We start from the raw sequence: 922,746 nt of genomic DNA, 5'->3' as shown, positions 1-922,746 counted from the left end.
GTGGAGATGGTATGGTTGCCTTCCGTCGAGAAAAATATGTACCAAATGGTGGTCCAGCTGGTGGAGATGGTGGACATGGCGGTAACGTCGTATTTGAAGTAGAAGAGGGCTTACGAACGTTAATGGATTTCCGCTATAAACGCCATTTTAAAGCGCCTCGTGGTGAGCATGGGATGAGTAAAGGCATGCATGGTAAAAATGCAGAGGATTTAATCGTTAAAGTACCACCAGGCACAGTGGTTATGAATGAAGAAACAAATGCAGTTATTGCCGACTTAGTCGAGCATGGGCAAAGAGCCATTATTGCGAAAGCTGGCCGAGGTGGACGAGGAAATTCTCGTTTTGCCACTCCTGCCAACCCAGCGCCAGAACTTTCTGAAAAAGGTGAGCCAGGACAAGAATTAAATGTTATATTAGAGTTAAAAGTTTTAGCAGATGTAGGATTAGTTGGTTTCCCAAGTGTTGGTAAATCAACGCTTTTATCAGTGGTTTCTGCTGCTAAGCCAAAAATTGGTGCATATCATTTTACGACAATTGTACCGAACTTAGGCATGATTGAAACGGAAGATCACCGAAGCTTTGCGATGGCAGATTTACCTGGGCTTATTGAAGGGGCACATGAAGGAGTAGGGTTAGGCCATCAATTTTTACGACATATTGAACGTACACGCGTTATTGTCCATGTTATTGATATGTCAGGAATGGAAGGTCGCGATCCATATGAAGATTATTTAACAATCAATGAAGAGCTAAAACAATATAATCTTCGTTTAACAGAGCGCCCACAAATAATTGTAGCCAATAAAATGGATATGCCAGATGCAGAAGAAAACTTAGCAGCATTCCGCCAAAAGGTAGGAGAAGATGTTCAAATTTTCCCAATTTCTGCTGTTTCACGTCAAGGGTTAAAAGAGCTGTTGTTTGCCATTGCGGATCTACTGGAAGTAACGCCTGAATTCCCACTATACGAAGATGTAGAGGAGCAATCAGACGCAACTGTCATGTACAAGCATGAGGCAAAAGGTGAAGATTTCGAAATCACTCGTGACGATGATGGTACATTTATTATTAATGGTTATGCCATTGAGCGTTTATTTAAAATGACGGACTTTAGCCGTGAAGATGGTATTCGTCGTTTTGCTCGTCAATTGCGTGCAATGGGTGTGGATGAGGCTCTGCGTCAACGTGGAGCACAAGATGGCGATACAGTACGCCTACAAGAGTTTGAATTTGAATTTGTCGATTAAGACATGAGTTTTAGGGGGAAGCGTATGAAGAATGTTGCGAATCAGCGATATTATTTAGTTCGTGAGGATGTTTTAACGGATGCAATGCAAAAAACTTTGGAAGCGAAACACTTACTATCAAGTGGTTCAGTATCTTCCATTTGGGATGCGGTAAAGCAGGTGGATTTATCGCGAAGTGCGTTTTACAAATATCGTGATGCGGTTTTTCCTTTTCATTCAATTGTGCAGGAACGCATTTTAACAGTCTTTTTACAGCTTCAAGATAGAAAAGGAACACTTGCTAAGCTTTTAGAAACTGTGACAATTACACATTGTAATGTATTGACAATTCATCAAACGATTCCGATTCAAGGACGTGCCAATGTTACTTTATCATTAGATGTAACAAGCATGACCTGTGATCTTGATGACCTCATTCAGCAATTAAAGCGCTTAGATTTTGTAGAATCAGCAGAAGTAATTAGTTCTGGAGCATTATAATAACAGTACAGTGTTCAATCCTTTAATTTTTGACAAAAATGAATTATCGTGTTTAATAAGACAGCTAGGTCAGAATGCGATAACAAGCTCAAATAAGGAGCTGTCCCAACAGTGAGCAATCTCGCGGGACTGCTCCTTATTGTGCCATAAAGGAGGTATTTGCAATGACAAAGCAACAATGGGAAAATAGAATCGCCTATTTAGGACCAGAAGCATCATTTACATATTTAGCAACAAAGGCTACTTTTCCAAATGAGTGGCTTGTACCGTGTGCGACGATTCCAGAATGTATAGAGGCCGTTGCGGAGGGAAAGGTGGATTTAGCCGTCGTTCCGCTAGAAAATGCCTTAGAGGGCTCTGTAACATTAACATTAGATTATTTATTCCATGAGGCAACACTCTATGTGACAGGTGAACTATTGCTAAAAATCCAGCAGCATTTAATGGTGAATAAAGCGCAAAAGGATCATTGGCAGTCTATCGCAGGTGTTTATTCCCACCCACATGCACTAGCTCAATGTCATAAATACTTATTTTATCGTTTCAGTCATGTGCCATTACATCAAACAACTTCCACAGCGGCAGCAGCGAAATATGTATCAGAAAATCCACAAGAATGTATAGCCGCAGTAGGCAATGCAGCAGCAGCCGAAAAATATGGCCTTGACATAGTTGAATCGAATATCCATGATTTCCATTTTAACCATACACGTTTCTTTGTACTGTCCAAGCAAAATAAACGATTGCCGCAAGAGCTATCTGAAGGGCAAGCTAAGACAACGTTTATGATTACATTGCCAACGGATCGTTCAGGGGCATTGCATCAGGTGCTTTCTGTTTTTGCATGGCGTCAACTGAATTTAAGTAAAATTGAATCACGTCCACTTAAAACGGGCTTAGGTGATTATTTCTTTATGATTGATGTATTAGCAGATGAAAAAGAACCGATGATGCGTGGCGCCATGGAAGAATTAGCTGCACTAGGCTGTAAGGTAAAATCTTTGGGTACTTACTTCACTTATGTTACATCAGACGAGGCAGAATAGCTGTAGGGAGGAATGGTAATGGCTGGCATCATTTTATTTGATGGTATCTGTAATTTTTGTGATAGCACTGTTCAATTTATTATCAAACACGATGAAGCTGGCTATTTTCAATTTGCGTCACTTCAAAGTGATATCGGCCAAGCATTGCTCAATCAGTACAATATACCAAAGAATATAGATAGTGTAATTCTGATTGAGCAAGGGAACGTCTCGCTGGAATCTACCGCAGCATTAAACATATGCAGGAAATTGGATGGACTGTGGCCTTGCTTCTATGCCTTCATTCTTGTTCCCCCCTTTATCCGTAATGCGCTATATCGATTATTTGCTAAGCAACGCTATCGTTTATTTGGTCAAAAAAGTGAATGCTTATTGCCCACACCTTCTCAACGGCAACGATTTCTTTCCTAGTAGCGCACGGGTTTATAATACCCGCAGAGAGTGGGGAAAATACTTTCGCTCAGGATCAAAATACTCGTGAAGAGAAAAGAAATACTGTGGCTCAAGCGTCCAATCAGAAGCATAACATTTGCAATCAAAACAGAAAGCACCGTATGAAAAAGGATATCATACGGTGCTTTTGCTATTTATTGATCTGACACTAAGTAGCCCTTTTTTTGTAAGGCTTGTTCAATTAAAGTTAAAACTTCAACAGAGGGTGCAGAGATGACATGCAGATGAATACCACCAGTAAGAGCGGATAAATAATTGGCCTGTGTGGCATTGACACGTTCGATAAACTGTTTCACTTCATGGCGATTTGATACCATAATGGAGGCAGTGAGTTCACCATATATTGGATGTTCTACAATAACATTTTTGACAGTACCACCACAATCGACAATGGTCATTAATTCATCCTCTGTTTGCTCTGAGGTATGCAAGCAAGGGAACGTACGTTCAACGGTTTGCTGTAATTGTTCCTGATGCATATAAAGATAGCCCTGGCTTGTGGCAATAATGGGCTCATTTCTTGCTTTTAATAGAGTCATATCATTGACGATAACTTGTCTAGAAACATTGGCGAACTTAGCCAAGTCTGTCCCAGTTATAGGTGCTTTACTGTTTTTTAATTGCGCTAAAAGTTGCAGTCGGCGTTCTTCGCCTAACATTTTTTTCATAAGAGTTCACCTCTGCTCATAATAAAGGAATCAGCATTCCTTATGTTTTAGTGTACCATGAAGCATTTCTAACTTGCTGAAATTTTTGTATCCAAATGAAACATTGAACATATGATACGTAGAGAGGAAGGGAGGAAAAAATTGCGTATTCATATTGTTCAAAAGGGAGACACCTTGTGGAAGATTGCGAAAGAGTACGGCATTTCGTTTGAAGATTTGAAGCGGCTCAATGTCCATCTTGCCAACCCAGATTATATTGTTCCAGGTATGGAAATTATATTGCCTGAAAAAATAAACAAAGAGCCGCATAGAGAATCACATAAAGAAATGCCGAAAAAGGAAACACAAGTGCATAAGGAGGCACCGAAGGAAAGTCCTAAAAAAGAGGTACAGCGACCGATGCCACCACCGCCGCCTATTGTACCGCCACCACCAGCTCCTATGCCAATGCCAGAACCACAAATGATTCCGATTCCAATACCGATGCCAATGCCTATGCAAATGCCACAACAACCGATGTGGGTACCGCAGCCTGTGGAAATGAATTGGCACCAACAAGTGGTGATGCCACAAGTAGAACAAACTGTTACACCACCACCAGTGCAAATACAGCCAGCACCACCACCGCCAGCACCTACACCACCACCTGTAGCTCAACCGAAGCCAATGCCACAACCAGCGCCGCAGCCACCGATGCATATCATGCCACAAATGCCTGCGGTCCCACATTGCTCAAGTTGTCATCAACCCATCTATCATCAAATGTGGTGGCCGATGATGCCAATGCAACCTCAGGTCGAGCATTATACGATGCCACAACAGCCAATGTCTTGTGACATGCCAGATCATAAAGTAGGTGGGATGGAAGACTTTTTAGAGTCTACATCACCATTCTTCCATACACAGGATCATCAAATGAAGCCACAAATGGATATGATGCCTGATATGAATATGGGTCAATCCTGTGGCTGTGGTACACAGCCAATGATGATGCCTGAGATGAACATGGGTCAATCCTGTGGCTGTCATCAACAACCAATGATGATGCCTACATGGCAAATGGATCCTTGTCATTGTCCGCCACCACCATGTCCGACACATTGTCCACCGCCGTGCCCACCAGCAGGGGGACAATGGATGTCACCGCACTATTTCCCAGGCGGGATGACGCCTTATCGATGGTGAAAAAGCGTATATTGTAGAAGAGTTAAAGTCAAACATTTGGAAATATAAGTATGAATCGAATCATTATTTTGTCAAACGAGCGAAGCAAGTGGAAATTGCAGAGAAGGTGAGAGCAATTCATCGCCAGTTAGGACGCATGGAGCCTTCTCTGATCTTACCATTGGTTCAGAGTGATGATGAGCAGTTAATTGTGCAAGTATGGCAAGAAGGAAGCCATGGTGCTAACTTTGCATATAAAAAAGATCGCGAAGAATCTCTTAAATTATTAATAGCTTTACATGATACACATAAAAAAATAGCTTGGCAGCGAGTGCCAGGCTTGCATACCTACTCGCAGCTTTTAAAATGGCAAATGCGTCATATGCGCTTTAAAAGTAGAAGAAATGAGTTTCGAGCTTTTTTAACAAAAGAAGAAATCGATCAAATTGTGCATTATAGTGATAAATCTTTACAACTGATTGCATTAGAGGATGCGCCTGAAAAAGAAATCACACTATTACATGGGGATGTGGTTCATCATAATTTTTTATGGTGCTCTGATGGCCAATTACGTTTAATTGATTTTGATTTAGCACATCTTGGCGAAGCGGATGATGAATATATTTTATGGTTGCATCGTGTATTACCTGCTGTTGATTATGATCTTGGAAAAATTTTTGCTGAATTACCTGAGCTGAAACGACTGGATAAAAGAAAGCTCCATCGTTTGAAATATCCGAATGAGCTATTACGAGAATGGCTTTTTGCAGTGGATTTACCACTAGAGCAACAGCTAGTATTTTTAGATTATTTAGTGCCATTCACAAAACGAGCCCTCACCTATTGGCCAAAACTATGGTACGATATTGATAGATTTGTTAAAAAATGACCGTCATTTGGCGGTCATTTTTGTTTGGCAACAGCGCTTTTGCCACTACTTTTTGTCGAGCATTCGTTCGCTATATGCTATAATCGAAGACGATGATTGTGAGGGATTATAGATGTATGATTATTTAAAAGGACAAGTAACTCGTATTACACCTGAGTTTATAGTATTAGAACAACAAGGTATTGGCTGGCAACTTCATACGCCCAATCCGTTTGCATTCCGCACATCAGCCCTGGAGCAACAGATATATGTTCATTTGCATGTACGAGAGGATGCACAAGTTTTATATGGTTTCCCTAATCTAGATCAACGTGAGCTATTTCGAAAGCTAATATTAGTATCTGGCATAGGGCCAAAGGGGGCTCTAGCGATTTTAGCTACTGGTAATCCGCAACAGGTTATTAGTGCCATTGAGCGGGAGGACGAAGCGTTTTTAGTGAAGTTCCCTGGGGTTGGGAAAAAAACAGCACGTCAAATGATTCTTGATTTGAAGGGCAAGCTAGGCTCGTTATTAGATACATTGGAGCTTCCTAGTGCAGAACATGAGCTACCATTGTTTGGTGTAAATCCTTATAAGCATGAGCTAGAAGAAGCTATACTGGCGTTAATGGCACTTGGTTATTCTGAAAAAGAGCTCGAAAAAATTCGTCCACAGCTTGAGGACAACGACAAGCTGGAAACGACAGATGCCTTTATGAAACAAGCATTGCAACTACTGCTAAAAATAAAATAAGGAAAGGAGGGAAGGTACATGTCTGAACGTATGATGGCAAGTGAGGCAGGTAGCTATGATGAGCAGTTTGAATTATCTTTACGCCCTCAAAAATTAACGCAGTATATTGGGCAACATAAAGTGAAGGAAAACTTACAAATATTCATTGAAGCGGCAAAGCTTCGCCAAGAAAGTTTAGACCATGTGCTGTTATATGGACCTCCGGGACTTGGTAAAACGACATTAGCTGCTGTTATTGCGAATGAGATGAATGTCAATGTACGCATGACGAGTGGCCCTGCAATTGAGCGCCCAGGGGATTTAGCAGCTATTTTAAGTTCACTTGAGCCTGGGGATGTTTTATTTATAGATGAAATTCATCGACTCTCCCGTGCCATTGAAGAAGTGCTATATCCAGCAATGGAGGACTTCTGTTTAGATATTGTGGTGGGGAAAGGTCCAGAAGCACGTTCTGTACGCCTTGATTTACCTCCCTTTACCCTTGTAGGTGCTACAACAAGAGCTGGCGCCTTATCAGCCCCTTTAAGGGATCGCTTTGGTGTGTTACTACGTTTAGAATATTATGATGATCGTTCACTTGCCGAAATTGTGGTGCGAAGTGCTCATTTATTTGAGGTGAAAATTGAGCAAGTAGCGGCAATGGAAATGGCGAGACGCTCACGCGGAACACCTCGGATTGCGAATCGTTTATTAAAACGAGTGCGAGATTATGCACAAGTGCTTGGAGATGGTATGATAACGGAGGATCTTGCACAGCAAGCGCTAGAGCTGTTACAAGTTGATCCTAGAGGGCTTGATCATATCGACCATAAACTTGTAACGAACATGATTGAGCGCTACCAAGGCGGTCCAGTGGGCTTAGATACGCTTGCGGCATCGATTGGTGAGGAACGGGTTACGATAGAGGATGTATATGAACCTTATTTGATGCAAATTGGCCTTATTCAACGTACACCACGGGGAAGAGTTGCCACACATTTAGCCTACGAACATTTTGGATATGAGTATCCACAACAAACATAAAGAAGGAAGTTTTTTTCATGCGTGTAGAAGATTTTGATTTTGAATTACCAGATGAGCTTATTGCTCAAACGCCATTAATTGATCGTACCGCGAGCCGCTTAATGGTTGTTACACCTGGCGCTACTAAAGTAGAGCACCACCATTTTGCTCACGTTTTAGATGAGCTACATGCTGGAGATTGTCTCGTATTAAATGATACAAGAGTCTTACCTGCTCGCTTAATGGGTGTGAAAGAGGAAACAGGTGCACATATAGAAGTATTGCTATTAAAGCAATTAGCTGGTACAGATGAGTGGGAAACACTTGTAAAACCAGCTAAGCGTGTAAAAGTAGGAACTGTTATCACATTTGGTGAAGGTTTATTAACAGCTACTTGTACAGGAGAGCTTGAACATGGCGGACGTACATTTGACTTTCATTATGATGGCATCTTTTATGAAATATTAGAGCAACTTGGTGAAATGCCGTTGCCTCCATATATTCGTGAAAAACTTGAGGACAAGGATCGTTATCAAACGGTTTATGCCAAAGAACGTGGCTCAGCTGCAGCACCAACAGCAGGACTGCATTTCACGGAGCAATTATTAGAGCAGGTAAAAGCGAAAGGTGTAGAAGTGGTCTTTATCACGCTACATGTGGGTCTCGGCACTTTCCGTCCTGTTAGTGTGGATTCGATTGAAAACCATGAAATGCACGCTGAATTCTATAGTGTGACCGAACAAGCGGCAGATACGATTAATCGTGTTAAGCGAAACGGCGGCAAGGTCATAGCTGTTGGGACAACCTCTACACGTACATTGGAGACGATTGGCTCTAAATATGAGGGGGAAGTGCGAGCAGAACAAGGTTGGACGTCTATTTTCATTTATCCAGGCTACAACTTTACGGTGGTGGATGGGTTAATTACAAACTTCCATTTACCGAAATCAACACTTGTCATGCTTGTTAGTACGCTAGCTACTCGAGAAACTATTTTAAGTGCCTATCAGCAAGCAGTGGATGAAAAATATCGCTTCTTTAGTTTTGGGGATGCGATGTTTATACGTCCGAAAAAATAATAGTGGATATAATCGAAGTACTGTTTTTACTTCAGATAAGAGAGGATTTTTAGTTTATGACACAACCAGCAATTCGATATGAATTACTTCATACTTGTAAACAAACAGGAGCACGTCTTGGCATCGTCCATACACCACATGGCTCCTTTGAAACACCAGCATTCATGCCAGTGGGCACACAAGCAACTGTTAAAACGATGTCGCCAGAGGAATTAAAAGAAATGAATGCTGGGATCATTTTGTCCAATACGTACCATCTATGGCTTCGTCCAGGCAATGATATTGTCAAGGAAGCAGGCGGACTCCATAAATTTATGAACTGGGATCGTCCTATTTTAACGGATTCAGGTGGTTTCCAAGTGTTCTCCCTAAGTCAATTCCGTAAAATTGAGGAGGAAGGCGTTCATTTCCGTAATCACCTTAATGGAGATAAGCTATTTTTAAGCCCTGAAAAAGCAATGGAAATTCAAAATGATTTAGGGTCTGACATTATGATGGCGTTCGATGAATGTCCACCATTTCCTGCGACACATGATTATATGCTGCAATCAGTTGATCGTACAACACGTTGGGCAAAACGCTGTAAAGAAGCGCATAAACGTCCAGAGGAGCAAGGTTTGTTTGGTATCATCCAAGGTGGAGAGTACGAGGATTTACGCCGTCGTTCAGCAGAAGCATTAGTGGAATTAGATTTCCCGGGCTACGCAATTGGTGGATTATCTGTTGGTGAACCCAAAGATGTGATGAACCGAGTTTTAGAATTTACGACGCCAATGATGCCTGAAAATAAACCACGTTATTTAATGGGGGTTGGCTCACCAGATTCTTTAATTGATGGAGCAATTCGCGGAATTGATATGTTTGACTGTGTGCTGCCAACACGTATTGCACGTAATGGTACACTGATGACATCTGAAGGCCGTCTAGTGGTGAAAAATGCTAAATATGCACGTGATTTTGGTCCAATTGATCCGAATTGTGATTGCTATACATGTAAAAACTATTCTCGTGCCTATGTTAGACACCTTATCCGCACGGAAGAAACGTTTGGTATTCGTTTAACGTCTTATCATAATCTACATTTCCTATTGAAGCTGATGGAACAAGTGCGTGAAGCCATTCGTCAAGACCGCCTTGGTGATTTCCGAGAAGAATTCTTTGAAAAATATGGCTTCAATGGGCCAAATGCTAAGAACTTTTAAGCCATTACGCCTTTCGTTTTATGTTACTGAATCGAAATAAAAAAGGTAATGTCAACGGCATAATAAGCAATTTTGTAAGGCGAGGGGTTGATTTCCGTTCCGCCAGCGTCCTTTCTAGGGGGCGTCCGATGAGCCGCTTCACTCACTGCGTTCGCTCCAGGGTCTCCTCTGTGACGCTAAATCCCCTAGGAGTGACGCTGGCTCCACTCCAATCAACCATTCTGCAAAAGTGTCTTTTCCTGAACAAAATAGCCCATTATTTATATTATAAGAGAGGATAGCCTCTTACTTTCAATGTGGAGAAGTGATGTGTGACAACACCCCTCCATAAAAGAGTAGTGAATACCTTCACTTTTTTGCTAAAAAGTTAACATTTTTATTTTATGGATTGGAGTGGAAGGCTACTTGACTCCCGTGGGAATAGCGAGACAGGCGAGCCCCTGCACGGAGCGGTAGCAGAGGAAACGGCTCGGCGCTCGCCCACAGGAAAGCATGTAGCCTGCAACGGAAATCCTTTTTCACCTTTCATATAAATTCTATGGATGGTTTTATTTTTCAACACTATGAAAGGACATTAGGCAGTGCCTAATGTCCTTATACTATGGCAATCGTTTTGTAAAAGCATTCAAATCTTTGTAAAAAGTGAATATTTCTAGCAAAATAATGTCAATCATAGAAAAAATATTAGTAATTGAGAAAATTTTTTGGCTTGTCCATCGCTTTTTATTGGTGGAATAGTCTATACTAAAAAAGTGAGATTTGGAAAGGGGGCAAGATATATTATGGATCAATTATTAGGATTAGCGCCAATATTATTAATGTTCGTTGCAATGTGGTTTATCTTAATCCGTCCAGCTAAAAAAAGACAGCAGGAAACACAAAATATGCAAAGTAGTTTGCAACGTGGAGATAAAGTCATTACAATAGGTGGTCTACATGGTGTCGTAGATGCGATTGAGGACACAGCAGTGACGTTAAAAATTGCTGACAATGTACGAGTGAAATTTGACCGTCAAGCAATTGGGCGAATTGTCAATGACAATCAGTAACAAAAGAGAAAAGGCTTACAATAGAGCATTAGCTATGTTGTAAGTCTTTTTTTACACATGAAGCGAACTCATGGCTAGTTAGCTGTTTTTATTTTATGAATCAATACTTCACCAGAATCTTTGCCGTTTACAGTTATTCTGCTTAATGTAAACAGAGAATCGCCCTTTTTCACATGTTTATTTTGAATAACAAAGGCCATCTTAAAACCAGCTTCTTTTGCTAATTTTATGGTGGATGGTGAATGAATACCGTAAGGATAGCTAATAGCAATGGGCTCATAGCCAAGTTTTTCTTTTATTATTTTTCGTGAGCGAATAAGATCATTTCTAACTCTTTCTTCATATGCATGATAACTTTCAAGTTGTCCGTCTACAAAACCTGGTCCATATACCGCACCATTTAACCTACCGTTTTCTGAAGGTAATTTATAATGTAAATCCCATGTGTGACTCTGAATTGTCATATAATCCTTCATTTCCTTTAACTGATCCCAGCTCATCTTTGGAATTTCTTTTGGCTGTTGAATTTTTTCATCATTTTCTAGGATTCGGCTTGCAATCACAAAAATTTCTGCATGCATATCGTATTTTTTTAAAACAGGGTATGCTTTTTCATAATTGCTTAAATACCCATCATCAAACGTAATTAATATAGGCTTTGGAGGTAATAGCGTTTGCCCATTTAAGTAATCATATAATTGCTGAACAGAAATAGTATGATATCCTGCACCTTTCAGCGCCTTCATTTGATTTTCAAAATTTTTGGATGAAATAACTGTAGTATTATTTATATGTTCCTCTAAATGATGATACATAAGAACCGGTATTTCCGGCTCTTGGTATCCGTAAATAAGGGAGGGGCTTATTAGCAACAGGAGCATATAAACAACAACGAAAACAATTATTTTCCTTGTCATGTTCTCACCTTGTTTGTTTTTATAGTCGTTAAGCATTTTGTTCTTTGTTATTGTGTACGAACAAGTGGAGACTATTCCTTGAAAATTGTATAAAAAACAATAAGTAAGGTCACTTTGATAGTATGGGGGTGTTTCTATGGAAGAATATTACCATATTATTTTTCGAACTTGTTTTTTATATGTGTTTATTATCATTGTTTTCCGTTTAATGGGTAAACGAGAAGTAGGGGAATTATCAGTCATAGATTTGGTTGTATTTGTATTGATTGCAGAAGTTGCTGCTTTTGCGCTAGATGATTTTAAAAATCCTCTCTTTAATGCCATACTACCTATCATTATTTTGCTCTTTATTCAAATTTTAAGTGCTTACTTATCGTTAAAGTTCAAAAAAATACGAGATTTAGTGGATGGTGACCCAGCTTTATTAGTAAAAGATGGTGTTATTTTAGAGAGTGAGATGCGAAAACACCGCTATAATTTAGATGATTTATGTCAGCAATTACGAGAAAATGGCGTTGCATCAGTGACAGATGTGGCATTTGCCTATTTAGAGCCATCAGGCAATCTTTCCATCTATAAAAAAGATGAAAAAGCTTTCGTGTATCCACTTATTATCGATGGCGATATTCAAGAAAGACATTTATTGACCATGCATAAAGATGTGAATTGGTTAATGGGTGAGCTAGCTAAAAACAATATAACAAACAGTGAAACGGTATTTTTTTGTATTTGGGAAGACCATAAGCTCCACATCCAATTAAAAGAATCTTAAACCTTCTTCGCTAATTTTTTGATGTAGCGGAAATCAGTGATTCGTAACTGATTGGTAAATAATAAAAAAGTAAACAGTAAAAATAATGTAACACCACTGCTCAAAATAAATGGTAGTGATAATATTGGAATAAGAAAATACTGTGCGACACAAACGGCAATAAAGCAACTATAAGGTACGACAAACATTCTGAAGCCAGCACGTAGGTTTTTTCTTTGTCTAACCGTTGCGATATGCAGGAAGGACGTCAGTAAAACACCAAAACCAATAGCTACGACGGCTCCTTTTTCCTGAATGCCAGGTTGAGAGGCTAGTACAAACATCACAAATAATTTACCGAGTCCACCATAGATGGAGTTCATCATAGCAGCTTTAGCTTCACCAATCGCTTGTAAGATAGAATGAAGCGGGCTTTGAATATAATAAAAATAAAAAATTGGTGCTAAAATTTTAACGTACCCCCGATTTTCTTCTAAATGGAAGAGCTTCATAGCTAATTCATCACCATGTACAAAGAAATACGTAGCAGCAAAGCAGCCTACTAAGGAAGATAATCTTAGGGAGACCGAAATTCGCTCTTGTAACAGCGGGATGTGCTGTCGAGCGACGGCATCACTCACAGCTGGAATTAGTACAATGGATAAGGCTGTTGATACAAACGCTGGAAACAATAGTAAGGGCACTAAGACACCAGAGATGACACCATATAAAATAGTAGCAGCAGAAGCGGTTAAACCTGCAACTGTCAAAGCTTTTAAAAAGATAATCGGTTCTAAAAACCAAGTGAAAGAACCAAACAGCTTACTGCCCGCAGAGGGAAGGGCAATACGTAGCATGGGTGATGCAGGGTAGCCTTCGATTTTAGTTTTACGCGTCAATAGTCTCTTTTTCGAAACGATATAATGTAGCCATAAATAGAGGAATGCTACAACCTCAGCAAGAAGTGTAATACCCATTGCAGCAGCCGCAGTAACAGCCGCATTATTGTAATTAGCCACATAAGGCAGCATTAACGTAATGAAGCTAATTCGTACAATTTGCTCAATCATTTGAGCCCAAGCAGTTGGGGTGATTTTAGCTACACCCTGTAAATAAGCACGTAATAACCCAGATCCAACGGACACAGGTACAGCAAAGAGTGCAATCCATAGCGTAAATGTTGTCTGTTCATTATGTAAGAGCGTCGTCGAAATATATGGTATTGTGAGTGCAACGAGTGGCATAAAAATGATCATACCAATGAATGACCAAAGAATGGCCGTACGCATGACACCAAAGATGTTTTCGCGCTTATTTTTTGCTAGTAATTCTGCCACGATTTTAGCTACAGCGATAGGTAGTCCAAGTTGAATGAGTGAGATAAAGAAAATAAATGCTGGATAGACGGTCATATAAATGCCGACAGCCTCTTCACCAGCAATACGCATAAATTGCATTCTATAAAAGAAGCCAAAAAGTTTAGATAAAAAAATCACGAACATTAAAAATAATGTACCTCTTACAAAAGAACTCATGCCATCCGTCCCTTCTCAAGCCGCAAAAATTCATTTACACTATTTGTATGCAAACATGTCTTACGTTACGACTTTGATTGGAGATGATTCAAAATGAGTATGCAATATGAGCAACTATTTGAAAAAATCCGTCCGGCAATTGATAGTAAGATGGCAGAATTCAAACATTATCAATATGATGCCATTACGGCGGAAGAACTTTGGCGCTACTGTATTGAAAAAAAATGGCGTAAAAAGAAAATCGAACAGCTACGTTTACATGAGGTGATTGCGACCATTTTTGCGGTATCACCATCTGATATTGTCTCATTTAATCAAGTAGAGTTTTTACAAAGTAATAATTGGTTTGAAGAAGTAGGTATGGAAGAATTACAATTACTGCTTGGTCCAGTCAGAACGTAATCAAGGATGTGTCAAATTTTACAATAATTCAAAGAATCCTAAATGTGTTGAATTGACACCAAGCGCAACCTGTTTCATAATAAGTGTGTTGCGCTTTTTTTATTTTGAATAAGTTTTTACTTACATAAGTCTTGAATGCTCTTTTACTTGCATTTGGAAGGCTAGTACCTAATAATACAAAGATAAACTTGCGCGTTATGAACGATTTGAATAAGTAGAGCAACCTTTTTGAGGCACAGGTAACACGATTCTAAAGGAAAAGGAGGATTAAACGTTTCAAAAGGTATTGCTAGTTACTTGTTTGGCGTGTAAGGACAGCCCTTACACCAATTCGAGGAGGATTTATTGATGAAACTAAAAAGTCGTATAGTTGCATTCCTATTAATTCTAGTGCTTTTCGCAGCAGGAATTAGTACGACTGTAAACGGCGTCTTAAAGGACATCAAGCTTGGTCTTGACTTACAGGGCGGGTTTGAAGTACTTTACGAGGTAAATGAATTAAAAGATGGTCAAAAAATTACACCTGAAATCGTCACTGCTACGGCAACAGCTCTTGGCAACCGTGTAAATGCTATTGGGGTAAGTGAACCTAGCATTCAAGTTGAGGGAGAAAACCGAATCCGTGTGCAATTAGCAGGTGTTGAGGATCAAGAATCTGCACGTAAGTTATTGTCTACTTCTGCGAATTTAACATTCCGTGATGTTGATGATAATTTATTATTAGATGGAGATGATCTAAAAGAAAATGGAGCAAGTGCTTCCTTTGACCAACAAAATCGTCCAATTGTTTCGCTTAAATTAAAAGATGCAGAAAAATTTGCTGATGTAACAAGTAAAATTGCTGCGAAACCTGCAGGACAAAATCTATTGGTTGTATGGTTAGACTTCGAAGAGGGTGTTGATTCTTATAAAGCAGAATCACAGAAAGCGAAGCCTCGTTATGCATCTGCAGCAACAGTTTCTCAAACATTAAATACAACAGATGTAATGATAAGTGGTAATTTCTCTGTTGAAGAAACAAAAAATTTATCAGGTATTTTAAATGCAGGGGCATTACCTGTTAAACTTGATGAAATTTATTCAACTTCTGTGGGTGCTCAATTTGGTGATGAAGCACTGAAAAGCACTATTTTCGCTGGTATTGTTGGTGTAGTAATCATTTTCTTATTTATGCTATTCTACTATCGTTTACCAGGCTTTATTTCGATCATCACACTTGGTGTATTTACATTCCTAGTACTGGTTGTATTTGATTGGATTAATGCAGTCTTAACGCTTCCTGGTATAGCAGCCATTGTACTTGGTATAGGGATGGCAGTAGACGCCAATATTTTAGCGGCAGAACGTATCCGAGAAGAACTACGTGTAGGCTACTCAGCGAAGCAAGCCTTCCAACTAGGCTCTAAACAATCCTTATCAGCGATTGTCGATGCACAGCTAACTACATTATTAGCAGCAGGTGTGCTATTCTTCTTCGGGACAAGCTCTGTTAAAGGATTCGCTACAACATTAATCATTAGTATTTTATTGAGCTTCTTAACAGCCGTTTGGGGCTCACGTGTACTATTAGGTTTACTTGTGAACAGTGGCTATTTCAATAATCCAGCCTGGTATGGTATTGCGAAATCAAAACAACATAGTCTGGATGAAAATATTGGTGCATTAGATTTATCAACGAAATTTGATCGCTTCGACTTTGTACACAACCGTAAGAAATTCTATACATTCTCATTAGCTATTTTAGTAGCTGGTTTAGTAGTTCTTGGTGTTTTCCGTCTAAACCTTGGTATTGATTTCTCTAGTGGTACACGTATTCAAATTGAAGCAGATCAAACGTTAACAAAAGAAGCAGTAGAAAAATATGTTGATAGCATCGGCTTCCCTTCGGAAGATATAGTTCTTTCAGGAGAAAAGAGTACCTCAGCGGTTGTACGTTATAAAACCGATTTATCTCAAGCAGATATTTTGAAATTCCAAAAAGAAACAACAGAGGAATATGGTCATAAACCTACTGTAAGTACAGTATCTCCTACTGTTGGTAAGGAACTTGTGAAAAATGCCATTAAGGCATTATCTCTTGCAGCACTAGGTATTATTATTTATGTGGCAATTCGCTTTGAATGGCGCATGGGAATCGGGGCGATTGTTTCGCTTCTACATGATGTATTCTTAATTGTAGCAGTGTTTAGTTTCATGCGTTTAGAGGTAGATATTACGTTTATTGCGGCTGTTTTAACAATTGTTGGTTATTCTATCAATGATACAATCGTTACCTTTGACCGTATGCGTGAAAACTTAGATCGTTATGATACCATTAATGACCGTGAAGTATTGGCGAATATAGTGAATAAATCGCTACGCCAAACAATGGGACGTTCTGTTAATACAGTGTTAACTGTTATTATCGTTGTTGTAGCCCTATTAATTTTTGGTGCACCATCTATTCAAAACTTCTCTATCGCTTTATTGATTGGTTTGATTACAGGTATGTATTCTTCTATCTGTATCGCCGCTCAAATCTGGTATTCATTAAAAATTCGTGAAATGAAAAAATCAGATGGAAAGCTACACAAGAAAGAGAAAAAACAATGGGGAACTGACGAACCTACAGTATAAATTAGTAAGCAGGGAATAGAAAACGATTCGTTTTCTATTCCCTGCTTTTTTGTTAGTGAGATTGCCGGGTGTATTTATAATTTAAATTGCTGAAGGACTTCTTGGAGCTGTTGCGCATTCTGACTTAATTCCTCAGCAACCGCATTCACTTGCTGCATTGTCGCTACTTGTTCGTCAACAGACTCTGCAATCAGTTGAGAATTGTTAGCTGATTGATTTGAAACATTGGCTGTTTCGGTGACAGAGGCGGCAACCTGCTCGGCACTTGCTGAAATTTCTTCGGATGTGGCAGATATTTCTTCAATTTGTTCTGTAAAGGCTGTAACAGCTGAAGTGATGGAGTAGAAAGCATCTCCTGCCTCGTGAATTTTAGACACGCCGTCCTGTACAGAAGCTAAGCCATGGTCCACTGCATTAGCCACATTGCGCGTATCTGTTAGGATTTCCCTCGTAATGGCAACAATTTGATTAGCAGATTGATTGGATTCCTCTGCTAGTTTACGTACTTCATCAGCTACAACGGCAAAGCCTTTACCATGTTCTCCAGCTCTTGCTGCTTCAATGGCCGCATTGAGAGCAAGTAAATTTGTTTGTTCTGAAATGGCTGTAATGACAGTTGTAATTTGTCCAATTTCTTCCGATTGCATACTTAGCTTTTGAGTCAATGTGGCAATTTCAGAGGTAGCCACAGAAATGATATTCATTTGTTCTTTCGCTGTTGAAATCGTTGCTCCTCCTGTATGGGCTAGTTGGCGCATACTCTCTGCATTGTGGCGAAGACTATGTGTCGCCTCAGCAATGCGTTGAACACCTGCTGCTGTTTCATCCATTGCCACAGCACTTTGCTGCGAGGTACGAGCGGAAGAAGTGAGAGATGTTGCGTTTTCTTGAATTCTTTGTGCAATATCATCGGATGTTGCCGTTACTTCCTCTGTGCTCGCAGTAAGCTCTTCAGAGACAGCTGATAAATGGGATGCACTATCTTGAATGTTCGTCATCAGACCGGCTAGACTTTGTTTTAATGTATTGACTGCACCCGCAAGTATGCCAATTTCATCTTTTGTCTGATGGTCAAGCTCAGCGATTGTTAAATCTCCTTGTGCTAATGTGTCTGCTGCTTCAGTGACCTTCCGTAATGGCTGAACAATGGAGTTTTTAACAAAATACATAAAATATATACCAATAATAATACTAGCAATTAGTAGACTAATGGAAATAATAAGAGCACGTGAAACGGTATGATTTACTTCTTGATCGACCTTTTGAAGCTGCTCATCATGATAAGCTAATAAATCAGTTGTTAGCTTGAAGATTTCCTTATTGTATTTTGTGACATCGTTATTTATGTAAGTGAGAGCTAAATCCATATTGCCACTATTAAACGCCTGCAAGGCTTTCGCTGAAGAGGCTAGTAACTCGTTTTGTAATGCAGTGACTTGTTGCATAATATCTTTTGTATAATCAGAGCGAACAAGACCAGAAAGTTCTTGAACTGTTTCAGGTAAAAGTTTGTGATAACGCTCTAAATTGTCCCGAGCTGTTTCATCCTTATTATTTAAAACATAGGAGCGTAAAAATAAACCTTGAGACGCAAGTTGTTGCTGTATATTCTCCGTTAATTGAATTTGAACAATACGATGCTTCAATACTTCCTCTAAATCATTTTGTGTTGTTTTGAATTGAAGAAATGATAAGATGCTTGAAATGAGTAGTAAACAGGTTAAAGAAATGAAGCCTAAATTTAATTTTTTGCGAACGGACATATACGTTCCTACTTTCTATATATTATATGGAAAAAATTATTGTTCTGAAATTACTATAACTTGATATATTTACATGGTCAATACTCAGAAAATATTCAATAGTAAGGAATCCTTTTCCCTTTTAAGGTCTTTTTGAAGGATAATATACCTACATAAAAGTTCTTACGAAAACATAAATTTCAATCTTTTTCTTCAGAATTAATTGACAATTAAATTGGTTTGGCATAGAATTAAGGCTAACTTTTTGTTCGGTCAAGGTAGAAGGCTTCGGGAGCGAGGTCAGCCTAAGAACAGATGAGCTGAGTTTAGATGAGAATAGCTGAGAAATTGTTGAATAAGAGTAGTAGCATTGGTATGTAATTTAGAGAGTCAGTGGGTGGTGTGAACTGATTTACAGCTTATGTGAATGGACTTATGAGAGTCGCTTTTAAAAAGCGAACGTGATTCCCCACGTTATAGGGGTGCTTTGAATGTATGGCTAAAATGAAGCTGGTCATCATAGAAAGCACAAAAGTGAGAGCATATGCTCTAATATGAGGTGGCAACGCGGTCATGATCGTCCTCTGCAATTAGGAATAATCCTTTTTGCAGAGGGCTTTTTTTATTTTGCTTCAGCATTCGTCTAGACATTAGCAAAAGGAATTTTTAAAAAGGAGCTTATAAGCTATGCAAACAACGAGTTCAAGAACAAAAATGAAAACTGTCAATGGCGATTCTTTAACACCTATTCTAATTTTCAGACGTTTACAGGGGAAATATAAATTTTTGCTGGAGAGCTCTGCACAACATGAGGAAGCAGGCAGATTTTCATTTATTGGTGCGAATCCACGAAAAACCTATAAAGGTGTGGGACAAGAAATTCAGGAGATATCCTATAAAACAGGAAAAACATATGTGCATAAAGGGGAGCTCTTTGTCCTCCTTAAACGACTTATGCCACGTATCTCTAATACGACACAATTTCCGTTTTCAGGAGGTGCTGTTGGATATATAGGTCATGGCGGAACGACGATGTTCGCTGACGAGAAAATAGGGCTTCCTGATGCGCACTTCCATGTGTATGAAACGATCATTGTGTTCGATCATTTAACAGATGAAGTGACACTGATTCATACAAATATTGATGCGGAAAAACAGCAACCTGATTTGGAAGTGCTGGCCCAACAATTATTAAATGGTGATGCTCATGACGAAGCAACTTATCATTATCACGCATTAGAAAAGGCAACGGATGAATCCTTTGCAGCAGAGTTACAGGCGATGCAAACCAAGTTAAATGATGACATAACAAGGGTAGTACTGCCTAAGCATTATGTAGCAAATTTTCAAGGTGATGCGTTTTCCTTATACAGACAGCTACGCAAAAAAAAACCTGCACCCTATATGTATTATGTAGAGTTTGAGGATCACGTTATATTAGGCACTTCTCCTGACAGCCTTATACGAGTGAAGGGGGAGCGAGTGATAGCCACACCAACGGAGGGCACCTATCCACGTGGGGAGACTAAAAGTGAAGACCTAAAAAATGAGCGCACCTTATATGAACAAATGGACATTCGAAATTCACATGCAATACTCGTTAGTGCCATTCAGCAAAAATTACAGTCTGTTTGTTTTCGAGACTCTGTTCAGGTCATTGAGGCCATGCGTATTGAAAGGTCAAAACAGGCACTGCACTTGACGTCGAGAGTAGAAGGTCGACTTTTACCTATGTTGCACGCTTTGGATGTACTGGCAGTAACAATCCCACCATTTTCAGTTACAGAGATTTCTAAGAGGCAGGTGACACGTTATTTAGAAAATGGGTCACACATGGCAGGTATTTTTGGTGATGCACTTGGCTTTATTGGATTCAATGGCCATTTGGATTTTGCTTTAACAGCGCAATCCATTGTAGTTGAACATGAAACGATGTATATGCAATCCACAATAACAATGACTAAATATACGAATATCCCTAACGTGTTACAGCAAGTGCAAGAGGAAGAAAGAGGTTTTTTACAGTTATTGATTAACGATGGAGGGCGAAACTGATGGAACAATTACAACGGAAAGTAGTGCAAGGTGAACATCTGATGTATGAGGAAATGCTGAAGGTCGCGCAATGGCTATTTCAGGATGAGACACCTAAAGAGGAAATCGCCAGTTTTTTAACGGCTTTAGCTGTGAAGGGGGAAACAGCACACGAGGTAGCAGCATTAGCAACCATTATGCGTTCTTTTGCACGTGATGTAGCTGTAAAAGAAGACGACTATATGGATAATTGTGGTACGGGTGGAGATGGTCTTCATACCTTCAACATTAGTACAGCCTCTGCTTTTGTACTAGCTGGAGCAGGTGTCAAAATGGCAAAGCATGGGAATCGTAAAATATCTTCATCCTCGGGTAGCTCAGATGTGTTGGAGGCATTGGGTATTCATACAGCTATTTCCATACCTCAAACCATTGACTTGCTAGAGAAAGAAGGAATCGCTTTTATCTATGCACCGAATGTTCATCCAAAATTAAAGCGAATCGGCGAAGTTCGTCGTTCATTAGGAAAACCAACGATTTTTAATCTAGTCGGTCCTTTAACCAATCCAGTACCATTATTTACGCAATTCACAGGTATTAATCGTCCTGATTTTGTCATGGAATATGCCTCAGTCCTACAGATGCTGGGGCGGGGGCGAGCCATTGTTGTTTCAGGCCCTAAGGGGCTAGATGAGGCTTCCTTAGCAGGGCAAAATACATTGGTCCTAGTAGATAGAGGAGATTTAATTCCCTTCTCCTTGTCGGCTGAAGATGTTGGTCTTCAAGCAGCACCTTTAGAAGCTATCCGTGGTGGCAATGCAGATGACAATGCGGTCATTATGAAAAAAATATTGGCTGGAGAGCACAGTGCGTACTTAGATACGGTGTTATTAAATACGGGTATTGGCTTATTCGGTTATGGTCAAGCAGAAACCATTAAAGAAGGTGTCGCGATGGCGAAGGAAAGTATTTTTAGTGGGAGAGCATTGAAAAAATTGGAAGCAGTTATTACTTACAGTGAACAAATGAAAGAAGTGGAGGTAGGGCAATGAATATACTCTATAAAATTCTGCAGCAAAAGAAAATTGAGATAGGTGCTTTATTAGAGCAGCCAGATCCTTTAGCAAATTTTACAGAAAAGTCACGACCCTCATTAGTCGAAACATTACGTCAAGCCACAACATTACAGGTCATTGCTGAAATGAAACGTGCTTCGCCCTCCAAGGGGGTCATCGCTGGTGCGGCAGATCCAGTTGCTCAAGCACAGGTCTATGCACAGGCGGGAGCAGCAGCTATTTCTGTTTTAACAGATAAGGCGTTTTTTAAAGGCTCCTTTGAAGATTTAGCAGCAGTTGCTCGTGTTGTTGATACGCCTCTTCTTTGTAAGGATTTTATGATAGATCGGGTGCAGATTCGATTTGCGAAGGCAGCAGGTGCTTCTATTATTTTATTAATTGTGGCGGCCTTAACGGATGACGCTTTACGCGACTTATATAGTTATGCAACGGGCTTAGGCCTAGAAGTTTTAGTGGAAGTACACGATACAGAGGAACTTGAACGTGCTCTTGCAGTAGATGCAAGGTTGATTGGTGTCAATAATCGGGATTTACGTACCTTTGAGGTTAGTCTACAACGGACAAAAGAAATTGCCGAAGTTTTCCCATTCAGTGAGCAACGTGTATTAATTAGTGAAAGTGGTATTTGGTCACAGGAAGATGCCAATCAAGTTGCCGCAATGGGAGCTAGTGGCGTTCTTGTAGGGGAGGCATTGATGCGCAGTGAAGACGCGGGGCAAGCACTACAATGTTTACAGGTACAAAAGGAGGCAGCTCCTATATGACAAAAGTCAAAATTTGTGGATTACAAGAACAAGAACATGTCAAAACAGCTGTTCATGCTGGCGCAGATGCCATTGGTTTTGTTTTTGCACCAAGTAAACGTCGTGTAACTGTTGAGCAAGCCCAACGGTTAGCGAAAGAGGTACCACGAGGCGTTTTGAAAATAGGTGTCTTTGTCAATCCCACACCAGCTGAATTAAAGGAAGCGGTAGAGCGAGTGCCTTTAGACTATGTGCAATATCATGGAGAGGAAACGCCAGCATTTATTCAGGAGCAAGGCTATCCAGCCATTAAGGCATTGTCGATACGAGGAAGAGAGGATGTTCAAGCAGCTGTTCATTATCAGGTAGATTATTATTTATTTGATGCGCCTGGAACAGATTTTAAAGGTGGTAGCGGTCATACTTTTGATTGGACGTTACTTGAGGAAGTAGGTATTCCACGAGAGAAATTATTATTAGCGGGTGGTCTCAATGTGGACAATATTGAAGCGGCCATTTCAAGTGTTGCTCCTGTAATGGTGGATGTATCAAGTGGCGTGGAAACAGACGGAGTCAAAGATTCTATAAAAATACAGGCATTTTTGCAGGCAGTAAAGAGGGGGAGCGAATAATGGGAAATTCAATCGCATCTAATGTACCGACTAAGGAAGGTCGTTACGGACAATTTGGTGGACGTTATGTGCCAGAAACATTAATGACAGCTTTACTAGAATTAGAAACAGCTTATGAAGAAGCGATGAAGGATTCAATGTTTACAGAGGAGCTATCCTATTATTTACAGGAGTATGTAGGGCGAGAAACCCCACTCTATTACGCAGAAAATTTAACGAGCGCACTTGGAGGAGCTAAGATTTATTTAAAGCGTGAAGATTTAAATCATACAGGTGCACATAAAATTAACAATGCGATTGGGCAGGCGCTTCTTGCCAAACGCATGGGCAAAAAGAAAATTGTTGCTGAAACAGGTGCAGGACAGCATGGTGTGGCAACGGCTACTGCTTGTGCCTTATTAAATCTAGAATGTGTTGTTTTTATGGGTGCGGAAGATATGAAACGTCAGCAGTTAAATGTTTTTCGCATGGAGTTGCTTGGCACAAAGGTTCAATCGGTGGAAAGTGGTTCTAAAACTTTAAAGGATGCTGTGAATGCAGCGCTACGCTATTGGGTGACAAATGTTGAGGATACGCATTATATTTTAGGCTCTGCCTTAGGACCTCACCCATTTCCTAAAATCGTTCGAGACTTTCAGCGTGTCATTGGGGTAGAGACGAGAAAGCAAATTTTGCAAAAGGAAGGTCGTTTACCTGATGCTGTTGTGGCTTGTATTGGTGGCGGCAGTAATGCAATTGGTATGTTTCATCCGTTCGTAGATGATGCATCAGTCGCTTTATATGGTGTAGAGGCGGCAGGGAGTGGTCTTGAAACGGGGAAACACGCTGCGGCAATTGCAGGTGGACAATTAGGTGTATTGCATGGTGCTTACATGTATTTATTACAGGATGAAAATGGCTTTGTCCAAGAAGCACATTCGATTTCCGCAGGGTTAGATTATCCTGGAAAAGGGCCAGAGCATTGTTATTTACATGATATCGGTCGAGCGCAGTTTGATGCCATCACAGATGCTGAGGCACTAGAAGGCTTACAATTGTTAAGTCGAACAGAGGGGATACTTCCTGCGCTTGAAAGTTCCCATGCTATTGCTTACACAGCAAAACTTGCTAAAACCATGCCGAAAGACCAGATCATTGTAGTGTGCTTGTCTGGTCGCGGAGATAAGGATGTACACACGGTTAGGGCGGTACTAGGAGGAGATGGCAAATGACGACGTTACAACAAGCAATTGAACAAGCAAAGGTAGCAGGAAATAAAGCCTTTATTCCGTATATCATGGCAGGTGATGGAGGGCTAGAAACGATCAAGCCAACCATCCTAACACTACAGCAGCTAGGTGTGACAGCTATTGAAGTAGGTATCCCCTTTACAGATCCTGTTGCAGATGGGCCAACAATTGAGCGGGCAGGAGAACGTGCACTCGCAGCTGGCGTAACATTAACGAAGGTATTGCAAACGCTCACTTCATTTAGAGATGAAATCACGGTACCTCTAGTTGTCATGACTTATTTCAATCCAGTGTTAGCGTATGGCTTAGAGGCTTTTGCAAAAGCCTGTGTAGCTGGGGGCGTTAAGGGAATAATCGTACCAGATGTTCCATTAGAAGAAAGTGCTCTATTACGGGAGGCATTAAACCCATATACCATTGACGTTGTTCAACTCGTCTCTTTAACAAGCCCTCCTGAGCGTATTGCTCGTATTGCAGCAGCTAGTCAGGGCTTTGTTTATGCAGTGACTGTGAATGGAATTACAGGGGCAAGGTCCCGTTTTGCTGCAAACTTAGAGCAGCATTTTGCAAGTCTACGTCAAGCAAGTCCAATCCCTGTGCTTGCAGGCTTTGGTATTTCAACACCTGAGCAAGTGAAAAGGATGGGGTCATTGGGAGATGGAGTTATTGTTGGTAGCGCTATTGTAACAGCATTGCATGAAGAAGATATGGCCACCGTGGCAGCATTAGTGGCCGCTTCAAAAGGTGTATTCGAGAAGTCTACTCTATAGAGTAGGCTTTTTTACTGCTAGATGGATAGTAAGTTTAAACTGATGGATTAATCAGTAAAAGGGGCGGATAGAAATTTCACATTGATGGATAAAACTATCAATCTAACGGATAGTGCGTATCCAATAGAATTTCGGTATAATAGCTTTCGTAAGGAAGTGAGAAGATGATTCTATCGAAAAAAAGATGGCAGGTGGAGCGTCCAGATGCCACACTTGTACAAGCATTACAAAATGACTTACAACTTTCCGCGATTGCTGCAAAAATTTTAGCAGCACGAGGCTGTGAAACAACGGCTGAAGCAGAAAGCTTATTAAATATGACTGAGGCAAATGTCCATGACCCATTTCTTATGTACGGTATGGCTGAAGCAGTAGCACGAATTGAGCAAGCATTAGAAAATGGGCAGAAGATTTTAGTCTATGGCGATTATGATGCCGATGGTGTCACAAGCACGACTGTTATGCTAAATGTTTTACTAGATCTTGGAGCGGATGTATCCTTTAAAATCCCCAATCGTTTTATCCATGGTTATGGTCCACATGAAGCATTATTTCGTGAAGCATATGAAGAGGGTGTACAGTTAATCATTACAGTAGATAACGGGATATCTGGTATCGAACCTGTTCGAGTGGCTAAAGAGCTTGGCATGGATGTCATTGTGACCGATCACCATGAGCCAGGTGAGGAATTACCGCCAGCAGATATTATTCTTCATCCTCGATTACCAGAAGGACATTATCCGTTTGGAGAGCTAGCTGGAGTAGGTGTAGCCTTTAAGTTAGCACATGCTTTATATGGTGAACTACCAATCCATTTAATGGAATTGGTGGCGATTGGAACTGTAGCCGATTTAGTTCCTTTAGTGGATGAAAATCGCTATCTCGTGAAGCGAGGTATACAGGAAATGCGTCGTTCCCTTAGTCCATGGGTACAAGCAATGTGTGATATAGCCAGTACAGAGCAGGCAAAAATTACGGAAGAGACAATTGGCTTTTATTTTGGTCCTCGATTAAATGCTGTTGGTCGACTCGGAGAAGCAGCTCCAGGAGTCGAGTTATTATTGGCAGATGATAGTGCTAAAGCAAGCGCATTGGCAAAGCAGCTTAATGCCTGCAATACAGAGCGCAAAGATATTGTGAAAAGCATTACAGATGAGGCCATTGCACTTATTGAATCGGATGAAAAAATCGGCAATTCATTAGTTCTTGTTGTGGCGGGGGAAGGCTGGAATGCAGGCGTTGTTGGAATAGTTGCTTCACGACTTGTTGAGCAGTACTACCGTCCAACCATTGTCCTTTCACTTGATCCTGAAAAGGGCACAGCAAAGGGTTCCGCTCGAAGCATTGAAGGCTTCCATCTATATAATGAACTAGCTAAAAACCGAGATATTTTACCGCATTTTGGTGGACATCCTATGGCCGCAGGCATGACTTTATCGTTAGAGCATGTGGATGAACTACGTACACGCTTGGATGCACAGGCAAGAGAATGTTTAACAGAGGAGCAACTAACACCGATCGTCCATATTGATATTCCGTTAAGCATCGATGAAGTTTCAGCAGATGCTATTGAAGAAATTTCAGCACTAGGACCATTTGGAACAGATTTTCCAAAGCCTGTTTACGTACTTGAGGATGTTGAAATCTCATCTATGCGTAAAATTGGAGCAGCTGAGAATCATATTAAAATGGAATTAACAAATGGCTATGATAAATTGGATAGTGTCGGCTTTAATAAAGGGCATTTACATGATGAATTAACGTATGGCATTAAAATATCCTTTATAGGCGATTTACAAATTAATGAATGGCAGGGACGTAAAAAAGCCCAATTTATGATCGAGGATGTCCAAACAACGGAATGGCAGCTATTTGATATTCGTGGTATCCGTCAAACTGCGCGCTGGCTTAATACGGTACCGAAGGATGAGGCACAGTTTATTGCCTTTCGTCCAGCAACGATGGCGTATTATCAATCATTGATTGGTGCTCCTATTACAGTAGTTGACCCAGCACTATCAAATGTGGAACAAAGTGATTATATTGTGCTCTTAGATTTGCCACAACAAGTTCAAAGACTAGAAGAGGTGCTACAGAAGACGACACCTTCACGTATTTATGCGCATTTTTATATGCCTGATTCGCAATACTTTAGTGGTTTACCTACTCGTGAGCAATTTTCTTGGTATTATAAATTTTTGAAAAATCGACCAGCCTTTCCGCTTGATATGCATATAGCAGATTTAGCAAAGCATACAGGTTGGCCATTGGATGTATTAAAATTTATGACACAGGTGTTTTTTGAGCTTGGTTTTGTTAAAATGGAGAGTGGACTGACGACTGTCAACGTGAATGCCCCAAAACAAGCACTAACAGAGGCACCGTCTTACAAACAACGTTCAGAACAGATTGAAATGGAGCAAAAGCTTGTCTATGCTCCTTATATAGAATTAAAACAATGGTTTGATGAACGATTAACATAAACGGACGTACAGCGTTTCGTAGGAGGAGCAATAACATGGATTTAAAGCAATATGTTACAACAGTTGAAAACTGGCCGAAAGAGGGCATTAGCTTCAGAGATATTACGACAATTATGGATAATGGACCAGCGTACAAATATGCAACAGACCAAATTGTAGAATATGCAAAAGAAGTGGGAGCTGAAATTGTAGTTGGCCCTGAGGCTCGTGGTTTTATCATCGGTTGCCCAGTTGCCTATGCACTTGAAATTGGCTTTGCACCTGTTCGTAAACCAGGTAAATTACCACGTGAGGTTATTAGTGCAGACTATGGTCTTGAATATGGTAAAGATACGTTAACAATGCATCATGATGCGATTAAGCCTGGTCAAAAGGTTTTAATCTGTGATGATTTACTAGCAACGGGTGGGACAGTTGAAGCAACTGTTCGTTTAGTAGAAGAATTAGGTGGTCAGGTAGTAGGCTGTGCCTTTCTAATCGAACTTTTAGAATTAAATGGTCGTGCAAAGCTTGGAGATCTAAATATTAAAACACTTATTCAATATTAAGAGAAAGCGTCTACCATAGTGGGCACTTCAGATTGTAGACAAACTCAAGAAATTACGAGTTTGCCTACAGTCTTTTTCTTTTACAATGAAATACAGTAAAGCCGATACGGGCCGAGTTGCTTTCCTCGCTCCATCCAACTTCTTCCCTATTACTGTGTTGATTAACCGTAAACTTTTAAGCTGATGAAAGCTGAATACGGAAAATTAAATCAATAAACGTGAACAATTAGAAATGGTAATGGTTGATCAATTTATATCATTTGAGCGAAATTAGAGGCTGCTATTTATCCTTTATGTAGAAAACATTTACTTAGCTTATGGATGCCCAAATATTAATCATGCCACTCTATATTTGGTAAGTAATTAGAAGAAAAAATGACAACAGCCATCGAGGTGAACTTTTCGATGGCTGTTGTTTGCAGTTTGAAGCGCTCAATAAAGTAGGTACTTTTTAATCTTCATCATATGCTTGGATGATCTTTTGCATTGTGCGCAAGGTATCATAGAAATCTGCATATTTTTCGATCCCTATATCTTCGATGATTCTATCTTGAATCGTTTGCCAAATGGGTGCGGCTTCATGCAGCTTTTCTAATCCCTTTTCAGTGAGCGTAATCTTTTTAGTGCGCGCATCGCTTGTGTCTCGCTTTAATTCAACATAGCCATGTTGCTTTAATAGATTAATATTACGGGTCACAGTCGTTTGATCAAGTTGTAAAATTTCACCTAAACGGCTAATTGAGACAGCTTGCTGAAGGTCGATATGGGCCAGCATGGAATATTGTGTAACCTTTAAACCAGTGGGCTGTAGCAGCTTATCATATAATTGTGTGACAACCCTTGTTTTTTTTCTAAGGTTTGCACAAACACAGATTTGTGTATAATCGATTGTTTTAAGTTGATTCTTCATCGTCAGTACTCCTTTGAGGGGATTCTACTAATTGTAAGTATACACCTAAGAGCTAGAAAAGACTGCTTGACAGCTATAGGAACGATTATTATCATTATACATGTATATACATATAAATGGAATAAATAGACCGCAAAACATGTATATACATGTTTTGTCATGCATCTCACAAGAAAAGAAGGTGTTAGAATGAAGCGAGTTCATTATAGCTGGTTGATTTTGATTGTCACATTTTTCTCGATTATTGTAGCAGGGATTACAATGTCATCGTCTGGTGTCTTCCTTGATCCCCTCGAAAAAGAATTTCAATGGGATCGCTCAACGATTGCTTTAGCATTTGCTGTAAGTTTATTTTTATATGGCATATCTGGACCATTTATGGCGGCGCTGCTTGAAGTCATTGGCTTAAAGAAAATGATGCTTAGTGCCATGTCTACTTTAATAGTAGGAATGACCTTAACCTTTTGGATGAGCCAATCCTGGCAGTTAATCATTATTTGGGGAGGTATCATTGGGCTTGGTGCGAGCCTTTTTTTAACGGTGCTCAGTCCCTATGTAGCGAATCATTGGTTTGTTAAACGCAGAGGGCTGGCAGTTGGGATTTTAACGGCTAGTACAGCCACAGGTCAATTAATTTTACTGCCAGTGCTAGCCATTATTATTGAACATTATTCTTGGCGATGGGCAATGGGGTTGATCCTACTACTGAGTACCATGATGTTCGTCATGATTGCTATGTTTATTAAAAACAAGCCGCAAGATATTGGCCTAACCCCTTACGGTCATGATGAGATTATAGAAGAACCGCAAGTACAGCCCAAGAAGAATCCAATTAGTATGGCATTTCTTGGTTTAGCAGAGGCAGTTAAAGTCAAAGCATTTTGGCTCTTAGCAGGCAGCTTTTTCATTTGTGGTCTTTCGACAAGTGGATTAATCGGAACTCACTTTGTGTCATATTGTATTAGCTTTGGCGTTCCGCTAGTAACCGCTGCATCTCTTCTTTCTTTTATGGGGGTGTTTAATTTATTAGGCACGACTGCTTCTGGCTGGCTATCGGATCGCTTTGATAATCGTTGGCTATTATTTTGGTATTACTTGTTAAGGGGAGCTTCTCTCTTGCTACTCCCTTATGCACTCGCTCAGGGCTCCTATGTTTTACTGACGATCTTCAGCATCTTTTATGGACTTGATTGGATTGCCACAGTACCACCGACTATCAGCATTGCACGACAAATTTTTGGGATGCAAAAAAGCAGCATTATTTACGGATGGATATTCGCCTCACATCAGGCAGGAGCGGCAGTTGCTGCGTATGGGGGTGGGTTGATTTATAAATTTTTCAATTCCTATACATGGGCTTTTTTCCTTGCTGGCCTATTCTGTGCATTGGCAAGCTTATTCGTTATCATTGTAAAAAAACAAACGCCTCAGCAAGGATAAACAGTCGACTGAAAAAGTTGAACCTCGACAGAAAGAGGTTCAACTTTTTTATCAATATTATTTTGACATTCAATAAACAAAAGTTTATAATATAAACAAATATAATAAAAGGTGATGCTATGAATGAAAGAGAACAGGCGGTGCTTGCTTTAATTCGCCAAAACCCGTTTATGTCTCAGCAAGAGATGGCAGATACAATGAATCTGTCCCGTCCCGTGCTTGCTAATTTAGTGTCTAGTTTAACAAAGCAAGGAAAAATTGTAGGTCGTGCTTATATTTTACCCGAGGAAAATGAAATTATTTGCATTGGGGGAGCCAATTTAGACCGAAAATTCCATGTGAAGGGCAATGTTCAATTTGGAACATCTAACCCTGCCAGCTCTTCTTTTAGTGTAGGTGGAGTTGGTCGAAATATTGCTGAAAACTTAGGCAGATTAAACCATCAAGTGACGTTATTAACAACGGCTGGTAAAGATGCTGATTGGCAAGTGATCCAAGAAGCTTCGGAATCCTTTATGAATCTACGTTATGTGGAGCAGCTAGCTGAGGCTTCTACGGGTTCCTATACAGCTATTATGGATGAACAAGGTGAGCTAGCATTAGCTGTAGCCAATATGGAGGTTTATGACCTGCTGTTACCGAGTTTGTTGAAAAAGCATGAAACAATGCTAGTGAATGCTGGTTGCTTTATTTTGGATTTAAATTGCCCGAAAGAAACAGTGGCGTATATCCAGCAAGTAGCCATTGCTCGTGCTATTCCATTAGTCATTGTGCCGGTATCTTCGCCAAAAATGAATCGACTACCTGAAACATTACAAGGCGTAACTTGGTTTATTTGTAACACGGATGAAGCAGAAACAATTGTTGGACATAAAATTGAAAATGCTACCCATTATGAAAAAGCATTACAACAGCTCTTACAACTAGGTGCTGAACATGTCATTATCACAGCTGGTAGCAAGGGTGTTTATGCAGCATCTACGACGATTGCACCTCGTCATTTCGCTGCGAAAGTGATCAACAAAATTGAAGATGTTACAGGAGCCGGAGATGCGTTTGTCAGCGCTGTGATACACAGTTGGTTGACAGGTCAGTCTTTTGAGACATGTATTGATGCAGGGTTAACAAATGCTAAAAATACATTGGCATCTCCTTATACAGTAAGACCTGAATTATCAGTAGATTTGTTAAAAAATGAAATGGAGGAATAACAACATGAAAGAATTCATCGTATTATCAGAAGAAGTAAAAGCAGGACAAGCAAAAGGTCTACCAATCGTGGCATTAGAATCTACAATCATTTCACACGGTATGCCATATCCACAAAATGTGAAAACTGCGCGTGAAGTTGAGCAAATTATTCGCGATAATGGTGCAGTACCTGCAACCATTGCCTTAATAGATGGCAAAATCAAAATCGGTTTATCAGATGAAGAGCTAGAGATGTTTGGAAATTCACAAGGCGTTGCAAAAGCTTCACGTCGTGACTTAGGTTACTTACTTGCAACAAAAAAATTAGGTGCGACAACAGTTGCAGCTACAATGATCTGTGCTGAACTTGCAGACATTGAAATCTTTGTAACAGGGGGTATTGGTGGTGTACACCGTGGTGCTGAAACAACAATGGATGTCTCTGCTGACTTAGAAGAATTAGCACAAACTAATGTTGCTGTTATTTGCGCGGGTGCAAAATCTATTCTAGATATTGGTCTTACATTAGAATACCTTGAAACAAAAGGGGTACCAGTAGTTGGTTATGGTACAGATGAATTACCAGCATTCTACACACGTCAAAGTGGTTTCGATGTCAACTTCCAGCTTGATACACCAGAGGAGATTGCAGCAATGCTATCTGCGAAATGGCAATTAGGGTTAAAAGGTGGCGCTGTCATTGCCAACCCAATTCCAGAAGCTGAAGCATTAGATCATGCATTTATTACAAACATTATTGAAAAAGCTTTAGCTGAAGCTGAAGAGAATGGTATTCAAGGTAAAAACGTTACACCATTCTTACTTGGTAAAGTAAAAGAATTAACAGAAGGTAAAAGTCTTGATGCGAACATTGCATTAGTGAAAAACAATGCAGTCGTTGGTGCAAAAATTGCTGTTGCCTACAATCAATTACACTAATTCATTTGTCGAAACAAGAACCCTTTGTGACATCCTGTCGCAAAGGGTCTTTTTCATTAAAAAGAAGAATATTTTTTCCATTTTTCGAACTGTTCACGAGATTAACTAAACTAAATGACACAGTCTCTTTACAATAGGCTACAAAATTTTATACAATTAAGTTTATATCTAATCTGAAAAATTTGACGAGCAAGGTGGACATGTTATGGCGAAAGAGCAAATTTTGACTCCTGAGGACGTTTTTGAGTTAGTCAAATCCTACATGAATGATGAAAATGTCACATTCGTGAAAAAAGCATATGAATTAGCAAGGGATGCCCATATTGAGCAATTCCGTAGCTCTGGTGAACCTTATATCATTCACCCAGTACAAGTGGCAGGTATTCTAGCTGAATTACAAATGGACCCGGAAACAGTAGCGGCAGGTTTTTTACATGATGTTGTCGAAGATACGGATTTTACGCGGGATGATTTGGTACGGGAATTTGGCGAAGAAGTAGCCGTGCTTGTTGATGGTGTGACAAAGCTAGGGAAAATTAAATATTTATCAAAAGAGGCGCAGCAGGCAGAGAATCATCGAAAAATGTTTGTAGCTATGGCACAGGATATTCGTGTCATCTTAATTAAGCTAGCAGACCGTCTCCATAATATGCGTACGTTAAAGCATTTACCTGCTGAAAAGCAGCGACGCATTTCGAAAGAGACGCTAGAAATTTTTGCACCACTTGCACATCGTCTGGGAATCTCGACTGTAAAATGGGAGCTTGAAGATACAGCACTTCGCTATTTAAACCCACAACAATATTATCGTATTGTCAGTTTGATGAAGAAAAAGCGTGATGAGCGTGAGGCTTATTTAGAGAATGTCATGGCTGAGATGAAGTCACAGCTTAATGAGGTTGAAATTGAAGCAGATATCTATGGTCGTCCAAAGCATATTTACAGTATTTATCGAAAAATGGTGCTCCAAAAGAAACAATTTAATGAAATTTATGATTTATTAGCCATACGTGTACTTGTCGATAGTATTAAAGATTGCTATGCGGTTTTAGGGATTGTGCATACCCTCTGGAAACCGATGCCAGGGCGCTTTAAAGACTATATTGCCATGCCAAAACAAAACCTGTATCAGTCCTTACACACGACCGTTATTGGACCCTATGGTGATCCATTAGAGGTTCAGATTCGTACGAAGGAAATGCACAAAATTGCAGAGTACGGGATTGCGGCACACTGGGCGTATAAAGAGGGCAAAAATGTTGATCATCAAAAGCAAAATGTCGATCAAAAATTAACATGGTTCCGTGAGATTTTAGAATTCCAAAATGAATCTTCTAATGCCGAAGAATTTATGGAATCCTTAAAATTTGATTTATTTTCTGATATGGTCTACGTATTTACACCTGAAGGCGATGTCATCGAATTGCCAGCGGGTTCTGTGCCCATCGATTTTGCCTATCGTGTCCATTCAGAGGTCGGAAATCGTACGATTGGGGCAAAAGTCAATGGGAAAATGGTGCCACTTGATACACCACTGAAAACCGGCGATATCATTGAAATTTTAACATCTAAGCAATCCTTTGGTCCGAGCCGCGATTGGCTAAAAATAGCACAATCCTCACAGGCGAAAAATAAGATTAAGCAATTCTTTAAACGACATTTACGTGAAGAGAATATCATCAAAGGGAAAGAAATGATTGAAAAGGAAATTCGTGCTCAGGATTTCGATTTAAAGGAAACGATGTCATCAGAAAACCTCAAACGTGTATGTGATAAATTCAACTATACGAATGAGGAGGACTTGTATGCAGCAGTAGGGGTGAATGGCATTACTGCACAGCAAGTGGTTAATCGTTTAGCAGAAAAACGTCGTAAAGAGCGTGAGCAGGAAGAAGCTTTAGAGAAAATCGAACAAAAAATGAAAAATCCAATTCCGCAAAAACGAACGGAATCTGGTGTCATTGTCAAGGGCATTGATAATATGCTTATTCGACTTTCTCGTTGTTGTACGCCTGTACCTGGTGATGAGATTGTAGGCTTTATTACAAAAGGTAGAGGTGTTTCTGTACACCGTGCAGACTGTCCAAATATTCAAATTGAGGATGAGCAAGAACGCTTAATTGAAGTGGAATGGGAGCATGGAATCATCCCTGAGAAAAAAGAATATCCAGTGGATATCGAAGTGTCAGCCTTTGATCGACCTGGTATTTTAAATGAAATTATGCAAATTGTTAGTGAAACAAAAACAAATATTTTAGCAGTCAGTGGTCGTGCTGATCGTGATAAAATGGCGACAATTCATTTAACGATTTCCATTTCAAACATTTCACATTTGCATAAGGTTGTTGAGCGTATTAAACAAACACCTGATATTTATTCGGTGCAGCGTGTCATCAATTAATGATTGGCAACAACATAGAATTGGGGTTTTAATGCATGAAAGTAGTATTACAGCGCAGTAAAGCTGCTTCTGTAACGGTTGACGGAACTGTCACAGGAGCGATTGATAATGGCTATGTTCTTTTAGTAGGCATTACACATGAGGATACACATGAGGATGTCGCTTATTTAGCGAAAAAAGTAGCTAATTTACGCCTTTGGGAAGATGCGGAAGGAAAAATGAATCATTCGATCCTAGAGCATGGAGGCGCAATTTTATCCGTCTCACAATTTACATTGTATGGGGATGCAAAAAAGGGAAATCGTCCTAGTTTCATCAGTGCAGCTAGACCAGAAGTAGCCGAACCGCTGTGGGAAGCTTTTAATCAAGCATTGCGTGAGCTCGGCTTACATGTGGAAACAGGTATTTTTGGTGCAATGATGGATGTTGCACTAATCAACGATGGTCCAGTAACAATACTTCTAGAATCAAAATAATGGAACATTTCCTATAAATCCTTCATATACTAATGAGTATGGTTAGTTTTATAGGAAGGAGTGTCTTGAACTTGACGCAGATAGGGAGTAGATCTAATCCATATTTATACGAAACACTTAACATGATGATTGGCCAGGCAGTAGTGGTGCAAACAGAAAAAACGATGCAAAAAGGTATTTTATTATCCATACTACCTGACCATATGATCCTTGAGATGAATCGTACCCCTTTCTTCATTCGAATGGAGGAAATTGTATGGGTTACATTGGAAACTACAAAAAATTGATGAAGTACGAACCTTCGAATCATAAAAGATGATAGAAGGTTCTTTTTTTATAATTTAAGGTACAATGAATAAATTTAATTATTAGAATATTGAGTTTGTATTGGTTTGAGGGCAGAAGCAGGGATCGTTCATGGAGAAAAACACTTTTGGTATGTCTCTTGTGAAATCAGTCATAAAGCGACTAGAATTATACTCAACTAAGAAACAAGTAGTAATGGCTGCTAAAATACTATTTAATACTGTCATGAATATGTTTAAAGGAGGTTATACATTATGAACATAATGAAGAAAATAGCCAAGATAGTGGGAATAATTCTAGCTATTTTCGCTTTGTTTATAGGGGGTGGATACGCTATTCTTGAGATTAATCCATTTGGGAATAAACCAGGCAAGCCAGTTGCGGATATTGAACATAAGGTTGAAATTTGGGGAGAAGAAGTTGCAGGAAATCATTCTGGAAGTAAGCTAGACGATATGAATATTAAGGGTAATCCTAACAGACTCTTAGCGACATTCAAATTTTCTATTAGTATTGTGGGAGAAGAATATAAAGACAATGAAGCTGCAATTGATACCTTTACATATGTCCATGAAATTGTAGGGGGCTATGAAAAATCTACCTATGAAGATGAACCATATCTGATTCCTTATACGAGGTCAAACAGTGACAGTGCCATCATTATTATTCCAGGAGGTGGCTATGGCTTTAAGGAAATGGATGGTGGAACTGCTGAAGGAAAAGAAGTAGCTGAATCATTAAATAAGGCAGGTATCAATGCATTCGTTCTACACTATCGTTCTAACCCATATGAATGGCCTATTCCCCAATTGGATGTTCAGCGGGCTGTCCGTTATCTACGTTATCATGCAAATGATTATGGTATTCATCCAGATAAAATTGGATTGATCGGTTTTAGCGCTGGTGGTTTTCAAACCGGTAGCTTTATTAATCTCATTCAGGGGAAAAATCTGTTTCCTGATAGTTATCAGCTTGATGACATCGATGCAGTAGATGATCAAGTAGTATCTGCAGCTATGATTTATCCAGCATTGACCTATCGCTATAATGTGCCTATGCTCTTTGCTTCTTTTAAAGATGAAGATGTGAGAAGTCCAGAAGTGCGTGAAGAGCTTTTGAATCAGACAGATCTATCTAAACATTTTAGCACAGCAAATATACCTCAGTTTATTGCTTATGGGACGAATGATTTAGCTGTTGGGGTAAAAGGGCCAAAAGAATATATTCAATCTGCACGAGTAGCAGATGCGGATATTACTGAAATTGTAGTAGAAGGTCAGAATCATGGCTTTAAGCAGGAACACTATATGAGAGAGTTTCTTGAATGGGTAAAAAAGGTTTTCAATTCCTTATAATGTGGCTTTTTTACTTTTGTTAATTTTAACTTGTGGAAGCAGAATCAATAATGCAAGCGATTGAATTAGTATATACGCATGCATGGGCTACTTGCTTTCCTGTGGGCGAGCGCCTCTCCGCTTCCACTCCGTGCAGGGGTTGGATACGGTAATATTTTACTAAATATTGGAAATTAAAGAGAAAGAAAAATGACAAAAGCCATCGAGAGCGACTTCTCGATGGCCTTTGTATGAATTTATTTAACTTCTAAAATGAATTTATAGCTATAATCTATTGAAATAAAACGATTGTTGATTTAAAAGGATATTTTCAATCACTACAATCTCATACTAGGACTTTACTTTTTACTCAATTTCTTTCCATAAAGACAATGCGTTTATCCAATTTGGATCTCCGTATCCTTGATAGCTTTGAACGGCTACATAAATCTTTCCTTGGTACTCAACCTTATCTCCTTTTGTGTATGCCTTAAATGGACTCCATTGCTCATAAGAAGCCCCTAGATCTTTTGTAGTCACAGTTAAAATTGAACTTTTAATTGATTCATTTCCAGCCGCATCCACTGCAGTTACTGCATACATATATGTTGTATTCGATTGGAGATTCGTGTCCATAAATGATGTAGTTTTTGATGTTCCAACAACAGATATTTGATCTACTTGTGTTCCTTGATATATAACATAATGGTCAACTGCTACATTATCCTCTGATGCACTCCACATTAAGTCTACACTTGAAGATGTAACGCCCATTGTGTGAAGTGCAGTCGGTTGCGTTGGTGCTTCTGTATCTGGAGCTGTATGCATTGTCTCTACAACTATCGATTCACTTTCATTAGAAACATTCCCAACTGCATCCACTGCCTTTACCGTATATGTATACTTGGTACTCGGTTTTAAATTTTTATCTGTGAATATTGTTCCTGGTACCACTCCAACTACTTTATTATCACGTAATATCTGATATTCTTTTACACTCACATTGTCTGTAGAAGGACTCCATTTTAGCTCGGCACTGTTTGAAGTAACTTTCGTAGTATGTAATCCATTTGGCTGAGTTGGAGCTTCTATATCTACATTTCCATTATTCACTAAATTAACGTCGATTACATTATAGAATGCATTTGAAGTATCAGCTACATCCCAAACAGCTAGAATAATGTGGTAACCACTACGATCAGTTGGCACGTTAATTGTATGAGTTAAATTATTCGATGCAGCAGAACCATTATGTTCTACAGTTGCCATTAGCTCAAGGTCAGCACGGTTTAATGGTTTATTTGGATTCCATCCCTTTTTAGTAATATAATAGTGCCATTTGCTTGTCAAATGTGGCGCTGTATACTTCCATGTAAAGGTATTTGAACCTCCTGTAATCGTGTTCTTAAACCAACGATCAGCGGTTTGTTGATCGAGTATGCCACCAAACAGACCTCCAGCAGATGCGATTTTTCCATCAGCCGGCCCACTTTGTGGAAATCCCTTAGGTGCCTCTAAACTCTGTGGCTCATACATTATGTTTCCGCACATTAAATTAAGTGCTCCATAATTTTGACTACATAAAGCAGCTCGGCTAGCTGGTTTTTCAACAAATCCATGGGCATATGCATTAGGTGCCATTGAAATACCCATGATTCCTGCTGCTAATATGGCAGCACTTATTCCCTTTTTACTTAACTTCTTTGCGAATTTAGTATTCATTTAACTAGTCTCCTTTTGTTGGAATTGGATAGCAACTAGTATGATAGCAATATATATAAAATTATTCAAAGTCTGTTTTTGTAGGATAATAGTTTTGTTGTGAAAATAACTTTTGTTGCAAAATTAATGAGTATATAGACCTTAATTGGATAAATATCTTACTTTAGAGGATTGTTTTCTATTAAAAATAATTAGGTATTATAATAAAATCTTCAAATCTATTAAAATTTGTCAATTTACGTACAGTTACTCTTCTCATTCGTGAAATGAAGCTATAGAAGTTGTTAACCTTGGTCGCAATAATCAAGTCACGGCGCTCTGCTGAACGCATAATTATCCGATTAATCGAGTATGAATATTTTATGCTAGCAGAGGATAAGCATCCTTATCAGCAGGGTCGTCTGAGAAAGCTTGATATGACAACAACCAAATAGAATTTCTGAAATAATAGAAAATTAATACTTTACAATAAATTTGAACTCATGTATATTTATTTTCAATTAACGACATATAGCGACAATATAATGCAAATGTCTAAATTGATTAAAAGGAGGGTGATGTCATGGAAAATGAACAGGGTGTAAAGAAAAGAAGCTGGCTGAAAGTACCTCATACATATACCATTATTTTTGCTATTATTTTTTTAGCAGGTATTGCAAGCTATATTATTCCAGCAGGTGAGTTTGAACGAATAGAGGATAAGGAAGGGCGAATGCTCGTTGTAGATGGAAGCTATCATCATATTGAGAGTGATCCAGTTTCATTTTTTGAAATGTTTACAGCTATTCCAATGGGTCTTGAAAAAGGGGCTCAAATTATTTTCTACATTTTCTTAGTCAGTGGTGTTTTTGGGATTATTCGTTCCACGGGTGCCATTGAAGCTGGTGTTTATAAAGGGGTAAAAGCTTTAGAGGGAAGAGAAAAATTACTTATCCCATTATCAATGATTTTATTCTCTGTTGGTGGTTTTACAATGGGGATGGCCGAAGAAACAATTATTTTCGTACCGATTGGTGTAGCCATTGCACGTGCGATGGGCTTCGATGCTGTGACAGGGACTGCCATGATCACACTTGGAGCGGCCAGTGGATTTTTTGGAGGGATGCTTAATCCCTTTACGGTGGGTGTTGCACAATCATTAGCAGATGTACCGTTATTCTCCGGGATCGGCTTCCGTGCAGTTGTCTATGTTTTTGTGTTAGGATTTGCTATTTTCTATGTATCTCGCTATGCCTTTAAGGTGAAAAAGAATCCACAGGCAAGTGTTATTTACGACATCGAGCAAAAAGCTAAATCTAATGTATCCGTTATTGACATTCCTACATTAACAGGAAAGCATAAATTTGTATTTATTGTGATGGCTTGTGGAATTGGCTTTAATATTTATGGTGTATTTAATTGGGGCTGGTTCTTAACACAGTTAACCGCATCCTTTTTAATTATGGGGTTAATTGCAGGGCTAATTGGTGGGTTGAAACCTGCAACTATTTTTGATTCCTTCATTGAAGGAGCGAAGGCTGTAACATTTGGTGCTTTAATTGTAGGTTTTGCCCGTGCGATTACGGTTGTTTTAGAGCAAGGGAAAATTATCGATACTATCGTTTATGCGGCATCGGAAACAATTGGGCATTTACCACATGCTATCAGTGCAATCGGTATGTTATTTATTCAAGCACTGTTAAATTTATTTATTTCATCTGGTAGTGGACAGGCAGCCGCAACAATGCCGATTATGATACCAATTACCGATTTATTAGGGTTAGAACGACAAGTGGCTGTATTAGCCTTCCAATATGGTGATTCCTTAACGAACTCTATTATTCCTACTTCATCTGCCTTAATGGCCTATTTAGCGGTTGCAGGCATTCCCTATGAAAAGTGGATCAAATTTATTTGGAAGATGATTCTTGGCTGGGCAGTGATTGCATGCCTGGCGTTAATTGCTGCGGTAGCAATAGGGGTTTCTTAATACGTGAAAAAAGCTGTGGATAGCATCCGCAGCTTTTTTCTTAGTGTTGAAAAACAAAACAGTCAATTGGAAGGTAGAAATGGATTTCCGTTGCAGGCTACTTGACTCCATTCCAACCTACAAAAGTGTTACCTTTTTAGTGAAGGTTTTCAAATAAAGTGAAGGTCTTCACTGCTCTTTATGGAGAGGTGTTGTCACGCATCACTTCTCTACATTAATAATAAGAGCTTATTCCCTCTAAGAATACAAATAATGGGCTATTTAATCGCTATATTACTATGAAAAAAAGTAAAGACTCTTTGCAGAATGGTTGATTGGAGTGGAGCCAGCGTCACTCCTAGGGGATTTAGCGTCACAGATGAGACCCTGGAGCGAGCGTAAGTGAGTGAAGCGGCTCATCGGACGCCCCCTGGAAAGGACGCTGGCGGAACGGAAATCTCCCCCTCCCCTTGCAAAGTTGCTTTTTCTGCCTTTGACATGATCTTTTTTCATTATTCCTCTTGCTCATTAAAGTAGTTGAGGATTCCTTGATAAATACCGAGAGTCGCCTGTTCACGGAACTTCGCTGTGGTGATGACACGCTCTTCACTTGAATTACTTAAGAAGCCTAACTCAATAAGGACTGCTTTTTGACGATTTTCTCGTAGGACTAAATAGTTACCTTGTTGTGTGCCACGATCTCTTAACTCTAATTTACTTGATAGTCCATCATGAATCGCTTCAGCAAGCCCTTTTTGATTACTATTCATATAATAGGAGGTGAAGCCGTTAATAGAGCTATCGTCTGTTGCATCATAATGGAGACTAATAAAGGCATCTGCTTCATATTGATGGGCAATCGATACACGCTTACGCAATGCCACATATTCATCTGATTCCCTCGTCATGACTACATTGGCGCCAGCCGCACTTAACTTGGATGCAAGCATAGTAGCTGTTTTCAGCGTAATGCCTTTTTCCTCTGTACCACGTTGACCCGTTGTGCCATGATCATTTCCCCCATGGCCAGCATCAACAACTATTGTTAACCCACTTAATGTCCCTTTTTTACGAGGCTCTTCTTTTTCCTTTTGAGGAATCATCGTTTTATTAGAACTTGTTGTTACAACCCAGTTTGCAACAAATGCTGTTTTATCTTCGTCTAATTGAATTTCATAAAAATCATTTTTTACGCCGACAATTGGATAATTTAAGCCAGCATCTACCCGTTCGACCACTTCAGCTGCTGTTGAGGCATCTGTTCGTAAGTTTGTCCCATTATAGATTATGGTAACAGATTCCAACTCTTTGGAAGAGGAAGTTTTGGATGTACTTTTAACTTTATTGGAGAAAGTACCATAAAAGCTATAAACCCAGCCTGTTTTTTTATCATTGTACTGAATTTGTACCCAATTATGTTCATGTGCAATTACTTTAAAGGCTTGACCCTTTTTAGCAGTGCCGATTTTTTTAGCATTCAAGTCTGGTTTTTTACGAACATTGAGGACGTCTACTAAAATAGTAAAAGTTGTGTCCTTGTTAACAGGTGTTGTGGTTGTAGTTACTTCTACGGCATCATCTTTAGCTTCTGTTTCTTTTTTAGGATTATCATTAATCGTGACATAATCCTTTGAAACCCATCCCGTAAGTCCATTCCAATCAATTTTTGCCCATTCAGCATTTTCTTCAATAAGGTTGGCTTGGTTGCCTGTAGAAAGTTGACCAAGAACAGCTGAAGAAATATCTGGATCTGTTCGTATATTTAAACGGTCAACTTGTGAGATGACGGTTTTATCGATGGCCTGTTTAGCACTTGTAGGAGCCGTCAGCCATGAAGCAACCCAGCCCTCATAGTTACCTGCTTTTACTTGAATCCAATCACCTTCACGACCGATAGAGGTTAAAGGATCGCCTTCTTCTAATGTCGTAATAATGGGATATGATAATCCAGGACCCTCACGCAAATGAAGAATCGTTCCAGCGACTTTTAGATCGCTGGTGTCAGCGGAAGCTCTTTGAACAAAGTTCTTATTTGGCATCGCAATCGTTACCATTAGTACGAATATGATTATACTATGTAAAATTTTTGTCCTCATCAGATTCCTCCTATTCCTTGTGCTATTTTACCATGCTTTTGTCATAAAATTCGTGGTAAAATGGTAACGGAATTTGTTATTTTCATTATAGCCCTATGAAAAATACAAAAACAGTTGACATTGGCATGGCTAGTGACTAACATAAAGGGTAATCGAAAAATGATTAATCGCTTATGACCAAGCAAGTAGCGTATACCTCTATTGGAACAGAGAGGGAAAGACTTAGGCTGCAATCTTTCCTACAAAAATGTATCATGCGAATAACACTTGAGAGGCTTTTTTCTGAAAAGCAGTGCTTAGTAGGAAAAAACGGAATCGGCCGTTATCCGATTACGAGGAGGACACATGTAATTAATTGTGTCAACTAGGGTGGAACCGCGGAAGCTTATACAGCTCTCGTCCCTTGCTATGGCAAGGTGACGGGGGCTTTTTTGTTGTTCGAAAAAACTGCGAGGTTCTTTTGAGAAAAGGGATGGGTTCGGTTTTAGGTGGTGAGTCTGCTCATCAAAGTTGCGAACCCGCTCTAATCAAAGTGAAGACAGCTCATTGAAGGTGTAACCACACTCCAACCTGAATGGAAACTGCTCAATCGAAGCATGCCTCCGCTCCAAGTGGAATGACAGCTGCTCTATCATAAGCAATCGATATAGGAGGGATTTACATGAGTTTTAAAGTGCCACGAGGGACACAAGATATTTTGCCAGGTCAATCTGAAAAATGGCAAAAGGTTGAAGCGATTATTCGTGATATTTGTCGTGTTTATCGTTATAACGAAATTCGCACACCGATTTTCGAGCAAACGGATTTGTTTGCGCGTGGTGTTGGTGAAACAACGGATGTTGTGCAAAAGGAAATGTATACATTTGAGGATCGCGGGGGACGTTCACTAACATTACGTCCTGAAAATACGGCTGGTGTCGTACGTGCCTACGTAGAACATAAAATGTTTGGTGCTCCAGATCAGCCCGTTAAGCTTTCTTACTTAGGACCAATGTTCCGCTATGAGCGTCAACAGGCTGGGCGTTATCGTCAATTTGTACAGTTTGGAGTAGAGGCCATTGGTTCAGCAGATCCTGCAATTGATGCGGAAGTCATTGCTCTTGCGATGGATGTTTATGAATCAGCTGGCTTAAAAGATTTAAAACTAGTGATTAATTCACTGGGTGATAAAGAAACGCGTAATACTCACCGTACAGCCTTATTACAGCATTTTGAGCCACATATTCAAGAGTTTTGCTCTGACTGTCAAAATCGTTTGCAAAAAAACCCATTACGAATTTTAGATTGTAAGGTGGATCGTGAGCATCCATTAATGCAAACGGCTCCAGCGCTAACTGATTTCTTAACAGAGGAGTCAGCTGCTTATTTCAGTCAGGTGAAATCGTATTTAGATACATTAGGCATTTCTTATGAGGTGGATCCAAATCTTGTACGTGGGCTTGATTATTACAATCACACAACATTTGAAATTATGTCTACAGCAGCTGGCTTTGGTGCCATTACAACACTATGTGGAGGCGGACGCTACAATGGGCTAGTGCAAGAAATTGGCGGTCCAGATGTACCGGGTATTGGTTTTGCATTAAGTATTGAGCGTTTATTATTAGCACTTGAAGCAGAGGGCGTTGAATTAGATACCGCTTCAGGACTAGATGTTTATATTATCGCAATGGGCGATGAAGCCAAGCAAAAGGCTGTAGAGCTAACTAGTACTTTCCGTGCAAAGGGTCTTGCGACAGAAATGGATTATTTAGATCGTAAAATGAAAGCCCAAATGAAATCAGCGGATCGTCTAGGTGCAAAATACACAATCGTTCTTGGCGAAACAGAGCTTGAAGAGCAAGCAGCTGCCGTGAAACATATGGAATCTGGTGAACAGCACAAAGTGGCATTCTCAGAGCTAGTGAATTATTTATCACAACAATCTTAAAACAGATACAGGGCATTGCTAGTAGATGCTACATAAAATGAAGATATTTTGGAGGAATTTAACAATGGCTACAAGAACACATGCTAGTAACGAGCTATCAGAAGCGTTACAAGGCGAAAAAGTCGTATTAAAAGGTTGGGTGCAGCGTCGTCGTGACCTTGGTGGTTTGATTTTCATTGATTTACGTGACCGTACGGGAATTACACAGGTCGTATTTAGTCCAGACGTGGCTGAAGCACATGCACTAGCGGATAAAGTACGTAGTGAATATGTGATTGAAGTGGAAGGAACAGTTATCCTTCGTACAGAGGATCAAATTAATCCGAATGTACCAAACGGTAAAATTGAAGTAGAAGCAACAAGTTTAATCGTAATTAATACGGCCAAAACAACACCATTCCAAATTGAAGATCGCACAGACGTATCAGAAGACCTACGTTTAAAATATCGCTATTTGGACTTACGTCGTCCAGTCATGTTCGATACATTCAAAATGCGTTCTGATGTTACACGTACAATCCGTAACTTCTTACAAAATGAAGGCTTCTTAGAAGTAGAAACACCGATTTTAACAAAATCAACACCAGAGGGTGCTCGTGATTATTTAGTACCATCACGTGTCCATGAGGGTGAATTTTATGCATTACCACAATCACCACAATTGTTTAAACAATTATTAATGGTTGCAGGCTTTGAAAAGTATTTCCAAATTGCCCGTTGCTTCCGTGATGAAGACTTACGTGCTGACCGTCAACCAGAGTTTACACAGGTGGACATTGAAACTAGCTTCTTAACACAAGAAGAAGTATTAGAAATGAACGAACGCTTAATTCAAGCTGTTATGAAAGAAGTAAAAGGAATCGATATCCCTGCACCTTTCCAGCGTATGAAGTATCAAGAAGCAATGGATCGTTATGGTTCAGATAAGCCAGACGTACGTTTTGGATTAGAGCTAGTAGCATTAAATGATATTTTTGAAGGCTGTAATTTCAAAGTATTTGCAGATACTGTTGCACAAGGGAAACAAGTGAAAAGTATCAATATTAAAGGAGCAGCGGACAAATATTCTCGTAAAGACATGGATGAATTAACAAAATTCGTTAGTATTTACGGAGCAAAAGGTCTTGCTTGGTTAAAGGTTACAGAAGAAGGCTTAAATGGCCCAATCGCGAAATTCTTTGACGAAGCGTTAGCAGCAGCTTTAATCGAACGTATGGGAGCAGAAGTTGGCGATATTCTTGTATTCGTGGCGGATAAGGCACCTGTTGTTGCAGCTTCTTTAGGGGCACTACGTTCGAAATTAGGACAAGATTTAAACTTGATTGACGAATCACAATTTGCTTTCCTTTGGATTACTGACTGGCCATTATTTGAATTCTCTGAGGAAGATGGACGTTACTATGCAGCACATCATCCATTCACACGTCCGTTCGATGAAGATATAGCGTTAATGGATACAGATCCTTCAGCAGTTCGTGCACAAGCCTATGATATTGTATTAAACGGTTACGAGCTTGGTGGTGGATCATTACGTATCTATGAACGTGATCTACAGGAAAAAATGTTTGAATTACTTGGCTTTACAGAAGAAGAAGCACAAGCGCAATTTGGCTTCTTATTAGAAGCATTTGAGTATGGCGTGCCACCACATGCAGGTCTTGCCTTTGGTCTTGATCGCTTCGTGATGCTACTAGCAGGACGTACTAATTTACGTGATACTATCGCATTCCCGAAAACAGCAAGTGCTAGCTGCTTAATGACAGAAGCACCGAGCGAAGTATCATCAGAGCAACTAAGTGAATTAAGCTTAGCCATCAAACCATTTAAAAAATAATGAATAAAACAAAATACCTGGATTTCCTAGCAAATATTGCTGGGAATCTAGGTATTTTTTTGTGTTTTCTCAGGAAAATATAGATTATTAGAGAAAATCGTTTGAATTATCAGAAAAGTGGTGTTATGATAGCTGTAATACGAATCCTGATGTGTTTGTCTAACTGCTAAATCTACTTCACAGTTTTGACCGAACACTATCGAATCGGGAGCCTTCATTTTGTAGTCGCAAACATGCCCCTAGCGGAGCGGGACGTTTAAAGCTGCAAAGCGGGCACCCCCCTGCAAATTGCGGGTTCAAAACGAATGTTTCTTGGCATTACGGCACAATTGGGATTCGTCCTATACATAGGATTAAAAAGGAGCTTGAGAGTAGCTCCTTTTTTGTTGCCAATTTTTAAAAGAAAGATTTATAGAAAAATTTTGAAAATATGAAAAAATAACTTTTTATTTTAGATGAACGAGCATATAATTGGTATAGACAACTATACCTTTTTGTAGGGCGTTCATAAAAAGGTTGGAGGTGATAAGTTTGAAGGACACATTATTAATCTCGAATGTTAGGATTATTAATCCTGATGGTCAGCCGTTTAAGGGTGACGTCTATATGGAAGATGGTAAGATCATTCAAATAGGGCAGTGTTTGTCGAGAAAGGCAGTGCAACGTATTGATGGGCAAAATCATGATTGGCTACTGCTCCCTGGCTATATTGATATGCACATTCATGGATCAGCTGGGCATGATACGATGGATGCTAGTCAATTAGCTTTGCATGAAATAGCACAGTCCTTAGTGCAAGAAGGCGTTACAGGTTTCCTTGCTACAACTATGACACAAACTATAGCCAAAATTGAAAGCGCTTTAGTCAATGTGGCGCAATTTGAACAGCAAGAGGGAGAAGCCGTTTTACTGGGCATTCATGTTGAAGGTCCATTTGTTTCGAAAATACGTGCCGGTGCACAGCCAGAAGAATACATGATTAGTCCTACGATTGAACAATTTGCTAATTGGCAAAAAATGAGCTGTTATCGTATCAAACAAATTACCGTCGCACCAGAAATAGAAGGTGGATTCACATTTCTTGAAGCATTAAAGAACTTTAATGTGATTCCGTCTATTGGTCACTCAGATGCTACAATAGAGGAAGTCCATCAGGCAGTATCATTAGGTATAAGTCAAGCCACTCATTTATATAATCAAATGCGACCATTTCATCATCGTGATCCAGGTGTCGTTGGTGGGGTATTATTAGAAGATAACATCAAAGTGGAATTAATTGTTGATTGTGTGCATAGTCATCCTCAAGCAGTCAAGCTAGCCTATCGGACAAAAGGTGCCAAGGGGATCATTCTTATTACGGACGCCATGCGAGCGAAAGGCTTGCAGTATGGTGAATATGATTTAGGTGGGCAAACGGTGTATGTAAGTGAAAAAGGAGCCCATTTAGCGAACGGAGCATTAGCTGGCAGTGTGTTAACAATGGAACAGGCGGTTAAAAATATGAAGGCCATTACGAATTGTTCCTTACAAGAAATAGTCGCCATGTCTTCTACGAATGCCGCTGAACAATTGCAGCTTCCCATGAAAGGTCGAATTGAAGAAGGGTTTGATGCAGATTTTGTCTTGCTAGATCAACAATTAAATGTGCAAAAAACGATTTGTCGAGGTAAAGTTGTATTTGAGAAATCATAAAAGAGGCGATAAGGAAGGTGCAAGATTTGTTAGAGAAAAATTCTCATATACCTATTTATATACAAATAGAAGAGATTATTAAACAAAGAATTTATTTAGAAGAATACAGAATTGGTGAAACGATACCTTCAGAACGTGAACTTTCTGCACAATTTGATGTTAGTAGAATGACTGTGCGTCAATCCATTACCAATCTCGTAAACAGCGGTCTGTTATATCGAGAAAAAGGGAGAGGTACCTATGTTGCTAATCCCAAATTGGAGCAGCCATTAAAGGGCTTAACAAGTTTTACGGAAGATATGCGCGCTAGAGGAATGGAACCAAGCAGTAAGGTGTTACGATTTGAAAAAATCATACCACCAGTGGATATTGCAAGAGATTTAATGATTGATCCTGGAGAAGAGGTATTCTTTGTGGTGCGAATTAGAAATGCCGATTCTCAGCCAATGGCGATTGAAAGAACATATATCCCAGTCAAAATCTATCCAGAGTTGGATGAAAAGCAAATAATGGGCTCGCTTTATGCTTTAATCGAAGCAAAGTTCCATCAAAAGATTGGGAATGCCGTACAGCAAATGGAGGCAGCCATTGTCTCCAAAGAAGATAGTAAATTTCTACAGATAAATCAAACAGCACCTGTTTTAATTATCAAACGTACAAGTTATTTATCGGACGGTAAACCATTTGAGCTTGTACGCAGTACGTATCGAGCTGATCGCTATAAATTTATAAGTGAAATTAAAAGGTGATTATATGCATGCATATTTTTCTGAAATCGAAAAGCTCATCCAGATTGTGAAGGAGCAGGAGACTGTTCATTTAAAGGAAGCAGCACAAATCATCGTTCAACGTCTTCAAAGAGGTGGAATCATCCAATTATTTGGCTGCGGCCATTCTCAGCTATTAGCGCAGGAGGCTTTTTATCGAGCTGGTGGTTTAGTACCTGTTCGTCCGATTTTTATAGAACCTTTGGCATTACATGCTGGAGCACTAGCTTCCTCAATCAATGAGAAGGATCCTACTATTATTGAACAACATAAGGAACAGTTTGATTTTCGTGAAAATGACGTTTGCATTGTTATTTCAACCTCAGGGAGAAATGCGGCCCCTATAGACGCTGCTATGTTAGCAAAGGATTCAGGGGTATACGTGTTATCTCTACAATCGCTCCTCTATAGAGAGCAGGTTGCACGTCATCACAGTGGGCAAAGGCTTGAAGACGTGGTAGATTTTGTGATCAATACACATATCCCTATTGGAGATGGTGTTTTGCATCTACATGAAATGCAGTATGCGCCAGCTTCTACTGTCATTGGTTCCTTATTATTAAACGCCTTGTTCAGCGAAGTCATCGAAACAATAGCAAAGACGACAAAAGAGTTACCTATTTTTGTCAGCAATAATGTTGACTCGGATTGGTCGCATAATGAAACAATGATGGCCAACTATCAACATCGTATAGATTTTACATGAAAAAGGGGAGACATCGTAAATGAAAAAAATGTATAAAATTACTTCACCTGAGGGCATTCATGCCAGACCTGCTGCACTACTAGTAACTGCAGTAACTCCATTCGAAAGTGATATTCAATTAACGTACAAGGGAAAATCTGTTAATCTAAAGTTCATTATGGGCGTTATGTCATTGGGTGTAACACCTGGTAGTATAGTAGAAATTTCAGCGGCTGGTCCAGATATTGAAAAATTATTTCAAACCGTAACGGAAATCATGGTGTCAAAAGAAATAGGAGAAGAATGTTAAGAGGATAAAAGATTCTTGCAGTGATTGTTTTCATCTCACTGCAGAAGAATCTTTTGTAAATAACTGAATTTTTAGAATTACAATAGGGGTGATTATATGGATATCCACATCGTCTCGCCTAATGATTATAGGCAGATTCATCAATTAAGAGATTATTGTTTTCCGAATAAATACACAGGGGCTCGACGAGAGGACTTTCATTATTGGATAGAGCAGAGTACGACATTAGGAGCTTATGATCATAAAAAGATTGTCGGTCAGCTTTTAATATTGCCACTCAACATGACGGTTCATGGTGTTCCTTACAAAATGGGCGGAATCGGCTTTGTTGCAACATATCCTGAGTACCGACAACAAGGTATTATTAAAAGGCTCATGATAGAAGCCCTACAAAAAATGCGGGATAATGGGCAAACCATTTCAGTTTTGGCGCCTTTTTCTGTGTCCTTCTATCGATATTTTGGTTGGGAATTATTTTTTGAGAAGCTTCATTACACGATCCCACAAGCACAATTTCCGTCGTTTGGGAAACAACTGGATATCGTCAAACGGATGAGCTTTGAATGGGTTGAGCCTGAGCTGTTCAAGGAAATAAAGGATTTTCATAATATAATGGCAATATTGCAAAATGGAGGCATGGTAAGAGATGATGCCTGGTGGAAAAGAATTGAGAGAAGGAGCCCTGACAGCCATTTTGCAGCCTATTTTCAAGCAGATAAAATAGAGGGCTATATTCGTTATACCATTCAGCAGGGGACGTTTGTCATTCAAGACTTTATGGTAGCTAATTATTTAGCGGAGCAAGGCATATGGCGTTATATTACATCACATGCAGCAAGTGTCGATCAAATTAAAGGTGTTACTAGCAATCATTATCCCTTTGGTTTTTATTTCAAAGAGCCACAATTCAAAAGGGAAGTCATACAGGATGTGATGGTTAGAGTCGTAGACGTTGCAGCTTTTATGCAGCAATATCCATGGGGAGATATCACAGAAACATTGACGATACGTATTGACGATCCATTTTGTCATTGGAATGAGCATATCTATCAAATAAATAAAAATGGTCAAGTGTCCATAATTGAGACAAATTCGGTCTCTGACAAGCATATGTTAACACTACCAATTAATCTTTTTTCTGCAATGATGGTTGGTTATCTTTCCGTCAAAGAGGCTGTTGTCTATGCTAATCAATCGACAGTGGAAAAGATTGTACAACAATGGCAAAGGGCATTACCTACTGAAAAGCCAGCATTTTATGAGTATTTTTAAGCACTGAATGGTTTGAAAATTTTAAATTTTTTTGGATTTTTTTCTGGACTATACCAGTTGGGTAGAATCGTTTATGTTGCTATAAAAAAACAATAGCCCAATTTTGTAAATAATTACACGTATATAAAATTAATGTAAAAAGTGTATTGTGGTATATACCAATAGGTGCTATTCTCAAAATAAGTAAGCGATTACACAATCAAAAAAACATAAAAAGGAGTGTTTCGAATGAAAAATATTATGTTAGTGTGTGTAGCGGGTATGAGTACTAGTTTATTAGTATCAAAGATGCAAAAAGCTGCTCAAGAGCAAAATATTGAAGCTGATATTTATGCCATTGCTGAAGGTGAGGTGGAAAAAGTATTAGCGACGAAAAAAGCGGATGTGCTGTTATTAGGTCCTCAGGTTCGCTATTTAAAGGGGTCATTTGAAACAAAATTCAAGGATAGGGGCTTTCCAATCGATGTCATCAATATGGCGGATTATGGCATGATGAATGGTGAAAATGTCCTGAAGCAAGCACTACACTTAATTGGATGAAAAAGGGGTTAAAGGGAGTGGGAGAAGCAGCATTAATGGAGTCCATTATGGGTCTTATTGTGCATAGTGGCAATACGAAAAGTGAGTGTATGGAAGCTCTTCAACTAGCGAAAAAGGGGCAAGTTGAGGAAGCAAAAGAAAAAATTAAATTAGCAAATGAGTCTTTAATTGAAGCACATCATGCTCAAACGGGGTTACTGTCTCAAGAAGCAAGGGGAGAAAAAGTAGAGGTTTCCATGTTATTAATTCATGCGCAAGATCATTTAATGAATGCTATTACTTTTCGCGATTTAGCGCAAGAAATGATTGAGTTATATGAACGAATCAAAGGGGAGTAACATCAAATTTTGATGTCACAATAAAAAGCAAAGGGAGTGTATGTGAATGTTCCGTTTTTTAGAAGAAAAATTTGTACCGGTTGCTGCTAGGGTTGGGAATCAGCGTCATTTAGTTGCTATTCGTGACGGCTTTATTACGATCATGCCATTGACAATTGTTGGATCATTAGCTGTACTTATTAACAATTTGCCCATTAAATTATATCAAAATGCACTCGATGCCATTTGGAAGCATGAGACATGGACACAGTTTGGGGGTAATATTTGGGGGGCGACATTTGGGATTATCTCCCTATTATTAGCCTTTTGTGTTGCCTATCATCTGACAAAAAGCTATGACAAGGATGCATTATCTGGTGGGGTAATAGGGCTTGCCAGTTATATGACATTTGGTACGTTTGGTGAAGGGGGATTAACAGGTTTAACGACAGGTACAGGAGGAATATTTGTTGCCCTCATTACCGCTTTAATTTCCGCAGAACTATTTTCTCGTTTATCTGGCAATCCAAAGCTTTTAATTAAAATGCCTGCGGGTGTGCCATCCGCTGTGTCAAAGTCATTTGCAGCATTACTTCCAGCAATTATAACAATTGGTTTATTAGCATTAGTTCGTACGATCATTTCTGCTGGGTTTGATATACCCGATATTATTGGAACGTTTTATTCATCGATTCAAGAACCATTTATGGGCTTAACAAATACATGGGTAGCTGGACTTATTTTAGCCTTCATTCCAACATTTTTATGGACATTTGGTATTCATGGGGCAAATATTATCGAGCCGTTTATGCAATCGATTAATCTACAAGCAATTGATGCTAACGTGGCAGCCATTTCTGCTGGAAAAGTCGCACCTTACATTATTAATAAACCGTTCTTTGACGCTTTTATTAATATGGGTGGCTCAGGTACAACGATCGCTTTAATTATCGCAATATTCATTATTGCTCGTAAAAACAAACAATATAATACGGTTGGTAAATTATCCGCTGCTCCAGGATTATTTAATATTAATGAACCATTACTATTTGGTTTACCAATTGTCTTAAATCCAATTTTATTTGTACCATTTATTTTGACACCAATGGTCAATGTGACAATTGCTTTCTTTGTAACAAAATGGGGTTGGGTGCCAGCAGCAACGATTGCTGTTCCATGGACGACGCCTCCAATTATTAATGGTTTCCTAGTCACGCAATCTTGGCGTGGAGCTGTACTGAGTATTGTCTTAATTGTTGTAGCTATTTGTATTTACTTACCATTTTTATCCATGGCAAATCGCTTGTCAAAACAGAATGAACAAAAGGCTGCTTTAGCAGCACAGAGCGAACAATCTGTTGTGGAATCCAAAGGGGAAAAAGTAGAAGTATAAGCGTCAATTAACGGAGGGTTTGAAGTGAGAAGATTGGGAATTTCGCTATATCCACAGCATAGTACACTAGACGAAATGAAGCGCTATGTTCAGCTTGCTCATGACAATGGCTTTGATCGGATCTTTACCTGTTTGATGTCATTAAAACAGGAAGGGAAGCGTCAGAAATTACAGCAAATTAATGCCTTTGCGCAGCAGCTTGGTTTTGACATATCGGCTGATATCGCACCAGCTGTTTTGGATGATTTAGGCTTAACCTTTAAAGATATTGGCTATTTGAAGGAACATTATTATTTGGCAGCCTTACGTTTAGACATGGGATTTTCTGGTCAGGAAGAAGCGTTGATGTCACTTGACGCAAGTAATCTAAAAATAGAATTAAACATTAGTAACGGGACGAAATATGTAGACAATATTGTTTCTTACCAGCCCAACAAAGAGAACATTATCGGGTGTCATAATTTTTACCCAAGACGCTTTACTGGGCTATCTCGTCAGCACTTTTTACAAACATCCCAACACTTTAAAGCACACAACTTGAGAACTGCCGCGATGATTTCCTCGCAGCATGGTCAATTTGGACCTTGGGAGCAAACGGAATACGGGTTACCTACATTAGAGGAGCATCGTCATCTTCCTATCACTGTACAAGCGAAAGATTTATGGCATACAGGGCTCATTGATGATTGTATTATTGGCAATATGTATGCCTCTGAGGAGGAAATACGTGCGTTAGGTCAATTAAATCGCAATAAGCTTGAAATAAAGGTTGTCCCGTCAGCAGACACAAGTATTTTAGAGGAAACGATTCTTTTTAAAGAGCCCCATTTTAATAGAGGGGATGTCTCTGAGTATGTCATTCGTAGCACACAATCTCGGGTTAAATATAAAAACGGAGATTTTCCTGTGCATGATACACGACCATTAAAAAGAGGCGATATCACGATTGATAATAATTTGGATGTTCGTTATAAGGGGGAGCTACAAATTGTTCTAAAAGAAATCCCAAATGCTGGGTCGAGCAATGTTATCGCTAGCGTTGTTGAGGAAGAACAATTTTTATTAGCACATATTCAACCATGGGCATCATTCGGCTTTACAAAATGAAAAAAGGTGAGAGAGGGATTGAGTCATCAATCTCACAGACTGTAGCCATCGAGAAGTTCACTCTCGATGGCTTTTGTCATTTTTCTTTCTTTGTTCAATATTTGATAAACCATTCCATAATCAGAATAGGGGTTCTCTACTAATGGATAAATAAACGAAAAATTAATAGTGGCCTCTAATTTTCGCACTTAATGATCTTGTCTTACCAATTGATCAATCGTAAACAGTTCTAATTATTTACATTCGTTGATTTCATTCTTCGTCAGCATCGTTTATCACTTCAAAAGTTTACTTTTCATCAACATATATTGATGGAGTTACTTTATATAGATGTTGAATGTAGCAAAGGGCGGTGACTCCTGCGGGGAAAGTAGCTCGACACCGCATGTGGAAAGTATCAGCCTGGAGTGGAATCAACCGTTTCCCTTTAGAAAATAATGCCGAGGAAGCATTCCGACTTTATTTTAAAATCCTTGTTTAATTACTTTTATTTGGATGGTTTTCAGTAGGCAATTTTCATTTTTTTCTTTATAATTTTCTCTTGAACAATAACATGATAAAATGTAAGATAGATTTTGATTTTATCTTAGTATATAACTAGGTTTACTAATAAAATACACAGATGGAGAGTGTCAGGATGTTACATCAATTTTCGCGTAACGAGCTCGCTATAGGAACAGAGGGTCTCGATAAATTAAAAAATACAACGGTTGCCATACTTGGTGTAGGTGGTGTTGGTTCATTTGCAGCCGAGGCATGCGCAAGAAGTGGAATCGGTCGCATTATTTTAGTTGATAAGGATAATGTCGATATTACAAATGTCAACAGACAACTAGTAGCATATCTATCAACTGTAGGCAAATCTAAATCAGCTGTCATGAAAGAGCGCATTGCAGATATTAACCCAGCATGTGAAGTCATTGATATGCACATGTTTTACACGGAAGAAACCTATGAAAAGTTTTTCGCACAAGGCATTGATTATGTCATTGATGCAAGCGATACAGTGATGTACAAAATTCATCTAATGAAGGAATGCTTGCAACGTAATATTCCTATTATTTCAAGTATGGGTGCAGCAAATAAAATGGATCCTACTCGTTTCCAAATTGCGGATATATCAAAAACACATACAGATCCATTAGCAAAAATAATTCGTACAAAGCTTCGTAAAGAGGGTATTCATAAGGGAGTAACGGTTGTTTTTTCTGATGAAAGTCCAATTGTTGTACGTCCTGATGTCGTAGAGCATGTTGGTAAGCCTGATGCGGCAATTCGTAAGGCAAAAATGCCGCCTTCATCCAATGCCTTTGTACCGTCCGTAGCAGGTTTAATTGCGGCGAGCTGGGTAATCAATACCATCTTAAAAGATGTGAAAATTACGCGCGTACAAGGATAATGTCAGAAAATTATTTTCAAAAAACAGCATAATTGATTATTTTCGTAGAAGTAGCTGCCTCATTGTTTTGAGAAGTAGCTACTTTTTCTATGTTACAATTAGACCGTTGAAAAAAGGAGGCGCATACAGATGGAAAAAATTTATCAAATGGAATATAGAGGTTTAAATCTTTTCGATGAAATTAGCACTGTAGAGTTAGCGATTGATGAAGAGAAGCAAACTATACATATTTTTGATGTTGGACAAGTAGTCAGCCCCATTTTTAATTTTGATGTATCTGCCTATGAATTGTCCGATGGTTTTTATAAAATGGCGGATGTTCTGCGGCATAAGAAAATCTTAACGAATCATCAAGCAGATAATAATGTAACATTAAGTGAATGGTTAATTATGAACAATGCTTATTTTTATATACCTCAAAAGCGCATTAAAAAATATATGCAGGGGAGCATTATTGAAATTGTTGACCGGGTAAAGGAACCCTGGTTATTTGATGATTATGTACAAAGGGTATAATTTTACCAAAATAGTTCGTCTTATGTACATAAAATGCTATTAATTCACGAAATTGTCTTATTTTTTTCATGTCCTCACTACTCCATATAGTTTATTGATATAATTTAAATCATCCATTAGATAATCGATCAGTTTGTTTGGGATGCTCCGAGCTACTTAGTAAATAGCCAGGAAGTTAAAACAGCAAATGACATATGGGAGAGTGGGAAAATGGAAATTCAAGTAATTCGTGATCATTTAGATATTGTCAAACTTCAAGAGAAAATGAATGCCATTGTATTTGACTATTTGGATACATCTAATAATTATCCGAAAGCTATGAGAGGGTTGAATCCTTTATATAGTCAAGTAACAACTTATTATAAAGAGTATGTTGATCATCGATCAGGGGAATTACCAAGCGCAAATACGTATTGGCATTTGTTTATCGATTGTTGTGCAAAATTATGTTACTTTTTAGCTGCATCGACCTATTATTCTTCGAATGCCTTGCAAAAAACACCTGAAAAAGTGGAGCGTTTATTAACAATAGCAGCTTATTCCTTACCGGGAATTGAACAGGAAGAGAATGAATTATTATTAACAGATATCTTTGCTCTCTTAACGGAAGTGCTAGAGGATGAAGAAAAAATGACAACGATACGCAATGAAGTGCTTGCACAAAAGGGTGATGTGAAGCAGTGTCTGGAACAGTTCAAAGCGTTTGTTGATGAAGAACTGACAGCCTAGACATTATTAGACTAGCTATTTTCAGAAAATAGCCTATACGACAAGAATCTACGTAACTTTTGTAAGTAATTCTCGTTTTTCTATACTATTCGATGGTAGAAAAAAGTGGATTTACTTGCTTCGTTTTGTTTCGTGGGTTCTTTTTTTGTTATTTGGAAAGTAAAAAAAGACCATTTTACTTAAAGGGAATTATGATTTTTTGTCGAATTATAGTTAAAAAATGGGTTCTCCTATGTTCATTTTATTCAACACTGTAAGAACTTATTGAAAGGGGGCTAGGCAATGATTGTAAACGGTATAGAATTAGATTTGGCGAATTTGGAAAAACCGCTTTTACTAGTTAGTGAGGAAGATGAGCATTTATTTCAACGACTTATCCAACCCACGATTGAGAAGGAACTTATACAGTGTCAATTAGCGCTCTCTACAAGAAAATCTATTTCATTGGTCAAAGATATTTGGTTGGCAATGTACAGGGATCGAGAAAAGTTATACATTAATAGTGGTCATGCCATGCTGTACCCAATTCGTTTAATTCTTTTTGAATTAGTGACACAAGCAGAATCTTTCCAGCGCTTAGCAAAAAAGTCGCGTGGTGATGCATGTCTTTCCCTTGTATATGCAGTTATTCTTATACAATTTGTCTTGCAGTGGTTAAAGGATCGGTTTAGTGGAAACCAAGAGGTGTATGGTGCATTAAAGCGGTTATACAGAGTGACGGATGATGAATTAAATATAGAGCCATCCTATGAAACAAGAGAACAAAAAATTGCACAAGCTATTGCTGTAAAAGCAATTCGCTTTGAAGTGAGAGAAAACAATCAAGAATTCGCGAGTGTGTTGTATCAATCGTATAATTTGATTGTTTTTTTGCATAGTAAGGTCAATGAAGAGGATGGGAAAGAATCCCTTTTGTCATCACTTCGACATGTAGCAGAGCCATTAAATTTGTTTTATAAAGAGCGATACACAGCAAATAACCAGAGCTTTACAGGATGATCATCAAAGCAGCCCATCCTGTTATTTTGTAAAAAGCAAAGTCACTATCAGTACTGGAAATCGTGACTTTGCTTTTGTGCTGCTATTGATGGAACGATTTGAGCTTTTCATAGATGCCTGCCATTCGTTTTTCTTCTCCAGCAATAACAGGTTTATAAAATTCTGCTCCTACAAGTTCATCCGGTAAATATTGCTGGTCTACCCAACCACCAAAAGTGCCAATGGGTGTGTTATGTGGATATTGATAGCCAACATGTCCTAAATCTTTCGCTCCCTCGTAATGAGCATCTCGTAAATGATGAGGAATATCACCTGTTTTGCCTTCATGAATCGCTGTAATGGCAGCATCTATTGCAGCTATGGCAGAATTGGATTTAGAGGCAAGGCACATTTCTATGACGGCGCTTGCGAGTGGAATACGTGCCTCAGGTAACCCTAGTCGTTCGGCTGCTTGGATGGCAGCCAGCATATGAGGACCAACATCGGGATTGGCAAGACCAATATCTTCATAAGCCATCACAAGCAGGCGCCTGCTGACGGCCACTAAATCGCCTGTTTCCAATAAATGCGCTAAATAATATAAAGCAGCATTGGTATCACTGCCACGTACAGATTTTTGCAAGGCGGAAAGTAAATTATAAAAATGAGAACCTTTTTTATCGCCATAAACACCGATTCGGCTAATGAGATGCTCAATAACATGATCGGCTGCAAGCGTCTGCCCATCAACCTCATCACTCGCATAATAAAGGGATTCTAGTAGTGTTAATGCCTTCCTCGCATCCCCGTTTGCGGCTCCTGCAATTTGCTCAATTTGAGTGGGTGTTAATACAAAATGATATTTACCTAACCCTCGTTTTTCATCTGCTAGTGCTTTTTCAATCAACTCAATTAAATTTTCCTTTGTCAGTCGTTTTAACTGGTAAATTTCTCCACAACGTGAACGGATAGCTGGATTGACGTCATGGTAAGGGTTTTCTGTTGTGGCTCCAATTAATACAATTGAGCCATTTTCAACATGTGGTAACAAAGTATCTTGCTGTAATTTATTGAAACGATGAATTTCATCCAAAAAAAGAAGTACTTTTCCAGAGATTCTGGCTTCTTGTACGATATCTTCCACATCTTTTTTGCCAGCTCGCGTTGCATTGAGTGCAAAGAAAGGGAGCTTAGAGCTTCCTGCAATGGCATTTGCAATAGAAGTTTTACCGATTCCAGGTTCTCCGTATAGCAACATGGAAGGTACATGTTCGTTTTGAATCATTTTATATAGGGCTGTATTGGGACCAATGAAATCCTGATGCCCAACTATTTCATCAAGGGTTAAAGGACGCATTCGAAAAGCGAGTGGTTCATTATGCAATTTAGTTCCCCCTTTCAGTCGTTGTCATTTTTTGCTTCGACCATGTTTATACGCTAAAATAAAGCGCTGATTGTTTTTTTTGAACGATTTTGAATCGCATTTATTAGTATATCACATCCTTCTAGGTGTATTTCCGAGTTCATCAAGAGGAGATTATGATATACTGTTTGTAGTATTTTGACTAGACTAATTGAGGGTGATAAAATGAAAATTTCAACAAAGGGCCGTTACGGGCTTACGATTATGATTGAATTAGCAAAGCATTATGGTGAAGGGCCGATTCCATTGCGTAAAATTGCTGCGGAAAAGGAGCTTTCTGAAGCATATTTAGAGCAATTAGTGTCTCCGCTTCGTAATTCAGGCTTAGTAAAAAGTGTACGTGGTGCTTATGGTGGTTATATGCTAGCGAATCCACCTAGCGAAATTTCAGCAGCCCATGTTATTAGTGTGCTAGAAGGGCCTATTCAACCAGTAGAGGGTATTGAAAATGAGGAAGCGCCACAACGAGAGTTATGGCTACGTATTCGCGATGCAGTAAAAAATGTGTTAGATACAACGACAATTGAAGACCTAGCACAATATACAGAAGAAAATGTAGCGGAAGGTTACATGTTCTATATTTAAAATGTTCGAGCTAAAGCGCTACGCCCGCATCAATCTCATTCATTTTGTGAAATAGTCTTATCTCAATGGCTATTTTTACGATGAGTGATGTGGGTTTTTGCGCTTCTGATCTTGATTCAGGAGAAGACTCCACTTATGAAGGGGAAGCTGAATGCGATGCTGATTTTTTCAGTGAGTGTTCAAACGATTGCTGAATCAAGATATAGCCTCTGGCGGAAGTCACATATTTTGAAGAGAGGCCTGCATGATGCAGGTTAGTTACCGTTGTCACAGAATGTGACGATAGTAGGCTAACTGTTACTCATTAGTTTGAAAAAAGTGGACGTATTGTTTATCTGCGCGAAAGTGAAGTGTCAGCGGCAATTACGTCGAGGCGTAATTGATCAAAAAGGAGTTTTCAACATGAATTCATATATTTATCTCGATCATGCGGCTACATCTCCGATGAATGGCCAAGTAATAGAAGCGATGACGACTGCTATGCAGCAGGTTTTTGGCAACGCATCAAGTATTCATGGCGCAGGTCGAGAAGCACGAAAATATTTAGACAATGCACGTGAGTTATTAGCGAAATCCATCGGTGCCCAAGCAGGAGAAATTATTTTCACAAGCGGCGGCACGGAAGCTGATAATACAGCCATTTTAGGCACTGTCTATGCCCGTGCAAACGAAGGGAAACACATCATTACAACACAAGTAGAGCATCATGCGGTGTTACATACTTGTGAAAAACTTGAACGCGATGGCTTTGAGGTGACCTATTTACCAGTAGATCAATTGGGACGTGTAGCGGTTGAGGATGTTCAAGAAGCCCTTCGCGAAGATACTATTTTAGTGACGATTATGTATGGTAATAATGAAGTAGGTACAATTCAGCCTATTGCTGAAATAGGTGAACTATTGCGTGAGCATCATGCCACATTCCATACAGATGCAGTTCAAGCTTACGGCTTGGAGAAAATAGATGTAAACCAATTACAGGTGGATTTATTGAGTGTATCTGCACATAAAATCAATGGTCCTAAAGGTGTTGGATTCCTTTACCAAAAGACAGGAACACCGTTAGCGAGCTTTGCTCTTGGGGGCGCACAAGAGAAAAAACGTCGCGCAGGTACTGAAAATATTCCAGCCATTATTGGTTTTGCGACTGCTGTGCAAGTTGCAAATAAGTTGCGTGAAGAAAAGCGTTCACTATACAATCACTTTAAGCAAATTATGCTCGAAGTTTTTACACAGGAAAAGCTAGCGTTCCATGTGAATGGTGAAGAAAAGCATTCATTGCCTCATGTACTAAATATTAGCTTTAAAGGGATGGAAGTAGAATCGTTTCTAGTGAATCTTGATATGGCAGGTATTTGTGTATCAAGTGGTTCAGCATGTACCGCTGGTTCGATTGATCCATCGCATGTGTTAGTAGCGATGTTCGGGCAAGGAGCAGAGGAATTACGAAACTCCATCCGATTTAGCTTTGGGCAAGATTTAACGGAAAACGATATACGCGATGCAGCGGAAAAAACAGCTCAAATTGTGAAAAAACTAGCTAACAAATAATTTGCGAAATACGACGTTATGTTTCTATAATTTTTGAAGCATCAACTGTAATTAGATAAAAGAAAAGGTGACCACAATGAAAGAAACACGTGACCCCTCACAAATTCGCGTTGTCGTCGGCATGTCAGGTGGGGTAGATTCATCGGTGGCTGCATACTTGTTAAAACAACAAGGGTATGAAGTAATCGGGATCTTCATGAAAAACTGGGATGATACGGATGAAAACGGTGTTTGTACAGCGACTGAAGATTATGATGATGTGATTAAAGTATGCAATCAAATCGGTATCCCATACTATGCTGTCAATTTCGAGAAACAATATTGGGATAAAGTTTTCACATACTTTTTAGAAGAATATAAAGCAGGGCGTACACCAAACCCTGACGTGATGTGCAATAAAGAAATTAAATTTAAAGCATTTTTGGAGCATGCCATGAACCTAGGCGCCGATTACTTAGCGACAGGACACTATGCACGTATTGATCGAAGTGTTGATGGTGAAGTGAAAATGTTACGTGGCGTTGATGATAACAAAGATCAAACATACTTTTTAAATCAACTATCACAGGAGCAATTAGCCCATGTGATGTTCCCAATTGGCGATATTGAGAAAAAAGAAGTGCGTAAAATTGCAGAGGAAGCTAGACTTGCCACTGCCAAGAAAAAGGATTCAACAGGTATTTGTTTTATCGGAGAACGTAACTTCAAGGAGTTTTTAAGTAAATATTTACCAGCTCAACCTGGCAAAATGGAAACAATGGATGGCGTTGTGATGGGACAACATGATGGTTTAATGTACTATACACTTGGGCAACGACATGGTCTTGGTATTGGTGGAGACGGTGAGCCTTGGTTTGTGCTAGGGAAAGATTTAGAGCGTAATGTGTTACTTGTTGGACAAGGCTTTGACAATGAGTTTTCATACTCTACATCATTGACTGCTGTGAAAATGAACTATACTTCGACAAAAAAATTGCCTGGGAAATTTTCTTGCACAGCGAAATTTCGCTATCGTCAAACAGATACACCAGTAGAAGTTGAAATTTTACCAGATGGTCGTGCACACATTACATTTGCAGAGCCTGTACGTGCGATTACACCAGGACAAGCCGTAGTGCTGTACAATGGTGATGAATGTATGGGTGGCGGTACGATTGACGAAGTCTTTAAAAGTAATGAAAAACTAACATATGTTGGATAACTTGCGTTAAGACTGCTCTTACTGCCTCTTGGCTTTCTAGAAGCAGTCTTTCGCTACATAGAGGTGAAGAACGAATGAATTATAATGAACAGGGTATTCAAGCATTTCAAGAAAAACGTTATGAGGATGCTGCCCAACTATTTACAAAAGCAATTGAAGCAGAGCCCGAAAATGCCATTGGTTATGTGAATTTCGGCAATTTGTTAGCTGTGTTAGAGGATACAGAACGTGCAGAACGTTTCTTCCAAAAGGCGATTACTGTAGATGAAACTGCAGCGACAGCTTATTACGGTTTAGCCAATTTATATTATAATGCGGAACGCTATGCGGAAGCTGTAAAACTGTATGAACAAGCACTTAAACATCAGATTGAAGGGGCAGATGTTTATTATATGATGGGGAAATGCTTTGAGCGTATGGAGAACTCAAAACTGGCATTGCCCTATTTACAACGTGCCGTAGAAATTGCGCCAGAAGATACACAAATTCGTTTAACCTATGCGATTGTGCTATGTGCGCTAGAAATGTTTGAGGAAGGGAAGAGGGAACTGGATCTCTTAATCGAGCAGGATTGGAATAATGCAGATGCACATTATAATTTAGGCGTGCTCTATGCTGTTTCCACAGAACAAACGGAAGATGCGATGTATCATTTGAAACAAGCCTTTACATTACAACCTGAATATGACCAAGCACGTTATATATATGATATGATTGCCCAACGATTTAACTGATAGATGATTAGCAGCAAGTGTCAATTGATGAACTTGCTGCTTTTTTCTATCAAAATGCAAATCAATCTATAAATATCGTTTATTATTTTTCAGCAAATGAATTCCTTCCTCTTTTATTTTTCGTTCAAACTTGGTAATGTTTGTTATGCAGGAAAGGAAAAGGTGACAGGATGAATAAAGTATTTATTGCACTATTACTTGTAACAGCACTTGCCGCAATTGAAGGAACAATTGTAAGTACGGCTATTCCAAGTATTACAGCTGATTTATTAGGCGTAGACTTAATTAGCTGGATTTATTCCGCTTATTTACTTGCTTCTGCTATTGCTGCAATTATTTTTGGCAAGCTAGCCGATTTATTTGGACGCAAGCGAATGATTATTACAGGGATTATTATTTTTTTAGTAGGCTCGATGTTATGTGGTTTAGCCCAATCGATGGAGCAATTAATTGTCTTTCGAGCAATCCAAGGTATTGGTGCAGGTTCAATTTTACCGATCACATTAACAATGGTTGGGGAGCTATATAAGACTGAAAAAGCGCGTGCCAAAGGACAAAGCTATTTAAGTATGGTATGGGGCGTGTCTGGCGTAGTTGGTCCATTATTTGGAGGTTTTATTGTAGACCAAGTGTCATGGCACTTTATTTTTTTCATTAATGTCCCATTTGGTTTAGCATCTATTTATTTAATTGCGAAACATTATAAAGAGCAAATAGAAGCGGTGAAGCGTAAAATTGACTACCTAGGTGCTGTACTATTTACAATTGGCATGGTGGCGTTGTTATTTGTGATTATCGAAAACAGTAAAACGCAGGCTTGGTTATCAGGTCAATCATTGCTAATGTATCTAATTGCGGTTGTCTTCCTTGGTATTTTTATTTGGGTGGAATTACGAGCTGAAGAGCCAATTATTCCGTTAGCACTGTTTAAAAATGGGCGACTAATGGTCATAAATGTCTTAACATTAAGCGGGATGTCTATTGTGATTGGTGTAACGGTTTATATTCCGATATTTGCCCAAAGTGTTCTTGGTAAAAATGCAACACAAGCAGGCTTATTATTAACACCGATGTCTATTTTCTGGACGGTAAACTCCATTATGGCAGGTTATTTAATCGGGCGTTTAACGAATAAAAGAATTATCCAAATGGGGACAATTTTACTGGTTACGGGTACTCTATTACTGGCAAGACTATCTTCAGGTTCTAGCGATTTCAGCGCTTATTTCGCTTCATCATTAGTTGGTCTAGGAATGGGCTTTATCATGCCAATGTTGATGATTTCCATTCAAAAGGTGGCAAATCCGAAGCAGCTTGGCATCTCAATTGGTTTAAACTCCTTTACAAATACATTTAGTCAAGCGATTGGGGCAGCACTATTTGGGATGATTTTTAACTTAGCAACGAGTGAAAAAATGGCTTCATTAGGAAAAGGTGAAATTCAATTAAATGGTGAATTTGCAAGAGGTGGCTTTAGTCTAGAAGAAGTAAGCTTTTTAAAAGAAACTATTGCGAATGGCGTAAGCTATGTTTATGTCGCTACCTTTGTTTTTGCCATTTGTGCCCTTATTTTCTCCTTCTTTGTAGCGACGAAATCCAAAGAGCAGGCATAATCATTACAAAGCTTTAAAACTGTAAAAATCCACCTCACTCTCTGTGAAAAAGAACATTGGACAATTGGGTCTTTTGCTTTTCTCACCGAAAGCTAGGTGGATTTTTATGTTCATTTAGTTTTGGTCATAATGACAACGGAGTGTCATTGATTGTTAGGTAGTTCTGTTAAGTATTTCGCTAAATGTGAAATAGGGGTACTGTCTAGTAATGATGGCTCTGCTTCATTTTCTTTTAAAATATTGATCTCTTTATTCAAACGTTCCATTTTTCGATCTAATTCGGCTGCTTGTAGTGCGGCTTCTTTTAATTCAATACGAATATGCTCGGGTACTTCTTTGTTATACTTATAATAAATTTTGTGCTCCAAGCTTGCCCAAAAATCCATTGCTATTGTACGAATTTGGATCTCTGTGTAAACCTTTTCCATATGGTCTGACATAAAGATAGGAATTTTAATAATGAGATGTAAGCTTTGGTAGCCATTTTCTTTTGGATAAGCAATATAATCCTTCACTTCAACAACCTCAATGTCATGCTGTGCCTGTAACATGGCACTAACCTTGTAAATATCTTCCACGAAAGAGCAGGTGATGCGAGCGCCTGCTATATCACGAATATTTTCACGAACAGCCTCCATGGATGGGGGAAGCTCTTTTTTCATCATCTTCGCTAAAATACTTTTCGGTGATTTTACACGAGTGGAAATATGCTCAATTGGATTGTATTCATGAATCAACTTAAATTCTTCTTGCAATATATTTATTTTCGTTTCTACTTCCTGTAGAGCAAATTTGTAGGCTAAAAAGAAACGTGTTAATTCAGTTTGGAATGATTTTAAAGAGTTTACCTCTAGTTCAGTTTTCATTGTTTGTAAATCCTTTCTAGTTGGTTTGTGCCATTTTTATTTTCTGTGTGGCAGTAATCGCAATGAGATAGCCAATAATGGGTGAAATTCCATAACCCATAATAGGCATTGGAAAATGGCCAAAGAAAGTGACAAGAATTGTCATCAAGAAATAGAGTCCTAAAGCGCTTGCTAATGTATCTTTTTTCCATGTGATAAAGAATGGATAGACTAATAATAGAAGGGCTCCAACCCCTAAAATAAGTAACATACTTCCCATATCTGCTACTAAAAATATTATTTGCTCTACATATGGTACAGGAGCTAAATGATCGATGTAAATCCAGGATGTAAAGACATATAGGGTTAGTATGATTAGCGTAATGTACTGCCATTTAGGGTTTTCTATAGCTCGCCATAAAATAATGGTGGAGGCACAAGCAAAAGCAGTAGTTTGCCCTGCATCTGGTTGTACTAGTAGAATACCACCTATGAGAATCATGAATCCTATAACATATGGTAAATAATTATTTTCTGATAGCCTCCACAAATAAACAATGAGTATAGGTAAAATAACACTGGCTATATAAAAATTGAATGGACCCAAAGTAACCCATCGGTGGACACCCTCTAAGCCATTAAACCAAAAGGGCAGAATAAGTAAAATAGTTAAAATAGATGTGACCAAAAGAGGGTTCTTATGTAGTTCTATTAGGGGTGTTTTATTTAAAATGACATAGCCAAAACAAACGCCTAACATCCAGATGAATATATTTTGTATCCAAATACTTATGTCTACACCGTAGAAGATCATAGCGATCGTTCCTATAAGAAGTGCGGGAAGCATAAAAAAATAAGGTAGTATATGTTTAATCTGGAGTTTAGTCATGTGACCCCCTTATACGTAATGCTATACAATATATAACTCATATGACAAACAAAAGGTTTCAGAAATTGTTGAAAGAAATAGAGGAGATGGGGGTGAGAAAATGAAAAAAAGGAGCTAGTGCCCCTTCGGTTTAAGTAATAATTTCAGCATTTAAGTTATAGCGCTTATTAAACTCATCGACAAAAACCTGTAAATCAATATATGTTCCAATATACGGCTCTGTTTCTTGATCGCGTAACAAGCCACAAGTTGCCTTTAATGATTTTGAAAACTCTAGTAACATTTGTTCGTTGTCCAGTTGCACGTGAATCGCAAGAGAATGATCTTTTTTATTTACTTTAAAATATTTACCATCTATGATTCTCTCTAAATTTGTTTCTTGAAATGGAAAAACATAATCTTTATAAATTAGCTTCACAAGATCCCACCTCTTTCACAATAGTTTACTACATCTGTATAAGGTAACTCTCCACCAAAAATAGAGAGGGCACTGCCAATGGTTACATGCAGTTTTCCGTTGGCTAATTGATTAAATTTTTCTAAATCCTCCAGCGAACGAACACCACCTGCATAGGTAGTAGGAATAGAAGTCCAGGCAGCCAAATCCCTTACTAGGCTTTCCTGCATTCCCCCCTTTTTTCCTTCAACATCGACGGCATGAATTAAAAGTTCATCACAAAAATCTTCTAGATAGGCAATAGATGCTGCATTGACTTCGAAGTGACTATATGTAGTCCATTTATCTGTCATGACAAACCACTTTCCATCACGCATCTTGCAGCTAAGATCAATGACTAGACGTTCTTTACCTATCAGTTGGTTTAAACGCTTTAAACGTGCTAGGTCTAGCTGTCCATCATGAAAAATATAGGATGTCACGATAATATGCGAAGCGCCTGCTTCAATATATTTTTGTGCATTATCAGCCGTGATGCCGCCACCAATTTGTAAGCCCTGAGGATAGGCTGCTAAAGCGGCTAAGGCGGCTTCTTCATTCCCAGAACCAAGCATGATAACATGTCCACCTGTTAAGCGATCTTTTGCAAACATTTGTGCATAGTAGCTAGCGTCATGTGTAGAAATAAAATTTTCTACGACAGCTTGATTTGCATAACCCAAAGTACTTCCTACTATTTGTTTTACTTTGCCATCATGTAAATCGATGCAAGGTCTAAATTCCACTAACTTCACAATCCTTCCGTGCGACTAATTCTTATTTATCATAGCATGGAATAAGAGATAAAGGCAGAGAATTGTCATTTGTCGCAATAATGTAAAAGTAAAGTAGAGAATACATTTTTATCTACGATATTTTGATGAGGCTATGGTAAAATAAAAAGATTGAAGACAATAAGAAAGGACGGACCGAACATGACCGATCATCTAGATTTATTTGAACTCAATAAATTCTTTATACTCGGACGTCCAATCGTCTCTATCTTTCATAATGCACAAAATATGTATTCGATTGTACGTGTGAAAATACAAGAGACGAACTTACAATATGAAGATAAAGAAATTATCGTTGTTGGTTATTTTCCACCATTACAAATGGATGAACAATATCGTTTTACGGGTATCTTAAAACAGCATCCTAAATATGGTGCTCAATTTCAAATCGAGACATTTACGAAAGAGGTTCCTGCAACTGAGCAAGGGATTATTCATTATTTATCTAGTGACTTATTTGTAGGAATTGGGAAAAAAACGGCTGAAACGATTGTAGAAAAACTAGGGGCTAATGCCCTTCGTGTTATTTTAGAAGATCCTAGTGCACTTGACGCCGTTCCACGCTTATCCACTGAAAAAAAAGAAGTTATTCATCGCACCATTGAACAAAATCTAGGCCTAGAACGTGTGATGATTCAACTGAATGAGTGGGGCTTTGGTCCACAGCTCGGTATGAAAATCTATCAAACCTATCGAACTGAAGCCATAGAATTACTAACTGAAAATCCATATCGCTTGATCGAAGATGTTGAAGGTGTTGGTTTCTTTCGGGCTGACGAACTAGGGGCTAAACTAGGAATTACTGGTAAACATCCTGATCGTGTCAAAGCAGCGATATTTCATGTGTTAAATACAGCTGCTTTATCAGATGGACACGTCTATTTAGATGCGGAGCATGTCCTACCGCTAGTAAAGGATATGCTTGAACAAAGTCAGCGGCAGGAGATCCCATTTGAGGACATTTCTAAAGCCTGTATTGAGCTACGTGAAGAAGGTAAAATTTGTGGTGAAGAAACTAGATTATATTTACCATCCCTTTATTTTTCTGAAGTAGGGATTGCCTCTAAAATCGTATCGCTCATTGAACGGAATAATAAGGCTGAGCATTTTAGTAAGGACGAAATTAGAAAAGCCATTGGAGAAACAGAGGAGCTACTCAATGTCACCTACGCTGAGACACAAGCAAATGCTATTGAACAGGCTTTAAATTCAGCCGTCATGATTTTGACAGGTGGACCGGGTACTGGGAAAACAACGGTTGTACGTGGAGTGGTTGAAGTTTATGCAAAGCTACATGGTTTATCATTAAATCCAAAAGAATATGCTCAAAAAGAGGAACCATTTCCTATCATCCTTTGTGCACCAACTGGACGTGCTGCCAAGCGATTAGCCGAATCAACTGAGCTTCCTGCAATGACCATTCATCGTCTACTTGGCTTTACAGGGCAAGAAAAAGAGGAAGAAACAGAGCGTGAGGTAACAGGAAAGCTCATCATTGTGGATGAAATGTCTATGGTGGATACATGGCTTGCCCATCAGTTATTAAAAGCTTTACATGAAGATGTCCAGGTTGTTTTTGTAGGGGACCAGGACCAGCTTCCACCAGTAGGGCCAGGACAGGTGTTAAAGGATTTATTAGCATCAAAGCAGCTGCCAACTGTTGAATTAACAGATGTTTATCGACAAGCAGAGGGCTCTACAATTATTGAGCTTGCCCATCAAATTAAAAAGGGAACGATTCCAAATGATTTAACAGCTAAAACATCTGATCGTTCGTTTATAAAGGCTTCAGCCGATCAAGTTGTCAATGTTGTCACGCAGGTTGTCAAAAGTGCAGTAGCCAAAGGACAGGAAATTCGCAATATTCAGGTGCTAGCACCCATGTATAAAGGTACGGCTGGTATTGATAATTTAAATAAAATGATTCAAGAGCTCATTAATCCAAATGATACGGGAACAAGAAAAGAGCTGGTCTTTGGTGATGTGACCTATCGCATAAAAGATAAAGTACTTCAGCTGGTCAATCAACCTGAGAGCAATGTTTTTAACGGGGATATGGGCGAGGTCATCAGTATTATTAAAGCAAAAGAAACGATTGAAAAACAGGACTTACTGATCGTATCCTTTGATGGTATCGAGGTAACCTATCAACGCAGTGATTTGAACCAATTGACACTAGCCTATTGCTGCTCTATTCATAAATCTCAAGGCTCTGAGTTTCAAACAGTTATTATGCCAGTTGTCAGAGGATATTCAAAAATGCTGCGGCGTAATCTCTTATACACAGGGATTACTCGTGCTAAAAACTTTTTGATTTTATGTGGTGAACCGGATGTACTAGCAGATGGCTTACAGCGTACAGATGACCTACAGCGTTTCACTTCTTTACGTGCAAGACTTAATCCGATGGATATCAATGAAGAAATTGTGGAAGTAGAGGCTATGTCAATAGAGGAGCAGGAGTTGAACAATCCTGTCTCCATAGCACAAAAGCTAACAGTAGAAACAGCACCATATATTCATCCAATGATTGGGATGAATGATATCTCCCCTTATGATTTTTTAAATGACTAAAATAATTACTATTTGCTGTATATGCCCGATTAGACTGTCTAGTCGGGCTTTTCTATTTAGCCTATCGTCACCTAATATTTGGACATTTCATATACTAGGTGAGTACAAAAACATAGGGAATGTATAGGGGTGACAGCATGCCAATAATGACAGGGCAACAGTATATTGAACGCATAGATGCTTTAAAAACGTATATTTCGATTGATGGGGAAGTCGTGACAGGAAAGGTGTCAGAACATCCTGCATTTAAGGGGATTATGCAGAGTCAAGCAAAACTTTTTGACTTACAACATCAAGGGGCTCTTCTTGAAAAAATGACCTATGAATCGCCAACTAGCAAGCAGAGAGTTGGTATGTCCTTTCTTCAAGTAATGACGCCAGAAGATCTTGTGAAAAGGCGCCATGCGGCAAGGGAATGGGCATTATCTTCCCATGGTTTTATGGGGAGAAGCCCAGATTATATGAATACGACCTTAATGGCCTTAGCTTCAGCGTCAGACTTTTTAAAAGATAAGCCAAATTGTTTTCCAGAGCATTTACTGAAGTTTTATGAGTATGCTCGTGAGAATGATATTACTATGACCCATACCTTTATCGAACCACAGGTAAACCGTAAGCGCTATTACTATGAGGATGAAGAAGTGACGATTGCTGCCAAAATTATTGACAAGACGAGTGAAGGTTTAATCATTAAAGGGGCGAGATTACTAGCAACACAGGGCGGCATAACGGATGAACTGCTCGTTTTATCAACAAATGGTTATGATGAAGGAAAAGGTTTCGGCTTTTCGATACCGAGTAATACGAAGGGTTTAAAGTTTTTATGTCGCCAATCTTTTGTAGGTGGAGATTCATCATTTGATTATCCATTAAGCTCTCGTTTTGAAGAAATGGATGCGATTGTTGTTTTTGATGATGTAGTTGTCCCTTGGGAACGGGTTTTTTATTACGAAAATGTAGATGTTGCCAATCAATTTATGAATGTTAGTGGCTTCCAATCATACAGTTTACATCAAGTACTTTCTCGCCAAATTGCGAAGACTGAATTTGTATTAGGTGTTGTGCAGTCGATTGTGGACACCATTAATATCGGTGATTACCAACATGTACAACAAAAAGTAGTGGATGTAATTGTGACACTAGAAACGATGAAGGCAATGCTCGTAAAATCAGAAATAGATGCACAGCGAGATATGTTCGGCTTTCTTCGACCAGACCTCTCAACTTTGCAAGTAGCTATTCAAATTTTCCCGAGAGTATATCCGACTTTTACGGAAATCATCCAACAACTTGGGGCAAGCGGCTTAATGTCCATACCAAGTGCCAAAGCATTTGCAGCAGATGAAGGCGATCTTGATCACTATTTGCAATCATTCAAAGACACAGGCGAAGAGCGAGTGAAAAAATTTCGTTTAGCTTGGGATTTAACAATGAGTAGTTTTGGCACAAGGCAAACACTATATGAACGCTTTTTCTTTGGTGATCCAGTGCGTTTATCTAGCCTGCTCTATCAATCGTATAAACGGGACCACTTGGTGCAAAGAGTGGAAGACTTTTTGAAAAATGAATGATTTACAGTTTGACAGTTTGAATTCAATCCGCTATGATTTATAGGAATAAAAGAATAACATCCCTTCGTTAGGTGAGGCTCCTATGCTGGAGATACGCTACTACCCAAAAATGTCGAGAGACGCCAATGGGTCAACAGAAATCATCGAAATAAGGTGTTTTTTAACGTAGCTGGACATATTCCTATGCCGCATAGTGCTAAAACTCAACGTTTGAAGGTAACACGCATGCAACGATTTTTTATTGCTCTTTTTTGATATGTGTATTCAACACGCCTTCATTCGTAGAAGGCGTGTTTTTGTTATGAAAGGAAGGTGATGAGAAATGGATAGTAGTCCTGAACCGAATAAGTATCATTTAGGCAAACGGAAACAAATAAAAGGCATCCATTTCGGATCACCAACGCAGACAAAAGGCGATAAAGGATGACCTTTTGTTTCCCTCAATAACAAAACATGAGGTGAAGTGCAATGATTAAAATCCACTATTTTAATAGCAGAAACAAGACAGTCCAACATGATTTCAACATGAAGGATTTACAACTACCTATTCAAAATGAAGATTTATTATGGGTAGATTTATATGCGTATAGTTATAATGAATTGAATAATATAGCAGATATATTTGGCTTTCATCCATTAGCAGTTGAAGATTGCTTACATGAAGGCTCCCGTCCGAAAATGGACAATTATGGCGATTATAAATTTTTTGTTTTCCATGCACCCATTTATAATGAAAAAAGTAATAATGAAATTACAACCGTTGAGCTCAATATTTTTATGGGTCCAAACTATGTTGTCACTGTACACAAACGGAAATTGCAATGGCTAGGTCACATGGAAAATGTTTGTGTTAATAGTTCGGAATATATGGAAAAGGGTACTGATTTTTTATTGCATACCATTATAGATGGCATTACAGATGAATATTTTCCAGTATTAGAGCGAATTCGAACTCGCATAGATGAACTAGAAGAAGAAATTTATGAGTATCAACCTAAAGTAGTGACTGAGGAATTTCTTGCACTAAAGCGGACAATTATTTTAATTCGTCAGGCCATCATGCCGCAAAGAAGAATTTTTTCAACAATCAATGGTCAGTGGAAATTTGAGATACAGGAAGAAAATATCCCATTCTATAAAGATTTAAATGACCATCTAGAACGTATTGTTGACTCTACAGAGACATACCGCGATTTAGTTAACAGTACCCTCGACACATATTTTTCAATTAATAGTGGTAAATCCATTGAAAAGCTGAACTTACTAACAGTTATTTCTACAATAATGTTACCATTATCTGTGATCACTAGCTTTTTTGGTATGAATGTGCCGTTACCTTATCAGGATTCACCTATTGCAACAATTGCAATCAGTGCTTTTCTAGTGCTCTTTACTTGGGGTATGTGGGTATATTTTAAAAAAATGATTGCTTAGATAGCATTAGTCATAGTAGTAATTGACAGCACAATAGATTTTTTTTATAATTTCGTTAGAAAAAGTAAAAACGATGATGGAAAAAGTACGTATTTGTGCGTGTACAAGAAAGGGATTTCTAGGCTGGAAAAATCCTCACGACAGCAAATGCCGAAAGCTACTCCAGAGTGCAGCTAATCCCTGCCGTTCACTGACGTTACAAGTGCTAAAGAGGTAAGTAAGCATTTTTTACTTACAACTAGGGTGGTACCGCGAGACAAATGACAAGTCCTCGTCCCTTTTTTGGGGATGAGGGCTTTTTTTATTTTCTTCGATAGTACTCTCCAAAGTGTAATTCATGTAGATCGCAGGATTTTTATCGTGATTTTACAATATAAAATAGGAGGAATTTATCCAATGAAAGCAGTAGATATTCGCCGTATGTATTTGGAATTTTTTAAAGAAAAGGGACATCATCATGAGCCATCAGCGCCACTTGTGCCAATAAATGACCCATCACTACTATGGATTAACTCAGGTGTTGCCACTCTTAAACCATATTTTGATGGTCGTGTTATTCCTGACAATCCACGTATTACGAATGCACAAAAATCGATTCGTACCAATGATATTGAGAACGTTGGGAAAACAGCTCGTCACCATACATTCTTTGAAATGTTAGGAAACTTCTCCATTGGTGACTACTTCAAAAAAGAAGCAATCCATTATGCTTGGGAGTTTTTAACGGATAAAAAATGGATGGGCTTTGATCCAGCGTTATTATCTATCACAATTCACCCTGAAGATCAGGAAGCATATGATGTTTGGCATCAAGAAATCGGTATTCCTGAAGAGCGTTTAATCCGTTTAGAAGGAAACTTCTGGGATATTGGAGAAGGTCCATCTGGTCCTAACTCAGAGATTTTTTATGACCGTGGTGTAGAATATGGCTCGGATGAAAATGACCCTGAAATGTATCCAGGTGGGGAGAACGAACGTTATCTCGAAATTTGGAACCTTGTGTTCTCGCAATTCAACCATAATCCTGATGGTACATACACACCCCTACCAAAGCAAAATATTGATACAGGTATGGGCTTAGAGCGTATTGTATCCGTTGTTCAAAATGTACCAACAAACTTCGATACAGATTTATTCATGCCAATCATTGAAAAAATCGAGGAATTTGCCAACCGTAAATATAAGCGTCCTAGCGAAGTAGACTTAAATGAAATCTTCGGCTCAGAAGAGGATATTAATACACCGTTTAAAGTTATTGCAGACCATATTCGTACAGTAGCTTTTGCCATTGGCGATGGTGCTCTTCCTTCAAACGAAGGACGTGGTTATGTATTGCGTCGTTTATTACGCCGTGCTGTTCGTTATGCTAAACAAATTGGCATTGAGAAGCCATTTATGTTTGAATTAGTACCAACTGTAGGGAAAATCATGGAAGACTTCTATCCAGAAGTAACGGAGAAATGTGAATTTATTCAGCGTGTCATTAAAAATGAAGAAATTCGTTTCCATGAAACATTGGACGGTGGTTTAGCAATCTTTAATGCAGTAGTGGAATCGCAAAAAACAGCTGGCCACGATTATATTCCTGGTGCAGATGCCTTCCGTTTATACGATACGTATGGCTTCCCAATCGAATTAACAGAGGAATATGCAGATGAAGTGGGCATGAAGGTTGATCATGAGGGCTTCGAGGCAGCGATGGAAGAACAGCGTGAACGTGCTCGTGCAGCTCGTCAAGATGTTGATTCTATGCAAGTACAAAATGAAGTATTAGCAAACTTAACAGTTGCAAGTGAATTTGTTGGCCATGATACGTTAACGGTTTCTACTGAAATCGCTGCAATGATCGTCAATGGTCAAGTAGCAAAAGTTGCTTCTGAAGGACAAGAAGCATTCGTTATTTTAGCGAAGACACCATTCTATGCAGAAATGGGTGGTCAAATTGCTGATAGCGGTACTATTTCAAATGATCGTTTTACGGCTATCGTAAAAGATGTTCAAAAAGCACCGAATGGTCAACCGCTTCATACAGTAGTAGTTGAATCTGGTGAAATGCATGTAGAAGATGCAGTGCAAGCAGTGGTCAATCGTGATGACCGTAATTTAATTATTAAAAACCATACAGCCACACATATTATGCAACGTGCATTAAAAGATGTGCTAGGCGATCATGTTAATCAAGCTGGTTCATATGTAGGTCCTGATCGATTACGTTTTGACTTCTCTCATTTTGGTCAAGTTACAAAAGAAGAATTACAGCAAATCGAGCGTATTGTAAATGAGAAAGTGTGGGATGATATAGAGGTCGTTATTGAAGAAAAAGGCATTGACGAAGCGAAAGCGATGGGTGCAATGGCATTGTTCGGTGAAAAATATGGCGATGTAGTTCGTGTCGTCTCAATCGGAGATTATTCTATTGAGCTATGTGGTGGTATCCATGTCAAACGTTCTTCTGAAATTGGCTTCTTCAAAATTGTTTCAGAAGGTGGTATTGGTGCAGGTACTCGCCGTATTGAAGCTGTGACAGGTAAGGTTGCCTATGAAGCAGTAAAAGAGGAAGAAGCTTTATTAAATGAGGCAGCAGCATTATTAAAAGCAAACCCTAAAGATATCGTGACAAAAGTGCAGGCATTGCAGGCTGACTATAAAGAGTTACAACGAGAAAATGAAGCTTTATCCCAAAAAATCGCAAATGCACAGGCAGGAGCTATCGTTGATGCAGCACAAACAATTGGTGATGTGACAGTTCTATCGACAAAAGTAGATGCGAAGGATAATAATCAACTGCGTCAAATGATGGACGACTTAAAAGTGAAAATGCCAAAAGCAGTTATTGTTCTTGGAGCGGTTGATGGCGAAAAAGTTATGTTATGCGCTGGGGTTTCCAAAGAATTAGTTGGTGGTAATTACCATGCCGGGAATATTGTGAAAATGGTTGCAGAAGCTTGTGGCGGTAAAGGTGGCGGTCGCCCAGATATGGCGATGGCAGGTGCAAAGGATGCCTCAAAACTTGATGAAGCACTAGTTTCTGTGTATGATTATATTAAATCCATTTAACTTCTTTCAACGAAAAGAAGTGAAAGCCTCTGGCTGATTCCGAACGTAATTATGCCGAGGTATAATTGATAATACGCCAAAACATGTTATAATAAAGAGAAATTGGAGATGAGCTTGTCTGCACATCTCCTTATTTCTGAAAGCGAGGTGCTGGTCATGAGTTCATTTGATCAAACGATGAAATTTAATTTTCCAGAAGAATCAATGGAACAGGAAGTCAAGCAAGTAATGTTGAAAGTACATTCTTCATTAGAGGAAAAGGGATATAATCCTATCAATCAGATTGTTGGTTACTTACTTTCTGGTGATCCGGCGTATATTCCTCGCCATCAGGATGCTCGTAATTTAATTCGCAAGCTTGAGCGTGACGAAATTCTAGAGGAGCTTGTTAAATTTTATATTAAAAAGAATAACGAGGACTAGAAATGAGAATTATGGGATTAGACGTTGGGTCGAAAACTGTTGGTGTTGCTGTTAGTGATGCACTCGGGTGGACTGCCCAAGGTATTGAAACCGTAAAAATTGATGAGGCTAACGGAGAGTTCGGCATTGACCGCATCGCCGAGCTAGTAAAGGAATATGCTATAACAGAATTTGTTGTAGGATATCCGAAAAACATGAATAATACGGTAGGACCGCGTGGAGAAGCATCTGAGGACTATAAAAAGTTGTTGGAAGAAACATTTTCACTACCGGTCAAGTTATGGGATGAACGTTTAACGACGATGGCTGCAGAACGTATGCTAATCGAAGCGGACGTGAGTCGCAAAAAGCGCAAGCAGGTCATTGATAAAATGGCGGCTGTGATGATTTTACAAGGCTACTTAGATAGCAAAAATTAATTGATGAGGTGACTTAGGCATGACACACGAGCATAACCATGAAGAAGAACTACATGTTCAACACATTACAGTGATTGACGAAAACGGAAACGAGCAGCTTTGTGAAGTGATTCACGTTCATGAATCTCCAGAGTTTGGCAAATCATATGTGTTTTACTCAATGGTAGGCGCAGAAGAAGATGAAGATGGCTCAGTTGAAATCTTCGTATCTTCATTTGTACCATCTGAAAATGGTGAAGATGGTGAATTAACACCAATCGAAACTGAAGCAGAGTGGGATATGGTAGAGGACGTTTTAAATGCTTTAGAGGATGAAAACGAAGAATAATCTTCTAACTTAAAGCTTGGAACAAGGATCGCAGCTTGCATTCCTTGTTCCTTTTTTATTGAGCCTCTGTCTAGTAGTTGAATTGTGGAGATACATGTGGGTTTCGCTCAAGAGTGTTGTAAAATCGTTCGTAAAGTGAGAGAAACCGCTCAAAAGTAGGGTGACAGCACTCATCAAATGACTGGAACTACTCAAGAGCCCGCTTATAAAATACTCAACAATAGATGGCCACTATATAATAGCGTGGAGGTAAATAAAATCCACTTAATAAATGACAGCAAAGGTATAAAGGAGGAACCCAAATGAATGAAGAAACACAAGAATTTACGATAATTGGCGAAGGTGACAAAGAGCAAAAATGCCGTGTGGTCTTTACATTTGATGCAGAGGACAAGTCTTATGTGCTATTTTCACTTGTAGATGACAAGGGGCAAGAAATCCCGGGGGATATTTCAGCGATGACCTTTGATTATGATGACAATACGGGTGAAATGGCCAATTTACAGCCAGTTGAAACGGATGCCGAATGGGAAATGATTAATGAGGTAGTGTTGACACTTCTTGATGAATTCGATGCAGAGCCCCAGCTTATTACTGTGACCAATGAAGATGGAACAGATCAAATTTGTGAGGTTATTCATACTTTTTCATCTGAGCAATTTGGTAAATCGTATGTTTTATATGTTCCAGCGACGGATGAACCTATGGAAGAACGTGATATTTTTGCAGCTCAATATTTGTCTGGAAATGACGGTTCTATAGAAGAATTATTACCAATTGAAACGGATGAAGAATGGGCCTTTGTTGAAGATGTATTAAACGAATTGTAAAAACTCTGAGTGGTTGTTAGCCACTCAGAGTTTTTATGTTGTTGAAAAAAGGTGATGTCAATAGCAGAAAAAGAACCTTTAGCAAGGCGAGAGGTTGATTTCAGTTCCACCAGCGTCCTTTCCAGGGGGCGTCCGATGAGCCGCTTCACTCACTGCGTTCGCTCCAGGGTCTCCTCTGTGACGCTAAATCCCCTAGGAGTGACGCTAGCTCCACTCCAATCAACCATTCTGCAAAAGTGTCTTTTCCTGAACAAAATAGCCCATTATTTATATTATAAGAGAGGATAGCCTCTTACTTTCAATGTGGAGAAGTGATGTGTGACAACACCCCTCCATAAAAGAGTAGTGAATACCTTCACTTGAACCTTTGCTAAATTTATGGAGGGAGTGGAAGGCTACTTGACTCCCGTGGGATAGCGAGACAGGCGAGCCTCTAAACGGAGCGGTAGCAGAGGAAGCGGCTCGGCGCTCGCCCACAGGAAAGCAAGTAGCCTACAACGGAAATCCTTTTTTACCTTTCACAAAAATGCTGTGAATCGTTTTGTTTTTCAATACTATGAAAACTCTGAGTGGTTGTTAGCCACTCAGAGTTTTTTGTTTTATTAATAGAAATTTTCTATCAAGGGTCTAAAAATATTCTATCTGAAAATGGGATTTTTGCATTTTCGATTAAATTTAATGGATTTTCGAGAAAAAATATGCATTTCAACTTTTCGTTTTCTGAATTTTTTAATAAATGAAACAAAAGGAGCATTGACCAATTCTTAGTAAATAGATAAGATTTGTTTTAAATTAAACCAAGTAAATTTATTAACTAAGGAGGTAATGTGATGAGACTAGGTTGGAAATGGCTTATCGGTGCATTGGTAATAGGCTTGTTGGCTGGTTGCACAAACAAAGAAGAGGCTACTAAAGAGGAGATTGTAACATTAAAAGTAGGGGCAGCCAATGTTCCTCATGCGGAAGTATTAGAGTATTTAGCAAAAGATATTGAAAAAGATGGAGTGAAACTAGACATTACCATTATAAAAGATGCTGTGCAAGCGAACCAACAAACGGCAGATGGTGAGTTGGATTTTAACTATTTTCAACATGTCCCTTTTTTAGAACAGTCGAATAAAGAAAGTCATTTAGATTTAGTCAGTGTAAAAGGAATTCATATTGAGCCATTTGGTGTGTACTCAAAAAAAATAAAAAAAATTAGTGATTTGCCACAAAATGCAAAGGTTGCTGTACCTAATGATGTTGTCAATTTCTCAAGAGCGTTATTACTGTTTCAAAATAATGGTTTGATTGAATTAGATAAAATGAAGAAAGGTGATTATACAGTCGAAGATATTGCGAAAAATGAGAAGAGTATTCAATTTATAGGTGTTGATTCTCCACTACTTGTTCGTTCATTAGATGATGTAGAAGCAGCTGCTATCAATACAAATTACGCATTAGAAGGGGGCTATAATCCTGTGAAGGATGCACTGATTATAGAAGATTCAGAATCACCTTATGTCAATATAATAGCCTCGACAAATGAAAAAAAGGATGATCCAGCTATACAAACAATTGTTAAGTGGTTAACAAGTGAAAAGGCACGTTCGTTCTTTGAAGATCAATATAAAGGTGCTGTTGTCCCAGCATTTTAAAGCTGTGCAATCACATAAATGCTAAGGAGGTAGACGTGCATGATTGAGTTTATTGAGACAACAAAAGAATTCCAGGTCGGTACTTCGACTGTAACGGCTCTAAATAAAATCAATTTAACAATTCAAAGGGGGGATATTTTTGGTGTTATCGGTTTTAGTGGTGCTGGTAAGAGCACACTGATTCGGACAGTAAATTTACTGGAGGAGCCAACGTCTGGGCAAGTACTTGTGAATGGCAAAGAATTAACCACGCTCACTAAAAGGCAGCTTCGAGAGGAGAAGAAAAATATCGGCATGATTTTTCAACACTTTAATCTCCTTCATTCTAAAACAGTATTTGAAAATGTAGCAATGCCTTTAATCATAAGTGGAGTAAAAAAATCAAATTTGGAAGGTCAAGTAAAAGAGGTTTTAGCATTTGTTGGTTTAGCAGACAAAACGGATCGCTATATTGATGAGCTATCAGGCGGGCAAAAACAAAGAGTCGGCATTGCAAGAGCACTAGTGACAAAACCAACTATCCTTTTATGCGATGAAGCAACTTCGGCTCTCGACCCACAAACAACCAAATCGATTTTAGCCTTACTAAAGAAGGTCAATATCGAGTACGGTATTACAATTTTAATGATTACTCATGAAATGGAGGTTATTCGGGATATTTGTAATCGTGTCGCTGTCATGGAAAATGGAAGAATTATTGAAACAGGTAATGTACTTGAAATTTTCTCCTCACCAAGAGAAGAGACAACTAAAAATTTTGTCCAATCGGTTGTTCGTGATGAAGTTCCACCTTCTGTTTATGAGCAGCTAAAAAGTATAGATGCTTCTAAAAAAATTTACAATTTAAAATTCATAGGAGTAGACGTTGGGCAGCCGATTGTCTCACAGGTGGCGAAAAAGTTTGCTGTAGATGTCAATGTTTTATTCGGCAATATCACGGAATTACAAGGAATTCCATTCGGCCATTTAATCGTGGAGCTCGTTGGTTCTGAAAAAGACATACAAAAAGCATTTCTTTTTATTCAGGCTAAAAATATTCAAATAGAGGAGGTTGTTGCACGTGAAAGTGAGCACACAAATCATTATCGACGCGGTTCTAGATACGCTGTACATGGTTAGCATTTCCTTATTTTTTGGTGCTATTTTAGGCTTTATTTTAGGGGTAATCTTAGTTGTGACGAGAAAAGGGCATATTCTTGAAAATAAATTAATCTTCTCGATTGTCAATCCAATCGTCAATACATTGCGCTCCATTCCATTCATTATTTTACTTGTTGCAATTATTCCATTCACAAGATTACTTGTTGGCACTGCCATTGGTACGACTGCTGCCATTGTGCCGCTAATCTTGCATATTGGACCATATATTTCAAGATTAATAGAAAATTCATTATTAGAAGTGGATGAAGGCATCATTGAAGCAGCGAAAGCAATGGGAGCCTCTCCATTTCAGATTATTCGAAAGTTTTTGTTACCTGAAGCCTTTCCATCGTTAATCTTAAGTGTCACAACTGCAACGATTGGGCTTGTTGGTGCGACAGCCATGGCTGGAGCTGTTGGAGGTGGTGGTTTAGGTGATGTTGCCATTACTTACGGATATCAACGCTTTGATAATACAACGATTTTGGTTACAGTGGTCATTTTAGTTGTACTTGTGCAAATTATTCAAAGCATTGGCAACAGTCTTGAACGAAAAATACGTAGGGTGTCTTAGGGGAGAATGTGAGCATGAAAAAACTGAAATATTTAATAGGACTTTTTACATTACTATTGTTACTAATGGCATGTGCAGAAGCGGATGAAAAAGATACTGTGAAAGTGGGTATCCGTAGCTCGGAATTGAAAACATGGGAGTATATAAAAGAACAGGCTAGTGAGGAAGGTATTAACTTGGAATTAGTAACATTCTCTGCTCAATATGACCCAAATCAAGCATTGGCAGAGGGAGAAGTAGATATTAATGCTTTTCAACATGTTGCATATTTAAATTTATTTAATACGAACAATAACTCGGATTTACAGGCAATTGGCACAACAATAATGGCACCAATTGGCTTATATTCAAACAAATATAAATCGCTAAATGATATAAAAGAAGGCGCAAAAATTGCTGTACCAAATGATCCTTCCAACTGGGGTAGAGCTTTGCTACTGCTTCAGGAGCATGGACTACTAACAGTAACGGATGATTTTGATGGTAACGGTGGAGAAGACCGTATTAAGGATAATCCCAAAAACTTAATCATTTTGCCTGTTGATGGTGCAACAACGCCACGTGTGATGGAGGATGCTGATTTTGCCATTATTAATAATGGAGTTGCTGTAGAAGCAGGCCTTTTATTGAAGGATGCCATCATTCACGAAAGTGAAACAGCTAAGCCATTTATTAATGTTATCGTGGCAAAAGCAGAAGACAAAAATAATGACACATTGAAGAAAATCGTGGATATTTATCAGCGAGATGAAACGGGGAAGTTTATTAAAGAAGTGTCAAATGGTAACTATATTCCAGTGGAGCTACCACTGGATGAATTAGCAACATGGAAAGATTTCTATTCATATTAGGAAGGGTGATAACAATGACTAGTAAAAAAGAAATAAAGCTAGCCTTGTATTTAATAGGAGCAGGTATGCATGTTGCTGCATGGAGGCACCCATCTGCCCAAGCGAATGCAAGCATCGATATTCAAGCATTACAAAAAGTAGCTCAGATTGCGGAAAGAGGAAAGTTTGATATAGCTTTTGTTGCCGACAGTTTAGCCATTAATCATGAGTCACATCCACATATTTTAAATCGCTTTGATCCATTAATTCAAATTACGGCTTTAGCGGCGGCAACAACTAAAATTGGACTGGGTGCAACAGCTTCAACCACATACAGTGAGCCATATGTGCTGGCAAGACAGTTAATGTCCATCGATCATATAAGTAATGGGAGAGTTGCTTGGAACTTAGTAACCACAGCAGATGCCACAGGAGAAACGGCATTAAATTTTAGCCGCGATAAGCATTGGGAGCATGATCATCGCTATGAACGTGCAGAGGAATTTATCGATGTTGTTCAATCACTATGGGATTCATGGGAAGACGATGCCTTTCTCTATGATCGAGATAATAATCTATTTTATGATCATCTTAAAGTGCATGAAACATCATTTAAGGGCAACTATCTATCTGTCAAAGGTCCATTAAATATTGCTCGTTCTGTACAGGGGCAGCCTGTTATTGTGCAGGCCGGTGCATCTAAACCAGGCCAACAATTAGCTGCACGTACAGCGGAAGTTGTATTTGTCCATTGGGATGATATTGAAAAATCGAAAGAACACTATCGTCAATTAAAGGCACAGCTCCCTCCCTTTGGACGTAAGGAGGAGGAGCTCCTTGTTTTACAAGGAATTTCCCCAATAGTAGGTGATACAGAGGAGGAGGCAATTCGTAAATTTAATGAATTACAGTCATTGATTGATCCATACGAAAGCTTAAAATTTGTTTCGGGGTACATGGGGAATGTTGACTTTTCAAAGTATTCCCTCGATACACCTGCTATTGAAGTGGAATTCCCAGAAGTTAATAGTATTCAAAGTCACTTTTATGAACACTTAGAGATTATTAAGAAGGAAAATTTAAAAGTTGGTGATTTGTATGCACGCCTTTTTGGACCTGCAAAGCGCGATGCTTTTGTCGGAACACCAACACAAATAGCGGATGAGATGGAGCGTTGGATAATAGAGCAAGCAGCAGATGGCTTTATGCTACAGTTTCCGTTATTACCACGTGATTTAGAGGATTTTGTTGACAAGGTTGTACCGATTTTGCAGGAGCGAGGTATTTATCGTAAAGATTATACGGGCACAACATTAAGAGAGCATTTAGGCTTGAAAAAGCCGCTGAATCGTTTTGCTAAAAGTAAGGTGAATCAGGAATGATGGATATTTTTATTCGAAATGAACGAGAGCAAAGGCTTGTTCAATATGCTCAGAATTTAGCGCAACAAATTGAGAAGACAGCTAACCAATATGATGAGAGTGGAAAATTTCCGTTTGAGCATTTTAAAATTTTAGAAGATGCAGGCTATTTTCGACTCACAGTGCCTCAAAAATATGGAGGAGAAGAAATTTCTTTATACGAGATGTTATTAGTGCAGGAACAATTAGCTAGAGGCGATGCTTCTACTGCCTTGTCTGTTGGCTGGCATTTATTGACGTTTTTGAATGTTCGTGAGGCAAAAACATGGCCGGAACCTATCTTTGCAGAATTATGCCGAAAAGCAGTTGAGGAAGGCTCACTTTTGAATATTATTAGCAGTGAACGTGGAAAGGGGAATATTTCTCGGGGGAGTTTACCTGGTACAATTGCTAAGAAGGTGCCAGGGGGATATTGCATTACTGGTGAAAAAGCATTTGCTTCATTAGCACCGATTTTAAAACAATTCACCATTATTGCTTATCTGGAAGAAGAAAATCTAACAGCGGAATTTCTAATGACGAAAAACGAACAGGTGGAGATTGTTGAAACATGGGATGCAATGGGCATGAGGGCAACAGGTAGTCATGATATTATTTTTCATGATACGTTTGTACCAGAGGCAGCGTTGCTTTACAGACATCGTCCAAATGGAGTTAATCGTTTTTTAGCTGATGGTCGAGTCTATTCGTTAGAGATTCCAGCCGTTTATTTAGGAGTGGCAGGAGCAGCAAGAGATTATGCAATTGATTTTGCCAAAAATACGTATTCACATAGCTTAGAAAATACAATCGCTCATGCTAGTCATGTCCAACAAAGGATTGGTGAAATAGAAGTACTTTATCAAACTGCACGAAGAACATTGTATAGTATTGCAACACAGGTAGAACAAAATCCAGCTCTTAAGGAGCAACTATCAGAGTCTGTTAGTATCGCAAAGTATGTAATTTGTAATTACGCCATCGATATAGTAACAAAAGCCATGCAAGTTGTAGGGGGACGAAGTTTATCTAAAGAAAACAAAATCCAGCGTCTATTTAGGGATGTTCAATGTAGCCGCTTTAATCCGCCAGCAGATGATATGGTGATAGCTCAACTTGCTATGGGGTTACTTGCGGATAAGAAGCAAGAAACTTTTCAATTATAGTTTATATAATGAAGATTTTGAACCGTGCAAGATTTTATAGAGAGAGGGTCTGCCAGTAAAAATAGCTGGCAGATTTTTTTTACATATACAATTTCTCCTGAATTGTCGATTTCTGTTTGTCGTGAAAGTTGATTTCTAGTATGATATTGATTAGTGATAGGGGGGAAACCCGTGGATAACGGTTCTAAAAAACAAGAAATGTTTTCAAAAATGCAGGAAAGAAAATCTGAGGTAAAAATCGTGAGAAAAATCGTTGCAATTATTGCGATTGTTTTCGTGCTTATAATCGGTGTTGTTGGTATCCTTGGGTACAACTATGTCAAGGGTGCATTAAAGCCACTCGATCCTAATGCGACGAAGACCATTGCTGTGGAAGTACCTATTGGTTCTAGTTTATCATCCATTTCCACGCTGCTAGAGAAAAAAGATGTCATTAAAGATGCACGTGTTTTTAAATACTATGCAAAATTTAAAAATGAATCTCAATTCCAAGCAGGAAATTATGATCTAACACAGGCGATGACATTCGATGAACTGATCGAAAGCTTGAAAACAGGGAAAGTCTACCGTAAGCCTGTCTTTACAATGACAGTTCCGGAGGGCTTAACACTTGAACAAATTGGGAATGTGATTGAAAAGAAAACACCATACACAAAACAGGAATTTATGGATCTTGTGACGAGTGATACATTTGTTCAGCAAATGATGGCCAATTACCCTGAACTTGTCACGGAGGCTGTGTTAGCTGATAATATTCGCTATGATTTAGAGGGCTATCTTTACCCAGCCACTTACTCTTACTATGAAGAAAAACCATCATTACAGGGAATTGTAGAAGAGATGATAGCGGCGATGAATAATGTGGTGAAGAACTATAGTGATGTTTTAGCAGAAAAACAAATGTCGGTGCATCAGCTATTAACATTTGCCTCATTATTAGAAGAAGAAGCGACAGCTCAAACAGATCGAGAGACAATCGCAAGTGTCTTCTATAATCGAATAAATGAAGGCATGCCATTACAGACAGACCCGACCGTGTTATATGCACTTGGTGATCATAAAGATCGTGTGCTTTTTGAAGATTTAGAAGTGGACAATGCTTATAACACTTATAAAAATAAAGGCTTACCACCTGGACCAATCGCTGGTGCTGGTAAAACTTCTATTGAGGCAACATTAAATCCAAGTCAAACCGACTATTTCTATTTCTTAGCAGATAAAGAGGGTGTTAATCACTTCTCGAAAACATATGATGAGCATTTACAGAAAATAGCAAAATATTTACAAAAAGAAGAATAAGCATTTAGGAAGAGCAAAAAGTATATAGCAAACAGATGGATAGAAGGAAAGAAAAATAGCTTTCCTTCTATTTTCATGCTATTATAAAGTGTGATTTTTGATCAATCCGTTCATTTATGCGGGACAAATATGCGTGGTAGCAATTGTTGGAGCATATCTAAACAATTGCTCATTTTTGTATGGCAAAGTACCAAGACATCACGTTTGGTCTTTTTCTTTTTGTTGATAAATGATGAAGTACAGACAACGGCAAACGCTCGTTGCCTTTTAAATGAGGGTGAAATAATGGAATTATCAGATGCATATATACAATCATTTATACAGCCACGTAATGAATTGCTTTTAGAGATGGAAGCATACGCGGAGGAGAATCATGTACCGATTATGCAATTAGCAGGTATTGATGCATTAAATCAACTGTTACGTATTCAAAATCCGTCAAAAATTTTAGAAATAGGCACGGCAATTGGCTATTCTGCTATTCGAATGGCAGAGGCATTGCCCAATGTCCAAATTGTTACAATTGAACGTGATCAAGAGCGTGTAACAAGGGCGAAAGCCTATATTCGACGTTCTACCGTATCAGATCGAATTACGGTCATTGAGGGTGACGCTTTAGAGGTGAACGACGAGGCTATTGATACGACTTTCGATGCGGTCTTTATCGATGCCGCAAAGGGTCAGTATCAACGCTTTTTTGAAAAATATGCCCCTTTAGTGAATTCAGGTGGGGTTTTGTATATCGATAATATGTACATGCATGGCCTGTCTGATTTAGAGCTGAAGGATGTGCCACGTCGTAAGCGGACAATGATTCGCAATTTAAAAAACTTCACAGATTGGATTATGCAGCACCCAGATTATACAAGTGCTTTTTTGCCAGTCGGTGACGGTTTATTACTATGTTTGAAGAGGTGACTACTATGAAAAAACCAGAATTGCTTGTGACACCACAATCAGTAGAACATATAAAAGCACTTTTAGAAGCTGGAGCAGATGCTTTTATTATTGGTGAGCAACAATTTGGTCTACGTCTAGCTGGAGAGTTTTCTGTTGAAGAGGTGGAAGAAGCGACGAAGCTAATTCACGCAGCAGGTAAAAAGGTTTATGTTGCGGTCAATGCCCTTTTTCATAATGAGAAACTGGAGGCACTGGCAGACTATTTAAAAGAAATGCAACGTATCGGAGTGGATCGTTTAATTTATGGTGATCCAGCGGTACTCATTATTCGCCGAGAGCAAGATGTTACGATTCCATTACATTGGAATCCAGAAACGACTGCTACAAACTGGTTTACAGCAAATTACTGGGGGAAACGTGGTGCAAAGCGTGCCGTATTAGCACGTGAACTTTCTCTTGATGAAGTATTAGAAATTAAAGAAAATACTGAGGTGGAGATTGAGGTACAAGTACATGGCATGACATGTATGTTCCAATCGAAACGCCCATTACTTGGTCATTATTTCTTATATCAAGATAAGGTGATGGCCATTGAAAACCGTCAAGAAAATCGTAATATGTTCCTACATGACGATGAGCGAAATAATAAATATCCTATTTATGAAGATGTCAATGGGACACATATTTTCAGTCCAAATGATATGTGTATAATTGATGAGCTTGGTGAATTATTCGAAGGTGGCATTGATGCCCTGAAAATCGAGGGTGTTCTACAAACACCAGACTATGTAGTAACGGTTACAGAAATCTATCGCAAAGCCATCGATACGTATTTTGATGAATCAGAAGACGCGTATGAAGAGATAAAAGATGATTTATTAGCACAAATTGAAGATATTCAACCAGCCATTAGACCATTAGATACAGGCTTTATCTTCAAGGAAACAGTTTACTAGGAGGGGCAATACCATGGCATTAGCGTTAGAACAAAATGACAAAATCCGTGAGATTGTCGACGGTAAACGTGTCATTACTAAAAAACCAGAGCTACTTGCCCCAGCAGGTAGCTTAGAGAAATTAAAAGTAGCTGTTCATTATGGAGCAGATGCGGTATTTATTGGTGGACGAGAGTTTGGACTACGTTCCAATGCAGACAACTTCTCGATTGAAGAGATGCGTGAAGGTGTCGAATTTGCCAAACAATATGGGGCAAAAATTTATGTCACGACAAATATTTTTGCTCACAATGAAAATATGGATGGCTTAGAGCGTTACTTAAAGGATATTGAATCAGCAGGCGTAACAGGAATTATCGTTGCAGACCCACTGATTATTGAAACATGTCGTACAGCAGCACCTAAGCTTGAAATTCATCTTTCTACACAGCAATCACTATCCAATTGGAAGGCTGTTCAGTACTGGAAAGAAGAAGGCTTACATCGTGTCGTTTTAGCACGTGAAGTAGGCGGAGAAGAAATGAAGCTGATGAAGGAAAAGGTTGATATTGAAATCGAGGCTTTCGTTCATGGTGCAATGTGTATCGCCTACTCTGGTCGTTGTGTTCTGTCCAATCATATGACTGCTCGTGACTCTAACCGCGGTGGTTGCTGTCAATCATGCCGTTGGGACTATGATTTATATGAATTAGAAGATGGTGAAGAAAAAGCACTGTTCGATGACAATCACGCATCTTTTGCGATGAGTCCAAAAGATTTAAAATTAATCGAAGCAATTCCTCATATGATTGAGCTTGGGATCGATTCGTTAAAAGTTGAAGGTCGTATGAAATCCATTCATTATGTTGCAACAGTTGTTTCAGTGTACCGTAAAGTGATTGATGCTTACTGTGCAGATCCGGAAAACTTTAAAATTAAACGCGAGTGGCTCGAAGAATTGGATAAATGCGCCAACCGTGATACGGCTGAAGCATTCTTCCATGATGCACCTGGCTTCGAGGAGCAAATGTTTGGAGTGCATGGTCGTAAAACAACGTATGAATTTGCGGGTCTTATTTTAGATCATGATCCAGAAACAAAAATCGTGACGATGCAACAACGAAATTATTTTAAACCTGGTGATGAAGTAGAATTCTTTGGTCCTGAAATTGAAAATTTCCGTTTAACAATGGGCGAAATTTGGGACGAGGATGGCAATAGCCTAGATGCTGCTCGTCATCCATTACAAATTGTGAAATTTAAATGTGACACACCATTAAAACCGCATAATATGATGCGAAAGGAGAATAACTAATGGCAGCAAAGCGACCAGTTGTCATCGGAATCGCTGGTGGCTCATGCTCTGGAAAAACGAGTGTGACGCGCGCCATTTATGAAGTTTTCCGTGAGCATTCCGTTGTGGTGATTGAACAAGATTTTTATTATAAAGATCAAAGTCATTTAACATTTGAAGAACGCTTAGGTACAAACTACGATCATCCGTTGGCTTTCGATAATGATTTATTAATTGAGCACATAAAAAAATTGTTAGTGCGTCAACCAATTGAAAAACCTGTTTATGACTATGTGCAACATACGAGAGCAGAAGAAGTGATCCATGTCGAACCAGTAGATGTTATTATACTAGAAGGTATTCTAGTGCTAGAAGATGCTGATTTACGTGATTTAATGGATATTAAATTATTCGTGGACACAGACTCAGATTTACGAATTATTCGTCGTATCATGCGTGATATTAAAGAGCGTGGTCGTACAACTGATTCGGTTATTGAGCAGTATTTAGCAGCGGTTCGACCTATGCATAATTTATTTATTGAACCAACGAAACGTTATGCTGATATCATTATTCCAGAAGGTGGGGATAATGAGGTGGCAATTGATTTAATGGTAACGAAAATTAAAACTATTCTTGAAACCGACAACGTATTGTAATAAGATAGAGTGGTATTGACAATATTTTCATGCATATTTAAAAAAAGCATGCATACTATTAGGTCAAAGCGTAATTTGAAAAAGTTTAAAAATAATAAAATTCGATTAAATGCATCTTCCGTGCATTTAGTCGAGTTTTATGTTTTTATATTGAAGAAACAAGGAGTGAAGGACTTTGGCAAATGAAAAACAGTACCCTATGACAGCTGAGGGAAAACGTAAATTAGAAGAAGAATTAGTAAAATTAGAAACAGAAACACGTAAAGAAATCGTTGAACGTATTAAAATAGCACGTGATTTTGGAGATCTATCTGAAAATGCTGAGTATGATTCAGCAAAAGAAGAGCAAGCCTTTTTAGAAGGTCGTATTTCTACATTAAAATCAATGATTCGTAACGCAGTGATTATTTCTGAGGATGAGACAGATAACAGTGTTGTATCACTTGGGAAAACGGTTACATTTGTAGAAATCATTAATGGTAAACCGTCATCAGATGAAGAATCGTATACAATTGTTGGTTCTGCTGAGGCAGATCCAATGGAATTCCGCATTTCAAATGAATCGCCAATTGCAAAGGGTCTACTTGGTCGTGCTGAAGGTGAAGAAGTTGCCGTACAAACACCTGGTGGCGAAATGAAAGTGAAAATTGTTTCCATTAAATAATATGTAAGTGTACAAGCAGTTAGCCTTAGGCTGGCTGCTTTTAACATTCTTTGGCAATAAAATAGTGAGTATAATTATTTTGCAAGAGCTGTCGAACTTGATAGAATATTTGCTAGAGAGGGGGAGACATTATGAGTGAACGACAAACTCGAAGTAGTCGTCATTTGCAGCCATCTCGTAATAAAAAGCTAGATAAACTATTGAATGTTTTAATAGGTGTTGTGGTTGTACTTATTATTATTACAGCAACCTATGTGTTTAAATGGCAAGATGATGCAGATCAAGCAGTGAAAGATGAACCAGCTCAAGAGGAAAAGAGCGGTGATAACGAAAAAGAAGTAGATAAAGAACCTGCGAAAGAACAGGATAAAGATCTTGCTGTTGAAGAAGACAAAACTTCCGAGGAAGAATCGGAGCCTGATACATCTCAGGAAGAGCAAGGTACGCCAGAAGAGTCGACTTCGGATAATCCAATTGTTGACAAGGTTATCACGAATAGAAATTGGCAGCCAACACCTACAACTCAAACAGGTCAGCATGTGTCTTCATATGATGACAAGTCTGTAGACTGGGCTGAGAAGGTAGCCACTGTTTCGACTGTGACAGGCATCGAACAAAGCAATATGATTATTTGGCGTATGCAAAATAATGGTGGTCCTAATTCATCCGTTGCGACAGTTTCAACGAATGATAAATCTCAGATGTACCGTGTCAGTATGGAATGGGTTGAAAATGAAGGATGGAAGCCCGTGAAGTTAGAGCAACTTAACACATTAGAAGGCGCCTATTGACGAAAATCACTCTTTTGATTATTTTTAATAGAGTTGATAAAGAAGGGAAGTAACAATACATGAAAATAGCAGTAATTGGCGCAATGGAAGAGGAAGTAGAGCTTCTAAGAGCAGCATTAAACGATGCACAAAGTACAATGATTGCAGGCAGTGAGTATACAACAGGTACTTATGAAGGCAAGGAAGTCGTGTTATTAAAAAGTGGTATTGGTAAGGTGAATGCTGCTATGTCTACGACAATCCTTTTACATGAGTTTAAGCCGGATGTTGTTATGAATACAGGCTCTGCAGGTGGATATGACGAGGCACTTGAGGTAGGCGCTATCGTCATTTCTGATGAAGTTCGCCACCATGATGTAGATGTCACAATTTTCGGCTATGAAATCGGACAGATGGCTGGGATGCCAGCAGCTTATAAATCAGATGAGAAATTGATGAAAGTCGCTGAGGAGGCCGTCAAGGCGGTTGGAGAGCATCAGTATGGCATCGGTTTAATTTGCTCTGGAGATGCTTTTATGAATGATCCTGAACGTGTAGAAGCGGTTCGTCGTCATTTCCCTCAAATGAAGGCTGTAGAAATGGAAGCGGCTGCGGTTGCTCAAGTATGTTATCAATTTGCTACACCTTTTGTTGTCATTCGTGCTTTATCAGATATTGCTGGGAAAGAATCGAATATTAGCTTCGATGAGTTTTTACCAGTTGCTGCAAAGCATTCTACACAAGTCGTTTTAAAAGCAATTGCCTCTCTATAAACTACACAAAATGGTCAAAATGTGCGTGTCATTCTGTGAGAAAAATCACAGTTAAAGCAATGGACAAATGCTACACTGACAGTAATAAATCTCTTCATAATAGAATGGGAGGCATTCATGATGTTATTTTTAACAGCGGGTGTAGTCATTATTACAACTTTAATAGGCACGTTGATTTCAGCAGAACTATCGGAGTCAGCGCATTAGTATGACGGGAAAGCTCCTTTGCGACATAGTCATGTCGCAGGGGAGCTTTTTATATGCCATGAAATAGGCACATCTTCCGCCAATGATGCATTGAATTTTTCTACTGTCCATTTTACAATATATTATTCAATAGACTTTTGGTCTCGTTTGTATAGTTGATAGAGTTTAATAAGTGCTCGCTTTTCAATGCGAGATACATAGCTGCGTGAAATATTTAGACGAGCAGCAATTTCCTTTTGTGTAAGGGCATCCTGTTGATTTAAACCATAGCGTAGTGTCACAATTTCGAGCTCACGTTCATCAAGCATATGCAAATAGTGATATAACTGTGCTACATGTTCTTTATGCTCTAGTTTTTCTGTGGCGCTTTCTTCGTCACACTGAAGTAAATCACGAATTTGCAGTGCATTACCATCTTTATCAGTCCCAATAGGCTCAAACAGTGATACGTCTTTCTGCACTTTTTTTTGTGTGCGCAGATGCATTAAAATTTCATTTTCAATACAACGGGCTGCATATGTGGCAAGTCTAGTTTTTTTGTCAGGGGTATAGCTCTCGACAGCTTTCATTAGACCGATTGTTCCGATGGAAATATAATCATCTAGTTGTTCATGTTTTGGATGGAATTTTTTTACGACGTGCGCGACAAGCCTCATATTGCGTTCGATTAAGTCAAGACGTGCTTGCTCATCGCCACCTAAAAATCGTTCAATACAAGCAGCTTCCTCTTCTTTTGAAAAGGGTTTATGGAATGTTTGCCCCTTTAAGTAGCCAAGCAACGCAGGGATTTCAAGCCATAACTGCAACATTGATGTAAAAATTCCGCTCATTGAATGATTTCATCCTTTCCCCATTTTTCGACAGTATATGTTTAAAAGCTGTGGGAAATGAAAAAAGTGCAACAGCAAATGTGCTGTTACACTTTTTTTAGCGTAAATGTACTAATCATGAGTAAAGCTAAGATGGGAAAAAGGAAAAGATAAAATGCCGGATGGAACGCATTGGCTGCGAAATACGTTAAAGTTAAGAACGTACCTGCAGCTGTAATTGGTAAACCTGTGAAATAACCATTCGCTTCACTAATATTGAAGCGAGCTAAACGCATCGCGCCACAGACGATAAATAATACGGCCATCATCATGCCGGCAAAACCAAAATCAACTAGAACAACTTCATACATTAATAATGCAGGTGCCACACCAAATGATATAATATCACTCATAGAATCTAATTGTTTACCTAACTCAGACACTTGTCCGAGTGCTCTCGCTACCTTACCATCGTAGCGATCAAGAAGGGCTGCAATAAAGATAAACAAGACACTATAGCTATAATATTCATGTAAAGTGGCCATAATAGCCGCGCCTCCAAAGGACATATTACTAATTGTGATGAAGTTAGCTGCGTGCGATTTCATTTTCTTAACCGTGGTATCCACCAACTTGTGATAAAAAAACAAGGGGGATCACTCCTTTGCACTTAAGATATTGTACCATTATACTTCGAATGCGAAAAAATTGACAGTCTAAATTAATGGATAGGGGTTTTACTGTATGAAAGAAAAACTATATCAACGCTTGATAGAACTAACGAATGGTAAGCAATCTTCCCATCTTTTGCAGGCAATTGCAAAAGCGAAGTGGAGTAAACGTATAATTCCAAGCTACATGAAGTTATACGATATTAACATTGAAGAAGTTTCAAAAAAACAACAACAATTTTCAAGTTTACATGATTTTTTCACAAGAGAACTTCTAGAAGAAGCTCGACCTATTGAAAAAAATCCAACGATTTATGTTAGCCCAGTAGATGCCAAGGTGGAATCTTTTGGTCGCATTGAATGGGATATGACATTTCTAGTTAAGGGTAAGCCCTATGCATTACAAGATTTACTAGGTAATACAGAGAGAGCCGCACAATATGCAGATGGTCATTTTATCGTATTTTATTTAAGTCCTGCTGATTATCATCGTATCCATAGTCCGATAGATGGGGAAGTAGTACGACAATATACACTTGGTCAGAAATCTTATCCCGTGAATCAGCTAGGTCTTACATACGGTAAAAAACCAATTTCTCATAATTATCGTTTGGTGACAGAGCTGAAAGCAGCCAATCAACAGCATGTAGCCTTTATTAAAGTTGGTGCGACTTTTGTTAATTCCATTGTGCTTACGAATACGACAACGAAATGGCGTAAAGGTCAGGAAGTTGGATATTTTTCATTTGGTTCCACAGTGGTTATGCTGTTTGAAAAGGATACGGTTGAATTTACAGATAATGTTGTACAGGGAAGCCCAATTCGAATGGGTGAAGCTTTTGCAAATATGCTATAATGGTCGAATAATACGTTAAGATTAGGGGTCGCTATTTTGTATAATTTTTTATTACCGAACGAATTTGTGACGAATATTTTTGAAATTACGCCGGAAAAGTTACAAGAATTAGGGATTAGAGGCATCATTACGGATTTAGATAATACGCTTGTTGAATGGGATCGCCCAGACGCAACAGAAGAGCTGATTATTTGGTTACGTATTATGAAAGAATCAGGTATTCGAGTTATTATTGCATCGAATAACAATGAAGCGCGTGTGAAGCATTTTGCTGAGCCATTAGGTATCCCGTATATTCACAAGGCAAAAAAACCACTTCGTAATGCTTTTTATAATGCACTGATTCAACTAGGTTTACGCCCAAATGAAGTAGTCATGGTTGGAGATCAACTCCTGACTGATGTGATGGGCGCAAATCGTTTAGGCTTGCATACAGTGTTAGTAAAGCCTGTTGCACAATCAGATGGGCTGGTAACAAAATTGAATCGTTTCATTGAGCGTCGAGTATTTAATGATTTGAAACGTAAAGGAATAATAACTTGGGAGGAACAAGAATGATTGAAATGCCAAATTGTATTGGCTGTGGTACAACAATTCAAACAGAAGATAAAACAGCAGTTGGGTATGCACCCCCATCATCATTAGAAAAGGATGTGGTCATTTGCCAGCGCTGCTTTCGTTTGAAAAATTACAATGAAATTCAACCCGTGTCATTAACAGATGACGACTTTTTACGTATTTTAAACGGCCTTGGAACACAGCAGGGCTTAATCGTAAAAATTGTTGATATATTTGACTTCAATGGGAGCTGGCTACCTGGGCTTCACCGTTTTGTAGGGAAGAATCCTGTTCTTTTGATTGCCAACAAAGCAGATTTATTACCAAAATCAGTGAAACCGAAAAAAGTAATCAATTGGCTTAAACGCGAGGCAAAGGCACTAGGACTTCAGCCTATCGATGTTCTATTAGTCAGTGCCCATAAAGGCAAGGGAATGGCGGAAGCAATGGAGGCCATCGACGAGTACCGTAACGGACAAAATGTCTATGTTGTAGGTTGTACAAATGTTGGGAAGTCTACATTCATTAACCGTATTATTAAACAGGCTACAGGAGAAGGGGAAGTCATTACAACGTCACACTTCCCTGGCACTACTTTAGACATGATTGACATTCCACTGGATGATGGTAGTGCATTATATGATACGCCTGGTATTATTAATCATCATCAAATGGCTCATCATATTGATTCAAGTGAATTAAAATATATTATGCCGAAAAAGGAAATTAAACCGAAAGTCTACCAGCAAAATCCTGGACAGTCCCTATTTATTGGGGCATTGGCGAGATTTGATTTTATCCAGGGAGAGCGTTCAGCCTTTACAATCCATGTGGCAAACGATCTACCGATTCACCGTACAAAGCTTGAGAAGGCTGATACATTATATGCAGAACATAAAGGCGAGCTTCTGGCACCTCCAACTGCAGATTTTATCGACCAACTTCCACCATTGGTACGTCATGAGTTTTCCATCAAAGAAGCGAAAACAGACGTTGTATTTTCTGGCCTGGGCTGGATTACAGTACAGCATGCTAATGTAGTCGTAGCAGCCTACGCGCCAAAAGGTGTACAAGTTTCAATTCGTCCTTCACTGATCTAAACAGAAGGATGTAGTAGAGAGAGGGACTAGAAAATGAAGAAATGGTTTGCAGTTATGGGTGATCCAATTGAACATTCAAAATCACCGGCCATGCACAATGCTTGGTTTGAGGACATGTCAATAGATGCGACATATATTCCTTTGCATGTACCTTCTGATCAATTAGAATCAGCAGTTGCTGGTTTGAAAACATTAGGGGCGAGTGGCTGGAACGTGACAATTCCTCATAAGACAGCAATCATTCCATATTTAGATGAGCTAGATGAGCTGGCGCAAAAAATGGGCGCAGTGAATACAGTCGTACGAACAAAAGAGGGAAAGCTGAAAGGCTATAATACAGATGGGATTGGCTTTGTTCGTTCACTAGAAGAAGCCGTTGGTGTATCTCGAAAGGACAAGCCTGTATTACTTGTTGGTGCTGGTGGCGCTGCTCGTGGTATTGCCTTTGCTATGCAGCAACAAGGCTATCACCATTTAACTATCGCCAATCGTACGGTGGCAAATGCCCAAGCGATAATTGATGAAATGGATATGGGTCGTGCGATGTCATTACAAGAAGCAGAAGAAACATTAGCTGATTTCAGCATTATTGTGCAAATGACATCGGCTGGCCTTGCTACGGGCAATTTTTCTATGCCATTTTCATTAGATCGACTTGCGAAAGGAGCAATTGTTGCGGATATTGTGTATAATCCATTAATGACGCCTTTTTTACAAGCGGCTGAAGAAAAAGGAGCAACGATTGTCACAGGCTTAGGGATGTTTGTCCATCAAGGAGCCATTGCTTTTGAACACTGGTTAGGAAACTATCCAAACACAAATTCAATGATTGCGCAGCTTAAGGCGCAATTAGGAGGAAACTAATTTTTATGTTAACAGGTAAACAGAAACGTTTTTTACGTGCAGAGGCACATCATTTAACACCTATTTTCCAAGTAGGAAAAGGTGGAGTTAATGACGAAATGACAAAGCAAATTCGTGAGGCATTAGAAGTACGTGAACTGATTAAAGTGCGTATTTTAGATAACTGTGAAGAGGACAAACATGAAGTTGCTGAATCACTGGCAACAGGTGCTCGTGCGGAGCTTGTCCAATTAATCGGTCTGACAGTTGTTTTATATAAAGAGTCACGCAATCATAAAAAGATTGTATTACCAAAAGCAGCGAAATAAGGTGAGACGATGAAAAGGGTCGGTTTACTAGGTGGCACATTTAACCCACCACATATAGGGCATCTCATGATGGCTAATGAGGTTTTTCATGCGCTAGAGCTTGATGAAATCCGTTTTATGCCAAATGCCATACCACCACATAAGCAGGCTCGATTTGATGCTAGTAATGTCGAACGACTCGAAATGGTGAAGCGTGCAATTTGCCCATTTCCTTATTTTTCAGTAGAGTCGTATGAGGTTGAGAAGGGTGGCGTATCCTATTCCTATGAGACACTTTCTGCCTTGTGTAGAAGAGAACCGGATGTGAAATTTTACTTCATCATCGGTGGCGATATGATTGATTCGCTACATACATGGCATTGTATTGATGATTTAGTAAAAATCGTGCGGTTTGTCGGAGTAAAGCGTCCAGGAACAGCGGCGACAACAGAGTACCCTATAAGTATGGTGGAAGTGCCTCAAATCGATTTATCGTCCACACTGATTCGTGAACGCCTTGCGACTGGGGGAACGGTAACATTTTTATTACCAGAAGCGGTAGAGACGTTCATACGAGAGGAAGGTCTTTATGGAACGCGAACAGTATTTAGCGGCGATTAAGCCAAGAATGCCTGAAAAACGTTATATTCATACAATCGGTGTAATGGAAACAGCCATCGATTTAGCACAAAAATATGGCGAGGATGTTAAAAAAGCTGAAATAGCAGCAATCCTCCATGATATTGCTAAATATGAAGACATTGAATGGATGGAGAATATCGTTCGTGATGAAAATTTAGATCCACAATTAATTGGCTGGGGCAGTGAATTACTCCACGGCCCAGTCGGTGCCTATATAGCGCAAAGTGAGTTTGGCATCACAGACGATGAGTTGTTAAATGCGATTCGTTTCCATACAACAGGACGCGTTGGGATGAGTCGTTTAGAAAAAATCATTTTTGTCGCAGATATGATTGAGCCAAACCGTCGATTTGATGGTGTGGAGCGTCTGCGAAAGAAGGCGCAAAAAAATTTGGATAAGGCGATGAGTGCATGTGTACGCCATACTTTGGCATTTTTAATAGACACAAAGCAACCAATTTATCCTTTATCAATAGAATGTTATAACGATACGATGAACAGAGAGGATAGTGAAGGATGACTTCAACTTTATTACAAGCAGCGTACAAAGCAATTGACGACAAACATGGTGAGGATATTGTCGTTTTAAATATGCAAGGAATTTCCCTTTTAGCAGATTATTTTATCATCGCCCACGGTAACTCTGACCGCCAAGTGCAAGCAATCGCGCGTGAGTTACAGGATATAGCAGAACAACAAGGCTATGAAATTCGTCGTGTCGAAGGTTTCGATGCAGCGCGTTGGGTACTTGTTGACCTTGGAGATGTAGTGGCGCATGTATTCCATAAGGATGAGCGTGCTTATTATAATTTAGAACGTCTATGGGGCGATGCACCGCAGCTAGACATGCCAGAGGCCTAAGCTAAGTGAGTAGTTACGAACGCTTTGCCCATGTCTATGATGAGCTACAAACGGATATTCCTTACAATCTTTATGTAGATTGGGTTGTACAGCATGCACCATGCAGCCAATACCCCACACTTTTAGATATTGGTTGTGGTACAGGTGTGCTTAGCTTGTTATTTGCCCATGCTGGTTATAAGGTCAGCGGAGTCGACTTATCAGAAGAGATGCTGTCCATTGCAGCAAAACGCTTTGCTGATGCAGGCTACCAAGCTCCGTTATATTGTATGTCGATGGACGAATTAGATGGCTTTGAGGCGTTAGATGTTGTGACGATTACCATTGACTCCCTTAATTATGTTGTAGAGGAGCAAGCCGTCTATACAACATTAGAACGTATTTATCATGCTTTACGTGATGGAGGACAGCTGTTTTTTGATGTTCATTCATTATTTAAGATGAATGAGATCTTTTTAGACGGACCGTTTACGTATGATGATGGGGACATTAGTTATGTATGGCATACAGCACCAGCTGATTTCGAGCATTCTGTTACACATCAAATGACCTTTTATGTGCGAGATATCGCAAGTGAGTTATATGAACGTTTTGATGAAGAGCATTTACAACGTACTTTCTCAATAGAGCAGTATATGGCTTGGCTGCGCGCCATTGGTTTTCATGATGTGGAAATCACAGCTGATTTTACGGATGAAGCACCTGAATATGAAAGCGAACGCATTTTTATTCGTGCGGTGAAATAAAGAAAACGGAGCCATACTGTCCCCAATGGGCAGTGTGGCTCTTTTGGTGGATAGAAAGGCTAAAGTGAAGGATAGCGTGCTTAAATCAGTGGATAGAAAAGCGAAAGCGAAGGAAAGCAAGCTTAAATCGGTGGATAGCAAGGCGAAAGCGAAGAATGCCTCTCTTAAGCAAGTCAATAGAATCTCCTGATATTTATTATTATTTTCAATCAACAAGTCATAGTGTATGATGTAGATAACTCCATATGATGACCTTTTGCAAGGAAAGGATGGGTGCTATGCTCCAATCTTTATGGCAAAAGTATAAAAAAAGTATGTTATTCCCCAGCATACTGGTAGTCAGTGGACTTTGTTACTTCTATTTTTCGAGTTTTGACTCTTCACCTCCCCAAGAAGAGCTCATCGAGACAATCCAATCGTTTGAAGAAAAAAATCATAGTGAAACTGCTGAAGAAGCGGTGATTCAGCAGATATTTGTTGATATAAAGGGTGCTGTGATGTATCCAGGCGTTTATGAGCTTCAGCAAGACCAACGCATAAAAGATGCTGTCGAGCTTGCAGGTGGCTATACAGAGCATGCTGACACACAGCGCATGAATCATGCGCAAAAAGTGCAGGATGAAATGGTGATTTATATTCCCACAAAGGGCGAACAGCTAGAAGATGGAGCTACAACTCTTTTAACAATACCTACTGAAAGTGCTCCTAAAGAGCAGAAGATTAATATTAATCAAGCCGATATAGCAATTCTAGCAACCTTACCAGGAATCGGCCCCTCGAAAGCGCAAAGTATTCTTACGTATCGAGAGGAACATGGACACTTTCAAGCGATCGAAGACTTAAAAAATGTAAGTGGTATTGGTGATAAAACATTTGAGAAGCTAAAAGATGCGATTACTGTAAAGTAAACGTTTTACAGGATGTAATATTGACGCCTCTTTTCTATAAGGGATACACTATAGTAGAAAAGCAAGAGAAATATAATTTGTAAGCCAATTTTTGGAGGTAATCATATGGAGCGAATTACTTGGGATCAATTTTTTATGGCACAGAGCCATTTACTCGCATTACGTAGTACATGTACAAGACTAGCAGTAGGGGCAACTGTTGTGCGTGAAAAACGCATCATTGCAGGCGGTTATAACGGTTCCATTATAGGAGATGAACATTGTATTGAACAAGGATGCTATGTAGTTGACAACCATTGTGTGCGTACGGTGCATGCTGAAATGAATGCCTTGCTGCAATGTGCTAAATATGGAACACCGACAAAAGGTGCTGATTTGTATGTAACACATTTCCCATGTCTACCATGTACAAAATCCATTATTCAAGCGGGCATTGAACGTGTCTATTACGCAACAGATTATAAAAATAATCCCTATGCCCAGGAATTGTTTGCAAAAGCGGGCGTGGAAGTTGTTCATGTACCCTTTGATGACCGTAAAATCGATTTTTTACGAGATGAAAAACTAGCCTTGTACACAGAAATGCTTCATGAGCTTCGCGAGAGTGGCGTGCCAGCCGAAAAGTTGCTCCCATATGAACAGAAGGTGAGTGCATTATTTGGCATCGAGCTTTAAAGCATAAATGGATCTTTGTAGCTCTTGCTGTACTTGTAGCGGCTATTGCAGCACACTCGTCAGCATGGCTACTCACTTTTTTATTGCTTTTAGCCCTGTGGCTCATCTTAAAAGGTGAGTCACGTTTTCTTGTGACGTTTGTAATGATAAGTGCTTTATTCGCTTATTTTTTTCTTTCTACCTATCAACTGACGGAACCTTCCCCCTTACCAAAAACCTTCCCTATAACCTGGTCAAACGATTATAAAATAAACGGCCAAAAACTCCGTGGTTTTGCTACAACTACAAATCGTCAAAAGCTTTATGTGGTATATACCTTTTCATCAGAGCAAGAAAAAAGTTTATATGAAAATACTTCATTAGCAGGCAAAACATATCTTGCCAGGGGTGAGCTTGTAGCACCGTCTCCATCTGCACATGCTTATGCATTTTCAATGACTGACTATTTAACAAGCAAGGGAGCAACAGGCATTGTGGAAATCGCTAGCTGGCGTTATGTCGAAAAGCAGTCTTCCATCTTCACCTTTTTGGCTGAAATAAGACACGGTATGAAAAAACATATAGACAGGACCTTTCCAAAATCCCTTGTAGCTGAGGCACAAGCCCTTTTAATAGGGGCACAAGATCAAATGGAGGGTGAACTGCAGCGTGCCTATCAAAAGCTTGGTATCACCCATTTGTTTGCGATTTCTGGCCTACATGTCGCACTCGTGTCTTGGCTATTCTTTGAAGGCTTACTTCGAATAGGCATACGCAAAGAAATGGCTACGGCTGCACTACTGATCCTTTTACCCGTTTATGGGGTCATTGCAGGAGGTGCACCTTCTGTTTGGCGTGCAGTCTCTGTAGTTGAACTAATGATGTTACTGCGCTTTTTGAAGTGGACTCTTTCAATAGATGATGCACTAGCCATTAGCTTTATGGGCTTCGTTATGCTTGAACCAGGTGTCATTTTTCAAATTGGCTTTCAACTGTCCTATTTAGCTACCGCTAGTTTGGTTTATTCAGGTATCATTTTCAAACAGACGGGGAATTGGCTCAGTCGTTCTTTTTTCGTCACATTTGTCTGCCAGCTGTTCGTTTATCCTCTATTACTTCATCATTTTTATGAATTATCTATGTCCTCGTTTTTTGTCAATATTATGTTTGTTCCATTGTTTTCCTTTGTTATATTACCATTTAATATTGTAGTGTTTATGTTATCCTATATTTCCTTACCGCTTGCAAATATGCTATTTGCTGGCTACGAACCGCTACGTAATGGGCTGACCCATATGATTATGGAGATGCAGGAGCTACCATTTCAATTATGGTCACCGGGTAAGCCAATGATCTGGCTTAGCTGTGTAGCGCTGCTAAGTGTTTTAGCAAGTTTATATTACTTAGAAACGAGACGGTTCAGGAAGGCTATTGTCGCACTTGTTATTCCCGCCATTTGGATTCATCTGTCACCCATGCTGTCTAACGAAACACAGATCACATTTTTAAATGTAGGGCAGGGAGACAGTATCGTTATTGAATTGCCTTTTAGAAAAGCTGTCTATGTCATTGATGCGGGTGGGTTACTACGCTTTGAACAGGAGCAGTGGAAAAAAGCAGATAGTCCTTATGAGGTAGGGAAGCAAGTTGTAGTGCCATTTTTAAAAGCTAAAGGAATACGTACCATCGATATTTTTATCGCCACCCATGCGGATGCAGATCATATAGAAGGTGCCGAAGAGGTTTTACAAGAGATTAAGATGAAGGAAATACACGTGACACCAGGTTCTTTACAGCAGCCTTTAATGCAAGAATTATTGCTAGAAGCAAACAAGCACAACGTACCTGTTAAAGAAAAGATGATGGGGACAGCATGGCATAGTGGTGAGACAAATTTTTATTATTTATCGCCTGAAGACACCCTTTATGAAGGAAACGATGATTCCCTCGTACTGTACATGCAACAGAACGACTTTACAGCGTTATTTACAGGTGACTTGGAGCAATATGGTGAACAACAGCTAATCAAGCGTTACGGGCATCTATTAGCCAATCTAACATTGCTGAAAGCGGGGCATCATGGCAGTAAGACATCTAGTTCAGAAGCCTTTGTTGAGCTGCTCCAGCCCGAATTAACGGTTTTCAGTGCAGGTCTTCATAATCGCTATGGTCATCCACATGAAGAAGTAGTACAACGTTTTGTCAGTCGCAATTTAGCGAATTTGACAACAGGGGTGGATGGAACCATTGAAATTCGTATTCGTGCTAATGGTTGGTCAGCTGCAGTAAATGAAAAAGGCCTTGTCCAATGACCAAGGCCTTTTTCCTGCATAAGTCCAATTACTGTGATACGAATTCTACTATAGTTGCAATAATAAACATAATTGTGAAAACGCCAAATGATACACCGAAGCCAACACCAGAATCGATGGCATCGTTACGTCGACATTGTATGTTCTTTCCTTCAAATGGATTCATTGTTATCCCTCCAATTCTGTTATTTATTATAAGACAACATGGTCATAAAAGCTATATCGAAAAGGAGAATTCCCAGTCTGGCAAGGAATAGACACAATTCGGTCAAAGTCACAAAGGACCATGAAATCATGTATACTAATAGTATTGCTAGATGGAGGGAAAATTATGATTTCAAAGGTTTGGAATACAATAAAAAAAGGTGAGCTAGCCCCAGTTTATTTACTTGTTGGTGAAGAAAGCTATTTTATAGATGAAACCATTAAACGTTTAAAAGAAGCGATGGGGCCAGAAGAAGAGCTGGAAATGACCGCATTTGATTTAGAAGAGGTGCCAGTAGATGCGGTTATGGATGAAGCAGATACGATTCCTTTTTTCTCAGAACGTAAGCTTATTATTGCTAAAAATGCTTCGTTTTTAAAAGCAACTGAGAAAGGGAAAGAAAAAATCGATCATGATGTAAAACGTTTGGAAACGTGGTTATCGAATCCATCTGATTTCTCCGTAACGGTTTTTATTGCCCCTTATGAAAAATTAGATGAACGTAAAAAAGTGACCAAAATGCTCAAAGAGCATGCATTACTTGTACAAGCCGAAACCCCAAAAGAGCAGGATTTAGCCGTATGGATTCAAGGCGTTGTCAAGGCACAGGGCAACAGCATCACACAAGAGGCTATTGAGCTACTTGTAACGATGGTGGGAGCCAACATGCTGCAATTGCAGATGGAAATTGACAAGCTTACCCTATATTTAGGTGAGGGTGGAGAAATTACAGTTTCGTTAGTGGAGGACCTAGTAGCAAAAACATTGGAGCAAGATGCCTTTAAAATGCTCAATGCTTATTTGGCTAATGATTCGGTCAGCGCTTTGTCCATTTATCATGATTTATTACGACAAAAACAAGAGCCTATTATGTTAGTTGGCTTGCTTGCATCCAATGTTCGTAGCATGTCCAATGTTTTTTATTTGTTGAAGAAAGGGTATCATCCACAACAAATCGCCAAAAATTTAAAAATTCACCCGTATCGTGTCAAACTCATGACTGAGCAGCGTCATCGTCCATCAGAAGAAAGTTTATTGAGAGCATTATATCAACTAGCTGAGGTTGATTTACAGCTAAAATCGACTGGTGGTAATCGAGAGAGACATTTAGAATTATTTCTATTACGTCAACTGTAACATAAAAAGCTGTCCAATAAAGGGCAGCTTTTGTGTTATCTATCAAAATGAAAAAGATCAGCTACTCCTAATAGAGTATCTGATCCTTTAAACAATTACGCTTTTTTAGCAAGGCGAGACTTTTTACGAGCCGCCGCGTTTTTGTGGATAAGTCCTTTTGAAGCTGCTTTATCTAATGATTTGAAAGCTGCTTGTAAAAGTTCTTGTTTGTTTTCAGCGTTTGCAACAACAGCGTTTTCAGCTTTTTTCACTGTAGTACGCATTGCAGATTTAGCTTGAGAATTAGCAATGTTTGCTTTTTCGTTAACTTTTACGCGTTTAATCGCAGATTTAATGTTTGGCATATATTTCACCTCCTAAATTAGGTACGAGATGATATCTTCTCATTGATTTCTTGTGTCAATACAACAAAAATCATTTTAACAAACGCTTGACCAAATTGCAATAGATAAATGCAAAGAATATTTACTTGACAGTTTGAACAAACTACAGCTTGAGGTGAACTGTATGCAAAATTTTAATTGGCAACGAACAGATTTAATCGATGAATCTGAAGAGGTAGTTGTCCATCAGACCAAAGAACAAAAAGAAAAGCTAGAACAATCGAGTGGCGTTCAAATAGAAGATCGGAATGCTGGTCGAGTGAAAATTACAGATGTCCTTGTAGATGCTGAGGGTGAAAAGCAAATTGGCAAAAAAGAAGGGCAGTATATTACACTTTCTGTCCCAACACTGACATTAGAAGACCAAGATGGCTTTGCACAGCTTGAGCAAGAATTACTTGTGAATTTTAAAAACATGCATGAATCACTTTCTTGGCAAGAAGATGATAAAATTTTAATTGTTGGTTTGGGCAATCGTACCATTACACCTGATGCCATAGGTCCTTATTTAATTGATCATCTGCATAGCTTAGATGTGATAGATGAAAAGTTTGTCATGTATGCGCCAGGTGTTACAGGGCAAACGGGCTATGAAACAGGGGAGTTTGTGGCTGCGATTGCTGAGCGTTTACAACCAAAATTAATTATTGTGGTTGATGCGCTTGCTACAAGGGCGAGTAATCGTCTTTGTAAAACAATTCAATTAACAGATACGGGCATCCATCCTGGCTCAGGTGTAGGCAATCAACGGCAAGAAATTTCCTATGAGATGCTAGGGATTCCTGTAACGGCAATTGGTATCCCAACAGTAGTAGATGCACCTGTATTAATTGCTGATGCGGTAGAAACGATGCTTCGCTCGATAGCAGCTCGTGTAGCTGAGCGCAGTAAACCATCATCGAAGCTCTCATTGTCCTCTTGGCAACCCGATATCAATAAAGAGCTCGATATGACGTTAGTACAACCTATTTTTGGAGAATGGGCGACATGGACGAAGGAGGAACGTCAGCAGCTGTTTGAAGAAACCTTCGCTGGCTCACATACACAATTGATGGTTACACCAAAGGAAGCAGACTATTGGATTGATCGCTATGCAAAACTAGTGGCTTCCATGCTTATGAACTGGGCAAGTGATTTATAATAAAGGCTCTAAAAATGTTCTTGATAGACCTTCTAAAACACTCAGATTTATGCGTAAAACAAGAAAATTATTTTCGTTCTAAATGACACCCCCTCTCCATACGATATGGGGAGGAGGGTGTGACTTTGCTAAAAAAACTACAATGGTCATTTGGTATATTATTGTTCTTTTTCGTATTACCTGTCATTGCTGGGCAACTTCCGTTCAACAAGCAAGCATCGACTCCGATTAAACAATCAGAAGATAAGCAAGTCGTGTTTGCCGCTACCAATTTAGCTGAACAAAGTGTACTGGAACAAACGAAAGAGCCTGAACCAGATCAAGCCCTAGAACCGGACCCATTTAAAGTGTTAGTGTTATTTACTCATTCACATGAAGCATACGAACCGATGGTGAAAGCTGTGAGTGGTAAGGTAGCGACTTCTCATGAAACAGTCAATATTATGAGTCTAAAGGATAAGATTGTGAATCATTTTAATGTAAATGGCTTGAAGACAAATATCCTCGACGTAGATATTATGAAGAAATTACAAGCTGAGGGTAAGGGATATCATGAATCCTATAATGTAATGAGACCTTATTTAAGTAAGCATTTAGAAACAAATAATTATGATTTAATACTAGATTTACATCGTGACTCATTAAAACATGATCTTACAACGATCTCATATAATGGGGAAAACTATGCGAAAATTGCTATTGTGGTTGGTGCAGAGCATGCAAATTACCGCTGGAATACAGCGTATGCAGAAAGTTTATCCTCCACATTAAATGCCATCGTTCCAAAAATATCAAAAGGTGTTATTTCCAAAAGTGGTGATGGTGTTGATGGGCGATATAATCAGGATTTGGCAAAGCAAATGATGATTGTTGAGATTGGTGGAATTGGCAATACGGAGGAAGAGGTTAATCGTACGATTGCCGTAATTGGCAAGGCCATATCAAAAGCATTTGTAAATGATTCAAAACAATAGAACAAGGATGACAAAAAGTGAGTCTGTTACAGACTCACTTTTTGCTATTTTAGCATAAAAATTTCCAGAGCAAAATCAAATTATTTGTCTTTCCATTGCTTCATTCTTGTCTTATAATTTTCAAGTTGGCTTTCGATTTTCATGATAAAACGTTAATGAAGGCATATGCAAGTAAGGCAAAATGTGCTTTTGAAGCATCTACCATTTTTTGGAGTGCCTTTTAAGACAATAGCAAACATACATATGAATTTTAAAAAGACAAAGAGTGATTACGTTTCATTTTTCTCTAAAACTTTTATCGTATTTCAAACGTCAAACATATAAGTGCACAAAATGAAAAAGTATAAAGAGGAGATGATGTTCAAATCACAGGTGCTATTAAGGGATAACAGGTTTTATCTTGATATAGTAGCTATAAGGCCATTATGCAAAAGGAAATTGATAGATTATTGAAGGAAGGAATAGTATGTCAGGCAAGTCATTAAATCATCGTTATATTCCTGGATTAGACGGAATTCGAGCATTAGCCGTATTAGCAGTTATTGCTTATCATTTTAACTTCAATTGGGCTAGAGGTGGCTTTTTAGGAGTAGATATCTTTTTTGTATTATCAGGCTATTTAATCACCTCTACCATTTTGCCTGTAAAGGGCAATCAATTAACAGTCAGTCTAAAGAAATTTTGGATTGGACGATTTAGGCGGTTACTACCAGCGGCCTACGTGATGATTGTTATATCATTTGTCTGGGCAACGCTTTTTCATAAAGAACTCCTTCATACATTACGTGGAGATGCGTTGTCCTCTATTTTTTATTCAAGTAATTGGTGGTTCATTTTTCATAAACTTTCTTATTTTGATAGTTTTGGCTCCCCGTCGCCTTTAAAAAATTTATGGTCGCTAGCTATTGAAGAACAATTTTATCTGATTTGGCCCTTGCTCTTAATGATTGGCCTTTATATTTTTCAAAAACAAAGTAAACTGGCTAAAGTTGTCTTTATCGGAGCGATTTGTTCGGCTCTAGTAATGGCGATTCTTTATGAGCCAGGTGCAGATCCGAGCCGTGTCTATTATGGAACGGACACACGCTGTTTTGAACTATTAATTGGCTGTTGGCTAGCTCTTGTTTGGCCAATGAAAAGGCTATCTGCACAAAAATTATCAACAAACCATGTGAAGAAACTAAATAGTTTGAGTTTCATTACGCTTATGATTTTTCTAGTTAGTATTGTTTATGTAGATGAATATCAACCCTTCCTTTATAGAGGTGGCATGTTCTTATTTTGCTTAAATGCAGCAGTTTTGATTGCATGTATTTGTCACCCAGTCAGCATTTTAGGAAAACTACTAGCATGGAGGCCGCTTTGTTGGATTGGCTCTCGATCCTACGGTATATATCTATGGCATTATCCTGTCATGGTACTAGGTACCCCTATTCATGAAATTGGCAACCCTTCTTATTGGCGGGTTGCACTTCAAATCGTACTTATCGTTATGATTGCAGAGCTATCCTATCGCTTCATTGAAATGCCTATCCGTAAAGAAGGATTCCGAGCCTATTATGGAAAATACTTTGTCTTTAACAAAAATAAATGGGGGAGTCTTTCATTCTCACGAAAAATTTCAACGGTAATGGCTCCACTTTTCCTTCTTATGTTTTTCACAGGAATGACAGGGGTAGTCGGGGAAGGTCAGCAAAGCGCTTCGAGTTCATATCCAACAAACATCAAAATTAATGGTGATGAGCCTACAACCAATTTAAACGAGCATGACCAGCAATCAGAGTTATCAACTAACGAACCTTCCAAGGAAGAGAAAGTGGAGGATGTTCAGCAGATAGAAACACCAAAGCAAGAAGAAAATGATGTAAATATAGTGCCTGAACAGGATGAGTTTTATCGTGGAATAGTAGCGATTGGTGATTCACTTATGATTGATATTGGCCCGAGCTTACATACTATTTACCCAACTATTACAGTTGATGGAAAAATAGGTCGCCAAGTTTCACAAGCTGTCAAACTAGCACCGAATTATGCAAGTTTTAATCAACCTAATCATGCAGTCATTCTTCAATTGGGGACAAATGGTTATTTTACGAATGACCAAATGGACACACTCCTTGCCGCTTTTTCAAATGCTGATATTTATTTAGTGAATACACGTGTGCCGCGTTCATGGGAGGCAAAAGTGAATGAAGCATTACAGCAAAAAGCCCAGGAGCATGAACATATTACACTCATTGACTGGCATGCTGCAGCACTCAATCATCCAGAATACTTCGCCCCAGATGGCGTTCATTTAGAGAAAAAAGGGGTAGAAGTTTTAACAAACCTGATTCAACAATCCTTAAACAAGAAAAATTAATGAAAAAGTCAGTCTACACAGTTTTGTCTGTTGACTGACTTTTTCTGTGCAAATATATGGTCTAAAGTTGAATTTGGACAAATGCACCCTTAATTTCTCTGCATTTATATACTTAATACTGTAAAATCTAAAAACAGCATTAAACACTGAAAGTATTGATATTATAGGCTTTCTAGTCTAGTTGCTGTTGTACTTTGCGTTATGTTCATAGTATAATTCATTATAGTTTAATTAGGAGTGGAAAAGATGAACCGAGATGCACGTTTAAAACGACAAGAGAATATACGAAATTTCTCTATTATTGCACATATTGACCATGGGAAATCAACGCTTGCTGACCGTATTTTAGAGCAAACAAAATCTTTAACTTCCCGTGAAATGAAAGCACAGCTCCTCGACTCAATGGATTTAGAGCGTGAGCGAGGGATAACGATTAAATTAAATGCAGTTCAATTAAAGTACGAAGCAAAAGACGGCGAAGTGTATACATTCCATTTAATCGACACACCAGGACACGTCGATTTCACATATGAAGTATCCCGTAGTTTAGCTGCTTGTGAGGGTGCCATTTTAGTTGTGGACGCCGCACAAGGTATTGAAGCGCAAACACTAGCAAATGTTTACTTAGCACTTGATAATGATTTAGAAATTTTACCTGTTATTAATAAAATTGACTTACCTGCAGCTGATCCTGAGCGTGTGCGTCAAGAAGTAGAGGATGTCATCGGGCTGGATGCATCTGAAGCAGTATTAGCTTCTGCAAAAGCAGGTATTGGTATTGAGGATATTTTAGAGCAAATCGTGGAGAAGGTACCAGCACCAACGGGTGATCCTGATGCTCCACTACAAGCTTTAATTTTTGACTCTGTGTACGATGCCTATAAAGGTGTTATCATTTCAATTCGTGTGATCAACGGGACTGTCAAGCCTGGCGACAAAATCCGTATGATGGCAACAGGTGCGGAATTCGAGGTTATTGAAGTTGGGGTACATACACCAAAGGTTGTGCCACAGGCTGAATTAACAGTTGGTGATGTAGGTTATTTAACAGCATCTATTAAAAACGTAGGTGACACACGCGTAGGTGATACTGTAACCTATGCAAATCGTCCTGCAGCCGAGCCATTAGCAGGTTATCGTCGCTTGAACCCAATGGTTTATTGTGGTTTATACCCAATTGATACAGCTAAATACAATGATTTACGTGAAGCGTTAGAAAAACTAGAGCTAAATGACTCTGCTCTACAATATGAGCCAGAGACATCTCAAGCACTTGGCTTTGGTTTCCGCTGCGGTTTCTTAGGATTACTCCATATGGAAATTATTCAGGAGCGTATTGAGCGTGAATTTAATATTGATTTAATTACAACAGCACCTTCTGTAATTTACAATGTTCATATGACAGATGGCACTGATATTAAAGTAGATAACCCATCCTTTATGCCAGACCCACAAAAAATCGAGCGTGTTGAGGAACCTTATGTAAAGGCAACCATTATGGTGCCAAATGATTATGTGGGAGCGGTTATGGAGCTTTGTCAATTGAAGCGTGGTAATTTCATGACGATGGATTATATTGATACATCCCGTGTAAGCATCATTTATGAAATGCCTTTATCAGAAATTGTCTATGATTTCTTTGACTATTTAAAATCAAATACGAAGGGCTATGCATCCTTCGACTATGAACTCATCGGTTACCAGCCATCAAAATTAGTGAAAATGGATATTTTACTAAATGGTGAGCAGGTCGATGCACTAAGCTTTATCGTACACCGTGACTTTGCCTATGATCGAGGCAAAATTATTGTAGAAAAATTAAAAGAATTAATTCCACGCCAACAATTTGAAGTACCAATTCAAGCAGCAGTTGGTCAAAAAATTGTGGCACGTTCAACAATTAAAGCCATCCGTAAAAACGTTTTAGCGAAATGTTACGGTGGGGATATTTCTCGTAAGCGAAAACTTCTTGATAAACAAAAAGAAGGTAAAAAACGTATGAAACAAGTAGGCTCCGTCGAAGTCCCTCAAGAGGCATTCATGGCTGTGCTGAAGATGGATGATTCGAAGTAAGGTTGATTTAACAGTGTTTATAGGGGTTTGAAATAAGTGTTTTGTGGTGTTTCCCATCATAAAAAATACGTTAGTAATTCTTATATATCTTGAACGAATGAGTCAAAGATGTTAGCAGCATCTCTGGCCATTTTTTCAGTGAGGTGGACATAGCGATCTTCTGTTACGGCAGCTCGACTATGTCCTAATCTTTTTTATAATGTTTTAACAGGTGTACCGTTTTCGATTAAAGTTGTAGCATGTGTGTGCCGTAAGGAATGATAATATAAACAAGCAATTATAGAATCAGGTGAACAGTAAACGCAGCATTAGCTAGCGTTATTTTTATTGTCTAAAAATGATAAGGTCTATGGAAGGTTAAGATTTCTTTACCTTGTCAAAATTCTATTGAATTAATTTAGAAATAAAATTACAATGTTGACGGGGAAATAAGTACTAGATTTACTGCTGACGGATCGCCGTATGCGATGAAAGTCGCCTGTGTGGTGAAGGCTCGTTATAAAGCATGTACATGAATAAGACGAGAATGGCACAATAACAATAGGTGCTGCTTATGCAAACCCAAACAGTAAAGTTGTAGGGTTACCGTCATCCACGCAAATTGAAATACGTCATTTACAATCAGATGGTATTACACCAATTTCTAATTGGACATTAGTTACTACTTTTGTTAATGGAACAATTATGTGGGGTACACAAATAGGACAAATAGTCAAAGTGCGTTTACCTTCTGACCCTACAAACGTTTTAAGCGTAACAGTTCAAGCTGCACCATAAATTTATTATTTTTTTATTAAATGGTTAGGGGACATGTCATTATGATGTGTCCTTTTTCCTTTGACTACCAAATCATCTGTGGAGGGTTCTTTTTATACAACAAGACCTAAGTAATGCACTGTGCCGAGCAGTGCTATTTCTATTTGTGAGGTATTGACATGGACAGTCAAACAGTAGCTTTAATCGGAATTTTATGTGCAGTATTAGGAGCTTTTATTGGAGTACTTACTTACAATTTCAATCGAGACAAGGATGTAAAAATGATGCATCTGATTCAGCTGTAATACGCACAAAATTAGACAATATTAATGCTGGGATAAATTGATATTAAAGCGCAAGAAATGCGTGTTACAGGGTTATCAGAGCGTGTGATTCTTGTCGAGGAATCAAGTAAACAAGCACATAAACGTTTAGATAAAATGGAGGGAATTACACATGGAAATTAACTGGAAAGAACGTTTGCAATATAAGCAATTTGGGGTGTCATTAATCGAATTACTACTAGTGCTCGCTAATCAAACAGCGGGCATTTTTAATGTCAATATTACGATTTACAATGCACAAATCACAGCCTTTTCAGAGACAGTATTAAGCATTTTAGGATTACTTGGTATTATTTTGTTGCCCCGACTACAAAAGGCACTTCAGACAGCGAACAAGCATTGAATTATGACAAGCCTAAGAGTGATGTAAAATGACAAGCATTACTACAACATGCAGGGAGATCTCTGAACTATTGCCAGCTGCACAAACAGCATGTAGATTGTTATTCCAAGGGTGCTTTAAAGCAGGTATTAAGAACATCTTTATTACTGAAACATATCTGCTCACAAGAACGACAGAAGTACCTTTATGAACAAGGAAGAACTCGACCAGGACAAATTGTTACTTGGACACTAGACAGCAATCATAAGTCACGATTAGCATGGGATATTGCTGTTGGTCCTCCACAGTCTTTATATGATGTGGCAACCCTAAGTCGAGTAGGTGCTATTACACAATTGCAAAGGATGATGACACAATGAAATTCACAAGGACAACTGCAAAAGCTGCTGTACGTGATTATATTCAAGAAGCAGTCGGTAAAGGATTGATAGGTCATGGTTGGAAAAATTCAATAATGGCACTATGACAAGTGGTGATTTTGAAGGTTTGAAAATTATTATTGCACAGCGTAGCATTTAATAAATAAAAAACTAATTTTAAGTGTAATTATGAGAAATTTTGAAAAAATGTTAAGATTAAAAGATAGATTAGGAGGGAAATAAAGTGATTTCATTAAAACCTATGAACCAAGAAGAGTTCAAACAATATATTAGTTATGCAATTGAAGACTATGCAAAAGACAAAATCGCTTCCGGAAATTGGAGTGAAGATGAAGCGATTAACTTGTCGAGGGAATCATTTGAACGACTACTACCAAATGGTGAGAAGACCGAAAATAATCATTTATTGTCTATCTTTCATGACGATATTTTAGTTGGAATGATTTGGATTTCGCAAAAAGCCCCTAAAAATCCTAATGAAGGTTATATTTATGATTTTGTGATTTTTGAACAATATCAAGGGCAAGGGTATGGCAAGAAAGCAATGAAAGAAGCTGAAATTATTGCTAAAGAGTTAGGTATGAATAAAATTGGTTTAAACGTTTTTGGTCATAATAAAATAGCACGTGGATTATATGAAAAAATGGGTTATGAAATTACGAATATAACAATGGCTAAAACAATTTGATAATGTAAGTAATTGAGGCTGGGACAAAACTAGCTTCAATTAGTGAGAAATCCGAATTTGAATTCATTCAAATTCGGATTTCTCTATTTTTTATGTTGTCTCTAGATAGTCCTTAGCTACTGGCTGTGAATTTTCTTAAATTCACGGCCAGTAATGCGAGCCCCATTTCGTTTCCTACACTCGATTTTCCTCGAACAGAAAATCGAGTGAAACGCAAATTAGCCTTCAAGAATCCAAAAACTGGTTCCACGTCAATTTTGCGTTGACGATAAATGGTACTCGTTTTTTCTTCTGAAAGCTTTGTTCTTACATATTCTTTTTGCTGTTCCCACTTCTCATTCACTAGTAACTTACGATTATTTCCCTCTTTTGCTTTTGTACATAATGAACGGAATGGGCATCCGGAACAGTCTTCACATTCGTATACCTTAAACTCACGCGTGAAATCATATGGATCCGTTTTCGTGGTACGATATTTAAATACGAGCTGTTGTTGGTTCGGGCAAGTGTATTGATCATTTTCTTCATCATAATTCCAGTAGGCTGTATTGAATTCGTTTTGTTTATACTTTTGCTTTTGTTCTTTTAAATACAAGTTATATGTAATTAAGGCTTCTCGTTTACGATTCGAAAGGATATCATCATAATTTTGTTCGCAGCCATATCCAGCATCTGCGACGATGTGTTTTGGTAACTCAAAATAATGTTGTTCGATTTCATCTAAAAACGGGATTAAGGTACGTGTATCTGTTGGATTCGAATAGATACTGTAGGCAAGTACATATTGACCTTCTGTTGCGACTTGGATGTTATAACCTGCTTTCAATTGACCATTTTTCATATAGTCATCTTTCATTCGCATAAATGTGGCATCTGAGTCCGTCTTGGAATAACTATTTCGCATGCCAAAGATTTCAAAGTCTTTTTGATATTTTAGTTTACGTACAATATAGTCGATTAATTGTTTGCGAGCTTGCTTTGGGAATTTCCGTTCAACTCTTAAAGCTTTTCTTTCAGCTACATCCGATGAATCCTCTATTTTTTGATCATACTCGGCAATCACTTCGTCTACTTTTTCTACCATCTGGGCGAGCTCTTCTACTGCTAATTCTTCTACATTTTCTCGTTCAATTTCGGGTATGATTTCTTTTTCGAGTAGCTCATCGTATAACTGGTTTGATTTTTCAATTAATCCTTTATGGTATTTCTCGATGGATTTTTTCCACACGAAAGTAAATTTGTTCGCATTGGCTTCGATCTTTGTTCCATCTATAAAAATAGCTTCCTGATCAATTAATTCTTCTTGAACCAACTGGCAACGAAATTGGACGAAACATTGGCGGATCAACTCTTTCATTTCTGGTTGAACACGGAAACGGTTGATTGTGCGGTAGCTTGGTTCATACCCTTGAGCTAGCCACATCATCCGAAGACTATCTTTTAATAGGGCTTCAATTTTACGCCCTGAGAAGACAGATTGTGTATAAGCACATAAGATAATTTTAAGCATCATGCGTGGATGGTAGGCGGGACAGCCTTCATTTCGAAGGAATGGTTCAAACGCTTCAGGCGAGATACTTTCAACTAAATGGTGGACATGGAAGGCAATATCGCTTTTTTGTAATGTTACTTCTAAATCTAAAGGCAAAACTAATTGATTCATGTTATAATTTTTAAACATAAGGATCCTTCTTTCTGTATAATTTTGTTGTGGTGACTTAATTTTATCAGAAGCGGTCCTTATTTTTATTCAAAAATTAATGAAAGCCTGTGAAATTTTACTGATCGTAAAATTTCACAGGCTTTTTAATTTAGAGGTGGGTTTTGTCCCAGCCTCTTTTTTTATTTCCACAAATTATTGATCAAAAAAGAAAAACAATATAATGAAAGGAAGAATTACTATTCCAATCATAAAGATAATAATCCAGTGTATAATTTCAAAGTTATCCATAGAAATAATGTAAAAAAATACACCTATGGCCAAGAGTACCAAAAATAAGCATCCGTGAATATGAGTATTTCCCTCATTAACATTACCTCCATATTCATTTTCAAATTCATCCTGGACTTCTGACTTAACAATCTCTTTTGGTATTGTTTTATCTTCTATAACTGTATTACAGTATTCACACCTTATTAATACTAAACCATCTTCGTATACTTTCGTAAAAGAATTATTGGCTAAACAATTAGGGCAATTATTCATTAATTTTCACCTCAATATATCTATCTACTATTTACCATTTTAGGGATTTCGACATGGTTTGTATATATAAATAAAAGTTAGTAATCAATTTAATGGAAAGGGTAGACGAATATTTTATTGTTGTGCATGTAGCTATGGCAGGCAATGATGTGGTCCTTAGGTATGCTAATATGGCACTAAAAACTCAGGTAGAAAATTTATTAATCAGTCACCAAAATAAAGATCAGGCGCTCAATTGAGTACCTGATCATTTTTAAATTTAATATTCTCTTATTTCAAATGAAGCAATTTTATCATGTACAACATATTCTGTTACCTTTTTATAAGGTGAAATTGTTTTAGAAAATTTGAACGTTGATGTACCTTGTGTACTTTCAAACCAATTTAAATAATTGTTCAAAACTGTATTCGTTACATCATATTCTTTTGTTATCCCATTAACCAAAGTGATACTTAGAATAGCACTCGAAAATGAATTATCTGGTTTCTTAACAATAACTGTACTTGTAGCTGAAATATCTTTGTTTTCTATCGTTACAGTAATTATTGCCTCACCTTCGCGAATAGCTGTTACATTACCATCTTGATCTACAGTGGCAATAGATTCATCACTTGATGACCATATTACGTTTGCAGTATCAGGTGTAACCGTGGCTGTTAATTTATCTTGACTACCTTCTAGAAGTTCTAATGAATATCTATCTAATGAAATAGATTCACTAGAGTCTATGCTAGTTAAATCTCCATCTATATCTATAGCATCTAAATCATATCGTACAGAACTGTCAATCCCAACTTTTGACGTTTTATCATCCGCATAAATAAAAACGGAATGTTGCATATTAGTTAATCCAGTTTTTTCATATACTAATGTCGTCTTAGTATCTACAGCACCATTTTGATTAAATCGTTCAGCAACTCCATCTATTTCTATAACAATATTAGATGAGCGGTACACAGAACTATTAAGTCCTATAAGTCTAATTTTTGTACCTATAAAGTTGAATTTAATTCCATTTAATTCGTTATTAAATGGATGTTTTAAAGAAAAAGATGAATATCCCGAGTTATAATATAGATCGTTTTGGGTTTTGTATACATCACCTAGATACTCAATTTTTAGATTTGAATCATCATATCTTTTCCAACCTATTTCTGGTTTTAATAATCTACTTCCTACAATTGCACTATTTTTAGGAGCGTTATTTAGATTTGTCACTCCTTCTTCATAATCAATTACTTCTGCAGCCGATGCACTTTCAACACTAAAGCTAACTAATACTAACAGCACTAACGTTAAATAAATAAAACTTTTCTTAAATAAATTTACCACTTATGTATCCTCCTTTAAATTAACAAGGCTATTATAAATAACCTATAAAAACAACTTTAACCAATATGATACTTATATACCATAATAAAAATCGTGTTTATTTAATAATAAAAAAGCCACTCGATTGAGTGACTGATTTATTGTGTTTCTCCATTTACATTAACTTGAGTTGCATTCATAGCACCTGTCATTCCTACTACATTACTTACACCTAAATCAGATGCAGCATATCCATCACCTGATAGTGCAATCGCTATTTTTATTTTTGTATTCATTGCTACTATTCACTTTGGTAGAAAAAAATCAAAAGGTAAAAAGCAATTAATGTTTGCTGGTGCTTCACTAGTAGTAATGATCGTTTCTTTTACAGGTTTTATGTTCACGTTTGAAGTGCCTGAAGAGGAGAAAATTGATGTAGTAGAAACAGTGGCAAAATCAGAAGAAGAAAGCTCCACAAATACATCAGATGATACAGTGAACAAAGAACAAACTGTTAATACTGAAAACTCACAGAAACAACCACAGGCAACAAAAGATAATCAAAAAGAAGATACACAACCCGAAACGGAGCCAAGTAAACCTAGCACTTTGACAATAGGTGAAAAAAATGCAGAATTAAATCCTACAAAGCCTGGAGCAACAGGAACTATTAAATTTGAGGTTGATTGTCCACCAGGGGTTCACTGTTTAATTGATCCAAATTTCGATGTAATAATCGATTTCACTACAAAAAAAGTTGTAGAAATTATTGGCGGTGAAACTTGATCTAATATAATTAGGAGATGATTTTGTTGTTATTAGCTCGTCCAACAATGGTAACAAAAGAAGAAGTTGTAGAGAAAGGTGGTTTACGACCACTAAATAACAAAGAGCGAAAAGAAATAGCTAACATGATTGGGATAGAGGAAAATAGCATTTCTAAGCTACCTTTAATTAACATTGTTTCAGAAGAGGAATTACACGTACCTGATTTTGCTGAGATACTCAATTTCATAATTAGTAGTGCACCAAAACCTCACTTGAAAAAAATCTTAGAGGGGTATTTTAAGACTTTGGAACCTAATGATAGAGTAGCAAAAGGGATTATTGAATGGGAAACTGAGCAATCTCCTGAAAGTAAAACACTCACTGTTTATTATATGTATTGGATATAGTTATGTGTTTATTTTATATGAGTAAAGTTTTTGGATAAAAGTAGATATTCTTTTTTTTGAAAGAAGTAAAAAGACCACTCCGTGATGGGGGGGCTTAAATTTTCCCTATCATATCCCCACCAGTGGTAGAAAATAAATAGAGATAAAATGAATATACAACTAGATAAAATTAAATAAAAAAACAACCGACAAACCCTTATATATCATAGGATTGTCGGTTATAAAGAAGTATAAAAAGATGCGCCTGAATACAGCATTTCTATAGGAAGCATTCATGGCTGTGCTGAAGATGGATGATTCGAAGTAAAACATAACTATTCAAAAACAGGGAATGCTATTTTTTTGTAGCATTCCCTGTTTTTTTCTCTAGTTAAACTGCACCTAAGTATTTTGCTTCTTGGCGATTTTTATATTTTGTAGCTATCATGTTCATTTTGAGAAAATTTTAGTAAAAGATAAATAGATTTTCTACCTTTTAAAAAAATCCTAACCATTTTTATTGTCTGCCGAGAAAGTTGAAGCACCATAAAACAGTAAAAGGAATCGCTATTGAAATAGAGATCCCTTTTATTGTAATACTCTTTGTATGCAATTTAATGAAACAATAGGAAGAACTTAGCCAATAAAAAAATAGGGACTCCTACAATTATTACGCCTGCAAAGAAATAACAAAATAACATAAAAACATCGAAAACCGCACCGGCTAAATCATCAATGAATTTTAACATTTCATTTCCCTCCAAACATAATAAGTATCGGCACTACAAACGATTCATTCTTTAACTAATTGCAGAAAGTTTTTACTAAAAGCTAAAGTGAGATAGATTATACAGACATTCATAAAAAAATGAAACATATGATAATGGCTTTGGACTAGGACGGCGGGGGTGAAATAGGAAAGGGCTGAGACTTCTTCTTCTCCGATACAACGTACCCATGGAATCGGTCCTCCAAAAGTTGTCTGTTGATAGGTCACGAAAAATAGAGAGATACAGGTAGTAAAATACTAATCCATAATAATCGTTGATGGACCTTCATAATATCTCCCCTTTAAAGATCAGATCGTAGCGTCTTTTTTAAATAATAATGTTTAAAATCTCTGCCAACATGGTCGAGAGTCCCGTAAATTTCATAATGATGATTTTCATAAAATGTTAACGCTTGAAAGCTAAGCGTGTCAACTTTAATGAAATCACATTCATGGTTGAAGGCAATTTGTTCAATTGTTTGCAACAACTTTGATCCATACCCTAACCCACGAAGCTTTTCGTCTACTATTAGCGTGTGTATTTCTAACCAATTCCAGCAAATTTCACCCAGTATGCCACAATAAACGTGACCATTGCTATCAGTTAGAAATAAATTAATTTCCTGATATCGACCTTGTAAATCTTTTGGAAAGTGTTTTACATTGTATTCATAAAGCATGTTATTGACATAAGCTTTGTTCTTCTTATGTCGTTCTTGTGTGATTTGATAAGATATCATTTACTCCATTTCTCTCAATGGTAGTACTCGGTGCCAAATCATATGATGGCTATTCGTTCCCCAAAAGTGCTCAAGTATATAGTCAGGCTGTCCAAATTTTTTCTGCCAGATGGCTTGTGCCTGTTTATATCCACTATCTAAACAAAAGCTATGCACCTTTTGTTTTTCCAACGTCGTTAGCATTTTCTGTAATAGCATGGTGCCAATGCCACGATTTTGATAGTCCGGATGAACAAATACGGTACCGATTTCTGGACAATGGGAAAGATCTTCTTTCATCGTTTGTTGAATGATCTCGTTGGCTTCCCCATATTCGATCGTTCCTATTATGTCATTTGTTGCTTCGTCCACAGCTACCCAGAAAAATCTTTTTTTGCCTTGGCTCTCTAAGTCCATTGCGACATACTGCTTTTTCATTGCCCATTCACGCTGTTGATCGTCCACTAGCTCGGCAATCCCTTCTTTTGCATAAGTATCTTGAATGACGTGGAAAAAGAATTGATGTAATGTTTGTATGTCCGATTGTTCGGGACGTCTTATGAGTAATTTCAAATTTTCTTACGCTCCTTCGTATTTGGTGATTTTTGGCTTAATAAGGTATGAGCTCCTTGCACGTCAACATCTATATCTGCCTGTACTGCGGTTAATCGATTAAGTGCAAGCTGTAGCCAATAATAGGAGGCATTCAGTATGCCAAAGCAACTCTCCATAGCAAATAGAGGTTTGGATATTCACCAGATGAGCTAATTTTTTAAGACATTGGTCTCCTTGTGCCACCTTGCCTTGCCATATTCCAAATTAGTGAAGTGCTTTCGAAAACGCCAATTTGGCTCGTTGTACTGTCTGTTCGTTCGCATGTTGTGACATGACAGATAGCCCCCATCCGTTATTGTTGTGCAAGTTATGCATACTATCAGTCTATTTTAATGATTATAACATGTTCACCTTAATTGGTTAATGATGGAATATGTTAAAATATAAAGAAAGACACTAGGTAACTAAAGGAGGGAATGCAGTTGAAAGAGTTGCAGGAGAAACTAGATGCAGTATTAGAGCAAATGCGCAGTTTTATCCAAGATATTCAAGAGCGAGATTCAGCTTACCCTATGTTTTTTCACAATCAAATCGAGGAGGATATTAGCCAATTTGTAGACAGTCAGTGGTCATTACCAACGGAATATGTCTATTTTTTAAGGCGTTATGTCGTTGAAAGGGTTACATGGAATACGGGTGATTATATAAATCTACAAATCTATGGAGCAAGAGATTTAATGCGTGGGCAGGAAGGCTATCATTATAATCCAGTGACAGAAGAGGTGATTTTGGATTGGCCGCACGATTATTTGGTCATCGCAACAGATGAAGGAGATCCATATTGTCTGGATTTATCAAGAGGGGATACGGCAATTTTTACTGCTCTTCATGGGGCAGGCTGTTGGGATTTCACAATGGCCTACGACAATCTAATCATGTTTCTTGAGAGTGTGCTAATTCCACCTGGTTTAGAGGAGATGTTGCCTGAAGACAACTCTACTACTTACTATGAACTGACTATAACAGGAGATGGGGAAAATAAGCTAAAGACATTATTGTTACTTAAGAAAATATTCTCTTGTGATTATTCACGAGCAAGAGAGATGTTAGAACAGCCTCCACTATTAATTTATAGAGGAGTTGAAGCGGGTGCTTTAAGGTTAGAAGACGAGCTCCAGCATATTCGTGCAAACTATCAAAAAAAGAAAATTAGCTTAGCTGAATTTATCGAATGAACCATTACATGATTTTTGTAAATAATAGGGGGATAACGAACTGCTTTAAATGGACCGAAGGGAACTTCATTCTTTTGCATGACGCCATATCATATATTTGCTTGTATAGTGGGGAGTAGTAAAGGGGTGCTTGAAGATGAAAATTACGAAGGTTCAACTATTTGTTCACGATTTACAAAAGATGCAGAAATTTTATAGCGACCAGTTAGGCTTTGCCTTATTAGAAAATACAGGTGACTATTTTACAATAGCAGTTGGTGAAAGTAGGCTGACTTTTGAAAAAGCACCCACTTCGATTCAAAAGCAATATCATATTGCATTAAATATTCCAAGAAATTTATTTTATCAGGCAAAAATTTGGGCCAAAGAACGTGTTGGCTTGCTTACTTCAGAGGGGCAGGATGAAGTGTATTTTGATTTTTTAAAAGCTTACTCTTGTTATTTTTACGATCCTGAAGGCAATATACTAGAATTTATTGCGAGGCAGGAAGTAAATCCAGAACAAGATACAGCCTATTTTTCTATGGAGCAAGTGCTACAGATTGGGGAAATCAATGTAACGACCGACGACATTCTAGCAGCCGCTAGAAAATTAAATGAACATGCTATTAAGCCTATTAATGATCAGAAAATTCAACTAGATGCTCTTAATTTTTTAGGTAACTACGAAGATGGAGCCAATATTCTATTAGGACCAAGTGAACGACTTTGGTATTTCTCTGATAAGAAAGCAGTAATCAGTCCAATCTGTATCGAAATAAACGATACGTTACAATTATTTGTAGATGAAAAAGGTCAATTGACCATCAGTCAAAAAAGATAAGATGGGCATACCTAATTGGAGCGAGTATCAGAACGATTATACAGAGCTAGAATTAATCAGAAAAAGGAGCAAGAATCGTTGAAAGCAAAATGCCTTAAACTATATGAATTTGGAAATCCACATGAGGTGTTAAGGATTGAAAATAAAACGATTACACCTCCACAAGGTCAAGAAATTCTCGTGCGTATGCTAGCAAGACCCATCAACCCTTCTGATTTAATACCGATTTGGGGAAAATATGCCCACCGAATCACTTTACCAACTGTTCCGGGTTATGAGGGCGTTGGAATCGTTGAAGATGTTGGGCCACTTATCTCTCCAAAGCTCATTGGTCAGCGAGTCTTGCCACTACGAGGAGAGGGAACGTGGCAGGAAATGGTGAAGACTCAGGCGGACTTTGCTGTAGCTATTCCTTCTACGATGGATCATTTTACTGCAGCACAAATGTATATTAATCCGATAACAGCCTTCGTCACCTGTACAGAAGTTCTCAAATTACAATCAAATGATGTACTAGTAGTGAATGCATGTGGCTCTGCTATTGGACATATCTATGCTCAATTTGCCAAATTACTAGGTTTTCAGCTTATTGCTGTCACACGAAGTCATCAGCATACGGACGAATTACAGCGGCTTGGGGCCCGCTTTGTCATAGATACTTCTAAGATGCCACTTCATGAAACGATAATGGCTTTAACAAATGGCAGAGGTGCTGATGCAGCGATTGATTCGATTGGTGGGGAGGCGGGCAATCAACTTGCATTCTGTGTGAAGCCTGGTGGGAAATTTTTAGCCATCGGTCTTTTATCGGGAATACAGGTAAATTGGACAAACATTGTGAGGGAAGCAAAGGTACAAGCGATGATGTTTCATTTGCGCCACTGGCAACGTCAAACACCAATCGAAAAATGGCAGCAAACTATGCAACAGCTCGTCAATATGGTACATACGGATTCGTTAAAAATGATGCAGGTACAGGACCATTTCCCACTAGTGAACATACACCAGGCAATAGCTGCCGTTGAAGCTACTAATAAAGGAAAAAATTTTTTAACGAATATTGATTAAGAAACCTACTACCTTCAGTGTTAAGGAACTTATTGTAAGCTCTTATTGATGGTAGTAGGTTTTTTCTTTCTATTGAGGGTGAATGCGCTCCAACAAGTAAATAATCTACTCAAAGAAGTCTCCCTCGCTTAAAAGAATAGAACCTTTACATAAATAGAGCAATTCTTTATCTTTCATCTTCATAAAAAACTAAATTAGTAATTTAAGGTAATTGGAAATTGCGGTATGATGGAAGTAACTGTTTTTATGGAAAAGAAATTTAAGATACAGGCCATTGTGCAAAGGAGTTTAGATAATGGAACATATCAACAAATTAAAAATGGCGATAAAGCGAATGAGTGAGGCTGATGTGAAGTCTATGCTCTTTTTGATTTTAATGAATGAACAGTCGAAGGACGATATGGTACAGTTTTTATTGCAGCAAAATGAGGAGCAGGATGTTTCAACAATCGAAACGGTTCATATTGTGTTTGGTCATTCGCCTGGAGGGAGTTTGAAGGCTGCATTTCGCAATAGTAACTACGTTAAAACGGAAGAAATCATCGTTATGCCTGGTAATTTTTCTGTTGGTCCTTTGAAAGATTTACATCTATGTGAAGGGATTGAAGCTCGTTTTCAATGGCTACAAGAGCGCTATTTTATAGAAGACGATGGATTGGCCATTTTTGAGCGTGAGATGAAGGAAGCCGTAGAGAAAATAAAATCTATTCCGCCACATCAAGATATTATAATTTGGACTTGTCAAAATGCCCATGAACAAATAGGGCTTCGACTTGTCTTAGCGATGCTAGAAAAGAAACCAAATGATATCTATGTATTAGATACTTTTCAGTTATTCCATGAGTTGCATATATTCCCCCAGTTAGCGGAGGACAATTATCCTAGATCCTCTGGAGAGGTCAGTGTAGAGAATGTACTTCATATTTATGAGCAATATCAGGGACGCCCATTAAAAAAATCATTACAGCAGACTTTATCTAAAGAAGGATTAAAGATGTTAATGGATGACTACTGTATACATACCTGGGAATATAATGAACTTTGGAGTAATCACAATGAAAATGTAGATGATGACTTGATCATTACCTGTGCCAAACGATTACATGATGACCAAGAAGAAGCTCCATATCTAATGGCGGCTAGACTCATTGGGGAAGTGCTAGGGCATATAGAACAGTATAGAGAAGCGGAATGGATTGAATATCGCCTGCGTCAATTAATTCAGCAAGGGGTCTTTTCTTATCGAGGTGAGTTAAAAGGGATGTTACATTATCAAGTAAAATTAGCAGATGCTTATTTGCTTGACTGAGGCACTGACTGTCATGTTCTGAGGTATTTTATGGTATAATGTTTTCTAATATAGATGGCTTGAAGGAGTGAGATCATTGTTAAAAACAGAAGTATTTGAACAATTAAAAACGGCAATGAGAGAGAAAGATACTTTAGCAAAGGGTGTATTATCTCTTTTGAAATCAGCTTTAGATTCTGCTGAAAAAGAAAAGGGAGCAGCATTAACCGCTGAAGAAGAGATAGCCATTATTCATCGAGAGGTCAAACAAACAAATCAAGCGTTAGAAGGCGCACAGACGGCCGGACGAGCAGATTTGATTGAAAAAGAGGAAGCCAAATTGACACTTTTGAAATCTTTCTTACCGAAGCAATTATCCGAAGAAGCGATTGCTGAGAAATTAGTAGCGGCAGGTGTTGGTAAAGGAATGAACATGGGAGAAGCCATGAAAATTGCGAAGCCATTGCTTACAGGTCAAGCGGAAGGTGCAGTTATCTCAAAAGTTGTGAAAAATATTATTGCCTAATCTTCTACCATTTTGGTAGGAGATTTTTTTATGCAAAGAAAAATCCGCTATGCCGAACACGAGCATAGCGGATTCTTTATTTTATAACTTAAATTTTTGAGTGATATTGCGAAGCTGTTGAGCCATTTCTGCTAAGTTATTCGAAGAAGCTGTGATTTCCTCGATACTTGCAGATTGCTCCTCAGAAGCAGCAGCAACGTTTTGAATATTGCCTGAGGCTTGCACAGCTACTACGCCCACTTGTTCAACAGAGATCGCGATGCTGCTAACGCCTTCATTGATATTGGACATTATGTTATTGACATGGTCCATTTCCTGCGTAAGTGATGTAACGTGGCTATAGATGTCAGCAAATGCTTCTCCTGATGCATTAAATGTTGTGGAGCTTTCCGCAAGATTACTGCTGCTAATAGCCATCGATTTTACGGCTTGAGCCGATTCTTCCTTAATGGTTTCGATACGTGTTCGAATACTGTTTGTAGCATCTAAAGATTGATCGGCCAGCTTACGTACTTCCTCAGCTACTACTGCAAAGCCTTTGCCATGCTCACCTGCACGCGCTGCTTCAATGGAAGCATTTAACGCAAGTAAGTTGGTTTGATCCGTAATTTGGGTAATCAATGCTACAATATCCCCGATTTCATTCGTGTATGTGCTTAAACGTTCAACGACAGTTGCTGATTCTTGAATGGCTTGGGATGTTACGGCCATTTTTTCTGTAGCATCTTGAATCGTTGTATTGCCTTTTTCTGAGATCGCAGATGCCTGGAATGCCTTTTCTGTCACACCAGTTACGCTTGTGACAACCTCTGTCATTTTGCTAGAGATGGTTGTAATATGGCTTTCCACTTCTTCAATCGAAGAGGTTTGTTTTTCTGAGCCCACTGCAACCTCTTGCATAGAAGATGTAATTTGCTGTATGGAAGCACTTGTTTGCTCGGAGCTTGCAGTTAATTCCTCTGACATGGCCGCCACTTGTTCAGCATTTTGAGCTATTTGCTGAATTAATGTACGTAAATCTTCCGTCATATTTTCAATGCCTGATGATAGCTGGGCAATTTCATTGGAACCTTTTATTTGGAGAGGCTCGACGGCTAAATCTCCCTGTGCAACCTGACCGACATAGCGAGTCATTTTTTTAATTGGTTTCGTAATACCGACACTAATAAAGTAAGCAACGATAATACCAAAAATCACAAAAACAACTGTTAGAATAATACAAATCCAAAGTGTTTCTGTTTGTAGCTTAGAAATGAAGGAAGCATCCATATCTAAACCAAAAATAATATCAGTATCTTTAAATGGGATGAAAATAGATTTATGGATACCATATTCATCTTTATATATATCACTTGTTTGAATGGTTTGCGTGTCGACGGCTTTTCGCATTTCATCACTAAATTCATAGTCTTGCTGATGATTGTCAGTATTACTTAATGCCACGATATGCTCTTTACCATTGGCTTTTGAAAGCACATAGGCGTTTTCTATATCAAACTTTTTAACTGTAGCGTTTAATTGATCTAATAGTTTTTTATAATTGTCAGAGCTACCGTTATCCGCCGCTTTTACATCATTTTTCTCAAGATCTTCAAAAATCGTATTCGATGTGATCTCTAAAGTAGTTTCGAATTGTTTAATGACAAAATTGTCGATAATACGGTAAGAAACCGCGAATAATACAACACTAAATAGCAATGAAATAATGGCTATTGGAATGGTGAAACTGGCTATATATTTATAGAGTAAAGAACTTTTAAATTTAGTGACGATACGCAATGTGAGACGCCTCCAGTACTGTTAGCTTTTGCTGTAAGAAATGAATCATATTTGGGATATGATTTGTCTCTGTGTATGGTGAAATAGAGAAGAATTTTGCGGCTGCAACTGGAACATGCTGTGTTGTATCACTCGTGCTAACCGTACAAACTCGTGTTGTATCACCGAAGAATACATCATCACGACCTTCACCTATAATTTCAAAGAATGATGCATTGATGCCATTAATGTGTTCGATTTGATCCTGTGTATAATGACCAGCTTGTTCAGCCTGCCAATTGAAGCCATCAGGATACAAGCGAAAGGCTGTAACTGGACCAATATTTGTGTCATTAACGACCTGTAGCATTGGTGTTTTCTCAGCTAATTGTGTGCGGAACGCTAAATTCACACGTACATAGTTAGCTAATAGTTGTTGATAACCTTCCTTACCGAATGCTTGGAGAGCAGCAAAAATAGCAATGGAGCTACCCATACGAGAGCACTCTAATGTATAACCAGTATGGTATGAACCGTAACCACGATTGCCCACATAAGGTGTATCGAAGTCCTCAATATCTAATAGCTGTAAACTGTTACCTTCTTTAATTAAGAATAAGCTAGTTAAATAAGGTGTTTGTCCAAGCTTTTGGAAGTCAAAGCAAAGGCTATCTGCCGTAGCTAGATGTTGCATGCGGTCATGGATATGTTGTAAGCCTTGTACGACATCGTCTTCAAATTGTAGAGGATTTTTTTTGAAATCATAATCATTGAAGAAGGCATAAAAACCACCTAAAGCTGAATCAGCATGAATATGTACTGGCTGTAAATTGTACTTCTTCTCAAGCGTTGTAGTAACCTCTTTAATAGCTTGTACATCATCAATACCAAATTGATCAGTCGCTCCTGTAGTAGCCACTACATAGACAGGGATACCGCCGTTTTCGATTACTTCTGTCATACGAGTGCGTAGGTCTTCCACATCCATTGAGTGGTCTTTGCCAGCTTTTACACGTACTAAATGTTTACTACCAATGCCCACGGCCTCAACAGATTTTAAAAGGCTATAATGTGCGTTTTCTGAAGCAAAGCAATATAAGTTATTCGGAACACCATCTTCTTTGGCATGTGGAAATTGTTTGGCGATGGCAAGGCGAAGTCCACTGAAAACGGCACCTTGTCCACCCCATGTTGTATAACCAAAGCTCTTCGTATAATCATAGCCAACTAATTTAGACATCATAGCCACTATTTTGACCTCACACTCAGCGGCAGCAGGACCATAAACATCCCATAAATTGTTGCCATTTAATAGGGCATTTGTAAATTGACCTAATACACCTGGGATGCTTGCCATTGGTAAAACATTGGTTACAAAGTTACGTGTATGATAAGGATGTCCTTGCATTAATTGTGTCATTTCTTCTACAACTTGATCGAGCCCAACCCCTGTAGTTGGCACTTGATGTTCTTGCATCAGCTCTTGATAGAAATTAGCAGAACGCTCTTTCATTGGACCAAGTGTTGTCTTATGTGGATTTTTTAATTCATCTAATGAGGAAACAATTTTCTCTAATAGGGATAAAAAATTCTCTCTTTGTTGGATATTTCCATCTTCGCTCTGGAATAATTGTTGGATATTTTGCATAATCATCATCCTTTTATAGTTCATATTTCCTCTATTTTTAATATAATAAAAATAGGACATTATACTAAAGGTATAATAGCATATTTTAGCAGAGATGGTGATTATATTTTACTGAAAAAATATTTATTAACATTTCTGAAAAATCCAACTTCAATTTATAGATTCTAATATAATTTGTTTTCCTTTATGCCATGGGGTTTATAAGCTGAACATGCTACTGGATATGGAGATTGAGCGGAAGATTAGAAATTATAAATTAGATAATGTTTAGGTCATAGAAAAAGAGTGGAAATCTAATCCTTTCTAACTAAAAAAATCTGCACGAAAGGTGATGCAGATTCTTGGCAACAGGGGTGATTATTTTTGATATTGTAAAAGTTCTTCTATCGTAACAAATGTATAGCCTTCATCAATAAGCATTTGAAGAATGCCTTCTATTGCCTGTAATTCATTGTCTGTATGGTCGTACATAGGGTGCATTAAAATAATAGAACCTGGTTGAATATTTTCTTTCACATAATTTATTTTTTCCTCTGCCTTTGTAAAGAACGTATCGGGCTCTAAGTTCCATGTAATGGTCTCACGTTGATGTTTATGTAAATAATGGGGAAAGCCGATTAGTTTTTTACCATAGGGTGGTCTGACGAAAGGTGTTTGTTGATAACCAATCCTAGCAATGAGTGCATCTGTTTTTTCTATTTCATTTTTAATAAAGGAAGGGCTTTTCAATACCATACGCTTATGCGAATACGTATGGTTGCCAATTTGATGGCCTGCTACTGCAATTTTCTTTGCTTCTTCTGGATGCTTCTCAATATCCTGTCCAATTAGAAAAAACGTTGCTTTTACTTGGTAGTCGTCTAGTAACGCTAAAATAGCGTCTGTCTTGTCAGTTGGTCCATCATCGAATGTCAGGGCAGCCACCTTTTCCTGTGTGTCAACATGAGAAGTAATATTGCCAAACAATTGATAGTCACGAGCGTTCATTAGTTTATAAGCTGAAAATGCGAAAGCACACATTAGTAGAAGAACTATGCCAATAGTAATTAGTTTCCGTTTCATGAACAGATTCCTCTCTTTGTCCAGATCGATATCATGTTTTAAATGTATGTTAACTTGAATCCAATTTCAATGACGCTTTGTCAGTACTGCAATTTTTAGCCACCATTTTCTGTTTGAATCACAAAAAAATAACCATACTACATGGGAGGTGAAGAGATGTATAAATTATTATCACATAATGATTTAGATGGAGTAGGGTGTGGGATTTTAGCAAAGCTTGCTTTTAACGATAAGGTAAGGATACGCTACAATTCTATTACGGCACTTGACCGTGAAATAGAATTCTTTTTGGAGAATGATCAACAGAAAACATTTTTGTTTATTACAGATCTTTCTCCAAACGAAGAAAATGAAAAAAGGATTCAGGACTATTATCAAGCAACTGGGAATGTGCAATTGCTGGATCATCATAAAACAGCGTTGCATTTCAATCAGTATGAATGGGGAAAGGTTTTAATTGAAGATGAGCATGGCTATTTAACGTCCGCTACTTCTTTATTGTATCAGTACTTGGTGACCCATGGTTTATTAGAAAAAACAGCCGCCATTTCAGAATTCGTAGAGTTAGTAAGACAATATGATACATGGGAATGGGAAAAGAACGGCAATTTTCAAGCGCAACGATTAAATGCACTGTTTTTTCTAGTATCCATTGAAGAATTTGAAGAGAAAATGCTGGATCGTTTAAAAACAAGTGATCGCTTTGATTTTGATGAATTTGAAAAGAAAATTTTAAGCATGGAAGAAGAAAAAATAGAGCGTTATATTCGGCGGAAGAAACGAGAACTTGTGCAAACCAATTTGGGCGACTTTTATGCTGGCGTTGTTTATGCGGAATCCTATCATTCTGAGCTTGGTAATGAATTAGGTAAGGAAAACATGCATCTTGATTATATCGCGATGATCAATATGGGCAGTAAAAGAATATCCTTTCGAACCGTTCATGACCATATAGATGTGTCAGCTATTGCCGCTGTTTATGGTGGAGGCGGACATCAAAAGGCTGCGGGCTGCTCTTTAACGATGGAAGCCTACAAACAGTTTGTATTGGAAACCTTCCACATAGAGCCTATTCCAGAGGATGCGAAAAGGAATCGTTATAATTTAAAGGCTTCTTCATTTGGAACATTTTATAAAAATCAGCAAGAGGATGTGTTTATTCTTTTTTCAAGCGACGATATTGACTGGGGGATTGAAAAGAATAACACGCCATTAGCGCAAAACTTTGCTAGCTTTCATGAAGCGGAGTGGTTTTTAAAGCGAAATTATCAGGTGTGGTTAGTAAGAGATGATCTCTTTGTGGACTATTTAATGCAAATGGCCAATAAAGTTCGTCATCAGCATAAAGGAATGTAAAAATTCCTTTTATACATAATGGATTCGTCCTGTCTTGCTTTTAAACAAGGTTATATAATGCTTTGTTACAAACTACAATGAATTATAACGATATTTATAAAAATGAGGTGTACGGTTGTCCAATGATATACTGCGAGTAGTGGATTTGGATAAGGAAAATCGAGGACGCAGAAAAAAACGAGGAATAGTTGTTATCTTTTTATTGATGGTCGTTAGTGGATCATTGCTGTATTTGTGGTGGAATCGAGATGTGGATTTCGAAGCCTATAAAACAGAGGTGGGGAAGACAGCAAGCAATAGCTTAGGGCGTTTAACGTTAAATGAAGTGATTATTGATGACAATCAAATTTTACTGAATGCAACATACGAACCTGTAAAAGAATTTTCGCCAGATCATCAAGTATTTTTCTTTCCACAAATACTCGTCAATGGTCAAGATTATATGGTTCGTAATGGAGGCCAGTCCATTGCAAAGTCTGCCAACGTCTATACCATTTACAATAGCATTAAAATGGATGATTTTCCGACAGATGAGCATTTAGAATTAGTTATTCGTTATAAAGATTGGAATGTGGAAACACCAATTGATAAGCCGTGGGAATTTCAGGTAGATGCTTCTCAAGAGCAATTACAAGAGGATCGTGAAATCTTTTCCATTAATAAAAAAGTGAAGCATGTCGATCAGCAGGAAATAACGATTGACAAAATAGTCTCCACACCCATTTCGACAACGATTTATTTTCATGCTGAACAAAGTGTTGTCAATGAGGCATTACACTTTAAAATCCAATCAAAAGCAGGACAATCATGGACCTTTACAACACCCTATCCATTAAATAAAGAGGGTACAAGGTGGGGGAGCCGTGTAGATGCACTGTATCTAACAGAAAGAAATTATACATTAATTCCAATCAATAAAGAGGGCAAGAAAGTGGGTCCGATGATAAAAATAAAGAAAGATTAATGGGAAAATAAATTTTACAAACTCTTAATCTGAAAAAATCTCCTTTCCGTGTAAGATGAAATAAAAGATATGGAAAGTAGTGGAGAGTTTGCGAACGCTATGGGAGATTTTTTTCGTTGCTTTAAAATTGGGCTGCACCTCGTTTGGGGGGCCAACAGCTCATCTCGGTTATTTTCAACAGGAATATGTACAGAAGCGCAAATGGCTTTCCACACATGATTATGGTCAACTCGTTATGTTAAGCCAATTTTTGCCTGGTCCTGCATCCAGTCAGGTGGGGATGGGGGTTGGTTTACTTAGAGGCGGAGTATTAGGAAGCTTTCTATCATTTCTTGGTTTTACTTTACCCTCTATGTTGATACTTATCCTTTTTGCCTATTTCTCCATATATACAGAGCTTAAGATGGATTGGATTCATGGTTTGAAGTTAGTAGCAGTGGCGATTGTTGCCCATGCTATTTTTGATATGAGCAAAAAAATACTCTCGACAAAGTGGCATTGGTCGATTGCTTTATTGACATTGATAACAGTGTTAACATGGATACATCCATTTGCACAAATCGCAGCAATATTGATAGCTGCGTTTTTAGGTTTTCAACTGCTAAAAAATAGCGACGAGGGTAACACGTCAACATTGGTTCATATACCTATTTCAAAAACCACCGGCATTGTTTTATTAGCGCTTTTTTTCATATTACTCCTAGGTTTACCTATAATAAGCGCTTTATGGCAACATGAATGGATCGCCATGATGGAGAAGTTTTATCTTGCAGGTGCCTTAGTATTTGGTGGCGGTCACGTTGTTTTACCTTTACTAGAAACACAATTTGTTCAGAGTGGTCAAATAGGTACCTCCGATTTTCTAGCTGGCTACGGTATGACACAGGCAGTTCCGGGACCTTTATTTACATTTGCTGCGTATATCGGTATGGTCATTGCTGGCGTCCCAGGGGCGATTATTGCTACTTTCGCGATATTTCTACCAGCATTTTTGTTAGTGATCGGGGCGCTACCATTTTGGATTAGCCTAAGTCGTATTGCCCGACTTAGAGGTGCGATGGCAGGCGCCAATGCGGCGGTCGTTGGTATACTCGCTGCAGCTTTTATTCATCCCATTGTGACACAAACCATCCTCAGCACGTTAGATATTTTCATAGTCGTTGTCTTTTTATGGTGTTTAATTCGACGGAACATGCAGCCTTATTTATTGGTGCTTTTAGGTATAGTAGTAGGAATCATTTGTTATACATGAATTACCTTATTTCAAGTGCTCGATTTTACCCTTAACTATTTGGGGAAAATCGGGTTTTTTTGTCTTTCTCTTTTTCAACTCTATTCACATTTTGTTCATAAAAAAATCCATTTTATCCTTTTCATATTCCATAAAATGTTGAATACATTAAGCGGATGATATAATATTTTATCAATTGATAGTAAAATCTATCAATCTAATAAATGGGGAAAGAAGGGGTTTATGATGGTAATCACAGGATATGTTCCACGCCCAAAAATGTTTGGTCCACTCGGAAATTTACCTTTAATTGATAAAGAACAACCTACACTCTCACTGTGTAAGTTAGCTGAAACGTATGGACCTATTTACCGTTTAGAGATACCGGGTTATTCAGGTTTAGTGATTTCAGGACACGAATTAGTAGCTGAAGTTTGTGATATCACGCGTTTTGATAAACAAATTTATAATGAACTTGAAAATGTCCGTGCTTTCGGTGGTGACGGCTTATTTACTAGTAGAACGACTGAACCGAACTGGCGGAAGGCGCACAATATATTGCTTCCGACTTTTAGCAAGCAAGCGATGAAAGGCTATCATGATATGATGACCGATATTGCTACGCAGCTTATACAAAAATGGGCCAGATTAAATCCTCAAGAAGAGATCGATGTTCCAGATGATATGACACGCCTTACGTTAGACACCATAGGGCTAAGCGGATTTAATTATCGTTTTAATAGCTTTTATAAAGAAACACTTAGTCCTTTTATTATGAGTATGGTTCGTGCATTAAATGAAGCGATGATGAAAAGCTCGCGCTTAAAAATCCAAGAGTTTTTAATGATTGGAAAAAGACGACAGTTTCAAGAAGATATTCAAACGATGTTTTCATTAGTAGATGCCATTATTAAAGAACGTAAAGCAAGTGGAAAGCAAGATGAGGTCGATTTACTTGCCCGCATGCTGCATCAACGAGATCCTGAAACTGGGGAGACGCTGGGTGATGAAAATATTCGTTATCAGATCATTACCTTCCTCATAGCTGGTCACGAAACGACAAGTGGCCTACTATCTTTTGCGCTTTATTTTTTGTTGAAGCATCCAGACGTATTAAAAAGGGCCTATGAAGAAGTGGATCAGGTCATTACGGGTGATGTGCCGAAATATGAGGAAGTATTAAAGTTAACTTATATTCGTATGATTTTAAATGAGTCATTGCGTTTATGGCCAACTGCTCCAGGGTTTACACTCTATGCTAAAGAAGACACAGTAATTGGCGGACAGTATCCAATCAGAAAAGGGGAAAATGTAGATATTCTTTTACCGCAGCTTCATCGAGATAAAGATGCTTGGGGAGAAGATGCAAATTTATTTCGACCTGAACGTTTTAAAGATTCGAGCAAAGTACCGTTACATGCCTTTAAACCATTTGGTAATGGTCAGCGTGCATGCATTGGAATGCAATTTGCTTTACACGAAGCCACATTAGTTTTAGGCATGATCCTTCAACATTTCGACCTAATCGATTTTACTAATTATCAATTAAAAATACAGCAAACATTAACGATAAAACCAGATGATTTTAAAATACAAGTGAAACCACGTCACCGCCAAATAAAGCTATCTAGTGGCCAACAGCAAAATTACGATCATACTGTTTCTTACAAAGAAAAGAAGTCGAATTATTTAGGGACCAATCCAACCATAAAATCTAAGTATCCATTATTAGTGTTGTATGGCTCCGATTTAGGAACAGCAAAGGGTGCTGCACAACAATTAGCAGATGAAGCTAGTTTGTATGGTATTCAAGGAGAAGTAGCTGCCCTTGATGATTATTGTGGTAATTTACAGAAAGAAGGAGCGGTATTAATTATTAGTTCTTCTTATAATGGGCAGCCTCCAAGAAATGCACGTAAGTTTCTCGCATGGTTAGATCAACTTGATTCAACGGCTCTTCAAGGCATTAACTTTGCAGTTTTTGGTTATGGGGATCGAAATTGGAATACGACGTATCAAAAAATTCCAAGACTCCTTGATGAACAGCTCTCTTTAAAAGGAGCCACAAGAATTTCCAAACGTGGTGAGGCTGATGCAAGTGGAGATTTTGAGAAGACGTGGGAAGATTGGCGGGCTCAATTATGGTTGGATCTAAAAATGATTTACTCCTTAACAATTCATGAAAATGTGCTTCCAAAACAAGAGAATATTTCGATTCAAATAATTCGCGATGAAGTGACAACTTCTTTAGCTTTCATGCACGGTGCTGCATTGGCAACTGTAGTAAAAAATGAAGAACTGCAAAGTATGGAAAGTAAACGTAGTACACGCCATATCGAGATAGCTTTACCTAAAGGTATAACATATCAAGAGGGTGATCATTTGGGCGTATTACCCAGGAATAGTAGAGCCAAAGTGCAGCTTGTGCTACGGCGTTTTGGACTCAATGACAATGATCAAGTGATCATCACTGCTATAAGTGAACACACTCATCTTCCATTAGGTCACCCAGTAAGATTGTATGAGGTACTTTCGCACAGCGTTGACATTCAGAACCCTGCAACCCGACTGCAAATCCGCCAACTGGCAGCATTTACAGAATGTCCTCCACATAAACGTGAACTAGAGGCTTTATTAGAGGAAGAAGTGTATAAGAATGAGATATTAAAGAAACGAATTTCCATGCTAGATTTACTTGAAAAGTATCAAGCTTGTGCTTTCCCATTCGAAAGATTTTTAGCATTACTTCCAGACTTAAAACCTAGATATTATTCTATATCCAGTTCACCCCAAGTGAATTCTGAACAGCTGAGTATCACTGTTGGTGTTTTACATGAACCTGCCTGGAGTGGGCAAGGAGAGTATCGTGGGGTGGCCTCAAATTATTTAGCTCAAAGTCATACTGGCGATGAAATCGTCATGTTTATCCGTGCCAATGATTCTGGTTTTCATCTTCCCGAAGATCCTATTACCCCGTTAATAATGGTGGGACCAGGGACTGGGATCGCTCCGTTTAGAGGATTTTTACAAGCCCGCTCGGCACTGAAACAACAAGGAGTAGTATTGGGTGAGGCACATCTATATTCTGGTTGTAGAGATAATACTGATTTTATCTATCGCGAGGAGCTTGAACAATATGAAAAAGAAGGGATTGTAACGCTCCATACTGCTTTTTCACGTAAAGAAGGGACACCCAAAACGTATGTCCAGCATTTAATGACCCAACATTCCGCTACTATTATTCAAATGATGGAAGGCGAGGGACAAATTTTCCTTTGTGGAGATGGTAGTAAAATGGCGCCAGATGTTGAAAGTGCGTTACTGTTTGCCTACAGTAGAGTAAAAGGGGTAAGGGAAGAAGATGCAAAGGTATGGATCAATCAACTTCAACAAAAAGGAAGATATGTGAAGGATGTATGGGTCCAAAATGAACAATAAAATAGTTTAATACATCAATAGCTACTCTTTTAATAGGCGAATTCTAAGAAAGAGTAGCTTATTTCTATCTCTAATGAAAATTTATGGAAAGTTGAAATCGTACCCTCTGTAGACTACAATTGTAGCAAATGATAGTAAAAACTATCTAGTTCATTTTAGCATTAGAAAGAAGTGAAAGTTGATGAAGAATTCTAGATCAGCAACCAAAGAAGCAAGACTTAACGCTATTTTAGATGCAGCGACAGAACTCCTTGTGGAAAATCCAACTGCCTCTTTAAATGATATTGCTAGTTATGCTGGTGTAGGTATTGCCACTCTACACCGTTATATTGACAATAGAGAGCAATTAATGCTTCAACTCAGTTTTAGGGCTGTCCAGGTTGTAGGCGAAACAATGAGTGAAATAGCTGCGGAAGAAACGGACGAAGCATATATTCCTGAACTTGTTGAGGCTTTGATTCCTTTAGGAGATAAAATCTATTTTTTGGCGCATGAATGCTCTTTAAATTATAATGCAGAATTATTGGCTGCTGAGGAACAGTTGAAAGAGCCTGTTCGACGCACAATAAAATCATTGCAGTCTAAAGGCTATTTGCGACAGGATATGGATGGTGAATGGATGCTAAATGTACTTTATTCTTTACTGTTTACAACGTGGCAGCAAGTTCAAGAAGGAACTATTGCAAAAAAATCGGCAGCAACGCTCATTATAGAGACGTTATTCAATGGGATAAAAGCATAAGATATATTTCGATAATATCTTTATAAAAAACACTTGTTAACTAGTAGGCTAGAGAAATTTCTTTGGCATACTAGTTTGTTGTCTGTAGAAAAACAAGTGGGAAAAAAATGTGTAAGCTCACTTGAATGGTTTCATAGCGTTCCTTCTATTGATTCGTTATAATGTAGAAATGGAAAAGACTTAACGCGAAAGAAGGGATTGCTATGGCACGAGGTGTTTACATTCATATTCCTTTCTGTCATCAAATTTGTAATTATTGTGATTTCAATAAATTTTATTTTAAAAATCAACCAGTGGATGAATATATAGAAGCGCTTGGAAAAGAAATGGCTCTGGCAACAGAAAAATATCCTGAAAATTTCCGTAACATCGAGACGATTTTTCTTGGTGGTGGGACACCGACTGCTTTATCACCTAAGCAATTGGACAAGCTACTAACGTATATACAAACGTATATTCCAATGAATAGTGTGACAGAATTTACATCAGAGGCAAATCCAGATGAATTGTCCGCGGCCAAATTGCAGGTGCTGTTTGAGGGTGGCGTCAATCGTTTAAGCATGGGTGTTCAATCCTTTGACCAAGGGCTGCTACAGAAGATTGGACGCACTCATAGTAATGAACATGTCTATGAAACAATCGCTTTGGCTAGAAAAATTGGCTTCCAAAACATTAGCATTGATTTAATGTATGGTTTGCCTGGACAAACAATGGCTCAATGGAAGGATTCATTAGACAAAGCTTTTGCTCTTGATTTGCCACATTTCTCTGCTTATTCTCTTATTGTAGAGCCCAAAACGATTTTTTATAATCAGTACGCAAAAGGGAAACTGTATTTACCGACAGAAGATCTAGAAGCAGATATGTATGAGGTGCTGATGCAACAAATGGCCACACATGGGCTTCAACAATACGAAATTAGCAATTTTGCAAAGCCTGGGTTTCATTCAGAGCATAACAAGATTTATTGGGATAATGATGAGTATGCTGGGTTTGGCGCAGGGGCCCATGGGTATCTAGCAGGTATACGCTATTCCAATCATGGTCCATTAAAAAAGTATATGGAAGCTGTTTTTGCGAGTGAGTTACCTATTGTCCATGCACATGAAGTATCACAAGCAGAGAAGAGAGAAGAACAAATGTTTTTAGGGCTACGAAAAACAGAGGGTGTTATGCAGACTATATATGAAGAGAAATTTAAAGCACCAATGTCTGCCCATTATGATGCTGTAATAAAAGAATTAGTGTCAACAGGTCTTTTAGAACAAGATGAGGTGGGTGTGCGCTTGACTAGAAAAGGACGTTTTGTGGGCAATGAAGTATTTCAACAATTTTTGCTAGAAGATTGAGCGATATCGTTGACATAAAATGTGGGATTTGATAACTTAATAATAGTATTAGCACTCCTCTTAGTCGAGTGCTAACAGAGGTGATAATCATGCTAACAAATCGGCAGTTACAGATATTGCAAGTCATTGTAGACGACTTTATTGTGTCTGCGCAGCCGGTAGGTTCTCGCCAAATCTCCAAAAAACAAGGGATTACATTTAGTCCAGCCACTATTCGAAATGAAATGGCGGATTTAGAGGAATTAGGCTTTTTAGAGAAAACACATACTTCCTCTGGTCGAGTGCCTTCAGAAAAGGGTTACAGATTTTATGTAGATCATTTGTTGAGTCCTCAAGGCATTAATTCGAAGGACATTCAACAAATCCAATCAATTTTTAATGATCGACTAGTAGAAGTAGAGCATATTATCCGAAAGTCAGCCAACATTCTATCGGAGCTGACATCGTATACTTCCATACTTTTAGGACCTGATGTTCAAAGGCATCGTGTCAAACGATTTTCAATTGTCCCTCTTTCTAGCGATACAGCAGTAGCAATTATCGTAACGAATAATGGGCATGTTGAAAATCGCATGTTCAACTTACCGCCAGATTTTACCGCTTCTGATTTAGAGAAAATGGTGAATATCTTAAATGATCGCCTGATTGGTGTATCCTTAGAAGATCTCCATAAAAGCCTTGAAGCTGAAGTGCTAGCCGTGTTACAGCAACATGTTAGATCAGCGGATGATTTTATTCGCGCGCTTGTAACAGCAACAATGCATAATTCAGAAAGTAAAATTTTCTATGGTGGGAAAACGAATATGTTCAACCAACCAGAATTCCATGATTTAAATAAGGTTCGCATGATTTTGGACCTGATGGAGACGACTAGCCAAGTGCAGTCCCTTTTCCATCCGAACGAATCAGGTATTCATATTCGGATAGGCTCAGAAAATAAACAATTAGAAATGGAAAATTGCAGTGTCATTACCACTACCTATTCCATTGGTGATGACCAACAGGGAGCCATTGCTATCATTGGCCCAACACGTATGGATTATAAGCGTGTCGTGGCTTTATTAGACATAATGCGCTTGGATTTAACACAAGCCTTTATGAAAAATCGTAGTGAATGATAATGAGGAGGATTCAAGTGACGGAAACAACGGAAAACAAAGATTTAGTACAAGAAGATGTACAAGCTGAAACGACAGCAGAGGAAGTAACACAATCAGAAGTTCAAGAAGAAGTAGAATTATCTATTGAAGAACAGTATGAGGCGAAGCTGGCTGAGCTACAAGCAAAGCTAGATGACGAGGAAAATCGTCACCTACGTCTACGTGCTGACTTCGATAATATGCGTCGTCGTCATCAGTTAGACAGTGAGGCTGCTGAGAAGTACCGTGCGCAAAACCTACTATCTGACTTATTGCCAGTTCTTGATAATTTTGAGCGTGCTCTACAAGTAGAGACAACTTCTGAAGAAACTGCATCCATCATTAAAGGGATTGAAATGGTGTACCGCTCTTTAATTGAAGCGACAGAAAAAGAAGGTCTACAAGTCATTAAAGCTGAAGGTGAGCAATTTGATCCAACTATTCACCAAGCTGTTATGCAAGAACAAGATAGTGAAAAAGAGACGGGTGTTGTCTTACGCGAGCTCCAAAAAGGGTATATCTTAAAGGATCGTGTTTTACGCCCAACAATGGTATCTGTGAACGAATAGTCCTTGTACTATTTAGTCAATTAAAATTAGTTAGAAAACGCATCCCTTGCGTTGACATAATAGGAGGAAATTTTAATGAGCAAAATTATTGGTATTGACTTAGGAACAACAAACTCTTGCGTTTCTGTACTTGAAGGTGGAGAACCAAAAGTAATTCCAAATCCAGAAGGTAACCGTACGACACCATCTGTTGTTGCATTTAAAAATGGTGAACGTCAAGTTGGTGAAGTAGCGAAACGTCAATCTGTAACAAACCCTAATACAATTATGTCTATTAAATCAAAAATGGGTACAGCTGATAAAGTAACAGTAGAAGATAAAGATTATACACCACAAGAAGTATCGGCTATGATTCTTCAATACTTAAAAGGTTATGCAGAAGATTACTTAGGAGAAAAAGTAACAAAAGCAGTTATTACAGTTCCTGCTTACTTTAATGATGCACAACGCCAAGCTACAAAAGATGCTGGTAAAATCGCAGGTCTAGAAGTAGAACGTATCATCAACGAACCAACTGCTGCAGCACTTGCTTATGGTTTAGACAAACAAGACCAAGACCAAAAAGTATTAGTATTTGACCTTGGTGGCGGTACGTTTGACGTATCTATCCTTGAGTTAGGTGACGGCGTCTTTGAAGTATTAGCTACAGCTGGTGATAACAAACTAGGTGGGGATGATTTCGATGACGCGGTTATTGAATATCTAGTAGCTGAATTCAAAAAAGAAAACGGTATTGATTTATCAAAAGATAAAATGGCGATGCAACGTTTAAAAGATGCCGCTGAAAAAGCGAAAAAAGATTTATCTGGTGTAACATCAACACAAATCTCTTTACCATTCATTACAGCTGGTGAAGCAGGTCCTTTACACTTAGAAATTTCTTTAACTCGTGCAAAATTTGACGAAATTACATTACCATTAGTAAATCGTACAGTTGGACCAGTACGTCAAGCCTTATCCGATGCAGGTCTTTCAACTTCTGAAATCGACCAAGTTATTTTAGTTGGTGGTTCTACGCGTATTCCAGCAGTACAAGAAGCGGTACGTAAAGAAACTGGTAAAGAGCCTCACCGTGGTGTAAACCCTGACGAAGTAGTAGCTATGGGTGCTGCTGTACAAGGTGGCGTATTAACAGGTGATGTAAAAGACGTAGTATTACTTGATGTAACACCACTTTCACTTGGTATTGAAACAATGGGTGGCGTGTTCACAAAATTAATCGACCGTAACACAACAATTCCTACTTCTAAATCACAAGTATTCTCTACAGCAGCTGATAACCAACCAGCAGTAGATATTCATGTTCTACAAGGTGAGCGTTCAATGGCAGCTGACAATAAAACATTAGGTCGCTTCCAATTAGCAGATATTCCACCAGCACCACGTGGTGTACCTCAAATCGAAGTAACATTCGATATTGATAAAAACGGTATCGTATCTGTAAAAGCGAAAGATCTTGGTACAAACAAAGAGCAAACAATTGTGATTCAATCTGATTCTGGTTTATCAGAGGAAGAAATTGAACGCATGGTAAAAGACGCAGAGTCTAATGCTGAAGCGGATGCTAAACGTAAAGAAGAAGCAGATCTTCGCAACGAAGCAGACCAATTAGTATTCCAAGTGGATAAAACTATTGCTGACTTAGGCGAGCAAATTACAGAAGATGAGAAAAAATCTGTTGAAGACGCTCGTGATGAATTGAAAAAAGCGCTTGAAGCTGGTGAATTAGAAGGCATTAAAGCAGCAAAAGAAAAATTAGAAGGCGTATTACAGCCACTAGTGATGAAAGTTTATGAGCAAGCGGCAGCGGCAGCTCAAGCGGCTCAAGGTGGCGATGCAGGTGCAGACACTGGCGCTGGTAAAAAAGATGACGGTGTTGTAGACGCTGATTTCGAAGAAGTAAAAGATGATAAATAGGAAGTAACACAGTTAAGTGAAAAAGCCAAAGACCGCTTGCGGCTTTGGCTTTTGTCATGATGTTGTCATCGCTTCACCGTAAATGGCACCATTTATGGAATAGTTGCATACGTTAGCTGCTAGGAAGTGAAAACCTCAATTTTATGGGATGATTAATCGAAAAAATAAGGCAGTTTTAACAACTGCATGTTACAATAGATTTTATGCAAACAGAGCGGAGTGTGAATCATGGAGAAACGCGATTATTACGAGGTGCTTGGTTTAACAAAATCAGCTTCTAAAGATGAAATTAAAAAAGCATACCGTAAATTATCAAAACAATATCACCCTGATCTTAATAAAGAGCCGGGTGCAGATGAAAAATTCAAAGAAATCGCTGAAGCATATGAAGTATTAAGCGACGACCAGAAAAAAGCACGCTACGACCAATTTGGTCATGAAGACCCGAATGCGGGCTTTGGTGGTGGCTTTGGAGGCGGCGGCTTTGGCGGCTTCGAGGATATTTTCAGCTCTTTCTTCGGTGGTAGTGGTCGCCGTCAAGACCCAAATGCGCCACGTAAAGGCGATGATCTACAATATCGCATGAATATTAAATTTGAAGAAGCTATTTTTGGGAAAGAAACAGAAATAGAAATTCCGAAAGATGAAACGTGTGAAACATGTCATGGCTCAGGAGCAAAGCCAGGCACACAGCCAGAAACATGTTCGACATGTAATGGGGCTGGACAAATCAACCAAGCAGTGGATACACCGTTTGGTCGCATGATGAACCGTCGTGCATGTACGACTTGCCATGGTACAGGTAAAATCATTAAAGAAAAATGTTCAACTTGTCGTGGAGAAGGAAAAGTTCAAAAGCGCAAGAAAATTAAAGTGACGATTCCAGCAGGTGTGGATGATGGACAACAAATTCGTGTATCGGGTCAAGGTGAACCAGGTATTAACGGTGGTCCTGCAGGGGATTTATATATTATGTTCCGTGTTCAAGGGCACAAAGAATTTGAACGTGATGGGGACGATATTTACTTCGAGTTGAAGTTGACATTCCCTCAAGCCGCACTTGGAGATGAAATTGAAGTGCCTACAGTGCATGGTAAAGTCAAATTACGTATCCCAGCTGGCACACAGTCAGGCGCCCAATTCCGTCTTAAAGATAAAGGCGTTAAAAATGTTCATGGCTATGGTATGGGGAATCAGTATGTAACGGTCAAAGTCATGACACCTGAGAAATTAACAGAAAAGCAAAAGCAATTACTACGAGAATTTGCTGAAATTAGTGGCGATATCCCTGAAGAACAAGGTAGTTCACTATTCGATAAAATTAAGAAAAAATTCCAAGGTGAATAATTAGAGGGAGCTGAAGAGCTACGTGAAGTGGTCTGAATTATCCATTCATACAAAAAATGAAGCGGTAGAAGCAATTTCGAATATTTTGCATGAAGCAGGTGCAAGTGGTGTTGTCATCGAAGATTCTGCAGAATTTGCGAAGCCACGTGAAGATCAATATGGTGAAATTTATGCGCTAAATGAAGATGATTTTCCGAAAGATGGCGTAATTGTCAAAGCTTATTTATCAGAGTCTAGTTTTTTAAATGAAACGGTCGAAGAAATTAAAGCAGCCATCACAAACTTGACGAACTTTAACATTGATATCGGTGAAAATGTTGTATCCATTGTTGAAGTCAATGAGGAAGATTGGGCAACTGCCTGGAAGCAATACTACCATCCTGTCAAAATTTCTGAACGCTTTACAATCGTACCAACATGGGAGGATTATACACCTGTTTCAACAGATGAACTGATTATTGAATTAGATCCTGGTATGGCTTTTGGTACAGGTACACATCCAACGACGGTGATGTGTTTACAAGGACTTGAAAAGGTCATTAAAGAAGAGGATACAGTTGTCGATATCGGTACAGGATCCGGTGTATTATCTATTGGTGCAGCATTACTTGGTGCTAAAAGTGTGCATGCTCTCGATTTAGACGAGGTAGCTGTACGTTCGGCACAAGAAAATGTGGCGTTGAATAAAGTAGAAGATAAGGTAGAGGTATTCCATGGTAACTTATTAGATACTGTCAAAGAACCAGCAGACGTGGTGGTGGCTAATATTTTGGCCGAAATCATTATGTCCTTCACTGACGACGCATTTACAATTGTGAAACCAGGTGGATTATATGTCACTTCAGGCATTATCGGGGCAAAACGTGATGATGTCAAAGCAGCACTAGAAGCTTCAGGCTTTGTGATTGAAGAAGTATTATTAATGGAAGATTGGGTAGCTATTATTGCTCGTCGACCGCTATAACCTGACTGAAGAAGCGCCAAATCGTAAGCCGTGTGCTTGTGATTTGGCGTTTTCCTGTCTTGCTAGAAAGGACTGTGTAGCATGCAACGTTATTTTATTGAAACAGCCATAGAAAATGCACGTATTAGCGGAGAAGATGCACGCCATATTGAGCGAGTAATGCGGATGAAGCAGGGCGACAAAATCGTTGTTGTTGCACAAAACACCGCTCATATATGTACAATCGAAGGGTTTGAAGGGGATGAGGTCGTGATTGAAGCGACTGGTCAAACAATACCTTCACCGGAGCTACCTATTCATGTGACAGTAGCTTGTGGCTTGCCAAAGGGCGATAAGCTAGAGCTAATTACACAAAAAGCAACGGAGCTTGGGATGTTTGCGTTACTACCATTTGAAGCTGAACGTTCCATTGTGAAATGGGACAAGAAAAAAGGGGTAAAAAAGCAAGAAAGATTACAAAAAATTGCTAAAGAGGCCGCAGAACAAGCCCATCGTACACATATCCCAGAGGTTTTTGAACCAATTACCTTTAAACAGCTCCTACAACAAATAGATCAATTCGATGCCGTTTTTATTGCAGATGAAGAGGATGCAAAGGCTGAAAAGCGCACAAGGTTTGCGGAGAAGCTAAAAAACGTGTATGATAAGAAGTCGAAATCAATGCTTATAATCTTTGGTCCAGAGGGGGGCATTTCTCGTCAAGAGTCAGAAGCGCTGTTACATGCAGGCGCTCAAACTATGTCATTAGGACCAAGAATTTTACGAGCAGAAACAGCGCCATTATACGCACTGTCTGCCATATCCTATGAATTTGAATGAAAGAGGTGTTCAGCCTTGTCAAAAGTGGCTTTTCACACACTTGGCTGTAAAGTAAATCATTACGAAACAGAAGCAATCTGGCAACTGTTCAAAGAAGATGGCTATGATCGTACAGAGTTTGATCATCAAGCAGACGTTTATGTCATTAATACATGTACAGTTACCAATACTGGAGATAAGAAATCTCGTCAGGTGATTCGTCGCGCAGTTCGACAAAATCCTGATGCTGTTATTTGTGTAACGGGATGCTATGCACAGACATCCCCAGCTGAAATCATGGCGATTCCTGGCGTAGATATTGTTGTAGGAACACAGGATCGTACGAAATTATTAGGCTATATCGATCAATATCGTTCAGAACGACAACCGATTAATGCCGTACGTAATATTATGAAAAATCGTGTTTATGAGGAATTAGATGTACCAGCATTTACAGACCGTACACGTGCTTCCTTAAAAATACAAGAAGGCTGTAACAACTTCTGTACATTTTGTATTATCCCATGGGCACGTGGCTTAATGCGTTCTCGTGATCCACAAGAAGTATTACATCAAGCCCAGCAATTAGTTGAGGCTGGCTATCTTGAAATTGTTTTAACGGGTATTCATACGGGTGGCTATGGACAAGACTTAAAAGATTATAATCTTGCTCAGTTACTACGTGATTTAGAGGCTAATGTAAAAGGCTTAAAACGTCTTCGTATTTCGTCCATTGAAGCTAGTCAATTGACGGATGAAGTCATCGAAGTCCTTCGTGAATCGAAGATTGTCGTTAATCATTTACACATTCCAATCCAATCGGGTTCTGATACGGTGTTAAAACGTATGCGTCGTAAATATACAATGGAATTTTTCGGGGAACGTTTAACGAAATTACATGAAGCTTTACCAGATTTAGCTGTAACATCTGACGTTATTGTTGGCTTCCCAGGTGAGACAGAGGAAGAGTTCATGGAAACGTTCAACTTTATTCGTGATCATAAATTCTCTGAACTACATGTCTTCCCATTCTCTCCACGTACAGGCACACCAGCTGCCCGCATGGAGGATCAAATTGATGAAGACATTAAAAATGAGCGTGTACACCGTCTGATTTCTTTAAATGATCAACTGGCAAAAGAATATGCATCTCGTTTTGAAGATCAAGTATTAGAAGTGATTCCTGAAGAATTTGTGCATGATGGCAGTGAAGAGCAAGGTCTTCTAACAGGTTATACTGATAATTACTTGAAGATCGTATTTGAAGGTCCAGAAAGTCTGATTGGACAGCTTGTAAAAGTAAAGATTACACAAGCAGGCTATCCACACTCACAAGGGCAATTTGTACGTGTTTTAGAAACAGTTAATTAATATGCAAAGGGTTGCCTGCTTTTGAGGCAATCCTTTTTTCATTGGATGAATATTCCACTTTTCTTGTTATAATGAGAAGAAATAGAAGAGAATATATCAGCCATTTATAAGTTTACTGAGCGTTTATCACGACTGGCATAAGGAAGGTCAGAAAAGCCATTAACTGTGTATTTTCATTTAGTAGAGTTTCAAAAAACAATGACATAGCATTTAATGAATAATTGGCTAAGAAAGAAATTAGACGGCAACGAGAAAAAATGGTATGATTCGAAGAGGTACGTACATCTTGTTTAATGAAGGAGCGTTTAACAATGGAACAAAATTTTGCGCGTATGATTGATCATACATTATTAAAGGCTGAGGCAACAAAGGAACAAATTGAAAAATTATGTGCAGAAGCTAAGCAATTTAACTTTGCTTCAGTATGTGTCAATCCAACATGGGTGAAGCGTAGTAGCGAATTATTGCAAGGGTCAGATGTTTTAGTTTGTACGGTTATTGGCTTCCCACTCGGTGCCAACACACCAGCAGTGAAAGCATTTGAAGCAAAAGATGCGATTGCTAACGGTGCAAAAGAAGTAGATATGGTCATTAATATCGGTGCGTTAAAAGATAAAAACTATGAGCATGTACAAGCTGATATTGCAGCAGTTGTAGAAGCGGCTAAAGGCAGCGCACTTGTGAAAGTAATTATTGAAGCATGTTTATTAACAGATGAAGAGAAAGTGAAGGCATGTGAGCTAGCTGTGGCAGCAGGTGCTGACTATGTGAAAACATCAACTGGTTTTTCAACTGGTGGTGCAACAGCAGAAGATATTGCTCTTATGCGTAAAACAGTAGGTCCTGAATTGGGTGTAAAAGCTTCAGGTGGCGTTCGTAGCTTAGAGGATATGAAAAAAATGGTAGAAGCTGGTGCTACACGTATTGGAGCAAGCTCTGGTGTTGCCATTATGAATGGTTTAATTGCAGATTCCAATTACTAATTTTAAAGCCATAGGCTCTTGCACAGATTTGCATGAGCTTATGGCTTCTTTATGTCGAAAAAACATAATATTTTTTTTCGCACATATACTCCACTGATGAATGTGAAGACAGAAAGGAGGATGCCATGTTTACACAGTATAAGGCTTGGAGACCGTATATTAGCCCTTTTGATCCTTGTAAGCCTATCGAAGTAAAATACTTTGCTACACCACCACAATTATATATGGGTTTTCAACCACCCGGACTACCACAATTCCCAACCCCACGAGAAGCTCTAATGGCAGGAACACTTTGGCCACAGTTATTTAGCCCGTATCCATTTCCCCTAAAAAGGAGGGGTGAAGCATGACTAAAAAGATGCCGCCTGAATTCTATCAGCAATTAGAAGAAATACAGGCAATTGATTTCGTCATTGTGGAATTAAACCTCTATTTAGACACCCACCCACACGATTATGATGCCATCCAGCAATTTAATGAAAATACAGAGAAAAGCATGAAGCTCAAAGTTGATTTTGAACAGAAATATGGACCGCTCATGAATTTTGGAAGAAGCTATTCGAATTATCCGTTTAATTGGATTGATACGCCGTGGCCATGGCAGGTCTAATCAAAAGAACTAGGAGGAATAATCTTTGTGGTATTACGAAAAAAAGCTCCAGTATCCAGTAAAAGTTAGTACATGCAATCCAATGCTTGCTAAGTTTTTAATTGAGCAATATGGAGGAGCAGATGGGGAACTGGCAGCAGCCCTTCGTTATATGAATCAGCGCTATACCATACCAGACAAAGTGGTAGGGCTCTTAACTGATATAGCAACGGAGGAATTTTCACATTTAGAAATGATTGCCACGATGATCTATAAGCTAACAAAAGATGCGACACCTGAAATGCTAAAAGAGGCTGGTCTAGGCGACCATTATGTAAATCATGATCGTGCTTTATTTTATCAGAATGCTTCAGGGGTACCATTTACAGCATCCTATATTCAGGCTAAGGGTGACCCCATTGCGGATTTGTATGAGGATATTGCTGCTGAGGAAAAGGCGCGTGCGACATATCAATGGATTATTGATTTATCAGATGACACAGATTTAAATGATAGCTTAAAGTTTTTACGTGAACGGGAAATTGTCCATTCCCAGCGTTTTAGAGAAGCTGTTGAAATTTTAAAAGATGATAGGGATCAGAAGAAAGTTTTCTAAAAAGTGGCTGGCTGGATCAAGGAGGACTTGAAACAGCCTTTTTGTTTGTCAATAAATTATGTTTTTTACTAGATGCAAGAATAAATATTGGATATATTGCTAGCTAAATGCAATTTGAATAAGTTACAAAAATAAAACCAAAAATTCACTTGATAATTTCGCACACTTTCTATTGACCATTATTAGACAATACGATATAATTTTTTAGTACACAACAGAAGGTAATTTGCCTAATTGTGTATTGACGTGTGTTCGGAGGGAGGGAAAGAGAGATGTCAAAAACTGTCGTTCGCAAAAACGAATCGCTTGAAGATGCTCTTCGCCGCTTCAAACGTACTGTATCAAAAAGTGGTACAATTCAAGAAGTTAGAAAGCGCGAGTTCTACGAAAAACCTAGCGTAAAACGTAAAAAGAAATCAGAAGCTGCACGTAAACGTAAGTGGTAATTTAATTTCCCATTAAAAATCCCTACGTTCATAACACGCAATTGTATGATTCACTGAGCAGACAAAATTATACCTGAAATTAATCACATGGAGGATTGATTTCAGGTATTTTACATTGCTCACGCTTACGTACATATGAAAAAGCCGAATGATATCTTATTGATTCATTTGGCTTTTTTTGTAACATACTAAGTGTCAGTCATTCAAATGAAATGGATCTTAAATAAACTTAAAAAATTTTAAGATTTGTGAAACTTTTCGCATGATTGACCGTATATACAAGGGAGAAGCATGTTAGAAGGGAGGGAAAAAGATGCGAAGACGGAGAATCCTCAGCTATTTACTAGTAATATGGATGACTTTTTTGTTAGCGTTTCCATTAACGTCAGCTTTTGCAAGTAGTAAGGTCTACCATGTTCCAATTCATAATGAAGTAGAGCGAGGGCTTCATGCATTTTTAGAACGAGCTTTTAAAGAGGCTGAAGAAAACTATGCAGAGGCGATTATCTTAGATATACATACGCCTGGCGGATTTGTGAATGCTGCAAGTGATATCGCCATGCTTATGGATGCAACGGAGATACGTACAATTGCTTATATTAATAAGGATGCGCATTCAGCTGGTGCTTTTTTAGCCTTACATGCGGATGAGATTTACATGGTGCCGAATGGAACAATCGGTGCAGCAGCGGTCATTGATTCAGCAGGTAATGCAGCAGATTTAAAAGCTAATAGTGCTTGGCTTGCTCAAATGCAGGCAGCGGCAGAAACATCAGGTCGCGATCCTAAGTTTGCATTAGCAATGGCAGATACCAACTATGAACTACCAGAATACCGTGCTGGCGGAAAGAATTTGTTAACCTTATCTGCTTCAGAGGCATTGGAGGTTCGCTATTCTGAAGGAACGGTTAAAAATTTTCAGGAGCTTTTAGCGAAAACAAATCTTAAGAGTAGTGATATTGTTCCAATCGAACCAACATTTTCTGAAAAATTGGCTCGTTTTATTACAAATCCAATCATTGTACCCATTTTATTGTCTATCGCAAGTTTAGGGCTGGTGATGGAGCTATATTCGCCAGGATTTGGCGTTCCAGGTATAATGGGGCTATCAGCTCTTGGTTTATTTTTCTTTGGACATATGGTTGCAGGCTTCGCTGGTTATGAAACATTATTGTTATTTATAGTTGGTTTAGCTCTTGTAATTGCAGAGTTTTTTGTCCCCGGAGGAATTGTGGGAATTTTAGGTGGCGTGCTCATATTACTAAGTCTGATACTGGCAGGTGCAAATATGATGCAAATGATAGTAGCAATTCTCATTGCGCTTGTGATAGCGATGATAGGAATGGTGATTCTGATGAAATTTTTCGGAAAAAAAATGCATGTCTTAAACAGGCTCGTGTTAATGGATGCAACTACGACAGAAGAAGGGTATGTGTCCAATGTCAACCGCACAGAACTGTTAGGAAAAATTGGGAAAACGCTTACACCACTACGTCCATCAGGTACAATGGTACTTGGTAGTGAACGCATTGATATTGTATCAGAAGGTGGCTATATCGATGCTAATCAACATGTAGAAATTATTAAAGTTGAAGGCTCACGTATTGTTGTGAGACAAACAGATAAAGAGATGGAGGAATAGAAAATGGGTTTTGATTTAGCTTTAATTGGTCCAATTGCTGGACTGGTTATTTTATTCATTGTTCTTGCGGTATTCTTTACCTTTGTACCGGTAGCACTGTGGATTTCTGCATTAGCAGCAGGTGTTCGTGTTAGTATTTTTACATTAATTGGGATGCGTTTACGTCGAGTTATCCCTTCTCGAATTGTCAATCCGTTGATTAAAGCACATAAAGCAGGCTTACCTGTTACGATTAATCAGTTAGAGAGTCACTATTTAGCAGGTGGTAATGTTGACCGTGTTGTCAATGCATTAATTGCAGCTCACCGTGCCAATATTGAACTATCTTTTGAACGCTGTGCAGCGATTGATTTAGCTGGTCGAGATGTATTAGAAGCGGTTCAAATGTCTGTTAATCCAAAAGTTATTGAAACACCATTTATTTCAGGTGTAGCAATGAACGGGATTGAAGTTAAAGCAAAGGCACGTATTACAGTACGTGCAAATATTGAGCGTTTAGTCGGTGGTGCTGGTGAAGAAACAGTTATTGCCCGTGTTGGTGAAGGGATTGTTTCGACAATCGGTTCGGCTGTGCACCATACAGAAGTATTAGAAAATCCTGATATGATTTCACAAACAGTATTATCAAAAGGTTTGGACTCAGGAACAGCCTTTGAAATCTTATCCATTGATATTGCCGACGTAGATATCGGTAAAAACATCGGTGCAGAATTACAGATTGAACAAGCACAGGCGGATAAAAACATTGCTCAGGCAAAAGCTGAGGAACGCCGTGCAATGGCTGTAGCGAATGAGCAGGAAATGATTGCCCGTGTTCAAGAAATGAAGGCGAAAGTAGTAGAGGCTGAAGCAGAAGTACCACAGGCTATGGCTGAAGCATTACGTTCTGGTAATCTTGGCATTATGGATTACATGAATTATCGTAACATTCAAGCGGATACGGCGATGCGCGACTCGATTTCAAAAGTAAGCACTGATAAGCCAGACACGAATGATCCAAATGCTTAAAAACGGAAAGGAGCGGAACTAACATATGGAACAATTAATAATTCTTGCCTTAATTGCCATAGCCAGCTCTATTTTCGGAAAATCAAAAAATAAAAAGCCTCAGAAACAGATGCCTCCTTTTAATAAAGATACAGCGGCAGAGCCTCCAGTTATGGCGGAAACAACGCCGCATCGTGCAGGGAGAGCGCAAAGTTTTGAAGATTTTGCACGAGAGTTTATTGGTGATTGGATTCCTGAAAATGAGAAAGTTGAAGAGCCCAAAAAGTTTGTCGAGGAACAGGGGAAGCAGGAAATACCAAGCTATACTGCCCCGCCAGTTCTGCCAGCGGATGTTCCTAGTCGTACTTCTATTCGAGAAAGTAGAGGACGTCTAGCTGCTGGGAAAAAAGAGGTGCAAATTGTCGGTGCACCATCGGCTTTTCAATTACCTCAATCGAAAAACGATCTCATGCAAGCGATCGTAATGGCTGAAATATTAGGACCACCTAAAGCAAAAAGAAAATAACTAGCATGTCCTCCTTTTTCGATGCATATATTGCCGAAGAAGGAGGCATTTTTTATGAAAAAATTATTTCAATTAACGCCACTACTCGAATTGTTAGAATACGAATCATTAAAAATCATTGGACCTTATCGGTTTATCCATGCAGATGCTACGACCTGTTCGTTTGTTTATGCAGATTATCATATTACTGTCAATGCAGATTCCGTGAAGATTAATGCTCTAAAAGAAGAAATGCTTCATCTCTCTGTTGATAATCTACAGGAGCTTCAGATGAAAAAGGCAAAGAATATGGATGTGAGCTAAAATGTGGAATAATCGGCCTATCATTATACGTATAAAGCGCCATGAAAATGTTCATCCTTTTATTCAAGCATTGCACGCCCAGCATGTTCCGTTAAAGCGTGTAGTCTTTCGTGAGCAAGAAGTTTCCTTTGAAACAACTATGCATTACTTACCAAAAATTCGCCGTGCTCGTAGACAGTTTCGTTTGAAAATGGCTGTTTTTTATGCAGATGAGCTGCAAGTTTTCCGAGCACAGCTTTGGACTTTGCTTGGCTTAACCTTGATGATTGTCATTCCTATTATCTGCGCACAAGTCATTTGGCGAGTGGACATTGAGGCAGCGACACCCGAACTGGAGCAGCGGCTAGGCAAAACCTTTCAAGAGACCTTTCAACTAGAAACACCGCTCTCTAAAAAAAGTTTACCTTCCAATACGATCATACGTCAAAAGCTGTTAGAGCAACATCGAGAGCTATCATGGGTGCATATTGATAAACACGGCGGACGAGTAATACTGAGACCTCAGGAATCACCGAAGCAAACAGAGCAATCGAATGACAAATTAGCTTCGCATTTAGTCGCAACGAAAAGTGGTGTCATTACTCATTTTAATATACAAAATGGTGAACGGAAAATTTCAATAAATGATACAGCCTATGAGGGAGATGTCCTCGTTAGTGGTGTTATTGAAAGTGGTACAGATCAAGTTTATGTTGGGGCTAAGGGAGAGGTATTTGCAGACTATTGGCTTGAATGCTCGTTCAAAATCCCAACAACGATTACAATGGAAACTGTGCAGCAAAAGCAGTGGCGAGTATTGGTAAAGGGGATACACAAAGAAAAAGTAGATTATGTACAAAAGAAGGATTTACCGAATTGGTTAGACCCCTATGTTTCGATTGTAGAGGAACAACAGACAAATACGATGCAAGTGGAGCTTGATGAATCGAAAATAGAGTCATTGCTAATCCCTCTACTGCATGAAAAAGTGTTACGTTCGTTACCTGCAAAAACAATGATCAAGAAAGAAAACCTTTTACAGGCAAAGTGGGGGAATGGTACAGTTGAAGGGAAAGTTCTATTTTTAGTCAATGAAAACATTGCAAGTCCAATACAAGGCCTACAAGGAGAATGATTATGTCAGAACAGTTAACTGTATTACAGGTGGATAATCCAAACGAAGCGGTTATGCTACTCGGTATTTCAGATGCAAATATGAAATTAGTCGAAGAAGCACTAAATGTTCATATCATTACGCGCGGTGAGCAAATTCAACTGGCTGGTGAAGAAAATGCTAAGGAGCAGGCAACCTTTCTTCTGCATGCACTATTGAAGGTCATTCGCAAAGGAATTAATATTGATCAACGGGATGTTACAACAGCGATTGAAATGATACAAAAAGGCACGATTGAATATTTTGCAGAACTTTATGATGAAGAAATAGCACGTACGACGAAAGGCAAGCCAATTCGTGCAAAAACAATTGGTCAACGAGAATACATACAAGCAATCCGTCATAAAGACGTTGTTTTTGGTATTGGTCCAGCCGGTACTGGGAAAACGTATTTAGCGGTAGTCATGGCAACACAAGCACTTAAAAATGGGCATGTAAAGCGAATTATTTTAACTCGCCCTGCTGTTGAAGCAGGAGAGTCTCTAGGATTTCTGCCAGGAGATTTAAAGGAAAAGGTAGATCCTTATCTTAGACCTCTCTACGACGCTTTAAACGACATTTACGGGGCTGAACAAACACAAAGACTGATTGAACGCGGAACAATAGAAATCGCGCCATTAGCTTATATGCGTGGTCGTACATTAGATGATGCCTTTGTTATTTTAGATGAGGCTCAAAATACAACACATCAGCAAATGAAAATGTTTTTAACACGTCTAGGCTTCGGTTCTAAAATGGTCATTACAGGTGATAAAACGCAAATTGACCTACCTAAAAATACGGAATCTGGCTTGATTGTAGCAGAGCGTACATTAAAATATGTAAAATCCATACATTTCCAAGTGTTAGAACAAGGCGATGTCGTACGCCACCCAATCGTAGCCAAAATCATCCAAGCCTACGAAGAACAGCAACTTTAGAATTGCGAAGCAATTCTAAAGTCTGCCCCGAAAGCGAAGCGACAGGGGCAACAAGGTTTAAAAAGTCTGCCTCGAAAGCGAAGCGACAGATGTGATAGTGTTTTAAAATTATCATTACAAAGCAAATAGCTAAACTACGAAATTAATCAAAATATGGAAAAAAATGTGACGGCTATGCAAAATTGTATAGCTGTTTTTTGCTTTCTTATACATTTTTCGAGAAAAATGTATGTTGAATTGGTATGATAGTAGGTAGATAGAGGAGGTGCCAAATGGAGAAACAACTTCGAAAATTTACAGAGCTTATCGGTTTTCGCTACTTTATTATCATCATTCTCATTTTAACAGGCGGCCTACAGTTTGCGTTTATGTATGGCAATGTTAAGGGAGTTACATATGATTTCAAACCACTACAGCTTGCGCCTGAAACCGTACGATCTACCAAAACGATTGAAGACACTTATAAGACGCAGCTAGAGCGGGAAAAAGCCGCCAATGCAGTGGATTCAGTCTATCAATTTTCGGAGGATGTCGCCAAGCAAAGAGCAGCGATTGTAACATCATTGTTTGATTATGTACTAGAAGTGAAAAAGGATGTTGCAAACAGTAAGGAACCTATACCTATTGCCGATCAAGTTGCACAGCTTCGCAAAAAATTCGAATCAATAGATGAAGATCAGATGCCATTAATCTTTACAGATTCACAGTTGGAAGGTCTGTTAGTGCAAAGTGATGAAGATTTAAACAGAACTAGTACGCAATTATCCAAATTTGTAGAGGACTATTTACAAAAGTCTATCCGATCTGAGAATGTCTTTGTTGCTCAAAATGATTTTGAGACAAAGATTCGAGGGCAACGAGGGTATCCTGATAAAATATTCAATACAGTCGTGTTAATAGGGCGTACAAGTATTATTGAAAATGAAACGATTAACGAAGACCAAACGAAAATTCGCAAAGAGCAGGCGAAGGAAAGCGTCGAGCCGACACGAATCTTACAAGGACAAATCATTGTGCAGGAAGGTCAAATTATTGATAATGAGGCTTACCGACAATTAGAGCTATTGGGTATGGTTAGTAATAAAGCATCCTTGAAGCCAATTGCTGGACTTATTATTTTAACGCTACTGCAAATGATGTTTATGTATATTTTATTTGAGCGTTGGGATGCTGACGAACGAAAAAAACGCAATGCCTTATTAGTGACAGTGATTGTTTATACGTTGTCTATCCTACTCATGAAATTTATCAGCTTAGTATCTAGTGGCTTTGATGTGACGATTGCCTTTCTGTTCCCTACCGCATTAGCTACAATGCTTGTACGATTATTAGCTGATGAACGGGCGGCTGTGCTCATTACCGTTATGACCGCAGCCTCAGCAGGTGTTATTTTTCAAGAAGGCTATTCATCTGTTATGCAAATGGAAATTACGTTGTATATTATTTTTGGAGGGCTTGCAAGCCTGTTCTTTTTGCGTAGTGTGGAAAAACGCTCACATATTTTACATGCAGTTGGTGTGATTTCCCTTGTCAACATGGCATTTATCGCCTTTTATTTACTCATGACACAATCATCCTACGGCTTACCAGAATTAGTGTTTTACTTGATTGCAGCTATGTTATCTGCCTTGCTTTCAGGGGCATTAACAATGGGACTTTTACCATTCTTTGAGTCAGCATTTAGCCTATTATCATCGCTGCGTTTAATTGAGCTATCCAATCCTAATCATCCATTATTAAAAAAATTACTAATGGAAGCACCGGGGACATATCATCATAGTGTAATGGTAGCGAATTTAGCAGAAGCTGCCTGTGAAGAAATTGGTGCAGATGGTTTACTAGCGCGTGTTGGTTGTTATTATCATGATATAGGTAAAACAAAGCGTCCTGCCTTTTTCATTGAAAATCAAATGTCAGGTATTAATCCGCATGATTCTTTACCGCCTGAGACAAGTGCAGAAATTATTATCGCCCATACAACAGATGGAGCCGACATGTTAAAACGCTATAAAATGCCACAAGAAATTATCGATATCGCTTTACAACATCATGGTACAAGTTTATTAAAGTTCTTCTTGTTTAAAGCGAAGGAACAAGGAAAAAGCATTGATGAGGCAAAGCTCCGTTATCCAGGTCCAAAACCACAAACTAAGGAAGCAGCGGTTATTAGTGTTGCTGACAGTGTTGAGGCAGCAGTTCGTTCAATGAAAGAGCCGAATGCTGAAAAAATTCATAAGCTAGTACGAGCGATCATTGATGATCGTGTACAGGATAATCAGTTTGATGAATGCGATATTTCGATAAAAGAGTTAAAATGTATAGAGAGAGTTCTTTGTGAAACGTTGAATGGTATTTTCCACTCACGTATTGAATATCCAAAGGCAGATAAGTAGGAGGATCTATGATTTTAACAATTGATTTTACAGATGAAACAAATGAAGTGGCTACACCACATACAGAGCTTGTTGAAAAGCTTTTACAGCATGCAGCGAGTATTGAAAATATTGAGCCAGAAACTGAGGTTTCAGTGACGTTTGTAACGAATGAGACGATTCAAGACATTAACCGTGAGTATCGTGGCAAGGATCAGCCTACAGATGTCATTTCCTTTGCGCTAGAGGAGCTAGGGGAAGGGGAAATTGAGGTAACTTTTGAAGGAATGCCACGTGTACTAGGTGATATTATCATTTCTACAGACCGTGCCAAAGAGCAGGCTGAGGAATACAATCATTCCTTTGAACGAGAATTAGGTTTTTTAGCTGTACATGGTTTTTTACATTTGCTTGGTTATGACCATATGGAGCCAGAAGAAGAGAAAAAAATGTTTACAAAGCAAGATGAAATTTTACAAACTTTCGGCTTAGGGCGAGACTAAATGGATTTGCGCAAATACTTGCGATCTTTTGGCTATGCATTAGAGGGCGTTATCACAGCAAGTAAAGAACAAAATTTAAAATCACATATAATTAGTGCAATCATTGTTATAATGGCTGGTTATTGGACAGGTTTATCTCGTATGGAATGGTATATTGTGCTACTATTAATAGCACTAATGTTTGCGCTGGAAATGATCAATACAGCTATCGAACGGGCGGTTGATTTAGCTTCCCCAGAGGTACATCCACTTGCTAAGCAGGCGAAAGATATTGCGGCAGGTGCAGTGCTTGTATTTGCGCTATTCAGTGCTATAATCGGATTACTCATCTTTCTGCCAAAATGGTTTTAATGGAAATGAGTGTCTTCTTAATGAAAATAAACCATAATGTGAGGGAGAATTTGTATAGATGACAGTGGATATGCAAGGATTATTAGAGGAATCGAAAAAAGCACGTGAAAAAGCCTATGTTCCATACTCGAAATTTAAAGTTGGTGCAGCTCTTTTAACAAAAGAGGGAGAGGTTATTCACGGCTGTAATATTGAAAATGCAGGCTATAGTATGACGAATTGTGCTGAGCGTACAGCGTTCTTTAAAGCTGTATCAGAGGGTATTTATGAATTCGAAGCCATTGCCATTGTTGCTGATACGGACGGGCCATGCGCACCGTGTGGAGCATGTCGTCAGGTAATGATGGAGTTTTGTGCGCCAACTATGCCTGTTTATTTAACGAACTTAAAAGGTGATGTGACGGTAACGTCGGTAGGCGAATTACTACCGTTTGCATTTACGACGGAGGATTTAGAGAATGCAGGAAACTAACACTGGCTACAAGTCAGGCTTTATCTCCATTATTGGTCGTCCAAATGTAGGGAAATCGACATTTTTAAATCGTGTCATTGGCCAAAAAATTGCGATCATGAGTGATAAGCCACAAACAACACGAAATAAAGTACAAGGTGTACTGACAACTGATGATAGCCAAATGATTTTTATTGATACACCAGGTATTCACAAACCAAAACATAAACTAGGCGATTTCATGCTGAAGGTTTCTAAAAATACATTGCGTGAAGTGGATGTTATTATGTTTATGGTCAATGCTGAGCAAAAGCTTGGTAAAGGTGATGAATTCATTTTAGAAATGTTGGCGGGAAATCCGACGCCTGTCTTTTTGGTCATCAATAAAATCGATGCCATTCATCCAGACGAATTAATAGGGATTATTGAGAACTATAAAGAGCGCTATAATTTTGCAGAAATTGTACCGATTTCAGCACTACAAGGGAATAATGTAGAAAATTTATTAGCGACGTTAGCAAAATATTTACCAGAAGGACCACAATATTACCCAGCAGATCAAGTGACGGATCATCCTGAGCGATTTATCATCTCAGAGCTGATACGAGAAAAAGTTTTACATTTAACACGTGAAGAAATTCCCCACTCGATTGCAGTGGTGATTGATAAAATTCGCCGTGATGAAGAAAATGCTGACAAAATTCATGTGGCCGCGACGATTATTGTGGAGCGCGATTCTCAAAAAGGCATTGTCATTGGGAAACGTGGAGCCTTGCTGAAAGAAGTAGGGACACGTGCACGAAAGGATATTGAAATGCTGTTAGGCTCAAAAGTCTATTTAGAGCTATGGGTTAAGGTACAAAAAGATTGGCGTAATAAATCTACACATTTACGCGATTTTGGATTCCGTGATGATGAATATTAAGCTGTTGTGATCCTAATCCAGCAGTGTTTATCGGGTGAGTTTCTTAGCAGATGTTCAAACGCCTGCTGAATTAAAATATAGACTTCAGCAGATGTTACAGATTGCCTCCTAGAGGTCTTTTTTCAAATCGTCTGCTCAGTAAAATCTGAGTGTAATTGAGAGGTATTACTTTGAGCTGTCCAAAGCATTTTGGATAGCTCTCTTTTCTTGGATAGCTCTTTTAGGAAAGGAGGAGAACTATGCTTCATAAATGGGAAGGCATTGTATTAAAGGTACGTGCTTATGGGGAATCCAATAAAATTGTCACTCTGCTAACACGAGAAGCTGGCAAAGTGGCTACAATGGCTAGGGGGGCAAAAAAGCCTTCTAGTCGATTGGCGTCCGTCACACAACCCTTTACCTATGGCATGTTTATGGTGCAACATCATACTGGTATGGGGACATTACAACAAGGAGAGCATTTGAACTCGATGCGTCATATTCGTGAAGATATTATGGCCACTGCCTATGCTAGCTATATCATGGAACTGGTGGAACGTGTCGTGGAAGAAGGGAAACCAGAGCCATTTGCTTTTGATGTATTATTACACGCATTACAAGCAATTGAGGAAGGCTATGATCCTGAAGCTATCACACTTTTTGTTGAGTGGAAAATGTTACCCTATACAGGTGTGCAACCTATTTTACATGCCTGTGCTGCGTGTGGTGCTGTCGATGGGGAATTTGCTTTTTCCTTTGCACAAGGAGGGTTTTTATGTCATCGCTGTTATCAGTATGACCCCTATATCATTCGTTTAACACCAACACAACTGAAGCTTATACGTATGTTTTATACTGTTCCAATCGATCAAATCGGAAAAATAGAGCTAAAAAAAGAAACAAAATATTTCATCAAAAAAATTATTACAACCATCTATGAAGAACAAACAGGTATCCGCTTTAAGACGAAAAAATTTATTGAGCAACTAGAGCGAACGCCTGAATTGCAAATACGATCTAAAAATGAAATGCCAGAAGACTCATAATGTTCTTCTGGCATTTTGTGCTATTTAAAAATTATTTCAGATATCAAATTCATATAGAAAAGCCCATTGTCCAGCAATTTTTTTACTTTCCACATAGAGATAGACTGTTTCCTCGTTTTTACCTGTTAGATGAAGAATCGCAATACCCTCTGTTTTTGGTGTAACATGTAGTTGCCCATTAAGAATAGTTGCTTTTACAGGCGCTGGCTCAAAGTCAAAAACTTCAAGAGCTACACTAGCTGGCTCGAAAGGTAATACTGGCGTTGATAGTGTTAATTCGTCAGTTAAATGGTACAAATCAATGCCGCGAACAAAGTCATAGGCATATACATCAGCCGCCATCTTTTGTTGCTGTGTCCCATCTGAAAATGTAACAATGAACTGTCCATTTTTCGAGATAGTTAATGTTTGATCATCCTGATTAAAGCTGTATAAATTCGATGCAAGTGCCTGCCCGTTCATATTTTGAACTGTTACCTCAGTTGGCACGAATGGTAAATTGCTTTCTGCTAAATCAAGTGGTGAATTTTCTGTATAATCCTCTTCCTTCACTTCCTCAAGCGTTACCTTCAGCTTTCCATTGACATTTTTTACATGAACTAAATAAAAAATATTTGTAAAGTCCTCTGAATCATCCGAAAATCCAGTAATCACTAATTTGCCTGTACCTTCTTTTATAGGGGTAATCGTGATAGACTCTGTCATATCTTCCTCTTCATTCCATGTGAAAATATCCTCTGCTGGCTCAAGACCACCATAAGACGCAAAGATATAGTCCTGTTTAAATTGACTTGCATAAACGGTTGCATTGCTTAACATTTTTTCAGCACGTACAACGAAGGCAGCCAATTGGGAACGCTTCACAGGACTTTTTGGACCGTATGTAGTGGCTGAAGTTCCTTTTGTAATGCCATTCGCAAATAAAGCTTTAATATGAGGCTCGAATTCAGTTCCTTTTTTGACATCTGTAAATGGCAATTGTGTATTATTTGGACTCGTTAATCCAAAGCCCTTAGCAATCATTTTTGACATTTGTTCGCGTGTAATATTTTGATTTGGGTAGAAGTAACCATTTGCCCCATTAATAATTCCTGCATTGGCTAATGCAGCAATCGCTCCGTAATTTTCATCGCCAGGTTTAATGTCTTTAAATTGAGGATTTTTTACATGAACTGTATCTAACTTTAAAATACCTGCTAAAATTTTCGCAGCCTGTGTACGTGTAATAGGGTTTGCAGGTTTAAACGTTCCGTCCATATAGCCAGAAATAATGCCACGCTCTGCTAACTGAATGATAGCTTTTCCTTCTTCAGTGGATGGATTGACATCAGGAAAAAACGCTGCATATGCTGGTGGTGCCATAACAATCGCACTTGTTGCTAAGGCAGATGCCATAGCTAGTTGAAATAAACGTTGAGACTTCAATTGAATTCCTCCGAATAGTACAATATAAAATTTTATAGTATGAATGTTTTGTTAAGACCTTCCTATGTATCAGTTCAAACTTCCGGACGATTGAATGTTAAAAAGGGGTATGTCTTTAGCATGTTAATTATTCATTATTTAACAGCTAATACTAACTATAATACCTTATTTATACCAAAGAGTTGGAACTGCGAATAGAGGAAATATCATCCTTCAACATGACATTACTGGTAATTAAATTTTTAACAGCAACGTAAAAACTTGATTTGCCTCTTGAACTATACATCTATATGGAGAGAGCTGGATAGGGCAATAGTAGCATCATTGGTTATACTTTAAGGAAATGAGAGGCGGATTGTAAATGAATAAAATTTCAATTTTTACAAATTAAAATGATTATAGAAAATTAGTTTTATATAATAAAGTTATGATTGTGAAATTTAAGTAAAGGGTCTATTTGACTTTTTATTCATTTTTATTTCGATGATAAATGAAAAATAATAGGTAAAAGGTTTTGTGTTTTTGTTTAGTTTTCAATATATTAATAGTAGAAACCGATCACTTGAGTCCCATATACTAGTTGAAAAGGTATTTTAACCTATGATATTGTAATAAATATAGATAATCGTATTTATATTTTAAAAATATAATTTAGTCGTTTCATCCCCATCGACACAAATGTACGCTAGATCAATTTAGACATGCCTATGAAATGGAAGCCTCTATCAGCAAAACGTATTTTATCTTGATTCAGCAAATGTTTTTTTGTATCAAAAGCACAATATTAGGTACAAAAGCCTCCCTCTCTATAGGGAAAAATAAATGCTTGTTTTGCTTTTTTTAACGGGCATTTAAACACTGGCTGAATCAAGATAAAGCCTCCGCTAGATGTCACGGTTTTAAAAAAGAAGCTTTTCAAGCAAGCTTGGAAAAATCAGGACATATTCATCTGTGCGAAAGCGAGGAGTCATTGATACGTTATCAGAATAACGCAGTCCTATGGAAGAAGGAGGGAGTCACATAGTGCTTAGTACATTGCGTATGTGGCAGAAAATATGCTACGAAAAGTAACCTTAAGTATTCAGGAAGTTGAAGCGAATGATATATTAGCTGAAGATATTTTCTCAGACTATCGTCTATTAGCTAAAAAAGATTTAGTTTTAACGGAGCGAATTATTGCCTTACTTAAACTTCGAAAAGTAGATGAATTGTCAGTCTATTTACCATCTGATTCAGTTCGAGTTGTTCATGATTTAAGTATTCAACGAACAAGAGAATATGAAGATTTATTTGCTCCATTAATTGAAAAAACTGAACCAGTAGATGAATATAAAGAAACGGTAAGTCAGCTTTTTATGACAACGTTGGAGAATGTTGTGCATGAATTACGATATGGACAAATACTGAAAAGCATGCAAGATACGGCTTATGTACGAAGTGTTTTTGAAAAAATTTTAGAAAAAAAACATCGCTATGAGCTACTTATGCGCTTAAAGGAATGGGATGAATATTCATTTGTCCACTCATTTGATGTATTTGTGTTAGGGACAATCTTTGCTAGATATCTAGGTTTAACGGATATCGAAACATTAGCAAGAGGTTATTTGTTCCACGATATTGGGAAGGTCTTTATACCGCAGGAAATATTAAATTTAAAGCGCAAACTCTCTGAAGATGAGTTTGAAATCGTCAAAACGCATACAACAAAAGGTTATGACTTACTAATAGAATATCAGGAGGAAGACATTGCCTATTTAGCGAGAGATCATCATGAACGCTTTGCGGGGAAGGGTTATCCAAATCAACTTTGTGCAGATGAAATGAGTGACGGTGTGCAATTATTACAAATTATTGATGTGTATTCAGCCATGACATCGAAAAGAGTCTACCATGTTGGCTACGGTGCTACAGATGCATTAGCTGTTTTATACAGGGATCGTCATTTATATAATGAGAACTTTATGCATAAGTTTGTTGAATGTTTAGGCATTTACCCAGTCAACTCGGTTGTTATGTTATCGGATAATCGCAGTGCACAAGTAGAGCTGGTTTATGATTTATTTCCGACATTACCAAAGGTGAGGTTGCTAGATGAGCAAAAATCTATGAACTTGCCTTTAAACTATAGTGTGAAAATTACGAAGATGATTGACTACAGGGCGAATAGCTTCGAAGAGATTTTTAACTTATTTGTGGAGCAATTAATCCGCTGTGATGAGAATAATCTGAGAATTCATTTTAGTAAATTAATTGATCATTTACATCCTAAAGAAATTGTCTTAAAAATTTTCTTACCAGCGTTTCGTATACTACGTTTGCTAACACGAGAAATACAAACAGATATGACGAAATATAGAAATTCTATTAGTATCTTAAAAAAGCTATTAGAAGAGCAATTAAATGTATTATATATGGATTATCAGCATGAACAAACGACCATTTTAGTGGTGGAGTCTTCCTTACGTGAAAATTTCTTCATTAAACTTGTGCAAAGTATTTTGTATATCGATAAAATAGTACCTTTCTTTATCAATCCAGGTGATGATCAACGTATTACACAATTGATGGGGCATTGTGATGTCAATGTCGCCTATTTTATTGAAGAGGAACAAACTATTGACAAACGAGTTCGTCCAATGCGAGAAGGTGCCTTTCTTTATTATTCATTAGCTGATATTGAAGAGATACTAGTGAGCTTAGTAGGGATGAGCATGAAAAAGTTTTCATTCGAGGAAAAAATGCAAGAGCGCTTATTTTCCACATATAAAGCATAAAAAGAGGGAGTTGCCAGACTGGCTACTCCCTCTTTTGTTCAGCAAAACGATTAGAATTGAAGATGTTTTTCGATATATGCTTTTACTTCTGCAATTGGCATACGAACTTGCGTCATAGAATCGCGATGACGTACTGTTACTTGGCCATCCTCTTTTGAGTCAAAATCGTATGTGATACAGAATGGTGTACCAATTTCATCCTGACGGCGGTAACGTTTACCGATTGATTGTGATTCATCAAAATCAACAGGGAACGCTTTGCGGAGCTCTGCCCAAACATCTGCCGCTTCATCAGATAATTTTTTAGAAAGCGGTAGAACAGCAGCTTTAAATGGTGCTAGTGCAGGGTGGAAACGTAAAACTGTACGTTTATCGTCACCTTCTAGCTCTTCTTCATCATAGGCATCACATAGGAATGCTAATGTGACACGGTCAGCCCCTAAAGATGGCTCAATACAATAAGGAACATAACGTTCGTTTGATACAGGATCGATATAAGTGAAATCTTCACCTGAGTGTTCCATATGTTGTTTTAAGTCATAATCTGTACGATCAGCAACGCCCCAAAGCTCTCCCCAGCCAAATGGGAATTTGAACTCGATATCTGTTGTAGCATTTGAGTAGTGAGATAGCTCATCATCCTCATGGTCACGAAGACGCATAGAGTCTTCTTTCATGCCTAAGTTTAGTAGCCAATTTTTACAGAATTCTTTCCAATAGGCGTGCCATTGGAGATCTTCGCCAGGTTTGCAGAAGAATTCTAGCTCCATTTGCTCGAATTCACGTGTACGGAATGTGAAGTTACCAGGTGTAATTTCGTTACGGAAAGATTTACCGATTTGTGCGATACCAAATGGTGTACGTTTACGCATAGAACGTTGAACGTTTTTGAAGTTCACGAAAATACCTTGTGCCGTTTCGGGACGTAAATAAATTTCGTTTGTAGAAGATTCCGTTACACCTTGGAACGTTTTAAACATTAGGTTGAATTGACGAATATCTGTAAAATCCGCTTTTCCACAATCCGGACATACTACGTCATATTTAATCATTGTCTCTTTCATTTGATCGAATGTCATACCATCCACAATGATTTCATCGCCTTTTGCTAATGCAGCATCCTCGATAATTTTATCTGCGCGATGACGAGCCTTACATGATTTACAGTCGATCATTGGGTCGTTGAAGTTACCAACATGACCAGAAGCAACCCACGCTTTTGGGTTCATTAAGATCGCAGCATCAATACCTACATTGTGTTCTGATTCTTGAACGAATTTTTGCCACCATGCTTTTTTAATATTGTTTTTTAATTCGACACCTAGTGGACCGTAATCCCAAGTGTTTGCTAAACCACCATAGATTTCAGAACCAGGGAAGACAAAGCCTCGATGTTTTGCTAATGATACGATGGTTTCCATTGATTTGTTAGCCATAAAATAGCCTCCTTCTAAGTATTTCATATTGTTCTTTTAGCGGTAAAACGCTAAAGTTATTTCATCTAGTAGTAAGATACTAAATGAAAATAGCACCCGTCTCCGGGCACAATGTATGCCCAGGGACGAGTGCTAAGACCCGCGGTTCCACCCTGATTGTTTTAAACGAATGTTTAAAACCTCTTTTCAAAAAGTTAGCTCAAGGAGTGCCTTTTCTCTGTTGCTGTGTAGACTTTCACCATCTTCTACTCGCTATTGAATGGAACAGATACTTTTTTCCCATCATCGCCTGTATAACGCAATTTTGCTCGAAAATACAGATAGAGCAAGCGTATGTGTCAATATTGTAGCATGCAGTTCTTTAATTCGCAATAATTATTAAAATAGTATATAATAATTGAGCATAAGTATAACACTATTAGATTTGAGGCGGTGAGTCCAATCGAACTCAATAAACGTCAGGAAGACATTTTACAGATTGTGAAAGAAAATGGCCCTATTACCGGGGAACATATTGCGGAACGTCTCAATCTGACACGAGCAACTTTAAGACCAGATTTAGCGATTCTAACGATGGCAGGATTTTTAGATGCGAGACCAAGAGTTGGTTATTTTTATTCAGGTAAAAAAACATCCATTAATTTAATGGAAAGTATTCACAATTTAAAAGTGAAAGACTTTCATTCAGGTCCTGTCGTGGTCCCGGAAACAATGACGGTTTATGATGCAATTTGCTTTATGTTTTCAGAAGATGTTGGTACACTCTTTGTCGTAGATAAGAATGAGTTTTTGACAGGCGTACTATCTCGCAAAGATTTACTACGTACAAGTATTGGTACGCAGGATTTAAATAAAATTCCAGTACATATTATTATGACACGTATGCCAAATATTTCGTACTGTGAAAGATCAGATTCATTAGTTGTTGCAGCGAACAAGCTTATTGAACGAGAAGTTGATTCGCTACCTGTAGTTGAACCACAGGAGGGTGGTTTAACTATAGTAGGTCGTCTTACAAAAACAACGATTACACGAGCTTTCTTATCTCTTGCACAAAACGTCTAAATTAGAAGGAGAGCTGCATGAAAAAACTACGCGTATTTGTTGTATCTGATTCTGTCGGCGAAACTGGTGATCAAGTTGCCAAAGCGGTTATTAGCCAGTTCCGACCAGGTTTAGAAAATACTGTGATTCGTCGATTTCCTCACATTCAGTCCGAGGAGCTAATCCGTAAAATTGTTTTCCTTGCAGCCCAACAACGAGCATTTATCGTCTATACATTAGTTCGTCAAGAAATGCGTAAATTATTACATGATTTATGTGAGCAAGAAAAAATTCAGGCAGTAGATATATTAGGACCAGCCTTACAAACTATGGCAACCTTTATGGAAGAAAACCCATTAGAAACGCCAGGGATTGTTCATATGCTGGATGATGATTATTTTAAAAAAATTGAAGCCATTGAATTTGCGGTAAAATATGATGATGGCAGAGATCCACGTGGGTTATTACAGGCTGATATCGTACTCGTAGGCGTATCAAGAACATCCAAAACACCACTTTCACAGTATTTAGCCCATAAAAAATATAAGGTGGCAAATGTTCCTTTAGTACCAGAGGTAGAGCCACCGGAAGAGCTTTTACAAATAGATCCGAAAAAATGCTTTGGCTTAATCATTTCACCTGAAAAGTTAAACTTTATCAGAAGAGAAAGATTAATGTCGCTCGGATTAAATGATGATGCTATCTATGCACAACATGAACGGATTTTAGATGAGATACAACATTTTGAAAAAATTGTCGGTAAAATAGGTTGTCAAGTTATTGATGTGACTAATAAAGCTGTCGAAGAGACAGCAAATACGATCATTGAACATATTTTGACTCGTAAATAAGATGGAAATTTAAACCACCTCGGTTAGTAGAGGCGGTTTTTTTGAGTGTATTTTGAAAATAGTATAGATAAAAACTAATTTTTGTTTTATAATAATAAAATTGTGGTAAAAATATTTATAAGAGAAAAATCCTAATTTTTTGTCGAGAAATAAAGGAATTTTAAAACGAATAGCGAATTGTGTTTCTAGAACGCAAATATTAAAGATGGTGATGGATTTGGCAGGGAAGATTCCAGAAGAAGTAATTGAACAGATTCGTACACAATCGGATATCGTTGATGTGATTAGTGAATACATGCAGCTGACCAAGCGTGGGCGAAATTGGTTTGGCCTCTGTCCATTTCATGGAGAGCAAACACCGTCTTTTTCTGTATCAACAGACAAGCAAATCTTTCATTGCTTTGGTTGTGGTGCAGGGGGGAATGCTATTACTTTTGTAATGGATATAGAAGGCATTTCTTTTCCTGATGCCGTTGTGAAACTTGGGGAACGTGCTGGCATACACTTAGATGTTGAGCCAAGCTTTCCAGAGGGAACAAAAAAGATATCTAAAGCAGAAGAAAGGATGAAAGAAGCACACGCTTTTGCAGCAGATTTTTTTCATCATCTACTGTTGAATACAGAGGATGGCGAAGAACCTTTAAATTATTTGCTAGAAAGAGGATTTACAAGGGAACTTATAGAATCTAATAACATTGGTTGGTCTCTCCCAAGCTTTGAAGCATTAACAATATTGCTTGAAAGAAAAGGTTATAACTTACAAGAAATTGCGGAAAGTGGCCTAATCATTAAGCGAGAGGGAGAAGAACGCTACTTTGATCGCTTTAGAGGACGTATTATGTTTCCGATTCGAGATGAGAATGGTAAAATTATTGCTTTCTCAGGTCGAATACTTACATCAACTGGTGAGGAAGCGAAATATTTAAATAGTCCAGAATCACCAATATTTCAAAAAAGTGAAGTGCTTTATAACCTAGATAAAGCACGAACTTCTATCAGAAAAAATCGTCAAGTAGTATTGATGGAAGGTTTTATGGATGTTTTAGCGGCCAACTCTGTAGGTGTCATGAATGTGGTTGCGACAATGGGAACTTCGCTAACAAATCAGCATATCACAAAGCTAAAACGCTTAGTAGAGCAAATTACGATTTGCTATGATGGTGATAATGCTGGATTTGATGCAGCGAAACGAGCGGCGCAATTACTGCATACGGAGCGCATGAAAGTCGATATTGCTGTATTGCCAGAAAAATTAGATCCTGATGAATACATTCACTCTTTAGGTGGACAAGCATTTAAGGAACAAATTTTGGAAAATCCTCATGCGTATATTGCTTTTATGATGATGCATGCTAGACGCAATAAGAACTTTCAATTTGAAAATGATACGCTTCAGTATATTCAAGAAGTCCTTGAACAACTAGTAGGGAGATCCTCACCAGTTGAACGAGATTTGTATATACGACAGTTATCAAATGAAACCAATATATCGGAAGAAGCCATTTATGCCCAATTCCGAAAGTTGGAGGCTAATCAGGTACGTTCTGCAAAATCAGAAATGCCTACACAGATGCCTTCAATGCCAGTCACGCAGCAGCAAAAGCCTATGGACGCAGCCGAACGTGCCGAACGTTTATTACTGGCTCATATGCTTCATAATATAGATGTAGTGGACAGGGTATTACGTAGTGAGCAAAAGGAGCCATTTGTACGAGATGCTTATATGGCTGTTTTTGTTCGCTTAGTAGGGTTTTATGAGGAATATGGTCATCCTGATTATCAACGCTTTGTGGAAATTTTGGATGACGCTGAATCACGAAAAATTGTCATGGAAGCAGCTTTAGTTGAGCGAGATCCTGATCAAGCAGAGGCAGAGGTAATGGACTCCATCCGTCAGCTTCAAAAATATAGAATTGAGCAAGAAATTTATCAAAAGATGCATGAGTCAAAGGAAGCGGAGAAGATGCATGAGTATGCACGTGCACTTGAAATCGCCCAACAGATTATTCATTTAAGAAAATCGTTATCGGCGATTTAACCCGATTCGGTTGTTTAGAAGGAGGAAGGTTTATGGCGGACAAGTCAGAACGTTCAAAAGAGATAGAAGTAGAAATTACATTAGATGATGCAAAAAAATTCCTACAAGAAAAAGCGAAAACAGAAGGTGAAATTTCGATGAAAGAAATTTCAGAGAAACTAACACCTTATGAATTGGAAAATGAAGAAATTTTCCATTTTGCTGAGGATCTTGAAAAGCATAAAGACATTCAAATCATTGGAAAAGAAGAATTTGAAGAAGAAAGTTTAATGAAAGAAGAAGCGAATGAAGAAACTTTCGACTTAAACGATTTGAGTGTACCACCAGGTGTTAAAATAAATGACCCTGTACGTATGTATTTAAAAGAAATCGGCCGAGTAGATTTACTATCTGCTGAGCAGGAAATTGCACTTGCAGAGCGTATTGAGCAAGGAGACGAGGAAGCACGTAAACGTTTAGCAGAGGCGAACTTACGTTTAGTTGTATCGATTGCAAAACGTTATGTTGGTCGTGGTATGCTATTCCTTGATTTAATCCAAGAAGGGAATATGGGTCTGATTAAGGCTGTTGAAAAATTCGATTACCGTAAAGGATTTAAATTCTCTACTTACGCTACATGGTGGATTCGTCAGGCAATTACACGCGCGATTGCTGACCAAGCTCGTACGATTCGTATTCCTGTTCATATGGTCGAAACCATTAATAAATTAATACGTGTACAACGTCAACTTTTACAAGATTTGGGTCGTGAGCCTTCTCCAGAAGAAATTGGAGAGGAAATGGATTTAACACCTGAAAAAGTTCGTGAAATTTTAAAAATTGCACAAGAACCAGTATCTCTTGAAACACCAATTGGAGAAGAAGATGATTCACATTTAGGAGACTTTATTGAGGATTCTGAAGCACAATCTCCATCTGACCATGCAGCCTATGAACTGTTAAAAGAGCAATTAGAAGATGTACTAGATACGTTAACAGACCGTGAAGAAAACGTACTTCGTTTACGTTTTGGATTAGATGATGGTCGCACACGTACATTAGAAGAGGTAGGAAAAGTCTTTGGCGTAACTCGTGAGCGTATTCGTCAAATCGAGGCGAAAGCATTAAGAAAATTACGTCATCCTTCTCGCAGTAAACGTTTAAAAGATTTCTTAGAATAAATTTAAATAGATGGAGCTATCCGACTAGTGTGAATATACCTAGTTGGGATAGCTCCTTTTTTATATACTGAAAAGGTAATAAGCCCCGCTACTCGACTATCTTATTTTCGACAATAATAGATATTTAGAATGAAGGAAATGAAAGATTTGCGACTTTATACAGATGTGTTTTCCAAAATTGTGAGATAAAATTGTAATACAACCATTATTAAGCAATGTTTGGAGCTATCACTATGACAAATCCTCGAAAGAAAATAATCCTTAATGAAATTTTATTTTGGAAGCAAAATAAACTTTTACCAGAGCACTATTGTGACTTTTTATCAGCTCTTTATACAGAAGGGGCTGATATAGAGGAGTTAGAGCCAGTGCAACATCCTAAACAAGCGATTTTGCCATCAGAAAAAAGAAAAATGGTCCTATTAGTAGTGGGTCTATGTATCGCCATCATGGCTGTTTTGACACTCTATTTTACAATGCAATCTTTGACTTTGATATTAACTGTGGTTGTGGGATTAGGGGCATGCATCTTATTTATTGCTGCATGGCAAATGGCACAAAAAAAACATCTACTGGCGCCTATTTTTCATGTACTGGCAGCCATTCTGCTATTTAGTATGTCTATTCGTATTTGCACTACATATTTTAGTGGAAATAATACGGTTTTGTTTTGTTTGATTGCAGCGAATTGTATAATTTGGCTTTGGTCGGGTATTAAAATGAAACTGCTATATTTCACAGTCTCAGGTGTTTTAGGGTTAGTAGCACTGATTGGATATTATATCATAAATCTATCTTGATACAGCAAATATTATATTGAAATTATTATTACATGAAAATCTGTATGTTGATACAAGACATACAGATTTTTTAATTTTTTGGTATATGTACGTGTGCAAAGGGTATGATAACAACAGAATCGTAATGAAAACAATGGTATGGAAAAGGATAAATATGACCAAATTTTGGGGTTGGCAAGACATATTTTATCCAATAGATACAGAAATGTCGAATTTGTTACAAACAAAGGAAAACTTAGCGAATAGGGCTTTTCGTTTCTTTGTTAATGAAGTACAATATTAGATGTTGACTGATTCTATATTATAATAGAAGTAGACTTAAAATGAGGAGGGGAAACTTATGAAAAACAATCCAGTCGTTCCTTACATCTTAATTCTGGCATTTGGTATTGGTCTTATTTTCTTCATGTCTTTACAAGGTGCAGATAACAAGAAAGAAATTGCTGCTGAACATGAGGGCGGTGGCGAAACTACTGAAACTACAGATGCAAACGCTGATGGTGCAGCACTAGTACAATCTTGTATCGGTTGTCACGGTAATGATTTAAGTGGTAGTATGGGTCCAAACCTACATGGCTTAGATGAAGCCCATATCGTTGAAGTTTTAACAAAGGGTATCGAAGGTACTCCAATGCAACCGAACATGAAAACTGAAGAGGAAGCAAAAGCAATCGCTGAATACATTTCTACTTTAGAATAGTATGACTGACAAGTAGCTGTACTGACATAGTACAGCTACTTTTATCTTCAACTACATAATGAAAATGGGGTTGTCCACAAAAAATGTGGGGCAACTCCATTTGTTTTTTTTCACGACATCATCCATACTATTAATGGACTCTATTGAAGATAGGCGGTATAAAATGAACGCACAAAAACTTTCAAAACGATTAGAAACAGTAGCAAAATTTGTTCCCACAGGAGCTATTATGGCAGATATCGGTAGTGACCATGCCTATCTACCATGCTATTTGATTCATCAGGGAACTGCTTCTCGTGCCATCGCAGGAGAGGTTGTAAAAGGACCCTATGAATCAGCTGTAGGACAAGTACAAAAGGAAGGCTTAACGGAGAAGATTACCGTACGTCTTGCAGATGGATTAGCAGCGATTGAAATGACTGACCATGTGGACACAGTCACGATTGCTGGAATGGGTGGACCATTGATTGTTTCCATCCTAGATAAGTATCCTGAAAAGCTTCAAGGTGTCACACGTCTTATTTTACAGCCAAATATTCATGCTAAGGTCATTCGTGAGTGGGCGTTAGCACATCAGTGGGCGATTCTGGATGAAGAGATATTAGAGGAAGATGATAAAATCTATGAAATCCTTGTATTGCAAAGAGGACAAATGACGCTATCTACAGCAGAGATTTTATTTGGTCCTAAATTAAGCCAACGCAAATCACCAGCATTTATGAAAAAATGGTTACGCGAAAAAGACAACTGGCAACGAGTGCTACAATCCATTGAAGAGGCAGAACAAACACCTGAAATTGAAGAAAAGCGTGCAGAATTAATGGCTCTGATACATTTAGTGGAAGGAGTTTTGTAAGATGAAAACCGTAAATGGTCAAGAAATCATTCAAGTGTTCGAAGCATGGTCGCCCAAGAAACTTGCTTGCATGGACAATGATCCAATTGGGTTAGCTATAGGGACACTCAATAAACCTGTCCATAGAGTATTGGTGACGTTAGATGTTAATGATGCTGTTGCAAACGAGGCAATAGAAAAGGGCTGTGAGCTGATTATCGCGCACCATCCACCAATCTTTAGACGCCTGTCGAATATCCGCACAGATCAACCAGCGGGACGTCTATATGAAAAGCTTATTAAACACGATATCGCTGTTTATGCGGCCCATACTAATCTAGATGTAGCTGAAGGTGGGGTCAATGATCTACTAGCAGATGCCCTACAGCTAAAAAATCGTTCCATATTAGAAGAAACGTATGCCGAAAATCTGTTCAAGCTAGCTGTCTTTATACCAACTGCCAACGCAGAAGTATTACGTGAGGCTCTTGCAAAGGCTGGGGCAGGTCGTATTGGTGACTATGAAGCATGCAGTTATACGACGACTGGAGAAGGAAGATTCCGTGCATTAGCAGGAGCAAATCCATTCGTTGGCACTATTGATGAATTACATGTGGAGGAAGAGGTAAAGGTCGAGGTCGTATTTCCTGAATCTATCAAAAACCGCGTGTTAAAGGCGATGCTTACTAGTCATCCTTATGAGGAACCCGCCTATGATGTGATACGTCTTGAGCAACAAACTAATGTTATGGGGTTGGGGCGAGTAGGATACTTGCCACAAGAAATGACGTTACAACAGTTTGCAGAATTTGTAAAGCAGCAGTTAGAAGTGCCAGCAGTTCGTGTGGTTGGTGATTTACAATCGAAGATTAACAGAGTGGCGCTTGTTGGTGGAGACGGCAATAAATATATTTATGCGGCAAAACGCGCTGGAGCAGATGTTTTCTTAACGGGTGATATGTACTTCCATACAGCACAGGACGCACAAGCCATTGATTTGCAAATTGTAGATCCGGGTCATCATGTAGAAAAGGTGATGATTGCAGGGGTAGCTAAAAAAATGGCTGAACTATGTGAGAATAAAAAATATCATGTTGAATTTGTACAATCAACCATCAATACAGAACCATTTTTATTTGTATAAGCGAGGGGAACAAATGTGGCGAATGATAGGCCTGGAGGCAATAAAGCGGGTAAGTTATGGATTATAATTGGTTTATTCATTGCTGTTTTTGGCATTGGTATGACGGTGATGACAAATACGATCAATGACAAGAAAATAGATGCGATGACACAGCAATGTGAAAATGATGGTGGACAAGCGATTGTATCAAAGGAAAAAAACTTTTTATCCACTAGCTATTCATTTGAATGTAAACAATAAGATGGTGGCTGAATGCTAGTAGAACTAGTATTCAGCCTTTTTTAATAGGCAAAGAATCTATAGGTAGTGATAAGATGGAGGAGAAATCAAAAAATAGGAATGGGGAGATTGGACTTGTTTATTCGGTTATCAAAAGATCAGCAAGAAATGATACTGGCTGATATTCAACGATTTTTTTATAATCAGCGTGATGAAGATATTAGTGAATTTGAAGCAGAGCGTGTATTCGATTTTATCAAGGAACATATTGCTCCTCATATTTATAATGCCGCTCTATCCGATGCCAAATATGTAGTGGAAAGACAATATGCCTCTATTGAGGAGGAATTGGAGGCATTGGAGCAACCTATTAAAATGAAATAATCATCCTCTTTGCCCCTCTAGTTTAAATAATTGACAGAAAATAAAAAATTATGTTAATTTAATCTTGAATTAAAGATAATTTAATTCTGATTATTTTAGGCTGACAAATTAGTGATGAATAAAGGGATATGTTCCTGACCAAAATGGTTACGAGTGGCGATCGCGTACAATGAACGATGATGGAGTCACAAGAATGGATGAAAAAGAGGAGGCGTCATATGTTAAAAATCGGCATTATTTTAGGAAGTACGCGAGAGGGTCGTGTAAGCCCACAGGTTGGCACATGGGTAAAGGAAGTGGCAGAAAAACGTCGTGATGCGGAATATGAAATAATTGATATCGCTGATTTTAAATTACCGCTTTTAGGGGAGCCAGGCGGAGATGCTTCAGGGGTAGCAGCCTGGTCAGAAAAAGTCGCAGCATGCGACGGCTTTGTCTTTATTGTTGCTGAGTACAATCACTCCATTACAGGCGCATTAAAAAATGCATTAGATTATTTACGAGTGGAATGGAATAATAAAGCTGCTGGAATCGTTTCTTATGGTTCTGTTGGAGGTGCTCGTGCAGCTGAGCATTTACGAGGTATTCTTGGAGAATTACTAGTTGCTGATGTCCGTGTGCATCCAGCACTATCTTTATTTACTGATTTTGAAAATGGCTCTGTCTTTAAACCAAAAGAGGTGCAAGCAGATTCTGTTCATCAAATGTTAGATCAGCTCGTGCCGTGGGCAACCGCTTTAAAAACAATTCGATCATAATTTCATGGCAATATGCACTCCCTATGTGCATATTGTTTTTTTATTTAAATGTGTGAATAAAATTACTCTTCTCCATTCACTAGTACGGGGAATGGAGTTTTTTTTATTTTTAATAAAATTCTAATATTTAAAAATATTCTTTCAATTCAGAAAATAATGTGATACTATTAAAAAAATTATAGTTATACTTCAAAAAATACAGTGTAATCAAAAAAGAGGTGGCAATTTGGAAGATATTCATCAAACCATAAAAAAAACAAGAATTGATCAAGGCATGACATTAAAGAATTTAAGTGAAAAAACAAACTTATCGATTAGTTTTCTTTCACAAATAGAAAGGGGGTCATCTTCACTGGCTATTACATCTCTAAAAAAAATAGCTGATGCATTTGGAGTTCCGATCACCTACTTTTTTGAGTCCGATTCAAATAATACGTATGTTGTAAAAGAAACTGATCGCAAACCATTTAAATTAGAAGCATCTTCGATAGAATATACGCGACTTAATGGACATTTTAGTGGAAGAAATCTTGAACCGTTGCTTGTGAAGCTGGCCCCGGGTCAAATGGACAAAAATCAAGAATCGAGTCATCCAGGGGAAGAGTTTTATTACGTATTAAAGGGTGCTGTCTTATTTAAGGTTGATGGGCAAGAATATTTTCTTAGAGAAGGTGAAACAATTCATTATCCTTCTGAAGTTCCACATTCATGGGAAAATCCTTTGAATGAAGAAAGTATTGTTTTAAGTGTGTTAACGCCAGTGATTTTCTAAAAAAAGGAAGGTTGGGTGGATGGAATGAGAGTCGCAACAGATATTGGGGGTACATTTACAGATTTAGTGTATGTTGATGAACATGGAAACTTCGGCTATGAAAAAAGTAATACAACTCCTCCAAATTTTGAACAAGGAGTCATTGATGTTATTAAGAAAAGTGGGGTAGATCAACAGCATTTAGAAATGTTTATCCATGGCACAACGGTTATTATCAATGCTTTGACTGAGCGTAAAGGAGCAAAGACGGGTCTAATTACAACTAAGGGATTTAGGGATGTGTTGGAAATTGCACGTGGAAATCGACCTGATTTATTTAATGTTAAGTATCAAAAACCACAGCCATTTGTAGAACGATATTTACGCAGAGAAGTAACTGAAAGACTTAATTATAGGGGACAAGTATTAGCAGCTCTGGAAATGAATGAACTAGAAGAAATAGTTGAATATTTTAAGAAGGAACAGGTTGAGGCCATTGCAATCTCTTTTTTACACTCCTATGTTAATAACGAGCATGAAAAAGCAGCTGTAGAAAAAATAAAGGAATTGTGGCCAGAAGTTCAGGTAACCGCTTCCAGTGAAATAACACAAGAGTGGCGTGAATATGAACGCACTAATACAGCAGTTTTAAATGCTTATGTACAACCAACTGCAACAACTTATATTGATCGACTTGAGCAAAAATTACAAGATACTATTGAAATAGAGCAAAGTTATATTATGCAGTCAAATGGTGGTACCACTAAATTTGATAATGCGAAGCGTTTACCAATTAATATGGTAGAATCAGGCCCAGTTGCTGGTATTTTAGGTGCAGCGGTACTCGGTGAATTACTAGGAGAAAAAAATATTATTGCTTTCGACATTGGTGGAACAACAGCAAAATGTTCATTGATTGAAAATGGCGAAGTAAAAGTTTCTACAGATTACTATATCGAAAAAGATACTCGACGCGCAGGTTATCCAATTAAAACACCAGTTGTTGATATTGTTGAGATTGGTAACGGTGGTGGTTCCATTGCATGGATTGATGGTGCAGGTTCATTAAAAGTAGGGCCTCAGTCAGCGGGTGCTCGACCAGGCCCAGTTGCATATGGTCAAGGTGGAACAGAGCCGACTACAACGGATGCAAATTTATTAACTGGTAGATTATCACCGAAGAACTTTGATTACGAGGTGAATTTGAACAATGTAAAAAATGCGATTGAAGAAAAAATTGGGAAACACTTTCATATGTCTGCTGAAGAAGCGGCACTTGGAATTATTCGTATCGCCAATTCCAATATGTTAAATGCTCTAAAGTTGATTTCTATTCGTAAAGGCCATAACCCTCAAGACTTTACCTTGATTGCATTTGGTGGGGGAGGTTCGATGCATGCACCTGCTTTAGCATTGGAATTAGGTGTTAAAAAGGTTATTATTCCAATTGCATCACCGGTATTTTCCGCATGGGGGATGCTTATGACAGATTTACGTCATGATTATATTCAAACATACATTAAACGAATGAATAATCTTGATTTAACAAAAATGAACTCAATATGGGCAAATATTGAACGTCAGGCATTCCAACATTTCCAAGAAGAAGGTATGGACAAAGATAATGTATTTTTCCAACGCTATGCAGATATGCGTTATCTAGGCCAGGAGCATACTGTGAAGGTACCTGTAGAGGGTGGTGAATGGAATCAACGAGTGTTAGATAAAGCGATTGCAGATTTTAATTTATTACATGAAAAGAATTTTACATTTAAACTACCAGAAGCGGAGACAGAAATTGTTAATATTCATGTGACGGCCTTTGGGAAGGTTGGTAAACCTAAATTAAAAACGATTGAGCGCCATACTAGCTTACAAGACGCATTAATAGAACAACGCGATGTTTATTTTGAAAATGATGGCTGGGTGAGAACAAATATATATGATCGTGAGCTATTACCTATTGAAATGAAGATAAGTGGTCCTGCTATTGTGGAAGAAAGAGCTGCAGCTACCGTAATCTATCATAAGCAATCACTCTATATAGATGCTTATGGAAATATTGTCATTGAAAAGGAGGAAGCGTAATGACTGCAATCAATCCGCAAATTGATCCATTTACTTTAGAAATTGTGAAGGATGCACTGCTATCTGCTGGAGATGAAATGTTTGTAGCTTTAGCACGAACTTCAATGAGTCCCATTATTTATGAAGTATTAGATTATGCGAGTGGCTTAACAGATTCAGAAGGTAATTTATTAACTCAGGGTAATGGTGTGACAGGTTTTATCGGCATGCTCACTTTTATGGTAAAAGAAACGTTAAAAAAATATCCAGGAGATAAATTAAAAGAAGGAGATATCATTATAATTAATGATCCTTATCAAGGCGGCGGTTCACACCTTTCAGATGTTGGACTCGTAATGCCGATTTTTTATAAAGGTCAATTAATTGCTTTTTCAGCTAATAAAGCTCATTGGACAGAAGTTGGAGGGAAGGATCCAGGTTCATTTACTAACGATTCTGTTGACATATTTCAAGAAGGGCTACAGTTTTCATGTATCAAACTTTATGACGAAGGTAAATTGAATGAAGCACTTGTTGAAATAATACGTTCAAATGTGCGGTTCCCAGATCTATCTTTAGGAGATATGTTTGCACAAGTTGCAGCTCTTCGAACAGGAGAAAAACGAGTAAGGGAATTGTGTGATAAATACACATTAGCTACCATATTGGCAGCAATTGAATATCATTTAGATCACGGCGAAGCGATGGCCAAGCAGGAGCTTGCTAGATTACCTAAAGGAGAATTTTACGCAGAAGATTTTATTGATACGGATGGGATTGGTAACGGACCATTTCCAATAAAAGTGAAAGTGACAATATCAGACGATGAATTTATTTGTGATTTTAGGGGAAGTTCTCCTCAAGTACCTGGACCAATGAATTGTTCCTATACAGATTTAGCATCAGCTGTACGTGCAATCTTCTTAGCTATTACAAATCCAGCACAAGATGTAAATGATGGTGTGTTTAGACCACTAAAAATAATTGTTGATCCTCAATCAATTATGTCTGCGGAAAGACCAGTACCTGTGTCCAATTATTTTGAAACCTTGCTTGGCAGCTTAGATTTAGTATGGAAAGCCTTGGCACCGCATATACCGAGTCGATTAACTGCTGGTCAGTTTTTATCCGTTTGTGCTGTAACGTTAAGTGGTACACATCATGATACAGGAGAGCCATTTTTAATTGTTGAACCATCAGTAGGTGGATGGGGTGGCGGAAACGATGCTGATGGAGCCTCTGGTCAATTCTGTTTTTCGGATGGTGAGACGTATAATGTGCCAATTGAGGTAGCGGAAACTCGCTATGGTGTGTTAATTGATGAATATTGTTTAAGAGAAGATAGAAATGGAGCAGGGGCTGGAGAATACATTGGTGGTAAAGGAGTAATCAGATCCTATAGAGCCATGACGGACAATCAAGCAGTAACAGTGACCTTTGGTAGGAATAAGTTTTTACCATGGGGGATTGACAATGGACATGAAGGTTCGCCGAATGAATTTTATGTAAAAAAAGCGAATGGCCAGGTAGATGGACCATTCGGGGTCTATCCAAGATATAAACTAGATAAAAATGATGTGGTTCAATTAATGACTGGCACGGGTGGAGGCTATGGCAATCCACTTAAACGTCCAGCGGAACAGGTAGCACATGATGTGAAAAATGGCTATTTTTCAAGAAAAGAAGCAGAAGCTATTTTTCATGTTCTTGTAGATGAGTCAGACTACAGCTTTAAAGAAATGCCAGAAAGAAATCGAGGAGAATAACTATGATTATTAAAGAAGTATCACAGAAAGATATTGTTCAACAGAACCTATTTCAAGACAAATACAACGATAGCCAAATAAAGTTTGGCTTTGTCCAAATAAAACCAGGGGAGCGGTTACCATTAGAAGGGACAACTTCTCATTTAGAAAATGAGTACTCTTTTATTGTAAAAGGTACTTTAACTGGAGAATCCGGTGGAGAAAATTACCGAATTTCACAAGGAGAAGCTTCCTATATTCCTGCTGGAGAACCTCATTGGTGTAAAAATGATAGTGATGAAATGGTTGAACTTGTCTATGCGCTATTGGATATAAGATAAAGAGATTTAATAGAAAACAAGCTACGAATAAACACATACAGTAAGGGGGTTAAGTAAAATGAAAAATGAAGTCAACACAGAAAAAACATCTATGCTTGGGAAAGATCCTGCATTAACGCCAATACCAGAGAATGATCGTCAACATTGGATTACACCAACAATGATATTTGGTGGACTTGAATTTACCATTCCTGTTTTAATGGTAGGAGCAAGTTTATCAGCTAGTTTCGGATTAGGTAAGATTTTTTTAATATTGATCATTGCTTTATTTGTTTTTCAATGGCTTGGTAATGCATTACAAGGATATATCGGTGCAAAAACAGGGCTACCTTCTTCAGTTATTGCCAAAACAAGCTTTGGAACGGTTCAAGCTAAGTTAATAGTTGGATTGACAATATTTATTGTTTCACTTGGCTGGTGGGCATTACAAACGGCTGTTGCTGGAAATGCCATTGCTGCTATGTTTGGGATTGACTATAAACATGACTGGTTAGCTTGGGCAATAGTTACGACAGTGGCAGGTCTTCTTTTTGCCGCACCTTCAATTATTGGCTATGGTTCAATGAAGTGGACAGATTATTTAGCTGTCCCATCGGGTTTATTGTTAATTGTTGGTGGTATTTATTTAGCATTAAAAAATACGGGCTGGCAGACAATTGCATCTTGGAGTCCTGAACCATCAATGACCATAATGGCAGCTATTAGCCTTGTAATTGGTGTCAATGTGTCACAATGGGTAATTGCTTCTGACTACACTCGGTACGCAAAGCCGACTTGGAAAGACAATTTTATTATTCCAAGTGGGATAGTTTTAATTGGATTCCCTCTATTTATTGTAGGAGCCATCATGTCTGTGGGTGTGGGAGATCCTGATATCGTGAATGTTATGATGAATTTAGGTTTTCCTGTTTGGGGCTTTCTCATCTTATGGTTAGCTACTTGGACATCTCAATTGGTTAACAATTACAGTATGGGATTAGCGTTAGCTAATGTTTTAAATGTGACATCAGGTAAGGGACGTGCGTTACTCACATTTATTGGTACCATAATTGCCATAATCATTGCTTTAATGGGCATTCTAGATTACTTTACAGACTTCCTGTATTTAACGGCTTTGCTCTATCCAGCAATAGCAGGTGTTATGTTTGCTGACTTCTTTTTAATCCGTAAAAGACAATGGGTTGAAATAAAAGGATGGAATTGGATGGCTACAATTGCTGTCGTTGCAGCTGTTATGATTGGGTACTATTTCCAATATGTAAATCCAATGGGTTTACCTGCAGTACTATCTTTATTTGTTTCGATCGTTGTTTATTTAATCGCAATGAAAGTAAAGAAACAAGTGGCCCCTGATCAATTTACAGGAAATAATCTATCGGATTAGGGGTTAATCAAAGGATACTGGAGGATCATTTTTGAAGGTAGTTCCATATTAAAATAAAATGCAACTTTACAATGGAAATCGTAACAGGAGTAGAGATTTTTCCTATGAGTTTCAAATTAATAGAACGGCCACTTTCAGTAATATGATCAACATGAAAGTGGCCCTTTTGGTTGAGACAGCTACTATTAATGTTTGATTTCTTCAATGACTTTTTCTTTTAAATCATTCTCCATAGAAGATAGTTTTACTGTATTTGTGAGGCGTTCTTTTAATTCTTTATCGGTCATAATGCCACGTTCCTCTAAAATTTGTACAAGTAGATTCAATGTTAGTATATTTTTAATTTCCACTGCTTTTGTCTCCATATAAAACCCTCCAAAATGATAGAATTGCTACCCCTTTAGTGTACTCCTTTTTGAAAAGCGTAACATAGAATGGACAAAAACAAGCAAATTTATTTCGTGTCCCGGAATATGTGGGTAAAAATAAGCAATCCAATGACAAGCTATTCGAAGAGATAAATTTGATAGAACAGGACCATGAAAAACAGTGAATATTGTTTTGAATGGGGTCATACCTTCGTAACAGGAGGGATTCAATGGTCAAACGGTTTGGGCTTGTTATAGGATTGTTAGTCGTCATCATATCTCTACTGATTTTGTTTGATAAATTAAAAATAGATAATAAATCAGAAGCAACAAAAGAGGGACAACCGCTTATTACGAATGAAGAGTTGAGCCTAGCTAGATTGAAGGATAAGCTTCTTGAAAAGTATGTCGGCATTGATGTCAAAACGACTGCAGAAAAGGAATTGGTGATCCAGGTTGTAGGCGAAGAAGACTATTTCCAGTCCGTCAAAAAAGATATGGAATCCATTGCAAAAAATGTGATTAAAACCTCTACATTAAAGGACTATCCGATTGTTTTTGAAAGATGGGAGTTTACTTCATTGCTTGATGACAACAAAGTGCTGGGGGCTGATATTAACCTGTTGATGGAAGATTTAATCACAGGTTTAGAGGCTTTTGATGTATACAAATATTTAGTCATTGAAAATCGAACAACCATTACGATTCAAACAACGATAAAGAGCGCCACTCATGAAGATTTACAGTTAGCTATGAGGATGGAACAGGCCATTAAGAAGATTTTACAAACAAATGCATCGCCAAATCAGTCCTATGTCATTAACATATTAAATACACAGCGGGAAAAACTAAATTAGCTATCTTAAGTCATGACAAAGGCATCGAGAAATAACGCTCGATGCCTTTGTCATGGCTATGTAGTGAATGCAAAGAGTGCTTGATAAAGGGTTGCTAGGAGTGCAACGAAGTGCATATCGTCTGCTTGGAAAAGCTTAAACAGTATGCCTGTTCGTACTAGTTCGTTTTCAATAGGACTTGCACTGGCAATCTTTTCATCATTGCAATATAAATAAGCTGTAGAGGTAAAATCCTTTTCAAATCGAAAATGTAAATCGTCCATTTTGAATGCATAAGAGGATTCTAATAATTGGACCGTTTTTCGCTGAATCGGTATCGAGCTACCATCAGGCATCCTAATTTGATGGCTGACCCCTTTTGCAAATAGGGTAGATTGTACTTGAAAAAGTGGTACCCCTGACGTAGTTCGCGTTTCATAACGATACGGTAATGTTTGCTGAGCCGCTACTAGCAGGACGGCATTCAGTATTTTACCAGTAGAGGAACGATCTACTTTTTGAAGCATACATATTGTTTCGTTGTGTTCATTCACGATTGGGATATCCGTAAAGCTTTTAAAAGCTTTTGGATAGGTAAGTGTAAATGTTGCCATAAAGAAACCTCCAGTCATTATCTATACGAGTAAGCAGTCGAGGAGGTTTCAAGAAAATTTACTTACTAAAGAACAAGCCGAGCAATGTAATATGATCACTTTATTTCCAAACAAAGAGGCTGCTGAAATGGCGAATATTTCGCTTTCAGTAGCCTTTTTGTTGTTATGGCATTGAAGTATGTCCTGCAAGAGCACGTTTTTCTTGCTCCGTATCAAATTCTTTTTCCATTTTTGACACGACTACTGTTGCCACGCCGTTTCCAATTAGATTTGTCACTGCACGTGCCTCTGACATAAAGCGATCTACGCCGATTAATAGGGCAATTCCTTCTACTGGAATCATAGGAAAGGCTGCCAATGTTGCGGCAAGTGTAATAAAGCCAGAGCCTGTTACACCAGCTGCTCCTTTAGAGGTAAGCATTAAGATGGCTAGTAACGTAATTTGATGCCAAACATCTAAATCCACACCATATGCCTGTGCAATAAAGATAGCAGCCATTGATAAATAAATGGAAGTGCCATCTAAATTAAACGAGTAACCAGTTGGGATAACGAGCCCTACTACTTGCTTAGAACAACCATAGTTTTCAAGTTTACGCATCATGGAAGGTAGTGCAGATTCAGATGAAGATGTCCCAATAACGATAAAAATTTCATCCTTAATGTATTTAATAAATTTAAAAATACTAAAGCCGAAGTAGCGTGTAATTAATCCGATAATCACAACAATAAAAATAAACATTGTTGTATAGACGGATAACATTAAAAACCCTAAGTTTCCAAGTGATTTAAGTCCGAAGTTTCCGATTGTATAACTCATGGCACCGAACGCACCAATAGGAGAAATTTTCATTACCATATTAACAATTTTAAAGAAAATATCTGCCACTTGTTCGAAAAATTTAATAACAGGTTTTGCTGGTTCTCCAATCGCTGCTGCAGCTAGTCCAAATAAAACAGCTGAGAATAAGACAGGTAATAATTCACCATTTGCTAATGCACCTACCACATTTTCAGGGATAATTTGCATGATAAAAGCACCTAAGCCATGTTCTGCAGCCGCCGCATCTGTATATTGTGAAACATCAGCACCGCTGGCAGCATCTGTATTAAAGCCTTTTCCTGGTTGAACAATATTGACAACAATTAAGCCAATCGCAAGCGCAAATGTTGAGACAATTTCAAAATAAATTAAAGCCTTCCCACCAATTTTCCCAACCTTTTTGACATCCCCCATACTACCAATACCGATGACGACTGTTAAGAAAATAATCGGTGCTATTAACATTTTAATTAGTTTAATAAAGATGTCCGCTAATATTTTTAGCTTTGCCCCGAACTCAGGGAATGTTGCCCCGACAATGATCCCTAGTACAATGGCAATCAACACTTGTACTGTTAAGTTTTTAAAATTTATCCGCATAATAGTTCTCCCCCTACAACATCTATGAATATTGTGTGAACGCTTTCATGTGGTTATCATAGCTGAAATTTTCCGACAATAGTGTTTATGACCGTAATGTTTGTATTGTTCATTTTGTTCATTTTTTAGGAAGGGGAGAGATAAAGCTAGTAATAACAGGGGTTTCAGGCTGTTTTATAGTAGATTTGAGATTATCTAATCTATTATAATACAAAAGAAAAAATCCTTACGGTTAGTAAGGACCTTTCATTAATGAACAAAAGTATTAAGGCGCAACGATTTTTTCAATCTCTGTTAAGATGCGATCATTTTGAATATGGGCTTTATAAAAATCGTAGACAGGCGCAAGCTGCTCTTTAAAGCGCTGTCTTTCTAGTGGACTCATTGTATAAACATCAAAGTCATCTTGTTGTTTAAGCTTCTGCATATCTTTTTCATTCATCAGTGCAGCCTGTTCAAATTGCCAATCTGTTGTTTCTTTCATTGCATCCAACAATTGGTGTTGAATTTTTACAGGCAAGGAATTCCAAAAGGTTTCGTTCATTAACACAGCGTAGCCCAAAATACCATGCTGGGTGATGGTCATATGTTTCTGTACCTTGTAAAAACCTTTTGAGTAAATATTCGATGCTGTATTTTCCTGCGCGTCAATCGCATGCTTCTCTAAATCTGTAAAAACCTCGCTAAAGGAAATGGGCATAGGCGTTGCTTTGACCACTTCAAATTGCTTTTCCAATGTTTTACTAGGCATCGTTCGCACACGTAAGCCCTGTAAATCCTTAAATGTATGGATAGGATGATCAGAAGAGGTTAAATGCTTAAAACCATTGTACCAAAAGCCAAGTCCCTTAATATGAAACGGCTCTAGTTCGTTGACTAATTGTTCACCTATAGAACCCGTCAGAACCTCCTTGACTTCATCATCTGTCTTAAATAAATAAGGTAAATCCAATACCTGCCAATTAGGAACATAAGCGGTCATCTTCGAAAAAGTAGGAATAATCATTTCTACGTCTCCCTTTTGTAAAGCCTGGAACTCATTTTCATCATTGAATAAAGAAGAATTTGAGTAGACATGTACTTTGACTTTCCCATTTGTTTTTTCTTCTACTAGCTCAGCAAATTTATTGGCCGCTTGTCCTTTAGGCGTATTCTCAGCAACTACATGACTCAAATGAATCGTTATTTGTGTGTCTAACCCATTTTGCTCATCATCATAGGGAAGTGGCTTGGCAAAGAGTAATCCTTGCTGAATACTAATGGTAACGATTAAAGCAAAGACAGTAATCATCGTTCCTATAATAAATTTTTTCATTGAATACACCCAATTTATTCGTATTTTCTGATGTTTTTGTTATTCTAACATATGGAGTACGCTAAAATATAGTAGGAGGGAGGCGGTCATCTTGAAATTTCAAAAGTTATCGATGCAGAGAAAAATCATGTCTCTGACGTTTTTTATTCTGATGCTTTCCTTTAGTATTGGTGGTACTTTCTTGTTAGGGTTTGTGATGAATGAACAAAAAACAAAACTAAGTGATCAAGCACTACTAGTGGCCAAAACCGTCTCACAGCTTCCTGAAATAAAAACGTATATTGCTAGCGAAAATAACCTCGAGGCCATTCAACATATTAACCCTGTAGTAGAAGAAATCCGTGATATCAATGGAGCAAAGTATATTGTTGTTCTTGATATGGAACGTCGAAAATATTCTCACCCCAATAGCCAGGAACTTGGTCGAATATCGCAATCGGGTGATTTAAACGCTGCGTTTTCTGAGCATTATTATACGTCGATCGCTCGTGGAGAGCATGGTGATATGGTGCGTGCATTTGTACCGATTATGAATCAAGAAGGTCAACAAATCGGTGTTACGGTAGTGGGGTTCAGTGTACTTACAGTAGTGGAATTACTACAATCAATGGAAACAGAGCTGATGATTACTGTTCTATTATCTTTAATCTTTAGTGCATGGGGTGCACGAACTTTAGGGCTTCATATGAAGAAGCAAATGTTTGGATTAGAGCCTCATGAAATTGCCAAAATGTATGTGGAGCGTACGGAAACATTTAATGCCATGCATGAAGGCATCATTGCCATCGACAATGATTTGACCATCACAATTTTTAATGAAAAAGCCTGTGATATATTAGGTGTTCATGAAAAACCCTCTATACTAATTGGTCAGAAAATCTTTCATGTCCTGCCCGATACACGACTTCCTGAAATTTTAGAGCTAGATCAGCCATTATTTAATCGTGAGCTATATATTAATAATCACAGTATTATGAGTAACCGTATTCCGATACAGGTTAATGGAGAAACCGTCGGGGCAGTAGCCATGTTTAAAGACCGTACGGAAGTGAAAAAGCTTGCAGAAGAACTAACGGGCGTTCGAGCTTTTGTCCAAGCTCTGCGCGTACAAACGCATGAGCATAAAAATAAACTGCATACGATAGCAGGTCTTTTACAGCTCGGTCATCATGAACAAGCACTCACTTATATAACGCAAGTGAAGGAAGAACATGATGAAATCACGAATTTTTTAAATGAACGTATAAAAAATGAAAATATTTCTGGGCTATTGCTTAGTAAAATTTCTTATGCTAAAGAACAAGGAATTCGACTAGAGATTGATCGTGAAAGTCGATTAACATCCTTCCCACCTAATTTGGATCATCATGATTTCGTTATTCTATTTGGTAATTTAATCGAGAATGCATTTGATGCATTAAAAGATGTACAGGTTGAGGAGAAAGTGATTCATGTTTCAGTAGATGAAGATGAGGATGTCCTTGCGATTTTAGTAACGGATAACGGTGTTGGCATGACGGAAGAGGTCAAACAGCACATATTTGACAATGGTTATTCTACAAAAGAGAAAAACTACCGTGGAATAGGGTTGTTCCTAATAAAAGAAATCGTTGAAAAAGGACAGGGTGATATTGAAGTCATCAGTGAACCCAACAAAGGGACAAGTTTTTTAATCACCTTTTATTATTCATAATTGGATGGAGGGCAGACAGTGGCACAAATCAAAGTATTATTAATTGAGGATGATCCAATGGTGCGAGAGGTAAATCGTCAATTTATTGAAAAGGTAGAACATTTTCAAGTGATTGGACAGGCATCTAATGGCTTAGAGGGCATTACACAAATTCGTCATCATCAGCCTGATTTAGTCTTTATGGATATTTTTATGCCGGAGCAAGATGGTATTACGAGTTTACGCAAAATACGCGAGCTGGATTTACCAGTGGATGTCATCACTGTAACGGCTGCGAATGATATGGAGACGGTGAAACAGGTACTGCATCTAGGTGTCTTTGATTATATTATGAAGCCATTTTCATTTGAACGAGTCAAAGGGACACTTGACAATTATTTACGCTTTAAGAAGCAAACACAAACAGAACGAGAGCTTACACAGGGAGAATTGGATCAGTTATTTCATTATCGTGATGAAAAAAATAACATAGAGCCAGCACATACATTACAATCAGAGAAAAATCTTCCAAAAGGTTTTAATCGTACAACACTCGAAAAGGTGGTGCACTTTTTACAATCGGTAGATGGTGCATCGGCTGAAGAGGTAGCAAGTGGAATAGGAATTGCCCGTGTAACGGCCAGAAGATATTTGGATTATTTAGAGAAGCAAGAGGAAATTACAATGGATGTCCATTATGGAGGCATTGGTCGCCCTATCAACTATTATTTTAGTAAATAGAGAAAATCCTGATTGTCATCATGGCAACCAGGATTTTTTAGCTATTAATTAATAAGGCAATATTTTATCAACAGGTGTTGGCGTTTTAATTTTCGGCAGGATTTTATTTAATGTTACCGTACGCTTAATCTCGTGTGTAGAAGGGTCATTTTCATCAAATTGATCAAGGAAGGAAATAACCTCTTTTACAATCGGTGTTGGCGTAGAAGCACCTGCTGTGACAGCTACAATGTTAATGCCTTTTAACCATTCTACTTTTAGCTCTGAAACGTCAGCAATTCGATAGGATGGTGTTCCTGCAATTTCTACAGAGACTTGTGTTAAACGGTTGGAGTTATTTGATTTAGGATCACCTACAACAATTAGTAAATCCGCTTCTCCTGCTTGCTGAGCAACAGCTTCTTGACGAACCTGTGTAGCTAAACAAATCTCTTTGTGTACCTCTATATGTGGGAACTTTTCTTTTAAACTATCCATTAAATGGGCGACATCCCATTGACTCATTGTCGTTTGATTTGTGACAAGTAATTTATCGTTCGTTAATTGTAACGCATCAATATCAATAGAGGACTGCACTAAGTGGACATGATCCGGAGCAACGCCAATGGCACCCTCTGGCTCGGGATGTCCTTTTTTACCAATGTAAATAATATCATAGCCTTCTGCAGATTTTTCGCGAATTAAATCGTGAGTAACTGTTACATCAGGACATGTAGCATCAATGGACACTAAGCCTTTTCGCTTCGCAATTTCACGAATTTCTGGTGAAACACCGTGTGCTGTGAAAATGACCGTACCTGTTTCAACTTGCTCAATAATTTCTTGGCGGTTTTCACCATCTAACGTGATGATACCATCCTCTTCAAACGCGTCTGTGACATGTTTATTATGCACAATCATCCCTAAGATGTAGATAGGTCTTGGTAATGTTTTATCAAGTGCGGCATTACGTGCGATTACCATCGCATCGACAACACCGTAGCAATAGCCACGTGGATTAATTTTCAATACTTGCATGGTTGTGACTCCTTTCAAGCTTACCTATCTACATTATAACGGACAGGGACGGTGAATACAAAGAAACGTTCATTTACATAGGTGGTTGGAAAATACGTGGTTTGGATGGAAGTGGTTCAGCTGGCGTAAATGATGCACTTTGCCTAGATGATCGTCTACTTCCAGTAGCGGCCTTACTATCACTACCTGCTGCTTCAGCGCCAGCTCCAGCTCCAGCGGAAGGAAGTCCTTGGAATCCTTTATATAATTTTAAAAGAGATGGAATATTTTTCACCATCGGCATGGCTTGTTGGATATAAGGGGTATAGGTTTTAGCCGTATTGAATAAACTGTTGGCTTGCTGTAAAAACGAACCGACTTTCGAAGCTTCTTGCACAGGTGGCATCGGCATTTGCCCTCCAAAGGAACCTATTCCATTAGCCATTGGAAAGCCGCCTGGAATTCGTGGTGGAACAGGGAAGCCTCCAGGCGGGAAAAAGGACTGTGGCGACATCTGTGAAGGTGTTGGCATGGGCATGGGCATTCTCATGCCACCCGGATACATAGGGTATGGATAAGGTTGTCGAAATACCATAATGATCTCCTTTCTACTTGTTTTTCATTGATGACATACCTGACTATAGCTATGATATGCAAAGGCTAATAGGAGGGTGCGATATCGATAAATAAAACAACATTGCCAACCGATTCTTATATAAAAAATTAACCGAAACGACATACTCCTTTTTGCTTGTGAGCGTAGTATATGTAGATAAAAAAATTGTGCTACTAACAATGAAGCAACTTAGATAACGAAAAAAACGCCGAGTGTCCACTTCTCGGCGTTTTTCAATCTTCTATATTAAGCTTGAGAATTCACAAGAATTTTAATGTGATTGCGTTCCTTCATTAATGCCTCAAAGCCTTCTGTCACCACTTCATCAAGTGCAATGCGTTTTGTGACAAGCTTGTCCGCAGGGAAGTAACCTTGTGTCATGAGCTCCATTACTGCTGGGAAAATATCACGGTACGCGATAATTCCTTTGACTGAACGCTCTGATAGAACAAGATTGTTTGGTTGAATAGATGCAGTAGACTCCCAAATAGATACGATGATTGTTTCGCCTTCAAAAGTTGTGGAATCAATGGCTTGTTGTAATACCACTGGAACACCTGTTACTTCAAAGGCAACGTCTACGCCGCCGTTTGTTAATTCATGTAGACGCGTAACGGCATCTTCGTCTTTAGGGTTAATTACGGCTGTTGCACCAAGTTCTAAAGCTTTTGCGGCACGCTCTGCTGAAAGCTCTACAGCATATATTTCTGCTGCGCCTGCTGCACGTAATGCTTCGATAACAAGAAGCCCGATTGGACCTGTTCCAAATACAGCCGCTTTGTCGCCAGCTTTCAATTTACTTTGACGTACAGCATGTAATGCAACCGCTGCTGGCTCTACAAGTGCCCCTTGTTCATAAGAAAGACCTTCTGGCATTTTGTGAACCATTTTTTCATCTACCATTGTATATTCAGAGAATCCTCCGCCACCGCCTGATAAACCGTGGAAACCTAGGTGTTTACAAATATTGTATTTCCCTTTTTTACACGCTGCACATTCACCACATGCAAGGATCGGTTCAACAACAACAGGATCTCCCACTTTAACGGATGTTACACCATCGCCAATTTCTACGACTTCTCCTGAGAATTCATGTCCCATAACAATTGGTGCGATATCTTTACTTACATAGTGAGGTTGCTCCACTGGAATAAAGATTGGCCCAGCTGCGTATTCATGTAAATCACTACCACAAATGCCTGTCCAATGTACTTTAATCTTTACTTTTCCAGGTGTGATGACTGGTTCTTCAATGTTTTCTACACGGATGTCTTTTGCTTTATACCATCTTGCTGCTTTCATAATCTATCAACCTCCTATAATATCTTACAGCACCATCATAACATGTGGGAAATATGCTAATCATTAGTTCACTATAAATTGACATAAAAATTACATATTACTAGCGTTTTCGAACATTGTTACAGCGCTTTTTTGATTGCATATTCTGCGTATTTCAAGTACCTTTGATAAGGGCTTTGTTACGGTGATTATAAAACACTAAAATTATGTTTATGCTTGTAAGAAATAGGACGTAAATATACCTTAAAGTTCGAATCATGGTACAATGAAAAAGATGTTAGGAGGAACGAATGATGTCAAAATATACTGATTATAATTTTCAGCCATTTTTGCAGGACGCCATTGCAAAACTTGGCTTTACAGAACCGACACCAATTCAAAAAGAAATTATTCCACTTTTATTAAAAGGGAAGAGTGCCATTGGACAGGCACATACGGGAACAGGGAAAACACATAGTTTTTTAATTCCAATTGTTCAACGTATTGATGCAGAAAAAGAGGAAGTACAGGCCGTTATTACTTCCCCTACACGAGAGCTGGCACAGCAAATTTTTGATGCTTTAAATCAATTAATAGAAGGAACTGCAATTCAAGCGAAACTATTTATTGGGGGTACGGACAAACAACGCTCCATTGATAAATTAAAAACACAACCTCAAATTGTTGTTGGAACACCTGGACGTATTCGTGATCTTGTTTCAGCACAAGCGTTATTTGTGCATACGGCACCAATGTTAGTTGTCGATGAAGCGGATTTAGCTTTCGATATGGGCTTCATAGAAGAGATTGATGGATTTGCTTCACAGATGCCAGAAAAGCTTGAAATGTATGTTTTTTCTGCAACGATTCCAGAAAAACTTCAGCCATTTTTAAAGAAATATATGGAAGCTCCAGTGCACATCCATATGAATGATAAACGACCAGTGGCAGAAGGTATCGATTTTGTACTTGTGCCAGTGCGCTCAAAATCTCGTAACAAACGTTTATTAGAAGTCATTGAAGGTATCAATCCGTTTTTAGCCGTTATTTTTACCAACACACGTAAAACGGCAGAGCATGTTGCTGGTTATTTAAATGAGCATGGCATCCGTTGTGGCCAAATTCATGGCGATTTAAGTCCACGTGATCGTAAAAAGATGATGAAGCAAATTCGTGAACTCGACTATCAATACATTGTTGCTACTGATTTAGCGGCACGTGGTATTGATATTCAAGGAATTTCTCATGTTATTAACTATGAAATTCCAGAGGACTTGGAATTCTTCATTCACCGAGTTGGACGTACAGCACGTGCAGGCAATAAAGGAACAGCCATTACTTTATTTGAGCCATCTGATGAGGATGCAGTAGTTCGTGTCGAAAAAATGGGCATTCCATTTGTGCAAAAAGACGTAAAAGATGGCGAATGGTCTGAGTTAAAAGAACGTCACGCACGTAAAAACCGCGTGAAGCAAGAGAATGAAATCGATGTGAAAGCAAAAGCGTTAGTGCGTAAGCCTAAAAAAGTTAAACCTGGCTATAAACGTAATATGAAATGGGAAATGGAAAAAATAAAAAAACGTGAACGTCGCTTAAAAGCACGAGGTAAAAAATAAGGGGGCTTTTACATGTTACTTGGCTCACATGTTTCGATGAGTGGGAAAGAAATGCTGCTTGGCTCTAGTAAAGAGGCACTATCTTATGGTGCTAATACATTTATGATTTATACAGGAGCTCCGCAAAATACGCGTCGTAAAGCCATTGCGGATTTAAACATTATGAATGGTCTCCTGCATATGAAAGAGCACGGCATGACGAATATTGTTGTGCATGCACCTTATATTATTAATATCGGCAACACAGAAAAACCAGAAACATTCCGCCTTGGGGTTGATTTTCTACAATCTGAAATTGAACGTACAGCAGCACTGGAAGCAACGCAAATTGTTTTGCATCCTGGTGCTCACGTCGGTGCTGGTGCTGACGCTGGGATTGCGAAAATTATTGAAGGCTTAAATGAGGTATTAACACAAGACTATCCCGTTCAAATTGCTTTAGAAACAATGGCAGGGAAAGGGACAGAATGTGGACGCTCCTTTGAAGAGCTTGCGAAAATTATAGATGGCGTCACTCATAACGAACGTCTTTCTGTATGCTTCGATACTTGTCATACACATGATGCTGGCTATAATATTGTGGAAGATTTTGATGGTGTATTAAACGAATTTGATAAAATTATCGGTGTGGATCGCATTAAAGTCTTGCATATTAATGATTCAAAAAATGTGCGAGGTGCTGGTAAAGACCGTCACGAAAATATTGGCTTTGGTCATATTGGCTTTGATGCCCTAAACTATGTGGTGCACCATCCGCAATTGATGAATGTTCCTAAAATTTTAGAAACACCATTTGTGCCGCTAAATAGTGATGCAAAATCTAAGGTAGCTCCGTATAAAGTTGAAATTGAAATGTTACGAAGTGGTACATTTAAGCCTGAGCATATTGAAGCGTTAAAAGGTTAATACCCGATATGGAGCAAGATAAAGAAGCCCGAAATCAGTATAGTACACTGATTTCGGGCTTCTTTTTACTTTGTAAACAATGCGATGAGTTGACGAGAGCGCTTTCTTCCTAAAACCGCCTCAACTTCTACTAGAATGTCCTTTGGAATGCCTAAAAAAAGCCAAGAAAATGAGAATTGCTCCAAATAAGGTCGAAGTTTTTTGACTTCCGAAGTCGTAATGTTAAAGCCTTCTTCACGAGCAATCGCGACAATTTCCTTATCTGTGCTTTGTGACAATTGCTGTAAAAATTGAATACTCAAAGTCAATCCTCCTTTATCGCGTTTTATTTTCATGACATCATGTACACACACGCAATCAGTCCATTCGAAAAAGCATCCATCTTCTTTTCTTTACAAAAACTGCACTTTCCTTTATACTTACAATTTGTAAATCGTAATGATTTTGAATTAGAAAGAAGCGATCATGCATGAAAACAACACTTATTGATATTGAAAATGTGTCATTTCAATATGACTATACACACGTTTTAAAAAACATTTCTTTTCGTGTAGAAGAGGGTGATTTTTTAGCACTTCTCGGTCCGAATGGTTCTGGGAAATCAACACTATTAAAAATCATTTTAGGTTTATTAAAGCCTTTGTCTGGAGAAATAAAATTATTTGGTGAACCAAGTGCAACCTTCAAGCATCGTGAATGGATTGGCTATGTTTCTCAAAAATCTAATGCCTTTAATTCTGGATTCCCAGCAACTGTGCAAGAGGTCGTGAAAAGTGGATTAACGAAAAAAATAGGGCTCTTTAAAAGACCAGGGCGAGATGCTAAAGGGAAAGTTCAAGCAGCTTTAAAAGCAGTTGGCATGGATGCTTTTATGCATCGTAACATTGGCGAGCTATCTGGTGGACAACAACAACGCGTCTTTATTGCAAGAGCTTTAGTTAGTGATCCAAAATTACTCATTTTAGATGAGCCAACTGTCGGCATTGATCATGAGAATGTGCAGTCATTTTATGATATGCTGGCGAAATTGAATCGGGAACAAGGAATTACCATGATTCTTGTCACACACGATGTCGATACGGTATCGAATCGCATTAGCCATGTGGCATGTTTAAATCAAACCATTCACTTCCACGGCTATAAAAATGACTTTGATAATATCTCCCAGGATGCGCTAGACGCTTGGTATGGTCATTCCGTGAGAAAGATTCATTAGAAGGAGTAGGCACCATGATTGAAGCAATTTTAAACTATGAATTTTTACAAAATGCCTTTTTCTCTGGATTATTAATTGGCATTCTTGCTCCATTATTAGGTGTGTTTATTGTTGTACGAAGGTTATCCTTAATTGCGGACGCTTTGTCACATGTAACACTTGCAGGAATTGCGGGGAGCTTATATATCAGTCAATCTGTAACAGCCTTAGCCATGCTTAATCCTATTTATCTAGGAATACTAGCCTCTGTTAGTGGCTCTATTTTAATTGAACGTCTAAGACGTTTGTATAAGCACTATGAGGAGTTGGCCATTCCAATCATTATGTCAGGTGGTATCGGCATTAGTGCCATCTTTATCTCACTGGCTAGTGGCTTTAGCACCGATTTAATGAGCTATTTATTTGGCTCGGTATCTGCAGTGTCACGCCAAGACTTATGGGTTGTAATCGGAATTGCAGCTGTTGTCATTGTCTTTTTGTTTTTATTTTTTAAAGAATTATTTGTTTTATCTTTCGATGAGGAATATGCAAAAGCTAGTGGACTGCCGGCACGTTGGGTTCATCTTTTATTTATGATTGTGACAGCACTTGTCATTGCAGCAAGTATGCGTATAGTAGGTATTTTACTTGTGTCATCATTAATGACGTTACCTGTTGCAGCTGCAATGCGCTTGGCAAAGGGCTTTAAGCAAACGATCATCTATGCTATCATCTTTGGAGAAACGGCTGTCTTAATTGGTCTAATTAGTGCCTTTTATATGGATTTAGCGCCGGGTGGTACGATTGTTGTCACTTCGATTTTGATTTTGTTACTGGTAATCCTAGGAAAGAAAGTAGCATTTAAAATGGCTGCAAGGCAGGGGGAGGTAGCGTAATGAATATTTCAAGAGCGTGGGAAATATTAAAGGAAAATGGCTATAAAAAAACAGATAAACGGGAGTTAATATTAGATATGTTTGCAGCAACAGATAAATATCTAACAGCCCGTGATTTATTGGATGTTTTAAAAAAAGATTTCCCGGGGATGAGTTTTGATACCATTTATCGTAACCTTGCTACTTTTGTGAAACTTGGGATATTAGAAGAAACAGAGCTATCTGGGGAACGTAATTTCCGTATGCACTGTGAATCTGCGCATCATCACCATCATTTTATCTGTATGGATTGTGGCAACGTCAAAGAGCTTAATCTTTGTCCAATGGAAATGTTAGGTGAAAAATTGCCTGACTATGAAATTGAAAATCATAAGTTCGAAATATATGGGAAATGCCCAGATTGTAAGCATGAAACTCTGTCACATTAAATGTTGACAGAGTTTTTTTCTATGTAAGAAGAGGGTGCCTGTATAGGGCTACCCTCTAAATTGATTAAGCTACTGCTACTCTACGGATCGCAACAATTTTATTACAATCTACAATTAAAGGAGAAGCAGGTGCTGCACCTGGCTCAAGGAAGTATGCACAGCAAGTTCGTGGATCGAAGGAAATGAAAGTCACACCTAAGAAGCTAATACCTCCAGATAAGAAGATATCTAGTGTAGTAGCAAGCTCTAATTTTCTTAATTGTTGACAAATACAACTTCTACAGTTGCTGCTCATTCTTGGTGTACATTTTTCCTCTTTTTGACAAGGACATTTCTCAACTTTACGTTGACAGCATTTTTCAACCTTTTTAGGACATTTACAGCCTTGCCAGTTCATCTGTGTCGTATATCGTTTATCTTCCATCGTCTAGACCTCCCTTCCTCTAGTTTCGTAAGGGTAACCCTTACACTAATAATCTATGTTTGGTGCATAACTAGAGGCTGGCGATATGTCCGATAGGCAGCTTAAAAATCTATATTTTTCTCAAAATCTTTTGCATTGTGTAAAGCCCTAAGCTGAAAAATTGCTATAAATATCTAATTCAAATGATTTGTATGAGGATAGATTTGCATGATTTTTTTAAACAAAAAACGACGAGTCATTACAGAAACGTAATTCGTCGTCGTTTAGTATAAGTCTATTGATGTTTTTGTTGGAACGCTACCATGAAATCTCGTAAAGCCTCACAAGCCTCAAGAGGCACTGCATTGTAAGTGGAAGCACGACAGCCACCTACAGATCGATGCCCGTTTAGCCCTACAAAGCCTGCTGCCTTCGCCTCTGCAAGGAATTGCTTTTCAAGCTCCTCATCTGCAACACGGAATGTAATGTTCATTAAAGAACGGCTATCTGAAGCCGCATGACCTTTGTAGAAGCCATTACTATTGTCAATGGCATCATAAATCACTTTGGCCTTTAATTCATTGTGTTTTTCAATTGCAGCTACGCCACCTTTAGCTTCTACCCACTTTAACACCTCTCCTAGCATATAGATACCAAATGTTGGTGGAGTATTATACAGTGAATTACTATCAGCGTGTGTTGTGTATTTCAGCATTGTTGGGATATTTTTATTGGCTTTCTCAAGCAGATCTTTGCGAATAATGACGACCGTTACCCCTGATGGACCAAGGTTTTTTTGAGCGCCTGCATAGATGATTCCGAATTTTTCAATATCCACTGGTTTTGACAGAATATCACTAGACATATCGGCAATTAATGGAACATTTCCTGTGTCAGGATAATTTCTCCATTGTGTACCGTAGATCGTATTATTCGATGTGATGTGTACATAGGCATCATCTTCATTGAATTGAATGTCTGCTAAAGCAGGAATATTGCGGTATTGGTTTTCTTTTGTGCTTGCAGCTTCAACAGGTGTACCAAACAATTTCGCTTCCTTAAAAGCTTTCTCAGACCATGAGCCTGATAATACATAGCTAGCTTTTTGCTCAGTTGTTAAGAAGTTCATAGGAATCATTGTAAATTGAAGACTTGCGCCACCTTGTAAAAATAGCACCTCATAGTTTTCTGGAATGGCATAAAGTTTTTTTAATAAAGCAATGGCTTCGTTATGTACTTTGTCGAAAATGGCACTACGGTGACTCATTTCCATAATGGACATACCTGAATCACGGAAGTTTACTAATTGCTCTTGAGCTTTTTCTAATACTTCTTGTGGTAGTGCAGATGGACCTGCGTTGAAATTGTATGCACGTTGTGTCAAAGTGGTACACTCCTTGTTTGGTTAATAACAGAACTTTACTGGATTATACCCCAATTTTCAAGAGAAAAAATAAAATTCTTAATATTTGAGCAGAATAGCGACAGACTCGCAACAAAATGGTCACATTTAAGTCTGTTTTGAAGGTTAAATACGAATGAAAAGAAGTTTTGGTCAAATAAATAAGTTATATATTTCGCGATTTATACATATTATTGTGATTTAATTCATGCAATGTTCGTGTTTAAAGTTATGTGAATTATTCTACTATTATAGATAAAATGTATAAAAAGCACCAAAACAAGCAAAATCGATTGCAGTACTATCTATTTTTGAAGAAAGGAACTTCTTAATTTACGACAGGTAAAGCAAGATTTTGTATAATCATAAGAGAGAATAGGAAAAAGAGGTGTTCAAAATGTTTACAGTAGAGAAAGCTTGTTTAGTCGTTGTGGACGTACAAGGAAAGTTAGCGACAATTGTGGATGACAGTGAAGCGATGATTGACAATGTAGCAAAGTTGGTACAAGCCATGCAAGCACTTGAAGTACCTATTTTATGGCTCGAACAAAATCCAAGTCGTTTAGGTGGAACAGCACTGGATATAGCCCAGCATTTACAAGGGCAACCCATTGCTAAAATGGCTTTTAGTGCTTGCCAGGAAGAGGCATTTGTGGAGGCGATGAAGGAAAGCGGACGTTCACAATTTATTGTCACAGGTATCGAAACACATATATGTGTGTACCAAACGGCGAGACAATTGAAGGAACAAGGATTTGAAGTGGAAGTTGTGGTAGATGCTGTGTCTTCTCGAACAAAGGCAAATAAAGAAATCGGGCTAACTAAGATGAATGCACTTGGTATTTATCCAACGAGCACAGAGATGATTATATACGAGCTGTTACAACGTGCAGACCATGAACATTTTAAAACAATTTTACAGTTAGTGAAGTAAAAGGAAGCTAAAATTGAAACAATTGGTCTGGAACATGCAATCTTTGTAATAACAATTTTTGTTTTTAATAATAATGTACAAAAATATAATGATTTTATATAAATATGGTAGATGTTCGGTGGGTCTATAGACCTTTTTCGGACATCTTTTTTTTATGAAAACAGATACGCGTAGGACACTACTCTTATAAAAGCTTCGCCATTCTAATTATTGTATACTATAATAAAAAGGCGGGATTTCATTATAGGGAAATAACGATTAATGAGGATGATGACAATGCGTAAAAATGATAAATGGTTGCTGTTTATAGGTAGTGTTGTTCTTTTTTTGATTAGTTGTACGGCGAAAGAAGTGACTGTTCAAAAAGAACCTCTTTCACCAACGGAACAGTTTGTTATCCAAGATTTACTGAATGATAAAGGGTTGTTAAGCACAGATTTAACAAACCAAAAGGATTTATTTTTATCAGAATCAGTAGGGTTATGGCTTGCGTACCTATTAGAAAAAGACGATCAAGCTCGTTTCAATGACCAGGTGAATGTCATGAAATCCTATTTTTTAACAAATGATATGATTGTCTGGAGAATAGAGGGCTCAAAAAAAGCTACGGTAAACGCCCTGATTGATGATTTACGAATCATTCGTGTTTTACTGGAAGCAGGTGAGAAATGGCATGATTCGTCTTACATACAATTGGGTAAAAACATGGGAGATCAGTTAGTTCAATATGGGATGAATCAAAATCTATTTGTCGATTATGTGGATGTTTATACCCATGATAAAGCCCAGACACTAACAATCAGCTATATTATGCCTTCTGCTTTCAAAGAAATGGAAAAATATAATGTGTTATCACAACAACAAGTTCAGCATCAGTTAGCAATTTTGCAAAATGCGCCACTCGCTGAGGCAGGGTTTTTTCCAAAATATTATGATATTCCATCTAAAAGCTATGTGTTTGACGAAGAGCTACACATGATTGATCAATTGTATACGGCTTATCATCTAGCTTCAATGAATAGAGATACAGCCGCATTTAAAAACTGGCTGTTAAACCTTCTAAAAAGAGACGATAAATTGTATGGTCGATACAATGCACAAACAAATGAACCAATAGTTAGCTACGAATCACCAGCCGTTTATGCAATGGCAGCTCGCTATATGATTGCCTTAAACGAGCAGCAATTAGCACAACAATTCATCGAAAAAATGTCAGCTTTGAAAGACCCTACAACAGGCTATGTTGATAAAAAAACGCAGTCAACGCATAGTTTTGATAATTTACTACCACTATTAGCAGAAAGGGAGGTAGAAAATGCGTACAACAATGACTAAAAATAGAGCGATTTTGGTATATGGAACCATTCTTATTTTACTCTTGCAAATACCTGCTTATTTTTTATTACGACAGGATGTTGAAGGCTTATTACTATACATGTTTTTAATGCTCTTACTTGTTCTCACCCTTTGGAGAGGGACGGTATTTGGGCTTATCAGTAGCCTTGTATTTATTTTTATTACAGGATCAACACTTCTCTATACAGGAATATCTGGATCCATGACATTTTTAAATCCTACCTTCTCTATGCAGATATTTTTCATATATGGCATCATATTACTGCTACTCATTCTTTGTGCTGGTAAGATGCATGAATTAATGAAAGAACAGGAAAACTATTTAAAAAAACTGCAAGAAGATGTTAGAAAATATGTGGCGATTGATGTTGAAACTGGGTTTGATAATGAAACACGTATGTACATTAGTGTCAATGAGGAGATGCGAAGAGCGGATCGACATAAGCATACCTTTGTTTTTATGGTGTTGAAGATTGAAAATTATCGCAAGTTCCAACAACTTTATGGAGCGAAAGAAGTCCAACATTTATGGCAACAGCTCTCGCAAAGAATTCAACAAACTGTCAGACAGACAGATAAAAAATTTCGATTTCGTGAAGACCATATCGGCTTACTGCTAATTGATACGACGGATGAGCATATGGAAGTCATTTATGACAAATTGGACCAAGCTTTAAAAAATCACCAATTGTTAAATGAAAAGTGGGTGACGCTCCGTTATAAAACAAGCTTTTTTACCTATCATCCACTGAAAGAGTCAACATTTGATGAATTATTAGAAGAATTGGAAAGAGAGATGAAAACAAGTGCGCTCTAACTATCGTTTATGGTTCGCCATTGGCATGCTTTGTTTTTATACTTTCATTAACCAAGAGTTGGTCTTTGCAGCAGGTGCTAACAAGGACGTGGCTTTGATCTACGTCACAAGTAACCAACAGCCAAATGAGGATGTAATCGCATTGCAAGCCATATTGCAGAGTTACACATCAGTAGATGTTGTTGCTATAGAAGATGTAAACAAACAAAAGCTGCAACCATACAAACGCGTCGTTGTAATGAACGCCTATCAAACAAAACTTCCTCCACAAGCACTGTCTGCACTGAATCAATTCAAAGGGTTCGTACTGTTGATTGGTGACAATGCGCTTCAATTTGCACCCTTTTCCAAATGGCAGGAAGGTCCAGTCGTGGAACTTAGAGCGATAGGAGAAGAAAGTTTATACAGCCCTGTGCGGTGGAACAGTATACTACCAACTGATGATTCAAAAATAATCGTGAGGGCTTCATCAGTAAACCAGTCCTATCCTTTTATCATCAGCAAGGATAAATGGACATTTATTGGAAAATTCATCAATAAAGATACATGGTCCTATCAATGGCCTGCTATCATAGGCGAGCTTTTACAATTGCCCAAGCCACAGATACATCCTGGCTATATTGTGTTAACAGATATTAATATGAAAACAGATGTGCAAAAGTTAGAAGAGGTAGTGAAGGCATTTTCTAAGAAAAGAATACCCATTGCTCTTGAAGTCACACCCATTTTGATGGATGAGCATGAAAAAAAATCCTATCCCTTGCACGACAATAAAAAATTATTAAGTTATTTGCAACAATTACAAACGAAAGATTATCCATTTATTCTTTCATCTTTCACCACTATTCCAACTGAAAGAAGTCTTGATTATTTAGCACTTCGTAAAATTTACCCTACAGTAAACAATGGTGATAGTTCCTTATTTAAAGGGAGTATACAACAAGGAAATCAACAACTATATCTATCGAAAACTGACAATGGCATCATTTACCCGATGACAGTCGGGTCTATTGCCAATACGGACCATCTTCCTTTATATCCTGTCCAACAGGAAATAGAACGATTATTAAAAGTGCCTAGCTCCATCATTGGTATTCAATATCCAGCCTATTTAAATGCTTCCTATGTAGAGGATCTTGTGGCTTATTTAAGTGAACATCCACAAATCGAGTTTTTCGATTTCCGTCATACGAAACAGCAAGTAACGTCAGAGAACGTTTCGATTGTGCAGGATGAAAAGGGTGAACAAACCATTCACTTATCGTTTTCTAAATTAGAACGATTAAATATTTCATTTGATGAACGACCATTTGAGTTAATATTATGGGCACTCGTTTTCATTGTTTCCCTGTTTGTTACATTATTTTTTATAAGTACCTTACGTTTACGTATCACATTACGTAAGAGATTATTTGAGGAGAGGAAAACAAATGGCTAATACATTATTTTTTATTTCACTTTTCCTCATTTGGATCATGCTACTCTATCATATGTTTTTAATGGAGGGTGGTTATTTACACTTTCGTACATTTGAAAAACCGATTGATGAATGGGCTAAAAAAATGGACAAAGTTCCTTCTGTTAGTGTCTTTATCCCTGCTCACAATGAAGCGCTCGTGATCGACCAGACACTAAGGGCCATGTCTCGTTTATATTATCCTAAAGATCAACTAGAGGTGATTGTCATTAATGATAATTCCTCTGATGAAACAGGTGCGATTGCAGAGCAATACGCTAAGAAATTTCCATTTATTCGTGTGATTGAAACAGTAGAGCCGAACAAGGGGAAAGGGAAATCCTCTGCGTTAAATTCGGCACTTGCTGATTCAACAGGCGATATCGTAGTGGTCTATGATGCTGATAATACGCCTGAACGGATGGCAGTTTGGTATTTAGTGATGGGATTAATAAATGATCCGAAAGCAGCTGCTACGGTAGGGAAGTTTCGTGTTATCAACGCGGCGGAAACTTGGTTGACACGCTTTATTAATATTGAAACGATATGTTTCCAATGGATGGCTCAGGGAGGGCGTTGGAAATGGTTTAAGGTGGCTACCATACCTGGCACTAATTTTGCTATCCGGCGCACCGTTTTAGAGCAATTAGGTGGTTGGGATGTAAAAGCATTAGCGGAAGATACAGAGCTGACCATTCGCGTTTATAATTTAGGCTACCACATCCGCTTTTTTCCAAAGGCTATTACATGGGAGCAAGAGCCAGAAACATTAAAAGTATGGTGGAAGCAACGCACAAGGTGGGCAAGGGGCAATCAATATGTAGTGCTAAAGTTCTTGAGTCAATTTTTCACCTTAAAAAGAAAAAGTATTATGTTTGATTTATTTTACTTCTTCTTTACGTATTTCTTATTTTTCTTTGGTGTTATATTATCCAATGCCTTGTTCATCATTAATTTATTTTATGATATTGGTTTGACCGTTGGCGATATTGCCCTTGTTTTATGGGTGTTAGCGTTTTTACTTTTCCTAGGTGAAGTTATGATTACTTTAAGTATTGAAAAAACAGAAATGCATCGAAAAAATTTCTTCTATGTCATACTTATGTATTTTACCTATTCGCAAATGTGGATTGTGCTAGTCGTTTGGTCATTACTATTAGAAATAAAACGCATGTTTACAGGACAGGAAGTTCAATGGTATAAAACAGAGCGTTTTTCCAAGCAATCAGATAAAGGAGCAGAATAATGAGAACCAAATTCTTCTATTCATTGTTATTTTGTATTGGTTTTTTATGTTTTGCTAACGATGCAGTTGCGGCAACCATTACCGTGGATGACAACATAATTGCAATAGAAGGCAATCAACAGCAGAAAAAGCCGTTATTAGCACAGCCAATCGAATTACAGGGGCCTTCTTCGTCCAGAGATTTTTACTACAATTTAACTGAGGATGTTCCCTCAAATAATCAACAAGTGACATTTCAAATTCAGCATTCAGAGCTATTGATAGCACCGTCCTCCTTCACGGTGAAAGTGGATGATGTAGCACTTAAAACAGTGCCATTGAGAGCCGATTTATTAAAACAAACTGTTACGGTCAATCTTCCAAAAGAAGCACTGTTACAAGGTTCACATAAAATAACAGCTAGTTTTTATGGCATTCTGAAAGAAGGGATTTGCGTCGCTCCAGGCAATGCAGGGAATTGGTTACGCATCGAAATATTATCATCTATTTCAGCATTCAGTGAGGAAAGTCAGGTAGGGTCCTTAACAAGTTATCCTGCTGCATTTTTAGGTTATGAGGGCTATGTCACAACGGTTGTTTTACCGAAGCAGGCCTCTGAAGCCACATTAAACAGTGGCTATCAACTTGCTGCTTTTTTATCCGAACATGGTGATATAGATGTACAGATTAAACGAGAAGATGCTGTTAGTAAAGTGTCAGGTCCAATCATTATCGTCGGGGCGAAAACCGAATTTAGTACAAGCCTATTGAAAAAAATAGTAGACAACATAAGTGTTACGGATGATGCAATGACACTGACAATGCAGGAACTTTTGAATACAGACTCTAATCGAAAAGTTCAACTTTTAGTGGTAACCTCTTCGAATGCTCAAGCGATACAGGATCGACTATCATTTTTAACCGAAGCAAGACTATTCGAGCAATTAATCGGTAATACAGTAGCGATTAAAGATGTACCGACAGTGGAACAGACATCCGACACAACGATTCCATTCCAGCAATTTGGCTTTGAGGACCGACTTTTATCTAGTCAAGCCACAATGACACCTCATTATTATGTTTCCTTGCCGCAACTAGAGGCAAATAAAGAAGCGACGATGCGATTGATCTTAAAAAAATCTGCTACTATACCGAGCAGTAAAGAGGACGAGGATCGAAAATTAGAATTGATTGCTTATATTAATAATGTGCCACATGCTGTAGATTTACGAAAATTAGAACAAACAACATCAGATATGTACGAGGCGATCATACCGATCCAAACCAACGTGCTTAACAAGCAATCGATGACAGATCTTCAATTTGAGGTAACGGGCTTCCAACTTGAAGATCCGTGTGAAACAACTAATGAGCGGTATTGGCTGTATATTGATAGTGACAGCACATTATCCATAGTAAAAGATACAGCAGAGCCAACCTTTACATTACGTGATTTCCCCAATGCCTTTCATGAAAATACGTTAATGGTCATCCCTAGTAACGAAAATATGGATGATACAAAAATGGTGTCGCTTTATAAAGCATTAATGATGAATGGAAAAATGGCGCAAATCACACTGATGAAGGACAAAAATGTCACAAAGGAAAAGTTACAAAAGCATGCAGTTATTTTTACGGGAGATATGGAGCATCTGACATGGCTGTCACAACATGCTACCACGTTTCCGCATACAACTGAGCAGTTCATCAAACAAGGGTTTTTACCTGAGGCTATTGGTCAATATGCATTTATAACAAAAAATTTCTGGCAAGTTAATGAGCCGTTACTATGGATTCATTCATTTGGAGATACTCCCATAACGGGAGACTTTTATAGCCATTTAAAAGAGACGAATTCACAGATAGCTGCTGCGATTGAAACAAAAGAAGGACAATTTGTAGTGGCAGTGAATCAGCATGCTAATAACGGCGTTATAAACGTAGATAAAAAAGGTGAGATCTCCTATGTCTTAATTGCGGAATTTGTAGGGCTGATTATTGTCATCGCAGTGATTCTCTATATCATTCTTCGTAAAAGGAAGAAAAATCAATTGAAAAAATAAAAGCAAAGTCGCGTGCGACTTTGCTTTTTTATGCAGGCATATCAGTTGGTGTTGGCTTTGCATAGCCTTCTTTATAAGTATCATCAATGACCTGACGAATTTCTTTTAGGCTTTTTCCTTCTTTATGCATTTGTGCGGACTGCACAGCAATCTCTAAGCATACTAAACAACGTGTCCCATGATCATCCCAGACGATGGATCCGTCTTCTCGTTTGTCCTGAATAAAGCAGTTTAAATTACTTTTATGGCCTACTGATTCGCCACAACCGCAATAGCATGGCATCCATTCTAGAACCTCTGTCGATTGTCCTGCAAGCTGATAGACTAAACGAATATTTTCCTGTTTATCGTCTAAAAAGGATGGAAGGACATCAGCCGAAGCGGTTTCTTCCTGTATATCACCTGAAGCTTGTGTATGTCCTTCATGTGAAGCGTCATTAGCTTCATGGTTCGATTCAACACTGTTTTTATCTTTACCACATGCACTTAATAATAATAACGCCAATACAACAAAAATAGAAATCGTTTTCTTCAAAAATAGCGCCTCCTACATGTTTACAATACTTCCATTATAACATCGTTTCCGTAAACATTTACAGGCAGTCTATTTGAAAATCAATGAAATATATCTAATCCACGCGTTTTGTTCATGAAATGTTCCATTTTCTCGCTCAATAATTTCTTTAAGAAAAAGCCGAACAGGATGAAAATGAACCAGAAACCTGCTAAGAAGAGAAGATCTACCCAAACTGTGGACCAAATTATTCCTCCTACAGCTTCACGCATCAATTCTATAGCATACGTAAAAGGTAAAAATGGATTGATTATTTGGAAAAACCTTGGTAATAATTCGACAGGATATGTCCCACCAGACCCTGCAATTTGTAGCACAAGCATCACGATAGCTAATGCTTTCCCTACATTTCCAAAGACGGATACGAGTGTATACACAACGGTTATAAATACGAGACTAATGAAAAGACCAAATAAGATAAAGTAAACGGGTGCTTGAATAGAGCCGTCTACTAAAAATATATCGCCGATGGTAATAATCAATGTTTGGATAAAAGAAAAAGTTCCAAATGTTAAAAGTCGACCAAAGTATATATCTCGAATACTGTAAGATGAATCGCCATGAAGATTCACAGATAATAATGAAATTAACAGTAAACAACCTACCCAAATAGATAGCACAGTGTAAAACGGTGTCATAGCTGTTCCATAATTTGCAATAGGGAATAAGCGATGCTCCTGCAGTTTAATAGGTTCCTCAAAGAAATCGCGTTCAGCATTGACGTCATTTTTCAGTAATTGCACAATCTCTGCAATATCGGCTTCCTCTTCTAGTGTCCGCAGTTTAGTCGCTAATTCCTTAATTTTTGAGCTTAAAGTCGGAAATTCTGTTTGTATTTTTTGAATAGCATTATTAGCCGTTCCTAGTGTATTTTTAGCCTGTGACAATTTAGCTGTTGCTTGTGGAATAAATTGCTTTACATCCGTCAGCATAGCCGAAGCATTTGTTAATGTTTGTTTAGCACTAGCTAAGGTGGATCGAATTTGTGGCTCTAGACTATCATTATAATAGGATAAAAATTTCTGCAAATTGGCCGTTGCGTTTTGTGCCATGTTTTGAATAGCGACAATATCCTGCTTGATGACTTCCTTATCAATTGGCTTTACTTGTTCCAGTTTATTTAGTACATCGTCATGTAAAGCATGTAACTGTTGTAATGCGCTAAGAGCGTTTGTCGTGGAATCAATGAAGCTTGGTTGATGCTGTAAGGCTTCACGGATCGTTGTAAGCTGTTCAATGAGTGACTGATTCTCTTCGGCATTATTTTCCTGTAAAGAATTGATAATAGTTGTCAAAGACTTCTCTAATTGCTGTCGTGTTAAGGCATCAGCTTGAATTAATTTTTGCAAAGCTTCAAGCGTTTGAATACTATTAGTGATGTTATCTTTGGCGGTTGTCAATTGCTGTTGCAATGCTTCCTTCGTTTGAGCAAAGGAGGATGGATCTAAGTCGATATTATTGAGCTTATTTATGATATCTGAAAAGTGTTGTGCGATAGTTTGGACAGTGGCTACATCTTGTTTGATAACAGGTGACAGCTCATTAAACAGAACATCCGCTTCATTCACTAAATATAAACCCTTCTGAATGGTCGTTAAACCATCTGTTGTAAGTTGTTCTACTTGAGGTATTTGTGTAAGTGCTTGATTCAGTAATTGATTTGCATCCTGCCCTTGCGTAGAGGCTTGAGTCAAAAATGAATTGATATCAGGTAAATGCTGTTCGATTGTAAAGACATAGTTTTCAAATTTGCGAAAATCAGGAATGTCACGCTCCATTTCAACGCCAATTGTATTAAAAATGGAAAAAAGAGTGCCATTGACAGTCGACACAAATTCATTCGAAACTTGCTGTGTAAGGACACTGGCACCTTTACTTGTAATTTTAGGGGCAATAGGATTCTTTTTTTCATTTACATAATAATCGATATGAGCTTTCGTTGGTTGATCGGTTAGAATGGAAGTTAGCTTTTCGGAAAAATCATGGGGGATGACAATGGCAGCGAAGTATTCGCCATTTTTTAATTGTGCCAGCGCTTGTTTCTCCGTCTCTAGCTCCCATGTAAAGCTATTATTAGTACGTAAATTCTCTATGACCTCTTTTCCAACATTGATGGCATCATCTCTAACAGTAGTTCCCTTATCTTCATTGACTATTGCGATCTTCATATTAGCTGTGTGGGCGTACGGGTCCATGGAAGCATAAATATTCAACCATGCGTAAAGAGAAGGCAGGAAAATAAGTCCACCTATAATGACAGCTACGACCCAATTGGTAACAATATTTCGGATATCCTTTGTATAAATTTGAAAAACATGCTGGAACGAGTTTTTCATCTAAATCACCCCACATTTCAAAATTTGCATGATCTCTCATTATGTATGTTCCCAAATATACTTAAAATTATGTTATAAATGTGAAATATCTTCATTTAAAGGCAAATTAGTTTACTAGGTTTTCAAAACACTTTATAATCAAACGCGAATACACTAAAATTAGGCTTTTAGTGTAAAAAAGGAGGTCACTATTTTAGTGAAAAAATTATTAATTATTGGCTCAGTGATTGTTGTATTATTTGCAGCAATTATTGTGCTTACCAATGTCTCAAACAAGAGTAAATTAGAAAGCGCAAACAACCCTTACGGCGATAAAAAGCTAAAACAAGAAACAATCGATCAATTAGACGATAAAAACTATCAAAACATTATGTTACCAGATGAACTAGAAGCTAAAATTGAAGCTGGTGAAGCGGTTAATGCTTACTTCTTCAGTCCAATTTGTGTTCACTGCCAAGCATTTACACCAGTACTAATGCCAGTTGCCGATGAGCTAGGTGTTGATGTTGCACAATTGAATGTCTATGAATATGAAGATTTATGGAATAAGTATAATATTGAAGCAACACCAACATTTATTCATTTCGAAGGTGGTAAAGAAGTAAATCGCTTTGTAGGAGCTCTTAAAGAAGAGGATTTACGTACTTTTTTAAATACAGTCGTGTTAAAGAAATAGAGAAGTAGAGACTGTATCAAAATAACTTTTGATACAGTCTCATGTTGTTGAAAAAGATGATGTTAATAGCAGAACAAGACTTTTTAACAAGGTAAGAGGTTGATTTCCGTTCCGCCAGCGTCCTTTCCAGGGGGCGTCCGATGAGCCGCTTCACTCACTGCGTTCGCTCCAGGGTCTCAGCTATGACGCTAAATCCCCTAGGAGTGACGCTGGCTCCACTCCAATCAACCATTTTGCAAAAGTGTCTTTTCCTGAACAAAATAGCCCATTATTTATATTATAAGAGAGGATAGCCTCTTATTTTCAGCGTGGAGAAGTGATGTGTGACAACACCCCTCCATAAAGAATAGTAAAGACCTTTGCTAAAAAGGTAATATTTTTTTGTGGGTTTGAGTGGAAGGCTACCTAACTCCCGTGGGATAGCGAGACAGGCGAGCCTCTAAACGGAGCGGTAGCAGAGGAAGCGGCTCGGCGCTCGCCCACAGGAAAGCAAGTAGCCTGCAACGGAAATCCTTTTTTACCTTTCACAAAAATGCTATTATGGATGGTTTTCTTTTCCACACTAAGAGACTGTATCAAAATAACTTTTGATACAGTCTCTTTTGGTTTTTGTAGTGTATACTAAAAATACTGAAAAGTTGTACACTGGAGGAATCGACAATGTCAATGGATGATTATTTTTATAACGGCGAACTGATGAAATGCTATGAATTGGCGAAGCAGGTGACAAACGAAGAAGAAAAAGCACGGGCACAAAAATACATGGCTTTATTCGAACAATATAATCTTGATCGCTACCCAAAGCCTACAGCACATGGGGAAGTACAGCATGCAGAAAGAGCTGATGAAAGCTACCCTGAATCGGATTTGGTGATGGAAATACGTGCAATAGAAGAGGAAGAGGCATTTGCCAAGCATATTCAGCAATTAGAGGAAACTGCGAAAACAGGCACACCATCCGATAAGGCTCAATCCTTTTTTACACAAGGGGAGCTGTTTTTATTTGCTCATCACTACAATGAGAGTGTTCACTGCTTTCAACAAGCAGTAAAGGAAAACCCAAATAAGGCTGTCTACTGGGGGATCACGGGGCAGACAATGCATCGCTTTGGTTGGATGCCTTTCGATGCACTTGGTTATTTAGAGCAAGCGATTCAACTAGATCCTATAAATCCTCGTTGGAAATGGAATAAAGCACTAGTCCTTATTCAATTGGCGAAGGATTTACAAATGGCTCCATTTATGGCGAATGCCGCACTCGCTTTGGAGGATGCATTAACCTCTTGCGGAGAACAGCAACGATCATTGAAAGATGCCATTCAAAATACAATGGATACTATGGATAGCTATGTGTTCTCTTAATTTATGTAGGATGTCTCCAACTGTAAATGGAGGCATCTTTTTTCGGCTGAGAGGGGGTTCGTTGCCATATTCCACAATCATGGTATGATAAGAAAGAAAATGATTTGTAGATATAAAGGACGGATTTTTTATGGCACAAGAAGTGGCAAGTAAATTTATTGAAAACGTATGTAATCATTTAGTTCGCAATATGAATATAACGAAGGTGGAAGAGCATTTTAAAGAAACCATTGCCGTGCAGCGACAATCAGCCGCATCCACTAAGGACTTTTGGGATATGCTGATGGTCAATATGCTCTTTTTTACTGAGAATGAACAGGCTTGGGAGCAACAATTTTTAAAAATGCTCCATGCAAAAAATTGGCTAAAGCCTGCAGCGCTGGAGGAAGAGTTATTAATGCACCAAATGCGAATTCGTCAGCAAGTAGCAGAGCAAATGGAGGCAGCGAAGGAATTATTCCATAAGCAGTATGAGACGGAAAACATGACAGAGGAAGCCATCATTTATGACTATGCATATAGCTCAGCCGGTCATTCCATGCGGATGGATTTATTAACTGTTTTTGTATCAACGCCAGAGCAATCAAAAGTACTTTTTGATGCAGACCCAGAAGAAACAATTCGTATTGTAAATGGATATATTGCTTATCATACAGATGGTTTGATTAATAAAACAAAATTATGCTAAATTTGTTACGAAGTTTTACGTGAAAGGAATTTAATTGAATGAATACACCATTTACTTTTAAACATACACAACCAACTGAAATGGACCCTACAAAAAAATATCCTGCTATTTTTTTATTGCATGGCATGGGTAGTCATGAAGAGGACTTACCACAATTAGTGCAAGATTTTCAAGAGCAATGTCATATTTTTAGCTTACGAGGGCCGATTACACAGAATCCTGGCTATGCTTTTTTCACGATTCAAGAGGTGGGACAACCAGATCGCGCAATTTTTGATAAAGTATTAGTGGCGCTTCAACGTTTTATATTAGAAGCGATCGATGAATATCAAATCGATCCTCATAAAGTATTCGTCTTAGGCTTTAGCCAAGGCGCCGTATTAGCACAATCACTTGCCTTTGTCATGGGGAATTTAGTGACAGGAATCGTTGCCTTAAGTGGCTATACCCCTAAATTTGTAACGGAGGAATATGCCATTCGCTCAGTAGAGCATTTACATGCTTTTATTTCTCATGGTGATTATGATTATGTCATTCCTTCTCAATGGGGCATGGAGAGTAAGGAAATTTTTGAACAATTTGGTGCAAAGGTAACCTTTAAGCAATATCCAGATGGACATGGTGTCACACCTGACAATCTTCGTGACCTTGTGGCATTTTTAGCACAGCAATTACAAGAAGATCTTCAATAAGATGACAACCGAGGCAAATAATTGTCTCGGTTTTTTTGGCTACTGAAGAATGAACACTCATCAAATTATTTTTCTCCAATAGTGATTAGAAGAATCGAGGCAAGAAGGTTCAAATTCATGTCAGTCGGTGGTATCATAGAAGATGTTGTGAATGAGCGTGGTTGGTTAGATGAAAACATGTACTTTATGTGAACATAGAGACAGAACCAATCTAAAAGGGGTAAAATAATAATTTGATGTGCTAGATGCAAATTTTGTCGCTTTCTATCGATGGAAGCGGGTAGAAATTATGGAGAAAAGGAATTAAGATGAATGGAACAAAATCTGAAAACGGAGCATAAACCGCAATCCTCCGAAAAATCACGAGGGAAGTCATCACGCTCTGCTATTTTAGCGCAAACGGTCAAAACTGGCATTATCAAATCCAATTTAATACCGATGTGGGCTGGTTTAACGCTAGGCATGTACAAAAATAAAATGACGTTAATGGACAATATACCAGAAATTATTTTTTCAACAATCGGTTCTGCCCTTGTAATTGGAGCAGCAGGGGCATTTAATAATGTCTATGATCGTGATATTGATGCAATTATGCCTCGTACACAAAGCCGACCAACTGTAACAGGGGAAATGTCAGCAAAAACGACGCTATCTTTAGCCGTTGCGATGTTGATCATCGGGGTAGCTGTGTTGGCACTGGCTTCACCATTAGCAGCTGCGTTTGGTCTATTAGGTGTATTTTTATATGTAGTCCCTTATACAATGTGGACAAAACGTCGTACGATTTATAATACGGAAATTGGTAGTATTAGTGGGGCAGTACCGCCATTAATTGGTTGGTCTGCGGTATCAACAGATATTACACATCCTGCGATACTTGGTTTATTTTTTGTCATGGTGATTTGGCAAATGCCTCATTTTTATGCCATTGCGATTCGCAAACGTGTAGACTATGAAGCAGCCAGCGTACCTATGCTGCCCGTTGTCAAAGGAATGCGCCGTACGTATTATCAAACCAATTTTTATTTAGTTTTATTGATTCTATCAAGCTTTTTATTTGGCTCGTTAAGTGTTGGAATTATGCTTGTGGCATTGATTTTAAGTGTTGCTTGGTTAGTGATGAGTATTTACGGCTATCATAGTAATACTGATCAAGTGAAATGGGCTACTAAAATGTTTGTTTTTTCACTTTTCCATATGACAATACTATTTTCAACTGTCATTGTATACTCATTAGTAGGAGTTATCTTTAAGTTATATTGATTCAATCAATGACGACTAGGCGTCATGGCGTTCAGATTTATAGAGCTTGCTTGAAAAACAATCTTCAAAATAAAAACCAACAAGTTATTCGTTACTTGTTGGTTTTTTATTAGCCACTGAAATAATTTGGCGACTTGGCCAATCTAATGCATGTAGCTGTCCGCCAAAAACTGCGCCACCATCAATGCCTATGATGTTATTTTCTCCGAAATAGACACGATAGTCCGTTGGATTTTGGTGAAGATTATACGTAGGGGTATGTCCAAAGATCACTGTTTTATCCCCATTATAACCTGCATGAAATTCCTCACGAATCCACAGTAAACGCATGGGGTCAGTGTCAGCGATAGCGACACCAGGAACAACGCCCCCGTGGACAAAAATAGCATCCTCTAACTCAATATATATTTCAAATGTTTCAATTAGTTGTAAATGTTCTTCAAGCTTCGGTAATGTTTGAATAAAGCTAGGCAATGTATTGTTTTCAATAGCTTCCTCAAAATCTTCCAACTGGTAGCCATAGCTTGCCAGCGTGGCCTCTCCACCACATAGTCCGACCCAATGGTTCCATGGCTTAGCAAGGCCAGAACGACAGGCATTGAGCATGATTGCCTCGTGGTTACCTAGCAAAACACGTGCACCCTTTGCTTGTAATTCATTAACCAAATTTAATACACCACTAGAAGCGGGACCTCTGTCTACGTAATCACCAAGTAAAAAAAGTTGGTCATTCGGTGGATCGTAGTTTGCTTTTAAAAGTAATTCTTCTAACAGCCCTAATTCTCCATGTATATCACTAATTGCTAGTATTCGATTCATTTCCGAGCATCCTTTCTAATAGTAAAGCATTACTATTCAGTATAGAGAATTCTTCTACAAATTTCGACTTTTCCAGCTTTTACTGGCTTTTTACATGGAATGGTCGAAGAAATAATTCACTTCCTACTATTTTTCTTTATCATATGAAAGGAGATTTTATTTCCTTATTCATTTGTCAGGGGTGGGGGTTTTGCGAGAGGGGAGGGGCTGAAGGTTAACAGCAGAAGCAGGTTAAAATACTTCTACTGTTAACCTATTAGATTAAATCATTAATTCGTCCCAAGCTTGTTTAACGATCTGTTCATCAAATGTTGAAATAAGGCGAAAGTTATTATTGTCTAAAATGCGGAAATGCTGACTGATAACGTTTTGCTGTAGTTTATAGCCATCGTGCTCATGAATATTTTTCCACCATATGTATCCACCCATTGTTTTTTCCTTTGGCTGCAATGTTCCATTATTCGCGATTAAATCTACTACCTCCAATGGATCACCGCCAAGCTCATGCTGTAAAATCGAGCTGTCACGACACAAAGTGCAAATGGCAACAGTAGTTGTCCAACCAGCTAGGATACGGCCTTTTTCAATTTGTACAAGTGTTTTCTTAGATAGTCCTAATAAATCACTCATTTGATCCTGTGTAAAAGCTTTTTCTGTACGGATTAATTTCAGTTTTTCTGAAATGAGTGTGATTAATTGTTCACGATTCATCCTAACACCCCTTTTTTCAGATTGTTATGTTCCATTATACATGAAAGTAAAGATACGTGTTTTTCTTTCAATAGTGGAGTTAAAAATGAAACAGACTGCCCGTAATGGAACAGTCTGTTGGATGATTAAATCTCATATTTTTTCGTATCAGAGATTACACGGAAATGGATGCCTTTTATCTGTGCACTTACTTTATGGCGGAGCGTATCAATATCCACCAGTTCTTCTTTATTTTGGACACATAAGGCAATCTCATGTAATAGCTTTGTAAAGGCCTCCTTAAATAAGGCACGCATATTATCGAAATCTAAACTGCGGAAACTACCATCAATATCGAAGGCTTCCACAGAATTTAATTGCTTAGAAGCTCCTGCAAAACGATCGTCATAGACTGTGTAATTTTCGTCTGTTACAACGATAATATATAAAATTTCTCCTGTAACCGTTTTTAATTCAATATTTGTTTTGTGTTTTTTTACGTCGGTAATAATGTGAATACCATCTGAATGATATAGCTTAAACAATGTCATGTGTATTGCCCCCTGAAACTAGAATCTTATTACGTTATCCATTATATAGTGGAATGGCTAATAATGGAATAATAAATACCAGTTTCATTCCGTTATGTTGATTGTACTTCTGTGATGACTGGTGCACTTTTTCGTAGAGGTCGAACCTCAATATAATGAATTTGATGCCCTTGTTGCTCATAGACGCTAAAGAGATAGGTGTCTAATTCAATATTTCTTGATGCTTTAATGCCATTATTCACTGTTAAGAACCAACCACCTAATGTTTCTACTTCCTCCGCATCCAGCGTAATATTTAATAGATTTTCAACATCTTCCACAAGCATTTTGGCATTTAAAATATAGTGATGATCTGTGATTTTTCGAATATCAGCAATTTCATCACCGTCAAATTCATCCCGAATTTCACCAACAATTTCCTCTAAAATGTCTTCAACCGTTACTAGTCCAGATGTACCACCATATTCGTCCATTAAAATGGCCATATGGATTCGTTCTTTTTGCATGCGTACAAGTAATTCCTGAATAGGAATTGTTTCAATAACACGAATGACAGGATTAATGAAATCCTCTAAAACTAATGTGTCGTCTGTAAGTTGTTCAAGTAACCCATGCGTAAATAGCTCCTTGGCATTGATAAAGCCTAGAATATTATCGCGGTCACCATCGTATACAGGGTAGCGTGTATATTTTTCCTCGGCAATGGTATGAATGATATGGGTAAACGATTCATTTTGTTCAATACCAACTATTTCTGTTCGGGGAACCATGATTTCACGAGCAATACGTTCATCAAATTCAAAGACATTGTTCACATATTTAAGCTCAGATTTATTGATTTCACCACTTTTAAAGCTTTCAGACATCAATAATCGCAATTCTTCCTCTGTATGAGAAAGCTCATGTTCACTAGCGGGCTTCATGCCGAATAGTCCAATTAAAACACGTGCAGAACCGTTCAAAAACCAAATAAATGGGTACATGATTTTGTAGAAAAACATAATTGGCTTTGCGAAAAGAAGTGTAATGGCTTCAGCCTTTTGAATAGCTGCCGTTTTTGGAGCTAGTTCGCCAACTACTACATGTAAAAACGTTGCGATAGCGAAGGCTGTACCAATTGTAAAAATCGTCATATATTTATCAGAAATGCCGACCATTTCAAAAAGTGGGTGAAGCATAAATTCAAAGGTTTTTTCACCAACCATCCCGATACCAAGAGCGGTTACTGTAATACCTAATTGGCAGGCAGATAAGTATTCATCTAAATGATGGACAACATGCTTAGCAGCAATTGCTTTTTTATTGCCCTCTGCAACGAGCTGATCGAGTCTTGAGGAGCGCACCTTGACAATGGCAAATTCTGTTGCTACGAAAAAGCCTGTTAAAGCTAATAAAATGGTAAAAATCGATAGGTTTATAATGGTCTCCAAATAGTCGTTCTGTAAAAACAGAACGTCACCTCCTAATTATGAATAAGTAATAGTAAGGATTGCATTAATGCAATACTTTCGGGTGAAACGTTTTTTTTAATGGTTTCAATTTTTTTATCATCTTGTTTGTTCATTTGCTCTAGCAAAGAAGCTACATCATGCTCTAAATCTTGCATTTTTAAACGAAGCATTTGTACATCGATTTCTTCATAGGGTGTGATGTTCAATTCATGTTGGATTGCTACGAGTGAGAGCCCCTGTTGTTTGCGTTGTTCAATAAATTGAAGTCGTTCAATCATGATTGGATCATAGAAGCGATAATTTGTTGCAGAACGTTCTGCATCCAACAAACCAATATTGGTATAATAATCGATTGTTCGTTTAGTAATGCCTGTTTTTTCTGCAAGTTCGCCAATTTTTAATTTCTCTGTCCCAATGCAAACACCTCCAAACCATCACGTGATACTTTGATTATAACGTGATGGTCTAAATATATTCAAATGATAGGCGTCAATATTTCAAAATTGTAAGATTTTTTTAATAAGAAAATAACGTTTCTGCCATTGGGAATTGGTAGAAACGTTACTAAGATTAGGGAAGTAAATAGGTATCGTATAGGTGATGGAGTGCTTCCTCACCGTTTTCTTGTAAGAGAATTTCCTCATTATATGTAAGTATGACGTTTGTGTGCTTACTATCGATTTTATCATCAATGAATTTACACGTTACCGTGACAAAGCCTGCTTCCGCTAGCTTTTCTTTCATATCTCCATCCCAAGGCTGGTCAGAAAATAGTGGGGGCTGCCAAGTGCCTCTCACATGTAGCTCATTTTTTTCAAGGTCATAATCCCAGCGGATGTCACGTAAAATAGTTTTAAATAGGTCATTAACTGTAAAAGATGTATCTTGATAGTTAATGTCTATAGCGCGCATGGCATGGACATCTCGACTAACTGCACTAGCTGCGGAATTGGCCGCTGAATTGATGCCTGAAGCAGCATCTTTAATTTCTGCTAATCGATCACCACAGCCTGTTAGTAAAGCACAGATGCATGTTATACAAGCTACCTTCGTCATCCATTTCACAAGTAGTCCCTCCAGTCTAGTAAGTTGTTATTACTATCTTAACGAAAAGAAAAATACGAAGAAAGGGCATGAAGGCGGCAGTTTGTGACGGTTTTGCAACGATGCGATCTCCACTTGATTGTTCGGCATTTGGAAAGTATATAAGTCTGAATATTTAGTAAAATAATGAGAGAAAGGGAGCGGTTTGGATGAAAATTAATGATGAAATGCTTGATCGATTAGGAACTTATTTTGTCTATCATGCTGTTTATGATAATTATGGTATTACCTTTGAAAACTTTGTAGATCGTTGGCTACGAGGAATTCTTGAGGTATAGCAATCATCAATGCCGCCTTGATAATAATGTCCGAATTTTTTGAGCATGCTCTGAAAAGTTGAAAAAACGGTAACACTCGATTCAGTAGACAAGTTAAACAAAAGAGTCGTGTCCATGTTTGAACACGACTCTGCTTTATTTGAAATAATCTGTAATAAACTGATTGGCTTCCTGCCAATTATATACTCGTACAACATTATCAGGAACAGTGAGGCGGTTATATGGTGTGTCAAATAACACAACAGGGATTTTTAGTTCCTCCGCCAGCATTACCGCATTATCGTGCTTATCCTCAAAGAAAGCTTCTACATGATGCTTTTTCGCGGCAGCTAGTTTATCGTGGCTACCTAAAAGTTCGATATGATCGTATGGTATAGCTTGCATTTTAAACCAATTGACAGTGATGTTTGCTACATTTTCACCTCGTGCAGAAATATAATACAGCTCGAAATTATTTTTCCAAGCGGTTAGAATATTTTTTGCATCTTTTGCCACTTCAGAGACTTCATACATATAAGGCTCATTTTCCTTAAACCATGTATTAAATGCACTGCGGTCAACAGGGTGTGGAAAAGCGGATAAAAAATCATATTCACAAACATCATCAAGTGTAATGTTTACATTGTATTGCTTATTAATATGTGGAATGAGTGTACTTGGACATGTCACAGTCCCATCGATATCAATACCAAAACGAGGCTTTTTCATGCTAGCACCTCCTTAAGCATTCGCTTTTTGTGCTGCTTCTGCTGCTTGCTTTTCTTCCATTTCTGCTGCTAATTTATCAATTTCTTTTTTCAGTTCTTCCACCATCGTTTCTTCAGGTACTTTACGAACTGTTTTCCCCTTCATGAAAAGTAAGCCTTCACCACGAGCACCAGCAATTCCGATATCCGCTTCTCGTGCTTCACCTGGACCGTTTACGGCACAGCCCAACACAGCTACTTTTAAAGGAACCTTTAATTTTGAAATATATTCTTCCACTTCATTTGCGATCGAAATTAAATCAATTTCAATGCGCCCGCATGTCGGACAAGAAATAAGTGTGGCCATATTAGAGGCTAGACCAAATGATTTTAATAATTCTCTTGCTACTTTTATTTCTTCTACAGGGTCAGCTGAAAGGGAGATACGCAATGTGTTCCCAATGCCTTTTGAAAGGATGGCTCCAAGACCAGCTGCTGATTTTACTGTACCAGCAAACAGTGTCCCTGATTCTGTAATCCCTAAATGAAGCGGGTAATTAAAGGCTTTCGCCGCCTTTTCATAAGCTTCAATAGCAAGATTAACATCAGATGCCTTCATTGACACGATAATATCGTGGAAGTCCAAGTCTTCCAAAATTTTAATATGGTGTAGAGCTGATTCAACCATACCATCAGCTGTAGGATAGCCGTATTTTTCTAAAATATGACGCTCTAATGAGCCGGCATTAACACCAATACGAATGGGGATACCTTTCGCTTTGGCAGCATTAACAACAGCTTCCACTTTTTCTTTACGGCCAATATTACCTGGGTTAATACGTACTTTATCAATACCATTTTCAATGGCTTTTAATGCTAATCTATAGTCAAAATGAATATCAGCTACTAATGGAATATGAATACGTTTTTTAATTTCGGCAATCGCATCCGCTGCACGCTCATCTGGTACAGCAACACGAACAACCTGACAGCCCGCTTCCTCAAGACGAAGAATTTCCGCAACTGTTGCTTCTACATCATGTGTTTTGGTTGTACACATACTTTGAATGAATAATTCATTACTACCACCAATTGTTAAGTTACCGACACGTACGGGACGCGTATTTGAACGGTGACAAATTTCACTCATTAACTTTCTCTCCTTTTCGGGCCACTATTTTCAGCCGTCACTGTCATTTATTTTAGCAGTGTAGGAAAATAAGGACAAGGAAGAAACGCTAACTTTTCATTTTCCACATTTGTTTTCAAGCTCAAACGACAGTGGAAGCTTGATATTTTCACCTGGAATGAGAGCTTGTAATTGTAAGTGTGGGTTTAAGTTGTAAAAAAGTTGTAAGCGCTCTGGAAAGGTCATAGGAACTTTTGCAGGATGTAGGGCAAATAAACTATGGATAGTGTCACCTTCAATCGTTTGTACCGTAATATAATTTGGCTCACGCTGTTTTTCACAAAGACTATTTTCTGTATTTTTGGTAGATAAAGCTGCCAGTGGGATAGATCCTTCGGTTAAATCTACTTTGACGACAAAGGCGATCACAATGATGATGGCTGTTAAGATGAATGCGCGCAAAAAATCCCCTCCTTTTCTACACTATATTGAGAAGAGAGGGGATTCATGCACATTATTTTGTAATTGGTTGTTTTGGATATTTTGTAAAGGCCACAATTAATAGAGTAATGGTTAACAATAAAGAGAATACAGTGATAATGGTACTGTTAATTGGTAAATAGTCTGCTAGCATTGATAGCAAAGTTGCCCAAGTGATGGCAAAGGTAGCTGTTCGCCAGATGTGACGATATTCACCTCGACGCTTCATCGCCTTTAAGATAAATAAACCAGCTAAAGCATAGAGAGCAATTTGTGCAAATATGAGCATGGTTGTCACAACAAAAAGCATGAGGAAGGTGAATGGATATAAGAGCCATTTTATGCCTTCTATATATTCCGTTAAACCAGTTAAACTATCCATATCAAATGTATCAACAGACATACCTGCTGCAAAGCGACCTAAAGAAAATACGGACACAACGGTAATGAGTAGAAAAGTATATTGAATAACCTTTCCAATAGGTAATAAACGATAGGCTGCTAGTTTTTTAGGATGAATGAGACTATCGATAAAAAGCTGTGAGTGTTTCATACTATATCTCCTCCAATCGATATTTTAACATGTTCAAAGAGGACAGGATATGAAAGAAGTATAAATGAAGAGGGACTTAATGATAAAATGTTAACATTATGTAAAGAAGTTAAAGGATTTCTTTACTTTTTGTTGGTAATCATTTAATGATTACAAATAGAGTAGTAGAGATGTAGGAATTGGAGCGAAAACAATTGACAATAGATTGGCAAAGCATACTCTTTCAATTTTTAGGTGGGTTAGGGGTATTTTTATTTTCCATTAAATTTATGGGAGATGGACTTCAGAAATCAGCGGATGATCGATTACGTGAATGGTTAAATCGCTTTACTACAAACCCGATTATGGGTGTCTTAGTGGGTATATTTGTAACGATTTGTATTCAGTCAAGTTCTGCAACAACAGTCATAACTGTAGGTTTAGTGAGTGCAGGTTTTTTAACATTGCGTCAAGCCATTGGCGTCATCATGGGGGCAAATATCGGTACAACCATTACAGCATTTATTATTGGCATTAATATTGGTATCTATTTTTACCCTTTGTTGGCAATCGGTGCAGGTTGTTTGTTTTTCTTGAAAAAAGCAACGTATCAACATATTGGCCAGATTCTTTTTGGCTTTGGTGGTTTATTTTTAGGGCTAGAGCTAATGAGTGCAAGTATGCAGGCACTACACCAATTGGCAGACTTTGCATCATTAACGCTTCATTTAAGTAATCAACCGATTTTAGGCATATTTTTAGGAACCGTATTCACATTATTGGTGCAAAGTTCTACTGCGACGGTTGGTGTGCTGCAAGGGTTATATGCCGAACATTTAATTGGTTTAAATAGTGCATTACCTATTTTGTTTGGTGAAAATATTGGCACGACCATTACAGCGGTATTAGCTTCTCTTGGTGCTTCTATTTATGCAAAGCGTGCAGCTGCCGCACATGTCCTTTTTAATGTCATCGGCACGATCATTTTCATGCTATTCTTTACACCATTTATACAGTTTGTCCAGTGGGTAAGCGAGTTATTTCATTTAGAGCCTCGCATGCAAATTGCTCTTGCACATGGTTCATTCAACGTATTTAATATGATGATACAACTTCCATTTATTGCTGGACTTGCAACATTAGTTACGAAGTTACTACCAGGAAATGACGGTCACATTAATGTGACAACTAAGCATCTGGATCCATCCTTTATTGATTCCTCTCCTGCCATTGCCCTTGGTCAAGCGAAAGAGGAAGTGTTACGAATGGGTGAACATGCATTACGAGGGCTGGAAGAAACGTTTTTATATATGAAAACGGGGGAAGCAGAACATATTCCAACGGTTTTGCAATTAGAGGTCGGCCTCAATCATCTCGACAATGAAATTACGGATTATTTAGTCATGGTGTCTAAGCAGCCGCTATCTCGAGCAGACTCAGTAAGACACCATACCTTATTAACAAATGTGCGAGATTTTGAACGGATTGGAGACCATTTTGAAAATATATTAGAGCTTCTACAATACAAAGATCATCATGAAGTGAGTTTAAGTAAATCAGCACGACAAGATTTAATTGGTATGTTTAGTTTAGCCATTGAAGCAGTACGGAAAAGCATTGAAGCTTTAGATACGGCGAGCTTAAGTTTAGCTCAGGAGGTAACAGAGCTAGAAAGCTTAATAGATGATATGGAAGATAAACTCCGTCAAAAACATATCGCTCGTTTGAACACCAATGAATGCAGTGGAGCAGCGGGAATTGTCTATATGGATATTGTAAGCAATCTAGAACGTATAGGAGACCATGCAGTAAACATTGCCGACTCGATTTTAGGCATTCGTCATTAGCGAGATGAAACTTTTCACTTTGTTATTCCGTATGAAAGGCAATGCACGGTAAAAGGGGAGAAACTTTATGGAAGTTATTGGCTGGATCTTAGTGATTGCCTGCTTTATTATTTCGTTTATTGGTTTAGTGTATCCGATTATTCCAGGTGTACTATTTTTAGTTGGCGGATTTTTGCTTTATGGTGTATTTTTCTCATTCGCAGAGCTGAGTTGGTGGTTCTGGGTGATTGAAATCCTATTTGTAGTGCTATTATTTGGTGCCGATACAGTGGCAAATGCGTTCGGCATTAAAAAGTTTGGTGGTTCTAACGCAGGAATGTGGGGAAGTACTATCGGTTTATTAATTGGTCCATTTGTTATTCCCGTTGCAGGGATATTAATTGGTCCATTTTTAGGCGCGGTGATTGCAGAACTTATTGTTGAGAAACGTACCTTTAATGAGGCTGTGAAAAGTGGTGTGGGCTCTCTAATAGGCTTTTTAACATCTACCATTGCAAAGGCTGTCATTCAAATCGTGATGATTATTGTATTTTTTATCGCGATTTAATGCTTCACTTTTAAGGTTTAGTGTTTATGATGAAAGGGTAAGATAGTAAACGTATTGGTATTTCAGTCAAAAGGCTGAAATCTTCAATTTGAAGTATTTTTCATTGAATGGTTTGACCAATTTTGATAATCTAAGGATGTACTATTTATTTCTTATTTTAGGGAGGAACTTAACAATGGCTTACGAATTACCACAATTAACTTACGCTTATGACGCATTAGAACCACATATCGATGCAAAAACAATGGAAATTCACCATTCTAAACACCACAATACTTATGTAACAAACTTAAACGCAGCAGTAGAAGGTACTGAATTTGCAGAAAAGAACATTAACGACTTAATCGCAAACCTTGACGCTCTTCCAGCTGACAAACAAACTGCTGTACGCAACAACGGTGGCGGACATGCTAACCATACATTATTCTGGGAAGTTATCGCTCCAGGCGGTTCAAATACACCAGTTGGCGAAGTAGCAAAAGCAATCGATGCTAAATTCGGTTCTTTCGATGCTTTCAAAGAAGAATTTGCTAAAGCTGCTACAACTCGCTTCGGTTCTGGTTGGGCTTGGTTAATCGTTGATGGTGACTCAGTGGCTGTTACGTCTACTCCTAACCAAGACTCTCCAGTAATGGAAGGTAAAACGCCAATTCTAGGCTTAGATGTTTGGGAACATGCATATTACTTAAACTACCAAAACCGTCGTCCAGATTACATCGGTTCTTTCTGGAATGTAGTAAACTGGGACGTAGTAGAAGCTAAATTCCAAGCTGCAAAATAATGATGAATCTTCGGCTATGCCAAAGGTGAGTAATCACCAAGGCATAGCCTTTTTTATTGGATAGAAAAGTAAGCGTGAGGGAAAGTATAAAAAAAAAGCAACCTTTCCTCAGAAAGTGCCGTCAAATAAATGATGTTTTACATAAGATTTCGTAAGTGCGTGCTTTTCTGTCATACCTTCGAATGGTATACTAAGTATCGTGTATTGAAATGATCAGAAGATGAGGAGGGGAATACATATGCGCAAAGCACCCGGAAAAAATCGCGCGGCGAGTGTTAAAGCAAAACATCATTCTAATTTAACATTTCGTATGAATATCCTTTTCTTTGCAATATTTATCGTATTTTCAATGTTAATTTTTAGACTGGGTTATATGCAAATCGTCAAAGGGGAAGAGTATGTACGACTTTTAGAGAGTAAAGAGGAAGTTCCTGTTAATACAAGTGTGCCAAGGGGCCGCATGTATGATCGTTACGGGCGTATTTTAGTCGATAATCACCCTGAAAATGCCATTACCTATACGAAAATGCAAACGACTACAACAGATGAAATGCTAAATATAGCTGAAAAGCTGGCGCAATTAATTGAACAACCAACAAAACGCGTCACATTGCGTGATAAACAAGATTTTTGGATTATCAAAAATCATGACGCGGCCTACGAAAAAGTGACAAAGGCAGAAGAAGCTAAAATTCGAGCGAAAGAAAATATTACGACAAGTCAAATCAATGCAGAGATTGATAAACTAGTACGTGAACGCATTACGAATGAAGAACTTTTGCAATTGTCAGAGAAAGATTTAGAAGTATTAGCAATCTTTAGAGAGATGACATCTGGTTATAATTTATCACCTCAAATTATAAAAAGTGAAAATGTCTCGGCAGAAGAATTTGCACGTGTCTCCGAGCGTTTAACGGAACTGCCAGGAGTTAACACAACGACAGATTGGAAACGCGTAAAATTATCTTCTCTATCGATTCTTGGTCGTACAACTGTCCCAACAAAAGGGATACCGAAGGAAAAGCTCAATTATTATTTAGCACGAGACTACTCACGGAATGACCGTGTAGGAGAAAGTTATATTGAAGCACAATATGAAGAGCTACTACAAGGTCAAAAAACAGTTGTCAAAAATATTACCAATAAAAAAGGGCAGGTCGTCGATACGGTGACAACCTATGAAGGTGAACCAGGTAAAGACTTAATCCTGTCAATGGATAGTGAGCTACAGGCGGAAACAGAGAAAATTGTGGAAGAAGAGCTGCTTAACCTAAAAGCACTCCCAGGCTCGTATTTATTAGATCGCGCCTTCTTAATCATGATGGACCCGAATACAGGGGATGTCCTATCCATGACTGGTAAGAAAATAGAAAAAAATCCTGAGACAGGGAAAAATGAAGTCATTGACTATGCATATGGATCATTTACAACAGCTTATGAGGCAGGTTCATCTGTAAAGGCAGCAACTGTTCTTACTGGATACAATCAAGGTGTTATATCGATGGGTACTTCTATGGGAGATGAGCCTATTGTATTAGCTGGTACAGACCCTAAAACGTCTATTTTTAACCGTAGTGGATATATTCCAATGGATGATTTAATGGCTTTAGAACGTTCTTCCAACTCCTATATGTTTAAGATTGCGTTGCTGCTTAATGGAACACCTTATAGCTATGGTATGCCATTACGCTTAAAGGACGATACGTTCCCAAGAATGCGTAATAATTATGCGCAATTTGGTTTAGGTGTGAAAACAGGCATTGATTTACCAAATGAATTTAGTGGGGTGCGTGGTCCATCAGGTGCAACGATGGGAGGGAAAACGCTAGACTTGGCCATTGGTCAGTATGACACTTATACACCTCTGCAATTAGCACAATATATTTCAACAGTTGCCAATGGTGGCTATCGTATTCAGCCACATGTCGTGAAAGAGGTTCGTGATCCATCTCAAGATGGTAAACAATTAGGCCAGTTAGTAACAGAAGTAGGACCAACTATTTTGAATCAAATTGATAATTCCAAAGAAGAGATCGATTATGTAAAGCAAGGATTGCGTCGTGTATACACTGGTAAACACGGTACAGCACGAGCTCAATTTGCGGATATTCCATATACAGCTGCTGGGAAAACAGGGACAGCAGAGGTAGTTTATTATGGTCCATTACGAGAGTACTATGGTACAAACACGATTAACTTAACACATGTCGGTTTTGCACCATATGAAAACCCTGAAATTGCCTATGCAGTTGTTATCCCATGGGTTAATACAAACTTAGCTCCACACTACTATCAAAATAATGTCATTGCTAGACGTGCTTTAGACAAGTATTTTGAATTAAAAGCAAAATATCAAGCTGAAAAAGTGACAGATAGCAATGTAAAACAACCAATTTTACCTGCCGTTACACAAGAGAAAATTGGTGAGGATGAGCAACAATAAGAAAACCGCTAGGCATGAGAATGCCTAGCGGTTTTTTCTATTAAAGTAAGCAAGCTTTACACAGATAATTGCTGAATAGCCAATTCAAACTGCTCTCTTGGCTTTACCCCATAAAGCTCTATATTGTGATAGAAATAAGAAGCTATCATAAAATCGATCGCCTCCTGAAGTGAATATTCCCGATGTTCCATTACTAGTAATAGATAGGTTTTAAAATAATCGGCATTTTGTACTTTTGCATGTTTCATGACAAAGGTCAAACTCTCCTCATCCATTAGCCTCAACGTGATTGTCACTGATGCTTCGCTTTTGCTCAGAAAAACAATACGTCTAGATTTTTTCGTGCCTGCCATTTGTAACAATCGCCGGAAACTTTATTTCGATGCAGTAGACGTTTGAACACCTGCTAAAAAGCAAAACAAGTATTGATCTCCCTCAATTAAGGAGGGGGGCCTTTAACACTGCATCAACATAAAATATTTCCTGACACAAGTGCTTATTATAGCATCTTTCCTAGAGGAAGCAAGTAGATAGAAGACCCTCGCGCCTTAAGATAGTGAAATGAATGAGGGGGTGGTCTCTTTTCGTTAGGTGTCGAATCATCTACTCAGGACGCCATTTTACCGTGACGATTGTAAATGCATCTTTACAATCGTTTACAAAGCATTACATTCCTTTACATCTCTTTTACGAACCGTTTATACGACTTCAACAATCAGTCATTATAGTAAAGATTGTAAGACAAATAACTATAAAACAGTTCACGACGGAGGCAAATGAGATGAAAAAGTGGAAGTACTTAACGATGACAGCAGTAATGGGTTCTGCATTAATGCTAGGTGCATGTGGTAGCGATTCTGCACAAAATGGAAACAATGCAGAAACGAACGCACCAGCTAGTTCAGGACAAGAAGCTGCTGATGAAAAGCTACAAGGATCTGTAGCTGGAGATGGCTCATCAACAGTAGCACCAATCATTGAGGCAGTTGTTGAAGAGTATGCAGGCGCACAACCAGATGTCAAAGTATCAGTGGGGGTTTCTGGTACTGGTGGTGGTTTTGAAAAATTCATCGCAGGTGAAACAGACTTTTCAAATGCATCTCGTAATATAAAAGATGAAGAGAAATCGAAATTAGAAGAAGCGGGTATTGATTTTACAGAGCTAGCTTTAGCATATGACGGTTTATCTGTAGTGGTGAACCCAGAAAATGATTGGGCGAAGGATTTAACAGTAGAACAATTACAAAAAATTTGGGTTGAAGATGGAAAAGAGAAAAAATGGTCTGATATTGATCCATCATGGCCAGATGAAAAAATCGTTTACTATTCACCAGGTACTGATTCAGGCACATACGATTACTTCGATGAAGTCATTTTAGATGGTGCGGATCTAGTAAGCTCAGCAACATTGTCAGAGGATGATAATATGCTAGTGCAAGGTGTAGCTGGTGACAAAAACGCAATAGGTTTCTTCGGCTATGCTTACTACCTTGAAAATAAAGACAAATTAAACATTGTCAAAGTAAATGGTGTTGAACCAACAAATGAAACAATAGAGGGTGGCGAATATACACCACTTTCACGCCCACTATTCACTTACGTGAAAAATAGTTCTATGAAAGATAATGAAGCAGCATATGACTTCATTCAATTTACACTTGAAAATGCAGGCGATATGGCTGAGGCAGTTGGCTATGTTCGTTTACCAGAAGAAAAATATACTGAAGGCTTAAAAACTTTAGAAGGCTTAAAATAAGTAGACATGCATAGAGGGAAAGAGATGTATGCTCTTTCCCTCACTTATTTGAAAGGAGCTCCCAATGGTTTCTCAAAAGGAAAATAAGACATCATCTGTGCAGCAATTAATTGCAAATTCTCGCAATCAAAAAACAAAGAAAATAGTGGAAAAAGCAATGCCAGCTCTATTATTTTCTGCCGCTATTATTTCGATTTTAACAACGTTTGGCATTGTTTTCACCCTTATTTTTGAAACGTTTGAGTTCTTTAAACGTGTGTCGATTACGGATTTCCTATTTGGGACAAAGTGGTTACCGTTTTCAGGGAATGAACCATTATTTGGGATTTTGCCATTAATCGCAGGTACATTAAAAGTGACACTTATTGCAGTTGTAGTAGCCGTACCATTTGGAATTGCTTCAGCTATTTATTTAAGTGAATATGCAAGTGAGAAAACAAGACGTACAGTGAAACCGATTTTAGAGGTATTAGCAGGTGTACCAACAATCGTCTATGGTTTCTTTGCATTAACGTTTGTCACACCTGTTTTACAAGAAATTGTACCTGGACTCAAATTATTTAATGCATTAAGTCCTGGGATTGTTGTAGGTATCATGATTTTACCTATGATTACATCTCTATCAGAGGATGCGATGTCATCCGTACCAAATAGTATGCGTGAAGGAGCTTTAGCTCTAGGTGCGACGAAATTCGAGGTAGCTATTAAAGTAGTATTACCAGCTGCACTATCGGGAATTATTGCTTCAATCGTGTTAGCTATTTCCCGGGCAATTGGAGAAACAATGATTGTTTCACTTGCTGGAGGATCTACACCGAAATTTGATTTAAATGTAACGGATTCCATTCAAACAATGACGGCGTACATTGTACAAGTTTCAACAGGTGATGCAGGTTATGGTACAACAATCTACTACTCTATCTATTCAGTAGGATTTACATTATTTATCTTTACACTAATCATGAATTTACTTGCTCACTATATTTCGAAACGCTTCAGGGAGGTTTACTAGCATGCGCTATATGGATGACACGGTCGTCATGAAACGATTGACCAAGCGTATTACATTTAACAAAGTTTGGAAAACCTTATTTTTCTTAGCAACTATGTTTGCGCTTGTGACTTTAGCTATTTTGTTATATCGCATAGTGTCACAGGGGATTGGTTATTTAAATATCGATTTCTTAACTAATTTTGCATCACGATTTGCAGATAAGGCAGGGATTAAAGCTGCCTTAATTGGGTCACTGTGGTTAATGGCAGTTGTTGCGCCAGTATCTATTATTTTAGGTGTAGGTACTGCGATTTATTTAGAGGAATATGCTAAGAAAAACAGAATTAATGACTTTATTCGAATGAACATATCGAATCTAGCAGGTGTACCTTCCATCGTTTTTGGATTACTTGGATTAACAATTTTTGTCCGTATGATGGGCCTAGGCAAAAGTATTTTAGCGGCTGGGTTTACGATGAGTTTATTAATATTGCCTGTTATCATTGTGGCTGCACAGGAGGCCATTCGTGCCGTACCAAATGAACAACGAGAAGCCTCATATGGTATGGGTGCAACGAAATGGCAAACCATTTTACGTGTGGTGCTGCCAGCTGCCATTCCGGGTATTTTAACAGGAAGTATTTTAGCCATGTCTCGTGCCATTGGAGAAACAGCTCCACTCGTTGTCATCGGGATTCCAGTTATCCTACAGTTTTTACCGAATAGTTTATTGAGTCAATTCACTGCATTACCAATGCAAATTTATGATTGGGCAAAGCGACCACAAGAAGCCTTTCAGTATGTGGCGGCCGCAGGTATTTTAGTGCTTATGACGGTTCTGCTATTAATGAACTCTATTGCCATCTTTATTCGAAATAAATTCCAAAAACGTTATTAATGAGGTGACCTTATGGTGCTAGATTTAAAAGAGGAAAAAACGATTGTCAAGTTGAATCAAATGGCAACTAAGCCTTCAGATGATAGAGCGAAGAATATTGTCTACGATACACGAAACTTAAATTTATGGTATGGTGATCACCATGGTTTAAAAGATATTAATTTAAGTATTTATGAAAATGAAGTAACGGCTATTATTGGGCCATCTGGCTGTGGTAAATCTACGTATCTAAAAACATTAAATAGAATGGTAGAACTTGTACCAAGCGTTCGAACATCAGGTGAAATCGTCTATCGTGAACGAAATATTTTAGATAAAAGCTATACAGTAGAGGAATTAAGGACACGTGTAGGGATGGTGTTCCAAAAGCCGAACCCATTCCCAAAATCTATCTATGATAATATTGCCTATGGACCAAGAATCCATGGGATTAAAAATAAAAAGATTTTGGATGAGATTGTGGAGAAGTCACTACGAGGGGCAGCGATTTGGGATGAGGTAAAAGATCGTTTAAATCAAAATGCCTATGGGTTATCAGGTGGTCAGCAACAGCGTATTTGTATTGCACGTTGCTTAGCGATTGAACCAGATGTCATCTTAATGGATGAGCCAACATCTGCTTTGGACCCAATTTCTACGTTGAAGGTGGAAGAGCTTGTGCAAGAGCTGAAAAAAGATTATTCCATCATCATCGTGACACATAATATGCAGCAAGCGGCTCGTATTTCTGATCGCACAGCATTCTTCCTAAGTGGAGAGGTTGTTGAATACGATAAAACAGATATTATTTTCCAAACACCAGCGGATCAACGCACAGAAGATTATATTTCAGGACGTTTCGGCTAAGGAGGAGCAATAGATGGTAGTTCGTGAGCGTTTTGAACAAGAGTTACAAGAGGTACAGGGTCAATTTATTGCCCTTGCCAACAGCAGTATTCTAGCGCTACAAACGGCTTTTGAAGCATTAGTAGAGCAGGACTTAGAAAAAGCCTTGAAAATTTTAGAAGATGATTTAGTCATTAATCGTCTTGAAGAGGAAATTAATGACCATGTGATTTTAATGATTGCTAAGCAACAACCAGTGGCAACAGATTTGCGTCGACTTATGGTCCTTGTAAAAGCAGCAGCAGATATGGAAAGAGTGGGCGACTATGCGGTTAATATTGCTAAGGAAGCGATTCGAATTGGCAAAGAACCAATAGTGTTTCCGATAACCAATCTACAAACGATGTGTAATAAAACAGTCGAAATGCTAGAGAGTATCATGAAGGCCTTTACAGAGGAAGATACGGTACGTGCCAAAGAAATCGCAGAATTAGATGATTATGTAGACGATTTATATGGGGCAACAATTACACTTTTACTTCGTGCGGGTGTAGAAAATCCTGCACATATTTCGCAGATAACCCATCTAACATTTATTTGCCGATATCTAGAACGCTCTGCCGATCATGCGACAAATATTGCAGAACATCTATTTTACTTAGTTAAAGGCAAGCATTATGAATTAAATAATTAATGAGGAAGAGCTACTTTTAGCTCTTCTTTTCATTTGGATAAAAAAATTTTATGTAGCAGCAACATTGTCTTTTTCCCTAGCGTCTTTATAACGAGCATTATTGTATTGTCAAAATTTTTTTTTGGCTATACTATAGACATTATCCGAAAAAGGTGATGCTTAGGAGGTGCTGCTACGTGAAAGATGCAATCGAAACATTCATTGAGCAATTTGACCAGCAGATGTCAAACGAACAACTAGACTATTTACGTTTTCTCTATAAAAACTTACATTTAGAGGAGTTAAGTGAAGGAGAACAACATTATTTTATCGACTATTTTTTCAAGAGTGAGCCATTACGAAATATGGCAGCATTTGCACTAGAATTGGCAGATATTATGCATGAAATTCGAGAAAATATCCCTGCTATTGAAAAAGCTGAACGCCTAGCAAACGGCCATGAGCAATACCTATATTATGAACGAAAATGGTCAGAGTTGAGACGTCAAAAGCTCAAGCAACAGACAACAAAAAGTGGTAATGTTTTTTATGTGCCATTTCATGAATATCAACAGGAACCTGGGCCTATGATTATTTGTTTAGAACAAACGACGGGGATGGCTGCTTACTCTGATCTTTGTAAAAGTATGATTTTACCGTTATTTATGAATGCTCATCGTGAAGGTCGCGATTTATATATTGTTCCATATGATCGTCAAATTCATGTTCACTATCGCTTTGAAAATGGTCATTTAAATTTAGCTGATTTTAAGAGTTTTATCGAATATAAGGCAAAAGGAGAAGCCGCAATATTGCCTGTTTTACAGTTTGTCAAAGCATTACTACAGGAAAATCAACTCGATGCTGAAGCGGATGTCATTATTTTTACAGAAGGAACGCCTATTGATGGACAGCATCTCGTAACTAAACAAGCAAGAACGATGCTAGAGGAAATGAAGCGGAAATACCATGCTGAATTTTCAGTGATCGCCATGCACGAACATAATTTTAATAAACAGCAGTTTTGGTTTGCCAATAAGGCTTTTTTTGCGGATGATGCTATACAATAAAAAATAGGGGCTAACCGTTTCTGAAGGTTTGCTCCTTTTTGGTGGAGATACATAGGTTTTTTAAAGGAGAAATACATGGATTCATTACTTTGGTTATTACCTAAATTTACAGTCCCAACTTGGATGGATGTCTTGATTGCCGCCATTATTTGTTTAGTTGGTTGGCTTATTCAACGTTTCATCATAAAAAAAATCATTCATTGTGTAGTGACTTTTTTAAGAAATCGCCAACGAAAATTCCAGGCGAATGTACTTGCCCAATTCAGTAAAGCAATTGGCTATGCATTTATGACGACAGTCATTGTCCTGAGTTTATCTTATTTAATAGAAGTTCCTTTATTTACGCATAAATCAACGAAAAATTTTGTATTGTCAATTCTGGTGTTTTTTGCGTTTAAAGGGATTTATGATGTGTTAAATTTTTATACGAAACAACCATTCGAATTAACGAGTGAAGAGGATCAGAATGTCTTATTACCGTTTTTTCTACGAATCGGTAAAGTAATCATTATGATTTTTGCTATGTTCACGATTGCTTCCTTTTGGGATTTTAATCTCAATGGCTTTTTAACAGGGATCGGTTTAACTGGTGTGGCGATTGCCTTTGGGATTCGTGATACTTTAGCACATGTATTTGGTGGTATGTCTGTTGCGTTGGATAATCCATTCCAAATAGGAGATTGGATCGCAACGGAAGATCAAAAAATTGAAGGCACAATTGAAGATATCAATCTGCGAAGTACCTTAATTCAAACAGGGGATAAGGGACTTGTCTATGTGCCGAATTCCTATTTAGTCAACCGCCCTATTTATAATTTATCAAAACGAGAAAAACGGAAATGTGAGCAATTTATCTATGTAGCAGCCACAAATGAGGAGGACCATTTACGTAGTGCTTTAACAGCCATTCATAAGGAGATTTATTTACATGCCAAAACGGAGAAAGAGATGATCCATGTTTTTATTGATGAATTTCATCATGATTCATATCGTGTACTTGTTCGTTTCTTTATTGCTACAAATGATACAGCTGTTATGCTAGAAGTGCGTCAGGATATTTTATTTGCTATTCGTCAAATAATGGAGGAGTTATCCATTACGTTAGCTACCCCTTATGAGGATGACAGTCTACGAAATAAAAAATAAATTGAATTGTGAGATAGTTTGCATTACAATATAACTTACAAATCAGCGTTGATGAAGAGGAGTAGCTATTTAAATTTGTCATAGAGAGCTAGTGGTTGGTGGAAACTAGTACAAATGAATGGTGAATGGACTTCGGAGCTCTAATCCTGAACAACAGTAGGGATTAGCGTTTGCCTACGTTATAAGGCTTCAAGAGGGTCTTCTAGATTGGAGACCAATGAAGGTGGCACCACGGCTTTTCCGTCCTTTTGTGATGGAAAGGCCTTTTTTTATTTTGATTCAGTCATGTTTTTGTCTGAAAGTGAAGCGTGAGATGCAGAAATTTTCCTCTTTTATAGGGGAGATAGATGCTTGTTTTACTTTTTTAGCAGATTCAAACACCCGCTGAAGCAAGAGAAAGCCCCTCCATCGGGTGTCACAGATTTTGAAGAGGTGCTATGTTAGTAACTTGAAAAAATCTGAATACACATACGCTGAGGAGGAGGCGATAGATAGGTGTAGAAGAGCAGAGCTTAGAGAAGGAGAGAAGAGTATGACAGTTGAGCTTAGAAAGTATGCCATGAAAGTATTACAAGGGGATATGATGACCCCTATCTCTGTGTATCAATCACTGAGTGGGCAGCATAAAATGTTGTTCGAATCATCAGCCAAGCATGAGGAAAGTGGGCGATATTCCTTTATCGCCATCAATCCAGTGGCTGAATTGAAAGGGAACAAGGAAGAATTCACCTTTTCAAGAGGAATGGAAAAGGACACAGTTGGTGGGAATGTGCTCGATCAATTAAAGCAAGTTATGCCATTTCATGAGGAGAACTATCCATTCGCCTTTTTTGGTGGGATCATAGGTTTCTTTGGCTATGAAACAGCTTTTTATACAGAAAAAATCGGAAACTATTTACAGGATGATTTAGCCATGCCTGATGTGCATGTTTTTTTCTATGATACCTTTATTGTTTTTGATCATGTAACACAGGAAATCACACTAGCCTCGATTGATCTATTTCAGGAGGGGCGTTCAATAGAAGAGATGGAGGCTGCTATTGCTACAATAGAGCAACAGCTTTGTGCAGGTACGACCTTTGAGGCATTGAAGGTAGATGAACTACATTTTACACCAATGATGTCAAAGGAGCGATTTGTTTCTTTGGTGGAACGTGCTAAGCAGCATATTTTAAGAGGTGATATTTTTCAAATCGTATTATCACAACGCTTTTCAGCACCGTTCACAGGTTCACCATTCTCACTTTATCGTCAATTACGCACATCGAATCCGTCACCCTATATGTTCTATATGGATTTTGGATCCTATGTTATTTTAGGAACATCTCCGGAAAGTCTGGTAAAGGTAAAAAATCGTCAGGTGACAACCAATCCAATAGCTGGTACAAAGCCGCGTGGCGCGACAACAGAACAGGACGAAGCAATTGCAAATGCTCTATTAGCAGATGAAAAGGAAATAGCGGAGCATCGTATGTTAGTAGATTTAGGTCGCAATGATCTTGGACGCATTGCCAAAGTCGGTTCTGTAAAGCTAATGAAATACATGAATATTGAACGATATAAATATGTGATGCATATGGTGTCAGAGGTAATGGCCGAATTACGAGACGACCTCCATGTTCTGGATGTACTGCGTGCTTGTCTACCAGCTGGAACTGTGTCAGGAGCACCTAAAATTCGAGCTATGCAACTGATTAATGAATTGGAACCAGTGAAGCGGGGCGTGTACGCGGGAGCGGTGGGCTATATTTCAACAACAGGTGATATGGACTTAGCACTCGCTATTCGGACAATGCTTATTAAAGATCAAAAAGCCCATGTACAGGCAGGGGCGGGAATTGTTTATGACTCCATCCCATTGTCGGAATACGAGGAAACGCTCAATAAAGCCCGTGCGCTATTGGAGGTCAAAAAATGATTTTATTAATTGATAATTATGATTCCTTTACTTATAACCTATTTCAACAAATCAGCGTGCTGGGAAAAACCGTTAAAGTTGTACGAAATGATGCTATTACAATAGAAGAAATTCAAAAAATGTCGCCTGAAGCTATCATTTTATCTCCTGGACCAGGAACACCTGCTGAAGCAGGTATCACGGTAGCTGTCATCAAGGAACTGTATCAAAATTTCCCTATTTTAGGTATATGTCTTGGCCATCAATCGATAGGGCAGGCTTTTGGCTCCAATATTGTGCAGGCCCAAAATATTATGCATGGAAAGCTGTCACCATTACAATACGAGCAAACAGGTTTATTTAAGCGAATAAAGGGTGATATTGAAGTAATGCGTTATCATTCTTTAATTATTGAAGCAAGGACATTGCATAAGGATTTTAACATACTTGCAACAGCCGGTGATGATGGGGAGATTATGGCCATTCAACATAAGAATTATCCTCTTTATGGTCTACAGTTTCACCCAGAATCAATCGGCACAAAAGAAGGCAGTATCATGATGCAAGCCTTCCTCGATAGTATAGCGTAATGGCCGCAAAAAGCTGTCGTCTAATGTGACGACAGCTTTTTAGGTTACTGCTTTTTGCCTGTAATTAACTTAGCAATTTCTTCTAAAGACATGGAAGAATGGACTTCATAGGAGCCGATTTGTAAGCTGCGAGCATATTTTGCGTTAGCGAGTAGTAACTCCATTTCAACACTATTGGTAATAATGCCGCCGTCTTCAAGCTTTTGTGCCACAATATAGGGTGTGATTCCACTGTATAATTGCAATGTCATCGTTGTCACATTATCGTTTGTTTTTTCAACGGCTTGTTCATCAGAATCTGTCGTAGACGTTTCTTCTGTTGTATGTACTGGCTTTAATTGTTCCTTTAACGAGGCAATTTCTTGGTTGGCCTTGTTTAGCTTATCTTGCAGTTGTTCTACCTGTTGCTGATTGCCAGCTTCTTTAGTAGGGAGACCAATATTTACATCAAAGCGACTGGAGAGTGCTAGCAAAGCTCCGACAAGAAAAATGGCAATGCCAAATGCGCGGATGGCGGACTTGTTCATCACTTATCGACCTCCGTTTGCAATGACTTGACGAACTTGCTCTTCTGTTAAATTAGAACGAATACTGATATCAGCTACAGAAAGACCTTGTTTATTTAATTCGAGCACCTGACTAACAATAATTTGATGAATCGGTTTGACTTGGGTTGTCGTTTGTGCAATTTTTGACGCTTGTGCAGCCTGTTGAACAGCTTGCATGACTTGTTGAACTTTAGGGTTTTGTCCTTTTTGACTCGGAGCTGATGTTGATTTCACTTGGAATTCAGGCTCTAATAAAAGTTCTTCCTCGACAATTTTTAGGCGACGCTTTAAATTATTTGTTTCTTGGAAGATCGAGATGGATAATTCTTCGACATCTTTTTCGATTTTTTTCGAGCTATTTTTGAAAAAGAACGATAGGATGATTAAAATTATGCCGATACTCATTAATAAGATGGATAAATCCAATAGTTTCACCTCAATGTAGTATGTAATTATAAGATATTTTACCATATGCAAACTTAATATGAAATGAAGGTAGATTTTTTTTCAGTTTATGTTATAATAGGTTAGTCGTATAAATCATGCTCAAATTTTAATTCTTGATATAGAGTGGGAGGGTTAATGATGCGCGTAAACATTACTTTAGCTTGCACAGATTGCGGCGAACGTAACTACATTTCTAAAAAGAACAAGCGTAACAATCCAGAGCGTCTTGAACTTAAAAAATATTGCTCTCGCGAGAAGAAATACACTCTTCACCGTGAAACTAAGTAATCGCTCATTAAGCCAAAACCACAAGTGGTTTTGGCTTTCTACATTTTATGAAATCATTTCGGGTGTAAGGATACGAAGTATGATGATATAGGAGGTAGCCTGGATGGATAAAACAACATTACGAAATAAGATGCGACAAGCTCTTGCGACAATGACTGATGAAGCTTATCAATATCAATCATTAGCTATCGTAAAAAAGGTGCTACAGGAATCATATATAATAGAAGCAAATATAATTGGCATGACCATTTCAAATAAGCCAGAAGTCGACACCATTCTTTTAATTGAAGAATTATGGCGACTTGGTAAAAAGGTCGCTGTTCCGAAATGTCATCCAAAAACAAGAGCAATGTCATTTTACATTATTGATTCATTTGCCCAGCTTGAAACTGTATATATGCATTTGCGTGAGCCTATTCCAGCAAGATGTGAGTTAGTTGACGCAAATGACATGGATGTCATCCTTGTGCCTGGCGTTGTTTTTGACCGTAATGGCTATCGAATCGGCTATGGCGGTGGTTATTATGACCGCTATGTATTAAACTATACAAAAGGGAAGCTGATGTCGCTGCTCTTTGATGAGCAAATCATTGATTGTGTTCCAGCCGAGGAGCATGATCGCCCAGTAGACATCATTGTGACACCGACAGAACGTATTGATTGTCTAGCACAACGAGGAGCGAGCGAAAATGGATAAAATGTTAGATATTTATGGACTTTTGAAAACATATGGTACTTTTATTTATACACGTGATCCCATTGGTGATTTGATGTTAATGGAGGATGAAATACGTGAGCTCTATAAAGCAAATGTACTAGACATAAAAGACTATCAAATGGCATTGTTACTAATTCGACAAGAAACAACAAAACTTCGTATGGAAGAGAATAAAAAGTAATGTTTAAAATATAATGTAATGGAGTATTGTGAAAATAATGTAACAAGTATGTAATATTCTTAAAAACAGTGGATTTCCGCTGTTTTTATGTTTTTAAGAAACTTTTTACATTCCAAAACGTATATATAGATGTCTGGTGCATAAAAAGAGCGCGGAGAAAAAAATTTCCAAAAGATATGTGTTGATTATCTGTTAAAAAAGGATTAAGATATATTTTGTTTCCGTAACAAAATGTAAAAAATTATTATTTTTTTGTAAGGAAGTAGGGAGGATGTTAGGAATGAAATCAATAAAGTGGCCTAAACATTCATTTATGATACTAGCAATTATAGCAACATGGATCAAAACGGTCATTGTTTACCACACAAGCTTTGAGATGAAAATTGAAAATGCAATGCAACAATTTATTTTGTTTATTAATCCATTAAGCTTCTTGCTATTTACGTATGGTTTATCACTATTCTTTAAATCAGCAAAAGCTAGAAATCGTTATCTGATTACGGTCAGCGTTATTTTATCCATTGTTTTATACGGAAATGTAGCGTTCTATCGATTCTACAATGACTTTATTACGCTACCAGTATTATTCCAAACAAGTAATTTCAGTGACTTAGGAACATCAGTAGCAGCCATTGTTGAGCCATGGGATGTATTATATTTCATTGATGTCGTTATTTTAATCTTAGCGAATAAATTTTTACCGAAAATGAAAGAAGCATTTAAAGTGAATATTGAATTCCGACGTGCATTTTTTGTATTAGCAGTCGCAATTTCATTTTTAAACTTAGGATTAGCTGAAACAGAGCGTCCACAATTATTAACACGTAGTTTTGACCGCGAATTATTAGTAAAAAATATTGGTACGTACAATTACCATTTGTATGATATTTATATTCAAACTAAATCTTCTGCTCAGCGTGCATTAGCGGATGGCAGTGAATTAGTTGAAGTAAACAACTATGTGCGTTCTAATCAGGCTGCCGTTAACCCAGAGATGTTTGGGAAATATAAAGGTCGCAACTTAATTGTTGTGTCGATGGAGTCTTTACAAAACTTTGTCATCAATAATGATATGAATGGTCATGAAATTACGCCATTCTTAAACTCTTTAACAAAAGATAAAGATACGTATTATTTCAGTAACTTCTATCACCAAACAGGCTTAGGAAAAACATCTGACTCAGAGTTTATTGTTGAAAACTCATTGTTTGGATTAGGTCGTGGCGCTGTATTCTTCACGCATGGTGGAAATACGTATAATTCAATGGCTGAACGCCTTGGAGAAAATGGCTACTTTACAAATGTCATGCACCCGAATAATAAATCATTCTGGAACCGTGATATCATGTATCAATCGTTAAAAATTAATAAATTCTACGATATAGATTCATATACGGTTGAAGAAGGGCAAGCTGTCAACTGGGGTATGAAAGATACACCATTCTTAGAGCAATCTGCTGCTTTAATGAAAGACATGCCACAGCCATTCTATTCAAGATTAATTACGTTAACGAACCACTATCCATTCACTTTGGATCCTGAAGATATTATGATTCCTGAATATGATTCAAATTCAGGTACATTAAATCGTTACTTCCAGACAGTACGTTATATGGATGAAGCTTTAAAAGACTTCTTCCAAGAGTTAAAAGATCAAGGTGTTTATGATAACTCTATTATCGTAATGTATGGAGACCATTATGGTATTTCTGAAAACCATAATAAAGCGATGGCACAATATTTAGGAAAAGAACAAATTACACCAATGGACAATGCATTGCTTCAAGAAGTGCCTTTATTCATCCATATCCCAGGATCTGACGATGGTAAAGAAATGACAGAGATTTCAGGACAAATGGATTTACGTCCAACAATCTTACATCTTCTTGGCGTTGAAACGTCAAAAGACATGCAAATGGGTGCAGATTTATTCTCTCCAGAACATGAGGATTTTGTTGTCTTCCGTGATGGACGCTTTATAACAGATAAATATGTTTATGCTGGAGAAGCTTGCTATGACAAAGCAACTGGCGAAGAAATAGATGGTGAGCCATGCCAGTCATATGCTGATCGTGCGACAATGGAGCTGGAAAATTCCGATGCTATCATAAATGGAGACCTGCTACGTTTCTATGATGAGAAGACAGGTAATTTAAAACAGGATTCCGTCAAATAACAAAAGAGAGATCTCAAGTTGAGGTCTCTCTTTTCTTTTTTTGATTGACAAATTACTATAAGCAATTATAATAAATTTAAATATCTGCATAACGAAGATTTGTTTTTGCATTTCGGAGTATAAGAGTGAAAGGCATGGAAAAGAACGAGTAGCTTTAATCGAACTGACAGAGAGTAGCCGGTTGCTGAGAGGCGCAAGGGACATTAAAGTGAATACATCTTGGAGCTGCGTACCGAAATTTTAGTAGGCTACGACGGGGTTGCATCCGTAATCATTGCAAAAGTATCGCTATGGCTGTACTTATTGAGGAGGGCTGTGTGAATAGCTCTCGAAAAAAGGTGGTAACACGTTCATGAACGTCCTTAGGATTATTCCTAAGGGCTTTTTTTATGCCTTTACAGCCTGAGTGTTTATCTTGATTTGGCCGTCCTCTTACGCTGAGGCGTAGTTGATTAGTGAACTCTTATAGAGCTTGCAATATTAATATTTAATATTACAAGGAGATGTTTCATATGTTTTTAACACCAAAAGAGCAATTAGCGATAATTAAGAAGGGTGCTGATCAAATCGTTGATGAGCAGGAATTACTCGGAAAATTAGAGCGATCCTATAAGGAGCAGAAGCCTTTAATCATTAAGTTAGGGCTTGATCCGTCCGCCCCGGATATTCATTTAGGGCATGCAGTCGTTCTACGGAAAATAAAGCAAATGCAGGATTTAGGGCATCAGGCGGTCATTGTTATCGGTGATTTTACAGGGCGTATTGGTGATCCAACGGGTAAAGCAAAAGGCCGTGTCGCGTTAAGTGATGACATGGTCAAGCAAAACGCTAAAACATACTGTGAGCAAATTTTTAAAGTGATAGATATGAACAAGACAACTATTCGTTTCAATAGTGAATGGTTAGCAAAGCTGTCATTTGAAGAAGTCATTCAGCTGGCAGCCATGACATCCGTTGCTCGACTGTTAGAACGTGAGGACTTTCAAAAACGGTACCGTCAGCAAATACCAATTGGCATACACGAATTTTTCTACCCGCTTATGCAAGCATATGATTCTGTAGAGCTACAGGCCGATATTGAATTAGGGGGAACAGATCAAACATTCAATATTTTAATGGGACGCACCTTACAAAAGCAACGGGGGTTAGAAAAACAAATTGCCATTTTTATGCCATTACTCGAAGGTTTAGATGGCATTGAAAAAATGAGTAAGAGCCTTGGCAATTATATTGGTGTCAGTGAAGCGCCAGAGGTCATGTTTAAAAAGGTAATGGAAGTACCGGATGCCTTACTCATCAAATATTTTGAACTGGCAACAGATGAGCATCCACTACAAGTGCAAACCATTCAAGATAGACTGCAAATGGGAGAGAATCCCCGTGATGTAAAATTACAGTTAGCAGAAATTATAACGGCCTTATACCATGGGACTACAGCAATGGAGGAAGCTAAATCCTATTTTCAAGCTGCATTTCAAAGAAAGGAAATACCAAAAAATATTCCTATACTGCTCCTAGAAATTGATAAGGAAAGAATAGTGGATATTATCCCACAACTAGTGGCAATGGATTATATTCATAGTAAGAGTGAATTTCTGCGGTTAATCAAGCAAAATGGAGTATCCTTGAATGGAGAAAAAATAGTGATGGATGATTTATCACTTGTGCTAATGAATGATGATGTCATTCAAATTGGTAAGAAACGATTTCTTAAATTAAATAAATAATAAATACAAAAAAAGAGCAATCTCCAGGGAGACTGCTCTTTTTTGTCTGAATTTTAGTGTAATTGTGGTGGATACCCACTGTGAACAATCGTCATGATGACGAACCATCCGAATACAGCGGCACTTAATAAGTTGAAAACAACGCTTAATAGGTTCTTTTCTTTTATTGCTTGGAATGTACCAACTACAGCTAAAATCGCTACTAGACCAAAAATAACCATTAATAAGTTCATTAAAAATAGACACTCCTTTCGACATCAGAAAATGAATGTCGCAAACAATATTCCTCCTTAATTGTAAACGTTCTGTTTGTTTTTGTCGAGAACTAAAATAGCGTAAACTATGAACATTTATCGTCAAATTGTGGCAAAGCCTGTATAATAGAAAGTTGAGGTGATCACTATGATGAACGTACGAAGTTATTCTCTTGGACCTGTTCAAACGAATTGCTATATCGTATCGAATAAAGAAAAAGAATGTATTATATTTGATCCAGGTGAGGAAGCAGAGCGTCTTATTAAAACAATTCGTAGCAATGGCTTAAAACCACTTGCTATCTTTTTAACACATGCCCATTTTGATCATATAGGGGCTGTAGATGCTGTACGCGAAGTGTTTGATATTCCTGTATGGATTCATGAAAAGGAAGTTAGCTGGCTAGGAGATCCAACGAAGAATGGCTCTAGTAAATATGCTGCATTACCAGATTATAGGGTAGCAGCACCAGCGCAAGACACAATTATTAAAGAAGAACAGCTATTTGAGATCAGTAATTTTGCTTTCCAAGCTGTTTTTACGCCTGGACATTCACCTGGTAGTATTTCTTATGTTTTTGATAATGATGGTTTTGCCATTGTTGGAGATACGTTATTTGAACAAGGTGTGGGACGTACAGATTTAGTAGGTGGCTCAACAAAAGTATTATTAGCATCCATTCATCACAAATTGTTGACACTACCCGAGGATACTATTATTTATCCTGGACACGGAAATTATACAACAGTAGGCGCAGAAATGGAGACAAATCCTTTCTTAAATGGATTTTAAAAAGGAATAACCAAAGCGCATAAAAAAGCGTATCTCAGCAGTTGTGAGATACGCGATTTTTTTTGTATTAATGACCGCCACCAGGTACGTGAATGAATGTTGTATAGTACGTGAAGCCAGCGAAGAATACAGTTAAATATGCTCCGAAAATGTACATGTACATACGTTCTGAAAGGTTTAAGAAGCCTAATAATAAGAATAAACCTGTATTACCTAAGAATAATAGCGATACCTCGTTCATACCACCAAGGTAGAACATAACGGCAAAAATACCTGTCCAGAATGCCATAACTTTATACATATTATCCATGAAGATTTCCCCTCCTTTTGCCCACGACACAATAATCTCTTACTCATTATAAATGATATGAAAGGTGTCTGTAAACTGGAACTTCTCCGTCTTTGTGACAAACAAATGGATTTTTAATCTAGCTTTCGATTTCTGTCACGTTTATTTCATATTTACATAAATCGCAATTATGTATCATACTTTCAATTTGCACAAATTCATTGTTCGTAAACAATGCATCTAATTGACCTTTTAAATAGGATTCATGTAATGAACAAACAATATCAGAATGCGAAGTAAGTTGCTCCTGGAAAGGACAATTGAAGATGGAGAAGGTCACTTTTTTGCCATGTTCGGTTTGTTGAATTTGTGGAATATAGCCAATTAAAGCGGCATTGTCCGTTAACAGCTGAAGCTTTTCATCGAAGGATAGAGAATTATTTAATGTTAATTCAGCGTTGATATAATTTTTCATTTGCTGGTATCCGTCTTGGTAGCTAATTTCTTGGCACTTCGTTAAGGCAGATGGTCCAATGTCTTCAATTAATTGGATCGTCCATTTTAATAAACGATCTTCATCGCGTCTTGGAAATGTTAGAGATACGCCTTTCTCTGAAGCTTTATAAACACGTCCAGGTCTACCACCTTTGCCTGTTTTGACATAGTCCGCAGAAATAATATTGATTTCTGAAAGCTTTGTTAAATGAAGCCGAGCAACGTTTGGATGGATGCCGAATTGATCAGCAATATGTTGTACTGTGACTGTTTTTTTCTCTTGCAATATGTACTCATAAATAGAGTACCTTGTTTCATCGGCTAATGTACTAGTAATTTTCAATGGATGGATCATGCGCTTCACCTCTTTAAATTTTTTTAAAAATTATGTTCGTCTACCAAGTGCTAGGAAAATAATCATGTTCATTCTATTATATTGTATTATTGAAAAAGATACAGTTCATTTCGGCATAAATATTAATTTTTTCATGCATTTATCTTCTTTTTTAGTGGGAAACTGCACTTTATCCACATTTTTATAGCAAAAAACATGATTGACAGGAAAATATGTAACAAATTTTTATTTTTAGAAAAGGGCTTTTCTCGTGGCATTTTCCTCTTTATACTAGGAAATAACGAATAGAGCGGTCATATTCGAATGAACTAGAAGTGAGGTGCATATATGCAGAATTTTGAAACAGTTGTTGAACAAAAATGTGAGCAACTTTTACTAAAGGCCTATCATTTTGGTGCATCCGATTTATTACTGGTTCCAGGTAATAAAAGATATCAGGTTTATTTTCGAAAATATGATAAGCTACTCCAAGCTGGTGAGCTACCAAATGAACTTGCAGAAAGAATGATTTCCTACTATAAATTTCTTGCGGCATTAGATATCAGTGAACGACGAAAACCTCAAAGCGGTTCCTTTCAAAAAGCAATGGAACACAATTCATACGCCTTTCGAGTATCCACACTGCCTTCCGTCTTTTTAAAAGAAAGCCTGATTATCCGTTTACTTCTCCAAAATCATACATTCCCACTAACGTCATTAAGCTATTCCAAAAGTGCTGCACACAATTTAATGGAGCTTGTGCAACATCGTCAAGGTCTTCTGTTTTTTACAGGCGCAACAGGCTCTGGCAAATCTACATCACTCTATTCCTTAATCCACTATTGTTCCACAGAATTAAATCGGCATGTGATTTCTTTAGAAGATCCTGTAGAAAATAGCCAAGCAAATTTACTTCAAATTCAAGTGAACGAGCGAGCGGGCGTTACATATGCTATGGGACTAAAAGCCATTTTACGTCACTCTCCTGACGTTATCATGATTGGTGAAATTCGAGATAAAGAGACAGCGGAAATTGCCATCCAAGCTGCCTTAACAGGACACTTAGTTGTCTCAACCATTCATGCAAAAGATACCATTCGTTGCCTGTATCGTTTAATGGACTTAGATGTGTCGATAGAGGAGCTTCATCAAACGATTATCGGTATTGTGGCACAAATACTTGTTCAGACTTCAGCAGTACAAGATGAGCGCCGTGCGGTATATGAAATTTTACAGGATGTTCATTTAACAAGAGCCATTTCTGCGATTAAAGAAAAGGTCAACTATGAACTCCCTTATGAATTAACATTAATGGGACAAAAAGAATTAGTGGAGAGCTTTTATGCACCTACAAACGTACATCCATAATGTTTTGCTTTATTATAGTAGGGCGACAAAATGGCGAGTAAGGGAGCAGGCACAATTTTTTAATCGATTATGCGTGTTAATGCAAGAGGGATATTTATTTCCTCAGGCCATTTCAATGCTATTGCCTCATCATATAAAGGCGCATGAAGATATGCAGCAGCAAATTGATGAAAAACTGAAGCAAGGGGAAGGGGTTGCAGGGATACTTGAAACTTTACAGCTGAGCAAGCATTATTTAATGGCCATCAAGATAGCAGAAAACAATGGTCATATGATAGAAGCTTTACAAGGTGTAGCTAAGCAAATAAAGGTAAGTGAAATGACCAAGAAAAAGCTCATAAAGCTGCTGATCTATCCTGTCACGCTGATCGTATTTTTGCTGTTATTATTTTTGGTGTTTCGTACCATCTTTTTACCAAACATCGAAAGACTGGTAGCCGGCCGAACCGCAGAAACAGAAACAAGTATTACGTTGTCCACTACGTTATTACATGTCCCTGATGTAGTCATCCTCACCATCTTCATCGCAACAGGCAGTTTATTTATTGTTCGTCTCTATCTCAATCGACAGCCTACTGCACATCAACTCACCATCCTATTCAAGATTCCCTTTATTCAACGCTATATGCGACTGATATTAACAAGACAGTTTGCCGCTTATTTAGGAAGCTTACTACAAAGTGGATTTTCATTACAAGCTAGCCTCCAACTTTTAGAAGAACAACAACTTCAACCTTTTCTGCAAATTCTTTCGCAGCGCATAAAAGGAAGGGTTATTTTTGGAGAGTCACTAACACTTGCCGTAATGAGACTAGCTGTTTTTCAAAAGGATTTTCCTGTTTTTGTAGAGCACGGTGAGCAAAGCGGCTATTTAGGAAAAGAATTAGTGTTGTATAGCGAATTATTACTGGAAAAACAGGAACAACTTCTGCAAAAAGTATTAGCATTTGTACAACCAACCTTCTTTATCCTCATAGCAGTCTGTATAGTAGCTGCCTATGTCAGTTTATTATTACCCATCTATCACATGATTGAATTAGTTTAGGAGGGAAAAGATGAAACGTATCAACGAACAAGCAGGGTTCACTTTAATCGAGATGCTAATTGTTTTATTAATCATTTCAATCCTTATTTTAATTACGATTCCAAATGTTACGAAGCATTTTGCTACCATTGATGAGAAGGGCTGTAAGGCTTATATATCTATGGTACAAGGGCAGGTCGAGGCCTATCGAGTAGATTTTATGACCTATCCAACATTAGATGATCTAGTGATGAAAGGCTATTTAAAAGAACATGAAACGACTTGCCCAAATAAAGCTGAAATAGTCATCACGAATGAGGGAGAGGTACGACTAGCCAATGCAGATTTGGAAACAGGGTCAAATAGCTGATGAACATAATAAAAATGGTGGTTTCACAATTCTTGAAATATTGATTGTCTTGTTTCTTGTCATGAGTTTAACAGCGATTGTTAGTAAATTTTCATTCAAAATAGCAGAAGCAAAGGAATTGGAACAATTTTTTACGCAAATGCAACTAGATATTCAGTATATTCAAACCTATAGCATGAATGAACGGCAATATATAGCAATGAAAATAATAAGTCCCAGTAAGCGTTATGTTATTCAAAAAGATTTTTATACCATTTTATATGAACGTCCTTTTCCAAAAGGAGTCGAGTTTTTGAACGCAGAAAGTTCTATTCATACACTTAGTTATAATACTAAAGGAAATGTTATGTCAGCTGGAACCATTGCCTTTAAAACCCCTCAAGGAAAGAAAAAGGTCGTTATTACATTAGGACGAGGGAGAGCTAGAGTTGAATGAGTCAGGCTATTCTTTTGTAGAAACCATTTTAGCTATGGGGATTTTAACAATATTGTGTATGTCGTTAATACCGCTTACCTATACGATGAAGACGAATCTTACAAATAAAAAACTAGAACTCATCGCAGCTGAAACTGCCTATGAAGGTTTAAAGCAATATCAGGCAGTACAGCAAACAGAAGGCTCTAGGACCATTGAACAAGTAGAGTATCATTGGGAATTTGATGGACAACAAATTTGTGTCCGTTTTCAAAACATGCGTGAACTGCGCCAAAAATGTATACAAGATACAGGTGAAGTCCGTGAATGACAAAGGCTATACATTAATAGAAGCCATATTTCAATTGGTTGTTTTTGTGCTAATATCTCATCTTTTTGTTCTTATTATGCTATGGTTTGCTGAAATGAAATCAACCATGCTAACAGATGAACAAACAAAGTGGGAGCTATTTGTTTATGATGTAAATCATTCTCTACAGAATGTCTCTGCGTTTGCTATTCGGGAAGATCGAAAAAGAGTGAGCTTTCAAACTGCAAATACAATCCATCATATTGATTGCTATCCTAATATTATTCGTGAGCAAATAAATGGTGGACATGTTCCCATGCTAATCGGAATTAATAAATGCCAATTTAACTATACAGAAAACATGCTGACGGTAGCTGTCGAAATGACTAGCGGTATTCAAAAGGAGCGAAGCTTCTATGTGCCAATTATTGAAAAATGACAGAGGGGCTATTTTTTTGATCGCAATTGCATTATTATTTTTTGTAACTACTTTTGTTCTTGCGTATTGTATGTCTTATGAAATGCAGTTTCGAACATATGATGGGCTAGAAAAATTAAATGTTCAAACTACGATAAATTTATTAGGACAAATTTTGTCAGACAGTGTAGAATCGTAGTTATAAGAAGGTGATCCAAATTGCGAAAAATATATTTAGTTGGCTTTATGGGCAGTGGGAAAAGTGCGTTAGGAAGACGTTTAAGTTATTTATTAAAGATGCCATATTATGATATGGATCGTGAGATTGTGCGCCAGCAGGGAATGACAATTCCACAGATTTTTGAAAAATACGGGGAGGCCCATTTTCGAGAAATAGAAACAGAATTTTTGAAAAATTTCAGAGATGAGGCTTGTATTATTTCTACAGGTGGTGGCGTTGCCATTAATGCTGAGAATCGAAAAATTATGAGACGTAGTGGATTAGTGTTTTTTTTAGATGCGTCTTTTGAAGATATTTATAAACGAATACAGCATGATCCAAACAGACCCATTGTACAGAGCTCTACAAAGGAAGAGCTAGAAAGCCTGTATCATTACAGAAGGAAATTTTACCGTGAGGTAGGACATATCCAAGTATTGACAGAAGGTAGAACTATCCGTCATATTCTAGAGTATTTAGTATTTCAAGTGAAAAGATTAAAAAACGAACGATGATTGTGTTATTAATAAATAATGTTCGTGTTTTATTATCTTTTAAAAAATGATTGCCTTTTCAATGCATTTAATGTTAGGATATAGACAAATAAGTAACTAAATGTTCATTGACTACTAAATAGTACCAAGAACTATCTTGGGCGGATGATTGTGCGGGGAGAGCGCGTGTAGACGCCACCGAAGGAGCAAGTAGTAAATGGCTATGAATCTCTCAGGTAAAAGGACTCGTACAAGACGCAACTCTGGAGAGAGCTGTAGTATAACAATAACAGCCACCAAAGGGGAAAGCCGGCTGATTGGCAGTGTGAAAGCTTGCGAGCCAGTCTGGTGTAACTTTCAGGTGCAAGGACAGAGAATCCCGAAAAGGGGTTCGTCTGTCTTTTTTTATGTCCACAGGTGCTTTAAAGATTGGAAACGATACGCACTGACTGTACTAATACAAAAGCAGACGAACTACTACCAGTAAAAATGTAACGAACAATAAGGGGGCAAAAAAGAATGACGAATGAATTAAAACGTACACCTCTATTTGAAGAATACGCGAAATACGGTGCAAAAACAGTAGACTTCGGTGGCTGGGAACTACCTGTTCAATTTACTTCCATTAAAGAAGAACATGATGCAGTGCGTCATCGTGCAGGCTTATTTGATGTATCACATATGGGAGAAATTTTAGTAACAGGTCCCGATGCATTAGGTTTTTTACAAAATCTTTTATCAAATGATGTATCTAAAATTGTTAATGGCCAAGCGCAATACACAGCTATGTGTTATGAAGATGGAGGCGTTGTTGACGATTTATTAACGTATAAATTAGCTGATAATCACTATTTATTATGTGTCAATGCCGCCAATATTGAAAAAGACTATGATTGGATGATGGAAAATCAACATCAATATGATGTGACGATTGATAACCAATCCGATGCTTATGCACAAATTGCTCTTCAAGGACCATTAGCAGAGGAAGTTCTTCAATCCCTTACTTCGACTGATGTTCGTGCCATTAAATTTTTCCGCTTCCAAGAGGGCGTTGAAGTTGCAGGTCATCAAGTATTAGTTTCTCGTAGTGGCTACACAGGAGAAGATGGCTTTGAACTTTACGGTGCTCCAGAAGATATTAAAGCACTATGGGGTAAAATTTTAGATGCTGGTCATGATAAAGGCGTAGTACCGGCAGGTTTAGGATGCCGCGATACACTACGTTTTGAAGCTGGTCTACCATTATACGGTCAAGAGCTATCGGCAACAATTTCTCCACTTGAGGCTGGGATTGGCTTTGCTGTGAAATTAAATAAAGAAGACTTCATTGGTCATGAAGCATTAGTAGCGCAGAAGGAAAATGGTCTTACACGCAAATTGGTAGGCATTGAAATGATTGATAAAGGCATTCCACGTCATGGCTACAAAGTGTTCAAGGACGGTAAAGAAATCGGTGAAGTGACAACGGGTACACAGCTTCCTTCATCTAAACGTAATGTTGGTCACGCTTTAATTGACAGTCAATTCGCAACAATCGGAACTGAGCTAGAAATCGAAATTCGTGGGAAACACTTAAAGGTAATAACAGTAGAAACACCGTTTTACAAGCGTTCAAAATAATAGTTGAAAAGAGGGACCTACATTTATGAAACATCGTTATTTACCAATGACGGAGCAAGATCAAAAAGAAATGTTAGACGTAATCGGTGTATCCTCAGTTGATGAATTATTCGGGGATATTCCTGAGAAAGTCCGTTTTAAAGGCCTTTATGATATTAAGGAAGCAAAATCAGAATCTGCTTTATTAAAAGAATTAACGGCACTCGCTGCAAAAAATAAGGACACAAATGCTAATGTATCGTTTTTAGGTGCAGGTGTTTACAATCACTATAAACCAGTAATCGTGGACCATGTCATTTCTCGTTCAGAGTTCTATACAGCGTACACACCTTATCAACCAGAGATTTCACAAGGTGAGCTACAAGCAATCTTTGAATTCCAAACGATGATTGCCGAGCTAACTGGCATGGATCTTGCAAACTCTTCTATGTATGACGGTGGTACAGCATTAGCAGAAGCAGGTATGCTAGCAGCAGGTCATACGCGTCGTAAGAAAATATTAGTGTCTGAAGCAGTGCACCCAGAATATCGCGATGTTGTTGCTACATATGCCTATGGTCAATCCATTGAAATCGTGACAATCCCACAAAAAGATGGTGTGACAGATGTCGAAGCATTAAAAGAGTTAATCGATGACAACACAGCAGCTGTTATTGCTCAATATCCAAACTTCTTTGGTCAAGTGGAGGATATTCAAGTTATTAGTGAGATTGCACATGAAGCGAAAAGCTTATTCGTTGTTTCTTCTAACCCACTTTCATTAGGCATTTTAATGCCTCCTGGTAAGCTAGGTGCTGATATTTGTGTAGGGGATGCGCAAGTATTCGGTATCTCTGAAGCATTTGGTGGGCCACACTGTGGTTTCTTTGCAGTGACAACGAAATTAATGCGTAAAGTGCCAGGTCGTCTTGTTGGTGAAACAGTGGATGGTGAAGGGCGCCGTGGTTATGTATTAACATTACAAGCACGTGAACAACATATCCGTCGTGATAAAGCAACATCCAATATTTGTTCGAACCAAGCACTTTTAGCACTTGCTGCATCTGTAGCGATGACAGCTTTAGGTAAACAAGGTATTCGTGAAATGGCTACGCAAAATATTGCCAAAACACGTTATGCAAAAAATGCCTTTGAAGCAGCTGGCTTTACAGTAGCATTCCAAGGTGCACACTTTAACGAGATCGTTGTGAAAACGAATAAATGTGTGAAGGAAATCAATAAAGGCTTAATCGAAAAGGGTATAATCGGTGGATATCCTCTAGGGCAAAATTATGACTCTCTGAAAAATCATGTGCTTATTGCAGTAACTGAATTACGCACAAAAGAAGAAATTGATGCACTTGTTGCAGAAATGGGGGCTCTTAATGCATAACGAAAATCAATCACTCATTTTTGAAATTTCAAAAGAAGGTCGCGTTGGCTATAGCTTAGAAGCACTTGATGTACCTGAAGTAGACCTAGCAGATTTACTGCCAGCAAGCTTAGTTCGTACGGAAGCTGCAGAGTTACCTGAAGTGTCTGAGCTTGATATTATGCGTCATTATACAGCACTTTCTCGTAGAAACCATGGGGTAGACTCTGGCTTTTATCCACTTGGCTCTTGTACGATGAAATATAATCCAAAAATTAATGAAGCAGTTGCACGTCTTTCAGGCTTTGCGAATGTTCACCCATTGCAGGATGAATCGACAGTACAAGGTGCAATGGAGCTTCTCTATGATTTACAAACTTCTTTAGTAGAAATTACAGGAATGGATGAAGTAACATTACAACCAGCAGCAGGTGCCCATGGTGAATGGACAGCATTAATGATGATTCGCGCATTTCATGAAGCAAATGGTGAAGGTCACCGTAACAAAGTTATCGTTCCTGACTCAGCTCACGGTACAAATCCAGCTTCAGCAACAGTAGCAGGCTTTGAAACAATCACTGTTAAATCCGATGAAAATGGCTTAGTTGATATCGAAGACCTTCGTAAAGTCGTTGGTGCTGATACAGCTGCATTAATGCTAACAAACCCAAATACACTTGGTTTATTTGAAGAAAACATTATCGAAATGGCGGAGCTTATTCACTCTGTAGGCGGGAAAGTTTACTATGATGGCGCGAACTTAAATGCCGTTATGAGTAAAGCACGTCCTGGCGATATGGGCTTTGACTGCGTGCATTTAAACCTGCATAAAACATTTACAGGCCCACATGGTGGCGGTGGTCCAGGTTCAGGTCCAGTAGGCGTAAAAGCAGATTTAATTCCATTCCTACCAAAACCAGTACTAGTGAGAACAGAAGAAGGCACATACCACTTCGACTACGATCGTCCACAATCAATTGGACGTGTAAAACCTTACTATGGTAACTTTGGTATCAATGTTCGTGCTTATACGTACATTCGTACAATGGGGCCAGATGGCTTAAAAGCTGTTACAGAATATGCTGTATTAAACGCAAACTATATGATGCGTCGTTTAGAGCCATTCTTTGATCTACCATATAACCGTCACTGCAAACATGAATTTGTCTTATCAGGTCGTCGTCAAAAGAAATTGGGCGTTCGCACATTAGATATTGCAAAACGTCTGTTAGACTTTGGCTACCATCCACCAACAACCTACTTCCCATTAAACGTGGAAGAGGCATTAATGATCGAGCCAACTGAAACAGAATCAAAAGAAACATTAGATGCATTCTGTGATGTGATGATTCAAATTGCGAAAGAAGCAGAAGAAAATCCATCTATCGTGCAAGAAGCACCACATACAACAGTCGTATCTCGTCTTGATGAAACACGCGCTGCTCGTACACCAGTGCTGCGCTATCAAAAAGCATAATAAACAAAAAACCGTTCACTTCATATTGAACGGTTTTTTGTTTGCGCACTTTAGGCTATTACAAACTATACATAAAAATATAGTAATTGATATAATTACATTAATTTGTATATTCGATTTTTGAAAGGAGATTAAAATGCAGGCAGCAATATTTGAATTGAGCTTACCAATAAACAGTCTATTACATAATACATATAAAATAACGCAAGTTCTTGCCACTAGTAAATTATCCTTTGTGTATATGTCTGAACATATAAATACTGGAGAGCAACTAATCATTAAGGAATTTTTCCCAATGGAAATAGCGTTACGAGATTTGGATAACACATCAGTAATCAATCGTGTACCCTCAACAAAGGAAAAATTTCAGGAATTAAAGGAAAGATTTCTAAGTGAAGCATTCATGATCCAGCAATTGAACCATCAAAATATTGTTAAGTATAGACATCATTTTACTGAAAATGGTTCTATATATATGATTACAGATTATTATGAAGGGATATTACTGGACCAATATATACATAAATATGCTATCCATGAAAGGCATCATCTATATGAAGAAGTATTCCTTCCCTTAATTGATGCCATCTCGTATTTACATAGTAAAGGCATTATTCATCGGGATATAAAGCCGAATAATATTATAATTGATGCGCAAGGGAAACCTCACTTATTAGATTTCGGTTCAGCAATTTATTATAAAACGATGGAAAAATATCCAATTTTTACTACGATGGGATACTCACCTATTGAGCAGTATTCCGTTAAAGGAGAGCAAGGCATTTATACAGATATTTATAGTTTGATGGCAACTTTATACTTCGCATTAACAAACGAAGTCCCACTAGATGTTTCACAAAGAGTAATCGAGGATAAACTTGCAAATGTGAGAAAATATAATAGAAAAGTGAGCATTCCTATGTCATTGACTATTTTATGGGGCTTGCAAGTGCAGCATAAAAAAAGATGTTCTTCCCTTTCTTTTATTAAATACATGATTATTTTGGAAGGGAAATTCAAATGTATAAAGAACTATTTTAAATAAATTAATTCTAAAAGACCAAAATTACTATATTTTTAATACTTTTTACTCATTTTTATCTTAAAAGGGTGATATCCAAAAGGGCAACTTAGGACCTAATAGCAATCGGACCTTTAGTTGTTTTTTTTATAAAAAAATAGGATTTATCCACTATTTCCCTAAAAAATATCATAATTATTACCATGTAATATTTTTAATAAACTGTCCTTAAAATGTTTTTGCTTACAATATATTCTATAGAAAATATTGACATTGATTTTAGGTATTGTATAGTTACTTTTGTGATACATAAAACCATTAGTGAATTTTGTATAAAAAATGCATAAAGTTGAATTAGAGTTTCTCGTACATAGCTTAGTACATTATTGTTTTTATTGTAAAATTTTATCTTAAATGTATATATCGACTTAATTTAAGTGTCTAAATGTTCTTTTAAGATGCTCGATTCAAGTAGTTATACAGTTCTAATTCTGTATTTTTTACGCACTAATGTTTATGCTTACTCGAAATTCGTTATCTAAAGGAGGGATGGCTGTAGTAATATACAGCCAAATGAATGGAGATTATTAGTCAAACGAACAGAACAATGCTCTTTGAAGAAATAAACCCAGAGAAATTGGATTTAATTACGCTTGTTGGCGATGTAAAAGGAATCGACAGTCTAAGTGATGAAAAGATCAAGGAAATTAGTCAACATCTTCTTGTAAAAAGCTTCGACGAATTTTTAGATAAGTTTTCACCTACTGTGTATTCATTTTATAACGCGGCAAATCAAAAGGTTATGTATACCTTGAAAAAGCCTGAAGGAATTCAAGATGATTGTATATCTGAAATAGCAATCGACCAAAATAACGATTTTTTAAAGATGCTATTTACGCTCATTGATACAAAAAGAAGTCAGGGCATCACGAATGTAGATTTTAAATTTGAAAATTTACTAGACATGATTTCTCCTAAAAAAGTCATGGATGATATTCGCCAAGTTCGTAAGGAAATTCATTACCTATACAGTGAGTATGACAAGCTGGATGAGGGAGATCCGAAAAAATTAGATACTGGTGACAAGCTAAATCTTATGTTTGAAGTAGCTAGTAGAAACTACAACAATGTAATGGCGATGCTGCCTTTAGCAATTGAAGATATTAAAACAAGATTATTATTAGGTGCTAGTCAAGATGAGGATGAGTCCGAAAAATTACAAATAGGTACGCTTACTATTGGTGATAATGGTGAATTGAAAATTATTGAGGCACCTCAAACGAATAGTTCAGAACTGATGGTCATTGAAGAAAATAGTAATTACGGCTTGAGTACAGTTTTCGAAGAAGACTATGAGGCTATTACAGAATCTCCGTCTTCCTATGTAAAAGATTTAGTTGTGAGAACGTTCTCACCTCTACCAGCTATAAAAGCCGAATTTGATGTTGAAACAGAAGTTCAAAATTACAATACATACCTGGAGTTCTATAAGGATGCAAAGGATGAATTTGTAAAAACGGTCAAGCCTTTAGTCGAAAAGCTATTAGGTGTCAAAATGTACTTCGATCAATATGTTACGAAAAATAAAGGTATGCAGCCGTCATTATTAGTGACAAACACGAAGCTCGATATGCTTGTGAAAAGTAATAACCTGCCAAGATTACGCACGTATTTAAATACGGTTAACGCTAAAAATGATTTTACAGATACTGTATGGTATGGCATTGTACCTGCTCTAGAATTAGAATCTTCTGGAAAAATGAAAGTTAGCCGTTCAAGATTCAAAGGGAATGAAAAGGTTACAAAGCAAGAGGGTAACACAATGGAATCTTTATCAATCCTCTTAGATACGGTAAAAGATTACAAGGTTCAAATTTTCTTTAACTTTATGGCTGAAGAAGAAACTACCTTCAACGGCATCGCAACTGCTGGGATTGATCGCCTGATCGATAAATGCTCGGTTCTTGTCAGAAAAGAATTTAGTGAGTTCGCGATACCATGCCTACCAAACTTTACGATTATTCCAAAAGATAAATCAGGCGTAGTTATTGATACGAGAATGCATACTACCGAAAATGGAGCTCGTCTATCGAAAGAAAAGGAAGATATTTTAAAGCTTTGGATAGAAGGCGTTTATGTAGGTGCTAGCTATGTAGCAGCAGGTATCGTTTCCGCCTACCAATGCCCAGAGTATTTAAAGGAATCATTTAAAAATGTAAAACGTAATTACCCTGGAGTTCGATTTGATATTGAAGCCGGAGACAACTCACTTAGAGCTGTAACTACGATGGCGAAGGAAATTTCAGGTTTTACGAATAATATTAAAGACGCTATTAACAGCAGAAGCTTCGGTTTTGTATTCTCTTCCGAAAATGCCCAACTACAGGATAAAGATATTAGACGTATTACTGTTTATAAAGCAAGAAGTCTAGCAATGGAAGAAGATGGATTCGATTCAATCTATAAAACGCAAGTTAGTACGTATATTGAAAGAATACTTCGATTCCAATCTGGTGACTTTAAGCACGAGAATATCGTTCGCTTCTTTAGTAATAATCCAAGTAGTCAAAAAAGTAAGTGGCTGAATGATAAAGGTCATGTAAACTCTATCATTCATGACGGAGATGATATTGGCTACATCATTGATGAGAAAACAAGCTTATGTCAGATCGATCTTGTGTTTAACGGTAATGTTAAAAATCTTGAGGTCACGATTACTAAAGGGACAAGTGCTGTTAAAGCCTAACAATTTATTTATCAAAATTTTCAATTATTTAAGTAGGGTGTTTAAGATTTATCATTCATAAATCTTTTAACATAAATATGAATCGAACGACTAATTGCTAAAATGAAAAATATTACATATTTCATCGTGTCGGTATGAAACATGGCCCTGTGAAATGAATAGCTGTACTTAAATTTATTTCATTAGAACAGTCAGAAGTTACGATTCAACAAAATTTAGGAGGTACTAAAAATGGGTTTTGTATTAAAAGTAGAAGGATCAGAAGCAATTGAATTAGGGTTAGAAAGCATCATGACTGTCGAATATGAGACAGATACACCGAATGATTCTAACGCGCGCTCTACAGATGTTGGAGCAACTTTAAAAGTAAAAGGTAAAATTTTAACTGCCACTGATGGTGATAATTCTGATGATACGATGAAATTAGGATTATGGTCATTAGTACCAGCTGAAAAAGCTGATTGCTACCGCAAAGTGACACTTGAAGTGATCTCAGCTGATCAAGTAGTAAGAAAAATTCATTTCCCAAATGCTTTCGTTGTGGACTATACAGAAAGATATGGTGACACTGAAGGTATTGGTGAGTTCTTCTTATTTATTAAGCAAAAGAAAGACAAAACAGAATTGGCAAAAATCGAAGGCGGCTACGCTGTCTAAGATTGCAGCACGATAAAACACTACTATATCTAAGGAACTTTTATAGTTCCTTAGATTATTTTTAATAATCCTAAATTGGGGTTGAAAACATGAAAACGCATTATGAAACATTGGGTATAGACCGAAATGCAACACAAGAGCAAATAAAATTAGCTTATCGAAAGCTTTCCAAAAAGCATCACCCTGATGTGAGTGGTGGAAATCAAGAGTCAGAGAAAATTTTTTTAGAGGTTCAAGAGGCATATAAGGTGCTTAAGGATCCAGCGCTGAAAGAGACTTACGATGCCCGTCTCGATGGCAAAGGTACCAGCTGGCAAAATGAACAACAAAATGAAAAGCATTCAAACGGACATCAGTCTACAGAGAAAAAGCCAGATTTTAATATGAATAATATTGAAAAAAACTTTGAACATTTCTTTGGCTTCAATCCTAAAACAAAGGAGATGTCCTCAACGCTTCATAAAAAAACGAAGAAAAATCCATTGGATACAACGGATTTATTTGAACGTTTTTTTAATAAATAAGCTATGGCAAAAAGAGAGGAGTGTGATTATATGTATGAGCCATTTTCAGCTGAAGCTTACAGTGGAAATACACGAAAAAAAATGTTTATAAAAATTATCGATATCATTATTGTCACAATCGCCTTCTTTTTCATTTTATATGTTTTTGTGATGAATCAGGATGTCCTTTTGAAATTCGTTATTGGGACGGTAATAGTCATACTCGCCATTATATATGTATCGCTTAAATACGAAGCAAAGGCAATCACTCAAGTGATGGCTAAGAAGGACATTTCAAAGCTTGTTCTTCTTAATGAACGTGGAGTAGAAATAGATGAATGGGAACTTGGCAATCAAATTTCATTGCTTATTGGAAAAAGTTCAGCTGAACTCAAGGCGGATATTGATTTAAGTGGAACAGAGTATGAATCTCTTGTGAATTATGAGCATGCTGTACTAAATTGTGTAGCTGGAATTTGGTATTTAGAGGATATAGATTCGGTTAATGGTGTTGGCTTAAAAAAAGCTAATAAGCGCGTAAAAAATAGATTAAAACATGAGATTCCTTACCCATTAGGTAATGGAGACACAATATACATAGCGAATACGCGAATTTTGGTTAAATAGAGAAAAAAATTCGTAACAAAGATGGGGGATATCGAAATGAGTTTGATTAGATGTACAAATGGTCATATGTTTAGTTCAAGGAGACATCGCAATATTTGTCCTTACTGTAACGTGATGGTGGAACAGGAGCAAAGACAAAATAGTCCTTCCTCACCTGTCATTGAAGCAGATGATAAAACATTGCCTTACTTAGGAGAAATGGATGGGATAGATCCTGTAACAGGATGGTTAGTTTGTATTGAAGGGCCGCAAATGGGTAGAGATTATCGTATCTTATCTGAAAAGAATTTTATAGGTAGAGCAGAAGATATGCATATCCGCATTGCAGGGGACAATTCCATTTCTAAGCGAAATCATGCAGTCATTGTGTATGATCCTAAAAAACGTAATTTTTACTTACTGCCAGGAGATGCATCAGGATTAGCCTATCTAAATAATGAGGCCGTTTATACACCAACGGAATTAGCAGCCTATGATGTGATACAGCTAGGGAGAAGTATATTTTTATTTATTCCACTTTGTGGTGTTCACTTTGAATGGGAAAACAATCAAAGTGAGGAATGATGACATATGGACCAAAAGTTATTGCCGTACATAATTACCTTAATCTTTATCATTGTCCTTATCTTGTTACTGCTAATAAGAAGTATACTTGCTCAAAAAATGGATAAAGGGAAAATTTATATTGGAAATGGTCAAACAATCGGAAGACGTGATGAGCAGGATGATTATTTCTCAACTGCCGAAACAACATATGGCACAATCGCGGTGCTTGCAGATGGAATTAGCGGCTTAGCCAATGGTCGGATGGCTAGCACGATTGCAGTGACAACCTTCATAGAAGAATTTAAAAAGCTTAGTAGCTTAAATAATCTACAAAACTTTTTTAAGGAAGCTGCTATAGCAAGCAATCATATGATTGTGGAAAACTTAAATGGCTCCAATGGAGGAACAACATTAGTCACGGCCGTTATTGATAGTGAAGGCTATCTTCATTGGGGGGCAGTAGGGGATAGTGTTCTCACGATCTTTAGAAATGGTGAATTTCTAAAGATTAACCAAAAACATATTTTTGAGTCAGTTTTAACCGAAAGATATATTTCAGGTGAAATTTCGCAACTTGAGGTTCAGGAAAATCCTCTAAAAAAGAGATTAATCAATTATTTAGGATATGCAGGCTTTAAAAATTTGGATACAGGAAATAATCCGATTCAGCTAAATAGAGGGGACAAGGTATGTCTTTTTAGTGATGGAATCTATGATGCTTTAACGGAGGTTGAAATGGAAAAAATTCTCTCTCAGCAAGCTCCACCCTATGATTTAGCACAAAGCATGATAAAAGCCGTTGAACAAAAACGCTTAAAAAATCAAGATAATGCTACCATCGTGATTTTAGAAAAAACTTGGTGACGATGAATAGGGAATAGAGAAGGAGGAGACGTATGAGAAAGGAAAATTGCGACTTTAAAACGGGCTTTTTATCTGAAGCAGGGTCCTTTCTGCAAAATAAAGACTATTTTGCCTATACAGAACTTGACGATGTAGCTTGTTGGGTAGCTGTCAAGGGCTTGGATGCAGATCAGGAAATTAGTAGTGCAGAGCTTGCCGTAAAGGCTATTTTGGAGAAGTTTATGGAAAAGCCAGCTATGTCAAGGAGAGCTATCAATAAATACCTTAGACATGCACAAAATATACTACAAGCGCAAAGCTTAAGAGTAAGATTGAAGGCTAGTATTGTCATAGTTGTTTCCGACTACTCAAAAATGATTGTTGGAGTAGCGGGGAATTCGCGACTGTATCACTTCCGAAACGGTACATTAACCTACAAAAGTACAGACCAAAGTTTAGCACAGGAAATAGTAAACAGTCAGAACCGTTCATTAGATATTAGCCAGCATGAAGAAAGAGGGAATTTGTTGAATTATCTAGGTAAACCAAACAAATTTCAACCCTTTGTGTCTAAAAAGATGAAGCTTACTGATGGTGATGTCCTATTACTTTGTACAGCTGGCTTTTGGGGAGATGTCAGTGAGATTGAGATGGCTGACGCTTTGGAAGGTGTCAAAGATTCTGAACAATATACAGATTTGTTGGAAGAAATATTGTTAAGTAGACAAAGAAAAGTTGTAGAAAATTATACGGTTGCTGCCATATTTGTGAACAAGGTGTATCAAGAAACGAACAAAAACAAGATGAAGTATATAAAAATGATTGCTGCTGCATTAGTTTTAGCCTTGGTTGTAGGTGGCGGCACGATTTTTTATCAAGTAAAACAAGCAAAAAAATTAGCAGAGTTAACAGTCGAGATGAAGGACCATGAAAAGAGTGGAAATGTTTACTTTCAAGACGGAAATTATGATGAAGCGTTACTTGCATATAGTGAGGGAAGAAATGCAGCAAAAAAATTAAAAGATCCTATACATAGAAATTTACTAGCTAGAAAATTAAGAGTGACACAACTAATTATCAATGGTGATAAATCAGCGGAAACTGGAAAATTTACAGAGGCATTAGAACATTATGAAAAAGCTAAAAAAGAGGGCAAACTCATTAATGGATTTGGTAAGGAAGAAGTAGAGCAAAGAATTGCCAACATGGATTCCGTTGTGGAGATTGTTGATGCTATAAAAGACGCAGATTTTCGTTTTGAGGCAGAGGACTACAATGGGGCTTTAGCCATTTATGAGAAAGCTAGAAAAAAAGCACTCGCCATTTCATTTACTGGAGAGACACAAATTAAAACAAAAATTGAAGATACAGAAGAAAAAATAAATGAATTGAAGAAGGCTCAAAAAGAATTAAAGGCAGAAGGGTTAGAAAAAAGTGGGGATCAGAGCTATGCCCGTCAGGAATACGTTCAAGCGATAGAGTCCTATACGCTTGCACAGGAGATTTATCAAGAAACAGAATTACTGGCAAAAGTTCTTGGACTAGAGAGAAAGATTATGAATGCAAATGATAAATTAAACCCTGTTCCACAGGTTCAACCAGCAGATAATGCACTTCCTAATGAAGCAGAACCTCCAGTAGATGAAGTAACTGATGCCAGTTAGCATTCAAATCCTGAGTCATGAAAGAAGGAAAGTAAATTGTTAAAAGAGCTCATGTTTGAACGTTTACGAAAAATAGAAAATCTAGAGCAACGTCAATTACTAAAGGATATTGTAAGTGGCGTTTTTGTAAATCTAATTGATTATCAAGAAGATATGAACAAAAAGCTTGAAGAACGTATTTTTAATGAAATCGATGATTACGAGAATAGATATGACATTTACACAACGCTTAGTGCCCGAGAAGATGTCGACCCCATTCATGATTGTTTGTTTCCGATATGTCCAACAGATTTGGAAGAGACAAAAATAGACATGGAGAAGCTTCTTGAATCTATTAAAAATAATGAACCTGCAATACTCATGACATTATTTTTAGAGTGTGATTCTATCGAAATACAGCATTTACTTGCACAGCAACGAATTTTCAATGGTCATCTTGCTACATCGCAGGGATTGGTCGAAATAAAGCTGAGTCTTACTAAAAATAATCGTTATTTGCAAAAAATTAAAGACCTTTATTCAATCTTCCAAAGAAATGGCCTACCTTGGAAAACAATCAATCATCCTTTTGTGAGTAAGTTCATTGATGTCATACTGATAGGCTGTCCACCATTAAATGAGGATGTAGAAATTTTCGAGGTTACGATTGATTTAGAGGAATATGAGCAGCAAAAACGATTGAATATGGTTCCGCTTTGGAATGTTCAGCGTCACGAGGTTAAGAATAGCGGTTTTCCATTTCCGGCCATCGATCGAATAAATTATGAGCATGTCTTATCGTTACGAAAAACAGGTACTCAACATGGTTATCTCATTGATGCGGAAGAAGACAATATTAGATATATAAAACGTTCAGATAGCGAATTAACCATTGTTTCACCTCAGGATCAATCAGGAGTATGGCAGCTACTTAAAGTTGCTAAAGTAGAAAAAGAACAAGTAGGTAAATTGACTTATGAACTAGTCTCTAATCGGCGAAATGAACACTTTATGCACAAGCTTTCTAGTAAATATAATGTCAATGTTTCAACAAAAGGAGAAATAATTAGACTGATAAACTCCTTTCAGGCAGCAGACAATCTTGAACTTTTGAGAATAGATATTTTGGAAGGGCTTTTAGATAATCGTCACTTCGTGCATCCATTTTTAAAAGACGCAACAGAAGATGCCAGTCATAAAAAGACGATGCTATTACAATTCCTGTCAAAACAAGAGCGAGATTTTATGACGAATGATGTCTTAAGCTTTCTTCTTGCTGAAGTCCAAAGGCATTTCACTGAATATAAATGTGTAGGTAAATGGTTATGAACTATATTTGGGATTTACTTATACAAGCTGAAGAAGAGGGCTTTTTAACAAAGGATATTTACTTTCATCTTGCCAAAATCTATTCACCTTATATGGAGCTTAGTCCACAGCTATTAAATTCACAGGAAATAGAGCAACATGTGGAAGTAAACCCCTATTATCGGTACTTCGATATTTTTAAAGATCTTTTTCATCCTGATCATACGACTGATGAAGCATTTAGAGACGCTTTATTAGATATTACATTGCATTTTTTAGCTGAAATTGATCGAATGCAAGGCTTGAATAAAAAGGAATATTATATTTGCTTTATGCTGAGAGACATTGAAGCAAATGTATTTGGAAAACTGGTTCGCGATAAAATCAAATCTTTTTCAAAGAAAGAGCAAGAAATTATTGCGCTTAATATGCTCAGACTCTATCAAACAGGAGAGGCATTATATCTGATAAAGGACACGCTGAAAAATATATTTAGAAATTGTTTTATTTATGTGAAATCAGAGGAAAATGATGAATTACTGCTTTACATTCATCAAAAAAAGACAATAGAAAATATCAATAAAGTTCAGCTAATCCAAGAAATCTTTTTACCTATTGGCTTTCAGATGGAGGTTTACTGGCAATACCATTTTGGCATTATTGACGTAGAAGAGACGATGAAGCTAGATCGAATAGCTCTTTATTAAAAAGTGGGGAGGGGTATAAATTGACGACTAAATATTCATATAAGCTTTATGCGAATAAGCGTTATACAGAAAAGAAATATATGACCTATACACGTGTAGAGTTGATGGAGATGACCACTTTTCAGCTTCGAAATATTTGTTATAAAGAAAAGCTCATAACAGGTTTAATTAATACGCTAACTAGGGACGAACTAATCGAGAAGATTTTAAGATACCGTGGAGCGGAAGAACATCTATTGATTAAAGAAAATCAAGATGGGGGCTTTGAAAGAGTCGAGGAGGCACTGCAGAAGTATTTAAAAACACCACTTTCAGATAATGGTGATATTAAAATACCTGCCAAAATGAATCTCTATAAAGGCATGAAAATAGATAAGCCAGATCAATACCTCATTGAAACAGGTGGCTTTCTTGTAGAATCCAATGTGCTACTAGTAAATGAGCATTTTGAGTTATGTGGCATTCTAAATATCGTAAAAGACGATGAAAAAGCGAATTGCTATTACTTAGTAGCAGATCAAGCGCTAGGAATACGCGAGACAAAGAATAAGAACTATAGCTTTATTTTTTTGCGAAAGCAAGACTCAGAGTACATCTATAAAACATATTATCAGGAGACGCCACTCCCACCAACAAATCTACATTACTACAAAGTGCCAATACCAGATTTAGAGATGAAACAATTAGAGACAACCAATGCCATTCTTGCCATTGATTTTGGCACAACCAATACAACAGCTGGTGTATTTTTGGATAGCGATTATGTCTCATCACCTTGTAGCCATGATCTTTTAAATAAGAGAATTACACTCAATAGCATCAATTTTGTACAATTCCCAGACCCACTACACCAAAATGAATGGATTGAAGTTGTGCCTACAGTGGTTGCGGTTGCAGATTGCTCAAACGCTGATCACATAAACTATCATTTCGGCTATGAAGCCTTGAAGGTTATGAAAAAAAATAGCTATACATCATTAGCCACTAAATTTCAGGGCATCAAACGTTGGGTTAGTAATTATGCAAAATTGGAGGAAATAATGGATGCGAATGGGAATACAGCGGTTATCCCACGCAGTCAAATCCTAAGAGAATTTTTACTCTATATCATTCAAATGGCTGAGCATCAATTTAAATGTCGCTTTCAACATTTGCATATTTCAAGCCCTGTTAAGCTGAAAACTCAATTTTTAGATATGTTTCATGCCATTTTACCTGAATATCAAATTGAAATTGAGCATGCTCTCGATGAAGGAATGGCAGTGCTCTATAATACGATAGCCAATCAAATAGAGAATCAGAGCTTTATGGATGGCAAGGAATACAAGGCTCTAGTAATCGATTGTGGAGGGGGAACAACAGACCTCTCATCCTGTAAGTTTCGAATAGAGGACGGACATATTTCCTACAAAATTGATATTCATACAACCTATGAAAATGGGGATACCAATTTTGGTGGTAATAATATTACGTATCGAATTTTTCAATTTATGAAAATTGTCTTTGCGAATTATTATAGTCGTGGGAAAAATGCCTATGACATCGATGCGTTAATTGATATTCCAGGGAAGGATATTTATCGGTATGTGGATGATTATGGGGTCGAGGCAGTTTACAAGCAATTTGAAAAGGCATTTGAGGATGCTGAGTCTATTATCCCTACACGTTTTAAAGAATATGAAAATCATACGCGTGATGAGTATTTAAGGGTTCGTAATAATCATTATTTCTTATGGGAAATGGCCGAGGAAATGAAGAAAGAATTTTTCCGAAAAACCGGTATTCTTAGGAGTTGCTTTTACTCAGAAAGCGATATACAGCAAGATAGTGATTTGAATATCACAACGGTAGATCGCTGGTGTTTATCCCTATTAGAAAACCACCAATTTAAAGATGTTTATGACTATCCAAACGTTTATTTCAATATTAAAGAAATTAACCACCTAATCAAGGCGGATATTTATGATATTGTACGAGAGTTTTTAGAAGGTTTTTATGAAAGTGGCATGCTTGGCGAATATTCCATTATTAAGCTGACAGGGCAATCTTGTAGAATTGACGCTTTTCGAGAGGCTTTAAAGGAATTTGTACCAGGTCGTAGCATTGAATTTAGACAAAAGGCTGAAAACGTTGGAAAAGTGCCAGAATTAAAGCTCGCTTGTTTAAGAGGCGCATTACGCTACTTAAATGCGAAAAAGATTGGCATGATCGAAACGGAAGTAACAAATGATGCACCTATTGTACCGTATACGGTTAGTGCATTTACTCATAATCGTCAGGAAAAGCTTCTGATTAGTAGTCTAGAGAGACTGAATCAAATCCACGGAACTATCTCCCGTCCATGGGGCGTCACAGAGGTTGAATTTTTCCTAACTGGAAGCGATCCTCAAGCAGCACATAAGTATACTTATATTAATCGTCAAGAGGATTTTGTCCCTGTGCTATATGAAAGTATTGCATCGAATTATTTTGATAAAATTCCACAGGACGAAACAGATTCAATCGTCAATGGGGAGGTTAAATTCTTTGTCTTTGCAGGAGAGGATCATTGGGGCTTCCATGTCGTGCCAGTGGCTAGGAAAGAGGAGCAGCTATTGATCGGGAGCAAGGAATTCTTTGCCTTTGAAACAGATTTATCAGAGCTAGATTTCTTTGATGGATTAAAGTAAGTAGGCATCTGCCAAAAAATAAAAGAGGTGAGTGACAGATGTTTACCAATCAATATCCACATTTTCAAAAAGGCAGAATTTTAAAAAGAGAAATGCTGGAGAACTTGCGCGATTATCCAAGGGAATTTTTAGATTTATATTTCCAGGATTATTCAAATGGCATTATAGCAGGTGCCAATATTACGATTGCAGATACCATTATCCATATTACAAAAGGGATCGTTAAACATAATAATAGGCTTTATCTACTGCATAATAGCTATGAGCTTCCATATGAGGCAACAGGGCAAGAAACCATTATAAAAATAAAGTTTGCTGAAGCGGTGAATAAATTAGACTTCACGGATTTTACAGCCACTATTTTTCTCGATGAGTCTCTGAATCTTGCCCTAGACGAATTAGAAATAGCCCGCTTTAAATTAAAGGCTGGAGCAAGGCTGCGATCCGAGCCAAATAATTTTTTAGATTTTGCCACGGAATACAATACAGTGAATTATCTGCACTGTCAGTATGCAGGTATACAAGAGAGCACATACCACCCTAAAGTTTTACAGTTTTACGCAAAGGAATTATTAAAAAATCGCCCAACCAATGTATATGATATTACCTTTGCTTTTGAGTGTTTGAATCAGGAGCGGGTACAGCGGGATGTCATTGAAATGTATATTTGCAATCGATTAGAGTTAGAATTTCAAGCGTTTTCCAATAGTCAAATTCATAAATATTTATACCGTATATTATCTGAATCAAAGAGTGGTGGTCGTCGAGGAGGACATAGTCCAGACCGACCAAAGCGTATGATAGTCGATTAACTAAAATTCAGTTGGTGAACAACGTTTAGGCATAAACAGGAGTTGAACTAAAAGGAGTGGTAAAAGATGAATTTCATGGATGAAGAAGTCATTGAGATGGCGAAACAAGCAAGGCAGAAGAAACGATTGGAAAACATAGAAAAACAATTGTTACATACGGACCTTGTTCAAGCGATTAAAGATGGTCAGCTAATAATCGAAGATGAAACAATCGAATTTACGAAAATGGACTTTTATGATGGTCAAATCCAAATGCGTATTCCAGCCGCTTTTGAAGTAATGGAATCTGATTTAATGGATATTAAATATCCATCCAGCCGAAGACCCGATTACATCTATACAAGTGAAAGTACATCTATTAATGTCACGCTGAAAATCATGGAACAACAAATAAAAGCAGAGGAATTAGAAGATTTCACACAGACTATGATGGAGATACTTCAAAAAATGCAGCCAACAACAAAAATGTTGGATATCGGCTTTAATGAAGTGAACGATGTCCAAATTGGTTACTTTGATTTCATAACACCTGCACTAGATAACAAGATTTATAATTTAATGTTTTTGTTTATAGTAGGCGAAAATGTGACGATGGGCTCTATAAATTGTTTGAAGAAAGAGATGAATATTTGGAAACCTATTGCTTATGGGATGATGGAAACTATCTCAATCCAAAATAAATTAGATGGAGAGGGTGTTATTTGATGGATCGGATAAAAAATGAAACAGCCTTAACATATAAAGATATGATCGTGATGCCCTATAACATTCGCGTCCATCAAATCGAAATTACGCAACAAATGAACGATCATGCTACATTGCATTTAACGGGTGTAATTCCAGATGAACTTGAAGATTCCTATGTATATATGACAGATGCAGAAACATCTATAGAGGTATTGCAAATAGATGGTAATGGTCAATCGAAGCCTATTTTTAATGGGTTAGCGTTAGATGTACAAGTGAAATCAGTGATGGGCACTTACTATTTGGAAGTTAAAGCAGTTTCACATACGTATTTACTAGATGTTAAGAAAAAAAATCAAACCTATCAAAATGCTAGTATGCCATACAGTGAATTAATCGATGTGTGTATTGCCGATCAAAAAGGTGCAGATTTCATAGATCATGTCACAAAGGGAGCTAGTATTGGTCGTTTTACAATGCAATATATAGAGACAGATTGGGAGTTTCTTAAACGAATGGCCTCGCGTTTTCATACAGGTCTAGTGCCAGATACAGTTCATTCATCTGCAAAATTTTATTTTGGTATTCCATTTCAAGCTGGAAGCACAAAGAAAATGGAGGCCATTAATTATCGGGTTAAAAAGGCTATTGGCAATTTTCTTATCTCAAGTAAAAATCATCTCGAAAGTATTACTGATAGTGACTACATGTATTATGAAGTAGAATCGCTGCAATCCTTCAAAATAGGCAATGAAGTTACTTTCCAATCTAAAAAATTGTATGTTTATAAAATTTTTTCAACTTTAAAAGATGGCTTGTTCAAGCATATTTATACGTTAACACCTCGGAACGGTTTCAGTGTCCACACTACCTATAATCAAGCTATTATTGGTGCTTCCATTCAAGGAAAGGTAATTGATGTTGCCGGGGACAAAATTCGTATTCATGTCGATTTCGATGAGGGGCAAGAAAAGGATACGGCCTATTGGTTTCCATATTCAACAATTTATGCATCAGAAGATAACACAGGATGGTATTTTATGCCGGAGCTATCTGATAATGTAAGAATCTATTTTCCAAGCAATCATGAGGATGAAGGGATTGCGATTAGCTCTGTTTCAAAAGCGCCTCCACAATCAAATACGATGTTAGCAGCAACTAATCCAACTAGTCAAGATGGGGGTGGCGGGTCAAGTGCCACACCACCAGAGGATAGTCGCCAAGATCCAGGACGTATGGCTGATCCAGATGTAAAAACACTCAGAACAAAGCATGGAAAACAAATTCTACTTGCACCTGATCGGATTGTCATATCGGGTGGAGGATTGATGATTTCACTGATGGATGATAATGGCATTTCAATAATAAGTGATAAGAATATTAACTTAAAAGCTACAGATAAAGTGGTCATTAATGCCAAACAAATAATGATTAATGCGAACGAGAAAATTGAGATGACCTGTAAAGAAAATTCAATCAAGATGGAAGATAAAATGGAAATTAAAGGAACAGAAGTGCGAGCAAATTAGTGAGGATGTGAATGTATGAAACGAGAAGAAGCATTACAGCATTTTATGGATGAATGCGTTTCAGTTCATGTCAGCCGATTGCAAGAGAAAGTTGATCGACAGTTTCGCCAAAACAAGGAAATTTTGCTACAGCCAATCATTTACTCACTTGAACAGCTGTTTGCGAATATTAGAGATCAGCAAAGACAGGGAAAGTTAGCACCAGTTGCCTTTATTCATCTTTCTTTGCTGCGAACCTCATTACTAGAAAACAAGTGTACGTATTTGCTAGAGGCATATGGTGAAGCATGGTACTTCGATTGGGTCGAATGTACAGCACATTATGAAGCAACATGGCTTAGTGAGGCAATGGTTGATTTACAAAAGATACTTGAGAAAGAAAGAAAACCGTATCTCATGATTCAAGCAGCTGATGTTAGAGGGATTATTCAAAAGATAGTAGTTCTATTTCATCAGTATATCATTCAATTGGTTCGCTATCTTTTTCGCTATCAAAAGGAAAGCGTACCTGAACTCCATTTTCAACGAGCAGAGTGCTTGCGATTTCGTGTTGGTGAGTACAAAGGGGTTAGTGAGGATGTTGCTATCATTGACGAACGAGAACGGGTGGATAAAAACCTTCTCTCATGGTTAGAGCAAAAAGAGATGGACAAATCGTATACATTCGAAAACTTCTCAAACCTACCATTACAACAGAAAAATTTTAACCAGATGGATTTTTCCTACGCAATTTTTAACAGTTGTGATTTAGCAGGGTCTTCATTGAAGCAAAGTATTTGTGTTGGTACTAGCTTTGTAGATTGTGGTTTAGAGAATGTTGACTTTTCCTATGCAGCTATTCAAGATACTGATTTTCGAAATGCCAATTTGGTAGGCGCTAATTTTAGTTATGCTCAAGGAAAAACGCTAAGGCTTTCCGGAGGGGAAGTGGCATGCTACCTCGGTACTGATTTCAGTAATGCCAATTTGGAAAATGCGAGATTTGACTTTGCGCAGATTGAAGGTGCCAATTTTACAGGTGCTAATTTAAAGGGGGCTACCTTCTTTAAACGTGATCAAGAGAAGTATCAATTTAGCGCAGAACAGATGAAAGATGTTCATTGGATTTATTAGCACTGATAGATACAGGAGGAAAAGATGGAATATTTTATTCTTCGGCAAGATCTAAGCATTCTCAATCCAATCATCCCTTTGAAAACGGACCTCGATGAAAACTTTGTCTGTTCTTCTGTATTCGGGGAAGTGGTAGAAAAAGAGAATGCGGTATATCTAGATTATTTAGACAAGCCTCGAAGAATCGTGTCTGATGATTTAAAAGCGCTGTTAATGAAATACGAGGATAACTTAGGTTTTACAGCTATTGTCTTTACGGATGTCAAGAAAGGGACACAGCGCGTGTATTGGCTTATGGATATAGTGAAAAAGGACTGTATTTCTCATGAAACCGCTTATTATCCTGACGGAGGAATAAAAGAGCTAGTGATAGACCCCAAGAAAGTGGAACTGGATTGTATTTTTGAAGTCGCAGGCCAAAAGGAAGCTTTCACCGTCATCAATTTAGATGTAGCAGAAAGTATATTGCGACGCCCCTTTCTTGGGATTCAGTTGCAGCGAGTAAGATTGGAAAGTAAGTAATTTTAATAAATCATTTGTTGCTATGTACTGTTAAAGCGGAAATTTATTACAAATGATAGGAAGGGAAGGATATTTAATGGCTCAAGTTGTAGAAAATTTGGAGACAGAAGGTTCGGAACAAGAGCAATTTAGTTATGTAGTACATGGCGCAATCATTGCCTGTGAGCATGGTAGCCACCTCAATTATTTAAATTTGCCGCAAGATCATGGTGTTTATATTAAAGAGAAAGCTGTAATGAATGTTGGGGATCGAAACCCTGATAACATCCCAACCTTTGGTGTTTGCTTAAAGTTGAAAAAACCATGTACACCTGTATGCTCCATCGACTGGATGGAAGGGATGGAAAATGTCAATATCGAGGGGAAGCAAGCGTTACTTAATCGTTGTCATACGCAATGCTCTGCAGGCGGAGGCAAAATCGATATTGTTCATGATGGGCAAGAGGACTTAGAAATACCGAAACAAGGTTTTTAAAGAATAGATTGATTGAAAGGAGGTAAGCAATGAAAGCGCTAGGAGAAAAAGAAGTCCACATGATTAGTACGTATGAGGATCTTGTAGTCGAATGGCCTTATCCACTTATTCATTTAGACAAACTAACAATAAAACATAAAGGTAATGATCATGCGAGGTTGTCCTTTACCGGAATGATTGCTGAAGAGCAAGCGCAAAAGTATATTCAGCGAGTTAGTCATACAGATGAGATTGTTGTGAAATTTGGACGAGATAAGAGCATATTGTTCTCAGGAAGAATTGAAAATGCAGAGTTACAGGCATCTCAAGGTGTGCACACGGTCACAGTAGAGGCAGTGTCATTTACAGCAAATCTGGATATTAAGAAGCGCTCACGTTCTTTTCAAGATGCAAATATGACATATGTGGAGTTAATGGATAACATTGTGGGAGTCTATCCTCATGGGGATTACATTGACCATGCCTCTAATAGTCAAACCATTGGTCATATTGCGATTCAATATTTGGAAACGGATTGGGCATTTATTAAAAGAATGGCCTCCAATCTACATGCGGTTGTTTTTCCTGATCTAAAAGGGAAGGGTCCACGATTTTGGTTTGGTACACCTCAAAGCAGGAAAAGCATAACGATTGATCATCTTCCTTCCATATTACGTATGGATGTCGATACGTATCGGTTGATTACAGAAAATGATGGTTCGGATGTAAGCGAAGCTGATTATACATTTTGTGAGTTTGAAAGCACAAAGGCCTTTGAGCTAGGCACTTCGGTGCAATTAAAGGGAAGGCCCTATATTATAACGGTTCGAGAAGTCCATCTTGATGATGGTGTATTAAAGTTTCAATATACTGCACAACCAGAGAAAAGTATTCGCCAACGATTGGTACGCAATTTAGATTTGATTGGGGCAGCTTTTACAGGAAAGATTATTGATGTCACGCAAAACACCGTTAAAATTCATTTAGATATCGATAAAAAACAGGAGAAAGAAAAAGCGCACTGGTTTGCTTATTCAGCAGATGCTAACGGTGTAATGTACTTAATGCCACAAAAAGGGGCCCGTGCCCAATTGCATTTTCCAAGTGCTGTGGAAGAAGATGCCATTGTGATTAGCTCGGTACGTGTTAATCCAGCCACACCTGAAGGTGGACAAAAACAAACGAAAAAAATGGCAGACACGACCGTGAAATCATTAGCGACCAACGCGGGAAAAGATATGACATTAGGTGTTGGAGATATTACCTTTAGTGCAGTAGATGGCGTTTTGGACCTCAAGATGGATGATGGAGAAGGTGTAACATTTCAAAGTAACAGTACCATCATGCTAGCGGCAGATGAAACACTTGAAATTAGTGGAATGAAAGAGCTATCTGTAGAGGCGGAGGAATGGATTGCTATTTCAGCGAAGGAGCAAAGTCATGTAATCCTTGCAGCTGACACACAGTTAATTAGTACACTTATAGATCAAGAGGGTACGGAGAAGCAAAGCCAACCACCGAAGCTAAATGAAGAAGCAATCGAAGCTACAACAAAAGTGGACGTCATTTTCCCACAAAAAGCAGAGCAGAAGAAAGAGAAAAAAGGCTTCTTTAGTAAGCTGCTTGATAATGTTAGTTTAGCGTTAGATGTCGCTGGATTTATTCCGGGTATCGGGACCATTGCAGATATTGCGAATGCAGGTATTAGCTTGGCAAGAGGAGACTATATGGGAGCAGCCATGAACTTAGTGGGCGCAGTTCCAATAGTGGGCGATGCAGCAAAAACTGCTTACAAGGTCAATAAAGCCGCAAAAGTGGCAGAGGCAGCAAGTAAAACCGCCAAGGCTGCGGATAAGGCAGTGGATGCCTCAAAAGCAGTAAAAGGGATGAAAGCGGCCTATACAAAAGTATCACAAACGCTAGATACAGTTTCGGCATTAGCCAACAAAGGCTCTAAAGGTGTGAAGACAGCCGCGGATAAAGTTATCGCCTCGATGGATGAAGTACTTGCCGTTTCGAAGGCAGTAGACGGTATGAAGGCTATGGCCAAAACAGAGCTGACGAAATTTAATCATGGGGTATTAAAGAAGTTTAATTGTACAAAAGGATTAAGTGATAAATTCTGTAAAAAGGGCTTTGAACCTGTTGATTTAATCACAGGGCGTATGATTTATGAAGGTGTCGATTTTGAACTACCTGGACCTATCCCACTATCATGGGAACGTGCTTGGTACAGTGATAGTAGTCGTGTTGGCTTGTCAGGTCATGGTATGCACTTTATATATGATTTAGCCTTAGAGATATTTGAGGAAGAAGACCTGATTGGGATTGTTGTGACAGATGGTCGCGCAGTAGGATTTCCAATTTTACCAATAAATTTGTCATATTTTAATAAAAAAGATAGAATGACCCTGAAAAATACAGGTGAGGAATATCATTTATTTGAGCATGACACACGGCTGACTTATGTATTTGAACAAACAACAGAGACAACATACCGATTAAAAGAAGTAAGAAATGAGCAAGAGCATCATATTCAATTTGCATATAACCTGAAAGGCTTCTTATCTCAAGTAACGGATAGTGTAGGGCGAGTATTAGACGTTACGACCAATGAAGCGGGCAGAATGACAGAAGTCGCCCTACGTAACCAGATGAGTCGTGAAGTTTTAGTTCGCTATGTTTACAACGATGGCCAAGATTTAATCGAAGTCCAAGATGCATTAGGGCAAAGTACGCATATACAATATGTGAATCATCTCATGATGCAAAAAATAGATCGCAATAAAAATAGCTTCTTCTGGCGCTATGATGGTCCAACGACAGGGGCACGAGTAGTCAAAACATGGGGAGATGGCAATGTTCTTGCAGGTGAGCTTACATATCACGAGGGCTATAACGAAATTACAAATAGCTTAGGCCATAAAAGTTATTATTATTTTAATGAAGATAATCTCTGTACAAAAATTGTTCATCCAGATGGCAGTGAGATCAGCTATGACTATAATGAGGACTTTGAATTACTGCAAGAAGTGGATGAAGATGGCCGCACAACAACATTCAGCTATGATGAATGGGCAAACCCGATAAAGGTGACTTTTGCAGATGGCAGTACATTATCCTCGCAGCATGATGACAAGGATCGATTGATTCAGGCAGTGAATGCAGAGGGTGGAAGTCGTCAATGGATCTATAATGAGGACAGTACATTACAGACAACTATTTTAGAGGATGGTACAAAGACGGAATTTTCCTATAATGAGCATCGTTTGATTGAAACAGTGACAAATGCGCAGGGTCATATGGTAAGCTTAGCTTATGATGCTGATCTGAACTTGAGCCAAGTGACATTGCCAGACGGGACAAGCTCAACCTGGACATATGATCGTCGAGGTAACTGCATTAGCACAACCAATCCTCTAGGGGCCACAGAGAAGTTCCGTTATGACCACTTAAATCGCCTTGTACGAGCCAATCTTTCCGATGGTAACGACGTTCAATTAAAGTATAATGCCTATGACGATATTATTTTTGCGAAGGATAACCATACGCAAGTTGCCTTCGATTACACGATTCTAGGTAGCCTAACGTCTCGAAAACAAGGTGACAAGAAAGTCCAATTCACCTATGATACAGAGGAGCAATTAACCGCTGTGATCAATGAAAAAGGCGAAGCGTATACGTTTGAACGTGATACGAAAGGCCATATCATCAAGGAAATTGGCTTTGATGACATGGAAAAAACGTATGAGCGTAGTCTGGCAGGATTGGTTCAGCGCATTCAACGTCCAGGAAATCGTTGGACAGCGTATCAGCACGATGCGCTAGGGAATATTATTCGCTCTGACTACTATGATGGTACGTGGGAAACTTTTAGCTATGACAAAAATGGCTCATTACAAGAAACGGAAAATGAGCATGTAACCGTCAAGCTAGAACGAGACCCATCTGGGCAAGTTATCAAAGAGTGGCAAAATGACCAGTGGATTGCCAGTAGCTATGACGAATTAGGCAATCGCTCCCAAATAACAAGCAGCCTCGGTGCCAAAATCGATGTCACACGTAATGAGCTGGGCAATGTCTTGCAAATGACAGCTTCTCGCTCTGAGCAAGCTCAGTGGACAGCCTCGATGCAGTACAATGAACTCGGTCAAGAGATTGAGCGAATCCTACCAGGGGATGTCATTAGTAAATGGCAATATGATATAACTGGTAGACCGACACACCATCGTGTAAGTAGTCAAAACCGCAATACACGAAGACGCGCCTACGATTGGGACGTCAATCATCAATTACGAAGTATGGTCAACGAGCTAACGGGTGTAAAAGTGACTTATGGTTACGACGAATTTAGTAACCTCGTGTGGGCCAATCAAGATAGTCGTCAATTTGATTTCTTATACCGGAGCGTCGATGATGTTGGTAATCTATATGAAACAAAAGATAAATCAGATCGTGTTTACGGTGCTGGCAGTAGATTACTAGAAACACAAGATGCCAAATTCTCTTATGATGAAGAAGGAAATCTCATAGAGAAAGTCGAAAAGAATGGGGATACGTGGAAGTACGAGTACTATGGTAATGGCATGATGGCCAAGGTCATGAAGCCAGACAAGAAAGAAGTTACGTTCAAGTATGATTCGTTAGGTAGGCGGATAGAGAAGCGTTTGGAAGGAAAGGCTACTTATTTTGTGTGGGATGGCAATACGATTTTGCATGAGTATTCCTCACAGGATAATACTAATACATTGGAAAATTCAGTGGAGAATGCTTCCCAGCCAGATGCCGATATCGCAGATAATCTAGTGACATGGGTATTTAATGAAGGGTTTGTCCCTTCTGCAAAAATCACAAATGAGGGTCATTACAGTATTATTAGTGATTATCTTGGAACACCTGTCGAAGCCTATGATGAGCAAGGTCATAAGGTTTGGTCGGCTGAGCTTGATGTTTATGGAAGAATGAAAGAATTTACAGGTGAGAAAGATTTCATTCCATTCCGTTATCAAGGGCAGTATGAAGATGTAGAAATTGGATTGTATTATAACCGATTCAGATACTATGACCCAGAGCAAGGGAATTATACCCAAATTGACCCGATTGGACTTGCGGGTGGGAATCCAACTTTATATGCATACGTCCGTGATCCGAATCGGTTTGTTGATCCGTTTGGGTTGGATATTTGTGATACTTCAAAAACATTGTATAGAGGTGAGCGCTCCTCAATGACCCCAGAAAAAGCCTTTCAAGGAGGGTTCTTACCAAAAGGATCTCACAATAACTTAGAGGAACATCTATTAAGTAACACAACTGCTGGTAATTTTGTTTCTACTAGTTCAAGTAAGGATATAGCTACCAGCTTTGCCGGAAAAAATGGATATGTTTATGAAATTAAAACCTCTAATTATGTTGATGTTAATAAAACGCTCGGAGCTCGTTCGCCATTTCCTGAACAATTAGAACATTCGATACCTGGAGGCATTAGGCCAAACGAAATAGTTGGAGCACATGTAAAAAGGGGTGGGAAACTTACAGGAGAATTCATTCCTAACCTATTATTTGGAAGGTGATATTTTGAATTGTGAAAGTAAAATTATAAAACTATATATGAATGACGGAAAAATATTTGATGGAATTTTGAAACTATACGAGGAATCTCCAAACGATGAAGATATGGTTTTACTAGAATTATGGATTTTAGGAGACATGATAAGTTACGAACATGAAAACTTTTTTCAAGCACTCCAAAGCCTGCGACAAAATCTAGAAAATAAACATATACAGGTTATGTGTAATGGAGCTGCGTTAAATGTCTATCCATCTCAAATGCAACTTTCGATGGGTAGCGGACGTTTAGCATATAAATTAAAATTTGGAAGACCAGCTACAACAGAAGATATAGTTGATATATTTGAGTTTGAAGATGGTTTGAAGTTTGTTGAAGTTGAGGAACAGCTCAGTTACTATAATAGGTGGTTAAAAAGTTTACAAGTTTAGTTCTATTAGATGAAGAAGGGTTTCACGATTTTTTAATTTCGTAATTGTCGGATTTTTAGGAGCTATATTATGGAAATTTATTTTTACAAAGTAAACGAGAAATATGGTTGTTTCTCAAATTTTTCTCCTCATGGTTTTGAATTGGATGGTTTTTTTTGGAAAACCAGTGAGCATTATTTTCAGGCCCAAAAATTTGTGGGTACTGAATTAGAGGAACGAATTAGGATTTCGTTATCACCTATGGAAGCTGCCAAAATGGGACGTGATAGGAGAAACCCACTTAGGGAAGATTGGGAAGAAGTAAAAGATGTAATTATGAAAAAAGCAGTTCTGAAAAAGTTTAGTACACATAAAGATATAAAAGCTATATTACTTTCTACCGAAGATAAAGTAATTGTAGAAAAGACCTCTAATGACTATTATTGGGGGTGTGGCCAGGATGGTTCAGGAAAGAATATGTTAGGCAAGATACTAATGGAAGTCCGTGAACTGTTAAAAGATTATAATAATTGAGAGACTTATGATTCAATGCAATGATATTGTGACATATTAAAACTTACAAATCATATGCAAGAGGGGATTCAAAATCCTACTTTTGCATATGATTTTTCGTTTTATTGTTCCGAGTAAATGCCTTACATCGGTATCAGAAATATAAATCCAAGTGAACTCATTATGTGGGTATCACCAATTATTCCCTGTGTTTTAGGGAGGAGTTGCGACCTTCAACCATTTCAAAAAGGTGATATGTATAATCTAGTCGCATGGGTAATTAACGATGGGTTTGCACCTTCAAGCTAAAATCACGAATGAAGATATTACAGCATTATTAGTAACTATTTAGGAACGCCCGTAGAAGCCTATAACGAACAAGGCAAGCAAGTTTGATCACCTGAGCTTGATATATCTGGCAGAGTGAAGGAGTTCACTGGTGAGCAAGATTTCATTCCGTTTAGGTATCAGGGGCAATATGAAGATGTAGAAATAGGATTGTATTATAATCGATTCCGATACTATGACCCAGAGCAAGGGAATTATACCCAAATTGACCCGATTGGACTTGCGGGTGGGAATCCTACGCTTTATGGGTATACTCGAAATCCTTTATCTGAAATTGATCCACTTGGTCTGATAGTTGTATATAGAAACTTGCGTCCAGATGAAAAAATTTCTAATGGATTGACTGCTAAAAATCCTGGAAGAGGTATGAAACCATCCGGACATGTTATGAATGGAAGTAGTCCAAATTTCAAAGGATCACAGTTTATATCTACCACAACTGATATTGATGTTGCTAGAAAGTGGAATAAAGAAGGACAAACAATAGTTAAGTTTGATACAGATGATGTGGTAAAAGACTCGGCTGGAAACAAAAACATTATTGATGTATCAACCCCAGAAAAGGCTAAAGCAGAAGGGTTTAAAGGACGTCCTTATAATTACGCAGTTTCTTCTAAGGAAGTATTAGTTGAGGGGCATGTACCTGCAAATAAAATTACAAAGGTTTGTAAATAGCTTCTAATGTAAATTTGAAAAAAAGAGGTCGTGAGGTTATGGAAATACAGCAAGCAATTGATACTGTATATAATGGACTAGTATCTGACAATTCGATTCCTGTAAAATTAAGATTGAACAAAGAATTAGACAGTGAGTTACTTAATAAGGTTAGAGTAGCATTAGACATATTGATACACTTCTACAAAGATAAAGAAACAGTTCCTAAAAAACTTGCTTTAGCTATGGTTGATATATATGGTGCTTTTTCATTTCAATCTGGTTACTTTGAAGATGATTTATTAGAGCAACTGGAGGACATTGGAATAGAATTACAAGAAAAAGCTTTGGAACTTTTTTCTGATTAAATGATGAAAATAAAGTAAGTTTATGAAAAAAACAAAGTAAACGAATGTCATCCTATATGTTACAGATTAAATTTCACGCTAATTTTTGAATGTCAAAAGAGTAGTCATAAAATCAAATTGATTTTAGAACTACTCTTTTTAGTTAAAAAATTATTTACTTTTAGGATAAGGTTTTTTCTCGTTTGTTTTCCCTAAAATTAATCCCTATAAATGACACTCTAAGCAAATGCGATATTTGTAAATTTAAATTGATTGTTGAAGAAGTGAAAAATGGAACGCAATTATTGTTGGACTCTTCTACATTAGGTGAAAAAATAACAGAGTAATATATAACGATGTAACTTTTATTGAAGAAGATTTTATTTGTTACATGCATGAAAATAATTTGGAGTTACAAAAGCAAAGCCAAAATAAGGTTATTCTACAAGCTTTTAAAGAGGGGGCAGTTTTTAAAAAAATACTTATCGAAAAAATTGTCCGGAATTACAAGGGGATTACAATATCAAAATTCAAGTTTTTAGACATGGGATTCATAAGCCTGAATTTTTATCCTCGGAATCCCCTCCGTTTCTAACGAATTATGAACAAAAAATTGAAACAGTTACTGTCTATGTGCTAATATTCAAAAATTTTATTGATATATATAAGAATAAAAATGTTACCAAATCTACGGTTTATGGTGCTTTAGGACATCTAGGTTTTTTTATGGTGGATTCGAAGTTTCAAATTTGAAGAGTGATTATGTATCAGGGAAAATAAAGAGTAGCAAAAATCCCAATTTGAGGGATTTGTTGGTACTCTTTCTGTTTGGTTAATTTTACAAATTCTCATAATATTAAAGGTCATTTAAGTTATCAGAGGAAAAATATGATGTCTATTGTCTGGGCCAATCAAGACAGTCGCCAATTTGATTTCTTATATCGTAGCGTCGAGGATGTCGGCAATTTATATGAAACAAAAGATGCCAAATTCTCCTATGACAAACAAGGAAATCTCGTAGAGAAAGTCGAACATAATGGAGATACATGGAAGTACGAGTACTATGGCAATGGCATGATGTCAAAAGTCATCCGTCCAGATCTCACAGAAGTTACGTTCAAGTATGACGCACTAGGTAGACAGATAGAGAAGTGTTCGGAAGGTAAGGCTACTCATGTTGTATGGGATGGCAATACAATTTTGCATGAGTATTTGTCACAGGGTAATTCTAATACATTGAAAAATTCAGTGGAGAATGCTTCCTAGCCAGATGCCGATATCGCAGATAATCTAGTGACATGGGTATTTAATGAAGGGTTTGTCCCTTCTGCAAAAATCACAAATGAGGGTCATTACAGTATTATTAGTGATTATCTTGGAACACCTGTAGAAGCCTATGATGAGCAAGGTCATAAGGTTTGGTCGGCTGAGCTTGATGTTTATGGACGAATGAAAGAATTTACAGGTGAGAAAGATTTCATTCCATTCCGTTATCAAGGGCAGTATGAATATGTAGAAATTGGATTGTATTATAACCGATTCAGATACTATGACCCAGAGCAAGGGAACTATATTCAAATTGACCCGATTGGACTTGCGGGTGGGAATCCTACGCTTTATGGGTATGTAAGGAACTCATTGCTGGAAATTGATCCCTTTGGGTTAAACGTTAATAGAGGAAGAATCCAAGCGCAAGGAACAAAACTTGAAGAGTCTATTTCTTGGTCTCAAGACAATCCCCCGACTGTAGCTGAAGCTTTAGTCATGGTAGACGAATTAGAAAGTAAATTAAGTAACAAGGAAAAAAAATTAAGGAAAAACGAATTAAATAAAGCTCGTAAGTTTATTAAAGATGCTGGAAAGAGTGGAGGGGTTGATGCATCAGTTAGTAAAACCTTCCTAGTAAAAGGAACAGCACATGAAAGAATAGATATAGAGGTTATTAAAGGAAAAGCGTTTGTGCCTGACTTAATTGATAATGTTGGAGGAGATAAGTGTCGTGGAAAATAGCAATGGGCTTCAGTATTTTGTTAATTATTTAGATGATGAAGATATGTATACGGCTTTAGAAAAATATTGGATTGATATGTTTTTTATGTGGTTGCATAAAGAGAATATTGATGGAAGTGATTGGATATGTCCTTATTACAACACTACCTTCAGTAATGGAAAAAAAATGATGGATGGAAATCCTATATTTTCCGCAAAATCAAAAAAAGAGAATAAAATAATAAAAATTATCCAAGAAAGCTCTAAGAATGAGAGTGTTTTTTCTTATTGGACTAATTGTTCTAAGGAAAATAGCAGCCCGAACGAGTTAGTGATAGTTTGTACGTTGAATAATAATGACTTTGAAAAGATACAAGAAATAATAATTAATTGGATTAAAGGAATGTTCAAAGATACAAAATAAAAGATTTGGAAGAAAAAATTAAGATATGTCTCACCCTGAAAAATCAATTTGTTATAGGGAATTAGTAAAGTAGATATAAATTAGGTATTAGGATAATGTGAGTTTTGAATAATTGTTAGATAACATATAATTAAATTTAATGTGTAAGTTGGATTTACTAGCTTTCAGTTGAATGGGAATGCATATTAAGTGAATTGTAAGTAGTAGATAAAACAAGTGAATCGGTTAGTTATTTTGAACCTATGATCAAGATACCAAGTTTATTAGCAGAATGTGGTCGAAGGAAATGGGTTAAATTAAACTATTCCTTATCAAAAAGGTAGTGATTAATATTTCAAAACATATGTAAAAAAGACATAAGCTCTTTCTTTACATATGTTTTTTGTTAGAAATGAATTGCTTTCTTAATGGGATTATTTACAAAACTTTAACTAAGATAGTGATTTTTTGATAAAAGAAACAAAAAAATAATTAGAATCCTTGGTATTAAAGGTTTTATGTCTTACTATTGGAAGCAAACACATTGATTTTACGGTAGATAATAGAAGACTATTTGCTGCTAGAGAGGCTAATTCAAAGGTGAATTCCGTGTAGGGCGACTAAAGAAAATTTAGGGAATAATAATTTAAATAGACGATGTAGCACTGAAACAGCCAGTAGGGCAATTGAAATTCGTTGCCCTTAGGTAAAGAAATGGAGGGCATTATGAAAACCAAATTTATAGATACAACAATTGGTGTAATAGGTGCTAGAGATGCGTTGATTTTAAAAAAGTTCGATATGGATTGATTTCCAAACGAAGTTGAAATTTCATTAAATTTAGCAACAGAGTTGGCATCAAATATTTCGACAGAAGAACGATACATTGATATAGTCGGATGGCTGGGATGGTATCAACCGCATCTTGTGCCGTATATTTCAGAGGTTTTGGGGAAATTTGGCTTGCAGCATTTGCAGTATGCCTTTGACGAAGTCATTGCCATTTTCCCAGATTTCATTATGTTTGAGGATAATTCACTTTATTGTGACATGATCAACTTCCTGCACAATATGCGACTTAAAGTAAGTGACGAACATTTGAACGCGTACACGCAAAAAGAACGTCAATCCATGGTGAAGCAATATCAGGAAAAGATCGATCAATTGGAAAAAATGACGGGCCCCCTATGGGGATATGGCAGCCCAATGGATGGTTGGGCCATGATATTTGATTATATACAGGCTTAGAACGGGAAAGGGGAAAAATAGAGACGTTATATTAATAGGGCTTCATAACGTGATTTTTTATAATGAAGATTTTAGAGTAAAGAAGCAATGGAAACGAAAAGCCATTGAAGAAATCGAAAAGGTTAAAAAAGGGCTATCAAAAAAAATCCCCTTTTCAATTATTCTCAATAGCTCGATTTCAAAAAGAGGAGGAATAAGGAATTGAAGTTCTATCGTTATGTGTTAAGTTTCCCACCTTTAGATTGGGAGTGCTGCTTTCTTAGCATTGAGGAGTATAAGCAGAGCTTTGTGAATAAGTATAATCAGAATATAGAGTATTACAAGCTAGTTATAGGAGATTGTCAACAGCATCTTGTAGATATCGATAACCTCGCTACTATTACTTATAAAGATCTTTGTGCAAGCGTTCATTCTGCTGAGCTGCGTTGTCCAGCTATGATTTTCTCTATACCGAGTGGCAATCAGCGAGGTTCAGCTTTGTTTTGTATCATGTATAAGCTTGAAGACGACGGGGATACGTTTATTTACTCTCCTGTTCCACTTGTTCATCTAGAGCAAGATCAAGCAGGTGAAGTAGAGCTTTAATGTTTTGAATTCAGAGGTGCTTGTATACTACTTAACTGTCTACCAATAGTTTTTTTATGCTTCGTTGGTTTTCGTGTAAAAGAAATAGGAGACACTTAGGGTCAGTAATACTATAATTAAGAGATTTAAAGGTTCTTAAAGAACGAGAAATGTGTATGCTTTTTCAAACGAGCGAAAATGATACTGGTAATGGATGGAATGGTAGAAATGTGACCAGCATGTTTTGATGACAAAAGTGAACAGTTTAGAGAAATCGGATTTGATTATTACTATTTGAATATCAGGTATAAAAAGTAAGTTTTGATATTACATATATGGAATTTGGCTGAGAAAAACACTATGTTTTCAGTAGGCATTCTTACGAGTACCATTTTCCCAATATAAATCCTTTCAATAGGCTCGAATAACGGGTGGGGAAATGCGTTTGTTGGAAGTAAACTATCGAAAATTTTATAATTTATTACAAGTAGTTTGTTGGAAACAGTTAAATGCTCTTTTGTTTATGTCCACATGAAAATAATAGATATGTTTTTGCTAAAGTCATTTGAGGTATTAGTTTAAACATAAATATTTATGAAAAAATATCAATAGAGTTCACTTTATAGGACAGACGATGGGGGAAGATTCACATCTTCAATTATCGTCTTTTTTGTATTATGTTTGACATAGAAAGGGGAAGTGACATCCGATGGTAGATACAAATTTAAAGGAACGAGTGTTTGCAACATTATATGGTGGAATTATCGGTGATCTAATGGGAGTACCTGTTGAGTTTAAGCAAAGAGGGACTTTCCATGTGCAGGATGTGACCGGGTATGGTACTTACAATCAGCCACCAGGTACTTGGTCTGATGATACTTCTTTAACGTTATGTTTAGTCGAAAATATCATTGAAAAAGGTGATACGAAAACCTTAATGAATAAGTTTGTACGATACATGGAGCAGGGCTATCTTACACCATTTGGAGAAATGTTTGATATAGGCATCACGACTGCTGAAGCCGTTACGAACTATAAAAATGGTGTTTTACCTGAGCATTGTGGGAAAACGGGCGAGTTTGATAATGGCAATGGCACCCTTATGAGGATAGCGCCTATCGTATTTGTGGTGATGAATGAGTTAGATTTTGATAAAAGAAAAGCGTGGGTACAACAATATACAGAAATTACGCATGCCCATCCACGTTCAATCGTTGGGTCCATCATTTATATTGAATTGCTATTAAGCTTGTATCGAAATAATACGCTAGAAGCAGCCTTAAAGGAGGTATATTCATTGCTCCAAAGTCATTTACAGGATGATCTGCGAGCGGAGCTAAATGCATATGCAAGGATTTTTGAGGAAAACTTTTTAAAGATTGCAGAGCGTGATATTAGCTCAAGTGGCTATATTGTCCATTCACTAGAGGCCGCAATCTGGTGTGTAGGTAATTCTACAACGTTTAAAGAGGCTATTCTAAGGGCTGTAAATCTGGGAGAGGATACAGATACCGTTGCAGCCATTACGGGCGCTATTGCGGGTATGTATAAGAGTATGGATGAAATTCCACATGAATGGTTGGATAAAATGATTAAGAAAAAAGAGATTGACCACTTAATCATGGCATTTTACGAATTTTGTGCAGCTTAGGTGTAAGCTATTTCAAACGAAAGGATGGTGACGAAATGTACCCACTACATAATAGTGCGGCGGCCAATCCACCTGCTACAGAGCACGAAATTCTACATGTGGAGAAGGGCCTGACTTTCCATCTCCCTCAAGTTTATTGATATGTCTTAAAAGAGATGAATGGTTTATCGTTCACTAACGGCGTGTTAATTTACGGTACAGTAGAATTGCTAGAAAGAAACGAGACTTGGGAAGTAGCAGAATATGCGAAGGGCTATATAGCCATTGGTGATGATGGGGGTGGAATGGTTTTTCTAATGAATAGACAAGGAGAGGATGGTCACGTTTTTGCGGTGGATTGTGGTGATATGAATCCCCAACATGCTACGTTAATCACATCCGATTTAAACAAGTGGCTACAAGATGGCTGTCAGTTAGAAACAATATAGCTATGCAACTATTAGAAGCTTATTCCTGCTCTTGGGAATAGGCTTTTTATTTGATTTTATGTCTATTTTTGGAGAATTTGATTTGAAAAATATAGCAAAATTATTACATATCCTATTAATTTTTTGTATTTTTTAGAAAATTATGTTGAATTATTGGAGGGAGATAGTATAATGAAAATATAGTTACATATATGGTTAATAATTACTTTAATAAAGAACTTATTGGCAAATACTTGTAACTATAATCTTAAAAAAACTAATGAAATGAGGCGATTTTAATGATTAACGTTATTCAATATTTAGAGCAAAATCCGTCGTTGGTAACATTGTTAAAAGAAAAAAAAGCTTCTCTTATTGGTATTTCAGCACTTGAACAAAAGGCAATCTTGGATTCGTTTGATGAAGATATATGTTTAGAAAGCACAATTTGGTATTAAATTTAAATAAAAAAAAATGGTTTTGGCTCACTATAAGTATTTATTTGGTATTAGGTCTATATTTACTAAATGTTACATATAGTGAGCCTGTTTTGAGTTTGAAGGTACAAAAAGCGGATGGACAATGGATTTTAACGGAGCCATATTACAAAGAGTGGGCTGAAAAACAGCAACTTACTACAGGGGATATTATTTTAGAAGTTAATGGTATAAAAATAGACAATATTCAAGATTTAGCGTATGAACCTGTAGTTCGATCTGCTAGAGAATTGACTGTAATGAAAAGTAATGGGACTGTTATAAACTTAAAAATAAAGTTATCTGATATACCTCAACAATTTTATTATGTTTTAATAGTCCCTTTTTGTTATTTTATACTAACTTTGCTTATCACTTTATATTTAAAATATAAACAAAAAAATACGATTCTTATTAATTTGTTAATTCTTTTTATTTTAACAGTTTCATTGGCTTATGTTAGTAGTGGAGCTTCTAGTAGATTAAATATTGTAGGTATTATAATCAACCGTAGCAGCATGTTACTATGTTTAGTGATATTAATGCACTTTTTGAAGATATATTTTGAATTCATAGATATAAAATGGTTGTTTATAAAGCGAATTAGTACTGTTTATGTCATTCCTATTTTTGGTGTATTACTTAGTATTTTCAGTGTTCTGTATCCTTCAACTCATTTTCAAAATTCATATATCATTTTGGGGTTATTTTTCTTCTTATTACTATTAATTCTTGGAATTATAATAGAAGGATATTTCAAATATAGAACTCCACAATTAAAAATACTATTAAGTAGTATCATCATCCCATTTTTGCCTTTTTTATTTCTTTACGCACTACCTGAAATCCTATTTCATAAACAACTATTATCCGCCGATGTATGTTCATTATTTTTAATGCTTATTCCATTTAGCTTCATATTCACACAGCTAACTGAACGTATTTTCGATATGGAGTATTTTATTTCTCGATTACGTTATTATTTTAATTTTTCCTTTGGCTTTACAATTTGGTTATTAGCCGGTTTATATTTATTGACTGATCTATCCATTACGCGCATGACGGAGATTTTCTTTTTTGCCTTTCTATCGTTAATGGCTTTGTTTTATATAAAAGAGCGGATTGATTATCGAAAGCGGAAAATTTTATTTTCTACAAAAGGGGATTACATCCACCGCTTGTATACAACCGTCGATAGTATTGGGAGAGTTGTAAAGATTGAGGATTTATTGGAGAAATTTGTGCAGGAGGTTGTGCTCCAGCTTGAAATGGAAAGGGTATATGTTTTAACCTATGATTTTCAAACACATCAAGTGACATTGACGAACAAATCCAAGGAATACACGCAGCACCAGATTGATGAGGTTCTAGTCGAACGATTAGGTTTAGGGGATATTAAAAAAACAGATCATTTCTATATCGCCTTTATTCATCAAGATGCAAATTATAAACGCATTCTTGTTGTGGATCATAATAAATCGATTTATCTGAAGGATGAGGAATTGTTATGGCTCGAATTGCTGCTGCTCTATTTAAATAATTTTATCGAAAATACAAAAATGGTCGAGGAGCTACTAAATCAGTTAAAGCATATGAAAGAGGCTGATAATCGACAGCTGCCATGGCTCAACAAATTACTTTGGCTACGCTTCGAGGAAGAAAAATATCAGCTTGCTCAGGAACTTCATGATACGATTTTACAAGAACAGCTTCATATTGCGAGAGAAATGGGTGTCCTCATGCATACAAAGGAAAAAGAGGAGATCCCCACAAAACTTGTGAAGCTTCATGAACATATGCTTACCTCATTGAATGATTTAAGGGGCTATTGTGAAAATTTAAAGCCTCCACTCTTAGATACATTGGGTTTAAATGCAGCCCTTGAGAAGCTTATACAAAAAATCCATAAACGTGCTGATTTTGTCTTGATCTATACCATTGACCGTCTTTATTTAGAAGATGAGCGTTTGAATTTAATGATTTATCGACTGTTCCAAGAATTATTAAACAATGCTTTAAAGCATTCGTATGCCAATACAGTAGAAATTTATTTATTGGGCACCGAAGAGGGCTTTGAAATATTGTATACCGATGATGGGGTGGGTTGTCATATAGATGATATTTTACTTGCCGATTCTATGGGCATTCAAGGTATGCAAGAGCGAGTTCAGGCTTTTAATGGGAAATTCACCTTAGACAGCAAAGTAGGAGAAGGGATGACCATTCGAATTATCGTAAGTGAAACGAATCATACACACTCTTATACGTATAGTACCCTGAACCGTCCAACTTATATGATTCGTGGATAAGCAAATGAAGCGGAAGCACATAGGCATACTTTTTTTCACCTTTTAATCTCTTCGTCGATGCTACGAATGTGGGTTAGAAGGCTTTTGTTTTTTCATAACATTTTATACTAGTGAAACGCTCTCATTAGAGATCCTATTATTTGAAGTGTCATTGCTAGTAGGTGGAAAGTATTGCTATAATATGTGATATATACATAATGTAAGGAGCGGGTTTTGAATGACTAAGGCAAAATTCTTACTAATGGCAGTAGCCCCAGCAGCTATTATTATGCCTATCGATGCACATGCTGCTTCAGAGCAGGTAACTATTGAAGGAAGTGGTATGGTAGGGACAGAATTAAAGGCTGATATCACCTCCTTACCAAAAGATGCTAATTATCAGTACGAATGGTATTTTGTGAAAGCGGGCGTAGAGGAGCTGCTTTCTTCACAAACTAGCAACGTCTATTTAATACCTTCAGATGCATTAGGAAAATCCATTATTGTTAAGGTTACAGATGACCGTGGGAAAATGTATGAAAGTAAAAAAATCGTTGTTAAAGGAACTCTTTTGACTGAAGGCAATGATTATGTGAATGGTAAGTTAGTCGCTAAAATTGAAGGTTTATCAAGTAACACAAATAAACCGACTGTATTTACAAATTTTCAATGGTATGTCCTAGAAGATAATAAGGCGAAACCCATTGCAAATGAAACGAAATTAGAGCTCGTTATACCACCTTTAGCTGCTGATAAACTGATCTTTATGGAGGCCAAAACAGAAGATGGTTTGGTATATGTAAGTCCGAATAAAAAGATTCAGAAGCTGAATTTAAGTATAGAAGCAATCGAATTTGAAGGCTTCACAGGTGGAGATTTTGTCGTGCCTGGAGATACGCTTAAAGTGAAAATCCCTGTCATAACAACAGAAACGGATACTTCACAAAAAATCACGTTAGAGTCGAAACAAATTTCGTTTACCTACCAATGGCTATATAAGGTAGGGAGTAGTTATTCTATCATCCCCAATGCCTCCACTCCTTCCTATATGATTCCTAAAGATACACAGGATTCAGCAATGAAGGATATTGTGGTGAAGGTTACTGCAAAAGTGGGAGATCAAGTGATTTCTGGTATTGCCGTAACGCCAATCCGTATTTCAGACAATCACATAAAAGCTATTGAAAAACAAATTGCCACGTTGCTCACAATGGATACCCAAAAACGTGTTATCTATAGAGAAGATATAAAGTCAGTTCTATCTCAGATAGACAATCAATATCAAAAATTAACACCAGCAGCAAAGGCACAGGTGACAAACTACTCGATATTGCAGCGTGCTGTAGCTGATATTGCCAAAGTAGAGCGTCTTGCAGCGCAAATAAAAGCATTAGATGGAAAGAGTAGCCTCCAACAGCTTCAACAACTAAAGGCTGAATATGATCAACTGGATTATTTACAACGAAGCTTAGATGCTGGTAATATTTATCAGCAAATAGTAGATTTATTGCTGAAAAATCCAGATAGTCAAAAGGAGCTTGCAAAGCTTGGTGAAATCAATAGACTGATTACAGAGTTATTGGGAGACGGTATGGATCCGATCCCACAATACGCTTCAGAAACAATGAGTATCTTAGCGGAAAAAATAGCAGATATAGATGCTAAAATTAATGCCCTTTTACCGGAGTATAAAATGATTGTGCAAAATCAAGCCATTTTAACAATGGCAAAAGCGGATTTAAAAAGTGCACAAAAATTTGAAAAGCTATTTGATAAATTGCAAGGGCAGACGCCTAAACAAAAGGTAGCAACAGCTAAAAGCATTCGGTCAGCCTATTTGAAGCTGAACTTACGTCAGCAAGGATTGGTAGAATATAAGCTACCCCTCCTAGTGGAAGCTGAAAACGCAGAACGTACGACAATCGAAGAGCTGGAGCAATTGCTAGCCGAGGTGAAAGGGGCAGCAGGATTAGCGAATGAATGGGAAACACTTAAATCGAAAGTTAATACCATTATCTCACTGCAAAAAAGTTTAAAGTCCTATAATGATATGGCGACAAAAAACGAAATGCTTCAAATGCAAAAGGATTTAAAGGCTGCTGAAAAAGTCATTATCCAAATAGAAAAATATAATGCGCTATTGAAACCTGAAACGAAATTTAACAAAATACAGTCTGCCTTTCATTCTGCATTAAAAGCGTATAATAAATTAACCATATCTCAGCAAAAGTATGTTTATAATGCTACTCTTTTGAATGAAATTCCTACGAATAATGAGATTCCTGGTGAGACAAGTAACGATGCAACTGCAGGTAAGAAATTCAGTGATGACATTAAAAATGTTCTTAACGATTCGTCTGACTTTGAAAGCTATGCTAGAGCTGTGGACGAATTAGTCAATAAATATAAAGAGTTGCCTAAAGGCGTAAAGAAATATGTGATAAATTATGCAGACTTAAAAGCTGCCGAAGCCAATGTGAGAGCGGTCCGATCCTTTGATAAGAAGGTCAATGAGGCATTATCTGTGGCAGATTCCACTAAACAATATTCGAAGCTACAGGCTGTTCAAAAAGCATACAGCAAATTAAATGCCATTCAGCAAGAATTAGCTCAACCTCTTTATGTAAAAATCAGCAATAAAATCGAAGAATATACAGAGAATTATAACGACTTAAATAAAGAACTTATGGATGCAAATGGCTATATTTTTTCGCTAACTGAAGTAAAGGATATGATTAACAAGTACAATGCTCTTTCCTCTGCTGAGAAAAAACTAATTACCAATGCTCAGGATCTTAAACAAGCAATAAGTGACGTCAAAGCTGTTGAGTCCTTTATTAAGAAATTCCAGACGAATCTAGAAAAAAATCCATCGGCGATTATGAAAGATTTTCGAAAGCTCACAACGCTACAGATTAGTTTATTAGAGGGCTATGAGGCCGAGATGAATGGACAGTTAACGAGTTTATTGGAAGAGATTCAAAAAATGGAAACAAGTGAGCAAACAGCCAATGATCTTGTATTAGAGACGATTGATTCAATCAATGAATTACAAATAGATGGATATTATGTGTCGGACTTAGAAAATCGATTAATTGATATAAAGAACAAATATAATCACTTAACAGCTATGCAACAAAAACTTGTCAAAAATTATAGCAAGCTCACACAGGCTGAAAGTGATTTGCAAAAAGTGAAAGAAGTAATATTACTTAAAGATGATGAGGAAGCATGGCAAAAGGCATATAACAAATTATCTAAGAAATTAGAACAGCTATATGAATCAATAAACTCATAATAAACAGCAATCTAGCAGTCAATCTCTGCTAGATTTTTTATTGTTTAATCAAAATATTATTATTGTTTTAATATTAATTCAGGAGAAAATACACTTTTTAGAATTCTTTCTGCAGAACAAAGGAAATTATGGCTTTATGGTCGATATAATTCATTAGATGGATAGAGGAGGTTAATCGATTTGAATAAGAAATTATTTTTAACAGCAGCAGCTATTCCTGTAGCACTTATTGTACCAACCGTAGCAGATGCAGCAGAAACGGTTATCATTACTGGACAAAATATTGTCAATGAAACATTAACAGTTGATAAATTGCCAGAAAATACAGTAGTTAATGCTTATCAATGGTATTATTTAGAGAAAATTGATGGTGAAGATGGTTCAAAAAATACGACGAATAAGCCAATTTCAGGTGCTACATCGTCTACTTTAAAAGTACCAGTTGAAGCGGCTGGAAAATCAATTTTCGTGGAGGCTACTACAACTGATGGTAAAAAGTTTCAAAGTGAAACACGTAAGATTAATCAATTAGATCTTGAGATAACAGCTCCAACGCTGGAGGGCTATTCCGCTTCTGATTTTGTTGCACCTGGGGAAACCGTTAAAGTGGCAGGTGTTACTGTAACGGATAAAGCAGGCGCGAAATTACAGAGTGGCCAAATTACATATAGTTATCAATGGTTTTATAAACTTGGTGATAGCTCCTTTACCATTATTGAGGGAGCCGCTGGTGGCACATATACAATACCAAAGGATGCCATTGAAAAGGGCATCAAAGATATTATTGTCAAAGTAAAAGCACAGGTAGGTACTGCGTTTGTGGAGTCAGATTTCTCTACCGCTATTACTGTATCTAAAGAACCAACGGATACGTTAATGAATGATATTAAGGCCTTACTGGTGCATGATAATCAATACAATGTATCGAGCCTAGAATCATTTAAGGGACAGCTAACAGCATTAGAAAGTAAATATCAAGCCTTATCAGTACCAGCTAAAGCAAATGTGTCCAATTATGAAGTCCTAAAGAGAGCACTTGCTGATGTGGAACTAGTCAGTAAATTAGAAGAAAAAGTCGATAAAATAAAGGACGTTAATGAAAAAGACAGACCTAAATATATTCAAGAAATTGAAGAGGCATATAATAAGCTCGATCAGTTACAACGTAGCTTAGATGTGAATGATACCCTATATACAAACATTAAAGATCTTTTAAATGAGCCAAATGACCTTGAGGAAATAACAGAAGTACGAAGACTAAATCAAGCAATTGTTCATTTACTATCCTACGAGAATTCTCTCGCGCAATATGTACCTTCAGATAAGGATGCCCTACAAACGCTAGTTACTAGCATTGAAGCGGATATCGCAAAGCTATCCCAAAATTACCGAGGCGCTATTCAAAATCAGACTATTTTAACGGAAGCTAAAGCGGATATTAAAAAGGTTGAGCAATTTATTAAGTCATTTGATAAATTATCACCAAACAATACGCCGAATAAGCAAGTTACGGCTGCCAAGTCCATTCGTTCTGCCTATGAAAAATTAACATATAAGCAATTAAAATTAGTATCAGATACGTATTTGCAGCGTTTAACGGTTGCAGAAAGTGCTGAAGAAAGTCAAATTGCTGCACTAAATCATGATATAGACAGCTATATTGGAGATGATATCTATCCAATCAATCCATCGGCTAGTTCATGGCAAAGTCATGTCAATAATGTTAATCGAATGATTAAAGAATATAAGAGCTTAACGAAAGCGTCAGCAGCACAAATTATTGGATATGATGATCTTGTCACGCTACAAAAGGATTTGAAAACGGCTGAAAAAGTAATAAAAGATATGGACGCTTATCAGAAGTTGATGGGCATAACAGGTGTTAAGGAAAGTAAATTGACTTCAAGTTATTCCAGTGCGTTAAAAGCTTATAATAAGCTGACGACATTACAACAGTCTCTTGTATATAATGCAGATGATTTTTTACTGAATACGCCAAAAGTTTCGATTGATGACAATGGTAAAGTGCCTGCTGATAAGGCAGCAGCTGAGGCTTTAAAGGCGAATATCGCGAAATTGGCAAATGTTACTACATTTACATTTAAACAATTAGAATCTGCTGTTGATACAGCATCAGAATCCTATAAAGCACTATCTTCTGGTGGAAGAAAATACGTGACGAATTATTACTTATTAACAGCGGCGAAGAAGGATATTTCAGGTGTAAAATCATTCCATAAAAAAGTACAGACAGCTAGAGAAGAAACAGATGCTGCGAAACAAGCTAAAAAAATTGAAACGGTGCAAAAGGCTTATGCAAAATTACCTGCAAATCAGCAGCATTTAGCAAAAGAACAGTATGAAGCTTTATTAAATAATCAAATTATCGATGAAAATGCACCGAATATCACACAGCTAAATAATGAAATTGCAACAATCGTTTCAAATGATCTCTATACCGTTTCAATGGAAAAAATTCAAAATCTTTCTACACAATATAGTAGCCTTAGCTCAAGTGATAAAAAGCTGATTACGAATTATGATATTTTAAAAGCTGCAATAGCTGATGTGAAAAAAGTAGAATCCTTTATGAAGACCTATGAAAAATCGTTTAGTAGTAATCCGAGCACAGTCATTAAGGCATTTGAAAAGCTAACGTCTAAACAAGTGAGTCTTATTGATGCGGCGACTAGACAATTAATTATGGAGAAGCAACAAGGTCAGCAACAAACGAATGAAAATGCTTTAATGTTAATTGAATCCATAAATTCTCTACTTGTAAAAGGCGAGTATGTGGATGGTTTAGAGGACAAAGTGAAAGAAATTCGTGCCAAGTATGATGAATTAAGTGCTACTGATAAGAAAATTGTTAAAAATTATTCGAAGCTAACTCAGGCTGAAAATGATTTGAAAAAGGTAGCAGAAGTCCATGCTTTATACAAAGCAGATGGCGATGATGCGGCTCGGAAGGCATGGCAAACTGCTTATGGTAAGCTTTCCAAAAAATTAGAATTACTTTATACAAAAATGTATCCAACTGAAAAATAATTTTTATTCAAAGATGGCCCCGAACTATTTTCGGGGCTTTTCTTTATACAGGAAGCCATTTTTATTTGTCTTGTCATTTAATTGTCCGCTATACTATGTACAACAGAGAAAGAAAATTTTTACATAACGATTGCAGTTGCACAAAGAAGGTAGGAACGAAAGATGTATAAAATAGGTGTTGTTGGTCCCGTTAAATCCGTTGAAAGAATTATTGCATTAGCACGGGAAATTGAACAGGATATGGAATTTATTCCGTATGTTTATGAAGTAGCAACTGAAACAAAGCATCTAGTAGAGAAACATAATCAGGGCGTGGATTTCTGGCTATTTTCTGGCTATATCCCTTATAAGCTTGCTCGTCAAACGAATGTTTCTCAGGAGAAATTGGCTCATATTATTTTTTCAGAGGCTGCCATTTATCGTGGATTTTTAGAGCAGTCCTATCAACAAAAAAAGTTTATTGAAAATGTTAGTATCGATATCATCCCATCCCCTTCTCAAATGGCGTCAGAGAGTCTCGCGGAGATTCAGCACAATGTAAATCACATGTATTTAAAGGAATTCGATGTGGCCATTGATCCGCAGGAGTTATTTAATTTCCACTATAGTCTCTGGCAGGAAGGAAAGATTGATTTTGCCATTACTTGCTATCCTTCTGTTGATGAAGAGCTGAGGAAACAGGGTGTTCCATCTTATTGGGTTTCACCGACGAAAACGGAAATTTATCATACCGTTCAGCTTTTTACTGAAAAAATCAAAACATCCTACTATAAAGAAACACAAATTGGTGCAGTTATGCTTGAAATAAAGGACTTCGATTCATTGAAAGAGCGTATGAAGCAAGGTTATCGCATTCAATATTTAGAATTGCGCACGAAGGAATATTTGCTCCAGCTTTGTGAACAGATAGATGGCTCTCTTATTGAAGAGGGAAATGGAAAGTATACTATTTTTAGTACAAGGGGAGCCATCGAAGGACAAATAAAATTTTTACAAGAAAAAATGTACCAACTGTCGATCGAAATGGAAGCAAAGGTGACAGCAGGCATTGGTTTTGCTCAAACGGTATTTAATGCTGAGTTACATGCACATCGAGGACTAAGACAGACAAAGGAAAATGAAGCGATTGATATTGTCATGATTCAGGATGATGGCACGATTATTGAATCGGTTGGGAATGTAGAAGAGCTTGCTTATTCCTATCGAGCAGAAGATCCTTATATTTTAGAAAAACTAAAAAAGGGTAATATTAGTATTAAAACGTATATGAAAATAAATGCACTCGTGCAGAAAATGCACTGGAAGCATTTCACAACAAAGGATTTAGCGACACAGCTTCAAATGAGCGAAAGAAATGCCCAACGGATCGTAGCTGATTTATGTAATGTAGATTTAGCGAGAATCTGTGGAGAAGAGTTACAGCATACACGTGGTAGACCAATAAAAATGTATCAGCTTGTTTAGAATCTTGCAAAAATGTCCCAAACCATTAAATGGTTTGGGGCATTTTTTTGCTATTTTTAGAATTAGGCATTTTTTGAGCAACCCAGCTACATCAACGAATTGTACACCTTTTTAGTAAATCAAAGACGATTATCTATTAGAAATTTTCAAAAAAATATTGTCATTTCATAGAACTTTGATTATTATACGAATATATAACGAAAATGTCGGTATATAAAAGGGGTGTTGATTTTACTAGTTATGGCAAGGGGGCAAAGATCATCAAGAACAATAAGAGCAATGAAGCAAACATTGCAATCAAGAAAATGTTTCTGATCAATGGGAGGGATATGAATGACAGCAAATGAAGTAACGAAAAAATCTAGAAATGTCATCCTTGCACTATTATTTTTAGGTTGGTCTTTAGGTAATTTAGATCGCTACATTATGAACTATGCAGTTGTATCGATTACGGGTGATTTGCAACTGGATGCATCTTCTACGGGTATCATTTTAAGCGCTTTCTTTTTAGGCTATGCCATTATGCAAATACCAGGTGGCTGGCTGGCAGATAAATTTGGCGCTAAAAGAATTTTATTGATGGCTGTTATTATGTGGTCTATTTTTACGGGTCTAACAGCGATTGCTTGGTCATTAACAGCGATGATTGTGATTCGATTTTTATTTGGGATTGGCGAGGGTGGATTTCAGCCAGCAAGCTCTAAAATTATTGCCACAATCTTCCCAAAAGAGGAAAGAGGCAGAGCGATGTCCATCATGCTTACTTCTGGTGGCATTGTTTCACTCATCGTGCCGCTGCTAGCAGCTTATTTATTAGGGACGATTGGCTGGCGCATGATGTTTATCATTATTGGAGCTATTGGCGCTATTATTGCCTTTTTATATTGGAAATATATTAAACTTCCACAAAACGAAGCAGAAGATGCTAGTACAGAAAATTCTGCACACAAAGTGAACTTTAAAGAACTATTGAAAACACCGTTGATGTGGAATTTAATTATTGCTTATTTCTGTATTTATGCCGTGAACTGGGGCTTGGTTTCCTGGATCCCGACTTATCTGCAAAAAAATCGCGGATTGGATCTAATGTCCATTGGCTGGGCACAAACAATTCCTGCCATTACAACGATTATTGGTGTGTATGGTAGTGGATATATCATTGATAAGCTACCAAAAGGAATGGAGAAAGTGTTAGGCTCCATCTCCTGTGCAGTTATTGGTCTTTTATTGTATTTAATGTTTACTGCAAAAACAGTGACGTTATTTATTGGTTATCAAACAGTTGTTTCTATCTTTATTGCGTTTGTCATTACATTACTACCTGTTATTGTATTGAAGAAATTACCCTCTTCGATCACAGGTTCGGCAATGGGGATTGCGAATACAGGGGGGCAATTAGCGGGCTTTGTCACGCCAATGGCGATTGGATTTATGGTCGATGCCTTTAATGGCTCCTTTGATGCAGCCTTTTGGATGTTAATTGGCTTTGCGCTTATCTGTATTGTGTCGCTTGTCACCCTAAATGACCAAAAAGGAATATTGTTGAAAGCATAAAAATTGGAGGGAAAAAAATGAGTTTTCATGAAAAAATTTCTGCGTTAATTGAAGCCAAACAAGAGGCAAGTGTAGCATTAAGTGATGCTATTTGGGCTGTGCCTGAGCTTCATTTTCAAGAGAAAAAATCCATGCAATATTTGAAAGAGGCGTTAGAGAAAGAGGGCTTTCAAACAGAGGTTGGCGTTGCTGGACTTGAAACGGCGCTTGTTGGGACTTTTGGTTGTGGAAAGCCTGTAATTGCCTTTTTAGGTGAATATGATGCACTTCCCGGTTTGAGTCAAAAAGGTGGGGCGACACAACATGAACCTCTTGAGAATGGTGGAAGCGGACATGGCTGTGGTCATAATTTATTAGGAACAGGTGCATTTGCAGCTGCTGTTGCAGTGAAGGATTACTTAGAGCAAAATCATCAATCAGCAACAATCCGTTTTTATGGCTGTCCTGCAGAGGAAAATGGATCTGGTAAAGCTTATATGGCGAAAGCTGGTCTTTTCGACGATGTGGATATTGCAATCTCTTGGCATCCAGGTACATTTTCAACGGTTATGACTTGTAGCTCTCTAGCAAACTATGCCGCAACTTTTAAGTTTACAGGCAAAAGTGCACATGCCGCAGCCGCACCACACCTTGGAAGAAGCGCTTTAGATGCTGTTGAGCTTATGAATGTTGGGGTAAACTATTTACGAGAGCATATCATTCCAGAAGCTCGTGTCCATTATGCTATTACGAATTCAGGTGGAACTTCACCGAATGTAGTACAACCATATGCAGAGGTAACGTATCTGATTAGAGCACCTAAAAAGCAGCAAGTGCAGGAAATTTATCAGCGTGTTGAAAATATTGCTAAGGGTGCCACACTGATGACAGGCACATCAGTGGAAGTTGATTTTGAAGGTGCTGCTTCAAATCTGATTACTAATAAAACGCTTTATGATGTGATGTATCAACAAATACTTGAAATTGGCATGCCACACTATACAATAGAGGATGAGCAGTATGCGCAGGCTATTTTCAATACGTTTACTCCTGAAGTACAAGCCGCCTCATTAATAGGCTTGCGTAAAGAAGATGTCAAGCAATTACAGGGAAAAGTGATTGCTGATCACGTTCCAGGCATGCTACCCGAATTTATTATGGGTGGCTCAACAGATGTAGGAGATGTCAGCTGGAATGTACCAACTGTACAATGTACAACGGTATGTATGGCATTAGGAACACCACTACATACATGGCAGGTTGTCTCTCAAGGAGTTATGCCAATCGCGCATAAAGGGATGCTACAAGCGGCTAAAATCATGGCTTGTACGGCTATTGCGGTGCTTAATAATCCAGCCTATATCGAGGAAGCGAAAAAGGAATGGCAGGAACGTCTTGATGGAGAAACATATGTATCATTAATTCCAGAGGGAACACAGCCTCCTAAGCCATAAAAGGCTAGCGACATTGGATGGAGTCTTCATAGGAGAACTATGAAGGCTCTGTTTTTGCCTCATTTTTGAAAGGAGAACACAAACATGTCAATACAACCACATCAGCAGGATCACCTTATGACACAATGGGTATCGCAGTTTCGCACTGCCGCCAAAGAAGGTCAATGTGCTAGCTATATCCCTGCTTTAGCCAAAAAAGATCCGAACCAATTAGCGATTGCGATAATCGGTTCAAATGGCAACGAAATCAAAGCAGGAGATACTACAGAACTATTTACACTTCAAAGTGTTTCTAAAGTGATCACATTTATATTAGCCTGTATGGATCGAGGTTTACCTTATGTACTAGAAAGAGTAGATGTGGAACCAACAGGGGATACGTTCAACTCTATTATTCGCTTAGAAAGCCATCAACCAGGGAAACCGTTTAATCCAATGATAAACGCTGGGGCCATTACGGTGTCCTCGATGCTGGCTGGTCATTCACCGCAAGAGAAGGTCATAAAAATTCTACAATTTTTAGAACAAATCATTGGCAAGCAATTAAGTATTAATGAAGAGGTATTCCAATCAGAATGGCAAACCGCCAATCGTAATCGAGCATTGGCCTACTATTTAATGGATTCAGGCTTCCTAGATTGTCCAGTAGAGGCGGCACTTGAGGTGTATTTGAAGCAATGTGCAATTGAAGTCAATGTATCAGATTTAGCGATGATTGGCTTAGTAATTGCCAATGATGGCTACCATCCATTGTTAAAGAAACAGCTATTTCCTAAACAAGTGGCGAAATTAGCGAAGGCTTTGATGGTGACATGCGGTATGTACAATGCTTCAGGAAAGTTTGCAGCCTTTATTGGCCTGCCTGCTAAAAGTGGTGTTTCCGGTGCGATTCTTACAGCTGTTCCAGGTCATGCAGGCTTGAATTCCCCATTTCCTACTGGCTGTGGTATCGGTATTTATGGGCCAGCAATCGATCCAATAGGAAACAGTGTGGCTGGTGTGCAGTTACTAAAGCATTTAGCGACAGAATGGGATATGACTATTTTTTAATGCGTGAAGATGACTTCAGCACTTAGGCTGAGGTCATCTTTTTTTCATGTTATAAAGAATGAATAAGGCTATAAACCAAATTGGTGTTAATAGTAGAGCTGTACGTGTAGCCTCAGAAATAAACATTACAAGTAAGAGAAAGGCAAAGAATGCTAGAATTACATAGTTGATAAAAGGTGTCAGTGGTGCTTTAAATTTCGATGCTTCATGTAAGGCGCGATTTTTTCGTTGATAAATAATGTGAGAAATAACGATAATGCTCCACACCCAAATAAAACAAATGGCACTAATTGTCGTCACAATACTAAAGGCATTTTCTGGCATCAGCTTACTTAACAATGCACCTACTGATACAACAATAGCTGAAATAACAAGCGCATTACTTGGCACGCTGTTTTTGTTGAGCTTGGCAAATGTAGGTGATGCTTGTTTATTTTTCCCAAGATTAAAGAGCATCCGACTTGTTGAAAATAAACCACTGTTACCTGCTGAAGCGGCTGAAGTGAGTACAACAAAATTTATAATACCCGCAGCAATCGGAATGCCAGCCAGTGTAAATACTTGTACAAAGGGACTGCTGGAGGCAGACATTTCATACCATGGATTGATACATAAAATCACAAACAATGCACCTACATAAAAGAGTAAAATACGAAATGGAATTTTATTAATGGCAGAGGGAATATTTTTTTGAGGATCTGCTGTCTCAGCTGCTGAAACCCCCACTAATTCCACGCCAACAAAAGCAAACACAACCATTTGGAAAGCCATTAAAAAGCCGTACATTCCATTTGGAAATAGACCACCGTGTGCCCAAAGATTTTCCACTGCTACCGTTCCTGAGCTAGTTTGAAAGCCTGTCACAATCATAATCAGTCCGATGATGATAAGAACCACAATCGTAATCACTTTAATGATGGCAAACCAAAATTCCAATTCACCAAAAAGTTTAACAGTTAATAAATTGAGTAGTAATAATAAGATTAAGCAACCAATGGCTGGCATCCATTGGGGGATATCAAACCAATATTGTGTATAAACCCCCACCGCGATAATGTCCGCCATAGCTGTCATAATCCAACAGAACCAATATGTCCAACCTGTCACATAGCCTGCCCAAGGACCTATGTATTCGGATGCAAAATCCGTAAATGATGTGTAGCCTGCATTGGATAATAGCAGCTCACCTAATGCACGCATCACAAAAAATAAGGCGGTACCGACAATTAAGTAGGCAAGGATGATAGAAGGGCCTGCAAGGGCAATGGCTTTGCCAGAGCCTAAAAATAAACCCGTCCCAATTGTTCCACCAATGGCAATAAGCTGCACATGGCGATTTTTTAAATCTCGTTTTAATTGTTGCTGTTCCACGTTAATCCCCCTCAAAGATACATAAAAAACTATGACTGGAAAAACAAAAAGAGACTAGTTGTGACACTAGTCTCGGAAAAACGTCAGAATAACAAATACCATTTAGTCACGAATGTTACACGAAATAGATGTACTATTCGTGTGACATTGCTAATAAAAGCTGATATTACTCCTCTGTCCTTTTGCCTGAGATAGTGAACCCTTCGGCGACGCACATGGCGCTCTCTCCAGAACTGCTCCTGCTATAGTTTAATCCATAGCATTCATAGCTTATTAACTTCATAATCAATTATTATTGTAAGATATTATACATCCTATCAGTGCTCGTCCCATTATTCAATAATAAATTCTGACTATTTTCAGAAAAATAGCAGAATAGGACGCAATATGCTAAATCTCTAACGAAAAATAGTATTTTTGAACATACAAAATATTTGATGGGGTGCTATTTAAAATGAGGTAAAAATGAATCAGTGTCGTGGAGGATTTGCATAAAGATAGTGTTGGCGTGGTTGATTTTGTAGGGAGCTTACTACTAACGTGTTGAAGGGTGCTATTGGGGAACCTGATTACTAAGTGACATTAATTCGCTCACTAAGGTGTCAGAGCGCTTAGCTCTATCAAAGAACGGATCATTTACAGTCAGGAATTGTTAGTAAGAATGAGCTATATATTTTGTCTCTCGTCGCTATCCTTTTTTCTGCCCAATGCATGATTAGGGGCTTGGTGAACAACAAGCTAGTACTTAAGCATTTGCAATAGATATAATATAGTAGAAACTCTGAATTTTTTTAAAAAGAAGCCGTCTCATAGTTCTTTGAGACGGCTTCTTTTTTCATGTGGACATTAATATTTTTTGGCTTTTATTTTACCTGTCCAAGTTTTGAATCCACCTTGAAGTTGGTAAATTTGGTTGTACCCACGTTTTTTAAGAAATAGTGCAGCACGTGAGCTACGGCCTGTATTTTGACAGTATAGATATACTGGTAAATCTGGGCGGATTTCTTTATAACGTTGACGTAGTGTTGTGGAAGGAACATTTCGTGCACCAAGAATATGACCAGCATCAAATTCTTTTTGTTCACGTACATCGATTAGCTGGGCTTTACGATAGCCTTCTATGAATTGCTCTTGTGTTAAGTTGGTTACGGCTTTTTTGAGTCGTAGTGCATTAATACCGATATATGCAATTATGACTACTAAAACGACACCGATTGTGATAAGTATGTCCAAGATTTTCTTACCCCTTTCTATCTTCTCTATTATTATAAAAGATGCGCTAGCGATAGTCCAATGAGTTTGATAAAATTAACTAGGTTGTGGCGAATTCGGCTATATCATTACGAAAGTACATCGTTAGCAACTTACACTGTAGCTAATTTTTGTGAGGTTTGAACCACAGGTGGGGCCTGAGGGATCATTTTATATTTGTAGGAGATGAACATATGACAACTTGGTATTTTCTAAATTCAGGGAAATGTAGTCCTTCTTTTAATATGGCACTAGATGAAGCATTACTTGACTGGCATAGTGAGGGGTTAATTCCACCAGTGATTCGTTTTTACGAGTGGGAGCCTGCGACACTATCGATTGGTTATTTTCAACAGGCTAAAAGAGATATTAATTTAGATGCTGTACGTGAGCAAGGCTTAGGCTTTGTGCGTCGTCCAACGGGTGGACGAGCTGTCTTGCATGAGCATGAACTCACATATAGTGTCATCGTTACGGAAAGCTATCCGGATATGCCAGAGTCTGTGACAGAGGCATACCGTGTATTAAGTGAGGGAATCTTGCAAGGGTTCCATAATCTTGGGATGGATGCTTATTTTAGTGTACCTGATACAGAGGAGAAAAGAGCTGACCTCAAGAGTCCGAAAAGTGCTGTTTGCTTTGATGCGCCAAGTTGGTATGAGCTGGTCGTTGAAGGAAAAAAAATAGCGGGAAGTGCTCAAACACGTCAAAAGGGTGTTATTTTACAGCACGGCGCCATTTTATTAGATTTAGACCAAGAGAAGTTATTATCCGTATTTAATTTCTCAAGCGAAGAAGCGAAGAATCGTATGCGCAGAAAGTTACCGGAAAAGGCGGTTGCCATCAACAGTCTTGTTAAAGAACCAGTAACAGTTGAACAATGTGTAACAGCTTTTCGTGATGGGTTTGCAAAATCGTTGCAAATTGAATTAAAACCATTTACACTTTCTGAGGAGCAGTTAGAATATGTTCGTGCATTAGAAGAAAAAAAATATGCAAGTGATGAATGGAACTTTAAAAAGTAAAAAATGGTATGAAAAAATATTTTTTTAACGTTGACCCTAGTAATAACAAGTAGTTCGGATTCTAATAAAAAAAGCAAGAGTTGAATTAAAAAACTATATATAGTATCTTTTTTAAAGACAAATACACAATATGTAGTGTTTAACAACACATGATATTGTGTATTTATTTTGTAATGAAGATAGCAAGGGAGGCAAAACGATGGTAATCACAAATCATCAACCCGAAGTAAACAATCAATTTGAACAGTTAAACAAAGATATCGAACAATTCCCACAAGTACACCCAATAACGCCTGATATGCATATTACGCATAAAGGCGTATCTAGACTTGTTATGATCGATCGCTACTCGTTTAAAGACACAGAAAAGAAAACACTGAAAGCCGGTGACTTTGTTGTTTTAACAGTAAAAGCTGATCCAAAATTCCCTGCACGTGGTTTAGGGACAATTCAAAAGCTGGACATGTCTACAAAAACAGCGGATATTCTGATTGAGGAAGATTACCGCAGTGCATTAGACGATCCGCAAGAGCAAGAAACGGGTGTAATTACGCGTTCAATTGACGTGCTTGAAAAGCCTCTTGAAATTTTTTATGAACAAATCGCAAAACGAAATGCAACAGGCCTTGCCGCTGTTGAAAAAACACCAGAGAAACGCCAAGAGTGGTTTGAGAAGTTTTATAAGCAATTAGTTTCATTGAAATTTATTCCAGCAGGACGTGTCATTTATGGAGCTGGATCTGAAACAGATGTAACCTTCTTTAACTGTTACGTAATGCCGTTTGTCGCAGATTCACGTGAAGGCATCAGTGATCACCGTAAGCAAGTAATGGAAATTATGAGCCGTGGTGGTGGCGTAGGGACAAATGGTTCAACATTACGTCCACGCAACACACTAGCACGTGGTGTAAATGGTAAATCATCTGGCTCTGTGTCCTGGTTAGATGATATTGCGAAGCTGACTCATCTTGTCGAACAAGGTGGTAGCCGCAGAGGTAAGCATAATCTAGGTGCTTCTGCGTAAACAAACCTCGTGAACTGCTGGGAACTCTTTAACGGAAATATTGTCACTTTAATCGAGGTGGGAAATATGGATGTTTATGATGCGATACAACCACAAACTTGTTTAATATGTGGCTTTACAATAAATCATAATAAACAAGGATGGTTTACGTCTCATTTGAAAAATGAGCATAACTTAACATTAGATAATTATTTAATATCTTATTTTTATCCAATAGAAATGGTGATCTGCCAATATATTTTATGTAATAAAAAGGTTAAACTGAGGCGAGGTATTCCAAATCAATTTTGTAGTAGAAGCTGTCGAGGAAAAGGTGAGCCTTTAACTTGTGTAATTTGTGGAAAACTATTCGATGAAAAACATCGGCAGACTAAAACTTGTAGTAAAGAGTGTGCGAGTAGACTTCGATCACAAAATACAGGTAAGTGGCATAATGACATGCCAAATGAACAAAAAAAGTTTCATTTTAAAAATATCATTTCAAAAACAGCTGAAACTAGAAAAATAAATGGAACGCCTTCATGGAATAGCGGTAAGACAGGGGTTTATAGTAAAGAAACCATTGAAAAGATTCGACAAGCTGCATTAAAGCAAATAGAGAGGGAAACGTTTAGAAAAACTAGTATTGAAACAGCTTTAGAGAATTTCTTAGTTGAACAATCAATCACCTACAAATATTCCTTTATATTTGAAGGTGCACAATTTGATTTCTTACTAGTTGGGACAAATATTCTAATTGAATGTGATGGTGATTTTTGGCATGGGAATCCAAAATTTTATTCCTCTTTTTATGAGGTACAAAAGAGAATAAAAGCTAGGGATATCGAAAAAAATCAAATTGCAGCAGCTAATGGATACACTTTACTCCGTTTTTTGGAAGATGAGATAAAAAATGATTTTGAAAATGTTAAAAAACGCATTATAAATGCACTGCTAGCTACAACGTAATCGGAAACGGTAAACGTGAATGCTTGAAAATAGCAGTGGGATAAAGACAATCAGCAGCCAAGCTCCTTTTAAAGGGGAAGGTTCAACGACCATCGAAAGCACGCTAAGTTAGCGGAAGTGAGTAGAGTAGGAGTGAAGCCACTCCGAAGTGCGAGGGCATCTAATTGGATGTAAGATATGGTCTCAACTTCTATGGTGACATAGAGAGTGGGTGTAGCGAACCCGCGTAAGAAATCGGCACAAATGATTATGCTAGCAGATTGGCATCCAGATATTGTGGAATTTATTATTTCGAAAATGCAAAATCCACGTATTCTGCGTTACCTGATCGAAAATACAACGGATGAAACAATCATTCGTCTAGCAAAAGAAAAATTAAACTTCAAGCCACTTTCTATGCAAGAAGAAGCGATGTATCAAGGCATCATGAACTACAAAAACATTGAAGGCTTAGGTGGATTCGATACAGCGATCATTCGTGATGCTGAAAATAAATTACGTGATGGTGGCACATACACAGTTCATAACCCAGAGTTTTTAACAGGTGCCAACATTTCCGTGACATTAACGAAGGAATTTATGGAAGCAGTAGAAAAAGACGCTGACTTTGAGCTTCGTTTCCCAGCTGTGGAGGAATATACAAAAGAAGAAATGAACGTGTACAATACGAAATGGCATGAAGTGGGCGATGTTCGCGAATGGGAAAAAATGGGCTATAAAGTCCGCACATACCGTACAATGAAAGCAAAAGAATTATGGAATTTAATAAACGTATGTGCAACATACTCAGCAGAGCCAGGTATTTTCTTCATCGACAACGCGAATGACATGACAAATGCAAAGGCATATGGTCAAAGTGTTGTAGCGACAAATCCGTGTGGTGAACAACCACTTGCACCATACTCTGTGTGTAACTTAGCAGCTGTGAACCTTGCACAGTTTGCGAATAAAGAAAATCAATCAGTTGATTACGAAGCACTACGTGAAACAGTTCGTGTGGGTGTTCGCATGCAGGATAACGTTATTGATGCGACTCCTTACTTCCTAGAAGAGAACCGTGTACAAGCCCTTGGCGAGCGTCGTGTTGGTTTAGGGGTTATGGGCTTAGCAGACTTACTTATTTACTGTGAAAAGGAATACGGTTCAGAAGCAGGTAATGCTTTAGTCGATGAAATCTTTAAAACAATTGCGGAAACAGCCTATGAGGCGTCTACAGAGCTTGCGAAGGAACGTGGTAGCTTCCCATTCTTAGTAGGTGCTACTGACGAAGAAACAGCTTGTTTACGTAAAGCCTTTACAGAGACAGGCTTTATGCAAAAAATGCCTGCTCACATCAAAGAACAAATTCTAGCGACTGGTATTCGTAACTCGCATTTACTAACTGTTGCGCCAACGGGTTCGACAGGAACGATGGTAGGCGTAGCGACAGGTCTTGAACCATACTTCTCCTTTACGTACTACCGTTCTGGTCGTTTAGGTAAATTTATTGAGGTCAAGGCTGAAATTGTAAAAGAGTATTTAGATCGTCATCCTGAAGTAAATGAGCAAGAGCTTCCTGAATGGTTTGTCACAGCAATGGAGCTAAAACCAGAAGCACATGCTGATGTTCAATGTATTATTCAAAAATGGATTGATTCATCCATTTCTAAAACAGTGAATGCACCAAAAGGCTATACAGTACAGCAAGTAGAAAAAGTATACGAGCGACTATATAAAGGTGGCGCTAAAGGTGGCACGGTCTATGTGGATGGTAGCCGTGATTCACAAGTTCTTACACTAAAAGCGGAAGAAAATGATATGGATCAATTATCATTTGAAGAAGAATTAGTCGAAGAGCATACAAAACGTCCAGTCGTATTAGTAGATACAATTCAAGCATTAGAGTTTACAACGGTTATCGGCTCAGATGTAGGGAATACATGCCCTGTTTGTCGTAAAGGAACAGTCGAAGAAATGGGTGGCTGTAATACATGTACAAACTGTGGTGCACAGTTAAAATGTGGTCTGTAAATTTGAATTAGAGTCACGATATTTATCAAACAGATACAAAGTTTAAAATAAAGTCGCGACATTTATAAAAATGTTACGAAGCTACGCCTCTTTGGATATTCATATATCTAAAGGGGTGTTTTCATCGTGAAAAGGTTCTTCCGTTAAAGGGCCTTTCATTAGTATCAAGAAATGCTTGTGTATATTTTCTCTTTAGCATTTTCATCCCCAAAATTGAAAAGTAATTATCAAATTATAGCTGCCGAATTTTAATTGCTATAGAAAGAGTGGTTTAGTTTAAGTAGAAAAAGGCTCTACAAAGCATCTAGATTGTGAAGGGGCAATTAAAAAATTCCTATAAGAAAGGACAAACTTTGATGAAAAAATATTTAAAAGGCTATGCTTTAGGGGCTTTATTAGGTTTATTATTCTTTTTGCCTGTATTTAACCCTGCGTTAAGAGTTAATTTTCAGCAACATTGGGTTGCAATAGTCATCTTTACACCAGCCATTATCTATATGATATTAAGCTATGCCGAATACAGTGAAATTTCCTTCAAAAAGGAAAATATCATAAAATCGGGATTCTTTTTACTTGGTATAATTTTGAGTATATACGCGATGTATTCTATTTGGGGATTCCCTGAATAAAAGCACGCATTACTCAATTTCTCAGTTATTTAGTACTGAAGATGACTAACAATCCTCCGTTAACAGGTGCATTTTTTTCATAAGGAGTGTGTCTTTTTCCATTTAAGGGCCAGATTGTGGAATAACACTTTTTTATAAAAAAAAGTCCACTGACCAATTCACAAATTCTTTAAAAATAATATTTATACCCATTTCAGTCTAATTACCGATAGCATATTAAATGATTATCCTTTATGGTTAATAGGTCGTAAAAGACACTATCAGGAATATCCTGCAAATATTGAAATGATAGGTGGAAAACAATGAATTATCAAGTTTTATTATATTACCATTACACGAAGATTGAAGATCCAGCTGCGTTTTCAGCAACGCACTTAGCAATGTGTAAAGAAATCGGTTTAAAAGGTCGTATTTTAGTAGCTAACGAGGGCATTAACGGTACTGTTTCAGGTACGATTGAGCAAACAGAGCAATACATGGCAAACATGCAAGCTGACTCATTATTTGAAGGTATAGTCTTCAAAATTGATGCAGTAGAAGAGCATGCATTCAAAAAAATGCACGTACGCCCACGACCTGAGTTAGTAAACTTAGGCTTAGAAGAAGACGTGAACCCACATGAATTAACAGGTCGCTACCTGTCACCAGAACAATTCCTTGCTGAAATGCAAGATGACAATACAGTAGTATTAGATGTGCGTAACACGTATGAGTACGATGTCGGCCATTTTCGTGGCGCGATTCGACCAGATGTACAAAACTTCCGTGATACACCAGAATGGGTACGTGCAAATCGCGAGCTGTTCGAAGGGAAAAATGTTTTAACCTATTGTACGGGCGGGATTCGCTGTGAGAAGTTTTCGGGCTGGATGAAACGTGAAGGCTTTGGCGATGTTGGTCAATTACATGGCGGTGTTGCAACATACGGAAAAGACCCTGTTGCGAAAGGCCAATTATGGGACGGTCAAATGTACGTATTTGATGAGCGTTTAACGGTGCCAATCAATCAAGTAGAGCATGTGATTATCGGTCGTGATCACTATGACGGTGAACCTTGTGAACGTTACATTAACTGTGCAAACCCTGAATGTAACAAACAAATCATTGCATCTGAAGAAAATGAAGCAAAGCATTTAGGTGGCTGTACAATCGAATGTACAAAGCATGCGCGCAACCGCTACATCGTGCGTCACAATTTAACAGAAGAGCAAGTAGCTCAAGCAATTGAGGCTTTACAAGAATTAGCATGAAAAGCTTTCTAAATTAAATAGCTTCCATAACCTCAACCAACTATTTAGAAGGACCTAAAGCACCCTATGTAAGTGTTCAAACTAGCCATTTCAAAATTGGACTAGTTTGCTCGCTTACATAGGGTGTTTATTCTTTGATGGAGGTTTATTATTAACTGGTACATATATGTTGAAATAATACAATCTAGTACCTTCTGCCCCGTAAAAGCTAGACACAAAATCTAACTTTTACGGGGTGTTTTTATGATCAATAAGAAAATAAAAACCGTACTACGTTATATAAATGGACAAGAAAGCATCCATCATATTGCGCGAGAAGAGGGTGTTAATAAATGAGAATTAAGGACTTAGGTTTGTTTATATGAACATATGGTGTTGAATATTGGCCATTTCGCTCTATGCTATTTTATTTGCTAACACAATCTATCTCGCTGCTTCTCTAAGTGAGGCTTAACCGAAGTAAAATAATGATATTTTTTTGTCTAAATTAGAAGGAAGTTATTCCCTTTTTATAGAATATTAGTATAAAGGGAAGGTGGGGTTAGTTGGTTGCTGCTTGAAAATTAGCATTAATAGCTGTTATTCAACACCAGTTTTTTAGAATTATAAATTGCTTTTCTACAGCTTTACGCACTTGATCTATAATGATTAGGAGGAAAACAATTTGAAAAAAATACTTTCTTTATTAGTAATGGTTACAATTATGCTTTTTTCTACTCCAGATGTTTTTGCCTCAAACACGATTGAACCTTATGGATTGAAGCCACCAGGTGAAAGCTTTACACCTGGAGAGTGGTTTCTAGGAAATACTCCACCTAATGTTGATTTGAATAAACCACCTATTGTTTTCGTTCAAGGGAAAAACGGTAACTCTACAAGTTGGTATGGCAATACAGAATATCACGGTCTTAATGATATGTATACAAAAGCTTATGAAGCAGGATATCAAACGGTATTTGTTCAATTATACGATTCGGCAGGTAAAGGTTCTTATAGTCAATACGATAATGGAAAATTATTAGCCTCTATGTTAAAAGAAATCAGTCAACATTTTCACGGAAAAAAATTAAATATAATTGCCCATAGCAAGGGTGGGCCTGATACCCAAGCAGCATTAGTTCTTCATAATGCTCATCCGTACGTTGGGAGGGTGTTTACTTTAGGATCCCCTCATTATGGATCAGAGTTAGCTGATCTTGCATATAGCTGGTGGGCAGGTTGGCTAGCTACATTACTCGGTGAAAAAGATGATGGAACTTATTCACTTCAAGTTGGGGAAATGGAATATTTTCGCTCACTAATAGACAATCACCCCAATGTTAGCAAGAACAACTATTATACAATGGCTGGTACTAATACAGGACCATTTCTATCTGCACTCTGGATGGGAGGTCTATATCTTTCCGATCCAAATGATGGATTAGTCAAAGAGGCAAGCACTAAATTATCTTACGGAACACATTTATTTACCGATCCCTCACTTGATCATGACAATATTCGAATGGGATCTGCGGTATTTTCAAGATTGGAACAGTATCTACAGTCTGCTTCTACAGATCGTATCATGATGAACAAAGAATACCTTTCTCAATCTGATATGTTTCAAGAGTTGGATGTTTCTCATTATTTTTACGGAGGGAAGTTACAATCGTCAAATGATGTGACACATTCTTTTTATGTGGATACTGCGCTCGATAATGTGAAATTATGGACAGGGTTAACTAGCGATAAGATAGAGTTAGTATCTCCTTCAGAAAAAAAATATACCAACCAAACAATCCAATCATTGGATGAAGCCTCCTTCTTTAATGGCGTAGTACCTCATACATTTACCGGCGTTATTTCTGAGATTGGGGAATGGAAGATAAATATAAGCACGCAGGCAGAAGATAATGCGTTTTTACTGGCAGTTCAACATGGGGGTCCATCTTTGATTAAGGTAAGTATTCCAACAGTATCATTAGAAACGAATAATATCGTGACAATGCAAGCTAATGACCAATTACAAAAACTTACCTTCGATGTACGAGTACTGGATCCAACAGGGAAAGATATTGCTTCTTCTCTACAGACGCAAAAGGTTAATCAGCAAAACTTTATGGTGAATTTTCCAGAAAATAAAAAGTCGGGTGTATATAATATAACTTTAAATATTTCAGGTGAAACGTTACAAGGTGAGCCATACAAAAGGACCGTTGTTCGTTCTAAGTATATAAAATAAAAAACTTGAAAACATATCTTTAGCAACGGCTGGATGCCAAATTGATAATCAGACAGTTAAAAAAGTTATTAAAGAGGTAATGAGTTACCTCTTTAAATAAAAGATTTGAAAATACCATGTTGGCAATCAGCATGGTATTTTTATTTTCATTTAAATACGATGGATGTTGAAGGAGTATACAACATACTGTGGAATTAACATAGAGTACGAAAAAAATTATTTTATTTAACGGATGCAGGTTTGTCTCTATGATACGGTATGGATATAGTACGTGTGAAAGCTTCTGATACATAGCTGTTATCAATCTATGTGCGTGATAAAACTTAAAGGGGAGAAAAAAATGACTGTAGAAATTTTTAGCGGAGATCGTTCTGGAGAAAGTGTTCAATTTGAAAAATGGCTATTTGCGCAAAGTAATAAAAAGAGTTTTTCTAGTATTGAAAATGCTAAACAGTTTATTGAGCAGAGGGGAACTGAAAATAGTCAGCTTTATGTTATAGGGGAAGATGTTCAATTTATAAGTGATATGGAGGAGCAAACCTTTGAGGCTATGCAGGTCTTCACTTTAAATGACCAAAAGTCCTTGAAGCAAAAAGTTATTCTCTATATACATGGTGGTGCTTGGACGAATCAGCCTTTAAGCTTACATTGGCTATTCATGGATAAGATGGCACAATCGTTAAATGCAAAAGTTATTGCGCCCATTTATCCGAAAGTACCTCATTTTAACCATCATGACACCTTCCAAAAAATGCTCAATTTCTATAAAGAAATTTTAAAAACGGTTGAAAGTTCTAATCAATTGACCATTATCGGAGATTCGGCAGGTGGAAATATAGCACTTGGTCTGGTCCAACTTTTGAAGCAGATCCATCTACCTCAACCCCAAGATATTATTTTACTATCAGCATGTGTTGATATGAGTTTAGAAAATCCTCAGATACTTGAATATGAAGAAAAGGACCCAATGTTAGCCAGTGAAGGAATGGAAGTCATTACAAAGATATGGGCTGCTGATAAAGATCTAAAGGACCCATTGATTAGTCCTATTTACGGTGATTTTCAAGGACTTGGGAAGATTACTCATTTTATTGGAACACATGAAAGTTTATATCCAGATGCCATAAAATTTGATGAACAACTAACCGAACAAGGCATTGACATCACTACCTTTGTTTATCCTCAAATGAATCATGTGTTTGTTGTGATGCCTATCCCTGAAGCTCTAGATGCTCAACAGAAAATTATGAATATAATTCATAGTAGAGTGTTGAAATAGGCGGGTTAACGCTAAAGGAAAAGGTGCGGAAAAATCCTATAAAAAAGCGTGTTTTGATTATCATTCAAAACACGCTTTTTATATTCCTTATTTTGGAATTTAACTTTATTTCAGAGTGTAGATAGGTACGATAGAGGTGGAACTATTAAATGGAGGTGGATGCTTTTCTTCACAAACTGACTACATTTTTCAAAATTAGCGTGTGGTGTCCTCACTATGTCTCCTGATAGCTCTTCATAAGAATTCCTTTATTGTTTAAACGAGAACTAAATTGTAAAGTCAACTTGACATATGAAATGGTGTAAAGTAAACTTTACTTATTAAAAAATGTACAGTTTACTTTACATTTAACGAGGAGGCTTTATGAAAAATAGAATTCGTGAATTACGGAAATCGAAAAAGATTACGCAGGAGGAGTTGTCTAAAGTAGTTGGCGTCTCGCGACAATCAATCATTGCAATTGAATCGGAGAAATTCAATCCATCTTTAGAACTCGCCTACAATATTTCAAAAGCTTTCAATTGCACAATTGAAGAAGTGTTTATATTCGAAGAGGAGGGGATGGAGTGATGGAGATTTCTATCGGGGGAATTATCGGATTGTATGGGGGAATGACTTGTGGAATTTTAGGCTGGTGGTTAGGACGGAGTAAGGCGAAGAAAAACAGAGGTTTAGATGAGCTACACGGCTATATTTGGCAAAAAGCGAAATCCTATTCGTGGTATGTGACATTAGCGGCGATTTATATTTTCTTTACACTCATTGTATTTGGCATTGAATTGAATTCAGCAATGGTTTTAGGTATTATTCTTTTAGTGCACTTAGGGAGTTGAGGGATAATTGGGGGAGTTTTGTCCATCAACATGTTTAATCCCATCCCGTTTCAGCTTTCTCGAGTGAAGCTAGGCATAGGTATTATTGCTGCGTCCATTCTTATTTTTACAAGCATCTCCATCATGACGAATAATTGGCTGTTTTTAGTTTTCAGTATCTTACCAAATTTAATAGGGCTGTTTACTGCACTTATTTATACTAAATAGAGCAATAATATAAAACAGGCAGCCCCAACACTTGTTGGGACTGCCTGTTCTATTATTCATGGTTCAATGTTGCAGCAATTTCAGGTTGCTGCTCTACTTGACGTAGCATATTAAAGGAAGCAATTGCTACTTCTACTTGATCGTCCTTTGGTTCACGAGTTGTCAGTAATTGAAGCCATAAGCCAGGGTAGCCAAGGAAACGCAACACTGGGATATTGCGGCAAGCATTTGTCGCTTGTAATACTTCAAATGAAATACCAAGTACAACAGGAATTAATAGAATCCGATCTAAAATACGAAGCCACAGTGGGTCAGTTGGTACAAAGAAATATAAGAACATGCCGACAAACACTGTGAACAGAATGAAGCTACTGCCACAACGATAGTGCAGACGTGATTGAGCTTGAACGTTTTTTACTGTGATGTCTAAGCCAGCCTCATAACAGTTAATAACTTTATGCTCGGCACCATGATACTGAAATACTCGCTTAATCAGAGGGGTTAATGAGATAAAGTATAAGTAGGCTAGCAGTAAAAGGAGTTTAATACCACTCTCTAGTAGAATTTGTCCCGTTTTTCCTTCAATCCATTTTGAGAAAAAATCAGCTATAAAAACAGGAATTAATGTAAAGGCAAATTTTCCGAATAAAAAGGAAAGAATACCTACTACAGCAACTCCAAGTATCATTTGAAGTTTAGAACCTTCTTCTTTATGATCTTCTTCTTCGCCAGGTGTCACATCATAACGATCCCCTGCAAATTGCATGTGACGAGAGCCTAAGCCAGCCGACTCAATGAGCGCTACAACGCCTCGTACAAATGGAATTTTTTTGAGCTTTTGTAAAATAGGCTTTTGAACTTTTTTAAAATGATAATAATCAATGGAATCATCGTTACGACGAATGGCTGTAACAGTATGTTCCTTTCCTCCGAACATCACACCTTCTAATTGTGCTTGTCCCCCGTATACAGGTGAATTGCTCAAGGCTAACACCACTCTCTTTATATATTTCAACTGTACCATTGTACTAAATTTAGTGAAAAACCTCTACAGTTACGCATAGTAAATTTTCTATATGGCTACACTAATCGTACATTTCAGGAAAACATTAGTGTGCAAAAAGGAGGTTAGATGATGAAAGTAGCGACGATTACCGCACTTGTAAATGCGCTTGTTTTAGCGCTGTGCTTAAAGGGTTTACATTATTTCCATCTTATTAAATGGCATCCGATTGGGTTTTATAAAAAGTGGAATTGGTTTGAAGATAGCTCTAAATTATTTCAATGGACCTTCTTTATCTTTCTGCTGTTTATCATCGGCTTATTTTTATATATGACCATGCGCTATGTCTATATCATTCCAGCTTTCTTTTCGTCACTGCTGCTAGGTCTTCTTGTGACTATTACATTGGAGTGGATTGCTTTAGATCTACCATTACAACTGACGTCCTTTAAAAAACTGTCCATTCCATTTATAGTGATTGTTGTCTGTCTATTACGCTTCTTGTTGGAAACGGCCAATTTTCATCAGAAGGAGCATACAGCACAAAAAGAAAGTTAATGGTACAAAATATCCCCTTTGTTTGAGGGGATATTTATGAAACCATCAATTGAAATTAGTTGCTGAATGCACGGTGTATGATAAAATAAATGGCAAGTACATAGAAAGAGGCGAATAGAAGCGTGAAGTTATTATGTTTGAATGGACCGAACTTAAATCGACTTGGCAAACGAGAGCCACATATTTATGGATATGAAACATTGGATGATGTTAGAGAAAATGTTCAAAATCTTGCGGCTTCTTTAGGTGCTACGGTTGAATTTCGTCAATCCAATCACGAAGGGGTACTAGTAGATTGGGTGCATGAAGCAGAGGACGAAAAATATGATGGTATTATCTTTAATCCCGGTGCGTATACCCATACAAGCATCGCGTTACATGATGCGATTGCAGGAATTTCTGTGCCGGTTATCGAAGTACATATTTCCAATATCCACAAACGTGAGGCTTTCCGTCATCATTCTTATCTTGCTCCGGCCTGCCTTGGTCAAATTTGTGGACTAGGGACGAAAGGCTATGAACTGGCACTACGTACATTTATCGAGAGGGAGAATTGATTATGTTGAAATTACAAAAGCTACGTAAAGCACTTCAAGAACAAAGCATCGATGGCATTTTAATCACAAATGGGTATAACCGACGTTATATGACTGGTTTTACAGGGACAGCAGGCGTAGCAATTGTGTCTCAAAATGATGCTGTGTTTATTACAGATTTCCGTTATACAGAGCAGGCTGCTGCACAAATTCAGGACTTCCGCATTGTCAAACATGAAGCAACAATCATTGAAGAAATTGCTACACAAGTAAGCAATATGGGCATCAAATTATTGGGCTTTGAGAAAGATACTGTAAGTTATGGCACATATGAACTGTATAAATCAAACATTCAAGCAGATTTAGTGCCGATTTCTGGGCTAATTGAAAAAATTCGCTTGATTAAGACGGAACAAGAGATTAATATTATTAAGGCTGCGTGTGAAATTGCAGATCACGCATTTACACATATTTTAGGCTTCATCAAGCCTGGTAAAACAGAGCTTGAGGTTTCGAATGAATTAGAATTTTTCATGCGTAAACAAGGAGCAACTCAGTCTTCATTTGACATAATTGTTGCGTCTGGTCTTCGTTCAGCATTACCACATGGCGTTGCAACGAATAAAGTGATTGAAAAAGGCGACTTTGTTACTTTAGACTTTGGTGCGCTATATAATGGCTATATTTCGGATATCACACGTACTGTGGCTGTTGGAGAACCATCTGAAAAATTAGTAGATATGTACAATGCAGTCCTTGCTTCTCAACTGTTAGCACTTGAAAAAGTGGGTCCTGGATTAACAGGTATTCAAGCGGATGCGATTGCACGTGACTACTTAAAAGAAAAAGGATATGGCGACGCATTTGGTCATTCTTTAGGACATGGTATTGGTCTTGAAGTACATGAAGGCCCTGGCTTATCGATGCGTTCAGAGACAGTGCTAGAGCCAGGTATGGCCGTGACGATTGAACCTGGTGTTTACTTACCAGGAATCGGTGGTGTCCGTATCGAGGATGATATTTTAATCACTGAAACGGGTAATGAACTACTAACACATTCGTCAAAAGAACTCATTATTTTATAAACTTTGGAGGAACACAAATGATTTCAGTAAACGATTTCCGTACAGGTCTAACAATTATTGTTGATGGCCAATTATACCGCGTGTTAGATTTCCAACACGTTAAACCAGGTAAAGGTGCTGCGTTCGTGCGTTCTAAATTACGTAACCTACGTAACGGCTCAGTGAATGAAAAAACATTCCGTGCTGGTGAAAAAGTAGAGAAAGCACAAATTGATAACCGTAAAATGCAATACCTATATGCACAAGGCGACGAGCATGTATTCATGGACTTAGAATCTTACGAGCAAACTGAACTTGCTTCAGCTGCTATTGAATATGAATTAAAATTCCTAAAAGAAAATATGGAAGTGCATATTCAATCTTACCAAGGTGAAATGTTAGGTATTGAATTACCAAATACTGTTCAATTAGAAGTTACAGAAACAGAACCAGGGATCAAAGGAGATACAGCTTCAGGCGGTACAAAACCTGCTACACTTGAAACAGGTCTAATCGTACAAGTACCTTTCTTCGTTAACCAAGGTGATGTTTTAATCGTTAACACAGAAGAAGGCTCTTACGTTTCTCGTGCTTAATAATTAATAATAGCCAACCTACTCTTTAAAAAAGGGTAGGTTTTTATTTTTTTCTTATACATATCCTGCCAAACCTTTCATTTAATGTGATAATAGATAGAAGCACGTACTCTTTTTTACTGAAAGTCCATCAAGATTCTATCATCAGATAGATGGTCATTGCTGGGAGAATTGTTTACAATAATCGTAAGGAGTGAAAGGTATGCTACAAACATTTGATATGACATATCCCATTATTCAAGCACCAATGGCAGGCGTGACATCCCCGAAATTGGTGGCGGCTTGCGCTGAGGCTGGGCTATTAGGCTCAATAGGAGCGGGCTACTTAGATGGTGCACAAACAAAGCAATTTATTCAGGAAGTAAAGAAGTTAACAGCAAAGTCCTTTGCGGTCAATCTGTTTGTTCAAGAAGAACCGAAAATTGATATCGAGGTTTTACAACAAGCCCGTATGGCACTACAACCTTTTTACGATGAACTAGGATTATCACCTGTACAAAGTGTTGTTTCGAAGGAAGTGTTTGCAGGTCAAATTCAGGCGGTGATCGAGGAACAGGTAGCGATTTGTTCATTTACATTTGGGTTGCCCTCTCCAGAGGTTCTGCAGCAATTAAAAGACAATGGTATTTATACGGTTGGTACCGCTACGACAGTAGAGGAAGCTATACTAGTAGAACAAGCAGGAATGGATGCAGTTGTACTACAAGGAGGAGAGGCTGGCGGTCATCGAGGCTCCTTTTCTGCCCCTCTGCAATTAATACCATTATATGATTTACTACAACAAGTAGCTGGACAAATTGCGATTCCTATTATCGCAGCAGGTGGACTTGTGACGAAAGAGGATATTCAAAAGGCATTAAAGGGCGGGGCACAGGCTGTTCAAATTGGTACAGCGTTACTAGTGGCAGATGAATGCGAAATTTCGCCACTTTATAAAAATGCTGTGTTAGCTTCGAAAGAACAGCAAACAACGATTACGCTCGCCTTTACGGGTAAACCAGCAAGAGGCTTAATAAATGATTTTACAAAACGTATGAAAGATGCGATAGTAGCTCCTTATCCATTACAAAACTATTTAACGACTACCATTCGTAAAGAAAGTGCCAAACAAGGTAATGCGGATTATTTATCGATGTGGATGGGCGAAAAGAGTTATCTCGTACAGCAAACTGGCACTGTCAGAAGCATTGTAGAAAAGCTTCTATAAATTTTATCAATAAAGATCTCTATACATATGTATAGAGGTCTTTTTTTTGGTAGAGCGACATATATTGCTGTACACGAGGGGGCGTAGGAATGGAATTACAAGACGTATTAAGAGTTGCTGGAGTGGGACTAGTCGTTGCGCTTCTTCATGTTTTCTTTGATCAAACAGGGAAGAAGGAGTTTTCATTTTTCCTCTTTTTCATTGCCTACTTATATATGACAGCAGAATTACTTCGATTTTTACGTCTATTTTTTAATGAGATTTTAACATTCTTCCAATGGCTTACATCTTCCGGGTAATGTAAATGGAAATTGTGATTGTTGCTGTTGTCATGCTGCTTTTATTATTGCTGATAAAAGAAGTTATACAGCCACTCCATGCGCTAATAAGTGTGATGTTTTCGTTCTTGCTTTTTGGCATGTTGTTCTCGATACTTTTAATGCCTTTCGTCAAACAGCTGTTAGAAACACTTGCCTTTTTACCTTATGCGAAAGCTATTTTAATCAGTGCAAGTATGTTCTATGTCGGGCAGTGGATGTCTTTACTGCTGGCAGAACATAATTATAAGGTGCTCGGGAACATCGTTTTTGCTGCAGTAAAAATCGTGATTTTGCTGTATTGGTTCAAAGAATTTTTGGCTGTTTTACAGGAGGTGTCGGCCATTTTAAAAAGGCTAAACTAAGGAGCGAAGCCATTGCAGGAGCAAATACTATCGTTTTTAATCGACCCATTCTTTCTCTTGCTAAAGATGACGCTCATGCTTTGCAGCTACGTCATCATTGTTTTGATTGTGAACATGGTATTACCAGAATTTGAAAAAGGGACAAGGATACTCTTTTTTCTGATTGTTTTAGCAACGATTGGTCCAGTTGTAGTTAAGTCTTTTACATTAATTGATGAAATTGCACAAGGACTAGCCCATCTATTTACAGCATTTTATCCCATTTTAACTTCAAGCTTTCTTCTATCAAGTAGTATTACAGCGATTGCTTCCTGGCAGCCTTTTTTACTGTTTTTTGTACAAGTCCTGACCATTATTAGTAGTAAGTGGCTTATTCCAGGTGTGCTTTTAGCCATTGTCTTTGATGTGTGCAGTGTCATAGTCAAGGAAATTTCTTTTACACGAATCGCTGAGTTGATTCGTTTTACGATTATGAGTATCGTTTCTGCCTCCGTTATTTGCTATATTCTGTTGATGACTGCAGGCGGTGTGGCAGCATTTAGTGTCAATGCTGCTGTAGCGGAACCCGTCAAAAAATTAATTGAGGAAAATATTCCAGTTGTTGGTTCTTTTATTGTAGACAGCTTTTCAATGTTTCAGCATATGACACAATTTACATCTTCACTTACTAGTATTAGTGCTTTTATCGCCGTCATTACAGTGTCCTTTATCCCAACCGTACAGCTCGTTGTCAGTGCTTATTCATTAAAATTGTTGGCGGCTATTTTAGAACCAATTGCCTTCGATGATATTTGTAGACTACTAGAACAAATTAGTAAATCGCTATTTACATTATGTGCGGTATCATTTCTCATTGCTTTTTCATTTATGTTTTCTTGTTTTTTCCTCATTGTATTCGTACAAGTGATGGCAGGGGGGAGATAGATTGATTCTTTTATTGGCATTGCTCTTTGTATGTCAGATATTTGTGTTTCTAACGGATGATAAGGAAATAATTTCACTAACAAAATTGGTCATCACGTTAGTATTTTTGCAATTGCTATTAAAGATTCCATTTATCAATTCATAGGAAGAAACAAGCGTACATACACTTGAAAAAGAGAAGATGAAGGGAGGCAATGTACAAGTGATGTGGAAAAGACACGAAAAAAAACAACGTCATTGATGGTTTTAATTTTGATAGCTGCCTCCATGGGAATATTCATCATTTTACCTATGTATCAGACAAATTCAACAAGCGACAAAGGTTCACCACTCACCAATGAAGAAAAACTTGAGCAAACTTTGAAGTCAATGCAAGGTGTTGGGGAGGTTAAAGTCTATTTTTATTATGGAGAGATGACAAATGACCAAGAGGCCAATAAACTATTCAGCCAATATTTTCGAGGGACTGAGCAAAGCGCGAAAAACGTAACAGGAATGCTAGTTGTTTCAGAAGGTGCATCCGATATCTTTGTGAAAAATGAAATTCGTGCAGTCGTCAGTCAAGTGATGCAGTTACCGATTCATCGAATCATAATCGTTCCGATGGAAAATAAGGAGGAAAAGTAAATGCGCGTACGTAGAAGAACAGTTTGGTTTATGACATTATTAAGTTTAGTAGCAGTCATTTCAGTGTATTATTTGGTTGATCCAGCAAAACAATTCAATGGTCTAACTATTTTTACAGATGATACACTACAACAGACAGCTGTCACAGGCGTTACAGATAAAGAAGCGACAAATGATATCACACAAGAAGTATCTTCACCGAGTCACTTATTTGAAGAAATGCGTATGCAGGTAAGTGATGAGAGAAGTCAGCTACGTGAACAGTTAACGCAAAAAATTGCTGCAGAGGAATCCTCTGCTGAAGAAAAAAATGAGGCATTTAATGAAATGGATGGTCTGATTAAACGTGAATCAGCGGAAGCAATGCTTGAAATGCTCGTTAAATCATTAGGTTATTCAGATGCGTTTGTTCGCGCTGAAGGAGAAAAAGTTTCTGTTACAGTGATGGCTGAAGAATTGTCAAAAGCACAAGCAAACGAAATTATTTACTTGGTAAAAACAGAGATGGAAGGCGCAAATGATGTGCAAGTAAAGTTTAGTGCAAATAATAATTAAAAAATATAGAAAAAAATAAATATTTAGTTAATTCAAAAATAGTTGTTATATATCAGCGTTATGAAAAGGCTTTCGTTTAGTAAAGGAAAGCCTTTTATTTTGTTCATATTTACTTAATTTTCATTTAACTATTTCAAATTGATACGAAAAAATATAGAATAGTTATTGTAGTAGATTTTATTTCATAAGGAGAGTTAGAAATGTTCAAAATTCAAGAAATTCGTGAAATTATTAAATTAGTAGATTCTTCTTCAATTGACGAGTTTGTGTACGAAGTAGATGGTGCAAAAGTAAAACTAAAAAAGAATAATGTTATTGTTACAGAAACTGTAGCACCTAAAAAAGAAGTAGTAGCCCCTGTTGTACAACAATCTGCACCAGCAGAAGCTCCAGCAGTAACACCTGCACCAGCTAAAGTGGAAGAAGCTCCAGCCACAGCTATATCAGCAACTAACGACCCTTCGTTACATAAAATTGTATCTCCGATGGTCGGTACTTTCTATCAAGCACCAAACCCAGATTCACCAGTTTACGTAAAACCAGGTGATAAAGTAGGAAATGAAACAATCGTATGTATCGTAGAAGCAATGAAATTATTCAACGAAATCGAAGCAGAAGTGCAAGGGGAAATCGTTGAAGTTCTTGTGAAAGATGGCGACTTAGTAGAATACGGCCAACCACTATTCCTTGTAAAAGCTGAGTAAGGAGTGCAAAACAAATGAAAAAAGTTTTAATTGCAAACCGCGGCGAAATCGCTGTGCGTATTATTCGTGCTTGTAAAGAGTTAGGCATTCAATCGGTTGCTGTCTACTCTGAAGCAGATGCGGACGCATTACATGTGAAATTAGCAGATGAAGCTTATTGCATCGGACCAAAGCTATCAAAAGATTCTTATCTTAGCTTCCCAGCGCTGCTTAGTGTAGCTGAAAAAACAGGTGCAGATGGTATCCATCCAGGATATGGCTTCGTATCGGAAAATGCTGATTTTGCTGAAGCTTGTGAAAACGCTGGCATTAAATTTATCGGTCCATCCTCTGATTCAATTAAAATTATGGGTATCAAGGACGTTGCACGTACAACAATGGAAGCAGCAGGCGTTCCACTTGTTCCTGGCACTGGTATTGTGCCAGATATCGAAACAGGTAAAGAATGGGCTGCTCAAATTGGTTATCCTGTCATCATTAAAGCAACTGCTGGTGGTGGTGGTAAAGGAATCCGTGTAGCTCGTACAGAAGAAGACCTTGTAAAAGGTATTGATATTACGCAAAAAGAGGCAGCTGCTGCATTCGGCAACCCTGGCGTATATTTAGAGAAATTCATCGAGTACTTCCGTCACTGTGAAATCCAAGTTTTAGCAGATGGCTATGGCAATGTAGTGCATTTAGGCGAACGTGACTGTACAGTTCAACGTCGTATGCAGAAACTAGTCGAGGAAGCTCCATCTCCAGCACTATCTTCTGAGCGTCGTGCTGAAATGGGTGCTGCGGCAGTAAAAGCGGCACAAGCATGTAACTACGAAGGTGCCGGTACAATCGAATTCATTTATGATTATCAAGAAGACAAGTTCTACTTCATGGAAATGAATACTCGTATTCAAGTGGAGCACCCAGTTACAGAAATGATTTCTGGTGTAGATCTTGTACAACAACAATTAAAAATCGCATCTGGTGAGAAGCTTCCATTCACACAAGACGATATTCAATTAAATGGTTGGGCTATTGAATGCCGTATTAACGCAGAAAATGCCTATAAAAACTTCATGCCATCAGCAGGAACGGTAGATACGTATGTAACGCCAGGCGGCTATGGTGTACGTATTGATTCTGCTGTCTATGCAGGCTATACAATCCCACCATATTATGATTCAATGGTAGCAAAACTCATTGTTCATGCGGATACACGTGAAGAAGCGATTGCGAAAATGAACCGCGCGCTAAGTGAATTCGAAGTATCTGGTCCTGGGATCAATACAACCATCCCATTCCACCAAGCACTCATGAACAATGATGTCTTCAAATCAGCACAATTCAATACGAAGTTCCTTGAAGAGAATGATGTATTGGGTGTAGCAGAAAAAGCGAAGTAAGCGTTCGCAATTTTAAAACCTTCTAACTTTTATTAGTTAGGAGGTTTTTTATTTGGCTAAAAAAGGTCAGCGTACAGGGATTTTTGATTTAGAAGATGTAACAGAAGCTATACAGCTACCAAGTTTTGAGGGTACGTTTAAAGAGAAAGATACGATACTGATTACTCCACCAAAGCTAATGATTGATGTAGCCGAATTACACGAGGGTAAGAAAGGTGTGGAAATTAATAGTGCTTTGTTAATTGTGAAAGAGCAGATGCGTCTGTCGGGCGTTCGTAAAGCGACGATCAGTGAATATATTTATACTTTTAAACGTTTAGTAGATGCAATGAAAATTGAATATGTAGATGACATTAAATTGGAGTCTATATTTGGTTGGCTTGCGAGCTTAGGGATATTTCAGATGTATCGAAACAAAGCCGTCTACGTGTCATTAAAGCTGTTTTAAATCGGCTTTACGATAACGGATGTATAGAGAGAAACTTTTGGAAAGACATTCGTATACGTGTTGATACCAAGATTAAACTTCCTGCTGACGAGAAGCAATTGTCAATTTTATTGTCATTACTTGATATGACGAATTTCATTCAGTTTCGTGATGCGGTAGCTATACTGACTATATACAAGACGGGCATTCGAATGAATACGTTAATACAGCTAGAAGAGAAACATATTAACTTTAAGACTAACTCATCGCTACTGACAGGTGACATTATGAAGAACCAGGATGTGATGTATTGAAATTGCCTTTCGATGAGGAATTAGCACTGTATTTGAAACGTTTGATAACTCAAAATAATATTATTCGTAAACATTATAAGAAACGAAATGAAGTTGTGTTTTTAAGTAAGTTTGATGATTCTCTAGATGTTGAAACAAAGCCATGTGCAATTACTAAAAGGCTTTCTTACTATGCTAAGAAGTACAAGTTAAACAATATCAGCGCTCATGCTATTAGAAGGTTGTATGCAACTAACTTAAGGAAGAAGGGGGCAGATGTTGTTTTAATTAGTAAGGCACTTTCGCATAAAAGCCTATCAACTACAACTCGTTATCTAGGCATAAGCTCTGACGATGTATTGAAGGGGCTGAGGGATTACTTGTAGCCTTACTAGGTTAATCATGTAATCTAATCAAGGTTGTTTAACTTTATAGATGTTGAAGATGTAACAAAGGATTTGAGAGGGTCTATAATTTTTAATTGCTGTCTATGTCTTAGATTCAGTTTGTTTCTATGATGTAGGCAGTCATTTTAGCAACATGCCATTGTTCTTACTATGTCTTCAAGGTAAGATGAAGTCAATTAGTGAATTGAACAATTTAGATTATTTTAGGAGGATACTTTATGGACGAAATATATACTAGATTTGGTATTGATGCAAAAGATGCAAATGGAGTGATTGCTACAAGGGTATATGATATCCATAAACCATTAGATTTGTATTACAGACTAATTGGGTTGGAACTACAAGATTTTACATACTATTTAGACGATATGAAATTAAGTGTAGAGAAAATTAAGAATGAAATGCTTGAAAGAGATTTAGATGCATTTAATTTTTTATTGTCGAATGATTATGAGTATGCACACCGAATTGATATTAGGTATCCATATTTACTAAATAATTCTGTATTTATAAGTATATACAGTCTTTTAGAGGATGTTCTTTACAGATTCATTGAAATTTGTAAGTATCGTTTAAAAATAGAAGAGACATTAAAAGAAAATAGAAAGCTACCCATACTTACTCAGTATTTTAACATTATAGAAAAAGCCTTGAATTATAAGATTCCTAAGAATTTCAAAAATGATTTTTCTAACTATAGAAAATTAAGGAATTGTATTGTTCATAAAAGAGGCTATATTACTTGGATGGGTGAATCAGACAAAAAGCTCATAAAGGTTGTTGAAGATTTATCTGATAAAAGCATTGGTCTATCTGAGAATGGAAAAAGCTTTATTTTAGGTGAAGAGGCTTGTAATTATTTTATTCTTGAAATAGAAAAGATGTTTAAATTACTATGTGAAGTTCTAATAAAAGAAGAAACTAAGAAGAGAAGTTTGAGTTCCTCATCCAAAAGATATATTACCTGAGATTCCTAAGATGTTCTTCTTATAGAAACCACTCAAAGCATTTGAGCGAACTATTTTAAAGCACAATGTAGAAACTAATCAGATAGTTGAAGAAGAAGCGCAGGGAACATTCTTTGATGTTTCAAATACACATTCAGTGGACTTTAATGTGTTCATGTACTGTATGGCAAATGATGAAATAGGCACAATAGGCTTCTATCTGTATAGTTGGTTGAAGCATAAGCATGACATTTTTAGAAATGGTTATGATGTATCTTACGAGAAACTAAGTATTGAAACAGGTCTACCAAGACGTACAATGATTAAATACCTTAATGCTCTAAAGGGTTACAATTTGATTTCTTTCAAGTTCAATCAAGACTACTATATGATAGGTATGACAGATGATGATAGAATGGCAACTACTTACTACGCAAACAGTTACAGTAATCAAAGCCATTCAAAAAGATGATTACAACAAAAGGGATGATATAGTAGTGACTATGGAGCAACTACCTTTTAAAAATTAACTAATGTAGATATTTACACTATATAATATATAGTGCCAAAAAGTACAATTGTTGATTTTGAAGCCAATGAACAGCGATAGAAACAACAGTAGTGACCTAATATAACTGATTCTGTAGGTAACTTGTCATTACTACCTAATACTGCACTCGCTACAACTAAACAAGTTGCTGAGTTCTATGGTGTTGACCAAACAGTGGTTAGACAAATTATTCAGCGCAATCGTAAGGAACTTGAAACAAACGGTGTGAAAGTAATGAGATTCGCTGAGTTTGGTGAAGTTTTTAAAAGTAACAACTTGTCACTTTATAATGTTACTGAGTATGGCATTGGTAAACGTGGTGCTACAATGTTTAACAAACGAGCAATCCTTGTAGTAGGCTTCATGTTACGTGACTCTAAAGTGGCTCAAGAAATTTTTAATCAAGCACTAAACATCATTGAGGGATTCATAGATGGTTTTTGAACTGTTTTCAAGAAGGAACACTATAGAATTAAGAGAAGACGTATATGAATATGATGAGATTCCACATAGTTTCAGAACACAATTTGCTATGCTAATCAGTGAGGTAGTAAATGAATTTAAACGTGGGTACATTACGGATAGTAGTTAATTTTAGGAATTTGTGGTAAGTGAAATAAAGTTTGAATTGGGATTATTACATCTTGATTGTACTGTAAGATATAATGAAAGTAGTGATTCTAGTGTAAATTATGTAATGTCTTTTCTCTTGAGTACCGATAATAAATCAGCAATCAATGTAATCGATTTATTAGTGTTCTACCATCACGATTATGCCATGAACGATTATAGATTCAAAGAAAAATGGCAAAGAGCAATCAAGAGAATTAACAGGAAGTTAAAAGAAAATTCTTTGGGTTATGAAATAGTTGAAAATCAATTGATTAGAATTGATTTTCAATTGATTCATAATGAGGTGGTGAAAACCTCCATTCAACTATTGCAAGGGCAGGAGTTGAATGCAGTTTCAGAAGAGTTTCTTAAAGCATACGAACATTATAAACAAGGTGATTATAAGGATGCTGTCTCATAGAAATGTAGAAGCTGAATTTTGGACTTATGGTGATGATGTAGTTTTAACAATGAAGAATGGATATGTATATGATATTACTTATTCATTGGAATAGATAATTTTTTTAAAAGGTGGAGCAAACAGCTCTATCTTTTTTTGTTGTCATGTCAGAAGCTTATAGTCACGCTATAGGGGGCTTTGATGAAGTCATGACACTTGTTGACTGTGAAAAAGGACTTGTGTATAACTTCTACACACAAGTCCTTTTGATTGATTAATGTTTCTCTTAAGAATTGTCTACAACAGTTGCTTTTGGTGCATTTACCTTGACTGAATTAATACCATTTTTACAGTTTTCTTTTGTTGTGTAGGTTTCACTTGTTGCAATAATCTCACCATTAGGAGCTTTTAGCACAAAGTAGTATTGATTATTTGTGGCTCTTAGGATTTCAAATTTTGGGTTAGTATTTGAAAAAAACATGGTAAATTCCTCCTTTAGATATATAAGTTGAATTAAATAGTTACTTCAATTATGCTGAACAAAATGATTAATTGCTCATAGTTTGAATTGTAAAAATCAAATTCATTTTTATATACGATGAAAAATGTAGAAAGTTTCAAATTTATGAAATATTTCTTATAAATTTGTAACAAGAATGATTAACTGTTACCAGATGCGACACGACAAATTCTAAATCGCCACTAATCAAATTAATAAAAATACAGGAGAATGTATAATCATTGACTAAGGAAGAGTGTTTTAAATGAATTACTAAAAAAATAGTGATTTACACCAATAAGGAATGTAAGTTCTTATTTTGATTGTGTTGTAATGTAATAAAGCCGTAAGTATGTACCATTTAACGATAAATGTATTCTTTTGCTAATTAGCATACATTGAAAACCTTGATATAAAGCCATTTGTTAGTTGACTATTCACAAGAAATTAAAAGAAGTAATCAAAGAGACAATTCTAGAAATGTAGATGGTGAGATTTTAATTTTTCATAATTATAAAATATTGCTCGATTAATTGGTTTAAAATTTCCTAAGTGTAATATTTTAGAATGGACACCTGAAAAGTTAATAAAAGAAAAGGAATTTTCTAAAGGCGATAATAAAAATTTGAAAGCTGGGTATAACTATATAGAAAATAATTCAGATAAAGAATCAATAAGATTTACAGAAATTAGAGAAGCCGTAGGATTGAAAAATCAGAATTTTTATGTATTATTAGAAAAGTCAAGCCATTCAAACTCTTATAAAATAAAAGGAGTATGTAATGGGGATTATTTACTAATGTGTTTTTAAAATAATGTTCTTTAAGCTTAGAATAGTAAATCATATAGTATACTATAAAGTATAGTTCTAGAGATAGGATCGAATTGGATAAATATTCTTTTGTGTTTATTTAAAGTGAATTTAAATAATAGAAGAGTGTAATAGATTTAATCACTCTCCTAAATGAATAAAATCTAAATTAAACTAATTTTATTTTTTAAAGGTGGTTGGTTATGTATGCAGAATAGTAATATTGATAGAGCAACAAGGTTAGGTATTACTTTAACTATATTAGGTGTTATTTGGTACGTGTTAATAAAATCATTTGATTTTACTTTTTTTGTTTTTAATAATCTCAATACTAAAAGTTTATTTAGCTCTGAACATATTATTGCTCTAGTGTTAGTAACAATGCTAGTTACCATTTTTATTGGAGGAAGCAGATACATTTTTTCAGAATTGAAGACTTTTAAGGACTTTAATGACGACATTATTTTTGAAGAAGCCAAAAATGAGGCTAATAAAAATTTTAATGAAATTTTTAGTATTTTATATTTAAATATAGCTTTATTTGTTATTACAACTATGTTTATTTTATTTATAGAATTAATGATGAATTTTTTTAATCTGTTTTGGTGGATTTCAACACTCATTTTTTTAGTATTAATTAGTTCACTAGTATTAATTATAAAAAAAATGAGAAACAAATTTTTCGAAGTATGTAGAAAAATTTATGATGCAGTAAAATTAAGAAAAACACATATGAGTTTTTGGTTCTACATACTATTTTTACTGTTTATTCTATTCTTTACATATTCAGTATTATCATTTTCTAAAGGGCAGACTGTTGATGTTGATTTTGAAAACAATAGTATGCTCCCAATAGATATACAATTAACTAATATACAATTAGAAAACTTAAAAATTCATCTTTATATGCAAGAGAAGGAAGATTGGTTTTTAATTAAGGAAATCGATATAGATAAAAAAGATTTTAGTGGAAGTTTTTTTGAAGTTTATGAATCATCATCATTATTAGAAAATAAATCAAATGGGATTTCAAGAATTAATTCAAATAAACAGCAATCAACCCTAAAAAATAATATAAACCTGGGTGAGGAAATTGAGGAAATATTAGAAGAGGGGAAATATAAGATTCAAATAACAATTCATAGTAAAGATGGTAATAAAATTGTGAAATTATCAAATGACTTTGAAATAAAAGGAGATAAATACATATTTAATAAAGATAAGTTTAAAATAGAACTTTAAATGTAAAGTGCCGAATTAGTATTTAAATAAATTATTTGATAAATGGATTTCAATAAATAAAACTATTTGACTGCAACTATTTTATTTATTAGTGAAGTTATCCAAGTATAATAGGAAAACTCCAATCTTATTATTACTCAATTCTAAATGAAATTGGAGTTTGATTTAAAATTTAAATTGGTATATTTTGTTGTAAATGGGATGACAATAGGGGGAATAATTATGTTAACAGAAACAGCCTTTATTTCGAAAATATCAATGGATAACGTAAATAAAGAAAGAAAAATTATGAAGGGATTATAAATTACAAGAACAATCAAAACTGTTGAAATTGAGGGGGAAATTATACTAAAGTGGTTACTATAACCTAATATTATTTTTGATGGAAAGGTAAAAAGTAATATTTCCATTTTAAGTAACTGGATTAAAAATTCAAGTAACGAAATCAATATTATTTTACAGAATGGATTGATTGGTAAGGGAGATATTTTAACTTTTAACTTTTAACTTTGGAAGGGATTATTATATTTCTGGAAATATGGATAAATTATTGGGTTTTAGAATACTTAATTCCAAATATTTAATACCTAATTTCAGAACATAATATTTAACTTCCCACTCCATCTCTCGATTATTTTTTTAGGATGTACAATATCATTTCTAATTTCAGTAAATAAGTGTGCACCATCATTATATTTACCACTCAAATTTTTAAAGCTCTCAATGTGTGGAATACCTCAAACTCATACAAAAGCATTCTTAATTTATCAAATGCTTGTCTACCCAATATTTCTTAGTCCTCCACTATATATGTCCATGCAATATTTTCTAAAGCAATTTACAAAGCAACTATTTTAGTTTCTAAATATTTAGAACTCATTGCATCAAAATACCAAGAAATTATATTTTTCAATACTTTTTCCCAAAGCTCATCATTTATTCTATCAACAAATATAGGAAAAATCTTTGGTAATCCTGTTTGTAGTTCTCTAACGGGAAACATATTTGGAATATTTATCCAATTATCTATAGTTGGAATTTCATATTTTATAGAACATGTTTAGTAGATGCAATGAAAATTGAATACGTAGATGACATTAAATTGGAGTCTATATTTGGTTGGATTGCGAGCTTAGGGGATTTTCAGATGTATGGAAACAAAGCAGTCTACGAGTCATTAAAGCTGTTTTAAACCGACTTTACGATAACGGATGATGTGAATGGAGGGTATAATTACATAAAGAAATGTATTATAGTGAGAAGCTATCAGGGGAGCAACACAGCTCATCGTAAAGCTATTCACAAATGCCGTACACATTACGAAAAACTCAAATTACAGTTGTATACGAAGTGGGAGCAGACCTAGCAAAGCGGAGTGGTCATAAGAATCTTGAAACAATTAATAAGAGTTATTTGTCAGTGAATGATAGAACGATTGATAAATGTTAATACGTGTATAACGTTTTAGTTAATAGAGGAGGTTATTTTTTATTGAAGAACACAATATTTTATTCATGGCAATCAAATCTCCCTAATTCTTCGAATAGAGGATTTATAGAACAGTGTATAAAAAATGCTATAAGAAATATTGAAAATTCCAAATATTTACATTTAGAAATGAGTATAGAAAGAGATACAAAGGGAGTAATTGGAACACCTGGTATTGTTGATACTTTATTTAAAAAAATTGATTCTAGTAAATTATTTATCGCAGATGTTTCAATAATTAACTCAAATAGCAAAGAAAGAAAAACACCTAATCCTAATGTATTGTTAGAATTAGGATATGCGGCTAAATCTCTTGGATGGAATAATGTATTATGCTTTTTTAATCTAGATTATGGTAGTATAGAGGACTTACCGTTTGACATTAAATTTAGAAGGATTATAACGTATAGTATAAATAATCGTGTTAAAAGTGAAGTTAGAAGTGGATTAGCAAAAATAATATCTGCGACAGTCGAAGAATTGTTTTTTAGTGGATTATTAGATGATGATATTAATGATTTTTTTAAAGTTAAGATAGATACACAGTTACTTACTGTTCTCAAAAGTCTAGCCAATATAGTATATGCCTATAATTCCGAAGAGAATAATCTTAATCGTATAACTAAACTATTAAATTTAAGTGAATCTGATATGCAAGATTTACTTTTGAATAAAGAATTTATTGGTTTTCAAGTCCACAAAAATTTTCGAGAAATAGAAGAGGAACTTACATTAATATTTAAGGATTTCGTATCTTCTATGTATTTTAAAAAAGAACTTGGAATTATTGTTGCAAACATTATTAAATGGATAAAAAAATATAATAAGTTTATTTCTTTAAGAACGCACCCAAATTTATTTATACATACATCTAAAGTCAATTCAGAGTATTATTTACTTGATTCGAAATCTTTAAATCCTACAAACAAAGAAGGTTATTTATTGTTAAGGAAAATTGATGGTGAAAAAGGAATGGTAGTAGACTTTGGAGATATACAAGAAACTTTAAAAGTAGATAGTGCATTAGAAAGCGTTTATCTCAATGAAATATATCATATAGAATTTAGTGCTTGTATTAAAGAATTTTTGAGGTTAGTAGAGATGTGGCTTGATAAGACTAATGGTGAATTTTTTATTGATAATATTGAAAACTTCGAATTTAGAAGAGGTGAAAATCCCTATTTAAAATCTATTGGGAACCCAATGCAAGAATCATTATTGATGATACTAAAAGAGGGAATTAACATTAATTATTATGAGCTATCTATATTTAATGCCATTAGTATATTAAAAAGTTACGGATATATTTTTTCTGATGAAAGTTCTATTAAAAAAATTGTAGAGAGATATACAGCCATAAAGTTTAATTTAGAAGAAGAAATTACTTCGCTTATTAATTATTCAACTATTGAAAACCCTATTGACTTAATACAACCTTCTAAAGAAAACTTTGAGCTTTTAAAAAATAAAGAGGTAAAGTTAGATAGTATCTATATGCCACATATATTGGTTAAGAAAATAAAAGCATTAATACTCTTGCAGAACACTTCGGAATTAGAAATTGTAAAAGTACACATTGATGAATTATTAAAAAAAATAAATGAAAATTTAGTAGTTTTATTACCAAATGTAATGGAGAGACTTTTAAGAGAGGTAGCGGGAGGTAGATATTCCGATATTGATTTAGAGCAAGTTGCAGAAGAATTTGAAAATATAAGAAATTATCATGAAAAAGAATTGAATATTCTATTAAGAGGTTTGAAAAAGGTAGATATACAAAAAATATTACAGAAATAAATATATAGATAAAATCATTCCTTAATATAGTAGAACATTCATATGAATCATAGATATTAGTAGGAAGTGGGTTATTTAATGAGTATAACTGAGTGGGTACTACAAACTTATAATGCACAAAATAGTGGGCTTGAAGAAGCGAAAAATTTTACATTTATATGGAGTTTATTTGAAAATCATTCTAGAGGTAGTATTTTCAAGTCTGATAATATGCGTATTAGTGATTTTGAAGCATGGGTAAATAGTTTAGATATTAAAACAGATAAATTTTCATTAGTTATCGAAGACAAAAAATCTAATAATAGTATAAGTAATGGGTTAATTGATAATATCAATAAATCATTTAATCATTTTTATCAGAAATACGATAAAGATAAAGAAGTATTTTTGAATCTTGTATTTAATCAAAATGATGCAATGACACAAAAAGCGAAAGGTTATTTTAAAACTTTCGCAGAATCGATGGATAAGACAAGGATACAGTCGAAAATTATTTATTTGTTTTATATTGCTAAAAGAATGAGAAATAAGTTTTTTCATGGTATCAAAAGTATTGAGGATGTTAAACAAGACTCTAAAGAGTTTGAAAAAATAAGTGGATACTTAATATCTATTATTTCATTAATAGAGAAATATGATTGAATTATTAATAATATATTAAATTTTAAGGTAATTAGACATTGCTGATTAAGAACTTGCGCAGTTTATAGAGAAGCGGGATAAACTAAGGGTTTATCTCGTTTTTTATTTTGGTATTAGTCTTGGTGTAAGACAAAATAACAATATTAAGTTGTAGTTCAGGTAAGTCTTACATAGCATCTGTGGAGCTTTTGGAATATATGAGCCTTCCTGTGAGTGAGATTGATTCATTTTCTGTGGTGAAACAGTGGATGCTTGAGGAGTTTGTTGTGACCTAATGGAAGGGGGGCGTAGTTTCCGATAATGAGGTAGGGCATATTCCTATATAGAGGTGACCTCATACACTCACACGAATTGAAGTGATTCACGAAACGAACTGATAGCGTCTAGCGTTCAACTTTTAAAAATGCTATTCTATTTAATAGAAGGTGATAGTATTGCGTTCTGAAATCATTTTATTCTTAAATATCCGTATAATCCTTGCTCTGTAAGGGTTTCTGAGTATTAGAAGATGTTTCATGAAGCCTTAAGGAACAACCATCCCATTCCACCAAGCACTAATGAACAATGACGTCTTCAAATCAGCACAATTCAATACGAAGTTCCTTGAAGAGAATGATGTATTGGGTGTAGCAGAAAAAGCGAAGTAAGCGTTCGCAATTTTAAAACCTTCTAACTTTTATTAGTTAGGAGGTTTTTTATATTTCCATTAAATTTTAATAAAACAAATAGCATTAACAACAAGAGAACATCTTAGCAGCTCCTACTAATTTAGAATGACTGCTATTCAATATATAGAAGGTCGTTCTCAGGTGTTAGCATACCACCCTTAGTTGTATAGTCTCCAACTTTTCTGTAAAGCACGGCTGTCTTTATAGCATGACCTTCTTTAGCAAATACAAGTAGAAAAATATCTTCTCGGACATCTATTCCACTGGTGCTACCTTTAAACTGAATGTCCATTGTTACTTCAATAGCATCTCTCGTTGTATAAGGTCCATAAACTTGTGCTTTTTCCCAATCAAAAGTAGTCAATTGATTTAGTGAAACGATTTTTGAGCCACCATTAGCTTGCTCCATTATATTTTTTGCGAGCAAGGTATCTTCAGTAGCTCTATTTCCTAATAATAAAATAAGCATTGTAAAAATAATGACAGCCGCCCCAATACCCAACAACCATTTTCGTAACATCCTACACCTCTATTCTGAAACTATTTCTATATTATAGAAATGATACTATATAATAGAAGTTGGTGATAGTACAAAACTTTTGGATGAATAGGAGTTAATCAATAGATGCCTGTATACAATAAGCTTGTGAGAGATAAGATTTTAGACATTATTCAAGCAAAGGGTTTATTTTATCATGCGCGCACCCTAGAATCTAATGAGCTCTTGACGGCAATAAAAGCTAAGATGATAGAAGAAACATCAGAATTTCATGACGCAAAAGATAGACAAGCAAATATGGAGGAGTTAGCAGATATACTTGAGCTTATTCATGCAGCCATAAGAGTGTTAGGTGTAAGCTATGAAGAGCTAGATGCGACTCGTGAGTATAAGAAAATAATACGTGGTGGATTTGAAAATGGGGTTTACCTAATAGATGTCGAGGATCAATAATTCCCATTCAACGATTCTATCGATAAATTAAAACGGCTTTCGACAGCCAAACCTTCCTTTTTATAGTATAATGAACGTAAGTACAGCACTTGTTTGTGATGTGTAAGGGAAAGGATGATATTTGTATGGCAGAGAAAGTAGGACAATCTTTCGTACAACCAACACCTTCTGGAAAAGAAGAGCTTGGAAAAATTGAGGTAGCGGCAGAGGTGATCGAAGTTGTAGCTGGGATTGCTGTCAATGAAGTTGAAGGCATTGCTGCAACTCGTGGAAATATTGCGACGGGTGTCGTGGAACGTTTCGGTAAAAAAGTACACAATAAAGGCATTAAATCAGGTGTAACGGAAACGGGTGAAATTGCTATTGATGTATTTTGCTCTGTGAAATATGGATATGCCATTCCTAGGGTAGCGAAGGAAGTTCAAACCCAAATACGACAAGCTATTTTAAATATGACAGCACTAGAAACAGCAGAAGTGAATGTGCATATTACAGGAATTCATTTCGAAAAAGAAGAAACCGTAGTGCATGAATAAAAAGAAGGATTGCCCAACGATGATTTGTTCATCGCAAGGGCAATCTTTTTTTAGGAGGATTCTCTAGGATTCATTTGTATAGATGTGTATCGTTCATTTTTATAATTCAATATGCTTTGGCTTTCTCCAGAATAATGCAAGAATGACGCCAAGCACTAAGACGATTGTGGCAAAATAATATGGATAGTTCAGGTTCACATCGAACAATATACCACCTAAGATTGGGCCGAAAATATTACCAAGACTTGTAAACATAGAGTTCATTCCACCAACAAATCCTTGTTCATTTCCAGCGATTTTTGATAAATAGGAAGTAACTGCAGGACGAATTAAATCGAAGCCTACGAAAATAAAGAATGTAACAAATAAGATGGCAAAATAATGATTCACTATCGTCATGGCGAATGTTAAAACTGCTGAAAGGATTAGTGAGTAACGAATAACATTAATTTCGCCCATTTTCTTTGTCAGCCAATCAAATAGTATTAATTGAGCCAAGGCACCTACAATACCACTGCCTGTAATGATAATGGCGATATCAGATGGTGTGAACGCAAATTTGTGATCGACGAATAAGCTAAATAGCGATTCGAATGCAGCGAGGCCAAATGACAGAACGAAAATAAGAATGAATGGAATGAAGTAGAGCGGGCTAAAAACTCGCTTGACACTACCAACAATAGATGGTGCCGATTCTTCATTGTCTGTAGCACGTGTCGGTTCTTTTAAAAACATAAATGACAGGATAGCCGCGAACAGACCAAGTACCCCAGCTGCATAAAATGGTATACGTGTACCATATTCAGCTAAAAAACCACCGATGCCAGGACCGATAATAAACCCTGTGCTGATGGCTGCACTCATATAACCAAGTGCTTTTGGACGCTGTGCCAATGTTGTAATATCGGCAATATAGGCAGTTACGGCTGGCATAATGAAAGCTGCACTCACGCCACCTAGCATACGGGAGACAAAGAGGATTTCAACTGAACGACCAAAGCCGAATAAAAACTCTGAAAGTCCAAAAATAAAAAGACCTGCAACAATCATAATTTTGCGGCCAATATTATCGACAAGCTTACCAGCAATTGGTGATGCGATTAATTGTGTGATAGCAAAGGCTGCCACCATATAACCAACGACAGAGCCCGAAATATGGAGCTCATTCATAATCGTTGGTAAAACAGGGATGACTAAGCCAATCCCTAAAAAGGCAATGAAAAGATTAGACAGTAAAATGGCTAAAGTTATATTTTGTTTCTTGCTCATAAAGTACTCCTTCTATTTGTTCACGATACATTTGTATTAAATCTACTAGATTATTTCCATGTAATACGATAAACCCTATAGTAACTATAGGGTCAAAAGATTTGTTTTAATTTTTAAAAGTTTTTATTAGTTTGGAAGTTTTCATGAGGAGTTATACGAATCCGTAGCTACTTTTTCGCAGAAATCATTGTTTCTTGTTTTTCCCTAATCTTTAATTCTACAATAAATTTCTTTTCTTTCTCCATCGTTAGAGTTGCTGGCATATATAGCTCATACACTTGTGATTCAAAAATTTCTTGCTGTGCCAACACGTAATTTCTCAATTTTTCATAGAATGAAAAATAAGTATCGAGGTCATAAATAAAGGCAATGCATACATACTTACCAGCAGGGATGATAGTTTGCTGTACATTGGGTGAAAGCTTCGAAAATGTGCGCTCTGTTAAAAGAGGAGTGAAGACAGCATCATAAATAATATCATTGACCTCTTTATAGGGCACAAGAGGATATGTACAACCATATCGACTATTTAAGACACTGCCTTCCTTTTCGATGATTTTAGTTAATGTTGCATAATATGTACTCGTGCTCGATGTTGGTGTTAATTCAGTTGTTGTCACTTGCAGAACGGGCATAGCTTCTTCTATCTGCATATAGACCCCACCAAAAATCGGGATATCAATTTGCTCCTGTAATTGTTTTTTCGTTTTCAGTAACGTATTTTTGGCTTCGTTTAAACGTGAAATCTTTTCGTTTATACGTAGCTCTTGCTGTGCTAAAAAAGCAAGCAATTCTTCTGAAGTTAGTGTCAGTGCTTTTTTTATATCTTCGAGCGTAACGCCGATATATTTAAGCGATTTGATAATGTCTAAATAGAAAAGCTGATTGCCTTTATAATAACGGTAATGGGTGTAGGGATCAGTATAAGCAGGCTTAAATAAATCAATTTGATCATAGTAACGTAACGTCTGAATCGATAAATTTGAAAGTTTGGCAACCTCACCAATGGTATAATAATGTTCCTTCATAAAATGGCCTCCACTAGTAATAGCTAAAGAAGTTCCGAATGGCATCAAAACGAATTTTATGCTTGCAATCCTCGCAGTAAAATAGGCGAGATTTTCGTTCCTTCATTTGTTTATATTGCTCCTCACCTTCCATCAATTTAAATGGTTTTTTACAGCTCGTGCATACAGCCTCATATTGCATTGTCAACACCTCTGAAGATTCTTTTTATTTTCTTCTTTAGTATACCATTATGGAAATGAAACCTTCATTTTTGAATAACAATATTTGATTAGAGGAGAGCTCCAATTGAATGAAAGGATAAATGAAGCAAAAAGTTCCTTGAAAAAGGTTTCAGATTATTGAAAACTTGCTTGAAATCGTGTTTCTCGGGCGATTTTATGCTATTATAAACCTTAATGCCACTTAAGAAGGAGAGCTTTACATGAAACGACATGAAGCACGCGAAAAAGCGTTGCAAGTTTTGTTTCAGCTAGACAACACGGATCTAACAGTTGAAGAAGCAATGGGCCATATTAAAGGTCAACCTACCAATGCCTTCTATGAAAAGATTGTGAATGGAACAGCTGAACATTTGGAGGAAATTGATGCTACATTAGAACAGCATCTTGAAAAGTGGTCACTTGCCCGTCTACCCAAAATTGAAAGAACGGTATTACGCCTAGCTGTATACGAACTGTTATACATGCCTGAAACACCAAAGAGAGTAGTACTAAACGAAGCAATCGAGTTATGTAAAACATTTGGCGAAGATAGTTCATCTAAATTCGTCAATGGTGTACTTTCTAAATTTACAGAACAAGAATAATGTGTTGAATTGGAAGGAGTAACGAAGGTTTATGTCAAGTGCAATTATTAATGGTAAAGAGATTGGTCAAGAAATTCGTAATGCTGTGGCGGAGCGTGTCATTCGTTTAAAAGAACGAGGGTTAACACCTGGTTTAGCGGTTGTATTAGTTGGAGACAACCAAGCTTCAGCTACATATGTGAGAAATAAACAAAAATCTTGTGAAGCAATTGGTATGTTCTCAGAACTCATTAAATTACCAGAAGAAACAACGCAAGAGGAATTATTAGCACAAATTCAACGTTTAAATCAACGTGAGGATATTCACGGTATTTTAGTACAATTACCACTCCCAAAACATATTGATGAGGATACAGTCATTGCGACGATAGCTGTCGAGAAAGATGTCGACGGTTTCTCACCTGTCAGTGTTGGGAAAATGATGCTTGGCCAAGAAACATTTTTACCTTGTACACCGTTTGGCGTGATGAAGCTTCTTGAGTATTCAGGAATTGAAATCGCTGGAAAACATGCAGTCATCGTAGGACGTAGTCATATCGTTGGTAAACCAATGGGACAACTATTATTGCAAAAGGATGCAACGGTGACCTATACGCATTCTAAAACGCCAGATTTGCCTTCATTTACAAAACAAGCAGATATTTTAATTGCCGCTGTTGGACGTGCGAACTTTATTACGAAAGAGCATGTAAAAGAAGGGGCTGTTGTCATTGATGTAGGGATTAATCGCGATGACAACAATAAATTATGCGGCGACGTAAACTTTGCAGAGGTGGATGGAATTGCGTCTCATATTACTCCTGTACCAGGCGGCGTAGGCCCAATGACCATCACCATGTTACTATTCAACACAGTGCAAGCAGCTGAAAATAAGCTTACACAATAAATAACCTTACGAAAAAAGGCATCTCAACATTGTTTTGAGATGGCTTTTTTTGTGGCGTAAATACAGAACTTTTATGCTATTTTTGACGTCTAATGTAACGTTTGGGACATACATACTTAGAAGGAGGTTTTTATGGAAAATATCGATATTGTGTTAATTGTCAAACATATCATCATTGGTCTTGTCCAAGGTTTCACAGAACCCATTCCTGTATCGTCGAGTGGGCATGTGATGATTGCCAGTGAAATGCTTGGACTTGGAGAGCAAGGTTTTACATTTGCCATTTTAACAAATACAGCTTCGTTACTCGCTATTATGTATATTTATCGTGAGGATATTGCTCGGCTTATTACTCATTTTTTTCTTTATCTGAAGACACGTGAAAAGCGGTATCATGCAGATTTTCGTTTTGCTTTGTATATCGTCATTGGTTCAATCCCTGCTGGCGTTTTAGGGGTGTTATTAAGCGATGTCATAGCTGATAATGTCAGTATGACGACGATTGCGCTCATGTTATTTGTCACAGGGACTGCATTATGGTTAATACGTAATATGCGCGGTAAGAAAAAAGATGCAGATTTACGTGCAAAGGATGCCATTATTGTAGGATTGGGGCAAGCGGTTGCTTTAACGCCAGGCATTAGCCGTTCTGGAGCAACAATTATTGCAGCTATAGCTGTAGGGATGAAGCAGGATACAGCTTTACGTTTCTCCTTTATGCTTTATATTCCTGTGAGTTTGGGCGGTGTTGTCCTAGGAATTACAGATTTTTTAGACGAGCCGAATAAAGGTACATTAGCATTGCCCTATGCAGCTACTTTCCTGGCAACACTCATTATGACTTATTTTGCGATGCGTTGGTTTATGGGCATTATGAAGAGTGGTAAACTTAGCTATTTTACGTACTATTGCTTTATTGTAGGGACCCTTTTATTACTATTCTATTAAAATATAAAGTCTCATAACGTCTCTTGTTATGGGACTTTGTTTTGTAATGTATCACAATACACAGTTTCTAATAGTGAGAACGTGTAGGAATGTGTTATAGTTATTTTTCGATAGAGGAAACATCGTCGTTTTTTCTAGCGAAACTGCATTTTGACACGTCAACGACTGTAAAAAATGTTATGATAGGTGTAGTTTTGTGAAAAACTTGATTTTAGTAAAGGAGCCGAAAACATGTCCTCTGCTTCTTATTTAACTGTAAAAGCGTTAACAAAATATATTAAACGAAAATTTGATGCCGATCCACATTTACGCGAAGTATATGTAAAGGGTGAATTATCGAATGTTAAAATTCATCAATCAGGTCATATTTACTTTACATTAAAGGACGATGGTGCCCGAATAGCGGCTACGATGTTTAAAACAGCGGCCGCGAAGTTAGCGTTTGAGCCAAAAGAAGGTATGCAAGTATTTATTCGCGGTGATGTAAACGTTTACGAAGGCTATGGAACCTATCAGCTCTATGTGCAGGAAATGCAACCTGACGGCATTGGAAGCTTATTTGTAGCCTTTAATCAATTAAAAGAGCAATTGCAAAAAGAAGGGCTTTTTAAACCAGAGTGGAAGCAGCCGATTCCAAAGTTTCCTGAAAAAATTGGTGTGTTAACATCGACAACCGGTGCTGCCATTCGAGATATTTGTACGACGTTAAAGAGACGATACCCTCTGGCTGAGATTTTAATTTATCCAACACTCGTTCAAGGAGCACAAGCAGCCCCGAATATTGTGCAAAATCTTCAACGTGCTAATCAGGAGGCAAGCTGTGACGTGTTGATAGTCGGACGAGGGGGAGGTTCAATCGAGGATCTATGGGCATTTAACGAAGAAATAGTCGCACGGGCTATTTTCGACAGTCGAATCCCTATTATTAGTGCAGTCGGTCACGAAACAGATACGACAATTGCTGATTATGTCGCTGATTTACGTGCACCTACACCAACAGCAGCCGCTGAAATGGCTGTACCAGATCAAGCGGAATTATTTCAACGTGTGCTTTCGCAAAAATCACAACTTCATCAGATGGTTAGGTCGCAACTTATGGCTGAACGTCAACGTCTAAATAAGCTCCAACAGTCTTATCCATTGTCCATGCCCGAAAGACTTTATCGACCTTTTACGGAAAGATTAGCACAGCTTGAGTCCGGATTGCAGACAGCGATGCAGGTGGATTTGATGAAGAAAGGCGCCCAGCTTCAACAATTACATAGTACGGTGGAGCAACATTCACCAAAAAAAGCACTGGTCTTCCATCAGCGGGAGCTTGAAGCACGCATCCAACAATTATCTCGTGCTACGACGTATTATGTGGCGAAGCAGCAGCAACAATTCGAGGCAACAGTTAGAACATTAGAAGCTTTAAATCCACTATCCATTCTAACAAGAGGCTTTACAGTAGCATATAAAGATCAGCAAATGATTAAATCATCCACTGAGGTGCAAAAGCAGGATCAGCTTACGCTCACTTTCCATGATGGAAAGGTAGTGGCTGAAGTGACGAATATCTTGCCAAAGAATGAGGGGGAATCGTTGTGACAGAAAAACAACAAACGTTTGCAGAAGCCATGACGGCATTAGAAGAAATCGTTCGCCAGCTAGAGCAAGGCGATGTGCCATTGGAAAATGCGATTGATTTATACAAGCAAGGAATGGAGCTATCAAAGTTTTGCCATAGTAAGCTGCAACATGCTGAAGAGCAGCTTGTATCGATTGTCCAAGAAACTGGTGAAACAACAGCATTTGATCCACTAAAGGGAGAGAATTAGGAAATGAATGAGCCATTAAAGTACTTTATCGAAAGCAATATACCACAAATTGAAGAAACCATGTATGCACTTGTTGAAAAAATTGATGCACCAGCGGATTTAAAGGAATCTATGCTTTATTCATTAAAGGCAGGCGGTAAACGTATTCGTCCACTTTTTGTCTTAGCTGTGCTTGAGCTTTACCGTAAAAATCTACAGGACGGTTTGATTGTCGGTTCTGTGATTGAAATCATTCACACATATTCATTAATTCATGATGATTTACCGAGCATGGATAATGATGATTTCAGAAGAGGCAAGCCAACAAATCATAAGGTGTATGGAGAAGCACTGGCTACGCTAGCTGGAGATGCTTTAAATACACTGGCATTTGGCATTTTAGCGCGTATGGAAGTGTCTGCTGAAAAACGCATTGAACTTGTCCAATTGCTTAGCGTAGCAGCAGGCGCAGAAGGCATGGTTGGTGGTCAAGTACTTGATATGGAAGGGGAGCAACGTCAGTTGAATTTAGCTGAACTGGAACAGGTCCATGTTAATAAAACAGGTGCTTTATTGCGCTTTAGTATTGAAGCGGGAGCTGTATTAGCAGATGTATCAGCGCAGGACCGTGCTACTTTGAAGGAATATGCGCATCATATCGGTCTTGCTTTCCAAATTCAAGACGATATTTTAGATATTGAAGGAACGACAGAAGAACTAGGAAAAACAGCTGGGAAAGATGTAGCTAGTGATAAAAGCACCTACCCAGCACTATTAACGTTAGAGGGAGCAAAAGAAAAGCTTGCTGAGCATTATCAACATGCCATTAATGCACTTGATCAATTACCAATAGATGTCAGCTTGTTACGTGACTTTGCTGCGTATATTGTTCATCGTAAAAACTAAGAGAAAATTAAGGCGTTGAAGGAAAAGAATATGCTAGAATAGGTGGGAACGTTTGCAATATGCAAACAATGGAGTGTTCGTACTTTTAGCATATTGATAACACTGTTATAATGGTGGAAACACAATTGCGGTGAATATTTTATTGAAAAGGTGTGTGAGAAAGGTGGATTTAAATAAAATAACTAGTCCATCCTTTTTAAAAAACTTAAATAGGAAGGAGCTTGAGCAACTTGCTCAAGAAATTCGTACCTTCTTAATCGAAAAATGTTCTGTCACAGGCGGGCATATCGGGCCGAATTTAGGCGTAGTTGAACTAACGATAATGCTGCATAAAATGTTTGACAGTCCAAAAGATAAGTTTTTGTGGGATGTTGGCCACCAAGCTTACGTGCATAAAATTTTAACAGGTCGTGCGAGTCAATTTGACACCCTGCGTCAGTTCAAAGGGCTTTGTGGATTTCCAAAGCGCGTGGAGAGTGAACATGATGAATGGGAAACAGGTCATAGCTCGACTTCCTTATCAGCAGCCATGGGTATGGCAGCAGCACGTGATATAAAAAAAGAACAAAGCTATGTTATCCCGATCATTGGTGATGGCGCTTTAACTGGTGGTATGGCACTGGAGGCTTTAAATCATATTGGGCATGCGAAAACGAATATGATTGTCATACTAAATGATAATGAAATGTCGATTGCACCAAATGTTGGTGCTTTACACAGTGTTTTAGGTCGTTTGCGTACAGCCAAGGAGTACTCCAAAGCGAAAGAAGAGCTAGAATCACTCATTAATAAAATTCCTGTATTAGGTGGTAAGCTTGCTTCTACAGCTGAACGTTTGAAGGACAGCTTAAAATATTTAGTGGTATCTGGAGTGTTTTTTGAGGAGCTAGGTTTTAAATATCTTGGTCCGATTGATGGACATGATTTCGAGGCTCTTGAAACGACTTTATCCTATGCGAAAAAAGTGAAAGGCCCAGTCCTTCTTCATGTGATTACGAAAAAAGGTAAAGGCTATAAACCTGCTGAGGACGATACTATTGGCAATTGGCATGGGACAGGTCCGTATAAAATTGAAAACGGTGCCTTTGTAAAGTCTGAGGCCAAGGGGCCAGCTTGGAGTAGTTTAGTTGCTGAGACGGTACGTAAAATTGCTCATGAGGATAAGCGTGTGGTGACCATTACACCCGCTATGCCTGTTGGCTCCAAGCTACAAGGCATTCAAAAAGACTTCCCAAATCGTTTCTTTGATGTAGGAATTGCTGAACAACATGCAGCAACAATGGCAGCAGGTCTAGCCACACAGAAGATGAAGCCATTTTTAGCAATTTATTCTACATTCCTGCAACGTGCCTATGACCAAGTATTGCATGATATTGCTCGCCCAAATTTAAATGTCTTTATTGGTATTGATCGTGCTGGCTTAGTGGGAGCAGATGGAGAAACACATCAAGGTGTATTTGATATTGCCTTCCTTCGTCATATTCCAAACATGACGATTATGATGCCAAAGGATGAAAATGAAGGGCAGCATATGGTGAAAACAGCGATTGATTATGATGGTGGACCGATTGCTCTTCGTTACCCACGAGGAAACGGTATAGGTGTGCCACTAGATGATGAGCTTGTCGCATTACCGATTGGTAGCTGGGAAGTATTGCGTGATGGGAAAGACGCATCAATTTTGACATTTGGAACAACGATTCCAATGGCAATGGCAGCGGCTGACATGTTAGCACAGCAAGGGATCGACATTGAAGTAGTCAATGCTCGCTTTATCAAACCGATGGATGAAAATATGCTGCACCGTATATTAGCCGATCATAAACCGATTTTAACGATTGAAGAAGCAGTTCTACAAGGTGGGTTCGGTAGTGGTGTATTAGAATTTGCTCACGACCATGGTTATTTAAATGCGCTCATTGATCGTATGGGAATTCCAGATCAATATATCGAGCATGGTAACGTCGATCAGCTTCTTGCAGAAATTCATATGACTGCAGAGGATACGGTTGCACGTATGCATGTATTACTTCAACAAAAACAGCAAGTAGGTTTGAATAAATAATGACAAAACAACCAAAAGAACGAGTAGATATTTTACTTGTAGAGCGTGGATTATGTGAAACACGAGAAAAAGCAAAACGTTCCATTATGGCAGGACTTGTTTTTTCGAATGAAATACGTATTGATAAGGCAGGCGAGAAAATTGCCGTCGATGCACCGCTACAAGTAAAGGGCTCTGATTTAAAATATGTAAGTCGTGGTGGTCTGAAGCTAGAAAAGGCCCTGCAAATTTTTGATATGTCTGTAGAAGGGAAGCTAATGCTTGACATTGGCTCCTCTACAGGCGGCTTTACAGATTGTGCTTTACAACATGGTGCAAGACATTGCTATGCACTGGATGTTGGCTCGAACCAATTAGCGTGGAAAATTCGCTCGGATGAACGTGTCACGGTTATGGAAAAAACGAATTTTCGCTATACCACGGCAGCCGATTTATCAGAAGGCTTACCTGCTTTTGCCACAATCGATGTTAGTTTTATCTCGTTGTCACTGATTTTACCGGTCTTAAAAACGTTATTGCTGCCAGGTGGTGATGTTATGGCATTGGTGAAACCTCAGTTTGAAGCGGGGAAAGATAAGGTTGGTAAAAAAGGGATTGTTCGTGATAAAAAAGTACATTTAGAAGTATTAGAAAAGACTGCTGCTATGGCGACAACACTTGGCTTTGTCGTGAAGGATGCCTCTTTCTCTCCGATTACAGGTGGGGAAGGAAATATTGAATTTTTATTCCATTTAGTGAATCCTATTGGAGAAGAAGTCATCCCTGCATATACAGCTTTTAATGCACTCGTTGAAGAAGCGCATAATTCTTTAAAATAACACGTGCTCGCTTATTGAGCCGTGTTTTTTCTTGTGCTTTTTTGTTGAAAATGGTAGGGTGATTATACACATATACTATTATTTATAAGAGGTGATTTCGTTGAATAAAGGACAACGACATATACGGATTCGGGATATTATCGCCAATCATGAAATTGAAACACAAGATGATTTAGTCGATTTTTTAAAAGAAGCAGGCTATAATGTGACACAAGCTACGGTATCACGCGATATAAAAGAGTTACATTTAGTAAAAGTACCGTTACAGGATGGTCGCTATAAATATAGTCTGCCCGCAGATCAGCGTTTCAACCCAGTCCAAAAATTACATCGTGCATTAGCAGATGCATTTGTAAGTATTGATGGCGCATCTCACTTTTTAGTGATGAAAGCTCTCCCAGGGAATGCAAATGCGATTGCATCTTTACTTGACCATCTAGATTGGCCAGAAATTTTAGGTACAATTTCTGGAGATGATACCATTTTAATTATTTGTCGAAATGAAAATGAGCGTGAAAATACAAAAAATCGCTTATTAGACATGCTTTAAAAAATGGGGAATTTGATTCAGAGGTGACAATTTGTGTTAAGAGAGCTTAGTATTCGAAACTTTGCTATCATTGAGGATTTGACAGTGAGTTTTTCAGAAGGCTTAACTGTACTCACAGGGGAAACGGGTGCTGGAAAATCCATTATCATTGATGCTGTGCATTTACTTGCGGGGGGACGAGGTAATACTGAATTTATTCGTCATGGCGCAAGAAAGGCAGAATTGGGTGGCTTATTTCAAATTTCGAGTTCCATTCATCCTGTTCTGAAAAAATTAGAAGAAGCAGGCATTGAAATAGAAGAAGATACCGTTATTTTACGCCGTGATTTAAATGATTCTGGTAAAAGTATTTGCCGTGTAAATGGAAAGCTTGTGCCCTTATCCGTTTTAAGAGATATTGGGGCAAGTCTCATTGATATTCATGGTCAACATGAAAATCAAGAGTTGATGGATGAAAAACAGCATATTAATTTGCTTGATCAGTTTGCAGAGGAAGAGCTGTCACCTATTCAAAAAACGTATAGTACTCACTATGAGGAATACCGTTTACTCAAAAAAGACTTAGCCTCCATATCCATCGACGAACAATTGATGGCCCAACGGATTGATTTGTATCAATTTCAAATAAAAGAGCTAGAGGAAGCCAATTTAAAGCTAGGTGAGGAAGACGAGCTCCTAGATGAACGTCGCCGTCTTATGAACTTCAATAAAATTTTTGAACGCTCTAGTGCAGCCTATGAGGCGATTCAAGGCGAATCGAAAGGACTCGATTGGATTGGTTCTGCTATGGGCGCGCTAGAAGATGCTGCAACAGTTGACGAACAATTTAAAGAAGCTTCTGAAGCGGTGACAACTGCGTTTTATGCCTTGCAGGATGCAGCCTATCAGGTCAAAAATGTGTTAGATGAATTAGAATTTGATCCAGCTCGTTTAAATGAGGTTGAGCAACGTTTAGCGTTATTGCAAAATTTAAAGCGCAAATATGGTTCAACAGTGGAAGAAATTTTAGCGTATTACGAAAAAATTAAAACAGAGTTAAATGAGCTGTTGAATCGTGATGAAATATTGCAGGTGAAAGAACGACGTGTGTTAGAAATGGAAGCTGTGCTCAGTGAGCTGGCGAGTGAACTTTCAACTGTACGTAAAGCTGCCGCCCAGCAATTAAGTGAAGCAATTATGGCAGAGTTACGTGAATTACATATGGAAAAAGCAAAATTTATTGTCAATTTCGATGAATTACCATATTTTGATGCTAACGGGAAAGATCAGATCATTTTCTATATCTCTACAAACGTTGGAGAACCACCGAAGTCTTTACCAAAAATTGCATCAGGCGGAGAATTATCGCGCATGATGCTTGCATTAAAAACCATTTTTTCCTCTTCTAATGGCATTACATCCATTATTTTTGATGAGGTTGATACGGGTGTCAGTGGCCGTGTGGCGCAAGCCATTGCAGAAAAAATAGCCGCGATTTCCGTTAATTCTCAAGTTTTATGTATTTCACATTTACCGCAGGTTGCTGCTATGGCTGACCATCATTACTTTATAAAAAAAGAAGTGGAGCATGATCGAACATTTACATCTTTATCAGAGATTGATCAAGATGCTCGAATTGAAGAAGTAAGTCGCATGATGTCTGGAACAGAGATTACCGCCTTAACATTACAGCATGCAACGGAACTTTTAAAAATGGCGGATGAACGAAAAAAACAGATGCGTTAAATTTTTATGCCAGGAACAGTGTCTGCTGTTTCTGGCTTTTTTCATTTTGCACAAATATTTACCGCTTATAAGAATGGCACAACAACACATAGTAAAAAGACAAAAATGAAAAGGAGGTGTCGTATGAATCGTCATTGGCGTCAATTAGTCATTTTGCCTATGCTCATCTTTTTGTTAGTGTTGCCTATACAAGCTTTTGCCGCCAAAAAGCTTATACCAATGGGCGAAGCGATTGGAATTCAACTTCAATTATCACATGTATTTGTAGCACATGATGTACTGTTAGCTTCCAATCAGTGGATGAAGGGAGGTGCTGTGATTGAAAAAATAAATGATATCCCAGTAAAATCTCTTGCTGATGCCAAACAAGCTGTGGCAAAGGATGGCCAACAGAAATGGACGATCAATAGTGGAGGCCAACAAATTACACTGGAGTTACAAGACCAAGAAGCAGAGCATGTCATTTCCTTTTTAAAAGATGAAACAGATGGAGTAGGAACACTGACTTATATTGATCCAGAGACAAAAAATTACGGTGCACTAGGTCATCAAATTGTCGATTCAACCCTACAAGAAGCCCCTGTTTTTAAAGCAGGCTCCATATTTTTAGCTTCCATCCAACAAATTCGTAAAAGCACACCGGGTCAACCAGGCTATAAAATTTCCTCCATTGAAAAGCACCAAGAACGACTAGGCAGTATAGATAAAAATACTATTTATGGTATTTTTGGCCGTTGGGAAGAGGGTTATCAACAAAGATTGCCCAAAGCCATAGAAATTATGCAAGAAAAAGATATAAAAGCTGGGAAAGCTGAAATCTATACAGCCATTGAAGGCAGTAAGGTGGAATCCTTTACGATTGAAATTACAAAAGTTGAAAATGAACGCCTTGAATTTTTAGTATCTGACAAAAAGCTCATCGAAAAAACAGGTGGTATTTTGCAGGGAATGAGTGGCAGTCCTATCATTCAAGACGGACGTTTTGTCGGTGCTGTGACACATATGTTTGTTGAGGAGCCGAAAAAAGGAGCAGCACTAACTGTAGCAGAAATGTTAAGAAGATCTTCCTAAAAAAATGATGAATGGTAAAAATCCGCTTTTTTCCGTGAGCATAGCAAGAGCCGCAGGAAGCTACGCGGATTTTTACCTTTTCAACAAGTATTTCTGATAATTTCCTGAAGGAGTCATGATATTTAAAAAAACTGTAGTTTTATCTACATTTTTTATCTAAAATAAGTAATAAGAGCATTCGACAGGTTGCAGCTATTTAGCGTAACTTGTCGATATAAAAAGAAAGTATCGGACTACATACTCATTTTTGGAAATAGAAAAGGTTTTTAAAACAAAAATGTCGAAAATTCCACAGTGTGCCAAAAACGGCATTTAGGGGTTAGGTTAACGCTTTGAGGTGTTCAAAGCAAGTCCAGAAGGAGGAATTGAAATGACAAAGGTAAAAGTAGCGATTGCAGATGATAATCGTGAGTTATTAAAAACAATGGAGCAGTATTTTCAAGGACATGCCGAAATAGAAATTATTGCAACTGCTTCAAATGGGAAAGTTTGTCTACAAATGCTTGAGGAATTCACACCAGATATTTTACTTCTAGATATAATAATGCCTCATCTTGACGGTTTAGCTGTATTAGAATCCATGTATCAAAATGAGAAAATGTCATCTATCCAAGTCATTATGCTAACAGCTTTTGGCCAGGAAGATGTCATGAAACAAGCGGTCGATTTAGGGGCTTCCTATTTCATGCTAAAACCATTTGAATTCGATCAATTGGTACAAAAAATTCTACATTGTGCTGGACAGAAGGCGACACTTCCGAAAAAGACAAGCGTGTTACAACCGACAGTACCTCAAAAATTAAATCAGCATCAATTAGACAGTACGATTACGGCCATCATTAAAGAAATCGGTGTACCTGCACATATTAAAGGGTATTCTTATTTACGTGAAGCCATTCAAATGGTATTTGAGGATATTGAGCTACTAGGATCTGTGACAAAAATTTTATATCCAGAAATCGCGAAAAAATTCAATACGACACCATCTCGCGTGGAACGTGCCATCCGACATGCCATTGAGGTTGCGTGGAATCGTGGCAATTATGAATCCATTTCGTCGATGTTTGGCTACACTGTGCATCACTTAAAATCCAAACCAACAAATAGTGAATTCATTGCCATGATCGCAGACAAAATCCGCATTGATATGATGGCTAGCTAAACGCCTAGTCTTAGCGGACATTGACAGAAAAACTGATTATAGCAATTATACTGCGTATTTTTTTATAACGCCTTTTTTAGACAGTTTAACCACTGTTTAGAAAGGCGTATTTTTATGTTTCTTATAATCGAAATGGACCGTTATATGTTGGATTGTTCCGCAAAAGAGCCTTGGTTTATTTTCTATAAAATGTACCCTCTTGTACTTAAACTTTGTTACCTTAAGCCTTAATTTCAGCAAAAAAGCAAAAGATAATGCTACACCTCTTCATAAACATCAAATAAAAATATAGGCAAATAAGACAACAGTAGATTTTGCTTATGACTTTGGTTATACTGCTTGGTAATAGTTTATTTTTTCTACCCCGTCCGTTTGGGGTATTTTTTTATTGCATTCATTTATTGAGAAGTAATTATAAAGTAGGTGTTCAAAATGAAAACTGTAAATTTCCAACTGGATGGAATGAATTCACTAGAAATCACACAAATAGAGGAAAATTTATTTGAGGTACGTGTCGCATTAGATGGTAAAATAAGTATGAATTATATGAATCGTGAGCAATTGAAACAAATTGGTTCCACTTACTATATTGAAAATAGCCAAATATGTATTGATAACCTATTGAAAAATTAAAAAAGTGTAGTATAAAAGAACTAAATTGCACTATGATTAAGTGCAATGCAACCCCTTACTACCTGTTCTAGGAATACGATTATTCAATCTAATCTAATGGAATAACTTAGAAAATATCATCAATTATAATAAAAAAACACAAAAACAAGCAAAAAAATAGTGTTAAATAACTAATTTATTTTTAAAAAAATAAAATATTGTTGGATATATTAATGGTTTAGTAGTACTATTTTCTTTCTAGGTAGTGACAATGGTCTCTAAACAAATGGAAGGTGATTGTATATACTTACATGTAGAGGGAAGGAGGAGGTAGCTTGATTCTAGTTCGAAATGAAAACTTCGAAATTTCTGAAGAAAATGGCAAGGTATTTATGCTTACTTTTAATGCCGGTTTCCCATTAAAAGAATTTGATAGCATTCTACGTAGTCATCCACGACTTAAATTATCTAATTTTTCAATTTTAAAAACCGTGTTGTCAACCCAAAATACAAGCCTGGTTGAAATTGGTCGCTGGCTTCCGAATGTGGAAGCTGAAATAGCACGTGATAAAATGTCAGCCTCTATTTTTATATATGAAACGCTCGAATATATTCAAAATAATCACGAAAAATTGACACAACAAGTACATGAAACACTTGCAGAAAAAGGCATTGTACATGGAATATTAGATTTTGATATTTCGAAGGCTGAGCCAGGAAAAGCATTTTTAATTGCTCAAGGAGAACCACCTGTAGCAGGAATGGATGCACAAATTACATACTTACCTAAACCAGAGAGAAAGCCGGTCATTCGTGACGACGGTAAAGCAGATTACTATGATATGAATTTCATTTCAGAAATTTCAGAAGGCTCATGGCTAGGTGAAAAGATTCCTGCTACATTAGGTAAAGCAGGGAAAAATGTGCTAGGTGAAGTAGTTGCTGCTGTACCGGGGCGAGATTTTCCTATAAAATACGATACAAAATCTGCCTATGAAGTGGAAGAGGACGGAAAAGTAGTAATCCGCTCGAAAATTGCCGGTGTTTTAGATGATGTTAAGGGTATGATTGGTGTAAACCGACACCTTCCTATAAACGGCGATGTTGGAGTGGAAACAGGTAATCTCGAATTTAATGGTTCACTTAGTATTAAAGGAACGGTGACAAGTGGCTATACAGTGATTGCGACTGGTGATATTTCCATCGATGGTGCAGAGGGTGTAAGCGGTGCCAAGCTTATTAAATCCATTGAGGGTGACGTTTATATTCGTGGGGGCATTTTTGGACTCGGTTCAACAATAGTGGAAGCGGGGGGCAATATATTTGTAAAGCATGTGAATGAAGCGAATTTATTTGCAGGTGATAGTATTCATATTGGTTTTTATGCGCTAGGTTCACAGCTTTCTGCCCATTCCATTTATGTGGACGAACGAAAAGGTAAAATTATTGGGGGACGTGCGGTAGCTAAAAATACCATTGTCACGGCCATTTCAGGCAATCGCTTAGAGCGCCGAACTGATTTGATAATTGAAAGCATCAATAAGCAAGAAAATAATTCTGTAATGCAAGAAAAAGCAGCGCAGCTAAAAGAAATTCAAGCAGAAATTTCTGCCCATGAGACGAAAATGAAAAGCTTATTGCCATTTCTCAATCAAATGTCCAAAGAACAAACCGCTTCATTTGAAGAAACAAAGCAAGCTTTAACAAAATTAAAGGCTGAAGCCTTAACATTAGATCGTGAAGTTAAAATATTAATGGATGAAATGCGTCATGTCGGAAAAGAAGAGATTATTGTAACAAAAGAGGCACATCCTGGTACGTATATTCAAATTGGTAGAAAATCATCGTTATTAAGCAAAATGACGAATGGTAAATTCCTGCTCGAATTTGGTGAGCTCAATGTCTAATTCATCATGTATCCCTGTCTTTGCACATCGAGGTGCATCTGCTTATGCTTTGGAGAATACCTTTCAGGCTTTTGAAAAAGCATTAGAGCTAGGGGCGAACGGGATTGAATTAGATATTCAATTTTCAAAAGAGGGATTACCTGTAATCTATCATGATCCACAGTTATCAAGACTCGTCGGCACCAATAAACTGGTGAGTGATTGTACGATAGAGGAGCTTCTGCGCTTTAAACTAGGAAAGCCTTGGAGACGTCTATTTTCATCGTATAAAATACCAGCATTTGATGCGGTTTTAGCATGGGCAAATCAACAGCAGCTACCATTGAATATTGAATTAAAATCAACGATCCTGGACAATAGGAGTGGTCTGATTAACTTCCTTCGAGGCTTAGTTCTGCCAACGGGAAGTCATTTTTCGTCCTTTCACTACGAGCTTCTAGAGATTGTGAAAGCGCATAGACCTGAATATGAAACAGCTTTTATTGCCACGAAAAAAATAAAATGGGATTTGCTAGCTGATTATCAAGCGGCTGACTGTATCCATATGCATAAAAGGTATTATAAACCAAGATACTTAGAGGCTTGTGTCACAAGTGAGAAAGCATGCCGTTTTTATGCAATAGATGGCTCGGAGCCTTTCTTAACAAATCCACACCATGCTGTGATTGGTTGGATTACAGATTATCCCGATAGAGTCATCGCAGCACAGCGGCGTCTATAAAAATAGCTATCCAGTAAGTCGGTGAGACTTATGTGGATAGCTATTTTTATTTTTTCTGAAAGCGTGGTGCTACTTTTCCATTTTTTCGGTCGCGATGTAGTAAAAATCCTGCGAAAAACCCAAAGCCTATTACAAAGAAAATAACACCTACTACAAATTGTAGCCATAAAAATGGGAATGGTGAAATGAGTTTACCAAATAATGTATCACGCATAAATTTAATGCCACCTGCAGCCATAAGACCTGGAATAAGCATTACAATAAATGCAGCTAAACGGGCCATGCATACCCCTCCTTATTCCTATGATTAATTGTACCTGTGGATGATGGAATGTCAAGGAAGGGAGAAATCAATATAATATTTTTAAATAAAAACGAGTAAGGACATAAAGTAGCGTCTGTAACAGAATGTTTAGAAAATTCTTACTTAAATAAGAATATGTAATAATAGTTGCGAAATTGTGAATTTGTCAGTATTGTAAAAATAAGTGGAGCAATATTATCCATTACTAAACAATTTTTTCTTCACACATTGGGGTCTAAACACCTACTGAATAAGAGGGGCTCAGTCTTACTGAGATGGCAACGCGATGGAGACAGGATTGTTAGATAAAACTTGATTGGATGGGCATTTGGGGATGCACTTTCCAAAGCAAAGGGGCGAGTTTCATGGAAATCTTCAAGTATATGGAAAAGTATGATTATGAACAATTGGTATTTTGCCAAGATGAAGCATCAGGGTTAAAAGCGGTTATCGCTATCCATGATACAACACTTGGACCAGCACTAGGTGGAGCACGTATGTGGACATATGCATCAGAAGAAAATGCTATTGAAGATGCGTTACGTTTAGCAAGGGGTATGACTTACAAAAATGCTGCAGCTGGTTTAAACCTTGGCGGTGGAAAAACGGTCATTATAGGTGACCCATTTAAAGATAAAAATGAAGAAATGTTTCGTGCATTAGGTCGTTTCATCCAAGGATTGAATGGCCGTTATATTACAGCTGAAGATGTAGGTACAACGGTATCTGATATGGATTTAATCCATGAAGAAACAAACTATGTAACAGGAATTTCTCCTGCATTTGGTTCTTCAGGTAACCCATCTCCAGTAACAGCGTATGGCGTTTACCGTGGTATGAAAGCGGCGGCAAAAGAAGCATTTGGTTCCGATTCATTAGAAGGATTAAAAGTTTCTGTACAGGGTCTAGGAAATGTAGCCTACAAGCTTTGCGAGTATTTACATAATGAAGGGGCAAAACTTGTTGTAACAGATATCAATCAGGCAGCCATTGATCGAGTTGTTAATGACTTCGACGCTATTGCAGTGGCACCCGATGAAATTTATGCGCAGGAAGTCGATATTTTCTCACCATGTGCATTAGGCGCTATTTTAAACGATGAAACAATTCCACAACTAAAAGCGAAAGTGATTGCTGGATCTGCTAATAACCAATTAAAAGATTCTCGCCATGGTGACTATCTGCATGAATTAGGTATCGTCTATGCACCAGACTATGTGATTAATGCTGGTGGCGTGATAAACGTTGCAGATGAATTATATGGTTATAATCGTGAACGTGCAATGAAACGCGTTGATGGTATTTATGATAGTATTGAAAAAATCTTTGCTATTTCTAAACGAGATGGCATTCCAACATATGTGGCAGCGAATCGCTTAGCTGAGGAACGTATCGCTCGTGTAGCGAAATCTCGCAGCCAATTCTTAAAAAATGAAAAAAATATTTTACACGGTCGCTAATCGACATGGTTGATACATTATGAGAAGTCGCATTGTCGACTTCTTCTATTTTCAACCAGAAATAAGGATCTCGATGAAGTGAAGCTAAAGCTCTTCTAAAGCAAGAACTAACCGTTGGAAAATTGGTAAGTTGGTTGTTTAATAGATAGATTACTTTAGCATTTTTCTCAAAAGGGGGAATAAACATGGCTCAAAATTATGATGTTGTCATCTTAGGTGGAGGTACAGGCGGATATGTTGCTGCCATTCGAGCTGCGCAGTTGGGCTTGAAAACAGCTATTGTAGAACGTGAACGCTTAGGCGGAACTTGCTTGCATAAAGGTTGTATCCCAAGTAAAGCCTTACTTCGAAGTGCGGAAGTATATCGCATGGCTAATAAAACAGCTAGTGACTATGGTGTCGATATTGAAGGTGTGACATTGCAATTTGACAAAGTTCAGGCTAGAAAACAAGCCATCGTTGAGCAATTAAGTCAAGGTGTGAATACACTGATGAAAAAAGGCAAAATAGATGTTTATCAGGGTACAGGGCGAATTTTAGGGCCATCTATTTTCTCTCCTATGCCAGGCACTATTTCTGTAGAGATGTCCAATGGTGATGAAAATGAAATGCTTGTTCCTACAAACGTTGTCATTGCAACGGGTTCAAAGCCTCGTGGAATGGCAGGCTTAACGGTTGATGGGCAATATGTGCTGAATTCAGATCATGCCTTAGCGTTGGAAAAATTACCAAAATCATTATTAATCGTTGGTGGCGGTGTCATCGGAATTGAGTGGGCATCTATGCTATGCGATTTTGGTGTGTATGTAACGATCGTCGAATATGGTCCATCGATTTTACCAGCAGAAGATGCAGATATCGTCAAAGAAGTGACGAAACAGCTTGAAAAACGAGGTGTTCGCATCGTAACGAATGCTCGACTAGATGCGAGTACATTCAAAATTGAAAATGATAACGTTTTCATTTCAGCGACGGTGGATGATAAAGAAGAAATTTTTGAAGCAGATAAACTATTACTTTGTGTAGGACGTGAGGCGAATACGCAAGGTATTGGCTTAGAAAATACAGAAATCGAAGTTGAAAATGGCTTTATTAAGGTGAATGATTCCTATCAAACGAAGGAATCCCATATGTATGCTATAGGAGATGTGATTGGTGGCTTACAATTAGCACACGTTGCTTCTCATGAAGGAATGGCAGCTATTGAACATATTGCAACAGGTAAAACAGAGAAATTGGATGATTTGAAAGTACCAAAATGTGTTTACTCATATCCAGAGGTTGCCAGCATTGGCTTGACAGAGCGTGCTGCAAAAGAACGTGGATTTTCATTAAAGATTGGTAAATTCCCATTCAAGGCTATTGGGAAAGCATTAGTTAATGGTGAGGCAGAGGGCTTTGTCAAAATTATTGCGGATGAAGAAACAGATGATATTTTGGGTATTCATATGGTAGGGCCTCATGTGACCGATTTAATTGGGGAAGCATCATTAGCGAAAGTACTAGATGCAACGCCATGGGAAATTAGTCAGGCTATTCATCCACATCCATCGTTAAATGAGGTTTTAGTGGAATCTGCTTTAGCGGTTGATGATCGTGCTATCCATTTTTAATTTTCTGAATTTCATAACTAACGTATCCAAATGTGGGGATATAGGATAAGATAGTTATTTCTCTATAATACGAAAGGGGTGTTCGTATGCAAGATGTACAAATCAAACATGAAGATTTAGGTTTGTCAAATGAAGATGTACTTGCTATGTTCGAAACAATGTTAATGGCCAGAAGATTAGATGAGCGTATGTGGTTATTAAATCGCTCTGGTAAAATTCCGTTTGTTATTTCTTGTCAAGGCCAGGAGGCAGCACAAGTTGGAGCAGCCTTTGCACTTGATAATAATAAGGATTATATTGCACCGTATTATCGTGATATGGGTGTGGTTTTACATTTTGGTATGACACCAAGAGAACTGATGTTGTCTGCATTTGCAAAAGCAGAAGATCCAAACTCCGGTGGTCGTCAAATGCCAGGTCACTTTGGTCAAAAGAAAAATCGTATTCTAACAGGATCATCTCCTGTCACAACGCAAGTTCCGCACGCAGTTGGTGTTGCGCTTGCTGGACGTCTACAAAAAGAAGATTTTGTTTCTTTCGTTACGCTTGGGGAAGGTTCATCTAACCAAGGAGATTTCCATGAAGGAGCGAACTTTGCGGGTGTTCATAAGCTACCCGTTATTATTATGGTAGAAAACAATCAATATGCTATCTCTGTGCCAGTTGAACGTCAATTAGGCTGTGCCAAAGTATCTGATCGTGGTATTGGTTACGGTATGCCGGGTGTGACGGTGGATGGTAAATGTCCATTACAAGTGTATAAAGTGGTAAAAGAAGCAGCAGACCGTGCACGTAATGGAGAAGGTCCAAGCTTAATTGAAACGGTGACATATCGTTTAACAGCCCATTCTTCAGATGATGACGATCGTCAATATCGTACGGCTGAAGATATTGCAGAAGGTAAAGCAAAAGATCCGATTCTATTATTTGAAAAGTATCTGATGGATGCTGGCGTTATGACAGAAACGATTCGCACTGAAATGGAACAACGTGTGATGGCTGAAGTAAATGAAGCAACAGATTATGCAGAAGCGGCTCCATATGCACAACCAGAGCATGCACTTAAATATGTTTATGCACCAGTGGACGGAGGTGACATGTAATGGCAGTTATGTCTTATATTGATGCGATTACATTAGCAATGAAAGAAGAGATGGAACGTGATGAGCGTGTTTTCATTTTAGGAGAGGACGTTGGTCGTAAAGGCGGGGTATTTAAAGCCACAAATGGACTATACGATCAATTCGGCGAATATCGCGTGCTAGATACACCACTTGCAGAAAGTGCCATCGCAGGCGTTGGAATTGGTGCTGCAATGTATGGTATGCGTCCAATTGCAGAAATGCAATTTGCTGATTTCATTATGCCAGCTGTCAATCAAATCGTTTCGGAGGCAGCGAAAATTCGTTACCGTTCCAATAACGATTGGACTTGTCCAATGGTCATCCGTGCTCCTTTTGGTGGAGGCATTCACGGTGCACTTTATCATTCACAATCCGTTGAAGCACTTTTTGCTGGGACACCAGGTTTGAAAATTGTCATACCATCAACACCATATGATGCAAAAGGTTTACTGAAAGCTGCGATTCGTGATGAAGATCCGGTATTATTTTTCGAACATAAACGCGCGTATCGCTTAATAAAAGGTGAAGTACCGCTAGATGATTACACATTACCAATTGGTAAAGCAGATGTGAAACGTGAAGGGGACGATGTAACAGTAATTACGTATGGTTTAGCCGTTCACTTTGCCCTCCAAGCGGCTGAACGTCTAGCTGCAGATGGTATTTCCGCTCATATCCTTGATTTGCGTACGGTTTATCCTCTTGATAAAGAAGCGATTATTGAGGCTGCAAGTAAAACAGGCAAAGTATTACTTGTCACAGAGGATAATAAAGAAGGCAGTATCATGAGTGAAGTTGCCGCGATTATTGCAGAACATTGTTTATTTGAGCTTGATGCTCCAATTCAACGTCTAGCAGGACCTGATGTGCCAGCCATGCCATATGCACCAACAATGGAGAAATATTTTATGATTAATCCTGATAAAGTTGAACGTGCAATGCGAGAACTTGCTGCGTTCTAACAGATCACAATAAGGCTGAATGAAAAAACGAAAAGCCTCAGACGGAAGAACAGATTTTGACTTACGTGTAGGTAAGTCAAAATTTGTCTAATTGCCTATCTACGTTTAATGATTTTAGCGCTGCATCAGGTACAAGGACGCCTAGGCTTAATTGATGGGAGGAATAAAGGATGTCAGTTCAAAATATTACAATGCCACAGCTCGGCGAAAGTGTAACAGAAGGTACAATTGAAAAATGGCTTGTTAAGCCTGGAGATACAGTTAAAAAATATGATTCATTAGCAGAGGTTGTTACAGATAAAGTAAATGCTGAAATCCCATCATCATTTGAAGGGGTTATTACGGAGCTTCTTGCGCAAGAAGGTCAAACCTTGCCAGTTGGGGCAGTCGTATGCTCGATTGAAATAGCAGGAGAGGGCGAATTACCACCTCCACCAGCTGAAAAAAAATCAGCAGTAAGCACAGCTATTTTAAATGCTGGTGTTCAAAAGAAACAGGAGGCACCACAGCAGGTGGCAGCTCCAGCAGCTGCACCAAAAGAGGCGCGTAAAGATAAAGTACGCTACTCACCAGCCGTTCTTCGACTTGCACAGGAGCACGATATTGCACTCGATCAAGTGACGGGCACAGGTGAAGGTGGTCGTATCACAAGAAAAGACCTGATAAAGCTAATTGAAACTGGCAATATCCCTACAGCAAATGATGTCGCACCAACTTCATCAACGGTGCAACCTACAGTTGAGCCAGCACCGACAGCACCACAGCAACAAGTGGAAAAAGCAGTTGCACCTGTACCTGTTCATCCTGGAGATATTGAAATTCCAGTGACAAAAGTGCGACGTGCGATTGCAAATAATATGGTAAAAAGTGTCCATGAAGCACCACATGCTTGGATGATGATGGAAGTGGATGTAACAGATTTAGTGTCTTATCGTGATAGCTTAAAGAATGAATTTAAGCAAAAAGAGGGCTTTAATCTTACATATTTCGCCTTCTTTGTAAAAGCAGTTGCTCAAGCATTAAAGGAATTCCCAATGCTGAATTCAATGTGGGCGGAAGATAAAATTATCCAAAAGCATGACATCAATATTTCGATTGCAGTAGCAACAGATGATGCCCTATTTGTGCCTGTTATAAAACACGCAGATGAGAAATCCATTAAAGGAATTGCTAAAGAAATCCATGAACTTGCCAATAAAGTTCGTACAGGTAAATTGGCGATGGGTGACATTACTGGTGGTACATTTACTGTTAATAATACGGGAGCATTTGGCTCTGTTCAATCGATGGGGATCATTAATTACCCACAAGCAGCGATTCTTCAAGTGGAAAGCATTGTAAAAAAACCGGTCGTTTTACCAGGTGGAATGTTTGCTGCACGTGATATTGTGAATTTATGTTTATCATTAGATCATCGTGTGTTGGATGGACTTGTATGTGGTAAATTCCTAAATAGAGTGAAAGAAATACTCGAAAATACAAATAAATCTTCAACGTCAGTCTACTGATGACTCGTCGGAAACCTGCTGTATAAGGGTTTCCGATTTTTTTTATACTTTTCGAGTCGCAATTTGTCATGTAGAATAACAAATAGAAACTACTAAGGGGGGAAGCTGATTAAGCGTCCGCATGTCAAACAACATGAAAAATATTGAATTTGAAATACCAGCCTATTCAGACTGGCAAGATGCAGCAATCAAAGCTTTAAAAGGGAAACCATTTGAGTCACTATTTTCGAAAACAAATGAAGGTGTTACATTACAGCCGCTTTACACACAAGAAAGTTTAGTAGCTAAGCTTGGAGAAGAGCTTGATTTACAAGTTGCCACAATCCGTTCCCTACAAAATAGTCAAGTGTTTCAGGTGGCACAGCAAATTCACGCTGATACAAGTGAAGCATTTTTTGCACAGCTTGAAGATAGTTTAGCGCGAGGCAATGAAGTGATTACAGTGGATAGTCGTGTGAAGTTTGATTGGACAGAAGAAGTATTGGTCAAATTAGCATCATATTTCTCAGAATATTCATTTAAAATTACTATTAAAAATTCAAAAGACCCATTATTGGCAGTATTTGACAACGTTGCAGAGGATCAACGTGAAGCAGTTAAAGGTTTCATTGTTTCTAAGGACCCGATCTCTTTCAACGCATTTCCGAACGTGCGCTCAGTCAGTGCTGACACGACCGTTTATCACAATGAAGGTGCCAACGCAGTACAAGAGCTAGCCTATGCACTAGCATTAGCAGCCAAATTTGCAGAACAGGAAGAAAGCTTTGAAGCATTCTCGAAGAAGTTTTTTGTAATTTTTGCTATTGATACACAATTCTTTACGGAAATTGCCAAACTTCGTGCTTTTAAAGTACTTTGGAAAGCGTTCTCATCCGCATATGGTGTGACAGACAGTGTAAAAATTCCAACGGTTGCTGAAACATCACTAAGAAGCTTTTCTAAATTAGATGTGTATGTCAATTTATTACGTTCTTCCAATGAAGCGCTTTCTGGTTTAATTGGTGGAGCTGATCTCTTTACTGTTCATCCGCATGATGTGTTAACGAAGCCTACGGAACAATCGATTCGTATCGCTCGGAATGTATCATTAATATTAAAAGAAGAAACAAATGTCTTGAAAGTGACAGATCCAGCAGGAGGCTCTTATTTTATTGAGTCGTTAACAGCAGACTTTGTAAAAGAAGCATGGGCATTATTTTTAGATATCGAGGCTGCTGGCGGGATGGATGAATATGTAGCGTCTGGCAAGCTTGCGGAAGAAGTGGCAACCTCTTATCATACTCGAATCAAAGCTGCATCCACACGTAAGCAATCATTAATCGGAACGAATATTTATGCAAATCCAGCAGATGTACTTGAGCAGGATACAAATCCATTATTTGCTGATATTAAACGTATTGCTGTTCCATTTGAGAAGTTGCGTGCAGAAATGACAGCAGCTGATGTGAAAACAGGTATTTTAGCATTAGGGTCATTAAAAAGCTCTAAGCCACGTGCAGATTTTGTAGCTGGTTTCTTAAATACAGTTGGTCTTGTTCCAGAAAAAAGTGAGCCAGTGGCAACTGCTGAAGAGGCGATTGCTTGGTTGCAGGCTACAGAGGCTAAGTATGTTGTAATTGCAGGCAGTGACGATGATACAAAGGCACTTGTACCGACTATTTTAGCTGCTCAACCAGCAAATGTGCTTATAGATGTTGCAGGTAAATTTAAAGATGAAGAAGAAGCATGGTTAGCAAATGGTTTAAACGGCTTTATTTTCGCAGGACAGAACATCATTGAAAAATTACAGTCCGTGTTTGCGAGCATGAAGGAGGTCCAACGATGAGCAAGCCTAATTTTAATGTAGTAGAAATAGAAAAAGTGTTAACAGCTGAAGCCCCACAAGCGTCTGACGACAAGTTTATGACAAATGAAGGGATTGAAATTAAAGATATTTACACGAAGGAAGATATTAAAGATGCGAAACATTTAAACGATGTAGCAGGTATTGCACCTAATACACGTGGACCATACCCTACTATGTATGTAGCACGTCCTTGGACCGTTCGCCAATACGCGGGTTTCTCAACGGCTGAGGAATCCAATGCCTTCTATAAACGAAATTTGGCAATGGGGCAAAAAGGTCTTTCTGTAGCGTTTGACTTAGCGACGCATCGAGGCTATGACTCAGATCACCCACGTGTAACAGGGGATGTAGGGAAAGCTGGTGTTGCTATTGACTCTGTTGAGGATATGAAAATCCTTTTCGATCAAATACCGTTAGATCAAATGTCCGTTTCTATGACAATGAATGGAGCAGTTTTACCAGTTCTTGCCTTCTATATTGTGGCAGCTGAAGAGCAAGGGGTAACACCAGACAAATTAGCAGGTACAATTCAAAATGATATTTTAAAAGAATATATGGTGCGTAATACATATATTTACCCACCAGCTATGTCAATGCAAATCATCGCAGATATTTTTGAATATACAGCGAAATATATGCCAAAATTTAACTCTATTTCAATTTCTGGTTACCATATTCAAGAAGCTGGCGCAACAAATGACATTGAGCTTGCCTATACGTTAGCAGATGGCTTGGAATATGTACGTACAGGATTGAAAGCAGGAATTGATATCGATGCCTTTGCGCCTCGTCTATCGTTCTTCTGGGCAATCGGTATGAATTATTACATGGAAGTAGCTAAAATGCGTGCAGCACGTCGTATTTGGGCACAAATGATGTCAACATTTAATCCGAAAAATCCGAAAACATTAGCATTACGTACCCATTCTCAAACATCGGGCTGGTCTTTAACGGAGCAAGATCCATTTAACAATGTGGCTCGTACATTATTCGAAGCGAATGCATCTTCAATGGGACACACACAATCCCTCCATACCAACGCATTGGATGAAGCGATTGCACTTCCAACAGACTTCTCGGCACGTATCGCGCGTAATACACAGTTATTTTTACAAGAGGAAACAGCGATGACGAAAGTGATTGATCCATGGGGCGGTTCGTACTATGTGGAGAAACTAACAGAAGAAATTACGCAATCCGCTTGGGCATTGATCGAAGAAATTGAAGCACTTGGAGGGATGGCTAAAGCGATTGAAACAGGACTTCCGAAAATGAAGGTTGAAGAAGCCGCAGCCAAACGCCAAGCAAAAATTGACTCTAAAACAGAAACGATTGTAGGAGTGAATAAATATCGCTTGGCAAAAGAAGAGCCAATTGACATTTTGGATATTGATAATACAATTGTTCGTCAAAAACAAATTGAACGTTTAGAAGCGATGAAGGCAGCACGTGATGAAGCGGAAGTTCAAAAACATTTAGCTCGCTTAACAAAAGCTGCTCAAGATGGTGAAGAGAACTTACTAGCTGTGGCGGTGGATGCAGCGCGTGCGCGTGCCTCTTTAGGTGAAATCTCTGATGCTATCGAGGCGATTTCTGGTCGTCATAAGGCCGTGATTCGTTCTATTTCAGGTGTTTACTCTGCCAATTTCTCAGATGAGGAGCAAATTGCGGAAGTGAAGCAAATGACAGAAGAATTCCTTGAAAATGAAGGACGTCGTCCACGTATTTTAGTAGCAAAAATGGGACAGGATGGACATGACCGCGGTGCCAAGGTGGTCGCAACAGGTTATGCTGATTTAGGCTTTGACGTAGATATTTCACCATTATTTATGACACCTGCTGAGGCTGCTCAGATGGCTGTTGAAAATGATGTCCATGTCATTGGTGTATCTTCACTAGCAGCAGGTCATAAAACACTAGTGCCTGAATTAATTGCGGAGCTTGAAAAGCTAGGTCGTGAAGATATTATCATTATTGTTGGTGGTGTTATTCCAGCGCAAGATTATGATTTCCTTTACGATGCCGGTGCAGTAGCCATTTTTGGACCAGGTACAGTGATTCCTGTATCTGCACAAAAAATTATTGAAGAAATCTACAAACGTTTAGGCTATGAGGAAGTGTCTGAATAATGGACAAAAACAAAGGAATGGAAGACAGTGCGCTATTTGTCATGGACGGAGTCGAGGCAACTCACGATGGTATGCAGTATGGCACACCTAAAAAATTCCGAAAGAAAAAGGCAGACAATATGAATGTAGGAGAGCTTGCTCAACAAGTACGTGTGGGCTCTCGCACACATTTATCAAAAGCCATTACCCTCATTGAAAGTGCCAACGCTACTCATAAAGTGCAAGCACAAGAATTATTACAGGAGCTTCTTCCGCATACAGGAAATAGTATTCGAATTGGCATTACCGGAGTTCCAGGAGCGGGAAAAAGTTCATTCATTGAGGCTTTCGGAACAATGCTTTGTGACATGGGAAAACGAGTAGCTGTTCTTGCAATTGATCCAAGTTCTTCCTTATCAGGCGGGAGTATTCTTGGCGATAAAACACGGATGGAGGAGCTCGTCAAGAAGCCTACTGCATTTGTCCGCCCATCTCCATCGGCAGGTACCCTTGGGGGTGTTCACAAAAAGACCCGTGAAACAATGTTAGTTTGTGAGGCGGCAGGTTATGATGTGATTTTAATTGAAACGGTTGGTGTAGGGCAAAGCGAAACCTACGTCCGTGGAATGGTTGATTTCTTTCTACTTCTTGTGTTAACAGGGGCAGGAGATGAATTGCAGGGCATGAAAAAAGGCATCATGGAATTAGCGGATGCCATTGTCGTGCATAAAGCAGATGGCGATAATGTTCGTTTAGCCAAAAAAACGGTTGCAGAGTATAAGCAAATTTTGCATTTTTTACAGCCCGCTACACTCGGTTGGATGTCTACAGCAATGCCTGTTAGTTCATTAGAAAAACGGGGACTTGATAAGGTTTGGGAGACAATTGGAGATTTCAAGCAAATTGTTGAAGCCAATCACTATTGGGCTACTCGACGACAACAACAAACAAAAGAGTGGTTTCAATCGATGATTACCGACCATTTAATTGATCAGTTTTATGGGAATCCACAGCGTAAAGCACAGGTACTGCTACTTGAACGTCAAATTTTAAGTGGACAACTGACTGTCACACAAGGTGTCGATCGTTTATTTAGCGAAGAGCAGGAAGACAAGTAAACGAATCTTATGGAAATCTTAGTATTCAACTGAATTGTGATGAGCAAGTAGGTGCACAAATTCGTTGCAAACTGCTATGATAAGAGATGGATGAGCGTCAAAAAATTTTTATAGGCAATCATGCTGAATGGACGCGAACTTGAAAGGAGCTATCGCTATATGAATATGGATTACGATTTATTTATGCAGGAAATTTTAAAAACAGCACGTGCTGAAATTGAGGCAGCGGGTTACGAACAACTACAAACACCAGAAGCTGTTGAAGAGGCGTTTACTCGCCCAGGTACAACATTAGTAATGGTGAACTCAGTATGTGGTTGTGCGGGCGGTATCGCTCGTCCAGCAGCGGCACAATGTGTTCATTACGATAAACGTCCCGATCATTTAGTTACAGTGTTTGCAGGGCAAGATAAAGAAGCTACTGCAGCGGCACGTTATCATTTTGGAGAAGATCACCTTCCTTCTTCACCATCTTTCGTTCTATTAAAAGATGGACAAGTAGTTGCAGAAGTTGGTCGCTATGAAATTGAAGGGCATGACCCAATGTCCGTTGTGACAAACTTACAAGCAAACTTTGAAGAATATTGTGATGAGCTTTAATTTTATTCTTGCATAACAAAAATGAATTCAAATGAAGTAGAAAAGCCTCATAGATCACAGAATCTATGTAGGCTTCCTACTATCATCATGTATAGATAGTTTCATTATTACTAAAATTTTTGTAATATTGGCTAAATAATTAGCTAAAAGAGTGAAGAGTACTAAACGATAGGAGGCAGTCGGCCTGAAGAAATTTTCAATCGGCTATCGAACTTTAAAAACAGCAATTGGTGCGGCCATCGCTATTGCCATTGCTCAGTATTTTGATTTAGCCTCGTATGCATCTGCTGGTATTCTAACCATATTATGTGTGCAGCCAACGAAAAAAAAATCTATTCATGCAGCTTATACACGATTGGTCGCGAGTATTGTGGCAATGCTTTTTGCCTTTGTAAGCTTTGAATTTTTTACTTATCATCCGCTTACATTAGCAGGCATGCTCCTGTTATTCATTCCAACCATTGTATCATTAAAGATAGCAGATGGATTTATTTCTAGTGTTGTAATTATAATGCATATTTATGCTGCTGAAGGTTTTTCATTAGCACTTGTTTATAATGAATTAGCGTTGATGGCAATCGGTTATGGAACAGGGATCGCCATTAATATGTATATGCCAGATATACAAAAGGAATTAAATTACTACAGAGTTAAAATTGAGGAGCTATACAGCAAGATTTTTTTAGAAATTGCCACCTATTTACGTCAAGGAGACACGCTATGGAATGGACATGAAATCATTGAAGCAATCCGAACGCTAGAAGAGGCAAAATCATTGGCGTTTAAAGATGTTGAAAACCATTTTATGAGACTTAAAAATGATTACTATGTGTATTTTGATATGCGTGAGCAGCAGCTAGAAATTATCGAACGAGTATTGCCAAAAGTGACGACATTACCTGTTATAGTACAAGAGGCTGAAATTGTGGCAGATTTTTTACAAGACCTCGGTGAGCATGTTCATTCGGGGAATACGGCAAGTCATTATCGAGAAAAATTAGAACATGTAAAACGTGATTTTTCTCAGCTGCCTTTACCGCAAAACCATGAGCAATTTATCGCTCAAGCCGCTCTCTATCAGTTTATCGAGGAGATGGACAGGTATTTAGAAATAAAGCAGTCATTTAAGGGCTTAAAGGCTAAAAAAGAGCGCCCACAGTAACGTGGACGCCTCGGGCTTTGCCTTAAACTAACATGGATAATCCGAATGCTAGAGATGAGATTAGCATAATCGCGATCATGCTATAAACAACGATTTTTTGAAATTTTTTATTACTCATATGCTCGTTCGCTCCTTCTTTTCTTATAAATAGTTTAGCAAATCTGAAAAATTTCTCAAGTAGTAGAGTTTTGACAAAAAAATCTGTAAAATAGAGTATGTACCATAACAGAAGGAGATGTCACCATGGAGAAAGTAGACCATATTGGGATTGCAGTGCGCGATCTTGATGAACGCATTACATATTATACAGAAACTTTAGGCTTAAAGTTGATGAAAGTAGAAGAAGTAGAATCTCAACAGGTTCGTGTGGCATTTATCGACGCAGGTAACGTGAAATTAGAGCTATTAGAACCAATGAGTGATAAAAGTGCCATTTATGGATTTATTGAAAAACGTGGAGAGGGAATTCACCATGTTGCCTTCGGTGTAACAGGAATTCGTGAGCGTATGGCAGAGCTTCGTGAAAAGGGTGTACGTCTATTATCGGAAGAGCCAGGACCTGGTGCTGGAGGTGCAGAGGTTGCATTTATGCATCCTAAATCCTCATTCGGGGTGTTATATGAATTATGTGATAAAAGTGGAAAAGGGGATAAGTGATCAATATGGATATGTTCGACAAAATCAATGACTTGTATGACCGTAAGACTGTAATTGAACTTGGTGGTGGCTATGAGCGCATCGAAAAACAGCATGAAAAAGGGAAATTAACAGCTCGTGAGCGTATTGATTTGCTACTAGATGAAGGGACATTTTTCGAAATCAATCCATTTATTACTCACCGTACAGTAGACTTCGGGATGGACAAAATGGAAGGCCCTGGTGATGGTGTAGTTACTGGTTTCGGTAAAATTAACGGACGTCCAGTATACTTATTCTCTCAAGATTTCACAGTGTTTGGTGGGGCGCTTGGTGAAATGCATGCAAAAAAAATGGCGACAGTGATGGATCTAGCTGCTAAAAACGGTACACCATTTATCGGTATTAATGATTCAGGTGGTGCACGTATCCAAGAAGGTGTTCTGTCTCTAGATGGCTACGGTCATATTTTCTACCGCAATGCGATTTATTCAGGCGTGATTCCGCAAATTTCTGTTATTATGGGACCTTGTGCTGGTGGAGCGGTTTATTCGCCAGCTATCACAGACTTTATCTTAATGGTGGATAAAACATCTCAAATGTTCATAACAGGACCTAAAGTCATCGAAACTGTGACAGGTGAGAAAATCTCTGCTGAAGATTTAGGTGGTTCGAAAGTAAATAATGCGGTAAGTGGGAATGCTCATTTCCGTGCGCCATCTGAAGAAGAGGCAATTGAAGAAATTAAAAAACTATTAAGCTATTTACCACAAAACAATAAAGAAAAGGCACCTCGACAAGCTCGACCTGAAGGGGATGACTACCGTCCAGAAATCGTGGATACAGTGCCAATCGAAACAACACGTCCATATGATGTTCGCAAAGTAGTTGAGCAGGTAGTGGATGAAGGTTCATTCATGGAAGTACATGCAGAGTTTGCGAAGAACGTAGTAGTTGGTTTTGCACGTATTGCTGGTGAATCAGTAGGGCTTGTTTGTAACCAACCAAAAGTACTTGCTGGTGGATTAGATATTGATTCTTCTGATAAAGCAGCTCGTTTCATCCGTACTTGTGATGCGTATAATATCCCAATTATCACATTTGAAGACGTATCTGGCTTCTTCCCAGGCGTTAAACAAGAGCATGGCGGTATTATTCGACATGGTGCAAAGATTCTTTATGCGTATTCAGAAGCAACAGTACCAAAAATTACAGTGATTTTACGTAAAGCTTATGGAGGCGCTTACGTTGCTTTAAACTCTAAATCAATCGGTGCTGACCTTGTATTTGCATGGCCAAATGCTGAAATTGCTGTTATGGGTGCTGCTGGTGCAGCGAACATCATCTTTGCCCGTGAAATTGCGAAATCAGATGACCCAGAAGCAACACGTGCAGCAAAAATTGAAGAATATAAAGAAAAATTCGCCAACCCGTATGTAGCAGCATCTCGCGGCATGGTAGACGATGTAATCGATCCACGAGATACACGTATTAAGCTGATTCAAGGACTGGATATGCTTTCAAATAAACACGAAACACGTCCTGAGAAAAAGCACGGGAATATTCCTCTATAAAATGAGTACAAGCCTAGTAGCTAATGAGTTGCTAGGTTTTTCATTGCTAAAAAGTGAAACATTTTTTCTTGCCATCCGTACTGATATAGTAAGAGGAGTTGAGATGAATGGAATGGAAGCAATTGCAAACAGAGCAAGAAAAGATTCATGCACAACTAAGAAAGGCATCAAGGTTAAACGAGCAAAGCGAATTATTGCATAAGCAGATTCACTATACGCAACAGGAAATAGACAAACATACGACAGCCCTCAACCAAATTCGATCAAAACTTGATAAATTGGATGGCTTCTCATTTATGAATATGATTCGTACGTGGACTGGACAACAAGATGAACTACGCGCTGAAAAAATTGATAAAGCAGCAGTTCTTGAATTAAAGATTAGTGAAGCGAAGAAAATGCAAGCGGATTTAACAGAAGATAGTGTTCAAGTAACCAATAAGCTAGCTCAATTTGATGAAATGGCGTTACAACAAGAACTTCAACAAATCTATGCGAAAAAGAAAAAGTACTTACAGCTTCATGATGTTGCTCAGGCAAAGAAGCTAGAGCATTTAGCACATGAGGAAATGGTAACAAAGCAACTCATAACAGAAATTCAAGAGGCTGAGGAAGCGGGGGAAGTAGCTCTAACAAAGCTAGGGCAAGCAGCAGCCTCTCTTCATTCGGCTAGTGGCTATTCCTCCTGGGATACTTTCTTTGGTGGCGGGCTGATTGCCACTCACTTAAAGCATGATGCACTCGATCAGTCAGAAAACTATTTACATCGGGCTCAAATCGCGTTGCAACGTTTTCATAATGAATTATTGGATGTTCATGAGATGTCAACGAAATCGCTGCATGTAGAAACAGATGGGTTTGTGAAGTTTGCTGACTACTTCTTTGATGATATTTTTTCTGCATGGTCTGTCCATTCTAAAATTTCAACAGCAAGAGAACAAGTTTCACGGGTTCAGGACGATGTACATAATACCATTTGGCGCTTACAGGATAAACAAAATAAAGCAAATAACTACCTACAAGCTATAGAAAAAGAAAAAGAGGCTATTGTCAATGCCTAAGGAAAGTCTGATAATTTTTCATAGTTTTGGAAAATAAGACTACCACAGAACTTTTGTGAAAGATGAAAGTGGATTTCCGTTGCAGGCTACTTGCTTTCTTGTGAGCGAGTACTAGGCTGCTTCCTCCGCTACCGTTCCGTTTAGAGGCTCGCCTGTCTCGCTATCCCACGGGAGTCAAGTAGCCCTCCACTCCATAAAAATATTTCTTTATTAGTAAAGGTTTTCAACTAAAGAGAAGGTATTCACTACTCTTTATGGAGGGGTGTTGTCACACATCACTTCTCCACATTGAAAATAGGAGTCTATCCTTTCTCTAATAAGACAAATAATGGGCTAAGGAAAAGACACTTTTACACATGGTTGATTGGAGTGGAGCCAGCGTCACTCCTAGGGGATTTAGCGTCGTAGGTGAGACCCTGGAGCGAAACGCAGTGAGTGAAGCGGCTCAACGGACGCCCCCTGGAAAGGACGCTGGCGGAACGGAAATCAACCCCTTGCCTTGCTAAAGGTTCTTTTTCTGCTATTCACATCACCTTTTTTCAACAACATGGGAAAGTCTGAGAATTTTTCTCAGACTTTTTAGTTTGGTCGGATTGTTCAATGATTTCAACTCTTCTGACCTTGTGCTAAAATAGTACATATACTATAACGTGGCAAAACACGTAAACTAAGGGAGTTTTACAACATGACAAGTCGTTTAGTAGAAGAGTTTTTTGAGCTCGTTCAAATTGATTCAGAAACAAAACATGAACAAGTAATTGCACCAATTCTTGTAGAAAAATTAACTGCACTTGGTTTTACAGTTATCCAAGACGATGCTCATACGCGTAATGGACATGGGGCAGGTAATATTATTGCTACATTAAAAGGCACATTAGATGTAGAACCAATTTACTTTACGTCTCATATGGATACAGTTGTTCCAGGGAAAGGTATCAAACCTTCTCTACGTGAAGATGGTTATATCGTATCAGATGGCTCGACGATTTTAGGTGCTGACGATAAGGCTGGTCTAGCAGCACTTTTGGAGATGGTAAAACGTTTAAAAGAGCAAAATATTGCACATGGAGATATTGAATTTATTATTACGGCTGGTGAAGAAAGTGGGCTTGTTGGAGCAAAAGAGCTAGATCCAACCATGATTAAGGCGAAATATGGCTTTGCAGTAGACAGTGATGGTAAAGTGGGAGGCATCGTGACTGCAGCACCATTCCAAGCGAAAATTTTTGCGAAGATTATTGGCAAAACGGCACATGCAGGGGTGGCTCCTGAAAAGGGTATTTCCGCTATTACAGTGGCATCAAAATGTATCGCTCAAATGAAGCTAGGTCGTTTAGATGAAGAAACGACTGCGAATATTGGACGTTTTGAGGGTGGACAAGCGACGAATATTGTTTGTGATGAAGTGACAATTTTAGCAGAAGCGCGCTCTATTGACCAAGCTAAATTAGATGCACAAACAAAGCATATGAAGGAAACTTTTGAGCAAGTTTCGGCTTCACTAGGCGCACGTGCTGAAGTAGAAGTGAAACTGATGTATCCGGGATTCCGTGTAACAGAAACAGATAAAGTAGTTCAAGTAGCCATCGCAGCCGCACGCAATATTGATCGTACACCAACATTAGGTATTTCAGGTGGCGGCTCGGATGCGAATGTGATTGCAGGCTTTGGCATTCCTACCGTTAATTTATCAGTTGGCTATGAAGACATTCATACAACAAATGAAAAAATACCAGTAGAAGAATTAGAAAAATTAGCAGATTTACTTGTAGAAATCGTCAAAGAATCGGCGAAAAACTAACAGTCAAATAGAAGGATGTGACCGCATGGAAAGTGTCAAAGCAGTCGTTTTTGCTTGTGGGACAGAGGAATATGCAGTGCCTGTGGAGCAAGCAATTTCAATTGAAAAATTAGAGCATGTAACACCTATCCCTCATTTACCTAATTATCTTTTAGGCTTTACAAGAATTCGTGGTGAGCTTGTACCTGTTCTTGATTTTGAACGAATATTGTACAACCGCTCATCTAATACAGCAACTGCTCGTATTATTGTTTTAAATACAGACGTGGTTAATTATGGATTACTGGTGACAGAAGCTCGAGAAATTCTTGATTTTGATGATTCAGTACTTCAACAATTGGGTCTTGTTAATTACAGTAAAACACGCTACTTTACGGCTGTAGCTAATCTTGAGAACCGTATGATTACTTATGTGGATCCCAAAATATTGGTCAATTCATTAGATGGCATTCGTGAGATTATCGATTATTTACACAAAATGCTTGAAAATGAAAAAGAAAACGTGGAGGCATAGGCACTCTAAGTTTTCTTAGTGTTGAAAAAACAACACAATCACTAGGATTTTGTGTACGGTGAAAAGGCTTGCAGCTGACGCATTGCTTTCGCGCAGAGCAAAACCTAGGGGCTAGCTACCCCACGGGAGCCTTATGGTGACTAATCCCTTCACATTTAAATAAAGGCCTATTCTTTCTCTAAAAAAGAAATAGTGCACTAGTATGAAAGATAAAGAAAGACACCTTTGCAACATGGCGGAACGGCATCAACCTCTCGTCTCGCCAAATGTTTATGGACATCGTCTTTTTTCATAGGTTGACAATATGGTCATAATAAAAAGCCCTTCCAGCAAACTGGGAAGGGCTTTTCGTTTGTTATTAAGATAGTCGACCACTGTAGTCTTCAAATTTAAATTCACGAATGACTTTACTGCCTTCTTCATCGTTATAAGAAACGATAGAAGGTAAGTTGACACCATTAAACATATGGTTTTTAACCATAGAATAATGAGCCATATCTGTAAAGACAAGACGATCGCCTGGTTTTAGTGGTTGATCAAATGAATAATCACCAATTACATCACCAGCAAGACATGTAAGTCCGCCTAAGCGATACGTATGCGCGAATTCATTTGCTTGACCAGAACCGATAATCATTGGACGGTACGGCATTTCAAGTACATCAGGCATATGACATGTTGCTGACGTATCTAAAATAGCAAGGTCCATGCCATTTTTTTGAATATCAAGTACTGTAGCGACTAAATAGCCTGTATTAAGTGCTACCGCTTCGCCTGGTTCTAAGTAAACAAGCAGGTTGTATTTTTCTTGAATATAGTTAATGATGTTAACAAGTTTTTCGACATCATAATCTGCACGCGTAATATGGTGGCCACCACCGAAGTTTAACCATTTCATTTGATGTAACACATCACCAAATTTTTCTTCTACTACTTCAATAATACGCTCTAATGTATCGGAATTTTGTTCACACATCGCATGGAAATGTAAGCCTTCAATGCCGTCAAGCTGTGATTTATCGAAGTTAGCCAAAGTTGTACCAAGGCGAGAGTTCGTGTAGCAAGGATCGTAAAGTGCTGTTTCAATTTCAGAGTACTCAGGATTCACACGAATACCACATTCAATTGTTTTTCCAGCAGATTTTACTTTCTCTTTGAACTGAGCCCATTGGTTAAATGAGTTAAACACGATGTGATCCACATAGCCTAGAAGCTCGTCCATTTCATGCTCAATATAAGCAGGAGCATAGACGTGTACTTCCTTGCCCATTTTTTCATAGCCTAGACGTGCTTCATGCAATGAGCTAGCAGTAATACCTGCTAAATATTCCCCAACTAATGGGAATGTTGAATGCATGGAAAAGCCTTTCAGGGCTAGTAAAATGCGGCAGCCTGTACGATCTTGAATTGATTTTAAAAGCTCAAGATTTTTTGTTAATAATCGCTCATCCACTACATAAGAAGGGGATGGAACTTTTGAAAAATCAATTGGTTTCATCGGCTTAATTCCTTTGCATCTAAATCAAGGTCAAGTAATTCTGGGTTATGACTTTCTTGCCATGGTAGACCCCATTTATTTAGTGCATCCATGAATGGATCTGGATTGAAGTCTTCTACATTCCAAACACCTGGTTTACGCCATTCGCCATTCATCACAAGCATAGCACCGATCATAGCTGGTACACCTGTTGTGTAAGAAATCGCTTGTGAACCCACCTCGTTATAGCACTCTTCATGGTCACATACGTTGTAGACATAATACGTTTTTTCTTGCCCATCTTTTAGACCGCGGATGATACAACCGATATTTGTTTTACCTTTTGTACGTGGTCCAAGAGAAGCTGGATCTGGCAATACCGCTTTAAGGAAGTGGATTGGTTGAATCATTTGACCTTCAAATTCGATTGGTTCAATAGATGTCATACCAACGTTTTCTAATACTTTTAAGTGTGTTAAGTATTTTTCAGAGAACGTCATCCAGAAGCGGATTTGTTTTAAACCTTTGATATTTTTTGCAAGTGATTCAAGTTCTTCATGGTATAGAAGATAAATATCTTTTGGTCCGATTTCTGGAAGGTTATACACTTCTTTTTTCTCAAGTGGTGCTGTTTCAACCCACTTGCCTTCTTTCCAGTAACGACCATTCGCTGTAATTTCGCGAATGTTAATTTCTGGGTTAAAGTTTGTTGCGAAATGATAGCCATGATCTCCCGCATTAGCATCCACGATATCAATATAGTGAATTTCATCAAATTCATGTTTTTGAGCATGAGCTGTGAAAACGCCTGTTACACCTGGATCAAAACCGCTACCAAGTAATGCAGTTAAGCCAGCTTTTTCAAACTTCTCTTTATAAGCCCATTGCCATTTATATTCAAATTTTGCCGTTTCAGGTGGCTCGTAGTTTGCAGTATCCACATAGTGCACACCTGTCGCTAAGCAAGCATCCATAATCGTTAAGTCCTGATAAGGTAATGCCACGTTAATCACAACATCTGGTCCGAAAGCTTTAATAAGCTCAATAACCTCTTCTGTATTATCCGCGTCTACCTGTGCAGTATGAATTTTTGTTTTTCCGCCGTCTAGTTTTTCTTTTAGAGCGTCACATTTTGAAACAGTTCTACTTGCGATACAAATTTCCTCAAATACGTCCGAATTTTGAACACACTTGTGTACCACAACACTGGCAACTCCGCCAGCTCCGATAATCAATGCTTTACCCAATTGTCTACCCCCAAGTTCATATAAAGTATTGTCAAACAAGCTGATTATACAGAAAATTGATATACTACTCAATCATTGTTTTAAAAATTTCTACAAAAATTTTTATTTTACTACAACAATTAGACGTAATCAGAGGGGAATACCTCGAGAAAGTAGCTAATTGTGTATGAAAAAAACTAATTTATTGAGCTCATTTGTAGATTTTGTTAGATGAAGTTGTTCAAACTAAATCTAGCCTCTCATCATAGAATTTCATGTGCTTTATCCTTTTGAGCTGTACATAAAAAATCCCTTTCACCCTATAAGGTAAAAAGGGATGTACAGCATAATAAAATCAACTGCTTTCAATCGTTTTAGTGTGTCAAAACAGGCTAATTTTATGCTAATTATTTCAAAAAGCGATTGGGTATCTGTTGTTTTTCTTCTCCCCATATATAAAAGAAAACCACAAGTAATGTACTTAAAAACCCCATCACAAGAGCATACGTACTGAGGGCTACATGCACTTGACTTTGCATAGCATAAATAAAAATAGCTCCTATCGTTAACAAATTTCCTGTAATAAGCGATATAAAATGAAAGCGTTTATTCATAGCAAGCCCTCCTATTAGATGATATGGTAATGCTCCATGATGAAGAGAGTTCGCTTCAATTATCGCATAATTCAGAACTTTTATCCATCACTTTTATTATATTAGTAATATTAAAGATGCTTTTTAAATACATCTTTTTGTAGTATGATTGAGGAATAATAGGGAATATTCATAGATTATTATTAGAAAGGGGAGAGGATGAATGGTGAAATTACGCAATTCATTAACTTTTCAACTTGGGACGATTATTGCTGGTATTTTAGTGGTGATGCTAGGGATTACGTCGTTCGCTACATACATAACTGCTTACAATAAACTATATGATGCTGCTGGCGTGGAGGCCTATGGCTGTGCCAATATCACAACAGGTTTAATTGATCCTGCATTAATGGACAAGGCCATTCAGGGCGATCAAGATGCACAGGCGCGTATTGGACATGATTTAAACTGGACAACGGGCCATAAGGACATTTTTCAAACGCAATATATTTTAGCACTCGATGGCACATTATTAGCGCTGGATGAACATTTAGCTGAGGAAGGTCTCGCACCTGGCGATTCATTTTATTTAGATAAAGAAGCCATTGATATGTTGCTTACACATAAGCATCCAACATACTCACAGCCCTATCATTTTGCTGGTATGGATCGCTTATCAGGCTATGCACCTATTTTTAAAGACCATGATTCTAGTAAAGAAATCATTGCAATTAGTGTCATCGATTTTGATGCCTATATCGTAAAGGAACGAACGTGGGATGTCGTGCGAAATGGTATTTTAATAAGTATTTTCCCTATGCTTATTGCTTCGATCATTACAGGCTTTTTAATTCGTCGAAAAGTGAAACCGATTAGTGTGCTAATTCAGCAGGCTAAAGAAATTGCGAATGGGAATTTAGCTGTACCTGAAACAAAAATTCATAGTAAGGATGAAGTAGAGGATTTAGCAAATACCTTAAATCGAATGACCGCTAATTTGCAAAATATGATTATGACAATGCGCTCCACTTCTAATACTTTAGCCAATAACTCAGATGAAACCGCTTCCACGTTACACGATATGAGTGATACGATTCAAGGTGTTGCGAACAATATCGAAGAGGTTACAAGTGCTGTGACGGAAGGGATGCACCATGCTGAAAATGCGACAGATGTTCTGACATCTTTAGCAGAGGACCTTCAAATGATACAGCACAATGCCAATGACAGTGCTGAGAATGCTCGACAAACGATGAAATTAGCAACAGAGGGTGAGCGACTAGCGAAGGATATAAGTAATGATATGGCATTAATTCATAACGGTTCAGGTGAAGTTCGACAAACAGTCGAAAACTTGGTCACATCGGCAACCAAAATACAAACGATTACTACCTCTATTGCTACTATAGCCTCTCAAACGAATTTACTAGCTTTGAATGCTTCCATCGAGGCGGCTAGAGCAGGGGAGCATGGGAAGGGCTTTGCCATTGTTGCTGAGGAAGTACGCAAGCTTGCCGAGCAGTCCAATCAAGAGGTTTTACAAGTCGAACAGCTAATTCAAGACATTATGAAACATGTTCAGCAAGTGATGACATCTACGAATGATAATACGCAATATATCGAAAAAGGCACAGAGACAGTGCGTTTAACCGCGCAATCTTTAGGTAATATTTCCACAGCAGTAGCCACAACGGTAGAAGAAATGATTATGCTTTCTCATGCTATGACCGCTGAAAATGAAAAATCAGCTCGTATTGTTCAAATGATTCAACAATTAACAGAATCCATTAGAGATATAGAAGAAACGATGAATATGATTACGGTAGCAGCACAGCAAACAACAGCAAGTATTGATGAGGTAGCACAAGGTTCTAATGAAACAAATCATATGGCTCATACACTTGAACAGCATGTAAAAGCGTTTAAATTAAAAGAATTGTAGAAAGATTAGGACAAGTTGTCTTTTGCTTCTATTGCGAAGATGGTACACTAGCTATAAGATTTGTCTTTTGTGAAGTGGAGGATTTAAATGGTGGTAAAACAACTGGATGAGCAAGTTCAACAAGTCAATGACTTATTTTTGAGTGGACAGGTAAAGGAAAGCTATCAACTGGCTAAAAAAATAATAATGAATCATGCAGTGGTTGAAGAGGAGGCCTATCAATTCATTCAACAGCATGTGGCCATGCTAGAGGCGAATGGGTATGCGAGTATGCCTCACCCCACTGACGAAAAGGTGAAACAAAGTGTAGAACGAACAGATGGTTCTTATCCAGAACGAGATGTTCTCACGGCTTATATTGGCAGTCAGGATGATGAGCAATTTGGCAAAGTAATCGATGAATTATTAGCAGGGTCTATTGAAGCACAGGCGAACGCTTATTATACAATGGCGGAATACTTTGTTCTTGCTGAAGAACGAGACAAGGCAACAGCACAGTATGCAGAGGCAATCAAATTGCAGCCCAATAAGGCGCTCTATTGGGGAGCTTTTGCTCAGTTTTTGAATCGTCAGGAGGGCAGCCCCTATCTAGCATTACGATTAATTGAAGAAGCTATTCTACTAGATGGGATGAATCCACGTTGGCACTATATTCAAGGCAATATTTTTTTACAACTAGTAGCAGCGACGAAAAATTTAAGCTATTTACCTGCCTTAGAAGAGGCTTGGAACAAAGCTGAAAAACGGTGCAGCGCTAAGCAAGTTGCATTGAAAATGGATCTTGTAAAGTCACGTGATCTGTTAACACAATGGAAAAAGCAAATGCTATAACGATTAAAAACTGTCTAGTAAAACATTAATAATTATTTGCTTTTAAGTATATTTATGCTATCATAAAAAGATAAACGGACGTATGAAGCTTATCGATTACATGAAAGAAGTGTTTTTTTGAGTTTATATGTAGCGTATGTATTGGTAGGACTTGCCATTGCCATGCCTGTAGGAGCTATTACTGTAGAAATGACAAAGCAAGGACTCAAAAATGGTTTTATGCATGGCTGGGCTGTAGGGCTTGGTGGCATGACCATTGACATTGTATTAGTTTTTGCTTTATACATGGGACTAGCCTCTATTTTGGCTATGCCGATGGTCCAACTTCCTATGTGGATTATTGGAGCAGGCTTTTTATTCTTGTTAGGCTATGATTCTATCAAGAATGCAGACCATGATATTACATTAGCAGGAGAAAAAGTAACCAAATCGTTTTTTGCCTCTTATTTTAATGGCTTATTGGTCGCAATTTCGCCTGGTAATCTTGTATTTTGGGTCAATGTATTTGGTGTAGTGCTAGCTAAATCTTATGGACAAGGACAGCCGACAAACTTTTTAATTATTGCTGCTGGCGTTCTTAGCGGTATTTTACTCCACGACATCGGTTTGCTGACCATTGTGTCAGTCACTCGAAAAGCCATGAACCGTAAGATGATTAAGACATTTACAATTGTTGCAGGATTCTTATTGATTGGTTTTGCTGGTTATTTTATATATGAATTTATTCAAGCAATTAAGGTTTATATATGAAAAGTGCGATCTTCTAGATCGCACTTTTTTTTATGGTACCATCAGTGCTGCTTGATGCTCATGGATACAGGCGATAATTTCTTCCGCTACTTCATGCGCTAGCGATAGTTCTGAAGTAAAGCCCACACAGGAGCAATTCATTTCACCTAAAATATAACCATCTTCTCCAGCCTCATTCGTATCTAACATAAAGTCAGCCGTCCAAATCAATGGTAAATCATAATTGCCTAATAGGTTCGTCACTTGTGGGAGTTGTGCTAAAAAATTTTGTACGAGCTCTTGCCAATCTGCAGGCTGGTCATAGCGATATTGGGCACCTGAGAAGAGTGTAGCGCTAAAGGCATCCTCAGTATCTGCCGGTTTTTTATGTACTACATAAATAGGGCGGTTTCTCAACATAAATAAGCGAATTTCACCTTCTGTAATTCGCGGAAGAAATCGCATATCGATTAACATACCATTCGTCCCTGTAATATACTGCTCACAAAATGTCATGAACTCGTCAAGCTGCCAATATTCAACATGATTATCTTTCGCTTCTGTACATTTGATTTGTGCATCAAGTGGCACTTCAGTGATGCCCTTGGCAAGCGGATTCACCAATTGTACACGCCAAATACCTTCACCAGTTGAACCACGATTTTGCTTCAGAACACGTTCTGTCGAAGCTAAGGAGTTAGGGAATTGTGTTTTGAATGCTTCTATAGTGTAGTAGGCATATGTATCATCAGGTACTAAATTCGTTGATGTAAGTTTTGATAGAGCATCTTTCGAGCCATAGCTAATCATCGCATCGGGATGTGGCATTCCGATAATTCCAGTCTGGCACAGCTCTCGTAGCATAGTAAAATACGCTTCCTCATGCTGTAAGTTACCAGGGTTTATACGCGATACATAGGCAACACCATGTTCCTTCACATAGTCAAAGATTTGCTGTTTTTTTGTGACATCAAAAAATAATACCTCTGCATCTTGCCCACGTTGCTTTAGGGCATCCACCATCGGTAGGGTGTCTGGGCGATAGCCATCGGGTCCTTTATCTGTACCACCCTCAACCTCGAAAAAAATAACTTTTTTATCCATAAAAATACCTCCTTTTGTCTGCTATTAAATTCAGTATAGTAGACAAATCAGGAAAAAAGATAGATGAAATATGTAAATTTTATGTATAAATTTACATATTACTAGTCCTGTTTTAGGAGGTATTTACTATTGTTTTCGGAAAAATTTGAATAAGTTACGCTTCAACCTGTTTTTTCTGAAAGACTGTGAGATATAAAATCATAAGAAGAATGAGTAATGTGCCTATAAACTGATAGCCTCCAAAGGTAATTTTTAACCAACAGACACTCGTAATAACAGCCATTAATGGTTCAAGGCTTCCTAGTAAGCTTGACTCCTTAGGGGAGAGATAGTGCAAACTAGCAATATAAAACCAAAAAGCGAGCATTGTGCCAAAAATAATGATAAAGAGAAAATAAGCAACAGTGGAAAAGGTCCAATTTGATACATCAATCGCCCAAGGTGGATGGAAAATACTCATTACTGCACCACCGATAATCATTGACCAGCCAACAACTAGTAATGAATGAAATTGCTGCAAAAGTGGAATCGCATAGAGAGTATAAAAGGCAACTGAAAGCCCTGATAACACGCCCCACAGCACAGCCATAAAAGGAACTGACAAGGTTGAAACGGAGCCATTTGTTAATAATAAAAATGTTCCTACAAGTGTAAGTGTGACGGCAATCCCATCTTGTTTTGTCAATGGACTTTGCCTCGTTAGTAAAAAATAAGCCATGATAAACAGCGGTGCTAAATATTGTAATAAGGTGGCTACTGCAGAATTACCAATCGCGATAGACATCATATAGGTATATTGGACAGCGAGCATGCCGAGTAAACTAAATAAAATTTGTTTAAAAGCATTCTGTTTCGTGCGCCATATGACAAAAATTGAGTCATGACGGTAGGTTATTTTATAAATAGCTAGTAGCAGTAGCCCAGCCAAAAGTAGCCGACTAGATACAAGCCAGCCCACTTCTATATCGTCTTGTTGGAATAACCTTTGGGCAACGGTTCCACCTATTCCCCAAAAACTTGCCCCTAATATAACAAGTAGGAAGCCCATAGTACGATTTCTTTGGATGATTTGATTCATTTGTTCACATCTCCTAAACTATCAATATAAGGTGATTATAAAGGAGAGAAATGCAAATAAATATCGATTTAATCGTATGAAAATATCAATATATTGAGGTGTTAAGGATGCCGTTGACGCATATTAAAATAGCAAAGGATTTACAAGAATTAACGCTGCACGGGACAAAAGAATTTCCCGTTGCCTTGTATGAAACGGTCATGCAATTAGAGAGGTTGGATTTCCTACCACTCCATTGGCATAAGGAAATTCAATTTGTTTATTTAAAAAGTGGACGAGCTCAGTATCGAGTAGGGGGAGATGCATTTATTTTGGAACAAGGGGAGGGGCTCTTTATCAATGCTTCGGTATTGCATGAAGCGAAGCCTTATAAAATTGAACAAGCTTTGATTTATTGTGTCAATGTGGACCCAATGCTCATAGCTGGTCATGAGGGCAGTATCTTTGCCCCAAAATATGTTGAGCCTTATATCACAAAAAATCGAGTGCCTTATGTCAAGCTGACGGGGGAGTTAGCACAGAAAATAGCATCGATTGCAGCATTGATGCGGGAACAAGACGTATTTTTTGAATTAAAGTTTTGGAGAGAGCTCCTATTCATTTGGGAATCGATGCTAACTCAATCCTTGCTGACAGAAGAAATGATGGATCAATCCTCCATCGTACAGCATGAACGAGCAAAAGTAATGTTGGATTTTTTACATGCACATTATCAACAAAAAGTAACGTTAGAAGATTTAGCAAGTCATGTCTATATAAGTCGCGCCGAATGCAGTCGCTTTTTTAAGAAAATAGTGGGTATGACGCCGTTTAGCTATTTATTACAATACCGACTGCGCAAAAGCATAGAATTATTGCGGAATGGTGAGCTATCTATAACCGAAATAGCTGGTGATACAGGTTTTAGTACGGTCAGTTACTATATCGAAAAATTTAAAGAATACACTGGCTACTCGCCACATGTTTACCGTAAGAAGTTTCTAAGTGTGAAAAATAATTGAACATGTATGGAAAAAGATCATCTTTTATACTCAAAATATATACAAAATTAACCATTTGAAATAAAGTAAAATTAGCAGTAGGGAGGGGGATAGGGAAGGATGGTTTTAAAAAGTAAGCAAAATATATGGCTAGGCTTGTTATTAATCGTGTTAGCCAGCAATTATACACTCTATAACACTGGATTGGGTGTATCCATTTTACCAATCGAAACGAATGGGGTTGTCATGGGGTCATTGATCGACTTTATTGTGGTGATGCCCGTATTATGGATGCTTTATAAAGGAAGGTTTTCGTTCAAGCACGCCATTTTATTAGCCGCATCAGGCTGTATTGCCGCACGCTTTATGATTCCCATGGAGCATCTTCAGCCATTTGTGGCTGTGACATGGGCGGGTTTTGTGATGGAAGGAGTTATTATTTTATTAGAAATTGTCGTACTAGCAACACTCGTGCGCTATTTGCCCAAAATCCTGATGGAAGTGCGTAGGAGTTCATTGCCAGATCTCTTTTCATTTTCAAAAGCTGTAGAAAATCATGTACCCAAGCATCCTATTATTCAGATGATTTGTGCGGATATGCTAGTGCTATATTATGGTTTTGCAAGTTGGAAAAGACAAGAACATCAGGGCTTAACTTTACATAAAAATTCGAGCTACATCGCTTTTCAGCTCATGATTATTCATGGCATTGCCATTGAAACGATTGGCATTCACTGGTGGCTACATGAAAAGTCAATAGTACTTTCAATTGTTTTGCTCCTTTTTAATATGTATTCAGTGATTTTCTTTTTAGCGGATATGCAGGCCATTCGTTTAAATCCTGTTTACGTAACAAATGATACATTGTATTTATCTCTTGGACTAATGAAACGAACTGCCATTCCATTTGCTCAAATTGCAGCAATCGTGGAAGATAAGGAGCAGCTAGAAGGAAAATTATCAAAAGACACGATTGATTTTATAGCCCGTGATTTTGCTGAAGCCTACCCACAATTCATTTTGAAAATGAAAGAGCCTGTAGAAGTGACATTTATGCTAGGAATAAAAAAGCGCTATAATCAAGTAGCCATCAAGGCTGATCAAGTACAAGAGTTTAGACAAATGCTTGAACAAGGAATAACAAAATAACTATCCTAAAACGGGTGCTCCTAATATGCGTGCACCCGTTTTATTAATCGCTCAAAGTAAGTCTGTAAAAGTAAGATGTTCCATTCTATAAAGATGGCTTATGTATAGCCTGTAAAAATAATAATATTATTTAACCGAATTTTAACCTTCGTTTTTTATAGTATTTCATATACAAAAGTAGGAGGAAAGGGAATGTAAAGGTCGTGTCAAAACTAGATAGAGCTTTGTGAAATTTTCTGAGTATTGAATAAAAGGTGAAGAACCTTTAATAGAAAAATAGTATAATAAGCTTATACACCAATATACAATTTCTGGATGTATCTTAAAGGTTTACATTCCTGTACACCTTATTTTTAAAGTGCTTGAAAAACAAGCAACAGTTAAGTGAAGAAATTACTAAGCAAATGTAAAAACAACTTCGATTTTTGGCATAAATGTATATAAATATAAAATAGTGATTTAGTTTCGTTGGATTTCTAATTAACAAATGAAGGTAGTATAACTAGATAGAAGAGGGGGTTCGTTTGTGAATGATTGTATCCTTTTGCAGTCTAATCAAGATTGGCACTTACAAAGAATGTATATGAAGAAATTTAACAATCTGGTACTCGTAAAAAGTATTCATCAAAATTCTGCTGAGACAAGAGCCAAACTGCAATATGAATTTACCTTGTTTTCCAATGAGCAAAATCCTTGGCTATTGAAGCCGATTGCTATGGATTATATAGATAAACAATATGCGATTATCTATGAAAATTTTAATGGTGTGCCCCTAAAGCAACTTGGAAATAACCTTATTTCTTTACATCAATTTCTACTAATAGCGATTGAGCTTGTGAATATTTGTATTAAAATGCAACAAAGTAATTTACTTTATTTGCACCTTCATCCTGATCAAATATTAATCAATCCAAATTCGTTCAAAATAAAATTATTAAGCTCCGAGTTTAGTTCGAAATATGATGCAGAATCGCCAGTTGTCATTGAAAATCCCTATGAAAGACGGGATCAGTTACCTTATTATGCACCTGAACAGACGGGCAGACTTCATTTAGATGTGGATTATCGTACGGATTTATATGCACTTGGTATGATTTTTTACGAAATATTGGGCGGTCAATTACCTTTTCAAGCAAAGGATGCTGTAGATTTAATTTACGAAATCTTAACCAAAAAGCCAGAATCCTTGATGAACCTTCAAAATAGTTGTCATCCTCTCCTTTGGAAGATTATTGACAAGCTTTTGGCTAAAAATCCGGCTGATCGTTATCAAAGTGCAATGGGTTTGAGAGAGGATTTGCTCTTTATCCAACATAGAGTTACGGCAAATAAATCACTTGATGACTTCCCACTAGGTCAACAGGATTTACAGTTGAATTCGGGATTGTCTACTAAGCTTTACGGCAGAGAAGAGCAATTTGCAGAGCTTTCCTCTCACTTTTATCAGGTCACAAAAGGTGATAAAAAAATGGTCACTATTTCAGGGCAAGCAGGATATGGAAAATCCAAGCTAGTACAAGAGCTGAAGGGTGAAATTGCGGCGGCAAAGGGCTATTTTATTGCAACGAAGTATGAGCAATTACAATTAGAAAATGACTATACCATTGTGGTTCATCCGTTAAGAAATTTATTGAAATTGGTTTATATGGAAGGTGAAAAATCTGTACAATTATGGAAAAAATTATTCCGGGAAGTCAAATTAGTTGTGACAGATGAGCTTATTCATTTATTACCTGAACTCAAATGGTTTGTGAAGGAAGAAGTAGGCTTTCAAAAGGAGGTTCGTCAAAATACAAAACAGCTCCATTCCTATACGTTTATTTCGATTCAAAAAATTTTATTAACATTTGCAATGCAAAAGAAACCGGTTGTATGGTTTGTTGATGATTTGCACTGGGCCAATCAGAGTACGCTTGAAATTATGGCACAAATTTATGAGCAGCAACGAGCGGGGTACTTTATGATGATTGGGACATTCCGAGTGAATGAGGACAGCACAGAGGAAAAAAGTGAGCAAAGAACCACTGTTTTTTCCAATTGTCACCATATTCCTTTACCCCTTCTTCAGGAACAACATGTGCGGCAATGGCTTGAGGCATCTTTCAATGCTCAGCCGCAAACGATACAGGTCATTGCTAAACAATTATTTAATTTGACCAAAGGGAATCCACTCTTTGTAAAAGAAGCGTACCGTTCACTCCAGCAAGATAACACGATTTATTTTAATACGACAACAAAAGAGTGGCAGTTTAATCGTCAGAAATTCAATTTATCTCGTTTAAATAACGAGCTACTTGCTTTCATTGAGAATAGAATGGCTAATTTAACGACCGATGTCCATGCTATTTTACGACTCGTCGCATGTTTTGGTCAGCGTTTTGAATTTAGTGATGTCTTAAAGCTTGTCTCTCTACCTGCTCAAACATTATTGAAATATTTAGAAACACTTGTGGAAAATGGTTTTATTATTCCGTTAGATGCACATTATAAATGGGCGAGTACATTTGAACATGAAGGAATTTTGCATACATTTTCGACAAAATTCCAATTTGTCCATGATCGTATTCAGCAAGTAGCCTATCAAGAAATTCCGTTACAAAAGCGCATCAAGCTGCATTATCAAATTGGCCAATTACTAACTGAGAATTCTCCAACGATTGCAGACCATGATCGTTTAAACGAAATGGTTATGCATTTTAATTACAGCCGGCAATTATTGACGAGGGAAGAAAAACAGAAGTTGGCTCTATGGAATTATCAACTAGGGGTAGAGGCTAAAAGAATAGGGTTGTTTGATAATGCGCTTAAATTTTTTACAACTAGTAAAGAACTATTAACACCGAATCATTGGATAACTAGGAGAGAACTGTCTGTTAAATTATATGCGAACTTAGGAGAATGTGAATATATTGCAGGGCACTATGAACGCTCTGAAATACATTTAACAGAAGCTTTGCAGCATTCAGAGACAGTGTTAGAAAAGCTGATGATTAATAATTTAAAAACGATATTATATATTGAATCTGATAATCCTAGTATTGGTCTAGAAGCAGGCTTGGCGGGGTTACAAGTTGCAAATTTGAAAATTACGGCAGCTCCTAAAAAATCACAGCTTCTCAAAGAATATCTATTATTAAAATTAGCATTGCGACATATGTCTGACCAGGATTTATTGCAACAATCTGCAACAAATAGTAAGGAAATTGATCTATTAATTCATTTAATTATTAATATGACGGCAAGTGCTTTCCTGTTAAATCCTAACTTAACGGGCATTCTTTTAATGAAAGGCATGCGCCTACAGTTGAAGTATGGTACGACACCGAAAAGTGCCATGGTATTGATTAACTATGCCATGCTTTTAAATGCGGGGTTTGGCAATATAAAAGAAGCTGCTCGCTTTGGAAAACTGGCCATCACCGTTGCCGATACGCAAGAGAGTATTTATATCAAAGGACATACTTATTATGTGTATGGGGTGTTTATCAGCCATTGGACAGAGCCGTATGAAGCCAGCATTCAATATATTAACGAGGCTCAACAAAAAAGCCAAGAGCTCGGCTTATATCATTTAGTATCCTCAGCCTCTTGTTTTATTGTCGCTATTCGACTTATTCAGGGGGCTTCCATTCAAGATTTACAGCAGGAAATTAGGCGACAACAAGATGAATTTTCCATACATGCAAGTACTTTATCGATTGATTTTTTAGCTGAAATGGGAGGATGGATGAATGCTCTGCACGATCCACATCATCCTGTACATTGGGGGTACTCCTTTACGATACAGGATCAGCCTGCTATTAAAATCATGCATTATTCAGTACGTTTACAAATGTCCTTTTTATTAGGCGATGAAAAGCAAGGAAAAGCGATTTTGATAGACTTAAAGGAATTAAGTAAAGAAACCTATACATTACCGATTACCACCGTTTATTATTTTTATCGGGCTATGTGGCAATTTCATTTTCTACAGCGCCTCAATGGTGAAGCACAAGAGCGACGCTTATATCTATCTGACATACAGCAAAGCATAAAAAAATTTAAAAAATGGGCCAGTTATTCTCCTGCCAATTACGAGCATCTCTATATCTTATTAATGGCAGAAAATTACCGTTTCAACAACAAAGGAAAAGATGCTGAGCTCTATTATGACCGAGCTATACAATTAGCAAAAATGAATGGCTTTATCCAAGATGCGGCACTTGCTTATGAACGAGCAGCAGACTATTATCGCGCCAAACAGCAAATGAAAACAGCAAGACACTATATATTAAATGGTATTCAAAGCATGCAAGCATGGGGAGCCGAAACGATTGCTAGAAGATGGGAAAGTGACTATCAAGTAAATCGCCAACCAGAAAGTCAGCGTAGACAATCACTCACGTTTGATATGATGACTGTATTTGAGACGACCCAATCTTTTGCAACAGCCATTCGCATGGAGGATCTCCTGCATAACATATTGTTTTCCCTGTTAAAGCATGTAGGAGCAGATAGTGGTTACTTTATTCATAAACAGCAGCAGCAACTACTGGTGTTGGCAAAGGCAGAAGCTGCGGAAAATGCCTTTACGCTGTATGAGCAACAAAAAATAGAGGACTTTAGTGCGAATATGCAGTCTATTATACGCTATGTTCTTAAAAGCAAAGAACATGTGATTATTCAAAATGCTCAAAAGACACAGCATCCTCTTTTATCCTATTCAACGGCGAAATCTATTCTTTGCTTACCGATTGTTCATCAAAATGAAATTATTTCGATTTTATATTTTGAGAATACGTTGCTGACAAATGCCTTCCATCCATCTCATGTCCAGCTTCTGAAAGTCATAGCTGCTCAAATTGCCGTATCTTTTGAAAATGCCAAAATATATGGGGATTTAGAAAAGCGAGTGCAGCTACGTACAAAGGAATTGGATGAAACCAATCGGCACTTGAAAAAAATGAATGAACGTTTAGAAAAAAATGAACTGGAACGCAAAAAACTTTTGCATAGTATTTCTCATGAGCTACGTTCCCCACTAACCTCTACTTTAGGATATATAGAATTGATGCTTGAGGGCGTTATCGTGGAGGAAGCGGCTAAAGAGAAATACTTACTAAGAAGTAAGGAAAGGCTACTATCATTAAACAGCTTAATTCAAGACTTGTTTGATTTAGCGAATCTAGAAGCGGGTAGAGCAGAATTTTCTTATACAGAGGTAAAGGCAAAGGAATTATATCAACAAATGGCAAATCGATATAAGGATGACATCAAACGGTCAGGATTAACCTATAGTGTTCACTTTTATGGTCATCAGGAGGCACAGCTACTGATTGATGAGACAAGAATCAACCAGGTGATTGAAAATATGATGACTAATGCGATGAAATATACATCAAGTGGTGGTATTCAATTGTCCATGCATGTGGAGGACAAGCATTTGATTTGTTCGATAGCCGATAGTGGCGTTGGTATTGCTGAGAGGGATTTACCTTTTATCTTTGATAGCTATTATCGAGCTACCCATATTCATGAACCCGATTCACATGGGATCGGCTTAGCCATTTGTAAGCAAATTGTGCACCAGCATAATGGTGAAATTTTTGTTGAAAGCATTGAAAATGAAGGAAGCATATTTAGCTTTACATTACCATTAGCGAAAGTATTGGTAAATAGTTAACAAGAGTGATGAGCGTTATCTTAATGCTCATCACTCTCTTTTATAGACGAATTGATAGCCAAATCCTCTCACCGTTTGAATCCATTTTGGTTTAGAGGGGACATCTTCAATTTTGCGCCGAAGGGTACTAATATGGACAGAGACAGTTTTCAAATCGGTGACACCGTCATAGCCCCAAACATGGTCAATGAGCTGGTCAACACTAATCACTTGATTTGCATGCTCCATTAGAAAAAAGAGGAGCAGTTTTTCCTTTGTGAACAAATTTAGAAGCTGACCATCTTTATAGACGTTTTTCTCGTCAAAATGAATAGATAAATTATCAATATGTACAACATGATTTTGCTTAGATGGGATTCTTCTTTTTAAATTGGCTTGAACACGTGCCAATAATTCTTTCGGAATAAATGGCTTTGTTATATAATCGTCTGCCCCAACCTCAAAGCCTTCAAGCTTTTGTTCAATTAAATGATTGACGGTCACAAAGATGATAATGGCATCCGATACTTCTCGGATTTTTTTGGCTAACTCAAAGCCTGTACCATCCGGTAAATTAACATCTAACAAGATTAAATCCGGTCGTTGTGTGACAACGAGATGCCAACCAGTGGATAAGGAGGGTGCCTTTAATACTGTATAGTTAGCATTCACTAGCGTTAGTGATAAAACTTCCATAATATCTATGTCATCTTCTACTATTAAAATCTTCTCGTTCACCATATCACTAAATCTCCTTCCTATATAAAATATACCAACTTTTATCTCGGATGGGAAAGAGAAGGTTTAGCGCTTGTGTCATTTTAACACTGCAATATCCTATAGAGCAAAGCAATCAGGGAGGACTGTTTATGGCTAATAAACAGCAAGAGGCTGGGACAGAACTCGATTATTTTGAAAAATAGCGAAAATAGATAATAATTTTTTCGCCTCATTGAGTTAAATATTTCTTCCTAAATCAAAAAAATGTCAGACCGATTGTATCTTGGTCTAACATTTTTTCTTTTTGTCCCAGCCTCCTCCAACATCATGAATCGAGGTGTGCGATTGCATTTAGCATGTCATCACGGACGGCCTCCCAAAATTGCTGTTGAACATCGTCACAATACGTGTAAAGCTCCTTATGTTGTATATGCTCATAGAGAGCAGCAATAGCTTCTTGATGAAAATAAAGGCGATGATTTAATCCTGCTCGTTCTTCTTCGATACAAAATAGCTTATAGATATCAGCTAATCGCTCAAACTTTGCTAATTTTTGTGTTATGGTCTCATATTGTGTTTGATGAAAGCGTCCAACAGATGAGGTCATCGAAATCTTAGTTCGATGCTCCACCTGTAATGTGCGAAACTCCTCAAGACGTATCGCCACACGATACCAAAATTCATAACGGGTCGGTAATTCTTTTAGTTCATAGGTCAGTAAAGATTTTAAAATTGAATGCACTTGTTCATATGTATCGATGATCTTCTCGGATTCTTTAAAAATGCCAAACATACAACCACCCCCATACAGTGTAATACTACAAGATGAGATGAAACTCCTTTCAATATCAGCGTTATTTTCAATCCTTTTTATTTTATGAATAAGTAGCCTCGAGTAGGATTTAGGAGGTAATGATTTAGTTTTACATAAATTATCACAAAATTCCCTTTTTAAAAACGAGTTTCTTGGAAAATGCAAATAGGCATTTACAAAATGAAATTAAATGTGTTAACTTTTATATTGTTATAAGTTAACTCAAAGAGGGGAGGTTAACAATGCGACATTTTTGGGTTGTAGGTACAGATACGGATGTTGGTAAAACGATGGTCACTACTATGTTGATGTGTCATTTGCAAAGGCAGGGTTTGCAAGTCACACCCTATAAGCCTGTGCAAACAGGTGAGGTATACGAAAATGGGCATGGCTATTATCATGATACAGCTATGTATGAAAAGCATTCTTTACAAAAGCTGCAACAAGAGCATATTAATAGCTATTCATTGAAGGAAGCGGCATCACCGCATTATGCTGCCAAGCTAGAGGGACAGTCAATTGATGTCAAAGAGCTATTACAGCAAATTCAATTTTTACAAGATGCTTACGATATCGTGATATGCGAGGGGGCTGGTGGGCTTTTTGTTCCTTTCACTGCTCCAAATGGTACGACTCTGCTTGATGTTATTGTCAGCAGCAAGCTGCCAGTCGTGTTGGTCACAAGGACATCACTTGGGACGATCAATCACACATTGTTAACGATGGAGGCATTGCGCGCTCGTCAAATTGATATTCTTGGCATTGTCTTTAATGGAGACACGGGTAGCAGTATAGAACAAGACAATATACAAACAATTTTACAGTACTATCCTATACCTTATGCCATTATTCCACAGCTGAAGGACAAGTCACAGCTAATGGATTATGCCATGACACACACTACTTTATTTGAAAGGTTCTTTAACTATGAATCAAGCATTAACTGACTTGCAGGCAAGAGATTTACGTCATGTTTGGCATCCGTGCTCACAGATGAAGGATTACGAAGCATTTCCGCCAATCGTCATAAAAAAAGGGCAAGGTGTGTGGCTTTATGACGAAAATAATCATCGTTATTTGGATGCTGTATCCTCTTGGTGGGTTAATTTATTTGGACATGCCAATCCGCGAATTAGCCAAGCTTTAAGTGAGCAAGCATTTACATTAGAGCATACAATTTTTGCTAATTTCACACATGAACCAGCCATAAATTTAGCTGAAAAATTAGCAGCTTTAGCACCTCAAGAATTACATAAAGTCTTTTTTGCAGATAATGGCTCATCTGCTATTGAGGTGGCATTGAAAATGAGTTTTCAATACCATATGCAGACAGGAAAACCAGCGAAACAGCGCTTCCTCGCTTTGACAGATGCCTATCATGGGGAAACCATTGGTGCTTTATCGGTAGGAGGGGTAGGGCTATACAATGAAGTATATCAACCTCTTTTATTAGATACTGTTCGTGCCAAAGGGCCAGATTGCTTCCGTTGCCCATTTCAGGAAGAGCCAACAAGCTGCCATGCGCCATGTAGTCAATTTGTAGAGGAACAGCTTCAAGCACATCATGAGGAAATTACGGCTGTTATTATTGAACCGCTTATTCAGGCCGCCGCGGGGATGAAAATGTATCCACCTATCTATTTGCAGCGCTTGCGAGCATTATGTTCACACTATGATGTCCATTTCATCGCAGATGAGATTGCTGTTGGTTTTGGTCGAACAGGTACGTTATTTGCCTGTGAGCAGGCGGACATCGCCCCAGATTTTATGTGTTTATCAAAGGGATTAACAGGCGGTTATTTACCGTTATCTGTTGTCTTAACAACCGATCAAATCTATAACGCTTTTTATGACGACTATGGAACGATGAAGGCATTTTTACATTCACATAGTTACTCAGGCAATACCTTGGCCTGTCGTGTCGCACTTGAAGTATTAACAATATTTGAAGAGGAGCAAGTGATGGAGATGATTCAGCACAAAGGACAACAAATGCGGGAATTAGCCATGGCAGCCTTTTGTGACATTCCATATGTGGGAGAGTATCGACAAGTTGGTTTAGTAGGAGCTATTGAACTTGTCGCCAATCGACAGACAAAGGAACCATTCGCTAGTGAGGAACGGATCGGCTATCACATTTATCAGCGAGCTTTGGCAAAAGGTCTACTCATCAGACCTCTTGGCAATGTTTTATATTTTATGCCACCCTATATTATTTCTGAAGAAGAAATGTCCTTCATGATTCAAACAACGAAAGAAACGATCGAACAGTTTTTCCAAGATAGGGGGGCTAAGGTTGGTTAAGCGACATCAGACATTAGCACTTGTTATGATCGCCATGTTTGCAGCACTAACAGCGATTGGGGCGTTTATTAAAATTCCATTGCCTGTAGTACCGTTTACATTACAAATTGTTGTTGTATTTTTAGCAGGCTGTTTGTTGGGTAGTCGGAATGGTTTTTATAGTCAGCTTGTCTATATCGGTGTGGGCTTAGTAGGATTGCCCGTTTTTACACAGGGGGGTGGTATCACATACGTCTTACAGCCAACATTTGGTTATCTGATTGGCTTTGCCATGGCAGCCTATGTGATTGGGTTCATTATTGAAAGGATTGAGACGCCAACGAAAAAGCATTTTATTGGAGCAACTATTATAGGACTTATCATTATTTATGTGGTGGCTATTCCTTATTTATATATAGCATTAAATTTCTGGTTAGATATGAAATCAAGCTGGTCACATGTTTTTGTCATCGGCTTTTTCAGTAGTATTATCGCTGATGTTTGCTTAGCAATAACGTCAGCCCTATTGGCAGAAAGAATGTATAAAGTATTTCATTCGGCAAGAACTGTGAACATTTCACACGTGGAGGGGGAGAAGATAGGATGAATTATTACCAATTAGCACAAGAAGTAATTGCTGGCAAGATCATTAGCAATGAGGAGGCACTTGCTCTCTTAAATAGTAAGGATGATGAGCTATTACAGCTAATGGACGGTGCTTTTGTCATTCGGAAGCATTATTACGGTAAAAAAGTAAAATTGAATATGATTATGAATGCCAAAAGTGGCTATTGTCCTGAGGATTGTGGCTATTGCTCTCAATCTTCTAAATCAACCGCTCCTATTGAAAAATATCCTTTTATTACAAAAGAGGAAATTTTGGCTGGTGCTAAACGAGCGTTTGACAATAAAATTGGGACGTATTGTATTGTTGCAAGTGGTCGAGGGCCAACTCGTAAGGATGTCAATGTAGTGAGCGAGGCTGTGGCGGAAATTAAAGAAAAGTATGGCTTGAAGGTTTGTGCCTGTCTAGGCTTATTAAAAGAAGAGCAGGCACAGCAATTAAAGGCAGCTGGAGTGGATCGCTACAATCATAATTTAAATACATCAGAGCGCCATCATGCCTTCATCACAACCTCGCACACGTATGAGGATCGTGTCAATACGGTGGAGATAGTGAAAAAGCATGGAATTTCACCTTGCTCTGGTGCCATTATTGGGATGAAGGAAACGAAGGAGGATGTTGTCCAGATTGCACGTGCCCTTCATCAATTAGATGCTGATTCTATTCCTGTAAACTTTTTGAACGCGATAGATGGTACAAAGCTGGAAGGAACAAAGGAATTAAATCCTCGCTATTGTTTAAAGGTTTTAGCATTATTCCGTTACATCAATCCGACAAAGGAAATTCGCATTTCTGGAGGGCGAGAAATCAATCTAGGCTCACTTCAGCCACTTGGTCTCTATGCAGCCAATAGTATTTTTGTAGGGGATTATTTAACAACAGCTGGTCAAGAAGCAAATAGTGATTATCGTATGTTGGAGGATTTAGGCTTCGAGATTGAATTAACGCAACAGCAAGAAAAAGCATTTTGTTAAGCTTATGAAAGAAAAATCTACTACTACAGCAAAACCGTGCTTCTGTGCGGTTTTTTGCTTTAGGTGGATAGGAATCAAAAAGTGGTGGATAGGCAGCGTAAAGTAGTGGATAAAAATTGAAAAGTACCGGATAGATCTGATATCACTGGCTGTTTTTATACCTATAAAAGAAAGGTTTTCACAAATTGTTCAATGAAAGCGTTTTGAAATTGAACAGTTTGTGAAGAACTTCACATAAAGCTTTCTTTTTGAAAAAAACAGCGTAAAATAAGAATCAAGTAAGGAATTGTTATAAAACAGTTGATAAGTAGTCTCACAAATTTTGGTGGTTGTTATATTACAAAAATAATGGGAGAAGGGAGCTTTTCATATGTGGGTTATTACAGTATTTGATAAAAAGGATGTCCGAATTTTTGAGTATACAAACAAAAATGAGGCAACAGAAGCTTTAGCAAAATTCAAGAAAAATGCAGTGTTAACATATACAAAATAAATTGCTTTTGAGACAGCCCTCTCCTGATAGAGGGCTGTTTTTTATGAACAACAAAAAGCCGTATAAGCGCTTATGAAAAGCGTTTATACGGCTACTATTTTTATAAAATACTTGCTAAACGTTTAATTCCCTCACGGATGACTTCAGGTGTTGCATTTGTATAGTTGAGACGCATCGTATTGACATTCGTTTTAGATGTATAGAATGGATCTCCAGGCACAAATGCAACCTTTTGTTCCATCGCTTTCTGGAATACATCAAGGGCTGATGTACCATCCTTCATTGTTGCCCAGATGAACATGCCTCCCTCAGGTTTTGTATATTCTACATGGGCAGGGAAAAACTCTTGCATCGCATCAAGCATTGCTTCGGATTGATTTTTATATAATGTAATAATTTTTTTGACATGTTCCGAATAGTCATTACTTGCTAAATAATCGTAGATGATATATTGCGAGAAAATATTTGTATGCAGATCAGACGCTTGCTTAGCTGTTTCAATATGCTGTAAAAGCTCTTTATTTTTTGTAATGATAAAACCAAGTCGCATACCAGGTGTGACCGTTTTAGAGAAAGAACCTAGTAAAATACTATTATCTAATTTTCCAGCACCGATATATGGAAGCGGCTCTCCTTGGAAACGTAACTCTCCATATGGATCATCCTCAATTAATGCAACATCGTATTTTGCCACTATTTCGCAAATTTGCTCACGCTTTTCTTTCGAGTATGTGAGCCCTGTTGGGTTTTGGAAGTTAGGCACCGTATAAATGAATTTTACATTTGGTTGTTGTAGCGCACGTTCTAACTCTTCCAAGTTAAGACCATCGTTTTCAAGTGTTACCCCATAGAAAGTAGGCTCACTTAATGTAAAGGCTTGAATGGCTCCTAAGTATCCAGGCTCTTCGATGATAATGCCATCGCCTTTATTGATGAGTACTTTACTAATCAGTTCAAGAGCTTGCTGTGAGCCTGTTGTAATAAATACATCTTCAGCTTGTACATCAAGCCCATGCACGCGTTGGTACTTTGCGGCAATGTACTCACGTAATGGTGCATAACCCTGCGTGGAAGAATATTGAAATAGTCGGCTACCATTTTCCGTAATAGCATGATCTACGGATGCTCTTAACGCATCAATAGGGAAAGAAATGGGATTTGGAAGCCCGCCTGCAAAGGAAATAACATCCTCTGCATCTGTTACTTTCAAAATATTTCGAATAAATGAGGATGGTGTTTTTAAGATTCTTTCAGAATATTGCATAATGATCGGTCCTTTTTTTCTGATTTTTTAAAAATTATATCATTGTCATCGTGTGCATACAATATTATCATTGTATGCAAGACAATTAAACTATTGTATGCAAATTAAGAGAAAGAAGGGCTTAGTGAATGCCTATTAATTCATTTGACGAGTATCCAATGAGTTGGAAGCCAGATATTCGCAATATTTCTGCCCCATTATATATAGCTATTGCGCACCAACTGGAACAAGACATAAAAGATGGAAAGCTAACGCCAGGAACGAAACTACCTCCACAACGCGAATTAGCTGATTTTTTAGATGTGAATTTAAGCACCATTACACGAGCTTTTAAGCTGTGTGGACAAAAAGGATTAATTTATGCCTCGATTGGCAGCGGTACATTTGTTTCCACAGATGCGGCTAGCAATAAAATGTTACTGCCAGACAATCATGCAACACCTATGATTGAAATGGGTTCTGTATTACCAGACAACCTGGTCAATGATGATATTGCACACTTTATGAAAAAGATGTTGAACGAGCCTAGTTTTAGCAAGCTATTTCAGTATGGTCGGCCTGAGGGCAATGCTTGGCAAAATGAAGCCGTGATGAAGCTATTCGAATTGGTGAATTTTCAAACAGATCAGCCTATTTTGCTCGGTGCAGGGGGACAAAATGCCATTGTGGGCACACTGGCAGCTTTATTTCAGCCAGGCGACCGTATTGGGACAGATCCCATTACTTATGCTGGTATTAAAACAGCAGCCAATATGTTAGGTATACAGCTTGTAGCTATTCAACAATGTCAAGGAGAAATGACCAGAGAAGGATTGCTTTATGCCTGTAAAAATGAGCATATTAAAGGAATCTATGTGATCCCTGATTTTCATAATCCAACGACACATACGATGTCGGTGGAGACACGAAAAATGATTGCTGAAGTGGCTAGGCAGAAGGATTTGCTTGTGATTGAGGATGCGATTTATAGCTTTCTTAAAGAACAGCCACTTGCACCCATTGCTTCTTATGCACCCGATAAGGTTATTTATATTGCTAGCCTGTCCAAGACGCTCTCGCCAGGTTTACGCTTATCCTTCCTTGTGACACCTTCAGCATTAAGGAAAAAAATAATGGAAACGCTCTATAATATCAATATTTCAGTGTCACCGCTCATGCTGGAACTAGCAGCAAGATTGATTCATGAAGGCGTGGCACAAACGATTTTAGAAAAGCACCGAGCATATGCGAAGCAGCAAAATGCGCTTGTTAATAAATATTTAGGCGATTACGACATTTTAGGGGAGGAGGAATGTATTTTTAGGTGGTTATACTTGCCTGATAAATTTACGGGAGTTCAATTCGAATTGCTAGCCTCCAAAGCCGGCGTACAAGTCTATGCAGCGGAACGTTTTGCTGTAGGCAATACAAAGCCAGTGAATGCCATACGTTTAGCGATTGCAGCGCCAGAAGCTCAACTGGAGCAAGCTTTAATTATTTTAAAGGATCTGCTAGAAAGTAATGGTGATTATGTATTTGTTGACTAAAGGTCATCAAGCGTATAATAAAGCTAAGAGAGAGAAGAGGTGATGGACATGACGCATAAAGGGCGTGTTATTTTTCATGTGGATATGAATAGTTTCTATGCTTCGGTAGAGCAAGCACATGATCCAAGCTTAAAAGGGAAGCCAATCGCCATTGCGGGCAACCCAAAAGAGCGACGTGGCATTTTAGTAACCTGTTCCTATGAAGCAAGAGCGCTTGGCATTTATACAACAATGACTGTCCATGAAGCGAAGCGTAAATGTCCTGAGCTATTGTTATTGCCTCCAGATTTTAAAAAATATCGTCAAGCATCCAAAGAAATGTTTACCATTCTTCGTAGCTATACCCCTTTAGTGGAGCCAGTTTCGATTGATGAGGGCTATATGGATGTGACAGAGTTAAGTAAGGAGCAACATGCATTAAGTATTGCCCAGGAAATACAAGAGCGCATTTTAGCTGAGCTTGATTTACCTTGCTCTATCGGTATTGCACCAAATAAATTTTTAGCAAAAACAGCTTCTGATATGAAGAAACCGTTGGGAATTACCGTCCTACGAATACGGGATATTGAACAGCAGCTTTGGCATCGAGAGGTTGTCGATATGCATGGAATTGGAGCGAGTACGGCCAAAAAATTAAATGTACATGGCATATTTACGATTGGTGATTTGGCGAAAACGGAAGAGTTTAGGATGAAGCAAATTTTAGGAAAGAATGGTGTGCGACTGCGGGCAAGAGCTAATGGGGTGGATCAACGTATGGTCGATCCTGAAGCGATTTTTGATACGAAAAGCGTAGGAAATTCAACAACTTTACCTGAAGATGTAACAGATGTCCGTGCACTACATAAAACAATAGAAGGTCTGTGTAAAAAGGTGGTTGAACGACTTGAGGCAAAACGGTTAGCGGGCTCCACTGTAAGTATTCAAATACGGGATGCAAGTTGGCATAATCACACACGATCAAAAACAATGTCTAATGTTCTTTATCGTTTTGAAGACATCTATGACATTGCTTGTGCCTTGTTTGATAAGCATTGGGATGAGTCTCCAGTAAGGCTTTTAGGCGTGACGGTTTCTAATGTAGTGGATCGTAAGGATTACTCGCAACAATTATCGATATTTGATTTTCAAGAACATGTAAAAGATGAACCTATTCTCAAAATCGTCGATGAAATTGAGGGACGTTTTGGGAAGGGGGTTATAAAACGTGGTGTAGATTTAGGAAAACGTTCATCCTATCAATCACAAACAAGTTTTAGTAAGGATTTTTTAGATGACCATGATTGAAAATGAAAGCAGGTGTATACATGCGATACAAAACATATGGAGATGTCCATAATCCTTTAATGCTGTTTATTCATGGAGGTGGAGTCGGTGGCTGGATGTGGGAACAACAAATTCAGCATTTCTCTAATTATCACTGTGTTGTTCCAGAGCTGTTGTCACAAAATGGATTCTCCATTGAGCAGAGTGCCAGAGAGCTTCTCCAGCTTCTAGAAGAAAAGGCGACTGGAAAGCCCGTCATACTGATTGGATTCTCTTTAGGAGCACAAATCGCTATTCAAATGCTAAGTATAAAGCCTAGTTTAATCGATTTTACCATTATCAATAGTGCACTTGTGATACCTTCTCCAGCTATGGAATGGATGCTTCAACCGTTCATTCGGCTGACATTTCCACTTATAAAAAATAAAACATTTGCGAAACTTCAAGCTAAAGCCCTATACATCAATGATCTTGATTTTGAACGCTATTATCAAGAGAGTGCTACGATGAAAGTAGAGACATTGATTCAAATTTTGAGAGAAAATATGTTGTTTTCCATCCCGCATGATTTTCATAAAGCCCAAGGGAAAATTTTAATAACGGTAGGAGATAAAGAGAAAAGCATTATGAAAAAATCAGCTAAAGCCCTTGTTCAAAGTCATCCAAATAGTCATGGTGTCATATTGCACAACATTGGTCATGGAGTATCATTAGCCCAACCTGCATTTTTCAACCATTTTGTAGAAAATTGGATTAAGAATGGTCAACTACCTGAGGGGACAGTGATTCAATAGGGGGGGCTCCATTATGAATGTTCAAACTCATAATGGAGTTGACAGGAAAAGTGTATTTAAGCTTGAAAATAATGAGGATATAAATCTTTATGCTGTAACATCGAGTCCTTCATCTCTACAATCATTTCCTCATAGCTAGGGACAACAAAGGAGAAGTCATTTCTAGTATTCATTAATGTTTTATTGACATTAACGAGCCGATGAGGAAGAATTTTTATGTTGCTGTCCATAAAGTGTTTATTCAATAGTTGAAGTAAGTCGTATTTTGAAATATTTGTAGTATTGACGAGATGATAGAGTCCTGTTAAATCTTCTTGGACAGCCCGTTCAATGGCTTTTGCTAATGTAAGTGTAGTTACTCCCGTCCAAATAGCCCCCGTATAACCGTGAATGGGACCTTTTTGTTGCATAAACCAATTGAATAGTCCGATGCCATCGTTTTTTAAATCAGGGCCAATAATCGAGTTACGAAATGTTAAATGCTTGTTGTGCTCAATCTCCCCCAAGCCTTTTGTGCGATCATAAAAGGTTTCACCGTCTCGTATGCTAGTTTCATAGTAGGGGGCATTTTTCCCTGAAAATACGCAATCAGTACTTAGATGAATCAGCTTTGTTTGTCGGTTTTCTAGGAGAGAGACAATGGCATGCGGTAAATAACTATTCAGCCAAATGCTTTGTGCAGGATATACCGTACAAGCTTCGTTTAAGACACCAATACAATTAATGACGACATCAAAATCATGATCTACTAACAGCGACCGTAAAAATATAGCGTCCATCACATCGCCCATTATATGGTTCCCAGATGGGAAAGGGGTTCTAGCGTAAGTTGTCACATCATGCCCTTGTTCACATAAATAGATGGCAATGGTATGGCCAGCCATGCCAGTAGCGCCGAGCACTAAGAATTTCATGGCGTTCCTCCAGTCCAATAAAGAAGCTCTTCTTGAATAAGCGGTAATGTTAATAATTTTTCTTTGATGTCAGCCACACTTAATTGTTGTGTATTGTTGGAGTTATATTCATCGGTTAATGTAATTTTAGGAGAGCCCTCATCGAGGTATTTTCCATAATTTAAATCCCGATTATCTGCAGGGATTCGATAAAAATTGCCCATATCAACGGCTTTTGCCGATTCTTCTTTTGTACATAATACCTCATACATTTTTTCCCCATGCCGTGTCCCAATAATTTGGATGGCATTGTTTGCCTGAAAAATCTCAAGTAATGCTTGAGCTAAATTGGCTATTGTTGCCGCGGGAGATTTTTGTACCATAATATCTCCATTTTGTGCATGTGAGAAAGCGTACAATACTAATTCAACAGCCTCATCAAGAGTCATCATAAAACGTGTCATGTTTGGATCTGTAATCGTTAACGGCTTTCCAGCTTTTATTTGTTCAATAAATAAGGGAATGACAGAGCCCCGTGAAGCCATAACATTGCCATATCTAGTGCCACAAATGAGCGTATGATGAGGATCAACCATTCGGGATTTAGCGATAAACGTTTTTTCCATCATCGCTTTGGATATTCCCATGGCATTGACAGGGTAGGCTGCTTTATCTGTAGAGAGGCAGATCATTTTCTTGACACCAGCCTGAATGGCAGCTGTTAGGACATGATCGGTTCCTAAAATATTCGTTTTCACAGCTTCTAAAGGGAAAAATTCGCAGGAGGGAACTTGCTTGAGAGCAGCGGCATGGAACACATAGTCCACATTATACATAGCGGTATGGATGCTTTGAATATCACGGACATCTCCGATATAATATTTGATTTTACTATGCTGATAGAGCTTGCGCATATCATCTTGCTTTTTTTCATCCCTTGAAAAAATACGAATTTCCTTAATATCCGTATTGAGGAATCGCTTTAGTACAGCGTTACCAAAAGAGCCAGTGCCTCCCGTAATCAGTAATATTTTATTTGTAAACATTGTATGGTTCATTACACCTCCTGCATGCTTTTATTTCAATCCTCTTTGGTGTAGATCACATTCTGAGTTTTCTCTAGGATAGTTGTACCAGTAAGCAAATTCGTTTGTATATTTACTTGTCGGATTTTTATCCATGAGGGCACAATTAAAATCCCAATCTCCTGCTATATCTTTGCGTATTGTAAATTTTGCATCCCCAATTAAACTTCTTCGAATGATTTTAAATTGTCCGGGTAAGGAATAGCGATTCGATTCATCTTTAATAAAGGCGAAGCCATTTTTAATGATCATGTTGTAATAGTAAACATCAAATGTGCCATCCACTTGTGCTAATACATTACGAATAGCTGGCAAGTAGTGGTCATCGCTATCGATGATGGCTATATAGTCTCCTGTCGCCTCTGTAATGCAGCGATTATAAGCAACACTTGCCCCAAGGTTCGTTGGATGCACGATGATTTTTAAAGCTGCACAGTTTTTTTGATAGTCCTGTAAAATGGCTAATGTATTGTCAGTAGAACCATCATCCACAATGATAATTTCATAGGCATATTCTTTAGGAATACTGTCAAGCATTGTTAAGATCCATTCTTCACTATTAAACGCAGGTGATAAAAAACTTATCTTCATTTTATCCCTCCATTCTTTATCTAGTAGTAGAGTTCTTCTATGTGACTGAGCAGATTCTTTAATACAATATGCGTGGACATAGAGCTATTGTAGGCAATTGCTTGTTTTAGGAAGTTTTTAAGAGAGACGCTTTTCTGTAGACGATTTCTGTTTACTAGAGAACAAGCAGGATAGGGGGAAAAATTTACTAAGGTATGCACGTTTAGCAGGAAGGGTCATAAACTAGCTAGAGCGCTTTTTTTAGAAAGAGGGATACAATGTCAAAAAGGATCGCATTTATTTGTAGCGTGGAATCTTATAAACTGTCTGATGCACATATTTTCAAAGATTTGTGTCTCGTGCCTATTTTGCTAGGGGAGGAATTAGGCTATGAAGTAAGTATTGTGACAACAGAGATGAATGAAGCCCTTCTTCAACAAGCTTTTCCAACTGTAAAATTTGAGTCCATACCATTTGAGAAGGATTATGTGGCGAATATGAATGCTTATTTAGCCAAGCATGCAAAGGACATTGACATTGCCTTTGCCATAGGGCCGTATCCATCTTATTTAGCCATTCTGAAAACCTATAAGCATTATAATCCGCAAGGAAAAATTTATATGAAGTTAGATGTAAATCGATTTTGGTTACATCGATTAAAATCCTATCCATACTTTTTAGAGCTACTGCAATTATGTGATCTGCTATCCTCCGAATGTGTGTCCATTCAAACCGCTATTCAAGTGTATTCGCAATTAGCGATTAAACATATCCCCAATGGCTTTTATGAGCATTTTCCCACAGCACCTGTGTCCTTTCATGACAAGGAAAATAGAATTTTAGCAGTGGGGCGCTTAGATGCACCAGAGAAGCAAACGATTTTGACAGTCAAAGCCTTTCTAGCTGCCCAGCTTCCAGACTGGGAGCTTCGTTTAGTAGGACCTATGTCTGCCTCCTATCAAGAGGAGCTAAGGCAGTTGCTAGATGGCCATCCAACTGCCGCTCAAGTAACGATGGTAGGGCCAATTTATGATAAGGTGCAATTAGAAGAAGAGTACCGTAAGGCTAAAATTTTTTGTTTAACATCTGTAGTAGAATGCTATGCCCATGTTTTTGCAGAGGCTGCTAAAAATGGCTGCTATATCGTGACTACTGATGTTGATGGGGCTACCGATATTACAATGCAACAACGCTTCGGTACAATTCATCCGACACATGATTGGGAGGGGATTGGTCGGACATTGCAGCAAGTTGCCACACAGGAATCATTGCTGGCCGATACTTGTGTACAGCTTCAAGCATTTGCTCGAAAGGAATTAAACTGGTGCCATATTGTGAAAAGGGTCGCTGAATATTTAAATGAATAAACAATCCTCTCTCGATTTTGAAGACTATTCTTTTCTTTATACCATTATTTCCTATATAATAAAAACTAGATTCATCATGTTAGACAATCATGGGAAGACACAAGGGGAGACAGGAATGGAAATACGACAAGCGACAATGCATGAACTAGAGGATTTATCAAAACTGTTTGATGAATATCGTCAATTTTATGGGATCGAGCCAGATATAAGCAGTGCCAAGGCATTTTTACAATTACGATTGGCTTTAAAAGAGTCAGTCATTTTTGTAGCATTGGTAGATGGCAAGATGATTGGATTTACACAATTGTATCCAACATTTTCATCCATCGCTTTACAATGTGCCTATATTTTAAATGATATTTATGTAACAGAAGATGCTAGAGGCCTAGGGGTGGGCAAGACATTGATGGAAAAGGTTTTTCGATATTGTGAGCAGCAAGGTGCTCGCTATGTCACGCTACAAACGGCGGCTGAGAATGTAAATGCACGTAAACTCTATGAAAAACTTCATATGAAGCAAGATGAATATTGTAATTATGTGAAATATTTTATGTAGGTGGAACTTGCCAGCATCTCGTCTTCGGATGAAGATGCTTTTTTTTATCAAAACATCCCCTAGATAGCAAATAGTATCTAGGGGATGTTGCTTGATTTTACTTATTTAATTTCAAGTGTATATGGTTGTGTGCTTGCTTTGCCATAATACTCACTGACTTCAATATAGTATTTACCAGCTTGTAGTTCAACTGTACCAACTTCAGTATCGCCAGCTCCGTAAAGATCGAAGGTTTTAACGGTTTTTCCGTTCGCATCAATCACTCGGATCACACCATCTAATGCTTTTTCTGTTTGAAGTGAAAAAACGACATCGCGTTTTTGGACATTATTAAACTCAAAATAGTCCTTATCACCGAAAGGAATACCTGCATTTAAATATTGAGTTGCAACCCATTTATCATCTTTTTTTGTCAGGGCAGATGGTTTTGTTGGTACACCATTCACTAATTCAGAATCTGCATCTTCATCTGCTTGCTGATGGTTGAACATCGTTAAAGTATACGGTTGTACAGACACTTGACCAAGACCCATGCTGTTGACAAGGATAAAATAACCGCGGTCTTTTTTGGCTTTGAAGGATGTATTTACATCTGTTGTTCCACCCATTCCAAGTAATAATTCAAGAATATTATCGCTTAGTCCAAATGGAATTTCTGTTTCCATTTCTTTCGGATCAATTTTCTTATTGCCGTTCGTATCTTCAATAATAGAGCCAGCAAATTTTAAATCTTTTTGAAGCTCTTTTGGTAGTTGAGCTAATTGTTCATTTGTAAATGGGGTAGAAGAAAGAAGCAGACTCATCACTTCATCATTGCCTTCTTGCTTATAGTAGTAATAATCTACATCATCTTGATAAATAAGATGGTCTTTATAAGTCGTACCTGGCTGAATTTTCAGTGCTTTTGCTTCCTCATGATTGTCTGGGTTGTAATCTGCTGGAATGTCACCGATTTTTTTTGTTTTCAACGTATAAGGTTCAGCAGACCGTTCTCCTGCATTGACAACAGCGACCACATAGGTTTTATCCTTTTTCAATGGGATGACCTTTGCATCGTTTTCATTTCCAGTCGAACCAAGCAGTAGTGCTAGTAATCCAAGGTCATTTGTTAAGGAAGAAACAGGGATTAATTCCTTTGCTTCCTCATCATATTCAAATACGGTACCAGTAGGCTTTTGGTTCATCCCTTTGATAAAGCTGAAACTATAAAGGGCATCTTCCTTCGTTTTAAATAAGAAATAATCCTCATCATAGTCTGTTTGGAAATAAGCTTTCTTATTTTCACCAATTTCAAAGCGTATAGCCTGTTTTATAATCGGCTCAACATTTTCTAGATTTCCTGACGCCGTTGGATTCATTAGCATACCCATTAGGCTGTCAATTTCATTGCGTTTTTTAGTTTTACTTGGTGTAATCGGTAATTGTCCCTCTGGCATACCTTCTTCTAACATGGCTTCATTTAACGGTAGCCCATCCTCGTCTGGTGGAAGGGTAACCACTTCACCTTTTAATGTGTAAGGAATCATCGATTCACTAACTGTTTCTTCTTTTTCAATACCACCACTAAAGAACATTTCCATAGAAAACTCACTATTACTCTCATTAGAGACACTTAAAACATATTCCTGATTCGGTACAGCATCGATAATCATGCTAACTGCTTCACCTTTCGCTGTACCATTTGCTGTTTGCATAGGATAGGCTTGTTCTTCTTCGCTGTCATCAATTTTAGCTTGCTCAGCTTCTTCTAGTATCGGCTGAAAGTCATCCTTGAGATAAAGCTCCATAGAGGCTGTGACACCTGGAATACCCGACAGGTCGAATTGTAATGTCGTTGGTTCTTTTACAGAGAATGTGAAATAATCTTGATCCCGTTGTTGATCTTTTGACAGAAGGGTATAGTTTTTGCCTGCCGTACTATAAGGGAACTTATTTATCGGCGCCATAGTAGATTTATCTAATGTATCAATTGGCAAACTCTTCGTCGTTTGTGCTGTAAACGTGTAAGTAGATTTGCCTTTTAAGCTATAGCTACCATTATGATCTTTGACAGCAATTAAAAGCGTCCCTTTTTGATCTGCTTTAAATAAATAACCTTCTTTTTTTCCTACGCGAACATCATTGACATGAATCGGCTCTACTTCACCCTTATGATTATTTGGGTAGAAATATAAATCAAAGGCATAATCATATTTGTTTGCACCTTTTAATGTTAGCTGAGCATATTCATTTGCGTCTAAATCGACTTTATACCATTTCTTTTCATCTTGCTGCTCGAAAGCGCCGTGTTCGATATTTAACGTATTTTTAGCAAGAACTTTAGCGTTTTGTATGCGTTCTTCTTTCGACTCTGAATAGTGTTTAGGTAGTTTATTTAAATCGAATTGCAATGCTTTGACTGGATCGATTAGTCCATGACCATAGGTAAGATCATAGCCTTTTGCTCCTAAATCTTGTGCCGTCATTTCCAAAATTGCCTCTATTTCATGCGGCTTTAAATGTGGATATTTTGATTTAAGAAGAGAGGCGACGCCTGCCACTACAGGTGATGCCATGGATGTACCACTGAATTTGATGAAGGATGATCCTTTTTTGTCATCATGAACGGTACTATAAATCTCTTCACCTGGTGCAACAACATCAACGGACGGTCCGTAATTTGAATAGCTTGATAGTTTGTTGCGCTCATTCGTTGAACCTACACTAATAACACCTTCATAAGAAGCAGGGAAGGAGTATTCATCTGTTGATTCATTGCCCGCGGCTGCCACAATTGTAATACCACTGTCAACGGCTTTCTGAACGGCTTCTTTCATCAGCGGAGATTCCCCGTAGCCCCCTAGACTCATATTAATGACGTCAACACCCTGTTCAATAGCATACAGAATGCCTTGTGCAATAATGAAATCATTTGCACCTTCTTTGCCATTAAATACGTCAATGGGTAGTAGCTTCGCTTTCGGATTCACACCGTGTCCGCCTATGCCATTATCTTTAGCTGCGGCGATAATACCAGCTACATGTGTTCCGTGATCACCTGGATAAGTAGTATTCGCTGGTGCTGCTGCATTATAGGGTGGGAGTACTTGAGATTTTAGATCGGGGTGTTTAAAATCTACACCAGAATCAATGACAGCGACTGTCACATCATGCTCACCCGCTAATTCTAGTGCCTTATCCATTTGCAGTAGGTTTAAATGATACATCTCTTGTTTCTTTGGATCGACTTCTGTTTGAAAAGAGCGATACACATAGCTAGGAGATACACTTGTAATGCCATCTTGCTTTAGATAGTAAGCAACTGCTTTTTCTATTGATACGCCCTTATTCAGTTGTACCACATCATAGCCTAATGAAGGAATGGAGCGGATGACTTTGGAGCCAATGTTTTTATGTACATTTTTATCAAGACCTGAATGCTTGATAACAATTTTATCCTTACTCATCCATTTTTCTTCATTCTGCTCTGTTTGTTTCATACTACTTGCCAGTACATTCTTGGCTTTATGCTGAGGTACTTCAGCAAAGGCAGAAGCAGCGGGAACCATTAGTGTAGCGGATGCTACAATAGCGACTGATTTTTTAAACAAACTTTTCAATTGTTATCTCTCCTTGGTGTTATAAATTAAGTCTCGACTCTATTAATACGGATAAGGATTAGAAAAGTTTCGTAAAGGAGGAAAATTTTTCACTATTTTTTCCTTCGAATTGTCTAAAGTTTTTTGTTTTACAACTAATTAGTAGAAAGCCTCTATTCAGCTGATGGACTTCCAAGTATTGCACGCGCCGTTCTTTTACGTTTATCCAATATGTTTTTGGCATGCCAAACTATCAAAGACATCGCAACGAATTTGACGTATCGCTAACATAAATCGAGTCCTTTGATTTCGTAGTAGTTTACTAATTTTTGAATATGAAAGAAAATAAAAAATGATAAAGCCATCGAGAGAGAATTTCTCGATGACTTTTGTCTACAATTGTTCTATTAATTGTTGTAATTCATACTTGGAGCGGGGGGGTGTAATGTTTTCCTGCAATAGCTTCTTTTTTTGTAATGTCATGAACATATCAAAAACCCATGGACGTTCGAGATGTGCGCGTTGCAGCAATTCTTCTTCATAAAACAACTCGATCGGGTCTCCGTTATAAATGATATTCCCTGCCTCCATGACAATGATTTGATCTGCCCATTCATAAGCAAGGGGAATGTCATGGGTAGCAAGTAAAATGGTTCTTTCGCCGTCTTCTAATTTACCTAGGTACTGTAGAACTTGGGTAGCATAATAATTGTCAAGGCCTGCTGTTGGTTCATCTAATAAGAGGACAGAGGGCTCCATCGCTAAAACACCTGCCATCGCCACACGCTTTTTCTGACCTACGCTTAGAAAATGAATAGGTTTATCGAGTAAATCGCCTATTTCCGTTTGCGCAACAGCCCATGCTATTTTTTCTTCGATTTTTTCGGTAGACCAGCCAAGATTTAGTGGTCCAAATGCGATATCTTGCTTGACAGTACCTGAAAAAAGTTGATGATCCGCATCTTGAAAAACAATGCCAACTTGCTGGCGAAGTGCCTTTAAAGCTTTTCGACTATATTGAAGCTCGTTGCCATCAAAAACAATCGTCCCAGCTGACGGTTGTAAAATACCATTAAGATGCTGAAACAATGTTGATTTTCCAGCGCCATTATGACCAAGTATGGCAATTTTTTTTCCTTTTGGAATGTGTAAAGTAATGTCTGACAACGCCTTCGTACCATCTGCATAGGCATAGGACAAGCGGTTTAGTTCAAAATAGAATGCTGTCATGAGAAGTACCCTCCATATACAATCAGGAATAGGAATAGTGTCGCCATGCCTAGCCAATTTTTCTTGCTATAGGAGCCCATCTCTTGCCAGTAGACGGCTTCGCCACCCCGTGACTGCATGGCATTATTAAGCTCACGACTACGCTGAAACATTTCAGCAAATAGCGCCACAATAAGCATGGATACGGAGCGTAGCCATTGCATTGGAGAATGGTAGCCAAGGCGCGCTTGCTGGGCAAGATGTATTTTGTACATGCTTTCTAAAAATATAAAAATAAAACGATAGGTTAGTTCAATAAGCTCAACCAATAAAGAGGGCAGTCGCCATTGTCGGAGCACATAGCAAATCCCTTGTACGGATGTGGTCAAAATCAAAAAGTATAAACAACTAATACTGCCAAGGACAATAAAGAACAATTGTTGGGCGGATAGGGCACTTGCTTTTCCGATGAAAATTGTCCAATTCATCCACGTAAAAGACCACAGATGGGCAGGTAATACATGAGTTGCTGGTGTGATTGACAGCAAGATGGATACAAGACTTGTTAGTAAGAAAAATCCAGGTAGCAATAATAACTTAACATAGTAGGTAAGCGGAATTTTTGCACCTAAAATGATAAAAGCACTCATTACAAAAAATGTAATGAGTGAAAGTCGTTCATCTCTCATGATGAGCGTTGCGAGAAGTAGACCAATTGAAAATATCATTTTTTCTAGCGGATGAACGGACGCTAGCTTATTAAGATACGCATACTTATCAATGAGTAACATAATGGTTAACCTTCTTTATGCTTGCCGCGCATATAGCCGATGAAGTAGCCAATAAAACCAGCTCCAATAGCTGCCTGTAGCACGAATAATAAGCTTTCAATTTCACCACTTGGTGGCTCCCATAAGCTTTCAAACCACGGTTCATATTCTGCATTGATTTCGCCAATGGCTGCTTCTGCCTCTCCATCAGCACCACCAAATTCTGCACCTTTTTGTATAAACAATGGAATGATAGCTAACAGCACAACAATCGCTAATAGTAATAAATTTCGTTTCATCTACTAATGTGCCTCCTTTGTTGAGAAAACACGCAACATTTTTAATTCGCTGACATTGTACTTTTTCAAGAAATTCATCACAATGACCGTTAAAATTCCTTCACTCACCGCTAACGGAATTTGAGTTAAGGCAAAAATACCTGCGAACTTTGTAAACGATGCCATAAAGCCGCCAACCTCTGAAGGGAAGGCTAATGCTAACTGTACAGAAGTCACAACATATGTACCTAAGTCACCAAGCATCGCAGCAAAAAAAACAGCTAGTGAAAATGACAACCCTATTTTTTGAGCCCCTTTAAAGACAAAGTAAGCAATAAATGGGCCTACAATCGCCATAGAGAAGGCGTTCGCTCCTAAAGTGGTAATCCCACCATGTGCTAATAATAAAGATTGGAATAATAAAACAATCGTTCCGATGACACTCATAGCTAGAGGTCCGAATAAAACCGTTCCAAGTCCAACACCAGTTGGGTGGGAGCAACTACCTGTAACCGAAGGGATTTTTAACGCCGACAGCACAAAAGCAAAGGCTCCTGAAAGACCTAAAAGCATTTTGGTTTCAGGGTTTTCTTCAATCGTTTTGCGAATGGAGCGCAATCCTAGAATAATAAATGGGATAGAGATGACCCACCAAAAAATAGCCCATTCGATTGGTAAAAAACCTTCCATGATATGCATAGCAAAGGCACGTTTTGGCACGAGTAAAAAGGCCAATAAAAAATAACTAAGTTTCCACCATGAAAATTTCAACAGCTTTCCTCCTTACTAATAGATTTTTAGAATGTAGCGTGCGTAAATAAAAAAGCACTTCTCCGTTGTTGGAAAAGTGCATAGCTAAAAAAGCAAATAACATTCTCATCTGCTAAGCCGCACACCTATCCTCGTAGGCTGAAACGATCACATATTTTTCGGCAGGTCTCCTGGCTCTAGTTCAACACTTTATAGGTCTTCCCATCCGTTGGACAGTGACATGTTCTATAAAGCTCCCTAATACAGTGGCGGGACCGCGCCGGACTCAAACCGGCTTCCCTTTTAAGCAAAATGATAAGTATTTTACACCGAAAAAACATTAAGTTGTGAGATTTCACGACAAAGTGTAACATGATTTTCCATAAATATGCTATACTTTTTTTAAAAATATTTTCAATTGAAGGTCAATGGAGAAAATTCTGATAACTACTGAATTGTCATAAATAAGGAGATATTATAATTTTTATACCCGGTCTACACACAAAATTGATAAAATTGTCATAAATTTTTATAGAAATATTGAAATTTTAAAATAATGAGATATGATAGAGACAGTTTTCTATTCTATAAAGAAGATAATAAATTTCATATAAAACGTCGATAAGTGCTCGAATAACTCGAGATAATAGGGAAATTGGTGAAAATCCAATACAGCCCCCGCTACTGTAATAGCTGATGAAATCGCAAAGCCACTGGTGCAAACTTGGGAAGGCGCGATAGTAAAATGAAGCTTAAGTCAGGAAACCTGCTTATTTGATTGTGCATGCAAACTTTTCGGAGGGAGAAGTTGAAGCGAGAGCGAGTACCTGTATTTTATTTTATTCGTTTTTATTTGGCTTCTACAAAACCTTTACTCTCCGTAATTAGAGTAAAGGTTTTTCTTTTTCCAGAAAGCAAATGAGGGGAGACAGAAGATGACAACATGGAATTTAGAGGGGATGAAAACACATCTCTTTATTTGTAATGGTAGTAGCTGCATGAACAAAGGTGGGGAGGAAATTACCCTAGCTATTCGAGAAGAAATACAACAGCAAGCACTTGATCAAGAGATACATACAACAAGAACGCGCTGTAATGGACGATGCAAGGATGCTTGTGTGGTCATCGCCTATCCGCAAGGGAATTGGTATCGTGTACCATCAACAGAGCATGCTAGAACACTCGTACAAGATTTACATCATGAATCCTTATACAACGAACATGTCTTTACACTTCGTGAAGGTACATTACAGCGTACAGCACAAACGACAGCCATTAAAGGGATCGAAAAGGTGAAAGAGGGGTAACAACATGGCGCAAAAAGGAAAAATTTTCGTAGTGGGCTTTGGACCTGGAGACTTTAAGCATATTACGACACGGGCGGTAGAGGCATTACAACAAAGTGATATGATCATAGGCTACAAAACCTACGTGGAGTTGATTCAAGATTTAGTCAGTGCGAAGTCGATTGTCAGTACTGGAATGACCGAAGAGGTGTCCCGTGCGCAGGAAGCGGTTCGCCAAGCAGAGGCTGGAAGCATTGTCTCAGTCATTTCAAGTGGTGATGCGGGTGTCTATGGTATGGCGGGATTAGTGTATGAGGTATTGATTGAGCTAGGCTGGACAGAAGCAACGGGGATTGAGGTAGAAATTGTCCCTGGTATTTCTGCTATCAATTCATGTGCTAGCTTACTTGGTGCCCCGATTATGCATGATGCCTGTACGATTAGTTTAAGTGACCATCTAACACCATGGAATTTAATTGCCAAGCGCGTCGAGGCAGCCGCTATGGCGGATTTTGTAATCGCTTTATACAACCCAAAAAGCGGTCGCCGAACAAGACAAATTGTCGAAGCACAGCGCATTCTCTTAGAGTATCGTTCGCCTGACACACCAGTAGGACTTGTGAAAAGTGCTTACCGCGATCGTCAAGAAGTGACGATGACAACATTAGCCGAAATGCTGGAGCATGATATTGGAATGCTGACGACAGTCATTATTGGTAATTCGTCGACATTTTTCTATGACAATAAAATGATTACACCACGTGGCTATCAACGTAAATATACATTGGGTGAAGAAAAACAACCATTACGTCCACATCAACGTTTACGTGAAGAAAATGAACCTTGGGCAATGAACCAAGAGACAGGGACTGCACGACAAGACTTTACAGCAGATCCTAATGCAGGGCGTTTTAATAAACCCAGTGTAGCCGCTACGCCAAAGCCGAAAAAAACAGCACTTGAAATGGCTACAGCGGCACTCGCAATGGTGAAAGGAACAAGTGCAGTCAAAGTAACGCCGAAGCTTGTACAGCAAAAAATAGAATCAATTTTTGAATTAGCTGTAAGCCCAGGAGTGGTGAATAAGTTTTTCACACCTCAGCAAATGATGACGTTAGCAGAGGTCGTTGGGGAAGAGGGAACGATGGAATATACACCAGACCATCAAATCCATTTGAAAATCCCAACGACTGCCCCTGAACGTATTACGGAGAAACTACAGGAAGTAGGCTTTTTATTAGCGCCGATTGGTGATGTGCTATCCTTGAAGGCTTGTGATTTTTGCTATGGTGAAAAGGCCGATTCGATTCCTTATGCAGAAGAGATACAACAAAAATTAGGTGGTATGTCTTTGCCGAAAACATTAAATATCGGCTTTAACGGCTGTGGTATGGCCTGTTACAGGGCTGTATTTGATGATATTGGTATTGTCTATCGCAAAAGTAAATTTGATGTCTTTATTGGGGCGAAGCCAGTTGGTCGTACGGCCCATGCAGCACAGCCTGTTGTAGAAGGGTTGGAGCCTGAACAACTGATTCCACTAATTACAGATATTATTGAAGAATATAAAGCAAATGCCCACCCAAATGAACGTTTATTTAAATATTTTAAACGTGTGAAAAAGATATTGCATTTTACGTATCAAGATATGTCTTCCAAAATAAAAGTAGAGCCAGCTCCGTGCGGCGACTAGTAAGGAGAAAAGAGATGAAAGCTATTTTATTTGTCGGCCATGGGAGCCGTTTAGCAGCAGGAAATGATGAGGTACGTACATTTATTGAACAAATGACACCGCGTATTGATGCACAATTTTTAGTGGAAACATGTTTCCTAGAATTTGCTTCACCGAACATCGAAGAAGGCATTACGAATTGTGTGAAGAAAGGGGCTACAGAGGTTCATGTAATTCCGATTATTTTACTTCATGCAGGCCATTCAAAGCTGCATATTCCAGCAGAGATCGAGCATGCGCGTGAGCATTATCCGAACATTACATTTACCTATGGTCAAACCATTGGCATTCATGATGAAATATTTGCGATTTTACAAGATCGTCTAGCGGAAATTGGTTTTCATTCAGAACAAGAGCAACAAGATACAGCCATTTTATTGATTGCACGAGGTGGCAGTGATCCATCTGCAAATGGTGATTTTTATAAAATTACACGACTTTTATGGGAAAAATTACCTGTTAAATATGTGGAAAGTGCATTTATGGGCGTAACAGATCCACGTGTTGAAGAAGGTATTGAACGCTGTGTTAAATTAGGTGCGAAAAAAATCATCATGCTCCCATACTTTTTATTCACAGGTATTTTAATGGAACGTATGAATGATATGTGTGTGAAGTTTAATGAACAATATCCAGATTGTACTGTTCAAATTGCCAATTATTTTGGCTACCATGAACGTTTACAAAATGTTTTATTAGAGCGTATTGAACAAGCGATAAATGGTACATCTACAGGCATGCAAGATTTAGAAAATTATCGTGCCTATGCGGCAGTTCATGGACATGCCCATCACCACCATCACCATGATCACGATCATGGACACGACCACCATCACGACCATGACCACCACCATGAAGAGGAGCCAGTAAAATGATTTTCATGTTAGCAGGGACGAGTGATGCAAGGGATTTAGCCCTTGCCCTGCAAAGCGCAGGACATGCGGTAACAGCTACCGTTGTGACTGATTCGGCAGCCTCTAGTCTTGCTGACGTTGGCCTATCACATTTAATAGGTCGACTGACAGCTGAGGAAATGGCAGCCATCATAACAGAGCAAGGCTATCAAATGGTGGTTGATGCCTCTCATCCATTTGCTGAGGAAGCTTCTAAAAATGCAATGGCAGCGGCCGAACAGGCACAAGTTCCTTATATTCGCTATGAGCGTGCCCATGAACACTATGCGCATCCTCTCATTACAATAGTGAAGGATTATGAGGAGGCAGCCCAATTAGCGGCAGAAAAGCGTGGTGTCATCATGCTGACAACAGGCAGCAAAACACTTGCTACTTTTACAAAGGTTTTACAAGGCTTAGAAAATACGAGAGTAATTGCTCGCATGCTTCCACGACTGGACAATATGGAAAAATGTGAGGCACTTGGTGTGGCACAACGAGATATTGTAGCTATTCAAGGTCCGTTTTCAAAGGAATTAAATGAAGCATTGTTTCGTCAATATGGAGTAACTTTGATGATCACCAAAGAAAGCGGTAAAGTTGGCTCAGTTGATGAGAAGCTTGAGGCAGCTCTTGCCTGTCATATTGAAACGATTCTTATTGCAAGACCAACCATTCAATATGGCCAACAATATTCAACATTTGAAGAAATATTACAGGCTGTACAACATACACTTTAGGAGGCATTATCCATGGATTTTAAAACAGATTTCAAACCACTAACGGTAGACCCAGATAAAATTTACGATTATAGTTTCTCGATTATTGCAGAGGAAATGGGCGATCATGATTTTTCGGAGGACGAGTGGAAGATTGTGCGCCGTATTATCCATGCTTCGGCGGATTTTGAGCTAGGTCGCAGTGTCATCATTACACCTGATGCAATTGAAGCGGGGATTAAGTCCATTCTTGCCGGACGACACGTCATTGCAGATGTTCAAATGATTGAAAGTGGCTCTGGTAAAAAACGTTTCCAAAAGCATGGTGGCGATTTACATTGTTATATTGCGGATGAAGATGTCGCAGTAGAAGCGAAAAAACAAAATACAACTCGTGCCATCATTTCCATGCAAAAGGCTACAAAATTACATGAAGGTGGGATTTATGCAATTGGTAATGCGCCAACTGCCTTACTAGAATTGATTCGTTTAATTAAAGAAGGCTTAGCAAAACCAGATTTAATTATCGGTATGCCTGTCGGTTTCGTGTCAGCAGCCGAGTCAAAAGAAGAATTGCTGAAACTCGAAGGGATTCCGTACATTACCAATGTTGGTCGTAAAGGCGGTAGTACAGTGACGGTTGCCGCGTTAAATGCCATCTCACTATTAGCGGATGAACAGGCGAAAAAATAATGGAGCGGAAGCCAAAAAAGGATCCCAAGGACATGCGTCACGGTTATACAACGGGAGCCTGTGCAACTGCGGTAACAAAGGCTGCATTGCTCGCTCTGATTACAAAGGAAGAGCAGGAGACGAGTACCATTCATTTACCGATTGGTCGGGATGCAACCTTTACAATTGAAAAATGCATATTTGAAGAAAATGCTGTCAGCTGTGAAACGATTAAGGATGCTGGTGATGATCCTGATGCGACCCATCAGGCGCTTATTGTTGGCACAGTGAGCTGGACTGATACACCTGGTATTCATTTAGATGGAGGGATTGGGGTCGGGCGTGTTACAAAGCCTGGCTTACCAGTGCCTGTTGGCGAGGCAGCCATTAATCCTGTACCACGTAAAATGATTCATAGCACGGTTCAAGGAGTATTAGACGAATTTCACATTACACGAGGCGTGAACGTAGTGATATCCGTACCTAAAGGAGAAGAAATCGCTAAAAAAACGTTAAATGGACGACTTGGTATACTTGGAGGCATCTCAATTTTAGGCACAAGGGGAACCGTCGTGCCTTTTTCGAGTTCTGCGTATATGGCAAGTATTGTACAAGCGATTAGTGTAGCTAAAGAAGCTGGTTGTGAGCATTTAGTGGTAACGACAGGCGGTCGCAGCGAAAAATTTGCGATGAAACAATACCCCGATTTACCAGAAGAGTCTTTTATAGAAATGGGCGACTTTGTCGGCTTTACTTTAAAACATTGTAAGCGACTCGGTATCAAACAAGTTTCTCTTGTCGGTATGATGGGGAAATTTTCTAAGGTGGCACAAGGTGTCATGATGGTTCATTCCAAAAGTGCACCAATCGATTTTAACTTTTTAGCACAACTTGCAGAGGATACAGGAGCAGATGGAGAAACAATAGCGCAAGTACGTGAGGCAAACACAGCGTCACAAGTAGGTGAAATCATGATGGAGAAGGGCTATGATGCATTCTTTCATCATTTATGTGAGGCGTGCTGTTATTCCTCTATCCATCATATAAAAGGTGGTTTAACACTTTCCACATCGATTTATTCGATGCAGGGACAATTATTAGGAAGGGCTGATGACATTGCATCGATCGATGAAATTGATTGGGATCGGGGATAACGGATTAGCAAGCTTATTTCCCCAATACCTCGAGTGGATTGAAGACTGTGAGGTACTTGTTGGTGGTGAGCGAGTACTGGATTTTTTCCCGAACTTTACGGGTGAAAAAATCAGCATTAAAGGGGGACTTTCAGCACTTGTTGAAAGATTATCTGAGGAAACAAGAAATACGGTAATCCTTGCCACTGGCGACCCATTATTTTATGGCATTGGGGGCTATCTAGCTAAAAAGCTAGATATTGAGGTTTATCCATATATGAGTTCTGTTCAGCTGGCCTTTGCGAAGATGGGAGAAAGCTGGCAGGATGCCTATGTCACAAGTATTCATGGCCGATCTATGAAAGGCTTGGCACAGCGTATCGATGGGAAAAAGAAAGTAGCGCTTTTAACGGATGCTGATAATAGCCCCAATGCGCTCGCTCGTTATTTAAAGCATTTTGGTATGACAGAATACCGAGCGTTTGTTGCAGAAAATTTACAGGGTGAAAACGAAAAATGTGGCTGGTATTCGTTAGATGAAATGGAAAGCGCTCATTATTCGCCATTAAATGTCGTGATTTTACAACAAATAATGGAACTAAAACGTTACACGCTTGGGATTGATGATGAAGAGTTTTCACAACGCAAGCCAGATAAAGGACTGATCACGAAAAAGGAAATACGTGTTTTAAGCTTACAGGCCATGCAGCTTCAACAGAATAGCATAATTTGGGATATTGGTACTTGTACGGGTTCTATGGCGATTGAGGCAGGAAAGCTTGCGCCAGAGGGTCAAGTATATGCTGTAGAGAAAAATGCACCTGATTTAGACAACTGTCTTCAAAATCAGCAAAAGTTCCGTGTTGATATCACAGCGATTCATAGTAAAGCACCAGAGGGATTAGACAGCTTCCCAGATCCTAATGCCATTTTCATTGGTGGTACGGGTGGCGAAATGGTGGAGTTACTACAGTTATGCTGTAGTCGTTTGAAGCCAAACGGTCGCATTGTCTTAAATGCAGCGACCATTGAAAATTTATATAAAGCAGTGGAAGCGTTTAAGGCTTGTGGCTTTGCGGTTGATATTTTACAGGCACAGCTTGCGCGCAGCAAACCTATTTTAGATATGACACGCTTTGTACCATTAAATCCAATTTATATTATTTCGGCTTATCGAAAGGAAGAAAATAATGAGTAATCTAGGTGTACTATACGGCTTGGGCGTTGGTCCTGGCGATCCAGAATTAATTACAGTCAAGGCATTTCGTGTGATTCAGGAATCACCTGTTATCGCCTATCCAAAAAAGCTAAGAGGTAGTAAAAGCTATGCCCATCGCATTGTCGATGTTTATATTAATCCAGACGAAAAAGATATGCTTGGCCTTGTATTCCCTATGACCAAAGATGAGGCTGTCCTTGAACGTGAATGGACAAAATCAGTAGAACTTGTCTACGAAAAACTACAAGCCGGTAAGGATGTAGCCTTTGTAACAGAGGGAGATCCGTTATTATATAGTACGTTTATTCATATGATGAAGTTGATGCAGGACATGCATCCAGATGTAGAAATCCGTACGGTGCCAGGGATTTCTTCGTTCAATGGCTCCGCGTCTCGATTAGGGATTGCTTTAGCTGATGGCGATGACCGAGTGGCCATTATTCCTGCCCATGATGATTATGAAGCAATGCGTGAAGCCATTGAAAATCATGATGCCGTTGTCTTTATTAAAGTGGCAAAGGTGATCGATTTAATGCTAGAGGTGCTACGTGATCTAGATTTATTAGATAAAGCATCTGTCGTGACGAAGGTCACTTCTGATGAAGAAGTTATTTGGGATGTTCGTGAATTGGATGGTGTGGAATTAGAATATCTAACATTAATGGTGGTGCGTAAATAATGAAGAAAATTTATATAGTTGGCGCTGGTCCAGGTGATCCAGATTTAATTACAGTTAAAGGTTTACATATGCTGCAAACAGCGGACGTTGTCATGTACACAGATTCATTAGTGAGTGAAGAGCTTATTGCGAAAGCCAAACCTGATGCAGAGGTCATTCGAACTGCTGGCATGCATTTAGAGGAAATGGTGGCCGTTATGGTGGATCGTGTTAATGCTGGGAAAACAGTAGCTCGTATGCATACAGGTGATCCAGCGATGTATGGTGCCATCATGGAGCAAGTGGCTCTATTGAAAAAGGAAGGCATTGGGTATGAAGTGATTCCAGGAGTTAGCTCTGTTTTTGCATCAGCAGCGGCAATCGGCGCAGAGCTCACAATTCCTGATTTAACACAAACCCTCATTTTAACACGTGCAGAAGGACGTACACCTGTCCCAGAATTTGAAAAGCTGCGTGACTTGGCGAGCCATCATTGTACAATTGCTTTATTCCTTAGTGCAACACTTACAAAAAAAATTGTTAAAGAATTACAAAGTGCTGGTTGGGCTGATGATACGCCAGTAGCAGTTATTCAACGTGCTTCATGGCCAGATCAAAAGATCGTGCGGACGACTTTAATCGAATTAGATGAAGCAATGCGTGTAAATGGTATTCGTAAGCATGCAATGATTCTAGCAGGTTGGGCATTAGACCCGAACATTCATGATAAGGATCAATATCGTTCGAAGTTATATGATGCAACCTTTACACATGGCTTTAGAAAAGGTGTGAAGACAAGTGATTGAGTTACAGGAAGGTGTATTACCAGAGGTTGATCAACGCAATCCTTATGCGGTTGTCGCCATTACGAAGCATGGTGTTCAAATTGGACGTCGCCTGCAGCAAACCTTTGCAGCAAGTGATTTATATTATATGAGTAAATTTGAGCAAGGCGATGAAGCAGAAAAGCATATTCAATTATTTACAGGTACCGTGCGCTTGTTATTGCCAACGCTATTTAAACAATATAAAGGGTTGATTTTAATCATTTCGCTCGGTGCGGTCGTACGCATGATTGCGCCCATTTTAAAGGATAAAAAGACAGACCCTGGCGTTGTCGTAATTGATGATCGAGGCGACAATGTCATTAGCGTATTATCAGGGCATCTTGGCGGTGCCAATGAGCTAACACATGAGGTGGCAGCGGCACTTGGTGCAAATCCAATTATTACAACAGCTTCTGATGTGCAAAAGACGATTCCTGTTGACTTATTTGGAGCCCGTTTTGGTTGGGTATGGGATAGTGCCGACAAATTGACACCAGTGAGTGCTTCCGTTGTAAATGAGGAGCATGTGGCAATTGTGCAGGAAACGGGTGAGCGCGATTGGTGGATGCGTGATACCGCCATGCCAGAGCAAATTAAAATTTATCCATCCACACAGGCAGCCATCGAGGCTAGACCTCATGCCACGCTATTAATAACGGATCGAATCATAGAACAAGAGGAAGAGATTCTTCTAGAAAACGGTGTTATTTATCGACCAAAATCTATTGTGCTCGGTATGGGCTGTAATCGTGGGACATCTGTGGAAGAAATTGAACAAGTGATTGATGAAACCTTGGCAGAGCTAAAGCTTTCGAAAAAAAGTGTGAAGGCATTATGCACGATTGATTTAAAAAAAGATGAGCAATGTTTTTTAGACATTACCAAGAAATATGATTGGGAGTTCGTCACTTATACCCCGGCGGAATTAAATCAAATCGAATTTCCTTCCCCTTCTGAAACAGTCTTTAAATATACAGGTGCCTATGGTGTGAGTGAACCAGCGGCTATGCGTTATGCACAGGTCAAGTCACTCCTATTAGAAAAGAAGAAATCGGGAAATGCTACGATTTCAGTTGCGAGATACCTATTTTAAGGAGGAAGTCCATGCAAACAAATCGTTTTGTACTAGCTGGTACGGGCAGTGGGGTAGGCAAAACCACTTTTACCATTGGACTGATGAAAGCACTACAAAATAAAGGAAAAGTAGTGCAGGGCTTTAAATGTGGCCCTGATTATATCGATCCAACGTATCATACGGCTGTAACAGGTAGAGTATCACGCAATATTGATAGCTGGATGTTCTCCCATGAAGCAGTACGTGATATTGTGGCACGCGCAAGTATGGATGCGGATGTGTCCATTATTGAAGGTGTGATGGGCTTCTATGATGGCAAAAGCCCTTTATCAGATGCTGGCTCTGCCGCAGATATTAGTGTAGTGACAGAGAGCCCTGTTATTTTAATTGTTAATTGTGCAAGTATGGCGCGTAGTGTAGCAGCTGTTGTAAAGGGCTTCCAAGTTTTGTCAGACAAATCGAGGATCGTTGGCGTTATTGCGAACCAAGTGGGCAGTGTCGGTCATTATGAAATTGCCAAGGCAGCTATTGAACAAGAATGTGGCATTCCTGTCATTGGTTATTTAAAACGTGAACAAGGCATCGATATTCCGAGTCGGCATTTAGGGTTAGTACCCGCCATTGAAAGGGGAGAACTAGATTCATTTTTTGATAAACTAGGTGACCTTATGGCAGAAACGATTGACTTGGATCAATTAATTGACTTAACAAAAGCCCCTATCCTACATGAATCAGGTCACTTATTTGCTGAGGAGCCTTCACAAAATATTTGTATAGCGGTTGCAAGGGATGCAGCATTTAATTTTTATTATGAAGAAAACTTAGCTTTGCTACGTGCGAAAGGCGCGACATTACAATTTTTCTCTCCACTTGCCAATGAGCCTGTACCATCAGAAGCAGATGGCCTCTATATTGGTGGTGGCTTTCCTGAAGAATTCGCAGAGACATTGGCTTCACATACAGTCGTGAAAGACTCCATTCAAGACGCTATTGCCAAAGGACTGCCAACATTAGCGGAATGTGGTGGCTTTATGTATTTAACAGAGGCTATTACAAATAGTCAGGGTCAACGCTATGAAATGGTAGGTGTGATTCCAGGGGAAGTGGCCATGCAGACAAAGCTTGCAGCACTAGGCTATCGTGAAATTTTTGGCACAGCAGATAATTTCTTAATCGGTGTGGAGCAAGAAGCGAAGGGCCATGAATTCCATTATTCTAAATATAGTGGTACCCACAACACACCAGCCTACGAGACGATTGGTCGTTTTGGCAAAAAGCAAGAAGGCTATAAACAAGGGAATTTGGTGGCTGGTTATACACATTTCCATTTTGTATCAAACCCAAAGCTAGTTGACAAGTGGTTAACAGCTTGTAAGAAGGTGAAAAATGATGACTAATTATTTTCCTATTCATATCAATCTAGAATATAAAACCGTAGTGATTGTAGGTGGCGGACACGTGGCAACGCAGAAGGTAGCCTCTCTGTTACCCGCAAAGGCCCATATTGTCATAGTCAGTCCAATCCTACATGATACATTACAGCCACTTGCCGATTCGGGGCAAATTACTTGGAAGCAGAAGGAATTTGAACCACGTGATTTGGATGATGCCATTCTCATTATTGCTGCAACGAATGTGACGGCTGTAAACGAAGCCGTTCAAGAGGCGGCACAGCATTGGCAATTAATCAATCGAACGGATAGACAAAGTGAAAGTGATTTCATTACACCTGCTACTGTTCGTCGTGGCCCATTGGTGTTAACTGTTTCGACATCGGGAGCAAGTCCCAGTCTAGCGCGCAAGATCAAAGCAGATTTAGAAGATCAATTCGATGGTGCTTATGATGACTATGTATGCTTTTTACAGCAAGCTCGATTAATGATTGCTGCTAAGTATGACAAAGGTCCGCAAAGACGGGCGGCATTACAAGCATTGCTAGAGCCAAGCATTCTGGATTGGACACGTCATGGAGAGATTGATAGACGTGAAGCCTATTTACAACAACTTTTGATGGGAGCGAAGCAATGAAGGAAGGAATAGTATATATCGTTGGTGCAGGTCCTGGGGATCCGAAGCTCATCACTGTGTATGGTCTGGAATGTATTCAAAAGGCTGATGTGATTGCCTATGACCGTCTTGTGAATCCCACATTGCTCGACTTTGCAAAAAAGGATGCAGAGCTCGTTTATTGCGGTAAACTTCCAGGCAAGCACCACCTTATTCAAGATGAAATTAATGCCTTACTTGTTGAAAAAGCACAAGAAGGTAAAGTTGTGACACGTCTGAAGGGTGGCGATCCATTTGTATTTGGACGTGGTGCTGAGGAAGCAGAAATATTAAAAAATCATGGTATAACCTATGAAATCGTTCCTGGTATTACAGCCGGTATTGCTGCAGCTGCTTATGCAGGGATTCCAGTGACACATAGAGACTTCGCGACAAGCTTTGCCCTAGTGACGGGGCATGGTCGTGAAGAAAAAGGACAGGACTTTTTGAATTGGCCAGCATTGGCTACAGGTATTGATACCGTCGCATTTTACATGAGTGTTGGAAATATTGCCTACATTGCTCGCAAATTAATTGAAAACGGACGTCAGGCCACAACGCCAGTAGCGGTCATTGAGTGGGGAACAACTGCTCAACAACGCACGATTACAGGACAGCTAGATGAGATAGCGGCCATTATTGAACGTGAAGGGTATCATAATCCTTCGATGATTGTCGTGGGAGAGGTAGTCAATGTACGTGAGAAAATTCAATGGTTTGAAGAGCAGGGATTAACCTTTTCATAATCATTTCTTAGAAGAGCACAAGGAGGAAGCAACATGACCGTTATCGAAGCATTAAAAAAGCGTAGAGCCATTCGAAATTACACAACACAACCAGTAGAGAAAGAAAAAATTGAGCAAATTTTACAAGCAGCCACCTATGCTCCGAATGACCGTATGCGTGAGCCTTGGCATTTTTATGTTATTCAAGATGAGGCAATGAAGCGTTATGAAGAAATGGCGAGTGCCTATTTACAAGAGCGTTTCCCCACAAAGCCGAACTTAGTGGAAAGCTCTTTAAAGGTTGTGCAAACAACGCCTGTGGCCATTGTTGTTACTGCAGACATTGTTGAAGGTGATACTGATGCGACAGAGGATAATGTTTTTGCCGTATGTAGTGCCATTATGTCCATGTGGCTCACTGCAGATGAGCTAGGTCTTGGTTTTGTTTGGCGTACACGTGGTGTTGGGCTCGTGCATGATTCACGTATGCATGCATTTATTGGTGCAAGTGCCTCTCAAAAAGTAGTCGGTACGATATTTATTGGCTATCCACAAGAGCAGGAGCAAAGCGACAAAAAGCGTACACCATTTGCAGAAAAGACAACATGGCTGTAAGGGGGCTACTCACATGGCAAGAAAAGGCTTGTTTTTAGTATATACAGGTGAAGGAAAGGGCAAAACGACGGCGTCTCTAGGTGTCACATTACGTGCAGTTGGCCGTGGCTTAAATGTGCGCTATATGCAGTTTATTAAATCACCCGAGCGTACGTACGGTGAGCAAATTGCTCTTCGCAAGTTAGGTGTGGAAATGGAGCAAATGGGTATCGGCTTTACATGGACAAAGACACCTGAAGAGCATCGTGCTGCCTTAGCTAAGGCATGGAAAAAAACGAAGGCCGCCCTGCAAGACGACAGTATTGATTTATTGGTGCTAGATGAACTAAACAATGCATTGGCCATCACCAAGTTTCCTATCGATGATGTCCTTCCACTAACAGAAGTCATAGAGGCGATCCAGCAACGTCCATCGACGATGCATTTGGTGGTCACAGGTCGAAGTGCGAACCCTGCCTTAACGGCAATGGCTGATTTAGTGTCAACCATCGATGCAACAAAGCATTACTATGATGAAGGCATCCCAGCGGTGAAAGGGCTAGAATTTTAAAGCCCTTCACCATTGCTGGGTGAAAAATATACGCGCGGCGCGAAAGTCTCGATCAATCGGAGAATACTCGGAGCGAAGGGAAATACTCGCGCTTGCCCAAAGAATACTCGCGGAGCGGAGGGAAATACTCGCGCTTGCCCAAAGAATACTCGCGGAGCGAAGGGAAATACTCGTGCTTGCCCAAAGAATACTCGCGGAGCGGAGAGAAATACTCGTGCTTGCCCAAAGAATACTCGCGGAGCAGAGGGAAATACTCGCGCTTGCCCAAAGAATACTCGCGGAGCGAAGGGAAATACTCGCGCTTGCCCAAAGAATACTCGCGGAGCGGAGAGAAATACTCGTGCTTGCCCCGAGAATACTCGCGAAATGAAGGCAAACTCGCACAGCTCTAATACAATATACTGCGTTACACCAATAATGACGGAGGAAAGTGACTATGCCAGCTAAATCGATAATGATTCAAGGAACGGCTTCCGATGTTGGAAAAAGTATGATTTGTACGGCACTTTGTCGTATATTTTCGGATGATGGACTAAGTGTTGTCCCGTTTAAATCGCAAAATATGGCTCTTAATTCGTTTGTTACGAAGGATGGTGGCGAAATCGGCCGTGCACAAGGGGTGCAGGCAGAGGCAGCCCGTGTTATTGCGACGACTGATATGAATCCTATTCTGCTGAAACCGAAGCAAGATATGATGTCTGAGGTCATCGTCCATGGCAAGCATTTTTTAAATATGGATGCCAAAAGCTATCGCAATAATTTTGTGCAAGAGGCAATGCCAATCGTTGAAAAATCTGTCCGTACGCTACAAAATACATATGATGTCATTGTCCTAGAGGGGGCAGGTAGCCCAGCTGAAATTAACTTAAAGGATCGCGATATTGCTAATATGCGAATGGCACATTTAGCAGATGCAGCGGTAGTGCTTGTTGCTGATATAGATCGTGGTGGGGTCTTTGCCTCGATTGTCGGTACACTGGCGTTGCTAGATGATGAAGAGCGTGCCCGTGTTAAGGGATTAATCATCAATAAATTTAGAGGCATGCGTGAATTATTAGATGATGGTCTTGAATGGGTGGAAAGAGAAACCGGTATCCCGGTGCTTGGTGTGATTCCTTATGTAAATATCAATATTGAAGCAGAGGATTCCCTTGCATTATCGTCATTACGCTTTAAAAAGCCAAAACCAGGCGAATTTACTGTCGATGTAGCGATGATTCGTTTACCCCGTATTTCAAACTTCACTGATATTGATCCCTTTTTCGATGAGCCAGAAGTAGGTGTACGTTTAATTGGTAATGTCCATGAGCTAGGCACACCGGATTTGCTTATACTGCCAGGAACAAAAAGTACAATGGATGACTTAGCTTGGTTAAAAGCACAGGGCTTCGATCAAGCTATTACCCATTTACGTGAGCGCGGCACAAAAATTATTGGCATTTGCGGTGGTTTCCAAATGCTTGGTGAAACATTACTAGACCCTGAAGCAGTGGAGGGAAATGGTGAAGCTGCAAATGGTCTTGGGCTATTGCCAATGGAAACGACTTTTGTAGGCACTAAAAAAACGGTACAAATGACAGGAACAAGAGGGCAGGATACATTGACGGGCTATGAAATACATCTAGGACGTACGAAAATTTTACGTGATGAAGTATCACCGTTTCTACTGCTAGAGGATGGCCGAGAAGATGGCGCAGTGAGTCATGATGAGCAAGTGATTGGTACGTATTTTCATGGCGTGTTCCATAATCGCACCTTTACTCGTCAGCTTGTTAATGAAATACGAGTGAAAAAAGGGTTAACGGCTTTACCGAATGATGTAAAAAGTGATGCAGAACGAAGAGAGGACGCCTATAATATGTTAGCCGACCATGTTCGAGCAAACCTGGATATGAAAAAAATATATGAAATTTTATCTTTAGAGGTATCTGTATGACAAGAAAAGGACCATTAGCCATTAATTACGAGGCATTATGGCAGGAGGGAATGAAAGACTGGCATGGAATGATGCCGGAGCGCATGGTCAATGATCAGCTAGAGGAGCAATTTTGGGCTCAATCCGTTGCACGTAAAAAAATAGGACAAACTGATCCTTATGCCCAACGCATTTTTCAGGAGCTGCAAAAAAGTATTGAGCCACATCATTCTGTATTAGAAATTGGGCCAGGATGGGGTAATTATACGTTTCCATTGGCTGAGCGAGTGGACAAGCTAACCTGTGTGGATAGCTCTGAAAGCATGCTGTATTACTTACAACAGTGTATGCCTCATCAGGAGCATGTTTCATATGTTCATGCAAAATGGGAAAATATGGAAAGTGATGAAATTGAGCCACATGATATCGTTTTGGGCGTGAATTGTTTTTATCGGATGTATGAAATTAAAGCCGCCTTATCCCATATGAATCGACTTGCGAAAAAGCGTGCCATCATTGGCATGACGACAGGTCCTATTCAGCCTCATTATGAGCTATTATATGAAAAGTATGGCTATGATATTAAGTTTCCTCGTAGAGATTATATAGAATTTTTAAATCTACTGTATGAGATGAATATTTATGCGGATTGTAAAATTATCCCTTTGGAACGTGTCTATGAATATGAAAGCTATGAACAGCTTGTTACAACGCAAAGTAAAAAAATTTTAACGGCAAATGTCCAGCAAGCACATGTGGAAGAAGCTCTCTCACCTTTTATTGAAGAAAAAGAGGGACGCTATTATTATCGTCATGACTTTCATGCAGCCCTTGTTTCATGGCAACCAAAATAAAAGAGAAACCTTTGGAGAAATCTGTTCACCAAGGGTTTTTCTTATTGGGCATGTTAAGGTACAATAAAACGATAGAAACAAGAAGTGAGGTGGCATATGTGCAACTACATTTTTTAGGGACAGGCGCAGGCATGCCTTCAAAAGAGCGAAATACGAGTGCATTGATGATCAAGTTATTAGATGAAGTGAGCGAAATGTGGCTATTTGACTGTGGGGAGGCTACACAACATCAAATCCTACACACATCGTTAAAGCCACGTAAAGTAACAAAAATTTTTATTACACATTTACATGGCGACCATATTTTTGGATTGCCAGGGTTTTTAAGCTCTCGTTCCTTTCAAGGAGGGGATGAGCCTTTAACGATCTTTGGTCCCCCAGGTTTACAGCAATGGATTGAACAAACATTAGCCTTATCTAAAACCCATTTAACGTATCCACTGTATTTTGTAGAAGTGCAAGAAGGGATTATTTTTGAGGATGCTCATTTTACAATTTATGCACAGGAATTGCGCCATGTTGTACCATGCTATGGTTATCGTATTGAACAAAAGAATTTACCTGGTGAATTATTAATCGACAAGGCACAGGCACTTGGTGTGCCTAAAGGCCCTTTGCTTGGTCAATTAAAAAATGGTTATGATATCGTGCTTGAAAATGGGCATGTGATTCAAGCGAAAGACGTTGTTGCCCCCTCAAAAAAGGGCTTCACACTGACGATTTTGGGCGATACGAAATATTGCGAAGAGGCCATTCAATTATCAAGGGATGCTGACATCATTGTACATGAAGCGACCTTTGATGGGACAATGACTACTTTAGCAGCCAGCTATGGTCATGCCACCAATGTGGAAGCCGCAAAAGTCGCACAGCAAGCTGGCGCAGACTACTTGCTTTTAAATCATTTAAGTGCCCGTTTTCTTCCACAGGATTTACCACAATTTTTGGCAGAAGCACAGGCAATTTTCCCCCAAACATTACTAACATCCGATCAAGCCATTTTTACTTGGCAAAATAATAAATTAATCTAAACTAATTTAAAAAACATCTATTGATTGACATGCAACTAATAGATGTTTTTTATTTATAGTTATTACTATCACTATTTTCAGTTCGACTCATGGAATGTTTGTTACTAGCCAAGGAGAAAGATATTTGCTCAGAAGGCTATACATCAAGCGGAAAATATGAAAAGCATAACGGCATTGATCAACCAATTAAATACAACAGTAGAAAAACGCCAACGATTTGCAGGTAAATATAGCGTTTAAAAGGAAAAATATAGTACAATCGATCCTTCACTTCCCGTATAATTGAAAAAAGGGGTGTGGTTTAATTGAATCAACAAAAGATGCCGCCAGCACTATTGCGATTAATTGTTATTTTTCCAAATGTGCTGAGCTATTTATTACTATTCGGATTAATTATTTTTGTCATCTCGAATTATGAAACGCTAAAAGCAACAAATAATTTAACCGTTTGGATTATTTTTATTGTCGTATTAGCACCTGCTGCTGCCTACACGACTTTTAGTATTGTGAAGAAAATTCGAGCAGGTCATATGTAGCTCATCTGTGTTGTTATTAGAATGTATTCTAGTAACAACACTTTTTTTTGACAAACTGGGCTCTATCATCTATATTTTTGTTAGTCATAACTAACATTTTGGAGGCGTATACAATGAAAAAAGGCACAAAAGATAAAATTCTTGATGCAGCAACAAGTCTAATGACAGAAAGGGGCTATTCGAATGTTTCGGTAAAAGATATTGCTGCCACTGCTGGTGTTAGTGAAATGACTGTCTTCCGTCATTTTGAAACAAAACTAGGAATTCTTCATGCTGTCCTGCAAAGCCACTCATATATCCCATACTTTGAACATTTATTTGCACAAGATTTATCCGGAAACTTAGAGAATGATTTAAAGCAAATTGCTAACACATATCTAGCTTTTATGGAAAAAAATAAACCAATTTTTCTCATTACTACACAAGATAGAAGTATGCTACCAGGGTTAATGGATACAATTTCGGATAACCAAACTAAACAATTACTAAGCTTATTGGCCGTTTATTTTCAAGCTCAAATTGAACAAGGAAAGATGAAGGAAATAGATACAAACGGACAAGCCATTGTTTTTTTAACGAGCCTGTTTGGTTTTTTTGTTTCCAATGCGCTATGGGACCAACATTTTCTAAAAGATCAACAAGAAATTTTTATTCAACATTTAGTTGCTACTTTTGTGAGTGGAGTCTGTGTTTAATGGTTCACTCACATAGTTTGCATATATTTTTTAAGTAAAATGTTAGTTATCACTAACTAACATAATATTTAGGGGGACGTTTCATGAACGAAAAAAGAAATGTCATAGTAGCAATTCTACTATCCGCAGCATTTGTGTCTATTCTCAACCAAACATTATTACTCATAGCTATGCCACCAATTATGAACGATTTCAAGATTGATGCTAATTTAGCACAATGGCTCACGACAGTATATTTATTAACGAATGGTATTCTCATACCTATTACGGCTTTTCTGATTGGTCGTTTTTCCAATCGATTACTGCTAATAGTGGCTCTCACTTTATTTAGTATGGGTACATTTTTAGGTGCCTTTGCCCCAACCTTTACGGTTTTACTTATGGCTCGAGTTATTCAAGCGGCTGGAGCAGGGGTGATCATGCCCTTAATGCAGACGATTTTATTAACGATGTATCCTAAAGAAAAACGAGGTTCCATTATGGGGCTAGCGGGCCTTGTAACAGGTTTTGCACCAGCAATAGGCCCAACATTATCAGGCTGGATTTTAGAACATTTTACATGGCGACATCTGTTTTTTACTGTCTTACCCGTTTCTGTCATTGTTTTGACTGTGGCCACGATTTTTATGAAAAATGTCACGACAAAAAAAGAGGGGCAGCTAGATGCTCCTTCTATCGTATATTCTTCTTTAGGTTGGGGTGGCTTGTTATATGGTTTCAGCATCGCAGGAGCTGTTGGATTTCAATCAATGCCAGTACTTGCATCATTAATGGTAGGAGGAATTACGCTGTTTCTATTTATTAGACGTCAGCTTCAATTGCCTAAACCAATGCTTGAATTTCGTGTATTTCAATCCGCCATGTTCTCTATTACAACTTTTTTATCGAGTTTAGTTTATGCCCTCATGATTGGTACACAAATACTTATCACATTTTATATTCAAAATGTACGGCAGCTGTCGGCACTCGAAACAGGGCTGGTTTTATTGATAGGTGCGCTTGTAATGGGTATATTGTCGCCAGTGACAGGGAAGATTTTCGATAAAGTGGGTGGAAAAGGCTTAGCACTGGTAGGGTTCACCAGTATCTTAATTGGTTCAGGTGCTTTCATAGCATTATCAATGCATACAAAACTTTGGCTACTGGCATGTCTCTTTACGATGATTTCCTTTGGGATTTCAATGATTATGATGCCGCTGACAACCGCTGGCATGAATGCCTTACCTACACATTTGATGGCACATGCGACAGCGATGAATAGTACATTGCGTATGGTCGGTGGTGCATTAGTAACGGCATTACTTGTAACCATCATGAGTACGGTAACTACTTTACAGCAAGAAATGGGTGATGCTGATGCTATGCTAATTGGCATTCGCACAGCGTTTATTGTCACAACGATTTTAAGTGCTGTTGGACTACTACTGTCTTTATATATGAAGAAGGAGCCAAGTGCCAAATAGCCATCATCCCCATGACGCATAAAAATAGTTTATCGAGAGAAACTAATGGAAGAAGAAGCTTCACAATTTTAGAAAAGAGAGGTGCTTTTTATGAATCCAATAAATTGTGATTTTTCACCAATGAAAGAAACATTAAAAGATGAGCTTCTCCAAGTGATTATGTCCTTACAGCAAAGTGTGCAAGAAATGGATACAGATGCAAATTGTCTCCTTGGCAATTTTGAGAAAATCAAAGAGAGATTTATGACAATTGAAATGAAAGCCGCGACGTTTTATTTAAATTGTTATCTTTCCCCGTTTACAGAAAAGTATCCGGAATTATCACATAGTGTGCAAAATATGTCGTTGAGAAGACATGGTGGTTTAATTGTCATCCAACGACAGGATTCGTTAGTGAATTTGATGCAGCCCGGTATTCATATTGGTGCAGATTTAACGCATTCCTTATTAGAATCCATTTTCTTTCCAGGTAATCCATTACATGATGGAGCGGTACTCGTCAATCAAAATCAAATTGAATCGGCAGCGAATGTACTGCCATTATCAGACCGTCAGACTGGTGAAAAAAAATTAGGAACAAGACATCGTGCAGCGTTGGGATTAAGTGAAGTAAGTGATGCACTTGTGATGGTCGTCTCAGAAGAAACAGGTAGAATTTCTTTTGCTTTTCAGGGAAATTTATACCCGATTACATCACCTGGCATCATATAGGGACTCTCCTCTGTAAAACAATATCTCAAATTCGAGATATTGTTCTTGCAATGTTATCACTTGCGTGGTAAAGTGATAACTGAAGGGAGGATGAAGTCATGAGAAATCATACATTAGGCACATTAACATGGATTCGTATGATGCGCTTTACAACGCAAAGTAACCAGTTATCGAATGAATTTTTAAAGCGTTTCGATTTAACAACGGCACAATTCGATGTGTTAATCCAAATCCAAACGTATGCACCGATCACTCAATCTCAATTAGCAGAGAAAGTAACAGTTACACAAGGTGGCATGTCTCGCATGCTTGCCCGACTTGAAAAAGAGGGACTAATCGAGCGTAAACAAAATTGGAAGACCAAAGCTATCTCATTGACGGCAAAAGGTGAGCAAATGATTGATGCAGCAACACCAAGTCAACTTCACTTCCAATCCTCATTTTTTGAAGAAGTATTATCAGATGAAGAAATAAAATCTTTATATAAAGTGATGACAAAGCTTGAAAAGCATAGCCGAGAAAAAAAATTGCCGCCCGTGTAATTTTTTTTACAATATCACTTGCTTAGTCAAGTGAAAAAGGAGGAACATTAGGATGAATAAATTAAATGGACACCATCATATATCCATGCTAACGAAAAATGGCAAACAGAATAATCATTTTTATACAACTATTTTAGGGTTACGACGTGTGAAAAAAACAGTGAATCAAGACTCACCATCCATGTATCACTTATTTTATGGTGACTTAACTGGAGCAGCTGGTACAGAATTAACATTTTTTGAAATGCCCGTTGCAGGACGTACAGTGCGGGGCACGAATGCTATTACTCGTATTGGCTTACTTGTACCTAGCTCCGAAAGCCTACTATATTGGAAAGAACGCTTTCAACAGCTAGAAGTAGAACATAGCGATATCACTACTTATGCAGGCAAAGAGGCTTTGTTTTTTGAAGATCATGAGGGATTACGAATGGTGCTGTTAAATCATCAGGGGCATGATACGCCTGCACAATGGCAAGCATGGGATGGCAATGATATACCGGAGGAACATCGTATTTTAGGTATGGGGACTGTTGAAATCACTGTACGCTATTTACAAAGAACCGTGAATTTACTACAAGATTTATTTCACTATACAGTTGTTGCAGAAACGGACAAAGAAACGATTCTGCAATCGATAGAAGGAGAAGTGCTTGGAGAGATTGTCGTCAAAGAATTAGAAGGGCCAAGCGAGAAACCTGGTAAAGGCAGTATTCACCATCTTGCATTACGTGTAGCAACGGTCGAGGAATTACAGGAATGGGATACGAAAATTAAGGCACAAGGTTTGGATAGTACAGGTGTCGTCGATCGTTATTATTTCCAAAGTCTTTATTTCAGAGATCGCAACGGTATTTTATTTGAAATGGCGACAGATGGTCCAGGATTTACTGTGGATTCAGCAGTCGAAGATCTTGGAAAAGAACTAGACCTTCCACCCTTTTTAGAAAAGAACCGTGCAGAAATTGAAGCCATTTTAGAACCACTAGAATAAGGAGAGATGAAACATGATGGAAAAATATCGTATGGATCAATCAAAAGGATTGGAATTCGGGCTGTACTCTTTAGGGGATCATATTCCAAACCCATTAACAGGCGAGCGTATTTCTGCTCAGCAAAGACTAAAAGAGTTAGTAGAGGCTAGTCAATTGGCTGAACAAGCAGGCATTGATGTATTCGGTATTGGTGAGAGTCATCAATCGTACTTTACAACACAGGCACACACAGTCGTGTTAGGGGCTATTGCACAAGCAACGTCCAATATTAAATTATCTAGCTCAGCAACTGTATTAAGTGTTTCAGACCCAGTACGTATCTATGAGGATTTTGCCACAATTGATTTAATATCAGATGGTCGAGCGGAAATTGTAGCGGGACGTGGTTCACGTGTAGGAGCTTACCAATTATTGGGTGTTGATTTACAGGACTATGAAGAAATTTTTGAGGAAAAATTAGAGCTACTTATGAAAATCAATGACGAGGAGCTGGTGACATGGGAAGGGCAATTTCGAGCACCACTTCACCATGCACAAATTTTACCACAGCCCAAAAACGGCTCCTTACCGATTTGGCGAGCAGTTGGTGGTCCACCTGCCAGCGCTATTAAAGCAGGATATATGGGAATTCCGATGATGCTTACAACATTAGGTGGACCTGCTATCAACTTTAAACCATCTGTTGATGCCTATCGAGAAGCGGCAGAACGCAAAGGTTTTGACCCAAATGAATTACCTATTGCCACAACAAGCTTGTTTTATGTAGCAGATACAACAAAAGAGGCATTGCAAGGCATGTATCCACATTTAAATGGTGGTTTCCAAGCCATTCGTGGCGGAGGTTATCCAAAGCAACAATTTGCTCAAGCACCCGATACACGTGATGCTTTAATGGTCGGCAGTAAAGAGCAAATTATTGAAAAACTACTTTATCAGTACGAACTATACGGCATGCAACGCTTTATGGCACAAATCGATTTTGGCGGCGTACCATTCGATAAAATCATGAAAAATATTGAAATCATCGGGAATGATATTATTCCAGCGATGAAAAAATATACAGCAAAATAAGGAGTGGCTCATCCATGAAAATTGTCGCGCTTGCGGGTTCTATTGTCGGCTCTAAAACAAGAACAGCAACACAGAAAATAGTTGAGATGTTACAAGAGAAATACCCACAGCATGAAGTAGCATTACTGGATCTTGCTGACTATCAACTAGTTTTTAGTGATGGACGTAATTACTTCGACTACGAAGGCGATACAAAATATGTGACAGAAACCATTATGGCTGCAGATGCAATTGTTATTGGGACGCCAACATTCCAAGCATCGATTCCAGCGACATTAAAAAATATCTTTGACCTTTTACCTGTCAATGCCTTCCGCGATAAAGTCGCCAGTGTCATTGTGACAGCGGGTACATCCAAGCATTATTTAATGGTGGAACAGCAACTAAAGCCGATACTTGCTTATATGAAAGCGCACATCGTTCCGACCTATGTATTTATAGAAGAAAAGGATTTTTTACGCAAAGAAATTGTTAACGATGATGTCCTTTTCCGACTAGAACGGTTAGCAGAGGATACAGTCATGGTAGCAGATGCCTTTGCAGAAATTCGGGTAAAAAAAGATGCAGAATATGATTTTTAAAGATTAATAGATGAAACGCTGTGTAAGTAGTCTGACACAGCGTTTTTTTTGCGTCTAAGCTAACTATTTGACCATTCAAACCATCGTGCATGCCCATCTGGACGCGCCATTGTACGGATGGATATGATAGTACCTTGATCTATAAAATCTTGATGAAGTTTTGTATCAAATAAATTGTTATAGCAATGATAAAGAGGCCTCCCCATGCTAATTTCTTTTAATTGCTCTATTAATTTATGACGTAATTCAATGGGGATTTGATTTGCGACATGTGTATGATAAATCACTAACATCGCCTCTTGCTCAATTATTCGACTAAGCTTTTTAATCAGTTGAATTGCATCCCCTTTTATTAACTGAATATCTAATTGATTGATGATGGGAAGGGCCTGTTGGAATAATATTCTACGTTCATGATGTTCAGGCCAAATTAACGCTTGAAGCCATTGACTTTCTACTTTATTTCCAAGATTAATTGGGTTTAAATCGATCCCTATTCTTTGACAAACAATAGGAGATTGGGAAAGGGAGGTAGGCAGTGTTTCACCACGATTTTCCGAGAATAACATATAATCATTTTCCGTATTGATAATGGATAATTGTTGATTGTAGCAATAATTGTAGTGATCCATACCAAGCTGAAGCCCTGCACTTGCGCCTATTTCAATGAAAGCCAACGGTTGTTGATGTTTGGCATAGATTTCAGTCATCATTGGGTAGAGATAGGCACAACGTCGAATTTCATTTGTTTGTACAAGCTTTTCTTGAAACAATGTCGTTAATTCATTTGTATGTGATAGTACGAATGCTTTGAAAATAGGGAACACCTCCTGTATTGGATGAGGGGAGGGTGTTAAAGATGCATAATAATTGGTCAAAGGATCATTGGATGTAGCTAATAAATAATGAACAGCTGCCAACAATAAATTGGGCGCAGGCTGATCCTGTGGGATTAAGGAGGCAATGTCTAACAAATCTTCATCATTGGCAATTTTAGTAGCTAAATGTTCATACAGGGGGCTTGAGCCTTGACATTCCTGTTGAGCAAACATCTGAAATTGACGACTTAATATAGTGTGCGGCATATGATTCTCTCCTTTTTACATACATAATCAAGTTCATCATCAGTCTAATCTTATTGTATAATTTAGTAAATTAAATATATTTAATAAATTTAATTAATATTTTTAATCACTGAGGTGAGATTTTGGAATATAAATGGTTACAATCTTTTATCGTCGCAGCCCAGACTTGTAATTTTCGTACAGCAGCGGAACAACTTCATTTATCTCAACCAAGTATTACGGTTCATATTCAGCAGTTAGAAGAATTTCTGCATGTACAATTATTTAAGCGCGAAAAAAATCGTGTGCAATTAACAGACGCTGGAAAGCTTTTTCAAGTAGAGGCACAGCAAATGGTCAATCAGTGGGAACAAAGCATTGAACGTATTCGATTAGCAAGTAAAGGTATTCAAGAAAAAATCATTATGGCTATGACCCCGTTAATGGTTGAAACGATTCTGCCGCATGTGATCTATCAATTTATCAATGACAATCCTTCACTTGAGATATCAATTTTAGTAGAGGATTCAGCTAAAATAGAGGATTTAGTCAATCAAGATCAAGCTCATATTGGTATTTCATTATTACCAACACGTTATCGACATTGGCATCAAGAGCTGCTGATTGATAGTCCATTAGAGTTAGTAATCCCCCTAGATGCCTATGATGATGAAACAGGCACTTATATTGATTATGAGGAGTTATTTCAAACGTATACTTTATTTACGCATCATCATCCAACAATTTGGGGAGAGCTATTACGTAAATTAAGAGAAACATATATTTTAACGAAGCAAGTATCCATTTCTCAATCTTATGTGGTAAAAAGGCTAATAAAGGATGGGTTGGGGATGTCGTTTTTACCTCGTATGATTGTGAGAAAAGAACGGATGGAGGGACGGTTTAATATAGTTCCTTTTGAAGATTTCCCATTACCGAGTGTACCCGTATACCTCTTTTATAAGGAATCTACACAAGTACCAGATGGATTATTAGATTTATTGCAAACAAGAAATTATTTATAATTCACAAGATGGTCAAAAATGATTTTGAAATGATGCTGTTCAGTGTAAGGGTTTTCATAGACTTTGTCGAATTGTGGTATGATCGTTTTTAAAGAGTAGGAGGTCAATAAACATGGTATTTTCTCTATTTAAAAAAAAGAAAGAACCACAGCAGCTAAAAAATAGAGTGGAGTTTTGTATCACTAATTTATCACTTGGTGCGGCAGATGCGTATGATGAATTAGTAGAACGGGATGATATTGAGATAGAGGAATCTGGTTGTACATCTCACTGTGAAATCTGTGAGCAAAGTATTTTTGCGCTAGTTAATGGAGAAGTCGTGACAGCAGAAGACGCGGAGACATTGGTGCAGGCTATTGATGAAGAATTAAAACAAAACCCACTTTTCTAATGAAAAAACAGCTTGCGGGATAACAAGCTGTTTTTTACTGGAAATCAATTTACCAACCACGCACGTATTGTACGGGAGGTTGCACTTCTTCGCCTAATTCTTTAGCCGCATGAAGTGGCCAATAAGGGTCTCGTAATAAAACGCGTGCTAAGAAAATTAAATCTGCGCGATTATTTTGGAGAATTTCTTCCGCTTGAACAGCTGTTGTAATAAGTCCAACTGCGCCAGTAGGGATGTTTGCCCCATGCTTAATGGCCTCTGCATGCGATACTTGATAGCCTGGAAAGACATGAATAGCTGCTGGTACAACACCGCCTGTTGATACATCAACCAAATCAACACCTTGAGATTTCATCCAGCGACTAAAAACAATAAAATCTTCCATTGTTGTGCCATCCTCAGCGTAATCTTCTGCAGATACACGTACCAATAATGGTCCATCCCACACACTGCGAATCGCATCGATAACTTGACGAAGGATACGATAACGGTTTTCCTGTGAACCACCGTATTGATCTTGACGTTTATTTGTCGCAGGTGATAAAAACTCGCTAATTAAATAGCCGTGTGCACCATGAATCTCGAGCACATCAAAGCCAGCCTTTGTGGCACGAACAGCTGCTTGTTTAAACGCTTCTATTACATAAAGAATGTCCTCTTCTGTCATTTCTGTTGGTGTTTTATAGTCTGAGCTAAAGGCAATAGCTGATGGAGCAAAAATTTCGCCATCCACCGTTGCTTTGCGACCTGCATGTGCAAGCTGGATGCCTGTTTTAGCGCCGTAAGCCTTCATCCCTTCAACTAGTTGACTTAATCCTTCAATATGTGCATCATCCCAAATGCCTAAATCCTTATTTGAGATGCGGCCTTCTGGCACAACAGCAGTAGCTTCCAAGATGATTAACCCAACTTGACCAGCTGCTCGTGTCGCATAATGGACTAAATGAAAAGGTGTTACCATGCCATCGTCTTGTGCTGAATACATGCACATAGGTGCCATAACAACGCGATTTTTTAAGGAAATGGATTGTAATGCATATGGTTCGAATAATTTACTCAAAATAAAGCCCCCTAATTCCTAGTGATATACTCTATTTTGCACATAATATTAACCATTTGCAAGTGAACGAGATCGAGCTTCCGCTTCTTTAATACATGCTTCGATGGCTTCATTAAATTGATATTGCTCTAGTGCCTGAATACCAGCCTCCGTTGTACCGCCAGGGCTCGTTACTTTTTTCCGCAAAACATCTGGTTCATCTACCGATTGCTTGAGCATTTCAGCAGTACCTGCCAGTGTTTGAGTCATTAGTAATCGTACAGTATCTTTGGAGAGACCAACTTTTGTTCCTACTCTTTCAAAGGCTTCCATTAAATAATAAATATACGCAGGACCACTACCAGAAAGGGCTGTAACTGCATGCAATTGATCCTCATCGACTTCAATAACGGAGCCGACAGCCTCTAATAACTGGAGGAAAAGAATACGCTGTGCCGCCGATACCTCGTTATTGAATGCTATCCCACTTGCTGACATACCGATTGTGGCAGATGTGTTAGGCATCACCCGTGCAATTGGACGACTCCCTAAAAATTCAGTAATCGTCTCAATAGCAATACCGGCTAGAATCGACAGAACGGCAGAGTGCGTTGTAATTTTAGGTTTTAAATCGCGCATAGCTGCAACAGCATCTTTTGGCTTCATCGCTAAAATGATAAGATCTGCCTGTTGATAAATGGCTTGATCAAACAGGCACTGGACTCCATATGTTTCGTGTAAGAAATGTAAACGTTCTTTGTCAGAGCGATTGGTGACGTAGATTTCCTGTGGTGTAAACACCTTTTGCTTTATCCAGCCCTGCATCAATGCTTCTGCCATTGAGCCTGCACCGATAAATACTATTTTTTTCATGAACAAAACCTCCAGTTCAAAATAAAAAAGCGCTCTCGTCCTTATCTCGAAGGACGAAAACGCTCTCGTTTCCGCGGTACCACCTTTGTTTGCCAATTATTGGCACAACTCTTAGCCCTCTTATCGCAAGGGAAACGGTTATGTTTGCATAACTGCTCAGAAGTAGGTTCGGTAATGGGAGCGGGTGATGTTACTCTCAGCAAATGTAACACTCTCTAACACCTTCACCAGTTACGTACTCGGCTTCTTCAACGCACAAAAATAATTAGATTATTCAAAATTATAGTGAGGAATTAGCAAACTGTCAACAGGAGGATGACGAAAACAGAAAAAACTTGTAAAATAGAATGAATCAGTATTCACTAGCTCGTAAAAAGGGGGAGACAACTTTGTCTATAGTCAAAATAGAAATTCCAACACCCTATGAAGTAGGAGATGTCAATGCATTTATTGTAAAAGGCGATGCACTCAGCATTTTTGATGTTGGACCAAAAACGATGGAAGCCTACGATGCTTTGAAATGGGGAATTCGAGCAGCTGGCTTTGACATGCGAGATATTGAACAGGTTGTGTTAACCCACCATCATCCTGACCATGCAGGATGGGTCGATGCCTTTCCACATGCAGAAATTTTGGGGCATGCCTATAATGATAAATGGCTTCGTCATGATGAAGCGTTTTTAAGCTATCACGAGCAATTTTACAGTGAGCGTTTATTAGAGCATGGGGTACCACAAGAATATATTACAAAAAGTGTACATGTTCGTCGTGAATTAGAGCTTGTGGGTGAACGCCCATTAACACAAATTTTGGTGGATGGAGATGAAGTGCCTGGTCATCCAGGATTAAAGGCAATTGAAACATTAGGTCACGCACAAAGCCATTTTATTTTCTGGGATGAAAAAACGCATCATGTTATTGGGGGCGATTTATTACTCGAAAAAATAACGCCCAATCCATTAATCGAGCCACCATTAGATCGTACATTAGGACGTCCAAAATCCTTACTGCAATACAATGCATCACTCGAAATTCTACGCCAATTACCCATCAAAATGATGCACACAGGGCATGGGGCCGATTTAGAGGATATTCCTTATTTAATTGATAAACGATTAGAGCGCCAGCATCAGCAATCATTGAAAGTTAATGAGTTGCTAGGTGACGATCAATTAACGGTTGTACAAGTAACAAAACGCTTGTATCCAGCCATATTCCAGCATCAGCTAGGATTAACCTTGTCTAAAACACTAGGACATTTAGATTATTTAGAAGCCAATGATTATATTAAATCAACGAAGACCGAAGCAGGTATCTATTTATTTCAAAGGAAGTAGGTTTACACATGGATAAATATAAAAAGACGATCTTCGTAACAGGTGCAACAAGTGGTGTAGGCTTAAAAACGACAGAATTACTTGTAGCTCAAGGGCATACAGTTTATGCCACGGGTCGTAATGCTGTTGCACTAAAGGTGCTAGAACGTTTAGGAGCTCACGTTATCCAAGCTGATTTAACCAATTTACATACACTCGATGATGTTTGTTCACAGCTTCCACCCATTGATGTGGCGATTCTTTCAGCAGGTGTAGGGAAATTTGCTGTAGCACCTGCTTTAAAGGATGGGGATATTGCTCAAATGATTGAATTGAATGTAAGTGTACCGATTTACCTTGCCAAACGATTAGCCTCTGCAATGATGACACAACAGCATGGTCATCTAATTTTTATTGGGTCACAGGCAGGAAAGGTGGCAACACCGAAAGCGAGTGTTTATGCTGCTACCAAGCATGCCATTGTCGGTTTCACGAATGGACTTCGTATGGAGTTAGCTCCATACAATGTGAAAGTAACCGCCATCCACCCAGGTCCCATCGATACTCCATTTTTAGATAAGGCAAATGATGCAAGTGGCTACAGGGAGTCCTTAGGAAGATTTTTATTATCAGCAGAAGAAGTGGCACAAGCTACAGTTCAAACAATTGACCGTCCAGTTCGTGAGGTAAATTTACCAAGGATCATGGGATTATCGAGTAAATTATATGCACTCGCACCTGCAACCATTGAATTTCTAGGCAAATCATTTTTCAATAAAAAGTAGCAACAATTAGACTGTCGCCATGCTCCCTATGCATGGCGACAGTTTTTTTCATACTTACCTGAAATTGTTGATATAGTAGGGAAGATGAAGCTAAAAAAGGAGAATACAATGTACACTATTGGACAAGTTGCTAAATTTTTAGGCATTTCTAGAGATACGATAAAATTTTACGAAGAAAAGGGATTGGTAAAGCCTCAGCAAAATAAAGGAAATGGCTATAGAAGCTATACCCATTTTGATATCTATGACCTAACAACGGTCAATTTTTATCGAGAAATTGATTTGGAAATCAAAATAATACAGGAATTAAGAAGAGGCGAGAGTATCGAGGGCATTCGCTCATTATTAGAAGAAAAAGAGCAGGAAATGTTGGAGGAGATTGCCTATAAAAAACGACAATTAAAAAAGTTACAAAGGGTCAAGGAAGATTGCGAAAAAATTAAACGATGTTTAGGAACATACAGTATAAAAGAAATGAAACCACTAGAGATAATGGGAGAAATAGATCATTATACAGCTTATGATGAATATGACATTCTAAAAGAAAACACCAATAGTTTAAAAAAAGCAGTGGTCCTTACATCATTAAGAAGAGTAATACGGTTTAATGATGAAGGGATACTAGAAGAACAATTTATAATTACCAGAAAAGTTGAAGATGATGACAAGGCAATAGCTGGGGAAATTCGAGCCTATCCAAAATGTCTTTATACAATCATTGAAGATGGTAGATGGTCTACAGGTGGTAAAAATACGGATGATCAAGTGGAAGCCAGTATGAGAAAAGTAGCCGAGGAAATGGGCTATGAGCTGTTAGGGCTTGTGTATATCAATCTACTGCTAGTTACGTATGAAGAAGGGCTGGAACGTATTTTTTTAGAAATGTATGTGCCAATAAAGTAAAAATAGAGATAGATGATTGACCTGTGAGCAACCCCCAGGTTTATGCTGAAGTTCAGTGCAATGAAATGGGGGATCAACATGAATAGAAATAAGAAGCTAAAAAGACCTGTAGCGAGTTTTATTGTCTTAACCAATGTCATTTTTTGGCCGCTTTTTTGTCTTGTAGGAGCTGTCAAGCTGTTAGGGTTTCCAACATGGGTTTTCGATGTAATACGCTGTCTATCAGCATGGTCATCAACCTTTGCCTTCACTATATTATTTCCAAAAATATATCCTGGGCAGAGCTTCCTACACTTTGTGAAACAAAAATTTAAGAATAGGTTGAACGGATCGGTGATTTTTTCAGTGCTGATGATTCAAGTCGTCATTTTTATTATTATTTTGAGTCTAGTTATGAATAATCATCAAACAGACTCTATTTTTACAATCTCTTCTTGGGTTATACTGAGCTATTACTTTTTTAGAAATCTTTTATCAGGACCATTAGGTGAAGAATTGGGATGGAGGGGTTTTGCCCTGCTGGAGCTTCAAAAGAAGTATTCCGCATTAGTCGCATCTATCATCATCGGGTTTTGGTGGGGGCTATGGCATTTACCGATATGGCTTACGACAGGCTTTATGGGTATGGACTTACTCCAATATAGTGGCTTCTTTATGATAGCCATCATAGCGACGAGTATTATTATGGCAGGATTTTATAATATCAATCAGAATTTAATCATCCCCATCATCATTCACCAATTCTTTAATTTTTTTATTGGTTTAGTGAATGGGCATATCGTTGATTTAATGATGTATAATGCCATTTTATATTCAGTAGCCGCCCTGTTATTGATCATCATTAATCCAAAGAATGCATTGTATAAGACACAATCAATTAAATCGTGAAAAAAAGAATCCCGTTTTCTATGGGGTTCTTTTTTATTGATACATTTATATAGTATACATTTATGCCTTTAGTGAAAAAATGTTTATTCGAGTAAATATTCATACTTTCTCCAATGATTTGATGGTTTGGCTGACGTTCGCTTAACTAGTAAAATAAATGTCTATGAATTTATAAAAATACACTTGTATTTATTTTTATAACATGATACTATTCGTGTATAAACTTTTAAATGAATGTATAAAAATACATATCGATAGAGCAATGGAGGCGCATTTTTAATGGCAAATAAAAAAGTTGTATTAGCTTACTCAGGCGGACTTGATACTTCGGTAGCAATTCCATGGTTAAAAGAACAGGGTTGGGATGTAATCGCGGTATGTCTTGACGTTGGTGAAGGGAAAGACCTTGAATTCGTAAAAAATAAAGCTCTTCAAGTAGGAGCTATTGAATCTTATATGGTAGATGCAAAGGATGAATTTGCTGAAAATTATGCATTAATTTCATTACAAGCCCATACTTGGTATGAACAAAAATATCCATTAGTATCAGCACTTTCTCGCCCACTAATCTCAAAAAAATTAGTAGAGATTGCGAACCAAGTCGGTGCGGATGCCGTTGCACATGGTTGCACAGGAAAAGGTAATGACCAAGTTCGTTTTGAAGTGTCTATTAAAGCATTAAATCCTGATCTAGAAGTATTAGCACCAGTACGTGAATGGGGCTGGAGTCGTGACGAGGAAATTGAATATGCGATGAAACATAATGTACCAATTCCAGCAACATTGGATTCACCATTTTCAATTGACCAAAATTTATGGGGACGTGCCAATGAAGCAGGAATTATGGAAGATCCATGGGTATCTCCACCAGAGGAAGCTTACGGCTTAACTGTTTCTGTTGAAAATGCACCAAATGAAGCAGAATATGTGGAGATCGAGTTTATAGCTGGTAAACCAGTAGCATTAAACGGAAAAGAAATGAAGCTAGCGGATTTAATTCAAGAATTAAACGCAGTAGCAGGTGCGCATGGTGTAGGACGTATCGACCATGTAGAAAATCGTCTCGTTGGTATTAAATCACGTGAGGTTTATGAAATACCAGGAGCAAAAGTGCTATTAACAGCGCATAAAGAGCTTGAAGATTTAACACTTGTAAAAGAATTAGCACACTTCAAGCCAGTGATTGAGAAAAAATTATCTGAATTAATTTACGATGGGTTATGGTTCTCGCCATTACGTGATGCACTTGAAGCATTCCTTGCACAATCACAGCAATATGTAAATGGTACAGTACGTGTGAAACTGTTCAAGGGGCATGCGATTGTAGAAGGACGTAAATCACCAAATTCACTATACAATGAAAAGCTAGCAACATACTCGAAGGAAGATCAATTCAATCACGCTTCCGCTGTAGGCTTTATCGAGTTATGGGGTCTACCAACTGTAGTGAACTCATCTGTTAATAAAAAATAATATTTAACAAGCGAGGTGTGGGAAGGCATTATGCTTTCACTACACCTTTCAATAAGAAATAAAGGAAAAGGTGAGCTGACATGACAAAACTTTGGGGTGGACGTTTCCAAAAATCAGCAGAAGCATGGGTAGACGAATTTGGGGCATCCATTGGCTTTGATCAGCAACTTGTGCTAGAGGACCTTGAAGGTAGTGTTGCACATGTCACAATGCTTGGTGCAACAGGAATTTTACCTGTAGCTGACGTAGAGGCCATACTAGGTGGTCTTGCCCAATTAAAAGAAAAGGCAATCGCAGATGAGCTTGAATTTAGCGTTGCCAATGAAGATATACACTTAAATTTAGAAAAGATGCTGATTGATTTAATTGGTCCTGTTGGTGGCAAGCTACATACAGGTCGTAGCCGTAATGACCAGGTCGCGACGGATATGCATCTTTTTTTGAAAAAGCGTGTGCAGGAAGCAATTGATTTAATCGTGACGTTTCAACAAACATTAGTAGAGAAAGCTCAGGAACATATTGAAACGATTGCGCCTGGTTATACACATTTACAACGTGCCCAGCCAATATCCTTTGCACATCATTTAATGGCGTACTTTTGGATGCTAGAGCGTGATAAACAACGCTTTACAGAATCCATAAAGCGCATTGATATTTTGCCATTAGGGGCAGGGGCTATGGCGGGAACGACTTTCCCAATCGACCGCTTAAAATCCGCAGAATTACTTGGCTTTAGTGAGGTATATGCCAACTCCATGGACGCTGTGAGTGATCGTGATTTTATTGTGGAATTTTTAAGTAATGCATCCTTGTTAATGGCGCATTTATCACGCTTTGCTGAGGAAATTATTATTTGGTCTACAGATGAATTTAAATTTATTGAATTGGATGATGCCTTCTCTACAGGTTCTTCCATTATGCCACAAAAGAAAAACCCTGATATGGCAGAGCTCATTCGTGGGAAAACAGGGCGCGTTTACGGGAATCTAATGGGCTTATTAACCGTGTTAAAGGGCACACCTTTAACGTATAACAAAGATATGCAGGAGGATAAAGAAGGCATGTTCGATACTGTGCATACCATTCTTGGTTCACTGAAAATCTTTGAAGGCATGATTCGTACAATGACCGTCAATACAGAACGTTTGCATCAAGCTGTCCATGCTGATTTTTCAAATGCAACAGAGCTAGCAGATTATCTTGCGACAAAAGGTATGCCATTCCGTGAGGCACATGAGGTGACAGGGAAGCTTGTCTTCACATGTATTCAAAAGGGGATTTACTTATTAAATTTACCACTGGAAGAAATGCAGCAGGAAAGTGCACTAATTGAAGCAGATATTTATGATGTGTTAGCGCCAGAAGCGGCTGTTCGACGCCGTCATTCCTTAGGTGGAACCGGCTTCGATCAAGTGAAGATCCAAATTGACAAAGCAAAAGCCTGTCTTATAGAACATTAATTGTTGCGTGCATGTCCTTGTGACTTTTGCATAGATATTCATTAAAGCTGTCCAGTGAGGCACTATGAAAACCTATATCCTTTTTCAACTAAGCCAGAGGGTGACGTGAAAAAGAGACCCTTACATACGTGAAGGACAATCCCCAATTCTGGAGACGCGGAATTGGGGTTTTTGTATAAGAAAATGGTGGGAGGGATCCGGTAAATGAATGAGCGTTTTACAAAGGGGCTTGACACAATCAAACAATATATGACTGAGGAAGAAGTAACACAGATGATTACATCCGATCCATTAGCCGATGTGGCACCCGATTTACGCAAAATGATTATTGAATTTGCTTATGGTGATGTCTATGCACGACCAGGATTGGAGGCCAAAAATCGAGCACTTGTCGTGATAACAGCAGTTGTCACACAAGGTGCTGCGCCGCAAACCAAAACCCATATCCAACGAGGGTACCATGCAGGCTTAACACAGACAGAAATTGTCGAGGCTCTGTTACAATTAGTGCCCTACATCGGTTTTCCAAAAGTGCAAAATGCCTTAACCATTGCACAGCAAGTCTTTGCAGAAAAAATTTGAAGCATGAATAAAAAATCAGGCAATGGTTCATAATAAGTTCGGAAACACTTATTAATCTAATATGATGGGGAGGATGCAGAATGAGTAATAGTCAAACACCCAAAGACCAAGAATCTCAGGAAAGTCCGCCACAACTGGTTAAGGTTGAAGCTTCTTAAAACTTAAGCCTAAAGGTGAAACAGAATTGATCTGCTTCGCTGTAGATTAAGTTGAAGCGTAAACCTACTAGTAAAAAATCAAATAGAAGCAATAAGTGTCCACGGATCCAGAATTATTCTGGGTCCTTTTTGTGGTTTTACTGTTAACAATCTAATTGAGGGTGAGAAGCAGAGAGAAAGGCGCTCCTACTAGGGTAATAGCATTCATAAGGGAGGAAAAATGCACTCACCCAAGCCAAGACTCCACCCCTTTCAAAGGTAAACATCATATAAGACATTCACATAGGTGAGTTAGTCACCTTCACCATTACCTTCATTTGACATTTTAAAAAATCTGTATTACTCTATACATAACAGATTCTGTTTGGGTATTAATAATACAGATTGGAGGAGCGATATGCAAATACGGTTAGATCCAAATAGTGAATTGCAGCTTTATAAGCAATTAGCCAATCAATTAATTGAATTCATCGCAAAAGGTGAGCTGAAAAATGGTGATACATTACCAGCAGTGCGTGCGATGGCTACGGATTTAGGTATCAATGTAAGCACAGTGAGTAAGAGCTACCATGAACTCGAGGAAAAAGGGTTAATCGAATTAAAACCGAAAGCGAAGGCAGTCATTATTGGTGGGCAAAAGCGAGAGCTGGAAGAAACAGAGGTTGAAAAAGTGGAAAATGCTTTAAAGCCAATTATGGCGGAAGCTTTTGCACGTGGGTTTGAAAAAGAACAAATAACAAGTTTGTTCCAGCGAATTTTAAAACAATGGAAGTAGGGGTAGTATGCTTATAATAGTAGGCATCTTTATCATTGTCGGTATTTTGGAAACCATGACACCACATTTAACAAGAAAAACGAATGTTTTTGGTGTTTCGATACCAGAACCTTATGTCAAGCATCCTCAATTACAGCTTTGGAAGAAGCGTTATAGTCAAATTATCGGAGGAATTGCAGGCTTATTTTTACTAGGTCAAATCGGATTCTCTTTGTCGCCTATGCAAGAGGAGAAAACGTCTTTAATCTCCTTTATCCTTTTGTATGTCATGCTCCTGCTATCATCTGGTCTTTACATGAGTTACCATGTTAAAACGAAAAATTTAAAGGGACAGGAACAATGGGAAACAAACATCAAAACGGTGCATGTAACAGACTTAACAATCCGCCAAAAAGATGAAACACTATCGCCCTTATTTTTTAGTTTACCTATCATCATGACACTGGCATTGATTGTTTTTACGTACATGAATTATGAGACCATTCCAGCAATTTTTGCCACGCATTGGAATGGTGCAGGGGAGGCGGATGGTTGGACTGAAAAAACTAGGCTCTCCGTCATCAGTATGCCACTGATATTATTAGCGATACAAATTAGCTTTTTCATCATGGGACAAGGGATGAAAAGTGCCAAAATTCAATTGAGTGCACAGGCTAGAGAAGCATCAGTTCATCGGGAACTGACTCAACGCAAATATGGTAGCTGGTATTTAGCAGCGATTAATTTTAGTATGACGATTCTATTTATTGTTTTACATTATACAACCGTTATTTTACATGACCAAACGGCCCCATACTTTTTCCCCCTTTTTCTTGTCTTTAATATCGTTACATTAGGTGGCTTACTAGTATTAATTTGGAAGCTCAGTAAAAGCAATGAACGTTTTGATGAGGTACATACAAATGAAACAGCTGCGGCAGATGATCAATACTGGAAATGGGGGATTTTTTATTGTAATAAAAACGATCCATCCTTATTAGTGCCGAAAAAATTTGGAATCGGATGGACTGTCAATTTTGCGAATAAATGGAGCTACATCATAATCGGTATTACCTTATTGCCAATTTTATTGGTGATCTTCATATAGAGAGGAAGATTGGATGAAAAAATGGTTATTGTTATGTTGCACATTGTTACTTTTAAGTGCATGTGGACAAAAAGAGGTCACTGCGGACAATCAAGAGACCAAGGGGCAAAGTGCAATGAATGAACAGTTTATCGGAAAATGGGAGGGAAATATTGAAACGCCTAATGGAGCACTGCCAATTATCGTCGATTTACAGAAGGATAGTGGTACATTATCTGTTCCAGCACAAGGTTTATCTAATTTTCCATTTCAAAGTGTCAAGTATACAGATGCCAATGTAAAAGTATCTCTTCATTTGAACGGCTCTGTTATTGCGATAAACGGCATATTAAAAAATGGACAAATAGAGGCTACATTTCAACAAAATGGTGGGAATTTCCCCCTAATTTTAACGGCTTATAAAGAGCAGCCTGTTACCTATGAAAAACTAAAAATTCCTGTTCAACAGGGAGACTTAACAGTTGCTTTACAAAAAGCGAGCACGTCGCCATCGCCTGTCGCTCTCATTATAGCAGGCTCTGGACCAACTGATAAAGATGGTAATTCCGCTCTAGCTGGTAAAAATAATAGCTTAAAAATGCTGGCGGAAGGTTTAGCACAAGAGGGCATTACGACGGTTCGCTATGATAAGCGAGGACTTGGTGATAATCAAGCGCTCTTAACAAAGGAAGAAGATGGGACGTTTGATCAATACGTGGATGATGCAGTACAAATCCTACAAACATTGATGGCAGATAAAGCTTATACAAGTGTACACGTGATTGGTCATAGTGAAGGCTCACTCATTGGTTTGCTAGCAGCTCAAAAAACAGGGGTAGCGTCCTTCGTCTCTATCGCAGGTGCTGGAAGACCATTGGACGTAGTACTGTTAGAGCAATTAAAAGGTCAGTTAGCACCGAAGCTTTACAATGAATCAACGGATATTTTGACAGCTTTAAAGCAAGGCAAGCAAGTGACAACTGCTTCGCCAGAGCTACAAGCCCTCTTCCGTCCATCTGTTCAGCCTTTCCTGATTTCCTTGCTAAAGTACCATCCTGCTGACGAATTGGAGAAAGTAAAAAGCCGTGTATTAATCGTACAAGGAACAACGGATTTACAAGTAAAGGAAGTCGATGCCGAGGCATTAAAGAAAGGCAAACCAGAGGCGAAGCTACTTTATATGGAGGGTATGAACCATGTATTGAAAAAGGCTCCAGCAGATCGTGCAGGAAACTTAGCAACCTATTCAGACCCTTCATTGTCATTACATGAAAAATTACTACCAGCGATTCAGCAATTTATTAATGAAGAGTAGGATGATGAACGATGAGTATCTTTGTATATGGAATTATCATGCTGTTATTTCTGACCTTTGCCATTGTGCTGTCCCAAGGGAAAGGAGCGTTTTTAATCGCAGGATTTAATACGATGCCAGAAGAAGAAGAAAAGCAGTATGATGAGCAAGCATTGGCGAGATTTATGGGGAAAATGATGTATGGCTACTGCTTTTGTGTGCTTTTATGGATTCTTAATGAACTTTTTCATACACAGTGGTTATTTTTTAGTATCGGACTTGTTCTTTTCGTAGCATTGACGATCTTTTTAATGATCTATGTGAACACAGGCAATCGTTTCAAAAAATAAGAAGGATATAAAATGGACTTGGTCAATGCAATGACAAGTCCATTTTGTTTGGCTACATTTGAAGGAAATGCATTTTATCTATGAGAATTATTATCAATTAGTGGGATTTCTGTTAAACTAGAGACATGCTATTGGTTAAACTAGAAGGAGTGCTTGAACTCGATGAAATTAAGTGATCATATACTTTTATGGAATCACGCATACATCAAAATTATGGATGTACGATTGACAATGATGGAGCAGGGAGAGGATTTTGGTCCCTATCGATTGCCGACCAGTGCCTTTCTCTATACAAAAAGAGGGAATGCTCAAATATGGCTGGATAAAAACAGACATCTGGTACATCCGTTCCACGTCCTGCATGCAGGAAAAGGGGTGGATGTAGAGATTGTAGCGGAGAAAGAGTTTGAATACTTTATGATTTTCTATAAGGCAATACTTCCGTTACCTCATCGCCAAGAAATGGTAGCCTTGATGGAAAATCATAATCCTTTCCACTATCAATATGCTTTTGTGCCAGCTCATCCTCTTGCATTACTGGACAAAGCAGAGCAGATGAAGATAGTTTGGCAACAGGCACATGACAAAGAGCTGAAAAATTTACATATAAAATCATTATTCTATCAATTTATCTATGAATTATTGCGGCAAATGCATGGACAGGGGATTCATCCAGTAAAGCCAGATATGGTGGCGCAGGCAGTTCGCTATATAGAGGAACATGCGCATATGCCTCTAACACTAGACATCATAGCGCAAGAGTTAGGCTGTAGCATTGGTTATTTATCAAAACTGTTTAAAGAAAAAATGTATACAAGCCCGATTCATTACTTAGGTGAAATGCGTGTCAATAAAGCAGCGGCTTTACTCGTGCAAACAGATGCTACGTTGCAGGAAATTGCGGAGCATGTCGGTTATCCTGACGGTCATTCCTTGAGCCGAAGCTTTAAACGATACAAGGGTGTATCTCCAGCACAATTTAAAGTGGCATGGAGGCAAAAGCGGCAACTGGAAGATGAAGAATTGCCACTTTGGAAAAGAAGATATGCTATTCTCCCAAAACAATTCGAGTGTTATATTGATGATGAAATTGAAAGTCATTATCAACGAAAGGGAGTAAATGAAATGTCGAAGTACAAAAATATGAAAGTAAAGGCTATGACGTTGTTTATGTGCCTACCATTGCTGCTAGTAGCATGCTCAAATACAAATGGAGCCTCATCATCTGCGACAAATCAAGTGGAATCACAAGCGAATAGTGGACAAGAGGCTGTGCAGGAAGGAAAGACAAGAATTGTTTCGACGCCTAGAGGTGATGTAGAAATTCCAGCACAGCCACAGCGTGTAGCGGCTGATCAATATATGGGGCAGCTTTTAAAGTTAGGAATTATTCCAGTTGGTGTCCGCGAAGGAATGTTAACGGAAGGTTGGATTGAAAAAGCAGGGATTCCTCAAGAAACGCTCGCTAAAATCGAGAATTTAGGTGGCTTCCCAATGAATCCTGAAAAACTCATTATGCTAGAGCCCGATTTAATCATTGGGTCGATTGAGAAAAATATTGAACAATACGAAAAAATCGGCTCTACTGTTTTTATTCCTTACTGGGAAGAGCTTTCGACAGCTGGGCCGTTAGAAAAATTTAGAAGAATTGCTGAAGTATTTGGAAAAGAGCAAGAAGCTGAGTTATGGATAGAAGAATATGAACAGAGGGTAGAAGATGCTCGAAAACAAATCGATGGCATCATTAAAGAAGGTGAAACGGTATCAGTCGTGCAATTAAGCCCTACAGGTTTATTTGTGTTAGCTGCTGAGGGAGGGAATTATGGTAGTAACACCATTTATCAGATGTTGAAATTACCTCCAACAGAGCAAGCTTTAAACATGAAAGAGGGCTTTGAAAATATCTCATTAGAGGTATTGCCACAGTATTTAGGCGATCATGTATTTGTCTATGTCAATTCGCAAGAAGATGCAGAAGAAATTTTGAATAGTCCGATTTGGCAGGGAGCACCTGCTGTTAAAAATGGCAATGTTTATATGTATGGTGAGTTCGATGATGAGTTTGTCATGGAAGATCCTTACTCTTTAGACCTACAACTTGAGAAAATTGTCAAAGTTTTATTGGAGAAAAAATAAAAAGCAAGCAAAAGCTGCATTCATTTTGCAATAAAGTAGAGCTATTTTCTGATGAATGGTCGTTTGTATAAATTCATCCTAGCTGGTCATAATAAAGAAGATTTCACTTATGAAATCTATAATGATGAGGAGGATGAAAAATGAGTAGGTTCGAACAATTAGATCCAAAATCTCAAAAAATCCACCGCAACTGGTCAAGGATTAAGCGATCCAAATCGCAAGTAAATGGTGAAACGGAGATAACTCTCCATAATCGCCTCTTGCGAAGTGAAGCAAAGGCCCGTCAGTTTTAATCATGTTAGAAAAGTAAGTGTCATCAAGCCCAGAAAAAATTCTGGGTTTTTTTATGGATAAAAATAGAAGGTGGAATGTATTATAATACGTTATAAGGAAGAAAAGGGGAGGAAGGCTATGAATATTACTATTCCAACTTATTTACAGTCATATGCAGAAAATGTTGAACAGCTAGAGGCAGTTGAATCACAGTTACAGCTTTGTTCCAGCACAGGGAATAAACAGTTTGAAATTTGGTACTATGGAGATTTACTAACAATCGAAGGTGAGGCATTGCCTTTCATTACTGGAGCAACCGCTAGAATCGTTGCAAAAGACCCTTTAACGGCGGAGGAAATTTTGCTATTTGATGCAACCCTACATGGCTATAATGCGCTATTTTGTGATGAATTTACGGAGGAGCAGCGTATCCATCGTCCACTACGGAAATATCTTTTGCCCACAACAGAAGTTGTCCTATCATTTTTCTATAATATTGACTATGACGAAGAAGCAGAAGACTATGAGGTAGATGAACATGGCAATGTACAGCTACTCAACGGGGAAACAGCAGATTGGGAGATGATAAAAAGTATTGGCTATGATGCCTTTACTTTTTATGGCAAATCAGAAGATGGTACACTGCTAGCATTTGCACAGGAAGGATTAGCCTAGCATGAAAGGAACATAGAAAAATGCAATTCATCTCATATACACAAGATTTAGCGAAGCAAATTCATCAATATCAATCAAACAATGCATTTTATCGGAACATTATAAAAACAGAAGAGCCAGTGAATATCGGTTTCATCTATATTGAGCCAGATGGGGTAGTTGGTATGCATGAAGCCCCTGTTCCTCAGCTTTTTATCGTGATGCATGGCGAAGGCTGGGTTCGTGGTGAAGATGGTGAAAAAATCACCATAAAATCTGGACAGGGTGTACTTTGGCATCAAGGGCAGGCGCATGAATCTGGTAGTACGACAGGCTTGACAGCACTTGTGATCCAAGCTGAGCATATACATCTTACATAAAAAACGTGTGTAACGGTAGGAGGGGGAAGGCATTGAGCAACACAGAAACATGGAACAAATGGTTGAAAGACTATGGGCTAGCACATAAGGCTGAGCAAATAGCAGCTTATACTAGAAGCTCTATACGTATGGTGGCTAAACAAAATACTGATGAAGAAACTCCGGTTGGCCATTCAAAAATAGGTGGCTGTCCGGATGTTCCCACAGATTTTGTTTGGCCATATACGAACGATAAGAGACCGTTGTATTTCCTTTGCCAACTACATGTAAAGGATATCAAACCTTACGATACCAACAATTTATTACCTACAGATGGATTATTGTCCTTTTTCTATGATGCAGCCGAGCAACCATGGGGATACGATCCGAAAGACTGTGATGGCTTCAATGTTTTCTATTTCACAGAACCAGTTAGTAGCCTTATAAGAATAAAAATACCTGCTATCTTACTCAAAAATGGCGACATTGCCAGTGCAAGTCTGCAATTTAAAAATGAATGGACACTCCCGCCCTGGGAATCTCCATTTTGGAATGATTTAGAAGAAATTCTAACGGAAGAGGAAGCAGATAATTTGAGAGACCTTGCATATGAATCGATGGAAGAAGCTGATGCAAATGGAGCCGTTCATCGCATAGACGGTTTTCCAGATGCTATTCAAGGGGATATGTACTTACAATGTCAGCTTGTCTCCAATGGCTTATATTGTGGCGATTCAACTGGTTATAATGATCCCCTTCGAAGGGAATTAGAGGCTGGGGCAACAGAATGGCGATTATTGCTTCAACTTGATTCAGAAGAAGAGCTTGGGTATATGTGGGGAGATAGTGGTAGATTGTATTTTTGGATTCGTGAGGATGATTGCCAAAAGACCCGCTTTGATCAGACATGGGTTGTCTTACAATGCTTTTAAAAACGAAGGGGGATAACGGTCGTCAAAGCAACCGTTATCCTTTTTCATGTTGTTTCACCATTTTCACTGTTTTGAGCGGATAATCATCGAAACACTCATCGAATTCTACTAGCTTGTGGAATCACTTTGCCTGATAAACAATTGTATTTTCTTTTGCTACACACAAATAATGACGATAGGCTGGGGAGCATATTTAGCCCTCTCTGTAAAAGAGCTGAACCGATACCACTCCCCTGGCTATCAGGATGCAAGTAAATGGCAAGCAGCTCTGCTTCAACATGTGTAACATTTGAGAAATTAGCAAAGCCTACTAGCGATTCATTGACGATTACGACTAAAAATAGGCTAGTAGTGAGGCGCTGTGTTAAACGGTTACTGCTATACGCCATTTGTAAAAAGCGATCTTGAATATCATGAGGGATGATTTCTTCATATGTATGGTGCCAGCTTGTTCTAGCAATTTCTTGTACAAATGTAATGTCATTTTCTAGCATCTGTCGTATAATAAATGTCAACACTTTTCACCTTAAATTCCAATTTTTATCTTTATTGTAATATTCAATTAGTCAAAAGGGGGTCACTTTCATGCGAGTAGTGGAAAAAGCATTTGGCTATATTACGAGAGAGCATGAAGAACAATTACAAGTGCTCGTATTTGAACAGAATTCAATCGGTGCAGGTATTCAAGTGCCCAAAGGTACAGTAGAAGAGGGTGAAACACCTTTAGAAGCTGTGAAGCGTGAAATGTTGGAGGAGACTGGTCTAACAACACTTGTCGTTCAGGCGTTAATTGCACAGGACTATTTTAATCATCCATCAGGTATTTTACAGAAACGTTATTTTTATCATTTAACATCTGATGAAACACAAGATTCATGGCAACATCATCCAACGGGCTTAAACGAAGCGGATTTAATTTTTTCATTTTATTGGATTTCTGCTGAACAAGAAGCGCTACTAGCAAAGGGGCATGGTGATTATTTATACCGTGTGTTAGGAAAGGTGAAAAATGGAACGTAGGATTATAAAGATGTGGTGACATGACTACTTTAGCTATTAACAAATAGAAAACCCTAACTATAACAAAACACGCAATGAGCGTTTCGTAAAATAGTTAGGGTTTTTCAACGGTCTCTTTCAGGTTGGTTCAATCAAGCCTTGGCCGCAATCTCTAAGGCTTGTGCAAAATCAGCAATTAAATCATCCACATGCTCAAGTCCCACTGAGAATCGTAAAAGTCCATCTGTGATGCCACGTTTTGCACGCTCCTCAGGCTCCATAGCAGCATGACTCATCTTTGCTGGGTAAGAAAGAATTGATTCCACACCCCCAAGAGAGACCGCGAAAACAGGAATTGTCATTGCTTCGACTAATGCTTTTGCGGCTGCATAATTCGGTAAACGGAAAGACAATACAGCCCCACCACTTGTACTTTGGCACTGATGAATGTCATACCCTGGATGTGAGGTAAGTCCAGGATAGTAGACTTGTTCAACCAGTGGATTTGTAGTTAAAAATGTTGCAATTTTTTGTGCAGATTCAGCAGAGCGACTAAAGCGTACATCTGTTGTTTTGATATTTTGTAGCAGTGTGAAAGAATCTTGCACACCTAAAATATTGCCAAAAGAATTTTGGATAAAGTATAGCTCTTGTCCTAGCTTGTCATCTGCTGTAACTGTTAAGCCAGCAATAATATCAGAATGACCAGATAAGAACTTAGTTGCACTATGAATGACGACATCAACTCCAAGTTCTAGTGGGCGTTGGTATAACGGTGTCATAAAGGTATTATCTAAAAATGTCAGACATTGGTGTTGTTTCGCTAGTGCCACCACGCCACGAATATCTGTGATGCCTAATGTCGGATTTGATGGTGTTTCCATATAAAGTAGCTTCGTAGCTGGCGTTATTGCTGCTTCTACTGCTGCTAGATCCGTGAAGTCTACAAATGTATGGGAAATCCCAAATCGTGGTAACACCTTTGTCACAAAACGATAGGTTCCACCATAAACATCCTCAGTCATGACGATATGGTCCCCTTGGGATAACAGCATTAACGCTGCTGATACCGCTGCAATGCCCGAAGAAAAGGCATGAGCGCGAACACCACCTTCAAGTTCTGCCACCGCTTTTTCTAATGCGTCTCTCGTAGGGTTGCCTGAGCGAGCATAATCATATTCTCCAAACTCATCCATACTTTCTTGATGGAAGGTAGAGGACAGATACATGGGAACATTGACAGCCCCTTTTTTATTACCATAGCCATCACGAACACCTGCATGAATGAGGCTCGTTTCAATACGTTGCTTCATAAATTAGGCCTCCTTTCTTAGGATATCGAATACTTGTTGTAAGTCTGCAATTAAATCTTCTGCTTCCTCAATACCGACAGAGAATCGAAGTAAACGATCACAAACGCCACGTTCAACACGCTCTTCATATGGCATATCTGCATGTGTTTGTGTGGCAGGATATGTAATAAAGCTTTCCACACCGCCAAGACTTTCAGCAAAAGTAATTAACTTTAAGTTACGAAGGAATGGGTCAATCCACTCAGGCTTTTGCAAGCGGAATGACAGCATGCCACCTTTTCCTGTATAAAGTACATCAGTCACTAATGCTTCTTCCTCTAAATAAGCAGCAATGGCTTTTGCATTCGCATCATGCTGTTTTAATCGAAGATGTAAAGTTTTTAAACCGCGAATAAGTAACCACGAATCCATAGCGCCTAGCACCATACCACTGCCATTATGAATAAAGCCAATGCGTTCAGCTAATTCCTTACCTTTAGCCACAACTAAACCAGCTAAAACATCATTATGACCACCGATATATTTTGTAGCAGAGTGAAGGACAATGTCAGCCCCTAATTCGATAGGGCGTTGGAAGTATGGTGTATAGAAGGTATTATCTACAATTAACCAGGCTCCATGCTTATGGGCTAACTCTGCATACACTTGTAAATCGAATTCCTGCATAAGTGGATTTGTTGGGGTTTCAATGAATAATGCACGAGTATTTTCAGTTATTAATGCTTCCACCTGTTCAACCGATTCAAACTTTGAATAAACAGGCTTGATATTATAGGTTTCTTGGAAGAAGTTAAATAGTCTATAGGTACCGCCATATAAATCATCAGGCACGACTAACTCATCGCCTGGTTTAAATAAGGATAACACCAATTGAATAGCAGCCATCCCTGAACTACAGGCAAAGCCCATATCGCCACCCTCTAAATCAGCAATCCCTTCTTCTAAAAGAGCACGTGTAGGATTTTTTGTACGTGTATAGTCAAAGCCAGTAGATTCACCAATTCCAGCATGTTTATAAGCAGTCGATAAATGGATCGGTGGGCTCACAGCACCTGTTATGGGGTCACTTAAATTTCCTAGTTGTACAAGTTTTGTTTCAATACTTCTGTTTAATGTCATGACGTCACTCTTTTCTCCAATATTATTAAAAGCGACAATTTTCGCTTTCAATTTATTAGTATTCTCAATAATTGTTACCAATTTAACATGGATACTAAAGAAGAACAAGGGTGTTTTCTGAAAATTAGCTAGATTATTTATAGTTAATCACGTAGGAATAGTAGGAGATTGATTATTAAATTATGAGCAATAATGTGTGGGAGCTTCTAATTTAACAGGAATGAGCAGAGAAAGTGGAGGATACGCATAAAGTTGATGGATAGAATAAGGAAAGTAGCGGATAAAACGCGGAAAGAGATGGATAGAGCAAAAAAAGTGAAGGATACGCATAAAGTTGATGGATAGAATAAGGAAAGTAGCGGATAAAACGCGGAAAGAGATGGTTAGAGCAAAAAAAGTGGAGGATGCGCATAAAGTTGATGGATAGAATAAGAAAAGTAGCGGATAAAACGCGGAAAGAGATGGATAGAGCAAAAAAAGTGAAGGATACGCATAAAGTTGATGGATAGAATAAGGAAAGTAGTGGATAAAACGCGGAAAGAGATGGATAGAGCAGAGAAAGAGAAGGATACGCATAAAGTTGATGGATAGAATAAGAAAAGTAGCAGATAAAACGCGGAAAGAGATGGTTAGAGCAAAAAAAGTGGAGGATACGCATAAAGTTGATGGATAGAATAAGAAAAGTAGCGGTTAAAACGCGGAAAGAGATGGTTAGAGCAGAGAAAGTGGAGGATACGCATAAAATTAGCGGATAGAACATCCAAAGAGAAGGATACAAAACCAAAGGATCTGCCTTATTCGAATGAGGCAAATCCTTTGGTGTCATATGTTAGGCTTGTTCTTTTTTGAGTAAATCACGAATTTCTTTGAGGAGCTCTTCTTTTGCATCTAATTCAGGAGCTGGCTCTTCAACGACTGCTTCTTCTTTTTTACGTGTAAGCTTCGTCATAATTCGGAGCGCCATAAAAATGGCAAATGCAATAATTAAAAAATCAATAATTGATTGTAGAAATACACCTAAATTGACTTGGGCTTCGCCAGAGCCAAAAACAAAGCTCTTTGTTAAATCAATACCACCTGTTAAAATACCAACTAATGGCATAATGATATTTTCAACTAAGGAGGTAACAATTTTACCGAAAGCACCACCGATGACTACTGCTACTGCTAGATCGACAATATTGCCTTTCATTGCAAATTCTTTAAAGTCTTTCCACAAAATAAATGCCTCCCTATTATTATCCAATATAATGAATCAACCTGTATTTTACTATATTTTTAGCAAACCTTTCAACTGCTTTTATAGTGAAAATGAATAGCATCCTACAACTGGAAGTTTTTATCTTACAAAAATTAAAAGATCTACTACATATAACGAAAAATTTGGTAATATAGAAAAAGAATACTAGATTAGGTGTGACGTATGACAAAGAAAAAGAACAACAAAGCCATGTTATCACCCGCTACAAAATTGGGTATGATAGCATTATTGATTCCCGTTGCGATAACGGTGTATGTCCTGACATTTTTTGCGTGGAAGGAACTTCAAACATTACCGATTTTCGAAAAGCTTGCACAGCAAAAGGCAATTGAGGAGATTCAACAACATTTCGATATGGACATTCCAGAGAAATACATTCCAGTATATGTAGCAGCGGAGGAGAAATATGGTGTGCCATGGACATTGCTTGCCGCACATCATCGAATTGAAACGCGATTTTCTACAGTGAAATCAATGGTTTCATCTGCCGGGGCAGAAGGGCATATGCAATTTATGCCGTGCACGTTCGTTGGCTGGCAGCATCCTACTTGTTCAGGACTAGGAAAAGGAAACATCACGAAGGCTGAATTAATGAATCCAGAGACAATTGCTAAATATGGAGGATATGGCGTAGACGCGAATGGGGATGGTATAGCCGATCCCTATGATATTGAGGATGCGGTATTTAGTGCAGCTAATTATTTATCTAAATACGGCGCTGCCAAAGGTAATATTAAGAAAGCTGTGTATCAATACAACCATAGTGAGGAATATGTGGAAAATGTATTGTATTACTACCAATTGTATAATGATTATCACGATGAACTCCGAGCAACCGTTTTACTGAATGAAGCAAAATAAAGAGCCATCACCATGGATGGCTCTTTATTACATATTTAAGTTGCTTTACGCATACCTTTTAAAATAAGGCTGACGATAAAGATCAACACAACGGCACCGATCAGTGCTGGGAACACGTAGAAATCACTTACTCTCCAACCCCAGTTCCCTAAAACCATACTACCGATCCAAGAACCAACAATCCCTGCAATAATATTCCCGATGATGCCACCAGGTACATCTTTACCTAAAATTACGCCAGCTAACCATCCAAGAATTCCTCCGATGATTAAATACCAAATGAAACTAATCATTATTTTCATCTCCTTAAAATTAAGATATAATGGCGATTACTTAGTTATACCCTGAATGGAGTAGATTAAACACTGCGATTTTGTTTAGTAATTATTACATGCTGTCATAATGGCTGTAGACAAATGAATGCAGCTCTTTCATCATGCCCACAATAACGTAACTCCAACTGCATAAATGATTGTGAAAATGTCCACATTAACTACAATTACTTCTATATTGTACATACACCGATTTTCGCTTACTTCTATAGTATGTTCACGCATTCAATTCGTACCAAAAATAGATGGAACGCTCCAAAATCAGCCGTTCGACTAAATATTTCAAAAACCACCTTTTTATCCATGAAAAAATGCATTTTTTGTTGAAGCAGAATTTCAATCAATTATACTGTTGTTCATTTTTTATTTATATGAATGGAAAATGGTTAAATTTTCACCTTTTAATAGTTTGAAAATTCTGTTTAAAAGGATTATAATGTAGAAAAAAGGAGCGTGTTGCATATGAATATGGCTGTTATGAAACGTTTAAATCGTCAAGGTTTTCTGATTGCTGGTCTGCATTTGTTAGTGCTGCTAAATCTTGCAGCCGATTTCTTATACGCATCGTAACCAATTGAATAGAAAGGTGAATGAAATGTTTGTCCCATTCTAAAACAACTGTGTCGACTTATTGAATAAAAAGCGCACGGTTGTTTTTATTTTGACTCATTAATAAAAAAATTATTCTGTAAATTGTCAAATACATAGTATATACAGGAGGGATTAAATGACGACAAGATTGGATCGAGCGTTTAGTGATTTGGAAAGACCATTTGCTTGGTTGGACTTAGATGCGCTGGATAAAAATATACGAACTGTGCAAGAGGCTTGTGGTGGCAAGCAAATTCGTATTGCGACAAAATCGATTCGTTCTGTTGAAGTGCTTCGTTATGTTCAGAAAAACCTTGCTAATGTTGTAGGCTTTATGACATTCACAGCGGCAGAGACCATTTTTTTACTACAGCAGCAATTTGATGATTTATTACTGGGCTATCCAGTAATGGAGGAAGCAGCTATTCGTCGCTTGCTACATTTCGTCAAAGACGGGAAAAGCGTTACTTTTATGGTGGATCGGCCAGAACATATCCAACTATTAGCGAAGCTGGGACTAGAAATAGGTGTACGTGTACAGGTTTGCATTGATATTAATGTTTCGAATGATTTTAAAGTACTGTATTTCGGGACTAAACGTTCATCGTTGTATTCTCTTGAGACGCTGACACCTTTTTTGCAAGAGGTTCAAAAAACGTCAGCGATTGAGGTTGTAGGTGCAATGGGCTATGAGGCTCAAATAGCAGGCGTTGGCAATCGTCCTGCGAATGCATTAAAAGGCAAAGTGATTGAGGCAATGCAAGTACAAGCTAAAAAACAAGTAACCCAATTTCGTCGCTTAGCCATAGCCCATATCAAGGCGTATTTTCCAAACTTACGCTTCGTCAATGGTGGAGGCTCAGGGAGCATGTTATATACCAATCAGCAGAAAGAAGTGACTGAAATTACAGTAGGCTCCGCTTTTTATGCACCTGCATTGTTCGATCAATTTACACATTTACAGCTAGAAAAGGCAGCTGGATTTGCTTTGAGTGTAACGAGAAAGCCTGAAAAAAATATTGTTGTTTGTCATGGTGGTGGTTATACGGCTTCTGGAGCAATTGGGTTGGATCGCTTACCTGTATTCTATGAACCTAGCAATTTTGCATACCTTAGCTTAGAAGGAGCAGGAGAAGTACAAACGCCTATAAAGGTCAAAGGAAAACATATTAATATTGGTGATACGATCTATTTTAGACATGCAAAAGCAGGGGAGCTTTGTGAGCGTTTTCAAGTACTCCATGGGATTCGAGAGGACAAGTATATGGGGCCTTACACAACATATAGGGGGGATGGACAATGTTTTCTATAGAAAAATGGCGTAATGGTGAAAAGTGGACGAATTGGGCGGGGAATGTTATTTCCTATCCGAGTGAAATGTACTTACCACAATCGGTTGAAGAAGTTTCAACCATTGTCAAGCATGCACGTGAAACGGGAAAAACGATTCGAGTTACAGGGGCAGCTCACTCATTTAGCGCTGTGGCTATGCCTGAGCATATCGCTATTTCCTTACATAATATGCGTGGATTAATCGCTGTGAATGAGGAAAAGCAGGAGGCAACATTATGGGCTGGTACCTACCTATATGAAATTGGACCAATGCTGGAGAAGCACGGCTTTGCTTTAATCAATATGGGGGATATTCAGGAGCAAACGATTGCAGGAGCAGTATCAACGGGTACACATGGTACAGGGATTACACTTGGTTCTCTGTCGTCTGCTGTCATGACATGGGGGTTTGTAGATGGCACTGGCACATATCAGGAGCACAGGAGGGGAATGGACGATTTATCTGAAGCACTACACGTATCGCTCGGTATGCTTGGTGTCCTTGTCAAAGTAACGATCAAAGTCATGCCACTTTATAGCTTGCATTATGTTGGGGCAAGAGAAACTTTGAGCAATGGTCTCACACTATTCGCAGAGGATATTCGCCAACATCGCCATGTGGAATGGTTTTATTTCCCTGGCAGTGAGACGATTCAAGTAAAACGGATGAATGCTGTAGCACCCATCTATCAAAGTGAATGGAATAAAAAAATAGAAACGTTAAAGCTCCAAATTGTAGAAAATGGTGCTTTCTTTGCAATGTCAGAACTTTGTAAGTGGAAACCAGCGTTAAGTGGTGCTATGAGTAAAATAGCAGCCGCAAATGTGGTGGAAAGTGAAAAAGTGGGCATAAGCTATGAAATTTATCCTTCTCCTCGTAGTGTGAAGTTCCAAGAAAGTGAATATGCCATTCCACTCGCTCAATTTGAAGCATGCTTGGAGGAAATTCATACAACCTTTAAAAAAGGGATTTTTAATGTTCATTTTCCATTAGAGTGTCGAACAACTGCGGGCGAAGCAGGCTTTTTAAGTCCAACACAGGGGCGCGAGTCTGCTTTTATAGCCTTTCATATGTATAAAGGGATGTCAGAAGAGCCTTATTTTAAATGGGTTCATACTTTGATGCAAAAATATGATGGCCGACCTCACTGGGGAAAACAACACCATTTAACAGCACAAACCGTCTACGAACTGTATCCAGAGATTGAAAAGTTTTTAAAAATACGACACCAATATGATCCCGATCAAGTATTTTTTACAGGCTACCTAAAAAAATTGTTTCTATTGTAAGCGTTATCTCTATAGATAAGATGATTCAAATTGTCCGAAAATATGGGAATCAATGGCCTCTTACATTGTTGGTTATTATTGAAAAATTAAAATTTGAACGAAATGTCAAAATTTTTATCAAAGCGAGATAAAACTGATGCTTAATCAGCATGTAAACGATTTCAATTTTGACAGATTTTTTTAATTGTTTTAACAATTCAAAAAATACTGTTGACGAGACCTTTTTTTCGTACTATGATAACAACAATTTAACACGTTCGTTACAGCAGTAGCCATCTAGTAGGCTGCTAGTCTATAAACAAAAATCAAAAAGACAGAACATTTTGTCTATAGCAACGAACATAGTATGGATAGCAATGAGGGGCGTTTAAAATGAGAAGTGACATGATTAAAGTAGGCGTAGATCGAGCGCCACATCGAAGTCTTTTATATGCAACAGGCAAAGTAAAAGCAAAAGATTTAGGCAAACCATTTATTGGGGTTTGTAACTCATATATCGACATAATACCAGGTCACGTTCATTTACGTACGTTCGCTGATGTAGTGAAAGAAGCCATTATTGAAGCGGGTGGTATTCCATTCGAATTTAATACAATTGGTGTCGATGATGGTATTGCAATGGGGCATATTGGTATGCGTTATTCATTACCAAGTCGTGAAATTATAGCAGACTCAGCAGAGACAGTTATTAATGCACATTGGTTTGATGGTGTATTTTATATTCCAAACTGTGACAAAATTACACCAGGGATGCTGATGGCAGCAGTTCGCACAAACGTACCATCTATTTTTGTTTCTGGTGGTCCAATGGAGGCTGGTACTTCTGCTTCAGGCAAGCAGCTTTCTTTAACCTCTGTTTTTGAAGGCGTAGGAGCCCATAAATCAGGAAAGATGTCATCTGAAGAGCTGTTAGATATTGAAAATAATGCATGTCCAACATGTGGCTCATGCTCAGGGATGTTTACAGCCAACTCGATGAACTGTTTAATGGAAATGCTTGGTGTTGCTCTACCGGGGAATGGTACAATCGTTGCCACTTCTGAAGAGCGTCACAAGCTGATTAAAGAAGCAGCCAAACAATTAATTCGTATGGTCAAGGAAGACATTAAGCCACGCGACATTATTACAAAAGAGTCAATTGATGATGCTTTTGCTCTTGATATGGCAATGGGAGGCTCCACAAACACTGTTCTTCATACATTAGCCATTGCCAATGAAGCAGAAATAGATTACAACATTGAAGATATTAATAAAGTAGCAGAGCGAGTACCCTATTTAGCGAAAATTATGCCTGCATCTGATATTTCAATGGATGATATCAATAAAGCGGGTGGTGTTAGTGCCATTATTAATGAATTAACATCCATTCCGGGAGCTATTCATCCAGATCGCCCAACCGTTGCAGGTGTAACGATGGGTGAGCTTGTCAAAGATTATCACATCACGAATGATCAAGTCATTCGAACAAAAGACAATCCCTATAGTGCTGTAGGTGGGTTATCGGTGTTATTTGGTAACATTGCACCTGATGGCTCCGTTATTAAAGTAGGTGCAGTAGATCCTTCCATCAAAGTATTCAAGGGAGAGGCAATCGTCTTTGATTCCCAGGAAGCAGCGCAGGAAAACATTGATAATGGAATAGTGAAAGAGGGCCATGTAGTCGTCATTCGCTATGAAGGACCTAAGGGTGGCCCAGGGATGCCTGAAATGCTTGCACCAACATCTGCGATTCAAGGTCGTGGTCTTGGTACAAAGGTTGCATTAATTACAGATGGTCGTTTCTCAGGTGCATCTCGAGGTATTTCAATTGGTCATATTTCACCAGAAGCTGCTGAAGGCGGTCCAATCGCCTTAGTAGAAAACGGAGATATTATTGAAATTGATCTACCAAATCGTACGATTAATGTACAAGTTTCAGATGAAGTTTTAGCTGAACGTCGTGCAAAATTACCAGTCTTTGAGCCAAAAATCAAACGTGGTTGGTTAGCAAGATATTCAAAATTAGTGACGAACGCTTCCACTGGCGGCGTAATGAAAATTTAACAACTAGATAAATGAAAACGTTGATGAGGTTAAAGGTTCTAGAGCCTTGTATCTACCAGAGAGCCGGTCGTGCTGGAAGCCGGCGATACAACTAGATCCGACATCCCCTCGGAGTGGGCTATTAAACGTGTTTACACCATTAGATAGCTCCGGGCATAGTCGAAAGTGCTCGTTATTAATGAATAAATGTTTTATGACACCCTATTGGATGTGAAATTTTTCGCATAGGTGTATAAATGCAGTCATTTATTCGCGAGGTAGCAATTATTTGCTATAAAAAAGGGTGGTACCATGGAAAGTCTTTTTCATCCCTACGTAAGGTAGTTCTTTGCGTGTGGAGAAAAGGGCTTTTTTATTATTTTCACGACGTAATGAGCAAACTCTCAATGAAAAGGAAGAGAGGTAGACTTACCAGCTAGTGGCACTTTACTAATCTAGAACACTGATGTATGACTTTGAAAGAAATGAAGGAGGCATAAATTGATGAGTGCGAATGTTTCAATCAATGAACAAGAACAATTAGCAACAACAGCAACGGCTGAACAAACCTATCAAGCGAAGGACGGTGCAGATGTTTTAGTGCAGGCGTTGCATGATCAAGGTGTTGAAATCATCTTTGGCTATCCAGGTGGAGCCGTATTACAAATCTATGATGCGATGTATAAAAATCCGATTCGCCATATTTTAACAAGACATGAACAGGGGGCTATTCATGCGGCTGAAGGCTATGCACGTGTCTCAGGTAAAACAGGCGTTGTCATTGCCACAAGTGGACCTGGTGCAACAAACCTCGTAACAGGTATTGCGGATGCCATGATTGATTCCATCCCATTAGTTGTCTTCACAGGTCAGGTTGCTACATCTGTCATTGGAACAGATGCTTTCCAAGAAGCTGATATCATGGGGATTACGACACCAATCACAAAGCACAATTACCAAGTGCAGGATGTCAATGACATTCCACGTATTGTGAAGGAAGCATTCCATATTGCGAGCACTGGACGTAAGGGACCAGTGGTTGTGGACTTTCCAAAAAACGTTTCACAAATGTTATTTGATGTAGAGAATCCACCACAAGCACCAGATGAAATTTACTTACCAGGCTATCAACCAACCTATAAACCAAACTATTTACAAATTCAAAAGGCGATTCAAGCAATTTCTTTGGCAAAAAATCCAGTTATTTTAGCTGGTGCAGGTGTTCTCTTTGCTGACGCACGTGAGGAATTAACGGCTTTTGCTGAAAAATACCGTATCCCCGTAACGAATACATTGCTAGGGCTAGGCTCCATTCATGGGGAACATGATTTATTCCTTGGGATGGCAGGGATGCACGGTACGGTTACAGCGAATACAGCCATCACAAAATCAGATTTACTACTCAATATCGGTGCACGTTTTGATGATCGCTTAACAGGAAATTTAGCCACATTTGCACCAAATGCAACGATTATCCATATCGATATTGACCCTGCTGAAATTGGTAAAAACGTACCGACAGATATTCCTATTGTTGCGGATGCAAAAGAGGCGTTAAAGGCATTGTTGAAAAAGGATTTTGAAGGTCCTGATACAGCAGACTGGCTAGCCTTTTTAAATAATCATACGAATGAATACCCATTGTGGTATTGCAAAGATGCCAATACGCAAGAAATCTTACCACAAGAGGCATTGCAATTAGTGCACAAGATTACAGAGGGTGATGCCATTGTGACGACAGATGTAGGGCAGCATCAAATGTGGGCAGCACAATACTACCATTTAAATAATGATCATGCATGGGTAACGTCTGGTGGACTTGGTACGATGGGCTTCGGCTTCCCAGCCGCAATTGGGGCTCAGTTTGCGAAGCCAGACAAAAAAGTTATTTCGATTGTAGGAGATGCTGGATTCCAAATGACGGCACAGGAGCTATCTATTCTACAGGAATTTAACTTACCAGTAAAAATAGTGATTTTGAATAATAGTTGTCTTGGAATGGTGCGTCAATGGCAACAAACATTCTATGAAGAACGTTATTCATCGTCGCTGATGCCAATCCAACCAGATTTTGTTAAATTAGCAGATGCCTATAATATTAAAGGCTATCGTATTAACACAATCGATGAGGCGGAGAATATTTTCCGTGAGGCACTACTTTCTGATGAGCCAGTATTAATTGATTGTCGAGTGAAACAGCTTGAATGTGTTTACCCAATGGTAGCACCAGGCAAAGGCTTACATGAAATGATTGGGGTGAAAAAGAATTGAAACGAGTAATTACCGTAACTGTGATTAACCAAAGTGGTGTATTAAACCGATTGACAGGTTTGTTGATGAAGCGACAGTTCAATATTGAATCGATTACAGTAGGGCATACTGAACAACCAAATTTTTCTAAGATGACCTTTGTTGTCAATGTTGAGGATGAACGCAAAATCGAGCAGCTAGTAAAACAATTATCCAAGCAAATTGATGTGTTAAAAGTCAATGATATTACCGACAAATCAATTGTTCTGCGAGAGCTGGCGCTAGTAAAGGTTATTTCACCACCAAATCTACGCTTGGAAATGAATTCGATTGTTGAACCATTTCGTGCACAAATTATTGATACAGCCAAAAATGTTGTGACGTATCAAGTAGTAGGGCACCCAGAAAAGATTGATGCCTTTATCGAACTCATTCGACCATATGGCATTAAAGAACTGACACGTACAGGAGCCACTGCCTCTGTTCGTGAAACGCAAAAAATCTCAAACCCACAGCTCTCTATTTTAAAATAGTTTGCATATAAAATTGATAGCTTTATTGAAACAGCAAGTTGCTAAAGCTATGAAAACCAAACCAAATTCTAGGAGGAAATAAACTATGGCTACAATGTACTATGAACAAAACATCAACGAGGACGTATTAAAAGGAAAAAAAATCGCTATTATCGGTTACGGCTCACAAGGTCATGCACATGCACTAAACCTTAAAGAATCAGGCTTTGACGTAGTAGTTGGGGTTCGCCCAGGTGGATCATTCGATGCTGCGAAAGCTGATGGTATTGATGTGAAAACTGTGGCTGAGGCTGCACAAGAAGCAGATGTGATTCAAATTTTATTACCAGATGAGCGTCAAAAAGCGGTTTATGAAGCAGAAATTGCACCCTATTTACAAGCTGGTAAAGCACTGATGTTTGCGCACGGCTTCAATATCCATTTTGGTCAAATTACACCGCCAGCAGATGTTGACGTATTTTTAGTAGCACCAAAAGGACCAGGACATTTAGTTCGTCGTCAATTCCAAGAAGGTGCTGGTGTACCAGGTCTATTCGCTATCCATCAAGATGCTACTGGGCAAGCAAAAGATTTAGCACTTGCTTATGGGAAAGGAATTGGTGCTGCGCGAGGTGGTTTACTTGAAACAACATTCAAAGAAGAAACAGAGACGGATTTATTCGGTGAACAAGCGGTACTTTGTGGTGGTGCAACCCAGCTAGTAAGAGCAGGTTTCGAAACGTTAGTAGAAGCTGGCTACCAACCAGAGCTAGCTTACTTTGAAACGCTACATGAACTTAAATTAATTGTAGACCTAATGTTTGAAGGTGGTATGGCTACAATGCGCTACTCGGTATCTGATACAGCAGAGTGGGGAGATTATGTGGCAGGACCACGCATTATTGATGAAACTGTAAAGGCTCGTATGAAAGACGTGTTAACAGATATCCAAGATGGCACATTTGCACGTCGTTGGATTCAAGAAAATGAAAATGGTCGTCCAGAATATACAAAATTCAAGGAAGCTGGTGCGAACCACCAAATCGAAGAAGTTGGCGCGAAATTACGTGCTATGATGCCATTCATCAACGAAGGGAAAGAAAAAGTTGTACGAGAAGTAGCGGCAAGTGCGAAAAATTAATATTTTCGATACTGCGCTTCGCAATGGCGAACAATTGGCTGAGATCCACTTAACCGCAGCTGAAAATTTACTATGAGGGATATATCGACTACCGGCCGTAACTCCTCTCAAGATGTTTAGAAGCTTCTTTTAAATGACATTAACCGTCATTTAATAGCAGGCCTTCGGGAGCACATCCTGTATAGGTTTTACAGGTAGTGAATCGTATGACATACCATTCACAAGTCGGATGCAATGATGATATGGCGTATTGTATCCATTCACAAAAAATTACGCGTAGACGTAATGAATGCGCCCACCTAAATTAATGGTAGGTGGGCGTCTTTACTAAATTAGCGAATGCGCTATACAAAGAAAGGTGTTTTGATGATGGAGAGAAAAATTACAGTACTTCCTGGTGATGGGATTGGCCCTGAGGTTGTTGCTTCTGCTGTACGTGTATTACAAGTGATTGGTAAACGATTTAATCATACTTTTCATTTAGGATATGCAACAATTGGAGGTGCTGCCATCGACCAGCACAATAATCCACTACCAGAAGAAACAATCGAGATGTGTGAAAATAGTGATGCGATTTTATTAGGTGCTGTAGGTGGTCCAAAGTGGGATCAGAATCCACCTGAATTACGCCCGGAAAAAGGGTTATTGCGAATTCGCAAACACTTCGATCTTTTTGCAAATCTACGTCCAGTAAAGGCGTTCCCGAGTTTACTAGATGCTTCACCATTGAAACGTGAAGTAGCTGAAAATGTTGATTTAATGATTGTACGTGAACTAACAGGCGGCGTATACTTCGGGGAACCACGTATGCGTACTGAAAATGGCGCAATTGATACCACTGTCTACTCAAAAGCAGAAGTGGAACGTATTGTTGAAAATGCCTTTGAGCTAGCACGTTTACGTGGCGGCAAATTATGCTCTGTTGATAAGGCGAATGTGCTTGAAACAAGTCGCTTATGGCGAGAAGTCGTAGAAGCTAAGAAAAAAGATTATCCAGATGTGATCGTAGAACATAATCTAGTAGACTCTGTGGCGATGAAACTTATTACAAACCCAGGACACTATGATGTTGTAGTCACCGAAAATATGTTTGGTGATATTTTAAGTGATGAAGCTTCTGTCATTACTGGCTCTTTAGGTGTATTACCATCAGCATCTATCCGTGGCGATAATTTTGGATTATATGAACCAGTACATGGGTCAGCACCAGAAATTGCAGGGCAAGGAGTCGCAAACCCTGCAGCAACCATTCTTTCTGTCGCTATGATGCTACAATATTCATTTGGCTTAACAGAAGAGGCAGCAGAAATTGAGCGTGCTGTTAGTGCGGTATTTGATGATGGTTACTTTACAGCAGATCTAGCCCGTGACGGCAATCGTATTCTTTCGACAAATGAATGGACAGATAAAGTAATTAATGAAATTGATACTAGCTTTGTTTCACAAAGCATTATGACAACATATATTTAAAGAAATAGGTGAAGACAATGGGTAAAAATATAATTGAAAAGATTTGGGATAAACATGTAGTTTATCAGGAAGAGGGCAAACCGGACCTGTTATATATTGATCTTCATTTAATTCATGAAGTAACATCTCCGCAAGCTTTTGAAGGGCTACGTTTGAATGGACGTAAAGTGCGTCGTCCTGATTTAAGCTTTGCGACAATGGATCATAATGTACCAACGAAAAATTTACCGACTATCCATGATCCCATTGCACGCAATCAAATTGAAACATTGGCTAAAAATGCTGAAGAATTTGGCGTTGAGCTAGCAGGGATGGGTCACCCTGACCAAGGCATTGTACATGTTATCGGGCCTGAGCTAGGGCTAACACAGCCAGGTAAAACAATTGTCTGTGGTGACTCACATACATCCACTCACGGTGCCTTTGGGGCAATTGCTTTTGGTATTGGTACATCAGAGGTAGAGCATGTATTATCGACGCAAACATTATGGCAAAATAAGCCGAAGACGATGGAAATTCGTGTTGAAGGGGAGCTACAAGTTGGCGTAGCAGCTAAAGATATTATTTTAGCCGTTATTGCGAAGTTCGGCATTGGCGTTGGTACAGGACATATTGTGGAGTTCACTGGAGAGGCAATCCACAAATTATCAATGGAAGAACGTATGACGATTTGTAATATGTCGATTGAGGCTGGAGCAAAAGCAGGGCTCATCTCACCTGACCAAACAACCGTCGATTATATTCGTGGTCGCAAATATGCACCCCAGGGTAAGAAATTAGAGGAAGCAGCTGCTTATTGGCTAAGCCTTGCCTCAGACGAGGATGCTACGTACGATACAGTTCGTATCATACAAGCAGAAGAAATTGAACCTATCATTACATGGGGTACCAATCCCTCGATGGGTACGGGTGTTTCAGGATATGTGCCTACACAGGCAGATTACGAGGATGAATCTGATAAGGCCGCACTTCAAAAAGCGCTTGCTTATATGGGCTTAGAGGAAGGGCAATCCTTAACATCCATTGACATCCAGCATGTCTTTATTGGCTCCTGTACAAATTCACGAATTAGTGATTTACGTGCGGCAGCTAATATCATCAAAGGACGCAAGGTGCATGATAAAGTCACAGCGATTGTTGTGCCAGGGTCGCATACTACGAAAAAGCAAGCGGAGGCAGAAGGTTTGGATAAAATCTTTATGGAAGCTGGCTTTGAATGGCGGGAGTCAGGTTGCTCCATGTGTTTAGCCATGAATGATGATGTCGTACCAGCTGGTGAACGCTGTGCTTCTACATCTAACCGCAACTTTGAAGGGCGTCAGGGCGCGGGTTCTCGTACACATTTAGTATCACCACCAATGGCAGCAGCCGCTGCGATTGCAGGTCATTTTGTTGATGTGCGTGAATTTGTGAAGGAAACTGTGTAAATCTTGCTTTACACGGAAGGGATGAGTAAAAATGGAACCAATTAATATCGTCAATAGTGTCATCACACCACTTGATCGTAAAAATGTTGATACAGATCAAATTATTTCAAAAGAATTTCTAAAACGCATTGAGCGCACAGGTTTTGGGCAGTATTTATTTTATCACTGGCGCTATGATGCACAAGGCAATGAAGTAACAGATTTCGTATTAAATAAACCTGAATTTAAAGCATCAAAAATTCTAGTAGCACAAGATAATTTCGGCTGTGGCTCATCTCGTGAGCATGCACCATGGGCCATTTTAGATTATGGTTTTAATGTAGTGATAGCACCTTCCTTTGCAGATATCTTCCATAATAACTGCTTTAAAAATGGAATTTTACCTATTAAGCTAACAGAAGCCGAATGCGATGATATTCTGGCTAAAGGTTTAGCAAAGCCGTACACAATGGAAGTAAATCTGGCAGAGCAAACTGTAACGGGTGAAGATGGTACAGTGTATCAATTCTCGATTGATCCGTATTATAAGGAAACGTTACTCAATGGCTGGGATGAAATCGCCTTAACCTTTAAATACGAAGACCATATTGCTACCTACGAAGCAAAGCGGATAGCCTATTAATTTGATAGATTGAAGACAATTTTATGTTGTCTTCAATCATACATAGTGTTGAAAAACAAAACTATCTATAGCATTTTTGTGAAAGGTGAAAATGGATTTCTGTTGCAGGCTACTTGCTTCCCTGTGTGCGAGCGGGAGTCAGGTAGTCTTGCATAAAATGTTTCTTTTTAGCAAAGGTTTTCAAATAAAGTGAAGGTATTCACTATAGAAAATAAGAGCCTATCCTATCCTTTCTCTAATCATATAAATAGTAGGCTATTTTGTTCACTACGGCTCGTATGAAAGATAAGGAAAAGACACTTTTACCACATGGTTGATTGAAGTGGAGCCAGCATCACTCCTGGGAGATTTAGCGTCACAGAGGAAACCCTGGAGCGAACGCAGTGAGCGAAGCGGCTCATCGGACGCCCCCTGAAAAGGAAGCTGGCGGAACGGACATCAACCCCTCGCCTTTCAAAATGGGTTGACATCACCTTTTTTCAATAACATGACTGAAGACAACTTTATGTTGTCTTCAGTTTTTTCTTTTACAGTGAAATAAAGTAAAGCTGTTGATTTCCACTACTGATGGATCAATTAGCACCCAAAGATCATTTAGTATGAAAACTAGAGACTGCTATTGATTTCGTTTATTTATCCAGTAGAAAACCTCTCTTCAGCCTAACATCCAAGCATTAATCCCGTCATTCTCATGTCATAAATGTTCGGCTTCCTCCACAGATGATTCCCAAATATAACGTTGAATGAGTTTCTGGTGATTTGTCTATTAAAGAAATGTTTAGCTTCCCCATACTCATATATAAATGGAAGGTACCAGGTTCTATAGTCTAATTGTGTCTTAGTGTTCAAATTATAAAAGAAAAAATTCCTAAATATAACATTATCTATTGATATTTTTACATAATATGTTATTTTAAAATAGGTAATATAGTACCAAATAATAAATATATTACCAAATAGCGGATATAGTACTATAGGAGGACTTATTATGAAGAAAAAATTTAAATTCAATCAAGTGTTAATTGGGATTAGTACAATGGCACTGTCGTTAGGAGGGTTACAAGCAGAAGCATCAGCAGCAGAAAAAACGCCCTATAATGTATTACAAATGAAACCGGTTGGCATAGAAACGCCGAAAGATGAAATTGTACACTCTACAAAGGCTGATGAAACATTATCATTTGATGAACGTTTGGAAATTGGAGATTTTTCGCAACATCCAGCTCCAATTATAGAACAGGCTGATACGAAGCAATTGCAGGAAAAGTACTCGATGGCAGAGCTTAATAAAATGAACGATAGTGAGCTAATTGATACGCTAGGAAATATTCGGTGGTATCAAATAACAGACTTGTTCCAATTCAGTAAGGAAACAAAAGCTTTCTATCAAAATGAAGAACGCATGCAAGTGATTATTAATGAATTAGGGAAAAGAGGAAGTTCTTTTACGAAAGATGATTCAAAGGGGATTGAAACATTTGTTGAGCTATTGCGTTCGGCTTTTTATGTAGCATTTTATAATAACGAACTAGGTTATTTAAACGAGAGAAGTTTCCAAGATAAGTGTTTACCAGCATTAAAAGAAATAGCTAAGAATCCGAACTTTAAACTAGGTACAGTTGAACAAGATAAAGTAGTATCTGCCTATGGGAAATTAATAGGTAATGCTTCTAGTGATGCGGAAACAGTTCAACTTGCTACGAAGATTTTAAAGCAGTATAACGAAAATCTCTCTACATTTGAAGACGAGTCGTCAAAAGGACAAGCTATATACGATGTAATACATGGCATTGATTATGACTTACAGTCGTATTTATATGATACTCGTAAAGAAGCTAATACGACGATGTGGTATGGCAAAATTGATAGCTTCATAAATGAAGTTAATAAAATTGCTCTTATACATAATGTGACAGATAACAATAGTTGGTTAATCAATAATGGCATTTATTATGCAGGGCGTTTAGGAGGCTTCCATAGTAATCCGAATAAAGGTTTAGAAGTTGTTACACAAGCGATGCAAATGTATCCATATTTAAGTGAAGCTTATTTTGTAGCAGTAGAGCAAATTACTACAAATTATGGTGGAAAAGACTATAGTGGAAAGACAGTAGATTTACAGCAAGTACGTGAAGAAGGAAAGAAGCAGTATCTATCGAAAACATATACATTTGATGATGGATCCATTGTATTTAAAACGGGAGATCAAGTAACAGAAGACAAAATTCAAAGATTATACTGGGCTGCAAAAGAAGTAAAAGCACAATATCATCGTGTAATTGGGAATGATAAAGCATTAGAACCAGGTAATGCTGACGATGTCTTAACAGTAGTCATTTATAACTCTCCAGATCAATATCGATTAAACCGTCAATTGTATGGATATGAAACAAATAATGGTGGTATTTATATTGAAGAGAATGGAACGTTCTTTACATATGAACGGACGCCAGAGCAAAGTATTTATAGTTTAGAAGAGTTGTTCCGTCATGAATATACACATTATTTACAGGGGAGGTATGAGGTTCCTGGTTTATTCGGAACAGGTGATATGTACCAAAACGAGCGACTAACATGGTTCCAGGAAGGAAATGCAGAATTTTTCGCAGGATCAACGCGTACAAATGACATTGTTCCACGTAAGAGTATTATTAGTGGATTATCAGAGGATCCATCACAACGCTATACAGCTGAACAAACAATGTTTGCAAAATATGGATCATGGGATTTTTATAACTATTCATTTGCATTGCAGTCTTATATGTATAATCACCAATTTGATACATTTGATAGGATTCAAGATTTAATTCGAGCGAACGATGTGAAAAATTATGATGCGTATCGAGACACTTTAAGTAAAGATCCACAACTAAATGCGGAATACCAAGCCTATATGCAGCAATTGATTGATAATCAAGAAAAATACGAGGTTCCACAAGTATCAGAAGATTATTTAGTGCAACATCAACCAAAAGCGTTAGACGAAGTGGAGCAAGAAATTGTCGATATTGCTAACATAAAAGATGGAAATATGACAAAACATAAATCTCAATTTTTTAATACATTTACACTCGAAGGCACGTATATTGGTAGTGAAACACAAGGTGAATCTCAAGATTGGAAAACGATGAGTAAGCAAGTGAACCAAGTATTGGAGCAACTGTCGCAAAAAGAATGGAGCGGCTATAAAACAGCGACAGCGTATTTTGTAAACTACCGTGTGAATGCGGCAAACCAGTTTGAATATGATGTTGTTTTCCATGGCATTGCGACGGATGAGGGAGAAAATCAAGCGCCTTTTGTAAATATAAATGGTCCATATACTGGAATCAAAAATGAAAAAATCCAGTTCAAAAGCGATGGTTCAAAAGATCACAATGGAGATATCGTTTCTTATCTTTGGGATTTTGGTGATGGAAAAACAAGTGAAGAGGCAAACCCTATTCATGTATACGAAGATGAAGGAACATACAATGTGATATTAACAGTGCAAAATGATAAGGGAATAGCAAGTAAAGCTAAAACAATTGTAACTGTATGGAGAGGGGAGCAAACAGAGAATAATCATCCCGAAGAAGCGACTATCATTCCATTTAATATGCCTCTAAAAGGTAGTTTGATTGATAAGGATACGAATGTCTATCAATTCGATATTACGTCTCCAGAAGAAATAGATATTTCTGTTGTAAATGAAAACCAAATTGGCATGACATGGGTGCTTTATCATGAGTCTGATATGCAAAATTACACTTCTTATGGACAGGAAGATGGAAATATTATAAAAGGAAAATTGAATGCGGAACCAGGAAAATATTATTTATATATTTATAAATTTGATAATGAAAACGGGACATATACAGTAAATGTACGGAATGGAGCGCAAACAGAGATAGAACCAAACAATCATCCCGAAGAAGCGACTATGATGCCATTTAATATGCCAATAAAAGGTAGCTTGCTTGATGATGATAATACGGATATATATCAATTCGATGTTACGTCTCCAGAAGAAATAGATATTTCTGTCGTAAATGAAAATCAAATTGGCATGACATGGGTACTTTATCATGAGTCTGATATGCAAAGTTACACTTCCTATGGACAGGAAGATGGAAGTATTATAAAAGGAAAATTAAATGCAAAACCAGGAAAGTATTATTTATATATTTATAAATTTGATAATGAAAATGGGACATATACTGTTAATGTACACTAATACTATTTTTAAAGATAAACGAAAGTTCTTGTTTTAGTGTGACGAGTAGCATTGAAAACTAAATAGTGTACGTAAGACATTCCTAGTTTAAAAAGCCCAATTTCTCTGTAATTAAATAGAGAAATTGGGCTTTGTTCTTACAATCGAGTTGAGTTTGTTTGAATCGTAAATTTTGAGACATTTTCCTGCATTTTATTAGCTAACTTTGCTAATTCTTCACTGGAATTGGCAATTTCATAAATGGAGTTTGTTTGATTTTGTAAATATGCGGCTGCTTCTTCCGTACCAGCTGCATTTTCTTCCGATATGGCAGATAAGTTTTGTAGAATATCTATTACTTCGTCCTTCTTTTCACCCATATTATTGCCTAGGTTATATAATTCCTCAATGACCGTTTTTATTTTTTCAATAGAGTTTGCAACATCTTCAAACTTGCCATTCGTAGTTTTAACACTTGTAGCTTGAGAATTGACAATATGATTCACTTCTTGGATAGTCTGAACAGCTTGTCCAGTTTTTGCTGTTAAGTCTCCTATAACAGTGGCAATTTCCTTAGTGAATTGATTTGATTGCTCCGCCAATTTTCGTATTTCGTCCGCAACAACTGCAAACCCTTTTCCAGCTTCGCCAGCTCTAGATGCTTCAATAGCAGCATTTAAAGCTAATAAATTCGTTTGTTCCGAAATGGTTCTTATCATCTGGCTTGCATTTTGAATTTTCCCAGAGCTTTCGTTTGTCGTGAGAATGATGTCATAAATTTCTTTTGCTGCCTTATTATTTTCTTCTGTTTTAGCAACAAGCTCTTTTAATATGAGTAAGCTTTCATCTTTAATATGGCTTACTTCATCGACAAATAGATTCAGATTTTCTAAATGATCCTGATTACTTTCAATTAATTCTCCTAGCTCTCCAATACTTGCAGTCCCATATTCGGTATCTTTTGCTTGTTCCACAGCTCCCTTAGCAATGTCTTCAACAGCAGATGATAAATCCTTTGAAGACTCTAAAGAAGTACTGGTTGCATCTCTCAGTTCTTCAGATGATGAAGTAACCTTATTCGAAGTTAGACTGATTTCATTAAGTAAATCAACAAAGTGATTTTGCATCTCATTTAAAGCATATGTAAGCTTACCTACTTCATCGTTTCTACTTGTATATTTTGGGTGGATTAACTCAGTGAATTCTCCTTTTCCCATGTCATTGCATTTATCAACTGCTAACAGTAAAGGTTTGAACATTTTATTTAAAATAAAAATCATTAAAATAATGAATAAAATACAGCCAACAGCAACTGTAATAATTTCCTTTAGTAAAATGGCATTCGTAACTTTTGTGATGTCACCCTCGAAAATACCTACATCCATAGATCCGTAAAGCGTATTATTTATATAAATCGGTACCATTATATCGAAAGTCCAACTTTTCTGAACATCCGCATAAAATCTACTAGTCATCGTTTTCCCATTTTTCGCTCCATCTACAGAGTAGGAATCATCTTCATAGTTTTTACCTATTTTCTCCTTATCACTATGGGCAATTGCCGTGACATTTTTATCAATGACAACTGCATAAGCAATTCCATTTTGTTGTACTTTGTTTTCAACGAAATTTTGCAGTTCCACTGTAGGATTAGAGTTAGAAACTAGAATATTCTCCACTTGACGTGCAATTTCATCGACCTGCTGTATACTCTTTTCTAATAAAGCATCTGAAACATTTTCTTTAACTGTCTTAATATTTAAATAGGAACTGATGCTGATAATCGAAATAAACAGTAAAAGTGATATTCCAATAATACGATTTTTTAAGCTTCCTTTTCTGACTCTACCATTTTTCTGCTGTTGACCCATAGACACTTACCACCTTCTTTTTATTATCTCTATTTTAAAATTAATTATAGTACTTTAGTTGTAGTTAATCAATATGATTTAGAACAAGGGTATTACTATAGCTTTTTCATTTTCATCGTTTTAAAAATATTACCTTAGTTGGTGAACTTCCTTATTTTCTAGGTTTTGTTAGCTGTTCATTTTCGTATTTGAAAAAGGCTTACCACAAATCCTCTCATATCAACTATCTTTTGAAAATTTGACATATGGACAAATGAAGGAACGCTACTACAGGTGAGATGGTTTATGTTGAACATGGCAGGCAGCTTACATAGAATTGTAAGTATCACATTGTCTTTGCGCCAAAATATAGAAGGCAGATTATTTATGGACAAATCAAAGCAGACATAGGTAAAATTTTTCGCCAGTTATGTGAAAGAAAAGGAGTAGAAATTATAGAAGCAACAGCTTGCCCTGATCATATTCATATGTTGGTGAGTATTCCACCCAAACGAAGTGTTTCATCGTTTGTGGGATATTTGAAAGGGAAAAGTAGTTTAATGATATTCGATCGACATGCGAACCTGAAATACAAATATGGAAATAGAAAGTTTTGGTGTTGAGGATATTATGTAGATATAGTGGGAAGAAATAAAAAAATCATTCAGGAATATATATATAATCAATTACAAGAGGATATACTTGAGGATCAAATGACCATGAAAGAATTCATCGATCCTTTTACAGGAGAAGAAATAAAAGCAAACAAACGAAAGTAATAAGACCACTTTAGTGGTAGCGTGAAAATGGAGTGCGGTTGGCGGACCTTTCAGAGTGTCTTTAGACATGGGCCAGTATCCCAGCGTTTCACGAGAAGAGCAAACCACCAGTTAGACTGGTGGTTCTGATTTTATTAAATAGCAATACAATATAGCTTTGAAATAAAGTTGCAGTGTTTACAAAAAAAGATAAGATGTTTAAAATAAAGTCGCAACGAAATGGCTATGTGTTTCAAGGAATATCCTGATTTAATCATTGTTTTGTTTGAGGAAACCCAGAAACATTTGCGCGAAACGCTACTAGAAATCCAAGAAGAATGAGGATAAACATTACCCATGGAAAAGATACTACATCAAATGATTCCATCAGGATTGCTCCAATTGCACTCCCTCCACCGATAGCGAGGTTCCAAACAGTAACTAGCATTGATTGGGCAATATCTGCACCTTTTTTAGCATTATCTGCTATTGCTGTTTGCGTAAGTGTTGCTGCTCCTCCGAAAGTTAAACCCCATAAAGCTACAGCAATGTAAATGATAGCAGGGTGACTAATTCCGATACCTAATAATAATGATGCCAATCCAAATCCGGCTAGACTCATTAACACTAAAGTACGTAGTATACGCTCAATGAATATACCAATAGCCCAAATTCCAACTAAAGATGCAATACCGAAAACGAGTAAAACCAAATCAACTCGTTGCGCAAGACCTGCTTCGGAGAGGTATGGTCCGATATAAGTATAAAGTATGTTATGAGAAAGTATCCAAACTAATACAACAAATAAAATCGGACGAACCCCAGGGGTAATGAAAACCTTGAGCAGGGTCATTCGCTTTTCAGATGTTTGCCCAGGAAAGTCAGGGATTTTCCAGATAATCCATAAAATCAATAATACTGCTAAGAGTGACATTATTCCGAAAACAGATCTCCAGCCAACAAGGGAACCGAGAAATGCCCCAGCAGGAACACCAAAAGCTAATGCAAGAGGAGTACCAATCATGGCCACTGCCATTGCCCTTCCCTTAAGTAACTCTGGCGCCATAAGTCGTGCATATCCTGCGCTCATTCCCCACAGGACGCCTGCCGTTACACCCGCAAAGAATCGAGCTATTATAGTTAAGGTAAAACTAGAAGAAAGGGCTGTAATAGTATTAAATACAAGGAACCCAATAATACATAAAAGCAGCAAGGGTTTCCTATGCCACCCTTGTGTTGCAGTGGTTATAGGAATAGCTGCAATTATTGAGCCAAGAGCATAAGCTGTAACAAGTTGACCTGCAAGAGATTCGGACACAGCGAGTCCTTCACTTATCTGTATTAATAAACCAGCTGGTATAGTTTCGGTAAGGATACATATGAACCCTGCCATAGCTAGTGCAATTAAACCGGCCCAAGGGAGACGTTCTGAAGGTATTGCAGAAGATTTTTCATTTTGTTTAGTTAAATCATTATTATTCATTTATAAAAGACCTCCTGATTAGTTGATAGGATTAATTATACTAATGTCATTTTTAATTTTACATTTGATAATAAAGGTATTTTCGCGTATTTAACTATAAAATTAATGTATTTTGAGGATATTGCATTTGAAGTATAATATAATAATGTAGGAGGCATAGACACCTTACAATAGGATTAGTTAAATTAGCTATTCATTGTGAAATGTCAGTATCATATAAATGAAGGGGTGCTTAAATGGATAGTATTGATGCAGATATACTAATGCGTTTACAATCAGATGCTCGGTTGTCAATGACTTCCCTTGGAAAACTAATAGGGTTATCTCAACCAGCAATAACAGAGAGGGTAAAAAGACTAGAAGAACAAGAAGTGATTAAGAGCTACAGAGCTATAGTTTCGAATGAAAAAGTTGGGAAATCTACTGTTGCGTTTGTCCTTTTCCGGACTACAAAGTGCAATAATTTCGTTGATTATTGTAAGCAGGCCTCACAAGTAGTAGAGTGTCACCGAATTAGCGGAGAATACAATTATTTGATTAAAGTAGTAGTTGAATCAACAAAGGAACTTGAATTATTTGAAAATGATAGTATGAAGTATGGCGATTCCACTACATTGATTTCCTTATCATCACCTATTGAAAACAAGCCATTGATACCAAATTTAAGTGTTGAGTAACAAGTAGAGAGGCTTTTCAATTTTTCCAGGGTGCTCCAATAGAAAACTTAATGAACATGCAGGATTTCAAATTACTGCTGTTTCTGCTTATCAAGTGATTTCATTGGATATATTAGAAAAGTATCTAGATGATTTTTCGGTTTTTGCAAATATATTACTATAAAATTAGCTACTGAAATGAATACAATATTGTGTTCATTTCAGCTTTTATCTGCTAATCAAAAAGAAGAAAGGTAGTGAAATCAATGATTACAGTGATCGGAAGTTTAAATATGGATTTAGTTGTACAAATGGATACTTTTCCAAAACAAGGGGAAACCATTCTGGGCAATGCATTTCAAACGGTTCCTGGAGGAAAAGGGGCTAATCAAGCAGTTGCGGCAGCTCGTCTTGGCAGTGAAGTGGCAATGATTGGCTGTGTAGGTGAGGATTATTTTGGTAAGGCATTACAAGCCACTTTACAACAGGAGCAGATTCAGACAGATGCGATTGTAACTAGTACTTTTTCTCCTACAGGCATTGCCAATATTCTTCTTTACAATGACGATAATCGAATCGTTGTTGTACCTGGAGCAAACTATGCATTATCCCCATCTCACCTTGAAGCTTCTAAGGAATTGATACAAAAAAGTCAAATGGTGATCATACAGCTTGAAATTCCAAAGGAGACGACAGCCTACGCCATTCAATTATGTAAAGAAGCAGGTGTTTCTGTCCTATTAAATCCTGCACCAGCAGCCAATTTTGATGTGGAATGGATGGAGGATATTAGCTATTTAACGCCAAATGAAATAGAATGTGCTGAAATTTTTAATGAGCCGTTCGAGCAGCTTTTAGAAAAGTATCCTAATAAAATAATTTTGACACGAGGTAGTGATGGTGCAAGTTATTTCGATGGCTCCTATCCAATCCATGTACCAGGCTATATGACGACAGCTGTGGATACAACTGGGGCGGGAGACACGTTTAATGGGGCATTAGCCTATGCTTTAGTAGAGGGACAATCGTTGGATGAGGCCGTATACTTCGCCAATATTGCTGCTTCCTTGTCTGTAGAAAAATTTGGTGCACAAGGCGGCATGCCAACACTTAGAGCTGTTTACGCTCGGATGGCTGGAGTAGAGTAATAGTCTTCATTTAGGAGAAAGGTCATTGCAATAGAAATACAGAGGTAAGTAAAAATGATAATACCTCATACTTCTATTAAAATTAGTAGAATTCAGAGGGGTACGCTGTTCCCTTTAGTCCGAGTAACCGCTCATATATGGAGCAGATATCGAATAAGTATAAGGATGAATTCCTATTTACTATATAATAACCTAAGTACATTGTCCTCTTTTCATCAATCCATGTATTAGAAAAGCCATGGTTTCCTTTATAATGGTTTTATAGATACATACGAAAAGAGGTTTTGAGGATGACGAACATTGACAACACGCCAATCGAATATACAACCTCAGCGAATAATATTTTGCCACAATTTGTTGATCACCTGCGACATTTGTATGGCATCATTGTGCAAAATACATATGTGAAAGATACAGCGAAACATTTAAATCGGATTATTCAAGATGCCAATAACCAAACGATGATCTTAGTAGTCGGAAAAGAGCGAGTGGGCAAAACGACACTTGTCAATGGACTTCTTGGACGTGAAATATTATCAGTTGATGATCAGCATCCAACAGGTGTGAATACATTTATACGCTACGGTGAACAAGAAGAGATTAAAGCCTATTTTTTAGATGGCGTTGTAGCTATATTTGATATGAGTAAACTAGAGCTACTGACAACTGGTGATACGTTTGCCTCTCAGATTTTACGGGAACATTTAGATTATCTTGAAGTCTATTTGAAAAATGATTTATTAAAATCGGTAACTATTATCGACTCTGTCTCATTAGAAGCAGGTGGAGGCGAAATGGCTTATTTCTCAGAAGCGCTTATGAACCGTGTCGATGAAATTTTCTGGGTGCTGCGTGCGGGTTCTATGGCGATTGATGCCGAACTATTATTGATCGATGCATTAAAAAATAAAGGGGTAGAACCTTTATGTGTCATCAATGGCATTGACATCGATGAGCATGCTACAGCATTTATGAGCTCAGAACAACAACGTATTGGTCATTTAATGAGTGATTTTGTAGCGGTTTCAGCAACCGATGCACTAGAAGCCAAACAAACGGACAACCAGGAGCTTTGGCAAAAAAGCCAGTACGATCATTTAATTGCCCACATCCATCGTGTGGCTGAAAATAGTGATAAAAAAACCTACGCCATCTTAATCCGCTTCTTGCAATGGCTTGAACGATTCCGCTTCGAATTAACCGTAATTCCACAACGTGATCCATTTCAATCTGCTGTTGAGAATATTGAGAAATATGCAGGCGATACCCAATATGAATTTTCTCGCTATCAACGGGATTTAGCAATTGTTAAAGAATATGAGCAAGAATACGAGCAGGTAGCGAATACATTTAAACAAGTTCAAACATTATATCAGCTATTACAAACGATCTCGCAACATGATTATTTACAGGATGACAAGGTGGAAGAGTTTACTGAAATGGCTGTGTATTATCAACAAATGTTACGGGAATACCGCAACATGCATAGTGAATATTCCCGTGAATATGAGCGTTTGGATGCGCAACATAAAAAAATTCATGGCAAAGGGCTTATGAAAGCTATTTTTGGTCAGCATACACAAAATGAGTTTTTCAAAGAGCGAGTCCAAAAATTAAATGAGCAGCAATTGGATTGTGTCGCTCAATATGACAAAGTACAGCAAGCGGAAGCCACTGTATTACAAATGATGCAAGGTATACAAGCCTATTTAGTGGATTTAGTGAAAGAGCGTATGCACCGTATTGAACAAAAAGTACAAGAATTAAATCAACAACGTGCAAAAGAGAAGCGCCAATTAAAGCGTTATGCTGAAAAGTTAAACGAATTTTCTTGCTTAATCGAAGCGCAGGGTTATATTAAAGAGCAGCTCCAACCATTTTTAATGAACGAGCAAATGCCGCTGAAAACGAAGGATCTTGAAATGCTAGAGGAAGCTGTTCAGGCTATTCTAGCTATTGATTTATCCAACAAAGGCTTACTTGCACGAAGTCAAATGCATAATAAAATGGAAAGTATTGCAATACCTTTTGATGTGCAAGAAAAGTACGCACTACAAAGGCTTACGTTAAAAGAAGAAGATGTAAAATCAAACGATATACCAGAAATACCAAAGAAATTAGCTATTCAGTATGAAGAATAAGCCTTCGCAAAACGTTCTAAAAGTATAATCTTTTAGAACGTTTCATGTTGTTGAGAAAAGATGATGTCAACGGCAGCAACAGCCATTTTGAAAGGCGAGGGATTGATTTCCGTTCTGGTTTGCGTCTTTTCAGGGAGCGTTCGATGAGCCGCTTCACTCACCATGTGCAAAAGTGTCTGTTTCTTATCTTTTATCCGAGCCGTAGGGAACAAAACAGCCCATTATTTGTATGATTAGAGAAAGGATAGTCTCTTATTTTCAATATGGAGAAATGATGAATGACAACACCCCTCCATAAAGAGTAGTGAATACCCTTCACTTTATTTGAAAACCTTTGCTAAAAAGAAACATTTTTATGGAGTGGAAAGCAAGTAGCCTGCAACGGAAACCCATTTTCACCCTTCACAAAAATGCTATGGATGGTTTTGTTTTTCAACACTACGAAACATTTCATTCCATTTTTACGTATAAATAGGAAGGAGGGATAGACATGATTGACATTAAAGGTCGTTACACAGAGGCCAAAATTTATGCACAAACAGCATTGCAAACTGCCATCGAGCAAATTCAAGAGCTGACAGATCAGGCTTTCATGGCAGGTACTAAGGTACGGATTATGCCAGATTATCATGCGGGGAAAGGTTGTGTTATTGGCACAACCATTCAATTACAGGATCGTGTTGTACCAAATCTTGTCGGTGTAGATGTAGGCTGTGGTGTATTAGTCGCTCAATTAAATGTATCGACAGTGGATTATGAAAAGCTCGATACCATTATTCGAACACATATACCAAGTGGGCAGGACATTCATCAAGAAGTATCACCAAATCGACATTTTTTAGAGTTTGAAGGTAAACAATTTCGAGCAAGCGGCTTGAAAGATGACTATACCAACCTATCATTAGGGACACTTGGTGGAGGCAATCATTTCATTGAATTGGCAAAGGATGAAGACAATCATTACTATTTATTAATCCATACAGGTTCACGGTATGTAGGGGCAAAGGTTGCCAATTGGCATCAAAAGAGAGCATATGAAAATTTGCGTCGACAAGATTTGACTGAAAAGATAGTAGAGCTTAAGCAGCAAGGACGGGAACAGGAGATTCAAACGATGATTCAAGCCTATAAGGAACAAAACCCACCAGTTCCGAAAGATTTAGCCTATTTAGAAGGTGAAGCTTTCCACGACTATATTCACGATATGAAGATTGCACAGCAGTTTGCACGTATGAATCGTTGGACGATTGCAGAAACGATTGCTAAACAGATGGATTGGCATTTTGTAGATACCTTTGATACGATCCATAACTATATTGAGACAGAAACAATGACCCTTCGTAAGGGAGCTGTTCGTGCTAATAAAGGAGAAAAGCTTGTCATCCCTATGAATATGCGAGACGGTTCTCTTATTTGTATTGGGAAGGGCAATGCAGAATGGAATTATTCAGCACCGCATGGAGCAGGGCGCATGTTCTCACGTCGAGCGGCTAAAAAAGCGTTGAATATGGAAGATTTTAAAGACACGATGAAAGGGGTTTGGACAACATCTGTTAACGAAGAAACATTGGATGAGGCACCAATGGCCTATAAGCCAATGGCAGAAATTACAGCTGCTATTGGGGAAACAGTGGATATAGTAAAAGTCATTCAACCCGTCTACAATTTTAAAGCGAGTGAAGCAGCTAAACCCTATGAACGAAAGGGCTAAACCAATAATTGGTCATCACTATTACCATTATGCTATAAATGCTATAATATAGCTTTACAATGATGAAATGGGTGGTTTTTTTGGTATCTTCAAAAGATGTGGCAAAGCATGCTGGTGTCTCACAAACAACCGTGTCTAGGGTGTTGAATACGCCAGAGCTGGTAAAGCCAAAAACAATTGAAAAAGTAATGAAGGCGATTGAGGAACTAAACTATGTGCCAAATGATATAGCAAGATCGCTTGTTCAGAAAAAAACAGGCATTATAACATTGATTTCGGGGCCGTTACACAACCCTTTTTTTGTTGATACAACAACAGCAATCGTGAATTATGTTAATGCACGTGGCTATAAAGTCAATGTCTATTTTGGTACAGAGGATAATTTACATTCAATTTATAATGCGGTTTTGGAAACGAAAGCAGACGCGATCATTTTATCTTCTATGCTGTATCAAGATGATTTGTTTTTTAAACTAGAAAAACTAGGCATCCCATTTATTATGTTTAATCGTAAGCATCAAGAAAATAGACATTTTGTAGAGATTGATAATGTGCATGCTGGTTATCTTGCAGCCAATCATGTTTTATCGTTAGGGCATCAATCCTTATGCTGGATAGGTGGGCCCCATCAAATGAGTACCTTTTATGGGCGCTATCAGGGATTTGAACAGGCCTTAAAGGAACATGGGATAGAGATTAAAGCCGTGCCTACTTTTTTAACGAACACTAATAAAAAGGATATTGAACGTGCCTTTGAGGAACTTTTACAACTCGATAGTAGACCAACAGCTATTTGCGCAGCTACAGATGCTATCGCTATTGAAATATTAAATCTTTGTTTGGAAAGAGGCTTTCAGGTTCCGAAGGATTTTAATGTCATAGGTATTGATAATGTCGAGCTGAGTAAACATCATTCTATTGCTTTAACAACAGTTGGTTTAACCACAGGGGAAAACCTTGGTTTTATGGCCATCGAAAAATTATTTGAGATCATGGAAAAAAAAAGTACTTGCATCCAGCAAACAGAGTCTGTTAAACTTTTCCCAAGAAATACAACGTGTAAAAATGAACTGATGTAATGTCAGTTTGTTTTTTACACCAAAATGGTTACGTATTCATTTCTTTATTTTCTGAAATGAATACGTAACCATAACGGAAGGAGTGACACAAGTTTTGAAAAAGGGCTTATGGATCAACGGGGAATGGAAGATGACCGCTGACTGGATGGAGGTGCAAGCCCCTTACTCACAGGAAGTGATTGCACAATTCGCGATGGCTACTGAACAGAATGTACAGGAGGCCATTGAAAGTGCGCAGGCTGCAGCTCCCCAAATGGCTGCTTTAACCGCTTTTCAACGCGCGGAGATATTGGAACATTTAGCCACGCTGTTTGCGGAACATCGGGAAGAAGCAGCAAACATTATTTCATTGGAATCAGCGAAGCCGTTAAAGTATGCCTATGCAGAAATTGATCGCACCATTGAAACCTATAAATTTGCGGCTGAAGAAGCGAAGCGACTTACGGGTGAGATGATTCCGATGGATGCCTCGAAAAATGGAGAGGGGCGTTTTGCCTATACATTAAGGGAACCAATTGGTGTAGTGGCAGCGATTACGCCATTTAACTTTCCGCAAAATCTAGTAGCCCATAAAGTAGGGCCGGCGTTAGCGGCAGGCAATACCATTGTGTTGAAGCCTGCCACACAAACAGCATTATCTGCTCATTTTTTAGCCAAGTTATTAGCCCAAACCAATTTACCAGCAGGAGCATTTAATCTTGTAACTGGACAAGGCAAATTAGTAGGGGATATGTTTTTAGCACACCCACACGTTAAAATGATAACGTTTACGGGAAGCCCTGCAGTAGGCATTTCCTTACGTAATCGAGCTGGTTTGAAAAAAGTAACATTAGAATTAGGCTCGAATGCAGGCGTTATTATTGATGAAGGAGTCCAACTCGACCGTATAATGGATCGGATTGTGATGGGAGCTTTTTCAAATCAAGGTCAAGTGTGTATTTCATTGCAGCGTATTTATGTTATGGAGAGTATGATTCACGAATTTTTATCGCTGCTGAAAGTAAAAATAGAACAGCTAATAATTGGTGATCCACTGGACAGCAAGACGGATTTAGCGACGATGATTTCACGAGATGAACAACAGCGTGCCTATCAATGGATTAAAGAGGCGGTTGCGGAAGGGGCACAGATTATAACTGGTGGTCACATTGAGAATCATATTTTATTACCTACTGTTTTATATAATGCTCAACCACAGAGCCGTGTGTCCTGTGAGGAAATCTTTGCACCTGTCGTTACGGTAAATACAGTCTCATCGATAGAGGATGCGATAGCAGCTATCAATGATTCCCATTATGGCTTACAGGCAGGAATTTTTACACCTTCTATTGAGATTGCTTTCCAAGCTACGAAATCATTACAGGTTGGCGGTGTCATTATTAATGATGTTCCGACGTATCGTGTAGATCATATGCCATACGGTGGTGTGAAGGAAAGTGGCACAGGTCGTGAGGGCATTAAATATGCAATAGAGGAAATGACGGAAATGAAGCTAGTAATTTGGAATAACCAATAATAACGAATGGAGATGGGAAACATGAAAATGATCAAACAACACCCAAAATTGTATGTAATGGACAATGGTACGATGCGAATGGATAAAAACTATATGATTGCCATGCATAATCCAGCAACGATCGATCATCCAAACCAACCAAATGAATTTGTGGAATTCCCTGTTTATACAGTGCTGATTGACCATCCAGAGGGTAAAATTCTCTTTGATACAGCGTGTAATCCAAATTCTATGGGGCCAGAAGGCCGTTGGGGTGAATTTACGCAAAAGGCATTTCCTATTAATATGCCAGAAGAATGCTATTTGCATCATCGCTTAGAAGAATTAAACGTTCGTCCAGAGGACATCAAATATGTTGTCGCATCCCATTTGCATCTCGACCATGCAGGCTGCTTAGAATTGTTCACAAATGCAACAATTATTGTGCAAGAAGACGAATTTAACGGTACATTACAAACCTATGCACGAAACGTCAAAGACGGTGCGTATGTTTGGGGTGACATTGATATGTGGATTAAAAACAATCTACAATGGCGTCTAATCAAGCGTGGTGAGGATCAAGTGAAGCTAGCAGAAGGAATACAAGTATTGAATTTTGGTAGTGGCCATGCTTGGGGTATGCTCGGTTTGCATATACAGATGCCCGATACAGGAGGCATCATTTTAGCCTCGGATGCTATTTATACGGCTGAAAGCTTTGGCCCTCCTGTTAAGCCACCAGGCATTATCTATGACTCTGTAGGCTATAATGCGACGGTTGAACGGATTCGAAGATTAGCAAATGAAACGAATTCACAAGTATGGTTTGGCCATGATCCTGTCCAATTTAAATCATTTAGAAAATCAACAGAAGGTTATTATGAATAGATAGGAGTAGAGAAGCCATGCATAAATTAACCTTTACGCCTACAAGCTATACCGGCTGGGGAAGCTTAAGTCAGCTCCTAATAGAGGTAGAGAAATTTAACGCGCGCAATATTTTGATTGTGACAGATCCATTATTAAAAGAAATAGGGTTAACAGATCATGTTGAAAAACCTTTAATTGAAAAGGGTTATACAACCACTATTTATACGGAAATTGCACCAGAGCCACCGCTTGCCATTGGCGAAAAGCTTGTAGATTTTACTCGAAATCATCAGTTCGATTTAGTCATTGGTGTAGGTGGGGGAAGTGCGCTAGATTTAGCAAAGCTCGCTGCTGTATTAGCAACACATGAGGGACAAGTCGCAGATTATTTAAACTTAACAGGGACAAAAACATTGGACAATAAAGGGCTGCCCAAGATCTTAATTCCAACTACTTCTGGGACAGGCTCAGAGGTAACAAATATCTCTGTGCTATCACTCGACACAACGAAGGATGTCGTAACACATGATTATTTATTAGCAGATGTAGCGATTGTAGATCCAGCTTTAACGATTTCTTTACCACCAAAGGTAACGGCTGCTACAGGTGTGGATGCCCTCACACATGCAATTGAAGCTTATGTATCAGTAAATGCGAACGAGGTAACAGATGCCCTTGCCCTGCAAGCTATTCGATTAATTAGTCATTCGATTCGAACGGCTGTCCATGAGGGGCAAGATAAGCAGGCTCGAACAGATATGAGCTATGGCAGCTATTTAGCAGGCTTGGCATTCTTCAATGCTGGTGTAGCAGGTGTCCATGCGTTAGCCTATCCACTTGGCGGCCAATTCCATATTGCACATGGTGATTCCAATGCAGTTCTATTACCATATGTTATGGGCTATATTCGTCAAAGCTGTGAAAAACGTCTGAAAGATATTTTAGATGCAATGGGTATAGCATCTGCTTATTTATCGCAAGAAGAGGCTTCCTATAAATGCGTCGACGCATTACAAAAACTCGTTCAAGATGTTAATATTCCTTCAACATTAAAGGGATTTAATATACCAGAACAAGCCTTAGAACAATTAACGGATGATGCAACGAAACAAACAAGAATTTTAGCACGAAGTCCGATGCTACTAGAACGAGAAGATATCTATGCTATTTATCGAGCTGCATTTGATGGAGAAGTTCGAGAGCCTAAACAATCATAATTAAGAAAAGAGAAACGTTGATTTTTGACGTTTCTTTTTTATGCAGATTATAATTTTTATTACGATCACCTACAGAATTAGCTGTCTATAGTACAAAAATTAAGCTACGAAGCTTCTATGATGAAACTTCGTAGCTTTTGTCATTTCTTAGCTATGATTCATGATTTTTTTTAAAACTATGTTTTATGCTTCAGCATCAGGTGTAAATGTACGCGAAGCTAATTCTGCATCTAGCATAAAGATAGCATTGGAGTCATTTTCAATACGCTCAATTTTGCGGATTAATGTATCGAATGTTGATTCTTCCTCTACCTGCTCATCGATAAACCATTTTAAGAATGCCATAGTCGCATGCTCACGTTCATCTAAAGCAATGTCTGATAAATTGTAAATGCGTCGTGTTACTTCTTTTTCGTGTGATAGAGCTGTTTTAAAGGCGTCTAAAATCGAATCAAAATGATTACCTGGGCTTTCAAAGCCTTGTATTGTTGCACGATAGCCCATATCACTTAAGAAATTATAAAATTTCATGGCATGGAAGCGTTCTTCTTCGGCTTGGACTAAAAAGAAGTTAGCGAAGCCATCATAATCTTGGTCTGTGCAATAGGCTGCCATTGCCATATAAGCATGGGCAGAGTAAAATTCAAAATTCATTTGTTCGTTAAGAGCTGTGTGTAGTTTTTCAGATAACATAAAAGTTTTCCTCCTTTTGCAGTAAATGACTTCTTTACTAGTATACAGTGTAAAGGGGGTTACATACAAAAAATTTAATTTTCGAGGCAAATAGTGCAAAAGTTAATTGATATTCGTTCTCAATTAGAGAATTTGTACGCTTTCCTTTAAAGGAAATACGAAAACATCGCCTCGACATGAATCGAAGCGATGTTTTTTGTCTTATTGTTCTTGTTTCTTTTGGTTTTTGACACCGATTAAGTAGCCACCAAGTGCGATAGCAACTAAAACAATCCAGAAAATTGCTTTCCAAATAGTCGAGTGCGGGAATTCATGTGGAATCACGCCCAATTTCTCATGTGCCAGTGTTAACACAGCTAGTTTCACACCAACCCAACCAACAATTAGAAAGGCAGCTGTTTCAAGTGATGGGAATTTATCAAGAACTTTCACAAACCAACGAGCTGCGAAACGCATCATGATCACACCAATAATACCACCTAAGAACATAACAGCGAACTGACCTGCATTAATGCCACCGATATCAAAATCACCGATATGTGGTAGTGTGACAGCAATCGCTACCGCTGCTAAAATAGAGTCTACTGCAAATGCAATATCAGCAAGCTCTACTTTTACAACCGTCATCCAGAAGCCAGATTTCTTTTTAGGCTCTTGTACTTCCTCGGAGTTTTGCGAGGCTTTCCGGGAATCATAAATATGCTTTATTGACATAAACAATAAATAAGCAGCACCAATTGCCTGAATTTGCCAGAAATTAACGAGTGTTGTAATAAGGAATAGTGCGGCAAAGCGGAAAATAAATGCCCCAACTAATCCATATAATAAAGCTTTTTGTTGTTGAGCTTTAGGTAAATGCTTAACCATAACAGCCATTACGACAGCATTGTCAGCAGCTAACAAACCTTCTAGTACGATTAATACGACAAGTACCCATGCGTATTCTAAAATAATTGCCTCCAAATGTATTTCCTCCTTTAATTGTTGAACAGAAATGAATGGCTTGCTAACTTATTCTTTCCCTATTTTAAGCAAAAGAAAAAGACCTCTGCCTAAAAAACAGGCAAAGGTCTTGCTAAGCAATTAACTGTTCATTCCACAGAATAAATTCTGTGTGACAAAAAATGCCAACACACCCGATGGTAAGATACCATGTAATGACGAATGTGAAATCAGATGCATCGATCGCATCTGCTAGCTACTCCCCTTTGACAATAAAGTCAAAAGCTATTCAATTCTTACTTTTATAATAGCATGTGACAAAATGAAAGTAAATAAAAATATACTGCTATGGGGAAAAAATACTTTTCCGTTACCTTTGCACAAATGGTACTATTAAAAGATAGGCGAAATTTTTACAACTTAGAAAGGAGACAAACATGTATAGAGAATTTTTTTCCTATTACAAGCCACATAAACGATTGTTTGTCATCGATTTTTCGAGTGCTATTATTGTAGCCATTTTAGAGCTTGCCTTTCCGTTAGCTGTACAGTGGTTTATCGATGAACTGTTGCCATCAGGCGATTGGGGCATGATTGTAAAAGTGAGTGTGTTATTGCTGCTTGTATATGCCATTAGTACTTTTTTGAACTTTATCGTCAACTATTTAGGCCATAAACTTGGCATTAATATTGAAACAGATATGCGACAGGAATTATTTACACATGTACAAAGACAATCATTCCGTTTCTTTGATAATACAAAAACAGGTCATATTATGAGTCGTATTACTAACGATTTATTTGATATAGGGGAGTTTGCTCATCACGGGCCAGAGGATTTATTTATAGCGATTATGACATTTGTTGGGGCCTTTGCTATTATGTTTAATGTGAACCCAACACTCGCTTTGATTGCAGTGATTATGGTGCCGTTTTTAACATGGCTAGTGACCTTTAGTAATGTCAAAATGAATAATGCATGGAAAACAATGTACGGCAAAATTGCTGATGTCAATGGACGTGTGGAGGACAGTGTATCCGGTGTGCGCGTCGTGAAATCCTTTACTAATGAAGCTTTTGAAATTAGCCGATTTAAAGAACAGAATGGATTTTTCCGTGCGGCAAAATTATATGCCTATAAAATAATGGCAGGAACACACTCCAGTATCTACATGATGACACGCCTTTTAACATTAGTGGTACTTGTTGTCGGTGCTTGGTTAAGCTTTAATGGAAAGCTTTCTTACGGTGAACTAGTAAGCTTTGTCTTATATACGAATGTCTTGATTAAACCGATCGATAAAATTAGTGCATTATTAGAGCTTTATCCTAAGGGGATGGCTGGCTTTAAGCGCTTCCGTGAATTAATTGAGCAGGAGCCAGAAATTCAAGATCGTGAGGATGCCAAGGTCATCAAGCACTTAGCAGGTGATATCGCATTCAACAATGTTCATTTTAATTATGATGCATCGAAACAGGTTTTACGTGATCTATCATTTAATGTAAAAGCCGGACAAACCATTGCCTTTGTTGGACAATCAGGTGCAGGTAAAACAACGATTTGTTCGTTAATTCCTCGATTTTACGAGGTGACAGAAGGTGCTATTACGATAGATGGTATTGATATTCGCAATATGACGCAGGATTCATTACGTGCTCAAATTGGTATCGTACAGCAGGACGTCTTTTTATTTACAGGGACGATTCGTGAAAACATTGCGTACGGAAAATTAGACGCAAGTGAAGCAGAAATTCGAGAGGCAGCGAAAAAGGCCCATTTACAATCATTTATAGCAGAGTTGCCAGATGGCTACGACACGCAAATTGGTGAACGTGGCTTGAAATTATCTGGGGGTCAAAAGCAACGATTAGCAATTGCTCGTATGTTCCTGAAAAACCCACCGATCTTAATTTTAGACGAGGCAACTTCTGCATTAGATACAGAAACAGAAATGATTATCCAGCAATCGTTAACAGAGCTAGCTGAAAATCGCACAACATTAGTTATTGCTCACCGATTGGCAACTATTCGTAATGCAGACCGCGTGCTAGTTGTGACACCGAACGGTATTGAAGAAGATGGCACATATGATGAGCTAGTGGCTCAAAATGGACTTTTTGCGAAGCTTCATCATATTCAATTTCGTAAGGGACAATCGGAACAAAACAGACAACAAGATTTTGTTGAACTAACGTAGAGAAATGGGGAGATTGTTTTAAAACAATCTCCCTTTTTTAATTGACACATTTGCATGCATCTGTTGATAAAATGTTGGAATATTCTCAAGCATTGTCATAAAAACACATACATGCATAGTATAGGTTTATGTAGCAAGGCGAGGATGATTGAATGGTTATGCCATCAAATAATCAAAGGATATGTCTTCAACAAGCCATGCAAATTGCTGTACAAAGAGTACCAGGTCAAATCATACATTATGGCATGGATATGGAAAACGGGACTTTGGTCTATGAAATATTTATTTTGACTGCTCAAAATAAGATTTATGAAGTTGAAGTAAATGCAAAGACAGGTGTCATTCGAAAAATAGAAGAAGAGAATGATTACGACTAATTCTTGTTTTAATAAGCATAGCTCAAGTACTCAAATGATTTTGAGCTTGGGTTTTTTTTATTGATCATGAAAAGGCCTCAGCTCGTTGATTAAAAGCACACTTAGTATAGAAATAATTAGTAATGTTGAAGCGGGATTAGATAGGTTAGCAAAATTTCTGAATTGTGAAAGGAATAATACGCAAATAAATCGAATAGAACAATCACTAGTAAAAATGATGAAATAGATGAGGTGAAGTAATGGATAACCAACAAATCATTGGTCAAACAAAAAGTGTAGGATTTCAAGTAGGGGTTAGAAGGACATTTCCAATTTCACAGGAGCAAGCATGGGCGCTTATTACGACGGCAGAAGGAGTACATTCCTGGTTAGGAGAAGGTACTACGATTATTTTTGAAGCTGGGCATAAATACCATTCAAAGACAGGGACAGGGGAAATCAGGATTGTTAAACCATTAGAGCAGCTTCGACTCACGTGGCAAAAAGAAGCGTGGTCAAGACCATCCACTGTACAAATCCGTATTCTACCTAAAGAACGAAATAAAACGACGATTAGCTTTCATCAAGAGCATCTTTCTGATCAGACTGTACGAGAAGAAATGAAACGTCATTGGGAAAGCGTGCTAGACAGTATCAAAGAAAGGGCACAAACTATTTGAGTGTACAAAGAATAGCATCCCTACCATTTTTGAAGGGATGCTATTTGCTTTGTTTTTAGGACTCTTTGTTTTCGTGACCTTTTGATGTTCGTGTATAATCCTGAGGAGCAAGTGCTTTGTTACGCTCTGTATAACCCTTAGGTGATAAACGAAAGATGGATTTTTTAATGGTAGCCCAATTTAAATCTGTTGCCAGATTCATGTAGGAGTAGCCATAAATGCGAATATTACATAGGTAAAGGAGTGTTAAATATAATGAAACGAAGAAGCCAAACAGTCCAAAAAAGGCACTGGCAAAAATAAAGGCAATCCTTAAAATACTAACGGATGTAACAAGCGATTGATTGACCAATGTAAAAGAGGCAATGGTAGAAATAGCAATCACAACGATCATTTCAGGACTTGTTACCCCTGCTCGAATGGCAGCATCCCCGATAATTAATCCACCTACCACACTGATGGTTCCACCAATAACAGAGGGTAGACGTAAGCCTGCCTCACGAAACAATTCAAACATTAGCAACATCAAGAGCATTTCAAGTGAAGAGGGGAGCGGTAAGCCCGATTTAGCCTGCACAACGGTTGCGAGTAGCTGTAACGGTAATTGATTTTGATGATAGGTCGTTAAAGCTAGCCAAAATGCAGGCAGTAGTAAGCCGATTAAAATACCTGATATCCTTAATAATCGTTCGAGGGAACTAAAGATAATAGGATATTCATTATCCTCAGCCGATTTAAGTAATAAAAACAGATTAACTGGTGTAATGACAGCATAGGCAACACCATCAACAAAAATTATAAATCGACCTCTTGCTAAGGCTTGAACGGCATAATCAGGTCGCCCTGTGTAATCAAACTTTGGAAAAAGCTTAGAATTTTTATTGACCCGTTCCATCAATAAATCACCACTAAATACAATATCTGTATCTACGGCTGCAAGCTGCTTTTTGATCCCATGTAAAATATCCATATCCACAATATCATCAAAATAAAGTATAGCAACCGTTGTTTTTGAACGTTTCCCAAGCTCCATTTTTTCTACACAAAAGGAATTGGTTGGCAATCGTTTTCGTAACAGTGCGATATTGACGCGAATATCTTCAATGAAATTATCTCTCGGTCCTTTAACAAGAACCTCCATGCGCGTTTCTTCAGGTTGACGATTAGGTTTATGCGCAATATTACTAGCATATAAAAGATTATCTTCATTAAAATACAGCAACAGGAAACCACTATAAACAAATGTAATTAGCTGTTCCTTGTCTTCTATTTTTTGAATACTCGGAATATGAAGATGCCTAGCAATATTCTCTTCAAGAGGGACCTCATCCAAATGGTCAAATAAATATTGAATACGTTCAATAATCACTTCATTGAGCATTTGTTGATCAATCATCGCATCACATGTAATGAAGTGTACTTTTTGCTGATTAAAGGTGTATTCTTGAAATTGAATATCTGCCGATTTTTGAAATAATTTTCTGAGCGTACTAAGATCTAGCGCCTGCTCGTGCTGAGGCATTACGATTCACCACTTTTCATGTCTTGTTTTTCAGTTTTCCCCTTTTTAGAAGATTTATCCGACAAGAAAGCTACGATTACGAAAAAAATTGACAGGGCAAAGAAAAAGATAAACGTAGAAGTTAGGATATAATTTCCTTTTACCTTTAAAAATAAATTTTCATTTAACATAATGAGTGGCAAGCAAAGTATAAAGAAGGGAGGAGCAAGCATTTGCCATATTCGCTTCGGATTGCCAGTCATTTTTAATAAATCTGCCACGATATATAAAAGGAAGCTAACGCGAATAAAGGTCCCTGTTAGCCATTGGTAAATAGAGAAAAAGTCTAGATGTTCAATATAGCGTCCGATTGTCACTAAACCCCATTCTTCATAGGCAGGATAGCGTTGTTTAGCCGCTTCACTTGGTCCAAATTCGGTAATGGCTCCAATTAATGGCCCTAATGTGAGTCCGACTAAGATCGATAGCATAATGACGAAGTGATACCACCGAATTCGTTCTTTAAATTGATGTTGTAAAAATAGTAGCATTAAAAGCTCTATGAACCCTGATGCTGGGAAAATCATGCCTCGAAAAACTGGCTGGAAACCATGTTCAAAAAACGGTCGTAATAAATCATAGTCTTTTACTTGTAGGTTGGTAAAGGCGACAAAAAAGCCAAATACCACAACTCCGAATAACACAAAGACATTTAAAATCACAATTGTCTGCAAGCTCGTCGTCACCAGAAGAATACACAAAATGGTATAGATAAATAATAGGATGATAACAGGTGTTTGCGGTAAAAATGTTGTGTTAACCCATTGCAAGGTTTCAACCATCGTAAAAGCTGTAATAATCATTATAAAAATGACAATTGTATAAATGACAATAGAAGAGCCAATGTTTCCGATTTTTTCGTTTAACCAGTCTCGAATGGGTTCCTGTTTAGACTTCGATTGAATATATACTAATAGAAATAGCCAAAAGAAAATGACTCCTCCAGCAAGTAATACCGATAGCCAACCATCTCTTTTGGCTACATCTAACAGCGGGGGAATAATCGTTACATGGTTTTTTAAGCCAATAACAGTCATAGATAGGAAGATGACATGTAAAATACTGATTGATCCTACACCTTTCATGATGAAAACCCTCTAACATTGATTGATACATACTAGCTTAGACAAAAAAAGTCATTTTTATAAGCAAAAAATGGCATGACCCCATGAAAAAAACGAGGTATTTGATGATTCAATCGTCAAATACCTCGTCCTATGAATAGTAAGCTCAATTAGTGAATATATTTTGTGCTAACTAGATCTCCTTTTAGCACATCTGTTGGGATTTCAAATTCTACAACCCCCATATAGCCTGGTGCTACTTCGTATTTATCGAAGGAAATCACTAGTTTCCCTTGATCTGAAATATAGAATGGTTGATCTGGTTTAATGGTTGTAAATGCTTCCATTAATTCTTCGTCGGCAAGACCTGCGCCTTTCACCCAGTAAATTTTTTCTTGATTAGATTCTGCAATTTGTGTACGCATTTGTTCCTTAATATTTTCACTAATTGTCTCAACATATTGTTGATCTTTAAAGAGCATTGGTAGTGTAATTAAAATTTCATTTTGCTTGTCGATTGTATCGTATTGCATGACCGTTGAAGAGGAAGCAACTGTATTCACCACATAACGGCCAATCGATAAAATTTGGTCATTATCTGTTTTGATTTCAAAGCCGCTATCCACACCTAAATGTCCACCACCACTAGCTTTTAAATCTCCAACCTCAGCAATAAAATTATCATAAAGGGCTTTCCCCTCTGCACGATATTTTTCATTTAATGCATTGGCAAGCTCTTGATTCTCTAAATTTTCAATGGAAGGAACTTGAATGTTGGCATCATAATTATCTTCTGCCACCTCATATTCAGTCCAAGTTAATACTTTCACCACACTACCAACAACAGGGATTTCAGAAAGTGTTCGTGCCATTGCAGGGCTAACATTTAAACTAGCTGTAAACAGCATAGCCGCAGCCGCTGATCCAAGTAGCCATTGTGGTGTGCGATTTTTTTTCTTTTTTCGACCTTGTTTTAGTGCACTTTCAACCACAAAGTCTAGCTCCTTTGGAATAGGAACCTCCATATATTGTTTTTCTAATTCTTGTAATTTTTTATCCATGTGCAGTTTCTCCCTTCACATCTTCCAATTGTATTTTCAATAGTTTTAACGCTTTATAAAGACGCGATTTGGCTGTACTCAACTTAATATCAAGGATGTTCGCTACGTCAGCGAGCTTTAAATCCTCAAAATAATGGAGAATGACAACCTCACGATACATTTGTGGGAGCTCATCCAACGCATGCTCCAAGTCTACGTTCTCATAAACATCTTCTTGAGCTGGCGTTAAATATTGTAATGTATCATCATCTGTTACTTGTAAGCGTTTATGCTTACGCAAAAAATCAATGGCCGTACGGACAACTATTTTGTAAAACCAGCTTTTCATATAGGTCACATTTTCAAGTCGATCTAATGAAAGCATGGCTTTTTGGATACTGTCCTGTACAACATCTAGTGCGTCCTGTTCATTTTTTGTATAGCTATACGCGAGCATATAAAAACGCTCTTTTTGTTCACGAATGAATTGGACAAACACCTCTTCATGTTGAAATGCATTTCTTGTTTTCATGTCCAAAGAAGCTCCTTTTTTAACATTGTCAAATTGTATACACTATCTAGACGTGCGAGTAGAGGGAAAAAGTTTAATCCAAGAAAAAAACTTACCTCGATTGAGATAAGTTTTATCTTTCAATAGTATCGGCATACATAAGCATAATGCTGATTATGAAAAATAGTCATATGTATTTTTCAAGAGTAATAGAATGGTCACAACGATAAATAATTTACGTACATAGCCACTGCCGCGTTTAATCGCAAATTTAGAGCCAACAATAGCACCTGCAATTTGTGCAAGTCCCATCGGTAGACCATAAGCATAATTTATTTGTCCTAAGTATATAAACATAAGAAGGGCAGCTATATTACTGCCAAAATTTAAAAATTTTGCATTTCCTGCTGATTGTAAAAAGTCAAAACCAACCATAAGAAAAGCAAAAAGTAAAAATGAGCCTGTTCCAGGACCTAAAAAGCCATCATAAAATCCAACTAGTGTGATCACCATAACAAAAATGAGATAACGTTTTGGTGTTAATGTTTTATAGCTCGATATACTTCCCCAGTCTTTTTTGAAAATGGTGTAGATAGCCACTGCTGCAAGCATTATCAGCATTAGTGGCCTGAGAACACTGGGGTCCATTAAGTGGACAATCCAAGCACCTAACATAGAGCCGAAAAAGACAAAGGGGAATAACTTATAGACGGCTTTAATATCTAGCTTACCAGAGCGATAAAATGTCACTGTGCTAGTCAGTGATCCCATCGTACCTGCTAATTTATTTGTTGCTACTGCAGCAGAGGGTGGAAGACCAACAAACATAAGAGCTGGTAAAGAAATAAGGCCACCGCCTCCCACCACTGAATCAATAAATGCTGCTAAAAAACCAAAAAGAAGTAAGATCATTAAAATATTTACATCTAAATCAAAAGGCACAACAAGTCATCTCTTTTCTATCATAATAATCTGATAGTAGCGAACTGAAGATAAGCTGTAAATATACTATCGATTATTTTCGGGCTAAAGTACATGGAGAGGTTTTATAGAAAATGAATGTAATTGCTACATTATTCGAATAATTTCTACTTGAAGTCATTATTTTGATGTATTATGTAAATGATGGTGTTTTTACGTAAAGGGGACGTGATGACATGAGTTTAGGAAATCATCTACGCGTATTTCTCTGTGTGGTTTTTATGGGAGTGCTTGTAGGATATGTCTTTAATGCAAAAAAAGATATAACAGACCATGATTATATTGATACCGTAAAAGAAGGCTATTTGGAGAATTTTTCAGATGTCACAGTTCGAAATGCGTTTAATTATGCTTTTTTTGAACCGTACTGGCGTTATTATCAAGCAAAAACAGGGGAGCAAGTTGTTGAATTATCGGGTGATATTACGTTTCAAGGTGTAAAAGGACATGCTATCTTACAATTTGTTGTCAACGAACAAACGCAGCAATTCTCACTTCAGGCGATGAAATTTAAAGATGTAGTATTGAACCAGCAGCAACAACAAAAGCTAGTCGGCATGGTCTATCAAACATGGGAAAAGAAACAACTAGCTTATGAGTAAGGTTTTTTATTTTGTAAATCATCCAAACTGTATTACAGTAAAAGGGGGAGCTTAGAGACAGAGAGGATGTTTTAAATGAGATTAAGTATGTTAGATCAAATGCCCATTCCAAAAGGTCATTCTGCAGAGGAAGCCTTCCAACGTACAGAACAACTGGCACTACTAGGTGAAGAACTTGGCTTTCATCGTATGTGGCTAGCTGAACATCACAATAGTCAGTCACTAGCAAGTTCAGCTCCTGAAGTGACCGCCGCTTTTTTAGCTGCGAAAACAAAACGTCTTCGCATTGGCACAGGTGGCGTTATGATGATGCATTATTCGCCTTATAAGCTAGCAGAGGTATTTAAGACATTATCTGGTTTAGCACCGAATCGGATTGATTTTGGTGTAGGTAGAGCGCCAGGTGGCGACCATGCCGCTATTTATGCATTAGCAGAGGGAAGACGTCAACGCTTCACGGAACAGTATGATAAGCTCGAAATCGTTTTAAAACTGATGAATAATCAAAAAACAGGGGAGCATGTCTATGATCAAGTCATCGCAGCCCCTGCTCATATTTCATTACCAGAGGCTTGGTTACTAGGATCAAGTGGTCAAAGTGCTATGCAGGCTGGACAGCTTGGAGTAGGCTATTCATATGCACAATTCTTCACTGGCAATATGTCGAAGGATATTTTTGATGCCTATAAATCCTATTTTACGCCTTCTTATTATATGGAAAAGCCACAAATTATTGTGACATATGCAGCAACTGTTGCACCAACTTTAGAAGAAGCGGAATATTTGGCAAAACCAATTGATATCTCTCGTCTTCAACTGATGAAGGGGCAAATCATTCAAACGATGTCACCAGAAGAAGCAAAGGATTATCCGTTGTCGGAAATGGATAAAATGACAATTGATAATAACCGTAAGGCGAATCTTGTTGGGACACCAAAAGACATTGCTGCATTTTTAATCGCTGAGCAAGAGAAGTATGGTTTCGATGAAGTCATGCTGAATTGTAATCAATATGAACTAGAAAGTCGTTTGAATACCTATAAATTCCTGGCAAAGGAATTAATATAGAACGAATAAAGCTTGATAAAATCACCTCGTTTATGTAGTCGTCGAGGTGATTTTTTATTGGCCATTGGCTTGCACACAACATAGAAAAACCCGGAAATAAATTTCCGGGTCTGATTACCACTACATTTTTTTCTCCATGACACACTGCCTCGCTTCCGTATAGGATCTTAAGATATTCCTAAGAAAACTGTACTTTACTCAGCTTTGATGGTCCTTCTGAGTTATCGATCAATCGCACTCATCGGGTTAACCCTCCCAGTCATTGGATTTGAAGTGAAATCTTTAATAGTATAGACCATTCATTTTTTTTTATACCTTGTTGAACAAATTATAAAAAATATAAATTAAGTAAAGCCTAAAAAAATAAGCAATTTAGTGAAACTCTTCTTGGATCAAACTTTGGTCAAAATGGAGTTTATCTATTTATATTTAATTGTACTTACTGGAAAACATTTATATGCGAGCAGAGCCACTCACAAATGCGGCATCTTGATAATACATATTTTTCACAAGAACATTGGGCCCTAAGCATTTGACTGCCGGACAGTGGCAGTTAAGTGATTTTGCTAAGTCAGTTGTCATCCATTTATCAAAAATGGCTGGTAGCTCGTCATGCACAATATTGCCAAGTGCTGGTGTATCACCAAAATCTGTAACGATCACATCGCCTGTGAAAATATTGATGTTTAATCGAGAACGACCGTCTGGGTCATTTCGCATTGTGACATTCTTCGCTGTGCGCAGACGGTGCAGCAACTTTTGATCCTCTTCATTCCTACTGCAAGGGTAGAATGGGAGTGTGCCAAATAGCATCCATGTATTTTCATCACGAATATCAAGTAGATGGTGAATGGCTTCACGCGTTTCTTCTAATGATAAAGAACTAAGTGCACTTGCGAAGTCTGATGGGTACATTGGGTGTACCTCATGTCTCGCACACTTCATTTCCTCAATGATTTGATGATGGATATGCTCTAAATAAGGCAATGTTTTTTTATTTAACATCGTTTCAGCAGATACCATAACACCATGCTCAGCTAGCATTTTAGCATTATCAATCATGCGTTGGAATAAAGCTGCACGTTGGTCATAAGTTGGTTTACGCTCCATCATGGCAAAGCCGGTTTCTACAAATTCATCAATCGTTCCCCAGTTATGAGAAATATGAAGGACATCTAGATAAGGTGCAATCAATACATAACGAGCTGGCTCTAATGTTAAGTTGGAGTTGATTTGTGTCCGTACGCCTCGTTCGTGTGCGTATTTTAAAAGCGGCAATACATAGTTTTGGACAGACTTTTTACTCATCATCGGTTCTCCACCTGTAATGCTGAGTGTTTTTAAATGAGGTATCTCGTCTAATCGCTGTAAAATTAAGTTTATAGGTAGTGCCTCAGGGTCTTTACTTTGTAATGTATAGCCTACTGCACAGTGAGCGCAGCGCATGTTGCAAAGATTAGTAGTTGTAAATTCAATATTTGATAGTGTCATTTGTCCATGCTGTTCCACATCTAAATACGCTTCCCATGGATCAAAGACAGGTGTTATTTTTTGTAAGGTCGTCATCTTTCGTACATCTTCCTTTCTAGCATTCTATTGTCTCATATTCATCGAAAATTTCAAATATGAAATTACCGAATGGGCTATTTTAGGACTAGACGAACATTTTTTTACCCAATATAGGAAAATGTTCATCGTTCCATTTGGCTAGCAATTGAAGAGTTAAAGCGCATTGATGTCCTAATATTCTGTTATAGGACATTTTACTGTTATTTCTTATAAAAAACGTTATTATGGTAGAGAGTAAATAGTCACAATGCATCGAAGAAAGTGGGAACAGATATGACAAAATATGAGACACTATTGTTTGACGTGGATGATACGTTACTAGATTTTGATTTAGCTGAAAATGCTGCGCTGGACCGCATGTTTAAAGAGGAAAACATAGCTACTACGCCAGAGATGATTGCCCGTTACAAGGAGATAAATGAGACGATGTGGCGAGCTTTTGAGCGTGGGGAAGTAACAAAAAATACACTATATAATACACGATTTGCAATTGCTTTAAAAGAATTTGGGATAGAGGTTGATGGCGTCTACTTTGAATCGCTATTCCAAAAATATTTACAGGAGGCACATCATTATGTGGATGGGGCTTATGAAGTCATTGCTCAATTAGCCGAAAGTCATCATTTATATGTTGTGTCAAATGGCATCACGATGACACAAAATAAACGATTAGTGGATGCCAATTTAGCACAATATTTTAAGGGTATCTTTATTTCGGAGCAAACGGGCTATCAAAAGCCGATGCCAGCCTTTTTTGATTATGTTTTTGAACGGATTGATCATTTTGATAAAGCTAAGACGCTTATTATCGGTGATTCTTTGACGTCAGACATAAAAGGTGGTTTACTATCAGGGATCGATACATGCTGGTTTAACATCCGTAATGTTGAAAACACGAGCGACATTGAACCACATTATGAAATTAAAAAATTGCATGAATTACATGGGTTATTAAATAAAAAAATAGCTCTGTATTAAGAAATACGGCACTTCCTTTGCTATCTGGACAAAGGAGGTGTTTTTTAGTTTATCATCCGTTTTTTCATCAAACAATGTAGGTATAAAATACAACAGAAAAGGCAAAACCTTTTATGAGACTAGTTTCCATGAAAGGGGAAATATTCGATGAATATGGTTTTAACTGCCAGTAAACGTCAAAAAGGACGACAATCTTCATTAACACAGCTTCGACAAAATGGGGACATTCCTGGTGTTGTCTACGGCTTTCAAATGGAATCAACAGCTATTACGTTAGATGCTAGAACCTTTGCAAAAATGTTAGCTGCACATGGTACGAAAAGTGTTTTTCAACTAGATGTAGAAGGAAAACGAATTAATGCTGTATTAACAGAAGTACAACGTTGTGCATTAAAGGGTAATGTTAAACACGTTGATTTTAAGTCCATCAATATGTCAGAGGAGCTAGAAGTGGACATTCCAGTAACAGTGACTGGTCATGCTGTTGGTGTTGCGGATGGCGGTTTCCTGCTACAGCCAAATCGTGAGGTACGCATCAAAGTGAAGCCAACCGAAATTCCAGAAACTATAGAAATTGATGTTACGAATGTAGCGATCGGCACGTCTCTTTATGTAGGAGATATTCGTGGGCAGTTTTCATTTGAAATTTTACAAGAGGATGACTTTACATTAGCAACGATTACACCACCACCTGCTGAAAATGTACAAGAAGATGATACTGTGGATGGTACACCAGAAGTGATAGAAGCAACAGGACAAAACGGTGCTGAACCAGAAGCATAGAGGAAAGAGGAGCCATTTTACGCTATGTAAGTGGCTCCTTGGTATTTTCTATAACAGCTGCTGTATAGATTTCCGATAACGATAATAAACGACTACATACATCCCACATGTTGCTAAAAATAGCCAAGGTGGAATAAAGCGCATAAGGGCAAAGGGTGTTTCAAATAAAAAAGCAAAAAGGAATACTAAACCTTCTTTATTCCATAAGCCAGGTGTATAATAGGCAGCTTTTATACTGAAAAAGGATTCGAAGCCATCATTGGCATACAAAATCATTAACAAAAGAAAAGAGAGTAACGCCCAATGGCTTGCATGCTGCATTAAACGTTTATATTTAGCAATATACGAATCATTATCCGAAAATAATTCATCGTTGCCATCTTTCCTTTTTAACCAATAGTAGGTTCCATCATACGACTTTTCTTTTAAAGGGCGCCACCCAAAATCCTCATGTAATTGCTTATAGTTGGGCTGCTCTTTTTTTCGAAGATCTTGCTGATAATCAATTCGGATAACTTGTTCAAGATCTGTAGTATGTTTAAATGTATAAAAGCCTGCTGAATTTATGTTTGTGCAAACTAAGCCTTGGGATAACATTTGATTTAACCATTGTTCTTCCTTTTCAATATCAAAAAAGATTTTAAACTTTATCATGTTCATCAGCTCCCTCATATAAAGATAAAATTCGTTGCAATCGCTGTTGCTCGGCTGCTAATATATTTAGCCCTTCAGCGGTTGTTTGATACACCTTGCGTCTAGAATCCTCGGTTGCAACAGGAGTAATCCAATGATATTTCAACAAATTTTCTATTGCCCCATACATGGTGCCAGCAGCAATTCTCACACTGCCAGCGCTCATTTCCTCGATTTTTTGCATCATTGCATAGCCATGTAACGGTTCACGTAGAGCAAGTAAAATATAATGCATGGTTTCTGATAAAGGCAGTAATTTATGTTTTTTCATTAGGTCACCTCAACTATACAGTCCAACTATATAGTTTGATTATATATAGTTGGACTGTATATTGCAACTGTATAAAAAAAGACAATGCATTTTTGCATTGTCTTGTAAGCTTATACGACAGCGCTTTTCACGCCAGTCCATCTCATAAATAATTTTTCATTATAGGTTAAGGCAAATTGTACAATTGGTCCAAGCCCAAATGCCATAATGACTGTACCAATTCCAATAGGGCCACCTAGTAAAAAGCCAATAACAGCGACAGTCACTTCCATTGTTGTACGAGAACGTGTAACACTCCAGCCAAGCTTATGGACCATCATTAACATTAACGTATCACGTGGACCGATTCCCAAATTGGCTACCATGTACATACCGCAACCCCAGCCTAATAAAACTAACCCTGTAAGATAGGAGACAAGTTGCATCCAAAATCCATCGATATCTGGCAACCAATAATTAAATATATCAATAAAAATGCCTGCTAAAAACATATCAATAAAGGTCCCTGGTAATGGAAATTTTTTTGTGATCAGCATATCAAATGCTAAAATGGCAAGTCCCAATATAATGGACCAAGTGCCGATTGTTAAACCCAGTGTTTTTGTTAAGCCAATATGTAGTACATCCCAAGAGCCAACGCCAAAAAGCTGCCCTTTAATTGTTAATGTAATGCCAAAAGATAGCACGATAATGCCTGTTATGAAAAACAAACAGCGCGTAAAGAAAGCTTGTTTCATTTTTTAACCCTCATTTATCTGAAAATTCCTATTATCCATCCAATTATTATAACAAATAGATTTTCAATATGGCCGAAAATTGTCATTTCACATTTTTCAAAAAAAGGCGGTTTAGCTTTTTGAGGAGAGGGCAAAATAGATATGTAGATGAAAGGATGGGATGAAATGACTTCTGTACGTGATGAAATTTTAGAAGTTTTAAATCGAGAAAAGATTGGAACGATGGCGACTGTAGAAAATGGAAAACCATACTCTCGTTATATGACGTTTCAACATGAGGACTTTGTATTATATACGGTAACGAATAAACATTCAGAGAAAATGGAAGAACTTCGTAAAAATCCCTATACCCATATTTTATATGGCTATGAAAATGAAGGCTTTGGGGATACGTATGTTGAAATAGAGGGACAGCTTACGGAAGTCCATGAAGAGGGGTTAAAAAATAAACTAGCTGAATTTTTTACGAGTATCTTCGTTGGTAATCAGGACGAAATGGTGACCTTGAAAATTGAACCTATTCGCATGCGCTTGATGAATAAAAAGGGGCAACCACCAAAAGAGCTAGAATTTTCGAACGACCATTGATGGATGGTCGTTTTTTACTGTACTACTATAAATACTTGCAATGAACGGTATTTTTCAGGCATGATAGTTCTTAAAAGAAAAAGGAGTATAGGCTATGACAAAAAAATTACAGCAGTTAACGCAAAATATCTTATCATCTCAAGGGAAATTAGAGGCAGATTTCATACTGAGAAATGCTCAAGTGGCCGATGTTTATACGTTAACGTGGAAAAAGGCAGATATTGTTGTGAACAATGGTACGATTGTGGCACTGGATCACAACCACAAATTTCAGGCAAAACAGGAACAGGATGCAGCAGGAAGCTACGTCATTCCTGGATTAATTGATGGTCATATACATATAGAATCTTCCATGCTAACGCCGGGTGAATTTAGTCGAGTTTTACTACCTCATGGTATTACCACAGTCATCACAGATCCACATGAAATCGCCAATGTCGCAGGAGCGGAAGGCATCCAATTTATGCTTGATGATGCACAAAAAGCGGATATGGATATTTTTGTGATGCTGCCATCAAGCGTACCTGGTACACAGTTTGAGAATGCTGGTGCGACACTAACAGCTCAGGATTTAGCGTCATTTCTAAAACATGAACAAGTTCGTGGCTTGGCAGAAGTCATGGATTTTCCAGCCGTATTAAATGGGGAAGAGGGCATGCTTCAGAAAATTTTATTATCACAGCAAGCAAACCTAGTAATCGATGGGCATTGTGCTGGCTTACAGAGCGAACAAATTACAGGCTATCGCGCTGCAGGCATACTGACAGATCATGAATGTGTGACAGCCGAAGAAGCCATTGATCGTGTAGAGCAAGGGATGTATGTACTGATTCGAGAAGGCTCAGCAGCTAAAAATTTACGTGATTTATTACCGGCTGTTCAGCCACATAATGCTCGTCGTTTTGGTTTTTGTACAGACGATAAATATGTGGATGAGTTAATCGATGAAGGCAGCATCAATTATGATATAGCCATGGCAATAGCCGAAGGGATGACACCATTACAGGCAATCCAGTTAGCAACTGTGAACACAGCAGAATGCTATCGTTTATTTGATCGAGGGGTACTTGCCCCAGGCTATAAGGCAGATTTTGTGTTAGTCGAGGATTTGTCGACGATGCAGGCAAAGGCTGTATGGAAAAATGGTCGAAAGGTTGCTGAAAATGGGGAAATGCTGACAAGTCGTCAAGAGCTAATTGTTCCTGCTCATATCCACCAATCAGTGCATTTACCAGCCATTACAAAGGATAGGCTACAACTAGCTTTCACAAAGGGTACGAAGGCTAATGTTATGGAGATTGTTCCAAATCAGCTCATTACCAATCATGTAGTAATGGATGTACCTGTGAAAGAAGGCGTTTTTGAACCATCTGTAGAACAAGATTTACTGAAATTAGCCGTCATTGAACGACACCATCATTTACACACGACAGGCTTAGGCATTGTCAGAGGCTTTGGTTTACAAAAAGGGGCAGTAGCCACAACTGTAGCACATGATTCACATAATGCCCTGGTCGTAGGGACAAACGATGAGGATATGATACTTGCTCTTTCACGCATTCAAGAAATCCAAGGGGGCTTTGTGATTGTAGCAGATGGCAAAATTCTAGCGGAGATGCCCTTAACCATTGGCGGCTTGATGACAGATGCCCCTGCTCAGCAAGCAAAGGAACAGCTAGCAGGCTTGCATAGTGCATTAAAGACGCTCAACCCAACATTAGATTTCCATTTTCTACTGACGTTTTCTTTTGTGGCATTACCAGTCATTCCTGCACTAAAACTAACAGATACAGGATTATTTGATGTGACAACCTTCCAGCACATCTCTGTAGAAGCATAGACGAAAACGACCTAATAGCTTAAAGCTTTAGGTCGTTTTTGTATTTCGTGTTGATCTAAGTAGCTCTGAGACATCTTTTATACTTCTGACAATTATATATTTATTAATATATCTTTTGATAAAAATAAAAAACAGACAACATATTTCATTGACTGTTTTAGGGTCTATTATTCTTTTAAAACACTAGGTTTATCGAAAGAAACAATATCTATTATATGGTCAAGACAAACAATCTGGTAATGAATTAGGTCTTTGTAGGAGTATATTTCCTGAGCAATTGTTCCATTACTTACAAAATCTAAATAGGTAGACTTTGAGAATAAACGTACTGAATGACCAATAAATTTATCTTCTGGATTTACAAAATGAAATGACTCATCGAAAACAGAATAAGCTACATACGAATCAAATTCTATATGTATTACTGGTAATGTCTTATTAATTTCAATTGGGTTGACATCATATAATGTATATTCACCAACATTTACATCCTTGCTTTTAGAACTTATAGAAGCTCTTTTAATAGAAATTCTCAATGAATTCGTTCCAGGCTCTACTATATTATCTAAAAAAATAAAACCTTTTTGCTGCATCAAATCCTCATAGTTCATAAAATCACCCTTTCATATTTATATATAAGGTTTTGGTCATTTTATAATTTGAAATTTAAAATGTCAATAATAAAATGGTTGTTAAAGGATAAAAAATTATTGTTTTTCGATAAAAAATAATTGTCTTAGAATATATTTAAAGCTTCTGATTGTAGGTGGCAGGATCTGAATTTTGCACACTAAAAATAGTTAAATGAAGGAATAAAGTAATGAAGAAATATATGATTGCTTCAACACCAATTAGATTAGGTGTACTTAGTTTTTGATTTTATGGTGATAGGGAGTAATGTAGCTCCAGAAGGTATTCTAATTCCAATAGGATTTTTATTGTTATTTATTAGATTTGTTTGTGTAATTGGGGCAGGGATAAATTCTTAAAAAAGGGGGATTGCGGGAAATGGTAGTTAAGCGGTGATTTTATAAATTGTTAATGGCAACTGATAAAATGCCTAGGTTTGAAGAACCGTATTTGGAAGATAAGCAAATTCCAAATACGGTTCTTTATTTTGACTAAAAAATAATTGTCACGTGATACCGCTATAGCATGGATCTAAAGTTTTAGGGTTACAATATTCATTACTTTATTTTTTATCTTTCATTGTCCAGTCGTTGTGCATAATATCTTGAAGAACATTTTTCAGTTGTATAAATTGCTGCTCTGAGATATTTGATTGTTGCATTACTTGTCGTGACACTTCTGGTAGCATACAACGGACATTACTGCCTTCTTTTGATAAATAAATTTGCATTTGTCGTTCGTCATCCTTGGAACGCTCACGACAAATGTAGCCCTTTGCCTCTAATTTTTTGAGCAACGGTGTTAATGTACCTGAATCTAAAAATAAACGTTGTCCCAATTCTTTCACTGTTATTTGTTCGTTTTCCTCCAAGGCTAATAAAGTGATATAACCTGTATAAGTTAGATCATATGGCTTCAATAATAATGTGTATTGTCGAATAATTTCCTTTGATGTTGCATACAAAAGAAAGCACAGTTGATTATCTAAATGATTAGGCATAAAAATCCCCTCTTAAAGTTCTTCTCATTATATTTATATTAAAAATAAAGTTCCTACTTGTCAAACGCAATTAAATTGTGTACAATTCGATTTGTGAAAATTAAATTGTGCACAATTTAAAATACTAATATAGATATGGGGTTTTCGATTATGAAAGAATTATACTCAACTACAATGATTAATGATGGTGGGCGTAGTGGCACATCATATGCAGAGGATCAATCACTCTCTTTAAAAATTGCACCACCAGGCTCAAAATTAGCTAATGTTACAAACCCAGAGCAATTATTTGCGGCAGGTTATAGTGCCTGCTTTAATAGTGCATTAGATTTAATTAAACGCCAAAAAAAACTAAACAACGCATCAACAATTAAAGTAACAGTCAAATTAATGGAACAAGCTGCATTTGACTATGTGCTTGCTGTTGACATCGAAGGACATATTGAAGGATTAGCATTGGAAGAAGCACAGGAATTATTAGAGTTAACACATACAGTGTGCCCATATTCAAAGGCAACAATGGGGAATATCAATGTAATAATTAAAGCAGTTTAAATTTTTTGAAAAAGAGGGAAATGACATGTTATCAACTACACCATTAAAACAAATTATGCAGGAGCGAAAATCAGTTCGTAAATACAATGCTAATACTAAAATTTCTCGTGAAACAATAGTGCAGCTGTTGCAAGAGGCTACTTCAGCGCCTTCTTCAAGTAACATGCAACCATGGCGATTTATTGTCATTGATGATAGGGAAATTCAAAAGAATATTAATTTCTTTTCGTTTAATCAAGAGCAAATCGAAACAGCCTCTGCCATTATTGCTGTCATTGGTGATACTGAAATGTATTTAAATGCAAAGGAAATCTATGCAAAAAATGTGGAATTAGGCTATATGCCAGAAGAAATTGCCAATAAGCTTGCTCAAGACGCATTAACAATGTATGGCTCAGCTTCGACAAAAACATTAGAAAATATCGTACACTTTGATGCTGGCTTAGTTTCTATGCAAATAATGCTATTGGCGAAAGAAATGGGTTATGATACAGTTCCAATGGGTGGGTTTGATAAAGCTAAATTTGCTGAGTACATGGAATTACCTGCGAATGAAGTACCTATACTATTATTAGCAATTGGTGAAGCAGCTGCACCAGCTTATGGATCTTCACGTCTTTCAATTGATCACATTGTAAGGTTCAATAAATAATGTTAGAGAACGACTCACATTAAAAACTATCCAAAACAAAGGCTTCATAAATATGATTTGATTTTAAAAGGGGAGGGTGAAAGCTCTCCTTTTAGCGTGCTTGAAAGTAATCCTTGTTTATTTTCTATTTAGCAACCTCTTTATAATCAATTTTTTCGATCTATTTTATCGAAATAATCATCTTTATCGATTTGTAAAATCATAATAAGATATAAGCATTCGGAAACAATAGTAGGGAATTTTAAGGAAGAGGGGATAATCAATATGTCAATAGCAGTTATTTACGGTGGAAATCGTCCGAATGGGAATGTAGAGACACTCACAAAATTAATCACGCAAGGCTTAAATGTTGAAGAAGTTTATCTAAAGGATTATGTCATTCAACCAATAATAGATAAGCGGCATGCAGAGGGGGGATTTTCCGAAGTAAACGATGATTATAACGCCATCATAGATCGTATACTCCCGCATGATATTCTTATTTTTTCGACCCCTATTTATTGGTACAGCATGACTGGGACGATGAAAAACTTTATTGATCGGTGGTCACAAACTTTAAGAGACACAAATTATCCTAATTTCAAAGCAATGATGTCTTCTAAAAAAGCCTATGTAATTGCAGTTGGTGGAGATCAACCTTATATGAAAGGTTTACCAATGATTCAGCAGTTTCAACATATCTTTGACTTTATTGGCACAACTTTTGAAGGGTATATTTTAGGAGAAGGAAACAAGCCAGGAGATATCCTTCAAGATTTAACAGCGTTGTCTGCAGCTGAATGTCTTCGAAAAGATTTACAATAGCATTTTGTTTCTGATGTATGTTAGCTACTATAAAAGATCATTTATGCTCTTATGTTAAAGACATATAAAGAGAAGAACAAAATTTTCTCCCGCGATTTAAAAACGGATTTGGACGATATGTAGCTTCCAAATCCGTTTCTTTTTATTTGATTAAAGGTTCTTTTATTGTCGCTCGGTTTGGCTAAATCGATTACCATGTTTTTTAAAATTTTCTCGAGCATCAGAAAGTCATAACGTCGTGACGTAAATCGTAGAGAGGCTCAATGTGTAAATCCTTGGCTATATAAATTGTCGTATGGTACACCTGCTAACATAATATCTGTTCATTATTCGACATTGCTTTGTTGTCCAGAATTTCCGATGAATCATGAGACACAACTTCTTTCTTTCAACTACTAACTAGTGTAAACTGGATTTTACTATCAATTTTTATGAATGTTTCGGTAAAATCTATCGGAAAATCCGAATGAAGGGGATTAAGTGAATGGATATGAAGCAGCTCCAAACGTTTTTAACGGCATCTGAAACATTAAGCTTTACCCAGACAGCACAGCGTCTCGACTATGCCCAGTCCAGTATTACAGCCCAAATTAAAACATTAGAACAAGAATTGGGTGTTATTCTTTTTGAGCGGCTAGGAAAACGCATTGTCCTGACAGAGGAGGGGAAACATCTCCAACAGTATGCAAAAAAAATGCTAAAGCTAGATCATGATATGAAAAAAGCGATGTCCAATGAACAGGCGCATGTTGTCTTAAAAGTGGGGGCGCAGGAGAGCCAATGTGTCTATCGATTGCCAAGTATTTTACAACAATTTCAACAGGCGCACCCGCATGTGAAAATCATTTTTAAGCCAGTGCATACGACAGACATTGGGAAGGAGCTATTACAAGAAGGCAAACTCGACGTTGCATTTATAACAGATACGTATCAGGAAACCGCCATGCTACAGCGAGAACGATTGATTCAAGAACAGCTTGTTTTTGTCAGTGCCTCTAAAAAAATCAGGCAGCCTTTATCTGCTCAACAACTATCAATTGAAACTATGCTGTTAACAGAAATGGGGTGCTCCTATCGGAATCATTTAGAAGCACAGCTACAGCAAGAAGGTGTCTTGCCTTCACAAATGATTGAGTTTGCCAGTATTGAGGCGATAAAGCAATGTGTGATGGCAGGCTTAGGTATCACGTTTTTGCCTAAAATGGTTGTAGAAAAAGAGTTGGAAAGTGGAAATTTAGTGGAGCTACCGTCTACAATCGACCTAGCGCCCATTTATACAGATATTGCATGGCATAAAGATAAGCATATGCATGCCTATTTACAGGATTTTATTGCTATAGCCAAGCTTAGCTATGAAGCATTTGGCAATGAAAAAAGAGCCTGAAAGAATCAGACTCTGTTGCAAGCTATTGTTTCTTTAATGTACCAGAGAAATTAGTGCTTTCATTACGCTCTGCACGGCAATCAATCTCGGACACTTTCAGGGCGTTATTAGATAAACGCTCTACCTCGACGACACAACGATTGCCATTAGAGGATTTATTCATGATGGCTTTCGTACTGCTTGTGATTGTGGCGGTACCATTGACACTACCTGAAGCGGTGCCATCATTCGCCGTTAAAGCAAGAGAAAAGCTGTTGTTTGTGGCATTGGAAATGATGGCATCGCGGCGATTAAAATCATTTGTTCCTTTTCCCCATTTATAATAATACGTATAAACGCCTTCCCAGGCACTCTTACTAGGGGTATTTTGCTGTAATGATTTATCGAGCTGGTTTTGAGCATTTTTCGCTCTTGTACTTAAAGATACATTGTTGGCATTATCATGAATGGACTGTGCGTCCGCTGAAATTTCATAAAAATTTCGTTCATCCATGCGATAGAGCATCGTGACAACTTGTGCACGTGTCATATTGTTCGTTACGCCATAAAACTTCTGTAAATTTCGATCTTCATACTGTGGATTTTGCCCTGAAGAAATATAGGTATCAAGTAAAAATTGAATAGAGTGATCTAACCCTTTCTTCCCGCTAGCTAAATGAACAATTGCTTGTGCTACGACACCGCGCTTCACAGTAGCCGCTCGAATTCGGTTATCAAAATAACCATTTAAAGGTACACCATAGCTAGCGAGTTGGTTATAAAATTCATCCGACCAGTTTGCCGTAGGAGTCTGTTTCTTTAACTCATCGATGGGTGATTCAAGCTCATAAAAATTAGCTAGCAATTTGGCCAACTGCTGTTCAGTAATCGTGGCATTTGGTTTAAATGTACCATCTGTAAAACCGTTGACAATATCATACTCTTCTGCCCATCCAATCGCTTCATAGGCATAATGATCCTCTGATACATCTCGAAAGCCAGCAGCTTGTACATTGCCTGCACTGGCTACAATCAGAATGGAAAATAATAATGTACATACTAATTTTTTCATTCGTCGTTTTCATCCTTTCTTGCTCGCTTTAGTAATAGTTTGCAGGAAATGGATAAAAACTGCAAATTTTTCTAGCACAAAAAATAATCGCTGTCCCTTGTGGGGAAGCGATTATTTACGACATAATTATTGGGCTGTGTAGCCACCATCTACAGTTAATGTGTTACCTGTCATAAAGGTTGAATCATCACAAGCCATGAATAAAACAGCTTTTGCCATTTCCTCTGGTTGTCCTAAGCGTTGCATAGGTGTTACTTGACGTAGTGGCTCCTTGCTTTCTTCTGGAATAATCGGTGTATCAATAAAACCCGGGCATAGGGCATTGACACGAATACCACGAGTAGCAAACTCCAATGCTAATGAACGTGTTAAATTAATAACGCCCCCTTTTGCTGCATTATAGGCGGCTGATCCTGGTGAGCCAACCCAACCATACATCGAAGCCGTATTAACGATTGTACCGCTATTCACTTTCAGCATTTCTTTAATGGCAGCCTGCGCCATTAAAAATACACCATCTAAATCTACATTTACAGTTTGACGCCATTCCACATAAGGAAGCTCCTCAGTTGGTGTGACACGACCAATTCCAGCATTATTAAAAAGGACATCGATTTTGCCAAATGTCTCAATTGTTGTTTGATAAATAGCTGCTACTTCATTTTCGTCTGTTACATTTGCTTTGATAAATATAGCCTTTGCACCAGCTGCCTGTAATTCGGCAGCAAAGGCTTGGCCTTTTTCCTCGTTTAAGTCCACAAGTACTACTTTTGCGCCTTCTGCTACAAATAATTGAGCGGTTGCGGCACCAATACCAGAAGCACCACCTGTAATGATTGCGACTTTATCTTGTAATTTCCCCATATATGACACTCCCTTAAATCATAATTTTTTCTTGCACACTTCGTAAATGACGGTGTACTTTTATTGTAAAACGCTTGAAATTGGAAACAATCATTAATGTCGTAGCAAGTGTCTAACTAGTAGACATATTTGCCCGAAATGTCTAAAAGGGAGGAAGTAAAATTGCCAAAATGGACACAAAGACAGGAAAGAACCCGTCGTCATTTTTATGAGGCGTTTGTCGAATTAATTAAAAAGCATGGGTTTCAAGCCTTGACAGTGAAGGATATTGTGGAACGAGCTGGCTATAACCGTAGTACTTTTTATGTGCATTTTCAAGATAAATTTGAGTTAGCGGAAAATTTGCTCAAACAGATGTTGAATGGTCTGGAAGTCGCAGTAGGTGAACCTTACTTATATGGGGAAAAGGTGTATACGACGAAATTGAAAGCGCCATCCTTTAATATTATTCATTATATTTACAAGCATCGACTATTTTTCGAGCTGCTGAATGTTGAAGATACAATTCCTGGATTGCATACACGTATGCCCCTAACCATTACAAAAATATATCAAGAGCAATTTAAATTTGAAACGATCAATCAGCAGCCAGTCAATATGGACATGTTCAAGCATTATACTTCATACGGTTTTTATGGATTGATGATGCAATGGATTGCGAGTGGTTATGAAAAATCGGAAGACGCTTTAATCAAAGATATTATCGAACTAACTAAAACTCATATTTATGCATTTGAATTTATAGGGAAACCACTGGAAAAAGAAGAGTGAAAGGTTTGTATAATATATTTTGCATTTTTATAAAAAATCTCTAATGAAATAATTAGAGATTTTTTTGTTTGGGCGAAATTATATTTTCTTAATGAAAAAAAATTTTCAAAAGAAATTTTCATAAAAAGGTTGAATTATTTTTGTTTTAAGCATATATTTTTCCTAAGGGAAACAAAATATCTACAGAGAAAGAAGAGTGCGTGTATGAAAAATTTAGGTGATATCAAACTGACAATTTTTCCAATGGTCATTTTAATTCTTCTGGCAATACTATGGAAACTCACCGATTCTGTAGGGGCAGGTATAGTGTTAATACTTTTCTGGATGAGCTGGCGCCAGCTTATTAGGAAAATGAATATAAATTAAGCGATTGTATGAGAAAAATCGGTGATGTGAACGACAGCAGTTGCTAAAAGGCGGGCATGACAGGAAAGGTATGGCTTGTCCGCTAACTCGCTACTTCGTACATATTAGCTATTTTTCAAGCAATCACTAAAAAAGAGAAAGATGAGGTAAAAAAATGAAACAATGGTTAGGTGTAATGGTACTATCACTCTCCCTTCTATTATTCGGTTGTTCAACTGAAACAGAGGGGAAGAAAGAAGGCGTTGTTGTCGCAACGACTGGACAAATAGCGGATGCAATTAAAGAAATTAGTGGCGATCATTTACAAGTATCGGCATTGATGGGCCCAGGGGTAGATCCCCATTTATACAAGGCGACACAAAGTGATTTATCGAAATTGGATAAAGCTGAAGTCATTTTTTACAATGGCTTACATTTAGAAGGCCAAATGCTTGATATTTTTGAACAAATGGCGAAGGACAAAACGGTTTTAGCAGTGGGCGAGACATTAGATGAAAAGCAGCTCCTTGCAAGTGACGATGATTCGATGTTACATGATCCGCATATATGGTTTGATATTGAGCTATGGAAAGGCGTTGTCAAAGCAATCAGTACACAACTTCAGGAAGAATACCCTGAATTTAAAGATGATTTTCAAACGAATGAAGCATCTTATCTAAAGAAGCTGGATGATTTACAAAGCTATGCTCAAAACCGTGTGAACGAAATACCACAACAGCAACGAATCTTAGTAACTGCTCATGATGCGTTCAATTATTTTGGTAGAAGCCAAGGGTTTGAAGTACGTGGTTTACAAGGGCTTAGTACAGATTCAGAGTATGGTGTTAAGGATGTTCAGGAAATGGTTGATTTTTTAGTAGAAAATAAGATTAAAGCTCTCTTTATAGAATCGAGTGTATCCGATAAAGCGATGAAGGCTGTAATTGAAGGGGCTAAAGAAAAAGGTCACGACATTGTCATCGGTGGGGAATTATTCTCAGACGCCATGGGTGCTGAAGGAACAACGGAAGGTACATATATTGGTATGTATCAACATAACATCGACACAATTGTCGATGCATTAAAGTAGGTGAATGGTATGGATGCATTAACAGTAGAAAATCTATCAGTAGCATATGATAAAAAAACAGTATTAGAGAATGCCTGTGTGACGGTACCTAAAGGTCATCTAGCGGCCATTATTGGTCCGAATGGTGCAGGGAAATCAACCTTTTTAAAGGCCATTTTAAATCAACTTCCTAATAAAGTAGGAAAGGTTGAAATTCTAGGGAAGGTGTTTGAGCCGAAAAGTTTAGTTGTTGGCTATGTCCCTCAGCGTAATGCTGTGGATTGGGATTTCCCTACAAATGCGTTGGATGTAGTGCTCATGGGACGTTATGGCCATACAGGTTTATTTAAAAGACCATCCAAGCAAGATAAAATTGTTGCGCGACAAGCGTTAGCAAGCGTTGGGATGCTGGACTTTGCAGAGCGCTCCATCGGACAACTGTCAGGAGGTCAGCAGCAGCGTGTATTCCTAGCTAGAGCACTTGCTCAAAATGCAGATATTTATTTTTTAGATGAACCATTTGCAGGTGTAGATGCTGCGACTGAAAAAACCATTATTGATATTTTAAAAGATTTAAAGGCACAGGGAAAAAGTATTTTTGTCGTCCATCATGATCTTCAAACCGTCAAAGAATACTTTGATTATACGATTCTATTAAACAAAACGATTTTAGCATCAGGTGCAACAGAAGATGTTTTTACACCAGAACAATTACAAAAAACGTATGGTGGTAAACTATTCATGATGCAGCATGCGTAAGGAGGGACACAATGTTAAGTGGTAATTTATTGTGGGTACTTAGTGGAACAATGCTTTTGGGCATTGCAGCTGGTATAACAGGCACTTTCTCCTTCTTGCAAAAACAAAGCTTAGTTGGTGACGCTGCGGCACATGCAGCATTACCAGGTATTGCGCTCGCATTCCTGCTAACAGGTCAAAAGGAATTGCCGGTTTTAATGCTAGGAGCGGGCATCACATCTGCATTATCTGTGTATTGTATACAATGGATTGTATCGTTTTCAAAAATGAAGGCTGACGCTGCCATTGGTTTAGTCCTCACTGTATTTTTTGGTGTTGGTGTAGTATTTTTAACAGTTGTCAACCGTAGTCCACTTGGTAATCAAAGCGGTCTGAATAATTTTATTTTTGGCAAGGCAGCGACGATGACCAAAGCGGATTTAATGTGGCTGTTTATTAGTGCAACCATTATTATAATGGTTAGTCTCTTACTCTATAAGGAATGGAAGCTACTCATCTTTGATCCTGTATATGCAAAAGGGATTGGCTTACCAATTGAGGCTTTAAAGGCAACCTTAACAGTTTTAATTGTGATGACAATTGTCACAGGTATACAAGCTGTCGGCGTCATATTAATGTCTGCTTTATTAATTATTCCTGCTGCAAGTGCCAAGCTATGGACACAAAAATTAAGCACGATGCTTATTTTGAGTGCCGCGATTGGAGGAATTGCTGGCATAACAGGAACTTTTATTAGTGCGATTCGAACAGGGTTATCGACTGGTCCGATTATCGTCTTAGTAGCAGCAGGAATATTCTTTATATCGTATTTTATTAGTCCTGCAGGTCAAATTAGTAAATATCGTAGAAAAATGCAATTTCGAAAGCAGGGTGATGTAGGATGATCGAATTTTGGGTTGTATTCACAGGATTATTAGTTGGTGTGACATGTGGGATTGCAGGTGTCTTCCTTATCTTGCGTAGAATGTCCATGATTGCAGATGCCATCAGTCATACGGTGCTCTTTGGTATTGTGATGGCCTACCTTGTTACCCAGACATTAAATGGCTTTTGGATGCTTGTAGGTGCTGCGTTTGCAGGAATTTTAACAGCCTACCTTGTGCAACTATTGCATTCTTCTGGCATTCAAGAAGATGCCGCAATAGGGGTGGTCTTTACCTCCTTGTTTGCGGCAGGTGTCCTCCTGATCACCTTATATGCCGGCAATGTCCATTTAGACGTTGAACATGTTCTAATGGGGGAAATTGCTTTTGTACCTTGGGATAAATGGACACTGCTTGGGCTAGCGATGCCTAAGGCCGTGTGGATGTTGTTACTCGTCCTAGTGATTAACATTGCCTTCTTGCTATTATTCTTTAAAGAAATGAAGCTTGCCACTTTTGATCCTGTGTATGCGGCTACCATTGGGATTCCCGTTGTATTTCTTCATTATGGCTTTATGACATCCATTTCCTTCACGACTGTTGCGGCATTTGATAGTGTAGGGGCCATTTTAGTAGTTGCCATGTTGATTGGACCAGCCGCCACTTCCTATTTAATTAGTAAGACGATTAAGCAAATGTTTGTCTATAGTATGCTCTTTGGTGCTGCAGCTTCGGTTATCGGCTATTATTTAGCGAAGTTTTGGGATACTTCTATAGCTGGTATGATGGCGACAACAGTAGGGTTAATATTTATTGTGACGTTCATCAGCCAAAAAATAATCGAACGTAGAAAAAAAGCACTTGTTCATAAGCTAGAAATGTCTTAACGAAAAACATCGTTTGATGCGCTCATCAAACGGTGTTTTTTCTTTTAGATGGAAGTTCAACCTTTTGGATGAGTATTTCAGTTAAGAAAAATAGTATACTCATTAAGAAATGCTAGAAAGAGAATGCTTAGATTCTAACAAATTTTTCTATATTTTTATGTACGAATATTTAATAGTTTGTTACGATAAATTTTATTGAAGAAACAACAAGGAGAACAGCATGTGGAGAAATCGAAACGTATGGATTATTTTATTAGGTGAATTTGTCGTCGGACTTGGCCTATGGGCTGGCATTATTGGAAATCTAGCCTTTATGCAAGAGGTAGTACCTTCAGACTTTCACAAATCATTAATTATTTCCTGTGGTATTTTAGCAGGCTTGGTCGTCGGTCCAATGGCAGGGCGCATCATTGACCAATCGAAGAAAAAAACGGTTGTCCAGATGGCAAGTATCGGACGAATCATTAGTGTTTTATTTATGTTTATCGCACTTTATACCAACTCGGTTATTTGGATGATTCTTTTTTTAATTACGTTGCAAATAGCAGCCGCATTTTATATGCCTGCCTTGCAATCGATTATTCCAATGATTGCGAAGGAACAAGATTTAATTACGCTTAATGCTTGGCAAATGAATGCTAGAACCATTTCAAGAATTGTTGGCACAGCCGCAGCAGGGTTTATGTTAAGCTTCTTTGACTTAAAATGGTTATATATTATTTCATTTATTGTCTATGTGATCATGTTTGTTATTACAAGCTTACTGCAATTAGATGAAACGACAAATGCAACACTGACACACAAAGACAAAGGAAACTTTAAAGAAGTATGGCCTATGGTGAAGGAGCATCCGGTCGTCCTGATGACACTCGTCTTAATGTTAATTCCCACATTATTTTTAGGCTCTTTCAATTTAGTCATTATGAAAATTTCTGAAATCCATCAATCAACAACCATCTCAGGATTGTTATATACAGTCGAAGGCATTGGCTTTATGCTAGGTGCTGCAGGCTTAAAAATAATTGCTGAACGTGTACACATGGGCACACTGCTCTTTTCATTAGCCTTTATTATCGGCTCAATGGAGCTATTATTATTATTGGCGGAAATTCCATTTTTCGCTTTAGTAGCATTTGGGGTCTTTGGCTTTTCAGTCGGCTGTTTTTTCCCGACAACGATGGTTATTTTCCAGAAACAAGTACCCAAACAGTTCCACGGACGTTTTTTCTCATTCCGTAATATGATTGATTCGGTCGTCTTCCAAGTTGTGCTCTTATCTACAGGGATGATGCTAGATTTAATCGGTTTAAGTGGCATGGGGCTTGTTTTCGGGATTATTAGCTTAGGTTTAACAACTACTTTCTTACTCTATTCTAAAAAGAAGAAAGTGGTTATGCATGCGTATTAATTCCATGTAACTCATGCTCTACACCAATACCTCTAGCGATATAAGGGTGGTGGCAGATGAAAGGAACTGTCTATGAAATGAGGACGGTTCCTTCTTTATTTTATAGATTCAATTAATCTTGGTTGGTACGCATAGAATACCTTGAAGATGATGGCACTTTAAAAGGGATATTTACATAGATAATACATTATATTTAGAGAAGGAAGGTTGAAAAATGGTTGTAAAAGATCAAGGTTCAATAGAATCCTATATAGAGTCCCCAGAGAAACTAAAAAACTTATATAGGCGTGTGTTGGTCGTTGTCAGTCTATCTCAAATTTTTGGTGGGGCTGGGCTTGCGGCAGGTATTACAGTAGGTGCTCTGTTAGCTCAAGAAATGCTAGGAACAGATGCTTATGCAGGTGTACCGTCTGCATTATTTACGTTAGGCTCTGCAGGAGCAGCTTTCATTGTAGGGAAACTGTCGCAACGATATGGTCGTCGCACAGGCTTAGCAACAGGTTTTATAGTCGGTGGAATAGGGGCCATAGGTGTCGTTCTGGCCGCTATAATGAATAGTGTGATCGTTTTGTTCGCTTCTCTATTAATCTATGGTGCTGGCACTGCGGCGAATTTACAGGCTCGCTATGCTGGGACGGATTTAGCCAATGATAAACAACGTGCCACGGCGATTAGTACGACTATGCTGATGACAACGTTCGGTGCTGTTTTAGGTCCAAACTTAGTAGAAATGATGGGGAGAGTGGCGCTATCCATTGGTGTTCCATCTCTTGCAGGTCCTTTTCTATTATCTGCTGTTGCCTTTATTGTCGCAGGGCTTGTGTTATTTATTATGTTGCGTCCTGATCCTTTAGAAATAGCTAAGGCCATTGAGGCACATCAGCAAAAAATGAACAAAGATAATCAAGCACCATCCTTGCATACAGCTGGCAATAAAAGAGGTCTAGCAGTAGGGGCAACGGTGATGGTTCTGACACAGATTGTCATGGTCGCAATCATGACGATGACACCAGTACATATGAAACATCATGGACATGGATTATCGGAAGTAGGCATTGTGATTGGATTTCATGTAGGGGCTATGTATCTGCCATCGCTTGTAACAGGTATTCTTGTTGATAAAGTTGGACGAACAGTCATGAGTATTGCCGCCGGTGTTACCTTGCTACTAGCGGGTTTATTAGCGGCATTCGCTCCAAGCGATTCGATGGTTTTATTAATAGTAGCACTTTCTTTACTGGGGTTAGGCTGGAACTTCGGTTTAATTAGTGGTACCGCACAAATTGTTGATGCGACCGAGCCGTCTACACGTGCAAAAACACAAGGGAAAATGGATGTTTTAGTTGCACTAGCGGGGGCATCTGGTGGTGCTCTATCAGGAATGGTCGTCGCGAATGCTAGTTATGCGGCATTGTCCTTAGCAGGAGGGCTATTGTCTTTACTGCTCATTCCCGTAGTGATTTGGTCTAAAAGAGCTTGAGCATAGTATAAACTACATTGGTTACGAAACAATCTTGTTTGGGGATAGTTTCAAAGTTTAAAGAGTTGCTTCAAAGAAAAGTGAACCATTTCCTATAGTTATTTTCTTTCTCGAAGGTGAAAAAGCAGACGAAAGCTGTACCTCTCATTTTTCAAAGTAAAAATCTAACAAGACAAATAAAAACACCTTTCGTTGATAAACTTATCAACGAAAGGTGTTTTTCTATGGGGACAAAAGTTTTTATCCAGTGTGGAAATGGAAGAAGTTGAAATGTGAATAGCGTGAACTCTATAAAATAAGCGGAAAAATTAGAATTTCTAAGTTTATCTATTCATACAAAATATAGTTTTCCAGTAAAAAATATGTCAATATTGATCCCTAAATCCACTCATTATTAGCAAAATGTAACAAATATAGACTTATTTAGTTTGTTTTAGTGGTTTTTCAAAAAAATAAACGACATAAAAATCTATTTTCATCATTAAATAGCCTATTTATGTTGTTTTTTGCCAAAATATGTGTCTTTCTCTAAAATTTATATTATTAGGGATGTATATTCTTATTAAGAACTTTCCTAATATCAATAGTAGATTAGAGGTGTACAAATGTAGAACAAATTGTAATAAAAATATTGTGGCAATCTATGTAGGGAGGTACAAACAATGAAAAAGAAAATAATTACAGGGTTGATAATAACATCGATTGTTGCTACTGGAGTGAGTCCTATCCATTCTTTTGCAACGCCTATAGTGCAAGTAGAAATGCAAGAGGAGAACGTGGCTCTGTCCTCATCATTAAGAAAATTAGGTGCACAATCAAAGTTGATTCAAATGTATATAGACAAAGCTTTGATGAACCCTAATGTACAGTTAGAGGAAGTACCAGCTTTAAATACAGAGCAATTTCTAATAAAACAAGATATGAAGGAGTGGGCAGTGGAACTTTATCCAAAGTTAATTTTACTCAATTCAAAAAGTAAAGGCTTTGTAACAAAATTTCAGGCCTATTATCCTACATTAAAAGAATTTGTAGACACTAAGGAAAATAAGGAAGGCTTTTTGGATAGATTGGAAGTTCTTCAAGAAATGGTTCTGACAAACGAAGAAAGTGTTCAATACCAAATGAATGAGCTAACAGATCTTAAATTACAGCTTGATAAAAAACTAAAAAATCTCGATACTGATGTGATAAAAGCGCAGGAGGTACTAAGCGCAGAGGGAACAGGGAAAATAGACAAGCTAAAGGCTGAATTACTAAATACAAAAAAATCAATTCACAATGATTTACAGCAAATAGCATTGATACCAGGGGCTTTAAATGAACAGGGACTCAATATTTTCCAAGAGATTTATAGTCTTTCGAAAGATATCATTGAACCAGCAGCTCAAATAGCGGTGGCAGCCTATAACAAAGGAAAGGAAATTAACAACGCTATTCTAGAAGCAGAGAAAAAAGCAGAGCAAGAAGCAAAAGAACAGGGGAAATCTATTCTAGAGATTGAAGCAGCTAAAAAAGAGGCTCGTGAAAAAATTGAGAAAGATAAACAAGCTGAAATTGCTGCAGCCGCTGCTACAAAATCAAAAGAGTATGACCTTATGAAAACAATTGACCCAGAAAAAATCAAAAAAACATATAATACCTTCGCTGAAGTTAACAAACTAATGGCTGAACAAAGAGCATATTTAGATGATTTAGAGATCCAAAATCAAAAACTATATGATTTAACAAAGAAACTAACAATAGCAGATTTACAACAATCCATGCTTCTTCTTATGCAGCATGATTTGCATACATTTGCTAGTCAAGTAGATGTAGAAATTGACCTATTGAAACGCTATAAAGCAGATTTGAACCTAATAAAAAATAATATAACAAAATTATCAACTGATGCTGATGCGGCTAATCAACTGTCTCAACAAGATACATTAAGAAGATTAAAAAATATAATCAATCAACTTGAGGAACAGGTTAATAAATTTTGATGCTTAGAATTTGTAAAAACCTATCGAAAAGTAGGGAGGAAAAAATATGAAGAAATTTTCGTATAAGGTGTTAACCTTGGCTGCATTGACAACGCTTTTAACTGCTAATAATAGTACATCTATTCATGCGTTTGCACAAGAATGGAGCGCTCAAAAAGAGGTCGTTCAAAAACAGGGAAATTATGAATTAGGACCTGAGGGACTGAAGAAGGCGTTAGCTGAAACGGGATCTCATATTCTTGTAATGGATTTGTACGCAAAAACAATGATTAAGCAACCGAATGTAAATCTCTCCAATATTGATCTAGGGTCAGAAGGGGGAGAATTAATCAAAAATATTCATCTTAATCAGGATCTGTCTCGAATCAATGCAAATTATTGGTTAGATACAGCGAAGCCAAAAATTCAAAAGACAGCACGTAATATCGTGAATTACGATGAACAATTTAATAATTATTACGACACATTAATAGACATTGTCCAAAAAAAAGATAGGGAGGGGCTAAAAGAAGGCATAGGTGATCTAATCAGTTCAATTCATACAAATTCAAAAGAAGTGACAGAAGTAATTAACATATTAGAAAATTTCAAAACGAAACTCTATACAAATTCAATTGATTTTAAAAATAATGTCGGTGGTCCAGATGGGAAGGGTGGATTAACGGCCATATTAGCTGGAAAAGAAGCATTGATTCCACAACTTCATGCTGAAATTCAGCAGCTATCTTCCACTCAGAAAGACCATTTTAACAATGTTTTAGCATGGTCAATTGGAGGAGGATTGGGAGCAGCTATTTTAGTTATTGGAACGATTGCAGGAGGGGTAGTAATTGTTGTGACTGGTGGAACAGCAACGCCGGTTGTTGTTGGTGGCCTTACAGCACTCGGTGCAGCTGGTATCGGTTTAGGGACAGCATCCGGTATTATGGCATCTAATCATATGAATGCCTATAACGAAATTTCCCATAAAATAGGGGAATTAAGCACAAAAGCTGATCTTGCTAACCAAGCAGTTATTGCACTTAATAACACAAAAGACACTTTAACATATTTGTATCAAACAGTGGATCAAGCAATCATGTCTCTAACAAACATCCAAAAGCAATGGAATACAATGGGGGCAAATTATAAAGACTTATATGATAATATCGATCAAATGCAAGATCATAAGCTCTCTTTAATACCTGATGATTTAAAAGCAGCTAAACAAAGTTGGAATGATATTCATAAAGATGCGGAATTTATTGCAAAAGACATTGCTTTCACACAAGACTAATGCACTAAAACTTAAAAAGTATATAGGGAGGAATATAAAATGAATAATAAGTTTCTTTACAATCTACTTGCTGTATCAGCCGCTTTAACCCTGACATCCACTTCTATAGTATCACCAGTAACCGCTTATGCAACTACAAGCAAAATGGAGCAAACGAACTATGATGATACGTCTCTTTCAGCAAATGAAGCCAAAATGAGAGAAACCTTGCAAAAGGCTGGGCTTTTTGCAAAATCTATGAATGCTTATTCGTATATGTTGATCAAAAATCCAGATGTGAACTTTGAAGGAATAAATATTAATGGGTACGAGGATTTACCAGGTAAAATTGTACAAGACCAAAAGGATGCAAGAGCACACGCCCTTACATGGGATACAAAAGTAAAAAAACAGCTGATTGATACATTGACCGGGATTATTGAATACGATACTAAATTTGAAAATTATTATGACGTCATTGTATATGCAATAAATGCAAATGATGGAGAAACATTAATAGAAGGAATTACAGATTTACGAGAAGAAATTCAAGAAAATCAAAAATGTGCACAACAATTAATAGAAGCGTTAATGGAATTAAGAGACAATATTGGAAAAGATGTCAGAGCATTTGGAAGTAACAAAGAGCTCTTACAGTCAATTTTAAAAAACCAAGGGGCAGCAGTTGAGGATGATCAAAAACGTTTAAATGAAGTTTTAGAATCAGTAAACTATTATAAAAAATTAGAATCTGATGGAATAATAACAATAGCGGTGCCTACTATTCCTACACTAATTGCCGGCGGTATTATGTTGGGGATTGCAAAAGAGAATTTAAGTCAATTAGAACCGTTATTAAAACAATTACAACAGACCGTTGATTATAAATTAACATTAAATCGTGTAGTTGGAGTTGCGCATAATAGTATTAGTGAGATGTATAATGCACTTGACGATGCGATTAATGCTCTTACTTTTATGTCTGCACAATGGAATGACTTAGATTCTCAATATACAGGAGTACTCAGACATATTGAGAATGCAGCTGACAAGGCCGAACAAAATAAATTTAAATTTTTACTTCCTAACTTGAATGCAGCTAAAGACAGCTGGAAAACATTAAAAATAGATGCAGTCACATTAAAAGAGGGGATAAAAGAATTAAATCTAGAATCTTGAAAGTAGATTACTTTTTGCTATGATAATGGGTATGAATTTCTACTGCATCGTTTTTTATGATTATAAAAAACGATGCAGTGCACCTGTTAATTCCGTCTAATAAGACTTGTATTTTAAAAGAGGTAGATTGGGAAAAACGTTTTTTGAAGCTACTCTTTATAGCTTGTCCATCCATTTTCAAAAAACATTGGATAATAGAATGCTTTTGTTAGATCTGACATACTCACCTCAACAAAAATTGGATAAATGGTAGTTTTTAGTGAGTGAAAGAGAAGGAGATTGTATTTATGGTGATATTAAAAAGTAAGAAAGTAATCGCAAGTATATGTTTTTTCTTTACAATGCTTTTTTCTTTAGGTGGTGTCCACTTAACTTCTCTGGCAGCTTCCGAACAAAATAATATAAATTTATCAGAGTGGATGAGAGAAATACCTAACTCTCGCGCATTAGCAGAAATTTCTATTCCAGGAACCCATGATAGTGGTACATTCAGACTGGAGGATCCTATAAAATCCGTATGGGCAAAAACGCAAGAAAATGACTTTCGCTCTCAAATGGATCAAGGTGTCAGATTTTTTGACATCAGAGGACGTGTAACGGATGATAATACAATTGTTCTACATCATGGACCTGTTTATCTTTATGTAACACTCCAGCAATTTATTAATGAAGCCAAAGAATTTTTAAAAAGTCATCCAAGTGAAACCATTATAATGTCTCTAAAAGAAGAGTATGAATCCATGCCAGGAGCAAAAGAGTCATTTGCTAGAACCTTTGAAAATAAGTATTTTGGAGATTCTATTTTCTTGAAGACAGAAGGGAATATAACTTTAGGGGATTCTCGTGGAAAAATCGTACTCTTAAGAAGATATTTTGGTAGTACGATGACTGGTGGATATAAAAATTTTGCGTGGAAAGATAACGCAACATTTACTTCTATGACAAATGGTAATGTGAAAATAACGGTACAAGATAAATATAATGTGAACTATGAGGAGAAGAAAGCAGCAATTGATAGTATGCTAAAAGAGACAGCATTAAATAAAGATAATCCAAATCACATTCATATCAATTTCACAAGTTTGTCTTCTGGTGGTACGGCTTGGAGTAGTCCGTATTACTATGCTTCCTACTTGAACAGCATTACTGCGGCTAAAGTGAGATTAGAGCATCTAAAGAATCTTGAAACAAAAGCTGGATGGATCATTATGGACTATATAGGTGATAGATGGAATCCGAAATTACATGAAGAGATAATACGTTCTAATTTTCGCAATCTACCAACTGATGAGCCACACTTATTTGAGCATATAGATGGAGAGGGAATAGATTTTACTTATCTTCCACATTCTCAATGGAATGATCAAGTGTCATCCATTTTATTAAAACCTTATACAGAAATAACTATATATGAGCATAGTAATTTTACAGGGAATAGTGTAACGATAGCAAACACAACTGGTTCAGCACAATTATTCAATTTAACGTCTTATAACTTCAATGACAAAATGTCAGCCTATACGTGGAAACTAATTCGTTAAGATTATCATACGAACAGTATTTATAAGCGTATAATCTTAGACCTGCCACTCTTACTAACGTTGATGTCACGCTGTGCATGACAAAAAGGACAAGTCCATTATCCCTTATAAGGTGATTTCTCCACCTAGAAAATTAAGTGGTGGATAGTTCACGAAGCAATGGAGGTTGCTATAAGCTACTGAACGCCTATAGCTTTAGTACTTGAACTGTTAGCATATAAGTTCGTTCACTTTAATTGCGTTGCAAAACACCTTGGAATCGATTCATCTTGTTACAAGACCATTTGGTGAAGCAACACCAAATGGTCTTAGTTTTTTTACATTGACATATAGCCATTACTATCATGCCAAATACGAAAAGGAGCGTCATCTTTGAACAAAGATAAATGTTCCAGCTGTGATTTGGTTTAGAAGTGCAGCGTAGCACAATTGTATAGAAGCGCTTTTTAGATCTTACCCATATCTTTTTAGGGTAAGATCTTTTCAATCGGAACTATTTTGTGGGAGAAACGTCACAATGTTAAATTGTAGGAAAGCGAAGAGTAGGTATAGAAGTGGAGTTAATCACAGATAAATTAATCATGATTGCTTTATTCATTTTAATCATTCATGCTATTGAGACACTTGCTTATGCCGTACGTTTATCAGGGGCACGTGTTAAATTACTAGCATCGGCTTTATCTCTTTTTAATGTGATGGTCATGGTGTCGAGGCTGGCGAATATGATGCAGCAACCATTTACAGGAAGTCTTGTTGATACAGCACCAGCCGATCAGGCTTTGATACATGTAGAAAACCAATTTCGACTGATTATTGGAGCGGCATCACTTGGAACATTACTAGGGATCTTACTAATCCCAACCTTCATAGCTATTTTTTCAAGGGCTATCGTCCATTTGGCAGAGGAAAGAGGCTCAATCCCCGCTTTATTGAAAAAGGGCTTTACGTTTGAATATGTAAGACGAGGTATGAAGCACATTCATAAACCTCATTTTACTTATTTAAAAGGTATTAGCTTACGGGATATACCGATGAAATTATTTGTTATCAATATTGTCATAACAGCGATTTATACCATTGGCGTTTTATCTGCTTTGTATGCCACTTTGTTAGTACCAGAATTAAAGACTACTGCGGTTATGGCATCTGGATTAATCAATGGCATAGCGACGATACTTTTGATTCTATTTATTGATCCTAAAATATCCATACTGGCCGATGATGTCATCAATAAGAGAGGAAGTTATCTTGAATTAAAAAAAGCTTCCGTTATGATGATGTTCTCTAGATTTTTAGGAACGATTGTGGCACAGCTATTATTGATTCCTGGCGCCCATTATGTAGCGTGGTTTGCACAGCTGATTGCTTGAATAGAAACCTCTTCCTTTATCGTTTTTTCGTATAGAGGAAGGGGGTTTTTTATTTTTGGGACGTCAGCTATTGATAACAGTGTGTGGTAAAGGAGAAGTGAAGCAGATATATAGTATAATGTATGTGAATAATACATTGGAAAAGGGGAACGAACGTATGCCGACTATACTTGTTGCGGATGATGATGCGAATATTCGTGAACTTGTTTGCCTTTTTCTGCGCAAAGACGGGTTCACAACAATAGAGGCCGAGGATGGCAAAGAAGCTCTAGCCATCTATCACTCAATGCCTGTCGATCTTGTTGTGCTGGATATTATGATGCCGGCGATGGATGGCTGGACGTTATGTAAGGAGCTGCGCAAAGTAAATGCTGAGCTTCCCTTACTGATGCTGACAGCAAGAGGGGAAACATGGGAAAAAGTGAAGGGCTTTGAGCTCGGAACAGATGATTATTTGACAAAGCCTTTTGACCCACTAGAGTTGACGGTACGAGTAAGGGCTCTTCTAAAGCGCTACAGGATTGGCTACTCGCAGATCATTCAACTTGGTCAAATCATGCTGGATCGTCAGACCTATAAAATTAAAAATGGAACAGAGTCTATTTCGCTGCCGCTAAAGGAGTTTGAATTATTATATAAGCTTGCGGAAACACCTGGGCAGGTCTACACACGAGAGCAGCTGATCGATCAAATTTGGGGAATGGACTATGCTGGCGATAATCGAACGATCGATGTACATATTAAGCGTCTGCGCGAGCGCTTCACTGCAACAACTGAATTTCAGATTGAGACAGTACGAGGTCTTGGCTACCGACTTGAGGTTAACGAATGATTCAATCATTATATACGCGTGTCGTTTTAACATTTCTAGTTGCCGTAATTGGTGGCACAACTATATCCTTTTTTATGGCAACATGGGTATTTGAAGATAAATTGAATGAAAACTTACAAATCCCCCTAGTGAATTTTGGTCAGGACATTGTCCATATATTTGAGACATTGCCATTTAATGAAGCAGAACATTTTATTCGTGAAATGCATCAGCTTGAATCCTACTATATCCGCATTTATGAAGAAAAGGGGCAGTTCAAATCCTACGGAGAGCAAAAGGGTGTTCCACTAGCCAATGTAACAATGACACAAGTTCAAAGTGTACTGGATGGGGAAGTCATTCAAGTTAATCCGGGTGGTGTTTCGTCTATTTTTGTAGGAATGCCACTACAAACTGCAATGGGGACTAAGGCGATGTTTATCGAACCCATCTCTCTCCCTTCTACCTCCTTTGCTATAAAATTGATATTGAATTTTGCTACTTATGCTCTTGTTATTGGCAGTGTCGTGTTTATAGTGGCTGCTAGGTTTCTCGTCAAGCCAATAAAAAAATTGACAACAGCAACAAAGCATATTGCAGGTGGAGATTTCAATGTCGAGTTAAATATTAAACAATCAGGGGAGCTAGGTACCTTGGCCAAAAGTTTTGAGGACATGGCGGAGGGGTTACAGCAATTGGAGCAAATGCGGAGAGAGTTTGTATCGAACGTCTCACACGAGGTTCAGTCACCACTTACTTCCATATCAGGCTATGCAGCAGCATTGAAGCAAGTAGATATTACAGACGAGGAGAAAGGTCGCTATCTTGATATTATCATGTCGGAAGCAAAGCGAATGTCTAAGATGAGTGATAGCCTGTTAAAGCTAAGTTTGCTCGAGTCGAAGACACAGCCAATGCAACGTGCGACGTTTAGTCTGGATGAGCAAATTAGACGAGTAATTGTTGCAATTCAGCCGCAATGGTCTGCTCGCAACATCCAGTTTAATCTTCATTTACAGGCTGTTCATATAATGGCTGATTATGACCAATTAAATCAGGTATGGACCAATCTTCTTACTAATAGTATTAAATTTTCCAATGAAGGTAGTATGATTGAGGTCAGTATGAAGCAGGACGCTCATCATGTGATAGTTCGAGTAAGTGATTCGGGCATTGGGATTTCTTTAGAGGATCAGAAGCGTATTTTTGAGCGATTTTTTAAGGCGGATCGTTCACATAGTCGTAAATATGATGGTAGTGGAATGGGTCTCGCAATCGTTAAGCAAATCGTATCATTGCATCAAGGAGACATTCAAGTAGAGAGTAAGCTTGGACAAGGAACAACCATTATTATCCAATTGCCTCTTGTTACACAGTAAATGCGTGAGATAGCGAAATTTTTTTGTTGTTCATATTGCGTTCATATTGCCGTCATAGGGTAGACATCTTCGTCCTTTACACTGGTCAATAACAGCTAAGTAAGCTAGCTGGAATAATTGTTGTAAGGGAGGAAAGCACGAGCAAAGATGAGCCCTCGTGCATAAAAATGAAAAAATTTTTTCGCATCTTACTTAAATCATTAGCTGTTATCGGTTTAACGATAGTGCTGCTACTTGCTATTGTGTTTATTGTAAACATTATCTGCAACAAAATAGAGCAAGGGAAAATAGAACCCTATGGTCAGCTCATTACTGTGAATGAGGGAAAAATGAATGTTACCATCCAAGGGAAGGGGGCAGAAACAATCGTCCTATTACCAGGCTTCGGAACAGCAGCACCAACACTTGATTTTAAGCCACTTATCGAAGAACTGACTCCTCATTACAGAGTCGTTTCAATAGAGCCTTTTGGCTATGGTTTAAGTGATGATACCGATAAAGAACGAAGCACCGACAACATAGTGAGTGAGATTCATGAAGCTTTACAGGCGTTGAAAATTGACCGCTATATGCTCATGGGACACTCTATAGCAGGTATCTATGGACTTGATTATGTCAATAAATATCCGAATGAGGTGACTGCATTTGTCGGAATTGATAGCAGTGTGCCTACTCAAGACGGTATGGATACGAAATTCCCAATCAAGTCGTTACAACTTCTCAAAAAAACCGGGATCGCTAGAGTTCTTATAAAATTTTCAGATGATCCATATGCTGGCCTACCGTATGATGATGATACAAAAGAACAAATACGGATGATTACAAACAAAAACTTTTATAATACGAGCACTTCCAATGAATTAACAAATATAGAAATGAATTTTACAGCAGCCAAAAACGTAACTTTCCCTAAAGATTTACCTCTTTTGTTATTTGTTCAGGCGAAAAGTGAAGGCATTGAAAAAAATTGGATACCATTGCATGAAGAGCAAGTCAAAAATTCAGTTCATGGAAAAGTAATCACATTGGACGGTGACCATTACTTACACCATACAAGATCACAAGAAATTGTTGAAAACCTAAAAGAATTTATGGATAACTGATAGTTATAGCATCTTACCTCTTTGTTGTTAGAGGTAAGATTTTTTATTGAAATTCATGAAAATAAAATACCTCCCCAATGAAGTCGCTTTGGGTAGTAATCTATTTGTCCCATTCTTTTACATGGATGTAATCCATACTTCGATAAGCGTTGAATAGCTTCCTGTTTATAATCAGATAGTAGTGATTAATGAAACAGGTTAGGAGTATCTTGTATGAAAAACTATCAATTTATTGCTTTACTAATAGTAACAACCTTTTTAATGGGTTCATCGTTTGCTATCGTAAAATTAGGATTACCGTATTCATCACCATTATTATTGGCTGCCCTTCGATTTATGCTGGCAGGCATTCTAATGGTCATTGTTGTCATGATTTTCAAAAGACCTCATCCGACCTTAAAGAGAGAATGGCTCAAGCTATGCATCATCGGAGCATTTCAAACGGCTGGTGTAATGGGCTGTATTTTTTTAAGTCTGCGCACCATTACAGCAAGTGAATCATCTATTTTAACATTTACAAACCCTTTACTCGTTGTCATATTTGCCACCATTTTTACCAAAGTACGCTATCGTTTCTATCAGTGGATCGGGGTTGTGCTTGGCTTAATCGGAGTGATCATTACAATGGGGGCACAAGTTGAATTGAAAATAGGTCTTCTATTTGGACTTTTATCCGCTGTATTTTGGGCGATTGCGACACTTTTAGTGAAAACATGGGGAATGTTCTTTGATACATGGGTTTTATCAGCCTATCAAATGCTGTTTGGGGGCTTACTCCTTTTACTAGGAAGTGTTGTGTTAGAGCAACCATACTTTATTGTCAATCCACAGTCATTATTGATTTTGTTATGGCTTAGTATTTTTTCTTCCATCATTCAATTTGCAGGCTGGTACTATCTTCTTCAAAATAGTGATCCAGGAAAAACAAGTGCCTATTTATTTTTAGCACCTTTTTTTGGGGTGCTAACAGGATGGGTAGTATTAGACGAAACGTTACATGAATCGTTAGTGGTTGGTGGATTATTTATCATTAGTGGGATTTATTTAGTAAATCGTACTTTTAGTAGAGTAAAGGGCTAGTGGGGTAATCCAAAAGCCCTCTATTCTTCTAGCTGTCTAAATGAAATACCTCTTTAAAACCTCTTTTACCTTTCTCGGTCACTTTAATGGCGCGAATAGATGGTACACGTGTAAGCCAGCCGAGGTTTAATAATTGGTTTAATAGACCATTGCCTAGTGCACCTGCTAAATGGTAACGCCGTTCACTCCAATCTAAACAAGCAGGTGAAAAGGAGCGTCGTTTTCTTTTTAAAGCAGCTAGATCCACCCCGAATGTAGTAAAAAATAAAGTGCCTTCATCTGTCAGGATAAATTGTTTGTCCTCTAATTTTAGATAGCCTGCATACACCATTGACTCTGTTAATTGGACACCTAATTTACCAGCTAGATGGTCATAGCAAGTTCTAGCATCCTGCAATAATTTCATTTGGCTAGATTGTTTTAAAGAACGTACTTCAGGTGGCGGCGAGATGACGAGAAAAGACTCAAGAAATTGAGCAATGTCTTCACCAGCTAATTGAAAATAACGGTGCCGCCCTTGTTTTTCCACTTTAATCAGCTTTCCTTCTACTAATTTAGCAAGATGAAAGCTAGCAGTTTGTGGTTTAATGGCAGCCATATACGCCAGTTCACTAGCTGTATGAAAACGCCCGTCCATCATGCTAGCAAGAATGGTTGCTCTTGACCTTTCGCCAAGAAGTGCCGCTACCTCCGCCATGTTTGGATTAATTCCCATATGTCACAATCCTTTCAGTTTTCTATATTTTGATTTTAGTTAATTTCATTATCATTTACAATAAAAGTAATAGAGGAGGAGAAATAAATGGAAACCTATTATGCAGTGATTTTTACATCTCAAAGAACTAAACAGGATGGGGAGGGCTATGGCAAAATGGCCGACCTCATCGATGCCCTAGCACAGCAACAGCCTGGTTTTCTGCGTGTTGAAAGTGTCAGGAACGAGGAAGGAAAAGGCATTACGGTGTCCTATTGGGAATCGCTAGAGGCTATTCAAGCATGGAAAGATAATGCCAAACATTTAACCGCACAACAATTGGGACAAGATAAATGGTACTCGAACTATAAGGTGGAAATTTGCCAAATGATAAAAGATTACTCTTTTGTGAAATAAAATGACGAGTGAGAAGGAGGTCTATTTTTTATGACAATTGCTGAGGAATGGCATGAGCTAAGACAAAAATTTCATCCTTCAGATCCGATAACGATTAATCAGATGCATGTTTTCAAAGAGCGATTAAAGCAGGAGCAGCAAACGGAAGAAACGTTAAGGCTACTAGTAGAAGTCTATTGCTTACTTAGGATGTACCTAGAGGCTTATCAGCTTTTTACGACCATTATGAATAAAGCTGATAAAAAAGATCGAAAAAAATATGGTGTTCTGCAAACCTACATAAATCAACCGAATTTGGTGAATGCTTTGCTACCACGAAAAATAAGGGACCAACAGCCAACTCAAACAATCATTCCAACCTTTAAATATGTTCCTAAACCGCTAGAGGCGAAAATTTTTGAAACAGGTGAAATCGTTGTCTGTGATTGCTGTCAACAGCAAGTGGATGTCTATTACACAGGAGGTATTTACGCTATTGAGGATGTAGATTATCTTTGTCCTTCTTGCATCCACAGTGGAAAGGCTGCCCAAAAATATGATGGCTCTTTCCAGCAAGATTTAATGGATGATGAACAGGTTACTAACTCGGCCTTTGTACAAGAAATTCTCTATCGAACGCCCGGCTACGTAAGCTGGCAGGGCAATAATTGGGTAGCTCATTGTTCGGACTATTGTGCGTTTATCGGCTACGTTGGCTGGAGTGATATAGTGGAGCTAGGTATCGAGGATCAATTTGATAATTATACAGGCTTTCCGAAAGATGAACTTTCAGCATCGTTAACGAACAATGGTCATCATCAAGGCTATTTATTTCAGTGCTTGGAATGTGACTGTTATGTGCTATATTCAGATTTTAGTTAATCGCTGTTAGAGGAGGTAGAGAGGTGGAACAATTTCTTCAACGATATACGTATTCATGGCGTTTGAATGGCTGGCTGATGCACGATATTTTTTTATGTATCGTGTTGGGATTAGGATTTTTACTGTTATTGTTTATCGTTATTAGACGTAAAAGCCTTGTTATTTCTAGCATTTTACTAGTTTTATTTATAGTGGTTAGCAATCTAGTCATGATTGTTTTTGGCTTAGCGGGGAGAAGCTTTCCTATAAAATCTGATTCTCCCATTTATACAGATGATTCACAACACATCGCTGTCCAAATGGTGCAGGGCTCTGAAAATAATGGAACATCGAATGGCATTACGCATTTGATTGCTCACTATCTCATTGTGGCTGTGAATTTAGAGACAGGTGAAAAGCAATGGACAAAATCAGCTTCCCATAAAGATACATTGATCGGGAATTTTATGGGTGGTCTTCTTGTTCATCATCGTGATGATGAGTTTGGTCAATTGTCATTGTTAGATATAGCAACAGGAAAGGAAATACTTTCTGAGCAAGAATTTCGTCAGCAATATCAGCCATTAATAGATAAATTAAGTAATGGTGCACATCAGATGGTTATTTTACAAAATAATTTATATTTGGAGGGTGTCGATGGCAAATTCTATCACTTTGACGGTGAAACTTTAAGTGAGAACCCAAAAGCTCAAGATTTCCTAGCAGCTTGTTTCTTCATTGAGACAGGGTTGCCTGGATATTTTGCCACACACCCACAGTCTGTAGAGGACTATCAGGTAATTCAAGATTTTAGTCAGGATGTTCTAACAGAGCCAGCCATTCAAGCCTACCAAAATTTAGAACCTAAAGTGATTGATGTGGATATCGCAAAAAAAACAGCTCTCGTGTCTTATCGTCAAACACAGCGGGAAAGTGCTGACCATATGGTTTTGTTTTATGATATGAACAATCATCAAGTATTGTGGGAAGAAAATATAGGTGTTATCAATCCTGAGCAACAACAACCTGGTATACGTACATTAGAGGAGACCTATGTTATTCAAGCAGGTGACAGATTATTAGTATTGGATAAAGAAACGAAAAAGAGGAATGTTCAATATCATCTGCGGTGGAATCGACCTATTGATTAGTGGCGAATGCCAATGTTTATCCTTTTGACAACAAGTTAAAACCATCTATTTGAAAAAACTGTTCATTTTTCGATTCTGTAAAAAAGGAGTATAATTTAATAGGAAGAAACTCTATGTAAAAGGATGACGTACAAACATGAATGAGCAATTAGTGGATTGGATTATACGCTTTCAAAGGGATAAAGATATTGAAGCACTCGCCCATTTAAAAGACTATTGTTATGAGATGATTGAGCCTTTGATTGAGGAATTTACTACGAAATATGGTGAAGCGGCAGGAGAGCTCCTGCGTTTAAAGTGGGATAAACGGTTTTATTTTATTTTTACGAAATACCAGGTCAATGTTGGACTACCTTTAGATACCTTCGTTCAAAATACATACCGTTTTTATTTCATGCAAGTGTTAAAAAAGGCAGGCTATTTGTGACAGAAAAATCCCTTGATTTGTGTAAAAGCAAATCAAGGGATTTTTGTTTTATTGGTAAAGCAAATCTTCTGCTAGGTTAGTAAATATCTCACCGATAATCGTTTCTTCCTCATATACTGATGAGCCTGTATTTTCTTCAGGCTGAGCGAAAGGAACATGGGCGATTACTTGTGTTTGCAGTAAATCTGCTAACTGATCGGCTCCACCTTGTCCAAACAGATAGTTTTTTTGACCATCTGCTCCTTCAAAATAAGCCATGTTTTCAACAACACCAAGAATAGTATGTTTCGTATGTTGAGCCATCAAGCCTGCACGGGATGCGACGTGAGAAGCAGCAAGATGTGGTGTTGTTACAATGATTTCCTGTGCCTGAGGAATCATGGCTGCCATATCAATGGCCACATCGCCTGTCCCTGGTGGTAAATCTATCAGGAGATAGTCCAAATCTCCCCATAATGTGTTGACAAGGAAATTGCGAATCCATTTGTTGAGCATGGGGCCACGCCACATAACAGGCTGGTTGTCATTGGTGAAAAAGCCCATCGACATTAATTTAACCCCATGACTTTCTACTGGAATAGCTGTTTGATCAAGCATGGTAGGTTTTTGGTCAATGTTCATCATAGCAGGAATACTAAAGCCATAGATATCCGCATCAAGTATTCCTACACGTTTGCCAAGACGGGCAAGGGCGACTGCTAAATTAATGGTCACAGTCGATTTCCCAACACCGCCTTTACCACTTGTGATGGCAATGAATTGCACACCAGAATTAAGTAGCAGCATGTTCGGCATTCCTTGCTCTGTCACATTTTTCGCTTGTAGAGACGCAGTTAATGTACGACGTTCCTGATCTGTCATAGCCCCAAAGGTAATGGCAACACTGGAGGCACCAATCGCTTGTAATGCCTTTTCCACATCATGCTGGATTTTAGCTTTTAAAGGACAACCTGGAATGGTTAAAATAATATCCAGCGATAGATGGGTGCCGTTTATTTGAATATTACGCACCATATTCAATTTGACGATACTCTGATGAAGCTCTGGATCTTCTACTTGTTGTAATGCGTTGATAACATCTTCTTTTACTAACATGTCGGAACCACCTTATTCTTTTAAGCCTTTGCCAAGTCCCTTTAAGAAATGGACTCCAAAATTGAGCGCACGATTGACATCTGGATCATTTAACATTTTCATGAGCTTAAAGGCACTTACTTTTTCATTGGATTCAAGTGCTTTGCTCGCTTCATCTACACCTGAATTTAAGCCATCAATTAGCTTAGTTGTTGTTTCTGGATTTAGCTCCGTCAATGCTCCTGCAACGCCCATTAAATTATTAATGATATTGGTTACAGGCTTACGAGTTAATTGTCCAAGTGCAATATGGGCCACATCCTCTTTCGCTTCTAGTAGCTTCATAGCTGCTTCTAGTGCACCTATATCATTCAATTCAGCCATAATACTAAACACTTGATTAACGGCTTCTTCATTATCAGAAAGCAGTTCTTTTAGATTGTCTAATTTTTGTTCCTTTAGTTGTTCTTCCGTCAATTGTTGTTTTTTAATGCTTGTAATGGGTACAGCCATGCTCTCACTCTCTTTCGTTAATAGTTGTTAAGTGAACGTAGCCAGGACGATTCCATTTCCGATGAACCTCAACACCATTTTGAGGATGACGCTTTTTATAGCGTGGGTTCGTACGAGGAAGTGGTGATTTTCCTTTTGCTTTTAGCACTTCAACTCGTACTTTTGTTTGTTTATAAGCTGGTGTTGATGTATTCACATCTGCTGCAGGGCCCGTTAAGAAGTTGATAGCTGAATCTTTATTAACGGAGTTCATCGGTAAAAATAATTCGTTTCCTTGCACGCGATCTGTGACAAGAGCATTTAGCTTTAATGCACCATAAGGAGATACTAAACGAAGTAAGGCTCCATCTGCAATACCTCGTTCCTTCGCCAGTTCCGGTGATACTTCAACGAAAATATCAGGTACTTTCGATTGAATACCTTTCGATTTATTTGTTAGATTTCCTTCATGGAAGTGTTCAAGCATACGACCATTATTAATAAGACAATCGTACTGTGCCTCATATTCCACAGGTTGCACCCAATCATTTAAAGCAAAACGAGCTTTTTTATCAGGGAAATTGAAACCATCTTCATATAGTAAAGGTGTATCTTTACCATCATGGCTACCCCAGCAGAAGCTACCCCAGCCCTCTAAGACATCATAGTTGGCATGTGAGAATAGAGGGGACAAGCTAGCCATTTCATCAAAAATATCACTTGGGTGATTATAATGCCAATCGGCACCTAAACGACGTGCAACTGCTTGAAGAATTTCCCAGTCTGCCTTTGACTCACCAAGTGTCGGTAAAACTTGATACAGGCGCTGAACACGACGTTCTGTATTCGTGAATGTACCTTCTTTTTCAAGGGAAGGCGCAGCAGGTAAAATAACATCTGCATATTGTGCTGTACGTGATAGGAAACAATCTTGGACAACAAAAAAGTCTAGTTGGGAAAGAACTTCATCTACATGGTTGGCATTACAGTCAACAAGCGCCATATCTTCGCCCACTAAATACATGGCTTTCATTTTACCTTCCATAATCGCATCTAACATTTGCATGTTCGTTCTACCTGGTTGTGGTTGAATGTTAACACCATAGGCTTTTTCGAATTTTGCACGTGCCTCATCATCTATCACTTTTTGATAGCCTGGCAAGAGATTTGGTAATGTCCCCATGTCACATGCACCTTGAACATTGTTATGTCCACGAAGAGGATAGGCCCCAGCACCTGGACGACGATAGTTCCCCGTTGCTAAAAGTAAATTTGAAATCGCAGCGGATGTATAAGAGCCACCTGTATTTTGTGTTACACCCATACCCCAAAGCACACATGTACCATCTGCATCGCGAATCATTTCAGCCACTTCGATCAATGTTTCTTTACTAATACCCGTCATTTCTTGCGCATAATCAAGTGTATATGTTCCAAGTACTTGTTTAAAATCATCAAAATGTAGGACGTTTTCTTGAATAAAGGCTTCATCGTGCCATCCTTGATCGATAATATATTTGGTAACGGCCATTAACCAAACTTGGTCAGTCCCTTGCTTCGGACGCATAAAAATGTCTGAGCGCTCGGCCATTTCATGTTTACGAATATCAGCAACAATTAATTTCTGACCATGTAATTTATGCGCACGTTTCACACGCGTCGCTAAAACAGGGTGTCCTTCAGCTGGGTTAGCCCCAACAATGATGACAAGACCAGCCTTGGCAATATCTTTGATCGTACCCGCGTCACCACCTAAACCTACTGTACGTAATAAACCGTCAGTAGCAGGGGATTGACAATAACGGGAACAATTATCGACGTCGTTTGTTTCAAACAATTGACGTGCCATTTTTTGAATCAAATAATTTTCTTCGTTTGTAATTTTAGAAGAGGAGATAAAGCCGACCGAACCAGAACCAAATTGCTGCTGAATACCACCAAGCTTTGTGGCAATTAAATCGAGTGCCTCATCCCATGATGATTCAACAAATTCATTATTTTTACGAATAAGCGGTTTAGTAATTCGTTCCTCAGAATTAACGAAGTCCCAACCAAATTTCCCTTTGACACAAGTAGAAATTGCGTTAACGGGACCTTCGGAAGGTTGTACTTTTAAAATTTTACGGTCTTTTGTCCAAACTTCGAATGAACAACCTACACCACAGAAAGTACATACTGTTTTTGTTTTTCGAGTACGTTTACTACGCATAGCTGCTTCCACTTCGGAAACGGCAAAAATACCGCTATAGCCCGGTTCAACTTCCTTAATTAAACTGATCATCGGATCTAACATATCCTGTTTCAGACCAGTCATAAATCCAGCCTCTCCAAGCATGGATTTTTCCATTAAGGCATTACATGGACAAACGGTTACACATTGACCGCAACTTACACAGGAAGAATCATTAATTGCAACGCCAGTATCCCATATGACGCGTGGTCTTTCGGCTTCCCAATCGAGGGATAATGTTTCATTCACCTGTAAATTTTGACAAACCTCTACACACTGACCACAAGCGATACATTGGTTAGGGTCATATCGATAAAACGGGTGTGACATGTCCACTTCATGAGGTTCCACTTTCGGTTGGTAAGGATATTTTTGATGCTCGATTTCCATCATTTCGGCCGTGTTGTGTAATGCACAATTTCCATTGTTATTATCACAAACTGTACAGTACAGTAAATGATTTTCGAGTAGACGATCCATCGCTTCTGTTTGTGCTGCTTTTGCTTTGTCAGAAGTTAATAAAACATTCATGCCGTCTACTGCCTTTGTGGAGCAGGAACGAACTAATTGACCGTTCACCTCCACGATACATGTATCACATGTTTCGATTGGATCAACAGCAGGCACATGACAGATCTGCGGATGCGGAATGTCATGTTGATTAATGGTATCAAGTATTGTAGCTCCTTCTTTTACATCATACGATACGCCATTAATATTAATTTGAGTCAAGATAACTTCCTCCTTTTGCACTTTGAGACTAATCGGACAACATGTTGCAGCTTAAGACAAAAAGGGAATAACAAATCGAGTTGGTTATTTTTGAAAAGATTGTCTTGTTATCATTGTAATTCCCAATTGTTCTTGAAGCTACCTCAAAATAGGCAAATTGCTAGATCATAACAAGTTATCCATGTCTCGGTTTTTAAAAAAATAAAAAATCCACCATGAAATAACATGTCCAAGACATGCTAATGATTCATGGTGGATAAAATTCTTAGCAGGCCTTGCTAAAAACTCAATCTACTTTTATTTTTTAATAACAATAGAATTCAAATATTAAAAACAATATGCAACATCGTGACATAGGGATCAAAATAAATCAATTCCATTTGTGATATGAATATTATAGCTCTTTCCTTCAAAATGAACAATATTTATCATAAAATTTATTAAATGAGAATTATTATCAAAAAGTATTTTCTCTTTTATTTTTTTAAAAGTTGCTATATCATTAACAAACTGTAAGGGTGACCCTCATAACCATTTACCTAAAAAAGTTTAATTACGATGGGAGAATCGTTGCTATGTCTAAAAAAATACACGAATTTAATGACATGATTCGAAAGTTACGCAAGGAAGTATTTGGTAAAGGACCTGAACGTATCCATACCGTTTTTGTCGAGAATATGGCTGTATCTACTTTATACGGTAATATCACACCGACAGAAAAATTTATTGCCGGTACACCAGAAGGGTTAAAAATGGTGCATGCTGCAAGGACGAGTATGATTCAGGATTTATATACGCAATCACCACCAGAGGGTATGGAAGAATTGATGGGCAGCAAACTACTCCACCTATTTTCAGATATTAAAATTGAAGAGGATTTTGCGATTTCCGTCTTTGTTTTTGAAAAGAATATCAGTGAATAAAGGGGATGCCTTATGGAGCGAGCAATAACAAGGAAAATTGTGCGAGTTGAAGGACAGCAAGTGAAAGAAGTGGATGATTTAATCGTCTCAGAATACGCGGTGACCGTAAAAATTAATCAGCAAGAATTTGTCACGATGGTATGTACACCAGAGTATGTAGAAGATATGGTTATCGGCTATTTAGCATCTGAACGAGTGATTCGTAGCTTTGAGGATATTGAGGAAATTTGGCATCAAGAAAAAGAAGGCTTTGTGCATATTAAAACAAAGCATGTCAATCCTTATTACCAGCAGACGCAAAACAAACGCTATATTACCTCTTGCTGTGGGATGAGTCGACAAGGATTTGTTTTTACGAATGATGCATTAGCAGCAAAAAAAATGGAAGACGTTCAGGTGCAAATGTCGACTGAGGATTGCTTCCGTTTAATGCATGCGATGCAGGATGGTGCCGACATTTTTAAGAAAACGGGTGGTGTGCATAATGCTGCACTATGTGATGTCAATGGCATTGTGTTAAGTCGCATGGATATTGGACGCCATAATGCTTTAGATAAAATTTACGGCTATTGCTTACGCAACAACATCCGTATGCAAGATAAAATAATTGTTTTTAGCGGACGAATATCGTCGGAGATTTTACTCAAAGTCTCCAAAATAGGCTGTGCCATTGTGCTGTCTAAATCAGCTCCAACTGAATTAGCCTTGCAATTGGCTGAGCAGCTTGGCATTACGACGGTAGGCTTTATCCGACAGCATTCATTGAATATTTATACACATCCACACCGCATCCTATTACCAGCTCAGAATGCACTGAAAGAAGGAGATTAAATGACGAATCTACAAGACCAATTACACAGACCGTTAAGAGATTTAAGAATATCCGTAACAGATCGCTGTAATTTTCGTTGCCGCTATTGTATGCCAGCTGAGGTATTTGGTCCAGATTATGCATTTTTACCGTCTGATAAAATATTAAATTTTGATGAGATAGAACGATTAGTAAAAATCTTTGTTTCATTAGGCGTGAAAAAGGTGCGAATTACGGGTGGCGAGCCATTGCTACGTCGTGATTTGCCCGAATTAATTACCCGTATTCATCGTATAGAGGGTGTAGAAGATATTGCTTTAACAACCAATGGCTCTTTATTAAAAAAATATGCACAGCCATTGGCACAAGCAGGCTTATCTCGAGTCTCAGTTAGTCTAGATTCACTTGATGAAGAACGTTTTTTCGAGATGAATGGTCATCGAGGCAAGGTATTGCCGGTGTTAGAGGGAATTGAAAAGGCAGCAGAAGTGGGTTTACAAGTAAAAATTAATATGGTTGTTCAAAAAGGCAAGAATGACCAAGACATTGTTACAATGGCTCAATTTTTTAAAGAAAAACATCATATTTTACGCTTTATTGAATATATGGATGTAGGGAATTCGAACGGTTGGCGTTTAGATGATGTGGTGTCCAAAAAAGACATCATTGAGCATATCCATCAGTTTTCTCCATTACAGCCAGTGGCTCCAAATTACAGGGGGGAAGTGGCAACGCGCTTTCAATATCAAGATGCCCAAGGTGAGATTGGTGTGATTTCGTCTGTGACAGATTCTTTCTGCTCCAATTGCTCCCGTGCTCGTCTCTCAGCAGAAGGATCATTATACACTTGTTTATTTGCAACTGAAGGCACTGATTTAAGAGAGCTGTTACGATCAGGGCAAGATGATGCAGCCATCATCAAATGTATTACGAACGTTTGGGAAACAAGAAATGATCGTTATTCAGATGAACGCAATGAACAAACAATGGCAAAAAGGAAAAATTCAAAAATTGAAATGTCTCACATTGGGGGGTAGCGTGTAAAAAAACAGAAAAAATCGGCAAAACGATGCCGAATTTTTCTGTTTATTTATGCACAAAGGTGCCACTTTTTCCACCTGTTTTTTCAACAAGATAGGTTTCTTTAATGACCATTGTTTTATCAACGGCTTTGCACATATCATAAAAAGTTAAGGCAGCAATGGACACAGCAGTAAGAGCTTCCATTTCAACACCAGTTTTTCCACTACATTTGACAGTGGCTTGAATATGGAGCTCATAGCCATTCTCCGCTTTTTCATAGTCAAACTGGAAATCTGTGCCCTGTAGCATGATAGGGTGGCACATAGGAATGATATCGGCCGTTTTTTTAGCACCCATAATCCCTGCAATTTGAGCAACTTGCGTCGGATCACCTTTTTTAATGCCACCTTGTTGGATGGCTTCATAGACCGCATCCGATAAAATAATCGTACTGCGAGCAATAGCTGTACGTGTCGTGATTTCTTTTGCGGATATATCGACCATTTTAGGACGACCTTCTTCGTTCCAATGTGTAAAATTATTCATCGTTAAACTCCTTTTTAGTCGTTTGTGACCAATCTTGTTGTGCGTTGATATTGACAAATGTTGTGCTATTGTCATCAAAAGGAACGTAGCAAACACGAATTTGCTCTAACAGCACTTTCATACTTCGCTTGTTTTGTTCCGTTAATTGCTTTGCCATTGGTAAAGCTGTACGTCGATATAATGCTGCCAATGGTTGATCCCGTAGCGCTTGCGTAGGAACAATAGCATCATAGGCGTCATCAATCAGCCCTACCATTTTTTTGATAAAATTGGCATTCATATAAGGCATATCGCTCGCTACGATAAAAAACCATTCCACATCAGGGTAGGCTGTCATGATAGAATGCAAAGCAAAAAGTGGGCCTTGATGTGGCTGTTTTTCGATGATCCATTGGACGTTTTCCTGTCCAAATTGATGTTGTAAGTGCGCGTTCGTAGCAATAATGATAGGATCTAGCCGATTTTTTTGCAAGGCTGTGAGACTATGTTTATATAAAGGCTGCCCAGCAAACAGCTCAAACATTTTAGGCTGACCATAGCGAGAGGATTGACCACCAGCTAATACAACTCCAGCAATTTTCATAGGCGATTCAACTCACCGACAAAATGTTGGACAGTAGGAAGAATGAGCTTCGTCATAGCCAATGTCACCGCATTTGTAGAACCTGGTAAAACATAAATGGCGGTTTGCTGACAGCTCCCAGCAGTGGCTCGACTAAACATTGCTTTTGGGCCAATTTCTTCATAGCTGAGAGTTCGAAATAATTCACCAAACCCCATCATTTCTTTTTCAAAAAGAGGCAGAATGGTGTCGTAGGTTTGGTCTCTTGGTGTAAATCCTGTTCCACCTGTGACGATAATGGTATTGATTGTGTGATCACTGCACCATTTCTTGATATGATTGGCAATATCCAGTGGTTCATCCTTTGTTAGCTGGTAGTCTACTACTTCAAATGTAGCTTCTTGAAGTAAGGATTGAATGCGCTGACCAGCATGATCATCAGCTTTAGTGCGTGTATCACTGACCGTTAAAACAGCAACTTGGATTAGTTGCTGGTGATGTGTGGGATGCACAGTAAAAGACCTCCTTCAAACGTATTTTGCTGAAAAACATTGCTTTTATTATAATGCTATAAATGAAAAGGTCAAACGAAAATTCAAAGAAAGAAAGGCCTCATACTTATGCAAAATAGATATTCTAGACAACAATTATTTCATCCCATCGGACAAACAGGGCAGCAGTCCATTCAACAAAAACACGTCCTAATCATTGGTGTAGGTGCATTAGGGAGTGCTAGCGCAGAAGCACTTGTGCGCGCTGGTATTGGCAAGCTGACCCTCATTGATCGTGATTACGTAGAGTGGAGTAATTTACAAAGACAGCAATTATATACAGAGCTAGATGCACAAGAAAAAATGCCAAAAGTCATCGCAGCTAAAACAAGACTTCACACTATCAACTCAGAGATAGAAATCAATACTGCCATTATGGATGCTTGTACAGAGTCCTTGCTGCCATTGTTAGAAGATGTCGATGTGATGGTCGATGCAACCGATAATTTTGATGTCCGTTTTGTCATGAATGACCTTGCACAAAAGTATCGTATTCCTTGGGTATATGGCTCTTGTGTTGGAAGTTATGGTGCGACCTACACGATTGTGCCAGGCAAAACACCTTGTTTGCATTGCTTATTAAACGTGATGCCACATACAGGGATGACTTGTGATACGGTAGGTATTATTAGCCCAACAGTTCAAATCGTTGCAGCTTATCAAGTGGCAGAGGTTTTAAAATTGCTCGTTGGTGATGAGAAAGCCTTGCGAAAAAGCTATTTAACGTTTGATGTTTGGCAAAATCAACACTATGAAATCAATGTGGAAAAAATACGGCAAGCTGATTGTCCATCTTGTGGCAATCAACCAACATACCCTTATTTATCCTATGAAAATCAAACTAAATTACAGATACTTTGTGGACGAGACGCAGTACAAATACGCCCTCCGAAGCCAGTTCACTATTCGTTCGAGCAGTTGGCAAATCAGCTTCGTCCCTATGGTGAAATTCAGGTAAATCCTTATTTGCTTTCTTGCCAAGCTGACGATTACCGAATTGTGATTTTCCAGGATGGGCGCGTAGTGATACATGGTATACAAAATATAGAAAAAGCGAAAAGCATTTATTATCGTTTATTAGGATAAAGGAGTGTACCAAATGATAGAAAAAAGACAACCAATCCCTGTGGCAGAAGCGGTTCATCGTGTAATGGACTATGCCTTCCCAGCAAAAAAGGAGCTTGTACCATTAACACAGGCCCATGGACGTTTTATAGCAGAAGCTGTTCGAGCTGATCATGATGTGCCCGCATTTGATCGTTCTCCTTATGATGGTTATGCTATTCGCTCCATTGATAGTAAAGAAGCCTCCTCAGAACATCCAGTCCGCTTTCAGGTTGTGGGGGAAATTGGCGCAGGCTATGTCTATGACGAAGTAGTTGGTGATCGACAAGCTGTCCGCATTATGACAGGTGCGCCAATCCCACAAGGGTGTGATGCAGTAGTCATGTTAGAATTAACCCATACTTTCGAAGAAAATCAACAAATGTATATGTCGATTAAACGGACCTTTGAAGCGGGAACCAATATTTCGTATAAAGGGGAAGATGTGCAGCAAGGCGCTGTTCTCATTGAAAAAGGTCAATATATTAATCCAGGGGTGATGGCTTTACTCGCTACTTTTGGTTATGAACAAGTACCTGTTTTTCGTAAAACAGTCATTGGTGTGATTGCTACTGGTAGCGAATTACTAGATCCCGGTGAACCTTTACAGCCAGGCAAAATTCGCAATAGTAATGCGTATATGATGATGGCTCAAATTGAGCGCGCTGGAGCAGAAGTTAAATATTTTGGCAAGTTTAGCGATAATCTTGAATTATGTATTGAGAATGTTGAAAAAGCTTTACAGGAAGTTGATATGTTAATTACAACGGGTGGCGTTTCCGTAGGGGATTACGATTACTTACCAGCCATTTACGAAGCGATAAATGCAAAGGTATTGTTTAACAAGGTGGCAATGCGCCCAGGTAGTGTAACTACAGTAGCTGCTCGAGAGGGACAATTATTATTTGGACTTTCTGGAAATCCTTCAGCTTGCTATGTTGGCTTTGAGCTTTTTGTACGTCCGATTATTCGCACTGCCTACAGTAATTCACAGCCCCATCTACGTAGAGAGCAAGCTATTTTAGGTAAGGATTTCACAAAGGCTAATCCATTTACACGCTTTGTAAGAGCACATGCCTATTATGAAAAAGGTCAGTTAGTGGCTGTGCCATCTGGTTTTGATAAGTCGAGTGCAGTTTCCTCTTTAGCATCAGCTAATGCGTTCATCGTCTTACCGGGAGGCTCGCGTGGCTATGAAAAAGGCATGTCAGTAACGGTCTTATTGTTAGAAGATTTGCAAGGAAGTGAGTGGCCTTGGGACAACATCGAAAAATCTTACAGATAGTTGGCTATCAAAATAGTGGCAAGACGACATTAATGGAGCAATTGATTAGGAGAGCGACAACGGAAGGGTTACGAGTAGGAACCATCAAGCATCATGGTCACGGTGGTGTGCCGATGATAGAAGCCTCGAAGGATAGTAGTCGACATGAGCTGGCAGGTGCGAGTGTCACAGCAGTGGAGGGGGAGGGTACTTTACGTATGAGTATTCAGCAAAATAGCTGGCAGCTGTCTGAAATACTTGCGCTTTATGCGTCCCTTCCAATGGATATCATTCTGGTTGAAGGGTATAAAAATGAACATTATCCGAAGGTTGTGCTCGTACGAACTGCACAGGATCAAGCTTTACTACAGCAAGTATCTCAGATCATTTGTGTGCTCTATTGGCCAAGTTATCCACTGGATTCCTCACTCACTGTCCCAGCCTTTTCGATACATGAAAAAGCACAGTATATGGAGTTTTTATGGAAGGAAATGAGGAGAGAATCATGACGACAGCGTTATTTGAAATTATCAATAAACCCATTGATGTAGAGGAAGTTAGACAAAAGGTTCTGAGTCGAAATGCTGGGGCCATTACACTGTTCATTGGCACCGTACGTGAAATCACAAATGGTAAAAAAACATTGCACTTGGAATATCAAGCTTATCCTGCGATGGCGATTAAAATGTTTGAACAAATTGCGCAGGAAATACAAGAGCAGTGGCCAGAAGCGAAAGTGGCCATTACTCATCGTGTAGGTCATTTAGATATTGCTGATATTGCTGTAGTCATTGCCGTATCATCACCACATCGTAAAGTCGCTTACATGGCGAATGAGTATGCGATTGACCGTATTAAGCAAATTGTGCCAATATGGAAAAAAGAGCATTGGGAGGACGGTACGGAATGGATTGGCGATCAATTAGAAAATGTCCCCTATCCGCAAGGGGAACCAGGCATTCAGAAGGAGGAAAATTGTGATTAATATCTTATTATTTGCTCACTTGCAGGAAGCAGTTGGTGCGCCTAAGCTAACTGTAGAGCTGTCAGATGTGACAGTGGCTGAATTGAAAGAGTGGATGGAACAGCACTATCCACAGCTATCATTACAACAAATGATGACAGCGATTAATGAGGAATTTGCAACGGATACAACGATCATTAAGTCTGGTGACACAATCGCTTTTATTCCACCCATCAGTGGGGGATGAGAAAAAGAGGTAGTTGGATTGAACCAACTACCTCTTTTATACTTTTAGAAGATGAATGCTAAGTAGCAAAAGGAAGGAAATAGCTATCATGCACAAAACCCATGTCCAGGCAAGGGTCATGTTACCCGCATCAATCGCCATATAAATAGCGAGCGGTGTTGTTTGTGTTTTCCCTGGAATATTCCCCGCAAACATTAAGGTAGCCCCAAATTCACCTAAAGCTCGAGTGAAGCTTAAAATCCCGCCAGACACGAGTGCCTTTAATGCAAGAGGAATTGATACAAAAAGAAAGACCTGTCGTTCATTAGCCCCATCCACACGTGCCGCATGTTCAATATCGCGATCAACAGAGGCAAAGCCTGTTTTAGCCGATTGATACATTAATGGAAAGGCAACAATGGTAGAAGCAATAACCGCCGCCCACCATGTGAACATGACGGGCTGATCGAATAGCCAAATAATAAAATTTCCTAATAGACTATTTTTCCCGAAAATGACGATGAGCAGGAAGCCTACTACAGTAGGAGGTAATACTAAGGGTAACAATAATACGGTTTCTAGTACTAGCTTGCCTTTAAAATGGTGGGTTGCCATCCATTTGCCCATGAAAATACCTGCTATGATCGCGATAATGCCTGCGACAAAGGCAATCTCAATGGAAAGTCTAGGTGGAGACCAGAAATCGGTACTCATTTTTTATTGAGCTCCTTTAAACCCATACTTTTTAAAGACATTCATAGCCTCATCACTTTGTAAAAAGTGATAAAAATCTTCTGCTTCTTGCGCATGCTTACTCGCTTTTAGCACACCTACAGGATAAATAATTGGTGCGTGTGTAGCATCATCTGCAGTTGCAATGACATCGACTTTATCAGATACTAGGGCATCCGTTTTATAGACGATTCCTGCATCCACATTTTCTGTTTCTGTGTACGTAAGTACTTGACGTACGTCTTTTGTATACACCACTTTAGATTCAAGTGAATCCCAAAGTTGCATATGCTTTAATGTGTCCACACCATACTGTCCAGCAGGAACCGTTTCAGGTGTACCGAGCGCGATTTTTCCTGCTTGTTGTAAATCTTCGAAGGATTGGATTTGTTTTTCATTGTCTTTTGGAACGATTAAGACTAATTCATTCGCTAAAAGATCCGTTCCTTGCTTTTGATCGATCATTTCTTTCTCTACAAGTGCATCGAATTTATCTTCCGCTGCTGAAAAGAAAAGATCTGCAGGAGCACCCTGTAAAATTTGCTGTTGCAATGCACCTGAACCACCAAAGTTATAGAGGATTTTAATCGTATCGTGCTCTTTTTCATAAGTTGTTTTAAGCTCTTCTAAGGCATCCTGTAAACTTGCTGCCGCAGAAATCGTTAATTCAACGGGTTCGTTTGCTGCCACCTCTTTTTCTTGGTTACCACAGCCTACTAATAGACCAACTAGTAATAATAGTGTCGCAAATAAACTATAAAATTTTTTCACTATGATTGTACTCCTTTTATAACTCGTTATAACAAGACATAACTAATTATAATCAGTTATAAGTAAAAAAGAAAGATAGTATTGGAAGAAAATTTCAAGATGTTCATCAAGCTATAAATGCGTTACCATGTAAAGAGAGGTTTATAGGAGGAGAATGTTTATATGTCACAAGATCAATCCTATACGATTGAAGAGGTTGCACAATTATTAAAGGTTTCAAAATTAACTATTTATGATTTGGTGAAAAAGGGAGATTTGCCAGTTTTCCGTGTGGGGCGGCAAATGCGAGTAGATCGTGCAGACTTGCAAGCCTATATACAAAAACGTAAAACAGGTACCACTCCAGTTATGTCCCCTGTAGCTACTTCACCTAAAAATCAGTCGAAAATTATTATTAGTGGGCAAGATTTAGTGTTGGATATAGTTGCAAAATATCTTGAGAAAAGACAAACAATGAAAGTATTACGTTCACATGAAGGTAGTTTTAATGGTGTCATGGCGATGTATCATGGTGACTGTGATATTGCGAGTTTACATATGTTTGATGGAGATACAGGAGATTACAATACGCCTTATGTAAAAAAAATCTTTGTGAGTCATGCCTTTGTCCTCATCAATGTTGTATCACGTAGAGCAGGTTTTTATGTTCAAAAAGGGAATCCATTGCAAATCCACACATTTGAAGATTTTAAAACAAAGTCATTTACATTCATTAATCGTGAGAAAGGCTCAGGTGCTCGCACTCTACTAGATGAGCAATTGCGTATTCATGAAATCGCACCATCCATGATTAAAGGGTATACCCATGAAGAAATGAGCCACCTCGACGTTGCCTCTGCTGTAGCAAATGGATATGCAGATGTTGGAATTGGGATTGAAAAAATCGCCAAGCTCATCCCTGTCGATTTTATACCCGCTGTCAGAGAGCGTTACGACATTGTGTTATTAAAAACGCCTGAAAATCAACAACTAATTGAGGCGGTGAAGGATATTTTAAACGCACCAGATTTCCAAGCTGAAGTGGCTGCATTAGGTGATTATGACATTTCCCAAATGGGCCAAATTATGTATGAAACACTGTAATCAAAATTTTATATTGAGTTTAACAACGAAATCAATTATAATTTCACTGGGAAATTTTATGGTCGTTGTGTCATAGCAATATTGCATAGCTTCTATGGAATTTTGAATGTATATATGGTGAGATGGATAAATTAGTAGGTAAAACTGCTAGAATATTAGCCCATCATAAAATAGCTTGCGTAGTAACCACGCAACTATTTTATGGTGGGCTTTTTTATGTGTGTAGGTATAAAAAAGAGGAGTTGAATCATGTGACCTGGTCAGTATTACATGTCATTGGTATTATTGCTTATGCGATAAGTGGCGCATTTGTTGCGTTACAAGCCAAATATTCTTTTATTGGTATATTTGTGCTTGGACTTACTACATCTTATGGAGGTTCCATTATTCGCAACGTCGTACTGGATATACCAGTATCAGATATATGGGAGCGGCAATCCTTATTAGTTGTTTTAGTAACGCTGACGACTATTTTATTTGTCAAAAGGAATTGGATTCATCACTGGAACCGCTGGGGCTATTTCTTTGATTCGATTGGTCTTGCTTCCTTTGCAATACAAGGAGGATTGTTAGCGCAAAGCCTCCATCATGATCTAGGTATTATTATTCTAGCTTCTATGTTTACTGGTGTTGGCGGTGGCATGATCCGAGATTTGTTAGCGGGTAGAACGCCGCTCGCACTAAGAGAAGAAATCCATGCTGTCTTAACATTTTTGTGTGGGCTTTGCATCTGGGCAGGGTGGAGCAGCCCACTTCAATTGTCAGTCATTGTTATTTTGATTGTGATCATCCGTATGTTATCTGTGAATAATAAATTGAAGCTTCCTTGAAAATTGTTGGACTTGTCCAAGTTTTTAGCAGGACACTGGAAGTAGGTGATTGAAGGAACGTTTTAAGTTGTTCAATTTAGTATGTTGTTTTTCTTTATGAAGGATATTCTTCTGCTAATTTGTATTGGTAATTAATCTGAGTGATTGAATGTGTTGGGTATAGAAAACTTCCTAATAAACATACATATCAGCATAGTATAATTTTGTTTTAAAAGGACTTCCATAGGGAAGAATCCTTTTTTTTTGTGATTTTTAGTAGTTTTAACAAGACTCTATGTAAATATTCATAGACTAAGAATAACGAATGGTAAATATAACATAATTGGTATTTTTTATAAAATAAGGGAGGTTATTTATTGACTATTTATTCCATGGTGTTTAATATTGTAATTGGAAAATAGATTTATTTTTATAAGTAAATTTCCTATAATGTAATTTTAAGGAATTTTTACTCTGGGGTTATGGAGAACATTTTGGGGGCGTGATATGTGATAGAAATTTGTTTAATTAAAGTACCTGTACATATTTCAAATTATTCTGAACTAATGAATTTTGTATGTACAAAAAAAGCAAGAAGAATAGAAGCTTACTTAAATAAAATAGATGCATATAGATCCTTAATAGCTGAATTGTTGATGAAATATTTATTGATGAAGCATTTAAAATGTCATCCTTCTGAAATAAATATCCAAACGAATACGTATGGAAAGCCATACTGTATCAATGGAGATTATGAATTTAACATTTCTCATTCAGGTGAATGGGTCATATGTGTCATTGGCAATTGTGATGTAGGAATTGATATTGAAGAGATGAAAGCTAATTACGATGATGAAATAATTAAAAATTATTTTTCACGTATAGAATACGCTTCGTACAGTCAAACGCCAACTGAAAGGAAAAAAGAACATTTTTATGATTTATGGACTTTGAAGGAAGCTTTTGTGAAAAATATTGGATTAGGTTTAAGCATTCCTTTAGATTCTTTCTCCATAGAGACTAGTAATAATGAAATTTCAATTGAACAAAATATTAGTCCTTATCCTTATTATTTCAAGCAATATAACTTGATTAATGGTTATAAAATTTCCGTATGCAGTAAAATGAATGAATTTCCATCAGAGCAACAACTAAAGATAAAAGAGTTTTCGGCCTTAGAAAAATATTTTTTGAATAATCTGATAATAGAGGAGGGTAAATATTATGAGTAAATTAATACCTCAAGTTTTAAATCTTCTTAAAAATAAAGAACTAACAAAAAATGCAGCGAAACAAATCATTGAATCAGTGAATGAAATTAAAAGTGAGTCTAAACCGAAAGTAGATAAAAAGATCGCAATTATCGGAATTTCTGCGGAATTACCTGGTGCTAAAAATTTTGATGAATTTTGGAATGTTTTAAGCAATGAACAGGACAAAATAACAGAATTAAGTGATAGTAGGAAATCGTTGTGTGAGGGATTCCTTGTTAATAATATGGAAAAACTTAAAATTTCAAAGGAGAAACCATTTTGGGATGCAGCGTGGCTAGATGAAATTGATAAATTTGATGCTGGATTTTTTAATATTTCAGCTGCTGAAGCAAAAGTGATGGATCCACAACAGCGTAGATTCCTTCAAATTGCATACCAATGTTTTGAAGATGCTGGTTATGCAGGGAGTCGTATAAAAAATTCAAATACAGGTGTTTACATTTCAGCAGCTATGACCAATTACTCTGAAGGATTGGCTGAATTCACACCATTAAGTGTTCCAGGTAATATTCCTGCTTTTACGGCCTCAAGAATTTCTTATATTTTTAATTTAAAAGGACCGTCTTATGTTGTGAATGCTACCTGTGCCTCTTCAATGTTGGCAATTCACGAGGCATGTGTGGGTTTAATGAATAATGATTGTGAAACGGCGTTAGTCGGTGGTGTTAATATTTTTCCTTATCCAATAAATAGTGAAAAACTTTTTATGAATGCTGCGGGTATTATGTCTGAGCAACAAAAGTGTAAGCCATTTGACGACTCAGCAAGTGGGATAGGAAGAGGAGAAGGGGCAGTAGCGCTGTTATTAAAACCTTTAGATCAAGCAATAGAAGATAATGATAATATCCACGCTGTTATAATTGCCTCTAAAGTAAATAATGATGGTACTTCAGCAGGTATTACTGCACCAAATCCTAAAGCACATGCAGATTTATTAGCCGAAACTTGGGATTTAGCTGGCATTAAGCCTGAGCAAATTGACTATATTGAAGCGCATGGCACAGGTACTCATTTAGGTGACCCTATTGAAATAAGAGGCCTTCAAGAAGCAGTTGAACGAAGTAATAATGATAAACAATTTTTGCCAATTGGTTCTGTGAAGGGAAATATTGGCCACTTACTTGATGGAGCTGCAGGTTTATCGGGTGTAATCAAAGCGCTACATGTAATAAAAAAAGGAATAGTTCCACCTACAATAAATTTAGTTGAACCAAATACACACATTGATTTTGTCAATTCTCCAGTTTTTATTCCGACATTACCATTTAACATTAAAAAAAATAAAAAAGAAAATGAACCTATTGTAGCTGGTGTAAGTTGTTTTGGCTTTAATGGTACAAATGTACATTTACTATTAGAGGAAGCTCCAACGAAGACTGAAATCCATAAGAAAGATCATAATGAAAAAGCATATGTTATTCCTTTTTCTGCTAAATCTGAATTATCTTTGCGAGGCACTATTGAACATTTCTCCAATTTAACTGGGGATATGATTAATATAAGTGATTTAGCATATACGATGTGTACAGGTAGGGAGCATCATGAAATAAGAGTAGCCATTATTGCAGAGACAATAGACGATCTAATAGCCGCATGTAAAAATTTAATCAATCTTGATATGGCTAATTGGGAAAAAATTATTGATATGACAACCCATGACGATCACAATATCAAAAAATTGGCAGAAGATTTTATTACAGGTGAAAAATGTAGTTGGCATAAACAATTCCAAGATGAGAAGAATCATAAAATTTCTTTACCTACATACTACTTTGATGAGAAATCTTATTGGTTACAGAGTGAGGCTGGCGTAAAGGCTATAGAGGTAAAAGGAAAAACAAATCTTGAAGAAATCATTCGTTTAGCAGAAATAATCCTAGAAACAGAGAATATTAAGCAGACGGATAGTTTTATATCAGTAGGTGGAAATTCTCTTTCAGGGCTACAATTTATTACTCGTTTGAAAAAACAATTTAAGAGAGAATTTGTATTAGATGATGTATTCCTTACATTTGAACAACTAAGTAAACAATTAAACAATGATCATTCAAAATCAACAGAAGAAATACCTCAAATTAGTGTTGAAAATCATGAATATCCATTATCATACGGTCAAAACAGATTAAGCATTATAGAACAATTAACAGATCAAAAAATGGTTTACAATACTCCGTTTATTTTTAAAGTTAACGGGTTAGTTGACATTGAGAGATTACGCCAAACATTCGATTTACTTTCACAGAGACATGAATCGTTAAGAACAGTTTTTGTAAAGCATGAGAATGGAAATAAACAGAAAATACTGCAAAAACCAAACTATTTATTTGAATACAAAGATTTTAATTTAGAAGATAATGCTGAAGCAAAAGCTATGGATCAAATAAATCGTTGGAAAGAAACTCCGTATGATTTGGAAACGGGACCCCTTTTAAGAGTATTTGTATATAAAACAGGAAAAGATAAAAGTCTGTTTGCTTTAATGATGCACCATATTATAGTAGATGGCTGGTCATTATCGCTATTATCGGATGAACTTTTCACTTTGTACAATAGTAGTAATAATATACATGAAACATTGCCACAAATAGAAAATACGTATGTAGATTTTGCTGCATGGCAACGTGAAAATATAGAAAGTGGTAGATTTAAACAACATGAAGATTACTGGCTTCATACATTAAGCGGAAGTCTTCCGATTACCGAAATCACAGGCGATAAATTAAGACCAAGTACTTTCCGCTATACAGGAAAGCTAAAAAGGTTTGATATTAGTGCTACATTAGCAGATCAATTAAAAACTTTTGCTAATACAAATGAAAGTACATTATACATGGTTTTAGTTTCAAGTGTATTTAAACTTATTAATCAGATGACTGGAGATACGGATATGGTGATCGGGACACCAGTATCTGGAAGATTGAATGAAGAATTAGAGAAAATTATTGGTTTATTCACAAATACTATCCCATTAAGGATTAATTATGAAGAACAGGATGATTTCCTTACATTATTAAGAAATGTCAAGACCATGTTATTGGATAGCTTTAAGCATCAAGAATATCCTTTCGATTTATTAGTGGAGAAATTAGATTTACCTCGAGATACTAGTCGTTCACCTTTATTTAATATAAACGTGGCACTTCAAAATTTTAAATTTAAAAATACGACATCAGCTTTTGACGATGCAGAATTAACACCTATTGTTTCTGAACACAAAACTAGTAAATGGGATCTTGAATTCGAATTCGTTGAATTACCAAGTGGAGAGTTATTCTGCAACCTTGAGTATTATGACGGTGTATATTCATCTAAATTTATTGATTCATTAATTGAAACGTATTTAAAAATACTAGAAATGATTTTACATGAGCATGAATTAAATAACACCGATGTAGAAAATAGTAAAAGTGTTATAAATGGTCAATTTGTCGAAGACGGCAGAAACTTTTTAAATACCATTTTAATGATGGCAGAAAAGAACCCACAAAAAACAGCATTAGAAGATAACGAAGGTTCATTAACATATCAAGAGTTGGTAGATAAAAGTAAATCAATAGCAAGAAAATTATTGAACAGCAACAGTGAAATCAAAAATGTTGTCATTATTTCTGACAATAATAGAACAGCCATTTTAGGTATTTTATCTTGTTTAATGAGTAATGTCACATTTATACCTGTATCACCTAAAAACCCAAAAGCAAGAATTGAATCTATTATCAAACAAAGTCAAGCTAACTTTATTATTTCAGAAAAGAAATTCTATTCATTGTGTAATAGGCTGTTATTTGAAAATGACCATATTCAAACGGTTATGGTGTTAGGAGAAACAGATTTAGATCAGTGTGCTGTTGTTGATTCAAGTGAATTAATGAACGAATCTTTGTGGAACTATTTTGCAGAAGGGCAGAAAACAGAAATAGAGGCTAGTGGTTGGAATAGTAGTTATACAGGTGAAGCTTTCAGTTCCTTAGAAATGCAAGAGTATGCGGAAAATGCAGTAAACAAAATAAGAAAGTATTTACCTCGAGATTCAAATGTATTAGAGCTTGGATGTGGCTCAGGTTTGACAACTTTTGCTCTTGCTCCATATACAAAAACATATACAGCTATGGATTTATCTTCTTCCATTATCGAGAGGAATAAACAGATTGCTCAGAAATCTAACTTTAACAATATTCAATTTGACATTTCGAAGGCTCATGCCTTTAAGAAGTTTGAAACAGCATTAGATGCTGTTGTCATTAATAGTGTTATTCATTGTTTCCCGAGTTATGGCTATTTAAAGGTGGTACTTCAAAAAGCTATTGACTCTTTAAAAGAGGGCGGAATCATCTTCTTGGGAGATTTATTAAATATCGATAAAAAAGATGAATTTGTCTCTTCTTTACAAGCATTTAAAGAAGAAAATATGGATAAGAATACTAAATTAGATTGGGATACAGATTTATTTATTAATGAAGAAATTTTAAAAGAGCTTCTCAGTGATATAGGTGCTGATATACAAATTGAATGTTCTGAGAAGACATACACTGTAAGCAATGAGCTAAATCAATATAGATTTGATGCTGTCATCATTGTTAAAGAGAAGGGCGAAAAGTATAAACAAAGCAGCTCTAAAAATATGCTAAGTGAAGCAATTCATCTAGACGAGCATGTAGAGATTGAGTTAACTTCTTTTGCTAAAACTTCTCCTGCATATATTCTCTTTACATCCGGTAGTACTGGAAAACCAAAAGGTGTAGTTGTTTCAGGTAAAAACCTTAATAATTATTTGAACTGGGCTACTGCATACTATTCACCTACTGGAAGATCGTTAGATATGCCATTTTTCACTTCAATATCTGTCGATTTAACTATTACTTCCATGTTTATTCCATTAATAACGGGTGGAAAAATAATATGCTGTGAAGGAGAAATCGATCAGGCTTTTGAAAGTGTAGCCAAAATAAAAGAAACAATAACGATAAAAGGCACACCTAAACAGATCCAGTATTTAATTGAGGATGAGAGATTTGCACCAAATGTAGAGTGCTTCATCCTAGGGGGAGAAGCTTTAGATATATCATTATGTAAAACGTTGAGAGATCAATTCCCTCATGCTCGTATCATTAATGAATATGGGCCAACTGAAGCTACTGTTGGAACGATTTATCATGAAGTAACAGAAGAAGATTTACACTCAGATTATATCCATGCGCCAATCGGATTACCGATTCATAACACTTCTGTTTACATTTTGAACAATCAGAATCAGCTAGTCCCTTCATATGGTGTTGGTGAAATCGTATTAGGTGGTGAGAGTGTTGCCCTAGGCTATTTGGGAGAGCCTAATTTAACTAGAACTAAGTTTATAGCTAATCATATTAATCATTTACACTCAGGCTATTTATATAAGACAGGGGATTTGGGACAAGTTTTGCCTAACGGTAAAATCGTTTGTTATGGACGTAAAGATAATATGGTTAAAATTCGCGGCCATAGAGTAGAGCTAGAAGAAATCGAAAGATATTTGCGAGAAATCCCAAGTATTAAAGATGCTGTGGTTAAATTATATAAAAATGAATCTGGTGAACAGCTGTGTGCTTACTTAGTCAGTCAACAAGAGATTAATCAAAGAGATATTGAAAAGTACCTTTTACGATATTTACCAGAATCTTTAATTCCTACGTATTATCAAAAAATTGAACAAATTCCAATGGCTAATAGTGGAAAAGTAGATAGACTTTCACTGCCAAGCCCTGAATTATACGACGACAAAATAGTTCAGACAGATGATATTAGTAGTTTGACAGAGGTTGAAAGAGAGTTGCTGTCTATACTAAAAGGGATTTTAAGTGACCGTCAATTTAACATTGATTCTGATTTCTTTAAAATTGGAGGAGACTCCATCAAGGCATTAAAGTTTATCTCAAAGGCAAAGGAAAAAAATATTAATTTGAAAATTGACCATATCTTTAATTGTAGAAGTATTCGAAAAATCGCTATGAACACTACTAAAGAAATGGACATTCAAAAAGAATGGCAGGAATTAAGTTCTAAGGAGATTCCACTTGCTCCAATGCAAAGATGGTTCTTCCAACAAACATTTAAACATGCCCACTATTGGAACTTATTAATGTCAGTAGAATTGCCTGAGAAAGTGGATGTAGCTGCTTTAGAAAAGTCTTTCCAATCAATTATTTCGGTTAATGAGAGCTTGCTGACATGGTTTGATGTGAACGAGAGCAAACCAAAGGCTTTTGTTGAACCAAGCTTAGTAAACACATTTAAGCTAATTGTGAAAGATCTAAAATTAACACCTCCAAGTATGTTAAAAGAAGAAATTGAAAAGATTCAATTCCAATTACAAAATAACTTTAATTTTGGAAAGGTATTACCAATAGGAGCAGTAGTGTTCCTAACATCTAAGAAGCCTATTTTGACATTCTTTATTCATCATCTAGTCGTTGACGGAGTTTCATGGAGGGTTCTATTAGAGGAATTAGAAAATAATTATTTAGCTATTGTAAATGGTGAAGATAAGATCAGCTTCCCTATGACGCAATTTTCGGATTGGATAGGAGAATTGTATAAAAAAGAATTACACACGAATCATTCTTATTGGGAAAATATAGATGTGGAAAATGTACATCCATTATGCATTCAGCCTGTCAGAAAAGATTATTTATTTAAGGATCGATATCACGTAACGAAAACGCTAAGTGAGGAAAGTACACAGCAATTTTTAAATGCTAGAAAACACTCAGAAATTTATAAACCTGATGTTCTTATTGCAGTAACATTTGCTCAAGCTTTTAGTCAAATATTCGGTCAAAAAGATGTGTTATTTAACTTTGAAGGGCATGGACGAGATAGTCGCCAATCAGCATTAGATCTTAGTAGAACAATAGGTTGGTTTACTACGATGTATCCGCTACAGGTGACAATAAATACTGTCGAAGAAATGCTTTACACAGTTGGACAAGCATTGAGCGAAATTGGCAGTGGACTGGACTTTATGATAGCAAGGTGGATTAAAGAAAATAACAATATTACGCATATTCAGCCATCAATATTGGTCAATTATTTAGGGGATTTTGATAACGATATTAGTACTTCCACAAATAGTAAAAATGGAGGGAACGGAGTGCTACAGTACTCCTCAAATCTTCCTCAGGCCCCTGCTATTCATCCTGATAATGAACTCTCTAATATTTTGGAAATAAACATCTTTATTTTGGATGGAAAACTTAATCTAAGCTTAGAGGTAGATACACAAGTGATTAGTAATGAAAAAGCTCAACATCTCTTATCTAAGTTTGAAGAAGCTTTGATTGAATGTAGTGGAAATGCAAAGGAGCCCCAAAGTACATGATAACTTATTTTAGCAAACCAACAAACAGAGGATTTACAATCTTTTTAATGGTTGTAGCTACTCATTTTATATCTTTATTAGGTTCTTCTGTTGCAAGGTTTGGGCTTGGTGTCTGGGCTTACCAAAGTACAGGTCAAGTATCTAGTTTTGCGGTCGTTTTAGTTGCGGGATTTCTACCAGCAATTGTGTTATCGCCTTTTATAGGAATTTGGATAGATAGGAAAGGTCCACGATTATTAATATTACTAGGAGATATTATTGGACTAATTATTTCTTCAATAATTTTCTCCTCCCTTTTACTAGGGAATATAAGTATGGTTCATGTAATTGCTGGTGCTATATCTCTTTCTATAGTTAGCTCTATGCAAACACCAGCATTACAAACATTAGCACCTAACCTAGTGCCAAAGGAAAAGTTATCTAGAGCTAATGGTGTATTTTCCATGGCATCATCGACTAGTGATGTTCTGGGTCCTGTTATTGGTGGTGTAATAATGGGATTTGGAAGTATTATCTATATCATTGGGGCAGAGCTAGTTACTTATTGTATTGCCATTCCTATTCTCTTAATACTTTGGACAAAATTAAGCGTGAAAGAGAACAGTGATAATGAAGATAGCAAAGAAAATAACACCATTTTAGGTGATCTAAAAGATGGTTTCAATTATTTAATCAAGCATAAATCACTTCTTACGTTAGTGTTACTATTTACGGTTTTAAATTTTGCACTAGGGTTCAATCAAGTAGTTGGACAGCCGTATATATTGAGCTTTGGAACTGTTGAACAATTTGGTTTACTAAGCTCTATATATGGGGGAGGGATGGTGTTAGGCGGGGTACTAATGTCATTCATCAAATTGAAGAAACACATCATATGGTTAGTACTAATTTCGAATTTTGGTATTGGTGTTTTTATAACGTTAACAGGGTTATTCAATAATATGCTATTAATTGCCGTTTTTTGGGGTGGTTTAGGGTTATTATTGCCAGTGGTTAATACAGGTACACTAACTTTAATTCAACTCCATACGGAGCCCAATTTATTAGGAAGAGTTTTTTCAATTGCTAGAACATTCGCTTGGATTTCATTGCCCGTCGCTTACATTTTAGGAGGAATACTTGCTGATAAATTAGTTGCCTCAAACGTAAATATTATCCCTTATTTAGGTAGTGGAGAACGAGGAGTGTATGGGACGCTACTCTTACTAGCTGGAGGCTTAATTATATTAACTGTGGCAATTTTCGCTCAACTAAAATACATTAAAGACTTTGATAGGAGAGAAGAAAATGATGTACAGCACAATGTCTAAAAAAATATTAAGTTTAGTAGAAGAAAATAAGTTGGATACAAATTTAGCATTAAATTTACTAGATGAAATGGAAAAAGAAACAAGTGAACCACTCGCAATTGTTGGTATGTCTTTAAGATTTCCTAATGTCTCAAACCTGGATGATCTATGGACAGGTCTCATAAATAAAAAGGATTTTGTGACTGAATTTTCAAAAGAACGTTTTGATTTAATTGTTAATTCTAACCCTAAATTGCATGACATGTATAACCATTTGAAAAATAATTTAACGAATGATCCAAGATCGTATGGCTCATGGCTAACGAACATTGAACAGTTTGATCCTGAACAATTCGGATTGAATGAACATGAAGCTCAATTTATGGGGCCAGCGGAGCGTTTGTTTTTACAGGTTGCATTAGAGTCCTTGTACATGGCAGGATACAAGGAAAATCATCTAAAGGATTCAAATACTGGCGTATTTATAGCGCATACCCCTCATCCTGCATTTGATTATTTAAATTTATTTGAAGAAAAAGATGAGCGGGCTTTTATTTCAAATATACCTGCTAATCTGGGCTATCATTTATCATATGCATTCGATCTTAAAGGTCCAGTTATGACAATTAATACGAGTTGTTCCTCTTCTTTAGCCGCGGTTCATGTTGCTAAAAATGCACTTAAGCAGGGGGATTGTAACTTAGCGGTAGTTGCTGGAGTAAATTTGAATTTATTTCCTTATTGGGAAGAAGAAGCGCCTGATTATGTTGTAAGAAGCACAAAATATAGATGTTCACCATTTGATGAAAGTGCAGATGGGATTATCGGAGGTGAAGGGGTTGCTGCTATTGTTCTAAAGAGATTATCTGATGCTATAAACGACAACAATCACATACATGCTGTCTTAAAGGGTTCAAGTATAAGTAGCGACGGTGCATCAAATGGAATGCAAGTTCCTAATCCTGACGCTCAATCTAAAGCAATCATGGATGCTCTGGATGATGCAAAGTTATCATTTAATGAAATTGACTTTGTCGAGGCACATGGCGCAGGTACTCAAGTAGGTGATTTACTCGAAGTAGAAGGACTTAAAAAGGCATATCTACAAAAATCAAATAAGACTGTTGAATGTCAATTAGGTTCAATTAAGTCGAATTTTGGCCATATGGGTGATGCTGCAGGCATTGCAGGATTAATAAAAGCTGTACTATCCATCGAAAAAAGAACAGTTCCAGGTCTTAATCATTTTGTAGCAGAAAATCCTAAAATAAGCTTCAAAGAAACACCGTTCAAAGTCAGCTCAGAAAATAAAACGTTTGATGAACATAAAATTTTAAGAGCAGGTGTTAATTCAATAGGCATAAGTGGCACGAATGTTCATGTGGTACTAGAGGAATATCGACATCATAAACAGGAGCAAGTAACTGAAAAACTGACACCGTTGTTTATTTCAAGTAAAACTCGTAGGGCGCTTTGGGATCAAATAAAAACATTAGCTAGTCATCTTAAAAATAATGAAAATTACAGTATTCAAGATTTAGCCTATACATTAAATAATAGAAGAAGCCATGAACAGTCTAGAGTATGTATTTTTGCAAGCGATTGTCATGAACTACTTCGAAAAGTCGAAAGATTATTAAATGTAAGAACATTTGAAAAGGTCCCGAAGAATTTTTATACACAAGGCATATTTTTAGCTGATGAACATGAAACACAAGTTGATAGTATTAAAAATCTAGATGAATTTACCGCTTCATCATCAGCAGATAAAGCGCTAATGCAGCGATACTTAGAAGGTAACAATGTTACAGAGGAATGTCGCGAATTATTTAAAGATGGGCAATTACTTCCGTTGCCGGTCAGTATTTTTAATACAAGAAGAATATGGCCATCTAGTAAAGAGGCATTCCAAAATCAGACGAAAGAGCTATTTTTCGAAAAGAAATGGTTATATTATCCTTATGATAATACGACTACTGATGTAGCATTAAAAGCAGGATCAACTTGGCTTTTCTTTGTGAATAAAGATGATGAAAATATAGTTGAGCTAAAGAATAGAATGGCTGCTTTAGGTATAAAAATAATTGAAGTACTTGAATCAGACAAATTTGTAAAATATACAACGGAACAATATGGTATTGACATAAATTCCGAAAAAGATATGTATAAGCTGTTTGAAAATATAGGTGTGGATGAATTAAGGAATTTAAAAGGGATTATCCATTCTTACACATTCAAGCACTTAGATGAAACAATGGAAACAAAAGAAACTATGGAGAAATCCCAAGAAGAAGGTATTTTCTCACTATTCAATATAACAAAGATGTTATTAGAGTTTGAAGTTACACATCCAATTCAATTAAATGTCATGTCGTCATTAACAGAGCAAGTTCAGGACGATGAAAAAATAATTCCTGCTAGGGTAACAACTTTTGGCTTAGCGAAAGTTATCTCACAGGAACAGCCGACTATTTCATCCTATTCGATCGATCATGATTTAGACGGAAGTTCTCAAGACATTGCTACACAATTATTAAAAGAGTTACAACAAGATAAAGATCATCGCCCAGAATTAGTGGCATTTAGAAAATCAAAAAGATACACAAAAGTTATTGAAAGACAAAGCGATGACTTTAATGGCAATGAAATTATAGTAAGAGCGAATGGAAACTATGTTATTGCAGGTGGTACAGGATATTTAGGTGTTCAATTAGGGAAGTTTTTAAGTGAAAAGCAAAATGTCAATATAATTTTATTAGCTAGAAATTTATTACCAGACCGAATGGAATGGGCAAAGATTATTGAGAATAATCAACCAGAAGATGAAATGTTGATTTATAAACTGACGTCAATTTTGGAGATTGAAAGTCGAGGTTCTACAGTTACAATCTTGCAGTGTGATGTGACAGATGAACATGCTGTTAAAGAAACATTTGCGAAAATTAAACAAGATTTTGGTGAAATCAATGGTGCGTTTATGTTAGTCAAACAACTTTACCATCTATGGATAAAAGAATTAACGCTTAGTCAATTCAAAAAAGGTATTCATAACAGAGTAATCGGCACTTATTTAGTGGAAAAAGAATTAAATCCAGAGCCATTAGATTTCTTTATCCTATTTTCTTCAATCTCTTCTTTAATGGGTACAAAATCTGCAAGTGAATGCTGCGCTGTGAATCAATATTTAGACTCAATGGCTGGGTATTTGAATCAAAAAGGAATCAACGGCAAAACGATGAACTTTACGTTAATACTAGACGATAAAAAAGATTTTGGGAGTGATACGGCCATACCTCCAATTGATTTTGTAGATTTCCAAAATTCATTGAACTTATTCTTCACTAAAGGCTATGAATGGAGTCTGATTTCACGTTTTGATTTAGAGCAAGTCCATTATCTTAAACCAGTTATTAAAATTCCATTTGGCGAGCGTTTTTGGAACGAAGTAGAGCGCTTTAATCAGTCAAAAAATAATCAAAACGAAAGTATTTCAACGGAAGAAGTAGTAGTGAAAAGTGAGTTTACACTATCTGAGATTGAAGCGAGTATACGTGAAATTTGGAAAACAGTTTTAGGTATTTCAACGATTAAAGAAATTGATAATTTCTTTAGTTTAGGAGGAAGTTCTTTAAGTGCTTTAAGATTTGTTCATTTATTTAAAAATAAATTCATTGATTTAAAATTTGAAATCTCTGATTTATATAGTAATCCTACATTCCAAGACCAAATTGTATACTGCGATCATTTTTATAATGCCAAAGATGAATTAAGCGATATTCTTGAGGCATTTGAAAGTGATGACATTTCATCAGAAGAGGCACTATCTCTACTATTGAATAAGCATTGAGTTGAAAGAAAAATGACTATTAACATTGGGAGGGATATCGTTTGAACACTGCAATTGTATTTCCGGGTCAAGGTTCACAATACGATTCTATGGGACAAGAATTATACAAAAATTATCAAATAGCTCGTGATTTGTATAATGAGGCTAGCGATATATTAGGCTATGATTTATTGAAAGCATGTGAAAACAACAATGGAGAACTTCGTAATACGGTAATAGTTCAGCCTGCAATTCTAGTTTATAGCATTGCCTGTTGGGATATATTTAAAAAAAATAATGATGTAAAACAACTCTATTTAACTGGACATAGTCTAGGTGAACTGTCGGCAGTAGTTGCTGCCGACGGAATCCCTTTTGCCAAGGCAGTTGAATTAGTAAAGCTTCGTGCAACTGCTATGAGTGAATGTACTCAAGATGGTGGTATGGTTGTTTGTTTTGGACTTAATGGAGAAGAAGTAGAGGCAGTATGTCAAAGAATAGATACTGACAATAATCATGTAACTGTTGCAAACTTTAATTCGACAAATCAAATCGTACTAAGTGGTCATAAAAATGCATTGGAGCAGGCATCCATTCAGTTACAGAAAAAGGGAGCGGTTACAAAGATATTACCTGTTAGTGTTCCTGCTCATAGTAGACTCATGAAGCCAGCAGAAAAAAGATTTCAAGCAGCTCTGCAACAAACAGAGATGAATGATTGTCGATATCCTATATTTTCCTGTGCTTCAGGTCAACTATATAGTAGGGCTGACGAAATAGCAGATCAATTAAGTAGACAACTTACGGAAAGTGTTAGATGGCCAAAAGTTATGGATGTGCTCATTAATAAAGACGTTGGCACATTTATTGAGATGGGTCCTAAAACGATTCTAACCGATATTATGAAGATGGAATATCCTGACTATCGGGCGATACCGGTTAACGAGAAAAATGGCATCCATTCTATTTTAAATAATCTTAATGAAAATACATTCAAAGTAGAAGAAACTATCCACTTTTTACAAGCGTGTTTAAGAGTTATTATTGGGACTCCTTTTAAAGAGAAAATCGATAAGCAGGACTTTGAGAAAGAAATCCATTCTCCCTATCAGATCATTAAACAGGAATTAAAAGAGATGAAAGAGAGCAAACAAATGACAGTGGAATCTCATAGAGTTGCAAGTTTATCTCAACAATTTTTTTCCATTTTAATGCATAAAGGATTTCATAAAAATGAAACACTGGAATTTCTAAAATTATCAATCGCAAATCCGAATTTATATTCTAAATATCTAAAAATTAATGCTTTTAAATAATTTGTTAGATTGGGGTAATAGAATGTCAAATTTCTATGAAAGTTTTTTTAGTGAAGAAATCAATTACTATGACGAACAAAGCTTATGGTTCAATCAAAATAAATACAGTTTAAAACAACTGGCTAATAAAGCGTTTAAATTAGCAACCGCAATGCAAGAGAAGGGTATTAAACCGGGTGCTGAACAAAATGTTTTGATTGTTCTTAGAAGGTCACCAGCTCTTCTTGTTGCACATTTATCAACATTTATTGCTGGTGGGGTTATTGTTTGTATTGATCCAGAGACACCAAAGGACAGAATCGACAACATCATTGACGATATCAAACCTAGCATAATAATTACTCATCAGGATATTTATAAGGCAAATGCTTTTCAAGATCAGATCACTTTTAAGCTTGATGATGTTCTTCAACATTTTAACTTGGATCATAAGGAAATTAACATAAATATTCATTTTTCTTTGAAATCAGCTGCTTATATTGTCTTTACATCAGGTACTACAGGCAAACCTAAGGGTGTAGTCGTGGAGTGGCAATCTTTAAATCGATTAATCGATTGGCATACAAAAACGTTTGAGGTGACAAAAAATTCAATAGTATCTTTAACCTCTTCACCTGGATTCGACGCTTCCATATGGGAGATTTGGGGGGCAATAGCTTCAAGAGCGTCTATTTATATGACGACAAAAGATGAAAGACTGAACCCAGAGCTATTAAAAAATACTTGGATAAAGCATCAAGTAACGCATTCATTTGTATCTACGCCAATTGCAGAGCGACTAATGGAACTCGACTGGGATCATAGTCATGTTGCTTTAAAATATCTTTTGGTAGGGGGAGATAAACTAACAAAGTATCCTTCAAAAGATTTACCTTTTCATGTAGTAAACAATTATGGACCAAGTGAAGGGACTGTTGTAAGTACTTCTGGAATTGTAGAGAGAGCGGATGGCAAGGCGAAAAAGCTACCTCATATAGGCTCTGCTTTACCTTATGTAAAGTGTTTTATTTTAGATCGAAATTTACAAATCATTCATGAGGTCGATAGAAAAGGAACATTATGGATATCAGGTGAGGGATTAGCAAGAGAATATATTAATTTGCCGCATGAGACAAATGAAAAATTTAAGCAGTTAGACATTGACGGTGAAAATGTAAGAGCCTACAACACTGGGGATGTCGTAAGCAGAGATCTTCAAGGAAATTTCCATTTCCATGGTAGGGAAGATTTTCAATTAAGCATTAATGGAGTGAGAATTGAATTAGGGGATATAGAGAGTACTCTTCAAAAACATAATAGAGTAAGTCAAGCTATAGCATTACCAATACATATAGCTTCAAATACGCTATTGACAGCATCCATTGTATTAGAAGAGGAATCCTCTATTTCAGAACTCGAATTATTTAACTATTTAAAAGACAAGCTGCCTAACAATATGATACCAGTTCAACTTATTTTTCATAAACATTTACCGTTGACTAGAAACGGGAAAATAGATCGAGAATTGTTGAACAAACAACATATTGACTATTTCAACAGAAAACAATTAAGTGAATCTTCAACGAATATAAGTGAATCTTTGCAAAAGATTATTGATATTTTTTCTTCTACCTTAGACTTAAAATGCTCATCACAAACAGATTTGTTTGAAGTTGGAGGAAATTCCTTAGATGCGGCAGAAATTGCTGTGAAAGTGTCAAAAGCGTTTCATGTTGATTGTTTACCATGGCAAGTACAGCAACAGAGAAAACCATGTAATTTATTGGATATTCTTTCTACTTTACCAGCCCTATCAACAAACAATGAACCTACTATGTATAATAAAAATGAGTGGTTCCCTGCAACGAGTATGCAGAAAGGGCTTTGGTATTTATGGAAAACAAATGAAGGAAATTCATTTTATAATGTAGGTGCTACTTTTCATATTAACGGTCTTTTCGATGAACGTAAGTTTTATAGTGCCTTTGTGCATAACATTAAGAAAAATGCCGCCTTTTTTGTGAATTTTAGAGAAAATGCCTCCTATGGAATTGAACAAAAAATTAGAAATATAGATGATATAGCAGAGCACGTGGATCACCACATTCAAATCTTACAGGTGAAAAATATGGAGGAGGCGCGCTCACTTGCAAAGACAATTTATAATAAACCTTTCCAGTTAGAGAGCGATTTATTGTTTAGAGGGGCAGTCATTCATACAGAGAATGCTGGAGCCGTTTTTGTACTTGTCTCTCATCATATTGTATGTGATGGCTTATCTTTAAAAAATATACTTCAAAATATAGCTAAAGTTTATAATGAGGAAATTACTAGAGATGACATCAAATCAAGTAGTTCTGAAAATTTATATAATAATATAAATAAATTGGTTAATAAATCAAAGGATCAAAATTTGAAGGATTTTTGGGTTGAGCAATCTAAGACATTTAAACTCGCTCAACTGCCTATTCGAGAGAAATCCGAAGAATATATAAGAATTGGAAAGATTTTTGAGATTGAAAGCAATAGAGGGCTAGGTAAAAAAATTAATCAATTTTCGCAGGAGATGAAATTGAGTCAGTTTACAATATTACTAACTGCTTGGGCACTAAATTTAGCAAAATATTGTATGCAGGACACAATAACGATAGGAGTTCCTTATCATGGTAGGACAAATGAAAATTTAAATGATGTTGGCATGTTTGTTAATTTAGTTCCTTTAACGCTTTCATTAAATAAAAATGCCTCCTTTAAAGAGCTCCTGCATGAAATCAGTAACACTGTACATGAAAATATTGCTCATGGAGATTTCTCTATTGTTGATATTGCGGCTAACATTGATAAAAGAGAGTATTTTGATGTAGTAAATAATACATTCAGTCTTAAAGTGAATCTTGGAATGGATTTAAAGAATATCAACACTAGTTTTATCGAGCAAGATACTGGTGGATCAAGATTTCCTTTAAGTTGTTTCTTCAATGTGGAGAACGGAGAAGTAAAAGGACATATAGAATATTCATTTGCTCATTTCACAGAAGTAGAGATTCAATTGTTGGCGAAGAATTATTTTAGATTACTTGCTTCATTAATTAATGAACCAGATAATTTGTGGAGTTCTGCATTTACAAAAGGTTCCATTATATCCGCCGCCGATAATGGAGGACTAATACAAAAGGCTAAGCCACTACACTGTCAATTTGAAGAGGCAGCGAGAAAATATAAGGATTATATTGCTATTCAAGAGCTGGATAGAGCTGTAACATATGAACAACTCAATCAAGAAGCAGAAAAATATGCTTCATTACTGCTATCTATGGGTATTGCGAAAGGCGATTACGTGCCTATTTATATGGACAGGGGAATAGATGTCATCGCAGTAATACTAGGTGTTCTGAAGGCAGGCGCAGTATATGTTCCTTTAGATACGGAGCATCCTATAGCAAGAACACAGAAATTATTAGCGAGATTAAATCCAAAAGTTTTAATGATAAATACAATAGATGAAATACCATATGGAGAATGGGAAATTGTAAATACTTTAGAAAAAAATAGCGTTAAAAATAATGTAAAAGCAATGAGGAGTGTCTCTGTCCATGATCCAGCATATCTTATGTTTACTTCTGGATCGACGGGTGAGCCGAAAGGTGTAGTATGTCCACATTTAGGGGCTTCTTTACGCATTGAATGGCAAAAAAACCAAAATAAGATTAAACCTGGTAATAAAGCATTGTTTAAAACGCCATATACATTTGATGTATCTGTTTGGGAAATATTTTATACCCTTTGTACAGGTGCTACGTTAGTTGTTGCTCCTAAAGACTTGCATCGGGATCCTTTAGGTTTATTGAATTTTATTAGTGATAAGTCAATTGACTTGTGTCATTTTGTCCCTTCTGTGTTGCAATTAATGCTCAATGAAATGGACTCTCAAAAAGATTACAATTTACCATTAAAATATCTTCATTTAAGTGGGGAAGCTCTGCCAGCTCCATTAGCTAAAAAAATAAATGAGTTGTTACCACAAGTGGAAGCATTCAATTTATATGGTCCAACTGAGGCAGGGATTGAAGTTACTGTTCAACAGGTAACAAAAGATCACTATAATATTGGTTTTCCATTACCTTATGTAGAAATAGAAGTGGTCGATGAAGCTGGGCTACCAGTTCCAAAAGGATTTCCAGGTGAATTAATGATTGGAGGACCTTCTTTAGCAAAAGGCTATTTCAAGGATGAAATAGAAACAAACAAAGCTTTTGTAGAGCGAAATGGTAAAACCTTTTACAAGTCTGGTGATTTGGTGAAAATTTCAGCGAATGGTAGTTTAGATTTTCTAGGAAGGAAAGATTCACAAGTTAAGGTAAACGGTGTAAGGATTGAGATAGAAGAAATTGAAGCGTGTGTTATACAGCAACCACAAGTTAACGATGCAGCAGTAGTATTAGGGAATGATCAAAATAACAAACCATGTTTAGTTTGCTTCTACACTTTAAATTTAAAAGATAGTCTAAGTAGAAATGACTTAAAAAAAGCTGTCTCTAAAGATTTACCGGCAACGTATATCCCATCAATGTTCGTTGAGTTAGAAAGACTACCATTAACATCTAGCGGAAAAAGAGACAGAAAACTACTTAGCTTAGAAGCTTCACAATACCTTGCTGCTGGTGCTCAAAATAATTTCAGGGAGCCAACAACTGAACTGGAAAAATCAATTGTAGAAATATGGGCTGAAGTACTAAAGGTTAATGAAATAGGTATTGATGATAACTTTTTTGAAATCGGTGGAGATTCCATTAAATCTCTTCAAATAGTATCTAAATTGCGTACCAATGGTATTGACATTACTCCGAAAGACTTTTTGAAGCATCCGACGGTATCAGAAATGTCTCTCATACTTAAATAATATGGAAGGAGGTTAGTATAGAATGCTACAAAATGATAAGAAACTCCCGTTAACACCATTGCAGCTAGTTATGTTAATGGAAACGTTAAAGGATCCAACATCAGATGCATATTGGCAAATTTTATCTTATGAAATTCCTAATTCATTTACATTCGGAGAGATTCAAGACGCTTGGTTAAATACTGCCAGGGCCAACCCAGCATTAAGAACAAAATTTGAGTGGGAGCAAGAGATAGAACCAATCCAAATTATTCAAAACAATGTAGAAGACATCAATGTAGTAGAGGTTAATTATTTAAGGATTCAAGATGAATTTATGAATATAGAGAATTGGTTTAAAAGTGAGATTGGTAGGCTACAGCAAACGATGCTGAGTAAGACGCAACAATTTTATCTTATTCAAAATTGGAAACCATCTAAAAACTTATTAGTATGGGTGCATCATCATATCATTATGGATGGTTGGTCAATTGCTCAAACACTTGAAGATTTCTTTAAGCTGTTAAATAAGGATGTCACTTCATTAGCCATTCGTCCAGATATAGAACCTTATTTACATTATATTAGTGATCCAATGTATCAAAAAGGACTGGAAAAATATTGGGGAAATGTATTAAGTGATTTAGCTGAAGCCGAAACATTAGCTATAGAAAAGTCACAACATATCACTCAAAAGCCATTATTCATGTATATCGATAAAGAGTTAAGCAAGAGAGCGGCAGAAAATCTTCATGCCTATAGCATAAAGAATAGAGTTACAACTTCAAGTATCGCTTTAACAATATGGGGCGTGTTAATCAACCGATATCAACATACGAATAAGCTATACGTAGGATCGACTTTTGCATTAAGACCATATCAATTAATAGAGTCGAGTGATATGAATGGAATGCTTATAAACACATTACCAGTCAAAATAGATATAGAAGATAAACTAACATTAAAAGAAGTATGTCTACAGACAATGGATCATCTGCAAGATGTTTCTGAAAACAGCGGAGTTCCGTATTCTAAATTATTACAGTTTGGTGGGGTGTCTGGAGATACAGAAATCTTTAAAACCTCTGTCATTTTCCAAAATTTCAAGGGAACTTTAAATAATAAAAAGAATGGTGATTTGGTTCACCAATATGGAACAAGCTCTGATCCATTATCAGTAACATTTGATATTACGCAAGACTCCATATGCTTACGATTAGGTTGGGATCAACAACGTTATGAGAAAACGGAGCTTCTAAGACTTCTAGATTCTCTTGAGTATATATTTGAAAATATAGATAACTATAATAATATGTTGGTCCAAAATATTAACTTAACACAAGGCGAAGAGCTATATTTAAAGAATGTTTTGACGACAGAATTTCCTACTACGTCTGAAAATTTTTCAATTCAATCCATTTTAGGAGACCACAGGGATGATTCCTTAGCCATTTCAGATGGTCAAAGAAATTTAAGTTATCGTGATGTCAAAAGATACAGCAATATTGTGGCAAATCAACTGCTCGAAGAAGGAGTACAGAGCGGGGATACAGTTGCACTGGTAGGAAAGAAAAGTATTGAAACAGCAATCGGTATCTTTGCTGCTTGGACAATAGGTGCGGCATGGTGTGCTATTGATACGAGTATACCTGAAGCAAGAACTAAACGTACATTAGACATATTGCAACCAAAAACATCATTATTCCTAGATAACATTCCAGCGATTATTGAGCGTAGTACGGATGAAAAAGAAATGATGAGCGAGGCTTACAGATTTAATTCGGAAGATGTGGCATATTATATTTCTACTTCTGGTAGTACAGGGGAACCTAAAATTGTTTCATTAAAAGCAGAAGGGTTGTTACAACTAATCCAAAGCTGGAAACAATTTTATGACCTTTCTAGTGAACAACATGTTCTTCAACTAGGGAGTTGGACATCCGATGTTTTTTTAGGTGATTTGCTGAAGGCATGGTCAACGAATGGCTGCTTGTTCGTTTGCGAGGAAGATAAAAGAATTGATATGGCATATTTAGCAGAAATGGCAGCTAAATATAAAATTTCATTTTTGGAGTCAACACCTGTTTTAGTAAGAGAATTTATTCACTATTTAAATGAGGTAAATATTATCTTAAAAGATTTAAAAACGGTAGTGGTAGGTGCTGATACGTTCAGACTTGAAGAAAAGAATGAAATATGTGACATGCTTTGGGAAGGCGTCAATTTTTACAATGGTTATGGTCTAAGTGAATGTACAATTGAGTCTCTAGTTTATACGTGTAATAACGATCATGATAGTTCTAAATCCGGACTTTGTCCAATAGGTAAACCATTACCAGGAACAATGCTGAGAATTGTTGATAAATCAGGTAATTCGGTAGCCCCTGGCATGATAGGTGAACTACACATTGGAGGGAAACAAGTAACAAAAGGCTATGTAACCGAGGAGGGTTTAGTTACCACAAATAGTTATACTCTGAATGATGTTAACTACTTCCGGACTGGTGATTTAGTTAGATTGAACGCTAATGGAGTGATTGAATTTTATGGGCGCAGTGATCAGCAAGTAAAAATTCGAGGCTATCGATTAGAATTAGGAGAAGTAGAGAATGCATTATTATCCCTTCAACCAGGTATGGAATGTTTTGTTATCTGTCTTCCAAGTAATAACGGTGAAAATACTTTAATTGCCTTTATAAGTGGAACAGACCAAAGTATTGAGACTATTAATAGTAGTATCTCTAAGATACTTCCGGATTTTGCTATTCCGAATATTATTGTTCCTTTAGAAAGGCTACTCCGCAATACGAATGGCAAGATTGACAGAGTTTTGCTAAGGAAACAAGCTGAAGAATTACTTAATCAGTTAACCGATACGTCGACTATCTCAATGTCAGGAGATATGGTTGATATTGTAAGAGAGACATGGGAAGTAGTTTTAGGAAAAAAGGTACAGTTGAATCGTAGCCTATTCGATCAAGGTGGCCATTCTTTAATTGTACTGAAATTATATAACTTACTTAGAAAAGTGTTGCCTTCGTATGAGTTTGTAGTTGGTGATCTTTTCAGATATCCAACGATTAATCGGTTTGTAGAAGAAATTACGGCTAGAAAAGAAGCTGTGCCTATCCAAGAAAGTACTGTTCCATCTTACAGCAAAATTGAAGTACTGGAAAAAGTGAAACAAGGCGAGCTTTCAGTGGAGGAAGCTATGAAAATAATAGGTGGTCATAGATTGTGAAGATGAAACAAGAAAAAGGATATCTAGTATATAACCCAAATCCACATGCAAAATTAAAATTGCTATGCTTTCATCATGCTGGAGGTTCGGCACTTTCGATGGTTCCTTTAGTGAGAGATTTATCTGAAGATATAGAAGTATGTTTGTTTGAATTACCTGGTAGAGGAATGACTAATGATTTACCGTTTCTATCAACATTCTGTGAGGCAAAAGAATATCTTTTTAAAACAGTATTCCATTATATTGATCGCCCAGCCGTTTTATTTGGTCATAGTTTAGGTGGACTATTTGTCTATGCTTTATCAAGTTTACTGGATGATAAAAGTCAATATATTAAAAAATTAATTATTTCAGCTGCTAGGTCCCCCATAACTGTATCTAATAATGCGACGCATCCTGAAGCTCCTTTTACGAGGCGAACGAGGGAAAGTGTCATAGCAGATATTAGAAGGCTAGGTGGAGTGCCAAATGAGCTTGAGTCTGACTCGAGGCTGTTCAATTCAATCGTTGATGTTACAGGCAGAGATTTTCATTTACTTGATACATTTAAATTCGATGACAAAGCATTTGTCAACTATCCAATGGAACTTTGGCTAGGTGCACAAGATTCAGCAGTTCCTGATGAGGAAGTGAAACTGTGGGAGAAAATGATGCTCAATGACTATAAGTGTAAGTATTTTAATGGTGGTCATTTTTACTTAAGTGAGAATGAGGAGCCTGCGAAAGAATTGAGACAGGAACTCATGACTATTTATACCAACATCAAAGGAGAGGTGATTCATGCAGACTAAACTTAAACCAGGTGAAAGAAGACATTATAGGGAAATTGAACTCTGGAAAGATATTACCCAAGAGCAATGGGATGACTGGCATTGGCAATTAACGAACACTATTAAAACGTTAGATGATTTAAAGAAAGTTGTAAACTTAACTGCTGAAGAAGAAGAAGGAGTGAAAATTTCTCTACAAACGATACCTTTGAATATAACTCCTTATTATGCATCTTTAATGAATCCAGATGATGTACGATGTCCAATACGCATGCAATCTGTTCCATTATCTGCTGAAATTATGAAGAGTCACTATGATCTAGAAGATCCGTTGGATGAAGATGAAGATTCTCCTGTACCAGGTATAACTCATAGGTATCCTGATAGAGTATTGTTCTTGGTAACCAATCAATGCTCCATGTATTGTAGATATTGTACAAGAAGAAGGTTTTCTGGACAGGTGGGGATGGCAGTACCTAAAAAGCAGCTTGATAGAGCTATTGATTATATTAGGAATAATGAAGAAGTTAGAGATGTTTTATTATCGGGCGGAGATGCCTTATTAATTAATGACAAAATTCTCGAATATATTTTAAGCAGTTTAAGAGACATACCGCATGTTGAAATCATTCGAATTGGTACTAGAGCACCAGTAGTATTTCCTCAAAGAATAACGGATGATTTGTGTACGATTTTAAAGAAATATCATCCTGTATGGCTAAATACACACTTCAATACATCGATAGAATTAACCGATGAAGCAAAAGAAGCATGTGAGAAATTGGTCAATGCGGGGGTTCCAGTTGGGAATCAATCTGTTATTCTGACAGGCATAAATGATAGCGTGCCAATAATGAAAAAATTAGTACATGATTTAGTTAAAATCCGGGTTAGACCATACTATATTTATCAGTGTGATCTGTCTGAGGGGATTAGCCATTTTAGAGCGCCTATTTCTAAAGGATTGGAAATAATTGAATCTTTAAGAGGACATACTTCTGGCTATGCTGTACCAACATTCGTAGTAGACGCACCAAACGGAGGTGGGAAGATAGCTTTACAGCCAAATTATATACTTTCTCACAGTCCTGAGAAAGTAGTTTTAAGAAATTATGAAGGCGTTATTTCTTCTTATCCAGAGATAAAGCACTATGAATCAGATACAGCCGATAGTTATTTCTCTGAAGTGTATGATTTAAAATCATACGAATCAACAGGCGTTTCAAAGCTTTTAGAGGCTGAACCTTCGAAAAGCTTAGTACCTACAAATCTTCCGCGATATAAATTAAGAGAAAGATATAAAGAAGAGGGGGCAGAGACATTAAAGGATAAAAGAGAAAATAGAGATCTTTTAAAACAAAAGAAAATAGTACAAGCACAGAAAATAAATAAATGCTAGATAGGAGACTAGAGATGGTAAGTTTTTATGGTAGTTTATCTACAGAATTATATGATATAGATAAATATATTGGTAAAACATTTGGAGATGTAGAGTATTATTCAGAAAGGTTAGAAGGAGTTAAGGGAAAGATATTAGAGCCTGCTGTTGGTAATGGACGTATCTTAATACCTTTATTGCATAAAGGGCTAAATATTGAAGGTTTTGACCTTTCTGATGACATGTTACGATTATGCAAAAAAAATTGTGCAGAAAGAGAGCTTTCACCAAATCTATATTCATTAAATATGTGCAATTTTTCTTTGGAACAAAAATATGAGGCGATTATTATTCCGACTGGCTCATTCCTATTATTGCATCAAAGAGAAGATTCTTTAAAAGCCTTAAAGTGTTTTTATGATCATCTAGAGGATGGAGGCCGTTTAATAGTAGATACTTTTCTTCCCGAGTCGTTTGAGAAGGGTTATGTTTCAACTAGAATATTAAAGAATCAAGACGGTGACTCTATAACGTTGGAAGAAGTATTGGTAGATGTGGACTACATTAATCAGTTTACGATTACTCACAATAAATATCAGAAATGGCAAAATACTAAACTAATTGACACTGAGTTAGAAGTTTTCCCATTAAAGTGGTATGGAGTAGAAGAGTTTCGAGCCATTTTACAAGATATTGGATTTAAAGATGTTACGATTTCTGCGGATTATGAGTATAATAAATATCCAACAAATGGTTCAGAGGTATTTACGTATGAAGCTATAAAAAAATAGTAGTTAATAACGCCTTTAAATTATAGAACCTCAACATAAAAAGAGGTTGTTCTTAAAGCCCTTAAAAGTTCGATTGGAGAACGATTCGTTTTCCAAATCGAACTTTTTCCTTTTCTGCTGAAAGTAGTAGGGTACTTCCTATTTTCAGTAGGTTAAGGGCAACAGCATGCGGTGGGGCGAGTCTTGAGGTATATCCCGTCAACCAAAACTGCCCATGATGATAGAAGGAAAAACGTCTATATTAATTTAGATATTTTACAACAGACAACTTTATTTGGAAAAGAACGTATACATTTAAAAGAGGCGCCTAAAACATTTGAGGTAAAAATTCCCTCATGAATCGTTGATTTTTACGTAACCATATTTTTAAAATCATACGGTGTGTTAATAATCTATGCCTTTTATTTGTCCTCGTCTTAGCTTCTATTAAGCTTTGTAGCAGAATACAAGTTTCCGTTGTATAAGCTTGAGGTTCTACGAGGACATCCAGCTTGTAATCAATTAGCTGTGCTGCCTGAATCTTTGCTAGTAAATGGGCAAATTGTGTATTCATTGCGGCATAATTTTCTTCTAATTCTAGCTCAATAAGTGAATAGAGTGTTTGTTCTATTTCAGCTTCAAGTTCTTGGAGTTGCTCATTTGATGGCTGTGTCAATACATATCACCTCTTTACACAACAAGATAACCGATAGCAGCAAATAGAATTCCAACTAGCAAGGTACTGGCAATATAGCTAATGGCTTGTCTCCATTTTTGTTGCTCTATAAGCTGTAGTGTTTCAAACCCAAACGTAGAGAATGTCGTGTAGGCTCCTAAAAAGCCTATGCCTATCAACTGCCACAACCAGTCACTGACATGCAGGGCGAATAAAAAACCAAGTGCCAAGGAGCCTGTACAATTAATGATAAAAGTTGCCCATGGATATGGATGTGCAAGTAATTTTCCTAAATAGAATCTTGACAAAGCGCCAAAAATTCCCCCAATCCCGACCAAAATCATACCATGCGCCCCCTTGCAAGTCGTATCCCCAGCCTTGCACCTGCTAGTCCTCCTAAAACACTTACGGCAACATAAAGTACAGCCTGTAGCCACTCATTATTTTCAAGGAGTAGCAGTGTCTCTAAGGAAAATGTCGAAAAAGTAGTAAAAGCACCACAAAAGCCAGTTCCGAGCCCTATTACAATCGGTGTGCGTTTTATAAAAGTGGTGAAAAGCCATGCTAAGCAAAAGCATCCAACTATATTTATACAAAGTGTTGTATAAGGGAAACCGTTTGTGCTCGGCCAAATCAGATTAAGACCATATCGACTGATTGCGCCAAAAAATCCGCCGATCCCAACTGCTAAAAATGTCTTCAACGTAAAGACCCCTTACTAAAAATGACTATATTGAAAGTGTATCATGAGATGAAAATTTTAGAAATATTTCTTCTGTTAGCCTTCCTATAAAATGATTTGGTGTAATAATCATTTTGTTATGACCAATAGCTTTGTAAAAGAAACGAGTCTTGAGTGCTTGAATCTTGTGAAGGAGCCTTCGTTCTCTTTACCCTTTTTGTTCATTTCATCCTTTTGGTCAATATAAGCGACCTAACATTTACTGTAATGTTAAAGTCAATCAACCACTTATGCCTATGCTTTCTTTTTGGTTCTTTTCAATAATTCAACGCTTTAAAGCACTAACTATTTCCTGAAAATGATAAAAAAATAACAGGGTGATAGTTGACAAATATTTCTATAGTGTGATAATCTTCAAGAACACTATAACAAATAAACCAAGGGAGGGCATGACAATGTTAATTTTATCAGTATCAAATTCAATTACAGTTACATACATTGTCCATGCCTAACGCTTATTTAAGATTGCATAAAAAGGTATGGGTTCAATCCTGCCTTTTATAAGAGACACATGCTCTTTTTAGGGTATGTGTCTTTTTTCGTGCCAAAAAGGTTGTAGTGAATACTAAAAGGGAGTGTATGTATATGAGAAACACAGTACAACGAATGATTTTCAAAAAGGAATTTCTAGAAAGTGGGTAGTCATCCACAACAGCACGGAAGAAAGAAGGTTATAATGTATGTTTGATGTGTTAAGTAAATTAGGCTGGTTCTTTAAAAAATACTGGAAGCAATATACGGTTGCCATTGTGGTACTCATGATTGCCAGTGGATTAGAGGTCATTCCTCCATATTTATTAGGCTCCATTATCGATTTATTGACTGCAGGAGAAATGACACAAGCTATTTTAACAAAATATGTACTCATTTTTATTGGGATTATTATTGGGGGCTATCTATTAAATTTTGTGTGGCAATTCCGACTATTTGAAGGAGCTATTAACCTTGAGAAAATATTACGTCGAAATTTAATGCAGCAATTTTTACGCATGACTCCAACGTTTTATGAGAAAAACCGTACAGGGGATTTAATGGCACGAGCAACAAATGACTTAAATGCCGTATCCATGACAGCTGGTTTTGGTATTATGACGTTGATTGATTCAACGATTTATATGGGCTTTATCATTTTTGCGATGGGCTATATGATTTCATGGAAGCTCACATTTTTTGCGATGTTACCAGTTCCTATTATGGCCATCCTCATACAATATTTAGGTAAAATTGTTCATGAACGCTATATGAAGGCTCAAGATGCTTTTGGTGAGCTGAACGATAGTGTACTGGAATCTGTTGCAGGAGTTCGAGTGGTGCGCGCCTATGTGCAGGAAAAAAAGGATGAGGCTAATTTTGCGGATATGAGTGAGATTGTGTATGCCAAAAATATTCATACAGCTAAAATTAATGCATTATTCGGCCCGATTACGAAAGTCGGAACAGGTATTAGCTATGTTGTAGCACTCGGTTACGGGGCTCATTTAGTGGCGATAGAGGCAATGACGGTTGGGCAACTGGTCACATTTAATGTGTATTTAGGATTAGCGGTTTGGCCAATATTTGCGATTGGAGAGCTCATCAATGTTATGCAGCAAGGGAATGCCTCACTGGATCGTGTGCAGGAAACATTGAACTATGATGCAGATGTTCGAAATATTCCGAATCCACAAATGATTGCGACACCTAATGCAATTGGTTTTGATGCTTTAACATTCCAATATCCAATGAGTCAGGTGAAAAACTTACAGCAAATTTCACTTGCCCTGAAAAAAGGTCAAACGCTGGGTATTGTCGGCAAGACGGGTGCGGGAAAAACAACCTTCCTTCGCCAATTATTGCGAGAGTATCCAATCGGACAGGGGCAGCTTTCCATTGACGGTATCGACATCACCTCTCAAACCAAGGAGCAGATTCTTGATTGGATAGGCTATGTGCCGCAAGATCATGTGCTATTCTCACGTACTATTCGTGAAAATATATTATTTGGGAAAGAAGATGCGACACAAGCTGAATTACAGCAGGCGATTCGTGCCGCATACTTTGAAAAAGATTTGGAAAATTTACCAATGGGCCTTGAAACACTTGTTGGGGAAAAAGGTGTATCTCTTTCAGGCGGTCAAAAACAACGTGTATCTATTGCTCGTGCACTGATTAAAGATCCTGAAATTTTAATGCTTGATGATTCGCTTTCGGCTGTCGATGCCAAGACAGAGGCAAGAATTATTGAAAATATTCAGCGTGAACGTCATGGGAAAACGACGATTATTACTACGCATCGCCTATCTGGTATTCAGCATGCGGATGTTATCATCGTGTTGGATGATGGACAAATCGTAGAGCAGGGAACACATGAGGAACTTCTTTCGCAACAAGGATGGTATAAAGAGCAATTTGACCGTCAGCAGCTAGAAGGAGGTGCCTCATGAGTACGAGTCAACGTTTAACACGCTATGCGATGCATTTTAAAAAGCCGATATTACTAGGCTTATTCTTTCTTACAATCGCCGTATTTACGGAGCTTGTTGGGCCATTTATTGCCAAGCATATTATTGATAATTACATGACAATTGGTCATATTGAAATCAAACCGATTACATGGCTACTACTCGTTTATTTACTGTTAGCCATTGCAACGGCTATATTACGCTATTTTATGTATATCTATTTACAAATTGGTGCAAACCGCGTCATTCAAAAATTACGTAAGGATGTTTTTGAGCATATTCAAACTTTACCAATTCAGTATTTCGATAATTTACCAGCAGGTAAAATTGTTGCGCGTGTAACAAATGATACAGAAGCGGTGCGTAATTTATATGTACAGGTGCTATCCAATTTTGTTACGAGCTTTATTTCCATCATTGGTGTATATATCGCACTCTTTATTTTAAACTGGAAAATGGCAATGCTAGCTTTAACGATGATTCCTATTGTTTACGTATGGATGATTTTGTATCGAAAATTTGCCTCAAAGTATAATGATGTCATTCGTACAAAAATCGCTGACATTAATGCCATGATTAATGAATCCATTCAAGGCATGACCATTATTCAGGCATTCCGTCGTGAGCAGCAAATGACGAAGGAATTTGATGACATGAATAATGAGCATTATGCATACGAACGTAAGCTATTAGTGCTCGATTCAGCCACATCCTTTAACCTTGTGAATACGTTAAGGCTAATTATGTTTACGGTCTTTATTTTCTATTTTGGTACGCAATCATTTACAGCAACCCAAGTGGTTTCAGCGGGTACTTTGTATGCGTTTGTCGATTATTTAACAAAGCTATTTAATCCAATTACGAACATCGTGAACCAATTTTCTCAGCTTGAGCGTTCTCTAATTGCTGGGAAACGTGTTTTCGAGGTGCTAGATACAGACGGTGAGCCTGTCTCTGAAAAAAGCCTCCCACGATATAAAGGCAATGTCGTTTTCGAGGATGTTTCCTTCGCTTATAAAGACAATGAATACGTGCTGAAAAACCTATCATTTGAGGCACATCAAGGTGAAACGATTGCCTTAGTTGGTCATACGGGCTCTGGGAAAAGTTCCATTATGAACTTGTTATTCCGCTTCTATGACCCATCAAAAGGCAAAATTACCATTGATGGCATTGATATCACCTCTGTTCCTCGTCAAACGATGCGTGAACATATGGGAATAGTGCTACAGGATCCTTACTTATTTACAGGTACGATTGCTTCAAATGTCGGCTTAAACAACCCTAATATATCATCCGAAAAAATAGAAGCTTCTTTAAATGCTGTAGGAGGCGAACGGGTTTTATCGAACTTACCTAATGGTTATGATGAGCCAGTGATTGAGAAAGGTAGTACGTTATCTTCAGGGCAACGTCAGCTGATTTCGTTTGCGCGGGCACTTGCCTTCGATCCAGCGATTTTAATTTTAGATGAAGCGACATCGAATATTGATACGGAAACGGAAGAAATTATTCAGCATGCAATGGATGTCCTGAAAAAAGGACGAACAACATTTATTATTGCCCATCGACTGTCTACGATTAAAAATGCCGATCGTATCCTTGTACTTGATCGAGGACAAATTGTAGAGAATGGCACGCACGATGAACTGCTAGCACTTGGCGGTATTTATAACAAAATGTATCAAATGCAAGCGAATTCCTTACAATAAAATCTATGGAAAGAGGCTGGGACAAAACTAGCTTCAATTAGTGAGAAATCCGAATTTGAATTCATTCAAATTCGGATTTCTCTATTTTTTATGTTGTCTCTAGATAGTCCTTAGCTACTGGCTGTGAATTTTCTTAAATTCACGGCCAGTAATGCGAGCCCCATTTCGTTTCCTACACTCGATTTTCCTCGAACAGAAAATCGAGTGAAACGCAAATTAGCCTTCAAGAATCCAAAAACTGGTTCCACGTCAATTTTGCGTTGACGATAAATGGTACTCGTTTTTTCTTCTGAAAGCTTTGTTCTTACATATTCTTTTTGCTGTTCCCACTTCTCATTCACTAGTAACTTACGATTATTTCCCTCTTTTGCTTTTGTACATAATGAACGGAATGGGCATCCGGAACAGTCTTCACATTCGTATACCTTAAACTCACGCGTGAAATCATATGGATCCGTTTTCGTGGTACGATATTTAAATACGAGCTGTTGTTGGTTCGGGCAAGTGTATTGATCATTTTCTTCATCATAATTCCAGTAGGCTGTATTGAATTCGTTTTGTTTATACTTTTGCTTTTGTTCTTTTAAATACAAGTTATATGTAATTAAGGCTTCTCGTTTACGATTCGAAAGGATATCATCATAATTTTGTTCGCAGCCATATCCAGCATCTGCGACGATGTGTTTTGGTAACTCAAAATAATGTTGTTCGATTTCATCTAAAAACGGGATTAAGGTACGTGTATCTGTTGGATTCGAATAGATACTGTAGGCAAGTACATATTGACCTTCTGTTGCGACTTGGATGTTATAACCTGCTTTCAATTGACCATTTTTCATATAGTCATCTTTCATTCGCATAAATGTGGCATCTGAGTCCGTCTTGGAATAACTATTTCGCATGCCAAAGATTTCAAAGTCTTTTTGATATTTTAGTTTACGTACAATATAGTCGATTAATTGTTTGCGAGCTTGCTTTGGGAATTTCCGTTCAACTCTTAAAGCTTTTCTTTCAGCTACATCCGATGAATCCTCTATTTTTTGATCATACTCGGCAATCACTTCGTCTACTTTTTCTACCATCTGGGCGAGCTCTTCTACTGCTAATTCTTCTACATTTTCTCGTTCAATTTCGGGTATGATTTCTTTTTCGAGTAGCTCATCGTATAACTGGTTTGATTTTTCAATTAATCCTTTATGGTATTTCTCGATGGATTTTTTCCACACGAAAGTAAATTTGTTCGCATTGGCTTCGATCTTTGTTCCATCTATAAAAATAGCTTCCTGATCAATTAATTCTTCTTGAACCAACTGGCAACGAAATTGGACGAAACATTGGCGGATCAACTCTTTCATTTCTGGTTGAACACGGAAACGGTTGATTGTGCGGTAGCTTGGTTCATACCCTTGAGCTAGCCACATCATCCGAAGACTATCTTTTAATAGGGCTTCAATTTTACGCCCTGAGAAGACAGATTGTGTATAAGCACATAAGATAATTTTAAGCATCATGCGTGGATGGTAGGCGGGACAGCCTTCATTTCGAAGGAATGGTTCAAACGCTTCAGGCGAGATACTTTCAACTAAATGGTGGACATGGAAGGCAATATCGCTTTTTTGTAATGTTACTTCTAAATCTAAAGGCAAAACTAATTGATTCATGTTATAATTTTTAAACATAAGGATCCTTCTTTCTGTATAATTTTGTTGTGGTGACTTAATTTTATCAGAAGCGGTCCTTATTTTTATTCAAAAATTAATGAAAGCCTGTGAAATTTTACTGATCGTAAAATTTCACAGGCTTTTTAATTTAGAGGTGGGTTTTGTCCCAGCCTCTTTGTCATTACAAGGATATACTTACATTTGGCGTAATATCTAATCGAAAATAGATAATTTAAAAAGCATTTAAATGGTTTTACAATAAAAATTTTATTGGATAGTCGGCGCTGTAATGCAGACAGGGTTAATTGAATTTTGAAAAGCTTATTCTGGATTAACCTTTCTCCAAAATAGGCTTTTCTTTTTATTCGTTTAATAAATAATAATAGCTAGTTGAATGATTATAAAGCAACAGTAGTGACGGATTAATAAAGGTAAAATAATTTAGTTTAAAATTAAATAGTTTAATGTTAAACTACCTGAGAATGAAAGAAAAGGAGATGTGTTAGCGATGGGTAAACTACAAGACAAAGTGGTTATCATTACTGGGGGAGCAGGCGGTATCGGTAGTGGAATGGCAAAAGCAATGGCAAAGGAAGGGGCTGTTGTTACAATTGTTGATTTAAATGCAGAGGCGGGTGAGGTAATGGCAAAAGAATTGCAAGAAATCTCACCCAAATCTATGTTTTTGCAGGCAAATTTAATGGAACGCGATCAATTACCAAAAATTATTGATACAGTCGTAGAAAAATACGGTAAACTAGATGTGCTAGTTAATAACGCTCATGCTGCGAAACAAGTTACAATAGAAGAAACAACACAAGCAGACCTTGATTTATCGTTTGGGACAGGTTTTTATCCAACCTTCTATTTAATGCAAGCAGCACTCCCACATTTAAAAGAAACGAAGGGCAAAATTATTAACTTTGCATCTGGGGCAGGTATTCAAGGCCATGAGACACAGGCAGCTTATGCCGCAGCTAAGGAAGCAATCCGCGGTATTTCTCGTGTTGCCGCAAATGAATGGGGACGTTTTGGTATAAATGTCAATATCATTAGTCCACTTGCGGATTCACCAGGTGTACAGGCATGGGCAAAAGCACAACCAGAATATTATGAAGCGGTTAGAAGTAAAATTCCACTTGGTCGTTTTGGTGATATTGAGCAAGATATCGGTCGAGTAGCTGTTTTCTTAGCTTCTGACGATTCCCAATACATCACGGGTCAAACGATTATGGTGGATGGAGGTTCACTAATGCTTCATTAGTTCTCGGCGTTCGAGGAGGATTTTTTTGAAACAGACAAATATTTTTAAACTCATTCATATGATTGAACAGGTGAATAATGCCAATATTATACGCTTTACAAAAGCGTTTCCATATCCTTTAGGAATTTCACCGATTTTAGTGTTAAACGAGCTACATGTTAAAGGCCCTCAAAAACAAGCAGAATTAGCTGAAACCATTGGCTATACGAAAGGTGCTATGACAAGCATTGCAGAAAAATTGGTTAAGCTTGGATTAGCGGAAAGACTTTATGATCCATCTGACCGTCGCACCATTCGCTTGCAAATTACGGAAGAGGGGAAAGTAGCTTTGGCGAAGGCTCAATCCATCGGGAAAGAGGTCTTTGTACAGCTTTTTGAAGTATTAGATGACAAGGAAATTGCCCAATATTTGCTGATTCAAGAGAAATTAGTACAGGGAATTCAACAGAAAAATGACTAGCTAATTATCAACCCACCTCTAAGAAATTTTATAGAGGTGAGTTGATTTTTTTTGCTGGATATTTATATTAATGTCATAGGTGGTAGAAGTCTATGGCTTTGAACGGATAGGATACTCAAACTGAAGGATAGAACTCAATATGTGAAGGATAAAACGGGAAAACTGGTGGATAGAGCGCACCTTTTGCTCGATAGAATGGCTTTGAACGGATAGAATACTCAAAGTGAAGGATAGAACTCAATATGTGAAGGATAAAACGGGAAAACTAGTGGATAGAGCGCACCTTTTGCTCGAATAGAATCACTCTAAACAGATAGGATGCCCGAACTCAATATTTTATTTAAATCTAATTGTAAAATAGTTGAATTTATTGAAAATTGTCCAGCTTCATTTTATAATCAAGATACGGTTCTATTATAGAGACAATCGAGGTGTGAAATGACATTAAAAACATTGGATAACTCATTAGAGGTTTTAAAATATTTTAATAAAGAAAATCCTACATGGGGTGTGCGTGAATTAGCAAAGGAGATGAATATTAGTCATTCTATTATTTATCGAATTTTAGTTACATTCGAGAGTCATGGATTTCTGATTCAAAATCCTGAGACAAAAAAATATGAATTAGGGCTTCGTTTTTTAGAGTATGGTCAGATGGTGAAAGATAAATTAAATCTTTCTGATTTTGTTTTGCCAATTATGAAAAATCTTGCAGAAACCATTAAAGAGTCGGTATTTCTAACATGGCTAGATGGAAAAGATGGCGTCACAGTGGAAATAGCTGAAGGCTCTCAAACAATTAAGTTTTCGGTGTCAATGGGCACACGAACACCACTACATATCGGGGCTTCTTGTAAAGTCATCATGGCCTATCTACCTGAGGATCGGAAGAAGGAGATTATGGAGCATGGTATGAAAAGATTAACCCCTGAAACGATTACAGACCCCGAAGAAATGATAGCCGATTTAGAAAAAATTCAACAACAAGGCTGGTGCTTCTCGACAGGGGAATATGCTCATTCTGTTTTTGGGCTTGGTGTACCTCTTTTTAACAGCAAAAAAGAAGTAATTGCTTCTTTAACGATTGCAGGACCTATTTATCGTAAACCAACAGAGGAAAAGTTACCTGAAATGGTGAATATTCTTCAATATGGAGCGATGAATATTCAACGTTATTTCGATCAGTATAGCTTTAAGCTGTATCATGAATAAGCTTGAAACAAGGCTCAAGATAGTTAATATCTAACTTGGGCCTTTGCTTTGATTTCCTTCATGAACGATACTGCCGTGTCTATCTCTTCAAACGTATTAAAATAATGTGGGGAAAAACGAGCCATTTGACCAATCTGATTACGTTCCATAATGGTATTGGCCATAAATGTGCCAGCCTCAATAATGACCCCACGTTCTGCTAATTCATTCGTTAGCTCATCTGGAGAAATCCCTTCTATATTAAACGGCGTAATGGATAATCGATGTGCACTATTTTGCGGACCATATAACACAATACCTGGGATGGTTGAGAGCTGTTCCACTAAATAGTTCGTTAATTGTTGTACTCTTTCATAAATAGAGTGAATACCAATAGCGTTGGCATAGTCAATCGCTGCTCCCAATCCCAAAATACTTGGGATGATTGGACAGCCTGGTTCAAAACGTTTCGCTGTTACTAAAAAAGAATACTCATCGTTTTGATAATCCCACTGGGTACTACCCCAGCCAATCATAATAGGTGTGAGTGCTGGAATAAGCGCTTGGCGCACATATAAAATACCTGAACCCTCAGGGCCGCGCAACCATTTTCGGCCACAGGCAACTAAAAAGTCACAGCCAAGCTCTGCAACATGTATCGGTGTTAAACCAACAGTTTGATTGGCATTAATTAATGTTAATACATGGTGTTGTTGTGCCAGCTGGCAAATTTCCTTGGCAGGCTGGAGTGCACCAGCAGCATTGGACATATGGGCAAAGGCAATCAATCTTGTGTGTGGCGTGATAAGTTGTTCCAGCTCTTGTAAATCTACTAGATACTCCGCATTAGTTTTCAAAACTTTTAACTGAACACCTTGTTGCTGAAGGGCAAGCCAAGGCACATAGTTACTTAACATTTCTGTATCGAGCACAATGACCTCATCACCTTGTTCCCATTGCAAGCCCCCTGCTATATAATTAATAGCTATTGAACCGTTTGGCACAAAGGCAATTTCTTCTTTTTTGGCGCCGATAAATAATGCGCTTTTCTCTCGTATACGCTCTACCTGTGCATACGTTTCTTGACGAAAAGAGGGGAAGTAGGGACCAATACTCGCTTGTTTTTGAAGATAGCTAGTCATTACATCCACTACTGGCTGGGGCATGGCAGAAGCAGCAGCCGTGTTTAAATAAATATAGTGCTCTAGTAGCGGCATATCTTTTTGTATTTTCATCATATTTAACATTGTGCGCACCAGCCTTATAAAATGATTAATTCTTTCGAATAGGTCATTAAATTCTTATAACCATTTTCTGTAACAATTAAATTATCCTCGATACGAACACCGCCGACATCCTGAATGTAGATACCTGGCTCCACTGTAAATGCCATACCAGGTTTTAATACTAGCTGATTACGCTGCATGATATAAGGTTCCTCATGTGCACTTAAACCAATACCATGGCCAAGTCGGTGTGTGAAATTGTCACCATAGCCTGCGGCGTGAATAATGCCTCTTGCTATAGCATCAATGTCATGTGCTGTCATGCCTGGTTTGATCGCTTCTATTGCCGTCTCATTGGCTTGTTTAACAATGCTGTAAATCGTTTTTAAAGTTGGAGAAATCTCTCCTAATGCTACCGTTCTAGTCATATCTGCCACATAGCCCTTATAAATGGCCCCAAAGTCTATGACGATCAATTCGCCTGTCTCTATTTTTTTCATGCTTGCTCTGCCGTGGGGAAGCGCTCCTCGGTAACCTGATGCCACAATGGTTCCAAAAGGTGTTCCCTCTGAACCACGTCGTCTCATTTCATATTCTAATTGTGCAGCGACTTCCATTTCTGAAACACCAGCTCGTATCGTTGGCAATGTTGCTTCAAGACTTTCTTCTGCAATTTGTACAGCCTGTCGCATCAAGGCTATTTCATGATGCTCTTTTTCCATACGAAGTTCACGAATGGATTCACCGATGTCACATAAATTGTGATATGTAAGGTGTTCGATTGCTTTTTGTTCCTTTACGTGCATCGTGTCAAATTCCACACCAAGTGTTTGCGACGCTCCCAGCTCTTTTTTTAATTGCCAGATGGACTGTGTCGGTCCCTCTTCATCTGAATAAGATACGATAGCATTCGCACACTCCGTATCAACTTTTGTTAGTTCTACTTGTGGTACTAGAAAATATAATTGATTGTTAGCCGTGATAGCCGCTAACGTTAAGCGCTCACTTTGCTTTAACTGGAGACCTGTAAAATAAGACATATTCGACCCAGGTACAAGGATCGCCACATCAATTTGCTGTTGCTGCATATAGGAAACTAGTTTCTCTCTTCTATTTTGAAACATAGGGTAATTCCTCCTAAAAATAAGTTATATTAATTGTTTCTATTATAGATACAGTGTATCTTAAAATTATATATTAATAATAATGAATTTTCAATAAATAAAGTGGATGTCAGCCTAATAGGTGGATCTAATAAGGAAGGGAATTTACAAATGAGGGAATAGTATGCTGTTAATTTAGTAAATACTAGTGTACGTCTTTTTTTCGTCCATTATGCATATAAGTAGACTAGATAAACTTTTTTCCAACTTAATACGTCAAAAAGAGGGGCAAAATTGTTAAGCAAGAAAGGACTAATGTATGGAAAAAAATATGAAACGCTCAAAAGAGAAAAAGAGCAAGAAAAAATTATGGCTGTGGATAGTCGGTAGCCTACTAGCAATATTTTTAATTTTTATAGGTGCTGCCTACTTTACCATCCAAAAAACCATGAATAAAATAAATACACCACTTATTCAAACAACTGATGCTGCACAACTCGAAGAAAAAACAGTGATCAAAAAAGAACCATTTTCGGTTCTCATGCTTGGGGTCGATGAGCGAAAAGATGATAGCGGTCGTTCCGATACTATGATTGTAATTACTGTGAATCCTGAAAAACAGACGATGAAAATGCTTAGTATTCCCCGTGATACACGTACAGAAATTATTGGTCATGATACCGTTGATAAAATTAATCATGCCTATGCCTTTGGTGGCGTTCCGATGGCTGTAGATACAGTGGAAAATTTTCTAAATATACCTATTGATTATTATGTGTTTATTAATATGGAGGGTTTTCTACAAATTATTGACACGCTTGGGGGCGTAACCATCAATAATGATATGGATTTAACTTTTGATGAATATCATTTCCCAGAGGGAGAAATTACGTTAGACGGTAATGAGGCACTGATTTTTTCACGTATTCGTTACGAAGATCCGCGCGGTGATTTTGGTCGCCAAATTCGTCAGCGCCAAATTATTGAAGCTGTAATGAAAAAAGCTTCTACACCATCTACGTTATTAAAAGCAACAGATATGCTGAATGTTCTAGGTGATAATGTGCGCATGAACTTTTCTGTCAAGGATCTTATTCAGCTGCAAGGCCTTTATAAAAAGATGGATGCAGATATTGAACAGTTGTCATTTGACGAGGGGGATGGTCAAAGGATTAACCATATTTGGTACTACATTCCGAATGAGACAGAGCTTGAAGAAATACAAACGGATTTAAAAAATCATTTACAAAAAAGTAAGTAAGTTAGCTACAACTTTGGGCCATGAAGGGAGGGAGATGAATGAATGGGAGGACCCAGGTGCTTAGGTATACAGCACTGAATCATTGCATGCAAAGCTATGTACCTAAACGTAAAGTGCGGAAAAATCCAGTCCAATCAGCGATAAGAGGCCTACAAGTATTGTGTTTAAAATTGTTTATGTAAGGGATAAAAAATCATTCAGGTAGGGTGCATGCCTAGTTGAATGATTTTTTTATGGCTTCATCAATCATTTTTCAATATTTCTTGAAATGTCAGAAAATTAAGTGTATACTGACATTAGAAATGGTTAAAGGAGTGATTGTGATGATTATAGGCACAATTTTATTAGCATTTGCATTACCAGTGGGTATCGTATTAGCAGCAGATTTATTAAACGAGCAGCGTTACTCTACTACACTATCTAACCATTCATAATGACCAAACAACTAAAACGTTCATTTTTAGACAATGCTACCTTGTAGCCTTGTCTATTTTTTTATGTTATTTCAGCAGGTATCACAGTTTCATTTTTACTCGTCAGCATGAAAAAATCTGGACGCAATTATACGAAAGCTTAGTGGATAAATTGGAAACTATTTATGTGATTCATTCGTCAATAGTATAGAGAAAATGTTATACTATATAAAAAACAGTATCGGGGAATGAGCATGCAAGAGGAAAAAACATCTAATTTTAAAAAAGAAATAATATCCTACATTAAAATTATTGTCATTACAGCAGTTGTCGTTTTTGGCTGTAAGCAATTTTTATTTGCGCCGATCAAAGTGCAGGGAGCATCGATGTATCCGACGTATCATGATAAGGATATTATTATTGTAAGTAAAACAAGTAAAATCGAACGTTTCGATCAAATTGTTTTCCAATCACCTGTAGAGGATGAGTTATATATTAAACGTGTAATTGGTCTTCCAGGAGATAAAGTCGAAATGAAAGATGATGTATTGTATGTCAATGGCAAAGCGTACAAAGAAGATTATGTCAATCGCCAAACAGAGGATCCTAATCAATTACGCATTACGGAAAACTTTACGTTGGAACAATTAGTGAATGAACAAGAAGTGCCAAAGGGAATGTTTTTTGTGCTTGGTGACAATCGCCTAAAAAGTAGTGATAGTCGCCATTATGGTTTAATTTCCGAGGATGCAGTTTACGGTGAATCAAAATTAATACTATATCCATTTAGCCATTTTCATATTGGTTCAAAATGATGGAAAAGAGGTCACTCCCTTGAGTAGCCTCTTTTTAATTTTGGGGTAAATCTGTACAGCTTTTATACGTGGGATAATAGACACAAATTCTTGAGTTTTCAACGGTTTCTTTAATGGGCGACGGCCTACTTTTTACTGGAGAATGGATTGCTGGTTCTTCAATCGTGAACTCTTCTACTACTAATTCTACGCCATAAAATAGTATTAAAAAATAGCAAACAAATCCTACTATGCGCAAACAATCACCTCTTAAAATAGTTATTGTATGTTAATATGTATGGTCAAATTCGTCGAAATATAAGCAGAAATTCAAAATTTTCTCTCGATTCCACGGTTTTATGATAGCGTTCATTCTATGAAAAAAATCTATTGTCAATGAAATTTTGATGTGCTACTATAGCTAAAGTAAATATTTGATCTGTATAACCTCAATAATATGGATTGAGGGTCTCTACCAGGAACCATAAAATCCTGACTACAAAACTTTGCTTCATTTTTGTAGTCAGGATTTTTTTATTATGTTTTTAAAAAATCTCCTACAAAAATGGAAGTGTAACGAAAGGGAGATTACGATGAATTGGAGAGTTTATATTCTTGCAGTGACAACCTTTGCAGTAGGGTTAGTTGAATTAATTGTTGGTGGAATCCTGCCAAATATTGCAGAGGATTTACATGTATCATTAGCAACCGCAGGACAATTAATTACGATTTTTGCACTGGTTTATGCAATTTCTGCGCCAGTCCTACTATCCTTGACAGCCAAGGTGGAACGGAAGCGCTTATTCCTTATTTCTTTATTTATTTTTACGTTAGGGAATCTAATGACCTTCTTTAGTACAACGTTCATCATTGTGCTAATTGCTCGTATTTTCACAGCGATGAGTACAGCGTTAGTCATCGTATTATCATTAACGATTACCACTAAAATCGTAGAGCCGCGCCACCGTGCCAAAGCATTAGGGCTTGTTTTTATGGGCGTAAGTTCCGCGCTTGTAATCGGTGTGCCAATGGGTATTTTTATTACAGAAGCGTTTGGCTGGCGTGCTGTATTTTTAGGTATTAGTATCCTGTCAACGATTTCAATGGTTTTAATTGCCTTATTGCTTGAAAAAATGCCAATCGGAGAAGTAGTGCCACTGAAGGCACAAATCAAATCATTGGCGAATTTGAAAATCCTAACAGCACAGTTAACTACGCTGTTTATGTTAGCGGGTCATTACATGCTCTACGCTTATTTAACACCATTTTTAGTAGAAGCATTTGATCTGAGTGCCTCATGGATTAGTATTTGCTACTTAATTTTCGGTATTGCCTCTGTTAGTGGGAACGCTATAGGAGGCTGGGTGAGTGATAAAATTGGCACAAGCAAGGCTATTATTTTAATCGTCTCTGCCTTTGCCATTGTGTTATTTACTATTCCTTATACAGTTATTGCCCTGCCACTGTTTTTAGTATTTACGGTTTTATGGGGGGCGTTGAGCTGGGCTTTGACACCACCATTACAAAATTATTTAATTCAGGCAGATCCTCAATCATCTGATATTCAGCAAAGCTTAAATACAGCTGCCCTTCAAATCGGGATCTCCATCGGATCAGCAGTAGGAGGCGCCGTGTTTGCTTGGACAGGGTCCGTTATGCACTTAGCAAGCTTTGGTACGATTCTAGTTCTCTGTGCATTAGCTTGTGCCATCTTCTCTATCAAAAGAGCACCTCTTGGTCAGGAGCAGCACGTAGATTATTCATCAGCACATCATAACTCATAATAGAACAACTGCCTGTAAGGTATTGGGAAAGCCATCCCAATACCTTTTTTTGAATCTATTTTCGAATCGTTTCAAAAATTAAATTCTCTATGGTTTCTTAGCATACTCCAATTCTCTATGGAATAGATTGTTGTAGTTAATGAATTTACAGACTTGAGGAGTTTGAGATTTAAGTGTAAATACTACTTTTTAAAAATAATAGTAGGAAACCTTCAAATCTTGTAAATGGAAGGAGAACCCAATGACTGAATATCATCAACAATCATCTGCTGAAGTCATGAAAATATTGAACGTCACCACACAAGGCTTGACCGATGATGACGTCAAAAAAAGACAACAAATCTATGGCTATAATGTATTAGAGGAAGGGAAAAGAACAAGTACATGGGCTGTTTTCATGGGTCAATTTAAAGATTTATTGGTCATTATTTTACTCGTTGCGGCCTTCGTTTCCTTTCTACTAGGAGAAGTGGGAAGCACCATTGTGATTATGATCGTGGTCATTTTAAATGCTATTTTAGGCACGGTGCAGCATGTGAAGGCAGAGCAGTCACTAGATAATCTGAAAGCATTGACCTCTCCGATTGCCAAAGTCATGCGTAATAATCAACTAGTGGAGATTTCTTCTGAAGAAATTGTGGTAGGCGATCTTCTGATGTTGGAGGCAGGCGACTACATCAATGCGGATGGTAGGCTATTGGAAAGCCATAATTTACACATCAATGAAAGCTCACTCACAGGTGAATCGATTGCTGTAGCAAAAAGTACGGACCCTATTCGGAAAAATAATGTAACGATTGCGGATAAGAAAAATATGGTGTATTCAGGAAGCTTTGTGACTAATGGACGTGGCATCGTGATGGTTACTGCGATCGGGATGCAGACCGAAATCGGAAAAATTGCGAATTTACTCGATACGGCTAAGGAGAAGAAAACGCCATTACAAATTAGTCTTGATCAATTCGGTGAAAAATTAGCACTAGGCATTACCCTAATTTGTTTAGCTATTTTTACGATTGACCTTATTCGAGGAAGGGCCTTAGTGGAATCCTTTATGTTTGCTGTATCCCTTGCTGTTGCAGCGATCCCAGAGGCATTGAGCTCCATTGTGACCATTGTATTAGCCTTTGGCACCCAGAAAATGGCGAAGGAAAATGCGATCATCCGCAAGCTTTATGCTGTTGAAAGCTTAGGAAGTGTATCGGTTATTTGCTCTGATAAAACGGGTACCTTAACCGAAAATAAAATGGTCGTACAGGAAGTTTTCGTCGACCAGAAAAAGATTCCACACGATTGGCTGAATCCAACGAACCCAGTGGAAAAAGAGCTGATGGTAAAAGCGCTTCTATGTAGTGACGCTGTCGAGCGTGAGGAAAAAGAAATTGGTGACCCTACAGAAATTGCCCTCGTGAAATTAGGGAAACAATATGGTTTAGATGAATTGACAGTTCGCGAGCAATATCCTCGACTGGCTGAAATTCCATTTGATTCAGCGAGAAAGCTTATGAGTACTGTTAATCAGATGGACAAGCAACCTATCATGATTACTAAAGGGGCTTTAGATGTACTCTTACCAAAAGTGACACGAATCAAAACAACAACTGGTATTTTTGAGATGACTGCGCAGCATCGCCAGAAAATCGAAGCAGTGAATCGTGATTTTTCTATGAATGGTTTAAGGGTGTTAGCCATTGCTTATAAGGAGGTATTGCCTCTACAAAAAGTCGATACAAGAGCTGAACGAGATTTAATCTTTGTTGGCTTAGTGGCGATGATGGACCCTCCAAGAAAAGAGTCGAAAGAGGCTGTGGAAAGCTGTATAAAAGCAGGTATTAAGCCCGTCATGATTACAGGGGACCATAAAATTACAGCAACAGCTATCGCTCAACAAATTGGTATTTTACAAAATCCAGCAGAAGCTATAGAAGGACATGCACTCGAAGGTTTAACCGATCAAGAGCTACAAGAAAAAATACATGATTATTCTGTGTATGCTCGTGTTACACCAGCACAAAAAATTCGAATTGTCAAAGCCTGGCAGGATAAAGGGCATGTTGTCGCTATGACAGGGGATGGTGTCAATGATGGGCCAGCCCTGAAACAAGCCGATATTGGTGTAGCAATGGGCGCGACAGGCACAGAGGTTGCGAAAGATGCCTCGTCCATGATTTTAACTGATGATAATTTTTCGACGATTGTCAAGGCAATTGCTAATGGTCGTAGCATCTATACGAATATTAAAAATGCCATTCTGTTTTTATTATCAGGAAATGCGGGTGCTATTTTTGTCGTGTTATATGCAACTGTTTTAGGCTTACCTGTTCCTTTCGCACCTGTGCATCTATTATTCATTAATCTATTGACAGATAGTCTACCAGCAATCGCAATCGGTTTAGAGCCAAATAATAAGAAAACAATGAAGGACAAGCCTAGAAATATTCATACTCCTTTATTAAATAAAGCCTTTACAACACAGGTAGTGCTTGAAGGTATATTAATCGCCATTTCCACCATTATTGCGTTTCAAATCGGTTTATCGACAGGTGATACGTTAACAGCCAGCACAATGGCCTTTACCACATTATGCCTATCAAGATTAGTGCATGGCTTTAACTCCAGATCCAAACAATCAATCTTTGCTATTGGCGTATTTTCGAATAAATATACTTGGCTTGCCTTTATCATCGGTGTATTTAGCTTACACATTGTCTTGTTTATCCCAATGCTCACAACAGTTTTTGAGGTAGCTCCATTAACGACAGCTCAGCTAGGCTTTATTTATAGCTTATCAGTATTACCATTCCTAGTGAACCAATGGTATAAGCTACTGTTCGTGAGAAATCGATAGTAGGTCAAAAAAGAAGCTTCCGTTAGATAAAACGGATGCTTCTTTTTAGCTTTGAGGTGCTACTATCCAACCTTTACGCTTACTGAGGTCAATCAATTTTGCCCCTAATAGTGCATAACGCATATGAAGTTCGCCATATTTAGTTAAATGGAGCTTCTTCACTGACAGATCCAGTGCCTGGCTTACAGCAATTAAAGATGAGGCAATATTCATGGATAAAATAGCACTAATTTCGCCATCATTAATAGCCGATTTTCCACGAAGATCCGTTAGTTTCATCTTACTGTACTCGATTGATGTAGTGGGTGCCAACATGCCATTTTCCTTTAATAATAATGTCAGCTGCTTATTTTCCTCTTTTAAACATTGAATAAACTCCAAGATCATGATTTTTAAATGTTTATCACGTGTATGCTTAAAAAAAGCATGGCTTGAAGCAATATAGCTTTGATTGACACCAAGCTGTGACCAAAGCTTAAAAATTTCCTTAAATTGTAACGATGCTAGATTGTCCTTTATCATTATGGCACTTCCTAACTCTTAGTTTATCTAAGATTAGGATGGACAGGAAATGACATTCTATTCATCTTTTACAATAAAAGTTTACTAACGAGCCTTTAATAATAGGTGCCATAAGGATACATGTGAGGATTAGGGTAGCGATATGGATAAGGGTATGGACATGGCTTCATGTAGTGCTGTGGCATAGTTTGTTTTGACGGAGTTTGATCGGTTGCTGACTGGACACGATGACAGCCTTTTGGTGGTCCGATATAAGTGGATGGAACAATTGGTGCAATTGTTTTCTTCCATTGTTCTTCATCTAAACAATACGTATGCGCCATAATATTTGCTGGTGTAAATTTCAAGATATCGGAACCTAAAATGACCTCTGGCGTTGGTGCATCAAAAATCGCAAGTAAATGAGTATTATCTTCTGTTGCTACTTCATAATGCCACCAGCCCTGCGGTATATTGGCAACTTGCCCAGGTCTAATGGGATAGTTTTGTATTTTCTTTGTAAAGGGATTCAAGATGGAAACTGTTGCTGCCCCAGCAATACAATAGACAAGCTCAGCGGCATTTTGATGGTAGTGTGGCTCAACGACATTTTCTTTACTCAAAAAAATATCGAGTAAAGAGGTGTTTTCTAATGTATTTAATTGTTCCACACCAAGAATATTAATGTAATTTCGTGAATCCTTTTTAAAAAGCGTACTTTTATTAACATCAAAAGTAAATTCTGCAGAGGGAGAGGTATAGTCGATATTTGAGCTAATACTTACATCCTTTCTCATGAAAGTGGGATATTCATCATCATAGATTATGTTTCAACAGCATGTAGGCTTACACAAATGCCTAGAGACCAGCTATGGAACGCATCTTTCTAAAAATCAGCTAAATTACCACCTCTAATTAGAGATGTATGTACGTGTAAAGAAAAGTGGATACTTGTTTTTTTACGTTAAATTATTGTAAATGTGTAAAAGGCATATGCAGAGCTGTAAAGGAGTATTCAACAGGAAAGAATCGTTAATAAAAGCTATGCAGCCCCACCAAATCGTCCATATGATGTATAGAGAGAAATCAGGTGCCGTTACAAAAAGTGTGTAAAAATCATCAACATAACAGGTGAATCTTTTACTGCCTTTTACTTTACAAGGCAAGAGGGGTGTACGTTTCCTATAAACAATATTTTAGCCATGTTGCCCATTTTACAGCGAGAGTCTAAGGTCATAAAAGATATTTTTTATATTGATGTGGAATGTTTTTATATGGAGTAGTTATAGTATTCTATGGATATTATAACTGCTCTTTTTTTACCTATACACCTCTTCTATTATTCACCTATCCAATCATGAAATTTACACTGCTCTTATAGGGAATAGAAGGAATCTAGATAAACAAAATACCGTTCTTATGACTGTAAAACTGATGCACTTGATCCACAACCTATTAGCTGGCGGCCTTTTTAAAACAGTCGCTGGCTATTTTAATTTCCTAGATTACATATAAATCGACCCTTCCAATCCCTCCTTTTACAGCCCTCCTAATTTTCTATAAGCAACTACATCACTGACTGTATCTGCCACTGATGCCTTGATGGGGTTAATTGGAAATATTATGAATTACTGTGAGTTATTTATAGTTTGAAAGTTCTGCTTTTTTATACAATTACTAGGAAAATAGATTTAATCTATATTTCATAAATTGATACAAATTATCAATATTTCAGAATATTTAAATATTCCGATTCTCGAATTAGTTCCATTGTGATAAATTGGAAATATCACACTAAACTGAAAAGTGTGACAATTAAAGGAAGAGGAGGAAATGAGATTTGAAAAATTTTAAGTTTATGAAGTTTTTAAGTAGTATTCTAGTTTTCGTTATGGTGCTTTCTCTATTAGTTCCATTGTCGAGTGCTAGTGCTGAAGAATCGAAGCCATTCAAGCAAGATAGTCAAAGTGAAAGTATAATTCAACTAAAGGCGGCTATTGCTGAACAGCTAAGCTTGTCTAAAGATGGTCCAACCCTCCATGAAAGCTTAGAAAATGTATCAGGCAATCAAAAGGTTGCAGTCATCGTTCATTTATCCGAAAAGCCTGTTGCATTAGAGCAAGGAATAAGTGAAGTCAAAGGCCGAAAATTCTCTAATGCCCAAGCAAAAGAAGTTCGTTCCAATGTAAAAGTACAACAAGCAGAAGTTAAAAAAGAGTTAGCTATTAAAAATGTGGAGATGACTCAAGGTTACACATTTGATACTGTTTTAAACGGTTTTGCAGCAACTGTGAAGGCAAATGATCTCCCAAAACTGCTTACAGTTGATGGAATTACATTAATTGAACCTGATGCGATTGTTTACGCATCAGAAGATAATACGATGAAATCATCGGAACTTATGAAGAAAGATTCAGTAGAAGCTCAAATGAATACAAGTAATTCTTTCCTTGGTATCGAACAGCTTTGGAAGGAAGGAATTGAAGGACAAGGAATAAAAGTAGCAGTATTAGATACTGGTATTGATGCAGATCACCCTGAATTCGCTGGAATTTATAAAGGCGGAAAAAACTTTATTCCAAATTCTTCTACTTACACGAAGCCTCGGGCAGATAATGATGCATCGGAAACATTGCCTTCAGAGCGTCCAGCTGGGACACCTGAATTTAATGAAAAAGGAAGCGCGTTCTATACATCTCACGGTACACATGTTGCTGGAACAATTGCAGCAATCGGCGCTAACGAATTTGGTATTAAAGGAATTGCGCCAAAAGTAGACCTTTATGCTTACCGTGTTCTTGGAGCATACGGAAGTGGAGCTACATCTGGTATTGTTAAAGCAATTGAAACTGCTGTAAAAGAAAAAATGGACGTTATCAACCTTTCACTTGGCGGGGGAGCCAATTCTGAAACGGATGCTGGTTCTTTTGCTATTAATAATGCAATGATGGCTGGAACAATCGGAGTAGTTGCAACAGGAAACTCTGGTCCAAATCGCGGAACAATGGGTACTCCTGCAACAGCTCGTTTAGGCATTGCTGTTGGTAACACAACAAATCCTGAAACAATGTATAACGGGGAAGTGAATGTTACAGTTGGCAATTACAACTTAACAAAACAGCTTCCATTAATGGGAACGACTTTTGGGAAAGATGTAGCAAAACAGCTTCAAGGAGAATTTGACCTAGTTGCTGTTCCTGGAAACGGAGAAGTAAAAGACTTTGAAGGAATTGATGTAGAAGGGAAAGTGGCATTGATTTCCCGTGGCGGTATCGCATTTGTTGATAAAATTGCGAATGCAAAGGCAAATGGAGCTGTCGCAACAATAATTCATAACTTTGCTGGCGGCACAAATGCACCGGACATTTCAGGCACATTCCTTGGTGATTCATTTGAATTTCTCCCAACATTTGATATGTCTCAAACAGATGGTAATGCAATTCGCGCTGCATTAGCAGGCGGAACTGGAAAAGTAAGTTTTAGTAAATTCGCTTCCACAAAGACACTGGGAGATGAAGTAAACTCTTCCAGTTCGCGCGGACCATCTACACCAAACTTTGATATTAAACCAGATGTAAGTGCACCTGGAACAAATATTATGTCAACGATTCCAATGTATAAAAAAGATTTCCCTGATGCAGATTATGGGGAAGCTTATGGTCGTAAAACAGGAACATCTATGGCAACACCGCATATTGCAGGTATTGTTGCATTAGTTAAACAAGCAAATCCTAGTTGGAACGCGTTCGATGTAAAAGTGGCGCTTTCTAATACAGCACAGGTTTTAGATACAACAAAATACGATGTGTTTTCTCAGGGTGCAGGGCGTGTAAATGCCTATGCAGCAGCTCACCCAGAAATTCTTGCCTATGCACTTGATAGCGCAATTTTGGATGGCACGGGTGCAGTTACAGAAAACTTGAAAGGGACAGTTACTTTCGGTCCACAATCACTGAAAGATCAGGATATTTCTGTAACGAAACAAGTTTTAGTAAAAGATATTAAAGGGAACGGCGGCAATTATAACGTATCGATTGATGTGACAAAAACATTTGGTGATGCAACTGTTACAGTAGATCAGCCGACATTTAATCTAGTTGGTGAGCAAGTGTTAAATATTACATTAACTGCTTCACAAGCTACGGCACCAAATGGCTCTGAAATACTAGGGTATATTTACATCAATGGAGGATCTACAGAAATTTCATTACCATTTGCAGCTGACTTAGGTGGCGAGGCAGTAACGGAAATTAAAGATTATAAGATTACAGAAACAGACCTATCCTTTAACGGCGATGGAGTGAAAGATTCAGCTGTACTTTCATTCACATTAACTGGAGACGTAACAACTAACTATATCGAGCTTTGGGATATTATGAATCCTGAAGGTGGAGAATACGAAGACGGCTACATTGGTTATCTACATGCAGGTACTGCGCTAGGAAAAGGCTCTTATACGCTAAATGTTGGTGGGCAGTACAAACCATGGGGGTCAGAACCTGCCACAACGATTCCAGATGGCCTGTATACAATTGACTTCACTGGTCTTGCAGCATCAGGAGCAGTTTCCGATTATGTTGGGCCAATTGTTGTGAAAACAACTAAACCAGAAATTACAGGTTCAGTAGCTAATGGTGTCGCTACAGGACAGGTAACAGATAAGTATATCGACTACAATGAAGAGTTATATTTATATGATTTAAATTACAATTTAAATGATAAATTAAAAGCTTCCTATATTTCGACGATAAATGGTAAAGTACAAGCACCAGTTCCTTTTGAATTAAATCAAGACGGTAGCTTTACATTCCCAGTAACAGCAGAAACTAATGCTGTATCAGTAAAAATTACTGACGCTGCCGGAAATGTTGGTGAAGCAAAGATATATGAAAATGAAGTAGTAACAGCACTTTCTGTAAATCCAACTGAGCTAGACCTAAAAGCTGGAGAAACTGCACAACTGACGGTAACAGAAACGTCAACGCCTGCAAAAGGTGATGCAACAGAGGAAGACGTAACTACAAAAGCTACTTATGTGGTTGGAGATGAAAACATTGCAACAGTAGCAAATGGATTAGTCACTGCAGTAGGTGAGGGCACGACTACTATTACTATTTCATATGGTGATAATAAAGTTACTGTAAATGTTACAGTTAAAGCACCTGTTGTAGAAGTAGTAACACTAGAAATTGACCAATCTCAGGTTGAAACTAGTATAGGTAAGGAAGTTGCCGTGAAGATTACTGAAGTAACTACTTTTGATGGGAAAACAACAGAAAAAGATGTTACAAAGCTTGCAACCTACGAAGTAGCGAATGATAAAATAGCTACTGTAAAAGCAGGGGTGGTAAAAGGAAAAGGTCAAGGTAATACGACGATTACGGTAACGTATGGTGAGCATACACTAACATTTGGTGTGTTTGTAAAGCAAGGTGATGACAACGGAAACGGTAATGGAAACGGTAATGGAAACGGAAACGGTAATGGAAACGGTAATGGAAACGGTAATGGAAACGGTAATGGAAACGGTAATGGAAACGGTAATGGAAACGGTAATGGAAACGGTAATGGAAACGGTAATGGAAACGGTAATGGAAACGGAAACGGTAATGGAAACGGTAATGGAAACGGTAATGGTAATGGAAACGGAAACGGTAATGGAAACGGTAATGGAAACGGAAACGGTAATGGAAACGGTAATGGAAACGGAAACGGTAATGGAAACGGTAATGGAAACGGTAATGGAAACGGAAACGGTAATGGAAACGGTAATGGAAACGGAAACGGTAATGGAAACGGTAATGGAAACGGTAATGGAAACGGTAATGGTAATGGAAACGGAAACGGTAATGGAAACGGTAATGGAAACGGAAACGGTAATGGAAACGGAAACGGAAACGGAAACGGAAACGGTAATGGAAACGGAAACGGTAATGGAAACGGAAACGGTAATGGTAATGGAAACGGAAACGGTAATGGAAATGGAAACGGAAACGGTAATGGAAATGGAAACGGAAACGGAAACGGAAACGGAAACGGAAACGGAAACGGTAATGGAAACGGAAATGGAAACGGAAATGGAAACGGAAATGGAAACGGAAATGGAAACGGTAATGGAAATGGAAACGGAAACGGTAATGGAAACGGAAATGGAAATGGAAATGGAAACGGAAACGGAAACGGAAATGGAAACGGAAATGGAAACGGAAACGGAAATGGAAACGGAAACGGCAATCATATAATAATGAAGTCACCGTGGATGATTTATAGTTAATTTCAGTTCAAGTAAAAAGAGAAATTGCACCTCGCAATTTCTCTTTTTATTATTTATAAAGAAGTCCCTTTTAAAAAATTATCTCCTACTAAACTAACTGTGACATATTCTTTCGAATTTTCTTGCCATATTTGATACAAATCAGTTCCTCTGTATCTCTCCCATTCATAGTTCACTTCTTGATCAAAATTTTTTTATAAGTTTTTTTACCTATTCCCTAATCACAGATGATACAACACTTCCAAAAAGGGCTCACTGGCACTGATAGAATATCAATACTAGATGGCTGCTTAGTTTTTTTACAACTGTCTACTTGACAGGGATAAATTTGAGTACTTGGTCTTTTTCCAAAAATTGAACATTGCCAAGGTGAGAACATTCGTTCTATTATGTATACAAACAAATGTTCTTACGTAATATAGGTAAAAGGGAAAATCATTGTGTTAATAATAAATAACAATCATTTCAAAAAATTACGAGAGGCAATGGGAGGAAACTAAGATGAGAGAACAACTGATTAAAGCCATGCAGCATAAACAATTAGTGAATATGATGTATATAGCAAAAGATGGCTCCATAACAAAAAGGCGTGTAAAAGTCATTAAAATTGTTGGTGATTCATTCCAGGCGTTTTGTTTTACAAGACATGCAAAACGTACTTTTTTGATTAGGAATGTTCTGGCTTTTATTCCTTTTATTAGTAATGGGCGTGAAGTTATATGAATTATGAGGGTATGCCCAATAGACCAATTATGTGTATCGATATGAGATGCTTTTATGCCAGTATCGTGGCGATGTTACATGGGCTAGATGTTTTAAAAACGCCAGTTGCCGTAGTAGCAAATTTTGACCAACCAGGTAGCGTAGTGCTTGCGGCATCACCATTGATGAAAGAGAAATTTAAAATCAAAACTGGAAGTAGACGCTATGAGATACCAAAACATCCTGACATTAAATTGTTTGAGCCAAAAATGAGTTTCTTTATTCAAATGTCGATGACGATTACTAAATTAATCTCTAATTATGTACCAGTTGATGCGATACATGTGTATAGTGTGGACGAAAGTTTTGTTGATTTAACTGGCACTGAAAGGCTTTGGGGTTCACCTGAGGAAACGGCTAAGGAAATACAAAGAGCTATTCTTGACCAATTTAATATACCTAGTGCAGTAGGTATGGGACCAAATATGTTAATAGCCAAATTAGCTTTAGACCTTGAAGCAAAGAAAACAGGTTTCGCTAAATGGACATATGAAGATATTCCAAAAAAATTATGGCCCGTTCAACCCCTTTCTGAAATGTGGGGGATCGGTAAACAGATGGAAGCAAATCTAAATGCTATGGGGATACAAACAGTCGGTGGTTTGGCTAATACAGATTTAAAAGAATTAGAAAAGCGCTTTGGTGTAATGGGCAATCAACTCTATTACCATGCATGGGGAATAGATCTATCCAAATTAGGGGAGCCGTTAATAACAAACGGAGCGTTAAGTTTTGGGAAGGGCCAAATGCTGATGAGGGATTACCATACACGTAAAGAAATCTCTGTAGTACTTCTTGAAATGTGTGAGGACGTAATGAAGCGAACGCGGGATGCAGGTTATGTTGGTCGTACAATTAGTATTGGTCTTTCTTATAGTCGAAACGCTATGACCAAAGGATTTCATCGATCTAAAACAATTGCAGTACCGACAAGCGAAACACTTGTGATGTATAAAACTTGTATTGAATTACTGGATAAATATTTTACAGGTGAACCAACTCGGCAAATAACTGTCCGAATATCCAACCTGGAAAGAGAGCATAGTATCCAATTAGATTTATTCGATAATCGTAAGCCACAGCGTCAAATAATCGGTCCTACAATGGATGCAATACGTAACAGGTTTGGGGCTACTTCAATATTAAGAGCAGTTTCTTTCACAAAAGCTGGGACGGCTATTAAGCGTGATCGCTTAGTTGGTGGTCATTTGGCATAGGAGTGATTTATTAATGATACAAGACAGAGGTAATATTAAATGGGCTTCGATGATGTTGCCGGAACATTTAGAGCTTCTTAGAGAGTATAAACAAGAGCATCCAGAGCAGCCAAGAGAATTGACTGAGTGGGAACTGGAAGAACTACAAAAAGCAATTGATCAAGCTTTTAATCAGCAATTGCACATAAAATTAGAAGTGTATGAGGACTACAAAATCACACAATGGACCGGAATAATTAAATCGATTAATACTAATGAACTCATACTTGAAACACTACTTATAACGAAAAGTATTCCAATCCAAAGTATTCAATCAGCCCAACTGGATGCTGATTATTATGATTAAAGCCAACGAAAGACAGTTACTGCATAAATATCTTTTGTTAGAATTAGCAATTAAATCATTACAGGTTGACTACTGTAGATTGGAGCAGTTTAAAATGAAAACGGTATTTCTTCCAATGATGGATTCATTGCTAAAGAATCTAAGACAGGAATATTTTCACCTCAAAGGAGAACTTGCACAAAAACGTATACGAGTAGTAGGTTGGCAACTAGTAGATGAATACTTTAGTGACGTTCAAATTGCCACTGCAGGTAATGATGTAGTACTTCGTTATGCAAATCAAGCTCTGAAATCACAGGTGGAAAAATTGTTGATTCATCATATACGTGTAGCTTTAAAATAAAGATTGATTAAAGAAAATTTTTCCTTCATTTATCAGCAAACGTAAAAACACTCCATTTTGAAAAAATATTGATCAAAATGGAGTTAAGTATGAGATTTTTATTTGATCAATTAAATGAGTCTTATTCAACTAAAGCTCTGTTAGTTGAATAGACAAAATTCACCTAAATTTTCAGAAGTGAGTGTTTATGCTCAATTCTTATCCTGAAATGGTTCATTATTCGTATTTGTTCTTCAGTTAATTTTTCTATGTCCCAATACATATGCATTAAACTGTATTCAAAAATTTCCTTTAATTTTATAAATAGAGGGAGTTTTTCTAACATCTCTGATGATATAGAATTTTCTTCCTGATACCCTTCAATTATTGCGTTAGATATAGAACGACCATAGTCAACAATGTTACTGTTTCCTACAAATGAATATTCCATCGCACTATATATTGGAACAGCTAAATCAAATATATAGAAGTTTTTTTCGCAATCTTGAAAATCAATCATCGTAAAACTATTATTACTATCTACCAATATGTTTTCTAACCATAAATCACCGTGTATCAAACCATAATCTGACTGTTTTTTCGGAATATCCTTTATTGAGGATAAAACCTCATCTGCAATTTCTCTAATTATATTTTCTTCTTTAGGGATATATTTCAGAAAAGCATATTCTTCATTCTCATACCAATCGTTAATGTATTTAACGGTCTCTATATTTTCAAATGTTTTTGATAGGCGATGTAAACGACCAATTTGTCGACCTAATTCTTTTAAAACCTTCGCATTCCATTGACTTCTATGCAAGTGTGCACCTGAAGCACCCTTATATAAAACGGTTAGAACTTCACTCTTTAATGTCATTTTTTCAATTAATTTTCCGTTTAATGATTGTATTATGGGGGATACTCCAAATCCTTCGCTATACAAAAAATTAGTATATTTAATTTCTTCTAACTGTTCATCATATGTTTTATAGTTTGTTATTCTTGCAAAATAGTTCCCATGTTCTGTAATACATCGAAACATCTCATTGGTCACTGATTCGACTGCCATAATATTAACTGGATAAATTTTGTTAAGTGATTCAAGTATCCTTTGTTCCATAATCTTTTACTCCTCCTTTTATCTTTAATCGCATTAGACATTGTCAAACTTGTCATTATGATAAAAAACACTGTATATTCCCTGATTATACCATATGAAAAATCCCTGTTATTTAACTAAATTGCAAACAGATGGCAGTCCATTTAAATACAATGGGCATCCAAACAGTTGGTAGGGTAGCCCATGCAGATGTAACGGAATTAGCAAAACGCTTTGGGGAATTAATACTATTATCATGCATAAGGCATTGTTTTCTACATTGGGTGAGCCAGTAGTGAGCAATGCGCTGAATGGGAGCTTGAAAAATTACAACAAACGATCACACATGCATTCGTACACACATGCATTCGTACACACATGCATTCGTACAACATAACGATATTATGTTAACTATATGGGAGCAGGCTAATTATGGACAATGGGGTGGCACCATTCAAATGGAGCAGGGAAAACCACGCTATATAAGGTATTAGCGAGGCTACACAGACAGCAAAAAGGATAAAGTGTTATCACCATCAAAGCGAAGTAAGCTAACCTATTTTGTCATGCAGGACCCAGATTATCCACTTTATGTGGCAAGTGTTGGGAATGAAATCATGTTAGGCTGGCAAGTAACAGAGACTCTAAGCAACAAGGCGATCGAAGCACTAGAAAATTTTTTGCTTGTCCCACTAAAGGACAGACACCCTGCATCACTATCAGATGGAGAAAACAGCGTGAAACACTAGCATCAGCTTCTGTAGCTGATGCACAAGTTGACTTCTGGATGAGCCTACTAGCGGGTTAGTGGGGCAAACATGTTGAAAGTAGCGAAGTGGGTGCAGCACATGGCAAATCAAAATAAGATTGTTTTTATCATTACACATGATCAGGATTTCATAGACATTATTTGTGATGAAGTGTTAATTCAAGGAAAGAACCATAAAAATAGCAACGTCACTCATTTGAACAATGCAAGTGAGTGACGTTTACTTTAAAGCGGCAAGTTCATAACGATTTGCTCACCAATAGGGCCTATTTTTCTTTCTCCGTGGTCCACAAAGCCAACTTTGGCATATAAATGCTGGGCCGCCGTATTTTTATGATTGACAACTAACACCACTTCGTTACATTCTTTAAATTCTTGTTTGACAAAATCAGCTAGTGCAAACATAGCCTTTTTAGCATAGCCTTTACCTTGCTGTTGATGATCGATAGACAAAGCAGTTAGTAACATTGCTTGGGGATTACTGGAATATTCTTTTACTCTATCCGTTGCATGAAGAACAAAAAAACCAACTGGCACATGATTACTTAAAATGACGATAGGATATTGTCCAACCTTTTCGATCGTAATTTCTTTTGGAAGGGCTGTAAACTGGTGTTGTTCTTCAGGTAGTTCAAAGCTATTTAATTGCTCCACATAGTCTTCAGAGAAATGTACTAATTCAATGCTCGTTGTTGTTTGCATACAAAAGCCTCCTTTTTTATTATTTTAACTACAGAACAAATGTTCGTCAAGGAGGCTTGTATAAAAATAACGCAAGTTGGGACTTTTTAACTTAATAAGTGACCGAAAAATAAAATGAAAGAAATACTAATAATCAAAATAAGTGTGATAACCATTGTCAATATTCCTCGAAGCAAGGTCGTTAAATTTCTTACATCTTTCATGCCCATAAGGCTAAGATAGAAACAGACAATGGACAAAAGTAGTGTCAATGTCAATGGATGAACATGAAGGTAGGTGTCAAAAAAGTTTTTCAATGTGCCTGATAGAAAAAATAGTAGGGTACAACCTAAAGAAAAAATAAATGACCAAAAGTTTAAATTAATTCCCATTGTTTCCCTCCTTCCTACAAAAACGAATTTGTCGTATCGATGTTCCAATGATTCCGTTTGATAGGGTAAAAGGATGAAACAAACAAAAGGGTAGGTGTAAAAGGAGGTCACTTGGACGAAAGTGACCTCAAGTACCATAAAGGAGTATAACGTAAAGTCGAAAGAACTTTACATTACTATTAGTATGTCTGAGCTAGTTGTTGAAGATAGTTATCTATCTCAGACGCTAGCTTTTAATTGTAAGTCCATATAAAAAAAGCTAGAAAAACCTAAGAGAAGGCTGCGGGAAGTATTTCCTTGAAAAAGGCTTTGGCCTTCTATAAAGGAACAGAAGCTAAAAAACATCCTAGACGGATGTTTTTTAGTATAACGGCTGCTGACAAGGGGGAAAGCCGTTGACATCTTGAATCATATGAAAATCATATTGCTTTAAGGCGAATTGACTTTGATACAAATATTCAAGGACAAGTAGTTTCCCACCTGAAACACCACAGAGGACACCTGAAGTACCTTGACCATTTGTCAAAGAAACACCGACAGGCTGACCGATTAAGTAAGCAATTTTATGTTGCCAAGGCACAATAGCCACTCCTTTCATTATAATATATGAATGTGGTGGCTAGAAGTTCTGGCCTATAAAGTGACTTTCATTAAATCGTAGCCTCTTTTATTTGTTAAATTGCCATTATCATAAGGGAAAAGGAGTTATAAGTTTGTGATTTTCAGTGGGAATATTGATTTACATAAAAAAGCAAGAGGAGGTTCTTTTAAGTAAGGCTAAAAACTATTCACAGAAGAAAACAAAGCATCAAGGAAGTTACTGACAAAATTCAACTTCACAGAAGAAGGCTATTTAAGACAATATGAATGCCACAGTGTTACTGGAGAATGTAGTGATATGTTGATCTATTCTTTATTGCATGCAGAATTTTCTAAAAAGGGATAGCATTGTACAAAAACATCTTGGGGGCGATGTTAAAGGTGCTATCCCGCCATTAATGTATGTTTAAATAGTTATGAACATTACCACTGTGTGTAAATTAGAAAAACAAACTTCTTTAAAGTAATGATGTCTTTTGATGATTACTGTAAGTAGAAAAGGCTAATCGCGGCCAGCCTCGTAAAACTTCTGAGCTACCATAGCCGGTCTAGTACGTGAATCCGTAAAGTGGTCACCATCACCAACAATCAGACGGTGTTGACCAAGACGGCTGGACATATGTGGATGCCAGCCATAGCCATCTCCTTGTGGCAAAGTATTATCTTGATAAAAATAGATATAGCTTTTGGGTGTAGGTAGGGCATAAAACGCTTTAAGATCTAGTTTCTCAAAAAGCGGTTTAGCAGGTTCGGGAGAGATAACAGCATACATTTCTTTGGCTTCCTTTAAAGTAGCCGTATTGACGAACATATCTCGAAACAACGGAAATGGAAGCATAATTGTATCGTCCTTCGACATGGCTCTAAGCTGCTCGAAACCTTGCCTCATTTGTAGCGGGAACTCATCGGCAACAGATTCTCCGTCTTTCAAAACGAATGCGTCAAAAAAAACCAGCCGTTTGATTCGATTAGGTATCTGTTCAGCTACCTTCTGAACTACCGTTCCGCCAAAGCTATGTCCAACGAGAATAAAGTTATGCAAGTTCAGCTTTGTTATAAAATCAACGACGGACTTTGTAATCATGGCATGTGAGACATCTTTATTTGGATCGTTGCCGTGACCAGCATATTCTGGCGTATAGACAGTATGGCCTTGACTACGCAGCACTGCTGCTACACCGTCCCAAAAGTGAGCGTCCGCCCATGAACCATGTACAAGTACAAAGGTGAGTTTTTGTTGTACAGATCCATGAATTCTTTCATCCGCTTGGAAAGGATAGTTATTCCAGTAATTTGCTCCTGCAAAATAGGGTGAGTAACAATACTCATGATGCATAAATTTATCATCGTGGTAGGGGAATTGAAACACTTCATGGCGATAAGGAATCATGAACAAGACATCCTTTCAAATGCACATATAGTATCAGCTTATGCCTATTAACTTTAAGAGGTTCGTATTTACACAGATACCAACAGCATAAATAATCCTCCACCATACATAGAGACGCTTTTTTACTAACGACGCAGTTAGTTAAAGAGCGTTGCTTGACTTGTGTTCAACAATCGGGTCATAATGTGGCATAATAAAATTTGTCATTATTTTAATGTGTAGTAGACTTAGTAATTACATTTGTTCTTCCTATATTACTTGAAATGAATTTTTTAAAATAAAAAGGAGAGTCAGTATGGAGATAGTATATTTTGCAGGTGGATGTTTATGGGGAGTACAAGCTTTTATAAAAACTTTACCTGGAATTACGTTTACAGAAGCAGGAAGAGCTAATGGCACAAGTCATACACTGGAGGGCGATTATGATGGGTACGCCGAATGTGTAAAAACGGGATTTGATCCGACCATTGTCACAATCAGGGAATTAATGGGATATTTTTTTGAAATCATTGATCCATACAGTTTGAATCAACAAGGACAGGATATTGGCGAGAAATACAGAACAGGAGTATATAGTGAAAAGCCTGAACACTTACAAGAGGCAAAGGCGTTTCTTGGTGAGAGAAATGATTACGATCTTATAGTTGTTGAAGTATTACCTCTTACAAACTATGTAAGAAGTGCAGAAGAACATCAAGATAGGTTAGCTAGATGTCCAAATGATTATTGTCATATTCCAAAAGAAATATTAAATAAGTATAAGTATTGAAGAACATTGAGTTGCATCGGCAGCTCTTTTTTTCTTTGAAACTAATAGTGCACGTTATATGCCCGTTTTATAAAAGAATATAATTTTAGCATGATTAGTTCTATTATTATTTTTGGTATTGCAGGCATACTTTATGCTTTGGTGGAAAATTCTTTCAAGAGAAATATAAAATTTGCTTAAACTAACGGGTAGCAATTGTTCAATTAGTACACTCGCTTCCTGTGCTAAAGAGGCAGATTAGAAGTACTTAATTTGGATATTAACAATATACACTTGTTTTTGAACATCGTCCTCCAAACAAATTTAGAAAAACGTTTTCAAGATTCATCATTTATTCAATGTGCTTCTTGGAGTTATCCATCTGAATAGATTTTTAATGGATAGCCTATTAAATAACGCCATCAGCTTTGTTTTTTTGTGTCATTTTTTTTATTTCTAAGTATAAATGATGTCAGGAATAAGAAGCTTGCCACCCATAACGAATAGAAAAGATTTTCAAGCAACGCCCAATGCCCATTTTTAAAATAATCCCATCCTGTTGATAATAAAAATACAACGATAATGAATGTGATATATATAGATTTTCCGAATGTAGTCAATTTAAACACCTCTATTTGTAATGTATGTAAATTGTAGCGTCAGTGAAAGTAGCAGGCTAAAATCAAAGAAGTCCCATTATTATTAGCTATTACAGGTCATTTTAAACGAGATAATGAGAGATTCGAAAAAAGAATGATCAGTGAATAGGTATTTTTAGTTATAAAAAGATTTTTTAATATAATAATTATGCAAATTTAACAACCGTAAAATTGTATAATTATCCCACTGGTATAGCATAATGAATGAGCATGGAACAGTGTATAAATGCTTTATCGAGATGGAGCTATGTAATTTGTAGATACTGTATAATTCCTTTTTAAAAAGGGTTTTTTGAAATGATTTATAAAAATACAAGAAGATGTGATGTCAAATGATACGAGCATCCATTTAGGAGACATGCTATCAAATTTGAATTTTTTGTTAATTTATCTTTCTTTTTCCCATTTAGATGCCAATGAGTGTTATTCTATATTGGAATAATAATTATGGAGGCGATATTATGTATTACAGTAATGGTAATTATGAAGCTTTCGCACGTCCGAAAAAACCCGAAGGTGTCGATGAAAAATCAGCCTACCTGATTGGTTCGGGGCTTGCCTCACTTTCAGCCGCATGTTTTTTAATTCGTGATGGCCAAATGAAAGGTGAGAATATTCATATTCTTGAAGAGTTAGATATTTCAGGCGGTAGTCTTGACGGAATTTTAAATCCGACAAGAGGGTTTATTATTCGCGGTGGTCGAGAAATGGAAGATCACTTTGAATGCTTATGGGATTTATTCCGTTCCATTCCATCATTAGAAATAGAAAATGCTTCGGTTTTAGATGAATTTTATTGGTTAAATAAAGAAGATCCTAATTATTCAAAATGTAGATTAATGGAGAATCGAGGACAAAGATTAGAGGATGACGGAAAGTTCACATTATCCGATCAATCGTCTGAAGAAATGATTAAATTATTCTTTACGCCTGAAGAGAAGCTAGAGGATAAAAAAATTACAGATGTTTTCTCTGATGAATTTTTTGAATCGAATTTTTGGCTGTATTGGTCCACGATGTTTGCCTTTGAAAAATGGCATTCTGCTATGGAAATGCGTCGTTACATTATGCGCTTTATCCATCATATTGGTGGATTACCAGATTTATCTGCACTGAAATTTACAAAGTATAACCAGTATGAATCCCTGGTACTTCCGATGATCAACTATTTAGAAAAACATAATGTTGATTTCCAATATAATACGGTTGTCGAAAATGTTCTAATTGACAATGTTGGAGATAAAAAGGTAGCTCATACATTAGTGTTAAAGCAAAATGGTGAGAAAAAGAATATAGAGCTAACCGAAAATGAACTGGTTTTTGTGACAAATGGTAGTATTACGGAAAGTACAACGTATGGAGACAATAACACACCAGCCCCTGAAACAACTGACTTAGGAGGAAGCTGGTCTCTTTGGAAAAACATTGCTGCCCAAGATGCTGCGTTTGGAAGACCAGAAAAATTCTGCGATAATTTGCCGAAAGAAAGTTGGTTTGTTTCAGCAACACTCACTACATTAGATGATCGAGTAGCACCTTATATTGAAAAGATTAGTAAAAGAGATCCATATGCGGGGAAGGTCGTTACGGGTGGTATTGTAACAGCAAAAGATTCGAATTGGATGCTAAGCTATACATTGAATCGACAACCTCATTTTAAAAATCAACCAAAAGATCAATTAGTTGTTTGGATTTATGGTTTACTATCTAATAAACCAGGGGATTTTATTAAAAAAAGTATCACGGAATGTAGTGGCAGTGAGATAGCACAAGAATGGTTGTACCATATGGGTGTACCTGTTGAGGACATTCCGGATTTAGCGCAAAATTCTTGTCAGACAATCCCATGCTATATGCCATATATCACATCTTACTTTATGCCGAGAGCAATAGGCGATCGTCCGTTAGTTGTCCCAAAAGGATCTGTAAACTTAGCCTTTATAGGGAATTTTAGTGAAACTGAAAGAGATACCGTATTCACAACAGAATATTCAGTAAGAACAGCAATGGAGGCGGTTTATCAATTATTAGCAATTGACCGAGGGGTTCCTGAAGTATTTGCTTCTGCCTTTGATATTCGTACGTTATTAGCGTCAACGGCTCGCTTACTAGATGGTAAAAAATTGACAGATATAGATGCGCCATTTATCTTAAAACAAATCGGTAAATTAGGTATTCATAAAACAAAGGATACAATCATCTATGATTTACTAAAAGAAAGTAAATTGATATAAAAAAATAGCTCGTCCTAACAATTTGAATCAGCAAAAAGAAAATAATAGACAAAGTCGAAATTGGGACTTTGTCTATTATTTTTTTGCTAGTTATTTAGCTTATCGGAAATATTTCTTAATATTTCAGTTTGTTCCTTTTGTAAGTTAATAAATTTAAGTAAGAACCAAACAATGAAAACAACTGGGACAAGATAAAAAAATAATAGCAGAAAAACAGGGATAATGCCGAGTAATAATTCCATAATTGTATGAAAACCTCCTTATTGGTTTATTGTACCATAATAATTATGGAGGGAAGCGGCTAATTTTTGAAGATAGCTCAACCAACTAGCAACCATATAAATATTTTTATTACATAGTACAATTCTTTAAACTAAAATACTGGAATAGCGAAATAAGAAAAAATAAAACGCCCAAAAAAACAAAGAGGAGGGTACTTGGCAGAACAAGACTTAATCCAGAAAACATACCACCGATTGCCATACCTGAATAGCGAATAAAATTAAACAGTCCTAAGGCAGCTCCTCTATATTCGCTATATTCATTACTTATAATCGTTGAAAATAGTGGAGGGGCAAATCCAATTACTAAGCCATACATAAATAACAGGGTACTTAATACGATAATTGATTTAGTATGTAGGAAACCAAAAGCTATAATTAACAACGGGAGGAAAAATAAAACAGTGATAAATAGCTTTTTCAACGTCACTTTCTTCTGTATTTTTTTAAAGATAACACTCCCCAAAATCATACTAACAGTTAAAGGTAAGTATAATAATCCAATGTTTTGTAATGATAGATGATAATGATCGTGGAGCAAGATCGGTAAAAATACTAGAATGACAAAGTAAATAAAGAAGACAAAAAAGCTTACCGTCATCGTCATTAAACCGACACGATTCAAAAAAATGGCTCGATAGATTTGTGTAAAGCTACTAGCATTTTCTTGACCGTTATTTCTTTTTCCGTTGTTAGGAAATGCCAGCATAATAAACACAAGTAATAGGGTTGCAATAAGAAATAGACATAAAAAAATACCTTGGTAGCCATAATATTCGCCTAATATTCCACCTACTATTGGAGAAACTGCTGGGGCCAGGGAAAGTAGTATTTGATACGTACCCATTGCGCTCCCCCTTGCTTCGCCATCAAATAAGTGTGAAATCATATTTATCGTAACCAAGGGAATAACACCAGCTCCAATGGCTTGAACAATCCTAAAGACCATAAATACTAAAAAGTTGGTTGTAAATGCACAGACGATGGTCGAGATACTAATGAACAAGAAACTAAAGATCAACAACCGTTTTTGATTTTTGGTATCTATTACTGCACCTAAAAAAATTTGAACCATGGCTATGATAAAAATAAAGCTACTGACAGTGAAATTCACCCAATTAATAGATACGCTAAATGAATCCCGAATGAGTGGAATGACAGGCGTATAAATATTTTGATTTAAAGAAGCGAAGAAACTGCTTATACTTAATAAATACAATGCAAGTATTTTCGTTTGAGCTAGTTGAGACATATACATTCTCCTTTTACAGCTTTAATGTGACTTCATGTTTTCGGTAATAGCGTTTAAAAATCGAATAATTGTCTCTAATTCCGCAGTGTTAAAATCATTAAGGATACTTAAGTAACGATTTTTTGCCTGCTCATGTAATTGATGGTGGATAAGCGCAAGCATCTCGCCTGATTTTGTTAGCATATAATATACTTCCTTTTTATTATCTTCTTGCTGCATTTTTTCAAGGATATTATGCTCTAATAGCTTTTTTACTGCTTTTGTAATTGCTGGTTTCGAAACATTTAAAGTTTCTGAGAGTGTGATGTTATTCGCCTTTCCTTTCTCTTTGATTGCTGCAACAATGTGTAATTGTGTCAATGTCCAATCTGAAACAATTGCTTCCTCCTGATTTACTTTCATTCCTTTTCTTCTTCTGTCAGCCGATTCTCTTTCTGTAATTAATCGTTGCAAAGCTTCTATAACATCATTTTTTTTCTCCATTTGTGTCACCTAGCCTTATTTTATTTTTTGTTAACTGGTTAACAATTTAAATTTTATATTTTATTTTTATTTATGTCAACAGGTGTATTTAATAAGGTGATTTAATAGTTAATCAGTTAATAATAAGGTTGATATTAGCGATTTGACCGTAGCTATGTCTAGTGAAACTTGGATGTAGTGCAGTTAACTAAAATAAAATGAAGAAATTCATTGTAGTTATAGTTCACTGCATCTGAGTGACTTTTAATAGCTATTATTTTCTAGTTGTCCAGTCCAGTTTTTTGTACACTAAGTACTCCAGTAGGGTATTGAGCGAGTGAAAAAGCATCAGAACTGGAACGATAAATACTATGCTCACCGAATTTTAAGTGAAGATTGTTGGAATAGTTTCTTGAAACGCATTAGCCGTGCTATGACTATGAATAACCATAATGAACTAATTAAAAAGAATGATGACATTATAAAATTTACAAATTCAATAACTAAAGAAGCAATAGATGAATACTTAAAACAAGCAGTCGTTAAATCTTGGTTGGATAAATTCGATAATGGCATTATGGCAGGTGGTGACTTTGAAAGGTTGAAAATTATTATAAAACAGCGAAGTAGCTGTCCTGAAATAAAGTATTACAGTTTTGTGAAAATATCATTTTAAAATGAAAATTATAAAAGTAAAAAAATCAAGTGTTTTACTTGTGGTTAAGTAAAATGTTTCTTTTGACATATGAAGGAATAAACAAACGCCATAAAATGAGACTATGACCGCCATAAATTTGGCGTCAATTCATCCTTGAAATGGTGTTGTTGGTAATGATAGGATAATGTTTACTCGAGTTAAGTTTAGCTATAGCTAGATAAAAAATTATTTATGTCATATTAGTATGTACCTGTTCTGTAATGTTTTACTAATATAAATATTTGTTGATAATTTTGTTTTTAAAAAATAGTTAGTTAATAGTATTAAATTAAAAATAAAGGATGATTTTTAAATGGCAACAGTTCGTTCAGATGCTTATAATACTGGTAGAAGTATGGGAGAAGCATTAAATAATACAAAAGCAGGTAAAGCTATTAATAATGCTGCAAAAGCAGTAGGACAATCGTTTGTAGATTATGGTAAGGCAATTAATAAGGCTGCTCAACAAACTGTATATGGTAATCTTCATTCTCCTTACGCTACTGCGGGAGGTACAGCACAAGGATTAGTAAAAGCAGGTGCTAAAGGTGCCTTAAAAGGCGGCGGAACTGGTATGCTTTTAGAATTTGGAGTTAGATCTGTAAATAATATTTATAATGATGTAATTCGTGGTTCTAAATAGTTCTAGAGAGGTAACAAGTTGATATAATCAACTTGTTACTTTTATAATTTTATTGTTAATGAGGATAAAAATGTATAATATCATTTATAATAGTCTAACTAAATTGGATTCTGTGTTATTAGTTTATTTGGATAAGGATATGGGTAGAAATAAAATAGAATTAGTTAGTGAAAATGGTCTACTTTGGTTAATTCCTACATATCAAAATTCAATATTAAGTAAGGTTGAATACTTTTCTTTTATTATTAATGATCAATTTTAGGTTTGTGATCCTAACTGCTATCGTATTCATGTTATTGATGAGATGAATTTTTCGTATATTGAAGACTTATTAACCTAGCAAATAAATAAAGTGGTTGTAAACAATTCGAGTACAGGAAAAGATTTGAATAATAACACTTTTGAAGTAGTAAATAAAACAAAAGTATTTTCAAACTTAGATTCAGCAATTTGTTATACGGCAAACTTAAAAAATATAACCGAGGACTCTGCGGTTATTTTTCAAATAATTAACCCAGAAGGAAAATTGCATTTTGTGGACTGTGAGTGCTTAATGAGGAATAAAAAAATGGTGAACGAATTTATTATGCAGGATTAAAAATTACGCCTAATTTATTAGAAGGTACCTGGACCTTTCAACTGATTCATCAAAATAAAATAATAGATTCAAAAGCCATTTTATACAAAATCTATAAAATTGACTATGGAAAAGATAAGAATAGTCATTTTACGAAAAAAATTTCAATTTTAATTTAGAAATTTGAACTATATTAATTTTAGGAAGTGATTTTTATGAGTACTGGTAGGCAAATAGCTTCAATTTTTATATTACTATATTTTGTAGTTTTTTTTATAGTTTCAAAAATCTTTTCATTATCATCTACATTCAATTACATAGTTTGCGGAGCAGGATTAATAATTTCTGTTATTCTACATATGTATTTTAAATTTAAATATGAAAATATTAAAAAACCAGGTTCTCGTTAAATTGAGTACCTGGTTTAATTAATTCCATAAATTTTATCTTGCTAATACTTATTCTATCGTATGTGCGAACGAACATTCTATGTAGGGAAGATGGGTTCGACTTAGAGGAAATCGCAACCGCATTAAGTCTCTGGACTCCAAATATACCCTACATAAGAATACAATTAAATTCATATAAATAAAGGTAGTAAAAAATAAAATCATAGAAACGTTGATTTCAACGTACCTATTCAATTTTAAATACACCCCCATAAAACTAAATCTTAAGAAAAACTTCAGGTTCTACTAAGGAAATATTTAAGATTCGTTGTGTATACTTATTAAAAAAAGGAAATTCACGAAACCATTTGAAGATTTAAAACGTATTGGTAGTAGGAGAGAGAATATTGGAGTAGGTGAAGATATGGCACATACGATTTACATAGTATTAACTAAAACAGGGACATTACTATCGAAAGCGATAGGCATGTATACGGGCAAAGAGATGAATCATGCATCCATAGCCTTTGATGAGGGGCTTTCTGAGATGTATAGCTTTGGTCGAAGGCAATTAAACAATCCGTTAAGTGGGGGCTTTTTACGAGAGGATGCAGAAAGAGGCCTATTTGAGTCTGCCGATTGTGTCATTTATCGTTGTCGGATATCCCATTATCAATATTTAGAGATGATGAAAATTGTGCGCTATATGTATTGGAATCGGGATCGCTATAAATATAATTTTATCGGTCTTTTTGGTGTGGTAATGCAAAAGGAAGTGAGACGTGAGCGTGCTTATTTTTGTTCCCAATTTGTAGCGACGCTATTAAAAGTGGGTGGTCTAAAAATCTATCAAAATCCAGCATTAATGACGCCTCATTGCCTAGCACAATTACCATATTTAGAAAAAGTGTTTGCTGGAAAACTAGCAGACTATTTACAAGCTACTCGTGAACCAGTTATGCTGTATGGCTAACGAAGACATACTCCAATCTATGAATGCCTTTCATTACGTATTAATATCAATATATTGAATCAGGTAGGCAATCTTCCATTTTATTTTTTCGTAAAATAGAAGATTGCCTGCTGATTTTTTATTAGTAATATTTACCTCATATAGGATGACCATACACCTAATTGCTGGAAAGCTGAAAATAAGTCCTATTCCTGTTAAAGTACTACCATAAAATTGCTATCATAAATACTAGGTACGTATGTGTAACGATTGAATCATCAGCAAGGAGGATATATAGATGAGTGAAGAACTAACAGCAGTTGGTTGGGATGCGATTGATCAGGCATTAAGACAGGTGTATGGTGAGCAGGAGCCAATGCATTACGGAACCATGATTCCCTATTCGCTAGGAGGACAAGATCCTTTAGATGGGATAAGTGCCTATAAAAGTGAAACCCCGATTCCGCATTGGCATTTTGTTACATATGGTTTCTCGGAATTATATGAAAAAGAATTTGATAATCAAGAATACAGTGGGTATGGATTTGAGCTGACATTTCGCTTAGTACGCAACGAGAATGAAGAGGAGCCACCTGCTTGGGCTTTGAATTTACTGCAAAATATGGGCAGATATGTCTTTAATAGTGGCAATGTTTTTAGAGCAGGGGATTATTTAGATGCAAATGGACCCATCTGTCTTGATGCTGACACGCAATTAACCGCACTCGCCTTCACATATGATCCACAGCTTGCTGAAATAAATACACCAAATGGAAAAATGGAGTTTATTCAAATGGTTGGTATTTCAGAGGATGAGCTAGAAGCGATGCAGACGTGGAATACACTTGGTGTGCTAGAGGCTGGTATTGAGCAAATACCGAGCTATATTACGGATTTAACACGTAATTCTCTCCTGCAAAATCAAGAAGTTGTCGCAGCAGTTGAGCACGGAATGGAGGAAGATGGCTCCAATACGGGTTTTCTTTTTGTAGACCAGCTCGCTTGGGAGATTGGGAAAAAGGGGTGGTTAAACAAACAGTCCAATGTTATTCAACTCGGGGCGAAACAGGCAGAGGTCATTAGTAAATTACTACGTGGGCGTATTTTAAAAGATAAAAATCTAAGCTTAGTCGGACAACAAATAACGATCCAATTTAAAGCGGATTCCCAAGTTGGCTATCGTGAGGATGGACAGGAAATTACCATTTCATTGAACAGGGCAGCGGTAGAAGAATTAAGTCAAAAGCTAGTGCCACAAGAAAGCCAATTCACTGTGTCTTCTTTAGCAGGTGTAAGCTTTCAAATTTTGAAAACACATATTAAAAATCAAGAAGGAGCGGTTGTGAAAACAATCGGATAAGATTAATCTCTCGCTAAGGCTTTTAGCGGGAGATTTTTCTCTAAAGTAGAAAGGGAGGGTGAGAATTGCATTGCAGCAGTGTGTAGAACATTTTCTAGCAGCTGTGTGGGAACAACTCACAGCTGTTTATCAACAAGAAAGTAAACGAATAATGGACTTAAAAGAACAAAGTAAATTACAAGCAGGTGTCTTTCATTATTTAAAAGTTGCCTGGAAAAAAGGGGAAAGTCCTAATGGCAATATCTTTATTGATGTCTATGAGCCATTTAGTTGGAGTGATAGTGCCTATAGGGTGGAAGCAGGTCCATACATACAGGAATTTACCAAAGTAAATCAGATAGAGGAGCTTTTTTCAGCTCTCTGTACAAAAATGGAGACGTTGTTTCAATCTGAGCAATATGGTTTCCGATTTTTTGATTACCATTTTCAAGTAGTCCTTGAATTTGAGCATGACGGGACGATGCTTAGCTATCAAAAAAAGCTTCTCCATGATCATAAGCTAGCGTTAGTGAAAGAGCAGCTGGCCACATTTATTGAAACAAAGGTAATGGCTGCGCTACCTATACGACCAAGTGATCATGATGAATTTTTCTTTGCACAGTATTTAGTCAATCCGCATTTTTTTCATCAGTCAGCCAGTGAAATCGAACCACTTATTCGTCAACTAGAAGTAAAACATCGTGCCAATAAAGAGCGTCTAGACCAATGGGTTTATTATTATACGATGGCGTTTAAGCACTGGGCAGAGAAACATTTTTTACCGTACTATTTTGAACAAACAGGGGATTACATCCAAGAGTGGGTGCTGAAAACTGAGGATATGGTACAGCAACTGGAGCAGGAAAAGCTAAATTTCTTTCTTTATGTAGCATTGAAAATTGGTCAAAAAGAGCCAGCTACCCGTTTAGAGTATCTTGAGCTTGCCAAACAGCTGGGCTCACAGCGGGCTGTTGATTATTTGCAAAAAGGAAGCGGTCGTTTTGAAAGCATGCGGAAGCGTGAGACGTTCCAAGGGCAAGCAAATGATGTTTTACAAACAATTGATATACGAGTAATAGTTGAAGAGGAAGCGGCTTATCGTGAAGCGCTTCATTATATCATTCAACTGTTGCAGGAAGGTTTTCCAAAGGGCTATAAGCTAGCCTTCAAGAGTAAAGTGAAAAATTACCTTCCTGTTAAAAAGTTAGCCAAGTCAAAGCTCCATCAGTTTTTTGCCAATTGCCTTGAATATCCTAGCCTTTTTCCGTTAGTAGCGAATTATGCACAGATTGCTATGGAGGAATTTGCATGGTATCAAGATGTCGAGCCGAGTGAAAAATCAGCGATGCCTAGCACCTATGCGGTCTTTGGCTTAGGCCTTTATAGTAAGGCTTATTTCCCGCTCGTTGAACATTATATGGCACTAGTGGATACAGAGCATCAATCTGTGCAGGATGCTTATGCGGAGGCTTTTCAGGAGGTACACGGCCTATCAGTGGAGGGGATGCCTGTGTTCGTAGCTATTCTATTAGGTGGAAGTGAATCGGCTAAGCCATTAAAGGGCATGGACATCAAGGGATTAGACTTACTTACGACACTTGTGCAAGAACTGGAGAAAAAAGAAGACTACCAGCGTGCATTTGTTTTATATCGAATATTTGGTAGTCCCAAGAAGATCGCACAACGTCTAAAGCAAGAAGAAGCACCGATGAAAAATGAGCTGAAGAAATTATTGCAATGGATGGATTTATGAAAGGAGGGCAGTTAAATGGAATGGGCGAAGGTGTGTAAAACTAAGGATATTGAGCACGTGCGAGAGGCGGTAAGCAGGCTGGATGTCAATGAGCGGGATGCACGTGGGAGAACACCGTTAATGCTTTTCCTAACAAATCGAATGCCACTTGAAGGAATCAAGCTACTATTGGCACAAAATATCGATTTAGAGGCACGAGATAAGCTAGGTGATACGGCGCTTAAAAAGGCTGTAAAATTTAAGCAAGCAGAGGTACTTTCATTACTGCTTGCTGAGGGTGTAGATTTACAGGCGTCTGAGGGGATTACCGCTACAGCTTGGTATGCAGCTAGAGACCATAGAGGGATTGCGGATTTATTGCTGGATACGCCTGGAGCCATTCGACTGACCTTGCAGGCAGCAGAACAGCTGCAAGTGGAGTCCATTTTATATGAGGAATCTCTTGATACAATGTGCCATGAAATAAGTAAGGTGTCATCAGCTGTCATTTTGCATGCCATTGTGAATGGCTATAATTGGGATGATGGACCCGAGCCTATGCTTGTAGCGTTAGCCAATCCAGTATGTGCACCTATAACCATGGTGGACATGTTTGAACTGATGGAAGGCGAGTATTGGCTAGAACAAACAGAAGAAGAACTAGCGAGCTCCTATTGGAAACAACCATGGAAAGAGATGGCAGAAACACTACAGGAGAAGTTGAAATTCTGTGATAGATAGTGAGGAATATGCAATGGATCAGAAAGCAAAAAAAATTTTAATGCAAACCTATTGGCAATCAGGTAGATGGCGGTCAGGCGGATATACTTATACAGAAGAAGATTTTCAGTATGCCAAAAGTAAGGGCTTGATGTTTGATCGATTAACCATTACTCATGATGAATGTGTACAGAGGTTACGACATCTTCATGAAGAAGGTGTAACAAAGGAGCTTGTGGTGACAGCATTTTTGCATAGCTTATCGACGCGTAAAGTATATTTGCGCAGTGCCTTATCCAGTTGGGCTCTTACCCATGACCTACTAATCCATACGTATCATGAGCGACCTGTTACATTAGTATCCTATAGTGGCTGTGGGTACTGTAATGAGCAGAAAATCATGTCAAATGAAGAATATGTAAATGAAGATTTAAATGTGCTTAATTTTGAACGAATGAAGTGGGGAGGTGTTCGTCTCAATTGGCTCTTGTATTGTTTGCTAGATTTAGAATGTTTAGTGAAAGAACAAGAGACGTTTACGGTGTGTGAGGAAGATATAATGATAGTAAAACAGATGATAGCGGCAATAGAATCCTGTAATGAGACGGATGCAGCTAGACAGCTTGAGAAGCGCTGGAAGGATGTTTTTAAGTCCAATCAATATGAACGAGATGCTGTGATGGAAATCTGGGGCTATGCTGGTTTACTAGTATCACAGGATGATTATCGCAAGGAGCGTGGACGTGGAACGGATTTTATGTCAATGGCTACCTGGAGAGGACAAGATGGCTATTCGCAAGATAAGATGCAGTTTTACTTTGGCTCTTATCTGTAAATTTGGCAGAGCCAATAAACCAAATCGCATGACGCAAGCATACGATTTGGACTAGCTACGCTAACTCATAAGAAAACATTTTGTTAGACAATCCTGGTAACGCCACCATATTTGGAGACAACTTTGAGGATATCGATTTTTTCTACGATATTAGTGCTATGGCACTGGCAGAGCTTTATTGCCAATATCTTGATACAGGTCAAATCTATGGCTACGAAAGTAAGAATGTACAAGTGCACTGGACAGCAAATGAAGACTCTTTGACATTTATTTTACAGTATCTAAAGGACATTCAAGATGAAAAGCCTGATCAGCATGGAGGGAGAGAAATGACAGAACTATGGAGAGAGTCCGATAGTTGGCTAGAATGGCAGTCGAACCTAGCCTATCTTATACAAAGGATTGAACAAGAAATCAACTGTTTGCAGCAATAAAAAAGGGGAGGTCATTGGAAGTGACCTATGATTTTTGGATAATGGCTTCCATCATGGAATTGGTTGACTATCCAGCTGAGGAAAATGATCATTATATTCCTCAGCCAACGTTGCAAGCCATTATGGATGTGCTTGATATCCAAGTGCCAATAAAAGAAATTTACGAACGTTTTTTTGATCAGTCCATTCATACAGGGCATGTTTTAGTATTTGCTAATAAGCATCTGCCGCATGCCTGTATTGTACTTGATACTTATCGTGATCCACTAGATCAGCAGGATTTAATTTGGTTTGGCTGGAGGGTGGCAGCGAAGGATGTTTGTCTAGTAAGACAGTTATCTCGGAAACTATTTGACAATTGTGATGAGGGCATTCGCTACGAGGAAGGTCAATCTATTCTCTATCAGGTACTGCAGGAACAAAGCTATCCTCGTAAATACTACTACGAGACGATATTTGAGCAAAAAATGAAGAACTATATGGTGTGACCAATCATAAAAGGATTCGTGACACTTCCTATAGAAAGTGCGCGAATCCATATGAAAGACATTATACAAAGAAAAAACTAAATAAAGATAAGATGATGGAAATGCCAACAATAGGTCCAATCATTTTCATATGTCGTTTTCGTCCCATCACAACAATCGCCACATACTCACGAATCATGGCATTTGGCCAATAATAAAAGGCTGTCTTTGATCCTATGCCTTGACTATCCAAGCCCGCAAGTCTTGCATAAATACCAGCGCGAAATAGGTGGAAGTTATTCGTCGTAAAAATACTGTTATAGTCCTTACCTTGTTTCCGATCATCCATCAGTTGTTTAGAAAATAACATATTTTGATAGGTATTGACAGAGCGGTTCTCCTGTAAAGTATGCTCAATTGGAATGCCTTTTTCAATCGCATATCGTTGCATTGCTTCAGCTTCAGGTAGATTCTCGTCAGGACCTTGTCCACCAGAGAAAATAATGGTCGGTGGCGTAGTAACAGCTGCTTGCTTATGGTAGAAATCCATTGCTTTTTGAATTCTACTAGCTAACAGCGGCGGTACTTTGTCATTGATCAAGCCACTTCCTAGCACGATGATAAAATCTTGATTCAGCTTTGGTCGATTGAATTGATAAAGAAAATAGGCGGACAAAAAATTAGATAAATGGATAAAGAAATAAAACGTGATCAGCGAGATTCCACCAAAAATCGGTTGGAGGTGGATTGAAAACACACTCGCTGGATAGATAATCGGTAATAGGATAAATAACAAAATGCCTATGGCGACCAGTAATGTTAAAGAATTGGCCAAACGTCGACCTTCTCGCTTCATCAATACTCTCGCATTTAAAAATAAACCAAACATTAAGGCAAGAATGCCAAAAGGAATCAAGATAAATAGGGCAATAAAAGGGATAATAACAATGAGCCTTAAAAAGTAATGGTCAGATGCTAAAGATGCGATGACGCAGAATAACAGAAAAGAACAAATAAATAGATTAAATAATAGTCCATTGATCATTTTTCTTGGGTCTTTTAAATAAGAAATGAGAAAAATGACAAAAAGAATGAGTGGAATAATGCCAAAATACATACAAAATGCACCTCTAGTGATGGAGTGGTTGATGATATCTTTATATTATAAGTCATAATTGGGCGAAATCAACCATCGACAAAATGACAAGAGGGAGCCTGGTGATACTCCCTCTATTTTTTGTGTGAGCGATTTTCGGATTTATTGAGATAATGAAGATATTCATGACGCGTTAATCCGCCAGTTTGACGATTAAATTCATCATAAGTAATATCTGCTGGTAAGCCAAATTCAGCGAATGCCTGTTGATGTTCTTTATGATAGTGCGGATGAGCCAGTGATTTAGATGCATTTTCTTCCTCTGATTTCAACCAATCAGTTGCAACGCCTGCATAGACACCGTGGTTTGTAAAACGATTGCCTGTTTGAAATGTAGTGATAGATGCTGGCTTGCTAATTGTTCCTGTGCCCCATGAAAGACGGTAACGAGGCTCCTTCCCATAGTGTAGAGTCTGTCCGTAACCTAGAGGGAATAAAATATCGTCTTCTGTTAACGTTTTATGACCAAGTTTTTCATAGCAGCCCCTCATAAAATAGTCGTCCATGACGATTTGTGTTTGGGAAGCTAATGGAGCAGAGGTAATTTCCTCAAGAGAAGGCAAACGCTCTGTCGTGGTCAACAGATAAGGACGAATAAATAAAGGCATAGTCATCACATTATGCCAAATACTATCTTCTGCAAATAACTGATCTTTTTGCATTTGCCGTAAATCGCCAATAACCAGCACATAGCCGTTGACGAATAGATCAATCTCTACACGAAAAATATCGCCTGGTACAGCCTTATAACGTAAGCTTTTCATCTTTGTCAGCTTTTTTAGCTTGTCTGCGTAATCTGTAGGAAGCTGAGTCGGAAATTGCAGTAGCCAATCCATGATCGCCGACTTAGTCGTTAAATGCTCAAAACCTGTAAGCGGAAGCTGATAATATGTTTTTGCATTGCGAGCTGTAATATAGCTTGATGGCTGGTGTTCATTGCCTAGACCAGCAGAAAAAATAACACCTGTTGCTTTCACGGCAGAAATCGTTGTGTAATTTAATTTCTTTTCCTTTCCACGTGCGGTTTGTGGGACAATCATTTCACGATTACGTGTTAAAATGTCCACATCAGCTTCCTGGTAGCTATGCTCATTAACGAAAATTCTTTTTTTAATCACATCCCCCTCGAAGCAAATAAAGTAATCTTCTCGAATTTGATGTGTGTCCCAATGATTTTCTAGCATATGTAGACCGAAATAAGGGCGTAGTGAATTTGTTAGCCAACTAGTAAATAATGTCAATAAGACTTCCTCCTTACGAATGTTTGTTATGTGGGTCAAGTATACTGAATTTGACGGATGACGAAAATAGGATGGATGAAAAATGGTTAAAATAGTTGCTTTTATGTGATAGCAACGATTGCTTTCGGAGCAGAAGGCCGCCTTTTTCATCAGGCTATAGAACTGTTATAATGACAGACAGAGGTGATGAACATGCATATTTTGACGATTGAAGGCATACCCTATGCTTGGCTTGAGCCATTACAGGAAATTCATGCTCACGTCTTTGACGGTGCCAAACTGCCAGTCGAAAAGCTAGAAAAAAAAGAAGGTCTTCTTTGTTTATTGGCAGTTGAAGATGAGGCGCTATTCGGCTTTAAACTGGGCTATCCACATCCAGATGGTGTTTTTTATAGTTGGTTGGGTGGTGTTCATGTGACAATGCGGGGGCGAGGTATTGCTAGTCAATTAATGAAGGCACAGCATGCGGCTATTCAGGAAGTAGGATTTAGGAAAGTTCGTACATATGGTAGAAATACACGCAAAGCCATGCTCATTACCAATCTCAAACATGGCTTTGATATCGTTTCAACATTTATTGATGAAAAAGGAAGACATAAAATTATATTTGAAAAAACATTCGATTAAGGAGTTTTAAACATGAAAGCATATTTAGCAAACGGATTATTTTCTTTAGGAGATCGTTTCGTCAATGAGCAATTGGCAGCAGCTATTCGAGAGGCCGTGCCAGACATCGCTTTATACGTACCACAGGAAAACGATGCTATCAATGATAAATCAGCCTATGCAGATAGCTTAGCCATTGCCCAAGCAGATTTAGGAATGCTGCAAAATAGTGATGTATTGATAGCTGTATTGGATGGGGTTGAAATTGATTCAGGTGTGGCTGCTGAAATTGGTGCGTTCTCTATGCTGAATCGTCCTATTATCGGTGTACTAACAGATGTTCGTCAGCAAGGACGAGACAATATGCAAAAAATAGAGGCACTAATCCGAGATGGGCTAGAGAATCAGTTCGTTTACCGTAATCTATTTGTTGTGGGGTTAATTAAACGTAATGGCGTTATAACGTCTTCCATTGAAGAGGCTGTGGAAGCCGTACAAAAATTGAACAACGAGGAGGCATAATCATGCTGTTAGCTACATCAGACGTGATAGCAGGAAAAGACATTATCGACACTTTAGGACTAGTGCGAGGAAATTCTGTTCAATCAAGAAACATCGGTCGAGACATGATAGCTGGTCTTCGTAATATTGTGGGTGGCGAGATGAAAGAGTATGCTGAGATGCTTGTGCGTTCTCGCGAAATTGCCACACAGGCAATGATAGAGGAAGCCCAACAAATGGGAGCAGATGCCATTGTGGGTGTCCGTTATGCGACTTCATCTGTAATGGATGGCACATCAGAAGTGTTGGTATATGGAACGGCTGTGAGATTTAAATAACAGTTTCAGACTGGGGGATAGAAGCCATCGAGAAGTTTGATATGCTCTCGATGGCTTTTGTCATTTTTTTCTCTCTTTCGTATTCAATATTTGGTAAACTATTACCAAAAGAGCGCTTGCATGGACATTTTTTTAGACCACTTAAAGTTACCCATCGCATCCGTAAAACCATGCTCAATGGTTTCTTTAATTTGTTTGATGTTATAGAACTATCGTAAATGTTCAGCTTCCTTCACATAGAATTCCCAAATAGGAAGTTGAATGAGTTCTTACTTTCTGTACATTATAATAGGCTTGGTCACCTCAAACACTTGCTTTTCATCAACATATGTAGGTGGAGTTCTTTATGTAGAAGCTGATTGGAATGAAGAACGCTGACTCCTGTGGGAGAAGCGGAAGTTGAGATTCTGGACGGAGAGGATGTTTTCTGTGCGAAAGCGAAGCGGAGGGAAATAGCTTGACTGCGCCTGTAGCGGAAATCAACGGCTTTACTTTATTTTATTGCGAAAATGCTGCGTTTATCGAATTTATTGTAAAATTTTAGTTAATTATGTTAGAAATACAGTCTATTGTGCTGCTTTAATGATGTTTTATTATAAGATGCGTATAATACCCATTATACCTATAAGGTATAATGGGTATGGTAGTAAAGGTTAATGATGTCCAACTTAGAATCTGTTGGGCATGATAGAAGAAAGAGTGGGATATATGGTAGATTCACAACAAAGCAAAGGCTATCGTGTTCTTTCGATATTTGATCGATTGATGGATGGCCATGGAATCAACAAGAAGCAGGAAGCATTGACACATCAGGTTGGTGAAAAAACCATACAACGGGATATCGACGAAATTCGTACATATATGAGAAAGGCTAAACTCAATTGCCGCTTACAATATGTTCGTACAGAAAAAGTGTATAAACTAATACAAACAGATCATAATCGTTTATCTAAAGAACAAGTATTAGTTATTATTAAAATACTAATTCAATCAAGGGCATTTAGTAAGTCTGAGATGAATGAACTATTGGATAAGCTTATTTCTATTGTGGCAGCAGATCAGGAAGCTCAAATACTATTAAAGGAAAAATCGGTAGAGGTAGATGTACAACATAACCAATCCTTAGTACCATTCATTTGGGGCATTTCAGAAGCCATTCAAAAGAACAAGGTCATGACAATTGATTATGTAGCTGAGGGAGAAAGTATCTCGACCGAAAAGATGGTGAAGCCTCTAGCTGTGATCTTTTCAGCACCCTATTTTTATGTTCTAGCAGATAATCAAGATAGCCCAAATGTTTACCGAATGGATCGTATTCAGCATCTTCGTGAACAGGATAAAACATTTCAAATAGGTGAGCTCCACAAGGATCAGCCATTGATTGATGTTAGCGAGCCTATACGATTTCTCTATAAAGGAAAGTACCCCCAAACTGTTTTCAATCGATTTCCGACAGCCAAGCTCGTATCGCAAAATGATCATGCCTACTTATTTGAAGCAAACGTGTTTGGACACGACATCAATATGTGGTTTTTAAGCCAGGGAGCAGATCTAGAGATATTGGAGCCAATCGAGCTGAGAGAAGAGATGATAGAAACTATACAGGCAATGCAGCAAAATTATCATTGTATTTAAAAACCCGCGCAATTTTAAGCACGGGTTTTACTATTACTGAAAAAGTTGTTCAATGAATGTCAAATCGACATCATGATTGAGCTTGTAATCTTTCATATAATTTTCTTCATATAAATAAACGAATAAATGGTGATTATCATCTATACGTAAGCCGATTTCCCTGTCATCATTGATCGATAACGTCAGCCAATAAGCTTCTTTAAAATCGGATTTAGCAAACCATACTTTTTTTAATGGCAGGTCTTTTAATGGCTGCATTATTTGGTCGATTTCTGCTTTATTTGTTAGCATGATCGTTTTTTCATCCGAAGAACGAATGACTTCAATTTCATGAATTTCCTTCAAATCGAGACGCTCTGTTACCTCTGTTGTAAAATCGGTGTCCCTTGTTAGTAGCATTGTTGAGATATACAGAATAAGTAATGGTAGTAAAATGCCTAGAAGTAGTTTGTATCTTTTTTTCATACTCGTCTCCTTAAATTCTAAAAATTCGCACATATGTATTCTTTTCCACGCTATAATTGAGCATATACTGAAATGATAAAGGAAGGCAATAAAATGACATATAATTATGCAGAAAAAGAACTATTTTATCCAGATAGAACTATTATGTATCGAGGCGGCGTCAAAAAAAATGATTTTGGCCATGATATCTATAATGGGAAAGGCATGCTTTTTGATCAAAATGGCGAGCTCTTATTCGAGGGGGAATTCGTCAATCATATGAAGCAAGGCAATGGCATTATGTATTTAAAAGGGCAACTTATTTATCAGGGAGAATTCATTCAAAATAAAAAACAGGGTCACGGCATTTTATATAAGGATGGTCAAAAGCATTATGAGGGTCATTTTCGCAATGATTTAATGGATGGCTGTGGCATCTTGTATTATGAAGAGGATGTGACGGCTCCTTATCAAGCATTGCGAGCACAATATCCTCATTTAAATCAGCCTCAGTATGAGGGTGATTTTGTACATGGCATGAAAAAAGGAAAAGGCAAGCAATATTATCCAAATGGGTTTTTACAATATGAGGGTGATTTTATTTGGCATCATATGCAAGGGGCTGGTAAGCTCTATTATCCGACAGAATCACCAACGGCTGAAGAGCTTGCCCGTGGTGTTACAACATGCCACTATGAGGGTCATTTCTTTGAAGATCTGAAGCATGGCAAAGGGAAAGTTTTTTCTAGGCAGGGTATGCTGGAAGCGGAAGGACAGTTTAAAGAAGATAAGATGACAGGGCATGGAACGCTTTATTATGCCAATGGACAGGCTTCCTATAGAGGGGAATTGGTTCATGGCAAAAAACATGGACGAGGCGATTATTTTAATGAAGATGGCAAAATCATTTACAGTGGTGAATTTATCAATGATGAACGATTGCGCATTACACCTGAAATCGAACAGGAGATTACTAAACTACAAAAGCAATTGGACAGTCTTGTAGGATTGCCGAACGCAAAAAAAGAATTACATAATTTAATAAATTTCATTAAAATTCAAAGCCTGCGTGTCGATCATGGATTAACAAGCTTTCCAATTACGTATCATCTTGTTTTCTCAGGGAATCCAGGGACAGGTAAAACAACAGTGGCACGCATTATTGGCCAAATCTACAAGCATCTTGGCGTGTTATCAAGTGGACATTTTGTTGAAACAGATCGCGCAGGATTGGTCGCTGGATATGTAGGGCAAACAGCACTCAAAGTTCAGGAAGTTGTTAACAAAGCAAAGGGTGGGGTTCTCTTTATTGATGAAGCCTACTCATTAATTCATGATAAACAGGATGCATTTGGTAAGGAAGCGATTGACAGTTTATTAAAAGCAATGGAGGATCTACGTGATGACTTAGTAATTATCGTTGCTGGGTATACAGAGCTTATGGAGGAGTTTTTACAATCTAATCCAGGCTTTAAATCTCGCTTTAATCATTTTGTCCAGTTCGATAATTTTAGCACCGATGAACTCTTTGATATTTTTGCTATGCTTTGTCAAACGAATGATTATCAATTCGGAGAAGCATTTGCCCAACATATGAAAGTGCAGCTACGCCAAATGCCAATTGAAACAATTCCTAATTTCTCGAATGGTCGCTATATTCGAAACCTGTTTGAAAAATTGGTGACGATCCAATCAAACCGATTGATTCAACAGGCAACAATCTCGAAAGAAGAATTGATGACTTTTGAGGAGCAAGATATTTTACAGGGCCTATCAGAAAAGCTATTTGATAACACTTTTTAAGATAAGGAGTAGACGAATGAAAAAATGGTTTGCCATTATTTTAGTATGTGCTTGTATTTTACCACGGATAATAACGATTCATGTTACAGTAAATAATCATATAAATGTCCATAAAAACAATAAAAGTTAATGAGTTATGCTTGATATGTAATATAATATAAAATATACGCTATCGTTAACGAACACGGATGCCTTTAATTGGTATTTTCGTGCACCGAATGGAGAAAGTTATGAGACTGTTGTGCGCAGACTAATACCTTGGCTTGACGGGATTCAACAATTCCCAAAAGTGATTATTGTCTCGCATGGTCTGACTGGGCGAATTTTACGGGGCGTCTATGCAGGACTTAATAAAGAAGAGGCACTCAAGTTAGAGGTTTCTCAAGATATATTATTCAAGTAAACAATAAAGAAATCTCAAGAATTTGTTCTAATATCGAAGATGATTAGTACATATAAAGATATTTGAGTTCATCACATTTTTCTCAAGGAATATTCAGAAATGCCACCTATTATAATGTGTAGGAGGCGTTTTTTTATGAAAAAATGGATGTTATGTTGTTGTATTTGTATCGTGGTTTTTTTATTGTATTATACAAACAAAATATATGAACTCGCTCAGCTAGAACTGCCATCATTACATAGTCATAATGCTTTATTGCTCAATGAACAAGGCGAAGTATTATACGAAAAAAATGCAGATGCTATTATTTATCCAGCTTCCTTAACCAAGATTATGACAGCCATCGTTGCCATAGAGATGACAGAGGATTTACAAAGACAAACAATTGTAGAACCACAAACGATTGCCAACTATACGGCCCAAAATGCTTCGATGGCAGGCTTTCAAGCAGGAGATTTTGTCACAATGGAGGATTTATTATATGGCACACTCCTTGCCTCAGGTGCCGATGCAACAGGAACTCTTGCAGATGCTATCGCAGGCAGTGAGGACAAATTCGTCACTTTGATGAATAATAAGGCGCAGGAATTAGGCATGCATGATACACATTTTGTTAATACCAGTGGCCTACATGATGAGGCACATGTATCTAGCGTCCGGGATATCAGTAAGCTTCTACGCTATGCATTAGAAAACCCTATCTTTTATCAAATATTTACCTCGAAAAGCTATACAACCCATGTGCCTAATGAATTAATTATCACAAACTCGTTGTTTACAAAAGTACCTAGTGTAGATGGCCCCATACTAGGAGGGAAAACAGGATATACACCAGAAGCAGGGCTCTGTCTGGCGTCCATTATCGAAAAAGAAGGAAAATCATTTCTTTTCATTACAACCAATGCCCCGACCTATGTTTGGACGCCCCCCCCTCATATCGAAGATGCTTTAACTGCCTATGATGCCTTGTAAGTGGAAAAAAGATGAAAACATCTCAACTTTTTCATCGTTTCCAACGTCTTATTTGAAAGGGAGATATTTCTTGTTTTGTGATGGTGCTAGGTAATCCATTTTTGAGGGAAGTCTCTCCTGAATCAAGCAAAACAATTACTTTTTGTAGCTCTTTGCTTATTGATGTGGGGAAGATGCTCTCATGGTTGGAGAAGCTCTGGGGAATTCGCTCCAAAATAGGAGCGAGCCATTCAGTCACTCCACAAAAAGGAGGGCTTAACATGTCATTATCATAATCTACGCATAGTTTTATAGAAAAAAGGGAAGGAGGAATGTAGTAAGGTTAATATTATACAGATGTGAAGGGTCTTGGAAGATGGAATCTAGTTGATGACTACTATTTTCTGGTCTGAATGATTACTCTATAATGATAGTTAATTCTTAGCATTTTTTTAGCATACGACATGGGAAGACATCTAAGGACGGTGAAGAACAATGACAAAATTTTTACCCTATGCAATCGTTTTGACATTGATAATGTGTTTATTTGCTGGGCAACTGTCAGCAAGTGCTGAAGGGTCAGTGGTGATTCAAAAAGTGATGAAGGATACAGTCATTTATGAAAAGCCTTCCACAACTAGCAATGAGATGGGGGAACTGGCGAAGGGGCGTTTTGTCACAGTGATGCAAGCAAGCAAAGGGTGGACACATATTCAAACGCCAGAGCAGGCAGGCTTTGTGCCATCTGATGTTTTAGTCAAGTTGAAGTCTGTCGGCTATTTAGTCATTCAAAAGGGTGGTGCGACGCTATTTACTGCGCCAAGCCAAAATGCACAGCAGGCAGGATCGCTTTATGAAGGACGCATGATTTATGTGTATGGCACAGCACCTGGAGGCTGGTCATTCGTCCAATATGGGCAGGATATAGGATATGTGGCAACAAATGCTTTAAAAAAACCTGTTCCAACGAAGAAACGAATCAACGCTGTGACTGGTGCTGAATTACGTTTAACTGCTAGCCCGCATGGAGAAGTTCTTGGTGCACTTGCCAATAATACAGCTGTCCAATATTACATAACGCTTGCAGGCTGGGCCTATGTAGAAGCGGGCGACCAAAAAGGGTATGTCAAAGCTTCTGAGCTAGCCAATATTCAGCTAACCGATAATAAAGTTTATAATAAAGGTGTGCCAGTAGTGAAGGGTGCTAAAAAACGTGTAGCTTTAACATTTGATGATGGGCCTAATGCCAAGGTAACACCGCAAATATTGGCGACTTTAAATAAATATGATGCGAAGGCTACATTCTTTATGGTAGGGAAAAATGTGTCAAGAAATACTGCTATTGTCAAGCAAGTCTATGAGGCTGGGCATGAAATTGGCAACCATACCTTGAATCACAAAAAATTAACGGCTTTATCCATAGCGGAGGTTAAACAAGAGGTCAATGGCACAAGTAATGCGATTTATACAGCCATTGGCCAATACCCAACCGTTTTCCGTCCACCGTATGGGGCGACAAATGATCAAGTGCGCTCGTTCATGACGATCCCTTCGATTTTATGGTCGATTGATACACTAGATTGGAAACATCATAATGCGGATAAAATTTTAGCGTATGTGAAAGCCTCTGTAAAAGATGGCAGTATCATTTTAATGCATGATATTCATCAAACGACAGCGAATGGTTTAGAAAATGTCATTCTTTATTTACAGAAACAAGGCTATGAATTTGTTACAGTGAGTGAGATATTACAATAATAGAAAAGCTGTGCAATTGTCTTCTAGAGACCACTGCACAGCTCTTTTTATTTAAATAAATTAATGGTTGTAATAATAATAGGAATCCCAAACACGTCGATTAAAAAGGCACCGACAATTGGTACAACAAGAAAGGCTTTTTGAGAAGGTCCGAAGCGTTGCACAACAGCTGACATATTTGCCATGGCATTTGGTGTTGCCCCTAAACCATGTCCTGCAAAACCAGCTACCATCACAGCTGCATCGTAGTTTTTGCCAAGTAGCTTAAACAAAACGAAGATACTAAATACGACAATAAAGAATACTTGCACAAAAACGATGATGAATAATGGTAGCGCTAAATCAGCAATTTCCCATAATTTGATACTCATTAATGCCATTGAAAGGAACACGCCTAATGTCACATCCCCAATTAATGAAATGCTTTTCATATTAATTGCTTGAGGTTTAACTTTATCCATAATATTACGTACTAATACAGCCACAAACATAGCGCCTACATAGCCTGGCAGGACGAAGCCTGTTGCTTCTGAGAATAATGTCCCAACATATGTGCCGACAGCCATGCTGAATGTAATTAATAAGACTTGTGTAAAGAACGAGTCAGATGTAATTTGTTCGTGTTTATTTTCATATTCGACTGCTTCAGCTTCTTGTTCATCAGGTGTTAAATTGTATTTACCGACTAAATATTTGACAATCGGACCACCAATTAATCCACCAGCAACTAGACCACAAGTTGCGGCAGCAGCCCCAATCGTCATGGCTGAGGAAATGCCCAAATCTTCTAAGGTTTGTCCAAATGCGGCAGCAGCACCATGACCACCTTCCATGGAAACAGCACCAGCCATCATTCCGATTAAAGGGTGAATACCCATGAGGGAGGCAAGTGATACCCCAATGACATTTTGCATTAAAGCAAGGAAGCCACAGGCTAGCCAATAAATAACTAATAATTTTCCTCCGAGTCTCACTAATTTAAAGCTTGCCCCTAAGCCTATCGTTGTGAAGAACGTAATCATAAATAAGCTTTGTAAGGACGTATCGAGCGATATTTCTAGAACACCAGTTGTTTTTAAGATGGTAGCGAGAGCAGCGAACAATAAACCACCTACCACCGGAGCTGGAATACAAAATCGCTTTAAAAATCCAATTTTATTAATAAGAAAGCTTCCCAATGCAAAGAGTGCCACGGCTAAAAACACCGTTGTTATTTGATTAATTTCGATCATGAGCCTTGCCCCCTAAGTAAGTTGTTCAGTGCTTCATACACAAAATAAGCACCTAATTTAACCGTTCGTCCATTTTCATCTAATAACGGATTGACCTCACAAACATCAAATGAATGTGTATGAGGATGTGCAGTGACTTTTTGTAGGATCGTGCGTACCGTTGATGGGTCAAGCCCAAACGGTGAAGGTGCACTTACACCTGGAGCAAACGCAGCATTCAAGACATCCATACATAAGGTTAAAAGAACATAATCATGTTGATCCATATAGTGTTGTAGCTCATCCAATAATTGCTGTTGGTTGGCTACTGTCATGTGATCTTCAAACACATACTTTACCTTTAATTCATCCGCTTTTTCGAACAGTTCTCTTGTATTGCCATAGCGTTGAATACCGACAACAAAATAATCAGCATATGGATCCTGTTCTAAAATTTGACGGAACATAGTACCAGAAGAAGGCTGTTTATCGTATGGTCGTAAATCAAAATGAGCATCTATATTAATAATGCCGATTTTAGCATCCTTTGATAATGCCGAACGAACACCTAAATAATGGCCATAAAGTGTTTCATGACCGCCGCCAAGCACAATACATGGACATTTTTTTTGCAATACTGTTCCGACAATTTCACCAAGCTCACGCTGTGCTTCCTCTAAATCATGATTAAGACAAACGATGTTACCAACATCGATGATTTGTTGATCATCCTCAAATGTCCACGGTAAACTAGCTAGTCCTTCCCGTAGTGCGTTCGGTCCATTGGCTGCTCCTAAACGACCTTGATTTCGACGTACCCCTTCATCGCAAATAAAACCAACGAGTGCAGCACTTTTCTTATCTGAAGCGCTTACATCATTAATAGCCAATCTTTTTACTTGTTGATGTAAACGAAAACTGCTTGTATTTGTCGTTGAATCTATACGGCCTTTCCATTGTTTTTGATCCGTCAGTGTGTACATAATCCTATTCACCCCATTGCTAAAATTATTGTAGAAAAAGTATTGTTGTAATTCATTATATATTCACATAATTATAATTACTAATATATAATTAATATTAACTTATAGCTTTTAACTATAAATAAAGGAGGATTATATAAGTGGATATTAAACAACTACACTATTTTATTGCTGTTTCAGAACAAAGGAATTTCTCGAAAGCCGCAGAAAGACTGCATATTTCGCAGCCTTCCTTAAGTAATGCTATCAAAAAATTAGAACAAGAGATTGGTTCCCCCTTATTGGAGAGAAATACTAGAAATCTGCAATTAACAGAAGCTGGAGAGCTACTTTTTGAACGGGCAAAAGTTATTGTGAAAAATATGGAAGTATTGAAAATTGAAATGGATGAAGTCATTGTTCATGGCACGAGGGACATCACCATTGGTGTCATGGAATCCATCAAGCATTGGTTGCCTAAAGTAATCGCCAATTATAAAAAAGAATATCCACAAATGAAGATTCATTTAGTCGATATTTTAGGCAGTAAACGTGTGAAGAAATCGTTACAAAGCTATAAAACCCATTTAATCATAACGAATCAGTTAATGGATGATCCAGAGTTGGAAGTCCAAACCTTATATGAAGAGAGGTTGGTTGCAGTGTTACCCTTACACCATCCGTTAGCCATGAAAGAGACTTTAACCATCTCAGATATTAGTGAAGAGCCATTTATTATTAGTACCGAGGGCTTTCAAACAAGACACGATATTTTAACGATGTTTGAAAAGGCTGGGAAAAACATCAATATACAATTTGAAATCGAACGTTTTGAAACGGCTGTCTCACTAGTGCGTGAACAGTTAGGGATAACGATATTACCTGAAAACTATTTGCAAGGACCAACAGCCAAAACCATTGTAAAAAAAGAGATTGAAGGTGCAAATTTAAGTCGCAATGTTTATTTAGTATCTTTAAAAAATCGCCATTTACCATTGGCTATCCGACAATTATTGAAAGATATTTTGCATTCTTTTGAAAATAAAATCCTATAACATGCGAGCAATCCTTTAGTCGTGTTTTTTCTGTTTTATTAGAAAATTCATAATAGAACATTGCTTTACTAGAAAAATAGCGGTAACATTTAATGTAAGAATGAAAATGAATATCCATTCATTTTGTGTTGTTGAAATAAAATCATGGCAATAGCAGAAAAAGACTTTTTGGCAAGGTGAGGGGTTGATTTCCATTCTGCCAGCGTCCATTCCAAGGGGCGTCCGATGAGCCGCTTCACTCACTGCGTTCGCTCCAGGGTCTCACCTGTGACGCTAGCTCCACTCCAATCAACCATGTGGTAAAAGTGTCTTTTCCTTCTCTTTCATACGAGCCGTAGTGAACAAAATAGCCCTTTATTTTCAATGTGAAGAAGTGGTGAGTGACAACACATCTCCATAAAGGGTAGTGAATAACTTCACTTTAGTTGAAAATCTTGCTAAAAAGAAACATTTATATGAATTGGAGTGGAAGGCTACTTGACTCCCGTGGGATAGCGAGACAGGCGAGCCTCTAAACGGAGCGGAAGCGGCTCGGCGCTCGCCGACAGGAAAGCAAGTAGCCTGCACCGGAAATCTATTTTCACCTTTCACAAAAATGCTATAGATCGTTTTGTTTTTCAACACGATGAAAATGAATTTTCATTCATTTTTAAAGTTCAAGCAAAGGGGGTATCTTCCAATGAATTTTTCTTATAGTGAAAAAGTTGTGAAGTTACAGGACAAGCTAACGAATTTTATGGAGCAATACATTTATCCAAATGAGGCTGTTTATGCAGCGCAGGTAGAGGCTATGGAGGATCGTTGGGGAGCGATTCCACCCATTATGGAGGAATTGAAACAGAAGGCACAACAGGCGGGATTGTGGAATTTATTTTTGCCAGATAGTGAATATGGGGCAGGATTAAGCAATTTAGAATACGCCCCTTTATGTGAAATTATGGGACGTTCACTACTGGCACCAGAAGTGTTTAATTGTAATGCACCAGATACTGGAAATATGGAAGTGCTTGTACGTTATGGCTCAGCACAACAAAAAAAGCAATGGCTTGAACCGTTGTTACGAGGAGAAATACGGTCATGCTTTGCGATGACGGAGCCAGCTGTTGCATCTAGTGATGCTACAAATATAGAGGCAAGCATTGAGCGAGCTGGCGATGAATACATTTTAAATGGTCATAAATGGTGGACGACAGGTGCTGGGGATCCTCGCTGTAAAGTGGCTATTTTTATGGGTAAACATAAGGATACAAATGCCTCTATCCATGAGCAACAGTCTATGATTCTCGTACCGATGGATACACCAGGGGTAAAAGTGGAGCGTATGCTGACTGCTTTTGGCTACGATCATGCACCAGAGGGTCATGGTGAAGTTACCTTTACCAATGTACGTGTACCAGTGGACAATATTTTATGGGGAGAAGGAAAAGGCTTTGCCATTGCTCAAGGTCGACTAGGACCGGGAAGAATTCATCACTGTATGCGTCTCATCGGTGCTGCGGAGCGCGCATTGGAGGAAATGTGTGTGCGTGTTCAGGAGCGACAGGCGTTTCACCGACCGCTGGCAGATCAAGGGGTAATGCGTGAACGTATTGCTGAATCTCGTATGGATATTGAGCAAGCAAGACTTTTAACATTGAAAGCGGCCTATATGATGGACACAGTAGGCAATAAAGAGGCTAAAGCTGAAATTGCTATGATTAAGGTAGTGGCACCAAATATGGCACTAAGGGTTATTGACCGAGCCATCCAAGCATTCGGTGCGGCTGGTGTTGGACCAGATACGACGCTTGCTGCACAATGGGCAAACTCACGAACATTACGTTTAGCAGATGGTCCTGATGAAGTACATCGTAATACCATTGCTAAATTAGAATTGAAAAAGCATGCGAAAAAACAAGAGGAGCTGATGAAATGACGGTCCTAGAGTTATTTAGCTTAAAAGGTAAAACAGCCATTGTGACAGGTGGGGGACGCGGACTCGGAGCGCAAATTGCTCAAGGTTTTGCAGAGGCTGGAGCCAATGTCGTCTTATGCTCACGAAAAGTGGAAGCGTGTGAGGAGATTGCCACAGCACTTGAAAAGCTAGGTGTTCAAACATTAGCGCTAGCCTGTGATGTCACAAAACCAGAGGATATTGCTAATGTGGTGGCTAAAACGATTACTACATTCGGTAAAATAGATATTTTAGTCAATAATAGTGGTGCTTCATGGGGGACACCTGCCATTGATATGCCCTACGAAGCCTGGCAAAAAGTATTTGATGTCAATGTCAACGGGACCTTTTTGATGAGCCAAGCAGTGGGCAAAATTATGCTGGAGCAGAAAAGCGGCAAAATTATTAATATTGCTTCCATCGCAGGACTGGGGGGCACACTCCCCGCCTTTATGGATACCATTGCCTATAATGCGAGTAAAGGGGCCGTTATAACCTTAACGAAGGATTTAGCTGTTAAATGGGGACCACACGGTGTCAATGTCAATGCGATAGCACCTGGATTTTTCCCAACGAAAATGTCCAATGTTTTAATTGAACGAGGACAAGACTATTTGATGGACGTTACACCGTTAAAACGTTTAGGCTCAGAAAATGATTTGAAAGGTGTGGCGTTATTTTTAGCAGCACCAGCTTCAGACTATGTAACAGGTGATGTCATTGTTGTAGATGGGGGCATGAGCTCTATCATTTAGGGAGGGAATAAAATGGATACGATGCAAGTAAGGGCAAGTGAGCGTTTAGATGTGGACAAATTACATGCCTTTTTGGCAAGCTATTTTCCTGAGCTACCACAGGGTGAACTTGAAATTTCGCAATTTAGTGCAGGGCATTCCAATTTAACGTATTGTTTAAAAATAGCTGATTTCGAAGTCGTTCTTCGTCGTCCACCGCTTGGACCAGTAGCCAAGAAAGCACATGATATGAAGCGTGAATTTACAATTTTATCAGCATTGCATCCGTTTTTAACAGCGGTTCCAAAGCCATATGTCTATGTAGAGGATCGAGATGTTATTGGCAGCGACTTCTTTTTAATGGAGCGCAAAAAAGGTATTGTCCTCGATACGCATTTTCCAAATGGGACAGAGCCAACAGAGGAGCTAGCCCGTCAGTTGTCCGAAATGATGGTAGACTCTTTAGTGGCGCTTCATGCCATTCCTTACGAGGACACAGCGTTAAAGGATATCGTGAAGCCTGATGGATTTATGGAACGACAAGTTCATGGCTGGATAGAGCGCTATGAAAAGGCCAAAACAGCAGAGTATGCGGAAGTAGCCATTTTGACAGAGTGGTTAAAAAATCATATTCCTTCCAATAATGAGGCAACCATTATTCATTATGACTATAAATTGAATAATGCGATGTTTTCTGAGGACTATGCCGAAATGATTGGCCTTTTTGATTGGGAAATGACGACAGTAGGGGACCCATTAGCCGATGTCGGTGTTGCAATGAGCTACTGGATGCATGCGGATGACCCGAAAATGTTGTTATATGCACTGGGAGAACCACCAGTAACCATTTTACCAGGCTTTTATACGCGACAACAGTTTATTGAACGATATGCGCAGAAAAGTGGGCGAGATGTTTCAACTATTCATTATTACTGTACATTTGCCTATTTCAAATTAGCCGTTATTTGTCAGCAAATTTATTATCGTTATGCTAAGGGGCAAACACAGGACGACCGCTTTGCTCAGTTGGATAAAATGGTCGCCGCACTCATACAACAGGCTTCTAAATCGATATAAATTCTAAAAAACGGTTGCTTTTTACTAAGTAACTGTTTTTTTATTGCTTTCAATAACAGATTATCCGACATTATAAAATATAATTATTTGTAGCTACTCGCACCAGCCCTTCTTAATAGCCAAAACAACCCACGTAAAAAAATTAAGAGAGATGGAATGTATGTTCTTATTTTATCACATATGCCTTCCTTTTGCGAAAAAAAGAATTTTATATATAAAACAACAATATTTTATTGTTTATCAATAAATAATTGTTGACTTAGAATGTGTTTGAAGCTATTATAACAATAGAGGATAGGTGCTTGATAATTGATCAAATACAAATCTTAAAACATGAATTTAAACAAATAGATGGAGGAAGCAACAATGAAAAAATATTTACTAGCTACAATTCCAATGATACTTGGGGTTTTATGTTTATTTATAAAGGGGATTATTGGTGATGAAATATTGGCAGATGGAACGATTGTGGAGAAGAATTTCTTTTTGATTCCATTAAGCTATCTATTTTTCTTTAGTGGCATACTGACATTCTTATTTATGGCACTTTTTTCAAAGATAAAAAATATGAATGTCGCAAAATAATGCTAAAACAGGCCCTAAATAGGAGCCTGTTTTTTTACGACCATATTTGATCAAGTTTATCGCTGTAATAGTGAATAGCTTTTTTATAATCTTGAATGCCCTGATGATTGGTTGTGCGTAATAATGTCTGAAGTAATGTCTCCATCGATTTTACATGGTCGCCAAGATTGTAAAATTGCTAGAAACCTGTAGGAATGGTATTGTTTATGTAATAGTAACATTTATGAGGTGATAGAATGCTAGAGCGTTCAATGGAAAAGACACGGGAACATCAAGAGGAAAGGAAGTGATTAAACAAAACAAGAAAAGAGGATTAAGATGATGACTTATCAAAAAATAATTTGTGATGGATTTGAATTAAATTATTGTATAAAAGGGCAAGGTCAGCCTATTTTGGTGGTGGGCAGCAGTATTTATTATCCGCGGTTGTTCTCTGAAAACTTTTCCCAACATTTTCAGCTTATTTTTTTAGATCATCGAGGATTTGGCAAGCCAACTCGTGCATTTAAACAAGCTGATTATACATTGGACAAAATAGTGGAGGATATAGAGCATGCAAGACAAATCCTAAAGCTAGATGACTTAATTATTGCAGGGCATTCGGGGCATGCATTTATGGCGGTGGCGTATGCCAAAGCCTACCCTCAGCATGTTCAAAAAATGATCCTATTAAATACAGCAACAACGAACAGCCAAGAGAGACAGCAACAAAGCTTGTCTTATTTTGAGGCATATACAAGTGCAAAGCGTAAACATCAATTTCAGCAGGATATTGCTTTATTGGAACAGGATCTAAAGAGAGAACCTGAACGACGTTTTGTTCATATGTGTATTCGGATGGGTGCACATAGCTTTTATGATTACACATTCAACGCTACCTCTACATGGGATGGCGTGTATCCGAATATGGAAATCATTGATTATCTTTGGGGTGTAGCTTTTGCTGAGCAGAACCTTTTACAGCAAATACATCACTTAAACATGCCGATTTTTGTCGGTCTAGGTAGGTATGATTATTTAGTTGCGCCTGTATCATTATGGGATGCAATGGAGTGTACTCCTCATGTAAAGAAAGTTATTTTTGAAAAAAGTGGTCATAATCCTATGTTGGAAGAACCTGAATATTTTGATGAACAACTAATTGCATGGATAAACGAGGGATAGTTGTTTTTGGCTGGTGATGCTTTTATAGCAAATAACCAGCCTTTTTCCTTTCTTTAACCATAAAAAAGGCTACTCCCAAAAGGGAAGAGCCAAAGTATTAGCTTGCAGAACAAGCTTTGCGTATCGCATCAATTTGTCGACAGTCAATCATCACAGGAACGGCTTTATCATCTATTTGAAGGAAATACCCACAGCAACTTTGCGAATCAAGATAGATAAAGTAAATACTTAAAAATTGACAGCCGTTCGAGAGGTATACATCGACTAAAGTCCCTGGTTCAAAATATGCTAAATGACTGCAAATACAGCTGTCACACTGCTTTTTGGCTTGCTCCTTCTTCTTATATGTTTTTTCATATTGGGGGCTATTATAGTATTTGATTGTATAGGACTCTTCCTCATCCACATAATGATCGATGTCAGCATAGTAACCCGAGCAAAAATTCTTTGAGGCACAATAGCATTTAGCAAACTTATGATAATTATTAAATTCCCAATTCATTCGTGTTAAAAATTTGTTTTCATCCATTCCTTAAACGCTCCTTTATGGTTTGACTGTCTTGCTAGCACGAGGCATCTATTTCTAATCTATGTCAAAGAGCTATTTGGGAGATGGTAAAATGTCTAATTATTTGTAGAATAAAAGAAAAGACTAGACTCACAAATAGAGTCTAGTTTTGCATATCATGTTTGCGATCGCCTTGCAATAAACTATATATTTCTAAATCGACAACTCCTTTGCCAGACCATAATGAAGCTTGTCTCAATAGACCTTCTTTTAGAAAGCCATTTTTTAGCAGGACTTTTTTCGAGGGCTCATTTAAAGGCATGACCTCAGCTTGAATTCGATTAACATTTACATCCTCCAATAAAAATTTCACAATGATTTCGACTGCCTCTGTAGCGATGCCTTTGCCCCAAGATGTCTCAGCTAAATAGTAACCAATTGTTACCATATCTACTTTTTGATTAAAGTCCATTGCTTCGATAATACCTACTAGTTTTTCACTTTGTGATTTTTCGAAAATACCCCATTTAATTCTGCTTTTCTTCGAATAATCTCGTTCAAAATGAGCAATCATTTTTTGAACAGTTTGTAAGTTGTGTTTTGGGATGATTCCGCAGTACTCAAATACTTTGTCATTATCATAAATGGCAAATAATTCTTGTAAATGGGATTCTTCTATTTTTTTTAATTCCAAAGTTGTTGAATGTAAGATAGGGAATTGTTTAAATACTTTTTCAATAATCATTGATGTTGCTCCTTTTTATTCTTTAATGGGAATGTATATTGTCATCTTCATATCATGTGGATAGATAGATTGCATGACATCGGTTATTTCAAAATCAGGGCCTGCATCTCGCTCATAATTAGAGTTTGGTAGCCATACTCCGTAAATGTAACGTCTTGTGTTTTGAATTCCTTCCGCAGTGCTATTCAATGTGAATTCCGCATATTTACCAGCAGGAATTTCAAGGTGAACGAAGCCTTTCTCTAATTGCTCCTCAAAGCAATGAACTTCCTCTCCTACAATAAAGGAAAATTGACCATTCTCTTGAAAACTTGTAGAAATGCCATATGCCATATTAGGGGCTACCTTATGTGAGATTCGCTCATAATACTGCTGTTGGCCAAAATTTAAATAAAAGCTTGGGATGTCTGTATAATACTGATCGTCTTGTAGGGACGTTTTGTATTCATAGCCTGTGATACGTTTTTTAGGTAATTGAAGTATTTCTGGTCGCTGCATAGGGAGTTCTCCTTCCAGTTTATAATCCAAAAAGTTCATTTTGGTTTGAAGTGGTATGGAGTTGGCTCCTTTTCGGTATTTAGCAGGTGTGATGCCAAAATATTGAACAAATGCTCGTGTAAACGCCTCTTGAGAACCATATTGAAAGTTGATCGCAATTTCCAGTATGTTCTTGGTAGTAGTTACTAATAGAGAGGCCGCTTCAGAAAGCCTCCTGTTGCGAATATACTGCTGCACTGAAAATCCTGTAATAGCTTGAAAAAGTCGTTGAAAATGAAACGCAGAAAAGTAAGATTGGGAAGAAATCGCTGTGATCGTTAACTTTTCCTGTAGATTGTCCTCAATAAACTCTATGGCGTTTTGTATTCTTTCAAAATAATCCATACCATCATCCTTTCTCGACTTAATGGTACTGTTTCAGCGAAAGTATTTTTTGATAATTTGTGCTAATTTGTACATTAAATGGTCATCAATATGAAATCAACAGAAATATTGAATTAAACGTTCAATCCAAATTTACAAGATAATGATAGTCAGCTCTATGTTCCCATTTTTCTTTGGCATAATATGTTCAGCGAATTACACGTATCTTAAAACAACCTAATCAAGAAACGTCACTCATTACATTTGAAGCGGCTGTTAATGGAAATGACCAGCACTCTGAAAAAGAGTCTGGTCATTTTTGATTGCTTAATTTAGTTTTAATTTTGTAGCAGTCCCGATTCCTTTTGTATGAACATCGACCTTAATACGAACGGTTAGCTCGGGATAAAGGGTTGGCCAGTCTTTTTTTATTCGATTCCATGCATGGTAGTCCTCTCGGTGTAGCACTTCACTAAATTTTAAAATGTCGGCTTGATAGGTTTGTTGGATCGTATGAAGCGTGCGTTCTAAGCTCTCTTTAATTTGTCTACTCGTCTCTTTATTTAATGCATCGATAGTTTCAGGTTTCGTTAGATCCAGATGACAACCTACCTCAGCTATGTTTTGGTCAATATCAAGTTGAATCGTAATGGAAGGGCTGTCATTTTGGAAATGGCCCGTCACCTTTGTTGAAGAATTGATAATTTCTGTCGATATTTTTCCTTGCTCAGGGCAGGCAATATTTTCAAACGTACTTTTTATATGATTGTTTAAAAAATTATAATCTCTGCTTTCTTGTTCGGTTAAAAAGCCAATTAGCTTATAATTTTTAAAAACGGCCATTCCACCATATTGTAATTGTACAGGGCTCTCAATTTTCTCTATATTGCTAATAGATTTTCCAATATCCGCATCTCCGAGTATTTGAATAGAAGGTAATACGGCACTATGATCAATACCACCTAAAGATTGGACTAAATCATCTAAAATTACAGATTCTGTCGTTCCCCATGCAGCTTCCGAAACCTTTAAGGATTTAAACATTTTACTGGCTGGAACATCCTCTAGCGGTGTTAAAACACTTAAAATTTCTTGTGCAGTCGCATCTTGGGTAACGATAATGTTAAATTCGCTCCGACCCTCAGCATCCCTTTGAAATAAATCCAAAATGCTATTCATTCCTTCTTTAGCCATTTCCTCTCCAACAATAATGATCTGGGCATGTGCATAATAAGGCTTCCTTGGCGTCAGCGTTGTTAATTTTCGAATGGCATCAAATAAAGATTTTCCCTTTGCATGATAGGTGAAAACAGGAACTTGAAAGCTGGTTGCTTTGTTCGAGGCTACTTGACTAGGGTTAACGATTTGAACGGAGATTTCAACAAGCTCGTCTGATTTATCGACCCCAACAGCCGTAACAATGGCTAATTCGTTTAACTCTCGTTTATTCCAACAGCCACCTAGTAAAAGAATCACGCTAAGCAGTAGGATGAAAAATAGTGTGTGTTTGATGATGGGCACCTCCTCTAGGAAAAGGGCTAAGTCATTTCCGATACTATTAAGGATAAGCAAAAGCCATGCAAAATAATCGATATCGACGAGATTCTTTTTGGAGGAAAGTAAAGTATGGAAAGGGAACATATATGTATAAAAGCTGAGAAATGGAGAAAATGGCAATCAAGGAAGTAGAAATAGGTGTAGAAACCATTTTTATCCCAATAAAAGAACCCTAAATATCGGCAAAATGGTATGAGGACATATTGTCATTTAAGCTTCTATATATAGGGCGGGGTATCTGTCATGAAAATCGCTGAACAATGTCCAACCGTCACTTGCTTAGTAAAAGCAAAGGAACATCAGCCATTATGTTTTATAGAGAAATATTTTGGGGTCGGTAAATATTTTAATTTCATGTTGCACAAAATCGAAGAGACATATCAATTTTTAGTGGAGCATGATGTGAAAGTTAATGCTCTAGAAGAGAGAGAAAAACAAAAGATGGAAATCCTTTAGGGGGTTTATCAATCATAAGCGGGTCACTGCATTAACAGTGACCCTAGTAACAAGTCTTGGAGGTGTAAGGCTAATTAGCTTTACACTACTATAGTATACTGGTTCTCTATATTGAAGTAGTTAATTGCCTGGGAAATAGAAAGAAAATTAAGAATTATAAAAATGCTGTTCAACCCCAAAAGAAGGAAGTGCAGTGTCCATAGGCTTCCTATAAGTTATGTGGATGTAACAATTGGAAATGGTGAGTTTCATGAAATCTTTTATGTAACCATTCACCAGCAGAGCTAGGCGTTCAATACAATGTGAAAAATAAAGGTATATAATCATACAGTTGGAAAATGATTGACTCAGATGGCAAGCTATGGGCTCAAGGGACATTAGCAGCTGGAAAAGCACATACGGCAATACTGGAAAAAGGAAGCTATACTATGTCAGAAGGAATGTATTCTATGTCCCTTCTTACGATAGATGGTGAGGAGGGCATGTTTGATTTTGCTGTAAAGTTGGTGGAATAAAAACTTTTTAAAATAGATGTAACTTTTTTAAAACATCACTTGTCTAACTCATTAGTAGAATACAAAAACTAAAGCAAACTAGTAACATTCACTTTTCACAAAGGGACCAGGAGCACATTTTTCGTGTTTTCCTGGTCTTTTTGTGCAGAATTATCTATTTTTAACGAAAAAATGAAACCTTTATGGAATTTAGACGTATTCTTAATTGAATCGAAAGCTAAGCAAAATTTAGTAAGATTCACTTTCACTAAAAAGGCTAGGACCCACATGAGGATGTAGGGATCTAGTCCTTTTTGTATGTTTTTATAGTGATAAAGGAGATTTTCATAGTGTTTAAAAACAAAACAAGCAATAGAATTTTAGTGAAATATCATCTTTTTCAACAACATGAGAGGACCAGCACTCATGGAGAGTGACAGGTCCTTTTGTTTACTTGCTTTGCAAAGTATTTTATAGAATGAACACTATAAAATTTGAAAGGGCAATTTATTTTCTCGAAAAACCATTAAATTCCCTTAAAAGTTTATTGGAAAATATTTTAACTTGTTCAGTGCTCCAACTTATCGTAGTATTATAACGAATCAAAACTAAGCAAATTAGTAAGATTCACTTTCACAATAAAACCAGATGCTCCTCAAAGATGAGCACCTGGTTTTTTGTTTTAGCGGTCAAATATTCATATTAGCTGAGATTTTTAATTTGTAGTAAGCATATAGACAACAAATCAATCCGTCAGAAAATATGATGCCTCTGATCATTCTAAAACAGGCTATACAGCTTTCCATCATATATACTGTCTGCTGGCAGCTATGTTTTAATTGACAAGTATAGGGGTCTTATTCTTCAATGGTTTCTTCATACGTTTTACGACCCGGGTTTATTTTTGTTACTTGGATCGTTATGTCCCCAATGGAATCCTTTGTTAAAGGGATTTTTCCATCTTTCTCTAACCTTTTCCATGTCTTGACGTTGGAGCGATAGAGATACTCTGAAAAACGATAAATATCAACGTCCAACTTTAAACCTTCCTCATAGGTTGTCAATATTTGTTTTTTTACTTCTTTTATAATATTGGCTCTCACCTCATCAGAGTTTATTTTTCCTTTAAATCCATTCAAGGTAGCACGCAAATGAATCGTAATATCAAATGTCACTTGATTATTCTTAATGACAGGCTTCACTTTGACATCTAATTTATCTAAATCAGCAGTTAGATAATCTCTTTCGCCACCTTCTAATTTAAAGGTGACCTCTCCGCGACTAGTTTCATTATGCATCCATTGATTGCCTTTTGCTGCAGAATTCTTAATAAAGCCTTTAAAGCCATCCTTTGAGAGAATTCCTACACCTGAGAACGTTGTTTCTTCAACTTCTTCATCCATCGTTTCCCAATCTTTCATGATGGACACGTAGGGGATACTGACCTCATGGCTCGGTTCATTTAAACCAATAATTAAATTTCTTAAGTTTTGAGGCTCAATAAAGGATTCTTGTTGCGTTGTATTGACAGGATTACTTAATTTTGAAGAAGTTAGAGAATTTCTTAAAATCGGTGTGATAAGCATGACATCTTTAATGGGGTCCGTTGTACTGTAGACCCAAATATGATAACGAGTCTCTCGAAAACGAATGAACGTATCAATCACAGGGATACTTCGTTCATTTTCCATGGCTCGTTCTGTAAAGAGCAAATATCTCATATGCCCCCAAAAGATCTCCTGGTCAGAGGAACGATACAATTTATAAATTGCTTCTTCCACGGTTTTACCTTCAGCAAAGCCTACTTCAGCAGGTGCAACATTGCCACTAGGCTGATCGGATTTCGCTACATCAGCAAAATTAATAATTTGTAGATAAACCTTGTACTGATTATCCTCATAATCTACTCCAACGGCATTGACATAATACATTCTTTGAGGCTCCGTCACATCCCAACAACCGGTCATAAAAAAGGCAGACGTTAAAATGAATAGGAGAAATACGATATGTTTTTTTGTCATCATGTCCCTACTTTTATATTTGGTTAGTTATCAAATAGTTTTGACAAAAATATAAGGATTTATAAGTACGAATGTTGAATAGAGAATAGGCTATGACGGATGTGAATATTCGCGAAGAGAAGTGAAATACTCGTGGAGAGGAGTGAAATACTCGTGGAGAGGAGTGAAATACTCGTGGAGAGGAGTGAAATACTCGTGGAGAGGAGTGAAATACTCGCGGAGAGAAGTGAAATACTCGCGGAGAGGAGTGAAATACTCGCGAAGAGGGGTGAAATACTCGCGAAGAGGGGTGAAATACTCGCGAAGAGGGGTGAAATACTCGCGAAGAGGAGTGAAATACTCGCGGAGAGGAGTGAAATACTCGCGAAGAGGAGTGAATCCTCACGAACGGAGTAAATAACTTATAGCCTGGTACAATAAAAGAGAATGTGTTAATGTAAGTCGCATTAACACACATCGTTTACTTATTTATTCTCTACTAATATGATTAAAAACATGGGTCTCCATTAGTTTATCTTACATTGCAAGAATATATTAGTATGTCCTCTGGTTCTTCCATGAAACTGATTATTAATACTGTCTGAAGTAAGCATTGGAATGCATGGACAGTGTAAGATGATATTTTGGGTAACTTCAAGACACATTATCGCAGAGGATCATTTGTTTTTCCTGAACTTTTTGCAGCATTTTTCAGAAAGATCCACACCTAGTACAAATTTTTTAACTATAACATATTTATACACTACAAACTCGGTATAGATAAAACACAAAGTATAAAAAGTTAAGCCTTCCTAAAAATAGCTCCCATCTCTAAAAAGGTAGAGATGGGAGCTAAATTCCTATGGTATCGCAGCTGTTGTAACCCAGTTAAGTGAGGGCTATTTGAAAAATTCAATAGATATTATAAACGCTCCAACTAACTCAATTGAATAATGGACAAAGAACGATTTGCATAGTTAGCGATTGGGTCGACAGCTGAGGCATTTACTCCCACTATATCGCCTGCGGATAATGAAGCTTGAACAACATAGGTAGAACTGCTTCTATTTAACACATTAAAGAAAGCGAGACCATCTAGAAAAATGGGTTGTCCGTTGACGGTAATACTAACTGTGAAATATGATGGATCTGGGTCTACTGTCGCTTGAGCATTTATCGATATGGCAATTTGATAGACACCATTGCTTTGCACTACTAATTCATTTCCAGATGGACTTACTGTTACATTAGATAAAAAAGGGCCAACATACTGAAATGTAACAGGTGCCGCAATGGGGGATATAATTTCTAAGACGTCACCTCTTATGGACCCATAACTTAAGACACCAATATTGGGTGTGGGAACAGGACCAGGAATAGCAACAATTTTTGGGAAATAGTTTGTTTCTTTTTGACAACAGCCCATATTTATATGTTTATAAGACATTAACTACCCTCCTTTTTATTTACTAAAGGTAGTATATTCGACACTTAATTCAGTAATTGGACGAACACCTAAAGCCCAGTTACTCATATTCGAGCATGGGCTTTTCTCACGTTTGGAGAATATAAAAAGCTATTTTCTTGCCTGAATCAAGGTGAACCAGCTTTTGCCGTTCAATGTTCCGGAAACATTGTAAACAGGCTGATAGAAGCCTTTTGTATCATACATATGCGTAAGCTCTATTAATTCTATAGACAGTTGATCGCCTTTTTTTATTGTAAGTTCTTCGTCTGTTACGAGTGCATTATATTTTATTTGCGGAAATTCGCCATTCTTAATACGTTCATATATCTCAGCAGGGGATAAGATGTTTACTTCCGTTATAAATTGATGGTTACGTAGATTAGATGATAAGGAATATATATCGCCATCTGGTTTCAGCCCAAGACTTACTTCCCCAAGCCAATAATCTTTGTTGATATTAGCGTGATCTGGAAGTGTCCATTCTAATTCACCATTCTCCCATACAGTAAACTCTGCCTCTTGAGGGAGGAGAGCAAGTTCGTCCATTATTGCCTTCGCCTTGTTAACAGAATCTTGTCCTGTTGCTGTAGTTTGGTCAGGCGTATACAGATTCTCTGTTAATGACCAATTACCCTGTGAACTGATAAATAATGTATAAGGATTACTTGCGTTGTCTTCCAATAAAATTTCGCGATCCCCTCTATTTTCCGTTGTACTCGTTGCGGATAAACCTAGTTTCTTTTGCAGCAAGGTTTCAACTTCATCATTCTTAATTATTTTCTTATACACAGGCGCAACTGTGGGTGATGCACTTAAGTATAATGAAGTGGAGACATCAACACCTGACATATTCGATTTTGTATAGGCATTTATTGCAAGATGACCAAACTCCTGTTGGTTGTAGACAATCATCATCCCAACAAAAATCAAACCCATTATGAGTGGGATGGCCAGATTGCCAATTAGACTTTTTATTTTTAATTTTTTGTGCTGAACAATGGAAGCCACAAGTCTATATAACTGGTATCCGATAATCCCACCAATTGAGTTGTTGATTAAGTCATCAAGCTCGAAAATTCCCGCTCCTGTAAGTGTTTGATATGTTTCAATGGATAATGTAGCACTGACGGCTACGAGAAAAAGCCACTTGAATAGTTTAAATTTAGGGAAAAGCAGGGGCAAGAAAACGCCTAATGGTACAAACATTAAAATATTAAAAATACAATTTTGAAGATCTCGTAACGAATATTTTTTCCATGCATCGATATAACCACTAAATGGTTGGAGATTCATCTGCAGAAAATGGGAAGAGCCTCGGCCAATAATCGTTAACTCACAAACAAAAACAATATAGCCGATGAAGAGTGCTCCAAGCATAAGTTTTTTTACGTGGTTTCGTTTCCGAACGGATGGTTCCTTTTTATCATAAAAGAAATAATAGAATGCAATGAGTAAAAACTCAACACCAATAATAATCATTACTGGCAGCATTAAAGATTGAATGTTATTGATAATTTCTGTTACGCCCAATTTAAAACGCTCCTAACTGATGATTTAGCTTTCTTTGATGTAATATTGTCGACTTTCCTTATTGTAAATGGAAATTATTAATAATTATTGAGAATATTTATGAAGATTTCTTAAGATTTTACATCAGCTATACAGGCTTAGGGTGCTAATTTTAATCCCCCAATGTGGCGTCGTTAATACAAGCAAAAAAGGCAGAAGTCAAATTACGTTTGTCATAGCAATAAACCACTTTCATTGCTGTATAACTCTGTAATTATTATAATAAATAACAATAACTGGTAAGGAGATGGTGGAATGAGTAAGAATTTCATTATATTTGGAGCGAGTCAAGGACTAGGTGATGCATTTGTCAAAGGTTTACCCGTCATGGGAGACTCTGTATGGATCGTGTCACGTTCTCGACCTAAAAGCTTAAATCTCAATGATGGTGTCAATCGTCATTGGCTCGCTATTGATTTGTCCAATCAGCAATCAATTCCAACTTTAAAAGAGAAGGTAAAAGACATTCCTTTCGATGTATTAATTTACAATGTTGGCATATGGGAAAAGCGTGGATTCGAGGATGACTATACATTTGATTTGGATGAGGTTGTAGATATTTCAAACATAATCAATATAAATTTGACTTCTACAATTACATATATTCAAGCGCTTTTACCAAATTTAAGACAAGCGGAAAATGGAAAAGTGATTTTAATTGGCTCAACAGCAGGCTTAGATCACACGAACAATGCACAAGTTTCATTTGTTACATCTAAATTTGGCTTACGTGGCATTACAAATGCCCTTCGTGAACATTTAAGAAAAGATAAAATTTCTGTCACATGTATTAACCCAGGGGAGCTAGCAGCAGAAGTACCTTATGAAGAAGGGGCAGAGAAAGCAATACATTTATATGAAGGGACCCGTATTCCTGTACAAGATATTGTATCAATTGTGCAATGTGTCATCCATTTATCACCTGTTTCATGTGTAAAGGAAATTACTATTCCTGCAATAACGGATTTGAATGCTTGATGATCGCCTGTTGTTCAGAAAGCATTGTAGCGGGATTTAATCTTCTATTTGCAATCGAATAGGGCGAATAGAGGATATTGCCGATGCAGTAACGTTTCTGGCTTCCACTGATAGCATCTGGATAATCTTATTTTAAATGTTTCTGACGGTTTTCGTTATAAAACGCAATAATGCTGTGAAGTTCCGATAAGGGGAAAAAACATTGCTTTTCATGCCTAACCTCAAGAAAAAATGGATATTCCAAAATTTAAACAGCTTAGGACTAGACAAAGGTGTTTTTACATGGTATATTGTATTTAATAGAATCATCCGAAAAAAAGATGCAATGAATTCACATATTACAAAAAGTAATCGTGTTTTGATAGATGCTTTTTGTGATATGTGTTTTTTTATGAATGTGATTTTATTTAATTTGATTAATGGAGGTCATTTACATGACACAAGGTACAGTAAAATGGTTTAACGCAGAAAAAGGTTTTGGTTTCATCGAAGTTGAAGGCGGACAAGACGTATTCGCTCACTTCTCAGCTATTCAAGGTGAAGGTTTCAAATCACTTGAAGAAGGTCAAAAAGTTGAATTCACAGTAGAAGAAGGTCAACGCGGACCACAAGCTGCTAACATCGTAAAACTTTAATTTTTAATGAAACATACCACTCTTAATTGAGTAGTATCAGACTGCTGACAAACTCAAATTTGATGTTTGTCAGCAGTCTTTTTTTATAAACGAAACTAAAATCGTGAAGCAGCCGTTTCTCGATTAAAAGTATCTATCTTTTATCAACTATTATCTTCTTAATTTAACCTCTGCTAAATACTCCTCTTCAATTAAAAATCTTTTTTTTCGTAATTTCGCTATTTCTTCTAAAGTTGAATCACACACAAATTTTAAAAAATTTATGAATTCAGGACAATTGACAAAAGAATAAAATAAATAATTAATGAAATAAAAATGGAAAATCGTCTTTTTTTCAGGTTAAATCGATGTCTTGAATTAGTACTCATATCTCGTACAATGCCGTTTTCTTTAAACATGTTACAATACTTGCATTTCTCCAGTACTGAACCTTCTCTAAATTAAGCAATATCATATTCTGAGACGTGTCCCATCACAGAATCCAGTAAGCGAAACAATCCACTGTTAAATAAGAAAATTTTTACGTCGGTATTATATTTCGGAAATTTCAAATAAATAAATGACCAAAACCTAATTAAGTGGTAAAGTATAGAAAAAATGAATGGAGAATGATCTTATGGAAAAATGGAAAAGGGTTGAATTAAAGCATTTTTCAAGTGAATATACGAAAGAATTGAACTCTTTTGTACTTACAGAAGAACAAAAACAATTTTCTGCCCTTCCAAGCAAATTTGGAGAAATTAATGAAGGTCAGTATCGTATTGTCATTTTAAGTGATAATACACCAGTGGGTTTCTTCCTTCTCAATGCAAATGAAAGAGTAAAGAAATACTCTACTAATTTGAATGCAATGTTATTAACTGCATTATCAATTAACCATACAGAGCAAGGAAAAGGTTACGCAAAACAGGGAATGACCTTACTAGTTGAGTTTGTTAAAGCAGAATTCCCTAATTGCGATGAAATTGTTTTAGTTGTAGACAAAGATAATATACCAGCACAAAAACTATATTTAAAAGTAGGATTTGAAGATACAAATGAGAGGCTAATAGGACGAATCGGCGAAGAAATCATCATGAGACAATTAATAAAATAAAGTTAGATCACAAATAAAATCGTCACCAGAGCTGATTCTATATTTTAGGATTCACTTTTTTAAAGTTTGCGAAAAGATTTCCCTCCCTTAATATTTTTCATGACTTTAATAGTAGGGAAAGACACACGATTGTCTACATAGGTAAACTTTCAGCGAAGAAATGACAACATGGCTGACCCAGAGTTGCTGTGTTTCTGGGATTACGGGAAAATATTGAAATTAACCGATCTTCTGCTTATTATGGAGGTGAGTATGAGTTGTATAGTAATACGGCAAATATGCTTAAACAGACTACAAATCTTATCAATGCGTTGAATAAAATAAAACAAAACCTATCTTTTGTAAAATTGTATATTAATAGCGATAGAACACTGGCAATCTATTTTTTAAGTAATGCATATAGTGACTTTAATTTATTCAAAACTATCTACTTATCTGTAACACCTGGTGATCAAACAATTGATGAGTTTTTAGAGAAATATGAAAAATTCTTTGTAGAAGTAAATAAATATTTAGAGGTTTTTACTGATAATAGCGTGGTTGAAGATAGACTTCATAAGGAAGTATTGTTTGCAATCAATGAATTAGAAAGATATCTGTTAAATCTGTTGGATTTGTATAGATAAATACTTAGACATTCCTTACTCAGAGGGATGTCCTTTTATTTTGCAAAGCAATTAGTATATTGGCGTAGGGAGATAAAGCAAAATATAATTTTATTATTAAGCAATCATATGTCTATGCTTTATCTACCCAGTAATATTGAGCAGCAAATGCAGTAGGGGCTGTTGAAGATAAAAGTACAGCATCATCTAGCTTCTTTCCTAACACCTCCTAACTATGAATAAGGAGAATTACCCAAAATCTAATAAAAGTCTATTGAATTTTATTTAAAATAAATAGATTTAGAGGAGCTAAATATGAGAAATGAATAGAAAGATTTGCTTTTGGAATAATGCAAGATTAAAACTCATTATCGTTTAACGCAGTAATTTATTTTGAAATCAAATATATAAATAGAGAAAGGAGGAAAAATATTGTTACATATATCTAAAAAAATAGGAATAGTAAGTTGGGTTGTGACCATTTTATATTTTGTGATAGAGCCGATTTTTATTATGACTGCACTTGTACCCTATAATTTTATGCAACAAGCTATGAGTGATCTAGGAGTAACATCATGTGGGAAGTATACATATTCAATTGCACCTCATGAAATTTGTTCACCTTATCATTTTTGGATGAATGTATTGTTTATAGTAAACGGTTTAACATTTTCGGTTGGAGTGTTGTATCTTTCTCAGTATCTAGAAAGAAATGGAATAAATAAATTAGGAACAGTATTTATTCTTATATTTGCTATAGGAAATATTGTATCTGGTTTTATACCAGCTGATGTTCATTTATTTTGGCATTCCATATTATCACAAATAGGTATGCTTACTGTTTTGTTTGGACTGTGGATTTATGCAAAATCATTGACTAAAGGTAAGAGATGGACCTATTTAAATTTAATTGTTCTTATAACACTTCTTTTCCTTATCATTCTTTTGTTTTTCTTTCCATTGCCAGCAGGTCTATTACAAAGACTTTATTATGGTGTGATTTTCTTGTGGGGTACTGTGCTCACAATTTTATTAAGTTTATCAGAATAAATTATATAAAGCCCAGATATTCAGTTAACGTACCGTAATTGTTAGGTAGTGTCTAGCAATTGAGGATAGTTTAAATGAGTACCTGGGTATTTTTAATGATGTATTGACTTTATATGGAATAATGGTAATAAGGTTTATTATTATCAGTAAAAATTGCAACCTTTCTGTAAGGGACTTGTGGAGTGCTCTCTTTTTAAAAGGTTAAAATTAACTCACTTTTCCATTATCGATTTATTTTTTGTATTCCACATTTTATAAAGCTCTCTATCAACAAGGACTAATTCCATACCTAATTCACTTGCATATTTAGTTAAGGTTAAAGAGGATGGAATAGAGCTAAAGGTTTCCATTCTCGAAATAACACTTTTGGATAGACCAGTTCTCTCAGCCATTTCATCTTGGCTAATATTTTTTTCTATTCTTTTATTTAATAAAGTAAAAGCCAATTTAATTAGCTGTTTTTCATCTTGAGAAATCATTTCATCTTCTATTAATTCATAATAGCGAAGAAAAATTCTTGGTATTATTCTCATTGAGTAATTTTCCAATTGCTACACCTCTTTATTAATCTCTACTATATTATAGAGTGGTTAATATTAGACATTTTAGCTCGTCTAATAAATGAATTTTAGTAATTCTTTATAGTAAAAGGATTACTAAAAAAATTATATCCATTCATTTATAATATTTCTATATATTGTTTTGTAAAGATTAGATTAAAAAGTATTTATGCCTAAATCTGTAATTCAAGAATAGGTTATTTGTAGGATTCTGTATCTATGGTAGTAATTCTATATAATTATATTAATACAGGTAGGAATTATAAGTATTATATAAAAAATTAATTAAGGTTTTCGAAATAAAGCTGATAAAAATTATCTCGTTAGTTTTTCTTAGAGTTGATCTTGTTGGTGAGTATGTATGCTAAATTGATTTTGTATAAAAATTAAAAACGTGGTAAAATAAACCATATAAATCATGATGAAAAATCGGTTTGATAGGGGGGAATTGTGTGATTGATAAGTAAAAATGAAGAATATGTTTATTTAAAAAATCATAAAAACAATGAGTATTGGTAATTACATTTAGGAACGCTTCGTGTACTTAAACAAACGGGTAATTAGTCTAACAAGAATTTGGGAATCAACACAATAGAAAGAGACCGAAAGGGGGATTACTAAATGAATAATAACTTTATTGAAACCATTCAATCGCTTTATTCTGACCTTTTCATTGAAGACTTTTATCCTAATGAAATTGGACAGAATAATAATGTGTTCATTGTAAACAAATCTTTGGTTTTTAGATTTCCAAAATATAAAAATGGAATCAATCAATTAAGAAGAGAGACGGAAATTTTGAAATACATTCAAGGTATCATCTCGACCCCTATTCCGAAGCCAATTTATCAGTCATTTGAAGAGTTAAAACCAGGTAAAGTCTTCACTGGCTATAACCTAATAGATGGTGTTCCTTTGTGGAAGGAAAGCTTAACAGGCGTTAATAGTGTTGAATTGGTTATAGGGTTAGCCAAACAACTTGTTTCTTTTCTTGTAGAACTCCACTCTATTTCAGGGGAAAAAGCAAGTCGAGATTTGAAACTAAAGGTTCGTAACCCACGTGAAGAGATGTATAACCTGTATGATAAGATTCAAAATAATGTATTTCCTTTTATCAGAAACGACGCTCAAAAGGAAATTTCACAATCTTTTGAAACGTTTCTAAAAGGGAAGGCATTCTCAAATTTAGATATAACACTTATACATGGAGATTTCGGAGCATCTAACATCTTGTGGAATCCAGAAACAAGTATGATTTCAGGGATAATAGACTTTGGTGGTTCGGGTTTAGGAGATCCAGCGTATGACTTTGCTGGAATACTCTCTAGCTATGGTGAAGATTTTTTGGATATGTGTATTAACCTATATCCTAACGGTGATGAAATATCTGAACGAGTTAAATTTTATAAAAGTACATTTGCTTTACAAGAAGCATTGCACGGAATTGAGAATGGAGATAGACAGGCTTTTGAAGATGGAATTAAAAATTATAGATAGATTGCTTGCTCAACTAATAGGCGCTTTAGTACAACATAGGCTTCAAACTTCTACATATAGTAAGAGCGTGTTTTGGACAATTTTTATTTTCAAAACACGCTCTTTATGGTTCTCATATCAAGGTTTATTACAAATCTATAGCACGAGAAGTTTGTGATCAAGCCATTTATTTTATCGCTCAACCATATGTTCGAAATGTACGCCCCTTTCCTATGACATCCAATAAAGAAACGATTGAGCGTGTCTTTGTGGATGCAAAGGAAAAGTGTGGAATATGATGGACAACCTTAAGAGGTCTTCATAAATTGTCCGGGTAGGCGATGCTTATTTTTGCTGCCATGAATTTAAAGAAATTGGCTAGGCAAGTTGTTTAAAAGAGCCCTTTTGCTTGAAGAGTCTGTTTTATTGGGTAGTACATTATCATATTTAAACATAATGAAAGAAGAAAAAAGATAAAAGGAATCGAGGGTGAATTTTTCGATTCCTTAAGTCGACAGTCTGGGATCACTCTATAATAGGTGAACCTGATGTTTTTTTATTTACCAAATGAAAGGGATTAGCTTTTTAGTTTTCTGTTTATATATTGTAAATTGTTCTCCGTACTTATTTTGTAAGTAATCATCTGATTTTGGAATATAGCCAAAAACAAATACGAAGAATAAACCAAGAGGGATAAGCAAACTATAAATATTGTTAGAGATTAGTGCTAAGCCTAGTACCCAAAGGCAATCTCCGAGGTAATTAATATGAATCGCATATTTAAATAAACCTCCCGTATAGAGCTTACCTTTGTTTTCAGGATTGTCTTTAAAAGGTTTTCTAAGTAATTCTGAAACTGTGTTTAATATACTTCCTCCTAAAAATAATAGCCAGCCTACAATTAGCATTGTTAAGTTTGGATCCTGTTTGCTCGTAATCATTAAAATAGGAAAGCCCAAATAATAAATCCCAAAAGCTATACTGTTCATAATAGCTTCCTGCATTGCAATACCTCTAGGTAACCAAATAAACATCATAGCTGTTAATCGCAAAGCTGTAATAATTAAAGCAATATAAAGCCCTAGAGAAATGGCAGATTTTCCATATGTATTGAAAGGTAAATAATATGCAATAACTAAATAGATAATCTCAGCAACTAAAATGAAGATTTTTTCTTTTATCGTAGAATTATTTATACCGTACAAAGTAAGGCACTCCTTTGTTATTTATATTTAATAGGAAAAAATACGTCTGTGATATTATTATCCTCTTGTGTACTATAGGGATCTGTTTGATAAACTTCGAACGGTGCACCATTTAGTTTATAGTTATGTTCAGTTATCCAAACATGTAGTTTTGTATGGATGGAAGGTAGTTTATCATAAGAACCAATAAGGGTAGCCATTGCACAAAGACCAGGATTAAATAATCTTGTTTCATTCGTGGCGGTTGTAAGTGGTATTGCCATTTCTACATCATAATTATCAGGTTCATATTCGGCACTATGGAAAATAGCAAGTGGTTTTGCACTAGGTAATAAATTATTGAACATAATTTTACTAAACAACTCATTAAAGTGTTTTAGAAAATCATCGGTATTTATTGTCTTTCGCTGAGATAAGATATCATATGGTAAGTGATCCACAAGTTTAATCTCAATCTGATTTAAATAGCCCATGATACTTCCCTTTTTATCAAGCTCATGAATATCAAGTTTTAATTCATTTAACAATGAAGCATAAAATGTAAGTTGTTGTGTAAGAATTTCTTGTTTTGTTTTCAATTTAGACCTAAGAAGTTTGGTATCATCCCAATTAGTTAAAATAAATTTGATTTCTTCTAAAGAAAATAAATAATTTTTCAATCGCGAGATGAATAAAGCAGTTTCTAATTGAGGAACATTGTAATAACGATAGTTATTTCTAGTATCAACGAAAGCAGGCTTTAAAAGTCCGATTTCATCGTAGTAGCGAAGCGTTTTCAGTGTAAGATGAGATATTTTCGAAAATTCACCAATGGTCAGCATAACAATCACCTCCTTATAAATTATTTTAAATATAAAGCATCCTGTAAGGGGAGGGTCAAATCAATATTACTAAGTTTTCTTAAAGTATTTTTGGCATTCAACATTGGCAACATGACTGCATCGAAAAAATATTTTAGAAGTTAATAAGAAATCTAAGGGTCCTAGCCAGGTTGGCCTAAGCATTCTAGTATTAAATAGTTTGAACCTAAGATGAGTTTCTTTATTAAAATGTCTTTGATTCTCACATCACCACATGTTTATAGTCGAAAGCTATTGGCACTGAAAAGCTTTGGACATGATAATACGGTGAATGGGTTGATAAAAATGTGGCAATTTAAAAATTGTAATAGAATCCCATTCATTATATATGTATATTTATATATGAGGAGGGATATTGGTGAAAAAAGTTCTTCATCTAATAGCTATTGCATTAGTTGGATTTTATTTCTTGTACGGCTTAATTAGCATGTTTTCAAATAGCAAAGGATATGAAGGTGCTGACTATTTAGTTTCTTCTATTTTATTGGTACTTATTGTTTTATTTGAGGGATTTCTAATTAAACTTTATAAACGAGCATATAGCGCTGAAGCTATAGAAGCACGTAAACAACGAGAAGCTGCGAAAAAGAAACAACAGTTCGAGGCAGAGAGTAAAGTACTTGGTTCTAAATCCCGACAACAGCTATTCAATGCAGATCTATGTATTAAAGTAAAACATATGGCTGGATTACCAGTTGCCGAAGGTGCTGAGATATTTGTTTACAGATGCAAAGATAAAATCGTGTTTGAAAGAAGTCAAGACACAATTGAATTAAATATAAATAAAGTAATTGATATTCTAATAAAAACAGATGTTGAAATTCAAAAAAGTTGGGTAAGTGATGCTGGTAAAGCTATAGCAGGGAATAATCTTTTTGGTTCATTAGGTGCTATGATTGGCGGAGTGGCAAAGGAAAAAACGAGCACGATCATAGAGAAGTATTTAATTTTTGCTTATGAAAAGAATGGTGAAATTAAATACATATCTATGGAAGTCACTAATGAACCTAATGCAAATTTATTTAATTCAAATTATTACAATCTCTCCAATAACGAAAGAAGATTTACAAGTCTTTAAAGAGCGCTAAAATTAGCAATTATAGATTGTAGACAAATGATCACTAATTTTGTGAATATAGGCGGGGCTATCAGTGAATAAACACAATATAATTGAGTGTACTATCATTATCGGCCACTCAAACAGATAGGTAAGCATAGGCTGAGTATTATTTTAAATTTCATTTTTTAGAAGGAAATCATTCAATTTTGCTGAACAAATAAATGGAAGAGAGGGGAGTAAAGTGAGGCAGTATGCAAACAAGGAAGAATTGATTAGTACGATTAACGACAAGTATAAAAAATATATTGCAGAATTTAATGAAATACCAGAAGTCCTGAAAAACAAACGGATTGAGGAAGTGGATAAAACTCCATCTGAAAACCTTTCTTATCAACTTGGATGGATAAATCTTGTGCTTCACTGGGAGCAAAAAGAACAACAGGGAGAAGAAGTACACACGCCAGCAGAAGGCTATAAGTGGAATAATCTAGGTGGATTGTACAATTCTTTTTATGAACAATATGGAGCGTACTCTTTGAAAGAACAACAATCAATGCTTGATGAAGCGGTCACTAATTTATGTGAGTGGTTAAATATTCTATCTGAGAAGGAATTATTTGAAGTTGATCAAAGACGATGGGCAAAAACACAAGCTAATTGGCCTGTTTGGAAATGGGTTCACATTAATTCAGTTGCTCCATTTACAAACTTTAGAACTAAAATTCGTAAATGGAAGAAGATTAACCTTTAAATATTTTTGAAAAAGAAGTGATGTTTTTTTGTACATATTGATTAGTAACAAGCAGTATGGATATTCTTTAGCCTTCCACAAACGTGGAGGGCTCAGACTGTAGACAAAAGCCCATCGAGAAGTTCACTCTCGATGGCTTTTGTCATTTTTCTTTCGCTTTCATTTTCAATATTGAAGGGCGGCGACTCCTGCGGGAAAAGCGGGAAAGTCGAGATCCTGGACTGAGTGAAGCGAGGGAAGCAGCTCGACCCCGCCCGCGGAAAGCGTCCGCCCGTAGTGGAAATCAACGGCTTTACTTTATTTTATTGTAAAAGAAAAAAGACTGTAGGCAAACTCAAAATTCATCGAGTTTGTCTACAGTCTGAAAGTCACTCATTTGAGTGACTTTAATAATGTCTTAGATTAATCATACCTGTTTCAGTACCGAAAATACCTGTTTGTACTTGCAGTTGTAAATCAGTTGCTTCTGCTACTTCTGGAGCAAGGTCAAATACAACCTTACCTTTAATCTCCATGTCAGGGTTTACTTCTTGTAAGAAGAAGCTATTTTGAATGTTACCATCTTCACCTTGGTTTGCTGACATGCTAGCAACACTATCGGATTCATATGTTTTTTCACCACGTTTTAATTTGAAGAAACTAGCATCAATTGTTACAGCTTTATTTCCATTGTTTTTGTAAGTAACATCTAACACAACATATGTACCACTTGCTTTTGTAGGTAATACAGAAGGCCCTACTTGATCTGTTAAACTAACTCCATTTAGAGTAAACACTGCATCTCCAACTTCTAAAGGAGTATTAATTACGGCAGTCTCTTCTTTTTCTTTAGCTTTTTCATCATCTTTTGATGAATCTTTATTTTCTGGCGCTTTTGCAGAAGTCTCAACTTTATCTTTAGAATCCTTCTCCTTTGTTGTATCATTGCCTCCTGCCATATTACCAATGGCGCCGATTACAATGATGGCAACAATTAAAATAAACCACCATTTTTTGTAGAAAGGTTTTTTCATGTAAAATAGTCTCCTTTGTATATGTTGTTAGTACTATTAAATTATATCAATATTACCATGTTATGTAAACTTATTATACTAGAATATGGTTCAAGCTTAGTAAATCACTCAAAGAAATAGCCAGGTGCTCAACAGAGTACCTGGTTTTTTATTTGTTTATATAGAGTTTTGATAGATATTCAATAGAATAATTATGTATATTTTACAGAGTTTTAAACATCTTGGAAAGTCTATTATTAAGATGTACCAATTAAACAACACAAGGAGGAAATTATTTATGGCAATTAATAAAAGAAATACTGATTTTAATTTAACTGTTTCACAAACGGGGGATAAGAGTTTAAAAGTATCATGGAACTGAAACTAAAGTGGCCAAGAACAGTTTTATATAAACAAGAAAAGAAGTCACCCATTTAAAATAATGAGTGACTTTCTTTTGTTATTTATCACAAGCTAATCCATCACCATCTCTATCGAGTCTTGATGAGTAACCTGGTTCTCCTCTTCTAATGTTCGAATAACCTGCTGCTTTAGCTTCTTTACAATTTCTGAAGTTTAAAGTATGTTGTGGTGTTGCTGTAGTAGTAGTCTGTTGAGCAGCTTCTTGTTTTTGTGTTTCTTCAAGCTTTTTTTGCTCTTCTTGTTGCTTTATCTCTTCTTGTTTTTTACGTTCATTTTCTTGTTCTTCTAGTTTTCTTTGTTCTTCCAACTTCTTTTGCTCTTCAATTTTATGCTCGTAATCTTTAATTTTCTGATCAATATCCTTTTCTCTTGCTTTTAAATCATTTTCGAATTTAATCAATTTGTTTTCTTTCTCTTCCAATTGCTGTTCCTTTTTAATTAACTCTTCTTCTTTTGCCCTATTTGTTCCACCAAAACATGAAGATAGTAAAACTATAATTACAAAAAATAAAGTAATAATGACGCGTATTTGTTTAGTAAAATGACCGTACTTCCACATTAAAAATAAACCTAATGGAAAGAAGATAATTAAAAAGAATATAGTCCAAAATCTACTATGCATTACTAGATTCCTCCTAGATAATTATGTATAACATTGGTAATTATATCACCTATAAGTGATATTTTACAGATAAGTAAATGAAATTCTGTTAAGTGAAATTTGATAAAACAAAGAGGCTGGGACAGAACTCGATTATTTTGAAAAATAGCGAAAATGGATATTAATTTTTCTTCCTCACTGAGTTAAATACTCCTTCCTAAATCAAAAAAATACTAGACCAAATGTATCTTGGTCTAGTATTTTTTCTTTTTGTCCCAGCCTTATATACCTAATAGCTGTTTCTTCTTTGCATCAAATTCTTCCTGTGTTAAAATACCAGCATCCATTAGTTCTTTCAATTTAATTAATTCATCAGTTGGTATTGATAATGTTGTAGGAGGGGAGTGACAGCTGCTTGTGTAGTCTCTTCCTCTTCAACAACAATTAACAATGAAAGCTTTTCAAGGTTCTTCTTATCGGATTTGATGACTAAAGGCACTTTCTCTCCGTTTTCTCGTTTTAAAAATAGGGTAGCTACCGATTTATCTTTCCCGATATTAGCTCCCATTGCTCCAGCTATAGCTCCCGCATTACCGAATTTACTTCCGATTACTGTCCAGCCAACTATACTTGAAGTACTCTTTTGGACATTTTCTACACGTTCCCATTTAATTAACTTGAAGGTTTCTGGTTCTTTGTAGTCGACAGCAATATTTACATAGCCTTGTTTGGTTTGTATTAAAACGTAATTAAAACCACTTTCTTTTATCAGTTCTTTTCCATTCAAGATGGTCATGTTTAGCTTGATTGCTTTAGGTGCTTTTCTTTCTTTTGAGGTATTGCTTTTTCTGGAATGCCGAAGATATTTTCAAGTTCATTCGCGAAAGGTTTGGTTGCATTATCATTAGTTAGTTTGAGTTTAATCTCATTCTTTAAATAGGTGAAATCAACTTCTACAGCTAATATTTTTCTGTTGACGACTTAGTTACTAATAGCAATTACATCGTAAGAAACAAATAATTTTCCTTTTTTATCTTTTTCCAATGTAAGCAATCTTTTAGTAGTTAACAAGAATAAAAAATAAGTTAACTTTTTTGAACCTGTTGTCGCAGATATTATCTGTTCATCATCCTCAATATGAGTTGACAAAATATCTATATCTTCTTCAACAAACGAAATAACCTGTTTACCAGCTGGCTATAAATAAACTCTTATTTGTTTTTGTATATTCAAATTAACTTAGTCCTTCCATATAGAATGTTGGTAATACAAGAAAACTATATCAACCCTGTTTGGTGTTGTCAGTACGTTATAAATAATAAATAGGTCACTCATTTGAATGAAATGAGTAACCTACTGTGTGTAGATACAGATTAGTGTAACTGCTCGTGCATGTAGATTGATGGTGGTTGGATAACTCATGATGATCTTAAAAAGGCTAGGAAAGCACGTAAAGAGGCAAAAGCAGGGTGATGGAAATGAACATAGTCCAAAAGGAAGTCAAACGGCGTAGAGCCAGGCTAATCAATCAACAAGACCACATAGCTTTTCTGGAATGTAAGGGATGTCCGAAACGCAAAGCCTATGATCCTACCAAGAAATGCAGAGGATGCAAGGTTTATAGGGAACTACGTAGCATCGGAAAAGAGCTGGAGCAGATTAGTAATTTGCGTAGATGGGTTAAATTAATAAAAAGAGCTTATGAGCTCTTTTTATTAAACCCTTTTCCAATCTCCAGATTTTGATTCATGAGTTATATCAATTTCTATAGTATTTCTAATTTCTTCAGCTAAACATTCGCTAAATCTTAGAGTAAAAGCACCTTTTGCAATAGGTATCAATACAGGTATTGCTTCAGGAGCCACTAATCCAGGTGCTAAAGCAGCTGCAGCGAAAATAGCACCTTCCGTTGCGCATTTAATAATTTTATCTTTTACATCATTCGCTACATCTGCAGGATATTTCACCTTTAATTCTATCCAATGTCTGGAAGTACGAGTATATAAACAGGGATAAGGAACTTTAGTTGTGCCGTCAAAAGGTATCTTTATTGTTTTGTAACATATTTCAGTCTTAAATTCAGGGACACCGCTTACAGAGGCAAGTTCTTTTTTCCATTCCTCCTTCACTGACTGGATACTAACGACACCATCTTCAGTTGATGAGGTACTGTCAGTAATTTCTAACGACTTGTATTCATCATTTTTTGTAAGATATTTGATTTCTATGTTTGACATGATCAAAACTCCTTTCTGTTTAAAAATATGGTTTGTATAAAAATATTTTATATTCATGTTAATTTATAGAAAATAAAAAGCCGCAGCGTTTGCACACGCTACAGCTCGAATTGGTTTATGCCCTTCTAGGCTAGTCAGATAAGTAATTATACCATACCTACCGGTGTGGGCATAGGAGGGCAAAACTATGTTAACAGGGCAAATAAAAGTTACTAAAGAGGATTTACTTCAATGGATTGAGAATTATCGATGGATGGTTGAAACTATTGAGGAAGCAAGGCAGCCAGTAGGGAAAGTTGATAATAATAGCTACATTGGAGCTAAAACGGCTATGTATGGGATTGAGGCGACATTACCGAAGGCTAGTGGAGGCACAAGTGATCCAGTTTATACAGAAGTGCAACGTCGTATTTATTCACTAAATTATCGGATTAAGGAATATGAGCAAAAGATTGCTGAGGTGCAAAAACGTATTCCGTTAGTGCACGGGGATAGAGAAATTGAGGTGCTTCATAGACTACTTGATGGCAATAGTATGCGGGCTATTGGGAAACATATGAAATTATCTAGTACAACAATTTTTAGGGTAAGAAACAATATATTGAAACAAATGATGAAGTAGCCGAGAGGCTACTTCATCTTTTTAGTTAATTCTAAAAGTATTGGTTCTTCAACTAACGGTGCAGGATATTTGAATAAGGAAATATTGTAACTGTTATCTTAGCATCAGCTAAGTGATTCAGCAAAATACTTTACAATATTTACTTACGAGTATTTATGTGGTATCTTACATATAGTTATATAGCTATATGTTAATATGTTTAGGAAAGGGGAGTTGATTTTTGTTTGATGTGTATAAAGCGATATCAGATCCAACTCGAAGAGGAATTTTGGATCTCTTAAAAGAGGAGGATATGACTGTTGGTCAAATCACAGAGCATTTTAGAATTTCGCAACCGAGTATATCTCAACATTTAGCTATTTTAAAAAATTGTGGACTAATTGAATCCTCTAAACATGGAAAGTATATTATTTACTCATTAAATATGACGATTTTTCAAGAACTTTTAGGATGGGTAATAAAATTTAATAATAAAAAGGAGAATGATAACTAATGAGGCATGTATGGGCATTACTTATTTGTTTTATTTCTGTTTTACTTTTATGGTTCTTTTCTTATGAATATCTACCAATTGAAGTACCAATGCATTATACGAACGGAATTGTAGATAGACATGAAGAAAAATTTTTTGTGATGAGTATTTTCTTTGCATTTAGCTTTATTCTTTTATTAATAACTTACCTTTTCTCCCTTCTTTTTGATAACAAGAATACGAACAAACAAAAAATAAATACTCCTATAACAATTTTTATGATTATTTTTACTTTGTCTATAAATGTTCTATTTTTAATTAATGTAAAAGACGAATCCTTAAAAACAGAAAAATTTCTCTTTGTTCTGATTGGGTTCTTCTTTATATTAATTGGAAACTATACACCAAGGATAAAGAAGAGAAATTTATTTATAGGCATTCGAACTGCAGCTACTCTTAATGATGATACAACATGGAAAAAAACACAGAGATTTGGTGGTTTTATATTGGTTATATTGGGGATTTTAATCGCATTTACTTCTTTGCTTCCCATTCATTTAGCTATTATAATTTCGATTATTCTAATACCTATGGGAATAATAGTTATACATATTTATACAAATCGAATTGAGAAAAGCATATCTTGAATTATGTAATGGATTGAAATTGTTGATTATCGGAAACCTTCAAAATATAGAATAGTTACTAATCAATAAAAGGAAATTAGTAAATAATCATCCACTACTTTTTACCAATATCCTGGAATTTGTGAAGAATCATACTTCAACTAACGAGTTGCTTTAATAAAATTGTAAATGTAACATTTGGAACAAATGTAACAAAAGGAACAGATGTAAAACATGTAGCATGTTTTGTGATAGGAAAAATATGATGTAAACTCGGAGGTAGGTCGGTGCGGTAAGGTTTTCCTCTCTTGGTATTTATAAAAACAATTAATTACCAGAAAGACAGACCGACGACCGACCCGCGCTGAGCAAACTTGTTCGGAGCATGACATACACGGCCGGCCCATATTTTTTAAGAGATTAGGTATCTTAATTAATATAAAAGGCTAAAAATATCGAAAGGAGCTGATAAATTGGAAACCAAACAATTGCATGAAACATTGGCAGAATGCAAAGGTGTACACGAAATAGTAATTGCACCTCATGAAGCATTTAGTATCGTGACAGAACAAGGTAATCACGAGTTTACAGGTCCAGCACGCTTGTTAGTTAACCAAGATTAATCGGCATATCCTTTTTTATTAGATTGAACTTACTACATCAAAAAAGTGCACGGAAATGCACTATAAATCTAAAACACAATTACGAAATAACGTGGTACGCTCTGCCACGGTGTCAAAAGTGAGCACTCGATATTAGGATTACCACAATATTTAGCTTTCATCTTCGGATGAAGGCTTTTTCTTATGTATAAAGGAGGAATTAGAATGAATTTTGGACAAGCGATTGAAGCTTTAAAAGACGGCAAGAAAGTAGCTCGAAATGGTTGGAATGGTAAGGGTATGTGGTTAAAACTTATTCCATCTGGTAACGCCATGTTTCAGGGTTATCCTATGCAGGATTGTATTGGTATGAAAACAGCTAACAACTTAATGCAACCAGGTTGGTTAGCTTCACAAGCAGATGTGTTAGCGGAGGATTGGGAAATCGTTGATTAGCCCTTCACAGGGCTTTTTCTTTTGCTTTGAAAACTGCATCAAACAGCCAAAACACTTTGTGATTAGAGAGCGGAGTTTGGTGTGGTTTTGAGAGCAAAAAGTTAATACATATATTTCATCTTCTGGGTTATGATTGGTTAGCTAGGAGGTGAAAGTGATGTTTAATTTAAGACCTGAAAACGAGGATACATTTTCAGTAACAATTATCGACAATTTTGGTCAAACGCGGGTCGAGAACCAAGCGGAAGTGGATTTCATTACTCTGAATCTTATGTTAAATGCTGATTTTGTAACTATAGAGGGAACAACTATCAAAAAGACTACTACAAGAGTTGATGATGCAGGTAATGTTTACTTTTACGGAAATGAACACGAAAAAGATTATATTTAAAAAAACTAGCTACATCTTTAATTAGGTGTGGCTTTTTCTTTGCTTTGAAAAGTGAGTATCGAGCAGTTTCCTCCCCTTTGTCTTCTGGGCAACGGTACTTACTTTTGAGAGTGAAATACATAACTGAATTGTTGGAGGTGGTGTTTATGAGACATGGCTAATTGGGATGAAATTAAACATGAGTGGGAAACCACAAAGATTACTTTAGCTAAACTAGCTGAAAAGCATGATGTTCCTTTGGGTACTATAAAGAGCCAAAAGAGCCGGGATTCTAAAAACGGTAATCCATGGACTAGGGATGCAACTGAAAAGGATGCAACCAAAACTAAGAAGGTTGCAACCATTGAGAAACAGGTAGGAGCCCCGAAAGGCAATGATAATGCTAAGGGGAATAGAGGTAATCCTAATCTGACCCATGAGGGCAAGGTAATAATACTACGTATTCCGAATCGAAAATTAGGAGAGTTAGCAACCAAAACCCTTGTGCATTGGGTTACACTTAAAACATTTATGACTCGTATGTTAATGACGAAAGAAGAGAAGGAAAATGGCTGTTTCGTGGTTTTTAATGAACCAGAACAGTACCAAACAGATGGGCTAAGTAAATTAATGGGGCGCATTAGCACAGAGGGCAGAAAAGAACGTCTTGGCAGTTTATATGCATTCCATCATTGGAATAAGTTATCCTCGTCATTACAAGAAAACTTACAAGGTGGAGGAGTACAACAATTCCTATTTATGAATGATCATACGAAAACATTTGATTTATCTAAGCATCGGTTCGAAGATACTATACCAATAGAAGAAGCACATAAATTGCCTGCCTATCATGCAATTGTGAGCGTTCGAACATCAGGAGAACTACAACCAGCATTTATTTGTAAAATGGCACCTCCAAGAAAGAAAATATATAATAATGTCGATTTAACCAAATTGCATACCAAACAGTTCGGCAGACTTTGGATTGAATTGCAGGAATTGATATAAATAGGCCACTCATTAGATGATTCGAGTGGCTATTTGTAATCTGTTTATATTTAACATGTATATTTTATTAATGTCGATTAGTTTTAAAAATGCAAATAATTCGAATACTAAAGTATGGACATCGAGACATTACAACTTTTAGCTATTTATTATTTTGATCGTATCCGTACGAGATGTGTATTTCTCAAAATCTATTCTTATATGGAGGAGGAAGGAAATTTTGCTTTTTATGGGTTATATAAATGCAAAAGAAGAGTGGTGGTAAAAAAAGTAATATTAACACCTAATGGGAAATTAGTTGGCGTCTTTTCGCTTTGAAAACAAGAAAATTGTCGAACGGTGTAAGAACTGTACAAATATTTTTCAATTGGTCGGGAAACCCATTTAAATTTAATGCTTCCAATGCTACCATAAATGTAACAATTATTAAGGCTATAGGAGTCATTAATAATAAAATACAGGGGGTGCTAAAGAATCACTGGTATTAATTAAGAGAAAATAAAAAAACACATCCCAAGCAGCAACTTGAGATGTGGAAAATTACGAGTGACATTCACTTTCATTCACTCACTAACCAAAATTAATTATAACTAAAAACAATTGTGATTTAAAGTGAATGTCCTCATTTTATGGAGGTAATATATGGAAAATACAATTGAAACAGCATTTAAAGAAATTTTAGAAGAACAAATTCATGAAGTAGCGTACAGAAAATGCATTAATGATCCCGAATATCAAATTGCTAATACAAATGCAATTACTTTAATGGATATGTTAAAAAGAGTATTGTCAAATGATGAACAAAGAAAATTATTAGACGAACTAGAAAGTGCTATGTTTATAGTAGAGTCATTTTTTTTGGAATACAGCTATCGTCAAGGGTTGCAAGATAGCAAATTGATACATAAAGAATTGAACTCTTTTGGGATTGATGTAATGAAAAAAATAAGTTGCATATTGTAGAATAAATTAAACACCTATATAGAATGGTAATCAAAAAGTCACTCAAAAAAATGAGCGACTTTTTTTATTGCACCTGCCCGGTGTGTATTTTTGTGTACCCCAGTGTACCCCAATTTGTACCCCAATTAATCGGGGTACAATGGGTAAAAACGGAAACGAACATTTTTTACCAAATATATTTCCGAATTCAATTTCATTTTTTTGTAAAATTAGATTTATTAACTTTTTCTAATCACTAGAGCAAAAACCCCACCAAATCAATACTTTTACGCTATAATGTAGGACGAGGTGAAGAAAATGTTTGTGAGTGAAAAACAGATTGAGATTCGATATGCAGAGACCGACCAAATGGGCGTGGTGTACCATGCAAACTACATCATTTGGATGGAGATTGGGCGTTCGCAGCTGGTAAATGATGTAGGTTTTGAGTATGCTGCTTTAGAAAAAGATGGCTATGTTTCGCCAGTAATGGATTTATCTATTTCGTATAAGGCCGCCATGCATTATGGACAAGTAGCGACAGTGCGTACTTGGGTGGAGAAGCATGATCGTTTACGAACAACCTATGGCTATGAAATTTTACATGAGGATGGCACGGTGGCAGCCACAGCTCAATCCGTACATATTCTTGCGCATAAGGATACATTGCGCCCGGTCTCTTTAAGTAAAATTGATCCTGCTTGGGATGCCAAATATAAAGAAATTGCTGTTGAGGCAAAATAGGAGAGCAACAGATGGAAATGTTTTTAGTGTTAGGTGCGATTTTGGCAGGTCTTGGTGTTATTTTAGGTGCTTTCGGGGCACATGCACTGAAGGATAAGTTTGCTTCACCGCATTATGCAGCGATTTGGGAAACGGCTGTGCAATATCAGATGTATCATGCTTTAGGGATTATGGGGCTAGGTATTCTCTCTAATGAGGCACTTTTAGGAAGCTCTAGTCTGCTTTCTTGGGCAGTATATTTGATGTTTACAGGGATTGTTTTCTTTTCTGGTAGCTTATATGTGCTTGCTGTGACAGGTGTGAAAAAGCTAGGGGCGATTACACCAATTGGCGGAATGTTATTTATCGTCGCATGGGTGCTTGTTATAATAGCTGCCTTATCCTAATAAAGAAAATGTAACGAGACAGCTCTTATGATTCATTTCATAGAGGCTGCTCGTTTTTTTAATTATACGAAGAAAATGAAACAATTTGTCTGATTTTGCGTATTACATAGTATTGATAGATGATAAAATAAGCTAAACATTAATATGAAGGTGGGAAAAATTATGGGTTTATTAAAAGCAGGAGTTGGGGCATTAACAGGCGTCTTAGAGGATCAATGGCGTGAGTATTTCTATTGTGAGGCATTATCTGCAGATGTTCTTGTAACAAAGGGTGTGAAACGTACTTCTAAACGAGGTTCAAATAAAGGCAATGACAATATCATTAGCAATGGCTCGATTATTGCCATCAATGAAGGGCAATGTATGATGATTGTTGAGCAGGGGAAAGTTGTTGAATTTTCTTCAGAGGCTGGAGAATATGTTTATGATACGTCAACAGAACCATCGATAATGTTTGATTCAGATTTGTCGCAAGGTATTCTGGAAACGTTTAAGCAAATAGGCAAGCGTTTCACTTTTGGAGGAGAGCCCGCGAAAGATCAGCGAGTTTACTATTTTAATAAGAAGGAAATTGTAGGGAACAAATATGGAACACCTGCACCCATTCCATTCCGTGTCATCGATCGCAATATTGGTTTAGATATTGACATTGCAATTCGCTGTCACGGGGAATATTCATATAAAATTATTGATCCATTATTATTCTATACAAATGTTTGTGGCAATGTAGAGCATGAATTCACAAGAGTAGCAATTGATAGCCAGTTAAAATCGGAATTAATGACAGCATTACAGCCTGCTTTCGCGCAAATTTCAGCAAGTGGCGTTCGTTATAGTGAAATACCTGCTCATACAGTTGCTTTAGCAGATGCACTCAATAAGGTATTATCAGAAAAATGGCTTGCAACACGTGGCTTGGCTGTTGTGTCATTTGGTATCAGTACGCTCAAGGCCTCTGATGAAGATGAAGCCATGATTAAACAGCTGCAACGTAGTGCCGTTATGCGTGATCCAGGCATGGCTGCAGCCCATTTAACGGGGGCACAGGCAGAAGCTATGATTGCAGCTGCTAACAATGAGGGCGGTGCGATGGCAGGATTTATGGGCATGAATATGGCCGCGCAAGCTGGTGGCGTCAATGCTAGTCAGCTTTATCAAATAAATGAGCAAAATAAGCAAGCTGCGATGCAAGATCAAGCAACGAAAGCAACTGATACATGGACTTGTGCATGTGGTCATGAAAACACGGGGAAATTCTGTTCAGAGTGTGGTGCGGCAAAACCAGCGGAAGAAGGCTGGGCATGTACTTGTGGTGCGGTCAATAAAGGTGAATTCTGTAGTGAGTGTGGGGCAAAAAAACCAGCTGGCGCTTTACTTTATGTATGTGATAAATGTGGGTGGACACCAGAGGACCCAGTGAATCCGCCTAAATTCTGTCCAGAATGTGGCGATGTTTTTGATGAGAATGACGTCAAGTAAGGAGATGAAGACTGATGTCAACGCAAGATGTTGAAAATGTCAAACAAGTGCAGCTTGACTTTAATGCGGAATGTCCGTCATGTAGCGCATCAATTGAATTTAATCCTTCCACGGGTAAACTGACTTGTCCGTATTGTGGCTTTGAGACTGAAATAGCAACGCCTGATCAGGAGGAACAAAAAGTTGCCCAGGAAATGGACTTCTTCAACGCAGAAGAACGTGGGAATTTCAATTGGGGCGTGGAGAAAAAAACGGTCATTTGTAAAGCCTGTGCTGCTGAAACGATATATGATGCTCTGCAGGTTGCAGATAGTTGCCCTTACTGTGGTTCCAACCAGGTTATGGAGGCTAGCGCTGAAAATACACTTGCACCGAATGGGGTATGTGCTTTTGAAGTAACAGATAAGCAAGCAGGAGAACATTTTCAAAAATGGATTAAAGGCAGATGGTTTACACCGAAAGCTGCTAAAACTAGTGCAAGACCTGATGCTTTTAAAGGAGTATATCTTCCATATTGGACATTTGACTCCAAAACAAGCTCTAGATATTCTGCTAGATATGGACGTCATCGAACGGTTACTGATAAAGATGGGAAAACGCACACGGAAACCGATTGGTATTCAACAAGTGGCTTTTATCAGGAGTTTATCGATGATCACTTAGTCAGTGCAACGACCCGATATGATCGCGACATGATGCGCAAGATTGAACCTTTTAATCTTTTAAATAATAAAGCCTATAAACCAGAATATGTAGCCGGATTTTTATCAGAGCGTTACAGTATTGGCTTGCAGGATGGATGGAGCCAAGCAAAAAATGAAATCCATGATCACCTCCATGCACAAATTACGGCCAAAATTCGTTGGGAAAATCGTGCGGATGTAATATCAAATTTACGCTTTTCCACAAATCATGATGATATTACATATAAATATTTAATGTTACCGATTTGGCTATCCTCCTTCCGCTATAAGGAAAAGATTTATCACTTTATGGTGAACGGACAAACGGGGCGAGTAGGCGGCAATGCGCCAATTTCACCACTTCGCGTAACCATAGCTGTTCTGTTATCTTTAATGGTACTAGCAATCATTTGGTATTTCTTCCTGTCTGAATAAAGATGAGCAGCACTCCAATTTGGAATGCTGCTTTTTTTCATCCCTGACTTCTGTGCGACAGGCTGTTTAGATTTTTTGAGCAGACGGGCTATTGGACATAGAGTTTTTTTACAATAAGTATTGAAGGCTGAAACAACATAAAATTGTCCTAAATTGCTGGGTAAATGACTGATTTATTTAGTATAGATAGGGTTATTATCATGTATTGTCATGGCTGTTTCCGCGGTATGCTGCATACGTTATAGTGAGAGTACAGCCTTGAAAAAATGATTTACTAGGTTAAAATGACCATATAGCAGAGAAAGCAACCTATTCTGTTTGAAAGTCGTTAGAAATGGTGAAAATCGAACAATGATTAGAGCGCTGACGTGGCAAAAATTAAGGTGAGATTTTCCATTAATTATGATAAGTGAAGTTGCGATTTTACTTTAAACCACTTATTATACAGTCAGAAAGCATTTTTTAAGCTATTAATGCACTATATAATGTTATTTTTGAATAACAATAAGAAGTTATTCATAATGGAGGTTTCGATGATGGACGCAATTGAAGTGTTAACAAATTTAGATCAAATACATGGGTATTATCAACCGATATTTAGCGCAGACGCGCATACGGTGATTGCCTACGAAATTTCCGGACATCTCCAAATTGAAGGGCAACAAATTAATTTAAAGGATTTCGTCAATAATGAAGATATTCCAGAAGAATATCGAATTGATATGGAGCATAAAATTTTACATGCGGCATTAGCCAAAATTGATGAGATTGCATCTGATATAGATATTTACATTCCAAGTAATCCAAATTTACTAATGCAAGATTTTGGTGAAAGTCATTTTAATATTATCCAACAATATATAGCTGAAGAGGATTTACGCCGTATCGTACTGGTTGTATCAGAGCACCGTTTTTTAGGAGATATAAATAAATTACACCACGCCCTGCGTTATTTTACGACTTTTGGGGTGAAAACCGCTGTGCAGGAAGTTGGAGCAGAAAGTCATTTAGAGCATATTGCTTTATTGGCACCTCATATTTTAAAGGTTAATACACGTGATTTAAATTATGATTCTTGGTCAGCTCAATCGGACATGATTTCCGCTATTGGTAGCCTTGCCTATAAAATTGGTGCCAATCTTTTATTTGAAGATATCGAAACGGTGTACCAGCTACAATTTGCCTGGAAAAACGGCGGTAGATTTTATCAAGGTCCGTACCTAGCGAATCCAGCAATGACCTTTGTCGATAAAGATGTGTTAAAGGAACGCTTTAAAAAGGAATGCCAGCAATTCATTACTTCTGAAAAGAAAATGCTAGAGGCGCAATATGTGCAGTTGAAAAAATTAAGAGAGGAATTAGAGGCAATTGTTCACCGAGTGAAACCAACAAGCGATAATGTATCCCAGTTAGAATATCTTGCCGAATTATTGGATAATTACTCTTTCCGACTCTATATATGTAATGAGGATGGTTTCCAATTAACACCTAATATTATGCGAATTGATGGTAACTGGGAAGTACAGCCACGGGCCATTAATAAAAACTGGAGCTGGCGCCCATACTTCCTTCAAACAATTATTAAAATGCGGAATGATCAAAGTGGGGAAATCTCAGAATTATACCGTGATATTGAAACAGGAGAAATTACTAGAACATTCTCCATCGCCATCAACGAACATGAATATTTGTTTGTTGACCTTTCCTATGACTATCTTTATGAACACAGTATTTTTAGGTAAGCCTAGAAATGCTTACCTATCAAGGGTTATGGGGTGTAACTTATGATTGTACCCCAAAGTTGAAGATTAAAGTGCTTTATCCGAATTTAACTTAATCTTTACGAATAGTTCTTTTAAAGAAGGTTTTTATGAATTTATGCCATAGACTTTTGTTAACTTACAAAGCTTTCATCTTAGGATGGAGGCTTTTTTTGTGGAAATATATCCCGTATTATTTTAAATGGTCAAATCAAGTGAAAATAGGTGGTAGATTAATGGGAAGTGTAGAAAATGAAGTATTCGTGATAAAGTAATGTTGTACTAAAGTATCTGTTGCATCTTTAAAGTTGTTCTTGCGATTATGAGTGATAATGGTGTAATATAGCTTCAACAAATAACCCGAGCTTTGACATGAAAAAATTTAAAACGTTTATTGATAAAGCATTTAAATGGCCAGATATACGTCAAAAAATAATAGAACTTCATCAGATGCCCGAGGATTTTGCAGTTCCACATAATTCCCCTGAATTTAACTATTTTAAAGTTATTATTCAAGTTATAAACAAAAAGGACGGATGTAATGAAATATAATAAAACAACAATGCTAAAGCTTATCAATGAACATCGAGCGTTGCATGATGAATTAAAAAAGCTAAAATCTGAAATGGGTTTAGAGAAAAACTTCGCAGTAAAGGCATTGTATCATTCATTTGTTGCAGAGGAAGGTCCTTACATGAAAGAATACCAGGATTTAGAGCGATTATAATAAATCATGGTACCACTAACCAATGGGTGGGAAAATAAGGGGAAATCCTTAGTTTAATTTAGTGGAGCATCATTCAAATAAGGAATGATGCTCTTTAATTTTAGAAAGAGATATTAAGTGTGTAAGGGAGAGCTTCTTTTGCTTTTTTTAGAGATTAGGCATTAAAAATGTTTTAATTTGATATTCATAACCATATAATACTATTAAAGCTATTATTAGTATGAATGGAGGAATTAAATGGAAATAAAAACACAAAATAAATTTATTGATTTAGTGAAAAATACCATTAGTAATAATGGACAAACTATCGGAAAGCGTCTTGAAGATAAGCACAAAGGCTTTGAGAGCGGCTGGAAGGTTGATGGAAATGAAGTTGTGTTTTGGGTTAGTCCTACACTAAGTCTTAGTGATTATACAGGAAGCTTAATGAATGAATTTAGTTTCACTATAGCTTTTGACGAAGAAACAGATAAATTTATTGTATCTGGCAATAGTGCTAAGTCTCGAACTTTGTTATAAATAATCCATTATTGAGTCACATCCAATAGATGTGGCTTTTGTTTTTGTAATGATAAAAAGAGTTGCATGTACAAATTGAATAGTTATGATAATTTTCTGAATATAATGTGTTACTATTTATGAATAATGCTAATGATGGTGAAAAAAGGAGTTATGATGAGTATAAATTTCGAATTTAAAGATTTTCCTAAATTGGAAACGGAACGCTTCATCTTACGAAAAGGTATAGTTGATGATTGCAAAGATATTTTTGCACTTTATTCTGATGAAAAAGTGGTCAAGTATTTGCCATTAACATTATTTGCTTCAGTTGATGATGCATTAGATGAATTAAACTGGTATGATAAAATTTTCAAAGAACAAACTGGCTTAAGATGGGTAATTGAAGAAGCTAAGACCAAAAAAGTGATTGGCACTTGTGGTTATTTGAATTATGAAAAAGAACATAACCGCATAGAAATTGGCTATGATTTAAACCCTGAACACTGGGGAAAGGGTATTATGCAAGAGGCTCTAAGGAAGATCATACATTTTGCTTTTACGTCGATGGGAATAAATAAAATCGAAGCGAAAATAGAGCCAGAAAATAATTCATCTATAAGATTGTTGGAAAAATTAAATTTTAGTCAAGAGGGTGTTTTGAGACAACACGAACTTGAAAAAGGGAAGTATGTTGATCTTGCTATCTTTTCAATATTGAAAAGTGAATATTAAGAGATTTAGGAAGAAGTCATGCTCCGTAATGGGAGGTGGCTTTTTCTATTGCTTTGAACATAGCCTCAAGCAGCCTTAATTTGATGTTGTAGTCACGTTTTTTAAGTCCTTTGTGCACTAATTGGAGTCTGCTTCTTTTCTTTAGAAAAAGGTCGATTCAGTATCATTAACTTCTGAATCCGCCCCTTCCTCTTAAGAATATTACTATAGTAAATTTCTTGCTAAATCTGTAAAGGCTTTTATCGATGGAGAAATCCATTTTTCTTGATGCCACAACATTTGAGTGGCAAATTGTATTTCAGATAAATCCCAAGGTAGAGGGATCAGCTCACCTCGCTCCATTTCTCCCTTTAGCGCCATTTCTGGTAATAAGGCAATACCGAGTCCCGCCATTGTACATTGTTTAATGGCTTCTACACTATTAAACTCAAGTTCGGCCAAGCTGTCTGCCCCATTCTTCACCAAAGTACGATAAAAGAAAGTCCGATAAGAGCAACCCTTTTCACTTAATAGAATATGCTCTCTATTAAAATCTTCTATGCTTAATGTAGCACGAGAAGCTAATGGATGGTCGGGGGAAATGACCATAAGAAACGGTTCGTCCAATAAAATTTCTGTATGAAGATCTGATGATACGATAGGTTCATCTAGCATAAAGACTACATCAACATCTCCTTCTCTTAGACTCTGTTTCAAATTTTGACCAGACAAAGGTTTAAAAAGCAGACGAACATGGGGATATTGTTGACGATAATCTCTGAGTAATGCTGGTAAACGGTATGTACAGAGTACTTCGTCTGCACCAATGATAATTGTGCCAGTTAATTCTCCGTTCTGGCTGGAGACACAACGGGCTTCCTCTATATCGTTTAATATTTTGGTAGCATAGGGCAACAACTGGTGGCCAGCATCTGTTAATACGACACTCTTGCCCAAGCGATCCAATAACCTGACGCCCAATTCTTCTTCTAACGCCTTGATTTGCATGGTTACAGTAGACGGAACATAGTTCAACACTTCGGCAGTGCGACTAAAACTGCGAGTGGAAGCAAGCGTCCAAAATGTTTTAAGCTGACGGATTTCCATTGATACAGCACCTCTTAATTCAAAAAAAATGAACGTTATATTCAAAAACGTTTCGTTGATTTGATGGTAACAGTATCGTAGAGTAAAAATCAAGCTACACGCAAAATTTTATAAAAGGGGATTTGAATTATGAAAGATTACGAAATTTATTCACTTGGAGATGTCTTGCTACAATCGGGACAAAAATTGCCTCAAGCTTTTCTTGCTTATAAAACCTATGGAACTTTAAATACTGCAAAATCAAATGTGATTGTTTATCCCACTTGGTTTGCTGGCCAGCATACGGATAATGAGTGGTTGATTGGTTCTGGCAAAGCACTTGATCCAGACAAATATTTTATAATCGTGCCTAATATGTTTGGGAATGGATTATCCTCCTCTCCAAGCAATACACAGGCTCCTATGGATAAAGGTAATTTTCCACTTGTAACGATCTATGATAATGTTCGGTTACAACATCGACTCATAACTGAAAAATTTTGTATTAAGAAAATTGCTCTAGTCGTTGGATGGTCACTCGGTGCGCTGCAAACCTTTCAATGGGGAAGAAGTTATCCTGAGATGGTCGAACGGATTGCACCGTTTGGCGGAACAGCAAAGACCAGACCACATGCACAAGTTGTTTTTGAGAGCCTTATCACAGCATTGCAAGCAGACGCCAACTGGAAGCGAGGCTTCTACACTAATCAGCCTACAGGAGGACTTGCTGCGATGGGACGTGCCTATGCGCCATGGGGATTTTCTCAAGCCTACTATTTAGAACAGCTCTATCAAGAAGAAGGGTACACAACATTAAAGGCATATCTAGAAGATTATTGGGATAAAGTGTTTCTTTCCTTTGATGCAAACGACTTGATTGCCATGCTACGAACAGGTATTAACGGAGATATAAGTGCTAATCCTCAAGACAACAGAAATTTTGAAAAAGCGTTAAACTGTATCACTGCTCAAGCCCTTGTTATGCCAGGGTCGACCGATCTTTTTTTTCCGCCAGAGGATAATACTTATGAAGTGAAGCACATGCCTAATGCAGTTTATCGACCAATCGAATCTAAGTGGGGACATTGCTTCGGAATTGGACAAAACGAACAGGATTCTCTTGAGATAGACAACCAATTGAAACAGTTTTTACAATTGGTATAGCAAATTTATGTATGGAGTAAAAGTGAATTTTTATTTGGCATTCATATTGCGAAGAGGGCTAAACGTATAAAATCAATTCACCTTTAATAGAACCTAATTCGAAAAACACCCTCCAAAAAAGAAGTGACTATCTATGCCTGTCCAGCAATGAGTAAGTTAAAAATTGAATGAAGTGAAGTACAGAACTGGAAAATCATTATGGCATTTATGAATACAACAATTTTAGATAGTATGTTCAGAATTTGTTGAGGTTGCTATGCTATTTTAGTGATGAACACGCATAGGAACAAAAAAACTAGGTGCTCTGATTAGGAGAGCCTAGTTTTTTAAGATGAGAAGAGTCACTTGGGATGGTGTGACCCTGGTAACAATTTCGGAGGTGTAAGGCTAATTTCGCTTTACACTATTATTTATATGCTGTATTCGTTATGGTTATATAGTTAATTGCCTGAGAAATAATAATAAAGAAACTCATAAATCGTCTCTACGCTTCCTTGATTAGCTAGGATAGAAATGGTAAAGTGAAAATAACTTTAGGGAACAGGAGGAGAATTTACATGAAAAAAAGATCTATTCGTTTTTTAAGCATGGGTATAGGGTTCTCCACTGCTGTTTTTTTCTAAAATCGTTGAACAAGGGATAAGTTTGCCCTTTTTTAGAAAAATAAGAACCTAAAGGAGTATGGAAGATGACAGTAAAAATAGTGCGTAAAAATCCAATGCAGGTGCCTTACCCAGTCGGAAAATATAGCCATGTAACAATCATCCCGAAAGATGCAACAATATATGCATTTTCAGGACAAATAGGTATCGGTCAAGATGATCAATTGCCTCAAGGATTCGAGGAACAAATAACCAATACATTTAATAATATAGAAACGATTTTAGCAGCTGAGGAATTGGATGCTAGTCATGTAGTCAAGGTTAACATTTGGGCAACAGAGGAGATTGATTGGGCTTATTTCGATCAGCAATGGGAAGCCATGTTTGGTGATTCCTATCCCTCTATGACTGTTGCTTATGTTACGGCTTTAGGGCTACCAGATATTAAAATAGAGATTGATCTTTGGGCTGCTAAATAGCCTAAAAAACGACAATATCCAAAAGATATTGTCGTTTTTTGTATAAATACTGTTCTAACGTAACATCCTTTTTAATTGCTTCAATTCATAATTTAATTCGTCAATTTGCTTTTGTAGTTTGTCAATATCATTGCTATTGCTTTCATTTTCCTTCAACTCATCCTCTAAAGCAAGACCAGCAGCAATAGTCGCTATTGCGTCACCGAGTGTTGTGATGGCTCCTGCAATGACCGCCAGCTTAGCTGCTTGGCTAACTGATTCGATCCCCTCGCTATTCCTATAGCCCTTGTTATTTTTCATAAAATCCTCCCTACAAAAAAGGGTATTATTTGCATTATATGTTTAGGATAAGTGACAGGTGAAGAAACATTTGGCATACATAGCCTAAAAGGTTGCTGATGTTTGCAAAGAGGCAATAGAAAACCACCTACAACAATATAACACTGGGCTTGTTTTTTAGCTCTGATTGGAGTGGCTGTTGATCCTGCAAGCAAATCGTATAAAGGAAAGTGCATCTTTATAAAATCACGGGTTTTGAATAATAGTGGAGAGTGGAGGATAACGGTTATTAACAAAGAGAAATTCACTGGAGCGAAAGCAGACTGACCACAATTAAATAAGCTGCTATCTAAAGCAGAGGAAGGTGAGAAGCTTGTTATAACCAAACCCCTATCTTGATTTTCTTACAAATAACTTTTGCAACAGGGGAGTCTCTTTATAGGGAGCATCATTGATTTCATGAAGCCCTTCTATGTTTAGCACCAATAATCAAGTGGTTATTTAAAGAGGCGTTTTCCAGAAATTTTGCGATTTTTGGAGGCTTTTATTACATAGCTATTTCAAGGTAATTCAAAGAATAAATAATCATTTTACCTTATGGTAAAATATGATGTCAATAATAAATTTGTAATTTTTTAAAAAAATGTTTTAATAGTCTTACAATTACTTTTTTAAAATCGTATTTCGAATTCAGATGTCCTTTTTTACAGATAGAATTTGGGTACGTTTTTTTAATATCCTTTTTTAAGCCGAAGAAAAAATCAAAACAGTTATGTGTGCTTTAAAGGAAGTTAGTTGAATAAAATGATTAATTTACTATCTAATAGTAACCGAGTTTTTATTCCTTAAGGAGGACTAGAATAATGAATCTAATCAATAAGAAAGTTACACACAAGCGTTTTGGCATAGGTAGTATAGTTAAGCATAATGATTCTAGTATTGAAATACATTTCGGATCGGAAAATAAAAGGTTTGTTTTCCCTGATGTATTTGGAAAGCACCTAAAAATACATGATAAAAGTGATGCTAAGTTACTTGAAGAGATTATACAAAAAAAGGAAATTGAGCGAAAAGAGGAAGAATGGAAGAAGGAAGAGGAAAAAATACTACAAAGAAAAAAACTGGTACTTCGTTTGGAACACGAAAAACTTATGCATAACCATAAACTTCATCCCGCATCACAAATGGTTTTTTGGTGTGACACAGAAGAACAGGATAGTTCTTTTTCAGAGTGGAAAGTTTTTTCGGGCATATTAAAAAGTGGTAATAACAAAGGAAAGCCAAACAAACCGAGCCGTTTGCACCAAAATAGCGCTGTCCTCTTAACAGCAAAAGATTCCAGCATGCTTGAAAAAGACAGACGTATCTTAGGTGTCTATATGGTGAATGAAAACTTTGTCGGCAAGCTTTGTGAAGATGGATATATTCCAGCTCATTCAAAATACAGAATTCAACTTACAGAACAGGAATCGGATCAGCTGCTTTTCTGGCACTATTATATCAATGAAAAATTCCCCGAAAAAATGACATGGAATACAGGTAAATATCGTTATTTTGAAAATTTATGGATGGCTCAAATTTTGCTTGATATAGTTTCATTAAAAAGTGACACAAATGAACGAGAACTGGCACAACAATTTTTTAAACATTTTTGTAAAATGAATCAAATAACAGCCCAAGAGTTACCAAAGCCTAATGGCGCATTAACGCGTATTTAGATATTAGTCCAAGGATTATAAGAATGACGAACAACTATTTTTTAGCGGTATATTTGATTGCATTTTACCAAGAAGAAAAGACAAAGCATCGAATAATCAGATACTTTGTCTACAGTCTGAGGTTGAGAAATTATTTTCTCAACCTTTTTATTCGGTGTTTTTTTATTTACACTCAATATTTTCTACATTTAAACACTTAGTTTCACAGTAATAGCCTTTGCCCCCAACATAAACTTTTTCTATTTCATTATTGCTATTGGTTGCTAATTTAACTAATATTTCGGAAGGTGAGTGTAAAGAATACCCTTGTTCAAATACATAGACTTCTTTTTGCAAGTAGTGCTTTTCATAAAGGTAGCAAGCTAATGCACCGTTTGAAGTTCCAGTCGCTGCTTCTTCATTGATGTCGTATAGTGGAGCAAAATTTCTGCATATAATTCGATTGTCATTAAAAGTATATAGATGCATCCCGACAACATTATAATACTTGCTGATTGTTTTAATTTTTTCAAAATTAGGTTGCAGTGCATGTAATCGTGTTTCGCTTTTTATAGGAATTAAAATATCTTTTAAGCCCGTTGAGACAATTTGAATTGGGTATTTATTGTCTATATCTTTAATGTCAAAACAGTCGATGAACTCGTTTGGAGATACAATATCATAGAATTTCGGTTTGTTTTGTTCCATGAATATGATGTCATCTTTTATGGTAATAGTAAGAACACCGCTGTTCGTTTCAATCGTATAGCTATTCCTGAAAAGTTTATTTAAATGCATCAGTATCGCGAAAGAGCCAATTGTGGCATGACCACATAAATCAACTTCTTCTTTTGGTGTAAAATACTCAAATTTATAATCAGCAATTTCAGATTCTGATATAAATGCGGTTTCCGCATAGCCCAGTTGTTTGGCTATTGCCATTTTTTGAGTAGTGGTCAATGTATTCTCAATAAATACCACTCCTGCTTTATTTCCGCCTTTATGATCCTTGCTAAATGCACTTGCAACATAAACTGATATTTTCATAAGACACCCTTCTTTCCTCACTTATAGTAAATTGTAGCATAGAAAGCACTAGGTATAAATGATGTTGGTTAAATTTACCGTAAAGCAAGAGACAAACTATTTTTTAGCATCTGAACTCTCCAAAAATAGTTTGTCTACAGTTTGAGTCACTGGATTTTAAATCCAGTGACTTGTAAGTTTATTTTCTTTTGTTTCCTATAAAGTGCCCCAAATGTTTACTTTCGGTTCTTAATAGCTATTTTATAAAAATAAAAAAACAGCGTCAACACTGGGCTGACGCTGTTTTTAAATTAGTCACATCTGCATATTTCTGACCGTAATCGTATGTATGCAATAAGTGACCAAACAAAATGGGGATGTGTTTCTTGCTGAAGATATGAGCAAAGATGGAAAGCGAGTAGGGTACATTACCAATATATGACGTTTAATCCAATACTGATAGGTGTTTATCATTGACGATAAATAATTAGTGCCCTTTTTTGCTTTGGCGTAGGGGAGGGGCTGTCCAATAGGTGCCCATTCGCCACAGCCATTCCATAGGACCAAAGCGGAAAAAATGTAACCATAGCTTGCTAAAGAGCAATTGACAAACATAAATACCTAGACAAATCCACAAAGACTCAATGTAACGAAGCTGTCCAATGAGCTGGAAGGCATGACCGATTACTAGAATAAGTGCGGTTTGCCCCAAGTAATTGGTTAAGGCCATTCGTCCATATGCTTTTAATGGTGATAACAGTTGTTGAAATAAAGAGTTTTGTAGTAATAGGATGATTATCCCCATGTAAAATGCCGAAGCGAATGGGCTAAACTGTAATCCGATTAATGCAAATTGCTCTATATTTGTAAGATGGACTTCTAGCTGGTCCTTGGACAGCTGATCAATCGTATCGATTGCATCAGGGACATACTGCCATTGATAAATCCAGCTAGCAATACTTATACAGCCCATAGCAATCGTTACTAGTGTGATTTTATTTCGATGCATTGAGATATTTTCAAATAAGCGATATTGACCAGCAGTTAGACCTAGCAAAATCAGTGGAAAGGGCATCAAAATTTTAAGCCCCCAATAAGCAGTAATAGCTAAAAGGATTAATCCAATGATTAGATTGAATTGTTTGCGTATTTTATAAAATGGCAAGGCTAAAAAGCCAAAAATGGCATAGATCGTTAAGGCTTCACCCGGTTGGAAATAGAAATGGACAAGCCCCATAAGTAATAACATCAAAAGTCTGCGACTAAATAAGGAATAAGCTTTTTCATTTCTTGCCAGGGCACGAGAAATAAAAAGATAGAATCCTATACCAAATAAAAATGAAAAAATGATGAAAAATTTACCCTCTATAAAAAGAGTTAAAAAGCGACTATAGGTAATATCGCTCGTTAATGTAGGGGGTTCAATCCACATTAATGCGGGAATATTAACTAAAATAATGCCAAGTAGAGCGAATCCTCTTAAATAATCTAATGTGTCAATTCGTTTGTTGTTGTCGGTTGGTTGCAACAGTCATCTCCTCCTTCAAAGCCAAGTATAAGGTAGTTTACTTAAAAGTAGTAACGATGAAGGTTACATGAATCTGACGAAATTGTCATCTAGCAATTAGCTTTCATTTTGCTCTGGATAGATTGCTAATAGCTCAAGTGCATGCTGACGCAATAGTTGAATTAATGCTTGAGGTTCTTTGACAATCGCATGTGGACCGAGGCGAAAGAAAAGGGAGCTATTAAATTGAAGTTCACCTTGATCGATCATCATATCGATATAGCCTGTACCATCACTAAGTAGGACAACAGCTTTTTCAAGATGTGGCTCACTTAAACATTGACGAACCCCTTCGCTTGATAATTCTACATATAAGCGAATAGGATGTTGAGGTTTATAGGCACTTTCGAGCCATTGCTGCAAATTCATAGTCGTCTTATGGCTTTCATCGCTGACTTCCATAGCATGGATACGATCTACACGAAAGAGTAGAATTTTTTCGTTTGATAATAGTAACGCAGGCATATACCATAAGCCATCATGAGCGTACACACCAATAGGTTGGACATGCTTCGGAGTGATACCAGACTTTGATTCATATTGGATATGCAATTGTGAGTGATTGATGATTGCCTCTAAAACGTCTGTTAAGAGTGGTGTTGTAATGGCTCTTTTAGGATTCCAAAAGGCCATATAGGATTGCAGCGAATCCACCTTTTTCTTGGCCTCTTTCTGTAAGGAATCATAAAGCTTTTGAGAAACAGACTTCATTTCGGTATTAAAAGGTAAGTCACGATAATAATGCAAAGATTGGAACGCAAAGAAAATAGAGACCGCTTCTTCCTCGGTAAAGAAGATAGGGGGGAGAAGTGCATTTGACAATACTGTATAGCCGCCATGTCTGCCTTGCTCCGCATAGATAGGTAGCCCCATGTCACTTAAATCTAAAAGGTAACGATGCACCGTTCGCACCGAAATATTGAATGTGTCGGCAATTTCCTGAGCTGTAAATTTCTTTTTAGCACTGACAAATAACATAATATCAATTAATCGTTTGGCTTTGGACATATTTTTTCACCTTTTTATTTAATCATGCCAATAGTTGTCATGTTTTATATCTAGTATAGAGATTGTACAAGAGATTTTCAAAAGAACAGGAGTTGACGAGATGTCACGAGAAATAGTGGTATTTATCGGAATAAGTGTAGATGGATTTATTGCCAAGGAAAATGATGATTTACAGTGGCTTGAAGAAACAGAAGGGGAGGGAGATAATGGCTACTCCGATATGTATCAAACCATTGATACTGTTATTATGGGCAAACGAACATACGATTATATTTTAGCGCATAGCGATACGTTCCCATATCCTGATAAAAAGTGCTATGTGTTCACAACATCTCAATCTGGGAAAGATAAACATGTGACGTTTGTTCAAGAGGATGTTGTCGCATTTACTAAGCAATTAAAAGAACAACAAGGTGCAAAAATTTGGATGGTTGGTGGTGCGGGGATTCTAGACGCCTTTTTACAGGAACAGTTAATTGATGAATGGATTATTACCATTACTCCCCATTTGCTAGGTGCAGGGATATCTTTGTTTAAATCTCCACGTCCGTTCGAAAATTTAAGGCTACTAGAGACAAAGCGATATGGTCAAATGGTGCAAATGCATTATCAGGTGAGAAAAGAGGCTTAAATCGAGCCTCTTTATCCGAAAATGCGAGAACTTACATTCGACTGTATCAAATATGATGATAAAGTCTCTTTCTAAATGGAGGTAAGAAATTAGCATACATTTACTAAGATAATGCTGAATATAGTGAAGATCATCTTGGTAGTGTTCGTAAAGGGAATCATATTCAGTCGGATAATTATATTTTTGTAGATTATTTTCGAATTCATGTTGATACATGTATGAACCTCCTCTTTACCATCATTAAAATTATTGTATAATAAAGGGAATATTTCTACAAAGATACATAAGATGGGGGATGATTCGGTGACGATAGGATTTCCACAAAGAATACATATTATTGGATCCGTTGGCAGTGGGAAAACGACATTAGCGAGGGAATTATCTAAAACCTATCAGATTCCTTTTTATGAATTAGATAATGTGGCATGGATTCGAAAGGATTCAGGGGATATTAGGCGAACAGATGAAGAAAAAAAGGAGCACTTACAAAGCATTCTCCAAACGAACACTTGGATTATTGAAGGAATTCATCAAGAGGAGTGGGTTGTTGAAAGCTTCCAACAAGCTGATTGCATCATCTTTCTCAATACGCCTTATCCTATTCGTGTCTTCCGTATTATGAAGCGGTTTATGAAACAAAAAATCGGTATCGAAAAAGCCCATTATCAGCCAACATTTTCGATTTTCTTTAAAATGTTTCGTTGGAATAAACGCTTTGAGCAGAAGGGGAAACCTAAATTTTTTAAACAACAAAGCGATCTGTTAAATAAAATTTTAGTGGTTCAGCATAAAAAGGATTTGGATCACTTCCTTCAACAATTCTAAAGCGTATCCGATAAAAGGATACGCTTTTTTTAAGCATTTTTCTTTGTGCGTGTAGTACGTTTTCTTGTAGCTGGCTTTTTTGTTTTATCTAAGGAAGCCTGTAGTGCTGTCATTAAATCCGTGACATTATCAGGAATTGGACGTTGTTTATCACTGGTCGCCACCGTATTCGTACCTTTCTTTTCCTCGATTAATTCTAGTAAAGCATTGCGGTAATCGTCCGTATATTTTTCAGGGTTGAATGTAGTCGTCAATTGGTCTACCAGCAATAGAGCTGTTTCAAGCTCCTTTGGTACAACATCCTGTTCACTAGGAATATTTGGAACATCCCCAACACTTCTCACTTCATCTGGATAGTGAATGGTTTCCATCACAAGGGCATTTTGATAAACGCGCACGATGGCAAGCTGTTCCTTAGATCGAATAATAATTTTAGCAATGCCAATTTTTCCTGATTGCTCTAATGTTTTACGTAATAAAGAATAGGCTTTAGCTCCGTTTGCATCAGGAGAGAGGAAATAAGTGCGCTCAAAATAAATGGGGTCAATTTCAGTTAATTGCACAAAATCAATAATTTCCACAGCTTTATCTTCATTTTCCTTACGCAAGTTTTCTAAATCCTCTTGATCCAACACGACAAATTTATTTTTGGCATATTCATAAGCTTTGACGATATCTTCATCTTTTACTTCTTGGTTACAGCCTTCGCAAACCTTTTTGTAGCTAATCGGCGTATGGCACTCCTTGTGAAGCTGTCGCAATTTAACATCTTTATTTTCAGTAGCGGCATGTAGTTTCACAGGGATATTAACCAGCCCAAAGGAAATACTGCCTTTCCACACTGTATGCATTGTTTGTCACCTCGTTTTTCTTACTATGATATATTTTGATGCTTTTTATGTATCTTAAATTGAAATCATCAAACACTGAAAATAAAAAGCAAAGTAGGTATGGTGAAATGAAACCAATGCTTTTAACGGAAACCAATGATATTCCTAGTGGCGGTGAATGGTTATTTGAAACGAAATATGACGGTTTTCGCTGTATATTAGTTTGGGATGAAGAGCCGCTGCTCATTAGCCGTAATGGTCGAAATTTAAACCACTTATTTCCTGAAATTTTGGCTTTTTGTCAGGAAATACATGCATCCATTCAAGCATTTTTACCACTAACCTTAGATGGGGAGTTAGTTTATTTACGCAATCAATACAAAAGCGAATTTGCCATTGTTCAAAAAAGAGGGAGAATGCAAAATCAAGATGCCATTGAGACACATGCAAAAGCTTTTCCTTTACACTATCTTGTGTTTGACGTGCTAGTTTTCAAAGGGGTGTCACTTCAAAACCGCTATTTAAAAACACGTAAAGAGCAATTGTCCAAGCTTGCAACAAGATTAAAACTGCCAAACGTTGACTATGAGGATCCAAGGTCTATACAAATGATCCAAGGTGATGAGGACAGAGAGAATGTATGGCAAGCCATCAAGGTTTACAATGGTGAGGGCATGGTGGCGAAGAAGAAAACAAGTAAATGGCTGGATAACACCCGTTCTAGTCATTGGTTAAAAATTAAAAATTGGCGTTATGTGACGGTCATAGTAACGCAGTATGATCAGGTCAATGGCTATTTTCATGGCTCAATTTATGATGAGGGACAAGTACGAGAAGTCGTTACATTTAAACATGGCATGGCTGAAGAAGAACAGCAAACACTTGTCGCATTCTTTCAGGCAAATGGGCAGCGCCATAAAGAACTATGGCAGTTAGAGCCTTCTATTTGTGTTGATATCGCATGTATAGATTTCGACGGCAGTAAGCTTCGAGAGCCTAGATTTCATGCTTTCCGATTAGAGCTATCACCAGAGGATTGTCAATGGCAGCATATGCAGCGGCAGCTTTTTCCAATCCCCGAATCAGTACCCATTACCCATCCAGAGAAACCAGTGTGGTCTGAAATGGGTATAACAAAGGATTATTATTTATCCTATTTACAAAACATCGCGCCCTATTTATTACCTTTTCTAAAGGATCGTCCACTAACATTAATACGATTTCCACATGGTGTGCCAGGAGAAAGCTTTTATCAAAAAAGTAGACCAGAAAAATTGCCTGATTTTGTGGCAACGACGGTGATGGAACATATTGATACTATAATATGTAACAATATGGAAACTCTTTTGTGGTTAGGAAATCAACTGGCTATAGAGCTGCACATTCCATTTCAGACACAGCATTCCATTTATCCAACAGAAATTGTTTTCGATTTGGATCCTCCCTCAGCGCAGCATTTTTCATTAGCTATTACAGGTGCACTTGATTTAAAGGACATTATTGACTTTTTTAATCTACAATCTTTTGTCAAAACATCGGGCGGGAAAGGCTTACAGCTTTATATTCCATTACCCGAAAATACTTTTAGCTATGAAGAGGTGCGTGTGTTTACTGAATTTGTTTGTCGTTTTTTATGTCAGCAAAAACCGAATTTATATACAATGGAGCGTTTAAAAAAGAATCGTCATGAAAAATTATATTTAGATTATTTACAGCATGCTGAGGGTAAAACCATTATTGCTCCCTATTCCACTCGTGGCAATGTACAGGGCTTAGTCGCAACACCGCTGCATTGGGAGGAAGTTCATGAGAGTCTATCACCAGAGTTCTTCACGATTCCTGCTGTCATGGAACGTATGAAAAAAGGGAGTAACCCCTTTCAATCATTTCGTGAGGTGGGGGAGCAACAGGATTTTCAAGCTGCTTTGGATCGTTTAAAAGAATGATTCCTTTTCAAATTTATTTATGTAAATACATGGCCCTTCTAAACCTAGTAAAAAGAATAAGCAAGCATCAGCTAGTAGGAAAAAAGCAGTCCTACTGAAAAATAGGCTAGTTTTGACTACATTAGCAGCAGTCCCCTTTATAGGGATGCAAGTGGAGAGTCTTTACTTGAAGCTGAGCATTTCGCCCCCACTATCTTGCAGAAAAGAGGTGTCTCCAAAATCACTAGAGACACCTCTTTTTACTGTTAGCGTGACGCCTGGGTATTTACTTTTTCTAAGTAATCCAGTATGCCCATTGATGACACAATCGTATCGAACGGGATTGTTTGATAGACTGGATGATCTGTGGGAATGTCGTTTTCCTGTAAATAGCTGAATAAAAGCGCCTTTAAGCGATCATCTAGATAGCGAACTTGCTGCTGGAAGTCGCTTGATGCCGCTTGTGCGTTTCTGCCCTCTGCTAGAAAGAGAGGCGTCCAATAGCGCACCTGACGATAAGCCTCTGTTGGATTTTTATACGCACCGTAATGGCCAATATATAGTTCACTTGCATGGAGCTTTTCATACAATTGAAGAGATAGCTCCATTGTTTCTGGGTCGTACTGGTTTGGAGAAGTCGACGGAATGATTAAATCAATCGCTTCACCATCCATTTCTGGGTAACGAACGCCTGTTGTATCCCCAACAAACAAGCCATTTGTAGCAGAATAAAGCATTGAAACATGATGTTTAGCATGACCTTCTGTATGAAAGAACGTTAAATGATGTTGTCCTAAAGATAGACGCTGTTCATGGCTAACCTCAATAATTCGCATAGCATCGATAGGCACAATTGGATCAAAGAGTTTATCAAATTCAGCACCATAAACGCTCTTTGCACTGGAAATAAGGCGACTTGGATCAATCATGTGAGCCGCCCCTCGTGGATGGACTACTAATTTGGCATTAGGACAGCTTTGTAAAAATAAACCTGCGCCGCCAGCATGATCTAAATGGATATGTGTCACGATTACATAGTGAATATCCTCTAATACGATATTTAATTCCTTTAATCCTGCCATAATATAAGGAACGGAAGGGCTTGCAGAAGTTTCGATCAAGGTAATTTTTTCATCCATTAATAAATAGGAGCTCGTTCGCTGCTCACGATTTAAATCATGAGTGTCAATACAATAGAAATTTGGTGCGATTTGTTGGACATTAGTCAAGTGAATTTCCCCCTTTTATTTCAAAAATGACTAAAATATGCTTTTGAATGCAATATTTAGCTACAAAAAGTAGTAGTTATACTATATAATAATAGAAAATTAAACTGAATGTCCATTCATTTTTTAGGGGGATAAAAATGGAGAATAAAATTCGTTACGACACACGGAAAGTCCACCGTGTCAATTTGACTATCATCTCAATCTTAGCCATTTTAATTTGCGGACCAATGATTCTATCGAAAGGAATACATTTTTTATTTATTGGGCTTGCTGTCATTTCATTGGCAGTTTGTAATTATTTATTACCCATCAAAACGTATGTCAAAGGTTTTATCTTTGGCTTAATTCCATCAAGTGTTGTTTTTACACTATTTTTGCTTGATAGCTTTTCATTAAATAAGCATTATATTTTACTATGCACGGTGGCCATTATTGCCTTGTATTTTAAAAAAGAATTAATTGTCTTCTTTGGTATTCTAACAAATCTTAGCTTTTTCATTTTATATATGGTCAACTCGTCATCCTTGTTGGGCCCATTTGATGATATCATCGTCTTTGTAACACTTCTAGCGATTATGAATGGCGTGATTATTGTCTTTTACTTGCTGGCCAAATGGGGGAATGAGCTGATTGAACATGCAAAGGCGCAGCAAAATGAGGTACAAGCATCCTTCAATCAGTTACAAAATACCTTTCTTGAAATCGAAAAAAGCAGTCAGGCCTTGGATGAGCATGTCACGCAATTCCAGCAAACGATGCAAAGGATTTCAGGCTCTAGTAAACAAATATTGCTAGCGACAGAGGCTATTTCGGCAAGTATTCAGCAGGAAGCCTCTAGTCTGCAAGTGATTCATGGCACAATGGGCGATTCCGTCCATTTCGTCAATGAAACTTTGACCATATCAAAGGATACCGTAGGAAAATCAACTGAGCTGCAGCAGGAGGTTTTGGCAGGTTGGAACAAAATGCAGGAGGCGATGGCCCAGATGAGCGTGATGAGTTATGCGATGAGCTCAACTGCAGAAACTGTAAATGAGCTACAGCACAGCTTGCAAACGGTAGATAGTCTATTAAAGGGAATTACGCATATTGCAGAGCAGACCAATTTATTGGCATTGAACGCGGCCATAGAGGCGGCCAGAGCAGGGGAGCATGGTAAAGGATTTGCCGTAGTGGCAGATGAGGTACGCAAGCTAGCAGAGGAAAGCGCGGCGATTACCGTAAGTATTACAAATGTGACGAAAACCTTGTTTGAAAAATCAACAGCAGCACATCAACGTTCTGACGATGGTGAGAAAGCGTTACAGCATGGGGAACAATTGTTGCAGGAAGTCAGTCATTTCTTAAATGTCTTGAAGGATTCATTTGCTCAAACCAATACAGATTTAACTAGGGGAATGCATGAATTAAGCAGTGCGATTTCACAGTTCGAGACAATCCAAGTGCAAATTGAAAGACTTAATAAAATGACCGAGCAAAATGCTGAGTCCACAGGCGATATTTTACATTCAGTGGAAGATGAAAATCAGCTACTGGTGAAGATGACCGATACGACCAATCGCATTCAGACGTTAAGTGATACCTTAAAATCATTAGTGATGGCAAAGGTTTGATTGAATCATTGAAATTGAAATAAATGGTAGGGTAAAATGAGAATATGATTTAACATTGTAGATGGAGGGTATATAGATGTTATTCATCAGCATTGTTTTATCCATACCTGTTTATGGTTATTGTAGATGGAGCTTATATAATCCAGAGGAAAGTTTTATTTTTTGAACGTTGGCGCTATAAAGAAACGCCAACGTTATCTGATTTGTAAATCAAATTCATACGTATTGGTAGCGTGTTTGCTATGGTGATTGTAACGATTTATTTAATTGTAGTAGCACCTAATCCGTTGCCAAATGTTACAGGATGAGTTGAAAATAGAGGAGGGATTCCATGAACATTCGTAGCTTAAAAAGTTCAGATTACTATATTTTATCTCCATTGATTAATGAGTGGTGGGGAGGTAGGAATATGTCAGATAAGCTGCCCAAATTATTTTTTGATCATTTTACGAATACTAGCCTAATTATGGAAAAGGATGGCGAAATTATTGGCTTTCTTGTAGGGTTTTTATCGCAGGCTAACTCAAATGAAGCATTTATCCATTTTGTTGGGGTCCATCCTGATTACAGAAAACAGAATATTGCAAAAAGGTTATACGACGTATTCTTTCATGTAGTGAAGCAATATCATCGAAATATTGTGAAATGTGTCACGTCACCTATAAACGAAATTTCGATAGCCTTTCATACGAATATGGGCTTTAGAATGGAAAAGGGTGACAAAGAGATGGATAAGGTGTCCGTCCACAGCAATTACGGTGGCGAAAATCAAGATCGTGTGTTGTTTTATAAGATTCTACCGTAATTAGCTTTACAGAACTTGCATATAGTCCCGAATAAGGGGGCTATAAATGTTTATCAAAAAGGTATTTACGTTATGGTTTCTACTAGCTGTCATTGTTTGTAGTGGATTTTTCCTTTTGGCGAATGCACCTATTCAATATGCTGAAAAATCTAATGTTTCAGTGCCACAGCCCAGCAATAATGAATTATTGGGTTATATTCAGCAATATCAATTTTTAATCAGTGAGATTTCCCATGCCTTGCGCAAAGAAAATTATAGCTTTCAATTAGATTACGGGGTTCTGCCTAATGACAAAATCGAACTTCTCGTGTCATTACCAGACAAGGCTGATACTAGCACCAAACAAAAAATAGAAGAACTTATGTTGAATGTGTTGAAAGAAAATAATTTAAATCCCGTTTTTTTTCAATTAACGTTAAAAAATCTTTACGAACCAGCAGAGCCTAGGTCAACGCGACTAAGCTATAATGATGTCCTAGCCAATCTATTTGAAGAAATGATTGACCAAAATTATGGCATCTTCAGTATCGATCATAGTATTACATCTGAGGAAATTCAGATAAGGATTAATTTAACACAAGAGAAAAATAACATGATACAAAAGCAGGTTTATCAGCTAGCGGAAGACATGATCAAGAAACATCATTATGATGTAGAGCAATTTTCTATCGATGTTCAAAATAACATCAAAATTTTAGATTAGAGGGTTATGACAAAAGTTTTTTAAATGCAGATTATTGATTAGAAAAGAGCTGTATAGAAAGACTCTGGCATGAACAATCCAAGAAATAAATAGTAGCGCATCCCTCTTATATAGAGAGGAGAGCCAATTTAGGATGAGGTTGTACGTTAATACTAAAGACTGAGCAGACCAGTTTGGTTATGCTCCTTTTTTATATCAATGAACACCTCTATATCCTATAAAATGGAGGTTAAGAACGATGAGTAAAATAGCTATCGTTACAGGCGCAAGTCAGCCAAGAGATATTGGTACAGTTATTTGCAGAAGATTGAAGTAAGCTCTTTGTATGTCAGCAAATGACCTAACATAAAAAGGGTCACTCCCAAATATGGAAATGACCAAGTTTTGTAAGGTGTGTTCGTTGGAGGAAAAAATCTTAAAGAACAGATTCTATATTATTTTATTCGTTTAAAATAATAATTTCTAGGTTTTCAACCAGTGCCTAAGTTTCTTCCTTAAGGCTGTATTTTTTCCCATAATCAACACTTTTATACTCCCCCTACTTATGTATAGTAAGGCAAAAAGGTTGCTGTAGACCCACTCGATGTTGAGTTGTTATTATAAAAATGTACGTAAGTGGGAGGTAAGTGAATTGGAAGCAGAAAGATATAATAATCTTAAATTAGGTGAGCGTGGCGCAATCATCAGTATTATTGCCTATATAGTTTTGTCCATCATAAAAGTTGCAATGGGATACATGACGGGTTCAGAAGCTTTGAAGGCGGATGGGCTAAATAATACGACCGATATTATTGCTTCTATTGCAGTACTTATAGGGCTAAAGCTTTCTCAAAAACCTGCAGACCATGATCATCGATACGGTCATTGGAAAAGTGAAACCATTGCATCGATGGTAGCTTCATTTATTATGATGGCAGTTGGTATTCAAGTATTAGTGGGTGCTTTTACGTCCATTTTTCAAGGTGGAAAAGAATCTCCAGATATGATCGCAGCCTATGTTGGGTTAGGATCAGCAGTGGTTATGTATGCTGTCTATCGTTACAATAAAAAATTGGCTGACAAGATAAATAGTAAAGCAGTCATGGCTGCCGCTAAAGATAATTTGTCAGACGCTTGGGTAAGTATTGGCACTGCTGTAGGGATTTTAGGATCACAACTACATATGCCTTGGTTGGATACGGTAACTGCTATAGTGGTAGGTTTCATCATTTGTAAAACAGCTTGGGACATCTTTAAAGAAGCTTCTCATGAACTTTCTGATGGATTTGATGAGAAAATTCTTCAAACATACAAAGATATTATTTTAAAAATAGATGGAGTCAAAGGGCTGAAAGAAATCAGAGGGAGAAATTATGGTAACAACGAGGTGATAGACGTCGTCATTCTTGTAGATGCAAACTTAGATATAACGGAAGCTCACGATGTCGCGTCTGTTGTTGAAAAAAATATGGTTGAAGAACAAGGCGTTTATGAAGTGCATGTACATGTTGAACCCAAGGAAGCATAGTCGGGTATAGCAGTTACGATGAACATTCATCAAGTTTGAGGAGTTTTGGTACATTCCTGTCCAATTCAATAATAATTAAATTTGTAATGATAAAATTTTATAATAGCACCTACAATTCAATTCGCGGCTTTCAGACTGTGGCAAATACAATGTTTGTCACAGTTTTTTTCTTTGATATCTTACTCTTCATTCTTTTGCAAGTCATTGAAAAACTTCAATCAAATCATGACATTAATTAACATAGCTAAATAGATGTTATTTTTTTGCGTAGTAGCATGGTGTTTTGGAGACAGTCTAAATGATATTCATAAGCTAATGGATATCTTTTAAATAAAAGACTGTCGAAATGATGAAGGTTAATGTAGTGTAAAGAGCTGTTAGAACACTTTGGAGTAGCAGAAGCGGTTGTTCGTTGTGCTTGAAATGGTAGAAACAGTGCATAGCATGTTTGAGACATACCTGTCAAAAAATATATGAGCAGTTGAGCTTGCTTTAGAAGGGGATTGTCTGATGAAAGCTACCACAATTAAGCAACCTTGAGTGAGCTTAATCACTCTTGGTGAGAAAAAATTGAAACATGTAGTTGGGCAACACCTTGATCCAATTGCTATCCAAGCTGGTAAAACAATGGACATAGGATATTGTGAATGTCCCCTAATTAAAAAAGCGCTTCAAAAGCATGGAATTGGAAATGCAAATTTACCAATGGGTGTTGTCATTTAACTTCTAAATCAGTTAAATGGTCATTGAATTCAGAAATAATTAGAGGTCGATGAACTGCACTTTGGTGATTTGAGGAGTGGCTGTTATGCATGGAAGCTGAATACAGTGAAAGTGTTATCTAAGCCAGTGCTGACAAAAGGGAAGTCAAGCCTATGGGAATGAGATAAATAAGTAGTTGAAAGAAAGTGTTCAGTAAACGAGTTGTGACAAAATATGCAGGTGAGAAAAGAAATTAATAAAAGGGTCACTGGGGTGGGGGAAGACCCTTTGATCATAATAAGTGTGTATAAGGATGTTAGATAGCATTAGATTATGGTAGCTTAAAGAAGGCGTTTATGGATGTAGCCAATAATAAAGGTGTTACTTATGCATAAAACGAGCGCCAACAATAATTAAAAGAATAAATAGGACAACGATTAGTGCAAATGATAAATTATCATGTTTGCCATAGTCTGTATGATAAACTTCATTTCCCATATTAAATCTCCCCCTTTCTATAATCTAGAATATGTAGAGTTATAGATAGGAGAGATGCTATTCATCTAATTAATCATTCCTTCCTTTCGTAAAAAAATAATTTAATCACTCTATTAACCTATTTATGTATTAAAGTAATTACTTGTTTTTTTCAAGTTCTTCGATACGTTTTTCTAGCTTTTTAATCTTAGCATCAGCTGATGAAGCAAAAGCAAAAGAAGCTGCTGCAAATAGAAAAGCTATTAAAGCAAAAGTATTCATCGGAAACCTCCTAATAATGATAAAGGAAAACTGTCTGCATTAATTTACGGATGAAACTGGAAAAGGTTTCAAATAGTTCAAAGGCGTTGAATAAAAAAAAGCCGCAACGTTTGTAGACGCCACAGCTCGAATTGGTTTATGCCCTTCGATGGCTTAGTCAGATACGCACTATAACATCTTGAAGATACATAGTAATCAATATTCCTAATAATGCCTTTATTAAACTTAATTATTTTCTAAGTACATCTTTTAATAGCTGTATCATTTCAGCCTGCTGTTCTATTTTTTTACGACCATTTCGATTAATTGCAGCAAGCTCTAAGCCAATTGCAGCAGCAAAGAAGAATAATAAACTTTCATACATATAAAAACCTCCAAACGTTTAAATCAAATAACCTTACTCAACTGTTCCTTTAGTAAATTCTTCTGATGCTCGTTTTCTTCTTTACGCTGATATACATTGTTTCGCATGAGGGCGATAATAACAAGCAATGTCCCTGCAACATCAAAAATTGTTATTTTATATCCTTGGATCATCATAATGACTAATGTTGTGATTGGGACGAAGTTAATGAATAAAATTGCATTTACGGACGATAAAATTCTTACGCCATAGTTCCAACTAAGTAATGCCACAAAACCTGGTAATATCATCATGAATAATAAATCATACTTAACTGCAGAAATCGTTCCTATGTTTGGCATAGACACATGCCCTTGGATTGTAAATAACACTGTTAAGAAACCTGTTACAATTGTTCCAAAAACACATGTCAATGTTGAATAGCGAAGTGTAGACCAATCACTAAATGATGCTCCACCCATCGTATAAATCACCCATCCAACAACACCAATGAGGATAAATGCGAGTGAAAACAGATTATGCTTAAGTGTAAGTAAGAAGTTAATGTACACCAATACGCCATATATGGTAGCTACACGAAATGGTGCTATTTATGAACATGAAATGACGGATAACGACCATGAAAATTTACTTGATCATTTATTAAAACATTCGGTCCAGTTTTATTATAGGGGTTTGACAATGATCTTTACAAAGATGTACTTAAAGGCTGGGTTAAAGAAACCAAATTAGGGAAGCCTGTTGCAGGGAAATCAAGGGTTGAGGTCTTATGGATTAATCCATTTGCTGGAGAGTATGGTTACAAGCAGCAAACGTTGTTTTAATTAAATGCAACGGAAAGGTTAATAAGAGTTGTAAATAATGAAAAAGCCTTAGTAATAATGCACAAGCAACAGTGTTAAGACATCGATAAAAATCCATAACATAACCATGCTATGGATTAGTTTGATAACTACTAATTTAGAGTTCACAGTAGTAGTTCATATTTAAAACCAAAAAATATTTACAAAAGATACTAGGGAATATGATTCGGTAATCGGTAATTCTATTTTAATCTGCGTAAATCCAACCTTTATATGTTGCAAAATATAAACCTGCATCTGGATCATAAACATAATCGAAAAGATTTATATATCCAGAGTATTCAAAGCTTCCAATTTTTTGAGAGTGAAGAATTGATGATGGTGGGGGTGATGTATATCTTTTATATACCGTAACATATTCAGAATACTTGGCGTATGGGCTAATATTCTCTGATTGACTAGAGTTTTGAGAAACGTTAATTTCTGCTGCCGAAGCATTAACTGATGGATAAATTGAAAACAGAAGTAGTAAAGCTGATATGAAGCTAAAACCTAAAATATACTTTCTAATATTATTGTTCATTGTTATTCCCTCCAGTTCTATTTTTTCCCCTAGCAACATTATATTATAATTATTTTGCATAAAAGTCAATATATAGTAATTTTGTATTTTGATTGTAAGTTAAGTGGAATGATTAGATATAATTTGCTTGTAAAAACCTTGATAGCTGAATTTGCATCATTTTCTAAGATCTTAGAAAGAAGGGAAGAATAAATACAAAAAGCAAATAAAAAAACTGTAGTGTCGTCACACACTACAGCCGTTGAATTGGTTACTGCCTTTTTATAAGTTCAGCCAGATAATTGATTATATCATAGGGGGAAAAACTATGACAAAACAGACATCTATCGAAAAAATCAACACATCTGAAAACGGTGTATACATCGTACAAGATGGTATCATTACACCACTAAAACCCAAAGCATTTGGGCAAGATATAATCATTTGGCACAATGGTCAAGTACTTGATGTGGAGCGGGCTGAACGTATACGTATTAAAAAAAATAATCGTCCTTACGGAAAAACCGATGGACACTAATAGTTGTTGGCAATTATGTCAGCTCTATTAGTGTCCTTTTTATTTTTACATAGAATAGAAAGGAAGAGGGCCATGTACTTCCCAGACTTAATCGATGAATACAAACAATCACTTAAAGAGCTAAAGGCAGGAGGAAGTTCAAGTATGGAGCGGGATATGTTGGAGGCTAGTAAATGGATGGAAACAGGTTATGATCCAGCAGAGTATAGAGCTGCTACTCATACAGATGTTTATGTTATGGATCATCATTTAATGCAAGACTTAATTATGTATGTCGATAGCGACAAAAAGTCCCCTGACGTGCTTGCAGAAGTAATTGATTCTAGTTACGACAATTCGGCCATTAAAGAAATTGAGAGAATGTTTGATATTAAAGATAAAGCTAATCAAGCTATGGCCGGTTTAACGGAAAATGAACGTACCGCTTTCATTATGATACGAGCAGAGCAAATGGCCTTTAGTAAGGCTGAAAAGGTACAACTCATTGTAGAGGATACACAAAAACAAAAGGAGGATGATACTATGAAATTCACAAGCACAACCGCAAAAGCTGCAGTACGTGATTACATTCAACAAGCCGTAGACAAAAAGGTGATTGATAAGTCATGGCTTGAAAAATTCGATAATGGAACTATGACAAGTGGTGATTTTGAAGGATTGAAGATTATCATTGCACAACGTAGCGTTTAACAGCAAATGCCTGTTACCTTAATCGGTAATGGGCATTTCATAAAAATATTATAAGAATAGTAATGTAAATGATATGTCAATAGTCAAATTAGTGAACTTGTTATTAGCAATATTTTTTGTTTTTATTGAAAATGTCAAGCATAAAATTGAGTTAACGCTATAAATGTATATATAGCACTGAAAAAAGATGGGAATAAGTGGCGTGATTTGGCGGACTTGACGAATTTCCTTTGAGTAGCGCCAAATTAATGGCGTTCACACCGTCAAAAAAGTGGCGTGAACATAATATTGAATTGGGGAAGTTACCAACGATAGGATAATAATTAACTCGAGGTAAGGATTTGCTAGTGAATCAAATACAAGTTTGAAGGGATAAATCATGAAACATACAAAAATTATTAGTATTTTACTAACATTTACTTTATTAATTAGCATTGTATTTCCACCAGCTGCCTCAGCAATGGAATTCACAGATAATGATCAAAATGAAAGTTTATATTCGGAAACTGAATTATTAGTTCCTCAACTAGATACAGAGGAATATAATAAATACATTTTAGATACTGAAAATTATATAAATGAGCATCCGGAATTTAAGGAACTATATGAATCATTTACCGATGTTGAAAGACAATATTTTTGGGATTCTATTAACACTGCACGAACTCCTTTTATGAATTCACTGGAATCTGAACAATTTATTGTTGCTCCGAGGGTCGCTCCGATTGTATGGTTCGTTGCAACTACATGTGTTAAACTAGTTGTAAAACAAATTCCAAAAGCAACAGTGAAATTTTCTTCACACGCAGTTATACAGGCTAATGCACGTCAACTTTCTTCCAAACAAGTTGCTGATGCAATTGTAAATGGAAAAAAATTCATGGATAAACATACACGTGCTAGAGCTATTTATGATAAAGATCAAAATATTAATGTAGTGTTTATAGGGAATTCAAAAGAGGTTGTAACGGTTTACAAACCTGATAGTGGGGAAATCGCTAAGAAATTTATTAGTAGTAACTGGGGATGGTAAGATTTAATTATGGCAACCTTATACGATAGATCATTTGATGCATCAAAGACAAGTTTAGAAGTGGTTAATATAGAGAGTGATACTGTTTCTAGTAATATTTTGATTAAACTTAATTGTGGTGAACATCATTTAGATTTTAAGTTTTTGGTTTTACGAAGTGATCTTATAATGCTGCATACGCTGATATTAAATAATTGGGACGAATTATTGGAAGCAGAAGTATGGGACTCAACGGATCCATCTTTTTCATTTGCTATTTTAGCGAATAATAGTGACCTAATTGATGAACAGATTTATCAATTCCAATTTTGGATTGATGCAGGAGAATATAACTCTCATAGAGCTACTCGTTCCGGTATTGGTATTACAATTTATCAAGATAGAAAATCTATTGAACAATTTGCATTACAGATAAAAAAAGAATTTGATTAGGATTTAAAGCAAAGGCCCAGGCGCTCATTCAAAAATGAGTACCTAGGCTTTTTTTATTTCCACAAATTAATTACTTAATAAAATACAAACCAAAATAAATAAACCAAGACAGCTACATGCCATCTTGGTTTATTTTCATTTCTAATAATACTTGTTTACGTTCTAACATTAATTCCATGAGCTCGTCTAAATCTTCCTCTAAGGTGTGGTTTCTTATAAAGCTACGTGCTCCAGATCGTGCACTAAGATATTTAGCACGTTCTTTATTTTTCGCTTGCCAACGTTTATTTGCCTCAGTCTGCGGATTTTTCTTCATTAAATCCTCCGCTTTAATATAGTACGATGATCTTTAAAAAGAAGTACCTAAATTTTTTCCGCAATTTACATTTAAAAAACACAAGTTGAAAAACTGTTGGTTAATCATATGAATGGTACCAGACGCTCAAATGTGCACCTGGTTTGTTTTTTATTAAACCGCTAATTTTTAAGCAGAACTGATTATCCAAGAAGAAACAAATTGTAAGGTATTGTCATATGTGTATATGTATATTATATAGTTATTAAAATAGTTGCATCATTTCTTTAATGTTTAATTATAAAGAAGTTAATAATCTAAAAGTAAAAGTTGTTGTATTGATTTTTTCTACTACTCATACGTGTCCAGATGAATTTTTATTTACTATTTATTCCTGCGGTACACTTTTTACAAAAAGTTCGTGTACCGCAATCTGTACCACAGTTAAATACATTTAGATATGCTTCGTTAGATAGGTATAGAAACCCACATTAATACAAACCCTTGATATTATGCATATCAAAAAATTAAAAACAGCAGGGTAGAAACCAAGGTCATAAGTTATGCTTATCAAAAAAGATAATATTAATGTAATTTACTTATGAATATAAATGCGCTATCATGGGTATTGGAGAAAAGATGCTACACATTTTTAAAGCCTTTTCAAAAAGATATATTTAGGGGGATCCGCAAATGGCACAAGGTAATTTACACAACAGCCGTGCATCATTCGAAGTGAATGGTAAAACTTACAATTACTATGACTTAGCTGCGATTGAAAAAGCTGGCGTTGCAAAAGTTTCAAACCTTCCTTACTCAATTAAAGTGTTATTAGAATCTGTTTTACGTCAATATGATGCGTATGTAATTAAAGAAGAACATGTAAACGAATTAGCAAAATGGGGCAATGGTGCTGACCCTGAAGCAGAAGTACCATTCAAACCATCTCGCGTTGTATTACAAGACTTTACTGGTGTACCAGTAGTTGTTGACCTTGCATCACTTCGTTCTGCAATGAAGGAAATGGGCGGCGACCCAAGCAAAATCAACCCTGCTATTCCAGTTGACCTTGTAATTGACCACTCAGTACAAGTTGACAAATACGGTAATGCATCTGCACTGCAAGCAAACATGGACCTTGAGTTTGAACGTAACGCTGAGCGTTATAACTTCTTAAAATGGGCTCAAACTGCTTACAATAACTTCCGTGCTGTACCACCAGCAACAGGTATCGTTCACCAAGTAAACTTAGAGTACCTAGCTCCAGTTGTACACGTAAACGAAAATGCTGACGGCACATTCGAAACTTTTCCAGATTCAGTAGTAGGTACTGACTCTCATACAACAATGATCAACGGTATCGGCGTTCTTGGATGGGGCGTAGGTGGTATTGAAGCTGAAGCAGGTATGCTTGGTCAGCCTTCATACTTCCCAATTCCAGAAGTTATCGGTGTTAAATTAGTTGGCGATCTTCCAAACGGAACAACTGCTACTGACTTAGCATTAAAAGTAACACAAGTATTACGTCAACGTGGCGTAGTTGGTAAATTCGTTGAGTTCTTCGGACCTGGCGTATCTAAATTACCACTAGCTGACCGTGCGACAATCTCAAACATGGCTCCTGAATATGGTGCTACATGTGGTTACTTCGCAATCGACGAAGAATCATTAAACTACATGCGTTTAACTGGTCGTGACGAAGAGCACATCGCGGTTGTTGAAGCTTACCTTAAAGCAAACCACATGTTCTTCGATCCAGCATTAGAGCCAGTTTACACTGATGTTTTAGAAGTAAACTTAGCTGAAATCGAACCAAACCTTTCTGGTCCAAAACGTCCACAAGACTTAATTCCACTATCTCAAATGCGTTCTCGTTACAAAGAAGCAGTGGTGGCACCACAAGGTACACAAGGTTTCGGTTTAACAGAAGATGAATTCGCAAAAACTTCTGTAGCGAAATTCGCTGAAGGCGATGTAGAAATTCCAACAGGTGCTGTTGCAATTGCAGCGATCACTTCTTGTACAAATACATCTAACCCATACGTATTAATTGCTGCGGGCCTAGTGGCGAAAAAAGCTGTAGAAAAAGGTCTAACAGTGCCTAAATGGGTAAAAACTTCTTTAGCACCAGGTTCTAAAGTTGTAACTGGTTACCTTGAAGATTCAGGTTTACAAACGTACCTTGATACAATCGGTTTCAACACTGTAGGTTATGGTTGTACAACATGTATCGGTAACTCAGGCCCATTACTTCCTGAAATCGAAGATGCAATTAAAGCAAATGACTTATTCGTAACTTCTGTACTTTCTGGTAACCGTAACTTTGAAGGCCGTGTACACCCACTTGTAAAAGCTAACTACTTAGCTTCTCCACCACTTGTTGTTGCTTATGCACTTGCTGGTACAGTGGATATCGATCTACAAAAAGATTCATTCGGTAAAGACAAAGATGGTAATGAAGTATTCTTCGCGGATATTTGGCCATCAACAGAAGAAGTTAATGCAGTATTAAGTACTGTTGTTAACCGTGAGTTATTCCAAAAAGAATACGAAACAGTATTCACAGCGAACGAAAAATGGAATGCAATTGAAACATCAACTGAGTCTCTATACACATTTGATGACAAATCAACTTACATCCAAAACCCACCATTCTTCCAAGGTCTTGCAAAAGAGCCAGAAGCAATCCAAGGCTTAGACGGCTTACGCATTATGGCGAAGTTCGGTGACTCAATCACAACTGACCATATTTCTCCAGCTGGTGCAATCGGTAAAGATACACCTGCAGGTAAATATTTAATTGAAAACGGTGTTGCAATCCGTGACTTCAACTCTTACGGTTCTCGTCGTGGTAACCACGAAGTAATGATGCGTGGTACATTTGCAAATATCCGTATCCGTAACCAAGTTGCTCCTGGTACAGAAGGTGGATTCACTACTTACTGGCCAACAGGCGAAGTAGAGTATATCTATGACGCATGTATGAAATACCAAGAGCAAGGTACTGGTTTAGTTGTACTTGCTGGTAACGACTACGGTATGGGTTCTTCTCGTGACTGGGCTGCGAAAGGTACATTCCTACTTGGCGTGAAAACTGTTATCGCACAGTCTTACGAGCGTATCCACCGTTCTAACTTAGTAATGATGGGTGTTCTTCCACTTCAATTTATGCCAGGTGAATCTGCTGAGACACTAGGCTTAACTGGTAAAGAAGAAATCTCTGTTAACATTACTGACAACGTAAAACCACGTGAAATCTTAACAGTAACTGCTAAATCTGAAGACGGCACAGTTAAAACTTTCCAAGCTTTAGCTCGTTTCGACTCAGAAGTAGAAGTAGACTACTACCGTCACGGTGGTATCCTACAAATGGTTCTACGCGCAAAAGCTGCTGAGTAATCATCATCATAAAAACCGATCTCTTAGGAGGTCGGTTTTTTTATATGGAGGATAAAAATTAGATCGAACCAAATGACGGATATATTGGATAATTATATTTTAATTTCCAACTAACCTAGCATTTTCCCAAATCTTTAGATAAAATTAATATGTAAGCATTACATTTTACATAAATGGGGGGACGATTGATTATGACAAAGAAAAAACATAAGCTTTATACGGCGGCAACAGCTGCAATGGCGGTTACAGCTGTTGCAGTAGTACCTGTTTCGGCTGCTAGTCCATTTTCAGATGTGAGCGAAGATCATGCATATTTTAACGGTATTTCCACATTACATGCAGCAGATATTATTCATGGTTTTCCAGATGGTACATTTAAGCCCTCACAGGACGTAACACGTGGACAGGCGGCAAAGATGATAGCAAGTGCTTTTCAATTAACAACAACGGATTTGACTGTAGAAAATCCGAATTTCAAGGATGTTGACTCATCTAGCCCATACTATAAGGCGATAGTTACACTAGTAAATCTTGGGGTTGTACAAGGCTATGAGGATGATACATTCCGTCCAGATGACACGATTACACGTGGTCAAATGGCGATAATGGTAGCAGAGGCAGCAGGTTTAACAGCGAAAGGCAAAAGCCCATTTACTGATGTACAGCAAAATAGTCCATTTGCAGAGGCAGTAACAGCACTGTATGAGGCAGGCGTTGCGAAGGGGGTTTCTGCCACAGAATTTGGTGTAGATAAAAATGTTACGCGTGGTCAGTTAGCAACATTTATCGTCAACGCATTAGACTTACCTGTGGATACACAGCCTATACCGGAAGAAAAAGGGGAAGACCCTAAAGGGGAGCAGGTAAAGGAAGAACAGTCTACTACAACAAAAAATAGTGCTTTGTTAGAGGAAGTATTTACTAAAACAGTAGCCAAGCAAAAAGAGCTAAAAAGCATGAAGGCTACCATGACCATCTCTCAGTCAGTGGAGGCAAACGATGGCAAGGAAACCATGAAAATGGATTCTAAAGGCAACATGAAGATGGAAATTGTTACAGAGCCGATGCAATTCTTTGCTGATGGTACAATGTCGCTAACAGATCCAACAAGTGGTGAAGCGATTAATTTGCCGATTAAAATGTATATGACGGCTAAAGATGGTATGTATATGTATGAGGCAGAGCAAAAGGCTTGGATAAAGTTCCCGAAACAATTATTTGAGGATGTACTTAGCCAAACAGGGATACAGCCAGATGCAACGGAACAATTGGAGATGCTACAAGCATTTGCTGAAGATTTCACATTAGTTGAAACAGCAAATCGTTATGAATTAACACTAAAGGGTGCTGGGGATAAATTCACAGAGCTAGTGAAGCAGCAGCTTGGCGCAATGAATTTAGGAATGGATGCCGATCTAGAGGCACAATTAGGTAACATGTCCTTTGATAGTCTCACATATAAATTATTGATTAATAAAGAAACATTTGATGTAGAAGAAATTGCTATGGATATGACCTTAAAGATGAAAGTGGAAGGCAATTCGATCAAAACAAGACAGCAAACTACAATTAAATATCATGATTTCAATGCGGTAACAACGATTACGATTCCAAAAGATGTGCTAGACAACGCGAAGGAAATGGATTTTAACACATCAGAAACAGCACCATTAGAAAAATAATAGCAATAAAGTAAAAAGTAGGGTTACATCATAATATTTGGTGTAAGCCTGCTTTTTAAATCATGTTTAAACGATGTTTACTAACTCAAAACTGGTAGTCAGTGCCTTAGCGGTTCGTGATTGACACCTATATATTGATCCTTAATCAGAACTATTTCATTAGTTTCAAGAAGTAAAGAATTAAGGGTGAAGTTATTACAATCAATATCAGAAAACAAATGAACATAATGAAGCTGTCCAAAATGAACTCTTTTGGACAGCTTTATAAAATTATTTAAAGCCCATTAAATCCTTTACTTTCAATGTATTATCAGGTGATGTTAGCATTTCAAGTAAGCCAAATGCGACATCGAATGCAGTGCCTGGGTTCGAAGATGTAATAATGTGTTCTGTGTAGACAATTCGTTCATTAGCAACATTTGCACCATAGGATTGAAGCTGCTCTAATCGTTTACTTGTTGGATGATTATAAGTTGTCGCCTTCTTATTTTGTAGAATACCGCTATGCCCTAATATTAGGGAGGCTACACAGATTGTTGCAATAGGCTTTTTCTGTTCATCAAAATGACGCACAACTGTTTGAAATTCCTCACTAAAGGCATCTTCGTAAAAGCCTGCTTCCTCAAAGCCTCCTGGGATTGCTAAAGCATCAAAATCCTTTAAATCAATTTCATGCAGCAATTTTTCAGGAATGACGCTAAAATTCCATGTACATTGCAATTGTTTATGTAACCCGACTGTAATGACTTCTGTTGATTCATCGCCTTCCCATTTATTCCAGCCAAGCACATCTGTAAAAACACTGGCTTCCACGGCCTCGAAGCCATTTGCTAAAAGTAATAATATTTTTTTCATATTGATTCTGCCTCCTTTATTGCTTTTATTGTAATCAAAAGAGCTGAATGTTAACAGAAGCTGTATAATGTATTTTGGATAAAAAACTTTATTTGAAAAGGTATTATAGAAAAAATAATTGATTTAGAAAGGTGAAAGACCATGGATCAAATTGATATACAAATATTACAGCAATTACAGCACAATGCAAAAATCTCGATGAAGGAATTAGCAGCAATTGTTCATTTATCTTCTCCCGCTGTTATTGAACGTGTCAAAAAGCTGGAGGAACAGGGTGTGATTGAAGGGTATCATGCAAGGGTGAATTTGAAAAAGATGGAGCGCACTATTGAGGCCATTATTTTATTTAAATCCATTGATTGTAAAAGCCTCTCTGCATTTTGTAAGGCTCATCCTGATGTCTTGGCGTGCTATCGAGTGGCGGGGGAAATTAGCTATATTGTCAAACTAGCGACTTATTCAGTAGAAACATTAGAGCAGTTTATTGATGCAGCTATGCCCTATGGTACACCTTCTACCAATATCGTGTTATCTTCAACGGAAAAAAAAGTCATTAGCCCGTTTGCTGACAATGATTTAGAATAAATGACAAAAAAAGCAAACCTCGAAGCTATGAGCACCGTTTATAGGAAAGAGAGGGCTCATTTACGAACTAGAAAGAATCATGGAACAGCATACAGAGAGGCTTATTCGTCTTGCCTTTTACTATGTAAGAGATTGACAAAGTGCAGAAGATATCGTGCAGGATGTCTTTATTAAATTTTATGATAACCAACAAAACTATGAAAAACGTGGCGAGCTAAAGGCTTATTTATCGAAGCATCGAGGCAAAGATTTACGCAGTTGGACCTATTGCAAAATTCAAGTACAACAGAAGCTTTTTACAAAGCAAACTACCACTAGAAGGATATGCTTGTACAGCAAGACGAACGCATTTTGATTGAAAATGTGATTCTAGCACTCCCATTCAAGCAGCGTGAGGTCATTTTTGAAAAAATATCTGTGATGAATACAATTATCTGTAGATGAATTGGTGCAAAAACATAGCAATGGTACATGGTTTCCTCTAGTGGATGTCCCAAAAACGCTATCAAAGTACAATGATAGCCAGGTGATTGGGAACAATGGCTCTCAATCTCTCATCGATTTTAAAGATATCGTAGAGATGAAAATAGTGGAGGAACATCAATAAAAGGAAGCTAGATATTCAACGTTTTAGAATGTCTAGCCTTTTCTGTACGATTGGATTAAAATACAATAGTTGTAACATTTTTCTACGTAGGAGGTGTTGTATTGGTATTTGCACTATTAGATAATGCGACAGCCTTTTTCCTAAGCTTACCTCTTCTACTGATTTATTTAAAAAGTATACCGCAGGAAGAATCCCTATGGCGGTGGTCGATGCCTTTATGGTTGTTGAATTACAATGTCATTCGATATTTTGTCTCGGATGGCGAGATTTTTTGGGTTGTCCTTTGTTGGCAGTTATTATTTTTATGGCCAATAAGTCTAGCAATATATATTCATTTATACAATAAGGAAAAGCAATGGGCGTTTTACATAGGATTGAAGAAAAAGCATGTACTCATTGTGGCTTCATTGATGGTGCTATTTGGGGGAGCTCTCGTCTATTCACTTTATCAAGAAAATAAGCAAGTGATTGTTTTTCATCAGGAGGTCATGGAAGAACTTGAGATCAGTTCAGATCGACAGCATTATTTAATGTATAATGCGAATGCACCTTCCACACTTCTTGGTGTAGCGGATGACATAGCAGAGGTACGCAGGGGTCAGGTTTATGCTGCTACTTTACCCTGGAGCAGCAAGGTGGTTGTGCACCTAGATAATTGGCAAAAGGAATTGACCTATGTCCGTTTTTATGATGGATGGAAGCTGGATGGGCTATACCGAGAAAGTAGCACGGAGTATCACAATGAATAAGCAAAGTGGAATCAGCCAGCTAATACAAGATGTATTGAAGGAAGATGAATTAAAGGCTAGATTAATGGCATTGAAAAAGGGTCAGGCTACTTGGAGCAAGAGCATCAACAGCAGCTTTTGCATGCCATGCTAGCACATATCGGTTCTACTGATAGTGAGCTAAGAGATACATGGATTTAGGGCTGCTTTTATGAATGGGTTTTAGAAAAAACTTGCTGGATCATCGTTGCTTAATTGAACTTTGGGATTACAGCTTAAACCATTTATTATTCAAAGGAATCTAATTGGGTTTTTACTCACTCGTTTACAATCTTATTGCTCGCACTTATTTTAGCTAGGAATCTACACAGATATTTTTTATCTAAGGATAGCATAGAGGCTTGTCAAACGAAGTTACGAACTTACATATCATCTGAAAAGGATGTAAGAGGCTATGTGCCTGGCAAGGGATGGGCGTATAGTGTGGCACATGTATCAGATGCCATTGAAAAACCCTAAAATGTATAGAACAGCTTATGTTGCATGCACTTTGGTCTTTCTATTTACAACTTGCTTATGTATTTATTTATGATGAGGAGGAAAGGTTGTTAGTCCCGATTTTCGCTATGTTGGAAAAATGAAATCATCCAAATATTGCAGCAAACACTGTCAACAGTAGCCACATTAAAGGGGCAATTGGATGAAGCAAACTTTTATATCGGGCTATTTAATGTAAAAATATTGCTGAAGGGCTTTTTTATTCAAACCAATCAACAATCTCAATATATGACTCTCCATCAAAGTATTGCCACTTGTCTCAACGAAATTTTTTAAAGTTGTCCACTGTTGACAGACAATTGGTAATTTGTTACGATGAGTGACAATAAAAGCATACAAATTCGTTGATGAGAAAGAGTAGTGTTTCATTTTGTTCTACAGAGAGCCGACATTTGGTGGAAGTCGGTGTGCAGGTGTTACATGAAAATCCTCTCTGAGAAGATTGGCTGAATAGAGTAAGCCAATCCGGGTGTCTACCGTTAAAAAGAACACGTATGATTGTACGTTGCTGAGCGCTATTGACCATTGTGTCAATAGAATTAGGGTGGTATTCGCGGTTAACCCCGTCCCTTTTCTTGGGACGGGGTTTTTTGTATGCCTTTTATACAAAATGGATTGTATAGGAGGAACTCATATGCAGCAAGAACAAAAGAAGGAAACAATGGTTGAACGAGAAACAAGGATTCGTGCGTTGTGGGCGCAAGAAGGAACCTTTGCAAAGTCCATCAACAATCGTGCTGGACAGCAGCCCTTTGTATTTTACGAGGGACCGCCAACAGCGAATGGTTTACCACATGTTGGTCATGCTTTTGGCAGAACAATTAAAGATGTTGTGGCACGCTATAAAACGATGCAAGGCTATCTCGTTGAACGAAAAGCAGGCTGGGATACACATGGATTGCCTGTGGAATTAGGAGTAGAAAAGGCATTAGGCATCTCTGGGAAGCAGGAAATTGAGAATTACGGGGTAGAGCGATTTATTCAGGCATGTAAAAAGAGCGTTTTTACCTATGAGCAAAAATGGCGTACCTTTACCGAGCAGCTTGGCTACTGGCTTGATATGGATAATCCTTATCTGACACTAAGCAATGATTATATCGAATCTGTGTGGCATATTTTAAGCCATGTACACAAGGAACAACTTTTATATAAAGGGCATCGTGTTTCACCTTATTGCCCTAGCTGCCAAACATCCTTAAGTTCACATGAGGTAGCACAGGGGTATAAGGATGTCAAAGACTTATCCGTTACAGCGATGTTTAAGCTTCGGGATCGCGACGAATATTTCTTAGGCTGGACAACGACGCCTTGGACATTACCTGCTAATGTAGCCTTGGCTATGAATCCATCTCTTCAATATGTACGTGTAAAGCACGAGAATAACATATACATCCTCGCTAAATCACTGGTAGAAAAGGTTTTTACAGAGCCTATCGAAGTACTAAGTGAGCATGATGGGCAAGAGTTTGCGGGTGTTTCCTATCAACCACCATTTTCTTATGTAACGGTTGAAAAAGGGCATGTTGTCGTCATGGCGGATTACGTGACGGAGCATAGCGGAACAGGTATTGTGCACATTGCTCCAGCCTATGGAGAGGACGATTATAAAACAGTGCAGCACAATGGTTTGTCCTTTGTCAATGTAGTTGATTTAAAAGGCTGTTATACAGAAGCTGTGTCTGAGCTTGTCGGACGCTTTGTAAAAGATTGTGATGTTGATATCATTAAAATGCTAGCGGCAAAAAAACTTCTATTTGCTAAAGAGAAATATGAGCATAGCTACCCACATTGCTGGCGCTGTGATTCACCTTTGCTGTACTACGCAACAGATAGCTGGTTTATCAAGATGTCAGCATTAAAGGAGCAGCTTTTACAAAATAATCAGCCAGTGACATGGTATCCAGGTCATATTAAGGACGGTCGATTTGGCAACTTCCTAGAAAATTTAGTGGATTGGAATATTAGCCGTAATCGTTACTGGGGTACACCATTGAATGTCTGGGTTTGTCGGGAGTGTGCTCATGAGGTGGCTCCAAGTAGTGTTGCAGCATTAAGAAAATTAGCTAAAGGGGCTTTCGATGAAAATTTAGAGCTTCATAAACCATTTATTGATGACATTGTCTGTACATGTCCTGTCTGTCAAGGAGACATGAAGCGGACGCCAGAAGTTATCGATGTTTGGTTTGACAGTGGCTCGATGCCATTTGCCCAGCAGCATTATCCTTTTGAAGATGTCACGACTTTTCGTCAGCAGTTCCCTGCAGATGTCGTCATTGAGGGAATCGACCAAACACGAGGCTTTTTCTATAGCTTATTAGCGGTATCGACGTTATTTACAGGCAAGCCACCTTATAAAAATGTTCTATCGTTAGGGCATGTCTTAGATGAGCATGGGCAGAAGATGTCAAAAAGTAAAGGTAATGCTTTAGAGCCTGTTGAATTAATCGAGCAATATGGAGCGGATGCTTTACGGTGGGCATTTTTAGTCGACAGCTCCCCTTGGAATCCGAAGCGTTTTTCTAAGAAAATTATCTTAGATGCGAAATCGAAACTAGTGGATACACTTGACAATACGTTTAAATTTTATGCAATGTATGCCCATATCGATGGCTTTACGTATGATGCGACAAATAAAGGTAGTCGATCACCTCTAGATCATTGGATTTTGTCTCGTCTCCATCACACTATCCAACTTGTCACAACGTTCATGGATGATTATCAATTTACACAGGCTACACGAGAAATTGCTCAGTTAGTAGAGGAGTTAAGCAATTGGTATATTCGCCGTTCACGAGCTAGATTTTGGGCAAATGGACTGACAGCAGATAAACGAGGTGCATTTAGTACGCTTTATGAAGTGCTTACATCTATTTGTCAATTAGTAGCACCGTTTACGCCATTTATTGCTGAAGACATCTACCGTCAATTATGTGGGAAAAGTGTTCATCTGGAGAACTACCCAGCATGTGACGAACAATTAGTGGATGTCAAGCTTGAACAAGAAATGGCAATGGTTTTAACAGTAGTGGAACTTGGACGCAGCATTCGCAATAGTCAGGGAATGAAGGTTAAGCAACCTTTAAGTGAACTCATTGTTGCCGTAAAAGGAGACCTGATGGATTTTCAAGTCTATAGTGAGCTCATTCAAGATGAGTTAAACATCAAAGCCTGTAGGTGGGCGCATGATTTTTCAGCCTATGAAAGCATCCAATATAAGCTGAATTTTAAAACTGCTGGAGCAGCATTTGGTGCAAAGGTTAATCAAGTAAAAGAATATGTGATGGCATTAACGAATGAAGAAAAGCAAAAGCTTCAGCATAATGGTTCGATTAATTTTGAGATGGAAGGACAACAGCTAACATTATTAGCAGCCCATGTTGTTGCTGAAGCGGTTGTGAAGGAGCATTATATGTTAGCCGAGGATAGCACATGCCGTGTATTGATGAATGTTCAACTAACAGAGAGCTTGCTACAAGAAGGGCAAATGCGAGAATTAATTCGCACAATTCAAGACGCAAGGAAAAATTGGCAGCTACCAGTGGCCCAATATGTGTCGATTGCCTTTAATGGCAGTACAAAGGTACTTTCTATCATCCGAGAGCATGAAGCATTATTACAAGCGAATGTATTAGTCAAGACTATTCATTATGGTGAAGCGTGGTCTAAAGCGAAATCCGTTGAAACAACATTGTTTAATGAAAAGCTCACAGTATTTGTCTCACTCTAAAAGAAATGCTCAGGATTCCTCCTGAGCATTTCAGACTGTAGACAAACTCGATGAATTTTGAGTTTGCCTACAGTCTTTTTTCTTTTACAATAAAATAAAGTAAAGCCGTTGATTTCCACTACGGGCGGACGCTTTCCGCGGGCGGGGTCGAGCTGCTTCCCTCGCTTCGCTCAGTCCAGGATCTCGACTTTCCCGCTTTTCCCGCAGGAGTCGCCGCCCTTCGTTCCAATCAACTTCTACATAAAGAGCTCCTTATTCATCTATTGATAAAAAGTAAACTTTTGAGGTGATCAACCATGATGACGAAAAATCATACCAATGAACGTGAACAATTAGAAATGTTAACGATTGATCAATTAGTTCCCAACGATCATTTAGTGCGAAAACTAGAGGCTGCTATTGATTTTTCATTTATCTATCCTTTAGTAGAACATCTCTATTCACCTAATGGGCGTCCTAGTATTGATCCTGTCGTTCTCTTCAAAATGACGTTTATTCAATATGTTTTTGGCATTCGCTCCATGCGTCAAACGATCAAAGAAATTGAAACGAATATGGCGTATCGTTGGTTTTTAGGATTTGGCTTCCATACAGAAGTCCCGCATTTCTCTACCTTCGGTAAAAATTATGCCCGCCGCTTTCAAGACACCGATATATTTGAACAGATATTCTATCGTATTTTAAAAGAGATTATGCATCAAGGACTCCTCCATGCAGACCATCTATTTATTGATTCTACGCATGTGAAAGCGAGTGCGAATAAACGGAAGTATGATAAAAAGGTCGTGCGAAAAGAAACACGGGCTTATGAAGAGAAGCTTCAATTAGAGTTAAATATGGATCGTGAGGAACACGGAAAAAAGCCCTTTCCTCCGGAGAAATTTGAAAAAGAAGAATGGAAAGAAATAAAGGAAAGCACGACAGATCCTGAAAGTGGCTATTACGTGAAGGATGAACGTACGAAGCAGTTTGCGTATTCCTTTCATGCAGCGACAGATGAAAAGGGCTTTATCTTAGGTGCCATTGTGACTCCGGGAAATGTGCACGATAGCCATGTATTACAGCCACTTGTTGAAAGGGTCATTCAAAACGTTCAAAAACCATTAGCTGTTGCGGCAGATGCAGCCTATAAAACACCAGCGATTACGAACTTTTTGTTAGAGAATCAAATGTTGCCTGTTCTTCCGTATACACGTCCTAAAACGAAAGATGGATTCTTCCGAAAGCACGAGTATACATATGACGAGCACTATAATTGTTATCTTTGCCCACAAGGGCAGATATTGAAGTATGCGACAACGACGAAGGAAGGATATCGCCAATATAAATCGAATCCTTTGATTTGTGCGAAGTGTCCAAGCCTTTCCCAATGTACAGAAAGTAAGCATCATCAAAAACTCATTCAACGCCATATTTGGGAGTCATATGTGGAGGAAGCTGAACATTTACGCCATTCCTATGACATCAAACAGATTTATGCAAAGCGCAAAGAAACGATTGAGCGTGTCTTTGCCGATGCAAAAGAAAAGCATGGTATGCGATGGACAACCTTAAGAGGTCTGAAAAAATTGTCCATGCAGGCGATGCTTACTTTTGCTGCCATGAATTTAAAGAAACTGGCTACTTGGACGTGGCAAGTAGCTTAAGAGAGCAACTATGCTCGAAGAGTATGTTGGAATCGGCAGTGATTTACTAAATATTGAAAATGAAAGCGAAAGAAAAATGACAAAAGCCATCGAGAGTGAACTTCTCGATGGGCTTTTGTCTACAGTCTGAAATGCTCAGGATTCCTCCTGAGCATTTCTTAGTGTTGAAAAACAAAACAGTCAATTGAAAGGGAGAAATGGATTTCCGTTGCAGGCTACTTGCTTTCCTGTGGGCGAGCGCCGAGCCGCTTCCTCCGCTACCGCTCCGTGCAGGGGCTCGCCTGTCTCGCTATGCCACGGGAGTCAAGTAGCCTTCCACTCCAACCCACAAAAGTGTTATCTTTTTAGCGAAATTTTCAAATAAAGTGAAGGTGTTCACTACTTTTTATGAAGAGGTGTTGTCACGCATCACTTCTCCATATTGAAAATAAAAGTTTATCCCTTCTAAGAATACAGATAATCGGCGATTTGATCGCTATACTACTATGAAAAAAAGTAAAGACACTTTGCAGAATGGTTGATTGGAGTGGAGCCAGCGTCACTCCTAGGGGATTTAGCGTCACAGATGAGACCCTGGAGCGAGCGTAAGTGAGTGAAGCGGCTCATCGGACGCCCCCTGGAAAGGGCGCTGGCGGAACGGAAATCAACCTCTCACCTTGCAAATTTGCTTTTTCTGCCGTTGACATCATCTTTTTTCAACAACATGAAATGCTTCAGGAGGAATCCTGAGCATTTTCTATGTAGGCTACAGTAAGCCACTTGCGAGATAACACGCTGTTGCCCAAATAAAGATGGCTGAGCATTTATTCAAGATGCCCATCAACTTACCAGAGCTATCGAGTTTTTTGAACGAGGCACCAGTCAACGTGAGACCGAAAAACCATAGCCAAGAAATTAGCACGCAGGCTACCGTGAAAATCATTTGCTCTGTACCACTATATTTTAATGCGCTCGTACCAATGACGCCAATTGTATCTAATATGGCATGTGGATTAAGTAACGACACAGAGAGGGCAAAGAGAATTTGCTTTTTTATGGGCAGTGGTTCACTTTTTTCTGTAGTGCTCGGATTTGAGCGCCAGATGGTATAGCCCATATAAAGTAAAAAAACAATACCAACAGTCATTAAAGCGATACGTAGCCACTCAAATTGTAGGACGATTAAGGATAGTCCGAATACTGCAAGCACAATCAGCATTGTATCACAGATGGCAGCTGTCACACTTGCTGGCAGGGCGCGTAATAAATTGGGTTGTGTAGCACCTTGAGAAAAAACAAAAACATTTTGTACACCTAAAGGTAAAATGAGTCCAAATGCTAAAATGATGCCATGAAGAAAAGGTTCCAACAATCATCCCTCCTTTCACTACTCATTTTAGATATGGTATAACTAAAAGAAAACGACCAATTGGATGGTTTTTTATCCACCCAATTTTCTAGCAGGAAAGGTGATGGATAAATGAGCTGGCAGCCAAATAGACAAAGAGATACCTCATTACAACAGCAAATTGTGCAATGGATAACAGCACTGGTGGAACGAGGAGACTGGGCAGCAGGAACGAAACTGCCCACCCAAAGACAGTTAGCCATGCAGCTTGGCGTCAATCGTAGCACGGTTCAACAGGCTTTAGAGGAATTAAAAGCAATAGGTCTCCTTGAATCAAAGATAGGCTCTGGGGTTTACGTTACGCATAATTCCTGGCATGCATTAATTCAACAAACACAGCCGAATTGGCAAACCTATATCGAAACAAGTATCCATAAGCCAAACTATCACACTATCCAATTAATTAATGAATACGAGCAGCGTGAGGATGTCATTCGTTTAGGAACGGGTGAGCTAGCACCAAGCTTATTGCCCACAGAGGCCATAGAAGCTTCACTAAGGGAGCTATCTTTTCAGCCCAAAGCATTGGGCTATTCCTCACCACAGGGTAATGATCACCTTCGTGCAGCTATCTGTGACTATGTACGAAAAAGAGGCATCGTTGCTGAGCCTCAACAGGTCTGTATTGTCTCAGGTGCACTTCAGGCATTGCAGTTAATTGCCGTTGGTTTACTAGAACAAGGGTCTATTGTATTTCAGGAGCCAACCTCCTATTTAAATTCTATCCATCCATTTCAATCGGTCGGGATGCAAATGATGAGCATTCACCGTGATGAACAGCTTGCCCAAACATTGTCTCAAAGGAAACGGAAAAAACAAGCCGTATTTTACGCTATTCCAACTTTACATAATCCAACGGGCCAAGTGTGGACATCTCTGGAAAAAAAGCAGCTCTATGAAGCCTGTCAGGTATCACGCATTCCAATTATTGAGGATGATGTCTATCACGAATTACTTTTTGAAGCGACCTCCCCTCCCATTAAAGCAATGGATAGCAGCGGACAAGTCCTTTATATTGGGAGTGTCTCCAAAACCTTAAGCCCGGGGCTACGCATTGGCTGGCTAATTGGTCCAACCACTGTCATCGAACGACTAGCCGATATAAAAATGCAAACGGACTATGGCTCAAGTGCTATCTCACAAGAAATTGTCCTACATTGGCTACAATCAGGAAAATATGAATCGCATCTTGCATCTTTACGTCAGCACTTGCAGGATCGAGCCCATTTCACTGAGCAAATTTTACAGGGAAAATTTAAAGACATTGCTACTTGGAGCAAACCAAAGGGAGGCTTTTATATTTGGCTCAAGTTTCATGAGCCACTTATAGACAAAGAATTCTTTATGAAGCTATTGCAGCAACAAGTATTAATCAATCCTGGCTATATTTATGATCCACAAGATCATCATCATATTCGTCTATCTTATGCCTATGCAACATATGGCGAATTGCAGGAAGGCCTCCAAATCTTGCATGAATGTGTAGTGGAGGCTTTGCTACAGTGACTGATTATGTTTCCATGGGAATGAATTTGCTCTACGTTTAGAGGAGTGATGCCCCCGCCCAAAACGGTCAACAAAGTGATCATTCCTATATCCATTCTCATGCACCTAACTGCCCAACAGAAAAGCAAGTGAATAGTACAAGCTATGTGCCCATACATTTAGAAGGATGAAAGTATTTTATTTTGATTTCTACGATAAAGAGGTGAACGATTGGACAATTTGCCGCCGGGTTATTTTCAGGTGCCTCAGCCGATTCGGAATGATGGAGCTGGAGGGGTGGATAAGGGGCCACGCGATATTATGAGGGATTTAGAAAATCCGGATATGCTGGTGCCACCAACGACAGATGCTGGTTTGATCCCTAACCTACGTTTCTCGTTTTCAGACACGCATATGACATTAAATCAAGGTGGGTGGTCACGGGAAATTACGGTTCGTGAATTACCGATTGCTACGACATTGGCGGGTGTAAATATGAGCTTGACACCGGGAGGCGTGCGTGAACTGCATTGGCATCAGCAGGCGGAGTGGTCTTATATGCTACTCGGTCATGCTCGTATTACGGCAGTCGATCAAAATGGCTGTAATTTTATTGCCGATGTAGGACCAGGTGATTTATGGTATTTTCCACCTGGCATCCCTCATTCAATTCAGGGGTTAGAGGATGGCTGTGAATTTTTATTAGTGTTTGATGATGGCAATTTCTCAGATCTTAATACATTATCGATTTCAGATTGGTTTGCGCATACCCCGAAGGATGTGCTATCTGCCAATTTTGGGGTTCCGATTAGTGCTTTTGATCATATTCCTAATGAGCAAGTGTATATTTATCAGGATCAGGTTCCTGGTCCCATTGATTCACAAAAAGTGGAGTCTCCTTATGGGCAGGTTCCACAAACTTTTAAGCATCGCTTATTAGCACAGCCACCACTGAAAACACCTGGTGGCAGTGTGCGTATTGTGGATTCAACTAATTTTCCGATTTCCCAAAATATCGCAGCGGCACTGGTGGAAATTGAGCCTGGGGCGATGCGCGAATTACATTGGCATCCGAACAACGATGAATGGCAATATTATCTACAAGGAAAAGGACGAATGACTGTCTTCACAGGGAATGGAACAGCACGAACATTTGATTATCGTGCAGGTGATGTTGGCTATGTGCCATTTGCGACGGGGCATTATGTTGAAAATACTGGCACAGAGCCATTATGGTTTTTAGAAATGTTTAAAAGTGACCGATTCCAGGATGTATCTTTAAATCAATGGATGGCCTTAACGCCAACAGAATTGGTGCAAAGTAATTTGCAGGTTGGCCCTGAGTTGCTACAGGCTCTTAGAAAGGAAAAATGGCCCGTGGTGAAATACCCTGGTTTTTCGTATTATCCAAAATAAGAATACAGGTGAATACTTTGTTAAATTAAAGATAAGTGAATGCATGTTTTTATTTTAAAACAGTAACTTATCTTGAATGTCACACATTATGGGATAGTTGGTACATCACTTATATAGTAGTGATGTACTTTTTTATTTAGTAGACCTCATTTATTACTACAACAACGAAGGGAGTTTTATAAAAATGGGTGACAAATCATTTCCTCATAGCCCGCCTAACTTACTATAGTGTCGGTGTTATTTCAAAAAAGAATAGGCGCTCATTTTTCATTTAAGGGTCATAAGTCAGTAGGGAAAGTAGTTATTATGAAACACCTACATTTTTTCTAGGATATTTTTTATGGGTTTTTGAAGTACGTCTATAATGGCAGCGATGATAGCTGTTACTAAAATCCCTATTAGACCAAGTGCTATCGGACCTGCTGCGTCTTCACCCGTGAACATAGCAAAAACCCTTAAGTAAACTATTAAAAACAAAATGAAGAAAATAATTGTCAAAGCGCATTTTTTTATAATCTTTAAGGAATTAAGGGATAGCTCAGAAAAAGCATTGTTCATATTGATATAACTCAATAGTTTATAGGCTTGATACAACGCAACAGAAAACGTAATACATACTCCATAGGCACATATTAACAATGGATAAATCGAGTAATCTCCTGGACGCACTTTTGCATCTCGTATAGCTGCTTGAGGTAACCAATAGATACATACAGCAAGTACCGCAATTCCAATAAGAAAAGCAATGATCTTTAAGAAAAAAGTTGAACTTAGTTTAACATTCATTTGAAGCACCTCACCGATTTAATGATAATATGATATTAGTCTATTTATTATCGTTTATCAATATATTTATTTCGTTTTTTATTATATTATTATTGTTATTCAAATGATTATTTAATAATCATGTGTGAATCGTACTTCCGTTATGGTAAGTTTTATGATGAAGTAACTGAATAATAGGGTGCAATTGTTAAAATTGGGAATGCGTCTTTCATCATCTAAAGGGCTATTTAAATGTTAAAGAAATTCGGCAAAATTATATTAGAATTCAGTTTAGCTTGTGAAGTAATGTATTTAAACTAACACTGCAGTTGAGTTTAAGAAGGATAAAGAAATCATCGAACGAATTAGTTAACTATATTGAAAATGAGGTGACTAAATGAGATTAGGGTTAAAACGAGATGAGGTAAGGTTAGAAGCACATTGTGATGAGTGGAAAAAAGAATTTCTTAGGGTGAAACAAGATATTCTAAATGCAACACCGATTCAAGAGAATAGAATTGAGCACATTGGTAGCACAGCCATAAAGAACATCGTTGCCAAACCAATATTGGATTTAGTCGTTGGTGTTGATGATATTGAAAATGTTGATAAATCGATATTTCAAGGGCTAAGGGAAGTTGGTTTTTTAAAGCTCAAAGTGGAACGCCCTAATGAAATTGTGCTTGCGAAGTTTAATGATGATCATTACGAGGAAAAGACACACTTTATTCACTTAGTAGAATACAACAAAGAACTCTGGAAAAATTTAATCTTTTTTAGGAACTACTTAAATTCAAACGAAACAGCAAGGGAAGAGTACAGAGAACTGAAAATGAAATTTGTTGAAGAGAAAAATAGTGGGATCAATGAATACACAGATTATAAGGAACAATTCGTAAAAGGAATCTATGAGAAAAGGAAATAATTTCTTGTTAAGCTAACGGTATGCTTTACTTTAACAGGCAAAAGACAAATCACCGTCTTGCTATTCAGCAATCGGGCGTTTTCATGGAAAACTAGGAAAGTGTCTTTATAGGACAAAGTGTTATGGAACGCTGCATTTAATTAGGGGGGCATTGTTATGGAAATATACTGGGTAAACGGACAATATCAAGAAGATGAGCAGATTTTTGATTCTCAGTTTGAAGTTTATGAATGGACGGACTCATTATATCAAGATTTCTCCAATGGCTTTTTGAGAAAAGAAAATATCGGTTATGCAACTCCTGATATAAAGGTCATTGATTGTTTAACGGAACTAATACCACAATGGGCGGAATACATGAATGTATATGTTACAATGCATAGAGATAAGATTGAGGTAGATTGTAAAAAAATGTATAGAATTTGGACTTCATATAGTAGATAAAGTTCTTCCACCATCGGGCGCGATTCTGTAATAAGGATCAGTGCTCGATCATTATAGGGACATATAATTGAATAAGAAATTATAATGTATAAATAGGGATAACGTCAGGAAAATGCGGATTTATAACGCTAAGTAAGGTTCAACTATGAGAAAACCTAATTTCTCAGTATGAAGTGAAAAATTAGGTTTTTTCAATAATAGAAAGAGATTTATAAGTATTTATCGCTAATCACTTTCATATGGTGTAACTCGTGCCCGACAATGCCATATACAATGGTTCCTACTGAAACTGGACTGTTCATTACAGTTCCTTTACGAACCCACGCAGCTTCATCAATAATTGAAATCAGGCTTAATGTGTTGGAGCGTACGGTGTCTAAACCAGCTAGTAACTGTTCCCAAGATAATTTGTTGAAGTTTGCCGCAGAAACGTATTGATCCTGATCCATTGCTGGGAGTGGTGCAATTTCATTTCGTGCAATGGCAAGTATTCGATACGACATCACACGTTCCGAGTCGGTCATATGCCCAATCACTTCTTTTAAAGTCCATTTCCCTGGTGCGTACGTCTTACTTGCTAACTCCTCTGATACGCTGCCTAAGAGGGTAAGGGTCTTAGCTTGTTGCTTATTAAGTATTTCTTCAATATCTCCATCTGGCACAAGACTAACATACCTATCATGCTCTGGATTTTCAATAAATAATGGTCGTGGACGCACATGAATCCTCCTCATCGGAATAGTTAATTATGGTTGTAGGGTAATATTCTACTTTCAAGCGGATATTTCCTTTATATAATATTTATTTATTTTCATTACCGCTATTTCGAAGACATATTAAATAATCGGGCGCAATTCTTGAAAAGGAATTGTGCCTTTTTCATTAATAGGGCCATTTAATTGAATAACACTTCTAAATTAAAAATGGGGTTTTATGTTAATCTTGATTTGAGTTTGTGAAACAATGTACTTAAGCTAACGATGCATTTAGTTGAATAGCAATTAGGTGACTGGAAGAATTGGAGATGATATAAAAAAACACCGAAGTGTCATATGTATTTTCAAATTAAGCTTATGGACAACTTGGAATTTGTAGGGTTAATCATAATAGTGAAATTCAAAACCGTCTTCTGGTTCGCCAACTTCATATCCCAATAATTTTGTAGCTCTATTCTTAAATATTGTAATCCATTCATTCCATTCTTCTGATGGTAACTTAGCATAGAATTGTAATCCACTTGATTCAATACTTACTTCTATTAATTTACCATCTGAACCATACCACTGTGGACAGCCGTTTACAAAGTTGTTCCAGTTAGGCATTTCTCTATATAAACGCTCCAACTTATCCCAAACTTCTTGTGGAGCAGAATAATGAATATTCAAATTAATATTGTATATTTCCATATGTTCTCCTTTTAATATATTGTTTTACTGTGGGTCAACTGTGATAAAAACACTTTTTAATCCGTCATCCGTATATAAAAACTCCATTTGTAAACACATATCTGCCAATTTTGAATTTGAAGTTAAAGCATAATCAATAGCAAATCCACTATTATCATTGAATTCATAGAAGTTGATTTGTGAATATTCGTATTTGGGGTGGAAATTACATGGAGCGCCATATTCATCAAATGAATCAAATCCATTTAAGTTTAATGTTTCTTGAACATAATAGAATAACTCACCAATATCATCCACTTCACATTCATCCACATAATTTAAAATGTTTTCATATTCTTTATTGTGCATTACTTTTAATATATTAGTAATAACAGTTAAAGCATATTGTTTATCTTCATTTTTCATAGTGAACCTCCAAATTCTAATTTGTCTTTCTATTCAACTGTATAATATCATAAATTTGTGAGAAAATTCACTTAAACTAACGGAGTGCTTTAGTTCAATAACGATCTTCCACAATCTGGCGCGATCATGGAAGAAGCCAATGATTATTTATTGTGTTATTGTGGTTGATGCTGTAGTAGTAAATGGGTTCATATGTTGTCCAAAAAGGATAGATGTAAGCAGGTATAATTCCTGTTCATCTATCCTTTTCTTTTTACCCACTATAATATGTGTGACATTTTAATCAAACACATAATTTTAATAAAAGAAATTCTCACCTGCTGTTTGTTAATATTGATATTTTTTGCGCGTCAGCAGCAAAATAGCGATGGCAGGCACTGTACAAATAAGCATGGCTGCAAAGGACAGGCCAGGAGATATTTCGTATAAATATCCCCCTAAAAACGTAAGGATTGCTGTACTTAAGCCCATGGCTAATGCGGAATAGAGACCTTGCGCATTTGGAATTTGTTCCTTTGGTAGAGCTTTCGTTAAGTAGCGGATAAAAGCGAAATGTGCTAGTGCAAAGGATAATGCATGCAAGGTTTGTGAAGCAATAAATACCCAGACATTCGGGAACATAAAGATAAGTAACCAGCGCAGGGAAGAGCCACTTGCTGCTAAGAGCAATAATGACGATGAACGCCACTTCGTCAATAATGTATCGGCCTTCATAAAGTATAGGATTTCGCAAATTACTGCGATGTTAATAATCATGCCCATATAGAATGGGTCTACCTGTAAGTCTTCTAAATAAATATAACCATAGCTATAATAAGAGGCATGTGCACCCTGTAATAAAATTACGATAAATAAGACAATCGGGAAGCCCTTGATAGTCCATAAAGTCTTCATTGATAATGATTTCGCACGTTGTTCTTTTGTTGGCACAACAAGTAATTCCTTTGGAGTGGCTAATTGCTGCATAAGTAACATGCCAATCAACCCAATAATCATGCTCCAAAAGATGATGTTTTTGCCGAAAACGCCCGTCAGCATACTAATAATTAATACAGCAATCACAAACCCGAAGGAACCATAGGAACGGCTTTTGCCGTAGTGAATATTGCCGTGCTGGACAAGCGTTGCTGCACTACTTTCCACAGCAGGTAATAGTGCTGGATAAAAGACACTAAATAAAATAGTCACGATTAATAATGCGATAAAGCCAGTGCTTGGAATATAAAGTAATGCAGTTAGTAGAGCACCTACTGCTAAAATCGTAATAAGACGTTTATTGTGTACATATTTTGCAAGGGTTGGAAAGAAGAAAAGATTGGACGTGGCACGAGCTAGTAGCCCACAGCCCATTACAACACTTGCCTGCGATACTGTCAGATGTTTTGCATCTACAAGCCAACCTGTCCAGTAGGGTAAGAAAATGCCCCAGGTGATGAAAAATGTAAAGAAATTCTGAGAAAGCCATCGTTGATTGTTCATATAATTACCGTACCTCCATTAACTAAGTTGAATAATAGCATGTTCATCGCTACAATAATGTGAGATATCTCATATTTTTAGAGGGGAGAGTAAAAAAATGCATATTCTAACAGCTGAAGCACGTACCCAATATCTTGAAAAATATCCGATAGATGATTTTTTCTCATTTGCTATTGATCCTTATCTGGAAGTGTGTCAATTTGACAAAGGAGAGTGGATTTTTCAGGAAGGCTCCTTTCCAGATACATTGTATTACATGATAGAAGGCAAGGCGAAGCTCTATATGACGCATAAAAATGGCAAAGTTTCACTAATTGAATATTTGGAAGCTCCTCGTTTTATGGGGGAAATTGAATTGCTTAATGAGGCGAGGTATACAAAGGGGATACAAACTGTTACCAAGACAATTTGTTACTCCATTACACAGGCATGTAAGGAAAAGTTACTTGTGGATGCCTTGTTTTTACGTAGACTTTGTGTGTTTCTAGGGGAAAAAGCCACGAAAATGACATCTAAATATACACAAAATCAAGCATATCCGTTTGAGAATCGCTTAGCAGCCTTTATTCAATTATCTGCTGATCAAGGTGTCTATAAGGAAAAGCATACGGAAATCTGTGAGTATTTAGGGGTTTCTTATCGCCATTTATTATATGTATTGGCACAGTTTTGTGAAGAGAAGGTATTAGAAAAACGTAAGACAGGCTACCATATTATTGATGAAAAGCGTCTTGCTCAGTTGGCTCAGGAGATACAATAGCGATGGACTTGCAGGAGATCGTGCTAGAAGGAAGCGCTCGATTAAGTTAGCAGAATGCTTACGAAGTATCATGTCAGACTTCATATAAAGAAGTCTGGGTTTGGCTTGTTGTATTCACTTTTTTTAATGAACCAGCGAGCGATGTCCTTACCACTATGGTAGAAGTCTACCTCATGCACCTTATTTTTTTGGATGGTGATGTCTAGCGTGTTTTCCATAACGTCAAAAGGTAAAACACCGATACATAAAGGATTGTTTGGTAAAAGACTTTCATGTGGTTTACGAACAGTTTGTTTCGCTTCAAGGTGCTTGTTCGCCGTATTATTTTGTGTCATATGGAATGCAAGTAGTTCTCCTTGTGCCAATGCCGTGCTTGATGAGTAACCAGTACTTTTCATTCAACATGCCCCCTTTTGTCGTTACATTTATTGTACAAGACTGGTTGGAAAAATAGCCGTTATTTACAAGGCTTTTACAATAACTTTAAGATTCATGGAATATTTAGTAATTTGTAACCGCATTCATACCGTTTTTGGATAAAAACCATAGAAAACTGATATAAATTCTTTTTAAAAAACTCATACTCAAACTATTGTGAATTTTTCTAACACAAAGTATTATTGTAATTAGATTTAACGTGAAAGTTTTCACAAAGTCACGAAATCGTTAGGAGGAATTTTAATGAGTGCAATTCGAGTAGGTATTGTAGGATATGGAAATTTAGGACGTGGTGTGGAGTATGCTATTTCACAAAATCCAGATATGGAAGTAGTAGCGGTGTTCACACGTCGTGATCCTTCAACAGTAAACGTAGCAAGCAATGCGAGCGTATATTTAGTAGATGACGCCGAAAAATTCCAAAACGACATTGATGTCATGATTTTATGTGGTGGCTCTGCAACAGATTTACCAGAACAAGGACCACATTTTGCACAATGGTTTAATACAATTGATAGCTTCGATACACATGCGAAAATTCCTGAATTTTTCGATGCTGTAGACGCAGCGGCACAAAAATCTGGTAAAGTGTCTGTTATCTCAGTTGGATGGGATCCAGGTTTATTCTCTTTAAATCGTCTACTAGGAGAATCTGTATTACCAGTTGGTACAACATATACATTCTGGGGCGATGGTTTAAGTCAAGGTCACTCAGATGCAGTACGTCGTATCGAAGGTGTTAAAAATGCTGTTCAATACACATTGCCAATTAAAGAAGCTGTAGAACGTGTACGTAACGGTGAAAACCCTGAATTAACAACACGTGAAAAACATGCACGTGAATGTTGGGTTGTGTTAGAAGACGGTGCAGATGCTGCAAAAGTGGAACAAGAAATTGTCACAATGCCTAACTATTTCGATGAATATAACACAACAGTTAACTTCATCTCTGAAGATGAATTTACAGCAAACCACACAGGTATGCCACATGGTGGTTTTGTCATTCGCAGTGGTGACAGTGGAGCAAACGATAAACAAATTCTCGAATTCTCATTAAAACTTGAAAGTAATCCAAACTTCACATCTAGTATATTAGTGGCTTATGCACGTGCTGCGCATCGTCTAAGTCAAGCTGGTGATAAAGGAGCGAAAACAGTATTTGATATTCCATTCAGTCTGCTTTCACCAAAATCAGCTGCTGAATTACGTAAAGAATTACTATAATCATAGAAAATCACCCGATTATCATTCATTTGATTATCGGGTTTTTTATTTTTGCCATTCATTCGATAAAATATGGTAAACTGTCAATAATTTAATAATCTGAATTTTTGCGAAAAAATGGAACTATTGTAACCTTACACAAATTTGGAGGTTATCATTAACATGACAGATATTATTATTCAATCAAAATGTATGGCACCAAGTCCATCCACTCATTGTATCAATAGAGCAGCACTTATGAAGACATTAAAGAAGAGTCGTCACCATACTTGTACATTTATTCATAGTGGTGCAGGGTATGGTAAAACGACCATCCTCACACAATTTCTCTCGAACGAAGCGAATAAATTCTCTTGGTATAGTATTTCCGAAGAAGATGATAATTTATTACCCTTTTTAAGACATCTTTTTTTTAGCATACAGCGAGTTGTGCCGAATTTTGGTCCTACATTCGATGAGTGGAATCAATTGTCACGCTTCCCTAAAATGGAGGAGCTGAATCGCTGGTATAAGCTTTTTGTCAATTGCCTATGTAGCATAGAGGAGCCATTTCTAATTGTCATTGATGATTTTCATTTAGTGGATTACGTCTTTCCAATTAATTATTTTATGGAGAAAGTTATTGAATTTGCTCCACCAGCGATTCATTTTATTATCGCATCTAGAACATTACCGAATTGGGATATTATGAGAAAATTAAAGCTGCAAAAGAAGTGGCTAGTGATCAACGAGGACGAGCTGGCCTTTTCAACTGAGGAAATTGCTGTTTTTTTTGAAGAATATGTAGACGTGCATTTATCCGATGCTGAAATGGCCAAGATATTGGAGATCACAGAAGGCTGGGCCATCAGTCTTTCCTTGTTAGCAGAGCAATGGCATCATGTTTCTTTAGATCATTGGCTAATGATTTCTCCGAATGATCTTTTCACCTATTTGTCAGAAGAGGTTTATAGTAGGATGACTGCAACGGAGCAAGAGACCATTTTAAAACTAGCTATTTTTCCTACATTTTCAGCGGAGCTATTGGAAGATTTTTATGGCTTTGAAATGGCACAAATGTTGAATACTTTATCACAGCGTCATTTATTTATCCAACCAGTGACAACAGATGGTTTATACCGCTTCCATGCTTTGTTTAGTCGGTTTTTAGAAATGAAATGGTGTCAGCATACAAGTTACTATACGGACCTTCATAAACAAGCGGCATTCTATTATATGGAACGGCATAATATTCAAGCTGTGCTTTATCATGCCTTTAAAACGAATGACCATGATTTTTGTGGAGAGCTATTACAGCGTCATGCAGAGCTATTAGTACGTGCTGGACAATTTGAATGGTTATTAGAAAAAATCAATCGATTTACTGTACAAGAAAAAGATACATTTTATAGATTATATTATTTTGAGGGCGAATGCCATCGCTACCGTGCTTATTATGAAAAGGCGAAACAATCCTACGACAAGTGTGCAATGATCGCACAGCAGCAGCAGGATCACCTATTTATGACAAAATCTCAAGCAGGTTTGGCACATATTTACTTAGACACTATACAGCCTGCATTAGCAGAGCCTTATTTAGAAAAAGCATTAGAGCTTGCCAAATATACCCCCTTACTAAAAGAGGAATTATTAGAACTTCAACGGCAATATGCTGAAAACTTAGTGAACTTAGGGAAGGCCAAAGGTGCACAGTTATTTATGGAGGACGTGGCATTGCCAGCGGATGTCATGCAACGAGCGAATGTGGATGTCCGAGTTTTACTACGGACCGGGCAATTGCGAGAGGCGAAGGAATTATTAGCACAGCGCCTTGAATTGCCACCTCAGCTTGTGGCAACCCATCGTGAAAGTGAACTACTAGCAGCTTTTGTCTATGCATTGTTAGGACAAGGAAAGGAAGCTTGGTATGCAGCCCAGCATGGGATACGCAGGGGGTTAAGAGAGAAGTCTATTTTTATAGAGGCGGTTGGTTATATCAGAAAAGCACATGCGCTACTATTAATGGATTTCCCAGATCATCAAGGGGCATGTCAAGCCTATGAAAAAGCGTTGACTTTATTGAATGCCATTAATATTTCTCGAGTTAAGGCCGAACCTTATATGGGGCTAGCTATTGCCAAACACTATTTAGGAGATATAGTAGCGGCTAAGAAGTACTTGGCATTGGGTTTACGAGAAACCGAGCAAGTACAAGATGCTTGGATGACGGGCCTCATTCTTTTAGCGGAAGTGAAAATCATTCTTTCCCAGCAAGAAACAGAACGAGCGAAGCAATTAGTAAGGAAGGCACAACAACTATTTCAAGAATGCGGAGATCGCAATGGCTTGATGCATGTTCTATTCTATCAATCCGTTATCGCGTTTCAAGAAAAGAATAGAGACCAATTTCATCCGTATTTTCAACAGTTTGCGCAATTATGTTTGGCAAATGGCTATGACTATTTTTTACAAAGGAAAATGATACTTGGTCCAAGTGATCGAATGATTTTCTATGAGCTATTGCATTTTAGCCAAACAGGAGGTGTGGAACATGCAGCCATTCTTGCATTACGAAGCTATTTTCAAGTGGAGGACAGTATCAATTATCCGCATGATGCAATACAAATCAATCTTTTTGGGAGTTTAAGTTTAATTCGAGCACAAAGAAAGCTCGAAGATAAAGAATGGCAACGTGATAAATCGAAGGAATTGTTCGTGTATCTATATTGTCATCGCAATCGTTTTACACCAAAGGAGGAAATAGCGCAGGCATTATGGCCAGACCGCACTGTCGAGTCCTTAGATCGGGATTTTAAAGTGGTCTTAAATACATTATTAAAAGTGTTGGAGCCACAACGACATGCAAGGCAGGAGAGCTTTTTCATTCAACGAAAGAATAATATGTATCAGTTGCAAAATATTGCCTTTCTCCAAATTGATGTGGAACGATTTCACTATTATTACAACCTAGGAATGGAGGAATTTGATCCACTGTTGTCCGATGAATGGCTACTGTTAGCGGAAGCGAGTTATCCAGACGCCTTATATGCAGAAAAAAAGCAAATCGACTGGCTTACTCAAGATCGCGAAAAGTTACAATTTTTATATATAGAAGTTCTAGAACGTTTGGCACAAAATGCCACAAGGCAGCAGCAATATAAAAAAGCCATCCACTATGCAGAGAAAATAATTGGAGAGGATGCACTATGGGAGGAGGGCTATCGCCTGCTTATGTACAGCTACTACCAACTCCAAAACCGTTCTCTAGCATGCAAATGGTACGAAAAATGTGTCCAGCAGTTACAGCGGGAATTAAATACAACCCCTATGGAATCGACCATGGCCGTCTATGATTTAATTATGGGATAGCCAGTTCCGTCGTTTAAATGAGGGAATCTTGGGGTGGTACTACTTTGTAGTGTAGGGAGAGCCGCTCATAAGTAGGAATGAACTATATGAACAAGTTAAAAAAGCAACATATTTAGAGGAACAACAATGCCATTTTGTCAGACAAATAAAAGGCTGGATACAATTTACAGATTGAACAAGCTGAATTATTTACCAAGCTGAAGAGTGAATGGTTGAATCGTGTAGAGGGAGAGATGAATTAAAGTGATACTTGCAAATGAAAAATTATTTTTAAGGGAATTCACGCCACATGACTGGGTTGATGTTCATAAATATGCCTCACAGGAGATTGTTTGTAGGTATCAAGCATGGGGACCGAATACAGAGGAGGATTCAAAAGAATTCATTCAGGATGCACTCGATGAAGCAAGACAAACACCAAGGGAAAGATTCGTTTTTGCTATTATTTATCAAGAAACTTTAATAGGTTCGGTTGAGATAATGATTAGGGATTTCACGAATAAAGTGGGGGAAATTGGCTATATTGTTAACCCTGACTATTGGGGGAAGGGAGTAGCAACGCAGAGTGCTAAATTAGTGATCGCTTTCGGTTTTGACACATTAAAACTCCATCGTATTTATGCAACCTGTGACCCAAGAAATATTGGATCATCAAAGGTTTTAGAAAAGGTTGGAATGGCCAAAGAAGGAATATTACGTGAAAATATGTTAATGAAAGACGGCGTTTGGCGAGATTCCTTCTTGTATAGTGTATTGAAGCAGGAATGGTCATCATGAAGCGTACTACAGAATGCAGTTTGAAACACTCGAAAAATAGTTCCTAATACAAAAGACAAAAATGTTGTACATTCAACGTTTTTGTCTTTCTTTTTACCTGATGTAATTAATAGCGTAGCGACAAATCTTTTAACACTTTTAAATTTTTAATAAATAATTCCATAACATCGATACAGAAAAATGCTTTGCACAAAAGTGTAAAGCATTTTTTGTAACTAATTTGTAACTGGACTTTTATATAGTGTTGTCATAGCAAGAAAGCGCTTTCTAGGGAGCTTATTTTGAAGGGGGATATGGGATGAGGAAGCAGTGGTATTGGTTTCTTTTAGTGATGTTGACTGTGGTGTTGGTAGCTTGTAGTGGGGAGGATGCGAAGGATGATGCAACAGATGCAGATTCCTCCGATGGTGAGACGAAAGCCGTAACGGCGGAAGGAGGCACGATTAAGATTGGGGTTCTTGCTTCGTTAACGGGAGCTCTTGAGTCTTATGGGAAGCAGACGCAGCGGGGATTTGATTTAGGGATTGAGTATGCGACTGGTGGGACGATGGAGGTCAATGGTAAGAAAATCGAGGTTGTGTATGAGGATACGGAGACGAAGCCAGAGGTGGCTGTGCAGAAAGCAACAAAGCTATTAGAAGATGACCAGGTTGATTTTTTAGTAGGTTCTTCAAGCTCTGGTGATACCCTCGCTGTTCTACCGCTGGCGGAGGAGTATGAAAAAATTATGGTGGTGGAGCCTGCGGTGGCTGACAGTATTACAGGTTCCGAGTTTAATGAGTATATTTTCCGTACAGGTCGTAATTCATCACAGGATGCCTATGCAGCCGCGGCGGCTATTGCTGGTAAAGGTGTGAAGATTGCTACATTTGCCCCAGATTATTCGTTTGGCTGGGATGGGGTGAATGCGTTTAAAACAGCAGCGGAGAAATTGGGTGCTGACATTGTGTTAGAGGAGTATGCAGACCCAGCAGCAACAGACTTTACGTCTAATTTACAAAAGGTGCTAGATGCTAAGCCTGATTATTTATTCGTTGTCTGGGCAGGAGCAAATTCACCATGGAATCAAATCGCAGATCTTAAAATTCAAGAAAAGGGCATTAAAATTTCAACGGGAGCACCTGATATTATAGCGCTTCAATTTATGAATCCATTGGTTGGTATGGAAGGTTTTTCGGTGTATTACCACACACTACCGCAAAATGATGTCAATAAATGGTTAGTTGAGGAACATCAAAAACGTTTCAATGAAGTACCTGACTTATTTACACCTGGCGGCATGTCTGCGGCGATTGCCATTATGGAGGCATTGAAAAAGTCGGAGGGAGATGCAGATGCCAACAAGCTGATCGGCATAATGGAGGGGATGTCATTTGAGACACCAAAAGGTACGATGACGTTCCGTGAAGAGGACCATCAAGCCCTTCAATCGATGTATTCGATTCGCTTAGAGCAACAGGATGGCGTGGATTATCCAGTACCCGTACTTATTCGGGAGTTAAGTCCTGAGGAAACAGCACCACCTGTTATGAATTAAACAAATGAGAGGCAGCATGGCTGTCTTTCTACATAACTATTAGAGGAGAAGGGAGTAGAGGATGGAGCCAATACTACACACAGACAATTTAACGATTCAGTTTGGGGGACATACGGCGGTGGATTGCGTTAATTTTCAAATGCCTGAAAAGCATTTAAAGTCCATTATAGGGCCGAACGGTGCTGGAAAAACAACGTTCTTTAATTTGATTAGTGGAGAGCTAAAACCAACTGCGGGTGATGTTTATTTTAAAGGGCAATCACTTGCCCAAAAGTCGGCCATCGAAAGAACACGTATGGGATTGGGTCGATCCTTTCAAATCACGAATGTATTTCCAAATTTAACGGTTCTTGAAAATGTTCGTTTAGCCGTGCAGTCAAAGGAAAAGATTCGTTATCAGCTATTTCGACACTACAAAAGCTATAAGGCGATTACCGACAAAGCGGAGGAGCTATTATCACTCGTTTTACTCGACAATAAACGGGACGCCCTGACAACGATGCTATCACACGGGGAGAAAAGAAAGCTTGAGATTGCTATGCTACTTGCGTTGGATACGGAAATTCTGCTACTCGATGAACCAACCGCTGGTATGTCTTTAGAGGAAGTACCTACGATTTTAGAGGTCATTCGGACCATTAAAAATCAGGGGAATAAAACCATTCTGCTCATTGAACATAAAATGGATATGATTTTAGATTTATCGGATTCCATTATGGTGTTATTTAATGGTCAGCTACTAGCAGATGGTTCACCCGTGGAAATTATGAATAATGATACCGTACAACAAGCATATTTAGGAGGGCTGTACGATGACCACCTTACTGACATTAAATGAGGTTCACACGCATATCGGCCAATATCACATTTTGCAGGGAGTTAATTTTGAAGCGAGAGAGGGACAGGTTAGCGTACTGCTTGGACGAAATGGTGCAGGTAAAACAACGACCTTGAAAACAATTATGGGATTAACACCTGCGACAAATGGCGAAATCGCCTTTCGCTCCCACTCCATTAAAAAAAACCCAACATACAAGGTGGCTAAATTAGGGATAGGTTATGTGCCTGAAAATCAAGGGATTTTTGCAGATTTAACGGTAGAGGAAAATATGAAGGTAGCTATGTATAAGGAGGATACTGCCACGTTAGAGCGACAGCAATATGTGCTGGAGCTGTTTCCCGATTTGAAGAAGTTTTGGAAAAAGGCTGGCGGGCATTTATCAGGAGGGCAAAAGCAAATGCTGTCCATGGCAAGAGCCTTTATCAATGATAGCCAATTAATATTAATTGACGAGCCTTCCAAGGGGCTTGCGCCCATAGTGGTGGAGAAGGTGATGGAAGCGATTGTGGAAATGAAAAAGAAAACGTCCATTGTTCTTGTTGAACAAAACTTTATGATGGCTAGCCGGATTGGTGATACCTATACTTTGATCGATGATGGCAGAACAGTAAATTCGGGCATGATGGAGGATCTGATTGTCAATGAAGAACTAAAACGCAAGTATTTAGGAATTGGATAAAGGGGGTGACCATCATTGGAGCTTTTCATCAATTTACTCATTAATGGCTTAGCAACAGGGATGCTGATCTTTCTGCTGGCGGCAGGTTTGACGTTAATTTTTGGCTTAATGGATGTGTTGAACTTTGCGCATGGTGGATTATTTGTTTGGGGAGCCTATGCGGGAATCTTTACCTATATGTGGACAGAAAGCTTTATCGTAGGAATTATAGGTGCGCTTGTGACAGGCGCGTTACTTGGACTGCTTACAGAGAAATTGATTATTACGCCTGTTTACGGCAATCATATTCAGCAAATTTTAATTACGTTAGGGCTTATGCTCGTTTTGCAAGAATTCATCAAGGTGGTTTTTGGTCCAAATGGTGTTGCCGTGAAAACCCCGAGCTATTTAGCGGGAAGCTGGGAATTTGGTGACGTGATTATCATCAAATATCGCCTATTTATTATTGTTATAGGGTTTGTGATTTTTGGTATTTTTCAATATATGCTGAAACGCACGAAGATTGGGTTGATCGTTCGAGCTGGTGTGCAGGATAAGGAAATGGCACAGGCTCTTGGTATTCATATTAAGCGTGTATTTCTATATGTCTTTATGGTGGGTGCGGCTCTGGCGGCACTTAGTGGAATGTTGATGGCTCCGTATTCGGGCGTCATCTATGCGGAGATGGGCATGGAGTACGCCATTTTAGGATTTATTGTCGTCGTCATTGGCGGAATGGGTAGTTTTTCAGGCTCATTGTTGGCTGCTATTTTAGTAGGGCTAGCAGGTAGCTTTATGGCTTATTATGTGCCTGTGCTGTCACTAGCCGTCAATATGATTTTAATGGCCATCGTTTTAATTTTCCGTCCACAGGGGCTGTTTACGATGCGAAAGGAGCGAACATCATGAACAAGAAAATGTCCTTACGCTCTATCGCTTTTTTCCTGTTATTGGCGATTTTTATTGTGCTCCCTTTTGTCAATGATTCAAGGACACTGCTTATTTTACTCACACAAATTTTCATTTTTGGAATACTGGCGATGAGCTATGATATTTTGCTCGGTTATACAGGAATTGTTTCCTTTGGGCATGCTATGTTTTTTGGTATTGGCGCTTACACGACAGCGGTCATGCTCAAGCAAATGGAGAACACACTATTCATCTTTCTGTTGTCCATCGTGATAGGCATGGTAATAGCAGGCTTTGTTAGTTTTTTAGTAGGTTTATTAACCTTGCGCTTGAAAAGTCATTTTTTTGCGATGCTCACACTAGCCTTCTCGGGGTTATTTTTAGTAGTGGCTGAAAAGTGGCGCTCTGTCACGTATGGCAATGATGGCTTTACATTTCGAGCACCAGATATTTTTAGAGATCGGATGACCTTCTATTTCTTTGTGTTAGCAAGCTTAGTTGTCATCTTTTTAGCGCTCCACCGTTTTGTTAACTCGCCGACAGGTCGACTACTAATTGCTGTTCGGGAAAATGAACAACGGACGAAATCATTAGGCTTTAATACCTTGCACTATAAAGTGATTGCCTCCGTTGTTGCAGGCATTGTTGCGAGCTTTGCAGGCTCCTTATATGCGATTTCTTTACGCTTTGTTAACACGAGTGTGATGGCGATGGATATTACACTCGATGCGCTATTAATGACGATTATTGGTGGAGTCGGCACTTTAGTAGGGCCATTACTAGGGGCAGCAGTGATTGAATATGCACAGCATGCATTATCAGGGCTAGCACGAGATTACCCTATTTTTGAACGCTGGATTATCTTCTTTGGGATTCTCTATATTTTAGCCGTTATCTTTTTCCCGAAAGGTATTATTGGCTCACTAAGACTGCTGTTTTGGAAATGGCGAGCAAAGCTAAAGCAAAGAAAAAAGCCCGTTGCTCTGTCCCAAGAAAAGGAGCGATTTGAATGACTGTTGGTATTGTCAGTACAGGTATCTATCTACCTCAAAATAAAATGACTTCGCAGGACATTGCGGCTCTTTCAAATATTCCAGAGGACATTATCCGTCAAAAAATGGGCATTTATGAAAAGCCAATCCCTGGTGAGCATGATCATACAGTGCAAATGGGCATATGGGCAGCACAGGATGCAATAAAAAAAGCAAATCTGGACCCGAAAGATATTGATGTGATCATCTATATGGGTGAAGAGCATAAGGAATATCCACTATGGACAGCCTCCATCAAAATGCAAGAGGAGCTTGGTGCAGTTAATGCATGGGCATTTGATGTGCAATTGCGCTGTGGTACGACGATCATGGCGTTGAAAGTAGCGAAAAGTTTAATGGCATCAGATGACACAATTCATACCATTCTTTTAGCAGGTGGCTATCGCAATGTGGATTTTATCGATTACAGCAATCCACGAACGCGCTTTATGTACAATTTGGCGGCTGGTGGAGGTGCCATATTGCTACAAAAAAACTATGAAAAAAATCAGCTTTTAGAGGCGGAAATTATGACAGATGGTTCTTTCTCAGAGGATGTAGTTGTACCAGTTGGAGGTACGAAAACACCGTTAACACCATTCCATTTAACAGAAAATTTATATCAGCTTGACGTTTTGGACCCGATTGGGATGAAGGAGAGGTTAGAACAAAAATCATTAAGCCATTTTTTGAAGGTTATTCGCCGTTCTCTAGCGAAAAGTGGATACAGTGAAGAACAGCTCGACTACTTAGCAATGCTGCATATGAAAAGGTCTGCACATGATTATATTTTAGCAGAGCTTGGCTTACAGCAGGAACAGTCTATTTATTTACAAGACTATGGACATATTGGGCAAATCGATCAAATATTGTCCTTACAGCTAGCTCAGGAGCAAAATCGTATTCAAGCAGGTGCTCTTGTGACACTAGTGAGTGCAGGCATTGGCTATGTTTGGGGGGCTATCACAATACGTTGGGGATAAGGGGGAAATGGTATGTTACAAACAATTCAACTAGCAAATGGTGAGACGATGGCATATCGCAAAAGAGCTGGAGGAAGTCATCCTTTAGTGTTGGTTCATGGCAATATGACTTCCTCTAAGCATTGGGATGTGCTGATAGATGCTTTAGATGATAAATACACCATCTATGCAATCGATTTACGAGGCTTTGGAGGTTCATCCTATCATCAGCCAATCTATACCATTAAAGATTTTAGTGATGATGTGAAGCTATTTGTGGATGCGATGCAATTGCAAAGCTTTGACATGATTGGCTGGTCAACTGGCGGAGCTGTTTGTATGCAGTTTGCAGCCAATTATCCAGGTTATTGCCAGCAATTAATCTTACTGGCTTCCGCTTCTACACGTGGCTATCCATTTTATACGGATTTAGGAACAGGCGATCCAGCCTGCTTTAAGCGAGCCTATAACTATGAAGATGTACTTGTGGATGCATCTAAAACAAAGCTTATCCAAGGCTTTTATGACACAAAAAACGGCGAAGGTTTACGGTCGATATGGAATGCTTTAATTTATACCCATCAGCAACCAAACGAGGAAAAATACCAAGAATATATAGAGGATATGCTAACACAGCGCAACTTAGCAGAGGTGTATCATGCACTCAATACATTTAATATAAGTGCTGTTGACAATGATGTGACAAAAGGGTCACACGAAGCTCTCCTACTCCAGATACCGATTTTAGTACTGAGAGGGGATCGTGACTTAGTTATTACAGAGGAAATGAATGCGGAATTACTGCAAGACTTAGGCAAAACGGCACAGTTTGTTAGCTTAAAAGATTGTGGGCATTCACCATTGATGGATGATTTAGCACAATTAACAGCTGAAATCGAGGCTTTTTTAGAAATTGGAGGAAGACAGTATGCGTTTAAACAATAAAGTAGCCATTATTACAGGTGCAGCCAATGGCATCGGCTATGCGGCTGCCGAGCGTTTCATCGAAGAAGGGGCATGGGTGTTTATCGCTGATTTCGATGAGAAGGCAGGGAATCTCGCAGCTCAACAACTAGGCGGAAACGCTACATTTATACAGGTGGATGTGGCAAGTAGAGAGAGCGTTAACCAGCTGGTGACAGCAGTGATCGAACAGGCTGGACGCATTGATATTTTAGTGAATAATGCAGGTATTACAAGAGATGCAATGCTAACAAAGATGACAGATGACCAATTTCAGCAGGTGTTAGATGTCAATTTGACAGGCGTTTTTCATTGCACACAGGAGGTCATTCCCCATATGGTGGCAGCTGGAGGTGGCAAAATCATTAATACATCATCGGTTAGTGGGGTTTATGGCAATGTTGGTCAAACGAATTATGCAGCGACGAAAGCTGCCATTGTAGGGATGACCAAAACATGGGCAAAGGAATTAGGGCGTAAAGGTATCAATGTCAATGCAGTGGCACCTGGCTTTACAGAAACAGCTATGGTCAAAAAGATGCCTGAAAATATTTTGGCTCAAATGCGGGCAATCGTGCCGTTACAACGTTTAGGAACCCCACGGGATATAGCCAATGCCTATTTGTTTTTAGCATCTGATGAGGCATCGTATGTTCATGGTCATACGCTTCATGTAGATGGCGCCATTATGATGTGATGGGGGTGTCAAGATGTTTGTTGAGCAAGAATGGATTTTAAAACGTGCCGCCTTAACGCCTCATCACATCGCCTTGATTAATCTAGCGTCAGAGGAGCAATGGACCTATCAGCAATTATCAGAGGAAATCGGCAAATGGAGTCAATTTTTCGAGCGTCAGCAGCTAAAAAAAGGAAGTAGAGTCGCAGTTTTTGCGAGAAATCATATCCAACTTTTTGCTATTTTATTTGCCTGTGGGCTACGAGGGCTTATTTATGTGCCATTAAACTGGCGCTTAAGTAGAGAGGAATTAACACAAATTTTGGAGGATGCGACCCCTTCAATCTTATTGTATGAAGAGGAGGATACTTGTCCAGTCGTGTTAGACAAAATGTTTCTGCTTCATAGTATCCAACAAGAGAAGAAAGGGAGCGTTAATAAGCAACCTATGGAAGTAGATGATCCCTGGCTCATGATTTATACAGGGGGGACAACAGGTCGGCCAAAGGGGGTCGTGTTATCCTTTGAGTCAGTCAATTGGAATGCCATGAATACAATTATTAGCTGGGGTTTGCACGACAAAGATCGTACTTTAAATTATATGCCCATGTTTCATACAGGTGGCTTAAATGCGCTTTGTATCCCCTTACTGATGGCTGGTGGGACTGTTATTATTGGCGATAAATTTGAAGCGGAGGCAGCACTGCGAGCTACAAACCAATATGAAACAACGATCTCACTTTTTGTCCCAACGATGTATCAAGCAATGATTGCCACGAAATATTTTCAGGAAAATCAATTTCCTTCGATGAAAGTATTTTTATCAGGTGGTGCCCCATGTCCTCATCCTATTTACGATGCATTTTATAGGAAGGGGTTATTTTTTAAAGAGGGCTACGGCTTGACGGAGGCAGGGCCCAATAACTTTTTCATTGCTCGCGAGGATGCCTATGCCAAAAAAGGAGCTGTTGGGAAAAGTATGCAGTTCATTGAAGCTAAAATCATCAAACCGACTGGACATAATTGTGCACCTTGTGAAGTGGGGGAGCTATTGGTAAAAGGCAAGCATATGTTTCGTTTCTATTGGAATAACAAGCAGGAAACAGCCAATATCATGCAAGATGGTTGGTTAAAAACGGGCGATTTAGCAATGATGGATGAGGATGGCGATTTCTTTATTGTTGGACGTAGAAAAGAAATGATAATCTCCGGTGGTGAAAATGTTTATCCTCAGGAAGTCGAACAGTGTATGTTACAGCATCCTGATGTACAGGAGGTTGCCGTAATTGGCGTAGCAGACGACTATTGGGGAGAGGTTGTGACTGCTTTCATTGTCTGTCACAATCAAGTAGCGACCATTTTAGATGAACTCCACGAGCTGTGCCATCAACAGCTAGGTCGATTTAAAATCCCTAAACAAATCCTTTTCTTAGAGGAATTACCGAAAACAAGCGTCGGCAAAATTGATAAAAAGGCTTTGTATATGCTTGTAGATGCTACGCCTTGTGAATAAAAGTGAGAGTTATATGAATGGTACACGCTTTAGTAATTGATGGGACAGGGATGTTAACAAACACATCTCTTTAGTTAGTAAGTCAAAGTTTTCATGTTTCTGTGATTGAACGGAACGAATTTCGAATAGAAAGTGTCATTCATCAATCATCAGATCCATCACAGATAACGCCAATCATAGTTGATTATTGTAATATTCCCTTATTACAGACGAAACTAAGGGCAACAATTGAACAAAATGGACCCATTGATTTAGTCATTGCGTGGATTCATTCATATGCTGGAAGGACTTTAGATTTTATAGTTAGTGAAGTTTCACCTTGCAGGAATAGGACATGGAAATTATTTCATATCTTAGGGAGTCGTGCGAATCTAAGTGGAATCCAAGAAAATTTAAATTTGCCTAATTCGGCTCTATCCTACCAAATACAGCTAGGTTTTATCATTGTAAATAGTCATTCTAGGTGGCTTACCAATGAGGAAATCTCCCAAGGTGTTATTGATTCAATTCGACAAAATCGTCTTATCACTATTGTTGGCACATTACAGCCTTGGGAAAAGCGGCCGTCATAATCATAGAGGCAATTAACCTTCGTCTAACTATTTGTAGACGGGGGTTACTGTATTTTATAGGCTAAACCTTCACCATTAGTAGAATTTACAATACAGAAGCTAGTTGCTTAGTTCGTATGAATGGAACTCCCAAACACCTCTACTACCTCTTTAGCGAAGACTCGAAAAATATAATCGATTTCTTGTTCTTTTGTTGCAATCCCATAAGCGATCCCACCTTGCTTTGATCCTTGAAGAAACCATATATCATTATGATCTTGGTCTACAGATGAAAAATCACCTAATTTCCAACGATTTAATACATCCAAATATTGTTCACTGTATTCATAATCATCTTTATTTTCCTCTACCATTTGCAGCAATGTGTCAATTCTTTCAAGTGTAATCATGATGGAGGATTCTTTTTCATCAGCAATTATTTTTTGGTACGACATTTGTTGAAGTTCTACTAGATTGTCAACAAATGGTTCATCTCCACTTTTCCATTCATCAATCTTCATGGAGAAGACGGGGTTTTCCCAACCAAATTTCGTATCTACTGTCGATACAAATTCTTCCTTGACCTCTTTTTTTGGACTGTTATCTAATTCACTGTCAGTACCTTTATTAGAGGTTTCTTGTTTATAATTCTTGTCCGTGACAAAATATGTTCCGCTTATACTTAACAGTGCGGTTAAAACAACAATTCCTACAACATGTATCCATCTCATTTATCATCGCCTATTTTTACAATTATCACCAACTTAGCATGTGCAATGGAATATGTAAATATATTGCTTATTAAAGTGTAGTGAAGTCAAGGACGCTTATTTTTTCACATCTCTTCCCATCAGACCAACATATCAGTAAAATAGAGAAGGTTAGGGGGATTGCATGTGAAAGATCAACGCTTTAAAATAGCGCATCAAGAGGCGCTTATTGGGATAGGACTAGTCCTTGTCAACTTTACGATTTGGTTTGGCTTTGCTTATGGACTAGGTGCAGGTGATCCCGCAAATTATTCATATGTTTTGGGTTTTCCTGCTTGGTTTTTCTATAGCTGTATCGCAGGGACAGGCTTTATGATCCTGCTCATCTGGATCGTAATGAAGCTCTTTTTTAAAGAAGTTCCATTTGAAGATGAGGAGGAGGAGCGCTAATGCATTGGCAAGTTGTATTTCCATTGCTATTATTTCTAATTATTATATTTGGAATTGGTTTCTGGGCCAATAAACATGTCCGCTCTTCTAACTCGTTTCTACAGGAGTATTTCCTTGGTGGTCGAGAAATGGGTGGATTTATTCTAGCGATGACAATGATAGCTACATATGGTAGTGCGAGTAGCTTTATCGGGGGGCCAGGAGTAGCTTATACGAAGGGGCTCGGCTGGGTGCTACTTGCAATGGCACAGTTACCTGCGGGCTATTTTGTCCTGATGATTTTAGGGAAAAAATTTGCCATTATTGCTCGTCGTCACCAAGCTATTACGCTTATCGACTTTTTACGAGAACGCTATAAAAGCCATGTCATTGTCATTCTATCTGCTATTAGTATCATTGTCTTTTTATTTTCAGCGATGATGGCACAGTGGGTAGGAGGAGCACGTTTAATAGAGTCTTTAACAGGCTTACATTATACGGCGGCACTGTTTATATTTGCGATTTCGGTATTAGTGTATGTCATTATAGGTGGTTTCCGAGCAGTTGCTTTAACGGATACTGTACAGGGATCCATCATGGTTATCGGAACTGTTATTTTATTAATCGGAACTATTATTGCAGGTGGAGGTATCGATAAAATTATGACCTCGCTGGTCGCAGAAAATCCCAATTTCATATCTCCATTTGGTGCAGAAGGGGATTTAACGCCACTGTATGTTTCAACGTTTTGGATATTAATTGGTGTAGGTGTGGTCGGACTTCCGCAAATCGCCGTGCGTGCGATGAGTTATAAGGATTCTAAAAGTATGCACTTAGCGATTATTATTGGCACGATTGCCATTGGGACAATCATGTTTGGAATGCATCTAATAGGTGTGTTAGCACGACCTGTCCTACCTGGTATCGATATTGGTGATAAAGTCATGCCACTCTTAACATTGAAGGTACTGCCTCCATTTTTAGCAGGGATTGTCTTAGCAGCACCAATGGCCGCTACCATGTCTACTGTTAATGCACTGCTCATGCTAGTAAGCTCTACAGTTGTCAAAGACATCTACTTAAATTACATGAAGCCAAAGGCAAGTGATGCGGAAATTAAACGTGCAAGCTTTATTGTCACGGCTGTGATTGGCTTAGCAGTTATCGTCTTTGCACTCCATCCACCTGATTTATTAGTGTGGTTAAATTTATTTGCATTCGGTGGACTTGAGGCCGTCTTTATTTGGACGGTAGTTCTTGGGTTATACTGGAGGAAAGCAAACAAATATGGCGCCATTTCGTCAATGATTTCAGGTATGGCTTTATATATTTTCATCGACCGGTTTTATCCGACCGCTTTCGGTATGCATACGGTTACGATTCCAATTGTAGCTTCCTTAATTATTTTTGTAATCGTAAGTCTGGCTACTAGTCATATATTTAAGGACGAGCACTTCCTAATATAATGTAAAACAACGCCGCAGATTTTCTACTGTGGCGTTGTTTTTTGTTAATGAATCATATAATCGTAGGCATTTTTTGCAAGGAGTGTCATCGTCACAATGATAAAAAGCGTACGGACAAAGCCACTTCCCTTTTGAATGGCCATGCGAGAGCCAAGCACAGCCCCACCAATTTGAGCAACCCCCATGACTAAACCATATACATAATGGATTTGACCTAAGTAAGCAAACATACAAACACCTGCCACATTACTCGCTAGATTTAAAAATTTCGCATTTCCTGCCGCCTTTAAAAAATCAAAGCCAACAAGCAAGAAGCTAAAGATTAAAAAAGAGCCCGTTCCAGGACCAAGAAACCCATCATAAAACCCAATAGCGAATAATAGCATCATAAATAAAAATAAGTGGGGTTTAGATAGATTTTTTACCGTTGAAACAGCGCCCCAATCCTTTTTAAAGATCGTATAAATCCCAACAGCTGCCAGCATGATAAGCATTAATGGTTTTAGTAGGGCTGGGTTAATTAAATGAACAGTCCATGCACCACATAATGATCCAATGAAGGCGAGAGGGAAATATTTCAGGACAGATCGAATTTCAAGTTGACCAGACTGGTAAAAGGAAATGGACGAAGTGAGTGAGCCCATCGCACCAGCTAATTTATTAGTTGCTACAGCAGCGGCGGGATTTAAGCCAACAAATAATAAGGCTGGTAAGGAAATTAAACCGCCACCTCCAACGACTGAATCGATAAATGCCGCCAGAAATCCAAAGGAAATTAATAGTATTAGAATATGTACATCCACATCGAAAACCATGATTACACCTCTTCTTAATTAGTTACTACTGAAATAGTAACTAATTTATTTGGTGCTGTAAAGTCTAATTTTTTCATTGGAAAATGTCCCCAACAGTAGCCTATAATAAAAATATGGAGGGATGATATGAATGAATTAATCGCCCAATTAAAAGAACTGGGATTGCCAGAATATGAGGCAAAGGCCTATACAGCACTCGTACAAAATAGTAATGTCAGTGCCTATCAAGTTAGCAAAAACTCTGAGATTCCAAGAGCTAGAATCTATGACATATTAAATAGTCTTGTTGAAAAGGGATTCGTACTAAAAGAGGAAACAGCGCATCAAACGACTTATTCTTCCATTCCTATCGATGTGGGAAGATATGTACGATGCCTTACGAGAGGATATTCAAGAGGTATCTTAGCTTGTGGAGATGCATGGCATTACCTTATATATCGGGGAACATCTGACATCTATAGATCAGCATAGAGCCACACACTATACGAGAAAGACTTCTACACCCCATTGGTTTATTTTATCGGTTGATGGACAAGAAATGATTTATGGTCACTCGCCGTCGAACCAAGAAACTGCTTTTATAACGAATGATCCTGTGCATATTTATTAGAGGATTATGTTTGGCATTATGTTCTTATCAATCGACTAGTGAAGCACGATGATAAAGAGCTTGAAGACTGGATTGCTAAAGAACGTAAAGCATTTTTCTTAGAGTAGTTATAAGGGAAGGGGAGCATCTTGAAAAAATCATGAGCATGTCTCGTAAAGGCACGCCCGCTGATAATTCCCCAATCGAAACGTTTCACTCCTCGCTAAAGTCTGAAACGTTCTACCTCAATAATATTTATCGCACAACAAATGCGTGTGTAATAAATATTATCGACGAATACATTTACTATTATGACAATATTCGGATTAAAACAAAATTAAACAACCAGTCACCGGTTCAATACCGTCAACTGGCTGTAAAATAGGGTGTTTTCTTACTGTCTCAAAAATGACACTCAGTGACCCAAATGATAATCAGGATTTTTTATTTATAGCGAGTAATTTATGTTAAAACACTATATAGAAAAAATAACAATAATTTGAATATTATTAAAAGCTGAAGATTACAAAATTAACGACTGCACAATTCAATTGCTTACGTTCCTAATCAATACAGCAGTTAATTGGTTTTATGAAAATTAATTGGTAGATTATTAAATAAATTTATTTGTTGGATAGAGTATGTGTATGGTATTTAATGAACTAAGAAAGCAGTATGCTTTTTTAACTGAAAATTGTCATAAATGGTGAAGGGATCCAAATTAGTCTTCTGTATGAAAGAACTACTAGAGAGTACCCAAAGACAAGAGGCACTTTGTATTCCTAATCTTAAAGAGACAATCTTTAATGTTTTCTCTAATTTATGAATTATTGGTGGAGGAGTTAGATCCTTGTCAAACGGTTGGCAATAGCTTACTAATATGAATTACTAGAATTTTCTTTATTTATGAAAAATGTGCCTAACAATTAAAAAGTGAACTAAATACAACACGAATGTTATCCACGATGGTTGTTTATGATGAAACAATAAGTTAGTATATATTGGGCATAAATACTATTTTTGTAATTATCACTTGTGGATTGGGTTGCAGTGAAGAAAGGGTGACTCCTTGGGTTCGACCGTAGAGCAAGCAATAGTAAAGAAAATCACAATTCAAAAGTAGTTTAAACAATCTCAATAAAATAAGTGACTAGGAAAAAAGTGCTTTAGTTGTTAAAGCAAAGCTACCTAATAAATTTCATTCTATCAAAGCATAATGGGAAATTAATTATAAAACGGAACTTAATGAAAATGGGTTCTTTGTATAATATGGGAATAAAAGTGTTGTACTATCTTTTGTTTAAATAACTTAATAAGATTAAATTACATATACTAAGAAGTCGGCTAATAAGAAACTTTCAGAGAATCAATTTGTATTCGCAGTATAATGCAACATTGTTAAACTAGATAATTAAGGAAAGGGGAAAACTGTATTCTAGGGTAACGTACAGTTAGAAGTTAAGTGCAGGGGAAAAGCACTGCTTCAATATTAAAAACAAATGGAAAAAATACTGATTATTGAAGATAATGTAGATGTAAGTAGATTGCTATCGGAGTTTTTAGAAGATGAAGGTTATGAAGTGAACATTGCATTTAATGGAATGGATGGTCTAATGGAAGCTAAGCAGAATCAATACGACTTGATTTTGTTAGATATCATGCTTCCATACAAGAGTGGCAAGGAAATCTTAAAAGAAATCCGAGCTCATTATGACATTCCGATAATTATTATTTCGGCTAAAGATATGGTTTCAACGAAGATTGACTTGTTACGTTTAGGTGCTGATGATTACATAACAAAGCCATTTAACTTAGGAGAAGTATCAGCACGAATAATGACTAATCTACGTCATTATAATAGCCAGAAGAAAGCAAATAATGTATTAAAGTATAGGGATTTAGACTTAGATCTTACGAATAAACAACTGACCTTATCTGGAGTAAAGTTAGAACTTACTGCAAAGGAATACCTCATCATGGAATTACTAATGCGAAACCCTAAAAAAGTTTACTCGAAAAGTAATATTTATGAGTCTTTATGGAATAAAGAATATTTAGGAGATGACAATGCAGTAAAAACACATATTAGCAATTTGAGAAATAAATTGAAAACGATCAACCCTGATATCGATTATGTAGAAACAGTATGGGGGCTGGGATATCGCTTGTATAAGGATTAAGGAAAATTTTTTTCTTAACCTTTTTTTATTCTTAACCTTTTCTTAACTTTTAGATATTATATTAGGAATTGAGGTGATGAAGTTGACAGATTACATGTTAAAAACAAACGAAATAACAAAAACATTTCGTAAGTCAGATGCTTTACGGAATGTGTCCATTACAATCGAATCTGGGAAAATATATGGATTAATAGGGAGTAATGGCGCAGGTAAAAGTACTCTAATGAGAATTATTGCAGGTCTAAGTTTTGCGACATCGGGTAAATTGGAGCTTTTCGGGAAGGACAATCCAAAAGCTATTCAAGTCGAACGTAAAAGAATAGGGTGCATGATCGAATCGCCGAGCGTAAATATGGGTTTAACAGCAAAGGAAAACATCAGATATCATAGAGTTTTAAGAGGAATTTCGAATGTAGAGATTGAAGATGAACTATTACAGTTAGTTGGATTGGGTGATACTGGAAAGAAACAAGTTAAAGATTTTTCGCTTGGTATGAAACAGAGATTGGGAATTGCAGTTTCGCTGATTAACAATCCTGAATTACTTATTCTAGATGAACCAATTAATGGACTTGATCCAATTGGTGTGAAAGAAATAAGAAATTTGCTTAAGAAGCTATGTGAAGAGAGACATATAACCGTTATTATTTCAAGCCATAATCTCCCTGAGCTATACCAGGTAGCAACAGATTATATTATTATCCATGATGGAGAAATCAAACAAACCTTGTCACTAGAAGAGCTGGAGAATAAATGTCAAAGACATCTTCTCATTGAATGTGACAATCCAGAAGAGTTATTAGTTATATTGGAAACAGAATTAGGCACAACCAATTATAAGATTATGCAAGATAAGACTATAAAACTATATAGTTACGTTGATGATAAAAAAAAAGTTGCTAAAACTATTTTTGAAAATGGAATTATTGCGACCAACTTTTCTGTTGAGGGAGATACGTTAGAAAACTATTTTATTTCTGTTATTGGAGTAGAAAAGAATGATTAATATCATTCAAGCGGATCTGTATAAACTAAAAAAGTCTAAATCTATTCAAATACTGTTTTTAATTATGTGGGCTGCCGCTGCAATTGTGACATTTGTATCGTATTTAGTAGCTCAAGGAAAAGTAGGTGCTGAAATAAGTGGTCACATCTCAGGATTAAGTGATGTAATGACAATAGCAATTGTAGGACCATTTTTAGCAGGTTTATATATATGTAGCGATTTTAGTAATAAATCAATAAACGATACGATATCCTCTTGTGGCGTTAGTAGGGGAGTTATAATAATTAGTAAAGCGATTGTTTTATATTTTTTAGTATTCCTTATGATTCTACCATACACGGTTGTAACCATCATTGCATTCTCAACTGGAGCGGAGTTTTCCGAACCGTTTTCTGCATCTATATTCCTTAATATATTAGCAGATACGGCAGAACTAGATTTAACAGGAGCAGTATTTGGAAAAATGCTTGTTATTATGCTTGTTATGATGTTTGCATATGCATCCCAAATGAGTATAGGTATACTTCTTGCATTTATCGTAAGAAAGACTTCTTTGGTTATCTTCTTAGGCTTTGGTATTATATTGGTTTTACAAATCTTAGGCGGGCTAGGAACAGAAATTTCGTTTATAGAAAATTTCCTTTCCTTTACACCCTTTTCTGTAAATAATCAAGTTCTTTCCATGAATTCAGAAGTAAATGATATTTTGAAAGCAGTTGGTATCAGCTTGTTATTTATTGTATGGATGCTTAGCATTGCAAATGGAGTTTTTAGAAAATCAGAAATTAAATAATTGGAAGGCAGGTCAGAAGTGAATATTGTAGTTGTTGTTTTAATAGTAATAATTCTTTTATTAGTTATATATATCGGACTTATACAACTACAACTGCGTAGTATAAATTCGCAACTTGAAAAACGCTTAAGAGAACATACCCGACAGCCTGTAAGTGTTGAATTAATAAATAAAGACTTAAATAAACTGACATCTATTATTAATAAATACTTAAAGGTCGAGGAGAATATCCGCCTTAAAAGTATTAGGGAAGATAAGAAATTCAAGGAATTAATCGTTAATATTTCCCATGATTTACGGACGCCATTAACCGCTGTTAAGGGGTATCAACAATTAATGAAAAGAGAAGAGTCGTCACAAGAGCAAATAAAAAGGCTTAAAATCGCTGAAAAACATACAGAGGATTTAGAGAATTTAATTCAACATTTTTTCGAGTACGCTTATCTTTCTTATTCCGAACCGAAGATTAACTTAGAACGAACAAACCTTAATAGCCTTGTAGAAGAATGTCTTGTGACTTTTATTCCCTACTTGGAAGAAAAAAATTTATCAATTCATTTAAATCAAACACCATCTATCTTCGTTTTAGCAGATAAACATTTGGTTAAAAGAATTATAAAAAATCTTATTCACAATTGTATTCAACATTCTCAAGGGGGCATACAAGTAAGTTTACTTATAGAGGATAATGCTATTATTTCCTTCAAAAATCAGGTGAAAGATTTGAAAGAAAATGAGGAAGAACGGCTTTTTGAACGTTTCTATACTGGGGATCAAGCAAGAAGTAAATCTGGCGGTTTGGGGTTGGCTATAGTAAAGCTTTTTGCTGAACAGATGGGTGGAGGCACTCAAGCGATCATACAAAACAATACATTAGAAATTAGGGTAAGTTTACCATTGTATACGAATTAGTGATACAGGATATTGTAAATAAAATTTTAAGTGGGTGTATTAAGTTGGAATGGAAAACTAGTAAAGTCCAGTTTGAAGATCCTATATGTTTTAATTCAATCGATCTGAGGCAAAAAATTCAATCAATGAGTTACTGATAAAAGAATGTACTCAAGTTATTACAATATGTAAAGAAAGAAGTAGTATCGTTATATTTGAAGGGTCTCCAAATGAGTTCTGTTTTGGCGCTGATTTAAAAGAAGTAGATGTGAATCAAAGTAGTGATCAAGTTTATAGACCAGATTTACTTTATGATTTATGGTTGAAAATGATGAATGGGCCATTTATTACAATTTCACATGTGCGTGGAACCACCAATGCTGGTGGATTTGGCTTTGTTGCAGCGAGCGATATCGTTATAGCTGACGAAACTGCTATATTTAACTTGTCCGAATTATTGTTTGGTTTATTCCCAGCGATGGTCCTGCCTTTTCTGACTGGAAAAATAGGTGATCAAAGAGCACATTATTTAACGCTTAAAACAAATAGCATTTGTAAAGCAAGCGCATAGTTGAGGATTAGTTGATGCGTATCAGGCACAAAGTAATTAATATCTTGCTCGCCTAACGAAGCTGCCTAAATCGTCAATTCAACATTATAAAAACTATATGAACGAACTAAGTGACACGCTTATCAAGAGCAAGGATAGTGCTGTTGCTGCTAATAGGGGTGTATTTACATATAAGGATAATTCAAGTAGTATTTACCGTTTTGTAGAAAACGAAATATTTCCATGAGAGGGGTGAATAATGAATTCGGTAGTTAAGCTAATAGACCAATTTGAGCAATGCCCATCACGAAGCCATAAACAAAATGGATTTGACCTAAGTAGGCAAACATACAAAGGCCAGCCACGTTACTTGCCAAATTTAAAAACTTTGCATTTCCTGCCGCCTTTAAAAAATCAAAGCCTATCAACAAGAAGCTAAAGATTAAAAAAGAGCCTGTACCAGGTCCAAGAAACCCATCATAAAAACCAATGCCAAATAATAACCCCATAAATAATAGTAAGTGGGTTCTAGAGAGAGTTTTTACACTAGAGACAGCGCCCCAATCCTTTTTGAAAATTGTATAAACCGCAACGGCCGCCAGCATCACGAGCATCAATGGCTTTAGTAATGCTGGATTGATTAAATGCACGGTCCATGCACCAAATAAGGAGCCGACAAAGGCAAGCGGGAAATATTTGAGAACGGATCGTATTTCAAGCTGACCAGAACGATAAAAGGAAATGGAAGATGTCAGTGAACCCATTGTCCCGGCAAGTTTATTGGTTGCAACAGCAGCGGCTGGATTGAGGCCAGCAAACAATAAAGCTGGCAATGAAATTAAACCGCCCCCTCCCACTACAGAGTCGACAAAAGCCGCCAGGAATCCAAATGAAATTAACAGGATAAGAATATGTACATCGACTTCAAAAAACATATTACACCTCTTTTAAATTAGTTACTACTGAAATAGTAACTAATTTTAATTGCGCTGTAAACCCTCATTTTTTCATTGGCAAATCTTCACAACAGTAGCCTATAATAAAGATAATGGAGGGATTACATGGAGGAATTAATCGCCCAGTTGAAAGACATGGGCTTTACAGAGTATGAAGCAAAGGCCTATACGGCACTTGTGCAGCAAAGTCATGTTAGTGCCTATCAGGTCAGTAAAAATTCTGGTATACCACGCGCAAGAATTTATGATATTTTAAACGTCCTTGTCGAAAAAGGAATTGTGCTAAAAGAAGAAACGGCTGAACAAACGACCTATGCGGCTATGCCTGTGTCTGTGTTTTTACAGCAAATGCAGCAGCGCTGGCAATCGAATTTTACATCCATGAGTGCGAAATTAGAAAAATTAGAGGAAAAAGTGCAGGAAGTGGAGCCAAAAGTAGTCATGCTAAAGGGCAAGGAGGCGATCATCAACTATTGCCAGTCACTCTTAAAAAAAGCCAAGAAAAAAGTGATTCTATCGATGTGGGAAGATATGTATGATACTTTAAGGGAAGATATTCAAGAAGTGGCACAGCATGTTCCTATTCATGGTATTACCTTATATGTAGGGGAACAGCTAGAGTCGATTGACCAGCATAGAGCTACACACTACACGAAAAAAACGTCTACACCACATTGGTTTATTTTATCGGTAGATGGTCAGGAAATGATTTATGGTCATTCTCCATCTACGCAAGAAATGGCCTTTATCACCAATGACCCTGTCCATATTTATTTGTTAGAGGATTATGTTTGGCATGACGTCCTTATCAATCGATTGGTAAAACGTGATGATCAGGAATTAGAAGACTGGATTGCTAAGGAGCGTAAAGCTTTTTTCTTAGAATAGTCATAAGGGAAGGGGAGTAACGTGAAAAAATTCGTGTTGCTAGGTTTAATGAGCTTATTAATGTTAGGAGCTTGTAACGATAAAACACCTACCAAACCACTAATGATTCGTGAGCTAACTGTCGTTCCAGACAATATTCAACAAAAATTGTGGCTAATGATAAGATTCAATTATTGTATGAAGATGACTCTACGTATTATCTTGTTTATTATTCGAAAGGGAATGTGCTGGCAAGTATTGCGGCTGAAGAAAACAGTCAAGTCATCCAACTTAAAGAAGGTAGCGAGCAACGAAAAGAGGCTCAACTCTATGTATATAAAATTATCACCAAAGATCCTGAGCTAGACACGATTGTTTTGCGAATAAACGGCGAGAGTACGCCAATAGATCGCGTAACCTCTATATAAGACAAAAACCGAAATCCCATTAAATGAGATTTCGGTTTCTTTACAAGATATCTTAATAAAAGACTTTCTCTACATTGTATTTGGAGCGGAAAGTGTTAATCGCATATGTTTCGTAAATTTCACGTTCCATTGGATCTTCTACTTCATAGACCTCAATTTTGAACACTTCATCACGATGATTTTTCATCGGAGATACATTGTCCTCGAAATGCTTTTTAATACGTTGACGAATTTTACGTGCTTTGCCGACAAATAATAGCTCATTCTTGTCATTATAGAATAAAAAAATGCCGCCTTTATCACGTGTGATTTTATGGAAGTCAATAAAACCAAAGTATGGTGTGATAGGCACATCACCAGGTTTTACTTCTTGTTCACGTTGACGGATGACTACATCAGGTTTTGGAAATTCAATTTTAATCAAAGTATTCACGTTCCTCTCTGTTACTAAAGTTATATGGTAACATAAATACGGCATGTTTACCATAAATTTTAAATGTAGAAACACTACTTATAGCAAGCTTAGTGTACATCAAATAAACGAGGAACATGCATTTGAATCACAAAATATTCTATGAATTATTGATATTCTAACTAATACATGCTACAATTCAATGTAATTAAATAATCTTATCAAGAGAAGCTGAGGGATTTGGCCCGATGACGCTTCAGCAACCTCTAACAATTGTTAGAAAGGTGCTAATTCCAGCAAAGGATTTTTCCTTTGAGAGATAAGAGTGGACGTGAAAAAATCCTTCTCATTCTATCTCGTATGGAATGAGGAGGATTTTTTAATTTGTCAGCAAGGTTTGCTAAAAGAGAGTGATCAAAGAGAGGGGAACGCAAGATGCCAATTAATATTCCGAAAAATTTACCAGCTGGAGAACATTTACGTGAGGAAAAAATCTTCGTCATGGAAGAGGATCGTGCGAAAACACAGCAAATTCGTCCGTTAAACATATTAATATTGAATTTAATGCCTGAAAAAGAAAAAACGGAGCTTCAATTACTACGTTTATTAGGGAATACACCGTTACAGGTAAATATCACCTTTTTAAATACGGCCACACATGAGTCGAAAAACGTCAGTAAATCACATTTACAGCTATTTTACACAACGTTCAACCAAATTCGTCACCGTCGCTATGACGGGATGATTATTACGGGAGCACCTGTAGAAAAAATGGCCTTTGAAGAAGTTAACTATTGGCGGGAAATTTCAGAAATTATGGACTGGTCCAAAAAGAATGTGACATCCGTTTTACATATCTGTTGGGGGGCACAGGCGGCACTGTATCATCATTATGGGATAGGAAAGGTAGAACTTTCAGCTAAATGCTCAGGTGTCTATTCCCATGTAATTACCGATTTAACAGTGGATTTAGTACGGGGCTTCAGTGATTTATTTACCGCTCCACATTCACGCTATACTTCTGTTTCGATCGACGAGGTTCGCAATCATCCAGACTTACGATTATTATCCTATTCAGAGGATGCAGGTGTGTTCATCGTCCAATCAAAAGATAATAAAAACATTATGATTACAGGGCATCTGGAGTATGATGCGACAACATTAGCCGATGAATATAGCCGTGATGTCGCAAAGGGCATAGATATCGCTGTTCCTGTGAATTACTTCCCGAATGATGATCCATCACAGGAGCCAATGAATACATGGCGTGCCCATACGCATTTATTATTCTCTAACTGGTTGAACTACTATGTTTACCAAGAAACACCATACGAATGGGATTTTGTAGATGAAATTGAATATCATATCTAATTAATAAAAAGTCTAATTTCTTTTCTCACCATAAAAGAAATTAGACTTTTTGATTGTCATTCGTTGTTTCTGTATTAGGTGTTTCGGTACTTTGAGCTTTGGTTTTGCGATTTCGTATAACTGCGACAATCAATAAAAGTATCGGTAATAAAATGGTAAATATAAAAGAAAAAATGGGCCAAATTTCATTATTGTAATTGGTTGAATGCACAATATCTGGATGAACAATTTGGGAAAGCGCAATGATAATTAGACCCATAGGTATAATGAGAGGACGATGATCCTTGATTTTCAAAATCTGTGCAAGACCGACAACGGTTGTATAGAAATACATAAATGTACGGATATAAATGGACGAAATCCACATGAAAGCCATGATGATTTCAATACGTTGCAAAAATTCCCCTATTGATATTCTTTGTGCTAGCGCATAGCTTGGAAATGTTCTAGATGCAGTATTTTCAGGTCCTAATACGAGGATGGAAAGCACAATCAACGTAATTAAGAAAATGCCTCCGATTATAGTCCCAATATAAAATCCTTTCTGTGCAGATTGCTGAACATTGACTGCAGCAGGGTATAGCATTAGTAACACCACTAGCGGAAAGGAAAAAATACTCATAAAGCGTACAATGCTATAAAACATGGATGTTTTTTTCGCTTCTAAAATGGGTTGTATATTTTCAAAAGTAATTTGAGGCGTAATACAAACAACGAAAAAGATAAAAATTAAGACAAATAGTGGGAAGAGAATTTCTGCCGACCGCGCAAAGGTCTCAATGCCTAAATAGGCAGCGTACATAATGATAATACTAAACAATAATGCAAATGCCAATGTTGGTGTTTCTGGCATGACTTCTGTCTTCATAAAGATACCAATAAAATAGAGTAATTCTCCAGCAGAAAGAAAAGTCATGATTAAGAAGCAAATTGCTGTGATTTTACCAAAAAAGCGACCGAGAATTTTTTCGTTTGCCTCTATAAAATTGAGTGATGGTGTTTGGTTGGCAAGCGTCAAAAATAACTTAACGATTAGTAAACTAAGAACGACACCAATGCTGGCAGCAATCCACGCATCTTGCTTAGATGAACTAGCAATACTTGAAGGTATGATTAAGATGGCAGTACCGATTGAATAGAGAATGGAAATTATCGTAAACTGTCTTGAACTTATCATCTCTTTTTCCATTATCCACCCTCCATTTTTCATCCATCTATCTATTTTGTTATGGCTACAATATAATCTCTAATTGGTGCAAAAATAAATGTAATTAAGTCCATTGGGCTCGGAATATGGACTTTCAACGCAATCCCGATATTTAAAGCAGTACCGATTAGTAGCAAGACAGAAAATACGACAATGGTTTTTGTTTCTTGCTGCTTTTTTAGCTTAGGTATATAAAAAAATGCCAAGATCACTGAAATGATAAAGATGGCTACGGCTAAAACCATTCCGTTACTCCTCCTTTGGATTGTTTAATAATGAGTTTTGCATCGTTCCTAAACCTTGTGTCGTTACTTTCACATGAACATCCACTGCCAAATCTGGAAAAATGGTCGTCCAATCATTTTTGATTTTCTTCCACTGTTTCGCATCTGCCCGATGTAATGCATCACCAAAACCAAAAACATCGACTTTATATTGCTGCTGTATTTTCTCTAAGGTTTTTTCGATTCGTTCATCGATGCCTTTTGCTGTTTTTTTATTGACATAATCAATAGATTTATTTTTTGTAAGATCGATATCACATTCGACCTCGCCAACATTCTGCTCGACGTTAATTTGAACATCGATTTTCGGCTTTCCGTGAACAAAAGATCCTTTCACTTTTGTAGTGGATTGAGTAATTTCAGTCGATAGAGTTCCTTTCTTTGGGCAGGCTATGATTTCAATCGTACTTTGTATTTTGTCATTCAGAAAACTAATGCTTTTACTCTCAGCCTCAGTAAGAAGCCCAATATATTGATCCCCTTTAAAGACTGCTAATCCTGCATACTGTAACAACACAGGTGTTTTAACGCGTTGTACATTGGTTTGATCCATGCCTAAGTTCTTATCACCATGAACTTCAATAGCAGAAATTAAGGCTCCTTTCTGCTTATTACTCAACGTATTGACTAATTCATCTATATTGACAGCTATTGTGGAGCCCCAAGCTTTTTCAGAGACATCAAGGGAATTTAACATTTTATTAGCAGGCACCTTTTCAATGGGTGTTAGTACATTTAATACATCCTTCGCTGTCGCTTCATGAGACATAATGACATCGAAATCTTTACGAAATTCATGGTCTCTTACGATTAAATCGAGTGAATCACTAATCCCTTCTTTGGCTAAATCTTCTCCTAAAACGACCACTTGAAGATGAGCAAAATAAGGTTTTCGTGCAGCGATGGTCGTCATTTTTCGAATTGCCTCAAAGATGGTTTCGCCTCTCGAATGATAGCTAACAACAGGAGAGCGCTGCGTGGAAGCTTGTCTCATAGAAATTTCACTTGGATCGACAATTTGAACCGTTATCTCATATTCTTCGTCTATTTTGTCAATGCCAAGTGCTACGACAATGGCTAATTCATTTAATTCACGCTTACTCCAGCAGCCACTTAATAGTAAAGTGAGGCTACAGAGCAAACAAATCACTTTTACTTTTGCCATATTCCATTCCTCATTTTACCTGTAGTTTATTTCCGTCCTTTTATATTGATATATTTATGCCCTCTAACAATATTTTTTTGATTGACTAAACGAGGTCTTGTTAGTAAATTTCTACGAGGGAACAAAAGAAAAGCATCTTTTTGATCCTTTAAAACTAACGGTGCAAATGGACTCAAATAAGGTACGCCAAATGAACGAATGCTACATAAATGTAGGATAATCAGCATAATGCCAAACATCACGCCAAATAAACCAAACATGGCAGCGAAAATCATTAATGGGAAACGTAGCACGCGAATGGTATTAGATAAGCCATAGGCAGGGAATAGGAAACTACAAATTGCTGTTAAGGCTACAATAATAACCATTACAGCGGATACAACACCCGCATCAACCGCCGCCTGACCAATAACTAAAGTACCGACAATAGACACCGCTGGGCCGATTGTTCTAGGCATACGAAGCCCAGCCTCCCTTAATACCTCAAAGGCAATCTCCATAATGAGTGCCTCCACAACTGCGGGGAACGGGACGCCTTCTCTTTGTGACGCAATACTGATCAACATAGGAGTTGGCAGCATTTCCTGATGAAAGGTAGTTATAGCTACATACAAGGATGGCGCGACTAATGCTAGACTGATACCAAAAAATCGAAGTATGCGTACAAGCGAGCTAATCATCCAGTGTTGGTAATAATCCTCTGCTGATTGTAAAAAGGATGTAAATAACGCTGGTACTACTAAGACAAAGGGGGTACCATCAACTAGAATCGCCACTTTGCCATCTAATAATTCACCAGCGATGACATCTGGACGTTCTGAATTGTAGACTGTTGGAAACATAGAGTTTTTAGAGTCTTGAATAAAGTCTTCTATATAACCACTTTCCAGTATGCCATCGATATTAATACGGTCTAATCGGGCTAATACCTCTGCGACAACTTTGTCACTGGCGATGCCATTTATATACATGACAGCGACATCTGTTTGTGTCACATCACCGATAACGCGTGATTTTATCCAGAGATTCGGACTTTTTATTTTGCGACGGATGAGCGCAGTATTAGTACGTATGGTTTCGGTAAAGGATTCCCTAGGACCTCGAATAACAGATTCAGTCGATGGCTCTGTAACGGCTCGATCCTTAGCACTTCTGGTACTTGTCACAATCCCTTCTGCAAACCCATCTAATAAAATAACCGTTTCCCCATTGAGAATGGCATTGTAGAGTGTTGTGAAATGCTCGATATTCGACACATCCCCAACTGTTAAATAGGAGTTTCGTACATATTGATTAATGGTCGTTATTTCAATGTCTTGTTCTTCCTCGATATTTGCCATAAGCTTATCAATAACAGAATCGGAGATTGTAGTTTTATCTGATAAGCCATCGATCGAAATTATAGCGATGTTATGAGGGGTAGATTCACCAATTGTGATTTCACGTATGATGATGTCATTACTGTGACCAAGCGCCTGTTCAATGATTTTTTTATTTTTAGCTAGGGATGTATATAACAAATCGTTAGTATTGGATGGGGAGGTATCGATATTGTTAGACATAGACATGTGTTTTCCTCCTCAAATATACGCTCATTATTTATAGAGTGGACAATTTTTTTGATAGATAAACGAGGTGAGGGTGAAAATCTAACTATTGGCATGATGAAGCCAAATAAAAAAACAGTCTATCCTTTCATGGACTGAAAGGATAGACTGTTTTATGTACGATAGTCATATTGCAATTCATCATTACTAGCATCAACGTCAACATGTAAGTTGTGATTGTTAAAGAACCAGAGATCTTTCTCATCAATGTAATAGGTTACACCATCAACCACTGTCTGTACGCCTATAGCAATAGGTTCTTCACGAGTCATGCCAAGTGAAAAGCCTTCATGAAAAGGACTAGAGCCACCATAGCGTGCATAAAAACGAATCGTATCACCTGGTTCTACTTCCATTTCGTGTTTGAACCACTGGAGTGCTTCATCTGTCAATGCAATGTTCATTTCGAATGCTCCTCTCTTCCTAAAGCCATTTTACCTTTGGCTCAGTGCCGTTTTTAATACGTGTAATATTGGCACGGTGACGATAAATAATAAAGGTAAATAAAAAGGCTACCAAGATGCCTAATGCAAAGTCACCCGTAACAAAATAATAAACGATTGCATAGATAAGTGCTACTAAAGCGGCTATCATCGATGTTAGGCTGACGATCTTTGTGATTTTTAATGTCACAATAAAGGTAATAAATAATAGGACAAAGAGTGGCCACGAATAGCCTAATAAAACACCTGCGGATGTTGCCACTGCTTTTCCACCACGGAAATTGGCGAAGATCGGAAACATATGACCGATTACGGCAACAAGACCAAGTAATAATGGATGCAGTGTGCTGTCAGAGAAAACGGGAAGTGCTACTAATAAAACCGCAGCTGTTCCTTTGAGCACATCCATTACGGTTACAACGATACCTGCTTTTTTCCCTAATGTTCGGAATGTGTTGGTTGCACCAAGATTACCGCTCCCGTGTTCACGAATATCGGTATTATAAAAAATTTTACCTATCCATAATCCCGAAGGTATAGAGCCGATTAGATAAGCACATAAAATAATAAGTCCATTGATCATAGCTGGACTCCTTTCATTCATAGTCCACCACTTGGTACTAATAGTTTGTAACAAGTATTTTACACTTTTTCTTGCTAATCTACAATGTTATGAAGGAGATTTCATTAGGAGCCTTGAATTCAATACAAAAGAAAACCTATTAATAAGGGATAGGCTTTCAGACATGAGATTCTAGAAAGTGAAAAAAACCTTTATAAAAATATAGGCAAAAAGGCAATTTTGTCAATCCTTCATTCCTTTGGTAGAATAGAAGTCTAACTTTATCCAGTTTAACCGTAATAAACATTGTAGCGTTTACACTGAACTAGATTCTATGTATGTTGAAACTAAATTGGCTACTATGCGTCAAACGTTTATGGATACTAGTAGCAGTCTGCCCTGCTTAAATACCAATTTTAAGCAACTGTTGCAGATGTTTACTATTGATAAAGATGATCAAAACTGTGAGCAAATTTTAAAAATTTAATGGACCTGTCGCTAGCTATTGACAGGAAATGCTATTATTATTAGGATGAGAACATAAATAGAACATGTGTTTGTTTTTTGGAGGGGAATTTTTTGACGAATAAACAGTCAACTAGCGTTTATAATGATGACGCTATACAAGTATTAGAAGGATTAGAAGCGGTACGCAAACGACCTGGCATGTATATCGGTTCAACGGATGGCCGTGGACTTCATCACCTTGTGTATGAAATCGTAGATAATGCGGTGGATGAAGCACTGGCCGGCTTTGGATCTCATATTATTGTCACAATTCATAAGGATCAAAGTATGAGTGTGCGCGACTTTGGCCGTGGGATGCCAACAGGTATGCATAAAATGGGTAAGCCTACCCCTGAAATTATTTTTACGGTGCTACACGCAGGTGGTAAATTTGGACAAGGTGGTTATAAAACAAGTGGTGGCTTGCATGGTGTAGGTTCCTCTGTAGTTAATGCACTATCAACATTTTTAGAGGTGACGATTCATCGTGATGGTAAAAAGTATCGTCAGCGCTTCGAGCATGGTGGACATCCTGTCACAACACTTGAAGAAATTGGGCAAACGAAGCAAACAGGTACACTTGTTCATTTCCTACCAGACGAAACGATTTTTTCTGTCACAAAATTCAATTATGATACGTTAGCAGAACGTTTACGTGAATCAGCCTTTTTATTAAAGGGCTTAAAAATTGAATTAATCGATGAGCGCGAGGAAGGCAAACAAGATGTATTCTTTTATGAGAATGGCATTGAAGCTTTCGTTGCGTATTTGAATGAAGAAAAGGATGTTCTTCATCCTGTGAAATATGTAGAAGGCATACAAGATGATATTGAAGTAGAATTCGCTTTCCAATATAACGATGGTTATTCAGAAACGATTTTGTCATTCGTTAATAATGTACGTACTCGTGATGGCGGCACACATGAAACAGGTGCAAAAGCGGCATTGACGCGTGTATTTAATGAATATGCAAGAAAAATCGGCTTGCTAAAGGACAAGGATAAAAACCTTGAAGGGACAGATATTCGTGAGGGTTTAGCAGCAATCGTGTCTGTTCGTATTCCAGAGCATTTATTACAATTTGAAGGACAAACCAAGGGCAAGCTTGGTACAAGTGAGGCTCGTTCAGCCGTAGATAGCGTAGTGTCTGAGCAAATTTTGTATGTGCTAGAGGAAAATGCAGAGTTATCGGCTTCTCTTGTACGTAAAGCAATCCGTGCGCAGCAAGTAAGAGAAGCGGCTCGTAAAGCGCGTGAGGATGCTCGGAATGGCAAGAAAAGCAAAAAAGGTAGTACGATTCTATCAGGCAAATTAACACCAGCTCAGTCTCGCAATGCGGCCAAGAATGAGTTGTATTTAGTTGAGGGTGATTCTGCGGGTGGTTCTGCCAAGCAAGGTCGTGATCGTACATTCCAAGCGATTTTGCCTTTGCGCGGTAAGGTCATCAACACAGAAAAAGCCAAACTACAGGATATTATGAAAAACGAAGAAATTTCAACGATTATCCATGCGATTGGTGCAGGTGTTGGCACGGATTTTGCTGTGGAAGATTCAGCCTACGATAAAGTAGTGATTATGACCGATGCGGATACGGACGGGGCACATATTCAAGTCTTGCTCTTAACGTTCTTCTATCGTTATATGCGTCCACTCATTGAAGGAGGCAAAGTCTATATCGCTTTACCACCACTTTATAAGGTATCAAAAGGTACTGGTAAAAAAGAAGTGATTGAATATGCTTGGACAGAAAACGATTTACAAAAGGCCATCAAAAAAGTTGGAAAGGGTTACATATTGCAGCGCTATAAAGGTCTTGGTGAGATGAATGCTGACCAGCTATGGGATACGACAATGAACCCTGAAACACGGACATTAATTCGTGTCACAATCGAGGATGGTGCACGTGCAGAGAGACGTGTCACGACGTTAATGGGTGATAAAGTAGAACCGCGTCGTAAATGGATCGAAGCCAATGTTGACTTCGGTATGGAGGATGATTCAAATATTTTAGAAAATGAATTCATCCAACAAGAGGAGGACCAAGCATGAGTAGTACAGAAAAGTTTCAAGATTTACCGTTAGAAGAAGTGATGGGTGATCGTTTTGGTCGCTATAGTAAATATATTATTCAAGACCGCGCGTTGCCTGATGCACGTGACGGTCTTAAACCAGTACAGCGTCGTATTTTATATGCAATGTTTACAGAAGGCAATATACAGGATAAACCGTTTCGAAAATCCGCAAAAACTGTCGGGAACGTAATCGGTAATTACCATCCGCACGGTGATAGCTCTGTTTATGAAGCAATGGTACGTATGAGTCAGGACTGGAAGGCACGTCATATGCTTATTGAGATGCATGGTAACAATGGTTCGGTTGATGGTGATCCTCCAGCTGCGATGCGTTATACAGAAGCGAGACTGTCTGCTATTGCTGGTGAAATGCTACGAGATATTGGCAAGAAAACGGTCGAGTTTGTACCAAACTTTGATGATCAAGATATGGAGCCGACTGTTTTACCTGCACGTTTTCCAAACTTACTAGTCAATGGCTCTACAGGGATTTCGGCTGGCTATGCTACAGATATTCCCCCGCATGCGCTAGATGAAGTGCTAGATGCTGTGTTAATGCGCTTAGACAAGCCGAACGTGACAGTAGATGAATTAATGACTGTGATTAAAGGGCCGGATTTCCCGACAGGTGGGATTATCCAAGGGGTAGATGGCATCAAAAAGGCTTATGAAACAGGTCGAGGTAAAATCATTGTCCGTGCGCAAGCCGTAGTAGAACCGATCAAGGGTGGCAAAGAGCAAATTGTCATCACGGAATTACCATATGATGTGAATAAAGCGAATCTTGTGAAAAAAATTGATGAGCAACGTGTAGATAAACGTTTAGAGGGTATTGCGGAAATCCGAGATGAATCAGACCGTACAGGCTTACGTGTTGTGATTGAGCTGAAAAAGGATGTTCCGGGAAAAGGAATCTTACAATACCTATTTAAAACAACAGATTTACAGGTAGCTTATAATTTTAATATGATTGCTATTCATAATCGTCGTCCAACGATGATGACATTGCCATTATTGCTAGATGCCTATATTGCGCATCAAAAAGAAGTGGTGACGAACCGTTCGATTTATGATTTACAAAAGGCAAAGGATCGTTCTCATATTGTAGAAGGGTTAATTAAAGCACTCTCCATTTTAGATGAAGTGATTGCGACAATCCGTTCTTCTAACGATAAGAAGGATGCGAAGCTTAATTTACAAGCGAAGTTTGATTTTACAGAGGTACAAGCCGAGGCGATCGTTAGCTTACAATTATATCGTTTAACGAATACAGACATCACAGAGCTTCGTCAAGAACAAGACGAGTTAAATAAGTTGATTGCGAAGCTAGAAGGAATTTTACAAAGTGAAGCCAAGCTTGTGCGTGTCATTAAACAAGAGTTACTAGAGATTAAGAAACGCTTCACAGAGCCACGTCGCTCGAAAATTGAGCAGGAAATAGAAGAAATTAAAATTACGCTAGATGTCCTTGTGCCAAGTGAAGAGGTTGTGGTGACGGTGACGAAGGATGGCTATATTAAACGTACATCCACACGTTCACATGCCGCTTCCAATGGTCAGGATTTTGCGATGAAGGATTCGGATTACTTATTGTATGAAGCCACCTTAAATACACAGCATCATCTGTTACTGTTCACAAATCGAGGCAATTATATTTACCAGCCTGTTCATGAGCTACCTGATATTCGCTGGAAGGATCTTGGACAGCATATTTCAAGTATTGTGCCAACAGGGGAAGATGAGTCTATTATTGCAGTGTATGGCTTTGAAACATTCGAGCAGCCAAATACGTATATTTTAACAGCTACAAAAGATGGTCAAATTAAACGCTCCCCACTGGCAGATTATGCGGTGACGCGTTATTCGAAGCCAATTAAAACAATGAATGTTAAAGCGGGCGATGCGATGATCTATGCATCGTTTGTGACAGATGATGTGGAACTAATGTTAACAACGGATACAGCCTATGCGATTCGTTTCCCACTGGAAGAATTACCAGTTACAGGAGTGAAAACAGGCGGTGTCAAAGGCATCACGCTAAAGGATGGAGAAGCCTTAGTCGGTGTCAATGTGCTACAGCCTGATGCTACACAATATGTGGTAATCGTCACGCAGCGTGGAGCCGTGAAGAAAATGAATGTTGCAGAAGTTGAAGTGGCAAGTCGTGCAAAACGTGGTCTAAAAGTATTAACAGAATTAAAAGCAAATCCTCACCGTATTGTGGCAGTTATTCAAGCAACGAATGAGGAGCAAATAGTGATTGAAACGGAAAAAGGTGTACAAGAGGTCATTGATGTCCAAACATTGACGCGTGCTGATCGCCATTCCAACGGTTCGTTTAAAGTGGATATTGCAACAGATGGGGCCATTTCTCATGTTTTAACGGCTAAAAAAGAGCAGAAACCAAGCTAATGATAAGCCCAGTCTCTTAGGAGTGCTGGGTTTTTTTTACGGGAGCAGTCGTTAGTCAAAAATAGCATCTTGTCATTTTAGCGTAACTATGGGTATAATAATCAACGAAAAGTTCATAGCACAAGAATGTAGGGGGGCTAGTAGTTGCTAGCTGAGATTGTGTCCGATAGACGCTGACCCTTTGAACCTGATTTGGCTCGTACCAGCGTAGGGAACATCTATTCAAAAAAGCAAAGTTTTGAAGATTGATTGCAATACGTCTGGGAGGAATCCTAGGCGTTTTTTTTATGTTTTCAAGCAATATCTTGCCAAACGCATACGCTTTCTTTCTGGTGACAACATTCAATCATGAACACTTTCACATTATCAACTAGGAGGACTTCGCATGAAAAAATGGTTATTTATTCTAGTGGCTGCACTTTTAACGTTAGTGGGCTGTAGTGACAAGGAGGACAAGCAGGCTACTGATCAGCTGAAAAAAGTATCAGTGGTCTTAGATTGGACACCAAATACGAATCATACAGGGCTGTATGTCGCAAAAAAACTCGGTTATTTTGAAGAGCAGGGCTTAGATGTTGACATTATTATGCCTGGGGAGGCAGGAGCCGATCAGCTTGTTGCTTCTGGCAAGGCAGAGTTTGGCGTGAGCTATCAGGAAGGTATTACACAGGCTCGTGTGCAAGATGTGCCTCTTGTCTCCATTGCCGCTATTATTCAACATAATACATCTGGCTTTGCTTCTATTGCATCAAAAGGTATTACATCACCAAAGGATTTCGAAGGTAAAACCTATGGTGGTTGGGGGGCTCCACTAGAGCAAGCTGTCCTACAATCATTGATGCAAACAGAAAAGGCAGACATTCATAAATTAGATATCGTCAATGCAGGAGATTTAGACTTTTTCACGATGATGCAAAAGGATATTGATTTTGCTTGGATTTATTACGCGTGGACAGGTATTGAAGCTGAGCTACGGGGTGAAAAGATTAATATGCTGTACTTAACAGATTATAGTGATCAGCTGGACTATTATACACCTGTTCTAGCTACAAATGAAAAAATGATCCAGGACAATCCTGACATAGTTAAAGCGTTTGTGGCGGCTGCATCGAAGGGCTATGAATACGCCATAGCGCATCCAAGTGAGGCGGCTGATATTTTAATAGAAGCGGCTCCCGATTTAGATCAAGCGTTAGTGCATAAAAGTCAGGAATGGCTAGCTGATAAATATCAGGATGATGCCAAGCAATGGGGAGAGCAAAAGCTTTCTGTATGGGAAAACTACGCAAAATGGATGTCTAGCAACAACGTGTTAGAGGGCGAATTTAATGCGAAACAAGCCTTTACAAATGATTTCTTACCTAAAAAGGAGGCCAAATAAGATGGCGAATTCATTAATCAGTGTTCAAATCATTCCAAAAACAGAGAAATTTGAGGATGTTATACCGTATGTCGATGCGGCGATTGCTGTGATAGATGCTGCTGGTGTGAAATATGAGGTACATCCGTTGGAAACGACGATGGAAGGTGAACTGTCAACGTTGCTGCAAATCATTGAAAAAATGAATGACAAGATGATTGAGCTTGGTGCCATCAATGTCATTACACAAGTGAAAATATTATATCAGCCAACTGGTATAACAATGGATACATTAACGGAGAAATACCAGTAATGAAACAAGCTTTGCAAAAGGGAAGGACGATTATTTTTATCGCCTTCCTCTTATTCGTGTGGGAGCTCATTGTGCAGGTGGCTGAAGTTCCTCATTGGTTATTACCTGCACCAAGTAGTATTTTGTTGGAAGCTTTTCAGTCCTATCAAACCTTTTTACCACATGCTTGGGCTACGATGCAATTAGCCTTATTAGGACTTGCCATTGGCATTGCCTGTGGATTAATGGTGGCGATTGTCTTGCATCGATTTACATTTATTCGGGAGTTGTTTTATCCGATTTTAATTATGTCGCAAAATATCCCTATTCTTGTCTTAGCGCCATTGCTCATTATTTGGTTTGGCTTTGGTTTATTACCAAAGCTCATCATTATTTGCCTCGTGTGCTTTTTCCCCATTGTTATTGCGGCAATGGACGGATTTCGGCAAACAGCACCTGAGTTAAAGCATTATTTTGCCATGGTTGGTGCTACAAAGGCGCAAACTTTTTGGAAGCTCGAATGGCCTCATGCATACCCAGCCATTTTTTCAGGTATAAAAATTGCTGCGACGTATAGTGTGATGGGCGCTGTTATTGCGGAGTGGCTTGGTGCAAAAAAAGGAATAGGCGTTTATATGACCTTAGCACAGTCCTCGTTCCGCACTGATCGTGTATTCGTAGCGATTTTTGCGATTGTTTTATTAAGCTTACTGTTGTTTAGCAGTATTCGCTTACTTGAAAAATTCATGGTGAAGGGGAGAGGCTATCATGCTCAGCATTCAAAACATCGCTAAATCCTTTGATACTCTGCAAGTTCTTGAAGATGTATCCTTTGACGTTAAAGATGGAGAGTTTGTGGCCATTGTTGGTCCCTCTGGCAGTGGTAAGAGTACCCTTTTTCAATTAATTGGTGGCGTTTCTGCGATTGATCAAGGGTCCATTTTATTAAATGGAGAGGACATTCAGCGAAAAAGAGGAACGATTGGTTATATGCCTCAGCAGCCTTGTCTACTACCTTGGCGCACGATTTTAGAGAATGTCACACTCGTAGAGGAATTACAACATCAACCAAATGCTGAACGTGCTGTAGAGTGGCTTGAAAAGGTGGGGCTTGGTTCATTTATCCATGCTTATCCAAACGAATTGTCAGGCGGCATGCAACAGCGTGTGTCTTTTATACGTGCGATGGTCAGTGATAAGCCTATTTTATGCTTAGATGAACCATTTTCTGCGCTGGATGAATTCACCAGACTGGAAATGCAAGCATGGCTATTATCCATCTGGGAAGCCTATCGTAAATCAATACTATTTGTCACGCATAGTATTGAGGAAGCACTCTTTTTAGCAGATCGGATCCTTGTTTTAAGCAAACGTCCTGCGACGGTTAAAAAGGAAATCATTGTGCCTTTTGAAAGACCTCGAAAAGAGGAAATTCGTCATTCAGCAGCGTTCACCGAGTTAAAGCAACAGTTATTTATGTACTTACAAGAAGAAAAGGGTGATATGTTTGTTGATTGATGCTCATATTCATTTGGATCAGTATCGAGATGAGGAAATTCCAGCCTTACTTGAAGAGGTAGAGACGGTGATTGCGGTTAGCATGCAGTTGTCGTCCTGTAAAAGAACATTGCATTTATCGAATAACTATCAGCCAGTGAAAGCCGCTTTTGGCTTTCATCCGGAACAGCCTTTACCAAATCCAAGCGATGAGGAGGCATTATTTGATTGGATCCGTTCACATAAAGAACATATGGTAGCTGTTGGTGAGGTCGGTTTACCTTATTATTTAAGACAAGAGCAAACGATAGATGACCGACTTTATGTGGCTCTATTAGAGCGTTTTATAGTCTTGGCAAAGGAATTGGATAAGCCAATAGTGTTACACGCTGTCTATGAGGATGCTAGCATCGTTTGTGATTTACTTGACAAACATCAGCTTCGCCAAGCGCATTTTCATTGGTTTAAAGGGGATGAGGCTGTGGTGAAACGCATGATTCAGCATGGCTATTTTATTTCGATCACCCCTGATTGTTTGTATGAACAAGAAATTCAACAGTTGATACAAGCTTATCCCATTGAACTGATGATGGTGGAAACGGATGGTCCTTGGCCTTTTGAAGGACCGTTTACAAATAAGCGTACATCTCCGTGGATGATGCATTCGACCATTGAGGTCATAGCGTCCATCAAGGGGTTGTCGACACAGGAAGTGGCTCAAATTATCACGCAAAACACCAATGCCTTCTATCGGCTTTAAAAGAAAAAGCAGTATAGGGAACGTTAGTCGTCCTTATACTGCTTTTTATGTTTTGTGAAATCATGATCGAGTTTCTCATTCTTTGTTTTTGTTATGCGTTCGTGTGTACTGAAGGATATAGATTGACGGTTTTTTTCAACATCCTTGCCGACAGTTCGTTTAACATGCATCCGTTTCTTTTTAGCCCTTGATTGTGACATGAGCATAGCCTCCAATCTTTTTCTAATTCTATAGTAGCGAATAGGGAAGAAAAAGTAAAACCTCGTAAGCGAGATGCTTACGAGGTTGTTGAGTTATTAGTGAGATACGTCCTGTACAGAAATACCTGTGTTTGCTTTAACGTCAACTTCACGATACTTCGCGTCATCCGTTTCTTTAGAAAGTAATGTACCGATGAAACCACCAAGGAAACCAAGTGGTACAGAGATTAAGGCTGGGTTCGTTAACATGATTAGTGGTTCACCAACGAAAATCGCCTTACCTTCAACTGGATTCCATACGTTTGGTGAAATAGCAACTAACACTAATGCAGAAATTAAACCTGTTAACATCGCCGTTACAGCACCAGCTGTATTAAAGCGTTTCCAATAAATTGTATAGATAATAACTGGAAGGTTAGCAGATCCCGCAATACAGAATGCTAGAGATACTAAGAATGCAACGTTTAATGTTTGTGCGCCAAGTGCTAATAGGATAGAAATAACAGCGATTGTAATGGAACCAATACGAGCTGCAAGAACTTGCTCTTTTTCTGTAATTTTACCCTTTTTGATAATTTGTCCATAAATATCATGAGATAGGGCAGATGCACCTGAAAGTACAAGGCCTGCTACTACCGCTAGGATTGTTGCGAATGCTACCGCACAAACGAATGAGAATAGGATGTCTCCACCAAGTGCTTCTGCAAGCAGTGGGGCAGCCATGTTACCAGCAGCGTTTGCAGCGATAATATCTTCTTTCCCAACGAATGCTGCTGCACCGAAACCTAAGAAAATTGTTAGAACGTAGAAAATACCTACGATCCAAGTAGCCCAAATAACCGATGAACGAGCTGTTTTTGCGTCTTTTACTGTGAAGAAACGCATTAAGATATGTGGAAGACCCGCAGTACCTAATACTAACGCAATTAACATAGAGATTGTATCAAGTCCATTTGTATACTTTAGACCTGGATTTAAATAAGCAGCACCACTATCAGTAGCTGTTGTCATTTCCTTAAACATTGTCGAGATACTGAAGCCGAACTCTTTTAATACTAAGAACGAAATAATCACAGTACCTAACATTAACAAACAAGCTTTGATGATTTGCACCCAAGATGTCGCTGTCATACCACCGAATAATACGTATGTTGTCATCATGAAACCTACGATTAACACGGCAATCCAGTAGTCGATTCCTAAAAGTAATTGAATAAGTGCTCCTGCACCAACTAGTTGTGCAATCATGTAGAATAAAACAATTGTAATCGTGCTTAAAGCAGCTGTTCCACGAACTTTTGCATTATTGAAGCGAGCTGTAATCATGTCAGCTAATGTAAATTTTCCAAGGTTACGTAATGGCTCAGCAACGATGTATAACACCACTAAGTAAGCTACTAAATAACCAATAGAGAAGAAGAATCCATCAAATCCAAATAATGCGACTGCACCAGCGATACCTAGGAAAGAGGCTGCTGATAAATAGTCTCCAGCGATAGCTAGTCCATTTTGCCAGCCTGTTAAGCCACCGCCTGCAGTGTAGAAATCACTTGCGGAAGATGTACGTTTAGATGCCCACCATGTAATAACTAATGTTAAACCAACTATGGCTACGAAGAAGAATATGGCTGTAAAACTCATTCCGTTACTCATCGGCGGCCACCTCCGTTTTCGTATTCAGCGATAATCGCTTTTGCTTCTCTATCAAAGTTGTTTGCCTTAGCTACATATAAATGACATAACCCCCATGTCATGATGAATAGCCCTGCAGAATAGATCCACACCCAAGTAATTTCCCCAAATGCCTTTTGATGTAGAATTGTCGTGTACGATGTCAGAATTGGTAACAACATGTATGCCGATAAAAATATGACAGTTATAGACCAAAGAAAAGAGTTTTTTCTGCGTACAAGAGATTTAAATGATTCTTGGTTTGCAATTGCATCATAGTCAATCACGATACCTTTTTTTGCCTGATTGTTCGCCATTAACATTCCCCATTTTGTGTATATTTTTTCTACCTCAAGACTTGATTTTGCTAGTTTAGTGAATTCACATTTTCATTTTATGAAACAGTTCACAAAATTGCAATACATTTCAGAAAAATTATGCAAAAAAAATTTTTCAGAAAATAGTACCGAAAGAGAAAAAATGGCACAAACTCAAGAATATAGGGAGTTTTAGAAAATTCAGATAAATAAATAAAGCAAAGGGAAATCTAGATTCTTGACAAAAAGAGAAGGGTAAATTTACAAGAAAATCTTGTTTTTTCAATTAAAATTAAACACCATTTACCTAGTGGGAATTGGATTTTTTCTGTTTTTTGGAAGAGAAATAGTATTGTTCGATAAATAAATTAGTAGATATTGAATAACAAAAAAGGCGAAAAACTCGATGGAAAATCGAATTTTTTGCCTATTTTTTTGCATTTTTTGAATTGTAATTCATTATGCAAGAGGTGAATAAATATTAATGAGAAACATCAGAAACAGATACGCCTGTATTCGCTTTCACACGAATTTCTTGATAAATACGTTCAGCTTCTTCCTGTGGTACTTTGCTAGCTGTCAAAACTGTACCAAGGTGCCCAGCAATAAAGCCTAATGGAATCGTAATAATCGCAGGAACAGCAAGTGGTACAAGCGGTTGACCAACAAAGATGGCTGCACCTTCAACGGGGCTCCAGACATTCGGTCCCATTGCGCCTAAGATTAAACAGGACACTAAACCCGTTACCATAGCTGTTACAGCTCCTGTGGAATTAAATTTCTTCCAATAGATTGTATAAAGGATCACAGGTAGGTTGGCTGAGGCACCGATACAAAAGGCAAAGGATACTAGGAACGAAACATTTAAGCTTTGGGCAAACAATGCAAGAATAATAGACACAATCGCAATCGAAATAGAGCCTGTACGTGCAGCTACAACCTGTTGCTTTTCAGTTAATTTCCCTCCTTTTATGATTTCTCCATAAATATCATGAGAAATAGCAGAAGCCCCCGTTAACACTAAGCCTGACACAACAGCTAAAATCGTCGCAAAGGCTACGGCGCCAATAAATGCCATCAAGACATCTCCGCCTAAATAATGCGCTAGAAGTGGGGCAGCCGTATTACCAGCCTTACTTTCAGCAAGAATTTGATCTAATCCAACAAAGTTTAGCGCACCGAACCCTAAGAAGATCGTAAGTGAGAAGAAAATAGCTGTAATCCAAGTTGTCCAAGAAATAGAAGAACGTGCTGTCTTGGCATCTTTTACAGTAAAGAAACGCATTAAAATATGTGGTAAACCTGATGTTCCTAAAACTAAAGCCATCATCATCGAAACGGAGTCGATTGTGCTTGTGTATTTAATCCCAGGCACAAGGAATTCTTCCCCATGATCCATTGCAATTGTGTCAAACATTTTCATAAGAGAGAAATCAAATTTCATTAACACTAATACCGCTAATAGACCTGTCCCAAATAATAACAAGCTTGCTTTAATAATTTGTACCCACGAAGTTGCTGTCATGCCGCCGAACAATACATACGTTGTCATCATAACGCCGACAATTAACACAGCAATCCAATATTCAATTCCAAATAGTAGTTTAATTAATGCACCAGCACCTACAAGCTGTGCAATCATATAAAGAATCACAATAATAATCGTACCAGATGCAGCCACGCCACGAATTCGTTTTTCATTAAAACGAGCCGTTAACATATCTGCTAATGTGTAACGCCCCAAATTACGCATAGGCTCAGCAATGACATAAAGAAGCACTAAATTTGCTACAACATAACCAACAGAGAAGAAGAAACCATCAAAACCAGTTAAGGCAATCGCACCAGACACCCCAAGAAAGGCAGCTGCTGATAAATAGTCACCAGCAATCGCAAAGCCGTTTTGCCACCCCTTTAATCCACCGCCAGCTGTGTAAAAATCAGCTGCCGAGGAAGTGCGTTTTGCTGCAATATAGGTAACGACAAGTGTTAATCCAACAATGGCTAAAAAGAAACCTACAGATACAATATTCATTTAGTTACCACCTTTCGCATGATACTCGGCTAGCACAGCAGCTGCAGCTTTATCGAATGAAGCAGCTTTTTTTACATATACTGTACAGAGCACAATGGTCATGATAAATAACCCTGCAGAATATACCCATACACCCGTAATATTTCCGAACAATTTTTGTTGTAGTACAGGTTGGAAGGCAAGGATCGGAAGCAAAATATAAAGAATTAGAAACACTGCTGTAATCGAGAAAAGAAAGGTATTTTTCTTTTTCACAAAGGTATTAAACGATTCCATTGCCTCAATTGCATGATAATCAATTGATTGAGCCTGTTTTTCACTAGAAACATTCGCCATTATTATTCCCCCTAAAGTTATATATTTCTGTTTTAAACGACATATTTCTTTTTCTTTCGTCGTTATATTCACTTATTTTATGGGTGATATTCTTATAATGCAATACTAAATTTTGAGTTTTTATAATTTTTAGTCATTTTAGTTACGTAGAAATAACATAGAAATATTAAGTGTTTAATAGAATAAGATGGTATTAAAGAGAACGAGAATTTCGAGTGAAATAATATTATTGAAATAATTTGTTGCTGATAAAGTTGAATGTAGGAGAAAATATATTCACAAAAGAGAATTTTCTGTATTTTATTATTCTTCTATTAAAACTCAGAGAAGTGTAAAAGGTAGAAATAGTTTGTTATATAACAACTGTTCTTTCTCTTGGGAAATAACGAAAATAATAAAAAAAAGCTTTCAAAAAAATTTTGAAAAGGATGTGTCATTTGGAAAATGTAGTGTAATGAAATACCAGAATCAGTTAATGTTCACATGTTATACAAATAGCAATCTAGGTGTAAGTCCATTATCTTGTATTTGGCTTCTAGAATGAATAAAATAAGGTGATGAAATGAAGGGAAGTGGTACCACAAATGAAAAAGAAAAGTATACTGCTCGTTTTAGTTCTAGCATTCAGCAGCATTTTAGCTGCTTGCGGAAGCTACAAATTTGAGCCATCTGTAAACATTGAGGTTCAAGATTTCAATGTAATTAATCAAAAAAATGAACAAGTGAGCCTAGAAGATTTAAAAGGTAAGCCTTGGCTAGCAATGTTTATTTTTACAAACTGTACGACAATCTGTCCGCCAATGACATTTAATATGACAGAGGTCCAGCAAGCACTACAGGATGAAGGCCTTGAGGATTATCAAATTGTCGCATTTAGTGTAGATCCAGAGGTGGATAAGCCTGAGGTATTAACGAACTATTTAAATACGTATAATGTTGTCGATGAAAGCAAATGGCAGCTATTAACGGGCTATCAACAAAAATTTATCGAACAATTTGCACGTAAATCATTCAATTCATTAGTCAAAAATGATCCAAACTCAGACCAAGTCATACATATGTCGAGCTATTATTTAGTGAACGCAGACGGCACAGTTGTAAAAGACTATGATGGCGCGACAAACGTACCAGTTGAAACTATTGTTGGAGATATGAAGGCACTCATTAAGGAAAGTAAATAACACAGAGGTCCATGTGACTTCTGTGTTTTTTTGTTGTCGAGAAAGAATTCGCCTCCAAAGATTGGATTCGTCTCGATTTTCTTTCTCAATATTGCACAGAATAGCATTGTACTTTATGGTTGTATCCATAGGATGGTTCAATAACTTAAACTATTCAACTAATTAAAGGAGGGATTATTTACATGACTAAACAGGACCAACTACACACCATTAAAGAAAATTTTATCAACTGTCAAAAGGTACTATTGGCCATTGGTGATGAAACACGTCAATCTATTTTACTTGTTTTAATGGCTACGGATTGTCAAACAGGATTACGTGTAGGCGAAATCACAGAACAAACCCATCTGTCTAGACCTGCTGTGTCACATCACCTTAAAATTTTACGTGATGCTGGTGTTATTTTAATGCGTAAAGAAGGGACAAAAAACTTTTATTATATAGATATACGTACAAAATTAGGTTTACTAAAAACACTTGTTACGGATATTGAGACGCTGTTAAAGGAATTTTATTGAGAATACGATAAGTTAATTGGAGGAATAAACGATGAAAGCAATGGTTATCGATCAATATGGCAAAGCCCCGATGCGGTTAGCAGAAATACCTACACCTGAAATTGGTGAATATGAGATACTTGCAGAAATTCATGCCGCTAGTATTAATCCTATTGATTTTAAAATACGCGATGGGAAAGTGAAGTTGTTAATCCAATATAAAATGCCTCTAATCCTTGGAAATGATTTTTCGGGAGTTGTGGTAAAGGTTGGCACAAAAGTAACTCGTTTTAAAGTAGGCGATGAAATATATGCACGTCCACGTAAAAGTAAAATCGGTACTTTTGCCGAATTTATCGCAATACATGAAGATGATATAGCCCTAAAACCTAAAAACTTGAGCTTTGAGGAAGCTGCATCCATCCCTCTCGTTGGGTTAACTTCATATCAAGCATTACATGACATCATGCACTTACAAAAAGGACAAAAGATTTTAATTCATGCAGGGTCTGGTGGTGTAGGTACTTTTGCTATTCAACTGGCTAAAGTAATGGGTGCCACAGTAGCAACAACTGCTAGTGAAGCTGGTGCAAACTTAGTCACATCTCTTGGTGCAGATAAAGTGATCAATTACAAGACGGAAAAGTTTGAAGAAATATTGGGAAATTATGATGCCGTCTTTGATACACTTGGGGGTGAGACGCTTGAAAAATCTTTCGGGATCATCAAAAATGGAGGGAAAATTGTTTCTGTTTCTGGCATGCCAAATGCCCGTTTTGCTAAAGAAAATGGTTCAGGATTTTTCAAAACCCTATTATTTTCAGCGGCAAGTTATAAACTGACTGCACTTGAAAAGAAGCATCATGTGCAATATTCCTTTTTATTTATGAAGCCAAGCGGTGATCAATTACGTATAATTGCGGACTATATTGAATCTGGTAAAATCAAACCCGTCATTGATCGAACTTTTACATTTGAAGAAGCTCAAAAAGCGATGGAATATGCTGAGTCTGGAAGGGCAAAGGGGAAGATAATTGTGAAAATCAAGTAGTCATCTAAGCTATCTCGGTTGCTATTGAACTGAATTATTAAATGTAAAGAGAGGTGTTTCCTTCTTACTCAATAGCCAATTTAACTAGTTTCGGAGTTGACCACGCTTAATATGGACATGGTGAAGGAAAATATAATGGTGTTGGCACATGCTTCCAAAAATGCCTATGCTAGAAAATGATATTTCGATCTTGATGATTCCTTCGTTGTTTTTTCGCTGAATTTACATTGAACATTTATGATGGAAAATATTGACTACTAAATGTAATGAGTAGTCAATATTTTGGCATAAATAGATTTTCCTCTTACAAGCTCAAATTCATTAAGCAATTTATGCAAGTGTTTATTGCCAAAAGCTAGCGGATGTTAGTATAAGGGTAAATATGAAAGAAGCTGTGATTGCAGCTTTTTTTTTGCAGTAAATAGTACTTTATTTGAACGTATAAGATTGTAGCCCTTGTATCATCATTCGACTGATGGACTTTGTGAGTTCCTCTAATGAACAATCGAACTTTCCTGCTAACCAATCTTGATACATTGACATTAGCCCACCTACTAAGAAATGGACACGTAATACAAAGCGGGGTGGGGCGAATTCGCAATATTGGAAGAAAGGAAAGGAAGCAATAGATAACTTATAAAAAACCATAGTTACACCAGAAAAAAAGCTGCCATTTCAGACAGCTTTTTTCTGGTGCTGACGGGGAAGGCAAGTGGAGACCTATTTAGCTAATTAAATGATAAAAAAGTGAAATAGAAAGCAAACTCCATTTCACTTTTTTGAATAAAGAATTTTTCTGTAACTAAATATGACTAATATGAAACAATGGCACTGAGCATTATTTCACTCTCATTTAATTTACACATAATAAAACTTTGAACTATACCAGCTAATAGTTAATCATAATTTTTAAAATTTAACGCTCCGCTGAAAATGGATTGCTTGATTGCTATAATTATGGACGTTTTTATTCAATCCAAAGGTTGATAAAATCACATCATACTACAAGTAGGAGTGATAACCATGGTTAAGGTACGTTACAAAGTAAGAGAAGTGTTGGACAAGAACAAAATAGATACATTTTTGCAGCAAGCTCGCATTGGGCATCTAGGTATGGTTGACGGTCATTTGCCATATGTTATCCCACTTAATTTTGTGTGGACAAATGGGGTGCTTTATTTCCATGGAGCCACTGGCGGGAGACGAAATCAAGTGATGGAAGAGAATCCAGAGGTCTGCTTTACAGTTTGCGAAGAATATGGAACGATTACTAATCCAGTACCCGCTAAAACGGACACCGCTTATATGAGTGTCATGGTTTTTGGTAAGGCTCAACCCATCGTCGATCTAAATGAAGCGACACATATGTTGCAAGAAATGATAAATAAATATGTACCTGGTTACTATAATCGTCCCTTATCCCAGCAACATGTGGATAAATATCGATCAGCTGTTTTCGGAGGGCCGGTTCAAGTTTACCGAATTGTTCCGCAACATATTACCGCGAAAGAAAATCCAATTGCACTAGGGGAAATGTTCAATATTGAAAAAATCCCACATACATAGTACTGGTTTTCAGAACTTGGTAAATCAAATCACTTTAAGCACCACTAACCCTAGTCATCTAGGGTTAGTGGTTTTTTAGTGTACCTACTTTATGGACTGTTAAAATTCGCATTTTTGGATGTTTTTTATCAATCCGTAATACGTTATGCTAAGACCGTTCAATAAGAAAGGCGGTTTTTAAAATAAATACAATGAAATCAATAGAAGCCTTTGAAATAGCAAAAAAGCTTATGCCTGGTGGCGTAAACAGCCCAGTAAGAGCATTTCAATCAGTTGGGATGGAGCCCATTTTTATTAGCCATGGGAAAGGCTCGAAAATCTATGATATTGATGGCAATAGCTATATAGATTATGTTCTTTCTTGGGGACCATTAATTCATGGACATGCAGATAAGGAGGTTTTAGGCGCACTTCTTGAAGCCATTCATAGTGGGAAAAGTTTTGGATTGCCAACTTTACAAGAAAATAAGTTAGCTGAATTAATAGCTACTCGGATTCCTTCCATAGAGAAGATTCGAATGGTTAACTCAGGTACAGAAGCGACAATGAGCGCCATTAGACTAGCTAGAGGCTTTACTGGCAAAAACATGATTGTGAAATTTGATGGAAACTATCATGGACATAGTGATCATCTATTAGTAAAGGCAGGGTCAGGAATTGCTACATTAGGCCTTCCTGATAGTCTAGGTGTACCTTTAGAGATAACTAAAAATACAATATCCATTCCCTATAACAATATCGAAGCCTTGAAGAAAATATTTGATAAATATGGCTCACAAATTGCAGCCGTTATAGTAGAACCATTTGCAGGCAATATGGGAGGAATACCAGCTAATCCTGAATTTCTTCAAGCGATACGCTCTTTCACTACAAAATATGGTGGGCTATTTATACTTGATGAGGTCATGACTGGCTTTCGGATAGATTATCATTCTGCTCAGGGGCTTTATAACATAAAACCAGACTTAACTTGTTTAGGTAAGATCATTGGTGGAGGGATGCCTGTTGGCGCATATGGTGGAAGAAAAGAGATTATGAATCAAATCGCTCCAGAAGGGAATATTTATCAGGCTGGAACCTTATCAGGTAATCCAATAGCGATGGTAGCGGGGTATACGACAATAAATAAATTAAATCCTGACAGTTACGAGTATATAGAAAGGTTATCTAATAGACTTATTCAAGGCTTATCCAAAGTAGCTCATAACTATAATATCCCCCTTAAAACAACAAAAGCTGGGACAATGATTGGATACGCATTCATCGATCATCCTTTACAAAATTTTGATGATGCTCAAAAAATAGATTCCGAGATGTTTTGTCGTTTTTATAGGGAAATGCTTAAACAGGGTATACTTTTACCTCCGTCTCAATATGAAAGCATATTTATATCGACTGCCCATTCCATACATGATATTGATAGAACGATTCATGCTGCAGATGTAGCATTTAAAAGAATACTATCATTTGTTTAGATGAAGCAAAGTATACTAAAACCATCCTGTTCCTATAAAATTATCGATTTGATAGTATAATAATGATTGACTGTACGAAACTATTAATTTTCACTTAATTTAACAATCTTTATTCTAATTGGAAGTGAATTGAATGTTAAAAGTTAACCGAGACGATAAAAATCCTATATGGCAGCAGTTACTTGACCAAGCTATTCATCATATTACAACAGGAAAATGGCCACCAGGCGAGTTGCTTCCTCCATCCCGAGAACTCGCCTTATTAGTAGGTGTTTCACGCTCAACTATACAAATTGTTTATGAGGAATTATTTAGTCGTGGATATACCGTGACAAATTGGCGTGGTGGAACAAGGGTAAGTGAATGGGGATATAAAAAGAACTCGTCAGAAGAGGTCATTCTTCAGGGACCATCTACGCCAGTATTACCTTTATTAAACTCGGCAGTTGATGAGTTAAACAGTTGGTTTAGAGGTAAAGCAAATCAAAACGTTGCAATCGATTTTTGCCCCCATGAGCCGTATTTGGACGAGCATTTCCGAAAAAATTGGCGACAATCTTTTTTACAGGCTTCAGCAGAAACAGATCTGACCCATTGGGGTTATGGCGATGCCTACGGTTTTACACCGCTACGTGAACAGATTCAACGTTACCTGACATTTGAAAGAGGTGTACATGTAGATATTGACCAAATCATCTTAACCACTGGCGCACAGCATAGCATCGATCTGATTGCCCAAGCCCTTTTAAAGGAAGGAGAAACGGTTTCTGTTGAAGATCCAGGATTTCCTGCTGCCTGGATGACCATGAAATATCGGCGCATGAATGTTATTGCTGTACCTGTTGACGAGTACGGAATACAAGTGGATTCTATTCATCCACAAACCAAGCTCGTTTTTGTTACACCTTCTCACCAATGTGCGGTTGGGGTCATTATGTCTGAGCCACGCCGACAACAATTGCTGCAAAAATCTGTGAAAGATCAATTTTGGATTGTAGAAGATGATTATGATGGTGAATTTAGGTATCGGGGTGGCCCGCTTCCTACCTTGTTTAGCCAACAACCCCAAAACACATTATATATGATGAGTTTTTCTAAAATGGTTGCTCCTGGCATACGAATTTCGGCTGTCATTGGTCCAAAAGATGCCATTCGCCAACTTGCACAAGTACAACAATTAACTTATCGACATCTCCCAATTATGGAGCAATTAACACTTGCTCATTTTATTGAGCATGGTCATTTTATGCGTCATATGAGGAGAGCAAGAAATGTCTATCGACGTAGACATGAAGCTATGACGAAGGCAATCATAGCGTCAGGACTAGCGGAACGTTTCAAGCTAAGTGGCATTGAAACGGGCTTGCATATGCTTCTTGAAGCGGAAGAATCGTTTGATGAAGAAGCAATGACGAACCTCGCACTCGAAAAGGGGATACGTGTTTATCCACTTAGTAAGTATTGCTTAGAAAATAATCGAAAAGGATGGGTACTCGGATTTGCTAAAATGGATGAGTTAGCAATTGAGGAAGGTATTTTTCGTCTTGCAAAAATCCTCTTGCAAGAAACGTAATAATTAGCGGGTCATAAAGGAAATTATTATAGAAATGGGTGGAGTGATACTATGTCATACATTCACGAGTTTGGAATCATTTCTTGTATAACTTTCTAAGGTTTTTAGTGAAAAATACATCACGTTGAAACATTCGCCCACAACACAAATAGACCGTTTAAAAGTCTCGCCTATTGGGGAATAACCTTGATACCACCGAGCTTTCATAGACAATTTTTAAAGATGGTGAGTGAAGCCAATGTCGAATATCAATCAGCAGAACTTGAAGAATTAATCAAAAAAATAGCTAAGGCAATAAAACAAGATAAATGGATGATTCATTATGGTGTTTCATTTTTCCAATACATACAGGTAAGGGGAAGAAGCGATTGTTCAAGAAGAGCAATCGCTTCTTATGTTACTGGGGGAGATGTGTTGAAAAAGGAAATAAAAACATCTTCCAATGAAAAGCATCTGTGAAAAATTAGCAGCTTCTATCTGATAAGCCTATCAAAGATATTCAGCTAATCGTCATTTAGAAAATTATATTTTTAATAACAGTTTCCTAAAAAGTTTCAAAAATTTTGAACGAAATGAAGCAATATTGAGTCTAATGAGGGAAGGAGGCGAAAAAAGATGAAATTTGAATTAGAGCAGCGTGCTATACGTGGAGATCGAGAAGCGATACTTTCACTTATTGAAATGGATGAGGATATTTTATATCGCATGGCCTTTACATATATGAAAAATGAGCAAGACGCTATGGATGTGATGCAGGATCTTATTTACAAGGCACTCAAAAGAATGCATACCGTTCAACAGCACGAATATGCCAGAACATGGCTTGTGCGCGTCTTAATCAATTGTTGTAAAGACCATTTACGAAAACGGCAATCCACTGTTCCAATTGAGGAACACCACCTATCTGAATGGGTCATCTATTCAGATATGGAGAGGTTATTGGAACATTTATCTTTGTCGGAGCAGCAACTCGTCTATATGAAATATTTCCAGCAACTAAAAAATAAAGAAATTGCTGAGCTAAATCAAATTCCTGAGGGTACTGTAAAATCTAAGCTTCATTACATATTAAAGAAACTTAGAAACTTTGCTAGAGAAAAGGAGGACTGGCTATGAGTAAACCATTGATTGACATTCCAAAGGAGAAACTTCAACAAGTTCGAAGGGACATGTTTCAGAAAGTTCAACGAGAAAAAAGAATAAAGAAGCGCATTGTTTCGGTTACATTCATCTCCATGCTTTGCTTAAGTCTTATCTTTTCAATTCGCGTTTCCCCAACGATTGCTAGCCAAATTGCAAAAATACCTGGCTTTCAAGCAATTGTATCAGCGATTGCAATAGATAAAGGAATAAAAGATATTGTGGATCATGAATATTATGAAGAAATCAATGTGTCGCAATCTAAAAATGACCTATCACTTACATTGCAAGGCGTGATTGCCGATAATTCGGGAATTGTACTGTTCTATGACGCCAATGCCTCATTTGATATTTCAAAATTAAACTTAGAGAGAGTTCAATTATTCCAAGGGGATGATGAGATTGAATGTGGCTGTACGTATACTAAGAATGAAAGCGATCAAACATACATTTCTTCATCAGTGGAATATAATTTTTTAGAGCCTATCGCCTATACTTCAAAGGATTTTAAAGCAGTTTTTCACTTTCATGATGAAGAGAAAGGTAATATTGAAATTACTTTACCGTTTTCACTAAAAAATGATATCGCAAAGGAAAAAACGTTTACTGCGAATCGTACGATAGATATCAATGGGCAGAAATTTACGATTACACAAATTCGCCGTTCTCCATTAAAAGTGGCACTTGATATTGAGGTAGCCGAAGAAAATACAATGCAAATATTAGCGCTGGATGATGTTGCCGTCATGACAGAAAGCGGTGAGCGCAGAGATAGCATTAATGGCATATCAATAAGCGGAAATATACGCGATGGCAAATATACGATCTATTTGCAAAGTAATTATTTCGATGATCCAGCGTCATTAACGGTAATGATTGGAGCGGTTCAAGCTGTGCCAAAGGGTGAGGATTTTGTCGAAGTTGATTTTGGCACAAAAGAAATACTGACGAAGCCTAATTATTTTAATGGGGACATTTTCACAGCCCAGCAAAGTGTATCAGTTAAGATTAATAAGGAAAATCAAGGCAAATATTTAATGTTTTCTGATGCAATCAAAGAAAATGGTACGATGCTAGAATTCACAGGTATTTCGATTTCACGAGATGAGCAATACGTAGTGGAGACGTCGCGATTTGAAGAATATAATGGAAAGGCAAAAATATATTTGAACTATTACGCCAATCCTATTGCAAAAAATATTGAAGTGAAGATTCCATTGCAATAAAATGCAGCTGTTCAAAAAGACGAACCTTTTTGAACAGCTGTTTTACTATTTTCGCTAGCTATGATCAGAAGTAGTTTTTTCTGACCAACTTGGTAGTATAATAGAGGATAGGTTAAATAGGCTCTTATATTGAACTTATGGTGTAGGTTAGTTGTAGAGGGATGATGTTATAATTTAAGGTGAATTTACTTTATGAGGTGGAAAATGGACTCTTTAGAATTAAACAAATCAAAATATATCGTCTCTAATATTAAAGACATTTTGCATAATAAGCTTATTCTTGCTAAACCATTTACTAAAGACAAGATCAAAAAAATAAACCTAGTCAATCCCCCTGTATACGATAAAGAGAAGTATCTTATTCAGGAACAGTGGTTATACAGTATGAATATTGGCGAATGGGAAGATGTGGAGATTATTATACAAGGAAATAATGAAAATCCTGAAGTGGGGATAATCGAATTAGCAGAAAGAATTTTCGATGAACTCCATTTACATATAAGCTGCGCATTAGAGTATTTGCATAAGTTTTTCCCTAATCATGAAATGGAGAGCTATTATTTATCTACAATAAGTTTTGGAAATATGGCTAACTTTGATGGTTATGTATTTTCAGGCTTTAGTTTAGCTTTTATTTATGAGGGTCACTTTGAATTTCAGTATAAAGTGAAATTTAAAGAAAATGGTTGGCCTATTGGTTTTGAGGGTGGACCACTTTAATAATCAAGGGGAAGGGATAATTATCCCATGATGAAATCGTTTTGAAAAGAGGGAGTTGAATGGAACGTTTTTTCTTCATACTCTTAGGCTTTTTGATCGTTGTTGCAAATGTGATTGGGTTTCTAGTCTTCAAAAAAAGGAAAAATCTATATAATGCTGCTTTCATCATTTTACTTCTAGCAGGAGTATTTGGTGAAATAGGTAGCGTATTGGCTCTATTTATTATTCGTGATCCCTTTGCGTTATTCTATGGATTGAATATGGTCTACTATTTACTCATTAATAGTTTTATTGTATTTATTCTGGCGATTTTCGTTACTATCATCAAAAAATATAATAGTAGTAGAATCATATGATTAACTATCGGGGTACGCGATTATTGAGTTGTATAGACAGCTCTTTGTCTTTTAATACAGTTTAGTTGAATAATTTTTTTGCTTTCCTTTCATCTGATGCTTCAAATTACACCCTTGGAGAAATGATAAATGTGAGTGGCGGTAGATAAATAAAACCTATGCAAATACTATTAACACTAAAATTATTTGTCTAATAGAAGCAGTATTTTATCTCTGCATTGGTATTGATTATTAACTTAGAATAAGTTGGCGTGAGGTTTACTATTCATAAACTTAACCATAAAATCTCGTCAAATTAACCTATTTCATTAAATCCATTACAACTTGAACAAGTAAGAACAAAAAAATGATTGGTAATATAATTTGAACCCATTTTGTTTGGATGTACGGAATAATCTTTAAGCCTAAGAAAGAGCCAACAATAGAGCCAATTGAAACAGGAATAGCAATTCCCCAATTAACAATGCCAGTAAAATAATAAAAGAGAAAAGCACCTGTACAGCTTGACAACGAGATTATTCTTGTTAATTCGACTGCTTTTAAATAATTGTATTGTTTTTTCAAGAAATAGGTTATATTCATAAGAGCTGAGCCTGGTCCAAAACCTCCGTCATAAATTGAAATGGCAAATGGAATGACCTTGTTAATGGGTTGTTCCTCTGTTTCTTTTACATCTTTTACAATCCATTTATTACTGCAAAGGACAATTATAAATGCAAAAATTAAGCTTATACAAGCGACTACATTCATGATTTGCTCAGATAAAAGGATTGCTAATAATGCCCCAAATACTCCTCCTAAGCTAGAAACGATCATGAAAGAAAAATATTTTTTTAAAGATAAACGTCCTTTTATAACAAACGAAACAACATTTGATAGGGCCGATATTGCTGTCGCAAATTTATTAACGGCGACAGTTGTATGAATTGGAATGCCAACGAGTAACAATGAAGGCATCAAAATAAAGCCTGCTGCACCGAACAAAACTCCTATTATGGCTGCGAGTAAACCAATTGTAAATAAAATAAATCCTTTTACTGATAACCATTCCTGTAGTAAAATTTCCATCCAATCACCTCTATACTTAAATTACTGATAAACTATACATAAAACAAATATATAATTATTGCTTATTCATAAATAAAATTTATGGATAGAAAGGTGTGAATAGAATGAATTTACATGCATTGAGAATCTTTACGAATGTAGCCAAGCTTGGAGGAATTACTGCAGCGGCGAATAGTATGCTACTGAGTCAACCTGCTGTTACGATACAAATTCGGAAATTGGAGAATGAAATAGGAACTAAATTGATTGAAGGCAAAGGGCGTGGAATCCAATTAACGCCAGAGGGGAAGTTTTTATACGAGCAAGGCATGCGTTTATTTTACTTAGAAGCACAAATCGATGAAAAGCTTGGTAAATTTTTAGCCAAGGAAGACAAAATACATATTGCATCGTCTTATATCCCTATTAATTACATACTTCCGCCTATCATTGCTAAATACAAGCTTGCTCATCCTCATATAGAATTTGTTGTATCGTTAGGCAATGTTCAAGCTGTGGCAGAACAAGTTCTGAATTATGAAGTAGATTTTGGTTTTGTCGTTCAAAGTAAAATGGGTCATACCGATTTACAGTTTGAAAAGGTATTAGATATCCCGTTTTGGTTTATAGTCCATCCCTCACATCCTTTAGCCAATCAAACGGTCTCTATTTATGAATTATCGAACGAAGATTTTATATATCGGGAACGTGGCAGCTCGACACTCGATTTATTGGAGTCCATTTTTTACACGTTTAATGCGCCATTACCTCAATTAGGACTTCAAATGCAAGGCTTACATGAATCCATTAAAGTAGTGGAAGCAGGATACGGTATGACTTTAGCTCCGTCCTATAGTGTGGTCGAAAGTATAACAAACGGGAAACTAGCTCAAGTGTATGTTGAACAGGCCGATATTCAGCAAGGTTTATTTATATGCTCGCGGAAATCTGATTTAATCGAGCAACCATTTATTCAGTTTTTGAAAACTCATTTAAATGCTTAAACTAACCTCTAAAATCGTGAACAACAATAGGCATTATTTATAATGCTGTTTAGGGTGACTTTATTTAACCAATAGGGTGTGGAGAAAAAGTGTTAGGTAATATATAGGTAGCAGCGATTGTTGCTAAAAATCGTAGAGAGAATAAAGAACGAACTTTATAATATTATACATTGTTAATTGTTCGTATTTTTAAAGGTGAAATGCGAATTCTCCATCGTCTAGACACTTTTGATTTGCAATAAAACACGAACATAGTAGATAAAACGTAAGTAAGAATGTAGTGCACTTAATCTTCTGGATAAAGTATAAGTTAATGAAAAGATTGCATCGATGAAAAATGATTGGGAGAAAATAATTTGCGAAAATCGAAATAAAATATAAAATAACGATTGATAAGGTGGAAGGCTGCCATTTGACTGCGATTGAATTTTTGAAATTTTTATTTGAACAAAAAGTAAAAAGAAGCTGGTTATTTTATTGAAATAACCAGCTTCTTGATTTTTTTCGCAAATCACTTTTAACATTCGTTTAAGCAAACTTTATTAAAACTACAAGAATTCGCTTTAAAGTTCATTTTCTTTTAATTGATAGTTGTAATGATTCAGTAAAGGACACGCCATAAATAAAAGGTTGCGTAGGATTCCCAGTTTTTCCATGGCATCGATAATTCCAGGATTTCATCTTTCGTCGGCTTTCGATTCATATTTTGTAATCGTTTTATCGAATTAATGAGTCCTACATCATCGATTGGAAAAGCCGTCTGGAACCTGAGGCAGCGCATTAAAACATAATTGGCTGTCCAAGGGCCGATTCCTCGTATTTTCATTAAGCTTTTTTCAGCATCTTTAAAGTTCATATCCATTAATTTTTCCTTCGATAATTCCCCACTTGCCATTAATCTTGCAATGCCAATGATATATTCACTTTTTTTACCGTCATTTTAATATTTGCTAGGTCAGCAGGAGTTAATTGTGCAATTCGTTCGTATGAAGGGAACACCCAATATTTTTTACCATTCCATTCAATGAAATCGCCAAATTTTTCTACCAATTGCCTCTTTAAGGCGTACGCGAAGGCTAAGTTAATTTGTTGGCCCAAAACTCCCCAGCATAAAGCTTCAAATAAATCGGGAATGCCGATCACTCGTAATCCATAGAATTTTTGGACAGGCATTTTAAGTAATGGGTCTGCTTTTGCCATTTCATAAAATGACGTTAAATCATTATCGAGATCAAACCATTCATGAATATATGTTACAATTTCTTGCCGCTTCCACTTTTCAATAGGTTTAGAATCATTTAGGAATTGAATCACCATTTCTTTATTATTGATTATGCTTATCTGTACTAAGGATTGAATTTTCCCAATAGTTATAACTTTTATCATGATATTGTTCTCTATTTCGTACATGCATTCATTTTTTTCCCTTGTTAAATAACCTAGGTTAGCATCCATGTCGAAAATTGTAGGTAACGTAATAACAATATCATCATTGATTTCATACCATGTCACTTTTCATTCTCCTCGTCCTATTAAGAGTAATTTTACTTTATCACATCATAGCCCTTACTAATTTTGTTATCTTGCTCTTACATTCTCAACTCCTTATTTTTTTCTATTTATGAGGTTATAGTGTTAGTTATCAGGAATGTAAAGGAGGGTATAAAAATGGTCCAACATATAAAAACACGTGTTGAGAGCTTAGATTGGGAGACCATTCAACATGAATTAGATGAGCAAGGATTTGCAAAGCTTCCTGTGATTTTAACAAAGGAGGAGTGTGAATTCTTCATAGACATGTATGGTGTGGAAGAGTCATACAGAACGACGATCAATATGACGAGATATCGCTTTGGGAATGGGGAGTACAAATATTTTTCTTATCCATTACCTGATATCATCCAACATTTAAGAGAGTCTTTTTATTTGGCATTAGCAAAAACAGCTAATCGGTGGCTGAGCTATTTAAAGAAGACAGAACAGTATCCAGAACAACTTCAAGATTTTTTGAACACCTGTAAAGAGTATAATCAAACGAGACCAACACCTTTACTATTAAAGTATGAAACAGGCGGATTTAATTGTTTACATCAAGATTTATATGGTGATATATTTTTCCCGTTTCAAGTAGTATTTTTATTAAATCAACGAGATCAAGACTTTTGTGGTGGAGAATCTCTATTAGTGGAACAAATTCCTCGTGCTCAGAGTAGAGGGCATGTCATTACTTTAGAACAAGGCAGTGCGCTAATCTTTCCTACTCACCATCGACCTGTTTTAGGTAAAAAAGGATATTACAAAAATACGGTTCGTCACGGAGTAAGCACAGTTACTGCTGGAGAACGCTACGGACTTGGAATCATTTTTCACGATTCTAAGTAAAAATTAAACTTCAATATTTTGCTATTCTATTCCTAGAATTGTCCATTCTGAATTTATAGAGAGTATATTGTAAGGAGAGGTGAGATAAATGTCGGATAGTATCGATAACGGACATAGAGAGAGCCATTATCCTAGAATGATAAATGAAGTAGAAATGATAACAGAGGAAAAGTGGCAAGCCATTATAAATAATGATGCAGCGTACAATAACCAATTTTTCTACGCTGTAAGGTCGACAGGGATATTCTGTAAACCATCCTGTAAATCTCGCGTTCCGAAAAAAGAAAATGTATGCATTTTTTCAAACGCAGAACAAGCCCTCCAAGCAAATTTTCGCCCTTGTAAACGTTGCAAGCCCACTAATGAAAATCTGCCTGATAGCGAGTGGGTGGATGTAATTACGGAATACATTGATAAAAATTTCACAGAAAAATTAACGCTAGAATCGTTAGCAAATATTTGTCATGGAAGTCCGTATCATATGCATCGAACATTTAAAAAGATCAAAGGCATGACGCCAGTTGAATATATACAGGAAGTTAGAGTACACGCAGCTAAAAAGTATTTGATTCAGTCAAATAAAGCGATTGGAGATATCGCTTTATTTGTGGGGATGGCTAATACGCCTTATTTTATTACTTTATTTAAAAAGAAAACGGGACAGACGCCAACACAATTTCGTCAAATGAGTAAAGTGGAGGAGAAGTACAATGGAAACAAAGAATAATTCAAGCCTATATTGGTCTTTACTAAAGTTTAAGGATTGGCAATTATATATTGCGTCAACTTCAAAGGGGCTTGTCTTTGTAGGTTCACAGAACAAACCATTCGAGGAATTAGTCGAATGGGCAAGAAAACGCTTTCCAGAAAGTACTCTTGTGGAAGATGATGAAATGCTTGAACCTTATGTTGTTGAAATTACTCAGTATCTAGAAGGAAAGCGGAAAACCTTTACTGTTCCATTTGAGTACGTAGGTACGCCATTTCAGCTAGCCGTCTGGGATGCACTTTGTGAAATACCTTATGGGCAGACGAAATCCTATTCCGATATTGCAAATGCTATAAATAAACCAGCTGCTGTTCGTGCTGTAGGAGCGGCTATTGGGGCTAACCCAGTATTACTTACGGTACCTTGCCATCGCATAACAGGGAAGAATGGCTCTTTAACTGGCTATCGGGGTGGATTAGAAATGAAGACATTGCTCCTGGATCTTGAAAAGCGAGCTTCATCAAATAATGAATAATTATTGCCGTACAATGAATGGGGGCCATTATGAAACATGAAATATTCTATAAAAATCCGAAAACCATTCTAAATAAAGGAACTGGCTTTCTGTCTGGCTATACGCATTCACTAAATCCCTATACAGGCTGTTCATTTGGCTGTTCCTATTGTTATGTACGTGAAATGCCTGTATCTCTTTTCAGAGAAGGTGAGTGGGGGTATTGGGTCGATGTTAAAAACGGAGCTGCGCATGTATTACAAAAGGAGCTCCATCGCGCCAAAGAAAAAGGGAATGTAACCATTTTTATGTCATCAAGTACAGACCCTTATCAACCAATAGAACATAAGGAAAAAGTGACGCGATCTTTACTTGAAGTTATGGTAGAAGATCCCCCTGACTTCCTATTAGTACAGACTAGAAGCCCACTTGTAAGTCGAGATATCGATTTACTGCAACTTTTAAAAGATAAAGTACGGGTAAGTATGACCATAGAGACGGATAGGGAAGATATTCGCAAGCATTTTACGCCCTATGCACCGCCTATTTCAGCAAGGCTTAAAACACTCCAACAGCTTGCTGAATTTGGTATTCCTGCACAGGTTGCCATCGCACCCTTACTACCAAGTACTGAGCGATTTGCAGAAATATTGCGTCCCTTGGTTAACCGAGTATGTATTGACGATTATTTTATGGGGGACGGACGCGGTGGTAAACGCACACACAAGATGGGCTTACAGGCGCTATATAGAAAACTGGAAATGGAAGAATGGTATCATCCATCCGTCTATCAAATGGTTTATAAACGAATGAGGCAGTATTTTTCGGAAGAAGAACTTTTCATTAGCCAGAAGGGTTTTGAACCCTAGCGTTAAGATGGGTAAAAGGAAACCAGCATTTTTTAATATTTTTCCTTATTGTTGTACCTAATAATTCATACATGCGAACGACTATTAGTTTGCAGGGATTGTAAATAGTCATATAAAAAAGTCGATTTCTTATTGTCTAGGAATCCGACTTTTTTTAGATAGGAAATTGCTTAGCATAATATTGTAAAGGTGAAAAAAGTCTGGAGGGTGTTTTGGGCAAACGGCACTATTATGATATGAATTATAAAATCCTAATCCATTTTAGTTTCGAAAATGATTGAGAGCTAGCAGGGTTGCTGAATCATATTCAGCAGGCAATTCATCTTCAAAAAAAATAGCTTCTACTGGACAAACTAATTCACAAGCTCCACAATCAATACAAATACCAGGATTAATTACATATTGGGTATCTGTCATAACAATGCAATTTACTGGACAGACATCCAAACAGACAGCAGCTTTTTCATCCCTACATAATTCTGTAATTACAAATGCCATTATAAATCCTCCCATACAGACAATTGTTGTTTTAATTCTTCAGGTGAGTATTTCCAATAGTCTTCATTAAATTCAGATAAAAACTGATAAAGTAGTTTTTTTGAATTACTATCTACATGTTTCAAGAGAACTTTCCCTTTAAGTGCCTTATCTAAATAATTTACTTGTTCTGGCAAAGATTTATAGCCAAGTTTAATACGTCGTACTTCTTTTGATACCCGTACTTCACTTGCAGTACATCCCGCATAATAAGGACCATTTTGAGACATTTGAATAGCTACCCAAACTATCCAATAACGATAATAATCGTCACTAGCATGAGCTAAATCAGAGGAAAAACGAACTTTTTTCTCGATTATACTTCGTCCATGTAAGGCTTCTAAATCTATAAACACCTGTTCTTTTTCACAATCTATAATAATCGACGTTACATTATTTAAATCAAGGGTTCCTACTCCGTAACCGCCATCTCCGTCTGTTGAATCGTTACTTAAAATTGTAAAATGCATTTTCTTTTTCATAGAAATCACCTCTACACACTTTTATATCCCTTCATTAATAAATGTTTAATACAATGCCCCAATTTAGAAACATCACTGATTGACAGATAAATTTAGTCAACGGTCTGAATATTTGCATAAAGCTAAAATGACATAAAAAAATCATTGGACTTTAATTTATACAGATTGATAATTTTTCTGACGCCAATAGAACAAACGCATTACGTATAGTTTTTTACAAATAAATGTACTTGAACGTTTTAGTAGTATTTTTTATCTATACGTAATGGTTGTCTAGGATTTTTCCTAATACTTTTATAGTTAAAAAGTATAAATAAAATATACAATTTATCTCATTACTTGTCTTCAGACTAACGTCTGAAATGTTATGTACTGGTAAATTAACTATAATACAGTTATTCATCCTTTAATAAACGAAAGGCAGTTGCTATAAATTTTCCCTTTTGTTTACTTTATTTTTCCTAAATTTGGTTTTATTGAAGTATACTGCTAATAAGGACAACAAAGAGAACTCTTTGGTCCAAATAACCGTAAGCGATGAAATCAATTGCTTATCTAAGGAGGAAATTCTGTTATGAAAAGTAAACTATCTAGGGTATTAGCTGCTACATTAGCGCTAACGATGTTCCTGCCAACAGGGGCAATGGCGTTTTCTAACAATAAGACTACAGTTGTAGCTAATCAAGTTGTAGCTAATCAAAAACTGGAGAAGATTGCAGCAGAGAAGGCTGCGCTACTCACGGAATCCTATGGGACGGCTAGCGTGCAATATGCGTTAATTGATAACGGCAAGCTAATTTTGTCGGGTCAGAAAGGCAAGGACAATTTAAAAGGGGAACAGTCTCTAACCAAAGATACCCAATATGGAATTGGATCGGTCAGTAAAGTGTATACAGCAGCGGCTATGATGAAATTGGTCGATGAAGGAAAAGTCGATTTAGATACTCCTGTTGTTAACTATCTTCCTGATTTTAAGATGGAGGATGAACGATACAAACGCATTACACCGCGTATGCTGTTGAACCATTCCTCCGGCTTACAAGGAACTGTGTATAGTAATGCAATTTTATTTAAAGATAATGATACCTATGTCCATGATACCTTGTTACAGCAGTTGTCAAACCAGAGCTTAAAGGCAGAGCCTGGCGCGTTCTCAGTATACTGTAATGACGGCTATACGCTGGCCGAGATTTTGGTGGAAAGAGTTAGCGGTATGAGCTTCACCGAATTTCTACATCAACGTTTTACAGAGCCCCTAGAGCTTAAAAATACGAAAACACCGCAGGATAAATGGGCAGACGATAAACGGGCTGGACTTTATTTTCCATCATATCAAGGGCAACTTCCTATTGAATCAGTGAATTTGATTGGTTCGGGAGGGATTTCTTCGACAGCAGAAGATATGGTGAGGTTCTCACAATTGTTTATGGGACTGGGAAAAGAAATTCTCTCTGATAAGGCAGTCAAGACTATGGAGCAAGAGGAATATAAAAAAGGAATGTGGCCAGAGGATGGAGATAATATTTTCAACTATGGTCTTGGATGGGATAGTGTGAAACTATATCCATTTAGTGAATATGGGATAAAGGGTTTGGCTAAGGGCGGTGACACAATATTACAACATGCGACACTGGTCGTTCTACCAGAACAGAAGATGGCCGCTGCTGTGGTGTCATCCAGCGGTAGTAGTGTTACAAATCAACTGATGGCGACTGACTTACTGCTTGCTGCACTTAAAGAGAAGGGCACAATTAAGGATATTAAGCCAAACAAATCCTTTGGCAAGCCAGTAACGACTCAGATGCCTCAAGATCTAGTAGAAAAAGCAGGCTTTTACGGGAATAGTTTCAGTCATTTCAAACTTGAAATTATGAAGAACGGAAATCTGTTCTTATCCCTTAATCCCGAAGAAAAGTATGTATATACTGCAAATGGAAGCTTTATTAATGAGGAGGGTACATCCAAGCTCAACTTCGTCACTGAGAAGAATGGACGTACTTATTTAAAAGAGAGCACCTATCAAACAGCACCAGGTTTTGGGCAAGTTGCAATGACTCAATATTTAGCTGAGAAGCTTGAAGATAATGTACTATCGAAGGAGACTGCTGCTGCATGGAAGAAACGGGAGGGCGTGAAGTTCTATCTTGTGAACGAAAAATATAGTTCTGCTCAATATCTAATACCAATGCTGCTTACCAAACAAATTAATCGTCAGGAAGACCTAGCGGGCTATTGGGAGGGCAGAAAAATCATAGGTCCAAACATGTCGGCGCATCAGCTTCAAATCCCAGTGATGAATGGCCGTGATACGACAGAGACTCGTTTCTATACTGAAAGCGGGAATGAATATATGGAAATGTACGGATTTTTATACGTAAGTGGAACTAACGTAAAACCGCTTTATACAGGGCAGTCATCCAAAGTAACGTTGCAAGCAAAAGGACATGCGAAATGGTTTACGATCCCACAAGCGATAACTGGGAAAACAATGAACGTGGAATTGCCATCGAACAGTTCGTTTGCGGTTTATGATGAGAAGGGAGTATGCGTCAATTTTACCGTTGTAAGCGGCAATAACAAAGTAAAGCTACCGAAGAATGGAACGGTTGTATTTGCTGGTGCGCCGAACTCGGAGTTTGCCATCACACTGAACTAGCTATGGACTTACACAAAAATGTTTAGTATTGACTAGATGAAGCCAGGATGATCCGAATCACGTATGCTGTTTAAATATCATTCGTATAATTTTCTATAAAGACTGATCATTTTAAACTAAACTCGTTTATTTAAAATAAAATTTAACTAAGAATCTTTCTTATGCAACAGTTCGGCAAGTTTTGTGTAGCAGTCAAAGCCCAATTTCTCTCCTACAATTCAGAGAAATTGGGCTTTTTTAGTTTTCTTAACAAAGAATATAAACATTGTTTTTATGCACCCTTTTAAATCATTTTCATGTTATTTCTTACAAGGGTATTTGAATTTGCTTGTTGTTGTAACAACAATAGTGTACGATACATAGTATAAGTTATACAGTGTATGTCATATAGTAAGTGGAATTGAGGTGAGTGAATGAGTACGTTACTGAATTCATTAACGACAGAACTTAGGAGAGGAACGCTGACATTAGCCGTTTTAAGTCAATTACGAACACCCCAGTATGGGTATTCACTTGTTCAATTATTAGAGGAAGCGGGCATTAACATCGATCAAAGTACCTTATATCCATTGCTTCGCCGTTTAGAAAAACAAGAGTTAGTGACGAGCAGCTGGGATACATCAGAGAGTAGACCGCGTAAGTATTATGTATTAAGTGACTATGGATTAGAGGTATTTTTGCAATTAAAAAGAGAATGGATTAACAATTCAAAAGAACTCTATGAGTTACTAAAAGGAGATGATGATCAAGATGAATCTGACTGAGATTTATATTCAAGAGGTCACTCGGAGGCTGCCTGAAAAAAATCGTGAGGATATCGCACTTGAGTTACGATCAACCATTGAGGATATGCTACCTGACGATTACAGTGAGGATGATGTAAAGGATGTACTTGAAAAATTAGGGAACCCAGCAGCATTAGCGAGTGGCTATCGAGATCAACCAATGCATTTAATTGGCCCACGCTATTTTGATGTATATTTATCGTTATTAAAAATGATTGTCCCAATTGCCGCTGTCATTGCGTTAATTTCGATTATTGCCGAATACTTTATTGGTTTTGGTGGGGAAGAAGTGATTATTAATGCCGTCCTCACGATTATGGGTGAAGGAATATGGAGAATCATCGAAGTAGGAATACATGTCTTTTTCTGGCTAACACTCGTATTCGTCATTATTGAACGAACAGATAAAGGAAAAGATCAGCATCCGTTGTCAGCAAACCTAACAAAATGGACCCCTGAAGATTTGAAAAACATTATTTATATTCCAAAGAAAAAAGCGATTACGAAGCTTGAAGTATTTGGCTATTTAATGTGGACGGCCATTTGGGCAACTCTTTATTTTTATGCAAATCACCTTGTAGGTATATATGAAGGCGGTGGTGATGGCCTCAAATTCGTAATGCCAGCTTTCAATCAGGATGTTTTACTTCGTTATTGGCCAATTGTTATCGCTGTCATCGCTCTCGAAATTGGGTTAGCTCTCTATAAATTATTGAAAGGGCAATGGACGAAAAAAATGGCAATCTTTAATACTATTGTTGAACTTTTCGCAACCGTTGTATTCATTGTTATCTTAAGCAATCCAAATTTTATGAACCAAGAATTTATAACGTACATGAGTAAATTATTTACCATAACAACTAAGCAATTGGAAATATGGATAGTCGGTGGCGTCATCATCGTATTCATTTTATCTGCAACACTCAGTATCTTCGATGGATTCCGTAAGGCTCGAATCCGTTAATTCATAAAAGAGCAGCCCTTATGTAACTATCCATTAACTACACCTTATTGGAATAAAAAAAGTATTGGGAATTAATTTTCCTCAATACTTTTTTTGTATTATTATGAGTTTTTAAACCCTTCTAATAAATTTGACACAATTTCTGTTCTATTAAAAAAAAGTTCTTGAATAGGTAAAACTGCATGAGATAAGGATGAAGTTGTAGAAAATAATCGTTGTTTATCGTAAATAATATTTATCTTAATTTGACTAATATTTAGATTATATAATATTTGAGACTTTGATAATTCATTATATATTCCTTGTCCGCCTTCACTTTCAAATAATCTTTCTATAGCTATTTTCCCATAGAATCCATTCCACCAAGATAAAAATAATTTAACACTTTCTGAAAATCCAAACTCTCCATTTACATTTCTATCAAACAATTGTCGATAGAATGAACTATCATTTTCCAAAACCCCATTACTATCGTAATATTGGTTTTGCTCAGTTTTATATATTACTTCATTCCATATCTCTTTAAATTTAATGTTAAATTTTTCTTGTGGTAAGATACTCCAACTAAAACTGTTGAAATTAGGAAATAAAGGATGTGGATTATTATTACTATTATTATTTAAAAATAAGTTTTGTATAAATATTAGATAATTTAAAGAGTACGGAGCTGTAACTTCTAAATTGAGTTGATTATTTTTAGCATTATTTAAATCAAACATGAATTCGCACCTCATCTTTTTTAAAACTTTATTGGATTATATTGTTAATATTTTTACCAAACATATTGTATTTATATTAAAGAACTCTTCTCTCCTAAGATTATAATAATTATTATTTATAGTTCGAGCAGAAGTTAGTACGTAAAAGCTATTCCGTTATCATATGCTAAAGGGCTTGTATAATATACTTTTAAAGAAGGGGATTCCACTGACTCTCCTTGAAATCTTGCAACATAACTAACTCCTTTTGTCAAAGAAACGCCATTTATATCAGCCACACCAGATATTGAGGGACCATACCCCCCTCCTGAAAAATACATTGACCCTTTAAAAGCACCGGTAGACTGACTATAAATATCAGCTCTACAAGAAAAAGATAAAAATGATCCTGATGCAGCAGGGATATTTAAAGTCCAAGAGAAGGACCTTGCATTTGTAATATAATTAAATGTCGATGTTCCATCAGAACCCCAAAAAGTACCAAACGGTGTTATGACATTGCTATCTTCTTCAATGTTCTTTACTTCATACATTTCGAAAGTATTACCAGTATTTTCTGAAATTTGATCCTCCGTTTGAGCATAGCCTATATTATAATTGGAAATCCCCATAACAAAAATAACACCTAATGCTAACAAAATTTTTGAATATTTTTTCATTTTTACCATCCTTTAAATTAAATTTTTTAATACTTATAAAGAACATTTTTAAGTTTAACTAGGATGTGAAAAACTAAAAATACTTGCCAATGTCCTCCCTTCAATTAGATATATATTACTCTAATATGTTAGTTGTTATATTCTAATAAATCTAACATATGCTTACATAATGCCATTAACTATATTGTATAGATATACGACAATAGAATTATATTTTTTGAAAAATTTTAATAAAAACAGGATTAATTATATTTTTTTAAAGGTTAAACTTATTTTGATTTATACGAAAAACACCATACCATTACAAAAATTCAAGAAGGTTTTTCAGGAAAAAATGTAGCATTATTCGTCTTATATCTAGTGTTATATAATTTATATTAATTACATTCCACTAGATAATCGGAGTAACCGTAATTTTGAAAGAATTTGGCTTGTGCAATGTAAGCATTTTGCTCAATCAGGAAAGAGTATAAGGTAAAGACGAGGCGAATTCTATAATTGTGGATTGTGAACGGGTTAAAAGGGTACTCAATTTGTGTTTTTTAATAGACTTAGATGATGTTTATACAATTTTCCTTTTTGTAATATTTTAGATGGTAATAGTGGGCAATAATTGATGATACTGAAAGGTATCGTTATTCTTTATGGAGAGTTTGGGATGATACTTTACCGAGGGTTAGTGATCCGATAGGAAAAGAAAATAATCAATATATTGTTAATGCGCTAACTAGGTCTGAAAAGGTCATACTGGTATGGGGAGCTAAAGGAATCTTGTTTGATCGTGATAAAAAAGTAGTTAATTTAATCAGACAAAACTGTATTCTACTTTTTGCATTAGAATTAACAAAGGACGGTTATACACGTCATCCTCTTTATGTTAAAGCAAATAAGATACCAGAGCTTTATCAATAAAATAAAGGTTACTTGTCATAGAGTTAGGTGTAAAGGTAAAAAGGGACAAGGATTGTATCGCAGAAGTTAAATTTAATGGTAATCAATATTTTTTCTTATCGGAAAAGGTGACCCTGAATGAGGGAGGTTGTGGCGGTCAACCAACGCCACAACCGAATAAGTGCGTGCGATACACTTAATATAAATTTGTGTAGGTAGTGGTTAATTATACATAAAAAAAACGCAGCGTCGTCACACGCTACAGCAAACTAAATAATCTAAAAGATATAGTTTAAAAAGGGCGAAAAGGTGTGCCTAATAAATGTGGTGTTTGTAAGAAAGCGTTTAATTAGCATTAGAACACGGAATGTCTATATTACTTAATATGTGAGCTAATAATAATAAGTGTTATCCCCGTAAATAAGCAAATGATTCTCGTTACAGGAATTTTATCAGCTAGTCCAAATAGTGCAATTGCTGTCGTTACGATTAAAACTGTTGGACCAACCAATGCAAGCATTGTATTAATATAGAATGCTTTTTCTAAATTATTCAACTTTAGCATCAATAAGCCAGCACTTACTTCAATACTTCCAGACAATACACGTAAAATAACCATAGCAAGAACCGATTTTTCAATAATTGTCATCATCCTATCTTTATAGATAATTCTCGCATATATTATAAATCCTTCTTAGGATCATTATAGACTTCTGTTTTAATGAAATATTAAAATCAATATATGTGTGAGTCATATCAAATATTCTTGTTATAGTATGCTTTATAGCTTTAATTGAAAAATTTTATTGACAAAATATTTTTTTTGTGTAAAATGAAAAATAATTCAAAAATATTTGTATAGAATAAAGGCTATGAAAAGAAATAGTATCAATTATTTTTACGAACAGAAAGTTACCGGTTGATGAGAGGTGCATGTAAAACGATTGGGAATTCATCTTGGAGCTGCGTACCGAAAAGATTATTCTAAGTAGGCTACGCCGGTAAGCACCCGTAATCATGTGCGAGAGTATCGTCAAATGACCGTACTTCTTAAGGTAAGTAATGTGAATTGCTTATAAATTAAAGGTGGTAACACGAGTTGAATCGTCCTTTTGGTTAATCCAAAAGGGCGTTTTTTTTATTCCTTTTTTGAGCAAGTATTTGAAAATCTAAACGTATTAGGAGTAAGACATTATGAAAGATAATCATCAAGATTCACAGCTAAAGCGCGGATTAAGTACTCGTCACATGCAATTAATTGCACTTGGTGGGTCCATTGGGGTCGGTTTATTTTATGGCTCTAGTTCAACAATTCAAATGGCTGGACCATCTATTCTACTAGCTTATTTAATTGGTGGATTAGTTATTTTCACAATTATGCGTGCATTAGGAGAAATGGCAGTAGAGGAACCAGTATCAGGCTCGTTCAGTACGTACGCGAATAAATATTTAGGACGCTTTGCGGGGTTCTTATCCGGTTGGACGTATTGGTTCATGTGGATTGTCGTTGGTATGGCAGAATTAACAGTAGTCGGTGTATACATTAACTACTGGTTCCCTGATATTCCACAATGGGTAACTGCTCTTGTAGTCCTTGTTATTATGACGCTTGTAAACCTAGCAAATGTAAAAGCTTACGGAGAATTCGAATTCTGGTTTGCGATGATTAAAGTTGTTGCGATTATCGGTATGATCGTTCTAGGATTAGCCATTATTTTCTTCGGTGTTGGCAACCATGGTGAAGCAATTGGCTTCGATAATTTATGGGCACACGGTGGCTTCATGCCAAACGGTTTCCATGGTATTTTAATGTCACTAGTATTGGTTATGTTCTCATTCGGTGGGGTTGAATTAGTTGGTATTTCTGCAGGAGAAGCTAAAAACCCTAGCAAATCAATTCCTTCAGCTATTAACAACATCGTTTGGCGTATTTTAATTTTCTATATTGGTGCATTAGGCGTTATGATGGTTATTTATCCTTGGAACGAAGTTGGTTCAGAAGGTAGCCCGTTCGTTCAAATTTTCGATTATGTCGGCATCCCTGCTGCGGCTCACATTATTAACTTTGTTGTCATTACAGCAGCAATGTCGGCATTTAATAGTGGTTTATACGGTTCAGGACGTATGCTACATAACTTATCAGTGCAAAAAAATGGTCCGAAATATTTTAAAACAGTAAGCAAAAACGGTAGTCCGCATAGAGGAGTTTTATTTTCTTCAGCGGTATTATTAATTGCGGTTGTCTTAAACTATGTAGTACCTGAAAAAGTGTTTATCTATATTTCTGCTGTTGCGACGGTTGCAGTCATTACAAGCTGGATGATTATTTTATTAGCACAATTGAGATTTAGAAAGTCAAAAACGAAAGAGGAAGTAGCTGAACTGAAATTCAAAATTCCGCTTTATCCACTTTCTACGTACATTGCCATTGCATTCTTATTAATGGTTATTGTGTTAATGGCCTTTATTCCAGATATGCGGGTTGCCCTATATGTCGCTCCAGTTTGGTTTTTAATCTTATTTATTGGATATAAAGTAATAAATATTAAAAAGTAGTTGAATCTTTGCATTTAAATGATACTTCTTCAACGGAGACAGTCCTTTTGGTTTGCTTGATTGGTTACACCTATCTCAAGATTAATAATTTTTATCCACTAGTAAACGTTAATAACAATATCAAATGAAAGTTTAGAAAGAAATCGAAATCCAAGAAATGCTGTTAAACCAACATTTCTTGGATTTTCCTTTGAATATTGTTTCTACAGCTTTTTATGCAAAGGGCTACGATAGTAATTATGCAGAGTGTGTTATCTGAATAAAATGGTTGTAAAAAGAAATTGGAAGGGTTCTATGGGTGATAGGTTACCCTTTTTTAATATATTGATAAATAATAGCTCTCTAAAAATGGAGGCTATTTGATTAATTTCTAAGACAATTTAAAATGTCATCTGCCAACATTTTTGAACTAGCAACGTCTTTAAGTTGGGTAGGGTAGGCAACCATCTTTTTCTTTATTATTGAACTAACGGGGCAGTTTAGTTGAAGAGTGTTGTTTAACTTGTTACTCTACAATCGGGCTATTTTCTTGAGTAACATATTTAAAGAAAATTATTATGGAGTAATGAAATTGTGAAGATTTTCACTTAAATTAAAGGAGCAAATTAGTTTAATAAGGTGTTTGTTTTATCATTAAACAATAAAGATAGATGATCAAAGAAAAGAAGTAATACAAGTTAATATTAGTTTCGATGAACCGTAGCGTAAGATAAGAAAAAGCCATTCCCTCCACAAGTGGAGAGAATGGCTTTCCTTCATAAATCGCAAAACTACTGATTACAGTTTTGCCCAACGTTCCTCTAACCAGTTCATAAATTGTACACCTTTGTCGCCTTCATACGCATCAAAGACATCTAAACGCATACGTTTTAGTTTATCCGCAAAGTCTGCCACTGTATGATCCTTCGGCAAGCTCTTTTTAACCCGCAGGAAAATTTTGTCTGTTCCTTTGATAATATCAAAACGTGCAGGCGATGGCTTCTCTACGTCTTCGCCAAGCGCCGCAAGTGCTTCATAGGCTGCTACTTGCACCTTGTAGACAGTATCATGTTGCATACGATTTATTAATAAATCTATGATTTTGTCATGTTGATAAGCCGATAACTTTTCGACTGCGTCTAAACGCTCTCGCCAGCTAGACGTATAATTTGCCTGTTTTTTTAATGTTTCATACTGCTCAGGTAATGCTGTTTCAAACTGTTTCAAATAATTGCACCTCTTTTTTTAACTAGAGGAAAAATGAATTCTTTTTCTTCTGCTTCTCTTATTATACGTTGTCTTAATGAAAATAGCGATAAATCGCTGGTAAGGATATATATATAGAATGGAAACTAACTACATTAAGGTGAACCGTATCATAATTATGTACTATCTTAAACTAACGAGGGCTTTAATTTAAGAAGACATATGCTTATGATCTTCCACAAATGGGGCGCTATTTTTGCGCTACATGGATGGCTAACGGAATAATGGAATTAAGATAAAAAATGCCAAGTTCAATTTTAGTATCGAGGAATTACGCTTTTTAGAATTAGAATTTCCCTAACATTGAAATTCCGCATTTTCTTAAATTACATCAAGTTGTATGTATAAAACATCGCTTAAAAAGTGCCTCCTAAAGCAACCCGTTCTAGATTAGAACGGGTTAGCTTTACTGAGACTATAAAATTAAATAGCTATATTGTCACTTTATATTACTTCATCTGGTGGTTGTGTCTTTCTCCATCCATAAAACTGCATGATGTCTTTTGATCTTATAAATCATTTCAATTCCCACCTTTCATGTTTTTTAATTAACAAAATTAATATTGACGAATACGAATATAATTTTCTACTTTTCTTCGGTTCTCTTCAAAGATTTTTTTCACATTTTCATTATGAAGTGCTTGCTCACGAGAGATCTTACGTTTTGTAATAGTTATCGTGAGAGCAAAAAAGTTTAATATCATTTATTATCACCTCCTTAAATTCCCATGAAAAATGAAAAAAACCGTAGAGAGACTCCTCTACGGTGAAAAAAGGCACAAAAATACCGCAGGGGCACACTTCTCCCTGCGGTATGGGTATGCTTAATTACAAAAAAACTTAAGCGATCCATTCCGATCTGGTCGAATGCGTGATTTTCATTTTTACTGAAGTTGTAGCTACCAATGACATTAATTTAACGATAACGATCATTTCATTCGACCTCCTTAAGAATTTTTTATTTACTTTGTAAGTATACACATCTTTAAGTTGTTTGTAAACATCTTTTACTAAGATTTCCTGATTGTGTTAATGACTAGAAAAACTCTTTGTTGCTTTACATTGTTAGTTACCTGATTTTTTCGGAGTATCAAATAAATTAAGACAGGGATTTCAGAAATGGTTTAGGATTATTAAATTTAAGGACAATTTAAAGTTAAAGGGGCTTTAGATGAAAAACAATCTTCCACAATCGGGCGCTTTCCTTGAATAAGGAAAGTTTTATAAAGGGCCAAATTGTAATAACTTATATTTTAAAATAACTCCAAATTCAACTTTGAGAAATTTTGTCAATTTATATCGTTAAAAATTAGATAATAAAGTTTTGATGCATTAATAACATTAGGTGTGAATAAATAAGGGGGATATATATTGAGTACTTTTGTTTATATCGTAAGACACGGTGAGTCGCCAAAAGAAGGAAATGAAAGAACCAGAGGATTAACCAAAAAGGGTACTTTAGATGTTGGGCGAGTAGCTGACATATTGAAAGATGAAAAAATTGATGTAGTTGTTTCAAGTCCATACATACAATTATGATCTTGCAAAACCTGTTAGAGGATAGGAAAGAAGATGAAGTTCGCTTAATTATCAATATTGCGAATGGCATAGCTTCCGTTGTCATAACACCGGAATAATACACAAGAAGAGAAAGTGTTCTTAATGTATAAGAAAGTTGTTTGATTTGAACATTGAGCAGAAAGGATAAGCTTGTTATAATCAGTTGGAATTGTAATTGAGAATGATAATCATTATTTGATTAATGTTCCATTTCAATATAAGTGTAGATAAGGGAGGAAGAAATAATGTTATTATCCGGCAAGAAAATAGCTGTATGGATTATGCTTGGTCTGCTCCTAGTCCTGACGGCCTGTGGAAGTAAATCGATCAAAGAGCAGGAGACAACAGCAACATCTGCGCCTGTACAACAGACCGCAGGATCAGTAGAAGATAAGCAAGATGCGGAGCAAGAAAATTCTGAAGCGCAAACGAGAGTCGTGCAGGATGAATTCGGCGATGTGGAAATTCCGGCAGTTCCTAAGCGAGTAGCTGCGATTTATTTGGAAGACTATTTAACAGTTTTGAATGTGGAACCGATCGTCCAGTGGTATCATCCGTGGTGGGGCAAGCAGGATTATCTGAATTTGGACGTACCCCTTTTCGATATGACAGGCAGTATTGAGGCTTTACTCGAAGCGGAGCCGGATATCATCATTGTGGATGGAAGTGTGGATGCCGCTAAATACGAAATATATTCGAAGGTAGCACCAACCTATAGATTGAAGGAAGAAATCCTTCTCGATCCCGAGGCTATCCTCAGTACGATCGCGGATGTGCTCGGTATCCCGGATCAAGCTACAACGGCAATGGAACATTATAATCAGGTGATGAATGATACCAAGCAAAAGTTGCAGGCGGCTGTGGGGGACGAGACAGTTGCTGTATTGCGACTTGAAGTAGGTGATAACTCCCTTATTATGTTCAGTGAAGACAATCGGTATATTGGCAACATCTATCATCAGATGGGGCTGACGGCAGCACCGCTCGCGAAGGGGATGGATGCCTTTAATGAGCTGTTGTCCGAAGAAGTGCTCCCTGAGCTTGAAGCGGATCATATCTTCATATTGACATCTGATGGCGGCTGGGATACGGAGAGTAACAAGGATGCCATTTCCTGGCTGGAAAACTCATTCTGGAAAAACGTTCCGGCCCTTAAGAATGGACAAGTCTATTATGTGGATAGAACGCACTGGCAGTCTGGCGCTATAAAGGCAAATTTAATGAAGGCAGAGGATTTGCTGAAGCATCTCGTTAAATAAACAATTTTTAGATATAGAGATTGCGGTCTCAGATTTGCGAACTAGTGCTAGTGTGCAAATCTGGGGTCGCTTTTAGATTGCAAAGCATACAGATCTCCTTTGCAATTGGTATTGATGATCAAAGTCAATTGATGAGGATTTAAGCAAATTATTCGAGAAATATTTGATCAGGATTTTTTCAAAATGGATTCTTTGATTTTCCATTAAATGCAACTTCATTGGATATTTATAATCAATCTTTATTTAATACCAACAATTAATGACTATCTTGAATTAAAAGAGCAAGTGAAATGATGGTGGCTTTAGTTGTATAATTTGGCTGGGGTTGAACGTGGGAACAGGAATATTACCATACAAACCTTAGATAAAATTATTGACGGCTTGGAAGAAACACCAAGTAATATCTTTAATTTCGATACTCTGAATTTTAATAATAAGTACTTTGAAAAAAAAGAGTTGATTATGATCTTACAAAATCTGATTGAGAACAGAAATGAAGCTGAAGTTCGATTAATTTTAACTATTGCGAATGAAGTATTTAATACGTATGAAAAAAAAGAGAAATAATCAGGGGATTGATAATATTTGAGACTTCTATAATCCACTCATTAGAGTGGATTATTTTTTTATTATTTTAATTGCATTTTACAAGTAATTACATTATAAATATTTACATAATTTTTTAACTGAAAACGGTATATTAGGCAAAAATAAACATTTTGAACACGTTTATTTAACATTGTGAGGGCGATGGAAATCTACTTTTTTACATTATTACTTGCAAAATACAAATAATTAAGGGAGGAATAAGAATGAAAGAGATACTTGATACAATTGTTATTGGCGGAGGGCAGGTAGGCCCTGCATCGGGTTATCATTTACAGAAAAAAAGACTACTTTTGCTTTTATTATATGTGTAGACGTTTTAGATATGGTAGACCTAGAATAAAGAAATAATATATGCTTAGGAGATAAAAAATGAGATCGTTCTTAACATTAAAGGCTCGAAAAAGAAATCTTTATGAATTGTATTACAAAGGTCCAGAAAATCGAATCACAGAATCTTTTATTAAAATGCTAGAGAAATCAAAACCAAGTATAACACCAACGTTTTTAGAGCTATTAGGTATAAGAGAATGCCATAGTGTGTTCAATTATAGCTTGCAAGTAAATCATAATATTAAGGAAAGTGTTTCTAATGCCATTGTATTAGGTATCTCAGGATTTACACATGAATTTGACATTAAAAAGGCACTTTCGAAAAAGGATAAAAACGGAAATCCTGATGCTCATATTTATGCTAAAGATAATTCTATACATATCCTATTTGAAGTTAAAATCGGTAATAACAAACTAACTGACGACCAACTTTATAGGCATAGTAAACGTTTTAAAAATTTGAACCAAGCCGATGCCAAAGTACACATAATAAATAAAACTTGGAATGAAATTAGTAGTCAACTAAAAGTAATTTTAAATGATTACGCGGAGAGTCATCGTAATTATTTATTAATTGATGAATTTTTAGATTTAATAACTCCAAATGGATATAAAGACATCTTTTTTTATAAAGAGAATGAGCATTTAAAGAATGAATATATAGCACTAGATAATTTTATCAAGAGCTTACCAGAAGTTTCAGTAGAAGAACGTAACGATGAATCAATAGATTATTTATATAATGATATAAATTTCGCTACAATATTTCCTAACAATATTTCCTAAAAACAATAGCCTTATACTAAAGTCAAGAAAAGCAAATATGCAAGCTATAGTTAATGACACTCTAAATTTTGAACATTTTAATGCAGTAAATGTAAGGAAGGATAGAAAAATAAAAGATGAAAGATATAATTTCACTCGGCTAAAGAAGGAAGGAATTATTGTTCTTTATTATAAAAATGATCGGGCTCGTATTGAAGAATTAATTAAAATTGCATATAGTGTTCGTAAAGTAAAAAATAAATAAAATGATGTAAGACTAAAATTTGAATTTTCACCATCCCTAACAGCTTTAGATAGTACAAGTTGAAAAGGAAGGATAAGGTTGCTTATGTGTGTTATTTAAGTAAAAAGTCATTCAACTTTACACTATTAAAAAATTAACGCATTTGGGAAAAGTAAATACATATAAGACAATAATATTGGAGGATTATATGAAAAAAGCATTTAAATTAAACAATCAAAATGACTTCGCTTTTTACTTATGTAATTTAATCATTTATACTAAAAAATCCTTATCAATCTATGAAAGGTATCATGAGGAACTACAAACATATATAACCGATAATCAAATTACAGCAGTTACAAGAGTTCCTAAAAACGTATATGAAGATTTTAATAATAAAATGAAAGGAGTTAATAGTACTCTTCTGAATTTGATTGGCGATCATACTAAAAATGCGATGTCCTATAAGAGATTTAGGTCAATTGCTGAAAAAGATCGCACTGTCAGTAAGCTATTAGAACCATTGTCTGAAGAATTAAAAAGAGTGATAAATATTATATATGAAACGAGGAATTGGGGGCTTCACGAACCCGAATCACTTCTTCTTTCAAAGATGGAAGTAGCGAAGAGGGAAGGATTAGTTAGTGTTGTAAACCCTATTATAATCACAGACTTTGAGTGTGTTGTGGGAAATTTTTTACTAAGCTTAAGTAATGAAACAAAGAAAATTGTATCTACATATAACGAAATTCTTGTAAAGATGTTAGATGATCATTCTAAAATAGTGGAGCAAGAAATAAAAATAGAAATAAGGAAAGAAAAGGTTAGAAGTCTTTCTGAAATGATGAGTATTGTACAAGGTTCGTGGCAAATGCAGATAGGAAAAAAGAATTAAAGCATCTTGAAGTAATTAAATCTTCAATAGAACACCCACTAGATAGGATCATTAGCAGCTGTGAATCTATTGCATATTAGATTTTGTAAAAAAGTAACCCTTTTTACACAAGGGGTTACTTTTTAATTTGTCTTTTCAAGCTAAGTTCTCCATAATTAACTTTTTGAGGAGGTTCATTGTAGTATTTTCCTTCTGATGACCCCTCGTTTAAATAGAAGTCTAATGCCGTAATGCCACTATTAGGACCCATTGTACCTTCGGATTTAACTATCCTATTTTTGATTAACATTTGGGTATTTAATTGACTTTAATTACTTCAATATATCTATACATCCCACTTAACATAACAGGGTCATCTTTTATAATTTTGAGCTTTTGTTCGTTCTGGTTAAATAATTCCTCAAAACTTCGACCAATATCGGTTCCTAAAATGCTTATAAACGGCCTTAATAGTTTTTTTGTTAATGTTATTTTTTGATTTTTAGGAGCAAATTTATCAAAAATCAGAATCCTTCCATCCTTCTTTAAAACTCTTATCATTTCTCCTAAACACTTACTTTCATCGGGAACGACAGAGAGAATTAAACTAGCTACAATATAGTCAAATGATTCATCTTCAAACGACATTTTTTGAGCATCCATTTCTAAAAATTTGATAGAAGAGTGCTTGAATTTACTTTTAGCTTTAGCTAGCATGTCAGGAGAATAATCAATGGCTGTTATATCATACTCTACGTAATCAATTAAATCTAAATCAGCTCCAGTACCAACGCCAACGTATAAGATTTTTTGTTTACTATGAAAGGGTACTTCTTGAAAAATCCTCTTTCTAGTCTTTAAAAAAGTACCTGTATTAAAAAAATTATCATAGAAGGAAGAGCCAATTTTGTAGATAATCTTGTTCCAGGTATTATTCAATTTCTCATCCAACCTTTCAACAGAGCATATAACTCCTAAAATCCTGTGAACCCTCCAAAAATAGGAGTTACCCATGCAATAATTTTTGTCATCATGTCAAAGTATAATAAAATCCCCATTAAAATCATTATCCATCCGCCAATGATCATAAATTGATGGCTTCTTTTTTGGAAAAAACGTAATTTGCCAATAAATAGCGACATCATAAGAAACGGTATTGAAAAGCCAAGTACATAAATGAGCATGTATAATAAGCCTTTATCGGGGTTTGTTAGTCCTAAAGCCATTACTCCAGCTAAGATTGGACCTGTACAAGGCGTCCAGCCGGCAGCGAAACCTATCCCTATTAAAATCGAGCCTATGTAGCCACTAGGTCTTTTTTTAAACTGAACTTTCTTTTCAGAGAGTAGAAAATCTAACTTAAGGATGCCAACGCTTATTAGCCCAAAGAAAACCATAATAATGGCACCGATTTGTCTCAATAAATCTTTATATTGAATAAAAAATGTCCCTATAAACGAAGTCGAAAGACCAAGTGCTAGAAAAATGATGGAGAAGCCAAGTAAAAATAATAATGTATTTTTTATTGCGTGTCGGCTTAATATCCCTTTGTTTTCTTTTAATTCATTTAACGAAACACCTGTTATATACGAAAGAAACGCTGGATATAACGGTAATGAGCAAGGGGATAAGAAAGATAATAATCCTGCTCCAAAGACTAGTAATACATTAATCTCATTTTGCAAAGATTACGCCACCTTTCTTTTGCCTCTGGACATAGCTATCATACTAATTGATATGAGTGTAAAGGCTGTTAATGCTAAGAAAGGGATAGTAACAAACCCAAACCAATTAATATATTGAATATTACATGGTACACCACTTACACATGGTTTAAATCCACCAAATCCAGGGATTTTCTGTTCAAGATAGTGAATAAGAGATATACAGCCTCCAATAATGGAAAGAGGTAAAACAAATTTTCTCACTGTTACATCACGTTGAAACATCGCAATTCCTAGAATAAAAACAAGTGGATACATGAAAATTCTTTGGTACCAACACTTTTCACAGGGGATAAATTCTCGAATTTCACTAAAATATAAGCTGCCAAAAGTAGCAACTAATGAGACTAGCCAGGCAAAGTAAAGTAGATAAATGTCTTTAGAAGTTCCTTTCATCACTTTATTCATTTGCAGCACTCAATTCTTCTTCAATAATTTTTTGAATTTGTTCATAATCAAATGGATCACTTAATTTTTTATCACCAATGATAATCGTTGGTGTGACACCTACTCCATGCTTTTTATATAAAGCAATATCTGTTTCCACTTGTGGCATTGTCAGCTCTTGTTCCAAGTCTTGTGTTAATTTTTCAGGTGATATGGATGGCAGAGTGCTGGTAAGCTCTAATAATTTTTCTGTTGTTACCCATAATTCATCATGCTTTGCTGTTTCTGGTTGTGAGGAGAAAAGCGTTTTATGGAAATCCCAATATACACTCGGGTCTTGTTGATAAACAGATTCCGCAGCCAAAGCTGCTAAGATAGATTCTTGTCCATGGAATGGAACATTAACATAGGCAAAATTCACATTCCCACTTTCGATATATTCTTCTACTAATTTAGGAAATACAGTATCTCCCCAAGCCTTACATGCCGGACATTTGAAATCACCGAATTCAACAATTGTTACAGGAGCGCTCGCTTCTCCTAATAGAGGTTGACCTTCTATAGAAGGTGGCCCAGTAGGAGCTTTCTCTGGAACAGGATCATTCTTTTGATTTAATACAACGATCCACGCAATGAATATAAAAACAAGTAGCGTTAGGATAACAGCGATTTTTGCGCCTTTATTTTTCATGTTACATAACCTCATTTTTTTGTTTTTTGAATTTGATAGTATGTTGCGCTAGCCTCTTAATCACTTATTAAATGTTAAAATCCTAGGTGATGTATCCGCTTTCACTTAACGATTTTATTTAATGCATTTTATAAGAGTATTTTTAACACTCACACCTCCAATAAACTAATTATTAAAAAATTTTGACAGACATATTAGATAGTGCTAATATGATGGACACACATATTAGTGATATCGAATATGATAATAACAAAACATATTAGCAAAGTCTAATATGAATTGGAGGAGATTTTGTGACAGATAATTCTTTAGATATAAAAATTAAATTAATTCATGGTTTTTCTAATAAGGTAAGACTTCAAATATTAGAGTGTATTAAAGAGCAGGAAAAGACAGTATCTCAAATCGTTGATGAACTAAAGGGCAATCAGTCAAACATCTCACAACACTTAGCCTGTTTAAAAGGTTGTGGCATTATTGTTGGCCGCAATGAAGGGAAGTATTGCTACTATAGCTTGAGAAATGAGCGTATCCGCGAACTTCTTGAAATGTTTGATACTGTTTTAGAAGATGTTCACTCTGATGTTGCATGCTGTGCAAATCATATAGATTAGAGGGATTGAGATGGCAGACAAATGTTGTAATTCAAATAATCATGATGATAAAAATGAACAGGTAAGTAAGAGCTGTTGTGATTCAAATCATCATAATGATAAAGGTGAGCAGACAAGTAAGAGTTGCTGTGATTCAAATCATGATGACGATGACAATGATGAGCAGATAGGTAAGGGTTGTTGTTCTTCAACCACAACATCAAAAACTACTGAAAACAATAACATTACATGTTGTAGTGGGGAATCGAAACAGTCATTTATCCCGCTTGAAGATATTTCAGCAGCAAATCATATCAACTCAAATCAAAAAGAAATTGATAGATTTCAAATGTCGTATCGGATTTTCGGAATGGATTGTGCAGCGTGTGCGAAAACGATAGAAAAAGGGTTGGTTACTCTCCCTGATATTCGTACAGTTCAAGTAAATTTCAGTACTGCAAAAATGCAAGTAAGTGCTGATTCTACTGAAGCATTATTGCCTATTGAACATACGGTAAAAAAATTAGGATTTACTGCAGAACCCATCCAACAAAATAATCATCTAAAAACGTATGATGTTGTTGGCATGGATTGCAGTAGTTGTGTGAAAAGTATTGAAAAACACTTAATGAGTTTACCAACGGTTTCAACAGCTAACGTTAATTTTTCTACAGGAAAAATTAACGTTGAACACGTTGGCACTTCAGATGAAATTATTTCTGAAGTCTCAAAAATTGGATTTAAAGCTTCTCTTGTAGAAAATAAATCCTCAAACACAAAACAAAAGCAATCGAAAACGGAAAACAAGATCATTATTTTTTCAGGACTTTTAATAGCATTAGGATTTATTGGATCTTATATAGCTCTTCCTGAATGGCTAAGTAATCTTTTTTATGGGATTGCACTAATTATTAGTGGATATAAACCTGTACGAAGTGCATTTTATGCAGTTAAGAGCCGAGCGCTCGATATGAATGTTCTAATGTCTGGTGCAGCAATAGGTGCAATGCTGATAGGAGAATGGCTTGAAGGCGCGACGGTTGTTTGGCTGTTTGCTATTGGGACTTACCTACAAACAAAATCAATCGAACGTACTAGAGATTCAATCTCAAATTTAATGGACTTAGCTCCACCAGAAGCTTGGGTTAAAGTAGGTTCAGCAATCGAAAAGAAACCTGTTGAAGAAATTAAACTTGGCCAAATCATTGTCATTAAACCAGGAGAAAAAATTCCATTAGATGGTGAAATTCTGGAAGGCGAATCAAGTATTAATCAAGCCCCAATAACGGGTGAATCTATACCAGTTGATAAACAAATTGGTGATATTGTTTATGCAGGTACCATAAATGAACATGGCACATTGGAAGTAAAAGTAACTAAACTAGTTGCAGATACTACGATTGCTAAAATTATTCATCTTGTAGAAGAGGCACAAGAGAAAAAAGCGCCAACAGAAGCATTTGTTGATAAATTTGCTAGCATTTATACACCTATAGTATTTATCTCTGCATTAGCATTGATTATTATTCCACCTATACTTGGCTTTGGAACAGCTGGCGAGTGGTTTTATAAAGGTCTTGAACTATTAGTCGTTGCTTGTCCATGCGCATTAGTGATCTCAACACCAGTAGCCATAGTCTCAGCTATCGGCAACGCAGCTAAAAATGGTGTTCTCATCAAAGGTGGTACATTCCTTGAGATTGCCGGAAAGATCGATGCCGTTGCTTTTGATAAAACCGGAACATTAACAGAAGGAAAACCTACAGTATCAGATGTTCAAGTCGAAGAGATCTCTGAAGTAGAATTACTATCCATCGCACTAACATTAGAGGAATATTCCACTCATCCTATTGCTAAAGCCATTACAAATTATGTAGTGGACCGCAAGATTGAGAAAAAAATCGGAACAGATTTCAAAAATATTGTAGGGAAGGGTGTTCAAGCAAAAATTGAAGATACGATTTACTATGCAGGAAATGTGAAGCTTTTCGAGGAGCTTGGTGTTCCATTAAATAAATTAATCCAAAGTATACAGGAAATGCAAAATCGCGGGAAAACAGTTGTTATCATTGGTACAGAACAACAAATTTTAGGTTTAATTTCAGTATCAGATAAGATTCGATCTTCAACTGTTTCAACCTTAAATTTACTGAAGCAAAAAGGCATTAATCAAACAGTAATGTTAACTGGTGATAATGATGGTGCTGCTAAAATGATAGCTGCTGAAGCAAATGTTGGACGTTACTTTGCAAATCTACTACCGGAAGATAAAGTGAGTGCCATTCAGAAGCTTCAAAATGAAGGTTACACAGTTGCAATGGTAGGAGATGGTATTAATGATGCCCCTGCACTTGCAACAGCAAATTTAGGCATTGCAATGGGGGGGGCGGGTACCGATACAGCCATGGAAACTGCAGATATTGTATTAATGGCCGATAACCTTGATAAATTACCACATACGATTAAACTAAGTAAAAAAGCTCTAATGATTATTAAACAAAACATTATCTTTTCAATTATCATTAAGGTTATAGCCTTAGTGTTGATTTTCCCTGGATGGCTTACTCTATGGCTAGCAGTTTTAAGCGATACTGGGGCTGCATTAATTGTAATTTTAAACTCACTTCGATTACTTAAAACAAAATAAATCGAGATGAATATAACAGACCAAAATTTAGATATGATAAAAAGCGAATTTGTTGATGAATTAGATAGGAAAATAATGTAGGTTAAGTAATAAAACACAAACCAGCTGTTGGTTATTTACTACAGCTGGTTTTAATGTATAAAATTAATTTATTCTTATTTTAGTTTCATGAAAGACCTCAGTATTTAGCTGTAGGGTCCTTTTACAACAAGAAAAGACCCGAAGTTCTTGTATATGTACAATAGATATTATGGGGAGTTGACTTATTAAAGCCCTCCTCCACGCCAAATAATTTTAGTTTACATAATATAAATTATAGGAAGTTACGTTTCATTGAAAAGTATACTAATAATAGTGAGACGAAATGATTGTACATGGACATTAAAGTCTAAACTTTACTTCAATGTCAAAAAAGTTTAAACTTTGGTGTCTTCTTTTTATTCCTCATTGGATTCACTCAAATGTTTTAACTATAAAAATAAAAAGATAAAAATAACCCATGAAAACATGATTGATAAAAAACGATTATTTTAATATCGAATTATTATAATAACTTTTGTATATTTTAGGCTTTAATTCACGATTTTCTAAATAGAATCGATATTAGCTCATGTTGGTTTGGAATAAAGTTTGATTAAAAGTTTGTTGCAAACGTTGATTTTATACTTATATAATAGAAGAAACCCACGCATTTTGATAAAAGTTTGATCAAAATGCGTGGGTTTTATTTAAATGCGAAATTATTTTTATCAAACTATATTACAAAATATTGATCTTTTCTAATCGAACTAATAAATGATCAATCTTTTTTACAAACTACAACTCTTTTTTCTTTCATCATTGGGATATTAATTTATTTAAGAAACAATTTTTCTCTCTTTACGAACAAATTCACATATCCAAAAACCTAAAAATGAATTTAAGTTTCTGTATATTGTCCAATCTTTCTGAATTTCTCATAGCGATCTTCAATTAATTGTTCGCCATTTAGGGAATTTAATGCTTTTAGTGTGACGCTTATACATTCTTTTATATAAAATGCTTGCTTCACAACATTGCGGTGTGCTCCACCCGTTATTTCAGGGATTATTCCATCAATAACGTCAAGCTCTTTTAAGTCAGGTGCTGTTATCCGCATTGCTTCTGCAGCTTGCTTCCCTAGGCTACCATCTCGCCATAAGATCGATGCAGCCCCTTCAGGCGAGATAACCGAATACGTTGAGTTCTCTAACATAAAGACGCGATTAGCTACCCCTAATGCAATTGCACCCCCACTTCCGCCTTCCCCAATAACAATACTAATAACTGGTACTGTTAGAATCGCCATTTCAGAGAGAGTTCTAGCAATGGCTTCACTTGGACCGCGTTCCTCGGCTGCCTTACCCGGATAGGCTCCTTTTGTATCAATAAAACAAATAATTGGGCGCTTAAATTTCTCAGCTTGCTTCATTAAGCGTAATGCCTTACGATATCCTTCAGGGTGTGGCATACCAAAATTTCGTCGAATATTTTCTTTAGTTGATTTTCCGCGTTGATGTCCAACAATTGTTACGGGCTGTCCTTCAAAGAAAGCAATTCCTCCAAGAATAGCTGCATCATCACCAAATGTACGATCTCCATGTAACTCAATAAAGTTTTCACACATAGCTTCTATATATTGTAAAGTTGTTGGTCGTTCTGGATGTCTAGCAACCTGTACACGATCCCATGGCTTCATATTGGTATAAATAGATTGTTCTAGCTGTGTTAGACGTGTTTCAAGCTTTTCGATTTCGCCTGTCATGTCTACATTTGCCTCTGTAGCAATCGTTTTTAATTCACCAATTTTTTCTCGTAATTGTACTACTGGTTCTTCAAAAGCTAAATTTTTAGACATGTTGCACACCGCCTTTTGTATGCATTTTTACAAGTATTGCTACTTGGTTTCGTAAATCCTTCCTATGGAAAACTGCATCAAGCTGACCATGCGCTAGTAAAAACTCTGACTTTTGGAAATCATTTGGTAATTTTTCTCTTAATGTTTCTTCGATTACACGGCGACCAGCAAAGCCAATCAATGCTTGTGGTTCAGCAATATTAATATCTCCAACAGAGGCAAAGCTTGCTGAAACGCCACCGTATGTAGGATGCGTCATGATCGAAATAAATAATAGTCCTTCTTCACTATGACGTTTTAATGCCACACTCGTTTTTACCATTTGCATTAATGATAGAATACCTTCTTGCATGCGCGCTCCACCACTAGCAGTAAAAATAATAACCGGTACACGTAATTCAATAGCTTTTTCAACAGCACGTGTGATTTTTTCTCCTACAACGGAGCCCATTGAGCCCATACGGAAATGAGAATCCATAATGGCTACAACAATTTCTTCTCCATCAAGAGTACCTAACCCAGTCAGTACAGCTTCGCTTAATCCCGTTTGTTGTTTAGCCACTGAAATTTTTTCTACATAATCAGGGAAATTAAGTGGATTACTTGTTTGTAAATGATCATCCATTGAAACAAATGAACCTTCATCTAAGAAATATGCTACGCGCTCCTGTGCAGTCATTTTGAAATGATGGTCGCATTTTGTACACACTTTATGATTTTTTTCTAATTCCTTTGTTAACTGAATGTGACGGCATTCTGGACATTTTGTCATAAGTCCTTCTGGAAATCCCTTTTCCTGTCCGTCCTCTTTCTTTTTACTAAATAAGCTACGTAATACCATGTTTTACTCCCCCTTTGTTGTCTAAATGCCTTGTTCAGCATTCATCCAATGTTGGTAAGCTTTTAATGCTTCTTTTTCATAGCCAAGCTGCATCGATATCAACATAGTTTGAATGATTAATTTTTCTTCTTCTGTTGAGTTTCGATTTAAACGGTCACCGGCATAAACTGCTAACTGAAACCAGACTTTTAGTGAAAGACGATTTCCTGACGTGATGATTATTTCTCGTAAAACATCCCGACAATTAATCGTACTTTCTATCTCTAGCTTTACAAAAAAACTGCCCCACACTGGTAGTGTTCGCAGAGTCTCTGTACAACTTATAACGCGAATGGCTTCCTTTTCATGAATTTGTCGCGTTAATTCGACATCCTTTTTGATTTTTCATCTTCTAATATAAACATCGACAATATTTCTACGAGCTGATGCTTTTGTAGAAGCTAGAAACGTACTTTCCCCATGTCTCATTTCAATAAGACTAACTCTAAACTTCGCAATGCCTCTCTCTCAGAGGATCGCCCGACACCTAGACGTTCTGAAAGGACTCTTTCGGAAGGTGACTTTTCACCAGCCTGTATTTTTTCTATTTTAATAAGTTGTCGTAATTGTTGGACGATATCTAAAAACACTTTCTTTTGTTCGGTTTTTTTATCCATACGATCAACTCCTCGGTCAATCTATTCGCCTTCGAATAATGATTACTGTCGCTTTCCTTTCGCGCAGATAAACAATGCATCCAAAGGCTTTATCTTCATTCAGTAGGTGTTTGGATACCTACTAAAAAGAAACAAAATCCACCACCTTCAGATGATGGCGTCTCTTACTGAATGAATTCAAAAGTGGTCTGGCCACTTTTGAAGTTGGCTTTATCTTACAAAATAATTATTTGAAAGTAAAGAAAAAACTGCATAAAAATTTATGCAGTTTCTAAAATTCCCTTCAATTTCATATTCTTTTCGTCGTTTGTACAAATTTTATTTTCACTTGAGGTCTACCAAAGCGCTTTTCAAGCATTCTCTCAATGTAAAGAAATTCATCTTCTAGTAAAAGCTCCTGAACAAGATGAAAAACTTGCGGGAATAAGGTTACAGAAACCGTTCCAAACTCATCCTGAAGCATGTAAACGGCGACCTACAAGGAAAGTACGTACCTGGCATCGTCCGGACGTGGCCCACTGAGCCAATACCCAGGGTTATTAATCGTAACTTTTTTATAATCGTTGCCACTTTACTAAATCAAGAGTTTCAGTATAGGTGTATATATCGCGAAAAAAACCAATAAATATGAACAAACTATCCGTATTAAAAAACAAGCAGGGTTAAAAACCTAGCTTGTTTGAAAATAATTTTCATGGGGATGTAAAACTTTTGGCAAATGCGTCTGGAACTGTGAATGCTAGACCTTATTATACTCATCCTCAATATCCTAATCATAAAGATGTGAAATTGAATCAAATAGCAGGGATTGTTACACAAGAGCATTTACAAAATATTTCTATTAATTCCGATGGGGAATCAATTGATTTAAGGTATGGTAAGTATGAAGCAAAATATAGAACTACATCTTCTGTCACGGTAAACCCTGTGAATACAAATAGGACAGCATCATATGAAGGGTACACATATAATGTGAATCCGAAGATTGTGAAAGAGAATTAGTCTAAAATCTTGTAGATTTTGATTTCTTAGAATATTTGTTGGAAGCAAACCAATAGTTCACTAATGACTAAAAAGCGGAAGTTGTTCACCTATCCTTTGGGAGTGGATGATTTCTGCTTAATTACATCAGAAATAGCAGGAATTGAAGTTGTCTGGACATTCATGTCCAAAGTGTCTGCAAGTTCTTGACCATATACAGTAAACCTGGCTAATTATTAATGAGGCAGCCAATGTTGCAATATTTAATGTATCAAAATCAATTAAATCTGACGTATGATTTGAAATATTAACCCCTACCTCCACCACCGCTTGAATGGCATTCCGATTTACCCCGTGTGCTTCAATACCAGCACTTTTCACTGTTCAATTGGTAGGTAGTAATTTTTTGCCCAACCTTCAGCCATTGGACTACGGCATGAGTTTCCTGTACACAAGAAATATTTGACATCATAATAGCTTCTTATCATTTCATTTAATAGTTTTAAAGTATTTGTTCTGCCAACGTAAGGCAACCCATACAAGTCCTATGAGTACAGGTACTTCTACAAGTGGGCCAATAACAGCGGCGAATGCCACTCCACTGTGAAGGCCAAACACGCCAACTGCCACGGCAATCGCTAACTCGAAGTTGTTACTTGCTGCCGTAAAAGAAAGAGCAGCTGTGACAGGATAAGATGCGCCAGCTTTACGTGAAGAAAAGAATGAAACAACAAACATAATGACAAAGTAAATAAATAATGGAATAGCAATTCGTACGACATCGAGTGGTAGTGCAACTAACTTCTCCCCTTTTAAAGCAAACATCATCACAATCGTGAACAAAAGTGCGATTAAAGTAAGTGGTGAAATCTTTGGTAAGAACCTTTCCTCATACCAATGTTTTCCTTTTGTTTTCATCCCTATCCATCGTGTGAGGAATCCTGCAGCAAATGGGATGCCTAAGTAAATAAGGACGCTCCTTGTAATCTCCCATATAGGAATGGTTACATTAAAATTTTCTAAACCAAACCAGCCAGGTAATACATTTAAGAAAAAGTAAGCAAAAATTGAGTACGTCACAATTTGAAAGATGGAGTTAAAGGCAACTAACCCAGCTACATATTCCCTGTCTCCACGTGCTAAATCATTCCATACAATGACCATGGCAATACAGCGAGCTAAACCAATCATAATAAGTCCAGCCATGTATTCAGGATAATCGTGTAGGAAAATGATGGCTAAAAAGAACATTAAGAACGGTCCGAGTAACCAGTTTTGAAAAAGAGATAGCAAAAGCACTTTCCAATCCTTAAACACTCGCCACATTTCCTCATACTTTACTTTCGCTAATGGTGGATACATCATGACAATTAACCCGATAGCAATCGGAATGGACGTTGAGCCTATAGACATAGATTCTAATGCTTCACCAATATCGGGCATTGTGATACTTAATAAAACGCCAATCCCCATTGCAACAAATATCCAAAGGGTAAGGTAACGATCTAGAAAAGAAAGCTGCTTGGTTAAAGATTCATTACTCATGATCGGGTTCCCCTATATCGCAACAATCTGTGCCACAGTTGCACCCATTTAAAGGCTGAATTTGTTCTAAAATGCCTTTCATCAGTGGCGTTTGCTCCTCTACTAAGCGGTAATGTTTCCACGTCCCTACTTTGCGTTCCGTAATAATACCTGCCTCCTTTAATTTTCGTAGATGTTGACTAACAGCTGGTTGTGATATACCTAAAACATCCACAAAATCACATACACATACCTCCCCATTTTTCATGCATGCAAGTAATTTAATGCGATTTAAATCTGCTGCTGCTTTTAATTGTTTTTCAATTAGTGTGTTTTCCATTTATTTGCACCTCTTATATAACCGTTTACTTATATATACTTTAAAATAAAATCACCCAATACATTACAGGTGATTAAATTGATATATAACTATACACTTATATTATGCTCGCTAAATAATAAATGCAATAAAAATTTTAAAGATGCTAAATTACCAATGAGCGCAGAGCTTTTTAAGTTGTTTTAGATTAAAATTGCCTTCAGTCTTTTTATCAGTAGCAAATGTAAAACCTCCATCTTGAAAAAAGATTAATCAACATGGAGTTATTCTTTCTCACTAAGGATGTTATAAAAAATTGGATCAATGAAATGAGTCTTATTCAATTAAAGTCCCAGTTACTTTAGGTTAAGTGCTCCACAATTCTCTTTGCCCTGCGCTCCATTGATTTAGAGTAACCAAAACAATCTCTAAATAACTTCCTGCCAATGTATGTTTGAAAATGATTGTATCTATATCGGTAAAATTCGTTCCAATAGCTAATCATTCGATTATAGCTTTTGCAAAATGGCACAATATTTTCAAGACAAAATCTCTTAATCCGTTCTGTATCCTGCTCTTTTAAAATATCATAGGCTAATTCTATTATCTCTACGACATATTCATCACATATTTTGACGATATAAGGAATAGCCCAGTCTTCGTAATCCATCTGTAGCAACGAATAAATATGCTTTTGACGTACAAATCCATCACAACTTCTTGAATATATACAATGCAAAATCATTTTTTGTTGTAGACTTAGTTTTTCTATAACTGCATCTGAACTATCAATGTAGTAGGTACGATAAGGAAATCTAATCACGGTATTATTTTGAAAATAGTGGATAGTATCCTCAGACACAGCAATCGTGACATGATTATAAGTTTTATGAGGAATCATTCCAACTACTGTCGTCACATCATCATTTAAATGTTTGGGAAATCCATCTTGAAACATTCAATCACATCCTTTTGCTTCACGTAATATTAAAGAATAACTAAACTGCCCTGGTAATATAAGAAGAGACTGCGTTAGTTGAATAATCGTCCCTGTGTTTGCTTATCGTAGAAAGGCTCTTATTTTAAATAGGTCCTTTTCAAAATCTTGATAATCGTAATCAGTAGTTGATACCTTATTTATTGCTTCCCACAAAATGTTCAGTAAATATGAATAGCGCAATTTCTGTAATAGATCTGTTGCTTATTCATTTGTTTAAGAAAATCCAATTTTAGTTGGAATATAATTTTAATAGCTCGTGTATTGAACTACTAGCATCGTCAATTTTAATAAAATAGGGTAATTGCCATTTTTGTGTTGCTAGCGCTTGTTGACTAGTGGGAGTATCCCAACTAGGGTAAACTCTAATTGCCATTTTACCCTTTGTATTAACGGTTTTAAGGATGTTTTGTTTTAAAAGAACTTTTTTTGGAAAAACGAATTGGCCAAAATCACCATTATCATTAAAAGTGTTTATTACCAATAAATCAGTGGCATTATCATATGAGAATGCTTGATTTTTATTGGTTTCATCCTTTTCCCAAAAGGAAACAAACTGTCCTATCTTATTAGGTGTTATTTTTGCGACTCTAAATCTAACCGATTTAGAATTTAACTGAAATATCCCAGCCCCATAATCTGAGTTTTGAGTTTCTTCATGGATATCTTTTATTGTTAAATTATTAGGTTCATAAAGTAATTCATTTACATATGCTAATGTCTTATTAAATTTATTCATAGTTTTACCCCTTTTCTTTATATTAAGATATACCAGTATATCACCTGCTGACCTGTCACTGTAATTTTTCATTCATATGTCTCACATTATTTTAACAATGATGACCAAACAATAAATAATTATCTGAGGATGTAATCTTAACTGAAAAGGTAGTAAATACTATGTTTTTGGAAACTAGAGTAAGTCAAAAGCAGCTCCGTAAATAATCATTATATTTTACAGCAAGAACTAATTATAACAATAAAAGTGATTGTTCCTCTTTAACTAGCTGTCACATTGCTTTCTTCGTGATAATACATTGCATACAAATCATTTAATGTAACTTTCCCAAAAGCAAAATCTACTACGTTTCTCTCAACTAGAAAAGATGTAAATGAACTTAATAAGCTGGCTTCAGAACTTGGTAAATGGATGAGTGTCATGTCATTTGTCAGTGTTTGAAGTTTGATATTTGGATATAGCTCATGAAGCTGTTTTTTCGTATTACTTTCCATATTTTTTATGCGAATCGTTTTAATATGCGCTTGACTAAAATCTTCGATTATTTGATTGGTATCTATTAGTTTTCCCTCGTTAAATAAGAAAATTCGGTCTGCATATTTCTCTAAATTATCAAGTAAATGGGAGGCAATGATAATAATTTTCCCTTCCTCCTTTTTCTTTAATAATATTTTCGAAATAATTTCCACATTATTTGGATCAAGCCCGTTCATCACTTCGTCCATCATCATAATGTCTGTATTTGTAACAATTTGCATGGCAAAGCATAGACGCTGGCGCATCCCAAGAGAATAGGTACCTGTCTTTTTATTCACATAATGCCCCATATTTAATGCTTCGATTGTTTCGTCAATCAGTTTTAAATCAGATTTCCACATCGTAGCAAACATTTTTAAATGCTCTCGCCCACTTAAATGATTATACAAGTCACTTTGGTCTGGCATCATTGACACGAATGTATGTATTTTAACTTCATTTTGTTTATTTGAGTAACATAGGCCATCTTTAAAAACGATCTTGCCATTCAACGGTTTCACATAATTCATCAACACATTCATAAATGTAGATTTTCCCGTTCCATTTGGTGCAACAAGCCCAATCATCTGCCCTTGCTCAAAGGTCATGGAAATATTATTTAACACGTTCATTTCTCCAAATCGCACGGTAATATTTTGAATATCAATCATCTTTACCACTCCTATTTAATTAGCTTATATCGCCTGTTCGATGCCGTCAGTATGATGAAAAAAATGACAATGACAGCTAGTCCAAGTAATAACTGTAATCCTAAAGTAAAATTTAAATGATCATTCATATAATAAAAATTCCGCTGTTTTGAAATAATTTGTCCGACTTGAATATAGGATGTTGGATAATTTTGAACGTCCCAGAAAAAGCCAACGTAACGGCTGAAATAAAAATTTTCACCAAAAATAAGGAGTATGCCAACAGCGAAATTGACCATCTCATTGCGGAATAGCATACTGCATAATAGTACAACGCTGATGATGACGATGAACCAGGTAAAAAATAAAGCCAGCGATTGTCCTAAAAACGTACCTAATGTCATCATTTCAAATTTACCTTCCATACGCCAGTCGAGATGCGGCGCATAGACTGGAGAGGGCAAATGGAAATTCCCAAAGCCAGATTGTAGTCCTACAATAAAGAAGCCAACAATAAGCGGTATAAATAATACGGCACTACCTAGTAGCACAACGACCATTTTCACCAGGAGCTTTTTCCAATCATTAATCGGAAACCCCTTCAAAATGGATGGATGACGTCTATCTTTGGCAACCATATCAATTGCTAAAAGTAGCACACAGACAATCAATATAATGGGCAGTATGCCCTTTAATAAGCGTTCGAGCGTTTGTAGTGCCGTGCGTTGTTCAAATATTTCCGTTGATAATGCATAATCTGCTTTCGAATATGCATCATAACGGACTGCATGCTCTAAATAAGCATAAAAGGCATCATCTTCTGCATACTCATTATTTTTTATAAAATACTTTGAGTTATATGAAAATGAATCACTTTTATAGGTAATCGCATTCGTAAAGTAGTACCAATCACGCGTTAAATCTGCATATTTTTTAAAATTGCCCTTTTCTAATGCATCTAATCTTGCTTTATCTATAGGGTTAATCTCGCTAAATATTTCAATAGCAAAAATAACGGCAGGATGCAGACCATGTAATTTTCTTCCTTCCATATGATCTAAAAATTCCTGACGTGTTAAATAGCGCGCCTCAATCTCCTCAGAGTCTACACTTTCAATCGGATCGTAAGCTGGTGCTATTTTAAATACATAAAAAAAGGTTGCAAAAGCAAGTAAAAAGTATATGGCTAAGTTTTTCTTATTCAAAAAAAATTGCTTGAATTCAAATTTAAAATAACTCCACATGCTTATTTTCCCTCCCCTATGCCCTATTGATTTTTCCTGTTGAGAAGAATGTTTTAATCACAAACAACATTAAAATAATACTTAAACATAGGATGATTAAGCCTAGATTCATCGTAATAGCAACAGGCTCTGCTAAATCTACCGGTACCCCTCGTAAAATATCATTAAAATTCATGAAATTAAAAGGATTATAGGGGAATAAACTAATAAGAGATGGAAAAATCATCGGTAAAAAGAATACAATACAGTGTACAAATAATGTTAAATACATATTTTTCAGTAGCACATTTAAAATAATCGACAACAGCATGACAAAAATCGAAATGACGAACATATAGCCAACACTTATGGCGATATATTGAAGCGTAGATATTAATGTGGCATTTCCTATATAAATCCCGACAGGCTCTAGTGGGTTACCAAGTCCATTTAGTATCCATAACGGACTTGCGCAAATAAAAATGAGTAAAATACTAGTCACTATGGATAACAAAGAAATAAGACATTTAGATAAAATATAGGTATCAAACCGCACAGGAAAGCCTTGAATTAAACTAGAATGCTCAAAGTCATCCAGTAAAATAGAACTCGTCTGGAAGCTAATAAATATGTACCAGCCTGCGCCTACGTGACTAAATAAAAATAATAAAAACGGTATGTATTGAAATAGATCGGATCGTGTATCCTTTTCCTCATCTATCATCCATTTAAAATAAAGGTAGTCCATCGAATTTTGTAATTTAGAGGGTAACAACTCGGCAATATTTTCGTATCCTTCTAATTCGAATGCCTCTTGCCTTAATTTAGCGAGTTGAAGTGAAGCCTCATAATACATAGATTGTCTATCCATTGTTAATGTTGCTATTTGTAAAGCAATATTGCTTTTTTGTTTAGTTAAATTTTTATATAAATCGCTGCCATCCCCTGATTCTGAAGCATCTTTCACTTGAAATTTTGATAGTACAGCCTGGATGGAATAATAGTCACCCTTTTTTTCAACGATTTGATTACCAACGGCCTGTGCCTTTAAATAAAACATAAAGCCGAAAACGATAATGACAACAGCGACTAACGCAACTAAATTTTTCCGATTGGCTCGCTCAATTACTAGTCCTACTTTTAATGCACGTAACACCGGCATCCGCCTCTCTTCTCAATGTAAGCTTTTACATTACTATGATAAGATATTGTGGATATTTTTTCAATTTTTAAATTTTTTTAACTTTTAAAACTTCTTACCATTATTCAAGTCTGGTACGCGTGTAAGCGACCAAAAGAAGAGGACTGTTATTTACAGTCCTCAAATGGTCAAAAAATTTCATGGATTTTATATTAAAGTAGCCTTTCCAATGTAATATTCGCTAATAATTGGTTCTTACTTTAAGTTGAATCAATGACTAAGAAATAGCTGCATTCTTCACTCAAATCATTGATAAGTCTATGCTCTTTACTGAGTCCATTTTGAAGAAATGGTTAATCAAAAATGAATTCTTATCACACTTCATCCTAACAAATCAGCGTTAAAATTCATAGCCAGCGAATGGAGAGTTAGTTCTCCATTATAAACTTCTAACGTTTCATTACATATCTAACAACAAAACCAAATGCTCAACCCTTCATTCTTTTGTCGGTAATTGTCTGTCTATCCTTGTCTTATAATTTCCGTTAATATTACTTCCATTCTTTGCATTACCTTTAATTTTAACTTGGACAATGTTAACTGTTTCTCTAATATATTACGGTAATCTTGTGAATAAGTAGGATACAACGATTTTTCATATTCCAAATTTTGTAGTACAAATAAAAGGTTATTATGTAAATCAACCAATTGATTATAGTTATTAATTTTAGAATTCTTATCTGTATTTATTGTAGGATCATTAACATAAATAAAAATATTTTTCCCTTCTGTGATTATATTAACTACTCTTAGTGTTGAATCCCATTCAACAGGTAGTTTTAAAGACTCACTAACAAACCTTACGGGTACCATTGTAGTTGAGTTCATAATTGTAGGTGGGTTGTCTAGAAAAGTCTCCTTCCCATTAACAATTGCTTTATACGAATTTACCTTTAATTGAATAGTTGTATTCCCTTTACTTGCTGTTATGGTTTGGGTTGAGGAATCCCAGGCAACAGTTGCATCTAATGATTCAAATATATTTCTCATTGGTAACATCGTCCTACCATTTATAGCAGTACCACTATCAAAAAATACTACATCTTTGTTAATTGCATGGACATAGCTACTATCCTCTACATAAATCAAAGAGCATAGATAAAATACAAAACTTACAAAAAATAACCGTTTTAGCATGACAATTCTCCTGTTCTATAACTATAATTAATTGTAACTAAAGGTTATTATTAGCGTTAAGAGAATACTTAATTTTCAATTTATGTTTTTTTCTCTAAAAGGTGGTTAAATCCTGATCATGAAGCTGATATATTTTGAACATAAAAAAAGAGATACTGCTTGCACAATATCCCTTTTCTTTCGTGGAGAACCTATTGCTAAATCATTCATTTTTAGTGTTATCTAGATCTAACCACCCCTCAAATATAGAATCGTTCTTTAAATCAAAATAGTATTTTGTGAATCGCGCGAATTCTGTGGAATCGATTTCTTTATAGTTATAAAATTGATAGTAACTTTTTAAAAATTGTTCAATGTCTTTGATTTCTTCATTATTATCAAATAAATTCAAGAGCATTGCAGGCGATTTTCCATAGACATATGCACTCATATCAGATTGGTATTGATCAAGTGGTAAATTGACTGGAAGCACTAGGTCTGGATCAATGCTGTAAATCGTATAGGGTTTGCTCAGATTCAATTTTTTAAAGTTGAATAGATTTGTAGCAAATACCGTGAAGCCTTCATCTAACCAGGCATGATGAAAAGGATCATTGGTAATGACCCCGTAAAACCATTGATGGGCAATTTCATGAACCACTGTACTTTTAATCTGCTCAGAACTACTAGGACCACTGTTGTAAATCGTATGGGCTGTTACAATTCCTGGGTACTCCATGCCCATCCCATCTATGATAATATCTAGTTGTTTGAGAGGATACGGCCCCATTATTTCTTCAAAATAATTTATGACAGCTGAAGCCTCGTCTGCTATTTCTTGATATAGTTCCTTTTTATTTTCCTCAAATCCAAATACTCTAATGGCGATGTCTTCGTCTTTTTCCACTAGTATTGGATCTTTTACTAGAGCAACAAATATTTCCTTCACGTTCTCAACTTCAAGTAACCCTTTGTTTGGGCTTGGAAATGCCTCTTGATCAAATGAAGACACCAACGTGTACTCCTGAGGAATGTCATAGGTTAATTTGAAATTGCTGAATGTAGTATGATACGTCTCTCCTCTAAAACGATAATCTTCTTTGTTCCATTGATGGTTTCTATATGTGGCAAGCATCGGATAAAATTGAGCTAAATGATAATTACCATTACTCTTCGTAAATCTTAAGCCCTCTTCAGGCAGAGTGAACTCATAGGAAAAATAAACTTTCATTTCTTGATGAGGTTTCAATTTTTCCTGAAGCTGAATGTTGAGTGTATCTTTTTCAAGAGTGTAAGCTGCCGTTTTTCCATCAATGGTAATGTTATGGAACGCAATGGTAGATGGATGCTCCAGTTCGGGTGAGACAGCTTTTGTAAACATATTAGGTATAAAATAAAATATCAATTGTTCCCAATCATCGGTAGATAGGTTTTTAACGACAACGGTTGATTCTAGCTGAAATTTCCCGTCATTATCCATCTTAAGTGCCATATCGTATTCACTAAAATTACCAGGGCTTATCGCCTTTGGTATAAATTCTTCTGTATTCACCTTTTGAGTAATAGTAGACGCTTCTTTCACATCTTTCCCTTCCTGTTGATTGAACTCACAAGCAACGAGAAAAATACATACTAGTAATAAACCTATACTCCATAATGTTTTCTTTATAATTTCCGCCCCCAATCCCAACACTATTAGCTACAATAAAAAATGGTATATATATAAATTTTATATTATTATCCCAATTTAAACCATATACTTTCGATCTTTCATCTGGAATCTAGTTAATTACCAAGATGAACAAAGAAGAAGAGCACATATTCGTGGTGATATGCTGCCTATTAGGTAGACAGATGAAAATTAAAAGCTGTTTATATTTTTAGATGTAGTTGTTGATTATGCCGTAATGTGATGACTTTGGTAAGTAACCGACGTCATTTTTTTATGTCCATTGCTTTCGTGTGTTGTTGTAATGGTTCGTGTAATCTATCACAATCGTGTGTAGTTCTGCTAAGCTTTAAACAGACTATCCTTACTGACGACAAAAAAATCCTGCATGTATATACACACAGGATTTCTTTGTCATCTTTTTATTTAGTACCACTTGCTCCAAATCCAGATGCTCCTCGGATCGTTTGTGATAATTCATCTACTTCTACTAATTGAATGGATGGGACAAACTGAATGACCATTTGGGCGATACGCATGGATTTTTCGACGATAAACGGTTCTTGGCCGTGGTTGATTAAAATAACGCCGATTTCCCCTCTGTAGCCTTCATCAATTGTGCCTGGGCTATTCAGTACGGTTACACTATGCTTTAATGCTAGTCCACTTCTTGGTCGAATTTGGGCCTCTGTTCCTTTAGGTAATTCAATCTGTATACCTGTTTTAATAAGTTTGGCTACGCCTGCTGGTATTTCTATCGCTTCAATGGAATAGAGATCCATGCCTGCATCACCAGGATTGGCTTGCATTGGTAGTATTGCATCCGCGTGTACTCTTTTAATTTTTACTTCTATGTTCATTATTTTCCATCCTAACGATTAAAATTAAATGTGTCATCTGTAATTGGCGCTACTTTTGCTTTAGCATAGGTAGCCCCCTTTTGTGAAAAGAAATCATATGTGGAGCCTTCATTACGAATACCGTTCATCACAATCGGATTGACTTCTTCTTCTGGAAACATTGCTTCAAAACCAACATTCATTAAGGCTTTATTAGCATTATATCGTACATAGGCTCTCACTTCAGGTGATAATCCTGTTTCCGCATAAATATCATCCGTATATTTCATTTCATTTTGATATAAATCTAATAATAACTCATAGCCCCATAAATTTAGCTCTTCTTGTTTTTCTTTTGAAAATTGCTTGAATAGATTTTGAGCAAAAAATCCAACTGCGACACCATGAATGGATTCGTCGCGTAAAATAAGTGATATAATTTCAGCACTGTTTCGTAGGAAGCCTTGTCCTCCTAAGTACAGCGGGTAGAAAAAGCCAGAATAGAAAAGGAAAGATTCGAGCATAACGGAGGAGAACATCGCTTTCCATAAGCTTTCTGGATCGTTTTCTTCGATACTATTATAAATATCTGCAATTTTATTGGCCTTATATTGTAGAAACTCATTTTTTTTGACCCATTCAAATAACTCATCTATTTCTTCGTTTGTACAAAGCGTTGTAAAAATATAAGAATAGGATTTGGCGTGGATTGCCTCAAATGCATCAAAAACGGTTAGGACAGCCTTCTCTTGTAAATCGTCTGTATAAGCGGCCACACGATTCATCCCTATATTGGTCTGAACTGTATCTAGTAACGTTAATCCCGCGAACACTTTTTTATACGTGTCTTGATGCTCAAAGCTTTTCCACTGTTTGATATCTTTACTGACCGCAATTTCCTCAGGAAACCAAATTTGCTTCCATTGCTGGTCCCAAAATATTTGGGCAAGTTCACTCGTTGCCTTATTCCAATTGACCGCCTCATAAATTATATTTGACATGCTACACACTCCTCTAAGCTTTGTAATCGTTGACGAACATAGTAAACGGACTTAATGCCCTTTACCCATGCATAAATGTATACTTTAGCTAATTGTTCAGTTGTCCAATTATCTGTTACATAAAGCGTCATGGAAATACCTTGGTCAACGTGTTTTTGAGAAGCAGCGTACAAATCAATTAAATCATACGGATTAACATCATATGCCTCTACATATAAATGACTGTTATCATTTGTTAAATGAGGCATTGGATAAATCGTTCTACTATCTGCATAATCACGAACCTCTACACGCTCAGTACATGGCGCAATAGAAGCCGTACAGCTACGTATGTAGGAAATACTGCCAGTTGGTGCAATAGCCAAACGATAGGAATGGAATAGACCATATTGCATCACATCTTGCTTAAGCGTTTCCCACATGTTTTTCGTAATGATTGGAATATTGCCAAGTGCTTTTAACACAACAGGTGATAGTTCTTCGTCGATTTTATTGACATATTGGTCAAAGTAGCTACCTGATGCATAATCACTGTCCTCAAATCGATAAAAAGTTGCAGCTTTTTCTTTAGCCATTTCCATCGATGATTTGAGTGAATAAAAGTTCATCGCTTCCATAAAACGATCCATGAAATCAATCGACTCTTTGGAGCCATATAAAATGCCCTCCGTCACAAGATGGCCGTGGAGGTTCATACAACCAAGCCCTACTGAATGCATTAATTGATTGGCTTTTGCAACAGACGGTACATTTTTAATGTGCGTCATTTGCGACACATTTGTTAATAGGTGCATAGCCGTATCGATTAAGGCTTCGAAATCATTGACCTTACTTGCTGCATGAATATCAATCGACCCTAAGTTACAGGATACATCTAATCCATAGTCATTCGGTTGATCTTGATCTGTAATAATGCTTGTTTCTTGAACTTGCAAGATTTCGGTACATAGATTGGACATTTTTACGCGACCGATGTTTTTTAAAGGATGCACTTCATTGACATTATCATCAAAAATTTCAAACGGATAGCCCGATTCAAATTGTGCTTTTTTCACTTCTGTATACAGCCTACGTGCATTCAAACGTTTAATTTTACGAATTTTAGGGTTATCAAGTAGCTCATAGTACATATCTGAAATGGAAATCTCAGACATGCGTTTGCCATATTCTTTATATATATCATATGGGCTAAACAAAACAATATCTTTATCGCGTTTCATCAGTTCGAAGAAAATACTAGGTATAATAATTCCTGTTGAAAGGGTTGCGAGGCGAATTTTATCATCGGCATTCGGTTTTTTAGATGAAATGAAATTTTCAATGTCTGCATGGAAAATATTTAAATAGACAACACCAGAGCCATTTCGCTGCCCTAGTTGATTGGAATAACTGAAAGAATTTTCTAACAGTTTAGCAACTGGGATGACACCACTGGCACGATTTAGAATCTCTTTAATAGGGTCACCTAAAGGGCGTAAATCAGTTAAGTTAACTCCAACCCCACCGCCAAGTCTTGATAGCTCTAAGCAATAACCAATATTTTCAGCAATACTATTCATGGAATCATCCATCGATAATTTAAAGCAGCTCACTAATTCACCACGTGCTTTTTTACCACTATTTAATGCTGTTGGTGTAGCAGGCTGATAAGCTTCCATCATTGCTTCGACAGAACGTTCTGCTAGCACCGTATTCCCTTGTGCTAAATACAAGGCGATAATGACAATACGGTCCTCATATTTTTCTAAAATCTCTTCTCCATCACGACTTTTCATAGCATAGCTATCGTAAAATTTACTTGCACTCATAAAGGATGGGAAGCGGAAATTATAATCATATGCTTTTTTGTACAACTTCTTAATAAATTCTATTTCGTACATGTCGATAAATGCTTTCTCGTAGTAGCCCTCATCAACTAAATAACGTATTTTTTCTTCAATATCAATAAAGTAACGTAAACGCACGTTGACATACTCTAAAAAGTAGCGGCGTGTAGCTTCACGATCCTTTTCTAATTCGAGTAGCCCAGTTGAACTATAACGATTCAGTACGTCATTATTTAGCTTTAAATAGGTTTTCATCTTATTACCCTCGTTTCATAAAACGTTTGTATGGCTTCATAATCTGTTTGATTTCCTCGTAAATCTAATTTTCTCACTAAGGGTACATGATAGGTAGCAGCGATTTTCTCGCCAGCAGCCCCAAATACGTTGTGCCCAAAGTTACTATTGCCACTGGCAACTACACCTTTACAAAAATCTCTGTTTTTTTCTAAAAAACGTTCCACTTTTGCAGGGATATCGCCTAAGCCATCAGTATAAGTAATTAAAAGATAAGGCTTATTCAATTGTAATTCCTCAGAGAGCTCAACAGACTCTGCCCTTAATTTGGAAACAATATTCCGGACATTTCCTGTACGACTTGCGTAAACGATCATAGAACAATCATCTCAATATGAGAAACTATGTCCTTAACATCTCCTATAAATGTATTATTCATTTCTAAAACAGGCACACTTAAAAAGCCTGCATCGATTATTGTTTGTTTAGCTTGTTCATCGTGATCAATGTTGACAATTTCTGCCTCAAGTCCTGCACGTTGTAATTCAGATTTTACCCAAAGGCATTTTGGACAGATTGTTTTCGTATAAAGTTTCATAGAAATCCCTCTTTTCATATAATAAAAAGCTATCTCCTCTAGAGAGATAGCTAAATGGAAACGTTACCATACCAAAAATACTGACGTTCCCATCTCTTAATCCCCGAAGAAATGATTAATTGTTTTATAGAGGCAGGTCTCCTGGCTTTGCTTCATCCTCTGATTCCCTTCCCATGCGAATGCACAGTGGTTGTAATCATTGTCAGCTTCACAGTTGCGGGGACAGCGTCGGAATTGTACCGAACTTCCCTTTTAAACTACATATAGTAGCACCTATATAAAACGAACACAATATATAGTTGTTGTTCAATAGTTTTAAGTGTACCATCCTTCATATAAAAAGTAAATCTAGATTCTAAACTTCTTTATTTTTTGATTATTCATTATTTTCGATCATAACTTTCGAAGGAATTTCACCATCTATTACTTATATCTTAATTCATTGTGTATCTAAACTATGTACGAGATTTTTTGTTACTACGGATCTATGAGCATTAAATATACTAGCGTATTTCACATAGAAACAGCCTATATTCTAAAGAATAATAGACTGTTTGACATGTCGAACGTATGGATTACTCGATTTCGACAAATAAGGACAATTCCTTATAAAATTCAGGCGTTGCTGCCGAATTCACTTGAAAATGAGGATTATATTTTGATAAAAGTTTATAGAGTGTAGTTGCGGTTAACAGATTCTGTTCTTGATTGAAAGCCCTGAAACTTTCATAGACCTCCTTCACTTTACCATTTATTGAATGACAAAAAAACTGTTGAACATCTGCATCCTCTAAATAATCCTTTTCCCATTTGTAACATATTAAATTTGTTAGGAAAAACATTTCTAATCCAGGCATTTTTCCAACTTCAATGAGCAATAACATTCCATAATGAAATGCATTTTCCAACCATTTTATGCCGTGTCGATCTTTGTAAAAGCGCATCAACTTTTGTAACCCATGCCCTTGCTCCTTCACTAGATAAGCATGGATATTTGTACGACTAGCAGTTCTTTCCCATTCATCGAGAGAGAATTTATACTTCCTTACCAGTTTCATCCAAAGCTTTTGAAGCTTGTCTTCGGAAAGGTATTGTGTTTGTTGATTCCACCTTAGAAAAATGTCTAAACTTTCTAATACTAAGCCTCTTTCCATTTCAAAATGATCCAATTTTCTATATAAAACTTTTTGATTCATATCTATGTTGTCCATTATGTCTTCAGATTTGTTCATTTTGCATTCCATTTAATTATTCACTTCACTTCAGATTTTTTATCTACTATCATGACATGTCTCGACTAATTCAAGCTTGATCGTTAAATAGGCATCATTAATAGATGTATAATCATTTGGGTTTTCTTCTATTAACTTCCTAATATAAAGCTATAATGGCCTAATATGCTCACCAGAAAGGTTGTTCATAATTTGCTGCTTTAACAATGAAATTGAATGTGATGTCATCTTGTTCACCCCTATTTATTCATAAAAAAAACATCTTGCCCTAATGGTAAGATGCTAGCTATGACTGATATACTTCATAGTTCTTCAACCAATATAAAATAAGTCGTCTATATTGAATAGAGACTCTTTTTTTGGTTGTCGCACTATGAGTATGATGAAGGTAATTCGTCACACTCAACACCCCCTATCCGCGTAGGTTTTGGCTGTACTAGATAAAGGCAGGTCTCCTGGCTTATGATCATCACACATTTTTCCCTTCCCATTACTTACATAACAGTGGTTTTTAAAATGTGCTCCTAATTACAGTTGCGGGACAGCGACGGTTTTTCACCGTTCTTCCCTTTTAAACAAATTCTATTGAATTTGTACCTTTATCCTTTTATTCCGTTTTTTATAGTATAACATACCATTCTACTTTCTCTGACAAAACCCTATGAAAATCTATAGAAAAACACTTAAGAAACCACCTACCTCTTAACAAGTAGATGGTTTCAGCATTTATTGAGCGAAGATATCATTGTTCTTACTTCTTTACGGTTTCACTACTATCTTGAAAGAATTTTTCAAGTATATCATCTGTAAAATCAGCGAATGTTTGATAGATATACCGCGGATTTCGGTCCTTATCAATGACGACAGACCTAACCCCTTCATAGAAATCCTCATGATTTAAAAAGTTTTTTGCCAAAATTAAATCAGTCGCAAAGCATTCTTCTACCGTTTTATGTTGAGCATCTATCAGCTGCTTTAATGTAATTTTTAAGGATGATGGAGATTTAGATAGAAGCAACTGCTTTGTTTCTTGTGCAAATTTGCTTGGGTCATTGTCTAAGGATTCGACTATCTTCTCCACTGTATGTTTTGAGAAATGTTGATCGATTTCATTTTGAAGACTGGCAAGCTCACTGTTTGCTGTTGGTGTACTTGAATAGTCCTCTATTAATTGCTTTAGAGCTGTGCTAGTCTCCACTGTATGCCAGTCCGTTTGTTCAATGCGTGTGAGGAATGCGTGTAAATGATCGCTCGTCATATAGCTATCTGCACCATTAGCAAAGAGAACATCCGCAGCTTGGATGATCGATGCTGTTAAAGCTAAGTAATATCCTACATAGCCAGGCGCTTTATTTAGAAAATAGGCAGCCCCAACATCAGGAAAGAAGCCAATATTCATTTCTGGCATAGCCCATTTTGTTCGCTCTGTAACAATTCGGTGGCTAGCCCCATACGTTAAACCAACCCCACCTCCCATGACAATGCCATCAAGGCAAGCAATGATAGGCTTTGGGTAGTGATAGATTGCCTTATCTATTTGATATTCTTCCTCAAAAAAGATTTCTGCATTTTGGAAAGCTTCCTGACTGGAGCGAGCTTTATAGAGTGTTTTAATATCACCCCCAGCACAAAAGCCCTTTTCGCCAGCGCCTCTTAGAATTATCAAGTGTATTTGATCATTCTCCTGCCATTCCTTTAGTTTCTCACCAATGGGCTTTAGCATTTCTATAGAAAGTGAGTTTAAAGCTTGAGGACGATTCAGCGTAATGCTTGCTGCGCCACCATCACTGACGGAAAATATTACTTCATTTGTCATAGTAGTTTCCTCCCTTACGAATGTTTAAAGTTGGGCTGTCTTTTGTCAATAAACGCTTGAACGCCTTCTCTAGCATCCGCTGTTAAAAATAACTCAGCAAAGCGTGTTCGTTCTAATTCCAGCCCTTTTTGGAGATGATCCTTCCCACCTTGAATTATACATTCAATTGTACGGGATACACTTGTCATACTTTTGCCCTCAACAAAAGACTGAGCAAGGGCTTTGGCAGTTGGCAGAAGCTCATCTGGCTCCGTCACCACTTGAATAATACCTAATTGTAGTGCTTCGTCAGCACTTAATTGCTTGCTTGTTAAAATTAATTGTAGAGCCTTTGCTTGCGTTGTTATTCTGCTCAGTCGTTGAGTGCCTCCGAATGTCGGCAGTAAGCCAAGCTTTAATTCTGGTAAACCAACAATGGCATTACTTGAAGCAATCCTGAAATGACAGCCTAACGCTAGCTCTAGTCCTCCTCCAAGGGCTGGCCCATTAATAGCAGCAATAACAGGCTTTTTCATGGCTTCAATTTCATCACATAGCGCTTGGCCTGCTTCAGCCATTTGTAATGCTCTATCCTGTTGCCCAAAGGCAGCAACAAATTCCTTTATATCTGCTCCCGCAGCAAAAAATCGTCCAGAGCCGGTCACAATGATGGCTCTCGTCTCTTCATCCTCAGCTAATTCTTTAAAAATGACACGAAGATCTTCAATAGAAGCTGATGACAACGTATTTGATGGTGGATGATTTAAATGAATAAGCGTGATGGAACCTTCTTTACTAACATTGGCAAATGTATCAACCATGATTTTTCCCTCCTGTTTATGACAATGAACTGATCGATTTTGGATTGTTGATAATCCCTCTTGCAATCTCTCGCTTTTTCATAAAGAGATTCTGATGGAGTGGGATGTTTAAGCGCTGAATATTATCTAGCCTTGTTTTTCGCTTTTGTTCATTTGTTTCAGCAGCACAAATAATGTCGATTGTACTTTTTTCTATTTTACGATAGCCTTCCTGACAAAGAATATCTGTCATCAAATGTTTCATATTGTCACATGCGTTCTTTTCCGTTCGCAGTAAAGAAGCTTCCATAACATAAATATCTTTTGCTATATCAGCTAGCAGACGCATATATTCCTGCTCTTGCTCCAATTGAATCTGTGCGTCAGCAATGACAGCGATGGCTATTTGCATTAAGTGCTTGGAAAGACGGATGTATTGCTGATTCTTTTCTGCTGGTTGATATGCTACTGGAGCATTTTCGGTAGAGATTGCTTGCGAATACTTCTTATATAATAGCTTCGCCATTGTTAAACGGTTGATTTCATTTGTTCCTTCAAAAATACGGCTAATTCTAGCGTCACGATATAAGCGTTCAACCTCGTAATCTTGCATATAGCCATAGCCACCATGGATTTGTACAGCTTCATCTACAATTTTCCCAAGCACTTCTGAGCAATTGACTTTATTGAGTGCACATTCGAGAGCGAAATCAGCTATTTTTTGAACCATTGACTCTTTACCCGTAACTTCCATCGCATCATCTATTTCTCCTGCTGTCCTGTATGCAGCACTTTCCGCCCCATAGATGGAGGTCGCCATATCCGCAAGTTTTTCCTGGATCATGGTAAAATTAACGATTGGCTGGTGAAATTGCTTCCGTTCCCTACCATACGTTACAGCTAACTGAAGTGCCTGCTTGGAAGTGCCAATGTTGGAGAAAGCTAGCTTTAGGCGTGCCATGTTCAATATATTCATCGCTACTTTATGGCCTTTTCCAACCTCGCCAAGAACATTTTCCCTCGGCACGACAACATCCTGTAAAATAAGCGTAGCTGTCGAGGATCCTTTAATGCCCATTTTCTCCTCTTCTTGTCCAATAGATACACCGCTAAATGTACGTTCTACAATGAATGCAGTCATGCCTTCACTCGTTTTCGCAAAAACAACAAAGAGATTTGCTAGCTGTGCATTGGTAATCCATTGCTTTTCACCATTTATTACCCATGCAGAGTCGTCCTCGTTTAAAATGGCATTTGTTTTGGGATGAAGTGCATCTGAGCCTGCGTCTGGCTCCGTCAGAGCGTAAGCGCCAATCCATTCACCTGAAGCCAGCTTTGGTAGGTATTTCAGCTTTTGGGACGCATCGCCAAAATAGACATAGGGCAATGTGCCGACTCCTGCGTGAATATTGTAAGATACACTAAATGAGCTGCCATAGCCCATTCTTTCTGCAACTAACCCGGAAATTTTTTTATTAAGTTCTAGCCCTCCATAGGCCTCGGGTATTTCGATGGCTAGTAAACCAAGATCACCAGCTTTTTGAAATAACCGCCGAGTGATGTCATATTGATGCTGCTCAATAGCTGCCATATTAGTGGCAACATCTTGTTTGATGAACAGCTCTGCGGTTTTTGCTATGAGCCCTTCTTCTTCCTGAAAGTCCTCAGGTGTAAAAATGGTCATTTTGTTTTCTAATTTATCCATGCTAGTCCTCCTTGAAAGAAAGAGGAGAAAAGTAAACTTTTCTCCTACTTTATTTCCTCTTTAGGTAAGATGGTTTTCGCCAGCTCACTATCTAAATCTTCAAATTTGTAATAGGAGATGGTTTCATATAATTCACTTCTTGTTTGCATATCCTCAATAGCTTCTTTTTGAGTCCCTGTCTTTTTTATTAAGCCAAACACTTGCTCATAGGCTTTGGCTGCTACTCTCATCGATGTAACGGGATATATAACCATCGAATAGCCCATTTTTTCAAATTCCTTAGCTGTATAATACGGTGTTTGTCCAAATTCAGTCATATTGGCTAATAACGGAGCATCTAGCTCACTAGCAAAATGTTTAAATTCTTTTTCTGTTTGGAGAGCCTCTGGAAAAATGGCATCTGCCCCAGCTGCCACATAAGCTTTAGCTCTTAAAATAGCCTGCTCTAAACCTTCTACAGACCTTGCGTCTGTGCGGGCAACAATTACTAACGTAGGAGCTATTTGTTTAATCATTCTTATTTTTTGTATCATTTCCTCTTGGGCAACGAGTGTTTTCCCATTCAAATGACCACATTTTTTTGGAAGATTTTGATCCTCTAGCTGTACAGCAGCTACTCCAGCCTCTACCATTTCACGAGCTGTGCGGGCAACATTTAAGACACCACCAAAGCCAGTATCGATATCCACTAGCAGCGGTAAATTAGTCGCACGAATAATTTCGTTCGCACGCTGGGCAACTTCATTTGAATAAATCATGCCTAAATCAGGTAAGCCTCTACTGGCAGTGTAGGCAGCGCCAGAAAGATATAATGCCTCAAAGCCAACTTTTTTAGCCATTAAGCCAGCCATTGCATCATGAGCTCCTGGGATTTGTAAAATCGTTGGACGAGTAATGAGTGTTCGAAATTGTTCAGCCAATTGTTTTTGTGTTATTGCTTCACTTACAATCCACGCCATCTATAAAAACCTCCTAATAATCAATGATGCCTCGGCATATTTACGTCCGGAAGCGGCTGTGATGCAGGTCAGTTAGCCGTTATCGCAAGGTTGGGAGGATTTTAGGCTAACATCCTTTATTAACTCCTTCCCGATTCGTGACATTCGAGGCTTTAACTTCCTGAAAGAAGTTAAACAAATAAATTAACAAATTCATGAACAGCACTATTTTCAAGAAGTGCTTGATCAGCACAAACTTCATTAATCTTGCTGTGTTGTTTTTGAGAATAATGGGTGCTAATGTTTTGCTGGAACTTATCGATGATTTGAGGGAATGCTTCCTCACGACGGAAACGGTGTCCTAAAGGATATTCACATTCAATAAGCTCAGATGATGTGCCATCTTTGTAATAAACTTGAACAGCATTGGCAATCGAACGTTTCTCAGGATCTAGGTAATCAATTGTATATTGGGGTTTTTCCACAACCACCATTTTATTTCTTAAATTATCGATACGTGGATCTGCAGCCACTTCATCTTCATAGTGGTCTGCTGTAATATCGCCATAGATAAGCCCTATTGCTGTAATGTATTGAAGACAGTGATCACGATCAGCTGGGTTATTAAGAGGTCCTTCCTTATCGATAATTCGTATAGCGGATTCATGGGTCGTAATTTGAATGCGTTCAATGTCCTGTAAACGATTTTTCACTTCATTGTGTAAATGAACGGCACATTCGGCAGCTGTTTGTGCATGGAATTCAGCTGGATAAGAAACTTTAAATAGAACATTTTCCATCACATAAGATGCTAGTGGTCTAGCAAGCTTTAATTCTTGCTTATTAAAGAGAACATCTTGGAAGCCCCAGCCAGGTGCAGATAAGGCCGTTGCATAGCCCATTTCGCCTTTCACAGCCATCATGGCTAAGTGTACTGCCCTGCTTGTTGCATCACCAGCAGCCCATGATTTTCTAGAACCCGTATTCGGTGCATGGCGATATGTTCGTAGGCTCGAATTATCAATCCAAGCATTTGATAAGGCGTTGACAATTTCCTGATGAGTGCCACCTAATGCCTTTGTCACAACAGCTGTTGTCGCAATTTTGACAAACAGTACATGGTCTAACCCAACACGATTTAAGCTATTTTCTAATGCGAGAATACCTTGTATTTCATGGGCCTGTATCATCATTTCTAATACGTCTTTCATTTTAAGTGGCTCTTTCCCTTCAGCAACACGCACGCGACTCAAATAATCAGCCACAGCTAATATGCCCCCTAAATTATCAGAAGGGTGTCCCCATTCAGCCGCAAGCCAAGTGTCGTTGTAATCCAGCCAACGAATCATACAACCGATATTAAAGGCACCTTTTACAGGATCAAGAACATAGGAAGTGCCTGGAACTCGTGTACCATTGGGAACGACTGTGCCTGGTACTACTGGGCCAAGAAGTTTCGTGCATTCAGGATATTGTAAGGCCAAAATGCCACACCCTAATGTATCTAATAATACATAGCGTGCTGTTTCGTATGCTTCTTCACTTGTAATAGTTGTATTTACTACGTAATCCGCAATATCTGTAAGTAATTGATCTGTCTTAGATATGTCATTTGTTTTAATCATCTATATCTTCCTTTCAAGGCATGAATTTGATATACTAGTATGCTGATAGGCATTGGTCAGAATGCCCATCAGCTCTATGGCGAGTTGTTAAAACTTGATTATACCGACAATTCTTCAAGGTTATGACGCTCGCCAATATAATGGACACGAGGTCTAAATAATCGGTTATTGTCATGCTGCTCAATGACATGAGCACATAAGCCAATCGTTCGTGAGCCAAAAAAGATAGGTGTATAGATTTCAATTGGCAAGCCAAGCATGTAGTATACTGGTGCTGCATAATAATCTAAATTTGGGTACAAGCTCTTTTCTTGTGCCATCACCTTCTCACCAGCTTCACACATGTGATATAAGCGATCATCCCCTTGTGCCAAACATAATTTATGCAAAGCCTCTTTCATAATTTGTGCTCTTGGGTCCATCTTTTTCATATAAACACGGTGACCAAAGCCCATAATCTTTTCTTTATTTTGCAGTTTATTTTTCAGCAAGGCTTCAAAGCCTGCTACTGTTTTGGCTTCTAGAAGCATGTACATGACTGCCTCGTTGGCCCCTCCATGTAAATTTCCTTTCAATGATGCGACAGCTCCAGTTAAAGCACCGTACAAATCAGATTGTGTAGAGGCAATAACACGAGCTGTAAACGTCGAATTTGGCATCTCATGCTCACTATATAAAACGAGAGACTGATCAAAAATTTCTTCTTCTAACGCCGTTGGTTTTCTGCCAGTAATCATGTAATAAAAATTGGCGCTATAGGAAAGCTGACTATCTGGCTCCACAACATCTTGTCCGTTTAAGACACGATAGCTATTGGCTACGATGTTAGGCATACCGCCTAAAAGTCTATAAGCTCGCGTCAAGTTCATTTCAGTAGAACGATCATTGATGTGCTGATCAAAGCCTGCTAAAACAGAAATTCCAGTTCTCAGTCCATCCATGGCATGTGTTTCATTAGGCAAGAGCTTGAAAATTTGGAAGATCTCTTGTGGAACCTGATAATGTGCTTTTAATTTGTCCTGTAAGTCAGCCTGTTGCTCGGCAGTAGGAATTTCGCCATGCAGTAGTAGGTAGACAATGTCTAAATACGAATATCTTTGTGATAATTCAATCAAGTCATAGCCTCGAATAACAATTTGACTTCCTACAGTGTCTAAAAAAGATAATTTTGTTTCAGCAGCAATGACCCCATCAAGACCTGGTGAATAAGTTAACTCCATTCAATGACAGCCCCTTTGTTTAATTATTCTTGTAAGCGTTACCATTCAAACACGAAAGAACAACAAAAAAACAACTTCTACCCCTTTTTAGAAGTTGTTAATCTACAAAAGCATGACAGACCAAATAACAGTGAATTTACAGGAATTCACAAAAATCATGCAGTAGCTAACACCTCCCTATCCTCGTAGGTCAATTGATGCTTATTTTGTGGCAGGTCTCCTGACTTATAATCAACACTTCAATAACACCTTCCCATTTTGACAAACAAAACAGTGGCCTTGTTATCGAGCTCCTAAATACAGTTGCGGGACAGTGTTGGACTCTCACCAACTTCCCTTTTAATCAAATGGAATGAACTCCATTTGAACCACCAAAATTTAGCATATTCAATTTGTCTATTTACCTTAACATAGAGTTTTCAAAACAATCAATATAGGTAAAATTCAGAAAAGACTGATTATAAAAAGCTATTTTTCATTTTTGATTGACTATTCTGCATTTTTGAGCATTATTTTGTACAAAAAAAGATTGTTCATCTATACCAATAAATCCATTTTCAAGGATTACAAGTAAAATAGAGGTCTTTATAATAAGAAAGGCGAATAGTTTTTTTATAATAATAGAGGAGGAGCACATATGGGCTATATTTCAGAATTAAGGAAATACATCGGCAGTAGACCGATTATCAGTATCGGGGCGACAATTCTTGTAGTCAACGATGATAAGAAAATTCTCTTTCAACATCGTTCAGATACGTTCGATTGGGGATTACCTGGTGGCTCAATGGAACTGAATGAAACGCTAGAAGAAGCTGCTACTCGTGAACTTCATGAAGAAACAGGACTGGTAGCGAATGAATTGGACCTGATTGGTGTTTTTTCTGGGCCTGATTATTATTTTCAATATCCAAATGGGGATGAAATCTATACAGTTATTCATCTTTATAGTGCGAAAAATGTCAGTGGTGTATTAGAGGTGAGGGATGGTGAGAGTTTGAATCTTACCTATTTCAGTAAAAATGAGCTACCAGATCATCTTGAGAAAAGAACAAAAACACTCTTAGACAATCTAGAGGACAAATTGTGGAATTTAGATAGTTCTTTTGCAAAGGATTCTCTTTAAATAACAAAGAGCATGCTTTTTATGAAAACATGCTCTCATCTTAACTATTAGGTTATTACAGTCTAATCTTAACCTCTGTACCGTCTTGTGCCTTGACATCTACTAGCACGAGCCCTTTATAATTTTGTAGTTCCTTGATAATAGGCTTGAGCATTTCTTTGTCAATGAATGGAAAGGAAAAGTCGATTTTTTTTCTGTCGAAGTATGCCTTTGTCCATTTGTTGACACTTTGCTGAATCCATTTTGAAGTCAAAATGGAAAGAACAATGGTTAGCACAGCATATGGAACAGGAACGGTAAAGCGAACGTCTTTTGCTTTCACTTTTACATGCATCATAAGCCGCCTCTACTCAATGAAAACTGAAACGGTATCTCCGTTTGCCGATTTTATGTCCACAATTTGTCCATCTAATTCATTTTCGATGGCTTCAAGAAGAAGATTGATGTCGATATCTTTCACGTATTTTTCCGATTGCGGAATACTCGCAGCGATACTGTGTCCAGCCATTAACACAGCCTTGACAAGTTTTATAGGCAAATTCACAGTGACATTATCATTTTCAGTGGACACCACACGAACCTTTAACGTTTTATCTAAATACTTCGTTTTTTCCAGAAATTTGTTACCTGACTCCTCTTTCTCTTGTAACACTTGAATCAGCTCTGACCCTTTATCAGCATCAATTTTCCCCTCTTGAATCATGGTTAACACTTTAGTAATTTCCTCTTTCATGTAGCATTCCTCCCTATTCGTCTTTTAAGAGTTTTATGGCCTCATCCGTTGTGATTTCGCCATTTTCCAACATGCTTACAATTTTTTTCTCGTCTACTTCATTTTTCTTCTTTTGGACATAGCCAAGGGATGAGATAATGTCATTTAGCTTGCCTCGCACAGTTGGGTACGAAATGCCCAGTTCCTTTTCTACTTCCTTAATATTCCCTCGACATGTTAAAAATACTTCCACAAAATGAAGCTGATCCTGTGATAAGGATGCTAGCTTCGACAATTCAAATTCATTTTCAATCGTAGTTTGACAATGAGAACACTGTAACTTCGTAATTTTCAATGTTTTACTGCAGACAGGACAATTTGTGATTACTTGATAAGCCATAGTGAACTCCTTCCTTTAAGTTAAATTGATTATATACCAAATAATTTAAAAAAGTAAATAATAAAATTAATTTATTCAATGAAAATATTAATAAAGTTAATTTTTTAATTAATATTATTAATAAAAAGAAAAACGCCATTCTAATGCAAAATGGCGTTTCTTTAATAGATGTCTCTTACTAATGTTTGGAGCAAATGAGGTAATCCAACTGGCCCCTATCATTACCTTTCCCCAGCCCATACCTCCATGACCATTGTATACGTGTTTTCTATATTATTATCATTTCGTTTTATGTTTTCTTTCTCGCGGGTGTGAAGGCAAAATAGCATGATATAATTGTTGTGAAGCGGGATGCTGATATGCTCCATCCTTGCCAATCTCCTCCACTAGCCGACCATGCTGCATGACAAGGATACGGTCTGACATAAAACGTGTTGCCTGTAAATCATGCGAAATGAAAATGTAAGCAAGCTGTCGCTCTTTTTGAAGTGTTTGTAGTAACTGTATAATCTTCTTCTGTAAAATCATATCAAGACTGCTAATCGCTTCATCTAAAACAATTAATTTTGGCTTTAGCGCAAGAGCTCTAGCGATGTTGACTCGTTGCTGTTGTCCCCCACTAAGCTGCGAAGGATAGTTTTGAGCCATTGCCCTCTCTAACTCTACACAGTCTAGTAATTCCCTTACTTTATGTTGTCGCTCTGTTTTGCTAAAATGCTCGAAATTCAGAAACGGTTCTTCGAGTATTTCAAAAATCGTCTGCTTCGGATTAAATGAATGATAGCTATTTTGAAAAACTGCCTGTAAATCTCTACGTATTCTTTTTTTATGCTTGCTTGGTGCTTCGTATAAATTAACACCTTGAAAGAGCAACTCCCCGTTTGTTGGTCGTTCGATTCCTAAAATAATACGACCTAATGTGCTTTTTCCTGAACCACTTTGACCGACTATTCCTAGACATTCCCCCTCCTGAAGTGAGAATGACACCTTCTGTAATATGGGAACTTCCTGCTTACGCTGGAATAGAAATGGTCTTTGAGCATAATGCATATCAATATTTTTCACGTCTAGCAGCGTCATTTTTTCACCTCTAAAATAGCATTCTTGCTTGTAATAGTTTCTTTGTATAGGCATGCTGAGGTGTATCAAAGAAATCATAGACATTCGTTTGCTCAATGATTTCTCCTTGATACATAACAGCCACATCGTCAGCTAGTTCAGCAATAACACCTAAATCATGTGTAACAAGAAGTATGGCAGCTTCTGTTTCTACGCGAATACGATCAAATAGTGTTAATACTTGTTTTTGATTGATCGTATCAAGAGCTGTCGTTGGTTCATCAGCAATATAGAGGGAGGCTTGTAGCGCCAATGATAAGGCAATCATCACTCGCTGTAGCATGCCACCACTCAACTGAAAAGGATAATAGTGTAAAAGCTGCTCTGGATTTGGTAAATGCACTTTTTGTAAGGCATCAAGAGCTATTTGTCTCATTTCTTTTTTGGTCAGCTTAAAGTGTGCCTTTAATGTTTCTCTGAAATGGCTTTCAATCGTTTGGATACGATCGAAGGCAGCGGATGGATTTTGCAAAATCATCGAAAGATGCCGCCCACGATATGCTCTTAATTTAGTAGCTGAAACATTCATTAAATTTTCCTGCTGATAAAGAACTTCCCCTTGTGTCACCTGTGCGATAGACGGTAATGTTTGCATGATGGCATGGCAAAGCATGGTCTTGCCACTACCACTTTCTCCTATGATTCCTAAGACACGCCCTTTATAGGCTGTCAGATTGATAGTGGATAATACATTTTTCTCCCCAATTTTGACGTTTAAATCTTTCACTTCTAAAACCTTCTCCATAACTTCCCCCTTCACGAATCAAACTTCTTTAAACGATTGGCTAAATGATTAAACAATAACACCACTAGGACAATGGCAAGCCCAGGATAAAGCATTAAATCGGGATGCTGACGGATATATTGTTTCCCTTCATTTACCATCATGCCCCATTCTGGAATCGGCGCCTGCACGCCCAGACCTATAAAAGAAAAGCCAGCGATTTCTAAAATGACTTTCCCGATATCTAATGCCACAATTGTGACAATAGCTGGCAGTATGTTAGGGATATAATGGCGAATGATTAATTTAATGCCTGTAGTGCCAGTAACCCTAGCAGCTTGAATAAAGTCTTTTTCATTCATCCCAATACATAAACTTCGAACCATTCTGGAGTAATAAATAAGCTGTGTAAAAATAAGGGCTATTAAAACATTTTTTAAGCTAGGACCTAATACACCTAAAAGTCCAAATGCAAGTACCAGTGTCGGAAAAGCTAATAAAACATCACATATTCGAATAAATAGCACATCGATTATACCTCTTTTCAACGCTACAAAGGCACCAAGTAGGACAGCTAAAACAATAGCAACGACTTGAATGAAGAGTGCGGATCCTAATGAATAGCGAATACCTAAAAGCATGCGAGAAAAGACGCATCTTCCTAAGTGATCTGTACCGAATGGGTAATCCCAGGAAGGGGCTAAAAATTTCTTAGTTATATCGACGGCTAACGGATCATGTGGCATTAAAATGGGTGCAAACAATCCCAGTAAAACAATGATTACAAGGAGGGATAAGCTAAATAACCCTAGAATAGGATCTCTTTTTTTTCGTAATCGCTTCATGTCAATCGCTCCTGTCCTTCATCATCAGATGAGGGTCCAATAGACGATGTAATACATCTGTGCATAGATTGGTCAACACATAGATCACAGCAATAATCAATACATAGCATTGTACAACGGGGTAATCCCTGTTCGTAATGGATTCGATTAAATATCTACCGAGTCCTGGCCAACTAAAAACTTGCTCCACAATTACAGCTCCACCTAGTAAACTACCGAGCGTCATACCTAATAAGGAAGTCAAAGGTACGGCAGCATTTCGTAACACATGACGTATGAGGATTACAGAATTTTTTAATCCTCTTAGCTGCGCATATTGAACATATTGCTGCTGTAATTCTTCCTGGATAGTGGAACGAATAAACTGGACGAACAGACCAATGGTTGGCAATGCTAGTGCGAAGGCTGGTAAAACTAAATGAGCGAGTGTGCCCTTTCCGTTTGTCGGAAAGAGCCCTAATTTTAAGCTAAATAGATAGAGCAGTAGGAAACCTAACCAAAATGTTGGAATGGATACGCTCAATATGCTAAAGAATCTAATGATTTTATCGATGATGGCATACTTAGACAATGCACTCATAATCCCTAATGGTATACTGAATACTAAAATGAGGACAAATGCGGCAAGAGCTAATTCAATGGTTGCAGGTAATTTCGCGAATAGCTCATGTGCTACTGGTAGTTTACTCACAAAGGATGTACCAAAATCTAGCTGTAAAACGCCTTTTCCCCATAGTAAATATTGAAGAACGAAAGGTTTGTCCGTCCCTAGTTCTTCACGTAATGCCTGAACAGCTTCCTCGGTTGGAGCAACTCTTGCCAATCGTAGGATGACCTCAGCAGGCTCTATCGGTACAAAACGAATAAATACAAAGGTTAGGATGGAAACTCCTAGTAAGACAAACGGCAAAGTCAAAATTCTTTTTAAACAAAACATCCATGTCGATTCATACATGCTGTCACTTCCTACTCACTCCTATGATAAAGAGAGAGCTGTCTTTGCAAGACATACTCTCTCTTTTATTTTTATTACTCTTTATCCATTTGTGCATAGGGAATATCATATTCAGATGCACGTGGAGCAAAATCCTTCATATACGGTTGATAAATTACATTATTTGTTTCGTAAGAGATAGGATAGAAAAGTGCTTGATCATGGAATATGGATAAAATATCCGTGTAAAGCTGCACTCGTTCCTCTTCATCTGTTCCCACTAATAATTGATGGATTTTCGTATCGATGTCTGTGGCGTTAGGTAAGCCTAATTTTGCCTCATAAACACCACTAGCATTTGGCGTAGCTGACTCATTTGCAAAGCTATGTGGATCGGTTGGTGGTCCGTTTGTACGCCAGAAATTAATATCCACCTGATCATCCATTAATTTTTGAAGACCGACCATCACATCTGCACCTTCTAAGTTCAACTGTACCCCTATTTTTGCTAGTTCACCTTGCATTAATTCCGCCATTGGCTTTTGGATTGCATCTGTTGCGATGTAGATTAAATCTAATGATAATGGTTGCCCGTTTTTCGAACGAATTTTTTCGCCCTTCTGTAACGTCCACCCTGCCTCATCTAGTAGTTGCTGCGCTTTTTCAGGATTATATAAGATTGGTGCTAACTCTATATTGGCATAAGGAATGGCATCCCAAAATAATGTGTTAGCCACTTTTTCTGTACCATGTGTAATACTGTCAACCATTTGTTCCTTATTGATAGCATATTGAATGGCCTGACGAACCTTTAATTCGGCTAACGGACCCGACTGAGTATTGAAGAGTAACGCTTTCGTAGACAAAGGCTCAGAGGTAGCGGTTTTGTATTTACTGCTATCTTTTAAATACGTATAGTTATCTAAACTAATGATGCCACGACCATAAATTAAATCTAATTCCTCGTTTTCAAATGCTAATGAAATCGATTCTGAATCTGGGATAATTTTAACTTTAATTTGTTCTACGAGAGGCTTTTCTCCCCAATAGTTTTCGTTGCGACTAAATAAAGCATATTCATCTTTTTTGTACTCGGTTAATACCCATGGACCTGTTCCAATAGGTGCCTTGATCGAATCTTGTGTCGCATCTCCGGCTGGGAATCCATTATCCCCTAAAAAACGGAATGGTCTTACAAAGGCAAGCTCGTTTAAGACAGGATAATAAGGTTCATCTAATTGCAAGCGAATTGTAAAATCATCCACTTTCACAACCTCTTTCATATGGTTGACCATACCCATCCAAGAATGCATGTCCCGATCCGCTAATACTGCATTGAAATTACGAATCACATTATCTGCATTAAACGCAGTTCCGTCTGAATACTTAACATCTTTTCTTAAATGAAAAGTATAAGTAGTTTTATCTTCTGATATGTCCCAGCTTTCAGCTAGCTTTGGGCTAACAGTTCCATCGTCGTTGTATTCCACCAAGGATTCATAGACCATCGCTTGTGCGGTCATTTGATTGGGTAAATATGTATGGGGGTTCAAAGGGCCGACATCTAATGGCCACCCAATTGTTATCATTTTTTCATTTGTTTGCTGTGTTCCTGTCTCTCCCTTTTCTTGATCTGTGCTTGTACAACCAGCAAGTACGCTGAAAGTTAACACAAGGATGAAGGGAAGTACATACTTAGTCAATCTCATTTTCTGTCTCCTATCTCTATTCGTGGTACAAATGAATCTACTTATAGATAGATGGAAAGAAGGTATCAACAATGCGTTCAAATTTTTCGAGCTAACGAGTAGAAGTTGATCTGCATTGTGCTAACACCTTTTCAAAGTTTGTGATATCCGCTAGAGGCTTTAGACACACCGACATTGCCATAGGACGTGGTGCTTTTTGACGTTCAGAGGGCATTTAAACAGCCATTGACTATTTATCTTCTTCTATAGAAAAAGAAGTCTTCTGTATGTGCCACTACCAAAACATTTGCTGAATCAAACTAAAAAAACCTTATTCTAAAAAAGAATAAGGACAGAAAAACTTACAATGAGTAAGCCTCCATCCATCTCCCTATCTTTCGTAGATCATCAATGAATCTCCTTACAAGCAGGCATTCTGGCTCATGAATCATGATTTTGCTTCACCTTCCCAAGTAATCACTCAGTGGTATTTGAAACAAAACTCCTCATTTACAGCTGCGGGACAGCATGGGATTTACACCCATTTTCCTTTTAATTGAATGAAAGTCTTTTTCACTCAAACTTGTAATGATCGCTATGAAATTCGTTATAAACATAACATGCTCGATTGTTCACGTCAATTTTATTTTCTGAATATAATAAAAATCTTAAAAGAATGAAACAACAAAAGACCAGGTCCCTTTTTTCCTGGTCTTTGTTGTATTTCGGAGAGAAGATGTAGTAGTTGTAGTAGATTTATAAAATGATGTCGTTATCTCGAGATAGATTGTTGTACTTCCTGGCGTAATGTTTTCGTTGCAGCAACCATATTAGCCAAAGCCGCAACAGTTTCAGTTTCTTTTCTTGTTTTTAAACCACAATCTGGGTTCACCCAAAATTGATGGCGATCTAACACCTGTAAACTATCTCTCATAATAGTTAGCATTTCTTCCTTGCTTGGCACACGAGGACTATGAATATCATAAACGCCTAAGCCAATGCCCTTTTGATAAGGTTGCCCTTGCAGTGATGTAATGAGCTCCCCGTGACTTCTTGATGTTTCAATGGAAATCACGTCTGCATCAAGTGCACTAATCGGTTCGATGAAATCGTTAAATTCGCAGTAGCACATATGTGTATGGATTTGTGTTTCATCTTTGACACTAGCTGTAGCCAGCTTAAAGGAATTAACAGCCCATTCTAAGTAAGCTCCCCATTCTTCTTTTCGTAGCGGTAAACCTTCTCTTAGAGCTGGCTCATCCACTTGAATAATTGAAATACCTGCGTTTTCTAGTGCCTCAACCTCTTTGCGAAGTGCTAATGCAATTTGATAAGCGACATCTTTACGTGACAGATCGTCTCGCACAAAGGACCAATTTAATATCGTCACTGGTCCTGTCAGCATACCTTTTACAAAGCGCTTTGTTAAGCTTTGAGCATAGGCTGACTCTTTTACAGTTATTGCTGACGACCACGCAACATCTCCATAAATGATCGGTGGCTTGACACAGCGCGAGCCATAGGAAACGACCCAAGCTTTTTTTGTAAAGGCAAAGCCAGTCAGCTTTTCACCAAAGTATTCAACCATGTCTGTACGCTCAAATTCACCGTGAACGAGTACATCGATATCTAGTTCCTCTTGTATCGTAATCCAGCGTTTTGTTTCCTGCTCTATAAATGCTTCGTAGGCTTCATTCGATAATTGTTTTTTACGCCAAGCATTACGATTCCTTTTCACCTCATCAGATTGTGGGAAGCTTCCGATTGTCGTTGTTGGAAATAGCGGTAACGCTAACGCTTGCTGCTGCATCTTTTGACGCTGAGCAAATTCACTATGTCGTTCAAAATCTTGCGTTGTCACAGTTTGAACTGCTTGATGGATCAACTTGTTTTGACGGATTGGATGGTTTTTTAGAGCCTCAATTGCCTTCATACTTTCAGAAAAATTATGCTGTAAGATACCCTCTGTATCTCGTCTACATTTAGTTAGCTCCGTGATTTCTACAATCTTTTCATCTGCGAAGGCTAAGGCATGCTTCAGAACAGGGTCAATCTCATTTTCAAGAGCAGTTGTGATCGGTACATGTTGTAGATTGCTGGATGGTTGAATCCATAGCTCTGATGCATTACTTAAATGCTCAATTGCCTGAATTGTAGCATTGACCTCCGCTAAGTTGGAACGCCAAATATCACGTCCATTAACAACCCCGACTGCCAATACTTTGTCCTGAGGGAAACCATATTGACGAAGTGACTCCATATTTCCTTTATAGCCATGAACAAAGTCTAGGCCAAATCCTTCTACAGGCAATGTAATCAATGTTTCATAGCCGCATAATGCTTCAAAATAAGTTTGCAGCATGATTTTCGCTTCTGGAACGGCAACGGCTAACTGGTCGTAAATCTCTTGCACAAGCTTGATGTCTGCTGGATCAAGGGTTGTGACAAGTGATGGCTCTTCTAGTTGAATCCAATTTGCACCTGCCTCCACTAATTCTTTTAATACTTGCGTATAGAGCGGTATTAGAGCTAATAAGTATTCAACCTGTGTGAATTTGCTATAGCCTTTTGTTAACTTGCAGAATGTATAGGGACCAATCAATGTTGGCTTTGCAATAATACCGTACGTTTCTTTCGCCTCTATGAAATCGGCCAACACTTTATTTTCTGTTAGTTTCAAGGCCTGTCCCTCGTATTCAGGAACAATATAGTGATAGTTTGTATTAAACCATTTTGTCATCTCACTAGCTACAGCTGTTTTATTCCCTCTTGCTACGCTGTAGTAGGTAGATAAATCTACTTTCCCTCCCTGCCAGTTAAAGCGTTTTGGGATGAGACCAAACATTAATGCTGTATCTAACATTCTATCGTAATACGTAAAATCGCCAACTGTCACCATGTCGATGCCAAGCTGTAGCTGCTTGTCAATTCTAGCTAAACGGATTTTCTTTAAACTATCCTCAAAATCCTCTTCAGAAAGCTCGTTGCGCCAAAATGCTTCTAATGCTTTTTTCCATTCGCGATCTTCCCCGATATACGGGTAACCAATGAGTGTGCTTGTATAGGTCATTTTTATATCTCCTTTTCAGAAAAAAATAAAAAGCCATTTTCCAAGGAGGAGAATGGCTGCTAGTTAAAATTTTTAATGCTAAAACAATACGAAAAAAGTATCTACTTTCGCATAAATCATTTGTTATCGCACAGTGCCGATTTGGTCACTTTTCACCACCTATTTCCACGTAGGTATTTGGTGTGTACTAGAAATTGGCAGGTCTCCTGGCTTCTCATCAACACGCCTCACAGCCTTCCCGGTTTCCCAGTGGCCTTTGTGATTTGCTCCGAATAACAGTTGCGGGACAGCGTCGGATTTGCACCGACTTCCCTTTTAAGCCAAACTTTCATTTGGCACCAATTCTTACACATTATTCAATTATGCTCCTACTATAACATATCTTTCAGAATAGTAGAAATAATTTTTATACGATTATCTAAATTATTTCTATATTTATTGTCGGAATTGGTTTAAGAAGACAAGGCTACATTGTATTCCATAAAAAAATTTGTTACTATAAAAATACAATTATGAGAGGACTGATGAATGGACGATGATGAACTAATCTATATTTTTATTTGAAATGAATCACTTCAAACGACAAAATATAGGATTAGTCTATCCATTTTTAATAATCAGTTTGCGTTTATTTGTCATGATGCCATTGACAAATAAAGTTTATTCAGTGAGAGACTAATCCTTCCAATATCCAATTGGGGGGATTTTTTCTTGCTCTCATAGTTTATTCTGTATCTTTCATCTACCTAATAAAGGAGAGAAAAAATGAGCGATTCTGATACTATTGTGACGCATGTGATGCTCCGTATAAGTCGTTAGCATCCATCAACTTATACGGAGAGATTTAGCATCGATGGATGTACCGACTTTGTATAAAAAAAGAAAAATGATTTGCTATACAAAGGAGGAATTATCATGTCAATGATACAAGTACAAGACTTAACGTTTTCTTACCCAAGCAGCTTTGATCATATTTTTGAGGGTGTCAACTTTCAGATCGATACAGATTGGAAACTTGGATTTATCGGTAGGAATGGTCGTGGGAAGACAACATTTTTTAATTTGCTATTAGGGAATTATGAGTATAGTGGGAACATCATTTCTTCAGTAGAATTTACTTATTTCCCCTATCCTGTTTCAGACCCAAACAAATATACGTACGAAATTTTTGAAGAAATTTGCCCTCAGGCAGAAGATTGGGAATATATTCGTGAAATAGCCTATCTAGATGTCGATGCTGAGGTCATGTATCGCCCTTTTCAAACATTATCTAATGGAGAGCAAACAAAGGTGTTGCTTGCAGCGCTCTTTTTAACAGAGGGACAGTTTCTATTAATTGATGAGCCAACCAATCATCTCGATACAGATGCACGAAAGACGGTCTCTGATTATCTACGCAAGAAAAAAGGATTTATTTTAATTTCGCATGACAGAGCCTTTTTAGATGGCTGTGTTGATCATATTTTATCGATCAATAGAGCCAATATTGATGTTCAAAGTGGTAATTACTCAACTTGGAAGTTAAATTTTGATCGACAGCAGGAACATGAAGAAGCAACTAATCAACGTCTGCAAAAAGATATCGACCGTTTAACGCAGTCTTCCAAGCGTTCGGTAGGTTGGTCTAATCAAGTGGAGGCTTCCAAAAATGGAACTACGAATTCGGGTTCTAAGCTGGATAAAGGCTTTGTTGGACATAAAGCAGCCAAGATGATGAAGCGAGCAAAGAACTTGGAATCTAGGCAGCAAAAAGCGATTGATGAAAAATCAAAACTGCTAAAAAATGTTGAAAAAACGGAATCTTTAAAAGTACAACCATTAGCATTTCCATCAAAAGACATGGTTGTTGTAACGGATGTATCGATTCAGTACGATGACAACTTTGTGAATCAGCCTATTAGCTTCAAGGTGACGCAAGGTGATCGTATTGTTCTCGATGGCAAAAATGGAAGCGGAAAAAGTAGTATCCTACAGCTGCTTCTTGGCAAGCCTATACAGCATACAGGCTCTATACATTTAGCTGCTGGCCTTATTATCTCCTATGTTCAACAGGATACTGCTCATTTGAAGGGATCGTTATCGGATTTTATTGAAGAGCATGCTATAGATGAGACGTTATTTAAATCTATTCTGCGGAAGATGGACTTTGAGCGAATTCAATTTGATAAAGACATCTCACATTATTCAGGTGGGCAAAAGAAAAAGCTGTTGATTGCCAAAAGTTTGTGCGAAAGAGCACATCTCTATATTTGGGATGAACCCTTAAATTTTATTGATATTTATTCGCGCATGCAGATTGAAGAGCTTATTAAAAGTTTTAACCCTACAATGATTTTTGTGGAGCATGACCAAGCCTTTCAACAAACCGTGGCAACGAAAACAATATCTTTGTCATAAAGGAATCATTTAGAGAAGAGTCCATTTTCAAAATGGATTCTTCTTTTTAATGATATTGAAACCAAGTGACACCTTTATAAGCTATCAGCTGCAAAAGAAAGACGGCATATGGACCGTAATAAATAAAGCAAGTAAGCCAGGTAAGAAAATGCAGCATCAATTACCCTAGTATATATAAAGAAGAATGGGAAATTTAATTTTTCCCATTCTTCTTCTTTTGTTAAATAATTTTATAATTAACATTCTTTCTATCATCCCATTTGTGGGAAACTCCTTAATGGCTAAATCTTATTATCTTTATCGTTTGCATGGGTCCATTCCACATTATTGAAGGAAAATATTAAGCATTAAAATTTTTCTGAAAGAGTGTTATGATCAGAAAGGATTTATGATTGATGGAGGATTTAAATGAAGGTTGATTTTGAAGAATTATTACATGGTGTTTTTTCATCTTTGCATGCGATAGAAGGCGTAAAGTCTGTCGATTGCATTCTTGAAGTTTTAAAAGATCGAATTGTTTTTCCGGAGATTACTATTTTAATACTGAATGCTAGGTTTGAATTGATCTATTTGTTTAATGAACAGAAAGTAGTGTTTAAAACGTTAAGAGAAGCTTCGATTGATTCAAATTATATAGAAGAAATCAATTTAATTAATCAGCATTGTAGTTCCATTGAAGGTATTCTAAATGATTTTATTAACACAGATACACTTAAGAATTATTCTTTAAGCCTTCTTTCCTTAAAGTATAAAGAGAAAATTCCGAATAGTTAATATTGTGACAAAGATAGCGTTATGAAAAATGGAATTTGGTAAGAGTTTCTTCTACCAAACTCCATTTTTTAACTCGCCAAGTCTTACAATTTCTGTTGAAATAAGATGGTTTGTGCAATGCCAATAAAATATGCTGATTCCGCAATAATATGATTTAACACAACTTTTGCTGTTACATGCATAAGTCCCTCTCCACTTCCACTGATCTATAGAAATAGAGCTTTCAAAGACAGTCACAACATGCTAGGGCTATCAAACCATGCATTTTTTAATAGCTTAATCCCCTTGTCAATCTCTTCTACCTCTAAATTTGCAAATCCAAGCAAAACTTTTGCATGCTGTATGACGGAAGGATTGGCGTAAAAAATAGAGGTTGGGTATACTTTTACACCTGCCAGTTTTGCTGTTTCAATTAGTTCTTCTTCAGACATTTTATTATTTGGTTCGAGTAGAATATGTAAGCCACTACTAGCCCCATGTATTTTCACGTTATCCCCTAATATTTGATGAATGGACTTTAGTAAAGCCTCATATCTTCTTTTATAGCCATTCCGTGTTTTATTCAAATGTCTCTCCCAATGCCCACTTTCCATAAATAACTGTAAGGTATGCTGATGAAGTCTCGATACAGTTTGAACATAGTAGTTGTTGTTATTAAATAAAAGGGTTAATTCCCTTGGTAAAACCATATAGCTTAGCTTGATGGAAGGAATCAATGATTTTGAAAAGGTGCCCATATAGATGACGCGGTCATTCGAATCTAATCCTTGTAGAGCAGGTATAGGTTTACCTGCATATCGAAACTCACCATCATAATCATCCTCAATAATATAAGCATTTTCATCTTTTGCCCATTCTAATAATGCTAGTCTTCTTGAAATCGGCATAACCGTTCCAATGGGGAATTGATGGGAAGGAGTGACATAAACAGCCTTGACCCTACTTTTTCTTAACTGTTCGATATGAATGCCTTGTTCATCGAGAGGAATGGGCTTCATCTTTATACCATGATCCTCAAACAAGTAACGAACGCGATAATACCCTGGATCTTCCATAGCAAAAAGCTCGTTTCTTCCAATTAAATTACATACGATGCCCATTAGAAATTGCAGACCTGCACCAATGACAATTTGGTCTCCTTGGCATTGAACCCCTCTTGCTTCATAAAGATAGCTTGCGATGTAATTCCTTAATTCAAGCTCCCCTTGCGGATCTCCATATAAAAGCAGATGAGCCTGCTCTTCATTCAGGCTTTGCAGTGTTAATGTACGCCATATTTTATAGGGGAAATCTTTTAAATTGATATCTCCATAATTAAAGTTGTACTTAATTGAAGATAGCTGTTGTTCCTGCGGAGTCGCTAACTGCGGTTCAAAATGATTAGAACTTGTTTGAAAATAGCCCCTTTCGAGTTCTACAACATAAAGCCCCTCTCGTTCTTTACTAATTACATAGCCCTCTGCAAGGAGCTGCTGGTAAGCTGCATCAACCGTGTTGCGACTAATCTGTAAATGTTTAGCTAAGCTGCGTTGAGACGGCAATTTGGTTTGAGCTAAAATATTTCCATTTTGAATTTCAGCTTTTATATAGCTGTATAACTGAAGATAAAGTGGTTCTTCATTATTCAAGTTGGGTGTCATTTCGAGCATGGCTTATTGGCTCCTTTGAAAATAGCTTTGCTGGCACTTTTAAGAGGTACCAGTGATTGATTATAATAAAATCTACATTGTAGAGGAGAAAATGTAAAGACGTGTGATCACAATAGTTTGTTTATTTAAAAAGCTCACAATGATTTGATGATATAAGGAGAGATTTGTATGTATATTCCAAAGTATTATAAAATAACGGATTTTGAAGAAATCAAAGATTTTATTCAAAACAATTCCTTTGCGACAATTGTTTCAATTCGAAAAGGTAAACCAATAGCAGCTCATATCCCTGTACTGCTAAATAAAATTCAGGATGACTATTACCTGACAGGTCATTTAGCTTATGGAAATCCTTTATGGAAGACTTTTGAGGACGTGAATGATCTTCTCGTCATATTTAATGGGCCTCATGCCTATATTTCTTCCTCTTGGTATGAGCATGAAGATGTGCCAACTTGGAATTATCAAGCTGTCCATGTATACGGAAAAGCAAGCCTTATGGAAGGAAAAGAGTTAGAGCAAGATTTGACTAGCTTACTAGAAAAATATGAGAAATTCCGAGAAAACCCTGTTTTGTGGGATAAACTATCGCCTGAGCTTTTACAGCAAGAAATAAAAGGGATTAAAGGATTTAAAATAAAGATAGACGAAGTGCAGGCTGCCTATAAATTAAGTCAAAATCGTAATGCTAATGATTATGCCAATATTATTAGCGAGCTTTATAAAGAACAACAACCTCAAGCTGATGCATTGGTCGAAGCCATGAAGAAAAATAGAAATGACTAATAAAAATGGTAGAAATGTTGTTTTATCAACGTTTCTGCCATTATCACTTTATTCGAGCGTTTTGGTCATGATGAGATCAATTTGTTCTTCATCCCCCATATAAAAAGAATGAGCACCTGTTTGAACAAAGCCAAGTTTCTTATAAAAACTGATAGCATGGTCATTTTTCTCCCAAACGCCTAGCCAAATGCTTATTTTGTTATGTGCAATAGCTATTTCCATTGCTTTATTGATGAGGTATTTACCAAGCCCTTTGCCTTGAAATTTATGTCGAATATAAATTCTCTCCACCTCGAGTGATTCATCCCCCATTTGTTCGGATTGTGCCTCATTGACATTTACTTTTAAATAGCCAGCTACTTCTTCATCATCATAGATAAAATAGAAGGCTGAATCGACATTGGTCAATTCCTGCTCTAGCTGATGATCATGAAATGCACGCTCTAAATAAGCTTTCATATTATCAGGCGAGTTTTGGTCTTTAAACGTGTCATTGAATGTTTCGATGCTTATTTCTTGAAGCTTTTTTAAGTTTGCTAGACTACATTCCTCTAATTTAACGGTCATTGCTTCCACTCCCTTATCGTGAACTCTTTCTAGATTTTATATTGCAAATGCAATAAAAAGAGTATATAGTCAATTTAACGTAATTTTATTGTATTTGCAATAAAAATGAAAAGAGGGCTTTCGTTTGAAATATATCTTTTATGTAGTAGGCATTTTCATTTTAACGCTAGGTATTTCTCTAACAATTCATTCCAACCTTGGGACTTCCCCTTTTGATGCGGTTTTAGTCGGATTGTCTAATCATGTAGGTCTAACTGTAGGAAGCTGGGAAATCATTTTGGCTATCCTATTAGTCGGTAGTAATTCCATATTAGCTAGACAAAAGCCTGAAATAGTAGGGCTGATCACAGCATTTATCACAGGTATAGGAATTGATATGTGGTTACTGCTATTAAATGATTTAGCAATACTATGGTATAATCAGGTGGTTTATTTTGGCATAGGGCTAGTTGTGACAGGATTAGGAACGGCAACCTATTTACATACAAATTTTGCGCCAATTCCTGTAGACCGACTAACCTTAATTATAAAAGAGCAAACAAACAAATCGATTTTTTTCTCAAGAACGGTTATTTACCTCTTTTTCTTAGTGTTGGCGATGTTGTGTAAAGGACCAATCGGTGTCGGTACATTATTAACGGTTTGCTTAGGTGGCTTTATCCTGCATTTCTTTATGCCCATTACTGGAAGAATACTAGATACTATACTGAATACGACCGTAAATGATCAAAATGAAAGCTAAAATAGAAAACCGGCTATTCGATGAAGAAGGAGTTCTAGTTTTGTGATAGCTACTCTTCATCAAGTTTCACTCCAAATTGATTGAAGATAGCCTTATATTTTTTTCGAAAATAGCCCATCGCTGTTCAGTTCCATCCTTTTTCTGCAATTCATGGTAATAACGCTTAGCTGCTGTTACATCATCAGCTTGCAATAACAAATGAAAGCTCTCTTCACCTAGATGTAAAAATGGGCCAGACGTGTAATAGTCTATAATGGATCTGGCATTAGTCATCGATTCAAAGAAATGAGGAGCCTCTTTCATCCCACGAAGTAGCATTTTTCTTAGACTATCCATATTCGCAGTAGGATGGATGGAAAATCGAGATCAGGTATACCTTCGACAATTGATTCAATTCTTGCTCGGAAGTGACATTCTGCTTCTTTTGGTGCTGTCAGAATCTCTTTCGATTGAATGTGTGCCAACTCGGTTGCGTAAATACCGCAATTCATATAAAACATGACATTATTAGCTGTATTACCAGCGGATTTTTGGAAATTGAACATATAGATAAGATTTTCGGTTGTTTTATAGAAATTCAAACTTTTCTTGTTGTAGCCAAGCATCGAAAGGAATGGCTTGATGTTCTGTTTTATTAACTTATTAAAAATCTGCTGCAATAGAATCCCTCCCATCAGGTTATTAAGTAATGAGGTTCACAGGTTAATTTCATTTCCTGTTAAAATGATGTCCCTCTCTTTGAATGGATTTTTCACCTCTTGATTATCGACTAATTCTTCCCAAATCATTTGTCATAATTCTATGTTTTTATATTTTGTTCAATGGTTTTTGGTTTTTTAATATAGATGAAATATATAAAATAGCACTTATATCCCTATACATCCAATAATTTCATATATTTTTGGTAAAATTACCCGTGATTATTGCAGAAGTTTTACACAGTTAAAATTAAGGTTTCAATTTAGCCGTTTAGGGGTAATCGGTAATATTATTGAAAAATAACTCTTGTCTCTTTCATGCTATTCTTACTTTAGTTCAAAAGCGAAAGTTTTTTGAAAGGAGTAAGATTTAATTGAAGAAAAAATGGTTACTACCCATTTTCGCCTCATTTATGTTCTTCACAGGCATAGGTGTTCATGAAGCGAAAGCGGCAACAATAGCAGATATAACAAATACAGCAAAAGCATATATAGGTGTACCTTATCAATATGGGGGCACAAATATTAAGACAGGTGTGGATTGCTCCGCATTTACACAAATTGTTTTTTCAAAGCTAGGGATTTCACTAGAACGTACATCCAAAGCTCAATATCAGCAAGGTACTTCGATTGCTAAAGATCAATTGAAGACTGGTGATCTAGTATTTTTTAATACTTCGGGAAGTGGTATCTCCCATGTCGGCATATACATAGGTGACAGCAGTTTTATTTCAGCTACTACAAGTTCTGGTGTTAAAATTGATAACATCAATGACCCTCATTACTGGGGATCTCGTTACGTAGGGGCAAAACGCGTGGCGAACTTCACTGAAAATGAGTTTGGAGAAGTAAAAGATGCTGAAATCGACTTTAGCGTTTATGCTTCACGTGGAGAAGTAGCTCTTAAACTGGCTAAGCAATTACAATTAGATACTAGTAGCACCAATTCAAGTTTTCCTGATGTAAAACCATCGTCTAAATATGCGGGTGCTGCTGAGGCACTTAAAAAAATCGGCGTTTTTACGGGGGATGAAAATGGCAAATTCAATCCAGGTTCTCCTATGACACGCGGTCAATTATCGAAAGTTTTAGTGGAAGCATTTCATTTAAAACAACAAGGAGCGGCAGAACAATTTGTCGATGTTCCAAGTGCTCATTGGGCAAACAATTATGTATCCATCCTCGCTTCCAATAAAGTTACAGTTGGTAAAGGTGACAATGTATTTGGGGTGAATGACAATGTTACACTCGTACAATTAGATGCTTTTATCCAACGATTAGCTCAATAACTAACTTCAAAGAGGTGTTTCATCTATGGATGAGACGCCTTTTTTGTTCTTTAGCTCCCCCACCTCCAAAGCCCGCACTAATTATACTCACTTCAAAATTATATAAATAGATTAAGATAAACGCTATATTAGCCGAACGTACCGAGCTAAATCGAGCCACTTTTTATTTGCATTTTATAGATATGAATGATCTATTAAAACAAGTAGTGTACGATATTTCCAACGATTTTTCGGTAAAAATAACGCTAACTTTGCAGATTGACACCCTTGCTTCAAAAGAAAATTCCATATGATGTTACCGGACTTGATCGTGATAGAGAGAGTTTGCGAATCCTAAAGAAATAACGTTATCAATGGATATTCTTGCTTCTTCTGTACTAGGAGTTGCTCAAAGATGGGATTCATTTTAGCTCTGAATAGATAACCGGCCAAATTATTGAGTTGTATCGATAATTTTTTTTATAAATCTCCTTTATCCAAATAAAAACAGGCGCTGCTTAAGCTTAGCAACGCCCGTTTATTTATTCTTCCACTATTTTTTCATTAACTTCCCCACTAGCATGATTTTCATGACTAGGTTTAACTCGCTTAATAAAGAAGGCAAGGACGAGTGCAATCGCTGCAATCAATGTTGACAGGAAGAATGTATAAGTTATACCATGTAGCATGGCTTCGTTCATCATTTGTTGCTTTAATTCCGCAGCAGACTGTGACGTTGTTTGAGTTGCATTAGCACTCATATTGTTCATCGCACTTGCAGCTAATTCCTCTGCTTTGACAGTTGTTTTATTGTTCATAATCGTAATCAATACTGCTGAACCTATTGCGCCTGAAACTTGTTGTAATGTGTTGTTCATTGCCGTTCCATGTGGATTATTATGCGCTGGTAGCTGATTCAAACCATTTGTCATTACTGGCATCATTACCATAGACATCCCAAACATACGTAATGTATACAGCACCACTAGTGTAGAATAAGCCGTATCCATACTAATTTTGCTAAAGTAATACGTCGTTACGATGGTGATAATCAAGCCAAATACGGCCAAGCTTCTCGCCCCATATTTATCAAAAAGCTTCCCTGTAATAGGTGACATGATCCCCATCACAATCGCACCGGGTAGCATGAGTAGACCTGAATCCATTGGTGAAATTCCACGGATTGTTTGAACGTAAATCGGCATTAAAATCATAGCTGAAAACATCGCCACCGAAATGACAATGGAGATGGCTGATGATAAGGCAAACATTGGATATTTGAAAATACGAAACTCAAGCATTGGTTCCTCCAGTCGTAGCTGACGAAGGATAAATGTAATTAAAGCGAGCGTTCCAATAATGATCGTTCCGTATACAAGGGCATTATCCCATCCTTTTTCTCCAGCAGAACTAAAGCCATAAAGCAAGCCACCAAATCCAATACTTGATAAAATAAGTGAAATTACATCGAGCTTAATAGGACGTTGAGGCGTCACATTCTTTAATTTAAAGGCTGCGAAAATTAATGTTAGGATGGCAATTGGTAGCACAAGATCAAATAACATTCTCCAACTGTAATGCTCAATTAGCCACCCCGAAAGAGTCGGTCCAATAGCTGGAGCTGTAATCATTACGAGACCGAACATCCCCATTGCAGCGCCTCGTTTTTCGACCGGAAATGCAGTCAGCATCACATTCATTAATAGAGGCATCATAATCGCTGATCCTGCAGCTTGAATCATTCGCGCCCCTAATAACACACCAAATGCAGGTGCAATACTAGCTAAAAATGTACCCAATGTGAACAAGGCCATCGCGGTAATAAATAATTTTTTATCCGTAAAGCGTTGAATGAAGAACGCGCTGGCGGGAATTAAAATACCGTTAATTAACATATAACCTGTTGAAAGCCATTGTACTGCCGTTGCATTCACATCGAATTCAATCATAATAGCTGGAAGCGCAATGTTTAGTAAGGTTTCATTTAATATAGCAACAAAGGCCCCAATAAATAAAATGGCAATCATGCCGTATGGCGTTTTTGTCTCAACTGAAATGGTTTTCTCTGACATATAGTATCAGTCCTACTTTCTTTATCTTTTTCAATTTCATTCACATGTTTAGGAAGCCGTTCGATTACCTCTAAGTCCTTAAAAGATTTGAACTGCTTCGTTCATTTTTCCCCCAATCTGCTGTTTTGCCCCTGTTGATTTCATCAAAACCACCCCTCAAAAAAAAAAAGACTATTAAAAGTGTTGACGAAAGAATAGAATGTATTATATAATTAAGATAGGGATAGTTCGCTGTATAATAAATACACAATGTCTATCTATATAAATTTATCATAAGACATGCTTTATTTCAATGTGTTTTACATAATTATTTTCACAAAAAAGTCGATTCCTAAACAATAGGAATGCGACTTTTTTTCATTATATTTTTATTAAGCCTTCCCCCGTTCATTCGTAAATGGTTGTGGCGACTTATTATAAGTAGCGGCGATTATTCGAAACTCTAATGATCACCCCACTATATTGTGCTATTGCATTACATAGGACAAGCGTTGTCAATTTCTTGTAGTCTTTCACGGTGTTATCTGTTATGAATAAAAGATAAATACTCAAAAGCTGTTATGCCAAAAATACGTTTAAATTGCTTGTTCAAATGAGGTAGATCAACGTAGCCACATTGAGCGACTGCTGCATATATATCCGCTGTTTGCTCGATAATCGACTTAGCCCTTTCCATTTTGCAATTTAAGAAATATTGATAAGGGGTTATACCTGTTTGCTTTTTAAATAGACGAATAAATTGGAATGTCGTCAATTGTAGCTCCTGACAAATATCTTCTAATTTTAGTACGTTATCAGCATAGGAATGAATAATCTCTTTAGCTTTGTTAACGATAAAATGATCCTTTTTTAAAGGCGAATTAAAATCTTGTTCAACTAAACTGTCAGCTAATTGTAAAAATAGTTCGTTACATAATGTGGAATTTTTTTCTGTTAAAACAGCATGTGACAGATTTAATATATGTTGCTTAAGATGATTATTATAAATGATTGGTTTCTCAAAACTTACAATATCTTTCTGTTGAATTGCTTCTAAAAATAAAGCTGGATCGATATAAAGCATTACATATTCAAGTCCTTCACGATTATAAGCCATTCCGTCATGAACTTGTTCAGGATTAAAAAACATAACACCGTTTTGATGAGAGAGCTGTAAATGCCCATCTAGATAGTAATGCTGAATACCTTTCAGCGTGACACCAAATGCATATTCTTGATGGGCATGCTTTTTGTATTGAAAGTCTGTAAAACTAGCTTTTAATGCGGTAATTCCATCTGTCTTTTTGTATGTAAAACTTTGCATTGTGCTCACCTCTTTTAGGTCCAAATCATGATGGCTGCATAGACCAAACAGAAGGCCATACAAACATTGACTACTTTTTTATGGTTTTGTAAAAATTGTTTAAAGATTGCTCCAAATAATACCCATAATAAGAAAGCAATGAAACCAATAATGGTAATGGCTAATATACTTAATGATAACGCCAAAATCGAATCGTAATAAGGTAAAACGAAGCTTGGAATAACTGTCATTGTAAATAATACTACTTTAGGATTTAAAAACTGCATCAAAAACCCTGATGAGAAATTGCCGGTTTTATTTTGGCTTTCATTGGTAGTTTCCATTTTATATATTTGGTAAGCAAGATAGAGCATATAGGAAGTACCAATAACTTGCATCATCAACAAAACATTCGGAATCCATGTTGAAAACAATGTATTTAGAAAAGCTGATAATACGAGTAACAAGAAAAATGCAATCGTAGAACCATAAGAAAAATGTAACCCTCTTTTAATACCATAATTCTGTGTCGTTGCTAGAATAATAATATTTGTTGGTCCTGGTGTAACCGTAATAATAAAACAGTACATTAAAAAAGATGTAATATTCACGAAGCAAACTCCCTTTCAAGTTTATCTCTTTGAATTATTACATCTATTATTTATATTATTATAGTACAAAATTGCACATTTACTTTGTCCAAATACTTGGTTTCCAATCTTCTTCTATCCATTCGAGGTTTGGTGCTATATAATTAGCACTTAGAAATAGACGTTCTGCACTTCTCATCTACTAACACCCATGAATAATTTATAAAATAATCCCTGAAAAACTTCCCTTTAACACCTCTTTGCCAAGCTGATTTACACAGGTAAAAGTGGTAGTTATAGCCGTTCGATCCTTTTCATCGGGTTCAAATTGTTTGATTATGACATCGCAACGAATAGTATCATCACTAAAAACTGGCCGTAAAAATTCGAAATTCATTGTGCGAGCCAATACATTATAGTCACCACCGACCTTTGTAGGGAGCGTGGCTGTTAAAAGACCTTGCACAACAAAACGACCTTGTTCATCAGGTGTAATATGATGAACCCCTTCATCCTTGGACACCTTTGTAAATAATTCAACGTCTTCCCTTGTAAACGTGCGTTCAAATGTAATTTTTTCGCCTATCTGTAACCCCATTTATATCCCCCTTATTGGACCATAAATTAGTCTATATAATCAGAATAGTAAAATTCATTACATTACTCAACTATTTTCAGAGACACAAAGCAGCCACCTCATGTCGATTAAACATCGAAACGAGGTGGCTATAACTAAGATTTAAATGTTGGTATATAAGGAGTGCCTATTTCCCTTATAACCGTTGTGGGAATTAAAATATAATAAGGTGTGACTGCCTTGATGCTTTCTCATCAGCAGCAAAAAGCTAACATTTGAGACTGTTAGAACAGGTAAAACTGAGAAAATCAACGATACTTGTTGTGAATTTGTATAACCTCTTTATTAAAAGTGGGTTCTTTCTATTTTTTAAATCAACCTTTTTAATAGCGAATAGCGCGAACTACCTCTTCACACATGCCTTTTTCTTGCTACCAACAGGTTTGTCCCATCACCTTCCAGACAATTAATAGATTTCATTACTTGTGTGAATAATTGTGAATCCATCCACACTGCCATGATAGTAGTTAGCCTTGATGGATAGTTGTTATCCATGACTCTATGTTAAATGCTTTCTATCAATTTTAAAACATCCACTTTCCCAGTTTTTTAGACATCCACTTGTCTATAATTTACAAAATTTCTAGAAGCTATTAAGAGCTTGAGCAAACCTTTTAATTCCTTCATCAATTGAATGAACATCTTCCCTTGCATAAGTAAAGCGAACAAAATCCTTTTTAGAGCCCATCGTTGATCCAGGAACATAAATGACACCTCGTTTAATCGACTCTTCTAGTAATTGCGTTTCATTATATTCTCTCAATACTTGACACCAGATGTGAATTCCACCTTGAGGAATGGAAAACGTCACCTGGTCTTGTAAATACGTATTTAGGCTGTGCACTATAGTATCGCGTCGTGTTTCTAATTCCTTCACTAAATGCTCGATATGCAAATTGAAATTGGGTGACTCTAAAAAATCATTGGCCATCCATTGCGTAAAACTAGAATGACCAAAGTCGATTTGTTGCTTTGCATCGGATAGCCTTTCAATAACAGATGTTGGACCAACTATCCAGCCAATTCGTAATCCTGATGCCACAATTTTGGACAACGAGCTAATATATAAAACATTGCCATTGTTATCGAGCGATTTAAGTGTAGGCATTTTATCCCCTGAGAAGGCTGTTAAGCTATAGGGATCATCCTCTACTACAGGAATGCCCAGCTTAGAGGATATGTCTAAAACAGCTTCTCTTTTCTTTAAAGCTAACGAAGACCCCGTTGGATTATGAAAATCAGGATTTAAAAAAATCATTTTAATGCGGTGTTTTTTATATAATGCTTGCACATCTTCAGGGTTAATGCCATCCTTATCAACAGGAAGATAATGGATTTGCAAGCCAGCTGTCTTAAAAATAGGCAGATTGAAGTTGTAAGAAGGATCTTCAATAGCGACTGCATCTCCAGGCTTCAACAGACATTGGACAATCAAATGTAAGGCTTGCTGTGCCCCTGATGTAATCAGTATGGAAGAAGGCTTTGTTGCGATTCCCCTGCTTTGTTGAATATGTTGCGTAAGAGTAGTTCGCAGTATCTCACTCCCTAGCGGATGGTCATAGCCGAGACTACCAATAAAAGAACGCGTTGCTGTAATTTCTCTTAAAGCACTTTTTGGAAAAAGATCTTCTGATAATTCCCCTGAAGCTAAATTAATTAATTTGTGATCAACAGCCTCTTTTCTTATTTTTTGCGTGACAGGTAGATTCGGTAAAAAAGAGCCCGCCTCAATATAGCGATTCCAGCTAGGAATTCGTTTCCTTGTGATCCCCCAAATGTCCTTGCTAATGGTTGTGCCACTTCCCCGATTTCGTTCAATAAGTCCTATTGCTTCCAATTCGTCATATGCACTAACGACAGTACTTCTGTTGATATTTAAAGCATGTGCTAAATAACGCTCAGATGGTAAAGGTTTATCGGGCGGAAATGTACCGTCTGCAATCCCCTTTTCTATATATTCTGCAAGCTGTTTATAGATAGCCTTTTTTGCTGTTCGATCAGGTTTCCAGTCCATATATACTCACCTCAGTCATGCCATATCCTTCTTAGCTCTAGGAAATAAGCTAAAAAGGCAATCATACTATAACATCTTTCAGAACTAACCATCCACTTCCTTATTACTTTTGCCATCCACTTTCAATTCAGTCCTTCACATTTGAAGAAAACCCTTACTTGTTTGGGACGCTCTTTGCAGGCTACTTTGTTTTAGTGGACCGTACAGGAAATGGCCCTACAGGAGCCGACATTTTTGAAATCACACCTGTTTTGATTGAAACATTTATTCTCTTAACAAGTAGCTTTACTATCGGCTTAGGCATTCACGCCATGCGTAAGGGCTATACGAAAGCGATGATCATGTTCTATCTTTTGACACTACTACTCGGTGTCGTATTCGTTGGTTTTGAAGTTTACGAGTTTATGCACTATGTACATGTAGGAGCAGGCTTACAGACGAGTGCCTTTAAGGCTGCCCTTTTAACAACATTAGGAACACATGGTGCACATGTTACATTTGGGGTATTCTGGGGAATATTTATTATCTATCAACTAATACAACGCGGCTTGACACCAGAAACAGCCAATAAATCATTCATCTTTTCTTTATACTGGCACTTTTTAGATGTGATCTGGATCTTTATTTTCAGTTTCATTTACTTGAAAGGAATGGTATAACATGACGGATTTATTTCCACTGAAACAAGTAATAGGATTTGGTCTGTCGATAATTCTAACAACGATGGCAGCCTGTGTGTATTTTTTTGATCTATCTTTTCCCATTACTATGACAATTTTATTAGTTACAGCATTTATTTAGGCTGGCCTACAATTAGTGATCTTTATGCACGCTAGTGAAACAAAGGATAAGCCTGCGATTTATACAAATATCTATTATGCATTAATCATCGCTCTCGTAACGATTTTTGAGACATTATTATGTATGATTTGGGGCTATATCTAATAAAGAATAATGAAAAATCGTCTTTACTATTCCAAGTAAGGACGATTTTTGTGTGAAAACACTACTAAATGATGTGACTGAAATAGCTGTTTTAATATTTAAATTTTTAGATCAAAATCGGCGGTTTATGAAAGCAGTATTAGGTACAAACGGAGATTTATCTTTTCAGACGAAATTGAAGAATTTTATGTGGAAAACATTATTTGAAAGTACTGATACCCCACTTAAATTAGAAAATTTACTTGTGCCAGGAGAGTATCTTGCTTCGGCACATATCGGGGTTGTACAGCAATGGCTACTTTGTGATGGCCAAGAATCTCCTCAAGAAATGGCTCGAATATTATCGACCATCACACTAAATGGCCCATTTTTGCTGCTGGTCTAAAAAATACCTGAATGGTCGATTGTCTGATGAGCAAGGCAGAAACGAGTGTCATGTTTCTGCCTTGTATTTTGTGAGAAGTACTTATTTATGGCGTTGTATACGTTAACGATAGCATCAAATGGACTTTTTCATTTGAGCGATTGATGTAAGTGTGAAGTTCTTCACCTTTAAATTTAATGACATCCCATTGGTTTAACTGATGGCATTTTTCTCCGACCTTCAGCTCTAATTGTCCATTTAACACAAGTACAATTTCTTCAGACCCTGCTAAGTGACATTCACTGTACTCACTATTTGGCTCGATACAGCCTCTATACCACTCTGATCCATGTGTTTTAAATAATGGTTCGACAAACCAGTCATTATTATGCCCTGCAAATTGATACTCTGAGCCGAATCGATGGACTTCTGTATGTTCTTCAAATGTTAATAAAGAAACGAGTGGAATATTAAGTCCTCTACATATTTTCCAAAGGATATTGACGGTTGGATTTGTTTCCCCTCTTTCAATTTTCCCTAATGTCAATTTACTAACATTGCTGACATTCGCTAGCTCCTCTAAACTCATCCTTTTGTTTTTTCGAATTTCTCTTAGATTAACCCCGACTTGACCAGATAAGTCAATATTTTCCTCATTCATTATGCGCACCCCTTTCATTGACTTTGTATATTAAGTATATTATAGTATACAAGTCGATAAATTATAGTTTATTTTTAAAATAAAAAGTTAATTATAGTATATCAAATAATCATCTATATTGACAAAAAGAGGTGTGCTTTCAATGATAGCAAAATCAAAAAATCTATATATTATTTGGAGCGTTTTTTCTTTATTCATACTCTCTATGAATCTACGAGCTTCCATTACATCCATCTCACCCGTGCTGAAAAATATCCAGGCCGATTTACAGATGTCGAGTGTTGTCGTCAGTTTACTAACGGCTTTACCTGTTTTTTGTATGGGGCTTTTTGCACCACTGGCTGGAAAGTTAAGTGCACGGTGGGGCATTGAGCTGACGATAGCGTTATCGGTTTTATTAATTGGCGTATCAACTGCATTACGTTTAGTAGCGACTTTCCCTTTTCTTTTATTATTGACAGCTGTCTTTAGCGGAATAGGCATTGCCATTACAGGTCCACTAATTTCTGGTTATATTAAAAAGCATTTTCCTAAATCCTCATCCTCGATGATTGGTGTGTATTCAGCTGGCATGGGGATTGGTGCATCTTTAAGTGCTGGCTTAGTTGTGCCTGTTATGCATGCTTTTCACCAATCTTGGAACATCGCTTTAGCGATCTGGTCTTTGTTTGCACTAGTAGGAATCATCGTTTGGATTCCTATTATAAAAAAATCACATCAATCACAAAACATAGCAGAGCAAGCTGTCAGTCAAAAAAGCCGACTACCTTGGGGAAATCGTTATGTTTGGCTTTTGATGGTGATGTTTGGTTTACAATCGGGTGTTTATTATTCCTTGGCAACATGGCTTGCGCCAAAAGTACAGGACATGGGTTATAGTGATGCATATGCCGCAACAACGGTTACTATTTTTTCTGTTATGCAAATGATTTGTAGCTTTATTATTCCAATTATCATTAATAATAGTGTGAAGAGAAAACCTTGGATGCTACTATGTGCTTTCAGCTCCTTTATCGGCATCCTATTATTAATAATTGGCGGGACTTCTCCAATTCTCTGTGCCGCATTAACGGGGATTGGTGCTGGTGGTTTATTCCCATTAGCAATGATTCTACCTTTAGATGCAACGACTACACCAAAAGCTGCAAGCGAATGGACAGCCATGATTCAATTTGGTGGCTATATTATTAGTGGAATTATTCCGATGCTTGTTGGGGTTATAAAAGATGTCACTAATACATTTGACGTTGCCCTTTTCGCCCTATTAGTGGTAATGTTTGTTCTCATGCTGCTAACGTTAAAAGTGAGAACAAAAACTGATTCAACTATTCGTATACTTTCCTAATAAACAAAAGGGGAGTCACTTCATGTGATCTCCCCCTTTTCATGTTGAAAGATGATGTTAATTTGATTTCTGTTCTGCCAGCATCCGATAAGCTACTATGCTAATCCCCTAAGAGTGACGCTGGCTTTACTCCAATCTTAAGTGGCTTTTTGTCTTTCTTACTAGTAAGTAGTAATGAATAAAATAGCACATCATTAGGAGAAGAATACGCTCTTATTTTCAATGTGAAGAAGTATTAGTCACAACAGCCATCGATAAAATGAGGGATGAACACCTTCATTTTATTTGTGCAACCTTTGCTAAAAAGATACCACTTTTATGGAGTTTCAATCAGCATAGATAATGGCTACCCCCACTTTGCTCTGTTGCAAATACCTCTACATGTAAAGAAAATCCTCGTGGAAAACATGGTCTAACTCCTCTATTGGAGGAAATAGTCCCCATCTACATCATTGTAAAGAGTAAGGCACTATCCCCTCTGCCAAAAATCAATTGTAAAGGTGATTTTCCCATCGGCTAATGTGGATTTAGTCGTGTAGCCTAATTGTTCAGCAAGACTTTTCACTGTGGCGAGACCGAGACCAGTTCCTGAAATATGCTTGTTTCGAGAGCTTTCCCCTACATAAAATGGCTGCCATATTTTAGAGATATCTGGCAGTGTGGTATCATTCGTAATTTCTAGCCTACCATGTGAATCCAAGCAGATGAATATGTCACGACCAGAGGTATACTTGACAGCATTACTGATCAAATTCTCTACAATAAAATGGACTTTCTCTTGCTCGGTGTTTAGCATGAATTCAGTTAGTTCTGATTGAAGAAAAATTTGTTTATCTCCTTGCAGCGGCTGATAGCTATGAATGATTTGTTGCAGTAGCTGAATAACATCAAAGCTGGATACTTTCGAATCGTTTTCTTCAGTTCTAGCGAAATAAAGCATATCTGTGATGATTTTTTCCATTCGATCTATTTGCTGATGAATAACGGTTAAATAGGTTCCATCATCCATCCCATCTTCCATTCCACTTGCATATACGTTGATTAAAGCAAGAGGCGTCTTTAGCTCATGTGTTAAGCCTACCATAAATTGCTTCAAATCCAGATTGCGTTGCGTTAATTGCTGTTGGGCTGATTCCAGTGTTTGACTCATTTTATTAATGCTTTTGGCTAATTCTTCGATTTCATCACCTGTTTGAATGTTTGCCTGCTGAAAATTTAGTGCGCCAATTTCCTGCGCCACTTGTTGTAGCTCATTTAATGGATTGGTCAGCTTGCGAGATAAGAGGGCTGTTACCATGATAATTACTAAAATACTGGCAATTAAAAAGACGAAATTAAAGCGATTGATAAAAGAAGCAATATCCGTAAAATGAGCCATAGAGGCTCCAATCATTACAAGCTGGTTTCCCTCTTTGACATAATGCACAAGAAAGCTCGATTTTTGTTTTCCTTGATCATACAGTTTGCCTACTATTTTTTCTCTAGCTATGTCTTGTAGCACTTCTTCTGAAACCCAAAATTTATTAAGAGCGATCTGTTCTCTCGCCAGCTGTAGTCTTAAATTTTCGTTCAAATTATCGATGGAACCTTCAAGAGGCACAGTGATGATTGTGACATCAAATTGTCGTTCCACTAGGCTAGGTTCATCCTTGGTCTGATACGTTTCATAAGCGTCTGCTACTTTTTTATTTAACTGATAGAGATAATATTTAGGCAGAAAAAATTGGCTGACGACAAGCGAAATCGTAAACGTAACAATCACAACGAATGTGATATAAATGGTTAATTTAGTGCCAATTTTTTGCTTCATTCGCTTGTACTATATCCAACACCTCTATGTGTTTGGATAATGTCCTCTCCTATTTTTTCTCGTAATCGTCGAATATGTGTATCGACGGTACGAGGATCTCCGACATATTCCAGTCCCCACACTAAATCTAAGAGCTGATCTCTCGTTAAGATTTGTCTGCGATTCTGGCTAAAAACACGTAACAGCTCGAATTCTGTTTTGGTTAACTCAATTTCTGTCCCTGCTCGCCAAACGCGCTTGCTAGCAATATCGAAGGTTACTTCCTTTAGTTGCTGGACAGACTCTATTTGCAGCAATTTTTTCACCCTCATAATGAGTACTTTTGGATAAAATGGTTTATGAACATAATCATCAGCTCCATCTGCTAGCGCTTGAAATTCATCCTCACCAGTGTCCCTTGCTGTAAGCATTAAAACCTTGATTTTTTGTGTTTTTTTCATCTCACGACAAACCGTAATACCATCTATTTTAGGCATCATCCAATCTAAAATCGCTAAATCAATTTTTTGTTGATAAAATATCGCAAGTGCTTCCTCCCCGTTTGTAGCAGTAAAGACAGTGAAACCCTCCCTTTGAAAATAGCTTTGTAAAATCTTTAACATATCTAATTCATCATCAGCAATGAGTATATTCATTTTATAGAACTCCTATTGATCATATTTTCCTAAATGATATTGTTCGATAATCGCAATTAATTTTTCAGGATATAAAGGGTCCGTCGAGTAATTGCTTTTTTTTAAGGCATAGGCTGCCTCTTGATAATTGGTCGCCTTCAGCACCTCATCATATTGATGGGCATTCCAGCTCGTTCCATTTAATAATAGCTGACGATGGTCCTTTATTGCACTTTTCCAATCAGGATAGGCTCGAAATTCAGCTTCGGTTGTATAGCTTTTATTGTTTTGATATTCGATTGTCGGCATTTTGATGGACTTTCCTTGATACCGTCCCTTTATCCCAAACAAATTATTGGCATTGACAGCCAATTCACTCCGTCCAAAATTGGATTCTAAAATAGCCTGCGCGATTGTTATACTAGGCAATATCTCTCCGTTTTGTTGATGTAATGCAACAGCGATTGGCGCAATGTCGTCGACAAATTTCATTTCATCGTTATTGTCCTGCCCACATAGTTTGGCTACGTACAAGCTTATCATTACTGCAAATAAGATGATGAGCATTTTTTTCATAGTGTTTAACCTCAATTCCATTCATATGATGCTTGTATCATAAAACAACAATGTTACAGCCATTTGACAAAATATCATAAATGGCTAAAAAAAGCCCGCACCTTTGAAGGTACGAGCTAGTATTCATGTTATGTTTGCTTTGATGAATTTTTGTTAAAAGCGCTCATGTCCAGACTAACAATGGGATGTTAAAGGGAACATAAAGTTACCTTGTAGGAGTGACTTTTTCGATAGGATGAATAAGGCATCGTCATCATTTGGTGTGATGGTTGCTGTCATGCCGTCCATCGCAAAGTTAGGGGTGAAATAAAATACCACCTTTTTCGTTGTTTGCTTCACAATGTTTGCTAACACAGCCTCCGCATTGATTGCCTGTTGGGAGATGATATCGTAAATATTTAATATCCCGTCCTCTTCCTCCATTAACACAATGGTTGCTAAATCTTCTAAATAGTAAATGGCATGTTGGAATACTAGGGTGAAATAAAACATTAATAAACTATCGTTTTGTTCAACATCTACAATATTTGAAAGGATATGACGATTTTTCGCATAGTTTTCAAGGAGTGTTAGATCCTGTTCAATTGTCAGCTGTCGGACGATGGCATCCTCCCTCAGTGGAATAGGCTTTTCCGTGAGGTCTAAGCTAAATGCGCTTTCATGAATTCGTGTAAAGCCAAACTTTGGATAAAAATCTAGTACAGTATCATTGGCAAAAAGATACATAAAATCACAGGCATCTTCGTATTCCTTGAGAATATGCTGCATTAACTGCTTAGCCAAACCTTGATGGCGAAACTTTTCATCGGTCATCACCGTACCAATTTGAATCCCTTTTAATCGTTGACCATTTATTAATACAGACATTTTATGAATAGAGGCATTGGCAATCACTTTTCCTCCCTGAACAAAAGAATACGGAATATATCGATCATTCCAATAGCCTTTGTTGTACCAGCCTCTAAAATCTAAGCCGAATGTTTCGATGGCTAAATCATTAAAGCTTGCCTTCAATTTTTCATCATGACGATAATTACTCACTAACTCATATTTTATCACGTCTATTCCCTCCGATTTTGTGTTTTAATAGCTCATTATTGTGGGAATACTCACCTCCTAAAAACAGAAAAAGACCTTATGAGAACAAACTCATAAAGTCCTTTGTTATATACAGAAAAAAATGCTAGCCACTTAAGTAACTACCAATGATCTCTGTTTACATGGATCAGACAGGATTATGCTGCTCTTCGTTATCGCAAGAGGGCCATACTAAATAAACCCTATAATTCACAAAAAAATTATAGAATAGCCCCTTTATTAAATTCATTGGAATTTAATTTGCGATAATTAGTTTTAGCATAAAACGGCTGATCTCCCTTCTGTTTTTAAGAATACTATTATACTACCACTTTTTGTTAAGTACTGTCTACTTGATGATGAAAATGAAGGAAATAAGTATAGAATACCCCTTTCAAGACAATTCTATAAAAGAAGTTAGCAATGAAGGGAGCCTACAATTCATCATGAAATTTAAACTACCTTTCAATAAAAAACAGCCACCTTCCATCAAAGAGGCACCTAAAGAAAATCTTGTGAGGGTTGCACATACAACAGAACATTTTATTCAATCAATCAAAAATGCAACAAATGATCCAGCTGATTTAATTATTAAATCACTTCCTCCAAACTTGACCCTTATTTATATCGATAACTTAATTGATGATCAAACTTTGAATAATGATATTATCGCTTGTTTACAGAACAAGCCACATGAAACACCAGAAGACATTGTGATGGCCATTTCTATTGCTGAAGTTAGTCAAGCCAGTTTATTAAAGGAAACCGTAGCTTCAATGGTCAATGGATCTGTTGTGATTCATGTAGACGGTAGCTCACAAGTGATTTTAGCCAATATCGCTAGCCGAGAATCTAGAGCATTGTCAGCTCCTGAAAATGAATCACAAGTAATTGGTACACAGGTTGGTTTCAATGAGAGTCTTTCAACGAATATTTCCTTAATTCGTCGCTACATAGTAAGTCCGAATCTTTGCAATGAAAAAATAAAAGTTGGCACACGCACCAATACGTCTGTTTCACTCCTATATATGCATGGAATTGCTAATGACCAAATGGTCCATACGTTACGCCAGCGAATTATAGACCTTACTATCGATGAATTGCTCGATAGTGCGGTTCTAGCAGAAATGATTGATGATAATTCATTATCAGTCTTCCCACAAATGCTGCTGACGGAAAGACCTGACAGATTTTGTGATGCGGTTTTAGATGGCAAGGTGGGCGTTCTTGTGGATGGTAGCTCAATGGCCATCATTGGCCCCCAAGCCTTTACTGAATTTTTTCAAAGTCAAGAAGATCAAAATTTAAGATGGCAAATTGCCACATTTCTTCGTTTACTAAGGCTTGCTGCCTTCTTTTTGTCCGTTTATTTAACACCTTTTTATGTGGCAGCTTTGACCTTTCATTACGAGGTGATTCCGCAAGCCTTCCTCGTACCATTAAGTGAATCGAGGGCTTTGGTTCCGTTCCCACCGATATTTGAAGCTTTACTGCTGGAAATTATCATTGAATTACTGAGAGAAGCTGGAGCCAGATTGCCAACTAAAATTGGACAAACCATTGGTATCGTTGGCGGTATCGTTATCGGGACAGCAGCTGTACAGGCAGGTATAACAAGTAATATTTTACTGATTATTATTGCACTAAGTGCTTTAGCATCATTTACCTCACCGAGTTATATGATGGGCAATGTGGTTCGTCTTATTCGCTTTCCCATTATTATACTTGCAGGATTTTGGGGTTTTTATGGCATCATGCTGGCTTTTTGTTTTATCCTTATCCATCTGTTACGCCAGACAAGCTTGGGAGCACCATATATGTCTCCTTTCTACCCACCAAGATTGAAGGAAATGCGGGATAGTATTATCAGAATGCCCATTCCCTTAACAGCAAAAAGACCTACTTTAACAAGACCAAAGGATGATTATAAATTCGAGCCTGAGCCTGTAAAACCGGAAAAAAGTTGAACTGAAGGTGAGATAAATGGCAAAACCTATACAACTTAGCCCTAAAGATATGATCAATGCTTATTTGCTTTTTTTTGTGGTACACGGTGCACAAATTGGGGTTGGTATACAGGGATTTCAACGCATTATCTATCAGGATGCAAGACAAGATGCATGGATTTCAGTTCTACTGGCTGGTATTGCTACACATATCGTCACATTTTGTATGATTAAAACTTTAGAAATCTATGGCTCCAATGATTTATATGGAATTCAAATCGATATCTTTGGCAAATGGATTGGCAATTTTTTAAATGCTATGTATGTCATCTATTGCTCTGTAGCTTTCTTTTCCGTTTTGCGAAACTATATAGAGGTTATACAAGTATGGATTTTTCCAAGTATTGGGACATGGTTTCTATCTGCTACGTTATTAATCATTATTATTTATGCCTTTACGGGTGGGCTTCGAGTAATTGTTGGGGTGTCTTTTTTTAGTATCATCCTATCGTTATGGATTATGCCGATGTTAGCCTTCCCCTTGAAGTATTCCTCAGCAGAAAGTCTCTTTCCTATTTTAGAAAACGACTTTCGCTCGATTTTAAAGGGTGCCCATTCGATGACTTTTACCATCATAGGCTTTGAAATTTTGAACGTGATTTATCCCTTTGTGAAAGACAAGGAAAATGTTAGAAAACCTGTCCATTTAGGGTTATTGGCTTCAACGGTCATCTATTTAGCCGTCATGCTGGTGTCTATCACCTACTACAGTGAAGGCAAGCTACTGAAAACGATTTGGGCAACCTTGACATTGTTTAGCTTTATTAGCTTCCCTTTCATGGAACGCTTTGAATTTGTAGCCGTTTGTTTTTGGATGTTGATTATTTTACCTAATCTTTGTCTGTATTTATGGGCGGCCTATCGGGGAGCGATTCGATTAGTTAATATAAGTGGAACGACTTTTGTCTGGATACTTTCGTTCTTTGTTTTCATTGGTACATTACTTATTCAAACACGCACACAGATCAATACAATCAACACTGTGTTTGGACAAGTGGCATTTTTTGTGATTTTTGTCTACCCTCTTGTGCTATGGCCAATCGCCCTACTGAAGAAGAACCTCACATCAAAGAAGGTGAAAAAGAATGAACAAGCTTAAAGGAAAATGGTTGGTACTTCTATCGATTGTTTTTTTATATGGATGTGCCCAAACGAATATTTTGGATAAAGTAGGATTAACCACTTTAGTCGGCTACGATATAGGAAAAGAAGAAAAAATTGCAACGACAGCCGTCATACGTGAAGTAAATCCTGAATTCCAAAGCAATGTGGAAGTTCTAACAACGGAAAACGATACAAGTAAAGGGAATCGAATGGAAGCCAATCGCAAGCTTTCGAAAAAAATCATGGTTGGTCAAATGAGGGTAATTTTGTTCGGTGAAGAACTTGCGAAAGATGATCTTCGTTATTATCTTGATACAAATCTAGAAAATGCAAGTGTCAGCAATGGAATCTTTATGGCAGTTGTGGAAGGCGAAGCAGCACCATTACTGAAATACGAATACAAAAATATCGAGGATATTGGGCAGCATATTTTTAGGCTCATCGAACAAAACGTCAAGCAGGAATATATGATTTCGTCCACGCTTCATCAAATTGCCCACGATTATTATTCAATTGGCAAAGATTTAGCTATGCCAATATTAAAAAGAGATGATGAGCTAGTGGAGTTAAGTGGTGTCGCTCTTTTTAAAGGAAGTAAAATGGTCAGCACCCTACCAGTAAAAGATAGCTTTTACGTAAAAATCGTTCGAGACACATTTAAAGTGGGACTATATGAAACTATACTGGACAAAGAAGATGTTCCATCCAAGACCCTTCAAAAAAAAGGCAACAAAATCACGGTAGCCTTTGATGCGATTCATTCGAAAAGAGAAATACAATTAATCGATGCGGATAAGCCAACATTTGACCTGAACATCAAAATCAAGTCAAGAGTATTAGAAGTGTACCCAGATATCAACCAAGGTGACCCAAAAAGTGTATCGGCACTAGAAAAAGCGATTGAGAAAAAATTGTCGAAGGAAGTATCAAGGGTGATTGCCCATAGTCAGGAAGTCGAATCCGATATTTTCGGTTTTGGTGAAAAATACCGAAGCTCCGTGAGACATTCTGAACTCACTAAAGAAAAATGGCATGAGATGTATAAAGATATGAAAGTAAATGTCCATGTTGATTTTGTGATTTTACGGAACGGTGTTTTTGAATAAGCTACTGCAATGGTTGCCCTGTCATAATCGTCAAAAAGTGGTGGAAAAATTTTTCATATTGGATATCAAAGGCAATACGATGTTTTTTCTCACCATTGTTTATACTTTCATAAGGCCGTGTTTCGGCAATACTTTGCCCTCTTGCAGGGCCTTCTAATTTATCGACAACAGTTACGGGATAGGTCTCATAAATAAACATGTCAGGCTCCATTATAGCCATTAGCGTTAACGCATCATGCACAGGGCTCCCTAAAAGTGAGGGGTCCCGATCTTGATAAAAGCGAGTATAGTATTCCATTAATGGTTTGAGGATTTTTGTTTGTCCAAATGAATCAATATAGTCTACCATACCTGGCGTGACAATCGCCTTTTGTGTAGCATTCAAGGGAATGATTGTAACATTCTTTGCATAGGTCAGCACGATATTAACTGCAAACGGATCACCATGAAAATTGGCCTCTGCTACTGTTGTGACATTGCCAGGAACCCAAAACGCTCCACCCATAATATAAAATTCCTTGACATGTTTCATAAGCTCTTTGTAGAGGATAAACATCGTAGCGAGCGAGGTCAATCGCCCAATATTAACAATTGTTAGCTCATCATTTTTATATCTTTCTATAATATTGACGATTTCAAAAAAGTTTTCAATTTTTAATTCATGATCATCATTTGGAATAATGGGTCCTAATCCCCGTTCGCCGTGTATTTCTGGATAGTAGGTCGGCTGTTCACCAGTTAAAGGTACTTCTGCCCCTAAAATAACGGGAATCCCTTGAGGGAAGCTAAACAATCTCATGACATAATAAATATTGGATACCGCATCTTCTCGCGATACATTGCCGTAGTCCGCCACTAACCCAACAATTTCAATTTCCTGATTGAGCCTGGCATAAATTAATGCTACGGTATCATCAATGCCAATATCCCCAAATAACAGCACTTTTTTTACCAAAGAATATCCTCCCTTTTCCTGCCAATCCGGCTATTCCTATAGTACGATGAAAAGCTCAAAGGCGATACAGATTTGAATGTTTTTGGAAAAAATAGTGTATGATTCTAGTCAAATGAAAGTAGCCCATCTGCTCAGTGCAAATGGGCTTACTAACATATTGGCTTTAATTATTATGCTGTAAGAACTGATAAACCGCCATCATTTCCTGTTTATTCAACTCACGAATGCGATTAAAAATAGGAATATTGGCAACTGTCTCAAGATGAGAGCCTTCTGTTACTACATCACTGACAGTACCAGTTAGCCACGTTTCCACATCAATGCCATCAACAATTTGCTGGCGACCTTCATCGTTTATACCACTTGCACCGCAGTTGATACATGGAACGGTTAATTTATTGACCCCATCATGCAGCCCATCCTCTGAAAGCACCTTTTTCCCTTTGCAGAATGGACAACTATGACTAGCTTTTACTTTATTGATTTGAGTGACAATTTTTTTATAGCCAAATGCTTCATAAACATACGTTAATTTTTTGTATTTTCCATTCGTAAAATACTGGTCGATGATATTTTCTCTTGTCTCGTAAATATTGGCAAAATCACAGATGGTTACTTGGTTTTTTAGGCTGATAGTCTCTATAGAATCTTGGATTTTGTCCCAGAATGGAAGTACATTTTGTAGGACAATTTCATAGCCAACAAAGCTTGCTAGCTCTAATTCCAGCATTTTCAACGCTACTTGTGTTTCTCTTGGCAATAAGGAGACATCTTGTAGAAGTGACATGTCACCCCCTACAATGGCTTTCAATTTTTCAAGTTGTGGTAAGTTCCCTACAGTTTTTATTACCACATCAAGAGGTTGACGAATCAAGTCACGAATATCTGTGTCCCCAAATTGTAATTTCTTCTGGTGGTTAAGCACAGTGCCATGACAAATTGGGCAAGGCATCATCTCTCTTGTTTCCTTCATTTGCTCCTTAATAATGGATTTTGAAATGACGATATAGCGACCGATGATAAAGTTAAAACCTTCCCATTTCTTCGAAGATTTTGTTGCCTTATCATAAAAGGACTTATCCCAATACCCATATAAAAATATATGTTTTTCTTCCTCAGTCATAGCATTGTAACTTTTACTAATATCTTGACCAAGTTCATTTTTAATTTCTTCAAAAAGAAATTCCAGCTTCGCATGTTGATAGTATTTTAAGACTTCCATAATATCTGGATGTAATAAACCATCCCAAAATGGCACGTTTTTATCTTGTACGACTAGATCAAAATCGAATTTGGAAATTTCCAATCTCCCTGAACAGCTTGGACAATGATTGTCTTGGCTATAGAAATCGAAGCTTCTTGTATCCTTATTCGTTGGGTGTGCAGCGACAATATGATTAATCAGACCACCCATTTCATACAAAAAACTATACTGACTATATAAATGTCTTTCCAAGTCGATTGCAATAACAGGCGCTATTTTATTGGATTCATAGTCACCGTAAATGAGACGTGCCATTGAAGATAAGCTTTTTAAAATGCCACCTTTATAAATATTTTCAGCCTTTTTAAAATAGCTTATAGGTTGGTCTTCTAAGTATTGAATACCATTTCTTGATGCGAGCGTAGACGCGATTTGTAATGGAGCTGTTTTTGTATGGTTAGCCTGATTATAATAGTCCTCATGACAAACTACCTCAAGATGTGTCACAGGCTCCTGCTGTCTTTTACCAAAGTCTACAATGAAATCAGAGCTCTCTAACATATAGGTATTATGCTCAATCATGATGATAGAGATAGCTTCATCCTCAAGGATGTCCCTTACACTATCAATAAATTGGTTTAAAATGTTTTGAGATAATCCTTTAGAAGGCTCATCAAAAATAAACAGTGTATGTGGATTTCGCGAGTTCGCAAATAATTCCGATACTAAATGCACACATTGGAATTCACCAGTCGACAGCGATTGTGTTTTTCTTTCCAGTGTCAAATAGCCTAGCCCTAGTTTAATTAGTAAGCTTAAACGTTTATGGGCGATATCTTCATGAGGAAGTTCATCAATAATGTCTTCAATCGAGCGTTGGAAAATAGCATCAATGTCCTCGCTATATTTGGTTAGTTTCTTTTTAATATCGAGGAAAGTTGCGACAGTGGATCGACTAGTAATGGACTGATTCCGATCCTGCCCGACCATCACTAGTTTGTCCTTTGGATAGCGTTTGACAAAATCTTTAGCGATACATTCATTCACAAGTGTTGATTTCCCACAGCCAGACTCCCCAGTAAAAGTAACAAGTCGGTTTTGCGGAATGGCTATTTCGTCCATTTGTATATTGCGGCAATATAAGTCTCGGAATTGATAAAAGGATGTTGGCTTTGATGGGTTTCGTTCCGAATAGATAGGCTGTGGTCGAGGAGATTCTTCCACGATTTTACCGCCGTATTTCCCACTCCCTGGTCCAAAGAATAGGTGCGTATTTGCCGTGTCTAGCACCGTATCTGAATGATCAATAAGCCAAATTTGGTTTTTAGTGCCCAACTGTTGGATTTGCTCTAAGATTTTTAGTAATGTATCGTGGTCAAGACCAACAGAAATTTCGTCGACAATAATGACCGTGTTTTCGCTAGTAGCCATGAATTCTGCTAAGTAAAGTCTTGTTAATTCTCCGCCCGACAATGTCCCCATAATACGATTTAATGTTAAATAGCCAATATTCATCTGGATAATATTTTGAAGAATATGTTGCTTCTCTTCACTTATATTTAATTCTTTTGATAAGGAATAGATGGTTTCGATACTGAAATTGTGAATATCAGAAATACTGTATGATTCATTCCATAAAGCTATTTTATGTTGCTCCACTTCAGGACTATAGCGTTTACCTGAGCATTTTTTACATTCTACATTTTTCGTCGTGCCACGTCCTTTACATGCAGGACACCAGCCTAATTCATTGTTAAAGGAAAACATCTCTGGAGAAAGTTGAAATTCATCCGCCAGTCGATTACGAATTTCTTTAAAAACACCCGTATGAGTACCAATCGTTGAACGGGGGTTGCTGGAAATAGAGGATTTTCCTAAAAAAAGTACGAGGGGCATATCCTCCATTTTGATGGCACTGAAGTTCGTTTCCATAATGTTTGGAAATAAATATTGATACTCCGCCTTAGGTAATAAAGAAACAAGACGTTTTTTGGATTCTTCCCCAATCGTTTGACAAAATGTCGTTTTCCCTGAGCCAGACAAACCGGCTATACCCAATGATTGATGTTCTGGTAAGACGACATCTAAACGGTTGATATTGTTGGCAATTAATTGATTGATCTTCATTTAGTTATCCTTCCATGTCTAGAAAATTAAAAGATTTGAGTGAAAATGAAAGAACACAATTCTTGCTACGGAATTGCGCTCTCCTTGTTATCGTTTGATTTGCATTAGGCTAGTACTTTTTCAAGCTGTGTGCTCATATTCGTCCAAGCATATGTTGCCCCTTCGATTGCCCCTTGACGAGCTTTTGTTTCTTCGCTAAAGCCACTTTGATCAAGATGCAGCTGAGTCGTGCCATCTGAACCTTGTGTTAATGTCCATGTAACAGTCGTTGTTTCGCCAGTACTTGTCCAAGTGTAAGATAATGTATGAGGCTCTTCTACTTCAAGCACCTCACAGTCTACAATGCCATCCCACCATTCATTTGGTTCAGCACGGAATTGAAATTTATGCCCAACGATTGGTTGGAAGTCATTATTCCAAATCCATTTTGCTAGCGTATCTGAATCGGTTAAAGCATGCCAAACCTGCTCCATTGAACTTGTAAATTTAAAATCTAATGATACATCTGGTTTCATTTTTTTTCCTCCAATAATAGATGTAATTTAGCGATTCTTTCTTTCCAAAATCCTTCATAAAACGATACCCAATCCTGTATTTCTTTCAACGGGGCCGCATTCAGCCGATACCTCGTCTCTCTACCTTCCTTGCGAGCAACGACAAGACCTGCATCTTTCAGGATGGCTAAATGTTTCGAAACGGCGGTACGCCCCATGTCAAATTGAGCGGTTAATTCGTGAAGCGGTAACTCATCTGCCTCTGCCAGTAAACGAATCAACTTTCGTCTTGTAGGGTCAGCAATGGCTACATAAACGTCACGCTCTTGATGATTATTATTCAAAACCACCACCCTTTCTAATAGGACACTAAATGGTGTCTTAATTATATGACACCATTTAGTGTCCAGTCAATGATTATTTTGGACAAAATGAGATGGATTCTATACCTATAAAGAAGAAACAGCCAAAATGCAAAAAAGTACAGAGGTGAGAGCCTTTGTACTTTTCGTTCATTATTATTTATTAGTATCTATTTCTTTAAATTTTTTATGCGAGCCATAAAAACCAGAGTATGTAGTAAGCCTATATGTTGACTCATTGTTTTCTCTATTACTGGAAATCGTTTATTTAAGAAACGCTCATTTGCCTAATCAACTTGTTTCAGTATATTTTCAATGCTTTGCCACTTTCAGAAATTCGTGATAACCATTAATCAATTTAGCTTCCCTAACCCTTGCGCTAGTCAGCTAACATATTGCTTTTCTTGATGAAGATTGGCAATCATTTTTAAACGATAAGGATTTGACAAAGCACTCAATACTAATAGTAATTCAATCCCATTTAAAGTATCTTTCCTATGTAATCATTTTATTACACACGACCATATACATTAAAAGGAAAAACCATGCTCATCACAAGAAAGGCTGTGGATTTACGCAAGTTCTAAAGGTAAAAATGCATAGTCTCCATCTCTTATAATTGGACATTTGCGCACAGCTATTGGCTGCTGGAAAAGAGGACCATCAATGACGGTTGTATGGAATTCTCCCCCCTCCCCGCACCGATCAATCTTACGAGCTTCTAGTTCCAATACATATTCAGGGGTAAGTATTCGCCCTAAATCATCCTCAGTCATTCCTAAGGATAAGTTGACCGTGACAATCATCGTGATAAATCCTAAGTTAATAAATTCATCGACTGCTTCGCGATGGTCCATTTCCCATAATGGCATACCTAGCTGTAATCCAGCGTTTTTTGTGACCTTATCATGCCAGCAGCCATGTGCAGGCATATCTAAGTCACCTGTCACTAATACTTCTGCCCCCTGCTGTTTTGCCTCTTCTAAAAGGTGCATAAATACACTTTCGTAGTCTGCCCAACTAGCTGCAGCCGTAAAGACAGGCAATCCGATCGAGTCAGCCTGCGCCTGGATAAGCTCAGGCGGCATGCCATGTGACCTTGAACGTTTCCCTTCTTCCTCTAGCATCACAAGCAGTCCTACCGCCTGACCTACCTGGGATGCTTTATATAAAGCTAAAGTACTGTCCTTTCCACCACTAAATGAGGCAATAAATGGACGATCTTGTGCATTCTGTTTCCAGCCTGTTGTATCTGTCATTCCCTTATCTCCTTCTAAAAAATAATCTGTTAGCATCCTTATCAAAAAATTGAGTTATAGTAGAATCATTTTTAATCTCTATATCCCCATTTCTTCAGGAAATTTTCAAGATATAACACCCCTTCATTTTATCATAAGTAGAATAAAAATCTGGCTAACTATGTTAAGGATTAGAGAGAGTAAGAACGGAGGGTCGCTATGAGTGATTATGTTATCAAATTAAGACAACTAGTTGGGACAATGCCTGTTATTTTAGTAGGTTCTACAGTAATTGTCTTAAATTAGACGAGAGAAGTTCTACTTCAATTTCGTGCTGATATCGAAATGTGGGGATTACCTAGAGGAGCAATGGAACCAGGGGAAACCCTTGAGGAAACAGCGAAGCGAGAGCTGTATGAAAAGACAGGATTGCATGCAAACAATCTTCAGTTTTTAACGATATTATCAGGTTATCAGGACTATTTTAAATATCCTAATGGGGATGAGGTATTCGGCGTAACGGCAGTCTTTTTAACTGATCAGACAGATGGATGGCGAAAGCTTAAAATTGGACTACTTCCCTGTAGATGCGTTGCCACCTAATATCATGAAGAAAGCAAAGGATTTAATCGATCACCACCTCATAACAACAAACAGCCTCCTAATTAAATAGGAGGCTGTTGTAGTCGTTATTAATAGGCTTGTGCAAACCAAACCGTATGTTTAGCTTCATTTCCACAGCCAATACATGTTGTTTTTGTTGTTGGTGGATTAAACGGAATATTACGAGATGTATATTTTGTTTCTTCCTTCACTTTTTCCTCGCATGCATCTTCTCCACACCAACCAGCTAGTACCCAGCCAGGAATTATACTGTTTGCTTTGGCTGCTTCAATATGCTGTTGTAATTGTGGTAATGAATCAATCATTGTATGTGTGTTTGCTTCACGGAACTGACGTGCTTTTTCGAGTAAGCGCGCTTGCATGGTTGTTAATTCTTCTTCAATGGCTGTGATAATCGTAGCTAAATCGATTGTCCGTTTTTCCTCTTCATCACGTGCTTTAAGTAAAGCTTGATTGTTGTCAAGATCACGAGGTCCTAATTCAATGCGAACTGGCACCCCTTTTAGCTCCCATTCATTGAACTTAAAGCCTGGTGATTGGTCCGAATCGTCAAGGCGTACGCGAATGCCCTTCGCTTTTAAAGCGACAAAAATTTCATCTAAATGCTCCATAATTTGAGGGTTCTTTTTCCATGGTCCCACTGGAATTAAAACAACTTGAGTTGGCGCGATGCGTGGAGGTAAAACAAGCCCCTGCTCATCACCATGCACCATAATTACCGAGCCGATTAAGCGCGTAGATGTCCCCCAAGATGTTGTGTGTACATACTCATGCTGGTTCGCTTTATTTAAATACTTAATGTTAAATGCTTCTGCAAATTTCGTACCTAAATAATGAGATGTACCAGCTTGCACAGCCTTGCCATTTTTCATCATCGCCTCAATCGAATACGTATCGACAGCACCTGCAAAACGTTCAGAAGGGGTTTTTTGTCCGTCATAGACTGGAATCGCTAGTACTTGTTCTACAACTTCTTTATAGATTTCAAGCATTTGCATCGTTTCTTGACGAGCATCCTCTTCATCCACGTGCGCTGTATGTCCTTCTTGCCATAAAAATTCAGATGTGCGAATAAAAGGAAGAGTTTTCTTTTCCCAACGGAAGACGTTTGCCCATTGATTAATCAAAACGGGTAGGTCACGGTAGCTTTTAATCCAATTGGAGTAAAGATGGCCAATCATCGTTTCAGACGTTGGACGTAGTGCCAGACGTTCTTCTAATTGTTCCCCTGCTGCCTCTGTTACCCAAGGTAGCTCAGGTGAGAATCCTTCGATATGATCCTTTTCTTTTTGGAAGAAAGACTCAGGAATAAGCATTGGGAAATAGGCATTACGATGCCCTGTCTCTTTAAAGCGACGATCCATTTCCTCTTGAATATGCTCCCAAATCTCATAGCCATCAGGTTTAAAGGCAATACAGCCACGAACAGGTGTATAATCCATTAAATCGGCTTTTTGGATAGTCTCAATATACCATTTCGAAAAATCTTCTAATTGTGTTGACATGTGATCTCCTCCAATTTTTGTTAAATCATTGTTGCCTCGGTGTAAGAAAAACAGTGTCATCTACCAGGGCGTTTAGCTTGTTTCAGCGAGCTGTTACTATCAAGCTGAATGAAAAAAGCACAAAGCTGTCCTCTGAATAAGGACGTCTTTGTGCTGGATAGACGTGGTACCACCTTGATTTAGCTTTAAGTAAAACTTAAAACCCTCTCACGTTTGGTAACGAAAACGAATCGGTTATGTTTGCATAACATCTCCGTGGTAGGTGTTCAGTAAAGAAGCGGTGATATAGCTCTCAGCAATTGCTATATTTTCTGTCTCACAATTCTTACTTACTTGGCCACATCATCAAATTAAATATTGTATAAACTGTTTGGCTTTATCCCACTTTAGCAAAATCATTCAGGAATAGCAATTCATAACTGGTCTATTTTGTCACAGAATTAACGATTAAATCTGTAAAATCATCTACAGACAATGGCTTACTGAAATAATAACCCTGCACATACTCACAGCCATGCTCACGAAGTACGTTCAATTCAGCTTCTTCCTCGACACCTTCAGCAACTACTTGAAGATTTAAAGCATGTGCTAAGGAAATCATAGCTGAAATCATCGCAATCCCTGATTTTTCAGGCACAATGTCACGGACAAAGGCACGGTCAATTTTAAGGACATCCACTGGGAATTTTTTTAAGTAGTTTAATGATGAATAGCCTGTCCCGAAATCGTCTAATGAAATCGTAATACCCAATGCCCGTAATTGCTTGATCGTATCAATTAAATCTTCCGTATAATCAAGCATACTCATTTCCGTAATTTCAATTTCTAATAAGTGTGGGTCAATACCTGTTTCTGCAATGACTTCACACACCATGTCCACAAAGCTACCTGTACTAATATGAATCGGAGAAATATTGACGGCTACGCGCAATGTTAAATTATGTGCTTCATTCCAAAAACGAGCTTGAGCACAGGCTTTATGTAATACCCAAACACCGATATCATTAATAAGCCCACATTCTTCTGCAAATGGAATAAAACGATCTGGTGGAATATGACCTAATTCAGGATCATACCAGCGTAGCAAGGCTTCCATGCCAATGACCGTATCTGTTTTTAAATCAATTTTAGGCTGGTAATGTAATTCTAAGCGGTCCTGTTTTAATGCTTGGTGTAATTTTGTTTCTAATAGAAGCCATTTATCGTTGGCTTCATCCATATTGTCACGGTATAAACGGTACTGATTTCCACGCGTAGATTTTGCTGCATACATGGCAATATCCGCATTTTTCAATAATTCTTCTACAGAGTTTGCATGATCTGGGAATATACTAATGCCGATACTGATGCTTGCATAAAATTCATAGGTATCGACGATGAAACTTTCATTGAAGACATTAATGATTTCTTTGGCCATTTCGTCAATGCGACTGACGTCATTTAAAATCATGACAAATTCATCACTATTGTGGCGATAGAATGAATTAGATGTATAATCAACATTTCGTAGACGATTCGACATTTCCACTAAAAACATATCGCCGATAATATGACCAAGCCCGTCGTTAATGTGTTTGAATCGATTCACATCAATGAAAAATAACGCAAATTTATCTCCTGTACGTCGAGATTGATGGAATTCATTTTCTAAACGCTGTTCTAGTTTACGACGATTTGGCAGTCCTGTTAATTCATCGTGATAAGCAATATGGGTAATTTTTTTTATGTCCTTTTGCGCTGTAATATCGACGCGAATGGCGATATATTGATAAGGCTTTCCCTTTTCATCAAGGAATGGGAAAATCGTTGTCTTTACCCAATATAAACTGCCATCTTTCGCACGATTGCACACCTCGCCATTCCACATATCACCATTACCTATTGTTCTCCACATCTCTCTAAAGAAAGATTTAGGATGGAAGCCCGAGTTAAGTAAACGGTGATCTTGACCTAATAATTCTTCACGCGTATACTTCGAAATTTTGCAAAAATGATCATTAACAAACGTAATTTTCCCGGTACGATCGGTAATCGCTACAATGATGGAACTATTCATGGCGGAAAAGATATCTTGTAATTCTTTTAGACTATAGTTCATTTGATTAATGCTATTAGGCGTGATATTCATCATTTTCATTCTCCGTTCATTAAAATATGAAGGGTTTGGTACTTTTGCTTTATCTTACAGCGAGGTATAAAGTTGTGGTATATCGCCCTTTTTTATGTAATTATATTATAGTCTTAGAAAAGCAGTTAATTCAACCCAAATATCAAAAACATCTAAAGCCCTATTTGATGATTTATGAGAAAATAGCCAAAAAATAGCGGTTATAAACACCCTAAATTTACCTAATTGTAAAGTTTTTCGATACTTTTGTACTATTGAAAGTGCTTTCTTTAGGCTATTTATCTATTAAATACAAATTTCAATTATGCTAGATAAAGAGAATGTAGCTATGTAAATTTTTTGTGAAAGCAAAAATACCTTACGAACCCACAGAGGTAATAAGGTATTTTACAAGTTAAGAAACCTCATATTCGATTGACTCTTCTGATGATTTTGCATATTGGTTATATGCATGTAACTGCTCTTGCGATAAATAATAGTGAAAATTAATAGGCTCTAGTCCGTGCTCCTCACATACTTGGCGGTAAAATTCATAACCCTCTCGATAATCTGTCACTCTTCTAACTTCCTTTCATGATTGCTACTAAATGTGTTTTTTTGTTTTTGTTATATAACAGTATTATTATTTTCTAAAAATATATAACAGAGTGTAATGCTTGTCAATAAATTATCTGAAATTTCTTTTATAAATCACAAAAGCCCGAACCATTGTATTTAGTATGGCTGGGCTTTTCATAAAATATTCACGTCGGCTTCCGTCATAACCACGTCCTTTAAATGCCTAATTGTTTTGCTTGCATGTTATAAGCAGACAGTTGTTGCTGTGATAACTGTAATACATAATAACGGAAAGAAATTGGCTCTAATCCATAACGCTCACACATTTCACAATAAAATTCATAGCCGTCTCGATACTTTGTCATTAAAAATTCCTCCTTGATTTGAAAACTGTTTTATAACAGTTGTTATTATTTTTATTTAATATATAACAGATTATGTAGCACGTCAAGAGGTTATGATAGAAAAAACATATAACAATAAAAGGAATTTGGCTCACATTTGTGCGCTCAAATCCCTCTATACTTACTTGCCATATGTTTATTTCATTATTTCTTGTATTTGCTCGATATGACGCTGCTCGTGTAAATAAACCATTTCAATCCATTGATCGAGTGGCAATGTACCTAAGGCTGGGTGCTTCACAGCATATTTTGTTAAAATTTCAGGTTCTTCAATTGTTTGTAAAAAAGCGAGAAAATTCATTCTTGTTGTGGCTAGTAAATCTAGCATCTCCTGAACGGTAAAAGGCTGATCTATTGGCTCCACAATAGTTGGTGCTTGAAATTTTTTTGTTCTATCCAAAACAACAAGCTGAACATTTTTTCTTGCAGGTGATGATTGTTCCTGGGCTTGTAATCCCCATGTAATGGCTTTTTTGGCTGCTTCCTCTACTAACACAAGATGATGACAGATTTGTGCTACACTCCAGCTTTGTGCATCTGGTTTGTCATTAAAGCTTGTATTGTCTAAGTTTTGAATCGTTTGAAGTAATTGCGCCCTTGTTGCGTCGAATTGTTCTTTTGCTACTAACATCATAAGTTAACCTCCTTCATTTGGCATACTACTATATTCGACAGAGAGGGGTAAAAATCATCTCTCGCGCACAATATTAAAGGGATTATTGTCTAAAACATGTTGTAGCTGCTCGTCCTCTATATGCGTATAAATTTGAGTCGTCGCTACACTTGAATGTCCTAAGATATGCTGTAAGCTCCGAATATCTGCACCAGCTTTATACATCATAGTCGCAGATGTATGACGCAACTTATGTGGTGTAAGTCGTTCCTTTTGAAGACCTGATTGTTGATTAATACGTTTCACGATTTTGGCCACGGTTTGGCGCGTAAAGCGTGTTCCTTTTTGTGAGACGAAAAGAGGCTCATCCCCGTCCCCCTTATAAGGCGTTTTCCCACTATTTTCATAATCTGCGAGTGCCTGCAAACAGCTATCGTTTAAGTAGACAGTACGCTCCTTATTGCCCTTCCCGACAACCGTTAAATAACGTCCTTGAATAGATGTTTTATTGAGCTGGCAAAGCTCCGTCACACGTATTCCTAAATTTAAGAAAAACATCATCATACAGTAATTTCTTGGTGATGCCTGATTTGTTGGTATTCCATCGATAAATTGAGTAGCCTCTTGAAGATTCATATAAATTGGTCTTTTTCGGCCAATTTTTGGTGTTTCTAATTCTTCTGCTGGATTTTCCTCGATAAGTCGACGTTTTCCTTTTAAGTACTTGAAAAAAGATTTTAATGTCGCCACTTTTCGTGCCCTCGAAGCAGCAGAATTTCCTCGCTGTACTTCACAGTACTCCATAAAGTAATAAAGATCCTCTAATGTAATATCACGAATTTCTTCTATTGTAATAGTGGCAATATCAATGGCTACTAAATTTTCTATATCCAGATCCTCCTGGATTGCTTTATGGAAACGGAAAAATAAGGTTAGGTCATATTCATATTCTTTTCTTGTGCGCTGTGATTTTCCTTTGATGGTCGTTAAATAAACTAGAAAATCCTTCATGAATTTCGGTTGCTTGATATTTTGCATGCTAATCACCTCTATTTGCTCTATTTTACCACGAAAAAACGTTCCCAAATATAAATTTGGGAACTTTATTGAAAAAAATGCCCTTTTTCACAATACAGAACAAATGTTCTTTTTAAGCAATAAAAAAATCCCCTTTTTTAAAAAAGAGGATTTCCTTTTAAATCTTTTGTGACAGTTGCAGGAAAATAGTCATAAAGTTCACGTTAAATGAATATTAAAATCTAGTATACTTCATCTTGCTTCAGCTTAAATGCTTGTCTTGCCCACCTTCTACTAAACCGTCAAAAAGGGCTATGTCTTATGGCAATATCGGTGTGATCAATATCAAGTAGGTAGCTTGAGCATTGTTTATTTACTTGAAAACAAAGCGTCAGCAGCCATTACGAGGAGTCGCAATTCGCTTGCCCTGTGAGACGCTTTGAAAAAATAGAAGATGGGTCACTCCATGTCGATTCGTCTCACAACATGCATGGTATTATTTTACAAAAACTGAATAAGCACCGTCTGCCTGTTTTGTTAGTGACCAGTTTGTCGATAACATTTGCTGAAGTCTTGCGACTGTCTCCTCATTACACGTTAAATGCTGGATACCTGTTTCTAACAGTTGGTAATCCTTCCCTTCTTCCAATTGGAAGCGAAGCTGCAATAAACGTTGGATGCCTGGCAATGTTACATACTTGATTCGATAATGGCCATGGTACGCTTCTAAGAATTGTTGTTCCCCTTCTTTATAAAGAGCCATTGTCTCATTAAATTCATAGTTTGGTACTTGTTCTTGCCAAGCTGATACATCCCCCGTACGTAAAGCGTGTAAGATCTCTTCTTCTGAAAAATTTAATTTAGATAGTTTATCTAATTCATAAGCTTGCATTAAATTAATGATGGTCATGATTGTTAGCTCCTTATATGTATTTATTCACAGTGTAACATGTTTTCACTACTACTTGAATTCGGAGGCGATCCATATGATGAATTTATATGATTCTAGTCTGTTTTTCGATGAAATGTTTGATGGCAATCAGCCGAAGCCTCATTATCAATCTTTTCATCATAAGCTATCCTTTTTTTCTCAGGAGCAACTTGAAGAAAAGTATCGACAAGCACAAGCAAGCTTTCTCAGACAAGGAATTACCTTTACGGTCTATGGAGCGCAAGATGGAACTGAGCGTACCATGCCCTTTGATTGTGTCCCCATTATTATTCCTCAAACGAAGTGGGCCATGATTGAGGCAGGCGTCAAACAGCGTGTGCAAGCCCTCAATTTATTTTTGCAGGATGTTTATGGGCAACAAAGGATTATTCGAGACGGTTTTATTCCAAGACAGCTTATTGAAAATAATCCGTATTTTACGGCAACAATGATGGGTTTCCAAGTACCGATTGCGAATCATATATTTTTAGCAGGGATTGATTTAATACGGGATGAAAAGGGTGATTATCATGTATTGGAAGATAATTTACGCAATCCTTCTGGCATTTCCTATGTCTTTGAAAATCGTGATGTCATGAAGGAAGTGTATCCTGAATTTTTCTCTAAGCATACCATCCAACCACTTGATAAACACATCGCTTATATGAAAAAAGCACTTCTTGTGCACCGCCCACCTTCCATGCAAGCAAAGAGAGAGCCTAAAGCCGTGCTACTAACAGCTGGCATGTACAATTCAGCTTATTACGATCATGTCTTTTTAGCCCAGCATTTAAATATACAGCTCGTAGAGGGTCGTGATTTAGTGGTACAGGATTTGAAAGTATATATGAAAACCATTTATGGTCTACAGCAAATTGATATTATTTATCGTCGTATTGATGATGATTTTTTAGATCCTGTTGTCTTTCGTGAGGATTCTTTATTAGGTGTTCCACATTTAATGGCAGCCTATCAAGCTGGTCATGTCGCCATCTTAAATGCTGTTGGCAACGGGGTTGCTGATGATAAAGCAATGTATGCCTATGTACCACAGATGATTCGGTATTACTTGCAGGAGGAGCCTATTTTACCGAATGTGAAAACCTATCATTTAGGAGATGATAAGCAACGAGCATGGGTGCTAGAACATATTCAAGAGCTAGTCATTAAGAATGTGAGTGCCTCTGGCGGCTATGATATGTTGATTGGCCCGCATGCTAGTGAGGAAGAAATTGCTTTGTTTAAGCAAAAAATTAGAAAGCAGCCATTTCAATATATTGCACAACCAACGATTAAATTGTCTAGAGCCCCTGCCTTTCAAAATGGACGATTCTATCCTTGTCATGTCGATTTACGAGTTTATGTCATGAAGGGTGAGGATTGTTACGTGTTGCCTGGCGGTTTATCTCGAGTGGCCCTACAAGAAGGATCACTTGTCGTAAATTCCTCACAAGGTGGTGGTGCTAAGGATACGTGGATACTAAAGGAGGAGTTGCAGCATGCTAAGTCGAGTAGCCGACGCGCTGTACTGGATGGCACGGTATAGTGAACGCACACAATCAAATGCACATATATTACAGGTACAGCTGTTGAATATGTTGGAGCAATCGGGGCAAGAACATGCTTATCTTGATCATTGGGAGGCTGTCTTAGCTATTTGTGCCTCTAAGGAGGAATATTTAGCGAATTACCCAGCCATACGTGTCAACCCATTGATTGACTATCTACTCTTTTCCGAGAAAAACGGCAATGCCCTCCACGTTACATTACGTGCCATACGAGAAAATGCACGGGTTATTCGTGATAGTATACCAACTGAGCTATGGGAAATACAAAATGCCTTTTATTTAACGAAGCAACAGGCCATACTGACAAGAGAACGTCCCATTCCACTTATTGAACTTCAAGCATTTTTACAGGAAGTAAGAAAAACTCTATGGATGGAGAACGGGTTAATCGAGAGCACGATGGATCGTGATCTTCCCTTTTATTTCATGCAGGTTGGTAAATGGCTTGAACGAGCAGAAAAAACGCTGCGGATGACGTTAAGTATAGTGGAACAACAGAAGCTGTCTGGCCTATCCCTGTTAGAGGATGATGGTAGCTTTTTATTGGCGCTTACAGCAGCAAGAGAGTCTTATATGCGGAAACATTGCCAGACGAATTTACTTGCGGTTATTCGCTATTTAGTACAGGATGAGCATTTCCCATGTTCTGTGATGTTTTGTCTAAAGAAAATAGAGGAAGCTATTACGGCGATTGAACATGATTCTTTATCCTCAAGATTTTTAACACTGCATACAAGCATTCGTAGCCTCATCCTAGCAATCAATCATCTTGATTTTTGGCAAATGACTATTGAAGAAACGATGACTATAATGGAGGAAAGACTGTCGCAATGTATAGCTTTTAGTGATACCTTTTCGACAGTCTATCATTTATATGAACCCAGCATACAACCTTGAAAGGAACCCACCACAGCTCCCTTTCAACAGGCAAGTCAGTAAGCAGAAGGAAGCGGACACGATGAAATTTGAAATTCAGCATACCAATATTTTTCAATATGAGTCTGAAGTCGATCAAAGCTTGAATACGATTCGTTTAAAGCCTCGCAGTGATGAGCGGCAGCGATTATTATCGTATCGAATTGCCATTACGCCATCCTCCCTGACCCGTGAGCATACGGATATTTGGGGTAATACAGTCGGTTCTTTTTATATACCGGAGCAGCATCAAATACTCGAAATTCATACATCTTCGATTGTTAGTATTCAGCGTGCACCATTTATTCATCGTATTCAATATTCGCCCGAAATGCAGACCATTTTTCATTCACAGCTATTTTATGAGCATTATTTACCGTATTTAAAAGCAACTCATTTTACTTTTATGACCGATCAGCAATTAGAGGAAGTTTATCATGTGATTGGTCATGCTGAAAATCCAGTGCTCTTTTCACTCAATTTAATGCAATATTTATATGCTAGCTTTGAGTATGATCCTACAGCGACAGTTGTAACGACAACAGCAAGTGAGGCATTTGCATTAAAACGGGGAGTTTGTCAGGATTTCACCCATGTGATGCTTGCTGTTTTGCGAGCTAAAGGCATTCCTGCTCGTTATGTCAGTGGTTACTTATATGTGGATGAAAATTCAGCCCTCATTGGTGATAGTGCTACACATGCCTGGGTGGAAGTCATGATACCAGGTATTGGCTGGATTGGTCTTGATCCAACAAATAATGTAGAAGTTTTAGAAAATCATATTATTTTATGTATAGGTCGCGATTATAGTGATATTAGCCCTGTTGAAGGTGTTTATAGTGGAGGCAAGCATGATTTAACGGTCAAAGTTAGTGTCAAAGCATTGAATCATTTATAATAGGCGTGCAGTAATGGTGATAAATCGCGATTACTGCACGCTTTTATTCGAAGCGTTGCTGTCTTTCTGTCAGCACCCATTTCCTCACATAGCCCATTTCTTGTTGGATATGCTCCAGCGTTTTTTCCTGCTGAAAAGCCCGTTGCATAACGGTATATCGCAAATCGGTTGCTCTTATATTTTTCCCTATATCTTGTGACATCGTTTGAAAAATACGCTCCACGGTCTTCGTTGAAATTGGCTTCGCAACACTTGCCTCACTTACCCAAACCCATTCCCCCACCTCTTGCCCATGTAATACTGTTGTCTCTAGTTTATACTGAGCTAGCATGTCCATTAGTACAGAAGAACATTTTATTTCTCGACGGCCATTTCGATTCGCAATAAAAAGGGTTGCCTTTTCTTCGTTAAAATGAGTCCATTTCATTCGCACAAGCTCTGCAGGCTTACAACCTGTTTCCATCAACATTTGGACTATACAGCCATTGCGTCTAGCCAGCCAAGCATGCTCCTCTGTTTTTGCATATTGAAAATAGGTTGGCCAAACGTTGGCAATTTGCATAATCTGCGTATTGGTCAGTACTTGCAGCACCTCTTTTTGCCTTTTTTTCGGCTGTAAAATGGGCTGATAATCAAAAGGTGTCACCCATTCTCGTAAAAAAATAAAGTCTACAAAGCCTCTCAATGTCGCTATTTTATGGTTAAATGTATTGATATTGCAGTAGATTTCCTTGAGATAGTCACAATAAAGCTGTAATAGATTTTTTAATTGATGATCCACATACAAGTATTGGTGTTCATGGGCGAACGTTAAAAATTGCTGTCCATCCATGTTGTACTGCTTTTTTGTGGCAGCACTTTTTTTCAATGATTGCAGCAGTAAGATGTAACTATTCCATGCTTCCTTGAGTGTGACCATATTGCCCCTCCTTGTTTGCTGTGCGTCATGTCATTTTATTTTACTATATTTTGGGTGCGTGTGTTTTAATTCATTTTATAATACATTAGTGTCGGATAATCTGTAATAACGATACACAAGCCGCTTCCAGTCTTCAAATGCCCCTTACGTGCATAAGAAACATATGTTCCTATAGTAGTTTCTCATATCTTTTGCTTTCTTACAATAGTAAATTCCGCTCCCCTGTTATAGAACAATAAATGCTAACTATTCCCTACATTCTTGTATAACAACGCAATTTTATGTGAAAATTCATATCATTTCGTGTTTATAGTTGATTGTGTTATATAATAAAGATAGACATTAATACGTAGGAGGCTTTCCACTATGCAAGTAAAGACGACACGATTGGAAGCAGAAGATGCAAAAATCATTTATCAAGAAACAGCTGGACTAGCGATAATTACGATTCACCGACCACAGGCAAAAAATGCGTTAACCGCAAACATGTGGGATCAATTAGCAAAGATTGCCCTACAAGTATTAGACAATCCGAAAAATAAAGTACTCATTTTACGAGGCTCTGGTCAAAGCTTTACCGCAGGCTCTGATATTAAAGAATTCAATGCCATCTCACTTGAACAAGCCGAGGAGGCGTTTGTACATATGGAAAAAACCATTTCAACAATTGAGCGCCTTCCGATTCCAACAATCGGCGTCATCAACGGACCTGCGATGGGCGCTGGTTTAGAATTGGCATTAGCTTGTGATATCCGCATTGGCTCAGACAAAGCCAAGCTCGGCATTCCTGTCGGAAAATTAGGCATCACCATAAACAATAAATTTGCGCAACGTTTAGTACAGCTCGTTGGTCCTGCGACTACAAAGGATTTAGTCTTTACAGGACGCATGTTTAAAGCGGAGGAAGCCTTCAAGCTTGGGATGCTTAACTACTTAGTAGCCGAAAAGGATTTAAATAAATATATGATTCGCATGGGCAAGCTTGTGGCAGGCATGTCGCCGGAGTCCTTGCTTGCTGTGAAGCAATCCGTTCAAGAATGTCTCGATAGTGTGCCGACATTATGGCAAGGCTCTTCACCTTTTGTAGGCAGCGATTTCGCCGAAGGCTGTCGTGCCTTTGTGGAAAAACGTCAGCCACAGTTCAGCCGTCAACCAAAATAAAAACAGGTACTCTTGGCGCAAAGTGCGTTGGGAGTACCTGTTTTTCACGCCTTTTTCTTTTGTATAGCCGTCTTGACATGAACATGAATCGCATCTAATTCATAGCCAAATTGCAAATAAAACGCCTTCTGCACCGCCTGCTGTAGCTCTAGCAAACGCGCTGCTAATGGATAATCTATCGGTAGCTTTACTTGTATGGTCAGAATCGCTTGAGCCTGATCTCCTAACAAAAATTGGGCCTGTTCCACCTTCTGTACAATTGCTTGTTGACTACAGCAATACGTCAGTAGCTGAACATAAACATGCTTGCTAATTTCAATATACTCCCGTTGAAAATCAGGCCGCACTATCGTTGTTTCCCCGATTTTTTCGCGCTTTGATGAAAAAATCTCCATGCCCTTTTGTACCAATCGTTTAAAAAAGTTTTGCTCCACTTGTCGATAAGGAATTGGCATCACATGCTTGCCCTGCGTTTGACGAATAAAACGAGCTTTTTGAATTTCCTTAAAGGAACGAACATCCTCCACATCGTAATAATGTTCAATGGGTCCAAGATCTAGCTGCTTGGCAATACTATTCGTCATTTTAGTGGATGTCCCAATTAGTAAAATGGACTGCACCTTCTGACTTACTAACGCTTTTTTGACAGCCTCACGATGTTCTTGTTCCGTAAAAATGGCACGTCGTACAGCGGTAATTGTATTTTTTTCGAATTTGGCAGAAATGCCAGCAACTCTTATTCCATTGACAATGAGAAGACCATCATCAATGATAGCCTCCACTCCTAATTTATGAGCAAAGGCAAGGGCACTCGTACTTTTACCTGTGCCGCTTGGTCCACTTAACGAATATACCTTCACTGCCCTCTCCCTCCCTTACTAAATGGTCTGCACATCAGGTAGTATCATTCATACATGCTTCGAAATAGTGTGCATGCCGCAAATATGGTATTCCAAGTCAGCAGCTGCGTAGGTTTTTACATACAATGCCCCCTAGTCTTGGCTGTAGACAATTGAAAATCGTAATACTGAACGATTCAGCTTGTTTTGCCCATACTCATCCAGCATTGCCACTGTCAACAATAGGCGAACATCAATACGATGGCTATCCTTTAATACTATTCAGTATGTATAGCTGCAAGCAAAGTCTATGTCCAATCTTGTAAAAAGGAGGTTGTTTCTGTTACGGCGCAGACAATATCGAAATCTTGCAACATATCGTTCACTGCTGAGTCAGCTATTCAATGGTGCTCTCCCCACCTGAAAAACTTTATACTCAGTATAATACAATTTTCTCTTTGAAGGTATTTATAGTCGCTTATCCCAACATCAGACAATCTATTTTCGCTAGCCTATGCACACATCCTCTACATTATATAAATATTTTCTTTTTTCAGAATATCTGCCCATTTCTGTGCTTTAGTATGATAAAATGTGTACTACTATTCTGTTATCTCGCATAAACAGGCCCGTAAGCAAACAATGGTCTGTTAAAGCCCGATTTGTGCAAACAAACAATTAGCGTAGACAAGAGAATCATCTACGCATTGACGTTGCACTTTATACAACGATAAGGAGTGTACTAGTTTTGAAAATCGTACCATCTAAAAAAATGTCATTATTTACACCAGCAATTTTCGGAGATTTGAAAAATTTTGCCCGTGAGCAGCAAGCAAAGGGCATGACCTTGATTGACTTAAGCTTAGGAAGCCCTGATCTTCCTCCACATGCCAAAATACGTGAGCATCTTTCTTATCGCGCAGGGTTAGCTGAATCTTACGGCTACACACTGACAGGCACACAGCGTTTTTATGAAGCCGTTAGTCGCTACTATAAGCGTCGTAGCCATGTCGACTTAGATCCCGCTACGGAAATTATTCAAACCATTGGCTCTCAAGAAGGCCTTGTCCATTTACCGATAGCCTTTTGTGACCCAGGAGACATCGTCTTATCCACAAACCCAGCCTATGTTGCCTATGATGCAGGAATTCACTTAGCGGGGGCAACACCTTATTACATGCCTCAAACGGCCGACAATGGTTATTTACCTGACTTAGACGCTGTCCCAGTAGAAATTGCTGAGAGAGCAAAGCTATTGATTTTAAACTTACCAGGGAATCCTGTACCAGCGATGCCGTCCTTAGCGTATTTTGAAAAAGTCATTGCCTTTGCCAAAAAATATAATGTTATCGTCCTTCATGATGCGGCATACTCCGAGTTTTATTTTACAGGTGATGGTCCGATTAGCTTCCTTGCAGCACCAGGTGCAAAAGAAGTTGGCATGGAGATTAACTCCCTCTCCAAAAGCTTTAGTCTTGCAGGAACGCGTATTGCCTATATCGCAGGAAATGCTGAAATGATCGCCGTTATCAAGCAATTAAAATCAAATTTAGACTTCGGTATTTTTGAGCCTATTCAAGATGCAGCAGTCGTCGCACTTGATAACGCAGAAGAAATTACGGAAAGCTTACGTGCCACATTCTCAGAACGTCATAAAACGCTGATGAACGGCTTACAAGCATTAGGCTGGGAAGCCGCCCCATCTGATGGTGGAATGTTCGTTTGGGCAAAATATCCGTTCGATATGGACTGTACAGAACTAGCCTTTCAATTGATTGAACAAGTTGGCATTGTAACCGTTCCTGGCACCGTGTTTGGTACGGCTGGACAAGGCTATTTACGTTTAGCATTGGTGCAACCAAAGGAACTTCTTCAAGAAGCTGTTGATCGCTTAGCACAAGTGCAATTACTGGCACAAAGTTAGTGCATAAACCCTTCTAACCTTGTCTGTTAGAAGGGTTTTACTATGACTATTCAGGAATGTTAAATCCACACATCATTTTCAGCAGTTAGCTCTGATGGTGCTTCGCCTGTATTGACAACCCCCATTGGCTCTACAAGTAGAATTTTACACTCAGAAGCCGCATAAGGTTTATGTTCAACATGGCGTGGTACGACAAACATCTCTCCTTCATTTAAACGCACTTCACCATCTCTGAATTCGATGATTAGCTGCCCTTCAATGACGATAAACACTTCATCCGTATCATCATGTTTATGCCAAACAAAATCCCCTTGTACTTTAACTAATTTAAATTGATAATCATTCATTTCAGCAATCACTTTCGGAGACCAATGCTCTTGAAACTTAGCCAATTTTTCCTGAAAATTAATCGGTATGTATGCCATGCCCTTTTCCCCCATCCTTTTGATGAATCTACTAATAAGGATAACACACATCAAAAAAACAGCTACTGTCAAACGGCAGTAGCTGTTTTTATCACACATCATATTTTTGATGAACATCATCTTCGTAACGGTTGTAACGCTGTTTAAAGAGCTTGAATAAATGGGTCACCAGCACCTTAAAGATCGCATAGCCTGGAATCCCTAAAATAACACCAGGAACACCGAATAATGAGCCTGCCGTTAATAAGACGAAAATGATCGTGATCGGGTGAATACTGAGTGATTTGCCCATGATTTGAGGAGAAATGAATTTTCCTTCGATTAATTGAACAATCGTCCATACAATCGCCAGCTTAATCAACATCAATGGAGATGTGACAAGGGCAATAATAACGGCTGGTGTAATGGCAATGACCGGCCCCAAATAAGGAACTACACTTGTAATCATCGCTAGGAATCCAAGCAATAAAGCATATTTCATGCCAATGATTAAAAAGCCAATGGTCACCATTGCTCCAATACACATAGATACTAAAATTTGCCCCTGTATGTATGAACTAATTTGCTTGTCCATGTCATGGAAAATTTCAGTGACTTCTTTACGCATACGTGGTGGGCACACTTTCAGCATAAATTTCGGTAGTTTTTCGCCCTCTTTTAGTAAATAAAATAAAATGAATGGCACGGTTACAAGTGATAGCACAATACCTGTTAAGGTTGAAAGGAAGCCCGTAATACCTGTGGCCACACCTTGCGCTACATTCGCAGCTGTTTCCCTCACAGTTTTCACCATATCTGTAGTGAAGTTTTTAACCACTTCATTGTAATCAAAATTAATTTTATCTAAATAATCGTTAAAACGTGAATTGTTCAAGAATGCAACGATATTTTGTGTAAACTTCATGAAATACTCTGGGAATTCCTGTGCTAAGTTCGTGAACTGGTCGCGTAAAAATGGATAAACTAACACAACGAGTAGTGTAATGACACCAATAACCGCAATGTAGAGTATTAAAATCCCCCAAATTCTTGGGATTCGCCATCTGACCAAGATCGCCAACAATGGACGTAATAAATAGTAGCCTATGACGGCTAGTACCCCTGGTAAAATCACTACTTCAAATAATACTTGTAACGGGGTAAAGATAAAGGAAACCTGATTAAACATAAAAATAACACATGCAACTAGTAATAAAATCACCAGCATAAATAATAGGTTTCTACCACCTAAAAAACGAATAAACTTGGTTGCTAATAGGCTTGAACGCTCTTTTGGTCTTTCTTTTTCCATATATCCACCCCAATCCAAATGCTCTACCTTTATATTACAGGATAATGTTGGTTTTTGCGAAACATCACTCCAGTGAAATACCTAAAAATTCACTTAAAAAGGCTTTGTTTTGCTCCACATCAATGACGATGGAATCGCCCGCATGACTAAAGTTTTGGAATTGATAGCTGCCTTCGATGGGAATCGTTGCTTTTTCAATGTTGACCTTGCCTTTAGATAGCAATTTAAGCACTTGCTGCATTTCCTCAGCAGATGAATAATCGGTTGTTATATAGCCCTGTGCAGCTCCAACAAATTTTGGTAAATTTAACATGTTCGTAGGCGTTAATAGCTCTGTTTTTAAAGCCTCAATGACTTTTTGCTGACGCGCAACACGACCGAAATCTCCTTCAGCATCGTGACGGAAACGAGCATAGCCTAATAGCTCCTGTCCATTTAAATGATGAACACCTTGCTTTAACTCTACCCCAATATTTTCAGACATATCCTTTTCTACATCCATTTCCACACCATTTGGCGCTAAAATGTCCACTAATGATTCAAAGTTTTTAAAATCAATTAGGGCATAATGATGAATCGGTAAGCCAAACATATTTGTCAATGTTTCCTTTAATAGCTGTACACCGTCTAGGTAGTAAGCTGTATTAAGTTTATAGGATTGATAGCCTGGGATATCTGCGTAAATATCACGCATAAAGGACACAAGCTTAATATCATTGTTTGCTTTATTCCAGGATAATACCATCATCGTATCTGTACGAGATTTTTCCTCGCCACGTGTATCGACTCCTAAAATTAAATAGTTCTCAATATCCCCTTTGATTGTATCTCCAGAAAAATCCTCCTGCGCTACTTTCGTATCATTCGCCAGCTCAAGCCCGCTGCGATATTGCATGACAGCATATCCGACGATGACAATGATACACAGTAATAATAGTGTAAAAATTGCTCTCCCTTTACGTAATTTACGTTTTTTAGGACGTTGGGAGCGTCTCGTATAATCTTGCTCTTCCATAACAACTAACTCCTCTATTTTGATATAGTTAATGTAACGATTGATTAGCTAGAAAGTTTCATTTTGGCAATAAGCTATTCCATGTTTTTCTATCTCATCATTATTTTACACCTAATTGCTCAGTTTCGAGCAAAACAATGCTATAATATTTTCACAAAAGAAAGGATGATGTAAATGATCGAAAAAGCTACATTTGCTGGCGGATGTTTTTGGTGCATGGTGAAGCCATTCGTCGAGTGGGACGGTATACATAAAGTGACTTCTGGCTATATGGGCGGCCATTTAGAAAACCCAACCTATGAAGATGTTAAGGAAGGGGCTTCGGGCCATTTAGAAGTGGTCGAAATTGAATTCGATCCTGCTATTTTTAGTTATGAGCAGCTCCTTGATATTTACTGGATGCAAATTGACCCAACGGATGCTTATGGACAGTTCCATGATCGTGGAGAATCCTATACAACAGCTATTTTTACCTAC

The 922,746-nt window shown here is 37.5% G+C and carries 869 protein-coding genes, 1 other RNA gene, 15 pseudogenes, 13 riboswitches and 8 other annotated features (2 of these 906 running past the window's edge); of the genes and pseudogenes, 616 read left to right on the top strand and 269 right to left on the bottom strand.

The genetic code is table 11. The features are described 5' to 3' along the window. From obgE to V6670_RS15650, 4 genes are all read left to right on the top strand, one after another. Positions 1 to 1,247: the 3' portion of a GTPase ObgE gene (obgE, locus tag V6670_RS15665; RefSeq protein WP_036124130.1), read on the top strand. Its footprint begins 43 nt before the window's first position; the window shows 1,247 of its 1,290 coding nt (coding positions 44–1,290); its start codon lies beyond the left edge, outside the window; its stop codon occupies positions 1,245 to 1,247. A gap of 24 nt (positions 1,248 to 1,271) precedes the next feature. Then, the gene (locus V6670_RS15660) at positions 1,272 to 1,727 is read left to right on the top strand and encodes an ACT domain-containing protein (protein ID WP_004226679.1); all 456 of its coding nucleotides are present in this window, start codon (positions 1,272 to 1,274) and stop codon (positions 1,725 to 1,727) included. A 164-nt stretch (positions 1,728 to 1,891) separates the two neighbouring features. Beyond that, positions 1,892 to 2,773, top strand: a complete 882-nt coding sequence (gene pheA / locus V6670_RS15655) for a prephenate dehydratase (RefSeq protein WP_036124134.1) — start codon at positions 1,892 to 1,894, stop codon at positions 2,771 to 2,773. 18 nt (positions 2,774 to 2,791) lie between these two features. Next, the gene (locus V6670_RS15650) at positions 2,792 to 3,184 is read left to right on the top strand and encodes a DCC1-like thiol-disulfide oxidoreductase family protein (protein WP_141905018.1); all 393 of its coding nucleotides are present in this window, start codon (positions 2,792 to 2,794) and stop codon (positions 3,182 to 3,184) included. A gap of 176 nt (positions 3,185 to 3,360) precedes the next feature. Here V6670_RS15650 and V6670_RS15645 read toward each other — a convergent pair whose 3' ends face one another. Continuing rightward, positions 3,361 to 3,894, bottom strand: coding sequence for a transcription repressor NadR (locus V6670_RS15645; RefSeq protein WP_141905019.1), 534 nt, complete (start codon positions 3,892 to 3,894; stop codon positions 3,361 to 3,363). Between the two features lie 141 nt (positions 3,895 to 4,035). Here V6670_RS15645 and V6670_RS15640 point away from each other — a divergent pair, with 141 nt between their 5' ends. From V6670_RS15640 to yajC, 7 genes are all read left to right on the top strand, one after another. Continuing rightward, on the top strand, positions 4,036 to 5,079 hold the full coding sequence (locus V6670_RS15640) for a LysM domain-containing protein (RefSeq protein ID WP_338651608.1): 1,044 nt from the start codon (positions 4,036 to 4,038) through the stop codon (positions 5,077 to 5,079). After that, on the top strand, positions 5,069 to 5,947 hold the full coding sequence (locus tag V6670_RS15635) for a phosphotransferase (protein ID WP_308221982.1): 879 nt from the start codon (positions 5,069 to 5,071) through the stop codon (positions 5,945 to 5,947). The genes V6670_RS15640 and V6670_RS15635 overlap by 11 nt, the downstream gene beginning before the upstream one ends. A gap of 112 nt (positions 5,948 to 6,059) precedes the next feature. Further along, on the top strand, positions 6,060 to 6,680 hold the full coding sequence (ruvA, locus tag V6670_RS15630; protein WP_058843999.1) for a Holliday junction branch migration protein RuvA: 621 nt from the start codon (positions 6,060 to 6,062) through the stop codon (positions 6,678 to 6,680). A gap of 18 nt (positions 6,681 to 6,698) precedes the next feature. Then, positions 6,699 to 7,703, top strand: coding sequence for a Holliday junction branch migration DNA helicase RuvB (gene ruvB / locus V6670_RS15625; RefSeq protein ID WP_141905021.1), 1,005 nt, complete (start codon positions 6,699 to 6,701; stop codon positions 7,701 to 7,703). Between the two features lie 17 nt (positions 7,704 to 7,720). After that, positions 7,721 to 8,761, top strand: coding sequence for a tRNA preQ1(34) S-adenosylmethionine ribosyltransferase-isomerase QueA (gene queA / locus V6670_RS15620; RefSeq protein WP_141905022.1), 1,041 nt, complete (start codon positions 7,721 to 7,723; stop codon positions 8,759 to 8,761). A 56-nt stretch (positions 8,762 to 8,817) separates the two neighbouring features. Beyond that, positions 8,818 to 9,963: a tRNA guanosine(34) transglycosylase Tgt gene (gene tgt / locus V6670_RS15615; protein ID WP_036124159.1), complete on the top strand. Its 1,146-nt coding sequence runs from the start codon at positions 8,818 to 8,820 to the stop codon at positions 9,961 to 9,963. 782 nt (positions 9,964 to 10,745) lie between these two features. Next, positions 10,746 to 11,012, top strand: coding sequence for a preprotein translocase subunit YajC (yajC, locus tag V6670_RS15610; protein ID WP_036124438.1), 267 nt, complete (start codon positions 10,746 to 10,748; stop codon positions 11,010 to 11,012). A gap of 74 nt (positions 11,013 to 11,086) precedes the next feature. On the opposite strand, the gene V6670_RS15605 is transcribed toward yajC, so the two are convergent. Continuing rightward, entirely contained in the window at positions 11,087 to 11,965 is an 879-nt protein-coding gene (locus V6670_RS15605; protein WP_338651607.1) for a polysaccharide deacetylase family protein, read from the bottom strand. A 100-nt stretch (positions 11,966 to 12,065) separates the two neighbouring features. Between V6670_RS15605 and V6670_RS15600 the strand changes: the two genes are divergently transcribed. After that, positions 12,066 to 12,701 carry a DUF421 domain-containing protein gene (locus V6670_RS15600; RefSeq protein ID WP_141905024.1) on the top strand — a complete coding sequence of 212 codons (636 nt, stop codon included), beginning with the start codon at positions 12,066 to 12,068 and terminating at the stop codon, positions 12,699 to 12,701. Here V6670_RS15600 and V6670_RS15595 read toward each other — a convergent pair. Further along, a complete protein-coding gene (locus V6670_RS15595) occupies positions 12,698 to 14,215 on the bottom strand; it encodes an oligosaccharide flippase family protein (protein WP_036124428.1) in 1,518 nt (505 codons plus the stop codon). The two genes, V6670_RS15600 and V6670_RS15595, sit on opposite strands and share 4 nt — an antisense overlap. 93 nt (positions 14,216 to 14,308) lie before the next feature. Here V6670_RS15595 and V6670_RS15590 point away from each other — a divergent pair, with 93 nt between their 5' ends. Both V6670_RS15590 and secDF read left to right on the top strand, forming a co-directional pair. Next, a complete protein-coding gene (locus tag V6670_RS15590) occupies positions 14,309 to 14,617 on the top strand; it encodes a post-transcriptional regulator (RefSeq protein WP_036124425.1) in 309 nt (102 codons plus the stop codon). A gap of 348 nt (positions 14,618 to 14,965) precedes the next feature. After that, positions 14,966 to 17,233: a protein translocase subunit SecDF gene (gene secDF / locus V6670_RS15585; protein WP_036124424.1), complete on the top strand. Its 2,268-nt coding sequence runs from the start codon at positions 14,966 to 14,968 to the stop codon at positions 17,231 to 17,233. Between the two features lie 74 nt (positions 17,234 to 17,307). Here the strand turns inward: secDF and V6670_RS15580 are convergent, their stop codons facing one another. Continuing rightward, positions 17,308 to 18,996, bottom strand: a complete 1,689-nt coding sequence (locus V6670_RS15580; protein WP_338651606.1) for a methyl-accepting chemotaxis protein — start codon at positions 18,994 to 18,996, stop codon at positions 17,308 to 17,310. Between the two features lie 321 nt (positions 18,997 to 19,317). Continuing rightward, positions 19,318 to 19,563, top strand: a binding site (T-box leader). A 99-nt stretch (positions 19,564 to 19,662) separates the two neighbouring features. Between V6670_RS15580 and V6670_RS15575 the strand changes: the two genes are divergently transcribed. The 8 genes from V6670_RS15575 (at position 19,663) to V6670_RS15540 (ending at position 28,490) form a co-directional block, all read left to right on the top strand. After that, positions 19,663 to 21,030, top strand: coding sequence for a chorismate-binding protein (locus V6670_RS15575; RefSeq protein ID WP_338651605.1), 1,368 nt, complete (start codon positions 19,663 to 19,665; stop codon positions 21,028 to 21,030). Beyond that, complete coding sequence (gene trpD, locus V6670_RS15570; RefSeq protein ID WP_141905027.1) at positions 21,030 to 22,061, top strand: anthranilate phosphoribosyltransferase; 1,032 nt, start codon at positions 21,030 to 21,032, stop codon at positions 22,059 to 22,061. The genes V6670_RS15575 and trpD overlap by 1 nt, the downstream gene beginning before the upstream one ends. Then, positions 22,058 to 22,849, top strand: coding sequence for an indole-3-glycerol phosphate synthase TrpC (trpC, locus tag V6670_RS15565; RefSeq protein ID WP_338651604.1), 792 nt, complete (start codon positions 22,058 to 22,060; stop codon positions 22,847 to 22,849). Before trpD ends, trpC begins: the two co-directional genes overlap by 4 nt. Continuing rightward, entirely contained in the window at positions 22,846 to 23,460 is a 615-nt protein-coding gene (locus V6670_RS15560; RefSeq protein WP_141905029.1) for a phosphoribosylanthranilate isomerase, read from the top strand. Before trpC ends, V6670_RS15560 begins: the two co-directional genes overlap by 4 nt. After that, on the top strand, positions 23,460 to 24,671 hold the full coding sequence (gene trpB / locus V6670_RS15555; RefSeq protein WP_338651603.1) for a tryptophan synthase subunit beta: 1,212 nt from the start codon (positions 23,460 to 23,462) through the stop codon (positions 24,669 to 24,671). Before V6670_RS15560 ends, trpB begins: the two co-directional genes overlap by 1 nt. Next, positions 24,668 to 25,459, top strand: coding sequence for a tryptophan synthase subunit alpha (trpA, locus tag V6670_RS15550; RefSeq protein WP_338651602.1), 792 nt, complete (start codon positions 24,668 to 24,670; stop codon positions 25,457 to 25,459). Before trpB ends, trpA begins: the two co-directional genes overlap by 4 nt. A 164-nt stretch (positions 25,460 to 25,623) precedes the next feature. Beyond that, positions 25,624 to 27,942, top strand: coding sequence for a single-stranded-DNA-specific exonuclease RecJ (recJ, locus tag V6670_RS15545; protein ID WP_141905032.1), 2,319 nt, complete (start codon positions 25,624 to 25,626; stop codon positions 27,940 to 27,942). A 35-nt stretch (positions 27,943 to 27,977) separates the two neighbouring features. Next, on the top strand, positions 27,978 to 28,490 hold the full coding sequence (locus V6670_RS15540) for an adenine phosphoribosyltransferase (RefSeq protein ID WP_141905033.1): 513 nt from the start codon (positions 27,978 to 27,980) through the stop codon (positions 28,488 to 28,490). Positions 28,491 to 28,941: 451 nt separating this feature from the next. Here the strand turns inward: V6670_RS15540 and V6670_RS15535 are convergent, their stop codons facing one another. Next, complete coding sequence (locus tag V6670_RS15535) at positions 28,942 to 29,400, bottom strand: MarR family winged helix-turn-helix transcriptional regulator (RefSeq protein WP_058845308.1); 459 nt, start codon at positions 29,398 to 29,400, stop codon at positions 28,942 to 28,944. Between the two features lie 189 nt (positions 29,401 to 29,589). Here V6670_RS15535 and V6670_RS15530 point away from each other — a divergent pair, with 189 nt between their 5' ends. The 8 genes from V6670_RS15530 to V6670_RS15495 all read left to right on the top strand — a co-directional run bounded on the left by V6670_RS15530 (position 29,590) and on the right by V6670_RS15495 (position 37,508). Beyond that, positions 29,590 to 30,840 carry an MFS transporter gene (locus tag V6670_RS15530; RefSeq protein ID WP_141905034.1) on the top strand — a complete coding sequence of 417 codons (1,251 nt, stop codon included), beginning with the start codon at positions 29,590 to 29,592 and terminating at the stop codon, positions 30,838 to 30,840. A gap of 119 nt (positions 30,841 to 30,959) precedes the next feature. Then, positions 30,960 to 32,051: a carbohydrate kinase gene (locus V6670_RS15525; protein WP_036124406.1), complete on the top strand. Its 1,092-nt coding sequence runs from the start codon at positions 30,960 to 30,962 to the stop codon at positions 32,049 to 32,051. Between the two features lie 4 nt (positions 32,052 to 32,055). Next, entirely contained in the window at positions 32,056 to 32,970 is a 915-nt protein-coding gene (locus tag V6670_RS15520) for a pseudouridine-5'-phosphate glycosidase (protein ID WP_036124405.1), read from the top strand. Between the two features lie 205 nt (positions 32,971 to 33,175). Next, on the top strand, positions 33,176 to 35,371 hold the full coding sequence (locus V6670_RS15515) for a bifunctional (p)ppGpp synthetase/guanosine-3',5'-bis(diphosphate) 3'-pyrophosphohydrolase (RefSeq protein WP_036124404.1): 2,196 nt from the start codon (positions 33,176 to 33,178) through the stop codon (positions 35,369 to 35,371). Between the two features lie 35 nt (positions 35,372 to 35,406). Next, positions 35,407 to 35,847 carry a D-aminoacyl-tRNA deacylase gene (gene dtd / locus V6670_RS15510; protein ID WP_036124403.1) on the top strand — a complete coding sequence of 147 codons (441 nt, stop codon included), beginning with the start codon at positions 35,407 to 35,409 and terminating at the stop codon, positions 35,845 to 35,847. 71 nt (positions 35,848 to 35,918) lie between these two features. Continuing rightward, positions 35,919 to 36,134: a DUF2642 domain-containing protein gene (locus V6670_RS15505; protein WP_036124402.1), complete on the top strand. Its 216-nt coding sequence runs from the start codon at positions 35,919 to 35,921 to the stop codon at positions 36,132 to 36,134. Positions 36,135 to 36,264: 130 nt separating this feature from the next. Beyond that, the gene (locus V6670_RS15500; RefSeq protein ID WP_338651601.1) at positions 36,265 to 36,411 is read left to right on the top strand and encodes a hypothetical protein; all 147 of its coding nucleotides are present in this window, start codon (positions 36,265 to 36,267) and stop codon (positions 36,409 to 36,411) included. Then, a complete protein-coding gene (locus V6670_RS15495) occupies positions 36,408 to 37,508 on the top strand; it encodes an alpha/beta hydrolase (protein WP_338651600.1) in 1,101 nt (366 codons plus the stop codon). Before V6670_RS15500 ends, V6670_RS15495 begins: the two co-directional genes overlap by 4 nt. Positions 37,509 to 37,853: 345 nt before the next feature. On the opposite strand, the gene V6670_RS15490 is transcribed toward V6670_RS15495, so the two are convergent. Beyond that, positions 37,854 to 39,209, bottom strand: coding sequence for a lytic polysaccharide monooxygenase (locus V6670_RS15490; RefSeq protein ID WP_338651599.1), 1,356 nt, complete (start codon positions 39,207 to 39,209; stop codon positions 37,854 to 37,856). 562 nt (positions 39,210 to 39,771) lie between these two features. Between V6670_RS15490 and V6670_RS15485 the strand changes: the two genes are divergently transcribed. After that, the gene (locus V6670_RS15485) at positions 39,772 to 41,178 is read left to right on the top strand and encodes an AbgT family transporter (protein WP_058845150.1); all 1,407 of its coding nucleotides are present in this window, start codon (positions 39,772 to 39,774) and stop codon (positions 41,176 to 41,178) included. A 491-nt stretch (positions 41,179 to 41,669) separates the two neighbouring features. On the opposite strand, the gene V6670_RS15480 is transcribed toward V6670_RS15485, so the two are convergent. Continuing rightward, positions 41,670 to 43,253: an SH3 domain-containing protein gene (locus tag V6670_RS15480; RefSeq protein ID WP_141905038.1), complete on the bottom strand. Its 1,584-nt coding sequence runs from the start codon at positions 43,251 to 43,253 to the stop codon at positions 41,670 to 41,672. 164 nt (positions 43,254 to 43,417) lie between these two features. Next, positions 43,418 to 43,660, top strand: a binding site (T-box leader). 254 nt (positions 43,661 to 43,914) lie between these two features. On the opposite strand from V6670_RS15480, the gene hisS reads away from it, so the two are divergent. The 16 genes from hisS to V6670_RS15400 all read left to right on the top strand — a co-directional run bounded on the left by hisS (position 43,915) and on the right by V6670_RS15400 (position 58,743). Then, entirely contained in the window at positions 43,915 to 45,183 is a 1,269-nt protein-coding gene (hisS, locus tag V6670_RS15475) for a histidine--tRNA ligase (RefSeq protein ID WP_141905039.1), read from the top strand. Between the two features lie 64 nt (positions 45,184 to 45,247). Continuing rightward, a complete protein-coding gene (gene aspS, locus V6670_RS15470) occupies positions 45,248 to 47,017 on the top strand; it encodes an aspartate--tRNA ligase (protein ID WP_141905040.1) in 1,770 nt (589 codons plus the stop codon). Between the two features lie 140 nt (positions 47,018 to 47,157). Continuing rightward, positions 47,158 to 47,357, top strand: a non-coding RNA gene (gene ssrS, locus V6670_RS15465) — 6S RNA. A 191-nt stretch (positions 47,358 to 47,548) separates the two neighbouring features. After that, entirely contained in the window at positions 47,549 to 48,709 is a 1,161-nt protein-coding gene (nagA, locus tag V6670_RS15460; protein ID WP_338651598.1) for an N-acetylglucosamine-6-phosphate deacetylase, read from the top strand. A gap of 26 nt (positions 48,710 to 48,735) precedes the next feature. Further along, on the top strand, positions 48,736 to 49,458 hold the full coding sequence (locus V6670_RS15455; protein WP_141905042.1) for a GntR family transcriptional regulator: 723 nt from the start codon (positions 48,736 to 48,738) through the stop codon (positions 49,456 to 49,458). Positions 49,459 to 49,462: 4 nt separating this feature from the next. Next, positions 49,463 to 50,182: an SIS domain-containing protein gene (locus tag V6670_RS15450; protein ID WP_141905064.1), complete on the top strand. Its 720-nt coding sequence runs from the start codon at positions 49,463 to 49,465 to the stop codon at positions 50,180 to 50,182. A 19-nt stretch (positions 50,183 to 50,201) separates the two neighbouring features. Further along, positions 50,202 to 50,471 (top strand): HPr family phosphocarrier protein, encoded by a 270-nt coding sequence (locus tag V6670_RS15445; RefSeq protein ID WP_338651597.1) that lies wholly within the window; start codon positions 50,202 to 50,204, stop codon positions 50,469 to 50,471. A 96-nt stretch (positions 50,472 to 50,567) separates the two neighbouring features. Continuing rightward, the gene (locus V6670_RS15440) at positions 50,568 to 51,743 is read left to right on the top strand and encodes a GNAT family N-acetyltransferase (RefSeq protein ID WP_141905043.1); all 1,176 of its coding nucleotides are present in this window, start codon (positions 50,568 to 50,570) and stop codon (positions 51,741 to 51,743) included. A 228-nt stretch (positions 51,744 to 51,971) separates the two neighbouring features. After that, entirely contained in the window at positions 51,972 to 52,283 is a 312-nt protein-coding gene (locus V6670_RS15435) for a PTS sugar transporter subunit IIB (RefSeq protein WP_036124378.1), read from the top strand. Positions 52,284 to 52,300: 17 nt separating this feature from the next. Then, positions 52,301 to 52,621 carry a PTS lactose/cellobiose transporter subunit IIA gene (locus V6670_RS15430; RefSeq protein WP_036124376.1) on the top strand — a complete coding sequence of 107 codons (321 nt, stop codon included), beginning with the start codon at positions 52,301 to 52,303 and terminating at the stop codon, positions 52,619 to 52,621. A gap of 46 nt (positions 52,622 to 52,667) precedes the next feature. Continuing rightward, positions 52,668 to 53,993 (top strand): PTS sugar transporter subunit IIC, encoded by a 1,326-nt coding sequence (locus tag V6670_RS15425; protein WP_141905044.1) that lies wholly within the window; start codon positions 52,668 to 52,670, stop codon positions 53,991 to 53,993. A 24-nt stretch (positions 53,994 to 54,017) separates the two neighbouring features. Beyond that, positions 54,018 to 55,100 (top strand): MupG family TIM beta-alpha barrel fold protein, encoded by a 1,083-nt coding sequence (locus tag V6670_RS15420; protein ID WP_141905045.1) that lies wholly within the window; start codon positions 54,018 to 54,020, stop codon positions 55,098 to 55,100. A gap of 637 nt (positions 55,101 to 55,737) precedes the next feature. Further along, positions 55,738 to 56,499, top strand: coding sequence for a tRNA threonylcarbamoyladenosine dehydratase (locus tag V6670_RS15415; protein ID WP_338651596.1), 762 nt, complete (start codon positions 55,738 to 55,740; stop codon positions 56,497 to 56,499). Between the two features lie 129 nt (positions 56,500 to 56,628). After that, positions 56,629 to 57,015, top strand: a complete 387-nt coding sequence (locus tag V6670_RS15410) for a hypothetical protein (protein WP_141905047.1) — start codon at positions 56,629 to 56,631, stop codon at positions 57,013 to 57,015. A 210-nt stretch (positions 57,016 to 57,225) separates the two neighbouring features. After that, the gene (locus V6670_RS15405) at positions 57,226 to 57,744 is read left to right on the top strand and encodes a hypothetical protein (RefSeq protein WP_036124364.1); all 519 of its coding nucleotides are present in this window, start codon (positions 57,226 to 57,228) and stop codon (positions 57,742 to 57,744) included. A gap of 282 nt (positions 57,745 to 58,026) precedes the next feature. Next, positions 58,027 to 58,743 carry a hypothetical protein gene (locus V6670_RS15400; protein WP_141905048.1) on the top strand — a complete coding sequence of 239 codons (717 nt, stop codon included), beginning with the start codon at positions 58,027 to 58,029 and terminating at the stop codon, positions 58,741 to 58,743. An 82-nt stretch (positions 58,744 to 58,825) separates the two neighbouring features. On the opposite strand, the gene V6670_RS15395 is transcribed toward V6670_RS15400, so the two are convergent. Further along, entirely contained in the window at positions 58,826 to 60,106 is a 1,281-nt protein-coding gene (locus V6670_RS15395; RefSeq protein WP_338651595.1) for a replication-associated recombination protein A, read from the bottom strand. A 204-nt stretch (positions 60,107 to 60,310) separates the two neighbouring features. On the opposite strand from V6670_RS15395, the gene V6670_RS15390 reads away from it, so the two are divergent. From V6670_RS15390 to V6670_RS15370, 5 genes are all read left to right on the top strand, one after another. Beyond that, on the top strand, positions 60,311 to 60,730 hold the full coding sequence (locus tag V6670_RS15390) for an Rrf2 family transcriptional regulator (RefSeq protein WP_008181126.1): 420 nt from the start codon (positions 60,311 to 60,313) through the stop codon (positions 60,728 to 60,730). Positions 60,731 to 61,132: 402 nt separating this feature from the next. Then, positions 61,133 to 62,281, top strand: coding sequence for a cysteine desulfurase family protein (locus tag V6670_RS15385; protein ID WP_101966502.1), 1,149 nt, complete (start codon positions 61,133 to 61,135; stop codon positions 62,279 to 62,281). 76 nt (positions 62,282 to 62,357) lie between these two features. Beyond that, positions 62,358 to 63,482: a tRNA 2-thiouridine(34) synthase MnmA gene (mnmA, locus tag V6670_RS15380; protein WP_338651594.1), complete on the top strand. Its 1,125-nt coding sequence runs from the start codon at positions 62,358 to 62,360 to the stop codon at positions 63,480 to 63,482. Between the two features lie 74 nt (positions 63,483 to 63,556). Then, complete coding sequence (locus tag V6670_RS15375; RefSeq protein WP_141905050.1) at positions 63,557 to 64,216, top strand: tetratricopeptide repeat protein; 660 nt, start codon at positions 63,557 to 63,559, stop codon at positions 64,214 to 64,216. Positions 64,217 to 64,386: 170 nt separating this feature from the next. Next, positions 64,387 to 65,829: an MDR family MFS transporter gene (locus tag V6670_RS15370; RefSeq protein ID WP_338651593.1), complete on the top strand. Its 1,443-nt coding sequence runs from the start codon at positions 64,387 to 64,389 to the stop codon at positions 65,827 to 65,829. Between the two features lie 143 nt (positions 65,830 to 65,972). Here the strand turns inward: V6670_RS15370 and V6670_RS15365 are convergent, their stop codons facing one another. The 4 genes from V6670_RS15365 to hisA form a co-directional block, all read right to left on the bottom strand. After that, positions 65,973 to 66,695 carry a GTP pyrophosphokinase family protein gene (locus V6670_RS15365; RefSeq protein WP_141905051.1) on the bottom strand — a complete coding sequence of 241 codons (723 nt, stop codon included), beginning with the start codon at positions 66,693 to 66,695 and terminating at the stop codon, positions 65,973 to 65,975. 16 nt (positions 66,696 to 66,711) lie between these two features. Next, positions 66,712 to 67,563 carry a hypothetical protein gene (locus V6670_RS15360; protein WP_338651592.1) on the bottom strand — a complete coding sequence of 284 codons (852 nt, stop codon included), beginning with the start codon at positions 67,561 to 67,563 and terminating at the stop codon, positions 66,712 to 66,714. Positions 67,564 to 67,693: 130 nt separating this feature from the next. Beyond that, the gene (locus tag V6670_RS15355) at positions 67,694 to 67,981 is read right to left on the bottom strand and encodes a hypothetical protein (RefSeq protein WP_036124345.1); all 288 of its coding nucleotides are present in this window, start codon (positions 67,979 to 67,981) and stop codon (positions 67,694 to 67,696) included. After that, positions 67,978 to 68,745: a phosphoribosylformimino-5-aminoimidazole carboxamide ribotide isomerase gene (hisA, locus tag V6670_RS15350; RefSeq protein ID WP_089933434.1), complete on the bottom strand. Its 768-nt coding sequence runs from the start codon at positions 68,743 to 68,745 to the stop codon at positions 67,978 to 67,980. Before hisA ends, V6670_RS15355 begins: the two co-directional genes overlap by 4 nt. 189 nt (positions 68,746 to 68,934) lie before the next feature. Here hisA and V6670_RS15345 point away from each other — a divergent pair, with 189 nt between their 5' ends. From V6670_RS15345 to mtnN, 22 genes are all read left to right on the top strand, one after another. Continuing rightward, a complete protein-coding gene (locus V6670_RS15345) occupies positions 68,935 to 71,367 on the top strand; it encodes an ATP-dependent RecD-like DNA helicase (RefSeq protein WP_141905052.1) in 2,433 nt (810 codons plus the stop codon). A 137-nt stretch (positions 71,368 to 71,504) separates the two neighbouring features. Then, positions 71,505 to 72,938: a 4-hydroxyphenylacetate 3-monooxygenase, oxygenase component gene (gene hpaB, locus V6670_RS15340; protein WP_338651591.1), complete on the top strand. Its 1,434-nt coding sequence runs from the start codon at positions 71,505 to 71,507 to the stop codon at positions 72,936 to 72,938. A 56-nt stretch (positions 72,939 to 72,994) separates the two neighbouring features. Further along, a riboswitch (M-box (ykoK) riboswitch) is annotated at positions 72,995 to 73,160 on the top strand. 246 nt (positions 73,161 to 73,406) lie between these two features. Beyond that, a complete protein-coding gene (locus tag V6670_RS15335; RefSeq protein WP_338651590.1) occupies positions 73,407 to 74,372 on the top strand; it encodes a magnesium transporter CorA family protein in 966 nt (321 codons plus the stop codon). Positions 74,373 to 74,436: 64 nt separating this feature from the next. Further along, positions 74,437 to 74,654 (top strand) — a binding site (T-box leader). A gap of 114 nt (positions 74,655 to 74,768) precedes the next feature. Continuing rightward, a complete protein-coding gene (gene alaS, locus V6670_RS15330) occupies positions 74,769 to 77,429 on the top strand; it encodes an alanine--tRNA ligase (RefSeq protein WP_338651589.1) in 2,661 nt (886 codons plus the stop codon). 156 nt (positions 77,430 to 77,585) lie between these two features. Beyond that, positions 77,586 to 77,852, top strand: a complete 267-nt coding sequence (locus tag V6670_RS15325) for an IreB family regulatory phosphoprotein (protein WP_004226839.1) — start codon at positions 77,586 to 77,588, stop codon at positions 77,850 to 77,852. A 2-nt stretch (positions 77,853 to 77,854) separates the two neighbouring features. After that, entirely contained in the window at positions 77,855 to 78,271 is a 417-nt protein-coding gene (gene ruvX, locus V6670_RS15320; protein WP_036124334.1) for a Holliday junction resolvase RuvX, read from the top strand. A 19-nt stretch (positions 78,272 to 78,290) separates the two neighbouring features. Continuing rightward, complete coding sequence (locus tag V6670_RS15315; protein ID WP_036124332.1) at positions 78,291 to 78,599, top strand: DUF1292 domain-containing protein; 309 nt, start codon at positions 78,291 to 78,293, stop codon at positions 78,597 to 78,599. Positions 78,600 to 78,901: 302 nt separating this feature from the next. Next, complete coding sequence (locus V6670_RS15310; protein WP_338651586.1) at positions 78,902 to 79,429, top strand: DUF1292 domain-containing protein; 528 nt, start codon at positions 78,902 to 78,904, stop codon at positions 79,427 to 79,429. Positions 79,430 to 80,259: 830 nt separating this feature from the next. Continuing rightward, complete coding sequence (locus V6670_RS15305) at positions 80,260 to 81,069, top strand: MetQ/NlpA family ABC transporter substrate-binding protein (protein WP_338651585.1); 810 nt, start codon at positions 80,260 to 80,262, stop codon at positions 81,067 to 81,069. Positions 81,070 to 81,108: 39 nt separating this feature from the next. Further along, positions 81,109 to 82,188: an ATP-binding cassette domain-containing protein gene (locus V6670_RS15300; RefSeq protein ID WP_338651584.1), complete on the top strand. Its 1,080-nt coding sequence runs from the start codon at positions 81,109 to 81,111 to the stop codon at positions 82,186 to 82,188. Further along, a complete protein-coding gene (locus V6670_RS15295) occupies positions 82,130 to 82,783 on the top strand; it encodes a methionine ABC transporter permease (protein WP_338651583.1) in 654 nt (217 codons plus the stop codon). Before V6670_RS15300 ends, V6670_RS15295 begins: the two co-directional genes overlap by 59 nt. 14 nt (positions 82,784 to 82,797) lie before the next feature. Further along, positions 82,798 to 83,634, top strand: a complete 837-nt coding sequence (locus V6670_RS15290) for a MetQ/NlpA family ABC transporter substrate-binding protein (RefSeq protein WP_338651582.1) — start codon at positions 82,798 to 82,800, stop codon at positions 83,632 to 83,634. A 14-nt stretch (positions 83,635 to 83,648) separates the two neighbouring features. After that, positions 83,649 to 84,995, top strand: coding sequence for an LLM class flavin-dependent oxidoreductase (locus V6670_RS15285; RefSeq protein ID WP_338651581.1), 1,347 nt, complete (start codon positions 83,649 to 83,651; stop codon positions 84,993 to 84,995). Further along, positions 84,992 to 86,179, top strand: coding sequence for an acyl-CoA dehydrogenase family protein (locus V6670_RS15280; RefSeq protein ID WP_338651580.1), 1,188 nt, complete (start codon positions 84,992 to 84,994; stop codon positions 86,177 to 86,179). The genes V6670_RS15285 and V6670_RS15280 overlap by 4 nt, the downstream gene beginning before the upstream one ends. A gap of 171 nt (positions 86,180 to 86,350) precedes the next feature. Next, positions 86,351 to 87,478, top strand: a complete 1,128-nt coding sequence (mltG, locus tag V6670_RS15275; protein WP_036121947.1) for an endolytic transglycosylase MltG — start codon at positions 86,351 to 86,353, stop codon at positions 87,476 to 87,478. 285 nt (positions 87,479 to 87,763) lie between these two features. After that, positions 87,764 to 88,396 carry an O-methyltransferase gene (locus V6670_RS15270; RefSeq protein WP_036121943.1) on the top strand — a complete coding sequence of 211 codons (633 nt, stop codon included), beginning with the start codon at positions 87,764 to 87,766 and terminating at the stop codon, positions 88,394 to 88,396. Between the two features lie 5 nt (positions 88,397 to 88,401). After that, entirely contained in the window at positions 88,402 to 89,334 is a 933-nt protein-coding gene (locus V6670_RS15265; RefSeq protein WP_338651579.1) for a peptidase U32 family protein, read from the top strand. A gap of 13 nt (positions 89,335 to 89,347) precedes the next feature. Further along, positions 89,348 to 90,628 (top strand): U32 family peptidase, encoded by a 1,281-nt coding sequence (locus tag V6670_RS15260; protein ID WP_058844213.1) that lies wholly within the window; start codon positions 89,348 to 89,350, stop codon positions 90,626 to 90,628. Beyond that, a complete protein-coding gene (gene udk / locus V6670_RS15255; protein ID WP_036121933.1) occupies positions 90,628 to 91,266 on the top strand; it encodes a uridine kinase in 639 nt (212 codons plus the stop codon). Before V6670_RS15260 ends, udk begins: the two co-directional genes overlap by 1 nt. A 175-nt stretch (positions 91,267 to 91,441) precedes the next feature. Continuing rightward, entirely contained in the window at positions 91,442 to 91,930 is a 489-nt protein-coding gene (gene greA, locus V6670_RS15250; RefSeq protein WP_338651578.1) for a transcription elongation factor GreA, read from the top strand. Between the two features lie 131 nt (positions 91,931 to 92,061). Next, on the top strand, positions 92,062 to 92,721 hold the full coding sequence (locus V6670_RS15245) for a DUF1510 family protein (protein WP_338651577.1): 660 nt from the start codon (positions 92,062 to 92,064) through the stop codon (positions 92,719 to 92,721). A 59-nt stretch (positions 92,722 to 92,780) separates the two neighbouring features. Continuing rightward, entirely contained in the window at positions 92,781 to 93,473 is a 693-nt protein-coding gene (gene mtnN, locus V6670_RS15240; protein ID WP_036121923.1) for a 5'-methylthioadenosine/S-adenosylhomocysteine nucleosidase, read from the top strand. Positions 93,474 to 93,802: 329 nt separating this feature from the next. Here the strand turns inward: mtnN and sigK are convergent, their stop codons facing one another. Further along, positions 93,803 to 94,510, bottom strand: coding sequence for an RNA polymerase sporulation sigma factor SigK (gene sigK, locus V6670_RS15235; protein ID WP_036121917.1), 708 nt, complete (start codon positions 94,508 to 94,510; stop codon positions 93,803 to 93,805). 86 nt (positions 94,511 to 94,596) lie between these two features. Beyond that, entirely contained in the window at positions 94,597 to 95,097 is a 501-nt protein-coding gene (pssA, locus tag V6670_RS15230) for a CDP-diacylglycerol--serine O-phosphatidyltransferase (protein ID WP_051891644.1), read from the bottom strand. Between the two features lie 136 nt (positions 95,098 to 95,233). Here pssA and V6670_RS15225 point away from each other — a divergent pair, with 136 nt between their 5' ends. The 12 genes from V6670_RS15225 (at position 95,234) to V6670_RS15170 (ending at position 104,948) form a co-directional block, all read left to right on the top strand. Further along, positions 95,234 to 96,016: a phosphatidylserine decarboxylase gene (locus tag V6670_RS15225; protein WP_249646110.1), complete on the top strand. Its 783-nt coding sequence runs from the start codon at positions 95,234 to 95,236 to the stop codon at positions 96,014 to 96,016. Positions 96,017 to 96,052: 36 nt separating this feature from the next. Continuing rightward, positions 96,053 to 96,574 carry a YqeG family HAD IIIA-type phosphatase gene (locus V6670_RS15220; RefSeq protein WP_058844216.1) on the top strand — a complete coding sequence of 174 codons (522 nt, stop codon included), beginning with the start codon at positions 96,053 to 96,055 and terminating at the stop codon, positions 96,572 to 96,574. Beyond that, positions 96,571 to 97,674, top strand: coding sequence for a ribosome biogenesis GTPase YqeH (yqeH, locus tag V6670_RS15215; RefSeq protein ID WP_036121905.1), 1,104 nt, complete (start codon positions 96,571 to 96,573; stop codon positions 97,672 to 97,674). Before V6670_RS15220 ends, yqeH begins: the two co-directional genes overlap by 4 nt. Before the next feature lie 33 nt (positions 97,675 to 97,707). Then, positions 97,708 to 98,538 (top strand): shikimate dehydrogenase, encoded by an 831-nt coding sequence (gene aroE / locus V6670_RS15210; RefSeq protein ID WP_089933484.1) that lies wholly within the window; start codon positions 97,708 to 97,710, stop codon positions 98,536 to 98,538. A gap of 5 nt (positions 98,539 to 98,543) precedes the next feature. Beyond that, positions 98,544 to 98,846: a ribosome assembly RNA-binding protein YhbY gene (gene yhbY / locus V6670_RS15205; protein ID WP_338651575.1), complete on the top strand. Its 303-nt coding sequence runs from the start codon at positions 98,544 to 98,546 to the stop codon at positions 98,844 to 98,846. A 9-nt stretch (positions 98,847 to 98,855) separates the two neighbouring features. Continuing rightward, positions 98,856 to 99,446, top strand: a complete 591-nt coding sequence (locus V6670_RS15200; protein WP_338651574.1) for a nicotinate-nucleotide adenylyltransferase — start codon at positions 98,856 to 98,858, stop codon at positions 99,444 to 99,446. After that, positions 99,415 to 99,987 carry a bis(5'-nucleosyl)-tetraphosphatase (symmetrical) YqeK gene (gene yqeK, locus V6670_RS15195; RefSeq protein ID WP_036121894.1) on the top strand — a complete coding sequence of 191 codons (573 nt, stop codon included), beginning with the start codon at positions 99,415 to 99,417 and terminating at the stop codon, positions 99,985 to 99,987. Before V6670_RS15200 ends, yqeK begins: the two co-directional genes overlap by 32 nt. Next, the gene (rsfS, locus tag V6670_RS15190) at positions 99,984 to 100,328 is read left to right on the top strand and encodes a ribosome silencing factor (protein WP_036121893.1); all 345 of its coding nucleotides are present in this window, start codon (positions 99,984 to 99,986) and stop codon (positions 100,326 to 100,328) included. Before yqeK ends, rsfS begins: the two co-directional genes overlap by 4 nt. 5 nt (positions 100,329 to 100,333) lie before the next feature. Further along, positions 100,334 to 101,074 (top strand): class I SAM-dependent methyltransferase, encoded by a 741-nt coding sequence (locus V6670_RS15185; protein ID WP_036121889.1) that lies wholly within the window; start codon positions 100,334 to 100,336, stop codon positions 101,072 to 101,074. A gap of 278 nt (positions 101,075 to 101,352) precedes the next feature. Then, positions 101,353 to 101,982 (top strand): helix-hairpin-helix domain-containing protein, encoded by a 630-nt coding sequence (locus V6670_RS15180; RefSeq protein ID WP_338651573.1) that lies wholly within the window; start codon positions 101,353 to 101,355, stop codon positions 101,980 to 101,982. 105 nt (positions 101,983 to 102,087) lie between these two features. Next, positions 102,088 to 102,657 carry a ComE operon protein 2 gene (locus V6670_RS15175; protein ID WP_036121883.1) on the top strand — a complete coding sequence of 190 codons (570 nt, stop codon included), beginning with the start codon at positions 102,088 to 102,090 and terminating at the stop codon, positions 102,655 to 102,657. Between the two features lie 131 nt (positions 102,658 to 102,788). After that, positions 102,789 to 104,948: a DNA internalization-related competence protein ComEC/Rec2 gene (locus tag V6670_RS15170; protein ID WP_338651572.1), complete on the top strand. Its 2,160-nt coding sequence runs from the start codon at positions 102,789 to 102,791 to the stop codon at positions 104,946 to 104,948. A gap of 28 nt (positions 104,949 to 104,976) precedes the next feature. Here V6670_RS15170 and V6670_RS15165 read toward each other — a convergent pair whose 3' ends face one another. Next, positions 104,977 to 105,114: a YqzM family protein gene (locus V6670_RS15165; RefSeq protein WP_036121877.1), complete on the bottom strand. Its 138-nt coding sequence runs from the start codon at positions 105,112 to 105,114 to the stop codon at positions 104,977 to 104,979. A 165-nt stretch (positions 105,115 to 105,279) separates the two neighbouring features. Here V6670_RS15165 and holA point away from each other — a divergent pair, with 165 nt between their 5' ends. Further along, positions 105,280 to 106,290 carry a DNA polymerase III subunit delta gene (holA, locus tag V6670_RS15160; RefSeq protein ID WP_338651570.1) on the top strand — a complete coding sequence of 337 codons (1,011 nt, stop codon included), beginning with the start codon at positions 105,280 to 105,282 and terminating at the stop codon, positions 106,288 to 106,290. Between the two features lie 95 nt (positions 106,291 to 106,385). Here the strand turns inward: holA and rpsT are convergent, their stop codons facing one another. Further along, positions 106,386 to 106,634: a 30S ribosomal protein S20 gene (gene rpsT / locus V6670_RS15155; protein WP_036121871.1), complete on the bottom strand. Its 249-nt coding sequence runs from the start codon at positions 106,632 to 106,634 to the stop codon at positions 106,386 to 106,388. Between the two features lie 163 nt (positions 106,635 to 106,797). Here rpsT and gpr point away from each other — a divergent pair, with 163 nt between their 5' ends. From gpr to V6670_RS15120, 7 genes are all read left to right on the top strand, one after another. Continuing rightward, a complete protein-coding gene (gpr, locus tag V6670_RS15150; protein ID WP_036121869.1) occupies positions 106,798 to 107,814 on the top strand; it encodes a GPR endopeptidase in 1,017 nt (338 codons plus the stop codon). Between the two features lie 119 nt (positions 107,815 to 107,933). Further along, on the top strand, positions 107,934 to 108,788 hold the full coding sequence (spoIIP, locus tag V6670_RS15145) for a stage II sporulation protein P (RefSeq protein WP_338651568.1): 855 nt from the start codon (positions 107,934 to 107,936) through the stop codon (positions 108,786 to 108,788). A 466-nt stretch (positions 108,789 to 109,254) separates the two neighbouring features. Then, positions 109,255 to 111,150, top strand: coding sequence for an acyltransferase family protein (locus V6670_RS15140; RefSeq protein WP_338651567.1), 1,896 nt, complete (start codon positions 109,255 to 109,257; stop codon positions 111,148 to 111,150). Positions 111,151 to 111,396: 246 nt separating this feature from the next. Further along, complete coding sequence (lepA, locus tag V6670_RS15135) at positions 111,397 to 113,223, top strand: translation elongation factor 4 (RefSeq protein WP_058844222.1); 1,827 nt, start codon at positions 111,397 to 111,399, stop codon at positions 113,221 to 113,223. A gap of 935 nt (positions 113,224 to 114,158) precedes the next feature. Further along, positions 114,159 to 114,284 carry a hypothetical protein gene (locus V6670_RS15130; protein WP_338651565.1) on the top strand — a complete coding sequence of 42 codons (126 nt, stop codon included), beginning with the start codon at positions 114,159 to 114,161 and terminating at the stop codon, positions 114,282 to 114,284. Between the two features lie 151 nt (positions 114,285 to 114,435). Then, the gene (locus V6670_RS15125) at positions 114,436 to 114,666 is read left to right on the top strand and encodes a phage holin (protein WP_338651563.1); all 231 of its coding nucleotides are present in this window, start codon (positions 114,436 to 114,438) and stop codon (positions 114,664 to 114,666) included. A gap of 603 nt (positions 114,667 to 115,269) precedes the next feature. After that, positions 115,270 to 115,734 carry a GNAT family N-acetyltransferase gene (locus V6670_RS15120; protein WP_338651561.1) on the top strand — a complete coding sequence of 155 codons (465 nt, stop codon included), beginning with the start codon at positions 115,270 to 115,272 and terminating at the stop codon, positions 115,732 to 115,734. 112 nt (positions 115,735 to 115,846) lie between these two features. On the opposite strand, the gene V6670_RS15115 is transcribed toward V6670_RS15120, so the two are convergent. The 4 genes from V6670_RS15115 to V6670_RS15100 all read right to left on the bottom strand — a co-directional run bounded on the left by V6670_RS15115 (position 115,847) and on the right by V6670_RS15100 (position 119,548). Next, the gene (locus tag V6670_RS15115) at positions 115,847 to 117,415 is read right to left on the bottom strand and encodes an IS1182 family transposase (RefSeq protein WP_338651340.1); all 1,569 of its coding nucleotides are present in this window, start codon (positions 117,413 to 117,415) and stop codon (positions 115,847 to 115,849) included. A gap of 174 nt (positions 117,416 to 117,589) precedes the next feature. Continuing rightward, positions 117,590 to 117,940 carry a hypothetical protein gene (locus V6670_RS15110; protein WP_338651559.1) on the bottom strand — a complete coding sequence of 117 codons (351 nt, stop codon included), beginning with the start codon at positions 117,938 to 117,940 and terminating at the stop codon, positions 117,590 to 117,592. Between the two features lie 259 nt (positions 117,941 to 118,199). Beyond that, positions 118,200 to 119,273 carry an Ig-like domain-containing protein gene (locus V6670_RS15105; protein ID WP_338651557.1) on the bottom strand — a complete coding sequence of 358 codons (1,074 nt, stop codon included), beginning with the start codon at positions 119,271 to 119,273 and terminating at the stop codon, positions 118,200 to 118,202. A 137-nt stretch (positions 119,274 to 119,410) separates the two neighbouring features. After that, positions 119,411 to 119,548, bottom strand: coding sequence for a hypothetical protein (locus V6670_RS15100; protein WP_338651556.1), 138 nt, complete (start codon positions 119,546 to 119,548; stop codon positions 119,411 to 119,413). A 76-nt stretch (positions 119,549 to 119,624) separates the two neighbouring features. Here V6670_RS15100 and V6670_RS15095 point away from each other — a divergent pair, with 76 nt between their 5' ends. Next, complete coding sequence (locus V6670_RS15095; protein WP_338651554.1) at positions 119,625 to 120,038, top strand: hypothetical protein; 414 nt, start codon at positions 119,625 to 119,627, stop codon at positions 120,036 to 120,038. Positions 120,039 to 120,064: 26 nt separating this feature from the next. Continuing rightward, positions 120,065 to 120,427 (top strand): hypothetical protein, encoded by a 363-nt coding sequence (locus V6670_RS15090; RefSeq protein ID WP_338651552.1) that lies wholly within the window; start codon positions 120,065 to 120,067, stop codon positions 120,425 to 120,427. Positions 120,428 to 121,020: 593 nt separating this feature from the next. On the opposite strand, the gene V6670_RS15085 is transcribed toward V6670_RS15090, so the two are convergent. From V6670_RS15085 to V6670_RS15070, 4 genes are all read right to left on the bottom strand, one after another. Continuing rightward, the gene (locus tag V6670_RS15085; protein ID WP_004226973.1) at positions 121,021 to 121,155 is read right to left on the bottom strand and encodes a hypothetical protein; all 135 of its coding nucleotides are present in this window, start codon (positions 121,153 to 121,155) and stop codon (positions 121,021 to 121,023) included. Positions 121,156 to 121,477: 322 nt separating this feature from the next. After that, positions 121,478 to 121,912, bottom strand: coding sequence for a GNAT family N-acetyltransferase (locus V6670_RS15080; protein ID WP_338654651.1), 435 nt, complete (start codon positions 121,910 to 121,912; stop codon positions 121,478 to 121,480). Positions 121,913 to 121,915: 3 nt separating this feature from the next. Continuing rightward, entirely contained in the window at positions 121,916 to 122,467 is a 552-nt protein-coding gene (locus tag V6670_RS15075; RefSeq protein ID WP_338651551.1) for a GNAT family N-acetyltransferase, read from the bottom strand. Then, positions 122,464 to 122,625 (bottom strand): hypothetical protein, encoded by a 162-nt coding sequence (locus tag V6670_RS15070; RefSeq protein WP_338651549.1) that lies wholly within the window; start codon positions 122,623 to 122,625, stop codon positions 122,464 to 122,466. The genes V6670_RS15075 and V6670_RS15070 overlap by 4 nt, the downstream gene beginning before the upstream one ends. Positions 122,626 to 122,931: 306 nt before the next feature. On the opposite strand from V6670_RS15070, the gene V6670_RS15065 reads away from it, so the two are divergent. The 5 genes from V6670_RS15065 (at position 122,932) to V6670_RS15045 (ending at position 127,389) form a co-directional block, all read left to right on the top strand. After that, the gene (locus tag V6670_RS15065; protein ID WP_141905124.1) at positions 122,932 to 123,684 is read left to right on the top strand and encodes an SMI1/KNR4 family protein; all 753 of its coding nucleotides are present in this window, start codon (positions 122,932 to 122,934) and stop codon (positions 123,682 to 123,684) included. A gap of 136 nt (positions 123,685 to 123,820) precedes the next feature. Further along, complete coding sequence (locus tag V6670_RS15060; RefSeq protein WP_141905123.1) at positions 123,821 to 124,507, top strand: VOC family protein; 687 nt, start codon at positions 123,821 to 123,823, stop codon at positions 124,505 to 124,507. 78 nt (positions 124,508 to 124,585) lie between these two features. Then, positions 124,586 to 125,575: a zinc-dependent alcohol dehydrogenase family protein gene (locus V6670_RS15055; protein WP_338651546.1), complete on the top strand. Its 990-nt coding sequence runs from the start codon at positions 124,586 to 124,588 to the stop codon at positions 125,573 to 125,575. Between the two features lie 295 nt (positions 125,576 to 125,870). Continuing rightward, complete coding sequence (locus V6670_RS15050; protein ID WP_338651544.1) at positions 125,871 to 126,884, top strand: DUF1835 domain-containing protein; 1,014 nt, start codon at positions 125,871 to 125,873, stop codon at positions 126,882 to 126,884. 76 nt (positions 126,885 to 126,960) lie between these two features. Further along, positions 126,961 to 127,389 (top strand): GatB/YqeY domain-containing protein, encoded by a 429-nt coding sequence (locus V6670_RS15045; RefSeq protein WP_058844226.1) that lies wholly within the window; start codon positions 126,961 to 126,963, stop codon positions 127,387 to 127,389. 81 nt (positions 127,390 to 127,470) lie between these two features. Here the strand turns inward: V6670_RS15045 and V6670_RS15040 are convergent, their stop codons facing one another. The 3 genes from V6670_RS15040 to V6670_RS15030 form a co-directional block, all read right to left on the bottom strand. Continuing rightward, positions 127,471 to 129,168, bottom strand: coding sequence for a methyl-accepting chemotaxis protein (locus tag V6670_RS15040; RefSeq protein ID WP_036121723.1), 1,698 nt, complete (start codon positions 129,166 to 129,168; stop codon positions 127,471 to 127,473). Beyond that, a complete protein-coding gene (locus tag V6670_RS15035; RefSeq protein WP_338651540.1) occupies positions 129,152 to 130,795 on the bottom strand; it encodes a pyridoxal-dependent decarboxylase in 1,644 nt (547 codons plus the stop codon). Before V6670_RS15035 ends, V6670_RS15040 begins: the two co-directional genes overlap by 17 nt. Before the next feature lie 357 nt (positions 130,796 to 131,152). Continuing rightward, entirely contained in the window at positions 131,153 to 131,857 is a 705-nt protein-coding gene (locus tag V6670_RS15030; RefSeq protein WP_338651538.1) for a polysaccharide deacetylase family protein, read from the bottom strand. A 156-nt stretch (positions 131,858 to 132,013) separates the two neighbouring features. On the opposite strand from V6670_RS15030, the gene V6670_RS15025 reads away from it, so the two are divergent. The 30 genes from V6670_RS15025 to recO all read left to right on the top strand — a co-directional run bounded on the left by V6670_RS15025 (position 132,014) and on the right by recO (position 162,834). After that, positions 132,014 to 133,213, top strand: a complete 1,200-nt coding sequence (locus tag V6670_RS15025; RefSeq protein WP_338651537.1) for an oligoribonuclease — start codon at positions 132,014 to 132,016, stop codon at positions 133,211 to 133,213. A gap of 115 nt (positions 133,214 to 133,328) precedes the next feature. Further along, positions 133,329 to 134,177 carry a DUF4179 domain-containing protein gene (locus V6670_RS15020; protein WP_338651536.1) on the top strand — a complete coding sequence of 283 codons (849 nt, stop codon included), beginning with the start codon at positions 133,329 to 133,331 and terminating at the stop codon, positions 134,175 to 134,177. 79 nt (positions 134,178 to 134,256) lie between these two features. After that, positions 134,257 to 135,429 (top strand): chromate efflux transporter, encoded by a 1,173-nt coding sequence (gene chrA / locus V6670_RS15015; RefSeq protein ID WP_338651535.1) that lies wholly within the window; start codon positions 134,257 to 134,259, stop codon positions 135,427 to 135,429. A gap of 225 nt (positions 135,430 to 135,654) precedes the next feature. Then, entirely contained in the window at positions 135,655 to 138,846 is a 3,192-nt protein-coding gene (locus tag V6670_RS15010) for a bifunctional cytochrome P450/NADPH--P450 reductase (RefSeq protein WP_338654649.1), read from the top strand. 181 nt (positions 138,847 to 139,027) lie between these two features. Next, entirely contained in the window at positions 139,028 to 139,588 is a 561-nt protein-coding gene (locus V6670_RS15005) for a TetR/AcrR family transcriptional regulator (protein WP_141905114.1), read from the top strand. Between the two features lie 203 nt (positions 139,589 to 139,791). Then, positions 139,792 to 140,937: a radical SAM family heme chaperone HemW gene (gene hemW / locus V6670_RS15000; RefSeq protein ID WP_338651532.1), complete on the top strand. Its 1,146-nt coding sequence runs from the start codon at positions 139,792 to 139,794 to the stop codon at positions 140,935 to 140,937. An 89-nt stretch (positions 140,938 to 141,026) separates the two neighbouring features. Then, complete coding sequence (hrcA, locus tag V6670_RS14995) at positions 141,027 to 142,055, top strand: heat-inducible transcriptional repressor HrcA (RefSeq protein WP_338651530.1); 1,029 nt, start codon at positions 141,027 to 141,029, stop codon at positions 142,053 to 142,055. A gap of 17 nt (positions 142,056 to 142,072) precedes the next feature. After that, complete coding sequence (gene grpE, locus V6670_RS14990; protein ID WP_058844753.1) at positions 142,073 to 142,645, top strand: nucleotide exchange factor GrpE; 573 nt, start codon at positions 142,073 to 142,075, stop codon at positions 142,643 to 142,645. A 75-nt stretch (positions 142,646 to 142,720) separates the two neighbouring features. After that, positions 142,721 to 144,562, top strand: a complete 1,842-nt coding sequence (gene dnaK, locus V6670_RS14985; protein WP_036121693.1) for a molecular chaperone DnaK — start codon at positions 142,721 to 142,723, stop codon at positions 144,560 to 144,562. A 228-nt stretch (positions 144,563 to 144,790) separates the two neighbouring features. Further along, positions 144,791 to 145,909: a molecular chaperone DnaJ gene (gene dnaJ / locus V6670_RS14980; protein WP_036121690.1), complete on the top strand. Its 1,119-nt coding sequence runs from the start codon at positions 144,791 to 144,793 to the stop codon at positions 145,907 to 145,909. Positions 145,910 to 145,931: 22 nt separating this feature from the next. Then, on the top strand, positions 145,932 to 146,873 hold the full coding sequence (gene prmA, locus V6670_RS14975) for a 50S ribosomal protein L11 methyltransferase (RefSeq protein WP_036121686.1): 942 nt from the start codon (positions 145,932 to 145,934) through the stop codon (positions 146,871 to 146,873). A gap of 81 nt (positions 146,874 to 146,954) precedes the next feature. Next, positions 146,955 to 147,692 carry a 16S rRNA (uracil(1498)-N(3))-methyltransferase gene (locus tag V6670_RS14970; protein WP_141905111.1) on the top strand — a complete coding sequence of 246 codons (738 nt, stop codon included), beginning with the start codon at positions 146,955 to 146,957 and terminating at the stop codon, positions 147,690 to 147,692. 15 nt (positions 147,693 to 147,707) lie between these two features. Continuing rightward, the gene (gene mtaB / locus V6670_RS14965; protein ID WP_036121680.1) at positions 147,708 to 149,042 is read left to right on the top strand and encodes a tRNA (N(6)-L-threonylcarbamoyladenosine(37)-C(2))-methylthiotransferase MtaB; all 1,335 of its coding nucleotides are present in this window, start codon (positions 147,708 to 147,710) and stop codon (positions 149,040 to 149,042) included. Between the two features lie 311 nt (positions 149,043 to 149,353). After that, positions 149,354 to 150,025 carry a deoxyribose-phosphate aldolase gene (deoC, locus tag V6670_RS14960; protein WP_036121676.1) on the top strand — a complete coding sequence of 224 codons (672 nt, stop codon included), beginning with the start codon at positions 149,354 to 149,356 and terminating at the stop codon, positions 150,023 to 150,025. Between the two features lie 125 nt (positions 150,026 to 150,150). After that, positions 150,151 to 150,375 carry a spore coat associated protein CotJA gene (locus V6670_RS14955; RefSeq protein WP_101966494.1) on the top strand — a complete coding sequence of 75 codons (225 nt, stop codon included), beginning with the start codon at positions 150,151 to 150,153 and terminating at the stop codon, positions 150,373 to 150,375. Next, a complete protein-coding gene (locus tag V6670_RS14950; RefSeq protein ID WP_036121673.1) occupies positions 150,372 to 150,635 on the top strand; it encodes a spore coat protein CotJB in 264 nt (87 codons plus the stop codon). The genes V6670_RS14955 and V6670_RS14950 overlap by 4 nt, the downstream gene beginning before the upstream one ends. A 25-nt stretch (positions 150,636 to 150,660) precedes the next feature. Further along, the gene (locus V6670_RS14945; protein WP_036121670.1) at positions 150,661 to 151,230 is read left to right on the top strand and encodes a manganese catalase family protein; all 570 of its coding nucleotides are present in this window, start codon (positions 150,661 to 150,663) and stop codon (positions 151,228 to 151,230) included. A 272-nt stretch (positions 151,231 to 151,502) separates the two neighbouring features. After that, positions 151,503 to 151,676, top strand: a complete 174-nt coding sequence (gene rpsU, locus V6670_RS14940; protein WP_004227078.1) for a 30S ribosomal protein S21 — start codon at positions 151,503 to 151,505, stop codon at positions 151,674 to 151,676. A 313-nt stretch (positions 151,677 to 151,989) separates the two neighbouring features. Then, complete coding sequence (locus V6670_RS14935) at positions 151,990 to 153,318, top strand: nodulation protein NfeD (RefSeq protein WP_338651518.1); 1,329 nt, start codon at positions 151,990 to 151,992, stop codon at positions 153,316 to 153,318. A 3-nt stretch (positions 153,319 to 153,321) separates the two neighbouring features. Next, complete coding sequence (gene floA / locus V6670_RS14930; RefSeq protein WP_036121665.1) at positions 153,322 to 154,326, top strand: flotillin-like protein FloA; 1,005 nt, start codon at positions 153,322 to 153,324, stop codon at positions 154,324 to 154,326. Between the two features lie 25 nt (positions 154,327 to 154,351). After that, a complete protein-coding gene (locus tag V6670_RS14925; protein WP_338651515.1) occupies positions 154,352 to 154,831 on the top strand; it encodes a hypothetical protein in 480 nt (159 codons plus the stop codon). Between the two features lie 54 nt (positions 154,832 to 154,885). Beyond that, positions 154,886 to 155,134 (top strand): hypothetical protein, encoded by a 249-nt coding sequence (locus V6670_RS14920; protein WP_036121657.1) that lies wholly within the window; start codon positions 154,886 to 154,888, stop codon positions 155,132 to 155,134. A 1-nt stretch (position 155,135) separates the two neighbouring features. Next, positions 155,136 to 156,248, top strand: a complete 1,113-nt coding sequence (locus V6670_RS14915; RefSeq protein WP_141905108.1) for a sporulation protein YqfD — start codon at positions 155,136 to 155,138, stop codon at positions 156,246 to 156,248. Positions 156,249 to 156,250: 2 nt separating this feature from the next. Further along, entirely contained in the window at positions 156,251 to 157,207 is a 957-nt protein-coding gene (locus V6670_RS14910) for a PhoH family protein (protein ID WP_141905107.1), read from the top strand. A gap of 272 nt (positions 157,208 to 157,479) precedes the next feature. Further along, on the top strand, positions 157,480 to 159,600 hold the full coding sequence (locus V6670_RS14905) for an HD family phosphohydrolase (protein WP_338651510.1): 2,121 nt from the start codon (positions 157,480 to 157,482) through the stop codon (positions 159,598 to 159,600). Positions 159,601 to 159,608: 8 nt separating this feature from the next. After that, a complete protein-coding gene (gene ybeY / locus V6670_RS14900; protein ID WP_036120532.1) occupies positions 159,609 to 160,082 on the top strand; it encodes an rRNA maturation RNase YbeY in 474 nt (157 codons plus the stop codon). Next, the gene (locus V6670_RS14895; RefSeq protein WP_141905105.1) at positions 160,083 to 160,433 is read left to right on the top strand and encodes a diacylglycerol kinase family protein; all 351 of its coding nucleotides are present in this window, start codon (positions 160,083 to 160,085) and stop codon (positions 160,431 to 160,433) included. A gap of 58 nt (positions 160,434 to 160,491) precedes the next feature. Next, positions 160,492 to 160,905 (top strand): cytidine deaminase, encoded by a 414-nt coding sequence (locus tag V6670_RS14890; RefSeq protein WP_080717050.1) that lies wholly within the window; start codon positions 160,492 to 160,494, stop codon positions 160,903 to 160,905. Further along, positions 160,892 to 161,809, top strand: a complete 918-nt coding sequence (era, locus tag V6670_RS14885) for a GTPase Era (protein ID WP_141905104.1) — start codon at positions 160,892 to 160,894, stop codon at positions 161,807 to 161,809. The genes V6670_RS14890 and era overlap by 14 nt, the downstream gene beginning before the upstream one ends. 239 nt (positions 161,810 to 162,048) lie before the next feature. Continuing rightward, positions 162,049 to 162,834, top strand: coding sequence for a DNA repair protein RecO (recO, locus tag V6670_RS14880; protein WP_036120522.1), 786 nt, complete (start codon positions 162,049 to 162,051; stop codon positions 162,832 to 162,834). A 36-nt stretch (positions 162,835 to 162,870) separates the two neighbouring features. On the opposite strand, the gene V6670_RS14875 is transcribed toward recO, so the two are convergent. After that, the gene (locus tag V6670_RS14875) at positions 162,871 to 164,259 is read right to left on the bottom strand and encodes an S-layer homology domain-containing protein (protein ID WP_338651509.1); all 1,389 of its coding nucleotides are present in this window, start codon (positions 164,257 to 164,259) and stop codon (positions 162,871 to 162,873) included. 1,055 nt (positions 164,260 to 165,314) lie between these two features. Between V6670_RS14875 and V6670_RS14870 the strand changes: the two genes are divergently transcribed. Next, positions 165,315 to 167,033, top strand: coding sequence for an HD domain-containing phosphohydrolase (locus V6670_RS14870; protein WP_338651508.1), 1,719 nt, complete (start codon positions 165,315 to 165,317; stop codon positions 167,031 to 167,033). A gap of 50 nt (positions 167,034 to 167,083) precedes the next feature. Here V6670_RS14870 and V6670_RS14865 read toward each other — a convergent pair whose 3' ends face one another. Continuing rightward, the gene (locus V6670_RS14865; RefSeq protein ID WP_141905102.1) at positions 167,084 to 168,469 is read right to left on the bottom strand and encodes a glycine--tRNA ligase; all 1,386 of its coding nucleotides are present in this window, start codon (positions 168,467 to 168,469) and stop codon (positions 167,084 to 167,086) included. 432 nt (positions 168,470 to 168,901) lie between these two features. Between V6670_RS14865 and V6670_RS14860 the strand changes: the two genes are divergently transcribed. The 17 genes from V6670_RS14860 (at position 168,902) to V6670_RS14780 (ending at position 184,690) form a co-directional block, all read left to right on the top strand. Beyond that, positions 168,902 to 169,534, top strand: a complete 633-nt coding sequence (locus V6670_RS14860) for a helix-turn-helix transcriptional regulator (protein ID WP_141905101.1) — start codon at positions 168,902 to 168,904, stop codon at positions 169,532 to 169,534. A 17-nt stretch (positions 169,535 to 169,551) separates the two neighbouring features. Next, a complete protein-coding gene (locus tag V6670_RS14855) occupies positions 169,552 to 170,364 on the top strand; it encodes a pyruvate, water dikinase regulatory protein (protein ID WP_141905100.1) in 813 nt (270 codons plus the stop codon). A 205-nt stretch (positions 170,365 to 170,569) separates the two neighbouring features. After that, the gene (gene dnaG / locus V6670_RS14850; protein ID WP_141905138.1) at positions 170,570 to 172,402 is read left to right on the top strand and encodes a DNA primase; all 1,833 of its coding nucleotides are present in this window, start codon (positions 170,570 to 170,572) and stop codon (positions 172,400 to 172,402) included. Positions 172,403 to 172,434: 32 nt separating this feature from the next. Next, positions 172,435 to 173,562: an RNA polymerase sigma factor RpoD gene (gene rpoD, locus V6670_RS14845; protein ID WP_004227165.1), complete on the top strand. Its 1,128-nt coding sequence runs from the start codon at positions 172,435 to 172,437 to the stop codon at positions 173,560 to 173,562. Positions 173,563 to 173,795: 233 nt separating this feature from the next. After that, the gene (locus V6670_RS14840) at positions 173,796 to 174,362 is read left to right on the top strand and encodes a hypothetical protein (protein WP_338651507.1); all 567 of its coding nucleotides are present in this window, start codon (positions 173,796 to 173,798) and stop codon (positions 174,360 to 174,362) included. Between the two features lie 154 nt (positions 174,363 to 174,516). After that, a complete protein-coding gene (locus V6670_RS14835) occupies positions 174,517 to 174,645 on the top strand; it encodes a hypothetical protein (protein ID WP_338651506.1) in 129 nt (42 codons plus the stop codon). A gap of 57 nt (positions 174,646 to 174,702) precedes the next feature. Continuing rightward, positions 174,703 to 175,062: a cytochrome c550 gene (cccA, locus tag V6670_RS14830; protein WP_338651505.1), complete on the top strand. Its 360-nt coding sequence runs from the start codon at positions 174,703 to 174,705 to the stop codon at positions 175,060 to 175,062. Between the two features lie 163 nt (positions 175,063 to 175,225). Continuing rightward, entirely contained in the window at positions 175,226 to 175,918 is a 693-nt protein-coding gene (locus V6670_RS14825) for a tRNA (adenine(22)-N(1))-methyltransferase TrmK (protein WP_141905098.1), read from the top strand. A gap of 1 nt (position 175,919) precedes the next feature. Beyond that, positions 175,920 to 177,041 (top strand): Nif3-like dinuclear metal center hexameric protein, encoded by a 1,122-nt coding sequence (locus tag V6670_RS14820; RefSeq protein WP_141905097.1) that lies wholly within the window; start codon positions 175,920 to 175,922, stop codon positions 177,039 to 177,041. 15 nt (positions 177,042 to 177,056) lie between these two features. After that, positions 177,057 to 177,281, top strand: a complete 225-nt coding sequence (locus V6670_RS14815) for a hypothetical protein (RefSeq protein WP_338651504.1) — start codon at positions 177,057 to 177,059, stop codon at positions 177,279 to 177,281. 114 nt (positions 177,282 to 177,395) lie between these two features. Next, complete coding sequence (locus V6670_RS14810) at positions 177,396 to 177,644, top strand: DUF2164 domain-containing protein (RefSeq protein WP_036125412.1); 249 nt, start codon at positions 177,396 to 177,398, stop codon at positions 177,642 to 177,644. A gap of 218 nt (positions 177,645 to 177,862) precedes the next feature. Continuing rightward, entirely contained in the window at positions 177,863 to 178,402 is a 540-nt protein-coding gene (locus V6670_RS14805; protein WP_141905094.1) for an NADPH-dependent FMN reductase, read from the top strand. Between the two features lie 226 nt (positions 178,403 to 178,628). Further along, the gene (locus tag V6670_RS14800; RefSeq protein WP_036125407.1) at positions 178,629 to 179,174 is read left to right on the top strand and encodes an XRE family transcriptional regulator; all 546 of its coding nucleotides are present in this window, start codon (positions 178,629 to 178,631) and stop codon (positions 179,172 to 179,174) included. A gap of 24 nt (positions 179,175 to 179,198) precedes the next feature. Next, entirely contained in the window at positions 179,199 to 181,241 is a 2,043-nt protein-coding gene (locus V6670_RS14795; protein ID WP_338651503.1) for a hydantoinase/oxoprolinase family protein, read from the top strand. Continuing rightward, positions 181,241 to 182,986, top strand: a complete 1,746-nt coding sequence (locus tag V6670_RS14790; RefSeq protein ID WP_338651502.1) for a hydantoinase B/oxoprolinase family protein — start codon at positions 181,241 to 181,243, stop codon at positions 182,984 to 182,986. The genes V6670_RS14795 and V6670_RS14790 overlap by 1 nt, the downstream gene beginning before the upstream one ends. A 2-nt stretch (positions 182,987 to 182,988) precedes the next feature. After that, entirely contained in the window at positions 182,989 to 183,306 is a 318-nt protein-coding gene (locus V6670_RS14785; RefSeq protein ID WP_004227194.1) for a cupin domain-containing protein, read from the top strand. A 58-nt stretch (positions 183,307 to 183,364) separates the two neighbouring features. Continuing rightward, positions 183,365 to 184,690: a cytosine permease gene (locus V6670_RS14780; protein ID WP_141905091.1), complete on the top strand. Its 1,326-nt coding sequence runs from the start codon at positions 183,365 to 183,367 to the stop codon at positions 184,688 to 184,690. 185 nt (positions 184,691 to 184,875) lie between these two features. Here the strand turns inward: V6670_RS14780 and V6670_RS14775 are convergent, their stop codons facing one another. Beyond that, on the bottom strand, positions 184,876 to 185,055 hold the full coding sequence (locus V6670_RS14775) for a hypothetical protein (protein WP_338651501.1): 180 nt from the start codon (positions 185,053 to 185,055) through the stop codon (positions 184,876 to 184,878). Between the two features lie 233 nt (positions 185,056 to 185,288). Between V6670_RS14775 and V6670_RS14770 the strand changes: the two genes are divergently transcribed. Then, complete coding sequence (locus V6670_RS14770; protein WP_338651500.1) at positions 185,289 to 185,915, top strand: hypothetical protein; 627 nt, start codon at positions 185,289 to 185,291, stop codon at positions 185,913 to 185,915. Positions 185,916 to 185,971: 56 nt separating this feature from the next. On the opposite strand, the gene V6670_RS14765 is transcribed toward V6670_RS14770, so the two are convergent. The 3 genes from V6670_RS14765 to V6670_RS14755 form a co-directional block, all read right to left on the bottom strand. Then, positions 185,972 to 186,508 carry a hypothetical protein gene (locus V6670_RS14765; protein WP_338651499.1) on the bottom strand — a complete coding sequence of 179 codons (537 nt, stop codon included), beginning with the start codon at positions 186,506 to 186,508 and terminating at the stop codon, positions 185,972 to 185,974. 163 nt (positions 186,509 to 186,671) lie between these two features. After that, complete coding sequence (locus V6670_RS14760; protein WP_036120458.1) at positions 186,672 to 187,931, bottom strand: dicarboxylate/amino acid:cation symporter; 1,260 nt, start codon at positions 187,929 to 187,931, stop codon at positions 186,672 to 186,674. A 265-nt stretch (positions 187,932 to 188,196) separates the two neighbouring features. Then, positions 188,197 to 189,246, bottom strand: a complete 1,050-nt coding sequence (locus tag V6670_RS14755; RefSeq protein ID WP_036120455.1) for a TRAP transporter substrate-binding protein — start codon at positions 189,244 to 189,246, stop codon at positions 188,197 to 188,199. Between the two features lie 151 nt (positions 189,247 to 189,397). Here V6670_RS14755 and V6670_RS14750 point away from each other — a divergent pair, with 151 nt between their 5' ends. Then, the gene (locus tag V6670_RS14750) at positions 189,398 to 190,939 is read left to right on the top strand and encodes a sensor histidine kinase (protein WP_186436212.1); all 1,542 of its coding nucleotides are present in this window, start codon (positions 189,398 to 189,400) and stop codon (positions 190,937 to 190,939) included. 18 nt (positions 190,940 to 190,957) lie between these two features. Further along, complete coding sequence (locus V6670_RS14745; protein WP_141905085.1) at positions 190,958 to 191,659, top strand: response regulator; 702 nt, start codon at positions 190,958 to 190,960, stop codon at positions 191,657 to 191,659. Between the two features lie 48 nt (positions 191,660 to 191,707). Here the strand turns inward: V6670_RS14745 and V6670_RS14740 are convergent, their stop codons facing one another. The 3 genes from V6670_RS14740 to V6670_RS14730 form a co-directional block, all read right to left on the bottom strand. After that, positions 191,708 to 192,676, bottom strand: coding sequence for a 4-hydroxy-3-methylbut-2-enyl diphosphate reductase (locus V6670_RS14740; RefSeq protein ID WP_036120448.1), 969 nt, complete (start codon positions 192,674 to 192,676; stop codon positions 191,708 to 191,710). Between the two features lie 73 nt (positions 192,677 to 192,749). After that, positions 192,750 to 193,250: a VrrA/YqfQ family protein gene (vrrA, locus tag V6670_RS14735; RefSeq protein ID WP_338651498.1), complete on the bottom strand. Its 501-nt coding sequence runs from the start codon at positions 193,248 to 193,250 to the stop codon at positions 192,750 to 192,752. Between the two features lie 267 nt (positions 193,251 to 193,517). Continuing rightward, positions 193,518 to 194,573: a 2,3-butanediol dehydrogenase gene (locus V6670_RS14730; protein ID WP_141905083.1), complete on the bottom strand. Its 1,056-nt coding sequence runs from the start codon at positions 194,571 to 194,573 to the stop codon at positions 193,518 to 193,520. A gap of 293 nt (positions 194,574 to 194,866) precedes the next feature. On the opposite strand from V6670_RS14730, the gene V6670_RS14725 reads away from it, so the two are divergent. Together V6670_RS14725 and V6670_RS14720 are read left to right on the top strand one after the other, a co-directional pair. Continuing rightward, the gene (locus V6670_RS14725; protein WP_338654643.1) at positions 194,867 to 196,168 is read left to right on the top strand and encodes a DEAD/DEAH box helicase; all 1,302 of its coding nucleotides are present in this window, start codon (positions 194,867 to 194,869) and stop codon (positions 196,166 to 196,168) included. A 12-nt stretch (positions 196,169 to 196,180) separates the two neighbouring features. After that, positions 196,181 to 197,074 carry a deoxyribonuclease IV gene (locus V6670_RS14720; protein WP_141905082.1) on the top strand — a complete coding sequence of 298 codons (894 nt, stop codon included), beginning with the start codon at positions 196,181 to 196,183 and terminating at the stop codon, positions 197,072 to 197,074. A 65-nt stretch (positions 197,075 to 197,139) separates the two neighbouring features. On the opposite strand, the gene V6670_RS14715 is transcribed toward V6670_RS14720, so the two are convergent. After that, positions 197,140 to 197,376: an endonuclease IV gene (locus V6670_RS14715; RefSeq protein WP_036120418.1), complete on the bottom strand. Its 237-nt coding sequence runs from the start codon at positions 197,374 to 197,376 to the stop codon at positions 197,140 to 197,142. Positions 197,377 to 197,543: 167 nt separating this feature from the next. Here V6670_RS14715 and V6670_RS14710 point away from each other — a divergent pair, with 167 nt between their 5' ends. From V6670_RS14710 to V6670_RS14700, 3 genes are read left to right on the top strand one after another with little or no spacing between them, the layout of a single operon-like run. After that, entirely contained in the window at positions 197,544 to 198,290 is a 747-nt protein-coding gene (locus tag V6670_RS14710; protein WP_036120413.1) for an ABC transporter ATP-binding protein, read from the top strand. Between the two features lie 14 nt (positions 198,291 to 198,304). Next, on the top strand, positions 198,305 to 199,165 hold the full coding sequence (locus tag V6670_RS14705) for a metal ABC transporter permease (RefSeq protein ID WP_141905081.1): 861 nt from the start codon (positions 198,305 to 198,307) through the stop codon (positions 199,163 to 199,165). Further along, a complete protein-coding gene (locus tag V6670_RS14700) occupies positions 199,165 to 199,593 on the top strand; it encodes a Fur family transcriptional regulator (protein ID WP_004227247.1) in 429 nt (142 codons plus the stop codon). Before V6670_RS14705 ends, V6670_RS14700 begins: the two co-directional genes overlap by 1 nt. 64 nt (positions 199,594 to 199,657) lie before the next feature. On the opposite strand, the gene V6670_RS14695 is transcribed toward V6670_RS14700, so the two are convergent. Continuing rightward, the gene (locus V6670_RS14695; RefSeq protein ID WP_036120408.1) at positions 199,658 to 200,017 is read right to left on the bottom strand and encodes a hypothetical protein; all 360 of its coding nucleotides are present in this window, start codon (positions 200,015 to 200,017) and stop codon (positions 199,658 to 199,660) included. 274 nt (positions 200,018 to 200,291) lie between these two features. Continuing rightward, positions 200,292 to 201,380, bottom strand: a complete 1,089-nt coding sequence (gene serC / locus V6670_RS14690; protein ID WP_141905080.1) for a 3-phosphoserine/phosphohydroxythreonine transaminase — start codon at positions 201,378 to 201,380, stop codon at positions 200,292 to 200,294. Positions 201,381 to 201,795: 415 nt separating this feature from the next. Between serC and V6670_RS14685 the strand changes: the two genes are divergently transcribed. The 6 genes from V6670_RS14685 (at position 201,796) to V6670_RS14660 (ending at position 209,249) form a co-directional block, all read left to right on the top strand. Then, positions 201,796 to 202,332: a hydrolase gene (locus V6670_RS14685; RefSeq protein WP_141905079.1), complete on the top strand. Its 537-nt coding sequence runs from the start codon at positions 201,796 to 201,798 to the stop codon at positions 202,330 to 202,332. Positions 202,333 to 202,599: 267 nt separating this feature from the next. Further along, on the top strand, positions 202,600 to 203,667 hold the full coding sequence (locus V6670_RS14680; RefSeq protein WP_338651497.1) for a hypothetical protein: 1,068 nt from the start codon (positions 202,600 to 202,602) through the stop codon (positions 203,665 to 203,667). Then, a complete protein-coding gene (locus V6670_RS14675; protein WP_141905078.1) occupies positions 203,648 to 204,505 on the top strand; it encodes a diguanylate cyclase in 858 nt (285 codons plus the stop codon). Before V6670_RS14680 ends, V6670_RS14675 begins: the two co-directional genes overlap by 20 nt. Further along, entirely contained in the window at positions 204,495 to 205,943 is a 1,449-nt protein-coding gene (locus V6670_RS14670) for a DUF2334 domain-containing protein (protein WP_338651496.1), read from the top strand. The genes V6670_RS14675 and V6670_RS14670 overlap by 11 nt, the downstream gene beginning before the upstream one ends. Next, complete coding sequence (locus V6670_RS14665; RefSeq protein WP_141905077.1) at positions 205,936 to 207,207, top strand: glycosyltransferase family 2 protein; 1,272 nt, start codon at positions 205,936 to 205,938, stop codon at positions 207,205 to 207,207. Before V6670_RS14670 ends, V6670_RS14665 begins: the two co-directional genes overlap by 8 nt. After that, positions 207,207 to 209,249, top strand: a complete 2,043-nt coding sequence (locus V6670_RS14660) for a cellulose biosynthesis cyclic di-GMP-binding regulatory protein BcsB (RefSeq protein ID WP_338651495.1) — start codon at positions 207,207 to 207,209, stop codon at positions 209,247 to 209,249. The genes V6670_RS14665 and V6670_RS14660 overlap by 1 nt, the downstream gene beginning before the upstream one ends. 28 nt (positions 209,250 to 209,277) lie before the next feature. On the opposite strand, the gene V6670_RS14655 is transcribed toward V6670_RS14660, so the two are convergent. After that, the gene (locus V6670_RS14655) at positions 209,278 to 209,784 is read right to left on the bottom strand and encodes a PCYCGC motif-containing (lipo)protein (protein WP_036120389.1); all 507 of its coding nucleotides are present in this window, start codon (positions 209,782 to 209,784) and stop codon (positions 209,278 to 209,280) included. A gap of 80 nt (positions 209,785 to 209,864) precedes the next feature. Beyond that, positions 209,865 to 212,159: a YhgE/Pip domain-containing protein gene (locus V6670_RS14650; RefSeq protein ID WP_338651494.1), complete on the bottom strand. Its 2,295-nt coding sequence runs from the start codon at positions 212,157 to 212,159 to the stop codon at positions 209,865 to 209,867. A gap of 196 nt (positions 212,160 to 212,355) precedes the next feature. Between V6670_RS14650 and V6670_RS14645 the strand changes: the two genes are divergently transcribed. The 5 genes from V6670_RS14645 (at position 212,356) to cyoE (ending at position 216,840) form a co-directional block, all read left to right on the top strand. Then, a complete protein-coding gene (locus V6670_RS14645; protein WP_036120381.1) occupies positions 212,356 to 212,835 on the top strand; it encodes a thioredoxin family protein in 480 nt (159 codons plus the stop codon). A 660-nt stretch (positions 212,836 to 213,495) separates the two neighbouring features. Beyond that, positions 213,496 to 214,197: an O-linked GlcNAc transferase gene (locus tag V6670_RS14640; protein WP_338651493.1), complete on the top strand. Its 702-nt coding sequence runs from the start codon at positions 213,496 to 213,498 to the stop codon at positions 214,195 to 214,197. A gap of 130 nt (positions 214,198 to 214,327) precedes the next feature. Next, entirely contained in the window at positions 214,328 to 214,885 is a 558-nt protein-coding gene (locus V6670_RS14635; RefSeq protein ID WP_338651492.1) for a hypothetical protein, read from the top strand. A 38-nt stretch (positions 214,886 to 214,923) separates the two neighbouring features. Continuing rightward, on the top strand, positions 214,924 to 215,577 hold the full coding sequence (locus tag V6670_RS14630; RefSeq protein ID WP_338651491.1) for an alpha/beta fold hydrolase: 654 nt from the start codon (positions 214,924 to 214,926) through the stop codon (positions 215,575 to 215,577). 312 nt (positions 215,578 to 215,889) lie between these two features. After that, entirely contained in the window at positions 215,890 to 216,840 is a 951-nt protein-coding gene (gene cyoE, locus V6670_RS14625; protein ID WP_036120361.1) for a heme o synthase, read from the top strand. An 84-nt stretch (positions 216,841 to 216,924) separates the two neighbouring features. Here the strand turns inward: cyoE and V6670_RS14620 are convergent, their stop codons facing one another. The 6 genes from V6670_RS14620 to V6670_RS14595 all read right to left on the bottom strand — a co-directional run bounded on the left by V6670_RS14620 (position 216,925) and on the right by V6670_RS14595 (position 221,407). Beyond that, positions 216,925 to 217,659, bottom strand: coding sequence for a metallophosphoesterase (locus tag V6670_RS14620; RefSeq protein WP_338651490.1), 735 nt, complete (start codon positions 217,657 to 217,659; stop codon positions 216,925 to 216,927). Positions 217,660 to 217,920: 261 nt separating this feature from the next. Continuing rightward, positions 217,921 to 218,370, bottom strand: coding sequence for a helix-turn-helix domain-containing protein (locus tag V6670_RS14615; protein ID WP_036120355.1), 450 nt, complete (start codon positions 218,368 to 218,370; stop codon positions 217,921 to 217,923). Positions 218,371 to 218,495: 125 nt separating this feature from the next. Next, entirely contained in the window at positions 218,496 to 218,900 is a 405-nt protein-coding gene (locus V6670_RS14610) for a hypothetical protein (RefSeq protein WP_141905071.1), read from the bottom strand. Between the two features lie 92 nt (positions 218,901 to 218,992). Then, positions 218,993 to 220,330: a hemolysin family protein gene (locus V6670_RS14605; protein ID WP_141905070.1), complete on the bottom strand. Its 1,338-nt coding sequence runs from the start codon at positions 220,328 to 220,330 to the stop codon at positions 218,993 to 218,995. A 32-nt stretch (positions 220,331 to 220,362) separates the two neighbouring features. Next, complete coding sequence (locus V6670_RS14600; protein WP_080717047.1) at positions 220,363 to 220,746, bottom strand: MerR family transcriptional regulator; 384 nt, start codon at positions 220,744 to 220,746, stop codon at positions 220,363 to 220,365. Between the two features lie 175 nt (positions 220,747 to 220,921). Further along, on the bottom strand, positions 220,922 to 221,407 hold the full coding sequence (locus tag V6670_RS14595) for a hypothetical protein (protein ID WP_338654642.1): 486 nt from the start codon (positions 221,405 to 221,407) through the stop codon (positions 220,922 to 220,924). 197 nt (positions 221,408 to 221,604) lie between these two features. Between V6670_RS14595 and V6670_RS14590 the strand changes: the two genes are divergently transcribed. Further along, positions 221,605 to 221,733: a hypothetical protein gene (locus V6670_RS14590; RefSeq protein WP_255358828.1), complete on the top strand. Its 129-nt coding sequence runs from the start codon at positions 221,605 to 221,607 to the stop codon at positions 221,731 to 221,733. Between the two features lie 135 nt (positions 221,734 to 221,868). Here V6670_RS14590 and V6670_RS14585 read toward each other — a convergent pair whose 3' ends face one another. The 4 genes from V6670_RS14585 to V6670_RS14570 form a co-directional block, all read right to left on the bottom strand. Then, positions 221,869 to 222,441 (bottom strand): hypothetical protein, encoded by a 573-nt coding sequence (locus V6670_RS14585; RefSeq protein ID WP_141905068.1) that lies wholly within the window; start codon positions 222,439 to 222,441, stop codon positions 221,869 to 221,871. Between the two features lie 12 nt (positions 222,442 to 222,453). Further along, a complete protein-coding gene (ispG, locus tag V6670_RS14580; protein ID WP_170829863.1) occupies positions 222,454 to 223,560 on the bottom strand; it encodes a flavodoxin-dependent (E)-4-hydroxy-3-methylbut-2-enyl-diphosphate synthase in 1,107 nt (368 codons plus the stop codon). Positions 223,561 to 223,665: 105 nt separating this feature from the next. Then, complete coding sequence (locus V6670_RS14575) at positions 223,666 to 224,010, bottom strand: hypothetical protein (RefSeq protein ID WP_036120330.1); 345 nt, start codon at positions 224,008 to 224,010, stop codon at positions 223,666 to 223,668. Between the two features lie 52 nt (positions 224,011 to 224,062). Next, complete coding sequence (locus tag V6670_RS14570; RefSeq protein ID WP_141905067.1) at positions 224,063 to 224,581, bottom strand: DUF1189 family protein; 519 nt, start codon at positions 224,579 to 224,581, stop codon at positions 224,063 to 224,065. A gap of 194 nt (positions 224,582 to 224,775) precedes the next feature. Between V6670_RS14570 and V6670_RS14565 the strand changes: the two genes are divergently transcribed. The 4 genes from V6670_RS14565 to V6670_RS14550 all read left to right on the top strand — a co-directional run bounded on the left by V6670_RS14565 (position 224,776) and on the right by V6670_RS14550 (position 230,178). After that, entirely contained in the window at positions 224,776 to 226,407 is a 1,632-nt protein-coding gene (locus tag V6670_RS14565; protein ID WP_036120325.1) for a Na/Pi cotransporter family protein, read from the top strand. A gap of 67 nt (positions 226,408 to 226,474) precedes the next feature. Then, positions 226,475 to 226,954 (top strand): DUF456 domain-containing protein, encoded by a 480-nt coding sequence (locus tag V6670_RS14560; protein WP_058844800.1) that lies wholly within the window; start codon positions 226,475 to 226,477, stop codon positions 226,952 to 226,954. A gap of 175 nt (positions 226,955 to 227,129) precedes the next feature. Then, entirely contained in the window at positions 227,130 to 227,735 is a 606-nt protein-coding gene (locus tag V6670_RS14555; protein ID WP_036120319.1) for a superoxide dismutase, read from the top strand. A 238-nt stretch (positions 227,736 to 227,973) separates the two neighbouring features. After that, positions 227,974 to 230,178: a penicillin-binding protein 2 gene (locus tag V6670_RS14550; RefSeq protein ID WP_141905066.1), complete on the top strand. Its 2,205-nt coding sequence runs from the start codon at positions 227,974 to 227,976 to the stop codon at positions 230,176 to 230,178. A 56-nt stretch (positions 230,179 to 230,234) separates the two neighbouring features. On the opposite strand, the gene V6670_RS14545 is transcribed toward V6670_RS14550, so the two are convergent. After that, positions 230,235 to 230,426, bottom strand: coding sequence for a hypothetical protein (locus tag V6670_RS14545; protein WP_058844127.1), 192 nt, complete (start codon positions 230,424 to 230,426; stop codon positions 230,235 to 230,237). Between the two features lie 533 nt (positions 230,427 to 230,959). Here V6670_RS14545 and V6670_RS14540 point away from each other — a divergent pair. From V6670_RS14540 to V6670_RS14500, 9 genes are all read left to right on the top strand, one after another. Beyond that, positions 230,960 to 231,934 (top strand): PstS family phosphate ABC transporter substrate-binding protein, encoded by a 975-nt coding sequence (locus V6670_RS14540; protein ID WP_141905524.1) that lies wholly within the window; start codon positions 230,960 to 230,962, stop codon positions 231,932 to 231,934. Between the two features lie 64 nt (positions 231,935 to 231,998). After that, entirely contained in the window at positions 231,999 to 232,946 is a 948-nt protein-coding gene (pstC, locus tag V6670_RS14535) for a phosphate ABC transporter permease subunit PstC (protein WP_036120302.1), read from the top strand. Position 232,947: 1 nt separating this feature from the next. Further along, on the top strand, positions 232,948 to 233,826 hold the full coding sequence (pstA, locus tag V6670_RS14530; RefSeq protein WP_036120300.1) for a phosphate ABC transporter permease PstA: 879 nt from the start codon (positions 232,948 to 232,950) through the stop codon (positions 233,824 to 233,826). A 60-nt stretch (positions 233,827 to 233,886) separates the two neighbouring features. After that, complete coding sequence (gene pstB / locus V6670_RS14525; RefSeq protein WP_338654641.1) at positions 233,887 to 234,672, top strand: phosphate ABC transporter ATP-binding protein PstB; 786 nt, start codon at positions 233,887 to 233,889, stop codon at positions 234,670 to 234,672. Between the two features lie 13 nt (positions 234,673 to 234,685). Next, the gene (gene phoU / locus V6670_RS14520) at positions 234,686 to 235,345 is read left to right on the top strand and encodes a phosphate signaling complex protein PhoU (protein WP_036120292.1); all 660 of its coding nucleotides are present in this window, start codon (positions 234,686 to 234,688) and stop codon (positions 235,343 to 235,345) included. A gap of 176 nt (positions 235,346 to 235,521) precedes the next feature. Then, entirely contained in the window at positions 235,522 to 236,394 is an 873-nt protein-coding gene (locus V6670_RS14515) for a hypothetical protein (RefSeq protein ID WP_338651489.1), read from the top strand. A 75-nt stretch (positions 236,395 to 236,469) separates the two neighbouring features. Next, positions 236,470 to 237,540, top strand: a complete 1,071-nt coding sequence (locus V6670_RS14510) for a mechanosensitive ion channel family protein (protein WP_338651488.1) — start codon at positions 236,470 to 236,472, stop codon at positions 237,538 to 237,540. A 39-nt stretch (positions 237,541 to 237,579) separates the two neighbouring features. After that, positions 237,580 to 237,791, top strand: a binding site (T-box leader). Between the two features lie 281 nt (positions 237,792 to 238,072). Then, entirely contained in the window at positions 238,073 to 239,458 is a 1,386-nt protein-coding gene (trpE, locus tag V6670_RS14505) for an anthranilate synthase component I (RefSeq protein WP_338651487.1), read from the top strand. Continuing rightward, positions 239,455 to 240,027 carry an aminodeoxychorismate/anthranilate synthase component II gene (locus tag V6670_RS14500; protein WP_338651486.1) on the top strand — a complete coding sequence of 191 codons (573 nt, stop codon included), beginning with the start codon at positions 239,455 to 239,457 and terminating at the stop codon, positions 240,025 to 240,027. The genes trpE and V6670_RS14500 overlap by 4 nt, the downstream gene beginning before the upstream one ends. Before the next feature lie 44 nt (positions 240,028 to 240,071). Here the strand turns inward: V6670_RS14500 and V6670_RS14495 are convergent, their stop codons facing one another. Next, positions 240,072 to 240,554, bottom strand: a complete 483-nt coding sequence (locus tag V6670_RS14495; RefSeq protein WP_338654640.1) for a hypothetical protein — start codon at positions 240,552 to 240,554, stop codon at positions 240,072 to 240,074. 3 nt (positions 240,555 to 240,557) lie between these two features. Then, entirely contained in the window at positions 240,558 to 241,046 is a 489-nt protein-coding gene (locus V6670_RS14490) for a hypothetical protein (protein ID WP_338651485.1), read from the bottom strand. A gap of 114 nt (positions 241,047 to 241,160) precedes the next feature. On the opposite strand from V6670_RS14490, the gene rpmG reads away from it, so the two are divergent. From rpmG to tyrS, 5 genes are all read left to right on the top strand, one after another. Then, the gene (gene rpmG / locus V6670_RS14485) at positions 241,161 to 241,310 is read left to right on the top strand and encodes a 50S ribosomal protein L33 (protein ID WP_008408521.1); all 150 of its coding nucleotides are present in this window, start codon (positions 241,161 to 241,163) and stop codon (positions 241,308 to 241,310) included. Positions 241,311 to 241,413: 103 nt separating this feature from the next. Continuing rightward, positions 241,414 to 242,007, top strand: a complete 594-nt coding sequence (locus V6670_RS14480; protein WP_141905516.1) for a 5-formyltetrahydrofolate cyclo-ligase — start codon at positions 241,414 to 241,416, stop codon at positions 242,005 to 242,007. After that, complete coding sequence (locus V6670_RS14475) at positions 242,000 to 242,209, top strand: YqgQ family protein (RefSeq protein ID WP_141905515.1); 210 nt, start codon at positions 242,000 to 242,002, stop codon at positions 242,207 to 242,209. Before V6670_RS14480 ends, V6670_RS14475 begins: the two co-directional genes overlap by 8 nt. Before the next feature lie 280 nt (positions 242,210 to 242,489). After that, positions 242,490 to 244,385, top strand: coding sequence for an LTA synthase family protein (locus V6670_RS14470; protein WP_036120244.1), 1,896 nt, complete (start codon positions 242,490 to 242,492; stop codon positions 244,383 to 244,385). A 126-nt stretch (positions 244,386 to 244,511) separates the two neighbouring features. Beyond that, positions 244,512 to 244,752, top strand: a binding site (T-box leader). A 145-nt stretch (positions 244,753 to 244,897) separates the two neighbouring features. Continuing rightward, entirely contained in the window at positions 244,898 to 246,112 is a 1,215-nt protein-coding gene (tyrS, locus tag V6670_RS14465; RefSeq protein WP_338651484.1) for a tyrosine--tRNA ligase, read from the top strand. 53 nt (positions 246,113 to 246,165) lie between these two features. Here tyrS and V6670_RS14460 read toward each other — a convergent pair whose 3' ends face one another. Then, on the bottom strand, positions 246,166 to 246,345 hold the full coding sequence (locus tag V6670_RS14460; RefSeq protein ID WP_036120238.1) for a DUF2759 domain-containing protein: 180 nt from the start codon (positions 246,343 to 246,345) through the stop codon (positions 246,166 to 246,168). A gap of 169 nt (positions 246,346 to 246,514) precedes the next feature. Between V6670_RS14460 and V6670_RS14455 the strand changes: the two genes are divergently transcribed. Beyond that, complete coding sequence (locus tag V6670_RS14455) at positions 246,515 to 247,159, top strand: MBL fold metallo-hydrolase (RefSeq protein ID WP_058844132.1); 645 nt, start codon at positions 246,515 to 246,517, stop codon at positions 247,157 to 247,159. A gap of 67 nt (positions 247,160 to 247,226) precedes the next feature. On the opposite strand, the gene V6670_RS14450 is transcribed toward V6670_RS14455, so the two are convergent. Together V6670_RS14450 and V6670_RS14445 are read right to left on the bottom strand one after the other, a co-directional pair. Continuing rightward, complete coding sequence (locus V6670_RS14450; RefSeq protein ID WP_004231035.1) at positions 247,227 to 247,469, bottom strand: DUF2626 family protein; 243 nt, start codon at positions 247,467 to 247,469, stop codon at positions 247,227 to 247,229. A 118-nt stretch (positions 247,470 to 247,587) separates the two neighbouring features. After that, complete coding sequence (locus V6670_RS14445) at positions 247,588 to 248,298, bottom strand: helix-turn-helix domain-containing protein (protein ID WP_338651483.1); 711 nt, start codon at positions 248,296 to 248,298, stop codon at positions 247,588 to 247,590. Between the two features lie 327 nt (positions 248,299 to 248,625). Here V6670_RS14445 and comGA point away from each other — a divergent pair, with 327 nt between their 5' ends. The 47 genes from comGA to V6670_RS14210 all read left to right on the top strand — a co-directional run bounded on the left by comGA (position 248,626) and on the right by V6670_RS14210 (position 304,445). Next, the gene (comGA, locus tag V6670_RS14440) at positions 248,626 to 249,645 is read left to right on the top strand and encodes a competence type IV pilus ATPase ComGA (RefSeq protein ID WP_141905513.1); all 1,020 of its coding nucleotides are present in this window, start codon (positions 248,626 to 248,628) and stop codon (positions 249,643 to 249,645) included. Beyond that, a complete protein-coding gene (gene comGB, locus V6670_RS14435; RefSeq protein ID WP_338651482.1) occupies positions 249,620 to 250,690 on the top strand; it encodes a competence type IV pilus assembly protein ComGB in 1,071 nt (356 codons plus the stop codon). Before comGA ends, comGB begins: the two co-directional genes overlap by 26 nt. A gap of 10 nt (positions 250,691 to 250,700) precedes the next feature. After that, the gene (comGC, locus tag V6670_RS14430; protein ID WP_036120220.1) at positions 250,701 to 251,039 is read left to right on the top strand and encodes a competence type IV pilus major pilin ComGC; all 339 of its coding nucleotides are present in this window, start codon (positions 250,701 to 250,703) and stop codon (positions 251,037 to 251,039) included. Then, positions 251,008 to 251,475: a competence type IV pilus minor pilin ComGD gene (gene comGD / locus V6670_RS14425; RefSeq protein ID WP_338651481.1), complete on the top strand. Its 468-nt coding sequence runs from the start codon at positions 251,008 to 251,010 to the stop codon at positions 251,473 to 251,475. Before comGC ends, comGD begins: the two co-directional genes overlap by 32 nt. Further along, positions 251,468 to 251,785, top strand: coding sequence for a type II secretion system protein (locus tag V6670_RS14420; protein ID WP_036120217.1), 318 nt, complete (start codon positions 251,468 to 251,470; stop codon positions 251,783 to 251,785). The genes comGD and V6670_RS14420 overlap by 8 nt, the downstream gene beginning before the upstream one ends. Then, a complete protein-coding gene (comGF, locus tag V6670_RS14415; protein ID WP_141905509.1) occupies positions 251,778 to 252,203 on the top strand; it encodes a competence type IV pilus minor pilin ComGF in 426 nt (141 codons plus the stop codon). Before V6670_RS14420 ends, comGF begins: the two co-directional genes overlap by 8 nt. A 198-nt stretch (positions 252,204 to 252,401) precedes the next feature. Beyond that, the gene (locus V6670_RS14410) at positions 252,402 to 252,917 is read left to right on the top strand and encodes a shikimate kinase (protein WP_036120210.1); all 516 of its coding nucleotides are present in this window, start codon (positions 252,402 to 252,404) and stop codon (positions 252,915 to 252,917) included. Between the two features lie 144 nt (positions 252,918 to 253,061). Continuing rightward, a riboswitch (glycine riboswitch) is annotated at positions 253,062 to 253,154 on the top strand. A 261-nt stretch (positions 253,155 to 253,415) separates the two neighbouring features. Next, positions 253,416 to 254,519 carry a glycine cleavage system aminomethyltransferase GcvT gene (gene gcvT / locus V6670_RS14405; RefSeq protein ID WP_141905508.1) on the top strand — a complete coding sequence of 368 codons (1,104 nt, stop codon included), beginning with the start codon at positions 253,416 to 253,418 and terminating at the stop codon, positions 254,517 to 254,519. A gap of 25 nt (positions 254,520 to 254,544) precedes the next feature. Further along, positions 254,545 to 255,891 carry an aminomethyl-transferring glycine dehydrogenase subunit GcvPA gene (gcvPA, locus tag V6670_RS14400; RefSeq protein WP_338651480.1) on the top strand — a complete coding sequence of 449 codons (1,347 nt, stop codon included), beginning with the start codon at positions 254,545 to 254,547 and terminating at the stop codon, positions 255,889 to 255,891. Beyond that, a complete protein-coding gene (gcvPB, locus tag V6670_RS14395; protein ID WP_089934849.1) occupies positions 255,884 to 257,347 on the top strand; it encodes an aminomethyl-transferring glycine dehydrogenase subunit GcvPB in 1,464 nt (487 codons plus the stop codon). Before gcvPA ends, gcvPB begins: the two co-directional genes overlap by 8 nt. Before the next feature lie 136 nt (positions 257,348 to 257,483). Then, positions 257,484 to 258,392, top strand: coding sequence for a protein kinase (locus V6670_RS14390; protein WP_338651479.1), 909 nt, complete (start codon positions 257,484 to 257,486; stop codon positions 258,390 to 258,392). Between the two features lie 553 nt (positions 258,393 to 258,945). Next, positions 258,946 to 261,114 carry a transcriptional regulator gene (locus V6670_RS14385; protein WP_338651478.1) on the top strand — a complete coding sequence of 723 codons (2,169 nt, stop codon included), beginning with the start codon at positions 258,946 to 258,948 and terminating at the stop codon, positions 261,112 to 261,114. Positions 261,115 to 261,345: 231 nt separating this feature from the next. Next, positions 261,346 to 261,771: a hypothetical protein gene (locus V6670_RS14380; protein ID WP_036120193.1), complete on the top strand. Its 426-nt coding sequence runs from the start codon at positions 261,346 to 261,348 to the stop codon at positions 261,769 to 261,771. A gap of 89 nt (positions 261,772 to 261,860) precedes the next feature. Beyond that, the gene (locus tag V6670_RS14375) at positions 261,861 to 262,295 is read left to right on the top strand and encodes a DnaJ domain-containing protein (protein WP_036120190.1); all 435 of its coding nucleotides are present in this window, start codon (positions 261,861 to 261,863) and stop codon (positions 262,293 to 262,295) included. Between the two features lie 30 nt (positions 262,296 to 262,325). Then, positions 262,326 to 262,901, top strand: coding sequence for an FHA domain-containing protein (locus tag V6670_RS14370; protein ID WP_141905530.1), 576 nt, complete (start codon positions 262,326 to 262,328; stop codon positions 262,899 to 262,901). 36 nt (positions 262,902 to 262,937) lie between these two features. Beyond that, on the top strand, positions 262,938 to 263,465 hold the full coding sequence (locus V6670_RS14365; protein WP_036120184.1) for an FHA domain-containing protein: 528 nt from the start codon (positions 262,938 to 262,940) through the stop codon (positions 263,463 to 263,465). A 6-nt stretch (positions 263,466 to 263,471) separates the two neighbouring features. After that, the gene (locus tag V6670_RS14360) at positions 263,472 to 264,311 is read left to right on the top strand and encodes a protein phosphatase 2C domain-containing protein (protein ID WP_036120181.1); all 840 of its coding nucleotides are present in this window, start codon (positions 263,472 to 263,474) and stop codon (positions 264,309 to 264,311) included. 32 nt (positions 264,312 to 264,343) lie between these two features. After that, the gene (locus V6670_RS14355; RefSeq protein ID WP_244504892.1) at positions 264,344 to 265,954 is read left to right on the top strand and encodes a serine/threonine protein phosphatase; all 1,611 of its coding nucleotides are present in this window, start codon (positions 264,344 to 264,346) and stop codon (positions 265,952 to 265,954) included. 36 nt (positions 265,955 to 265,990) lie between these two features. Beyond that, a complete protein-coding gene (locus tag V6670_RS14350; protein ID WP_231745036.1) occupies positions 265,991 to 267,262 on the top strand; it encodes a normocyte-binding protein in 1,272 nt (423 codons plus the stop codon). Further along, the gene (locus V6670_RS14345) at positions 267,253 to 267,948 is read left to right on the top strand and encodes an iron-dependent peroxidase (protein ID WP_338651477.1); all 696 of its coding nucleotides are present in this window, start codon (positions 267,253 to 267,255) and stop codon (positions 267,946 to 267,948) included. The genes V6670_RS14350 and V6670_RS14345 overlap by 10 nt, the downstream gene beginning before the upstream one ends. 80 nt (positions 267,949 to 268,028) lie before the next feature. Then, positions 268,029 to 270,617, top strand: coding sequence for a molecular chaperone (locus V6670_RS14340; RefSeq protein WP_338654637.1), 2,589 nt, complete (start codon positions 268,029 to 268,031; stop codon positions 270,615 to 270,617). Positions 270,618 to 270,655: 38 nt separating this feature from the next. Next, complete coding sequence (locus tag V6670_RS14335; protein ID WP_338651476.1) at positions 270,656 to 271,429, top strand: DNA and RNA helicase; 774 nt, start codon at positions 270,656 to 270,658, stop codon at positions 271,427 to 271,429. A 66-nt stretch (positions 271,430 to 271,495) separates the two neighbouring features. Then, on the top strand, positions 271,496 to 272,134 hold the full coding sequence (locus V6670_RS14330) for a hypothetical protein (RefSeq protein ID WP_338651475.1): 639 nt from the start codon (positions 271,496 to 271,498) through the stop codon (positions 272,132 to 272,134). Beyond that, a complete protein-coding gene (locus tag V6670_RS14325) occupies positions 272,134 to 273,645 on the top strand; it encodes a phage baseplate assembly protein V (protein WP_036120168.1) in 1,512 nt (503 codons plus the stop codon). Before V6670_RS14330 ends, V6670_RS14325 begins: the two co-directional genes overlap by 1 nt. 15 nt (positions 273,646 to 273,660) lie before the next feature. Next, positions 273,661 to 274,758, top strand: coding sequence for a pentapeptide repeat-containing protein (locus tag V6670_RS14320; protein WP_338651474.1), 1,098 nt, complete (start codon positions 273,661 to 273,663; stop codon positions 274,756 to 274,758). A 24-nt stretch (positions 274,759 to 274,782) separates the two neighbouring features. Beyond that, positions 274,783 to 275,280 (top strand): hypothetical protein, encoded by a 498-nt coding sequence (locus V6670_RS14315; protein WP_051891604.1) that lies wholly within the window; start codon positions 274,783 to 274,785, stop codon positions 275,278 to 275,280. A gap of 76 nt (positions 275,281 to 275,356) precedes the next feature. Beyond that, on the top strand, positions 275,357 to 275,755 hold the full coding sequence (locus V6670_RS14310; protein WP_051891603.1) for a DUF4280 domain-containing protein: 399 nt from the start codon (positions 275,357 to 275,359) through the stop codon (positions 275,753 to 275,755). A 29-nt stretch (positions 275,756 to 275,784) separates the two neighbouring features. After that, complete coding sequence (locus V6670_RS14305; RefSeq protein ID WP_338651473.1) at positions 275,785 to 281,304, top strand: RHS repeat-associated core domain-containing protein; 5,520 nt, start codon at positions 275,785 to 275,787, stop codon at positions 281,302 to 281,304. Continuing rightward, a complete protein-coding gene (locus V6670_RS14300; protein ID WP_338651472.1) occupies positions 281,294 to 281,731 on the top strand; it encodes a hypothetical protein in 438 nt (145 codons plus the stop codon). The genes V6670_RS14305 and V6670_RS14300 overlap by 11 nt, the downstream gene beginning before the upstream one ends. A gap of 66 nt (positions 281,732 to 281,797) precedes the next feature. Next, a complete protein-coding gene (locus V6670_RS14295) occupies positions 281,798 to 282,244 on the top strand; it encodes an NADAR family protein (RefSeq protein ID WP_338654635.1) in 447 nt (148 codons plus the stop codon). 402 nt (positions 282,245 to 282,646) lie between these two features. Beyond that, positions 282,647 to 283,246 (top strand): RHS repeat-associated core domain-containing protein, encoded by a 600-nt coding sequence (locus V6670_RS14290; RefSeq protein ID WP_338651471.1) that lies wholly within the window; start codon positions 282,647 to 282,649, stop codon positions 283,244 to 283,246. 38 nt (positions 283,247 to 283,284) lie between these two features. Further along, on the top strand, positions 283,285 to 283,593 hold the full coding sequence (locus V6670_RS14285) for a hypothetical protein (protein ID WP_058844148.1): 309 nt from the start codon (positions 283,285 to 283,287) through the stop codon (positions 283,591 to 283,593). 807 nt (positions 283,594 to 284,400) lie between these two features. After that, positions 284,401 to 284,838 carry an RHS repeat domain-containing protein gene (locus V6670_RS14280; RefSeq protein ID WP_338651470.1) on the top strand — a complete coding sequence of 146 codons (438 nt, stop codon included), beginning with the start codon at positions 284,401 to 284,403 and terminating at the stop codon, positions 284,836 to 284,838. A gap of 27 nt (positions 284,839 to 284,865) precedes the next feature. Continuing rightward, positions 284,866 to 285,582 carry an RHS repeat-associated core domain-containing protein gene (locus V6670_RS14275; protein ID WP_338651469.1) on the top strand — a complete coding sequence of 239 codons (717 nt, stop codon included), beginning with the start codon at positions 284,866 to 284,868 and terminating at the stop codon, positions 285,580 to 285,582. Further along, complete coding sequence (locus V6670_RS14270; RefSeq protein ID WP_222423558.1) at positions 285,572 to 285,985, top strand: hypothetical protein; 414 nt, start codon at positions 285,572 to 285,574, stop codon at positions 285,983 to 285,985. Before V6670_RS14275 ends, V6670_RS14270 begins: the two co-directional genes overlap by 11 nt. 831 nt (positions 285,986 to 286,816) lie before the next feature. Continuing rightward, positions 286,817 to 287,212, top strand: a complete 396-nt coding sequence (locus V6670_RS14265) for a hypothetical protein (protein ID WP_338651468.1) — start codon at positions 286,817 to 286,819, stop codon at positions 287,210 to 287,212. Between the two features lie 201 nt (positions 287,213 to 287,413). Then, entirely contained in the window at positions 287,414 to 287,797 is a 384-nt protein-coding gene (locus tag V6670_RS14260) for a hypothetical protein (RefSeq protein ID WP_141905495.1), read from the top strand. A 688-nt stretch (positions 287,798 to 288,485) separates the two neighbouring features. Continuing rightward, complete coding sequence (locus V6670_RS14255; protein WP_338651467.1) at positions 288,486 to 289,427, top strand: ADP-ribosylglycohydrolase family protein; 942 nt, start codon at positions 288,486 to 288,488, stop codon at positions 289,425 to 289,427. A gap of 155 nt (positions 289,428 to 289,582) precedes the next feature. Next, complete coding sequence (locus V6670_RS14250; RefSeq protein ID WP_338651466.1) at positions 289,583 to 289,855, top strand: SMI1/KNR4 family protein; 273 nt, start codon at positions 289,583 to 289,585, stop codon at positions 289,853 to 289,855. 278 nt (positions 289,856 to 290,133) lie between these two features. Next, positions 290,134 to 290,292 (top strand): competence pheromone ComX, encoded by a 159-nt coding sequence (gene comX, locus V6670_RS14245; protein WP_036125665.1) that lies wholly within the window; start codon positions 290,134 to 290,136, stop codon positions 290,290 to 290,292. Beyond that, entirely contained in the window at positions 290,265 to 292,619 is a 2,355-nt protein-coding gene (locus tag V6670_RS14240; protein ID WP_338651465.1) for an ATP-binding protein, read from the top strand. The genes comX and V6670_RS14240 overlap by 28 nt, the downstream gene beginning before the upstream one ends. Before the next feature lie 217 nt (positions 292,620 to 292,836). Continuing rightward, positions 292,837 to 295,896: a hypothetical protein gene (locus V6670_RS14235; protein ID WP_338651464.1), complete on the top strand. Its 3,060-nt coding sequence runs from the start codon at positions 292,837 to 292,839 to the stop codon at positions 295,894 to 295,896. A gap of 180 nt (positions 295,897 to 296,076) precedes the next feature. Then, positions 296,077 to 298,944, top strand: coding sequence for a hypothetical protein (locus tag V6670_RS14230; RefSeq protein ID WP_338651463.1), 2,868 nt, complete (start codon positions 296,077 to 296,079; stop codon positions 298,942 to 298,944). A 162-nt stretch (positions 298,945 to 299,106) separates the two neighbouring features. Then, complete coding sequence (locus tag V6670_RS14225; RefSeq protein WP_338651462.1) at positions 299,107 to 300,408, top strand: hypothetical protein; 1,302 nt, start codon at positions 299,107 to 299,109, stop codon at positions 300,406 to 300,408. Between the two features lie 333 nt (positions 300,409 to 300,741). Further along, positions 300,742 to 301,962 carry an MFS transporter gene (locus V6670_RS14220; RefSeq protein WP_058844015.1) on the top strand — a complete coding sequence of 407 codons (1,221 nt, stop codon included), beginning with the start codon at positions 300,742 to 300,744 and terminating at the stop codon, positions 301,960 to 301,962. 17 nt (positions 301,963 to 301,979) lie between these two features. Beyond that, entirely contained in the window at positions 301,980 to 303,395 is a 1,416-nt protein-coding gene (locus V6670_RS14215) for a M20 family metallopeptidase (protein WP_338651461.1), read from the top strand. An 84-nt stretch (positions 303,396 to 303,479) separates the two neighbouring features. Further along, the gene (locus V6670_RS14210) at positions 303,480 to 304,445 is read left to right on the top strand and encodes a glutaminase (protein WP_141905486.1); all 966 of its coding nucleotides are present in this window, start codon (positions 303,480 to 303,482) and stop codon (positions 304,443 to 304,445) included. Between the two features lie 33 nt (positions 304,446 to 304,478). Here V6670_RS14210 and V6670_RS14205 read toward each other — a convergent pair whose 3' ends face one another. Then, positions 304,479 to 305,816 carry an amino acid permease gene (locus V6670_RS14205; protein WP_141905485.1) on the bottom strand — a complete coding sequence of 446 codons (1,338 nt, stop codon included), beginning with the start codon at positions 305,814 to 305,816 and terminating at the stop codon, positions 304,479 to 304,481. A 164-nt stretch (positions 305,817 to 305,980) separates the two neighbouring features. Continuing rightward, positions 305,981 to 306,057: riboswitch (glycine riboswitch) on the bottom strand. A 605-nt stretch (positions 306,058 to 306,662) separates the two neighbouring features. After that, positions 306,663 to 307,049 (bottom strand): rhodanese-like domain-containing protein, encoded by a 387-nt coding sequence (locus tag V6670_RS14200; RefSeq protein WP_036122960.1) that lies wholly within the window; start codon positions 307,047 to 307,049, stop codon positions 306,663 to 306,665. A 212-nt stretch (positions 307,050 to 307,261) separates the two neighbouring features. Between V6670_RS14200 and V6670_RS14195 the strand changes: the two genes are divergently transcribed. From V6670_RS14195 to V6670_RS14145, 11 genes and pseudogenes are all read left to right on the top strand, one after another. Continuing rightward, positions 307,262 to 308,092: a biotin/lipoate A/B protein ligase family protein gene (locus V6670_RS14195; RefSeq protein WP_186436230.1), complete on the top strand. Its 831-nt coding sequence runs from the start codon at positions 307,262 to 307,264 to the stop codon at positions 308,090 to 308,092. A gap of 199 nt (positions 308,093 to 308,291) precedes the next feature. Further along, positions 308,292 to 309,089, top strand: a pseudogene (locus tag V6670_RS14190) (ribonucleotide reductase N-terminal alpha domain-containing protein); the annotation flags it as partial. Positions 309,090 to 309,182: 93 nt separating this feature from the next. Next, on the top strand, positions 309,183 to 310,064 hold the full coding sequence (locus V6670_RS14185; RefSeq protein ID WP_338651460.1) for a DUF559 domain-containing protein: 882 nt from the start codon (positions 309,183 to 309,185) through the stop codon (positions 310,062 to 310,064). A gap of 228 nt (positions 310,065 to 310,292) precedes the next feature. After that, positions 310,293 to 312,074: pseudogene (locus V6670_RS14180) on the top strand (vitamin B12-dependent ribonucleotide reductase); the annotation flags it as partial. Between the two features lie 311 nt (positions 312,075 to 312,385). Further along, positions 312,386 to 312,703: a hypothetical protein gene (locus V6670_RS14175; RefSeq protein ID WP_338651459.1), complete on the top strand. Its 318-nt coding sequence runs from the start codon at positions 312,386 to 312,388 to the stop codon at positions 312,701 to 312,703. A gap of 302 nt (positions 312,704 to 313,005) precedes the next feature. Then, a complete protein-coding gene (locus V6670_RS14170) occupies positions 313,006 to 313,953 on the top strand; it encodes a rhodanese-related sulfurtransferase (RefSeq protein WP_089934547.1) in 948 nt (315 codons plus the stop codon). Between the two features lie 664 nt (positions 313,954 to 314,617). After that, on the top strand, positions 314,618 to 316,174 hold the full coding sequence (locus tag V6670_RS14165; RefSeq protein WP_338651458.1) for a hypothetical protein: 1,557 nt from the start codon (positions 314,618 to 314,620) through the stop codon (positions 316,172 to 316,174). 340 nt (positions 316,175 to 316,514) lie between these two features. After that, complete coding sequence (locus tag V6670_RS14160; protein ID WP_338651457.1) at positions 316,515 to 317,453, top strand: alpha/beta hydrolase; 939 nt, start codon at positions 316,515 to 316,517, stop codon at positions 317,451 to 317,453. A 363-nt stretch (positions 317,454 to 317,816) separates the two neighbouring features. Beyond that, positions 317,817 to 318,023, top strand: coding sequence for a helix-turn-helix transcriptional regulator (locus tag V6670_RS14155; RefSeq protein WP_141905479.1), 207 nt, complete (start codon positions 317,817 to 317,819; stop codon positions 318,021 to 318,023). Beyond that, positions 318,020 to 318,286, top strand: coding sequence for a hypothetical protein (locus V6670_RS14150; protein WP_338651456.1), 267 nt, complete (start codon positions 318,020 to 318,022; stop codon positions 318,284 to 318,286). Before V6670_RS14155 ends, V6670_RS14150 begins: the two co-directional genes overlap by 4 nt. Before the next feature lie 30 nt (positions 318,287 to 318,316). Then, positions 318,317 to 318,493, top strand: a complete 177-nt coding sequence (locus V6670_RS14145) for a hypothetical protein (protein WP_338651455.1) — start codon at positions 318,317 to 318,319, stop codon at positions 318,491 to 318,493. Between the two features lie 52 nt (positions 318,494 to 318,545). On the opposite strand, the gene V6670_RS14140 is transcribed toward V6670_RS14145, so the two are convergent. After that, positions 318,546 to 319,517 (bottom strand): DUF1385 domain-containing protein, encoded by a 972-nt coding sequence (locus V6670_RS14140; RefSeq protein WP_051891552.1) that lies wholly within the window; start codon positions 319,515 to 319,517, stop codon positions 318,546 to 318,548. A gap of 108 nt (positions 319,518 to 319,625) precedes the next feature. Here V6670_RS14140 and V6670_RS14135 point away from each other — a divergent pair, with 108 nt between their 5' ends. The 18 genes from V6670_RS14135 (at position 319,626) to V6670_RS14050 (ending at position 331,988) form a co-directional block, all read left to right on the top strand. Next, positions 319,626 to 320,054 carry a hypothetical protein gene (locus V6670_RS14135; RefSeq protein WP_338651454.1) on the top strand — a complete coding sequence of 143 codons (429 nt, stop codon included), beginning with the start codon at positions 319,626 to 319,628 and terminating at the stop codon, positions 320,052 to 320,054. Positions 320,055 to 320,176: 122 nt separating this feature from the next. Beyond that, the gene (gene aroQ, locus V6670_RS14130) at positions 320,177 to 320,611 is read left to right on the top strand and encodes a type II 3-dehydroquinate dehydratase (protein ID WP_249646100.1); all 435 of its coding nucleotides are present in this window, start codon (positions 320,177 to 320,179) and stop codon (positions 320,609 to 320,611) included. A gap of 2 nt (positions 320,612 to 320,613) precedes the next feature. After that, positions 320,614 to 321,675, top strand: coding sequence for a Xaa-Pro peptidase family protein (locus V6670_RS14125; protein ID WP_036116810.1), 1,062 nt, complete (start codon positions 320,614 to 320,616; stop codon positions 321,673 to 321,675). Between the two features lie 17 nt (positions 321,676 to 321,692). Next, complete coding sequence (gene efp, locus V6670_RS14120; RefSeq protein ID WP_036116812.1) at positions 321,693 to 322,250, top strand: elongation factor P; 558 nt, start codon at positions 321,693 to 321,695, stop codon at positions 322,248 to 322,250. Positions 322,251 to 322,452: 202 nt separating this feature from the next. Next, positions 322,453 to 323,457 carry a nitronate monooxygenase gene (locus V6670_RS14115; RefSeq protein ID WP_338651453.1) on the top strand — a complete coding sequence of 335 codons (1,005 nt, stop codon included), beginning with the start codon at positions 322,453 to 322,455 and terminating at the stop codon, positions 323,455 to 323,457. A gap of 89 nt (positions 323,458 to 323,546) precedes the next feature. Further along, positions 323,547 to 323,756 carry a hypothetical protein gene (locus V6670_RS14110; RefSeq protein WP_012295089.1) on the top strand — a complete coding sequence of 70 codons (210 nt, stop codon included), beginning with the start codon at positions 323,547 to 323,549 and terminating at the stop codon, positions 323,754 to 323,756. A gap of 5 nt (positions 323,757 to 323,761) precedes the next feature. Then, positions 323,762 to 324,139: a hypothetical protein gene (locus V6670_RS14105; RefSeq protein WP_338651452.1), complete on the top strand. Its 378-nt coding sequence runs from the start codon at positions 323,762 to 323,764 to the stop codon at positions 324,137 to 324,139. A 12-nt stretch (positions 324,140 to 324,151) separates the two neighbouring features. Beyond that, positions 324,152 to 325,063 carry a stage III sporulation protein AE gene (locus tag V6670_RS14100; protein WP_036116822.1) on the top strand — a complete coding sequence of 304 codons (912 nt, stop codon included), beginning with the start codon at positions 324,152 to 324,154 and terminating at the stop codon, positions 325,061 to 325,063. A gap of 240 nt (positions 325,064 to 325,303) precedes the next feature. Beyond that, entirely contained in the window at positions 325,304 to 325,690 is a 387-nt protein-coding gene (locus V6670_RS14095; RefSeq protein WP_231745026.1) for a hypothetical protein, read from the top strand. Then, positions 325,691 to 326,245 carry a SpoIIIAH-like family protein gene (locus tag V6670_RS14090; protein WP_338651451.1) on the top strand — a complete coding sequence of 185 codons (555 nt, stop codon included), beginning with the start codon at positions 325,691 to 325,693 and terminating at the stop codon, positions 326,243 to 326,245. It begins immediately after the preceding gene. 200 nt (positions 326,246 to 326,445) lie between these two features. Beyond that, on the top strand, positions 326,446 to 326,949 hold the full coding sequence (gene accB / locus V6670_RS14085; RefSeq protein ID WP_338651450.1) for an acetyl-CoA carboxylase biotin carboxyl carrier protein: 504 nt from the start codon (positions 326,446 to 326,448) through the stop codon (positions 326,947 to 326,949). Between the two features lie 14 nt (positions 326,950 to 326,963). Next, positions 326,964 to 328,331 (top strand): acetyl-CoA carboxylase biotin carboxylase subunit, encoded by a 1,368-nt coding sequence (gene accC, locus V6670_RS14080; protein ID WP_089934541.1) that lies wholly within the window; start codon positions 326,964 to 326,966, stop codon positions 328,329 to 328,331. A 52-nt stretch (positions 328,332 to 328,383) separates the two neighbouring features. Then, positions 328,384 to 328,779 carry a hypothetical protein gene (locus tag V6670_RS14075; protein ID WP_338651449.1) on the top strand — a complete coding sequence of 132 codons (396 nt, stop codon included), beginning with the start codon at positions 328,384 to 328,386 and terminating at the stop codon, positions 328,777 to 328,779. Between the two features lie 125 nt (positions 328,780 to 328,904). Beyond that, positions 328,905 to 329,072 carry a hypothetical protein gene (locus tag V6670_RS14070; RefSeq protein WP_170832571.1) on the top strand — a complete coding sequence of 56 codons (168 nt, stop codon included), beginning with the start codon at positions 328,905 to 328,907 and terminating at the stop codon, positions 329,070 to 329,072. Next, entirely contained in the window at positions 329,069 to 329,437 is a 369-nt protein-coding gene (locus tag V6670_RS14065) for a site-specific integrase (protein ID WP_141905474.1), read from the top strand. The genes V6670_RS14070 and V6670_RS14065 overlap by 4 nt, the downstream gene beginning before the upstream one ends. Before the next feature lie 239 nt (positions 329,438 to 329,676). Continuing rightward, a complete protein-coding gene (locus V6670_RS14060) occupies positions 329,677 to 330,426 on the top strand; it encodes a hypothetical protein (RefSeq protein ID WP_338651448.1) in 750 nt (249 codons plus the stop codon). 631 nt (positions 330,427 to 331,057) lie between these two features. Beyond that, positions 331,058 to 331,399, top strand: a complete 342-nt coding sequence (locus tag V6670_RS14055; RefSeq protein WP_338651447.1) for a hypothetical protein — start codon at positions 331,058 to 331,060, stop codon at positions 331,397 to 331,399. Between the two features lie 160 nt (positions 331,400 to 331,559). Next, entirely contained in the window at positions 331,560 to 331,988 is a 429-nt protein-coding gene (locus V6670_RS14050; RefSeq protein WP_338651446.1) for a hypothetical protein, read from the top strand. A 265-nt stretch (positions 331,989 to 332,253) separates the two neighbouring features. On the opposite strand, the gene V6670_RS14045 is transcribed toward V6670_RS14050, so the two are convergent. Then, positions 332,254 to 332,448, bottom strand: coding sequence for a YegP family protein (locus V6670_RS14045; protein WP_338651445.1), 195 nt, complete (start codon positions 332,446 to 332,448; stop codon positions 332,254 to 332,256). A 1,036-nt stretch (positions 332,449 to 333,484) separates the two neighbouring features. Here V6670_RS14045 and V6670_RS14040 point away from each other — a divergent pair. Next, complete coding sequence (locus V6670_RS14040) at positions 333,485 to 334,519, top strand: hypothetical protein (RefSeq protein WP_338651444.1); 1,035 nt, start codon at positions 333,485 to 333,487, stop codon at positions 334,517 to 334,519. A gap of 838 nt (positions 334,520 to 335,357) precedes the next feature. On the opposite strand, the gene V6670_RS14035 is transcribed toward V6670_RS14040, so the two are convergent. After that, the gene (locus tag V6670_RS14035) at positions 335,358 to 335,522 is read right to left on the bottom strand and encodes a hypothetical protein (protein WP_338651443.1); all 165 of its coding nucleotides are present in this window, start codon (positions 335,520 to 335,522) and stop codon (positions 335,358 to 335,360) included. Positions 335,523 to 336,010: 488 nt separating this feature from the next. Here V6670_RS14035 and V6670_RS14030 point away from each other — a divergent pair, with 488 nt between their 5' ends. Both V6670_RS14030 and V6670_RS14025 read left to right on the top strand, forming a co-directional pair. Continuing rightward, the gene (locus tag V6670_RS14030) at positions 336,011 to 337,804 is read left to right on the top strand and encodes a hypothetical protein (RefSeq protein WP_338651442.1); all 1,794 of its coding nucleotides are present in this window, start codon (positions 336,011 to 336,013) and stop codon (positions 337,802 to 337,804) included. Between the two features lie 78 nt (positions 337,805 to 337,882). After that, a complete protein-coding gene (locus V6670_RS14025; RefSeq protein WP_338651441.1) occupies positions 337,883 to 338,446 on the top strand; it encodes a hypothetical protein in 564 nt (187 codons plus the stop codon). A gap of 780 nt (positions 338,447 to 339,226) precedes the next feature. Here V6670_RS14025 and V6670_RS14020 read toward each other — a convergent pair. Then, positions 339,227 to 339,634: a hypothetical protein gene (locus tag V6670_RS14020; protein WP_338651440.1), complete on the bottom strand. Its 408-nt coding sequence runs from the start codon at positions 339,632 to 339,634 to the stop codon at positions 339,227 to 339,229. 105 nt (positions 339,635 to 339,739) lie between these two features. Here V6670_RS14020 and V6670_RS14015 point away from each other — a divergent pair, with 105 nt between their 5' ends. Together V6670_RS14015 and V6670_RS14010 are read left to right on the top strand one after the other, a co-directional pair. Continuing rightward, on the top strand, positions 339,740 to 340,066 hold the full coding sequence (locus V6670_RS14015; protein ID WP_338651439.1) for a nucleoside triphosphate pyrophosphohydrolase: 327 nt from the start codon (positions 339,740 to 339,742) through the stop codon (positions 340,064 to 340,066). A gap of 125 nt (positions 340,067 to 340,191) precedes the next feature. Continuing rightward, entirely contained in the window at positions 340,192 to 340,602 is a 411-nt protein-coding gene (locus tag V6670_RS14010; protein WP_141903599.1) for an Asp23/Gls24 family envelope stress response protein, read from the top strand. 99 nt (positions 340,603 to 340,701) lie between these two features. Here the strand turns inward: V6670_RS14010 and V6670_RS14005 are convergent, their stop codons facing one another. The 3 genes from V6670_RS14005 to V6670_RS13995 form a co-directional block, all read right to left on the bottom strand. After that, positions 340,702 to 341,871, bottom strand: coding sequence for an MFS transporter (locus V6670_RS14005; protein ID WP_338651438.1), 1,170 nt, complete (start codon positions 341,869 to 341,871; stop codon positions 340,702 to 340,704). Positions 341,872 to 342,038: 167 nt separating this feature from the next. Continuing rightward, complete coding sequence (locus V6670_RS14000) at positions 342,039 to 342,899, bottom strand: MerR family transcriptional regulator (protein ID WP_338651437.1); 861 nt, start codon at positions 342,897 to 342,899, stop codon at positions 342,039 to 342,041. A 13-nt stretch (positions 342,900 to 342,912) separates the two neighbouring features. Further along, positions 342,913 to 343,080: a DUF2197 domain-containing protein gene (locus V6670_RS13995; RefSeq protein ID WP_089934537.1), complete on the bottom strand. Its 168-nt coding sequence runs from the start codon at positions 343,078 to 343,080 to the stop codon at positions 342,913 to 342,915. A 241-nt stretch (positions 343,081 to 343,321) separates the two neighbouring features. On the opposite strand from V6670_RS13995, the gene nusB reads away from it, so the two are divergent. The 15 genes from nusB (at position 343,322) to V6670_RS13920 (ending at position 358,875) form a co-directional block, all read left to right on the top strand. Next, complete coding sequence (gene nusB, locus V6670_RS13990; protein WP_036122758.1) at positions 343,322 to 343,705, top strand: transcription antitermination factor NusB; 384 nt, start codon at positions 343,322 to 343,324, stop codon at positions 343,703 to 343,705. Positions 343,706 to 343,736: 31 nt separating this feature from the next. Then, a complete protein-coding gene (folD, locus tag V6670_RS13985; protein WP_141903601.1) occupies positions 343,737 to 344,591 on the top strand; it encodes a bifunctional methylenetetrahydrofolate dehydrogenase/methenyltetrahydrofolate cyclohydrolase FolD in 855 nt (284 codons plus the stop codon). A 132-nt stretch (positions 344,592 to 344,723) separates the two neighbouring features. Beyond that, the gene (locus tag V6670_RS13980) at positions 344,724 to 345,539 is read left to right on the top strand and encodes an undecaprenyl-diphosphate phosphatase (RefSeq protein ID WP_141903602.1); all 816 of its coding nucleotides are present in this window, start codon (positions 344,724 to 344,726) and stop codon (positions 345,537 to 345,539) included. 231 nt (positions 345,540 to 345,770) lie between these two features. Further along, positions 345,771 to 347,129 carry an exodeoxyribonuclease VII large subunit gene (gene xseA, locus V6670_RS13975; RefSeq protein WP_338651436.1) on the top strand — a complete coding sequence of 453 codons (1,359 nt, stop codon included), beginning with the start codon at positions 345,771 to 345,773 and terminating at the stop codon, positions 347,127 to 347,129. Continuing rightward, positions 347,126 to 347,359 carry an exodeoxyribonuclease VII small subunit gene (gene xseB, locus V6670_RS13970; protein ID WP_008179899.1) on the top strand — a complete coding sequence of 78 codons (234 nt, stop codon included), beginning with the start codon at positions 347,126 to 347,128 and terminating at the stop codon, positions 347,357 to 347,359. Before xseA ends, xseB begins: the two co-directional genes overlap by 4 nt. A gap of 3 nt (positions 347,360 to 347,362) precedes the next feature. Then, a complete protein-coding gene (locus tag V6670_RS13965) occupies positions 347,363 to 348,244 on the top strand; it encodes a polyprenyl synthetase family protein (protein ID WP_141903604.1) in 882 nt (293 codons plus the stop codon). Between the two features lie 163 nt (positions 348,245 to 348,407). After that, entirely contained in the window at positions 348,408 to 350,309 is a 1,902-nt protein-coding gene (gene dxs, locus V6670_RS13960; RefSeq protein WP_141903605.1) for a 1-deoxy-D-xylulose-5-phosphate synthase, read from the top strand. Beyond that, a complete protein-coding gene (locus V6670_RS13955) occupies positions 350,309 to 351,127 on the top strand; it encodes a TlyA family RNA methyltransferase (RefSeq protein ID WP_141903606.1) in 819 nt (272 codons plus the stop codon). Before dxs ends, V6670_RS13955 begins: the two co-directional genes overlap by 1 nt. Positions 351,128 to 351,227: 100 nt before the next feature. Continuing rightward, positions 351,228 to 351,677 carry a transcriptional regulator ArgR gene (gene argR / locus V6670_RS13950; protein ID WP_004231170.1) on the top strand — a complete coding sequence of 150 codons (450 nt, stop codon included), beginning with the start codon at positions 351,228 to 351,230 and terminating at the stop codon, positions 351,675 to 351,677. Between the two features lie 33 nt (positions 351,678 to 351,710). Continuing rightward, on the top strand, positions 351,711 to 353,402 hold the full coding sequence (gene recN / locus V6670_RS13945; protein WP_338651435.1) for a DNA repair protein RecN: 1,692 nt from the start codon (positions 351,711 to 351,713) through the stop codon (positions 353,400 to 353,402). A 123-nt stretch (positions 353,403 to 353,525) separates the two neighbouring features. Further along, positions 353,526 to 354,473, top strand: coding sequence for a SpoIVB peptidase S55 domain-containing protein (locus V6670_RS13940; RefSeq protein ID WP_141903608.1), 948 nt, complete (start codon positions 353,526 to 353,528; stop codon positions 354,471 to 354,473). 370 nt (positions 354,474 to 354,843) lie between these two features. Then, on the top strand, positions 354,844 to 355,635 hold the full coding sequence (spo0A, locus tag V6670_RS13935) for a sporulation transcription factor Spo0A (protein ID WP_016993890.1): 792 nt from the start codon (positions 354,844 to 354,846) through the stop codon (positions 355,633 to 355,635). Between the two features lie 432 nt (positions 355,636 to 356,067). Beyond that, positions 356,068 to 356,268, top strand: a complete 201-nt coding sequence (locus tag V6670_RS13930; protein WP_338651434.1) for a hypothetical protein — start codon at positions 356,068 to 356,070, stop codon at positions 356,266 to 356,268. 314 nt (positions 356,269 to 356,582) lie between these two features. Next, on the top strand, positions 356,583 to 358,154 hold the full coding sequence (locus V6670_RS13925; RefSeq protein ID WP_338651433.1) for a FapA family protein: 1,572 nt from the start codon (positions 356,583 to 356,585) through the stop codon (positions 358,152 to 358,154). Then, positions 358,147 to 358,875 carry a glycerophosphodiester phosphodiesterase gene (locus tag V6670_RS13920; protein ID WP_338651432.1) on the top strand — a complete coding sequence of 243 codons (729 nt, stop codon included), beginning with the start codon at positions 358,147 to 358,149 and terminating at the stop codon, positions 358,873 to 358,875. The genes V6670_RS13925 and V6670_RS13920 overlap by 8 nt, the downstream gene beginning before the upstream one ends. A 46-nt stretch (positions 358,876 to 358,921) precedes the next feature. Here V6670_RS13920 and V6670_RS13915 read toward each other — a convergent pair whose 3' ends face one another. After that, the gene (locus tag V6670_RS13915) at positions 358,922 to 359,158 is read right to left on the bottom strand and encodes a DUF2627 domain-containing protein (protein ID WP_004231186.1); all 237 of its coding nucleotides are present in this window, start codon (positions 359,156 to 359,158) and stop codon (positions 358,922 to 358,924) included. Between the two features lie 386 nt (positions 359,159 to 359,544). Here V6670_RS13915 and V6670_RS13910 point away from each other — a divergent pair, with 386 nt between their 5' ends. The 10 genes from V6670_RS13910 to V6670_RS13865 all read left to right on the top strand — a co-directional run bounded on the left by V6670_RS13910 (position 359,545) and on the right by V6670_RS13865 (position 372,680). After that, on the top strand, positions 359,545 to 360,639 hold the full coding sequence (locus tag V6670_RS13910) for a Glu/Leu/Phe/Val dehydrogenase (protein WP_048392303.1): 1,095 nt from the start codon (positions 359,545 to 359,547) through the stop codon (positions 360,637 to 360,639). A 185-nt stretch (positions 360,640 to 360,824) separates the two neighbouring features. Further along, positions 360,825 to 362,252 (top strand): dihydrolipoyl dehydrogenase, encoded by a 1,428-nt coding sequence (gene lpdA, locus V6670_RS13905; RefSeq protein ID WP_036122819.1) that lies wholly within the window; start codon positions 360,825 to 360,827, stop codon positions 362,250 to 362,252. 86 nt (positions 362,253 to 362,338) lie between these two features. Beyond that, complete coding sequence (locus V6670_RS13900; RefSeq protein ID WP_036122822.1) at positions 362,339 to 363,355, top strand: thiamine pyrophosphate-dependent dehydrogenase E1 component subunit alpha; 1,017 nt, start codon at positions 362,339 to 362,341, stop codon at positions 363,353 to 363,355. Further along, positions 363,355 to 364,338, top strand: a complete 984-nt coding sequence (locus V6670_RS13895) for an alpha-ketoacid dehydrogenase subunit beta (RefSeq protein WP_008179931.1) — start codon at positions 363,355 to 363,357, stop codon at positions 364,336 to 364,338. The genes V6670_RS13900 and V6670_RS13895 overlap by 1 nt, the downstream gene beginning before the upstream one ends. Positions 364,339 to 364,508: 170 nt before the next feature. Beyond that, on the top strand, positions 364,509 to 365,846 hold the full coding sequence (locus tag V6670_RS13890) for a dihydrolipoamide acetyltransferase family protein (protein WP_058844037.1): 1,338 nt from the start codon (positions 364,509 to 364,511) through the stop codon (positions 365,844 to 365,846). A gap of 121 nt (positions 365,847 to 365,967) precedes the next feature. Further along, a complete protein-coding gene (locus V6670_RS13885; protein WP_141903610.1) occupies positions 365,968 to 367,671 on the top strand; it encodes a methylmalonyl-CoA mutase family protein in 1,704 nt (567 codons plus the stop codon). After that, positions 367,668 to 369,821, top strand: a complete 2,154-nt coding sequence (scpA, locus tag V6670_RS13880; RefSeq protein WP_036122829.1) for a methylmalonyl-CoA mutase — start codon at positions 367,668 to 367,670, stop codon at positions 369,819 to 369,821. The genes V6670_RS13885 and scpA overlap by 4 nt, the downstream gene beginning before the upstream one ends. Continuing rightward, on the top strand, positions 369,821 to 370,918 hold the full coding sequence (gene meaB, locus V6670_RS13875) for a methylmalonyl Co-A mutase-associated GTPase MeaB (RefSeq protein ID WP_141903611.1): 1,098 nt from the start codon (positions 369,821 to 369,823) through the stop codon (positions 370,916 to 370,918). Before scpA ends, meaB begins: the two co-directional genes overlap by 1 nt. A 159-nt stretch (positions 370,919 to 371,077) precedes the next feature. Beyond that, positions 371,078 to 371,518 carry a BrxA/BrxB family bacilliredoxin gene (locus tag V6670_RS13870; protein WP_036122837.1) on the top strand — a complete coding sequence of 147 codons (441 nt, stop codon included), beginning with the start codon at positions 371,078 to 371,080 and terminating at the stop codon, positions 371,516 to 371,518. 184 nt (positions 371,519 to 371,702) lie between these two features. Next, complete coding sequence (locus V6670_RS13865; protein WP_141903612.1) at positions 371,703 to 372,680, top strand: aromatic acid exporter family protein; 978 nt, start codon at positions 371,703 to 371,705, stop codon at positions 372,678 to 372,680. A gap of 22 nt (positions 372,681 to 372,702) precedes the next feature. Here the strand turns inward: V6670_RS13865 and prli42 are convergent, their stop codons facing one another. After that, entirely contained in the window at positions 372,703 to 372,798 is a 96-nt protein-coding gene (gene prli42 / locus V6670_RS13860) for a stressosome-associated protein Prli42 (RefSeq protein ID WP_155273190.1), read from the bottom strand. A 125-nt stretch (positions 372,799 to 372,923) separates the two neighbouring features. Between prli42 and mce the strand changes: the two genes are divergently transcribed. From mce to V6670_RS13835, 5 genes are all read left to right on the top strand, one after another. Next, positions 372,924 to 373,337, top strand: a complete 414-nt coding sequence (gene mce, locus V6670_RS13855) for a methylmalonyl-CoA epimerase (RefSeq protein ID WP_141903613.1) — start codon at positions 372,924 to 372,926, stop codon at positions 373,335 to 373,337. Between the two features lie 5 nt (positions 373,338 to 373,342). Then, complete coding sequence (locus V6670_RS13850; RefSeq protein ID WP_141903614.1) at positions 373,343 to 374,890, top strand: carboxyl transferase domain-containing protein; 1,548 nt, start codon at positions 373,343 to 373,345, stop codon at positions 374,888 to 374,890. Between the two features lie 107 nt (positions 374,891 to 374,997). Beyond that, entirely contained in the window at positions 374,998 to 375,951 is a 954-nt protein-coding gene (locus V6670_RS13845; RefSeq protein ID WP_141903615.1) for a hypothetical protein, read from the top strand. Between the two features lie 685 nt (positions 375,952 to 376,636). After that, the gene (locus V6670_RS13840) at positions 376,637 to 377,752 is read left to right on the top strand and encodes a M20/M25/M40 family metallo-hydrolase (protein ID WP_141903616.1); all 1,116 of its coding nucleotides are present in this window, start codon (positions 376,637 to 376,639) and stop codon (positions 377,750 to 377,752) included. A 25-nt stretch (positions 377,753 to 377,777) separates the two neighbouring features. Continuing rightward, positions 377,778 to 378,266 carry a CheW domain-containing protein gene (locus V6670_RS13835; RefSeq protein ID WP_036119903.1) on the top strand — a complete coding sequence of 163 codons (489 nt, stop codon included), beginning with the start codon at positions 377,778 to 377,780 and terminating at the stop codon, positions 378,264 to 378,266. 358 nt (positions 378,267 to 378,624) lie between these two features. Here V6670_RS13835 and nspC read toward each other — a convergent pair whose 3' ends face one another. From nspC to V6670_RS13820, 3 genes are all read right to left on the bottom strand, one after another. Then, positions 378,625 to 379,764: a carboxynorspermidine decarboxylase gene (gene nspC / locus V6670_RS13830; protein WP_141903617.1), complete on the bottom strand. Its 1,140-nt coding sequence runs from the start codon at positions 379,762 to 379,764 to the stop codon at positions 378,625 to 378,627. Then, positions 379,761 to 380,990, bottom strand: coding sequence for a saccharopine dehydrogenase family protein (locus V6670_RS13825; protein WP_036119909.1), 1,230 nt, complete (start codon positions 380,988 to 380,990; stop codon positions 379,761 to 379,763). The genes nspC and V6670_RS13825 overlap by 4 nt, the downstream gene beginning before the upstream one ends. Positions 380,991 to 381,376: 386 nt before the next feature. Further along, positions 381,377 to 381,583 (bottom strand): hypothetical protein, encoded by a 207-nt coding sequence (locus V6670_RS13820; RefSeq protein ID WP_141903618.1) that lies wholly within the window; start codon positions 381,581 to 381,583, stop codon positions 381,377 to 381,379. A 202-nt stretch (positions 381,584 to 381,785) separates the two neighbouring features. Between V6670_RS13820 and V6670_RS13815 the strand changes: the two genes are divergently transcribed. The 3 genes from V6670_RS13815 to V6670_RS13805 all read left to right on the top strand — a co-directional run bounded on the left by V6670_RS13815 (position 381,786) and on the right by V6670_RS13805 (position 385,085). Continuing rightward, complete coding sequence (locus V6670_RS13815; RefSeq protein ID WP_338651431.1) at positions 381,786 to 383,504, top strand: methyl-accepting chemotaxis protein; 1,719 nt, start codon at positions 381,786 to 381,788, stop codon at positions 383,502 to 383,504. 87 nt (positions 383,505 to 383,591) lie between these two features. Further along, positions 383,592 to 384,335 (top strand): hypothetical protein, encoded by a 744-nt coding sequence (locus tag V6670_RS13810; RefSeq protein ID WP_141903619.1) that lies wholly within the window; start codon positions 383,592 to 383,594, stop codon positions 384,333 to 384,335. Positions 384,336 to 384,452: 117 nt separating this feature from the next. Further along, entirely contained in the window at positions 384,453 to 385,085 is a 633-nt protein-coding gene (locus V6670_RS13805) for a LysE family transporter (RefSeq protein ID WP_141903620.1), read from the top strand. A gap of 30 nt (positions 385,086 to 385,115) precedes the next feature. Here the strand turns inward: V6670_RS13805 and V6670_RS13800 are convergent, their stop codons facing one another. Next, positions 385,116 to 386,168, bottom strand: a complete 1,053-nt coding sequence (locus V6670_RS13800; RefSeq protein WP_141903621.1) for a Cj0069 family protein — start codon at positions 386,166 to 386,168, stop codon at positions 385,116 to 385,118. Between the two features lie 154 nt (positions 386,169 to 386,322). Beyond that, positions 386,323 to 387,246 (bottom strand): DMT family transporter, encoded by a 924-nt coding sequence (locus tag V6670_RS13795; RefSeq protein ID WP_141903622.1) that lies wholly within the window; start codon positions 387,244 to 387,246, stop codon positions 386,323 to 386,325. A 107-nt stretch (positions 387,247 to 387,353) separates the two neighbouring features. Between V6670_RS13795 and V6670_RS13790 the strand changes: the two genes are divergently transcribed. The 3 genes from V6670_RS13790 to V6670_RS13780 all read left to right on the top strand — a co-directional run bounded on the left by V6670_RS13790 (position 387,354) and on the right by V6670_RS13780 (position 395,037). Next, positions 387,354 to 388,247 carry an AraC family transcriptional regulator gene (locus V6670_RS13790; RefSeq protein ID WP_141903623.1) on the top strand — a complete coding sequence of 298 codons (894 nt, stop codon included), beginning with the start codon at positions 387,354 to 387,356 and terminating at the stop codon, positions 388,245 to 388,247. 99 nt (positions 388,248 to 388,346) lie between these two features. Next, the gene (locus tag V6670_RS13785) at positions 388,347 to 389,375 is read left to right on the top strand and encodes a beta-carotene 15,15'-monooxygenase (RefSeq protein WP_141903624.1); all 1,029 of its coding nucleotides are present in this window, start codon (positions 388,347 to 388,349) and stop codon (positions 389,373 to 389,375) included. 526 nt (positions 389,376 to 389,901) lie between these two features. Next, on the top strand, positions 389,902 to 395,037 hold the full coding sequence (locus V6670_RS13780; RefSeq protein ID WP_338651430.1) for an ATP-binding protein: 5,136 nt from the start codon (positions 389,902 to 389,904) through the stop codon (positions 395,035 to 395,037). Positions 395,038 to 395,067: 30 nt separating this feature from the next. Here the strand turns inward: V6670_RS13780 and V6670_RS13775 are convergent, their stop codons facing one another. Together V6670_RS13775 and V6670_RS13770 are read right to left on the bottom strand one after the other, a co-directional pair. Continuing rightward, positions 395,068 to 395,757 carry a response regulator transcription factor gene (locus V6670_RS13775; protein ID WP_338651429.1) on the bottom strand — a complete coding sequence of 230 codons (690 nt, stop codon included), beginning with the start codon at positions 395,755 to 395,757 and terminating at the stop codon, positions 395,068 to 395,070. Positions 395,758 to 396,061: 304 nt separating this feature from the next. Continuing rightward, the gene (locus V6670_RS13770) at positions 396,062 to 396,529 is read right to left on the bottom strand and encodes a hypothetical protein (RefSeq protein WP_338651428.1); all 468 of its coding nucleotides are present in this window, start codon (positions 396,527 to 396,529) and stop codon (positions 396,062 to 396,064) included. A 263-nt stretch (positions 396,530 to 396,792) separates the two neighbouring features. On the opposite strand from V6670_RS13770, the gene bioD reads away from it, so the two are divergent. The 5 genes from bioD (at position 396,793) to V6670_RS13745 (ending at position 400,925) form a co-directional block, all read left to right on the top strand. Then, on the top strand, positions 396,793 to 397,497 hold the full coding sequence (gene bioD / locus V6670_RS13765; RefSeq protein WP_338651427.1) for a dethiobiotin synthase: 705 nt from the start codon (positions 396,793 to 396,795) through the stop codon (positions 397,495 to 397,497). Further along, entirely contained in the window at positions 397,478 to 398,854 is a 1,377-nt protein-coding gene (gene bioA, locus V6670_RS13760; protein WP_141903629.1) for an adenosylmethionine--8-amino-7-oxononanoate transaminase, read from the top strand. The genes bioD and bioA overlap by 20 nt, the downstream gene beginning before the upstream one ends. Next, positions 398,847 to 399,440 (top strand): biotin transporter BioY, encoded by a 594-nt coding sequence (locus V6670_RS13755; protein ID WP_141903630.1) that lies wholly within the window; start codon positions 398,847 to 398,849, stop codon positions 399,438 to 399,440. Before bioA ends, V6670_RS13755 begins: the two co-directional genes overlap by 8 nt. Next, entirely contained in the window at positions 399,437 to 400,432 is a 996-nt protein-coding gene (gene bioB / locus V6670_RS13750) for a biotin synthase BioB (RefSeq protein WP_058844505.1), read from the top strand. The genes V6670_RS13755 and bioB overlap by 4 nt, the downstream gene beginning before the upstream one ends. Before the next feature lie 370 nt (positions 400,433 to 400,802). Next, a complete protein-coding gene (locus tag V6670_RS13745; RefSeq protein WP_255358819.1) occupies positions 400,803 to 400,925 on the top strand; it encodes a hypothetical protein in 123 nt (40 codons plus the stop codon). A gap of 100 nt (positions 400,926 to 401,025) precedes the next feature. On the opposite strand, the gene V6670_RS13740 is transcribed toward V6670_RS13745, so the two are convergent. Next, positions 401,026 to 402,189, bottom strand: a complete 1,164-nt coding sequence (locus tag V6670_RS13740) for a PLP-dependent aminotransferase family protein (protein ID WP_036119952.1) — start codon at positions 402,187 to 402,189, stop codon at positions 401,026 to 401,028. A gap of 128 nt (positions 402,190 to 402,317) precedes the next feature. On the opposite strand from V6670_RS13740, the gene V6670_RS13735 reads away from it, so the two are divergent. From V6670_RS13735 to V6670_RS13725, 3 genes are read left to right on the top strand one after another with little or no spacing between them, the layout of a single operon-like run. After that, positions 402,318 to 403,715 carry a PLP-dependent aminotransferase family protein gene (locus V6670_RS13735; protein WP_141903631.1) on the top strand — a complete coding sequence of 466 codons (1,398 nt, stop codon included), beginning with the start codon at positions 402,318 to 402,320 and terminating at the stop codon, positions 403,713 to 403,715. Between the two features lie 48 nt (positions 403,716 to 403,763). Then, entirely contained in the window at positions 403,764 to 405,002 is a 1,239-nt protein-coding gene (locus tag V6670_RS13730) for a DNA polymerase IV (protein ID WP_141903632.1), read from the top strand. A gap of 20 nt (positions 405,003 to 405,022) precedes the next feature. Further along, on the top strand, positions 405,023 to 405,775 hold the full coding sequence (locus V6670_RS13725) for an alpha/beta hydrolase (protein WP_141903633.1): 753 nt from the start codon (positions 405,023 to 405,025) through the stop codon (positions 405,773 to 405,775). Positions 405,776 to 405,831: 56 nt separating this feature from the next. Here the strand turns inward: V6670_RS13725 and V6670_RS13720 are convergent, their stop codons facing one another. From V6670_RS13720 to V6670_RS13710, 3 genes are read right to left on the bottom strand one after another with little or no spacing between them, the layout of a single operon-like run. Then, complete coding sequence (locus V6670_RS13720; protein ID WP_338651425.1) at positions 405,832 to 406,689, bottom strand: sugar nucleotide-binding protein; 858 nt, start codon at positions 406,687 to 406,689, stop codon at positions 405,832 to 405,834. Beyond that, positions 406,686 to 407,714, bottom strand: a complete 1,029-nt coding sequence (locus V6670_RS13715) for a polysaccharide biosynthesis protein (RefSeq protein ID WP_141903784.1) — start codon at positions 407,712 to 407,714, stop codon at positions 406,686 to 406,688. The genes V6670_RS13720 and V6670_RS13715 overlap by 4 nt, the downstream gene beginning before the upstream one ends. A 30-nt stretch (positions 407,715 to 407,744) precedes the next feature. Beyond that, entirely contained in the window at positions 407,745 to 408,344 is a 600-nt protein-coding gene (locus tag V6670_RS13710) for a glycosyltransferase family 2 protein (protein ID WP_141903635.1), read from the bottom strand. A gap of 257 nt (positions 408,345 to 408,601) precedes the next feature. Between V6670_RS13710 and V6670_RS13705 the strand changes: the two genes are divergently transcribed. Next, positions 408,602 to 409,690 carry a glycosyltransferase family 4 protein gene (locus tag V6670_RS13705; protein ID WP_141903636.1) on the top strand — a complete coding sequence of 363 codons (1,089 nt, stop codon included), beginning with the start codon at positions 408,602 to 408,604 and terminating at the stop codon, positions 409,688 to 409,690. Positions 409,691 to 409,805: 115 nt separating this feature from the next. Next, positions 409,806 to 410,246, top strand: a complete 441-nt coding sequence (locus tag V6670_RS13700; protein WP_338651424.1) for a GNAT family N-acetyltransferase — start codon at positions 409,806 to 409,808, stop codon at positions 410,244 to 410,246. Positions 410,247 to 410,347: 101 nt separating this feature from the next. Here the strand turns inward: V6670_RS13700 and V6670_RS13695 are convergent, their stop codons facing one another. The 5 genes from V6670_RS13695 to V6670_RS13675 all read right to left on the bottom strand — a co-directional run bounded on the left by V6670_RS13695 (position 410,348) and on the right by V6670_RS13675 (position 416,852). Further along, positions 410,348 to 413,845 carry a S8 family peptidase gene (locus V6670_RS13695; RefSeq protein WP_338651423.1) on the bottom strand — a complete coding sequence of 1,166 codons (3,498 nt, stop codon included), beginning with the start codon at positions 413,843 to 413,845 and terminating at the stop codon, positions 410,348 to 410,350. A gap of 372 nt (positions 413,846 to 414,217) precedes the next feature. Beyond that, positions 414,218 to 415,054, bottom strand: coding sequence for an ATP-binding cassette domain-containing protein (locus V6670_RS13690; RefSeq protein WP_141903639.1), 837 nt, complete (start codon positions 415,052 to 415,054; stop codon positions 414,218 to 414,220). Next, positions 415,051 to 415,824: a cobalt ECF transporter T component CbiQ gene (gene cbiQ, locus V6670_RS13685; RefSeq protein ID WP_141903640.1), complete on the bottom strand. Its 774-nt coding sequence runs from the start codon at positions 415,822 to 415,824 to the stop codon at positions 415,051 to 415,053. The genes V6670_RS13690 and cbiQ overlap by 4 nt, the downstream gene beginning before the upstream one ends. A 5-nt stretch (positions 415,825 to 415,829) precedes the next feature. Beyond that, positions 415,830 to 416,102, bottom strand: coding sequence for an energy-coupling factor ABC transporter substrate-binding protein (locus tag V6670_RS13680; RefSeq protein ID WP_058844510.1), 273 nt, complete (start codon positions 416,100 to 416,102; stop codon positions 415,830 to 415,832). 3 nt (positions 416,103 to 416,105) lie between these two features. Continuing rightward, positions 416,106 to 416,852, bottom strand: a complete 747-nt coding sequence (locus V6670_RS13675) for an energy-coupling factor ABC transporter permease (protein ID WP_036120014.1) — start codon at positions 416,850 to 416,852, stop codon at positions 416,106 to 416,108. A 142-nt stretch (positions 416,853 to 416,994) separates the two neighbouring features. Beyond that, positions 416,995 to 417,180, bottom strand: a riboswitch (cobalamin riboswitch). A 257-nt stretch (positions 417,181 to 417,437) separates the two neighbouring features. Further along, a riboswitch (cobalamin riboswitch) is annotated at positions 417,438 to 417,620 on the top strand. A gap of 146 nt (positions 417,621 to 417,766) precedes the next feature. Between V6670_RS13675 and V6670_RS13670 the strand changes: the two genes are divergently transcribed. The 27 genes from V6670_RS13670 to V6670_RS13540 all read left to right on the top strand — a co-directional run bounded on the left by V6670_RS13670 (position 417,767) and on the right by V6670_RS13540 (position 441,375). Then, positions 417,767 to 418,138: a (2Fe-2S) ferredoxin domain-containing protein gene (locus V6670_RS13670; RefSeq protein WP_036120017.1), complete on the top strand. Its 372-nt coding sequence runs from the start codon at positions 417,767 to 417,769 to the stop codon at positions 418,136 to 418,138. Between the two features lie 4 nt (positions 418,139 to 418,142). Further along, positions 418,143 to 419,810, top strand: a complete 1,668-nt coding sequence (gene cobJ / locus V6670_RS13665) for a precorrin-3B C(17)-methyltransferase (RefSeq protein ID WP_058844512.1) — start codon at positions 418,143 to 418,145, stop codon at positions 419,808 to 419,810. Between the two features lie 14 nt (positions 419,811 to 419,824). Next, positions 419,825 to 420,724 (top strand): sirohydrochlorin chelatase, encoded by a 900-nt coding sequence (locus V6670_RS13660; protein ID WP_338651422.1) that lies wholly within the window; start codon positions 419,825 to 419,827, stop codon positions 420,722 to 420,724. Continuing rightward, positions 420,721 to 421,482, top strand: coding sequence for a precorrin-6A reductase (gene cobK / locus V6670_RS13655; protein WP_141903642.1), 762 nt, complete (start codon positions 420,721 to 420,723; stop codon positions 421,480 to 421,482). The genes V6670_RS13660 and cobK overlap by 4 nt, the downstream gene beginning before the upstream one ends. Before the next feature lie 12 nt (positions 421,483 to 421,494). Further along, complete coding sequence (locus V6670_RS13650; protein WP_036120037.1) at positions 421,495 to 422,154, top strand: precorrin-8X methylmutase; 660 nt, start codon at positions 421,495 to 421,497, stop codon at positions 422,152 to 422,154. Continuing rightward, complete coding sequence (locus V6670_RS13645) at positions 422,154 to 423,287, top strand: cobalt-precorrin-5B (C(1))-methyltransferase (protein WP_338651421.1); 1,134 nt, start codon at positions 422,154 to 422,156, stop codon at positions 423,285 to 423,287. The genes V6670_RS13650 and V6670_RS13645 overlap by 1 nt, the downstream gene beginning before the upstream one ends. Next, positions 423,244 to 424,464 carry a precorrin-6y C5,15-methyltransferase (decarboxylating) subunit CbiE gene (gene cbiE, locus V6670_RS13640; RefSeq protein ID WP_338651420.1) on the top strand — a complete coding sequence of 407 codons (1,221 nt, stop codon included), beginning with the start codon at positions 423,244 to 423,246 and terminating at the stop codon, positions 424,462 to 424,464. Before V6670_RS13645 ends, cbiE begins: the two co-directional genes overlap by 44 nt. After that, the gene (cobI, locus tag V6670_RS13635) at positions 424,457 to 425,164 is read left to right on the top strand and encodes a precorrin-2 C(20)-methyltransferase (protein ID WP_036120046.1); all 708 of its coding nucleotides are present in this window, start codon (positions 424,457 to 424,459) and stop codon (positions 425,162 to 425,164) included. Before cbiE ends, cobI begins: the two co-directional genes overlap by 8 nt. Beyond that, entirely contained in the window at positions 425,164 to 425,949 is a 786-nt protein-coding gene (gene cobM / locus V6670_RS13630) for a precorrin-4 C(11)-methyltransferase (protein ID WP_141903645.1), read from the top strand. The genes cobI and cobM overlap by 1 nt, the downstream gene beginning before the upstream one ends. Then, the gene (locus V6670_RS13625; protein WP_338651419.1) at positions 425,942 to 427,063 is read left to right on the top strand and encodes a cobalamin biosynthesis protein; all 1,122 of its coding nucleotides are present in this window, start codon (positions 425,942 to 425,944) and stop codon (positions 427,061 to 427,063) included. Before cobM ends, V6670_RS13625 begins: the two co-directional genes overlap by 8 nt. Positions 427,064 to 427,074: 11 nt before the next feature. Continuing rightward, positions 427,075 to 428,442 carry a cobyrinate a,c-diamide synthase gene (locus V6670_RS13620; RefSeq protein ID WP_338651418.1) on the top strand — a complete coding sequence of 456 codons (1,368 nt, stop codon included), beginning with the start codon at positions 427,075 to 427,077 and terminating at the stop codon, positions 428,440 to 428,442. Then, complete coding sequence (locus V6670_RS13615) at positions 428,435 to 429,073, top strand: NAD(P)-dependent oxidoreductase (protein ID WP_338654631.1); 639 nt, start codon at positions 428,435 to 428,437, stop codon at positions 429,071 to 429,073. Before V6670_RS13620 ends, V6670_RS13615 begins: the two co-directional genes overlap by 8 nt. Continuing rightward, complete coding sequence (gene cobA, locus V6670_RS13610; RefSeq protein WP_036120058.1) at positions 429,070 to 429,837, top strand: uroporphyrinogen-III C-methyltransferase; 768 nt, start codon at positions 429,070 to 429,072, stop codon at positions 429,835 to 429,837. Before V6670_RS13615 ends, cobA begins: the two co-directional genes overlap by 4 nt. A gap of 33 nt (positions 429,838 to 429,870) precedes the next feature. Continuing rightward, complete coding sequence (locus V6670_RS13605; RefSeq protein WP_036120059.1) at positions 429,871 to 430,431, top strand: nitroreductase; 561 nt, start codon at positions 429,871 to 429,873, stop codon at positions 430,429 to 430,431. A 13-nt stretch (positions 430,432 to 430,444) separates the two neighbouring features. Further along, the gene (locus V6670_RS13600) at positions 430,445 to 430,981 is read left to right on the top strand and encodes a cob(I)yrinic acid a,c-diamide adenosyltransferase (protein WP_058844520.1); all 537 of its coding nucleotides are present in this window, start codon (positions 430,445 to 430,447) and stop codon (positions 430,979 to 430,981) included. 19 nt (positions 430,982 to 431,000) lie between these two features. Continuing rightward, positions 431,001 to 431,351 carry a hypothetical protein gene (locus tag V6670_RS13595; RefSeq protein WP_338651417.1) on the top strand — a complete coding sequence of 117 codons (351 nt, stop codon included), beginning with the start codon at positions 431,001 to 431,003 and terminating at the stop codon, positions 431,349 to 431,351. Between the two features lie 66 nt (positions 431,352 to 431,417). Then, entirely contained in the window at positions 431,418 to 432,917 is a 1,500-nt protein-coding gene (locus V6670_RS13590) for a cobyric acid synthase (protein ID WP_338651416.1), read from the top strand. Continuing rightward, positions 432,914 to 433,750, top strand: a complete 837-nt coding sequence (locus V6670_RS13585) for a class I SAM-dependent methyltransferase (RefSeq protein ID WP_338651415.1) — start codon at positions 432,914 to 432,916, stop codon at positions 433,748 to 433,750. The genes V6670_RS13590 and V6670_RS13585 overlap by 4 nt, the downstream gene beginning before the upstream one ends. Before the next feature lie 98 nt (positions 433,751 to 433,848). Further along, positions 433,849 to 434,781, top strand: a complete 933-nt coding sequence (rnz, locus tag V6670_RS13580; protein ID WP_338651414.1) for a ribonuclease Z — start codon at positions 433,849 to 433,851, stop codon at positions 434,779 to 434,781. Positions 434,782 to 435,086: 305 nt separating this feature from the next. Continuing rightward, positions 435,087 to 435,317 (top strand): acyl-phosphate glycerol 3-phosphate acyltransferase, encoded by a 231-nt coding sequence (locus tag V6670_RS13575; RefSeq protein WP_141903651.1) that lies wholly within the window; start codon positions 435,087 to 435,089, stop codon positions 435,315 to 435,317. A gap of 113 nt (positions 435,318 to 435,430) precedes the next feature. Then, positions 435,431 to 436,012, top strand: coding sequence for a TetR/AcrR family transcriptional regulator (locus tag V6670_RS13570; RefSeq protein WP_338651413.1), 582 nt, complete (start codon positions 435,431 to 435,433; stop codon positions 436,010 to 436,012). 83 nt (positions 436,013 to 436,095) lie between these two features. Continuing rightward, positions 436,096 to 437,475 carry an MDR family MFS transporter gene (locus V6670_RS13565; RefSeq protein ID WP_338651412.1) on the top strand — a complete coding sequence of 460 codons (1,380 nt, stop codon included), beginning with the start codon at positions 436,096 to 436,098 and terminating at the stop codon, positions 437,473 to 437,475. Positions 437,476 to 437,565: 90 nt separating this feature from the next. Continuing rightward, positions 437,566 to 438,186 carry a sporulation-specific diadenylate cyclase CdaS gene (gene cdaS / locus V6670_RS13560; RefSeq protein ID WP_036120087.1) on the top strand — a complete coding sequence of 207 codons (621 nt, stop codon included), beginning with the start codon at positions 437,566 to 437,568 and terminating at the stop codon, positions 438,184 to 438,186. Between the two features lie 98 nt (positions 438,187 to 438,284). Further along, the gene (locus V6670_RS13555; RefSeq protein WP_036120090.1) at positions 438,285 to 438,728 is read left to right on the top strand and encodes a MarR family transcriptional regulator; all 444 of its coding nucleotides are present in this window, start codon (positions 438,285 to 438,287) and stop codon (positions 438,726 to 438,728) included. 52 nt (positions 438,729 to 438,780) lie between these two features. After that, positions 438,781 to 439,722: a ring-cleaving dioxygenase gene (locus V6670_RS13550; RefSeq protein WP_141903654.1), complete on the top strand. Its 942-nt coding sequence runs from the start codon at positions 438,781 to 438,783 to the stop codon at positions 439,720 to 439,722. A 16-nt stretch (positions 439,723 to 439,738) separates the two neighbouring features. Then, positions 439,739 to 440,794 carry an LLM class flavin-dependent oxidoreductase gene (locus V6670_RS13545; RefSeq protein WP_141903786.1) on the top strand — a complete coding sequence of 352 codons (1,056 nt, stop codon included), beginning with the start codon at positions 439,739 to 439,741 and terminating at the stop codon, positions 440,792 to 440,794. Between the two features lie 14 nt (positions 440,795 to 440,808). Continuing rightward, a complete protein-coding gene (locus V6670_RS13540; protein WP_141903655.1) occupies positions 440,809 to 441,375 on the top strand; it encodes an NADPH-dependent FMN reductase in 567 nt (188 codons plus the stop codon). Between the two features lie 59 nt (positions 441,376 to 441,434). On the opposite strand, the gene V6670_RS13535 is transcribed toward V6670_RS13540, so the two are convergent. Further along, entirely contained in the window at positions 441,435 to 442,460 is a 1,026-nt protein-coding gene (locus tag V6670_RS13535; protein ID WP_338651411.1) for a DUF2332 domain-containing protein, read from the bottom strand. Positions 442,461 to 442,582: 122 nt separating this feature from the next. On the opposite strand from V6670_RS13535, the gene V6670_RS13530 reads away from it, so the two are divergent. Further along, on the top strand, positions 442,583 to 443,464 hold the full coding sequence (locus tag V6670_RS13530; protein ID WP_338651410.1) for a LysR family transcriptional regulator: 882 nt from the start codon (positions 442,583 to 442,585) through the stop codon (positions 443,462 to 443,464). 112 nt (positions 443,465 to 443,576) lie between these two features. After that, a complete protein-coding gene (locus V6670_RS13525; RefSeq protein ID WP_141903656.1) occupies positions 443,577 to 443,855 on the top strand; it encodes a DUF1450 domain-containing protein in 279 nt (92 codons plus the stop codon). A 49-nt stretch (positions 443,856 to 443,904) separates the two neighbouring features. Here V6670_RS13525 and namA read toward each other — a convergent pair whose 3' ends face one another. Continuing rightward, positions 443,905 to 444,915, bottom strand: a complete 1,011-nt coding sequence (gene namA, locus V6670_RS13520) for an NADPH dehydrogenase NamA (protein WP_338651409.1) — start codon at positions 444,913 to 444,915, stop codon at positions 443,905 to 443,907. A 48-nt stretch (positions 444,916 to 444,963) separates the two neighbouring features. Further along, positions 444,964 to 445,767, bottom strand: a complete 804-nt coding sequence (gene proC / locus V6670_RS13515) for a pyrroline-5-carboxylate reductase (RefSeq protein WP_141903658.1) — start codon at positions 445,765 to 445,767, stop codon at positions 444,964 to 444,966. A 347-nt stretch (positions 445,768 to 446,114) separates the two neighbouring features. Here proC and V6670_RS13510 point away from each other — a divergent pair, with 347 nt between their 5' ends. The 16 genes from V6670_RS13510 to V6670_RS13435 all read left to right on the top strand — a co-directional run bounded on the left by V6670_RS13510 (position 446,115) and on the right by V6670_RS13435 (position 461,171). Then, a complete protein-coding gene (locus tag V6670_RS13510; RefSeq protein WP_186436110.1) occupies positions 446,115 to 447,104 on the top strand; it encodes an MBL fold metallo-hydrolase in 990 nt (329 codons plus the stop codon). A gap of 8 nt (positions 447,105 to 447,112) precedes the next feature. Continuing rightward, entirely contained in the window at positions 447,113 to 447,868 is a 756-nt protein-coding gene (locus tag V6670_RS13505; RefSeq protein WP_338651408.1) for an SDR family NAD(P)-dependent oxidoreductase, read from the top strand. Positions 447,869 to 447,976: 108 nt separating this feature from the next. Beyond that, positions 447,977 to 448,771 carry a MerR family transcriptional regulator gene (locus tag V6670_RS13500; protein WP_141903661.1) on the top strand — a complete coding sequence of 265 codons (795 nt, stop codon included), beginning with the start codon at positions 447,977 to 447,979 and terminating at the stop codon, positions 448,769 to 448,771. A gap of 78 nt (positions 448,772 to 448,849) precedes the next feature. After that, positions 448,850 to 449,659 carry a type II CAAX endopeptidase family protein gene (locus V6670_RS13495; RefSeq protein WP_141903662.1) on the top strand — a complete coding sequence of 270 codons (810 nt, stop codon included), beginning with the start codon at positions 448,850 to 448,852 and terminating at the stop codon, positions 449,657 to 449,659. 279 nt (positions 449,660 to 449,938) lie between these two features. Then, positions 449,939 to 451,132: an argininosuccinate synthase gene (locus tag V6670_RS13490; RefSeq protein ID WP_058844532.1), complete on the top strand. Its 1,194-nt coding sequence runs from the start codon at positions 449,939 to 449,941 to the stop codon at positions 451,130 to 451,132. Between the two features lie 80 nt (positions 451,133 to 451,212). Next, positions 451,213 to 452,592, top strand: coding sequence for an argininosuccinate lyase (gene argH, locus V6670_RS13485; protein ID WP_141903663.1), 1,380 nt, complete (start codon positions 451,213 to 451,215; stop codon positions 452,590 to 452,592). Positions 452,593 to 452,796: 204 nt separating this feature from the next. Beyond that, positions 452,797 to 453,174 (top strand): carboxymuconolactone decarboxylase family protein, encoded by a 378-nt coding sequence (locus V6670_RS13480; protein ID WP_036120128.1) that lies wholly within the window; start codon positions 452,797 to 452,799, stop codon positions 453,172 to 453,174. A 555-nt stretch (positions 453,175 to 453,729) separates the two neighbouring features. Further along, a complete protein-coding gene (locus tag V6670_RS13475) occupies positions 453,730 to 454,107 on the top strand; it encodes a GntR family transcriptional regulator (RefSeq protein ID WP_036120131.1) in 378 nt (125 codons plus the stop codon). A 7-nt stretch (positions 454,108 to 454,114) separates the two neighbouring features. After that, complete coding sequence (locus V6670_RS13470; protein ID WP_338651407.1) at positions 454,115 to 455,194, top strand: DUF5808 domain-containing protein; 1,080 nt, start codon at positions 454,115 to 454,117, stop codon at positions 455,192 to 455,194. Between the two features lie 13 nt (positions 455,195 to 455,207). After that, on the top strand, positions 455,208 to 456,488 hold the full coding sequence (locus V6670_RS13465; protein ID WP_141903667.1) for an alpha/beta fold hydrolase: 1,281 nt from the start codon (positions 455,208 to 455,210) through the stop codon (positions 456,486 to 456,488). Positions 456,489 to 456,499: 11 nt separating this feature from the next. Continuing rightward, entirely contained in the window at positions 456,500 to 456,817 is a 318-nt protein-coding gene (locus V6670_RS13460; RefSeq protein WP_338651406.1) for a DUF3784 domain-containing protein, read from the top strand. A 162-nt stretch (positions 456,818 to 456,979) separates the two neighbouring features. Next, positions 456,980 to 458,953, top strand: a complete 1,974-nt coding sequence (locus tag V6670_RS13455; RefSeq protein ID WP_338651405.1) for an AraC family transcriptional regulator — start codon at positions 456,980 to 456,982, stop codon at positions 458,951 to 458,953. A 140-nt stretch (positions 458,954 to 459,093) separates the two neighbouring features. Beyond that, the gene (locus V6670_RS13450) at positions 459,094 to 459,246 is read left to right on the top strand and encodes a YpzG family protein (RefSeq protein ID WP_004231380.1); all 153 of its coding nucleotides are present in this window, start codon (positions 459,094 to 459,096) and stop codon (positions 459,244 to 459,246) included. 118 nt (positions 459,247 to 459,364) lie between these two features. Further along, a complete protein-coding gene (locus V6670_RS13445; protein ID WP_338651404.1) occupies positions 459,365 to 459,901 on the top strand; it encodes a hypothetical protein in 537 nt (178 codons plus the stop codon). A 20-nt stretch (positions 459,902 to 459,921) separates the two neighbouring features. After that, positions 459,922 to 460,260 carry a cupin gene (locus tag V6670_RS13440; protein WP_338651403.1) on the top strand — a complete coding sequence of 113 codons (339 nt, stop codon included), beginning with the start codon at positions 459,922 to 459,924 and terminating at the stop codon, positions 460,258 to 460,260. Between the two features lie 32 nt (positions 460,261 to 460,292). After that, a complete protein-coding gene (locus tag V6670_RS13435) occupies positions 460,293 to 461,171 on the top strand; it encodes a YwqG family protein (RefSeq protein WP_338651402.1) in 879 nt (292 codons plus the stop codon). Between the two features lie 95 nt (positions 461,172 to 461,266). Here V6670_RS13435 and V6670_RS13430 read toward each other — a convergent pair whose 3' ends face one another. Further along, positions 461,267 to 461,686: a GNAT family N-acetyltransferase gene (locus V6670_RS13430; RefSeq protein ID WP_338651401.1), complete on the bottom strand. Its 420-nt coding sequence runs from the start codon at positions 461,684 to 461,686 to the stop codon at positions 461,267 to 461,269. A gap of 70 nt (positions 461,687 to 461,756) precedes the next feature. On the opposite strand from V6670_RS13430, the gene V6670_RS13425 reads away from it, so the two are divergent. Further along, positions 461,757 to 462,191, top strand: coding sequence for an NUDIX domain-containing protein (locus tag V6670_RS13425; RefSeq protein ID WP_141903671.1), 435 nt, complete (start codon positions 461,757 to 461,759; stop codon positions 462,189 to 462,191). 131 nt (positions 462,192 to 462,322) lie between these two features. Here the strand turns inward: V6670_RS13425 and V6670_RS13420 are convergent, their stop codons facing one another. The 3 genes from V6670_RS13420 to mscL all read right to left on the bottom strand — a co-directional run bounded on the left by V6670_RS13420 (position 462,323) and on the right by mscL (position 465,821). Further along, entirely contained in the window at positions 462,323 to 463,483 is a 1,161-nt protein-coding gene (locus tag V6670_RS13420; RefSeq protein WP_338651400.1) for an aminotransferase class I/II-fold pyridoxal phosphate-dependent enzyme, read from the bottom strand. Positions 463,484 to 463,486: 3 nt separating this feature from the next. Continuing rightward, positions 463,487 to 464,602, bottom strand: a complete 1,116-nt coding sequence (locus V6670_RS13415) for a methionine biosynthesis PLP-dependent protein (RefSeq protein WP_141903673.1) — start codon at positions 464,600 to 464,602, stop codon at positions 463,487 to 463,489. Between the two features lie 829 nt (positions 464,603 to 465,431). Then, positions 465,432 to 465,821 carry a large conductance mechanosensitive channel protein MscL gene (gene mscL / locus V6670_RS13410; RefSeq protein ID WP_141903674.1) on the bottom strand — a complete coding sequence of 130 codons (390 nt, stop codon included), beginning with the start codon at positions 465,819 to 465,821 and terminating at the stop codon, positions 465,432 to 465,434. Positions 465,822 to 466,025: 204 nt separating this feature from the next. Between mscL and V6670_RS13405 the strand changes: the two genes are divergently transcribed. Next, a complete protein-coding gene (locus V6670_RS13405) occupies positions 466,026 to 466,724 on the top strand; it encodes a lytic transglycosylase domain-containing protein (protein ID WP_330493248.1) in 699 nt (232 codons plus the stop codon). Between the two features lie 35 nt (positions 466,725 to 466,759). On the opposite strand, the gene V6670_RS13400 is transcribed toward V6670_RS13405, so the two are convergent. Then, positions 466,760 to 467,017, bottom strand: a complete 258-nt coding sequence (locus V6670_RS13400) for a GlsB/YeaQ/YmgE family stress response membrane protein (protein ID WP_036123271.1) — start codon at positions 467,015 to 467,017, stop codon at positions 466,760 to 466,762. A gap of 766 nt (positions 467,018 to 467,783) precedes the next feature. On the opposite strand from V6670_RS13400, the gene V6670_RS13395 reads away from it, so the two are divergent. The 10 genes from V6670_RS13395 (at position 467,784) to V6670_RS13350 (ending at position 483,929) form a co-directional block, all read left to right on the top strand. Next, positions 467,784 to 468,959: an amino acid deaminase/aldolase gene (locus V6670_RS13395; RefSeq protein ID WP_141903676.1), complete on the top strand. Its 1,176-nt coding sequence runs from the start codon at positions 467,784 to 467,786 to the stop codon at positions 468,957 to 468,959. After that, positions 468,947 to 470,269, top strand: a complete 1,323-nt coding sequence (locus V6670_RS13390) for a D-arabinono-1,4-lactone oxidase (protein WP_338651398.1) — start codon at positions 468,947 to 468,949, stop codon at positions 470,267 to 470,269. Before V6670_RS13395 ends, V6670_RS13390 begins: the two co-directional genes overlap by 13 nt. Positions 470,270 to 470,641: 372 nt before the next feature. Beyond that, positions 470,642 to 472,312 (top strand): dihydroxy-acid dehydratase, encoded by a 1,671-nt coding sequence (gene ilvD / locus V6670_RS13385; protein ID WP_036123280.1) that lies wholly within the window; start codon positions 470,642 to 470,644, stop codon positions 472,310 to 472,312. 483 nt (positions 472,313 to 472,795) lie between these two features. Then, on the top strand, positions 472,796 to 474,562 hold the full coding sequence (gene ilvB / locus V6670_RS13380; protein ID WP_338651396.1) for a biosynthetic-type acetolactate synthase large subunit: 1,767 nt from the start codon (positions 472,796 to 472,798) through the stop codon (positions 474,560 to 474,562). Next, on the top strand, positions 474,559 to 475,074 hold the full coding sequence (ilvN, locus tag V6670_RS13375; protein ID WP_036123293.1) for an acetolactate synthase small subunit: 516 nt from the start codon (positions 474,559 to 474,561) through the stop codon (positions 475,072 to 475,074). The genes ilvB and ilvN overlap by 4 nt, the downstream gene beginning before the upstream one ends. An 85-nt stretch (positions 475,075 to 475,159) precedes the next feature. After that, positions 475,160 to 476,194: a ketol-acid reductoisomerase gene (gene ilvC / locus V6670_RS13370; RefSeq protein WP_036123296.1), complete on the top strand. Its 1,035-nt coding sequence runs from the start codon at positions 475,160 to 475,162 to the stop codon at positions 476,192 to 476,194. Between the two features lie 369 nt (positions 476,195 to 476,563). Next, positions 476,564 to 477,664, top strand: coding sequence for a 3-isopropylmalate dehydrogenase (leuB, locus tag V6670_RS13365; protein WP_036123302.1), 1,101 nt, complete (start codon positions 476,564 to 476,566; stop codon positions 477,662 to 477,664). A gap of 17 nt (positions 477,665 to 477,681) precedes the next feature. Next, positions 477,682 to 479,091 carry a 3-isopropylmalate dehydratase large subunit gene (gene leuC, locus V6670_RS13360; RefSeq protein ID WP_338651394.1) on the top strand — a complete coding sequence of 470 codons (1,410 nt, stop codon included), beginning with the start codon at positions 477,682 to 477,684 and terminating at the stop codon, positions 479,089 to 479,091. 31 nt (positions 479,092 to 479,122) lie between these two features. Next, positions 479,123 to 479,713 carry a 3-isopropylmalate dehydratase small subunit gene (gene leuD / locus V6670_RS13355; protein ID WP_141903680.1) on the top strand — a complete coding sequence of 197 codons (591 nt, stop codon included), beginning with the start codon at positions 479,123 to 479,125 and terminating at the stop codon, positions 479,711 to 479,713. 988 nt (positions 479,714 to 480,701) lie between these two features. After that, positions 480,702 to 483,929 carry a collagenase gene (locus V6670_RS13350; RefSeq protein ID WP_338651393.1) on the top strand — a complete coding sequence of 1,076 codons (3,228 nt, stop codon included), beginning with the start codon at positions 480,702 to 480,704 and terminating at the stop codon, positions 483,927 to 483,929. A 137-nt stretch (positions 483,930 to 484,066) separates the two neighbouring features. Here V6670_RS13350 and V6670_RS13345 read toward each other — a convergent pair whose 3' ends face one another. Further along, positions 484,067 to 485,779: a methyl-accepting chemotaxis protein gene (locus V6670_RS13345; protein WP_338651392.1), complete on the bottom strand. Its 1,713-nt coding sequence runs from the start codon at positions 485,777 to 485,779 to the stop codon at positions 484,067 to 484,069. 278 nt (positions 485,780 to 486,057) lie between these two features. Between V6670_RS13345 and tnpA the strand changes: the two are divergent. Further along, positions 486,058 to 486,537: pseudogene (gene tnpA / locus V6670_RS13340) on the top strand (IS200/IS605 family transposase). A gap of 253 nt (positions 486,538 to 486,790) precedes the next feature. On the opposite strand, the gene V6670_RS13335 reads toward tnpA, so the two are convergent. Next, complete coding sequence (locus V6670_RS13335) at positions 486,791 to 487,999, bottom strand: MFS transporter (protein ID WP_338651391.1); 1,209 nt, start codon at positions 487,997 to 487,999, stop codon at positions 486,791 to 486,793. A gap of 236 nt (positions 488,000 to 488,235) precedes the next feature. Between V6670_RS13335 and V6670_RS13330 the strand changes: the two genes are divergently transcribed. The 8 genes from V6670_RS13330 (at position 488,236) to V6670_RS13295 (ending at position 498,316) form a co-directional block, all read left to right on the top strand. Then, positions 488,236 to 488,676: an Lrp/AsnC family transcriptional regulator gene (locus V6670_RS13330; RefSeq protein WP_338651390.1), complete on the top strand. Its 441-nt coding sequence runs from the start codon at positions 488,236 to 488,238 to the stop codon at positions 488,674 to 488,676. 245 nt (positions 488,677 to 488,921) lie between these two features. Then, on the top strand, positions 488,922 to 489,803 hold the full coding sequence (rbsK, locus tag V6670_RS13325) for a ribokinase (protein WP_338651389.1): 882 nt from the start codon (positions 488,922 to 488,924) through the stop codon (positions 489,801 to 489,803). Between the two features lie 290 nt (positions 489,804 to 490,093). Continuing rightward, entirely contained in the window at positions 490,094 to 491,944 is a 1,851-nt protein-coding gene (locus V6670_RS13320; protein WP_141903685.1) for a dynamin family protein, read from the top strand. 490 nt (positions 491,945 to 492,434) lie between these two features. Next, positions 492,435 to 493,655, top strand: a complete 1,221-nt coding sequence (locus V6670_RS13315; protein ID WP_141903686.1) for an RtcB family protein — start codon at positions 492,435 to 492,437, stop codon at positions 493,653 to 493,655. A 59-nt stretch (positions 493,656 to 493,714) separates the two neighbouring features. Then, positions 493,715 to 494,734 carry a LacI family DNA-binding transcriptional regulator gene (locus tag V6670_RS13310; RefSeq protein ID WP_338651388.1) on the top strand — a complete coding sequence of 340 codons (1,020 nt, stop codon included), beginning with the start codon at positions 493,715 to 493,717 and terminating at the stop codon, positions 494,732 to 494,734. 94 nt (positions 494,735 to 494,828) lie between these two features. Continuing rightward, positions 494,829 to 496,250 carry an aldehyde dehydrogenase family protein gene (locus tag V6670_RS13305; RefSeq protein ID WP_338651387.1) on the top strand — a complete coding sequence of 474 codons (1,422 nt, stop codon included), beginning with the start codon at positions 494,829 to 494,831 and terminating at the stop codon, positions 496,248 to 496,250. Positions 496,251 to 496,262: 12 nt separating this feature from the next. Beyond that, positions 496,263 to 497,117 (top strand): N-acyl homoserine lactonase family protein, encoded by an 855-nt coding sequence (locus tag V6670_RS13300; protein WP_058844592.1) that lies wholly within the window; start codon positions 496,263 to 496,265, stop codon positions 497,115 to 497,117. 17 nt (positions 497,118 to 497,134) lie between these two features. Beyond that, positions 497,135 to 498,316 carry an iron-containing alcohol dehydrogenase gene (locus V6670_RS13295; protein WP_141903688.1) on the top strand — a complete coding sequence of 394 codons (1,182 nt, stop codon included), beginning with the start codon at positions 497,135 to 497,137 and terminating at the stop codon, positions 498,314 to 498,316. Positions 498,317 to 498,499: 183 nt separating this feature from the next. Here the strand turns inward: V6670_RS13295 and V6670_RS13290 are convergent, their stop codons facing one another. Both V6670_RS13290 and V6670_RS13285 read right to left on the bottom strand, forming a co-directional pair. Further along, on the bottom strand, positions 498,500 to 499,009 hold the full coding sequence (locus V6670_RS13290) for a ferritin (protein ID WP_036123519.1): 510 nt from the start codon (positions 499,007 to 499,009) through the stop codon (positions 498,500 to 498,502). Between the two features lie 201 nt (positions 499,010 to 499,210). Continuing rightward, a complete protein-coding gene (locus V6670_RS13285; RefSeq protein WP_036123522.1) occupies positions 499,211 to 499,972 on the bottom strand; it encodes a TerC family protein in 762 nt (253 codons plus the stop codon). A gap of 416 nt (positions 499,973 to 500,388) precedes the next feature. Here V6670_RS13285 and V6670_RS13280 point away from each other — a divergent pair, with 416 nt between their 5' ends. The 3 genes from V6670_RS13280 (at position 500,389) to V6670_RS13270 (ending at position 503,185) form a co-directional block, all read left to right on the top strand. Then, complete coding sequence (locus V6670_RS13280) at positions 500,389 to 502,149, top strand: ABC transporter ATP-binding protein (RefSeq protein ID WP_141903689.1); 1,761 nt, start codon at positions 500,389 to 500,391, stop codon at positions 502,147 to 502,149. A gap of 152 nt (positions 502,150 to 502,301) precedes the next feature. Further along, entirely contained in the window at positions 502,302 to 502,526 is a 225-nt protein-coding gene (locus tag V6670_RS13275) for a PepSY domain-containing protein (RefSeq protein WP_141903690.1), read from the top strand. 239 nt (positions 502,527 to 502,765) lie between these two features. Further along, entirely contained in the window at positions 502,766 to 503,185 is a 420-nt protein-coding gene (locus V6670_RS13270) for an SRPBCC domain-containing protein (RefSeq protein ID WP_141903691.1), read from the top strand. A 55-nt stretch (positions 503,186 to 503,240) separates the two neighbouring features. On the opposite strand, the gene V6670_RS13265 is transcribed toward V6670_RS13270, so the two are convergent. The 5 genes from V6670_RS13265 to V6670_RS13245 form a co-directional block, all read right to left on the bottom strand. Then, entirely contained in the window at positions 503,241 to 504,707 is a 1,467-nt protein-coding gene (locus V6670_RS13265; protein WP_141903692.1) for a spore germination protein, read from the bottom strand. Beyond that, positions 504,707 to 505,831, bottom strand: a complete 1,125-nt coding sequence (locus V6670_RS13260) for an endospore germination permease (RefSeq protein WP_036123536.1) — start codon at positions 505,829 to 505,831, stop codon at positions 504,707 to 504,709. The genes V6670_RS13265 and V6670_RS13260 overlap by 1 nt, the downstream gene beginning before the upstream one ends. A 149-nt stretch (positions 505,832 to 505,980) precedes the next feature. Next, positions 505,981 to 506,871, bottom strand: coding sequence for an RsiV family protein (locus tag V6670_RS13255; RefSeq protein WP_338651385.1), 891 nt, complete (start codon positions 506,869 to 506,871; stop codon positions 505,981 to 505,983). After that, a complete protein-coding gene (locus V6670_RS13250; protein ID WP_036123541.1) occupies positions 506,864 to 507,382 on the bottom strand; it encodes a sigma-70 family RNA polymerase sigma factor in 519 nt (172 codons plus the stop codon). The genes V6670_RS13255 and V6670_RS13250 overlap by 8 nt, the downstream gene beginning before the upstream one ends. A 153-nt stretch (positions 507,383 to 507,535) precedes the next feature. Continuing rightward, the gene (locus V6670_RS13245; RefSeq protein ID WP_338651384.1) at positions 507,536 to 508,303 is read right to left on the bottom strand and encodes a TSUP family transporter; all 768 of its coding nucleotides are present in this window, start codon (positions 508,301 to 508,303) and stop codon (positions 507,536 to 507,538) included. Positions 508,304 to 508,518: 215 nt separating this feature from the next. Here V6670_RS13245 and V6670_RS13240 point away from each other — a divergent pair, with 215 nt between their 5' ends. After that, positions 508,519 to 508,944: a hypothetical protein gene (locus V6670_RS13240; protein WP_141903696.1), complete on the top strand. Its 426-nt coding sequence runs from the start codon at positions 508,519 to 508,521 to the stop codon at positions 508,942 to 508,944. 75 nt (positions 508,945 to 509,019) lie between these two features. Continuing rightward, positions 509,020 to 510,012, top strand: a complete 993-nt coding sequence (locus V6670_RS13235; RefSeq protein ID WP_338651383.1) for an LLM class flavin-dependent oxidoreductase — start codon at positions 509,020 to 509,022, stop codon at positions 510,010 to 510,012. 453 nt (positions 510,013 to 510,465) lie between these two features. On the opposite strand, the gene yfkAB is transcribed toward V6670_RS13235, so the two are convergent. Then, positions 510,466 to 511,578 (bottom strand): radical SAM/CxCxxxxC motif protein YfkAB, encoded by a 1,113-nt coding sequence (gene yfkAB / locus V6670_RS13230; protein ID WP_338651382.1) that lies wholly within the window; start codon positions 511,576 to 511,578, stop codon positions 510,466 to 510,468. 276 nt (positions 511,579 to 511,854) lie between these two features. On the opposite strand from yfkAB, the gene V6670_RS13225 reads away from it, so the two are divergent. Continuing rightward, positions 511,855 to 512,559 (top strand): YjjG family noncanonical pyrimidine nucleotidase, encoded by a 705-nt coding sequence (locus V6670_RS13225; protein ID WP_338651381.1) that lies wholly within the window; start codon positions 511,855 to 511,857, stop codon positions 512,557 to 512,559. Between the two features lie 147 nt (positions 512,560 to 512,706). Continuing rightward, positions 512,707 to 513,342, top strand: coding sequence for a 50S ribosomal protein L25/general stress protein Ctc (locus V6670_RS13220; protein ID WP_141903698.1), 636 nt, complete (start codon positions 512,707 to 512,709; stop codon positions 513,340 to 513,342). A 48-nt stretch (positions 513,343 to 513,390) separates the two neighbouring features. On the opposite strand, the gene V6670_RS13215 is transcribed toward V6670_RS13220, so the two are convergent. From V6670_RS13215 to V6670_RS13205, 3 genes are all read right to left on the bottom strand, one after another. Further along, positions 513,391 to 513,996, bottom strand: a complete 606-nt coding sequence (locus tag V6670_RS13215) for a DUF2812 domain-containing protein (RefSeq protein WP_338651380.1) — start codon at positions 513,994 to 513,996, stop codon at positions 513,391 to 513,393. Next, a complete protein-coding gene (locus V6670_RS13210) occupies positions 513,983 to 514,306 on the bottom strand; it encodes a PadR family transcriptional regulator (protein WP_058844556.1) in 324 nt (107 codons plus the stop codon). Before V6670_RS13210 ends, V6670_RS13215 begins: the two co-directional genes overlap by 14 nt. Positions 514,307 to 514,416: 110 nt before the next feature. Next, complete coding sequence (locus V6670_RS13205) at positions 514,417 to 515,043, bottom strand: YitT family protein (protein WP_338651379.1); 627 nt, start codon at positions 515,041 to 515,043, stop codon at positions 514,417 to 514,419. Positions 515,044 to 515,208: 165 nt separating this feature from the next. Between V6670_RS13205 and V6670_RS13200 the strand changes: the two genes are divergently transcribed. Continuing rightward, positions 515,209 to 515,631, top strand: coding sequence for a pyridoxamine 5'-phosphate oxidase family protein (locus tag V6670_RS13200; protein WP_101966783.1), 423 nt, complete (start codon positions 515,209 to 515,211; stop codon positions 515,629 to 515,631). A gap of 94 nt (positions 515,632 to 515,725) precedes the next feature. Continuing rightward, entirely contained in the window at positions 515,726 to 517,471 is a 1,746-nt protein-coding gene (gene ade / locus V6670_RS13195; RefSeq protein ID WP_338651378.1) for an adenine deaminase, read from the top strand. A gap of 167 nt (positions 517,472 to 517,638) precedes the next feature. Here the strand turns inward: ade and V6670_RS13190 are convergent, their stop codons facing one another. Then, a complete protein-coding gene (locus tag V6670_RS13190; protein ID WP_338651377.1) occupies positions 517,639 to 518,082 on the bottom strand; it encodes a hypothetical protein in 444 nt (147 codons plus the stop codon). A 581-nt stretch (positions 518,083 to 518,663) separates the two neighbouring features. After that, complete coding sequence (locus V6670_RS13185; protein WP_058844559.1) at positions 518,664 to 519,101, bottom strand: MarR family transcriptional regulator; 438 nt, start codon at positions 519,099 to 519,101, stop codon at positions 518,664 to 518,666. Between the two features lie 150 nt (positions 519,102 to 519,251). On the opposite strand from V6670_RS13185, the gene V6670_RS13180 reads away from it, so the two are divergent. The 4 genes from V6670_RS13180 (at position 519,252) to V6670_RS13165 (ending at position 522,496) form a co-directional block, all read left to right on the top strand. After that, entirely contained in the window at positions 519,252 to 519,656 is a 405-nt protein-coding gene (locus tag V6670_RS13180; RefSeq protein ID WP_338651376.1) for an Ohr family peroxiredoxin, read from the top strand. Positions 519,657 to 519,681: 25 nt separating this feature from the next. Next, entirely contained in the window at positions 519,682 to 520,308 is a 627-nt protein-coding gene (locus V6670_RS13175; RefSeq protein ID WP_338651375.1) for a nitroreductase family protein, read from the top strand. Between the two features lie 264 nt (positions 520,309 to 520,572). Next, positions 520,573 to 521,112 carry a flavodoxin family protein gene (locus tag V6670_RS13170; protein ID WP_141903705.1) on the top strand — a complete coding sequence of 180 codons (540 nt, stop codon included), beginning with the start codon at positions 520,573 to 520,575 and terminating at the stop codon, positions 521,110 to 521,112. A 484-nt stretch (positions 521,113 to 521,596) separates the two neighbouring features. Continuing rightward, on the top strand, positions 521,597 to 522,496 hold the full coding sequence (locus V6670_RS13165) for a LysR family transcriptional regulator (protein WP_338651374.1): 900 nt from the start codon (positions 521,597 to 521,599) through the stop codon (positions 522,494 to 522,496). Between the two features lie 22 nt (positions 522,497 to 522,518). On the opposite strand, the gene V6670_RS13160 is transcribed toward V6670_RS13165, so the two are convergent. Beyond that, a complete protein-coding gene (locus V6670_RS13160; protein WP_141903707.1) occupies positions 522,519 to 523,547 on the bottom strand; it encodes an S-layer homology domain-containing protein in 1,029 nt (342 codons plus the stop codon). A 126-nt stretch (positions 523,548 to 523,673) separates the two neighbouring features. Continuing rightward, positions 523,674 to 524,411, bottom strand: a complete 738-nt coding sequence (locus V6670_RS13155) for an SDR family NAD(P)-dependent oxidoreductase (RefSeq protein ID WP_338651373.1) — start codon at positions 524,409 to 524,411, stop codon at positions 523,674 to 523,676. Between the two features lie 162 nt (positions 524,412 to 524,573). Here V6670_RS13155 and V6670_RS13150 point away from each other — a divergent pair, with 162 nt between their 5' ends. The 16 genes and pseudogenes from V6670_RS13150 (at position 524,574) to V6670_RS13075 (ending at position 543,693) form a co-directional block, all read left to right on the top strand. Continuing rightward, positions 524,574 to 525,182 (top strand): TetR/AcrR family transcriptional regulator, encoded by a 609-nt coding sequence (locus V6670_RS13150; RefSeq protein WP_338651372.1) that lies wholly within the window; start codon positions 524,574 to 524,576, stop codon positions 525,180 to 525,182. A gap of 520 nt (positions 525,183 to 525,702) precedes the next feature. Beyond that, a complete protein-coding gene (locus tag V6670_RS13145) occupies positions 525,703 to 526,617 on the top strand; it encodes a zinc ABC transporter substrate-binding protein (RefSeq protein WP_141903709.1) in 915 nt (304 codons plus the stop codon). 9 nt (positions 526,618 to 526,626) lie between these two features. Then, complete coding sequence (locus V6670_RS13140; protein ID WP_036126951.1) at positions 526,627 to 527,355, top strand: metal ABC transporter ATP-binding protein; 729 nt, start codon at positions 526,627 to 526,629, stop codon at positions 527,353 to 527,355. 11 nt (positions 527,356 to 527,366) lie between these two features. Continuing rightward, positions 527,367 to 528,239, top strand: coding sequence for a metal ABC transporter permease (locus V6670_RS13135; RefSeq protein WP_036126949.1), 873 nt, complete (start codon positions 527,367 to 527,369; stop codon positions 528,237 to 528,239). Beyond that, positions 528,236 to 529,105 carry a metal ABC transporter permease gene (locus V6670_RS13130; RefSeq protein ID WP_089932599.1) on the top strand — a complete coding sequence of 290 codons (870 nt, stop codon included), beginning with the start codon at positions 528,236 to 528,238 and terminating at the stop codon, positions 529,103 to 529,105. The genes V6670_RS13135 and V6670_RS13130 overlap by 4 nt, the downstream gene beginning before the upstream one ends. Positions 529,106 to 529,325: 220 nt before the next feature. Next, positions 529,326 to 530,513 (top strand): MFS transporter, encoded by a 1,188-nt coding sequence (locus V6670_RS13125; protein ID WP_338651371.1) that lies wholly within the window; start codon positions 529,326 to 529,328, stop codon positions 530,511 to 530,513. Positions 530,514 to 530,727: 214 nt separating this feature from the next. Then, positions 530,728 to 531,993, top strand: coding sequence for an MFS transporter (locus tag V6670_RS13120; RefSeq protein ID WP_338651370.1), 1,266 nt, complete (start codon positions 530,728 to 530,730; stop codon positions 531,991 to 531,993). A gap of 662 nt (positions 531,994 to 532,655) precedes the next feature. Next, positions 532,656 to 533,975 carry an HBL/NHE enterotoxin family protein gene (locus V6670_RS13115; protein ID WP_036126937.1) on the top strand — a complete coding sequence of 440 codons (1,320 nt, stop codon included), beginning with the start codon at positions 532,656 to 532,658 and terminating at the stop codon, positions 533,973 to 533,975. Positions 533,976 to 534,021: 46 nt separating this feature from the next. Beyond that, positions 534,022 to 535,251, top strand: a complete 1,230-nt coding sequence (locus V6670_RS13110; protein ID WP_141903715.1) for an HBL/NHE enterotoxin family protein — start codon at positions 534,022 to 534,024, stop codon at positions 535,249 to 535,251. Positions 535,252 to 535,290: 39 nt separating this feature from the next. Then, positions 535,291 to 536,409: an HBL/NHE enterotoxin family protein gene (locus V6670_RS13105; protein WP_338651369.1), complete on the top strand. Its 1,119-nt coding sequence runs from the start codon at positions 535,291 to 535,293 to the stop codon at positions 536,407 to 536,409. A 341-nt stretch (positions 536,410 to 536,750) separates the two neighbouring features. After that, positions 536,751 to 537,689 (top strand): annotated as a pseudogene (locus V6670_RS13100) (phosphatidylinositol-specific phospholipase C domain-containing protein); the annotation flags it as partial. Between the two features lie 842 nt (positions 537,690 to 538,531). After that, positions 538,532 to 539,320, top strand: a complete 789-nt coding sequence (locus tag V6670_RS13095; protein WP_036126929.1) for a lipid II flippase Amj family protein — start codon at positions 538,532 to 538,534, stop codon at positions 539,318 to 539,320. Between the two features lie 157 nt (positions 539,321 to 539,477). Next, complete coding sequence (locus tag V6670_RS13090; protein ID WP_141903792.1) at positions 539,478 to 540,152, top strand: response regulator transcription factor; 675 nt, start codon at positions 539,478 to 539,480, stop codon at positions 540,150 to 540,152. After that, on the top strand, positions 540,149 to 541,510 hold the full coding sequence (locus tag V6670_RS13085; protein ID WP_338651368.1) for a HAMP domain-containing sensor histidine kinase: 1,362 nt from the start codon (positions 540,149 to 540,151) through the stop codon (positions 541,508 to 541,510). The genes V6670_RS13090 and V6670_RS13085 overlap by 4 nt, the downstream gene beginning before the upstream one ends. A gap of 167 nt (positions 541,511 to 541,677) precedes the next feature. Then, positions 541,678 to 542,613: an alpha/beta hydrolase gene (locus V6670_RS13080; protein ID WP_338651367.1), complete on the top strand. Its 936-nt coding sequence runs from the start codon at positions 541,678 to 541,680 to the stop codon at positions 542,611 to 542,613. Between the two features lie 213 nt (positions 542,614 to 542,826). After that, positions 542,827 to 543,693, top strand: coding sequence for a DMT family transporter (locus V6670_RS13075; protein WP_338651366.1), 867 nt, complete (start codon positions 542,827 to 542,829; stop codon positions 543,691 to 543,693). Positions 543,694 to 543,721: 28 nt separating this feature from the next. Here V6670_RS13075 and V6670_RS13070 read toward each other — a convergent pair whose 3' ends face one another. After that, positions 543,722 to 544,408, bottom strand: a complete 687-nt coding sequence (locus V6670_RS13070) for a winged helix-turn-helix domain-containing protein (protein WP_338651365.1) — start codon at positions 544,406 to 544,408, stop codon at positions 543,722 to 543,724. 87 nt (positions 544,409 to 544,495) lie between these two features. Here V6670_RS13070 and V6670_RS13065 point away from each other — a divergent pair, with 87 nt between their 5' ends. The 4 genes from V6670_RS13065 to V6670_RS13050 all read left to right on the top strand — a co-directional run bounded on the left by V6670_RS13065 (position 544,496) and on the right by V6670_RS13050 (position 547,222). Next, complete coding sequence (locus V6670_RS13065; protein ID WP_338651364.1) at positions 544,496 to 544,804, top strand: antibiotic biosynthesis monooxygenase; 309 nt, start codon at positions 544,496 to 544,498, stop codon at positions 544,802 to 544,804. A gap of 30 nt (positions 544,805 to 544,834) precedes the next feature. Beyond that, positions 544,835 to 545,665, top strand: coding sequence for a CbrC family protein (locus tag V6670_RS13060; protein WP_338651363.1), 831 nt, complete (start codon positions 544,835 to 544,837; stop codon positions 545,663 to 545,665). Positions 545,666 to 545,688: 23 nt separating this feature from the next. After that, positions 545,689 to 546,795 carry a PA2928 family protein gene (locus V6670_RS13055; RefSeq protein ID WP_338651362.1) on the top strand — a complete coding sequence of 369 codons (1,107 nt, stop codon included), beginning with the start codon at positions 545,689 to 545,691 and terminating at the stop codon, positions 546,793 to 546,795. 136 nt (positions 546,796 to 546,931) lie between these two features. After that, entirely contained in the window at positions 546,932 to 547,222 is a 291-nt protein-coding gene (locus tag V6670_RS13050) for a hypothetical protein (protein WP_338651361.1), read from the top strand. 48 nt (positions 547,223 to 547,270) lie between these two features. Here the strand turns inward: V6670_RS13050 and V6670_RS13045 are convergent, their stop codons facing one another. From V6670_RS13045 to fdhF, 3 genes are read right to left on the bottom strand one after another with little or no spacing between them, the layout of a single operon-like run. Further along, entirely contained in the window at positions 547,271 to 548,317 is a 1,047-nt protein-coding gene (locus V6670_RS13045) for an Mrp/NBP35 family ATP-binding protein (RefSeq protein WP_058844572.1), read from the bottom strand. Between the two features lie 12 nt (positions 548,318 to 548,329). Next, complete coding sequence (locus V6670_RS13040) at positions 548,330 to 548,809, bottom strand: DUF1641 domain-containing protein (protein WP_058844573.1); 480 nt, start codon at positions 548,807 to 548,809, stop codon at positions 548,330 to 548,332. A 4-nt stretch (positions 548,810 to 548,813) separates the two neighbouring features. Continuing rightward, complete coding sequence (fdhF, locus tag V6670_RS13035; protein ID WP_338651360.1) at positions 548,814 to 551,750, bottom strand: formate dehydrogenase subunit alpha; 2,937 nt, start codon at positions 551,748 to 551,750, stop codon at positions 548,814 to 548,816. A gap of 575 nt (positions 551,751 to 552,325) precedes the next feature. Here fdhF and V6670_RS13030 point away from each other — a divergent pair. The 3 genes from V6670_RS13030 to moaA are packed head-to-tail and all read left to right on the top strand — an operon-like array spanning position 552,326 to position 554,521. Beyond that, a complete protein-coding gene (locus V6670_RS13030; protein WP_338651359.1) occupies positions 552,326 to 552,673 on the top strand; it encodes a DUF2294 domain-containing protein in 348 nt (115 codons plus the stop codon). Positions 552,674 to 552,685: 12 nt separating this feature from the next. Continuing rightward, entirely contained in the window at positions 552,686 to 553,504 is an 819-nt protein-coding gene (gene fdhD / locus V6670_RS13025) for a formate dehydrogenase accessory sulfurtransferase FdhD (RefSeq protein WP_338651358.1), read from the top strand. Then, positions 553,505 to 554,521, top strand: coding sequence for a GTP 3',8-cyclase MoaA (gene moaA, locus V6670_RS13020; protein WP_338651357.1), 1,017 nt, complete (start codon positions 553,505 to 553,507; stop codon positions 554,519 to 554,521). It abuts the gene before it with no gap. 49 nt (positions 554,522 to 554,570) lie between these two features. Here moaA and moaC read toward each other — a convergent pair whose 3' ends face one another. From moaC to V6670_RS13005, 3 genes are read right to left on the bottom strand one after another with little or no spacing between them, the layout of a single operon-like run. Further along, on the bottom strand, positions 554,571 to 555,053 hold the full coding sequence (moaC, locus tag V6670_RS13015; protein ID WP_036120641.1) for a cyclic pyranopterin monophosphate synthase MoaC: 483 nt from the start codon (positions 555,051 to 555,053) through the stop codon (positions 554,571 to 554,573). Beyond that, a complete protein-coding gene (locus tag V6670_RS13010; protein WP_338651356.1) occupies positions 555,046 to 555,636 on the bottom strand; it encodes a molybdenum cofactor guanylyltransferase in 591 nt (196 codons plus the stop codon). The genes moaC and V6670_RS13010 overlap by 8 nt, the downstream gene beginning before the upstream one ends. Further along, on the bottom strand, positions 555,633 to 556,127 hold the full coding sequence (locus tag V6670_RS13005) for a MogA/MoaB family molybdenum cofactor biosynthesis protein (RefSeq protein WP_338651355.1): 495 nt from the start codon (positions 556,125 to 556,127) through the stop codon (positions 555,633 to 555,635). Before V6670_RS13005 ends, V6670_RS13010 begins: the two co-directional genes overlap by 4 nt. 108 nt (positions 556,128 to 556,235) lie before the next feature. Here V6670_RS13005 and V6670_RS13000 point away from each other — a divergent pair, with 108 nt between their 5' ends. Genes V6670_RS13000 through moaD form a run of 5 tightly spaced genes read left to right on the top strand, consistent with a single transcriptional unit; the run spans position 556,236 to position 559,745 of the window. Continuing rightward, positions 556,236 to 557,252, top strand: coding sequence for a thiazole biosynthesis adenylyltransferase ThiF (locus tag V6670_RS13000; protein ID WP_338651354.1), 1,017 nt, complete (start codon positions 556,236 to 556,238; stop codon positions 557,250 to 557,252). A 16-nt stretch (positions 557,253 to 557,268) separates the two neighbouring features. Further along, a complete protein-coding gene (glp, locus tag V6670_RS12995; RefSeq protein WP_338654625.1) occupies positions 557,269 to 558,555 on the top strand; it encodes a gephyrin-like molybdotransferase Glp in 1,287 nt (428 codons plus the stop codon). Continuing rightward, the gene (mobB, locus tag V6670_RS12990) at positions 558,525 to 559,043 is read left to right on the top strand and encodes a molybdopterin-guanine dinucleotide biosynthesis protein B (RefSeq protein ID WP_338651353.1); all 519 of its coding nucleotides are present in this window, start codon (positions 558,525 to 558,527) and stop codon (positions 559,041 to 559,043) included. Before glp ends, mobB begins: the two co-directional genes overlap by 31 nt. Continuing rightward, positions 559,040 to 559,519 carry a molybdenum cofactor biosynthesis protein MoaE gene (locus V6670_RS12985; RefSeq protein ID WP_141903734.1) on the top strand — a complete coding sequence of 160 codons (480 nt, stop codon included), beginning with the start codon at positions 559,040 to 559,042 and terminating at the stop codon, positions 559,517 to 559,519. Before mobB ends, V6670_RS12985 begins: the two co-directional genes overlap by 4 nt. Beyond that, on the top strand, positions 559,512 to 559,745 hold the full coding sequence (gene moaD, locus V6670_RS12980) for a molybdopterin converting factor subunit 1 (protein ID WP_141903735.1): 234 nt from the start codon (positions 559,512 to 559,514) through the stop codon (positions 559,743 to 559,745). The genes V6670_RS12985 and moaD overlap by 8 nt, the downstream gene beginning before the upstream one ends. A 36-nt stretch (positions 559,746 to 559,781) precedes the next feature. Here moaD and modB read toward each other — a convergent pair whose 3' ends face one another. Together modB and modA are read right to left on the bottom strand one after the other, a co-directional pair. Beyond that, positions 559,782 to 560,438 (bottom strand): molybdate ABC transporter permease subunit, encoded by a 657-nt coding sequence (modB, locus tag V6670_RS12975; RefSeq protein ID WP_338651352.1) that lies wholly within the window; start codon positions 560,436 to 560,438, stop codon positions 559,782 to 559,784. A gap of 3 nt (positions 560,439 to 560,441) precedes the next feature. Next, entirely contained in the window at positions 560,442 to 561,227 is a 786-nt protein-coding gene (gene modA, locus V6670_RS12970; RefSeq protein ID WP_338651351.1) for a molybdate ABC transporter substrate-binding protein, read from the bottom strand. 162 nt (positions 561,228 to 561,389) lie between these two features. Here modA and V6670_RS12965 point away from each other — a divergent pair, with 162 nt between their 5' ends. The 12 genes from V6670_RS12965 (at position 561,390) to V6670_RS12910 (ending at position 589,216) form a co-directional block, all read left to right on the top strand. Next, complete coding sequence (locus tag V6670_RS12965) at positions 561,390 to 562,310, top strand: helix-turn-helix transcriptional regulator (RefSeq protein ID WP_338651350.1); 921 nt, start codon at positions 561,390 to 561,392, stop codon at positions 562,308 to 562,310. A 251-nt stretch (positions 562,311 to 562,561) separates the two neighbouring features. Continuing rightward, a complete protein-coding gene (locus V6670_RS12960) occupies positions 562,562 to 563,140 on the top strand; it encodes a TRIC cation channel family protein (RefSeq protein WP_036120593.1) in 579 nt (192 codons plus the stop codon). A 488-nt stretch (positions 563,141 to 563,628) separates the two neighbouring features. Next, positions 563,629 to 564,351, top strand: coding sequence for a 4'-phosphopantetheinyl transferase superfamily protein (locus V6670_RS12955; protein ID WP_338651349.1), 723 nt, complete (start codon positions 563,629 to 563,631; stop codon positions 564,349 to 564,351). Further along, positions 564,344 to 571,747 (top strand): condensation domain-containing protein, encoded by a 7,404-nt coding sequence (locus tag V6670_RS12950; RefSeq protein ID WP_338651348.1) that lies wholly within the window; start codon positions 564,344 to 564,346, stop codon positions 571,745 to 571,747. The genes V6670_RS12955 and V6670_RS12950 overlap by 8 nt, the downstream gene beginning before the upstream one ends. Next, the gene (locus V6670_RS12945) at positions 571,744 to 573,057 is read left to right on the top strand and encodes an MFS transporter (protein ID WP_338651347.1); all 1,314 of its coding nucleotides are present in this window, start codon (positions 571,744 to 571,746) and stop codon (positions 573,055 to 573,057) included. Before V6670_RS12950 ends, V6670_RS12945 begins: the two co-directional genes overlap by 4 nt. Then, a complete protein-coding gene (locus V6670_RS12940) occupies positions 573,035 to 576,883 on the top strand; it encodes a beta-ketoacyl synthase N-terminal-like domain-containing protein (protein ID WP_338651346.1) in 3,849 nt (1,282 codons plus the stop codon). The genes V6670_RS12945 and V6670_RS12940 overlap by 23 nt, the downstream gene beginning before the upstream one ends. Positions 576,884 to 576,924: 41 nt before the next feature. Further along, complete coding sequence (fabD, locus tag V6670_RS12935) at positions 576,925 to 578,178, top strand: ACP S-malonyltransferase (protein ID WP_338651345.1); 1,254 nt, start codon at positions 576,925 to 576,927, stop codon at positions 578,176 to 578,178. Positions 578,179 to 578,200: 22 nt separating this feature from the next. Continuing rightward, positions 578,201 to 583,057, top strand: coding sequence for an amino acid adenylation domain-containing protein (locus V6670_RS12930; RefSeq protein ID WP_338651344.1), 4,857 nt, complete (start codon positions 578,201 to 578,203; stop codon positions 583,055 to 583,057). Between the two features lie 22 nt (positions 583,058 to 583,079). Next, positions 583,080 to 586,277, top strand: a complete 3,198-nt coding sequence (locus V6670_RS12925; protein WP_338651343.1) for an AMP-binding protein — start codon at positions 583,080 to 583,082, stop codon at positions 586,275 to 586,277. 2 nt (positions 586,278 to 586,279) lie between these two features. Then, on the top strand, positions 586,280 to 587,068 hold the full coding sequence (locus V6670_RS12920; RefSeq protein WP_338654624.1) for an alpha/beta fold hydrolase: 789 nt from the start codon (positions 586,280 to 586,282) through the stop codon (positions 587,066 to 587,068). Further along, positions 587,058 to 588,446, top strand: coding sequence for a lysine 2,3-aminomutase (gene ablA / locus V6670_RS12915; protein WP_141903744.1), 1,389 nt, complete (start codon positions 587,058 to 587,060; stop codon positions 588,444 to 588,446). The genes V6670_RS12920 and ablA overlap by 11 nt, the downstream gene beginning before the upstream one ends. Positions 588,447 to 588,460: 14 nt before the next feature. Further along, positions 588,461 to 589,216 (top strand): class I SAM-dependent methyltransferase, encoded by a 756-nt coding sequence (locus V6670_RS12910; RefSeq protein ID WP_036120565.1) that lies wholly within the window; start codon positions 588,461 to 588,463, stop codon positions 589,214 to 589,216. Between the two features lie 307 nt (positions 589,217 to 589,523). On the opposite strand, the gene V6670_RS12905 is transcribed toward V6670_RS12910, so the two are convergent. Genes V6670_RS12905 through crcB (V6670_RS12895) form a run of 3 tightly spaced genes read right to left on the bottom strand, consistent with a single transcriptional unit; the run spans position 589,524 to position 590,574 of the window. After that, positions 589,524 to 589,871, bottom strand: a complete 348-nt coding sequence (locus V6670_RS12905) for a hypothetical protein (protein ID WP_141903745.1) — start codon at positions 589,869 to 589,871, stop codon at positions 589,524 to 589,526. Between the two features lie 14 nt (positions 589,872 to 589,885). Beyond that, positions 589,886 to 590,215: a fluoride efflux transporter CrcB gene (crcB, locus tag V6670_RS12900; RefSeq protein ID WP_141903746.1), complete on the bottom strand. Its 330-nt coding sequence runs from the start codon at positions 590,213 to 590,215 to the stop codon at positions 589,886 to 589,888. Continuing rightward, positions 590,212 to 590,574, bottom strand: a complete 363-nt coding sequence (crcB, locus tag V6670_RS12895) for a fluoride efflux transporter CrcB (protein WP_338651342.1) — start codon at positions 590,572 to 590,574, stop codon at positions 590,212 to 590,214. The genes crcB (V6670_RS12900) and crcB (V6670_RS12895) overlap by 4 nt, the downstream gene beginning before the upstream one ends. A gap of 719 nt (positions 590,575 to 591,293) precedes the next feature. On the opposite strand from crcB (V6670_RS12895), the gene V6670_RS12890 reads away from it, so the two are divergent. Both V6670_RS12890 and V6670_RS12885 read left to right on the top strand, forming a co-directional pair. Next, a complete protein-coding gene (locus V6670_RS12890; RefSeq protein WP_338651341.1) occupies positions 591,294 to 593,036 on the top strand; it encodes an ABC transporter ATP-binding protein in 1,743 nt (580 codons plus the stop codon). After that, positions 593,033 to 594,766 carry an ABC transporter ATP-binding protein gene (locus V6670_RS12885; protein WP_141903749.1) on the top strand — a complete coding sequence of 578 codons (1,734 nt, stop codon included), beginning with the start codon at positions 593,033 to 593,035 and terminating at the stop codon, positions 594,764 to 594,766. The genes V6670_RS12890 and V6670_RS12885 overlap by 4 nt, the downstream gene beginning before the upstream one ends. 110 nt (positions 594,767 to 594,876) lie before the next feature. On the opposite strand, the gene V6670_RS12880 is transcribed toward V6670_RS12885, so the two are convergent. Further along, complete coding sequence (locus tag V6670_RS12880; protein ID WP_338651340.1) at positions 594,877 to 596,445, bottom strand: IS1182 family transposase; 1,569 nt, start codon at positions 596,443 to 596,445, stop codon at positions 594,877 to 594,879. Between the two features lie 490 nt (positions 596,446 to 596,935). On the opposite strand from V6670_RS12880, the gene V6670_RS12875 reads away from it, so the two are divergent. The 3 genes from V6670_RS12875 to V6670_RS12865 all read left to right on the top strand — a co-directional run bounded on the left by V6670_RS12875 (position 596,936) and on the right by V6670_RS12865 (position 599,363). After that, complete coding sequence (locus V6670_RS12875; protein ID WP_141903750.1) at positions 596,936 to 597,691, top strand: SDR family oxidoreductase; 756 nt, start codon at positions 596,936 to 596,938, stop codon at positions 597,689 to 597,691. Positions 597,692 to 597,716: 25 nt separating this feature from the next. Continuing rightward, positions 597,717 to 598,151: a MarR family transcriptional regulator gene (locus V6670_RS12870; protein WP_036120548.1), complete on the top strand. Its 435-nt coding sequence runs from the start codon at positions 597,717 to 597,719 to the stop codon at positions 598,149 to 598,151. Positions 598,152 to 598,589: 438 nt separating this feature from the next. Further along, positions 598,590 to 599,363 carry an IclR family transcriptional regulator gene (locus V6670_RS12865; protein WP_036129090.1) on the top strand — a complete coding sequence of 258 codons (774 nt, stop codon included), beginning with the start codon at positions 598,590 to 598,592 and terminating at the stop codon, positions 599,361 to 599,363. 23 nt (positions 599,364 to 599,386) lie between these two features. On the opposite strand, the gene V6670_RS12860 is transcribed toward V6670_RS12865, so the two are convergent. Together V6670_RS12860 and V6670_RS12855 are read right to left on the bottom strand one after the other, a co-directional pair. Beyond that, positions 599,387 to 600,589 (bottom strand): aminotransferase class V-fold PLP-dependent enzyme, encoded by a 1,203-nt coding sequence (locus V6670_RS12860; RefSeq protein WP_338651339.1) that lies wholly within the window; start codon positions 600,587 to 600,589, stop codon positions 599,387 to 599,389. Between the two features lie 14 nt (positions 600,590 to 600,603). Next, on the bottom strand, positions 600,604 to 601,692 hold the full coding sequence (locus V6670_RS12855; protein ID WP_338651338.1) for an aminopeptidase P family protein: 1,089 nt from the start codon (positions 601,690 to 601,692) through the stop codon (positions 600,604 to 600,606). A gap of 298 nt (positions 601,693 to 601,990) precedes the next feature. Between V6670_RS12855 and V6670_RS12850 the strand changes: the two genes are divergently transcribed. The 3 genes from V6670_RS12850 to lepB all read left to right on the top strand — a co-directional run bounded on the left by V6670_RS12850 (position 601,991) and on the right by lepB (position 604,160). Next, the gene (locus V6670_RS12850; protein WP_036129100.1) at positions 601,991 to 602,932 is read left to right on the top strand and encodes an LCP family protein; all 942 of its coding nucleotides are present in this window, start codon (positions 601,991 to 601,993) and stop codon (positions 602,930 to 602,932) included. A 323-nt stretch (positions 602,933 to 603,255) separates the two neighbouring features. Then, positions 603,256 to 603,366: a transcriptional regulator gene (locus V6670_RS12845; protein WP_338651337.1), complete on the top strand. Its 111-nt coding sequence runs from the start codon at positions 603,256 to 603,258 to the stop codon at positions 603,364 to 603,366. Between the two features lie 233 nt (positions 603,367 to 603,599). Beyond that, positions 603,600 to 604,160 carry a signal peptidase I gene (lepB, locus tag V6670_RS12840; RefSeq protein ID WP_338654622.1) on the top strand — a complete coding sequence of 187 codons (561 nt, stop codon included), beginning with the start codon at positions 603,600 to 603,602 and terminating at the stop codon, positions 604,158 to 604,160. Between the two features lie 34 nt (positions 604,161 to 604,194). Here the strand turns inward: lepB and V6670_RS12835 are convergent, their stop codons facing one another. Further along, positions 604,195 to 604,398 carry a hypothetical protein gene (locus V6670_RS12835; protein WP_338651336.1) on the bottom strand — a complete coding sequence of 68 codons (204 nt, stop codon included), beginning with the start codon at positions 604,396 to 604,398 and terminating at the stop codon, positions 604,195 to 604,197. 160 nt (positions 604,399 to 604,558) lie between these two features. Beyond that, a riboswitch (purine riboswitch) is annotated at positions 604,559 to 604,658 on the top strand. Between the two features lie 74 nt (positions 604,659 to 604,732). Here V6670_RS12835 and V6670_RS12830 point away from each other — a divergent pair. Together V6670_RS12830 and V6670_RS12825 are read left to right on the top strand one after the other, a co-directional pair. Then, entirely contained in the window at positions 604,733 to 605,923 is a 1,191-nt protein-coding gene (locus V6670_RS12830; protein ID WP_338651335.1) for an MFS transporter, read from the top strand. A 241-nt stretch (positions 605,924 to 606,164) separates the two neighbouring features. After that, positions 606,165 to 608,771 (top strand): cation-translocating P-type ATPase, encoded by a 2,607-nt coding sequence (locus V6670_RS12825; protein WP_338651334.1) that lies wholly within the window; start codon positions 606,165 to 606,167, stop codon positions 608,769 to 608,771. Between the two features lie 45 nt (positions 608,772 to 608,816). Here the strand turns inward: V6670_RS12825 and V6670_RS12820 are convergent, their stop codons facing one another. Next, entirely contained in the window at positions 608,817 to 609,293 is a 477-nt protein-coding gene (locus tag V6670_RS12820; protein ID WP_141903755.1) for a DUF3231 family protein, read from the bottom strand. A 95-nt stretch (positions 609,294 to 609,388) separates the two neighbouring features. Beyond that, positions 609,389 to 610,051 (bottom strand): cupin domain-containing protein, encoded by a 663-nt coding sequence (locus V6670_RS12815; protein ID WP_338654620.1) that lies wholly within the window; start codon positions 610,049 to 610,051, stop codon positions 609,389 to 609,391. Between the two features lie 1,061 nt (positions 610,052 to 611,112). Between V6670_RS12815 and V6670_RS12810 the strand changes: the two genes are divergently transcribed. The 5 genes from V6670_RS12810 (at position 611,113) to V6670_RS12790 (ending at position 618,214) form a co-directional block, all read left to right on the top strand. Continuing rightward, positions 611,113 to 615,546, top strand: coding sequence for a S8 family serine peptidase (locus tag V6670_RS12810; RefSeq protein WP_338651333.1), 4,434 nt, complete (start codon positions 611,113 to 611,115; stop codon positions 615,544 to 615,546). 501 nt (positions 615,547 to 616,047) lie between these two features. Then, on the top strand, positions 616,048 to 616,269 hold the full coding sequence (locus V6670_RS12805; RefSeq protein ID WP_338651332.1) for a transcriptional regulator: 222 nt from the start codon (positions 616,048 to 616,050) through the stop codon (positions 616,267 to 616,269). Beyond that, a complete protein-coding gene (locus V6670_RS12800; protein WP_141903757.1) occupies positions 616,266 to 617,525 on the top strand; it encodes a UV damage repair protein UvrX in 1,260 nt (419 codons plus the stop codon). The genes V6670_RS12805 and V6670_RS12800 overlap by 4 nt, the downstream gene beginning before the upstream one ends. A 13-nt stretch (positions 617,526 to 617,538) precedes the next feature. Beyond that, positions 617,539 to 617,871 (top strand): YolD-like family protein, encoded by a 333-nt coding sequence (locus V6670_RS12795; protein WP_338651331.1) that lies wholly within the window; start codon positions 617,539 to 617,541, stop codon positions 617,869 to 617,871. Further along, entirely contained in the window at positions 617,864 to 618,214 is a 351-nt protein-coding gene (locus V6670_RS12790) for an aconitate hydratase (protein ID WP_141903759.1), read from the top strand. Before V6670_RS12795 ends, V6670_RS12790 begins: the two co-directional genes overlap by 8 nt. 163 nt (positions 618,215 to 618,377) lie before the next feature. On the opposite strand, the gene V6670_RS12785 is transcribed toward V6670_RS12790, so the two are convergent. Further along, entirely contained in the window at positions 618,378 to 619,316 is a 939-nt protein-coding gene (locus V6670_RS12785) for a phosphotransferase (protein ID WP_338651330.1), read from the bottom strand. Positions 619,317 to 619,819: 503 nt separating this feature from the next. On the opposite strand from V6670_RS12785, the gene V6670_RS12780 reads away from it, so the two are divergent. Both V6670_RS12780 and V6670_RS12775 read left to right on the top strand, forming a co-directional pair. After that, positions 619,820 to 620,044: a hypothetical protein gene (locus tag V6670_RS12780; protein WP_338651329.1), complete on the top strand. Its 225-nt coding sequence runs from the start codon at positions 619,820 to 619,822 to the stop codon at positions 620,042 to 620,044. A 99-nt stretch (positions 620,045 to 620,143) separates the two neighbouring features. Next, positions 620,144 to 620,281, top strand: coding sequence for a hypothetical protein (locus tag V6670_RS12775; protein ID WP_338651328.1), 138 nt, complete (start codon positions 620,144 to 620,146; stop codon positions 620,279 to 620,281). A gap of 8 nt (positions 620,282 to 620,289) precedes the next feature. On the opposite strand, the gene V6670_RS12770 is transcribed toward V6670_RS12775, so the two are convergent. The 3 genes from V6670_RS12770 to V6670_RS12760 all read right to left on the bottom strand — a co-directional run bounded on the left by V6670_RS12770 (position 620,290) and on the right by V6670_RS12760 (position 623,127). Further along, positions 620,290 to 620,766: a GNAT family N-acetyltransferase gene (locus tag V6670_RS12770; RefSeq protein WP_141903762.1), complete on the bottom strand. Its 477-nt coding sequence runs from the start codon at positions 620,764 to 620,766 to the stop codon at positions 620,290 to 620,292. Positions 620,767 to 621,498: 732 nt separating this feature from the next. Beyond that, entirely contained in the window at positions 621,499 to 621,717 is a 219-nt protein-coding gene (locus V6670_RS12765) for a hypothetical protein (RefSeq protein WP_338651327.1), read from the bottom strand. A gap of 522 nt (positions 621,718 to 622,239) precedes the next feature. After that, positions 622,240 to 623,127 carry an alpha/beta hydrolase gene (locus V6670_RS12760; RefSeq protein WP_141903764.1) on the bottom strand — a complete coding sequence of 296 codons (888 nt, stop codon included), beginning with the start codon at positions 623,125 to 623,127 and terminating at the stop codon, positions 622,240 to 622,242. Between the two features lie 295 nt (positions 623,128 to 623,422). Here V6670_RS12760 and V6670_RS12755 point away from each other — a divergent pair, with 295 nt between their 5' ends. Continuing rightward, the gene (locus V6670_RS12755; RefSeq protein ID WP_141903765.1) at positions 623,423 to 623,896 is read left to right on the top strand and encodes a peptide-methionine (S)-S-oxide reductase; all 474 of its coding nucleotides are present in this window, start codon (positions 623,423 to 623,425) and stop codon (positions 623,894 to 623,896) included. A 1,099-nt stretch (positions 623,897 to 624,995) separates the two neighbouring features. Then, positions 624,996 to 626,768 carry an oleate hydratase gene (locus V6670_RS12750; protein ID WP_036116942.1) on the top strand — a complete coding sequence of 591 codons (1,773 nt, stop codon included), beginning with the start codon at positions 624,996 to 624,998 and terminating at the stop codon, positions 626,766 to 626,768. A gap of 351 nt (positions 626,769 to 627,119) precedes the next feature. Here V6670_RS12750 and V6670_RS12745 read toward each other — a convergent pair whose 3' ends face one another. Then, complete coding sequence (locus tag V6670_RS12745) at positions 627,120 to 628,301, bottom strand: MFS transporter (RefSeq protein ID WP_338651326.1); 1,182 nt, start codon at positions 628,299 to 628,301, stop codon at positions 627,120 to 627,122. Between the two features lie 21 nt (positions 628,302 to 628,322). Further along, positions 628,323 to 628,784 carry a MarR family transcriptional regulator gene (locus V6670_RS12740; RefSeq protein WP_338651325.1) on the bottom strand — a complete coding sequence of 154 codons (462 nt, stop codon included), beginning with the start codon at positions 628,782 to 628,784 and terminating at the stop codon, positions 628,323 to 628,325. A gap of 316 nt (positions 628,785 to 629,100) precedes the next feature. Here V6670_RS12740 and V6670_RS12735 point away from each other — a divergent pair, with 316 nt between their 5' ends. The 9 genes from V6670_RS12735 (at position 629,101) to V6670_RS12695 (ending at position 637,569) form a co-directional block, all read left to right on the top strand. Next, positions 629,101 to 629,439, top strand: a complete 339-nt coding sequence (locus tag V6670_RS12735; protein ID WP_338651324.1) for a hypothetical protein — start codon at positions 629,101 to 629,103, stop codon at positions 629,437 to 629,439. 334 nt (positions 629,440 to 629,773) lie between these two features. Next, on the top strand, positions 629,774 to 630,103 hold the full coding sequence (locus V6670_RS12730) for a hypothetical protein (protein WP_338651323.1): 330 nt from the start codon (positions 629,774 to 629,776) through the stop codon (positions 630,101 to 630,103). Between the two features lie 1,390 nt (positions 630,104 to 631,493). Beyond that, on the top strand, positions 631,494 to 632,042 hold the full coding sequence (locus V6670_RS12725; RefSeq protein WP_036116978.1) for a hypothetical protein: 549 nt from the start codon (positions 631,494 to 631,496) through the stop codon (positions 632,040 to 632,042). Between the two features lie 277 nt (positions 632,043 to 632,319). Continuing rightward, entirely contained in the window at positions 632,320 to 633,381 is a 1,062-nt protein-coding gene (locus tag V6670_RS12720) for a suppressor of fused domain protein (RefSeq protein ID WP_141903770.1), read from the top strand. Positions 633,382 to 633,451: 70 nt separating this feature from the next. Continuing rightward, positions 633,452 to 635,113, top strand: coding sequence for a DUF6138 family protein (locus V6670_RS12715; RefSeq protein WP_338654618.1), 1,662 nt, complete (start codon positions 633,452 to 633,454; stop codon positions 635,111 to 635,113). A 15-nt stretch (positions 635,114 to 635,128) separates the two neighbouring features. Then, positions 635,129 to 635,833 carry a DUF4274 domain-containing protein gene (locus V6670_RS12710; RefSeq protein ID WP_338651322.1) on the top strand — a complete coding sequence of 235 codons (705 nt, stop codon included), beginning with the start codon at positions 635,129 to 635,131 and terminating at the stop codon, positions 635,831 to 635,833. A gap of 13 nt (positions 635,834 to 635,846) precedes the next feature. Continuing rightward, positions 635,847 to 636,647 carry a hypothetical protein gene (locus V6670_RS12705; protein ID WP_036116923.1) on the top strand — a complete coding sequence of 267 codons (801 nt, stop codon included), beginning with the start codon at positions 635,847 to 635,849 and terminating at the stop codon, positions 636,645 to 636,647. 80 nt (positions 636,648 to 636,727) lie between these two features. Further along, positions 636,728 to 637,081, top strand: coding sequence for a hypothetical protein (locus tag V6670_RS12700; RefSeq protein ID WP_338651321.1), 354 nt, complete (start codon positions 636,728 to 636,730; stop codon positions 637,079 to 637,081). Between the two features lie 20 nt (positions 637,082 to 637,101). After that, positions 637,102 to 637,569 carry a hypothetical protein gene (locus V6670_RS12695; RefSeq protein ID WP_338651320.1) on the top strand — a complete coding sequence of 156 codons (468 nt, stop codon included), beginning with the start codon at positions 637,102 to 637,104 and terminating at the stop codon, positions 637,567 to 637,569. A 61-nt stretch (positions 637,570 to 637,630) separates the two neighbouring features. Here V6670_RS12695 and V6670_RS12690 read toward each other — a convergent pair whose 3' ends face one another. Together V6670_RS12690 and V6670_RS12685 are read right to left on the bottom strand one after the other, a co-directional pair. Next, positions 637,631 to 638,665, bottom strand: coding sequence for a YdcF family protein (locus V6670_RS12690; RefSeq protein WP_338651319.1), 1,035 nt, complete (start codon positions 638,663 to 638,665; stop codon positions 637,631 to 637,633). A gap of 113 nt (positions 638,666 to 638,778) precedes the next feature. Then, positions 638,779 to 639,945: an immunity 26/phosphotriesterase HocA family protein gene (locus V6670_RS12685; RefSeq protein ID WP_338651318.1), complete on the bottom strand. Its 1,167-nt coding sequence runs from the start codon at positions 639,943 to 639,945 to the stop codon at positions 638,779 to 638,781. A gap of 186 nt (positions 639,946 to 640,131) precedes the next feature. On the opposite strand from V6670_RS12685, the gene V6670_RS12680 reads away from it, so the two are divergent. The 4 genes from V6670_RS12680 to V6670_RS12665 all read left to right on the top strand — a co-directional run bounded on the left by V6670_RS12680 (position 640,132) and on the right by V6670_RS12665 (position 643,025). Continuing rightward, on the top strand, positions 640,132 to 640,572 hold the full coding sequence (locus V6670_RS12680; protein ID WP_338651317.1) for a GNAT family N-acetyltransferase: 441 nt from the start codon (positions 640,132 to 640,134) through the stop codon (positions 640,570 to 640,572). 12 nt (positions 640,573 to 640,584) lie between these two features. Then, on the top strand, positions 640,585 to 641,073 hold the full coding sequence (locus V6670_RS12675; RefSeq protein ID WP_338651316.1) for a nucleoside 2-deoxyribosyltransferase: 489 nt from the start codon (positions 640,585 to 640,587) through the stop codon (positions 641,071 to 641,073). Positions 641,074 to 641,075: 2 nt separating this feature from the next. Beyond that, positions 641,076 to 641,390 (top strand): YbjQ family protein, encoded by a 315-nt coding sequence (locus V6670_RS12670; protein ID WP_036117142.1) that lies wholly within the window; start codon positions 641,076 to 641,078, stop codon positions 641,388 to 641,390. 708 nt (positions 641,391 to 642,098) lie between these two features. Then, positions 642,099 to 643,025, top strand: coding sequence for a WYL domain-containing protein (locus tag V6670_RS12665; RefSeq protein WP_338651315.1), 927 nt, complete (start codon positions 642,099 to 642,101; stop codon positions 643,023 to 643,025). A gap of 33 nt (positions 643,026 to 643,058) precedes the next feature. Here V6670_RS12665 and V6670_RS12660 read toward each other — a convergent pair whose 3' ends face one another. Next, the gene (locus V6670_RS12660; RefSeq protein WP_036117138.1) at positions 643,059 to 643,490 is read right to left on the bottom strand and encodes a hypothetical protein; all 432 of its coding nucleotides are present in this window, start codon (positions 643,488 to 643,490) and stop codon (positions 643,059 to 643,061) included. 93 nt (positions 643,491 to 643,583) lie between these two features. On the opposite strand from V6670_RS12660, the gene V6670_RS12655 reads away from it, so the two are divergent. The 4 genes from V6670_RS12655 to V6670_RS12640 all read left to right on the top strand — a co-directional run bounded on the left by V6670_RS12655 (position 643,584) and on the right by V6670_RS12640 (position 648,384). After that, entirely contained in the window at positions 643,584 to 645,272 is a 1,689-nt protein-coding gene (locus V6670_RS12655) for an AAA family ATPase (protein ID WP_338651314.1), read from the top strand. Positions 645,273 to 645,429: 157 nt separating this feature from the next. Beyond that, positions 645,430 to 645,675, top strand: a complete 246-nt coding sequence (locus V6670_RS12650; RefSeq protein ID WP_338654615.1) for a histidine phosphatase family protein — start codon at positions 645,430 to 645,432, stop codon at positions 645,673 to 645,675. 135 nt (positions 645,676 to 645,810) lie between these two features. Further along, a complete protein-coding gene (locus tag V6670_RS12645) occupies positions 645,811 to 646,647 on the top strand; it encodes a serine hydrolase (RefSeq protein ID WP_338651313.1) in 837 nt (278 codons plus the stop codon). A 474-nt stretch (positions 646,648 to 647,121) separates the two neighbouring features. After that, a complete protein-coding gene (locus tag V6670_RS12640) occupies positions 647,122 to 648,384 on the top strand; it encodes a polysaccharide deacetylase family protein (RefSeq protein WP_141903782.1) in 1,263 nt (420 codons plus the stop codon). 47 nt (positions 648,385 to 648,431) lie between these two features. On the opposite strand, the gene gltS is transcribed toward V6670_RS12640, so the two are convergent. Together gltS and hutG are read right to left on the bottom strand one after the other, a co-directional pair. Next, on the bottom strand, positions 648,432 to 649,616 hold the full coding sequence (gltS, locus tag V6670_RS12635; protein ID WP_058843652.1) for a sodium/glutamate symporter: 1,185 nt from the start codon (positions 649,614 to 649,616) through the stop codon (positions 648,432 to 648,434). Next, positions 649,613 to 650,578, bottom strand: coding sequence for a formimidoylglutamase (hutG, locus tag V6670_RS12630; RefSeq protein ID WP_141905697.1), 966 nt, complete (start codon positions 650,576 to 650,578; stop codon positions 649,613 to 649,615). Before hutG ends, gltS begins: the two co-directional genes overlap by 4 nt. Before the next feature lie 140 nt (positions 650,579 to 650,718). On the opposite strand from hutG, the gene V6670_RS12625 reads away from it, so the two are divergent. The 6 genes from V6670_RS12625 (at position 650,719) to V6670_RS12600 (ending at position 657,105) form a co-directional block, all read left to right on the top strand. Beyond that, on the top strand, positions 650,719 to 651,612 hold the full coding sequence (locus V6670_RS12625; protein WP_338651312.1) for a LysR family transcriptional regulator: 894 nt from the start codon (positions 650,719 to 650,721) through the stop codon (positions 651,610 to 651,612). A gap of 679 nt (positions 651,613 to 652,291) precedes the next feature. Further along, complete coding sequence (locus V6670_RS12620) at positions 652,292 to 653,527, top strand: acyl-CoA dehydrogenase family protein (RefSeq protein ID WP_141905695.1); 1,236 nt, start codon at positions 652,292 to 652,294, stop codon at positions 653,525 to 653,527. After that, positions 653,524 to 654,300, top strand: coding sequence for an SDR family oxidoreductase (locus V6670_RS12615; protein ID WP_338651311.1), 777 nt, complete (start codon positions 653,524 to 653,526; stop codon positions 654,298 to 654,300). Before V6670_RS12620 ends, V6670_RS12615 begins: the two co-directional genes overlap by 4 nt. 12 nt (positions 654,301 to 654,312) lie before the next feature. Then, positions 654,313 to 655,356 carry a phosphotransferase family protein gene (locus V6670_RS12610; RefSeq protein WP_338651310.1) on the top strand — a complete coding sequence of 348 codons (1,044 nt, stop codon included), beginning with the start codon at positions 654,313 to 654,315 and terminating at the stop codon, positions 655,354 to 655,356. Positions 655,357 to 655,722: 366 nt separating this feature from the next. Beyond that, the gene (locus V6670_RS12605; protein ID WP_141905692.1) at positions 655,723 to 655,941 is read left to right on the top strand and encodes a DUF3955 domain-containing protein; all 219 of its coding nucleotides are present in this window, start codon (positions 655,723 to 655,725) and stop codon (positions 655,939 to 655,941) included. A gap of 318 nt (positions 655,942 to 656,259) precedes the next feature. Beyond that, positions 656,260 to 657,105: an alpha/beta hydrolase gene (locus tag V6670_RS12600; protein WP_338651309.1), complete on the top strand. Its 846-nt coding sequence runs from the start codon at positions 656,260 to 656,262 to the stop codon at positions 657,103 to 657,105. Between the two features lie 97 nt (positions 657,106 to 657,202). Here V6670_RS12600 and V6670_RS12595 read toward each other — a convergent pair whose 3' ends face one another. From V6670_RS12595 to V6670_RS12580, 4 genes are all read right to left on the bottom strand, one after another. Beyond that, positions 657,203 to 657,634, bottom strand: coding sequence for a hypothetical protein (locus V6670_RS12595; protein WP_338651308.1), 432 nt, complete (start codon positions 657,632 to 657,634; stop codon positions 657,203 to 657,205). Between the two features lie 142 nt (positions 657,635 to 657,776). Further along, on the bottom strand, positions 657,777 to 658,358 hold the full coding sequence (locus tag V6670_RS12590; RefSeq protein ID WP_338651307.1) for a GNAT family protein: 582 nt from the start codon (positions 658,356 to 658,358) through the stop codon (positions 657,777 to 657,779). A 15-nt stretch (positions 658,359 to 658,373) separates the two neighbouring features. Further along, entirely contained in the window at positions 658,374 to 659,240 is an 867-nt protein-coding gene (locus V6670_RS12585) for an AraC family transcriptional regulator (RefSeq protein WP_338651306.1), read from the bottom strand. A gap of 306 nt (positions 659,241 to 659,546) precedes the next feature. Further along, positions 659,547 to 660,740, bottom strand: coding sequence for a Ger(x)C family spore germination protein (locus tag V6670_RS12580; RefSeq protein WP_338651305.1), 1,194 nt, complete (start codon positions 660,738 to 660,740; stop codon positions 659,547 to 659,549). 279 nt (positions 660,741 to 661,019) lie between these two features. Between V6670_RS12580 and V6670_RS12575 the strand changes: the two genes are divergently transcribed. Together V6670_RS12575 and V6670_RS12570 are read left to right on the top strand one after the other, a co-directional pair. Next, positions 661,020 to 661,232: a hypothetical protein gene (locus V6670_RS12575; protein WP_338651304.1), complete on the top strand. Its 213-nt coding sequence runs from the start codon at positions 661,020 to 661,022 to the stop codon at positions 661,230 to 661,232. 338 nt (positions 661,233 to 661,570) lie between these two features. Continuing rightward, entirely contained in the window at positions 661,571 to 661,747 is a 177-nt protein-coding gene (locus V6670_RS12570; protein ID WP_186436245.1) for a hypothetical protein, read from the top strand. Positions 661,748 to 662,583: 836 nt separating this feature from the next. Here V6670_RS12570 and V6670_RS12565 read toward each other — a convergent pair. Further along, positions 662,584 to 663,747, bottom strand: coding sequence for a Ger(x)C family spore germination protein (locus V6670_RS12565; RefSeq protein WP_141905687.1), 1,164 nt, complete (start codon positions 663,745 to 663,747; stop codon positions 662,584 to 662,586). A 132-nt stretch (positions 663,748 to 663,879) separates the two neighbouring features. On the opposite strand from V6670_RS12565, the gene V6670_RS12560 reads away from it, so the two are divergent. Beyond that, on the top strand, positions 663,880 to 664,143 hold the full coding sequence (locus V6670_RS12560) for a hypothetical protein (RefSeq protein WP_338651303.1): 264 nt from the start codon (positions 663,880 to 663,882) through the stop codon (positions 664,141 to 664,143). Between the two features lie 520 nt (positions 664,144 to 664,663). Here V6670_RS12560 and V6670_RS12555 read toward each other — a convergent pair. Together V6670_RS12555 and V6670_RS12550 are read right to left on the bottom strand one after the other, a co-directional pair. Then, positions 664,664 to 665,173, bottom strand: coding sequence for a hypothetical protein (locus V6670_RS12555; protein ID WP_338651302.1), 510 nt, complete (start codon positions 665,171 to 665,173; stop codon positions 664,664 to 664,666). A gap of 129 nt (positions 665,174 to 665,302) precedes the next feature. Next, positions 665,303 to 666,724 (bottom strand): VanZ family protein, encoded by a 1,422-nt coding sequence (locus V6670_RS12550; protein ID WP_338651301.1) that lies wholly within the window; start codon positions 666,722 to 666,724, stop codon positions 665,303 to 665,305. 294 nt (positions 666,725 to 667,018) lie between these two features. Here V6670_RS12550 and V6670_RS12545 point away from each other — a divergent pair, with 294 nt between their 5' ends. The 5 genes from V6670_RS12545 (at position 667,019) to V6670_RS12525 (ending at position 671,127) form a co-directional block, all read left to right on the top strand. Next, positions 667,019 to 667,741 carry an SDR family NAD(P)-dependent oxidoreductase gene (locus tag V6670_RS12545; RefSeq protein WP_338651300.1) on the top strand — a complete coding sequence of 241 codons (723 nt, stop codon included), beginning with the start codon at positions 667,019 to 667,021 and terminating at the stop codon, positions 667,739 to 667,741. A gap of 434 nt (positions 667,742 to 668,175) precedes the next feature. Next, complete coding sequence (locus V6670_RS12540) at positions 668,176 to 668,376, top strand: cold-shock protein (RefSeq protein ID WP_004225195.1); 201 nt, start codon at positions 668,176 to 668,178, stop codon at positions 668,374 to 668,376. Between the two features lie 616 nt (positions 668,377 to 668,992). Beyond that, complete coding sequence (locus V6670_RS12535) at positions 668,993 to 669,472, top strand: GNAT family N-acetyltransferase (RefSeq protein WP_141905683.1); 480 nt, start codon at positions 668,993 to 668,995, stop codon at positions 669,470 to 669,472. Between the two features lie 188 nt (positions 669,473 to 669,660). Beyond that, the gene (locus tag V6670_RS12530; RefSeq protein WP_338651299.1) at positions 669,661 to 670,098 is read left to right on the top strand and encodes a hypothetical protein; all 438 of its coding nucleotides are present in this window, start codon (positions 669,661 to 669,663) and stop codon (positions 670,096 to 670,098) included. 408 nt (positions 670,099 to 670,506) lie between these two features. Beyond that, entirely contained in the window at positions 670,507 to 671,127 is a 621-nt protein-coding gene (locus V6670_RS12525; RefSeq protein WP_338654612.1) for a DUF998 domain-containing protein, read from the top strand. Between the two features lie 212 nt (positions 671,128 to 671,339). On the opposite strand, the gene V6670_RS12520 is transcribed toward V6670_RS12525, so the two are convergent. Continuing rightward, the gene (locus tag V6670_RS12520; RefSeq protein ID WP_036117079.1) at positions 671,340 to 671,675 is read right to left on the bottom strand and encodes a helix-turn-helix transcriptional regulator; all 336 of its coding nucleotides are present in this window, start codon (positions 671,673 to 671,675) and stop codon (positions 671,340 to 671,342) included. 633 nt (positions 671,676 to 672,308) lie between these two features. On the opposite strand from V6670_RS12520, the gene V6670_RS12515 reads away from it, so the two are divergent. Further along, positions 672,309 to 673,184, top strand: a complete 876-nt coding sequence (locus V6670_RS12515; RefSeq protein ID WP_338651298.1) for an aminoglycoside phosphotransferase family protein — start codon at positions 672,309 to 672,311, stop codon at positions 673,182 to 673,184. Positions 673,185 to 673,723: 539 nt separating this feature from the next. Here the strand turns inward: V6670_RS12515 and V6670_RS12510 are convergent. Together V6670_RS12510 and V6670_RS12505 are read right to left on the bottom strand one after the other, a co-directional pair. Further along, positions 673,724 to 674,368: a DUF1295 domain-containing protein gene (locus V6670_RS12510; RefSeq protein ID WP_338651297.1), complete on the bottom strand. Its 645-nt coding sequence runs from the start codon at positions 674,366 to 674,368 to the stop codon at positions 673,724 to 673,726. Positions 674,369 to 674,385: 17 nt separating this feature from the next. After that, positions 674,386 to 675,189, bottom strand: coding sequence for a MerR family transcriptional regulator (locus tag V6670_RS12505; RefSeq protein WP_338651296.1), 804 nt, complete (start codon positions 675,187 to 675,189; stop codon positions 674,386 to 674,388). Positions 675,190 to 675,586: 397 nt separating this feature from the next. On the opposite strand from V6670_RS12505, the gene V6670_RS12500 reads away from it, so the two are divergent. Together V6670_RS12500 and V6670_RS12495 are read left to right on the top strand one after the other, a co-directional pair. Continuing rightward, the gene (locus V6670_RS12500; RefSeq protein ID WP_338651295.1) at positions 675,587 to 676,306 is read left to right on the top strand and encodes a hypothetical protein; all 720 of its coding nucleotides are present in this window, start codon (positions 675,587 to 675,589) and stop codon (positions 676,304 to 676,306) included. A 223-nt stretch (positions 676,307 to 676,529) separates the two neighbouring features. Continuing rightward, entirely contained in the window at positions 676,530 to 677,039 is a 510-nt protein-coding gene (locus V6670_RS12495) for a ClbS/DfsB family four-helix bundle protein (RefSeq protein ID WP_338651294.1), read from the top strand. Positions 677,040 to 677,425: 386 nt separating this feature from the next. On the opposite strand, the gene V6670_RS12490 is transcribed toward V6670_RS12495, so the two are convergent. From V6670_RS12490 to V6670_RS12470, 5 genes are all read right to left on the bottom strand, one after another. Further along, positions 677,426 to 678,052 (bottom strand): DUF4352 domain-containing protein, encoded by a 627-nt coding sequence (locus tag V6670_RS12490; RefSeq protein ID WP_338651293.1) that lies wholly within the window; start codon positions 678,050 to 678,052, stop codon positions 677,426 to 677,428. Between the two features lie 439 nt (positions 678,053 to 678,491). Continuing rightward, a complete protein-coding gene (locus V6670_RS12485) occupies positions 678,492 to 679,076 on the bottom strand; it encodes an excalibur calcium-binding domain-containing protein (protein WP_338651292.1) in 585 nt (194 codons plus the stop codon). 260 nt (positions 679,077 to 679,336) lie between these two features. Beyond that, entirely contained in the window at positions 679,337 to 679,402 is a 66-nt protein-coding gene (locus tag V6670_RS12480; RefSeq protein WP_082673697.1) for an SHOCT domain-containing protein, read from the bottom strand. Positions 679,403 to 679,419: 17 nt separating this feature from the next. Further along, complete coding sequence (locus V6670_RS12475; protein WP_338651291.1) at positions 679,420 to 679,851, bottom strand: hypothetical protein; 432 nt, start codon at positions 679,849 to 679,851, stop codon at positions 679,420 to 679,422. A 919-nt stretch (positions 679,852 to 680,770) separates the two neighbouring features. Next, positions 680,771 to 681,292 carry a hypothetical protein gene (locus V6670_RS12470; protein ID WP_338651290.1) on the bottom strand — a complete coding sequence of 174 codons (522 nt, stop codon included), beginning with the start codon at positions 681,290 to 681,292 and terminating at the stop codon, positions 680,771 to 680,773. A 187-nt stretch (positions 681,293 to 681,479) separates the two neighbouring features. Here V6670_RS12470 and V6670_RS12465 point away from each other — a divergent pair, with 187 nt between their 5' ends. The 16 genes from V6670_RS12465 (at position 681,480) to V6670_RS12390 (ending at position 693,837) form a co-directional block, all read left to right on the top strand. After that, positions 681,480 to 681,914 (top strand): LuxR C-terminal-related transcriptional regulator, encoded by a 435-nt coding sequence (locus V6670_RS12465; protein ID WP_338651289.1) that lies wholly within the window; start codon positions 681,480 to 681,482, stop codon positions 681,912 to 681,914. A gap of 220 nt (positions 681,915 to 682,134) precedes the next feature. Continuing rightward, positions 682,135 to 682,407 carry an autorepressor SdpR family transcription factor gene (locus tag V6670_RS12460; protein WP_323654418.1) on the top strand — a complete coding sequence of 91 codons (273 nt, stop codon included), beginning with the start codon at positions 682,135 to 682,137 and terminating at the stop codon, positions 682,405 to 682,407. After that, on the top strand, positions 682,407 to 683,033 hold the full coding sequence (locus tag V6670_RS12455; RefSeq protein ID WP_338651288.1) for an SdpI family protein: 627 nt from the start codon (positions 682,407 to 682,409) through the stop codon (positions 683,031 to 683,033). The genes V6670_RS12460 and V6670_RS12455 overlap by 1 nt, the downstream gene beginning before the upstream one ends. Positions 683,034 to 683,485: 452 nt before the next feature. Next, complete coding sequence (locus V6670_RS12450) at positions 683,486 to 683,635, top strand: BC1881 family protein (RefSeq protein ID WP_338651287.1); 150 nt, start codon at positions 683,486 to 683,488, stop codon at positions 683,633 to 683,635. Between the two features lie 204 nt (positions 683,636 to 683,839). Then, positions 683,840 to 684,070, top strand: a complete 231-nt coding sequence (locus V6670_RS12445) for a DUF2829 domain-containing protein (RefSeq protein WP_338651286.1) — start codon at positions 683,840 to 683,842, stop codon at positions 684,068 to 684,070. Positions 684,071 to 684,227: 157 nt separating this feature from the next. Beyond that, positions 684,228 to 684,461 carry a hypothetical protein gene (locus tag V6670_RS12440; protein ID WP_338651285.1) on the top strand — a complete coding sequence of 78 codons (234 nt, stop codon included), beginning with the start codon at positions 684,228 to 684,230 and terminating at the stop codon, positions 684,459 to 684,461. Between the two features lie 153 nt (positions 684,462 to 684,614). Next, the gene (locus tag V6670_RS12435; RefSeq protein ID WP_338651284.1) at positions 684,615 to 685,448 is read left to right on the top strand and encodes a hypothetical protein; all 834 of its coding nucleotides are present in this window, start codon (positions 684,615 to 684,617) and stop codon (positions 685,446 to 685,448) included. A 642-nt stretch (positions 685,449 to 686,090) separates the two neighbouring features. Then, positions 686,091 to 686,411, top strand: a complete 321-nt coding sequence (locus V6670_RS12430) for a hypothetical protein (RefSeq protein WP_338651283.1) — start codon at positions 686,091 to 686,093, stop codon at positions 686,409 to 686,411. A 297-nt stretch (positions 686,412 to 686,708) separates the two neighbouring features. Further along, on the top strand, positions 686,709 to 687,134 hold the full coding sequence (locus V6670_RS12425) for a thioesterase family protein (protein ID WP_338651282.1): 426 nt from the start codon (positions 686,709 to 686,711) through the stop codon (positions 687,132 to 687,134). 11 nt (positions 687,135 to 687,145) lie between these two features. Further along, positions 687,146 to 687,520, top strand: a complete 375-nt coding sequence (locus V6670_RS12420; RefSeq protein WP_089932718.1) for a DUF423 domain-containing protein — start codon at positions 687,146 to 687,148, stop codon at positions 687,518 to 687,520. Between the two features lie 162 nt (positions 687,521 to 687,682). Then, the gene (locus V6670_RS12415; protein ID WP_338651281.1) at positions 687,683 to 688,999 is read left to right on the top strand and encodes an SPFH domain-containing protein; all 1,317 of its coding nucleotides are present in this window, start codon (positions 687,683 to 687,685) and stop codon (positions 688,997 to 688,999) included. 14 nt (positions 689,000 to 689,013) lie between these two features. Then, positions 689,014 to 690,117: a hypothetical protein gene (locus tag V6670_RS12410; RefSeq protein WP_338651280.1), complete on the top strand. Its 1,104-nt coding sequence runs from the start codon at positions 689,014 to 689,016 to the stop codon at positions 690,115 to 690,117. 536 nt (positions 690,118 to 690,653) lie between these two features. Then, entirely contained in the window at positions 690,654 to 691,859 is a 1,206-nt protein-coding gene (locus V6670_RS12405) for an EAL-associated domain-containing protein (protein WP_036117053.1), read from the top strand. A 559-nt stretch (positions 691,860 to 692,418) separates the two neighbouring features. After that, positions 692,419 to 692,604 carry a hypothetical protein gene (locus tag V6670_RS12400; RefSeq protein WP_058843670.1) on the top strand — a complete coding sequence of 62 codons (186 nt, stop codon included), beginning with the start codon at positions 692,419 to 692,421 and terminating at the stop codon, positions 692,602 to 692,604. Between the two features lie 237 nt (positions 692,605 to 692,841). Then, complete coding sequence (locus tag V6670_RS12395) at positions 692,842 to 693,123, top strand: hypothetical protein (RefSeq protein ID WP_036117048.1); 282 nt, start codon at positions 692,842 to 692,844, stop codon at positions 693,121 to 693,123. Positions 693,124 to 693,279: 156 nt separating this feature from the next. After that, complete coding sequence (locus V6670_RS12390; protein WP_338654607.1) at positions 693,280 to 693,837, top strand: GNAT family protein; 558 nt, start codon at positions 693,280 to 693,282, stop codon at positions 693,835 to 693,837. A 204-nt stretch (positions 693,838 to 694,041) separates the two neighbouring features. Here the strand turns inward: V6670_RS12390 and V6670_RS12385 are convergent, their stop codons facing one another. Then, positions 694,042 to 694,923, bottom strand: coding sequence for a LysR family transcriptional regulator (locus V6670_RS12385; RefSeq protein WP_338651279.1), 882 nt, complete (start codon positions 694,921 to 694,923; stop codon positions 694,042 to 694,044). Between the two features lie 129 nt (positions 694,924 to 695,052). Between V6670_RS12385 and V6670_RS12380 the strand changes: the two genes are divergently transcribed. Next, on the top strand, positions 695,053 to 696,066 hold the full coding sequence (locus V6670_RS12380; protein WP_338651278.1) for an alpha/beta fold hydrolase: 1,014 nt from the start codon (positions 695,053 to 695,055) through the stop codon (positions 696,064 to 696,066). A 688-nt stretch (positions 696,067 to 696,754) separates the two neighbouring features. Beyond that, positions 696,755 to 697,147, top strand: a complete 393-nt coding sequence (locus tag V6670_RS12375; protein ID WP_338651277.1) for a RidA family protein — start codon at positions 696,755 to 696,757, stop codon at positions 697,145 to 697,147. A gap of 54 nt (positions 697,148 to 697,201) precedes the next feature. Here V6670_RS12375 and V6670_RS12370 read toward each other — a convergent pair whose 3' ends face one another. Further along, positions 697,202 to 697,447, bottom strand: a complete 246-nt coding sequence (locus V6670_RS12370; RefSeq protein ID WP_036117032.1) for a hypothetical protein — start codon at positions 697,445 to 697,447, stop codon at positions 697,202 to 697,204. An 842-nt stretch (positions 697,448 to 698,289) separates the two neighbouring features. Between V6670_RS12370 and V6670_RS12365 the strand changes: the two genes are divergently transcribed. Continuing rightward, the gene (locus tag V6670_RS12365) at positions 698,290 to 699,144 is read left to right on the top strand and encodes a malate synthase (protein WP_141905667.1); all 855 of its coding nucleotides are present in this window, start codon (positions 698,290 to 698,292) and stop codon (positions 699,142 to 699,144) included. Positions 699,145 to 699,306: 162 nt separating this feature from the next. Here the strand turns inward: V6670_RS12365 and V6670_RS12360 are convergent, their stop codons facing one another. The 3 genes from V6670_RS12360 to V6670_RS12350 form a co-directional block, all read right to left on the bottom strand. Further along, positions 699,307 to 700,170, bottom strand: a complete 864-nt coding sequence (locus V6670_RS12360; protein WP_338651276.1) for a PhzF family phenazine biosynthesis protein — start codon at positions 700,168 to 700,170, stop codon at positions 699,307 to 699,309. A gap of 466 nt (positions 700,171 to 700,636) precedes the next feature. Next, positions 700,637 to 701,677 (bottom strand): DUF418 domain-containing protein, encoded by a 1,041-nt coding sequence (locus V6670_RS12355; protein WP_141905665.1) that lies wholly within the window; start codon positions 701,675 to 701,677, stop codon positions 700,637 to 700,639. 96 nt (positions 701,678 to 701,773) lie between these two features. Continuing rightward, positions 701,774 to 702,724, bottom strand: coding sequence for a YafY family protein (locus V6670_RS12350; RefSeq protein ID WP_338651275.1), 951 nt, complete (start codon positions 702,722 to 702,724; stop codon positions 701,774 to 701,776). A gap of 100 nt (positions 702,725 to 702,824) precedes the next feature. On the opposite strand from V6670_RS12350, the gene V6670_RS12345 reads away from it, so the two are divergent. Then, a complete protein-coding gene (locus V6670_RS12345; protein WP_141905663.1) occupies positions 702,825 to 703,355 on the top strand; it encodes a dihydrofolate reductase family protein in 531 nt (176 codons plus the stop codon). Between the two features lie 303 nt (positions 703,356 to 703,658). Further along, the gene (locus V6670_RS12340) at positions 703,659 to 704,180 is read left to right on the top strand and encodes an AAA family ATPase (RefSeq protein WP_338651274.1); all 522 of its coding nucleotides are present in this window, start codon (positions 703,659 to 703,661) and stop codon (positions 704,178 to 704,180) included. A gap of 29 nt (positions 704,181 to 704,209) precedes the next feature. Here the strand turns inward: V6670_RS12340 and V6670_RS12335 are convergent, their stop codons facing one another. Further along, positions 704,210 to 705,031: a Ku protein gene (locus tag V6670_RS12335; protein WP_338651273.1), complete on the bottom strand. Its 822-nt coding sequence runs from the start codon at positions 705,029 to 705,031 to the stop codon at positions 704,210 to 704,212. Positions 705,032 to 705,138: 107 nt separating this feature from the next. Here V6670_RS12335 and V6670_RS12330 point away from each other — a divergent pair, with 107 nt between their 5' ends. Next, the gene (locus V6670_RS12330) at positions 705,139 to 706,956 is read left to right on the top strand and encodes a DNA ligase D (RefSeq protein WP_338651272.1); all 1,818 of its coding nucleotides are present in this window, start codon (positions 705,139 to 705,141) and stop codon (positions 706,954 to 706,956) included. Positions 706,957 to 707,201: 245 nt separating this feature from the next. Here V6670_RS12330 and V6670_RS12325 read toward each other — a convergent pair whose 3' ends face one another. After that, positions 707,202 to 708,164, bottom strand: a complete 963-nt coding sequence (locus tag V6670_RS12325; RefSeq protein ID WP_338651271.1) for an MBL fold metallo-hydrolase — start codon at positions 708,162 to 708,164, stop codon at positions 707,202 to 707,204. 137 nt (positions 708,165 to 708,301) lie between these two features. On the opposite strand from V6670_RS12325, the gene V6670_RS12320 reads away from it, so the two are divergent. The 5 genes from V6670_RS12320 to V6670_RS12300 all read left to right on the top strand — a co-directional run bounded on the left by V6670_RS12320 (position 708,302) and on the right by V6670_RS12300 (position 713,515). After that, positions 708,302 to 709,777: a methyl-accepting chemotaxis protein gene (locus tag V6670_RS12320; protein WP_338651270.1), complete on the top strand. Its 1,476-nt coding sequence runs from the start codon at positions 708,302 to 708,304 to the stop codon at positions 709,775 to 709,777. 331 nt (positions 709,778 to 710,108) lie between these two features. Then, entirely contained in the window at positions 710,109 to 710,582 is a 474-nt protein-coding gene (locus V6670_RS12315) for a GNAT family N-acetyltransferase (protein WP_141905657.1), read from the top strand. 46 nt (positions 710,583 to 710,628) lie between these two features. Beyond that, on the top strand, positions 710,629 to 711,285 hold the full coding sequence (locus V6670_RS12310; protein ID WP_338651268.1) for a hypothetical protein: 657 nt from the start codon (positions 710,629 to 710,631) through the stop codon (positions 711,283 to 711,285). A gap of 631 nt (positions 711,286 to 711,916) precedes the next feature. Then, positions 711,917 to 712,792 carry a cation diffusion facilitator family transporter gene (locus tag V6670_RS12305; RefSeq protein ID WP_141905655.1) on the top strand — a complete coding sequence of 292 codons (876 nt, stop codon included), beginning with the start codon at positions 711,917 to 711,919 and terminating at the stop codon, positions 712,790 to 712,792. A gap of 540 nt (positions 712,793 to 713,332) precedes the next feature. Continuing rightward, the gene (locus V6670_RS12300; RefSeq protein WP_338651267.1) at positions 713,333 to 713,515 is read left to right on the top strand and encodes a hypothetical protein; all 183 of its coding nucleotides are present in this window, start codon (positions 713,333 to 713,335) and stop codon (positions 713,513 to 713,515) included. 360 nt (positions 713,516 to 713,875) lie between these two features. On the opposite strand, the gene V6670_RS12295 is transcribed toward V6670_RS12300, so the two are convergent. From V6670_RS12295 to V6670_RS12280, 4 genes and pseudogenes are all read right to left on the bottom strand, one after another. Then, positions 713,876 to 713,992 carry a YjcZ family sporulation protein gene (locus V6670_RS12295; RefSeq protein ID WP_080717009.1) on the bottom strand — a complete coding sequence of 39 codons (117 nt, stop codon included), beginning with the start codon at positions 713,990 to 713,992 and terminating at the stop codon, positions 713,876 to 713,878. Between the two features lie 138 nt (positions 713,993 to 714,130). Beyond that, positions 714,131 to 714,253 carry a hypothetical protein gene (locus V6670_RS12290; RefSeq protein WP_338651266.1) on the bottom strand — a complete coding sequence of 41 codons (123 nt, stop codon included), beginning with the start codon at positions 714,251 to 714,253 and terminating at the stop codon, positions 714,131 to 714,133. A 229-nt stretch (positions 714,254 to 714,482) separates the two neighbouring features. Further along, on the bottom strand, positions 714,483 to 714,617 hold the full coding sequence (locus V6670_RS12285; protein ID WP_080717008.1) for a YrzO family protein: 135 nt from the start codon (positions 714,615 to 714,617) through the stop codon (positions 714,483 to 714,485). Between the two features lie 23 nt (positions 714,618 to 714,640). Further along, positions 714,641 to 715,162 (bottom strand): annotated as a pseudogene (locus V6670_RS12280) (DMT family transporter); the annotation flags it as partial. Between the two features lie 19 nt (positions 715,163 to 715,181). Here V6670_RS12280 and V6670_RS12275 point away from each other — a divergent pair. Then, positions 715,182 to 715,349, top strand: a complete 168-nt coding sequence (locus V6670_RS12275) for a hypothetical protein (RefSeq protein WP_186436241.1) — start codon at positions 715,182 to 715,184, stop codon at positions 715,347 to 715,349. A 318-nt stretch (positions 715,350 to 715,667) separates the two neighbouring features. On the opposite strand, the gene V6670_RS12270 is transcribed toward V6670_RS12275, so the two are convergent. Then, positions 715,668 to 716,003, bottom strand: coding sequence for a hypothetical protein (locus V6670_RS12270; RefSeq protein WP_141905653.1), 336 nt, complete (start codon positions 716,001 to 716,003; stop codon positions 715,668 to 715,670). A gap of 307 nt (positions 716,004 to 716,310) precedes the next feature. Here V6670_RS12270 and V6670_RS12265 point away from each other — a divergent pair, with 307 nt between their 5' ends. The 4 genes from V6670_RS12265 to V6670_RS12250 all read left to right on the top strand — a co-directional run bounded on the left by V6670_RS12265 (position 716,311) and on the right by V6670_RS12250 (position 718,675). Beyond that, complete coding sequence (locus V6670_RS12265; RefSeq protein WP_186436240.1) at positions 716,311 to 716,520, top strand: DUF3954 domain-containing protein; 210 nt, start codon at positions 716,311 to 716,313, stop codon at positions 716,518 to 716,520. A gap of 72 nt (positions 716,521 to 716,592) precedes the next feature. Continuing rightward, entirely contained in the window at positions 716,593 to 717,210 is a 618-nt protein-coding gene (locus V6670_RS12260) for a hypothetical protein (RefSeq protein WP_338651265.1), read from the top strand. A 379-nt stretch (positions 717,211 to 717,589) separates the two neighbouring features. After that, the gene (locus V6670_RS12255; RefSeq protein WP_141905651.1) at positions 717,590 to 718,243 is read left to right on the top strand and encodes a DUF4258 domain-containing protein; all 654 of its coding nucleotides are present in this window, start codon (positions 717,590 to 717,592) and stop codon (positions 718,241 to 718,243) included. 9 nt (positions 718,244 to 718,252) lie between these two features. Further along, on the top strand, positions 718,253 to 718,675 hold the full coding sequence (locus tag V6670_RS12250; protein ID WP_141905650.1) for a hypothetical protein: 423 nt from the start codon (positions 718,253 to 718,255) through the stop codon (positions 718,673 to 718,675). 112 nt (positions 718,676 to 718,787) lie between these two features. Here V6670_RS12250 and V6670_RS12245 read toward each other — a convergent pair whose 3' ends face one another. Continuing rightward, entirely contained in the window at positions 718,788 to 718,991 is a 204-nt protein-coding gene (locus tag V6670_RS12245; protein WP_141905649.1) for a hypothetical protein, read from the bottom strand. Between the two features lie 672 nt (positions 718,992 to 719,663). Here V6670_RS12245 and acnA point away from each other — a divergent pair. Beyond that, positions 719,664 to 722,369, top strand: a complete 2,706-nt coding sequence (gene acnA / locus V6670_RS12240) for an aconitate hydratase AcnA (RefSeq protein ID WP_036120887.1) — start codon at positions 719,664 to 719,666, stop codon at positions 722,367 to 722,369. Between the two features lie 191 nt (positions 722,370 to 722,560). Next, complete coding sequence (locus tag V6670_RS12235; RefSeq protein WP_036120890.1) at positions 722,561 to 724,051, top strand: S-layer homology domain-containing protein; 1,491 nt, start codon at positions 722,561 to 722,563, stop codon at positions 724,049 to 724,051. A 270-nt stretch (positions 724,052 to 724,321) separates the two neighbouring features. Here V6670_RS12235 and V6670_RS12230 read toward each other — a convergent pair whose 3' ends face one another. Continuing rightward, positions 724,322 to 724,906 (bottom strand): DJ-1/PfpI family protein, encoded by a 585-nt coding sequence (locus V6670_RS12230; protein WP_036120893.1) that lies wholly within the window; start codon positions 724,904 to 724,906, stop codon positions 724,322 to 724,324. A gap of 141 nt (positions 724,907 to 725,047) precedes the next feature. Between V6670_RS12230 and V6670_RS12225 the strand changes: the two genes are divergently transcribed. The 8 genes from V6670_RS12225 to V6670_RS12190 all read left to right on the top strand — a co-directional run bounded on the left by V6670_RS12225 (position 725,048) and on the right by V6670_RS12190 (position 732,757). Further along, positions 725,048 to 725,491 (top strand): Lrp/AsnC family transcriptional regulator, encoded by a 444-nt coding sequence (locus tag V6670_RS12225; protein WP_036120896.1) that lies wholly within the window; start codon positions 725,048 to 725,050, stop codon positions 725,489 to 725,491. A gap of 154 nt (positions 725,492 to 725,645) precedes the next feature. Then, positions 725,646 to 725,846 carry a hypothetical protein gene (locus tag V6670_RS12220; protein ID WP_338651264.1) on the top strand — a complete coding sequence of 67 codons (201 nt, stop codon included), beginning with the start codon at positions 725,646 to 725,648 and terminating at the stop codon, positions 725,844 to 725,846. A gap of 90 nt (positions 725,847 to 725,936) precedes the next feature. Continuing rightward, on the top strand, positions 725,937 to 726,098 hold the full coding sequence (locus V6670_RS12215) for a hypothetical protein (RefSeq protein WP_338651263.1): 162 nt from the start codon (positions 725,937 to 725,939) through the stop codon (positions 726,096 to 726,098). A 101-nt stretch (positions 726,099 to 726,199) separates the two neighbouring features. After that, positions 726,200 to 726,847 (top strand): hypothetical protein, encoded by a 648-nt coding sequence (locus tag V6670_RS12210; protein ID WP_338651262.1) that lies wholly within the window; start codon positions 726,200 to 726,202, stop codon positions 726,845 to 726,847. 315 nt (positions 726,848 to 727,162) lie between these two features. Beyond that, complete coding sequence (locus V6670_RS12205) at positions 727,163 to 727,345, top strand: DUF2785 domain-containing protein (protein WP_338651261.1); 183 nt, start codon at positions 727,163 to 727,165, stop codon at positions 727,343 to 727,345. Between the two features lie 135 nt (positions 727,346 to 727,480). Then, a complete protein-coding gene (locus tag V6670_RS12200) occupies positions 727,481 to 727,660 on the top strand; it encodes a hypothetical protein (protein ID WP_338651260.1) in 180 nt (59 codons plus the stop codon). Positions 727,661 to 727,719: 59 nt separating this feature from the next. Beyond that, positions 727,720 to 727,958 (top strand) — a binding site (T-box leader). A gap of 60 nt (positions 727,959 to 728,018) precedes the next feature. Next, positions 728,019 to 731,111, top strand: coding sequence for an isoleucine--tRNA ligase (gene ileS, locus V6670_RS12195; protein ID WP_338651259.1), 3,093 nt, complete (start codon positions 728,019 to 728,021; stop codon positions 731,109 to 731,111). Positions 731,112 to 731,407: 296 nt separating this feature from the next. Next, positions 731,408 to 732,757 carry an IS1182-like element ISBsp5 family transposase gene (locus tag V6670_RS12190; protein ID WP_338651258.1) on the top strand — a complete coding sequence of 450 codons (1,350 nt, stop codon included), beginning with the start codon at positions 731,408 to 731,410 and terminating at the stop codon, positions 732,755 to 732,757. Positions 732,758 to 733,502: 745 nt separating this feature from the next. Here V6670_RS12190 and V6670_RS12185 read toward each other — a convergent pair. Continuing rightward, the gene (locus V6670_RS12185) at positions 733,503 to 734,105 is read right to left on the bottom strand and encodes a LysE/ArgO family amino acid transporter (protein WP_141905777.1); all 603 of its coding nucleotides are present in this window, start codon (positions 734,103 to 734,105) and stop codon (positions 733,503 to 733,505) included. Between the two features lie 111 nt (positions 734,106 to 734,216). Between V6670_RS12185 and V6670_RS12180 the strand changes: the two genes are divergently transcribed. After that, entirely contained in the window at positions 734,217 to 735,650 is a 1,434-nt protein-coding gene (locus V6670_RS12180) for a PLP-dependent aminotransferase family protein (protein ID WP_338651257.1), read from the top strand. Positions 735,651 to 735,860: 210 nt separating this feature from the next. Then, positions 735,861 to 737,045, top strand: coding sequence for an oxalate decarboxylase family bicupin (locus tag V6670_RS12175; protein WP_338651256.1), 1,185 nt, complete (start codon positions 735,861 to 735,863; stop codon positions 737,043 to 737,045). A gap of 315 nt (positions 737,046 to 737,360) precedes the next feature. Here V6670_RS12175 and V6670_RS12170 read toward each other — a convergent pair whose 3' ends face one another. Then, positions 737,361 to 737,831, bottom strand: coding sequence for a DUF2975 domain-containing protein (locus V6670_RS12170; protein WP_141905774.1), 471 nt, complete (start codon positions 737,829 to 737,831; stop codon positions 737,361 to 737,363). 376 nt (positions 737,832 to 738,207) lie between these two features. On the opposite strand from V6670_RS12170, the gene V6670_RS12165 reads away from it, so the two are divergent. Together V6670_RS12165 and V6670_RS12160 are read left to right on the top strand one after the other, a co-directional pair. Next, positions 738,208 to 738,735, top strand: a complete 528-nt coding sequence (locus V6670_RS12165; protein ID WP_338651255.1) for a GrpB family protein — start codon at positions 738,208 to 738,210, stop codon at positions 738,733 to 738,735. Between the two features lie 156 nt (positions 738,736 to 738,891). Next, positions 738,892 to 739,179 carry a hypothetical protein gene (locus V6670_RS12160; protein WP_338651254.1) on the top strand — a complete coding sequence of 96 codons (288 nt, stop codon included), beginning with the start codon at positions 738,892 to 738,894 and terminating at the stop codon, positions 739,177 to 739,179. A 209-nt stretch (positions 739,180 to 739,388) separates the two neighbouring features. On the opposite strand, the gene V6670_RS12155 is transcribed toward V6670_RS12160, so the two are convergent. The 4 genes from V6670_RS12155 to V6670_RS12140 all read right to left on the bottom strand — a co-directional run bounded on the left by V6670_RS12155 (position 739,389) and on the right by V6670_RS12140 (position 742,469). Further along, the gene (locus tag V6670_RS12155; protein ID WP_338651253.1) at positions 739,389 to 739,898 is read right to left on the bottom strand and encodes a DinB family protein; all 510 of its coding nucleotides are present in this window, start codon (positions 739,896 to 739,898) and stop codon (positions 739,389 to 739,391) included. Positions 739,899 to 740,276: 378 nt separating this feature from the next. After that, on the bottom strand, positions 740,277 to 740,585 hold the full coding sequence (locus tag V6670_RS12150) for a hypothetical protein (protein WP_141905772.1): 309 nt from the start codon (positions 740,583 to 740,585) through the stop codon (positions 740,277 to 740,279). 24 nt (positions 740,586 to 740,609) lie between these two features. Beyond that, the gene (locus tag V6670_RS12145; RefSeq protein ID WP_141905771.1) at positions 740,610 to 740,990 is read right to left on the bottom strand and encodes a hypothetical protein; all 381 of its coding nucleotides are present in this window, start codon (positions 740,988 to 740,990) and stop codon (positions 740,610 to 740,612) included. A gap of 327 nt (positions 740,991 to 741,317) precedes the next feature. Next, positions 741,318 to 742,469, bottom strand: a complete 1,152-nt coding sequence (locus tag V6670_RS12140) for an MFS transporter (RefSeq protein ID WP_036117657.1) — start codon at positions 742,467 to 742,469, stop codon at positions 741,318 to 741,320. Positions 742,470 to 742,566: 97 nt separating this feature from the next. On the opposite strand from V6670_RS12140, the gene yeiL reads away from it, so the two are divergent. After that, complete coding sequence (yeiL, locus tag V6670_RS12135; protein ID WP_338651252.1) at positions 742,567 to 743,229, top strand: transcriptional regulator YeiL; 663 nt, start codon at positions 742,567 to 742,569, stop codon at positions 743,227 to 743,229. An 80-nt stretch (positions 743,230 to 743,309) separates the two neighbouring features. Here the strand turns inward: yeiL and V6670_RS12130 are convergent, their stop codons facing one another. Continuing rightward, positions 743,310 to 743,627 carry a hypothetical protein gene (locus V6670_RS12130; protein ID WP_036117662.1) on the bottom strand — a complete coding sequence of 106 codons (318 nt, stop codon included), beginning with the start codon at positions 743,625 to 743,627 and terminating at the stop codon, positions 743,310 to 743,312. A gap of 283 nt (positions 743,628 to 743,910) precedes the next feature. Here V6670_RS12130 and V6670_RS12125 point away from each other — a divergent pair, with 283 nt between their 5' ends. The 13 genes and pseudogenes from V6670_RS12125 to V6670_RS12065 all read left to right on the top strand — a co-directional run. Continuing rightward, a complete protein-coding gene (locus V6670_RS12125; protein ID WP_036117665.1) occupies positions 743,911 to 744,891 on the top strand; it encodes a diaminopimelate dehydrogenase in 981 nt (326 codons plus the stop codon). A gap of 162 nt (positions 744,892 to 745,053) precedes the next feature. Then, positions 745,054 to 748,239 carry a BTAD domain-containing putative transcriptional regulator gene (locus V6670_RS12120; RefSeq protein ID WP_338651251.1) on the top strand — a complete coding sequence of 1,062 codons (3,186 nt, stop codon included), beginning with the start codon at positions 745,054 to 745,056 and terminating at the stop codon, positions 748,237 to 748,239. 243 nt (positions 748,240 to 748,482) lie between these two features. Then, entirely contained in the window at positions 748,483 to 749,016 is a 534-nt protein-coding gene (locus tag V6670_RS12115; RefSeq protein ID WP_141905769.1) for a GNAT family N-acetyltransferase, read from the top strand. Positions 749,017 to 749,314: 298 nt separating this feature from the next. Beyond that, positions 749,315 to 750,553 carry a substrate-binding domain-containing protein gene (locus tag V6670_RS12110; RefSeq protein WP_141905768.1) on the top strand — a complete coding sequence of 413 codons (1,239 nt, stop codon included), beginning with the start codon at positions 749,315 to 749,317 and terminating at the stop codon, positions 750,551 to 750,553. A gap of 61 nt (positions 750,554 to 750,614) precedes the next feature. Further along, positions 750,615 to 751,391 carry an ABC transporter ATP-binding protein gene (locus tag V6670_RS12105; protein ID WP_058843531.1) on the top strand — a complete coding sequence of 259 codons (777 nt, stop codon included), beginning with the start codon at positions 750,615 to 750,617 and terminating at the stop codon, positions 751,389 to 751,391. Further along, positions 751,366 to 752,073 (top strand): ABC transporter ATP-binding protein, encoded by a 708-nt coding sequence (locus V6670_RS12100; protein WP_338651249.1) that lies wholly within the window; start codon positions 751,366 to 751,368, stop codon positions 752,071 to 752,073. The genes V6670_RS12105 and V6670_RS12100 overlap by 26 nt, the downstream gene beginning before the upstream one ends. Before the next feature lie 15 nt (positions 752,074 to 752,088). After that, a complete protein-coding gene (locus V6670_RS12095) occupies positions 752,089 to 752,961 on the top strand; it encodes a branched-chain amino acid ABC transporter permease (RefSeq protein WP_338651248.1) in 873 nt (290 codons plus the stop codon). Next, the gene (locus V6670_RS12090; RefSeq protein ID WP_338651247.1) at positions 752,958 to 753,974 is read left to right on the top strand and encodes a branched-chain amino acid ABC transporter permease; all 1,017 of its coding nucleotides are present in this window, start codon (positions 752,958 to 752,960) and stop codon (positions 753,972 to 753,974) included. The genes V6670_RS12095 and V6670_RS12090 overlap by 4 nt, the downstream gene beginning before the upstream one ends. Further along, entirely contained in the window at positions 753,971 to 754,975 is a 1,005-nt protein-coding gene (locus V6670_RS12085) for a 3-oxoacyl-ACP synthase (RefSeq protein WP_338651246.1), read from the top strand. The genes V6670_RS12090 and V6670_RS12085 overlap by 4 nt, the downstream gene beginning before the upstream one ends. A gap of 12 nt (positions 754,976 to 754,987) precedes the next feature. Beyond that, positions 754,988 to 755,899 (top strand): alpha/beta hydrolase, encoded by a 912-nt coding sequence (locus V6670_RS12080; protein WP_338651245.1) that lies wholly within the window; start codon positions 754,988 to 754,990, stop codon positions 755,897 to 755,899. Continuing rightward, positions 755,883 to 756,614 (top strand): 3-oxoacyl-ACP reductase FabG, encoded by a 732-nt coding sequence (fabG, locus tag V6670_RS12075; RefSeq protein WP_338651244.1) that lies wholly within the window; start codon positions 755,883 to 755,885, stop codon positions 756,612 to 756,614. Before V6670_RS12080 ends, fabG begins: the two co-directional genes overlap by 17 nt. A 13-nt stretch (positions 756,615 to 756,627) precedes the next feature. Further along, entirely contained in the window at positions 756,628 to 758,106 is a 1,479-nt protein-coding gene (locus tag V6670_RS12070) for an AMP-binding protein (RefSeq protein ID WP_338651243.1), read from the top strand. An 86-nt stretch (positions 758,107 to 758,192) separates the two neighbouring features. Then, positions 758,193 to 758,678 (top strand): annotated as a pseudogene (locus V6670_RS12065) (short-chain dehydrogenase); the annotation flags it as partial. Between the two features lie 107 nt (positions 758,679 to 758,785). Here the strand turns inward: V6670_RS12065 and V6670_RS12060 are convergent. Next, complete coding sequence (locus tag V6670_RS12060; protein ID WP_338651242.1) at positions 758,786 to 759,388, bottom strand: DUF6241 domain-containing protein; 603 nt, start codon at positions 759,386 to 759,388, stop codon at positions 758,786 to 758,788. A gap of 165 nt (positions 759,389 to 759,553) precedes the next feature. Between V6670_RS12060 and V6670_RS12055 the strand changes: the two genes are divergently transcribed. Both V6670_RS12055 and panF read left to right on the top strand, forming a co-directional pair. Continuing rightward, positions 759,554 to 759,817, top strand: coding sequence for a YhdT family protein (locus V6670_RS12055; protein WP_338651241.1), 264 nt, complete (start codon positions 759,554 to 759,556; stop codon positions 759,815 to 759,817). After that, positions 759,817 to 761,262, top strand: coding sequence for a sodium/pantothenate symporter (panF, locus tag V6670_RS12050; protein ID WP_338651240.1), 1,446 nt, complete (start codon positions 759,817 to 759,819; stop codon positions 761,260 to 761,262). The genes V6670_RS12055 and panF overlap by 1 nt, the downstream gene beginning before the upstream one ends. Before the next feature lie 44 nt (positions 761,263 to 761,306). Here the strand turns inward: panF and V6670_RS12045 are convergent, their stop codons facing one another. Next, on the bottom strand, positions 761,307 to 762,077 hold the full coding sequence (locus V6670_RS12045; protein WP_338651239.1) for a TSUP family transporter: 771 nt from the start codon (positions 762,075 to 762,077) through the stop codon (positions 761,307 to 761,309). Positions 762,078 to 762,203: 126 nt separating this feature from the next. On the opposite strand from V6670_RS12045, the pseudogene V6670_RS12040 reads away from it, so the two are divergent. From V6670_RS12040 to V6670_RS12010, 7 genes and pseudogenes are all read left to right on the top strand, one after another. Further along, positions 762,204 to 762,794, top strand: a pseudogene (locus tag V6670_RS12040) (TrmB family transcriptional regulator). 5 nt (positions 762,795 to 762,799) lie between these two features. Next, positions 762,800 to 763,051 (top strand): annotated as a pseudogene (locus V6670_RS12035) (IS3 family transposase); the annotation flags it as partial. Between the two features lie 1,114 nt (positions 763,052 to 764,165). Continuing rightward, entirely contained in the window at positions 764,166 to 764,846 is a 681-nt protein-coding gene (locus V6670_RS12030) for a response regulator transcription factor (protein WP_338651238.1), read from the top strand. A gap of 76 nt (positions 764,847 to 764,922) precedes the next feature. Continuing rightward, positions 764,923 to 765,852: an ABC transporter ATP-binding protein gene (locus V6670_RS12025; RefSeq protein ID WP_338651237.1), complete on the top strand. Its 930-nt coding sequence runs from the start codon at positions 764,923 to 764,925 to the stop codon at positions 765,850 to 765,852. After that, positions 765,845 to 766,645, top strand: a complete 801-nt coding sequence (locus tag V6670_RS12020; protein ID WP_338651236.1) for an ABC transporter permease — start codon at positions 765,845 to 765,847, stop codon at positions 766,643 to 766,645. Before V6670_RS12025 ends, V6670_RS12020 begins: the two co-directional genes overlap by 8 nt. Beyond that, a complete protein-coding gene (locus tag V6670_RS12015) occupies positions 766,646 to 767,557 on the top strand; it encodes a HAMP domain-containing sensor histidine kinase (protein WP_338651235.1) in 912 nt (303 codons plus the stop codon). Positions 767,558 to 767,678: 121 nt separating this feature from the next. Next, positions 767,679 to 768,107: an enoyl-CoA hydratase-related protein gene (locus V6670_RS12010; RefSeq protein ID WP_338654604.1), complete on the top strand. Its 429-nt coding sequence runs from the start codon at positions 767,679 to 767,681 to the stop codon at positions 768,105 to 768,107. Between the two features lie 266 nt (positions 768,108 to 768,373). On the opposite strand, the pseudogene V6670_RS12005 reads toward V6670_RS12010, so the two are convergent. Beyond that, positions 768,374 to 769,021: pseudogene (locus tag V6670_RS12005) on the bottom strand (TSUP family transporter); the annotation flags it as partial. Positions 769,022 to 769,147: 126 nt separating this feature from the next. Here V6670_RS12005 and V6670_RS12000 point away from each other — a divergent pair. Together V6670_RS12000 and V6670_RS11995 are read left to right on the top strand one after the other, a co-directional pair. Beyond that, positions 769,148 to 769,930, top strand: coding sequence for a TrmB family transcriptional regulator (locus V6670_RS12000; RefSeq protein WP_141905755.1), 783 nt, complete (start codon positions 769,148 to 769,150; stop codon positions 769,928 to 769,930). Between the two features lie 149 nt (positions 769,931 to 770,079). Continuing rightward, the gene (locus V6670_RS11995; RefSeq protein WP_338651234.1) at positions 770,080 to 770,337 is read left to right on the top strand and encodes a hypothetical protein; all 258 of its coding nucleotides are present in this window, start codon (positions 770,080 to 770,082) and stop codon (positions 770,335 to 770,337) included. Positions 770,338 to 770,389: 52 nt separating this feature from the next. Here V6670_RS11995 and V6670_RS11990 read toward each other — a convergent pair whose 3' ends face one another. Next, a complete protein-coding gene (locus V6670_RS11990) occupies positions 770,390 to 770,815 on the bottom strand; it encodes a nucleotide excision repair endonuclease (protein ID WP_170829836.1) in 426 nt (141 codons plus the stop codon). A gap of 149 nt (positions 770,816 to 770,964) precedes the next feature. Continuing rightward, positions 770,965 to 771,075: riboswitch (SAM riboswitch) on the top strand. Between the two features lie 109 nt (positions 771,076 to 771,184). On the opposite strand from V6670_RS11990, the gene metA reads away from it, so the two are divergent. Beyond that, the gene (gene metA, locus V6670_RS11985; RefSeq protein WP_036117598.1) at positions 771,185 to 772,120 is read left to right on the top strand and encodes a homoserine O-succinyltransferase; all 936 of its coding nucleotides are present in this window, start codon (positions 771,185 to 771,187) and stop codon (positions 772,118 to 772,120) included. Between the two features lie 40 nt (positions 772,121 to 772,160). Here the strand turns inward: metA and V6670_RS11980 are convergent, their stop codons facing one another. The 6 genes from V6670_RS11980 to plsY form a co-directional block, all read right to left on the bottom strand. Next, positions 772,161 to 773,309 carry an endospore germination permease gene (locus V6670_RS11980; RefSeq protein ID WP_141905752.1) on the bottom strand — a complete coding sequence of 383 codons (1,149 nt, stop codon included), beginning with the start codon at positions 773,307 to 773,309 and terminating at the stop codon, positions 772,161 to 772,163. 29 nt (positions 773,310 to 773,338) lie between these two features. After that, positions 773,339 to 773,572: a hypothetical protein gene (locus tag V6670_RS11975; protein WP_141905751.1), complete on the bottom strand. Its 234-nt coding sequence runs from the start codon at positions 773,570 to 773,572 to the stop codon at positions 773,339 to 773,341. Between the two features lie 4 nt (positions 773,573 to 773,576). Next, the gene (locus tag V6670_RS11970) at positions 773,577 to 774,776 is read right to left on the bottom strand and encodes a Ger(x)C family spore germination protein (RefSeq protein ID WP_141905750.1); all 1,200 of its coding nucleotides are present in this window, start codon (positions 774,774 to 774,776) and stop codon (positions 773,577 to 773,579) included. A gap of 26 nt (positions 774,777 to 774,802) precedes the next feature. Continuing rightward, complete coding sequence (locus V6670_RS11965; protein WP_141905749.1) at positions 774,803 to 776,344, bottom strand: spore germination protein; 1,542 nt, start codon at positions 776,342 to 776,344, stop codon at positions 774,803 to 774,805. Between the two features lie 152 nt (positions 776,345 to 776,496). Further along, positions 776,497 to 776,787, bottom strand: coding sequence for a HesB/YadR/YfhF family protein (locus V6670_RS11960; RefSeq protein WP_141905748.1), 291 nt, complete (start codon positions 776,785 to 776,787; stop codon positions 776,497 to 776,499). Between the two features lie 19 nt (positions 776,788 to 776,806). Beyond that, positions 776,807 to 777,409 carry a glycerol-3-phosphate 1-O-acyltransferase PlsY gene (gene plsY, locus V6670_RS11955; protein ID WP_036117616.1) on the bottom strand — a complete coding sequence of 201 codons (603 nt, stop codon included), beginning with the start codon at positions 777,407 to 777,409 and terminating at the stop codon, positions 776,807 to 776,809. Between the two features lie 558 nt (positions 777,410 to 777,967). On the opposite strand from plsY, the gene parE reads away from it, so the two are divergent. The 7 genes from parE (at position 777,968) to V6670_RS11920 (ending at position 786,288) form a co-directional block, all read left to right on the top strand. Then, positions 777,968 to 779,944 (top strand): DNA topoisomerase IV subunit B, encoded by a 1,977-nt coding sequence (gene parE, locus V6670_RS11950; protein WP_141905747.1) that lies wholly within the window; start codon positions 777,968 to 777,970, stop codon positions 779,942 to 779,944. Continuing rightward, entirely contained in the window at positions 779,941 to 782,379 is a 2,439-nt protein-coding gene (gene parC / locus V6670_RS11945) for a DNA topoisomerase IV subunit A (protein ID WP_141905746.1), read from the top strand. Before parE ends, parC begins: the two co-directional genes overlap by 4 nt. 120 nt (positions 782,380 to 782,499) lie before the next feature. Then, a riboswitch (TPP riboswitch) is annotated at positions 782,500 to 782,610 on the top strand. Positions 782,611 to 782,764: 154 nt separating this feature from the next. After that, positions 782,765 to 783,760 (top strand): ABC transporter substrate-binding protein, encoded by a 996-nt coding sequence (locus tag V6670_RS11940; protein WP_141905745.1) that lies wholly within the window; start codon positions 782,765 to 782,767, stop codon positions 783,758 to 783,760. A gap of 1 nt (position 783,761) precedes the next feature. Beyond that, positions 783,762 to 784,052 carry a thiamine-binding protein gene (locus V6670_RS11935; RefSeq protein WP_141905744.1) on the top strand — a complete coding sequence of 97 codons (291 nt, stop codon included), beginning with the start codon at positions 783,762 to 783,764 and terminating at the stop codon, positions 784,050 to 784,052. Then, positions 784,052 to 784,825 (top strand): ABC transporter permease, encoded by a 774-nt coding sequence (locus tag V6670_RS11930; RefSeq protein ID WP_141905743.1) that lies wholly within the window; start codon positions 784,052 to 784,054, stop codon positions 784,823 to 784,825. Before V6670_RS11935 ends, V6670_RS11930 begins: the two co-directional genes overlap by 1 nt. Beyond that, positions 784,800 to 785,549, top strand: coding sequence for an ABC transporter ATP-binding protein (locus tag V6670_RS11925; protein WP_141905742.1), 750 nt, complete (start codon positions 784,800 to 784,802; stop codon positions 785,547 to 785,549). The genes V6670_RS11930 and V6670_RS11925 overlap by 26 nt, the downstream gene beginning before the upstream one ends. After that, positions 785,539 to 786,288 (top strand): TatD family hydrolase, encoded by a 750-nt coding sequence (locus tag V6670_RS11920; RefSeq protein ID WP_338651233.1) that lies wholly within the window; start codon positions 785,539 to 785,541, stop codon positions 786,286 to 786,288. Before V6670_RS11925 ends, V6670_RS11920 begins: the two co-directional genes overlap by 11 nt. A gap of 23 nt (positions 786,289 to 786,311) precedes the next feature. Here V6670_RS11920 and V6670_RS11915 read toward each other — a convergent pair whose 3' ends face one another. The 5 genes from V6670_RS11915 to V6670_RS11895 all read right to left on the bottom strand — a co-directional run bounded on the left by V6670_RS11915 (position 786,312) and on the right by V6670_RS11895 (position 790,847). Beyond that, complete coding sequence (locus V6670_RS11915; protein ID WP_170829828.1) at positions 786,312 to 786,488, bottom strand: hypothetical protein; 177 nt, start codon at positions 786,486 to 786,488, stop codon at positions 786,312 to 786,314. Between the two features lie 96 nt (positions 786,489 to 786,584). Continuing rightward, positions 786,585 to 788,129, bottom strand: coding sequence for a sodium/solute symporter (locus tag V6670_RS11910; protein WP_141905778.1), 1,545 nt, complete (start codon positions 788,127 to 788,129; stop codon positions 786,585 to 786,587). An 8-nt stretch (positions 788,130 to 788,137) separates the two neighbouring features. After that, positions 788,138 to 788,476, bottom strand: a complete 339-nt coding sequence (locus V6670_RS11905) for a DUF485 domain-containing protein (protein WP_338651232.1) — start codon at positions 788,474 to 788,476, stop codon at positions 788,138 to 788,140. A gap of 481 nt (positions 788,477 to 788,957) precedes the next feature. Next, positions 788,958 to 790,511 (bottom strand): cation acetate symporter, encoded by a 1,554-nt coding sequence (locus V6670_RS11900; RefSeq protein ID WP_338651231.1) that lies wholly within the window; start codon positions 790,509 to 790,511, stop codon positions 788,958 to 788,960. After that, positions 790,512 to 790,847, bottom strand: a complete 336-nt coding sequence (locus V6670_RS11895) for a DUF485 domain-containing protein (RefSeq protein WP_058843543.1) — start codon at positions 790,845 to 790,847, stop codon at positions 790,512 to 790,514. Positions 790,848 to 791,431: 584 nt separating this feature from the next. Between V6670_RS11895 and V6670_RS11890 the strand changes: the two genes are divergently transcribed. The 11 genes from V6670_RS11890 to V6670_RS11840 all read left to right on the top strand — a co-directional run bounded on the left by V6670_RS11890 (position 791,432) and on the right by V6670_RS11840 (position 801,632). After that, entirely contained in the window at positions 791,432 to 792,028 is a 597-nt protein-coding gene (locus V6670_RS11890) for an SCO family protein (protein ID WP_141905737.1), read from the top strand. A gap of 173 nt (positions 792,029 to 792,201) precedes the next feature. Continuing rightward, positions 792,202 to 792,546 carry a metalloregulator ArsR/SmtB family transcription factor gene (locus tag V6670_RS11885; protein ID WP_036126183.1) on the top strand — a complete coding sequence of 115 codons (345 nt, stop codon included), beginning with the start codon at positions 792,202 to 792,204 and terminating at the stop codon, positions 792,544 to 792,546. 31 nt (positions 792,547 to 792,577) lie between these two features. Next, entirely contained in the window at positions 792,578 to 793,576 is a 999-nt protein-coding gene (locus V6670_RS11880) for an NADP-dependent oxidoreductase (protein ID WP_141905736.1), read from the top strand. A gap of 1,023 nt (positions 793,577 to 794,599) precedes the next feature. Continuing rightward, the gene (locus tag V6670_RS11875; protein ID WP_058843546.1) at positions 794,600 to 795,142 is read left to right on the top strand and encodes a pyridoxamine 5'-phosphate oxidase family protein; all 543 of its coding nucleotides are present in this window, start codon (positions 794,600 to 794,602) and stop codon (positions 795,140 to 795,142) included. Between the two features lie 182 nt (positions 795,143 to 795,324). Continuing rightward, positions 795,325 to 796,617 carry a glutamate-1-semialdehyde 2,1-aminomutase gene (gene hemL / locus V6670_RS11870; RefSeq protein ID WP_338654600.1) on the top strand — a complete coding sequence of 431 codons (1,293 nt, stop codon included), beginning with the start codon at positions 795,325 to 795,327 and terminating at the stop codon, positions 796,615 to 796,617. Between the two features lie 133 nt (positions 796,618 to 796,750). Beyond that, positions 796,751 to 798,190, top strand: coding sequence for a PLP-dependent aminotransferase family protein (locus V6670_RS11865; RefSeq protein WP_141905816.1), 1,440 nt, complete (start codon positions 796,751 to 796,753; stop codon positions 798,188 to 798,190). A gap of 222 nt (positions 798,191 to 798,412) precedes the next feature. Continuing rightward, on the top strand, positions 798,413 to 798,649 hold the full coding sequence (locus tag V6670_RS11860) for a hypothetical protein (protein ID WP_338651230.1): 237 nt from the start codon (positions 798,413 to 798,415) through the stop codon (positions 798,647 to 798,649). Positions 798,650 to 798,805: 156 nt separating this feature from the next. Beyond that, positions 798,806 to 799,306, top strand: a complete 501-nt coding sequence (locus tag V6670_RS11855; RefSeq protein ID WP_338651229.1) for a sigma-70 family RNA polymerase sigma factor — start codon at positions 798,806 to 798,808, stop codon at positions 799,304 to 799,306. Next, complete coding sequence (locus V6670_RS11850; RefSeq protein ID WP_338651228.1) at positions 799,303 to 800,556, top strand: DUF4179 domain-containing protein; 1,254 nt, start codon at positions 799,303 to 799,305, stop codon at positions 800,554 to 800,556. The genes V6670_RS11855 and V6670_RS11850 overlap by 4 nt, the downstream gene beginning before the upstream one ends. Positions 800,557 to 800,760: 204 nt before the next feature. Next, a complete protein-coding gene (locus V6670_RS11845; RefSeq protein ID WP_338651227.1) occupies positions 800,761 to 801,276 on the top strand; it encodes a hypothetical protein in 516 nt (171 codons plus the stop codon). A 59-nt stretch (positions 801,277 to 801,335) separates the two neighbouring features. Beyond that, on the top strand, positions 801,336 to 801,632 hold the full coding sequence (locus V6670_RS11840) for a 3-isopropylmalate dehydrogenase (RefSeq protein WP_338651226.1): 297 nt from the start codon (positions 801,336 to 801,338) through the stop codon (positions 801,630 to 801,632). A gap of 300 nt (positions 801,633 to 801,932) precedes the next feature. Here V6670_RS11840 and V6670_RS11835 read toward each other — a convergent pair whose 3' ends face one another. After that, positions 801,933 to 802,700: a sulfite exporter TauE/SafE family protein gene (locus V6670_RS11835; protein ID WP_338651225.1), complete on the bottom strand. Its 768-nt coding sequence runs from the start codon at positions 802,698 to 802,700 to the stop codon at positions 801,933 to 801,935. Positions 802,701 to 802,804: 104 nt separating this feature from the next. On the opposite strand from V6670_RS11835, the gene V6670_RS11830 reads away from it, so the two are divergent. Further along, complete coding sequence (locus V6670_RS11830; protein WP_338651224.1) at positions 802,805 to 803,683, top strand: LysR family transcriptional regulator; 879 nt, start codon at positions 802,805 to 802,807, stop codon at positions 803,681 to 803,683. Positions 803,684 to 804,284: 601 nt separating this feature from the next. Here V6670_RS11830 and V6670_RS11825 read toward each other — a convergent pair. After that, a pseudogene (locus V6670_RS11825) lies at positions 804,285 to 805,195 on the bottom strand (DNA-3-methyladenine glycosylase). Between the two features lie 156 nt (positions 805,196 to 805,351). Between V6670_RS11825 and V6670_RS11820 the strand changes: the two are divergent. From V6670_RS11820 to V6670_RS11805, 4 genes are all read left to right on the top strand, one after another. Then, positions 805,352 to 806,065 (top strand): 2OG-Fe(II) oxygenase, encoded by a 714-nt coding sequence (locus V6670_RS11820; protein ID WP_338651223.1) that lies wholly within the window; start codon positions 805,352 to 805,354, stop codon positions 806,063 to 806,065. Between the two features lie 88 nt (positions 806,066 to 806,153). Then, complete coding sequence (locus tag V6670_RS11815) at positions 806,154 to 806,792, top strand: bifunctional transcriptional activator/DNA repair enzyme AdaA (RefSeq protein WP_338651222.1); 639 nt, start codon at positions 806,154 to 806,156, stop codon at positions 806,790 to 806,792. Further along, positions 806,776 to 807,309, top strand: coding sequence for a methylated-DNA--[protein]-cysteine S-methyltransferase (gene adaB / locus V6670_RS11810; RefSeq protein ID WP_338651220.1), 534 nt, complete (start codon positions 806,776 to 806,778; stop codon positions 807,307 to 807,309). Before V6670_RS11815 ends, adaB begins: the two co-directional genes overlap by 17 nt. 29 nt (positions 807,310 to 807,338) lie before the next feature. After that, complete coding sequence (locus tag V6670_RS11805) at positions 807,339 to 808,157, top strand: radical SAM protein (protein ID WP_338651218.1); 819 nt, start codon at positions 807,339 to 807,341, stop codon at positions 808,155 to 808,157. 261 nt (positions 808,158 to 808,418) lie between these two features. On the opposite strand, the gene V6670_RS11800 is transcribed toward V6670_RS11805, so the two are convergent. Next, positions 808,419 to 808,655, bottom strand: a complete 237-nt coding sequence (locus V6670_RS11800; protein WP_338651217.1) for a ferredoxin family protein — start codon at positions 808,653 to 808,655, stop codon at positions 808,419 to 808,421. Beyond that, positions 808,655 to 809,176, bottom strand: coding sequence for a YwhD family protein (locus V6670_RS11795; protein ID WP_338651216.1), 522 nt, complete (start codon positions 809,174 to 809,176; stop codon positions 808,655 to 808,657). Before V6670_RS11795 ends, V6670_RS11800 begins: the two co-directional genes overlap by 1 nt. A 574-nt stretch (positions 809,177 to 809,750) precedes the next feature. Here V6670_RS11795 and V6670_RS11790 point away from each other — a divergent pair. From V6670_RS11790 to V6670_RS11780, 3 genes are all read left to right on the top strand, one after another. Further along, on the top strand, positions 809,751 to 811,832 hold the full coding sequence (locus V6670_RS11790) for a serine hydrolase domain-containing protein (RefSeq protein ID WP_338651214.1): 2,082 nt from the start codon (positions 809,751 to 809,753) through the stop codon (positions 811,830 to 811,832). A gap of 413 nt (positions 811,833 to 812,245) precedes the next feature. Next, positions 812,246 to 812,596, top strand: coding sequence for a PadR family transcriptional regulator (locus V6670_RS11785; RefSeq protein WP_141905807.1), 351 nt, complete (start codon positions 812,246 to 812,248; stop codon positions 812,594 to 812,596). Next, a complete protein-coding gene (locus tag V6670_RS11780; RefSeq protein WP_141905806.1) occupies positions 812,583 to 813,581 on the top strand; it encodes a hypothetical protein in 999 nt (332 codons plus the stop codon). Before V6670_RS11785 ends, V6670_RS11780 begins: the two co-directional genes overlap by 14 nt. Positions 813,582 to 813,682: 101 nt before the next feature. Here V6670_RS11780 and V6670_RS11775 read toward each other — a convergent pair whose 3' ends face one another. Together V6670_RS11775 and V6670_RS11770 are read right to left on the bottom strand one after the other, a co-directional pair. Further along, the gene (locus V6670_RS11775) at positions 813,683 to 814,300 is read right to left on the bottom strand and encodes a group-specific protein (protein ID WP_141905805.1); all 618 of its coding nucleotides are present in this window, start codon (positions 814,298 to 814,300) and stop codon (positions 813,683 to 813,685) included. A 134-nt stretch (positions 814,301 to 814,434) separates the two neighbouring features. Then, entirely contained in the window at positions 814,435 to 814,959 is a 525-nt protein-coding gene (locus V6670_RS11770) for a hypothetical protein (RefSeq protein WP_141905804.1), read from the bottom strand. A gap of 609 nt (positions 814,960 to 815,568) precedes the next feature. Here V6670_RS11770 and V6670_RS11765 point away from each other — a divergent pair. Then, positions 815,569 to 815,871: a DUF1643 domain-containing protein gene (locus tag V6670_RS11765; RefSeq protein WP_141905818.1), complete on the top strand. Its 303-nt coding sequence runs from the start codon at positions 815,569 to 815,571 to the stop codon at positions 815,869 to 815,871. 355 nt (positions 815,872 to 816,226) lie between these two features. On the opposite strand, the gene V6670_RS11760 is transcribed toward V6670_RS11765, so the two are convergent. After that, positions 816,227 to 816,502 (bottom strand): YqhV family protein, encoded by a 276-nt coding sequence (locus V6670_RS11760; protein WP_009371666.1) that lies wholly within the window; start codon positions 816,500 to 816,502, stop codon positions 816,227 to 816,229. 211 nt (positions 816,503 to 816,713) lie between these two features. Further along, positions 816,714 to 816,965 (top strand) — a binding site (T-box leader). Between the two features lie 79 nt (positions 816,966 to 817,044). Here V6670_RS11760 and V6670_RS11755 point away from each other — a divergent pair. Further along, positions 817,045 to 818,406 carry an amino acid permease gene (locus V6670_RS11755; RefSeq protein WP_141905803.1) on the top strand — a complete coding sequence of 454 codons (1,362 nt, stop codon included), beginning with the start codon at positions 817,045 to 817,047 and terminating at the stop codon, positions 818,404 to 818,406. 777 nt (positions 818,407 to 819,183) lie between these two features. On the opposite strand, the gene V6670_RS11750 is transcribed toward V6670_RS11755, so the two are convergent. Then, entirely contained in the window at positions 819,184 to 819,612 is a 429-nt protein-coding gene (locus tag V6670_RS11750; protein WP_036126241.1) for a HEAT repeat domain-containing protein, read from the bottom strand. Positions 819,613 to 820,208: 596 nt separating this feature from the next. Next, positions 820,209 to 820,355 (bottom strand): YrzI family small protein, encoded by a 147-nt coding sequence (locus V6670_RS11745; protein ID WP_141905802.1) that lies wholly within the window; start codon positions 820,353 to 820,355, stop codon positions 820,209 to 820,211. A 667-nt stretch (positions 820,356 to 821,022) separates the two neighbouring features. Between V6670_RS11745 and V6670_RS11740 the strand changes: the two are divergent. From V6670_RS11740 to V6670_RS11715, 6 genes and pseudogenes are all read left to right on the top strand, one after another. After that, positions 821,023 to 821,178 (top strand): annotated as a pseudogene (locus tag V6670_RS11740) (histidine phosphatase family protein); the annotation flags it as partial. A gap of 278 nt (positions 821,179 to 821,456) precedes the next feature. Continuing rightward, the gene (locus V6670_RS11735; RefSeq protein ID WP_338651204.1) at positions 821,457 to 822,470 is read left to right on the top strand and encodes an ABC transporter substrate-binding protein; all 1,014 of its coding nucleotides are present in this window, start codon (positions 821,457 to 821,459) and stop codon (positions 822,468 to 822,470) included. A 315-nt stretch (positions 822,471 to 822,785) separates the two neighbouring features. Next, on the top strand, positions 822,786 to 823,037 hold the full coding sequence (locus V6670_RS11730; protein WP_338651203.1) for a hypothetical protein: 252 nt from the start codon (positions 822,786 to 822,788) through the stop codon (positions 823,035 to 823,037). Between the two features lie 411 nt (positions 823,038 to 823,448). Then, complete coding sequence (locus V6670_RS11725; RefSeq protein ID WP_338651202.1) at positions 823,449 to 824,195, top strand: hypothetical protein; 747 nt, start codon at positions 823,449 to 823,451, stop codon at positions 824,193 to 824,195. Between the two features lie 37 nt (positions 824,196 to 824,232). Then, positions 824,233 to 824,439 (top strand): hypothetical protein, encoded by a 207-nt coding sequence (locus tag V6670_RS11720; protein ID WP_338651201.1) that lies wholly within the window; start codon positions 824,233 to 824,235, stop codon positions 824,437 to 824,439. A gap of 187 nt (positions 824,440 to 824,626) precedes the next feature. Next, positions 824,627 to 825,313, top strand: coding sequence for a hypothetical protein (locus V6670_RS11715; protein ID WP_338651200.1), 687 nt, complete (start codon positions 824,627 to 824,629; stop codon positions 825,311 to 825,313). A 297-nt stretch (positions 825,314 to 825,610) separates the two neighbouring features. Here the strand turns inward: V6670_RS11715 and V6670_RS11710 are convergent, their stop codons facing one another. From V6670_RS11710 to V6670_RS11695, 4 genes are read right to left on the bottom strand one after another with little or no spacing between them, the layout of a single operon-like run. After that, complete coding sequence (locus V6670_RS11710) at positions 825,611 to 826,231, bottom strand: class I SAM-dependent methyltransferase (protein WP_338654597.1); 621 nt, start codon at positions 826,229 to 826,231, stop codon at positions 825,611 to 825,613. A 35-nt stretch (positions 826,232 to 826,266) separates the two neighbouring features. Continuing rightward, complete coding sequence (locus V6670_RS11705) at positions 826,267 to 826,977, bottom strand: cytochrome c biogenesis protein CcdA (protein ID WP_338651199.1); 711 nt, start codon at positions 826,975 to 826,977, stop codon at positions 826,267 to 826,269. Positions 826,978 to 826,980: 3 nt separating this feature from the next. After that, the gene (locus V6670_RS11700) at positions 826,981 to 827,424 is read right to left on the bottom strand and encodes a disulfide oxidoreductase (protein WP_338651198.1); all 444 of its coding nucleotides are present in this window, start codon (positions 827,422 to 827,424) and stop codon (positions 826,981 to 826,983) included. After that, positions 827,417 to 828,094: a DsbA family protein gene (locus tag V6670_RS11695; RefSeq protein WP_338651197.1), complete on the bottom strand. Its 678-nt coding sequence runs from the start codon at positions 828,092 to 828,094 to the stop codon at positions 827,417 to 827,419. The genes V6670_RS11700 and V6670_RS11695 overlap by 8 nt, the downstream gene beginning before the upstream one ends. 293 nt (positions 828,095 to 828,387) lie before the next feature. Between V6670_RS11695 and V6670_RS11690 the strand changes: the two genes are divergently transcribed. Beyond that, the gene (locus V6670_RS11690) at positions 828,388 to 828,708 is read left to right on the top strand and encodes a metalloregulator ArsR/SmtB family transcription factor (protein ID WP_338651196.1); all 321 of its coding nucleotides are present in this window, start codon (positions 828,388 to 828,390) and stop codon (positions 828,706 to 828,708) included. 10 nt (positions 828,709 to 828,718) lie between these two features. After that, positions 828,719 to 831,334 carry a heavy metal translocating P-type ATPase gene (locus tag V6670_RS11685; RefSeq protein ID WP_338651195.1) on the top strand — a complete coding sequence of 872 codons (2,616 nt, stop codon included), beginning with the start codon at positions 828,719 to 828,721 and terminating at the stop codon, positions 831,332 to 831,334. Positions 831,335 to 832,253: 919 nt separating this feature from the next. On the opposite strand, the gene V6670_RS11680 is transcribed toward V6670_RS11685, so the two are convergent. The 4 genes from V6670_RS11680 to V6670_RS11665 form a co-directional block, all read right to left on the bottom strand. After that, positions 832,254 to 833,210: an acetyl-CoA carboxylase carboxyltransferase subunit alpha gene (locus V6670_RS11680; RefSeq protein ID WP_338651193.1), complete on the bottom strand. Its 957-nt coding sequence runs from the start codon at positions 833,208 to 833,210 to the stop codon at positions 832,254 to 832,256. Beyond that, positions 833,203 to 834,051, bottom strand: coding sequence for an acetyl-CoA carboxylase, carboxyltransferase subunit beta (accD, locus tag V6670_RS11675; RefSeq protein WP_338651192.1), 849 nt, complete (start codon positions 834,049 to 834,051; stop codon positions 833,203 to 833,205). Before accD ends, V6670_RS11680 begins: the two co-directional genes overlap by 8 nt. Before the next feature lie 21 nt (positions 834,052 to 834,072). After that, entirely contained in the window at positions 834,073 to 834,342 is a 270-nt protein-coding gene (locus V6670_RS11670) for a hypothetical protein (RefSeq protein WP_338651191.1), read from the bottom strand. A gap of 173 nt (positions 834,343 to 834,515) precedes the next feature. Then, positions 834,516 to 834,707 (bottom strand): GntR family transcriptional regulator, encoded by a 192-nt coding sequence (locus tag V6670_RS11665; RefSeq protein ID WP_338651189.1) that lies wholly within the window; start codon positions 834,705 to 834,707, stop codon positions 834,516 to 834,518. Between the two features lie 711 nt (positions 834,708 to 835,418). Here V6670_RS11665 and V6670_RS11660 point away from each other — a divergent pair. Continuing rightward, positions 835,419 to 835,709 (top strand): hypothetical protein, encoded by a 291-nt coding sequence (locus V6670_RS11660; RefSeq protein ID WP_338651188.1) that lies wholly within the window; start codon positions 835,419 to 835,421, stop codon positions 835,707 to 835,709. Between the two features lie 228 nt (positions 835,710 to 835,937). On the opposite strand, the pseudogene V6670_RS11655 reads toward V6670_RS11660, so the two are convergent. The 22 genes and pseudogenes from V6670_RS11655 to mmgD all read right to left on the bottom strand — a co-directional run. Then, positions 835,938 to 836,176 (bottom strand): annotated as a pseudogene (locus tag V6670_RS11655) (hypothetical protein); the annotation flags it as partial. A gap of 1 nt (position 836,177) precedes the next feature. Beyond that, complete coding sequence (gene arsB / locus V6670_RS11650) at positions 836,178 to 837,233, bottom strand: ACR3 family arsenite efflux transporter (RefSeq protein WP_338651186.1); 1,056 nt, start codon at positions 837,231 to 837,233, stop codon at positions 836,178 to 836,180. Next, positions 837,226 to 837,552: a metalloregulator ArsR/SmtB family transcription factor gene (locus V6670_RS11645; RefSeq protein WP_141904331.1), complete on the bottom strand. Its 327-nt coding sequence runs from the start codon at positions 837,550 to 837,552 to the stop codon at positions 837,226 to 837,228. The genes arsB and V6670_RS11645 overlap by 8 nt, the downstream gene beginning before the upstream one ends. A gap of 340 nt (positions 837,553 to 837,892) precedes the next feature. Beyond that, the gene (locus V6670_RS11640) at positions 837,893 to 838,489 is read right to left on the bottom strand and encodes a hypothetical protein (RefSeq protein ID WP_141904332.1); all 597 of its coding nucleotides are present in this window, start codon (positions 838,487 to 838,489) and stop codon (positions 837,893 to 837,895) included. 271 nt (positions 838,490 to 838,760) lie between these two features. Next, a complete protein-coding gene (locus tag V6670_RS11635; protein ID WP_141904333.1) occupies positions 838,761 to 839,267 on the bottom strand; it encodes a MepB family protein in 507 nt (168 codons plus the stop codon). Between the two features lie 260 nt (positions 839,268 to 839,527). Beyond that, positions 839,528 to 840,454, bottom strand: a complete 927-nt coding sequence (locus V6670_RS11630; RefSeq protein ID WP_338651182.1) for an ABC transporter ATP-binding protein — start codon at positions 840,452 to 840,454, stop codon at positions 839,528 to 839,530. A gap of 11 nt (positions 840,455 to 840,465) precedes the next feature. After that, positions 840,466 to 841,677, bottom strand: coding sequence for an ABC transporter permease (locus V6670_RS11625; protein WP_338651181.1), 1,212 nt, complete (start codon positions 841,675 to 841,677; stop codon positions 840,466 to 840,468). Between the two features lie 16 nt (positions 841,678 to 841,693). Beyond that, positions 841,694 to 842,818 carry an ABC transporter gene (locus V6670_RS11620; RefSeq protein ID WP_186436158.1) on the bottom strand — a complete coding sequence of 375 codons (1,125 nt, stop codon included), beginning with the start codon at positions 842,816 to 842,818 and terminating at the stop codon, positions 841,694 to 841,696. Between the two features lie 501 nt (positions 842,819 to 843,319). Further along, on the bottom strand, positions 843,320 to 843,994 hold the full coding sequence (locus V6670_RS11615) for a copper amine oxidase N-terminal domain-containing protein (protein ID WP_338651179.1): 675 nt from the start codon (positions 843,992 to 843,994) through the stop codon (positions 843,320 to 843,322). A 202-nt stretch (positions 843,995 to 844,196) separates the two neighbouring features. Next, positions 844,197 to 845,525, bottom strand: a complete 1,329-nt coding sequence (locus tag V6670_RS11610) for a M1 family metallopeptidase (protein ID WP_338651178.1) — start codon at positions 845,523 to 845,525, stop codon at positions 844,197 to 844,199. 539 nt (positions 845,526 to 846,064) lie between these two features. After that, positions 846,065 to 846,502 (bottom strand): dUTP diphosphatase, encoded by a 438-nt coding sequence (gene dut, locus V6670_RS11605; protein ID WP_141904339.1) that lies wholly within the window; start codon positions 846,500 to 846,502, stop codon positions 846,065 to 846,067. A gap of 11 nt (positions 846,503 to 846,513) precedes the next feature. Then, positions 846,514 to 847,482: a class 1b ribonucleoside-diphosphate reductase subunit beta gene (gene nrdF, locus V6670_RS11600; protein ID WP_036126298.1), complete on the bottom strand. Its 969-nt coding sequence runs from the start codon at positions 847,480 to 847,482 to the stop codon at positions 846,514 to 846,516. Further along, positions 847,470 to 849,563 carry a class 1b ribonucleoside-diphosphate reductase subunit alpha gene (gene nrdE / locus V6670_RS11595; protein ID WP_141904341.1) on the bottom strand — a complete coding sequence of 698 codons (2,094 nt, stop codon included), beginning with the start codon at positions 849,561 to 849,563 and terminating at the stop codon, positions 847,470 to 847,472. Before nrdE ends, nrdF begins: the two co-directional genes overlap by 13 nt. Beyond that, complete coding sequence (gene nrdI / locus V6670_RS11590) at positions 849,560 to 849,919, bottom strand: class Ib ribonucleoside-diphosphate reductase assembly flavoprotein NrdI (RefSeq protein WP_141904342.1); 360 nt, start codon at positions 849,917 to 849,919, stop codon at positions 849,560 to 849,562. Before nrdI ends, nrdE begins: the two co-directional genes overlap by 4 nt. Beyond that, positions 849,916 to 850,140: a glutaredoxin gene (locus V6670_RS11585; RefSeq protein WP_036126306.1), complete on the bottom strand. Its 225-nt coding sequence runs from the start codon at positions 850,138 to 850,140 to the stop codon at positions 849,916 to 849,918. Before V6670_RS11585 ends, nrdI begins: the two co-directional genes overlap by 4 nt. Before the next feature lie 113 nt (positions 850,141 to 850,253). Then, positions 850,254 to 850,432, bottom strand: a riboswitch (cobalamin riboswitch). A 283-nt stretch (positions 850,433 to 850,715) separates the two neighbouring features. Continuing rightward, complete coding sequence (locus V6670_RS11580; RefSeq protein WP_338651175.1) at positions 850,716 to 851,351, bottom strand: hypothetical protein; 636 nt, start codon at positions 851,349 to 851,351, stop codon at positions 850,716 to 850,718. A gap of 448 nt (positions 851,352 to 851,799) precedes the next feature. After that, positions 851,800 to 851,988: riboswitch (cobalamin riboswitch) on the bottom strand. Between the two features lie 135 nt (positions 851,989 to 852,123). Beyond that, complete coding sequence (locus V6670_RS11575; protein ID WP_141904344.1) at positions 852,124 to 853,188, bottom strand: enoyl-CoA hydratase/isomerase family protein; 1,065 nt, start codon at positions 853,186 to 853,188, stop codon at positions 852,124 to 852,126. Positions 853,189 to 853,202: 14 nt separating this feature from the next. Then, a complete protein-coding gene (locus V6670_RS11570) occupies positions 853,203 to 853,988 on the bottom strand; it encodes an enoyl-CoA hydratase-related protein (RefSeq protein ID WP_338651174.1) in 786 nt (261 codons plus the stop codon). Positions 853,989 to 854,004: 16 nt separating this feature from the next. Next, positions 854,005 to 855,672: an acyl-CoA dehydrogenase family protein gene (locus V6670_RS11565; protein WP_338651173.1), complete on the bottom strand. Its 1,668-nt coding sequence runs from the start codon at positions 855,670 to 855,672 to the stop codon at positions 854,005 to 854,007. Positions 855,673 to 855,716: 44 nt separating this feature from the next. Further along, positions 855,717 to 856,631 (bottom strand): methylisocitrate lyase, encoded by a 915-nt coding sequence (gene prpB / locus V6670_RS11560; protein ID WP_338651172.1) that lies wholly within the window; start codon positions 856,629 to 856,631, stop codon positions 855,717 to 855,719. A gap of 170 nt (positions 856,632 to 856,801) precedes the next feature. Then, positions 856,802 to 858,235 carry a 2-methylcitrate dehydratase gene (gene prpD, locus V6670_RS11555; protein ID WP_338651170.1) on the bottom strand — a complete coding sequence of 478 codons (1,434 nt, stop codon included), beginning with the start codon at positions 858,233 to 858,235 and terminating at the stop codon, positions 856,802 to 856,804. A gap of 98 nt (positions 858,236 to 858,333) precedes the next feature. Next, positions 858,334 to 859,455: a citrate synthase gene (gene mmgD / locus V6670_RS11550; protein WP_036126326.1), complete on the bottom strand. Its 1,122-nt coding sequence runs from the start codon at positions 859,453 to 859,455 to the stop codon at positions 858,334 to 858,336. 192 nt (positions 859,456 to 859,647) lie between these two features. Then, positions 859,648 to 859,843, bottom strand: a riboswitch (cobalamin riboswitch). Positions 859,844 to 860,092: 249 nt separating this feature from the next. Here mmgD and V6670_RS11545 point away from each other — a divergent pair. Next, positions 860,093 to 860,578 (top strand): NUDIX hydrolase, encoded by a 486-nt coding sequence (locus tag V6670_RS11545; RefSeq protein ID WP_141904349.1) that lies wholly within the window; start codon positions 860,093 to 860,095, stop codon positions 860,576 to 860,578. A 55-nt stretch (positions 860,579 to 860,633) separates the two neighbouring features. Here the strand turns inward: V6670_RS11545 and V6670_RS11540 are convergent, their stop codons facing one another. The 9 genes from V6670_RS11540 to metE form a co-directional block, all read right to left on the bottom strand. Next, positions 860,634 to 860,915 carry a hypothetical protein gene (locus V6670_RS11540; RefSeq protein ID WP_338651168.1) on the bottom strand — a complete coding sequence of 94 codons (282 nt, stop codon included), beginning with the start codon at positions 860,913 to 860,915 and terminating at the stop codon, positions 860,634 to 860,636. 9 nt (positions 860,916 to 860,924) lie between these two features. Next, the gene (locus V6670_RS11535; RefSeq protein WP_036126329.1) at positions 860,925 to 861,311 is read right to left on the bottom strand and encodes a hypothetical protein; all 387 of its coding nucleotides are present in this window, start codon (positions 861,309 to 861,311) and stop codon (positions 860,925 to 860,927) included. A 13-nt stretch (positions 861,312 to 861,324) separates the two neighbouring features. Then, positions 861,325 to 861,690, bottom strand: coding sequence for a DUF2089 domain-containing protein (locus V6670_RS11530; protein ID WP_141904351.1), 366 nt, complete (start codon positions 861,688 to 861,690; stop codon positions 861,325 to 861,327). 279 nt (positions 861,691 to 861,969) lie between these two features. Then, entirely contained in the window at positions 861,970 to 862,770 is an 801-nt protein-coding gene (locus V6670_RS11525) for a dipeptide/oligopeptide/nickel ABC transporter ATP-binding protein (protein ID WP_338651165.1), read from the bottom strand. A 10-nt stretch (positions 862,771 to 862,780) separates the two neighbouring features. Beyond that, on the bottom strand, positions 862,781 to 863,554 hold the full coding sequence (locus tag V6670_RS11520; protein ID WP_338651163.1) for an ABC transporter ATP-binding protein: 774 nt from the start codon (positions 863,552 to 863,554) through the stop codon (positions 862,781 to 862,783). A gap of 11 nt (positions 863,555 to 863,565) precedes the next feature. Then, positions 863,566 to 864,378: an ABC transporter permease subunit gene (locus V6670_RS11515; protein WP_338651161.1), complete on the bottom strand. Its 813-nt coding sequence runs from the start codon at positions 864,376 to 864,378 to the stop codon at positions 863,566 to 863,568. 1 nt (position 864,379) lies between these two features. Then, positions 864,380 to 865,333: a nickel ABC transporter permease gene (nikB, locus tag V6670_RS11510; protein WP_338651159.1), complete on the bottom strand. Its 954-nt coding sequence runs from the start codon at positions 865,331 to 865,333 to the stop codon at positions 864,380 to 864,382. Positions 865,334 to 865,407: 74 nt separating this feature from the next. Next, the gene (gene nikA / locus V6670_RS11505; protein WP_338651158.1) at positions 865,408 to 867,021 is read right to left on the bottom strand and encodes a nickel ABC transporter substrate-binding protein; all 1,614 of its coding nucleotides are present in this window, start codon (positions 867,019 to 867,021) and stop codon (positions 865,408 to 865,410) included. A 387-nt stretch (positions 867,022 to 867,408) separates the two neighbouring features. Beyond that, positions 867,409 to 867,602: riboswitch (cobalamin riboswitch) on the bottom strand. Between the two features lie 170 nt (positions 867,603 to 867,772). After that, complete coding sequence (gene metE / locus V6670_RS11500; RefSeq protein ID WP_338651157.1) at positions 867,773 to 870,070, bottom strand: 5-methyltetrahydropteroyltriglutamate--homocysteine S-methyltransferase; 2,298 nt, start codon at positions 870,068 to 870,070, stop codon at positions 867,773 to 867,775. A 178-nt stretch (positions 870,071 to 870,248) separates the two neighbouring features. Next, positions 870,249 to 870,428, bottom strand: a riboswitch (cobalamin riboswitch). Between the two features lie 557 nt (positions 870,429 to 870,985). Between metE and V6670_RS11495 the strand changes: the two genes are divergently transcribed. Then, the gene (locus V6670_RS11495; RefSeq protein ID WP_141904355.1) at positions 870,986 to 872,467 is read left to right on the top strand and encodes an Lsa family ABC-F type ribosomal protection protein; all 1,482 of its coding nucleotides are present in this window, start codon (positions 870,986 to 870,988) and stop codon (positions 872,465 to 872,467) included. Between the two features lie 408 nt (positions 872,468 to 872,875). After that, positions 872,876 to 873,241, top strand: a complete 366-nt coding sequence (locus tag V6670_RS11490; RefSeq protein ID WP_141904356.1) for a hypothetical protein — start codon at positions 872,876 to 872,878, stop codon at positions 873,239 to 873,241. A gap of 233 nt (positions 873,242 to 873,474) precedes the next feature. Here the strand turns inward: V6670_RS11490 and V6670_RS11485 are convergent, their stop codons facing one another. Beyond that, entirely contained in the window at positions 873,475 to 874,890 is a 1,416-nt protein-coding gene (locus V6670_RS11485) for a PLP-dependent aminotransferase family protein (protein ID WP_141904357.1), read from the bottom strand. Positions 874,891 to 875,058: 168 nt separating this feature from the next. Between V6670_RS11485 and V6670_RS11480 the strand changes: the two genes are divergently transcribed. Continuing rightward, on the top strand, positions 875,059 to 875,676 hold the full coding sequence (locus V6670_RS11480) for an FMN-binding negative transcriptional regulator (RefSeq protein ID WP_338651155.1): 618 nt from the start codon (positions 875,059 to 875,061) through the stop codon (positions 875,674 to 875,676). Positions 875,677 to 875,724: 48 nt separating this feature from the next. On the opposite strand, the gene V6670_RS11475 is transcribed toward V6670_RS11480, so the two are convergent. Beyond that, on the bottom strand, positions 875,725 to 876,243 hold the full coding sequence (locus V6670_RS11475; protein ID WP_338651153.1) for a GNAT family N-acetyltransferase: 519 nt from the start codon (positions 876,241 to 876,243) through the stop codon (positions 875,725 to 875,727). A gap of 124 nt (positions 876,244 to 876,367) precedes the next feature. On the opposite strand from V6670_RS11475, the gene V6670_RS11470 reads away from it, so the two are divergent. After that, entirely contained in the window at positions 876,368 to 876,985 is a 618-nt protein-coding gene (locus V6670_RS11470; protein WP_338651151.1) for a YitT family protein, read from the top strand. A gap of 66 nt (positions 876,986 to 877,051) precedes the next feature. On the opposite strand, the gene V6670_RS11465 is transcribed toward V6670_RS11470, so the two are convergent. Both V6670_RS11465 and V6670_RS11460 read right to left on the bottom strand, forming a co-directional pair. Beyond that, a complete protein-coding gene (locus V6670_RS11465; protein WP_338651150.1) occupies positions 877,052 to 877,258 on the bottom strand; it encodes a hypothetical protein in 207 nt (68 codons plus the stop codon). A 50-nt stretch (positions 877,259 to 877,308) separates the two neighbouring features. After that, the gene (locus V6670_RS11460) at positions 877,309 to 877,644 is read right to left on the bottom strand and encodes a DUF4304 domain-containing protein (RefSeq protein ID WP_338651148.1); all 336 of its coding nucleotides are present in this window, start codon (positions 877,642 to 877,644) and stop codon (positions 877,309 to 877,311) included. A gap of 413 nt (positions 877,645 to 878,057) precedes the next feature. On the opposite strand from V6670_RS11460, the gene V6670_RS11455 reads away from it, so the two are divergent. Next, a complete protein-coding gene (locus V6670_RS11455; protein ID WP_141904361.1) occupies positions 878,058 to 878,972 on the top strand; it encodes an NlpC/P60 family protein in 915 nt (304 codons plus the stop codon). A gap of 521 nt (positions 878,973 to 879,493) precedes the next feature. On the opposite strand, the gene V6670_RS11450 is transcribed toward V6670_RS11455, so the two are convergent. The 5 genes from V6670_RS11450 to V6670_RS11430 form a co-directional block, all read right to left on the bottom strand. Further along, positions 879,494 to 881,023 carry a DHA2 family efflux MFS transporter permease subunit gene (locus tag V6670_RS11450; RefSeq protein ID WP_338651145.1) on the bottom strand — a complete coding sequence of 510 codons (1,530 nt, stop codon included), beginning with the start codon at positions 881,021 to 881,023 and terminating at the stop codon, positions 879,494 to 879,496. Positions 881,024 to 881,543: 520 nt separating this feature from the next. Next, on the bottom strand, positions 881,544 to 882,326 hold the full coding sequence (locus V6670_RS11445) for an AraC family transcriptional regulator (protein WP_338651144.1): 783 nt from the start codon (positions 882,324 to 882,326) through the stop codon (positions 881,544 to 881,546). 14 nt (positions 882,327 to 882,340) lie between these two features. After that, on the bottom strand, positions 882,341 to 882,916 hold the full coding sequence (locus V6670_RS11440; RefSeq protein WP_338651142.1) for a LysE family translocator: 576 nt from the start codon (positions 882,914 to 882,916) through the stop codon (positions 882,341 to 882,343). A 199-nt stretch (positions 882,917 to 883,115) separates the two neighbouring features. Then, a complete protein-coding gene (locus V6670_RS11435) occupies positions 883,116 to 883,493 on the bottom strand; it encodes an enoyl-CoA hydratase (RefSeq protein ID WP_141904365.1) in 378 nt (125 codons plus the stop codon). Positions 883,494 to 884,115: 622 nt separating this feature from the next. Continuing rightward, positions 884,116 to 885,546 carry a PLP-dependent aminotransferase family protein gene (locus tag V6670_RS11430; RefSeq protein ID WP_338651140.1) on the bottom strand — a complete coding sequence of 477 codons (1,431 nt, stop codon included), beginning with the start codon at positions 885,544 to 885,546 and terminating at the stop codon, positions 884,116 to 884,118. A 158-nt stretch (positions 885,547 to 885,704) separates the two neighbouring features. On the opposite strand from V6670_RS11430, the gene V6670_RS11425 reads away from it, so the two are divergent. The 3 genes and pseudogenes from V6670_RS11425 to V6670_RS11415 all read left to right on the top strand — a co-directional run. Then, on the top strand, positions 885,705 to 886,205 hold the full coding sequence (locus V6670_RS11425) for a cytochrome c oxidase subunit 3 (protein ID WP_338651138.1): 501 nt from the start codon (positions 885,705 to 885,707) through the stop codon (positions 886,203 to 886,205). A gap of 1 nt (position 886,206) precedes the next feature. Next, a pseudogene (gene qoxD, locus V6670_RS11420) lies at positions 886,207 to 886,491 on the top strand (cytochrome aa3 quinol oxidase subunit IV). 94 nt (positions 886,492 to 886,585) lie between these two features. Beyond that, a pseudogene (locus V6670_RS11415) lies at positions 886,586 to 886,887 on the top strand (TetR-like C-terminal domain-containing protein); the annotation flags it as partial. 74 nt (positions 886,888 to 886,961) lie between these two features. On the opposite strand, the gene V6670_RS11410 reads toward V6670_RS11415, so the two are convergent. Then, complete coding sequence (locus V6670_RS11410) at positions 886,962 to 887,516, bottom strand: XRE family transcriptional regulator (RefSeq protein WP_141904367.1); 555 nt, start codon at positions 887,514 to 887,516, stop codon at positions 886,962 to 886,964. Between the two features lie 142 nt (positions 887,517 to 887,658). Between V6670_RS11410 and V6670_RS11405 the strand changes: the two genes are divergently transcribed. Continuing rightward, positions 887,659 to 888,861 (top strand): MFS transporter, encoded by a 1,203-nt coding sequence (locus V6670_RS11405; protein ID WP_036126373.1) that lies wholly within the window; start codon positions 887,659 to 887,661, stop codon positions 888,859 to 888,861. A gap of 469 nt (positions 888,862 to 889,330) precedes the next feature. Here V6670_RS11405 and V6670_RS11400 read toward each other — a convergent pair whose 3' ends face one another. From V6670_RS11400 to V6670_RS11385, 4 genes are all read right to left on the bottom strand, one after another. After that, complete coding sequence (locus V6670_RS11400; protein ID WP_338651133.1) at positions 889,331 to 890,671, bottom strand: HAMP domain-containing sensor histidine kinase; 1,341 nt, start codon at positions 890,669 to 890,671, stop codon at positions 889,331 to 889,333. Then, positions 890,668 to 891,306 (bottom strand): response regulator transcription factor, encoded by a 639-nt coding sequence (locus V6670_RS11395; RefSeq protein ID WP_338651132.1) that lies wholly within the window; start codon positions 891,304 to 891,306, stop codon positions 890,668 to 890,670. The genes V6670_RS11400 and V6670_RS11395 overlap by 4 nt, the downstream gene beginning before the upstream one ends. A gap of 12 nt (positions 891,307 to 891,318) precedes the next feature. Beyond that, complete coding sequence (locus tag V6670_RS11390) at positions 891,319 to 891,861, bottom strand: glycoside hydrolase family 73 protein (protein WP_141904371.1); 543 nt, start codon at positions 891,859 to 891,861, stop codon at positions 891,319 to 891,321. Between the two features lie 174 nt (positions 891,862 to 892,035). Next, positions 892,036 to 892,920 carry a GNAT family N-acetyltransferase gene (locus V6670_RS11385; protein WP_141904372.1) on the bottom strand — a complete coding sequence of 295 codons (885 nt, stop codon included), beginning with the start codon at positions 892,918 to 892,920 and terminating at the stop codon, positions 892,036 to 892,038. 464 nt (positions 892,921 to 893,384) lie between these two features. Between V6670_RS11385 and V6670_RS11380 the strand changes: the two genes are divergently transcribed. Genes V6670_RS11380 through V6670_RS11370 form a run of 3 tightly spaced genes read left to right on the top strand, consistent with a single transcriptional unit; the run spans position 893,385 to position 897,154 of the window. Continuing rightward, positions 893,385 to 894,905, top strand: coding sequence for a spore germination protein (locus tag V6670_RS11380; RefSeq protein WP_141904373.1), 1,521 nt, complete (start codon positions 893,385 to 893,387; stop codon positions 894,903 to 894,905). Positions 894,906 to 894,921: 16 nt separating this feature from the next. Beyond that, positions 894,922 to 896,043 carry a GerAB/ArcD/ProY family transporter gene (locus V6670_RS11375; RefSeq protein WP_141904374.1) on the top strand — a complete coding sequence of 374 codons (1,122 nt, stop codon included), beginning with the start codon at positions 894,922 to 894,924 and terminating at the stop codon, positions 896,041 to 896,043. Beyond that, positions 896,030 to 897,154, top strand: coding sequence for a Ger(x)C family spore germination protein (locus V6670_RS11370; protein ID WP_141904375.1), 1,125 nt, complete (start codon positions 896,030 to 896,032; stop codon positions 897,152 to 897,154). Before V6670_RS11375 ends, V6670_RS11370 begins: the two co-directional genes overlap by 14 nt. A 1-nt stretch (position 897,155) precedes the next feature. Here the strand turns inward: V6670_RS11370 and V6670_RS11365 are convergent, their stop codons facing one another. From V6670_RS11365 to V6670_RS11345, 5 genes are all read right to left on the bottom strand, one after another. Beyond that, entirely contained in the window at positions 897,156 to 898,109 is a 954-nt protein-coding gene (locus V6670_RS11365; protein ID WP_141904376.1) for a nucleoside hydrolase, read from the bottom strand. 163 nt (positions 898,110 to 898,272) lie between these two features. After that, entirely contained in the window at positions 898,273 to 901,440 is a 3,168-nt protein-coding gene (locus V6670_RS11360) for an ATP-binding cassette domain-containing protein (RefSeq protein ID WP_141904377.1), read from the bottom strand. Positions 901,441 to 901,544: 104 nt separating this feature from the next. After that, a complete protein-coding gene (locus tag V6670_RS11355) occupies positions 901,545 to 901,955 on the bottom strand; it encodes an SRPBCC domain-containing protein (RefSeq protein WP_141904378.1) in 411 nt (136 codons plus the stop codon). Beyond that, complete coding sequence (locus V6670_RS11350; RefSeq protein WP_141904379.1) at positions 901,952 to 902,278, bottom strand: metalloregulator ArsR/SmtB family transcription factor; 327 nt, start codon at positions 902,276 to 902,278, stop codon at positions 901,952 to 901,954. Before V6670_RS11350 ends, V6670_RS11355 begins: the two co-directional genes overlap by 4 nt. 590 nt (positions 902,279 to 902,868) lie before the next feature. Then, positions 902,869 to 903,555 (bottom strand): diphthine--ammonia ligase, encoded by a 687-nt coding sequence (locus tag V6670_RS11345; RefSeq protein WP_141904380.1) that lies wholly within the window; start codon positions 903,553 to 903,555, stop codon positions 902,869 to 902,871. 198 nt (positions 903,556 to 903,753) lie between these two features. Between V6670_RS11345 and V6670_RS11340 the strand changes: the two are divergent. After that, positions 903,754 to 904,207 (top strand): annotated as a pseudogene (locus V6670_RS11340) (NUDIX hydrolase). 19 nt (positions 904,208 to 904,226) lie between these two features. Here V6670_RS11340 and proS read toward each other — a convergent pair. The 7 genes from proS to V6670_RS11305 all read right to left on the bottom strand — a co-directional run bounded on the left by proS (position 904,227) and on the right by V6670_RS11305 (position 911,293). Then, positions 904,227 to 905,663, bottom strand: a complete 1,437-nt coding sequence (proS, locus tag V6670_RS11335) for a proline--tRNA ligase (protein WP_141904381.1) — start codon at positions 905,661 to 905,663, stop codon at positions 904,227 to 904,229. 135 nt (positions 905,664 to 905,798) lie between these two features. Then, positions 905,799 to 906,018: a binding site (T-box leader), on the bottom strand. Positions 906,019 to 906,087: 69 nt separating this feature from the next. After that, complete coding sequence (locus tag V6670_RS11330; protein WP_338654415.1) at positions 906,088 to 907,794, bottom strand: EAL domain-containing protein; 1,707 nt, start codon at positions 907,792 to 907,794, stop codon at positions 906,088 to 906,090. Positions 907,795 to 908,185: 391 nt separating this feature from the next. Next, entirely contained in the window at positions 908,186 to 908,347 is a 162-nt protein-coding gene (locus V6670_RS11325) for a transcriptional regulator (protein ID WP_338654413.1), read from the bottom strand. A gap of 217 nt (positions 908,348 to 908,564) precedes the next feature. Further along, positions 908,565 to 908,714 (bottom strand): hypothetical protein, encoded by a 150-nt coding sequence (locus tag V6670_RS11320; RefSeq protein ID WP_036126419.1) that lies wholly within the window; start codon positions 908,712 to 908,714, stop codon positions 908,565 to 908,567. Positions 908,715 to 908,889: 175 nt separating this feature from the next. After that, complete coding sequence (locus V6670_RS11315) at positions 908,890 to 909,384, bottom strand: DinB family protein (RefSeq protein WP_036126434.1); 495 nt, start codon at positions 909,382 to 909,384, stop codon at positions 908,890 to 908,892. A gap of 57 nt (positions 909,385 to 909,441) precedes the next feature. Further along, positions 909,442 to 910,404, bottom strand: a complete 963-nt coding sequence (locus V6670_RS11310) for a tyrosine recombinase XerC (protein WP_186436160.1) — start codon at positions 910,402 to 910,404, stop codon at positions 909,442 to 909,444. Between the two features lie 475 nt (positions 910,405 to 910,879). Continuing rightward, positions 910,880 to 911,293, bottom strand: a complete 414-nt coding sequence (locus V6670_RS11305; protein WP_338654409.1) for a hypothetical protein — start codon at positions 911,291 to 911,293, stop codon at positions 910,880 to 910,882. A 76-nt stretch (positions 911,294 to 911,369) separates the two neighbouring features. Here V6670_RS11305 and V6670_RS11300 point away from each other — a divergent pair, with 76 nt between their 5' ends. From V6670_RS11300 to V6670_RS11290, 3 genes are all read left to right on the top strand, one after another. Beyond that, positions 911,370 to 912,860 carry a circularly permuted type 2 ATP-grasp protein gene (locus tag V6670_RS11300; protein ID WP_338654407.1) on the top strand — a complete coding sequence of 497 codons (1,491 nt, stop codon included), beginning with the start codon at positions 911,370 to 911,372 and terminating at the stop codon, positions 912,858 to 912,860. Beyond that, entirely contained in the window at positions 912,814 to 913,779 is a 966-nt protein-coding gene (locus tag V6670_RS11295) for an alpha-E domain-containing protein (protein WP_338654405.1), read from the top strand. Before V6670_RS11300 ends, V6670_RS11295 begins: the two co-directional genes overlap by 47 nt. A gap of 61 nt (positions 913,780 to 913,840) precedes the next feature. Then, on the top strand, positions 913,841 to 914,695 hold the full coding sequence (locus V6670_RS11290; RefSeq protein WP_338654402.1) for a transglutaminase family protein: 855 nt from the start codon (positions 913,841 to 913,843) through the stop codon (positions 914,693 to 914,695). A 43-nt stretch (positions 914,696 to 914,738) separates the two neighbouring features. On the opposite strand, the gene V6670_RS11285 is transcribed toward V6670_RS11290, so the two are convergent. Next, on the bottom strand, positions 914,739 to 915,614 hold the full coding sequence (locus V6670_RS11285; protein ID WP_338654401.1) for a site-specific integrase: 876 nt from the start codon (positions 915,612 to 915,614) through the stop codon (positions 914,739 to 914,741). A gap of 366 nt (positions 915,615 to 915,980) precedes the next feature. On the opposite strand from V6670_RS11285, the gene V6670_RS11280 reads away from it, so the two are divergent. After that, on the top strand, positions 915,981 to 916,775 hold the full coding sequence (locus V6670_RS11280) for an enoyl-CoA hydratase/isomerase family protein (protein ID WP_036126440.1): 795 nt from the start codon (positions 915,981 to 915,983) through the stop codon (positions 916,773 to 916,775). 44 nt (positions 916,776 to 916,819) lie between these two features. Here V6670_RS11280 and V6670_RS11275 read toward each other — a convergent pair whose 3' ends face one another. Both V6670_RS11275 and V6670_RS11270 read right to left on the bottom strand, forming a co-directional pair. After that, positions 916,820 to 917,635 (bottom strand): hypothetical protein, encoded by an 816-nt coding sequence (locus V6670_RS11275; protein ID WP_141904387.1) that lies wholly within the window; start codon positions 917,633 to 917,635, stop codon positions 916,820 to 916,822. A 287-nt stretch (positions 917,636 to 917,922) separates the two neighbouring features. Continuing rightward, on the bottom strand, positions 917,923 to 917,991 hold the full coding sequence (locus V6670_RS11270; protein WP_338654594.1) for a hypothetical protein: 69 nt from the start codon (positions 917,989 to 917,991) through the stop codon (positions 917,923 to 917,925). Between the two features lie 371 nt (positions 917,992 to 918,362). On the opposite strand from V6670_RS11270, the gene V6670_RS11265 reads away from it, so the two are divergent. Next, positions 918,363 to 919,538, top strand: a complete 1,176-nt coding sequence (locus V6670_RS11265; protein WP_338654399.1) for an aminotransferase class I/II-fold pyridoxal phosphate-dependent enzyme — start codon at positions 918,363 to 918,365, stop codon at positions 919,536 to 919,538. Positions 919,539 to 919,597: 59 nt separating this feature from the next. Here V6670_RS11265 and V6670_RS11260 read toward each other — a convergent pair whose 3' ends face one another. From V6670_RS11260 to V6670_RS11250, 3 genes are all read right to left on the bottom strand, one after another. Further along, on the bottom strand, positions 919,598 to 919,963 hold the full coding sequence (locus tag V6670_RS11260) for a cupin domain-containing protein (RefSeq protein WP_338654396.1): 366 nt from the start codon (positions 919,961 to 919,963) through the stop codon (positions 919,598 to 919,600). A 91-nt stretch (positions 919,964 to 920,054) separates the two neighbouring features. After that, positions 920,055 to 921,254: an AI-2E family transporter gene (locus V6670_RS11255; RefSeq protein ID WP_141904389.1), complete on the bottom strand. Its 1,200-nt coding sequence runs from the start codon at positions 921,252 to 921,254 to the stop codon at positions 920,055 to 920,057. Between the two features lie 64 nt (positions 921,255 to 921,318). After that, positions 921,319 to 922,269, bottom strand: a complete 951-nt coding sequence (locus V6670_RS11250) for an LCP family protein (RefSeq protein ID WP_141904390.1) — start codon at positions 922,267 to 922,269, stop codon at positions 921,319 to 921,321. 174 nt (positions 922,270 to 922,443) lie between these two features. Between V6670_RS11250 and msrA the strand changes: the two genes are divergently transcribed. Beyond that, positions 922,444 to 922,746, top strand: partial view of a peptide-methionine (S)-S-oxide reductase MsrA gene (gene msrA, locus V6670_RS11245; RefSeq protein WP_141904391.1) — the 5' portion only. The gene runs 219 nt beyond the window's last position; only the first 303 of its 522 coding nucleotides appear in the window; the start codon lies at positions 922,444 to 922,446; the stop codon falls past the right edge of the window.

The sequence above is a fragment of the Lysinibacillus sp. Y5S-8 genome (genome assembly GCF_036894365.1).
GTDB classification, from domain to species: domain Bacteria; phylum Bacillota; class Bacilli; order Bacillales_A; family Planococcaceae; genus Lysinibacillus; species Lysinibacillus fusiformis_D.
Note: the sequence above shows the minus strand (reverse complement) of the source record. Positions and strands in the feature narration are given on the sequence as shown.

Excerpts from the sequence above, each read along its gene's own strand:
- ileS (WP_338651259.1), top strand. The coding sequence starts at position 728,019 with ATGCAGCAAGAACAAAAGAAGGAAACAATGGTTGAACGAGAAACAAGG.
- V6670_RS13200 (WP_101966783.1), top strand. The coding sequence starts at position 515,209 with ATGACTTCTGTACGTGATGAAATTTTAGAAGTTTTAAATCGAGAAAAG.
- V6670_RS12445 (WP_338651286.1), top strand. The coding sequence starts at position 683,840 with ATGAATTTTGGACAAGCGATTGAAGCTTTAAAAGACGGCAAGAAAGTA.
- V6670_RS11760 (WP_009371666.1), bottom strand. The coding sequence starts at position 816,502 with ATGATGACAATTATTGAAAAATCGGTTCTTGCTATGGTTATTTTACGT.
- V6670_RS12360 (WP_338651276.1), bottom strand. The coding sequence starts at position 700,170 with ATGAAAATATCAGTTTATGTTGCAAGTGCATTTAGCAAGGATCATAAA.
- V6670_RS15425 (WP_141905044.1), top strand. The coding sequence starts at position 52,668 with ATGTTCCGTTTTTTAGAAGAAAAATTTGTACCGGTTGCTGCTAGGGTT.
- V6670_RS13770 (WP_338651428.1), bottom strand. The coding sequence starts at position 396,529 with ATGTTTGGCATTTTTAAAGAATCCGAGAAGATCATCGATACATATGAA.
- V6670_RS13460 (WP_338651406.1), top strand. The coding sequence starts at position 456,500 with ATGAGTATCTTTGTATATGGAATTATCATGCTGTTATTTCTGACCTTT.
- V6670_RS11975 (WP_141905751.1), bottom strand. The coding sequence starts at position 773,572 with ATGGTTTTAGCCGTAGCCATCTTTATCATTTCAGTGATCTTGGCATTT.
- V6670_RS12250 (WP_141905650.1), top strand. The coding sequence starts at position 718,253 with ATGGCAACCTTATACGATAGATCATTTGATGCATCAAAGACAAGTTTA.
- V6670_RS13895 (WP_008179931.1), top strand. The coding sequence starts at position 363,355 with ATGGCAGTTATGTCTTATATTGATGCGATTACATTAGCAATGAAAGAA.
- V6670_RS15540 (WP_141905033.1), top strand. The coding sequence starts at position 27,978 with ATGGATTTAAAGCAATATGTTACAACAGTTGAAAACTGGCCGAAAGAG.
- V6670_RS11775 (WP_141905805.1), bottom strand. The coding sequence starts at position 814,300 with ATGTTTGATTTAAATAATGCTAAAAATAATCAACTCAATTTAGAAGTT.
- rsfS (WP_036121893.1), top strand. The coding sequence starts at position 99,984 with ATGACTTCAACTTTATTACAAGCAGCGTACAAAGCAATTGACGACAAA.
- V6670_RS12345 (WP_141905663.1), top strand. The coding sequence starts at position 702,825 with ATGTCACGAGAAATAGTGGTATTTATCGGAATAAGTGTAGATGGATTT.
- V6670_RS13440 (WP_338651403.1), top strand. The coding sequence starts at position 459,922 with ATGCAATTCATCTCATATACACAAGATTTAGCGAAGCAAATTCATCAA.
- V6670_RS15525 (WP_036124406.1), top strand. The coding sequence starts at position 30,960 with ATGAATGAAAGAGAACAGGCGGTGCTTGCTTTAATTCGCCAAAACCCG.
- V6670_RS12675 (WP_338651316.1), top strand. The coding sequence starts at position 640,585 with ATGAAAGCATATTTAGCAAACGGATTATTTTCTTTAGGAGATCGTTTC.
- V6670_RS15050 (WP_338651544.1), top strand. The coding sequence starts at position 125,871 with ATGGAACATATCAACAAATTAAAAATGGCGATAAAGCGAATGAGTGAG.
- V6670_RS12785 (WP_338651330.1), bottom strand. The coding sequence starts at position 619,316 with ATGGAACAAAGGATACTTGAATCACTTAACAAAATTTATCCAGTTAAT.
- gltS (WP_058843652.1), bottom strand. The coding sequence starts at position 649,616 with ATGATCGAAATTAATCAAATAACAACGGTGTTTTTAGCCGTGGCACTC.
- V6670_RS14335 (WP_338651476.1), top strand. The coding sequence starts at position 270,656 with ATGTTTACCAATCAATATCCACATTTTCAAAAAGGCAGAATTTTAAAA.
- V6670_RS11585 (WP_036126306.1), bottom strand. The coding sequence starts at position 850,140 with ATGAAACTTTATACGAAAACAATCTGTCCAAAATGCCTTTGGGTAAAA.
- proC (WP_141903658.1), bottom strand. The coding sequence starts at position 445,767 with ATGAAAAAAATAGTATTTATCGGTGCAGGCTCAATGGCAGAAGCATTG.
- V6670_RS15500 (WP_338651601.1), top strand. The coding sequence starts at position 36,265 with ATGGAGAAAAACACTTTTGGTATGTCTCTTGTGAAATCAGTCATAAAG.
- V6670_RS14390 (WP_338651479.1), top strand. The coding sequence starts at position 257,484 with ATGCAGGCAGCAATATTTGAATTGAGCTTACCAATAAACAGTCTATTA.
- V6670_RS14705 (WP_141905081.1), top strand. The coding sequence starts at position 198,305 with ATGATTGAAGCAATTTTAAACTATGAATTTTTACAAAATGCCTTTTTC.
- V6670_RS12755 (WP_141903765.1), top strand. The coding sequence starts at position 623,423 with ATGGAGATAGTATATTTTGCAGGTGGATGTTTATGGGGAGTACAAGCT.
- V6670_RS14560 (WP_058844800.1), top strand. The coding sequence starts at position 226,475 with ATGGAAGTTATTGGCTGGATCTTAGTGATTGCCTGCTTTATTATTTCG.
- V6670_RS12535 (WP_141905683.1), top strand. The coding sequence starts at position 668,993 with ATGGAAAAATGGAAAAGGGTTGAATTAAAGCATTTTTCAAGTGAATAT.
- recO (WP_036120522.1), top strand. The coding sequence starts at position 162,049 with ATGCTTCATAAATGGGAAGGCATTGTATTAAAGGTACGTGCTTATGGG.
- V6670_RS15290 (WP_338651582.1), top strand. The coding sequence starts at position 82,798 with ATGAAAAAACTGAAATATTTAATAGGACTTTTTACATTACTATTGTTA.
- trpB (WP_338651603.1), top strand. The coding sequence starts at position 23,460 with ATGGGAAATTCAATCGCATCTAATGTACCGACTAAGGAAGGTCGTTAC.
- V6670_RS13450 (WP_004231380.1), top strand. The coding sequence starts at position 459,094 with ATGAGTAGGTTCGAACAATTAGATCCAAAATCTCAAAAAATCCACCGC.
- deoC (WP_036121676.1), top strand. The coding sequence starts at position 149,354 with ATGGAACAAAATTTTGCGCGTATGATTGATCATACATTATTAAAGGCT.
- V6670_RS12030 (WP_338651238.1), top strand. The coding sequence starts at position 764,166 with ATGGAAAAAATACTGATTATTGAAGATAATGTAGATGTAAGTAGATTG.
- bioB (WP_058844505.1), top strand. The coding sequence starts at position 399,437 with ATGAATTATTACCAATTAGCACAAGAAGTAATTGCTGGCAAGATCATT.
- V6670_RS14675 (WP_141905078.1), top strand. The coding sequence starts at position 203,648 with ATGCGTACAACAATGACTAAAAATAGAGCGATTTTGGTATATGGAACC.
- V6670_RS14005 (WP_338651438.1), bottom strand. The coding sequence starts at position 341,871 with ATGAGCAAGAAACAAAATATAACTTTAGCCATTTTACTGTCTAATCTT.
- V6670_RS11255 (WP_141904389.1), bottom strand. The coding sequence starts at position 921,254 with ATGGAAAAAGAAAGACCAAAAGAGCGTTCAAGCCTATTAGCAACCAAG.
- V6670_RS14910 (WP_141905107.1), top strand. The coding sequence starts at position 156,251 with ATGTCAGAACAGTTAACTGTATTACAGGTGGATAATCCAAACGAAGCG.
- V6670_RS14890 (WP_080717050.1), top strand. The coding sequence starts at position 160,492 with ATGACAGTGGATATGCAAGGATTATTAGAGGAATCGAAAAAAGCACGT.
- V6670_RS14555 (WP_036120319.1), top strand. The coding sequence starts at position 227,130 with ATGGCTTACGAATTACCACAATTAACTTACGCTTATGACGCATTAGAA.
- leuD (WP_141903680.1), top strand. The coding sequence starts at position 479,123 with ATGGAACCAATTAATATCGTCAATAGTGTCATCACACCACTTGATCGT.
- V6670_RS11535 (WP_036126329.1), bottom strand. The coding sequence starts at position 861,311 with ATGAAAGAGGAAATTACTAAAGTGTTAACCATGATTCAAGAGGGGAAA.
- gcvPB (WP_089934849.1), top strand. The coding sequence starts at position 255,884 with ATGCATAACGAAAATCAATCACTCATTTTTGAAATTTCAAAAGAAGGT.
- V6670_RS14700 (WP_004227247.1), top strand. The coding sequence starts at position 199,165 with ATGAATATTTCAAGAGCGTGGGAAATATTAAAGGAAAATGGCTATAAA.
- V6670_RS14925 (WP_338651515.1), top strand. The coding sequence starts at position 154,352 with ATGGAACAATTAATAATTCTTGCCTTAATTGCCATAGCCAGCTCTATT.
- V6670_RS12800 (WP_141903757.1), top strand. The coding sequence starts at position 616,266 with ATGAATTATGAGGGTATGCCCAATAGACCAATTATGTGTATCGATATG.
- V6670_RS12245 (WP_141905649.1), bottom strand. The coding sequence starts at position 718,991 with ATGAAGAAAAATCCGCAGACTGAGGCAAATAAACGTTGGCAAGCGAAA.
- rpmG (WP_008408521.1), top strand. The coding sequence starts at position 241,161 with ATGCGCGTAAACATTACTTTAGCTTGCACAGATTGCGGCGAACGTAAC.
- V6670_RS12790 (WP_141903759.1), top strand. The coding sequence starts at position 617,864 with ATGATTAAAGCCAACGAAAGACAGTTACTGCATAAATATCTTTTGTTA.
- V6670_RS13850 (WP_141903614.1), top strand. The coding sequence starts at position 373,343 with ATGGATATGTTCGACAAAATCAATGACTTGTATGACCGTAAGACTGTA.
- V6670_RS14250 (WP_338651466.1), top strand. The coding sequence starts at position 289,583 with ATGAATGGTTTATCGTTCACTAACGGCGTGTTAATTTACGGTACAGTA.
- V6670_RS13885 (WP_141903610.1), top strand. The coding sequence starts at position 365,968 with ATGTCAAACAACATGAAAAATATTGAATTTGAAATACCAGCCTATTCA.
- V6670_RS11875 (WP_058843546.1), top strand. The coding sequence starts at position 794,600 with ATGGTTAAGGTACGTTACAAAGTAAGAGAAGTGTTGGACAAGAACAAA.
- V6670_RS12265 (WP_186436240.1), top strand. The coding sequence starts at position 716,311 with ATGACAAAACAGACATCTATCGAAAAAATCAACACATCTGAAAACGGT.
- V6670_RS11725 (WP_338651202.1), top strand. The coding sequence starts at position 823,449 with ATGAGATCGTTCTTAACATTAAAGGCTCGAAAAAGAAATCTTTATGAA.
- rbsK (WP_338651389.1), top strand. The coding sequence starts at position 488,922 with ATGATTACAGTGATCGGAAGTTTAAATATGGATTTAGTTGTACAAATG.
- gpr (WP_036121869.1), top strand. The coding sequence starts at position 106,798 with ATGCAAAATTTTAATTGGCAACGAACAGATTTAATCGATGAATCTGAA.
- V6670_RS14765 (WP_338651499.1), bottom strand. The coding sequence starts at position 186,508 with ATGGCAACATTTACACTTACCTATCCAAAAGCTTTTAAAAGCTTTACG.
- V6670_RS11295 (WP_338654405.1), top strand. The coding sequence starts at position 912,814 with ATGCTAAGTCGAGTAGCCGACGCGCTGTACTGGATGGCACGGTATAGT.
- V6670_RS12330 (WP_338651272.1), top strand. The coding sequence starts at position 705,139 with ATGAAACCAATGCTTTTAACGGAAACCAATGATATTCCTAGTGGCGGT.
- yqeH (WP_036121905.1), top strand. The coding sequence starts at position 96,571 with ATGATTGAAATGCCAAATTGTATTGGCTGTGGTACAACAATTCAAACA.
- V6670_RS13190 (WP_338651377.1), bottom strand. The coding sequence starts at position 518,082 with ATGAACTATGAGGATTTGATGCAGCAAAAAGGTTTTATTTTTTTAGAT.
- V6670_RS13135 (WP_036126949.1), top strand. The coding sequence starts at position 527,367 with ATGTTAAGTGGTAATTTATTGTGGGTACTTAGTGGAACAATGCTTTTG.
- V6670_RS15280 (WP_338651580.1), top strand. The coding sequence starts at position 84,992 with ATGATGGATATTTTTATTCGAAATGAACGAGAGCAAAGGCTTGTTCAA.
- V6670_RS11570 (WP_338651174.1), bottom strand. The coding sequence starts at position 853,988 with ATGGTTGATACATTTGCCAATGTTAGTAAAGAAGGTTCCATCACGCTT.
- V6670_RS11965 (WP_141905749.1), bottom strand. The coding sequence starts at position 776,344 with ATGTCTATGTCTAACAATATCGATACCTCCCCATCCAATACTAACGAT.
- V6670_RS13795 (WP_141903622.1), bottom strand. The coding sequence starts at position 387,246 with ATGAATCAAATCATCCAAAGAAATCGTACTATGGGCTTCCTACTTGTT.
- fabG (WP_338651244.1), top strand. The coding sequence starts at position 755,883 with ATGCGTTTAAACAATAAAGTAGCCATTATTACAGGTGCAGCCAATGGC.
- V6670_RS13130 (WP_089932599.1), top strand. The coding sequence starts at position 528,236 with ATGATCGAATTTTGGGTTGTATTCACAGGATTATTAGTTGGTGTGACA.
- V6670_RS14225 (WP_338651462.1), top strand. The coding sequence starts at position 299,107 with ATGTATAAAATAGGTGTTGTTGGTCCCGTTAAATCCGTTGAAAGAATT.
- comGC (WP_036120220.1), top strand. The coding sequence starts at position 250,701 with ATGAAACGTATCAACGAACAAGCAGGGTTCACTTTAATCGAGATGCTA.
- scpA (WP_036122829.1), top strand. The coding sequence starts at position 367,668 with ATGAGCAAGCCTAATTTTAATGTAGTAGAAATAGAAAAAGTGTTAACA.
- V6670_RS11830 (WP_338651224.1), top strand. The coding sequence starts at position 802,805 with ATGAATTTACATGCATTGAGAATCTTTACGAATGTAGCCAAGCTTGGA.
- V6670_RS14790 (WP_338651502.1), top strand. The coding sequence starts at position 181,241 with ATGACTGCAATCAATCCGCAAATTGATCCATTTACTTTAGAAATTGTG.
- bioD (WP_338651427.1), top strand. The coding sequence starts at position 396,793 with ATGCGACATTTTTGGGTTGTAGGTACAGATACGGATGTTGGTAAAACG.
- V6670_RS13660 (WP_338651422.1), top strand. The coding sequence starts at position 419,825 with ATGAAAGCTATTTTATTTGTCGGCCATGGGAGCCGTTTAGCAGCAGGA.
- V6670_RS14740 (WP_036120448.1), bottom strand. The coding sequence starts at position 192,676 with ATGCAAGTATTGAAAATTAATCCACGTGGCTATTGCTACGGTGTTGTC.
- V6670_RS12285 (WP_080717008.1), bottom strand. The coding sequence starts at position 714,617 with ATGTATGAAAGTTTATTATTCTTCTTTGCTGCTGCAATTGGCTTAGAG.
- V6670_RS11435 (WP_141904365.1), bottom strand. The coding sequence starts at position 883,493 with ATGGGGTTACAGATAGGCGAAAAAATTACATTTGAACGCACGTTTACA.
- rpoD (WP_004227165.1), top strand. The coding sequence starts at position 172,435 with ATGGCGGACAAGTCAGAACGTTCAAAAGAGATAGAAGTAGAAATTACA.
- V6670_RS12080 (WP_338651245.1), top strand. The coding sequence starts at position 754,988 with ATGTTACAAACAATTCAACTAGCAAATGGTGAGACGATGGCATATCGC.
- V6670_RS13570 (WP_338651413.1), top strand. The coding sequence starts at position 435,431 with ATGAAAAAAGGCACAAAAGATAAAATTCTTGATGCAGCAACAAGTCTA.
- trpD (WP_141905027.1), top strand. The coding sequence starts at position 21,030 with ATGGAACAATTACAACGGAAAGTAGTGCAAGGTGAACATCTGATGTAT.
- V6670_RS15300 (WP_338651584.1), top strand. The coding sequence starts at position 81,109 with ATGATTGAGTTTATTGAGACAACAAAAGAATTCCAGGTCGGTACTTCG.
- V6670_RS11410 (WP_141904367.1), bottom strand. The coding sequence starts at position 887,516 with ATGAATGAGGAAAATATTGACTTATCTGGTCAAGTCGGGGTTAATCTA.
- V6670_RS11940 (WP_141905745.1), top strand. The coding sequence starts at position 782,765 with ATGAAAAAATGGTTATTTATTCTAGTGGCTGCACTTTTAACGTTAGTG.
- V6670_RS11480 (WP_338651155.1), top strand. The coding sequence starts at position 875,059 with ATGTATATTCCAAAGTATTATAAAATAACGGATTTTGAAGAAATCAAA.
- V6670_RS11935 (WP_141905744.1), top strand. The coding sequence starts at position 783,762 with ATGGCGAATTCATTAATCAGTGTTCAAATCATTCCAAAAACAGAGAAA.
- V6670_RS12145 (WP_141905771.1), bottom strand. The coding sequence starts at position 740,990 with ATGAAAAATGAAGATAAACAATATGCTTTAACTGTTATTACTAATATA.
- V6670_RS13040 (WP_058844573.1), bottom strand. The coding sequence starts at position 548,809 with ATGGCTGTACCCATTACAAGCATTAAAAAACAACAATTGACGGAAGAA.
- V6670_RS12740 (WP_338651325.1), bottom strand. The coding sequence starts at position 628,784 with ATGGAGAAAAAAAATGATGTTATAGAAGCTTTGCAACGATTAATTACA.
- V6670_RS14950 (WP_036121673.1), top strand. The coding sequence starts at position 150,372 with ATGACTAAAAAGATGCCGCCTGAATTCTATCAGCAATTAGAAGAAATA.
- V6670_RS13645 (WP_338651421.1), top strand. The coding sequence starts at position 422,154 with ATGGAGCGGAAGCCAAAAAAGGATCCCAAGGACATGCGTCACGGTTAT.
- V6670_RS14725 (WP_338654643.1), top strand. The coding sequence starts at position 194,867 with ATGTCAAAATATACTGATTATAATTTTCAGCCATTTTTGCAGGACGCC.
- V6670_RS15530 (WP_141905034.1), top strand. The coding sequence starts at position 29,590 with ATGAAGCGAGTTCATTATAGCTGGTTGATTTTGATTGTCACATTTTTC.
- V6670_RS15440 (WP_141905043.1), top strand. The coding sequence starts at position 50,568 with ATGGATATCCACATCGTCTCGCCTAATGATTATAGGCAGATTCATCAA.
- V6670_RS13045 (WP_058844572.1), bottom strand. The coding sequence starts at position 548,317 with ATGTTAGTAAAAGAAGATGTTATCAACGCATTACAACAAGTAGAAGAT.
- V6670_RS14640 (WP_338651493.1), top strand. The coding sequence starts at position 213,496 with ATGTCAATGGATGATTATTTTTATAACGGCGAACTGATGAAATGCTAT.
- V6670_RS14340 (WP_338654637.1), top strand. The coding sequence starts at position 268,029 with ATGACCTATACACGTGTAGAGTTGATGGAGATGACCACTTTTCAGCTT.
- V6670_RS13980 (WP_141903602.1), top strand. The coding sequence starts at position 344,724 with ATGGAAAATATCGATATTGTGTTAATTGTCAAACATATCATCATTGGT.
- V6670_RS14720 (WP_141905082.1), top strand. The coding sequence starts at position 196,181 with ATGTTACTTGGCTCACATGTTTCGATGAGTGGGAAAGAAATGCTGCTT.
- V6670_RS14140 (WP_051891552.1), bottom strand. The coding sequence starts at position 319,517 with ATGGTACAGTTGAAATATATAAAGAGAGTGGTGTTAGCCTTGAGCAAT.
- V6670_RS11890 (WP_141905737.1), top strand. The coding sequence starts at position 791,432 with ATGAAAAAGAAAAGTATACTGCTCGTTTTAGTTCTAGCATTCAGCAGC.
- V6670_RS13405 (WP_330493248.1), top strand. The coding sequence starts at position 466,026 with ATGACAAAGAAAAAGAACAACAAAGCCATGTTATCACCCGCTACAAAA.
- fdhD (WP_338651358.1), top strand. The coding sequence starts at position 552,686 with ATGGAGCGAGCAATAACAAGGAAAATTGTGCGAGTTGAAGGACAGCAA.
- V6670_RS13835 (WP_036119903.1), top strand. The coding sequence starts at position 377,778 with ATGGAAAGTGTCAAAGCAGTCGTTTTTGCTTGTGGGACAGAGGAATAT.
- V6670_RS14210 (WP_141905486.1), top strand. The coding sequence starts at position 303,480 with ATGTCAATACAACCACATCAGCAGGATCACCTTATGACACAATGGGTA.
- V6670_RS14330 (WP_338651475.1), top strand. The coding sequence starts at position 271,496 with ATGAATTTCATGGATGAAGAAGTCATTGAGATGGCGAAACAAGCAAGG.
- V6670_RS12645 (WP_338651313.1), top strand. The coding sequence starts at position 645,811 with ATGAAAAAATGGATGTTATGTTGTTGTATTTGTATCGTGGTTTTTTTA.
- V6670_RS13465 (WP_141903667.1), top strand. The coding sequence starts at position 455,208 with ATGAAAAAATGGTTATTGTTATGTTGCACATTGTTACTTTTAAGTGCA.
- V6670_RS11445 (WP_338651144.1), bottom strand. The coding sequence starts at position 882,326 with ATGCAAAGTTTTACATACAAAAAGACAGATGGAATTACCGCATTAAAA.
- V6670_RS13445 (WP_338651404.1), top strand. The coding sequence starts at position 459,365 with ATGAATATTACTATTCCAACTTATTTACAGTCATATGCAGAAAATGTT.
- V6670_RS14620 (WP_338651490.1), bottom strand. The coding sequence starts at position 217,659 with ATGAATCGAATACTAGCAATTAGTGATATACATGGAGAATTAGGGCTG.
- V6670_RS15310 (WP_338651586.1), top strand. The coding sequence starts at position 78,902 with ATGAATGAAGAAACACAAGAATTTACGATAATTGGCGAAGGTGACAAA.
- V6670_RS14870 (WP_338651508.1), top strand. The coding sequence starts at position 165,315 with ATGCTACGAAAAGTAACCTTAAGTATTCAGGAAGTTGAAGCGAATGAT.
- V6670_RS14320 (WP_338651474.1), top strand. The coding sequence starts at position 273,661 with ATGAAACGAGAAGAAGCATTACAGCATTTTATGGATGAATGCGTTTCA.
- V6670_RS15360 (WP_338651592.1), bottom strand. The coding sequence starts at position 67,563 with ATGACTAAACTCCAGATTAAACATATACTACCTTATTTTTTTATGCTT.
- V6670_RS11485 (WP_141904357.1), bottom strand. The coding sequence starts at position 874,890 with ATGCTCGAAATGACACCCAACTTGAATAATGAAGAACCACTTTATCTT.
- V6670_RS15130 (WP_338651565.1), top strand. The coding sequence starts at position 114,159 with ATGGACAGTCAAACAGTAGCTTTAATCGGAATTTTATGTGCAGTATTA.
- V6670_RS13085 (WP_338651368.1), top strand. The coding sequence starts at position 540,149 with ATGATTCAATCATTATATACGCGTGTCGTTTTAACATTTCTAGTTGCC.
- cobI (WP_036120046.1), top strand. The coding sequence starts at position 424,457 with ATGAGTAATCTAGGTGTACTATACGGCTTGGGCGTTGGTCCTGGCGAT.
- proS (WP_141904381.1), bottom strand. The coding sequence starts at position 905,663 with ATGTCAACACAATTAGAAGATTTTTCGAAATGGTATATTGAGACTATC.
- V6670_RS11645 (WP_141904331.1), bottom strand. The coding sequence starts at position 837,552 with ATGGAAAACACACTAATTGAAAAACAATTAAAAGCAGCAGCAGATTTA.
- parC (WP_141905746.1), top strand. The coding sequence starts at position 779,941 with ATGAGTAGTACAGAAAAGTTTCAAGATTTACCGTTAGAAGAAGTGATG.
- V6670_RS14855 (WP_141905100.1), top strand. The coding sequence starts at position 169,552 with ATGAAAAAACTACGCGTATTTGTTGTATCTGATTCTGTCGGCGAAACT.
- V6670_RS13700 (WP_338651424.1), top strand. The coding sequence starts at position 409,806 with ATGGAAATACGACAAGCGACAATGCATGAACTAGAGGATTTATCAAAA.
- V6670_RS13500 (WP_141903661.1), top strand. The coding sequence starts at position 447,977 with ATGTACACTATTGGACAAGTTGCTAAATTTTTAGGCATTTCTAGAGAT.
- V6670_RS12925 (WP_338651343.1), top strand. The coding sequence starts at position 583,080 with ATGCTACAAAATGATAAGAAACTCCCGTTAACACCATTGCAGCTAGTT.
- V6670_RS15245 (WP_338651577.1), top strand. The coding sequence starts at position 92,062 with ATGAGTGAACGACAAACTCGAAGTAGTCGTCATTTGCAGCCATCTCGT.
- V6670_RS15095 (WP_338651554.1), top strand. The coding sequence starts at position 119,625 with ATGATCGTTTCTTTTACAGGTTTTATGTTCACGTTTGAAGTGCCTGAA.
- V6670_RS13000 (WP_338651354.1), top strand. The coding sequence starts at position 556,236 with ATGCAAAATAGATATTCTAGACAACAATTATTTCATCCCATCGGACAA.
- V6670_RS12165 (WP_338651255.1), top strand. The coding sequence starts at position 738,208 with ATGAGATTAGGGTTAAAACGAGATGAGGTAAGGTTAGAAGCACATTGT.
- V6670_RS15010 (WP_338654649.1), top strand. The coding sequence starts at position 135,655 with ATGGTAATCACAGGATATGTTCCACGCCCAAAAATGTTTGGTCCACTC.
- V6670_RS13930 (WP_338651434.1), top strand. The coding sequence starts at position 356,068 with ATGAAAACTGTAAATTTCCAACTGGATGGAATGAATTCACTAGAAATC.
- V6670_RS15265 (WP_338651579.1), top strand. The coding sequence starts at position 88,402 with ATGAAAAAACCAGAATTGCTTGTGACACCACAATCAGTAGAACATATA.
- V6670_RS12515 (WP_338651298.1), top strand. The coding sequence starts at position 672,309 with ATGAATAATAACTTTATTGAAACCATTCAATCGCTTTATTCTGACCTT.
- V6670_RS15535 (WP_058845308.1), bottom strand. The coding sequence starts at position 29,400 with ATGAAGAATCAACTTAAAACAATCGATTATACACAAATCTGTGTTTGT.
- V6670_RS11925 (WP_141905742.1), top strand. The coding sequence starts at position 784,800 with ATGCTCAGCATTCAAAACATCGCTAAATCCTTTGATACTCTGCAAGTT.
- V6670_RS12470 (WP_338651290.1), bottom strand. The coding sequence starts at position 681,292 with ATGTCAAACATAGAAATCAAATATCTTACAAAAAATGATGAATACAAG.
- V6670_RS12845 (WP_338651337.1), top strand. The coding sequence starts at position 603,256 with ATGATTATAGGCACAATTTTATTAGCATTTGCATTACCAGTGGGTATC.
- V6670_RS11980 (WP_141905752.1), bottom strand. The coding sequence starts at position 773,309 with ATGGAAAAAGAGATGATAAGTTCAAGACAGTTTACGATAATTTCCATT.
- V6670_RS14840 (WP_338651507.1), top strand. The coding sequence starts at position 173,796 with ATGACAAATCCTCGAAAGAAAATAATCCTTAATGAAATTTTATTTTGG.
- panF (WP_338651240.1), top strand. The coding sequence starts at position 759,817 with ATGCATTGGCAAGTTGTATTTCCATTGCTATTATTTCTAATTATTATA.
- V6670_RS11475 (WP_338651153.1), bottom strand. The coding sequence starts at position 876,243 with ATGACCGTTAAATTAGAGGAATGTAGTCTAGCAAACTTAAAAAAGCTT.
- V6670_RS12380 (WP_338651278.1), top strand. The coding sequence starts at position 695,053 with ATGAAAGATTACGAAATTTATTCACTTGGAGATGTCTTGCTACAATCG.
- V6670_RS12130 (WP_036117662.1), bottom strand. The coding sequence starts at position 743,627 with ATGAAAAGTACTGGTTACTCATCAAGCACGGCATTGGCACAAGGAGAA.
- V6670_RS15405 (WP_036124364.1), top strand. The coding sequence starts at position 57,226 with ATGGAAATTCAAGTAATTCGTGATCATTTAGATATTGTCAAACTTCAA.
- V6670_RS13415 (WP_141903673.1), bottom strand. The coding sequence starts at position 464,602 with ATGACATTAAACAGAAGTATTGAAACAAAACTTGTACAACTAGGAAAT.
- V6670_RS14000 (WP_338651437.1), bottom strand. The coding sequence starts at position 342,899 with ATGAAGGAACATTATTATACCATTGGTGAGGTTGCCAAACTTTCAAAT.
- V6670_RS13495 (WP_141903662.1), top strand. The coding sequence starts at position 448,850 with ATGAATAGAAATAAGAAGCTAAAAAGACCTGTAGCGAGTTTTATTGTC.
- V6670_RS12705 (WP_036116923.1), top strand. The coding sequence starts at position 635,847 with ATGGATCAGAAAGCAAAAAAAATTTTAATGCAAACCTATTGGCAATCA.
- V6670_RS12830 (WP_338651335.1), top strand. The coding sequence starts at position 604,733 with ATGAATTGGAGAGTTTATATTCTTGCAGTGACAACCTTTGCAGTAGGG.
- V6670_RS14480 (WP_141905516.1), top strand. The coding sequence starts at position 241,414 with ATGGATAAAACAACATTACGAAATAAGATGCGACAAGCTCTTGCGACA.
- V6670_RS13235 (WP_338651383.1), top strand. The coding sequence starts at position 509,020 with ATGAGATTAAGTATGTTAGATCAAATGCCCATTCCAAAAGGTCATTCT.
- V6670_RS13475 (WP_036120131.1), top strand. The coding sequence starts at position 453,730 with ATGCAAATACGGTTAGATCCAAATAGTGAATTGCAGCTTTATAAGCAA.
- cccA (WP_338651505.1), top strand. The coding sequence starts at position 174,703 with ATGAAAAACAATCCAGTCGTTCCTTACATCTTAATTCTGGCATTTGGT.
- hrcA (WP_338651530.1), top strand. The coding sequence starts at position 141,027 with ATGCTAACAAATCGGCAGTTACAGATATTGCAAGTCATTGTAGACGAC.
- V6670_RS12910 (WP_036120565.1), top strand. The coding sequence starts at position 588,461 with ATGGTAAGTTTTTATGGTAGTTTATCTACAGAATTATATGATATAGAT.
- V6670_RS14115 (WP_338651453.1), top strand. The coding sequence starts at position 322,453 with ATGCTACAAACATTTGATATGACATATCCCATTATTCAAGCACCAATG.
- V6670_RS12315 (WP_141905657.1), top strand. The coding sequence starts at position 710,109 with ATGAACATTCGTAGCTTAAAAAGTTCAGATTACTATATTTTATCTCCA.
- comX (WP_036125665.1), top strand. The coding sequence starts at position 290,134 with ATGATTAACGTTATTCAATATTTAGAGCAAAATCCGTCGTTGGTAACA.
- V6670_RS14660 (WP_338651495.1), top strand. The coding sequence starts at position 207,207 with ATGAGAACCAAATTCTTCTATTCATTGTTATTTTGTATTGGTTTTTTA.
- V6670_RS14455 (WP_058844132.1), top strand. The coding sequence starts at position 246,515 with ATGATGAACGTACGAAGTTATTCTCTTGGACCTGTTCAAACGAATTGC.
- V6670_RS12465 (WP_338651289.1), top strand. The coding sequence starts at position 681,480 with ATGTTAACAGGGCAAATAAAAGTTACTAAAGAGGATTTACTTCAATGG.
- V6670_RS13265 (WP_141903692.1), bottom strand. The coding sequence starts at position 504,707 with ATGCCTCAGCACGAGCAGGCGCTAGATCTTAGTACGCTCAGAAAATTA.
- V6670_RS14370 (WP_141905530.1), top strand. The coding sequence starts at position 262,326 with ATGTATGAGCCATTTTCAGCTGAAGCTTACAGTGGAAATACACGAAAA.
- V6670_RS12170 (WP_141905774.1), bottom strand. The coding sequence starts at position 737,831 with ATGAATGTTAAACTAAGTTCAACTTTTTTCTTAAAGATCATTGCTTTT.
- V6670_RS14805 (WP_141905094.1), top strand. The coding sequence starts at position 177,863 with ATGTTAAAAATCGGCATTATTTTAGGAAGTACGCGAGAGGGTCGTGTA.
- V6670_RS13240 (WP_141903696.1), top strand. The coding sequence starts at position 508,519 with ATGAGTTTAGGAAATCATCTACGCGTATTTCTCTGTGTGGTTTTTATG.
- udk (WP_036121933.1), top strand. The coding sequence starts at position 90,628 with ATGGCAGCAAAGCGACCAGTTGTCATCGGAATCGCTGGTGGCTCATGC.
- V6670_RS11530 (WP_141904351.1), bottom strand. The coding sequence starts at position 861,690 with ATGGCTTATCAAGTAATCACAAATTGTCCTGTCTGCAGTAAAACATTG.
- prpB (WP_338651172.1), bottom strand. The coding sequence starts at position 856,631 with ATGGCGTGGATTGTAAGTGAAGCAATAACACAAAAACAATTGGCTGAA.
- V6670_RS15600 (WP_141905024.1), top strand. The coding sequence starts at position 12,066 with ATGGAAGAATATTACCATATTATTTTTCGAACTTGTTTTTTATATGTG.
- V6670_RS12490 (WP_338651293.1), bottom strand. The coding sequence starts at position 678,052 with ATGAAAAAACCTTTCTACAAAAAATGGTGGTTTATTTTAATTGTTGCC.
- V6670_RS11770 (WP_141905804.1), bottom strand. The coding sequence starts at position 814,959 with ATGAAAAAATATTCAAAAATTTTGTTAGCATTAGGTGTTATTTTTGTT.
- V6670_RS15140 (WP_338651567.1), top strand. The coding sequence starts at position 109,255 with ATGTCAGGCAAGTCATTAAATCATCGTTATATTCCTGGATTAGACGGA.
- V6670_RS15520 (WP_036124405.1), top strand. The coding sequence starts at position 32,056 with ATGAAAGAATTCATCGTATTATCAGAAGAAGTAAAAGCAGGACAAGCA.
- dut (WP_141904339.1), bottom strand. The coding sequence starts at position 846,502 with ATGAACATAGAAGTAAAAATTAAAAGAGTACACGCGGATGCAATACTA.
- plsY (WP_036117616.1), bottom strand. The coding sequence starts at position 777,409 with ATGATCAATGGACTTATTATTTTATGTGCTTATCTAATCGGCTCTATA.
- hpaB (WP_338651591.1), top strand. The coding sequence starts at position 71,505 with ATGCCAATAATGACAGGGCAACAGTATATTGAACGCATAGATGCTTTA.
- V6670_RS14380 (WP_036120193.1), top strand. The coding sequence starts at position 261,346 with ATGGGTTTTGTATTAAAAGTAGAAGGATCAGAAGCAATTGAATTAGGG.
- V6670_RS14905 (WP_338651510.1), top strand. The coding sequence starts at position 157,480 with ATGGAGAAACAACTTCGAAAATTTACAGAGCTTATCGGTTTTCGCTAC.
- V6670_RS13735 (WP_141903631.1), top strand. The coding sequence starts at position 402,318 with ATGCCTATTAATTCATTTGACGAGTATCCAATGAGTTGGAAGCCAGAT.
- V6670_RS15315 (WP_036124332.1), top strand. The coding sequence starts at position 78,291 with ATGACACACGAGCATAACCATGAAGAAGAACTACATGTTCAACACATT.
- V6670_RS12860 (WP_338651339.1), bottom strand. The coding sequence starts at position 600,589 with ATGTTAAATATGATGAAAATACAAAAAGATATGCCGCTACTAGAGCAC.
- V6670_RS14460 (WP_036120238.1), bottom strand. The coding sequence starts at position 246,345 with ATGAACTTATTAATGGTTATTTTTGGTCTAGTAGCGATTTTAGCTGTA.
- V6670_RS11850 (WP_338651228.1), top strand. The coding sequence starts at position 799,303 with ATGAGTAAACCATTGATTGACATTCCAAAGGAGAAACTTCAACAAGTT.
- V6670_RS12365 (WP_141905667.1), top strand. The coding sequence starts at position 698,290 with ATGAATCTAATCAATAAGAAAGTTACACACAAGCGTTTTGGCATAGGT.
- V6670_RS14750 (WP_186436212.1), top strand. The coding sequence starts at position 189,398 with ATGCTTTCCTTTAGTATTGGTGGTACTTTCTTGTTAGGGTTTGTGATG.
- V6670_RS14635 (WP_338651492.1), top strand. The coding sequence starts at position 214,328 with ATGGCACAAGAAGTGGCAAGTAAATTTATTGAAAACGTATGTAATCAT.
- V6670_RS15335 (WP_338651590.1), top strand. The coding sequence starts at position 73,407 with ATGATTAAAATCCACTATTTTAATAGCAGAAACAAGACAGTCCAACAT.
- V6670_RS12440 (WP_338651285.1), top strand. The coding sequence starts at position 684,228 with ATGTTTAATTTAAGACCTGAAAACGAGGATACATTTTCAGTAACAATT.
- V6670_RS12415 (WP_338651281.1), top strand. The coding sequence starts at position 687,683 with ATGGGTTTATTAAAAGCAGGAGTTGGGGCATTAACAGGCGTCTTAGAG.
- V6670_RS12045 (WP_338651239.1), bottom strand. The coding sequence starts at position 762,077 with ATGGTTTTCGATGTGGATGTACATATTCTAATACTATTAATTTCCTTT.
- V6670_RS12100 (WP_338651249.1), top strand. The coding sequence starts at position 751,366 with ATGACCACCTTACTGACATTAAATGAGGTTCACACGCATATCGGCCAA.
- V6670_RS12825 (WP_338651334.1), top strand. The coding sequence starts at position 606,165 with ATGACTGAATATCATCAACAATCATCTGCTGAAGTCATGAAAATATTG.
- V6670_RS11755 (WP_141905803.1), top strand. The coding sequence starts at position 817,045 with ATGAAAGATAATCATCAAGATTCACAGCTAAAGCGCGGATTAAGTACT.
- V6670_RS13540 (WP_141903655.1), top strand. The coding sequence starts at position 440,809 with ATGAAAATTGTCGCGCTTGCGGGTTCTATTGTCGGCTCTAAAACAAGA.
- V6670_RS11390 (WP_141904371.1), bottom strand. The coding sequence starts at position 891,861 with ATGAAAAAAATGCTCATCATCTTATTTGCAGTAATGATAAGCTTGTAC.
- V6670_RS13620 (WP_338651418.1), top strand. The coding sequence starts at position 427,075 with ATGCAAACAAATCGTTTTGTACTAGCTGGTACGGGCAGTGGGGTAGGC.
- V6670_RS12000 (WP_141905755.1), top strand. The coding sequence starts at position 769,148 with ATGGAGGAATTAATCGCCCAGTTGAAAGACATGGGCTTTACAGAGTAT.
- V6670_RS11700 (WP_338651198.1), bottom strand. The coding sequence starts at position 827,424 with ATGAATAAAGTGATGAAAGGAACTTCTAAAGACATTTATCTACTTTAC.
- V6670_RS13115 (WP_036126937.1), top strand. The coding sequence starts at position 532,656 with ATGAAAAAGAAAATAATTACAGGGTTGATAATAACATCGATTGTTGCT.
- V6670_RS12350 (WP_338651275.1), bottom strand. The coding sequence starts at position 702,724 with ATGTCCAAAGCCAAACGATTAATTGATATTATGTTATTTGTCAGTGCT.
- V6670_RS13690 (WP_141903639.1), bottom strand. The coding sequence starts at position 415,054 with ATGACAGCATTCTATTTTGAACTAAACCGCTTGTCCTATGCCTATGCA.
- secDF (WP_036124424.1), top strand. The coding sequence starts at position 14,966 with ATGAAACTAAAAAGTCGTATAGTTGCATTCCTATTAATTCTAGTGCTT.
- V6670_RS11960 (WP_141905748.1), bottom strand. The coding sequence starts at position 776,787 with ATGAACATTGCATTGACAGATGAAGCACTCCAGTGGTTCAAACACGAA.
- V6670_RS12085 (WP_338651246.1), top strand. The coding sequence starts at position 753,971 with ATGACTGTTGGTATTGTCAGTACAGGTATCTATCTACCTCAAAATAAA.
- V6670_RS13720 (WP_338651425.1), bottom strand. The coding sequence starts at position 406,689 with ATGAAATTCTTAGTGCTCGGCGCTACTGGCATGGCTGGCCATACCATT.
- dnaG (WP_141905138.1), top strand. The coding sequence starts at position 170,570 with ATGGTGATGGATTTGGCAGGGAAGATTCCAGAAGAAGTAATTGAACAG.
- V6670_RS12640 (WP_141903782.1), top strand. The coding sequence starts at position 647,122 with ATGACAAAATTTTTACCCTATGCAATCGTTTTGACATTGATAATGTGT.
- V6670_RS13320 (WP_141903685.1), top strand. The coding sequence starts at position 490,094 with ATGACGAACATTGACAACACGCCAATCGAATATACAACCTCAGCGAAT.
- ablA (WP_141903744.1), top strand. The coding sequence starts at position 587,058 with ATGCAGACTAAACTTAAACCAGGTGAAAGAAGACATTATAGGGAAATT.
- pstC (WP_036120302.1), top strand. The coding sequence starts at position 231,999 with ATGGTTTCTCAAAAGGAAAATAAGACATCATCTGTGCAGCAATTAATT.
- alaS (WP_338651589.1), top strand. The coding sequence starts at position 74,769 with ATGAAAGCAGTAGATATTCGCCGTATGTATTTGGAATTTTTTAAAGAA.
- V6670_RS12060 (WP_338651242.1), bottom strand. The coding sequence starts at position 759,388 with ATGAGATGGATACATGTTGTAGGAATTGTTGTTTTAACCGCACTGTTA.
- V6670_RS13585 (WP_338651415.1), top strand. The coding sequence starts at position 432,914 with ATGACAAGAAAAGGACCATTAGCCATTAATTACGAGGCATTATGGCAG.
- V6670_RS13140 (WP_036126951.1), top strand. The coding sequence starts at position 526,627 with ATGGATGCATTAACAGTAGAAAATCTATCAGTAGCATATGATAAAAAA.
- V6670_RS12540 (WP_004225195.1), top strand. The coding sequence starts at position 668,176 with ATGACACAAGGTACAGTAAAATGGTTTAACGCAGAAAAAGGTTTTGGT.
- V6670_RS14060 (WP_338651448.1), top strand. The coding sequence starts at position 329,677 with ATGGACGAAATATATACTAGATTTGGTATTGATGCAAAAGATGCAAAT.
- V6670_RS11625 (WP_338651181.1), bottom strand. The coding sequence starts at position 841,677 with ATGTGGAGTTATTTTAAATTTGAATTCAAGCAATTTTTTTTGAATAAG.
- V6670_RS14450 (WP_004231035.1), bottom strand. The coding sequence starts at position 247,469 with ATGGATAATATGTATAAAGTTATGGCATTCTGGACAGGTATTTTTGCC.
- V6670_RS13170 (WP_141903705.1), top strand. The coding sequence starts at position 520,573 with ATGTCAATAGCAGTTATTTACGGTGGAAATCGTCCGAATGGGAATGTA.
- V6670_RS12150 (WP_141905772.1), bottom strand. The coding sequence starts at position 740,585 with ATGGAAATATACAATATTAATTTGAATATTCATTATTCTGCTCCACAA.
- V6670_RS12795 (WP_338651331.1), top strand. The coding sequence starts at position 617,539 with ATGATACAAGACAGAGGTAATATTAAATGGGCTTCGATGATGTTGCCG.
- V6670_RS13955 (WP_141903606.1), top strand. The coding sequence starts at position 350,309 with ATGACAAAACAACCAAAAGAACGAGTAGATATTTTACTTGTAGAGCGT.
- V6670_RS15035 (WP_338651540.1), bottom strand. The coding sequence starts at position 130,795 with ATGCAAAATATCCAACAATTATTCCAGAGCGAAGATGGAAATATCCAA.
- nrdI (WP_141904342.1), bottom strand. The coding sequence starts at position 849,919 with ATGATCGTTTACGCAAGTCGTACAGGAAATGTCCGGAATATTGTTTCC.
- V6670_RS13705 (WP_141903636.1), top strand. The coding sequence starts at position 408,602 with ATGTCAAAAAGGATCGCATTTATTTGTAGCGTGGAATCTTATAAACTG.
- V6670_RS11305 (WP_338654409.1), bottom strand. The coding sequence starts at position 911,293 with ATGACCATCATTAATTTAATGCAAGCTTATGAATTAGATAAACTATCT.
- V6670_RS13730 (WP_141903632.1), top strand. The coding sequence starts at position 403,764 with ATGACGCATAAAGGGCGTGTTATTTTTCATGTGGATATGAATAGTTTC.
- V6670_RS15325 (WP_004226839.1), top strand. The coding sequence starts at position 77,586 with ATGAGTTCATTTGATCAAACGATGAAATTTAATTTTCCAGAAGAATCA.
- trpE (WP_338651487.1), top strand. The coding sequence starts at position 238,073 with ATGACAGTTGAGCTTAGAAAGTATGCCATGAAAGTATTACAAGGGGAT.
- V6670_RS13250 (WP_036123541.1), bottom strand. The coding sequence starts at position 507,382 with ATGAAAACAAGAAATGCATTTCAACATGAAGAGGTGTTTGTCCAATTC.
- V6670_RS14540 (WP_141905524.1), top strand. The coding sequence starts at position 230,960 with ATGAAAAAGTGGAAGTACTTAACGATGACAGCAGTAATGGGTTCTGCA.
- V6670_RS12820 (WP_141903755.1), bottom strand. The coding sequence starts at position 609,293 with ATGATAAAGGACAATCTAGCATCGTTACAATTTAAGGAAATTTTTAAG.
- V6670_RS13275 (WP_141903690.1), top strand. The coding sequence starts at position 502,302 with ATGGTTATGCCATCAAATAATCAAAGGATATGTCTTCAACAAGCCATG.
- V6670_RS13845 (WP_141903615.1), top strand. The coding sequence starts at position 374,998 with ATGGAATGGAAGCAATTGCAAACAGAGCAAGAAAAGATTCATGCACAA.
- V6670_RS13800 (WP_141903621.1), bottom strand. The coding sequence starts at position 386,168 with ATGGATAAAAAAGTTATTTTTTTCGAGGTTGAGGGTGGTACAGATAAA.
- V6670_RS12620 (WP_141905695.1), top strand. The coding sequence starts at position 652,292 with ATGAATTTTTCTTATAGTGAAAAAGTTGTGAAGTTACAGGACAAGCTA.
- V6670_RS13210 (WP_058844556.1), bottom strand. The coding sequence starts at position 514,306 with ATGAAAAAACATAAATTACTGCCTTTATCAGAAACCATGCATTATATT.
- V6670_RS11635 (WP_141904333.1), bottom strand. The coding sequence starts at position 839,267 with ATGAATAAATTTAATAAGACATTAGCATATGTAAATGAATTACTTTAT.
- V6670_RS11780 (WP_141905806.1), top strand. The coding sequence starts at position 812,583 with ATGAATCTGACTGAGATTTATATTCAAGAGGTCACTCGGAGGCTGCCT.
- V6670_RS13490 (WP_058844532.1), top strand. The coding sequence starts at position 449,939 with ATGGCAAATAAAAAAGTTGTATTAGCTTACTCAGGCGGACTTGATACT.
- V6670_RS14220 (WP_058844015.1), top strand. The coding sequence starts at position 300,742 with ATGACAGCAAATGAAGTAACGAAAAAATCTAGAAATGTCATCCTTGCA.
- V6670_RS12270 (WP_141905653.1), bottom strand. The coding sequence starts at position 716,003 with ATGAACAATAATATTAGAAAGTATATTTTAGGTTTTAGCTTCATATCA.
- V6670_RS13395 (WP_141903676.1), top strand. The coding sequence starts at position 467,784 with ATGACGACAAGATTGGATCGAGCGTTTAGTGATTTGGAAAGACCATTT.
- V6670_RS13775 (WP_338651429.1), bottom strand. The coding sequence starts at position 395,757 with ATGGTGAACGAGAAGATTTTAATAGTAGAAGATGACATAGATATTATG.
- V6670_RS14760 (WP_036120458.1), bottom strand. The coding sequence starts at position 187,931 with ATGCGGATAAATTTTAAAAACTTAACAGTACAAGTGTTGATTGCCATT.
- V6670_RS11895 (WP_058843543.1), bottom strand. The coding sequence starts at position 790,847 with ATGGCGAATGTTTCTAGTGAAAAACAGGCTCAATCAATTGATTATCAT.
- V6670_RS13870 (WP_036122837.1), top strand. The coding sequence starts at position 371,078 with ATGAATATGGATTACGATTTATTTATGCAGGAAATTTTAAAAACAGCA.
- V6670_RS14310 (WP_051891603.1), top strand. The coding sequence starts at position 275,357 with ATGGCTCAAGTTGTAGAAAATTTGGAGACAGAAGGTTCGGAACAAGAG.
- V6670_RS13220 (WP_141903698.1), top strand. The coding sequence starts at position 512,707 with ATGAATATGGTTTTAACTGCCAGTAAACGTCAAAAAGGACGACAATCT.
- V6670_RS12880 (WP_338651340.1), bottom strand. The coding sequence starts at position 596,445 with ATGTTTAAAAATTATAACATGAATCAATTAGTTTTGCCTTTAGATTTA.
- V6670_RS13255 (WP_338651385.1), bottom strand. The coding sequence starts at position 506,871 with ATGGATAAAAAATTACAAGAATTAGAAAAACAATATATGGAGGTTCCT.
- crcB (WP_141903746.1), bottom strand. The coding sequence starts at position 590,215 with ATGATTTTGGTCGGGATTGGGGGAATTTTTGGCGCTTTGTCAAGATTC.
- V6670_RS12395 (WP_036117048.1), top strand. The coding sequence starts at position 692,842 with ATGGAAATAAAAACACAAAATAAATTTATTGATTTAGTGAAAAATACC.
- metA (WP_036117598.1), top strand. The coding sequence starts at position 771,185 with ATGCCAATTAATATTCCGAAAAATTTACCAGCTGGAGAACATTTACGT.
- V6670_RS13650 (WP_036120037.1), top strand. The coding sequence starts at position 421,495 with ATGGATTTTAAAACAGATTTCAAACCACTAACGGTAGACCCAGATAAA.
- V6670_RS12725 (WP_036116978.1), top strand. The coding sequence starts at position 631,494 with ATGGCACATACGATTTACATAGTATTAACTAAAACAGGGACATTACTA.
- V6670_RS14095 (WP_231745026.1), top strand. The coding sequence starts at position 325,304 with ATGGTTTTAATTTTGATAGCTGCCTCCATGGGAATATTCATCATTTTA.
- V6670_RS15115 (WP_338651340.1), bottom strand. The coding sequence starts at position 117,415 with ATGTTTAAAAATTATAACATGAATCAATTAGTTTTGCCTTTAGATTTA.
- V6670_RS14865 (WP_141905102.1), bottom strand. The coding sequence starts at position 168,469 with ATGGCTAACAAATCAATGGAAACCATCGTATCATTAGCAAAACATCGA.
- mnmA (WP_338651594.1), top strand. The coding sequence starts at position 62,358 with ATGAAAGAAACACGTGACCCCTCACAAATTCGCGTTGTCGTCGGCATG.
- V6670_RS13820 (WP_141903618.1), bottom strand. The coding sequence starts at position 381,583 with ATGAATAAACGCTTTCATTTTATATCGCTTATTACAGGAAATTTGTTA.
- V6670_RS12260 (WP_338651265.1), top strand. The coding sequence starts at position 716,593 with ATGTACTTCCCAGACTTAATCGATGAATACAAACAATCACTTAAAGAG.
- V6670_RS15285 (WP_338651581.1), top strand. The coding sequence starts at position 83,649 with ATGACTAGTAAAAAAGAAATAAAGCTAGCCTTGTATTTAATAGGAGCA.
- V6670_RS15400 (WP_141905048.1), top strand. The coding sequence starts at position 58,027 with ATGATTGTAAACGGTATAGAATTAGATTTGGCGAATTTGGAAAAACCG.
- V6670_RS12120 (WP_338651251.1), top strand. The coding sequence starts at position 745,054 with ATGACAGATATTATTATTCAATCAAAATGTATGGCACCAAGTCCATCC.
- V6670_RS11855 (WP_338651229.1), top strand. The coding sequence starts at position 798,806 with ATGAAATTTGAATTAGAGCAGCGTGCTATACGTGGAGATCGAGAAGCG.
- V6670_RS11280 (WP_036126440.1), top strand. The coding sequence starts at position 915,981 with ATGCAAGTAAAGACGACACGATTGGAAGCAGAAGATGCAAAAATCATT.
- V6670_RS15085 (WP_004226973.1), bottom strand. The coding sequence starts at position 121,155 with ATGTTAAAATTCATTGATGATTTAGCCGGTGCGGTTTTCGATGTTTTT.
- V6670_RS12565 (WP_141905687.1), bottom strand. The coding sequence starts at position 663,747 with ATGACAAAAAAACATATCGTATTTCTCCTATTCATTTTAACGTCTGCC.
- folD (WP_141903601.1), top strand. The coding sequence starts at position 343,737 with ATGTCAAGTGCAATTATTAATGGTAAAGAGATTGGTCAAGAAATTCGT.
- V6670_RS14235 (WP_338651464.1), top strand. The coding sequence starts at position 292,837 with ATGACTAAGGCAAAATTCTTACTAATGGCAGTAGCCCCAGCAGCTATT.
- V6670_RS13420 (WP_338651400.1), bottom strand. The coding sequence starts at position 463,483 with ATGAAGCAACGTATTGAAACGAGCCTCATTCATGCAGGTGTTCGTGAT.
- V6670_RS11520 (WP_338651163.1), bottom strand. The coding sequence starts at position 863,554 with ATGGAGAAGGTTTTAGAAGTGAAAGATTTAAACGTCAAAATTGGGGAG.
- V6670_RS13965 (WP_141903604.1), top strand. The coding sequence starts at position 347,363 with ATGAATGAGCCATTAAAGTACTTTATCGAAAGCAATATACCACAAATT.
- V6670_RS11860 (WP_338651230.1), top strand. The coding sequence starts at position 798,413 with ATGGTGAGTGAAGCCAATGTCGAATATCAATCAGCAGAACTTGAAGAA.
- V6670_RS12775 (WP_338651328.1), top strand. The coding sequence starts at position 620,144 with ATGGCAAATCAAAATAAGATTGTTTTTATCATTACACATGATCAGGAT.
- V6670_RS11405 (WP_036126373.1), top strand. The coding sequence starts at position 887,659 with ATGATAGCAAAATCAAAAAATCTATATATTATTTGGAGCGTTTTTTCT.
- V6670_RS14445 (WP_338651483.1), bottom strand. The coding sequence starts at position 248,298 with ATGATCCATCCATTGAAAATTACTAGTACATTAGCCGATGAAACAAGG.
- V6670_RS15370 (WP_338651593.1), top strand. The coding sequence starts at position 64,387 with ATGAATAAAGTATTTATTGCACTATTACTTGTAACAGCACTTGCCGCA.
- V6670_RS14915 (WP_141905108.1), top strand. The coding sequence starts at position 155,136 with ATGTGGAATAATCGGCCTATCATTATACGTATAAAGCGCCATGAAAAT.
- V6670_RS14025 (WP_338651441.1), top strand. The coding sequence starts at position 337,883 with ATGAGTATAACTGAGTGGGTACTACAAACTTATAATGCACAAAATAGT.
- V6670_RS15410 (WP_141905047.1), top strand. The coding sequence starts at position 56,629 with ATGGAAAAAATTTATCAAATGGAATATAGAGGTTTAAATCTTTTCGAT.
- V6670_RS13345 (WP_338651392.1), bottom strand. The coding sequence starts at position 485,779 with ATGGGTCAACAGCAGAAAAATGGTAGAGTCAGAAAAGGAAGCTTAAAA.
- V6670_RS14145 (WP_338651455.1), top strand. The coding sequence starts at position 318,317 with ATGTTTAATCCCATCCCGTTTCAGCTTTCTCGAGTGAAGCTAGGCATA.
- V6670_RS12710 (WP_338651322.1), top strand. The coding sequence starts at position 635,129 with ATGGAATGGGCGAAGGTGTGTAAAACTAAGGATATTGAGCACGTGCGA.
- V6670_RS12730 (WP_338651323.1), top strand. The coding sequence starts at position 629,774 with ATGGCAACAGTTCGTTCAGATGCTTATAATACTGGTAGAAGTATGGGA.
- V6670_RS13545 (WP_141903786.1), top strand. The coding sequence starts at position 439,739 with ATGGAAAAATATCGTATGGATCAATCAAAAGGATTGGAATTCGGGCTG.
- V6670_RS14255 (WP_338651467.1), top strand. The coding sequence starts at position 288,486 with ATGGTAGATACAAATTTAAAGGAACGAGTGTTTGCAACATTATATGGT.
- V6670_RS12420 (WP_089932718.1), top strand. The coding sequence starts at position 687,146 with ATGGAAATGTTTTTAGTGTTAGGTGCGATTTTGGCAGGTCTTGGTGTT.
- V6670_RS13565 (WP_338651412.1), top strand. The coding sequence starts at position 436,096 with ATGAACGAAAAAAGAAATGTCATAGTAGCAATTCTACTATCCGCAGCA.
- V6670_RS11370 (WP_141904375.1), top strand. The coding sequence starts at position 896,030 with ATGAACAAGCTTAAAGGAAAATGGTTGGTACTTCTATCGATTGTTTTT.
- sigK (WP_036121917.1), bottom strand. The coding sequence starts at position 94,510 with ATGAGCGGAATTTTTACATCAATGTTGCAGTTATGGCTTGAAATCCCT.
- V6670_RS13155 (WP_338651373.1), bottom strand. The coding sequence starts at position 524,411 with ATGGGGAAATTACAAGATAAAGTCGCAATCATTACAGGTGGTGCTTCT.
- V6670_RS14195 (WP_186436230.1), top strand. The coding sequence starts at position 307,262 with ATGACAACTTGGTATTTTCTAAATTCAGGGAAATGTAGTCCTTCTTTT.
- V6670_RS13940 (WP_141903608.1), top strand. The coding sequence starts at position 353,526 with ATGAATCGTCATTGGCGTCAATTAGTCATTTTGCCTATGCTCATCTTT.
- V6670_RS11395 (WP_338651132.1), bottom strand. The coding sequence starts at position 891,306 with ATGAATATACTCATTGCTGATGATGAATTAGATATGTTAAAGATTTTA.
- mce (WP_141903613.1), top strand. The coding sequence starts at position 372,924 with ATGGAGAAAGTAGACCATATTGGGATTGCAGTGCGCGATCTTGATGAA.
- ilvC (WP_036123296.1), top strand. The coding sequence starts at position 475,160 with ATGGCTACAATGTACTATGAACAAAACATCAACGAGGACGTATTAAAA.
- V6670_RS14665 (WP_141905077.1), top strand. The coding sequence starts at position 205,936 with ATGGCTAATACATTATTTTTTATTTCACTTTTCCTCATTTGGATCATG.
- V6670_RS12160 (WP_338651254.1), top strand. The coding sequence starts at position 738,892 with ATGGAAATATACTGGGTAAACGGACAATATCAAGAAGATGAGCAGATT.
- V6670_RS14755 (WP_036120455.1), bottom strand. The coding sequence starts at position 189,246 with ATGAAAAAATTTATTATAGGAACGATGATTACTGTCTTTGCTTTAATC.
- V6670_RS12295 (WP_080717009.1), bottom strand. The coding sequence starts at position 713,992 with ATGGGAAATGAAGTTTATCATACAGACTATGGCAAACATGATAATTTA.
- V6670_RS13590 (WP_338651416.1), top strand. The coding sequence starts at position 431,418 with ATGCCAGCTAAATCGATAATGATTCAAGGAACGGCTTCCGATGTTGGA.
- V6670_RS12275 (WP_186436241.1), top strand. The coding sequence starts at position 715,182 with ATGGTAGCTACACGAAATGGTGCTATTTATGAACATGAAATGACGGAT.
- V6670_RS13455 (WP_338651405.1), top strand. The coding sequence starts at position 456,980 with ATGAAATTAAGTGATCATATACTTTTATGGAATCACGCATACATCAAA.
- V6670_RS12965 (WP_338651350.1), top strand. The coding sequence starts at position 561,390 with ATGTCACAAGATCAATCCTATACGATTGAAGAGGTTGCACAATTATTA.
- V6670_RS12430 (WP_338651283.1), top strand. The coding sequence starts at position 686,091 with ATGGAAAATACAATTGAAACAGCATTTAAAGAAATTTTAGAAGAACAA.
- V6670_RS12455 (WP_338651288.1), top strand. The coding sequence starts at position 682,407 with ATGAGGCATGTATGGGCATTACTTATTTGTTTTATTTCTGTTTTACTT.
- V6670_RS12385 (WP_338651279.1), bottom strand. The coding sequence starts at position 694,923 with ATGGAAATCCGTCAGCTTAAAACATTTTGGACGCTTGCTTCCACTCGC.
- V6670_RS14775 (WP_338651501.1), bottom strand. The coding sequence starts at position 185,055 with ATGGAGACAAAAGCAGTGGAAATTAAAAATATACTAACATTGAATCTA.
- V6670_RS11315 (WP_036126434.1), bottom strand. The coding sequence starts at position 909,384 with ATGTTAGTAGCAAAAGAACAATTCGACGCAACAAGGGCGCAATTACTT.
- V6670_RS14935 (WP_338651518.1), top strand. The coding sequence starts at position 151,990 with ATGCGAAGACGGAGAATCCTCAGCTATTTACTAGTAATATGGATGACT.
- V6670_RS12505 (WP_338651296.1), bottom strand. The coding sequence starts at position 675,189 with ATGCTGACCATTGGTGAATTTTCGAAAATATCTCATCTTACACTGAAA.
- V6670_RS15590 (WP_036124425.1), top strand. The coding sequence starts at position 14,309 with ATGAGTATGCAATATGAGCAACTATTTGAAAAAATCCGTCCGGCAATT.
- yajC (WP_036124438.1), top strand. The coding sequence starts at position 10,746 with ATGGATCAATTATTAGGATTAGCGCCAATATTATTAATGTTCGTTGCA.
- accD (WP_338651192.1), bottom strand. The coding sequence starts at position 834,051 with ATGGTATTACGTAGCTTATTTAGTAAAAAGAAAGAGGACGGACAGGAA.
- V6670_RS11580 (WP_338651175.1), bottom strand. The coding sequence starts at position 851,351 with ATGGACAACATAGATATGAATCAAAAAGTTTTATATAGAAAATTGGAT.
- dnaJ (WP_036121690.1), top strand. The coding sequence starts at position 144,791 with ATGGAGAAACGCGATTATTACGAGGTGCTTGGTTTAACAAAATCAGCT.
- gcvPA (WP_338651480.1), top strand. The coding sequence starts at position 254,545 with ATGAAACATCGTTATTTACCAATGACGGAGCAAGATCAAAAAGAAATG.
- tyrS (WP_338651484.1), top strand. The coding sequence starts at position 244,898 with ATGTTTTTAACACCAAAAGAGCAATTAGCGATAATTAAGAAGGGTGCT.
- V6670_RS11565 (WP_338651173.1), bottom strand. The coding sequence starts at position 855,672 with ATGGATAAATTAGAAAACAAAATGACCATTTTTACACCTGAGGACTTT.
- V6670_RS12025 (WP_338651237.1), top strand. The coding sequence starts at position 764,923 with ATGAAGTTGACAGATTACATGTTAAAAACAAACGAAATAACAAAAACA.
- V6670_RS14895 (WP_141905105.1), top strand. The coding sequence starts at position 160,083 with ATGGATTTGCGCAAATACTTGCGATCTTTTGGCTATGCATTAGAGGGC.
- V6670_RS13470 (WP_338651407.1), top strand. The coding sequence starts at position 454,115 with ATGCTTATAATAGTAGGCATCTTTATCATTGTCGGTATTTTGGAAACC.
- V6670_RS12425 (WP_338651282.1), top strand. The coding sequence starts at position 686,709 with ATGTTTGTGAGTGAAAAACAGATTGAGATTCGATATGCAGAGACCGAC.
- V6670_RS11380 (WP_141904373.1), top strand. The coding sequence starts at position 893,385 with ATGAAATTTAAACTACCTTTCAATAAAAAACAGCCACCTTCCATCAAA.
- comGB (WP_338651482.1), top strand. The coding sequence starts at position 249,620 with ATGCACCTACAAACGTACATCCATAATGTTTTGCTTTATTATAGTAGG.
- V6670_RS14615 (WP_036120355.1), bottom strand. The coding sequence starts at position 218,370 with ATGAATCGTGAACAATTAATCACACTCATTTCAGAAAAACTGAAATTA.
- V6670_RS13030 (WP_338651359.1), top strand. The coding sequence starts at position 552,326 with ATGTCTAAAAAAATACACGAATTTAATGACATGATTCGAAAGTTACGC.
- V6670_RS12020 (WP_338651236.1), top strand. The coding sequence starts at position 765,845 with ATGATTAATATCATTCAAGCGGATCTGTATAAACTAAAAAAGTCTAAA.
- tgt (WP_036124159.1), top strand. The coding sequence starts at position 8,818 with ATGACACAACCAGCAATTCGATATGAATTACTTCATACTTGTAAACAA.
- V6670_RS13350 (WP_338651393.1), top strand. The coding sequence starts at position 480,702 with ATGAAGAAAAAATTTAAATTCAATCAAGTGTTAATTGGGATTAGTACA.
- V6670_RS12110 (WP_141905768.1), top strand. The coding sequence starts at position 749,315 with ATGAGGAAGCAGTGGTATTGGTTTCTTTTAGTGATGTTGACTGTGGTG.
- V6670_RS12390 (WP_338654607.1), top strand. The coding sequence starts at position 693,280 with ATGAGTATAAATTTCGAATTTAAAGATTTTCCTAAATTGGAAACGGAA.
- dnaK (WP_036121693.1), top strand. The coding sequence starts at position 142,721 with ATGAGCAAAATTATTGGTATTGACTTAGGAACAACAAACTCTTGCGTT.
- V6670_RS12660 (WP_036117138.1), bottom strand. The coding sequence starts at position 643,490 with ATGAAAAAAAGATACAAACTACTTCTAGGCATTTTACTACCATTACTT.
- V6670_RS11900 (WP_338651231.1), bottom strand. The coding sequence starts at position 790,511 with ATGAATATTGTATCTGTAGGTTTCTTTTTAGCCATTGTTGGATTAACA.
- V6670_RS14570 (WP_141905067.1), bottom strand. The coding sequence starts at position 224,581 with ATGAAACACTCACAGCTTTTTATCGATAGTCTCATTCATCCTAAAAAA.
- V6670_RS11360 (WP_141904377.1), bottom strand. The coding sequence starts at position 901,440 with ATGAAGATCAATCAATTAATTGCCAACAATATCAACCGTTTAGATGTC.
- lepA (WP_058844222.1), top strand. The coding sequence starts at position 111,397 with ATGAACCGAGATGCACGTTTAAAACGACAAGAGAATATACGAAATTTC.
- V6670_RS13225 (WP_338651381.1), top strand. The coding sequence starts at position 511,855 with ATGACAAAATATGAGACACTATTGTTTGACGTGGATGATACGTTACTA.
- V6670_RS14345 (WP_338651477.1), top strand. The coding sequence starts at position 267,253 with ATGGTTATGAACTATATTTGGGATTTACTTATACAAGCTGAAGAAGAG.
- accB (WP_338651450.1), top strand. The coding sequence starts at position 326,446 with ATGTTCAAAATTCAAGAAATTCGTGAAATTATTAAATTAGTAGATTCT.
- V6670_RS12375 (WP_338651277.1), top strand. The coding sequence starts at position 696,755 with ATGACAGTAAAAATAGTGCGTAAAAATCCAATGCAGGTGCCTTACCCA.
- spo0A (WP_016993890.1), top strand. The coding sequence starts at position 354,844 with ATGACAAAGGTAAAAGTAGCGATTGCAGATGATAATCGTGAGTTATTA.
- V6670_RS13670 (WP_036120017.1), top strand. The coding sequence starts at position 417,767 with ATGACAACATGGAATTTAGAGGGGATGAAAACACATCTCTTTATTTGT.
- mtnN (WP_036121923.1), top strand. The coding sequence starts at position 92,781 with ATGAAAATAGCAGTAATTGGCGCAATGGAAGAGGAAGTAGAGCTTCTA.
- V6670_RS13505 (WP_338651408.1), top strand. The coding sequence starts at position 447,113 with ATGGATAAATATAAAAAGACGATCTTCGTAACAGGTGCAACAAGTGGT.
- V6670_RS13910 (WP_048392303.1), top strand. The coding sequence starts at position 359,545 with ATGGAAATCTTCAAGTATATGGAAAAGTATGATTATGAACAATTGGTA.
- V6670_RS12950 (WP_338651348.1), top strand. The coding sequence starts at position 564,344 with ATGAGTAAATTAATACCTCAAGTTTTAAATCTTCTTAAAAATAAAGAA.
- V6670_RS13165 (WP_338651374.1), top strand. The coding sequence starts at position 521,597 with ATGGATATGAAGCAGCTCCAAACGTTTTTAACGGCATCTGAAACATTA.
- ruvA (WP_058843999.1), top strand. The coding sequence starts at position 6,060 with ATGTATGATTATTTAAAAGGACAAGTAACTCGTATTACACCTGAGTTT.
- V6670_RS15165 (WP_036121877.1), bottom strand. The coding sequence starts at position 105,114 with ATGAATCCATTTGAAGGAAAGAACATACAATGTCGACGTAACGATGCC.
- V6670_RS11815 (WP_338651222.1), top strand. The coding sequence starts at position 806,154 with ATGTCGGATAGTATCGATAACGGACATAGAGAGAGCCATTATCCTAGA.
- V6670_RS11260 (WP_338654396.1), bottom strand. The coding sequence starts at position 919,963 with ATGGCATACATACCGATTAATTTTCAGGAAAAATTGGCTAAGTTTCAA.
- V6670_RS13425 (WP_141903671.1), top strand. The coding sequence starts at position 461,757 with ATGCGAGTAGTGGAAAAAGCATTTGGCTATATTACGAGAGAGCATGAA.
- V6670_RS14495 (WP_338654640.1), bottom strand. The coding sequence starts at position 240,554 with ATGAACAAGTCCGCCATCCGCGCATTTGGCATTGCCATTTTTCTTGTC.
- V6670_RS14035 (WP_338651443.1), bottom strand. The coding sequence starts at position 335,522 with ATGTTTCCCGTTAGAGAACTACAAACAGGATTACCAAAGATTTTTCCT.
- V6670_RS12310 (WP_338651268.1), top strand. The coding sequence starts at position 710,629 with ATGTTTATCAAAAAGGTATTTACGTTATGGTTTCTACTAGCTGTCATT.
- V6670_RS14020 (WP_338651440.1), bottom strand. The coding sequence starts at position 339,634 with ATGTTACGAAAATGGTTGTTGGGTATTGGGGCGGCTGTCATTATTTTT.
- V6670_RS11820 (WP_338651223.1), top strand. The coding sequence starts at position 805,352 with ATGGTCCAACATATAAAAACACGTGTTGAGAGCTTAGATTGGGAGACC.
- V6670_RS11615 (WP_338651179.1), bottom strand. The coding sequence starts at position 843,994 with ATGCTAAAACGGTTATTTTTTGTAAGTTTTGTATTTTATCTATGCTCT.
- V6670_RS12485 (WP_338651292.1), bottom strand. The coding sequence starts at position 679,076 with ATGCATAGTAGATTTTGGACTATATTCTTTTTAATTATCTTCTTTCCA.
- V6670_RS15175 (WP_036121883.1), top strand. The coding sequence starts at position 102,088 with ATGGAGCGAATTACTTGGGATCAATTTTTTATGGCACAGAGCCATTTA.
- V6670_RS12125 (WP_036117665.1), top strand. The coding sequence starts at position 743,911 with ATGAGTGCAATTCGAGTAGGTATTGTAGGATATGGAAATTTAGGACGT.
- V6670_RS14920 (WP_036121657.1), top strand. The coding sequence starts at position 154,886 with ATGAAAAAATTATTTCAATTAACGCCACTACTCGAATTGTTAGAATAC.
- V6670_RS11990 (WP_170829836.1), bottom strand. The coding sequence starts at position 770,815 with ATGCCGTATTTATGTTACCATATAACTTTAGTAACAGAGAGGAACGTG.
- modB (WP_338651352.1), bottom strand. The coding sequence starts at position 560,438 with ATGAGTACCGATTTCTGGTCTCCACCTAGACTTTCCATTGAGATTGCC.
- V6670_RS11450 (WP_338651145.1), bottom strand. The coding sequence starts at position 881,023 with ATGTCAGAGAAAACCATTTCAGTTGAGACAAAAACGCCATACGGCATG.
- V6670_RS11865 (WP_141905816.1), top strand. The coding sequence starts at position 796,751 with ATGTTAAAAGTTAACCGAGACGATAAAAATCCTATATGGCAGCAGTTA.
- V6670_RS11880 (WP_141905736.1), top strand. The coding sequence starts at position 792,578 with ATGAAAGCAATGGTTATCGATCAATATGGCAAAGCCCCGATGCGGTTA.
- V6670_RS13525 (WP_141903656.1), top strand. The coding sequence starts at position 443,577 with ATGGTATTTTCTCTATTTAAAAAAAAGAAAGAACCACAGCAGCTAAAA.
- metE (WP_338651157.1), bottom strand. The coding sequence starts at position 870,070 with ATGACCTATACAAGCACACTCATTGGTTACCCGTATATCGGGGAAGAT.
- cobJ (WP_058844512.1), top strand. The coding sequence starts at position 418,143 with ATGGCGCAAAAAGGAAAAATTTTCGTAGTGGGCTTTGGACCTGGAGAC.
- moaC (WP_036120641.1), bottom strand. The coding sequence starts at position 555,053 with ATGAATAATTTTACACATTGGAACGAAGAAGGTCGTCCTAAAATGGTC.
- V6670_RS13390 (WP_338651398.1), top strand. The coding sequence starts at position 468,947 with ATGTTTTCTATAGAAAAATGGCGTAATGGTGAAAAGTGGACGAATTGG.
- V6670_RS14305 (WP_338651473.1), top strand. The coding sequence starts at position 275,785 with ATGAAAGCGCTAGGAGAAAAAGAAGTCCACATGATTAGTACGTATGAG.
- V6670_RS13070 (WP_338651365.1), bottom strand. The coding sequence starts at position 544,408 with ATGGGAATTAATCCAAACATGGCGGAGGTAGCGGCACTTCTTGGCGAA.
- V6670_RS15270 (WP_036121943.1), top strand. The coding sequence starts at position 87,764 with ATGGAATTATCAGATGCATATATACAATCATTTATACAGCCACGTAAT.
- V6670_RS13815 (WP_338651431.1), top strand. The coding sequence starts at position 381,786 with ATGGTGAAATTACGCAATTCATTAACTTTTCAACTTGGGACGATTATT.
- hemW (WP_338651532.1), top strand. The coding sequence starts at position 139,792 with ATGGCACGAGGTGTTTACATTCATATTCCTTTCTGTCATCAAATTTGT.
- V6670_RS14325 (WP_036120168.1), top strand. The coding sequence starts at position 272,134 with ATGGATCGGATAAAAAATGAAACAGCCTTAACATATAAAGATATGATC.
- V6670_RS12655 (WP_338651314.1), top strand. The coding sequence starts at position 643,584 with ATGACATATAATTATGCAGAAAAAGAACTATTTTATCCAGATAGAACT.
- V6670_RS15345 (WP_141905052.1), top strand. The coding sequence starts at position 68,935 with ATGACCGATCATCTAGATTTATTTGAACTCAATAAATTCTTTATACTC.
- V6670_RS11680 (WP_338651193.1), bottom strand. The coding sequence starts at position 833,210 with ATGTCTAAAAATTTAGCTTTTGAAGAACCAGTAGTACAATTACGAGAA.
- V6670_RS13605 (WP_036120059.1), top strand. The coding sequence starts at position 429,871 with ATGACCGTTATCGAAGCATTAAAAAAGCGTAGAGCCATTCGAAATTAC.
- dtd (WP_036124403.1), top strand. The coding sequence starts at position 35,407 with ATGAAAGTAGTATTACAGCGCAGTAAAGCTGCTTCTGTAACGGTTGAC.
- V6670_RS14835 (WP_338651506.1), top strand. The coding sequence starts at position 174,517 with ATGACCAAATTTTGGGGTTGGCAAGACATATTTTATCCAATAGATACA.
- V6670_RS15125 (WP_338651563.1), top strand. The coding sequence starts at position 114,436 with ATGGAAATTAACTGGAAAGAACGTTTGCAATATAAGCAATTTGGGGTG.
- V6670_RS15030 (WP_338651538.1), bottom strand. The coding sequence starts at position 131,857 with ATGAAACGGAAACTAATTACTATTGGCATAGTTCTTCTACTAATGTGT.
- ade (WP_338651378.1), top strand. The coding sequence starts at position 515,726 with ATGACAAAAAAATTACAGCAGTTAACGCAAAATATCTTATCATCTCAA.
- lepB (WP_338654622.1), top strand. The coding sequence starts at position 603,600 with ATGCAAGAGGAAAAAACATCTAATTTTAAAAAAGAAATAATATCCTAC.
- V6670_RS12690 (WP_338651319.1), bottom strand. The coding sequence starts at position 638,665 with ATGTATTTTGGCATTATTCCACTCATTCTTTTTGTCATTTTTCTCATT.
- nikA (WP_338651158.1), bottom strand. The coding sequence starts at position 867,021 with ATGAGATTGACTAAGTATGTACTTCCCTTCATCCTTGTGTTAACTTTC.
- V6670_RS14045 (WP_338651445.1), bottom strand. The coding sequence starts at position 332,448 with ATGTTTTTTTCAAATACTAACCCAAAATTTGAAATCCTAAGAGCCACA.
- V6670_RS11320 (WP_036126419.1), bottom strand. The coding sequence starts at position 908,714 with ATGACAAAGTATCGAGACGGCTATGAATTTTATTGTGAAATGTGTGAG.
- V6670_RS11400 (WP_338651133.1), bottom strand. The coding sequence starts at position 890,671 with ATGAAGCAAAAAATTGGCACTAAATTAACCATTTATATCACATTCGTT.
- V6670_RS13840 (WP_141903616.1), top strand. The coding sequence starts at position 376,637 with ATGACAAGTCGTTTAGTAGAAGAGTTTTTTGAGCTCGTTCAAATTGAT.
- adaB (WP_338651220.1), top strand. The coding sequence starts at position 806,776 with ATGGAAACAAAGAATAATTCAAGCCTATATTGGTCTTTACTAAAGTTT.
- V6670_RS12230 (WP_036120893.1), bottom strand. The coding sequence starts at position 724,906 with ATGAAAAAAATATTATTACTTTTAGCAAATGGCTTCGAGGCCGTGGAA.
- V6670_RS13145 (WP_141903709.1), top strand. The coding sequence starts at position 525,703 with ATGAAACAATGGTTAGGTGTAATGGTACTATCACTCTCCCTTCTATTA.
- V6670_RS15660 (WP_004226679.1), top strand. The coding sequence starts at position 1,272 with ATGAAGAATGTTGCGAATCAGCGATATTATTTAGTTCGTGAGGATGTT.
- V6670_RS12920 (WP_338654624.1), top strand. The coding sequence starts at position 586,280 with ATGAAACAAGAAAAAGGATATCTAGTATATAACCCAAATCCACATGCA.
- prpD (WP_338651170.1), bottom strand. The coding sequence starts at position 858,235 with ATGATTAAAACAAATGACATATCTAAGACAGATCAATTACTTACAGAT.
- V6670_RS13110 (WP_141903715.1), top strand. The coding sequence starts at position 534,022 with ATGAAGAAATTTTCGTATAAGGTGTTAACCTTGGCTGCATTGACAACG.
- V6670_RS14785 (WP_004227194.1), top strand. The coding sequence starts at position 182,989 with ATGATTATTAAAGAAGTATCACAGAAAGATATTGTTCAACAGAACCTA.
- nikB (WP_338651159.1), bottom strand. The coding sequence starts at position 865,333 with ATGTATGAATCGACATGGATGTTTTGTTTAAAAAGAATTTTGACTTTG.
- cdaS (WP_036120087.1), top strand. The coding sequence starts at position 437,566 with ATGAATCCAATAAATTGTGATTTTTCACCAATGAAAGAAACATTAAAA.
- V6670_RS11795 (WP_338651216.1), bottom strand. The coding sequence starts at position 809,176 with ATGAAAAAGAAAATGCATTTTACAATTTTAAGTAACGATTCAACAGAC.
- V6670_RS13205 (WP_338651379.1), bottom strand. The coding sequence starts at position 515,043 with ATGAAACAAGCTTTCTTTACGCGCTGTTTGTTTTTCATAACAGGCATT.
- V6670_RS11735 (WP_338651204.1), top strand. The coding sequence starts at position 821,457 with ATGTTATTATCCGGCAAGAAAATAGCTGTATGGATTATGCTTGGTCTG.
- V6670_RS12070 (WP_338651243.1), top strand. The coding sequence starts at position 756,628 with ATGTTTGTTGAGCAAGAATGGATTTTAAAACGTGCCGCCTTAACGCCT.
- V6670_RS12575 (WP_338651304.1), top strand. The coding sequence starts at position 661,020 with ATGAAAATCGCTGAACAATGTCCAACCGTCACTTGCTTAGTAAAAGCA.
- V6670_RS12225 (WP_036120896.1), top strand. The coding sequence starts at position 725,048 with ATGGATCAAATTGATATACAAATATTACAGCAATTACAGCACAATGCA.
- V6670_RS14040 (WP_338651444.1), top strand. The coding sequence starts at position 333,485 with ATGCAGAATAGTAATATTGATAGAGCAACAAGGTTAGGTATTACTTTA.
- V6670_RS11545 (WP_141904349.1), top strand. The coding sequence starts at position 860,093 with ATGGGCTATATTTCAGAATTAAGGAAATACATCGGCAGTAGACCGATT.
- V6670_RS13550 (WP_141903654.1), top strand. The coding sequence starts at position 438,781 with ATGAATAAATTAAATGGACACCATCATATATCCATGCTAACGAAAAAT.
- V6670_RS13310 (WP_338651388.1), top strand. The coding sequence starts at position 493,715 with ATGATGAAATGGGTGGTTTTTTTGGTATCTTCAAAAGATGTGGCAAAG.
- V6670_RS15180 (WP_338651573.1), top strand. The coding sequence starts at position 101,353 with ATGCTCCAATCTTTATGGCAAAAGTATAAAAAAAGTATGTTATTCCCC.
- V6670_RS12180 (WP_338651257.1), top strand. The coding sequence starts at position 734,217 with ATGAGCTGGCAGCCAAATAGACAAAGAGATACCTCATTACAACAGCAA.
- V6670_RS11970 (WP_141905750.1), bottom strand. The coding sequence starts at position 774,776 with ATGGCAAAAGTAAAAGTGATTTGTTTGCTCTGTAGCCTCACTTTACTA.
- cyoE (WP_036120361.1), top strand. The coding sequence starts at position 215,890 with ATGGAACAAAATCTGAAAACGGAGCATAAACCGCAATCCTCCGAAAAA.
- V6670_RS15260 (WP_058844213.1), top strand. The coding sequence starts at position 89,348 with ATGGCATTAGCGTTAGAACAAAATGACAAAATCCGTGAGATTGTCGAC.
- V6670_RS13915 (WP_004231186.1), bottom strand. The coding sequence starts at position 359,158 with ATGGCCCGTTTAGCTGCATTTATTGTAATGCTTATTCCAGGTCTTATG.
- V6670_RS13790 (WP_141903623.1), top strand. The coding sequence starts at position 387,354 with ATGCCGTTGACGCATATTAAAATAGCAAAGGATTTACAAGAATTAACG.
- V6670_RS14490 (WP_338651485.1), bottom strand. The coding sequence starts at position 241,046 with ATGGTAAAATATCTTATAATTACATACTACATTGAGGTGAAACTATTG.
- V6670_RS13105 (WP_338651369.1), top strand. The coding sequence starts at position 535,291 with ATGAATAATAAGTTTCTTTACAATCTACTTGCTGTATCAGCCGCTTTA.
- V6670_RS13890 (WP_058844037.1), top strand. The coding sequence starts at position 364,509 with ATGTCAGTTCAAAATATTACAATGCCACAGCTCGGCGAAAGTGTAACA.
- V6670_RS11840 (WP_338651226.1), top strand. The coding sequence starts at position 801,336 with ATGGAACGTTTTTTCTTCATACTCTTAGGCTTTTTGATCGTTGTTGCA.
- aroE (WP_089933484.1), top strand. The coding sequence starts at position 97,708 with ATGAAGAAATGGTTTGCAGTTATGGGTGATCCAATTGAACATTCAAAA.
- V6670_RS14970 (WP_141905111.1), top strand. The coding sequence starts at position 146,955 with ATGCAACGTTATTTTATTGAAACAGCCATAGAAAATGCACGTATTAGC.
- V6670_RS15450 (WP_141905064.1), top strand. The coding sequence starts at position 49,463 with ATGCATGCATATTTTTCTGAAATCGAAAAGCTCATCCAGATTGTGAAG.
- V6670_RS13680 (WP_058844510.1), bottom strand. The coding sequence starts at position 416,102 with ATGAAACGAAATTTATTACTATTAGCGATTGTTGTGCTGTTAGCTATC.
- V6670_RS13010 (WP_338651356.1), bottom strand. The coding sequence starts at position 555,636 with ATGAAAATTGCTGGAGTTGTATTAGCTGGTGGTCAATCCTCTCGCTAT.
- V6670_RS13180 (WP_338651376.1), top strand. The coding sequence starts at position 519,252 with ATGAAAGAATTATACTCAACTACAATGATTAATGATGGTGGGCGTAGT.
- V6670_RS14105 (WP_338651452.1), top strand. The coding sequence starts at position 323,762 with ATGGAAATTGTGATTGTTGCTGTTGTCATGCTGCTTTTATTATTGCTG.
- V6670_RS12665 (WP_338651315.1), top strand. The coding sequence starts at position 642,099 with ATGGTAGATTCACAACAAAGCAAAGGCTATCGTGTTCTTTCGATATTT.
- V6670_RS11785 (WP_141905807.1), top strand. The coding sequence starts at position 812,246 with ATGAGTACGTTACTGAATTCATTAACGACAGAACTTAGGAGAGGAACG.
- lpdA (WP_036122819.1), top strand. The coding sequence starts at position 360,825 with ATGGCTCAAAATTATGATGTTGTCATCTTAGGTGGAGGTACAGGCGGA.
- V6670_RS11465 (WP_338651150.1), bottom strand. The coding sequence starts at position 877,258 with ATGACTAATGCCAGATCCATTATAGACTATTACACGTCTGGCCCATTT.
- V6670_RS13535 (WP_338651411.1), bottom strand. The coding sequence starts at position 442,460 with ATGCCGCACACTATATTAAGTCGTCAATTTCAGATGTTTGCTCAACAG.
- V6670_RS14545 (WP_058844127.1), bottom strand. The coding sequence starts at position 230,426 with ATGAAACATGCAAAAGTACAAAATGCCGATTATTTTAAAACCTATCTA.
- V6670_RS11355 (WP_141904378.1), bottom strand. The coding sequence starts at position 901,955 with ATGAAACCAGATGTATCATTAGATTTTAAATTTACAAGTTCAATGGAG.
- ruvB (WP_141905021.1), top strand. The coding sequence starts at position 6,699 with ATGTCTGAACGTATGATGGCAAGTGAGGCAGGTAGCTATGATGAGCAG.
- V6670_RS12335 (WP_338651273.1), bottom strand. The coding sequence starts at position 705,031 with ATGCATACAGTGTGGAAAGGCAGTATTTCCTTTGGGCTGGTTAATATC.
- arsB (WP_338651186.1), bottom strand. The coding sequence starts at position 837,233 with ATGAGTAATGAATCTTTAACCAAGCAGCTTTCTTTTCTAGATCGTTAC.
- pstB (WP_338654641.1), top strand. The coding sequence starts at position 233,887 with ATGGCAACTAAGCCTTCAGATGATAGAGCGAAGAATATTGTCTACGAT.
- argH (WP_141903663.1), top strand. The coding sequence starts at position 451,213 with ATGACAAAACTTTGGGGTGGACGTTTCCAAAAATCAGCAGAAGCATGG.
- accC (WP_089934541.1), top strand. The coding sequence starts at position 326,964 with ATGAAAAAAGTTTTAATTGCAAACCGCGGCGAAATCGCTGTGCGTATT.
- nspC (WP_141903617.1), bottom strand. The coding sequence starts at position 379,764 with ATGAAACCAATTGATTTTTCAAAAGTTCCATCCCCTTCTTATGTAGTG.
- V6670_RS12615 (WP_338651311.1), top strand. The coding sequence starts at position 653,524 with ATGACGGTCCTAGAGTTATTTAGCTTAAAAGGTAAAACAGCCATTGTG.
- hisS (WP_141905039.1), top strand. The coding sequence starts at position 43,915 with ATGAGTTTTAAAGTGCCACGAGGGACACAAGATATTTTGCCAGGTCAA.
- V6670_RS12405 (WP_036117053.1), top strand. The coding sequence starts at position 690,654 with ATGGACGCAATTGAAGTGTTAACAAATTTAGATCAAATACATGGGTAT.
- V6670_RS12875 (WP_141903750.1), top strand. The coding sequence starts at position 596,936 with ATGGGTAAACTACAAGACAAAGTGGTTATCATTACTGGGGGAGCAGGC.
- V6670_RS13175 (WP_338651375.1), top strand. The coding sequence starts at position 519,682 with ATGTTATCAACTACACCATTAAAACAAATTATGCAGGAGCGAAAATCA.
- V6670_RS14385 (WP_338651478.1), top strand. The coding sequence starts at position 258,946 with ATGGAGATTATTAGTCAAACGAACAGAACAATGCTCTTTGAAGAAATA.
- pstA (WP_036120300.1), top strand. The coding sequence starts at position 232,948 with ATGCGCTATATGGATGACACGGTCGTCATGAAACGATTGACCAAGCGT.
- V6670_RS13050 (WP_338651361.1), top strand. The coding sequence starts at position 546,932 with ATGAATGAGCAATTAGTGGATTGGATTATACGCTTTCAAAGGGATAAA.
- V6670_RS13785 (WP_141903624.1), top strand. The coding sequence starts at position 388,347 with ATGGTTTTAAAAAGTAAGCAAAATATATGGCTAGGCTTGTTATTAATC.
- V6670_RS13300 (WP_058844592.1), top strand. The coding sequence starts at position 496,263 with ATGGGAAACATGAAAATGATCAAACAACACCCAAAATTGTATGTAATG.
- V6670_RS12585 (WP_338651306.1), bottom strand. The coding sequence starts at position 659,240 with ATGGATTATTTTGAAAGAATACAAAACGCCATAGAGTTTATTGAGGAC.
- V6670_RS14590 (WP_255358828.1), top strand. The coding sequence starts at position 221,605 with ATGAAAATTAATGATGAAATGCTTGATCGATTAGGAACTTATTTTGTC.
- V6670_RS11930 (WP_141905743.1), top strand. The coding sequence starts at position 784,052 with ATGAAACAAGCTTTGCAAAAGGGAAGGACGATTATTTTTATCGCCTTC.
- V6670_RS14155 (WP_141905479.1), top strand. The coding sequence starts at position 317,817 with ATGAAAAATAGAATTCGTGAATTACGGAAATCGAAAAAGATTACGCAG.
- holA (WP_338651570.1), top strand. The coding sequence starts at position 105,280 with ATGATTTCAAAGGTTTGGAATACAATAAAAAAAGGTGAGCTAGCCCCA.
- V6670_RS11540 (WP_338651168.1), bottom strand. The coding sequence starts at position 860,915 with ATGATGCATGTAAAAGTGAAAGCAAAAGACGTTCGCTTTACCGTTCCT.
- V6670_RS13215 (WP_338651380.1), bottom strand. The coding sequence starts at position 513,996 with ATGATAAAGTTTAAAATCTTTTTTGATATTGAAAAGGAAGAACAATGG.
- V6670_RS12670 (WP_036117142.1), top strand. The coding sequence starts at position 641,076 with ATGCTGTTAGCTACATCAGACGTGATAGCAGGAAAAGACATTATCGAC.
- V6670_RS12680 (WP_338651317.1), top strand. The coding sequence starts at position 640,132 with ATGAACATGCATATTTTGACGATTGAAGGCATACCCTATGCTTGGCTT.
- V6670_RS15375 (WP_141905050.1), top strand. The coding sequence starts at position 63,557 with ATGAATTATAATGAACAGGGTATTCAAGCATTTCAAGAAAAACGTTAT.
- ilvB (WP_338651396.1), top strand. The coding sequence starts at position 472,796 with ATGAGTGCGAATGTTTCAATCAATGAACAAGAACAATTAGCAACAACA.
- V6670_RS14375 (WP_036120190.1), top strand. The coding sequence starts at position 261,861 with ATGAAAACGCATTATGAAACATTGGGTATAGACCGAAATGCAACACAA.
- V6670_RS15595 (WP_036124428.1), bottom strand. The coding sequence starts at position 14,215 with ATGAGTTCTTTTGTAAGAGGTACATTATTTTTAATGTTCGTGATTTTT.
- V6670_RS12090 (WP_338651247.1), top strand. The coding sequence starts at position 752,958 with ATGAACAAGAAAATGTCCTTACGCTCTATCGCTTTTTTCCTGTTATTG.
- meaB (WP_141903611.1), top strand. The coding sequence starts at position 369,821 with ATGGACAAAAACAAAGGAATGGAAGACAGTGCGCTATTTGTCATGGAC.
- V6670_RS12475 (WP_338651291.1), bottom strand. The coding sequence starts at position 679,851 with ATGACCATCTTGAATGGAAAAGAACTGATAAAAGAAAGTGGTTTTAAT.
- V6670_RS13810 (WP_141903619.1), top strand. The coding sequence starts at position 383,592 with ATGGTGGTAAAACAACTGGATGAGCAAGTTCAACAAGTCAATGACTTA.
- V6670_RS14010 (WP_141903599.1), top strand. The coding sequence starts at position 340,192 with ATGGCAGAGAAAGTAGGACAATCTTTCGTACAACCAACACCTTCTGGA.
- V6670_RS15480 (WP_141905038.1), bottom strand. The coding sequence starts at position 43,253 with ATGAGGACAAAAATTTTACATAGTATAATCATATTCGTACTAATGGTA.
- yeiL (WP_338651252.1), top strand. The coding sequence starts at position 742,567 with ATGCATATTCTAACAGCTGAAGCACGTACCCAATATCTTGAAAAATAT.
- V6670_RS13510 (WP_186436110.1), top strand. The coding sequence starts at position 446,115 with ATGAATCAGTATTCACTAGCTCGTAAAAAGGGGGAGACAACTTTGTCT.
- V6670_RS11525 (WP_338651165.1), bottom strand. The coding sequence starts at position 862,770 with ATGACGCTGCTAGACGTGAAAAATATTGATATGCATTATGCTCAAAGA.
- V6670_RS14285 (WP_058844148.1), top strand. The coding sequence starts at position 283,285 with ATGGAAATACAGCAAGCAATTGATACTGTATATAATGGACTAGTATCT.
- V6670_RS11345 (WP_141904380.1), bottom strand. The coding sequence starts at position 903,555 with ATGACAGATACAACAGGCTGGAAACAGAATGCACAAGATCGTCCATTT.
- V6670_RS14240 (WP_338651465.1), top strand. The coding sequence starts at position 290,265 with ATGTTTAGAAAGCACAATTTGGTATTAAATTTAAATAAAAAAAAATGG.
- V6670_RS11845 (WP_338651227.1), top strand. The coding sequence starts at position 800,761 with ATGGACTCTTTAGAATTAAACAAATCAAAATATATCGTCTCTAATATT.
- V6670_RS15305 (WP_338651585.1), top strand. The coding sequence starts at position 80,260 with ATGAGACTAGGTTGGAAATGGCTTATCGGTGCATTGGTAATAGGCTTG.
- V6670_RS12890 (WP_338651341.1), top strand. The coding sequence starts at position 591,294 with ATGTTTGATGTGTTAAGTAAATTAGGCTGGTTCTTTAAAAAATACTGG.
- hutG (WP_141905697.1), bottom strand. The coding sequence starts at position 650,578 with ATGTACACACTGACGGATCAAAAACAATGGAAAGGCCGTATAGATTCA.
- V6670_RS15025 (WP_338651537.1), top strand. The coding sequence starts at position 132,014 with ATGTATAAATTATTATCACATAATGATTTAGATGGAGTAGGGTGTGGG.
- efp (WP_036116812.1), top strand. The coding sequence starts at position 321,693 with ATGATTTCAGTAAACGATTTCCGTACAGGTCTAACAATTATTGTTGAT.
- V6670_RS11640 (WP_141904332.1), bottom strand. The coding sequence starts at position 838,489 with ATGTTTCAAGATGGATTTCCCAAACATTTAAATGATGATGTGACGACA.
- nrdF (WP_036126298.1), bottom strand. The coding sequence starts at position 847,482 with ATGTCAAATATAATTTATGAGGCGGTCAATTGGAATAAGGCAACGAGT.
- nrdE (WP_141904341.1), bottom strand. The coding sequence starts at position 849,563 with ATGAAAACCTATTTAAAGCTAAATAATGACGTACTGAATCGTTATAGT.
- yqeK (WP_036121894.1), top strand. The coding sequence starts at position 99,415 with ATGGAACGCGAACAGTATTTAGCGGCGATTAAGCCAAGAATGCCTGAA.
- aspS (WP_141905040.1), top strand. The coding sequence starts at position 45,248 with ATGGCTACAAGAACACATGCTAGTAACGAGCTATCAGAAGCGTTACAA.
- V6670_RS11665 (WP_338651189.1), bottom strand. The coding sequence starts at position 834,707 with ATGGATAAAAAAACCGAACAAAAGAAAGTGTTTTTAGATATCGTCCAA.
- rpsU (WP_004227078.1), top strand. The coding sequence starts at position 151,503 with ATGTCAAAAACTGTCGTTCGCAAAAACGAATCGCTTGAAGATGCTCTT.
- V6670_RS13995 (WP_089934537.1), bottom strand. The coding sequence starts at position 343,080 with ATGCAATATGAGGCTGTATGCACGAGCTGTAAAAAACCATTTAAATTG.
- V6670_RS11835 (WP_338651225.1), bottom strand. The coding sequence starts at position 802,700 with ATGGAAATTTTACTACAGGAATGGTTATCAGTAAAAGGATTTATTTTA.
- cobK (WP_141903642.1), top strand. The coding sequence starts at position 420,721 with ATGATTTTCATGTTAGCAGGGACGAGTGATGCAAGGGATTTAGCCCTT.
- leuC (WP_338651394.1), top strand. The coding sequence starts at position 477,682 with ATGGGTAAAAATATAATTGAAAAGATTTGGGATAAACATGTAGTTTAT.
- V6670_RS11720 (WP_338651201.1), top strand. The coding sequence starts at position 824,233 with ATGCAAGCTATAGTTAATGACACTCTAAATTTTGAACATTTTAATGCA.
- V6670_RS15435 (WP_036124378.1), top strand. The coding sequence starts at position 51,972 with ATGAAAAATATTATGTTAGTGTGTGTAGCGGGTATGAGTACTAGTTTA.
- V6670_RS12400 (WP_058843670.1), top strand. The coding sequence starts at position 692,419 with ATGAAATATAATAAAACAACAATGCTAAAGCTTATCAATGAACATCGA.
- V6670_RS12855 (WP_338651338.1), bottom strand. The coding sequence starts at position 601,692 with ATGTTTCAAAATAGAAGAGAGAAACTAGTTTCCTATATGCAGCAACAG.
- V6670_RS15490 (WP_338651599.1), bottom strand. The coding sequence starts at position 39,209 with ATGAATACTAAATTCGCAAAGAAGTTAAGTAAAAAGGGAATAAGTGCT.
- V6670_RS14710 (WP_036120413.1), top strand. The coding sequence starts at position 197,544 with ATGAAAACAACACTTATTGATATTGAAAATGTGTCATTTCAATATGAC.
- V6670_RS12545 (WP_338651300.1), top strand. The coding sequence starts at position 667,019 with ATGAGTAAGAATTTCATTATATTTGGAGCGAGTCAAGGACTAGGTGAT.
- V6670_RS14650 (WP_338651494.1), bottom strand. The coding sequence starts at position 212,159 with ATGAAAAACTCGTTCCAGCATGTTTTTCAAATTTATACAAAGGATATC.
- V6670_RS12410 (WP_338651280.1), top strand. The coding sequence starts at position 689,014 with ATGTCAACGCAAGATGTTGAAAATGTCAAACAAGTGCAGCTTGACTTT.
- V6670_RS14170 (WP_089934547.1), top strand. The coding sequence starts at position 313,006 with ATGAATTATCAAGTTTTATTATATTACCATTACACGAAGATTGAAGAT.
- V6670_RS12945 (WP_338651347.1), top strand. The coding sequence starts at position 571,744 with ATGATAACTTATTTTAGCAAACCAACAAACAGAGGATTTACAATCTTT.
- V6670_RS15200 (WP_338651574.1), top strand. The coding sequence starts at position 98,856 with ATGAAAAGGGTCGGTTTACTAGGTGGCACATTTAACCCACCACATATA.
- V6670_RS12930 (WP_338651344.1), top strand. The coding sequence starts at position 578,201 with ATGTCAAATTTCTATGAAAGTTTTTTTAGTGAAGAAATCAATTACTAT.
- V6670_RS12760 (WP_141903764.1), bottom strand. The coding sequence starts at position 623,127 with ATGATTCCTTATCGCCATGAAGTGTTTCAATTCCCCTACCACGATGAT.
- V6670_RS13095 (WP_036126929.1), top strand. The coding sequence starts at position 538,532 with ATGATTGCTTTATTCATTTTAATCATTCATGCTATTGAGACACTTGCT.
- V6670_RS14015 (WP_338651439.1), top strand. The coding sequence starts at position 339,740 with ATGCCTGTATACAATAAGCTTGTGAGAGATAAGATTTTAGACATTATT.
- V6670_RS14355 (WP_244504892.1), top strand. The coding sequence starts at position 264,344 with ATGAGAAAGGAAAATTGCGACTTTAAAACGGGCTTTTTATCTGAAGCA.
- V6670_RS13295 (WP_141903688.1), top strand. The coding sequence starts at position 497,135 with ATGCATAAATTAACCTTTACGCCTACAAGCTATACCGGCTGGGGAAGC.
- V6670_RS14135 (WP_338651454.1), top strand. The coding sequence starts at position 319,626 with ATGATGAAAGTAGCGACGATTACCGCACTTGTAAATGCGCTTGTTTTA.
- V6670_RS12850 (WP_036129100.1), top strand. The coding sequence starts at position 601,991 with ATGGAAAAAAATATGAAACGCTCAAAAGAGAAAAAGAGCAAGAAAAAA.
- V6670_RS13335 (WP_338651391.1), bottom strand. The coding sequence starts at position 487,999 with ATGAATAATAATGATTTAACTAAACAAAATGAAAAATCTTCTGCAATA.
- ruvX (WP_036124334.1), top strand. The coding sequence starts at position 77,855 with ATGAGAATTATGGGATTAGACGTTGGGTCGAAAACTGTTGGTGTTGCT.
- V6670_RS11800 (WP_338651217.1), bottom strand. The coding sequence starts at position 808,655 with ATGGCATTTGTAATTACAGAATTATGTAGGGATGAAAAAGCTGCTGTC.
- V6670_RS13600 (WP_058844520.1), top strand. The coding sequence starts at position 430,445 with ATGGCAAGAAAAGGCTTGTTTTTAGTATATACAGGTGAAGGAAAGGGC.
- V6670_RS12235 (WP_036120890.1), top strand. The coding sequence starts at position 722,561 with ATGACAAAGAAAAAACATAAGCTTTATACGGCGGCAACAGCTGCAATG.
- rpsT (WP_036121871.1), bottom strand. The coding sequence starts at position 106,634 with ATGCCAAACATTAAATCTGCGATTAAACGCGTAAAAGTTAACGAAAAA.
- V6670_RS11805 (WP_338651218.1), top strand. The coding sequence starts at position 807,339 with ATGAAACATGAAATATTCTATAAAAATCCGAAAACCATTCTAAATAAA.
- recJ (WP_141905032.1), top strand. The coding sequence starts at position 25,624 with ATGATTCTATCGAAAAAAAGATGGCAGGTGGAGCGTCCAGATGCCACA.
- V6670_RS11915 (WP_170829828.1), bottom strand. The coding sequence starts at position 786,488 with ATGTCACAATCAAGGGCTAAAAAGAAACGGATGCATGTTAAACGAACT.
- yhbY (WP_338651575.1), top strand. The coding sequence starts at position 98,544 with ATGTTAACAGGTAAACAGAAACGTTTTTTACGTGCAGAGGCACATCAT.
- V6670_RS13920 (WP_338651432.1), top strand. The coding sequence starts at position 358,147 with ATGTCTAATTCATCATGTATCCCTGTCTTTGCACATCGAGGTGCATCT.
- V6670_RS14780 (WP_141905091.1), top strand. The coding sequence starts at position 183,365 with ATGAAAAATGAAGTCAACACAGAAAAAACATCTATGCTTGGGAAAGAT.
- V6670_RS13260 (WP_036123536.1), bottom strand. The coding sequence starts at position 505,831 with ATGAAAGGTGTAGGATCAATCAGTATTTTACATGTCATCTTCCTATCT.
- V6670_RS12745 (WP_338651326.1), bottom strand. The coding sequence starts at position 628,301 with ATGTCTCAACTAGCTCAAACGAAAATACTTGCATTGTATTTATTAAGT.
- V6670_RS15005 (WP_141905114.1), top strand. The coding sequence starts at position 139,028 with ATGAAGAATTCTAGATCAGCAACCAAAGAAGCAAGACTTAACGCTATT.
- V6670_RS15060 (WP_141905123.1), top strand. The coding sequence starts at position 123,821 with ATGAAAATTACGAAGGTTCAACTATTTGTTCACGATTTACAAAAGATG.
- V6670_RS15100 (WP_338651556.1), bottom strand. The coding sequence starts at position 119,548 with ATGAATACAAAAATAAAAATAGCGATTGCACTATCAGGTGATGGATAT.
- V6670_RS14585 (WP_141905068.1), bottom strand. The coding sequence starts at position 222,441 with ATGAAAAAGCCTCGTTTTGGTATTGATATCGATGGGACTGTGACATGT.
- yfkAB (WP_338651382.1), bottom strand. The coding sequence starts at position 511,578 with ATGACGACCTTACAAAAAATAACACCTGTCTTTGATCCATGGGAAGCG.
- V6670_RS12595 (WP_338651308.1), bottom strand. The coding sequence starts at position 657,634 with ATGGATGAAAACAAATTTTTAACACGAATGAATTGGGAATTTAATAAT.
- acnA (WP_036120887.1), top strand. The coding sequence starts at position 719,664 with ATGGCACAAGGTAATTTACACAACAGCCGTGCATCATTCGAAGTGAAT.
- V6670_RS14070 (WP_170832571.1), top strand. The coding sequence starts at position 328,905 with ATGACGAATTTCATTCAGTTTCGTGATGCGGTAGCTATACTGACTATA.
- V6670_RS14365 (WP_036120184.1), top strand. The coding sequence starts at position 262,938 with ATGAGTTTGATTAGATGTACAAATGGTCATATGTTTAGTTCAAGGAGA.
- V6670_RS13075 (WP_338651366.1), top strand. The coding sequence starts at position 542,827 with ATGAAAAACTATCAATTTATTGCTTTACTAATAGTAACAACCTTTTTA.
- V6670_RS12720 (WP_141903770.1), top strand. The coding sequence starts at position 632,320 with ATGAGTGAAGAACTAACAGCAGTTGGTTGGGATGCGATTGATCAGGCA.
- V6670_RS15645 (WP_141905019.1), bottom strand. The coding sequence starts at position 3,894 with ATGAAAAAAATGTTAGGCGAAGAACGCCGACTGCAACTTTTAGCGCAA.
- V6670_RS11715 (WP_338651200.1), top strand. The coding sequence starts at position 824,627 with ATGAAAAAAGCATTTAAATTAAACAATCAAAATGACTTCGCTTTTTAC.
- V6670_RS12805 (WP_338651332.1), top strand. The coding sequence starts at position 616,048 with ATGAGAGAACAACTGATTAAAGCCATGCAGCATAAACAATTAGTGAAT.
- V6670_RS13330 (WP_338651390.1), top strand. The coding sequence starts at position 488,236 with ATGGATAGTATTGATGCAGATATACTAATGCGTTTACAATCAGATGCT.
- V6670_RS15070 (WP_338651549.1), bottom strand. The coding sequence starts at position 122,625 with ATGGAGAGTTGCTTTGGCATACTGAATGCCTCCTATTATTGGCTACAG.
- V6670_RS12370 (WP_036117032.1), bottom strand. The coding sequence starts at position 697,447 with ATGAAAAATAACAAGGGCTATAGGAATAGCGAGGGGATCGAATCAGTT.
- V6670_RS12610 (WP_338651310.1), top strand. The coding sequence starts at position 654,313 with ATGGATACGATGCAAGTAAGGGCAAGTGAGCGTTTAGATGTGGACAAA.
- V6670_RS13900 (WP_036122822.1), top strand. The coding sequence starts at position 362,339 with ATGCAAGATGTACAAATCAAACATGAAGATTTAGGTTTGTCAAATGAA.
- V6670_RS14500 (WP_338651486.1), top strand. The coding sequence starts at position 239,455 with ATGATTTTATTAATTGATAATTATGATTCCTTTACTTATAACCTATTT.
- V6670_RS13615 (WP_338654631.1), top strand. The coding sequence starts at position 428,435 with ATGACTAATTATTTTCCTATTCATATCAATCTAGAATATAAAACCGTA.
- cbiE (WP_338651420.1), top strand. The coding sequence starts at position 423,244 with ATGACATTGCATCGATCGATGAAATTGATTGGGATCGGGGATAACGGA.
- V6670_RS14475 (WP_141905515.1), top strand. The coding sequence starts at position 242,000 with ATGGATAAAATGTTAGATATTTATGGACTTTTGAAAACATATGGTACT.
- V6670_RS12600 (WP_338651309.1), top strand. The coding sequence starts at position 656,260 with ATGATGACTTATCAAAAAATAATTTGTGATGGATTTGAATTAAATTAT.
- V6670_RS15650 (WP_141905018.1), top strand. The coding sequence starts at position 2,792 with ATGGCTGGCATCATTTTATTTGATGGTATCTGTAATTTTTGTGATAGC.
- V6670_RS12865 (WP_036129090.1), top strand. The coding sequence starts at position 598,590 with ATGACATTAAAAACATTGGATAACTCATTAGAGGTTTTAAAATATTTT.
- V6670_RS13125 (WP_338651371.1), top strand. The coding sequence starts at position 529,326 with ATGTGGAGAAATCGAAACGTATGGATTATTTTATTAGGTGAATTTGTC.
- V6670_RS13745 (WP_255358819.1), top strand. The coding sequence starts at position 400,803 with ATGTGGGTTATTACAGTATTTGATAAAAAGGATGTCCGAATTTTTGAG.
- V6670_RS12435 (WP_338651284.1), top strand. The coding sequence starts at position 684,615 with ATGGCTAATTGGGATGAAATTAAACATGAGTGGGAAACCACAAAGATT.
- V6670_RS15580 (WP_338651606.1), bottom strand. The coding sequence starts at position 18,996 with ATGTCCGTTCGCAAAAAATTAAATTTAGGCTTCATTTCTTTAACCTGT.
- V6670_RS13270 (WP_141903691.1), top strand. The coding sequence starts at position 502,766 with ATGGATAACCAACAAATCATTGGTCAAACAAAAAGTGTAGGATTTCAA.
- V6670_RS15385 (WP_101966502.1), top strand. The coding sequence starts at position 61,133 with ATGAATTCATATATTTATCTCGATCATGCGGCTACATCTCCGATGAAT.
- V6670_RS12605 (WP_141905692.1), top strand. The coding sequence starts at position 655,723 with ATGAAAAAATATTTACTAGCTACAATTCCAATGATACTTGGGGTTTTA.
- V6670_RS11515 (WP_338651161.1), bottom strand. The coding sequence starts at position 864,378 with ATGAAGCGATTACGAAAAAAAAGAGATCCTATTCTAGGGTTATTTAGC.
- V6670_RS14730 (WP_141905083.1), bottom strand. The coding sequence starts at position 194,573 with ATGAAAGCAGCAAGATGGTATAAAGCAAAAGACATCCGTGTAGAAAAC.
- V6670_RS14680 (WP_338651497.1), top strand. The coding sequence starts at position 202,600 with ATGATGACAATGCGTAAAAATGATAAATGGTTGCTGTTTATAGGTAGT.
- V6670_RS13060 (WP_338651363.1), top strand. The coding sequence starts at position 544,835 with ATGACAATTGCTGAGGAATGGCATGAGCTAAGACAAAAATTTCATCCT.
- V6670_RS11790 (WP_338651214.1), top strand. The coding sequence starts at position 809,751 with ATGAAAAGTAAACTATCTAGGGTATTAGCTGCTACATTAGCGCTAACG.
- bioA (WP_141903629.1), top strand. The coding sequence starts at position 397,478 with ATGAATCAAGCATTAACTGACTTGCAGGCAAGAGATTTACGTCATGTT.
- V6670_RS14090 (WP_338651451.1), top strand. The coding sequence starts at position 325,691 with ATGCGCGTACGTAGAAGAACAGTTTGGTTTATGACATTATTAAGTTTA.
- phoU (WP_036120292.1), top strand. The coding sequence starts at position 234,686 with ATGGTAGTTCGTGAGCGTTTTGAACAAGAGTTACAAGAGGTACAGGGT.
- V6670_RS11290 (WP_338654402.1), top strand. The coding sequence starts at position 913,841 with ATGAAATTTGAAATTCAGCATACCAATATTTTTCAATATGAGTCTGAA.
- V6670_RS15485 (WP_058845150.1), top strand. The coding sequence starts at position 39,772 with ATGGAAAATGAACAGGGTGTAAAGAAAAGAAGCTGGCTGAAAGTACCT.
- V6670_RS13740 (WP_036119952.1), bottom strand. The coding sequence starts at position 402,189 with ATGCAATATTCTGAAAGAATCTTAAAAACACCATCCTCATTTATTCGA.
- V6670_RS15445 (WP_338651597.1), top strand. The coding sequence starts at position 50,202 with ATGAAAAAAATGTATAAAATTACTTCACCTGAGGGCATTCATGCCAGA.
- V6670_RS11490 (WP_141904356.1), top strand. The coding sequence starts at position 872,876 with ATGAAGGTTGATTTTGAAGAATTATTACATGGTGTTTTTTCATCTTTG.
- V6670_RS12255 (WP_141905651.1), top strand. The coding sequence starts at position 717,590 with ATGAAACATACAAAAATTATTAGTATTTTACTAACATTTACTTTATTA.
- V6670_RS11575 (WP_141904344.1), bottom strand. The coding sequence starts at position 853,188 with ATGACAAATGAAGTAATATTTTCCGTCAGTGATGGTGGCGCAGCAAGC.
- V6670_RS14470 (WP_036120244.1), top strand. The coding sequence starts at position 242,490 with ATGAAATCAATAAAGTGGCCTAAACATTCATTTATGATACTAGCAATT.
- ybeY (WP_036120532.1), top strand. The coding sequence starts at position 159,609 with ATGATTTTAACAATTGATTTTACAGATGAAACAAATGAAGTGGCTACA.
- V6670_RS14820 (WP_141905097.1), top strand. The coding sequence starts at position 175,920 with ATGAAAACCGTAAATGGTCAAGAAATCATTCAAGTGTTCGAAGCATGG.
- V6670_RS13710 (WP_141903635.1), bottom strand. The coding sequence starts at position 408,344 with ATGAAGATAAGTTTTTTATCACCTGCGTTTAATAGTGAAGAATGGATC.
- V6670_RS14685 (WP_141905079.1), top strand. The coding sequence starts at position 201,796 with ATGTTTACAGTAGAGAAAGCTTGTTTAGTCGTTGTGGACGTACAAGGA.
- V6670_RS15415 (WP_338651596.1), top strand. The coding sequence starts at position 55,738 with ATGTTACATCAATTTTCGCGTAACGAGCTCGCTATAGGAACAGAGGGT.
- V6670_RS15365 (WP_141905051.1), bottom strand. The coding sequence starts at position 66,695 with ATGAAAACTGAACTAGAGGTAAACTCTTTAAAATCATTCCAAACTGAA.
- V6670_RS14185 (WP_338651460.1), top strand. The coding sequence starts at position 309,183 with ATGGATGTTTATGATGCGATACAACCACAAACTTGTTTAATATGTGGC.
- V6670_RS14110 (WP_012295089.1), top strand. The coding sequence starts at position 323,547 with ATGGAATTACAAGACGTATTAAGAGTTGCTGGAGTGGGACTAGTCGTT.
- V6670_RS14160 (WP_338651457.1), top strand. The coding sequence starts at position 316,515 with ATGACTGTAGAAATTTTTAGCGGAGATCGTTCTGGAGAAAGTGTTCAA.
- cobM (WP_141903645.1), top strand. The coding sequence starts at position 425,164 with ATGAAGAAAATTTATATAGTTGGCGCTGGTCCAGGTGATCCAGATTTA.
- prli42 (WP_155273190.1), bottom strand. The coding sequence starts at position 372,798 with ATGAGTAATAAAAAATTTCAAAAAATCGTTGTTTATAGCATGATCGCG.
- cobA (WP_036120058.1), top strand. The coding sequence starts at position 429,070 with ATGAAGGAAGGAATAGTATATATCGTTGGTGCAGGTCCTGGGGATCCG.
- V6670_RS13120 (WP_338651370.1), top strand. The coding sequence starts at position 530,728 with ATGGTTGTAAAAGATCAAGGTTCAATAGAATCCTATATAGAGTCCCCA.
- V6670_RS14510 (WP_338651488.1), top strand. The coding sequence starts at position 236,470 with ATGGATTCATTACTTTGGTTATTACCTAAATTTACAGTCCCAACTTGG.
- V6670_RS15560 (WP_141905029.1), top strand. The coding sequence starts at position 22,846 with ATGACAAAAGTCAAAATTTGTGGATTACAAGAACAAGAACATGTCAAA.
- trpC (WP_338651604.1), top strand. The coding sequence starts at position 22,058 with ATGAATATACTCTATAAAATTCTGCAGCAAAAGAAAATTGAGATAGGT.
- V6670_RS12570 (WP_186436245.1), top strand. The coding sequence starts at position 661,571 with ATGATTGACTCAGATGGCAAGCTATGGGCTCAAGGGACATTAGCAGCT.
- V6670_RS11495 (WP_141904355.1), top strand. The coding sequence starts at position 870,986 with ATGTCAATGATACAAGTACAAGACTTAACGTTTTCTTACCCAAGCAGC.
- V6670_RS13160 (WP_141903707.1), bottom strand. The coding sequence starts at position 523,547 with ATGAAAAAATTAGTATGTACATTATTATTTTCCATTCTGATTGTAGCC.
- V6670_RS14770 (WP_338651500.1), top strand. The coding sequence starts at position 185,289 with ATGGTCAAACGGTTTGGGCTTGTTATAGGATTGTTAGTCGTCATCATA.
- V6670_RS13315 (WP_141903686.1), top strand. The coding sequence starts at position 492,435 with ATGATTGACATTAAAGGTCGTTACACAGAGGCCAAAATTTATGCACAA.
- V6670_RS11745 (WP_141905802.1), bottom strand. The coding sequence starts at position 820,355 with ATGATATTAAACTTTTTTGCTCTCACGATAACTATTACAAAACGTAAG.
- V6670_RS13290 (WP_036123519.1), bottom strand. The coding sequence starts at position 499,009 with ATGTTATCTGAAAAACTACACACAGCTCTTAACGAACAAATGAATTTT.
- V6670_RS11620 (WP_186436158.1), bottom strand. The coding sequence starts at position 842,818 with ATGCCGGTGTTACGTGCATTAAAAGTAGGACTAGTAATTGAGCGAGCC.
- V6670_RS14610 (WP_141905071.1), bottom strand. The coding sequence starts at position 218,900 with ATGACATTGTTTAAGCTATATCATTCAGATGGTATTCACATTATTACC.
- xseA (WP_338651436.1), top strand. The coding sequence starts at position 345,771 with ATGTCCTCTGCTTCTTATTTAACTGTAAAAGCGTTAACAAAATATATT.
- floA (WP_036121665.1), top strand. The coding sequence starts at position 153,322 with ATGGGTTTTGATTTAGCTTTAATTGGTCCAATTGCTGGACTGGTTATT.
- cbiQ (WP_141903640.1), bottom strand. The coding sequence starts at position 415,824 with ATGTTACTCATTGATAAGTATGCGTATCTTAATAAGCTAGCGTCCGTT.
- V6670_RS15225 (WP_249646110.1), top strand. The coding sequence starts at position 95,234 with ATGAAAGAAAAACTATATCAACGCTTGATAGAACTAACGAATGGTAAG.
- ilvD (WP_036123280.1), top strand. The coding sequence starts at position 470,642 with ATGAGAAGTGACATGATTAAAGTAGGCGTAGATCGAGCGCCACATCGA.
- V6670_RS13185 (WP_058844559.1), bottom strand. The coding sequence starts at position 519,101 with ATGCCTAATCATTTAGATAATCAACTGTGCTTTCTTTTGTATGCAACA.
- V6670_RS14695 (WP_036120408.1), bottom strand. The coding sequence starts at position 200,017 with ATGGAAGATAAACGATATACGACACAGATGAACTGGCAAGGCTGTAAA.
- V6670_RS12985 (WP_141903734.1), top strand. The coding sequence starts at position 559,040 with ATGACGACAGCGTTATTTGAAATTATCAATAAACCCATTGATGTAGAG.
- V6670_RS14630 (WP_338651491.1), top strand. The coding sequence starts at position 214,924 with ATGAATACACCATTTACTTTTAAACATACACAACCAACTGAAATGGAC.
- V6670_RS11285 (WP_338654401.1), bottom strand. The coding sequence starts at position 915,614 with ATGGTCACACTCAAGGAAGCATGGAATAGTTACATCTTACTGCTGCAA.
- V6670_RS12140 (WP_036117657.1), bottom strand. The coding sequence starts at position 742,469 with ATGAACAATCAACGATGGCTTTCTCAGAATTTCTTTACATTTTTCATC.
- V6670_RS12770 (WP_141903762.1), bottom strand. The coding sequence starts at position 620,766 with ATGCAAACAACAACGAGCATTGAATTAGTACATTTCTCTGAAGACTAT.
- V6670_RS12320 (WP_338651270.1), top strand. The coding sequence starts at position 708,302 with ATGGAGAATAAAATTCGTTACGACACACGGAAAGTCCACCGTGTCAAT.
- vrrA (WP_338651498.1), bottom strand. The coding sequence starts at position 193,250 with ATGGTATTTCGACAACCTTATCCATACCCTATGTATCCGGGTGGCATG.
- queA (WP_141905022.1), top strand. The coding sequence starts at position 7,721 with ATGCGTGTAGAAGATTTTGATTTTGAATTACCAGATGAGCTTATTGCT.
- V6670_RS13280 (WP_141903689.1), top strand. The coding sequence starts at position 500,389 with ATGTATAGAGAATTTTTTTCCTATTACAAGCCACATAAACGATTGTTT.
- era (WP_141905104.1), top strand. The coding sequence starts at position 160,892 with ATGCAGGAAACTAACACTGGCTACAAGTCAGGCTTTATCTCCATTATT.
- V6670_RS14795 (WP_338651503.1), top strand. The coding sequence starts at position 179,199 with ATGAGAGTCGCAACAGATATTGGGGGTACATTTACAGATTTAGTGTAT.
- V6670_RS12750 (WP_036116942.1), top strand. The coding sequence starts at position 624,996 with ATGTATTACAGTAATGGTAATTATGAAGCTTTCGCACGTCCGAAAAAA.
- V6670_RS15605 (WP_338651607.1), bottom strand. The coding sequence starts at position 11,965 with ATGCTTAACGACTATAAAAACAAACAAGGTGAGAACATGACAAGGAAA.
- V6670_RS14595 (WP_338654642.1), bottom strand. The coding sequence starts at position 221,407 with ATGACGAAGGTAGCTTGTATAACATGCATCTGTGCTTTACTAACAGGC.
- comGD (WP_338651481.1), top strand. The coding sequence starts at position 251,008 with ATGCAGATTTGGAAACAGGGTCAAATAGCTGATGAACATAATAAAAAT.
- V6670_RS11910 (WP_141905778.1), bottom strand. The coding sequence starts at position 788,129 with ATGAGTTTTACAGCCATATTCTTCTTCGTAGCCATAGTTGGTTTAACA.
- V6670_RS14125 (WP_036116810.1), top strand. The coding sequence starts at position 320,614 with ATGTTGAAATTACAAAAGCTACGTAAAGCACTTCAAGAACAAAGCATC.
- V6670_RS12290 (WP_338651266.1), bottom strand. The coding sequence starts at position 714,253 with ATGAATACTTTTGCTTTAATAGCTTTTCTATTTGCAGCAGCTTCTTTT.
- V6670_RS14825 (WP_141905098.1), top strand. The coding sequence starts at position 175,226 with ATGAACGCACAAAAACTTTCAAAACGATTAGAAACAGTAGCAAAATTT.
- V6670_RS14955 (WP_101966494.1), top strand. The coding sequence starts at position 150,151 with ATGTTTACACAGTATAAGGCTTGGAGACCGTATATTAGCCCTTTTGAT.
- V6670_RS12590 (WP_338651307.1), bottom strand. The coding sequence starts at position 658,358 with ATGATTATTGAAAAAGTATTTAAACAATTCCCTATCTTACATTCAACA.
- V6670_RS11430 (WP_338651140.1), bottom strand. The coding sequence starts at position 885,546 with ATGGACTGGAAACCTGATCGAACAGCAAAAAAGGCTATCTATAAACAG.
- V6670_RS11695 (WP_338651197.1), bottom strand. The coding sequence starts at position 828,094 with ATGAAAAATAAAGGCGCAAAAATCGCTGTTATCCTAACGCTACTTGTT.
- V6670_RS11250 (WP_141904390.1), bottom strand. The coding sequence starts at position 922,269 with ATGGAAGAGCAAGATTATACGAGACGCTCCCAACGTCCTAAAAAACGT.
- nusB (WP_036122758.1), top strand. The coding sequence starts at position 343,322 with ATGAAACGACATGAAGCACGCGAAAAAGCGTTGCAAGTTTTGTTTCAG.
- V6670_RS13400 (WP_036123271.1), bottom strand. The coding sequence starts at position 467,017 with ATGATTAGTTTCATTTGGTATTTAATCATCGGAGGAATTCTTGGATGG.
- V6670_RS14215 (WP_338651461.1), top strand. The coding sequence starts at position 301,980 with ATGAGTTTTCATGAAAAAATTTCTGCGTTAATTGAAGCCAAACAAGAG.
- V6670_RS12940 (WP_338651346.1), top strand. The coding sequence starts at position 573,035 with ATGATGTACAGCACAATGTCTAAAAAAATATTAAGTTTAGTAGAAGAA.
- V6670_RS15515 (WP_036124404.1), top strand. The coding sequence starts at position 33,176 with ATGGCGAAAGAGCAAATTTTGACTCCTGAGGACGTTTTTGAGTTAGTC.
- V6670_RS15110 (WP_338651559.1), bottom strand. The coding sequence starts at position 117,940 with ATGAATAATTGCCCTAATTGTTTAGCCAATAATTCTTTTACGAAAGTA.
- V6670_RS11905 (WP_338651232.1), bottom strand. The coding sequence starts at position 788,476 with ATGGCGAACAATCAGGCAAAAAAAGGTATCGTGATTGACTATGATGCA.
- trpA (WP_338651602.1), top strand. The coding sequence starts at position 24,668 with ATGACGACGTTACAACAAGCAATTGAACAAGCAAAGGTAGCAGGAAAT.
- V6670_RS13555 (WP_036120090.1), top strand. The coding sequence starts at position 438,285 with ATGAGAAATCATACATTAGGCACATTAACATGGATTCGTATGATGCGC.
- moaA (WP_338651357.1), top strand. The coding sequence starts at position 553,505 with ATGACGAATCTACAAGACCAATTACACAGACCGTTAAGAGATTTAAGA.
- V6670_RS13080 (WP_338651367.1), top strand. The coding sequence starts at position 541,678 with ATGAAAAAATTTTTTCGCATCTTACTTAAATCATTAGCTGTTATCGGT.
- V6670_RS13480 (WP_036120128.1), top strand. The coding sequence starts at position 452,797 with ATGAATGAGCGTTTTACAAAGGGGCTTGACACAATCAAACAATATATG.
- V6670_RS13090 (WP_141903792.1), top strand. The coding sequence starts at position 539,478 with ATGCCGACTATACTTGTTGCGGATGATGATGCGAATATTCGTGAACTT.
- V6670_RS15495 (WP_338651600.1), top strand. The coding sequence starts at position 36,408 with ATGAACATAATGAAGAAAATAGCCAAGATAGTGGGAATAATTCTAGCT.
- V6670_RS13715 (WP_141903784.1), bottom strand. The coding sequence starts at position 407,714 with ATGTTTACAAATAAAATATTACTGATTACGGGAGGCACTGGCTCTTTT.
- V6670_RS11685 (WP_338651195.1), top strand. The coding sequence starts at position 828,719 with ATGGCAGACAAATGTTGTAATTCAAATAATCATGATGATAAAAATGAA.
- mmgD (WP_036126326.1), bottom strand. The coding sequence starts at position 859,455 with ATGGAGTTAACTTATTCACCAGGTCTTGATGGGGTCATTGCTGCTGAA.
- V6670_RS11330 (WP_338654415.1), bottom strand. The coding sequence starts at position 907,794 with ATGATGAATATCACGCCTAATAGCATTAATCAAATGAACTATAGTCTA.
- V6670_RS13725 (WP_141903633.1), top strand. The coding sequence starts at position 405,023 with ATGCGATACAAAACATATGGAGATGTCCATAATCCTTTAATGCTGTTT.
- V6670_RS14550 (WP_141905066.1), top strand. The coding sequence starts at position 227,974 with ATGCGCAAAGCACCCGGAAAAAATCGCGCGGCGAGTGTTAAAGCAAAA.
- V6670_RS13065 (WP_338651364.1), top strand. The coding sequence starts at position 544,496 with ATGGAAACCTATTATGCAGTGATTTTTACATCTCAAAGAACTAAACAG.
- comGA (WP_141905513.1), top strand. The coding sequence starts at position 248,626 with ATGCAGAATTTTGAAACAGTTGTTGAACAAAAATGTGAGCAACTTTTA.
- leuB (WP_036123302.1), top strand. The coding sequence starts at position 476,564 with ATGGAGAGAAAAATTACAGTACTTCCTGGTGATGGGATTGGCCCTGAG.
- pheA (WP_036124134.1), top strand. The coding sequence starts at position 1,892 with ATGACAAAGCAACAATGGGAAAATAGAATCGCCTATTTAGGACCAGAA.
- V6670_RS12105 (WP_058843531.1), top strand. The coding sequence starts at position 750,615 with ATGGAGCCAATACTACACACAGACAATTTAACGATTCAGTTTGGGGGA.
- V6670_RS12190 (WP_338651258.1), top strand. The coding sequence starts at position 731,408 with ATGATGACGAAAAATCATACCAATGAACGTGAACAATTAGAAATGTTA.
- gcvT (WP_141905508.1), top strand. The coding sequence starts at position 253,416 with ATGACGAATGAATTAAAACGTACACCTCTATTTGAAGAATACGCGAAA.
- V6670_RS11310 (WP_186436160.1), bottom strand. The coding sequence starts at position 910,404 with ATGCAAAATATCAAGCAACCGAAATTCATGAAGGATTTTCTAGTTTAT.
- V6670_RS11300 (WP_338654407.1), top strand. The coding sequence starts at position 911,370 with ATGATGAATTTATATGATTCTAGTCTGTTTTTCGATGAAATGTTTGAT.
- V6670_RS15575 (WP_338651605.1), top strand. The coding sequence starts at position 19,663 with ATGCAAACAACGAGTTCAAGAACAAAAATGAAAACTGTCAATGGCGAT.
- V6670_RS12885 (WP_141903749.1), top strand. The coding sequence starts at position 593,033 with ATGAGTACGAGTCAACGTTTAACACGCTATGCGATGCATTTTAAAAAG.
- V6670_RS11375 (WP_141904374.1), top strand. The coding sequence starts at position 894,922 with ATGGCAAAACCTATACAACTTAGCCCTAAAGATATGATCAATGCTTAT.
- pssA (WP_051891644.1), bottom strand. The coding sequence starts at position 95,097 with ATGAAATCGCACGCAGCTAACTTCATCACAATTAGTAATATGTCCTTT.
- V6670_RS11630 (WP_338651182.1), bottom strand. The coding sequence starts at position 840,454 with ATGATTGATATTCAAAATATTACCGTGCGATTTGGAGAAATGAACGTG.
- V6670_RS14315 (WP_051891604.1), top strand. The coding sequence starts at position 274,783 with ATGGAATATTTTATTCTTCGGCAAGATCTAAGCATTCTCAATCCAATC.
- V6670_RS15390 (WP_008181126.1), top strand. The coding sequence starts at position 60,311 with ATGAAAATTTCAACAAAGGGCCGTTACGGGCTTACGATTATGATTGAA.
- V6670_RS14360 (WP_036120181.1), top strand. The coding sequence starts at position 263,472 with ATGGACCAAAAGTTATTGCCGTACATAATTACCTTAATCTTTATCATT.
- V6670_RS12555 (WP_338651302.1), bottom strand. The coding sequence starts at position 665,173 with ATGTCTTATAAACATATAAATATGGGCTGTTGTCAAAAAGAAACAAAC.